This window comes from Paenibacillus sp. PvR098, from assembly GCF_017833255.1.
GTDB lineage: Bacteria > Bacillota > Bacilli > Paenibacillales > NBRC-103111 > Paenibacillus_G.
Map to the genome: position 1 here is coordinate 1,038,087 of NZ_JAFIBU010000001.1, position 922,746 is coordinate 1,960,832.

At 47.4% G+C, this 922,746-nt stretch carries 914 protein-coding genes, 4 tRNA genes, 1 other RNA gene, 28 pseudogenes, 10 riboswitches and 1 other annotated feature (2 of these 958 running past the window's edge); of the genes and pseudogenes, 216 read left to right on the top strand and 731 right to left on the bottom strand.

What is annotated here, in order from left to right; all coding sequences use genetic code 11:
- Window positions 1-196, bottom strand: partial view of a LysM peptidoglycan-binding domain-containing protein gene (locus JOE45_RS23405; protein ID WP_245246645.1) — the 5' portion only. The gene continues 161 nt to the left of window position 1, outside the view; 196 of the gene's 357 nt are visible here — the first part of the coding sequence; the start codon lies at window positions 194-196; its stop codon lies off the left edge, out of view.
- Between the two features lie 147 nt (window positions 197-343).
- On the opposite strand from JOE45_RS23405, the gene lexA reads away from it, so the two are divergent.
- Window positions 344-964 (top strand): transcriptional repressor LexA, encoded by a 621-nt coding sequence (gene lexA, locus JOE45_RS05155; RefSeq protein ID WP_210021207.1) that lies wholly within the window; start codon window positions 344-346, stop codon window positions 962-964.
- 534 nt (window positions 965-1,498) lie between these two features.
- Here the strand turns inward: lexA and JOE45_RS05160 are convergent.
- Together JOE45_RS05160 and JOE45_RS05165 are read right to left on the bottom strand one after the other, a co-directional pair.
- Entirely contained in the window at window positions 1,499-1,663 is a 165-nt protein-coding gene (locus JOE45_RS05160) for a hypothetical protein (protein ID WP_210021206.1), read from the bottom strand.
- Between the two features lie 43 nt (window positions 1,664-1,706).
- On the bottom strand, window positions 1,707-1,910 hold the full coding sequence (locus tag JOE45_RS05165) for a hypothetical protein (RefSeq protein WP_210021205.1): 204 nt from the start codon (window positions 1,908-1,910) through the stop codon (window positions 1,707-1,709).
- A 768-nt stretch (window positions 1,911-2,678) separates the two neighbouring features.
- On the opposite strand from JOE45_RS05165, the gene JOE45_RS23410 reads away from it, so the two are divergent.
- Window positions 2,679-2,798, top strand: coding sequence for a site-specific integrase (locus JOE45_RS23410; RefSeq protein ID WP_245246646.1), 120 nt, complete (start codon window positions 2,679-2,681; stop codon window positions 2,796-2,798).
- A 47-nt stretch (window positions 2,799-2,845) separates the two neighbouring features.
- Here the strand turns inward: JOE45_RS23410 and glnA are convergent, their stop codons facing one another.
- The 5 genes from glnA to JOE45_RS05195 all read right to left on the bottom strand — a co-directional run bounded on the left by glnA (window position 2,846) and on the right by JOE45_RS05195 (window position 8,648).
- The gene (gene glnA / locus JOE45_RS05175; protein WP_210021203.1) at window positions 2,846-4,183 is read right to left on the bottom strand and encodes a type I glutamate--ammonia ligase; all 1,338 of its coding nucleotides are present in this window, start codon (window positions 4,181-4,183) and stop codon (window positions 2,846-2,848) included.
- Window positions 4,184-4,275: 92 nt separating this feature from the next.
- Entirely contained in the window at window positions 4,276-4,689 is a 414-nt protein-coding gene (locus tag JOE45_RS05180; protein ID WP_210021202.1) for a MerR family transcriptional regulator, read from the bottom strand.
- A gap of 219 nt (window positions 4,690-4,908) precedes the next feature.
- Window positions 4,909-6,159 (bottom strand): methionine gamma-lyase family protein, encoded by a 1,251-nt coding sequence (locus JOE45_RS05185; RefSeq protein ID WP_210021201.1) that lies wholly within the window; start codon window positions 6,157-6,159, stop codon window positions 4,909-4,911.
- 3 nt (window positions 6,160-6,162) lie between these two features.
- Complete coding sequence (gene hflX, locus JOE45_RS05190) at window positions 6,163-7,485, bottom strand: GTPase HflX (RefSeq protein WP_210021200.1); 1,323 nt, start codon at window positions 7,483-7,485, stop codon at window positions 6,163-6,165.
- A gap of 182 nt (window positions 7,486-7,667) precedes the next feature.
- Entirely contained in the window at window positions 7,668-8,648 is a 981-nt protein-coding gene (locus JOE45_RS05195) for an AAA family ATPase (protein WP_210021199.1), read from the bottom strand.
- 171 nt (window positions 8,649-8,819) lie between these two features.
- Window positions 8,820-8,905: riboswitch (cyclic di-GMP riboswitch) on the top strand.
- A 58-nt stretch (window positions 8,906-8,963) separates the two neighbouring features.
- On the opposite strand from JOE45_RS05195, the gene JOE45_RS23790 reads away from it, so the two are divergent.
- Window positions 8,964-9,092: a hypothetical protein gene (locus JOE45_RS23790; RefSeq protein ID WP_280874087.1), complete on the top strand. Its 129-nt coding sequence runs from the start codon at window positions 8,964-8,966 to the stop codon at window positions 9,090-9,092.
- Window positions 9,093-9,299: 207 nt separating this feature from the next.
- Here JOE45_RS23790 and JOE45_RS05200 read toward each other — a convergent pair whose 3' ends face one another.
- The 23 genes from JOE45_RS05200 to JOE45_RS05310 form a co-directional block, all read right to left on the bottom strand.
- A complete protein-coding gene (locus JOE45_RS05200; RefSeq protein ID WP_245246648.1) occupies window positions 9,300-10,037 on the bottom strand; it encodes a DL-endopeptidase inhibitor IseA family protein in 738 nt (245 codons plus the stop codon).
- Window positions 10,038-10,148: 111 nt separating this feature from the next.
- Window positions 10,149-10,805: an HAD family hydrolase gene (locus JOE45_RS05205; RefSeq protein WP_210021197.1), complete on the bottom strand. Its 657-nt coding sequence runs from the start codon at window positions 10,803-10,805 to the stop codon at window positions 10,149-10,151.
- 123 nt (window positions 10,806-10,928) lie between these two features.
- Window positions 10,929-11,657 carry a twin-arginine translocase subunit TatC gene (gene tatC, locus JOE45_RS05210; protein WP_210021196.1) on the bottom strand — a complete coding sequence of 243 codons (729 nt, stop codon included), beginning with the start codon at window positions 11,655-11,657 and terminating at the stop codon, window positions 10,929-10,931.
- Between the two features lie 90 nt (window positions 11,658-11,747).
- Window positions 11,748-12,020 (bottom strand): twin-arginine translocase TatA/TatE family subunit, encoded by a 273-nt coding sequence (gene tatA / locus JOE45_RS05215; protein WP_210021195.1) that lies wholly within the window; start codon window positions 12,018-12,020, stop codon window positions 11,748-11,750.
- Between the two features lie 16 nt (window positions 12,021-12,036).
- On the bottom strand, window positions 12,037-13,710 hold the full coding sequence (locus JOE45_RS05220; protein ID WP_210021194.1) for a PhoX family protein: 1,674 nt from the start codon (window positions 13,708-13,710) through the stop codon (window positions 12,037-12,039).
- Window positions 13,711-14,008: 298 nt separating this feature from the next.
- The gene (gene tatA, locus JOE45_RS05225; protein WP_210021193.1) at window positions 14,009-14,206 is read right to left on the bottom strand and encodes a twin-arginine translocase TatA/TatE family subunit; all 198 of its coding nucleotides are present in this window, start codon (window positions 14,204-14,206) and stop codon (window positions 14,009-14,011) included.
- Between the two features lie 113 nt (window positions 14,207-14,319).
- Complete coding sequence (locus tag JOE45_RS05230) at window positions 14,320-15,009, bottom strand: SanA/YdcF family protein (protein ID WP_245246650.1); 690 nt, start codon at window positions 15,007-15,009, stop codon at window positions 14,320-14,322.
- Window positions 14,996-15,739 (bottom strand): alpha/beta hydrolase, encoded by a 744-nt coding sequence (locus tag JOE45_RS05235; RefSeq protein ID WP_210021192.1) that lies wholly within the window; start codon window positions 15,737-15,739, stop codon window positions 14,996-14,998. The genes JOE45_RS05230 and JOE45_RS05235 overlap by 14 nt, the downstream gene beginning before the upstream one ends.
- A 146-nt stretch (window positions 15,740-15,885) precedes the next feature.
- Window positions 15,886-16,590, bottom strand: a complete 705-nt coding sequence (locus JOE45_RS05240; protein WP_210021191.1) for a peptidylprolyl isomerase — start codon at window positions 16,588-16,590, stop codon at window positions 15,886-15,888.
- A gap of 118 nt (window positions 16,591-16,708) precedes the next feature.
- Window positions 16,709-19,387, bottom strand: coding sequence for a transglycosylase domain-containing protein (locus JOE45_RS05245; protein WP_210021190.1), 2,679 nt, complete (start codon window positions 19,385-19,387; stop codon window positions 16,709-16,711).
- 185 nt (window positions 19,388-19,572) lie between these two features.
- The gene (gene hfq, locus JOE45_RS05250) at window positions 19,573-19,812 is read right to left on the bottom strand and encodes an RNA chaperone Hfq (RefSeq protein WP_210021189.1); all 240 of its coding nucleotides are present in this window, start codon (window positions 19,810-19,812) and stop codon (window positions 19,573-19,575) included.
- Window positions 19,813-19,834: 22 nt separating this feature from the next.
- Window positions 19,835-20,800, bottom strand: coding sequence for a tRNA (adenosine(37)-N6)-dimethylallyltransferase MiaA (gene miaA / locus JOE45_RS05255; protein WP_210021188.1), 966 nt, complete (start codon window positions 20,798-20,800; stop codon window positions 19,835-19,837).
- Complete coding sequence (locus tag JOE45_RS05260) at window positions 20,794-21,567, bottom strand: class I SAM-dependent methyltransferase (RefSeq protein WP_210021187.1); 774 nt, start codon at window positions 21,565-21,567, stop codon at window positions 20,794-20,796. The genes miaA and JOE45_RS05260 overlap by 7 nt, the downstream gene beginning before the upstream one ends.
- 85 nt (window positions 21,568-21,652) lie before the next feature.
- A complete protein-coding gene (gene mutL / locus JOE45_RS05265) occupies window positions 21,653-23,557 on the bottom strand; it encodes a DNA mismatch repair endonuclease MutL (protein WP_210021186.1) in 1,905 nt (634 codons plus the stop codon).
- 30 nt (window positions 23,558-23,587) lie between these two features.
- Window positions 23,588-25,024 (bottom strand): S41 family peptidase, encoded by a 1,437-nt coding sequence (locus tag JOE45_RS05270; protein WP_210021185.1) that lies wholly within the window; start codon window positions 25,022-25,024, stop codon window positions 23,588-23,590.
- 46 nt (window positions 25,025-25,070) lie between these two features.
- Window positions 25,071-27,773, bottom strand: a complete 2,703-nt coding sequence (gene mutS / locus JOE45_RS05275) for a DNA mismatch repair protein MutS (protein WP_210021184.1) — start codon at window positions 27,771-27,773, stop codon at window positions 25,071-25,073.
- Window positions 27,774-27,968: 195 nt separating this feature from the next.
- Window positions 27,969-29,459 (bottom strand): putative amidoligase domain-containing protein, encoded by a 1,491-nt coding sequence (locus tag JOE45_RS05280; RefSeq protein ID WP_210021183.1) that lies wholly within the window; start codon window positions 29,457-29,459, stop codon window positions 27,969-27,971.
- Between the two features lie 197 nt (window positions 29,460-29,656).
- Entirely contained in the window at window positions 29,657-30,223 is a 567-nt protein-coding gene (locus JOE45_RS05285) for an outer spore coat protein CotE (protein ID WP_210021182.1), read from the bottom strand.
- Window positions 30,224-30,343: 120 nt separating this feature from the next.
- On the bottom strand, window positions 30,344-31,333 hold the full coding sequence (locus JOE45_RS05290; RefSeq protein WP_348632483.1) for an aromatic acid exporter family protein: 990 nt from the start codon (window positions 31,331-31,333) through the stop codon (window positions 30,344-30,346).
- Window positions 31,334-31,418: 85 nt separating this feature from the next.
- Window positions 31,419-32,213, bottom strand: coding sequence for an ABC transporter permease (locus JOE45_RS05295; RefSeq protein WP_245247202.1), 795 nt, complete (start codon window positions 32,211-32,213; stop codon window positions 31,419-31,421).
- Window positions 32,214-32,256: 43 nt separating this feature from the next.
- Entirely contained in the window at window positions 32,257-33,054 is a 798-nt protein-coding gene (locus tag JOE45_RS05300; protein WP_210021181.1) for an ABC transporter ATP-binding protein, read from the bottom strand.
- Window positions 33,055-33,156: 102 nt separating this feature from the next.
- The gene (locus tag JOE45_RS05305) at window positions 33,157-34,182 is read right to left on the bottom strand and encodes an ABC transporter substrate-binding protein (protein WP_210021180.1); all 1,026 of its coding nucleotides are present in this window, start codon (window positions 34,180-34,182) and stop codon (window positions 33,157-33,159) included.
- Between the two features lie 159 nt (window positions 34,183-34,341).
- On the bottom strand, window positions 34,342-35,862 hold the full coding sequence (locus JOE45_RS05310) for a carboxypeptidase M32 (protein ID WP_210021179.1): 1,521 nt from the start codon (window positions 35,860-35,862) through the stop codon (window positions 34,342-34,344).
- A 108-nt stretch (window positions 35,863-35,970) separates the two neighbouring features.
- Here JOE45_RS05310 and JOE45_RS05315 point away from each other — a divergent pair, with 108 nt between their 5' ends.
- Both JOE45_RS05315 and JOE45_RS05320 read left to right on the top strand, forming a co-directional pair.
- Window positions 35,971-36,297 carry an iron-sulfur cluster biosynthesis family protein gene (locus JOE45_RS05315; protein ID WP_210021178.1) on the top strand — a complete coding sequence of 109 codons (327 nt, stop codon included), beginning with the start codon at window positions 35,971-35,973 and terminating at the stop codon, window positions 36,295-36,297.
- A gap of 51 nt (window positions 36,298-36,348) precedes the next feature.
- Window positions 36,349-36,918: a beta-class carbonic anhydrase gene (locus tag JOE45_RS05320; RefSeq protein ID WP_210021177.1), complete on the top strand. Its 570-nt coding sequence runs from the start codon at window positions 36,349-36,351 to the stop codon at window positions 36,916-36,918.
- A gap of 78 nt (window positions 36,919-36,996) precedes the next feature.
- Here the strand turns inward: JOE45_RS05320 and JOE45_RS05325 are convergent, their stop codons facing one another.
- From JOE45_RS05325 to JOE45_RS05340, 4 genes are all read right to left on the bottom strand, one after another.
- The gene (locus tag JOE45_RS05325) at window positions 36,997-37,557 is read right to left on the bottom strand and encodes a DUF309 domain-containing protein (protein WP_210021176.1); all 561 of its coding nucleotides are present in this window, start codon (window positions 37,555-37,557) and stop codon (window positions 36,997-36,999) included.
- Between the two features lie 35 nt (window positions 37,558-37,592).
- Window positions 37,593-38,135, bottom strand: a complete 543-nt coding sequence (locus tag JOE45_RS05330; protein ID WP_210021175.1) for an MFS transporter — start codon at window positions 38,133-38,135, stop codon at window positions 37,593-37,595.
- A 259-nt stretch (window positions 38,136-38,394) separates the two neighbouring features.
- Complete coding sequence (locus tag JOE45_RS05335; RefSeq protein WP_210021174.1) at window positions 38,395-40,026, bottom strand: BCCT family transporter; 1,632 nt, start codon at window positions 40,024-40,026, stop codon at window positions 38,395-38,397.
- A gap of 56 nt (window positions 40,027-40,082) precedes the next feature.
- Complete coding sequence (locus JOE45_RS05340) at window positions 40,083-41,114, bottom strand: LLM class flavin-dependent oxidoreductase (protein WP_210021173.1); 1,032 nt, start codon at window positions 41,112-41,114, stop codon at window positions 40,083-40,085.
- Between the two features lie 529 nt (window positions 41,115-41,643).
- Here JOE45_RS05340 and JOE45_RS05345 point away from each other — a divergent pair.
- The 3 genes from JOE45_RS05345 to JOE45_RS05355 all read left to right on the top strand — a co-directional run bounded on the left by JOE45_RS05345 (window position 41,644) and on the right by JOE45_RS05355 (window position 44,502).
- Window positions 41,644-42,090, top strand: coding sequence for a hypothetical protein (locus JOE45_RS05345; protein ID WP_210021172.1), 447 nt, complete (start codon window positions 41,644-41,646; stop codon window positions 42,088-42,090).
- A gap of 37 nt (window positions 42,091-42,127) precedes the next feature.
- Window positions 42,128-42,406, top strand: coding sequence for a YxcD family protein (locus JOE45_RS05350; protein ID WP_210021171.1), 279 nt, complete (start codon window positions 42,128-42,130; stop codon window positions 42,404-42,406).
- A 161-nt stretch (window positions 42,407-42,567) separates the two neighbouring features.
- The gene (locus tag JOE45_RS05355) at window positions 42,568-44,502 is read left to right on the top strand and encodes a glycosyl hydrolase family 18 protein (RefSeq protein WP_210021170.1); all 1,935 of its coding nucleotides are present in this window, start codon (window positions 42,568-42,570) and stop codon (window positions 44,500-44,502) included.
- Window positions 44,503-44,583: 81 nt separating this feature from the next.
- Here JOE45_RS05355 and JOE45_RS05360 read toward each other — a convergent pair whose 3' ends face one another.
- The 9 genes and pseudogenes from JOE45_RS05360 to JOE45_RS05400 all read right to left on the bottom strand — a co-directional run bounded on the left by JOE45_RS05360 (window position 44,584) and on the right by JOE45_RS05400 (window position 51,831).
- On the bottom strand, window positions 44,584-45,243 hold the full coding sequence (locus JOE45_RS05360; protein ID WP_210021169.1) for a phosphatase PAP2 family protein: 660 nt from the start codon (window positions 45,241-45,243) through the stop codon (window positions 44,584-44,586).
- Window positions 45,244-45,402: 159 nt separating this feature from the next.
- A pseudogene (locus JOE45_RS05365) lies at window positions 45,403-47,499 on the bottom strand (thioredoxin domain-containing protein).
- Between the two features lie 258 nt (window positions 47,500-47,757).
- A complete protein-coding gene (locus JOE45_RS05370) occupies window positions 47,758-48,135 on the bottom strand; it encodes a hypothetical protein (protein WP_210021166.1) in 378 nt (125 codons plus the stop codon).
- Window positions 48,136-48,649: 514 nt separating this feature from the next.
- Window positions 48,650-48,961, bottom strand: coding sequence for a hypothetical protein (locus JOE45_RS05375; RefSeq protein ID WP_210021165.1), 312 nt, complete (start codon window positions 48,959-48,961; stop codon window positions 48,650-48,652).
- A gap of 189 nt (window positions 48,962-49,150) precedes the next feature.
- Window positions 49,151-49,285 (bottom strand): annotated as a pseudogene (locus tag JOE45_RS05380) (transposase); the annotation flags it as partial.
- A 138-nt stretch (window positions 49,286-49,423) separates the two neighbouring features.
- On the bottom strand, window positions 49,424-50,041 hold the full coding sequence (locus JOE45_RS05385) for a 4-carboxy-4-hydroxy-2-oxoadipate aldolase/oxaloacetate decarboxylase (protein WP_210021164.1): 618 nt from the start codon (window positions 50,039-50,041) through the stop codon (window positions 49,424-49,426).
- A 7-nt stretch (window positions 50,042-50,048) separates the two neighbouring features.
- On the bottom strand, window positions 50,049-50,732 hold the full coding sequence (locus JOE45_RS05390; protein ID WP_210021163.1) for an RraA family protein: 684 nt from the start codon (window positions 50,730-50,732) through the stop codon (window positions 50,049-50,051).
- Window positions 50,733-50,764: 32 nt separating this feature from the next.
- Window positions 50,765-51,409, bottom strand: a complete 645-nt coding sequence (locus JOE45_RS05395; protein WP_210021162.1) for an RraA family protein — start codon at window positions 51,407-51,409, stop codon at window positions 50,765-50,767.
- Window positions 51,410-51,444: 35 nt separating this feature from the next.
- Complete coding sequence (locus JOE45_RS05400) at window positions 51,445-51,831, bottom strand: RidA family protein (protein WP_245247205.1); 387 nt, start codon at window positions 51,829-51,831, stop codon at window positions 51,445-51,447.
- A 413-nt stretch (window positions 51,832-52,244) separates the two neighbouring features.
- Here JOE45_RS05400 and JOE45_RS05405 point away from each other — a divergent pair, with 413 nt between their 5' ends.
- Complete coding sequence (locus JOE45_RS05405) at window positions 52,245-53,105, top strand: LysR family transcriptional regulator (protein ID WP_210021161.1); 861 nt, start codon at window positions 52,245-52,247, stop codon at window positions 53,103-53,105.
- 239 nt (window positions 53,106-53,344) lie between these two features.
- Here JOE45_RS05405 and JOE45_RS05410 read toward each other — a convergent pair whose 3' ends face one another.
- The 9 genes from JOE45_RS05410 to JOE45_RS05450 form a co-directional block, all read right to left on the bottom strand.
- Window positions 53,345-54,301 (bottom strand): D-2-hydroxyacid dehydrogenase, encoded by a 957-nt coding sequence (locus tag JOE45_RS05410; RefSeq protein ID WP_210021160.1) that lies wholly within the window; start codon window positions 54,299-54,301, stop codon window positions 53,345-53,347.
- The gene (locus JOE45_RS05415) at window positions 54,301-54,813 is read right to left on the bottom strand and encodes a DinB family protein (RefSeq protein ID WP_210021159.1); all 513 of its coding nucleotides are present in this window, start codon (window positions 54,811-54,813) and stop codon (window positions 54,301-54,303) included. Before JOE45_RS05415 ends, JOE45_RS05410 begins: the two co-directional genes overlap by 1 nt.
- 32 nt (window positions 54,814-54,845) lie before the next feature.
- Complete coding sequence (locus tag JOE45_RS05420; protein ID WP_210021158.1) at window positions 54,846-55,844, bottom strand: type 2 periplasmic-binding domain-containing protein; 999 nt, start codon at window positions 55,842-55,844, stop codon at window positions 54,846-54,848.
- A gap of 27 nt (window positions 55,845-55,871) precedes the next feature.
- Window positions 55,872-56,897 (bottom strand): DODA-type extradiol aromatic ring-opening family dioxygenase, encoded by a 1,026-nt coding sequence (locus JOE45_RS05425; RefSeq protein WP_210021157.1) that lies wholly within the window; start codon window positions 56,895-56,897, stop codon window positions 55,872-55,874.
- A gap of 24 nt (window positions 56,898-56,921) precedes the next feature.
- Window positions 56,922-58,646, bottom strand: coding sequence for an ABC transporter permease (locus JOE45_RS05430; RefSeq protein ID WP_210021156.1), 1,725 nt, complete (start codon window positions 58,644-58,646; stop codon window positions 56,922-56,924).
- Window positions 58,634-59,740, bottom strand: a complete 1,107-nt coding sequence (locus JOE45_RS05435; RefSeq protein WP_210021155.1) for an ABC transporter ATP-binding protein — start codon at window positions 59,738-59,740, stop codon at window positions 58,634-58,636. Before JOE45_RS05435 ends, JOE45_RS05430 begins: the two co-directional genes overlap by 13 nt.
- A gap of 136 nt (window positions 59,741-59,876) precedes the next feature.
- Entirely contained in the window at window positions 59,877-61,043 is a 1,167-nt protein-coding gene (locus JOE45_RS05440) for an ABC transporter substrate-binding protein (RefSeq protein ID WP_245247207.1), read from the bottom strand.
- A 45-nt stretch (window positions 61,044-61,088) separates the two neighbouring features.
- Window positions 61,089-62,354: a Rieske 2Fe-2S domain-containing protein gene (locus tag JOE45_RS05445; protein WP_210021153.1), complete on the bottom strand. Its 1,266-nt coding sequence runs from the start codon at window positions 62,352-62,354 to the stop codon at window positions 61,089-61,091.
- A 58-nt stretch (window positions 62,355-62,412) separates the two neighbouring features.
- Entirely contained in the window at window positions 62,413-63,396 is a 984-nt protein-coding gene (locus JOE45_RS05450; protein ID WP_210021152.1) for an amidohydrolase family protein, read from the bottom strand.
- Between the two features lie 472 nt (window positions 63,397-63,868).
- Here JOE45_RS05450 and JOE45_RS05455 point away from each other — a divergent pair.
- A pseudogene (locus JOE45_RS05455) lies at window positions 63,869-64,897 on the top strand (IS3 family transposase).
- Between the two features lie 176 nt (window positions 64,898-65,073).
- On the opposite strand, the pseudogene JOE45_RS05460 reads toward JOE45_RS05455, so the two are convergent.
- Window positions 65,074-66,297 (bottom strand): annotated as a pseudogene (locus JOE45_RS05460) (IS3 family transposase).
- Between the two features lie 228 nt (window positions 66,298-66,525).
- On the opposite strand from JOE45_RS05460, the gene JOE45_RS05465 reads away from it, so the two are divergent.
- A complete protein-coding gene (locus JOE45_RS05465) occupies window positions 66,526-67,521 on the top strand; it encodes a phosphotransferase (RefSeq protein ID WP_210021151.1) in 996 nt (331 codons plus the stop codon).
- Between the two features lie 90 nt (window positions 67,522-67,611).
- Here the strand turns inward: JOE45_RS05465 and JOE45_RS05470 are convergent, their stop codons facing one another.
- Both JOE45_RS05470 and JOE45_RS05475 read right to left on the bottom strand, forming a co-directional pair.
- Window positions 67,612-68,649 carry a glycosyltransferase family 4 protein gene (locus JOE45_RS05470; RefSeq protein WP_210021150.1) on the bottom strand — a complete coding sequence of 346 codons (1,038 nt, stop codon included), beginning with the start codon at window positions 68,647-68,649 and terminating at the stop codon, window positions 67,612-67,614.
- A 17-nt stretch (window positions 68,650-68,666) separates the two neighbouring features.
- The gene (locus JOE45_RS05475) at window positions 68,667-69,662 is read right to left on the bottom strand and encodes a CotS family spore coat protein (protein WP_210021149.1); all 996 of its coding nucleotides are present in this window, start codon (window positions 69,660-69,662) and stop codon (window positions 68,667-68,669) included.
- A gap of 253 nt (window positions 69,663-69,915) precedes the next feature.
- Here JOE45_RS05475 and JOE45_RS24095 point away from each other — a divergent pair, with 253 nt between their 5' ends.
- The 4 genes from JOE45_RS24095 to JOE45_RS24110 all read left to right on the top strand — a co-directional run bounded on the left by JOE45_RS24095 (window position 69,916) and on the right by JOE45_RS24110 (window position 71,664).
- Window positions 69,916-70,098 (top strand): YkoP family protein, encoded by a 183-nt coding sequence (locus JOE45_RS24095; protein ID WP_461479530.1) that lies wholly within the window; start codon window positions 69,916-69,918, stop codon window positions 70,096-70,098.
- A gap of 35 nt (window positions 70,099-70,133) precedes the next feature.
- On the top strand, window positions 70,134-70,475 hold the full coding sequence (locus JOE45_RS24100) for a YkoP family protein (protein ID WP_461479548.1): 342 nt from the start codon (window positions 70,134-70,136) through the stop codon (window positions 70,473-70,475).
- Between the two features lie 531 nt (window positions 70,476-71,006).
- Window positions 71,007-71,279 carry a multicopper oxidase domain-containing protein gene (locus tag JOE45_RS24105; protein ID WP_461479531.1) on the top strand — a complete coding sequence of 91 codons (273 nt, stop codon included), beginning with the start codon at window positions 71,007-71,009 and terminating at the stop codon, window positions 71,277-71,279.
- A gap of 286 nt (window positions 71,280-71,565) precedes the next feature.
- Complete coding sequence (locus JOE45_RS24110; protein WP_461479549.1) at window positions 71,566-71,664, top strand: multicopper oxidase domain-containing protein; 99 nt, start codon at window positions 71,566-71,568, stop codon at window positions 71,662-71,664.
- A gap of 351 nt (window positions 71,665-72,015) precedes the next feature.
- Here the strand turns inward: JOE45_RS24110 and JOE45_RS23415 are convergent.
- Window positions 72,016-72,203 (bottom strand): annotated as a pseudogene (locus JOE45_RS23415) (DUF255 domain-containing protein); the annotation flags it as partial.
- Between the two features lie 239 nt (window positions 72,204-72,442).
- Between JOE45_RS23415 and JOE45_RS05490 the strand changes: the two are divergent.
- Complete coding sequence (locus JOE45_RS05490; RefSeq protein WP_210021147.1) at window positions 72,443-72,898, top strand: hypothetical protein; 456 nt, start codon at window positions 72,443-72,445, stop codon at window positions 72,896-72,898.
- Window positions 72,899-72,988: 90 nt separating this feature from the next.
- On the top strand, window positions 72,989-73,192 hold the full coding sequence (locus JOE45_RS05495; RefSeq protein ID WP_210021146.1) for a cold-shock protein: 204 nt from the start codon (window positions 72,989-72,991) through the stop codon (window positions 73,190-73,192).
- A gap of 178 nt (window positions 73,193-73,370) precedes the next feature.
- Here the strand turns inward: JOE45_RS05495 and JOE45_RS05500 are convergent, their stop codons facing one another.
- From JOE45_RS05500 to JOE45_RS05510, 3 genes are all read right to left on the bottom strand, one after another.
- Complete coding sequence (locus JOE45_RS05500; RefSeq protein ID WP_210021145.1) at window positions 73,371-74,231, bottom strand: metallophosphoesterase; 861 nt, start codon at window positions 74,229-74,231, stop codon at window positions 73,371-73,373.
- Between the two features lie 927 nt (window positions 74,232-75,158).
- Window positions 75,159-75,719 carry a YkoP family protein gene (locus JOE45_RS05505; protein ID WP_210021144.1) on the bottom strand — a complete coding sequence of 187 codons (561 nt, stop codon included), beginning with the start codon at window positions 75,717-75,719 and terminating at the stop codon, window positions 75,159-75,161.
- A gap of 1,015 nt (window positions 75,720-76,734) precedes the next feature.
- A complete protein-coding gene (locus JOE45_RS05510; protein WP_348632485.1) occupies window positions 76,735-77,466 on the bottom strand; it encodes an endonuclease/exonuclease/phosphatase family protein in 732 nt (243 codons plus the stop codon).
- Window positions 77,467-77,593: 127 nt separating this feature from the next.
- On the opposite strand from JOE45_RS05510, the gene JOE45_RS05515 reads away from it, so the two are divergent.
- On the top strand, window positions 77,594-78,709 hold the full coding sequence (locus JOE45_RS05515; protein ID WP_210021143.1) for an MGDG synthase family glycosyltransferase: 1,116 nt from the start codon (window positions 77,594-77,596) through the stop codon (window positions 78,707-78,709).
- Window positions 78,710-78,800: 91 nt separating this feature from the next.
- On the opposite strand, the gene JOE45_RS24115 is transcribed toward JOE45_RS05515, so the two are convergent.
- Together JOE45_RS24115 and JOE45_RS23425 are read right to left on the bottom strand one after the other, a co-directional pair.
- Window positions 78,801-78,917: an IS3 family transposase gene (locus JOE45_RS24115; RefSeq protein ID WP_210021142.1), complete on the bottom strand. Its 117-nt coding sequence runs from the start codon at window positions 78,915-78,917 to the stop codon at window positions 78,801-78,803.
- A 161-nt stretch (window positions 78,918-79,078) separates the two neighbouring features.
- Window positions 79,079-79,258: pseudogene (locus tag JOE45_RS23425) on the bottom strand (hypothetical protein); the annotation flags it as partial.
- Between the two features lie 313 nt (window positions 79,259-79,571).
- Between JOE45_RS23425 and JOE45_RS05525 the strand changes: the two are divergent.
- Complete coding sequence (locus JOE45_RS05525) at window positions 79,572-79,778, top strand: hypothetical protein (protein ID WP_210021141.1); 207 nt, start codon at window positions 79,572-79,574, stop codon at window positions 79,776-79,778.
- A 411-nt stretch (window positions 79,779-80,189) separates the two neighbouring features.
- On the opposite strand, the gene JOE45_RS05530 is transcribed toward JOE45_RS05525, so the two are convergent.
- Complete coding sequence (locus JOE45_RS05530; RefSeq protein ID WP_245246655.1) at window positions 80,190-80,396, bottom strand: hypothetical protein; 207 nt, start codon at window positions 80,394-80,396, stop codon at window positions 80,190-80,192.
- 931 nt (window positions 80,397-81,327) lie between these two features.
- On the opposite strand from JOE45_RS05530, the gene JOE45_RS05535 reads away from it, so the two are divergent.
- The gene (locus JOE45_RS05535; RefSeq protein ID WP_245246657.1) at window positions 81,328-81,783 is read left to right on the top strand and encodes a hypothetical protein; all 456 of its coding nucleotides are present in this window, start codon (window positions 81,328-81,330) and stop codon (window positions 81,781-81,783) included.
- A gap of 300 nt (window positions 81,784-82,083) precedes the next feature.
- On the opposite strand, the gene JOE45_RS05540 is transcribed toward JOE45_RS05535, so the two are convergent.
- The 3 genes from JOE45_RS05540 to JOE45_RS05550 all read right to left on the bottom strand — a co-directional run bounded on the left by JOE45_RS05540 (window position 82,084) and on the right by JOE45_RS05550 (window position 84,601).
- Complete coding sequence (locus JOE45_RS05540) at window positions 82,084-82,290, bottom strand: DUF1657 domain-containing protein (RefSeq protein WP_210021140.1); 207 nt, start codon at window positions 82,288-82,290, stop codon at window positions 82,084-82,086.
- A 171-nt stretch (window positions 82,291-82,461) separates the two neighbouring features.
- Entirely contained in the window at window positions 82,462-83,745 is a 1,284-nt protein-coding gene (cls, locus tag JOE45_RS05545) for a cardiolipin synthase (protein ID WP_210021139.1), read from the bottom strand.
- Window positions 83,746-83,986: 241 nt separating this feature from the next.
- Window positions 83,987-84,601: a class I SAM-dependent methyltransferase gene (locus JOE45_RS05550; RefSeq protein ID WP_348632586.1), complete on the bottom strand. Its 615-nt coding sequence runs from the start codon at window positions 84,599-84,601 to the stop codon at window positions 83,987-83,989.
- Window positions 84,602-85,246: 645 nt separating this feature from the next.
- On the opposite strand from JOE45_RS05550, the gene JOE45_RS05555 reads away from it, so the two are divergent.
- Window positions 85,247-85,462, top strand: a complete 216-nt coding sequence (locus tag JOE45_RS05555) for a hypothetical protein (RefSeq protein WP_210021138.1) — start codon at window positions 85,247-85,249, stop codon at window positions 85,460-85,462.
- A gap of 392 nt (window positions 85,463-85,854) precedes the next feature.
- On the opposite strand, the gene JOE45_RS05560 is transcribed toward JOE45_RS05555, so the two are convergent.
- A complete protein-coding gene (locus JOE45_RS05560) occupies window positions 85,855-87,420 on the bottom strand; it encodes an alkaline phosphatase family protein (RefSeq protein WP_245247454.1) in 1,566 nt (521 codons plus the stop codon).
- Between the two features lie 274 nt (window positions 87,421-87,694).
- Window positions 87,695-88,099 carry a CHRD domain-containing protein gene (locus tag JOE45_RS05565; RefSeq protein ID WP_210021137.1) on the bottom strand — a complete coding sequence of 135 codons (405 nt, stop codon included), beginning with the start codon at window positions 88,097-88,099 and terminating at the stop codon, window positions 87,695-87,697.
- Between the two features lie 177 nt (window positions 88,100-88,276).
- On the opposite strand from JOE45_RS05565, the gene JOE45_RS05570 reads away from it, so the two are divergent.
- Entirely contained in the window at window positions 88,277-89,341 is a 1,065-nt protein-coding gene (locus JOE45_RS05570; RefSeq protein WP_245246661.1) for a sulfite oxidase, read from the top strand.
- Between the two features lie 414 nt (window positions 89,342-89,755).
- Here the strand turns inward: JOE45_RS05570 and JOE45_RS05575 are convergent, their stop codons facing one another.
- The 7 genes from JOE45_RS05575 to JOE45_RS05605 form a co-directional block, all read right to left on the bottom strand.
- Complete coding sequence (locus JOE45_RS05575) at window positions 89,756-90,529, bottom strand: cysteine hydrolase family protein (RefSeq protein ID WP_210021136.1); 774 nt, start codon at window positions 90,527-90,529, stop codon at window positions 89,756-89,758.
- A gap of 274 nt (window positions 90,530-90,803) precedes the next feature.
- Window positions 90,804-91,817, bottom strand: coding sequence for a cytochrome d ubiquinol oxidase subunit II (locus tag JOE45_RS05580; protein ID WP_210021135.1), 1,014 nt, complete (start codon window positions 91,815-91,817; stop codon window positions 90,804-90,806).
- Window positions 91,818-91,832: 15 nt separating this feature from the next.
- Window positions 91,833-93,176 (bottom strand): cytochrome ubiquinol oxidase subunit I, encoded by a 1,344-nt coding sequence (locus tag JOE45_RS05585; RefSeq protein WP_210021134.1) that lies wholly within the window; start codon window positions 93,174-93,176, stop codon window positions 91,833-91,835.
- 505 nt (window positions 93,177-93,681) lie between these two features.
- Window positions 93,682-94,983: a TolC family protein gene (locus JOE45_RS05590; protein ID WP_210021133.1), complete on the bottom strand. Its 1,302-nt coding sequence runs from the start codon at window positions 94,981-94,983 to the stop codon at window positions 93,682-93,684.
- Window positions 94,984-95,002: 19 nt separating this feature from the next.
- Window positions 95,003-96,229 carry an ABC transporter permease gene (locus JOE45_RS05595; protein WP_245246663.1) on the bottom strand — a complete coding sequence of 409 codons (1,227 nt, stop codon included), beginning with the start codon at window positions 96,227-96,229 and terminating at the stop codon, window positions 95,003-95,005.
- A gap of 5 nt (window positions 96,230-96,234) precedes the next feature.
- A complete protein-coding gene (locus JOE45_RS05600; protein ID WP_210021132.1) occupies window positions 96,235-97,512 on the bottom strand; it encodes an HlyD family secretion protein in 1,278 nt (425 codons plus the stop codon).
- Window positions 97,513-97,629: 117 nt separating this feature from the next.
- Window positions 97,630-98,214 carry a TetR/AcrR family transcriptional regulator gene (locus JOE45_RS05605; protein WP_210021131.1) on the bottom strand — a complete coding sequence of 195 codons (585 nt, stop codon included), beginning with the start codon at window positions 98,212-98,214 and terminating at the stop codon, window positions 97,630-97,632.
- A gap of 232 nt (window positions 98,215-98,446) precedes the next feature.
- Between JOE45_RS05605 and JOE45_RS05610 the strand changes: the two genes are divergently transcribed.
- Window positions 98,447-99,559: a hypothetical protein gene (locus JOE45_RS05610; RefSeq protein WP_210021130.1), complete on the top strand. Its 1,113-nt coding sequence runs from the start codon at window positions 98,447-98,449 to the stop codon at window positions 99,557-99,559.
- 65 nt (window positions 99,560-99,624) lie between these two features.
- Here JOE45_RS05610 and JOE45_RS05615 read toward each other — a convergent pair whose 3' ends face one another.
- From JOE45_RS05615 to JOE45_RS05710, 20 genes are all read right to left on the bottom strand, one after another.
- On the bottom strand, window positions 99,625-100,251 hold the full coding sequence (locus tag JOE45_RS05615; RefSeq protein WP_245246667.1) for an NUDIX hydrolase: 627 nt from the start codon (window positions 100,249-100,251) through the stop codon (window positions 99,625-99,627).
- 175 nt (window positions 100,252-100,426) lie between these two features.
- Window positions 100,427-100,705 carry a hypothetical protein gene (locus JOE45_RS05620; RefSeq protein ID WP_210021129.1) on the bottom strand — a complete coding sequence of 93 codons (279 nt, stop codon included), beginning with the start codon at window positions 100,703-100,705 and terminating at the stop codon, window positions 100,427-100,429.
- Between the two features lies 1 nt (window position 100,706).
- Window positions 100,707-101,711, bottom strand: coding sequence for a 3,4-dihydroxy-2-butanone-4-phosphate synthase (locus JOE45_RS05625; RefSeq protein ID WP_210021128.1), 1,005 nt, complete (start codon window positions 101,709-101,711; stop codon window positions 100,707-100,709).
- 209 nt (window positions 101,712-101,920) lie between these two features.
- Window positions 101,921-102,331 (bottom strand): acyl-CoA thioesterase, encoded by a 411-nt coding sequence (locus JOE45_RS05630; RefSeq protein ID WP_210021127.1) that lies wholly within the window; start codon window positions 102,329-102,331, stop codon window positions 101,921-101,923.
- A 21-nt stretch (window positions 102,332-102,352) separates the two neighbouring features.
- Complete coding sequence (locus JOE45_RS05635) at window positions 102,353-103,351, bottom strand: MBL fold metallo-hydrolase (RefSeq protein WP_210021126.1); 999 nt, start codon at window positions 103,349-103,351, stop codon at window positions 102,353-102,355.
- Between the two features lie 16 nt (window positions 103,352-103,367).
- On the bottom strand, window positions 103,368-103,952 hold the full coding sequence (locus JOE45_RS05640) for a TetR/AcrR family transcriptional regulator (protein ID WP_210021125.1): 585 nt from the start codon (window positions 103,950-103,952) through the stop codon (window positions 103,368-103,370).
- 133 nt (window positions 103,953-104,085) lie between these two features.
- Window positions 104,086-104,871 carry an enoyl-CoA hydratase/isomerase family protein gene (locus tag JOE45_RS05645; RefSeq protein WP_210021124.1) on the bottom strand — a complete coding sequence of 262 codons (786 nt, stop codon included), beginning with the start codon at window positions 104,869-104,871 and terminating at the stop codon, window positions 104,086-104,088.
- On the bottom strand, window positions 104,868-105,419 hold the full coding sequence (locus tag JOE45_RS05650; RefSeq protein WP_210021123.1) for an NADPH-dependent FMN reductase: 552 nt from the start codon (window positions 105,417-105,419) through the stop codon (window positions 104,868-104,870). Before JOE45_RS05650 ends, JOE45_RS05645 begins: the two co-directional genes overlap by 4 nt.
- A 78-nt stretch (window positions 105,420-105,497) precedes the next feature.
- On the bottom strand, window positions 105,498-106,301 hold the full coding sequence (locus tag JOE45_RS05655) for an enoyl-CoA hydratase/isomerase family protein (protein WP_210021122.1): 804 nt from the start codon (window positions 106,299-106,301) through the stop codon (window positions 105,498-105,500).
- Window positions 106,302-106,355: 54 nt separating this feature from the next.
- A complete protein-coding gene (locus JOE45_RS05660; protein WP_210021121.1) occupies window positions 106,356-107,450 on the bottom strand; it encodes an LLM class flavin-dependent oxidoreductase in 1,095 nt (364 codons plus the stop codon).
- 36 nt (window positions 107,451-107,486) lie between these two features.
- Window positions 107,487-108,926 (bottom strand): NAD-dependent succinate-semialdehyde dehydrogenase, encoded by a 1,440-nt coding sequence (locus tag JOE45_RS05665; protein WP_210021120.1) that lies wholly within the window; start codon window positions 108,924-108,926, stop codon window positions 107,487-107,489.
- A 21-nt stretch (window positions 108,927-108,947) separates the two neighbouring features.
- Window positions 108,948-109,358 carry a RidA family protein gene (locus JOE45_RS05670; protein ID WP_210021119.1) on the bottom strand — a complete coding sequence of 137 codons (411 nt, stop codon included), beginning with the start codon at window positions 109,356-109,358 and terminating at the stop codon, window positions 108,948-108,950.
- Window positions 109,359-109,375: 17 nt separating this feature from the next.
- A complete protein-coding gene (locus JOE45_RS05675) occupies window positions 109,376-110,212 on the bottom strand; it encodes an alpha/beta fold hydrolase (RefSeq protein ID WP_210021118.1) in 837 nt (278 codons plus the stop codon).
- A gap of 152 nt (window positions 110,213-110,364) precedes the next feature.
- A complete protein-coding gene (locus JOE45_RS05680) occupies window positions 110,365-111,102 on the bottom strand; it encodes an ABC transporter ATP-binding protein (protein ID WP_210023402.1) in 738 nt (245 codons plus the stop codon).
- Window positions 111,095-112,918: a branched-chain amino acid ABC transporter ATP-binding protein/permease gene (locus JOE45_RS05685; RefSeq protein WP_245247210.1), complete on the bottom strand. Its 1,824-nt coding sequence runs from the start codon at window positions 112,916-112,918 to the stop codon at window positions 111,095-111,097. The genes JOE45_RS05680 and JOE45_RS05685 overlap by 8 nt, the downstream gene beginning before the upstream one ends.
- A gap of 2 nt (window positions 112,919-112,920) precedes the next feature.
- Window positions 112,921-113,796: a branched-chain amino acid ABC transporter permease gene (locus JOE45_RS05690; RefSeq protein WP_210021116.1), complete on the bottom strand. Its 876-nt coding sequence runs from the start codon at window positions 113,794-113,796 to the stop codon at window positions 112,921-112,923.
- 10 nt (window positions 113,797-113,806) lie between these two features.
- Window positions 113,807-114,988 carry an ABC transporter substrate-binding protein gene (locus tag JOE45_RS05695; protein ID WP_210021115.1) on the bottom strand — a complete coding sequence of 394 codons (1,182 nt, stop codon included), beginning with the start codon at window positions 114,986-114,988 and terminating at the stop codon, window positions 113,807-113,809.
- Window positions 114,989-115,019: 31 nt separating this feature from the next.
- Entirely contained in the window at window positions 115,020-116,414 is a 1,395-nt protein-coding gene (locus tag JOE45_RS05700; RefSeq protein WP_210021114.1) for a phenylacetate--CoA ligase family protein, read from the bottom strand.
- A gap of 652 nt (window positions 116,415-117,066) precedes the next feature.
- On the bottom strand, window positions 117,067-118,308 hold the full coding sequence (locus JOE45_RS05705) for a CynX/NimT family MFS transporter (RefSeq protein WP_245246668.1): 1,242 nt from the start codon (window positions 118,306-118,308) through the stop codon (window positions 117,067-117,069).
- A 243-nt stretch (window positions 118,309-118,551) separates the two neighbouring features.
- Complete coding sequence (locus tag JOE45_RS05710) at window positions 118,552-118,878, bottom strand: metal-sensitive transcriptional regulator (protein ID WP_210021113.1); 327 nt, start codon at window positions 118,876-118,878, stop codon at window positions 118,552-118,554.
- 164 nt (window positions 118,879-119,042) lie between these two features.
- Between JOE45_RS05710 and JOE45_RS05715 the strand changes: the two genes are divergently transcribed.
- Window positions 119,043-119,261 (top strand): hypothetical protein, encoded by a 219-nt coding sequence (locus tag JOE45_RS05715; protein ID WP_210021112.1) that lies wholly within the window; start codon window positions 119,043-119,045, stop codon window positions 119,259-119,261.
- A gap of 123 nt (window positions 119,262-119,384) precedes the next feature.
- On the opposite strand, the gene JOE45_RS05720 is transcribed toward JOE45_RS05715, so the two are convergent.
- Entirely contained in the window at window positions 119,385-119,798 is a 414-nt protein-coding gene (locus tag JOE45_RS05720; protein ID WP_210021111.1) for a DUF2203 domain-containing protein, read from the bottom strand.
- Window positions 119,799-119,904: 106 nt separating this feature from the next.
- Window positions 119,905-120,666 (bottom strand): NRDE family protein, encoded by a 762-nt coding sequence (locus tag JOE45_RS05725; protein ID WP_210021110.1) that lies wholly within the window; start codon window positions 120,664-120,666, stop codon window positions 119,905-119,907.
- Between the two features lie 141 nt (window positions 120,667-120,807).
- On the opposite strand from JOE45_RS05725, the gene JOE45_RS05730 reads away from it, so the two are divergent.
- From JOE45_RS05730 to JOE45_RS05740, 3 genes are all read left to right on the top strand, one after another.
- Window positions 120,808-121,608 carry a DUF2935 domain-containing protein gene (locus JOE45_RS05730; protein WP_210021109.1) on the top strand — a complete coding sequence of 267 codons (801 nt, stop codon included), beginning with the start codon at window positions 120,808-120,810 and terminating at the stop codon, window positions 121,606-121,608.
- Between the two features lie 268 nt (window positions 121,609-121,876).
- Window positions 121,877-122,908, top strand: coding sequence for a zinc-binding alcohol dehydrogenase family protein (locus JOE45_RS05735; protein ID WP_210021108.1), 1,032 nt, complete (start codon window positions 121,877-121,879; stop codon window positions 122,906-122,908).
- A 23-nt stretch (window positions 122,909-122,931) separates the two neighbouring features.
- Complete coding sequence (locus JOE45_RS05740; protein WP_461479533.1) at window positions 122,932-123,030, top strand: DUF1731 domain-containing protein; 99 nt, start codon at window positions 122,932-122,934, stop codon at window positions 123,028-123,030.
- 124 nt (window positions 123,031-123,154) lie between these two features.
- Here the strand turns inward: JOE45_RS05740 and JOE45_RS05745 are convergent, their stop codons facing one another.
- The 5 genes from JOE45_RS05745 to JOE45_RS05765 form a co-directional block, all read right to left on the bottom strand.
- Window positions 123,155-125,788: a stalk domain-containing protein gene (locus JOE45_RS05745; protein ID WP_210021107.1), complete on the bottom strand. Its 2,634-nt coding sequence runs from the start codon at window positions 125,786-125,788 to the stop codon at window positions 123,155-123,157.
- Between the two features lie 1,137 nt (window positions 125,789-126,925).
- On the bottom strand, window positions 126,926-128,437 hold the full coding sequence (locus JOE45_RS23795) for a methyl-accepting chemotaxis protein (protein WP_210021106.1): 1,512 nt from the start codon (window positions 128,435-128,437) through the stop codon (window positions 126,926-126,928).
- 807 nt (window positions 128,438-129,244) lie between these two features.
- Window positions 129,245-130,465, bottom strand: a complete 1,221-nt coding sequence (locus JOE45_RS05755; RefSeq protein ID WP_210021105.1) for a GAF domain-containing sensor histidine kinase — start codon at window positions 130,463-130,465, stop codon at window positions 129,245-129,247.
- Between the two features lie 190 nt (window positions 130,466-130,655).
- A complete protein-coding gene (locus JOE45_RS05760) occupies window positions 130,656-130,907 on the bottom strand; it encodes a YolD-like family protein (RefSeq protein WP_210021104.1) in 252 nt (83 codons plus the stop codon).
- 933 nt (window positions 130,908-131,840) lie between these two features.
- Complete coding sequence (locus JOE45_RS05765) at window positions 131,841-132,635, bottom strand: helix-turn-helix domain-containing protein (RefSeq protein ID WP_348632488.1); 795 nt, start codon at window positions 132,633-132,635, stop codon at window positions 131,841-131,843.
- A gap of 392 nt (window positions 132,636-133,027) precedes the next feature.
- Here JOE45_RS05765 and JOE45_RS05770 point away from each other — a divergent pair, with 392 nt between their 5' ends.
- Complete coding sequence (locus JOE45_RS05770; protein ID WP_210021102.1) at window positions 133,028-134,584, top strand: ABC-F family ATP-binding cassette domain-containing protein; 1,557 nt, start codon at window positions 133,028-133,030, stop codon at window positions 134,582-134,584.
- Between the two features lie 137 nt (window positions 134,585-134,721).
- On the opposite strand, the gene glgA is transcribed toward JOE45_RS05770, so the two are convergent.
- From glgA to glgB, 4 genes are all read right to left on the bottom strand, one after another.
- Complete coding sequence (gene glgA, locus JOE45_RS05775; RefSeq protein ID WP_210021101.1) at window positions 134,722-136,149, bottom strand: glycogen synthase GlgA; 1,428 nt, start codon at window positions 136,147-136,149, stop codon at window positions 134,722-134,724.
- 143 nt (window positions 136,150-136,292) lie between these two features.
- A complete protein-coding gene (gene glgD / locus JOE45_RS05780) occupies window positions 136,293-137,393 on the bottom strand; it encodes a glucose-1-phosphate adenylyltransferase subunit GlgD (protein ID WP_210023399.1) in 1,101 nt (366 codons plus the stop codon).
- Window positions 137,394-137,408: 15 nt separating this feature from the next.
- Window positions 137,409-138,575, bottom strand: a complete 1,167-nt coding sequence (locus JOE45_RS05785; protein WP_210021100.1) for a glucose-1-phosphate adenylyltransferase — start codon at window positions 138,573-138,575, stop codon at window positions 137,409-137,411.
- Window positions 138,568-140,508 (bottom strand): 1,4-alpha-glucan branching protein GlgB, encoded by a 1,941-nt coding sequence (gene glgB, locus JOE45_RS05790; protein ID WP_210023398.1) that lies wholly within the window; start codon window positions 140,506-140,508, stop codon window positions 138,568-138,570. Before glgB ends, JOE45_RS05785 begins: the two co-directional genes overlap by 8 nt.
- A 244-nt stretch (window positions 140,509-140,752) precedes the next feature.
- Between glgB and JOE45_RS05795 the strand changes: the two genes are divergently transcribed.
- The 3 genes from JOE45_RS05795 (at window position 140,753) to JOE45_RS05805 (ending at window position 143,263) form a co-directional block, all read left to right on the top strand.
- A complete protein-coding gene (locus JOE45_RS05795) occupies window positions 140,753-141,556 on the top strand; it encodes a peptidylprolyl isomerase (protein WP_245246674.1) in 804 nt (267 codons plus the stop codon).
- Window positions 141,557-141,706: 150 nt separating this feature from the next.
- Window positions 141,707-142,570, top strand: coding sequence for a class I SAM-dependent methyltransferase (locus JOE45_RS05800; RefSeq protein WP_210021099.1), 864 nt, complete (start codon window positions 141,707-141,709; stop codon window positions 142,568-142,570).
- Between the two features lie 3 nt (window positions 142,571-142,573).
- Window positions 142,574-143,263, top strand: a complete 690-nt coding sequence (locus JOE45_RS05805) for an RluA family pseudouridine synthase (protein WP_210021098.1) — start codon at window positions 142,574-142,576, stop codon at window positions 143,261-143,263.
- Window positions 143,264-143,362: 99 nt separating this feature from the next.
- Here JOE45_RS05805 and JOE45_RS05810 read toward each other — a convergent pair whose 3' ends face one another.
- Window positions 143,363-143,782 (bottom strand): MarR family winged helix-turn-helix transcriptional regulator, encoded by a 420-nt coding sequence (locus tag JOE45_RS05810; RefSeq protein ID WP_210021097.1) that lies wholly within the window; start codon window positions 143,780-143,782, stop codon window positions 143,363-143,365.
- A gap of 193 nt (window positions 143,783-143,975) precedes the next feature.
- On the opposite strand from JOE45_RS05810, the gene JOE45_RS05815 reads away from it, so the two are divergent.
- The gene (locus JOE45_RS05815) at window positions 143,976-144,143 is read left to right on the top strand and encodes a hypothetical protein (RefSeq protein WP_210021096.1); all 168 of its coding nucleotides are present in this window, start codon (window positions 143,976-143,978) and stop codon (window positions 144,141-144,143) included.
- A gap of 3 nt (window positions 144,144-144,146) precedes the next feature.
- On the opposite strand, the gene gyrA is transcribed toward JOE45_RS05815, so the two are convergent.
- The 17 genes from gyrA to JOE45_RS05900 all read right to left on the bottom strand — a co-directional run bounded on the left by gyrA (window position 144,147) and on the right by JOE45_RS05900 (window position 168,078).
- A complete protein-coding gene (gene gyrA / locus JOE45_RS05820) occupies window positions 144,147-146,582 on the bottom strand; it encodes a DNA gyrase subunit A (RefSeq protein WP_210021095.1) in 2,436 nt (811 codons plus the stop codon).
- A 96-nt stretch (window positions 146,583-146,678) separates the two neighbouring features.
- The gene (parE, locus tag JOE45_RS05825) at window positions 146,679-148,649 is read right to left on the bottom strand and encodes a DNA topoisomerase IV subunit B (protein WP_210021094.1); all 1,971 of its coding nucleotides are present in this window, start codon (window positions 148,647-148,649) and stop codon (window positions 146,679-146,681) included.
- A 62-nt stretch (window positions 148,650-148,711) separates the two neighbouring features.
- The gene (locus tag JOE45_RS05830) at window positions 148,712-149,704 is read right to left on the bottom strand and encodes an ABC transporter permease (RefSeq protein WP_210021093.1); all 993 of its coding nucleotides are present in this window, start codon (window positions 149,702-149,704) and stop codon (window positions 148,712-148,714) included.
- Window positions 149,697-150,701, bottom strand: coding sequence for an ABC transporter ATP-binding protein (locus tag JOE45_RS05835; protein WP_210021092.1), 1,005 nt, complete (start codon window positions 150,699-150,701; stop codon window positions 149,697-149,699). The genes JOE45_RS05830 and JOE45_RS05835 overlap by 8 nt, the downstream gene beginning before the upstream one ends.
- 23 nt (window positions 150,702-150,724) lie before the next feature.
- Complete coding sequence (locus JOE45_RS05840) at window positions 150,725-151,660, bottom strand: GDSL-type esterase/lipase family protein (protein ID WP_210021091.1); 936 nt, start codon at window positions 151,658-151,660, stop codon at window positions 150,725-150,727.
- 324 nt (window positions 151,661-151,984) lie between these two features.
- Entirely contained in the window at window positions 151,985-153,403 is a 1,419-nt protein-coding gene (locus JOE45_RS05845) for a M23 family metallopeptidase (RefSeq protein WP_210021090.1), read from the bottom strand.
- 214 nt (window positions 153,404-153,617) lie between these two features.
- Window positions 153,618-157,334, bottom strand: a complete 3,717-nt coding sequence (locus JOE45_RS05850; RefSeq protein ID WP_245246676.1) for a dynamin family protein — start codon at window positions 157,332-157,334, stop codon at window positions 153,618-153,620.
- A 160-nt stretch (window positions 157,335-157,494) separates the two neighbouring features.
- Complete coding sequence (locus tag JOE45_RS05855) at window positions 157,495-157,767, bottom strand: NAD/NADP transhydrogenase alpha subunit (RefSeq protein ID WP_210021089.1); 273 nt, start codon at window positions 157,765-157,767, stop codon at window positions 157,495-157,497.
- 2 nt (window positions 157,768-157,769) lie between these two features.
- Complete coding sequence (nth, locus tag JOE45_RS05860) at window positions 157,770-158,477, bottom strand: endonuclease III (protein ID WP_210021088.1); 708 nt, start codon at window positions 158,475-158,477, stop codon at window positions 157,770-157,772.
- A gap of 172 nt (window positions 158,478-158,649) precedes the next feature.
- Window positions 158,650-161,409, bottom strand: a complete 2,760-nt coding sequence (locus tag JOE45_RS05865; RefSeq protein WP_210021087.1) for an S-layer homology domain-containing protein — start codon at window positions 161,407-161,409, stop codon at window positions 158,650-158,652.
- 45 nt (window positions 161,410-161,454) lie between these two features.
- On the bottom strand, window positions 161,455-162,045 hold the full coding sequence (locus JOE45_RS05870; RefSeq protein WP_348632490.1) for a GerMN domain-containing protein: 591 nt from the start codon (window positions 162,043-162,045) through the stop codon (window positions 161,455-161,457).
- A gap of 3 nt (window positions 162,046-162,048) precedes the next feature.
- Entirely contained in the window at window positions 162,049-163,728 is a 1,680-nt protein-coding gene (locus tag JOE45_RS05875) for an N-acetylmuramoyl-L-alanine amidase family protein (RefSeq protein WP_245246694.1), read from the bottom strand.
- 209 nt (window positions 163,729-163,937) lie between these two features.
- Entirely contained in the window at window positions 163,938-165,437 is a 1,500-nt protein-coding gene (locus tag JOE45_RS05880; protein ID WP_210021085.1) for an AAA family ATPase, read from the bottom strand.
- The gene (locus JOE45_RS05885; protein ID WP_210021084.1) at window positions 165,430-165,963 is read right to left on the bottom strand and encodes a hypothetical protein; all 534 of its coding nucleotides are present in this window, start codon (window positions 165,961-165,963) and stop codon (window positions 165,430-165,432) included. Before JOE45_RS05885 ends, JOE45_RS05880 begins: the two co-directional genes overlap by 8 nt.
- 176 nt (window positions 165,964-166,139) lie before the next feature.
- Entirely contained in the window at window positions 166,140-166,637 is a 498-nt protein-coding gene (locus JOE45_RS05890; RefSeq protein WP_210021083.1) for a cell wall elongation regulator TseB-like domain-containing protein, read from the bottom strand.
- Between the two features lie 24 nt (window positions 166,638-166,661).
- Window positions 166,662-167,960 carry an amidohydrolase gene (locus tag JOE45_RS05895; RefSeq protein WP_210021082.1) on the bottom strand — a complete coding sequence of 433 codons (1,299 nt, stop codon included), beginning with the start codon at window positions 167,958-167,960 and terminating at the stop codon, window positions 166,662-166,664.
- A complete protein-coding gene (locus JOE45_RS05900) occupies window positions 167,941-168,078 on the bottom strand; it encodes a hypothetical protein (protein WP_210021081.1) in 138 nt (45 codons plus the stop codon). The genes JOE45_RS05895 and JOE45_RS05900 overlap by 20 nt, the downstream gene beginning before the upstream one ends.
- A 153-nt stretch (window positions 168,079-168,231) precedes the next feature.
- Between JOE45_RS05900 and JOE45_RS05905 the strand changes: the two genes are divergently transcribed.
- Complete coding sequence (locus JOE45_RS05905) at window positions 168,232-168,852, top strand: DUF47 domain-containing protein (RefSeq protein ID WP_210021080.1); 621 nt, start codon at window positions 168,232-168,234, stop codon at window positions 168,850-168,852.
- A 50-nt stretch (window positions 168,853-168,902) separates the two neighbouring features.
- Window positions 168,903-169,904 carry an inorganic phosphate transporter gene (locus tag JOE45_RS05910; RefSeq protein ID WP_210021079.1) on the top strand — a complete coding sequence of 334 codons (1,002 nt, stop codon included), beginning with the start codon at window positions 168,903-168,905 and terminating at the stop codon, window positions 169,902-169,904.
- Window positions 169,905-169,960: 56 nt separating this feature from the next.
- Here JOE45_RS05910 and JOE45_RS05915 read toward each other — a convergent pair whose 3' ends face one another.
- The 14 genes from JOE45_RS05915 to JOE45_RS05980 all read right to left on the bottom strand — a co-directional run bounded on the left by JOE45_RS05915 (window position 169,961) and on the right by JOE45_RS05980 (window position 183,207).
- Window positions 169,961-170,581 carry a redox-sensing transcriptional repressor Rex gene (locus JOE45_RS05915; RefSeq protein WP_210021078.1) on the bottom strand — a complete coding sequence of 207 codons (621 nt, stop codon included), beginning with the start codon at window positions 170,579-170,581 and terminating at the stop codon, window positions 169,961-169,963.
- Entirely contained in the window at window positions 170,578-173,427 is a 2,850-nt protein-coding gene (gene dinG, locus JOE45_RS05920) for an ATP-dependent DNA helicase DinG (RefSeq protein ID WP_210021077.1), read from the bottom strand. Before dinG ends, JOE45_RS05915 begins: the two co-directional genes overlap by 4 nt.
- An 86-nt stretch (window positions 173,428-173,513) precedes the next feature.
- On the bottom strand, window positions 173,514-174,155 hold the full coding sequence (locus JOE45_RS05925; RefSeq protein ID WP_210021075.1) for a tetratricopeptide repeat protein: 642 nt from the start codon (window positions 174,153-174,155) through the stop codon (window positions 173,514-173,516).
- 114 nt (window positions 174,156-174,269) lie between these two features.
- The gene (gene panD / locus JOE45_RS05930; RefSeq protein WP_210021074.1) at window positions 174,270-174,653 is read right to left on the bottom strand and encodes an aspartate 1-decarboxylase; all 384 of its coding nucleotides are present in this window, start codon (window positions 174,651-174,653) and stop codon (window positions 174,270-174,272) included.
- Window positions 174,654-174,678: 25 nt separating this feature from the next.
- A complete protein-coding gene (panC, locus tag JOE45_RS05935; RefSeq protein WP_210021073.1) occupies window positions 174,679-175,548 on the bottom strand; it encodes a pantoate--beta-alanine ligase in 870 nt (289 codons plus the stop codon).
- A gap of 22 nt (window positions 175,549-175,570) precedes the next feature.
- A complete protein-coding gene (gene panB, locus JOE45_RS05940) occupies window positions 175,571-176,437 on the bottom strand; it encodes a 3-methyl-2-oxobutanoate hydroxymethyltransferase (RefSeq protein WP_210021072.1) in 867 nt (288 codons plus the stop codon).
- A 273-nt stretch (window positions 176,438-176,710) separates the two neighbouring features.
- Entirely contained in the window at window positions 176,711-177,682 is a 972-nt protein-coding gene (locus JOE45_RS05945; RefSeq protein WP_210021071.1) for a biotin--[acetyl-CoA-carboxylase] ligase, read from the bottom strand.
- Window positions 177,679-178,986: a CCA tRNA nucleotidyltransferase gene (locus tag JOE45_RS05950; protein ID WP_210021070.1), complete on the bottom strand. Its 1,308-nt coding sequence runs from the start codon at window positions 178,984-178,986 to the stop codon at window positions 177,679-177,681. The genes JOE45_RS05945 and JOE45_RS05950 overlap by 4 nt, the downstream gene beginning before the upstream one ends.
- A 16-nt stretch (window positions 178,987-179,002) precedes the next feature.
- Window positions 179,003-180,169, bottom strand: a complete 1,167-nt coding sequence (gene bshA, locus JOE45_RS05955) for an N-acetyl-alpha-D-glucosaminyl L-malate synthase BshA (RefSeq protein WP_210021069.1) — start codon at window positions 180,167-180,169, stop codon at window positions 179,003-179,005.
- A gap of 40 nt (window positions 180,170-180,209) precedes the next feature.
- A complete protein-coding gene (gene bshB1, locus JOE45_RS05960; RefSeq protein ID WP_210021068.1) occupies window positions 180,210-180,905 on the bottom strand; it encodes a bacillithiol biosynthesis deacetylase BshB1 in 696 nt (231 codons plus the stop codon).
- The gene (locus tag JOE45_RS05965) at window positions 180,905-181,324 is read right to left on the bottom strand and encodes a methylglyoxal synthase (protein WP_210023395.1); all 420 of its coding nucleotides are present in this window, start codon (window positions 181,322-181,324) and stop codon (window positions 180,905-180,907) included. The genes bshB1 and JOE45_RS05965 overlap by 1 nt, the downstream gene beginning before the upstream one ends.
- A gap of 100 nt (window positions 181,325-181,424) precedes the next feature.
- A complete protein-coding gene (dapB, locus tag JOE45_RS05970) occupies window positions 181,425-182,225 on the bottom strand; it encodes a 4-hydroxy-tetrahydrodipicolinate reductase (RefSeq protein ID WP_210021067.1) in 801 nt (266 codons plus the stop codon).
- Window positions 182,222-182,782: a tetratricopeptide repeat protein gene (locus JOE45_RS05975; RefSeq protein WP_210021066.1), complete on the bottom strand. Its 561-nt coding sequence runs from the start codon at window positions 182,780-182,782 to the stop codon at window positions 182,222-182,224. Before JOE45_RS05975 ends, dapB begins: the two co-directional genes overlap by 4 nt.
- 95 nt (window positions 182,783-182,877) lie before the next feature.
- The gene (locus tag JOE45_RS05980; protein WP_210021065.1) at window positions 182,878-183,207 is read right to left on the bottom strand and encodes a nucleotide pyrophosphohydrolase; all 330 of its coding nucleotides are present in this window, start codon (window positions 183,205-183,207) and stop codon (window positions 182,878-182,880) included.
- Between the two features lie 167 nt (window positions 183,208-183,374).
- Here JOE45_RS05980 and JOE45_RS05985 point away from each other — a divergent pair, with 167 nt between their 5' ends.
- Window positions 183,375-184,244 carry a YitT family protein gene (locus tag JOE45_RS05985; protein WP_210021064.1) on the top strand — a complete coding sequence of 290 codons (870 nt, stop codon included), beginning with the start codon at window positions 183,375-183,377 and terminating at the stop codon, window positions 184,242-184,244.
- Window positions 184,245-184,256: 12 nt separating this feature from the next.
- Here the strand turns inward: JOE45_RS05985 and JOE45_RS05990 are convergent, their stop codons facing one another.
- The 59 genes from JOE45_RS05990 to JOE45_RS06280 all read right to left on the bottom strand — a co-directional run bounded on the left by JOE45_RS05990 (window position 184,257) and on the right by JOE45_RS06280 (window position 232,619).
- Window positions 184,257-185,135: a sporulation protein YpjB gene (locus tag JOE45_RS05990; protein ID WP_210021063.1), complete on the bottom strand. Its 879-nt coding sequence runs from the start codon at window positions 185,133-185,135 to the stop codon at window positions 184,257-184,259.
- Between the two features lie 67 nt (window positions 185,136-185,202).
- A complete protein-coding gene (locus tag JOE45_RS05995) occupies window positions 185,203-185,856 on the bottom strand; it encodes a DUF1405 domain-containing protein (RefSeq protein WP_245246697.1) in 654 nt (217 codons plus the stop codon).
- A gap of 66 nt (window positions 185,857-185,922) precedes the next feature.
- Entirely contained in the window at window positions 185,923-186,810 is an 888-nt protein-coding gene (locus JOE45_RS06000) for a c-type cytochrome (protein WP_210021062.1), read from the bottom strand.
- Between the two features lie 63 nt (window positions 186,811-186,873).
- Window positions 186,874-187,545, bottom strand: coding sequence for a menaquinol-cytochrome c reductase cytochrome b subunit (gene qcrB, locus JOE45_RS06005; protein WP_210021060.1), 672 nt, complete (start codon window positions 187,543-187,545; stop codon window positions 186,874-186,876).
- A 19-nt stretch (window positions 187,546-187,564) separates the two neighbouring features.
- Window positions 187,565-188,110, bottom strand: a complete 546-nt coding sequence (locus JOE45_RS06010; RefSeq protein ID WP_210021059.1) for a QcrA and Rieske domain-containing protein — start codon at window positions 188,108-188,110, stop codon at window positions 187,565-187,567.
- Window positions 188,111-188,349: 239 nt separating this feature from the next.
- Entirely contained in the window at window positions 188,350-188,808 is a 459-nt protein-coding gene (locus JOE45_RS06015; RefSeq protein WP_210021058.1) for a DUF2487 family protein, read from the bottom strand.
- Between the two features lie 116 nt (window positions 188,809-188,924).
- Window positions 188,925-189,116 carry an IDEAL domain-containing protein gene (locus tag JOE45_RS06020; RefSeq protein WP_210021057.1) on the bottom strand — a complete coding sequence of 64 codons (192 nt, stop codon included), beginning with the start codon at window positions 189,114-189,116 and terminating at the stop codon, window positions 188,925-188,927.
- Window positions 189,117-189,161: 45 nt separating this feature from the next.
- The gene (locus tag JOE45_RS06025; protein ID WP_210021056.1) at window positions 189,162-189,680 is read right to left on the bottom strand and encodes a gamma carbonic anhydrase family protein; all 519 of its coding nucleotides are present in this window, start codon (window positions 189,678-189,680) and stop codon (window positions 189,162-189,164) included.
- Between the two features lie 102 nt (window positions 189,681-189,782).
- Window positions 189,783-190,901, bottom strand: a complete 1,119-nt coding sequence (locus JOE45_RS06030) for a hypothetical protein (RefSeq protein WP_210021055.1) — start codon at window positions 190,899-190,901, stop codon at window positions 189,783-189,785.
- 135 nt (window positions 190,902-191,036) lie between these two features.
- The gene (locus tag JOE45_RS06035; protein ID WP_210021054.1) at window positions 191,037-191,642 is read right to left on the bottom strand and encodes a histidine phosphatase family protein; all 606 of its coding nucleotides are present in this window, start codon (window positions 191,640-191,642) and stop codon (window positions 191,037-191,039) included.
- A gap of 73 nt (window positions 191,643-191,715) precedes the next feature.
- On the bottom strand, window positions 191,716-192,345 hold the full coding sequence (locus JOE45_RS06040) for an anti-sigma factor family protein (protein WP_210021052.1): 630 nt from the start codon (window positions 192,343-192,345) through the stop codon (window positions 191,716-191,718).
- Window positions 192,342-192,935, bottom strand: a complete 594-nt coding sequence (locus JOE45_RS06045) for an RNA polymerase sigma factor (protein WP_210021051.1) — start codon at window positions 192,933-192,935, stop codon at window positions 192,342-192,344. Before JOE45_RS06045 ends, JOE45_RS06040 begins: the two co-directional genes overlap by 4 nt.
- 433 nt (window positions 192,936-193,368) lie before the next feature.
- On the bottom strand, window positions 193,369-194,457 hold the full coding sequence (locus tag JOE45_RS06050) for a prephenate dehydrogenase (protein ID WP_210021050.1): 1,089 nt from the start codon (window positions 194,455-194,457) through the stop codon (window positions 193,369-193,371).
- On the bottom strand, window positions 194,454-195,560 hold the full coding sequence (gene hisC / locus JOE45_RS06055; protein WP_210021049.1) for a histidinol-phosphate transaminase: 1,107 nt from the start codon (window positions 195,558-195,560) through the stop codon (window positions 194,454-194,456). The genes JOE45_RS06050 and hisC overlap by 4 nt, the downstream gene beginning before the upstream one ends.
- A gap of 45 nt (window positions 195,561-195,605) precedes the next feature.
- Window positions 195,606-196,418 (bottom strand): tryptophan synthase subunit alpha, encoded by an 813-nt coding sequence (trpA, locus tag JOE45_RS06060; protein ID WP_210021048.1) that lies wholly within the window; start codon window positions 196,416-196,418, stop codon window positions 195,606-195,608.
- On the bottom strand, window positions 196,405-197,610 hold the full coding sequence (gene trpB, locus JOE45_RS06065; RefSeq protein ID WP_210021047.1) for a tryptophan synthase subunit beta: 1,206 nt from the start codon (window positions 197,608-197,610) through the stop codon (window positions 196,405-196,407). The genes trpA and trpB overlap by 14 nt, the downstream gene beginning before the upstream one ends.
- Window positions 197,603-198,280, bottom strand: coding sequence for a phosphoribosylanthranilate isomerase (locus JOE45_RS06070; protein ID WP_210021046.1), 678 nt, complete (start codon window positions 198,278-198,280; stop codon window positions 197,603-197,605). Before JOE45_RS06070 ends, trpB begins: the two co-directional genes overlap by 8 nt.
- 8 nt (window positions 198,281-198,288) lie before the next feature.
- Window positions 198,289-199,098, bottom strand: a complete 810-nt coding sequence (gene trpC, locus JOE45_RS06075; protein ID WP_210021045.1) for an indole-3-glycerol phosphate synthase TrpC — start codon at window positions 199,096-199,098, stop codon at window positions 198,289-198,291.
- Window positions 199,088-200,134 (bottom strand): anthranilate phosphoribosyltransferase, encoded by a 1,047-nt coding sequence (trpD, locus tag JOE45_RS06080; protein ID WP_210021044.1) that lies wholly within the window; start codon window positions 200,132-200,134, stop codon window positions 199,088-199,090. The genes trpC and trpD overlap by 11 nt, the downstream gene beginning before the upstream one ends.
- A 39-nt stretch (window positions 200,135-200,173) precedes the next feature.
- A complete protein-coding gene (trpE, locus tag JOE45_RS06085; RefSeq protein ID WP_210021043.1) occupies window positions 200,174-201,715 on the bottom strand; it encodes an anthranilate synthase component I in 1,542 nt (513 codons plus the stop codon).
- A gap of 314 nt (window positions 201,716-202,029) precedes the next feature.
- Complete coding sequence (aroH, locus tag JOE45_RS06090) at window positions 202,030-202,407, bottom strand: chorismate mutase (protein ID WP_210021042.1); 378 nt, start codon at window positions 202,405-202,407, stop codon at window positions 202,030-202,032.
- Window positions 202,408-202,410: 3 nt separating this feature from the next.
- On the bottom strand, window positions 202,411-203,508 hold the full coding sequence (gene aroB, locus JOE45_RS06095; protein ID WP_210021041.1) for a 3-dehydroquinate synthase: 1,098 nt from the start codon (window positions 203,506-203,508) through the stop codon (window positions 202,411-202,413).
- A 15-nt stretch (window positions 203,509-203,523) separates the two neighbouring features.
- Complete coding sequence (gene aroC / locus JOE45_RS06100; protein ID WP_210021040.1) at window positions 203,524-204,687, bottom strand: chorismate synthase; 1,164 nt, start codon at window positions 204,685-204,687, stop codon at window positions 203,524-203,526.
- 206 nt (window positions 204,688-204,893) lie between these two features.
- The gene (locus JOE45_RS06105; protein ID WP_210021039.1) at window positions 204,894-205,058 is read right to left on the bottom strand and encodes a hypothetical protein; all 165 of its coding nucleotides are present in this window, start codon (window positions 205,056-205,058) and stop codon (window positions 204,894-204,896) included.
- A gap of 87 nt (window positions 205,059-205,145) precedes the next feature.
- The gene (locus JOE45_RS06110; RefSeq protein ID WP_210021038.1) at window positions 205,146-205,928 is read right to left on the bottom strand and encodes a CheR family methyltransferase; all 783 of its coding nucleotides are present in this window, start codon (window positions 205,926-205,928) and stop codon (window positions 205,146-205,148) included.
- 155 nt (window positions 205,929-206,083) lie between these two features.
- Window positions 206,084-207,058, bottom strand: a complete 975-nt coding sequence (locus JOE45_RS06120) for a polyprenyl synthetase family protein (RefSeq protein ID WP_210021037.1) — start codon at window positions 207,056-207,058, stop codon at window positions 206,084-206,086.
- Window positions 207,055-207,918 carry a menaquinone biosynthetic enzyme MqnA/MqnD family protein gene (locus tag JOE45_RS06125; RefSeq protein WP_210021036.1) on the bottom strand — a complete coding sequence of 288 codons (864 nt, stop codon included), beginning with the start codon at window positions 207,916-207,918 and terminating at the stop codon, window positions 207,055-207,057. The genes JOE45_RS06120 and JOE45_RS06125 overlap by 4 nt, the downstream gene beginning before the upstream one ends.
- Window positions 207,915-208,511, bottom strand: a complete 597-nt coding sequence (locus JOE45_RS06130) for a UbiX family flavin prenyltransferase (RefSeq protein WP_210021035.1) — start codon at window positions 208,509-208,511, stop codon at window positions 207,915-207,917. Before JOE45_RS06130 ends, JOE45_RS06125 begins: the two co-directional genes overlap by 4 nt.
- Complete coding sequence (locus JOE45_RS06135; RefSeq protein ID WP_210021034.1) at window positions 208,508-209,383, bottom strand: UbiA-like polyprenyltransferase; 876 nt, start codon at window positions 209,381-209,383, stop codon at window positions 208,508-208,510. Before JOE45_RS06135 ends, JOE45_RS06130 begins: the two co-directional genes overlap by 4 nt.
- A gap of 5 nt (window positions 209,384-209,388) precedes the next feature.
- Window positions 209,389-210,123: a demethylmenaquinone methyltransferase gene (locus JOE45_RS06140; protein WP_210021033.1), complete on the bottom strand. Its 735-nt coding sequence runs from the start codon at window positions 210,121-210,123 to the stop codon at window positions 209,389-209,391.
- Window positions 210,124-210,136: 13 nt separating this feature from the next.
- Window positions 210,137-211,000 carry a heptaprenyl diphosphate synthase component 1 gene (locus JOE45_RS06145; RefSeq protein ID WP_210021032.1) on the bottom strand — a complete coding sequence of 288 codons (864 nt, stop codon included), beginning with the start codon at window positions 210,998-211,000 and terminating at the stop codon, window positions 210,137-210,139.
- Window positions 211,001-211,088: 88 nt separating this feature from the next.
- Window positions 211,089-211,610 carry a hypothetical protein gene (locus tag JOE45_RS06150; RefSeq protein WP_210021031.1) on the bottom strand — a complete coding sequence of 174 codons (522 nt, stop codon included), beginning with the start codon at window positions 211,608-211,610 and terminating at the stop codon, window positions 211,089-211,091.
- A 107-nt stretch (window positions 211,611-211,717) separates the two neighbouring features.
- On the bottom strand, window positions 211,718-211,945 hold the full coding sequence (mtrB, locus tag JOE45_RS06155; protein WP_210021030.1) for a trp RNA-binding attenuation protein MtrB: 228 nt from the start codon (window positions 211,943-211,945) through the stop codon (window positions 211,718-211,720).
- 182 nt (window positions 211,946-212,127) lie between these two features.
- Window positions 212,128-212,201: transfer RNA gene (locus JOE45_RS06160), tRNA-Pro, on the bottom strand.
- Window positions 212,202-212,354: 153 nt separating this feature from the next.
- Window positions 212,355-212,627 (bottom strand): HU family DNA-binding protein, encoded by a 273-nt coding sequence (locus tag JOE45_RS06165; RefSeq protein ID WP_210021029.1) that lies wholly within the window; start codon window positions 212,625-212,627, stop codon window positions 212,355-212,357.
- A 195-nt stretch (window positions 212,628-212,822) separates the two neighbouring features.
- Window positions 212,823-214,301, bottom strand: coding sequence for a stage IV sporulation protein A (gene spoIVA / locus JOE45_RS06170; protein ID WP_210021028.1), 1,479 nt, complete (start codon window positions 214,299-214,301; stop codon window positions 212,823-212,825).
- Between the two features lie 260 nt (window positions 214,302-214,561).
- Entirely contained in the window at window positions 214,562-215,290 is a 729-nt protein-coding gene (locus JOE45_RS06175) for a DUF3939 domain-containing protein (protein WP_210021027.1), read from the bottom strand.
- Entirely contained in the window at window positions 215,290-215,640 is a 351-nt protein-coding gene (locus tag JOE45_RS06180; RefSeq protein ID WP_210021026.1) for a 2Fe-2S iron-sulfur cluster-binding protein, read from the bottom strand. Before JOE45_RS06180 ends, JOE45_RS06175 begins: the two co-directional genes overlap by 1 nt.
- Window positions 215,641-215,678: 38 nt before the next feature.
- Window positions 215,679-216,299 (bottom strand): nucleotidyltransferase domain-containing protein, encoded by a 621-nt coding sequence (locus JOE45_RS06185; RefSeq protein ID WP_245247217.1) that lies wholly within the window; start codon window positions 216,297-216,299, stop codon window positions 215,679-215,681.
- 18 nt (window positions 216,300-216,317) lie between these two features.
- A complete protein-coding gene (locus JOE45_RS06190; RefSeq protein ID WP_210021024.1) occupies window positions 216,318-216,497 on the bottom strand; it encodes a DUF2768 family protein in 180 nt (59 codons plus the stop codon).
- Window positions 216,498-216,597: 100 nt separating this feature from the next.
- The gene (locus JOE45_RS06195; RefSeq protein ID WP_210021023.1) at window positions 216,598-216,876 is read right to left on the bottom strand and encodes a stage VI sporulation protein F; all 279 of its coding nucleotides are present in this window, start codon (window positions 216,874-216,876) and stop codon (window positions 216,598-216,600) included.
- 114 nt (window positions 216,877-216,990) lie between these two features.
- Window positions 216,991-218,040: an NAD(P)H-dependent glycerol-3-phosphate dehydrogenase gene (locus JOE45_RS06200; protein ID WP_210021022.1), complete on the bottom strand. Its 1,050-nt coding sequence runs from the start codon at window positions 218,038-218,040 to the stop codon at window positions 216,991-216,993.
- A 25-nt stretch (window positions 218,041-218,065) separates the two neighbouring features.
- Window positions 218,066-218,662, bottom strand: a complete 597-nt coding sequence (gene plsY, locus JOE45_RS06205; protein ID WP_210021021.1) for a glycerol-3-phosphate 1-O-acyltransferase PlsY — start codon at window positions 218,660-218,662, stop codon at window positions 218,066-218,068.
- Between the two features lie 14 nt (window positions 218,663-218,676).
- Window positions 218,677-219,999: a ribosome biogenesis GTPase Der gene (gene der, locus JOE45_RS06210; RefSeq protein WP_210021020.1), complete on the bottom strand. Its 1,323-nt coding sequence runs from the start codon at window positions 219,997-219,999 to the stop codon at window positions 218,677-218,679.
- Window positions 220,000-220,226: 227 nt separating this feature from the next.
- Window positions 220,227-220,355, bottom strand: coding sequence for a capping complex subunit for YIEGIA (locus JOE45_RS23800; RefSeq protein ID WP_280874010.1), 129 nt, complete (start codon window positions 220,353-220,355; stop codon window positions 220,227-220,229).
- Window positions 220,356-220,539: 184 nt separating this feature from the next.
- Complete coding sequence (locus tag JOE45_RS06215) at window positions 220,540-221,166, bottom strand: YphA family membrane protein (RefSeq protein ID WP_210021019.1); 627 nt, start codon at window positions 221,164-221,166, stop codon at window positions 220,540-220,542.
- A gap of 66 nt (window positions 221,167-221,232) precedes the next feature.
- Entirely contained in the window at window positions 221,233-222,306 is a 1,074-nt protein-coding gene (gene fni / locus JOE45_RS06220; RefSeq protein ID WP_348632492.1) for a type 2 isopentenyl-diphosphate Delta-isomerase, read from the bottom strand.
- 28 nt (window positions 222,307-222,334) lie between these two features.
- Window positions 222,335-223,537, bottom strand: coding sequence for a 30S ribosomal protein S1 (gene rpsA, locus JOE45_RS06225; RefSeq protein WP_210021018.1), 1,203 nt, complete (start codon window positions 223,535-223,537; stop codon window positions 222,335-222,337).
- A gap of 84 nt (window positions 223,538-223,621) precedes the next feature.
- The gene (locus JOE45_RS06230) at window positions 223,622-224,203 is read right to left on the bottom strand and encodes a lysophospholipid acyltransferase family protein (RefSeq protein WP_210021017.1); all 582 of its coding nucleotides are present in this window, start codon (window positions 224,201-224,203) and stop codon (window positions 223,622-223,624) included.
- Between the two features lie 2 nt (window positions 224,204-224,205).
- Window positions 224,206-224,886: a (d)CMP kinase gene (cmk, locus tag JOE45_RS06235; protein ID WP_210021016.1), complete on the bottom strand. Its 681-nt coding sequence runs from the start codon at window positions 224,884-224,886 to the stop codon at window positions 224,206-224,208.
- A gap of 108 nt (window positions 224,887-224,994) precedes the next feature.
- On the bottom strand, window positions 224,995-225,234 hold the full coding sequence (locus tag JOE45_RS06240) for a hypothetical protein (RefSeq protein WP_210021015.1): 240 nt from the start codon (window positions 225,232-225,234) through the stop codon (window positions 224,995-224,997).
- 61 nt (window positions 225,235-225,295) lie between these two features.
- Window positions 225,296-225,949 (bottom strand): flagellar brake protein, encoded by a 654-nt coding sequence (locus tag JOE45_RS06245; RefSeq protein ID WP_210021014.1) that lies wholly within the window; start codon window positions 225,947-225,949, stop codon window positions 225,296-225,298.
- A gap of 141 nt (window positions 225,950-226,090) precedes the next feature.
- Entirely contained in the window at window positions 226,091-227,449 is a 1,359-nt protein-coding gene (ypeB, locus tag JOE45_RS06250; protein WP_210021013.1) for a germination protein YpeB, read from the bottom strand.
- 112 nt (window positions 227,450-227,561) lie between these two features.
- On the bottom strand, window positions 227,562-227,726 hold the full coding sequence (locus JOE45_RS06255; protein WP_210021012.1) for a hypothetical protein: 165 nt from the start codon (window positions 227,724-227,726) through the stop codon (window positions 227,562-227,564).
- Window positions 227,727-227,781: 55 nt separating this feature from the next.
- On the bottom strand, window positions 227,782-228,474 hold the full coding sequence (gene prsW / locus JOE45_RS06260; protein WP_210021011.1) for a glutamic-type intramembrane protease PrsW: 693 nt from the start codon (window positions 228,472-228,474) through the stop codon (window positions 227,782-227,784).
- A gap of 17 nt (window positions 228,475-228,491) precedes the next feature.
- Window positions 228,492-229,736 (bottom strand): Glu/Leu/Phe/Val family dehydrogenase, encoded by a 1,245-nt coding sequence (locus tag JOE45_RS06265; protein ID WP_210021010.1) that lies wholly within the window; start codon window positions 229,734-229,736, stop codon window positions 228,492-228,494.
- A 52-nt stretch (window positions 229,737-229,788) separates the two neighbouring features.
- Window positions 229,789-231,303, bottom strand: a complete 1,515-nt coding sequence (locus JOE45_RS06270; RefSeq protein ID WP_210021009.1) for a DnaB-like helicase C-terminal domain-containing protein — start codon at window positions 231,301-231,303, stop codon at window positions 229,789-229,791.
- A gap of 89 nt (window positions 231,304-231,392) precedes the next feature.
- A complete protein-coding gene (locus JOE45_RS06275) occupies window positions 231,393-231,992 on the bottom strand; it encodes a genetic competence negative regulator (RefSeq protein WP_210021008.1) in 600 nt (199 codons plus the stop codon).
- 249 nt (window positions 231,993-232,241) lie between these two features.
- Entirely contained in the window at window positions 232,242-232,619 is a 378-nt protein-coding gene (locus JOE45_RS06280; protein WP_210021007.1) for a hypothetical protein, read from the bottom strand.
- Between the two features lie 126 nt (window positions 232,620-232,745).
- On the opposite strand from JOE45_RS06280, the gene JOE45_RS23440 reads away from it, so the two are divergent.
- Together JOE45_RS23440 and JOE45_RS06285 are read left to right on the top strand one after the other, a co-directional pair.
- Window positions 232,746-232,883 carry a hypothetical protein gene (locus tag JOE45_RS23440; protein ID WP_245247447.1) on the top strand — a complete coding sequence of 46 codons (138 nt, stop codon included), beginning with the start codon at window positions 232,746-232,748 and terminating at the stop codon, window positions 232,881-232,883.
- Window positions 232,838-233,258, top strand: a pseudogene (locus JOE45_RS06285) (polysaccharide deacetylase family protein); the annotation flags it as partial. The gene JOE45_RS23440 and the pseudogene JOE45_RS06285, both read left to right, overlap by 46 nt.
- On the opposite strand, the gene JOE45_RS06290 reads toward JOE45_RS06285, so the two are convergent.
- Window positions 233,248-233,469 carry a hypothetical protein gene (locus tag JOE45_RS06290; RefSeq protein WP_210021006.1) on the bottom strand — a complete coding sequence of 74 codons (222 nt, stop codon included), beginning with the start codon at window positions 233,467-233,469 and terminating at the stop codon, window positions 233,248-233,250. The pseudogene JOE45_RS06285 and the gene JOE45_RS06290 sit on opposite strands and share 11 nt — an antisense overlap.
- Window positions 233,466-234,059: a CPBP family intramembrane glutamic endopeptidase gene (locus tag JOE45_RS06295; protein WP_210023391.1), complete on the bottom strand. Its 594-nt coding sequence runs from the start codon at window positions 234,057-234,059 to the stop codon at window positions 233,466-233,468. Before JOE45_RS06295 ends, JOE45_RS06290 begins: the two co-directional genes overlap by 4 nt.
- Before the next feature lie 67 nt (window positions 234,060-234,126).
- Here JOE45_RS06295 and JOE45_RS06300 point away from each other — a divergent pair, with 67 nt between their 5' ends.
- Window positions 234,127-235,035, top strand: coding sequence for a hypothetical protein (locus tag JOE45_RS06300; protein WP_210021005.1), 909 nt, complete (start codon window positions 234,127-234,129; stop codon window positions 235,033-235,035).
- A gap of 85 nt (window positions 235,036-235,120) precedes the next feature.
- Here the strand turns inward: JOE45_RS06300 and JOE45_RS06305 are convergent, their stop codons facing one another.
- Window positions 235,121-235,444, bottom strand: a complete 324-nt coding sequence (locus JOE45_RS06305) for a rhodanese-like domain-containing protein (RefSeq protein WP_210021004.1) — start codon at window positions 235,442-235,444, stop codon at window positions 235,121-235,123.
- Between the two features lie 189 nt (window positions 235,445-235,633).
- Window positions 235,634-235,875 (top strand) — a binding site (T-box leader).
- Window positions 235,876-235,951: 76 nt separating this feature from the next.
- Here JOE45_RS06305 and serA point away from each other — a divergent pair.
- Window positions 235,952-237,535, top strand: a complete 1,584-nt coding sequence (gene serA / locus JOE45_RS06310) for a phosphoglycerate dehydrogenase (RefSeq protein ID WP_210021003.1) — start codon at window positions 235,952-235,954, stop codon at window positions 237,533-237,535.
- 91 nt (window positions 237,536-237,626) lie between these two features.
- Here the strand turns inward: serA and JOE45_RS06315 are convergent, their stop codons facing one another.
- The 11 genes from JOE45_RS06315 to JOE45_RS06365 all read right to left on the bottom strand — a co-directional run bounded on the left by JOE45_RS06315 (window position 237,627) and on the right by JOE45_RS06365 (window position 247,820).
- Window positions 237,627-239,474, bottom strand: coding sequence for an ATP-binding protein (locus tag JOE45_RS06315; protein WP_210021002.1), 1,848 nt, complete (start codon window positions 239,472-239,474; stop codon window positions 237,627-237,629).
- Between the two features lies 1 nt (window position 239,475).
- Window positions 239,476-240,192, bottom strand: coding sequence for a response regulator transcription factor (locus JOE45_RS06320; RefSeq protein WP_210021001.1), 717 nt, complete (start codon window positions 240,190-240,192; stop codon window positions 239,476-239,478).
- A 42-nt stretch (window positions 240,193-240,234) separates the two neighbouring features.
- Window positions 240,235-241,482: a cytochrome c biogenesis protein CcsA gene (ccsA, locus tag JOE45_RS06325; RefSeq protein ID WP_348632494.1), complete on the bottom strand. Its 1,248-nt coding sequence runs from the start codon at window positions 241,480-241,482 to the stop codon at window positions 240,235-240,237.
- Window positions 241,479-243,155, bottom strand: coding sequence for a cytochrome c biogenesis protein ResB (resB, locus tag JOE45_RS06330; RefSeq protein WP_210021000.1), 1,677 nt, complete (start codon window positions 243,153-243,155; stop codon window positions 241,479-241,481). Before resB ends, ccsA begins: the two co-directional genes overlap by 4 nt.
- 35 nt (window positions 243,156-243,190) lie before the next feature.
- Window positions 243,191-243,709 (bottom strand): redoxin domain-containing protein, encoded by a 519-nt coding sequence (locus tag JOE45_RS06335; RefSeq protein ID WP_210020999.1) that lies wholly within the window; start codon window positions 243,707-243,709, stop codon window positions 243,191-243,193.
- 67 nt (window positions 243,710-243,776) lie between these two features.
- Window positions 243,777-244,538 carry a pseudouridine synthase gene (locus JOE45_RS06340; RefSeq protein WP_210020998.1) on the bottom strand — a complete coding sequence of 254 codons (762 nt, stop codon included), beginning with the start codon at window positions 244,536-244,538 and terminating at the stop codon, window positions 243,777-243,779.
- 19 nt (window positions 244,539-244,557) lie between these two features.
- Complete coding sequence (locus JOE45_RS06345) at window positions 244,558-244,899, bottom strand: hypothetical protein (protein ID WP_210020997.1); 342 nt, start codon at window positions 244,897-244,899, stop codon at window positions 244,558-244,560.
- Window positions 244,900-244,978: 79 nt separating this feature from the next.
- Window positions 244,979-245,512 carry a spore maturation protein gene (locus tag JOE45_RS06350; protein WP_210020996.1) on the bottom strand — a complete coding sequence of 178 codons (534 nt, stop codon included), beginning with the start codon at window positions 245,510-245,512 and terminating at the stop codon, window positions 244,979-244,981.
- 6 nt (window positions 245,513-245,518) lie between these two features.
- Complete coding sequence (locus tag JOE45_RS06355; RefSeq protein ID WP_210020995.1) at window positions 245,519-246,118, bottom strand: nucleoside recognition domain-containing protein; 600 nt, start codon at window positions 246,116-246,118, stop codon at window positions 245,519-245,521.
- Between the two features lie 24 nt (window positions 246,119-246,142).
- Complete coding sequence (locus JOE45_RS06360; protein WP_210020994.1) at window positions 246,143-247,315, bottom strand: D-alanyl-D-alanine carboxypeptidase family protein; 1,173 nt, start codon at window positions 247,313-247,315, stop codon at window positions 246,143-246,145.
- Between the two features lie 214 nt (window positions 247,316-247,529).
- On the bottom strand, window positions 247,530-247,820 hold the full coding sequence (locus JOE45_RS06365; RefSeq protein WP_210020993.1) for a DUF6509 family protein: 291 nt from the start codon (window positions 247,818-247,820) through the stop codon (window positions 247,530-247,532).
- Between the two features lie 102 nt (window positions 247,821-247,922).
- Between JOE45_RS06365 and JOE45_RS06370 the strand changes: the two genes are divergently transcribed.
- Complete coding sequence (locus tag JOE45_RS06370) at window positions 247,923-248,096, top strand: hypothetical protein (protein ID WP_210020992.1); 174 nt, start codon at window positions 247,923-247,925, stop codon at window positions 248,094-248,096.
- Window positions 248,097-248,155: 59 nt separating this feature from the next.
- On the opposite strand, the gene JOE45_RS06375 is transcribed toward JOE45_RS06370, so the two are convergent.
- The 4 genes from JOE45_RS06375 to JOE45_RS06390 form a co-directional block, all read right to left on the bottom strand.
- Complete coding sequence (locus tag JOE45_RS06375; protein ID WP_210020991.1) at window positions 248,156-249,088, bottom strand: manganese-dependent inorganic pyrophosphatase; 933 nt, start codon at window positions 249,086-249,088, stop codon at window positions 248,156-248,158.
- 163 nt (window positions 249,089-249,251) lie between these two features.
- On the bottom strand, window positions 249,252-249,704 hold the full coding sequence (locus JOE45_RS06380; protein ID WP_210020990.1) for a DUF441 domain-containing protein: 453 nt from the start codon (window positions 249,702-249,704) through the stop codon (window positions 249,252-249,254).
- Between the two features lie 172 nt (window positions 249,705-249,876).
- Window positions 249,877-250,371 (bottom strand): GerW family sporulation protein, encoded by a 495-nt coding sequence (ytfJ, locus tag JOE45_RS06385; RefSeq protein ID WP_210020989.1) that lies wholly within the window; start codon window positions 250,369-250,371, stop codon window positions 249,877-249,879.
- A gap of 177 nt (window positions 250,372-250,548) precedes the next feature.
- Window positions 250,549-250,755: a hypothetical protein gene (locus JOE45_RS06390; protein WP_210020988.1), complete on the bottom strand. Its 207-nt coding sequence runs from the start codon at window positions 250,753-250,755 to the stop codon at window positions 250,549-250,551.
- Between the two features lie 128 nt (window positions 250,756-250,883).
- On the opposite strand from JOE45_RS06390, the gene JOE45_RS06395 reads away from it, so the two are divergent.
- Window positions 250,884-251,099 carry a helix-turn-helix domain-containing protein gene (locus JOE45_RS06395; protein WP_210020987.1) on the top strand — a complete coding sequence of 72 codons (216 nt, stop codon included), beginning with the start codon at window positions 250,884-250,886 and terminating at the stop codon, window positions 251,097-251,099.
- Window positions 251,100-251,148: 49 nt separating this feature from the next.
- On the opposite strand, the gene JOE45_RS23445 is transcribed toward JOE45_RS06395, so the two are convergent.
- Both JOE45_RS23445 and JOE45_RS23450 read right to left on the bottom strand, forming a co-directional pair.
- Complete coding sequence (locus JOE45_RS23445) at window positions 251,149-252,024, bottom strand: SIR2 family protein (RefSeq protein ID WP_348632587.1); 876 nt, start codon at window positions 252,022-252,024, stop codon at window positions 251,149-251,151.
- 189 nt (window positions 252,025-252,213) lie between these two features.
- On the bottom strand, window positions 252,214-252,507 hold the full coding sequence (locus JOE45_RS23450; protein WP_245246704.1) for an SIR2 family protein: 294 nt from the start codon (window positions 252,505-252,507) through the stop codon (window positions 252,214-252,216).
- Between the two features lie 299 nt (window positions 252,508-252,806).
- Here JOE45_RS23450 and JOE45_RS06405 point away from each other — a divergent pair, with 299 nt between their 5' ends.
- Window positions 252,807-253,163 carry a hypothetical protein gene (locus tag JOE45_RS06405; protein WP_210020986.1) on the top strand — a complete coding sequence of 119 codons (357 nt, stop codon included), beginning with the start codon at window positions 252,807-252,809 and terminating at the stop codon, window positions 253,161-253,163.
- A gap of 66 nt (window positions 253,164-253,229) precedes the next feature.
- Here the strand turns inward: JOE45_RS06405 and JOE45_RS06410 are convergent.
- From JOE45_RS06410 to JOE45_RS06475, 14 genes and pseudogenes are all read right to left on the bottom strand, one after another.
- Window positions 253,230-254,590: pseudogene (locus JOE45_RS06410) on the bottom strand (IS3 family transposase).
- Between the two features lie 135 nt (window positions 254,591-254,725).
- Window positions 254,726-254,833 (bottom strand): annotated as a pseudogene (locus JOE45_RS06415) (sporulation protein YtfJ); the annotation flags it as partial.
- Window positions 254,834-254,910: 77 nt separating this feature from the next.
- Window positions 254,911-255,603 (bottom strand): DUF2953 domain-containing protein, encoded by a 693-nt coding sequence (locus JOE45_RS06420; RefSeq protein WP_210020985.1) that lies wholly within the window; start codon window positions 255,601-255,603, stop codon window positions 254,911-254,913.
- A 126-nt stretch (window positions 255,604-255,729) separates the two neighbouring features.
- Complete coding sequence (gene scpB, locus JOE45_RS06425) at window positions 255,730-256,344, bottom strand: SMC-Scp complex subunit ScpB (RefSeq protein ID WP_210020984.1); 615 nt, start codon at window positions 256,342-256,344, stop codon at window positions 255,730-255,732.
- Window positions 256,313-257,098 (bottom strand): segregation and condensation protein A, encoded by a 786-nt coding sequence (locus JOE45_RS06430; RefSeq protein ID WP_210020983.1) that lies wholly within the window; start codon window positions 257,096-257,098, stop codon window positions 256,313-256,315. The genes scpB and JOE45_RS06430 overlap by 32 nt, the downstream gene beginning before the upstream one ends.
- Window positions 257,099-257,135: 37 nt before the next feature.
- A complete protein-coding gene (gene ribH, locus JOE45_RS06435; protein WP_210020982.1) occupies window positions 257,136-257,606 on the bottom strand; it encodes a 6,7-dimethyl-8-ribityllumazine synthase in 471 nt (156 codons plus the stop codon).
- A 29-nt stretch (window positions 257,607-257,635) separates the two neighbouring features.
- On the bottom strand, window positions 257,636-258,856 hold the full coding sequence (locus tag JOE45_RS06440; RefSeq protein ID WP_210020981.1) for a bifunctional 3,4-dihydroxy-2-butanone-4-phosphate synthase/GTP cyclohydrolase II: 1,221 nt from the start codon (window positions 258,854-258,856) through the stop codon (window positions 257,636-257,638).
- Window positions 258,857-258,900: 44 nt separating this feature from the next.
- Window positions 258,901-259,566: a riboflavin synthase gene (gene ribE, locus JOE45_RS06445; RefSeq protein WP_210020980.1), complete on the bottom strand. Its 666-nt coding sequence runs from the start codon at window positions 259,564-259,566 to the stop codon at window positions 258,901-258,903.
- A 3-nt stretch (window positions 259,567-259,569) separates the two neighbouring features.
- Entirely contained in the window at window positions 259,570-260,712 is a 1,143-nt protein-coding gene (ribD, locus tag JOE45_RS06450) for a bifunctional diaminohydroxyphosphoribosylaminopyrimidine deaminase/5-amino-6-(5-phosphoribosylamino)uracil reductase RibD (RefSeq protein WP_210023389.1), read from the bottom strand.
- A 271-nt stretch (window positions 260,713-260,983) separates the two neighbouring features.
- A riboswitch (FMN riboswitch) is annotated at window positions 260,984-261,162 on the bottom strand.
- Between the two features lie 67 nt (window positions 261,163-261,229).
- Window positions 261,230-261,661 (bottom strand): peptidylprolyl isomerase, encoded by a 432-nt coding sequence (locus JOE45_RS06455; protein ID WP_210020979.1) that lies wholly within the window; start codon window positions 261,659-261,661, stop codon window positions 261,230-261,232.
- A 170-nt stretch (window positions 261,662-261,831) separates the two neighbouring features.
- Complete coding sequence (lysA, locus tag JOE45_RS06460) at window positions 261,832-263,163, bottom strand: diaminopimelate decarboxylase (RefSeq protein ID WP_210020978.1); 1,332 nt, start codon at window positions 263,161-263,163, stop codon at window positions 261,832-261,834.
- 124 nt (window positions 263,164-263,287) lie between these two features.
- On the bottom strand, window positions 263,288-265,045 hold the full coding sequence (locus JOE45_RS06465) for a spore germination protein (RefSeq protein ID WP_245246714.1): 1,758 nt from the start codon (window positions 265,043-265,045) through the stop codon (window positions 263,288-263,290).
- Between the two features lie 31 nt (window positions 265,046-265,076).
- Window positions 265,077-265,499 (bottom strand): stage V sporulation protein AB, encoded by a 423-nt coding sequence (locus tag JOE45_RS06470; protein ID WP_348632588.1) that lies wholly within the window; start codon window positions 265,497-265,499, stop codon window positions 265,077-265,079.
- The gene (locus JOE45_RS06475) at window positions 265,486-266,142 is read right to left on the bottom strand and encodes a stage V sporulation protein AA (protein ID WP_210020976.1); all 657 of its coding nucleotides are present in this window, start codon (window positions 266,140-266,142) and stop codon (window positions 265,486-265,488) included. The genes JOE45_RS06470 and JOE45_RS06475 overlap by 14 nt, the downstream gene beginning before the upstream one ends.
- Before the next feature lie 190 nt (window positions 266,143-266,332).
- On the opposite strand from JOE45_RS06475, the gene JOE45_RS06480 reads away from it, so the two are divergent.
- Complete coding sequence (locus tag JOE45_RS06480) at window positions 266,333-266,542, top strand: DUF378 domain-containing protein (RefSeq protein WP_210020975.1); 210 nt, start codon at window positions 266,333-266,335, stop codon at window positions 266,540-266,542.
- 52 nt (window positions 266,543-266,594) lie between these two features.
- Here the strand turns inward: JOE45_RS06480 and sigF are convergent, their stop codons facing one another.
- The 19 genes from sigF to JOE45_RS06575 all read right to left on the bottom strand — a co-directional run bounded on the left by sigF (window position 266,595) and on the right by JOE45_RS06575 (window position 282,363).
- Window positions 266,595-267,350 carry an RNA polymerase sporulation sigma factor SigF gene (sigF, locus tag JOE45_RS06485; RefSeq protein ID WP_210020974.1) on the bottom strand — a complete coding sequence of 252 codons (756 nt, stop codon included), beginning with the start codon at window positions 267,348-267,350 and terminating at the stop codon, window positions 266,595-266,597.
- A gap of 12 nt (window positions 267,351-267,362) precedes the next feature.
- A complete protein-coding gene (gene spoIIAB, locus JOE45_RS06490) occupies window positions 267,363-267,809 on the bottom strand; it encodes an anti-sigma F factor (protein WP_210020973.1) in 447 nt (148 codons plus the stop codon).
- Window positions 267,806-268,159 carry an anti-sigma F factor antagonist gene (gene spoIIAA / locus JOE45_RS06495; protein WP_210020972.1) on the bottom strand — a complete coding sequence of 118 codons (354 nt, stop codon included), beginning with the start codon at window positions 268,157-268,159 and terminating at the stop codon, window positions 267,806-267,808. Before spoIIAA ends, spoIIAB begins: the two co-directional genes overlap by 4 nt.
- Window positions 268,160-268,359: 200 nt before the next feature.
- Window positions 268,360-269,538, bottom strand: coding sequence for a D-alanyl-D-alanine carboxypeptidase family protein (locus JOE45_RS06500; RefSeq protein WP_210020971.1), 1,179 nt, complete (start codon window positions 269,536-269,538; stop codon window positions 268,360-268,362).
- Between the two features lie 227 nt (window positions 269,539-269,765).
- Window positions 269,766-270,269 carry a YhcN/YlaJ family sporulation lipoprotein gene (locus JOE45_RS06505; RefSeq protein WP_210020970.1) on the bottom strand — a complete coding sequence of 168 codons (504 nt, stop codon included), beginning with the start codon at window positions 270,267-270,269 and terminating at the stop codon, window positions 269,766-269,768.
- Window positions 270,270-270,412: 143 nt separating this feature from the next.
- Window positions 270,413-271,744, bottom strand: coding sequence for a pyrimidine-nucleoside phosphorylase (locus JOE45_RS06510; RefSeq protein ID WP_210020969.1), 1,332 nt, complete (start codon window positions 271,742-271,744; stop codon window positions 270,413-270,415).
- Between the two features lie 107 nt (window positions 271,745-271,851).
- Window positions 271,852-272,229 carry a cupredoxin domain-containing protein gene (locus JOE45_RS06515; RefSeq protein ID WP_210020968.1) on the bottom strand — a complete coding sequence of 126 codons (378 nt, stop codon included), beginning with the start codon at window positions 272,227-272,229 and terminating at the stop codon, window positions 271,852-271,854.
- Window positions 272,230-272,453: 224 nt separating this feature from the next.
- Entirely contained in the window at window positions 272,454-272,852 is a 399-nt protein-coding gene (locus tag JOE45_RS06520; RefSeq protein ID WP_245247221.1) for a flagellar protein, read from the bottom strand.
- 376 nt (window positions 272,853-273,228) lie between these two features.
- The gene (locus JOE45_RS06525) at window positions 273,229-273,696 is read right to left on the bottom strand and encodes an SRPBCC family protein (RefSeq protein ID WP_210020966.1); all 468 of its coding nucleotides are present in this window, start codon (window positions 273,694-273,696) and stop codon (window positions 273,229-273,231) included.
- A gap of 8 nt (window positions 273,697-273,704) precedes the next feature.
- Window positions 273,705-274,556, bottom strand: coding sequence for a purine-nucleoside phosphorylase (locus JOE45_RS06530; RefSeq protein ID WP_210020965.1), 852 nt, complete (start codon window positions 274,554-274,556; stop codon window positions 273,705-273,707).
- Between the two features lie 43 nt (window positions 274,557-274,599).
- Window positions 274,600-275,427 carry a purine-nucleoside phosphorylase gene (locus JOE45_RS06535; protein WP_210020964.1) on the bottom strand — a complete coding sequence of 276 codons (828 nt, stop codon included), beginning with the start codon at window positions 275,425-275,427 and terminating at the stop codon, window positions 274,600-274,602.
- A 32-nt stretch (window positions 275,428-275,459) separates the two neighbouring features.
- A complete protein-coding gene (gene deoB, locus JOE45_RS06540; RefSeq protein WP_210020963.1) occupies window positions 275,460-276,635 on the bottom strand; it encodes a phosphopentomutase in 1,176 nt (391 codons plus the stop codon).
- 128 nt (window positions 276,636-276,763) lie between these two features.
- Complete coding sequence (gene xerD, locus JOE45_RS06545; protein ID WP_210020962.1) at window positions 276,764-277,663, bottom strand: site-specific tyrosine recombinase XerD; 900 nt, start codon at window positions 277,661-277,663, stop codon at window positions 276,764-276,766.
- Between the two features lie 86 nt (window positions 277,664-277,749).
- The gene (locus tag JOE45_RS06550) at window positions 277,750-277,992 is read right to left on the bottom strand and encodes a DUF4227 family protein (protein ID WP_210020961.1); all 243 of its coding nucleotides are present in this window, start codon (window positions 277,990-277,992) and stop codon (window positions 277,750-277,752) included.
- Between the two features lie 58 nt (window positions 277,993-278,050).
- Entirely contained in the window at window positions 278,051-279,175 is a 1,125-nt protein-coding gene (ald, locus tag JOE45_RS06555) for an alanine dehydrogenase (RefSeq protein WP_210020960.1), read from the bottom strand.
- A gap of 122 nt (window positions 279,176-279,297) precedes the next feature.
- Window positions 279,298-279,747: a ferric iron uptake transcriptional regulator gene (fur, locus tag JOE45_RS06560; RefSeq protein WP_210020959.1), complete on the bottom strand. Its 450-nt coding sequence runs from the start codon at window positions 279,745-279,747 to the stop codon at window positions 279,298-279,300.
- 160 nt (window positions 279,748-279,907) lie between these two features.
- Window positions 279,908-280,555, bottom strand: coding sequence for a stage II sporulation protein M (gene spoIIM, locus JOE45_RS06565; RefSeq protein ID WP_210020958.1), 648 nt, complete (start codon window positions 280,553-280,555; stop codon window positions 279,908-279,910).
- 61 nt (window positions 280,556-280,616) lie between these two features.
- Entirely contained in the window at window positions 280,617-281,798 is a 1,182-nt protein-coding gene (locus JOE45_RS06570; RefSeq protein ID WP_210020957.1) for an endonuclease Q family protein, read from the bottom strand.
- Between the two features lies 1 nt (window position 281,799).
- The gene (locus tag JOE45_RS06575; RefSeq protein ID WP_210020956.1) at window positions 281,800-282,363 is read right to left on the bottom strand and encodes an NUDIX hydrolase; all 564 of its coding nucleotides are present in this window, start codon (window positions 282,361-282,363) and stop codon (window positions 281,800-281,802) included.
- 155 nt (window positions 282,364-282,518) lie between these two features.
- Between JOE45_RS06575 and mciZ the strand changes: the two genes are divergently transcribed.
- Window positions 282,519-282,704, top strand: coding sequence for a Z-ring formation inhibitor MciZ (gene mciZ, locus JOE45_RS24120; protein ID WP_210020955.1), 186 nt, complete (start codon window positions 282,519-282,521; stop codon window positions 282,702-282,704).
- On the opposite strand, the gene JOE45_RS06585 is transcribed toward mciZ, so the two are convergent.
- Both JOE45_RS06585 and JOE45_RS06590 read right to left on the bottom strand, forming a co-directional pair.
- Window positions 282,671-283,813 (bottom strand): DUF3866 family protein, encoded by a 1,143-nt coding sequence (locus JOE45_RS06585; RefSeq protein WP_245247222.1) that lies wholly within the window; start codon window positions 283,811-283,813, stop codon window positions 282,671-282,673. The genes mciZ and JOE45_RS06585 overlap by 34 nt on opposite strands.
- 101 nt (window positions 283,814-283,914) lie before the next feature.
- Window positions 283,915-285,054, bottom strand: a complete 1,140-nt coding sequence (locus tag JOE45_RS06590; protein ID WP_210020953.1) for a M20/M25/M40 family metallo-hydrolase — start codon at window positions 285,052-285,054, stop codon at window positions 283,915-283,917.
- Window positions 285,055-285,125: 71 nt separating this feature from the next.
- Between JOE45_RS06590 and prli42 the strand changes: the two genes are divergently transcribed.
- Complete coding sequence (gene prli42 / locus JOE45_RS23455) at window positions 285,126-285,221, top strand: stressosome-associated protein Prli42 (RefSeq protein ID WP_210020952.1); 96 nt, start codon at window positions 285,126-285,128, stop codon at window positions 285,219-285,221.
- 16 nt (window positions 285,222-285,237) lie between these two features.
- Here prli42 and JOE45_RS06600 read toward each other — a convergent pair whose 3' ends face one another.
- The 4 genes from JOE45_RS06600 to lpdA form a co-directional block, all read right to left on the bottom strand.
- Window positions 285,238-286,590 (bottom strand): dihydrolipoamide acetyltransferase family protein, encoded by a 1,353-nt coding sequence (locus JOE45_RS06600; RefSeq protein WP_348632495.1) that lies wholly within the window; start codon window positions 286,588-286,590, stop codon window positions 285,238-285,240.
- Window positions 286,591-286,661: 71 nt separating this feature from the next.
- Window positions 286,662-287,642 carry an alpha-ketoacid dehydrogenase subunit beta gene (locus JOE45_RS06605; RefSeq protein ID WP_210020951.1) on the bottom strand — a complete coding sequence of 327 codons (981 nt, stop codon included), beginning with the start codon at window positions 287,640-287,642 and terminating at the stop codon, window positions 286,662-286,664.
- A 4-nt stretch (window positions 287,643-287,646) separates the two neighbouring features.
- Window positions 287,647-288,657, bottom strand: coding sequence for a thiamine pyrophosphate-dependent dehydrogenase E1 component subunit alpha (locus JOE45_RS06610; protein ID WP_210020950.1), 1,011 nt, complete (start codon window positions 288,655-288,657; stop codon window positions 287,647-287,649).
- A gap of 116 nt (window positions 288,658-288,773) precedes the next feature.
- The gene (gene lpdA, locus JOE45_RS06615) at window positions 288,774-290,195 is read right to left on the bottom strand and encodes a dihydrolipoyl dehydrogenase (protein ID WP_210020949.1); all 1,422 of its coding nucleotides are present in this window, start codon (window positions 290,193-290,195) and stop codon (window positions 288,774-288,776) included.
- A 153-nt stretch (window positions 290,196-290,348) separates the two neighbouring features.
- On the opposite strand from lpdA, the gene JOE45_RS06620 reads away from it, so the two are divergent.
- Window positions 290,349-290,618, top strand: coding sequence for a DUF2627 domain-containing protein (locus JOE45_RS06620; protein ID WP_210020948.1), 270 nt, complete (start codon window positions 290,349-290,351; stop codon window positions 290,616-290,618).
- Between the two features lie 26 nt (window positions 290,619-290,644).
- Here the strand turns inward: JOE45_RS06620 and JOE45_RS06625 are convergent, their stop codons facing one another.
- Genes JOE45_RS06625 through JOE45_RS06640 form a run of 4 tightly spaced genes read right to left on the bottom strand, consistent with a single transcriptional unit; the run spans window position 290,645 to window position 293,701 of the window.
- Complete coding sequence (locus JOE45_RS06625) at window positions 290,645-291,508, bottom strand: hypothetical protein (RefSeq protein WP_210020947.1); 864 nt, start codon at window positions 291,506-291,508, stop codon at window positions 290,645-290,647.
- Window positions 291,502-292,212, bottom strand: coding sequence for a glycosyltransferase family 2 protein (locus JOE45_RS06630; RefSeq protein WP_210020946.1), 711 nt, complete (start codon window positions 292,210-292,212; stop codon window positions 291,502-291,504). The genes JOE45_RS06625 and JOE45_RS06630 overlap by 7 nt, the downstream gene beginning before the upstream one ends.
- 19 nt (window positions 292,213-292,231) lie before the next feature.
- Window positions 292,232-293,302, bottom strand: a complete 1,071-nt coding sequence (gene steA / locus JOE45_RS06635) for a putative cytokinetic ring protein SteA (RefSeq protein WP_210020945.1) — start codon at window positions 293,300-293,302, stop codon at window positions 292,232-292,234.
- 42 nt (window positions 293,303-293,344) lie between these two features.
- Window positions 293,345-293,701: a carboxymuconolactone decarboxylase family protein gene (locus JOE45_RS06640; protein WP_210020944.1), complete on the bottom strand. Its 357-nt coding sequence runs from the start codon at window positions 293,699-293,701 to the stop codon at window positions 293,345-293,347.
- A gap of 374 nt (window positions 293,702-294,075) precedes the next feature.
- Here JOE45_RS06640 and JOE45_RS06645 point away from each other — a divergent pair, with 374 nt between their 5' ends.
- A complete protein-coding gene (locus JOE45_RS06645; protein WP_210020943.1) occupies window positions 294,076-294,261 on the top strand; it encodes a DUF2524 domain-containing protein in 186 nt (61 codons plus the stop codon).
- Window positions 294,262-294,313: 52 nt separating this feature from the next.
- On the opposite strand, the gene lspA is transcribed toward JOE45_RS06645, so the two are convergent.
- The 29 genes and pseudogenes from lspA to JOE45_RS06785 form a co-directional block, all read right to left on the bottom strand.
- On the bottom strand, window positions 294,314-294,805 hold the full coding sequence (gene lspA, locus JOE45_RS06650; RefSeq protein ID WP_280873977.1) for a signal peptidase II: 492 nt from the start codon (window positions 294,803-294,805) through the stop codon (window positions 294,314-294,316).
- A gap of 405 nt (window positions 294,806-295,210) precedes the next feature.
- Window positions 295,211-295,306 (bottom strand): annotated as a pseudogene (locus JOE45_RS24125) (sporulation transcription factor Spo0A); the annotation flags it as partial.
- 128 nt (window positions 295,307-295,434) lie between these two features.
- A complete protein-coding gene (locus tag JOE45_RS06655) occupies window positions 295,435-296,868 on the bottom strand; it encodes a flagellin N-terminal helical domain-containing protein (protein WP_210020941.1) in 1,434 nt (477 codons plus the stop codon).
- 598 nt (window positions 296,869-297,466) lie between these two features.
- Window positions 297,467-298,270, bottom strand: a complete 804-nt coding sequence (gene spo0A / locus JOE45_RS06660; protein ID WP_210020940.1) for a sporulation transcription factor Spo0A — start codon at window positions 298,268-298,270, stop codon at window positions 297,467-297,469.
- A gap of 257 nt (window positions 298,271-298,527) precedes the next feature.
- Window positions 298,528-299,865 carry a SpoIVB peptidase gene (gene spoIVB / locus JOE45_RS06665; protein ID WP_210023386.1) on the bottom strand — a complete coding sequence of 446 codons (1,338 nt, stop codon included), beginning with the start codon at window positions 299,863-299,865 and terminating at the stop codon, window positions 298,528-298,530.
- 132 nt (window positions 299,866-299,997) lie between these two features.
- Window positions 299,998-301,698 carry a DNA repair protein RecN gene (gene recN, locus JOE45_RS06670; protein WP_210020939.1) on the bottom strand — a complete coding sequence of 567 codons (1,701 nt, stop codon included), beginning with the start codon at window positions 301,696-301,698 and terminating at the stop codon, window positions 299,998-300,000.
- Between the two features lie 20 nt (window positions 301,699-301,718).
- The gene (gene ahrC, locus JOE45_RS06675) at window positions 301,719-302,168 is read right to left on the bottom strand and encodes a transcriptional regulator AhrC/ArgR (protein WP_210020938.1); all 450 of its coding nucleotides are present in this window, start codon (window positions 302,166-302,168) and stop codon (window positions 301,719-301,721) included.
- A gap of 31 nt (window positions 302,169-302,199) precedes the next feature.
- Complete coding sequence (locus tag JOE45_RS06680) at window positions 302,200-302,667, bottom strand: hypothetical protein (protein ID WP_210020937.1); 468 nt, start codon at window positions 302,665-302,667, stop codon at window positions 302,200-302,202.
- A gap of 69 nt (window positions 302,668-302,736) precedes the next feature.
- Complete coding sequence (locus JOE45_RS06685) at window positions 302,737-303,579, bottom strand: TlyA family RNA methyltransferase (protein ID WP_210020936.1); 843 nt, start codon at window positions 303,577-303,579, stop codon at window positions 302,737-302,739.
- A 17-nt stretch (window positions 303,580-303,596) separates the two neighbouring features.
- Window positions 303,597-305,504 carry a 1-deoxy-D-xylulose-5-phosphate synthase gene (gene dxs, locus JOE45_RS06690; RefSeq protein WP_210020935.1) on the bottom strand — a complete coding sequence of 636 codons (1,908 nt, stop codon included), beginning with the start codon at window positions 305,502-305,504 and terminating at the stop codon, window positions 303,597-303,599.
- A 109-nt stretch (window positions 305,505-305,613) separates the two neighbouring features.
- Window positions 305,614-306,522, bottom strand: coding sequence for a polyprenyl synthetase family protein (locus JOE45_RS06695; RefSeq protein ID WP_210020934.1), 909 nt, complete (start codon window positions 306,520-306,522; stop codon window positions 305,614-305,616).
- A complete protein-coding gene (gene xseB, locus JOE45_RS06700; protein WP_210020933.1) occupies window positions 306,519-306,776 on the bottom strand; it encodes an exodeoxyribonuclease VII small subunit in 258 nt (85 codons plus the stop codon). The genes JOE45_RS06695 and xseB overlap by 4 nt, the downstream gene beginning before the upstream one ends.
- Window positions 306,751-308,127 carry an exodeoxyribonuclease VII large subunit gene (gene xseA, locus JOE45_RS06705; protein WP_210020932.1) on the bottom strand — a complete coding sequence of 459 codons (1,377 nt, stop codon included), beginning with the start codon at window positions 308,125-308,127 and terminating at the stop codon, window positions 306,751-306,753. The genes xseB and xseA overlap by 26 nt, the downstream gene beginning before the upstream one ends.
- Window positions 308,128-308,133: 6 nt before the next feature.
- Window positions 308,134-309,000, bottom strand: coding sequence for a bifunctional methylenetetrahydrofolate dehydrogenase/methenyltetrahydrofolate cyclohydrolase FolD (folD, locus tag JOE45_RS06710; RefSeq protein ID WP_210020931.1), 867 nt, complete (start codon window positions 308,998-309,000; stop codon window positions 308,134-308,136).
- 24 nt (window positions 309,001-309,024) lie between these two features.
- The gene (gene nusB / locus JOE45_RS06715; RefSeq protein ID WP_210020930.1) at window positions 309,025-309,483 is read right to left on the bottom strand and encodes a transcription antitermination factor NusB; all 459 of its coding nucleotides are present in this window, start codon (window positions 309,481-309,483) and stop codon (window positions 309,025-309,027) included.
- Between the two features lie 70 nt (window positions 309,484-309,553).
- Window positions 309,554-309,793 carry a DUF2273 domain-containing protein gene (locus tag JOE45_RS06720; protein ID WP_210020929.1) on the bottom strand — a complete coding sequence of 80 codons (240 nt, stop codon included), beginning with the start codon at window positions 309,791-309,793 and terminating at the stop codon, window positions 309,554-309,556.
- A gap of 15 nt (window positions 309,794-309,808) precedes the next feature.
- Complete coding sequence (amaP, locus tag JOE45_RS06725) at window positions 309,809-310,369, bottom strand: alkaline shock response membrane anchor protein AmaP (protein WP_210020928.1); 561 nt, start codon at window positions 310,367-310,369, stop codon at window positions 309,809-309,811.
- Between the two features lie 75 nt (window positions 310,370-310,444).
- Complete coding sequence (locus JOE45_RS06730; protein ID WP_210020927.1) at window positions 310,445-310,855, bottom strand: Asp23/Gls24 family envelope stress response protein; 411 nt, start codon at window positions 310,853-310,855, stop codon at window positions 310,445-310,447.
- A gap of 164 nt (window positions 310,856-311,019) precedes the next feature.
- The gene (gene accC, locus JOE45_RS06735) at window positions 311,020-312,378 is read right to left on the bottom strand and encodes an acetyl-CoA carboxylase biotin carboxylase subunit (protein WP_210020926.1); all 1,359 of its coding nucleotides are present in this window, start codon (window positions 312,376-312,378) and stop codon (window positions 311,020-311,022) included.
- Between the two features lie 17 nt (window positions 312,379-312,395).
- Window positions 312,396-312,887: an acetyl-CoA carboxylase biotin carboxyl carrier protein gene (accB, locus tag JOE45_RS06740; RefSeq protein ID WP_210020925.1), complete on the bottom strand. Its 492-nt coding sequence runs from the start codon at window positions 312,885-312,887 to the stop codon at window positions 312,396-312,398.
- A gap of 242 nt (window positions 312,888-313,129) precedes the next feature.
- Window positions 313,130-313,882 carry a SpoIIIAH-like family protein gene (locus JOE45_RS06745; protein ID WP_210020924.1) on the bottom strand — a complete coding sequence of 251 codons (753 nt, stop codon included), beginning with the start codon at window positions 313,880-313,882 and terminating at the stop codon, window positions 313,130-313,132.
- A 50-nt stretch (window positions 313,883-313,932) separates the two neighbouring features.
- A complete protein-coding gene (gene spoIIIAG, locus JOE45_RS06750) occupies window positions 313,933-314,574 on the bottom strand; it encodes a stage III sporulation protein AG (RefSeq protein WP_210020923.1) in 642 nt (213 codons plus the stop codon).
- Window positions 314,575-314,580: 6 nt separating this feature from the next.
- On the bottom strand, window positions 314,581-315,339 hold the full coding sequence (gene spoIIIAF, locus JOE45_RS06755; protein WP_210020922.1) for a stage III sporulation protein AF: 759 nt from the start codon (window positions 315,337-315,339) through the stop codon (window positions 314,581-314,583).
- A 28-nt stretch (window positions 315,340-315,367) separates the two neighbouring features.
- Window positions 315,368-316,648, bottom strand: a complete 1,281-nt coding sequence (spoIIIAE, locus tag JOE45_RS06760) for a stage III sporulation protein AE (protein WP_210020921.1) — start codon at window positions 316,646-316,648, stop codon at window positions 315,368-315,370.
- 48 nt (window positions 316,649-316,696) lie between these two features.
- Entirely contained in the window at window positions 316,697-317,086 is a 390-nt protein-coding gene (spoIIIAD, locus tag JOE45_RS06765) for a stage III sporulation protein AD (protein ID WP_210020920.1), read from the bottom strand.
- Between the two features lie 14 nt (window positions 317,087-317,100).
- Window positions 317,101-317,304: a stage III sporulation protein AC gene (spoIIIAC, locus tag JOE45_RS06770; RefSeq protein ID WP_210020919.1), complete on the bottom strand. Its 204-nt coding sequence runs from the start codon at window positions 317,302-317,304 to the stop codon at window positions 317,101-317,103.
- A gap of 14 nt (window positions 317,305-317,318) precedes the next feature.
- Window positions 317,319-317,837 (bottom strand): stage III sporulation protein SpoIIIAB, encoded by a 519-nt coding sequence (gene spoIIIAB / locus JOE45_RS06775; RefSeq protein WP_210020918.1) that lies wholly within the window; start codon window positions 317,835-317,837, stop codon window positions 317,319-317,321.
- 25 nt (window positions 317,838-317,862) lie between these two features.
- Window positions 317,863-318,873: a stage III sporulation protein AA gene (spoIIIAA, locus tag JOE45_RS06780; protein ID WP_210020917.1), complete on the bottom strand. Its 1,011-nt coding sequence runs from the start codon at window positions 318,871-318,873 to the stop codon at window positions 317,863-317,865.
- A 143-nt stretch (window positions 318,874-319,016) separates the two neighbouring features.
- The gene (locus tag JOE45_RS06785) at window positions 319,017-319,283 is read right to left on the bottom strand and encodes a YqhV family protein (protein ID WP_210023385.1); all 267 of its coding nucleotides are present in this window, start codon (window positions 319,281-319,283) and stop codon (window positions 319,017-319,019) included.
- Window positions 319,284-319,507: 224 nt separating this feature from the next.
- Here JOE45_RS06785 and JOE45_RS24130 point away from each other — a divergent pair.
- Window positions 319,508-319,843, top strand: a pseudogene (locus JOE45_RS24130) (IS66 family transposase); the annotation flags it as partial.
- Here the strand turns inward: JOE45_RS24130 and JOE45_RS06790 are convergent.
- Window positions 319,812-319,916 (bottom strand): annotated as a pseudogene (locus JOE45_RS06790) (IS66 family transposase); the annotation flags it as partial. The pseudogenes JOE45_RS24130 and JOE45_RS06790 sit on opposite strands and share 32 nt — an antisense overlap.
- Before the next feature lie 100 nt (window positions 319,917-320,016).
- Entirely contained in the window at window positions 320,017-321,549 is a 1,533-nt protein-coding gene (locus tag JOE45_RS06795; RefSeq protein ID WP_210020916.1) for a phospholipase D-like domain-containing protein, read from the bottom strand.
- A 1,037-nt stretch (window positions 321,550-322,586) separates the two neighbouring features.
- Between JOE45_RS06795 and JOE45_RS06800 the strand changes: the two are divergent.
- The 4 genes and pseudogenes from JOE45_RS06800 (at window position 322,587) to JOE45_RS06815 (ending at window position 326,477) form a co-directional block, all read left to right on the top strand.
- A pseudogene (locus tag JOE45_RS06800) lies at window positions 322,587-324,022 on the top strand (IS4 family transposase).
- 213 nt (window positions 324,023-324,235) lie between these two features.
- Window positions 324,236-325,078 (top strand): phosphosulfolactate synthase, encoded by an 843-nt coding sequence (gene comA / locus JOE45_RS06805; protein WP_210020915.1) that lies wholly within the window; start codon window positions 324,236-324,238, stop codon window positions 325,076-325,078.
- A gap of 21 nt (window positions 325,079-325,099) precedes the next feature.
- A complete protein-coding gene (locus tag JOE45_RS06810) occupies window positions 325,100-325,807 on the top strand; it encodes a 2-phosphosulfolactate phosphatase (RefSeq protein WP_210020914.1) in 708 nt (235 codons plus the stop codon).
- Between the two features lie 205 nt (window positions 325,808-326,012).
- The gene (locus JOE45_RS06815) at window positions 326,013-326,477 is read left to right on the top strand and encodes a DUF441 domain-containing protein (protein WP_210020913.1); all 465 of its coding nucleotides are present in this window, start codon (window positions 326,013-326,015) and stop codon (window positions 326,475-326,477) included.
- A gap of 1 nt (window position 326,478) precedes the next feature.
- On the opposite strand, the gene JOE45_RS06820 is transcribed toward JOE45_RS06815, so the two are convergent.
- The 3 genes from JOE45_RS06820 to JOE45_RS06830 form a co-directional block, all read right to left on the bottom strand.
- Window positions 326,479-327,735 (bottom strand): aspartate kinase, encoded by a 1,257-nt coding sequence (locus JOE45_RS06820; RefSeq protein WP_210020912.1) that lies wholly within the window; start codon window positions 327,733-327,735, stop codon window positions 326,479-326,481.
- Between the two features lie 218 nt (window positions 327,736-327,953).
- Window positions 327,954-328,208 carry a DUF2164 domain-containing protein gene (locus tag JOE45_RS06825; protein ID WP_210020911.1) on the bottom strand — a complete coding sequence of 85 codons (255 nt, stop codon included), beginning with the start codon at window positions 328,206-328,208 and terminating at the stop codon, window positions 327,954-327,956.
- A gap of 53 nt (window positions 328,209-328,261) precedes the next feature.
- On the bottom strand, window positions 328,262-329,425 hold the full coding sequence (locus JOE45_RS06830; protein ID WP_210020910.1) for an FAD-dependent monooxygenase: 1,164 nt from the start codon (window positions 329,423-329,425) through the stop codon (window positions 328,262-328,264).
- Window positions 329,426-329,774: 349 nt separating this feature from the next.
- Between JOE45_RS06830 and JOE45_RS06835 the strand changes: the two genes are divergently transcribed.
- A complete protein-coding gene (locus JOE45_RS06835) occupies window positions 329,775-329,876 on the top strand; it encodes a YjcZ family sporulation protein (RefSeq protein WP_210020909.1) in 102 nt (33 codons plus the stop codon).
- Between the two features lie 57 nt (window positions 329,877-329,933).
- On the opposite strand, the gene JOE45_RS06840 is transcribed toward JOE45_RS06835, so the two are convergent.
- On the bottom strand, window positions 329,934-331,145 hold the full coding sequence (locus JOE45_RS06840) for an MFS transporter (RefSeq protein ID WP_210020908.1): 1,212 nt from the start codon (window positions 331,143-331,145) through the stop codon (window positions 329,934-329,936).
- Window positions 331,146-331,407: 262 nt separating this feature from the next.
- Window positions 331,408-331,518: riboswitch (TPP riboswitch) on the top strand.
- A gap of 92 nt (window positions 331,519-331,610) precedes the next feature.
- Between JOE45_RS06840 and thiC the strand changes: the two genes are divergently transcribed.
- Complete coding sequence (thiC, locus tag JOE45_RS06845; RefSeq protein WP_210020907.1) at window positions 331,611-333,392, top strand: phosphomethylpyrimidine synthase ThiC; 1,782 nt, start codon at window positions 331,611-331,613, stop codon at window positions 333,390-333,392.
- Window positions 333,393-333,486: 94 nt separating this feature from the next.
- On the opposite strand, the gene JOE45_RS06850 is transcribed toward thiC, so the two are convergent.
- The 7 genes from JOE45_RS06850 to JOE45_RS06875 form a co-directional block, all read right to left on the bottom strand.
- Entirely contained in the window at window positions 333,487-335,160 is a 1,674-nt protein-coding gene (locus JOE45_RS06850) for a thiamine pyrophosphate-dependent enzyme (protein WP_210020906.1), read from the bottom strand.
- 16 nt (window positions 335,161-335,176) lie between these two features.
- Window positions 335,177-335,827 carry a GntR family transcriptional regulator gene (locus JOE45_RS06855; RefSeq protein WP_210020905.1) on the bottom strand — a complete coding sequence of 217 codons (651 nt, stop codon included), beginning with the start codon at window positions 335,825-335,827 and terminating at the stop codon, window positions 335,177-335,179.
- Window positions 335,828-336,060: 233 nt separating this feature from the next.
- Window positions 336,061-336,183, bottom strand: coding sequence for a YdeI/OmpD-associated family protein (locus JOE45_RS23965; RefSeq protein WP_348632589.1), 123 nt, complete (start codon window positions 336,181-336,183; stop codon window positions 336,061-336,063).
- Window positions 336,184-336,447: 264 nt separating this feature from the next.
- Window positions 336,448-336,648, bottom strand: coding sequence for a YdeI/OmpD-associated family protein (locus tag JOE45_RS23465; RefSeq protein ID WP_245246720.1), 201 nt, complete (start codon window positions 336,646-336,648; stop codon window positions 336,448-336,450).
- A 253-nt stretch (window positions 336,649-336,901) separates the two neighbouring features.
- Complete coding sequence (locus JOE45_RS06865) at window positions 336,902-337,555, bottom strand: HAD family hydrolase (RefSeq protein WP_245246736.1); 654 nt, start codon at window positions 337,553-337,555, stop codon at window positions 336,902-336,904.
- 76 nt (window positions 337,556-337,631) lie between these two features.
- Window positions 337,632-338,000, bottom strand: coding sequence for a DDE-type integrase/transposase/recombinase (locus tag JOE45_RS06870; RefSeq protein WP_280873957.1), 369 nt, complete (start codon window positions 337,998-338,000; stop codon window positions 337,632-337,634).
- Window positions 338,001-338,111: 111 nt separating this feature from the next.
- Window positions 338,112-338,438: an IS3 family transposase gene (locus JOE45_RS06875; protein ID WP_210020903.1), complete on the bottom strand. Its 327-nt coding sequence runs from the start codon at window positions 338,436-338,438 to the stop codon at window positions 338,112-338,114.
- A 370-nt stretch (window positions 338,439-338,808) separates the two neighbouring features.
- Between JOE45_RS06875 and JOE45_RS06880 the strand changes: the two genes are divergently transcribed.
- Complete coding sequence (locus tag JOE45_RS06880) at window positions 338,809-339,285, top strand: hypothetical protein (protein ID WP_210020902.1); 477 nt, start codon at window positions 338,809-338,811, stop codon at window positions 339,283-339,285.
- An 81-nt stretch (window positions 339,286-339,366) separates the two neighbouring features.
- Here JOE45_RS06880 and JOE45_RS06885 read toward each other — a convergent pair whose 3' ends face one another.
- The 3 genes from JOE45_RS06885 to JOE45_RS06895 form a co-directional block, all read right to left on the bottom strand.
- Window positions 339,367-340,182, bottom strand: coding sequence for a hypothetical protein (locus JOE45_RS06885; protein WP_210020901.1), 816 nt, complete (start codon window positions 340,180-340,182; stop codon window positions 339,367-339,369).
- Between the two features lie 264 nt (window positions 340,183-340,446).
- Window positions 340,447-340,974 (bottom strand): hypothetical protein, encoded by a 528-nt coding sequence (locus JOE45_RS06890; RefSeq protein WP_210020900.1) that lies wholly within the window; start codon window positions 340,972-340,974, stop codon window positions 340,447-340,449.
- 302 nt (window positions 340,975-341,276) lie between these two features.
- Window positions 341,277-342,131, bottom strand: a complete 855-nt coding sequence (locus tag JOE45_RS06895) for an HAD family hydrolase (RefSeq protein ID WP_210020899.1) — start codon at window positions 342,129-342,131, stop codon at window positions 341,277-341,279.
- A 160-nt stretch (window positions 342,132-342,291) separates the two neighbouring features.
- Between JOE45_RS06895 and JOE45_RS06900 the strand changes: the two genes are divergently transcribed.
- Window positions 342,292-342,441 carry a hypothetical protein gene (locus JOE45_RS06900; RefSeq protein WP_210020898.1) on the top strand — a complete coding sequence of 50 codons (150 nt, stop codon included), beginning with the start codon at window positions 342,292-342,294 and terminating at the stop codon, window positions 342,439-342,441.
- A gap of 188 nt (window positions 342,442-342,629) precedes the next feature.
- On the opposite strand, the gene JOE45_RS06905 is transcribed toward JOE45_RS06900, so the two are convergent.
- Together JOE45_RS06905 and JOE45_RS06910 are read right to left on the bottom strand one after the other, a co-directional pair.
- Window positions 342,630-343,127 (bottom strand): SRPBCC family protein, encoded by a 498-nt coding sequence (locus JOE45_RS06905; protein WP_210020897.1) that lies wholly within the window; start codon window positions 343,125-343,127, stop codon window positions 342,630-342,632.
- A gap of 351 nt (window positions 343,128-343,478) precedes the next feature.
- The gene (locus JOE45_RS06910) at window positions 343,479-344,300 is read right to left on the bottom strand and encodes a methyl-accepting chemotaxis protein (RefSeq protein ID WP_210020896.1); all 822 of its coding nucleotides are present in this window, start codon (window positions 344,298-344,300) and stop codon (window positions 343,479-343,481) included.
- 712 nt (window positions 344,301-345,012) lie between these two features.
- Window positions 345,013-345,096: riboswitch (yybP-ykoY riboswitch) on the top strand.
- A 69-nt stretch (window positions 345,097-345,165) separates the two neighbouring features.
- Between JOE45_RS06910 and flgB the strand changes: the two genes are divergently transcribed.
- Window positions 345,166-345,570: a flagellar basal body rod protein FlgB gene (gene flgB / locus JOE45_RS06915; RefSeq protein ID WP_210020895.1), complete on the top strand. Its 405-nt coding sequence runs from the start codon at window positions 345,166-345,168 to the stop codon at window positions 345,568-345,570.
- Window positions 345,571-345,692: 122 nt separating this feature from the next.
- On the opposite strand, the gene JOE45_RS06920 is transcribed toward flgB, so the two are convergent.
- The gene (locus JOE45_RS06920; RefSeq protein WP_210020894.1) at window positions 345,693-346,061 is read right to left on the bottom strand and encodes a hypothetical protein; all 369 of its coding nucleotides are present in this window, start codon (window positions 346,059-346,061) and stop codon (window positions 345,693-345,695) included.
- Between the two features lie 559 nt (window positions 346,062-346,620).
- Here JOE45_RS06920 and sda point away from each other — a divergent pair.
- Window positions 346,621-346,767 (top strand): sporulation histidine kinase inhibitor Sda, encoded by a 147-nt coding sequence (gene sda, locus JOE45_RS24135; RefSeq protein WP_461479550.1) that lies wholly within the window; start codon window positions 346,621-346,623, stop codon window positions 346,765-346,767.
- 11 nt (window positions 346,768-346,778) lie between these two features.
- On the opposite strand, the gene JOE45_RS06930 is transcribed toward sda, so the two are convergent.
- The 3 genes from JOE45_RS06930 to JOE45_RS06940 all read right to left on the bottom strand — a co-directional run bounded on the left by JOE45_RS06930 (window position 346,779) and on the right by JOE45_RS06940 (window position 348,561).
- Entirely contained in the window at window positions 346,779-346,979 is a 201-nt protein-coding gene (locus tag JOE45_RS06930; RefSeq protein ID WP_210020893.1) for a hypothetical protein, read from the bottom strand.
- A gap of 88 nt (window positions 346,980-347,067) precedes the next feature.
- Window positions 347,068-347,151: riboswitch (cyclic di-GMP riboswitch) on the top strand.
- 587 nt (window positions 347,152-347,738) lie between these two features.
- Complete coding sequence (locus tag JOE45_RS06935) at window positions 347,739-348,281, bottom strand: DUF3231 family protein (RefSeq protein WP_210020892.1); 543 nt, start codon at window positions 348,279-348,281, stop codon at window positions 347,739-347,741.
- A 70-nt stretch (window positions 348,282-348,351) separates the two neighbouring features.
- The gene (locus JOE45_RS06940; RefSeq protein WP_210020891.1) at window positions 348,352-348,561 is read right to left on the bottom strand and encodes a hypothetical protein; all 210 of its coding nucleotides are present in this window, start codon (window positions 348,559-348,561) and stop codon (window positions 348,352-348,354) included.
- A gap of 359 nt (window positions 348,562-348,920) precedes the next feature.
- On the opposite strand from JOE45_RS06940, the pseudogene JOE45_RS06945 reads away from it, so the two are divergent.
- Window positions 348,921-349,897: pseudogene (locus JOE45_RS06945) on the top strand (IS110 family transposase).
- A gap of 15 nt (window positions 349,898-349,912) precedes the next feature.
- On the top strand, window positions 349,913-350,143 hold the full coding sequence (locus JOE45_RS23470) for a GGDEF domain-containing protein (protein WP_210023382.1): 231 nt from the start codon (window positions 349,913-349,915) through the stop codon (window positions 350,141-350,143).
- Between the two features lie 318 nt (window positions 350,144-350,461).
- Here the strand turns inward: JOE45_RS23470 and JOE45_RS06955 are convergent, their stop codons facing one another.
- On the bottom strand, window positions 350,462-351,355 hold the full coding sequence (locus JOE45_RS06955) for a sulfite exporter TauE/SafE family protein (protein ID WP_210020890.1): 894 nt from the start codon (window positions 351,353-351,355) through the stop codon (window positions 350,462-350,464).
- 378 nt (window positions 351,356-351,733) lie between these two features.
- On the opposite strand from JOE45_RS06955, the gene JOE45_RS06960 reads away from it, so the two are divergent.
- Together JOE45_RS06960 and JOE45_RS06965 are read left to right on the top strand one after the other, a co-directional pair.
- Complete coding sequence (locus tag JOE45_RS06960; protein WP_210020889.1) at window positions 351,734-352,054, top strand: ArsR/SmtB family transcription factor; 321 nt, start codon at window positions 351,734-351,736, stop codon at window positions 352,052-352,054.
- 77 nt (window positions 352,055-352,131) lie between these two features.
- Window positions 352,132-352,485, top strand: a complete 354-nt coding sequence (locus tag JOE45_RS06965) for an SRPBCC domain-containing protein (protein ID WP_210020888.1) — start codon at window positions 352,132-352,134, stop codon at window positions 352,483-352,485.
- Between the two features lie 227 nt (window positions 352,486-352,712).
- On the opposite strand, the gene JOE45_RS06970 is transcribed toward JOE45_RS06965, so the two are convergent.
- Together JOE45_RS06970 and JOE45_RS06975 are read right to left on the bottom strand one after the other, a co-directional pair.
- Window positions 352,713-355,946, bottom strand: coding sequence for a DEAD/DEAH box helicase (locus tag JOE45_RS06970; protein WP_210020887.1), 3,234 nt, complete (start codon window positions 355,944-355,946; stop codon window positions 352,713-352,715).
- Between the two features lie 756 nt (window positions 355,947-356,702).
- Window positions 356,703-357,164, bottom strand: a complete 462-nt coding sequence (locus tag JOE45_RS06975; RefSeq protein ID WP_210020886.1) for an SRPBCC family protein — start codon at window positions 357,162-357,164, stop codon at window positions 356,703-356,705.
- 400 nt (window positions 357,165-357,564) lie between these two features.
- On the opposite strand from JOE45_RS06975, the gene JOE45_RS06980 reads away from it, so the two are divergent.
- Window positions 357,565-359,133: a methyl-accepting chemotaxis protein gene (locus tag JOE45_RS06980; protein WP_245246746.1), complete on the top strand. Its 1,569-nt coding sequence runs from the start codon at window positions 357,565-357,567 to the stop codon at window positions 359,131-359,133.
- Between the two features lie 554 nt (window positions 359,134-359,687).
- Here the strand turns inward: JOE45_RS06980 and JOE45_RS06985 are convergent.
- Window positions 359,688-360,778: pseudogene (locus JOE45_RS06985) on the bottom strand (IS256 family transposase).
- 401 nt (window positions 360,779-361,179) lie between these two features.
- Between JOE45_RS06985 and JOE45_RS06990 the strand changes: the two are divergent.
- Window positions 361,180-361,413, top strand: coding sequence for a hypothetical protein (locus tag JOE45_RS06990; RefSeq protein WP_210020885.1), 234 nt, complete (start codon window positions 361,180-361,182; stop codon window positions 361,411-361,413).
- A 120-nt stretch (window positions 361,414-361,533) separates the two neighbouring features.
- Window positions 361,534-361,662, top strand: a complete 129-nt coding sequence (locus JOE45_RS24140) for a type II toxin-antitoxin system RelE family toxin (protein ID WP_210020884.1) — start codon at window positions 361,534-361,536, stop codon at window positions 361,660-361,662.
- 273 nt (window positions 361,663-361,935) lie between these two features.
- On the opposite strand, the gene JOE45_RS07000 is transcribed toward JOE45_RS24140, so the two are convergent.
- The 4 genes from JOE45_RS07000 to JOE45_RS07015 all read right to left on the bottom strand — a co-directional run bounded on the left by JOE45_RS07000 (window position 361,936) and on the right by JOE45_RS07015 (window position 363,662).
- The gene (locus JOE45_RS07000; RefSeq protein ID WP_210020883.1) at window positions 361,936-362,295 is read right to left on the bottom strand and encodes a hypothetical protein; all 360 of its coding nucleotides are present in this window, start codon (window positions 362,293-362,295) and stop codon (window positions 361,936-361,938) included.
- Window positions 362,296-362,492: 197 nt separating this feature from the next.
- Entirely contained in the window at window positions 362,493-362,903 is a 411-nt protein-coding gene (locus tag JOE45_RS07005) for a hypothetical protein (protein WP_210020882.1), read from the bottom strand.
- Between the two features lie 284 nt (window positions 362,904-363,187).
- Window positions 363,188-363,439, bottom strand: coding sequence for a type II toxin-antitoxin system RelE family toxin (locus JOE45_RS07010; protein ID WP_245247229.1), 252 nt, complete (start codon window positions 363,437-363,439; stop codon window positions 363,188-363,190).
- A gap of 1 nt (window position 363,440) precedes the next feature.
- Complete coding sequence (locus tag JOE45_RS07015) at window positions 363,441-363,662, bottom strand: hypothetical protein (RefSeq protein ID WP_210020880.1); 222 nt, start codon at window positions 363,660-363,662, stop codon at window positions 363,441-363,443.
- A 374-nt stretch (window positions 363,663-364,036) separates the two neighbouring features.
- Here JOE45_RS07015 and JOE45_RS07020 point away from each other — a divergent pair, with 374 nt between their 5' ends.
- On the top strand, window positions 364,037-364,633 hold the full coding sequence (locus JOE45_RS07020; protein ID WP_210020879.1) for a YdcF family protein: 597 nt from the start codon (window positions 364,037-364,039) through the stop codon (window positions 364,631-364,633).
- 43 nt (window positions 364,634-364,676) lie between these two features.
- On the opposite strand, the gene JOE45_RS23805 is transcribed toward JOE45_RS07020, so the two are convergent.
- The 7 genes from JOE45_RS23805 to JOE45_RS07055 form a co-directional block, all read right to left on the bottom strand.
- Complete coding sequence (locus JOE45_RS23805; RefSeq protein WP_348632590.1) at window positions 364,677-365,018, bottom strand: tyrosine-type recombinase/integrase; 342 nt, start codon at window positions 365,016-365,018, stop codon at window positions 364,677-364,679.
- Entirely contained in the window at window positions 364,996-365,232 is a 237-nt protein-coding gene (locus JOE45_RS23810) for a tyrosine-type recombinase/integrase (protein WP_348632497.1), read from the bottom strand. Before JOE45_RS23810 ends, JOE45_RS23805 begins: the two co-directional genes overlap by 23 nt.
- Before the next feature lie 23 nt (window positions 365,233-365,255).
- Window positions 365,256-365,600 carry a hypothetical protein gene (locus tag JOE45_RS07035; protein WP_210020876.1) on the bottom strand — a complete coding sequence of 115 codons (345 nt, stop codon included), beginning with the start codon at window positions 365,598-365,600 and terminating at the stop codon, window positions 365,256-365,258.
- 114 nt (window positions 365,601-365,714) lie between these two features.
- A complete protein-coding gene (efp, locus tag JOE45_RS07040) occupies window positions 365,715-366,272 on the bottom strand; it encodes an elongation factor P (protein WP_210020875.1) in 558 nt (185 codons plus the stop codon).
- Between the two features lie 97 nt (window positions 366,273-366,369).
- The gene (locus JOE45_RS07045; RefSeq protein ID WP_210020874.1) at window positions 366,370-367,443 is read right to left on the bottom strand and encodes a M24 family metallopeptidase; all 1,074 of its coding nucleotides are present in this window, start codon (window positions 367,441-367,443) and stop codon (window positions 366,370-366,372) included.
- Between the two features lie 3 nt (window positions 367,444-367,446).
- Entirely contained in the window at window positions 367,447-367,893 is a 447-nt protein-coding gene (aroQ, locus tag JOE45_RS07050; RefSeq protein ID WP_210020873.1) for a type II 3-dehydroquinate dehydratase, read from the bottom strand.
- Window positions 367,894-368,001: 108 nt separating this feature from the next.
- Window positions 368,002-368,514 (bottom strand): YqhR family membrane protein, encoded by a 513-nt coding sequence (locus JOE45_RS07055; protein ID WP_210020872.1) that lies wholly within the window; start codon window positions 368,512-368,514, stop codon window positions 368,002-368,004.
- A gap of 166 nt (window positions 368,515-368,680) precedes the next feature.
- Between JOE45_RS07055 and JOE45_RS07060 the strand changes: the two genes are divergently transcribed.
- Together JOE45_RS07060 and JOE45_RS07065 are read left to right on the top strand one after the other, a co-directional pair.
- On the top strand, window positions 368,681-369,607 hold the full coding sequence (locus JOE45_RS07060; protein ID WP_245246748.1) for a DUF1385 domain-containing protein: 927 nt from the start codon (window positions 368,681-368,683) through the stop codon (window positions 369,605-369,607).
- A 40-nt stretch (window positions 369,608-369,647) separates the two neighbouring features.
- The gene (locus tag JOE45_RS07065) at window positions 369,648-369,929 is read left to right on the top strand and encodes a hypothetical protein (protein ID WP_210020871.1); all 282 of its coding nucleotides are present in this window, start codon (window positions 369,648-369,650) and stop codon (window positions 369,927-369,929) included.
- A 48-nt stretch (window positions 369,930-369,977) separates the two neighbouring features.
- Here the strand turns inward: JOE45_RS07065 and JOE45_RS07070 are convergent, their stop codons facing one another.
- Together JOE45_RS07070 and mntR are read right to left on the bottom strand one after the other, a co-directional pair.
- The gene (locus JOE45_RS07070) at window positions 369,978-370,985 is read right to left on the bottom strand and encodes a patatin-like phospholipase family protein (protein ID WP_210020870.1); all 1,008 of its coding nucleotides are present in this window, start codon (window positions 370,983-370,985) and stop codon (window positions 369,978-369,980) included.
- 115 nt (window positions 370,986-371,100) lie between these two features.
- Complete coding sequence (mntR, locus tag JOE45_RS07075; protein WP_210020869.1) at window positions 371,101-371,523, bottom strand: transcriptional regulator MntR; 423 nt, start codon at window positions 371,521-371,523, stop codon at window positions 371,101-371,103.
- 231 nt (window positions 371,524-371,754) lie between these two features.
- Here mntR and splB point away from each other — a divergent pair, with 231 nt between their 5' ends.
- A complete protein-coding gene (gene splB, locus JOE45_RS07080) occupies window positions 371,755-372,816 on the top strand; it encodes a spore photoproduct lyase (protein ID WP_210020868.1) in 1,062 nt (353 codons plus the stop codon).
- Window positions 372,817-372,822: 6 nt separating this feature from the next.
- Here splB and JOE45_RS07085 read toward each other — a convergent pair whose 3' ends face one another.
- From JOE45_RS07085 to JOE45_RS07130, 10 genes are all read right to left on the bottom strand, one after another.
- The gene (locus tag JOE45_RS07085; RefSeq protein ID WP_210020867.1) at window positions 372,823-373,530 is read right to left on the bottom strand and encodes a cytochrome c biogenesis CcdA family protein; all 708 of its coding nucleotides are present in this window, start codon (window positions 373,528-373,530) and stop codon (window positions 372,823-372,825) included.
- A 25-nt stretch (window positions 373,531-373,555) separates the two neighbouring features.
- Window positions 373,556-374,359 (bottom strand): metal ABC transporter permease, encoded by an 804-nt coding sequence (locus tag JOE45_RS07090; protein WP_210020866.1) that lies wholly within the window; start codon window positions 374,357-374,359, stop codon window positions 373,556-373,558.
- Between the two features lie 48 nt (window positions 374,360-374,407).
- Window positions 374,408-375,190 carry a metal ABC transporter ATP-binding protein gene (locus JOE45_RS07095; RefSeq protein WP_210020865.1) on the bottom strand — a complete coding sequence of 261 codons (783 nt, stop codon included), beginning with the start codon at window positions 375,188-375,190 and terminating at the stop codon, window positions 374,408-374,410.
- Window positions 375,191-375,220: 30 nt separating this feature from the next.
- Window positions 375,221-376,231, bottom strand: coding sequence for a metal ABC transporter solute-binding protein, Zn/Mn family (locus JOE45_RS07100; RefSeq protein ID WP_245246750.1), 1,011 nt, complete (start codon window positions 376,229-376,231; stop codon window positions 375,221-375,223).
- Window positions 376,232-376,453: 222 nt separating this feature from the next.
- Window positions 376,454-378,442, bottom strand: a complete 1,989-nt coding sequence (gene metG / locus JOE45_RS07105) for a methionine--tRNA ligase (RefSeq protein ID WP_210020864.1) — start codon at window positions 378,440-378,442, stop codon at window positions 376,454-376,456.
- A gap of 510 nt (window positions 378,443-378,952) precedes the next feature.
- On the bottom strand, window positions 378,953-379,165 hold the full coding sequence (gene yidD, locus JOE45_RS07110; RefSeq protein ID WP_245246752.1) for a membrane protein insertion efficiency factor YidD: 213 nt from the start codon (window positions 379,163-379,165) through the stop codon (window positions 378,953-378,955).
- 149 nt (window positions 379,166-379,314) lie between these two features.
- Complete coding sequence (gene mreB / locus JOE45_RS07115; RefSeq protein ID WP_210020863.1) at window positions 379,315-380,388, bottom strand: rod shape-determining protein; 1,074 nt, start codon at window positions 380,386-380,388, stop codon at window positions 379,315-379,317.
- Window positions 380,382-381,839, bottom strand: coding sequence for a sensor histidine kinase (locus JOE45_RS07120; RefSeq protein WP_245246754.1), 1,458 nt, complete (start codon window positions 381,837-381,839; stop codon window positions 380,382-380,384). Before JOE45_RS07120 ends, mreB begins: the two co-directional genes overlap by 7 nt.
- Entirely contained in the window at window positions 381,836-382,528 is a 693-nt protein-coding gene (locus JOE45_RS07125; protein WP_210020862.1) for a response regulator transcription factor, read from the bottom strand. The genes JOE45_RS07120 and JOE45_RS07125 overlap by 4 nt, the downstream gene beginning before the upstream one ends.
- A gap of 132 nt (window positions 382,529-382,660) precedes the next feature.
- Complete coding sequence (locus JOE45_RS07130; protein ID WP_210020861.1) at window positions 382,661-382,912, bottom strand: hypothetical protein; 252 nt, start codon at window positions 382,910-382,912, stop codon at window positions 382,661-382,663.
- A gap of 327 nt (window positions 382,913-383,239) precedes the next feature.
- Here JOE45_RS07130 and JOE45_RS07135 point away from each other — a divergent pair, with 327 nt between their 5' ends.
- Window positions 383,240-383,581, top strand: coding sequence for a hypothetical protein (locus JOE45_RS07135; RefSeq protein WP_210020860.1), 342 nt, complete (start codon window positions 383,240-383,242; stop codon window positions 383,579-383,581).
- A complete protein-coding gene (locus JOE45_RS07140) occupies window positions 383,568-384,035 on the top strand; it encodes a type II toxin-antitoxin system VapC family toxin (RefSeq protein WP_210020859.1) in 468 nt (155 codons plus the stop codon). The genes JOE45_RS07135 and JOE45_RS07140 overlap by 14 nt, the downstream gene beginning before the upstream one ends.
- 673 nt (window positions 384,036-384,708) lie before the next feature.
- Here the strand turns inward: JOE45_RS07140 and JOE45_RS07145 are convergent.
- The 9 genes from JOE45_RS07145 to JOE45_RS07185 all read right to left on the bottom strand — a co-directional run bounded on the left by JOE45_RS07145 (window position 384,709) and on the right by JOE45_RS07185 (window position 394,325).
- Window positions 384,709-385,503 carry an ABC transporter ATP-binding protein gene (locus JOE45_RS07145; protein ID WP_210020858.1) on the bottom strand — a complete coding sequence of 265 codons (795 nt, stop codon included), beginning with the start codon at window positions 385,501-385,503 and terminating at the stop codon, window positions 384,709-384,711.
- The gene (locus JOE45_RS07150) at window positions 385,503-386,417 is read right to left on the bottom strand and encodes an ABC transporter permease (protein ID WP_210020857.1); all 915 of its coding nucleotides are present in this window, start codon (window positions 386,415-386,417) and stop codon (window positions 385,503-385,505) included. Before JOE45_RS07150 ends, JOE45_RS07145 begins: the two co-directional genes overlap by 1 nt.
- 68 nt (window positions 386,418-386,485) lie before the next feature.
- Window positions 386,486-387,538 (bottom strand): ABC transporter substrate-binding protein, encoded by a 1,053-nt coding sequence (locus tag JOE45_RS07155; RefSeq protein ID WP_210020856.1) that lies wholly within the window; start codon window positions 387,536-387,538, stop codon window positions 386,486-386,488.
- Between the two features lie 220 nt (window positions 387,539-387,758).
- On the bottom strand, window positions 387,759-388,982 hold the full coding sequence (gene chrA, locus JOE45_RS07160) for a chromate efflux transporter (RefSeq protein ID WP_210020855.1): 1,224 nt from the start codon (window positions 388,980-388,982) through the stop codon (window positions 387,759-387,761).
- 126 nt (window positions 388,983-389,108) lie between these two features.
- Window positions 389,109-390,047, bottom strand: coding sequence for a hypothetical protein (locus tag JOE45_RS07165; RefSeq protein ID WP_210020854.1), 939 nt, complete (start codon window positions 390,045-390,047; stop codon window positions 389,109-389,111).
- Between the two features lie 379 nt (window positions 390,048-390,426).
- Window positions 390,427-391,296 carry an SDR family oxidoreductase gene (locus tag JOE45_RS07170; protein WP_210020853.1) on the bottom strand — a complete coding sequence of 290 codons (870 nt, stop codon included), beginning with the start codon at window positions 391,294-391,296 and terminating at the stop codon, window positions 390,427-390,429.
- Window positions 391,293-391,496, bottom strand: a complete 204-nt coding sequence (locus tag JOE45_RS07175; protein WP_210020852.1) for a DUF2188 domain-containing protein — start codon at window positions 391,494-391,496, stop codon at window positions 391,293-391,295. The genes JOE45_RS07170 and JOE45_RS07175 overlap by 4 nt, the downstream gene beginning before the upstream one ends.
- 80 nt (window positions 391,497-391,576) lie before the next feature.
- Window positions 391,577-392,395 carry a YihY/virulence factor BrkB family protein gene (locus JOE45_RS07180; RefSeq protein WP_210020851.1) on the bottom strand — a complete coding sequence of 273 codons (819 nt, stop codon included), beginning with the start codon at window positions 392,393-392,395 and terminating at the stop codon, window positions 391,577-391,579.
- A 427-nt stretch (window positions 392,396-392,822) separates the two neighbouring features.
- Window positions 392,823-394,325, bottom strand: a complete 1,503-nt coding sequence (locus tag JOE45_RS07185; protein WP_210020850.1) for a tagaturonate epimerase family protein — start codon at window positions 394,323-394,325, stop codon at window positions 392,823-392,825.
- 177 nt (window positions 394,326-394,502) lie between these two features.
- On the opposite strand from JOE45_RS07185, the gene JOE45_RS07190 reads away from it, so the two are divergent.
- Window positions 394,503-395,351, top strand: a complete 849-nt coding sequence (locus JOE45_RS07190) for a helix-turn-helix transcriptional regulator (RefSeq protein WP_210020849.1) — start codon at window positions 394,503-394,505, stop codon at window positions 395,349-395,351.
- 198 nt (window positions 395,352-395,549) lie between these two features.
- Window positions 395,550-396,485 carry an MraY family glycosyltransferase gene (locus JOE45_RS07195; protein WP_210023376.1) on the top strand — a complete coding sequence of 312 codons (936 nt, stop codon included), beginning with the start codon at window positions 395,550-395,552 and terminating at the stop codon, window positions 396,483-396,485.
- A 134-nt stretch (window positions 396,486-396,619) separates the two neighbouring features.
- Here JOE45_RS07195 and JOE45_RS07200 read toward each other — a convergent pair whose 3' ends face one another.
- Both JOE45_RS07200 and JOE45_RS23815 read right to left on the bottom strand, forming a co-directional pair.
- The gene (locus JOE45_RS07200; protein ID WP_210020848.1) at window positions 396,620-397,684 is read right to left on the bottom strand and encodes an AbrB family transcriptional regulator; all 1,065 of its coding nucleotides are present in this window, start codon (window positions 397,682-397,684) and stop codon (window positions 396,620-396,622) included.
- 86 nt (window positions 397,685-397,770) lie between these two features.
- Window positions 397,771-397,896, bottom strand: coding sequence for a hypothetical protein (locus JOE45_RS23815; protein ID WP_280873934.1), 126 nt, complete (start codon window positions 397,894-397,896; stop codon window positions 397,771-397,773).
- Window positions 397,897-398,057: 161 nt separating this feature from the next.
- Here JOE45_RS23815 and JOE45_RS07205 point away from each other — a divergent pair, with 161 nt between their 5' ends.
- The 4 genes from JOE45_RS07205 to JOE45_RS07215 all read left to right on the top strand — a co-directional run bounded on the left by JOE45_RS07205 (window position 398,058) and on the right by JOE45_RS07215 (window position 400,377).
- Entirely contained in the window at window positions 398,058-399,173 is a 1,116-nt protein-coding gene (locus JOE45_RS07205) for an aminopeptidase (RefSeq protein WP_210020847.1), read from the top strand.
- A 174-nt stretch (window positions 399,174-399,347) separates the two neighbouring features.
- Window positions 399,348-399,449 carry a YjcZ family sporulation protein gene (locus tag JOE45_RS07210; protein WP_210020846.1) on the top strand — a complete coding sequence of 34 codons (102 nt, stop codon included), beginning with the start codon at window positions 399,348-399,350 and terminating at the stop codon, window positions 399,447-399,449.
- 57 nt (window positions 399,450-399,506) lie between these two features.
- A complete protein-coding gene (locus JOE45_RS23475; RefSeq protein ID WP_348632498.1) occupies window positions 399,507-399,608 on the top strand; it encodes a sporulation protein YjcZ in 102 nt (33 codons plus the stop codon).
- A gap of 160 nt (window positions 399,609-399,768) precedes the next feature.
- Window positions 399,769-400,377, top strand: coding sequence for a P-loop nucleotide/nucleoside kinase family protein (locus JOE45_RS07215; protein WP_210020845.1), 609 nt, complete (start codon window positions 399,769-399,771; stop codon window positions 400,375-400,377).
- A 42-nt stretch (window positions 400,378-400,419) separates the two neighbouring features.
- On the opposite strand, the gene ndk is transcribed toward JOE45_RS07215, so the two are convergent.
- The 4 genes from ndk to JOE45_RS07235 all read right to left on the bottom strand — a co-directional run bounded on the left by ndk (window position 400,420) and on the right by JOE45_RS07235 (window position 405,912).
- Complete coding sequence (gene ndk / locus JOE45_RS07220; protein ID WP_210020844.1) at window positions 400,420-400,863, bottom strand: nucleoside-diphosphate kinase; 444 nt, start codon at window positions 400,861-400,863, stop codon at window positions 400,420-400,422.
- 78 nt (window positions 400,864-400,941) lie between these two features.
- Window positions 400,942-403,635, bottom strand: coding sequence for a pyruvate, phosphate dikinase (gene ppdK, locus JOE45_RS07225; RefSeq protein ID WP_210020843.1), 2,694 nt, complete (start codon window positions 403,633-403,635; stop codon window positions 400,942-400,944).
- Between the two features lie 185 nt (window positions 403,636-403,820).
- On the bottom strand, window positions 403,821-405,116 hold the full coding sequence (gene murA, locus JOE45_RS07230; protein WP_210020842.1) for a UDP-N-acetylglucosamine 1-carboxyvinyltransferase: 1,296 nt from the start codon (window positions 405,114-405,116) through the stop codon (window positions 403,821-403,823).
- Between the two features lie 34 nt (window positions 405,117-405,150).
- Window positions 405,151-405,912 carry an FHA domain-containing protein gene (locus tag JOE45_RS07235; RefSeq protein WP_245246782.1) on the bottom strand — a complete coding sequence of 254 codons (762 nt, stop codon included), beginning with the start codon at window positions 405,910-405,912 and terminating at the stop codon, window positions 405,151-405,153.
- Between the two features lie 109 nt (window positions 405,913-406,021).
- Between JOE45_RS07235 and JOE45_RS07240 the strand changes: the two genes are divergently transcribed.
- Entirely contained in the window at window positions 406,022-407,602 is a 1,581-nt protein-coding gene (locus tag JOE45_RS07240; protein WP_210020841.1) for a sulfatase-like hydrolase/transferase, read from the top strand.
- On the opposite strand, the gene JOE45_RS07245 is transcribed toward JOE45_RS07240, so the two are convergent.
- From JOE45_RS07245 to JOE45_RS07280, 8 genes and pseudogenes are all read right to left on the bottom strand, one after another.
- Window positions 407,599-407,778 (bottom strand): hypothetical protein, encoded by a 180-nt coding sequence (locus JOE45_RS07245; protein WP_210020840.1) that lies wholly within the window; start codon window positions 407,776-407,778, stop codon window positions 407,599-407,601. The two genes, JOE45_RS07240 and JOE45_RS07245, sit on opposite strands and share 4 nt — an antisense overlap.
- A gap of 3 nt (window positions 407,779-407,781) precedes the next feature.
- A complete protein-coding gene (locus tag JOE45_RS07250) occupies window positions 407,782-409,539 on the bottom strand; it encodes an ABC transporter ATP-binding protein (RefSeq protein WP_210020839.1) in 1,758 nt (585 codons plus the stop codon).
- Window positions 409,536-411,296: an ABC transporter ATP-binding protein gene (locus JOE45_RS07255; RefSeq protein WP_210020838.1), complete on the bottom strand. Its 1,761-nt coding sequence runs from the start codon at window positions 411,294-411,296 to the stop codon at window positions 409,536-409,538. The genes JOE45_RS07250 and JOE45_RS07255 overlap by 4 nt, the downstream gene beginning before the upstream one ends.
- A gap of 262 nt (window positions 411,297-411,558) precedes the next feature.
- A complete protein-coding gene (locus JOE45_RS07260; protein WP_210020837.1) occupies window positions 411,559-412,005 on the bottom strand; it encodes a GNAT family N-acetyltransferase in 447 nt (148 codons plus the stop codon).
- 16 nt (window positions 412,006-412,021) lie between these two features.
- Window positions 412,022-412,714 (bottom strand): metal-dependent hydrolase, encoded by a 693-nt coding sequence (locus JOE45_RS07265; RefSeq protein WP_210020836.1) that lies wholly within the window; start codon window positions 412,712-412,714, stop codon window positions 412,022-412,024.
- Window positions 412,715-412,868: 154 nt separating this feature from the next.
- Entirely contained in the window at window positions 412,869-413,228 is a 360-nt protein-coding gene (locus tag JOE45_RS07270) for a response regulator (protein WP_210020835.1), read from the bottom strand.
- A 191-nt stretch (window positions 413,229-413,419) separates the two neighbouring features.
- A riboswitch (cyclic di-GMP riboswitch) is annotated at window positions 413,420-413,500 on the bottom strand.
- Window positions 413,501-413,921: 421 nt separating this feature from the next.
- Window positions 413,922-415,097 (bottom strand): cation:proton antiporter, encoded by a 1,176-nt coding sequence (locus JOE45_RS07275; protein WP_210020834.1) that lies wholly within the window; start codon window positions 415,095-415,097, stop codon window positions 413,922-413,924.
- 188 nt (window positions 415,098-415,285) lie between these two features.
- Window positions 415,286-415,475 (bottom strand): annotated as a pseudogene (locus JOE45_RS07280) (L-arabinose isomerase); the annotation flags it as partial.
- A gap of 152 nt (window positions 415,476-415,627) precedes the next feature.
- Between JOE45_RS07280 and JOE45_RS07285 the strand changes: the two are divergent.
- A complete protein-coding gene (locus tag JOE45_RS07285) occupies window positions 415,628-416,779 on the top strand; it encodes a cation:proton antiporter (RefSeq protein WP_210020833.1) in 1,152 nt (383 codons plus the stop codon).
- Between the two features lie 83 nt (window positions 416,780-416,862).
- Here the strand turns inward: JOE45_RS07285 and JOE45_RS07290 are convergent, their stop codons facing one another.
- The 3 genes from JOE45_RS07290 to JOE45_RS07300 all read right to left on the bottom strand — a co-directional run bounded on the left by JOE45_RS07290 (window position 416,863) and on the right by JOE45_RS07300 (window position 419,878).
- A complete protein-coding gene (locus JOE45_RS07290) occupies window positions 416,863-417,366 on the bottom strand; it encodes a zinc ribbon domain-containing protein (RefSeq protein ID WP_210020832.1) in 504 nt (167 codons plus the stop codon).
- 161 nt (window positions 417,367-417,527) lie between these two features.
- Window positions 417,528-418,715 carry a HEAT repeat domain-containing protein gene (locus JOE45_RS07295; RefSeq protein WP_210020831.1) on the bottom strand — a complete coding sequence of 396 codons (1,188 nt, stop codon included), beginning with the start codon at window positions 418,713-418,715 and terminating at the stop codon, window positions 417,528-417,530.
- Window positions 418,716-419,125: 410 nt separating this feature from the next.
- Window positions 419,126-419,878, bottom strand: a complete 753-nt coding sequence (locus JOE45_RS07300; protein ID WP_210020830.1) for a 3'-5' exonuclease — start codon at window positions 419,876-419,878, stop codon at window positions 419,126-419,128.
- Between the two features lie 160 nt (window positions 419,879-420,038).
- On the opposite strand from JOE45_RS07300, the gene JOE45_RS07305 reads away from it, so the two are divergent.
- Window positions 420,039-420,896 (top strand): M23 family metallopeptidase, encoded by an 858-nt coding sequence (locus JOE45_RS07305; RefSeq protein ID WP_210020829.1) that lies wholly within the window; start codon window positions 420,039-420,041, stop codon window positions 420,894-420,896.
- A gap of 105 nt (window positions 420,897-421,001) precedes the next feature.
- Here JOE45_RS07305 and JOE45_RS07310 read toward each other — a convergent pair whose 3' ends face one another.
- A complete protein-coding gene (locus JOE45_RS07310) occupies window positions 421,002-421,916 on the bottom strand; it encodes an NAD(P)-dependent oxidoreductase (RefSeq protein ID WP_210020828.1) in 915 nt (304 codons plus the stop codon).
- Window positions 421,917-422,124: 208 nt separating this feature from the next.
- On the opposite strand from JOE45_RS07310, the gene JOE45_RS07315 reads away from it, so the two are divergent.
- Window positions 422,125-423,135, top strand: coding sequence for an LLM class flavin-dependent oxidoreductase (locus JOE45_RS07315; RefSeq protein WP_210020827.1), 1,011 nt, complete (start codon window positions 422,125-422,127; stop codon window positions 423,133-423,135).
- Window positions 423,136-423,186: 51 nt separating this feature from the next.
- Here the strand turns inward: JOE45_RS07315 and JOE45_RS07320 are convergent, their stop codons facing one another.
- The 4 genes from JOE45_RS07320 to JOE45_RS07335 form a co-directional block, all read right to left on the bottom strand.
- Window positions 423,187-423,519, bottom strand: coding sequence for a hypothetical protein (locus JOE45_RS07320; RefSeq protein WP_210020826.1), 333 nt, complete (start codon window positions 423,517-423,519; stop codon window positions 423,187-423,189).
- A 15-nt stretch (window positions 423,520-423,534) separates the two neighbouring features.
- Complete coding sequence (locus JOE45_RS07325) at window positions 423,535-424,233, bottom strand: pirin family protein (RefSeq protein WP_210020825.1); 699 nt, start codon at window positions 424,231-424,233, stop codon at window positions 423,535-423,537.
- A gap of 106 nt (window positions 424,234-424,339) precedes the next feature.
- The gene (locus JOE45_RS07330) at window positions 424,340-425,599 is read right to left on the bottom strand and encodes a nickel-dependent lactate racemase family protein (protein WP_210020824.1); all 1,260 of its coding nucleotides are present in this window, start codon (window positions 425,597-425,599) and stop codon (window positions 424,340-424,342) included.
- 30 nt (window positions 425,600-425,629) lie between these two features.
- The gene (locus JOE45_RS07335; protein ID WP_210020823.1) at window positions 425,630-426,682 is read right to left on the bottom strand and encodes a LacI family DNA-binding transcriptional regulator; all 1,053 of its coding nucleotides are present in this window, start codon (window positions 426,680-426,682) and stop codon (window positions 425,630-425,632) included.
- Between the two features lie 278 nt (window positions 426,683-426,960).
- Here JOE45_RS07335 and JOE45_RS07340 point away from each other — a divergent pair, with 278 nt between their 5' ends.
- Window positions 426,961-427,914: a DMT family transporter gene (locus JOE45_RS07340; RefSeq protein WP_210020822.1), complete on the top strand. Its 954-nt coding sequence runs from the start codon at window positions 426,961-426,963 to the stop codon at window positions 427,912-427,914.
- A 92-nt stretch (window positions 427,915-428,006) separates the two neighbouring features.
- On the opposite strand, the gene JOE45_RS07345 is transcribed toward JOE45_RS07340, so the two are convergent.
- From JOE45_RS07345 to JOE45_RS07375, 7 genes and pseudogenes are all read right to left on the bottom strand, one after another.
- Window positions 428,007-428,747 carry an acyl-[acyl-carrier-protein] thioesterase gene (locus JOE45_RS07345; protein ID WP_210020821.1) on the bottom strand — a complete coding sequence of 247 codons (741 nt, stop codon included), beginning with the start codon at window positions 428,745-428,747 and terminating at the stop codon, window positions 428,007-428,009.
- Window positions 428,719-429,405: a PIG-L deacetylase family protein gene (locus tag JOE45_RS07350; protein WP_210020820.1), complete on the bottom strand. Its 687-nt coding sequence runs from the start codon at window positions 429,403-429,405 to the stop codon at window positions 428,719-428,721. The genes JOE45_RS07345 and JOE45_RS07350 overlap by 29 nt, the downstream gene beginning before the upstream one ends.
- Window positions 429,406-429,693: 288 nt before the next feature.
- A pseudogene (locus tag JOE45_RS24145) lies at window positions 429,694-430,633 on the bottom strand (D-2-hydroxyacid dehydrogenase).
- A 45-nt stretch (window positions 430,634-430,678) separates the two neighbouring features.
- Window positions 430,679-430,999: an NIPSNAP family protein gene (locus JOE45_RS07360; protein WP_210020819.1), complete on the bottom strand. Its 321-nt coding sequence runs from the start codon at window positions 430,997-430,999 to the stop codon at window positions 430,679-430,681.
- Between the two features lie 141 nt (window positions 431,000-431,140).
- On the bottom strand, window positions 431,141-431,989 hold the full coding sequence (locus tag JOE45_RS07365; RefSeq protein WP_210020818.1) for a pirin family protein: 849 nt from the start codon (window positions 431,987-431,989) through the stop codon (window positions 431,141-431,143).
- A 327-nt stretch (window positions 431,990-432,316) separates the two neighbouring features.
- Window positions 432,317-432,541, bottom strand: a complete 225-nt coding sequence (locus JOE45_RS07370) for a cold-inducible protein YdjO-related protein (RefSeq protein WP_210020817.1) — start codon at window positions 432,539-432,541, stop codon at window positions 432,317-432,319.
- Window positions 432,542-432,624: 83 nt separating this feature from the next.
- A complete protein-coding gene (locus tag JOE45_RS07375; RefSeq protein ID WP_210020816.1) occupies window positions 432,625-433,548 on the bottom strand; it encodes an AEC family transporter in 924 nt (307 codons plus the stop codon).
- Between the two features lie 188 nt (window positions 433,549-433,736).
- Between JOE45_RS07375 and JOE45_RS07380 the strand changes: the two genes are divergently transcribed.
- Together JOE45_RS07380 and JOE45_RS07385 are read left to right on the top strand one after the other, a co-directional pair.
- Window positions 433,737-433,922, top strand: coding sequence for a small acid-soluble spore protein H (locus JOE45_RS07380; protein WP_210020815.1), 186 nt, complete (start codon window positions 433,737-433,739; stop codon window positions 433,920-433,922).
- A gap of 208 nt (window positions 433,923-434,130) precedes the next feature.
- Entirely contained in the window at window positions 434,131-434,298 is a 168-nt protein-coding gene (locus JOE45_RS07385; RefSeq protein ID WP_210020814.1) for a XapX domain-containing protein, read from the top strand.
- Between the two features lie 153 nt (window positions 434,299-434,451).
- On the opposite strand, the gene JOE45_RS07390 is transcribed toward JOE45_RS07385, so the two are convergent.
- The 4 genes from JOE45_RS07390 to JOE45_RS07405 all read right to left on the bottom strand — a co-directional run bounded on the left by JOE45_RS07390 (window position 434,452) and on the right by JOE45_RS07405 (window position 437,415).
- Window positions 434,452-434,739 carry an EamA family transporter gene (locus JOE45_RS07390; protein WP_245246784.1) on the bottom strand — a complete coding sequence of 96 codons (288 nt, stop codon included), beginning with the start codon at window positions 434,737-434,739 and terminating at the stop codon, window positions 434,452-434,454.
- A 57-nt stretch (window positions 434,740-434,796) separates the two neighbouring features.
- Window positions 434,797-435,834: a CapA family protein gene (locus JOE45_RS07395; protein WP_210020812.1), complete on the bottom strand. Its 1,038-nt coding sequence runs from the start codon at window positions 435,832-435,834 to the stop codon at window positions 434,797-434,799.
- Between the two features lie 370 nt (window positions 435,835-436,204).
- On the bottom strand, window positions 436,205-436,483 hold the full coding sequence (locus JOE45_RS07400; RefSeq protein WP_210020811.1) for a hypothetical protein: 279 nt from the start codon (window positions 436,481-436,483) through the stop codon (window positions 436,205-436,207).
- A gap of 119 nt (window positions 436,484-436,602) precedes the next feature.
- Complete coding sequence (locus tag JOE45_RS07405; protein ID WP_210020810.1) at window positions 436,603-437,415, bottom strand: undecaprenyl-diphosphate phosphatase; 813 nt, start codon at window positions 437,413-437,415, stop codon at window positions 436,603-436,605.
- A 210-nt stretch (window positions 437,416-437,625) separates the two neighbouring features.
- Here JOE45_RS07405 and JOE45_RS07410 point away from each other — a divergent pair, with 210 nt between their 5' ends.
- On the top strand, window positions 437,626-438,816 hold the full coding sequence (locus JOE45_RS07410) for a benzoate/H(+) symporter BenE family transporter (RefSeq protein WP_210020809.1): 1,191 nt from the start codon (window positions 437,626-437,628) through the stop codon (window positions 438,814-438,816).
- Between the two features lie 93 nt (window positions 438,817-438,909).
- On the opposite strand, the gene aroC (JOE45_RS07415) is transcribed toward JOE45_RS07410, so the two are convergent.
- A complete protein-coding gene (gene aroC / locus JOE45_RS07415; protein ID WP_210020808.1) occupies window positions 438,910-439,965 on the bottom strand; it encodes a chorismate synthase in 1,056 nt (351 codons plus the stop codon).
- Between the two features lie 133 nt (window positions 439,966-440,098).
- Between aroC (JOE45_RS07415) and JOE45_RS07420 the strand changes: the two genes are divergently transcribed.
- Window positions 440,099-440,983, top strand: coding sequence for a LysR family transcriptional regulator (locus tag JOE45_RS07420; protein WP_210020807.1), 885 nt, complete (start codon window positions 440,099-440,101; stop codon window positions 440,981-440,983).
- Window positions 440,984-441,018: 35 nt separating this feature from the next.
- Here the strand turns inward: JOE45_RS07420 and JOE45_RS07425 are convergent, their stop codons facing one another.
- From JOE45_RS07425 to JOE45_RS07555, 27 genes are all read right to left on the bottom strand, one after another.
- Window positions 441,019-442,182, bottom strand: coding sequence for an MFS transporter (locus JOE45_RS07425; RefSeq protein WP_210020806.1), 1,164 nt, complete (start codon window positions 442,180-442,182; stop codon window positions 441,019-441,021).
- An 82-nt stretch (window positions 442,183-442,264) separates the two neighbouring features.
- Window positions 442,265-443,191 carry a fumarylacetoacetate hydrolase family protein gene (locus JOE45_RS07430; RefSeq protein WP_210020805.1) on the bottom strand — a complete coding sequence of 309 codons (927 nt, stop codon included), beginning with the start codon at window positions 443,189-443,191 and terminating at the stop codon, window positions 442,265-442,267.
- A gap of 25 nt (window positions 443,192-443,216) precedes the next feature.
- Window positions 443,217-443,684 (bottom strand): tripartite tricarboxylate transporter TctB family protein, encoded by a 468-nt coding sequence (locus JOE45_RS07435; RefSeq protein ID WP_210020804.1) that lies wholly within the window; start codon window positions 443,682-443,684, stop codon window positions 443,217-443,219.
- Between the two features lie 71 nt (window positions 443,685-443,755).
- Complete coding sequence (locus JOE45_RS07440; RefSeq protein WP_210020803.1) at window positions 443,756-444,736, bottom strand: Bug family tripartite tricarboxylate transporter substrate binding protein; 981 nt, start codon at window positions 444,734-444,736, stop codon at window positions 443,756-443,758.
- A 41-nt stretch (window positions 444,737-444,777) separates the two neighbouring features.
- Window positions 444,778-446,256 (bottom strand): tripartite tricarboxylate transporter permease, encoded by a 1,479-nt coding sequence (locus tag JOE45_RS07445; RefSeq protein ID WP_210020802.1) that lies wholly within the window; start codon window positions 446,254-446,256, stop codon window positions 444,778-444,780.
- Window positions 446,257-446,330: 74 nt separating this feature from the next.
- A complete protein-coding gene (locus JOE45_RS07450; protein ID WP_210020801.1) occupies window positions 446,331-447,356 on the bottom strand; it encodes a dipeptidase in 1,026 nt (341 codons plus the stop codon).
- Between the two features lie 51 nt (window positions 447,357-447,407).
- Window positions 447,408-448,085, bottom strand: a complete 678-nt coding sequence (locus JOE45_RS07455; RefSeq protein WP_210020800.1) for a GntR family transcriptional regulator — start codon at window positions 448,083-448,085, stop codon at window positions 447,408-447,410.
- A 168-nt stretch (window positions 448,086-448,253) separates the two neighbouring features.
- Window positions 448,254-448,784 (bottom strand): type 1 glutamine amidotransferase domain-containing protein, encoded by a 531-nt coding sequence (locus tag JOE45_RS07460; protein WP_210020799.1) that lies wholly within the window; start codon window positions 448,782-448,784, stop codon window positions 448,254-448,256.
- Window positions 448,785-448,970: 186 nt separating this feature from the next.
- Window positions 448,971-451,154: a malate synthase G gene (locus JOE45_RS07465; RefSeq protein WP_210020798.1), complete on the bottom strand. Its 2,184-nt coding sequence runs from the start codon at window positions 451,152-451,154 to the stop codon at window positions 448,971-448,973.
- A gap of 24 nt (window positions 451,155-451,178) precedes the next feature.
- Complete coding sequence (locus JOE45_RS07470) at window positions 451,179-451,943, bottom strand: fumarylacetoacetate hydrolase family protein (RefSeq protein ID WP_210020797.1); 765 nt, start codon at window positions 451,941-451,943, stop codon at window positions 451,179-451,181.
- A 191-nt stretch (window positions 451,944-452,134) separates the two neighbouring features.
- Window positions 452,135-452,884, bottom strand: a complete 750-nt coding sequence (locus JOE45_RS07475) for an IclR family transcriptional regulator (protein WP_210020796.1) — start codon at window positions 452,882-452,884, stop codon at window positions 452,135-452,137.
- A 232-nt stretch (window positions 452,885-453,116) separates the two neighbouring features.
- The gene (locus tag JOE45_RS07480; RefSeq protein ID WP_210020795.1) at window positions 453,117-454,385 is read right to left on the bottom strand and encodes a nickel pincer cofactor-dependent isomerase, group 22; all 1,269 of its coding nucleotides are present in this window, start codon (window positions 454,383-454,385) and stop codon (window positions 453,117-453,119) included.
- Window positions 454,386-454,451: 66 nt separating this feature from the next.
- On the bottom strand, window positions 454,452-455,753 hold the full coding sequence (gene hisD / locus JOE45_RS07485) for a histidinol dehydrogenase (protein WP_210020794.1): 1,302 nt from the start codon (window positions 455,751-455,753) through the stop codon (window positions 454,452-454,454).
- Window positions 455,754-455,796: 43 nt separating this feature from the next.
- Entirely contained in the window at window positions 455,797-456,801 is a 1,005-nt protein-coding gene (locus tag JOE45_RS07490) for a LacI family DNA-binding transcriptional regulator (RefSeq protein ID WP_210020793.1), read from the bottom strand.
- Window positions 456,802-456,969: 168 nt separating this feature from the next.
- Window positions 456,970-458,361 (bottom strand): FAD-dependent oxidoreductase, encoded by a 1,392-nt coding sequence (locus JOE45_RS07495; protein ID WP_348632592.1) that lies wholly within the window; start codon window positions 458,359-458,361, stop codon window positions 456,970-456,972.
- A gap of 75 nt (window positions 458,362-458,436) precedes the next feature.
- Window positions 458,437-459,942 (bottom strand): tripartite tricarboxylate transporter permease, encoded by a 1,506-nt coding sequence (locus JOE45_RS07500; RefSeq protein WP_210020791.1) that lies wholly within the window; start codon window positions 459,940-459,942, stop codon window positions 458,437-458,439.
- A gap of 18 nt (window positions 459,943-459,960) precedes the next feature.
- Complete coding sequence (locus JOE45_RS07505; protein WP_210020790.1) at window positions 459,961-460,416, bottom strand: tripartite tricarboxylate transporter TctB family protein; 456 nt, start codon at window positions 460,414-460,416, stop codon at window positions 459,961-459,963.
- Window positions 460,417-460,510: 94 nt separating this feature from the next.
- On the bottom strand, window positions 460,511-461,539 hold the full coding sequence (locus JOE45_RS07510; protein ID WP_210020789.1) for a Bug family tripartite tricarboxylate transporter substrate binding protein: 1,029 nt from the start codon (window positions 461,537-461,539) through the stop codon (window positions 460,511-460,513).
- Window positions 461,540-461,895: 356 nt separating this feature from the next.
- The gene (locus JOE45_RS07515) at window positions 461,896-462,357 is read right to left on the bottom strand and encodes a DinB family protein (RefSeq protein WP_210020788.1); all 462 of its coding nucleotides are present in this window, start codon (window positions 462,355-462,357) and stop codon (window positions 461,896-461,898) included.
- Between the two features lie 109 nt (window positions 462,358-462,466).
- On the bottom strand, window positions 462,467-463,759 hold the full coding sequence (locus tag JOE45_RS07520) for a (Fe-S)-binding protein (protein WP_210020787.1): 1,293 nt from the start codon (window positions 463,757-463,759) through the stop codon (window positions 462,467-462,469).
- Window positions 463,760-463,765: 6 nt separating this feature from the next.
- Window positions 463,766-465,196 (bottom strand): FAD-binding oxidoreductase, encoded by a 1,431-nt coding sequence (locus tag JOE45_RS07525; protein ID WP_210023374.1) that lies wholly within the window; start codon window positions 465,194-465,196, stop codon window positions 463,766-463,768.
- Between the two features lie 7 nt (window positions 465,197-465,203).
- On the bottom strand, window positions 465,204-466,634 hold the full coding sequence (locus JOE45_RS07530) for an NAD-dependent succinate-semialdehyde dehydrogenase (protein WP_210023540.1): 1,431 nt from the start codon (window positions 466,632-466,634) through the stop codon (window positions 465,204-465,206).
- 85 nt (window positions 466,635-466,719) lie between these two features.
- Window positions 466,720-468,402, bottom strand: a complete 1,683-nt coding sequence (locus JOE45_RS07535; RefSeq protein WP_210020785.1) for a thiamine pyrophosphate-dependent enzyme — start codon at window positions 468,400-468,402, stop codon at window positions 466,720-466,722.
- A 98-nt stretch (window positions 468,403-468,500) separates the two neighbouring features.
- Window positions 468,501-468,947: a Rieske (2Fe-2S) protein gene (locus JOE45_RS07540; RefSeq protein WP_210020784.1), complete on the bottom strand. Its 447-nt coding sequence runs from the start codon at window positions 468,945-468,947 to the stop codon at window positions 468,501-468,503.
- Window positions 468,937-470,073 (bottom strand): amidohydrolase family protein, encoded by a 1,137-nt coding sequence (locus JOE45_RS07545; protein WP_210020783.1) that lies wholly within the window; start codon window positions 470,071-470,073, stop codon window positions 468,937-468,939. The genes JOE45_RS07540 and JOE45_RS07545 overlap by 11 nt, the downstream gene beginning before the upstream one ends.
- A 38-nt stretch (window positions 470,074-470,111) precedes the next feature.
- A complete protein-coding gene (locus JOE45_RS07550) occupies window positions 470,112-471,200 on the bottom strand; it encodes an amidohydrolase family protein (RefSeq protein WP_210020782.1) in 1,089 nt (362 codons plus the stop codon).
- Between the two features lie 290 nt (window positions 471,201-471,490).
- A complete protein-coding gene (locus JOE45_RS07555; RefSeq protein WP_210020781.1) occupies window positions 471,491-472,804 on the bottom strand; it encodes an Nramp family divalent metal transporter in 1,314 nt (437 codons plus the stop codon).
- 529 nt (window positions 472,805-473,333) lie between these two features.
- Here JOE45_RS07555 and JOE45_RS07560 point away from each other — a divergent pair.
- The 4 genes from JOE45_RS07560 to JOE45_RS07575 all read left to right on the top strand — a co-directional run bounded on the left by JOE45_RS07560 (window position 473,334) and on the right by JOE45_RS07575 (window position 476,981).
- Window positions 473,334-474,032, top strand: a complete 699-nt coding sequence (locus JOE45_RS07560; RefSeq protein ID WP_210020780.1) for a GntR family transcriptional regulator — start codon at window positions 473,334-473,336, stop codon at window positions 474,030-474,032.
- Between the two features lie 160 nt (window positions 474,033-474,192).
- On the top strand, window positions 474,193-474,399 hold the full coding sequence (locus JOE45_RS07565) for a hypothetical protein (RefSeq protein ID WP_210020779.1): 207 nt from the start codon (window positions 474,193-474,195) through the stop codon (window positions 474,397-474,399).
- 12 nt (window positions 474,400-474,411) lie between these two features.
- On the top strand, window positions 474,412-475,518 hold the full coding sequence (locus JOE45_RS07570; RefSeq protein ID WP_210020778.1) for an amidohydrolase family protein: 1,107 nt from the start codon (window positions 474,412-474,414) through the stop codon (window positions 475,516-475,518).
- Between the two features lie 239 nt (window positions 475,519-475,757).
- Window positions 475,758-476,981 (top strand): hypothetical protein, encoded by a 1,224-nt coding sequence (locus tag JOE45_RS07575; RefSeq protein ID WP_210020777.1) that lies wholly within the window; start codon window positions 475,758-475,760, stop codon window positions 476,979-476,981.
- 113 nt (window positions 476,982-477,094) lie between these two features.
- On the opposite strand, the gene JOE45_RS07580 is transcribed toward JOE45_RS07575, so the two are convergent.
- From JOE45_RS07580 to JOE45_RS07605, 6 genes are read right to left on the bottom strand one after another with little or no spacing between them, the layout of a single operon-like run.
- Entirely contained in the window at window positions 477,095-477,454 is a 360-nt protein-coding gene (locus tag JOE45_RS07580) for a response regulator (protein WP_210020776.1), read from the bottom strand.
- A 36-nt stretch (window positions 477,455-477,490) separates the two neighbouring features.
- Window positions 477,491-478,096 carry a sigma-70 family RNA polymerase sigma factor gene (locus JOE45_RS07585; RefSeq protein ID WP_210020775.1) on the bottom strand — a complete coding sequence of 202 codons (606 nt, stop codon included), beginning with the start codon at window positions 478,094-478,096 and terminating at the stop codon, window positions 477,491-477,493.
- A 32-nt stretch (window positions 478,097-478,128) separates the two neighbouring features.
- On the bottom strand, window positions 478,129-480,129 hold the full coding sequence (locus tag JOE45_RS07590; protein WP_210020774.1) for a chemotaxis protein CheA: 2,001 nt from the start codon (window positions 480,127-480,129) through the stop codon (window positions 478,129-478,131).
- 13 nt (window positions 480,130-480,142) lie between these two features.
- A complete protein-coding gene (locus JOE45_RS07595; RefSeq protein ID WP_210020773.1) occupies window positions 480,143-480,571 on the bottom strand; it encodes a chemotaxis protein CheW in 429 nt (142 codons plus the stop codon).
- 30 nt (window positions 480,572-480,601) lie between these two features.
- Entirely contained in the window at window positions 480,602-481,570 is a 969-nt protein-coding gene (locus JOE45_RS07600) for an HD-GYP domain-containing protein (RefSeq protein ID WP_210020772.1), read from the bottom strand.
- Window positions 481,571-481,604: 34 nt separating this feature from the next.
- Complete coding sequence (locus JOE45_RS07605; RefSeq protein ID WP_210020771.1) at window positions 481,605-483,194, bottom strand: methyl-accepting chemotaxis protein; 1,590 nt, start codon at window positions 483,192-483,194, stop codon at window positions 481,605-481,607.
- Window positions 483,195-483,408: 214 nt separating this feature from the next.
- Window positions 483,409-483,491, bottom strand: a riboswitch (cyclic di-GMP riboswitch).
- A 442-nt stretch (window positions 483,492-483,933) separates the two neighbouring features.
- On the opposite strand from JOE45_RS07605, the gene JOE45_RS07610 reads away from it, so the two are divergent.
- On the top strand, window positions 483,934-484,134 hold the full coding sequence (locus JOE45_RS07610; protein WP_210020770.1) for a hypothetical protein: 201 nt from the start codon (window positions 483,934-483,936) through the stop codon (window positions 484,132-484,134).
- A 216-nt stretch (window positions 484,135-484,350) separates the two neighbouring features.
- Here the strand turns inward: JOE45_RS07610 and nthB are convergent, their stop codons facing one another.
- The 6 genes from nthB to JOE45_RS07640 all read right to left on the bottom strand — a co-directional run bounded on the left by nthB (window position 484,351) and on the right by JOE45_RS07640 (window position 491,692).
- Window positions 484,351-485,019, bottom strand: coding sequence for a nitrile hydratase subunit beta (gene nthB / locus JOE45_RS07615; RefSeq protein WP_210020769.1), 669 nt, complete (start codon window positions 485,017-485,019; stop codon window positions 484,351-484,353).
- Between the two features lie 85 nt (window positions 485,020-485,104).
- On the bottom strand, window positions 485,105-486,127 hold the full coding sequence (locus JOE45_RS07620; RefSeq protein WP_210020768.1) for a TRAP transporter substrate-binding protein: 1,023 nt from the start codon (window positions 486,125-486,127) through the stop codon (window positions 485,105-485,107).
- Window positions 486,128-486,158: 31 nt separating this feature from the next.
- Entirely contained in the window at window positions 486,159-486,824 is a 666-nt protein-coding gene (locus tag JOE45_RS07625; RefSeq protein WP_210020767.1) for an isochorismatase family protein, read from the bottom strand.
- Window positions 486,825-487,451: 627 nt separating this feature from the next.
- On the bottom strand, window positions 487,452-488,480 hold the full coding sequence (moaA, locus tag JOE45_RS07630; RefSeq protein WP_210020766.1) for a GTP 3',8-cyclase MoaA: 1,029 nt from the start codon (window positions 488,478-488,480) through the stop codon (window positions 487,452-487,454).
- A gap of 27 nt (window positions 488,481-488,507) precedes the next feature.
- A complete protein-coding gene (locus JOE45_RS07635) occupies window positions 488,508-490,412 on the bottom strand; it encodes a molybdopterin biosynthesis protein (protein ID WP_210020765.1) in 1,905 nt (634 codons plus the stop codon).
- A gap of 38 nt (window positions 490,413-490,450) precedes the next feature.
- On the bottom strand, window positions 490,451-491,692 hold the full coding sequence (locus JOE45_RS07640) for a molybdopterin molybdotransferase MoeA (RefSeq protein ID WP_210020764.1): 1,242 nt from the start codon (window positions 491,690-491,692) through the stop codon (window positions 490,451-490,453).
- 93 nt (window positions 491,693-491,785) lie between these two features.
- Between JOE45_RS07640 and JOE45_RS07645 the strand changes: the two genes are divergently transcribed.
- Together JOE45_RS07645 and JOE45_RS07650 are read left to right on the top strand one after the other, a co-directional pair.
- Window positions 491,786-492,061 (top strand): ubiquitin-like small modifier protein 1, encoded by a 276-nt coding sequence (locus tag JOE45_RS07645; protein WP_210020763.1) that lies wholly within the window; start codon window positions 491,786-491,788, stop codon window positions 492,059-492,061.
- A gap of 7 nt (window positions 492,062-492,068) precedes the next feature.
- Window positions 492,069-492,341, top strand: coding sequence for a MoaD-like domain-containing protein (locus JOE45_RS07650; RefSeq protein ID WP_210020762.1), 273 nt, complete (start codon window positions 492,069-492,071; stop codon window positions 492,339-492,341).
- 47 nt (window positions 492,342-492,388) lie between these two features.
- On the opposite strand, the gene JOE45_RS07655 is transcribed toward JOE45_RS07650, so the two are convergent.
- A complete protein-coding gene (locus JOE45_RS07655) occupies window positions 492,389-494,197 on the bottom strand; it encodes an aldehyde ferredoxin oxidoreductase family protein (protein ID WP_210020761.1) in 1,809 nt (602 codons plus the stop codon).
- Window positions 494,198-494,396: 199 nt separating this feature from the next.
- Between JOE45_RS07655 and JOE45_RS07660 the strand changes: the two genes are divergently transcribed.
- Genes JOE45_RS07660 through JOE45_RS07675 form a run of 4 tightly spaced genes read left to right on the top strand, consistent with a single transcriptional unit; the run spans window position 494,397 to window position 497,745 of the window.
- The gene (locus JOE45_RS07660) at window positions 494,397-495,251 is read left to right on the top strand and encodes an ABC transporter substrate-binding protein (protein ID WP_210020760.1); all 855 of its coding nucleotides are present in this window, start codon (window positions 494,397-494,399) and stop codon (window positions 495,249-495,251) included.
- 58 nt (window positions 495,252-495,309) lie between these two features.
- Entirely contained in the window at window positions 495,310-495,939 is a 630-nt protein-coding gene (locus tag JOE45_RS07665) for an ABC transporter permease (RefSeq protein WP_348632593.1), read from the top strand.
- Complete coding sequence (locus JOE45_RS07670) at window positions 495,936-496,676, top strand: ATP-binding cassette domain-containing protein (protein ID WP_210020758.1); 741 nt, start codon at window positions 495,936-495,938, stop codon at window positions 496,674-496,676. The genes JOE45_RS07665 and JOE45_RS07670 overlap by 4 nt, the downstream gene beginning before the upstream one ends.
- A 31-nt stretch (window positions 496,677-496,707) precedes the next feature.
- A complete protein-coding gene (locus JOE45_RS07675) occupies window positions 496,708-497,745 on the top strand; it encodes a ThiF family adenylyltransferase (RefSeq protein ID WP_210020757.1) in 1,038 nt (345 codons plus the stop codon).
- Between the two features lie 42 nt (window positions 497,746-497,787).
- On the opposite strand, the gene JOE45_RS07680 is transcribed toward JOE45_RS07675, so the two are convergent.
- The 28 genes and pseudogenes from JOE45_RS07680 to JOE45_RS07815 form a co-directional block, all read right to left on the bottom strand.
- Window positions 497,788-498,381, bottom strand: coding sequence for an MSMEG_1061 family FMN-dependent PPOX-type flavoprotein (locus JOE45_RS07680; RefSeq protein ID WP_210020756.1), 594 nt, complete (start codon window positions 498,379-498,381; stop codon window positions 497,788-497,790).
- 40 nt (window positions 498,382-498,421) lie between these two features.
- Window positions 498,422-500,755 carry a hypothetical protein gene (locus tag JOE45_RS07685; RefSeq protein WP_210020755.1) on the bottom strand — a complete coding sequence of 778 codons (2,334 nt, stop codon included), beginning with the start codon at window positions 500,753-500,755 and terminating at the stop codon, window positions 498,422-498,424.
- A gap of 35 nt (window positions 500,756-500,790) precedes the next feature.
- A complete protein-coding gene (locus JOE45_RS07690) occupies window positions 500,791-502,239 on the bottom strand; it encodes a glycosyltransferase family 2 protein (RefSeq protein WP_210020754.1) in 1,449 nt (482 codons plus the stop codon).
- On the bottom strand, window positions 502,229-503,323 hold the full coding sequence (locus JOE45_RS07695) for a HEAT repeat domain-containing protein (protein WP_210020753.1): 1,095 nt from the start codon (window positions 503,321-503,323) through the stop codon (window positions 502,229-502,231). The genes JOE45_RS07690 and JOE45_RS07695 overlap by 11 nt, the downstream gene beginning before the upstream one ends.
- Complete coding sequence (locus JOE45_RS07700) at window positions 503,320-504,972, bottom strand: response regulator (RefSeq protein WP_210020752.1); 1,653 nt, start codon at window positions 504,970-504,972, stop codon at window positions 503,320-503,322. The genes JOE45_RS07695 and JOE45_RS07700 overlap by 4 nt, the downstream gene beginning before the upstream one ends.
- 207 nt (window positions 504,973-505,179) lie before the next feature.
- Window positions 505,180-505,410 (bottom strand): annotated as a pseudogene (locus tag JOE45_RS23480) (Sir2 family NAD-dependent protein deacetylase); the annotation flags it as partial.
- Window positions 505,411-505,589: 179 nt separating this feature from the next.
- Window positions 505,590-506,363: a creatininase family protein gene (locus JOE45_RS07710; protein WP_210020750.1), complete on the bottom strand. Its 774-nt coding sequence runs from the start codon at window positions 506,361-506,363 to the stop codon at window positions 505,590-505,592.
- Entirely contained in the window at window positions 506,360-508,354 is a 1,995-nt protein-coding gene (locus JOE45_RS07715) for a hydantoinase B/oxoprolinase family protein (RefSeq protein WP_210020749.1), read from the bottom strand. Before JOE45_RS07715 ends, JOE45_RS07710 begins: the two co-directional genes overlap by 4 nt.
- 1 nt (window position 508,355) lies before the next feature.
- A complete protein-coding gene (locus tag JOE45_RS07720; protein WP_210020748.1) occupies window positions 508,356-510,434 on the bottom strand; it encodes a hydantoinase/oxoprolinase family protein in 2,079 nt (692 codons plus the stop codon).
- A gap of 170 nt (window positions 510,435-510,604) precedes the next feature.
- Window positions 510,605-511,279: a Crp/Fnr family transcriptional regulator gene (locus JOE45_RS07725; RefSeq protein WP_210020747.1), complete on the bottom strand. Its 675-nt coding sequence runs from the start codon at window positions 511,277-511,279 to the stop codon at window positions 510,605-510,607.
- 645 nt (window positions 511,280-511,924) lie between these two features.
- Window positions 511,925-512,365 (bottom strand): C40 family peptidase, encoded by a 441-nt coding sequence (locus JOE45_RS07730; protein ID WP_245247240.1) that lies wholly within the window; start codon window positions 512,363-512,365, stop codon window positions 511,925-511,927.
- Window positions 512,366-512,710: 345 nt separating this feature from the next.
- Window positions 512,711-513,223, bottom strand: coding sequence for an aromatic-ring-hydroxylating dioxygenase subunit beta (locus tag JOE45_RS07735; RefSeq protein ID WP_210020746.1), 513 nt, complete (start codon window positions 513,221-513,223; stop codon window positions 512,711-512,713).
- 67 nt (window positions 513,224-513,290) lie between these two features.
- Window positions 513,291-514,640, bottom strand: a complete 1,350-nt coding sequence (locus tag JOE45_RS07740) for an aromatic ring-hydroxylating oxygenase subunit alpha (protein WP_210020745.1) — start codon at window positions 514,638-514,640, stop codon at window positions 513,291-513,293.
- A 32-nt stretch (window positions 514,641-514,672) separates the two neighbouring features.
- A complete protein-coding gene (locus JOE45_RS07745; RefSeq protein WP_210020744.1) occupies window positions 514,673-516,022 on the bottom strand; it encodes an aromatic ring-hydroxylating oxygenase subunit alpha in 1,350 nt (449 codons plus the stop codon).
- Window positions 516,023-516,074: 52 nt separating this feature from the next.
- The gene (locus JOE45_RS07750) at window positions 516,075-517,424 is read right to left on the bottom strand and encodes an aromatic ring-hydroxylating oxygenase subunit alpha (RefSeq protein WP_210020743.1); all 1,350 of its coding nucleotides are present in this window, start codon (window positions 517,422-517,424) and stop codon (window positions 516,075-516,077) included.
- Between the two features lie 39 nt (window positions 517,425-517,463).
- The gene (locus JOE45_RS07755; RefSeq protein WP_210020742.1) at window positions 517,464-518,618 is read right to left on the bottom strand and encodes an ABC transporter substrate-binding protein; all 1,155 of its coding nucleotides are present in this window, start codon (window positions 518,616-518,618) and stop codon (window positions 517,464-517,466) included.
- Between the two features lie 72 nt (window positions 518,619-518,690).
- Window positions 518,691-519,860 (bottom strand): ABC transporter ATP-binding protein, encoded by a 1,170-nt coding sequence (locus JOE45_RS07760; protein ID WP_210020741.1) that lies wholly within the window; start codon window positions 519,858-519,860, stop codon window positions 518,691-518,693.
- Between the two features lie 31 nt (window positions 519,861-519,891).
- Window positions 519,892-520,851 carry a DODA-type extradiol aromatic ring-opening family dioxygenase gene (locus JOE45_RS07765; protein ID WP_210020740.1) on the bottom strand — a complete coding sequence of 320 codons (960 nt, stop codon included), beginning with the start codon at window positions 520,849-520,851 and terminating at the stop codon, window positions 519,892-519,894.
- Between the two features lie 53 nt (window positions 520,852-520,904).
- The gene (locus JOE45_RS07770) at window positions 520,905-522,578 is read right to left on the bottom strand and encodes an ABC transporter permease (protein ID WP_210020739.1); all 1,674 of its coding nucleotides are present in this window, start codon (window positions 522,576-522,578) and stop codon (window positions 520,905-520,907) included.
- A 103-nt stretch (window positions 522,579-522,681) separates the two neighbouring features.
- On the bottom strand, window positions 522,682-523,542 hold the full coding sequence (locus JOE45_RS07775; RefSeq protein ID WP_210020738.1) for an alpha/beta fold hydrolase: 861 nt from the start codon (window positions 523,540-523,542) through the stop codon (window positions 522,682-522,684).
- A gap of 39 nt (window positions 523,543-523,581) precedes the next feature.
- On the bottom strand, window positions 523,582-524,496 hold the full coding sequence (locus tag JOE45_RS07780; protein WP_210020737.1) for a PhnD/SsuA/transferrin family substrate-binding protein: 915 nt from the start codon (window positions 524,494-524,496) through the stop codon (window positions 523,582-523,584).
- 19 nt (window positions 524,497-524,515) lie between these two features.
- A complete protein-coding gene (locus tag JOE45_RS07785) occupies window positions 524,516-525,679 on the bottom strand; it encodes a Rieske 2Fe-2S domain-containing protein (protein WP_210020736.1) in 1,164 nt (387 codons plus the stop codon).
- A 44-nt stretch (window positions 525,680-525,723) separates the two neighbouring features.
- On the bottom strand, window positions 525,724-526,782 hold the full coding sequence (locus JOE45_RS07790) for a DODA-type extradiol aromatic ring-opening family dioxygenase (RefSeq protein ID WP_210020735.1): 1,059 nt from the start codon (window positions 526,780-526,782) through the stop codon (window positions 525,724-525,726).
- A 55-nt stretch (window positions 526,783-526,837) separates the two neighbouring features.
- Window positions 526,838-527,995, bottom strand: a complete 1,158-nt coding sequence (locus JOE45_RS07795; protein ID WP_210020734.1) for an ABC transporter substrate-binding protein — start codon at window positions 527,993-527,995, stop codon at window positions 526,838-526,840.
- Window positions 527,996-528,043: 48 nt separating this feature from the next.
- Window positions 528,044-529,291, bottom strand: coding sequence for an ABC transporter substrate-binding protein (locus JOE45_RS07800; protein ID WP_210020733.1), 1,248 nt, complete (start codon window positions 529,289-529,291; stop codon window positions 528,044-528,046).
- Window positions 529,292-529,498 carry a hypothetical protein gene (locus tag JOE45_RS07805; protein ID WP_210020732.1) on the bottom strand — a complete coding sequence of 69 codons (207 nt, stop codon included), beginning with the start codon at window positions 529,496-529,498 and terminating at the stop codon, window positions 529,292-529,294. It abuts the gene before it with no gap.
- A gap of 22 nt (window positions 529,499-529,520) precedes the next feature.
- Complete coding sequence (locus JOE45_RS07810; RefSeq protein ID WP_245246786.1) at window positions 529,521-530,081, bottom strand: aromatic-ring-hydroxylating dioxygenase subunit beta; 561 nt, start codon at window positions 530,079-530,081, stop codon at window positions 529,521-529,523.
- On the bottom strand, window positions 530,023-531,270 hold the full coding sequence (locus tag JOE45_RS07815; RefSeq protein WP_210020730.1) for an aromatic ring-hydroxylating oxygenase subunit alpha: 1,248 nt from the start codon (window positions 531,268-531,270) through the stop codon (window positions 530,023-530,025). Before JOE45_RS07815 ends, JOE45_RS07810 begins: the two co-directional genes overlap by 59 nt.
- Before the next feature lie 393 nt (window positions 531,271-531,663).
- On the opposite strand from JOE45_RS07815, the gene JOE45_RS07820 reads away from it, so the two are divergent.
- The gene (locus JOE45_RS07820; RefSeq protein WP_210020729.1) at window positions 531,664-532,566 is read left to right on the top strand and encodes a LysR family transcriptional regulator; all 903 of its coding nucleotides are present in this window, start codon (window positions 531,664-531,666) and stop codon (window positions 532,564-532,566) included.
- A gap of 123 nt (window positions 532,567-532,689) precedes the next feature.
- Here JOE45_RS07820 and JOE45_RS07825 read toward each other — a convergent pair whose 3' ends face one another.
- The 17 genes from JOE45_RS07825 to JOE45_RS07905 all read right to left on the bottom strand — a co-directional run bounded on the left by JOE45_RS07825 (window position 532,690) and on the right by JOE45_RS07905 (window position 548,523).
- A complete protein-coding gene (locus JOE45_RS07825) occupies window positions 532,690-534,195 on the bottom strand; it encodes a tripartite tricarboxylate transporter permease (RefSeq protein ID WP_210020728.1) in 1,506 nt (501 codons plus the stop codon).
- Between the two features lie 16 nt (window positions 534,196-534,211).
- The gene (locus tag JOE45_RS07830) at window positions 534,212-534,661 is read right to left on the bottom strand and encodes a tripartite tricarboxylate transporter TctB family protein (RefSeq protein ID WP_210020727.1); all 450 of its coding nucleotides are present in this window, start codon (window positions 534,659-534,661) and stop codon (window positions 534,212-534,214) included.
- Window positions 534,662-534,676: 15 nt separating this feature from the next.
- On the bottom strand, window positions 534,677-535,411 hold the full coding sequence (locus JOE45_RS07835) for a FadR/GntR family transcriptional regulator (RefSeq protein WP_210020726.1): 735 nt from the start codon (window positions 535,409-535,411) through the stop codon (window positions 534,677-534,679).
- Window positions 535,412-535,436: 25 nt separating this feature from the next.
- Window positions 535,437-536,105 carry an RraA family protein gene (locus tag JOE45_RS07840; protein WP_210020725.1) on the bottom strand — a complete coding sequence of 223 codons (669 nt, stop codon included), beginning with the start codon at window positions 536,103-536,105 and terminating at the stop codon, window positions 535,437-535,439.
- 95 nt (window positions 536,106-536,200) lie between these two features.
- Window positions 536,201-537,220 (bottom strand): tripartite tricarboxylate transporter substrate binding protein, encoded by a 1,020-nt coding sequence (locus JOE45_RS07845; RefSeq protein WP_210020724.1) that lies wholly within the window; start codon window positions 537,218-537,220, stop codon window positions 536,201-536,203.
- Window positions 537,221-537,512: 292 nt separating this feature from the next.
- Complete coding sequence (locus tag JOE45_RS07850) at window positions 537,513-538,406, bottom strand: dihydrodipicolinate synthase family protein (protein ID WP_210020723.1); 894 nt, start codon at window positions 538,404-538,406, stop codon at window positions 537,513-537,515.
- Window positions 538,407-538,593: 187 nt separating this feature from the next.
- Window positions 538,594-539,322 (bottom strand): FadR/GntR family transcriptional regulator, encoded by a 729-nt coding sequence (locus JOE45_RS07855; protein ID WP_210020722.1) that lies wholly within the window; start codon window positions 539,320-539,322, stop codon window positions 538,594-538,596.
- A gap of 20 nt (window positions 539,323-539,342) precedes the next feature.
- Window positions 539,343-539,981, bottom strand: coding sequence for a DAK2 domain-containing protein (locus JOE45_RS07860; protein WP_210020721.1), 639 nt, complete (start codon window positions 539,979-539,981; stop codon window positions 539,343-539,345).
- 3 nt (window positions 539,982-539,984) lie between these two features.
- Window positions 539,985-540,998 (bottom strand): dihydroxyacetone kinase subunit DhaK, encoded by a 1,014-nt coding sequence (locus tag JOE45_RS07865; protein WP_210020720.1) that lies wholly within the window; start codon window positions 540,996-540,998, stop codon window positions 539,985-539,987.
- Between the two features lie 62 nt (window positions 540,999-541,060).
- Complete coding sequence (locus JOE45_RS23820; RefSeq protein WP_210020719.1) at window positions 541,061-541,282, bottom strand: dihydrodipicolinate synthase family protein; 222 nt, start codon at window positions 541,280-541,282, stop codon at window positions 541,061-541,063.
- Complete coding sequence (locus tag JOE45_RS23825; protein WP_210020718.1) at window positions 541,275-541,631, bottom strand: dihydrodipicolinate synthase family protein; 357 nt, start codon at window positions 541,629-541,631, stop codon at window positions 541,275-541,277. Before JOE45_RS23825 ends, JOE45_RS23820 begins: the two co-directional genes overlap by 8 nt.
- Window positions 541,632-541,678: 47 nt before the next feature.
- Entirely contained in the window at window positions 541,679-542,902 is a 1,224-nt protein-coding gene (locus tag JOE45_RS07880) for a nickel pincer cofactor-dependent isomerase, group 22 (RefSeq protein ID WP_210023372.1), read from the bottom strand.
- Between the two features lie 143 nt (window positions 542,903-543,045).
- Window positions 543,046-544,110: a TRAP transporter substrate-binding protein gene (locus tag JOE45_RS07885; protein ID WP_210020717.1), complete on the bottom strand. Its 1,065-nt coding sequence runs from the start codon at window positions 544,108-544,110 to the stop codon at window positions 543,046-543,048.
- Between the two features lie 63 nt (window positions 544,111-544,173).
- The gene (locus JOE45_RS07890; RefSeq protein WP_210020716.1) at window positions 544,174-545,280 is read right to left on the bottom strand and encodes an iron-containing alcohol dehydrogenase family protein; all 1,107 of its coding nucleotides are present in this window, start codon (window positions 545,278-545,280) and stop codon (window positions 544,174-544,176) included.
- A 38-nt stretch (window positions 545,281-545,318) separates the two neighbouring features.
- Window positions 545,319-546,602 carry a TRAP transporter large permease gene (locus JOE45_RS07895; RefSeq protein WP_210020715.1) on the bottom strand — a complete coding sequence of 428 codons (1,284 nt, stop codon included), beginning with the start codon at window positions 546,600-546,602 and terminating at the stop codon, window positions 545,319-545,321.
- Window positions 546,599-547,162, bottom strand: a complete 564-nt coding sequence (locus tag JOE45_RS07900; protein ID WP_348632502.1) for a TRAP transporter small permease — start codon at window positions 547,160-547,162, stop codon at window positions 546,599-546,601. The genes JOE45_RS07895 and JOE45_RS07900 overlap by 4 nt, the downstream gene beginning before the upstream one ends.
- A 668-nt stretch (window positions 547,163-547,830) precedes the next feature.
- Window positions 547,831-548,523, bottom strand: coding sequence for a class II aldolase/adducin family protein (locus tag JOE45_RS07905; protein WP_210020714.1), 693 nt, complete (start codon window positions 548,521-548,523; stop codon window positions 547,831-547,833).
- 125 nt (window positions 548,524-548,648) lie between these two features.
- Here JOE45_RS07905 and JOE45_RS07910 point away from each other — a divergent pair, with 125 nt between their 5' ends.
- Entirely contained in the window at window positions 548,649-549,545 is an 897-nt protein-coding gene (locus tag JOE45_RS07910) for a LysR family transcriptional regulator (RefSeq protein ID WP_210020713.1), read from the top strand.
- 204 nt (window positions 549,546-549,749) lie between these two features.
- Here the strand turns inward: JOE45_RS07910 and egtD are convergent, their stop codons facing one another.
- Both egtD and egtB read right to left on the bottom strand, forming a co-directional pair.
- Window positions 549,750-550,697 (bottom strand): L-histidine N(alpha)-methyltransferase, encoded by a 948-nt coding sequence (gene egtD / locus JOE45_RS07915; RefSeq protein WP_348632504.1) that lies wholly within the window; start codon window positions 550,695-550,697, stop codon window positions 549,750-549,752.
- Window positions 550,698-550,717: 20 nt separating this feature from the next.
- Window positions 550,718-552,004, bottom strand: a complete 1,287-nt coding sequence (gene egtB, locus JOE45_RS07920; protein WP_210020711.1) for an ergothioneine biosynthesis protein EgtB — start codon at window positions 552,002-552,004, stop codon at window positions 550,718-550,720.
- Between the two features lie 198 nt (window positions 552,005-552,202).
- Between egtB and JOE45_RS07925 the strand changes: the two genes are divergently transcribed.
- Entirely contained in the window at window positions 552,203-553,558 is a 1,356-nt protein-coding gene (locus JOE45_RS07925; protein WP_210020710.1) for a dihydrolipoyl dehydrogenase family protein, read from the top strand.
- 82 nt (window positions 553,559-553,640) lie between these two features.
- Here the strand turns inward: JOE45_RS07925 and JOE45_RS07930 are convergent, their stop codons facing one another.
- The 5 genes and pseudogenes from JOE45_RS07930 to JOE45_RS07950 all read right to left on the bottom strand — a co-directional run.
- Entirely contained in the window at window positions 553,641-555,554 is a 1,914-nt protein-coding gene (locus JOE45_RS07930; RefSeq protein WP_210020709.1) for a PAS domain S-box protein, read from the bottom strand.
- A gap of 414 nt (window positions 555,555-555,968) precedes the next feature.
- The gene (locus JOE45_RS07935; protein WP_245246790.1) at window positions 555,969-557,270 is read right to left on the bottom strand and encodes an ABC transporter substrate-binding protein; all 1,302 of its coding nucleotides are present in this window, start codon (window positions 557,268-557,270) and stop codon (window positions 555,969-555,971) included.
- Between the two features lie 65 nt (window positions 557,271-557,335).
- Complete coding sequence (locus JOE45_RS07940) at window positions 557,336-557,893, bottom strand: nitroreductase family protein (protein WP_210020707.1); 558 nt, start codon at window positions 557,891-557,893, stop codon at window positions 557,336-557,338.
- Between the two features lie 166 nt (window positions 557,894-558,059).
- Window positions 558,060-558,262, bottom strand: a riboswitch (cobalamin riboswitch).
- A gap of 282 nt (window positions 558,263-558,544) precedes the next feature.
- A complete protein-coding gene (locus JOE45_RS07945; protein ID WP_210020706.1) occupies window positions 558,545-559,549 on the bottom strand; it encodes an AI-2E family transporter in 1,005 nt (334 codons plus the stop codon).
- 233 nt (window positions 559,550-559,782) lie between these two features.
- Window positions 559,783-559,959, bottom strand: a pseudogene (locus tag JOE45_RS07950) (Lin0512 family protein); the annotation flags it as partial.
- A 562-nt stretch (window positions 559,960-560,521) separates the two neighbouring features.
- On the opposite strand from JOE45_RS07950, the gene JOE45_RS07955 reads away from it, so the two are divergent.
- Window positions 560,522-561,424 carry a manganese catalase family protein gene (locus JOE45_RS07955; RefSeq protein WP_210020704.1) on the top strand — a complete coding sequence of 301 codons (903 nt, stop codon included), beginning with the start codon at window positions 560,522-560,524 and terminating at the stop codon, window positions 561,422-561,424.
- A 245-nt stretch (window positions 561,425-561,669) separates the two neighbouring features.
- Here the strand turns inward: JOE45_RS07955 and JOE45_RS07960 are convergent, their stop codons facing one another.
- From JOE45_RS07960 to JOE45_RS08000, 8 genes and pseudogenes are all read right to left on the bottom strand, one after another.
- On the bottom strand, window positions 561,670-562,452 hold the full coding sequence (locus tag JOE45_RS07960; RefSeq protein ID WP_210020703.1) for an alpha/beta fold hydrolase: 783 nt from the start codon (window positions 562,450-562,452) through the stop codon (window positions 561,670-561,672).
- Window positions 562,453-562,741: 289 nt separating this feature from the next.
- Window positions 562,742-564,200, bottom strand: a pseudogene (locus JOE45_RS24150) (IS110 family transposase).
- 568 nt (window positions 564,201-564,768) lie between these two features.
- Complete coding sequence (locus tag JOE45_RS07975; protein WP_210020700.1) at window positions 564,769-564,990, bottom strand: hypothetical protein; 222 nt, start codon at window positions 564,988-564,990, stop codon at window positions 564,769-564,771.
- A 131-nt stretch (window positions 564,991-565,121) separates the two neighbouring features.
- Complete coding sequence (locus tag JOE45_RS07980; protein ID WP_210020699.1) at window positions 565,122-565,538, bottom strand: YkvA family protein; 417 nt, start codon at window positions 565,536-565,538, stop codon at window positions 565,122-565,124.
- 267 nt (window positions 565,539-565,805) lie between these two features.
- The gene (locus JOE45_RS07985; protein ID WP_210020698.1) at window positions 565,806-566,099 is read right to left on the bottom strand and encodes an RNA polymerase alpha subunit C-terminal domain-containing protein; all 294 of its coding nucleotides are present in this window, start codon (window positions 566,097-566,099) and stop codon (window positions 565,806-565,808) included.
- Between the two features lie 672 nt (window positions 566,100-566,771).
- On the bottom strand, window positions 566,772-567,233 hold the full coding sequence (locus JOE45_RS07990; protein ID WP_210020697.1) for a RidA family protein: 462 nt from the start codon (window positions 567,231-567,233) through the stop codon (window positions 566,772-566,774).
- A 187-nt stretch (window positions 567,234-567,420) separates the two neighbouring features.
- Window positions 567,421-568,968 carry an AbgT family transporter gene (locus JOE45_RS07995; protein ID WP_210020696.1) on the bottom strand — a complete coding sequence of 516 codons (1,548 nt, stop codon included), beginning with the start codon at window positions 568,966-568,968 and terminating at the stop codon, window positions 567,421-567,423.
- 74 nt (window positions 568,969-569,042) lie between these two features.
- Entirely contained in the window at window positions 569,043-570,287 is a 1,245-nt protein-coding gene (locus tag JOE45_RS08000) for a M20 family metallopeptidase (protein WP_210020695.1), read from the bottom strand.
- Between the two features lie 355 nt (window positions 570,288-570,642).
- Between JOE45_RS08000 and JOE45_RS08005 the strand changes: the two genes are divergently transcribed.
- On the top strand, window positions 570,643-571,281 hold the full coding sequence (locus JOE45_RS08005) for a helix-turn-helix transcriptional regulator (protein ID WP_245246792.1): 639 nt from the start codon (window positions 570,643-570,645) through the stop codon (window positions 571,279-571,281).
- 497 nt (window positions 571,282-571,778) lie between these two features.
- On the opposite strand, the gene JOE45_RS08010 is transcribed toward JOE45_RS08005, so the two are convergent.
- The 12 genes and pseudogenes from JOE45_RS08010 to JOE45_RS08060 all read right to left on the bottom strand — a co-directional run bounded on the left by JOE45_RS08010 (window position 571,779) and on the right by JOE45_RS08060 (window position 582,081).
- Window positions 571,779-573,092: an erythromycin esterase family protein gene (locus JOE45_RS08010; protein ID WP_210020694.1), complete on the bottom strand. Its 1,314-nt coding sequence runs from the start codon at window positions 573,090-573,092 to the stop codon at window positions 571,779-571,781.
- 120 nt (window positions 573,093-573,212) lie between these two features.
- On the bottom strand, window positions 573,213-573,503 hold the full coding sequence (locus JOE45_RS08015) for a GIY-YIG nuclease family protein (RefSeq protein WP_210020693.1): 291 nt from the start codon (window positions 573,501-573,503) through the stop codon (window positions 573,213-573,215).
- A gap of 31 nt (window positions 573,504-573,534) precedes the next feature.
- Window positions 573,535-573,716 (bottom strand): annotated as a pseudogene (locus tag JOE45_RS23490) (DUF6530 family protein); the annotation flags it as partial.
- Window positions 573,717-574,183: 467 nt separating this feature from the next.
- On the bottom strand, window positions 574,184-575,041 hold the full coding sequence (locus JOE45_RS08020) for an ABC transporter permease (protein ID WP_210020692.1): 858 nt from the start codon (window positions 575,039-575,041) through the stop codon (window positions 574,184-574,186).
- 8 nt (window positions 575,042-575,049) lie between these two features.
- The gene (locus tag JOE45_RS08025; protein ID WP_210020691.1) at window positions 575,050-576,048 is read right to left on the bottom strand and encodes an aliphatic sulfonate ABC transporter substrate-binding protein; all 999 of its coding nucleotides are present in this window, start codon (window positions 576,046-576,048) and stop codon (window positions 575,050-575,052) included.
- A 21-nt stretch (window positions 576,049-576,069) separates the two neighbouring features.
- The gene (locus JOE45_RS08030) at window positions 576,070-576,855 is read right to left on the bottom strand and encodes an ABC transporter ATP-binding protein (protein WP_210020690.1); all 786 of its coding nucleotides are present in this window, start codon (window positions 576,853-576,855) and stop codon (window positions 576,070-576,072) included.
- A 54-nt stretch (window positions 576,856-576,909) separates the two neighbouring features.
- Window positions 576,910-578,244: an LLM class flavin-dependent oxidoreductase gene (locus JOE45_RS08035; RefSeq protein WP_210020689.1), complete on the bottom strand. Its 1,335-nt coding sequence runs from the start codon at window positions 578,242-578,244 to the stop codon at window positions 576,910-576,912.
- Between the two features lie 224 nt (window positions 578,245-578,468).
- A complete protein-coding gene (locus tag JOE45_RS08040; protein ID WP_210020688.1) occupies window positions 578,469-578,669 on the bottom strand; it encodes a YezD family protein in 201 nt (66 codons plus the stop codon).
- Window positions 578,670-579,231: 562 nt separating this feature from the next.
- Window positions 579,232-579,537 carry a chromate resistance protein ChrB domain-containing protein gene (locus JOE45_RS08045; protein WP_210020687.1) on the bottom strand — a complete coding sequence of 102 codons (306 nt, stop codon included), beginning with the start codon at window positions 579,535-579,537 and terminating at the stop codon, window positions 579,232-579,234.
- Complete coding sequence (locus JOE45_RS08050) at window positions 579,534-579,965, bottom strand: Chromate resistance protein ChrB (RefSeq protein WP_210020686.1); 432 nt, start codon at window positions 579,963-579,965, stop codon at window positions 579,534-579,536. Before JOE45_RS08050 ends, JOE45_RS08045 begins: the two co-directional genes overlap by 4 nt.
- Before the next feature lie 16 nt (window positions 579,966-579,981).
- The gene (locus JOE45_RS08055; protein WP_210023369.1) at window positions 579,982-580,422 is read right to left on the bottom strand and encodes a chromate transporter; all 441 of its coding nucleotides are present in this window, start codon (window positions 580,420-580,422) and stop codon (window positions 579,982-579,984) included.
- Between the two features lie 372 nt (window positions 580,423-580,794).
- Entirely contained in the window at window positions 580,795-582,081 is a 1,287-nt protein-coding gene (locus tag JOE45_RS08060) for an IS110 family RNA-guided transposase (RefSeq protein WP_210020685.1), read from the bottom strand.
- 364 nt (window positions 582,082-582,445) lie between these two features.
- Between JOE45_RS08060 and JOE45_RS08065 the strand changes: the two genes are divergently transcribed.
- The 3 genes from JOE45_RS08065 to JOE45_RS24155 all read left to right on the top strand — a co-directional run bounded on the left by JOE45_RS08065 (window position 582,446) and on the right by JOE45_RS24155 (window position 583,706).
- Window positions 582,446-582,850 (top strand): CBS domain-containing protein, encoded by a 405-nt coding sequence (locus JOE45_RS08065; protein ID WP_210020684.1) that lies wholly within the window; start codon window positions 582,446-582,448, stop codon window positions 582,848-582,850.
- Window positions 582,851-582,960: 110 nt separating this feature from the next.
- Window positions 582,961-583,302, top strand: coding sequence for a transposase (locus JOE45_RS08070; protein ID WP_210020683.1), 342 nt, complete (start codon window positions 582,961-582,963; stop codon window positions 583,300-583,302).
- Entirely contained in the window at window positions 583,245-583,706 is a 462-nt protein-coding gene (locus JOE45_RS24155; protein ID WP_461479554.1) for an IS3 family transposase, read from the top strand. Before JOE45_RS08070 ends, JOE45_RS24155 begins: the two co-directional genes overlap by 58 nt.
- Window positions 583,707-583,780: 74 nt before the next feature.
- On the opposite strand, the gene JOE45_RS08080 is transcribed toward JOE45_RS24155, so the two are convergent.
- Window positions 583,781-585,403, bottom strand: coding sequence for a recombinase family protein (locus JOE45_RS08080; protein WP_210020681.1), 1,623 nt, complete (start codon window positions 585,401-585,403; stop codon window positions 583,781-583,783).
- 106 nt (window positions 585,404-585,509) lie between these two features.
- On the opposite strand from JOE45_RS08080, the gene JOE45_RS08085 reads away from it, so the two are divergent.
- The 5 genes from JOE45_RS08085 to JOE45_RS08105 all read left to right on the top strand — a co-directional run bounded on the left by JOE45_RS08085 (window position 585,510) and on the right by JOE45_RS08105 (window position 591,073).
- Complete coding sequence (locus tag JOE45_RS08085) at window positions 585,510-585,665, top strand: hypothetical protein (protein WP_210020680.1); 156 nt, start codon at window positions 585,510-585,512, stop codon at window positions 585,663-585,665.
- Window positions 585,666-586,005: 340 nt separating this feature from the next.
- The gene (locus JOE45_RS08090; RefSeq protein WP_210020679.1) at window positions 586,006-586,692 is read left to right on the top strand and encodes a rolling circle replication-associated protein; all 687 of its coding nucleotides are present in this window, start codon (window positions 586,006-586,008) and stop codon (window positions 586,690-586,692) included.
- A 416-nt stretch (window positions 586,693-587,108) separates the two neighbouring features.
- Window positions 587,109-588,737, top strand: a complete 1,629-nt coding sequence (locus tag JOE45_RS08095) for an RNA-directed DNA polymerase (protein WP_210020678.1) — start codon at window positions 587,109-587,111, stop codon at window positions 588,735-588,737.
- A 129-nt stretch (window positions 588,738-588,866) separates the two neighbouring features.
- Window positions 588,867-589,655: an abortive infection family protein gene (locus JOE45_RS08100; protein WP_210020677.1), complete on the top strand. Its 789-nt coding sequence runs from the start codon at window positions 588,867-588,869 to the stop codon at window positions 589,653-589,655.
- A 233-nt stretch (window positions 589,656-589,888) separates the two neighbouring features.
- Window positions 589,889-591,073, top strand: a complete 1,185-nt coding sequence (locus tag JOE45_RS08105) for an oxalate decarboxylase family bicupin (protein WP_210020676.1) — start codon at window positions 589,889-589,891, stop codon at window positions 591,071-591,073.
- On the opposite strand, the gene JOE45_RS08110 is transcribed toward JOE45_RS08105, so the two are convergent.
- Complete coding sequence (locus JOE45_RS08110) at window positions 591,045-591,215, bottom strand: hypothetical protein (protein ID WP_210020675.1); 171 nt, start codon at window positions 591,213-591,215, stop codon at window positions 591,045-591,047. The two genes, JOE45_RS08105 and JOE45_RS08110, sit on opposite strands and share 29 nt — an antisense overlap.
- Before the next feature lie 699 nt (window positions 591,216-591,914).
- Entirely contained in the window at window positions 591,915-592,193 is a 279-nt protein-coding gene (locus tag JOE45_RS08115; protein WP_348632505.1) for an AAA family ATPase, read from the bottom strand.
- Window positions 592,194-592,385: 192 nt separating this feature from the next.
- Here JOE45_RS08115 and JOE45_RS08120 point away from each other — a divergent pair, with 192 nt between their 5' ends.
- Window positions 592,386-593,918, top strand: coding sequence for a multicopper oxidase family protein (locus JOE45_RS08120; RefSeq protein WP_210020674.1), 1,533 nt, complete (start codon window positions 592,386-592,388; stop codon window positions 593,916-593,918).
- Window positions 593,919-593,967: 49 nt separating this feature from the next.
- On the opposite strand, the pseudogene JOE45_RS08125 reads toward JOE45_RS08120, so the two are convergent.
- The 9 genes and pseudogenes from JOE45_RS08125 to JOE45_RS08160 all read right to left on the bottom strand — a co-directional run.
- A pseudogene (locus tag JOE45_RS08125) lies at window positions 593,968-594,297 on the bottom strand (SDR family oxidoreductase); the annotation flags it as partial.
- Window positions 594,284-595,155: pseudogene (locus JOE45_RS08130) on the bottom strand (polyphosphate kinase); the annotation flags it as partial. The pseudogenes JOE45_RS08130 and JOE45_RS08125, both read right to left, overlap by 14 nt.
- Window positions 595,091-595,225: a hypothetical protein gene (locus JOE45_RS24160; protein ID WP_461479598.1), complete on the bottom strand. Its 135-nt coding sequence runs from the start codon at window positions 595,223-595,225 to the stop codon at window positions 595,091-595,093. The pseudogene JOE45_RS08130 and the gene JOE45_RS24160, both read right to left, overlap by 65 nt.
- 47 nt (window positions 595,226-595,272) lie before the next feature.
- A complete protein-coding gene (locus tag JOE45_RS08135) occupies window positions 595,273-596,055 on the bottom strand; it encodes a type I restriction-modification system subunit M N-terminal domain-containing protein (protein ID WP_280873854.1) in 783 nt (260 codons plus the stop codon).
- 944 nt (window positions 596,056-596,999) lie between these two features.
- Window positions 597,000-597,467 carry a caspase family protein gene (locus tag JOE45_RS08140; RefSeq protein ID WP_210020672.1) on the bottom strand — a complete coding sequence of 156 codons (468 nt, stop codon included), beginning with the start codon at window positions 597,465-597,467 and terminating at the stop codon, window positions 597,000-597,002.
- A gap of 51 nt (window positions 597,468-597,518) precedes the next feature.
- Window positions 597,519-598,064 (bottom strand): hypothetical protein, encoded by a 546-nt coding sequence (locus JOE45_RS08145; RefSeq protein WP_210020671.1) that lies wholly within the window; start codon window positions 598,062-598,064, stop codon window positions 597,519-597,521.
- Between the two features lie 365 nt (window positions 598,065-598,429).
- Window positions 598,430-599,071 (bottom strand): hypothetical protein, encoded by a 642-nt coding sequence (locus tag JOE45_RS08150; protein ID WP_210020670.1) that lies wholly within the window; start codon window positions 599,069-599,071, stop codon window positions 598,430-598,432.
- A 22-nt stretch (window positions 599,072-599,093) separates the two neighbouring features.
- The gene (locus JOE45_RS08155) at window positions 599,094-600,587 is read right to left on the bottom strand and encodes an SIR2 family protein (RefSeq protein WP_210020669.1); all 1,494 of its coding nucleotides are present in this window, start codon (window positions 600,585-600,587) and stop codon (window positions 599,094-599,096) included.
- A 490-nt stretch (window positions 600,588-601,077) separates the two neighbouring features.
- Window positions 601,078-603,669 (bottom strand): adenosylcobalamin-dependent ribonucleoside-diphosphate reductase, encoded by a 2,592-nt coding sequence (locus JOE45_RS08160; protein WP_210020668.1) that lies wholly within the window; start codon window positions 603,667-603,669, stop codon window positions 601,078-601,080.
- Window positions 603,670-604,058: 389 nt separating this feature from the next.
- Here JOE45_RS08160 and dat point away from each other — a divergent pair, with 389 nt between their 5' ends.
- The 3 genes from dat to JOE45_RS08175 all read left to right on the top strand — a co-directional run bounded on the left by dat (window position 604,059) and on the right by JOE45_RS08175 (window position 605,912).
- Window positions 604,059-604,898, top strand: coding sequence for a D-amino-acid transaminase (dat, locus tag JOE45_RS08165; RefSeq protein WP_210020667.1), 840 nt, complete (start codon window positions 604,059-604,061; stop codon window positions 604,896-604,898).
- A 175-nt stretch (window positions 604,899-605,073) separates the two neighbouring features.
- Window positions 605,074-605,583, top strand: coding sequence for a TetR/AcrR family transcriptional regulator (locus tag JOE45_RS08170; RefSeq protein WP_245246796.1), 510 nt, complete (start codon window positions 605,074-605,076; stop codon window positions 605,581-605,583).
- Window positions 605,584-605,585: 2 nt separating this feature from the next.
- Entirely contained in the window at window positions 605,586-605,912 is a 327-nt protein-coding gene (locus JOE45_RS08175) for a DMT family transporter (RefSeq protein ID WP_210020666.1), read from the top strand.
- Between the two features lie 61 nt (window positions 605,913-605,973).
- Here the strand turns inward: JOE45_RS08175 and JOE45_RS08180 are convergent, their stop codons facing one another.
- Window positions 605,974-606,819: a lipoate--protein ligase family protein gene (locus tag JOE45_RS08180; protein ID WP_210020665.1), complete on the bottom strand. Its 846-nt coding sequence runs from the start codon at window positions 606,817-606,819 to the stop codon at window positions 605,974-605,976.
- A gap of 302 nt (window positions 606,820-607,121) precedes the next feature.
- Here JOE45_RS08180 and JOE45_RS08185 point away from each other — a divergent pair, with 302 nt between their 5' ends.
- From JOE45_RS08185 to JOE45_RS08195, 3 genes are all read left to right on the top strand, one after another.
- Entirely contained in the window at window positions 607,122-608,933 is a 1,812-nt protein-coding gene (locus JOE45_RS08185; RefSeq protein ID WP_210020664.1) for a DEAD/DEAH box helicase, read from the top strand.
- Between the two features lies 1 nt (window position 608,934).
- Window positions 608,935-609,915, top strand: a complete 981-nt coding sequence (locus tag JOE45_RS08190; RefSeq protein ID WP_210020663.1) for a YqhG family protein — start codon at window positions 608,935-608,937, stop codon at window positions 609,913-609,915.
- A gap of 163 nt (window positions 609,916-610,078) precedes the next feature.
- Entirely contained in the window at window positions 610,079-611,017 is a 939-nt protein-coding gene (locus JOE45_RS08195) for a hypothetical protein (protein ID WP_210020662.1), read from the top strand.
- A 151-nt stretch (window positions 611,018-611,168) separates the two neighbouring features.
- Here the strand turns inward: JOE45_RS08195 and JOE45_RS08200 are convergent, their stop codons facing one another.
- The gene (locus tag JOE45_RS08200) at window positions 611,169-611,369 is read right to left on the bottom strand and encodes a YqzE family protein (protein ID WP_210020661.1); all 201 of its coding nucleotides are present in this window, start codon (window positions 611,367-611,369) and stop codon (window positions 611,169-611,171) included.
- Between the two features lie 134 nt (window positions 611,370-611,503).
- Window positions 611,504-613,219: an arginine--tRNA ligase gene (argS, locus tag JOE45_RS08205; RefSeq protein WP_210020660.1), complete on the bottom strand. Its 1,716-nt coding sequence runs from the start codon at window positions 613,217-613,219 to the stop codon at window positions 611,504-611,506.
- Between the two features lie 279 nt (window positions 613,220-613,498).
- Here argS and JOE45_RS08210 point away from each other — a divergent pair, with 279 nt between their 5' ends.
- Window positions 613,499-613,927: an Hsp20/alpha crystallin family protein gene (locus JOE45_RS08210; protein WP_210020659.1), complete on the top strand. Its 429-nt coding sequence runs from the start codon at window positions 613,499-613,501 to the stop codon at window positions 613,925-613,927.
- 303 nt (window positions 613,928-614,230) lie between these two features.
- Here the strand turns inward: JOE45_RS08210 and JOE45_RS08215 are convergent.
- From JOE45_RS08215 to JOE45_RS08240, 6 genes are all read right to left on the bottom strand, one after another.
- Window positions 614,231-614,314, bottom strand: a tRNA-Leu gene (locus tag JOE45_RS08215).
- Window positions 614,315-614,338: 24 nt separating this feature from the next.
- Window positions 614,339-614,422 (bottom strand) — tRNA-Leu (locus JOE45_RS08220).
- Window positions 614,423-614,770: 348 nt separating this feature from the next.
- Complete coding sequence (locus JOE45_RS08225; RefSeq protein WP_210020658.1) at window positions 614,771-614,992, bottom strand: hypothetical protein; 222 nt, start codon at window positions 614,990-614,992, stop codon at window positions 614,771-614,773.
- A 111-nt stretch (window positions 614,993-615,103) separates the two neighbouring features.
- Window positions 615,104-615,331, bottom strand: a complete 228-nt coding sequence (locus tag JOE45_RS08230; RefSeq protein WP_210020657.1) for a hypothetical protein — start codon at window positions 615,329-615,331, stop codon at window positions 615,104-615,106.
- Window positions 615,332-615,479: 148 nt separating this feature from the next.
- Window positions 615,480-615,803, bottom strand: coding sequence for a hypothetical protein (locus JOE45_RS08235; protein WP_210020656.1), 324 nt, complete (start codon window positions 615,801-615,803; stop codon window positions 615,480-615,482).
- A 149-nt stretch (window positions 615,804-615,952) separates the two neighbouring features.
- Window positions 615,953-616,522: a xanthine phosphoribosyltransferase gene (locus JOE45_RS08240; protein WP_210020655.1), complete on the bottom strand. Its 570-nt coding sequence runs from the start codon at window positions 616,520-616,522 to the stop codon at window positions 615,953-615,955.
- A 309-nt stretch (window positions 616,523-616,831) separates the two neighbouring features.
- Here JOE45_RS08240 and JOE45_RS08245 point away from each other — a divergent pair, with 309 nt between their 5' ends.
- On the top strand, window positions 616,832-617,551 hold the full coding sequence (locus JOE45_RS08245) for a DUF4309 domain-containing protein (protein WP_210020654.1): 720 nt from the start codon (window positions 616,832-616,834) through the stop codon (window positions 617,549-617,551).
- 122 nt (window positions 617,552-617,673) lie between these two features.
- Here the strand turns inward: JOE45_RS08245 and JOE45_RS08250 are convergent, their stop codons facing one another.
- The gene (locus JOE45_RS08250; protein WP_210020653.1) at window positions 617,674-618,288 is read right to left on the bottom strand and encodes a DedA family protein; all 615 of its coding nucleotides are present in this window, start codon (window positions 618,286-618,288) and stop codon (window positions 617,674-617,676) included.
- 188 nt (window positions 618,289-618,476) lie between these two features.
- Here JOE45_RS08250 and JOE45_RS08255 point away from each other — a divergent pair, with 188 nt between their 5' ends.
- The gene (locus JOE45_RS08255) at window positions 618,477-619,523 is read left to right on the top strand and encodes a YkvI family membrane protein (protein WP_210020652.1); all 1,047 of its coding nucleotides are present in this window, start codon (window positions 618,477-618,479) and stop codon (window positions 619,521-619,523) included.
- On the opposite strand, the gene JOE45_RS08260 is transcribed toward JOE45_RS08255, so the two are convergent.
- Both JOE45_RS08260 and JOE45_RS08265 read right to left on the bottom strand, forming a co-directional pair.
- The gene (locus tag JOE45_RS08260; protein ID WP_210020651.1) at window positions 619,449-619,904 is read right to left on the bottom strand and encodes a hypothetical protein; all 456 of its coding nucleotides are present in this window, start codon (window positions 619,902-619,904) and stop codon (window positions 619,449-619,451) included. The genes JOE45_RS08255 and JOE45_RS08260 overlap by 75 nt on opposite strands.
- A gap of 34 nt (window positions 619,905-619,938) precedes the next feature.
- Complete coding sequence (locus JOE45_RS08265) at window positions 619,939-620,232, bottom strand: hypothetical protein (RefSeq protein ID WP_210020650.1); 294 nt, start codon at window positions 620,230-620,232, stop codon at window positions 619,939-619,941.
- Between the two features lie 104 nt (window positions 620,233-620,336).
- On the opposite strand from JOE45_RS08265, the gene JOE45_RS08270 reads away from it, so the two are divergent.
- Complete coding sequence (locus tag JOE45_RS08270; protein WP_210020649.1) at window positions 620,337-621,098, top strand: glucose 1-dehydrogenase; 762 nt, start codon at window positions 620,337-620,339, stop codon at window positions 621,096-621,098.
- Between the two features lie 37 nt (window positions 621,099-621,135).
- Window positions 621,136-622,068 (top strand): EamA family transporter, encoded by a 933-nt coding sequence (locus JOE45_RS08275; RefSeq protein ID WP_210020648.1) that lies wholly within the window; start codon window positions 621,136-621,138, stop codon window positions 622,066-622,068.
- Window positions 622,069-622,101: 33 nt separating this feature from the next.
- On the opposite strand, the gene JOE45_RS08280 is transcribed toward JOE45_RS08275, so the two are convergent.
- Genes JOE45_RS08280 through JOE45_RS08290 form a run of 3 tightly spaced genes read right to left on the bottom strand, consistent with a single transcriptional unit; the run spans window position 622,102 to window position 627,715 of the window.
- Complete coding sequence (locus tag JOE45_RS08280) at window positions 622,102-625,344, bottom strand: AAA family ATPase (protein WP_210020647.1); 3,243 nt, start codon at window positions 625,342-625,344, stop codon at window positions 622,102-622,104.
- Complete coding sequence (locus tag JOE45_RS08285; protein ID WP_210020646.1) at window positions 625,272-626,558, bottom strand: metallophosphoesterase family protein; 1,287 nt, start codon at window positions 626,556-626,558, stop codon at window positions 625,272-625,274. The genes JOE45_RS08280 and JOE45_RS08285 overlap by 73 nt, the downstream gene beginning before the upstream one ends.
- Window positions 626,559-626,584: 26 nt before the next feature.
- Window positions 626,585-627,715 (bottom strand): glycosyltransferase family 4 protein, encoded by a 1,131-nt coding sequence (locus JOE45_RS08290; protein ID WP_210023367.1) that lies wholly within the window; start codon window positions 627,713-627,715, stop codon window positions 626,585-626,587.
- 169 nt (window positions 627,716-627,884) lie between these two features.
- Here JOE45_RS08290 and JOE45_RS08295 point away from each other — a divergent pair, with 169 nt between their 5' ends.
- Entirely contained in the window at window positions 627,885-629,027 is a 1,143-nt protein-coding gene (locus tag JOE45_RS08295) for a GGDEF domain-containing protein (protein ID WP_210020645.1), read from the top strand.
- Between the two features lie 116 nt (window positions 629,028-629,143).
- Here the strand turns inward: JOE45_RS08295 and JOE45_RS08300 are convergent, their stop codons facing one another.
- Together JOE45_RS08300 and JOE45_RS08305 are read right to left on the bottom strand one after the other, a co-directional pair.
- Entirely contained in the window at window positions 629,144-629,350 is a 207-nt protein-coding gene (locus JOE45_RS08300; protein ID WP_210020644.1) for a helix-turn-helix domain-containing protein, read from the bottom strand.
- 171 nt (window positions 629,351-629,521) lie between these two features.
- Window positions 629,522-630,166: a rhomboid family intramembrane serine protease gene (locus JOE45_RS08305; RefSeq protein ID WP_348632506.1), complete on the bottom strand. Its 645-nt coding sequence runs from the start codon at window positions 630,164-630,166 to the stop codon at window positions 629,522-629,524.
- A gap of 645 nt (window positions 630,167-630,811) precedes the next feature.
- On the opposite strand from JOE45_RS08305, the gene JOE45_RS08315 reads away from it, so the two are divergent.
- Entirely contained in the window at window positions 630,812-631,282 is a 471-nt protein-coding gene (locus JOE45_RS08315) for a helix-turn-helix domain-containing protein (protein ID WP_210020642.1), read from the top strand.
- Window positions 631,283-631,403: 121 nt separating this feature from the next.
- A complete protein-coding gene (locus JOE45_RS08320; RefSeq protein ID WP_210020641.1) occupies window positions 631,404-631,685 on the top strand; it encodes a DUF1450 domain-containing protein in 282 nt (93 codons plus the stop codon).
- Between the two features lie 25 nt (window positions 631,686-631,710).
- Here JOE45_RS08320 and queC read toward each other — a convergent pair whose 3' ends face one another.
- From queC to JOE45_RS08340, 4 genes are all read right to left on the bottom strand, one after another.
- Complete coding sequence (queC, locus tag JOE45_RS08325) at window positions 631,711-632,406, bottom strand: 7-cyano-7-deazaguanine synthase QueC (RefSeq protein WP_210020640.1); 696 nt, start codon at window positions 632,404-632,406, stop codon at window positions 631,711-631,713.
- A 72-nt stretch (window positions 632,407-632,478) separates the two neighbouring features.
- Window positions 632,479-633,159 carry a 7-carboxy-7-deazaguanine synthase QueE gene (locus JOE45_RS08330; RefSeq protein ID WP_210023365.1) on the bottom strand — a complete coding sequence of 227 codons (681 nt, stop codon included), beginning with the start codon at window positions 633,157-633,159 and terminating at the stop codon, window positions 632,479-632,481.
- Window positions 633,160-633,191: 32 nt separating this feature from the next.
- Entirely contained in the window at window positions 633,192-633,668 is a 477-nt protein-coding gene (queD, locus tag JOE45_RS08335; protein WP_210020639.1) for a 6-carboxytetrahydropterin synthase QueD, read from the bottom strand.
- Between the two features lie 417 nt (window positions 633,669-634,085).
- Complete coding sequence (locus tag JOE45_RS08340) at window positions 634,086-635,093, bottom strand: hypothetical protein (protein ID WP_210020638.1); 1,008 nt, start codon at window positions 635,091-635,093, stop codon at window positions 634,086-634,088.
- A gap of 191 nt (window positions 635,094-635,284) precedes the next feature.
- On the opposite strand from JOE45_RS08340, the gene JOE45_RS08345 reads away from it, so the two are divergent.
- A complete protein-coding gene (locus JOE45_RS08345; protein WP_210020637.1) occupies window positions 635,285-635,377 on the top strand; it encodes a YjcZ family sporulation protein in 93 nt (30 codons plus the stop codon).
- A gap of 105 nt (window positions 635,378-635,482) precedes the next feature.
- Here JOE45_RS08345 and JOE45_RS08350 read toward each other — a convergent pair whose 3' ends face one another.
- From JOE45_RS08350 to JOE45_RS08360, 3 genes are read right to left on the bottom strand one after another with little or no spacing between them, the layout of a single operon-like run.
- Window positions 635,483-636,292: a Cof-type HAD-IIB family hydrolase gene (locus JOE45_RS08350; RefSeq protein ID WP_210020636.1), complete on the bottom strand. Its 810-nt coding sequence runs from the start codon at window positions 636,290-636,292 to the stop codon at window positions 635,483-635,485.
- A 29-nt stretch (window positions 636,293-636,321) separates the two neighbouring features.
- Window positions 636,322-637,071 carry a pseudouridine synthase gene (locus JOE45_RS08355; protein ID WP_210020635.1) on the bottom strand — a complete coding sequence of 250 codons (750 nt, stop codon included), beginning with the start codon at window positions 637,069-637,071 and terminating at the stop codon, window positions 636,322-636,324.
- A 2-nt stretch (window positions 637,072-637,073) separates the two neighbouring features.
- The gene (locus tag JOE45_RS08360; protein ID WP_210020634.1) at window positions 637,074-638,546 is read right to left on the bottom strand and encodes an RsmF rRNA methyltransferase first C-terminal domain-containing protein; all 1,473 of its coding nucleotides are present in this window, start codon (window positions 638,544-638,546) and stop codon (window positions 637,074-637,076) included.
- Window positions 638,547-638,767: 221 nt separating this feature from the next.
- On the opposite strand from JOE45_RS08360, the gene JOE45_RS08365 reads away from it, so the two are divergent.
- Window positions 638,768-639,250, top strand: coding sequence for a thioredoxin family protein (locus JOE45_RS08365; protein WP_210020633.1), 483 nt, complete (start codon window positions 638,768-638,770; stop codon window positions 639,248-639,250).
- Window positions 639,251-639,325: 75 nt separating this feature from the next.
- Here the strand turns inward: JOE45_RS08365 and JOE45_RS08370 are convergent, their stop codons facing one another.
- From JOE45_RS08370 to JOE45_RS08380, 3 genes are read right to left on the bottom strand one after another with little or no spacing between them, the layout of a single operon-like run.
- Complete coding sequence (locus JOE45_RS08370; RefSeq protein WP_245246798.1) at window positions 639,326-639,742, bottom strand: DUF309 domain-containing protein; 417 nt, start codon at window positions 639,740-639,742, stop codon at window positions 639,326-639,328.
- A 35-nt stretch (window positions 639,743-639,777) separates the two neighbouring features.
- Window positions 639,778-640,581 (bottom strand): GTP diphosphokinase, encoded by an 804-nt coding sequence (yjbM, locus tag JOE45_RS08375; protein ID WP_210020631.1) that lies wholly within the window; start codon window positions 640,579-640,581, stop codon window positions 639,778-639,780.
- Window positions 640,582-640,600: 19 nt separating this feature from the next.
- Window positions 640,601-641,701, bottom strand: coding sequence for a quinone-dependent dihydroorotate dehydrogenase (locus JOE45_RS08380; RefSeq protein ID WP_210020630.1), 1,101 nt, complete (start codon window positions 641,699-641,701; stop codon window positions 640,601-640,603).
- A gap of 166 nt (window positions 641,702-641,867) precedes the next feature.
- Here JOE45_RS08380 and JOE45_RS08385 point away from each other — a divergent pair, with 166 nt between their 5' ends.
- A complete protein-coding gene (locus JOE45_RS08385; RefSeq protein WP_210020629.1) occupies window positions 641,868-642,005 on the top strand; it encodes a hypothetical protein in 138 nt (45 codons plus the stop codon).
- A 46-nt stretch (window positions 642,006-642,051) separates the two neighbouring features.
- Here the strand turns inward: JOE45_RS08385 and JOE45_RS08390 are convergent, their stop codons facing one another.
- The 7 genes from JOE45_RS08390 to JOE45_RS08420 form a co-directional block, all read right to left on the bottom strand.
- Window positions 642,052-643,467, bottom strand: a complete 1,416-nt coding sequence (locus JOE45_RS08390; RefSeq protein ID WP_210020628.1) for a L,D-transpeptidase family protein — start codon at window positions 643,465-643,467, stop codon at window positions 642,052-642,054.
- A 169-nt stretch (window positions 643,468-643,636) separates the two neighbouring features.
- Window positions 643,637-645,238 (bottom strand): stalk domain-containing protein, encoded by a 1,602-nt coding sequence (locus JOE45_RS08395; RefSeq protein ID WP_210020627.1) that lies wholly within the window; start codon window positions 645,236-645,238, stop codon window positions 643,637-643,639.
- Window positions 645,239-645,266: 28 nt separating this feature from the next.
- A complete protein-coding gene (locus JOE45_RS08400; RefSeq protein WP_210020626.1) occupies window positions 645,267-647,099 on the bottom strand; it encodes a FecR family protein in 1,833 nt (610 codons plus the stop codon).
- A 67-nt stretch (window positions 647,100-647,166) separates the two neighbouring features.
- On the bottom strand, window positions 647,167-649,002 hold the full coding sequence (locus JOE45_RS08405; RefSeq protein WP_210020625.1) for a CHASE2 domain-containing protein: 1,836 nt from the start codon (window positions 649,000-649,002) through the stop codon (window positions 647,167-647,169).
- Window positions 649,003-649,143: 141 nt separating this feature from the next.
- Window positions 649,144-649,380 (bottom strand): ferredoxin, encoded by a 237-nt coding sequence (locus tag JOE45_RS08410; protein WP_210020624.1) that lies wholly within the window; start codon window positions 649,378-649,380, stop codon window positions 649,144-649,146.
- Window positions 649,381-649,479: 99 nt separating this feature from the next.
- Window positions 649,480-649,974: a molybdopterin-guanine dinucleotide biosynthesis protein B gene (mobB, locus tag JOE45_RS08415; protein WP_210020623.1), complete on the bottom strand. Its 495-nt coding sequence runs from the start codon at window positions 649,972-649,974 to the stop codon at window positions 649,480-649,482.
- Window positions 649,971-651,278 carry a DNA polymerase IV gene (locus JOE45_RS08420; protein ID WP_210020622.1) on the bottom strand — a complete coding sequence of 436 codons (1,308 nt, stop codon included), beginning with the start codon at window positions 651,276-651,278 and terminating at the stop codon, window positions 649,971-649,973. Before JOE45_RS08420 ends, mobB begins: the two co-directional genes overlap by 4 nt.
- Before the next feature lie 171 nt (window positions 651,279-651,449).
- Between JOE45_RS08420 and cimA the strand changes: the two genes are divergently transcribed.
- Window positions 651,450-653,069 (top strand): citramalate synthase, encoded by a 1,620-nt coding sequence (cimA, locus tag JOE45_RS08425; protein ID WP_210020621.1) that lies wholly within the window; start codon window positions 651,450-651,452, stop codon window positions 653,067-653,069.
- 52 nt (window positions 653,070-653,121) lie between these two features.
- Here the strand turns inward: cimA and JOE45_RS08430 are convergent, their stop codons facing one another.
- On the bottom strand, window positions 653,122-653,664 hold the full coding sequence (locus tag JOE45_RS08430) for a TlpA family protein disulfide reductase (protein WP_210020620.1): 543 nt from the start codon (window positions 653,662-653,664) through the stop codon (window positions 653,122-653,124).
- A 173-nt stretch (window positions 653,665-653,837) separates the two neighbouring features.
- Here JOE45_RS08430 and JOE45_RS08435 point away from each other — a divergent pair, with 173 nt between their 5' ends.
- Window positions 653,838-655,154: an MFS transporter gene (locus JOE45_RS08435; protein ID WP_210020619.1), complete on the top strand. Its 1,317-nt coding sequence runs from the start codon at window positions 653,838-653,840 to the stop codon at window positions 655,152-655,154.
- Window positions 655,155-655,226: 72 nt separating this feature from the next.
- Window positions 655,227-655,661, top strand: coding sequence for a M67 family metallopeptidase (locus JOE45_RS08440; RefSeq protein ID WP_210020618.1), 435 nt, complete (start codon window positions 655,227-655,229; stop codon window positions 655,659-655,661).
- Window positions 655,662-655,698: 37 nt separating this feature from the next.
- Here JOE45_RS08440 and JOE45_RS08445 read toward each other — a convergent pair whose 3' ends face one another.
- Genes JOE45_RS08445 through JOE45_RS08455 form a run of 3 tightly spaced genes read right to left on the bottom strand, consistent with a single transcriptional unit; the run spans window position 655,699 to window position 658,962 of the window.
- Entirely contained in the window at window positions 655,699-656,436 is a 738-nt protein-coding gene (locus JOE45_RS08445) for an exonuclease domain-containing protein (RefSeq protein ID WP_210020617.1), read from the bottom strand.
- Between the two features lie 21 nt (window positions 656,437-656,457).
- Entirely contained in the window at window positions 656,458-657,525 is a 1,068-nt protein-coding gene (locus tag JOE45_RS08450) for a DUF294 nucleotidyltransferase-like domain-containing protein (protein WP_210020616.1), read from the bottom strand.
- Window positions 657,526-657,573: 48 nt separating this feature from the next.
- Window positions 657,574-658,962 carry an ammonium transporter gene (locus JOE45_RS08455; protein WP_210020615.1) on the bottom strand — a complete coding sequence of 463 codons (1,389 nt, stop codon included), beginning with the start codon at window positions 658,960-658,962 and terminating at the stop codon, window positions 657,574-657,576.
- A 352-nt stretch (window positions 658,963-659,314) separates the two neighbouring features.
- Between JOE45_RS08455 and JOE45_RS08460 the strand changes: the two genes are divergently transcribed.
- Both JOE45_RS08460 and JOE45_RS08465 read left to right on the top strand, forming a co-directional pair.
- Window positions 659,315-659,743 carry a helix-turn-helix domain-containing protein gene (locus JOE45_RS08460; protein ID WP_210020614.1) on the top strand — a complete coding sequence of 143 codons (429 nt, stop codon included), beginning with the start codon at window positions 659,315-659,317 and terminating at the stop codon, window positions 659,741-659,743.
- A 30-nt stretch (window positions 659,744-659,773) separates the two neighbouring features.
- Entirely contained in the window at window positions 659,774-660,457 is a 684-nt protein-coding gene (locus tag JOE45_RS08465) for a zinc metallopeptidase (protein ID WP_210020613.1), read from the top strand.
- A gap of 146 nt (window positions 660,458-660,603) precedes the next feature.
- On the opposite strand, the gene gltC is transcribed toward JOE45_RS08465, so the two are convergent.
- Window positions 660,604-661,497 (bottom strand): glutamate biosynthesis transcriptional regulator GltC, encoded by an 894-nt coding sequence (gene gltC, locus JOE45_RS08470; protein WP_210020612.1) that lies wholly within the window; start codon window positions 661,495-661,497, stop codon window positions 660,604-660,606.
- 126 nt (window positions 661,498-661,623) lie between these two features.
- On the opposite strand from gltC, the gene tpx reads away from it, so the two are divergent.
- The gene (gene tpx, locus JOE45_RS08475) at window positions 661,624-662,127 is read left to right on the top strand and encodes a thiol peroxidase (RefSeq protein WP_210020611.1); all 504 of its coding nucleotides are present in this window, start codon (window positions 661,624-661,626) and stop codon (window positions 662,125-662,127) included.
- 105 nt (window positions 662,128-662,232) lie between these two features.
- Here tpx and JOE45_RS08480 read toward each other — a convergent pair whose 3' ends face one another.
- Together JOE45_RS08480 and JOE45_RS08485 are read right to left on the bottom strand one after the other, a co-directional pair.
- Window positions 662,233-662,622, bottom strand: a complete 390-nt coding sequence (locus JOE45_RS08480; RefSeq protein WP_210020610.1) for a DUF1499 domain-containing protein — start codon at window positions 662,620-662,622, stop codon at window positions 662,233-662,235.
- Between the two features lie 106 nt (window positions 662,623-662,728).
- Entirely contained in the window at window positions 662,729-663,922 is a 1,194-nt protein-coding gene (locus JOE45_RS08485; RefSeq protein ID WP_210020609.1) for an ROK family transcriptional regulator, read from the bottom strand.
- 192 nt (window positions 663,923-664,114) lie between these two features.
- On the opposite strand from JOE45_RS08485, the gene JOE45_RS08490 reads away from it, so the two are divergent.
- Window positions 664,115-664,513, top strand: coding sequence for an FGGY family carbohydrate kinase (locus JOE45_RS08490; RefSeq protein ID WP_245246804.1), 399 nt, complete (start codon window positions 664,115-664,117; stop codon window positions 664,511-664,513).
- 48 nt (window positions 664,514-664,561) lie between these two features.
- On the opposite strand, the gene fsa is transcribed toward JOE45_RS08490, so the two are convergent.
- The 4 genes from fsa to cshA all read right to left on the bottom strand — a co-directional run bounded on the left by fsa (window position 664,562) and on the right by cshA (window position 668,109).
- The gene (fsa, locus tag JOE45_RS08495; protein WP_210020608.1) at window positions 664,562-665,218 is read right to left on the bottom strand and encodes a fructose-6-phosphate aldolase; all 657 of its coding nucleotides are present in this window, start codon (window positions 665,216-665,218) and stop codon (window positions 664,562-664,564) included.
- 50 nt (window positions 665,219-665,268) lie between these two features.
- A non-coding RNA gene (gene ssrS, locus JOE45_RS08500) (6S RNA) lies at window positions 665,269-665,449 on the bottom strand.
- A 134-nt stretch (window positions 665,450-665,583) separates the two neighbouring features.
- Window positions 665,584-666,369 (bottom strand): YesL family protein, encoded by a 786-nt coding sequence (locus JOE45_RS08505; protein WP_210020607.1) that lies wholly within the window; start codon window positions 666,367-666,369, stop codon window positions 665,584-665,586.
- 171 nt (window positions 666,370-666,540) lie between these two features.
- On the bottom strand, window positions 666,541-668,109 hold the full coding sequence (gene cshA, locus JOE45_RS08510; protein ID WP_210020606.1) for a degradosome RNA helicase CshA: 1,569 nt from the start codon (window positions 668,107-668,109) through the stop codon (window positions 666,541-666,543).
- Between the two features lie 276 nt (window positions 668,110-668,385).
- Between cshA and JOE45_RS08515 the strand changes: the two genes are divergently transcribed.
- The 5 genes from JOE45_RS08515 (at window position 668,386) to tatA (JOE45_RS08535) (ending at window position 671,296) form a co-directional block, all read left to right on the top strand.
- Entirely contained in the window at window positions 668,386-668,919 is a 534-nt protein-coding gene (locus JOE45_RS08515; protein WP_210020605.1) for a DUF4178 domain-containing protein, read from the top strand.
- Between the two features lie 50 nt (window positions 668,920-668,969).
- Window positions 668,970-669,659 (top strand): DUF4247 domain-containing protein, encoded by a 690-nt coding sequence (locus JOE45_RS08520; RefSeq protein WP_210020604.1) that lies wholly within the window; start codon window positions 668,970-668,972, stop codon window positions 669,657-669,659.
- A gap of 97 nt (window positions 669,660-669,756) precedes the next feature.
- On the top strand, window positions 669,757-670,587 hold the full coding sequence (locus JOE45_RS08525; protein ID WP_210020603.1) for a YitT family protein: 831 nt from the start codon (window positions 669,757-669,759) through the stop codon (window positions 670,585-670,587).
- A gap of 177 nt (window positions 670,588-670,764) precedes the next feature.
- Window positions 670,765-670,959 carry a hypothetical protein gene (locus JOE45_RS08530; protein ID WP_210020602.1) on the top strand — a complete coding sequence of 65 codons (195 nt, stop codon included), beginning with the start codon at window positions 670,765-670,767 and terminating at the stop codon, window positions 670,957-670,959.
- A gap of 112 nt (window positions 670,960-671,071) precedes the next feature.
- Entirely contained in the window at window positions 671,072-671,296 is a 225-nt protein-coding gene (tatA, locus tag JOE45_RS08535; protein WP_210020601.1) for a twin-arginine translocase TatA/TatE family subunit, read from the top strand.
- Here the strand turns inward: tatA (JOE45_RS08535) and JOE45_RS08540 are convergent.
- Window positions 671,293-672,450 carry an MFS transporter gene (locus JOE45_RS08540; protein ID WP_210020600.1) on the bottom strand — a complete coding sequence of 386 codons (1,158 nt, stop codon included), beginning with the start codon at window positions 672,448-672,450 and terminating at the stop codon, window positions 671,293-671,295. The two genes, tatA (JOE45_RS08535) and JOE45_RS08540, sit on opposite strands and share 4 nt — an antisense overlap.
- A gap of 157 nt (window positions 672,451-672,607) precedes the next feature.
- Between JOE45_RS08540 and JOE45_RS08545 the strand changes: the two are divergent.
- Window positions 672,608-673,386, top strand: a pseudogene (locus JOE45_RS08545) (putative glycoside hydrolase).
- Window positions 673,387-673,443: 57 nt separating this feature from the next.
- Here the strand turns inward: JOE45_RS08545 and JOE45_RS08550 are convergent.
- Both JOE45_RS08550 and JOE45_RS08555 read right to left on the bottom strand, forming a co-directional pair.
- On the bottom strand, window positions 673,444-674,148 hold the full coding sequence (locus tag JOE45_RS08550; RefSeq protein ID WP_210020599.1) for a uracil-DNA glycosylase: 705 nt from the start codon (window positions 674,146-674,148) through the stop codon (window positions 673,444-673,446).
- Between the two features lie 44 nt (window positions 674,149-674,192).
- The gene (locus JOE45_RS08555) at window positions 674,193-674,402 is read right to left on the bottom strand and encodes a DUF3906 family protein (RefSeq protein ID WP_210020598.1); all 210 of its coding nucleotides are present in this window, start codon (window positions 674,400-674,402) and stop codon (window positions 674,193-674,195) included.
- A 190-nt stretch (window positions 674,403-674,592) separates the two neighbouring features.
- Here JOE45_RS08555 and JOE45_RS08560 point away from each other — a divergent pair, with 190 nt between their 5' ends.
- On the top strand, window positions 674,593-675,036 hold the full coding sequence (locus JOE45_RS08560; RefSeq protein ID WP_210023363.1) for a peroxiredoxin: 444 nt from the start codon (window positions 674,593-674,595) through the stop codon (window positions 675,034-675,036).
- 66 nt (window positions 675,037-675,102) lie between these two features.
- On the opposite strand, the gene pfkA is transcribed toward JOE45_RS08560, so the two are convergent.
- From pfkA to JOE45_RS08580, 4 genes are read right to left on the bottom strand one after another with little or no spacing between them, the layout of a single operon-like run.
- Window positions 675,103-676,068 carry a 6-phosphofructokinase gene (gene pfkA, locus JOE45_RS08565; protein WP_210020597.1) on the bottom strand — a complete coding sequence of 322 codons (966 nt, stop codon included), beginning with the start codon at window positions 676,066-676,068 and terminating at the stop codon, window positions 675,103-675,105.
- Window positions 676,069-676,116: 48 nt separating this feature from the next.
- Window positions 676,117-677,142 (bottom strand): tetraprenyl-beta-curcumene synthase family protein, encoded by a 1,026-nt coding sequence (locus JOE45_RS08570; protein ID WP_210023362.1) that lies wholly within the window; start codon window positions 677,140-677,142, stop codon window positions 676,117-676,119.
- Between the two features lie 47 nt (window positions 677,143-677,189).
- Window positions 677,190-677,786: a hypothetical protein gene (locus tag JOE45_RS08575; RefSeq protein WP_210020596.1), complete on the bottom strand. Its 597-nt coding sequence runs from the start codon at window positions 677,784-677,786 to the stop codon at window positions 677,190-677,192.
- A gap of 36 nt (window positions 677,787-677,822) precedes the next feature.
- Window positions 677,823-678,140: a hypothetical protein gene (locus tag JOE45_RS08580; RefSeq protein WP_210020595.1), complete on the bottom strand. Its 318-nt coding sequence runs from the start codon at window positions 678,138-678,140 to the stop codon at window positions 677,823-677,825.
- 166 nt (window positions 678,141-678,306) lie between these two features.
- On the opposite strand from JOE45_RS08580, the gene JOE45_RS08585 reads away from it, so the two are divergent.
- The 3 genes from JOE45_RS08585 (at window position 678,307) to JOE45_RS08595 (ending at window position 681,813) form a co-directional block, all read left to right on the top strand.
- Window positions 678,307-679,671 carry an MATE family efflux transporter gene (locus JOE45_RS08585; RefSeq protein ID WP_210020594.1) on the top strand — a complete coding sequence of 455 codons (1,365 nt, stop codon included), beginning with the start codon at window positions 678,307-678,309 and terminating at the stop codon, window positions 679,669-679,671.
- The gene (locus tag JOE45_RS08590; RefSeq protein WP_210020593.1) at window positions 679,668-680,861 is read left to right on the top strand and encodes an MFS transporter; all 1,194 of its coding nucleotides are present in this window, start codon (window positions 679,668-679,670) and stop codon (window positions 680,859-680,861) included. Before JOE45_RS08585 ends, JOE45_RS08590 begins: the two co-directional genes overlap by 4 nt.
- Window positions 680,862-681,144: 283 nt before the next feature.
- Window positions 681,145-681,813: a nitroreductase family protein gene (locus tag JOE45_RS08595; RefSeq protein WP_210020592.1), complete on the top strand. Its 669-nt coding sequence runs from the start codon at window positions 681,145-681,147 to the stop codon at window positions 681,811-681,813.
- A 96-nt stretch (window positions 681,814-681,909) separates the two neighbouring features.
- Here JOE45_RS08595 and JOE45_RS08600 read toward each other — a convergent pair whose 3' ends face one another.
- The gene (locus tag JOE45_RS08600; protein ID WP_245246818.1) at window positions 681,910-682,065 is read right to left on the bottom strand and encodes a YebC/PmpR family DNA-binding transcriptional regulator; all 156 of its coding nucleotides are present in this window, start codon (window positions 682,063-682,065) and stop codon (window positions 681,910-681,912) included.
- Between the two features lie 244 nt (window positions 682,066-682,309).
- The gene (locus tag JOE45_RS08605; RefSeq protein ID WP_210020591.1) at window positions 682,310-682,507 is read right to left on the bottom strand and encodes a cold-shock protein; all 198 of its coding nucleotides are present in this window, start codon (window positions 682,505-682,507) and stop codon (window positions 682,310-682,312) included.
- A gap of 408 nt (window positions 682,508-682,915) precedes the next feature.
- Here JOE45_RS08605 and JOE45_RS08610 point away from each other — a divergent pair, with 408 nt between their 5' ends.
- Both JOE45_RS08610 and JOE45_RS08615 read left to right on the top strand, forming a co-directional pair.
- Window positions 682,916-683,149, top strand: a complete 234-nt coding sequence (locus tag JOE45_RS08610; protein ID WP_210020590.1) for a hypothetical protein — start codon at window positions 682,916-682,918, stop codon at window positions 683,147-683,149.
- A gap of 286 nt (window positions 683,150-683,435) precedes the next feature.
- Complete coding sequence (locus JOE45_RS08615; RefSeq protein WP_210020589.1) at window positions 683,436-684,242, top strand: TerC family protein; 807 nt, start codon at window positions 683,436-683,438, stop codon at window positions 684,240-684,242.
- Window positions 684,243-684,327: 85 nt separating this feature from the next.
- Here JOE45_RS08615 and JOE45_RS08620 read toward each other — a convergent pair whose 3' ends face one another.
- Entirely contained in the window at window positions 684,328-686,007 is a 1,680-nt protein-coding gene (locus JOE45_RS08620) for a thiamine pyrophosphate-binding protein (RefSeq protein WP_210020588.1), read from the bottom strand.
- Window positions 686,008-686,099: 92 nt separating this feature from the next.
- Between JOE45_RS08620 and JOE45_RS08625 the strand changes: the two genes are divergently transcribed.
- The 5 genes from JOE45_RS08625 (at window position 686,100) to JOE45_RS08645 (ending at window position 692,860) form a co-directional block, all read left to right on the top strand.
- Entirely contained in the window at window positions 686,100-686,291 is a 192-nt protein-coding gene (locus tag JOE45_RS08625) for a hypothetical protein (RefSeq protein WP_348632508.1), read from the top strand.
- A gap of 227 nt (window positions 686,292-686,518) precedes the next feature.
- Entirely contained in the window at window positions 686,519-688,309 is a 1,791-nt protein-coding gene (gene pepF / locus JOE45_RS08630) for an oligoendopeptidase F (protein WP_210020586.1), read from the top strand.
- 78 nt (window positions 688,310-688,387) lie between these two features.
- On the top strand, window positions 688,388-688,732 hold the full coding sequence (locus JOE45_RS08635) for a LapA family protein (protein WP_210020585.1): 345 nt from the start codon (window positions 688,388-688,390) through the stop codon (window positions 688,730-688,732).
- A gap of 138 nt (window positions 688,733-688,870) precedes the next feature.
- Window positions 688,871-690,211, top strand: a complete 1,341-nt coding sequence (locus JOE45_RS08640) for a GGDEF domain-containing protein (protein ID WP_210020584.1) — start codon at window positions 688,871-688,873, stop codon at window positions 690,209-690,211.
- Between the two features lie 126 nt (window positions 690,212-690,337).
- Complete coding sequence (locus tag JOE45_RS08645) at window positions 690,338-692,860, top strand: beta-propeller domain-containing protein (protein ID WP_348632509.1); 2,523 nt, start codon at window positions 690,338-690,340, stop codon at window positions 692,858-692,860.
- A 171-nt stretch (window positions 692,861-693,031) separates the two neighbouring features.
- Here JOE45_RS08645 and JOE45_RS08650 read toward each other — a convergent pair whose 3' ends face one another.
- Window positions 693,032-693,853: a DUF92 domain-containing protein gene (locus JOE45_RS08650; protein ID WP_210020583.1), complete on the bottom strand. Its 822-nt coding sequence runs from the start codon at window positions 693,851-693,853 to the stop codon at window positions 693,032-693,034.
- A 122-nt stretch (window positions 693,854-693,975) separates the two neighbouring features.
- On the opposite strand from JOE45_RS08650, the gene JOE45_RS08655 reads away from it, so the two are divergent.
- Window positions 693,976-695,169, top strand: coding sequence for an HD domain-containing phosphohydrolase (locus tag JOE45_RS08655; protein WP_245246821.1), 1,194 nt, complete (start codon window positions 693,976-693,978; stop codon window positions 695,167-695,169).
- A gap of 114 nt (window positions 695,170-695,283) precedes the next feature.
- Here JOE45_RS08655 and JOE45_RS08660 read toward each other — a convergent pair whose 3' ends face one another.
- Window positions 695,284-696,789, bottom strand: coding sequence for a CapA family protein (locus tag JOE45_RS08660; RefSeq protein ID WP_210020582.1), 1,506 nt, complete (start codon window positions 696,787-696,789; stop codon window positions 695,284-695,286).
- A gap of 285 nt (window positions 696,790-697,074) precedes the next feature.
- On the opposite strand from JOE45_RS08660, the gene JOE45_RS08665 reads away from it, so the two are divergent.
- Window positions 697,075-697,824, top strand: a complete 750-nt coding sequence (locus JOE45_RS08665) for a metallophosphoesterase family protein (RefSeq protein ID WP_210020581.1) — start codon at window positions 697,075-697,077, stop codon at window positions 697,822-697,824.
- Window positions 697,825-697,867: 43 nt separating this feature from the next.
- On the top strand, window positions 697,868-699,079 hold the full coding sequence (locus JOE45_RS08670; protein WP_210020580.1) for an MFS transporter: 1,212 nt from the start codon (window positions 697,868-697,870) through the stop codon (window positions 699,077-699,079).
- A gap of 108 nt (window positions 699,080-699,187) precedes the next feature.
- Here the strand turns inward: JOE45_RS08670 and JOE45_RS08675 are convergent, their stop codons facing one another.
- Genes JOE45_RS08675 through JOE45_RS08695 form a run of 5 tightly spaced genes read right to left on the bottom strand, consistent with a single transcriptional unit; the run spans window position 699,188 to window position 704,233 of the window.
- On the bottom strand, window positions 699,188-700,294 hold the full coding sequence (locus tag JOE45_RS08675) for a M20 family metallopeptidase (RefSeq protein ID WP_210023358.1): 1,107 nt from the start codon (window positions 700,292-700,294) through the stop codon (window positions 699,188-699,190).
- Window positions 700,295-700,348: 54 nt separating this feature from the next.
- Window positions 700,349-701,149: an ABC transporter permease gene (locus tag JOE45_RS08680; RefSeq protein ID WP_210023357.1), complete on the bottom strand. Its 801-nt coding sequence runs from the start codon at window positions 701,147-701,149 to the stop codon at window positions 700,349-700,351.
- Entirely contained in the window at window positions 701,149-702,006 is an 858-nt protein-coding gene (locus JOE45_RS08685; RefSeq protein WP_210020579.1) for an ABC transporter permease, read from the bottom strand. Before JOE45_RS08685 ends, JOE45_RS08680 begins: the two co-directional genes overlap by 1 nt.
- Window positions 701,999-703,114: an ABC transporter ATP-binding protein gene (locus JOE45_RS08690; protein ID WP_210020578.1), complete on the bottom strand. Its 1,116-nt coding sequence runs from the start codon at window positions 703,112-703,114 to the stop codon at window positions 701,999-702,001. Before JOE45_RS08690 ends, JOE45_RS08685 begins: the two co-directional genes overlap by 8 nt.
- Window positions 703,115-703,123: 9 nt before the next feature.
- Window positions 703,124-704,233 carry an extracellular solute-binding protein gene (locus JOE45_RS08695; protein ID WP_210020577.1) on the bottom strand — a complete coding sequence of 370 codons (1,110 nt, stop codon included), beginning with the start codon at window positions 704,231-704,233 and terminating at the stop codon, window positions 703,124-703,126.
- A gap of 242 nt (window positions 704,234-704,475) precedes the next feature.
- On the opposite strand from JOE45_RS08695, the gene JOE45_RS08700 reads away from it, so the two are divergent.
- Window positions 704,476-705,237, top strand: coding sequence for an IclR family transcriptional regulator (locus tag JOE45_RS08700; RefSeq protein ID WP_210020576.1), 762 nt, complete (start codon window positions 704,476-704,478; stop codon window positions 705,235-705,237).
- A 185-nt stretch (window positions 705,238-705,422) separates the two neighbouring features.
- On the opposite strand, the gene aspA is transcribed toward JOE45_RS08700, so the two are convergent.
- Together aspA and JOE45_RS08710 are read right to left on the bottom strand one after the other, a co-directional pair.
- Window positions 705,423-706,847, bottom strand: coding sequence for an aspartate ammonia-lyase (aspA, locus tag JOE45_RS08705; protein WP_210020575.1), 1,425 nt, complete (start codon window positions 706,845-706,847; stop codon window positions 705,423-705,425).
- A 78-nt stretch (window positions 706,848-706,925) separates the two neighbouring features.
- Window positions 706,926-707,585, bottom strand: coding sequence for an O-methyltransferase (locus JOE45_RS08710; protein ID WP_210020574.1), 660 nt, complete (start codon window positions 707,583-707,585; stop codon window positions 706,926-706,928).
- A 186-nt stretch (window positions 707,586-707,771) separates the two neighbouring features.
- Here JOE45_RS08710 and JOE45_RS08715 point away from each other — a divergent pair, with 186 nt between their 5' ends.
- Entirely contained in the window at window positions 707,772-708,950 is a 1,179-nt protein-coding gene (locus JOE45_RS08715; RefSeq protein WP_210020573.1) for a THUMP domain-containing class I SAM-dependent RNA methyltransferase, read from the top strand.
- 178 nt (window positions 708,951-709,128) lie between these two features.
- Here JOE45_RS08715 and JOE45_RS08720 read toward each other — a convergent pair whose 3' ends face one another.
- The 3 genes from JOE45_RS08720 to JOE45_RS08730 form a co-directional block, all read right to left on the bottom strand.
- Window positions 709,129-709,428, bottom strand: coding sequence for a hypothetical protein (locus JOE45_RS08720; RefSeq protein WP_210020572.1), 300 nt, complete (start codon window positions 709,426-709,428; stop codon window positions 709,129-709,131).
- Window positions 709,429-709,511: 83 nt separating this feature from the next.
- Window positions 709,512-709,603: riboswitch (cyclic di-GMP riboswitch) on the bottom strand.
- A gap of 276 nt (window positions 709,604-709,879) precedes the next feature.
- On the bottom strand, window positions 709,880-710,101 hold the full coding sequence (locus tag JOE45_RS08725; RefSeq protein WP_210020571.1) for a YuzB family protein: 222 nt from the start codon (window positions 710,099-710,101) through the stop codon (window positions 709,880-709,882).
- A gap of 50 nt (window positions 710,102-710,151) precedes the next feature.
- Window positions 710,152-710,454: an iron-sulfur cluster assembly accessory protein gene (locus JOE45_RS08730; RefSeq protein ID WP_210020570.1), complete on the bottom strand. Its 303-nt coding sequence runs from the start codon at window positions 710,452-710,454 to the stop codon at window positions 710,152-710,154.
- A gap of 385 nt (window positions 710,455-710,839) precedes the next feature.
- Between JOE45_RS08730 and ytvI (JOE45_RS08735) the strand changes: the two genes are divergently transcribed.
- Window positions 710,840-711,949: a sporulation integral membrane protein YtvI gene (ytvI, locus tag JOE45_RS08735; protein WP_210020569.1), complete on the top strand. Its 1,110-nt coding sequence runs from the start codon at window positions 710,840-710,842 to the stop codon at window positions 711,947-711,949.
- 82 nt (window positions 711,950-712,031) lie between these two features.
- Here ytvI (JOE45_RS08735) and JOE45_RS08740 read toward each other — a convergent pair whose 3' ends face one another.
- From JOE45_RS08740 to JOE45_RS08775, 8 genes are all read right to left on the bottom strand, one after another.
- Complete coding sequence (locus JOE45_RS08740; RefSeq protein ID WP_210020568.1) at window positions 712,032-712,265, bottom strand: hypothetical protein; 234 nt, start codon at window positions 712,263-712,265, stop codon at window positions 712,032-712,034.
- A 152-nt stretch (window positions 712,266-712,417) separates the two neighbouring features.
- A complete protein-coding gene (locus tag JOE45_RS08745) occupies window positions 712,418-713,485 on the bottom strand; it encodes a M14 family metallopeptidase (protein ID WP_210020567.1) in 1,068 nt (355 codons plus the stop codon).
- Window positions 713,486-713,569: 84 nt separating this feature from the next.
- Complete coding sequence (gene racE / locus JOE45_RS08750) at window positions 713,570-714,379, bottom strand: glutamate racemase (RefSeq protein WP_210020566.1); 810 nt, start codon at window positions 714,377-714,379, stop codon at window positions 713,570-713,572.
- An 86-nt stretch (window positions 714,380-714,465) separates the two neighbouring features.
- On the bottom strand, window positions 714,466-715,491 hold the full coding sequence (locus JOE45_RS08755) for a polysaccharide deacetylase family protein (RefSeq protein WP_210020565.1): 1,026 nt from the start codon (window positions 715,489-715,491) through the stop codon (window positions 714,466-714,468).
- A 75-nt stretch (window positions 715,492-715,566) separates the two neighbouring features.
- On the bottom strand, window positions 715,567-715,995 hold the full coding sequence (locus JOE45_RS08760; RefSeq protein WP_210020564.1) for a disulfide oxidoreductase: 429 nt from the start codon (window positions 715,993-715,995) through the stop codon (window positions 715,567-715,569).
- Window positions 715,996-716,181: 186 nt separating this feature from the next.
- Entirely contained in the window at window positions 716,182-717,384 is a 1,203-nt protein-coding gene (locus JOE45_RS08765) for a glucose 1-dehydrogenase (protein ID WP_210020563.1), read from the bottom strand.
- Window positions 717,381-719,417 (bottom strand): glycoside hydrolase family 15 protein, encoded by a 2,037-nt coding sequence (locus JOE45_RS08770; protein WP_210020562.1) that lies wholly within the window; start codon window positions 719,415-719,417, stop codon window positions 717,381-717,383. Before JOE45_RS08770 ends, JOE45_RS08765 begins: the two co-directional genes overlap by 4 nt.
- 165 nt (window positions 719,418-719,582) lie before the next feature.
- Window positions 719,583-720,020, bottom strand: a complete 438-nt coding sequence (locus JOE45_RS08775; RefSeq protein WP_210020561.1) for a hypothetical protein — start codon at window positions 720,018-720,020, stop codon at window positions 719,583-719,585.
- Window positions 720,021-720,182: 162 nt separating this feature from the next.
- On the opposite strand from JOE45_RS08775, the gene JOE45_RS08780 reads away from it, so the two are divergent.
- Both JOE45_RS08780 and JOE45_RS08785 read left to right on the top strand, forming a co-directional pair.
- A complete protein-coding gene (locus JOE45_RS08780) occupies window positions 720,183-720,848 on the top strand; it encodes a helix-turn-helix domain-containing protein (RefSeq protein WP_210020560.1) in 666 nt (221 codons plus the stop codon).
- Window positions 720,849-721,341: 493 nt separating this feature from the next.
- The gene (locus JOE45_RS08785; protein WP_210020559.1) at window positions 721,342-721,749 is read left to right on the top strand and encodes a hypothetical protein; all 408 of its coding nucleotides are present in this window, start codon (window positions 721,342-721,344) and stop codon (window positions 721,747-721,749) included.
- 20 nt (window positions 721,750-721,769) lie between these two features.
- On the opposite strand, the gene JOE45_RS08790 is transcribed toward JOE45_RS08785, so the two are convergent.
- Window positions 721,770-722,363 carry a CPBP family intramembrane glutamic endopeptidase gene (locus JOE45_RS08790; protein ID WP_210020558.1) on the bottom strand — a complete coding sequence of 198 codons (594 nt, stop codon included), beginning with the start codon at window positions 722,361-722,363 and terminating at the stop codon, window positions 721,770-721,772.
- Window positions 722,364-722,635: 272 nt separating this feature from the next.
- Here JOE45_RS08790 and JOE45_RS08795 point away from each other — a divergent pair, with 272 nt between their 5' ends.
- The 4 genes from JOE45_RS08795 to JOE45_RS08810 all read left to right on the top strand — a co-directional run bounded on the left by JOE45_RS08795 (window position 722,636) and on the right by JOE45_RS08810 (window position 725,875).
- On the top strand, window positions 722,636-723,367 hold the full coding sequence (locus JOE45_RS08795; protein WP_210020557.1) for a hypothetical protein: 732 nt from the start codon (window positions 722,636-722,638) through the stop codon (window positions 723,365-723,367).
- Window positions 723,318-723,899: an accessory gene regulator B family protein gene (locus tag JOE45_RS24165; protein WP_210020556.1), complete on the top strand. Its 582-nt coding sequence runs from the start codon at window positions 723,318-723,320 to the stop codon at window positions 723,897-723,899. The genes JOE45_RS08795 and JOE45_RS24165 overlap by 50 nt, the downstream gene beginning before the upstream one ends.
- Window positions 723,871-723,993 (top strand): cyclic lactone autoinducer peptide, encoded by a 123-nt coding sequence (locus JOE45_RS08805; protein WP_210020555.1) that lies wholly within the window; start codon window positions 723,871-723,873, stop codon window positions 723,991-723,993. Before JOE45_RS24165 ends, JOE45_RS08805 begins: the two co-directional genes overlap by 29 nt.
- A 73-nt stretch (window positions 723,994-724,066) precedes the next feature.
- Complete coding sequence (locus JOE45_RS08810) at window positions 724,067-725,875, top strand: EAL domain-containing protein (protein WP_210020554.1); 1,809 nt, start codon at window positions 724,067-724,069, stop codon at window positions 725,873-725,875.
- 1 nt (window position 725,876) lies between these two features.
- Here JOE45_RS08810 and JOE45_RS08815 read toward each other — a convergent pair whose 3' ends face one another.
- The 3 genes from JOE45_RS08815 to JOE45_RS08825 are packed head-to-tail and all read right to left on the bottom strand — an operon-like array spanning window position 725,877 to window position 726,937.
- The gene (locus JOE45_RS08815; protein ID WP_210020553.1) at window positions 725,877-726,080 is read right to left on the bottom strand and encodes a hypothetical protein; all 204 of its coding nucleotides are present in this window, start codon (window positions 726,078-726,080) and stop codon (window positions 725,877-725,879) included.
- A gap of 1 nt (window position 726,081) precedes the next feature.
- Window positions 726,082-726,486 (bottom strand): YtxH domain-containing protein, encoded by a 405-nt coding sequence (locus JOE45_RS08820; RefSeq protein WP_210020552.1) that lies wholly within the window; start codon window positions 726,484-726,486, stop codon window positions 726,082-726,084.
- A 7-nt stretch (window positions 726,487-726,493) separates the two neighbouring features.
- Window positions 726,494-726,937 (bottom strand): DUF948 domain-containing protein, encoded by a 444-nt coding sequence (locus JOE45_RS08825; RefSeq protein WP_210020551.1) that lies wholly within the window; start codon window positions 726,935-726,937, stop codon window positions 726,494-726,496.
- 245 nt (window positions 726,938-727,182) lie between these two features.
- On the opposite strand from JOE45_RS08825, the gene JOE45_RS08830 reads away from it, so the two are divergent.
- On the top strand, window positions 727,183-727,818 hold the full coding sequence (locus JOE45_RS08830; RefSeq protein WP_210020550.1) for a bifunctional 4-hydroxy-2-oxoglutarate aldolase/2-dehydro-3-deoxy-phosphogluconate aldolase: 636 nt from the start codon (window positions 727,183-727,185) through the stop codon (window positions 727,816-727,818).
- 102 nt (window positions 727,819-727,920) lie between these two features.
- Here the strand turns inward: JOE45_RS08830 and JOE45_RS08835 are convergent, their stop codons facing one another.
- On the bottom strand, window positions 727,921-728,487 hold the full coding sequence (locus tag JOE45_RS08835; protein ID WP_210020549.1) for an FAD-dependent oxidoreductase: 567 nt from the start codon (window positions 728,485-728,487) through the stop codon (window positions 727,921-727,923).
- Between the two features lie 293 nt (window positions 728,488-728,780).
- On the opposite strand from JOE45_RS08835, the gene JOE45_RS08840 reads away from it, so the two are divergent.
- Window positions 728,781-729,887: an LCP family protein gene (locus tag JOE45_RS08840; RefSeq protein ID WP_210020548.1), complete on the top strand. Its 1,107-nt coding sequence runs from the start codon at window positions 728,781-728,783 to the stop codon at window positions 729,885-729,887.
- Window positions 729,888-729,964: 77 nt separating this feature from the next.
- Here the strand turns inward: JOE45_RS08840 and JOE45_RS08845 are convergent, their stop codons facing one another.
- From JOE45_RS08845 to thiD, 6 genes are all read right to left on the bottom strand, one after another.
- Entirely contained in the window at window positions 729,965-730,879 is a 915-nt protein-coding gene (locus JOE45_RS08845) for a D-alanyl-D-alanine carboxypeptidase family protein (RefSeq protein WP_210020547.1), read from the bottom strand.
- A 104-nt stretch (window positions 730,880-730,983) separates the two neighbouring features.
- Window positions 730,984-731,169 (bottom strand): hypothetical protein, encoded by a 186-nt coding sequence (locus tag JOE45_RS08850; RefSeq protein ID WP_210020546.1) that lies wholly within the window; start codon window positions 731,167-731,169, stop codon window positions 730,984-730,986.
- A complete protein-coding gene (locus JOE45_RS08855) occupies window positions 731,169-731,348 on the bottom strand; it encodes a hypothetical protein (RefSeq protein WP_210020545.1) in 180 nt (59 codons plus the stop codon). Before JOE45_RS08855 ends, JOE45_RS08850 begins: the two co-directional genes overlap by 1 nt.
- 111 nt (window positions 731,349-731,459) lie before the next feature.
- Window positions 731,460-732,095: a helix-turn-helix transcriptional regulator gene (locus tag JOE45_RS08860; RefSeq protein WP_210020544.1), complete on the bottom strand. Its 636-nt coding sequence runs from the start codon at window positions 732,093-732,095 to the stop codon at window positions 731,460-731,462.
- A 211-nt stretch (window positions 732,096-732,306) separates the two neighbouring features.
- Entirely contained in the window at window positions 732,307-732,756 is a 450-nt protein-coding gene (locus JOE45_RS08865) for a DUF86 domain-containing protein (protein WP_210020543.1), read from the bottom strand.
- A gap of 114 nt (window positions 732,757-732,870) precedes the next feature.
- Entirely contained in the window at window positions 732,871-733,689 is an 819-nt protein-coding gene (thiD, locus tag JOE45_RS08870) for a bifunctional hydroxymethylpyrimidine kinase/phosphomethylpyrimidine kinase (protein WP_210020542.1), read from the bottom strand.
- Between the two features lie 222 nt (window positions 733,690-733,911).
- Here thiD and JOE45_RS08875 point away from each other — a divergent pair, with 222 nt between their 5' ends.
- Together JOE45_RS08875 and thiO are read left to right on the top strand one after the other, a co-directional pair.
- Window positions 733,912-734,556 carry a thiamine phosphate synthase gene (locus JOE45_RS08875; protein WP_210023356.1) on the top strand — a complete coding sequence of 215 codons (645 nt, stop codon included), beginning with the start codon at window positions 733,912-733,914 and terminating at the stop codon, window positions 734,554-734,556.
- Window positions 734,553-735,710 (top strand): glycine oxidase ThiO, encoded by a 1,158-nt coding sequence (gene thiO / locus JOE45_RS08880; RefSeq protein WP_210020541.1) that lies wholly within the window; start codon window positions 734,553-734,555, stop codon window positions 735,708-735,710. The genes JOE45_RS08875 and thiO overlap by 4 nt, the downstream gene beginning before the upstream one ends.
- Here the strand turns inward: thiO and JOE45_RS08885 are convergent.
- On the bottom strand, window positions 735,705-736,370 hold the full coding sequence (locus tag JOE45_RS08885; RefSeq protein ID WP_210020540.1) for a tetratricopeptide repeat protein: 666 nt from the start codon (window positions 736,368-736,370) through the stop codon (window positions 735,705-735,707). The two genes, thiO and JOE45_RS08885, sit on opposite strands and share 6 nt — an antisense overlap.
- A gap of 294 nt (window positions 736,371-736,664) precedes the next feature.
- Here JOE45_RS08885 and JOE45_RS08890 point away from each other — a divergent pair, with 294 nt between their 5' ends.
- Window positions 736,665-736,910: a hypothetical protein gene (locus tag JOE45_RS08890; RefSeq protein WP_210020539.1), complete on the top strand. Its 246-nt coding sequence runs from the start codon at window positions 736,665-736,667 to the stop codon at window positions 736,908-736,910.
- 79 nt (window positions 736,911-736,989) lie between these two features.
- Here JOE45_RS08890 and JOE45_RS08895 read toward each other — a convergent pair whose 3' ends face one another.
- Entirely contained in the window at window positions 736,990-737,358 is a 369-nt protein-coding gene (locus JOE45_RS08895; protein WP_210020538.1) for a hypothetical protein, read from the bottom strand.
- A gap of 204 nt (window positions 737,359-737,562) precedes the next feature.
- Between JOE45_RS08895 and JOE45_RS08900 the strand changes: the two genes are divergently transcribed.
- A complete protein-coding gene (locus JOE45_RS08900) occupies window positions 737,563-738,189 on the top strand; it encodes an FMN-dependent NADH-azoreductase (RefSeq protein WP_210020537.1) in 627 nt (208 codons plus the stop codon).
- Window positions 738,190-738,401: 212 nt separating this feature from the next.
- On the opposite strand, the gene JOE45_RS08905 is transcribed toward JOE45_RS08900, so the two are convergent.
- Window positions 738,402-738,719 carry a hypothetical protein gene (locus JOE45_RS08905; protein WP_210020536.1) on the bottom strand — a complete coding sequence of 106 codons (318 nt, stop codon included), beginning with the start codon at window positions 738,717-738,719 and terminating at the stop codon, window positions 738,402-738,404.
- Window positions 738,720-738,942: 223 nt separating this feature from the next.
- Here JOE45_RS08905 and JOE45_RS08910 point away from each other — a divergent pair, with 223 nt between their 5' ends.
- A complete protein-coding gene (locus JOE45_RS08910; RefSeq protein WP_210020535.1) occupies window positions 738,943-739,374 on the top strand; it encodes a MarR family winged helix-turn-helix transcriptional regulator in 432 nt (143 codons plus the stop codon).
- 19 nt (window positions 739,375-739,393) lie between these two features.
- On the opposite strand, the gene JOE45_RS08915 is transcribed toward JOE45_RS08910, so the two are convergent.
- Entirely contained in the window at window positions 739,394-739,870 is a 477-nt protein-coding gene (locus JOE45_RS08915; RefSeq protein WP_210020534.1) for a DUF2062 domain-containing protein, read from the bottom strand.
- A gap of 209 nt (window positions 739,871-740,079) precedes the next feature.
- Here JOE45_RS08915 and JOE45_RS08920 point away from each other — a divergent pair, with 209 nt between their 5' ends.
- The gene (locus JOE45_RS08920; RefSeq protein ID WP_210020533.1) at window positions 740,080-740,262 is read left to right on the top strand and encodes a hypothetical protein; all 183 of its coding nucleotides are present in this window, start codon (window positions 740,080-740,082) and stop codon (window positions 740,260-740,262) included.
- 129 nt (window positions 740,263-740,391) lie between these two features.
- On the opposite strand, the gene JOE45_RS08925 is transcribed toward JOE45_RS08920, so the two are convergent.
- Window positions 740,392-741,639, bottom strand: a complete 1,248-nt coding sequence (locus tag JOE45_RS08925; RefSeq protein WP_210020532.1) for an MFS transporter — start codon at window positions 741,637-741,639, stop codon at window positions 740,392-740,394.
- Window positions 741,640-741,778: 139 nt separating this feature from the next.
- Here JOE45_RS08925 and JOE45_RS23495 point away from each other — a divergent pair, with 139 nt between their 5' ends.
- Window positions 741,779-741,907 carry a DUF6254 family protein gene (locus JOE45_RS23495; protein ID WP_245246824.1) on the top strand — a complete coding sequence of 43 codons (129 nt, stop codon included), beginning with the start codon at window positions 741,779-741,781 and terminating at the stop codon, window positions 741,905-741,907.
- A gap of 50 nt (window positions 741,908-741,957) precedes the next feature.
- Here the strand turns inward: JOE45_RS23495 and JOE45_RS08930 are convergent, their stop codons facing one another.
- Together JOE45_RS08930 and JOE45_RS08935 are read right to left on the bottom strand one after the other, a co-directional pair.
- A complete protein-coding gene (locus JOE45_RS08930; protein WP_210020531.1) occupies window positions 741,958-743,247 on the bottom strand; it encodes a sensor domain-containing diguanylate cyclase in 1,290 nt (429 codons plus the stop codon).
- Window positions 743,248-743,467: 220 nt separating this feature from the next.
- Complete coding sequence (locus JOE45_RS08935; protein ID WP_210020530.1) at window positions 743,468-743,746, bottom strand: alpha/beta-type small acid-soluble spore protein; 279 nt, start codon at window positions 743,744-743,746, stop codon at window positions 743,468-743,470.
- A 104-nt stretch (window positions 743,747-743,850) separates the two neighbouring features.
- Between JOE45_RS08935 and JOE45_RS08940 the strand changes: the two genes are divergently transcribed.
- Window positions 743,851-744,849: an SPL family radical SAM protein gene (locus JOE45_RS08940; RefSeq protein ID WP_348632511.1), complete on the top strand. Its 999-nt coding sequence runs from the start codon at window positions 743,851-743,853 to the stop codon at window positions 744,847-744,849.
- Here the strand turns inward: JOE45_RS08940 and JOE45_RS08945 are convergent.
- From JOE45_RS08945 to JOE45_RS09015, 15 genes are all read right to left on the bottom strand, one after another.
- Window positions 744,846-745,310: a hypothetical protein gene (locus JOE45_RS08945; protein WP_210020529.1), complete on the bottom strand. Its 465-nt coding sequence runs from the start codon at window positions 745,308-745,310 to the stop codon at window positions 744,846-744,848. The genes JOE45_RS08940 and JOE45_RS08945 overlap by 4 nt on opposite strands.
- 142 nt (window positions 745,311-745,452) lie before the next feature.
- Complete coding sequence (locus JOE45_RS08950) at window positions 745,453-746,307, bottom strand: ATP-binding cassette domain-containing protein (protein WP_210020528.1); 855 nt, start codon at window positions 746,305-746,307, stop codon at window positions 745,453-745,455.
- Window positions 746,308-746,325: 18 nt separating this feature from the next.
- Window positions 746,326-747,165: a hypothetical protein gene (locus JOE45_RS08955; RefSeq protein WP_210020527.1), complete on the bottom strand. Its 840-nt coding sequence runs from the start codon at window positions 747,163-747,165 to the stop codon at window positions 746,326-746,328.
- Window positions 747,143-747,742, bottom strand: coding sequence for an RNA polymerase sigma factor (locus JOE45_RS08960; RefSeq protein WP_210020526.1), 600 nt, complete (start codon window positions 747,740-747,742; stop codon window positions 747,143-747,145). Before JOE45_RS08960 ends, JOE45_RS08955 begins: the two co-directional genes overlap by 23 nt.
- Before the next feature lie 34 nt (window positions 747,743-747,776).
- Entirely contained in the window at window positions 747,777-748,475 is a 699-nt protein-coding gene (locus JOE45_RS08965) for a hypothetical protein (protein WP_210020525.1), read from the bottom strand.
- Window positions 748,472-750,628 carry an ABC transporter permease gene (locus JOE45_RS08970; protein ID WP_210020524.1) on the bottom strand — a complete coding sequence of 719 codons (2,157 nt, stop codon included), beginning with the start codon at window positions 750,626-750,628 and terminating at the stop codon, window positions 748,472-748,474. Before JOE45_RS08970 ends, JOE45_RS08965 begins: the two co-directional genes overlap by 4 nt.
- On the bottom strand, window positions 750,621-751,493 hold the full coding sequence (locus JOE45_RS08975) for an ABC transporter ATP-binding protein (protein WP_210020523.1): 873 nt from the start codon (window positions 751,491-751,493) through the stop codon (window positions 750,621-750,623). Before JOE45_RS08975 ends, JOE45_RS08970 begins: the two co-directional genes overlap by 8 nt.
- A gap of 178 nt (window positions 751,494-751,671) precedes the next feature.
- A complete protein-coding gene (locus JOE45_RS08980; RefSeq protein ID WP_210020522.1) occupies window positions 751,672-752,235 on the bottom strand; it encodes a hypothetical protein in 564 nt (187 codons plus the stop codon).
- Window positions 752,169-752,891 (bottom strand): MORN repeat-containing protein, encoded by a 723-nt coding sequence (locus JOE45_RS08985; RefSeq protein ID WP_210020521.1) that lies wholly within the window; start codon window positions 752,889-752,891, stop codon window positions 752,169-752,171. Before JOE45_RS08985 ends, JOE45_RS08980 begins: the two co-directional genes overlap by 67 nt.
- A gap of 123 nt (window positions 752,892-753,014) precedes the next feature.
- Window positions 753,015-754,085 (bottom strand): sensor histidine kinase, encoded by a 1,071-nt coding sequence (locus JOE45_RS08990; protein WP_210020520.1) that lies wholly within the window; start codon window positions 754,083-754,085, stop codon window positions 753,015-753,017.
- Window positions 754,086-754,090: 5 nt separating this feature from the next.
- A complete protein-coding gene (locus tag JOE45_RS08995) occupies window positions 754,091-754,777 on the bottom strand; it encodes a response regulator transcription factor (protein WP_210020519.1) in 687 nt (228 codons plus the stop codon).
- A 65-nt stretch (window positions 754,778-754,842) separates the two neighbouring features.
- A complete protein-coding gene (locus JOE45_RS09000) occupies window positions 754,843-755,229 on the bottom strand; it encodes a (2Fe-2S) ferredoxin domain-containing protein (protein ID WP_210020518.1) in 387 nt (128 codons plus the stop codon).
- A 118-nt stretch (window positions 755,230-755,347) separates the two neighbouring features.
- Window positions 755,348-756,580 (bottom strand): GTP-binding protein, encoded by a 1,233-nt coding sequence (locus JOE45_RS09005; RefSeq protein ID WP_210020517.1) that lies wholly within the window; start codon window positions 756,578-756,580, stop codon window positions 755,348-755,350.
- Between the two features lie 384 nt (window positions 756,581-756,964).
- Entirely contained in the window at window positions 756,965-757,165 is a 201-nt protein-coding gene (locus JOE45_RS09010) for a copper ion binding protein (protein ID WP_210020516.1), read from the bottom strand.
- 18 nt (window positions 757,166-757,183) lie between these two features.
- Complete coding sequence (locus JOE45_RS09015) at window positions 757,184-757,516, bottom strand: metal-sensitive transcriptional regulator (protein WP_210020515.1); 333 nt, start codon at window positions 757,514-757,516, stop codon at window positions 757,184-757,186.
- 254 nt (window positions 757,517-757,770) lie between these two features.
- Here JOE45_RS09015 and JOE45_RS09020 point away from each other — a divergent pair, with 254 nt between their 5' ends.
- Both JOE45_RS09020 and JOE45_RS09025 read left to right on the top strand, forming a co-directional pair.
- Complete coding sequence (locus JOE45_RS09020) at window positions 757,771-758,781, top strand: aldose 1-epimerase (RefSeq protein ID WP_210020514.1); 1,011 nt, start codon at window positions 757,771-757,773, stop codon at window positions 758,779-758,781.
- Window positions 758,782-758,934: 153 nt separating this feature from the next.
- A complete protein-coding gene (locus JOE45_RS09025) occupies window positions 758,935-759,657 on the top strand; it encodes a polysaccharide deacetylase family protein (RefSeq protein ID WP_245247255.1) in 723 nt (240 codons plus the stop codon).
- Window positions 759,658-759,713: 56 nt separating this feature from the next.
- Here JOE45_RS09025 and JOE45_RS09030 read toward each other — a convergent pair whose 3' ends face one another.
- Window positions 759,714-760,046: a winged helix-turn-helix transcriptional regulator gene (locus JOE45_RS09030; protein WP_210020512.1), complete on the bottom strand. Its 333-nt coding sequence runs from the start codon at window positions 760,044-760,046 to the stop codon at window positions 759,714-759,716.
- 159 nt (window positions 760,047-760,205) lie between these two features.
- On the opposite strand from JOE45_RS09030, the gene JOE45_RS09035 reads away from it, so the two are divergent.
- Window positions 760,206-760,406 (top strand): CDGSH iron-sulfur domain-containing protein, encoded by a 201-nt coding sequence (locus JOE45_RS09035; RefSeq protein WP_210020511.1) that lies wholly within the window; start codon window positions 760,206-760,208, stop codon window positions 760,404-760,406.
- 41 nt (window positions 760,407-760,447) lie between these two features.
- Here JOE45_RS09035 and JOE45_RS09040 read toward each other — a convergent pair whose 3' ends face one another.
- Window positions 760,448-761,818 (bottom strand): MATE family efflux transporter, encoded by a 1,371-nt coding sequence (locus tag JOE45_RS09040; protein ID WP_210023354.1) that lies wholly within the window; start codon window positions 761,816-761,818, stop codon window positions 760,448-760,450.
- Window positions 761,819-761,963: 145 nt separating this feature from the next.
- Here JOE45_RS09040 and JOE45_RS09045 point away from each other — a divergent pair, with 145 nt between their 5' ends.
- Entirely contained in the window at window positions 761,964-762,833 is an 870-nt protein-coding gene (locus JOE45_RS09045; RefSeq protein WP_210020510.1) for an AraC family transcriptional regulator, read from the top strand.
- Window positions 762,834-762,915: 82 nt separating this feature from the next.
- Here the strand turns inward: JOE45_RS09045 and JOE45_RS09050 are convergent, their stop codons facing one another.
- Window positions 762,916-763,899: a zinc-binding dehydrogenase gene (locus tag JOE45_RS09050; protein WP_210020509.1), complete on the bottom strand. Its 984-nt coding sequence runs from the start codon at window positions 763,897-763,899 to the stop codon at window positions 762,916-762,918.
- A 98-nt stretch (window positions 763,900-763,997) separates the two neighbouring features.
- Window positions 763,998-764,363 carry a group I truncated hemoglobin gene (locus tag JOE45_RS09055; RefSeq protein WP_210020508.1) on the bottom strand — a complete coding sequence of 122 codons (366 nt, stop codon included), beginning with the start codon at window positions 764,361-764,363 and terminating at the stop codon, window positions 763,998-764,000.
- A 313-nt stretch (window positions 764,364-764,676) separates the two neighbouring features.
- Between JOE45_RS09055 and JOE45_RS09060 the strand changes: the two genes are divergently transcribed.
- The gene (locus tag JOE45_RS09060; RefSeq protein WP_210020507.1) at window positions 764,677-764,868 is read left to right on the top strand and encodes a hypothetical protein; all 192 of its coding nucleotides are present in this window, start codon (window positions 764,677-764,679) and stop codon (window positions 764,866-764,868) included.
- A gap of 75 nt (window positions 764,869-764,943) precedes the next feature.
- Here the strand turns inward: JOE45_RS09060 and JOE45_RS09065 are convergent, their stop codons facing one another.
- Window positions 764,944-765,501 carry an NUDIX domain-containing protein gene (locus JOE45_RS09065; RefSeq protein ID WP_210020506.1) on the bottom strand — a complete coding sequence of 186 codons (558 nt, stop codon included), beginning with the start codon at window positions 765,499-765,501 and terminating at the stop codon, window positions 764,944-764,946.
- Window positions 765,502-765,719: 218 nt separating this feature from the next.
- On the opposite strand from JOE45_RS09065, the gene JOE45_RS09070 reads away from it, so the two are divergent.
- Window positions 765,720-766,211, top strand: a complete 492-nt coding sequence (locus JOE45_RS09070) for a hypothetical protein (RefSeq protein WP_210020505.1) — start codon at window positions 765,720-765,722, stop codon at window positions 766,209-766,211.
- A 1,254-nt stretch (window positions 766,212-767,465) separates the two neighbouring features.
- On the opposite strand, the gene JOE45_RS09075 is transcribed toward JOE45_RS09070, so the two are convergent.
- The 12 genes from JOE45_RS09075 to JOE45_RS09130 all read right to left on the bottom strand — a co-directional run bounded on the left by JOE45_RS09075 (window position 767,466) and on the right by JOE45_RS09130 (window position 780,052).
- On the bottom strand, window positions 767,466-768,368 hold the full coding sequence (locus tag JOE45_RS09075; RefSeq protein ID WP_210020504.1) for a hypothetical protein: 903 nt from the start codon (window positions 768,366-768,368) through the stop codon (window positions 767,466-767,468).
- Window positions 768,355-769,314 (bottom strand): ATP-grasp domain-containing protein, encoded by a 960-nt coding sequence (locus tag JOE45_RS09080; protein WP_210020503.1) that lies wholly within the window; start codon window positions 769,312-769,314, stop codon window positions 768,355-768,357. The genes JOE45_RS09075 and JOE45_RS09080 overlap by 14 nt, the downstream gene beginning before the upstream one ends.
- On the bottom strand, window positions 769,311-769,511 hold the full coding sequence (locus JOE45_RS09085) for a hypothetical protein (protein ID WP_210020502.1): 201 nt from the start codon (window positions 769,509-769,511) through the stop codon (window positions 769,311-769,313). Before JOE45_RS09085 ends, JOE45_RS09080 begins: the two co-directional genes overlap by 4 nt.
- Window positions 769,512-769,632: 121 nt before the next feature.
- The gene (locus JOE45_RS09090) at window positions 769,633-770,391 is read right to left on the bottom strand and encodes a hypothetical protein (protein ID WP_210020501.1); all 759 of its coding nucleotides are present in this window, start codon (window positions 770,389-770,391) and stop codon (window positions 769,633-769,635) included.
- Between the two features lie 55 nt (window positions 770,392-770,446).
- The gene (locus JOE45_RS09095; RefSeq protein WP_210020500.1) at window positions 770,447-771,178 is read right to left on the bottom strand and encodes a DUF6602 domain-containing protein; all 732 of its coding nucleotides are present in this window, start codon (window positions 771,176-771,178) and stop codon (window positions 770,447-770,449) included.
- Window positions 771,179-771,187: 9 nt separating this feature from the next.
- Window positions 771,188-771,946, bottom strand: a complete 759-nt coding sequence (locus tag JOE45_RS09100) for a nucleotidyltransferase domain-containing protein (protein WP_210020499.1) — start codon at window positions 771,944-771,946, stop codon at window positions 771,188-771,190.
- A 25-nt stretch (window positions 771,947-771,971) separates the two neighbouring features.
- Window positions 771,972-775,043: a type I restriction endonuclease subunit R gene (locus tag JOE45_RS09105; RefSeq protein WP_210020498.1), complete on the bottom strand. Its 3,072-nt coding sequence runs from the start codon at window positions 775,041-775,043 to the stop codon at window positions 771,972-771,974.
- 15 nt (window positions 775,044-775,058) lie between these two features.
- Window positions 775,059-776,339, bottom strand: coding sequence for a restriction endonuclease subunit S (locus JOE45_RS09110; RefSeq protein ID WP_210020497.1), 1,281 nt, complete (start codon window positions 776,337-776,339; stop codon window positions 775,059-775,061).
- Window positions 776,329-777,825 (bottom strand): type I restriction-modification system subunit M, encoded by a 1,497-nt coding sequence (locus JOE45_RS09115; RefSeq protein WP_210020496.1) that lies wholly within the window; start codon window positions 777,823-777,825, stop codon window positions 776,329-776,331. Before JOE45_RS09115 ends, JOE45_RS09110 begins: the two co-directional genes overlap by 11 nt.
- Before the next feature lie 245 nt (window positions 777,826-778,070).
- Window positions 778,071-778,496, bottom strand: coding sequence for a hypothetical protein (locus tag JOE45_RS09120; protein ID WP_210020495.1), 426 nt, complete (start codon window positions 778,494-778,496; stop codon window positions 778,071-778,073).
- 21 nt (window positions 778,497-778,517) lie between these two features.
- Window positions 778,518-779,501, bottom strand: a complete 984-nt coding sequence (locus JOE45_RS09125; protein WP_210020494.1) for a toll/interleukin-1 receptor domain-containing protein — start codon at window positions 779,499-779,501, stop codon at window positions 778,518-778,520.
- A 152-nt stretch (window positions 779,502-779,653) separates the two neighbouring features.
- Window positions 779,654-780,052, bottom strand: a complete 399-nt coding sequence (locus JOE45_RS09130; protein WP_210020493.1) for a hypothetical protein — start codon at window positions 780,050-780,052, stop codon at window positions 779,654-779,656.
- Here JOE45_RS09130 and JOE45_RS24170 point away from each other — a divergent pair.
- On the top strand, window positions 780,037-780,384 hold the full coding sequence (locus JOE45_RS24170) for a tyrosine-type recombinase/integrase (protein WP_461479596.1): 348 nt from the start codon (window positions 780,037-780,039) through the stop codon (window positions 780,382-780,384). The two genes, JOE45_RS09130 and JOE45_RS24170, sit on opposite strands and share 16 nt — an antisense overlap.
- A gap of 222 nt (window positions 780,385-780,606) precedes the next feature.
- On the opposite strand, the gene JOE45_RS09140 is transcribed toward JOE45_RS24170, so the two are convergent.
- Window positions 780,607-780,679 (bottom strand) — tRNA-Ala (locus JOE45_RS09140).
- A 93-nt stretch (window positions 780,680-780,772) separates the two neighbouring features.
- Complete coding sequence (gene nrdR, locus JOE45_RS09145; protein WP_210020491.1) at window positions 780,773-781,249, bottom strand: transcriptional regulator NrdR; 477 nt, start codon at window positions 781,247-781,249, stop codon at window positions 780,773-780,775.
- A gap of 97 nt (window positions 781,250-781,346) precedes the next feature.
- Between nrdR and JOE45_RS09150 the strand changes: the two genes are divergently transcribed.
- Complete coding sequence (locus JOE45_RS09150) at window positions 781,347-781,571, top strand: alpha/beta-type small acid-soluble spore protein (protein WP_210020490.1); 225 nt, start codon at window positions 781,347-781,349, stop codon at window positions 781,569-781,571.
- A 96-nt stretch (window positions 781,572-781,667) separates the two neighbouring features.
- Here the strand turns inward: JOE45_RS09150 and JOE45_RS09155 are convergent, their stop codons facing one another.
- From JOE45_RS09155 to polA, 5 genes are all read right to left on the bottom strand, one after another.
- On the bottom strand, window positions 781,668-782,243 hold the full coding sequence (locus JOE45_RS09155) for a lytic transglycosylase domain-containing protein (RefSeq protein WP_210020489.1): 576 nt from the start codon (window positions 782,241-782,243) through the stop codon (window positions 781,668-781,670).
- Complete coding sequence (gene coaE, locus JOE45_RS09160; RefSeq protein WP_210020488.1) at window positions 782,240-782,836, bottom strand: dephospho-CoA kinase; 597 nt, start codon at window positions 782,834-782,836, stop codon at window positions 782,240-782,242. The genes JOE45_RS09155 and coaE overlap by 4 nt, the downstream gene beginning before the upstream one ends.
- A gap of 36 nt (window positions 782,837-782,872) precedes the next feature.
- Window positions 782,873-783,553, bottom strand: coding sequence for a sporulation membrane protein YtaF (ytaF, locus tag JOE45_RS09165; RefSeq protein WP_210020487.1), 681 nt, complete (start codon window positions 783,551-783,553; stop codon window positions 782,873-782,875).
- A gap of 111 nt (window positions 783,554-783,664) precedes the next feature.
- Window positions 783,665-784,510 (bottom strand): DNA-formamidopyrimidine glycosylase, encoded by an 846-nt coding sequence (gene mutM / locus JOE45_RS09170; protein WP_210020486.1) that lies wholly within the window; start codon window positions 784,508-784,510, stop codon window positions 783,665-783,667.
- 21 nt (window positions 784,511-784,531) lie between these two features.
- Entirely contained in the window at window positions 784,532-787,231 is a 2,700-nt protein-coding gene (gene polA / locus JOE45_RS09175) for a DNA polymerase I (protein WP_210020485.1), read from the bottom strand.
- Between the two features lie 196 nt (window positions 787,232-787,427).
- Here polA and JOE45_RS09180 point away from each other — a divergent pair, with 196 nt between their 5' ends.
- Complete coding sequence (locus JOE45_RS09180) at window positions 787,428-788,192, top strand: HAD family hydrolase (RefSeq protein ID WP_210020484.1); 765 nt, start codon at window positions 787,428-787,430, stop codon at window positions 788,190-788,192.
- Window positions 788,193-788,408: 216 nt separating this feature from the next.
- On the opposite strand, the gene phoU is transcribed toward JOE45_RS09180, so the two are convergent.
- From phoU to JOE45_RS09205, 5 genes are all read right to left on the bottom strand, one after another.
- Window positions 788,409-789,068, bottom strand: coding sequence for a phosphate signaling complex protein PhoU (phoU, locus tag JOE45_RS09185; RefSeq protein ID WP_210020483.1), 660 nt, complete (start codon window positions 789,066-789,068; stop codon window positions 788,409-788,411).
- A gap of 30 nt (window positions 789,069-789,098) precedes the next feature.
- Window positions 789,099-789,851 carry a phosphate ABC transporter ATP-binding protein PstB gene (pstB, locus tag JOE45_RS09190; RefSeq protein WP_210020482.1) on the bottom strand — a complete coding sequence of 251 codons (753 nt, stop codon included), beginning with the start codon at window positions 789,849-789,851 and terminating at the stop codon, window positions 789,099-789,101.
- Window positions 789,852-789,880: 29 nt separating this feature from the next.
- On the bottom strand, window positions 789,881-790,750 hold the full coding sequence (gene pstA / locus JOE45_RS09195; RefSeq protein WP_210020481.1) for a phosphate ABC transporter permease PstA: 870 nt from the start codon (window positions 790,748-790,750) through the stop codon (window positions 789,881-789,883).
- Window positions 790,750-791,670, bottom strand: coding sequence for a phosphate ABC transporter permease subunit PstC (pstC, locus tag JOE45_RS09200; RefSeq protein WP_210020480.1), 921 nt, complete (start codon window positions 791,668-791,670; stop codon window positions 790,750-790,752). Before pstC ends, pstA begins: the two co-directional genes overlap by 1 nt.
- 101 nt (window positions 791,671-791,771) lie before the next feature.
- Window positions 791,772-792,752, bottom strand: a complete 981-nt coding sequence (locus JOE45_RS09205; protein ID WP_245246826.1) for a PstS family phosphate ABC transporter substrate-binding protein — start codon at window positions 792,750-792,752, stop codon at window positions 791,772-791,774.
- A 253-nt stretch (window positions 792,753-793,005) separates the two neighbouring features.
- On the opposite strand from JOE45_RS09205, the gene JOE45_RS09210 reads away from it, so the two are divergent.
- A complete protein-coding gene (locus JOE45_RS09210; RefSeq protein WP_210020479.1) occupies window positions 793,006-794,844 on the top strand; it encodes a methyl-accepting chemotaxis protein in 1,839 nt (612 codons plus the stop codon).
- A 38-nt stretch (window positions 794,845-794,882) separates the two neighbouring features.
- Here the strand turns inward: JOE45_RS09210 and JOE45_RS09215 are convergent.
- From JOE45_RS09215 to JOE45_RS09235, 5 genes and pseudogenes are all read right to left on the bottom strand, one after another.
- A pseudogene (locus JOE45_RS09215) lies at window positions 794,883-795,519 on the bottom strand (IS3 family transposase).
- A 119-nt stretch (window positions 795,520-795,638) separates the two neighbouring features.
- Window positions 795,639-796,721: a Gfo/Idh/MocA family protein gene (locus tag JOE45_RS09220; RefSeq protein ID WP_210020478.1), complete on the bottom strand. Its 1,083-nt coding sequence runs from the start codon at window positions 796,719-796,721 to the stop codon at window positions 795,639-795,641.
- 325 nt (window positions 796,722-797,046) lie between these two features.
- Entirely contained in the window at window positions 797,047-797,766 is a 720-nt protein-coding gene (locus JOE45_RS09225) for a response regulator transcription factor (RefSeq protein ID WP_210020477.1), read from the bottom strand.
- Window positions 797,767-797,868: 102 nt separating this feature from the next.
- A complete protein-coding gene (gene pnpS, locus JOE45_RS09230; RefSeq protein WP_210023352.1) occupies window positions 797,869-799,665 on the bottom strand; it encodes a two-component system histidine kinase PnpS in 1,797 nt (598 codons plus the stop codon).
- 258 nt (window positions 799,666-799,923) lie between these two features.
- Window positions 799,924-801,462 carry a fumarate hydratase gene (locus tag JOE45_RS09235; RefSeq protein WP_210020476.1) on the bottom strand — a complete coding sequence of 513 codons (1,539 nt, stop codon included), beginning with the start codon at window positions 801,460-801,462 and terminating at the stop codon, window positions 799,924-799,926.
- A gap of 222 nt (window positions 801,463-801,684) precedes the next feature.
- Between JOE45_RS09235 and yfbR the strand changes: the two genes are divergently transcribed.
- The gene (gene yfbR / locus JOE45_RS09240; RefSeq protein ID WP_210020475.1) at window positions 801,685-802,266 is read left to right on the top strand and encodes a 5'-deoxynucleotidase; all 582 of its coding nucleotides are present in this window, start codon (window positions 801,685-801,687) and stop codon (window positions 802,264-802,266) included.
- Window positions 802,267-802,341: 75 nt separating this feature from the next.
- Here the strand turns inward: yfbR and JOE45_RS09245 are convergent, their stop codons facing one another.
- From JOE45_RS09245 to citZ, 6 genes are all read right to left on the bottom strand, one after another.
- Window positions 802,342-802,767, bottom strand: coding sequence for a hypothetical protein (locus JOE45_RS09245; protein ID WP_210020474.1), 426 nt, complete (start codon window positions 802,765-802,767; stop codon window positions 802,342-802,344).
- 89 nt (window positions 802,768-802,856) lie between these two features.
- Window positions 802,857-805,988 carry an efflux RND transporter permease subunit gene (locus JOE45_RS09250; RefSeq protein ID WP_210020473.1) on the bottom strand — a complete coding sequence of 1,044 codons (3,132 nt, stop codon included), beginning with the start codon at window positions 805,986-805,988 and terminating at the stop codon, window positions 802,857-802,859.
- Window positions 805,985-806,584 carry a TetR/AcrR family transcriptional regulator gene (locus tag JOE45_RS09255; RefSeq protein WP_210020472.1) on the bottom strand — a complete coding sequence of 200 codons (600 nt, stop codon included), beginning with the start codon at window positions 806,582-806,584 and terminating at the stop codon, window positions 805,985-805,987. Before JOE45_RS09255 ends, JOE45_RS09250 begins: the two co-directional genes overlap by 4 nt.
- A 217-nt stretch (window positions 806,585-806,801) precedes the next feature.
- Window positions 806,802-807,743, bottom strand: coding sequence for a malate dehydrogenase (gene mdh / locus JOE45_RS09260; RefSeq protein WP_210020471.1), 942 nt, complete (start codon window positions 807,741-807,743; stop codon window positions 806,802-806,804).
- 125 nt (window positions 807,744-807,868) lie between these two features.
- The gene (gene icd, locus JOE45_RS09265; protein ID WP_210020470.1) at window positions 807,869-809,164 is read right to left on the bottom strand and encodes an NADP-dependent isocitrate dehydrogenase; all 1,296 of its coding nucleotides are present in this window, start codon (window positions 809,162-809,164) and stop codon (window positions 807,869-807,871) included.
- A 165-nt stretch (window positions 809,165-809,329) separates the two neighbouring features.
- A complete protein-coding gene (citZ, locus tag JOE45_RS09270) occupies window positions 809,330-810,442 on the bottom strand; it encodes a citrate synthase (RefSeq protein WP_210020469.1) in 1,113 nt (370 codons plus the stop codon).
- A 327-nt stretch (window positions 810,443-810,769) separates the two neighbouring features.
- Between citZ and JOE45_RS09275 the strand changes: the two genes are divergently transcribed.
- Window positions 810,770-812,311 carry a Ppx/GppA phosphatase family protein gene (locus JOE45_RS09275; RefSeq protein WP_210020468.1) on the top strand — a complete coding sequence of 514 codons (1,542 nt, stop codon included), beginning with the start codon at window positions 810,770-810,772 and terminating at the stop codon, window positions 812,309-812,311.
- Here the strand turns inward: JOE45_RS09275 and ppk1 are convergent.
- From ppk1 to JOE45_RS09320, 9 genes are all read right to left on the bottom strand, one after another.
- Window positions 812,277-814,367, bottom strand: coding sequence for a polyphosphate kinase 1 (gene ppk1 / locus JOE45_RS09280; protein ID WP_210020467.1), 2,091 nt, complete (start codon window positions 814,365-814,367; stop codon window positions 812,277-812,279). The two genes, JOE45_RS09275 and ppk1, sit on opposite strands and share 35 nt — an antisense overlap.
- 77 nt (window positions 814,368-814,444) lie before the next feature.
- Entirely contained in the window at window positions 814,445-814,840 is a 396-nt protein-coding gene (locus JOE45_RS09285; protein ID WP_210020466.1) for an FxsA family protein, read from the bottom strand.
- Between the two features lie 7 nt (window positions 814,841-814,847).
- A complete protein-coding gene (locus tag JOE45_RS09290; protein ID WP_210020465.1) occupies window positions 814,848-815,255 on the bottom strand; it encodes an acyl-CoA thioesterase in 408 nt (135 codons plus the stop codon).
- A gap of 118 nt (window positions 815,256-815,373) precedes the next feature.
- Window positions 815,374-817,131 (bottom strand): pyruvate kinase, encoded by a 1,758-nt coding sequence (pyk, locus tag JOE45_RS09295; protein ID WP_210020464.1) that lies wholly within the window; start codon window positions 817,129-817,131, stop codon window positions 815,374-815,376.
- Window positions 817,124-818,104 (bottom strand): acetyl-CoA carboxylase carboxyltransferase subunit alpha, encoded by a 981-nt coding sequence (locus tag JOE45_RS09300; protein ID WP_210020463.1) that lies wholly within the window; start codon window positions 818,102-818,104, stop codon window positions 817,124-817,126. The genes pyk and JOE45_RS09300 overlap by 8 nt, the downstream gene beginning before the upstream one ends.
- Window positions 818,094-819,020: an acetyl-CoA carboxylase, carboxyltransferase subunit beta gene (accD, locus tag JOE45_RS09305; protein WP_210020462.1), complete on the bottom strand. Its 927-nt coding sequence runs from the start codon at window positions 819,018-819,020 to the stop codon at window positions 818,094-818,096. Before accD ends, JOE45_RS09300 begins: the two co-directional genes overlap by 11 nt.
- 61 nt (window positions 819,021-819,081) lie before the next feature.
- Window positions 819,082-819,273 carry a glutamate decarboxylase gene (locus JOE45_RS09310; protein WP_210020461.1) on the bottom strand — a complete coding sequence of 64 codons (192 nt, stop codon included), beginning with the start codon at window positions 819,271-819,273 and terminating at the stop codon, window positions 819,082-819,084.
- A 269-nt stretch (window positions 819,274-819,542) separates the two neighbouring features.
- Complete coding sequence (locus JOE45_RS09315) at window positions 819,543-820,037, bottom strand: phosphatidylglycerophosphatase A family protein (RefSeq protein ID WP_210020460.1); 495 nt, start codon at window positions 820,035-820,037, stop codon at window positions 819,543-819,545.
- 104 nt (window positions 820,038-820,141) lie between these two features.
- Entirely contained in the window at window positions 820,142-823,717 is a 3,576-nt protein-coding gene (locus JOE45_RS09320; protein WP_210020459.1) for a DNA polymerase III subunit alpha, read from the bottom strand.
- A 196-nt stretch (window positions 823,718-823,913) separates the two neighbouring features.
- Between JOE45_RS09320 and JOE45_RS09325 the strand changes: the two genes are divergently transcribed.
- From JOE45_RS09325 to JOE45_RS09340, 4 genes are all read left to right on the top strand, one after another.
- Window positions 823,914-824,246, top strand: coding sequence for a YtrH family sporulation protein (locus JOE45_RS09325; protein WP_210023351.1), 333 nt, complete (start codon window positions 823,914-823,916; stop codon window positions 824,244-824,246).
- Entirely contained in the window at window positions 824,243-824,752 is a 510-nt protein-coding gene (locus tag JOE45_RS09330) for a sporulation membrane protein YtrI (protein ID WP_348632513.1), read from the top strand. Before JOE45_RS09325 ends, JOE45_RS09330 begins: the two co-directional genes overlap by 4 nt.
- Window positions 824,753-824,856: 104 nt before the next feature.
- Window positions 824,857-825,144, top strand: coding sequence for a YtpI family protein (locus JOE45_RS09335; RefSeq protein ID WP_210020457.1), 288 nt, complete (start codon window positions 824,857-824,859; stop codon window positions 825,142-825,144).
- Window positions 825,145-825,287: 143 nt separating this feature from the next.
- Window positions 825,288-825,629: a hypothetical protein gene (locus tag JOE45_RS09340; RefSeq protein WP_210020456.1), complete on the top strand. Its 342-nt coding sequence runs from the start codon at window positions 825,288-825,290 to the stop codon at window positions 825,627-825,629.
- A gap of 99 nt (window positions 825,630-825,728) precedes the next feature.
- On the opposite strand, the gene JOE45_RS09345 is transcribed toward JOE45_RS09340, so the two are convergent.
- A complete protein-coding gene (locus JOE45_RS09345; RefSeq protein ID WP_210020455.1) occupies window positions 825,729-826,007 on the bottom strand; it encodes a hypothetical protein in 279 nt (92 codons plus the stop codon).
- Window positions 826,008-826,082: 75 nt separating this feature from the next.
- Window positions 826,083-827,186, bottom strand: a complete 1,104-nt coding sequence (locus tag JOE45_RS09350; RefSeq protein WP_348632514.1) for an acyltransferase — start codon at window positions 827,184-827,186, stop codon at window positions 826,083-826,085.
- Between the two features lie 193 nt (window positions 827,187-827,379).
- Between JOE45_RS09350 and JOE45_RS09355 the strand changes: the two genes are divergently transcribed.
- Together JOE45_RS09355 and JOE45_RS09360 are read left to right on the top strand one after the other, a co-directional pair.
- Entirely contained in the window at window positions 827,380-828,153 is a 774-nt protein-coding gene (locus JOE45_RS09355; RefSeq protein ID WP_210020454.1) for a DeoR/GlpR family DNA-binding transcription regulator, read from the top strand.
- Window positions 828,150-828,965: an HAD family hydrolase gene (locus JOE45_RS09360; protein ID WP_210020453.1), complete on the top strand. Its 816-nt coding sequence runs from the start codon at window positions 828,150-828,152 to the stop codon at window positions 828,963-828,965. Before JOE45_RS09355 ends, JOE45_RS09360 begins: the two co-directional genes overlap by 4 nt.
- A 47-nt stretch (window positions 828,966-829,012) precedes the next feature.
- Here the strand turns inward: JOE45_RS09360 and JOE45_RS09365 are convergent, their stop codons facing one another.
- The 3 genes from JOE45_RS09365 to JOE45_RS09375 are packed head-to-tail and all read right to left on the bottom strand — an operon-like array spanning window position 829,013 to window position 832,333.
- Complete coding sequence (locus tag JOE45_RS09365; protein WP_210020452.1) at window positions 829,013-830,167, bottom strand: NAD(P)-binding domain-containing protein; 1,155 nt, start codon at window positions 830,165-830,167, stop codon at window positions 829,013-829,015.
- 46 nt (window positions 830,168-830,213) lie between these two features.
- On the bottom strand, window positions 830,214-831,173 hold the full coding sequence (locus tag JOE45_RS09370) for a D-2-hydroxyacid dehydrogenase (RefSeq protein WP_210020451.1): 960 nt from the start codon (window positions 831,171-831,173) through the stop codon (window positions 830,214-830,216).
- Entirely contained in the window at window positions 831,170-832,333 is a 1,164-nt protein-coding gene (locus JOE45_RS09375) for a glycerate kinase family protein (protein ID WP_210020450.1), read from the bottom strand. The genes JOE45_RS09370 and JOE45_RS09375 overlap by 4 nt, the downstream gene beginning before the upstream one ends.
- A gap of 148 nt (window positions 832,334-832,481) precedes the next feature.
- Here JOE45_RS09375 and JOE45_RS09380 point away from each other — a divergent pair, with 148 nt between their 5' ends.
- Window positions 832,482-833,606 (top strand): CdaR family transcriptional regulator, encoded by a 1,125-nt coding sequence (locus JOE45_RS09380; RefSeq protein WP_210020449.1) that lies wholly within the window; start codon window positions 832,482-832,484, stop codon window positions 833,604-833,606.
- Between the two features lie 268 nt (window positions 833,607-833,874).
- Here JOE45_RS09380 and JOE45_RS09385 read toward each other — a convergent pair whose 3' ends face one another.
- Window positions 833,875-835,044, bottom strand: a complete 1,170-nt coding sequence (locus JOE45_RS09385) for a DUF445 domain-containing protein (protein ID WP_210020448.1) — start codon at window positions 835,042-835,044, stop codon at window positions 833,875-833,877.
- Between the two features lie 150 nt (window positions 835,045-835,194).
- Between JOE45_RS09385 and JOE45_RS09390 the strand changes: the two genes are divergently transcribed.
- The 5 genes from JOE45_RS09390 (at window position 835,195) to JOE45_RS09410 (ending at window position 841,867) form a co-directional block, all read left to right on the top strand.
- Window positions 835,195-836,568: a YheC/YheD family endospore coat-associated protein gene (locus JOE45_RS09390; RefSeq protein ID WP_210020447.1), complete on the top strand. Its 1,374-nt coding sequence runs from the start codon at window positions 835,195-835,197 to the stop codon at window positions 836,566-836,568.
- Window positions 836,569-836,629: 61 nt separating this feature from the next.
- The gene (locus JOE45_RS09395; RefSeq protein ID WP_245246828.1) at window positions 836,630-837,781 is read left to right on the top strand and encodes a YheC/YheD family endospore coat-associated protein; all 1,152 of its coding nucleotides are present in this window, start codon (window positions 836,630-836,632) and stop codon (window positions 837,779-837,781) included.
- A gap of 419 nt (window positions 837,782-838,200) precedes the next feature.
- Complete coding sequence (locus tag JOE45_RS09400) at window positions 838,201-839,568, top strand: YheC/YheD family endospore coat-associated protein (RefSeq protein WP_210020446.1); 1,368 nt, start codon at window positions 838,201-838,203, stop codon at window positions 839,566-839,568.
- On the top strand, window positions 839,569-840,753 hold the full coding sequence (locus JOE45_RS09405) for a YheC/YheD family endospore coat-associated protein (protein ID WP_210020445.1): 1,185 nt from the start codon (window positions 839,569-839,571) through the stop codon (window positions 840,751-840,753).
- 7 nt (window positions 840,754-840,760) lie between these two features.
- Window positions 840,761-841,867, top strand: a complete 1,107-nt coding sequence (locus JOE45_RS09410; RefSeq protein WP_210020444.1) for a YheC/YheD family endospore coat-associated protein — start codon at window positions 840,761-840,763, stop codon at window positions 841,865-841,867.
- A gap of 63 nt (window positions 841,868-841,930) precedes the next feature.
- Here JOE45_RS09410 and JOE45_RS09415 read toward each other — a convergent pair whose 3' ends face one another.
- From JOE45_RS09415 to JOE45_RS24175, 4 genes are all read right to left on the bottom strand, one after another.
- Complete coding sequence (locus JOE45_RS09415) at window positions 841,931-842,584, bottom strand: HAD family hydrolase (protein WP_210023348.1); 654 nt, start codon at window positions 842,582-842,584, stop codon at window positions 841,931-841,933.
- A 118-nt stretch (window positions 842,585-842,702) separates the two neighbouring features.
- Window positions 842,703-843,002 (bottom strand): Ger(x)C family spore germination C-terminal domain-containing protein, encoded by a 300-nt coding sequence (locus JOE45_RS09420; RefSeq protein WP_348632594.1) that lies wholly within the window; start codon window positions 843,000-843,002, stop codon window positions 842,703-842,705.
- Between the two features lie 219 nt (window positions 843,003-843,221).
- Window positions 843,222-843,620, bottom strand: a complete 399-nt coding sequence (locus JOE45_RS09425; RefSeq protein WP_210020442.1) for a Ger(x)C family spore germination protein — start codon at window positions 843,618-843,620, stop codon at window positions 843,222-843,224.
- Window positions 843,621-843,639: 19 nt separating this feature from the next.
- On the bottom strand, window positions 843,640-843,888 hold the full coding sequence (locus tag JOE45_RS24175; RefSeq protein WP_461479567.1) for a spore germination protein: 249 nt from the start codon (window positions 843,886-843,888) through the stop codon (window positions 843,640-843,642).
- Between JOE45_RS24175 and JOE45_RS09435 the strand changes: the two genes are divergently transcribed.
- Together JOE45_RS09435 and JOE45_RS09440 are read left to right on the top strand one after the other, a co-directional pair.
- Window positions 843,784-844,278: a Ger(x)C family spore germination C-terminal domain-containing protein gene (locus JOE45_RS09435; protein ID WP_210020441.1), complete on the top strand. Its 495-nt coding sequence runs from the start codon at window positions 843,784-843,786 to the stop codon at window positions 844,276-844,278. The genes JOE45_RS24175 and JOE45_RS09435 overlap by 105 nt on opposite strands.
- A 22-nt stretch (window positions 844,279-844,300) precedes the next feature.
- Window positions 844,301-844,465: a CLC_0170 family protein gene (locus tag JOE45_RS09440; protein WP_210020440.1), complete on the top strand. Its 165-nt coding sequence runs from the start codon at window positions 844,301-844,303 to the stop codon at window positions 844,463-844,465.
- Between the two features lie 104 nt (window positions 844,466-844,569).
- On the opposite strand, the gene JOE45_RS09445 is transcribed toward JOE45_RS09440, so the two are convergent.
- The 11 genes from JOE45_RS09445 to JOE45_RS09495 form a co-directional block, all read right to left on the bottom strand.
- Window positions 844,570-845,358: a class I SAM-dependent methyltransferase gene (locus JOE45_RS09445; RefSeq protein ID WP_210020439.1), complete on the bottom strand. Its 789-nt coding sequence runs from the start codon at window positions 845,356-845,358 to the stop codon at window positions 844,570-844,572.
- A gap of 225 nt (window positions 845,359-845,583) precedes the next feature.
- The gene (locus JOE45_RS09450; RefSeq protein ID WP_210020438.1) at window positions 845,584-846,153 is read right to left on the bottom strand and encodes a manganese catalase family protein; all 570 of its coding nucleotides are present in this window, start codon (window positions 846,151-846,153) and stop codon (window positions 845,584-845,586) included.
- 29 nt (window positions 846,154-846,182) lie between these two features.
- On the bottom strand, window positions 846,183-846,446 hold the full coding sequence (locus JOE45_RS09455) for a spore coat protein CotJB (protein ID WP_210020437.1): 264 nt from the start codon (window positions 846,444-846,446) through the stop codon (window positions 846,183-846,185).
- Between the two features lie 23 nt (window positions 846,447-846,469).
- Window positions 846,470-846,673: a spore coat associated protein CotJA gene (locus tag JOE45_RS09460; RefSeq protein ID WP_210020436.1), complete on the bottom strand. Its 204-nt coding sequence runs from the start codon at window positions 846,671-846,673 to the stop codon at window positions 846,470-846,472.
- A 120-nt stretch (window positions 846,674-846,793) separates the two neighbouring features.
- Window positions 846,794-847,678 (bottom strand): YitT family protein, encoded by an 885-nt coding sequence (locus tag JOE45_RS09465; RefSeq protein ID WP_210020435.1) that lies wholly within the window; start codon window positions 847,676-847,678, stop codon window positions 846,794-846,796.
- Window positions 847,679-847,718: 40 nt separating this feature from the next.
- Window positions 847,719-848,768 (bottom strand): sporulation integral membrane protein YtvI, encoded by a 1,050-nt coding sequence (gene ytvI / locus JOE45_RS09470; RefSeq protein WP_210020434.1) that lies wholly within the window; start codon window positions 848,766-848,768, stop codon window positions 847,719-847,721.
- 171 nt (window positions 848,769-848,939) lie between these two features.
- Window positions 848,940-850,082, bottom strand: a complete 1,143-nt coding sequence (yfkAB, locus tag JOE45_RS09475) for a radical SAM/CxCxxxxC motif protein YfkAB (RefSeq protein ID WP_210020433.1) — start codon at window positions 850,080-850,082, stop codon at window positions 848,940-848,942.
- A gap of 135 nt (window positions 850,083-850,217) precedes the next feature.
- Window positions 850,218-851,342 (bottom strand): HD-GYP domain-containing protein, encoded by a 1,125-nt coding sequence (locus tag JOE45_RS09480; RefSeq protein ID WP_210020432.1) that lies wholly within the window; start codon window positions 851,340-851,342, stop codon window positions 850,218-850,220.
- Window positions 851,343-851,461: 119 nt separating this feature from the next.
- The gene (locus tag JOE45_RS09485) at window positions 851,462-852,268 is read right to left on the bottom strand and encodes an undecaprenyl-diphosphate phosphatase (RefSeq protein ID WP_210020431.1); all 807 of its coding nucleotides are present in this window, start codon (window positions 852,266-852,268) and stop codon (window positions 851,462-851,464) included.
- Window positions 852,269-852,306: 38 nt separating this feature from the next.
- The gene (locus tag JOE45_RS09490; protein WP_210023347.1) at window positions 852,307-853,746 is read right to left on the bottom strand and encodes a bifunctional metallophosphatase/5'-nucleotidase; all 1,440 of its coding nucleotides are present in this window, start codon (window positions 853,744-853,746) and stop codon (window positions 852,307-852,309) included.
- 44 nt (window positions 853,747-853,790) lie between these two features.
- The gene (locus JOE45_RS09495) at window positions 853,791-854,261 is read right to left on the bottom strand and encodes a molybdopterin-dependent oxidoreductase (protein WP_210020430.1); all 471 of its coding nucleotides are present in this window, start codon (window positions 854,259-854,261) and stop codon (window positions 853,791-853,793) included.
- Between the two features lie 133 nt (window positions 854,262-854,394).
- On the opposite strand from JOE45_RS09495, the gene moaD reads away from it, so the two are divergent.
- Complete coding sequence (gene moaD, locus JOE45_RS23830) at window positions 854,395-855,111, top strand: molybdopterin converting factor subunit 1 (RefSeq protein ID WP_210020429.1); 717 nt, start codon at window positions 854,395-854,397, stop codon at window positions 855,109-855,111.
- Complete coding sequence (locus JOE45_RS09505; RefSeq protein WP_245246830.1) at window positions 855,108-856,187, top strand: ThiF family adenylyltransferase; 1,080 nt, start codon at window positions 855,108-855,110, stop codon at window positions 856,185-856,187. The genes moaD and JOE45_RS09505 overlap by 4 nt, the downstream gene beginning before the upstream one ends.
- Before the next feature lie 66 nt (window positions 856,188-856,253).
- Here JOE45_RS09505 and JOE45_RS09510 read toward each other — a convergent pair whose 3' ends face one another.
- From JOE45_RS09510 to JOE45_RS09540, 7 genes are all read right to left on the bottom strand, one after another.
- Window positions 856,254-857,375 (bottom strand): C40 family peptidase, encoded by a 1,122-nt coding sequence (locus tag JOE45_RS09510; protein ID WP_210020427.1) that lies wholly within the window; start codon window positions 857,373-857,375, stop codon window positions 856,254-856,256.
- A gap of 155 nt (window positions 857,376-857,530) precedes the next feature.
- Window positions 857,531-858,928 (bottom strand): Fe-S cluster assembly protein SufB, encoded by a 1,398-nt coding sequence (sufB, locus tag JOE45_RS09515; protein ID WP_210020426.1) that lies wholly within the window; start codon window positions 858,926-858,928, stop codon window positions 857,531-857,533.
- Between the two features lie 14 nt (window positions 858,929-858,942).
- A complete protein-coding gene (sufU, locus tag JOE45_RS09520) occupies window positions 858,943-859,368 on the bottom strand; it encodes a Fe-S cluster assembly sulfur transfer protein SufU (protein ID WP_210020425.1) in 426 nt (141 codons plus the stop codon).
- Window positions 859,355-860,581 carry a cysteine desulfurase gene (locus JOE45_RS09525; protein WP_210020424.1) on the bottom strand — a complete coding sequence of 409 codons (1,227 nt, stop codon included), beginning with the start codon at window positions 860,579-860,581 and terminating at the stop codon, window positions 859,355-859,357. Before JOE45_RS09525 ends, sufU begins: the two co-directional genes overlap by 14 nt.
- Window positions 860,578-861,891, bottom strand: a complete 1,314-nt coding sequence (gene sufD, locus JOE45_RS09530; RefSeq protein ID WP_210020423.1) for a Fe-S cluster assembly protein SufD — start codon at window positions 861,889-861,891, stop codon at window positions 860,578-860,580. Before sufD ends, JOE45_RS09525 begins: the two co-directional genes overlap by 4 nt.
- Before the next feature lie 32 nt (window positions 861,892-861,923).
- Window positions 861,924-862,754 carry a Fe-S cluster assembly ATPase SufC gene (gene sufC / locus JOE45_RS09535; protein ID WP_210020422.1) on the bottom strand — a complete coding sequence of 277 codons (831 nt, stop codon included), beginning with the start codon at window positions 862,752-862,754 and terminating at the stop codon, window positions 861,924-861,926.
- 116 nt (window positions 862,755-862,870) lie between these two features.
- The gene (locus tag JOE45_RS09540; RefSeq protein ID WP_210020421.1) at window positions 862,871-863,455 is read right to left on the bottom strand and encodes a DUF1802 family protein; all 585 of its coding nucleotides are present in this window, start codon (window positions 863,453-863,455) and stop codon (window positions 862,871-862,873) included.
- Window positions 863,456-863,613: 158 nt separating this feature from the next.
- Between JOE45_RS09540 and JOE45_RS09545 the strand changes: the two genes are divergently transcribed.
- From JOE45_RS09545 to mtnA, 3 genes are all read left to right on the top strand, one after another.
- The gene (locus JOE45_RS09545; protein WP_210020420.1) at window positions 863,614-863,781 is read left to right on the top strand and encodes an asparagine synthase; all 168 of its coding nucleotides are present in this window, start codon (window positions 863,614-863,616) and stop codon (window positions 863,779-863,781) included.
- Between the two features lie 326 nt (window positions 863,782-864,107).
- On the top strand, window positions 864,108-865,313 hold the full coding sequence (gene mtnK / locus JOE45_RS09550) for an S-methyl-5-thioribose kinase (RefSeq protein ID WP_210020419.1): 1,206 nt from the start codon (window positions 864,108-864,110) through the stop codon (window positions 865,311-865,313).
- 24 nt (window positions 865,314-865,337) lie between these two features.
- A complete protein-coding gene (gene mtnA / locus JOE45_RS09555; protein WP_461479568.1) occupies window positions 865,338-866,429 on the top strand; it encodes an S-methyl-5-thioribose-1-phosphate isomerase in 1,092 nt (363 codons plus the stop codon).
- Between the two features lie 96 nt (window positions 866,430-866,525).
- Here mtnA and JOE45_RS09560 read toward each other — a convergent pair whose 3' ends face one another.
- Entirely contained in the window at window positions 866,526-869,435 is a 2,910-nt protein-coding gene (locus tag JOE45_RS09560; protein ID WP_210020417.1) for a chitobiase/beta-hexosaminidase C-terminal domain-containing protein, read from the bottom strand.
- Window positions 869,436-869,643: 208 nt separating this feature from the next.
- Here JOE45_RS09560 and JOE45_RS09565 point away from each other — a divergent pair, with 208 nt between their 5' ends.
- From JOE45_RS09565 to nagA, 3 genes are read left to right on the top strand one after another with little or no spacing between them, the layout of a single operon-like run.
- Complete coding sequence (locus JOE45_RS09565; protein WP_210020416.1) at window positions 869,644-870,501, top strand: MurR/RpiR family transcriptional regulator; 858 nt, start codon at window positions 869,644-869,646, stop codon at window positions 870,499-870,501.
- 4 nt (window positions 870,502-870,505) lie between these two features.
- A complete protein-coding gene (gene nagB, locus JOE45_RS09570; RefSeq protein WP_210020415.1) occupies window positions 870,506-871,234 on the top strand; it encodes a glucosamine-6-phosphate deaminase in 729 nt (242 codons plus the stop codon).
- Window positions 871,235-871,239: 5 nt separating this feature from the next.
- Entirely contained in the window at window positions 871,240-872,412 is a 1,173-nt protein-coding gene (gene nagA, locus JOE45_RS09575) for an N-acetylglucosamine-6-phosphate deacetylase (protein ID WP_461480181.1), read from the top strand.
- Between the two features lie 71 nt (window positions 872,413-872,483).
- Here nagA and JOE45_RS09580 read toward each other — a convergent pair whose 3' ends face one another.
- The gene (locus JOE45_RS09580) at window positions 872,484-873,068 is read right to left on the bottom strand and encodes a hypothetical protein (RefSeq protein ID WP_210020413.1); all 585 of its coding nucleotides are present in this window, start codon (window positions 873,066-873,068) and stop codon (window positions 872,484-872,486) included.
- Window positions 873,069-873,283: 215 nt separating this feature from the next.
- Between JOE45_RS09580 and JOE45_RS09585 the strand changes: the two genes are divergently transcribed.
- Window positions 873,284-873,484 (top strand): hypothetical protein, encoded by a 201-nt coding sequence (locus JOE45_RS09585; protein WP_210020412.1) that lies wholly within the window; start codon window positions 873,284-873,286, stop codon window positions 873,482-873,484.
- 168 nt (window positions 873,485-873,652) lie between these two features.
- Here JOE45_RS09585 and JOE45_RS09590 read toward each other — a convergent pair whose 3' ends face one another.
- The 12 genes and pseudogenes from JOE45_RS09590 to JOE45_RS23510 form a co-directional block, all read right to left on the bottom strand.
- Complete coding sequence (locus JOE45_RS09590) at window positions 873,653-874,564, bottom strand: fumarylacetoacetate hydrolase family protein (RefSeq protein ID WP_210020411.1); 912 nt, start codon at window positions 874,562-874,564, stop codon at window positions 873,653-873,655.
- Window positions 874,565-874,598: 34 nt separating this feature from the next.
- Window positions 874,599-875,372, bottom strand: coding sequence for an SDR family NAD(P)-dependent oxidoreductase (locus JOE45_RS09595; RefSeq protein WP_210023346.1), 774 nt, complete (start codon window positions 875,370-875,372; stop codon window positions 874,599-874,601).
- A 34-nt stretch (window positions 875,373-875,406) separates the two neighbouring features.
- Window positions 875,407-876,159, bottom strand: a complete 753-nt coding sequence (locus JOE45_RS09600) for an IclR family transcriptional regulator (protein WP_210020410.1) — start codon at window positions 876,157-876,159, stop codon at window positions 875,407-875,409.
- A gap of 203 nt (window positions 876,160-876,362) precedes the next feature.
- Window positions 876,363-877,148, bottom strand: a complete 786-nt coding sequence (locus JOE45_RS09605) for a LutC/YkgG family protein (protein ID WP_210020409.1) — start codon at window positions 877,146-877,148, stop codon at window positions 876,363-876,365.
- Window positions 877,141-878,649: a LutB/LldF family L-lactate oxidation iron-sulfur protein gene (locus JOE45_RS09610; RefSeq protein WP_210020408.1), complete on the bottom strand. Its 1,509-nt coding sequence runs from the start codon at window positions 878,647-878,649 to the stop codon at window positions 877,141-877,143. The genes JOE45_RS09605 and JOE45_RS09610 overlap by 8 nt, the downstream gene beginning before the upstream one ends.
- Window positions 878,627-879,376, bottom strand: a complete 750-nt coding sequence (locus tag JOE45_RS09615) for a (Fe-S)-binding protein (protein WP_210020407.1) — start codon at window positions 879,374-879,376, stop codon at window positions 878,627-878,629. The genes JOE45_RS09610 and JOE45_RS09615 overlap by 23 nt, the downstream gene beginning before the upstream one ends.
- A gap of 121 nt (window positions 879,377-879,497) precedes the next feature.
- Entirely contained in the window at window positions 879,498-880,211 is a 714-nt protein-coding gene (locus JOE45_RS09620) for a FadR/GntR family transcriptional regulator (protein WP_210020406.1), read from the bottom strand.
- A 255-nt stretch (window positions 880,212-880,466) separates the two neighbouring features.
- Window positions 880,467-880,667: pseudogene (locus JOE45_RS09625) on the bottom strand (YunC family protein); the annotation flags it as partial.
- Window positions 880,668-880,742: 75 nt separating this feature from the next.
- Window positions 880,743-881,852: a site-specific integrase gene (locus tag JOE45_RS09630; RefSeq protein WP_210020404.1), complete on the bottom strand. Its 1,110-nt coding sequence runs from the start codon at window positions 881,850-881,852 to the stop codon at window positions 880,743-880,745.
- A 275-nt stretch (window positions 881,853-882,127) separates the two neighbouring features.
- Window positions 882,128-883,861, bottom strand: a complete 1,734-nt coding sequence (locus tag JOE45_RS09635; RefSeq protein ID WP_210020403.1) for a methyl-accepting chemotaxis protein — start codon at window positions 883,859-883,861, stop codon at window positions 882,128-882,130.
- 88 nt (window positions 883,862-883,949) lie between these two features.
- Window positions 883,950-884,035: riboswitch (cyclic di-GMP riboswitch) on the bottom strand.
- 196 nt (window positions 884,036-884,231) lie between these two features.
- Window positions 884,232-884,417, bottom strand: coding sequence for a helix-turn-helix domain-containing protein (locus tag JOE45_RS09640; RefSeq protein WP_210020402.1), 186 nt, complete (start codon window positions 884,415-884,417; stop codon window positions 884,232-884,234).
- Window positions 884,418-884,786: 369 nt separating this feature from the next.
- Window positions 884,787-884,921: a hypothetical protein gene (locus JOE45_RS23510; RefSeq protein WP_481856107.1), complete on the bottom strand. Its 135-nt coding sequence runs from the start codon at window positions 884,919-884,921 to the stop codon at window positions 884,787-884,789.
- Window positions 884,922-885,078: 157 nt separating this feature from the next.
- On the opposite strand from JOE45_RS23510, the gene JOE45_RS09645 reads away from it, so the two are divergent.
- Window positions 885,079-885,579 carry a hypothetical protein gene (locus tag JOE45_RS09645; RefSeq protein ID WP_210020401.1) on the top strand — a complete coding sequence of 167 codons (501 nt, stop codon included), beginning with the start codon at window positions 885,079-885,081 and terminating at the stop codon, window positions 885,577-885,579.
- 18 nt (window positions 885,580-885,597) lie between these two features.
- On the opposite strand, the gene JOE45_RS09650 is transcribed toward JOE45_RS09645, so the two are convergent.
- From JOE45_RS09650 to JOE45_RS09660, 3 genes are all read right to left on the bottom strand, one after another.
- Window positions 885,598-887,541, bottom strand: a complete 1,944-nt coding sequence (locus JOE45_RS09650) for a putative bifunctional diguanylate cyclase/phosphodiesterase (RefSeq protein ID WP_210020400.1) — start codon at window positions 887,539-887,541, stop codon at window positions 885,598-885,600.
- Between the two features lie 150 nt (window positions 887,542-887,691).
- Window positions 887,692-888,072, bottom strand: a complete 381-nt coding sequence (locus tag JOE45_RS09655; RefSeq protein WP_210020399.1) for a DUF423 domain-containing protein — start codon at window positions 888,070-888,072, stop codon at window positions 887,692-887,694.
- Window positions 888,073-888,110: 38 nt separating this feature from the next.
- Complete coding sequence (locus JOE45_RS09660; protein WP_210020398.1) at window positions 888,111-888,413, bottom strand: hypothetical protein; 303 nt, start codon at window positions 888,411-888,413, stop codon at window positions 888,111-888,113.
- 231 nt (window positions 888,414-888,644) lie between these two features.
- Here JOE45_RS09660 and JOE45_RS09665 point away from each other — a divergent pair, with 231 nt between their 5' ends.
- Window positions 888,645-888,848 (top strand): hypothetical protein, encoded by a 204-nt coding sequence (locus JOE45_RS09665; protein ID WP_210020397.1) that lies wholly within the window; start codon window positions 888,645-888,647, stop codon window positions 888,846-888,848.
- A 305-nt stretch (window positions 888,849-889,153) separates the two neighbouring features.
- Here JOE45_RS09665 and JOE45_RS09670 read toward each other — a convergent pair whose 3' ends face one another.
- The 5 genes from JOE45_RS09670 to JOE45_RS09690 are packed head-to-tail and all read right to left on the bottom strand — an operon-like array spanning window position 889,154 to window position 894,387.
- The gene (locus tag JOE45_RS09670) at window positions 889,154-890,497 is read right to left on the bottom strand and encodes an MmgE/PrpD family protein (RefSeq protein WP_210020396.1); all 1,344 of its coding nucleotides are present in this window, start codon (window positions 890,495-890,497) and stop codon (window positions 889,154-889,156) included.
- A 56-nt stretch (window positions 890,498-890,553) separates the two neighbouring features.
- Window positions 890,554-891,333, bottom strand: a complete 780-nt coding sequence (locus JOE45_RS09675; RefSeq protein ID WP_210020395.1) for a GntR family transcriptional regulator — start codon at window positions 891,331-891,333, stop codon at window positions 890,554-890,556.
- The gene (locus tag JOE45_RS09680) at window positions 891,334-892,863 is read right to left on the bottom strand and encodes a tripartite tricarboxylate transporter permease (protein WP_210020394.1); all 1,530 of its coding nucleotides are present in this window, start codon (window positions 892,861-892,863) and stop codon (window positions 891,334-891,336) included. It lies immediately after the preceding gene.
- 12 nt (window positions 892,864-892,875) lie between these two features.
- Window positions 892,876-893,337, bottom strand: a complete 462-nt coding sequence (locus JOE45_RS09685; RefSeq protein WP_210020393.1) for a tripartite tricarboxylate transporter TctB family protein — start codon at window positions 893,335-893,337, stop codon at window positions 892,876-892,878.
- 27 nt (window positions 893,338-893,364) lie between these two features.
- Window positions 893,365-894,387 carry a tripartite tricarboxylate transporter substrate binding protein gene (locus tag JOE45_RS09690; RefSeq protein ID WP_210020392.1) on the bottom strand — a complete coding sequence of 341 codons (1,023 nt, stop codon included), beginning with the start codon at window positions 894,385-894,387 and terminating at the stop codon, window positions 893,365-893,367.
- Window positions 894,388-894,735: 348 nt separating this feature from the next.
- On the opposite strand from JOE45_RS09690, the gene JOE45_RS09695 reads away from it, so the two are divergent.
- From JOE45_RS09695 to JOE45_RS09710, 4 genes are all read left to right on the top strand, one after another.
- Window positions 894,736-895,182, top strand: coding sequence for a ferritin-like domain-containing protein (locus JOE45_RS09695; RefSeq protein WP_210020391.1), 447 nt, complete (start codon window positions 894,736-894,738; stop codon window positions 895,180-895,182).
- 93 nt (window positions 895,183-895,275) lie between these two features.
- Window positions 895,276-895,941 carry a 3'-5' exonuclease gene (locus tag JOE45_RS09700; RefSeq protein WP_210020390.1) on the top strand — a complete coding sequence of 222 codons (666 nt, stop codon included), beginning with the start codon at window positions 895,276-895,278 and terminating at the stop codon, window positions 895,939-895,941.
- 173 nt (window positions 895,942-896,114) lie between these two features.
- The gene (locus JOE45_RS09705) at window positions 896,115-896,555 is read left to right on the top strand and encodes a MarR family winged helix-turn-helix transcriptional regulator (RefSeq protein WP_210020389.1); all 441 of its coding nucleotides are present in this window, start codon (window positions 896,115-896,117) and stop codon (window positions 896,553-896,555) included.
- 15 nt (window positions 896,556-896,570) lie between these two features.
- On the top strand, window positions 896,571-897,947 hold the full coding sequence (locus JOE45_RS09710; protein ID WP_210020388.1) for an MFS transporter: 1,377 nt from the start codon (window positions 896,571-896,573) through the stop codon (window positions 897,945-897,947).
- 10 nt (window positions 897,948-897,957) lie between these two features.
- On the opposite strand, the gene JOE45_RS09715 is transcribed toward JOE45_RS09710, so the two are convergent.
- The 13 genes and pseudogenes from JOE45_RS09715 to JOE45_RS24180 form a co-directional block, all read right to left on the bottom strand.
- Window positions 897,958-898,908 carry an alpha/beta hydrolase gene (locus tag JOE45_RS09715; RefSeq protein WP_210020387.1) on the bottom strand — a complete coding sequence of 317 codons (951 nt, stop codon included), beginning with the start codon at window positions 898,906-898,908 and terminating at the stop codon, window positions 897,958-897,960.
- Entirely contained in the window at window positions 898,886-899,491 is a 606-nt protein-coding gene (locus JOE45_RS09720; RefSeq protein WP_210020386.1) for a helix-turn-helix domain-containing protein, read from the bottom strand. The genes JOE45_RS09715 and JOE45_RS09720 overlap by 23 nt, the downstream gene beginning before the upstream one ends.
- Before the next feature lie 337 nt (window positions 899,492-899,828).
- Window positions 899,829-900,188 (bottom strand): response regulator, encoded by a 360-nt coding sequence (locus JOE45_RS09725; protein WP_210020385.1) that lies wholly within the window; start codon window positions 900,186-900,188, stop codon window positions 899,829-899,831.
- 33 nt (window positions 900,189-900,221) lie between these two features.
- On the bottom strand, window positions 900,222-900,836 hold the full coding sequence (locus JOE45_RS09730) for a sigma-70 family RNA polymerase sigma factor (protein ID WP_210020384.1): 615 nt from the start codon (window positions 900,834-900,836) through the stop codon (window positions 900,222-900,224).
- Window positions 900,837-900,859: 23 nt separating this feature from the next.
- Window positions 900,860-902,863 (bottom strand): chemotaxis protein CheA, encoded by a 2,004-nt coding sequence (locus JOE45_RS09735; RefSeq protein ID WP_210020383.1) that lies wholly within the window; start codon window positions 902,861-902,863, stop codon window positions 900,860-900,862.
- A 7-nt stretch (window positions 902,864-902,870) separates the two neighbouring features.
- Window positions 902,871-903,308, bottom strand: coding sequence for a chemotaxis protein CheW (locus JOE45_RS09740; RefSeq protein WP_210020382.1), 438 nt, complete (start codon window positions 903,306-903,308; stop codon window positions 902,871-902,873).
- 52 nt (window positions 903,309-903,360) lie between these two features.
- Window positions 903,361-904,959 (bottom strand): methyl-accepting chemotaxis protein, encoded by a 1,599-nt coding sequence (locus JOE45_RS09745; RefSeq protein ID WP_210020381.1) that lies wholly within the window; start codon window positions 904,957-904,959, stop codon window positions 903,361-903,363.
- A 21-nt stretch (window positions 904,960-904,980) separates the two neighbouring features.
- Window positions 904,981-905,289: a hypothetical protein gene (locus tag JOE45_RS09750; protein WP_210020380.1), complete on the bottom strand. Its 309-nt coding sequence runs from the start codon at window positions 905,287-905,289 to the stop codon at window positions 904,981-904,983.
- Window positions 905,270-905,782: a chemotaxis protein CheX gene (locus tag JOE45_RS09755; RefSeq protein WP_210020379.1), complete on the bottom strand. Its 513-nt coding sequence runs from the start codon at window positions 905,780-905,782 to the stop codon at window positions 905,270-905,272. The genes JOE45_RS09750 and JOE45_RS09755 overlap by 20 nt, the downstream gene beginning before the upstream one ends.
- Before the next feature lie 229 nt (window positions 905,783-906,011).
- Window positions 906,012-907,139: a diguanylate cyclase gene (locus JOE45_RS09760; RefSeq protein ID WP_210020378.1), complete on the bottom strand. Its 1,128-nt coding sequence runs from the start codon at window positions 907,137-907,139 to the stop codon at window positions 906,012-906,014.
- A 211-nt stretch (window positions 907,140-907,350) separates the two neighbouring features.
- The gene (locus JOE45_RS09765; protein WP_210020377.1) at window positions 907,351-908,004 is read right to left on the bottom strand and encodes a response regulator transcription factor; all 654 of its coding nucleotides are present in this window, start codon (window positions 908,002-908,004) and stop codon (window positions 907,351-907,353) included.
- A 42-nt stretch (window positions 908,005-908,046) separates the two neighbouring features.
- Window positions 908,047-911,415 (bottom strand): PAS domain S-box protein, encoded by a 3,369-nt coding sequence (locus JOE45_RS09770; RefSeq protein WP_245246832.1) that lies wholly within the window; start codon window positions 911,413-911,415, stop codon window positions 908,047-908,049.
- A 9-nt stretch (window positions 911,416-911,424) separates the two neighbouring features.
- Window positions 911,425-912,219: pseudogene (locus JOE45_RS24180) on the bottom strand (PAS domain-containing protein); the annotation flags it as partial.
- Window positions 912,220-912,499: 280 nt separating this feature from the next.
- Between JOE45_RS24180 and JOE45_RS09775 the strand changes: the two are divergent.
- Window positions 912,500-913,234 (top strand): annotated as a pseudogene (locus JOE45_RS09775) (DUF444 family protein); the annotation flags it as partial.
- Here the strand turns inward: JOE45_RS09775 and JOE45_RS09780 are convergent.
- From JOE45_RS09780 to JOE45_RS09805, 6 genes are all read right to left on the bottom strand, one after another.
- Entirely contained in the window at window positions 913,235-914,974 is a 1,740-nt protein-coding gene (locus JOE45_RS09780; RefSeq protein WP_210020375.1) for a sensor histidine kinase, read from the bottom strand.
- Window positions 914,975-915,153: 179 nt separating this feature from the next.
- Window positions 915,154-916,689 (bottom strand): recombinase family protein, encoded by a 1,536-nt coding sequence (locus JOE45_RS09785; protein ID WP_210020374.1) that lies wholly within the window; start codon window positions 916,687-916,689, stop codon window positions 915,154-915,156.
- Window positions 916,671-916,877 (bottom strand): hypothetical protein, encoded by a 207-nt coding sequence (locus tag JOE45_RS09790; protein ID WP_210020373.1) that lies wholly within the window; start codon window positions 916,875-916,877, stop codon window positions 916,671-916,673. Before JOE45_RS09790 ends, JOE45_RS09785 begins: the two co-directional genes overlap by 19 nt.
- 171 nt (window positions 916,878-917,048) lie before the next feature.
- Window positions 917,049-917,810 carry a glucose 1-dehydrogenase gene (locus JOE45_RS09795; RefSeq protein WP_245246834.1) on the bottom strand — a complete coding sequence of 254 codons (762 nt, stop codon included), beginning with the start codon at window positions 917,808-917,810 and terminating at the stop codon, window positions 917,049-917,051.
- A gap of 285 nt (window positions 917,811-918,095) precedes the next feature.
- The gene (locus JOE45_RS09800; protein ID WP_210020372.1) at window positions 918,096-921,413 is read right to left on the bottom strand and encodes a UvrD-helicase domain-containing protein; all 3,318 of its coding nucleotides are present in this window, start codon (window positions 921,411-921,413) and stop codon (window positions 918,096-918,098) included.
- Window positions 921,406-922,746, bottom strand: the final stretch of a protein-coding gene (locus JOE45_RS09805) for a PD-(D/E)XK nuclease family protein (protein ID WP_210020371.1). 1,566 nt of this gene lie beyond the right edge of the window; the window shows 1,341 of its 2,907 coding nt (coding positions 1,567-2,907); its start codon lies off the right edge, out of view — the gene reads right to left on this strand; its stop codon occupies window positions 921,406-921,408. The genes JOE45_RS09800 and JOE45_RS09805 overlap by 8 nt, the downstream gene beginning before the upstream one ends.

Genomic DNA, 922,746 nt, shown 5'->3' on the forward strand with positions numbered 1-922,746 from the left:
GCACCAGTACCTGAGAGGTTGCTGCGTGAGCATCTTGATCAAAGATTAATGTGGCCAATACAGCAGCAAAAAACACCGTAAACAACAGCAGAGCACCTAAAACCATGGCACGCACGTACGTTCTCTTATTATTATGACTTGTCTGCATAAGCTGTCGAGAATTGAAATTATGTATGAGTTGAGTATTTTGTATCATCGAAAGTCGACCTCCAAACACTTGTTCTGTTTTTAATTTAACACGAACACTTGTTTGTGTCAATGGTTTTCTCGAACTTATGTTTGTACGAACTCCGGTTCTATGTTATAATTCTAAGTAATGATTACCAAAAATGGAGTGATGATCATGAGCAAAATTTCCAATCGTCAGCTGGCGATTTTAGAGTTCATCAAGAACGAAGTTAGGGAAAAGGGATACCCGCCTTCAGTAAGAGAAATTGGTGAGGCGGTTGGACTGGCTTCCAGTTCTACGGTACACGGCCACTTGGAGCGATTGGAAAAAAAAGGGATGATTCGCAGAGACCCTACGAAGCCAAGAGCGATAGAAATTTTGGACGGAAGCTCTTCAGACGGCCCTTTCTCCGTATCCGTGGCAAGAGTGCCTCTAATTGGACGGGTTACAGCAGGGGTGCCAATTACGGCAACGGAGAACATTGAGGATTATTTTCCGCTTCCAAGCCATTATGTAGGAGATAATAATGTCTTCATGTTAAGCGTTATCGGAGAAAGTATGATTGACGCCGGCATCCATAACGGAGATTATGTTATCGTGCGTCAGCAGCAAACTGCCGATAATGGAGATATCATTGTCGCGATGACCGAGGACGATGAAGCAACGGTGAAAACTTTTTATAAAGAAAAGGACCATATTCGATTACAGCCTGAAAACCCGACGATGGAGCCGCTTCGACTTAAGAATGTCAGTGTTTTAGGTAAGGTCATTGGTGTATTCAGAAATATTCATTAATTTCTTCCCTTTCTCCGCCAGTTTCGGTCGGTTGAAAGGTTTTTTTATGTTCCAGGCGCAGCCACAGGACATAAAAAACGCCCGCTGCCGTAATGCTTGCTGGCAGAGCGCGTATCTCAGTCCAAAGCTGGATAACTACTATTAATATAGTGTAAAATATCGGTCCCGCTCTCAATCATGAACCTGTGTGAGTTGCCGCTGTATACTAATTCCTTTTAAGCAAAAGAAAAAGCATTCTTACGATTGCATCAAGAATGAATTAATTCGTTCTACTTTTTACCAATTCACAAAATTTCTCTTGCGGTGACAAACCTTCTTAGCCAAAACGGGCTTCTCCATCTAGTAATCGTCACACCAGTTATGAAGTATTCGAACTTCATTAGCAGATTATAACAAGTACACATATTATCTAACTTACCAATCATATTAAAACCGAATTATAATTATATTCCCTTTATGATCCGGCGGTATTCTAAAATTATTGAACTTTCTTTAACAAAAAAAGCACCTCCTTAAGGAAGTGCATAACGATATTCAGTCAGTGTTCATGAATTTATGATCCCTAGTGATATACCATACGCCATCGTTAAAGTGAACGTGGATCTCTGTATGCTCATCGATATGAGGTGAACTTTCAATCATCCGCTGAACCAACTCGCCTATTTTGCTTTTATCTTCTGTCCCGTCTTGCAGACTCATATTAAACCCTCCCATGTATTTCAGAAATTCATACGGCTCCGATTCAACTTTGATTACCCACGATTTCGAATTCACTTTGAAGCTCACTGATAACCAAATCCAACGCTGTAAGTTGCCCTTTGATAATCTGCTGTAAATCCTGAAATTCGGGTTGATCAAGCTGAGTAAGGAGGACGGTGCGCCGTACTTCGAGCCGTTCTACAAATTCTTCGATCTTACCGCGGCGGTATGTTCCTGGTGGCGCCATGCCCGATCACCTACAAATGATTTTTTATACTCTCATTATATCAGAAATTGGGATGTATATGCATACATTATTATTCATTCGTTAACAATTGCATTCAATCATTAAACTATCGAACTCTCCCCATTATTCAGAGAGGTTTGTTTCCACTACGTAGGGTGGTATAATTGACAAAACATATAGAGAGGTGCTTAATGAACAAAGAACTAGTATTCCGCATCGTCCCCTCCTTGGCCGTAGTGATCGCTTGTGTCCTATTGCTGAAAGAAACAATAACCCCTACTGTATACTTTGTACTGATCAGTCCATTCGTGCTCCTTTACGCTTGGGGCAGGATAAAACGATAAGCCTCGCAATGTGTGTATGAACTTGTAAGAACTACTTACAAGTTCATCAATATTCAAACGGTTTTCATTCATACCACGACGATGTTTCTTTCTCTCCAGTTGAACTCCTTTACACCTGAGGTTGTCACCAATCTAAAAAAGCGTGCCCTTACGAAACAAAGATTTTGACAAGCAAGCACCTCTATTTTCTGCTGACTTGCACTACCTCAGCCCCGAGACTGTTTACTATACATAAAAATAGAACATCCGTGATCAATGATCCTTCGTTATCACATGTATTATCAAAATCAGTACAAACCCGCCTTCAAATCAATGTACAGGCATGACTAAACCTAGTTCGATGCAGGAATCATGGGAACTTCATTCCGAAGTCTTCCCTGTTTAACGCCTTCTCTATAACACGAAGACGAGTGGTTCACCTGCTATGCCCATCCATGCCCTCCGACACACTCACGTTGGCCTTCTATTGGTAACAGGGGTGGAAATGAAATTCGTCCAAGAGCGTCTCGGGCACGGAAGTATTCGAATCACCTCAGACGCATAGCCCACAAAAAAAACCCTTAACGCTTAGAGCGCCAAGGGTTTCCTCGATTAATATAGAGTCAAATATTGGTCCCGTTCCCAATCATGAACCTGTGTGCGGTAAATATCCCACTCAATTTCTTTGAGCTCGATGAAGTGTGCGAGGGCATGATCGCCTAGGGCGTCGCAAATCACGTCGTTGCGAAGAAGTTCATCAAGCGCCTGCTTCAGGTCAAACGGAAGGCTTGGAATGCCTTGCTCTTCCCGCTCTTCTTCACTCATGACATAGATGTTGCGGTCGGTTGGTGGAGGCAGTTGCATTTTATGCTTAATGCCATCCAGACCAGCCTTCAGCATAACGGCCAGCGCCAGGTACGGGTTAGCCGCTGGATCCGGGTTCCGGACTTCAACGCGTGTACTAATCCCACGAGACGCTGGAATACGGATCATTGGGCTTCGGTTGCTTGCAGACCACGCCACGTAGCAAGGCGCCTCATACCCTGGGACGAGCCGCTTATAAGAGTTGACTGTTGGATTCGTAATCGCAGCAAATGCGCGTGCATGACGCAAAATACCAGCCATGTATTGTCTTGCCGTCGTACTTAAGCCAAGCTTATCGCTCTCATCATAGAAGACATTCTCTTTTCCGTTGAACAACGATTGGTGGCAGTGCATTCCAGATCCGTTCACTCCATACAAAGGCTTTGGCATGAACGTGGCATGCAGTCCGTGCTGTCTCGCAATGGTTTTGACGACCACCTTAAAGGTCTGAATCTGGTCTGCCGCTTTAATGGCATCCGCATATTTAAAATCGATCTCATGCTGGCCTGGTGCCACCTCGTGGTGGGACGCTTCGATCTCAAAGCCCATTTCTTCCAGCGTTAGCACGATTTCACGACGGCAGTTCTCGCCCAGATCCATAGGCGCCAAGTCGAAATAACCGCCTTGGTCGTTTAATTCTGTAGTGGGATTGCCTTTTTCATCGGTTTTGAACAAGAAAAATTCAGGTTCGGGTCCGACGTTCATGGCCGTGAAGCCCATTTCTTCGGCTTCCTTCAATACCGATTTCAGAATACCGCGAGGGTCCCCCGGAAACGGACGGCCATCCGGTAAATAAATGTCACATATTAACCGTGCAACACGGTCTTCTGTAACCCAAGGGAATACGACCCAAGTATTTAGATCGGGATATAAATACATATCCGACTCTTCTATCCGTACATAACCTTCGATGGAAGATCCGTCGAACATCATTTTGTTATCGAGAGCTTTCTCCAGCTGACTCACAGGAATTTCCACGTTTTTGATCGTGCCCAGCAAATCCGTAAATTGAAGTCGAATGAATCTAACGTTTTCTTCCTTGGCAATGCGAAGAATATCTTCTTTAGTGAAATTCTTATCCGTCACTGTGAAATCTCCTCCTTAAACTATGTAGCAATGTTAACGGAGCATGTCCGGCACTCGTAGAAAGCAGCACCAGACCTGCCTCCAGACAATCCTTACCTTCTGAAAAAACGGGATAATTCCCCTTGAATCAGAGACACTTGGTTCGGACGTTTGCCTCCGCCCATGAGTTGCTGCTTCAGCATCCGGTGAAGCTGTGAATCGCTGAGCTCTCTGCGTTTAACTTCCGTATGTTCATTGAGTATGGTTGCGTCCTCGGAATCTTTATCCACCGGCAGCAGCACCTGTTTGATTCCGGCGATATTGACTCCTTTCTCAATCAAATCCTTGATTTCGAGAAGCCGTGCTACATCATTAAAAGAGTACAATCGTTGGTTCCCGCCGGTCCGGGCCGGGATGACGAGCTCATGCTGCTCGTAGTACCGGATTTGTCTGGCAGTCAAATCGGTCAGCTTCATTACGATGCCGATCGGAAACAACGCCATATTTCTGCGGATATCATCAGTCATGACCATCACTCCTAAGTTACTCTGGAACCTTACTTCTAATTGTAACCTTACGGAAAAACATATGTCAAGTTATGTTAGGTTCATGCCATATGTTATTGTAGATTACAGTTAATTTTATCTCTGAATAGCAATGAATGGTTAGACCCCCGCAGCGGTGTCAGCGGCCGTTCATACATCACTGACAACCGTCCGTTTTATTCATCTTTAGCCGGATGAAGATTAAGCAAGCAAGCCCCGATCCATCATGTTTTGAATCGCTGTCAACACGCCCATTTTGCAATGGGAGTACGTTAACCCGCCCTGCATGTAAGCAATGTAAGGTTCCCGAATTGGCGCGTCAGCGGACAGCTCCAGGCTTCCGCCTTGGATGAAGGTACCGGCAGCCATAATGACGGGATGCTCGTAGCCGGGCATGTCCCATGGCTCAGGTACGACATGCGCGTCCACGGCTGCGGCTTGCTGAATTCCTTGCACGAAAGCGATCAAATGCTCGGCCCCCGTGAATTGAATCGCTTGAATGAGATCCGTACGAGGGTCATTCCAATGCGGACTCGTCGTAAATCCAAGCTGCTCAAACACCGCAGCGGCAAATACCGAGCCCTTCACTGCTTGTCCAACCAAGTGAGGGGCCAGAAAGAAGCCTTGATAAATGGCTCTTGTCGTACCGAGCATCGCACCGACCTCCCCACCGATTCCCGGAGCCGTTAATCGGTATGAGGCCAGCTCTACATATTCGGTTTTACCCGCGATATACCCTCCGGTGGCCGCCAAGCCTCCCCCCGGATTTTTGATCAGAGATCCAGCCATCAAGTCGACCCCGACCTGCGTAGGCTCTCTTAGCTCAGTAAACTCTCCGTAGCAGTTATCGACAAAGACGATGACATCAGGACGGATTTCTTTAACAAAACGGACCATCTCGCCAATCTGAGAAACCGTAAAAGATGGACGCCAAGCATATCCGCGTGACCGTTGAATTCCAACCACCTTGGTACGCGGGGTGATCCGGCGGCCAATTTCGGCATAGTTAGGCGATCCGTCCTCGAGCAGTTCCACCTCGCTGTACGAAATTCCCCAATCTTGCAAAGACCCGGTGCCGTCCTTCGGTTTGCCTATAACCTTATGCAGCGTATCATATGGTCTTCCTGTGATCATCAGAAGCTCGTCCCCCGGACGAAGCACGCCGAACAGCGCCGTGCCAATCGTATGGGTCCCCGAGACGAAATGGGGACGTACCAAGGCGGCTGCGGCGCCGAACACATCGGCATACACCAAATCAAGTACTTCCCGGCCACGATCGTTATACCCGTAGCCCGTAGACCCGGCAAAATGATAGTCGCTTACTTTGTGCTTTTGAAAAGCACGGATCACCTTCCATTGATTCCGATCGACCACGCGATCGATTTCTTTGAGCTTCTCTTCGATCCTCTGCTCGGCTTGCTCCATCAAGCCGAGCACTCTCTCCGTAAACATACCTCAGACGTCTCTCCCTTGTTCTCCCTCAGCTGACCGAACTGCATCATATGCAGCCAGCATATAACCGATTTTATCGAATTCCTTGTTGTTTACCCTTACCTTAAAGAGCATATCATTGCCGTCAACCTCATTCTCGAGCACCTCGCCTACACGATAAACCAGCGAGATCACGTCCCCTTTGTCCGCGGGAATCCGGAATGTACGGCTGCCGCCCATCATACGCGTTTCGAGCAGCTCTTTAATCCGGTTAAGGTCTTCTTCACGATAAGCGGAAATTCTAAGAAACTCTCCTTCCGCTGTCAGCATGTCTGCTTGTTCCGAGGGGCACTGATCAATCTTGTTAAATACCGTGACCCGTTCTTTCCCATGAGCGCCCAGCTCCTCAAGCACTTGGTCGACCACCTTCATCTGCATAGCCATCATCTCCGAAGAGCTGTCAACGATATGCAGAATCAAGTCAGCCTCACAGGCTTCCTCCAGCGTGGCGCGAAAAGCGGCAACCAAATCATGAGGCAGGTTCTGAATGAACCCAACCGTATCCGTGATTACAATTTCCATCCCGCCGGGCAGCTTCAGTGATCGCGATGTCGGGTCGAGTGTGGCGAACAGTTGATTCTCTACATACACATCCGCAAGAGTAAGCTGCCGTAATACAGTGGACTTTCCTGCGTTCGTATAGCCCACCAGAGCCACTTGATAAACTCCGGATTTCTTGCGCCGCTCCCGATGCAGACTTCGATGCCGGACAACTTCTTGCAGCTGCCTCTTTAGCTCGTTGATCCGATCGCGAATATGGCGCCGGTCGGTCTCGAGCTTCGATTCACCGGGACCGCGCGTCCCGATGCCTCCCCCAAGCCGGGACAAATTTTTCCCTTGCCCGTACAAGCGCGGCAGCAGGTAAGTAAGCTGTGCCAGCTCTACCTGAATGATGCCTTCCCGGGTCTTCGCCCGCTGCGCGAAAATATCTAAAATAAGCTGCGTCCGATCAATAATTTTGACATCCAAAAATTGCTCCAGGTTGCGCACTTGGGCTCCCGATAGCTCCTGATCGAAGATTGCGGTATTCGCACCGGTCTCCTCGATCATTCCTTTGAGCTCCTCGGCTTTTCCCTTGCCGATAAACCATTTGGAATCCGCATATTCCTTATTTTGCGTAAGCGTGCCGAGAACATCGACCCGCGCCGTCTCCGCCAAGCTGGCGAGCTCTGAAAGCGAAAACTCCGGATCGTAGGCTTCGAGTTTTTTATGCTTCGCCGTAATGAGACTGACCAGAATGGCGTTTTCCTGTGCGTTTGGCATCACTTCGTGCGATGTTTTTCTCATACTTGTATATTTGTCTCCTTTTTGAGATCCTCCAATGCTTCATCCTGTATGAAGAAACAGGAAAAGGAACGTTCACGTTCATTGTAAACGTCCCTACACCGAATTACAATTCAATGATTATTTATAACTATTATTTCCAAACCAGAATCGATCCGATACACACAACAATACCGTATTGTCTTCTACAAACCAAGTTGTTTTTTTCGGAACGGATTAGCCAACTGATCTTCATAGATGTTGAAATCCTGCGGGAGCAGGTTCATTAAATCTTGTTTGTTAGGCTTCTGGGCTTTACTTAATAAACGCACCGCTTGGTAACGTATCGCTTTTTCAATCAGATTCCTGACATACCTCGCATTGCTAAAATGCAGTTCTGTGAGCTTTTGGATATAAAGGTGTTCTTTTAATTTTTTCATCGCCTCAGGCATTAATACATATTCACGCTCAGACGCCATTTTCTCAGCTATCTTAATCAGCTGTTCAACTTGATAATCCGGAAAATCAACTTGAATAGGAAAGCGTGACGGCAGCCCCGGATTCGTTTGCAAAAAATTATCGATCTCATCCGGATAACCGGCAAGGATCAGAATAAAATCATTCTTGTGATCTTCCATCGCTTTGACGAGACAATCTATACTTTCCTTGCCAAAATCCTTCTCACCGCCTCGAGCAAGGCTGTAGGCCTCATCAATAAACAGAATCCCTCCCAGCGCCTTTTTGACCATATCCCGGGTTTTCAGCGCTGTATGACCTATATATTCCCCGACAAGGTCTGCACGTTCGACTTCAATTAAATGCCCTTTGGATAATACGCCCATGGATTTAAAAAGCTTGGCAACGATTCGGGCTACTGTTGTTTTACCCGTTCCGGGATTTCCTTTGAAAATCATGTGATACACATGAGCTCCGGCATGCAGTCCGGCTTCCATGCGGAATTGCTTGATCTGCAGCATGGCATATATTTGAAAAATCAATTCCTTCACATCTTCAAGACCAATCATTTCATCAAGCTCTTTAAAAATGTCCGAGAAGGATTCTAAATGCGCCGGTATGGCTTTTCCGTTGATTTCGATCATCTGCGCTGCAGGCGGCGTTTCATTATTAGTAAAAACAACATTTATTTGACGGTCCCTTTTTGTTATTTTACGCGTATCCTCCTCCATCGCTCTCACCCCTTCACCCATTTTATGCATCAAGCCGTTATGATCATGTTTTAATCTTTTCTGGCTTGTACATCAAGTTGTTGTTTATGAAAAAAACTTTAGTCGATAAGACAAGATTCGACACAACCTCCTGTTTACTCATATGACTTTCGTATTATAAAATTGAATTATAGAAAACATGGGTGCTGTGAATTCGAATCCGCAAATGTGGGCACTTGGATTCGAGGGAGCGAGTAGTGCAACCGACCATCTTTCAATTTCGGGGGATGGAATTATTGTATTTCCGCCTTCCTTCTATAAGGGGGACGAACGTGAATGAACCGGAAAGAGATGAACATTGAAGAAATTGTTGAGCAGCTTGGGATCAATTTGGAGATTTTCAAGGAATGGAAGAAAGAAAGCATCGAAGTTGAACGAGATAGTGATTTTATACAAGTGAGCTGATAATGAATGAGGCGGTCCTGACGGACCGCCGTTTTTTTGTTCAGATCATCATGACCTTACCAGATTTACATATCGCGCAAAATCCACCGTTAGAATGATAAGACTGTACCCAGTTTCCAAAAGCTGCGTACTTTACCCGCCTAAATATCAATCAACCCGCATCTCCAACGGATGCAAATACGATCTATTATATCCCATACGTGAACATTACCGGACAGTATCTGCCGGCTCATCGATCCGCCAGCCTTTACCTTCAACATAACGCAACTTAACTTCTCTTTCTTCGAACTCATCAAAGATCGGCACCTGAAACCGATACGTTTTCGTCCCTTTGCCCTCTTGAATTAGTTTCGCCGAGGCATTACTCCACTCCAGCGCACTTCCGCCGTCCGCCTCCGGTTGCGCCAATTTCCCTTCAATTTCAAGAATAGAACCGTTTTCCGTTTGCTTTTTCCAATAAGCAGCCGCTTGCTCAGGCGTATAAACCCGTTCTACGTATGCGATAAATTTGTCTTTCGTATCCAAATCGCTGCTCATCCAGCGGTAGGGATACTCCTTTCCTTCTACGCCAAAAGATCCATCTATACGCTCCCCTTCTCCTCCTCTGGAGATGAACCAGAAATGCTTTTGCGCGTCCCCCACCAGACCTACCGCATCTCGATCGCTGATTTCCAGGTTCTTTCGCTGAAGCTGGCGGTACTTCTCATTCTCAACAATAACCGTTTGATTCGCTTCATCCCAAATGACCTCAGCACCTAACGCTTCTGATAGCGCCCTTACCGGAATTAAAGTGCTCCCATCGATAATTTGAGCAGGGACTTCGGAATGTATCTCGCTTCCGTTGACCATCAGCTTTACCACTTTAGGAGCAGCCAACGAAATGCCCGAAAAAAGAACAGAACCCAAAACAACCCCGCTTACAAAAGACTTCCCGTTCATCTTCATATGTACAGCACTCCTTCGTTCATCCCATGATTGGATTACACAGATATGACGTCTAGGCATGTTATTTTGTTACAGGTGCGAAGCCGGTTGGCAAAAAATAATACAGCTGCCTTACGCCAGCTTGGCGATCAATTCACGCAGCCCGAGCTGTTCCATGGAGTTCAGCCTTTGATCGTGCTCCCCGAACGTAAGCCCCGCTGTGACACTGTTGGGCACAATCACACAGCGCATGCCAGCACGCTTGGCCGCCAGTGTACCGTTGGGCGAATCCTCGAACGCTACCGCTTCCTCCGGCCGAACACCCAACCCCTTAAGCGCCTTAAGGTACAGCTCAGGATCGGGCTTAACACAGGTGACGTCGTCTGAAGTACGAATGCACTCAAACCACGGCAGCAGACCGAAACGCTCCAAATAACCGGTTACCCATGCACGGGAAGAGCTCGAGGCTAGTCCTATACGCAACCCCATATCTTTCGCTTCCTGTAAGTAAGCACGTACGCCCGGACGAACGTCCGCCAAGCGCATTTTCTCCTCATAGTCGAGCTTACGCCGATGACGGGCTGCTGCCTTATCCAATGTCCGGCCCATTCGCATTTCCAGATCATCATAGGGATTGAATGCTTCCGGCCCAGTGCCTACGCACTGTCCCCAAATGTCCAGAGTCAGCTCGCAGCCTTCCTGCAGGTACATCTCTTGATACGATTCAAACTCCGGGGTCTCCGTATCCAAAATCAGTCCGTCAAAATCAAACACGACCGCTTTGATCATGGCCTTCCTCTCCTTTCATCCCATATAAAGTATCGTACTACGTCTGCTGCGTATTGGATAGTGTATTCGTCATATCCAAAAAAAGCACCGGCCCCTTCAAGGGCTAGTGCTTGACTCCATTCTTTACGCTTCCGATACTACCGTCAGCTTCTTCTTATAGACCCATTTGGATAAAGTAATGCTGAATTCGTACAACAGCAGCAAAGGGACAATCACAAGAACATCGGAAACGAAATCCGGCGGCGTAATCGTAATGGAAACGACAATCAGCACAAAATAAGCAACCTTCCTCGCTTTGGCCAGCCGTACCGGGTTCAGCACGCCGATTTTCGTGAGAAACATAACGACCGCAGGCATCTCAAACAGCAGCCCTAACGGCAGCGTGAGGTTCAGCATAAACCGAAAGTATTTGTCCGCCGTGTACATAATGTTCACTTGTTCTTGGGCCATTGCCTTCATAAAAGACAATACCATCGGAAACAAAACGAAATATCCGAAGGATATTCCTGCCGCGAACAGAACGGCTAAGGCAGGAATGAAGGCCAGTGCCGCCTTTCTCTCATCCGGCTTTAGAGCCGGCTTCAAAAAGCTCCACAGCTGAATTCCCGCAACGGGTATCGTCACCGCTATGGCGAAGACGCCCGAGATCATCAGATAGACCCACAGCATATCCGTAGGTCCGAGAACGGTCAGCCTGCCCTCCATGTCACGGACCAGCCAGGCATAAATCGGCTTGGCATACAAGAATGCGGCGGCTAGCGCAACCAAGAAGGAACAGAGGGTTACTATCAAGCGCTTTCTCATTTCTTCCAAATGGGTCACTACATGCAATTCATGATCTTGTTGTGCCATAAGAAGCCTCCAGAATAAAAGATCGCTTCCGGCATGGTACAAGCGGCGGGGGCTCGCTTGTCGTACCGGAAGCGTGGAAATCAGCTTACATTAAGACTGTGTTTTGTCCACAGCAACCAAGTGAGGCTTGGATTCAACCGAAGCGGAGCCGTTAACAGCAGCGGAAGCAGGTTTCGCCTGGGGCTTGTCTGTCTCCAACGTGTTGTCATCTTCACCGATCAATCCCTTTGTCGCGCTTTTAAACTCGCTCAAGGTGCGGCCGAAAGCTCTTCCAAGCTCTGGAAGCTTGGACGGACCGAAAATAATTAAAGCAATAATCAAAATTAAGATTAAACCGGGTATCCCGATATTACCGAATGGCATGAGAAATCACTCCTTATTAAAATTGAAATCCGGTAATCGCGATAACGGCAGGACGAGGCATCGTATCTCCTTGACGGCGCGGCCATGTGCTGGTGAGCTTTTTCATGTCCGTTGTATTTTCACCCGGGTGCTGGACGGCAAGGAACAATGTCGTTTCATCCGGTGTAAACCAAGGTCCTGTCAGCTCGGCATCGTTCGGTGCGGAAGCGAACTGCATCGCCACACCCATATTAGGTCCTGTAGTTGGAATAACATACATACCATTATTGGCAAACGACGTGAACACGCCTTTGTTCATGCTGCTCGAAGACATATCGGTAACCGTCCACAGATTGCCGCTGCTATCAAAAGTAAGGTTGTCCGGCGCGCTGAAGCCGCTTTGGCGTCCGCCAGCAGCGAAAATTTCAAAATCAAAATCCATGGCGCCGAGATCGCTGTCTTTCTCAAAAAAACGGGTAATGTGACCGTGAATATTCCCGTGATTGTCATTGTTTGTGTGTGCTACAAAGAAGGTGTTGTCAAATGGACAAATTTCAATATCCTCTGGACGATCCGTCGGTGTTGCACCTAGAATCAAGGCTGCTTCGTGCGTATTCACGCAAATATCCGCTTGCGTCTGGAATTGGGCTGCGAGATCTTCTTTTTTCTTCTTTATCAGGCTTGGCACCTTGAATTTCTCATCCTTCAATACTTTCTGCACGGCTTCGATCGTAAGCGCAATCCACTTGCCTTTCTTCATATCGGCGGCGTACAGTGTTCCTTCCGTCAGCAGTGCCGTATTGCCGCGGCCCATTTCAGGTGCATATTTGTTTTTGGATACGAATTTGTACACACAGGCATCCTTCTTGTCATCTCCCATGTATACGACTACTCGGCCGTCTTTGCTAAGACCCATTGCCGTATTTTCATGGTTAAAACGGCCAAGCGCAGTTTGCTTGCGAATTTCAAACGTCAGATCGAACGGATCCACTTCCACAACCCAGCCGTAATGCGTAACATCCAGACCCGCTAGTTCAGATGTCTCTTCAAAGTTCTCTTCACAGGTCAGCAGCGTATTCCACAGCGTCATGCCCCCGGAACAGTTGGCGAACGTTCCCTGCACGTTCGTCGTCCCGTTCACAGCCTTCGTTCCTGAAGCAGGACCTACCAATTTCGTCGGTGTCAAACCGGTAACGCGACGGGCATATTTGGATTGCGTGTCCATCTTCCAGACACCTTTCTCGTCACGGCGCACTTCAATGACCGATCCACCTTGGACATAGAGCATTTTCTTGATTTGATCCGCTGAATATTTCCCATTGGCGTCGGGCTTACCGTGCACGAACAGATCACTGGAATATTCATGGTTTACCCACAACAACCCGTGGGTGTTGGAGCCTTTGATTGGGAAATAAACGGTAAAATCGTTATTAAAACCAAACGTATCACCGGCTTCGTTAATGACATCCCCGTATGCGGCCACCACATCATATTTAAATCCTTTCGGAAGAATCACATTGTCGACGGTACTGTGTGCAATGGGTTTAAAGAAACCCGAAACCTTATTATTTTTGTAACCGAACAAATGATCGGCCGTTCTTGCGGCATAAGCCTTGCCGCCGGTCAGGGATTCGAGTCCGGTAGATGCAGCCGCGAGCGCTGCCGTACCTGTGCCCAAATATGCAAGAAATTTTCTTCTGTTCATTTCCATGCTTTACACACCATCCGTTTCCCTTTGTTGAAATGATTGATTCCTAAATCATCATACCGGGCAAACGTAAACGGAAGATTAAGTCAGTATGGATTTTTTGTAAAGATGGTCAACAATAAGAGCCAGCACACCGGCTGTATCGCGGAGCAGGGTACACATGGCTCTACGGCTTTCATTACCGTACGCTCACGCCATAATCATCCACGGAAAACAGACTCATTCCACATGACAAAAAACTCCCTTTGGAGCATATGCCTACAGCATACGTCGAAGGGAGTTTTAACATAACAAAAATAGCTTATGATTTTTTCTCTTCCTGGGGTTTCGTGTTATCTTCTTTATCCCCGGATACGAGGCCGCGAGTCGATTCTTTAAATTCGCTTAGTGTTCTGCCGAAGGCTCTCCCGAGCTCGGGAAGCTTGGACGGTCCGAACAACAGCAGCACAACGACGATAATCAGTATAAGTCCCCCGACACCGATGTTACCGAATGGCAAGGCATTCCACTCCTTTAAATTCAAACAGTTATAGCTTTATTATAACAGCTTGTCTGTGGAAAAGAAACCGTTCCTTCCCTGTGCTCCGTAAACCTGCTATCCCATGTTTCGACTCAGCTTTCCGTCTGCTGCCCCAAAGCCAACATAACCTTGTCCCACTGCCATTTGGTCAGGGCTAACGTTTCCCGTCCCTTGTGCCAAGACATTATAAGCACATTGGAATCCATCGGTGATGCCTCAGGATCTTCGTATCCTAGGAACCGGGCAATATCGAGCGCCCTTACGGCATGATACCGGTGAGTTACAATGACCGACGAGGTCCATCCGTTCTGCTTCATAATATTTTGGCTGAACAGCATGTTTTCGTAAGTGCTCGTTGCTGCATTTTCCAAATAAATGTCGCTTTCCCGAACCCCTTTGTCCAGCAGGTAATTGCGCATGCCTTCTGCTTCCGTCAGCTTGGAGTTCGCATGATCGTATCCGCCGGATACGATTATGCGTTTGATGGTACCCTCTTCATACAATAGGACCGCACGATTTAATCGCTCTTGCAGCGCAGGACTCGGAGTTGATTGCCACAACGCAGCTCCAAGCACAATCCCTACCTCTTTCGGCGGGAGCTTACCGTCGGGTAAACTCACCATCTTCCATTGAATGAAGATCACCCACAACGTAGCGACGGCAGCGACCATCAGCAAGGCCTTCAGAGGAGTCGTTAAGGCCTTCACCAACCGAGGAGCATGATTCAATCTTTTCACCTTCATTCCAACGAACACTCCCATACCTGCTTCATTTCGAAACATTCAAAAAATGCTCCACAGCGGCAAACAATTCCGGCGCCTCTTGCTCCATACAAATCATGTGACGGGAATTCGGAAAATATATTAATTCTCTTTCGCCCCTTAGCCTGTGGTATATATACTCCGCGCTTCGGGGATGCACGATTTGATCCTTTTTGCCTTGTGCGATCAACGTAGGTACTGAAATTCTCGGCAGTTCCCGAAGCCTAGTATAACGAGCAAGCTTCATGAATTGAAAGGCTGCGGGAAGAGGCGTATTTGTAACGCGGAGCAAATGATCCCAGTCGCGGCAGCGAAGTCGCTCGGCCAAATCGTTGATGAACCGGCTGAGATAAATCACCGCCGCATTGAGCAGCACCAGTCTGTGTACCGGAAAGCGGTTAGCCAAATAAGCGGAAATCAATCCTCCCATTGAAAAACCAACCACATCGATTTCCCCAAACTGCCGTGTCAGCTTGTCCGCTTCGCTCGCAGCCGCATCCAGCCAATCCCTCCATGTGACGACGCCAAGTCCCTTCAAGTCTTTATCGTGTCCGGGTAGTGTGGGCACATGGCAATGGATGCCTTGCTTACGCAAATGCTTGGCTAGCGGCATAATCTCATAAGGTCCGCCGGTAAATCCGTGCAAAAGCAAGCAGCAGCGAGGTTTTACCCGAGAGTTCGGCGATTTTCCTTCCGGATCATAGGATATAGGAACGACTAGGTTAACGTTACCTCCGATATGAAGCGTCATAATAACATCTCTCCTTTATTGACGACGCAAACGGTTATTTTGTTCCGTCTATTCAAAGAGATAATTAACCGTATTGTAGTGAGTACGAAACTTGCGTATCCCTTCTCGGATTGCAAAAAAAACAGCGTGGCGCCCCACGCTGTTTTTTATTTTTCGGTAATGGCTATCGATTGGATCGTTACATTTTCCGTCGGCACGCTTGGAGTAGGCTCGCTTCCTTTTTTCACCGGTGTTGCGGCGATGTTCTGCACGACGTCCATGCCCTCCACCACTTTACCGAAGATCGTGTAATTGGGCTGCATGTTTAAGCTTGTGCTATCCTCACCCGTACAGATGAAAAATTGGCTGCCGTTCGTATTTTTCCCTGAGTTCGCCATGGCGACAATGCCTGGCCCGTATTTATGAGGCGTATTCAGCTCATCCTCAAATTTATAACCTGGCCCTCCAGTACCGTTGCCAAGCGGATCTCCGGTTTGCACCATAAATGACTGGATGATCCGGTGGAACGTAATATCATTGTAGAAGCCTTCCTTCGATAAAAAGACAAAGTTGTTAACCGTCTTCGGAGCGTCCTTGGCGAACAGCTCGATCGTGAAGGTTCCTTTGGAGGTCGTTACTGTCGCTTGATACGATTTATTCGGATCAATCTTCATCTCCGGAGGAGAAGACCACGATTTCTTCGAAGACTGCTCTTGGTTTACCGCATTCTGTCCAGCAGGCTGGCCTCCATTCTGGGGAGCATTCTCCGTCGCAGAAGGTGCCGGCTTCGTGCCGCAGCCCGTCGTAATTAGAGCCAGGAGCGCTATTGCGCAAATCCAAGTTGATGGTTTCCGTAAGCGTAAAGCGTTCATCAGTGCTTATTCAACTCCAATGCAGTTTTGATTGATCATAGGTTGGTACCCGGTATTCATTATACACGCGTCAGTGATAAATGAAAAATCCATCGATCGGCGGCCGAAGAGCGGCAGATTACTGCAAGGCTCCGGCCGGCACTCTCAGCGTACCCGTATTTCCCGTTTCACTTCCAGACGTGCCAGTAGGGTCGGTTCCTGTTTCAGGCGTTGGCGGGGTACCGGTTCCGGTGGAACCGGAACCGTTCGCCGGTGTTCCTGGCTCCGTGCTGCCCCCCGTACCTCCTGTTTCACCAGTTCCATCGCCTGAACCCGTACCGGTCTCGCCGCTGCCAGTTCCGTTCTGGCCGCCGCCTTGATTGCCTCGCCCCGGCTGCACTCCCGTTCCAGACCCGTTACCCGGTCGAATGGTCCCTGACTCGCCTCTGTCTCCCGGCAAGTTAGTCCCGGGTTCTCTGGTATCAGGCTGATTCGTCCCCGGATGATTCGGACTAATGTTCCCTTCGTTCGAATCCTGACCCGGAAGCTCCGGCTCTAACGGATCCATACCGTTACCATCTTCCGATATCGTCACGGTCACTACATTGGAGCGTTGGCCCGCCGAATTGTTTTGCGTATTCATAGGAACAACAACATATTGATAAATATCCGGCTTAATCGCGGAAATATCGTTCACTTCCGTCGTCGCAGTCGTAATAAGCGGTTCCGCAGGGAAATCCTGCATGGAACTGTCTTTGCGGAACAATTGGTACGTAACCCCTTCACCTACACCGCTCCAACGGAGATGAACGGCACGATTCTCCTGATTGTATTCCGCCGTTAAGTCTCCAATGCTTTTTGGTGGCGCCGCAGGATCTGCTACGCCTCCCGGCTTCTTGAAAGAAGTCACCGGTCGTTTCTCCAGCGATTTCTGCATCACTTCTTTAAAAATTGCCGCCGCGCTGCCGCTGCTCATCGACACATAATGCTTCGAATCCGTCCTATCAAAACCCATCCAGACCGCAGCCGTCCACTCCGGAGTATATCCGGTGAACCACAGATCCCGGTTATAGCGTTCCAGCCCCTTGATGTCCAGCTGCGTCGACCCGGTTTTGCCCGCAACCGGACGTTCGAATCTCGCCGCCGTACCGGTACCCCCGGGCTCCACTACAGTCCGCATCATTTGAGTCATATACCAGGCTGTTTTGGCGCTCATCACCTGCTTGCTCTCTTCTTTAAACGCAGCCACCTCACCATTGCTGCTGGTAATTTTGATAATGGCATGAGGTTTGTTCAGGTACCCGTCGTTCGCAAAGGCGCTGTACGCTCCAGCCATTTGGAGAGTGGTAACGCCCCTGTGCAATCCCCCGAGCGCGATGGCCAAATTGTTATCCTCAGGTGTCAGCTCGATGCCCAATTTGCGGACAAAATCCCTTCCGGTCCTTACCCCGATCTGATTCAGCAGATCGACGGCCGGTAAATTGATCGAGCGTTTGATCGCTTCCTGCATGGTGACCTCGCCTCGATAGACGCCGTCATAGTTTCTAGGCGAATACCCGTTGTAGGACCTCTGCTCGTCTCTGATCCGGGTGTATGGGGTGAAACCCTTTTGTTCAACCGCAGGAGCGAACGCCACAAGCGGTTTGAACGCAGAACCCGGCTGTCTCGGCTGAGCTACGGCACGGTTTAATCCACGCGTTACGTAGTCCCGTCCTCCGATCATGGCAACGATGCCGCCATCCTTATTATTCAGGATCACCATGCTGCTTTGCATTTTATGCTGCGGACCGTCTTTCTGGAAAAATCGATTGTTCGCATACGTTTGTTCCATTGTCCGCTGCGCCACAGGGTCTAAGGTCGTATAAATCTCATAACCTCCCCGAAGCAGATCATCCTCTTCAAAGCCGTACATATCCTGGGCTTCCTTCAGCACGTAATCGATATAGGTTTGATACTGGCTTTCAGCAGCGGTCTTGGGAGCCGTGTACTCTACCGCAGCCGCTTCTGCGCGCTGCGATTCCGTAATGTATCCTTGATCCTGCATCAACCGGAGCACAACCGCACGGCGCTCCGTCGATTTCTCAGGATTACTCATCGGATTATACGTATTCGGCGCTTTAGGCATGGCCGCGAGTGTAGCCACCTGCCATATTTTCAATTGATTCAAATCCGACACGCCGAAATACACTTTGGATGCTGCCTTCACACCGTATGCTCTTTTTCCAAAATAAATACGATTTAAATAATACCCCAAAATTTCATCCTTCGAATATCTTTGCTCCAGCGCCACTGCAATGGACATCTCCGTCGCTTTACGGAAAAATGTCTTGTCAGCGCTCAAAAACACGTTTTTGGCCAGCTGCTGGGTGATGGTGCTGCCCCCCTCGACCATACTGCGGGCGATAACATCTTTGACCAAAGCGCGACCTATTCCAAAAAAGTCGACACCAGCGTGTTCCTCGAACCGTTTGTCTTCCGTAGCCACAAATGCCTGCTTAAGCAGCTCAGGAATTTCGCTGGATTCCACATTTTCCCGGTTCTCTACTTTTAATGATCCAGCTTCATTGCCGTTTACATCATAGATGTGTGAGGCTTCACTGAACTCTAATTTATCCAGATTTTCCGTTAAGATCTTGTTTCCGTTGACGATAATAAAGATATATACTCCCATTGCGCAGATCGCCGCCAGCGCTCCGGCAACGAAGGTCCACCACAACACTTTTCCTACAGTGATGTTCTTTTTCTTCTTGGCCTTGCCTGACGCCGGTTTCTTCTCCATGGGTGCTTTTCCCGATGTTCTGCTGTTTCGTTCCGCCATGCCCCGACTCCCTTTCTTTTTCTATATCTTACGATTCACAGGATACTTAACCTGCGGCAACGCCTCTTAAACAAAGAACAACCCAGGGAATCAGGGTTGCTCTCAGGACTGTATTTTATTAGACGTATCGGATGACCATAATGTTGCTGCTATTCGGTCATAAGTCCTGACGTAATCAAACGAGACTACTCGGCGATTTCCTGCTGCTGCATTAAAGAAACCGCTCGCTGCGGGGTGAAGGTCGAGATGGCATGCTTATATACCATTTGCTGACGGCCTTCGCTATCGATGATAATTGTAAAGTTATCGAATGCGCGAATCACGCCTCGAATTTGAAACCCATTGGTCAGATAAACGGTGACTGGAATGTTCTCCTTGCGCAGTTGGTTCAAAAATGTGTCCTGAATGTTGATCGTCTTGTTCATCAATGGGCCCCCTCCAAAATAATTAACGGTCAATCGTTAGCTTTTGTGCTATTATAGCATGAATATGTTTCAGGTGTGTAGAAAATTCTGCCAATTCGCTCACATCCACCCATTCGATGTCTTTCATGTGGCGAAACCAAGACAACTGTCTCTTGGCAAAATGGCGTGTATCCCGCTTAAGGAGCAGTACCGCTTCTTCTAGAGAATAGTGCCCTTCCAGATAACCTACGATCTGCTTATATCCCAGCCCTTTCATCGCAACGGATGACGGGCTGCAGCCCGCCGACAGTAAGCTCTGCACTTCTTCGACCAGCCCGAGCTCTATCATGGAATCGATTCGCTCTTCAATACGTTTATATAGTAAAGCTCTATCCATTGTCAACCCAATGATACACAATTCGTACGGTGACTGCTTTTTTTGACGCTTCAACTGGTCTGATAACCGTTCCCCGGACACATGATAAATTTCGAGCGCTCGAATGATCCTCCGTTGATCGTTCGGATGCAGACGCTCTGCGCTTTCCGAGTCCACCTGCCGAAGCCGTTCATGAAGAGCCTCCGCACCGCGGGATTCGGCAAAAGCCTGCTGCTCTTCGCGAAACGCCTCGTCCGATCCGACCTCACTGAACTGGAAGTTGTAGCATACCGATTCAATGTACAATCCGGTGCCCCCCACGATAAAAGGCAGCTTCCCCCGCGCATTAATCTCCGGAATCAGCTCTGCGCACCTTTCCTGAAATTCAGCTACGGAGAACGGCTCATTCGGATGGTGAATATCAATCATATGATGCTTGATCAAGGCCAGTTCTTCGAGAGTCGCTTTGGCGGTACCGATGTCCATCCCACGGTAAACCTGCATCGAATCCCCGGATATGATCTCCGCGTTATAATGTTCGGCTATCGTCAGGCTCAGTTTCGTCTTGCCGACGGCAGTAGGGCCGACAAGTACAAGCAGCCTTGGCCGCTTCCGGTCCGTCTCTGTCAGCATTGTATCACTCCATAAGCAATTTTGTTCCCGGACCGGTGCACCTCGGCAAAACCAAGGCTAGCGAATTGATCGCTATCGCGGTGCTCCTTCATCACAACGACCCTGCGGGAAACTCGTATCGCTTCCGCAACGCTCTCTTCCGAGAGCGGCCGATCGTCCGCTAATCCGCGAATCGCCCGGATGGAGGCCGATTCGGTGATAGGTTTCCGAAACATCGGGTCAAAATAAACGACATCGACGCTATTCTCTGGCAATCCGCGCAAATAGTCCAAATGATCCAGCTGAATCACCTCAATGCGCCGCATCGCTTCATTCAAACCAGACACATCTGAATGATAGGTCTTTAGACCTTGCTTAAGTAAAAAACAGGGGATTTTGGTATTCTCTATGGCCGTGATCCCACCGTTTGGCCCTACGGCAAACGAGAATACGATCGCATCGGAGCCCAGCCCGGCCGTGCAATCGACAATCCGGTCTCCTGTCTTGATGCCTGCGATCTGCAAGAGCGGATCGCGCTCCCCTTTGAGCAGCCGTTTAATACGTACGGCTGCCGTACTGGGGTGAAAAAATAAGGGCTCACGCCGCTCATGATGATACTCGATTCTCTCCTTGGACACCAGGAGGATCTCCTCGTCCCCGTATCGCCGCCTGAGCTGCGACAACGACATTTGGCGGCGCTCGATGCATCGGCCGCCAAGCATATGTGCGAGCTTCTGAGCTTCTTCCAGCTGCGCGGGACTGGGTTCATAGGAGGTAGTAACGAACAATACGGATCATCCTTTACGATTATGCTTCAATATCCATTACTATTATAAAACAAAAGCACGTGAACGCAAATTTCATCATAACGTTTTATTGTACCCGTTTGAACATTTTTTCCAGTTCATAGGTCGAAAAACTGACGACGATAGGCCTGCCGTGCGGACATGTATACGGATTGCGGCAGGCCGCTAGCCGATCAAGGAGCGTTTCGATCTCCAGCGTGCCGATGCTTTGATTCGCCTTGATCGATGCTTTACATGAGCACATGATCGCCGCCTTTTCCCGCAGCTTGCCGATATCCACCTGCTTTTTCTCGTTCATCAGCCACTCGATCATCTCTTCCACAATGGCCTGTTCATCGCCTTTGGGCAGCCAGTGAGGATAAGCTCTGACAAGGAAGGAGGTGCCTCCGAAAGGCTCCAAAAATACCCCTGCCTGCTCCAGCTGCGGAAGCTTGTCCGACAGCTTCGCCGCCTCTATCGCCGTGAATTCCAGCGTAATGGGGACAAGCAGCTCTTGGCTTGCCTCTTCCGGCTTACCGAACATGTCGAAGTACCGCTCGTAATTGATTCTCTCATGCGCCGCATGCTGGTCGATCAGGAACAATCCCTCTTCGTTCTGGGCGACGATGTAAGTGCCATGAAGCTGCCCGATAGGGCTCAGCTTCGGGAAATCCGGCAGCGCCGGCGGTCCCTCCAGCTCTGGCGCTAGTGTACGCAGCAGCGCTCCGGAAGCGACGGCCGCTTCCCGCGGCTGCAGCCGCTCACGCGGAGCTTCCGGTCGCGCGGGGGCGGGCGCATCGCGGCGCGCCGGCGGATCCGCGAAGGCGGTCCGCTCCGAGAGCGGCGGCTGCGTCCACGGCGCGCGGGGCGCTTCGCCAACAGCGCCCGTCAGGCGCTCCGCGGCTGCGGTGGCCTGCGGCCGGTACAGCTCGAGCTGCTCCTGCACAAGCGGCTCCCGCGGCCGCTTCCCTGCCCCCCCCGGCTGCCCCGCCGACGGGATCAGGCGCTGACGGCCTAGCGTCTCGCGCGTCTCGCGCTCAACGAGCTGCATCAGCTCAGGCTCCTTGCTGAAGCGCACCTCCAACTTGGCCGGGTGCACGTTCACGTCGATCAGCGTTGGGTCCATCTGCACATGCAGCACCGCCACAGGAAACCGGCCTATCGGAAGCAGCGTGTGATAGCCCTGCAGAAGAGCCTGTACCATCGGGAAATTGCGGATATAGCGTCCGTTGATCACGGTCGTCATACCGCCCCGGTTCGCACGGGTAATCTCCGGCTTCGCGATATAGCCTTCTAGCCGATAATCAAGCGTTTCGCCGCTAATCGGGAGCATGCTTTTGGCTACGGCCGTACCGTAGATGGCTGCGATCGTCTGGAGCAGATCCCCGCCCCCAGGCGTCTGTGCCAGCACATTCCCGTTGTGCTTCAGCGTAATGGCAATTCCCGGATGCGCAAGCGCCAATCGGTAAATATAATCCGTCACGTGTCCAAGCTCCGTCTGAATCGTCTTCATATACTTAAGCCGGGCCGGCGTATTGTAAAACAGCTCCCTCACCGTAATGTCCGTCCCCTGAGGAGCCGTGGCATCGGACCTCTCCAGTACGCTTCCGCCTTGCATGACCAGACGTGTCCCAAGACCGCTGGAATCCGGGGAAGTGAGCAGCTCTACCTTGGCCACCGCCCCGATACTAGGAAGCGCCTCACCGCGGAAGCCGAGCGTGCGGATCTGGAACAAATCGTGAGTGCTTGCGATTTTGCTGGTCGCATGGCGGTAAAACGCCGTTTCACAATCCTCGCGATCCATCCCGGAGCCATTGTCGGTCACCCGGATGAGCTGCAGACCGCCTTCTTCGATCGACACATCGATCCTGGAGCTTCCAGCATCGATTGCATTTTCTACAAGCTCCTTCACCACCGAGGAAGGCCGTTCGACGACCTCGCCCGCAGCGATTTGGTTGGCGATATGTTCATCTAAAATGGTGATTTTACCCATATGCAGGACTCCTTCCACGGAGGATTTCTCTTACTCGAATCCAATCGCCAAGTTCCCGCCGTCGTCGCTCCATTGCAAACCGGCCCATATGGAAGCTGCCTGCCGGAGACTTACATACCCTGCTCCGTCTCTCAGAAGCAGATCTCCCCCGGTAGAGCTGAATATGACGTCGCCGCCTGAGGAAACGATCCGAACCGACCGGGTTGCTTCGTTCCACTCCACGCTCCCGCCGACCAAAGCTGAAAGCACGCGAGAAGGGACATAGGTTTGACCTTGTTCACGCAGAACGGGGAACGCGTTCTCTACAGCCACACCGTTCACAGTCAAATTCAGACGCTTTAGCGTCAGCTCGAAACGGCTCGCACCGGCCATCCGAAGCGCCGTTAACAGCTGAGGAACGTCCCCGCCCTCTACCTTGTGATCGGGCTCAATACCGACTCCATTCACTTTTCTAAGCTTCGGAGTCAAATATTCTTGAACGGTGAGCTTCAAAGCGCCTCCCGATTGCAGAGGAACAACCTGCTGTACGCTGCCTTTACCGAACGTTTTCGTCCCGATAACAGTAATCACACCATAGTCCTGTAAAGCCCCCGTCAGCACCTCTGAAGCGCTCGCGCTGTTCTCATTCACCAGGAAAAACACCGGATAAGGCTGCGTCATCCCATTAGCGATCTTCACCGGGTCATCCACGTTATCGCGATCCTTCGTATGCATCAGCGTCCCTTCCTTCACGAACAGCCTGGCCATCTGCTGAGCTGTCTCCAGGATGCCGCCCGGGTTATTGCGCAGGTCCACGATCAGACTTTGGATTCCCTGTTCATTCAGCGCGGTCAGCTCCTTGCTCATCATCTCATCCGCATCGCTGGTGAACCCCGTTACCTTAACATACCCGATGCCAGGCTCGAAGCGCCCAGCCATTACAGTCGGAACCCGTACTTTTTGACGCTCCATCACGAGGTCATTCGTTTCTTCATTCCGCAACACTTGGAGGTTCACTTTCGTTCCCGGCAAACCAATAATCTTGGAGGTGACATCCTCCAGCTGCTTGCCAATGGTGGTTTCCCCCTCCACCTTAACGATCAAGTCGCCTGCCTTCAGCCCCGCATGGCTGGCCGGAGAATCGACAAACACATCCGTGATGTACAGCCCGTCTTCCTCCATGGCTACCCTGACGCCAATCCCGACATATTGATTCTCCACCGCATCTTCAAAAGACTGCAGTTCTTCCGGCGTAAAGTATACCGTATAAGGATCTCGCAGCGCGTCTACCATAGCTTGGATCGCTGCATCGGTCAAATGGCTTCCGTTCGGAGCGCTCACATGGTTATGTTCAAGCAGCTCTAGTACTTCAGTCACGCTGTCCGAGCCCGCAGCCCAAGCAGGTGCGGCGGTCGGAAACAGCAGCGAGAGTGAGAGCAAGGCAGGTATGGTTTTGCGCCAAAGCGCTTTTCTGACGTTTCTTTTCATGCTCTAACCCTTCTCCCCATAGCATTATTGCCTTGCGATTCCTCTTTTAAGAGGGCAGTTGTTTCTTTAGTTCGTACAAAAAATTCATGGCCGCCATCGGCGTCATATTCATCAAATCGGCCGTACGCAGCTGCTCAAGCACTTTGTCCGCTTTAGCGTCCTTTCGGGAAGGCTTGTCCACCTTCTCCTCAGGAGCCGAGAAGAGGCTTAATTGCACGACATCTTGCTGCTCGTCAAGAACTGTCGCCGGCGGACCAGACTCTTCCACCCGCAATGGCATCTCAGGCGCTTTCCGCTCCCCGCTTTCGCCTGCAGACGCTTGAAGCTGTCCCTGCAGCAGCTCCCCCCGCGCCTCAAACGCGTGAAGCAGCTCGTAGGATCGATCAATAATCCCCGCCGGCAATCCGGCGATTTGAGCGCAATAAATGCCGTAGCTGGTGCTGGCCGCTCCGCGGATCAACTTGCGCAGGAATGTGACCTGCTGGCCGCTCTCCTTTACTGCCATGCAGTAATTGCGCAGCTCACTCAAGCTTTCCTCCAAGTGCGCCAGCTCGTGAAAGTGCGTGGACACCAGCGTCTTGCAGCCGATTTGATCGTGCAGAAACTCGATCACCGCTTGAGCGATTGCCATGCCCTCTCCTGTGGACGTCCCTCTTCCCAGCTCATCTATGATGACAAGGCTCTTTGCCGTTGCTTTCTCGGTCATCACTTGAATATCCATCATCTCGACCATGAAGGTGCTTTGGCCGCCGATCAGATCGTCCGCCGCACCGATTCGCGTAAAGATGCGGTCAACAATCGGCACCTTCGCCCGTTTCGCTGGAACAAAACAACCGATTTGCGCCATTAGGACGATCATCGCCACCTGACGCATATAGGTGCTTTTCCCCGCCATGTTCGGGCCGGTGATGAGCAGGATGCTTCCATCCTCTTTAGACATCCTGGTTTCGTTGGAGATAAATACGCCGTTCTCAAGTACCGCCTCTACAACTGGATGACGCCCTTCTTCAATAATAAGCTCAACCTCATCGCCGACCTCGGGCCGCGTAAAACGGTTCGCGCTGCTGACGTGTGCCAGAGACTGGTACACATCCACTGTGGCAATCAGTTCAGCAAGCTGCTGCAGCCTTGGTATATGCGAAGCCAGCTTGTCCCGGAGCTGGACAAACAAATCGTGCTCCAGATCAACCATGCCTTCCTGAGCCTCAAGGATGAGCGCTTCCTTTTCCTTAAGTTCCGGGGTTACGAACCGCTCGGCACTGGCCAGCGTCTGCTTCCGTTCATAACGGCCCTCTTCCAAGGAGGACAGGTTCGACTTCGTCACCTCGATATAATAACCGAACACTTTGTTAAAACCGATCTTGAGCGATTTAATCCCCGTTCTCTCACGCTCGTGCTTTTCCAACTCGGCGATCCACTGCTTGCCGTTCGTATTCGCCTCGCGAAGCTGATCCAAGCGTTCGCTGAGCCCTGCACGGATCATGCCCCCGTCACGGATGGATACGGGAGGCTCGTCCACGATGGCCTCCTCAATCGATGCCATCAAATCCTGGCATGGATCGATCCGGGCTGCCAGCGCTGCCAGCGTAGCAGATCCACTGGTTTCGCACAGGCGCTGCAGCTGCGGCACCTGTGCGACCGATGCTTTGAGCGCGACCAGATCACGCGCATTAGCGCTGCCGTAAGCGATGCGGGCCGTCAGCCGCTCCAGATCGTAGACCTCCTTCAGAGACTGCTTCAGCTCGTCGCGTACGATCAGTTGGCGGTACAGACGTTCCACAGCCTCCAGCCGGTCTTCAATATGCGCCGCATTCATCAGCGGTTTCTCGATCCAGCGTCGAAGGAGGCGGCCGCCCATCGCGGTCACCGTCTTATCGAGCAACCACAGAAGCGTGCCCTTCTTGGACCGGTCGCGCACGGTCTCGACCAGCTCCAGATTGCGGCGGGTGAACGGATCCATAATCATATATTGGTTGGGTTCATACACACGGATATGCTTAATGTGCGTCAGCGCCCTCTTTTGCGTTTCCTGAAGATATTCCATCAGCAGCGCCAGCGTGTCGCGAACGCCCTCGGGCAGCGCACGAAGCTGCGCATCCGAGAAATGGCCTTCCGGCGACAAACCCCCGCCTGTCGATGCGGCTTGTCGCTCACGGGGCGTCATCACCGCCGACTTCATCCATGCGGCCGCCCCGCTGCGGATTCTCTCCAGCAGCGCCGGGCTGCCCAGCACCTCCGAAGGGCTGTACACGTTCAGCTCGTCAAGCAGGAGCTCGAAGGAACCGTCAAGCCGGGTCACGTAAAGCTCTCCGGTAGAGATGTCGCAAGCGGCAAAGCCGTAGCCTTCTCCCGACCGGACAATGGCAGCGATATAATTGTTGCTTGTCTCGCTGAGCAGACGCGCGTCCATGACCGTACCCGGCGTCACAATGCGGACGATCTCCCTGCGCACAGGCCCCTTCGCTTCAGCCGGATTCTCCACCTGCTCGCAGATCGCTACCTTATATCCTTTTTCTACCAAACGAACAATATAGCTTTCCGCCGAATGGTAGGGTACGCCGCACATCGGTATTCGCTCCTCCGTACCGCCTCCCCTGCCGGTTAACGTAATTTCAAGCTCGCGGGAAGCCAGTATGGCGTCGTCGAAAAACAATTCATAGAAATCTCCTAAACGAAAAAACAAAAAAGCGTCCTGCACCTCCGCCTTGATGGCGAGGTACTGCTCGATCATAGGTGTATATTGGGCCATGCTTCATCCTCCAGAATGACTCTTCAAATCCGCCCGAAACCAAGGTTTGACCATCCCTTATTCTTATGTACATAGGGTCAGACGGGCGACTACAGTATATGAAAGTCCGCTGCACTTCGGCGAACCTTCATCCTTCTATTTTTCTCTCTATCATGCCAACCATTATATCACGAAAAGATAGAGAACTCTCGCGTTCTATGTAAAGGGAGAGATTTTCCATTTGGGCCGAATGTCTTCCTGCTCGTTCCATGCTCTCTTCTGCAGCATCATGCGGCGAAGAGGCAGGAGGTAAGATTCATGGCGCGCATAACCAGGCAGCTTTTCCAAATCGCGCCAAAGCGCCGCAAGCAGCGGCCGGATACGAGCTTTATCCCCGTGGTAATACGCTTTCGTAACTTCAGGCTCGGAGAGCGGCCTCTGCTTCAGCTCTAGGTAATGCTCAGCCACAAGCTTCGCCAGTGCCAGCACGCCCTTGGCTACCACAGGAGATACCATCCAGCTCGGCAGTACGCGATATTCGAACCCGCCGTGCTTCGCCTTGCGAAAATCACCCAAAAATCCATATTTCGGTTTCCGTAATCCGGTCGTCGTATCCTCAAGCAGTGTAAGCGGAAGCGCGATATAGTTGTCCAGCGCCCGCAGCAGCCTGCAATCCAGCGGAGTCCCGCTGAAATGAATATGTCCTCCAAGCGGAAGCCCTCGAACCGGCATACCGCCAGCCACCCACTGCAGCTCCGGATCCGTGATTCGCTTGGCGGCAAGCTGCATCGTCCGGTGAAGATGGATAACAAGCTCCCGCACCTCTGTACTTGGTTTTGGCCGCAGCTCGGCCAAGGGGTATATTTTCCTCCGGCTGCGGAGCACGATGGCATCGCAGCCGAACGGGCCCTCCTTATCCACATAGTGGGAAGCGAACTTCACTTTCCCCTGCCGGGTAACGATCAGAAATTCCGGGTCCGCCCCCAGCATCACCTCGCTGTGATTGCGGAATACGCCGGCAGCTAACTGCTCGTCAAGCCGATTCATCGCTTCCGCGTACAGCTCAGCAAGCCGAAGCGTCAACTTAGGAATCGCTTCCAAGCGAAGTACGGCCATTTTACCGTTTGGTCTTACACCGATGCGGACAACGCCGTAGTCGAGTCCAAGCGCATAAATCGATTTGATAGCTTCGCGCATCGCATGGGCGGCATAATAGTTCGGTTGACTGGTTCCGATCTCCGTCCATTCGGTTGTAGCACCATCCCGGACCCGCACTCCTGATGGAGCCCCCTTGCCATAGTACACGCCATAAGACTTATAAAACAGCGACAGCGCCTGCAGGTGGAACACGGGCACTACATAAACATGAGACCAGCGCCGGCTATCGTCTGGAACGTTGGATGCAGCTATCCGGTGCGCATAAACCGGCTGAGACGCCATATCCATTAAGGATTCCTCCGCTTCCAAAGCACAATCTATCCCATTCATGCTCAGAATCTCGGCCGCCCGCGGCAGCTGTAAGGAAAGCAGTACGCTTTTGACCGGCTGCAGCACCTCCGCATACCCTCTTTCCGGATGATAGGCTCCCCAATGGATGACGTAGCTTTCTTCTTGGTTTGACGGCAATTGGGTACCGTGAGGAATATGCAGCTTGTCTAGCAGCAGCTCCAGCGTCGGTTCGTGGGAATGCAGCAAAAAAGCGCGCATAAGGAGGTCCTCCTTCTTCAAGTTGCGGCTGTGCCCAGCCGAGGCTAATGTTCAATTCTTTGAGACGGATCCGCTGAATGTTTGGATGTTAAGGCAAATGCCCATTTTGCTTCGGACAACCGCGGGGAACAAAAAAGAGGGCTGACGCCCTCTGCCGAAATGCCTTGTTCCGGCATATGATGTTAGTACAAAGCGGATCAATCCATTTCCTCGTCTAACAGATCAGGATCGAGGTCCTCATAATCGCCGTCGTCGGAACTGTCAAATTCCACCTGCTTATCGTCGAAATCATCGCAGCCGTTAGGGCATACCACCACGCATACCTTCGTCTCTGCGATCATTTCTACCTTAAACTCCCGTTCTACGCGGATAAGCACCGTGTCTCCATAAGTAGAGATACTTGCTTCCACGCAGTTCGGTTCTTGTGTAGCGACAGCCGATACCTCCGCCGTCGTCGGCTTATGCTTTTTGTCGAGATAGTGAAGCGAGACCACCTCTGCATAAGATACGGTTTCTTTCGCAACATCCGTTTTGGTATTTCGATCGTACGAATACCATATGTTGATGTCGTAAGTACCTACCACTTCCACATTTTCACCCGACTTCACCGCATCGTATTGGTTGTTGATTATCCAAGCACCCAAAATACTGGTCGGAGAATGAGGCGGAGTGACCGAGTTGGTTACTTGTGAGAATTTGCGTCCTTTGCCACAGACAGCCTTCGTATAGATCTCTCTGCACTGCAAATCTTTATCTAATGACATCCTTCTAACCTCCTCCATACAATCATTCATTACATTTGTATGCAGGACATTCGTCTAGTGTGCTCATTTTCTTTATCATTTTTAATTTATTTCAAAAGGTTCTCAGAAACGTGCCGTTCCTTATGCGTCCTCCCCCAGAGGGCGTTTTTCTCGTTTGGCCACACTCAAATAAACCTTCATCTCTTCCGTGAGCTGCAGCAATGCGGCACGAATCTCGAACTCCTCGCGCGTGGACGGAAGCGGCATTGCTTTGAACTGTTTCTCCAGCTCCTTCAGCTTATTCTCGGCTCTTCCCGTATAGTGCGGAAGCTTCACGTCCTCCGACAGTCCCTTGAAAACGCCGGCCAGCAGCTCCCCGTGCGGCAGTGTCTGATATACCCGGGCAACCAGCTGCACCATCCGCTGAATAGCTTCCATCTGCCGTTCGCGCATGTAGAAATAGACGGGCCACGCCGCACGGCCGCTCATCAGGCTGTTCTCGTCCGCACGCTCGGCAGCCTTGATCGCTTGATCCAGCAAATCCTCGGCCTCCAGCAATTCACCGCCGCTCCAAATATACTCTGTATCTCTCAGATGGCGCGATAGCTCAGTAAATATCTGCGAGAACAGCTGCTCTACCCTCGTTTTGTAATCCTGCAGATGCTTGTCCTCTTTGGGCATATACATCACATTAATTAAAGTAGCCGTACCTAGGCCAACGAGCAGCAGCGCGATTTCGTTCACCAGCAGCTCTGCGGTAAGGCTCCCGGCAGCGAACATATGCAGTATCATGACGGAGCTGGTGACGATACCCTCTTTCAAATGGAGCCGGCTCAAAATCGGATAAATCAACATGACAAACAGCCCGACAACCCAAATGTGAAAGCCGAATATCCACAATAACGCAGCACCTGCAAATAGGCCCAATACCGAAGCGGCTATGCGCTGAAACGATGTGTTCAGACCTCTTTTTTTGGTCACGTCCACCCCGAGCACCGCAAGCAAACCCGCCGAGAACGGCGACTGCAGCCCGAGCGCCTGTGAGATGTAAATCGCTGCCACAACGGCTACTGCCGTTTTTAATACCCGAATCCCCATGTGCGCTTTCCTCGCTTTAAACAATCTATCCACATCTTACCTCTTTCGGGTGATTTCCTCAACGGACCTTATGTACAAAAAAAAGGAACCGCCCTCTGAGCCGATTCCCGCGCACCCTTTACTGCTTCCTGCCCACCAGCTTTCCTTCCAGATACGCCACTCCTTGGTACATCATCGTTGCGGCGATAGCGATAATAAACAGGCTGCCGATCACCAGCGTGAAGTTGAAGACCTGAAAGCCATAAATAATTAAATAACCAAGCCCCTGTTTGGATACGAGATATTCGCCTACAATGACCCCGACCCAAGACAGGCCCACGTTCACCTTGAGTGTGGATACGATGGTCGGATAAGAGGCCGGCAAAACCACTTTACGGAATACGGTCCGCCGGTTTCCCCCGAAGATCTGAACGACCTTGATAAAATTCGGATCCACCTCGCGGAAGCTGTTATAAATGACCAATATCGTAATGATCACGGTGATGGAAAGCGTGGTGGCGATGATCGACATCATCCCAGGACCGAGCGCTACAATAAAAAGCGGTCCGAGCGCCACTTTGGGCAAGCTGTTCAACACGACAATGTAAGGATCCAACACCCTGGAGAGGAACGGAGAGAACCAGATCAGCGCGGCAATGGATGTGCCCAGCACCGTTCCCAGCAGGAAGCCGATGACGGTCTCCCATACCGTCACCCAGGTGTGGATTAGCATGGTACCGTCGGCTATCTTCTCAATCAGCAGTCCGACGACCCTACTGGGGGAGCTGAACAATAGTCCATCGATCCATTGGAGCCGACTGGCCGTTTCCCATAACCCGAAAAACAATATCAATAAGCTGATCTGTGTCAAACGAACATAGAAGGTAAGCTTCCGCTCCCTGCTGCAAAACTGATCGAAGACCCGCTTGGCCAGTGGATCCACAGAGGTCTCGACCTCATGCTGAAGTCCCGTTCGTTCAATTGGGTTCACTTCCGCCCCCTCCCTTCTTGTCCATCTGCTCGAAAAGGCCCCAAAGATGATGAAACAGCTCGTGGAAGCCTTCTTCCTCACGCGCCTTGAGCGGCAGCGCTCGGCGAATCGCGGACGGCACCTCCACCTCCGCAAGCACGCGCCCCGGATTCGGACACAGCACGATAATGCGGTCGCTCATAGCAATCGCTTCGGAGATATCGTGCGTGACGAGCACCGCGGTTTTTCCTCGTGCTTTCAGCGTCTGTGCCACAAGGTCCTCGAGCTGCAGCTTGGTTTGGTAATCAAGCGCGGAGAACGGTTCATCTAATAACAGGATTTCCGGCTCTGGAGCGAGTGTCCGCACAAGCGCAACCCTCTGCCGCATCCCTCCGGATAGCTGATGAGGATAACGCTCCGCCTGCTCGCTAAGACCCATTTCATCCAAGAGTGCCAATACGGAAGACCGAGTCTTTGCATTCAGCCGACCGAGCAGCTCCAAACCGATCGATGCATTCTCATCAATCGTGCGCCACGGAAATAAATAGTCCTGCTGCAGCATATAGCCGACCTTAGGTGTCGGCTTTTGAATCTCCTCCCCCAAAATGCGAATCGTCCCGGAAGTCGTCGGCAGCAATCCGCTGATTAGAGACAGCAAAGTCGTCTTGCCGCAGCCGCTCGGACCGATCAGGCTTACGAATTCACCCGGACGAACGCTGAGATCAATATCTTTCAGCGCCACGAAAGTGCCTTTTCGATTCACAAACACTTGCGACACGCCGTTCAATTCCACGGCGGATATCATGCTCATCCCTCCTTTGTTTGCTTCATGAAGATAGCGAAGGGGCGTTCTGGCCTTAACTCCCATGATAGCCCCACTCACTTAACAACGCTCTATCCGCACTTATTACTTGATGATTTGCTTGGCTTTCTCGGCAAACTGGGTGTCTACCAGAGCTTTATGATCCACACGCTGCTTCAGCTCTCCAGCCGCTTCCATGATATCCTGAAGATTGTTCCACTCCTGCTCGTCTACGATCCCGTCGGTCGCGAAGGAGCCTTGATCCTTATAACGCTTTACGACGTTCTTGATAATTTCTTTATCCGTATCCTGGAAGAACGATGCGATCGCCTCCGTAATTTCGTCGGGGCTGCTTTGCTGCACCCAATTCTGCGCCTGCTGCACCGCATTCGCAAACTTCTGGATGGTTTCATTATTGTTGTCAATGAAGCTTTTCTTGGCCATAAACACGGTATATGGCAGCTTGCCGCTTTCTACTCCGAAGGAGGCGATCACGTGACCTTTGCCCTCGTTCTCAAACATCGTCGCTTGCGGCTCAAACAACTGTACATAGTCGCCCGTTCCAGAGGCGAACGCCGTAGGAATATTGGCAAAATCTACGTTCTGAAGCAGGTTCAGGTCCTTATGCGGATCGATACCGTGCTTTTTCAGCGTAAATTCACCCGCCATCTGTGGCATTCCGCCTTTTCTTTGTCCAAGGAAGGTGCTCCCCTTCAGCGTATTCCAATCGAACGTGCCTTCCAGCTTTTTACGGGAGACTAGAAACGTTCCGTCCGTTTGTGTCATCTGAGCAAAATTGATTACCGGATCGGCGCTGCCCTGCTGGTGTACATAAATGGATGTTTCCGAACCCACGAGTGCCACGTCGATCCCGCCCGACAGCAGCGTCGTCATCGTCTTATCACCTCCGAACGTCGTCGTCAGCTCGACATCCAGACCCTGCTCCTGAAAAAATCCTTTGCTAATAGCCACATATTCCGGCGCATAGAAGATCGAACGCGTAACCTCGCCAATACGCACCTTCTGGATCTCCCCCGCCTTTTCCGTTCCGCAACCCGCAAGCACCGCACCCATTGCCAGAATGAACGCGAGAGCCACACCTAGTCGCTTACCCCACTGCTTTGTAATCATAGGCCAGTCCCTCCCTGTCTGTTTCTTTAAATCATGATGCCATCATATGCACCCGCCTATTGAAAGGTTCGGGATGGACAGCAGACGGCTGCCCTCTAAAACATAAAAGGCATTCCCCGGGATGTCCCAAGGAATGCCTTATTAAGGAAATAATAGATTTTACAGTCTGTAAATATCCGAATACTTCTCGCGTAAATAATCGACCAAATAGTCGGGATTCAGCTCCTCACCGGTGACCTGCGTGATGATTTCCGTCGGAGTCAGGCTTTTGCCGTGACGGTAGATTTTGTCCGTAAGCCAGTCTTTAATCGGAAGCAGATTTCCTTCCTGAACCAACGCGTCCATGTCGCCCAGCTCCTGCCGAAGCGTGCGCATGATCTGTGCTGCGTACATATTCCCGAGCGCATAAGAAGGAAAATATCCGAAGGCCCCTCCGGACCAATGCACGTCCTGCAGCACCCCTTCCCCGTTGTGGGACGGTGCGATTCCAAGATACTCGCGGTACTTCTCGTTCCACACCTCCGGCAGGTCAGCCACCTTCACGCTGCCGCTGAACAACTCCTTCTCGATCTCGTAGCGGACCATAATATGCAGATTATAGGTCAGCTCGTCGGCCTCAATACGGATCAGAGAAGGCTTCACTTCATTGGTAGCCCGGTAAAAATCTTCCATAGACACGTTATCGAACTGGCCAGGGTAATTGTTCTGCAGCTTACCGTAGTACTTGCTCCAGAAAGGGCGACTGCGGCCGATCATATTCTCCCAGAAGCGCGACTGCGACTCATGAATGCCCATCGATGTGCCTGTACACAACGGGGTGCCGATCAAATCCGGCGAGATGTTCTGTTCATAGAGTGCGTGGCCGCCCTCATGAATCGTACCGAACAAAGCGCTGTTCACATCATCCAAGAGGTATCGAGTTGTAATCCGCACATCACCCGGATTAAGCCCCGTGGCGAACGGATGCACCGTTTCGTCCAGTCTTCCAGCCTCAAAATCATACCCCATTTGCTCAAGTATGTATAAGCTGAACTGCTTTTGCTTTTCCTTATCGAACATCTGCTTCAAAAAGGACGTATTCGGCTTGTGCGAAGACGATTCAATAGAAGCTAGAAGCGGCACAACCTTCTCACGGAGCGCGCCGAACACCTGATCGAGCTTCTCCACCGTCATGCCCGGCTCATACATATCGAGCAGCGTGTTGTATTTATGTCCCTTGTAGCCCCATAGATCGATGAACTCCAGATTCATATCGACAATCTTCTCCAGATAAGGCTGAAAGCTAGCGAAGTCCGCCTGCTCCTTGGCTTCTTCCCATGCCGCTTCGGACTGGGAAGTCAGCACAACGTATTCCTGATAGCGCTTAGGGGGAATTTTTTTGCTGCGGTCGTACTCCTTCTTGCATTCGCTAACAATCTTCCGATATAAGGGGTCCAGCTGTCCATTCACATCAGAGGAAGCAAAATAATCCAAGAACGCTCCCATTTCATCCGACACCGACAGTTTGAACAGCTCACCGGACAACTCGCCTACCACCTCGGAGCGTGTGGCAATTCCTTTCTTGGGCGCACCCGTGCGCATATCCCAATAAATGAGTCCCACAGCTTCCTCGTAGCTCTTCATCTTTTTTAAATAGTGCTTGAACTCGTTTAATTTGGCATCAAAGCTTGAAGTCGTCATCTGGCTTACCCCTTCCATAACGGTATAACTTGATCATACTTGCTCCTGAAAACAGAAGCAAATTTCTCCAAAATGGGGTATGATAGATGTAGGAGGAGAGTGACTACCATGCACATTACTTTTACCGAAGAAGCAGCTAAGGAAATCAATTCTAAGCTGAACACGCCAGAGGGCGGTAACCTGAAGCTGGTCTATGACGCGGAAGGCTGCGGCTGCTCGGTCAGCGGTGTTCCGACGCTATGGATTACGGACAAGCCCGACAGCAACGATTTCATGGTTCAGGATGAGCCTTACCCTCTGCTGATGGATCGCAAGCATGAAGTGTTTTTCGAGGAACGCATGTCCATAGATTACAAAAAGAATGGTCATTGTTTCATATTGAAAAGCAGCGGCCAAATTTACAATGCCCATATGATGCTTTTGGACAAAAGATAAAATAAAGAGACATTAGGATAATTTATTTTGACCCGTAGGGGAGGAAAATAGATGTCGATGCTAACTGAAATCATCCACCACAATCAAGAATTCGTCGAAGCTAAAGAGTACGAGCAGTTTAAAACCACCAAATTCCCCGATAAGAAAATGGTGATTCTGACCTGCATGGATACGCGTCTTACCGAGCTGCTGCCCAGAGCGTTGAACCTGCGTAACGGAGATGCGAAGATCATCAAGAATGCAGGGGCAATCGTCTCCCATCCGTTCGGGAGTATTATGCGAAGCATCATCGTGGCGGTTTATGAGCTGGATGCCAAAGAAGTGTTCGTTGTCGGCCATTACGAGTGCGGCATGACCGGTCTGAATGCGAAAGATGTGCTGAACAAGGCCCGCAGCCGCGGCGTGACAACCGAGCTGATCGATACGCTTCAACATGCAGGCATCAAACTGGAAGGTTTCTTGACCGGCTTCGATTACGTTCACGACGGTGTCGTCAACAGCGTCAATCTGATCAGAAACCATCCGCTGCTGCCCAAGGATTTGCCCGTGCACGGCTTAATTATTCATCCGGAAACGGGACGCCTTGACATCATCTCTAACGGATATGAGTCCATTTCCTAAACGTCCCATGGTGGATGAGACGAAAATCATCGCAGAAGTGCTGATATGCTCTTATCGGCCTTCATTGCGATGATTTTTTTACTTAGCTTCTCCTTCATCATTCACCTTCTTCATCCGCTGCTTCAGCTTGAGCTGTTTCTGAAGCTCCCGCTCCGCTACAACGGCAGTGCGGTCACGCAAGGTATGCTTGTGAATCAGGAACGTATCGTTCATGTCGCTCGGCTGTCCCCATATTTTATTGGTGTAGGCGCAAGCCTGACCGCACAAAACGTTCAGTGTCTCGTCCTTCAGGGGAATGTCCAGATCCGAGTAGGTAAAGTTCACCGGATCCATGCATTCCTCCAAACGGGCCTGAAGAACATCTCGAAATTTATCCGCATCGATTCCAAGTCGCTCCAGACGTTCTTTGTCCAGCCGCTGTATAGCGCTTGTCAGCATTTTGACCGCTCCAGCTAGGTTGCCCCGTCTTTGATGGTAAAGCGAGACGGCCACCTGAATGAGGCCCACATACGCCTCGCTGTTCGGATCTTCCGGGTGCTCCTTCCAGAATTCTTCAAGCACTTCGTGACATTCGAAAAAATCCCGTTCGGCGTGAAAATGAATCAAGTAGTCCACATAAGCTTTAGGATAAGAATTCATCTGCATACATCCTTTGGTGGTCTTTTTATATATATTTAAACTATTTTACCATAGAACGCTTGCAGTTGAATGACATTATCCCCCTTCTCCCTCTCTGCCACCCACCCAAAACCTAACGGCACGGTCAATTGTGCGATCGACCAAAATAATCCAACAAACGCAAGTGATACATTCCGCTGTTCCTTGTTGCTATATTGAGTCGTAAGTAATTGATACAGAACATTGGAGTAACCGCCCGTAACGCCTAATCCCATGATAAGGATCATAAAAATCCACATATTTGAAATGAAAGGTGAAAGGATAATCCAAATTCCGGTGCCTGCCATGCCCATACATAATAAAAACTTTCTTCCCAATAAAGATTCGAGCTTTCCATAGGTAAATCCGATGATGATATACCCAACCGAAAGCAGGGCTGTTATCCCCCCAATGGTCGCCTCACTAAATCCTAATTCTTTAAAAAATACGGGATAAAAAGAGTAAATTAAAACAAACGGTACAGCAGCTGTGAAAGCGGATATTCCGGCAATATAAAAAGGCTTACACCTCATTACATGGAATAACGGAGAAAGATCCAATATGTTCATGTCCATATTTATGGTATACGGGCATAATAAAACTTAAACCAAAAATGCTTCCTCCAATAAATGAACATACGGCAAAAGAAGCCTGGTAACCAAAATACCCATCATGGTCTGTATAAATCCATAGAGCAATGTCGTGCCATAAATTAGAGCAAAGGCCCGTTGTTCATGCAACAAAACCACCCTCATTAATAGCTTGCTGAACCCGAGCGCCAGCATACTGACAGTACCCTGGCGCTCAAGGACTTCCTTGTCACATATGTAGGTTATCCCTCCTGACAGGAGCAATAAGCGGGTCGACGGTAAGGCTTTCCTTAGCTTTCACTACTTCATACCTTTCGGCTTCATCACCTGTCTTACATTCTTCATCAACCATTTGTTTCAGTTGTCTAGGAATGCTTACTATTAACAGTAATAACATGAGAGCAATGGGTGGAGCTGTGATAATCGCCCCTGTTTGAAGTGTGGACAACCCGCCAATATGCAAAAGAATCGCCGCAATCCCCCCAATGACCAAACCCCAAAACAGCCGTATCCACCGACTAGGTTCATCTGAACCTGTTACTACGATCGATGCAGATAACGCTACCGAATCAGCTGTTGTCACCAAGAACAAAACAATCGCGATGAGAAACGCAATAATAAATACATTACTTAACGGCAAATAATTCAATAACGAAAGGAGTGCTGACTCCATGCCGTTGGTTGCAAGAACTTTTGTAATCTCACCGCCTGATTTAATATCAAACCATATGCCGGTTCCCCCCAATATAGCAAACCAAAATATTAATGAGACCCCTGAAATGCTTAGTCCCGCAATCAAAATTTCTCTAATGGTTCTCCCCCTGGAAACTCGTGCAAAAAACAAACCTATTGCCGGTCCCCAGCCGATCCACCAAGCCCAATAAAAGGAGCTCCACCATGAAAGCCAACCGCTTTTTTCCACCGGATCTGTATACAAACTCATTTTCACAAAATCCTGCAAATACCCTCCAAAGCTGGATATCATAATATCGAGGATAAATTGAGAGGGGCCTAAAAGGAAAATTGCAGCGGCCAAAACGATTGCCAAATAAACGTTCCATCTGCTGAGCTTTGTAATTCCTTTGAAAACACCAGTTATACACGAAATGGTAAACGTAGCTACGATGACGAATAGGATAATAAATTTAGTTGCTGAGTTATCGGGAATACCATAAACTTCTTCAAGCATGTAACCAAGCTGTATGACAAGCAGTCCCACAGAGGCCATCACTCCGCCTACTACGGCAATCGTGCTAAAGATATCGATCGCTTTTCCCCAAAATCCCTTTACCCGTTTCTCTCCAATCAGGAAATAGAACGCTGAGCTCGGTTTAAACGGCAGCCCTTTGTGATATACGGCCACCATGGTTGCGATAACAAAAATGCCATAAATACACCATGCACTGAATCCCCAGTGTAAATAAGAATATTGCAACGCCACAACCGCTGCCTCTTGAGTGTTATTTTGTACGGTATCGGAATAAAGAGGAGGAACCGAACTGAAAAAAGTTAAGGGTTCGCCTGGACCGTAGAATACAGCCCCGGCAGCAATAGCTGAGCAAAATAAAATGGATATCCAGCTGAATGTAGACATCTCCGGTTTTTCTAATTTCCCGAGCCGGATAGAACCGAGTTTTGAGAAAATCAGATAAATACAGACCAATACATTCAAAAATACAATGACAGCAAACACAGAGCCCAACGTTGAAGTTACCCAGTTTAAAGAGCTGCTCAATATGGAGCTTACCAGATCAATGTTGATTAATGAGGCCATGATAAACAGAATAAAAAACACACCGCTAACGCCTAATACCCATCTGTCCAACTTTGGTTGACCCAATGAACTTTTTTGATCCGGCATCTTCCCATCTCCTTCTGAAGTACCTCTCACAGCTTCATTCCGTCAAAAAAGAATGTTTAACTTTTCTTTATCAAAGGTAAAACATCGACTCCAAAGCGTTCCAAATCCTCTTTAAAATTAATAAATTGCAATAATATGATGTCTATCCCCTGCTTTTGCAAATTCTGGAATTGATCCGCTATTTCTTCCGGTGTTCCTACAACCGCTTTCGAGCCGCCAAGAACCCATCCTTCAACATCCAAATCCGTTCTAAAAGAGCTTCCCATCCTTGCTCTTGCAACAGCTTCAACGGATTCACGATCATGTTGTTCAATCAATTGATTGTATCTCTCTTGTGCCTTGTTTCTGTCCTGATCCCAGACACATAGACAAGCAATCATTTTTTTAACTTTTCTACGATAACGTTCAGCTCTTTGTCCAATGTCCATTATGATTTCTTCAATTTGTTTGCTGGCGCCGTTAACAAAGAAAATGTCAGCATATTTAGCCGTTAATTCCCGAGCAGCCGGCGAATAGCCAGCTTGAACGATTTTAGGATATGCATCAGAAAGAGGCTTAGGTTCTAACCAGGCATTTTCGATTGAAAAATATTTCCCTCTATAAGAGAATTCCTTCTCCGTCCATAACCCGTTTAAAATTTCTATAAATTCCATAGAAACCTCGTAGCGCTCGTCGTGTTCGAGCCATGGCAATCCCACCATTTGATACTGCTCCTTCACATTACCGCTTACAATATTCACTCCCCATCGGCCCTGACCGATTTGGTTTAATGTTGCACCCATTTTAGCCATTATGTAAGGATTAATCCCAGAAGAATATACCGTGGAAAAAACTTGAATTTTTTTTGTGATGGCTAATAGTGAAGCGGCAAAAGGGATGGGATCCAGCACATACCCGGAAAATTCCGGTTTATTTTTAGCAAATGGCGCCCAGTTATTGATTGGCACCAAGTAATCCAAGCCTAACTCTTCTGCCTTTAAAGCAATTTCCTTATTATAATTCCATTCCCACGTGGTGCTCATCTCCATATTTGAGATAAAAGGCTTGCCGATGTTAGGCATAAATATACCTAGTTCTAATCTGTCCATCGTAGTGCTCCTTTCGATAATCAAAATTTGATTTGTATCATGATCCCAAGATTAAGCTAATGAACATGGAGTAAGAAGTAGGAAGTAAGAGATGTGTGTGATTTACATGGAGAGGTACTTCAAGAAAAATACTTTACAGAAGTACTGGCGAAGGAGTTACCAAAACCTCGTTACTTTGAATTCTATGTTACAATTCAATATACACAACTCACACTACTCAGTTCATTTTTGATAAACACCCCTTTTTATGTTAGTTATTATGACTTAAAATAATCATAATAGTCATTATTATATTATATTCACAATTTTGTCAATATTCATTATATTCAATCTTTATTTCCGCGCGAAACTTTTGAATTTGTAGGTTCTTTGAATCCATTCCTTCCGTTTTCCGCAAGATTCATAAATAAATTTTTGCAAACCAAAAATAAATATATTTTTAACAATTTCGTTTAAAATGTGAAACCAACGTCTACATTGATTCGTAGTAAGTATTGCAACTACTATATATTGATGGAGGATGTTCAGCATGTGGAAAAAATTATCTATGATTGTGTTGGCTAGTACGATCGCTTTCTCATTTACAGCGGTCACTCTGCCTGATCAGGCAGACGCTAAGAGGTCGTACAACTCTTCGAAGAAGAGCTTCAGCCCTAGCTCCGGATCGACTAATCAAACGCCCAACAATAACGTCAATAGAAATCAATCGACAACATCGAACAACCCTGCTAGCACTGCGGCTGCACAAAAGCCCGGATTTTTCAGCGGCGGTTTGATGAAAGGATTGATGATTGGCGGACTCGCAGGCATGCTGTTCGGCGGCTTGTTCGGCGGAATGGGCTTCCTCGGCGAAATGCTTGGAATGATGATCAACCTGCTTGCAGTCGCCGCGCTGGTTCTTGTCGTGTTCCGTCTCATCGCTTTCTTTCGGGACCGCAAAAAAGAAAAACTCAACGAAGAACCAAAGCGTTATTAATTCATAAAAACTCTGTTCAAAAGAGGGTAGCGCGAATATGAGACTTTCGGAGCAAGATATCATCAATGCGATTTGCTTGAATATCGCTGAACGCAAGCAGCTTCAACCCAACCAGGTTGAAGTGGAACTCATGTGGGATGAGGATTTGGGATTCTCTGCTGAAGTGCATGCGGAAGGACGCAGCCAAATTCTGATTGCCGCCAATATGCTGGAAGCGATCGAGCGTTATCTGCTGAAGGAGCATAACATGCGAGTGTTCCGCGAACAAATCCAGCTGAACCTGGAAGATGAAATCGTCGCAGACATCGTACAATAAAATGCCTCAGCCCTAACCCCCTGTCAACTTGACAGGGGGTTTTTCTATTTTTTTCACAGTCTATTAATCTATGATAAAATGACCTATTCATTTCCAGCGCAACTTCTCAACCTCTTATAACGTTTAATAGAGTAGACTCACTAGAAGAAAGAGGTTGATATATGTTGAAGCGCAAGACCCTGCTGTCATTGTCGGTCTTGACCCTATTCCTTTCATCCACGAGCTCTGTGATGGCCGCAGACAAGACTACGAAATATCGTGTCTATCAGGATGCTCGCATCATGCTGGAGACATCCGATTACAAGTCTGCAGAAAACTACGCCAAAAGCTACTCTCGATCCCATGTGGAGGAAATCGGCACGCGCCAATGGCTGTGGGACAATTATCCGCGTTATAAGGTATATCAACACGGTTACAGCTCTTCCGCTTGGGAATTTGCCTCACGAGACGCGGCCGTAAGGGAAGCGGCCAAATGGGGATCTTCCAATGTCCGCGATTTGCAATCGGGTGGTTGGATTTGGGATAACTATCCGAAGTATCGTGTTTTCCAAGGCGAAATCACGCTGGACTCTTGGAAATTTCAAACGCAAGCCGATGCCGTGGCTGAAGCAAGAAAATGGGCCAATTCCTACATTGTCGATTTGGACACGAACCGCTGGGTATGGGATAACGTAACGGAAAACAGAAAATCGGAGCTCCGCAATTCCGGAAAGAAGACATATCAAGTGTATCAAGGTACATTCACCGCAGATAACTGGAAATTTGCTTACCTTGGTGATGCGGTAAATGAATCGCTGAAATGGTCTAATTCTACTATTCGCAATACGGAAAACGGTAAAGTCGTCTATTCCAACGTGAAGCCTTACAAAGTATATCAATACGATCATTTTCTAAATTCGTTCCTTAGCTTGAATGATGCGATCAATTATGCCAAGCTTTACGATCATACGAAAATCACGAACGATAATGCCCCCGCCGTCGGCGGCAAACCCGGTACAATTTGGAATAACTATCCTTATTACCAAGTGCTGCAGAATGATAAACTTATTGCCGATTTCTCTACCATACCTGCCGCATTAAAGTATGCCACGGGCTTCGCAAACGCTTCGATCCGTACGTACGATGACGGAATTCGTATCTGGGATAATTTGCGCAAGCTGCAATTTTGGGGCTGGAACGGCAGCTCCAGCGATACGACGATTCGCTCTCATGTGAACAACACGTCGGGGCTGGATGTCGTTTCGCCAACCTATTTCCAACTCGCAGACAATACAGGCAATATCTCAGATACTTCTAACAAAGCCACTGTAGATTGGCTTAAAAAGCAAGGGTATTCGGTTCATCCTCTCGTCGCGAACCAGTTCGATACGGCTCTGACGACACAATTTTTGGCCAAACCCGAGGCTCGTACCAAGTTTATCAATGACTTGGTTAACAAAGCGGTAGCGCTTGGAGTAGATGGGCTTAATATCGACTTTGAGAGCCTGGCAGGGTCAGATAGAGACCGTTTCACCGCATTTATGCGGGAGCTGACGCAAACCGCACATGCTAAAAAGCTCATCATCTCGGTCGACCTGCCGCGCGGCAGTCTCAGCTGGAATGATAAAACGGCATTCGATCATGAGAAGCTCGCAGGCATAGTCGACTACATCATCACGATGACCTACGATCATCACTGGAAGGGCAGTACCGAGCCAGGCTCGGTCGCCGGGCTTTCGTGGGTGGAGCAAGGCGTGAAGGAATTTTTGTCCTACGGTATTCCAAGGGACAAGCTGATTATGGGTATTCCCTTCTACGTTCGGGAATGGAAAGTGGATTCCACCGGCAAGCTGGACAGCAATCGGGCGCTGCTCATGAGGGACCTGCCCAAGCTGATTGCCGAGAAGAAGGCGTCGATGACCTGGGACAGCCGCTTTAATCAATACAAGGTGGAGTACAAGCAGGACGGATTCACTAATGTATTTTGGTTGGAGAATGAAGAATCGATCAAGGCACGTATCGCGATCGCCAAGAAATACGACTTGGGCGGCGTGGCCGCATGGCGGCTGGGATACGAGTCGCAAGACCTCTGGAATGTCATGATTCGAGAGAAGTAAACTTATACAAAACGGACAATCGTTCCCCGCGGGAATGATTGTCCGTTTTTTTGATCGTTATGAATAGGATGGATTGGATATTTAATAATACCGGTACGGACTCATGGTATAGCCGGAACCCGATGGTTTTCGCTCGCCGACCAACAGACAGGCAACCGCGATGCAAAACAGACCAGCCAAATATCCGGCCGCAATATCAGTGACGTAATGAACCCCGAAATACAGCCGGCTGTATCCGATGCCCAGAATCACTAGCACCCCGATGAGCATGACACACCATTGGCCCATTCGAGATCTGATGCTGGAAGCTAATATATACGCAAGCATGCCGTACAATACCATCCCGATCATCGCGTTACCGCTTGGAAAGCTGAGACCTGATGCGTCAAGCCAGCCTTCGTGCTGTGGTCGCTCTCTACCGACCCATGATTTGACCACAATATTAAGCAAGTATGCTGCAGCCACAGTCCCCAACAGAGCCACCGCTTCTTTTCTGCGCCGCAAAGACCATACCAGCACGGAACCCCCAATGGTAATAGCGCCGAAGGCTGCAGTTGAGCCTAGAAGATTGACCGCACTAAGCCATATCGACGGTCCGGATAAAGCATCCGCTGTAATATGCGCTTGGCCCCATTCATCCCAAACGGTTACACCTTTTTGCATAACCGACACCATAATAAAGGCAAATCCAATAGCGCAAACCAATGCAAGCGCCATTGCCCATCTTTTTTTCCTAATCAAGCCTATGACCTCTCCTTTGGTTTAGAATCCGTTATCTCTATGAAATCGTACCGGAATATACCAAGTTCGGTCAACCCCTTGTTTGAGAATTTCTTACATATCTAGGCTAAAAATGATTTAGGCCGAGGAATTAAGCTTCCTCGGCCTTGCTCAGAAACCTTATGAATTTAACAGCTCCCGCAGCTCTTCCAGATCGCTGACCGGAGATTGACATGCGTAGTTTTCGCATACATAGACCGTTGCCCGTCCGCCTAGAGGCAGCTTATCCTGCACAAGCGGAATCAACCGGCCGACTGCTTTAGCATCGGCTGGATCGGATGCGCGCAGGATTGTCAGCGCGTTCGGGTGGAACGACTGCCGCACCTCTCGGATCATCTCCTTCGTGTCGTCCTTTTCAGGATCTCCGGCAATGACGATTTCCGCGGGTGCTCCATACGCAAAGTCGACCGCCAAGAGGAATAACGCATGGCCGGAAGGATATCGCTCCACCGATCCGGCAAACGCCTTCAGCTGCTCCTCTGCTTTTTGCGACAAGGCAGCGTTGTAGGTGTATCGCGACAGCTTCTGCAGATTGAGCGCCGCGGCCGAATTTCCCGATGGCATAGCGCCGTCATAGATTTCCTTCGGACGTGTAAAGAGCTGTTCTCCGTCTTCTCCGTAGAAGAACAAGCCGCCCTTGGCTTCATCCCAGAACAACCGCAGCATCTCTTCGTTCAGCTCTATCGCCTGACGGAGAAAATCAAGCTCAAACGTCGCTTCATAGAGCTCAATTAGCCCCCAAACCAGGAAGGCGTAATCGTCGGCATAGCCGAGATAAGCCGACTCTCCGTCACGGTAGCGAGCTAAGAGTCTTCCATCCTCTCGGCGAAGCTTCGTGAGTATGAAAGCAGCGGCCTTTCTTGCTGCATCGGCATACTCCGGCTTGTTCAGCGCCTTCGCCGCTTTGGCCAAAGCCATGATCATCAAACCGTTCCATGAGGTCAGAATCTTGTCGTCTTTATGCGGATGTATGCGTTGCTCACGGTGGGCAAACAGCTTTTGACGGGATGTCTCCAGCCGCTCTTTCAGCTCTGATTCGTCTAACTGCTTCAGCCGAGCCATCGTTTCTATCGTACCGTCAATCAGATTCGGGATGCTGTGTCCCTCGAAATTACCCTCTTCGGTAATATCATAGACTTCACAATACAGCTCCCCCTCTTCCTCTCCGAGCACCTGCTTCACTTCTTGGGGGGACCAGACATAGAATTTGCCTTCCTCCCCTTCCGAATCCGCATCCTCCGCCGAGTAGAACCCGCCCTGCGGATCGGTCATATCCCTGAGCACATAGGCAATGATCTGCTCCGCCACTTCCGCATAGCGCCGTTTACCCATTGCCTGGTATGCTTCCACATACGTCATCGTCAGCAAAGCGTTATCATACAGCATCTTCTCAAAATGGGGCACCAGCCACTTCTCGTCCGTGGAATACCGCGCAAACCCGAATCCAACATGATCGTACATGCCGCCGCGGTACATCGCATCAAGCGTTTTCTCCGCCATATGCAATGCCTTCTCTCTGCCCGTCCGTTTCCAATACCTCAGCAAAAATGATAGATTATGGCTCGTAGGGAACTTCGGAGCATCACCAAACCCGCCGTAGCTTGAATCAAACATGCGTTCATACATCTCGAACGCGCGATCCAGAAGCTCCGCCGATAAATCCCCCTCCAGATTGGCGATCAACCGTTTCTGCGTCTCCTCCACAACCTGCTCGCCGATCTCGAGAACCTTGTCCTGGTCTTCCTTCCACTTGCCCCCAATTTGCGGCAAAATGTCCATCAACCCGTGACGCCCGTATCTGCGAGCCTTAGGGAAATACGTACCTGCAAAAAACGGCTTCTTCTCCGGAGTCATGATGATCGTAAGCGGCCATCCCCCCTGTCCGGTCATCGCTTGACATACGGACATGTACAGATGATCGACATCCGGGCGCTCTTCCCGGTCTACCTTGATCGAAATATAGTCGCGGTTCAACAGCTCCGCCACTTCTTTATCTTCGAACGATTCTCTTTCCATAACGTGACACCAATGACATGTACGTGTAGGTAACCAACGTTAGCTATACCCAATAGATAAGAAAATAGGCTTATTATCGCGCTTTGCAATTTCAAAAGCCTCTTCAGACCAAGGAAACCAGTCAACAGGGTTGTATTGATGTTGCAATAAGTACGGTGACTTTTCCTTGGCTAATCTATTGGGTTTATTGTTCGTTGTCATGGGGCACCACCTCTTTCCGTTGTTGGATTTGGTTAATTTAAACTTATGGTTATTATACCTAGATGGGTGGAAATATCCAATGAGGAGCGAAAAAGGTAACTCTTCATTGCTACCTAGTAATTAAATCTCTATAGTTGTTTGTTAGAAAATAGCAATGAAGTATTCTGAAGTTTTCATTCTGAAACTTACATAATGCTATTTACATTTGGTGCATTGTAATATGAACTGCGTCATCGAGAAAGGCTGACTTGGTCAAGCTTATCGAGCAATGTGATCCGGGTAGTTACGCTCAGTCAATGATATCCAGTCAGCTACGTCGTTTAACATCTGCTGAACTTCTTCATGAGTCAATCCTTCATCCTCAGCCCTATTCCATATATCTTCCATCAATGAACTCAAATTTCGAGGGTAAGATACGCTGTCGTGCCGTAGAACTACTCCAAGTATCGGTTCTGCATCACGTCCACCCTGTTCACTGTAAGACAAATGCGAAACATGCCAGCCTTGTTCGTTTCTAACCAGTTCCGAAAAATCACGTTCGTAGCGGGAAATAGAAAAGTAGCTGCGAAGCTCTGCTGCTTTTTCTTCGATTTTCTTACGCAAAACTTCTTGCTCACTAGTCAACGGTACTTTCATATTCTTTCCTCCCTTACTTTATTATCACCAAACATCCTTACTGTACCTTATGTCTACAGTTTCTTTTTCCCGGAAATATGGCTCATATTCTGATTCTCCAGTTTCTAAGGAATACATAATTACCTTATTCTCGTGACTATAAAGACGGAGGGCACCTTGTAACGAACAGGTAAACTCTTTTCCATTTCCATCGACATAAGTGAACTTTAACACATCAATTTGAACGTTAAAGTCTTCTGAGTTACTTATTCTAACTCGCACTTGAAGTTTAGAGCGATCAATTGGATCAATTCGAACTCCTTCGACAGAGCCTTTCACTGTACTTTTATTTCTTTTTTCGTCTTCAGCAGTCTGATTGATTAACCTTATAAAAACAAGCCGAAGCGCATGACCAATTCGCGCTTGGGCTTGTTTTATTTCAAGTTGGTTTGGTTTGGATTAATTCACGTTCCGACTTTTTCAGGGTACTTCAGTGAATTTTCAAAGGAATAGAAGTATATGGACCGAAGCAAGTTCAGCTTATCAACTTAACTGTACCTTCGGAAATTGCCGGAGTCATTTGGCTGTTCGTCACCCCGAATTTCCCCGGCTTAACGATATCATCAATCATAAGCCGCATCTCGTTCGTTTTAGTTTCCTGCTCTTGCAGCTCTGCTTGATCGGTGACCGTAGCTTCTTTCGTAACGTCTTGTTGCTGATGGGCGCTTTCATCTCTTTCAAGGATAGTTTCGTGCTGCTCTGCAGGTATCGGCGTCCCTTGTTGTTCCTCAGCCTCCGTTATCGTTTCTGTTGAATCCGTTTGAAGCTCTTCTTCCAATATTTCCATTGCTCTCCTTGGTGAACTTCAAGATGTCCCGCCTCATCAGTGTTTTGAACCTCCCCTTTCTACTGCCGAACGTTTGTTTGCTCCTCTTCATTTTGAACCTGATCTGTCACCGGCTGTTCCCCTTCCATTTTACCCTAATTACCTCTATAGCCATTTCTGTTTGAAGCTCCGGCGGATATTTTCCTGTTAATTCCAGTTGTTTCGCCAGGAACGAACGATGAGTGGGTACCTGCTGCCCCAGACTTCCTCGAAGCGTTCGAGTTCTACCAAAGCAGCTTCCTCTGTGACCGCTTTGTAAATCGGTTTCAAATTCAGCTTCTCTTTATCGTTGGCATAGGTATCTCTCAAAGGTTTGAAATACTTCGTGGTTGCGACAGCCGTACATTTTGGACTTTACCCGATAAAATGTTCTTCATATATTCGAAAAGCTCTTTGTCGCCGCTCGCTTCGGACTCATATTCTTTATCTTAAATTGTATATGTCTAATGTGCTCTCTCCTGCACGAATTCTATTTAATAACTCTGCTTCATCATCTTCTCTTTTTTTAGCTTCTATCAGCACCTCTTTAATTCGCTCTTTGGGCAGAACAACTACTCCGTCTTGGTCGCCATATACAAGATCTCCCGGAGATATGTTTACTTCACCAATCCGAATGGGTTGGTTAATATGGCCATAAGCCTTTTTATCCTTGCCTGTACCTTGTATGCATAAACCTCTTGAAAAAGTAGGGAAACCCATTTCGACCAACCTTTTGCAATCTCGAACACCACCGTTAATAACGATACCTGCAATTTGTTTTACCACGGCTGCAGTTGCCATGATCTCTCCCCAATAACCCGCTTCATAATACTCGCCAACATCAACAACAAGAACGTCACCAGGTTTAGCTTCATAGATGGCACGATGCAACCAAAGATTATCTTTAGGGGGCGAAAGTACAGGGAAGGCTGGACCGTATATTGTAAAAGTTGGTGAAATAGGTTTTATCGCTGATGGCAGCGCACCCCGTTTGCCTGATGCTTCGTGTAAGGTTGCTGAAGAGTACTTTTGGGCTTCTTCGAAATCATTTTGTTCTGTCATGTTAGCTTCACTCTTCCTTCCTTTCGAGCAACTTCTCATAACTTAATCCCATCACATCTACAATCGAAATTCCATCCATTATGGCCTTTGCCATTTCTCTCTCACGATCGGCTATAGCTTCGGCCTTGGTAATGACTTCTTCAGCTCGGCTGGAAGGGATAAAAGCAATACCACTGCCATCAGCAAGTACGTAATCACCAGGTGTCACCGCGACATTCTCGACCGTAATTTGTTCGTTGAATGATTGTTCTACAATTCTGCCTCTCGCCGTAGTTGGAACAGCCGTGCGGGCAAAAACCGGGAAATCGCCTTCTCTGCTTTCATCTATGTCTCGACAAGCTCCATCTACGATAACACCTGCAATCCCTTTCAATTTTGCGGCAGTGGATAATAACCCGCCCCAACCTGCTACGTCCAATCTTCCACCATTTTCCACAACGATTACATCTCCTGCGGAAGCTGACATGATGGCTGCAGTTCCCAAGTGCCGGGTGGATTGCACTTCTCCTTTTGGACCTAGTTTGACGGTAACGACTCTTCCGGCTATTTTGCCGCATTGCCACATTGGATGCAGCCTTGTTACTACACCGATTAATTGCAAAGAATCAAGCGCATCTGATACGGCACAAGTATCTAGCTGATATAACCTTTCCAACAGTTTATTCTTGCCGAAATCCGTGACCTTGTCCATGATGATCCTCCTTCAAGTCGGATACAACCCTATTAGCGTTTTTGCAAGTCATGGTATTTATGCTTGGCTCGAGCATCCGCTAACGACATGCCTTCTTCAGCATCTTTACGTATTTTTGTCTCTGCTTCATCGATTTGCTGAGCGATGGTTAATACTTTTTCTTCTAATTCTTGAGGAACCACGACAACTCCATCTGCATCGCACACGAGTATATCTCCAGGATTCACACGTATATCACCAAGCGAGATAGGTACATTAACAGCCTGCAGCTGCACCCGATCTTTACCTGTGCGCATATACTTGCCCTTGCTGAATATGGGCAGCTCGAGTTTCAAGCTATGCGCTACGTCTCGGCACACACCATTGATTACCACACCGGGAATTCCCCGACGGTGGGCAACCGAGGTGAGAATATCACCCCATACTGTACAGTTCAATCGTCCAGCATTATCTATAACGATAACCTGCTCCTCTGTAACCTCATCGATAAAATCGCCGACTGTTCCTTTATTCACTTCGACCGGTTCATATTTTAACGTATAAGCTCGCGCAACAATACGATAATTGCGGCTTAATGGATTTATTCCAAAACAGGCTCCTTCCATACCGATTTTGTCGATTGCATCTGATACGGCAGCCGTAGGAAGCTTCTTAAATCCTTCTATAATGTGATCCATAAGTATTCATTCCTTTCGAGAAGCGGATAAATTTACTATGCTAGAACTGCTACGATCTCGACTTGTACATTCATATGATTAGGCAAATCTACTAATGTAATATGTCTGGCTGGTCGATCATTTTCATGCGGGAACATCTTTAACCACTCTTCGTTAAACGGTGCTCTTAAATCGTTGTTTTTTAAATAAACACTCATTTTAACAATGTCATCCGTTGTTCCTCCCGCTGCTTTCATTAAAGCTCCCACATTCTGGAATAGGCACTCCATTTCTTTTGGGATATGAACCGGCAAAGCATTTGTTGCAGAATCTTTTCCCATAATGGCTGAGGAATATACGATTTTATCAATTTGAGATGCCATGGGAATAGGTGCATTGCCATGAGTTACACCTTGAATTTCAATAGATTTTCTTCTCGCCATCACGAATCAAGTCCTCCCCTAGAAAAATATTCTGCTTAATTACTTAATGCAGCAACAACAGATGCGACTTCATTTCCGACTTGTTCTGTTTTCGAGGATTCCCTCCGGAATCAGGTGATTTTTCTGTACCATAACCTGTTCGATTCTCTTTAGAACCTTTGATCCCCAATCTTTTTGTCCCAAGAAGTCGAGCATTTGACTCGCCGAATCAGCAACTTTTTCTAATACTTATATTCCCTCAGTTAAAACCTCGGGACCGATTCCAACTCTAAGAATAACCGCATTCTTGTAAGTTTCCATATACTATCTCTTCTTTCTAATGGGGACGAACTGAATTTTCTGAATTAAATGTCTTATTATCTTTCGTTTATAATAAAATATTATATTCCTGTAATGACTATGGAGGGCTAAGAGTGGAACTTTTACAATTGAAATATTTTCAAACAGTCGCGCGTCTTGAACATATGACTCGGGCAGCAGAGGAACTCTTTTTGTCACAACCTTCTCTTAGTAAAATAATCTCTAATTTAGAGAAGGAACTTTCTGTAAAATTATTTGATAGAACTGGCAAACATATTAAATTAAATGAATATGGCAAATCTTTTTTAAGTAAAGTAGATCTTGCGTTAGCAACCTTAGAAGACGCGAAGCGTGAGATGGTCACTCTTTCTACTGATATCTCCGGCAATATAGACATTGCAGCACTTTGCGGAATGCCTCTGCTAGCTGAACTTCTTGTCTCATTTCGCAAGGAGTACCCGCGTGTCAAATTTAACCTTTCACAATTTACTCTGAATTCACAACTACCTGCGACTTTTAATTTGTACATATCTGCAACACCGATAATACTTCAAGGCAGTACAACTATTCCTCTAATGACTGAAAAAATTTGCTTAGGTGTACCTGAAAACCATCGTTTAGCCAAGAGATCAAGCATCAAATTAAGAGAAATTGCAAATGACGAAGTTATAAGTCTGCGTCTAGGAACAAGCATTCGATATGTATCCGACATCATTTGTAAAGAAGCGGGATTTACGCCAAATATATCGATTGAAAGTAATGATCCTTCCACAGTACGCAAGCTTATCCGGGAAGGACAAGGCGTTGCTTTTATTCCCAAAATTACTTGGAAAGATGTAATAGGAGATGTTGTTTTACTCGATATTGATGAGCCATCATGTCAGCGTACTCTCGAAATGACATGGATTACAAATCGTTACAGTTCAAGTGCAGAAATGAAATTTCGCGATTATATTATTGAGTATTTTACTTGACTGTTGTAAAAAACTACGCTGTCGATTTATCCGAATTTATGCAAGCTTGTTAGAACCTTCGTCGAACGTCTGAAAATAACAAGGACATCGTTCCTCTATGGAGAAATTGACTATTACCACATCAACAATTTCCATATAAAGGAGATGTCCCATCCTTATGGTATCCCTCTACATGACCACAATAGTGAATTCGCAACACTCAAGTATTTTACTAAAAAAATGAGTTTAGTACCCCCCGATTAATATTCTTTTTGCAAATCAATCACATTAATCATATTTTTTTGGTCGGGATATGCTTTTAAATTTTCGATTAAAATATCCATTGCTCTTTTTAAAGTATTAGGAGAATGGCCTGCCATATGCGGTGTAATAATCACATTATCAAGCTGCCAAAGGGGATGATCGCTCGGCAACGGTTCTTGATCGAATACATCAAGGACAGCGCCTTTTATTTTTTTCCCCCTCAAGCTGTTAATCAGTGCCTTTTCTTCAATAATGGGTCCTCGTGCAATATTAATTATGTAAGCTGTGTCTTTCATCATACTCAATTCTTCTTGACCAATAAAATTTATAGTTTCTTCTGTTAGCGGCAATATCACAACGATAAAATCACAATTGCGGAATATTCTCTCTTTTTGTGCATAAGGGATGATTTCTTGTACATAGTCCGGAGTTTGGCTTGGAGTACGACGCAGCGCTAGAACATTCATCCCGAAAGCATTTGCCCGTTTTGCAATTTCACTGCCAATTCCGCCCAACCCCAAAATCCCCAAAGTTTTCCCATGAATCTCATCGATCGCAGTACTTATGCTCCAACTTCCTTTTTTTTGCAAGTCATAAAGGGAATAACTATTCTTCACTAAAGACAACATCATCCCAATTGTATATTCAGCTATCGGAATCTTATGAACCCCTTTAACGCTAGTAAGCACAATATTATGATCTCTTAGATAATCAAAAGGAACATCGTTTAACCCGGCATTTACAACATGAGTCCATTTTAAATTGGGCATCCGTTTCATGATATGTGCCGTTCTTCTCATTGTTATTAATATATCCGATTGTTTCAAAATATCTTCAGGAATCTCTACCTCGTTATAAAATGAAAATTGATGCATTGGAAATGTTTCTCTTAGCTTGTTTTCATCTTCCTTAGTGAATTTCTCAGCTAATTGAGTAATCGAAACAACATTCATTATTTTGTACTCTCCATTGTAGGTTCATTATTTTTTTTGGTCCGAAGATTTCTCTCCATCTGCGAAAGGTGAATGCTCAAATGCTCAAGCACGAATTTATCCAATACAAATGTCATCGGCTTCATTCCAAATTTTGGGTTAACGTGCTGTGATTCAACTTGCAAAGCGGCAGTATTGTATTTTGAAAGTAATTTTAATGCATTGAGATTAGCGTCTTCTAATCCTTTAAGTATTTCATCAACTGTACGGTTGTCGGCTTTCGCTACTGTCGCACTTCTCTCTTGCTCATTTAATTTTCTCCCAAAATGGACACTGGAATTTTGAAGGACATTACCGATTTCACCAAACCAAAAGTTGATGAATTCCTCAACATGGCACATCACTTCCATAATAGACCAGGCGTTTTCAGAAGGCTTCCACCGAATCGTATCTTCATCCAATAGTTTCGCTTTGGCGATGATCTCGTTCACTCTTTCATCAACTAAAGATTTATAGGTTTGAACGGTTGTCATTGTTTCCTCCCGCTAAATATATTTTCGAACGATTACAAATCCAATGTACTCTTGGTAAAAATTTCTTCCAGTGACAATCGTCTTTTCGTTAATCCCTGCTCATGCGAATATTGCGTAATCTTTTCTAAGAGCGAGCGGTTAGAAGCGACTCCATATGGAAAAGGATCCATCCGCATCTTTTGTTTACCATCTTGCGAAAGCCACCCAATCGAGGAATAAACTTCTGTCAGTTCACGGGTACGCTCTATCACCGTTTCTTTGGCTATACGAAAGGAATTATACAGGTTTAAGGCCAACCAAGGATTCTGTTCAAGAACCGTTCTTTTGATGACCACACAGTGATTAATCGGAAAAATACCCGTCTTTTCAAAATATCTGATGCCTTCTGCCTCTGGATCGGGAAATAGCGTGGTGACCATCGGATGTTTTCGCACATCCGTTCCCCTACTGCGATCCACTAAGTTATTGTCATTCAAATAATTCAGTGCAGCATCCAATTCGCCGCTGATCAGCATCGATGCAATAGTTTTTTCCACAGGAATCCTGTGAAAACTCACGCCTGCCGGTGGTTCGAATTTTGTCGCCCCGCCATGGCTAACCTCTTCTGTCCGCTCCATGTACCAGTCCATGTCCTCGGGCATTACGCCAAATTCATGCCGAAGGACTCCTCTCGACCAAAGCGCAGCGGTCTGCTGATATTCCGCAACACCGACTCTCTTGCCCCGAAGATCCGCAGGTTCTAGAATACCGGCATCTTTTCGTACGAGTATCCCCGTATGAAAAAATTTCCGTGTTGTAAATATGGGCAATCCTGCCCAGGTGTTGTCCCCTTGTTCGCGCATGATCAGAAAGGTTGAAAGTGACATCTCGGAAATGTCAAATTCCTGAAACTTCAGCTGCCTCCAAAACATTTCCGACGGATGAACCGTCGTAACGACCAATTCAACCCCTTGCACCGTTACACTTCCGTCAGCGATCGGACGCGTTCTCTCATTATTGGATAAAACCATGCTCAACTTCAATTTGCTCATCATCATCACTCCAAAGATTCTATTGGCTTATTCCCACTTAGCAAATGTCATGCCGATACCCGTACCGCTTGGAGTTCGAAACATGGGAAGATATTGATCCCAATCCATCTGCAAGTGCTCAACAGCAGCCGCTAAAATGACCCAGTTACGAATCTCCGAATTACCTGCTTTCAGGAGGTGTCTCGGTATATTACGTAATTCATGCTCAGAACGAGTTCGTAATGCCTTCAATACAAGTTGATCAAGACTCACATTCGTAACAAAATGGCTTAAACCTCCGGAAGCAACTACAGCTACCCGCAAATCATCAGGCATTGCTTCAATTGCAGTTCTCAATGCTCTTCCAAGGTCATAACAACGGGAAGGGGGGATCTCATTTGGCGGCAAAGTGTTCAAATAAACGGGAACCATGGGAATCAGTTGTTCCGGATTCATTAATTCCGTGACAACCATGCCAAAGCCGTGCCCATGTCCGTTCTTAGCAGGTTTTTTTGATTCTTTCAAAGCCCCTACATCAAAACCTTGTTCAATTAAAGAGTCTATTAAATGGAGACCAACCTTACGGGAACCTGGCCAGACATTATTCTTATCCATCCCCATCCCTTTGGTCATTTGTTGCAAGGCATCAGGAACTTCAGCCATTCTTTGATAGATTCCCAGCTTTTTTGTTCGATCTTCTTCAGCAACACTTATCACTTTATCCCCATAGAAAATAGCGAGGGCGGGAACATTCGATTCATCGATAAATTCACCGGGGTGATCATTACTAATAACAACAAGAATATCGGGATTAGCTTGAGCCAAATCGTCCTTTAATCGTCCGAATGCTTTCTTCATCGCTTCGTAGAGTTCCCGCAGATTCTCAGGTTGTGCTTGGACGCTATAAGGTCCTCCCCTTTGTGCATTAAGCTCTTCAAAAGTTACATGTTTTCCGGTTTCATCGAACAATAGTGGATGTCTTGAATCACTCTTTGCAAAATCCGCCCAATACTTTCCATCCATGGCCATCACAGGACTGTGAGACATCCCCAACCCCAGTACAATCTTAGCCATATCGCATTCCTCCACTGTGAATGATTAAATTTTTATCCCAAATTTCTTGCCGATTGTGCGTGCAAGGATCGCCACCCCAATCGTTAATAACACGACGAAAACTCCCGAAATTGCGGCGGCCTCGTATTTCCCGTCCACCATATAGTCTAGTTGCAATATGGAAAGGGGACGGTTCTTGCTTGTCACCAGCATAGTGATTTGCGCCACACTTCTTGAAGCTGTTATAAAGGTGATAATTCCAACCGAAAGAAGTGCCGGCGCCAATATCGGCAACAGGACTCTGCGATAAGTGTACAACCAAGATCCGCCTGAGACTGCAGAGGCTTCTTCAAGTTCGCTGTGCAATTGCACCATATTGCTCTTGATTAACTGAACCCCTGTCGTCATGCTGCTAATCAAAACAACGATTATGAGTACAAAAATCGTTCCATACAACGTCCGTAAAAGAGGAGTTTCCAAAAACATCCACAACATACCTAACCCGAGTAAAATTCCGGGAATACAAGCAGGCAACCAGGTTAAAAAATCAACGGTACCCCGGAATTTAAACTTGCTGCGCACGGATATATACGCCAGCAGTGAGAACCAAAGCATTCCCCCCACAGCAACACCTAAAGCAAGCTTCACTGTGTTCCATATCGAATGAATTAAAATGGGATCATTTAAAACTTGATGCCAATGTTGTAAAGTCCAAGGTTGCTCGATAGTAAAAAACCCAAACAGTTTCATAAAAGTTCCCATCAAAAGGAAGACTGCGGGGACAACTGTAATCAGTAATCCGAACATAAAAACGAAAGAAAATGCAGGCCATTTCATGGAACCAAGCCGAATTTTAGCAGGCTTGAAATGGCTTGTTACCGTAATGAATTTCCGTTTCGTACTAATCCAATATTGATATAAAATCAAGGGAGTTATGCTTAATAAAATAACAATGCCCAAAACGGTTGCGGCTCCATAGAGGGGTTGATCTCTCATGATCAGTTGATAGATCTTTGTACTGAATACATAAAATCCGCCAGGCGGTCCTAAAATGATCTCCGTTTCAAAGGACTCAAGATTATGAATCAGCGAAATAATGAGAGAAATGAGGATGGTCGGCATCATCATCGGAATGACGGTATGAATGATCGTCCCGACCTTACCATAACCCGACATGTGAGAGGCTTCCTCTAAAGAGGCATCCATATTCCGGAAGGCCGGCAGCATCAATATATATTTCGCAGCAACCGACTTTGTTACCAAATGCATCCAAACGATCCCCCAGAAGGTGTAGATATTAAAAGGTCCCTGTTTCATTCCAAACCAGTTTATGAACATTTGATTGACCAATCCGAACTTGGGATCAAGCAGCAAAATCCATCCCATCAAAACCGGCAAAGCGGGCAGGAAAAAGGCAACCCACATAAAAAAGTCCAAACAACCCTTCCACGGAATATCAGTCCGGGCTATTAACCAAACAACGAAGATAGCGATTGGAAAAGCGATTAATTCCGTAATGAATACACGATTAAACGTATTGATGATAGACTCGACCATCCCTGGCTGCTGCCAAGCAATGATCCAGTTTCCGATACCGAAAACTTGATTCCCATCCGGCATTGTAATGACAAAACTATTGATTAATAGCAATATCAAAGGATAAAGTACAGAGATTGCCAGCATCATTAACATTAAAGTGTAAAAAAGAGAACGACCCTGGAACGGTATCCCCTTGGACTTTGATGCAGTTTCACCCATTACTTTGGCCATACAGTCACCGCCTCAGGAGGAAAATAAAGGCGTACTGACTGCCCCTCTGCCAATCTTTGATTACGAGGAGCATAAACAAGCACGGAAGTATCACCCAACTGAATGTGACATTCATAGCGATCTCCCACAAACAGCAGGGCGTTTATTGTTCCTTCCAATTCATTTCCTTTGGATTGTTCTAAATCGGAAAGAATACTGATATCTTCCGGACGGATAGCAATCACAATCTCTTGGGCCATGATTGCTTTTGACATTGAATGATTGCGGCTCACTAGCGTCTTGTTTGATTTTCCACTTAAAAGAATCTTCGTTTCCTCATTGTTTGATGTTTCGACGATCTTCCCAGGCATGATTACACTAGCACCCACAAAGTCGCGAACAAATGAGGAACGCGGGTGCTCATAAAGAGTTTTGGGAATACCTACTTGTTCAACTCTGCCCTTATTCATAATGGCGATTCGATCCGACAAACTTAAGGCTTCAAGTTGATCATGGGTAACCAAGAGAACGGTAACGCCTACTCTCCGCTGAAGAAGCTTTAATTCAACTCTCATTTGTTCACGAAGCTTAACGTCCAAATTGCTGAAAGGTTCATCCAGTAAAAGAATTTCCGGTTCATACACAAGGGCTCTTGCTAAAGCAACACGCTGCTGCTGCCCCCCGCTTAAAGCAGGGCCGGGGCGGTTTTCCAGACCGCCAAGACCGACCAATTCCAATATATCCATGACGCGTTTACGTCTTTCAGTTCCAGGTATCCTGCGAGCCCGTAACGGGTAGGCTACCGTCTCAAATATCGTAAGATGGGGCCAAATGGCATAAGATTGAAAGACCATACCCATGTTTCGTTTATAAGGAGGAACAAATATTTTATCGGAGGGTGAGGCCAGAATCGTATTTCGAAAGGAGATTTTCCCTTCATCAGGTTGTTCCAATCCGGCCACCTGACGCAACGTTGTCGTCTTCCCGCAGCCGCTGGGGCCTAGAAGGGTGAAAATTTCTCCTTGCTTTATTTCGAGCGAAAGTTCGTCAACAGCCTTATTCGATTCAAAATACTTACTAATTCGCTCTAAAGTCAAAATATTTTCTTCTGACATCTTTCCCCCTCCTTTTAAGGATTTAAACGCTTTCACTATCTAAATTCATTTCTAACTTTAATTAAGCTTAAAGACGCAGGGAACATTACTGAAATGTCAAACTCCACAAAATGTAACTGCCGCCAAAATAGTTTAGTTATTTTAATTTTGTAGTCATATCTGCTATACGTTGGAGATAAGATTCCCCGGACTCATCTTGCGGATAGATCGTTTTGCTTAACTCCTCAGGTTTGATGACGGCATCGGGATCGCCATATTTCACATCCAAACGGCGACTATTCCATTTCGTGCCGACTGCAAGTCTCTCCTGTACTTTTGCACTTAAAAGCCAGTTGATAAAGACCTTGGATGCATTGGGATGCGGAGCATTATTCAAATATTGGATGCCTCCCGAACCGGGGGAAATGGCCACAGCACCCTCTTCAACCGCCAAAGGTTTAATATTCTTGCCCAAGCCTTGGTCAATGAATGGAATCAAATCAAAATTCCGCAATCCGAAACCGACGGGATAGGTTTGTCTGATTACCCATTCCGATAACTGTCTCAAATCCTTCGTAATGACAATATTCTGATTAAACATTAATTGTTTTACAAAATCCTCCCCATAGACCTTAAGCAAAAAGGCTAAATTAACCTGCCCTGCCCCGCCCCTTGGGTCGGACATCACAATTTTCCCTTTCCATTTCGGATCGGTTAAACCTTTGACAGTTATCAGCTCCGACTCAGGGATCACATCCCGGTTTACAAAGGCCGGGTAAGATTTATTGCCGAGGAATGCAACTACATACTTTCTCTCATTGTCGGAAAAAATACCATCCATGCCACCCAGCCATTTACTCCCATCCAACACTTCAGGTAAGATCAGCATAGGCCGTATGGGCTCTAACATCCCTTCTTTTTTGGCCTGCCACACCGAACTGTCCGCACCGCCTATGCGAAAATCCCAAAGGTATTGGCCAACCTTTCGCTCTTGTGTAATCCGAGGCCAAAAATCCCTCGAATTCCCCGTGGTGATATCCAATTTTATGTCTGGGTAATCTTCTTGAAAGGTCATCAATATTTTTCGCCATTCTTCACTGCTTGGTATGGAAATGACAAGTTTCTTTTCCACCTTGGCAGCCTCAACCGTCTGTTTCCATTCGGCTAGCTCTTCCCAGTTAGCTTTGTCGGTATTCTTTGTGTTATTCGGGGTACTTTGTACAGTGGGGCTAACTGCAGAAGTTCCACATGCGGCCAACACCACACTGATCGTAAGAGTCAAAACAACAGCGTGCCATCGAGAACCTTTTCCTCTTCCCAACATTTTCAATGTATCCCCTCCGACGAAACTTTTATTCTATTTCTTTGTTCAGACATCTAAATACTTGCTTCGGAAGTGCGCTTTAAAGTCCGTCCCTTTCGGTAAAACCTCGGATACAACCCTTAGATCAGCGTATAGATTGTGGTCTTCTTTCGTCGAACGCTCGTTCTTGTTTTCTTTCAACTCTATAATTGCTTTTTCCAATACTTGACGTGCTTGGATGATCACCTTATCGGCGGAAGTCAGATGCTCTTGAGTACGGTCTTGTACAGGCCCCATTCCTTCTATAGCGACAACATCATGGACGGCAAAGGAGGTTCCTACTCCACTATATGTTTTGGTTTTCATTTCTTCACGGTCCTGCAGATACCGATTCTCCCGGTTGCGAACAGGCATAAAGTTTGGATGCATGGTTTCTTGATTTTCTTTTAGAAACCATTCTTTTTCAATAGGTTGGGAGCGACGGAATATAAAGCTGTACCTCCAGTGGTGAGTATCATCGATGGGCACATGCCAATTCACAATATATCCATCACCCACTGTTGGACCGGGAACAGCCGAAAAATTTGGAAAAACATAATTTGATACCTTTAGGTACATCTTATCGTGATCCATATCCCTCACCGTATAGACTCTCAACCCGAATTCCGTTTTCTCCGTCTCAATCGTAGGTGCAACATCTTTTCCCTGCAAATCGTTGGCCGTCAAGCTGCCGCCTTTAACCACCTTATATTTCGCAGCGTCGCCCTCATCAAATATACGGTGCAAATAGGAACTGTGGCTTGGATCGATATTGCCTTCATTACCTTGCAAATAATTGCATTCACAATAGTATTTGCTTACATAACGATGGCTTTCCGGCACGTTGAGGACTTCAATGTCCGGAAACGCGGGAGGTTCCCCTGCTCCTAAATAACCGAAAATGATTTCGCCTCTCTCGACAACAGGATACGACGGCTGGCGAATGCTCTTGCGGAAGTTGCTTCCTGCAGGCTCCGCAGGAATTTCAAGGCACGACCCGCAGGAATCAAACAACCAACCATGGTAAATACATCTCAATCCCCCATTTTCTACCCTACCATAGCTTAAATCTGCTCCCCTATGGGCACAGTGAATACCTAACAAACCTGGCACGCCTTCCTCATTGCGAAACAGAACCAGATCTTCACCCATGATCCTGACAGGCAGAGGCGCACCATCTATCGGCAACTCTTTAGAGAGCGCTACCGGCTGCCAACAGCTTCGCAGTACCTCTCCCGCAGGCGTTCCCGGACCCGTTCTTGTTAAAAGTTCATTCTTTTCCTTTGACAGCATGCAAAACACTCCTCACGTTAATATAGTTTATTCTTTTTGAACTCCCCATCAAACACGGTTATTTCAGATTGAAAATCTTTCTTGCGTTACCTTCAAAAACCTTATGCTTGTCTTCCGCACTTAAGAATTCGATGCCTTCGATAACCGGCTTCAGATCGTCAAGATATAGACCTGTCTTTGGATCGAAGCCTGATCCTGTACCCGGTTTTTCAGTACCGAATAATACGTTATCTGTTCCTACAATTTTGAAAAGTAATTCCAGCGCGTGTTTATTATAAGTACATGTTTCAAAGTAAAGCTTGCGCAAGCTATCCTCGAAGTGCTCTTCTATATTCTTGCGAAATCTCCATGCTTGAAAACGGCCCGTATGATAAGGAATGGCTCCCCCGCCATGAGAAATAATAATTTTTAAGTCCGGAAAATCTTTGAATACGCGCGATTCCAGTAAAGAGATAATCGCTATATTTTCTTCATTAATAAAATGTATAGTATAAGATTGTCTCGGGTTGCAGCACGCTGCGGAGTGTACCAATCCAGGAACGCCCAATTCAACCATCTTCTCATACAACGGATACCAGTATTCGTCCCCCATTGCTGGTGCAGTAGGATGTCCACCTTCTGCGGGATCGGGATTGATCAAACACCCTACAAAACCAAGCTCTTTAACACATCGCTCTAACTCATAGATAGAACGATCAATGCCTTCATCCATCGATTGAGGCAATCCGGCAACACCCTGAAAAAGATTTGGATACAGCTTACATTGACGTGCAATGATATCGTTCACAAAACCTGTCCATTGATGAATAATTGATGATGGTTTCATTGAATGCATTACATGATATGGACGAGGCGAAATTAGCTGCAAATCCGTACCTACTTCATTCATTAATTTCACGTGCCCCTGTAAATTGGTTTCTAATAAATCATCGCTTATTTTGGGAGGGCCACTATCCGGATTACCCCGACTGGCCAGTAATCTTGCCTGGTATGCATAAACTTCTGCCGGCGCAGTGGTGTGACCATGAATATCAATAATCAATCGTATTTCCCCCTACAATTTATTAGTAAGGGCTCATAAGACCGGATGAAAGCCCTTACACTTTTATTATATGGACTAACATTTTCGATAATTATATATATTTCATCATATAGATCATATACCAAAACGTATTAAACCTTATAAATCACAGCAAAGGTTACTTTTGCAATCATGTTATTAATCGGCTTAGAAAAGGAAAGAGGGGGGTGAGAAGCGTGGAAAGGCAATTGGCCACGAAAAAGCAGGTGAAGGGAAGGAAAATACAGCAACAAATCTAGTCAAAAAAAAGCTCAAGCCTTGTTTCAGCTTGAGCTTTTTATACTCCTTTTAACTCGAGTCTTTTTGTTCTTTAGTCTACGATCAATTTAGCCTTCATAGTACTTCTTTAAATTGCTCGTTATTTCACCCGTTTTTTAAACCTTAACCTGAATGGGTTGAACGATACCGGCATTCAAAGCAGCCATGTCCGGAGATGGCTAAGAAGTTTGATAAAGAATTTAAACTGCAGACGATTCGGTTAATTCAAGAAGAAGGCAAATCAGTAGCGCAGGTATCCAGAGAAATGGGACTACACGAGAACACTTTACGTCGCTGGAATGTGATACAAACGCAAGACGGTTCTCACATTCCCTGGTAGCGGGAAGCTAAAGCCAGATGATCAGGCTGTACGTGATCTGCAGAAGCAACTGCAAGACTTAAAGGAAGAGAATGAAATCTTAAAAAAGGCGATGCACTACTTCGCAAAAGACCGGCGCTGATCTATCAGTTCATCCACGATCACCGCTTCAAGTTCCGCGTCGCGAAAATGTGCACTGTATTTGATATATCAAGAAGCGCATACTATGCCTGGACCGAACGTAAACCGAGTAAGCGAGACAAACGACGAGAGCGTCTGGAGCATCAGATACGGCGTGTCTTTATCGTTTCAAGAAGACTCTATGGAAGCAATAAAGTCTGGGAAGCCTTGAAGAAGCAAGGTATTCAAGTGTCTGAAAAGACTGTTGCCCGCATGATGAAAGAATTAGGTTTGAAATCCAGGACGATCAAGAAGTATAAGGCCACTACGAACTCAAAGCACAATCTCCCAGTCGCAGATAATGTACTGAATCAAACATACGTTGCTGCTGCCCCGAATAAGGTGGTGGATGACAGACATTACATACATTCATACCGATGAGGGATGGTTATACTTGGCAAGAGTAATGGACTTGTACAGTCGAAAGATCGTCGGTTTTCATATGGATGATCGGATGACCAAGCAAGAATTAAGAAATATGAAATGAGAGGTAGCATGAGTCGTAAAGGAAATTGTTACGATAATGCTTGTATTGAATCCTTCCACAGTGTTCTCAAGAAAGAACTGGTCTACTTAGAGAAATTCAGCACGCGCAAAGAGGCAACAGAGAAAATTTTTGAGTATATTGTATGTTCTTATAATGGGAAGAGAATTCATTCTTCTATTGAATATTTCACATCTAATCAGTACGAACTTATGTACTGATAAGCAGCGTAATTCTCTCAGTTTAATGTGTCCATTCTATTGACAGCGCTCCAAAGTAATAAAATAATGACACATACCAAGTAATTGCTCCTCCTTTACAATATTAGAATTACCGGATTAACCCCCTGAGTTTGGACACTAGCTCACCCTTACTCAGCCATTCTTAGTTTTTTAATTTACACACGAACCTCTTTAATAGGGATCGGTTGAATCTTGTTCTTTTCATAGAAATCAGCCGGTGACAGATCTCGGATGCTCGAATGGATTCTGCGCTCATTGTAGAACCTAATGAATTCGGTGACAGCCTCATAAGCTTCACTGTAACTCGCAAAGTCTTGCCTAGCTAAGCATTCATCCTGTAGCAGTCGATGGAAAGACTCAATGTGAGCGTTCATATTCGGTGTGCGTGGTGGAATCCGTTCATGCTCCATTTCAAAGCTTTCACAGGCTTCTCCAAACGCTTGGGAAATAAATTGGGGACCATTGTCTGTTCGAATGACCGGCTTTATCTTGACCTCAAATAACTGGCGCTTGAACAGTGCAGTTTGCAGTGTACGCACCACATCTTTCGCCTCACAACGAAGGCCAATATGGTACGTGATGACTTACGTATACATCAAGGCAGGATTGGATATAAAAAAAGCGATCCTCTCCCACAATATACCCATATTTAATATCTGTCTCAAATAGTTGATTTGAGGCCGTTATAATTCGGTTTCGAGCTAGTTTCCTCGGATATGTTGAACGAATTTTCCGCTGTGGACGCAGAATCCTAAGCGCTTTACAGAGTCGATAAACTTTCTTTTTATTGATAATCAATCCGTAATCCCGACGTAGTGCCACAGTTAATTTGCGGTAGCCATACGCATAACCGTCATCGGCCACCAGTTCCATTAACCATTCCTCGATCTGAGCATCCGCCACTTTGGAGCCGTCTTGTTGGAGTGAATAACCGGGTGCTGGGCGCCCCTCACTTACTGTTTTCTCCGCTACTCTGCTGAATTTGTGGTAATAGTAGCTGGATCTTGGGATCTTCACCAAACGCAGCACAAGCGTTATGTCATATCCCTGGTTGATGTAGTAGTCTGCTACTTCAACTTTGTCAGCAAATGAGGGTTTTTCTTTTTTATTAAGTCACGAAGGATCGCAATCTCGAGATCTTTCTCACCCAGAAGTTTTTTGAGTTGATCATTTTCTTGTGCAAGAACCTTGGATTCTAATGGAGTTATCCCATCCAGTGTAGTCACATCATATTTACCTTCTTCAAATTCTTTCACCCAACGATGGAGCATGTTGGCAGCTATCTCATAACGGCGAGCTACGGCCGCCTTATTCCCAGTTTCTATAGCTTCTTTCACCACTTGTAGTTTAAATTCTTTTGAATGTTTATTTTTCTTCATGTCATCATCCCCTGTCACTAATAGTGTAAACCAAACCCACTCTTAGTGTCCAAGTTCGCCAGGGGGCTAAAGAGCTTTTATTCTATTCTTTCAACCAATCGGAAGTCATAATGGTTTGACCTATTTTAATAAAACGCTCCTAAAGAACGACACTAACCCTTACCTTTACAGTGTTTGATAATACAATAAAAGGAGAGTTCATCTTATCTATCTTCCATGGAAAGCCAGGTGATTAAGATTAATAAAAATGCAGTACAGAAAGCTCTTCTTTCCTTTAACATCAGGCCAGATTCCGTCACCCTAAATGACAGTCCCAAAAAAAAGGTATGGGAAGTCGTTAGGGGTTCCGAAAAGTATGCCTTAAAGTGTGTTTCAACAGATAAAGTGGCGTACAATGTTACTGAGGTGAGCCGTCATCTTCAGCAAAATGGCCTTTCAGTCCTTGAGGTACTGCCTACAGTCGATGGGAAATGGTTTAGCACGCAAAACGACTTCCATTTCATTCTAACAAGATGGGTTTCAGGAACCATCCCCCGGTACGATAACCCTTCCATGCTGGAGAACATCACCACTAAGCTTTCCCGTTTTCACCAGTCATCCAGAGGTTTTAACGGTAAGTCAGCCAAGATCGAAGACCTCTTCCAACTCTATCCATCTCATTATGAAAAGAAAAAGAACCAACTCGAAAAATCAAGAAGTCGGATCCATTCGTCTAAAGACCCCTTTACCCGTCTTTTCATTCTTCATTACCCTTGGCTCCAATCCAGGATCAAATGGGTACTTGATCACTTCCCGCATGCCGCCTTTAAGTCGTTGATCGCTCAGTCCCGGAAGGATCCGTTTCTACAGCATGGGGACTATTCGCGAATCAATGTCCTGGCAGATTCATCGGGTCAACTCATAGTCATCGATCTCGATACAGTGGCTTACGCATTACCCGTATGGGATATTTCCCGACTTATCACCTGGGTAAATCATGATCTGCAACAGTGGTCTGGAGATCGGCTTCAGGAAATGCTAAAAAGGTATCAGCAAATTCGACCTATGAGTCAAATTGAACAAGATCTGCTCCAAGTGGATCAGATCTTTCCGCATCTAGCAACTAACTTAGCTGTCTCCTACTACAAGGGCAGTAAAAGTCCAACGCTCCTGGATGAATTTGAACGAACCTTGGTCATAGATCGAGAAAAAATCAAGGACTTGGGGCTTGGCCCGTTAACTTAGCGAGGATAGACACAAAAATCCCCATTTGGCTACTTGAGAATTTTCCAGGGGATCATTCATGAAGGTATGGTCAAATGGGGATTCTATTTGTTATTTCAATGTTTGAGTGATTTTTTTAATGACATGATCCCAAGTAATTCCACTGACTCTTTCATACCCCATCGTACCGAGAAGGGGACATAGGTTTTTACGTTGTTCGTATAAATTAGTAATGGCCTCACCAATATGAAGAGGTATTGGGTTTCGAATATAACCATTTTCACCATCCCTTACAAATTCCAAGATACCACCCGAATCAGTGCAAGTGATTACTGGCTTTTTACTTAAAAATGCTTCCAACGTAACATATCCATAATCTTCATCATAGGGAGCATAATACACCGCAAAGCAGCTTGCATAGAGTTTTAGTAGTGTTTTGTCATCTACAAAACCAAGAAATTTGACTCTATCATTCAAATTATGTTTCTTAACTAGTTTCTTTAGCTCCTTTTCTTTCGAACCCGTTCCGGCAATGATGCATGTGACCTTTTTGGGAATAAATTTCATCGCTTCAATGAGCAGGTCAATTCTTTTTAATTTTTCAAGTCTACCTACGGATAAGATGAATTTTCCGTATTCCTTGTGATAATACTTCCCGATGAGTTTTGGTGGATGATATAGTGCTTCACCGTCGATCCGATTGAATTTTTTTAGCCTGTTGGCGGTATTTTGAGAATTGGTGAAAATTTTTTTGGATTCTAGTAGGGAGGTTTCATCAAACAACTTGATGGAGGAACGTAATTTGGTATCTGAAGCTGTATCTTTGAAATCGGAGTATTTGGTACCGAAGAGTTCATATGCAGCCCGACACTGATGTATTAGCCATGTGATTTTATTGCGGTGCTGGATTCCATAGCTTGGGAATCTAGTGGTTATGACAAGATCGATATCTTCGGGACACGGATATTCCCTCCATAAGTTCATCTGATCTTCCAGATTCGATTTGCGGGAACTATAAGGGATTTTGATCCAATTGACTTCATATCCATGTGTTTTTAATTGATGATATAGCTGTTCTACATGAATTTCCGCTCCCCCATATTTGGTGGATACATCTGTATGGCATATGACTATTTTTTTCTTATCCAAAATATCACCTCTTTCGTCTAAGTGAGTTTTGGTCCGATATTCAGATCATTAAGGGTCATTTGATCGATCTTAATACTGCGATCTAATTTTTCTAATGAAATGTTTCTTTTTCCTTCGCAGTATCTCTGAATCAATGTTAATGGCCTCCGCGGTAAAACCAGATCCATCAAGAGAAGAGTATGCTCATCCTTTGTCAAAGGGAGGGTACGTTCGTAGATGTTTAACATGGAATGGAATCTGTTCTCTGACCAGCCGAATTGATGATTGAAGGAAGAAATGATTTTCGCAAGATCCCACAGAGGCAGACCATTGCATAGATAATCTAAATCAAGCATCGTCAGATTTCCATGCTCATCCACCAATAGATTTTTACTTTTAAAATCTCGATGAATCAACATCGGCTCCTTTTTGGCCTTCTTTATTAGTGTTGAATACGCCGTTTGAGGGAGATAGTCTTGTACCCATTGAATTCGTTTTTTTAGCCATGGATAATAATTCATGAAGAGCTGGGGGATGGGATGAGGATCATGAACCGCCATTTTGTAAATGATTTCCAGTTCTCTTGATTTGTCTTTATACTCGCTTTCCCAATCGTGTTCGATTTGAACCTTTTTTTGATTTTTCCCTGTTGGGCAAATATATCCCTTTGAAAGAAGATGGAACTTTGCAAGGAAGGTAATTATGTTCTCGACCATACCCTGTGTCTTGTACCGAGGGTTAATCCCCTGAATCCAAGGCGATAACAAATAATATTGGCTACGATCTTTAACCACCATGTGGCCATTTTTACTTGGCAGGATTCTCATGACAGATAAACCCTTTGATGATAAGTATTGACTCACGGATGCAATTTTGAAGGCTCTGTCTAAATTCTCAACCCGTTTTAAAGCGAATTCTCCACTATTATTTATTACTTTCCAAACATTTCTGTCTTTCTTGTTAACGATGACATGTATTTCTTGTGGAGTAATTCCAAAATGGGAGAGAGCACGGATTGCATCATTTTCAATCAAGTACTTCACCTCTTTTTCGGTTAATTTTCGATTCTTCCCATGCCGGTTCCAATAATGTATTCAGATATGGCAGAGATGCCTTTGTTAGATTTTTCCTTTATTCTATTCCCCTCTCGCCAAAACCGTTTTGGCTGACACCTATCCCTAGGAAATTGTGGAAAGTCCCGTTGATGGTGTTTAATGCCTTTTTGCATATAGAACGGGCGTTTGGTGTGTAACGAGATAAGAACAAACGTTCTACACGTCCCTAATCATGTGGGAAATAATCGATCCCTTATATTATGCATGTAGCCGATTAAGATACATTGGTAGCGGTGATCAGAGAAGCGGTATATTTCGAGTGAGACTTATATTATACAAAGGCACTCCGATATCCTTATCCGACGGAACGTTGATCCAAAAGGGGAATATATTGCTGAAAAATTCATTTACATAACGTTGTTATATTAAAAAAGATGCTTCCCTTGGAAAATCAACTCAAAAAAAACAAGGTTTCTCTACCGGATGATTGAAAGATCATTACCTGAACTTGCCCTTTACGTTAGAAGCCATTCTAAATGTCATGAAATTAAGGGGATAATCGGGATTACGATGTTAAATCGAGGGTATGATAAATTAGGTTTTGAAGCGGTTCAGATATCCTTTACATGGTATAGATTGTTAAAATGGATGAGTTTGAAGCCCATCTACTTTGGAGGAGATTTTTTACCCTCCTGGCACGTCCTCTCTGCTGAACCCGCGAACTATCAGTGGAATTTAAAAGGACAAATTTCTAGAATATTTACTCTACATGTTGTAAAAACATGTCCTTAGACATAAACAAATAGGTTAACTATCGGTGACGCAACCGTTTAAAAACATGAAAAAGCATTGCAATTTCAGCTGCAAGCTCTTAAACTGTTTTGAACATGAGTAATCACCTCCCGAATTCATCATATGAAATCAGAAAGGACTTTCCTCTCTTTGTGTTGAAATTTTTCTCAGGAGTTGAACGAGAGTGTAACTCTAGTGCAAAGTAAACACACATTGAAGCTGTAACAATAATGGGATTTAAATGGAAACGTTGGCTCAATATAGAACCCTTTTGGCTTCCTTTTCTCATGCGATAGCCATGAAACCCCACAGGAAGCAGCCCTTCGCCACCCTCTGCCACTTGTCTAGCTTGACCCGTCGGGCTACCTGCCTTAGACGGACAACAATAAAGCCTCGGCGCATATCGCCGGGGCCATTCGTTTGTGACGCTTTTGCAAACCACAAAAAACATTTGAATTTATCATACAGGGCTTGTAATATTTATAACTTTAGAAAAAAGGTAATTATCATCAGCAGTGAAGGAGCGGAAATATGACTCTCTCTAAATTTGTAGATGAACTCCCCATTCCCCCTATTTTAAAACCTCGATCGAAAGATCAGTTTCATACTTATTATGAAGTAACTATGACGGAATTTAAGCAATCACTTCATAGTGAGTTAAAGGATACAACGGTATGGGGCTATGAAGGCAGCTATCCCGGACCAACAATTGAAGTAGAAAGTATAGAAAAAGTATTTATTAAATGGATCAACAATCTTCCAGATCAGCATCTTTGCAACCAGAAAAACCTGTTCTGGAGTTAGAAACTTCGATTGTTCCTGAATTTATTGGAAATACCATCTTGGTGAATGGAAAAGTATATCCTTATTTAAAAGTAGAACCACGTAAATATCGATTTAGGTTGCTTAACGCATCCAAAGCCGTTTCTATAGAATTAAGCTTGATTCGGGACAACTTCTTTACCAAATTAGGACGGATGTAGGATTTATGCAACACGCGATAGGAGTCAAAGAAATCACGTTTGCACCTGCAGAACGAGGAGGGAAGGATACAGTAAGAGCTAATCCTAACCAGGTAACTCGAATTATTATGAAATTCGGTCCTTATATAGGATTATATGTATGGCACTGTCATATCTTGGAGCATGAGGATTATGAGATGATGAGACCGTATATTGTTATCCGATAAGCTGTTCTCCGTCAAAATTTATTACTTGAGTAAAACTTCCGAACGCTTTCCAGATGGGAACAGAGCTCCTTGCACAGCCAAGGAGAAAAACGAATTGGATTGTTTGTGAAAACGCTGATGAACCGTTTAACACACAAGCTGAACACGGCGAAATTCAAGGAGTGCGTTCTATTCGTACAATGGTTACAGTAAAAGCTGAAACGGAGAGCATTTATTTTCGGGATTGCTGTATTGACCAAATGCGGCAAGTCAACATAACTACAAATTCAATTTGAATGTGACCTGTCCCCTACGATCACCGAAAACCGTGCCATTACGCTGTTTTTCTGTTGTACGATTTACTCCGCGCCACCAATGGCAAGTCGAATAGCCAATGCTGAGAAAATGGGTTTGATAACAAGCTTAGCTTTCTCGAATGCCTCCTCGCTCTACGGATACCAATCCGCAGGGTTATAAGCGTGTTGGAGCAGATATGGTGATTTTTCTTTTATTAAACGGTTTGGCCTACGATCATTTTTTGGCACACCATACACCTCCATAATTTACAATTTTATGGTTTACGATTATCATACCCGATATGCTAGAAAAAGAAACTACCTCTTTGGGTTTGTTAATAAAACTCCATACTCAGATATAGTCAGAATCAAATTCGCCTGTCCTTTACTTAATCAAATAAAATAGTGTGAAGGCGAAAACCTGACTTACTTAAAACTCAAGGCTAATTTGATATTACAGATCATACATTTAATTTATAAAAAATTCGTAAAGGTGGGTATGTATGGTAAAATTATTAACCCGTACTGAAATTTGTAACATCGATGGAATGAAATATCAAAAAAAATATTACAAGTCAATCCAATCTACATTAGGCGAAAGATTCTTTTATGTAATTACTGAACATGGCATCGATAGAGGCGTTACTCATCGCAGCATAGCCTTATTTGAAAAAGTAGTACAACATAAATTGCTTGATGATTTCCAAAACGCATATATCTCTTCTGACCCAGAATCACATGGTCTAGTTTTGACTGATGTTAATGAAAATGAACTGCATCTAAGCGGGTGTACATCAGGTTTTAACGGAACCGGTTCTCATGGAACATTTGAGATATTAAAATCATTGGGATTTGAAATTGATTTGATCAATCTTATATTCCAAAATAAAGCTTTCAATTTAGGACATCCAAAACACGGCAATTATCTTGAAGAAAAGCCAATTTGTATCGAAAAATAATTACTTCTTTTCGTAAGGAGCTCGTGTATTCGTTGAATTTGAATAATTATAAGCTTAATTGATTTAAATGGTATAATAGGGGTATTCAAATTGCACTATTCCAGGAATAATCAGGAGCCGGTTAAATATGTCAAAACTTCAGTTTGGATCTGCAAAAAAGAAAATTGTATAGGTTGGATAAGAGAAGGATTTTCATTTGAAATAACTCCATTTTGTCCTTTATGTAAATCAGAGATGATTCAAGCAACAAAAATGCTTCCTATCCTCAATATTAACTTTAAAGGTAATTATTAATTATTTCTCCACAAAAAATGTATTCTGAATGTGGCACTTGGTACATTGGAAGATTACTTTATCTTTTGTTATCCCTACAATCTAGCTCGTGTTCAAACCACGAGGGCACGGATTCCTATGGAACTAAATTTTAGTCCCCCTACACGGGCTATATGTAATAAAGAGCAAACTCCAATCGCTATACAGCTTTCGGAGTTTGTTCTTTTTCCATCGTCTGCAGAGATAGGTGATGAATTGTAATTTCCGGCCTACTACCGACCCGGATATTTATCCCTGTCTGTCCCAATCCTTCACTGATATAAAACGGTTTTCCTCGATAACGATGCAAGCCTTTGACCATATTCATGCGAACCAGACGTCCCATCTTTAACAAATGGTAGGGCTTCGGCCAACAAATCTGACCTCCATGAAAATGGCCAGCCAACATATAATGAAACGCATAATCCTCCATTTTTAACACAATATTGGGATCGTGCGTCAAAACCAACCGAAACCCTTTGTCAGTCCCCCGAAAGGCTTGATTCAAATCACTTCTCTTCGTACTAAAGTCATCGATTCCGATAATATGAATTTGTCTGCCGTCTACGTACAAAAGATCATTTTCATTCTGTAAAACTTTACACCCGAAATCTTCCAAATTTTTCCGAAGCTTGGTGAAATCTTGATGTTTCAACACATAATCGTGATTGCCGAAAACAGCATAAATTCCATACTTCGGATTCATCTTGCGCAAGACCTTTAAATATGCGTTCAGCTTCGGAATACTTTTCACTTTATCCAAATAATCTCCAGTCAGGGCAATCAGATCCGGCCGCTCTTCGGAAAGGATATCTAACAATCGGTCAGGCGACACCGAGATGTTCTCCATGTGCATGTCCGAAATATGCAGCACCTTCAGACTATCAATACGAGAAGCGTTCATGTCTTCCGGCAACCGGATATGAGTTAATTCCACCCGTTTCGTATTTATATGTGCTTTATAAAAAAAACAAATGATCACTACTATGGATAATAAGCCGATCAAAACATACCATTCCATACGATAACCCCCTTCTCTATATATTAGTATAGAAAATGAATGAGGCACTGTCAGCGGTAATATATGGCCATAATTTTATGTTTCGACATGAAACGATATGTGGGGTGATGTTAGTTAAAGGTCTCTAGGGGCTTTTCCGTGGATAAAAGGTATACTGGTATCAAAGTGATCCCTATTTTAAATTTAAATTATAAACTTGAGATAGAACAGGTGTAAAAGGATAGCCTTATGTCGGGTCTTTTAAATCGCATTAATCTCATCCGAAACACATTGTGGTCGATACCTTGTCGCTCTATATATTAAAGTCTAGACAATGACCTATTTCTTATTTCATGCCCATTTATTAAAGGACATGCATCTCAAATTAATAGTGGAACATACGTTGTATCAAATTTAAATTGGAGGTAACTTAATGACTTTTAGCCCTTATGCTTTTCCTTATAATCAATTTCCTCATCAGTATGCTGGTCAAGTTCCTATGACGTCCTATTCTGGATCATCCCCCTATGTTGAAACTCAAGGCGGACCCATTCAATACATTGGACATCAACCTGGTACAATTTTTGTTCCGCTCTCTGGTCCATGTTGGCACAGGCACTACGCAACGACTTCTTGGTTTCAGCAAGATGGATAAACTCATTTTTACTGTTTTATACGGGAGACCGGTCATGTAGATCCTTTTGTTCTCTTTAAGATGATCTTTCTCGGCTACTTTTACGGATTCGTTCGGGGCGGTGCTAAGAACAGGAGATTCAAACCAATGTCGCGTACCGCTGGTTTCTTGGATGACAGACCATGTTCCAGACCACACATCCATTAGCTTGAAACGCAAACGGTTCTCGGATACGATGATCTTCCTGCCGTGAAGTGTGCCTGTTGATAAAGTGGGCGGGGAGCGTTTCCAGCTCTTTTTTTCTCGACAGCCTATTATTCCACATGTTTTTGTAAAAGCATGTCCTTAGACATAAACAAATAGGTTGGAACATGCTTTTTCATGTTTTTAAACGGTTGCGTCACTGATAGCATGCGGATGGGCATCAAACTCATCCTCTTGAACCATCTATACCAAGTACATGATATTGGAACCGCTTCAAAACCTAATTTATCACACCCTCGATTTAACATCGTAATCCCGATCATTCCCTTGATTTCATGGCATTTAGGATGCCTTCTAACATAAAGGGCTAGTTCAGGTAACGATTCTTCAATGATTCGGTAAAGAAATCTTGCCTTTTTGACTTCATTTCTCAGGGGAAGCATGTTCTTTAATATAACAATGTTATGCAAATGGATTTTCAGTAAAATATCGCCCTTTTGAATCACCGTTCCGTCAGATAAAGCTATCGGTCGGCCTTTGTATAAAGTAAGTCTCACTCGAAATGCATTGCTTCTCTGATCAACCCCACCAATGTATCTTAATTGGGTACATGCGTAATAAATGGGATCGAGTATATCCCAAATCGTTAGGGCTACTGATTTTAACCACATGTACTTTTTCCCCTTTGGAATGTTTATTTTATGCGGTTAGTTTGTCTTGGGAAACAGAAATTCATTGGTGGAAATTTCAGTTTATACATGCCGCTCCCGAATCAAACAATTCAAGGATAAAATACTTCAAATCGACAAGACGTGGAGGCTCTTTTTTACGGGGTGTTCCGATCCAGCCACGATAAGCGGAATCACGCCCCATATAATCTGGACAATACATCCGGATATTCCCCGTATTCTACAACGCCCTACCTATCAATTAAATCCAACACAATCCATTCTCCGGATATATTCCATGAACAACCATAAATATCTGTTATAGAACCTCTTTTTAATTATAAACTTCGCGGCCTGACCCTCCTTCCCTTTCGCAGACCCCAGTCCCCTCTTTCCAAGCAATGATATCAAATTCTTGCTTCCATGGATAGCGATTGTATGATTTCCTGCTCTCTATCACGCTTTAAAGGAAAACCATATGCCATCCGTTCATTATTTGCTACAATAACGTCATGATCTTTCAGTTTCTCCCCGAGCTTTAGTACCCTAAAGAATTGCAGCAATTCATCCAAGTCAATATTAAATTCTTGTTCTTTACCGATTCGGATTTGTCCATGATCACTTGATGATGATAAATATATTTTGTTTTAAGGCCTCCTCCCAGGGACTATAAACAAGGAGCAGTTCCAGAATTTTCACATGGGCCTCTTCCGCATGTGCGGGATTCTTCAATTGAACTTCATGATCGTTATCCGGCAAGTAAACCAGCATAAAATCCGATTGCTTTTGTGATTTTATCAACGATTTTGCCGCGGCAATGGCATAAGAATCATGAATTCCATATTTGTTTTTTGCTCCGTATAAATGTGAGGAAACTTCTTGATTCACATCGTTTTTGACGAAAGCTTTAAGACGTCAGGGCCGGATTCACCATGCACTTTACTACTACGGAAGCATGGTTTTCTTATGACCAGTAATCAGTATGTCTCATGAAATATGAAGTTATAAAAATGTAATGTTAAAGATCTAAAAATAAACCCGCTTCCAGAGGCAGATGATCCGAAGCAATAGTTTTTTTCTTGAAGACTTTTGCCGTTGTAATTTGAAAATGCTTGCTTGCAAAAATATAATCCAGTTGGATTGTAGGCCGAATGGATGGAAAAGTATAACACGGGTAAGAGTATTGAAGCCGACATGTATCATGGAGAACCTTCGTTATTTTTTGCCATCCTTTCGATCCGGACCGCATATTCATATCCCCCATCAGAATAACTGGCTGTTTATCATGCATGATGGTTTTGACGATAAAGTCAACTTGCTGCCGATGAGCGATGGGATTTAAACTTAAATGAGTCACATATAGTTTGATGTGATGTCCATGTATTTGCACAATGGTTTCCAATAAAACACGAGCTTCCCTTAATCCGGACCGAACGTTTCCAAGCACATGTTGTTCTAGAGATATAACGGGAAATCGGGATAATAAGGCATTGCCATACTGTCCGGCACGAATATTCCCTTTGGCTGATAAGGTTAGAGACGCAGCGAAGCATGCATTCATATGCAACCGATCGGCTAGCCAGGACAGCTGATCCATAAATCCGCTTCTTTTGGAATAACACCGATCCACCTCATTCAAACCGACGAGATCGGCCTCACTTTCCTCAATCACTTCAGCAATTCGATTCAGGTTTACCTTCCCATCCATTCCTTGTCCGTGGTGCATATTGAAAGTCATCACCTTTATCACAATCTGTTGATCTCCTTTCGAGCATTTTTACAACCATGTATGTCAAAAGCCAGAATGTAGTATCCTATTAACTGTATTATCCCCTGTTTATATTTCGCTTATTGACGTTACTCGATGGAGGAAATGGATGATGAAAAAAATAATGCTTATGCCCTTTCTTTCTATATCATCTGGCCATCACCAGGTTGCCGAAGCTTTAATAGAACATATACAAGGAGTAATGGCTTCTGTCCTTTGTAATAAAGTGGATATTCTTCGTTACAGCTATGGGAGTATGGAATCTGCCGTATCTAGAATTTATATAAAATGGATTCATTCATTCCCAAATTTGTACGATTGGCTATACAGAATGTCGGTATACCAACCGATACAACAACCACAACGTTACCGCTTATATGAATGGCTTTTTCAGTATTTTGTTGAAAAACTGGTTCGCGAAGAAGAACCTCAAATTATAATTTGCACCCATGCACTACCTTCTTATATTCTCAGTCGTCTAAAAGCTCTTGGTGTGATCTCTATCCCGGTTATTAATGTATATACCGATTTTTTTATCAATAATCTGTGGGGATGCGGTGATATTGATTACCATTTCGTCCCGGACGCTTACCTAAAACAATCACTCTTACAAAAAGGTGTTCCTAGTGAACGGATTTATGTAACAGGTATACCGATTCATCCGAAAATCACTGAAAATAAAGAAAAACCGATGTCCTCTTCCCAAATGACAGTATTAATCTCTGGTGGAAGTCTTGGTGCAGGTGTCATTCGTTCCCTTCTTCGCCAAATTGGAAAAACGGGAAATATTCAGTACAAAGTATTATGCGGAAAAAATAAGCATTTACAGGAAGAACTTATGAATTTAAAGCATCCTCGAATTACTCCCTTACCCTATATAACATCAAGAGAAGAAATGGATGAATTGTATAATCAAATCGATGCCATTGTTACTAAGCCAGGTGGAGTAACGGTCAGTGAATGCCTTTATAAAAGAATACCTATTTTTGTTTACCATGCGTTACCTGGACAAGAACGAATCAATCTGCAGCACTTAAAGCAGCAAGGGCTTATTGTTCAAGCTGACCATTGGGAGCGTGATGCTAATATGGAAGAACAATTATTGAGTATATTAGGCTCTCAGGAAAAAAGTGATGGATTGCACCGAAATGTAGATCATTATTACGATGCAATTACGAATAAAAATATTTCGTTGCTGTTGCAAAACATTTGCCAATTTCATTAGGAAATTCAGTTTATCGCCCTCTAGAAAAAAGACTCAAACCGCTTTTTTGTGAAATTGGTCAAGACCCCATTTTATAGACACTGAAAAAAAACTAGGCTGTAAGCTGTTTCCGGCACCTCGCCGGAGGCAGCTTATTTAGCTTTCGCTGCGGCCGATGTTGGTTATAAAATCGAATATACGCTTCAATTCTCCTTTGTGCTTCATCCATATTTCGAATAAATAAGGGTAGAGCCCTTCCGTTTTGAGATGCGAGAAGGAGCTCTCCATAGAGGCATTGTCATAACAATTGCCTCGGCGAGACATGCTGATTTGGGCGACAACCTTTGGCAGCATGTCATGGTACGCATGGGACGTGTACGGTTGGCCTTAGTATTGCAGGTCAATGGTTGCGTCGAGCAACAAAAATGTGGAATACCCCCGGCGCTTGACAACCCGTAAGGTTTCCATGGTGGCACCGATCGCCCCCGCTTCTCCCGGATGGGGATGTACGTAAATCTCTGCATCCGGTACCCGTTGTTTAATGTAATCAACCTGCGCCTTTACGGCAGCTTTCATATCATGGAAAAAAAATATGCAATATATACTTACGTACTTAAATTCTTTTATGAGTAAGCTGTATTCACTCCAATTGTTGAGCATTGCGTTCTATGGGGAATGAAGCTAATCTGCTTAGCATCCACAGGGGAGTAATTTATGAATAATCAGGCAAATATCGGGGAATTTTAATTTGTTGCAAGGGATGAATACAACTGGCAAAAGGCCAAAGTTATGACTATCGTGATACTATGAGGATCGGTGGTCACATAGTTCGACGATTGGTTCAAACAGGTGGCGAAGATTAAAAGGAAGGAGGGGATTCTCTATGTCTCAGGAAAGAAATGACTCTGTTAATGAAAATAATACGAATGTTGTAAAAAATGCGGCACAATCGACATCAAACTTTGTGCAGAATGCAGTAGAAAATGCAGCTGAAGTTACAAGCAACCTGGTCGAGCAGACCCAAAACGCTACGCAGAATTTAGTCAATCAAGTTATGAATAACAAAGACGAAGCAAAAAAGAAGCAGTAAATAGAAATTCCCACACGCAAGGAAATATAAATATGTAAAAGGGCTAGAGTCTCCCCTAGCCCTTTTCTTTCACTTTCAACTTGATCACACAGCACAAATAAACATTTATGAGGATGTGGTTATCGCCATCTATTACCGCTTGATGCATTGTATCTTACTACAGTATTGTTTCATCCCATCCCAATGACCCCATATACAATTGACACATTTTTTGGGCTGTTTCGGCTTAATAATCATGCTGTGCTCCTCTTTACTTCTCATTTTAATTACCGGGTAATTATTCCATCCATTTTCGAAATTCATACCAGAATCGGTCGAAAGTTATATTGTAAAGCCTACAAAGAGTCGCACAACATAATATCAACCGGATTTTTTCCAATTCAGGACTTCGGTCTATGATAATCTTTCCGTTCAAGCCACACTATTATCGTTGAAGTTTTCTTCTCTTTTTCCTTTTTCCTCCATCAACCTTTGATACTGCTTTGCCCGTTCAAGGTGATAGGCCCTTAATTGTTCTTTGTAATGGTGCATCTTCATATGCCAATCATACATCTGCTTACAATAGGTATAATGATCTTGAGTATACACTGGCATTGCATAATGAGTGAATTGATCCAAGAGATTATCTTCCTCCCGGAAATTTGTTGGTCTTCAGGTTTTTGGCTGACGACTTCATGATACTAGCCAATAGACGATACAATTTTCGACAACCAGTTTATATAGGGCATAACTCATCTCCCAAGTAATGGAAGAAAAAAGTATTACTCCTCTCCGAGGCATTTGATAGCGGACATACAAAAGCAGCTGAAGCATTGTCTCAAGGTATTTCACTTCAGGAGGCTTCAGTAGAAACGCAAATTATCAAAATTGGAAGAATGCATCATCCGATTATAAGTGGCCTAATTCTTGGGCTCTTATAAGCAAACTTCCTGGTTACAGTTTATCATTTACCAGTTGTTTCATCGTAATATAGAACAGATTCTCAGACAATTAAAACCCGATTTAGTTATTGCATGCATTCGTTCAGCAGCTCTTCGTTATCTCGATTAAAAAAAATGGGGTATCCTGCTAGTTTATGTACCGTCATTACTAATTTTCATGCACACCAAGTTTGATCGCAACCCGAATTGGATCATCGCATGATGAGGTACTCAGGCAATTAGTCCATTATAAAATACCAAAACATCGGATCGTTGTTACGGAAATTCCGATCAAATCGAATTTTCGGATTAAAAACAACAAGGGGAGGCAAGAACAAAATTAAATTTGAAAGATATGCCTACTGTTATGGTCATGGCTTGGATTAGGGGGGATCGGGGAATTAGCTATTCGTTAGTGCCGGAGCGAAAGCGGTTTTAGACCTTCTCGACCGATAATCTGGTCACATCCATCAAAATCGGACAAGAACGAAATATACAGGGGAACCATACCAGAGTTATAACGCTCATACGTTTAGAGATACGATTCAATGATTTGAGTAGCAAAACGGCCTCTGCGACATACGATATTGCAGGCGATTCGCCCAATATGATTCGGGAAGGTGTTCTTGTTGAGACAAAATGAAATATGGCAACCTGTTGTAACTGAGTTAAACCGTAGTTTATACGGTGAACAGATGGTTTGTTCCACTAGCACGCAGTTGTTCCATATACCCGAAACAAAAGATTTAGAAGGAAATGCGGAAATGCATACACATCTTGTCCCGGGTTCTTATCATCACGTAACCGCAACAGGATCCGCACAAAGATTACTGAACGGAGAAACTGCTCCCTCCATAGTCGAAACTCTGATGGCCTGCATCGAAAACTCAGAACAGAAAGACCGCAGCGTGCACGCCGGTTTACTTGTCATGAGAAATGCCGCCCCTGCTTCGTACAAACCGTTTATAGAAAACATCATACTCTGGCAGAATTATGCTGAATTGCATTTACAAAACGCAAAACAATACACATTACGTATTACTGGACCTTCCCCGTGGCTTGGACAATCCCAATATGGATCGTAACTAGGCTCCGTTCAGAATAAATACACATACCGATTTAGAAAACGAAAAGACTTTGTATTCGTTGTAAAGCGAATGTAAGTCTTTTTTATCATGTAAACAAATAATATGTGGCACGAATCTACACTTGGGATTTCGGATGATACGTTGGCAGGGAAAAAAAGTGACTTGAAGCATTATCTCATCAAGTTCTTGTTTAACTGCGACTCTTCAAGAAAGAGACTACATTTAAAACGAAATTCCCGAACCGCTAAACTACGTGGAACGGGAATTTTGTTTTCCTACCAAGTTTAACAACTAAACTTAGAATCCTTTATATTGCGGTTCTTCTTTCTCTATTTGCTGAACACGAGGATTAACTTGATCAATAATATTCTGAGTTTGCTGCGCAGCGTTTGTAAACAATGTTTTTGCTTGTTGATTTTGGGTTCCCAGAGCAAATGTTTCAAAACTTGCTTGAGCACTCTTTAATGAAGCTAAGGATGTCTTTAATTGTGATGAAACTGTCATTTCTTTTCCTCCTCATTTGTAAAGTAAAATACCTTTCTAATATGGCTTATCAGTTAAAAATTAATGAATGGAAGTTACAGGGGTTAGATTAACCTTAAAACTCCATTATAAATCATGGTATCTCGGTTTGACCTATCGTAAATGTAGCATTATCGGGATTTTAATGTTTTATCACATGATAGGTGAGAAAAGTCTTATAATAGATTCCATAAACTTAAAAGAAGAGGAACGCTTTTCATAATCCAAAATTGTTTCTTCCCGGCAATGTACCAAATCCTCTACGAAAAACTGTTCTAATTTTTGGGACGTAGGCGTGTCGTAAATAAAGGCGTTTATTTCAAAATTCAGCTTAAAGCTCCGTATATCAAAGTTGGATGTACCTACTGATGCAATCTTGCTGTCTACAACGATCGTTTTGGCATGAAGAAATCCCTTCTCATAAAAATAACACTTCACTCCGGAAGCCATTAACTCTCCTAAATAAGAGTAAGAGGCCCAATGTAGAAACTTGCTGATCGATTTTATTGGAGTCATGACCTTAACATCAACACCGGATAAAGCTACGATTTTGAGGGCCATTAAGAGACATTCATCCGGAATAAAATAAGGCGTTTGGATATAGACATTTTTTTTTGCGGAGTAAATCATCTTAATGAAAGCAGTTTGGATATGATTATACTTGAGATTAGGTCCGCTCGATACGATTTGTACCGCTACATCTCCGTGTTTGTACATTGTGGGATAGTATTTTGGTTCAAATGAAACCGGATGCTTCCTCGATATGTTCCAATCCAAAAAGAAATGGGCCTGTAATATATGTACCGCGCCGCCTGTCAGCTTTAGATGGGTATCTCTCCAATAACCAATACCAGGATCTAACCCAAGGTACTCCTTGCCAATATTGAATCCGCCGATAAAACCTATTTCACCATCGATAACGACAATTTTTCGGTGGTTCCTGTAATTAATTCTCGGGTTGACAAAAGGAATTTTTGATGAAAAAAAAGCAGTTGTTTCTCCACCGGCTTTTTTCAAATCAACAAAAAAATCGGAGGTCAATCCGGGTGATCCGATATCATCATACAAAAGTTTGACATGGACACCTTCTTTTGCTTTTTGCACAAGTGCATTCATCATTCTGGTACCCAGTGCGTCATTTTTTACTTTATAGTAAAGTAAATGAATATGATCTTTCGCTTCTTGGATGCATTGAAAGAGCGCATTAAACTTGTCTTGACCATCTATAAAAATTTCCACTTGGTTATCCTGCTGTAAAGGGGAGTCATTCATAAGCAGATTCAAATAAATCATGTCTTTATAATACAGTGCAGTAGGGTTTTTATATACCAGTTGTTTTTGTTTGATCTGCTGTGCCTGTTTTTGAGCAAGCGTTAGAATTGATTGAAAGATTTGTTCGTGATTCAATTTATAGAATTTACCTTTACCTCCAACCATTAAACACCTCTGTTCTGTAAATTTTGCAATTCAACTAAGACAAGTATGGCTCAAAAATAATAATTATATTTCTTACATCTTTAGGGATTGTACTATAAATTAAAAAAAAACAGCCAACGAGATGGCTGTTTTAGTTTTAAAATCTTTATAATGCGGTTTTTCATTCTCCAATGCACACCCTATTCCCCTTAAGTACTTTTCAGCGAGGCAAAGCATGGTATGGACTGAGATACTATTCTTGTTAAGAATTTATCTCCTCCTTTACAGCCGACGATTTTGGCATGGCCGAGAAAAATAATTCATGATAAAAGAAACATTTACGAAAACGTTTTAACACATTACAATCGTAACTGTCTTGAAAAAAACGTAAATAACCTTCTTCATCACGAATATACTCCCCCTTATCATACCGGTTCATAAACCAATTACATAAAGGTTTCTTCTTGCATATAAAGGGTTCCATTACTATTATCGTACCAGTCGGTTTTAAAACCCGTTGAAACTCTTTCATATAAACTGAAATTTCATTTGTTGAAATATGATGCAGTACAGCTACAATGAGAATGTAATCAATCGTTTTATCCCCAATAGGTAATTTGTTATTTTTTAAAACTTGAAACGAATGCTGGGGATATAAGCGTTTTGAGTAATTTATTCGTTTGATGTCAGGATCAACACCAAGATAATAGGACGGTTTAAACATTGAGCAATTAGCCCCTGTACCGGAACCGAAATCGAGGACTACATGACCGTCGAGTAGAAACTTGGATTGGATGTGATTATGGATATGTTTCTTTGTAAACCACGTGGGACGAACAAACCAATGATAAAGTCGAGGGGCGAAGTGCAGAGTAATGAGGTTTCACCTTCTTTCTAAATAAGGTACTCCAATTAATTTATCCTTCAACATTGTATCAATTCAAAATTTTATTTGGAAATTTTGATATTTGCTCGGTTCCTACCTTGCCGTGGGCATAAACTCATACGATTGGAATCATTCAATGCTAATTTTAATATCGAGTAAGTGGGGGCGACTAATCCCAGACCTCTCACACCACCGTATATGCGGGTCAGCAAGCAAGGTACACTTGTAGAGTAACAGCTTCAGCTTCAGCTTCAGATTCCGCTTCACGACAGACACCCTTGCCCTTCGCTGCAGTAAGCTCTCACCAGCCCCCGTTCGGGACTTAAAACCCTTGAGATGACTACCAAGCTGACCGCATAACAAGAAAACCACTGGAATGATTAAATCAGTGGTTTCGTATGTTTAAGTTTTCAATTTCAAATATTTTGCTCCAAAGCTTATCAAGACTTTTGTAAAGAAAGAGCTTGAAGCCAGCAATTAGCAGCTGATCCCGATGATATTGGGGTTATTGAAAAGCGATTTGGTTGAATAGGTATTAAAATCAGTAGGGCATCTGCCGTGTGCACAATAGGTTTCTTCACATACATTATTTTTGTAATTTGTTGTCAATAAAACATTAATATCTAGGAGGAAGATATGGATCATTTCACTCATTATGCAATGCCGGTATATACTCAAGATCATTATACCCATTGTAAGCAGATGTATGAATGGCACATGAAAATGCATCACTACAAAGAACAATTAAGGGCTTATCATCTTGAACGGGCTAGATATTTTCAAAAATTGATGGGGGAAAGAGAAAAAAACGCAGAAATAGCACAAAACCCCGGCGATAATAGTGTCACTTGAGCCGAAAAATGATCATGGACCGAAGTCCTGAATTGGAAAAAATCAGGTTGAGATTATGGGACCGTTATATAACTCTTCATACGCTCTACAAAGTAAAAATGAATTTTGATCGGGTGCGGTATGAATTTCTGACAAGACAATTCCTTTCGGATTCCCCGACAGAATTCGTTTTTGAGGAGTTTGCAATAAATTAGAAAAAGTTGTATGTTGTATAAATAGTTAAAGGGCTAGGGACATCCCCTAGCCCTATTCTTTGACTTTTAACCTGGTCACTCACGTAAATATTTTTATTACGATGTGGTTATCTCCATCTATCATCCTTGACACATCAGTCGTTGATTTGGGCATAGCTGAGAAAAATAGAACAGGATAAAACAAGCAACCGCTATCCCCTATCCTTGTGTTAATAGTTTTAGCAAAAATGCTTTTACATCGACAATGCGTAAATATTGCAGTTGTTGATCCGTTCCGCAAATGATAAGGGGAATAATCGATTCCGTTTGATGAAGAGACCCATGGCCTCCACCACCCTTATGCGTCGGTGAGCTGCTGTCTGCCAGTTCAAACCCGGGTTTTGCAGTAACAACCATAAATTCCCCGGGATGAGAGTTGAGAGCTCCAGATAATCGCTGCAATGCATCAGGATATCGGCCATACTCCAATGTATCATTCGAAGTATTTACCTTTAAATCTAAAACCTCTGCATCCTGTTCAACCGTCCATTTTTGTTTATAAGGGTCGGTCAGTTGCCCATTTGCTTTAAACTTCAGTTCTTTGGATGTATTGCCTTGAACCGCGCAAATCCATCCTTTTTCTTTCCACGCAATAAAATCCATTCGCGGATCGGCTTTTAATCCATTGGCCATGTCTCTTAATGACCGATCTGCTTTCAGTTTATAAACATAAGCCATGGTTTCATTGACAGCGAGGACGATATCTGTTTCTTGCGATATGTTTTCTCCTGGACGTAAAACATGATCTCCCCTGAAAAAGGCAGGCAAATGAATAACCGGGTTGTTTTGAGCAGGCAAGATTTGAGTGACTCCACTATCACCTGCAATGACAAAAATCGCTTTTCTTAAGGCCTCTTCCGGTGAACCAAAAGTTTGCAGCAGGGATTGAAGTTGCCCGTCCACTTCCTTCAATCCATTAAGAGATGAAGGACCTTTCTTATGTACCTCTTGATCTAAATCCGGCAAATAAACGTACAAAAAATCGGGCAATTGGTTTGCTTTTATCAAATATTTAACGGTCTCAATAGAATATGGATTATTGAATCCCATACGACGGGTTAACCCGTCAGGGAGATTTGTAATGCCTTCCAGTGGCTTGGACAAAGAACCTAAGGCTAAAAAATCGGGTCCTTTTACTGGAATTTCCTTTGGTAAAGAGGTAGGTCCTTGAATCCAGGGGGGAATAGACAACGTATGGTCGGTTGTTCCCCGATAAATCAAACCGTTAATGGAACCGGATTTGAGCCCATGCCGTGCTAAGTCTTCATATATGGTAGGCTGTTGTCGGTTTAAGTGCCTGCCGTTCAAGTTCATTAGCGCATCAGATAATACCGGATCGATTCCATGTTTAAAGATCTCCATAGACCCGGTACCGTAATTGATCACTTTCTTTTGTTCAGACGAATACCAGGTAAGTCCCGGCACATGATGAACATCCGGATAAGTTCCAGTAAGAAGGGAACTATCGATCGTTACCGACATCGTAGGAAAAGAGCTCACCAAGTTCTTATAATATTGCCCATGTTCAATCAGGAATTGAAGCGTAGGAAGTTCCTTCTGATCTATTCCCTTATCCATCGTTTGAGACATTAAAGAATCAATCATCAGAAATATGATTTTCTTTGTATTTTCTCCTTGTGAGGATTTGACTTGAATGAGATCCTTTTCTTTAGGAATAGATTCCTGCCGCTGGCATCCAAACGTTAGGATCATGATCAACATCATTAGTAAACACCGACTCATATTTTTATACATGATGAATCACCAGCCTTAATATTGAAATGTTTTACCCCTGCTGTCCAAACGTTTATCCAATATTTCAATAAAGTAACTTTATCCATTTCATAGGTTTTTTATCCAATAAAATTCGTTTATGTAGAAAGATCAGTGTCACGATAAAAATTCATATCCTTCCGTTTTCTGAAATAGGCATTAAAAAACGAGGGGGAAATCTTTCCTCTCCCTCGTTTATTGAATTTAAAATTCTCTATTGCAAAAACTAATTTTTGGTCATTTGTCCGCGAATTTCCCCATTCGGGTTTTGTATCGTATGGACATTCACGTAAGCATTACCTTGTCTAATTTCATTGACTAAATCTCTGATCGTCTTACCTTGCAGAGGTCCAACTAAGTCCGCCATCGTCAAGGTTCCCTTTACAACTCCTCTTCGTACAGAGATGCCAAATTTGCTTCGGCCGAATAAGAAAGCGACTATAGGTCCGTTCTGTCCTCTGCGGCCCAGATGGATATGGGCTTGAGTGACCCGGGAAATATTATTTACGATAAGCACGAACTTTAACCTTCTTCCATCACGGCTCAGCCGGAATATAGCGTTTCCAAAGGCAGCTGTCCGGACTGGCGGTACCTCTTCCCTGCCCGTTAAAAAAGCTCTGAATTTACTCATGCCCGCATACTCCTCTCGGAAAGATAAAATATTGTATTCCGGTTGAGTACGTGTGGCATGTTCTGTAGCCCAAAAGCCTTCAGAGATCCACAAGAAGTTTTCTAATTGAATGCGACAACAGAGAAGTGAATATAGGTTATAAAGAGAGTAACAAACCAAATTAGCGGAGTTGATATTTTGTTCAATCATCTAACACCTTACCCGAATCTCACCACGAAGAGTCTGATTCCGGAAAATCAGGAGACCCCGATACAGCATATCAGAACTTGGGACCTCAATGAGGAATTATTCTACAAACGTAATCATTTCCCGTATCCCATCCTGCCCAATGAAGCTTTCTTTCTTCCTATTCAAGGAGAGGTCATCAGGACATTGAATTTTAGCTATCAGGACCTGCTGCACATGCCCTCAAAAACTTTGACAGTAGTTTTGGAGTGTTCAGGCAACAAAAGAGCAAAATTTAACCCCAAGGTTTATGGTGAGCAATGGGAGGACGGAGCGATTAGCCAAGGGGTATGGAAAGGAGTCCCTCTAAGGGAGTTGTTAACCTATAGCGGAGTAAAAGAAATCGCAAGAGAAGTTGTGTTCGAAGGGTATGATTTTGGTCAAAGGAAAGATATGCCGGGACAGTTTGCCTTTACCAGAAGTCTTCCGCTTGATAAAGCGCTTCACCCCAATACCCTTATTGCCTATGAATATAACGGGAAACCTATTCCTTATAAGCATGGTTATCCCTTAAGGATTATTGTCCCACAGTGGTATGCGATGGCCTCCGTAAAATGGCTGCGCAGCATCACGGTGATCGGACAACAATTTCAGGGCCCTTTCCAGTCCAAGGACTATGTTTATTATCCAAATCAAGAGGATGATATAGGCCAAAAGCCGGTAACCACGATGAATGTAAATTCCACCATACAGTTTCCATTGGATAGGGGGATTTTACCTGAAGGCAATCATTCTGTATTAGGGGTGGCTTGGACGGGTAAGGGAGAAATCACAGATGTTGAAATCAGTACGGATCATGGAAACCATTGGGTAAAAGCAGAATTACATAAAAAAATCGGTCAATCGTATGCATGGACGTTCTGGTCTTATGCATGGTCGCCTAAACATAAAGGAGAATTCATCATTTTATCTAGAGCGAAAGATTCATACGGCCGTTCTCAACCCCATGAAGCTCAGTGGAATCGAAAAGGCTATGGGTACAACGCGGTACCCAGAGTGCACGTGAAAATTGAATAGAGTGTAGAGTGACGACAACTATCTCAGAACAAGAATAACGCCAGTTAATGTGAATCCCAAAAACAGCTGATTTTTCATCTTACTTACTCCCCAACCAGAGCTCATGAAATATCATATGTTAGGTTCGTTTTTTGAAAATGGATAGTAAAATGAGTGTCCATGGAACCAAGGTTATCAATGTCGTCTCCCTCTATCTCGCGCCATCTCTATATCCGACTATAATATCTTCATATAACGTACTCAATAAATTCATGTCTGATGAGCCTCTGCCATGTAAAGCGCAATAGCACATACTATGGGGTGTACCGGTTGTAGGGGCGTTTCCCATATCAACGATACGAATAGAAACCGGGAGCTAATCCCGGTTTCTATTTGCTGCGCAGTAAGTCAAATGAAAAGAAAGTTATCGCTTCTTTATGATAAAGCGTCGGTCGACTTCATGAAGCGCAGTCCGTACTTCACTCCCAGTCGATCAAAAGTGTCACTCGTTTCCGTTTCACAGCCGGCAATCGAGCTCATGCAGTCTGTCAGGATGGTAAACCGGGGCTTTACGGTCTCTTGATCGAACAAAACCAAGACTTGCTTCACCGAAGTCAGCACACAGTGAGATGCAGCTTCCCCAGCGAATAGGACCTCATCGTACTTCTGAAATTCACTAATCATTCTTTGGTCGAAGAGGTTCATCGGATTATACTCTGGATGAACAATTCCATACATCTCGCTAATCGGGTCAAGCCCTTTTTCAATCACAAAAGGATTGAACCCGTTCTTACGGGAATGTTGGATGATAGAGTTGTAAAGATTCTTCTCCACAGCTGCACCCGAAGTGCCTTGAAGACAGTGGTCCGTCCAAATCATGATAGACTTAAGCGTACTTAAACATGCCAGAGTTTCATCTGGACGGAACTGCGGACTCCACCGGCCAGCCATGACATCATCATACGTTATCGTTGTATAGGGATCAGGGCTTTGTCCGTCTTGGTCAGTCCACCATACGGAAAAGAAAATCGATATCGGCTGGTGAGTATCCAGCGAGTAGCCTATGCGTCTAATTTTTCGATCATTCTCAGAAATGAACGTCCCTAATCGTTCCATATCTTTTTTAGCCCCCTCAACGGGCAGCGCTCCGTCATCCATAAAATCATTCTGAGGATCAATAACAAACAACATGATGTTATCCGTTTTCATTATGAACCACCCCTATTATGATGATTATGTATTGTGCCAATAGTACTTTGCATCTAGTATAACTCAAAAAGAGCCATCCGCGACAGGAATCGTGGACGGCTTGGGCATCTTTATTATGCTTATGCCATAGGTCATGTAATTATTTACCACTCTTAGGAAAAGAGATACCGAGTGATCGACAAAAGCAACAAACCAGCGATGCCAAAACAGAGTCTCATCAGCCATTGATCATGACGGTCAAATCGATTGAGACACTTTCTCTTCCCGTCCCCCACTACGTTTCCCCCTTCACATACTTCAAATTAAATAAAAATAATCTTAGCAGCAGAATGAGCGCCGGGATCAGCAGAAATAACCCCGCAACAAAAGCAATCACAAGGGCTCTTCCCATGGCCGGGTTAGTCACTCCGCTGATTATCGTTACGTAAGGATATAGCAAGTATGGCAAGTGAGAAATCCCATAGCCAAAGAAAGCAAACGCAAATTGAAACATGACCAGTATGAAAGCCATGCCGTAATTTCTCTGTTTCCAAATGAGCCATACGGCCAACATGAAGGTTATCAAGGATAAAGCGAACATCCACCAGATATCAAGCATGTTCTCAAAATGCCGCAGGTTATGGTTGCGAAGCGCGATAAAGATGAACAAACTGGAAATGATCGTGGGGATACCTCCCCACAATGAAAACTGCCGGAGCCAACCCACCGCAGGCCAGTCTTCCGCCTGTGCAGCATAATAGGTCAAAAATGTCGAGCTGATAAACAGAACGCTGGATATGGCAAGGAGAACCACTGCCCAGGAATAGCTGCTAAAAAACAACTCTTCCGCGAGAAATATGACGTTATTTTCCCGGACGGTCAAAAACCCGCCTTCTGAAATGGTAAGAACCGTAGAAAGGGAGGCCGGTATCAATAAGCCTGTTGCTCCGTAGGTCAGCAGATATAAATGGTTATCTCGTGCGCCGTAATTGGCAAAGGCATAAAAGGAACCGCGAATGGCCAAAAGAATCAATGCTATACTTCCTGGAATCAGCAGCGCCGTTCCGTAATAATAGGCGGTATCCGGAAAAAAACCAACGATGCCGACAAAAAAGAAGACAAAAAACACGTTGGTGACTTCCCAAACCGGGGACAAATACCTGGAAATGACGGGTCGGATGACCGATTCTATTCCGACGACCCGACCATAGTAAGCATAAAATCCCGCGCCGAAATCAATCGATGCTACAATCAGGTATCCGTAAAGAAAGATCCATAATACGGTGATCCCTATCAGTTCGAGTGACATAGTAATGCCGTCCTCCTACAGAATGATACGGCGTTCTTCCAATTCCATCTCCGCCGTTTGATTGCGAAATAATCGGCTTAATACCATAGTGCACACCGTTCCCAGAACCAAATACAGTAGAACAAATAGCCAAAAGGTCAGCTGCACATGCGAATTGGTTGTTGCCGCTTCGGATACTCGCATGTACCCTCGTAAAATCCATGGCTGCCTCCCCACCTCCGCATAAAACCAACCAAGTTCAATGGCCAAAAGTGATAAGGGACCACCCGCCAAGATTCCCCATAATATCCATCGGTTATATTCATTGCATCGTTTGAAAAAGGAGAACACCAAGAATATTAGCGGGATGAACACGAGATACCCCCCAATGGTAACCATTCCGTCAAAAAGGTAATGCACATAGAGCGGAGGCCACAAATCGCGAGGAAATTCGTTCAAGCCAATGACGGGTGCGTTAGGATCACTATGGGCCAAAATGCTAAGGGCTAACGGGATATGTAATGCATCCGTTACTTCCAGCGTTTCTTCATTCAGAAACCCTCCGTATACAAGCGGTGCCCTTGGCATTGTCTCAAAATGCCATTCCGCTGCCGCCAATTTTTCCGGTTGCATCACGGCGAGGAACTTTGCGGACATATCACCGACCGCAAAAGTAGCTAAAGCTAATATAAGTCCCGCAAACATGTTAAGCCGGATTGATTTTTTGTAATACTCATGCTGCCGCCCCCTCAATATGGAGAAAGCGGCAATCATCGCAAGAACGAAAGCACTTGTCACGTAAGCTGAAGACAATACATGCGCCACTTTGGACGGTGTTGCCGGGTTGAACATCGCCGCAAGCGGATCGAGCTTCGTGAAGACTCCGTTCTCCAACGTAAATCCTTGAGGCGTGTTCATAAACGCGTTTACCATTGTGATGAAAACCGCGGAAGCGGAGGAGCCAATAATGATAGGGATCGTTAATAGCCAGTGAACATACGGGTTCTTGAAGCGGTCCCAGGTATATAAATAAATTCCCAAAAAGATCGCCTCAAAGAAAAAGGCGAAGGTTTCCAGAAACAAAGGCAAGCTGATCACATGACCGGCGGCACGCATGAAATTGGGCCACAGCAGACTAAGCTGCAAGCCAATACACGTTCCTGTAACAACGCCAACGGCTACGGTAATGACAAATCCGCGAGCCCATCTCCGTGCCATCAGCGAATAGTGAGGATCATTGAAGCGAATGCCCATCCATTCGGCAATGGAAATAAAGATCGGAATGCCGACACCGATCGTAGCGAAAATAATGTGGAAGGCCAGTGTTGTTTCTGTCAACGCCCGACTCCATTCCAAAGCACTCACTATAAATCCCTCCATGTTTAACCGATAACAGTAAGTATTTCCATAAGGCGTCTAGATCATGTAATCCAACAGATACAAAAAAACAAGCTGTCGCCTGATAAGAGACGATAGCTTGTTCAGTTGAGATGCTTAGGTGCAATGGTTAACCCCAACCATTTTCTTTTTGTATAGGGTACGTTTAGTGGAGAAAACCGTTATTCGGTTTCAGCGCGGCTCCTCCTTTAACGATTAATCAGCTCTTTCCATTTGTTCCATGATCCGGCTCTGCAAGCATGGTCTCTCCCATCCGTGCGCCTAAAAAGTAAACAGGGTAAACACCGTAAAAGTCGAGAGCGTGAGCGAAATGGCCAGGGCCAAGTATTCCCGTTGAGAGATGGTCCTTTTATATGCTTCGAATCCATCTTTCTCATCCATCTCCCCGTCAATAACGAAATCGATTGTCGCGGACTAAACTAAACAACCTCAGTCCATTTGAACCATGAACTGAGGTTGCTTAGGTTGTGATGAGCAGTAACGGTTATTAAATGAAACCTTTTTCCATGGCCATCGCCTTTTCTCGCAGCACGTAATATTTCAGCTTTGCAGCCTCCAGTGATGTTTCGCTTTGACGGATCTTAAGCTCGAATTTCCTGAGATCATGATGGGATATGACGCCGACCTCATATCGTAATTTCATTTTGTCCAGGTCCGCTTTCACCTCCTCCATATTGCGCTGCTCCGCAAGGCAGGATTGGTACGCGTTCTTTACATCTGTATAGGTTGCTTGTATTTTTTGGGTGAGCTCCAATTGCATTTGACTGTTTTTCGTTCCTGCTATCGCATGATTCAAGCCCAAATATTGTTCGCCATATACGTTTTTACTCACCGAATAACCGCTTTGCCAAGAAGCCTCTTCCATGTTATTAGCGCTTATTTTCATCTGATACGAGTTTTCCAACAGGATATTCGTATTGGTTTCAACGATAGGATTAAGGGACAGAATTTCGATTTCTCTAAGCTCAAGATTCGGATCATAGGAGATCCCGATATCGAAGGAAAGCTGCAGTAGAGCGAGCCGATAATTTTGATGCAACACCGTCATGTCGTCTTTGTGCTTAGCCAGCGCTTTCGTCGCTGTCAGCACATCCTCGGAAGAAGCCAGGCCCTGCTGCTCAAACAGCGCTGCTTTGGTGATCTCCTTTTCCAGCATCGTCTGATAATCCTGCATGAACGCGATCTGCTTCTTCATGCCGAGCAGCTTCACATACTCTGCGATCATCTGCAGTCGAATGCCCTCACGGGCTTCATCCTGCTGCAGCAGCGTATTGCGCTGATCCGTACTCAGTTGGTGCGCCGCCGTCTTCATCTGCTCTCTTTGCTGGGAAATCATGCTGTTCATACCCGCGTTCATGGCACCCATGCCTTGGATCAACTGATTGATGGCATGATTCGTTACCGTCGTCATCGGGCCGATCCACAAATTCTCCGCCGGGATCAGCTGCACACCTTGAGCATTCGTTGCTGCAGTCATCTCAGCCGGCGTATTGGGCAGATACGCGGCCGGAAACGATGCTCCCTGGAGTGAATCCATTTGCAGCTTCAAATCGTTCTCTTTGGCGTTCAATGCCCCATACTTAAGGTGAAGCAGCGTCAAGTTATTGGAGTCATCCAATGCCCGTTTCAGCACGGTAGGCAAATCAATGGACGACACGGTATCCAATGCAGTCGCTGTTACATAGGCTTGTTGATCTTGATCATCGCTCTGTTCGCCCGCCATAGCGGCATTTTGTACGCTGGAAAACATGAGCGCCGCTGCACACAAGCAGGCTATTGTTTTTTTCATGCTGAATCTCCTTTATCATTTATAGGGTCAAACTGGTCGAATCTGATGAACACTGAGCGTTCAGGCTTACTTCTGCACTTTGCTCCTCATTCTTCCGAAACATGGCAAACCGAGTCATCAGCAGGGCGATAAAGTACGTGACCATTCCCATCATTCCCATGGCCAAGCAATCACGCCATACGATAGAGTAGTCGTTAGCCTTCACGAATACGTTTCGGACTGCATCCAGAAAATACGTGAGCGGGAGCAGATGGCCGACCACCTGCAGCGCTTGGGGCATCGCATCAAAGGGCCATGTGAAGCCGGAAAGCAGGAAGGACGGCACGGCGATCAGCATCGCAGTCTGCGTCGCGCCAAGCTGATTACCGGATATGAGACTGATCAAATACCCGATGCCGCTTACGGCGAACGTGAAGCTGAGCACAACAAGGAATCCGACCGCCAGGCTGCCCGCGAATGGGGCTTGGTACACATATAATGCGATACACAGCGCAACCGTCGTATTGAACAGATTGATCAGAAAGTACGGAGCTGTCTTGGCATACGCCAACCGCCATGGTTCCCGCTTCCAACTAGCAAACCGCTGCCAGGTTCCTTGATCCTTTTCCCTGGTAATCGCCAGCGCAATTCCCAGAAACAGCACCTGCTGCAGGATTGCACCGATCAAACCGTAAATCATAAAATCACTATAGTTTACCGCAGGATTATATAGAATGCGGTACCTGTAAGGAATCGGCGTTAGTGTATTCAGCACCTGTTCGTCCTGCAGCCCTTGCTGCAGCTGCAGCTTTTTGGCAGAGAGACCCATGCCGAACGTCGTGATGACTTCATTGGCTCCTTTCGTTGCCGTGTTCGAATAAATCATATTGCTCCCGTCCACCCAAGTCAGAAGCGGCAGCGTTTGGCCCTGCTTTAAGCTCGCCTCAAACCTGTCCGGAATGAACAGCCCGACCTTGGCTTCTCCTGAAGCCAGCGCCTCTTTCACCTCCTTCTCCGAATGTACCCTTTTCGTAATGCCGAACGACTCGCTCTCGTCAAAGGCTTGAATGATCTGCCGGCTGAGTGGGCTTTGATCGTCGTCCATCACGACGGTGCTCAGTTCGGTCACTTTGTGATGCATATAGATCGCTCCGAACAGCAAAGTGTACATCACCGGAACGATAAACAAAATAGCGAACAAGCGCCGATCCTTCACAATGCTTTTCCATTCATCGGAGATGACGCTGCCTACCTTCAATCTCGTCATTTGGATCACCCTTCCGTTGTCCCGATCCACTGCAGCGTCATCCCGACAGCCGCGCCTTGCGGTATTTGCGGCAGTACGACTTTGACCGCGAACGAGCGAACGTCAGCTTCTCCGGCGTTTTGCGTCGCTTTCTTGATTGCAAAGTCCGGTGCGGCGGACACCGACAGGACAGTGCCCTCTACCTCTTGTCCCGTAGCGATCAGCTTCATTCGAACCTTATCACCGGTCTTAACTTCGGCAACGCTGATTTCCGTCATATAGAACTTAGCCCACGGCGTATCCGTCGCTTGAATCGTAAAGACAGGGAAACCGGATCCGACCAACTCACCGGGCTGTGCGGTTTGCGATAAGATGACACCGTCACTCGGCGCGATCAGTTCTGTGTAACCGACGTACACCTGCGCCTCGGCTTGTGCCGCTTGCGCCTGCTTCTCACCCGAGGCGGCGGATTGCAGAGCACCCTGTGCTTGCTTAATCGCTGCGTCAGCCGCGGCAGCATCCCCTTGGCGAACGGCCACCTGCTCACGGCCCGCCTCAGCTAGCTGAAGCGTCGCTTTCGCCTGCTCGAGCAGCGCTTCGGCCGCCCGCACCTCTTCTTCCCGCGGCCCTTGGTTTGCCATGCTTAATTGCTGCTCGGCTAGCTCAAATTTCGTTTGCGCTTCCCGATAATTTACCTTTGTTTTATCGACATCGGCTTTGGAGACAAGTCCCTCCTCCAGAAGCGCATTCATCCGATTCAAGTTTTGCTCCGCGATGTCGTACACTTCTTTTGCGGCTTGATATTGGATTTCCGCCTGCTTCTTCTCTTCCGGGCGGGAACCGTTGTGCAAGCCGTCCACCTTGGCCTGAGCCGCATCTACCGCGGCTTTCGCCTGCGCGATTTGCTGCTCCACCGTACCCGCCGTTAATGTCACCCCGGCTGCCGCCTGCTCCTTCTTCGCTTGAGCCGCTGCCTTTGCACCTTGCGCTTCTGCAATTTTGCCTTGAGCAAGTGCAACAGCCGCATTAGCCTGAGCAACCTTGGCTTCCAGTTCGGAGCTCTGCAGTCTTGCAAGAACTTGGCCCTTCTTCACCGTATCACCTTCGTGAACGAGGATTTCAGTGATCCTTCCTCCCAGCTTGAAGCTCGCACTTACCGAATTGGTTTCAATATACGCCGTTGAAAGCCCAGGAGACCCGCCCTGCGTGCTTCCGGCCGTCGTCTGCTTCGTGCTTAGCAAGTAACCTCCCATGCCTATGGCTGCTGCCATCAAAATATAAATCATTGGTCGAATAAAACGCATGAATACCCCTCCACTTGAATTTGATTTAATTTGATCTAAACAACAATTAGACCAATTGACCAATTTGGACAATTGGTCAATTCAATTCAAAAAAAATAATCCCCCGCTAAGAGGATCTTAAAGCGGCTTCCCTAACAATCCTTCGGATAAAAACAACTGCATATATTCTTTAATCTGCTCCTTATTCAGCGGTTCATGGGAATGGCTCCATTCCGTTGTCAGGGCAATATAAAATTTAAGTATCATGAAGGAGATGACCCGAGAATCACAAGGCTTGATTTCTCCTTTTTCAATCGCCAACTCAATTTCCTGCCGCATATATTCGAGAACCAGATTTTCCAGCCTCTTGATTCCTTCCAGCGCCTGAACGGTTCCGATATCGCGAACTTCCTGGGCCAGCTTGACGAACAGCTCGTGATCGGCCCGGAATTCTAGCAGCGAATCCAATACCCGGATCAGGTTATGGTAGAACGTGTCTTCACGTCGTATGACATTTTCGCACACTTCTTTCATTTCCTGAAGGGCTTTGCGCAGGATTTCGTCAAATAGTTCTTCTTTTGTCCTGAAAAAGGTGTAGGTCGTCCCTTTCCCCACATTCGCAATTTTCGCCACCAATTCCATCGTCGTCGCTTTGTATCCAAATTGTGCGAACGATTGCGTGGCCGCGGACAGTATCATTGAACGACGATCGATCGTTGACATCGAAGTAACTTCCTTCCCGTTTATCATCTATTTTGACCCAAATATATTTTTGGTCAATTGGTCATTCATTACTTTACTAGGTTCTTTCCTTTATTGCAACATGTCTCTGAGAATCGGTTACGAAATAGGTCCAATGATTAAAAATGGATAATTTTTCATAATTAATGAAACATTTTTCTCTTTATGTTAGTCTAAAGAGTAGAAATGATATCCGAAGGGAGTCAATTATCCTGTGAAAAAAAGTGCAGTAATCGTTCTCTTATCCATGCTGAGTGTAAGTATTTGCAGCAGTGCTTTTGCTGAACCGAGCAAACTCAACAATACCAATGAATGGAATATGGATTTTCCGGCAGCCGGAGTTTTTGAAGCGTTCAAATCGAAGGAGGATACGTTGGTTACGGAGTTCAAGTTTGAGTGGTCCGAAGCGCAAATCAACCTTTTACATCGAACGCTCCCTAATGCCTACATCCCGTCGTTTGTGCTTCAAGACAGCGAATTTGACGGACTGCAGCCTGTAGGGGTAATTTCCAGCTTACCGGGTGTGAAGGTAGAGAAGCTTGACAGTAATGAGGATGGCGTCGACGATCAAATTCGTTTATATGTTACAGATCCTTCAAGCCTCGATCCGGATAGAAAGTATGAGATTTCTACAGTTTGGCGTTATCAGGGAGCGGGCAATCCGAGTGTCCGTATGAGTTCTTTCTTAAGTCATCCACAACCTTTGAACGGAATGATACTTGACTTATCCGGGACGAAGGATACTCTACTCAGCATCAGCTGGAATCAAGTAAAAGAACGCAAAGAGATGGATCAAAATCAAACACAACTTCAGACCGCTGATCGTAATGCCATGTACTATGCCAAAATGAACTGGACCAATAACGTAGCCAAAGATAGTGGAAGGCTTAGTGCCAACTTTCTGAAGGTTCAATCCCCTGAACAACTGAAGCAATATAGGGCAGAGCAGAAAAACCGACTGGATGTGGTCCCCGACGAAAGTTTTCAGCGTTTTGCAGTGACCTATAGCAAGCCGCGATTCCTCACTTTCGAACAGCTATACGAAAACGAAGATTATCTAGTTACTCAAGTATATCAAGTGGGGAAAGATGTGAACGATAAGGAGATCACGATCGTTTCGTTTGATCAGGAACATCATATTCCAGTGGAGCTTCTGCGAGAGAAGAGGATTTCAAATTACGCTGTAACCGAGTGGGAAGGAATCACATTTAGGTCGGCGATAAAAGAGCTGGAAAGAACCGCCTATTCGGTAAATATGGCAAATCAGAACAATCGGCCGACGGGCATATACTGGTTAAAAGACAAGTACGATAAAATGTCCAAATAAAGGGTTTAAACCTGCGGAACGAATGAAGGCCTTATCTGGCTCCCTGCAATGGAGGGGGCTATTTTTCATGATTGCTGATCGTTATTACTCTTCGTTACTTCAAGAAAATGATTCAATATTCGTGCGGTTAATCCCCAAATGACGCGGCCTTCGTAATAATAGAAAAATTCAGGGACGGTCCCTCTTCCCCATTTATAATTTCGGCCATTAGGAATTCGATCATATGGAAAATCATCACGTGGGGAAACACTGAGATCTACATAATGAAGCTCAGGGGTAGAGCTTCGCAAGTACTCAAGCGGCACACCAAACACACTGGCCACTTCATCCGGGTTAGGTCGGATTTGATCATAGTCGGAAATTCGCGCAGCAAACGGGTATACGATATGAAACGAGGTAATCATATAATCTAACGGCCCAAGCAATTCTATAGCCTGCTGATCCAATCCCAATTCCTCACAGGTTTCGCGTACCGCAGCTGCCATTTCATCCGCGTCATCTTCATCAATTTTCCCGCCGGGAAAACATATTTCTCCAGGCTGCCGATTGAGATGATGAGCCCTTTCCTCAAACAAGACATTTAATTCACCGTTTATCTCAACCAAAGGTACCATTACCGCATATTTAAAGAAATGTTGATGCCCCATCAGCTCTGATTTTCTACTCTGTAAAGCTTCATAGATTTGCCGCAAGATTCCACACCCCCCCGTAAAGAACTTTTTCTATTGTGTTTCTATTCTATATATTATACCTTGCTTTCGATTTAAATATCGGTTTCTTTATGAACAAATATAATAAAAAGCAAAAATAAGACTGCAATTCGGCAGCCTTACCATTCATAAAATAATGATAAACAAACGTTCAGGATCAGAGCTTGTTTACCAAACAAAATTGATTTATTTTTAAAGACAGCCCGCCAGGACCAAACATATTGCGCCGGCCTTCCGGTTCGTTTGATAAAACAACAACATATTCAAGAAAGGAAAGAATGGTTTTACGGCGAATCAAAATATTCTTGATGCCTCTCTCATAAAGCATGGAGTCGATCGTGTTAAAAACCCCTCTATTAATTCCATAGCTGGTTTCACACAGCTTCATGAACGAATAATCCGTCATCTGAATTTCATCATCCGTTATCAAAACCATACTAACCTACCTTGTTTTTATTATTGTTATTAACCAGGCCATATCGATGTTCTACAACCTCAATGTCCTTCTTTATTTGGTTAATCAATTGATCGACCGTTGAGAACGAAATCTCATTACGGACAAAGAAGTTCACATCCACTTGGAGGACTTTACCGTAAATCATGTTGTTAAAATGCAACAGGTGGATCTCATGATGAACTTCATTTTGATCATGATTAAACGTTGGCCTTACCCCCACGTTCATCACACCAACATATTTGACATCATGATACGAGACCGTTACACCATAGACCCCATGCTCTAGCGGCACTTCTGCGTCGATATACATATTCGCGGTCGGAAATCCGATTTTTCTTCCCACTTCTCTTCCTTGAATGACAAGGCCAGTAAACGACGCCAGAATATCATTTCTTGTAAGCTCAATGATTTCACTCAAATGGATCACGCATAAATCATGGGCTTCAGCTAATTGATTCATTTCCTTCTGATTTGCGATTTCGCCGCTATGGTTTAAGATTTCGCACATATAAGCCATGGGTACGGCCGACACCATTTTGGCTAAATCTACTGCGGCTTCCGCAATACCGATTCGCTGCAACAATCCTTTATCCTTACTCAAAAGGGGAAACACGTGACCCGGTCTTCGAAAATCATCTGGCTGTACATACTCGCTAGTAAAAGCTCTAATCGTATCTGAACGCTCAAATGCGGATATTCCTGTAGTCGTAGTTATATGATCGACAGAGACCGTTAATGGTTTAGAAGAGTGGTCCCTGTTCTCGCAAACCATAAGAGGAAGCTGTAATTGCTTTGCTTTTTCTTCACTGATGCATACATAAATTAATCCTTTACCGATTTTGGTCATTAGATTTACAGCTTGGGGGCTAACCAAATCTGCTATTCCAACCAAGGAACCTACTTTTGTGGCGATATCATCATAAACAATGACCAATTCACCTTTTGTTAATTTACTACAAATAGCTCCATTGGATAGGGTCGACATCAATATTCCTCCTTTGAGCTAACAAATTGGAAAACTTTATAAAATAATAATGGTTATTATGTTTTTAATTATACTGTATCCATAGGAATAATTCAAGTGTTACTTTACTTATTCTGATGAAATTCAGAGGGCATGATACACCGAAATCCGATGATAGGTAGTATTCTTCCTATCCCTAAGAGAGATCGACCATCATGCCCCACAATTGCTTAGATGAACTGCTCATTTTTTTCATATCGTCGCAGCTTTTCAATCATACTTTCATCCAGGGATTGGGTTGACTGGGTGCTCTTATTAAAGCGAACGATCACCTCTTCGGCCGTGGCCAATGTCTCCCCCTCCTCCGATAAAAGTTTATGCCCCAAGGTAATGCTTTTATTGCCAATCCTCAGAACCCTAGTCGCGCTTTTGATCCTCTGCCGCGGGTACATTTGCTTCACAAAATCACACTTGATCGAAGCAACTACAAAATCCCAGGATTCGTCCACTTGACTGATGTTCAGATCACACAAAAAATCCACTCTTACGGTCTCCAAATAAATAAAGTAACTAATGTTACTAATATGTCCCATGTAATCCGATTCACAGAATCTGGTCACTAAAGAGGATTCATAAATCAATGCGATATCTCCTTTGCATGATCATATCATAGGACTTACGATATTTACGGTAGATTTTTCCAATGAAAAAATAACAAATCCATCTTGGTCCACTTCGCTGGTGACCAAGCCTTTTTCTTTCAAGTAAATCAAATGAGCCAACGTTTCCTGAAGAGCAAACAACAATTGCAGTGGATCCGCATCTTTGGAAAGATGGGCAAACAGCTTATGGCTAACCTCTTGAGCTGTGCACGGTTGCTCCAGCAGCGGCATCATTTCACGCAATCGTTGTTCGTGATGATGGATCAGCTCTTTCGCTCTTTGATTTCCATCCTTATAGACATACCGATGTCCCGGAAGTACGGTATCCAGCTTGTATTGTTGAATTTTGTTCAGGGTGTCGATAAACGCTTTCAAAGGATTGACGTTGAAGCCTGGAAAATAACCCACGTTCGGCGTGATTTTAGGCAAAAGCAAATCCCCCGCCAATACCGTGCCGCTCTGGGATGAATGAAAAATCATATGGCCATCCGCATGTCCTGGCGTATGTATGGCCGTATATTCCTCATTCCACTGAAAGCTTGCTCCTTCACCAAAGGTCGTGAACTCAGGAAATGGACTGACATACTTCGTAAAATCCGACAAATATTCCTGCACTTTATTTCGTTCTTTGATTTGCATCCCGTGCTCATAGGCATATCCATCGAAGAGCTCCGATTCCCTCTTGTCGATCCATAAATGCTGAGCCATCCTCTGGCCCTCGGCCGAGATTTTGACAGGGGCTCCTGTGTATTCCTGCAGCCAACCCGCCAATCCCATATGGTCTGGGTGAAAGTGCGTCAGTACGATTTCTACAATATCTTGAGGAGAGATATGGAGCTCTCGAAACGCTTGCAGCCAAGCCGATTTAGCTTCTTCCGTATGAAAACCCGTATCGATCACATGCCAACCTAATGGGGATTGGGTGAGATAACAATTGACCGTTTTGAGAGGTACCGGAATAGGTATTTCGACTAGATAAAAACCATTGTACTTGTCCATTGAATCACCTAACTCTTTATTTTAGTAAACCGCTTGTCACCAAGCGATAAAAGGTCTCGCCAACCTCATCAATACTCTTGCCTCCGCCTTCTTTAAACCACTGGTAAATCCAATTACACATGCCGATAATCGCCAAGCTCACCATTTTGGGATTGACATCTTCCTTAAATAAGCCTTCTTCCACACCTTGCTCAATAATTTTTACAATATGTTTCAAATAGTCGGAATTTTTCTCCTGAATAATCTTAATCGCCTCTTCTGAAAGATTCCGGTATTCCCTAAAGAAAACCGATACATGCGCATGGTTATCCCGGATCCCTTTACAGTGTCTTTTGATCAGCAGATTTAGCTTTTCCTCTGCCGATAAATTGCCCATCTCATAAATCTCTCGCACCGCTTCAGCCGCACCTGAGATATAATTTTCATAAATCATTTGAAGAATTTGCTCTTTGCTGCGGAAATGATAATAAAAGAAACCGGTTGTCATTCCAATATCTTTCGTAATATCGGAGATCCGGACATTATTATAACCATATTTTTCAAACAGCTTAGCCGCAGTATCTAGAATTAATTGTTCAACGTGTTCTTGTTTGGAAACCAATTCAAAGCACCCCTTTACACTGAGCGATCATTACCCATATATCATCATTATGCCATCCCCCTTCTATTATAATAAAAAATGATACAAAATAATAGCCAATATGATATTATAAAGCTAAACGAGCATCATGGACCTATTCATCCATAAATAGTGGACTTCTTTTCTCTTTGAACGCACGGATCCCTTCCGCAAAATCCCGGGTACCCAGCAGCTCCCTCATGATGTTGGATTCATTTTCATACGCATCTTCAATACTTACTAATGACCTGTCATATAGTAGACGTTTGATATGCGCCATAGCGACAGAGGGCCCTTGTGCGATTTGGCTCGCCAATTCCTCCAATTTTTCAGCATAGCCTTCCTTCGGGAGTACATAATCAACCAATCCCCAAGCCAATGCCTCAGAAGCAGTTAATGTTTCGCCAAGTGCGGCCAGTCGAAACGCTTTTTGCAGCCCTATGATGCTGCATGCCAGTTGAATGCCTCCCCCGCCGGGGAACAGCCCAAGCTTGATTTCAGGGAGTCCCAGCTTATAATTCGAATCTTTGGCTACTCTCAGATCGCAACCCATAGCTAATTCCAAGCCGCCGCCCAGACAATGACCCTCAATCGAAGCAATACAAATCTTACTGCTTTTACGGAACGATAATATTAATTGCTTAATTTTCCTGCAGAAGATATCCATTTCATCCGGATTCAATCGTTCTAATAACTGTATGTCTGCCCCCGCTGAAAACATCTTTTCATTGGCGCTTTGCAATACAATGACCTTCGTGTTCCGATCGTCCTCCAAGATCTTCAAAGCTTCTTTCAGCTCATTTTCCAATGAAATATTCATCGTATTCGCTGGTGGGTGATTGATGGTTAAATAAGCCACACCGTCTTTGGGTTTAAGGTCGATATAATCAAAATGCGTCATTTGATAACCAAACCTCCTGATCTAAGACCTTGCATTAGCACCATCTCTTCGGCCAAGAGCTCAATTCTTCTCAGGACTTCCAGATCTGAAATTTCATTATGTTCGTTAAAATGATCCGAATGCGCATAAACATAACCCGGTGCGACATAGGCACGAAAGTATCCGATAATCGGCTTCAATTGATTCTCAATGATCAGATAATGCTGATACGTCCCCCCTGTCGCTATCAAACCAACGACTTTATGCCTTAAAACATCCACAGGCAGCAAATCAAATAAATTCTTTAATACACCTGTAATCGAACCTTGAAACACCGGCGTTCCAATAATCAGTAAGTCGGCCGAGGCGACGGTATCGATCACTCGTTTCGTATCATCCGTATAGGTAGAAGGATCACGACCATCGCAAAACTGGAGTTGAACCTGTTTTAAGTCCAGGAGCTCAGTCTCAATAGAAGAATCTAGTTTGTTGATTTCCTCAAGAACTTTGTTTACGACAACCACCGTTTTCGAACCCACAATCGTACCGGAAATCCCTACTAATTTCACGCTATCAGTCTCCTTCTAAGTAAAATCCCCCTTCAAAGGGCGGCTAACCGAATGGGAAGGGGGAAGCATCATATGATATTATTTCCCTTTAAATTCTACCTGGGACAGATTTTTGGCAAGAAAACCTGCTGCTGCTGCGTAGTGATCCTCTGTCATCATGAGAATGCTTTGGCCTAACCGCTCAAACTCACGGCTGGAGTTGTAATTCGAATCTGCACACAGATTGATGACGTGCTTAGCCATGCCGAGCGTAAGCGGTGCCTTTTTAGCCAATCGTAAAGCTAAAGCCTGTACTTCCTCTTCGAAATTGTCAGCCGATACGACACGGTTAATGATATTGCGCTGCTTCGCTTCTTGGGCATCGATAATGTCACCGCTAAGAATAAAGTCCTTCGTCACTCCAACCCCAGCAACCTTCACCAGACGCGAGCATCCTCCCGACCCCGGAATAAAGCCTACGTTCCCTTCGATCAATCCGAACTTCGAACGATCTGAAGCGATTCGAATATCGCAGGAAAGAGCCAGCTCGAGACCACCGCATACACAAATGCCGTCAATTGCGGCAATCACCGGAATCTCGCAGCTTTCGATTTCATCAAAGAGGTTGTGAATATTGATGGCCATCCGACGAAAATCACGTGTCGACCACTGATCGTCGCGTCGTTCAATCATTTCACCCACATCTTCTCCGGGAGCGAACGCATCCCCCGCTCCACGAACAATAATGACTCTAGTATTGTTGTCATACATGACTGATCGGAAGGAGTCTCTCATTTCTTCCCGCATCGCTTCATTCCAGGCATTCTTTTTCTCCGGACGGTTCAATTCAATCGTTACGATTCCATGATCCTGTTTGGTAAGGTTAATAAATTTGTATGTCATAGTGCGAACTCCCTTCGAGATATAATTAGAATAGATTGTATTAGTTCGTGCTTACTAGGCTTCTGCCTTTTGCGCGTTGTTCAGGGCTTCCTGCTTCTTTTTCTTTTCCTTAAAGTATGGAATCACATATTTGCCTAACAACTCAATGGACTTCATGACCTCGGCATGTTCTATTCCTTCCGATCGGATAAAGACTTCGTCTACCCCGACCGCTTCATACTTTTCCAGCTTCTCAATGATTTCATCCGGTGTACCTACAATCACTTGATCCGAATCGTTCAGATCATTCCAGTTTAATTTTTCACGGGCCTTTGAAAAATCGATGTTCACACCGGTTTTTTTCAATTTTTGTTCATATAAATCGATCACAGTGCCGGTATAGTCCATAAAAGGCTTTTCGGAATATTCTCTGGCCCTTTCAGTCGTTTCGGCGCAATGGAGCTGAGTAAAGCTTGTTACTTTATTCGTGATGAAATTTCCAACCGGCTTAGCTTCTTTGATCCCCTCTCTATAGGTTTCAACGCGCTTAGCCAACTGCTCCAGTTCGACCCCCACCGTGAGTGTCATTAATCCGACGCCCATCTCACCTGCTAATTTATGTGATTTCGGACTGATGGCCGCATACCACAAGGTCGGATGATCTTTTTGCACTAATTTGGGAGACAAGGACCTCTCGGGGATGGTCCAGAATTTCCCGTTATGGCTGAAGGTTTCATTCGTTAAGGCTTTGAGAACAATCTGGAACGCTTCATCGAATCGCTCATCTATTTCAGCCGGGTCAACATTATAACCGCCAAGTGTGTACCAAGAATTTCCCTTTGCCGTGCCAAACTCCACTCTTCCGTTCGACAATACGTCTACCGAGGCGATTTTCTCGGCGGAGTCAATCGGATGATGAAACGGCAGCAAAATGGATGCGAACCGAAGCTTGATATCTTTTGTCAAAACCGCTGCAGCCGCCAACACCGTTTCCAACGATGAAATCACGCAGTGCGGTGCAAAGAAATGCTGCTCGGAAGATCCGAATACATCAAATCCCATCTTGTCCGCTAAGACAACCTCTTCGAGCACATGCTGATAACGCTCTTGAAAACTAAGAAATTTATTACCGCTTTGCAAATTCGCCTCTGTCAATAATCCGAATTCCATAAGGCATTACCTCCTTCTATAATGAACAAGCTGATTCTACCTGTAGTTAACCAGAGTAAATTTAGTCTCCAGGAATTCATATAACCCCTGACGTCCGCCTTCACGGCCGATACCGCTTTCCTTCATACCTCCGGTCGGTGCTTGAGCCATATCCGATGCCGAGATATCATTAACAGCTATGGTGCCATATTCTAACGCATCAACAATCCCTTTTGCCCGCTTCATATTCTGAGAGAACACGTAGGCGGCCAATCCAAAAATACTGTTGTTAGCCGATTCAATCATCTCTTGATCCGAATCAAATGGGATCAAAGGGATAATCGGACCGAAGGTTTCCTCGTGAAAAATATTCATATCCGGAGTCACATCTGCCAATACGGTAGGAAGATAGAAATTCCCTTGGGACAGCGCCGGATCTTCACTTGGCTTCCCTCCGCACAAAAGCGAGGCGCCTTTACTCAAGGCATCATCTACCTGGCTCTGCATATGCTGTACGGCGTTTCGGTCAATCAACGGTCCTACATTCACCTTGTCGGCGTTATAGGGGCCTACCTTTAGCTGAACTACCTTCTCCAAGAGCTGCTGCTTGAACGATTCGTACATGTCCCGCTGAACAAAAATACGGTTAGGCGATATGCAAGTTTGTCCTGCATTCCTCATCTTGATGAGCAGTAAATTGCGTATGGTGGCATCCATGTCAGCGTCATCCAATACGATAAACGGAGCATGACCTCCAAGCTCTAAAGACACCTTGGTAATATGCTTTGCTGCCTGCTGCATAATGCTTGCTCCTACTGGCGTGGAACCGGTGAACGTCACTTTACGTACCCTTGTGTCTTTCAGGAGCTGCTCCCCGATCTGACTCCCGGAGCCCATGATCAAATTCACCACTCCAGCAGGAAGTCCAATGTCATGGATGATCTCCAGTAACTTGATGGCTGTTAGCGGTGTTTGGCTGGCAGGCTTCAGCACTACCGTACACCCTGCAGCCAAAGCGGGAGCCAGCTTCCTCGCAAGCATGCCAATCGGAAAATTCCAAGGTGTAATCGCTGCTACTACGCCAACGGGCACATGCTCCACTCTCAATTCATGACCAGACCTGGACGGCGGAATGATTTCACCGTATACTCTTTTGCTTTCTTCCGCATACCAGTTAAAGAAATCTGCGCTGTAGATAACTTCGCCCACGGCTTCAGCCAAAGGCTTACCTTGCTCTAACGAGAGTACCTCAGCGATTTCATTCTTTCTTTTAAGCAGAAGATCACTGATTTGATTCAAGTACTGCGCTCGTTTCCTTGCAGGCGTTTGCGACCAAGCTCCGAATGCCCCTGATGCCGCCGTCACCGCTTGCTCGATCAGTGAAGCATCTGCCTTCGACACGTGAGCGACGTTCTGTCCAGTAGCAGGGTCAATGATATCGATTTTTTGATCGGTCTCGACCCATTCGCCATGGATATATAACCGGGTTTCTACCATAAAAAGAGCCTCCTTACCAAATCAAGAGATAACTGCAGTTGCTTCGATTTCCACCTTAATTTCTTCCTTGAATAAATCCGTTACTCCCACCAGCGTAATCGTTGGAAAATGCTTCCCTATGTGGTTCCGGTAAGCCTGCCCCATTTCTTTGATCCGCTCGTTGTACTCTTTGACATTCGTCGTATAAATCCTGAGTTCAACAATGTCCAGCGCATCTCCGCCTGCGGCGTTAACGAGGGAACAAATATTTTTGATCGCTTGCTCATATTGTGCGGCAAGATCCTCGGATACCAGTTCTTGAGTCGTCATATCCCAGCCTACCTGACCGGCGATTTTCACCATCGTGATCTCACCGGTTTTCACAGCTATAGCGTGGGACCATCCTGGAGCCCTTAGCCAACCCTCCGGATTAATGGGTGCAAAAGCTTTCATCAAAAGTCAACCCTTTCTTATGTGTTTTGGTTTGCTTCCACAAACATCATGAATCCTAAAGCAACCGCTGTAAATTCCTCCCACATTTCCCATAACGCAAAATGACTCGCATGCGCTCCCTTAAACTCGTGGTATTGAGCGCCCTTCATTTTGCTATACACTTCTTCGCTGTATCTTTTGGGGACCAGCATGTCAATTTCACCGGCCGTAATCAATGTGGGGGCTTGAATGAGCTCCAGCTGGTGCAAAGCGTCATATTTCTCATCCGCGTGTAAATGTCCAAGAAGTCCATGGTACGCATTCAGGTGGGGATTTTTAATCAGACATTTGGTTACCATCCCGCTGGCTGCCTCTGGCTGCCTTGTCTCTAGATAGGCGGGGCTTGCTGCCCACATCATGTTCGTTCGGAACGTAACGTGTGGATCGTTATTCAGAGTTGGGTATTTCATCGTTCCTACAAAAGCCCGTTTAAACCACTCATCTGTTTTCCCCCAAGTGGCATGAAGCTGAATGGACTTCACCTTGGAGGGGTGTCTGATCGCTACCTGCTGCACAATGGAGGCTCCTACGGAATGCCCGCTCAGATGACATGGTTCAAGACCCAATGCATCCATCAGCGCCGCAACGTCGTCGGCCATGATTTCCACGCTGTACTTCTCTTGATTCTCAAATATGGTGGATTGCCCGGAACCGCGGTTATCGATGGCGATGACTCTGAAATATTTCGACCAGATCCCGACCTGCAGATCCCATACCTGATGATCACAACCGGTGCCTGGAACTAAAATTAGGGGCGCTCCGGTTCCCTGCTCTTCATAATACATTTCCATTCCTGTCGATAACTCAACCTTCAACGTTTCACACCTTCATTTCTCCTAGGAATTAAAGTGCAGATTCCATACGCCATTCCAGAATCATAATAACTATTATTATTTTTTTGACTAAAAATAATAATGGATATTATGTTCTCTCTCTAAAATCATCTTAATTTTTCCAGTTGCGATTGTCAAGTGGTAATCGCATTCCCCATTTTTTCGTTCGAGCTCTTACGCCCGAGATAAATTTCTTGTATTTTATTGTTATTTTTTAACTCTTGGCAGCTGCCCGACAATACGACCTGTCCTAACTCCATGACATAAGCCCTATCAGATACATCCAGCGCCAGGTTCGCATTCTGTTCAATCAGCAATACGGTTAATCCATTTTTGCGCAGGGTAACAATCGCATCAAAGATGGACTCAATAATCTGAGGTGCCAGTCCGAGAGAAGGTTCATCCAGCATTAAGAGCATCGGGTCGTTCACAATGGCTCTTCCGATCGCAAGCATCTGCTGTTCGCCGCCACTCATACTGCCGCCCAGCTGCTTTCTTCTTTCCTTCAGCCTTGGAAACAGCTCATAGACCGCTTCATATTTTTCTTTCGGCAGTTTGGGCTTCAAAAAAGCACCCGCTTTTAAATTCTCCTCTACGGTCAGCGTGGGGAAAATACGCCTGCCTTCCGGAACCTGTGAAATTCCTTTGGCCACTATTTTATGAGGCGGCAGACCGAGAATATTTTCTCCATTGAACATAATTTGACCGCTTCTTTTTTTGACGATACCACTAATCGACATAAGTGTCGTGGATTTCCCGGCTCCATTGTTTCCTATTAGGCATACGATTTCACCTTTTTTTACATCCATATTTACGGAACGCAGCGCTTCAACCTGACCATATCCGGCATGCAAATCTTGAACACTAAGCATAACCATGAATTTTCTTCTCCTTCTTCCCGAGATAGGCACTGACAACTTCCGGATCCTGCAAAACCTGATCCAGCGTACCATCTGCAATTTTTTTGCCGAAATTCAATACGGCGATATGATCGGTAATTTGGGATAATAAATCCAGGTCATGCTCCACGATAAATATCGTGATCCGAAACTGATCTCTTAACGTTAATATGAGATGGATCAACTCATTGCGTTCGTTCAGATTAAGTCCTGCCGCAGGTTCATCCAAGAGAAGAAGCTTAGGATTGGCCGCCAAGGCTCTCGCAATCTCCACCCTTCTTCTATGCCCATAGGACAGCCGTTCGCAATACTCGTCCTTTAAATGCTCCAGCCCGACCAGTCTCAATAGTTCTAAAGCATATTGATAAGCTTCGTGTTCCTCCTTCTCAAATCGTTCGCCTTTGTAAAAAGCGATATTAACATCGTTCTTGAGATGAAGTGCCATGCCCGTTACCACATTCTCAATCACCGTCATGCTGTTAAACAGCTTACTGGTCTGAAATGTTCGCACCATGCCAGCAGAACTGGTATTAGATAAACCGGACTTATTCATCAGCTTTCCTTGGAAATACACCTTCCCGCTGGTAGGGATCTCCAAGCCGGTAATAATATTAATTAAAGAAGTTTTGCCCGCGCCGTTGGGACCAATGAGTGAAAAGATATCCCCTTGCTTTACATTTAAGCTGACATCATTCACAGCTACAACGCCGCCGAATCTTTTGGTCACATTTTTAATTTCCAGAATGACCTGGTTTGAATGATTGGGGATTTGCAGCTTTTCTTTCACAAGAAGCGGAATGACATTGGACTTTTTCACTGCAGGCTCGGCAGCATGGGTGCTCGTTTTTTTCGCAGGCGTTAGCCATCGGTACGCTTTACGTATCAGACTGCTAAGACCTTCAGGCAGGAAAATCATGATCAGAATAATCGTAAGTCCGTAAAAGATAGGTCGAACCATAGGTGCCGATTTCAAGAACTCGTCCAGAAAGGTAATTCCGACCCCACCCAATACGGCACCGGGAAAACTGCCTAAGCCTCCGATAACGACCATAACGAAAATCGTAATCGAATGCGTAATGCTGAATGGCTCCGGGCTTACAAAGGCGTTCAAATGAGCAACAATGCTTCCCGCCAGCCCAGCTCCAAAACAACCGATAATAAATCCTTTCGTTTTGGTCATGGCAATATCGATACCAAGAGACGCCGCAGCTAATTGGTTATCCCGGATGGCCCTAAAGCTTCTACCCAACTTCCCGCTGGTCAGCCTCACCATAAACAAATAGGTAAGCAGCAAAACCACGCATGAGAGGATAAAAAATTCCCGCTTGGAGTCAATTACCCAACCGAACAGATTTGGCCACGGAACCCCCGTTAATCCGTTCCAGCCGCCGGTCAAATCTCCTCCATTGGCGAATACGATAATCATCATAAGATTAAAGGCTAATGTCGCCATGGACAAATAGATTTCACTCAATTTAGCCATGGGTGTTAAGACTAGTGAAACGATCCCTGCGACAAGCCCTGATAGAAGAAAAGTAATGAGGTACGGAAGACCAAAATGTATCGTAAGAATCGCAGAGGTATACGCCCCTAATCCAAAAAATGCAGCATGAGCCAGACTGATTTGACCGGTATAACCAAATATTAATTGCAGGGAGAGAGCCAGTATGCTGAAGATCACCGCTTGGTTAAAAAGGGATAGCCAATAGTTTGATTCCACAAACAGTACAATCCACAGAAAGGCGATCGCAATCAAACCATAGATGATATTTCTTCCTTTTTTCTCCATCGTCACGACGCATCTCTCCTTTGCTTCACACCGAAAATCCCCCTAGGTCTGATTAATAAAACTAAAATCAGAATGCCATACAGAATCAAATCCCGGTAAGTCGAGCTGATCATCGTACCGCTGAAGCCCTCGATCAAACCAATCAATATTCCTCCGATCATGCCTCCCGTAACACTGCCGAAACCTCCGATCACAGCTGCGGCAAAGCCTTTGATTCCGATCGTCCCAATATCGTAGGAAGCAAAATACACAGGTCCGAACAGCGCGCCGGCGGCGCCAGTAAGGGCACCGGATACCATGAATATCAAAGTAATATACTTTTTGATGTTTACACCGACAAGCTGAGACATAACACGGTCATCCGCAATCGCACGCATCGCTTGGCCTACGCGGGTGAAACGGAAGAAGCTTTGAAGCGCCAGCATAATGATAAATGCGATCACAATAATCAAAAAGTTCAGCCCGGAAATCTGCACATCGCCTAATGCAAGTTGATTCGAAGAAATGTTATTAGGATAACTCAAGGTTTTGGTACCCCAAATTAATCCCGCTACTTGCGGCAGCATAATCAATAGCCCAATGCTGGCTATGAGGATATGAAGCTCCTGACCGCCCCGATTCTGGATCGGCACAAACACCAGACGATTGGATAAGTAACCAAGCACAGCTACGATTCCCATAGTAATCAGCAAACTGAAATAATAATTAAATCCAAGCGTGACCAGCATCGTGTAGCCTACGAGACTACCCAGCATCACCATCTCGCCTTGTGCAATATTGAGATAGCCGGTGGATCGAAAGATCAAGCTGAACGCCATAGCAATTAAACTGTATATGCTTCCGATGGCAACTCCACTTACTAAAATGTCAAATAACATGGAATCCTCCTTATAATTGAGCTGGATCGATTTCCCGGTCAAATTCAACTGTGCCATTATTTATCTTCATAATATACAGCATTTTTTGGATGGATCCGTTCGGATTGTAAGTGAGTTTGCCTGAGGCCCCGTCAAAATCTTTGGTTTCCAGCAGAGCTTTTCTTACCGCTTCCGTCTCCAGCTTACCCGCCTTTTCAATCGCCGTTTTTAACAGATATACAACGTCATATCCTCTAACTTCATAATCATCCGGACTATGTCCTGTTTTTTGTTTCCAGGCATCAGCGAAGGCTTTAACCGTTCCCGTTTCGTTTTCCTTCTGATAGCTCGTTGCTGCAACCACGGTATTATTAGCTGCTTCGCCCGCAATTTGAGCATATTCAGCGTTCGTTAACGACACATTGCCTAAAATCGGTTTGTCATACCCCAGCGCTCTTGCCTGCTTCGCAATAAGTCCTCCATCCGGCGCATAGCCCGTAATCATGATATGAGCATTGGGATGCTCTTTCAATCCCTGACTGAGATAGGAGTTAAAATCCTTCGCATTGACGGGGTAGGTGTACTCTTTTACAATTTGCAGGCCATACGACGTACCTTTTTCCTTGAATGGATTGAAGATCGATTTCCCATAAGCGTCATCGCGAATAAAAATGATGACTTCCTTCACTCCCATATTTTTAGCTGCATGATAAGCGATGGACCCGCCTAAATAATCACTGTTAGGTATGGCTACAAAATAATACGGATCATTCGTGTTGGTCACCTTGGGATCTGCTGCCGTTGCTGCAATTCCCAGCATTTTATTCATTTCCACCTTTTGCTTTTCTGAGAGCGCAACAGCACTGCTTGACCCGGATAACACGAACTGGGTATCATTGGAAGAAAATTTGTCTATAATCTGCTGTCCCTTAAATGGATCGCCTTCGTTGTCTTCCTTCAACAATTCAATTTTCTTCCCCATAATTCCGCCTTTATTGTTTATCTCCTCTACAGCATAAACAACGGCATTAAAGATGGGAGTTCCGAATGTTGCCGTAGCCCCGCTGAAGCCCCCCGTATATCCGATTTTGACCGTTTCAGCATCGCCTCCTGCAGCGTTTGATGATGAATCCGTACCCGGTGTAGAAGCGCCTCCGCAGCCCGATACTACCAATATGATGGCAAGTGCCATAAGGATGATTGCTTTTTTCATTAGTTTAGCTCCTTATCCTTTATATAGTAGATTATTGAACCACTTTACTTTTACCCCTTCGATCAAAAATCCGCTTCACCTTGGTTTCCTTCCCTGCTCCTGTCAGGTCGGCTGTGCTTCCTATAGGAACGACATTGACGATCGGTGTGACATTAAAAGTGTAGCTGAAACGGTTACGAATCTCAGTGGACAGCTCTGCTTGGTCGCCATGATGCTCAATGCTAAGAATGATCTCATCCATCCCACCCTGGGTATCAATCTCCACTACATACTCACTGATCCCACTCTCCAAGGACTTCAGCAAGTTTTCAATTCCCATTGGAAAAATATTTTGTCCTTTAATGCGAATCATATCGTCCACCCTGCCCTCAATAGGCAGCATTCGGGTTAACGTCCTACCGCATGAGCAAGGCGTATCGTCAACCGCAACCCGGTCACCAGTTGAGAATCGAATCCTTGGGGAGTTTTTCCAAGCCCAGCTTGTCACCGTCATATTACCGTATTCCTTATTGGGTACCCTCTTTCCATCCTCACCCAGCACTTCGATCAATCCGAAATCTTCCCATACATGCATTCCTGGTTTCCCATACTCGCTGCGGCTGTGATCACAATTTATGGAGCTCCAGGTCATGGTATCTACTGTGCCATACAGATCAAAAAGCTTGGCCCCCCATAATTTTTCGTTTTCTTTTCGAATGCCCTCAGATACCATTTCTCCTGCGGTTACAAGAATTCTAACAGTGGAAGAGGCCAGATCAACACCTTCAGCTTCGGCCACTTTAGCAAGGTGATTCAAATAGCTCGCCGTTCCGTACATGACGGTCACGCCAGCCTGATTAATCCATTGAACCTGCTTCACGCTTGGCGTCGTTTTACCGCTGCTGGTAGGCAATAAGGTAGCGCCTACCCCCAGAGCACCTCCTGCTCCGCACCATGAACCCCCCATGGTGTTAAATGTAAATACGTTCTGAACGATGTCTGTCGAGTTCACGCCGATAAAGCCCATCGTACGAGCCCAAGTATCCTGCAATCCTGGAAAATCATCCTCCTTTATTGGCATCATGACTGGAAGTCCCGTCGTACCACTAGTAGAAACAATGAAGCTAGCATCGGATAAATTGGAGAACGTATAGTAGTTTCCAAAAGGAGGATTCTTTTCAATCATAATTCTCTGTGTATTTTTATTCCATGTAGGTAGTTTTTGAATATCGTCAATAGTTTGGATCTGTTCGGGAGAGACGCCTGCTTCATCCCAAAGCCAGCGATAAAAAGGAATATGATCCCACGCATATTGAATGACCTGCTTAAACCGCATGGATTGAATTTCCTTAATTTTCTCCCTTGGTTGTTTACAAAGCTGCTGTTCCAATTCTTCGGAATAACGAGGAGATCTGTACCAAGGAATATCTTGATAAAGTGCGGACATGTTGTTGTACCCCCTATGGAAATGTTATGAACGGACAAGATCGTATTCGATCAACCATTCACATAATAAACATTAAGTAAGGAATGTATATCGTCTGCAGTAAGAAGATGATTCTCTAGGTGAAGGGTTACGTGAAGGAGATGTGTTTCGTGAAGGAGAAGTTGATCTGCATATGAATGATGATACAGATGCGATAGTCATGCAACGGAGATACATTCACCTCCTTTAATGTAAGGTATAGTGACGTTAAATCAAAATAATTAAGATAATAATGATTATTATATACTTTATCGGGTTAATGTCAACAACTTTATGTCAGTTTTTATTACATAATACAAAACCAAGTGTACTTAGTAAGCGCTTACACTCCTTGCTATATTGATTTCCGCTTTTCCCCGTTATCCCACGGTACCACTTTTAGGGATGATAACCCCCTGGAAGAATTCTATATAGAATTCTTCCAGGGGAGACTTAAATGCCTTCTTTAACATGATTAACATTATCATAATCATTATTATTTTTTTGTTAAACTAACATTATCATAGGTTTAAACGGTGTGTCAATACTGAATTTTCTGAATTTATGTATAGACGGCTTATAGAGCTATGCTTCAGATTCATGACTGCCTCATTTCCAACTGGGATGCATAATATTAAAAGCTGATGCCTTCATCTTGCCTTTTGGATGTTATGGTAACGTACTCATTCCGTCCCGCACCAAGCCCCACAATAAGAAGAACGATAATGACCGCGATGAGGGTTAGCAGCGGCACTTTCCAAGAGCTGGTTAAATCATGCAGCAAACCAAAGAGGATCGGTCCAACAGCAGCAAGAAGATAGCCAACGGACTGTGCCATTCCTGATAGCTCGGCGGCTTGCTCGGCATTTGCGGTTCGCAGCGTAAGGAGTGTGAGCGCCAGACTGATGCTCGCTCCCAAGCCTAGGCCGATCAGCATGGTCCATAGCGTCACAAGCATGGTCCCGCCGCTAAGTAGACCTATGTATCCGATAAGGGGAAGCAAAACGATAACCGTGGCGAGACTTCGCTGGCTTGGACGTCGGCCAGCCAATACCGGTGCGATGAACGTAGCCGGGACACCGACAAACTGCATCATGGAAAGCATCCAGCCTGCTGATGCCGCGCTCAGTCCCCTATCCGTCAGAATGGTTGGGAGCCAGGCCACAGTCACATAGAATACCATAGACTGCAGACCCATGAAGAAGGTCACCTGCCAGGCGAGCGGGGAATTCCACAACCCGCTGATAGCTGCTCCGTTCATCCGGGAGGCGGCAGCCTGACGTCGGGATTTCAACTGCGGCAGCCAAGCCAGGGCTCCTATGACAGACAGAATAGCCCAGCATACTAGCGATCCTCGCCAGCCGAGACCTAGGTCCTGCGCGATCGGAACGCTCAATCCAGACGCGAATGCAGCCCATATGCTCATGGAAACCGTGTATACTCCTGTCATAAGACCAACGTTACCGGGAAAGTCACGCTTAATTAAACTAGGCAATAAGACGTTACAGACAGCGAGCGCCAAACCCAGCAAAGCCGTCCCGGCGAATAACGCCACTGCTGAAGATACCGACCTCAACAGGATCCCTGCCGTCAGGACAACCATGCATCCTAATAAGGTTTGCTCCATCCCGAATCGACGAGCTAGTTTCGGAGATAACGGGGAAAGGACCGCAAAGCCGATCAGAGGAAGAGCTATGAGCAATCCAGCAAGTATACTGGATAAACCTGCCTCTTCACGAATGGTTCCTACCAAAGGACCCACGACGGTGAGTGAAGCACGCAGGTTTGAAGCCACTAATATGATTCCAAGGACTAGCAGTATGTTCCTGATACTGAAGTGACCTGCGGTCAGCTTTGATCTATCTTTCATAAGCATCTTGTTACAACCTCCTCCTTATTTATCAACGTATAACCCCTCCTCCCCAACCCAATGACTTTACTGAGTTCAGTTCGGGCACTGCAAATAAATCCTATTAACATATGTATCACGGATATGGTCTGTCGGCAACTATATATTACAATTAATGTACGCTCTTTTCTCCTCCTTAAGAAACATAAGTTACTATATAACACAAAAAAGAAGGATTCCCTTGAACCCCTCTCTGTCAGTTATATTCGTTTATTTCATCAGCTTATTCATCGTTGTCAGCAGCTCAGTAATGACTTCTTCATCACCATCTTGAATACGTTCAATGACACAGCTTTTCATGTGATGCTCCAGCAGCAGTTTTCCTACCCCGTTTAAAGCAGATTGAATGGAAGAAATTTGATTTAACACATCATCGCAATACGTATCCTTCTCGATCAACCCTTTCACACCACGGATCTGCCCCTCAATCCGGTTCAAGCGGCTGATCAGATTACTTTTAGCTTTATCGGAATGATGACTCCTTCGCTCGTTAGGGTTCCCGCAAGCTTCATGCAGATTGCTCTCCTCTTGTGTCATTCGATCCACTCCTTGTTGCCTTATATTATACTATCGTCCGCCTAGCCTATGCAAAAACCCGATCACAAAAGTGTCATAAGCGCAATTACACCCGCATATATATGTTTTCATGCCCGATTTGTGCGGGACTCATGAAAGTAAATGAAAGGGTTTGGTGATAGGTCATGTGGCAAAGCGTACTAAAGAAGGATCAACTGGAAATTCAAATGAATTCAACAGACAAGTCCATTCAGGTTCGAATATCAGAAAAGACGGAGACGGCCGAACAAGTAGAATTGGAGCTTAGCCAGTCTGAAGTGTTTGAACTACTGCATGCTCTCTTAACAATTAATCGTTCATTCAACAAGGAGACGATGTATTATGATGAGACGGTCCACGCCTGATTTCATATGTGACGACAAACAATGGCAATCTAGAACATGAAAATCAAGTTCTAGACTGCCATTGTTTTGGTAGAATATTGACCTTCGTTCAACAAAGGAACCTCCTTTGATGATGAAAAGGTGTTATGCTTCAGGATGCGTTTTCCGGCCCATGAATCCCTCGTGCCAGCCATGAAAATGTGTGATGCGCTCTTCCCCTTGTTTCCAGCAAATCAGTACTTCCTTCCCTTCCAACACCGCTGGAAAATCCAATAAGCCGGGATTAATCATCTTCAGCAGGACACCCTTTCGAGTGAAGTTTTCAATTAAAAGATTCACTTCGATTCGCATAAATTCAAGCTGGCTTTCAGCCTCAAAAAATGGATCCTGATCATCCTCCTTGCGAAAGGAGACCCGCTCTCGCTCGGCTTTTTTCTTTTTAAGCTCCAGATACTGCTCCTCAAACTCCTTTGTCAATGTCTGCAGCTTTAGCAAGTCCTCCTTCAACTGCGGAAGCAGCTCGTTCGCTTCGCTTAACGTAAATATTTTATTTGTCATGGCGCATTCGTTCCTTTCCCAAAATGTACTACATTACTCGCTATAACTATACAAATCTGCTTACCTATGAATAGATAAAACTAGTGTAGTCAATTACATCCCCCACTTAACCTAATAATGTAATCGTATAGTGCTGGTCGTTCATTCCTTCCTTCGAATAGACTCTTTCCTTATAGTACATTTCTTCTCCCGTCATCAAAAGAACCGTCGAGCTCCTTGTGCCATAACCATCACTTTCAATAAAAATAGGAGAGAGAATCCTTTCCCATATTAGTGAAATTCCTGTGTCAGGAAGCAGTTCATCTGAGACTGAATCAGCCGTCTGGAGCAATGACAAGACCCGCTCTGCCAAATCCCCATGGCTTTCACTAATGATATTCGCCAACCCATCTTTACCCCGTGAGACCTTTGGCCAATCGGAATTTAATAAATGATTACTGAGTCCATAAACACCCGGCTCCAGCTTGTGAACTGTATTCTCCATATTTGAATAGTAGTAGAGCTCATCCGCATCCCCTGCCAACAAATTGTAGCCAGGATACATATTACGTTTTTTGGCTAATTCATGCATGAAATCTTCAGGGGGGTTATTATCCTTTAAAAAATCGGCAACCAACTCCCCTCGAGAACGTTTGCCATCTGTTATTTCCTCCGGATTTCGATAATTCGTTAAAGCGGCGAAGCGTCCTGTTTTCGTCACACCCATCCATGTACCCATTTTGTGTAAATCCCGACCGGCAAGTACAGATGGATAATCCTCCCAATAATGAACCGGAAGTGTTGGTCTCTTGTAAAATTCATCACGATTAGCAGCAACGATCAGCTTGTATCTCTCGTGTACATGATAAGCAAACAAAATTAAGCACAATGTGATATCCCAGCTTTCCTCATCATTTATTTTGTAGTTTCAGTTTAATCAAGGTATCTGTATTTTACAATTCAACTTTCGAGCATAATTTCCTTTCAAATCCGATATTATTTATTGTTGAAATCGAAATGGGGGGGTAGCATGTCCAACGGATTCGTTATGCGCTCTTTAGACGAAGTACGGTTCTGGTCACGGATCATGAAGGAGCATTCGCTTTTTCTGAAATTAGGCTTTCGCTGCGATGATACTCATTTAATACAAGAGGCCAATCAATTTTATGCCGTATTTGAGGAAATTGAAAGAAGGTCCAATACCTATACTGCTGATACTGATCCCGAAGTAATAAAAAGATTCAATGTAGAAGTACACAATGCAGCTTCCCATATCTGGGCTTTTAAAAGAAAAGTGTTGGGACTCATTCTAAGCTGTCAACTGCCTGGAGCGAATAACTTTCCTTTGTTAGTTGACCACATCAGTAGAGAAGCATTTTATTTTAGAAACAGATTGGAAGAACTTAACACTGGAAGATTAGACCCTCTACCTGATGCAATTATGAATGAGAATGTTTTTTTCTTAAGAATCATGGCAGATCATGCCAAATTTATTGGACACTTATTGGACCCCTCCGAACGTCAGTTAGTAGAACAGGCACGTCATTTTAGCCAAGATTTCGACCAATTGCTATTTCAAGCAAGGGATTTAGAATCTATGCGCCCTCAATCCCATACCGTTCCTTTATTAGACCAATTCCTTGATCAAAATCGAATTTCCGTCAAATCCCTCCGTGACTTTAAAAAGACAGCTAAAGAATTAATTGAGGATTGTCGTATAAAGAGCATCATTCACCCCTTATTGGCTGACCATGTATTTCGGGAAGCTGAAAGGTTCCTTTTCATTATAGATATGCTAGAAAGCAGTTTGACAAAAACCGCCGCGAAATAAAAACATAGAAATCTAGTGTTATTCACTTTGGGAATCATGTTCAACCCTATCTAGCAGGTGGCCGCGGCCACCTGCTCTTTCTCATATAATATACGGTTCAGCGGATCGTTTGAACCGTATATTTTTTTTCTTTCGTTTTTCTATGATAGAATACCTTATGAACAACATTCCAAAGTTTATTATCAATCGCTAAACGGTTGTTTCTAGTCATTGAGTATGTTCGCATGAAGTCAAGACAAATGACAATACATTAAAGCCACAGGGAGTGATGGTTATGAAAATGATGAAAGCTGTAGGACTCACTCGATATCTTCCGATTGAAAACCCTGAAAGCCTGATGGATTTTACAGTACAAAAGCCCAACGCGAAGGGACATGATCTGTTAGTCAAGGTTATGGCCGTCTCAGTCAATCCGGTTGATACCAAGGTTCGTGCACCCAAAGAACAGATCGAAGAAACGCCCCGAATCTTGGGGTGGGACGTGGCAGGCGTTGTGGAAGAAGTGGGAGAGGACTGCAAGCTGTTTCGTCCTGGGGACAAAGTGTATTATGCCGGCAGTATCTCACGGCAAGGCGGTAACAGCGAATATCATCTTGTGGATGAACGAATTGTCGGGCGCAAACCCGAGACTTTAAATTTCGCAGAAGCGGCAGCTCTGCCCTTGACGTCCATCACAGCTTGGGAAGCGCTGTTTGATCGAATGAAAATCTCCCAAGATCCAATTCACAACAAAGGAAAGTCCCTGCTTATCATAGGTGCTGCAGGCGGCGTAGGGTCAATTGCCATCCAACTGGCGAAACAAGTTGGTCTTACCGTCATTGGGACAGCTTCCCGTCCAGAAACGATGGATTGGGTAACCATGATGGGCGCGGACCATACCGTCAATCATCATAACCCACTGCTCCCGCAGCTCCAGGCTCTGGGATTATCACACGTCCCCTATATCTTTTGCTTGAATGCTCTTGAGAAACATTGGAAAGGGATTAGTGAGGTCATTTCTCCTCAAGGAGTAGTTTGTGCCATTGACGATCCCAAGTCCCCCCTCGACCTTACGCTGCTCAAGAGAAAAAGCGTTACCTTTGTCTGGGAGTTCATGTTCACGCGCTCCCTTTTTGAAACGGAAGATATGATCGAGCAGCACTTCTTGCTTAATCGCATCGCCGAGGCCGTAGATAACGGAACGTTGAGAACTACTCTGACCCAACGCCTCGAACCCATTTCTGCAGAAAACCTTCGGAATGCTCACGCACTCCTGGAGAGCAACAAGATGATTGGCAAATTGGTGCTGGAGCATTTCTGATTCGCACGGAAACCGAATTGATTTTGAAAAGTCGTTGGGTCATCCCAGAGAAATTAGAGAAGTATGGGTATAAGTTTAAATATGATCAAATGGATAGGGCACTTCGAGATATTGTAAAGTAACCCTGTTATCTCAAGATTTCTTCATATTAGCTTCCTAGTTTTTTTTACTAAAAACTACTAGTATCAAAAAAGGGCTTCGCAAATGGTTTACGCCATCTTGCGAAGCCCTTACAGCTTTCTCGTACTAATATCTTCCTACTTGTATGATAGCCGCATTGGCCTCTTCATTGATTTGAAGCGGGTATTGAAGCGCGCGCTCTATGAAATCATAGGGGACATAAAGTACGTCATTTCTCACATATGGTTCGGCTACTACAGTGCCTTGTTGTGCAGCCGATTTTTGGCTGGAAATATCGACTTTTTCACCATTGACAAACGCAAACGAATAGCCGGACGACACGTGAACGATCGTTCCGTCTGCCTTGCGCACTATCGCGGAATAAGGCTCGTCTCTCCAGGTAAATGTGTCCCCCATTGCCTCAACAATGGCTTGTATAGGGACATACACTATTCCGCCGCGTAAGACCGGCAGGCCTTCTTCTTCAGCTATTTGCTTACCTTTCACCATCAACATTCCAAAAGCATCATCCTGACCCGATTCTACCAAATTTGTTGCTGGTGGCCTTTCTGAAGGTACCACCTCCGATGGAGCTTCAGGTCGGGCTATCAAGTTTTCAAGCCCCTGCTCTTTTATATTCCTTAAAAACTGCAGCGCCTCCGCCCTCGTCAAATAATCGTCGCCTTTATATCCTTCTAAAGTTGGAGCGGTTTTGCCGCTTGAGTAGTTATTATCCAGCAAGTATATGACAGCTTCTTCTTTAGAAAGATGTTTCCCATCCACCCCGGCAATAATTTGTGCCGCCATGTAACGGTTTATTGGGGTTAACCTTGCATCCTCTCGCTCCATACCTTGCAGAAAATCAAGATGGAATCCCCAGGCGTATAAATAATATTTCGTGTCCCAACGATCGGACACGACAGGCAGGTTGCCTGCTTTTGCTTTGGAGGACCGTTTATACAGGATCGATTCTTTCAGCTTGTTGTCTTGTTCCGCCCCGTAAAGTCTAAATAACCACGCCAAAAGCTCCGCTTCTTTCACGTTATCCCCGGGATGGAACGTTCCATCAGAATATCCTTGGGCTACTTGTTTTTGCTGAGCCCATTGGATAGTTGCTTCCGCCCAATGTCCATTAATGTCGGTGAAAGGATTACTTGTTTCCTTGGCGCTATCGACAGGTTGCGAAAGGATGGCGTCCCATAGCCCCGCTTCCTCATGGAGTGCCGGGCTATCCAACTCCTCCTGAATCAACGGTTCGGACGGTTCCCAAATATGAATGCTCACGTGTTCGGTTGTTTTTTCATATTCCGCAGAAAAGAATACATATTCATCGAGCTTGGCATTAGTTACAGTTGCGTAGCCGTCTTTAATTTCCATTACCTTCGGGTCATATTTAAATTTCACAAGCTGCGTTACGTCCTCCTCTCGTCCTGACTCGTACTTGGCGGTAAAACGGCCGAGCTTTATCGGTTTGCCCAAGTCGGCGGACAATTGGTCTTCAGGTGTCGTTAATTCCACCACTTTGTCTTTATATCCCTCGGTTGTAAACGACCATGTGTTAGACTCATTGGAAACTTGTCCCGTCTCCACATTTTCGGCTTTATAATCAACGCGGACGGTATAGGTCATGCCACTGCCGAGAGGCGCTTTCGGAATTAAATAAATCTTTCCTCCCGCCATGCTATGAACGTGATCATCCAACATATAAAAATCAACGGGGTTGCCGCCCGAATCCGTAAGGCTTCCCTCAATCAGAGACATCCTAACGCCGCCGCCGGAATTAATAGAAATCGGATATCCGACAAGGTCGCCGTAAGGTCTTCCGAAAGGCTCCAGCGGGTTAGGGTCTTCTGCAGCAATCCAGGACGCCGGTACACCGGTTTGTCCGTTATACGGATAGTACACTCGCTTGTTATCCGATCTCTCCAATTTGCTGTTTACAGCGGGAGTAATGACCGTAGTGTCGCTTATGCCAATCCCTACTTCCCTGAATTGCGGAGCGAGGAGGAGGGTGCGATGCAAAGGTGCATCGATGAGCCCGTTAGCAGCATCTACCGGATCCCCCGTCGGACTAATCACTTCGCCAACATCGGAAAAGCTCGGGTAACCCGCGATAATGGCCCGTGCCCCTGCATCACCGCCTGTAAAACCTATATCTCCCTGAATTTCCAAGTGAAAATTCGTAGGAGCGCCGTGCCATTCCAAATAATTGGAATGCGCCTGTGCCGCCTGATTGAGGTTATCATTGAATTGAAGCGGCGTTATGCCTAACGTGGATCTCAAATGATTTATAATATGTAACGTTGTCTGTCGCTTTGCTAACAATTGCGCCGTATCGATGTTTTTATAGACGTCATTCTGGTTGTCCAACGTGTTATTCCCAAACACGGTGACCGGGATATCCGTCGCCGCGCCTCCAAATTCCGCGCGGACGTTCGTTGCGCCCACGCGCAGCGCGGTTAATGTAATTACGATACCTGCATTATTTACGGACACAATATTTTCATCCTCCGCGTAGATTCGGACAAGCGGGGACACATCGAAGCCGCCGTCGTCCGTATGGGCGAGAATCGTTAAAGAAGCTGTTCCTCCAACTTCCATATTGTACGTCCTTGCCGTCGATGGCGCGATATACTGTATATCGCCCAGCCCCCACCCACCGCTCGGCGGTATGTATTCGAGGTTATTTTGAGCATTAGCGCCTTGCACACCTGCGGCAACCATAAACGCTGTAAGTATGATTGCGATGAGTTTTTTCATGTTCTGTGCCCTCCATGTTGTGTTCAAATGTGTCAAACAGAGCATAGCTCATAAACACCTTCCCAAGATTGTCGGATAATGACGAATTTTGTAAAATATTGACGTACTATTAACTCTTCACTTATTATATGAAAACTACTAGCATTATCAAGGAAAATTATTCAAGCACAGTTTTTGCCACATAAAAAACTCTTAGTATTTATAGAGTATACGGAACACTCAATAAACACTAAGAGCTTTTCGTCGATAGCATTGGAGCCACCCAAAAGGAACTTCCATCTCTTCTCCCACACGCTTTGAGACTGCCCCTTTTAACAGTTATTTATTTAATATTGTTTTGCACTTGCATGGAATGTCCATAGAGTGACCATCACCGGTACTTACATAGACTTTCCAATATTCCGCTGCCATCAGACATTGTAAATGTTCTTGTTGTGCCCTTGCCAGCGTCAACATCAACATATCCAAAGTCATGTGTATCATGATATACTTTGAATTTTACCGTTCCCTATTTCATTTTCTATTTCTTGCACACTAACAAATTTCAACCCATCGTTGTTGGCAAAAGATCTGAGGACAAAAATAACATCAATACCACAGCCAAGAAAGCCCCCCTACATTTTTCCATAATAAACAGCCTCCGGAATTTGTTATTGACCATAGTATACCAGAATACTAGCTTCACGGCATACTTACTGCGGTAAACTGCCAATTAATTCGACAGACTCCGATCAGAAGCCTGCTCAACTATCGAACTTCGTAAGGCCAATTGGCCTGCGTGTCGCGGTAGTATACCGCTGTATACTTTTACAAAGAAAAAAGCACTCTTTTGGTCTTTCGAGTGCTTAAACATTTATATATAAAATTCCTGTATCATTTCCCTTATGACCATGTCCATTGCTTGAATCTGACCTTGCGTGATCTGCTTCATGTCGGCAAGCTTCGGCAGCTCCATTTGTTCAACAAGAGCATGTTTTCTCCAAATCAAACGCTGGATGTATTCCGCATCCTGCCGCGGCGAAAAGTCTCTGGCATCTCGATGACCCCAGTACACCATTTTAAACTATCGGTATACGAGCGTATACACTCTTTCGTTATCGATCCTAGTTAACAGAACAAGCTATTTTGTTTGGAATACTATATCGATTTGGCAAAATCGACCAAAGATTGTGACATACTATTTATTTCATCCATCGATGCATTTACTTGCTCTGTCAAGGCGGCTTGACTCTGTGTGAGAGTACTCATATTCCCGATATGATTTAGAATTATTTCAATGAGTTCCTTCATATCATTCAGACTGTTCTCTATGTTCCCGGTAGCATTTGCACTATGTACTGCCAGTTTTCTTACCTCGTTGGCAACAATGCTAAAACCACGACCTTGCTCACCAGCACGGGCAGCCTCGATTGAGGCATTTAAGCCTAATAGATTAGTTTGATTCGCAATTTCTTTAATCAAATTTGAAATGTTTTTAGTTTCGTCCGCACTGTTTTTGGCTTTATTGGCAGCTTCAGCTGATTGCTCTTGGGCGATAGCAAGTTCTTGTGCCTGATCGGTTACAGAATTGACACCTCTAACCATCTCGCTTATAGAGTCAGAAAGTTGCTGCATTTGCGTAGTCATTTGGTGAACGATTTGTTCTTTGTTTTTTTCATGGGTAATATCCCGTATGGTTCCCGCCACTCGCAGCGGAACGCCATCGCTGTCTCGAATGGTTTCTCCACCGGCATGATACCAGCGGTATTCACCGTTTTTCGAACGCAGACGATAATCAATGTCAAATAGAGTTTTACCGGTATGGTCATTTAGATGGTCGGCAAAAGCTTGTAACGTCCGCTCTTTGTCCTCTGGATGAAGTCTCCCGCTCCAGCTGCTAAGCACATTCGGAAAGTCCGACTCATCTTTGAAGCCAAGCGTTTTTCGAAATTGCGGCGACCACCAAAATTCATTATTCGGATTTACAGGGTCGCCAGCGATCACTGTCATATCCCAAGGGGCTTCTACCAGCGCTCTATTTATAAGATCGTAACGTGTGACCAAATCTTCCATTTCTTTTGCTTTTAGCTTCTTCTCGTGTATATCAAATATAGCGCCGGCTACCCTTAACGGGACACCATGGCTATCTCGGATGGTTGATCCGGTGGCGCGGAACCAACGATATAGACCGTTGTTCTTTAGCAACCGATATTCCACATCAAAGGGAGTTTGCCCGGTTCCATCTTGCATGTGAGTCACAAAGGCTTCAAGAACCCAGTCACGCTCTTCCGGGTGAAGCTTTGATGCCCAGCTATCAAGGATATTGGGGAAATCATTTTCATCTTGATAGCCAAGCATGCTGCGGAATTCGTCAGACCATATAAATGTATTGTTAGGATTAACGGGGTCACCGGCCACAACATGCATATCCCATAGACCGACTTCAATCGCTTCAGTTACCAGATCAAGGCGAGTTTCCAAGTCGTTTGCGTAATGCATCATCTTTTCTATAATAAAATTCATATTCTCGGCGATTTCTTTGGATTCCGAAGTAGCTGCCAAGGGATCTAAGGATCCGGAAAAGTCATTCATTTGAACCCTTTTTCGTAATTTTCTAGTTTCCTCTAATAATGCAGTGAGCTGGTTATTTGGTGCCGACTTAAAAAACATAAATCATCTCTCCTTATTATTAAAAATTAAACCAAGTAACGTGGCAAACCACCTCCAGTTTGTACAGTATAAGTATTTTCGATTTTATTCGACATCATTCGCTATTTTAACCTATTTAATATTTCATGACAAATCATTTCATTTTATAATAAGAGTTCGGTTACCGGAGGCCTCTGACATCTTTTAATATTACATATAATTATATTTTTTCAGTTAGTTAAGCCGCTTACGGTAGTAGAGACAGGTTGAATGAAGGATGGGGTGCGTAGACTCTGTTAGACATGGGACGTAGAGCAGCTCGGCACGCGATTGGCTTCCCATACTCGACTCCGCGAGAATCTTGTGCTCGAACCAAATACTTGAACTTTGCATTATCTACACCATCAATTGGTTTAGAAGAAGTGATTTGAGAAATTTTCTGATTTTGAGTAGAATACATAGTGTATCTCCCTGCATTGTTTTTTTGGATCCGATCGATAGCCAGCAATTGGGATCCTTACACATCTTACCAAGGAGCCTTTTTATTCTTCAAACCCCATATTTCTTCATAAAAGGAATGCTGACCGATACTTCAATAAATACAAAAAAGGAGCTGCTTCGTAGCATACTCCTCCATAGTCGAACTTCATTAGTAAAATAAAAAACACCAAAAACTGGTACTTAATTAAAGTTGATTCATTTCCGGTTAGCGTAAGTGGAGCTATGTTGGAACTGCTGACGCTAATCGAGCTGTTTAGACGGAGATGACTTCGCCAAATATGCAAAGCTAATATAGATCAATATGGTGTATGAATTTTGTAAATAGCATTATTTAACATAATCTTCTGTTTTTAGTGGAAATCCAATTTCAAATGCAAATGTCGAGCCACGGTTTGTTGAATTTTCAAGCCAGATACGCCCATTCATCAATTTAACTAACTGTTTGCATATTGAAAGTCCAAGCCCCGTTCCGCCAAAATATTCATCAGCGATCTTCGTGTGTACTTGTGTGTATGGTTGGAACAATTGGTCAATATAATCATTCGGTATACCAATACCTGTGTCTTTTACCCTGAAAGATAATCGTTGATACTCTAAATCTTCAGATGTCAAATTGACCGAAATTTGAATTTCCCCTTGCTTTGTAAATTTGACTGCATTTCCAACCAAGTTAATTAAAACTTGCCGGATTTTATGCTTATCGCCTACCAATTTATGTGATATCTCTGAAGCGAGTTCACTCTTTATAATAATCCCCTTTTTTAAAACTTGAGCAGAAAACAGATCTAGCACCTGATTCAAGCAAGAATGTATGTCAAATGGTTCAACATTCAATTCCATTTTACCAGCTTCGAATTTTGAAAAATCCAATATATGATCAAGCAAAGAAAGTAATGTTTCGCCGCACGAATCAATCGTATCCAAAAATTCCTTTTGTTCCTCCGTCATTTCGGTAGATTGAAGCAAGCTTGTCATTCCAATAATACCGTTCAATGGTGTTCGGATTTCATGGCTAAGCACTGCTAATAATGCAGACTTTTGCCGAGTTAGCTTGTCAATATTGCGTGAGGCCAACCGCAATTCCATTTCATCCATAACTATTTGAGCGAGAACGTTCAAGATATTGAGTTCTTCATTCGTGATTGAACGGGGCTGATAGTCCATCACACATAGTGTGCCCAGGTTATGATTGTCGTGAGTAGTCAGTGGAACACCGGCATAGAAACGAAAACCGTTTTCTTTTGCGACCAAAGGATGTGCGAGCGACCGCGGATCAATACTTGCATCATTAAGAATATAAGGCTTATTGTGAAGGATGGCTGAAGCACAAAGTCCAGGTTCACGTTTTACCTCCTCCAGGTCTATCCCATGTCGGGACTTGAACCAAACCCGATCCGTATCAACTAAGGTTGTGATAGCAACGGGCACATTAAGTAATTGGGAAGCAAGCGAAGTTATTCTATCAAAAGAGCCTTCTGACGGCGTATCAAGTATCTGGTACCTTTGCAAAGCCTGTAATCGGTCTTGCTCTTTTTCAGTTTCTATCATAGCTTTTTCCTTTCTTATCTAATCATGAGTGTTACCATTATTTAAATTGATTCGCTAATTGTTCTTGAAATCCTTTATTATATGTCAAGCAAATACCACAAGTTGGGAACAGAACAATTCTGCCTGTTGGTATAATTATAAATCTCAGAATAATACTAAGTTTTTATCTTGTAATAAAAAAACCACGGATCTAATCCCGTGGATAATCTACTCTCATTATATCCATAAAGGGTACTTTTACAGTCTCTACAGACCCCCGGACATGGACTTTTCCAGTTCTTGAATCCATCTCCACAATCAGTCCGCGAACCGGTTCTCCCCATCCCCATACCGTCAGCAGGATTTCAGAACTTTCCAGCTTAGCTTCCGTTAGTTGATTTCCTATCTCCTCTAAAACAAATTCATCCCTCGTTGGTCGCTTTGCTACCTTTGCCTTTGCCACTTTTATTCCCCCGTAATAATTCCATTTATAGTCCTAAAATATCTTAATATAAAAATATACTAATAATACTCAAAATGTAGCTTATGGATGTGCGTAACTGAAGGGATCGCAACTGACCCCGCTATTTTTTAAATCCATGATTTGTTTTTTAATTTTACCACAGTGGGTCACATGGAGCTAAGAAAATTTTGGCCTCGTCTTAATTCGTTATCCTGCCAATAAGTTGAGTATCGAAGACGTTGAATCCTAAGTTTACCACAAGTCTTTTTTCTACGTATAAAGTTACCACGATTACAAAATAACCTACCTAACCTGTAATCTGTACAGGGTCGTAAATAAAAATGGCGCTTTGTAACACTGTTTTCATAACCGGATCGGCCATTTAAGATCGAGAGAAAAGGCAGGAAATCCGGATATTACAAATCTATTTATGTTACTGGGCATATTAAAAATTCAAATACTTGCAGGGAGTTCAAGTTACAAGCCCTTTGAATGACTATCGTTCTAAGATCACATAGGAAGCTATAATACCGAATAGCGCTGAAATAAACACTTTCATAGGAACAGAAAGGAATTCTTATTTACTACGTCGAATAATGTGGCTGAGGTGATTATTAATGTCTGAGTCAAGAGCTCTTTATTCCGATACAGAGTTATTCGCAGCATCATTGTTCCAGTTGAAAGTAACCGTCTGGGAACACACCGCTGATGATATTCCTGTAAGAATTGAGGATGGCGGAACAATTGAACGAATTACCCCTATAAGCGTTAAAATAAACGGGACTAATTATGTGCGAAGCGATTGTGAATTTCGAGTATATATGAGCGATGTTAAATCCTAAGATTCATTACTGAAAAACAAAGCCCAATTTCCATCGGTTATGAACGATTGGCAGCCCCTCGCTATTACAGCATGCAACATAGAGCAATTTCTTATCGATGGCTATTTTGCATTACCCGATTGAGGAAATTATTCATTAACAAGGGAATAGAAATCAAGATTGGTGGATCGTCAGGACGGGGAACGTGGAGCGTAACTTGCTGATGCGGGACGGAGGAAAAGGGACCAACGATGATCGGCTCCTTTAATCGGGCGCGTAACGTTGTGTGCGGAAGCAAATAATCCAAGGCTTGCATCCCCCAAGAAACCGATGTAGCCATCAGATAGTAGGTGCCCGGTTTGACGCCTGTAAAACAAAAATCCCCTAAAGAAGGAACCAACGTTCCGTATAGGGGAAGTCCTTCAGGAATCGGTTTGGCAAACAGGCCGATCAGAATGACACCTTCAAAAGGAATCGTCGATTGGACGGTCCCTTCTATTCTTACGTGTTGATTTAAACTAGGATATGACGTACGCCAATCGTTAAGCTTCTGTAATGATTGCAAGTGATTGTCCGCTTGCAGAGCCGAGTTCCGAAAGTCGGACGGCGTCACTCCTACCCGTTCGGTAAATCGGGTGGTGAAGGTTCCTAGACTCTGCTGCCCTATCTCCAATCCGATATCGCGAATACTCAGATTGGTCCGCAATAACAAATCTTTTGCCTTTTGCAATCGGAGGGAAGAAACATAATATAAGGGTGAGATACCTATTCGTTCTTTAAAAATGCGCGAGAAATGGTACTGACTGTAGGCTACATGACCGGCCAACCGGCAAAGCGGAAGCGGTTCATAAATATGCTGATGAATATATGCGAGCACCTCGTCAATTTCTGAATATCGGTTAGTCACAATACCTGCACCTTCCTTCCGCTCATGTTCCTTTTGGGATAAGGGATGGCTGCCAGTTCCGTTCCGGCTGCTCATAAACTAGGTTGTTTACGAGTTTAGATTCCTGTCCTTATTGAAGTACTACCAAAGTCAATCATATCAAACGTATGTTCCTGTGTAAATAATTTCCTTATCATTAGGAAAATCTGTAATGCAGGTAAACATACTGCGATCCCATCCTTATTACGTTAACCGAAAAATAAGATCAGGCTGCGGTTCAATGTTAAGTCTATTCAGCTCAATAATCAGCTCGCTAGTGGTACGAGATTTTGCATCTTCTCCCATGTTGAGTTATTCGCCCCTTAAAGCTTATAATATAACGAGAATATAGATTAAAAGAAAAGGTGTCATTCATGAGCATATTAAACGTAGAACGACTAAGCCACGGCTTTGGAGATCGCGCTATCTTCAATGACGTATCCTTCCGCCTGCTCAAAGGCGAGCACATCGGACTCATCGGCGCCAACGGCGAAGGCAAGTCCACCTTCATGAACATCATTACAGGCAAGCTCCAGCCGGATGACGGCAAGATCGAATGGTCCAAGCGCATGCGCGTTGGATACCTCGATCAGCATGCGGTGCTAAACAAGGGCATGACGATCCGCGATGTCCTGAAGGGAGCCTTCCAATACCTGTTCGATATGGAACAAGAGATGAACGACATGTACGCTAAGATGGGCGAGGTATCTCCGGAGGAGCTCGAGCAGCTGCTTGAGGATGTCGGAACGATTCAGGATACGTTAACCAATCAAGATTTTTACATGATCGATGCCAAGATCGACGAAACCGCCCGTGGACTGGGACTTACGGATATTGGATTAGATAAGGACGTCAACGACCTTAGCGGCGGACAGCGGACGAAGGTATTGCTCGCGAAGCTGCTGCTCGAAAAACCGGACATCCTGCTCCTTGACGAGCCGACGAACTATCTCGATGAGCAGCATATAGACTGGTTAACGCGCTATCTTCAGGAGTATGAGAATGCATTCATTTTAATCTCACACGACATTCCGTTCCTGAACAGCGTAATTAACCTGATCTATCATATGGAAAATCAAGAGTTAAACCGCTATGTTGGCGATTACGACCATTTCCAGCAGGTCTACGAAATGAAAAAACAGCAGCTTGAATCAGCCTACAAGCGCCAACAGCAAGAAATTGCGGATTTGAAAGACTTCGTAGCCCGGAACAAAGCGAGTGTCGCGACGCGGAACATGGCGATGTCCAGACAAAAGAAGCTCGACAAAATGGATGTCATCGAGCTGGCTAAGGAAAAACCGAAGCCACAGTTCAACTTCAAAGAGGCAAGAACGTCCGGCAAGCTGATTTTCGAAGCTGCGGAGCTTGTCATCGGTTATGAGAATCCCTTATCAAGACCACTCAACCTCCGAATGGAACGTGGTCAGAAGATCGCGCTTGTGGGTGCGAACGGGATCGGTAAAACTACGCTGCTAAGGAGTATCTTAGGCGAGATCAAGGCACTGTCCGGCTCCGTTAAGCTTGGAGATAACCTGAATATCGGCTACTTCGAGCAAGAAATGAAAGATGCCAATTACAATACATGCATTGATGAAATATGGAATGAGTTCCCTTCTTACTCGCAGTTCGAAGTGCGTGCGGCGCTGGCCAAGTGCGGGCTCACGACCAAGCATATCGAGAGTAAAATTACCGTGCTTAGCGGCGGCGAGAAGGCGAAGGTACGGCTCTGTAAGCTGATCAACCGCGAAACGAACCTGCTCGTGCTCGATGAGCCAACCAACCACTTGGATGTGGATGCTAAGGATGAGCTGAAGCGCGCCCTCAAGGCGTACAAAGGCAGCATCCTGCTAATTTCCCACGAACCCGAATTTTATCGCGAAGTTGTAACAGATACATGGAACTGTGAATCCTGGACGACAAAGGTGTTTTAAACTGTATCCAAAAGCTTATCTAACCGAGAGTGGTTAGATAAGTTTTTTTGTTGTTCCATGCATTTTACATTATTTAATAGAAACGCAAACGAAAAGGAAGACCATGGGGGCCTCCTTCTCTTTACAACGGTTAAGCTTCAATTCGCCAGGCTTTGGTATAAACCTGCGTACTGCTGGGCCGATTTGCGCCAGCTGAAATCTTTTTTCTTGATGTTGCTCATCAAATTCGACCAAACCGCAGGATCTCGATACAACCGCACGGCCCGTTCCACGGTATACAGCATATCATGGGCATTATAGCTGGCGAAGCTGAAGCCGGTCCCTTCTCCTGTTTCTTCATTATAAGGGATGACCGTATCCCGGAGCCCGCCGGTTTCACGGACGATCGGAACGCTTCTGTAACGCATGGCGATCAGTTGGCCGATGCCGCAAGGCTCGAACAGCGAGGGCATCAAGAAGAGATCCGAACCCGCATAAATTTGTCTTGCGAGTCCTTCGTCAAATAAAATTTGCGCCGACAGCTTGTCCGGAAACGCATCAGCAGCCCAGCGGAACAGCTGCTCGAAACGAGGCTCTCCCGTGCCCAGAATGACCCACTGAGCATCCAGCGACATCAGTTCGCCGATCACCCGGTCGATCAGAGAAAGCCCCTTCTGATCCACCAGCCTCGTCACCAGCGCTATCATAGGTACTTCTTTATTCACGGGAAGTCCGAGCCGTTCCTGCAGCTTCACTTTGTTTTGCTGTTTTTTAGCCAGCGAATCGCGGTAATTAACCTCAATATGAGGGTCTGTCATCGGATCGAATTCTTCATAATCCAGGCCATTTAGAATCCCTTGCATCCGGTGACTGTTATTTCGAAGCAAGCTGTCCAAGTGTTCGCCGTAATACGGCGTTTGGATTTCTTCAGCATAAGTCGGGCTCACGGTGGTAACGAAGTCAGAGTAAAGAAGTCCGCCTTTAAGAAAGCTGGCTCCGCCGTGCTGCTCCAGAGCATATCCATGGAGATGCTCGTCCCCCAAAGCGAAGTAATCATTGAACTGCTCTTTGCCGAAAACCCCTTGATATTTCAAGTTGTGCACGGTAGTAACGGTTTTGATATGAGCGTATTCGGGCTGGTAGCTAAAGTGGACCCGGTACAGCACAGGGATCATACCGGCTTGCCAGTCGTGACAATGGATGATGTCCGGCATGAAATCAATGTGCTGCAAGGAATCCATCACCGCTCGGCAATAGAACGCAAAACGTTCAGCATCGTCACCGTATCCGTAACAGCCTTTACGCTTGAAATAAAATTCGTTATCGATAAAATAAAAAATGATGCCTTCATGCTCCAGCTTCGAAATCCCGCAAAACAATGTTCTCCAACCCATTTGCAAATCAAATACGGCAACGGGTTCCATCTTCTGTATAAAGCTTTCAGGGATATCGTCGTACTTAGGCAGTATGACACGAACATCGAGTCCTTGCTTAGACAGTTCCTTGGGCAGCGAACCGATCACATCGGCAAGTCCGCCCGTTTTGACAAAAGGTACGGCTTCAGACGCGGCAAATAACACTTTCATGGCTTCCTACCACTCCTTTATTTTTTACGCGCGTCCGGGAAACAGACGATGTTGCTTGGACGCCGCTGCCTGATGGAGCAGCGTCTGCAGCTCCGGGTTGTGAAAAGCGGAACTGCCCCCCCTCCCGGACACGGTGGTTTATATTAAATAACCTTAGTTTTGGAAGCGATAAACGGTGCTTGTTTGTCACCGGTAAGCACACGGCCCCTGCTAATGAAAACATCTTTGTCCAGAATGGCATTCTCGATGATGACATTCTCTTCGATTTCGCAGTTTTGCAGGATAATGCTGTTCTTGACGTAAGCGCCTTTTCGGATTTTGACTCCACGGAACAATATGCTGTTCTCCACCTTGCCTTCGATCACGCAGCCGTTAGCAATGAGGGAGTTGCGGGCATGAGCATTCTCTGCGTATCGGGCAGGAGGCTCATCCTTGACCTTCGTGTAGATTAAGTTTCTCTGGAAAAACAGCTCGCGCCATACCTTCGGATTCAACAGCTGCATGCTGTTCTTATAATAGCTTTGAATGGTGTTTACGATGCCAGTATGCCCTTCGTGCAAATAGCCGAAAACGCTGAGCTTATCGATATTTTTCATAATACCGTCCCGCACCAGATGGTCATAGCCTTGAGCAAGGCAGGATTCGACCATGTCCAGCAGCAGCTCTTTACTCATCACATACATCTCCATGGAGATGTTATCGGTTCGAAGACGTCCCGAATGATCCTCGATCACCGTCACCTTCCCGTCATCCTTAACGGCCATACGGCGGTGTTTGGCATATTCATCGATATCCGCTTTTGTATAGACAACCGTGACATCGGCGCTCTTCTCCAGATGATAATCCAACACGGCATTATAGTCGATATTACATACCAGATGGCTGCGGGAAATGACCACATATTCCTCACGGCCGCGGTAAAAATAGTCGCGATGACTGTAAAACTGGAACAAATCGCCTCGGGACATTCCAGTGGTTTCATGAAGTATGGCCGGTAAAATAAACAGTCCACCGCGCTTCCGGTCCAAATCCCATTCCTTGCCTGAACCAAGATGGTCCATCAAAGAACGGTATTTGTGCTGCGTGAATACAGCTACATTCTCAATACCCGAGTTCACCATATTCGATAAGGTAAAATCAACCAACCGATATCTCGAACCGAACGGCACCGATGCAACGCAGCGGGAATAGGTCAGCTCCTCCAAATCATCCGGCTCGTTCACCAGATTAACAACGCCCATCATTCGCTTCATGCGAAATCACCCCTTCACCGAAGTACTAGTCATGCTGATGCGCTCGTTACTGCCGATCAAAATAATGTCCTGATCGCCTTCCTCTTCCGGTTTTCCGATGACGCAGCCGCTCTCCACCACCGTTCCTTCACCAATAATCGATTTATAGATCTTGACGTTATTGCCGATTTTGACGTTCGGCATGATGACCGAATCCTTGATCAGACTTCCTTCACCGATTTCCACACCGTAGAACAGCACCGAATGGTCCACTTCTCCGAAGACGCAGCAACCTTCATTGACCAGCGACCTTCGCACCTGTGCCGTCGGCGCCACATACTGCCCGGGTTGAAGCGGGTTAACCGAATAGATTCGCCATTCCCTGTCGTTTAGATTGAATTCGGGTTCGTTCTCCAGCAGATCCATATTGGCTTCCCACAGGCTTTGAATGGTACCGACATCCTTCCAGTACCCTGTAAAAGGATACGCCATCATCCTCATGTTGTCGCGCAGCATGCCGGGAATCACATCTTTGCCGAAATCTTTACTGGACTCCGCATCAGCCTCATCCTTGATCAAGTACTCCTTCAAAACCTGCCAATTGAAGATGTAAATGCCCATCGATGCGAGATTGCTCTTCGGCTCCTTCGGCTTCTCGGCGAATTCGGTAATCCTTTGATCCTCATCTGCGCTCATGATGCCGAAGCGGCTAGCTTCCTCCCATTTAACCTCAATCACGGCAATGGTGGCGTCCGCTCCCTGACGCTTGTGGAAATCCAGCATCAAATCGTAATCCATCTTGTAAATGTGATCTCCCGAAATCACCAGTACATACTCGGGATCGTATTGTTCAACAAACGAAACATTGCGGAAGATCGCGTTCGCGGTACCCTTATACCAATCTCCACCGCTTTGCTCCATATAAGGCGGAAGCACCGTAACTCCGCCATTCTTACGGTCAAGATCCCACGGCGTGCCGATGCCGATATATGTATTCAGCACAAGAGGCTGATACTGCGTCAGCACGCCGACGGTATCGATGCCCGAGTTCGTGCAGTTGCTCAGCGTAAAGTCGATTATCCGATATTTTCCCCCAAAATGTACCGCCGGCTTGGCCAGCTTGTTCGTCAACAACCCGAGACGCCTTCCTTCGCCACCTGCCAGCAGCATGGCAACACATTCTTTTTTACGCATCGGCTCTGCCCCTTCCTCGTTTTGCACTCGAACGCTTCCGCTTGATGTCGAGCGGTTTGAAAATCACGGTCGCCAGCGGCGGCAAACACACATGCAGGCTGTCCGAACGGTCATGCCAAGCGATATTCTCGGTCTTCAGCTTGCCCGAATTCAGCTTGCCGGAGCCTCCATATTCACCCGCATCACTGTTGAACAATTCCACATATTCGCCGGCATAAGGAACGCCGATCCGATAGTTCTCATGGTAGATCGGGGTAAAATTACTCACGATGACAAGCACATCCTCAGGATTGCGGGACATCCGCATAAACGTGGTAACGCTCTGCTTCTGGTCGTGCGGATCGATCCATGCGAACCCTTCGGGCACATGATCGAGCTCCCACAAAGCAGATTCCCTTACATACAGGTGATTGAGATCCCGGACGTAGCGGCGCATGCTAAGGTGGCTGTCATAGCCGAGCAACTCCCAATCGAGGTCTTCTAAATCTTTCCACTCGTCGAATTGACCAAATTCACCTCCCATGAAAAGCAATTTTTTGCCCGGGTGAGACATCATGTAGCCGTACAGCAACCGCAGATTGGCGAACTTCTGCCAGTAATCACCGGGCATTTTGTTCAGCAGCGATTTCTTGCCGTGCACTACTTCGTCATGAGATAGCGGCAGCACATAATTCTCAGAGAAAGTGTACATAAAGCTGAACGTCAGCAATTGATGGTTGCCACCCCGGAAGTACGGATCCATCTCCATGTACTTCAACATATCGTTCATCCAACCCATGTTCCACTTATAGTTAAAACCAAGCCCACCCTCATGCACAGGAGCCGTTACAAGCGGCCAGGAGGTGGAATCCTCGGCCATCATTAACGCATGCGGATTATAGGCGAAGACGGTATGGTTTAATTTTTTAATGAATTCGATCGCTTCAGGGTTCTCGTCCCCTCCATGGGCATTCTTCACCCACATTTCGCACGGTTTGCCGAAGTTGAGGTACAGGATACTGGCCACAGCATCCACTCTCAGGCCATCTATGTGATACACATCCATCCAGAACAAGGCGTTCGAGATGAGATAGCTGACGACCTCCGGCTTCGAGAAATCAAAGGAGAGGGTCCCCCACTCCGGCTTTTCGGCGCGTGCAGGGTCACTGTATTCATAAAGCGGCTCTCCATCGAATTGGCGAAGGCCATGGTCATCCTTCACGAAGTGACCCGGAACCCAGTCCATGATCACCCCGAGTCCTGCTTGATGGCAGCGATCAACGAAGTACATGAAATCCTTCGGTTTTCCGAAGCGACTCGTCACCGAATAGTATCCCGTTGCTTGATAACCCCAAGACCGATCATATGGATGCTCAGCCAGCGGCAGCAGCTCGATGTGGGTATAGCCCATTTCTTTGACGTAATCGACAAGCTCTTCGGCCAGTTCGCGATATGTATAGTAGCCACCGTCCTGCTTCTTCTTCCATGTACCCAAGTGTACCTCATAGATGTTCATCGGAGAATGAAGGGCCGAGACCGTTTTTTTTCTTTCACGCCATGCCTGATCCGCCCACTCGTACCCTTCGAGGGAAGCGATACGGGATGCGGTTCCCGGCTTCACTTCTGACCAGAATGCGTATGGGTCGGCTTTTTGCAGCATCGTCCCTTCCGCGGTGACAATTTCGTACTTGTAATAATCCCCTTCATTGGCAGCAGGAACGAATAAAGACCATACGCCCCATGTGCTGATTTTTTGCATGATGTGCTTGGAGCTGTCCCAAAAATTAAAATCGCCAATCACTCTTACCTCTCGAGCATGCGGCGCCCACACAGCGAAGCGTACCCCAGTAATTCCATCCTGCATCGTCAAATGGGCTCCGAGCATGCGATAGCTCCGAAATAAATTACCCTCATGGAATAAATACAAATCCTCCGGACCGGGGATTAAGCTCATCACTATTCATACATCCCCTTTCGAGTGGTTTGTGTCCTATTACACAAATACTACACTTTTGAATAAAATCCTTTCAGGCTTTTGCAAATTATTCATTAATTATATGAAATTGGAAGGCTCTGTTTGCAGAAAAAGGAATTCTCCAGCCCCTGTGGAATTCATTAGCATACTTAGTCCTTGAGAGGATGGAATAGATCATGAACGACAAGCTAAAGGCTTGATGCTCGGCATGTGACTGGGCGTCATGCTTACCGGTTCGGTCGCTTACGCAAGCGGAACCCAAATTGAAGTATATTTCAACAAGCTCAAATATATGTTTGACGGTATAGAAAAAAAACCGACTGCCGAACAGGGGGAAGGATTCATCTATAATGGCACCACGTATGTGCCCGTAGAATCGTCTGTAAACGAACAGTACGTATGGCTGAAGCAGCAGTTCGGTGCCGAAGAACTGGAAGAGCTGCTGAGCAAGGAAGGTTTGAGCGTTCAAGACCTTCGGCATTATCTTATACAAGTCATCGGCGCAGAGAAGTATCTGATGGCGGAAGCCTCTGACGAAAAGTTAAAACCCGTTTACGATGCCAAGCTGGCAGCATATCCGGCTGAATTTGTAAGAGCAACCGTAAGGCATATCCTGATCGGCTTCGAGGATGCCGCAGGCCAAGCACGAACCAAGGAAGAAGCGAAGAAGAAAGCACTGGAAATTCAATCCAAGCTTAAGAATGGTGAAGATTTTGCCACCCTCGCAAGGCAATTTTCGGAAGATGCAGGATCCAAAGAGGAAGGCGGACTTTATGATAACGAATTCGTCTCGATTTGGGTCGAGCCGTTCAAAAACGCGGTCTTGGAGCTCCAATTGAACCACTTGAGTGACCCCGTGGAAACCGATTACGGATATCATGTCATCCGTGTGGAAGGCCGGTCCACCCTCACGTTCGAGCAAGTAAAAAAAGAGCTGAAATATGAGTTTGTAAATCAAGCCTACGAGACGTTCATGAACAGTGAACTCCCTAAGCTCATTGAGAGATTCGACCTCCGTAAAGAGTAATTCGTAGAAGGATCGGGCCCGAGAAAGGTGCCGGTCCTTTCCTTTTTCGCCACCCGATGGATTCGGCCGCCCGAATCGTGTAGAATGTGGTAAGGATAACGGCTTCGGCCGCTTCAGCAATAGAACAAGGACAAAGGATGGTCGCTATTTATGTATGCAGCACAAGATTGGAAAGATTACGAGCTTATCGATACCGGCGGCGGTGAAAAGCTGGAACGGTGGGGCAGCATTGTTCTAAGACGTCCCGACCCGCAAATTATATGGCCATTTTCCAAGGAAGCCGGTATTTGGCGGAGTGCGGACGCTCACTATCACCGCAGTTCCAGCGGCGGCGGCGGCTGGGATTACAATAAGGACATTCCCGAGCGCTGGACGATTTCTTATCAAGGACTTTCCTTTCACATCAAACCTACGAGCTTCAAGCACACCGGGTTATTTCCCGAGCAAGCGGTAAACTGGAGCTGGATGATGGATAAGATCCGCAGCGCCGACAGACCGATTCGCGTCTTGAATTTATTTGCCTATACCGGTGGCGCGTCGGTCGCGTGCGCTTCAGCAGGGGCTGAAGTATGTCATGTCGACGCATCCAAAGGCGTCGTGCAGTGGGCTAAAGAAAATTTAGAGCTCTCCGGCCTCGGCCAGCGTCCGGTTCGCTTCATCACCGATGACGTATTCAAGTTCGTGCAGCGGGAACAGCGGCGAGGAAGCAAATACGACGCCATCATCATGGATCCTCCTTCATATGGTCGGGGTCCAAACGGCGAGACATGGAAGCTCGAAACGAACCTTTACCCTTTTGTAGAAACATGCATGAGCATATTGACGGACAAGCCATTGTTTTTCCTGATCAATTCTTACACGACAGGCATCTCGGCTACCGTGCTCAATAACATTTTGACGCTATCTCTCGGACGTACATACGGAGGAACAATATCCTGTGGAGAGATTGGCCTGCCGATTACAGCCTCCAAGCTTACGCTTCCTTGCGGTATTCTGGGGCGTTGGGAGGCGTAACGAATGTCCGGCGCTTCTCATCCCATTCACGTGCTGTACGAAGATAATCATGTTATCGTTGTGATCAAGCCGCCGAACGTACCTACTCAGGAGGATGATTCCAGGGATCCCGATATGCTCACGCTGATTAAGGCCGATCTGAAGGAGCGTCATCAAAAGCCCGGCAACGTGTTCCTCGGGCTGGTCCACCGGCTGGACCGTCCGGTCGGCGGCGTCATGGTATTCGCCAAAACCTCCAAAGCGGCGTCGCGGCTCTCCGATGCGGTTCGCACACGCTCTATCCGCAAGGAGTATACGGCCGTTCTTCACAATCGTCCTGCTCAACCACAGGGAACGCTAAAGCACCATTTGTTGAAGGATACGAAGACGAATAGGGTAGCTGTCGTTCCTCAGTCGAATCCCGGTGCAAAAGAAGCGATTCTGGACTACCGGGTGCTCGGCCATCAGGACGGGCTGTCACTTGTACAGGTCAAGCTGCACACCGGACGCCCCCACCAAATCCGGGTGCAATTTGCGGAGATTGGCTGTCCTCTGGTTGGCGATCAACGGTACGGAGGCCGCTCGGCCCAGCAGGGACAGCAAATCGCGCTGTGGTCTACTCTGCTCGGCTTCGAGCACCCAGTGACCAAGGAATCCCTGAGCTTTTCTTCCCATCCTCCTAAAGCATATCCCTGGAACTTGTGGCACCTCTGAAAAAAAGGCTGCGAATAAGGTACAAGGAACAACCAAGAGCATCAGACCTCCCGGCCCTCAAGCCATAAGGGAGGTCTTCTCCTTTAATAAGCATAAACGTTAAGCGTTGGCCACTTTACCGAGCAGATAAATGAGAAGCTGCTGGTTATGTGACGAGATACGGCTGAGATAATTCTGTAAGAATCGTTCACGAATCTGCAAGCCGCGCTCGCACTCCTTTCGCCCCTTATCTGTTACCAATACCCAAACAATACGGCGGTCCTTCTCGTCCCGCTCCCTGAAGATCAATCCGCTTTTCTCCATTCGATCAAGAAGCGTCGTTACCGCTGCCGGCGTCGTCGCCAAAACATCCGTGAAATCCGAGGGCTTCATTTGCTGCTGTCCGGAGAACATCAACAGCTCTAGCACCGTTAGCTGCCCTTCCGTCAAAGTGGGCGCCAACTCTGATTCCATATGCGTTCTGAGATCCTTTGACAATTTCCACCAGAGCTTGGCAAACTCTTGGGTTACCACATTCATCACTCCTGTAGAACCATTTCTTACCTAAATTATAGCATTTGATCCTATATTTTAAAAGGTTAATACCATAAATATTTTAGGACATAAAACGATAAAATCAGGTACCATTTGACGATGTTCAACATATAATGCACAAGGGACGTTCGCCTATCGGCGGAGCTTGTCAATCCGTGTAAACGAGGAGTGAACATTAGTGGAAGCCTGGAAGAAGCAAATCGGAGAAAACGCTTTAAAGAAAGGCATAATTAACGACCCACACTGGCTCGAAAAGCTGGACGATTCGATACCGGTATGGGCCGCATTGCAAATGATGCTGGAGCTGCTCGACAAAGTGGAGCCGAACTACTCCAGTTATGATTAAGGATTAGGTAAACTTGAGAAGCACACTGATACTATCGCTCTTGCTCAGCGGAATAACCTGCTTACCGACAGACTTGCGTTCCTCAATCGGCGCTTGCTCTGTCGAGAAGTCGGCTCTCTCGCCAGTGCTCAATACCGCGGTCACGTCGAACGGTTCTTTCACGACGAATGCACCGCGAATTCCTGTGCCATTCGGCTTCACCCGTTTACCTTCTTTAAATTCAAACGTGAAAATTCCCTTGCCGCCGCGGCCCTGTACGGGATAATCGACCACCAGCGAACGTTTGGCGTAGCCCATGTCGGATACGACCAATACTTCTCCTTCATCCCCGTCCAGCCACTCAGCGGAGACCACTTCGTCGGCTTCCTTCAGTTGAATCCCGCGAACGCCGCCTGCGGCGCGCCCCATCGGGTTGACTTCGTCTTCCTTGAAGCGGATTGCCATCCCGAGCCGCGTCACAAGCAGAAGCTCCTTGGAGCCGCTGCTCAGCTTGACATCCAGCACCGCATCCTGTTCCCCGACCTTGCAAGCTACGATGCCGATGGAGCGGTTCGTTGCGTACTCTTTCAGCTCCGTCCGCTTCACTTGCCCTCTTCGCGTAATGAATACGAGAGATTTGCCCGCCGCTTCGAAGTCCTTCACGGGAAGAACGTGAACGATCCGGTCATCCTTCGGAATCGGGATCACATTCACGATGGCCGTACCGTTTTCCTTCCACTTGTACTCCGGTATTTGATGCACCGGAAGCAGATAGTATTGGCCCTTTTGTGTGAAAATCAGCAGATTCTCCAGTGTATTGACATCAAGCAAGCTGCGAAGGTAATCGCCTTCCTTCAGCCCGGTTTTGTCAATCTCTCCACCGGAACGGATGAAGGAGAGCTTCCCGGTGCGCTTGATGTATCCTTCGTTCGAAAGCGTAACGAATACATCCTCGGCGGTCACCATGACCTCTAGATTTACCTTCAGCTCTTCCACTTCGTCCTGAATATTGGAACGGCGGTTGATGCCGTATTTATCGTGGATTTGTGTAATCTCCTGCTTTATAACGCCCAGAAGCTTTTTCTCGCTCCCTAGAATTCCTTGCAGATACGCTATCGTTTTCTGCACTTCATGGAGCTCTTTCTCCAGCGAATGAATCTCCAAATTCGTCAGACGGTACAACTGCAGTGTCAGAATAGCATCCGCCTGGCGTTCTGTGAAGCCGAATTTTTCTACCAGATTGTTTTGCGCGTCTTGACGGTTCTTCGAGGCTTTGATCGCAGCGATGACCTCGTCCAGGATATTCAGCGCCTTAACCAATCCTTCGAGCACGTGGGCGCGGTCTGCCGCTTTCTCCAGATCGTACTGGGAACGGTGTGTAACCACTTCTTTCTGGTGCTTAATGTAAGCCACCAGCATTTCCCTTAAGCCGAGCTGCTTTGGTGTCTTGTTTACAATCGCAACCATATTAAAGTTGTAAGTGACTTGTAAATCCGTCTTTTTCAGCAAATAGGCTAAAACTCCCTGCGCATCCGCATCCTTCTTCAGATCAACAACGATCCTCAGACCCTGCCGGCCGCTTTCGTCACGGACTTCCGAGATGCCTTCGATTTTTTTCTCCAGGCGGATGTTTTCCATAGCGGTGACAAGTCGGGATTTGACTACTTGATAAGGAATTTCCGTAATAACGATCTGCTGGCGTCCGCCGCGCACCTCTTCGATCGATGTACGCGCCCTTACATAAATGCGGCCCTTACCGGTCCGATACGCATCGCGGATACCCTCCAAGCCCATAATAATACCGCCGGTTGGAAAATCGGGCCCTTTGACGACGCCCATCAAGTCCTCCAGCGTAATGTCCGGTTGGTCGATCAGCGCAATGCAAGCATCGATCACCTCGCGCAGATTGTGCGGAGGAATCTCAGTTGCAAAACCGGATGAGATCCCGCTTACACCATTCACAAGCAGGTTAGGATAACGCGAAGGCAGCACAACCGGCTCCTTCGTCGTATTATCGAAGTTATCTTTGAACTGTACCGTACGCTTTTCAATATCTCGCAGCAGCTCCATCGCGATTTCGGACAGACGCGCTTCCGTATAACGCATCGCAGCAGCCGGATCGTCATCCTGCGAGCCCCAGTTACCATGGCCGTCGACCAGCACATGCCCCATTTTCCAAGGCTGCGCCATGCGCACCATGCCCTCGTAAATCGATGAATCCCCGTGCGGATGGTAGTTACCCATAACGTCACCAACAGTTTTGGCCGATTTGCGGTATGGTTTGTCCGGAGTGTTACCCGCATCGTACATGGAGTAAAGAATCCGCCGCTGAACCGGCTTCAGCCCGTCGCGCACATCCGGAATCGCCCGGTCTTGAATAATGTATTTGGAATACCTGCCGAACCGGTCGCCTACAACTTCTTCCAGAAAGGCCGGTAAAAAGTTTTCGAGTATGCTCACAGAAGGCCCCCCGTCTACCCAGATAATATATTTTCATCATGTCCATATCGTTCCGACTTCACTAAAGCTTTAGTGTTGCGGAGCAATACAGCCGCTTTATTCTTCAAATTCCGTGAAATCCACGTTCTCGATAATCCAGCGCTTGCGCGGGTCCACTTTATCCCCCATCAGCGTAGATACACGACGTTCGGCTTTGGCTGCATCATCAATCTGCACTTGCAGGAGCGTGCGTGTAGCCGGATCCATCGTCGTCTCCCACAGCTGATCGGGATTCATCTCGCCAAGACCTTTGTAACGCTGCAGCTCTAGGTTCTTGCCGAGCTCCTTGATTAATGTCTGAAGTTGCTCATCGGTCCACGCATAGCGCACCGTGCTTGCTTTGCCTGCCTTTTTGGTCACCTTATACAGCGGCGGCTGGGCTAAGTAGACTTTTCCAGCGTCGATTAGCGGCTTCATATAACGATAAAAGAACGTCAACAGCAGCACTTGGATATGTGCGCCGTCCGTGTCAGCATCGGTCATAATGATGATTTTGGCATAATTGCTTTCTGTTACATCGAACTCCGGACCGACTCCTGCTCCGATCGCTGCAATAATGGCCTTATATTCATCGTTTTTCATAATATCGAGAAGCTTGGCTTTTTCCGGATTCATCGGTTTACCTTTCAACGGCAGGATAGCCTGATGCCGGGAATCTCGGCCCTGCTTGGCCGAACCGCCGGCCGAATCGCCCTCGACGATGAACAGCTCGTTGCGAGTGTAATCCTTCGACTGCGCAGGCGTAAGCTTGCCTCCAAGATTGGAGCTTTCACTCTTACCCTTCTTGCCGCTGCGGATTTCCTCACGGGCTTTGCGCGCCGCATCGCGGGCTCTTGCCGATTGAATCGCCTTCTTCATGATCAACTGCGCAACCTGTGGATTCTCCTCCAGGAATACAGCCATTTTGTCGGAAACGACCGAATCGACTGCACTGCGAGCCGAAGAACTCCCGAGCTGGTCTTTCGTCTGACCTACGAATTCGACCTCGCCCATCTTGATGTTAATGACCACCATCATGCCTTCGCGCAGGTCTTGTCCATCCAGATTTTTTTCTTTTTCCTTCAGCATGCCGTTCTTGCGGGCATAGTCGTTCATCACACGAGTGTACGCAGTTTTAAAGCCGGTCTCATGCGTTCCGCCGCCGCGGGTAGGTATGGAGTTCACGAACGAAACAAGCGTTTCGGTGTAGCCGTCGTTGTACTGAAGGGCTACCTCGACCTCGATTTCGTCTTTTTCCTGAGCAAAATGAATCACGTCGTGCAGCACCACTTTGTCTTCATTCAAAAATTGGACGAATTGACTGGCGCCGCCTTCGTATTGGAATGTCTCCTGCTTTCCCGCGCGTTCATCTATCACCGTGACCTTGAGTCCCGAATTCAGGAACGCGATTTCCTGTAAGCGCTCATAAAGCGTATCATAATTGACTGTGATACCGCCTTGAAAAACGCGTTTGTCCGGCTTGAATGTTACCTTCGTGCCGTTTTTACGGGTTGTGCCGGTTACTTCAAGTCCGGTGACCGGTTCCCCGACATGCTCTTTGCCCTGCTTGTCCACCCAGTATTCGAACCGCTGACGGTGAGTTTTGCCTTCGCGGTAAATTTCCACTTCCAGCCACTCGGACAGCGCATTCGTGACGGATGCACCGACGCCGTGTAAACCGCCGGATTTTTTGTACCCTCCGCCTCCGAACTTGCCACCCGCATGTAGAATCGTAAACACCACTTGCGGTGTGGGGATGCCTGTTTTGTGCATGCCGGTCGGTATGCCGCGGCCGTTATCCTGTACCGTCACCGATTGATCCTTATGAATGATGACATCGATCTGCGAACAATATTTGGCCAGATGCTCGTCTACCGCATTGTCCACGATCTCCCAGATCAAGTGATGCAAACCCGATGAGCTAGTGCTGCCGATATACATTCCCGGCCGTTTACGCACCGCCACAAGTCCCTCGAGCACCTGAATATCGTCCGCACCGTAATCCGCCGGCGCTGCTCCATTTCCAAAGATATCTAGTTGTTCCGCCATTGAAGCCTCCTACACACCTTTTGTCTCCATTCAGCTAACATGCATTATAACATTTGAACGGATTAGTTCAATACATCTTTTTTCGTGAACACCACAAAAGATACAAGAACGGATACCAGACCCCATACCGTCAAGACGGCTAAGGAAAACGGCAAATCCATGCCTTTGATGGGCGGAAGTGCACCAGCTAAATAATCGGTAAGCTCCAAATTCACCATGAAAAAATATTTTGCCGTTTCCCACGAGGACACCATGTTGCTCAGAATCGTTCCTGAGATCAGCACCGCCAGCATGATACCCATCCCTGCTGCCGTGCTGCGGAATATTACGGATACCATCAGCGTCATCAAGGCCACAATTAGCGCGGAATACCAGACCAGCCCGAACTGCATGATCAGATATAGCCACTGCTCGACCGGGCGGACTAAAGAGAAATCAACCTCGGTTCCCGACAGCTGAAATCCGAAAAAGACGGGCATATCCCATCCTCCGTAACCGAAGACCGCACCGGATATGAGATACGCAAGCAGTCCGGTCGCAATGACGATAATTGAAGTGAACAATATCAAGGTAATCAGCTTGCTAAGCAGTATTTTCCACCGCCCGACGGGCCTTGTCAGCAGCAGCTTGATCGTTCCGGAGGTGTGTTCGCCTGACACCAAATCGGCTGCAATCACCATCACCATGAGCGGGATGAACAGACCAACCGCATTTTTCACGAACTCTCTTGTAAAGGTTACCCCGTTCGGCGAAGCCGGATTCACATCTTTATCCAAGTAATATTGCGCCAGCATGACTTCGACCCGGCGCCACTGCTTCCACTCCTCAGGCATACGGTTGCTCCCAAGGCTACGTGTATAATCAACAATTTTTTGACGCTGCTCCGCACGCCAGTCGTTTGTTCCAAACTGCTTTAGGTTGTTTTGAGTTACTTTCATCTGTGCGTAGGTAAACATCGGAATGATCGCAGCAAGAATGAGCAGCACGACCAGCAGTCTCTTCTTCATAACGATTTTGATACACTCGTTCTTTACAAGCGGATACAAGCTAACCAATGCGCTCCCCCTCCGTCAGCTTCAAAAATAAATCCTCCAGCGTAGGATTTTTGATCTCAATACCGTACAGCTGCACCCCCGCTTCCACTATGCGCCGCGACAGCTCCGGTATCGCATCGGGATTCAATTGCGTTATGATCCGAGGCACGGGTACTCCTGTACCGGATTGGGCTGCTCCCGGATCTTTGTCCTCATTGGTATTGACCACCACCTCGGGCTCAGCCTTCAAGATATCCAGCGCCCTCTCCACAGGAGTAACGCTCCAAACGACCGTGCTGGTCGACTGGTCCACTAACGCCGACACCTCACCGACCTTAATCACCTCTCCTTGACTGATAATGGCTACGCGGTCGCACATCTGTTGAATTTCGCTAAGCAAATGGCTCGATATAAAAAGACTAAGACCTGAATTCGCCAGCTTCCGGATAAACTCACGCAGCTCCTTGATGCCTTGGGGATCAAGACCGTTGGTGGGCTCGTCCAGGATCAACAGCTTTGGATTGTTCAAGAGCGCTTGAGCAATGCCCAGACGCTGTCTCATCCCAAGAGAATAGGTCTTCACCTTGTCATGAATACGTCGGTCCATCCCGACGATTTCGACGACCTCATAAATCCGTTTCTCAGTAATTCCAGGGAGCATGCGGGCAAAATGTTCCAGGTTCTCCCATCCGCTCAAATACCCGTACAGCTCAGGGTTTTCCACGATACAACCGATGTACTGAAGCGCCTCGTTATGTTCCTTCTGCACATCATAACCGCATATTTGGATTGAGCCTTCCGTAGGACGGATCAAATCGACCAGCATACGGATCGTTGTCGTCTTTCCTGAGCCGTTCGGACCAAGAAATCCGAAAATTTCACCGGCGTACACTTCAAACGAAATACCTTTAATTATCAGGCGTTTGCCGATTTTCTTCTTCACGTCATTTACAGACAAAACAACCTGAGCGTCTCTTCCTTTGGTTTGTGCTGTTTCTTGTGAGTTGACCAGCGACATAGCCTCAACCTCCCCCTTGCTTTTTATTTCAATATATCAACAATCCGCTCCGCAATCCGTTCATAACCTTCCTGATTCGGATGAAAATGATCGCTATATAAGTATTTATTCAAATTCAGCTCGAACAAATCATAGGTCGGCACGACCGTAATATTCGGATGACGGCTGGCCAGTTCGAAAGCGGCCGTGTTCCAGCCTTGAATCACCGGAGACCCTGCCCGATTGGGGTCCAGACCCAGGAACGGATGATACAAGCCCACGTACATGATTCTCGCACCGGGGCTTGCCTTGCTAACCCGGTCAAACACCTGTTCTAGTCGATTCAGCGCTTCCGGAATCCGCTGCGCTGCTGCTGCCGGGTTGAAGCCTTCTCCTGTATCCGGTGTCCCTTGGGAGCTTTGCGGGCTTGTCCCATCGGAGCCTTGAGACGAATCCGCAATGGCTTGCGATGCAGACGCGCCTTGTGCTCCCTCTTCGCCTTGTGTATCGAAAATATCCGCTCCGCCCTCAAATAAATCGTTGCCGCCAATCGTCAGCAGCACCAGGTCGGCTTCGCCAAGAGCTTTCTCCAAGTCCTCTTTTTTACCATCCCAATCTTTCAACAAATCGTACGTGCGGAAGCCGGGGATGGCAAAGTTATTATAAACGAATACCGGTTTGATCATCTGCTGCTCCAGCTTGTCCCTCACTTGTCCGACGTATCCCTTGCCCGTCAAATCTCCGGTCCCCGCCGTTAATGAATCCCCCAGAGCGACGATGCGAATCTGCTCTTTCGCTGCCCAAGTATCCTGCTTCGGCTGCTGCTCTGCGGGCTGAGAAACCTCCCCTGTATTCCCCAATACGACAGGCTTAGGAAACATGATCTGGTTCACGGCATATGCGAATCCCACTACACACAGCATCGTGGACACCAGCGCCGACAACCCAATCGTACGCCATATCCATCGTGATGATTTCACCTGCTCTCCCCCATTTCTTTCTTTAAAATCAAGTTACATCCCTTTTTAGAGTAGCGGTTTGTGCCCTGATTTGCAAACATATGTCCAGTTTCAATTCGGTTCAAGCCCAAAACAAATAAGCTTGTACGCAAACGATTGCACAAGCATTGCTTCAACTATTGCAGCATAAGCTCAAAGTAATTCGTATAACATTTGTATAAGGTTTGGTTCAAAGGATCATGGTGGTTGAGTGAGGAAATAACGAGGGATTAAATTAAACCAATACCGCCGAAGCAGTCCGTCAAAAACCAATCAAATATGACGGACCGGACGAAGAGCGGACCGTTATAAGCTAAAATATTTCATTGGATTTTGCTGCCGGCCGTTTTTGATAATTTCAAAATGCAAATGGACACCCGTAGAATTGCCTGTGCTGCCCATGCTGCCGATTTTTTCACCTTTTTTAACGACTTCGCCCTCACGGACCCCCAGCTTGCTTAGATGTCCATACAACGTTTCGAACCCGTTGCCGTGATCAATGATAATACAGTTCCCATAGCCTGATTTCCAGCCGGCGAATACGACCTTACCGTTGTCGGAAGCCAAAATCCCCCGCTGATCGGACACGAAATCGGTACCGTTATGATTTCTGCCCCATCGAAGACCAAATTCGCTGCTCACTTTGGCGCTAAGCACCGGCATGGCGAATTTCCCTGTCCCTGATCCGGGGATCACTTTCGTTCCCTGCCGAACGATGCTTTGCACTGGCGCCTCGATCAGCGCCTCACCGATCATTTTTTCTTCCGTTTGCTCACCGTTCACGCGGATCGTTTGGTAAGACACCTGCTTTAACCCAGGCTTGCCGCTCGATACAATCTGAATGACGCCGGCTTTGAGCTCATTGTCCTTCTCATATTTTATTCCGCTAGGTACCTTCACTTGTTCCGTCCGCGTCTCGGTCGTTACTACGGTAAGCAAAGGCTGCTTTACCGTCAGGGCCAGCTTTTGGCCGATGCGAATGAGATCATTTTTAACACCCGGATTGTTCGCTCGAATCCTATTTGAAGAAATCCCATACCTTTGCGCGATAATCGAGATGCAATCCCCGCTTTGCACCGTATATTCCATAGGCTGAACATCACCGTTTACAATCCGGTCCAACACGGCCTCGAAAGCTTCCACTTCACCCGGTATCACGGCTGTTTCCACCAGCTCCACCTTTTGCAAAAATTCGGCGGTTGTCCGCACTTCGGACGCTGTCCTCTTTTCTCGACCCTCGGACAGAGCAGTGACCTCCTTCCGCTTGATTGATGCTGTATAAGGCGCCTTCACCTGGTCCAATAGTGCGGTTGCCGTCATGGGATCCTTTACAATACCGACTGTTCTTCCGTCAATCCGAATTTCTACTGCAAAATAAGAAAATATGATTTGTTCGTTCAACGCGGCCAGGACGGCATTATCGTCATACACTCCACGTAACTTCTTGTTATCCTCAAAGCGAAGCCGCTCCAGATTCGAAGTAACCCGGTAATAAGAGTGCCGCTGCATTGCTTCCTCATAGCGATCCGCCTTCCAGCGCTTGACCACTTCGGCATCGGACACCGTACCCACCAATTGGTCGTCCAAGAAAACATCGTATAGGACCACGGTTTGGGCTTTTACAAACCATCGGCCCGAAATCACGACAACCACAATCACAGCAAAGGCTGTAAACCATTGAATGAAAGCCAGCGTCCTTCTCCTTGCGCTCGTGCGGTTCTTCAATGTCTTTTACCCCCTTGATACGGTTTTACGGGTTATGTAAATAGCTTCCAGAAAGTTAGATGCCCTCACCATATATATGTCGTTCATGCCGAGATAAGACAAGAAAACAAAAAACCTCCCTAAATCCCGCTTACATTCAGGAATTAGGGAGGCTTGCCAAGGCATACTAAACCATATAAAATAGGCTGTCCACGAATGGACAGCCCTGGTAACATTAATGAACATCTCCAATGCAGTTCAGCAGCCGATCGTGCTTGGCTTGCAGCGCGTTCAGGTCCAGCTTCATTTCGAGCGCTTCGATCAAACCGGAAGCGTGCTCCTCCAGCGCTTGACCCAGGCGGTCCGCAAGCTCCGTCGTCGCGCTGCGCAGCTGAGCCTCATAAGCTGCTGCCAGCAGTGCGGTTTGAGCTTCGACAAAGCGGTCCATCGGACCGTTCAACCTCGATTCCAATTCCCGGCGGAGCTGGGCTTTCCCATCCCCCTCGAAAAAATGCTTGGGATTTTTATAGTAGCTGGCAAGCCATTTGACTTGAATATCCTCCGCGTGCAGCAAAGGCGTCAGCTCCGGTGTGCGCAGCTTCTTCGGCTCAAAGCCCGGAGAGTCAAAGGACGCAATCCCTCTCTCCTGGATCGCGGCTGCCCATGTCTCTGCCGATTGCTTAAGCAGTTTGTTGATTTTATTCTCTATACGCAGCGTGGTCGCAAGCACCTCCTGCGTTAAATCAAACGAAATCATACGCCGTAGGTCCTCCCAGGCCGATTGAAGCACCGCTTTCACGTCTCTGCCATCCTCACGGAACACGGACGGATTGAAGGCAAGATTGAACAACTCGCCAAAACGGTACTGCGTCCGCTGCTTGACATAATAGAGCAGCTCTTGAATTTCCCTTGCCAGCTCCCGCGCATCGGCATCTCCGTCCTGCCGCTCCAGCAGCGAGACACCCGCGCTCAATGATGTCCGCAGCGCTTCGGCTTGCCGGCTCCGTTCCGTCGCATCCTCCCTTGCGCTGCTCATCCATCGCTGCAGCGTATCCGCTGCACGACGGATATCCGCGTCCCCTGCAAGAATAGCCATTTCCGTAAGCTCTTCAAAGGTGAAACGGACGAACTCCTGCTCGAATCGGAGAATTCCGGATTGGCTAATCGTTTCTTCCTCCTTCTGCAGCTTACCCTCTAGTGCATAATAACTTGAAAGCGGGTAAATGCGCGGCTGACGGATACCGTGCTGCAGCAGGTTGCTTTCCACGTGGTCCACGACTCCCTCCAGCTCTTCTGCGGAAGAAGCCAGATCGGCAGCATTGACGACAAAGAACATTTTATCCATTTCGAAGCTATCTTTCACACGACCCAGCTGGAGCAAAAATTCTTTATCCGCATGCGAGAACGCATGATTGTAGTAGGTGACGAACAGAATCGCATCGGCATTTTTGATATATTCAAAGGCCACTCCGGTATGGCGGGCGTTGATAGAATCCGCTCCGGGGGTATCCACCAGCACGACACCCTGCTCCGTGAGCGGATTCGCGTAATAAAGCTCGATCAGATCGACGAAGCATGAACGGGCTTCGTCGGCGGCATAGTCGCCGAACTGGTCCGCCGTAACGCGAAGCTCCTGCCCGAGGCTCGGGCTCATCTCCGCCCAGCCCTTCTCCACCGCCTTCAAGAAGGCGTAGTGCGGCTTGCCTTTGCCCGGCACCTGATCCGCCTTTAAGCGTCGTACGATCTCCAGCGCCCCATCCAGCGTATTGGCAGGCACGCCTAGCACTTCAAGCGAGTAAAGAAGGTCGGCCGTCAGCCTGTCCCGGCTTTTCAGCCTTACCTTGGCGGTTCCATGCGGCCAACCGGCCTCCGGATCGGGAGGCATGATCTTGTTAATCGCCGCCGTGGTCGGATTTGGCGATACGGGCAGCACCCGCTCGCCGATCAATGCGTTGGCGAAGCTCGATTTGCCTGCACTGAAGGCACCGAACAGCGCTACAGTGAAGCGGTTGTTCTCCAGCCGCTCCGCCTTCTCCTGCAAGGAGCGGCGGATAGTTTGCAGCGCTGCTGCGCCGTCCAGCTCCTGCGCGGCGGCGTTCAGCCGTGCTGCGGCATCGCGCAGCCGGCTGCGATGGCCGCCCGCGGCGAGCACAGCTCCGCCGGCCCCCGGGCCGCGGCCCGCCTGCTGCGCGAGCCAAGCGAGTCCCTCGCTTGGCTCGCGCCCGGCGGGCGAAGCGGACGGCTGCGCTTGAGGCGCAGCCGTCGCCGCAGGCGCAGGCAGCGCGGGCGCCGCCGCGGCGGGGAGCTGCGCAAGCAGCGACTCGCCGTAGGCGGCCTCCGCCCGCGCGAGCCGCTCGAGTTCGCGCGAGGCGTCCAGCCGCGCGTCAAGATCGGCGACCTGCTGGCGCAGCGCCTCAATGCGAGACTTCAGCGCCGCTGCGAGAGCCTCAGCCAGCTCGTCAGCCGCAGCGAACGACTGCTTGCGATACATGGCTTTCGCTTCAGCCGCAATCTGCTTCGAATACGTCATTGTGTATTCCCCGCCAAAGCTGGCCGCTTCGTTTACTTGAGCCGCCATCCACTCAGGCGTGATCTCTGGCTGGATTCGATCCGTCAATTCGGTTACCATGTCGGACGGCAGGCCTTGGCCTTGAAAGATCGCCTTCACCGATTGCTGTACGTGACGCTGCACCTGCGTCTCTACCTGCGACACGAAGTCGCGATGAATCGCGGTAAGGCGCTGCTCCCGCTCCGCCGCAGTCTTCGCCGCAGAGCCAAGCCAACCGACCTTGAAGCCCGGCCTACGACTCTCCAAATAGACCTGCGCCAAATCCCGAGTCACGGCCGGTATCACGTTCGCGGCTTCGAGCACTGCCGTCACGTCCTTGCGCGCCGCTAACACAAGCTTCTGCGGCAGCGCGATAAGCCGAGCAAGCTCAGAGCTCGCTTCGCGAAGCTGCTCCTGCGCAGACTCGTACCCCTCGTCCGCGGCGATTCGGGCATGCAGCGCTTCCTTAGCCGGATCGTTCTCCTCGGCCATCTTCGCGGCATGCGCCGCCGCTAATGCGCGCGCCGACTTCTCAAGGCTAAGCCCTACCAAGGGCTCCCCCAGCTCGATCAGCCCGCTGAGCAACCGTGTAAGCTCGCTCCACTGGCTGGCCGGGTGATCCGGCATTTTCACCGAGGTGTAGACGATACCGGCCGGTTGAACGCCCCAGTTCGTGAAAGCCTCGCGAACCCCCTCTTGATAAGAGGTGAACGGCAGTTCCTGTTCGCGGTGCTTATCCACCATATTGACGATCAGATAAAGCGGCTTACCCCACTCCGTCATTTTTTTTGCAAAGGCCAGATTGATTTCCGACTGCACATGGTTATAATCCATCACATAGAACACCACATCGGCCAAATGAAGCGCCGATTCCGTCGCCAAATGATGCGCGTCGTCCGTTGAGTCGATCCCCGGTGTATCCAAAAGCGCCGCATGCGACTCCAGAAATGGAATCGGATAGCGGATCTCGACCGTTTCAATCGATTCACCGTTCCGGCAGTGCTCCGCAAGATCATCCAGCGCCACTTGCTCAATTTTCGCTGCTCCGCCTTCGCCAAAGGTATCATCCCTATGAATTACTCGGGCTCCGGCTTCCCCATTGACGATACTTACAATGTTTGCGCTTGTGGGGATCGGACTTGAAGGAAGCAGCATATGTCCGCAAAGCTTGTTAATCAAGCTAGACTTCCCTGCCGAGAAATGTCCGCAAAATGCTAAATGAAGCCGTCCGCTCTCTGCTTTAGCCAGCAGCTGCGTCAGCTTGCGGACATTCTCCTTGTCCCCTGTCTGCTCGACTTGATGCAGTAGATGGCGGACCGCCTCCTGCATCGTTACATCTGAGTTCATGAACTTCTTTTTCTCTTCAACCGATATGCCCTCACCAGAAGTCATTACGCTTTTCATCCGTTTCTCTACCCCTAATCCTCTGCTGTTTAAAAACCAAACGATATCGGTTTTTATGTATTTTACCCTTCAGTAAGGAGCGAAAGCAGTAAAACTGACTCGCAGCACCCTCCCCTGAAGATTCCTAAGAAAAATAAAAAAAAACCGAATTGCTTCGGTTTTAGTGTACCATATTTTCCGTCTCAGGGATAAAAATTTCGAACACATCGCGGTGCTGCAAAATCGTAATGTCTTTATCCTTGACTTTCATCACAACCACTTCAGGTCGCTGCTTCATCCGGTTTAAATAATTTTCCGGGACGCTGCCGGACTCCGAAACAGTCACACCGTCCACTTGCAATTCTTCATTTTCCTGAAGCGGCGTTTGGAGCACCTTCTCATAAATATCTGAGAACACTTCAAAGTTACTGGTATATACCGATATGCATTTCATTATTATCCGATCCTTTCTCCATTTACGCTTTTGACAGTTCTGCCCTTTGGTATAGGTTTCCTACTCGGGTTCGTTTTCATACGTTTTTTTCCTTCTCGGCAATGCTCCAACAACGGGCATAACTCGCATTTCGGATTTTGCGCCTTACAGTGGTAACGCCCGAAAAAAATGAGCCGGTGATGCGTCAGTGTCCATTCCTCACGCGGCACCCGTTTCATTAACTTCTTCTCCACTTCCAGCACGGTATCCTTCGCACCCGCCAGGCCTAATCTTTTGGATACCCGCTCTACGTGGGTATCAACGGCAATCGCAGGTACGCCGAACGCATTGGAAACAACCACATTTGCTGTTTTCCGTCCGACGCCAGGCAGTTCTACCAGCTTTTCATGCTCTCGGGGAACTTCTCCATCATACTTGTCCAATAGGAGCGCGCAAAGCGCTTGAATATTCTTCGCTTTGTTTCGGAACAATCCGATCCTGCGGATATCCTGCTCCAATTCCTCTAACGGTACCGCCAAATAATCCTCAGGACGCTTGTATTTCTGAAATAATGTGGCAGTCACTTTGTTCACCGTTTCGTCCGTGCATTGGGCGGACAAAAGGACGGCAATGGTCAGTTCGAACGGATTTGAATGATGAAGCTCGCAATGGGCATCGGGATACATCTCGGCGATGTGATCAAGTATGATTCGTGTCTTCGTTTGATTCATCGTATGTCCCTCGCTTTCCACCCATTTCTTACAGTTTACCGAATTGAGCAAGCCGAAGCAATGACCCGGGACGACAAAAAACGAACTTTTTACGAAAAAACCGCCTGCAGGGTAAGTATACCTTACCGAACAGACGGCAGATGGACGCAAAAAGTTTCATATAAATAATAAATTAGGGCCTTTCTATCTCGATAATTTTATCATCAAGCACATAAATTGTCACTTCTTCATTCTCCATGAAGGCATTGGCGGCAACAGTCTGATTGCCTTTATGCAAATAAGCTTTGGCGAAGAAGCTATAGGACGTCTTGTCGTTACCGCCCGTCGGCTTCAGAATCAACTGATTCACCTCATACAAGTAGGAGGATATAACACGGTTGGAAGCTGTAGCGACATGAATCGTTATTTTTTCATTCGCATCACGGATCCATTCCACCCGGTCATTCGGCTTCAAAGAAGTAATGGCAGCCGATACCGTTCCGTTCAACTTAATCGTAAATTGAGATCCAAGCGGCAGCACCTGAACATTACCTTGGAAGTCCTGCACAGTCACGGTTCCCAGCGTTGCGTCCACACCCGTCACTTTGCCGCGCAGCGTATTCAGAAGCGTAACATTCTCCAGCTTGATACCATTGAAGCTCGCTTTGATATATTCGTCGACTTGGATGTCCTCAAACGCATGTGATGTCTTGCCCGGATTGATGATTTTGTCATTGCTGTCCACCGTAAACGTAAGCATCGAGCCATTCTCGTCCTTCACGTTCACCTGACGGGAACTAGGGGTCGTGTACAGCACCTTATACATCCCGGCCTGCTTCATAACGATATCGGTGATCATCGTCTGGTCCCCGACATTCACATTCGCGCGTATCGAATCTCCGACCTTCAAATCAGCCATGGCGCCATTCGGTTTGTTCAGCAGCTCCACTTTGATGCTGGAGTACGCTTTGAACGTCAGATTTTGGCCTCCTACCGTCCGTATGGTCATCTCGTTCGTCGTGCTGTTAATCTGGGATACGGTGCCCTCGACATATTGCGTTAATTGAACTTGCACGACTTTATCTTTGGAAACCTTCAAATCCACTTTTCTCTTGTTGCCCGTATTCGTGAGAAACATGGATTGGAAGTTGGAAACCGGAAGTGTGGCATCCCCGAATTTAATCGCGGTCGAGTCCGTTAAGCGGAATACTCCGAATTCCCCGTTGTCGGCTTCAATCGTAAGCAGCTTCCTGTCAGCATCGTATCCAATAATGGTAGCAAAAACATATTGCTTCACCGAACGGCTCGTCACATTCACTTTGACCACTTTATCGTTCACGAGATCCAGCTTTAGCGTGTCTCCCGTTTCAATATCAAATAAGCTGGCGTTCGGCAAGCCTTCGATGGACACCACCGCATTATCGGCAATAAAATAAGCTCCGAGTGTAGTGCCTCCGCTTTTTTTGACCGTCATAATCTTCTTGTCATCGCTCAGACTTTCCAAAGAGCCTTCCATTGCTTGCGTGACGTCTGCCTGCTTGCGGATCGTGACTGAAACCGCTTCGTTGGACTTAATGTTATACGTGACGGAATCGCCAACGCGCAGCCTTGACAGATCGGTTATCGTACCATCAGGCATGGTAACGGTAGCGAGCGCGGGGAATGGATAAGTTTCGTTTAGTCCCGTGGTTTGCTCCAGGAACGTGATTTGCTTTTGGTCCGTATTGATGTTGAGTACGGTACCTTCCGCCGTTTTGCTTAATGGAGCTTGCTTAACTATGATATGAGAAATCTCATTCTCCTGCAGCAGCTTATTACGCTTCAACTCCAGAATACTTCCCGGTTCGATCGAGCCTAAGCTGAAACCGCGACCCGAAGCATCCGTTATCGTTACATTGGAAGCGAGCTTGTACAAGGTGCTTTGAGTGCCCTGCTGAACGGACAGCATCATTTGATCCAAGAACGTCTGCCCAAGTGTACCTTCGTACGTTTCCATCTGTTCCTGATCGCTCGTCAGCTCGACATACAAAGCGCCGCCTTGATTATGTACGACATATACTTCATTCGTAAGCTTGATGGTTGAAAGAGGAATCCGGGTATCGTCCTTCGCGTTATAAATGACCGTACCCGCTGAAATCGTGTAGCTGTTCGTTGTGCCTTGATGATTCAGGACGCTGATTTTTCGGTCCGTTAACTCCATTACGTAGCCGATAGATACACGTTCGGAACGAGTCGTTAACTCTTTGTCTGCGCGGCTGAGGAAGGTGGCCATTTGAGCCCGCGTCACTTTACCCTGCGGCTGAAAGCCGTTATCTTCAAAGCCTTGAACGATCTGAAGCTCCGCTGCGGCATTAATATAGCCGTTAGCCCAATCAGACATGTTTTTGGCATCCGTGAATGTAGACGGGGAAGCCGCCTGTTGACGAGCAAGATCCTCTCTTCCAATGGCACGAATAACCAGCTTAGCCACCCATTCACGAGTAGCTTCACGGGAGCCCCAGGCTGTTTTGGAGGTCGTATCTGCGGCCTCTTCTTGCGTCAAGATCAATCCTTTGTCAAACGCATAAGCCACATATGGCTTAGCATAATCGCTAACTAATATAGGCAGTACCGTCGCTGTCTGATTATCAAGCGCCTGATCCTCCAACCCCATCATTCGGATGGCCATGACAATGACATCCTGTTGGGAAACAGAGTTTTCGGGACGGTATTCCGCTCTCTCATAGCCTTGAATAATGCCAATGGAAGCGAGCTTGGTAATATGCTTAATTGCCCAATGCTGTGGGCTCACATCAGAAAAGCTTTGGACTACCCCTGCCGATACTGTCGTTCCTGCCCTCGCGCTGACTCCTGTCCCTGTTTGCTCGGCGAAAGCCGAGCCGCTGACCGTAAGAGAGAGCGCTAGTACGGCAGCAGCCAGCCTTTTCGCTTGCCTTTGTTTCTTGGTCTTCATGTATTTCATAGCTCCCCTCGGTTATCTTGTGACGTACATGCATCGTTAGTTTCGTTTGATCGGATGTGGCAGGTCCATATGTCCCATTAAGCTCTCTACTTGCTCCCCGTCTACCAGCACTTCAATGGCCTGGATCTCGCTAAACTGAAACAGCGTCTTTTGAAGTGCATTCAGAAGCATATCCTCTCCTCCGGAACCCAGGTGGGATTCGGGGGCCATGGATAAATCAATCGTAATCTGTCCGTCTTTCAAGTCAACCTTGTTAAAAGTAAAGCCTTTAAACAGCGTAAGTGATTGGTTATCAGGACTTGTCTTCAAACTTTCCAGCGCCGCTCGATACTTATCTGCATCCTGCTTATAGCTAATTGTCGTTTCTTTCTCGATCAGCTTCTCGAAGTTGGAATCACTGTAATAGGTCTTTACCTTCATTTGTTTGTTCTGCTCTTGGTTCGGTGCAGGCGTCGCAGTCTGAGGCGGCGTATCCGTCCCCTGCTGTGAACCTTGCCCCATATTGGCAGGTGGAGTTTCTCCTGCGCCCTGCGCGGGCGGCTTACTCTGTCCGCAGCCCGAAAGCAGCAGGGTGAATACGGCGGTGGCCGCCAATACTTTATGCCAGTTCTTGTTCAACGTTACCACTCCTTAGTTGATAATCAACTGCTTCTTTATGGCAGCAACGATGGATGCGGCAACCCGGTTCTGAAATGCATCCTTATGCATCTCGGCTTCATCCGTTGGATTGGACAAAAAGCCGATTTCCAGGAGTACCGCTGGCATCGTGGTGTTGCGAATCACAAAGAAGCGCTCCTGTTTGACCTTTCGGTCGGGAAAACCCGTAGCTTCAAGAACATGACGGTGCATTAAAGCAGCAAAATCCGAGCTTTGCTCCGTCCAATAGAACGTTTCCGTACCTCTAATGTTTGACTTGTTTATTGAATTTGCATGAAAGGAAATGAACAAATCCGCCTCGAACTGCTGCGCTTGGGCTACCCGATCCGATAATGCAATAAAAGTATCATCAGACCTTGTCATCAGAACTTCCACCTTGGGATCATTCTGAAGGAGGCTGCTTACTTTATTGCCAAGCGCAAGTACAAAATCTTTCTCGCGCCTGTTATTCTTGGAGATGGCGCCGGGATCCTTCCCGCCGTGTCCGGGATCGATGACAATCCGGAACTTGTCTTTTCCGTTGACAAACTTACCGATGATCAAACCGCTTGGCAGCATGTCTGACAAGATCAATTCAGATTTTTTCTGCAAATCTATTACTATTCTAACGATAGATGGGTCGTTTGAAAATAGCGAATAGCGAATTTTTGCCACGGTTTCACTTGGCTCGGTTAAAGGCACATTACCTTCCTTCGTTTTTTCATTCACGAGCGCCGCCAAGGACGCATGCAGCTCTGCACCCGGAATGTCCATGACGATCCGGTCAGGCCCGGACAGCTTGAACATGTTAGGCTTAACTTCTCCTACGGACGTTTCAATACACAGCATATCGTCCTTTAGTGAGATGGACTGTACCTTTGTTAACTTCACCGCTTCAACCTTATTACTGGAACTGCCTGTAGTCACCGCATCTTTCTTCTCAGAAGACACATCGGATTTAGCGACTGCAAGCGGTGCTTTCTTGATGATACTTTCAGGTGCAACACATCCTATGGTAGGCGTGTTTGCGCCTTTATCAACCGGTTGTTCTCCAGCCTTCACCGGGTTACCCGAACCGACTGAAGAAGCCGGCTTTTCGCTGTCTTTGCCTTGATCCTTACTACCCTGTGCGTTTTTGCCATCGGTAGAGCCATTGTTGCCCGCCACTGCACCACCAGCGCCAGTTTGATCTTTCTTATTTTCCGTACCGTTTTCTGAAGCCATTCCATCTTTTACATCACTTGCTTGCTGATACAGGAAAACGGATCGGGTAGGCTCGTCCCACTTAACTTCCACACCAAGATTCTCGCTTACGAAACGGATAGGGAGCATCGTGTTTCCCTCAATAATGGTCGGAGCGGTCTCGAGCATATAAGATTTGCCGGCAACCATTGCTTGCTTTTTGTCAATAAACAACTGGATGTTGATACCCTCTTTGTCCACCGACACTTTACGCACCTTAGGATCCCAAGAAACCTTGGAGCCAAGCGACTCCGCGATAACACGGATCGGCACAATCGTATTATCATTTACGATACGGGGAGCCACCTCGGGGACCAATTGCTTGCCGTTCATAAACAGCTGGATCGACGGAGCAGCGGCCATCGCAAGTACAGGCATCAACAGGAGTGACAAGAGCAACATAGTGAACCACGCAGTTAAAACTTTCATCATGCACCTCAATTTGTAATTTGGTCTATGTGGAATGCCGAAAGGTTTTGTTGCTTTCGGACGGCAAAAGGAAGACGGTGGTGAAATCTACCATTATATTAGACTATCCTTTCGCAAAAAAGTTGCACCTTTGGCGAATTTAGCTGAAAAACATAGAAAAACGAAAAAAACCGAAGGCTATGTGCCCTCGGTCTATCATTTGCTTTCAAATTCTATGCAATTTGGCGGCTTATCGACCGCTGCAGCAGATCCCTGAACTGATTGCCTGAGAGTACTTCCTCTGCTATCAAGATATCAAGCGATTGCTCGAATACTTCGCGGTGCTGCTCCAGCAACCGCCTTGTAGCTGTCGTCAATTGCTCCAGAATAGCTGCATTTTCCTTCATCAGCTCTTCCTTTGTTACCATATCCCTATCGATGATCCCAAGTCTGGTAAGTCCGGAATCCATCATGGTTCGGACCATGTTCAGCGCTTGCTCGAAGTCGTTCCTCGACCCCGTGCTGCGACCGCCGTAGAACATTTCTTCTGCGACCGCGCCTCCAAGTGCAATCATGATTTGATGCTCGATTTGCTCCTTGGTGTATAAATATTGATCCTGCTGAGGGTTATGCCTTACAAAGCCGAGCGCCTTCCCCCGCGGACTCAGCGAGACCTGCGATACCGAGCCCGGCCTTACCAGCTCCGCTGCAATAGCATGTCCAAGCTCGTGCAAGGCCACGCGCTCCCGCTCTTCCTTTGTCGATTCGCGGTCCGTTTTCTCACCAAGCATGACCTTGTCGACCGCCAAAGACAAATGCTGCTGGCCGATCTTATCAGCCTCATCACGCATCGCATAGATGGCAGCTTCGTTCATAACGCTCTCGAGCTGGGCTCCGGAGAAGTGAAAGGTTTCCCTCGCGATCAGCTCCATATCAATCGTATCCGAAAGTGGTTTGTTTTTCGCATGGATGTTTAATATATGGAGACGGCCTTTTTTATCCGGAAGATCAACTTCAATATGCCGGTCAAAACGTCCGGGACGAAGCAGCGCCGGGTCGAGCATTTCTTTCCGGTTGGTCGCGGCCATAATCAGCACGCGCGGCGTTTCGCTTGTATGAATCCCGTCCATCTCTGTTAAAAGCTGATTTAACGTCTGGTCGTATTCCCGATGCTGACCGCCATCACGCTTGCCGCCGATCACATCAATTTCGTCGATAAAGACAATGGCACTTTCTTTATTCTCTTTGGCCGCACGGGTCCGAGCTTCTTTGAACATATCTCGAATACGGCTTGCACCAACACCGACATACATCTCAACAAATTCACTGCCTGACGCAGCCATAAATACCGAATTCGTATAGTGAGCAGCAGCCTTCGCCATGAGCGTTTTCCCCGTTCCCGGTGGTCCCGTCAGTAATATCCCTTTTAGAGGACGAATGCCAAGCCGCTGAATATCCTCTGCACGTATCAAGAAATCGAGAGCTTCCTTAAGCTCCCCTTTTGCCCGGTCCTGTCCTCCGATTTCGTCAAAGGTCATGTAGCTAGGGGCTTTGCTCCTCGCTTTACGCTCCGAACCTACATTCATGCCATTTCGTGCACGCGACATATACAAGAAAGTTCCCAAAATAGCTGCCATAAAAACAATAGGTATCATATTGATGCCAAGAAAAAACAAGAATGCAATGAGAACAGGGACAACTCCGATTAATATTTCCTTACCGTATTTACTCATTAGTCCACACTCCCAGCTTTGCAGGTGTTCTTGGAAGTATAACGTACTTGCTGTTATTACCGTCCGTTATCGTAATGTACACAAACTTATCATCCATTTCGGACGCAGCTTTCACACCTTCGCTTTTGGCCGAACGCTCCTCTAGTGTTTTTGGAATTTGCGCATACTGCTTCGTTTCCATGGCTTGAGCCACTTCAAACAGTGCAGATGACCACCACTGCTCCAGCCGCTCTGACGGCTCGTTCACTACCTTCAGCTTTAACTCTCTGCTGCCGAGCGTAGAACGCCCCTCGTTCTGGATATTTCGGTATACTTCACGAAGACTTGTGCCTGGAGCAACCTTAAGCTCCAGCTCTGCTTCGCTTCCCGATAATTTTATAGCTTCAAGTTCAACGCCAGGTATTGCCGACACCACTTTTTCAAGAGGGCTTTCCATAGCGTAGCTTTGATATGCGAAGTAGCCGCCAAATAGCAAGGAGGCCGAAACAAGAACACTCAATACAACGGGTAAAAGACGCAGTTTCAAATGAACGTCCCCTTCCAAAATAATATATCATAATTAACATACTCATAGTATATCATATGATATATACGATTGTTGATGTAATGTGTGGAAAATACGTGAATTCTGAATCTAATAAAACCGCGAAGGCATCGCTTCATCAGCTTGCTCCCTCGCGGCTTCTAGTTTCAAACCTGCCGTTATTGTGTGGATAACCGCCACGTATCGATCGGCTGTCCGTCTTTAAACGTATAAAAATCGTAAAAATATTGAACGCGCGACGCGCCTTCTACTTTCATTTTATAGAACACTTCCCACACCGGCTGTCCGTCTTGAATGCCAAGCATTGTCCTGAGCACGTCCGCATGAGGATGCTTGGCTTTTACCATCTCTTTCGCCTGATCGGCATTCAGCCCAGCAGTTCCCATTTCGGTACGTATTTCATCATCGGACACCCACACATAAACTGGCTGCCCGATTTTGTCTTCCCCGTAGATGACAGTGTACGATTTATCGCTTACAAATCGCTCCACTTTAATCGCTTTAGCCAATAAGGTCTTCTCATATGCCGTTTGAACCGCCATTCGTTGAACGTTCCACTCCTTGTTCGTTACTGCACGAAAGGCTAAGATCATCCCGATGCATAAAACTGCCGCCGCGATCATCGAAATCGCGGCGATCTTCCAGCTTTTCCTCACCGACGACTCTCTCCCTCCTACTCGTTATCCTGAAGTTAACCGTTCAAAGCATTGCTGCGCTTCAAATTTAATTTTTTCCTCATCCAGCGTTAGACACTCGCCTTTTCTAACGACCCAGCGACCGTCGATGCAGACATCAGTGACATCTCTTGAGCTCGCTGCATAAACCATATGAGAAATAAAATTCGTACGCGGGAAATAATGAGGCTGATCCATATCCAGCGCAATGAAGTCCGCCTTCATGCCGGGCTGCAGCGCACCTACATCATGAAGCCATATCGATTTAGCCCCATACAGTGTCCCAAGCTTCAAAGCTTCAGCAGCCGGAACAGCAACAGGATCCCCGGTGACACCCTTATGAATCAACGCAGCTAAACGGATTTCCTCCAGCATATCCAGGTTATTGTTGCTGGCCGCGCCGTCCGTACCCAGCGAAACAATGACGCCAGCCTTGAGCAGTTCAGGTACGCGGGCCACTCCGCTTGCTAGCTTCAGGTTGCTTCCCGGATTATGAGAGATACGTACGTCATACTGCTTTAAGACGGCAATTTCCTCATCCGTCAGGTGAACTCCATGCGCGACAAGCGTCGGTCTTGAGAACACGCCCAGCTTCTCCAAATGCGCTACAGGTCTTGCCCCATACTGCTGCACATTCTCCTCCACTTCTCTAGCCGTTTCTGACATATGGATATGGATTGGAAGATTTAAGTCGTGTGCGGCCTGTACAATTCTTTCAATATAATCCGGAGGGCAAGTATACGGTGCATGCGGAGACATCATCGCTGTAATCCGGCCTTCCGCTTGTCCGTGCCACTCTTTAGCGAATTGAATCGCCTCGGCCAGCTTGGCATCCTGTTCCTCACGGGAGCATAAGCCAATTACGCCGCGGGTCAGACACGCACGCATGCCACTTTCGACCGCAGCCTCCGCTACTTCGTTCATATGGTCATACATATCAACAAACGATGTCGTACCGCCCTTCAACATCTCCAGCACGGAAAGGTTGGTGCCTGTCCGGACATCGTGCGCGGTAAACTTTCCTTCGATCGGCCACATTTTCTCCTGCAGCCATACCTGAAGCGCCAAATCGTCCCCATAGCCCCGCAGGAGCGACATCGCTGCATGTCCATGCGTATTGACTAAACCGGGCATGAACAGCTTCCCCGTCCCGTCGATCCGTTCATCGAAGGTTGCTTCCGGATCGGGCGCCTGCTCCCCTATATATGTAATTCGATTTCCTTCCATTGTCATAAATCCGCGAATGACGGGGTTACCTTCATCCATTGTAATGAAAGTGCCGTTCTCAATGATTGTTTTCTTCATTAGTTAAATTCCCTTCCCCTTCGATTACAATCCCGATTTCAATGTACAACTTCAGCGTTCCAAAATCAAGCAAAGGTATATTTTCAAACACATGAATCACTACATAGAAGAAGCTCATTTTTCATATCCTAACTCGACAAACTTTCATTGCTTTCCATGCGTATATTGTGTTATTTTTATTTTTGTGAAATTTACCGTCAAATTTCTACATAATCTTGCTTGCTACAATAAATATTCTATTATTCATTAGATTTTCGGGAGGCTATAAGCTATGCTTTTTAGTAAAAAAAACGATACGGACTTTCTTCTCCTACTCATCAAAGCGTCAGAAAACACACTGCATGCGGCTCAGATGTTTCGCAACGCAGTTATGGGAGATCAGCCTCCGGCTACATTCTACCCGCAGCTGAAGGATCTGGAGAATAAAGGCGATGAAATCACGCATCAAATTTTCAAAGGTCTGAATAAAGTGTTCATCACTCCAATCGACCGCGAGGATATTATGGAGCTTGCCTCTAAGGTAGACGATGTCATGGACGGGATCGAAGCTACAATTGCACGTTTTGATTATTTGAACATCACCGTATCTGACAAATATATGAAAGAATTCTCCGCGGTTATCGTGGCCAGCTGTCAGCACATCCTAGATGCGTTCAAGCTGCTTTCCAAAAAGAAGTACATGCAGCTCACGGAACACACGGTTCAGATTAACAGCTTGGAAAATGAAGCCGACCGCCTGATGCGCGAAGGTATTCGTGAGATTTTTACTAATCCGAAGGATCCATATCATGATTTCAAGCTAAAAGAACTTTACGAGCGTTTGGAGCAGACGACCGACGCATGCGAAGACGTAGCCAATATTCTGGAGAGCGTCGTGTTGAGATATTCCTGAGTCGCCGCACGGGTTACTTAGGAATTTCCCAGTATGCTTAGGAGGACATTATGTTAACCATTCTTATCATCATCGTAGCCTTGGCACTGATCTTTGATTTTATTAACGGATTTCACGATACGGCCAACGCTATCGCAACCTCCATTTCAACAAGAGCACTGTCGCCGCGTTTTGCCGTGCTTTACGCAGCCGTATTAAATTTTATCGGAGCATTGTTTTCTTCGGAAGTTGCCAAAACGGTCGGCGGAAGCGTAGCGAATCCGGCTGCGATCGAAAACGGCATGTATATCGTTATCGCAGCATTAATCTCGGCCATCATATGGAATCTGCTCACTTGGTATTACGGTATTCCTTCATCATCGTCCCATACGCTGATCGGGTCGCTGGCTGGAGCTGTTATTGCGGGAGCTGGTTTAAGCGGGGTCAATTGGTCAGGGTTTCAGCAGATCGTCCTTATACTCATCTTATCGCCGATCATCGCATTTGGTACGGGTATTCTCATCATGTGGATCATCCGTAAGCTGATCTTGCTTAGAGGAAATCAATCACGTTCAAAGCTCAACCGTACCTTCCGCAGCTTTCAGGTAATATCCGCTGGGTTGCTCTCGTTTTCTCATGGTGGTAACGATGCGCAGAAGGCGATGGGAATTATCGTGTTCGCATTGGTTGCCATGGGTTACCAAACGGATTTGGAAGTTCCTCTCTGGGTAAAGCTCTCGGCAGCTACCGCAATGGGACTCGGGACTTCGATCGGTGGTTGGAAAATTATTAAGACGGTGAGCAAAAAGCTGCTCAAGATTGAGCCGATCAATGGCTTTGCCTCCGACTTGAACTCATCGATCATCATCCAGACCTCCACCTACCTTGGGATGCCGTTATCAACGACCCACGTCATTTCATCATCGATTATCGGTACCGGTTCCGTTATGCGGTTCCACGATGTCAAGTGGGGCACGGTAACTCGAATGGTTATGACATGGGTGATTACGATCCCGATCAGTATGGTGCTTGCCTTCTTAATTTACAAAATCATCTTCTCATTTACATTGTAAAAATAAAGCCCGGGTGCAAAGAATTTTGCCCCGGGCTTTATACGTTAATCCAAAAGTTACTCCAAATAATAAGCCAAGCTTTGCAGCTCGGTAGTGAAATCTGCATGATGAACGCGAATCTCACCCGGCACCTTGATAATCATCGGGGCGAAATTAAGAATCGCTTCCACACCCGCTTCAACAAACTGGTTAGCCACCTGCTGCGCCTCTATGGCTGGAACCGTAATAATCCCGATACGCACTTTAAATTCCTGCAGCGTATCTCCAAGCTCATCCATCGGCTTTACCTTCAGGTTGTTGATGGATTCCCCGATTTTCGCTTGTTGTGAGTCGAACACAGCCACGATTTTCATATTATCCTTAAGATAGGCATTATAATTGCAAAGCGCCCGACCGAGATTCCCCGCGCCGACCAATGCGACCGGAATCACCTTATCCAGCTTCAATATTTGTCGGATTTTTTCGATCAAATAGTCAACATCGTATCCGATACCCTTTTTCCCGAATTCCCCAAAATAGGCTAAATCCTTGCGAATTTGCGCAGGGTTTAAATCCAGCTTTTGTCCAAAATCCTGCGAGGACACCGTTTGTACATTTTTCTTGCTTAGCTCATTCAAAAACCGAAGATATATCGGAAGACGACGAACGACCGCTTCGGATATTTTTAGAGTTTTCATGCTTCATTTCCACCCATCCACTGCTTTATTCTTGGTACTAGCTGATTCGAATTCATGTGCTCAATTTTCGGACCAGGCAGCGAATATAAGAAATACTTGCCGTAATTCGTATCGATAACGCGCGTATCGTATATAATGACAATTCCTTTGTCCGATGCTGTACGCACTAGACGTCCGAAGCCTTGTTTAAAGCGAATGACCGCTTGCGGTACAGACAGTTTCATGAAAGGATTCAGGTTCTTTTGCTTAAGCTTTTCCGTCTTCGCTTCGACGAGCGGATGGTTGGGAGGCTGAAATGGAAGTCTGACGATCGCTAAACAGCTAAGCGCATCCCCGGGAATATCGACCCCTTCCCAGAAGCTGCTCGTTCCGAGCAGTACACTGGCGGAACTATTCTGAAACAGACGCGTCAGCTTGCTTCGGTTACTGCTATCTACACCTTGACCCAACACGGTCACTCCGAATGGAGAAAGCATATCCTTCAGTCCCGCATGCACCGCTTTGAGCATTCGATTGGACGTAAAGAGCACCAGCATGCGGCCGCGCGTCTCGAGCGCCACCTCCGCAAGCGATGGCACCAATCGATCCAAAAACTCCTTCTCGCCGTTCGCTCCGCGCAGTGTAGGGAAATCCCGGGGGATGGCCACCAACGCCTGCTTGCGATAATTGAAGGGGGATGGCAACTGAACCGTTTTTAGCTTACTATTCGGTTCCCCGTCCTTAAGGCCCAGCTGCTCGCATGTGTAGTCAAACGACTTCCCTACCGAGAGTGTTGCTGAAGTCATAATTACGCTGTCCTTCACATCGAAAAAGTACTGCTTCAGCATTTCGCTGACATCAACCGGCACACAGAATAGCTGCAGCGATCGGTTCTTATTGTACATGCCTCCTTCGAGCCAGTACACGTAATTAGCGTCAGGTTGCGTCATGAAAAAATGAAGCGCATCCCGATGGCGGTAGAGCTCTTTCACGGTTCCTGTCAAATCAGTGATGGAGCTTTGCACATCGTACTCATCCTGAACCTCTTTGATTTCCGTAATCAGCTGATCAAGCCTCTTCAAAGCTTCGTTAAAATGAAGGTGCATGTTTTCTTCCAATATGGACAGCTTATCCCAACCGGTCGGGAGCGATTCCTTCTTCAGCCGGAACACAAGCGAGCTGCCCTCTGTTTGAGCTCCGTCGCTTTTTGAGGCAAGTAGATGGTAAAGCAATTCGCTCAGCTGCTCCCATTCCTCTTTAAGCAGCACAAGCTGCTCTACGGCCTGATCGATCTTGCTGCACCAGCCCTGTGACCGTTCGTCCTCAAACTTCTGCAGGCGAAAGCGCAAGGTGGAAAGCTGACCGGATCGGCTGTCTTTATACAGCCAGTGCAGGGTATTCATCAGTCCATGATAATGCAAGTCGATACCCAGGTGCTTGCCGGCCACTTCCTCAAAATGATGCGCTTCATCAATGACCAAATGCTTGTATGCCGGCAAAAGACGGTTTTCCGCCTTCGTGTCAGTGAACAGCATCGAATGGTTTGTAATGATGACGTCTGCCGTGTTAGCATCATGGCGGGCACGATGATAGAAACACTTTTTAAACCAGGGACATGTCCTGTTCAAGCACGAATCCGAATCACTCTCAACCGTTTGCCAGAATTGCCTTCCTTTATTTGCAAAGTGAAGCTCCTCATCATCCCCGCGCTTCGTCTCACCGAGCCAAACCACCATCTGACCGGCAGTAACCCTATCATCTCGTCCATTTTCAAAATCAAGCGTATTCAACTTCTGCTCAAATTTGCGCAAGCATAAATAATGGCTTCGGCCTTTTAAAACAGCGGCTTTAAAGCGGGAGGGAAACAATTCATCGAGCAACGGGAGGTCCCGCTCCCGCAGCTGTTCCTGAAGATTGATAGTATGGGTGCTTACAAGTATTTTTTTGTCTTGTTTTAAGCCGTAATAAAGAGATGGAATTAAATATCCAAGAGATTTGCCGGTTCCGGTTCCTGCTTCGATCATCAGATGCTGACCTTGCTCGAGAGCTGACTCAACTTCTTTGAGCATGGTTACCTGCGCCTCGCGGTCTTCGTAGGCATCAAACCGCTGCTTTAAGACCTGTTTCAACTGCTCGTAGAATGAACCAAAATCACCAGGCAGCTCGCCAGTCGCTTTCTCTTCCTGTTCCAGTTCTTCTCCCCAATCATTGACATTCAAAGCAAACTGACGGAAATAGCGGTCTGAATCCATATCAAGAGGATTATTTAGTTCTTTATATTGCCTCATTTCTTGGATAAACCAGCCAAAATCGTTTGTGGAATCCTCGAATATCATTTCTAATCTCTGTAGGGTGAGCAAAGGAAGCGATTGAAAGCGTTCCATGCACTGAAGCCAAATGAATGCCGTGGCTTCGGCATCGCTGTCAGCCTGATGGGGCCTTTCGTGCTCGATCCCGAAGGCATGACTAACCATGGAAAGTTGCAGACTAGATAAACCGGGATAAAGAATACGAAGAGCATCCATCGTATCCAATACTCTGCCGTCGAAAGGAAAATACCCGTGCTCATCCAAGGCCCGCTGCAGGAAAGCCAAATCGAAACCCGTATTATGTCCCACCAGAACAGCATCCTGCAGCAGCGGTACCATCTCAGCAATAACACTATCTAGGGGCTGAGAACCTTTTACCATCTTATCATCAATGCCGGTTAGCGCAGTAATTGAAGAAGGTATACTCATCCCCGGGTTGACGAGTGAAGTATACCTGTCTGTAATTTCATGATCGTTTATAATAAAGAGCCCGACCTGGATAATGCGATCCGCAGTCGTGCTCCCAGTCGTTTCAAAATCCAAAACCGCGAATTTCATTGATACGTGTCAATCCCTTCGTTCCCACTATCCTTTAAGGATAACAATACTACGGGCAAAAGGGAATAGCAAACTTATCCTGTGGTTCAAGATGATCCTCGAGCAATGCTGAAAGCGAATTGAAGTCCGCCCTTTTTCTCGCAGCAAACCCCCAAATCCAGCAGTGGTTGAATGCTGGCAGGATCCGTTCGGTAAGCCATATCGAAAAACTCGCATGCTTTCTCCATATTGTGCTTCTCCACTTGGATGCAGCCCATCGCATTATAGGAGATAGCTTTCATCTGCAAATTTTCCGTGAGCTGGGTCAAAAAATGAAAGTGCGTATAGCTCTCATTCGTTTCCCCTTTGCGCAGATAAGACATCGCAAGATAAATGCGAGCCAAGTTAAAATCTGGCTGAAGCTTGAGCAGCTTTTCGAATTCATGAATCGCTTCATCGAATAAATGAAGCTTATAATATCCTTGGCCGCGAACAAACCAATCCGTACGTTTGCCTGAAAATTCCGGGTCGAGAGGGTCGCTTCCGCCTAATGACACTCCCGTAACCCTGGAGAGCTCACCCAACTTTTCTTCGAACAGCAACCATTCCTCAATGCAAGCGTCGCTCATGACTCTTAACGCCCGCAGCTTATCCTGCAGTTGCTTCCTTTTGGTGCCTGTAGAGGACGGGTATTCCGATATCACATCATCGAGCATTTCGTTCATGGAAGCAAAAAGATGTTTGAACATGTCTCTAAACACCCACCTTACGCTTCTCGCTGACCAAGCTTAGGAGTTTCTGCCCTGCCGGCCCTCGACTTATTGTATCTTCATTGTGCGTCTACCCGTCCCGTTTCATTCCCTTTACAGCACCGTGGAATGAATTTCTTCCTTCAATACGCTGATGACTTTATTCTGATCTCCCATAATCGCAATATGTGGAGTATGCTTTCTCGCTTCTTCGTCGGACATCATGACATAAGATAATATAATTACCGTATCACCCGGATGTACCAATCTTGCTGCCGCTCCATTCAAGCAAACGACACCGGAGCCTCTAGGCCCGGGAATGATATATGTTTCGAATCGCGCTCCGTTGTTGTTGTTGACGATTTGAACTTTTTCGTTCGGAAGCATGTCGACGGTATCAAGCAGGTCCTGATCAATCGTAATGCTCCCAACATAGTTTAGGTTCGCTTCCGTTACGATAGCGCGGTGTATTTTGGATTTAAGCATGGTGCGAAACACGGCTTTCGCCTCCTGTATATAATTCTTACTTTACTATATGAAACAAACGGTTATCGATTAAACGGGTACGCCCGAATTTTACAGCCAAGGCCACGATGATCCGTTCAGCGTCCGACACAGCTTGGAGCGGCTCCAGCGCCGGATAGCTTAATACTTCGGCATAATCGATCTCAGCAAGCGGAGCTGTAAGAATGGTTGCGATCACGGCTTCCCGCAGCTCGTCCGCCGTAAGTCCATCACGCTTGTCCCGGATCATCCGTTCCGCAGCATCCAGCGCTTGAGACAGAACAACAGCCTGACGTCGCTCATCTTCGGTTAAGTATACGTTACGTGAGCTCATGGCCAATCCGTCGCTCTCACGAACCGTAGGGCACGGAATGATGGTTACCGGTATATTCAAATCAACGGCCATCTGCTCGATCACAGCTACCTGCTGAGCATCCTTCATCCCGAAATAAGCGCAATCCGGCTGAACGATATTCAGCAGCTTGGTTACTACCGTCGCCACGCCGTCAAAGTGCCCTGGACGCGAAGCCCCACAAAGCCGTTCGGTTACCCGCGCAACGGAAACGATCGTTTTGGTCGGAGTCGGGTACATCTCCTCTACCTGTGGGAAAAAGACGATATCCGTACCTGTAACACGAGCGATGGCCATATCTCGCTCCTCTTCTCTCGGATACCGGCTCAAATCCTCATTCGGTCCAAACTGAAGCGGATTAACAAAGATACTAAGAACAACAACATCGCACTCTCGCCGCGCGGCGTCAAGAAGTGATTGATGCCCTTGGTGGAGATAGCCCATTGTGGGTACGAAGCCGATCCTAGCCTTTGGATTACTCACTCTTGTCTGCCGGATCATTTGCCGAAGCTCTTGTATATGCTTTACGGTATGCATGGGAACGTTTTTCTCCGATCTGTTATCTTTTAGAGGAAGACGCGCTTCCATACAAGCTCGCCGCGAACTCTTCCTCCATACGGAACGAATGCTCTGGAGCTGGAAAACGGCGCTCCTTTACTTCGTCTACATATTGGCGGATACCGCTGCGGATCGAATCGCCTATCGATGCATACTGCTTCACAAAACGCTTGGGATGGGGCACTCCTCCATATCCGAGTATATCGTGAAACACCAGCACTTGACCATCACAAGCAGCGCCTGCGCCGATGCCGATGGTAGGAATGGATAGCTGTTCGGTAACATGTGCGGCAAGCTGATCCGTGACGAGCTCCAGTACAATCCCAAAAGCTCCGGCTTCCTCTAAAGCTTTAGCATCGTCCAGCAGCTTTTGTGCTGCTGCGGGCGTTTTTCCCTGTATCTTATAGCCCCCGATTTGATGAATGGATTGTGGCGTCAGCCCGATGTGACCCATAACTGGAATTCCTGCCTGGACTAAAGCTTTCACAGCAGGTACGATTTCCGCGCCACCTTCCATCTTTACCGCTTTGCTTAGCCCTTCCTGCATCAACCTAGCGGCATTCTTCAGCGTTTCATCGATGCTTCCGTGATAGGTCATGAAAGGTAAATCCGTTACGACAAAGGTCGTTTGAACAGCTCGAGTCACCGCTTTAGCATGATAAATCATATCAGTTAGAGTCACAGGAACGGTCGAATCGTAGCCAAGCACTACATTACCCAGTGAATCTCCGACCAGAATCACGTCAATCCCAGCCTGTTCCGCCAGTATGGCGGATGGATAATCGTAGGCCGTTATCATGCTGATCGGAACCCGGTCCTGCTTCATTTTTTGCAGCCTAGCCGTCGTTATCGGTTTACGCGTTTCCATAAAGCACCTCCGTCCATCTTCCTGTTCATAGTATTTCAAAGATCGGCCGGATTGTTGCAAGAGCAAAAAACCTTTTAGCCGGGCATACAGAGGCTAAAAGGTCACATGTTCTGTGTCATATGATCCTTCTGTCTCGGTCCGGTTTGGCTCAGAGCAGAATCCGACATATTGCATAGCGAAGCTTTTCAGTTGTGAAAAAACGAATCGTTGGAGTGCAATTCCGGCCGGATACTGCCTCCGTAACGAAGATTATACCAAACATTACATTAAAAGTCACCTAAATTCAACATCACCGGAATACATTTTCCTGATCGTACCATCAGGCAGCCGAAGTTCGAGGGCTCCCAATTCGTCGATCCCCTCCGCGTATCCTTCCACGAGGCCTTGTGCGGTATGGCAGCGAATCAGGCGGTGAAGCGACACCGACAGTGCTTCCCAGAGCAGCTTAACTGGCGCGAAGCCCTGCTCTTGGTACAGTTCGTAAAGCTGCTCCCATTCGAGCAAAAAGCGGCAAAGCAGCTCCACTCTGTCAATCCGGTAACCAGCTTCTATAGCGAGCGAAGTGGCAATATCTCTAAGCGCGGGAGGATAATCATCCCGCTCCAGGTTGACCCCAATGCCTACTCCGGCAATAATATGCTGCAATGTTTCATTCTCTGCGCTTGATTCGAGCAGGATTCCGCCTACTTTACGGCCGTCTATCAGCAGATCATTAGGCCATTTAATGCCCGCCTCTACAGGAACCGTGGCACGGATCGCACGGCATAAAGCAACGGCAACAAGCAATGTTAGCTGCGGAGTGAAGGATAAAGGAATATGGGTCGGCTTCAGGATCATACTCATCCAAAGACCTTTGCCCTTTGGTGAATGCCACTGCCTGCCCATCCGTCCCCGCCCCGCGGTTTGGAGCTCAGCCAGGACAAGCGTTCCTTCCGGTGCCCCATCCGCTATAAGCTTTGACGCAACCGTTTGGGTTGAATCCACCTCGTCGTAATATTTGACATGCTTACCGAAGCGTTCCGTCTTCAGATTGACGATAAAAGCCGGCAAATCGAATTTGTCGGGCTTCGTCAATAGACGGTAACCCTTTCGCGGCGCCGCCTCAAACCGAAATCCTTGCTGCCGCAGCTTTCCGATCTGCTTCCAAACTGCGGTACGGCTAATTTGTAATCGTTCGCTAAGCTCTTCTCCGGACAAGAAGGCTCCGTTCGATTGCTCGAACAGCTCCAGAAGTCGATCATTCATAAGCTCTCCTTCTCCTGCATTTCGACATATTCCCTTTTCGCCATCTGGAGGAGAGCTTCCGTTTCATTCGGAAGCTCTCCGAGCGCCACCAACTCCAACAGGCGGTTTAGCAGCTTCCCTGTCCATGGACCCGCCTTCACTTTCAGACAATCAAGCACCGCTTGTCCGGTTACGGACAGCTCCGACAAGTCCGCTGCCGGCATGGCCTGAATCCAATCCCAGCCGTGGTCTGCCCATAGCTTCAACGCTGCAGAAGCCTGTACATTGCTGTACCTCGCTTCAAACCATGATGCGTCGGCCAAAATCAACTGCCGGATACCTTGAAGCGTTCCCCGGCCATAATGTAAAGCGGTGCGCAGCCACAGCCGTCTCCCATATTCACCCTCAGCTAAAAACGGGTCCAACCGTTCAAGCCCCTGTGCCAGCATATCTGCAGCCGCGACGGTTCGCTTGACCTCATCTATCATGTGCTTGGAGAAGGTCAACGCTTTCATATCTTCCGCCGTCTCGACAGCGGAGATACCTATACGGAGATAAAGATAGGCCCAGCGGAGCTCCTCGCGGACAAGCCGCTTCAAATCGGGCAACCTTCGAATCTCTTCGACCCTCGCAAGCTTTAATTCCCGCTTCGTATGTCTCAGGGCTCCTGATTGGCAGAGCAGGTGAATCGCCTTGTTCGGAGCGCTTCCGCTCACCATGCGTTCCAGCTCCAGACGAACGCGTTCCATAGCAATATGCCTCAGCAGCGGCATGCAGACCATCAGTGATTCCCAGGTCGAACCATCCACCCGCAGGTCGTATTCTGCGGCAAAACGAAGACAACGCAGCATCCGCAGCGCATCTTCCCTAAATCTCTCTTCCGCTTGACCTACGCAGCGCAGCACACCCCGCTCCAAATCGGCTCTGCCTCCAAAGGGATCAATCAACTTGCCTTCGTTGTCGATCGCCATGGCGTTTATCGTGAAATCTCGCCTTTTCAAATCCTCCAGAAGGCTGTCGATGTATTCCACCCCGCTAGGACGACGGAAAGCTTCATATTCCGCTTCCCTGCGAAAGGTTGTCACCTCGAAAGGCCTTCTGCCGACCATTACGGTAACGGTCCCGTGCTGCAAGCCCGTCGGAACCGTCCGCTCGAACAGCTCCATTACCTGGTGGGGCTTGGCAGATGTAGCAATGTCATAATCCTTGACAGGCCGGCCGAGCTGTTCGTCTCTTACACAGCCGCCCACCAGGCATGCTTCGAACCCTCCGTCAGTCAGCCGACGAACAATATTCATCGCTTGTTGTCTCAACGATTCGGTCATGTTTTCTGTTTCCTTTTCAGCATTGCAAAGGTTTTACACTCAGCGCCTCCGGCACAGGGTGTTCGAGCACCCGGTAATACAGCTCTTCATATTGGCGTGTAATCACGTCGTTACAGAAGGTATATCGCGCCCGGTATAAACAAGCCTCCTTGATTTGTTCATAAAGAGTATCGTCCGTCAAGAGCATACGCGCATACGACGCCATCTGCTCCACATCCCCTATGTCTGCCAAGTACCCGGTTTCCCCATGCGTAATGAGCTCAGGTATACCGCCGGCGTTGGAAGCGATCGTCGGAACGCCGCAGGCCATTGCCTCCAGCGCCACCAAGCCGAAGCTTTCCTTCTCCGACGGGAGCAGCATAAGATCGGCAAGCGAAAGAAGCTGTGCAACATCATCTTGTTTGCCGCAGAACGTGACCCGATCCTGAATACCAAGCTCCTTCACTCTGCAAAGCACTTTAGAAAGCTCCGGCCCTTCGCCGACGAACAGTAATCTGGCCGGTATGTCACGGTGAACTTGGTCAAATATATCCACCACATCCATCACCCGCTTGACCGGACGAAAGTTCGAGATATGGATCAATATTTTTTCATCCGGTTGGGCAAATTCCTTGCGCAGCGAAGCGACCTCCCGCGGATAATACACCCGTTTGTCAACAAAGTTATATGCCAAATCGATCGGCTTCTCAATTCCGAGCAGCTGGCGAGTTTCCTGAATCAAATCTTGAGAAACCGCCGTCACCGCATCGCTTTCGTTGATGGCATACCGGATCAAATCACTGAGGGACTCATCCTGGGCCAGCACTGTAATATCGGTCCCGTGCAGTGTTGTCACCACCCTCAAATGAGAACCTACCATCTGCTTAGCCAGCAGAGCGCAAACGGCATGCGGAATCGCATAATGCACGTGGAGCAAATCAAGCTCTTCCTGCTTGACCACCTGTGCCAATTTGCTCGCCAGAGAAAGATCGTACGGCGGGTATTTAAAAACGTAATAATCGTTGACTTCTACCTCATGATAAAAAATATTTTTATCGAATTTACCCAGCCGAAACGGCATGCTATGAGTAATAAAATGAACCTGGTGCCCTTTCTCCGCAAGCAGCTTGCCGAGCTCTGTGGCTACGACTCCTGAACCGCCCAGCGTAGGATAGCACGTGATCCCGATTTTTAACCGTTCCATCCTGCGGCGCCTCCCTCGATCACACAATCGATATTTCTTCTTAAAACAACTTCGTCAAGTAAGGCAGTTTACTTATGAAGCCTTCGGCGTAAGGCACCGATCGCTGCTGACCAAGCAGTTGATCTCTGGCTTCAACCCGCTCCAGATAACCTTGATTTAACGGCGTGCGGACGTATTCATTCCCCGAGCCAGCCGCTTCGAATTGCGACCGATATGCTCTCAGCGATGAAAGCTTCTTGTCATAGACCGCAGTTACGTCTACCATAACATCCGGGTGGATCACATCATTAATAAAATAAAAGTAACTCTCTTGAACATGATGTGCTGGAGCATGCGGTACATACTTTCTAAGCTTCGCATTGAACAAAGCCTCCTGCACCAGCTTACTGCACGCGATATGATCGGGATGCCGGTCTTCCCAATAGGGGGCGAAGACGACACGCGGCTTCCATTTACGAATCTCAATCACGATGCGCTCTATATATTCCGGCACCAGATAAAGCCCGCGGTCGGGGAGCTCCAAATTGCTCCTCATCGCAAGCCCTAACCTCTCCGCCGCATCTGCCGCTTCCTGACGTCTACTCTCCACGTTTCCATTGGAAGACATCTCAGCCAAGGTCAAATCGCAAATGCCTACACGGTAGCCTGCCTCCGTATGTTTGGCTATCGTACCGCCCATTCCGATCTCTGCATCGTCCGGATGAGCGCCGAAAATCAATAAGTCTAACGTTTCCATTATGCGTCCACACCCGGTTTATATTTATGTACGAGCTCTCTCCAGGCAAAATCGCCACGATCCAGCGCCTTGACCAAAATTTCGGCCGTTGCGATATTCGTTGCGCAAGGGATACCCTGCACGTCACAAAGCCGAAGCAGCGCGATGATATCCGGCTCATGCGGTTGAGCCATCAGCGGATCACGCAGAAAAATAATCAAATCGATCTCATTCGTGGCGACCATGGCCCCGATCTGCTGGTCGCCTCCGAGTGGCCCGGACATAAAACGGTGTATTCTCAGCTTCGTGTTCTCCATTATCCGAGTTCCCGTCGTCCCTGTGGCGTAGAGATTGTGATGCTCAAAGACCGTTTCATAAGCCGTTACGAAATTAACAATTTCATCCTTCTTGCGATCATGCGCGATCAATGCGATGTTCATAGACATATCAGCCTGCTCCTCCCCAGCTCTCCCATTTCCTAGAAAACAAGGACACTCGAACGGGCTTTATCGGCCTGCTCCATGTCCTCTTCTGTACTCCTTAATCCATAAAGTGCTCAAACCCGTAAACCATACCAGTGTATTCCATAACCTTCTTAACAGCCACATTCACCCCTGGCATGTATCCGGCACGGTCATACGAATCATGGCGAATTTTAAGCGTTTGGCCAAATGAGCCAAAAATAACCTCCTGCTGGGCGAAGATGCCAGGCAAGCGAACGCTATGAATCCGGAAGCCTTGATAATATCCGCCCCGCGCGCCTTCAATCGTCTCTTCCTCTTTAGGATTCCCTTGACGAAGCTCCTCACGCACCTCGGAAATGATCTCAGCGGTTTTCACCGATGTTCCCGATGGGGCATCCAACTTCTGATCTCCATGGTACTCGATGATTTCCACGTGAGGCATGTATTTGGCCGCTTGAGCAGCAAACTTCATCATAAGGATGGCTCCGATGGAGAAATTCGGCGCGATAAGTCCTCCTATACCTTCCGCTTTACACTGCTTGTCCAGCTCTTCTATATCTTCAGGAGTAAAGCCCGTCGTACCCATCACTGGATGAACCTTGTGTTTGATCGCCAGCCGCGTATTCGCAACAGCCGACTGGGGGGTCGTGAAGTCGACCAGCACATCCGGCTTGGATTCGACCAGGGTCAGCTCCAAATCGTTCGTAACCTGAACGCCGCACGGATCGAGGCCGACGAGTCTTCCTGCATCTGTATTCGTCGTAGTACGGGATACCGCGGCCACCAATTCCAGCTCAGGATCACCTAATACCATCTTTACGACTTCACGTCCCATACGGCCGCTCGCTCCGGCCACTGCCACTTTAATTCGAGTCATTTCGTTGTTTCGTTCCTTTCCGCCTGCGATTTGAAGTTCAAACCTTTATTCATATATTGTTTCCAACTTAACTCATAATCCGTAAGAAGCCGATTCCCGATGGAATGCTGAGGGTCCAGCTTGAGAAGCTCTTTCACCGCTTTCACTGCCAAGCTGTATTCCTGAACCCGGGAATAAGCGATCCCTAGAAGGAGGAATCCCTCTATGGACAGCGGGTCCAGTTCCACTGTCTGCTGAAGCAGAGCAATCGCCAGCCACAGACGCTCATCCGACTCAACGAAAAGCTTCTCGGCTTGTATTATCAATTGTTTGGCTTGCAGATGCTGAAGATGAAATGAATAATGCTCATCCTCCGGATCAAGCCGGACCGCCTGAGTGGCATGAGATATCGCTTTCTCCAGCTTATTGCTGCGCGCAAACGTAATCGAGAGCTTATAATGATATGCGGCACACTGCGGATTCAAAGCTATGGCATGCTCAAACCAAGCAATCGCTCTTTCGAAGTCATGCTTTAAAATCGATTCATACGCTTTTTTGATGGCTGCTTCGCCGTCCATGTGACCATCTCCTTCCCAAACCGTTCGGTGCCTTGTCCCCGAGATTTGGCCTGCAGCATTAAAGGTGATGGTACAATATATGAATTAAACGAAGTTTAAGTGTTCGTTCGTGTCCAACGATCAGCATCTCGCGTGCGGAACTTATGCATGATTTTATCGTGTGCCTCCGCTAGATCAATGCCCATGGAGTTGGCAAAGCAAATCGTAATAAAAAGAATATCGCCGAGTTCCAGCTCGATAGAATTATCTTCTTCGGTGGCCTTTTTGGGCTTCTCACCATATTGATGATTCACTTCCCGGGCGAGCTCACCAACCTCCTCTGACATTCTCGCCATCATGGACAGCGGACTGAAATACCCTTCTTTGAACTGTGATATGTATTCGTGCACCTCTTGCTGGAGGTCCTTAATCGATTTGTCGGACATAGCGCCCACGTTCACCTGCCTTATAATAAATAATACTCTTATCATTAAAGAGCATTATTACCATGTTAACGCAAAACAAGGCGTCATGACAAATTTTTTTTGAAAAAGAAGGGAAACGATAACATATATCGAATTTCATGCTCATCCATAACGAACGGAGGTGAACCATGCGGCTGTCTGAAGCTTCCACTCATATCAAAAACATTGTTCCTATCTTGATCGGTACGGCGATCTATGCGTTTGGGCTTCACTATTTTGTTATATCGAATGAACTGATGGAGGGCGGATTGACGGGCGTTGCCCTGCTCATCAATTATATTTTCGGTCTCCCTCCATCTCTCACCACGCTTTGTTTAAACATTCCGCTGTTTTTTTTGGGATGGCGTATTTTAGGGAAGTCCTCCATGGCTTATACAATCATCGGCACCATTTCCTTGTCTTTTTTTCTATGGATTATGGAAATGCTGATCGGGTATGGTTGGCTTGTACCGTTTCGGACGGAGCACGACTACTTCTTGGTAACCGCTTATGCCGGATTTACATTGGGATTAGGCCTGGGCATCGTATTTCGCTTTGGGGGGACTACCGGGGGAGCTGATATTTTGGCTCGTATCACACACAAGCTGACAGGTTGGCGAATGGGACAAACTATACTGCTGATGGACGCCATCGTTATTGGCTCTTCGCTCTTCTTTTTGCCGAAAGAAAAAATTCTGTATACGTTTGTTGCCGTGTTCATCGCTTCAAAAATGATCGATATCTTGATTGAAGGAGCTTATGCTGCCAAAGCCTTTACAATTATTACCGAGCAAGCCGAACCGGTTGCTGCCGCTATTACAGCTTCACTCGACAGGGGCTCCACTTTATTACCGGCGGTAGGTGCTTATTCCAAGCAGCAGAAACATATCGTCTATTGCGTAGTAGCCCGCAGCGAAATGAAAAGGCTTAAAGACCTCGTCCGTTCCATCGACCCTCTCGCTTTCATTATCATAACGGAGGTACACGACGTAGTTGGAGAAGGCTTTAAGCCCAAGTGAAGCAACGTAAAGCTATGGCAAATCATCGCCGCCGCGGCGAACCGGAATGAGACCATCGTGCTTTTTGGAGAGCCTCCATCCGGCAAAAGCAAGCGACGACAAGATGATTATTCCGAACGTAAGCGTCCAAAGAATCGGGTTCTGCGGTGCTGCATAAGGCAAATAGGCGGTAGTTTCTCGCTTCATAAACAATTTGTCCAGCATTTGCCTCATCGGCGGGATTGCCTGGAGTACGTTCTTGAACGGCTCACCCAGATTCAGGGGCTGCGACCGGACAAATATTACAAGCGAGTCCATCTTCTCCACATCAACAGCACTTCGACCAATAAGCAGGCTAGGCTGAATGATGCCGTAATCATGTTCCAATCGGGAAGCGGCGGATTGCAAATCCAATTTATTTTGGTCTCTAGCCGCTTGTTCCAAATCGTTCACATCATCCTGCAGCCGGTCGTAGTATTGAAGCCATAACGGTTGGTTGGCATGCGTAAGCGCATCGGTTGCCAACCGAATCTTCGCTGCGGCGACTTGTCTTTCGTTCGGCTGCAGCGCCGTTGTATCCAATATGCGTTGCGCATCGGTAACCGTTCGAACGAGGGCATTCATACCATCGACTGAAGTCATCCCCTCAAAACGAATTTGATTCAGTTGATCGCTAAGCTGCTGCAGAACGATCCGGCTATCCTCGATGTCCCCTTGCAGCATTTTCTGATACATGTCTTCGGCGGTCCGGTTCAGCAGTTCTGCCCTCTGCAGTTGCTCTTGGGATGGCTTAGGGGCCTCAGCCCCATTGCCCTCCTCTTTTGCGTTTCCACTGCAGCCACCGAGCAGAGTAACACTGAGCGACACCGCTATCATCAGACCGAGCCACCTCAAGTTGAAAGCTCCGAACATCGGTACATCCCCTCCTAAGTACATCGTATGGGGGGATGTCCACATTTAGACCGATTTTGTGCGGGCCTTAACTCCGCTCCTTCCGTACTCTCAACCACCAGAGCAGCAGAGCCACGGCTATACTTGCCCAGCTTAATAAGATCGTGAATGATGCTATTTGAGCCAAGTCATCCTCCAGCACCTTCGGAAGCCATGGATAAACCCCTACGGCATAATCCATTGCGTCGTTCAGCAGTACCCAACAAGCTACGATAAGAACCGCCATCCAGCGGAAACGGTAAAACCGATAATACAAGAGCGCTTCCGCCGCCATTCCGAGGTGCGAGATTGTAAGCATCCAATCCTGCCAAACCAACAGATCTCCTTGATAAGCTCCAGCCATAATCATAGCCACGGCCCAGATTCCATATTTAAAGGAAGTGATGACGGCAAAAGCTTCTACAAAGCCACGAAACCCGCTTGAAGTCTTCCGATCCACGTCTTTTCTTCCTATGAGCATAATCAGCAGAAACCATGTAAAAAACAAACTGGCCGTAGGGCTGTCCGGAACAAAAGGGAGATAGAGCGGCGACATGTGTTCCACAGTGTACTTTAATTGATTCCCATACCATATGTATCCGTAAATCGTACCGAGGAAATTGACCCAAAACAGCATCCATAGCATAGGACGGCTGCCCAGAAATTCACGTGAGAAGAAGTAGGACCAACCCCAACCTGACAAAAGCGACACCCCCCGCTTTTTTCTTAAAAAAAACCTGACCGCATCCTACGGTCAGGTTTTTACTTGTTATTGTTTTTTCTGCTTGGACAGCCAATCGGCAAGCTGATCAATTTCGGCTTCCGTTAGACCCTTTGCGATGTTAGCATCATATTGGGCACCCATTTGGCCAATACCATTATGAATGATACCCAAAATCTCATCTTTGGAGTGTAAGTCTCCCACTCCGCGAAGCGCAGGAATCTTGGCAGCAGGCATACCCTTCAGGTCCGTACCGTGACAGGAAAGACAAGTCGACTTGGCGTAAATTTCCGCCGCCGGATCATCCGGAGCCACAATCGCAGCCGCTTGCTGTGCGGGCTGCTTAGCCCCGCCTCCACCACCTGAGGTTCCTTTGTTTGCATGCATTTCCTCTTCGCGCTTGATATGTTCAGGGATAATATTTTTCTCCTTGAGCTCAAGCTGATAGTGGTGCCAAGATACGACAGTCAAATAAATACATGCTATCAAACTCAAGAACATCAACGTAGATGCGATCGGCCGCTTGTAGAAGCGTCTTTCTTTGCCCGTATCCAAGAACGGAGCGAGCAGCAAGGCACCAAACGCAATACCTGGAACAGCAACTGTACCCAGTACTACAAAACCTTCTGAAGTATATGGGTACTTGAGAAGCTGATACATGAACAAAAAGTACCAGTCAGGCATCGGAATGAACTGTGTGTTCGTCGGATCAGCCGGATAGCCAAGCGGAGCCGCATGAGACACAGTAAGCGCTAAAATACCGACCAGCACAACAACCCCAACCATCCATTCTTTCAAAAGGAAGTTCGGAACAAATACTTCCGATTTTCCAGGGTAAGCAGAAAAATCTTGCGGAATCAATTTCGATGAGTTTACTCGAACGCGTGAATCCCCAACGTAAACGATTTTCTCGTCCGATTTATGACCTTGAGCCACGGATCGCTCCTCCTTCTCGTTTTCTTGGTAGAAAACCGTAAGCTGCAAATTTTAACGGAAATCTTATAACGGCCCGGAAATACCTTGCTTGCGAATCATGAAGAAGTGTCCTGCTAGTAGAGCCAATAATGCGCCCGGAAGGAAGAACACATGCAATGCAAAGAATCTCGTTAACGTTTGCGCCCCTACGATTTCCCCACCTTGCAGGAGGGTTTTTGCATATGGACCGATATACGGTGCGGATTCAACAATTTTAAGTGTAACGCTTGTTGCGAAATAAGCTTTATTGTCCCAAGGGAGCAAATATCCCGTCAGACCAAGACCCAGCATGACAAAGAATATCAACATCCCGACAACCCAGTTCATTTCCCGAGGAGCCTTATAGGATCCCGTAAAGAACACGCGAAGCGTATGTAGGAACATCATAACAATAACGAGACTAGCGCCCCAATGGTGCATACCCCGTACAATGACGCCAAAGGCTACCTTATGCTGCAGGTAGTCTACGCTCGCATAAGCGTTGATAATATCCGGCACGTAATACATTGTTAGGAACATACCCGACAAAATTTGTATAACTGTGATAAAGAACGTCAAGCCGCCGAAGCAATACACGAAAGCGGAAAAGTGATGAGCCGGGTTAACGTGCTCAGGCACCTCGTGGTCCGCTACGTCTCTCCACATCGGCGTGATATCCAGGCGTTCATCGATCCAGTTATAAACCGTTTTAAACATCTGATGTTACGCCTCCTTATTACACCCGTTTGTTAGGTCCGAGCTGACCAACGTACACAGAGCCGTTCTCGATCTTCACTTCATATTCGTCGAGCGGCAACGGCGATACGGCTAAAGCTTTACCGTCAATTGTGTAGTGGGCTCCATGACAAGGACAATAGTACTGGTCCTTGAATTGCGGACTGCCGTTCCAATTCACGGTGCATCCCAAGTGTTTGCACGTTGGATTCAACGCAAAGATTTTACCATCCTGGCTTTTTGCAATCCATGCTTCGAGCTCAGGATTACTTTCATACCAACCATCTACTTGATGCACTTGAAACTTGAAGGATTTCGGTACGTTCGTAACTTGAGCTTCTTCCACAACCTTCACCCATTCGGCTTGCGCCTTAGGCTGAAGAACCGGATCCACCGCAAACCGAACCATCGGAACCAGCATCCCGGCACCCATAAATGCTCCTGCTCCGCCGAGGGTGTAGGAAAGAAACTGGCGTCTGGACATTTCACGACGTCTTACAGGTTTCTCGCCGTGATGCTGCGTCTCTTGATTCGTGTGATCGTTCATTCTCGTTCTACCCCCTTTTTGCAACATATATCAGTCGTTCGACATAACTTTACACCATACACTAGGACATAACTAATAATAGCTTACACCACAAAGTGCGTCAAGAATGGAGTCCGGTTATTCCTATGCGTAACCTGAAGTGTCGAAGCTACATGTAACGAAATTGTCACAACTGGTGACGTTGGGTAAAGCTAGGCTGTTACATATAATTCTCAACATTCCCATTTATCATACATGTGTCACGAGGATGGACTTCCATTCCATAGGTTAGCCATCAACTCCGTTGCTTTCCGCTTAGCCTCATTGCCCGAAAGCCTCAGCTCATCCGGAGGGCAGCGCAGCAGAAGATCGACATGCTCCCCTACTAACTGCTTATCCCCGAGCTCCTGTTCTGACTTGGCCGTAACGACGACGACAAACCGGAAGCCGGCATTCTTGAGCCCTGCGCTTACCTGTTCAAGCAGCATCCCTTCGGGCGCTTGATGTGCGTCATTCACGAAATGCATGGCGGGATAAGTTACGATGCGCCCTTTAAAAGGAATCTCAATTAAATCAAGCGCGTCACGCAAATGCTCCAGTGCCATAGTGGTCTCCCAAGGCGTCTCTCCTCCTCCTAACCCTGTAACCGGGAGAACCGCGGTGTCCAAATACGGACGAAGCTCGTCCCAAGACTTCTCTTCAATCTCGCTAAATTTCAATGATATCACCTTCTTTCCCTTGTACCAATTTAGCACAGAAAAAAAGACATATGAAGAATCTTCATATGTCTTTCAAAAAAATGTCATGATTGGCGTTAGCTTAGTCTAAGTTGAAATCATTTACCCATGTATCGCAGCATATTCAGTTCGGTTGTTAGGGCAATAAAGGATTGTTCATCACCATTAGCCAATGCTTGATCTATTCCTTTGTACAATCTCTGCTCTTTGTATTTACGCAGGGCTTCATCAAGCACCATTTCTGCAAACAAACTCAGCATCATATCGTTTGTCACGTTCATTTTGCCCATGAGAACCTACCTCCAAACTGGGTCATGATATTCTACTTATACCACCTACTGCTTACGGCTGTCCCTCAGAAACTCAGAGCCCTTGACGCAATAGCTCTCCATGGTCCGTTTCATCCGTTCCAAATCCGTCTCCAGCAGCTCTCGAACCACTTTTGACGGAGATCCAAGAGAAAGCGTGTACGAGGGGATCGATTTGTTCTCGGTTACAAGTGTTCCTGCCCCTATTAAAGCATATTCACCGATGTTAGCACCGTTTAGTACAATCGCCCCCATGCCGATTAATGTGCCCTTGCCTACATGGCATCCATGAATGATAGCTCCATGGCCTACGGATACTTCATCTTCGATGATCAACGGTTGATCCGAATTGACATGGCCGATACAGCCGTCTTGAATGTTACTGCGCTTCCCGATCCGGATCGGGGCCAGATCTCCTCGAAGCACGGTATTATACCAAATGCTTGCTCCTTCTTCGATGACAACATCACCGATAATTTGCACACCCGGCGCTAAGAACACCGATGGATGAACCTGAGGTATAATACCGTTATAACTGTGCAGCATAAGCTGTCTCACTCCTTGTTTAAAGCCGCTTGCAGCGGAATCCCCGGTACGCAGCAGCTATCTTGAATTTTGGAGTGATTGTAGCAAGACCCTCATGCATTGTCAAACGTCAATGATAATCTTCTCTTCATCGGCAACATATGTTCCTTCAATAATTTTCCTGCCCAGCTTGGTAATCTGGATGACGCGTTCCCATCTTTCGTCTTCCCCGATCCTTACAAGTCCAAGATGCATCATCATCTGGACAATTCGCTGCTCCAGGATCGAATCGGCCGTGTCGTAGTAGAACGGCCGAATTAATGGCGTTAAAGCTTCTTTTAGTGAATGATGCGTAACCCATGTTTTAACCAGACGGTTCAGCCAATGGACTAGTGATTGAAGATTGGGAATAGGACCTTTATACAGCCTTAACCAGAAACGATAGACTTGAACCGGATCTTCTCTCTGTCCTTGATCCACCCTCTCCTTTCCCTTGGCGGTAAGAGCCAAAACTTGATTGTGCTCTGTAATCAGATCGTTGTAGTAGCAGTAATCGTAAATAAAAGAAAATCGATTGGGGTAATCCCTGAACATTCTTCCGTAGCCGAATCTCCATGCGGTTTTACCCACTACATCTTCCCTGACCGACAAACGCTCCAGAATTTGCTGCAAATTGCGTTTGTACATCACATTCTCGCCAGTCAGCATGACCTCCTGAGCTCCGAGAAAATGTAGAAAGCTCCATATGTCCTCTGTCATAAGCCTCTGCTCGTCCCGATACACCGGCGGCTCAACCGTCGTTTGAAGCTTTTGTTGAAATTGCTTAGCCAGTGTGTGGATGAACCTTGTCTTCAAGTCAGTAGGCACTTGAAACAAATAACGCGTTTGATGAGAGTATCCGCTGAACAACCATCCCCTTTGCTTGAATCGTGCAATCATCTCGCGCGGATTCCATACTGCGTCTTCATCATCCTTCGTAAAGCGGCTTTGCTGAACCCGAGCAATCAGCTCCTCTATGCTGAATGAACCGCGCTGGTCAAACAGGAGTGAGTTGAGGAAACGGATATCTTCGATCGATAAAGCTTCAACCTGAGTATCGAATACCTCCCGTCGTCCCACTGCCCACAAGATCGACTGGATGAGCTCGTTTTTCGAATGGCCGTTGCATTCGCAATTATACGTACCGGCAATGCGGCTCAGCTCATGGATATCCGCGTAGCTTAACATGTCGGCTAGATTCATGCGTTTGTCCCTCCAGAACTTCTTACTAACCATTATGGGATAATGTTCCGGATTTAAACGCATTTTGACAAAAGTAACAAAAAAAAGCAGGTGCCTATGCAATCGAATGATTTGCACAAGAACCCACTTTTTCAATTAAACACCCTGACTTTGCTGCTCCTCCAACTTCGCCAAGTGAGAAGTGCAGTTTAACAATCGACAATGCCAGACTTCTTCTTCCACTTGCTCTATAACTGTCAAAGATGTGTTTTTTAGATGCTCTTCTATCGTCCTGCCTAAATACAAAGCGAGAACAGGAGCAATATATCCCCCGTGGCTGACGATCAGAATTCGCTTGCCCCGATGATCCCGCTCCGTATCGAGAAGGAACGCCTGCCAACGCGTAAGCAGCCCCTCATCCGTTTCCAAGCCTAAATCGAGCCCCCGCCAGTTCTCTCCCCAACGCGAAAGGCGATCCTCCAATGTAGTCCCTTCTAACTGACCGAAAGCTCTCTCACGCAATCTCGAATCTACACCAATGAAAGGCGTTCCGGTCATGTCCGCTAACGTTTGAGCCGTTTCCCGCGCTCTGATCAAATCGCTGGAGATGATTCCATCCCAGTCTTCTCCTTGAAGTCTTTCGGCCAGTAAACGCGCCTGCATCCTCCCGACCTCGGCCAATGGCGTATCCATCTGTCCCTGCATACGGCCTGCCAAATTCCACTCTGTCGTACCGTGCCTAACGAGTCCAAGTGTAATCATCCAACCTCTAACATCCCTTCTCAGCTCATTCAAAAAAAAGAAACGGCCCGCGGGGGCCGGATTTTTCAGTCCGTTAAGATCTTGTTCTTGTTAACCAGTTCATAATCAGCAAGGTGCAGGTCAAACCCAACAGCGAGACGAAAAGCATATAATCCTTGACCGTCTGAATAGGTCCGACACGATACATGAAGGGCTCGTTAAATCCTTTCAGACTAGCTACCGCCGTTGGCATCGTATGTGCATTCATCGACTCCCCGCCGCTTGCCGCCACTACAACCGGGTCACCCAGCCGACCGAATACGTTGGACTCTTGAGCAAGGGGAATGCTGTCCGTGTTCATTTCGTTAATTATAGAAAAGAGGAACGTGAACACAAAGAGCGCGATGCAAAGAGAAATAACTGCTGTGAGATTGCGGCGGAGCTTGAATGAGAACAGGTGCAGCCGATCAGGAGCAGGAATACGCCAGGATTCGTCATCATAAATTCGCTTCATAACGCTGGAGGAAACCGACTTTTCCCGAGACCCTGCAGGCTCCTCATGCGCAGTCGAACGAATCAGTTGAGTACTTTCCCGCCACATATCAAATTCTTCTTCGCAAGCCTTGCAGAATTTGATATGCTCATCCACCGCCTGACGATTCAAATGATGCTCCGGCAAATCCCAATAGACGCCGAACCATTCATGTATATCTTCGCATTTCATCTTTGATTCATCCCCTCATACTCCTCAAATATAGGTTCAAGAAAGTATGGTTCCAACTGAAGCTTCACGCTAGCCCTTGCTCTGAACAACAAAGATTTGACCGAACTTACCGTCTGTCCGAGAATATTTGCAATCTCTTGATAGTCAAGCTGGTCGTATTCACGCAATATCAATGCGGATCGCTGCTTCTCAGGCAAATTATTAATGGCATCCCTTACCATGGTAACTCTCTCGTTCCGTAGTACGGTTTGCTCCGGGAGTGTGTCCAAAGATGTCTGAGGCGTATATCCGCTTTGCTCCAAAGAAACCTTTACGTTTTTATGTTTACGCAGCTCGCTTAAAACCGTATTGCGCGCAATAGTGTATAGCCAAGTGGAGAAGGTCGCTTCTACCTCACGAAACGAATGAAGGCTTCGATAGGCCTTATAGAACGTTTCATTGCAAAGATCTTCTGCCAAAGAATCCATCTGCGCGCTTTTCAGCATGTGAAAAATAAATGCCAAAATCTTACGTTCATAGCGGCGCATTAATTCATCATATAGCTGGACGTTGCCATCCTTAATTTCTCTGATCAACTGGGAATCGGTCATGCATTCGACCCTCCTTGTGATTCCTGCTTACCCCCAGCGATGCTACTTGTTTGTACTGTAAGGGGAGTATAAAAGTTGCGGTAGTTTTGAAAAAAAATGAATAATATTTCTCAGTTGCTATACTATTCGTGGTACAAGGTCAAAAATCCTGCTTTCTCGACAAGTTCGGAAGGTCTCCCAAAAAAAAGTGTACAATATATACAACGATTCAGTCATTAAATTTAAGATATGCAACTGCGGCTTACAAGATGAACATGCCCTCCATTCGATAAAAGAACAAAAAAAAGACCGCCTGATGCTTCAGGCGGTAGCACACTGTGCCATAATTCGGATAGGAGTGGAGAGAAACCATACTGTACTTTTATTATATGAATCCGTTTACAAAAAGTCAATATCTTTTTTGTAAACGTTTCCTACATTGTATTAAAAAAGACTACACGTGAATCGTGTAGTCTTTTTTTAATAATTCAAGAGCTTGATCCATATCAGATTCCTCACGGAATGATAATCTCAGAACTCCAGGTACGTCTTCCCGGCTTTCGATAATTTGAATATTACTCAGATTCACGCGATGACTTCCGAGCAGCATAGTGATTTGACCGATAACGCCCGGGTGATCCGGAACGTCAACATAAATATCATAAAAAGAATGAATGACGCCCTTTCGGCGCTCCGGCAATCCGTTGCGGAACCGGTTTGCCTTATGAAACTCCTGTTCGATGCCTTCTCCGTCACTTGCCTCCAGCAGCTTAATAAATCCGCTGACTTCTTCATTCCAATCCTTCAGCAAATTCAGCATCACCGTTTTGTTGTTGATCAAAATATCCCGCCATATGATCGGGTCACTAGAGGCAATGCGGGTAATATCACGGAAACCGCCAGCGGCCAAATTCTGATAAAGCTCGTTCGATTCGTTATAGCGAGCCACCTGATTGACCAGCGCTACCGCAATAATATGCGGGAGATGGCTGATTGCGCCCACGATTTCATCGTGAAGCCTGGCATCTACCTTCACAATGTGCGCTCTGGTCCATTGAAGCAGCTCGACCAAGCGTCCATAGGCTTCCTCAAGCGTGTCTTCTGCCGGTGTCAAGACGTAGTACGCATTCTCAAACAAGTGAGAGGTAGCGGCTTCTACACCGGATTTTTCCTTGCCAGCCATTGGATGGCCGCCGATAAAGGATCCACCCTGCAGCTTCAGTCTTGACGCGTATTCTGCTACAGAAGCCTTGGTACTGCCGACATCGGTGATGATACAGCCCGGCTTCAGCGGAATAGAGGACAGCTTGTTTAGATATGGCTCCAAATTCCCTACAGGAACGCACAGAAAAATAAAATCCGCGCCTTCTGCGGCTTCCTCAAACGAGGTCGTGGCATGATCGACCACTTCTCGTTTTAAGTACTTTTCTACGGAAAGCGGGTTGCCTGAATGACCTACAACCGTTAACCCCGGTTTACCTTTAAAGCACAGGGCGAGCGATCCTCCGATCAACCCAACGCCGTAAATTGCGATTTTGGTCATGAAACTGAAACCGTCACTTCGCTCATTACTTGCTCCAACGCCTCAAGGAATTTACGGTTTTGCTCCTCGCTCCCTACCGTAACACGGATCTTAGTCGGGTAGCCCCAGCTTGGGTCATGACGAACAATGATGCCTCTGCTTAGTAAGCCTTGAAATACCTCTTGACCCGGGCGCTTCACATCAATCATGATGAAATTTCCATTAGCCTCAAAGTATGGCAAACCCAACTTATCTAATTCGGCTGTCACTTGCTGAATTCCAGCGGCATTCGCATCACGGCACGAGTTGATAAACTCGTGATCCTGCAATGCGGCAAGCCCGGCTTTCTGTGCAAAGCTCGTCGTATTGAATGGTTCACGTACCTGGTTAATTGAACGGACCACATCCGGATGACCGATACCAAAACCGATGCGCAAAGACGCCAAACCAAATATTTTGGAAAACGTGCGAAGCACGACGATGTTTTTGTATTTGTCCAGCAGAGATATGCTATCCGGGTAATCCCCGTTAACGGTGTATTCCGCATAAGCTTCATCGAGAACAACCATGACCTGATTTGGAACGGATTCTATGAAGGATACGATTTCCTGTTCACTTAATATGGTACCCGTCGGGTTATTCGGGTTGCAGATCCAAATAATTTTTGTACGCTCGTTTACTTTACCCAGCATCGCCGCCAGATCATGCTTTCCGTTTGCATCCACCGGGACTTCGATGAAGGTTGCCCCTTCGATTTCCGCATTATGCTTGTACTGCGGAAAAGTAGGAAACGCTCCGATTGTTTCGTCATTTGGCGTCAAGAAGGCACGAGCAATCATCAGAATCACTTCATCGGAACCCGCTCCGAAAATGACCTGATTTGGCTTTACTCCAAAATGCTCAGCCACCGCATTCGTTAGCTCCACGGCTCCGCCGTCCGGATAAATGCTGACTTGATCGAGCAATGAAACAATGGCTTCTTTCGCCTTTGGGGAACATCCAAACGGATTCTCATTGGAAGCCAGCTTGATTACATCGGTAAGTCCCAACTCCCGTTTTACTTCACTAATCGGTTTTCCCGGCTGATACACCGGAAGATGTACAATATTTTGTTTAGGCTGCACTTCGGTTGTCACCTCGTTATAGGATGGATGAATAAGAATAGGAAATCAGTTCCCCATCAATTTTCGCACAAATTCGTGAATTTGCAAGAGGCCTTGCGATTTTGTCGTTGCTTGTTCCAGAAGCGGCAGCGATTCTTCCACTTTCCTCACCAATGCGCTTCCCACGACAATTCCGTCGCAGATCTCGGCAAAACGGGCATATTGCTCAGGCGTGGAAATGCCGAAGCCGACAGCGATCGGGAGTTTTGTAGCTGCTTTTACGGTTTGCAGAAACTCGTCGATGCCAATGTGAAACTCCGTTCGTGTTCCCGTCACACCTAGCGAAGAGACGCAATATACAAAACCGCTTGCCCGCGAGGCGATTCGCTGCACACGCTCCTTGGAGGTCGGAGCTACAAGCGGAATCAAATGGATGCCGTGCTTCTCGGCTAACGCGCGAACCTCCTGATCCTCCTCCATAGGCAGATCCGGAATGATCAACCCGCTGATGTCGCTTTCCTGTAGAAGCGGAAAAATCCGGTCCAGACCCGTTTGCAGAACGGGATTGAAGTATGTGAACAAAATAAAAGGCAGCTCGCAGCCTTCGCTTCGGGCTTGTTTGGCAGCTCCGATACAATCCAGGATCGTGATGCGGTTTGCTTTCAAGGCCCGCATGGAAGACTTCTGAATCACGGGGCCGTCGGCAAGCGGATCCGAATAAGGTACGCCCAGCTCAACCATGGCTGCTCCCGCTTTTTCAAGTTCCTTGATCACATCAATCGAAGTCCGAACATCTGGATCCCCGATCGTCAAGAACGGGATGAAGGCTGGTTTTTTTTGTTCCCGCAGCTCGGCAAATTTCCGATCAATGCGATTCATCTGCATTTCCCCCCAAATAACTCATGATGGCTTCAACGTCTTTATCTCCGCGGCCGGAGAGACTGACTACAATCATCTGATCCTTCCCCATTGCCGGGGCCCGCTTGATGGTCTCGGCTATCGCATGTGCGCTCTCCAGCGCTGGAATAATTCCTTCCTTACGGCTGAGCAGCTGCAGCGCATCTAAAGCTTCTTGGTCCGTAATCGGGACATATTCCGCGCGTCCAGTATCCTTCAAATGCGAATGCTCCGGTCCGATCCCCGGATAGTCGAGTCCAGCGGAGATGGAATGAGCCTCCTGCACTTGTCCGTGCTCGTCCTGAAGAAGATAGCTATAGGAGCCCTGGAATACTCCTTTGCTTCCTTTCGTCATCGTAGCAGCATGTTTATCGGTCTCTACACCGCGTCCTGCTGCCTCTACACCGATCAATCGGACGCTCTCGTCGTTCACGAACGGATAAAACATGCCGATCGCGTTGCTCCCGCCGCCTACGGCAGCAATTACCGTATCCGGAAGCCTGCCTTCCATCTCAAGGATTTGCTTGCGCGATTCGTCACCGATAATGCGCTGGAAGTCGCGAACCATCATCGGGTAAGGGTGAGGACCGGTTGCCGATCCCAGGATGTAGAAAGTGTCGTCTACATGGCTGACCCAATAACGAAGTGTTTCATTGCACGCATCCTTCAGTGTGCGCGTGCCTGATGTAACTGGAACCACTTCCGTTCCAAGCAAGTTCATCCGGAACACATTCAGCTGCTGACGTTTCATATCTTCCTCGCCCATGAACACCTTGCACTCAAAGCCCATCAGCGCCGCAACGGTAGCCGTCGCCACGCCGTGCTGACCAGCGCCGGTTTCGGCAATAATTTTCGTTTTGCCCATCCATTTGGCCAAAAGCCCCTGTCCAAGGGCATTGTTGATTTTGTGCGCTCCGGTGTGGTTTAAATCTTCCCGCTTCAGGTAGATCTTTGCTCCGCCCAAATGCTCCGTCAGACGTCCGGCGTAATAAAGCGACGTCGGTCTTCCGGAATAACGGTGCAGCCAATAATTCAGCTCCTCCTGGAATTTCTCGTCCTTGGCATACTTCTTAAAGGCATCCTCCAGCTCAATCAATGCGTTCATCAGCGTTTCTGGCACATAACGTCCGCCGAATTTGCCGAAGCGGCCATGCTCATCCGGTCCATTAAACATTTGCTTTCACCCTTTCGACAAAAGTTGTAATTTTTCCGATATCTTTCACTCCGTCGGTCTCTACCCCGCTGGATACATCCACTCCGTCAGGAGCATATTCATCGATCAGCCCCCGCACATTGTCCGGCTGAAGCCCGCCGGCCACCAGAAGAGGAATGGCGGCTTCACGGCACCACTCCTGATAGGGAGGAATCATTTCCCAAGCAAACGTCTTGCCGGAGCCTCCCCCATATACCGGATCGAACGTATCCAGCAGCATACCGTCTACCGTACCGCGATAGGGCACCAACCGGTCGCGGACAGACTCTGCTGTGTTTGCGGTTGGCATGGATGCCGAGACGGTATGTACTTTGAACACCTGAATCTCTGGAAATGAATTCTTCACGGAAAGACAGAACTCCGGACTCTCCTGTCCATGAAGCTGAACCACGTCAAGCGCTGCTTCGCGAAGCACGTCCCCCAGCTCGTCCAAGCTCGGATTTACAAAGACACCCACGGCTTGAGGCCGATGTCCCCCCGATTGCAATCGACGAAGCATCGCTCCGGCTTGGCTTGGCGTAACCTGTCTTTTGCTCCGCGCAAATACAAAACCGACGTAATCAACGGGCAATCCGGCTACCTTCTCCGCCATTTCCTCCGTTTGCAACCCGCATATTTTTACGCTGACCATCGGACGCCTCACTCCTTGACCGGTTCTACGTCGGTATAAGCTCCCATCAAACCGTGAACCGCTGCCGAAACATCCGGCAAGCGCATGAAATGCTCACCCACCAGCACTGCATGGGAGCCTACAGATAGGAGCCAGTCGATCTCTTCAGCTTTGGATATTCCGCTCTCACTAACGACGGTAACCCCTTCAGGGATTAGCTTGACCAGCTCCTCCGTTATACGAAGATCGGTGACGAACGTTTTGAGGTTGCGGTTATTGATCCCCACCATTGTAGGCTGAAGCTCCAGCACACGCTCCAGCTCTTCTTGATCGTGCACCTCGATCAGCACGTCCAATCCAATGCCTCTTGCGATCGATTGAAACTCCTTCAATTGCGCGGTCGTCAGAATTGCTGCGATCAATAGAATCGCATCGGCTCCAATACAACGCGCTTCATAGATTTGATGCGGATCGATGGTAAAATCTTTACGTAACAACGGAACGCGCACAGCTTCGCGAACCCGTGTTAAATAATCGTTAGAACCCTGAAAATACTGAACATCGGTCAAGACCGAGATGCAATCCGCACCAGCCTGCTCATACGCCTTCGCCAGACGGACAGGCTCAAAATCATCACGGATCAAGCCCTTGGACGGCGAGGCCTTCTTCACTTCCGCAATCAAACCCATGGAACGCTTGCGGCCGGAGCTCAATGCCCGCTCAAACCCGAGGCAATCGGGAAGCTCCGCGATCCGCTTCTCCATTGCCGCTATGGTGATGCTCTCTTTAAGCAGTTCAACTTCCTGTTTTTTGGTAATGACAATTCGATCAAGAAACATGGCTCACTTCTCCCGTACATTGGACTAATTGTTCCAGCTTTTCCTTGGCCCGGCCGGAGTCGATAACTTGAGCCGCCAGATTCACGCCTTCCCGCAGTGTATTACTGAAGCCGGTCACATAGAAGCATGCGCCAGCGTTTGCCAGTACGACATCCCTGCAGGCGCCTGGTGCGCCGGAGAAGATGCTGCGGATGATCTCCGCATTCACCCCTGCGTCTCCACCAACTACATCCTTGAGGCTGTAACCCTTCAGCCCCAGCTCTTCCGGGGTAATTTCAAACGTACGGATGTCGCCGTCCTTCAGTTCCGTCACCTGGGTCGCATCTGAAATGCTGATTTCGTCAAGCCCGTCCAGGCTGGCCACAACCAAGGAGCGTTTCACACCTAGGGCCAACATCACATGAGCGATCGTTTCCGTCTTGCCGCGATCAAAAACACCCAGCACCTGCCGGTCCGCGCTCGCCGGATTCGTGAGGGGTCCAAGCAAATTGAACACCGTACGGAAGCCAAGTTCTCTTCTGGATGCAGCCACATGCTTCATCGATTGATGATACAGCTGCGCAAACATGAAGCAAATACCGACCTCTTCCAGGCAGCGAGCCGCTTGGTTCTCGTCCAACTGAATATTGACTCCGAGTGCCTCAAGAACATCAGCGCTGCCGCTTTTGCTCGACATCGCCCGGTTTCCATGCTTCGCCACTCGAACTCCCCCCGCCGCGGCTACAATCGCCGCTGTCGTAGAGATGTTAAAGGTGTCGGCGCCGTCTCCTCCGGTTCCGCACGTATCCAGCAGATTCTCCTGCCTGGTGAGCAGTACCCGGTTGGCCTTAGCACGCATCGCCTCAGCAAACCCGGTGATTTCCTCAATCGTCTCGCCCTTCATGCGGAGTCCGGTGAGCATGGCTCCGATCTGTGTCGGCGTCGCTCCTCCTTCCATGATGTGAGACATGACATCCCGCGCCTCCGCCCGAGTCAGGTTCGAGAGTCCGATAATTTTGTGTATCGCTTGCTGCACAGTCAATAGTTGTTGGTCCAACGTATTCGCCCCCCCCATAATTCGAAATCCTAATTTTCCTTATTGATAATAATCTTGGTTGATCGCTACGTATTCGTTCGGCTTCGAAGCGAATGCCACTTCAGCCGTTCGGATCGATTTCAGCATTCCTTTGGCTTTGTTCACCGTCTCCTCGTACTCGTTCTCCGGAATGGAATCCCATACGATACCCGCTCCCGCTTGAACATAAGCTTTGCCATTTTTGAAGATGATCGTCCGAATCGTAATGCACGTGTCGAGGTTGCCTGAGAAACCAAGATATCCGATTGCTCCTGCATATGCGCCACGAGCTTCGTTCTCCAGCTCAGCAATAATCTCCATCGCTCTCAGCTTCGGAGCTCCCGATACGGTGCCTGCAGGCAAGCAGGAAATGAACGCATCGTAGAAATCTTTGTCCGCCGCCAGCTGACCTGACACGTTAGAAACAATATGCATCACATGAGAATAGCGCTCGATTTGCATGAATGTGTCGCATTTCACCGTACCGAATTCCGACACGCGGCCTATATCGTTGCGACCCAAATCTACCAGCATCAAATGCTCCGCCCGCTCTTTCTCATCTGCGAGCAATTCCTTCTCCAGCAGCAGATCCTCTTCCGGCGTGCGCCCGCGAGGACGGGTGCCGGCAATCGGACGTGTCTCCACTTTCTCATCCTCAACCCGGACAAGAAGTTCCGGTGAAGTGCCGACAATCACTTCGTCGTCCATCTTAAGGCAGTACATGTAGGGTGACGGATTCATCGTCCGCAGGATGCGGTACACATGAAGCGGCGAGACGTCCGTTTCGATCTCAAACCGCTGGGAAAGCACCACTTGAAAAATATCGCCGGCGCGAATGTATTCCTTCGCTTGATTCACATTCGCGATAAACTGCTCTTTCGTCAAATTGGACTTCACCTCGCCCAAATCGACGTCGTCCGGAATTGGCCGATGTGTCATGGACATAGCCGGCAGCGGACGCTTCAACCGTTCAATGGTGGCGTCGATTTTAGCGCAAGTTTTCTCGTAAGCTCGGACAATATCGCTATCCGTACCATACGGGGGAACATGGACATTGGCAATTATTTTAAGCTGCTGTTTAAAATGATCGAAAACGATAACTTGGTCGCAGAACATGAACTGGATGTCGTTCATTTGCAGGTCGTCTTTCCGATGCTTCGGCAGCTTCTCATAATACTGCAGCAGGTCATATCCGAAAAACCCGACCGCTCCGCCCGTGAATCGCGGCAAATCTGGCAGCGAAGGACTCTTGTAATTACGGAGATAGGCCTTCAATATGTCCACAGGCTTTTCCTTCGACGTCGTCGTGCCCTCAGGACCGTCGATCTCCGTCACACCGTGCTTGGCCCGAATCATCATGAAAGGATCCGTACCGATGAAGGAGTATCGCGCCCATTTCACGCCGCCCTCAACGCTTTCCAGCAAGAACGACCGATTCTCCTCGTAAAAATGTTGAAACACGCGAATCGGTGTCTCCGTGTCCGCTATCAGATTGCGAACGACGGGAATCAGGTTGTAATCCTTCGCGAGCCGAATGACTTCCTTCGCTTCCGGTGTGTACATGTTCATCTCTCCTCTTCTCACCCTGGGACTTGCTTCTGTTTTAAAAAACAAAAAAAGCCTCTACATCAAGTAGAGGCGGTAATTCAGCGGATGATCGGTCAGGCCCAAAGAAAACAGCTTCATGGCAGCACGAAAAAAGCATAAAAATCAATAAATGCCCAAATCGAAACCGTGCTGCTGCAACGAAAAAACTTTCTTTGAACGAAAAACGCTCACTCATCTCATCTCAACTGAACTCTGCTCTACTCTGCTCTACTCTGCTCTCAAAACTGTAACTTACGTCTTCTATGCTAATACCAACTATACTACCTCTATTATTCTTTTGTCAATTTGGACAAATCGGGACGAAGCCTCATGGCCTCCTTCTGAAACACGTGCTTGATGTCTGCTTGGCTTTTTTCCGTATTGACCGTCACCATCAAGCGGACACATTTAGGAAGGCTGCCTTCCACCGGAATTTCTAAAGAGCACATAAGCGGCACTAATTCCCAGCCCTCCATCTGCCGGATCGCCTTTGCCGGGAACGTTGCAGTCAAATCTTGGGTGACCGTTACGAACACATGCGCAATCTCTTCCGGGATGATACCGTTCTCCGCAATAATTTCATTTAAAAGCTCTGTTGTTGCTGACAAAATTTCATTTTCTTCATTATATTCTACTGTAGTTGCACCACGTATTCCCCTTACAAACATAAGTCAGTCCTCCCGTTTCAATTGATCCACGATGTCTCTGACCAAGTCCGCGGATACGTTTTTGTTGATCTCCACCTTGCCGATGTCCGTAGGAACGATGAAGACCATCTTGCCTTCCTTGAACTTCTTATCATGCATCATCGCCTTCATGATTTCATCCGTATCCAAATGAGCAGGTACGGCAACCGGCAGGCCGAATTTCTTGAAAATTCGCTTCGTCGTCGTATACACGTGCTCTGGATTACCCAAACGAACGGACAACTTCGCGGCACCTACCATCCCGATAGAGATCGCTTCGCCATGCAGCAATTCGTTATATCCCGCTACTGCCTCCAGTGCATGTCCGATCGTGTGCCCCAGGTTAAGGATGGCTCTTAGGTCGTTCTCGCGTTCATCCTGCGACACGACGGCCGCCTTCACGCTGCAGCCCTTGAACAAACCATGCTGCAATGCTTCAGGGTCCAAGCCGATCAGCTTATTCGAATTGTCCTCACACCATGTCGTAAACTCCGCATCCCAGATCAATCCGTGCTTAATCATTTCGGACAGGCCCGAACGCACGTCCCGGTCCGGAAGCGTTCTAAGCGTAGCTGTATCATACAGTACCATCTCCGGCTGATGGAATGCACCGATAATATTTTTTGCCAGGGGATGATTGACAGCCACTTTCCCCCCGACACTGCTGTCATGCGCAAGAATTGTCGTCGGAATCTGAACGAAGCGAATGCCCCGCATGTAGCTGGCCGCTACAAAGCCGGCCAAATCGCCGACAACGCCGCCTCCCAGTGCAATCACCGTAGAATTGCGATCAAGCCCGGCCTCGAGACAGGAGGTTATTACATCCTCCAACACAGAAAGCGATTTCGATTTCTCTCCTGACGCTACCGTGTGCCCCGCTGTCTTGTACCCAGCTTGCTCTAATCTCCGTGTGACAGGCTCCAGATACTGCTTCGCCACATGCTCATCCGTTACGATCAGCAGCGGAGAGCCTTTGCCTATTCCGTGCTTTTCGAATAACGAGGCCATGTCTTCCAAAATCCCTTCCCCGATGTAGATCGGGTAGGATCGTGTTCCCAAATCAACCTTAAGCTCTCTCATCATATCCGGTTCTCCCGATTAATAGCTTTTCGTTTGTTCTAAATAGCTTTCATAGTTTCTGCGTATTTCTTCAATAGAATCTCCGCCGAATTTCTCCATGAATGCTTGGGCTACTTCCCACGCGATGACATTCTCCATGATGACACCTGCCGCTGGCACAGCGCATGTATCAGAACGCTCCACCTGTGCAGTGAACGATTCCTTCGTATCGATATCAACGCTCTGGAGCGCCTTGTACAGTGTAGAGATTGGCTTCATGACACCGCGAACCACGATAGGCTCCCCTGTTGTCATACCGCCTTCAAAGCCTCCAGCACGATTGCTTGCGCGGTAAAATCCACGCTCTTCATTGTGCATAATTTCATCATGAACTAAGGAACCTCTGCGTTTTGCAGCTTCAAATCCAATGCCGAATTCCACACCTTTGAACGCTTGGATCGACAGCACCGCCTGCGCGATCCGACCATCCAGCTTGCGGTCCCATTGCACGTGGCTCCCAAGTCCGACCGGTGCGCCTTCGATAATGCATTCAACGATACCACCGAGCGTATCTCCGTCGTCTTTGGCCGCATCGATGGCCGCAACCATCCGTGCTTCCGCTTCTTTATCCGTTACACGTACCTGTGACTCTTCCGTGATACGGATGAGATCATCAATCGGCATTTCTTCCCGCTGTACCTCGACATCGCCGATACGGATGACTTGACCGGCCACTTTAATGCCGAACTCCTTCAGCAGCTCGCGGGCCATGCCGCCAATCGCCACACGCATCGTCGTTTCTCTTGCACTGGAACGCTCCAGAATGTTTCGCAGGTCGCGCTGGTTGTATTTCAAACCGCCGTTCAAGTCAGCATGTCCCGGACGCGGACGGTTGACCCGGCGTTTGGTTTCGTCAGTGCCTTCGATCGGCTCAATGTTCATAATGGAGGTCCAATGCTTCCAGTCGTTGTTCTCTACGACAAGCGCAATGGGAGCACCGGTAGTTTTGCCATGGCGTACGCCTCCGACAATCGATGCGGTATCCTTCTCGATTTGCATTCTGCGACCGCGACCGTAACCTTTCTGGCGGCGCGAGAGCTGATAGTTAACTGCCTCGAAATCAATCGTCACATTGCTTGGGAAGCCTTCGATAATCGCCGTTAGCTGCGGCCCATGCGTTTCTCCTGCTGTTAGGTATCTCACTTCATTGTCCCCTTTCATCCTATCCCATGAAAGCATATCCCTCAGCGTAATAAGCCGCTTTAGCGCTTTTATGTACTCCATTACTGTGCTAATTATAGTATAGGTATCAGCCTTTGACAAGAAATCCCCTTACAAAAAAAGAAGCGCCGTCCTCATGGCATCATGCCGTCAGACAGCGCGTCTTTCTCGGTTTGGCCGCATTACCGTTAGCCGTTAGCAGGTTGTTTCTTCCGTACGAGTGCATTGTCTGAATGCTCGGGCTCACCAACCAACCCCAGAATTTGAATCGAATCAATCCCTAAGATTTGAGCGCATTCCTGCATCGTAATAAATCCCCTGCGATAGGCGGTAATGACCTTTCGTTTATCCATGTGAGTCCTCCTGCACGTTTTACAAGCAAACACAGTTTCAAATGCAATATATGCTTAGTATGGCACGGCATGGAAACGATTATTCATTTACACAACGATCTTCCGGTAGAAAAAGGTATCCGCAGACTCTAGGCCATATTGACCAGGGCTGAAAATTTGCTCCGTGCTGCCTACAAACAGGATGCCCCCAGGCTTCAGAGCGTGCGCAAACTTCTGATAAAGCGTGTGCTTCGCATCTTCTGTAAAATAGATCATCACGTTCCGGCAAACGATCAAATCAAACTGTGTATCGAACGTATCGATGAGCAGATTTTGCTTTTGAAAACGGATTGCCTTCTTCAGCGATTCATCAATGTGATAAGTCATTTGATCCTGATGATAATATTTACGTAAATATTTAAGAGGCACATCCTTCACCGATCGGTCGGAGTACACCGCTTTTTTCGCTTTGTCTAGTGCACCTTCATCGATGTCCGTAGCCAGTACGAGACTGTCCGAAAGCGCACCAAGCTCCGATAGAATCATCGCCAGCGTATAAGGCTCTTCTCCCGTAGAACAAGCGGCACTCCAGCATTTTAGCTTTTTGGATTTACGCAGCATCTCCGGCAGGAAGCGCTGTTCCAGTACCTCCCACCGGTTTGGATTACGCCAAAACTCTGACACATTGATCGTCATCCTATCCAAAAATTCATAAAATAAGGCCTTGTCCTTGCTCATCGCATCAAAGAAAGCCGCAAAGGTGTTGTACCCTTTCTTCATCCGCAGAGTAGTGAGCCGACGCTTCATCTGAGCTTCCTTGTATTGCGCCAAATCTATGGATGTGTAATCCTTCACCTTTTTAATAAATAGCAGGAAATCTTTATCTTCCATGACGTCATCCCGTCCTGTCAAATCCACTTTTGCATTACTTGGTCATAGGTGACCATTCTTCGTTTCTAAAAAATCGCAATCTCCCGGTTAGCGCTTTCCGTAGAATCCGAACCATGGATCAAATTCAAGACCGTATAGTCTTGACTCCTTCTCCTCTAATAAGATCGATTCCCCACAAAATGAGATATGCTGATCAAATCTTTTTTGGCCTGGATTTCTGGTAAGCCTTCCAAGGACCGGATAGCCTTGTCTATGTAATGAGATGCCATCGCCTCCGCTCGAGCAATGCCATCGCTGCGTCGGATCATGTCCAGAAACCCGGTGATATCGGTTTGCCCGTCACAGGCTTCGATTCTCTCCAGTTCCCGAAGCAAAGCAGGACGAAGGGTCTGATTTTGCAGAGCGAAGATCACGGGAATCGTAATGTTCCCCTGCTTAATATCGCTGCCGGGCGGCTTGCCAATCTCTTTCTCGGTACCGCAAATATCGAGCAAATCGTCGCGGACCTGGAACGCCATGCCTACATAATATCCAAAGTCGAAGAGCTGCTTAGCTGTCTTCTCCGAAGCAAGCGCCGCGATAGCTCCCAATTGGCAGCTGATGGCCAATAGCAGTGCGGTTTTCCGTTTGATTCGCAGCAAATAATCCCTTACCGTTTGTTTCGTATCAAAAAACAAGCGGATTTGCTCCATTTCGCCAATGCTCATTTCCACGAGCGCCTTGGACATAATCTGATGAATGGAAGGCTCGGGAAGCTGTGTCACAACGCTCAGCGCCTTTGCGAAAATATAATCCCCCGTATACATCGCAATTCGGTTATCCCATTTGGAGCGTACTGTCAGTTGTCCCCGCCGCGTGTTAGCATCGTCAATCACATCATCATGAACCAGCGACGCCATATGAATCAGCTCCAACGGCACGGCCACCCGCTTGACCCGCTCAAGATCGTAGGTTCCGAACTTGGCTCCCAGCAGGACGAATACCGGACGGATCCGCTTTCCCCCTGCTTTAAGCAGATGCAAAGAGGCATCGCGAAGCAGCGGATGCTCCACGTCAATGCTTCGTTCCAGCTCCTTCTCGATGTAGCTGATATCTTTTTTAAATTTTGCATAGATATCCAAAAGTCTCATTCCGTCACCCGTACTACAGAATTATCTTTCCAAATGTGCAGGGCCACCTCACGATCCAGAAAACCGAGCTCTGCCGCATATTGATAATACAATTTAAGTCCAGCCTGCTGCTTAGGACCGAATTCATAACTAAGCGTGGAAAAATAATGCTGCCAGTACGATTCCGTTCCTCCGATCAATGCCTGTGCATCCACCACAAGCCCTGTCAGGTCAGCCAATGATTGGCGCTTGCTTTCCAGAAATGCTTCATAGATGCGCTGCACCTGATCGGGCTGCTGTTCTACCGTTTGCTTCCGAATAGCACATACCGCAAAAGACATCCATTGACCTGTCTGCCTTGTCCACTCCTCTGCCAGATCGGTAACGAGATAGCCGTTATCTTCCCAACTCGCGCGAATGGCATGATCTCCGATGAGCAGCGCTGCATCGGCTGATTTCATCATCGGCTCCAAATCCGGGGCCGCATACACGTAATCCGGTTCAAGCCGATAAAATTTCGTCATGATGATTTTCAGCAAATGTACCGATGTAGCCGATGTTGTCGGCAGTGCGATTTTTGCCTTACCCAACTCTTCTAATGGCTTACGGTGAAACAGAAGGATGGATTTCACATGACTAAAGGCACTGACGGACATATGGGGAAACAGCATATAATTTTCGAAGTTTTCCCCATAGGCGAATGAAGATATAGGCCCAATGTCGATCTCCCCATTTGCCATGGCACGGTTCAGCTGGGAAGGCACCTGTTGAATAACTTCCAACTCACTTCCGAAGGAGGAGAACGGAAAATAATAAAAGAGCGGCCATACATTGGTAAAATCAATGCGGCCGATGCGGATCGCATGATGTTTCTTTGTCATGGCTGCATCCCCCATCTTTTATACAATTGATGTTCAATTTCCATATTGTCCACTATTTTGCCGACAACGAAATCAATTAAATCATCCACCGTTTGCGGACCTTGATAGAACGCCGGCATAGCCGGAATCATCCGCACGCCAAGCCGGGATAGCTTCAGCATATTTTCCAAGTGAATCGCATGTAATGGCGTCTCACGGGGAACCAGGATCAGCTTACGGCCTTCCTTCAGCATAACGTCAGCCGTTCGCTCAAGCAGGTTGTCCGAAGCGCCATTTGCAATCCCCGAGAGCGTCCCCATGGAACAAGGAACAACGACCATCCCTTGAGTAAGAAATGAACCGCTGGCCGTCTTTGCTCCAACATCCTGATTCGGAACATATTCGTACGAGCCTTCGTAGCCCCCGAGATGCTGATGTAAACTCTCCTGCCTGCGACTCGCGTCCCAGCCTAATTCCTCTTTCAATACCCGCCATCCCGCATCTGTGATCACGATATGCAGTTGTTCGCCTCGTGACAGAAGAAACCGGCATAGCCGGACGCCGTATACTGCACCGCTTGCGCCCGTGATGCCGATTACCCAAGGTTTGTTCATCCCTTATGCACCACCAAATCGATCAAGGTAAATACAAACAGAGCGATACTCAAGGTGCTGTTCATCGTAAAAAATGCTGTATTCAGCCTTGTCATATCCTTTGGATTAACAATCAAATGCTCATACATCAGCAGGCCATAGGAAATCAACACGCCGAGCAGATAAACCCAAGTTAATTCCGTCAAAAAAAACAGGCCGATGAAACCTGCCCCAGTGACAATATGAAACCAGCGAGCAATCTTCAGCGCTTTCGGTATGCCGAATCGGCTCGGTATGGAGTGAAGTCCTTCCTTGCGGTCAAATTCGGTATCCTGGCAAGCATAAATAATATCGAAACCGGCCAGCCAAAATACGATCGCCACATAAAACACCAAAGACGTCAGCGTAATTTCACCGGTTACCGCCACCCATCCTCCCAAAGGAGCAAGCGCGACCGTCATTCCCAATATGATGTGGCATGCCCACGTAAACCGTTTGGTGTACGAATAAAACACAAGAAAGAAGACGGCGATCGGAAGCAGCTTCACAGCCAGAGGGCTCAATTGCGAAGCCGACCAAAACAGCAACAGAAATGAAATAATAATAAATATAATAGCTTCCTTCGATGAAATAAGTCCGGCTGGAATAGCTCTCATCACTGTGCGCGGGTTTTTGCCGTCAAATACCTTGTCAATGACTCGGTTGAGCCCCATTGCAGCGCTCCTCGCTCCCACCATCGCTAATAAAATCCAGCCGATTTGCCCCCATGTAGGAAGCTTATCAAACATGACCACCGAACCGAGCAGCGCCCCCATAAAAGCAAAGGGAAGCGCGAATAACGTATGCTCGATCTTGATCATTTCCATAAATATTTTGGTCTTTCTCCATAACATATTGGTTATTCTCCCTCAGTTCCGATTGCCGCTTGCGGTTTCTTGCCGATATGAAGGGCCGCAATACCCCCGGTGAGAGGGTACGCCTCAACGTTCGCCAACCCGGTTTTTCGGAAAATTTCTGCGAGCTGCTTATGGTCCGGGAAGTGAACCAAAGACTCAGGCAGCCATTTATACTGTTCATAGCGCTTTACAATCAGCTTGCCCAGCAGCGGCAAAATTTTCTGAAAATAAAAATAGTAGATCGATTTGAACGGCTGCCAAGTCGGTTTGGAAAGCTCCAGTGAAACGACCAAGCCCCCAGGCTTGACCACCCTCTGCATTTCTTCAATCACCTTGACCAAATCCGGCACATTCCGAAGCGCAAAGCCTATGGTTGCATAATCGAACGTGTTGTCCTCAAAAGGCAGCTCCATCGCATTACCGCGAATAAGGCGGATCTGCTTGTCCAGTCCTAGCCGCTCGATTTTGTCCCCACCCACATCCAGCATATTTTGACTGAAGTCGAGTCCGACCATCGCCCCTGTCCCGCTCGCTTCAGCCAAACTGATTGTCCAATCGCAAGTGCCGCAGCAAAGGTCTATTGCTGTGCTGCCCGGCTGAACATTCATCTTCTTCATCGTGAAGTTTCTCCATGCTTTATGCCGGCGGAAGCTCAATATGTCGTTCATCAAGTCATACTTCGGTGCGATGCTCTCGAATACGGAATGAACGAATTGTTCTTTGGATTTGCTTTGCATTCTGTTGATCACCTCAAATTTCCTGCGTTGCCCGAGGTCCCGTCAAGTAGCTGCGAAACGGTTCGCCGATTGAGAACAGCTCTTTACTAAGCTTCTCTGGCTCAATCCCCTGCAGCTTCTCTTGCAATTCCTTAAAGCAAGCATCAAGTAATTGGTATAGTTGGGAGGTCACTTTGTATTTCAGCCAAATCGAACGCAGCTTCGTTTGATCGGCTTCCTCGTGCTCAAGGAGCTTCTTCTCTTCCTTCGTACCCCATTGCAGCACATGCCAAAAGCCCCAGCTCTCCCGATACTGCTGGGACGTTTCGGAGCGGATAATTTCCTGCATCAGCACTTCACAGCGGGTAAACAATCTTAGAACCTCCGGCCAAATGCCATTGAACCGCTCTTCAAGCAAAGACGAGAAGGATAGGAATAATTGCGTTTTTACTTCTACCATTTGGCGAATGTATTCATCAGCCGTCAGCTTCAGCTGCTTCTTCATGATATACAAATTCATTTTCAGCCGGTTTACTTCACAAATGCCTTTGGAAAGCTTACCGACCAGATCAATGTGCCCGGCATGCGACAGCAAGAAGTAAAACCGACTGCTATAATAATCTCCAGCCAGTACTTTAAGCTGTCTGGATCGGGCCTCCGCCTGTTCCTTAACATCGTTATTGACGCTGACCATATCATGCGTATCCATTCCGATCTGCACGAGTGAGGTCACAAGCGTATAAAGCTCACTTTGTTTAGTGAGCGTACTGTGTTTATCAAGAAAAGCATACAGAAGCCGGCTTCGAAACTCCGGAAAATGGGGCAAATCCGTATGCTTTTGAATCATGTCGTGCTCCAAATATATCTTGGCGATCTCCGGAATTCGATAAGAGTTCATATGTAAGCCTCCGAACAAACGAAAAATCTCAGTCTTTCTCCATCTAAAATATTATAGCATAAATTGATCTTTTTCGCATGTGTCCCGATCAGCTTTTTTCCTTAAAGCGATTCTCCCATTTTGGAGCATAGGTCATCCGATAATGTGCATCCAGATATTGCTGGAATTCACTGACCGATTGAGGCCGCAGCTTCGGTTCGTTTGAAAGCCATTTTTCACGTCTTGCATCCGTCGCCACAAGTAATCCGGGGCTCCCGCTTTGTTTCTGCGAACCATCCAACACCCGTATCAGCACTTGATTAATATTGGTTGACGAGGCAAACATTACACTTGGAATTTCATATAAATCCTCGAACATCTCGGCCTTTTCCGTAGAATTGACTGAAAGCAAATCGATGGAAACAATGGCATGGCTTATTTCCACTCGCCGGATTCTCTGATGCAGCTGCATTTTGGTTACGACATCCACTATGTTAGCCTCAGAAACCGGTTGTGCTTGTACTGAACGAAACACGCTGACCGAACGATCAAGCGTTGATAAGTAAGATAACCCTACGGCAACGGCAATCGATATGACCGTCATGAGCAACAGACGAGGAATCCATTTCATTTGACGCTCTTCCTCCTTTAGACGGCGATATCCATCCCCGACCAAATACTTGTCTGTTACTATTGTACAACGAAAAAAAGCAGGCTATGCCTTTGCCTGCTCAATTATTATTCCTCCGTATCAACAACACCGTATTTCGTCATGATCACAGCTTTGCCGCGGATTTTTACCGCTGAGGTATGGTCTGTGAATTGAGCGATCATGACCTCGCCTTTATCCAGCTTCTCCGTATGATGAAATCGGGTATCCTGGCCTCTAGTAAGTCCGATGACCTGCACTCCGTTATCCTTAGCTTTCACGATAAAATAATCATTGTGATTCGTTTTCGTTTCCATCTGTCATGTCCTCCCGTACTTATGCTTAGATAACCCTAATCATGCAGAAAAAAAGAGCTGCTGTCAACTTCAAGAAAAAAAGTATCAGGCGCAATCTTTTCGTTGGTGTATTTTTCGTTCTTATATTTTGGGGAAGAAAAAAATCGCCCCAAATCAATTGGAAGCGATCTTATAAATAATTATCGGAGTAGCGGGATTCGAACCCACGGCCTCACCCACCCCAAGGGTGCGCGCTACCGAGCTGCGCCATACCCCGACATCAGCGCCACAAAATTCCGGCAAGGAGTATTATAACCCAATGGCTAAGGTGTGTAAAGGCCTTTATACCGAACGGTTTCACATGAAAAAGCACCCGAAACCGCCACGGTTGGAGCGGTTTTCGGGTGCTGCGGATGTTATGTATCGTTGATTATTGAATGCCGTCCTTCAACGCTTTACCTGGTTTGAAAGCCGGGATTTTGCTGGAAGGGATTTCGATTTCTTCACCAGTTTGCGGGTTGCGTCCTTTACGGGCGGAACGCTCACGAACTTCGAAGTTACCGAATCCGACCAACTGCACTTTATCACCGCTTTGCAGCGCTTCGGAGATGGCTTCAAATACAGCTTCTACCGCTTTAGTTGCATCTTTCTTGGACAATTCGCTGGTTTCAGCTACCCTATTGATCAAATCGGATTTATTCATGCGATTCACCTCCCCCCAAAAATTCGGTAATCCTGTTACTCTCTTTGTTAACCGATTCTTCGAAAAATATACGTTGATCGCGTTTTACACCAAGGAAATCAAGATTATATTAATACAGTGCTACAGTAATTTCAAGTAAAAAGACAAAAAATGCACCCTTTGGAGTGCATTTTTTAGCGAAAATACTCGAATTCGTTACAAAATGATGGCAATCAAGCCGCCCGAGCCTTCGTTGATGATGCGGCCAAGTGTTTCTTGAAGCTTGTAACGGGCATTATCCGGCATCATCGCAAGCTTGCCTTGGATGCCTTCCCGTACGATGGAATGCAAGGAGCGACCAAAAATGTCGGACTCCCAAATTTTGAGCGGATTGTCTTCGAAGTCCTGCATCAAATAACGGACAAGCTCCTCGCTCTGCTTTTCCGTTCCTATGATCGGCGAGAATTCCGACTCCACATCCACCCGAATCATATGAATCGATGGGGCCGTAGCCTTAAGCCTCACGCCGAATCTGGAGCCTTGACGGATCAACTCCGGCTCGTCAAGCGCCATCTCCTGAAGCGTCGGCGGAGCGATACCATAGCCGGTTGTCTTGACCATTTCTAGCGCTTCGGCAAAATGATCATACTCCCGTTTGGCATGAGTGAACTCCTGCATCAGCTGCAGTAGATGATCCTTACCACGAATTTCCACACCGACCACTTCCATTAGGATACGGTCGTACAGCTCATCCGGAGCGTACAAATCAATCTCCGCCACGCCCTGCCCCATGTTCATTCCGGCTAAGGCGGCTTTTTCTATAAATTCATATTCCTCGAAGCCTGTTACGACGTGGTCCACGTCACGCAGCCTGCGAATGTCCTGCACCGTTTCGCGAACAGAGCTCTCAAAGCTTGAACGCAGCCAGTGATTTTCTCCCAGCACCATCACCCAGCTTGGGAGATTGACATTCACTTCGTGTACCGGGAACTCATACAGCACTTCACGGAGTACAGACATCATGTCGTCTTCGTTCATATTTGCCACGCTCATGGCCACAACAGGTACATCATGCTTTGCCTGCAGCTCGCTGCGCAGCTCCAATACCGAATCGCTTTGAGGCTTGGTTGAGTTGACGATAACAATGAATGGCTTGCCGACTTCCTTCAATTCATTGATGATCCGTTCTTCCGCATCCATATATGAGGCTCTCGGAATTTCCGCAATCGAGCCGTCTGTCGTAATCACGACGCCGAGTGTAGCATGCTCTTGGATCACCTTTCGCGTCCCTATTTCGGCCGCTTCCTGGAACGGAATCGCCTCATCGAACCAAGGTGTGTTAATCATGCGAGGACCGTTTTCATCCTCATATCCTTTGGCCCCCTCGACTACATACCCTACGCAATCAACCAGACGAACATTGACATTTAGTCCTTCAGCAACATGCAGCTGCACGGCATTATTAGGTACGAATTTCGGCTCCGTCGTCATGATGGTACGACCCGCTGCGCTTTGCGGCAGTTCGTCGGTTGCCCTGGCACGGTCGGCTTCGTTTTGAATGTTAGGCAGTACGATCGACTCCATAAAGCGCTTGATGAACGTTGATTTTCCCGTACGGACCGCTCCAACGACCCCCAGGTAAATATCCCCGCCAGTACGCTCTGCAATGTCCTTAAAGATATCCACTTTTTCCAATGAGAATCCCTCCTACAGGTTGTTTAAGACGAAACTCGTACATGCTTCGGACTAGTACAAATATATGTATGACAGAGCAAAATATGATGGAAAGAGCATAAAATTATTTTCATCACTCCTTGGCTGGTCCTTGTTCCCCGCAGGACGCCACAGCTTTCATCCTTGAAAAATATATGTTTGACGGAGGGTCTTTATTCTATCTTTTCGGAAAAAAGAAAAACCTCTATGACCCTTTCAAAGAAGGTTCATAGAGGTTATAGTCAAAGATTCAGTGCTGCGGGGAGCGGACGACCGTCCTTCCATTGATACGCTACGGAACGGGCGGGCACGTAATAGGACTCTTCAACTAGAAGTTTTCGGAGATCCTGTACCCCGTCCAAACCGTCCTGCAGCTGTTTCTTATCAATGAATCGCATGATTTCAACCGCATAATCAATCCATACTTGCCCGGTATCCTGAATGATAAAAGGCAGCTGCATCGATAGTGAATAAACGCTGGACGTTTCCATCGCCTTTCGGTTTAGCATTTTGTAATCAATGGTATGAAAACCCGGAGAGATGACCTCACCCAACGGAAGCTTTCCGCCCGATTTAATCTTATACTCATCAACGGCCTTCTGAAGCTCCATGGTTTTCTGAAACGATTGTATATCCATCATTTTTACAGTCGGCTTCGTTTCTACATCGATCAGAACATACGAAGCGGTACCGCCATTCTCGAAGGCATTAACCGGAATGGATCCGAGAAAGGGACCCTGCAGCTTTTTGAAATCGATGGGGTATTTCTCATAAATCGGTGTGGATTCGGTGCTATTCTTGATCGGCAGCACACCGTTCTTCTCCTTGTATTGATCTATGGCATTCTGAACGATCATGACGTATTCGCCGCTAGCCATTTGGTTTTCCTTACGTAATTCCTTCGGGTACATGCAGCCGCTAAGCAGAACCGTTAGCAGAAGCAATATCCCTGAAAGACGCCATAATCTCATCACCATTCCTCCTCTTGCTGTTTCTCAAGTTGACGGCGTATGGCGCTCTTCAGCGGGTCTTCAGGTACAGATACGGTTACAGGACCTTGACCGCTTAATTTAGCCTGACAGGCTAACCGGTAGCCTTCGTCATAAAGGGAGCCTAACTTGAGACGTTCATTAACGTTCATAGCCGTTAATCCCGCATCGCCTCCTTGAGTGACCCGTACTTTACACATCAGGCATGCCGCTTTCCCGCTGCAGCGAGTACGAATGTGAACACGAGCTTTCCGTGCTGCATCGAGAACCGTGGTGCCGGGTCTAGCTTGAATCGACTTGTCATCAGGCATAAAAGTAATTTCCGCCGTCATCTCACGGCCTCCTTTATCTGTTATTGAAAGCCTCCCTGCTAACGTTCCGACTCCATCGGATATTCCAGCAGCTGCTTTAAGCGCCGGGTCAGCGCAGGACTAAATGTATTGCGTTCCATCAGACTCTCCAATACGGTCCAATGAATTTCCATCTCGCGTTGACGACATAATTCAGCAATGGCGTGGTAACGGTCTGGACGGTTTCTTAATACATTAAAAACCATTTCGTGTACAAGCGGCATAAAGCGAATGGGAGTTCCGTCTTGAAATGAACCCTGTTTCGCATGTTCGGATGCTAAAAATCCGGCTTCAACCCGATAAACGCTCTCTAAGGCTCGAACCTCAAAAGCGCCCACCAACTCGACCTTGACTCCTGCGACCTCATAATGGCTCAAGATCGAGCTGTAAATCGCCGTCTCGCTTTCCATCTGCTCATCTGTTGAGAAGCGTGACAACGCCTTATGCATCAGACTTGCCTGCTCTCGATCAATATACACATCCAGATCTCGCGGTGCGGCTGACAAAGCGACTCCTTGCAGCATCAGTCCCGTACTGCCCCCGACAAGCCATGTTACATTCATGTTACAAGTAGATGACACTAGCTCTTTCAGGGCACAGTGAAGCGCCTCAGGAGCGTACATTATATTCTGGTTTTTCATCACGACATCCGTCTCTCCCTACAAAATCGATACAAACATGTAGAGCAGGATCGGGATGAACATTAAGAATGCGATAAAAGATAAAACAAATCTGAGCACGCCAGTTGTTTTATTTCTTGCATACGTGATCAGCAATGAAGCGACAACCATCAATCCGATGGCGACGAAAGATGCCCACATCTTGTCCAATGGCGACATATGAATTTCTCAACCCCCAAAAAATTGCTGCATAGATATTTACATCATAACATAAAAAGAGCACAAGCGCCCTTGTACGGAGGCTTATGCCATAAAACTGTTATTTTTTCATGATCGTTTTCATCAGCTGTTCCATATTGTTCGCATCCATTTTGCTGCTTTTGATCGCTTGAATAAGCTCCTTCATGGTTTGTTCCGATACGGGTACGTTCACTAAACTCGATACCTGTTTAATAAGCTGCCTCAGTTGAGCTTCGCTTTGCATGGTAGACGGTTTAACACCGCTAGCGAGCTTATATATGTCCTTTTCCGAAACGTTTTTACCGGTCTTTTTCTTCACGACATTGAGCACTTCTTTGGGTGTGTTCTTACCAGCCAATGGTTTCAACCTCCTCGGACTGTGGATGACAACCGCAAGCCCGCCTTAGGCGGACTTGCGCTTTAGTCTGAGGTATTATATGTATTTTCTTTAATGCCCGTGTAGGCAGGAGCCTTAGTGCAGCCAATCCGATTGGGATTGCTTGGCCACCTCTTCGATTTCATGGGTAGGTCCGCGGCCCATCAGATCCTCTACTGCTGTTTTTGGGTCTTTCCCGTCAAAAAGAACCTGGTGAAGCTCATTGGTGATCGGCATGGTAATACCGTATTGACGTGCCAATCGATATGCGGCTTGCGTCGTCTTTACTCCTTCCACCACCATGCCCATTTTTGTCAGCACTTCCTCGAGGGACAGCCCTTGAGCCAGCATCGAACCTGCACGCCAGTTGCGGCTGTGTCGGCTCGTACTAGTAACGACCAAATCTCCGATCCCCGCCAGACCGGCGAATGTCAGTGGACTTCCGCCCATAGCCGTTCCGAGCCTTGCCATTTCCGCAAGGCCGCGGGTAAGAAGTGCTGCCTTTGCATTATCGCCGAAGCCAAGACCATCCGAAAGACCCGCACCTAATGCAATAATATTTTTGAGCGCGCCGCCCACTTCTACTCCTACGACATCCGGGTTGGTATAGACGCGAAAATACGAATTAATAAGCAGGTCCTGAGCCTGTTCAGCTGCAGCCTTCTTGTGTGATGCAACGACGACCGTGGTCGGACATCGCTCTATGACCTCTTCCGCGTGGCTCGGTCCGGACAAAACAACGATTCGGCTGGGATCGTACGATGTCAGCTCATCCACGAGTACCTCACTCATCCGTTTCAAGCTTCCAGACTCGAAGCCTTTGGTCGCGTGAATCAATAATGTATGATCATGGATATACGATTTCAACGCAGAGGCTATCTCCCGCATCGCAGACGATGGAGCAACGATTACCACCGCTTCCGCGCCTTTCACCGCTTCTTCCATAGAAGTCGTCGCACGAATAAGCGGGGATAGCACGGCATCATTTAGAAACCGGCTGTTGCGGTGTTCCGTGTTGATTTCCTCCACCTGCTTCACGTTTCGGGACCAAAGAAAGACCTCCCGGCCGTTCTCTGCAAGTACCGAGGCAATCGCGGTACCCCAGCTTCCTGCAACCAAGACCGCGGCTTTACCCGATTCAGGCATGTGCGAACACCTCTTTAGCATATAGTTAAGCTTGTTTTTTGGCACCCAGCTTGTTTTCTTTCCCATTTAGCAGCTTCACAATATTGCTTCGGTGTTTGACCCACGCGAAAACAAAGAGAAGCAGGCTGAGCACAAGAAATTCATTAGGCAAGTCCATGAACCAAATAAATATCGGTAAGAGGGCGGTAAACAAAAGTGATCCTAATGAAACATATCGGGTCAAAACAATGGTCAGTACAGCGATAATCCCTGCATAAAGTGTTGGAAGAAAAGCAAGCGTCGCCATAACGCCCACGGTTGTCGCTATTCCTTTGCCACCGCGGAAGCCGAAGAAGATCGGCCAGTTATGTCCTATGATGACACTTACACCTGCGAGCACCTCGAATAAGGAATCTCCCCCGCTTAGAAGGCTGCCGATCCATACGGCAGCCATCCCTTTAATCATATCCAGTAAAAGCACGGCTATTCCCGGACCTTTGCCGAGCACCCGCATCGTATTGGTAGCCCCAGCATTTCCGCTTCCGTGCTGCCGGATATCGATACCTTTCAACAGCTTTCCAGCTAAATAACTGAAGCTCACCGAGCCGAGCAAGTACCCGATCACAAGTGACAATAAGCTCATCAAGACACGCTCTCCTACCCTTCTTCAGACTTGCGCCGCATAAACATCCGAACAGGAGTCCCCTCAAAGCTGAAAGCACCGCGGATTTTATTTTCCAAATACCTTTGGTAAGAGAAGTGCATAAGCTCCGGTTCGTTAACAAAAAAGACGAAGGTCGGGGGCTTTACTGCCACTTGGGTGGCATAGTTGATTTTCAGGCGCTTCCCTTTATCCGTCGGTGGAGGGTTGATGGCAACCGCATCAGAAATCACATCGTTCAGAACATGTGTCTGAATTCGAAGCGAATGCTGCTCCGCCACATGTGTAACGATAGGGAACAGCTTATGCAGCCTTTGTTTTGTTTTGGCTGATAGATAAACAACAGGCGCATAGGTCATAAACAAAAAGTGATCACGGATTTTCTGTGTAAACTGATGCATCGTCTTGTCGTCCTTATCCACGATATCCCATTTGTTTACCACAAAAATAGCTGCTTTACCCGCTTCGTGTGCATACCCTGCGATGTGCTTATCCTGCTCGATGATCCCTTCTTCTCCGTCGATGACGACCAGGACGACGTCAGCACGTTCAATTGCCTTCATAGCCCGCATGACGCTGTATTTCTCAGTCGTTTCGTACACTTTACCCCGCTTGCGCATACCCGCCGTATCAATGATCACGTACTTCTGACCATCCTTCTCAAACGGTGTATCAATAGCATCCCGGGTCGTACCGGCTACATCGCTGACAATGACCCGCTCTTCACCGAGAATCGCATTCACAAGCGAAGACTTCCCGACATTGGGTCGCCCGATCAGCGCCACCTTGATAACGTCTTCGCCATATTCTTCCTCGGAGGTATCTGGAAAATGCTTGCTCACAACCTCCAATAAATCGCCTATACCTGTTCCGTGCGAGCCGGAGATCCCTACAATTTCACCAAATCCAAGACTATAGAATTCATAAATATCGTCTACCCGCTGTAAGTTGTCCACTTTATTGACGGCAACAACAACCGGCTTTTTCGCTCGAAACAACAGCTCTGCAACCTCGCTGTCAGTAGGTGTGATACCTGCTTTGGCATCCACCATAAAAACAATGACGTCAGCTTCCTCAATGGCGAGCTCCGCTTGCACACGGACGGAGCGAAGGATATGATCATCTCCGTCAATTTCAATCCCGCCGGTATCGATGACGCTAAACTCCTGCTCCAGAAATTCTCCCGTACCGTACAGACGATCACGAGTCACCCCAGGTTTATCTTCCACAATAGCTAGCTTGTCGCCGATGATTCGGTTAAATATTGTCGATTTACCCACATTCGGACGCCCGACAATGGCTATGATTGGTCTTGCCATGCACTTCATTCCCTTCTAAATAACAAAACTATTCACTCTGCTTATACAGCTTATGTATTTGTATTGATAATTAGCTATTAAGCCGACCAACATTCGATTTCAATCAATGATGGGACACCACGTTCCGAGGTCGTTTTTCGCGCAATATCATAGCTTTCGAGCTTGGCTCATAAGCTATGATAGTATATCAAAATAATATGATTAAGTAAATGAATTGTAGCTGCGGGTCAGTCTTTACGATCGACAATGATAATAGTACCATTTTGCAAATCATGGGCTGGGGCGTCCATGGTTTTTTCCAGCCTTAAAAGCCAGCTGCTGCTGTTCTTCCGGGCTGCATCCGCTTCAGTCGGCATCCTTACCGTACTCTCCAGAAATAGGTGAACGCATAGCCACCCACTGAGCTTTCTCAGGATTTCGTTGAAGAAGGAGTAGCACCGCAAGTCGGCCGTCATTCATGTCGAGCTTGTCTAGCGACACTAAAAGATAGCAAGCACCCCCTCATCACGGTACACACAACAAATGTGCAATAACTACTTCTTAATTTTTTCGCTCTCGGATCGTATTCCAGACATATATGCATGCTTTTTTACATCCGGCCGTCGCTGATTCCAGGGCAAGCGAGCTTCCTCTCACCGCATATACGGTCAGCCACCAAGCATCCTGAAATCCGGCATGGCCTATCACGATATTCGTTTGATCCCGATGGGAATACGCGAACATCCCTTCACCAATTACAAGCCCTAACGAAAGAACCGCCACTTGATACGCGGGCCAACGCAGAAGCGCGGAGGCGAGCAGCCCGATGAACAAAGCCATTGTCCACTCTGGACTGAACACGATAATCGCCGGGGCTAAATGGATCGTTTCCTTCATAAAGAAAAAAACAGAGCCAAGCAATAGTCCCACAGAAAACAGATGAAGACGTAACAGCACCCCGCGTGTTAGAAAAAGAATCAGAAACGAAATCGCTAGAAGAAGCGGAACGCACCCGTATATTCTCCAATGCTCTAGTGTAAAGCTCCACCGCTGGAGAAGCAGCCAACCAACAAAAAAAAGAAGTAGACTCAAATGAGTAATACCTCTTAATATGATGTCTTTCCAACCACTGGCGAACAAAATCAGCGAAACAACAATTAATAATAAGGACACATAGCCCGCGTTCATTCGCATCACCCCAAGAGTAAACACTCGTCTCTTACCCTTAGTATGGCTTTCCATATTTGGTTTTAGTCAAAGCTTCTGATATCCCGCACGGATAGCGTATGAGCCCAGCTCAATACCTCGGGCAGCGCACCACTCGGCCGTTTCTCCGGTAATGACAACCGGCATCTCTCGCAGACGCTCCACTCTCTTTGCTCCCATTGCGGTCATTAAAAGTCGGAGTTCCTCGTGGAGCGACAGGATATGAGTTGTGAGCGCTTCCGTTCCATGCTCACGAAGAACTTTCAGAAGTGAGCCTGCCATGCCAACGGCAGATGCACCCAAGGTTAAAGCTTTACAAATATCAAATGCCCTGGAGATTCCCCCTGTAGCAACAATAAACACGGCCCCATGATTATGCTTCTTCGCTTCCAGCACTTCAAGTAGTGATGTGGTTGTCTTACAACCCCAGTCGTTCAACCACTCCATAGGTACATTACGACGGGCATTCTCAATCGCCGCAAAGTTGGTTCCGCCTGCGCCCCCGACATCGATTATTCGCACACCGCAGCGGAATAAGGCTTCTGCGCTTTCCTTTACCATACCAAATCCGACTTCCTTCACCATCACGGGCACTCCAACCCGTTCAACGATGGTTTGGACTCGATCCAGCATTCCGTTGAAATCGCGGTCTCCTTCTGGCATGATCAGCTCCTGCATGACGTTTAAATGAATTTGTAGAGCGTCCGCCTGAAGCATATCCACAGCGCGTAAGGCCTGCTCCAGCGTAGCTTCACTCCCTAAATTCCCGAACACGACCCCCCTGGGATTTACGTTGCGAACAATCCGGTAGCTTGATTCCACCTCCGGATTTTTAATCGCCGACATTTGTGAACCTACAGCCATAGCCAGACCTGTCTCTCTTGCCGCTACCGCCAGCTCTCGGTTTATTTCTTCCGTCTCATGAGCCCCTCCGGTCATCGCATTAATAACAATCGGCGAGCTCAAATTGAGTTCGCCGATTGCGGTTTCTAACGATATTTGATCCGAAGAAATGCCGGGGAGACAGTTATGGATCAGCTTGACGTCACGGAAGCCATGCTCACCGCTCTGACCAAGCTGCAGTGCATGATGTACATGCTCCATTTTCCTTGGTATTCGCACCCGTATTCCTCATTTCAGCAAAAATTACTTATTTGAATTTGCTTAATTTATCGCCAAAGCGCTCACCGAGCGTTAAGTTCAAGCTCTGCAGCTCTTCGTGAGAAACAGACTCTCTTCTAGGTGATCTTTCTCTTTCCGCTCTCGGTTCGCGTGCAGGTGCTTCTTCGGTTTCTTTAATGCTCAAGGAAATGCGCTTTTCATCGATGTTGATGTCAAGCACCTTCGCCTGAACCTCTTGACCTTCTTTCAGTACTTCAAACGGAGTAGCGATATGACGATGAGCGATTTGGGAAATGTGGACCAAGCCTTCAACACCTGGAGCCACTTCGATAAACGCTCCGAATTGCACAAGGCGCTTCACTGTACCCGTAACGATATCGCCAATTTTAATTTTGTTCTGCACTTGCTGCCAAGGCCCTGGCTGAGTAGCTCTAATGCTCAAGGAAATACGCTCGTTTTCCGGATCTACCTTCAGCACTTGAACTTGAACCTGGTCGCCTTCCTTCACTACTTCGGACGGGCTTTCAACATGGTGCCAAGCCATTTCGGAAATATGAACAAGGCCATCTACTCCGCCGATATCGATGAATGCGCCGAACTGCGTCAAACGTTGAACCGTACCGGTCAACTCTTGACCAACAGAAATCTGGGATAGAACATCCTTTTTCTGAACATCAAATTCTTCATCCAATACATCTTTTTGAGAAAGAATGACTTTATTTTTTTCACGATCCATTTCTTTCACGCGCAAACGCAGTGTACGCCCTTTGTAGTCGCTGAAATCCTCAACAAAAGTGCGCTCCACCATGGAAGCCGGAACGAAACCTCGAAGACCTACGTCTACAACCAAGCCGCCTTTAACGACTTCAGCAACTTTTGCTTCCAGAATCGTTTTGTTTTCCATATCACTCGCCAGCTTCTCCCAAGCTTTCTCGCTGTCGATGGCACGTTTGGAAAGCACTAGCTTTTCTTTGTTGTCGTCAATCGTCAATACCTTCAGTTCAACCTCTTGACCGACTTCAATACCTTCACCCGCGTTATCCAGTTGAAGTGAAGACAATTCACGTACAGGGATTACGCCGTCATATTTGTAGCCTACATCGACAAACGCTTGATCGGCATCAACTTTAATGACCTTACCTTTAACGATATCACCCTTCTTAACAATGACGACGTTCGCCATAGACTCTTCCTGTGATACCTCTTGCTGCACATTAGTTTCTTCTGACATTTCAATTACCTCCTTAACGACCTAACCACAGTAATGTATTTGAGAAAAAAATTACATCATCTTTTTTAAGTATGCCACAATCTCTTACTTCGATTCGTGCTGCTTTACCATAGCACGGATGGTACTCATAATTTTGTCAGTAGCCCGCTCCAGCCCTTCCGGTCCGCTATCTGCAAATTCGGTAATGTCGACCGGCGGTCCATAAACCACTTTCATACGGCTAAATGGTTTGTAGCTGCCGACAATGGCTGCGGGAATGACGGTCGCGCCAGCTTTGAGCGCTAGACTGGCCGCCCCTTTCTTCCCCATGCCTCCGGCATTGCTGCGTGTGCCTTCTGGAAAGATGCCGAGCATATTGCCGTCTCTTAACAGTTGCAAAGAGAGTCGAATCGATTCTTTACTCACGCCGCCGCGTTTGACTGGAAATGCACCGATTCTCGGAAGCACATAACTTAAGACGGGAGCTTGGAACAGCTCGGCTTTGGCCATATAGTGAACTTTACGCTCAATTAGTGAGCCTAAAACCGGAGGATCCCAATTGCTTGTGTGATTGGCGCAGAGCACCACCGCACCGTCCTTAGGGATGTTCTCTTTTCCCTCGGCCTGCAGACGGAATAAAATTCGGAACAAAAAACGGAAAATACCACGAAAAAACGTATAGAGCATTCCTAATTCACCCCACTTACTCGGGTCTTGCAGAGTTCCAATATGCGATCTACCACCTCGGGTATCGTCATCTCGGTCGTGTCCAACCATACGGCATCCAGTGCCTTCACAAGTGGTGAAGCTTCCCGTTGTTCATCCATACGGTCTCTCTCCGCAATTTCTTGTTCCAAACGGTCTAGCGTAATATCCGGCCTGTCACCGCTTACTTCCTTGAGTCGGCGTTCCGCCCGAACCCTGACGCTGGCGGTCAGAAATATTTTCAATTCGGCTTCCGGTAATACATGACTGCCGATATCGCGGCCATCCATAACGACGCCTTTCATTTTCGCCAGTTCCTTTTGCTTCGCGGTTAAAATACTGCGGATTTCTGCGATGGAAGCAATCCGTGATACATTCCCGGTTACTTCCGCCGAACGGATCATACCCGTAACGTCTTGGCCATCCACGTAAACCAACTGACCGTGATCGCCAGAGACTAGACGAATATCCAAGCGTTCCGTCAAAGCAATCATGTCCGCCGTTTGTTCCAGTGGAAGGCCTTGCTGCAAAATACTCCAAGTAACGGCCCTGTACATAGCACCCGTATCCACATACACGAAACTGAGTGCATTGGCTACGAGACGAGCGATGGTGCTTTTCCCCGCTCCTGCCGGACCGTCGATGGCGATGTTAAACTTATCCAAGATGCGGCCTCCTTAACACAATAAAGCGGACGAGCATTTTGAAAAAAAAACAGGCCGAAGCCCTAACTAAAGAAAATTATACCATAGTTTTCAGCTTGAAGCAAAACTCTAGTCCTCATTCTCTTTCATAACCGGAGTGAGAGCTGCCGAATACGGATTGCCCTCGAGCCGCTCTACTTTCACCATGAGATAGCGGATCTGCGGATGCTGCAGCAGCAATTGAGATAAAACCAAGGCTAGCAAAAGAACGAGCAGCACGAAGCCGATCGCTTTCTCAACCCTGTTCGTAAATCGTAAAAATAAGTCTTCATACCTATTCTCCGCTTCCGTTCGTGCGTTTGGCTCCATGCACGCCACCCCATCTCATTTTTGGGAGGTAGTATACCCGGGTTTGCGGAAAATATGCATTTTAATTTTTACGAATTTCGAACTGGCGTTCGAAACAGAAGCGGATGATCTTTTGTCGTTCGCGGTCGCTTATTTCCGAATACCTGAGCATGACTTGCTGTTTCCCCGCATCGAGCAGCTTCACCCGCACGATTTCGCTTTTGAACGGTACATGCTCGATTTGTCCGTTCTTATAGTGAATCAACAGCCAGCAGGTTACCGTTTGACCCGCGTTCGCCGGAATGTATCCATCGCACAAAAAGGAAATGCCTCCACCGCCGACATCGTCCGTCAGTGTGACAAACTGCAGCTGCTCGGAGATTTTAACCGCAATCTCAAGTTCGGCAGGCACGCGCAAAAAGCTTCTTCTTTGCACCTTCGTTATGGATCTCAGCTCTGGCTTTTTAATGCGGACAAGCCTGACTACGTCATCTAAAAATCCGATAACCGCTGTATTAAAATAATGTTTCACACCGTCTTCAGTGATAAAATGAGCTGAAAGCTCATCTCCTTGGTACAGACGTTTAAGGTGACCCGTATTGTCATCGATCGGAACCTCCATACTGATGTAGGTCTCCGCTAAATCCGCAATTCTGGACTTATACTCCTTTTTCGCTTCTTCTTCATCAATGGAGTTGATTTGTATATATAATAATTGGTTTATTTTTGGAAGCAATGACCGCTACCTCCCTATGTGCTTATCTCCTGGTACTTATGTACTAAGCAGGTTATCCGACTATTATAGGCATTTCAAGCACATATGGGAAGAGGAGCAATGGAAAAAGCCCTTAAGCGAACTTAGGGCTTTCCATACGGCCTATTGACTCACAGCAGCTTCTTGCTGTCCTATTTGATCGATTTTCTCTTCCGCACCGGAATCCGCATTGATGTAAACACGGTACTTGCCTCCATTGACATTGCCGATATACTGGTAGCACAATACTTCTTCCTCGATATCGTTACGAATCAGCGCTTTGTTAACGCTGGTTACCTGGAAGTTCGGGCTTAACGTTTTGAGCGCTTCCTCATTCGTCAACTTCGGCGCCGGCAACTGTCGATCTTTCTTATCGAAAACGTAATCGGTTGCCTCAAGCCCGGTGACTTCCCCATTGTCCAATGCTACTCTGACGGCTACCTTCTCCAAATAATTGATCACATCGTCGTTGGTACGGGCGGCAAACGTGAGATTAGCTATGTTATTGTATTCGTCATAGCTGACCGCGGTCATATCCTTATAGTTATGTTCGTCGAGAAATTGTGCCGCAATGTCTCTGGCTTGACGCAGATCAAGCTTCTTCTCAGGAACGTCGCGGGTTGCCGAGAACGATAGGAGCTGACCGCCTTTAGTGGAGAAATCCATATAGATTCCATCTTGTGAGCCATCTCTTGGAGCGCTCACGCTGAACGAATGGTATTCCGTTCCGGCCCCGTTTTCAACCACCTGAAGCTTGGAAGCGTCTTGAATGCCGAGGAATTGGGCTGCTTTTTGTTTCACATCTTCCGCCGAAACCTCTGGACCGGAGAGCATGTTAATATCTCTTTTCTGGTACATACTCATGACGGCAGGGCTCCAATTGATCTCTGGATATTCGCTTACTTTTTTATCCATTGAAGAGAAGCCGTCGATAATGGCGTTGTCATGTGGTTCTTTACTAGATGCGAGAGCAAGCTCCACGTCCATCCAACGCAAATTGTTTTGAAGTACTTTCGTCTGGACGTTACGCAGGTCTTTGGATATTTCGGTTGAATGTTTATACAGGACATTCAACGTTTTCAATTCCTGCTCGTCCAGTGGCTGCTTGCCCAGGTCACGAACGGCTGCTCGATAAGAAAAATTAGAGATTCTGGACAAAAAATCTTCCGTCTTACTGAACGGTAGCATAGTAAGCGGCAGTTGGCTGATCTCATTCTGCGCTTGACTGGTAATACGCCAAACATTGATCAGCCCTTTCTTGTAAGCATCTTGCGAGGTCGAATTCACAGCGAGCGTATTACCGAGCTCCGAATGCAGCTTGTCCATATGGAATGATAAGTCGTGAAACGCTCGTTGATATTGATTTTCCGCCTTCATCAAAACAGTGTTCTTTTCCTGATGCTCCAAGTAACCCCATACGCCGGTACCGATGAGCGCCAATAAAAGAAACGGAAACATGACGATACTCAATCTTTTGTACATTTTCGACAATCTCCCTTCATCAGCAAAACTTGGGCTTAGTTTGCGCCTGAAGGTAGAACCTTTATACAACAACGTATAAAGAAAAAGAGTCGGCATATGCCGACCCTACGTTTTAGAAATCATTGCTTTCGATGTCAAAATCCATTTCATTATTGCAGATGCACTGCTTAAAGCCGGTATCGATCTTTCCTTTTTCCTTCCGGCCCTTGAGTATAAATTTCTCGCCGCACCTCTTGCAGCGGATGGTTACTTTCACGCGCGTGCTTGCTGCGGTCATGGGCTTCCCTCCGGTTTGCACAATGATTCTTGTACTCCCATTATGGACAACCGTGTTATATTTTAATCCGTTCCTCCCTCGTCACCATCCTAAGCGGCGATTTGGCGTTAGCCCGATTCACTTTCCATAGGCTGCGCACCCACAGGAAGCACATCAGCGGAGCCATAAACCATGCCCAGTACGATTTGGTGATAAGTAAAATATAATCGAATACCCCGTGCCAGAAAAACGGAAGCGCAAAAGCGTAGAACAAATGCCTATTCGTTCGTTCCGGAGTAAACCTGGCTTTGCCGAAATGAAATCCCATCATCACTCCGAACATCGCATGACCCGATACAGGCAGGAAGGCCCGCATCATTAAATCGGCAAAATTCAGGTTGGACAAGAAAGCGTAAAAGACGTTCTCCAGTGTTGCGAAGCCAAGCGAGACGGCCACGGCATACACAATGCCGTCGTAAGGCTCGTCAAAGGAGGTGTGTTTAAAAATAACGAAATAAATAATGAACCACTTAAAAAACTCTTCCGGAAATGAAGAGGCAACAAACGAAAAAACGAATGGACCTTCCCCCAGCCCCTGCAGCAATGCGTGTTGAAGCACCATCACGGGAAACACAAGTATCATTCCGAAGAGAAAAAGCTTCAGTACTTGAGAGATCGGCTCCGGATCGTAACGGTCTTTTAAATAAAAATACGACAGCAGAGCGACACCAGGCGCAATAGCCATCGTAAGGATAGATAAGACGCTCAAAGTGTACCCTCCTATCTTTAAATCCAGCCGCGGAAACGCGTAGCCTCCGCCATTTTGCGAACGCCCACCATATAGGCAGCCAGACGCATATCGACATTTCTTGTCATATGAACATTATAGACATTTTCAAAGCCTTTTTCCATCATATCTTGCAGTCTGGAGTTAACTTCCTGCTCTGTCCAATAATACCCTTGATTGTTCTGCACCCATTCAAAGTAAGACACCACTACGCCTCCCGCACTCGCAAGCACATCTGGCACTAGCAAAATACCCCTGTCCGTCAATATACGAGTCGCTTCCAACGTCGTCGGACCGTTCGCGGCTTCCACTACGATGGACGCTTTAATGCGGGCTGCATTCTCAGAGGTGATTTGGTTCTCAATAGCGGCAGGAACAAGGATATCGCACTCCTGCTCCAGCAGCTCTTTATTCGTAAGCGTGTTTTTGAACAGCTTAGTGACTGTACCAAACGAATCGCGTCGGTCCAGCAAATCATCGATATCGAGTCCGTCGGCACTATATAACGCGCCGTACAGGTCCGAGATACCGACCACACGAGCCCCCAAAGCGTGCATGAATTTGGCCAAATAACTCCCGGCATTTCCGAAGCCTTGAATGACGACTCGCGCCTCCTGGAGCGGTACAGCTCTTTTTCTCAGCGCTTGCTCGATCATTATCGTGACCCCTTTGGCCGTAGCCGTCTCCCGTCCGTGGGAACCACCAAGCACAAGAGGCTTGCCTGTAATGAAACCCGGAGAGTCAAACTCCCGAATCCTGCTGTATTCGTCCATCATCCACGCCATGATTTGTGAATTGGTCATGACATCCGGTGCCGGAATGTCTTTCGTCGGACCAACGATTTGGCTGATCGCACGGACATAACCGCGGCTGAGACGCTCCAGCTCGCGAAATGACATTTGACGCGGATCACAGACGACCCCGCCCTTACCTCCGCCATAAGGCAAATCGACGATGCCGCATTTGAGACTCATCCATATCGAGAGCGCCTTCACCTCGTCTGCGTTCACATCGGGATGAAACCGGACACCGCCTTTGGTCGGACCTACTGCATCATTGTGCTGCGCGCGATACCCGGTGAACACTTTGACCGAATCGTCATCCATACGAACCGGAATGCGGACGGTCAGCATCCGTAATGGCTCCTTCAGAAGCTCTACCATGGCCGCTGAATACCCCAGCTTGGTGAGCGCCTGCTCAATGATATACTGTGTCGAGTGAAGAACATTTAAGTTATCGGACACGAGCAACCACCCTTTATTAAATTCTTGAATGGTGATGAATTCAGCCTATTTGTTACTCAGGTGCGTCGATTTCCACGAAGGTTGCTTTCTGGTCTAGAAAACAAAGCGGGATTGTGGCTAGCGATCCGTTGCGGTGCTTTAACAGATGGAGCGCAACGCCGTGACCTTGGTTGGACTCTACGCTTGGCTGCGGCTTCAGCAGCAGGATGACGTCTGCAGACGATTCCACTCCTTGCGGAAGCGCTTCTTCGCTGATATCCGAAGGAATAGCCGCAATCACCGGCCCCCCCCACTCACGCGACCACTGCTTGAGTTCATAGGCCAGCTGCGTCTGATGCTCACTTGCGGATTTGGGGACCTGCTGCAAACCGGTAACGGGAATCCGATTCAGATGATCAATGAAAACCACCGGCGTTTTGCCTGCCATCGCACCAATCCGCTCAATCGAGGCTATCACGCGATCCATGACTGTATCAATGGAGCATTCCATTGTCCACAGCATTCTGCTGATCTGGTCATATTGCTTGTTCGCTTCGCCTACTTCTTCGGGAAGGATTTTGCCGCTTAGCACCTTCTGCGGCTCTGTGCCGAGGATTCGGGCGATGCTTCGGGCCCATAGCTCGAAAGCCGTCATATCCCATGAAACATAAACGACTGGGGTTTGCTGGGAGGCAATGTGATCGGCCATCTGCTTCATCAACATCGTTTTGCCCGAAGAGGCGCCTCCCGCAATTAAGTAAAGCCCGCTGCGAAATCCCCCGAATAAGGTTTCATCCAGCTTCGTAAATCCTGTAGGAACGCCGGTTGACTGGCCGCGACGCCTTTTCATAAATTCTTCCGTATATATCGTAATATTTTTCACATCGGGAGCAATCGGAAGCATCATCGTTTCTTCCATCGTTTCATTTAGCAATTTCATAAACGTGTCCAGCGGATTTTGCACGCGCACGAAGAAATCGTTCACATCTCTAATCGATTCCGGCATATGGACGATAAGCGCCTGCTTCGCAGTAGATTGCAGCATGGATTGTATTCTGACGCTTTCTCGCCTGCCGAGCTCATCATTACCCAAACAAATAAATACCCGCTTATCCTTAAGCTTCTCCACATGGCAGTCTTTGAAGGTCATCCATACAGGTACACACACCGCCGGGAGACGGGCTTGAGCCAAACTGAGCACATCGAAGACGCCGCTGCAAAGAATCACATCTTCGGTGTCTCCCAGAATTTCCTCGTTAAACATGAAATCGTCTACACCGAGCAGCGATTTGTATTTCGGCTCGCGATGATCAATGGAACGGCCGATCATGTCAACGATATTACCTTCGTCATTCGCAATCGGGATAATCACTCTGTTTTCAAAAAAATCTCCCAGTTTATTCGAATTGATATAAAATCCGATCTTGCCCGGCTCAAAGCCGATCCGATAATTCTCTACCGTCTCCTTATCGATTCCCCGCCGCTGCAAATAAAAGAAGGCATCTTCTCGCAGTTGCTTCTGATAATGGACAACCAGTTCCTCCAGATCAAAGGACGACTTGGCAGCGCTCCTGATCGTTCCCGACATCGTTTTTCTTCCCCCCACAAAAAAAGCATTCCGCAAAAACCAACGTTTTTGTGAATGCTTCATGTCTCAGTCTGTATAAACAGCATGTGTTAAAATTTAGCGCAAAGAACCTTCACGGCATCGGATTCAATTACCGTTTTTCCATATTCCTCAAGCATAGCTTGCGTAACGGAAGTCGCATCCCCGTACTCCGACAAAACGGCTACAATCAACTGAAGCTGCTTATCTTCCATGTCCGCTGCGTCAATTAAAAGAATCCATTTATTCTTGTAAGAATACAGCGTTCCACCATCCGTTAATAACGGGTTGATGACTTTGGCCAAACGAAGGAGGTCTTCGAAATCATGAAAAGCATAGGTGACTTGATCCGTTTCGTCCAAGGTCACTTCCAGCTCGTACACTTCTTCCAAATCTTCATCCATCGTGTCTTCAGTGTGGCTGAAATTCATCTTGCCTCGTGTCACAATCACCATCATTCCTTGCGCTGGCATGGCCAACACTTCGACGGCAAGCGGGCCGGTTGCATCAAAGCCAAGTTCCATATAGGCTTGGTCCATCATTTCGCTAAACAGCTCATGCACTTTGGGAATTTCTCTCCACATGTCTTCCTTATGAATGCCGCGCTCCGTTAAGTCATCGAATGTGAGGAAAATCCGTATCTTATCCTGACTTAAACGCTCCATTTTCATACTGGATTCCTCCCTTGCCGACTATAATCATATCTTATGAAGTTTGGTTTACAAAGGTGAGCCATGGCCCTGAGCTTCGTGATATAAAGAGCTTGTATTTTCATGATACGATTATTATATCACAAACCTGAAAGAAAAGAACGGTTATCCCCCTAAAAATAACGTAATAAAGCAAAAAGACACATGCGCCGTCTCTTGAGCCGACGCAGTGCCTTTTGTGCAAGCCTGAAATGCTTTTAGTGCATTCTTTTAGTGCGTTCGATATTGATCTTTTCCGCCGTTGCCTTCCAGGATTTCGTCCACAGCGGCCTTCAATCCGGGGTCTTGGTTCACAATATCACCGATTTTATTCAAACCGTCTTCCTTAAACAAATCATCATTCCTGCCTTTATTCACTTTGTTTACCGTGTCTTTGGATGATGATTGAAAGGATTGTGACTGTGATTGTGATGTGCTTGATTTAGATTTGCCTGTTTTATCCGACGACCCCCCAGCCATATTCATAAAATGGCTGACTGAATCGCTGCTGCTAAGTGCACCGGCTAACATCTGTTTATTTTTATTGGACAAATACACGACAGCCGCCGCACCTGCAAGTCCGCCAAGCAAAAAAGCTCCTATTCTCATAGTCCATCCCTCCGGTTAGATTCGTCTTCATAAATTATTTTCCTCTACGTAACGAGGAAGCATGCATGATAAAATAAGGAAGGCTTTAAAACAACAGTGATGAAACGGGAACAGGAGCTTGACTTTATGGTGAACAAATGGCTTATCTTGTCCGCAGCGTTGCTGCTGTTGACCTCTTGTGCGCCGATCAAAACCCTCTGCACTCGCTCAGACCACCCCGCGGGCAAACGATCGGCAATCATTCATGGGACCATATCGACTTGAAGAAACAAGGCAAAGTGAAAGTAGCGGAACAAATTACTGAGGTTCAGAAGGCGGTCCAAGAGCTAGACAGGAGAAGCCCCGGCCTTCTTCCGGCCGCCGTTCGGTTCGGGCAGCGAGGAAGTTCGAGCCAAGGCGGAAGAGGAGAAGATGCTTTATATGACGTGGTCGAACGGATCGAAGGATTGGGAGATGACCGTCAAAAACAACAGCCCGGATCAGGTCGTCGCCAATGTTCTGGAGCAGCTTCGCCCAGGAAGCAATATTTTGATGCATGAGCTGCCTTGGACTGCTGAAGCACTGGACACGCTCCTGACCCGCTTGGAAGAAGTGGGCTACGGATTCGTAGACCCTGAAATCATCCAGGTCAAGAGTTAAACAGCGTCCACCAGCCCCAGATCAAAAGACCTACAACTAGGAGTACAAAAATCCACAGCAGCGTCCGATAAAAAATAAATACCCACTTGTCCTTCTCTGTCGGGTGAACCGATTGACGCGGCGGCAAATAGTGATCGTCAGGCCCTGCCTTCGCAGCGGGCCCCGGCTCTTTGTTCACTTGTTGATCAGGGAGTTGTCGTTTTATGCTCATGATTCCTCTCTCCTGTATCGAAGAATACAGCCCATAATGAAATCGATGAGAAAATGAGCTGCGATCGGTGTCCAAAGCGATCCGGTCTGGATATAAATCCAGCCGAGCCCGTAGCTGATACCAAATACGAGGCCCGTCATCAGCCAGTGCTGCAAATATCGGATATGTATGGCTGCGAACAGAATGCTCGTCCAATAAGGCCCCCACGAAGCCTGGATGGCGCCGCGGAACAACACCTCCTCGCAGAAAGCGACAACCAGCGAGAGCACAGCTATATGCCATAACGGTCTGTTCTTGAATATTTTCTCATTGATGCCTCCGTCATCGGTCACCTCGGGCGGTACCTTACTTGAAATCAACAGATCGACCAACAGGACGGCGGCGGCAAAGCCGGCGCCCCAAATGAGAATGCGGAAACCTGGAGCAAAGGAAAAGACGGCGCTGAGCTGCGGTTGTTGGAACAGCATGATCACAACTCCAGCGATCAGTACGACCAGTTGGGTTACATAGAGGTTGATCAGCAGAAACCGGTCATCCACTTCGTTCAGATTGACTTTTTGAAATTTAAAATGCTTTATAAATTTTTTCATCATGATTCCCTTTTTCGACATTTTCACCTATACTATCAGCATACAACAGAATTTGAGGTGCTCGTACATGGACAAACGGCTGACCCGAACGGACTACCTATTCGCCATCACTTTCATCTTTATGCTTGTCGTGGCGCTTGGAGCTTTTTTCCTCGGTCTGAAAATGGGACAAGAACGGTCCGCTGTAAAATATGAGGAAATGCTAGCCAAGCAAACCGAAGCGGAAAAGGGCTTTGCTGCTTACCATCAACAGTATTTGGTGTCTTTCTATCATACCATTTATCAGCCATACAGGGAATTTCATAAAAAATGGTTCGATAAAATGGAAGAGCTGCAAACGAACAGCTCCGCGGACGCTTCGCTCATTATGAAGGATCTGGCCAAACTGGGGCAAGAAACCTATAACGGATTAGGCTCCAGATCGATGCCCGACTCCTCCCCTCTTCTCAAAGAGGCCCATATGAACTACATGAGAAGCTTAAAGCTGTTCAGCGAAGCATCGGGAACTTACCAGACTAAAGCCAATGGAATAACCGGTTCCGAACTTTTCGCCCAGCTGGAAAGCGACGCTTACCTTGAGGAAGCGAAAAATTATGCTTTGCGGGCCGAAAAAGAATACTATGAATCGATTGTCAAATGGAACCAAACGGTAAACGAGCAGTTCAAACCGATCGACGTGACTAAACCAATAGCACTAGAGTCTTGGAGCGCACTGGGTCTGAATATGAAGAATGAATACATAGCCCAAATGATGATGACCTCCAAATGGTTCAAGGCATTCACGCCGCAAGATCTTACCGTCCGAATCGATGAGATGATCGCTTCTGGACAAGCTAAAAATTTAAACCTACTGGAAATCAATGGCATCGTTGACGTTCTGATCGCGACAAACGCCGTCAGGCCAGGAGACTTTCTTCGCGGCAAAAACAAATACACGGGGGAAACACTGCCGCAGCTTCCTTTCTTCACTAATTGACCGTTATGATGTATTGGTTTTATCGCAAAATAAGTACCCCATCGGGTACTTATTTTGCTTTATTTATGGAAAAGACCGGGTCTGATCAATCGTATTGGAATCCGGACAGCTCAGCCAAGGCCGCCATCCCTCCGTCCACATTGACTACATGTTCGAAGCCTTGCTGCTTCAAATAATAGCTTACATTGGCGCTGCGCACCCCATGGGCGCACACAACATAGATGGTTTTGTCCTTTGGAAGCTCCTCCAGCCTTTCCGGAATCGTGTTCATCGGCATGAGCACCGGTTCCTCCCAATGATAGTACTCCCACTCATACAGCTCCCTGACATCAATAATAAGGGAATCCGACAACTCCCCATTTTCCTGCTTTCGCTTAAAGTCTTCCGGACCCACTCGTTCAAAAGGCAACCTATATTCCTCCTTGTGTCATAACTCATTTTACCGTATATCTTAGCATGTTTGGACGAACTCTCCAAACCATCTGCAATTCAATTTGAAGGCAGAAACATTCACAAATATTTCGTATTTTATTTTCGCTTCGACACCTATTGACAAGGCCGAAACCAACGTGTTACGCTAATGAAAAATTTCACTTGTAATAAAGCCATGACGGAGCCAAGCATATAACGAAACGTTCAGAGAGCCGGTGGTCGGTGCGAACCGGACAATTTCATTATGCGGAGCACTCCTGAGTTGCTGCATCGAACCTTTAAGTAGTTGCAGCCGGCCGGAAGCCGTTATCCTTCCAGGTCTGTTGAACGACAGACCACAAGAGGCTGTACGCGCGAGCGTGCGGTGAATTAGGGTGGTACCACGAGAGCCAGCTCCTCGTCCCTTGTATGCGCTAGTCGTGTCGGGGTGGGGGGCTTTTTTTGATGCTCCAACGTAATTTTTAAGCCAATGGAGGGTAATGAAATGTTTAAAGTGTTAGTCATGGACGGTATCAGCGATATGGGGATTCAAATGTTGTATGACGCCGCGGATGTTGAAGTTGAGAAAAAGAATGGTTTGTCCGAGGATGAACTCGTTGCAATTATCGGCGAGTACGACGCCCTCATGGTGCGCAGCGCCACGAAGGTAACCGAACGCATCATGGCTGCCGGAAGTAGGCTGAAAGTCGTTGGCCGGGCTGGTGTCGGTGTGGATAACATTGACTTGGAAGGCGCAACCAAACGCGGTATTGTCGTCATCAACGCTCCGGACGGCAACACTATTGCAACGTGTGAATTAACGTTCGCCATGATGATGGCCAGCGCACGTTCAATCCCGCAAGCATACAAGAAAACGGTTGGCGGCGAATGGGACCGCAAAACATTCGTTGGCGTTGAGCTTCGCAACAAGGTGCTTGGCGTTCTCGGTATGGGTCGCATCGGCAGCGAAGTGGCAAAGCGTGCAAAAGCATTCGGCATGCAAGTACTCGGCTACGACCCGTTCCTGACCGAAGAGCGTGCGGAGAAAATCGGCGTGAAGCTGGGAACGGTAAATGACATTTGCGCGAAAGCGGATTTCATTACGGTGCATACTCCGCTCACGAACGAAACCCGCCATATGATCAGCCGTCCGCAATTCGAGCTTATGAAAAAAGGCGCTCGCATCATCAACTGTGCCCGCGGCGGCATTATTGACGAAATGGCGCTGATGGAAGCCATCGATTCCGGTATCGTGGCAGGCGCAGCCTTCGACGTGTTTGAACAGGAGCCTCCTGCTGCAGACCATCCGTTCCTGAATCACCCAAAAGTGATCGTTACGCCGCATCTGGGCGCATCTACTGTTGAAGCCCAAGAGAATGTAGCTATCGACGTATCTGAAGAGGTGCTCCATATTCTTCGTGAACAACCGTTCAAGAATGCAGTTAACATGCCTCCGGTACCGGCAAACGTTCTGAACGCACTGCAGCCATACTTCAACTTAGGCGAGAAGCTTGGTTTATTCCTTGGCCAGACCGTCGATGGACCGGTAAGTGAAATCGTTGTGAACTATTCCGGTGATTTGGTCGATGTAGATACATCACCGCTCACCCGCCATATCGTCAAAGGCGTGCTGGCTAATCAGCTTGAGGGTGTCAATATCGTCAACGCGATGCACTTGGCCAAAACACGCGATGTGAACGTCGTCGTACAGCAATCCTCGGCTTCACCAACGTTTACCAATCTGGTTTCGGTAACACTCAAGACGAAGCAACAGCAGCACGTTCTTGCCGGTACCTTGCTCGCGGGTTACGGCGAACGTATTGTTCAGATCGATCAATACCCGGTAGACATCGCGCCATCCGGAAACCTGCTGCTGATCTCCCACAATGACCGTCCGGGAATCATCGGTAAGGTGGGTACCCTCTTGGGCAGCAATGAAGTCAACATCGCTACCATGCAAGTAGGTCGTAAAGTAATCGGCGGTCAGGCTATCATGGTGCTGACTACGGACAAGAAGACACCGAAGGACGTAATGCTGCAGTTGTCTCAACTGCCTGAAATCACTGACGTGATCGAACTGACTCTGTAATTGTATTGTTTCACGGACAACAAGAAAAAGTTGGATGATTCAACAAATAAAACAAAGCCTCCGATGACGAATCGGAGGCTTTTGTTTGGTTTTACGTAGTTTTGCATGGAAGCATGATGGAAAATGTCGTTCCTTGCCCGGTTTGACTCTTCACCTGAACGGTTCCTTGATGTGCTTCGACGATATTTTTAACAATCGCAAGACCTAGGCCAGTTCCTCCGCTCGCTCCCCTCGTACGGGCTTTATCCGCTTTATAGAAGCGCTCAAATATAAACGGAATATCCTCCGCAGGTATGCCATAGCCTTGATCCGACACCTCGATTAAAACCGCCTGCTTTCCTTTATACTTCTGCTCTGAAGCACTGATTTCGATTTGAGCACCGGCTGGTGTATGCCTAAGCGCATTGTCCAGTAAATTCGTCAGCACCTGCTCAAGCCGGTCCTCGTCCGCACGACAAAGCACCATGGTTTCACTCGGTACCGCACAGCTCATCACAATACCTCGTTCTTTAGAAAGGCCTGCGAATTTACGGTGGATCCGCTTTAAGAACGCAGAAACATCCAGCTCACTGAAATGGAGCTCTATTTTACCGGTTTCCATCTTGGCCAGATCAAGTAAATCCCGGACCAGCCTGCCCATACGCAGCGATTCGTCGTGAATGACCTGTGCCAACTCTTTCCGTTCCTCCGGCGTGGCCGCAATATCGTCGATGAGCGCCTCACTGTACCCTTGCATCATGGAGAGCGGTGTCCGCAGCTCGTGAGACACATTGGCGACAAAGTCCTTTCGGAGCTTGTCAAGGCGGAACTCCTCCGTCACGTTACGTATGACGGCTACGACTCCACGCACGATATCGTGGGAATAGAGCGGCGCCATGACGACAGACCATACTTCACTTTTCACATGAAGCTTGGAAGTCAGCTCTGTCGCGCCCGAGATGACGGCTTCAAAGAACGGCTTCAGCGGTATCGGAATGGTGCTTATCTGAGCAATTTCCGTTTGCTCGCCTGTCCTTACCGGCTCGTCCTCCGACCATTTGATTTGATTCCAATCCTGAATTATCTTGTCCCCTTGGGGGTTCGTTAGGATGACTCGCCCATCCGCATCGAAAGTGATAACGGCATCGGCCATACTTCGAAGTATGCTGGCCAGATGCTCTTTCTCATGGCTAAGCGCCTTAATCGTATCGGATAGTTCTTCGCCCATGTGATTAAACGTTTGACCCAGCTCCCCGATCTCGTCTGTGGACGTGATCGGTACACGGGTGCCGTACTCACCCATAGAGATTAGGTGTGCCGCTTTCTTAAGCTGTTGAATCGGCTGGGTAATTCGGGTAAGGAGGAAAAAAGCAAAAAAGGTCGTCATCAAAAAGCCGGCAACCCCAACAACCACGAACAGCTTTTTTACATAAGCCTGCGTCTCTTCCGAGGATTGGGTGATCTGATACAAGATCAGCGCTCCAGCTACCTGTGATTGCGATGGGTTCATAAACGGCACGGCAACCGCCGTATATTCTCCGCCGAGCGGTGAATTCGGAATACCGCTGTTTTTCAGCCGGTTGTCCTTGATTTCGCCTGCAAATACTTCCTGCAGGTCGGATTCCATAAATAAATCGTTATAACGAAGCTCTTTATTTTTGGATTGCCCTACAGGCGCCTCTATTTGTTTAAAATCCGTAGTGACGATAATGACGCTGGCATCCTGAGCGCTTAACAGCTCATTAACGACCTGCAAGTATCGCTGCTCCTCTTGATGAAGCGAGATTTCACTGGCTGCTTTTACTGCCAGCTTGCTCAGCGTCTCCGCTTGATCCTGAGATTTAGGGAAGGAGGTTTCAATATAGCGAAATAAAAAAAGGCTGAGCGTGAGCAGCACGACAACGACCAGCCCGATAATAGTAATCCACAGCTTTCCAACAACGCTTTTTAATATAAACACGTTACTTCGGCACCTCTAGCTTGTAGCCTACACCCCATACGGTCGTAATCATGGAGGCTGCTTCCGGCGATACTTTATTCAGCTTCTCTCGGAGCCGCTTAACATGCGTATCCACCGTGCGCAAATCACCGAAAAACTCATAGTTCCAAACATCCTTCAAAAGCTCTTCACGGGAGAATACTTTGTCCGGCGATACTGCCAAATAATGAAGCAGCTCATATTCCTTAGGTGTCAGCGCAACCTCCTGCCCCCCAGCCGTTACCCGGTGCGCATCATGCTCGATAACCAGGTTGGGAAATACGATATTGTTGCTGGAGTTTACTTCCTTGGACAAATAAGCGGTCACTGAAGAACGCCTTAAAATGGCTTTCACCCGGTAAATGACCTCGCGCGGGCTGAACGGTTTCACGACATAATCGTCGGCCCCGGACTCAAATCCTTGTACGCGGTTTGTTTCTTCCCCTTTGGCCGTCAACATAATGATGGGAGTCGATTTCACTTGACGCAGTCGCGCACAAACTTCATTGCCGTCGATGCCCGGAAGCATGATGTCGAGCAATATCAAGTCATAGTCCGTTTCAAGCGCTTTACGAAGCGCCGTTTCTCCATCCTCCGCCTCATCAATGAGGTAATTCTCTTTCTCCAAATACATTCGTAAGAGCCGGCGGATCCGTTCTTCATCATCCACAACCAAAATACTCATATTTGTGTCTGTCATGGATACCCCTCTTTTCTTCAGATGTGAAAGATATGGATATGATTACGTACCGGAGTATGAGTGCAGCCCGGCAATAACCAAATTGACGCCAACGAGCGTAAACATCACGACGAGAAAACCAATAACGGAAAGCCATGCCGATTTTTTTCCCTGCCATCCGCGAGACAACCGAAAATGCAGATACGCGGCATAAAAGAGCCATACGATCAGGGCCCACACTTCTTTGGGATCCCATCCCCAGAAGCGTCCCCAAGCTTTCTCCGCCCATATCATGGCAAAGATTAAAGCGCCCAACGTAAAGATCGGATAGCCGATGGCGATGGAACGATAACCGATCTCATCCACATCGTCCGGATCAATCCCTTTCATCAGCGGCTGTAGAGCTTGGCCAAGCGGTTTACGTGCGATCAACCGGAATAAAACATATAGAATCGTTCCAAGTAAAATCGACCAGATGACTGTGTTGAGCTTTCTTCCCGAGTTGACTCCTTCCATCCATGAAGGCGCCTCGAACAACGGTTGTGTCATGCCGAGAAACGGCTTCATCTCCAGTTGTTCACTCTGATAAGGCTTGACGATCGGAGGAAGTACATATTCGCTCTCATTCATCACAATCTGTTCCACGTTATTTTCGTCCAAATACTTCTCTTGCTGCACGTAGACCGCTTGGTAGCCGGCAGCTTTGAAGCTGAATATGGCGCCGACGAAAGCGATTATTATAAGCAGTGTGAACAGAGTGAATTCAACACCGCGCTGCTCCCTCCGCTCACTGCGGCTCGTACCTTCAAAGTTAACGCTTTGCAGTAGGTACATAATTCCAGCAGCAAAGCCTACAGCGAAGAAGGCCTCTCCCAAAGCAGCGGTGGTTACGTGAATTTTCAGCCAATAGCTCTGAAGCGCCGGTATCAGAGGCTGAATTTCCTGTGGGAAAACAGAGGCATAGCCGATCATAATGATGGCTAGCGGCAGCGCGAAGACCCCGAGCGCCTGAGTCCGATATATCAAATACAGCACAATAAATGCAAGCACGATCATCATGCCTAGGAACGTCATAAATTCGAACATATTGCTGGTAGGGATATGCCCTGCTTCAGCCCAACGGGTGAAGAAGAACGTCACATGCGACAAGAAACCGATGATGGTAAGTCCAAGACCGATCTTTCCCCACCGCCGGCCATAGCTTTCAGGATCTGTCACTTGTACTGATTTTTGCCCCGTAATGCCGATAACAAACCCAAGCATGGCAATACAATATACGATAAAAGCAACGAGCAAGAAAGAACTGCTCACTTTTGGACCACCCTTCTTTCGAGTGTTTTGGGATCGATATCTAGTCCCGATTTCTTCAGAACCTCGGCTACTTCATTACGGATTCCATACCAATTCTTGTTTGTATGTGCGCCCAGCGTAAGGCGTCCGTTATCAATGCGCAGCCATATCCGTCGGTGGTGCCAATAAAAGCCCATCACCAGACCGATCATTGAAATCGCAGCCCCGACCCATATGAACGGCATTGCCCGATCCACTCTAACATTCAAGAAACTGATATATTCCGATATTTCGACATCTTCCATGGAACCGACGGAGAGCTCGAGCCTGTCCGCTAAAGCACCATTGATCTCATCCTGCCGGAAATTCACCTTATCCACCTGCCGCGGAAAGTACATGTAAGGCTCGCCTTCAGGCTTCAATCCAGGACCTTTCACCTCGAAGACAAATGCGGGCATTTTCGGATCATTGGATTTGGTAAGCGGCATACCCTTTTCATCCAATCCAAACTCCGGAAAATAAGCTTTTAATTTCAGCTCATAAGGTCCTGCCTTATAGGTTTCCGCAGGCTTCTTCATCGATATATCCAAGCTGCCGTAGCTTTCGCCCGTTTGTTTGTCTTTAAGCGAAGGCTTGACAGAAAGCAGCATCGGCGACATCCTGAAGTCGAATTGGAAGGCCATGAGTCCTTCGTACATCAAAGGCTTGTTGACTTGGATGTCATGACGGTGCACTTCGGTTAGCACCGGTTCCTTGACCGGATCATCGCAATCCGCCGTACATTTGTACAGAACAGCCTTCGTTTCATAAATCTTCGGAACTATTTGACCTTTATCGCGGAAGCCCTCTGACATTTCTTCTTCCGTATACAATTCCAGCGTAAACTTTTCGTTTTTCAAATAATAAGGCGAGTCTGGTATTTTTATGATCTGTCCTTCAGGGAAGGAGAGATGCTGATCCATATGCCAGCCGGGTATGCTCCGCATCAGAACGGCAGCCAAAAAAATAATGAGCCCAATATGATTGATATAAGGTCCCCACCGACTGAACCGATTTTTCTCAGCCAGTAACGCCGTACCGTCCGTATGCACTCTGTAGCGCTGCTTCCGCAGCAGACCAGCGGCCTTCTCCATCCAATCCAGCGACGCTTTCTCTCCGTGTCCCCCTCCTGGGAGTTCTCCGACGTAAGTCACCTTCTGTCTTGTAAGAAAGCTGAGATGCTTGCGAATCTGCTGCTTGTTGAGCGCTCGATAAAGCGGCAGCACCCGGTCCAGACTGCACACGACAAGCGAGGTGCCGATCATGAACAGCAGCGTGACAAACCACCACGATTCAAACGTATGAGACAAACCCAGCAAATAGTAAATATGCCCGAGGGTTCCGTAATTTTCTTTGTAGTACACCGAAGGATCGATGTTCAGAAACGTGTTCTCCTGCGGGTAAATGGTACCGAGTGAGGAGCCGATCAGCGTAATGATGATCAGGTATATAGCAACTTTTACTGAAGAGAAAAAGTTCCACACCCTGTCCAGTACACCGGGATTGGTACGTTGGGAGCGTCTTGCGACTCCATCGTACCGCATCTCCAGCAGCTCATTGCCGTCCTCGTCCGTTAGAGGCTTGCCGCAGGATTCACACAGTACCGTGCCGACATGATTCTGATGTCCGCATTCGCATTTTGTATTATGAATCATGTGTCCTCCTTGGCTGAAAATCTATGTTCTATAGGTTACTTCAGCATAGCCGCAACCGTTTGCTCAATGAATGGTTCATCCATTTCGCCGATTCGGATTTGACTAACAATACCGTCAGGTCCTACAAAGAATGTGGTCGGGTACTGAGACACCCCGTAACGCTTGCGCATTTCTTCGTTTTTGTCCATCAGGATGGGAAACGTTACCTTGTACTGACTGACGAAATTTTCTACAGTCACTCTTGGTTCGTCCAGATTCAGCCCCAGCACGGCCAGTTGATCTCCCCACTTCGCATGCTGCCGTTCCAATGCCGGCATCTCGTCGCGGCACGGCTCACAGAATGTCCCCCAGAAATTCACTATAACGGCCCTTCCCTTATAATCGGACAGCTCATAGGTTTTCCCGTCAAGCCCGAGCAGCTTGAAATTGGGCGCCTGAGCCCCTTGGGTCGGCTTTTTGTCGTTGGAGAATAACTGGCTCGTGAGCGTCAAAGCGCCGATCGCCACGATCACGGCAAAAATGGCGATTTGAATCCATTGTCTATGCTTTCCCATGATCTCACACCTTCAAACCGTTGGATGTCAATCCTAATTTCATTATAGCGAATAATGTCATAAACGATTATTCACCTTTTTGAATTTTATGTGTCTTGCCTTCTCCTGCCGACAGCGCTTCCTGCCTCAGCTCTTCCACTTCCTGCAGGGTCAGATGACGGTATTTGCCTCTGGGCAGACCGGAAAGCTGAAGCGGGCCGAACTGAACCCGCTTCAGCTTCACGACCGGATGATGAATGGCGTCGAACATACGCCGCACCTGCCGGTTACGTCCCTCATAAATGGTAATTTTAACGACCGCTTCCTTTTTGTCCGTATCCACGTCCTGATATTCCACTTCAGCTGGTGAGGTCATGCCATCGTCCAGCTCAATGCCGCCTCTCAGCTTGTCCAATTGGCTGCCGTGAGGAACCCCCTTGACCGAAGCCAGATAGGTACGAGGCACATGGTGTTTCGGATGCGTGAGCAGATGAGCAAAATCGCCATCATTGGTCAGCAGGAGCAGCCCTTCGGTATCATAATCGAGCCGTCCGATCGGATAAATGCGCTCTTTGATATTTTTGAAAAATTCTGTAACCGTTTTGCGGCCTTCCGGGTCCTGCGCACTGGTAATGACACCCTTCGGCTTGTTGAAAATCACATACACTTTGGCCTGGCGCCGGATTGGACGCCCGTCCACTTTAATGAAATCCTGGGACGGATCCACCTTAACGCCCAGGGTAGTTACTACTTGATCATTGACTTCCACACGCCCTGCGGTAATCAATTCTTCACACTTACGACGGGAGGCCACACCCGCTTCGGCCAATACTTTTTGCAAACGTTCCATCTTGTCGATTCACCTCAAGCTAATGATACCTATCCTCAGGCAAAATCACAAGTTGAGACCATGGGAAAAAACGGCCCGGGCACAAAATCGTATGGGGAAATATGTCGGATGGGTGAAATTTGTACATATCGGAGAGCTTTAGAATCAATTTGTTAAGTAAAAATAATTGTTCTTTTTCTTCCTTGCTGTAGGATGCTCGGTGTACAGAATAATCGCCTTCGATGCAAATGTGGAGATACAGAGGGTCGGTTTGTTCGGAAGAAGGGATGATGACGCCGTTCCTGGCGATAAAAAAATCATACCCTTTTCCGTTAATGGTGGGACAGACGGAATGATGAATGACAATTCCGTAAAACTGCACACAGCTCACCTCTTCTGGGTTGACTGCTTACAGTATATGTGCGGAGCTTGGAGGGGGTGCTTTTCGAAGCTTGATTCAATCAAACGAATACAAGATAGCAAATGACGACGGATGCAATAAAACCGATAGCATCGGAGATCAGACCTACCTTCAAGGCGTAGCTGGCCTTGCGGATACCGATCGCTCCAAAATAAACCGTTATCACATAAAGCGTGGTATCGGTGCTGCCCTGAATGGTAGATGCAATACGTCCAACCATCGAATCGGGACCGAACTGCGAGATCAGATCGGTGGTGAAGGCGAGTGACCCAGCGCCGGTGATCGGCCGGAGAAAAGCGAGAGGGACCACCTCCGTCGGCAGTCCAATGGCCTCACAAATCGGCTTTAGCACTCCGATAAACAGATCCAAGGCTCCGGACGCGCGAAACACGCTGATGGCGACCATCATCCCGACCAGATGAGGGATGATGCGGATGGCCGTGTCAAATCCGTCCTTGGCTCCGTCTACGAAAGATTCATAGACGGGCACTTTACGGTAAGCTGCGTAGAGCGGTATGAAAACAATGATAACCGGGATGGCCCATGAGGAGATCAGGTTGACCAAATCATACACTTGCCATCATCCTTTCCCTGGTCCGAGCGGCGTGCTCCTGCGCCGATACCATCGGTCCACCAAGATTGCAGCCATGGTGGAGACGAAGGTTGCCAGAAGAGTTGTCCCAACGATTTCCGCAGGATGAGCCGAGTTGTAGCTCATGCGGATCGCGATCAACGTCGTAGGAATCAGAGTGATACTTGCGGTATTGAGCGCAAGCAGCGTGCACATGGCCGGACTCGCGATATCTTTATGCGAATTCAACTTCTGCAGCTCCTGCATCGCCTTGATGCCCATCGGAGTAGCGGCATTGCCTAAGCCGAAGATGTTCGCGCTCATGTTAGACATAATATACCCAAGCGCCGGGTGATTCCTAGGGACGCCTGGGAATAAGGAGCGAACGATCGGACTTAATAGGCGGGCCATCTTCTGAAGAAGCCCTGCATCCTCTGCGATTCGCATCATACCAAGCCAAAATACCATGATGCTGATAAGTCCGAAGCAGACGGTAACACCACTCTTGGCGCCATCAAATACGGCTTCCGTCACCAGATCGATTCTGCCTTGAAAAGCAGCGACGATAAACCCGGCGACCATAAAAAACAACCAGATGTAATTCACCATGAAACGTCAAGCCTCCTTCCCCGTTTAGTCCGCTTGACCGGTAAAGAGCACACGAGTCAATGCTTGAAGAATATAGAGCCATTCTCCCGTGCGGGCTCCATTCAAGACTTCCGTTTCCGTGAAGGAAAAGGAAGAACGGTCACTCAGCTGGAGCCTTGGGCTGTCCTTCGCGTAAAGCGGAACGGAACCGATCGGCTTGCCGTCCAGCTGGAACTGCAAACGACCCGCTTCACCAAGCCTGTATGCCGTTGATGAGGCATCGTTCATGATCATTTGCCGTGAAAACTTTCCACGTTCTGCTTCTTCCGCAGGATAGCTAAACGATCCTCCGGCAGCAAAGTCCGTACCTAAAACAGCATCACCTGAATGGATCAGCGATACAAGAGGATAATGCTTGAAGCCATAATCCAGCAGCCTGGCGTGGTCGATCCAATCGTTTGGGTCATTCAGCGTCACTACAGCGAGCTGCTGCCCGTCTCTCGTAGCGGAGGAGACGAGACACCGTTTGGCGAGCTTGGTATATCCGGTTTTGACCCCATCTGCGCCATCATAAAGCGACAGCATCTTGTTCTTGTTGACCCATGAATAATCCCAGGATTCATGGGGATTGGGCACTTTCTTCACTTTGGTTTTGACAACTTCCTGAAACACGGGGTTTTTAAGTGCGTAAGCGGTCAGCTTGGCCATATCGTTCGCTGTAGAGTAATGCCCGTCCGCATCCAGCCCGGAAGGATTCTTGAAGCTGGAGTCCGTCATTCCCAGCATCTGTGCCTTTTGGTTCATCAAATAGGCGAATCCTTCCACGCTGCCTCCGACGTGCTCGGCGATCGTCATCGCAGCGTCGTTGCCGGATCGGAGCATCAAACCATACAGGAGATCTTTTAGATTCATTTCTTCATCCAGCTTTAAATAAATGGAAGACCCTTCCGTGCCGAACGCATTCTTGCTTACCTTCGCCATATCCGTCAGCTTGCCATGCTCGATCGCCACAATCGCGGTCATAATCTTGGTTAGGCTTGCGATCCGCATTCGTTTATCCCCTTTCACGCTGTACAGAAGCCGCCCTGAAGCGACATCAATGAGCGCGGCGCCTTCCGCGCTTGTAGAAACACCAGGCGCCGCCTGGACTCCAGAAGGCAGCAGGGTTCCCGTCCAAACGAGCAATAAAGCGAGTAGCAGCAGACATCCTTTTCTCATCGTTATCCTCCCACAAGCCATCCTTTGGAAATGGAACTTCTCCACTCTACGGCAAGCAAGTTCCTTCTCATCTTGTACATGTATATGCTTGCAGGACAAGGTTATGTATGGCTTGACCGAATCTAGCTGCTTGTGGAATCGGCGCGCTGCAAAATAAAAAGGATAAGTAGATCTCTCTGCGAGATTTACTCATCCTTGGAACAAAACTTATTTATTATCTTGAGGGCAGATGCTCTTGGCAATACGCATCTACTACTTTCTCTTCATCCTCTTCCAGATCAAATTCCAGATATTGTTGAGTCGTTTTCTCAAAAATATCGTACTTCACTATACTTGTCCCGCTTTCTTGCACACTATATATGACCCTTACATATAAGCCGTTCTCCGAGTATAGCTCATCATCCTCAGGAACCTCAATATCAAGCGAAAACTCATACCGCTCTCCGGACAAGATGCCAAAGGGGTCTTTGATCAATTCCACACTATGACCAGTAATGGTGAACATGTTATCATCCTTTCAAAAGCTGTAACCTTTATTATACATCATTATCTGTGGAAAGATATGATATAATTCATCGAAGCAAAGTTCTTGTAGGAGGGTTGTGTAATGAAAATCTATGTTGTGATTTCGCTGTGGGAAGACCAAATGGATAATGTATTCGTAAGCAACGACGAAGAAAAAGTTTTATCCTTAACCACATCTGATTTTGAAGAGTGCGACGCCTTATTTGTTGAAGTATGGGAGGACGGGGCCAAAATTGATGATTATCGGCTTCAATAGTCGAACAAAAGGCTGCCGGGCACAATTGCCGGCAGCCTTCATGATTCAATCGTTATCGTTTATTGTTTGTTAAAAATATCAGTCAACACCGGTACAATTTGTGATTTACGCGAAACAACGCCTTTAAGAACGGCTTTATTATCCACCAGCTTCACATTGTAAGCTTGCTCAACAGCATCCGTTTTCTGGCCGAGAGCCAAGGCAATGGAATCGTTATTTAAAATATCCGTTACAACGAGAACGAACAAGTCTAAGCCCTTTTCCGAAATGATGTTCGAAAGAGCAGCTTCGAGCTCCGGTTGGCGCGCAAGAACATCGTTCGTATCTACTGCGTTCACTTGAGCGATTTCAACCTTGGAGCCGCCCATTTGGAATTCCTTAGAGTCCAGGGAGATCAGCTGGCTGATCGTTTTGTCGCTCAAATCAGCTCCAGCCTTCAGCATTTCCAAACCGTAGCTTTCGGCATTGACGCCGGCGATTTCGGCTAACTCGCGAGCCGCAGCTACATCTTCTTCCGTGCAAGTCGGCGATTTGAATAGAAGAGAATCCGAAATAATAGCGGATAACATCAAACCGGCAATATGTTTATCAATGGAGATCCCATTTTCTTTATACATTTTTTTGAGAATGGTAGCTGTGCAGCCAACCGGTTCAGCACGGTAATACAGAGGACCGCTGGTTTCAAAATTCGCGATACGGTGATGGTCAATAACCTCTGCTACACGAACTTGATCAATGTCCGTCGCGCTTTGTTGACGTTCATTGTGATCGACCAAAATAACGCTTTTTGCTTCATTTGCTACGGTTTCAACAAGACGTGGCGCCTCAACGTTGAATTGGTTCAATGCAAATTGCGTTTCCCCATTAACCTCGCCCAAACGGACAGCTTCAACATTCTGACCCAATTTGGTTTTCAAATCAGCATACGCAAGCGCAGAACAAATGGAATCCGTATCTGGATTTTTATGCCCGAAGATAAGTACTTTTTCCATGATCTTACTCCCTTATTCTTTTTTTTATTAGCGAGAAAAGTATACCTTAGAACGTTATTCACAATCAAGATTATATCATAATATCATTCTAATTCCTATTATTTTAATAGGAATACTTCAAACATGCAATACGGAAAGGATGTACACTCATTCTAATGATGAATTACATTCGGCCAATGACTAGAGAAAGTATTCCTGCAGCGATCAAGGGGCCGACGGGAACCCCCTTGAATAAGGCTACCCCCAAGATTGTCCCTATTAAAAGTCCCGTTGTAATCGTGGGCTGATTTAACATGAGGGTTGCCCCTCGACCGCCCAAATAAGCAACCAGAACTCCCACACCCACGGCAAGAAGCGTCTTCCAATGAAGAAAAGAATGCCCCAAGTCTTGGAGCGTCAATTTCCCGCTGGCAATCGGCGTCATGATACCGACAGTCAATATGATGATACCCAACGTCAGTCCGTGTTTTTCCAATAAGGGAAACACCTGATGCATGTTGAGAACTCTCAGAAGAAGCAGAATCACCATGGCTACGGTAATGGGGATATTGCTGCTGATGATGCCAAGTGCTGCAAAAATAAGCAGGATCAACGACTGCATATCAAACGGATTCATATATAGGTATCTCTCCTATTCACTAAAGTTGATTGTAAGCGACCCTAAGTTAATATAGTGAAAACTTCGGCAAAGAGCAAATACAGTTGCGAAAATATATAAAGCTGCTCCGAAAGCGGGAGCAGCTTCAATTTATAAAACTAACCATTTTTTCGACTCTCTTTATGGCATATTACACAATGAAGTTCTGATTTTCGATATTGTTGGTAATCGAAGATGTGCCCGAGTTTTCCCCCATTGCTGTGGACGCTCCTGCTTTCCCACCCGTCTTCATCATGGATTGAATCCGATCCACTACTTGAGGAGCAGAGTCGATCAAGCGTTCCAGCAGATGAGTTTGGTTATCGAGCGGCACAATCTTGACGCCACTCTTGCCAACGACCAAGAATGCGATTGGCGTAATTGATACCCCGCCTCCGCTGCCTCCGCCAAACGGCAGTGATACCTTGGCATTCATCGCATCGCTGCGGCCGGTTCCGCCATTCGATTCCTCGGTGACAAATTCACTGCCGCCTGCCGCAAAGCCAAAGCCCACTTTACTGATCGGCATAATAACGCTCCCATCGGGGGTCTCTACTGGATCACCAACTATAGTATTTACATCTACCATTTCCTTGATATTTTCCATTGCTACTTTCATTAAACCCTGTATCGGATGTTCACTCAATTATAACTCCTCCTCATGTACGAAATGCTTGATTTATATGGCTTTCTTATCATTTCCATTAAGATGAAAAATTATGTATGTATTCACTATTCCAAAAAATTTCTTATAGTATATTTACTAATCTATTAATTTCTAATATATTTTAGTCATTTTTCAATAGTAATACAATGAAGTATTTCAACAATCTCTTGACTTATGTTTTAACATTTCCCTACTTTTTATTCCTTTTCTTTTAGAAGCAAGTATGTGTTTTATGAATTCCTTGCATCTCTCTGGAGATGGTGTACCTTTAATAATTAATTCTCCACCATCACTGCTTCTCAATACAGTAATATCATTTTCAACATCCTTGGATTCAAGAACCCAATTCTCATTTAAGTCCATGTACCACCTCTGATATATAAGTAAATATTTGTTATTTAATTATATCATTATTTTCTCCTGTAGACTATAGTCCGTTGAAATGGTTTTTCGTTGATTAGATGATTGGTTTCAAGAAGGAGTTGTCCCTATTGAAACTTGAAGAGGCTTACGGAAAATTATTAAAGGAATACAGACAGAAAAAAAATCTTTCTCAAGAACAATTAGCATTTGAATCAGGATTAGATAGAACATATATTTCTATGCTTGAAAGAGGAAAAAGACAACCTTCCTTATCCACAATATTTTCCATAGCAAAATCTTTAAATATAAAGCCCTCTGAATTTCTCGAAAAATTAGAAGAATAATCAAATAAGAAAATAGAAAAAACGCTCCTAAATGAGCGTTTTTTTATCTTTATATTGAAACCTCATATGGTATTCCATCACGCACCTGTTTAAGTAGTTCCACAGCAGCATCTGAATATTTACCAAAAGTGGAGTTCCCAATCTTAACTCGAATGTGATACTGGTTATCTGAACTCTTTATGTCAATACCAGTTTCAAGCCTTACTTTTTCAATAAGGAAATGAGCCTTGTGCCAACTAGGATAACCCAACTCTTGTCCGACATGAGTTAGTGAATAAGGATAACCTGCATTTAAAGCAGTTGGATTAGACAAGGTGGTAATTCCATACAACTTTGCTAGTTCGCCTTCATCGCTAGTTGCTCTTTGTAAAACTTGAAAATCAACCTCGATAGTCCTTTTAGGAATATCTACCCTAACCAAATCATAAGTACGAGCCATGAGAGAACGAAGAATTTTAGGATTTATTCTTTGTACGGTACTTTCTGTACCAAAAGCTTTGAAAACCCATTCAAAATGACTTGCCGTTATACTTTTAATCCTAACACTTCTGTGCGGGCTAATCGAAATTAATTTCTCCCGTGGGGGTGCTTTTCGTGCTTCTGCATTCTCATCCCACTCTAAAATGTAAATGTTAGGTATTAGCTCATTTTCACTAGAAATTATCTCGTCTATATCCGACAATATGGCTTTAATATTAGGATCTTCTGCACTATAACCTACAAAAAGTAACGGGTGTTCTGCGAAATAGGTAAGTAATTTGGCACTAAGATACTTTTTCTTAATACCAAAATCTTTGTAGTCATCAGAGTTAAAGACAAGTGATTCAAGTTTGGAGGTACAACCGTGTACCTTGAATATTTCTCCAATACTTGCATGACTTGCTCTTAAGATTTGTTGCCCAATATAGAGGTATAATCTGGAAATATAACTTCAATAAAGCGTTCATAGTTTGTTGTTATGATGGCATGAGGATAAATATCTAATAACGCCTGTATTTCCAGTAGGTGTTGCTCATCCTTAATTTCATTTATTGACTTAGGTGTTATCAAATCGAAATATTCCATTATTTTGAATTTTATGTAAATATCAGGAGGTAATTCCTCCCTGAAAAGTTCAGGAGGAAACTGAACCCTTCCAGCGCCCCAAGCCCATTCCTTCCCGAAAACTTTCCGTGAAAATTTGGCCAATTTCAATTGGGTCACGATATTTTTGTTTGTAATATACGAACTCATGTTGAATTTCAGGACAAATGTTTGCAAGATATCTTAAAAGTTGCTCCCAGTTAGGGGCACCAAAGTATCTCTTAGAAATACCAGACCCAATAAAAAGGATTGGTTGACATCCCATATCCTGAAGACATGTCTTTATATCTTCACAAACTTCAGCTTGATATTGTTCGTAAGACAAGTTATTCCCCCCTCACCGCAATAATTTTTATTATATATCTAATTGGTAATTATTGAAAGTATATTAGGGGTTTAGCGTAGCTTTGATGTGTATACGAAAGGAAAGATCACTTAACCAAGAGGAATTGGCACATCGCTTCGCTGGAAAGATAACTAGAGTATGACTTTATGTCATGCTCTTTTTTCCAAATAAATACCATAGATGTTTTTTATTAAATTTTATATACTATAATTTGGTTAATTTACATAGGGTAGGTCATCAAGATGACAACAAGAATAACATTAAGGATGGGATATCGAATGAAGAAAGCTGTTATGGCTATGGTCTTAGGGATTACATTATTGTTGGTGGGTTGTGGAATTGATAAAGGGTTTATTGATGATACATATGAAATTCTAGGGATGTGTGAGAAACAATTCGGAAGTAGTGGCAGACTTTCCAATGACGATGCCATAAGGAATAAATGGAGTGCTTACGAAGCTAAATACGGGAAGTCCTCTGGCAAACAGAAAGAGGTTTTTGAGAATCTACAAGAAGCTTTTTTTGCAACAATGGCATTTAGTTTAAATGCTGTTACGCAAGATCAGAAAAAAGTCAAGGAGAGTCAAAGTAAATTTAATACATATAAGTCTAAGGTTGACGAACTATTAAAATAATTTGGGGCTAAGTTGAAAGGAGTGGCAATTTGAAGTGACCCCAAAAAGTTAGACAAGGTTATGTTATTAGGCAGCTTGTAAGGCATGAGTACGGTATTGAACTGGACTCATGCCTTTTAATTTTGCCTTCATTCGTTTGTGGTTGTAGTTATCGATATATTTCGCTAATTCTTGTTTAAAGTGTTCCACACTTTCAAATTCCTTTAGATAGAGGAATTCGGATTTTAATATACCAAAGAAATTCTCAATTACCTCATTGTCGTAACAATTGCCTTTACGGGACATACTTTGCGTGATCCCCCATTCTTGTAAGGCTTGACGATATTGCTTCATCTGATAATGCCAGCCTTGATCGGAATGCAGGAGGAGTTCATCGTTCTCTGACAGTCGTTCAAATGCCTTCTCCAGCATCTTCGAGACGAGGGAATAGGTTGGTCTTGAAGCGATTGTATACGCAATAATTTCTCCGTTAAATAAGTCTAAAACAGGTGACAGGTAAAGTTTTTCGCCAAATAATTTGAACTCTGTGATGTCCGTTACCCACTTCTTATTTGGTTTTTCCGCTGTAAATTGACGGTCTAAGAGATTGGGGGCAATCTTACCTATTGTCCCTTTGTAAGAACGATATTTTTTCATACGGACAACGCACTTCAAGCTCAATTCTTTCATGATTCGCTGTACTTTTTTATGATTCACTATATAACTACGGTTCACCAATTCATCCCGAATACGACGATAACCATAACGCCCTTCATGTTCGTCAAAGATGGATTGGATCTGTTTTTTTAACTCGACATCTTGATCCGATTTCCCAAAGTTTTTCACCCAGTAATAATATGTACTACGTGGAATCCCTGCTAGCTTGAGTACTGATTTCACCGGAAATTCATGCCTTAATTCAAAGACTACTTGCGCTTTGTCTTGTTTGGTGATTTTTCCTTGCTTTGAACTAAGGCATTCAACTTTTTTAAATAAGCATTCTCCATACGTAAACGCTCTAATTCTGCTTGCAAAGCCTCTGCTGAACCTTCTGCTGGTGCAGTTTTGTTTGTTGGTTTCTGACTATCTTTTTTCATCGTTGGCCGCCCCTTTTTCTTTGATTCCAGGGCCGCCCAGCCTAGTGTGTCTAAGGTATTTTGTCAATTCCAAAGAATCGATTCGGAAGACAAGTTAAATCTCGCTGCCGTTTCAATAATGGACGTCCCGTGTTCGTTCATATAGTTAATTACGTCTAGTTTATATTGGGCAGTGTATTTTGTATAGGTTTTTATAAAGGCCCCTTCTCCATGATATTGATACTTTTTCACCCAATACTGTAGTTTACTAACATGTACACCGATTTCCTGTGCGATTGTTTGATAACCTGTATGTCCTTCTAAATATCGTTTGACCGCTTTTATTTTTTCTGCTGCTGTAAATTTAGCCAAAAGAAAAGCACCTCCAATTGTTAGATGTGTGTCTAACAATTGGGGTGCAGTTCAAATTGCCACTCCTTTTTTATGTAAGTTTTTATACATTGAAGGGTTTAGCACAGCTTTTCTGGCTCATTTATGGACTTCACACCCATCGGGGGTTTCAACAGGATCACCCACAATCGTATTGACATCTACCATTTCCTTGATATTTTCCATCGCGACTTTCATTAGACCTTGTATTGGATGTTCGGTCATCAAGAACTTCCTCCTTAAAAAGTAAGGTTCAACCACATTAACTTAAACATCTATATGGTGTCCTTTAAGCCGTATGATTATGTAGATTCAGCGGTTTCCGAAGGCAGCAGCACGCTTCTCCAAGCACGCAGCCCGCCTTTGACTTTGAGAATACGAAGCAGCAATCTAAAGACAGCGCTGATTATATGGCACAGTCGTATTTGCAGTGTGCAAACCCCTTCAATCAAGAGCAGCTTTTGATTGAAAGCCGGCATGACCTGAAGATGAGGCTGAATGTCTAAACGGATATACCGGGAAAGGAATCCTATGATTGATGTTTTGATTCCCCAGAGAGCTCCCACAAGGAAGGCCGTCTCAGGGGCATCCCCGATACCGACCGAAGTCTTCCAATTCAGCTGAGTGCAGTGGATTCGGCGTACGGTTCCTAACAGCCATTCGTGAAAATGAAAACAATTCTTAAGCAAGATTTGTATATTTTCGTATGCTTCCTTAATTTTCTCCACATTTATCTGCTTCTTTTGATCTTTTATCAAATGATGGGCTTTCGCATTCACCTGCTCCATCTTCAGCTCTAAACCTTCCGCCCAATTTTTGAAATGAAGCATGGGGATATTGTAGTTCACATTCAACAGACCGAGCAGCGCACGGAAATTGAATAAAATTTCATCATTATCCCCTTGATGGGTCAGCGTTATCCGAATCCGAACCCGGCTCAGCGCCAAGATCATGATCAGCACACCAATCATCCCGGCGGCCCAAGCCCAAACCATATCAAGCAACCCCTTCCTGCAGGCGGACCATCGTCCCGAAAACATAAAAAACCCCTAGATCGCAAGAAGCTTGCCGCTTCTTCTCCTCAGGAGTTAGTATAGCCCTGCTTTGCCGAAACATGCATGTTACGCATGATCCGTATCATCAATCTCGTCCATGGTCACTTGCTTACCGTCCAGCTTCTCAAACAGAAGCCGCGTTTCTTCTTCCAAATTATCGTCATTCTCAAACATTGTGGTTTCCGGGAGATCGGCAATTGTGGCCAGCCCGAAATAGTCGAGAAACGATTTAGTTGTGCCATACAATATGGGCCTGCCCGGTGCATCCGCGCGGTCCACTTCATGAATCAAGTCTTTAGCAACCAGCGTTTGGAGCGCCCGATCCGACTTCACCCCGCGAATTTCCTCGATATCGATACGGGTGATCGGCTGCCTATAAGCGACAATCGCTAGGGTTTCTAGTGCTGCTTGCGACAAGGACGAGCGGGAAGGTGAGTAGGCCAGACGCTCAAAGTAAAGTGCGTGTTCAGGGAGCGTTGCCAGCTGGTACGTGCCTGCAAGTTCAACGATTTGAAGACCTCGGCCCTGCCGTTTCAAGTCTGACTGCAAATCCAAAATCAATTCACGGACAAAAGCGGCGTCCTGTTCCAGCACCTCAGACAGCTGTTTGGCATCAAGCCCTTCATCCCCCGCCACAAACAGCAAGCCTTCAATAACTGATTTCATCTGTCCTAAATCCATTCGCCGTTTCATCCTCTCTTGCCTGTATTACAATATCGTCGAAAAGCTTGTGTTGAAAGCAAACAATCCGTTTGACCTTCATCAGCTCAAGCAATGCCAGAAACGTCACTACTACGGCATCTTTTGTCGCATCCACCTGCAAAAGCTTGGAGAAAAGGACCTTGCCCCCCTGCTTCTCCAGCGTTTCGATTACCTCAACCATCCGATCTTTGACGGAGATTTCATCCTTACGGATTTTGGCGATGGCGTTGCGGCTCTGCATCCGACGCAGCGCTTTCCGGAACGCAAGAACCAGATCCGCAACATGAAGCCCCTTGACCGGATTTCCCATGACTACAGGGACATACGGAGTTAAATCCTCGGGCTCCCGCGTATAAATGAGGCTTCGCTCCACTTCTTTATCCCGCAAATGATCAGCAATGGCTTTATATTTGCGGTATTCGATCAGCTTGGCAACAAGCTCGGACCGTGGATCGTAATCCTCATCCATCATGTAATCGTCAAAATCCAGATCGAGAATGGGAGGTTTAGGCAGCAGCATTTTGCTTTTTATCGACAACAAAGTGGCCGCCATGACTAGGAATTCACTCGTCAGCTCGAGCTCAAGCTCCTGCATGGCGTCCAAATATTCCATGTATTGATCCGTAATATCTTTGATCGGAATGTCGTAAATATCGACCTCCGCTTTATCAATCAGATGAAGCAGCAAATCAAGGGGGCCCTCAAAGGTTTCCAGTTTTACCGTGACTTTCACTTTCCGATCGTTCCCCCTTAGGTCATGCCCTAATCATTTATTTGGAGAATTGTTTGACCAAATTAGCCATTTCGATTGCGCCAGTGGCAGCTTCCCAGCCTTTGTTGCCCGCTTTCGTACCAGCGCGCTCCACGGCCTGCTCAATCGAATCCGTCGTCAGAACACCGAAGATCGTTGGCACACCGGTTTTCAGTGCGATAGCTGCGACACCTTTGGCGGCCTCGTTGCACACGAAATCAAAATGAGGAGTTGATCCGCGAATAACGGCACCAAGCGTAATCACAGCATCGTAACTTCCGCTTTCAGCCATTTTTTGTGCAATTAACGGAATTTCAAACGCCCCTGGAACCCAAGCGATTTCGATTTCGTCTTCTTGTACGCCATGACGCTTCAATGCGTCAAGAGCGCCGCCCAGCAGCTTGCCTGTGATAAATTCATTGAATCGGCCCACCACAATACCGTATTTTAAACCTTGCGACACCAAGTGTCCTTCGTACATTTTCGCCATATCTCTCTAACTTCCCTTCATATTCAAAATTATTTTTTTGCGCTAAAATCGAGCAGGTGGCCAAGTTTGGCCTGTTTTGTGTGAAGATAATTCGTGTTGTCTTCATTTTCTTCCATTTGAATAGGTACACGCTCAATCACTTCCAGGCCATAGCCTTCCAAGCCGCGAATTTTGCGGGGGTTGTTCGTGAGCAGTCGGATTTGGCGTACACCAAGATCCTTCAGGATTTGCGCCCCGATGCCGTAGTCCCGCAAATCCGGCGCGAAGCCCAGCTTCAAGTTCGCGTCCACCGTATCAAGCCCTTGCTCCTGCAGCTTGTAGGCCTTCAGCTTATTAATCAGACCAATCCCGCGTCCTTCTTGACGCATATAGAGGAGTACCCCGGCGCCCGCTTCGTCAATTTGCTTCAGGGCCGCAGCAAGCTGCGGTCCGCAATCGCAGCGGTGGGAGTGAAACACATCGCCGGTCAAGCATTCGGAATGAACACGCACCAAGGTCGGGCTGTCGCTGTCAATCTTGCCTTTGACCAAGGCGACATGCTCCTTCAGATCCACGACATTGGTATAGGCGATCGCCGTAAAGCTTCCGAAATCGGTCGGCATTTTGACCTCTACTTCACGCTGAACCAGCTTTTCCTTATGATTGCGGTACTTGATCAAATCTTGAATGGTGATGATTTTGAGATCATGCTTTCGGCTGATTTCCATAAGATCAGGAACCCGCGCCATCTCACCGTCTTCTTTAATGACCTCGCAGATGACGGCAGCCGGATAGGAACCGCACATGCGAGCAAGATCTACCGATGCCTCCGTATGACCGGCACGGCGCAGCACGCCGCCCTTCTTGGCAACTAACGGAAAAATGTGACCCGGCCGACGAAAGCTGTGCGGCTTGGTCTGTTCGTCGATAAGCGACATCACGGTCCGCGAGCGCTCCGAAGCCGAGATGCCTGTCGTCGTTTCGACGTGGTCGACGGAAACCGTGAACGCGGTGCCGTGGTAATCCGTATTCCGCGTAACCATTGGCGGCAAATCGAGCTCCTGAGCCCGTTCTTCGGTAATCGGTACGCAAACAAGCCCGCGGCCTTCTTTAATCATAAAGTTGATGACTTCAGGCGTTGTCTTCTCGGCAAGAGCCACGAAGTCGCCTTCATTCTCACGGTCCTCATCATCCACCACGATGATGACCTTGCCGAGCATCAGATCATAAATCGCTTCTTCGATCGTATGAAACTGGATTGTGTCCGCCATCTCTCTCACTCCTTTTAATTTCGATTCAGCAGATGAAGCGCACCTCACATGAATCCATGATCGGAGAGAAAAGCTTCGGTGAGCTTCGTCTTCTGTGAGGTCCCCACGCCGTCGCCACCTCGAAATGTCATAAGCCTCTCCATGTATTTGCCTAGTACGTCTCCTTCGAGATTGACTTCATCCCCTTGCTTCTTGTACTGAAGCACAGTCTCGGCGAGCGTGTGCGGTATGATCGAAACGGTAAACGAATTCTCCGTCGCCTCAACGACCGTCAGGCTAATCCCGTCAATCGTGATAGAGCCGTGAGGAATAATATACTTTAGAATGCCCGAATCACGCGGCTCCAAGCGAAAGACGACGGCGTTCTCTTCCGGAGTCCGGCCTGAGATCACACCGGTCGTATCCACGTGACCTTGGACAATATGGCCGCCGAAGCGGCCGTTGGCCGGCATCGCCCGTTCCAGATTGACCGGCGCGCCGGTCGAAAGCCGGGACAGGTTGGTCCGACGGAACGTTTCGGGCATCACATCTACAGTAAAGCTCGACTCGTCGTAACTAACGACCGTGAGGCATACCCCGTTGACTGAAATACTATCGCCGAGATTTACGTCGGTGAGAATCCGTTTGGCCCCGATCGTCAGCACCATCGCCTGCCCTTGCTTTGCTATACGCCTCAGCGTTCCGATTTCTTCTATGATGCCTGTAAACATCCGTTACACCCCGCTTTCACTATCGTTTTCACTATCTGTTTCATACCCGGGATAGCCGGTAATGCAGATGTCGCTCTCAAACCGCTCGACTTGAAGACGGTCCAGCCTAATGGCCTCCCGCATCGTCTCAAAGCCGGAAAAATCAAAATTGCCGGGAGCTGCGGGTCCCCCGCCGATGATCTTTGGTGCAAAGAAGAGCACCAATTTATCCACAAGGCGCGCCTCCAGCAGCGCGCCGCTCAGCCGGCCGCCGCCTTCAACGAGCAGCGAGCCGATGTCGCGTTCGCCGAGCCGCTCCATGGCGGCGTGGAGGTCGACTGCCGGCCCCGGGCCGCAGTCGATGACCTCGACGCCGAGCGCTTCGAGCTCGCGGCGGCGCGCCTGCGGCGCCCGGTCGGTCGTCAGCACGACCGTGGGCGTCTCCCCGTCCCGCACGAGCCGTGCGCCGTGCGGGATTCGCAGCGTCGAGTCTACGACGACGCGGAGGGGATTCAGACCCGGCACCGGGAGCCGGGTCGTCAAAGCCGGATCATCGGCCAGTACGGTGCCGATGCCGACCATAATTGCCTGATGACGATGGCGCAGCGTGTGGACGTACGAGCGGGAGTCCCCGCTGGTAATCCACTTGCTGTCTCCTGTCTTGGCGGCGATTTTACCGTCCAGCGTGCTGGCGCTTTTCACGGTGACAAAAGGGCGGCGTGTGACGATGAACTTGTTGAACGCCTCGTTAAGCTCTATGGACTCGTGCTCCAGCACGCCCACTGTCACCTCAATACCGCTGGCACGCAGCCTGGCAATGCCGCTTCCCGCCACAAGCGGGTTGGGGTCCTTCGCCGCAACAACGACCCGCTTCACGCCTTCACGGATGAGGCGGTCGCTGCACGGCGGCGTCTTCCCATGATGGCTGCACGGCTCCAGCGTCACATATGCCGTACTGCCCTCCGCTTCGCTTCCGGCCATCTGCAGCGCATGGACTTCGGCATGCGCCTCACCACGCTTCAAATGCGCGCCCATCCCGATCACTCGGCCGTTCTTCACAAGCACACAGCCGACAACCGGGTTGATTCCCGTTTGCCCGGAGGCGGAGGCGCCCAGCTGCAAGGCAAGCCGCATGTAAAACTCATCGTTGATATCGCCCAAGGGCATCGTCATGAACCGCTCCCCAATCTCGTTGATAATGATTTGCCAGACAAATTTGCGCGACCAACGCAAAAAAGCCTCTTTTCGCAAAACAAAAAGGGGCATGGGATATTACTTATGGGAATGCAACGGAAATGCACAAGAAACAGATTCGCTAAGACTGATATACACCATGACAAATCGACACTGCTTGCCAGGTATAACAAACAGACGGACGCGCAGCTCCACTTGTGAAAACACGCACATACGCAAAAACAAGACTAGGATCTTGTCACGCTTTCCCCTTCTCCCATCCAGACTGTACTGTCGGTCTCGGAATTACACCGAGTCCACCGGCAGTGGCTGCTCACCTAGGGAAGGCGCTTTGCTGCTGCACGGGTCACGGACTGAGTCAAGCAGCTTACGCCGCTTGACATCACCGCCGGTTGGGAATTTCACCCTGCCCCGAAGGTTCAAGCTATGCTATTATTTAAAACCAAGTATAACGCTTGGAGAACGCTTTGTCTATACTAGTCCTGATATATTACGCTTCAGTGACTTGAACGGACGCCATTTTTTCGCGGCCTTTCAAAGCATCAACATGCTCCATACCTTTTACGACTTTGCCGAAAACCGTATGCTGGCCGTCCAAATGCGGCTGCGGCTGATAGCAAATATAGAACTGGCTGCCGCCGGTGTTACGGCCTGCATGCGCCATCGCCAACGTACCGCGCTCGTGCTTGTTCGGGTTAATCTCGCAGTTGATTGTGTAGCCAGGACCGCCGGTTCCTGTTCCTTGAGGGCAACCTCCCTGCGCTACGAAGCCAGGAATCACGCGGTGAAACACAACGCCGTTATAGAAACCGGAGCTGGCCAGCTTCTCGAAGTTAGCTACTGTATTCGGAGCGTCCTTGTCGAAGAGATCCAACACGATTTCGTTGCCGTCTTCCATTTTGATCGTTGCTTGCTTTGCCATAGTATATACACTCCTTATTTTCTTCGTTTATGTAACCGGAATTTTGCTTATGCAAGTATCCCAGCTCGTCCCCAACTATTTTACTATGAAAATCACTTCTGCACAAATAGTTAGAATTGCACCGTCTAAAAAACGTAAAAAACGCTCAGCCATCAGCCGAGCGTCCTTGATCATCTTGTTTTCGTTGCCTGCTTCATTCGTTCAGGCACAACGTCATTACCGAGAAGATAGTCGAACGTCTCACGCTTCACCACAACGTCGGCTTTTCCGTCCTTCACGAAAACTACCGCCGGGCGACGAATGCGGTTATAGTTGCTAGCCATCGCGTAATTGTATGCGCCGGTGCAGCCGACTGCAAGCAAATCCCCTGTCTGCACCTTAGGCAGGTTTACATCCCAGATCAACATATCTCCGCTTTCACAGCATTTGCCTGCAATCGAGACCATTTCCTCATTCGCAGCTTGAGCGCGATTGGCGAGCATGGCTTCATAAAGCGCTTCGTACAGAGCAGGCCGCGGATTATCGGTCATGCCGCCGTCTACGGCCACATATTTGCGAACGCCGGGGATATCCTTGTACGTACCAACAGTATACAAAGTCGTTCCCGCATCGCCCACGATACTGCGGCCAGGCTCCGTCCAAATTTCCGGAAGCGGATATTCGTGACGCCCGAAATTGCTGCGAACCGCATCGGTGATCGCTTTGATATATTCCGCTACAGGCAAAGGCGTATCGCCGTCCACATAACGGATGCCGAAGCCCCCGCCCAGATTGATGACGCTGAATGTAACATCAAGTTCTTGACGCACTTTCAGGGCAAAGTCCGTTACTTTGTCTACCGCCATCCGGAATCCGCCCACTTCGAAGATTTGTGAACCGATATGGGAATGCACGCCGAGCAGTGTCACATGAGACAGCTCCGTCGCTTCCTTAACGGCCTGCAGTGCAGAGCCATTCTCCAAATCGAAGCCAAACTTGGAATCCGTTTGCCCGGTTGATATATACTCATGCGTATGCGCATCGACTCCCGGAGTAATGCGCAGCAGAATGTTGACGTTTTGTTTTTTCTCTTCAGCAATCGCGCTCAGCATGTGCAGCTCCACGAAGTTATCAACCACGAAGCAGCCGATCCTCGCATCCACGGCCATTTCTAGTTCAAATGGAGTCTTATTGTTACCGTGGAAATGAATCCGTTCAGCGGGGAACCCTGCCTGCAGCGCGGTATACAGCTCACCGTCGGATACGACGTCCAGCGACATGCCTTCCTCTTCCACGATACGGCACATAGCCATTATGCTGAACGCTTTGCTGGCGTAAGCCACCTGGAACCGAAGCCCCGATTCGCGAAAAGCCTCCACAAATTCGCGGCAGCGCTGCCGGATCAGCGCTTCATCCATGACATAAAGCGGCGTACCGAATTTCTTTGCCAGTTCTACTGTATCGCAGCCACCGATTTCAAGGTGTCCGTTATCATTAATTTTACTTGTGCCGTGTAGATACATCGTGTGTTACTCCCTCTTCCCTTACAAGACATTACCTCTAAAGTAACACAGATGGACTCGGACTGACAACAAGCAAAAGCTTTCCTATGAAACGAAATACCTTAAGGTTGTCACCGGCACATCCTTAAGGCTGGGGCTGCCTCGTACTATCCGTCGGTTTGGTGATACTTAGACGCGTTTTCATGGACATGAACGGACGTCTTACCATAATGTCAGCCATCGCTTTGGCGTTGAACGGAATAAACGGCCATAAATACGGCGTGTTGTAAGACCTCTGGAGCGCGAGCATAAGCACGAGTAAGGTAGAGCCTATGATAAGACCGGGCACCTTGAAGATCGCCGCTGCAAGAAGAAGCCCAAGCCGGGCCAAACGGTTCGCCAGACTAAGCTCATAGCTTGGTGTGGCGAAGGTGCCCACAGCCGCCACCGCAAGATACAAAATCACCTCATTGACGAACAATCCGGTCTTCACCGCCACGTCCCCGATTAGAATCGCCGCAACCAAGCCCATCGCAGTAGCCAGCGGGGTTGGGGTATGGACGGCTGCCATACGCATCAAATCGAGTCCGAGCTCGGCGATAAGAAACTGGCCAAGCAGAGGAATTCTCCCCGGCTCCTGCGGTCCAATAAACTCCAGCCCCGCCGGCTTCAATTCAGGAGAGGTGACGATAAGCATCCAGAGCGGCAGTAGAAAGAGCGAGGCCGCGATTCCAATAAACCGAACCCACCGCAGGTAAGAGCCGACAAATGGAGTTTGGCGGTACTCTTCCGCATGCTGAACATGGTGGAAAAAGGTGGTCGGCAGGATCATCACCGAAGGAGAAGTATCAACAAACAAGATCAGGTGTCCTTCCAGTAAATGCGCTGAAACAACATCCGGGCGTTCTGAGAAGCGAACCATCGGGTAGGGGTTCCAGCCTTTACCGATGATAGCCTCTTCCAGCTGCTTTTCCGCCAACGGCATGCCGTCCACATCGACCTGTTTAATTTTGTCGCGCACCGCTTCCACCAAATTTTTATCGCAAATATCCTGAATATATCCAATACAAATATCCGTCTGAGTACGTTTGCCGGCCTGCATAATCTCCAGCTTCAACCTGGGGTCCCGGATTCTGCGGCGAACCAACGTTACGTTGGTCAGCAGCGTTTCTACAAATCCGTCCCGCGATCCGCGCACCACCCGCTCCAAATCGGGCTCCTCCGTGGAGCGGACGGGGAAGCTTTTAGCATCAACCAGCACCGCTTCCTTTTGGCCCTCGAAGAAAAAGGCCGTTCCTCCCATCGCCACATTATCGATGGCTTCTTTTAGACTGTTGGTCTTTATCACTTGAATATGTGGGATCAGGGCTTGATCGAATAACGAAATTACGTCAAGATTATCTCTGTCCTGATCCCTATTACCAGCTTCATGACGGCCCCCTCTATACGTTTGATCCGCATAGGATAAGCGGACCAAAATATCTGTCAATACCGTATCCTTGGCAAAGCCGTTATAATAAAATATACCTGTATTTTGACCGCCGAACATCATTTCCCGGAACACCACATCGAAGCTTTTATTCAATCCGACTTGTTCCTCCAGCTGCCTTTTCAGCCGCTTAAAATCTTCGGATATGGACGTATCCTTCATCAGCTCATGCTCTTCAGCGGTTAGCGTCCATTCTTTTTGAAAGGAGCTTGGCCCCTTAGATTCATCTCCGGATTGACCTTGAGATTCCTTGGACACCATCGTCGACTCCGTCTCTGTCCCCTGGCTTTCGATAATGTTTCCATCCCGGTCAATCGCCAGCCTTGTCTCTATTTTACCGATCTGCTTGTCTTCCCCTTCATTGGTCGGAGCCCCTCGGCCTTTCAAGAGCTTCGCTTTTTTATACGACTTCATACCATCCACCCTCCCGAGTATTGAATTCGGATCACCTCAACACACCCAGCCAGTCCATGAGCGATCCGATAACTTTACCGAAAATCATCGCCATAAGAAGCCAAATCATGAAAGACTCCATTCCAATCCGCTTGGCCAAAATCGGCAGCACATTAATGACTTCCGTCAGCGCCGCGGCCAGCATCCCGACAAAGCCTCCTGCAAACAGACCGAACAATGCCGCTGCCATTGGAAATAAGAAGTAAGTCCATTCAAAAAAATCCGTCAGAGTAAAAAACAACGAACCGATGATCACGGCCGTTTCATACCATCGGATGTGGTTATACGATCGGGTGACTTGGGCTAGCCTAGGAATGACATCCAGCACGACCAAAAACGCTACCATACCGCTGCCGACCACCAGGCCACCGCCAACTCCGATTAAACTTAGAAGCAGTACGTCAAGGATCTCGATGGGAAGTCTCCCCCTCCTCACGTTTCTTTTCCTGGATCTTTCCGTATTCTTCCGTAATGACATATTGATTGACGTTCTCTTGATACATGAACATCTCCACTTCTAGCGGACTCGGTTCTTCATTGAATTTTTTCTTAAATAAATGGTTGAAAAACGTAATCATCCCGAGACCGATTCCAATGGAATAAGGTATTTGCAGCAGCAGCGGATGCTCTGTCTGCTTCCCGGTGAGCAGCTTATAAATGTGCTGATGGACCTCCGCCATGCTTACGTCCGCATGAAAGTTCATAATAGCCAACCCCGATCCCACAAAAAGCAGCAGCCAAACGAGCACGATCAGCAGCACGCTTGGAGGCTTCGTCCGTCCATGGATCTCGATCAAGGCATGCGGCTCTCCAAAATGCTCGATTTGCATCGAAGGGTAAAGTTCCTTCACTTTACGGACAATCAGCATCATATCGACCAGTACGACGCTCCCATCGTTTTCATGAGGACGGTACAGTTCCAGCATTTGCAGCTTATGTTCATATTCGGGCTCCGTTAACAATTGTGCAATTTGTCCCAAGTATACCGGTTCGCCGCGACTTACTCGCATTTTTTTGCGCAATCGTATATACAGGGATGGAACAGAAGCGCGCTGCATCTTGCGGTTCCTCCCTTTATTAAGCAGTTAGTCTGTTATGCCTTAGTATGAATAAAAAGCCAATGTCATACACACGTAAAGCAATGGTAAAAATTAACTTGGCTAGGTTGGAATAAAGGAATTCCTTTTGACAAAAATTAAGCGTGAGAACAAAGAATATACTCTCAACACAAGGGAAGGTGTCATAGACATGACAAAAATCGCTTTAACGCTCGTCATCATCGGGGCGCTGAACTGGCTGCTTGTGGGGTTGTTTGAATGGGACTTGGTGACGGCGATGCTAGGTGGAGACGTTCACCGTGAGTCTTCCGGAATTAGCCGCATTGTGTATACGTTGGTTGGTCTTGCAGGTCTGTACTGCATTGGATTGTTATTCAGGGATGACGTTAGGGCCCGATAAATGGTTATGGAGAAAAGAAAAGAGGATGAGCCGAAGCTCATCCTCTTTTCTCTCACTGCGCAATTTGGTTCTTGATGGATTGCAGTATTTTTTTCTCCAGCCGGGATACCTGCACTTGTGAAATACCGAGACGGGCTGCGACCTCCGACTGCGTCTGATCGCGGAAATATCTTAAATACACGATCAGTCGCTCCCGTTCGCTTAAAGAAACGATCGCCTCATTCAGCGCAAGCTTATCGAACCACTTGTCCTGCGCGTCATCGGCAATTTGATCCATTAACGTGATTGGATCCCCATCATTCTCGAAGACGGTTTCGTGGATTGAGGACAGCGGCTTGTTCGCCTCCTGGGCAAAAACCACATCCTCGGGAGAGATTTGGAGCTCCTCCGCCACTTCCTTAATGGTGGGCAAGCGGCCATTCCGTTTGGAGAGCTCGTCCTTGGTTTTACGGATTTTGTTGGCCAACTCCTTGAGCGAACGGCTGACCTTAAGCGTACCGTCGTCCCGCAGGAATCGCTGAATCTCTCCAATAATCATCGGCACGGCGTAAGTTGAGAACTTCACTTCATACGAAAGATCAAACTTGTCAACAGACTTCAACAGCCCGATACAGCCGATCTGGAATAAATCCTCGGCTTCGTAGCCGCGGTTTAGAAACCGCTGTACGACCGACCAAACGAGTCGAATATTACAGTTCACCAGCGTTTCTCTGGCCAGCGTATCTCCCGATTGGCTTAACGCGATCAAGCGCTTGACTTCGGCATCGTCCAAATAACTGTGAGAGGCGTGCTTCAAATCCACATCCATAAGATCAGACCCCTAATTGAATAAAGCTTTTTTCGATTCAATTCGCTTCTTCATTCTGATGGTGGTGCCTGTGCCAAGTGCGGTAGTGACCTCAATCTCATCCATAAAATTTTCCATGATCGTAAAGCCCATGCCCGAGCGTTCCAGCTCCGGTTTGGAGGTATACAGCGGCTGCTTAGCCAGATCTAGATCCTCAATCCCCGCTCCTTGGTCCTCCACCATAATAAAAATGGTATCCCCTTCGATTTGTGTGGAAATGGTCACCACGCCATCCGGACGATTATCGTATCCGTGGATAATGGAATTGGTAACGGCCTCGGAAACGACGGTTTTGATGTCGGTTAGCTCATTCAGGGTCGGATCGAGCTGAGATACGAATGCGGCAACGGTTACGCGTGCGAACGATTCGTTCTCAGAGCGGCTTGCAAACTGCAGCGTCATAAAGTTCCGTTCACTCATGATACGACCTCCAAACTTTGAATCGCTTTTCTTTCGTTATCCTGGATGGACAAAATTTTGAATAAGCCCGACATCTCAAGAAGACGGTAAACGGACGGATTTACGTCACATACAACCATTTTTCCGCCTTTAGCCGTAATCAGCTTATACCGCCCCAGAATGACTCCGAGTCCTGAACTGTCCATGAAGGTCAGATCCTTCAAGCTTAAAATGATATGGCTGCTGTTGCCCCTAAGGATCGCATCTTCCATCTTCGTTTTCACGGTATCTGCCGTATGATGGTCAAGCTCGCCGTGAAGCCGTACGATCAGCGTCTTGCGATAATGTTCAAGTTCGATTCTCAAACTCAAACTGCTCACTCCTTCCCTTCTATGCCCACTCTTTTCTACGTAGAGGAAAGCATTTCCTGCACCCCCGACAAAACTAGAAGAAATCCGTCAGAACTAGAAAAATTGCGACAAACGGCGCGAAGTAAACAAAGTCCCCGTCAGAGATTTTCATCTGCGGGGACTCATGGTGTCAGTAAATGTTAGCATGATAACTTAGCGCTTCAATCCAGGAAGAGCATGCGTTTGGCTGTCCGCTTCGTTAACGTCCACAAGCCGGCTTTCTTCACCTCGACGGGCGATTCCAGCGTGAACTCGGTAAGTACCTGATCATCTTTATACACGACGAGCTTACCAATAGGCTGACCGAGAGCGAGCGGCGCCTTCAAGTCAGGCAATAACTGCACCTCATGGCGAATACCGCTGCCGGCATCACCTTTCTTGAGCAGGACACTGTAGGGTTGCTTGGCCGTCAGAGGAACGACAGGAACCTCGCCCTTGCCTACTTTCATTTCTCCCATTGTGTCACCGGTTCTGTATATCGGGAGATTTGTAAACTGGGAGAAGGCGTAATCGAACAGCCTCGTGACCTCCGCATTGCGTGTCTTGGTGTTAGGTTCCCCCATGACAACTGAGATGACACGAAGATTCTCTCTTTTGGCTGTAGCCGACAGACAGAATTTCGCCTCGCTTGTATACCCGGTTTTAAGCCCATCTGCACCGCTGTAAAAGCGAACCAGTTTGTTCGTATTGACCAGCCAGAATGGTTTGGGCGTTTCTTTTCTCAGATAGTCCTGATAAAGGCCTGTAAATTTAGTGATTTCTTCATGCTTCAGCAGTTCTTTGGACATCAGCGCAATATCGTAAGCCGATGAATAATGGTTTTGTGCTGGCAGACCGTTCGGATTGACAAAATGGGTACTTTTCATGCCAAGCTGCTCTGCGCGCTCATTCATCATCCGAACAAACGCTTCCTCGGAACCGGATATCTTTTCAGCAACAGCCACTGAAGCGTCGTTGCCGGAAGCCATTGCTATGCCTTTCAGCATGTCTTCGACCGTCATTTCCTCTCCCGGCTCTAAGAAAATTTGCGATCCGCCCATCGAGGCTGCGTATTCGCTGGTGCGCACTTTCTCGTCCATCTTGATTTTACCTTGATCCAATGCCTCCATAACCAGCAGCATGGTCATAATTTTAGTGATACTGGCCGGGGGCAGTTTGGCATCTTTATTTTTCTCAAAAATGACGGTCCCGGTATCCGCATCGATGACTACGGCAGAGGTCGAATTCGGCGCCAGATCAATCGGCTGGTTAGCTTTGCTTTCCTCTGCCATTGCAGCAGGTAGTATAAGAAGAAGCAAAAGCTGAATGGATAATCCTAGTTTGAAAACTTTGCTGATCATAACCAGTTCTACCCCTCCTGACGGAAGCTCAAGTTTAAAGTACTGTTAATAATTATTGACCATTATCAGACAAAATATTCCACATCGGCAAAAATAGAGCAGGCGCATGCGAGTACATGCGCCTCATAAAGCAACGTTGCGGCTGATCTCCTTCATGCGTACAAGTCCAAAGCATCCGCTTTGAATGCTCTAGCTTCGTTTGGGAAATCCCTTCTGAATCTCTCAGGTTACCTTGCGTTAGGAAAAATTCTTCGAACCATTTCGGAAAATTCCTTCACAAAGCCCGATATCGGTCTGCCCGCCTGCACATCGTTCACGTAGCTGTTTACCCGGCCTACAAAATCGGGGTTAACCGAGACGTACACGTTCTGGATGTTTGCATCGGTCGCCCGTACCTTCTCTGCGATCTGATTTTCGACTTCCTGTGTCATTTGGGCTTGGCTATTCTCCAGCACAGCAGCAACATAAGCGTTGCGGCGGGTCACTAACACATTCGCCGATTTGATACTTGGCACCTCGGAAACAATTTTGCTTGCCGCCTGATCGGCGATTTCAACTCTCTCTTCCGTCTCACTCATGGGACGAAAAGATTGGTTAGGCGCAGCTTGCTGCTGAACCTGCTGCCCATTGCCTTGTCCTTGCTGCGGATTCGTACAACCGACAGTAAGTGTTAGCAGGCAGCATAGAACTATACCGGTAGCGCTTAGCTTTTTGGGTCGAGTTTTCATCATATTTGTTTCTATAACCTCCCTTGGGTAGACTCGTTAATTAGTATGCTTAATCCAGTCCAAAGGCATGCATATAAAGCAAGGTTACTAACCATGAAGTTCCGCATAAAAAACTCGAGCTTTTGTCAGCTCGAGTTGCATGATTACTACATATAGCGCACGCCGTTATTAGTGACCACGGCATAGATCAGCTTTAATTTCGAAGCCGGAGCTTCCGTAATGGTGAATGCGGCAGTTATACTCTCCCGCATGCGTGCCGTCTCTGCCGGCACATCGCGGTTTAAATACAGCTCCGCGAGCGGCTCTCCCGCTACTACGGTATCACCCACCCGCTTGAACAGCTTGATGCCGACCGCCAAATCGATAGGGTCATCCTTGGTGGCGCGCCCTGCGCCGAGCAGCATGGCTGTGACTCCCAGCCCCTCCGTATCAATCCCGGCAACGCTGCCTCCAGCCGGGGAAGGTACGAGCACACGATACGCTGCCCCAGGCAATCGCTCAGGGTTATCAGTAATCCCGGCATCGCCGCCCTGCGCCTCTATCAACTGCTTCAGCTTAGCCAGCGCCTCGCCGTTCGTCAGCAGTCCGGCAACCAACTGCTTCGCTTCCGTTTCGTTCTGCGCCTTGCCTCCGAGAAGGATCATATGCGTCGCAAGCTCCAGACAAAGCTCCGTCAGCTCAGCAGGTCCCTGCCCTTTCAGCGTCTCTATGGCCTCTTGCACTTCGATAGCATTGCCGATAGACGGACCGAGCGGTTCATCCATATTGGTGATGATCGCGACCGTCTCTCGACCAACCTCCGTACCAATATCCACCATCGCCTGAGCCAGACGAATAGAATCGTCCAGTGATTTCATGAACGCTCCCCGGCCTGTCTTCACATCCAATACGATTGCGTCTGCGCCTGAGGCCATTTTCTTGCTCATAATAGAGCTCGCTATCAGTGGTATGGACTCCACCGTTGCTGTTACATCACGCAGCCCGTACAGCTTCTTATCCGCCGGTGTCATATTGCCGGATTGACCCACAACGGCAAGTCCGATGTCCCTTACCTGGCATAGAAACTGTTCTTTTGTGCGCTCTACTTCAAAGCCTGGAATCGACTCCAGCTTATCAATCGTTCCTCCGGTGTGCCCGAGCCCCCGCCCCGACATCTTAGCTACCGGTATGCCCGCGGCCGCTACCAACGGCGCAAGAATCAATGTTGTCGTATCGCCGACGCCGCCGGTACTATGCTTATCGACCTTGATGCCGGGGATCGAGCTCAAATTCACTTGGTCGCCCGAGCGGACCATCGCCATGGTAAGATCAGCCGTCTCCCGCGCCGTCATTCCGTTAAAGAACACCGCCATGGCCCATGCGGACATTTGGTAATCCGGTATATCCCCCCGAGTGTAGCCTTCAATTAAGAAATCGAGCTCTTCCGTTGTCAGCTCGCCGCCGTCCCTTTTCTTATGTATAATGTCGACTGTTCTCACGCCTACCGCACCTCGCATTCCACAATATTACAAGTATTATATGCGCCGCAGGGCAAAAAGAAAAGGAAGCCGAGAGAAGATCTCTCTCCGGCTTCCTTGTGCAGTCGTTATTGAACGATCAGCTTTGTTATCATCTCTGCATGGCCTGGACCGCATGGCAACGAACAATGAACCTGATACTCGCCCGGTTTGTCGAACGTGATTTCCATGGTCTTCGTGTTGTTGTCAAGTTTCACGCTGGTGCCTACGATTTCCATCGCATGCAGACCTTCCTTGTTTACCAACGAAACGGTCACTTTCTCGCCAGCTTTCACGGTATACTCCGCTTGATCAAACTGATAGTTCGTAGCAACGAACCTCAGCTGCGGACCAGCCGCTTCTTGCTGCGCCATCTCCGCCTGACGTGCCGAGATATCCTGGAACAGCACTCCCGCACCGAGGAGACAAGCGACGATAATTAGTGAAAACATTGCCCACTTTTGCATAGGTATTCCCCCCTTACTTTTAGCCGTAAAGACGTATATTCTTATTGTACAAAATACACGCGGTTTACACATGCCCTTTGATGACGAACAGGTGAAAAATTTGTGACAAATTCGGGTAATATGCGTCCTAAGCTATTATGCCCTAAGCCATTTTAGCATAAAACCTTTCTGGCAACAAAACACCAATGACAAAAAACTCTGCCCACGGACAGAGTGATCTAGCGTTATGTTCTACTGAATCGCTCACGTATCTGAAACCCGCTGCGTTCTTGAAGCTTAGCCTCTTGCTCCTTCAACTGATGGATATCCGAGATAATACGGATACGGCAAGAGCTGCACAAATGTTGCTGACGAATCGGCGCACTGCAAGAATTGCAGGGGTAAGTTAAATTCGGATAAATACTTACAGGCAGCCTGTTGTTCTTAATAAACGATATGATCTCGGTCTGGGTTACTCCGGTAACTTGATGAAGTTCATCTGTCGTCGCTTTCGGATGGCTCCGCAGAAATCCGTCGCACAGGTCATAACCGTGATCCACCGTTTTCATGCAATCCTGGCAAAGGTTTCTTACGTTTTTTTGAAATACCTTACCGCATTTCGGACAGTTGGCAACCTTCAACATTGTCACGTTATGCCACACCCTTCTGTTGAGATCAAACTTGTGCATCTATGGGTTTAAACATAGAATCAAGTAGTTCCATACTCCTAATTGTAGCACAAACGACCTAACCGGAATAGACATTTTTTATTAAGATTTCTTAACCTAATATAGGTCTTATGAATCGCATAAACGTACAGAAGAAAGCAATAATATGAAGGCTGCATAACATCCTTGCAAGGGAGGTGTGCCGGATGTGCGCTAAACAACAAGGCCATGCCAATCAAAATACAACGACTAGAACAAGCGATAAGGGTGCAAAAAAATCGAAGTAATCTAAAAAAAAGTGTTCCCCATGGTATCTCGGGGAACACTTTTTTTCGGGGAGAAGCAAAAAGGTCTAGCCATCCCTGCTCTGACTCTGCTCCGCTACCTGCTTCATATATCGATTACGCTTTGTCAAAAAATCCCTCATATATCTTTCTAAAAAAAGCTTATCAGCCAGCTTTCCTATCCATCCAAGCGGAGATACATAGTCGAACACATCCATCATCAATACTCCTTGGCCGGTAGCAGTAAATTGGTGTATGTGTCTAAAGCTTTTGAATGCTCCTTCAACCATTTCATCTACAAAGTAATAGGGACGCTCAAATTCTGTAATCTTGGCCGTCAAACGCTGTTTTATACCAAAATGGACAGCTTCCCAAGTAACCGACTGTCCCAATTCGATGAGACCGCTTGTAACCCCCCCTACAGCAATTTCCTTCGTCTGTGAGGTGGACTCTGCATGAATGTCTATGCTCCTCGCTAGATCAAAGCAGACCTCAATGGGTGCGTTAATGTAAAGTTCAGTTTTAATCACTGGCATTGCATCATCTATACGGTGACTTCCCGCACAAACTGTTTGACCAGCTCTATGAACACGGGCTTCGTCCGGTTCGCTACGGCGACCACCTGCTCATGGGTAAGCGGCTCGAGCTCTTCTCCGATCGCCATGTCAGTGATGCAGGAGATTCCCAGCACTTTAAGTCCCGTATGGCTGGCTGCGATGACCTCGCCCACCGTGGACATACCGATCGCATCACCTCCGAGCTGTGCAAGCATCGTCAGCTCTGCTGGAGGCAAATAATTCGGTCCGCTGATACCGGCATAGACGCCTTCCTGAAGCCGGACCATTTCTTCGCGTTCCTGCCCCATTCGTTCTGCAATTCGCTTAGCCAAAACGCGGTATTCACGACTGTAGGCCTGTGACATATCCGGAAAGCGAGGCCCCAGCTCGGGACGGTTAATTCCGATGAGCGGGTTATCTCCGGTCATATTCAAATGATCGGAGATGAGCATTAAATCACCGGCTTGGAAGCCCTTGTTCATTCCTCCCGCAGCATTGGTGATAACCAAAGAACGAACCCCGAGCTGCTTCATGACGTAGATCGGAAACACGACTTTTTTCATCGAGTAGCCTTCATAATAATGAAATCGCCCTTGCATAACGATGACTGATTTGCCTTCCAGCTTGCCGATGACGAACTGGCCCGCATGTCCTTCCACCGTTGACACCGGGAAATGCGGGATACGATCGTAAGGAATCGTGACGGCATCTTCCACTTGAGCTGCCATGTCTCCGAGACCGGAACCGAGAACAAGACCGATATCGAGCGGCCGACGATCGATACGATCGCTGATCCACTGAGCAGACTCCTGAATGTGCTGTACATAATAAGGTTCCATTGCTTTCACCCTCTCCTTTCGATTGTCAAACGCAGATCGAATGCTACAGGCGCGGAATAATGCTCAAGATGAGCTGCAAGAACTTTTGCTTCACCCGCTCCGTCGTTTCCATCACTTCTTGGTGCGACAGCGGCTGATCCAGAATGCCTGCCGCCATATTGCTGATGCAGGAGAAACCTAGCACTTCGATTCCTGCATGGCGAGCGACCAGCACTTCAGCTACCGTAGACATACCTACAGCGTCTGCACCTAACGTGCGCATCATCCGGATTTCCGCCGGTGTTTCATAGGAAGGTCCTAACAGGCCGATATATACGCCTTCTTGAAGCTTTAATCCTTGCTCAGTCGCGACCGTCTTTGCCACCTCGCGCAAACGTCGGCTGTAGGCCTCCGACATATCCGGGAAGCGGACGCCCATCTCGTTGTGGTTGGGGCCGATCAGCGGGTTGCGGAACGTAAAGTTAATATGATCCTTGATCAGCATCAAATCGCCGACCTCATAAGAGGTATTAATACCGCCTGCGGCATTGGTAACAAGCAGAGTTTCAACACCTAGCTCTTTCATGACGCGGACAGGGAACGAAACCGTCTCCACGCCATAGCCTTCATACATGTGAAAGCGTCCTTTCATCAGCAGGACATGACGCCCAGAGACCGTGCCGAGCAGCAGCTCACCTGCATGTCCCTCCACCGTGGATACTGGAAAATGCGGGATATCCTCGTATGGAATCACGACAGCATCCTCAACCAAATCGGCGAGCACACCAAGCCCAGAGCCGAGCACCAGACCGATTTCAGGCTGAACAGGATATTTCCCGCGAATATATTCCGCAGCTTCCTTCATATTTTGCATCAATGGGTTTTGTACCATGATTCATCGCGCTCCTTTCTCATCCTATTCATTTATTGTAATTCGCGTAAAAAGCTTGTTCCGTTTCTTACAGGGGTGACTTCAAAATTATCTGCAATGGTGGCCGCGATATCAGCGAATGTATGACGGATACCTAGCGATCCTGCCGCTTGAAAAGCCGGATTGTACACCAGCAGAGGAACATATTCACGGGTATGGTCTGTCCCAGGATGAACCGGATCGTTACCATGATCCGCCGTCAAAATTAATAAATCGTCCTCGCCGATCCGCTCCATCAGCTTCGGCAGCCAATCATCGAATTCGTTTAGCGCCTTCGCATATCCCTCCGGATCTCTCCGGTGCCCGTACAACGAATCGAAATCGACAAGATTCGTAAACAACAGCCCTTCGAAAGGCTGCGACAGCTTCTCCATCGTTATGTGAATACCGTCCAGATTGCTCTTGGTCGGATTGGATTCGGTAATGCCTTCCCCGGAAAAAATGTCGTTTATTTTGCCTACGGAGATCGAATCGAGTCCTGCATCCTTAAGCAGGTTCATCACGGTCGGCGCAGGCGGCTTAACAGCATAATCGTGCCGGTTTGACGTGCGAGTGAATGCGCCGGGCTTCCCTATGTACGGACGAGCGATGACGCGACCGACAGCATAGGGTTCCTCCAGTGTCAAGCGCCTGGCAATTTCGCAGCCGCTGTACAGCTCCTCCAGAGGTATGATCTCTTCATGCGCCGCCAGCTGCAGTACGCTGTCCGCCGAGGTGTAAAGGATCCATGCGCCCGTAGCCATCTGCTCAGCGCCAAGCTCATCCAAAATCTCCGTGCCTGAAGCCGGTTTATTACCGAGCACCTTACGGCCGGTTTCTTTCTCAAAGCGTTCGATCAGCTCTGCCGGAAATCCGTCAGGAAACACGTTAAAGGGGATATCGACCTTCAGTCCCATGATTTCCCAATGCCCTGTCATCGTATCCTTACCGACCGACACTTCGGCCATTTTCCCGTAATAACCTGCCGGCTGCTCCACTGGAGGAATCCTTTGCAAGGATACGATGTTCCCTAACCCCAACTGCTGCATGTGGGGCAATCTCAGCGAAGGCACCCGCTCCGCAATATGCCCTAAGGTATGAGAACCCGTATCTCCAAAGCGCGCTGCATCGGGAAGCTCGCCGATACCCACGCTGTCCAGCACAATCACTGCTATGCGTTTATATTTCAAACCTGCCCCACCTCTCTTTTTCAGATGATAAGCTTATGGTTATTATCGCAAACCGGATTGTTTTTTGCAAAAACGATCTAATGAAACAACCCGTCTTCCGTTCACGCGAAAGGCGGGCCAATCTGCCATTATTTGATTTTGGCTCTGGGGTGGGTGCGATTGTAAACGTCTTTTATTTTGCCGCGGCCCACTTGGGTATAAATTTGTGTAGTGGATATATCTGCATGGCCGAGCATTTCTTGAACGGAACGCAGATCAGCCCCGTTCTCCAGCAAATGAGCAGCGAACGAGTGACGGAGCGTATGCGGTGTAATTTCCATCTGGATATTCGATTCCAAGGCGTAGCGTTTAATAATTTTCCAGAAGCCCTGCCTCGTGATCCGCGTACCCAAGTGATTGATAAACAGCGCTTCTTCCGACTTGGACTGCTTCAGCAGCTTTGGACGCATCGTGTCGATATATTCCGTTACGTATTGGGAAGCGATACCGCCAAGCGGAACGATTCTCTCCTTGCCGGCTTTGCCTATACAGCGAATAAAGCCAACCGTTAGGTTCACGCTGTCGACATCAAGCGAGATGAGCTCTGACACACGGATACCTGTAGCATAAAGCACCTCAAGCATCGCTTTGTCTCGCATCCCGTTCGGCGTTGACGTCAGCGGTGATTCCAGCAGCCTCTCCATCTCGGAAACGGATAACACCTTAGGGATGCGCTTCTCCAGCTTCGGCGTCTCCATGTGCATCGAAGGATCGCTCTCCATCCTCCGCACTTTCACCATATACTGATATAACGCACGGATAGACACCATATTCCGAGAGAGCGTCGCCGTAGCTCGCCCCTTTTGTTTCAACCTGAGCAGATAACCGGTAATGTTCACCTTCCCGCTGTCCCGCAGCGAATAAACGCCTGATTCCTCCAAAAAAACTATATATTGCGACAAATCGCGTTCATATGAGTCCAGTGTATTTTGGGCTAAGCCTCGTTCTTCGGATAAAAATCGGATAAACGATTCCAAATCGTTTTTCATGAGAGCCTGATCCCCTTTTGTATTGTCCAGCGGTTATTTAATAAATTCAACAAAAAGGGGGGATTTCCTGCCTCGTCAACCCAATTTTATTCGCCGATCCAATAAAAAAGCTTTAATCGCTCGCCCATACTGACCTTTGGGGATTCGGACGCATTCTCACTTTGAAACACCTTCACCGCGCTCCCCGCCGGCTCTGTGTTTTTGGGCATGGGTTCTATAAAACGAGTTACCATCAGCAGCATATGATACATCGCAAAGGTAAACACCACAAACAAAAGCAAGAATCTCATACGGCCCATCCACTTCCGGATATGAAAATGAAAGATCATAGCCTGTACTCTCCCCTTTCTCTAGAAGACTATGATCTTTCAGGCCGAATTATGTGCATTAACTGATCGGTAAAAGCGTATCCAGGCCGGTAAAAGGTATGCCGACCGCCTCCGCAACAGCGCTGTGAGTTACGTGACCCTTATACGTGTTCACACCGTGTTTAAGCGGCGGATTACCGTATAGAGCCCGAATTACCCCCTTGCCGGCCAGCTCCAAAGCATACGAGATCGTTACATTGGTTAAAGCGAGCGTAGAGGTACGCGGCACGGCTCCAGGCATATTCGCAACGGCGTAATGAATGACGCCGTGCTTCTCGTATGTCGGCTGGCTGTGTGTAGTCACCCGGTCCACGGTCGCGATGGAACCACCCTGATCGACGGCCACATCGACAATGACGGCTCCCGGCTTCATCTGCATCACCATCTCTTCTGTAACCAGCTTTGGCGCTTTCGCGCCAGGGATCAGGACGGCGCCGATCAGTAGATCCGCCTTTTGCACCGCATTGGCGATATTATAAGGATTGGACATGAGCGTTCGAATCCGTCCGTGAAACACATCGTCAAGGTAGCGAAGCCGATCTGCGCTTCTCTCGATCACAACGACGTTAGCTCCAAGCCCAAGAGCCATCTTGGCAGCATTGGTTCCGACGATCCCTCCGCCCAGAATAATGACATCTGCTGGCGGCACCCCGGGAACGCCTCCGAGCAGAATACCGCGGCCTCCATAGAATTGCTCCAGAAACTGAGCTCCGACTTGAACAGACATCCGGCCAGCCACTTCGCTCATCGGCATGAGCAGCGGCAGGGTGCCACTTGGCAGTTGTATCGTTTCGTAGGCGATACTCGTCACCTTACTGCGGACGAGCGCTTCGGTCAGGAGCTGTTCGGCCGCCAAATGCAAATAGGTAAAGAGCGTTAACCCTTCCCGAAAATAACCGAACTCCTGAGGCAGCGGCTCCTTCACCTTCATGATCATTTCTGACCTTGCCCAAACCTCAGCCGCTGTCGGAAGGATGACACCGCCTTCCTTCGCATAATCCTCGTCGCTGAAGCCGCTGCCGGTCCCCGCTCCAGCCTCCACGAGAACGGTATGACCTGCCGCCATCAACATCGCAGCGCCCCCAGGAGTCAACGCTACCCGATTTTCGTTGCTCTTGATTTCCTTTGGTATGCCGATGATCATCTGTCATTCTCCTCCCTCATCAAAGAAAGCGTATGTAATAGGATTCGCTATAATGAAGTGAATATGTAAAGGATGCAAAAAACCTTCGAGTTTGAGTGGAGCTCAAACCGAAGGTTTCAGGTTCAGGTTTTGTTCTTATCCCTGCAGCGGTGACAGATGCCTTGGAAATCAAGCCGGTGATCCAGCACTTGAAAGCGGAACTCCTGCTCAAGCCGTTCCTCCAGCATCCCAAGCCAATCCTCCATGATTTCGTCCACGGCCCCGCACTGCACGCAAATTAAATGGTGATGATGATGATGAGTACTGTCGTTACGCAGATCGTATCGGGCCACACCGTCTCCAAAATTCATCTTCTCGAGCACATGCAGCTCACTGAGCAATTCCAACGTTCGGTATACCGTAGCAAGGCCGATCTCCGGCGCTTTATCTTTCACGAGCATGAACACATCTTCCGCGCTCAGATGGTCTTCCTCGTTCTCAAGCAGAACCCTGACGGTTGCTTCCCGCTGCGGCGTCAGCTTGTAGCCTTGCGATTGCAGCTGCTGCTTTATCTTTTCAATGCGAGATTCCATGCTTTTCCCCCTACGGGTTTTGCACAGCAAAACCTTCTTCATAAGCAAATGCATTAGGTTTTGTTGCAACAAAACCATCATCGTAAGCATTTACTATAGGTTGCTTATGCTTACATTATAGGAGGTCAAACGCAGGAAAGTCAAACCTTTTAGCCACTGCTTAAGAGGCAGGCATTGTGATGAGCATCGGCGTAACCCATTTCATCATGACGGGAGAAACATGTGCTTCGAACAAGGCTACTCCGAACAGTAATACCGCGGAAGCGAGAATCGTGCCGGAAAGCCGCATGAAAGGCTCATAGAGGGGGTCTTTTCGGCTGATAAAGCGATTCTTCACGAGGTGAATGGAGAACGACATCGCAGAGACACTGCATATGATCAGCAGCGGAATCACAACCAAATTCTGCGGAACGACCGACACCAGCGCGAACAGCAGCCCTTTCCACGAAAGCGCACCCACCATATAACCAACCGTAAACCCGATCAGTACGCCCTTCAAAAAATCAAGTATGAGTATGAGAGGCAGCCCGATCACGGACAACCCGAGAATCCAGATGATCAGCACCCATTTGATATGCATGGCGAAGGACTCCTTCATGGAGCCTGCAACCTCTCCCTCTAATCCGCCTTGATTCACGGAGGAAAAAAAGCTGCCTAGATACCTTGTTATCTCCTGATTCTGTTCCAACGACAAGGCGTTCACCATAACGGCACCAAAAACGACTCCGCTTACGAATATAACTCCAACAAAAATATACAGCGACAGGTGCTCCTTCATATATTGCTCCAGCGTTCGGCTCCGCATCATGCTGCCATGCCCCCCTTGTCCGATTACTAGAGCATATGAAGGGGCTCCCCCCAATATGACTTCAGATCTTCACCTTCCCGTATTTGCCCCCTCCGCCCGCTGTGAGCTCAAGGGTCCCAGTCCGCGCCTCCGTCAAATAGCGGGCAATGGTCTCGCCCGCAGCTTCAGCAAGCTCCTCGTAAGAAGCCCGGTGCAGCATATTCATCTCCGTGCCGAAACGGGTGAGCAATCGGCGTAGCGTCTTAGGGCCTAGGCCGGGAATATACTCGAGCGGAACCTGGTAATAATACGTCGGCCGCTCAGCGGGCATTACAGGCTCCTCCCGATCCGCAATATCCAGAATACGGTCCATGACCCCGCTCACAATCTTCGTGCTGCCGCAGTACAGACATCGCTCCGTGGCGACCGCGTCTTGTTCGTCCAGAATGCAGCTGCAGCTTCCGCAGTATGTTCGATGGTATTTGCCGAGACGCGGATTCAAACCATAGTTCGCGAGCACCCTTCGTCCGTTTTCCCCAGCCAAAGCCTTACGCAATTCTTCAAAGGTAGGTCGCTCCAGTGCCAGTTTGTTATATTCACGGGCGATTTTGGGTAAAGAATGCGCGTCGGAGTTGGTCAGAAACGTGTAGTGATCCAACTCACTGATATAGCCCGCCATGACCGAATCCGCACTTAAGCCCAGCTCTACGGCTGCGATGCCGTCTAAATCGAGCAAATGCTCCATTCGTGTAGAGCAGCTGCCGTATATGCTTTTATGCGGGGTGAAAATGTGAGCGGGCACCATCAGACCTCCCCGGTCGATGACCTCTCGCTGAAGCTCGCGGGCCGTGACATAAATGCGCTGAGAGCTGAGCTGGACGTTCTTCATGTATTGGCGGAGCCATTCCGTAAAATGCTGCATATCGCTGAGCTTGGGTAAATACGCGATCAGGTGGGCTGTTCCCATGCCTGGATCCCGAACTTCGATTTCACAGCCTAACAGGACAGTCGTGTTGTGATATTGGATGCCTCCTCCGCTAAGCTCCTCCATGTCCCCCCGCTCCAAATAATGCTGCATCTCACGCTGCACACCTGGGGAATGACAATCAATGATACCGACGATATCGATGCCTTTATGCTCGGAGGCTTCCTTTGCAATGTTATAAAACGTCAGGTTGTTCGCCGCGCTGATCTTGACGGCTTCTCCTGCTTCCGTTCTTCCGATATGGATATGCAGGTCTGCGTAATAAGCCTGAAGCGTCATGTCAGAACTTCCCTGTCAGCTTATATATCTGCCAAGCGTATACCGCCATGATCGTTTTGGCGTCGCTGATTCGTCCCTCCGCCATATACTGTTGAGCTTGTTCCAGAGTAATCGCTTCGATTTCAAGGAATTCATCCTCGTCCGGCTGCGCCTCTCCTTTGGTCAGGTCTTCAGCAACATACAAGTGAAGGAGCTCATCGGCAAAGCCGGGGGACGTATAGAATGAACTAAGGTGACGCAGCGAGCCGCAAGTGTAGCCTGTCTCTTCCACCAGCTCCCGCCGTGCGCAGCGCTCAGGTTCCTCGCCCGGATCCAATTTGCCTGCCGGTATTTCGATCTGGCTTTTTTCGAGCGGTTTGCGGTATTGTTCCACGACAAGCATGCGGTCGTCCGGGGTGAGCGCGAGAACGGCTACTGCTCCGGGGTGCTTGATAATTTCACGGGTGGCCTCGCTGCCGTTCGGCAGCTTGACGGTATCCACTTGAAGCGAAATGATTTTCCCTTGGAAAATAGGCTGAGTGGAGAGAGTAACTTCTTCGAATTTTTTATGATGAACTTGGCTCATGATCGGATTCCTTTCTTTACCATATGGGTATTTTAGTTATGAAGACATTATTTTATTATACCATGAATTCACTCTGCCATTAGTAAGTCATAACCGCTTCCTCTCTTGCATAAGTTGAAATATATCAACCTATCAAAAGCTTGGGGGAATAACCTATGAAAACTTATTCTGCCGATCGTCAGCTACGTCTAGTAGGCAAGGCTTGGGAGGTTCGTGAATATTTGAAAATGACGCTGGGCCGCGTCTCTGCCGACGTTTCTTTAGCCTCATTCCTGGAAGGGAGCCTGACCAACGCTAAAGGACAAGCTCAGCAGCCCCGCCCTTTCAGATATTGCCGGTAGGCTGCCGAAGCTGCACAGCACACGGCTGCAAAAAATGCCGGATCGTCTGCTAATCCCCTTCCCATCGAAGTAATCGGCTCCCCATAGGGCTTCAGCGCGGCTTCCATTTCACCCGCAGCAGGAGCAGTCATCCACTGAAGACGGTGCAAGCGGCCTAGCTCATACTGCTGCGACTGCCGCATTAGCAGCATGGACTCCCTTGTTGAGGGGATCAACGGCAGGTTGAGGGAGCACGGCGTCAAGGCAGCGTCTGTTAGTGCCGTCAGCGTGTGATGGCTGATGCCCCGATGGCGCTCCCTAGGATCGGCAAAGCTGATTCGCGGGATGATAACGGGCACACCCTTGAGCGCGTGTACGGCATTGATGAGCTCTCCGACTTCAAGACCGCTGCAGCCGTATATAGTACCGGTACCTACGATGCCGGGGCCCATAATCACGATGGCGATGTCGCAATGGAGTACGTGTCTAGCCGCAAGCAGAGCTGTGAATTTATTTACGGTTTCGAGATCTCCGCCGTAAGCATGACCATAGGTGACGGTCCCCGCTAGCCAACCCAGCTCGCTCAGTCTGGCTGCATGTCGGCTGATGGAGAGCGGAAGCGCTCCGCCGTCCGTCATAATATACGCAATCCTCAGTTCTCGCACACCGCGCTGCGTTTCCTCCGCAAGCTGACGCAGCCAACATACCGCCGCAGGCAGCATGCTGTGAAGCTCCCCAATTAGCACCGGCATTCTCTCCAATGTCCTACGTCCAGCCAGTGTTTTATGGTGCGGACTGTCTGGCTCTTCCGCCGCAAGCACCGCTCGCTGAAGCGATGTGTAGCGCAGCTTCATAATGTGACCCTCTCCTGATAAAGCGGCGGCAGCCGAAACACTGTGCTTCTCCAGAATCGCATGGATGAAATGGTATCCGCCTGTACCCAGCCCGAGCGATTCTGCGGTCGTATTCATCAACACCGTATCCCCAACGACAAGCTTGGGAAAGACGGTCAGATCATGAATAGCCCGAGCCGTCGCCCCATCGGACTGCAATACTTGAACGATCTGCACTTGACCGGTTCCGGATGCTCCGTTACAATCCGCTATCGTAACAACGCCTTTCATCATCATCAAAGCCACTCGACCACCCCTCTCTATACAATTTACGTACGGAGCAAAGAAAAAAAACCACTTGCATGATGGTTCATGCAAGTGGTTTTGCCGATGAGGATTTAAGAACCTTTCGCGACTTCCTGTATAATCTTGACCACAACTTCGGAGGTCTTGACTAAATCCTTGACCGCAATGCGTTCTTTAGTTGTATGAATGTCCAGATACCCGATCGCCAAGTTAACGGTCGGAATCCCCATGCCGTTGAACATGTTAGCGTCGCTGCCGCCGCCGGAGTGGAAGGTGTGCGGTGTGCATCCGCATTCGCCGAGCGCCTTCATCGCCAGCTTCACGACCGGCGCCGATTCGTCATACATATAGGCGGGATAGATGACCTCGCTTTGAAAGTCCAGCTTCGCGCCCATCTCGCCTGCCGCTTCCTCGCACGCTTTGCGCATCTTTTCCACCTGAGCGTGCATTTTCTCCTGCGTGATGCTGCGTGCCTCGCCTTCCAATCGAACCCGCTCCACAACGATGTTCGTAGCGCCGTCCACACCGCCTTCAAAGCGGCCGATGTTAGCCGTCGTTTCTTTGTCGATGCGGCCTAACGGCATACGAGAAATCGCTTTGCTTGCCACCGTAATCGCGCTGACCCCGTCCTCAGGATTAACGCCCGCATGCGCGGAACGGCCCCAGAAGGTCATGTTTACTTTGGCTTGCGTCGGAGCGGCTACGGCAATGGCCCCGATATCGCCGTTCGAATCGAGCGCATAGCCGAAGTCCGCATCCATCCATTTGGCATCCATCGCCCGGGAACCAAGCAAGCCCGATTCTTCTCCGGCCGTAATGATGAATTGGATTTGGCCATGCTCGATTTGGTTGTCCTTCAGCACGCGGATGGCTTCGAGCATCGCAGCCAATCCCGCTTTATCATCGCTGCCGAGAATCGTTGTACCGTCGCTGCGGATGTACCCGTCATCACCGATTTGCGGCTTAATGCTTTTACCCGGAGTGACGGTATCCATATGCGAGGTGAAGAACAGCTTCGCAGCAGCAGCCTTGCCGGGCGAGGCCGGAAGCGTACAAATCAGGTTGCCCGAGCCATGCCCCGTCTTGGCTGCCGTATCGTCTTCTTCTACTTTAAGACCGAGCGCCGTGAACTTATCTTTTAGCACCCGGCTGATTTCCTGCTCGTGACGCGTTTCGCTGTCCACCTGGATTAGCTCGATAAATTCGGCCACTAATCGATTTTGTTCAATCATGAGCTTTCCTCCAATGTATGCATGAGTTACAATATCATTATAGTATTCCCACGAATAGGAGTTGAAATCTTGTGCAGAACAAACTCATTTTCAAAATTATCATTTATGTGATGATCGCATCCATGCTGCTATCTACCCTGCTCTTTACGGTAGGAATGCTGCTTTAAAAGGAAAAGCTCTGCTTTAGTAAAGCTTCGTATCCTGGTTGAACCCTTCCAGATTTTCCTTAACACGCTGCAGGAACCTTCCGCAGATTACCCCGTCCAGAATGCGATGATCGAGGGACAAGCACAGGTTGACCATCGAACGAACAGCGATCATGTCCTGAATCACAACCGGCTTTTTCACGATGGACTCGAAGGTTAGGATGGCAGCCTGCGGATAGTTGATAATCGGATACGAAAGAATTGATCCGAACGAACCCGTGTTGTTCACTGTGAACGTACCACCCTCTAAATCGCTAAGCGACAGCTTGCCGGCTCTCCCTCTCCGGGTCAAATCATCGATTTCCCGGGCGAGGCCGGCAATGTTTTTTTGATCGGCCTTCTTGATCACCGGCGTAACCACAAAATCCTCAGTCCCTACAGCTAGAGAAATATTGATATCCCTCTTAACGATAATCTTATCTACGGCCCAAACCGAGTTCATAATCGGATAGTCCTTGATCGCACTCACAACGGCCTTAAGCAGAAATGCAAGATAAGTCAGATTGATGCCTTCCTGCTTCATGAACTCATCCTTCAGCTTGCTGCGAAGAAGTACCAGATTGGTGACATCCACTTCGATCATCGTCCATGCGTGCGGGATTTCCGTGACGCTCTGACGCATGCGGCTCGCAATCGTATTACGGATCGGAGTCACATCAATCAAATATTCTCCACGGCCTTCCGGATGTCCTTCGACCTCGATTTTTGCTAAAGGCGGGGTTTCCGATAAATGAATACCCGTCGATCGAACCGACACTTTCGGAGGCTCTGGAATGAATACGCCTGCCGTTGCTGCCGCCATGTTCGCATTTGCCGCCTGCTTGGACCAACCTGATCTGGCAGCAGTCCCTGAAGCCACGAACGCTTCAACGTCTTTTCTCGTAATACGGCCGCCTAAGCCTGTTCCCTGAATATCGCTTAGGGAAATGCCGTTCTCCGCCGCCAGCTTCAGGACCGCTGGAGAGAAACGGCTTCCCATCCCTGTATTCCCTGCTTCCGCAGAGGGACGAGACGAGGTGCTTAGCAGCTGTTCTGGTTGCTGACCGCCATGTCCCGCCGCGCCAGCAGCCGCTTGCTGCGGTTCTTCAATAATGCAGATCGCTTCGCCTACGGCAGCCGTAGCCCCGTCATCTACCAGCAGGCGAACGAGCCTGCCCTCAATCGGCGAAGGCATCTCTACCGTCACTTTATCCGTAATCAGCTCACAAAGCACATCGTACTGCTCAATGTAATCCCCAGGCTGTTTGAGCCATTTGCCGACCGTTGCCGAAACTAGACTCTCTGCTAAATGAGGAACCGTAACCTCGGTCCCCTTGATGTTCTCTTTCACGCTGCACAACCTCCTAAGAAAACGCCGGCCTGGTGGCCGGCTATATAAGTCAGCTTCAAAGGTTCGCTGCCTTAGAACAATGCCAGCTTACGCATGGCTTCCATAATTTTATCCGCGTTCAGGAGGAAAAACTTCTCCATCGGCGGATTCATTCCTACAGCCGGCACGTCGGGCGCACACAGCCGCACAATCGGCGCATCGAGCTCGAACAGAAGCTCTTCCGCGATGATCGCAGACACTTCCGCTCCGACGCCGCCCGTTTTATTGTCCTCATGAATAATCAGCACCTTGCCGGTCTTGCTCGCTGCTTTGAGAATCGCTTCTTTGTCGAGCGGCTGAAGGGTGCGCAAATCCAAAATATGCGCGCTGATGCCTTCTTTTGCCAACTCTTCGGCCGCTCTCAGTGCATATTGTACGGTTAAGCCGTAGCTAATAACAGTAATATCAGTGCCTTCCCGCTTCACATCAGCTTTACCGATCGGCACAATGTAATCCTCTTCCGGGACTTCGCCCGTGACGCCCAAGTAGCATTTTTTATGCTCGAAATAAAGAACCGGATCCGCGTCACGAATGGCCGCCTTAAGCAGCCCTTTGGCATCGTAAGGATTGGATGGAGCCACGATCTTCAATCCGGGAATGCCGAAGAATACGGATTCCGGGCATTGAGAATGGTACAGGGCTCCTCCTCCCGTCGCTCCATAAGGAGCTCGGATAACAACCGGACAGTTCCAATCGTTATTGGATCGGTAGCGGATCAGAGCCGCCTCACTGACGATCTGGTTCGTCGCCGGGAACATAAAGTCCGCGTACTGCATCTCCGCTACGGGCTTCATGCCATACATCGCCGCCCCAATAGCAACACCTGCAATGGCTGATTCGGCAAGAGGTGTGTCCATCACGCGTTCTTCTCCGAATTGGTCCCGCAGACCTTTGGTCGCGTTCATGACGCCTCCCTTTCCTACATCCTCACCGAGGACGAATACATCCTCGTCCCGTTCCATTTCTTCTTTCATTGCCGTACGAATGGCTTCCAAATAGGTAATGACGGCCACGACGTTACTCCTCCCCTGGCTCGGCATACACATGCCGCAGCGTATCTTCCGGCTTCGGAAACGGCGCTTGCTCGGCGTAATTCGTCGCCTCGATCAGCTCCGCCTTAATCTGCTCCGCCAGCTCGGCTTCCCGTTCTTCACTCCATATACCACAATCGATCAAATACTGTCTAAACACCAAGAGCCCGTCCTTAGAACGGTTTGCTTCGACTTCTTCCTTGGTCCTATAAAGCAAATCGTTATCTGAAGTGGAGTGCGGAGGGATACGGTACATATCCGCTTCAATCAGTGTTGGTCCTTCGCCTCGCAATGCCCTCTCGCGCGCTTCCTTAACCACCCGGTACACCTCTAACGGATCGCGACCGTCGACCTTCACTCCCGGAAATCCGTAACCGACAGCTCGTTCCGCAATACTTCCCGCCGTCTGTTTGTGAAGCGGAGTCGATATCGCATACTGATTGTTCTCGCACATGAAAATGACAGGCAGCTTATGTACGCCTGCAAAATTACAACCTTCGTGGAAATCACCCTGATTACTGGAGCCATCCCCAAAGGTAACGAACGATACAAAGTTTTGGCGCTTCATCTTAGAGGCCAACGCAAATCCTACTGCATGCGGAACCTGTGTCGTTACCGGGCTTGATCCGGTAACAATGTTCAGCTTCTTATGGCTGAAATGCCCCGGCATTTGCCTGCCGCCGCTGTTCGGATCCTCCGCCTTGGCGAAGACCGAAAGCATCAGCTCCCTCAGCGTCATCCCGACGGTCAGAACGAAGCCATAATCGCGGTAGTAAGGAAGAAAATAGTCCTTCCCTTTTTGCAGCGCGTATGCGGCAGCCACCTGTGCCGTCTCTTGTCCAATTCCGGATACGTGGAACGCAATCTTGCCGGAACGCTGCAGAATAAATCCTCGCTCGTCAAATATTCGGGCCTTCAGCATATATGTGTACATCTCGATGACTTGATCGTCAGTCAAGCCAAGCTGTCGATGTTTTGTTATTTGTCCGATGGACATGGGGCAGACGCCTCCTTATCATTCACACCTAATATTATTACCAGGTGCTAGTACTTGACACTATATATATTATAAACCGTTTGGTTTATGAACACAATTTGAATATTCGTGCTGCCTTATACACTAATTGCCCTTCCGTCTACAGCCAGCATCGCATCGCCCAATATTTCCGACAAGGTCGGGTGCGGATAAATGGTTTGCCCCACTTCCCACGGCGTAGCTTCGAGCAGCTGCGCCAGCGCCGCCTCCGAGATCATATCGGTGACATGAGGTCCGATCATGTGTACACCCAGTATATCATTCGTTGCTGAATCAGCAACCACCTTTACAAAGCCGTCACTTTCTCCGTATACAAGCGCTTTGCCAAGAGCTTTAAAGTGCACCTTCGATGTCTTAATCTGATGGCCTCGTTCCTTCGCCTGCTGCTCCGTAAACCCAATGCTCGCCGTTTCGGGACGCGTATACACACAGCGGGCGATCTGGTGGGGAGCATAATGATGAGGTGTATGTCCACAGCTATGCTCGGCCGCGGCGATTCCTTCGTGACCTGCCGTATGGGCAAGCTGCAAACCGCCGATACAATCGCCTACTGCATAAATATGCAGCTCCGCCGTTTGCATCATATCGTTTACTCGAATATAACCATTTTCTACATTCACGTCGGTATTTTCCAGGCCAATTCCTTCAAGGTTAGCCTGACGCCCCACGCACACAAGCGCAATCTCCGCTTCCAGCGTATGCTGCGCTTCCTTATGCTCAACGGTTAGCTGTACACCTGAATCGCTTTTCTCCAGCGTATCCACAATTACTTTTGCGCCGGTTCTTACGGTCACTCCACGTTTTTTAAGTAAACGTTCAAGCTCACGGGATACATCTTCGTCTTCCGCCGGCAGCAGCCTAGGTGCATATTCTACAACGGTAACCTGAACACCGAAATCGCAGAGCATGGATGCCCACTCCACTCCGATGACACCGCCGCCGATAATGATCGCAGATGCGGGAAGCTTCTCCAGCCGAAGAGCTTCGTCGCTGTTTAGCACGCGGTTCCCATCCGTCTCCAAGCCCGGGAGGCTTCGCGGACGAGAGCCGGTGGCAATGATCAGCTTCTCCGGCACCAGCGTCAAGATCTCTCCGTCCACCTGCTCCACAGATACACTCCCGCTCCGCGGAGAAAAGATAGAAGGACCGATGATTCTGCCTTTCCCCGGAAATACGGTAATTTTATTTTTTTTCATTAAATATTGAAGCCCGTTATGGAGCTGCTCGACGATTCTGTTTTTGCGGGAGCTTACTTTACCAAAATCGACACGGACCTCGTCCGCCTCAATCCCGAATTTCTCGCTTTCCTTCATCATAGCGTATACTTCTGCGCTTCTTAGTAGCGCCTTGCTCGGAATACAACCTCGGTGCAGACAGGTTCCGCCGAGCCTGTCTTGTTCGACGATGGCCACATTCTTCCCGAGTTGGGCAGCGCGAATCGCCGCCGAGTATCCACCGATGCCTCCGCCGAGGATCACGATATCAAAAGCATGCGTCATTATCTTTCCCTCCGAAACTATGATTCTTATATTTTTACCATATTCGGTCGAAGAAATATAGTCCAATTTGTGAAATGGCATGAATTGTAGTTGAAATTGTGGTAACGTTAGATGAAAAGAAGAGTTATGCAGGGATAAAAGAAGGAGCCGCCCATGAAAGTCACCATTTACCGATTTATAGCTATGCTGCTTTTGGTTATTCCAGGTCTAATGGCGACCTACGGATTTCTTGCCATAAAGGACGCTTGGTTTGCCCAATTCGATCAAACTGTCGCCGATCCAGGCGTCCTTTGGGGAAAGATGATTCTCGGACTTATTCTATTCGCGGCTGGAGTCGCCTTTATAGGGGGATGGATTTTTTTTCGCGATCGCAAGCACAATTATGTCGCCCCCAGATTTCGGGAAAAACGTAAAAAGGGATAGCCGCACAAGGCTCTCCCTTTTCTTCGTTATGCCCGTCTTCGTCCGGCGTCATCCAGCCAGCGCAGCAGCCGGTTTGCCTCAATCATAGCGCTTAATGACCGTCGCCAGGTCAAAGCGTGCAAAGCGATCAGCACGGTGAGGGCACCCGCTTGGAAGACCTCCGACGTCAGCTTCACGATAACGATACCCAGTGTAAAGCCAAGCATATTGGCACCGGTATCCCCAAGCATAACGCGTCCCTTCAAATCGTAAGGAGCAAGCAGCAGCACACCAACCAGGACCGGTACCAGTCCATGCCACAGCCGCATCCCGTTCTCTGTAACTGCATATGCCGCCAGTATGAAGGTGCACCAGCCGACCGTACCCATCGAGATGAAAAATATTTTTACCGCCCTCCCTGGGCGAGCATCAAATAAGTTAACGGCATTCGTAGCAAGAAGCACCAGCAAAAGCTGCCAGGGCAGAGCCCATAGGTTGCCTTGGCTCGGCAGCAGCAGCGTCAGACCGGCAGTGCCAGCCGCTGCGGCCTTTATAAGCCCGGTAGTGATACTGCGTTTCTGCTTCCACGCCATCCAGTGGCTGCGTATTCCTTTCGTCCGCTTATCACCTTTTACATCGTCCATAAAGCCTGCAAAGCAAACTACCGTAAGAGCAAGCATCCATATGGCCTCAATCTGCTGAGCTCCAGTGATCCTATCCATCACAAAATAGACCAGAAGAAGAAGCCAAATCAGCAATCCTCCCGCGGTAGGAATCGTTTCACCGTTATAGCTTCGATCCGTAATCCCATGCTCTTGAAGAAACCGTAAGCCGCCGGGCAGCAGCAGCCGTCCTGCGGCTAAAAGCACCATTCCAGGCATAAGCCAATCCATAAAAACATCGGTTAGCATATCGGCCTCCTCCAGCAATCCCACAACGTGAGGCCTACGGAAATGAACTGTTTACCGCGATGCATAAAGCCGTCCCAATCCCGTCCAGTTTCCCGATGGCGAAATGGAATCTCCGGCTCCGCAACACGATATCCGAGCTTGACGGCATCGACTAGCATACCTACTTCTACTCCAAAACCTTGATAAGCCCGCCCGGTGCGCTTCAACACTTCCGCCCTTATCGCACGCTGCCCGGATAGCGGAGCCAGTGCTGGATAACCGCTTAAAGCTTTTACTCCGCGAGAAGCGAGCACTTTTACCAGCCCGAAGCCGCCGGGTTTATTTACGGGCGGAATCCTCGCAACCGATAAGTCTGCCTCATTCTGGAGCAGCGGCTCCAACAGAAACGGAAAATAGCCCGCGGTTCCCCCCAAATCGGCATCCAGAAAAACAATAATATCCCCGGCAGCAGCCCGGCACCCTGCGGCCATTGCAGCTGCCTTACCTCTATTGATTGGATACCCTATAACGAGATCTGCCCAAGGAGCGGCAGCCGTTCGTGTATCATCCTTGCTTCCATCATCGACAACGATCACTTGAAATGTCAATGCAAGGGGCTTGATGCCTTCCTGGGCTTCCCGAACCCGAGCCACCGCTTTCAACGTAGCGGGAATACGCTCTGCTTCATTCCAAACCGGAATAATGATGGATACAAGTGTAGACATAATCGCTCCTCCTTTTACATTAGAGCAGAGATCGAACAAAAGACTGCCAGGCCCGTATGACCTTCATCGGTTTAGCAACCTCTTTTGCCGGGTAAACCCGGCTGATTCCGCGCGCATCGATCAGCTTGCTTCCGACCTTCATGCGTACAAGCCAAGTACTTCCCATGCCTTTACGGCCTTTCTCAAGAAAATCCTGCATGTGGCTGTGCAAACCGACTGTAACGATTTGTTCGCATCCTCCATCGTAAGCCAGCAGCAGCGCGGCATCTTCACTGGTACCCCCGCTTGGCAAAAGCGTTCCTGACAGTCGCAGTCTATGTAATCGATTCATTCCAGGAGCTTCACCGTTAATGTAGCCATGAACAATGAGCTCCGCTCCAGAGCGAAGCACCCGATCCGATACACTATCCATATCCCCTATAATCAGCTGTGGAGAATAACCAAAGTCATACAAAGCGTCAGCACCGCCATCCACAGCGATTAGAACCGGATTCACACGCTCAATATAAGGCCGTAAAGCGGCCAAATCATCTTTAAACCCGCTTCCCCTGACGACGATCAACGCAGCTTTGCCGGTAAGCTCCGTCCGAATGGTCGGTGTAGGGAGTGGTTCGACCAGCCACTCTTTCTCTTGACTTGCATACCAAAGCGTATTATCAATAAATTTCCGGAGCTGATCGGGCTCAGCCTGCCGGGCGGCAAGATAGCTTTGCAGCCACCTTTGCCTAGTAAATCGGGTACAGGGAATCCAAGAAGATCCCATATCAATACCGTTCTCAGTTAGTGTGATCTCAGCGTTCTCGCTAAACAGCTCGAAGCTTTCCGGAGCCGCTTCCAAGAGCGGTACCCCTTCATCAATAAGCAATAAGCTTGCTTGATTCGTGAACATACCGGTCATCGTTTGGCCTGTATTAATCACCGCTTTGACCCTGGCGTCTAGCAACCCCCGTACAGCTAACTCATCTATATCATCATGGGATATCACAGCAATGCTTCCCGGACGTATCCGCTTCAGCAGTTGTTTGGTGTTGCGGTCCGCTTCTACTTTTCCTTTAATGGGCCAACGTTCCGATTTGCGATTCCATTTCATATGTACCAACCACCCGCATCCAGACTAAGTTGACCGCTGAGATTATTGCGTTCCACGAGTGAGTGAGTCTAACGCTTGCTGTACCCGAGTAACCCCTTGTGACAACGTATGGCCGCTTCCCACCGCAGCCGCCACGGCTGTAGTCTCCACAATCTCCTGCTTGGATGCCCCCAAAGAAAGAGCTTCTTGAACATGATACAGTGTGCAAACCTCATTGTTTGCAAACAAGCTGATGCCAAGCGCTATCAACTGCTTCTGCTTTTCTTCCAATGCCCCAGGACCGAAGCAAGCTCCGGTAAAGTGGTGATACGCATCGACCATTGCTGGCATATTCTCTTGCATATGGCCAACACCTATTTTATAAGAATTCACCTTGCTTTGGATTTCCGTTTGCTGCATAGGGAGTAACCTCCTTTACCATTTCTTATAACCTGCCCTCTACTTGTTTCATGTATGCAGCAATAAGGGAAGTAAGGCAAAAATTAAGGTTATTCAATGTAAGCAGTTACAATTTTCCGCAAAAATCGATGAAGTCCTATGCTACAATGATCCCATATTCAAATCTGATTATGGAAATTAGGCTCTTACCGGAAATTTGGGCTAAATTGTTGCCCATACTGCTTACTCAAAAGAAATGAATCAACCTCACCAGCTTCCTTTTTCTTAGTGACGGGGCAATCTATCCTGCAATTGGTTGAGCCTCTCCGACATACTTGAGAGCAACACCCTCCATACTAACAAATGAAATCATTTGAACTAGGGAGGTGTTCCTTGTGATTGATAATTTGGAAAGCCGTTATGATTGCGCCAATTCCGGACAAGACCTGCATCAGCTGCAGAACGACCTGGATGCACTGTTGTCCTCAAACGAGCCATCGAATAAAGAAAAGGAAGAAAGAATACATCGTCTGGAAAATCAAATTCACTTTATCAAAAATAAATGCGATATCCATCCATAATAGCTGCTTATACAAAGAAAAAAGGGCCTTCACCGGCCCTTACCCCATGCTTTCAGAGAGAATTACTTTTGCTTTGGATCAACCTTTCTTTAACATATTGGATAACCGCATCCGCTATGATAAACATGACTCCAATATGGATCGAAATATCAGCTAAGTTAAGAATCCCTTGACTTGGTCGGAAATCTAGAAAATCCGTCACTTTACCGAAAACAAACCGGTCTATAGCATTACCGATGGCTCCCCCAACGAATAAGCCGGTTCCAATCTCCATCATAACGCCTCTTAATTCACCTTTATTGCGATAATACAGCACCGCAATGACAACAATCACGGCGATTACCCCGAACCACCTAGCATAGCCCTGAAACAAACTGAAGGCCATCCCGCTATTTTCATAAAAAGTAAATTGCAAAAAGCTGTTCAATGGTACGGATTCTCCTACTTCCATATGTGCACGTATAATGATTTTAGATATTTGATCGATCGCAACAGCGGTTAAAGCAAAAATATAAAACAACATGTATTTTCTCCTTGTACTCATTCAAATTCGTTTAATTTCATTATCTTAAACCTTAACTTGTAATGCAAATATTTCTCACCTCCGTCCTCAAACAAATATAAAAAGATATGGAGTGAGGTTTATTTCCATATCTTTTTATATTTGTTTATGGTGGTGTTTCCCCAGAAGGCATCGTGGTACCACCTGAAGGACCTGTTAATATAACCCTTATCCGCTAATCATTTAATAATTTTAACGCTCCCGCTCTTGTCAATGATTTGTTAAGTTGAAACCCCCATCCAAAAACCTGTCAATGATTCCTATATTAGAACCCCATTTGTTGTTCCATTCCAAAAGCAAACCCGATAAATCATTTCGATTTATCGGGTTTGGTGATAGGTAAGAGAACAACTTTATAAAGCAAAATATTTACTACTCCTTACCCTTTCAAGACACCTTGTGCTCGATTCTGAGCTGTCGTCGGCTCGCTTTGGAGATGTTAATCGTATGGCCAAACAAATGGCTGATGTTTTCGATATTTCCACAACTTATGTATCAAGGATATAGAAGGCTAGAGTACGTAGCTAGGGAGTTATTTCTATTATAATAGACAATTGACTAAAAGTGGTCTTAAAATTCCAGGATTTTATTTAAGTCTTCTCTTTATAATTTTATTTCAAAAACTGCAATACTGATTGTGTCATCTGATTAGCCTGTGTGAGCATAACATGGGATGATTCAAGAACAATTTTTTTATTAGTTAAATTTAATATCTCTTTTGGTAAGTCTGCATCTCTAATTTGTGATTCTGAAGCTGTAATATTGCTTTTATAATTCGATACATTATTCTTAATGTGTTCTAATACGTTCTGATAAGCACCAAATTTTACGCGTTCCGATGACACTGTTTCAAGAGCTTTATCTAATTTCTCAATCGCTTCTTGGGCTTTTCCTATTGGATCAACAAGAATATCATCGATTCCGAGATTTGTCGTGCGAGCATCGAAAAGATGAATTATAAAATCATCTCCACTATTCGGTCCAACTTGAAGATGAATTGGTTTTAAAGAAGATTCCTCTTGGCCAAAACCAGTGTCAGCAACAATTTGATTTGCTAATCCTGGGGAGATATTTGCTGCTATGTCTGCAGCTGTTGCAGGAATAAAAATTTGCTTAGCAAAATCATCGTAAGCTGTACTCTGTGAAAAAGAATTTGTAGAAGCCCCTAAATTAAGCCCAAATACATATGAATTTATATTGTCCGACTCTAACGCTGATTTAACATCGAGCTCGGTGACAACAGTACTTTCATTATTAGTATCCGTTAACAGAACAAAAATCTTTTTTGAACTTGAATCGTATCCTAATGATGATCCTTGAGAGCCGTTAGGTGCATAGTTTATCATATGTTGATAAGGGGTGGACCCGCCCGGTGTAGCAATATGTACATTTGATAGGTGATTTTGAATCATTGCAACATCACTCGTCAGGGGAAGATTGCGGCCAGAATGAACCGTGCTTACTGTACCTACTCTAACATCTCCGTATGCTGATAAATTACTTACAAAATCGGATATCCCAGCTGTTACGTGATTTATCTCCTCTTGCATCGTACTCGAATCATCAATAAAGAAAATAATATCTGCTTTTTGTCCACTTGGTGATCCACTATTTCCTTGAATTACCGGAGGTTGTAACAGTTTAATACTATTGAACTCCGTATTATTCGCTATATCATTAATATTTTGTTTTATCTGATCAATCTCCATTTGGATTGCTTGTCTATCGTGAGATGTTAAGGTACCGTTTGAAGCTTGAATAGCAAGTTCTCTTAACCTTTGTATCAAAGGATTCTGTATTTGTGATAATCCACCTTCAGCTGTATGAATAAGCGAAATTCCATCTTGAATATTCCGTTCAGCTTGCTCCAAACCGCGAATTTGACCTTTCATCTTTTCGGAAATACTTAATCCAGCAGAGTCGTCTGCTGCTTGATTAATTCTTAATCCAGAAGATATCCTTTGTGTTGAGTTTAAAACACCTTTATTATTTGTTTGCTCCCTGTTATATGAATTAAGTGCAGATATGTTGTGATTAATTCTCATTTGAGACACCTCTTATTTAAAATCGCCAAGTATTTATTAAAAATTATTGATTTCATCCACCATTATACCAGAAATAGGAACTAAGGTCTTTCTAGTTTTCACTTAAAAATTTCATTCATCTTCTAATGGATGGAATCATGAAATAAAGAGCGTTCAATCGTTGTCAAGGATACTCTTTCTTATCATCGGTGCGATTCTCAGGATATGATTTTTGTCCTTTGGACTCAGCTCCCCCCTCTCCCGTAAATACTTAATGTACTGCCGAATAATGACCCGATTGAACACTTTTTTATATCCTCAATATTATACTGCTCCTGCAAATACTTCCCAAATAACTTTAATGTCTCTTCTTGCCAACGTTTTACCCGATAGGTTTAGAGCATAAGGTTATCCAAATTGTCTCAAAATCAGTTATAAAAAATACCACTCCTTCATTGGTTTTGAGGAACCAATAAATAAGCGGTATTAGTTGGATTGCTATTTAGAAGTCTATCGGTATGAAAACGGCTTTTTCAGATATTAGTAGCCAAAATTGTTCTGGCTGTAATCCGTTTCCAAATCCCGAAAACCCTTACCAAACGCACTACTCCTTACCCTTTCAAGACACCTTGTGCTCGATTCTGAGCTTATCCGCCACCATCGCGATAAATTCAGAGTTCGTCGGCTTCGCTTTAGAGATGTTAATCGTATAGCCAAACAAATGGCTGATGCTTTCGATATTTCCGCGCGTCCAGGCGACTTCAATCGCGTGGCGGATGGCACGTTCAACGCGGCTTGGCGTCGTTTTGTATTTCTCGGCAATCGCAGGGTACAATGTTTTCGTGATGGCTCCAAGAATTTCAATATTGTTGTACACTATCGTGATGGCTTCACGCAAATATTGATAACCTTTAATATGAGCAGGAACGCCGATTTCGTGAATGATGGTGGTAATATTTGCATCCAAATTTTTCGTTTTTGGTAAATGCACGATATTGGCTTTCGCTTGCATCGAAGATGACATCATCGACATCGTTTGGTTAGGACCCACCAATTGGCGAATGCGGTTTGTCAGGATTTCCATGTCAAATGGCTTTAGTATGTAATAAGATGCACCAAGTTGTACGGCTTTCTGAGTTATGTTCTCCTGGCCGAAAGCAGTGAGCATAATAATCTTTGGCTGTGGATTTAAATCCAGCTCACGCAGCTTCTCAAGCACGCCGAGACCATCTAGATGCGGCATAATGATATCGAGGATCAATACATCTGGAACTTTGGGGCTCTGCTCGATTAAGCGAATAACATCATTGCCATTATAGGCTATGCCTGATACCCTCATATCCTCTTGATCGTCGATAAATTCAGATAATAAATTTGTGAATTCACGGTTATCATCCGCTAATAAAACATCAATGGTTTGCAACAGAAAGCTCTCCCTTCATTTGCGACAAGTACGTAAGCATTATTTACTTAATTATATGATTTCGACACACACTTTAAAATACCTTCTGTCGAATATTATTTTTGTGGATTTTTTATCGATTTTATTTTATAATTAATAATTTAATTCATTTTTATACATTATTCGACAAAAACACTTTTTTCTTGCCCATATTGTAAATAAAGAAGACTTGATTCCTTTATGCGCCTTCTTGGTTTCCCCGAAAAAAAAGAAGGCGATTAGCTCGCCTTCTTCTCTTCCTCTGAACTTCCTGTTGATCTGAGCATAATGCCGGCATCATGTAGCATCCATTCTATGAAACAGCCGTAGCCGCTTGTCGGATCGTTGACGAATACGTGCGTAACCGCGCCAATGACCTTGCCGTTCTGAACGATCGGGCTTCCGCTCATTCCCTGGACAATCCCGCCTGTTTTATCCAGAAGGCGGCTATCGGTAATTTTGATGACCATCCCTTTGGTTGCCGGATACTCCTGTTTAGCCACATGCACGACTTCAATATCGAATTTCTCGACCTTTTGACCTCCGACAACCGTATAGATTTGCGCGGGTCCTTCCTTAACCTCCTCCGCAAAAGCTACGGGAAGCGCCTTGTCACTCATGCTGTGGGAAGGAGCTCCGTACATTTTTCCAAAAATACCAAATTGGGTATTTTTCTCAATGTTGCCGATCGCCTTGCTCTCTCTGGAGAACTGGGCTCTTTTCTCACCAGGCTCGCCGTTTTGACTTTTGGAGATCGAAGTCACATTCGAATGGACAATTTCTCCGTTGCCTACCACAATCGGCGCCTGTGTATCCATGTCGGTTATGACATGACCGAGCGCACCATACACGCCTTGATCCGGAGCATAGAAGGTCAGCGTACCGACGCCCGCTGCGGAATCGCGAATATACAGACCGAGCCGGTATGCTTTGTCCACCGTATCATAAGCAGGAGTAAGTGGAATTTCCAACGTTTGATTGCTTCGTACAATCGTTAATACAATCGGTTTATTGCTTTCGCCTGCTGCTTTGACTAGTTCAGCCACCTTGCTGACATCGTTAACGGATTTACCGTTCATTTTGACAATTAAGTCTCCAAGCTGCACTTTCGCTTCTTCGCCCGGCGACGTCTTTCTGTCGTCCGCAACGGCCACAAGGTGATGACCGACCACCATTATCCCCGCCGACTTCAGCTTTACGCCTATGGTTTGACCGCCTGGAATGACCTTTAGATCGGGAACAACGTTGACCTTTACCGTTTTGAGCGGAATTTTGCCGAATAGCTTCAACTGCATCTCTGCTTGACCAGCTTTATAGGATTGCAAAGAGATGGGATGATGTAGATCCACTTGTAATGAGTGCTCTGCTGTTCCGTTTACTTTCAAAATTTCCGGATGATTGACGATCACCTGTGCATTCACCGGCATGGAGAGCTGTAAATGGGCTTGTTGCCCGGTAAAAAGACGTAGCTCCTCGGGGAATGAGGCAAAGCTTTGGAAAGGGGTGGTTAAGCTACCTAGACAAACGAAGAGTACGAGCAGTAATCCAATCAATCTTTTTCTCTGGTTGGAACTCAATTCGCTCACGCTCCCTTGCTTCCTCTGCTCAGCGGCGCCTGTCCTGTACATGAAGAGCAGATATCGCCGATGTGTACCTTTAAGGTAACCCCCGCCCTTTTCTTTTATAACACCAAAATGGTGCCACCCCCGTTAGTCCATCCTTGCTTTCTTATCATTTGCCATCATTAGCATTTCTTGAGCATGCTGGAGAGTCTTCTCTGTGACCTCTACTCCACCCAGCATTCTCGCCAGCTCATGAACGCGCTCGTCCGTACTCAAGTCATCGATATTGGTATATGTACGGTCGCCGTCCGTCGTTTTGTGTATGCGGTAATGCGCATCTGCCATACAAGCCACCTGCGGCAAATGCGTGATCGAGAATACTTGGCAGCTCAGCGACAACCTGGACATTTTCTCTGCGATCGCCTGTGCCGCTCGTCCGCTAACGCCGGTATCCACTTCGTCAAAAACGAGTACTGGAATTTGGTCTACGCGGGCGAATATCGATTTCAACGCTAGCATAACCCTGGAGATTTCACCGCCTGATGCGATTTTGCTTAAAGATCGAAGCGGCTCCCCCGGATTGGCCGATATGAGGAATTCAACTTGGTCGGCACCGTCTCTGGTTAGCTTCCTGCCATCAGTCGATACGAAATTCACTTGAAACTGCGTTCTCTCCATATGAAGATCACGAAGCTCCGCAACGATCTCTGCTGCAAGCCGATCAGCCACGCTTTTTCTCAGGCCAGTAAGATCGTCCGCTATCCGCTGGAGAGCTGCAAGTGCGACTTGCTCTTGCTTCTCTAACTGGAGGAGCTTCTCATCCTTATTCTCGATCATATCGAGCTCTTGTTCGATTTTCTCGCCATAAGCCAAAATATCGGATACCGTATCTCCATATTTTCTCCTTAGGGAAGAGATCGTATCCATCCTTTGCTCGATAAAATCAAGTCGGGAAGGATTAAATTCAATCTCGTCCCGGTAATCCCTAATTTGATAAGTCGCATCCTCAAGCTGATAATATGCGCTCTGTACCTGTTCCGTCAACGCCTGCAGTTTGGATGGATCAAGCACAGCTATATCCTGTAGCTTCTGCATGGCACGACGTACCGCATCAAGTCCCTTGTTCCCATCATAAAGCTGGTCATAAGCATCTGCCGCACTTGAATATAGCTTCTCGGCATTCCCCAGCTTTTGCTTCTCCTCTGCCAGAGCCTCGTCTTCTCCCGGCTTTAACTGGGCGGAGTGGATCTCTTCCACCTGAAAACGGTACAGGTCGATCATTTGTAAATTTTGTTTGCTCGTATCCTGAAGCTCTCTGACCTGCTTGCGAATCGTTTGATAAGCATCATAAGCTTCTTGATATGCCCGCTTGGCAGGAGTAATTTCCGCTTCTCCGAACAAATCAAGCCAGCGGAGATGCTCCTCCACCTTAAACAGGGATTGATGCTCATGCTGCCCGTGAATGTTAACGAGCCATTCCCCGACTTCCTTGAGCATGGCCCGGTTAACGAGCTGACCGTTAATGCGGCTTGTGCTTTTGCCTTGAGCCGTTATTTCTCTTCGTATGATAAGATGCTCTTCCGGGCTTCCTTCTATTCCCAACCGGTCCAAAACAGACCAAACCGGATGGTCCGCCCCTATCCCGAACATCGCTTCGATTGATGCTTTGTTACTCCCATAGCGCACCAGGTCAGAAGAGCTTCTTCCGCCCGCTATCAAGCTGAGCGCATCGATAATAATCGATTTTCCCGCACCCGTTTCCCCCGTCAATACATGAAAACCGCTTTTGCAGTGCAATTCTACGTGTTCAATCACCGCCAATTGGCGTATCGACATTTCCAGCAGCATGGTTCGCACCTCTTTTAGCTTCAGCTGAGCATTCCAAGAATTTGATTTACAACATGCACGCTTTGATCTTTTGAGCGGCATATAATCAATATGGTATCATCGCCACAAATGGTACCCATTATTTCATTCCACTCCAGGCTGTCGATTAATGCTCCAATGGCATTAGCCGTGCCCGGCAGGCTCTTGAGAACAACCAGATTATCCGTATAATCAATATGTACAAAATGATCATTGAGCGACCTCCGAAGCCTCTGCATCGGATTGTAGCGCTGATCGGCAGGCATTGAATATTTATATCTTCCATCATCCAAAGGTACCTTCACTAAATGCAATTCTTTAATGTCTCTGGAGATTGTAGCTTGCGTCACGTGAAAGCCTGCTGCTCGGAGCTGCTCCACCAAGTCATCCTGGGTTTCAATTTCGTTATTTGTAATGATTTCACGGATCTTGATATGTCGTTGGCCTTTCATGGTATCCTCCCTGCTACGTATGGGTCCAGCATTATTCATCGTATAACTGCACATCAAACACAAAACAATGAACCATTCGCTGCTGCAAGTCCACATATAATACTCCAGCCGTGTTTGGATACACAAGCTGGTACACCAGCAGCCTTTCTCGTATCGAGCTTCCTGTCCACGCCACCGGCTTCCGGTCCTTTGCCAGTTTGACAGCATAGTTCAGACCATTCTTCGAGGCCATATAATCAATAAACAACCGGCTTTGCAGCAGTTCTTCATCACTCACCGAGATGTCAATGGGAATGCGTCTTTTGCCGCAAAGCACTTCATAGCCGTGTTCCTCCAGCAAACGGGATGCTTCATCGTCAGGCGCTTCATCGCCCGTTCGAAGCTCGAAAGGCAATGCTTGCTCCACCGTCTCCCGCATTTTGCTCCTTATGTAATAGAAAGCCCATATGCCGAGCGCCGCCACAATCAGCACAATGACCGTTCCGTCACCGCTTTGCATCGAATTCACCTCGAATTAGTATTCGAGAAACCGTCTCCATTATCCTCCAAAAAAACAAAAACTCATCCGTTAAGATGAGCTCTGCATGCTTTGCGACTCTTCAACAACCTCGCGAATCCGCCGTTCCAGCTCGGAACCGGACCATCCGGGCTCGTTCGTATAGGATTGGGTCAAATACGCTAAAAACTCGATGTTCCCTTCTCCACCCTTAATCGGGGAGTAGGTTACACCCTTTACCGCAAATCCGATCTCTTGCGCAAATTGAAGCACCGTTTGCAGCACTTCCCTGTGTGTTTCCGGCTCCCGAACCACACCGGATTTGCCTACCTTTTCTCTGCCTGCCTCGAACTGAGGCTTCACCAAAGCCACCACTTGCCCCGATGGAGATAATAGTTTTTTTAACGGAGGCAATATTAGCTTTAGGGAAATGAACGATACGTCGATACTGGCAAAAGAAGGCTGTGGACCCTTCAGAACTTCCGGCTGCATGTAACGGAAATTAGTCCGTTCCATTACGCTGACGCGAGGGTCCTTACGTAATGACCAGTCCAGTTGATTGTAGCCTACATCGACGGCATATACGTGAGCCGCGCCATTCTGAAGGGCGCAATCCGTAAAACCGCCTGTTGACGCGCCGATATCCAGCATGATGACACCTTGGAGATCAATGCCGAAAGTACAGAGCGCTTTCTCCAGCTTCAGCCCACCGCGGCTTACGTAAGGATGTACCGCACCCTTCACCACAATCTTGGAAGCGCGCGGTATTTTGGTGCCGGCTTTATCTACCGGTTCATCGTCCACAAGGACCAGACCGGCCATAATTGCCGATTTCGCTTTTTCTCTCGTTTCATATAAACCAAGCTCGACTAGCAAAAGGTCGAGCCGTTCTTTATCCGCTTTGTCTGCTGCCATGAATAGCTCCTTCATGCTTACGCCCGCTGTCTTTTGCGTGGAACGAGCGATTGAAGCTCGGTCACTAGCCGTTCGGCTGTTAATCCGACTTCCTGCCGCTGCTCTTTCACAGAACCATGCTCCACAAAATAATCAGGAACACCGATCAGCTTCACCCGCATGCCGTATACATTGTTAAGGGAATAAAATTCAAGCACGCCGCTTCCGAAACCACCCATTTGGGCACCTTCTTCAAGCGTAACGAGTGGAATATCTTCCTTCGCCAACTGCATCAGCATGGCTTCGTCCATCGGTTTGATGAACCGGGCGTTGACTACCCGAACCTGTATGCCTTCTTTGGCAAGCTGCTCCGCCGCTTCAAACGCAAGCGGAATCATAGGTCCGACAGCCAAGATCGCCGCGTCCTCTCCCTGCCGCAGAACCTCCCATGAACCGATTGGAATGGTTCTTAAAGGCTCATCCATGGACACGCCCAAGCCATTCACCCGCGGGTAACGTACCGCAACCGGTCCGTCATTGAAGTCCACAGCTGTCTTCATCATATGCCTAAGTTCATTCTCGTCCTTCGGCATCATCAAAGTCATATTCGGAATGCTCCGCAGGTAGGCGATATCGTAAACGCCCTGATGCGTTTCCCCATCCGGACCGACAAAGCCAGCTCGGTCGATCGCAAAGATCACATTCAGGTTTGCCCGGCAAATGTCATGAACAACCTGATCATAGGCACGCTGAAGGAAGGTGGAATACACAGCAAATACCGGCTTCAAGCCAAGACTCGCCAGTCCTGCGGAGAAGGTGGCCGCATGCTGCTCTGCGATGCCGACATCGTACATCCGGTCCGGGTATGCCTTCGCAAAATTGAGCAGACCCGACCCCCCCGGCATAGCCGGGGTGATGGCTACGATCCGCTTATCTTCAACTGCAAGCTCGATTAGCGTGTTACCAAACACCTCTGTGTACATGGGAGGTCCGACCGGTTTCAGCACTTGACCGGATTCGATTTTGTACGGAGTAATCCCGTGCCACTTGTGCGAATCCGCTTCAGCAGGAGAGTAACCTTTCCCCTTTAGCGTAATAACGTGCACCAGTACAGGTCCGTTCACTTTGTCCGCCTGCTTCATGGTTTCAAGGAGGAGCGGCAGATTATGACCGTCTACCGGTCCAAGATACGTAAACCCGAGCTCTTCAAACCATACCCCTGGAACGACCAAATATTTGAAGGAATCTTTTAAACGTTCCGCCGTTTTGGCTAACGTGCCGCCAATAGCCGGAATTTTTTTGATCAAATGCTCGAATTCTTCCTTAGCCTTCACATAATGCCGATCCGATCGGATGCGCCCCAAATAATTATGCAGCGCGCCGACATTCGGAGCGATGGACATTTCATTATCGTTCAATATAACCATCAAATTTCTTTTTTCGTGCCCAATATGGTTCAGCGCTTCTAACGCCATCCCACCGGTAAGCGCACCATCACCAATGACCGCAACGACGCGGTTGGATTCGCCTTTATGGTCTCGGGCAACCGCCATCCCCATCGCAGCAGACAAAGATGTACTGCTGTGTCCGGCTTCCCATACATCATGATCGCTCTCGGAGCGCTTCACAAAACCGCATAGGCCCTTATACTTACGAAGTGTATCAAACAGATCCTTGCGGCCAGTCAATATTTTGTGAACGTAGGATTGATGTCCCACATCGAATATAAATTTATCGTTTGGACTGTCAAACAAATAGTGCAGAGCAATCGTTAACTCGACAACACCAAGGTTGGGCGCGAGGTGACCGCCGGTAGCCGAAAGCTTCTCGATAAGAAACTCTCTTGTCTCCGCGGCCACTTGCTCCAGTTGCTCCACTGTAAGACCTTTCAGGTCTTCAGGCTGATGAATTTGATTGAGCAGCACGCTTGTTCCCCCGCTTTCCATGGTAAATTAATGAATCTAATGCCGAGACGTTGCCTTGATATCATGAAGTATAGCACAGGAGAAGTCCGGTGCTCAAATCAAACATGAACTACAAGTTAATTAATTTCTATTAGTGATCCCGCTTCATCAAGAAGTCGGCAAGCTGTAGAAGCCTCTCCGGATTCGGAAAGCCCGCGTTCAGGATCGACTGCTTCGCTTCCCGGGTCAGTTCCTTCACCTTGGCCTCGGAGGCTTCGATCCCAATGAAATAAGGATAAGTCACCTTTTGCTGCTTCACATCGCTCTGCACCGGTTTACCCAGCTTCTGCTCGTCCCCTGTCAAATCCAGAATGTCGTCTTGAATTTGAAAAGCGAGACCGATGCAAGTGCCGAAATATTCAAGTGCGGCAAGCTGTTTTTCGCTGGCTTCAGCGATTCGACCGCCTGCTTTCAAAGAAAACACAATCAGGTCGCTCGTTTTATGCAGATGGATGTATTCAAGCTCCTCCAGCTGAGTTACGCCTTGCTCTCCCAGCATGTCTGCAGCTTGACCTCCCACCATGCCCGGAGCACCGGACAAACGCGAAAGATCCTCCACGATATCCGCGATAATCTCTCCAGAAACCCCATGTGTTCTTGCCGATTGAACAATCGTATGAAAAGCATGGGTCAGCAGCGCATCCCCTGCCAGAATAGCCATAGCTTCGCCGTACACTTTGTGATTCGTCGGTTTGCCGCGGCGGAAATCATCATTGTCCATGGCAGGCAAATCATCGTGTATAAGCGAATACGTATGGATCATCTCAACAGCCAAAGCAGCAGGCATTGCTGCCATGCAATCGCCTTTAAGCGATTCTGCAGCCGTTAGCACAAGGATCGGACGGAGTCTTTTGCCGCCAGCCATCAAGGAGTACATCATCGCTTCGCGTAAAGGCTCTGGGATATTCCATTGTGAAGGTATCGATGTCTTCAGCTCCTGCTCGATCAGGAGTGCCTTTTCTTTAATATATGTGTCTACCCCGGTTAACGGTTCAATCATCGGGTGTCCCCTTTATCGCCTTCGTCTGCTTGAAACGGCTTTTTGACCATGCCGCCTTCCTGCTCAAGCAGTACTTCGATTTTTCTTTCCACCTGCTCCAGCTTGCTGCTGCACAATTGCGACAGCTTCATCCCCTCCTGGAACAGCTCGATCGCTTGTTCGAGCGGAACGTCGCCGCTCTCTAGCTGAGCCACAATACGCTCCAGCTGATCCATGGCTTGCTCAAAGCTAGGCATCGCTTCCTGATTTGTCATCGACTTTCTCCTCCATTGACCAAACATGACAATCGATACGGCCATCCGTCAGCCTCAGCTTCAAAATATCCCCGATTTGAACTTGGTCGATCGATTTAATCAAATGCTTTTCCTTCTCGTCATATACTAAGCCGTAGCCGCGCTGCATGATTTTCAGAGGACTCAGGGCGTCGAGCTGCCGCATGCCCGCTATGAGCTCCTGTTGCTTCCCTTTCAGCACACCCTGCATCGATTGCCGCAGCTGCCGGGTAGAGGCGTCCAGCCGCTTTCGTGTATAAACAATTTGCTCCTTAGGGTTGAATGAGGCAAGCTTGCGTTCAGAACGCATCAGTCGCTCCCCCGACTTCGTCACCCGGCTCCGTATCTTGTAACCGAGCTGCTCCTGAATCCGGTCGAGCCTCTCGGCCGGCTGAAGCAGCAGCTGCCGTCTGGGGTTCGTCAAATAGGGCGAACGCTGCAGCCGTTTAAGCTTCTCTTTGCCGCGTTCGAGCTGTTTGGCCAGCCCCCCGTAAAGCTGCTGCTTGTAATAACCGATCTGCTGCATAAGCTCCAAATGATGCGGAACAGCAAGCTCAGCGGCGGCCGTAGGCGTAGCTGCCCGAAGGTCAGCTGCGAAATCAGCGATCGTGAAGTCCGTTTCGTGCCCTACGGCAGAGATGATCGGCAGCACCGAGTCAGAAATGGCCCGTGCTACGATTTCCTCATTAAACGCCCAGAGTTCCTCTAATGAACCCCCTCCGCGACCGACAATCAGTACGTCCACTTCGTTCATCGCATTCATTTCTCGGATTGCTTTCACGATGGAAGGAGCTGCCTGCTTCCCCTGTACCAACACAGGATATAAGAGGATAGGCACTGTCGGGTGACGGCGCTGCACCGTGGTAATGATATCGCGCACCGCAGCCCCGGTCGGTGATGTGATCACGCCGATCGCTCGTGGAAACTTAGGGATTGGCTTCTTCCGGGCCGGAGCAAAGAGTCCTTCCATTTCGAGCTTCTTCTTTAGCTGCTCAAAAGCCAAAAATAAGCTCCCGATTCCGTCGGGCTGCATCTGCGTCACGTAGAATTGATACTGGCCGTCCCGTTCGTAAACCGAAATATTGCCGCATGCCAGCACTTTGGTGCCTTCCCTCGGTATAAAAGCAAGCTTCTGATTGTAAGAAGCGAACATAATACTTTTTAACCGGCTATCCGCATCCTTTAACGTAAAATACATATGTCCGCTGGAATGATGCGTAAAGTTGGATATTTCGCCCTTCACCCATACATCCTGCAGGCGGTCATTGCCTTCCAGCAGCATTTTGACAAGTCGGTTCAAGTCTTTAATCGAATATACTTGTTTATCCTTCATGGCGGATCACAAAGCCATGTGCGCGCCTGCTGCCCGCTGTGCCGCTTCAAGCGTATTTCGAAGAAGCATGGTAATGGTCATGGGACCCACGCAGCCTGGAACCGGCGTCACGTAGCTTGCCGTATCCAGCACATCATCGAAATCAACGTCTCCCGCAAGCTTCCCGGTATCGAGACGGTTTATGCCCACATCAATCACTACCGCACCCGGTTTGACGTGTTTGCGGTTGATCATTTTAGCTTTGCCAACTGCCGCAACGAGTATATCCGCTTGACGCGTAATCTCCTCCATGTTCTTCGTCCGCGAGTGACATACCGTGACCGTAGCGTTCTCTCGCAGAAATAGAATCGCCATCGGCTTGCCGACGATATTACTGCGGCCGACGACGACGGCATGCTTGCCGGCGATGTCTACGCCGATTTTCTTCAAAATCTCGATGACGCCAGCGGGCGTACAAGGAGCCGGTCCTTCTTTGCCAATCATAAGATTGCCAACATTGACCGGATGAAAGCAGTCGACGTCCTTCTCCACGGCGATTACTTCCACTACACGTTCTTCCGAAATGTGCTTCGGCAAAGGTGACTGTACAAGAATACCGTGAATAGCGGAATCCTCGTTCAGTTTGGAAATCAAGCCAATCACTTCAGCCTCTGGCGTCTGTTCGGGGAGCGTGTACACCTCGGAGTGCATTCCCGCTTCTTCGCAGGCCTTTGCTTTATTACGAACATATACGTGAGAAGCAGGGTCGTCTCCAACGATGACCACGGCCAGCCCCGGACGAACGCCCTGCTGCGTAAGCTGTTCAACCTGCTCTTTGATTTGGGCGCGATAAGCGCTCACGATCTCTTTGCCATTTATCACTTGTGCGGACATACCATCCGTTCCCCTTTCCCTCGTTCAGACTTTCGGCGTCTTCTCTCTCAGCTTCTCCAAATCCTTGAACATCTTACCGAGCACACCGTTGACGAATTTCCCTGATTCCTCCGTCCCGAAATTCTTGGCCATCTCGATTGCCTCGTTCACGACCACCTTCGGCGGCACTCCCTCTTTGTATACCATCTCGTACGTGGCTAACCTCAATATTTCACGGTCCACTTTCGACAGCCTGTCCATTTGCCAACCTTTTAAATAATCCTCCAGCAAGCTGTCGATTTGCTGCTTATTCTGCGTTGTGCCTTCCACAAGCTCCAGCACGTCCACAGGCGATATTTGATCGCGCTCCCGTGTCAGCTGCGCTTCATCGTCACCTCTTGCCTCTTCAACTACGTGAGCGATGGCGTCACCGGATGTGACTTCGTTCATCGCAATTTGATACAGACTTTGCAGCGCAAGCTCCCTTGCCAATCTTCGTCTCATTAACCAATAAAACCTCCTGTTGGTTCACTTCAAGGCTCATAAAAAAAATCCTCAGGCTATCCCAAGGATTTTAGCGGAACAATCTCCATTTGTCCATTAGCCAGCGCCAAGTGTTTTCTGCGGGAAACATCGGCTCGTTCCGGTCCAACTTTTTCCCTATATAATATCCAGTATATACGATCAGGACAAAGATTAACATACGCCACAAGCCAAAGAACAAATATATCAGCCCTACGACGCCGCCGGCAAGTACCCCGACGGTTTTGCCCCTGTGCCTTTCCCATAGTTGTTCCCAAATTTGCATCCACATCCGGGAGGCTCACCTCTATTCCACTCGACTTTTGAAGGTGGGGGACGATTGCTGGATATTCGCTATAAATACGGTCACATGGGCGACCGGAATACCCGTAATGTCTTCAATATGATTCTTGACATGGCCTTGAATTTCTTCTGTTAGCGCTGGAATCGAACTTTCGCCGTCAACGATGGCGCGGATCACGATCTCAAGCCCCGATTGATTCACTTTGACCCGGGAACGCAAATCCTTCACACCCCGGGTACGGCCTGCTGCTTTGAGCGACAGGTTCTCAACCGTGTCCAAGGATATACGAATATCACCAAATTCCGTGCGCTGATCAATCGAAGGCACATCCGACTTGCCCCTTCTTACAGCCAAATAGAGGAAACGGATACTAATGAGAGCAACCGCAAATGTAATCGAGATGAATATGACCGCTGTGTCCAAATCATAATATACGTCATGGACAAAATTCTCTGCAGCATCTGTGGAAATGAGTCCGAATGCTGAGAACAAGAGGACAATGGATGCAATCAGTATCGCGCAGCTAAAAAGCAGCAGCAGCAGTCTATCGAGTACTTTTACCACGTGTTCCGACTCCTTCCGAAATATGGAGGAAACCCCCAGACGATAAGGTTTGGGGGTTCAACCGGGCTTTAATAATTATTTCACGCGTTGCGGAGACGTCTCGACCTCTTCGACTTTGTCCGCGCCCTTGAAAATGACGTCATGAATATGAACGTTGACCTGCACCACGCTAAGTCCTGTCATCGACTCAATCGCTTGCTTCACATTATTCTGAACTCCGCTTGCCACCTCGGGAATCTTCGTCCCGAATTCGATAACAATGGACACGTCGATGGCCGCTTCGCGCTGCCCCACTTCGACCTTTACGCCTTTGGATACGTTCTTCCGTCCGAGAAGCTCAGCGATACCGCCGGCTAATCCGCCGCTCATCCCGGCAACACCGGGAACTTCTACGGTAGCCATTCCGGCAATGATCTCAATCACCTCGGGGGCGATTTGAATCGTGCCCATCTCGGTCTTCTCATAATCCGCAGCCAGTGTACTCATGGATTGGTCCTCCTCCAAGTTTTTGCTTAGGCAAAAACGTCTTCAAAAAACATTCCTAATTCAACCTATGATTCGGTAAAGCGACTATATCATGATAGCAGCCCAGACCTTGTCTTATTGTATACTATACCATCCCGGCAAAAATATGACAATGAAATGTAAAATCAGGAATTCGGGTCGTTCACATCATGCTCTTCCAAAAATTTAATGTCAAAGTCACCGGCAAGGAACTTCTTATGCTCCAGCAGCTTCAAATGGAAAGGGATCGTCGAGTGAATTCCTTCGATGGTAAATTCCGACAACGCCCGTTTCATACGTTGTATTGCCTCATCACGATCCGTGCCCCATACGATTAACTTAGCGATCATAGAATCGTAATGTGGAGAGATCGTATACCCTGGATACGCGGCGCTGTCCACACGCACCCCAAAGCCGCCCGGCGGCAAGTAGAATTGAATTTGGCCTGCTGATGGCATGAAATTACGCTCAGGATCCTCCGCGTTAATCCGGCACTCGATCGCCCAGCCGTTGATCTTAACGTCTTCCTGGGAGAAGGACAGCGGTGCCCCCTCTGCTACACGAATCATCTCTTTAATGATATCGATTCCCGTTATAAGCTCCGTGACCGGATGTTCCACCTGAATCCGCGTGTTCATTTCCATAAAATAAAACTGTCCATCGGTACCGAGCAAAAATTCAAGCGTGCCTGCGCCCGAGTATGCCACTGCCTTAGCCGCGCGCACGGCCGCTTCTCCCATCCGTTCACGGATTTCCGGCGTAAGAATCGGGCATGGCGCTTCTTCGACCAGCTTCTGGCGGCGGCGCTGCACGGAGCAGTCACGCTCACCTAAATGCACAACATTACCGTGCTTGTCAGCCAGAACCTGAATCTCAACGTGCTTCATTTCCGTTAGGTATTTCTCCAGATAGACCCCGGCGTTGCCGAATGCATTCTGAGCCTCCTGCTGAGCGGTGGTGATCTGTTGAATCAGCATTTCCTCGTTCTCAGCCAGACGAATTCCCTTACCTCCGCCTCCTGCCGTTGCTTTAATAATGACAGGATAGCCGATTTCCCGGGAGATCCGGATCGCCTCGTCCATATCTTCCACAAGCCCGTCCGAGCCCGGGATAACCGGTACGCCCGCGTCCCTCATCGTCTGCTTCGCTACAGACTTGTCGCCCATTCTGCTAATGGCATCGGGAGATGGTCCGATAAACGTGATGTTGCAGCTTTCGCAAATTTCCGCGAAATCCGCATTCTCCGCCAAGAAGCCGTAGCCCGGGTGAATGGCGTCCGTTTCCGTTAGCGTAGCCACGGTCATCAGATTCGTATAGTTCAGATAGCTGTCTTTGGAAGGCGTCGGTCCGATGCAATAAGCCTCGTCCGCTAAACGGACATGAAGCGACTCCCGATCGGCTTCCGAATATACCGCAACTGTAGAGATGCCCAACTCACGGCAAGCGCGAATAATCCGAACGGCGATCTCTCCACGGTTAGCAATCAAGATTTTATGAAACTTCAATGGGGTTCTCCTCCTACTTACTCCGGTTTCACCAAGAACAAAGGCTGACCGTATTCAACCAACTGGCCGTTCTCCACAAGCACTTCGACTATTTCACCTTTTACCTCGGCTTCAATCTCGTTCATCAGCTTCATCGCTTCGAGGATGCAGACGATGGTCTTCTCCTTCACTGCGCTTCCTTTTGAAACAAAAGGAGCCGCTTGTGGAGACGGCGATTCATAGAATGTGCCTACCATTGGAGATACGATTGTATGTAAGCCGGAATCGGCAGCGGCAGGCTTCTCGGTTGCCGGTATGTTAGCGGCTGCAGCAGGCGCGGAAGGAGCCGGTTGGGGTACGGCTGCTGGCGCATAAGCATGCGCAACAGGAGCGGCGGTGACGACGACCTGTTCGGTTTTATTCGGTTTCCGGATCAAAAGGCGGGAGCCTTCGTTTTCAATTTCCAGCTCTTGTAAAGAGGTTTGATCCACGAGCTTAATCAGTTCCTTGATTTCGCTTAACTTAAACAAATAGGTTCACTCCTTTGGCGTCTAGTTTCAACCCGCGCCGATATGCGGCAGCGGCGGTTGAAACGAAAGGTGAAACAAACGACGTTGTTATTATATCACAATCTTCAAGCAAGGAAAGAGTTTCTTAGGACTTGCTCTTGATGTAAGCAATAACGCCTGTTCATTCACTTATGACGCCTATTAAAAAAAATATGGAAAAAGAGTCCCGCAACGGGACTCTTTTTAAAGGAGCTGAATATAGCTTAAGGCTTATATTGCACCGCAATGTGGTCCGGAGTGATGCTGAGCTCTTTCATGACTTGATCTGCAATACTGACGGCTTGACTTCTTTCCAACTTGTTGGCCTGAACGGTTATTTTCCACTTCATCCCTTCTTGAGTAATGACCGCTTGAGGATATTCTTTCATCAGGCTCTCTTCCAAATAAGTGATCTTGGTTTCCATGTCCTGCAGCTTTTGAAGCTCTGTCTGCGCGTTCACTGCGGCCTCTTGCGTCTGCTTTGTGTCGGCCAGAATCGTCATTAGCGCTTCCACTTGTTTGGATATGCTTTCGTCACGCTTCATTTGCAGATTCACAAAATAATCGGAGCCGGAAGTCGCTTGGGCTTGGATTTGCTCCAATACCTTGGCGTCTTCTCCGCTTGCGTTCGCTTCATTCTTGGTGACGGGCTGCGCTGTCGTCGGGTCCGAACCGTCTTCCTGCTCCACTGCGGAAGGCGTATCCGTGTTCGTGCTGCTCGCTTTCGGATCGGACTTGGCGTCATCCTCGGCTGCAGGCTGCTGACTGCTACCCATCGGAGTCGCTTGAACATCGACCGTGCCCTGCGGCACACCATCCAATTGGCCTGCATTAATGATAATCTCTTTGGTTTGCGTACCGCTCGCCGTATTCAACTCCAGCTCATTAACGTCTTCCGTGAACAAATAATAGGCAGAAAGCACCACCATCAAACTGAGCATGGATACGAGCCAAATCGTTTGTCTTTTCGAGTTCATCGCTATTCCTCCTTAGGTACGTTCATCGTTATGTTTCCGCTGACAGGAAACTATTGTTTCCGCGGCAAGATGGAAATCCGGTGGGGGGGGACGCCTAAACCGCGTTCCACCGCTTCGGATATCATCTTTTTTACTGTCAAATTTTCCGCTCCTTTGGCTACGACAAGCACGCCCCGGATTGTGGGCTTGATGGTCTTGGCCACGAGCGGCTTCTTGCCTCCCGACACCTCATAGAGAACAACTTCCCCTTTACGTGAAATATCTGTAATATGCCTTTTGGTCCCTTGATGATCCTGTTCGTTCGTAATCTGCTGCGTTTCCTGGGTATTGCGTTCAACCGTAACCTCCTCCGTCGATTCAATAGTTACGAGCACTTCCACCTCGCCCACCCCAACGATTTTGGTTAAAATATCCCTGAGCTGCGACTGATAGGCCTCCTCAAATTCATAGAAGGGATTGTGCTCCTTACCGTTTGAACCAAAGGCTGGCTGCGACGGATCAGCAGGAGAAGCCCGTCCCTCGCCGATGGGATCTACCTCTTTCACTGTAATGAAAGAGTTCAGTATCATGAAAGCAGCTCCAACCAGCCCCATCAGCAGAAGCCAGCGCAAGGTCTGGATTCGTTTCGGTCCGCCGGGACCTCCGCCGAATAGACTAAAGGGCCACCTCAGTTTCTCTGCGTTGTCTCCCATCGATTTTCACCTCCTTGAGGTCTGGCTCATCTGGATCTGGATTTGCTCCCGAGAGAGCTGCCAATCTTGCTCCAGCATCAGCATGATTTGCGTTTGTTTCTGCAGCGCCTCCGGGGACGAATGTTCCCGGAGATGATCATCTGAAGCCCATACAGGCTCCTTATCTCTTCTGTTTTCGCCAATGTCAACCCGAATGCTCGAGACCGGTTCGATTGGTTTCATCGGCTTGGTCAATTCGCTGTTCTCCGCGGATTCAGATCGTCCAAGATACGCATCATTCTCGTCTGTTGGCTCAAAGTCTACGATCAAGGCCACGTGCTGAATGACAGCCTGCCCATTCTCATCCGGTATGGTGTCGACATGTACACTTTGCACCTGTACATCTGACGTCTGCTCGATCTTGCGTTTGATCAAATCGGCAACTTGGCTTTGCACCATCCGGTGAGATTGCTCCTCCTGCCTAAGACGCAGTGTCTCCGCTCTTTGCTGTATGGCGGGCAGCGGCTCCATCCGCTCCATACCGTTATCGGTCTGCCAACTCCAGGCCTTATCCTGCTTGAAGAGAGCGGAATCAAGACTCTGATCGATTTGAGCATGCTTCTCAAATAGCGATAGAAGCGGCTGCAGCAGCGTAAGCAGAAGAAACAGAGAGATAACCGTTTTGACATAGCGCTGCATCGATTGATTAGGCAGCAGCAAATCAACAAAAGTGGCGAGCAGAATAATCAGGATAACTGATTTGAGCCAGCCGCTCAGGAAGTCCAAGGCGGATCCTCCTTCCTTGTTCGGAGGATCATCGCATCATCACGGACACGTTCCCCGCCGCAATCAAGATTGTAATCGCAAAGAAAAACATGAGCCCTACCGCAGCCAACGCAGCGAATACGTAAATCAAGCTTTTTCCTATCGTTTCCAAACAAGAGATCATCGGATGATCACCTAATGGCTGCATGATTGCCGCCGAAAGATTATATATGAAGGCAAGCGCAATAATTTTTAGTGCGGGGAAGGCACACAGCACCAAAATGATGACGACCCCAGACAGACCCACCGCATTTTTGACCAAAAGGGATGCGCCAATGACGGTTTCCGAGGCGTCGGAGAACAACCTGCCTACCACCGGAACAAAATTACCTGCGATATATTTGGCCGTTCGAATGGTCACACCATCCGCAATCGCCCCTGTACCCCCTTGTACCGATATCACGCCTAAAAACACCGTAACGAATATCCCCAAACAGCCCAGACTGATCTTCCGAAGCAAATTCGCAAGCTGCGTTACTTTGTATTTGTCCGACAACGAACTTACGATGTGGAGCACGGCCGAAAAAAATAATAGTGGAAATACGACGAAATAGATCGCGGTCCCTACAGCATGAACCATGAAAATAATCAGCGGGTGCATCACAGACACTGAAACCACATTCCCCATCGAGGCCAGCAGTGTCAGGAGCAGCGGAACTACGGCAATCATGAAATGAGTCATATCCGAAATCGCCGATTTGGCGTAGCCGATCGCCAGGTTGAAACTGTTCACGGCCATTATCATCAGCACCATAAATGAGATGGCGTAAGCGATTTTGCTTACATTGTTTTTCTCAAAGGAGCTCTGAAGGGTCTCCAGCAGCATGCTGAATACCGATAGGATCACAATGGATACCAACAGCTTACCGCCATAGATCAACTCGTGAAAAAAGTAGCGCAGCATCCCGGAGAAGATTGAACTGAGGCTGATGTCTTTTGCGCCGAGAAGCAAGTCCATAAACGTAGGCGCCTGAGCGTCAGGAAAATATCCCCCATACTGCTTCATTAACTTGCTCCAATACTGTTCCACCTGATCGAGAGGAAGCCTCTCCGCTTGCTGACGGATCAGCTCCTCTACCGGTGTCGCTGCGTAGACGGTCATCCCGCAGCCCCCCGGCTTCCAGCAGCCTAAAGCGGATCCTCCGTCAACCAGCATCGCTGTTACTATAGCGATCCAGAGGAGCAGAAGCTCCGGCCGTCTAACCTTGCCACTTCCTCCGCCAAGATGCGGTCCAGTCTCAAACGACATACGTTTCTTTAGATGCAGCATAGCTTCATCTCCTGGTTCGCTTCGCCTCTCCAGCGTCCCTCATTCGGATTATGCGGGGAGCAGCTTGACCACCGTTTCGATGATGACAGATACGATCGGAATAGCCATCACCATGATGAGGATTTTGCCGGATAGCTCAATCTTAGAGGCGATTGCTTCCTGCCCCGCGTCTCTGACGACCTGCGCCCCAAATTCCGCGATATAGGCGATGCCGATAATTTTCAGTATGGTCTTTAGGAAGATCAGGTTGATATCAGCTTTGTTCGCGAGTTCCTCCAGTACCCCGATGACAGTGGATATTTTCCCTATCAGAAACAGGAAGATCGTGATTCCTGTGAAGGCAGTAAGCAAAAAGGCGAACATGGGCTTCTGCTCTTTGATGATCAGCACCAGAACCGTTGTAATCAGACCGAGCCCTACTACTTGAATGATTTCCATGGGTTTCACCTCCTCTATTGGAAGAGGAAAATCGTCTTGATCTCATTAAACAGGTTGTCTAATAAACGGACGACCATGAACAACACCACGACAAAACCGATGACTGTCACCCAATGTGCCATATCTTCCTTGCCCATCTGCTTAAGTACGGTATGAATCATGGCGATAATGATGCCGATGCCGGCAATCTGAAATATCGCGTCTACATCTACGTTCATTGGCGGCACCTCACCTAATACATCAAGATTACGACGAGTAGCCCCATCAGTACTCCCAGGCTCTTCCACATCCGCTCATACCGCTGCTGCTCCTCACGCGCGTATTCCGCTTCCCCCTGCAGTTGACTGACGGCCAGCCTGAGGTGCTTGACCTGGTCTTCTCTGTCGGTCAGCCCCAGCGTATAGCCGAGCTGCAAAAGTACCTCCCTTTCGGAGGGCTTCATGGAAGTGTGCCGCCAGCCTGACGTTACTGTCTGTTCCCAGATCGTCTGGACGGAACGCCCGTCCCGCTTCACCAGCTCAGCCGCCGTATCCAGAAACAACCTTCCCACAAGTGGTGTGCCTGAGCGTCCAATTTGCCTGAGTGCTTCCGGCAGCGGAGTAAAGCCGTATACGATTTCCGTCTCCAGCCGCTGTAAGAGCCTGATCAACTCGGAGACCTGTTTGGGCCTTCGCGATAATTGAGATGCTTGGTAAAATCCCAAGAGGGTGCCCGCCAGCAGAATTAGCATGGCGCCAAGCAGCTTCAGCATTCGGGATTCCTTCTTTTACTCTCTCTCATAAGGTCATCCCCCCCCCTCTCAAGGCAAGCCTTACATCCAACCGGTTACCTTCCTTGTCGAACACAGCCGTTTCTGGCCCCGGAGACGCAGTTCCCGCCTTGCGGTATAAAACTACGAATCGGTCAAACACGCCTGCTTCCATCAACTCCCGCAGGATCGGCCTTCGTTTCACATCCTCGATATCCCGGCCATGTGCGGTCGCTACAACGCTGATTCCAGCATGCAGCGCTTCATGAATGGCGCTTGCATCCTCAGACCGCCCGATTTCATCGGCGATTAGCACTTCCGGCGACATCGAACGGATCATCATCATCATGCCTTCCGCCTTGGGGCATCCGTCGAGCACATCGGTTCGGGGGCCTACGTCAAAAGTCGGTACGCCTTTCACACAGGCTGCGATCTCGGAGCGTTCGTCTACGATACCGACTTTGCAGCTTCTGTATGGTCTTCCCGATTCATTTTCCTTGCCGCCGGAACTTAGGAGACGGGCCAGATCCCGAATGAATGTGGTCTTGCCTTGCTGCGGCGGAGAAATGACCAGCGTTCGATAAACCCGCCCTTCTCTTGTCTCCAGCAAGTAAGGCAAGACGCCTGCAGCAGCCCGCTTCCACTCTCGGGCAAGCCGAATGTTGAATCCGCTGATGTCTTTGATATATTTCACTTTGCCCTGCTCAACCACCGTGCGGCCGGAAAGACCGATTCGATGTCCGCCAGCCACGGTAATGAAACCCCTCTTCAACTCTTCCTCAAAGGTGTACATCGAATGCTGTGTTAAGAGCTCCAGCAGCGTTGCGCAGTCCTTATGCGTTGGCCGATATGCTTGTTCGGCGTCCGGGGTCAAGCCGCCCTTTTCGGAAACAAAACTGTACCCCGCGCTCCATATGACCTCAAGCGGACGCGATTCGCGAATGCGGATCTCTTGTAATTCAGTTTGAATTCGCGTTGGTAGAGTTGATAGAATGTGCCGCACAGGTGCCGACAAAAACGGTAATACCGAACCGATCAAAACCCATCCCCCCATATTGCAACTGGTACGGCGGTGTCTCCGGCGTCAGTCGTCAACAATCTTGCGATGGTTACGACGTTATTTCAATAAGCTGTCCATCTACTACAATCATGTGTATGCCTCACCTAGTGAAATATGACAGTTTACTTTTTTAAGATTCCGATAAAAATGCAGCTGACTCCCGCCATCACCCACAGCATTTTGCCTACCGAAAGCTTATCCGCCATCCCTACCAGCCCAATCGTCGTCGTCGTTAACAGTACGAACGGCCCTACGAGGGCAAGCCCCGAGTTCACGAGCAGCGCTTTCTCAATCTGATTGAAGCGGAGCATGAGCATGGCCGCGGCGATCTCGATACTCCCTGAAACAATTCGGATCATGGCCATACTGAGCACTATCTTGTTCAACATCGACATCTATCTCACCTCATCCATTGGTTTCTATATCCATCCTATGCGGGCTCGTCTTATTTTAGGAATGCTGGGCACACCCCAAAGCCATCAAGCTAAGAAATTAATACACCCCAAAAACGAAAAAAAGCTATTCTTTTTGTAAATAAAGGATGGCTTTTTTTTCGTTTTGGGGGTATTCGAAAATTTTAGTTTGATGGGCATGTGGCTTCCCCTACTTTGTTGCCCGGCGCAAATATGATGAAGCGCTGAAAGCGGTGCCGGAGGCCAAAGGCAATCCGGAAACGGTTGCGGCCCAAGGACTGGCGTATTGCAACCAGCTCTTTGCGATTGAACGAGAGCTTATAGAGGCTACACCGGAAGAACGTCACAAGGCCCGGGCAGAGTGAAGCCGTCCGGTACTGGATGCTTACCAGGTGTGGTTACGCCAGTAGAAATCCCGGACGATGCCCAAAAGCCTGATCGGCCAAGCGATTGCGTGCAGCCAGAATCAGTGGGAGAAGCTGACCGCGTTCCTGAAAGACGGGGTGCCGCGGCTCCCCGTGGAGTATTCGCAAACAGCCAATTTTTGCGACCGATCGCAAACGGCTTGATTGACCGTTCTCTACGGTTATTGTCGATCTCAACAAGCCCACAAAGCCCAGTAATAGTTTAATCGTTAATCGGAGAAACAAGGTTTCGCCCCCTTTCTATTGCTGGGATATGAAGCATTAACATAAATTCTTGTTGCAGGTTATATCATCGGTGAAAGCAGGCGCGCTCCTTGCTCCATTATGCGCTGTGGAAGTGAGCGATGCAGCAAATCCTCAATTCGCATCGGCACAGAATCGGTGAGATCTCGTTCGAATTGCTTTGTGAGCTCCCTAGCCACATCGGTACTGTAAATGACTTCGCATACCTCGTAATTCAGTCGAAAGCTTCTCATATCATAGTTCGCTGCACCAACCTCGGCGATCTCTCCATCAATGATCATTACTTTTGCATGCAGCTTCCCTTTATTGTACTGATAAATATGAACCCCGGCTTCCACCAGTTCTCCGAAATAAGTACGGCTTGCAAGGTCCACGAATTTTTGATCCGAATGGTGAGGGACCAACAATCTCACACGCACTCCGCGCGCTACAGCTGTCTTTATCGCCATGATGATGTCTGCATCGGGTACAAAATAGGGGGTTGTGATATCCAGAGTCTTTAGCGCTTGTGTCAGGCAAATGAAATAGACCTCACGGATCACTTGAGTAGGAATTCCAGGATTACCTTCAAACGTCTGTATGTACGAGTTCCGCAACGCTTCTGTGTTCGTGGCGGTGTTAGCATCGTTGCCACCTAGAGTACCCAATTCAGCGGCCCATTCAGCCCCTTGTCCGGAAACGGCAATCCCTTGTGGAGTGATGTTATGTAATGGATGACGACTTGGCCCTTCAACGGGCTTTTGTTGTTTGTTTTCACCTAAGGTGTTCTTGCGTCCTCTCACCTGTATCCGTTCCGGTGAAGCAATATTCCAATGAATTTTGAAAATAGTGTGCATATCGACAGCAGCTTCACCTACGATTCGCAGGTGAGTATCACGCCAGAACCCCACATTCGGCTTTAAGCCGGTATACTCATACCCAATATTGATCCCACCAGTGAAAGCTTCCTTCCCGTCGATCACGACGATCTTACAATGATCCCGGTAATTCCAATTGGACAATATCCAAGGGAAGCGCAAGGGAAATACCGTACGGCATTCAATTCCGGCATCCATCATCCGAATGATCTGCGATCGTGGAAATTTTCTGCTCCCCCAACCATCTCTCACAAAGCGGACTCGTACACCAGCCTTGGCCCTTTCGATCAATAGATCTGTAATACGTCTGCCAACTTGGTCATCCCTATAGATGTAATATTCCAAATCAATCAAGTTTTTCGCGTTCTTTATGGATTCCATCAGTCTCTCATAGGTTTCAATGCCGTTCATAAGCACTTGGACTCGGCCGTTTCGAAGGCCATATACGGACAAATGCCGTAAAGATTGAGCGATAACCGAGGCTGAGCGGCTGAATGAATCAGGCAACGTGTCCGACTGATTATGTGGAAACGTTAGTCTTTCACGAGAAATGCGTATGGGATTTGTTATACTGAGATAGAATACGAAACCGATGACAGGAAAAACGAGGCAAATAGCTAGCCAATTCAAAGCCTTGGCCGGTCTACGCACCTCGCGGATCGCTACGATTAACATCAAGAGTGTATTGATTAGATACAACCAAAGAATCCACACCAATTTTAATTCCTCCTTTATTTATCTATATAATGCGCAACTAAGAGTTACATATACGCACAGATTTGACAGCGGTTTACCGTATGATAAAAGAAATTCGCCCACAAATGAGTCCATCACGGGTGGTGAAAAGTGTGCAGTGGATGATGTCCTTATTTAGAGGACGTAACAATCGCAATGCAATTGGCCGAAGGGGAGCTTGGGTAATGTCTGCATTGGCACTGGCGATTGGCGCGACAGCATTTAGCTTGACCAAAGGGCCCCGAAGATACGCCATTCAACGGTTGCTCCAACCGCTCAAAAAGAGAATAACTGAAAAAAACATCAAACCCTGCTGCTTATGTAGGGTTTGATGTTTTTTCTAAATCAGTGCACATAAGGAGCAAACAGCCATGCATATTCAGTTGCATGGCTGTTTTGATTTCATTCTCTAACTGCTGTACGCGGCTTTCAACTTGTTGAAGGATTTGTTGGGTTTGTTGGGACGCATTTGCAATGAGCGATTTTGACATAAGGGATGTGCAACAAGGACGGCCGGTCACAGGTTTTATTGAGGAATTTAATGAGATGATGCAACGAATATTTTCGAATGACCGGTAATCCTGTATCCCCCGTCTTTTGTATGGTGCGAAAGACGGGGCCATTCCCGTAAAATCGACGGTACGATTATTCAACATCTCCTATCAATATCTCATCAAATAATACAGGATACATTTGTAAACATCAGCATAGAAGACACGATCTTCTATTGGATTAGACTTTTATAGTCCATTATAGAAAGGTCGGGAATAGGCTCGTTTCATTAATGCCACATGAGACATATGTACAAATCTCCTTATTTTGTGAAGAAATAAAAAGGAAGCAAAAGAGGTAATCGGGACTGGTGCTCCACCACCCTGCCCCAAACTTACAGTAAAACCGGAAGGAGCCCATGCCCATCAAGCTAAGATGAATGTATACCCCAAACTGGAAAAATAAGCTATCCTTTCTATATCAAGCATAATTCCATAGAAAGGATGGTTTGGTTTGCCATGAATTCTATTCCACTTTCTATCAGCGAAGAAATGCATTTACTAGCCCAACAGCTTCAACATCATTTTTCTCCTACCCAACTTGAGGATCTCGCTAGAAAAGCTGGTTTTGTCCAACGAAAAAGCAAATATACCGCGCAGGATTTGGTTTCCTTATGTGTCTTTTTAAATGATCATCTATCTGTGACTCCCCTCGTACGATTATGTAGCCAACTTGATGCCTCCAATCATCTTTCGATGAGCACAGAAGGATTGAACCAGCGGTTCAATCCTTCTGCAGTTGCCTTCCTTCAATCCCTTTTTTCATCACTTCTCCAAGAAAAAATCTCGGCTCGGCTTCCTTCTCGCTGCCTTGTGAATGTGACTCCTATTTTCATCGAATCCGTATTCTGGATTCGACTGTTTTTCAACTTCCAGATCCCTATGCCGACCGTTACCAGGGATCCGGAGGAAGTTCTCATACGGCTGGTATGAAAATTCAACTCGAATACGAGTTGAAAACCGGAGAATTCTTACAAGTGGATGTTGGCCCCGGAAAAAACAACGACGGTCTATATGGTTCAAAACGAGCGAAAACGGTGGAAATGAACGATCTTTGTATTCGAGATTTGGGCTACTTTTGTTTAGAAGACTTCGAAGAAATAGAGCAGCGAGGAGCTTTTTATGTTTCGCGGTTAAAATTGAATATCCGCGTATATGAACAAAATAAGGAAGTTGAACAATTCAAGGATGGCAAGGTGAAAAAGCAATCGTTGTACAAAGAAATCGATCTGGAAGCTATTATGGATTGTCTTCAATCCGGAGAAATGGTGGAACTTCCCGAAGTGTATCTTGGTCTCTATAAAAAATTTCGCACACGGCTTCTCATTTGCAAACTTACGGAAGAACAGACTCAAAAGCGGCTCCTGATGCGTGCTAAACAGGAGAAAAAGAAAAACATGACCTATAAAGAACGAACAAAGCGTTTAAGTGCCATCAATATCTACATGACCAATGCCCCTGACATCTACTTAAAAAAAGAGCATGTCCATGACCTGTATTCCCTCCGCTGGCAGATCGAGATCTTATTTAAAACGTGGAAATCCATCTTCCATATTGACCAGTGCAAGCCGATCAAAACCGAACGCTTTGAATGTCATGTATACGGGCAGTTGATCGCCATTTTGCTTAGTACTACTCTCATGTTTCAGATGCGCAGGCTTTTGCTGATGAAGAAAAAGAAAGAAGTCAGTGAATTCAAAGTAATCTGTATCTTAAAAGAATATTTTCTTTCTCTACATGATGCCATGAAAAAACAAACGGATGATGTCGGATAGGTGCTTAACCAACTCTTTCGGATGATTGAAAAGAATGGACGCAAGTCACATCGGTATGACAAGAAAACCGTATTTGACATTCTAGGTGTAGTTTATGAGTGTAGACAGAAATCTCGATCTGCTGCCTAGAAATATGAAATTTAAAAAAACGAAGCCGCCAAGGCTTATTTAAGTCTGCACAAAATCCAGTTCTAAGCTAATTGATTTGGATCAAGTGACGAACTGTTGCATCTGTTCCTTTTTCTTTGCTCTTAGTTTGATGGGCATGTGGGCACACCCCTAAATGAAAATGCATATGATGACACAGTAATCCAACACTATTTTACAGCGAGGCGATAAGAGATGGAGGTTTCAACACCGATGCAGTGGAATGCCCTGCTCAGCGATCCGACCGGACGCCGGACAGATAAACCGCGGCTTCTGGGTAAAACAATGGTAATCGACAAAGGATTGGGGCTGCACGCCTTGGAGGATCTGCTGCAGACGGCAGGCGCCTATATCGACATGCTGAAAATCGGCTTCGGCACCTCGCCGCTCTATATGACAGATTTGCTCAAGAAAAAAATTAAGATGGCCAAAGCATACGACATTACTGTATATCCTGGCGGTACGTTCCTGGAGGTGGCGATTAGGCAGGACGCAGTTGACGACTACTTCGATATGGCGGCTCACTTGGGCTTCAACGGTGTGGAAATATCCGACGGAACCATCGAGGTTTCGCGCAGCCTGCGCAGCGAGCTGATTCGCCGCAGCCTGAGCGAGGGACTTATGGTCATTACCGAATACGGCAAAAAAGGATGGGGCTCTTCTATAGAAATAGAAGAGCTCATCGAAACAGTAACGATCGATTCGCAGCTGGGCGCCAGTCTGATTACGATCGAAGGCCGAGAATCGGGAAAAGGCGTTGGTATCTATGACGCCAATGGCGCATGTAAAGATGAAGAGATCGAAAAAGTACTAAAGCAGGTGCCAAGCCCCGATCTGCTGCTATGGGAAGCACCGCAAAAGGATCAGCAGGTACACCTATTGCAGATGCTGGGCACCGAAATCCACCTTGGCAATATCGCACCTAGTGACGTCATTTCTTTGGAAGCTTTGAGGCGGGGGCTGCGGTCAGACACTCTGCTGCTCGCCGATATGCCTAAGCAGGGAAGCAGCTATCATAGCTTCAATTGGCAAATTTAGAGAAGGAGGCTGTGCTATAGCATGAATGTGCAAGTGATCGCCAGCGTGGGCGAAGCACGAACGGATGAGCTCCAGAATAAAACTGTAATCGTCATCGATGTGCTGCGTGCCACATCCACAATGGTGATGGCGCTCACGAACGGCAGCAAGTCGATCGTTCCGACGGAAACAGTCGCACAGGCCAAAAGCCTGCAGCGTCCGGGAGACTTACTGGGGGGCGAGCGCAGCTGCAAGAAGATACCCGGCTTTGATTTCGGCAATTCTCCATTCGAATATAGTCCCGAAGCCGTAGCAGGCAAAACGATTGTCATGACGACGACGAACGGCACCAGGGCCGTGCAAAAATCACACAAAGCGGCGCATATTTTGGCAGGTTCACTGTTGAATGCTTCCAGCTGCGTTGAAAAAGCGTTAAAACTGCAGAAGGAGATTGCCCTGCTTTGTGCAGGAACTCATGACGTATTCAGTCTGGAAGACGGGCTTTGCGCGGGTTTGCTGGCTGACGAACTGGTCCGCCTCACTGGAGGGGCCTGCGAAGTAAACGATTTGGGCCTTGCCTTAATGCATGCGTACCGCCAAACGCAAGAGCGGCTCCCTGAGGCGCTTCTGTCATGTGCGAACGGCAAACGTCTGACCCGGATCGGATTTAAGGATGACGTTCTATACTGCAGTCAGGTCAACCGGCTTCAAGCCGTCCCGCAATTCCGGGACGGAGCTATGGTTATTTAAAAAAGCATCATAGATTATGAAGCGAAGTAAAGAAAAGGTGGCTTATAACGGCGGCGGGAAGCCGCCGTTCCGCGTATGGCGGACCACCACATGAAATACCGTATTACACTTTTACTTATAGTCTGAGAAACTAGGGACAATACGTTCTAATTCGCTTGTCCCTTCATACATATAGAGAGAAACCAAATGGACAAGGGGCTTAGCCATGAACGGAGATATATTGCTCGTTGCGCTGATTATTATCGGGCTGATCGGCCGCTCCCATATTATCACGACAGCCGCCTGCGTGCTCTTAATCGTCAAGCTGATCAGCCTGGATCGGTATCTGCCCACTATCGAACGCAGGGGGCTAGAGCTCGGACTGCTCTTTTTGACGATGGGGGTCTTGGTGCCTTTTGCCAGCGAGAAAATTTCCATCAAAGATGTGACTTCCATGTTTACCACATGGCCCGGAATTCTGGCCTTACTGGGCGGGGCGATCGCCACATACATGAACGGCAAGGGACTGGAGCTATTAAAAATAGACCCACAAATGATTGTGGGTCTTGTGATTGGTTCGATCTTCGGTATTATTTTTCTGAAGGGCATACCGGTCGGTCCATTAATGGCCGCAGGCATTACCGCCTTTTTGCTTAAAGTATTTACGTTCGTTTTCGATAAAATCCGATAGTTTATCTTCTATCCGACGGTCCGCCTACAAATACGGTTTGATCCGTATCGAGGCCATATGCGGTGTGAAGGGCTTGCACCACTTCGTTCAAACGGCCGTTTTCGATGACGCAGGATGTCTTGATTTCGGACGTGCTGACCAGTAAAATGCTGATTCCAAGCTCCGAGATCACCTCGAACATTTTGGCGGCAACCCCTGGTGTGCTGACCATGCCTGCTCCGACGATGGATACCTTCACCAGATTTGTTTCAGAAGTTACTTCGCGGAAACCGACCAAAGTGCGGATGCCTTCGATAACCTGCAGCGCTTTGTCCACGTCGGAGGACGATACAGTGAAGGAGAAATCGGCGAGTCCGCTCAGAACACCGCTTTGCACAATGATGTCCACGTCGATCTGTTCTTTCGCCAAAGCCGTGAACACTTGGGCCAGCTGCCCCGGTTTCTCTTCTACACCCAAAATGCTGATTCTCGCCACATTTTTATCGTATGCAATGCCTCGTACCACGATGCCTTGTTCCATCGCTGCTTCCTCCTTCACATTCGTACCTTCGTTATGGTTAAAGCTGGATCTCACGACCAGCCTTACATTATAATTCTTCGCGTACTCTACCGCTCTCGGATGAAGAACTGCCGCGCCGAGATTGGCAAGCTCCAGCATTTCATCATAAGAGATTTCGTTCAGCTTCCGCGCGCACTTCACGATACGCGGATCCGTCGAATAAACGCCGTCTACGTCAGTGAAAATTTCGCACACATCCGCTTGAATCGCTGCCGCCAGTGCAACCGCAGTCGTATCCGATCCACCGCGTCCAAGCGTCGTAATCTCCCCAGCTTCGCTCATCCCCTGGAAGCCTGCAACGATGACAACCTTGCCTTCATCAAGCGCGTTAAGCACACGCTGCGGCTGAATATCGGTAATCCGAGCTTTGCCGTGAAGCGCTTCGGTGTACATACCCGCCTGCCATCCCGTGAAGGAAACAGCCGAGCCTTCCAGACTATGTATCGCCATAGACAACAGAGCAACGGAGACTTGCTCTCCAGTCGTCAGCAGCATATCCATCTCTCGCGCAGGAGGGGTTCCTGTGCAAATTTGCTTGGATAGGTCAATCAGATCATCCGTGGTATCACCCATCGCCGATACGACAACCACACACCGATGGCCCTCGCGCTGTCTCTCCACTACGCGGGCGGCCACACGTTTCATCCGCTCCGCATTACCTACGGAGCTTCCGCCGAATTTCATAACTATCAGAGACAAAACTGCTCACTCCCTACACAAACTTTTGCATAACTAATAAAATATTATACCATAAGCTCGATGTCTCTTGAAATAGAAAAATGGGGAAGCTTCAGATGAATCAGCGTTTATTGTCGTTTTTTACGCAGCTTCCATTTACTGAGAGCCGGATTTAATACAAACATGTAAAACAGCACGCAGCCTGTGAAGGTACTCCCAAAGGTTCATCAGACTCCCCGCTACTTGCTTCTACCCATCGGCTTCTCCAGGGAGTACAGCTCATCCTCCAGAGCCGACATTTTCTCCAATATCATTCGTCTTGCATCCCCTATCGCTTCATTGTATACCTGAGGACCCATCAGGCCGATCATAAACTCAATCAGCTGCTCAGCCTCCAAATTCCCAATCGATTCGGCTCTTTCTTCCTCAAAATATTGCTGAATGCGCCATACCATCTGCTCTTTTTGCTCTTTGGGAATCTTTAATCGAAGCATCCTTATTTACTCCTTTCATCCGGATTGGAGCGTGCTCAGAGCCCACAAGCCCATTATACCTCGTGCCCGATCAGCCACGCCATCCGGTTCATCTGCACACGGGGCGGAATGGTCCGCAGAACAGCGTTGCGAGCCGTGACGGCAAGCGTATGCTCCAGCTGCATCAGCCGACCCATCCTTCGCGACCTGCTTACAATAAGACTGGTTCTTTGAATCCTTCTTTGCTCATACAAGAGTAACGCTTCGGGGAGCTGAGACGGGCGTTCGCTGACGCAACGCGCGAGCATCAGCGCATCCTCCAGAGCCTGGGCTCCGCCTTGACCCAGGTTCGGGAGCATGGGATGTGCCGCATCTCCCAGTAAAGTAACAGGGCCTTGACTCCATCGGCGAAGCGGTACACGATCGAAAATATCATGCGATAGAATAGCAGACTCCTCCGTAGCCTCAATCACCGCCTCAATCGGCTCGTACCATCCTCGAAAATGACGAAGTGCAGCCTGCTTCCGCTTCCCTGGTGGCAGCAGCGAGCCTTGAGGAGCATTGACGGCGGCGAACCAGAAAACCCTGTCTCCGCCCAGTTGGGAGAACCCGAACCGTTTACCGGGTCCCCACGCTTCGAAGCCCCCGCCGTCTTCACGCGTATAGCGTTCGTTATCGAAGACGGCTATACCTCGAAGCGCCGTAAACCCGGCATAGCGAAGAGGAGTCGGCCCAAACAACCGTTGCCTGACGGAGGAATGAATTCCGTCTGCGCCGATCAGAATATCCCCTGCCTCCTCATATGCATCGGCAAAAACCGCCACAACCCTCTCCTCATGCTGCCGCCACTCAGCCCATTGCTTACCCCAATGAACAGTTCCCGGTTTCAGCTGATCGTACAAAATAGACTGGAGCGCAGCACGGTGAATGAGGTAGCTGGCAGAACCGAACCGCTGCGCTTGCTCCCGAACCGGCAAATCCACTAGTAGCTTACCGTTCCACGTACGGATTTCTCCTTTTCCTACCGGACAACCCTGTTCACGCACCTGATCAGCCACTCCAAGCTTCTCCAGCACCTTCATCGCATTGGCCGCCAGCACAATACCCGCTCCGATCACCTGCAGCTCCGCTGTCTTCTCGAATACGGAGACGCTCCAGCCGGAGTCCTGCAAAGCTATGGCCGCGGCCAGCCCTCCGATGCCCCCACCAATAATGATCGCCTTGCTACCGTTAAACATGCCCTGCCTCCTCCCACCTTTTGTCCTGACTGCTCTCCATCAATGTTGAGTTTTGTATCTAAATATACCTAATTATGGAACAGATAAAAAGGCTGCGAATACCATCGTCCCCCTACAGCGTTGAACGCACCAACGGCCAATAGACGACGCATATACGCAGCCGTCTATTCCTTCTGCGGGTGGGATCCTTTGGGTCATCGGCGATTCCCACACCGCATCATATTGAAAATCCATGCCATTGGAAACGACAGGTTTACCCGGAACAAACACATATTTTGGAGAATGCCCAATCCCAACACCCCTGCTGTTCATAAAATGCAGAAGCTAACACGGAAGGAGGTTGTCATCTATGAGCTTCGTCAGAGGATTTGGTCATGGCTTTACTTCTACCGGCGTGATCCTTGTGCTCTTCATTCTTCTGGTTATTGTTTCCACTGCTTTGGTTATCTAATGTAGTTTTTTCGCAACCTTCGCTCGGGCCAACCGCTCGGGCGTATGGTTGCCGTTATTAGAACGTATGATCCGCCGAACGGGATTCCCGTAATGGCATCCCCCGCTGCTTTAGCATCGTATGGGACAGCCATGCCGCGACACATCCCAAGGCGCCTATAATGATAAAGCCTTGCTTTAACGTCAGCCAATCGCCGGCGATTCCCATAAATAAGGGACCTGCAAACATGCCCAAACCATAAATAGCCTGGTAAAAACCCATGGCCGTTGCTCTTTTCCCAACGTCCATATGCTTGATGCTCAGCGCCATCAACACCGGTGAAGTAAAGCCTCGGCCAAACCCTGCGAGACATTGCGTGATCATCAGCATCCACAAGGAATGGGAGAATGGAATAAGAATAGTAAACACTCCGGTTAATACAAAACCGGTGACAATGATATTCTTTTCACCTAATTTACGGGCTGCATATCGACCCCCTACCAATGACGCGATCGCCATAGGAAACGTAGAAAAAAACGTAAGCAAACCCATATCCAGCCTGGTTGCGCCGAGAGATTGAGCATACACGGGGGTAAACCCGAACACGGTAGCGAAGGTCAGCACTTGAAAGAGGATGGCCAGAAAAGAGACGGTCAGCAGCATCTTATCGCTCCCCACCTCAAGCACGCCTTTGAAGGTCATTTCCTGCGTATTCTTCCTAGGGGTTTCCACCAGAAAAAACGCACCCGTGAGTCCCAAAACCCCTACAGCTGCACCGATCAGAAAAGACGATTCCCAACCATACATATCGGCGAACCACCCGCCGCACAGAATTCCGAACATTTGACCAAGTGAATTGTAAAAAGAGATCGTTCCGATCGCTTGCGTTGTTTCCTCCTTACGATAGTAGCTGGCAAACAAGACCGTAAAGTCTACCCAAGTCGCCGCTGCCGCTCCTGCTGCAGCCCTAAGCAAGAGAATCCATGTCAGCTGCTGTGTTACTAGAATCCCGACTCCGGATAATACCGAAAAAAACAACCCGAATACAATAAACAATTTTCGCTTATGATAACGGTCCGATACTACGCCTACCGGTATCCGCAGCAGCATCTGACTCAATCCGTACATGCCGACGATCAGTCCCGCCATTTTATAAGAAGCGCCTAAATATTCAACATAGGCGGTCAATATCGGCACGCAAGTATACATCGAAAACCAGAACAACAAGGTGACCATACAAAACAGCGGTATTCTATAATTTCGTGTTTCTGTTTCGGGTCTCGCATTCATCCTTGTTCTCTCCTAGTTCGTCAATTTCATTTGTTATGCACACGTTCATTATTCATCATATCTGATTTCCATAAAGTTCTAAAGAAATAATTTATTTATTAATTATGCACTTTAAAGTAAGTTCCTCCATAGCCATCCACTTTGTCGCCGTAGATCTTCAACTTCATGGGATCGCCGACGAGCACATGGCGGACACCGTCATCACACTTTCTAAAAAATAGGTTGATTTTTCAATTTTCTATGGTTATTATTGGTATGACAGTTGAATAAACACGGGAGCTTGGTATAGCCAGGCTGAGAGGGTAGCCGAATGCTATCGACCGTAATACCTGATCTGGGTAATGCCAGCGGAGGAAATGTCTTAGCCTTTGTGTATACAAAGACCGCTTCTTTCACGTTGCGGTCTTTTTTGTTTGCATCAAGGTTTTCTCCGCTTGATCACATTCATTCTGAGGAGGAATTGAAATGGCAAGCGAAATCAAAGAAAATGTAGTAACCCCTAATGTTTCGGCTTTTCCGGGGAGCAAGAAAGTGTATGTGCAGGGTTCACGTGAGGATATCAAGGTTCCTATGCGCGAAATTGGTTTAACCCCGACAGTCCAAGGCGACAACGAGCAAGAGAACCCTCCAGTACGGGTATATGATTGCAGCGGTCCATACACGGACAGCGATGTCCACACCGATATTCGTGCTGGCCTTCCGTTGAACCGCCGCAATTGGATATTGGAGCGCAACGATGTTGAAGAATATACAGGAAGAGCGATCAAGCCCGAAGACAACGGTTACATAAAAGAAGACTCCGTAAGTCAGGAAGAAATATTCCCAGGATTGTATCGTAAGCCGTTACGCGCTAAAAGCGGATCCAATGTAACACAAATGCATTATGCCAAGAAAGGGATCATCACTCCAGAGATGGAATATATCGCTATTCGCGAGAATGTTTCTCCTGAATTTGTACGCAGTGAAGTCGCTCGCGGTCGGGCGATTATTCCGTCAAACATCAATCATCCGGAAAGCGAACCCATGATAATTGGCACTAAATTTTTAGTCAAAATCAACGCCAATATCGGAAACTCGGCTGTCGCTTCATCAATCGAAGAAGAAGTAGAAAAAATGAGATGGGCTACACGCTGGGGCGCAGATAACATCATGGACCTGTCCACCGGCAAAAATATTCATACGACCCGTGAGTGGATCATCCGCAATTCTCCTGTACCGATCGGGACGGTTCCCCTTTATCAAGCCTTGGAGAAAGTCGGAGGAAAAGCGGAGGAGCTGAGCTGGGAGATTTACCGCGATACGCTCATAGAACAAGCCGAACAAGGCGTAGATTACTTTACGATTCATGCTGGCGTACTTTTACGCTATGTTCCTCTCACGGCGAAGCGGGTCACAGGTATCGTTTCTCGTGGCGGTTCCATCATGGCTGCATGGTGTCTGGCGCATCATCAGGAAAATTTCCTTTATACCCATTTTGAAGAGATTTGTGAAATCATGAAATCCTATGATGTTGCGTTTTCCCTTGGGGATGGTTTGCGTCCGGGGTCCATAGCGGATGCCAACGATGAAGCTCAGTTTGCGGAATTGGATACGCTTGGCGAACTAACGCAAATCGCATGGAAACATGATGTGCAGGTCATGATTGAAGGACCTGGGCACGTTCCCATGCATTTGATTAAAGAAAATGTCGATCGTCAGGTTGAAGTATGTCAGGAGGCTCCGTTCTACACCTTGGGACCTCTTACCACAGACATTGCCCCTGGGTATGACCATATTACTTCAGCCATCGGCGCTGCCATGATTGGTTGGTTCGGAACAGCGATGCTCTGTTATGTCACGCCAAAAGAGCATCTGGGTCTTCCAAACAAGAATGATGTTCGCGACGGGGTTATCGCGTATAAAATCGCAGCTCATGCAGCAGACTTAGCCAAAGGGCATCCCGGAGCTCAAGAAAGAGACAACGCCTTATCCAAAGCACGTTTTGAATTCCGTTGGAGAGATCAGTTCCACTTATCTCTGGACCCGGAAAGAGCGATGGAATATCATGACGAGACACTGCCTGCAGAGGGTGCCAAAACAGCTCATTTCTGCTCGATGTGCGGCCCTAAGTTTTGCAGCATGAGAATTACACAGGACATTCGCGAATATGCCAAACAGCAAGGACTCGAGGATCAGCAAGCCATTGAGAAAGGCTTGGATGAAAAATCCAAAGAATTCAAAGAAGCCGGCAGTGTCATTTATAAGTAATAAAGCAATGAGGAGCTGTTGCCTAACGGCTCCTTCTTTTTTCCATAAGAAAAGACCAACGAAATAAACGTTGATCTTTCCTCCATAAGATGATTTATTTTTGTTTTACAGTCTGCGCTGCTCTCATTTCTTCGATCGTCTTGGCTACGGATACTTGCTGCGGGTCGATTCGCACCTCGATCAACGCCGGTTTAAGTGAAGCCAACGCCCGCTGCAGTGCAGGTACAAAATCTTCGTTCTTCTCTACTAGCTCCCCATGTCCGCCCATACTGACCATGATCTCTGTGAAATTCGGATTTGATAATTCCGTTGCAATGACACGTTCAGGAAAATGCTTCTCTTGATGCATTCGGATCGTTCCGTACATGTTATTATTCGCGACAATCGCCAAGACAGGAATTCGATTACGCACAGCCGTCTCCAGCTCTTGCATTGTCATCATAAACCCGCCGTCTCCGGCATACGCCACTACCGTTTTCTCCGGTTGGGCAACCTTCGCACCAATGGCTGCCGGCAGGGCGTATCCCATCGCGCCGGAGGTCGGTCCCACAAAAGTCCCTTCTTCCTGGAAGCGGTAATGCTTGGCCATCCATCCATAGAAATTACCTGCATCCGATGTAAATATGGTGTTAGAAGGAAGGTGGGCCATCAGATCGCCCATGACCGCTTCCAAATTCACATAATCTTGACCGGAAGTAGCGCGAACCTCGGAATATTGTTCATATTTCTTGCGTTGTCCCTGTATATAAGCTTCACGCGATTCGCTTTGACTTGATTCACCCAACTCGGCAAGCAAATCGAGCATAAAGTTTCTCGAGTCAGCTACAATCCCAAGTGCCGGGCGGTATACTTTGTTCAATTCATCCGGTGAAATATCGACATGAATCAGCTTGGTATTGGAAGCCAACAGCGTATAGTTCTGTGTTGTAATTTGCGAGAACCGAGTCCCCAAGGCAAGAACAACATCCGCTTCCCTTACGCACTCCACCAAATACGGTGCAGCACCTACTCCCAATTGTCCGATGTAATATGGATGTTGGTTAGGAAACGCATCGAATCGGCGAAACGCCGTAGCTACAGGTGCTTGCAGTTTATCTGCTAATTCCACCAGTTCTCTGGCAGACTTGGTACCTGTTACCCCGCCCCCGGCGATAATCACCGGACGCTTTGCTTGCTGCAAAATTTCTTTGGCTCTGACCACGGCTTGGTGATCCGGACGCGGGTTGGATAAAATCTCCGTTTCCTGGAACTCCATTTCCGCTACTTCATCCAAAACATCCTGAGGCAAAGAAATAAGAACAGGACCCGGTCTGCCGGATTTGGCGAGATGAAAAGCCCTGTGGACTATCTCTGTGACTCGATGCGCATCATTCAGTTCCACCGTCCATTTGACCAGATGACTGAAATATTCCGCCATATCGATCTCTTGAAAGCCTTCCCGGCCCCGGAATGATCTTTCTACCTGTCCGATAAAAGCAACCATAGGTGTGGAATCTTGATGAGCGGTATGCAATCCGATGGACAGATTGGTTGCTCCCGGCCCTCGGGTGGCGAAACAAACCCCTACCTTACCGCTGGCTTTTGCATAACCTTCAGCCATGAAGGAAACGCCTCCTTCATGGCGACCGGAAATCAGTTCTATCTGCGGTGTTTCATACAAGGCGTTTAAGACGCTCAAATAGCTCTCTCCGGGCACACAAAACGCCTTCTCAACGCCCTCTCTCAATAGAACTTCTACGATTGCTTTTGCAGCGGTCATCTGTGTCATGTCTCTACTCTCCTCTTTATTGATATTTCTTGATCAAGTATTCAATGGCATTTCTTCTGGATGAAGTAATATGTTCTCTCATTCTCAATTCGACCTTATCCGGATCTCTCTCCAGAAAAGCTTCAATAATGGCTACATGCTCGGGGATCGAGACGTTATGCTTCTCATTAACGGATGAGGTGAGAACAAAAATTCTATGATTATGGTCATAGATATTGCCCATAATATTGTGGATAAAGGTATTAGGATACGAATAGATGATTTGATGATGCAGCTGTTTATCTAGATCAATATAATAGGCTTTTCGTTCATCCGGTGTCATCCCTTCAGGCGGTTCCGTTAAGCTGTGTTTCATTGCTATCAGCCATTCCTCCGAAAGCTTGTGGCACACATTCTTAGCTACGAAGGGTTCGATCAATTCCCGCATTTCATACACTTCATTGAGTAATTCTACGGTAATGCCAGAAACGATGATGCCTTTGCGGGGATAAATATAAACAAGCTTCTCCTGCTCCAATTTTTGCAATGCTTCTCTAATCGGAGTGCGGCTGATGTTCAGCTCCGATTGCAGCCTATCCTCCGAGATATCAGAGAGCGTTTTCAATTCACCGCTTAATATTTTTTCCTTAATGATCTCGTAAGCCAAATTGGTTTTTCCTTGTTTCATTACATCACCCTTTATACGATCAAATTATAGATGTATTCATAATATTCAACTGATATATCTAAGTTATTTTCATAATAATCCCAATATTATGCAGTGTCAATAGAGTATTTAATAACATAAAAACCCACGATTGTACGTGGGCCTTTATCAAACGATTCTATTAATACTCAGCAGGTCCCGATGTCGGCGCTTAGCCTTAGGTTCAAATTCTATGCTAATCCGCTGCTTGCAGATCACTCTGACTTGGTCCGACGGGTCAGCTGGGGTAGGGTTCGCCCATGGTTTGAGTCTTCGATAAGTGTGTTGAGACGCTTAAGCCTGGTCTCTTCTTTCTTCGCATTAATGACCCACCAAATAGCAGCCCTCTAGTACCAAGCTGCTTGGGCTTGAAAGAATTCCCATGCATGAGGGTTCGCACGAAATTGCTGCTCATAAACATCATCGAGCTGTATGCCATTCTTTTGCTCATAAGAATATATCGCTGATTTGTCTTCCTTTCGTTCCTCGAATGCTTTGAGACCTGCCGGCCTCATCAACCCTCGATGAATAAGATCATTGGCATACTTGATGTTTACTGCGCTCCAAATACTGCGTGGGTTACGTGGTGTGAACCGAATCTTCTAGCTGATGTCATCCATGCTTTTACGTATACCATCAATCCAACCATAACAAATCGCATCTTTCACCGCTTCTGGCCAACTGATACTGGGCATGTTTGCATTTTTTTTATAAAATCCAACCCATAATTCTTGAGTTTGATCATGATGCTCTTCCTCCCATTTGCGAAATTCAGAAGGTACAGCGAAGAAGATCGGTTCCAAGGTTCTTCACTTTGATTTATTACATCTGCAAGTTCTGTTAGCTTGCACTTTTAATTCCGACAGGTTTCTTCTGACACCGACTTGGAATCCGACCGACGCCGTTAGCCCTACCGACTTACGAAGAGTCATTAACTCGTCCACTTCAATGCCATGCTCTTTAAGCTGCCGATACGTGTATACCAGTCGATGGAACAATTAATATTCGTGGTTGGAAGACAGGAATACCCTATTCTAGTAAATAACACGAGTTTGCTCATCTTATAAAATCTAACATTTCTATGATGTTGTTTACTCGGCCGATGGGGTTTACTCCTTTATTCAACATCTCTTCGCAGCTTGTTTTATAGCATATGAAGGGTATTCCTGCGTCGATCGATGCTCTACCATCAATCCATGAATCCCCAATGGCAATCCATTCATCGGATAATATATGCTTAAATTGACTCTTAGCTACCAGATATCCGGAAGGAGAGGGCTTCAGTGAAGTCATTTGTTCTCTCCCTATGATGAAATCAAAATACTTCCTGACTTCGGTTTTCTCTAGAGCTTTTAGAGCAGCCGTACGTGAATTATTCGTAACTATAACTAGTATATATTTCGTATGTAGTGATTCAATCAGATCCATAACTCCCGGTTCAAGCCCTGCGCCTTCCATCCCTTTGAGTTCATGCTTTTCTGTAATCTTCATAGCCGCTTCATAGGTTTCAGAAGTCATTCCTGATTTCTTGGCGCATTCTATCATAGTTGACGTAGTATGCTCCTGGACGGGAAAATCATGAGGCAGCAGTTTAAACCTTCCAAGAAAATCATAAACATCAAGTTTCATTGCCGCAAAATCAATTTTGGATTGCAGCAATGTATTATCCATATCAAAAATAATCCCTTTAGTTTTGTTCATGCTTGCCATAAATTCCCTCCGAGTTTCTCGCACGCAGATAATAGCCAATCATTGCTCTTCTGTCAAGAAAGTGGACACCGGTTAGCTAAGCTGCTCTTTCGTAGTACTTCTCAAAGCGTACGGGTGACATGTAACCAATTATACTATTCGATCTTTTCCGGTTGTAAAAGAACTCGAAATATAGTTTCTGCTGTGCTTCTTGCTTGGTCTTGGATTTTGGTTTGCTGTAGATGAACTCACGCTTCAAGATACTATGAAAAGCCTCGATACAGGCATTAGCATAACAGTTGCCTTTACGACTCATGCTGGGCTTCATACCGTAGCTTTCCAGCTGCTTACGGTACTCCTTGGAGGCATACTGGGAACCGCGGTCAGAATGGTGAATCAAGCCTTTTCCAGGCAGCTTTTCGGTATATGCCTGTTTCAATGCACCCATGACGAGGTCCGTTGTCATTCGTTCGCTTAGTTTTCATCCAACGATTTGTTTCGTGTACAGGTCCAAGATGCTGGCGAGGTAATGCTTCCCTTGGCACATGGAAGGTAGGTAATATCGGCTACCCACTTTTCATTCGGCTTCGTTGCTTGCAAAATCTTGCTGAAGGACATTCGGGGCAATGGGCATATCGTGGTTCGAGTCTGTTGTCATGACTCTGAACTTACGCGCCATACAGGAGTGCAGCCCTTGTTCACGCATAATGAGGCCGACCGTACGTTCCGATACGATCCAGCCTTCCTTCACAAGTTCGTTGTGTATTCTCGGGCTTCCATAGATTTCATCTGAATCATGAAAGTGCCGCTTGATGCACTCTGTCAGCAGCTCTTTACGCTTACACTGCTCAGAAGCCTCGGATGCTCGCCATTTGTAATAGCCGCTCCTGGATACCTTTAACACGCCGCACATCTTCTCCAATCGAAACTCGGAGCGATGATCCTCGATGAATTGGAACCTTAGTTCCTTTCTTTGCTGAAGATGTGCATGGCCTTTTTTAAAATCGCGATCTCTTCCTTGAGATCTCAATGGTAAGTATTATCAAAATTTCACCTATGATCGCAATATAAATTTCAATTTATTGAACTTTATGGTTCCTACCGTCATATCTAGTGTTTCTGCTCCGAATCCCTTTCAGTAAACGCATAGGCATAAAGATGATTATCGCTTACTGACACTCATGGTTCGGTGGGCGCTCTTCTTTACACGTTTCACCTCATACCCCTAATGGTGAGGAAGCCATAAATCAATCACCCGAAGGAGCAATACCATCATGAAAAAATTACTTACATCGTTATTCCAATGGAGTACATGGACAGATCTAGCGGAGATTCATCTAGCAGCAAAAGTGCTGACATGGAAAAAACGCTTGAATCCAATAACCAATAAAATCGGCTTTGGAATCTACTTTTTCAAAAATATCACGATCAACCTAAACCGTATAAACAAAGAAATATTGGAGATTGCCGAGGACCGTGCTACGCTATCCTATTTTAACAAAACCGAGTTTCCCCATTTTATATCGGTATCTGATGGAATTCATGCCACTATGTTTTCGGAACTACCAACCCATGTTACGGAGCGGATTACGTCTTTAGTACACGGGCTGCCAGGCTATAAAGCGCTGCAATCCGCAATCCGTGCGTATGGTTACAAATGTGAGCTTCACTACAACCAAGGAAAAATATTTTTCGGCTCATTGCAAATTCACTTTGTAAAAATCCATCATCAAGCTCTCGTATCCGTGTAACAAGAGCAGCCCATACGCTCACTGGCCATTATGGTCGGTGGGCATTTTTTGCCCTAAGGTGGTTAAATTGATGAGTAGTTCTCATCGAATCAACCCAAAACCCACTCGTAATTTTTGAAACAAATATAGAAACGCTGCACAAATGACATAAATGATAAAATACCCCATATTAAGACCGTATATTGGAATTAAGTATGCATAAGCAATGTAAAAAACAAATAGCGTAGCTATGCTATACGAAAACCCATAAATGACATAAGGAAATAGTCGATGATCATCCTCATAATGCAGTACTACGATTAGCGGGAAAAGCGTTGAAGGAAACGAGCTTAATATATTTGCCCATTTGCTGCCAACCAAAGAAGCCATGCCGGTGATTAATACTAAAATCATTCCGACTGTAATTCCTCTGATGAAATAATGTATACCTTTGCTTTTGGATCCTGTACTTTTTTCTTGTTTTCCTATCAGCTTGTTCATTAGGATAAGATTTATAATGAAAACGAGTATAAATATCGAAGAGGCCAATGCCACATCGATATCCATTAAAAAGATCAAGGATCCGATCATTACAAATGCAATGATTCCCGCCGCTGACGAAATTAAAATTTCTATTAATTTTGAATTGAAAGTGAGGGTCCTAGAAATAAGTAGATATACTAAACAAAAGATAAGGGCAGCTGCTAGCCCGGCAATCCCCCATGGTATCCCGCTTAACGTAAAATCCATTCCTTGTTCCATAGTAATAAAATAAATCGAAAGACCCGTGCCTAACGGAATCCCCGAGATCATCCCTGCGATTTGAGGATTGACCCTTTTGGAGATTTCCGCCAGTACAAATACGATAACAACAGATATGACGATTTTAATAATGGTTAGACTGATCAGAGGGTTCACCTGCTTTTATTCTTTGCACAAATTAAATAGAAGGAATATGTTTCCTAATTCTAAAATGGTTGATACATCATCAATGCATGATTTTCTGTAATATATTGATCCTCAACCAATTCTCTCTTCTCATTCCAAACGCGTCTATAATTCAGATTGTGCCTTACACAAAACCTTCCCAGTACTCTTGCGCAATCTTATGTTCTCTTTCGTAAATCTCATAGCTATATAGCGGCTGTGTTAACGTTCTCCATACCACTGCCCCCTACAATTTTACCGATTTCTTTCTTGAATATTTGCAATTACCCTCCAGAATACATCCGCCCTTAAAAAGAGACATAATCCGGCAATCAATTTAATAGATTCAGCAATTACAATGTATACATTCTCTTTGAATATTGGACTTGTAACGTACAAATGATTAGTCCACAAATTAGGAACACCTTTAATTAAATTCACCGTCGAAAATACAACAATGACTAATCCAACGATAGAAATTATCATTACATAAGTGTACTTGAATTCAAGGGTTTGCTCTTCTTGTTTTCTACGAGCTAATATAATGTATGATAGTTTATTTGCTGACGCCCAAAGTATGATGCCGATGCTTAATAAAAAACCAGCTGGAATGGTGTATAACAAAATCAATCGGCTTGCATCAAATTCAAATTCAAATACATCAATACCTAACCAACTGGGAATGCCAAAATAATAAACTTTTACCAATTCGGTTAATCCTAAATAAAACAAATACACGGCTAATATTCGTAAAGACAAAAATGATAGTTCATGAATCTTCATTGTCCCAACACCTCGTTTTAGTCTTCTTAAACATAAGAGGCTAAAGTAGCGTAACAACTGAGTTGAAGACTTAACCTCGCAGCCAGGCCTTTAAAATAATAAAAACATCAAGTTTATTTAAAAACTGATGTATAGAATCCTTTGTTCTATGTTCTTATCTTATAATGCTCTCGTCGGTTTCCGAAAACGCACTTGCGGACCGAGAGCCGAATGGCCTGATATATAAAAAGGGTTCAACGGATGTCAGCGCTTTCTGAAATCTGTCCTTGAGTCGCTAGTAATCAATTTAATTTATATCCATGTTATATTTCATTCGGACCTATTGAGCTACGATCATAGATGGAACTTAAAAATGTTGAGACTCCATTGCTATTATTACTGTCAATGATCTTATCTGCTTTATTCCTTAGAATTTCATGTGCATTACTTACTGCATATTTCTCGTCAGCTGCTTCAAACATGGATAAATCATTTAAGTTATCTCCAAAACAAACTAATTTTTTGAAGTTATATTTACTCTTTAAAAATAATACCGCTTCTTTCTTAGTAGCGCGTTGATCTGCTATTTCAAGCCAATGATATCCAGGAGAATAAATATCTGGTCCAAAGTGACAATTGCATTCCGGTTCATTCATAAATTGTTTATACGCGTATTCCAATTTATTGAAAGTATCTATCGCATTGATTGTAATAATGTGTTCATTCATACATTCATCATAATTGTTAACCAGTTTAAATCGGGTATCACCTTTACTTAATCTGTTGCCTATGTAGTTGGCTTCACTATTGTTAAAGGTACCTTTATAATATATTCGAGAATTTCCATCATGATCAATTGTGTAAACTATAGGATTTAGGCCGGACTGCAAATAAGTTTGAATAATTTGGGTACCAAGCTGATTGGATAAGTAATTGGTTTTAATGTAGCGTTCATTATGGGAGTCATATATAAATACTCCATTCATTAATACGATGGGTAAATTCACGTTTAACTCTTTAATAATTTCTTTAGTAGATTCTATAGAACGAGCTGTAGCTATTGTAAAATGCATTCCATGTTCAATTAAATGATTAAGTGTTTCTATTGTTTCTACATTTAGCGTCTGGTTATCATTCAGTAACGTACCGTCTAGATCTGAAACATATAATACATCCATGACTTTGCTTCCTTCCTTTCAGATTATGTGCCAATTTCTTATAACGTTGACCCCGGTTATATATCCATACTTTACCATGGAAACATCTATTACGCTATGCTGTCTGTCTGTTTATCAATAACCAAAAGAAGGAGTAGCCGTTATGTAGTTGGGGGAACAAATGGTAACGAGCTTGATGTGGTCGACGCCCGGCTTTACCGTAGCTGTAATCGTGCTGTTTCTAGTGATCAGTTTGCTCTGCTCTCGGGCTATCGTCAGTCTGAAGCGCAATCCTGCCAAACCGTTACTCTACTATTATTTCCGATATTGAGGATTACTGCCCTTAACGCAGTAAAGCTGCCAATCAATTCCGCGGCAGCCTCGAGGTTGGGTTATTAAGCTCTTGTTTCCCGTTAGATAAACAATCCCTTCCTCTTCTATTACATAATTTGTTTGGACAACGAAATAAACAAAAACACGAGCGAAAGTAGCCGCAAGTGATTGAATTGTAATTAACATTTATGATGGGTAATTAATTTTACCCGTTTCAACTAATTGTTTTAACCCTTCAAACATATAACTCCAACCTTGTTCGGTTTGACTATTATATTCACCAAGAGCTTTTTCAATGTCTTCTTCAGTCCAACCTTCTTCATGAGGAACCAAAATAACTTGTGTAAAGGTCATCTCACAGCCCTTTTCAAAAGATTTAATTTCTACTGTAATCCTATCCTCTGTATCACTAAATTGAGGCATTTTAAATGTGAAAACTAATTTACTTGGTGGGTCAATTTCAATGTACTCACCAACTGCCCTGTAATCTTTACCTTCTCGATGGTCGACAATTTCCCATGTCCCACCGACGTAAGGCTCGTTCTTTGCCACTTTATTCGTTGTTTCCATCGTAAAAAACCATTTTCTCATCATTTCTGGATTCAGCCAAGCGTCAAATACTTTAACAGCAGTGACATCAAAAGAACGTTTCATCGTTAGTGTTGTGGTAGATGTATTAACCATTTCCATCATCCTTTACTTCATTCGCAATTTATTTTTACAGTATTCGTCAAATGCCTAACATTAATTCCTCATTTTACTATTTGTATCACTATCCTGCCCCATTAGTTCCACAAACCTCTGTCCGAAGCCTGCTAACTATCGAACTTCGTTAGCTGAATTTAAACACTACCGATGTCCAAAAAACAACAATCCACCGAGCTTTATCCGATTTTTAAGCGGGCGTCTAAACGATTTGTAACATGCGAATCAAGAGAAGACGGCGTATCGGTTGGGAATAACCTAATACAAAAGGGATATCGAATTTCTCTTGAATAAATAGGGGAGAACACCACCAAACCGCCAACAAGGACCTTAAAGTTTTTTTGCAAACTGTTTAAGTTTATTAGACATCTCTTCAATCTGTTTAATAAAAGCTGAAATTTGTTGAGTAGATGCCGCTTGCTCTTGACCAATAGCTGCTATTTGCTCAATTGAAGTTCCGATTTGTTTAGTAACTTCTTGGATATGGGCCAAGGTTTCACGCGTCGTTTGCGCCGAGGTTACTGTTTCTTGAGATAACTTTCGAATTTCCTTAGCCACAACTTCGAACCCTCTACCTTTATCTCCAACATGAGCGGCCTCGATAGCTGCGTTTAATCCTAACAAATTCGTTTGGTCAGCAACCTTTTTAATAATAGACAGCACTTCGTCGGTGTTCTTAACACCCTCTCCAGCCCGCTGGGATGAAATAAGAAGTTTTTGGGTGAACTCAGCTAATAAATTTGATCCTTCCACGACATTCACAATTCGTTGATTGGCCTGTGATAATGATTCAGAAATTTGATCGGCAATATTTCTTAACTCAGTTTGCCTACGCAATTGTACTGCAATTCCTCCAATGACTCTGCCATCTTTATCGTGAACAGGTGTTGCCGTTCCGGTAAACTCAAATCCATAGAAATCAGCTGGAACCTCAGCTTTAGACGGTTTATTGTCGCGTAGCGCATGTGTAAGAGGTTCCTCTGGGTTTAAAGCCTGACCTATATTGATGTTTAAATTTATTGTTTCACCTGGAAAGTAGGCAATGAACTTTTCTAAATCACAAATAGCTATGGAAAGATCAGCAGGAACCGCGGCTTTAAGGATGGGTACCATAGCAACGACACTGTCTAACGAATCGATTTTGTTAATCATGATGTGAACACTCCAATTAGGTATGATTGATTGTGGTTTATCAATACGAAGTACAAGAAGGTGGAGGACAAGATCAACACACTGGATACTTAGTCGACCCCGATCATTCGATGCATCTTATTGCTGGCATCGCATTCATCGTAAGCTACTATTTTACCATATTCCTTAAATTGAGGGGCGAAATTAACAATATCACTTTTATTGCGCATAAGAACTTCGTAAAACCAATTGTCGTGCGTGTCGCTGTTTGTATTCCGCTGTATATATCGGTTTTTGTTTGTTATCCAAGGTTTCTTTATAAAGGCAAAAGCAGTCATAATATGAGCTAATGTGTTTCTAATCTTTAGTAATTCATATATTTTCCACGTAAAAAGGTGGTACAAAACACCCGATGTTAAAATTCGATAAAAACCTGGCCAAAAAGATACACTAATTATTGAGATACAGTAAACAAAGATCTGAATTTCTTTACTTCTACGGAGAAAATTTTCAGGCATCCCGATCATCTCCAATTGGTATTTATACCCATTTTCAGACAATCGGGGCGCTTATTCAACTATTCTTTTAAATTTGTATACGACCCGTATACAATACTCAAGATATGAACTCTCCTCACAAGCACATCAGAGAGACTGGCTTAGATCACAATATATGCTGTTGACAGGGAAAAAATTATTTAATACTATTAAATGATAACTTAACTTAACTACATACACCTGTTAAAGGGGAGTAGCTGATAAACAAAGTCGTCATTACGAGATCAAAAGTCTCCGGCTTTGTTGGCAACGTTGTTGTTAGCGAGACCTTTACCCAGCAAGAGGGTAAAGGTCTCTTTTTATTTTGTGTGATGAGGAGAGAAATTTTCGTGATCGAATCCAAAACATCAAGGCTTAATGAATCGCTGCTGGACATACTCAGCACACGGAACAAGGTTATTGCAAACAATATTGCTAATATGGATACTCCTCACTATAAGTCCAAATCCGTTGTTTTTCATGAAGAGTTCCAACGCAAGTTGGATGGGGAAAACAGCAAAAGATTGGCGATGAAACAGACTCATGAAAAACATTTGGGGGGTCCGGGTGCTCCCTCAGTTCCGTTCCGAATAGTTGAAATGGGGCAAACCGTTATGAACAATAACAATAATAATGTTGATATCGATTTCGAGATGTCCGAACTGGCTAAAAATCAGCTTCTTTATAATGTTACAGTTGATCGTGTAAGCGGGCATTACTCTAAAATGAAAAAACTTATGCAGGAACTTCGCTGAGAATACCATCTGCAATATAAATACGCAGCTTCCTGACCCACTATCGAACTTCTTTAGCAAAATAAAAAACACTTGGATGAATGCTTAAAATTTGGTTCCTATTAGCTTATTATGACGATGCATCAATCTAAATCTCTTCTTTCGTATTTTTGTTCACCAATCCAAGCTAACGCCATTTTTCTGATGATTTCATCTTTGTTTAACTGATTATTTACACCATATTCATCATACAATTTATCAAATTGTTCCTTAAAGATAAGAGCAGGTAATTCCTTGTCAATCGTCCATCTTTCGTCAATATATACTCTAACACCAGCCACTGGGTAAGGTAATTCACGCTGCCTTAAGTATAACCAAATCCATATTGCATGCTCGACTTCCAGTGGCCTTCTAAATTCAGCCTTACTTTTATTTTGAATAAAAACCTCAATTATATCCTTTGTCATTCCACTATAGGATAATATTACCTCTTGTTTACCTATTCGCTCCAATTTTTTTCTGATAGTTTAGTTCCAATAGGATACAAACTTTGAGATTTATGCACGACTAATAATGAAATAATTAATACGAGGACACCTATTAGGAATAACTTTTTAATATCATACAGGTAAAATAAACCAATATGAAGATTTCTTTTTCTAACCATTACCTTAAATCCTCTTTCTGAATCTCAAACTCCTGAATCATTTCCCGTATAACCATGTCCAGCGCTTGAATCTGCCCCTGCGTAATCGACTTCATCTCGGCCAGCTCCGGCATATCTAACTGCTGCGTGAGCACATGCTTTTTTCAGATCAAGCGCTGGATATACTCCGCAATCCGACCACGGCGAAAAGTCTTCCGGCATTCCGATCACCCCCGTAAACCATTTTAAACTATCGGTATACGGGCGTATACACTCTTGCGCTATCGAACATTTGTTAGACCAATTATCCTACGTGTCGCGGTTTGTATGCCGCTGTACACATTACTTTATACTTTAATTTTATGATTCAACTTTTTCGAAATTGGTTAATTAGCCTTAACATTTAACAGAAGGAAGGGATTAATATTTCTTATTCCGTAGATGGACTAGGTAGATTAAGTAATGAAGACCTAATAGCAACTTATTTACAAGCAATGAATTTGGCGCTTGATGTTGGCTTTTTAAGTCAGTTGTTAAGTGAAATTAAAAAAAGAAATTTAAAACTCGAATAAAAAAAGAGGGCCTATTTAAGGTCCTCTTCCTGAATCTCAAACTCCTGAATCATTTCCCTTATCACCATGTCAAGCGCTTGAACCTGCCCCTGTGTGATCTGCTTCATGTCGGCAAGCTCCGGAAGCTCCATCTGCTCAACAAGAGCATGCTTTCTCCAAATCAATCGTTGAACGAATTCCGCTATTCTTCCGCTCCGAAAAGTCTCTGGCATCCGATTAGCTCCATTTGGCATTTATACCCGTACATATGTTAGAGTGTAAGAATGCAATTTTCATAGTAATATTAAACTGAAAAAGTCTTCCTCTCACTGGCAAACTTATTGAAAAGTAAGGACGCAAAGCTTCAGGCCTAAGGAGATTGTCTAAGGCGGCTGGGTTGCACCCGTTATTCAAAGCCAAATAGATTATGAAGGGCCGTGAGGTCAACTATGAACGCACTTATCGCTCACCATGATGAATTAGCGCGGATTGTATTCACTCATTATTGCAAACAGTCGAACATTATAGATTGTTATGAAGTTGAAGAACGTAATGAGGTTTATAAGAAAGTACAAGAAAAAAAATTTGATGTATTGATTATCAACATAGACTGGATATTTAACGTTTCATCGTTAAATGCTTGGCTTAGCTACAATAGAGTATTGAGACATACTAAAATCCTCGCTGTTACAACAGATTTTTGCTTGGATCATGAAAAATGGTGTGAAAATCAATGTATATTCTATAGGGCGTTGCCCCTGACATACAGGGTGTTTAATAAAGTTCTAATTGAATCGAATACATAGTTTGAAATGTTTCGTTACTAGCCAACAAAAACACTCCCTACTCATTGTTCAACTATTGAACTTCGAAAAGCCAATTGTCCAGCGTTTCATGGTTTGTATGCCGCTGTATACTACTCGTTTCGAGTATAAAAATAGCGTATTCTATTCGCTTGTGTGCTTTCGAATACGCTTCATAACCATGTTCAATTAAGTTTGGTTGCCTCCCGGAAAATAATAAGGTGGCACTTTAATCCAGCCGCGTTTAACCATAAGGTCTTTTAACGTTAATGAATAAGTCACTTTCATCATTTGATTTTTTGCAAACATCATGCCTACATCCGCTCGTACTGATTCTGTTAAACCACGGACAGCAGACGTAATTCCTATAACTAAATTATAGGCCAACAAGTTTGCTATTTCTTCATCCGACATTTTCGCTCCCTCAGGAATGGTTCTGTAGTCACCAATTGGTTTTTCTGGACTGCTCTTAGGAAGAGAAATGCCTTCTTTTTTTAGAAATTCGGTTAGCTCATTGATCATAGGTTTGTGGATATTATTAATGATGTCCTCTAATTTTCCCTTAAGTTCAGGGTCTTGAACAACATTGTATGACACTTGGTCAACTCTCAGAGTTTGTTCTGTGCCAGTTAAATAAAACCACAGATTCATAACCTCCCCCACATGAAGGGGTGGTTTTTCACCATCCAGAAACGGTTTAAATGTGTCTTTAATTATCTCGAAAAAATTCATTTAAATAACCTCCGTGATAAGTTGGGTATTGAGGTTATGTTTTCCAAGTGCCATTTAATTATGCTAAGAACTAGAGATTTCTATTTAAGATCCTCTTCCTGAATCCAAACTCCTGAATCATTTCCCTTATCACCCTATCCAGCGCTTGAATCTGCCCCGTTGTGATCTGCTTCATGTCGGCAAGCTCCGGCAGCTCCATTTGTTCAACAAGAGCATGTTTTCTCCAAATCAATCGTTGAACGAATTCCGCTATTCTTCGGCGGCGAAAAGTTTCAGGCATCCCGATCATCTCCAATTGGTATTTATACCCATTTTCAGACAATCGGGATGCTTATTCAACTATTCTTTTAAATTTGTATACGACCGTATACGTTCTTCAATATACGAACTCTCGTTACTTTAAAAACCAATACTCGTCAAATTCTTCAGTGTAAGTTGTCCGACCTTAAGAGTACCAGCAGCGGTCAAACCTAAATCGAATTGAATTACGGTACAGTCTGCGGGAACCGTGATCTCTCCATACCACGTAACTGCATCCGCTAAATCGACATTCCCATCGTACAGACCTTGAATAATCGATACTGTGGACGGATTTTTACAAATGATCCCAACGTTAGCTTTTGCAAGGGGAGAGATCAGATGAATCCAGTAATCGGGCTAGATATTATCAAAGAAGAAAGCCATGGACAAGCTTTTTTAGATCGTGGAAAAGCATACAGAGGGACATTTCATTTCGAGCATACGCGAGAAGGACTCGAGATCTTGCTTCAAGTTATTCGGGACGTCGAGCATGCATCTGGACATCGTCCTACGCTGATTCTCGAAGCAACCGGACACTACCAAAGCCCCGTCGTTCAGTTCCTCGAGGAGCATCACTATTTATTCATTGTTATCAATCCGCTCATTTCAAATCGGCTTAGAAAATCCAATCTTCGTAAAGTAAAAACGGATGCTGCTGATGCTTATCTTTTGGGTAAGCTTCACTATAGAGAAGAGTTTGAACCTTTCAAAAAAAGGGGCGTTCAGCTGCTTAATCTGCGCTATCTGACGCGGCAGTATGAGGCCTTTTCAAAGATGTGTGTGCAAACAAAACTGCAATTTCAGGCTGTCTTGGATCAAGTTTTCCCTGCATATAAAGGCGTCTTTGGGGCTATCTATTCTAGTGTTTCACTACGTTTTTTAAACGAGTTTCCAACATCACATTCGGTTTTGCAAACTGACACAACAACGCTTAAATCCAAATCCAGTCGATTCCCGGTATTGGACCTAAAATTGCTGCAACAATTTTATCGGAAATTGGAGAAGTCGACCGATTTGATCATCCAAAGAAACTAGTAGCCTTTGCTGGCATTGATCCCAGTGTTTTTGCTTCAGGTAAGTTCACCGCAACTCGAAATCGAATCACCAAACATGGTTCCCGGCAGCTTAGATATGCCCTGATTATGGCCGTACAGTGTGGCCTAATCCGTACTCGTAATACTCGAATTAAAGACTTCTATGACCGCAAAAGAGCCGAAGGAAAGCCTCACAAAGTGACCCTAGTAGCGTGTGCGAACAAGCTGGTTCATTGGCTATATGCCATTTTAATAAGCAAGAAATCCTTCCGTCCAGCATAACAAAAAGTTAGTGGTATAACCTTCCAATGCGTTTCAAATTGGGAGGTTGTTTGGCATGCTTATTTTTCACTTAGAAAATTAATCCAAAATGTTAAATTTGAACATCATGGTAACCCTATTCCAATAACGATTAGTATAGGGATAACAGAGTACACTGAAGAATCATTAGAACATTTAATTGAAAAGGCTGACCAGGCACTATATCAAGCCAAAGCGAATGGTCGAAATCATGTTGTTACATTTTAGCCATCATCAGTGATGGCTTTTTTATTTTATTTCGATTCTAGTAATAAAACTAAGCAGTATAAAACATAACGGCAGCCTGGGACTGTGATAATAAAGTCCTAGACTACCGTTCCACTTATTGATCTATCGTTTCCCGATTAATGACTGATCACACATGTTACCCAAAAGCCAGTTTTGCGAAGAAATGAAAAATAGGATCTGCTTGTCGAATCTGCTTTTTGTTTGTTCAATTTTATTTATTAATACGCCATGGCTACAAAAACACGTCGTCTCTAAAAAATGCTTTTATATAAATGATTCAGCTAACATTCGCTTTATTTATCCGAGCTCCGTTTCCACATTCTGTTCCACTGATTTTGGTGATTTATTGACAAGGATTTGATAGGTAATTGCGACTACCCATAACAATAGAAAAACTCCGTATACAAGGGCGGTATTTAATTGAAGTCCGGTGGATTGGATCAACGTTCTTAAGTTCGTAAGGATGATTAACCCGCCGACTAACACACCAAGCATATAGGACGGAATCACTTTTACTAGATAAGCTGCGATTGGTGCAGCCACTACACCGCCGATTACAAAAGCTGCTACCCAAATCAAATTGAACTGCTCCCAGCCCAAAAATAATAAGAATCCAAGCGTAGCGGATACTGCGATTGCAAACTCGCTTGTTGCCACCGTTCCGACGACTTTTCTTGGAGATGCTCCTTTTTTGGCCAAAAGGGCAGGTGTTGTAATCGGCCCCCAGCCTCCGCCGCCTACTGCATCGAAAAAGCCTCCAACCAGACCTAGAGGTATTAGAAACTTTTTGGCATATTTCGGCATAGCGGCATTTTCGGAGGTTTGTATATTCCCAAGAAAACGGAAAAGAATGTACACACCCAGAAGCGTTAACATGACGGCGATAAACGGTTTAACGGTATCGCCAGGAATGCTGCTCAAAAACGCTGCTCCGACAAATGCGCTAATGGAACCCGGCACGACAAGTTTCAATAGAATCGAGCGGTCAACATTTTTGAAATACAAATGCGAGGCTCCGGAGGCAGCCGTGGTACCGATTTCCGCCATGTGGATGGATGCAGAAGCAATAGCAGGCGCGACACCAAAGAAGAGAAGCAAGGAAGCGGAAGTAGCTCCAAATCCCATGCCTAATGACCCATCGACCAACTGTGCAAAAAAACCAATAATTGAGAAGATAATAAGTTTTCTCATAAGACAACCCCGCTTTCAATCCCGAGTAAATCTATGTGATTAATTATAAATACTTCTGATACGGATGTAAAGGATAATTTATAATGGTTTGTCCTTGTCCTCAAATGTTTAGCAGCTTTCGGGAACGAAACCTGTCGTCGTTTTGGAAGCAACCGGCCATTATCATCGAGGGGTGGTTGCCTATGCTGGACTTGATTCTGGTGTCTACAGTAATGAAGGATTATTTGTGATGCCTAAAAGCACTATAGCAGCATTTTACTCATTAACCAAGCTTCAGGTGCTTGACAAACATCAGCTGGTTTTCACTCTCGATGCTAATTATTCCTTCACACGAATATTCCTATAGGTGTAAATTTAGATGGAAAGGAGATATGTTATATGGGCGTGAACATGACAACTTTGAGTGCGCTTGCCGAGCCCAACCGATTCCACATTGTCGAGCTTTTGCGTGACGGTCCCCTCACTGTAGGAGAAATAGCCGAACGACTTGGGCTCCGTCAGCCGCAGGTATCTAAACATCTACGTGTACTTAGTGATTCCGGGCTCGTTGAGGTGCATCCAAGCGCGAATCGCCGCATCTATAAATTGCGGCCACAGCCCTTCTTAGAACTGGACGAGTGGATTGATTCCTTTCGAACCATTTGGGAGGATAGATTCGACCGCTTGGACGATTTTTTACGTGAGTTGCAAGGAAAGTAACAACGGGGATACGGCATAGTAGCTTAGCTGGGAGTAATTGTACAACTACATAATTTATTATTTAGGAGGAAAATGAATTGACGACAAACAAAATGATATCGAAAGTAGAAGATAATGTTCTGGTACTGGAGCGCGTTTTCGATGCACCTCGTGAGCTCGTTTTTAAAGCTTTTTCGGAAGTTGAACACTTAAAGCGCTGGTTTGGGCCGAAAGGTTGGTCACTATCGGTTAGCAAGTTTGAGTTCCTTGAGGGAATGCCGGAGACGTTGATCACGCTGACCTTCGTCCAACATGAGGGCAAGACGAAACTGATCAACCACGCTGAGTACGCATCGGCCGATGCACTCAAGACCGTAATGGATATGGGAATGCTCGAAGGTATAACCGCGACTTGGGACAGTCTGGAGGAATTTCTGGAAGAAATGAAGTAATTCCGTCGTCGTGTGCAAAATGTATTTGTCTGCTTCAGAAGCCAGCTCCAACTTAACCCAATAGTTAACTTTCTCAAAAAACAGCCCCTCCTGTTATCGGAACGAGGCTGCCGATTCTTAATCGCGGCAGCCTCGTGGCGTTAGGTTGGTTATGCTCTTGTTATCCATTTGTTCCCTTATTACCACTAAATAAAACCAACGGCCCCAGTATCGGTTATGACATTTTATTAAATCATCAGAAGCTCGCGAATTTCATCCTCAGACAAGGTAGATAAACCGTCTTGGCCCGGCTCTATCACTTCATCAATCAAGTTCTTTTTTTTCTGCTGGAGCTCATACATCTTGTCTTCCACAGTCCCTTGGGTGACCAGACGGATCACTTGGACTACGTTCTTCTGCCCAATCCGATGTGCTCGGTCCGCCGCCTGTTGTTCCACTGCAGGATTCCACCAAAGATCATACAAGATCACGGTGTCCGCTCCGGTCAGGTTCAGTCCGGTGCCCCCGGCCTTTAATGATAGAAGAAATACATCTCGCTCACCTTCGTTAAATCTATTACACAATTCAACACGTTCGGGAGCAGGGGTTTGCCCGTCCAAGTAGAAATACGGCACACCCTGATAACCAAGTTCGCGTCCGATAATGCCGAGCATTTCAGTGAATTGCGAGAAAACGAGTATCCGCTTCCCCGTGCTTCGGCACTCCTCAACCATCTCCATCAGCTGATCGAATTTGGCCGAGCTTCCTGCATAGCCCTCCACGAACAAGGCCGGGTGGCAGCACAGCTGGCGCAGTCGGGTTAAACCGGCCAATATTTTGATTCGGTTTTTGTTAAAGCCGTCCGTATTCAAATGTTTCAATGTTTCCTGCTGCAGTTTAGCCAAATAGGCCACATACAGCTTCTTCTGGTCCGGTAAAAGCCGGGAAGCTTGCAAAGACTCGATCTTCTCCGGCAACTCCTTCAATACATCAGTTTTGAGTCGGCGAAGCAGAAATGGACGGATCCGTTTGGCCACAGCTTCCCTGGTTAATTCACCAAAAGCCCTTCTGCCCGGAAAGAGTCCGGGCAACACAACATCGAAAATAGACCTGAGTTCCTCAAGTGAGTTTTCCACAGGAGTTCCTGTGAGGGCGAAGCGGTGCCGGGCCCTCAATGCCTTTACCGCTTGTGCCGTTTGCGTGTTATGGTTCTTGAATGCCTGAGCCTCATCCAAGATGAGTGTATGGAATGATAAAGCGGCATAATGTGCAAAATCTCTGCGCAAAAGCGGGTAAGAGGTGATGATCACGTCTACCTGGGATACATCATGCAGAGCACCGCCCCGCTCCTCTCTACTGCCATCGGCAATCACTACTCGAATTTCCGGTGCGAATTTCTTAAGCTCATTGTTCCAGTTATACATGAGAGAGGAAGGCGATACGATCATGGCCGGCACTCCCACACCTCGAATTTCAGGCAGCACAGAAACCAGAAAAGCGATACTTTGGATCGTCTTGCCTAGACCCATCTCATCTGCCAAGATGCCGCCGAAACGGTAGTGGGCAAGTGTCTTCAGCCACTGGAAACCGTACTTCTGGTAATCCCGGAGTGTACGGGCGAGATCATCAGGAATCGGGAATTCCAGATGGTCCGGATTGCGCATGTTTTCCAAGAGTCGGCGAAACGATTTACCTAAACTGACGGTGTTCCCCATTTGAAGGGTATCTATCAAATGGAGTCCGTGAACCACCGGAAGACGAAATTTTGTCCCCTTTACATCACTCTTGTGAATACCTATATCATCTAGAAAATGGATCATTTCCTGAAACTCGGAACTTTCCAGTGGTAATAATGCTCCGCTTGGCAGCCGATGGTATCTACGTCTCTCTTCGAGTGATGTAATGAGATTACGTATCTCTAATTCGGGAATTCCTTCAATCTCAAACTGGAGTTCCAACCAATCGGTTCGTTCATCTACATCGACCCTTACCTTCGGGTGGACATGTCCAATGTGCAGTTTGGATTTTACCGCTGATGTTGCAAATACCTGTACTAGCTTCTCCAGCTGTGGAACCACATGGTACAGAAAATGGTATTCCTCATCTTCGTCAGACAAAAAATATCCACCATCCGTCTTAATGAAGGGATTTTGTTCTATAAGTTCCAGAATTTGTCGCTCCTGATCCCTGTCCCGCAAGAGTAGTCGGCCCTCGACGCCTTTTTGCCCACTTGCTTCTAATGGATTGATGACTATATCGCCATATTGAAACTCCAATCCGGCAAGCAGCCGATCTTTCACCCGATCCAAGAATAGGTTGGCTTTTAGCGGTGTTTGCACCATTCGATCTGAAACAGCTTGGGCGATGCTGACTCTGCCCAGCTTCATCAGACCAGGGATTACCTTTTCCATAAAAGGTTCTACTTGCTCCGGCATGATGTATACTTGGTGTTTACGAGACCCATCGAATATTTGCTTTAATTCCAAAAGACGCTTGTACTGATCCGTTGTTGGTTTCAGCAGCTTCCCTTCAGTAATGACAACTCCGTAGGGCTCCATAACTGTGATTCTATCTAGACCTTGTACGTCCAATTGATAGCCTTCTGCCTGTCTCATTGATTGGTCGAACGCAAAGACGAGCGGGATTGGTTCGTCCGATATACAGATCCCATGAAATGTGCTATCACTGTGCACAAGTTTTACCGATGGAGCGTTAGTAAGCAATGAAAGAAGGTCTTCCCATGAGGCAGGGTGAATCATAAGCAACCGATCGGAATCATGTCTTTCTACTTCATTATATAAGGGTTCATTGTCAACGATTTGGATTAACAATTGAATGATCGCATCATTTTCTTTTTGAAAGCTGTGGAGCTTTGGATCGTAAGTGAATTGCTTGGAGATCACACAGGATTCTCTCTTATCTATTTGGTTGAGAAATTGCCTTACATTCTGTACGATATACAATCGTTTAGCTCCAACCTTTATTTCAATACCGAACAGGTACTTCTTATCATTGTAAGGAACCGGCTTGCAGATGAATTCCACATCCAGAATCTCCCTTGAGTCGAAGAAAGGCCGGGCACTGGTTGGACGCAGCGGTTTGTGGTCAAATAGCTCCAGCATTCTGCTCGTCAGTTCCATATCTTCCGAAAACTTAGAAGGTCTGGAATGGGAACCTGTCGGTGATCCATTAACAATCCCAAAATCATTCATATTCAAGAGGACGGCGGCGATATGTTTACAGTATTGGTCGTCAGGATGAAACACGGGACAGGAACATATGGCATCGAGCTCCTCCCGCGAGTAATCCACGGAAACTTGAATGATTGCCTTTTCTCCTTCGATCGTCGCCTCGTAGATTGATGTTTCGGGATCTTCCCTAGTAAAGGTTACTTTGCCAGCTTGGTAGATGGCTTCGCCATCTTCATAAGAGAATCGGCCGCACAACAATCTAATGACCTGATCATTCAATTGAAAGCTCATTACTTCAATCCTTCCTTTTGAATTCACATCAGATGTCCGGAAAGGTTTATTTTCATATGTTAACATAAATCCACAGAAACGCCATGCTGAAAGGCCGCCAGGCGTTATACATCGGCAGCCTTGACTCTGTTATTCTACTCTCGTTCCCTGGTAGTTAATGCAACAAAGAGCAGAACGCATTAAGCGAACTGCTCTTTATGGAAGTTGATTCAGTGAGTATATTAAAAACGGTTTTTTTCCCGCTAGCTTAATAATAAGTATTTAACAATTGTTCCGTTAGCCTAACAAAGGAAAATCAACACTAAGCTTTAACAGAGCCTTTTACAATTGGGGCGAATACCCCACAACAGATATTTCGGCTAACTCTCTTGTATTCACGAACCGTCATCATCTTAAAGCCCAAGGGGCTCGGCGCGACCGCTCTTAGGTGATGCAGGGTTGTCCGCTAATTCCACTTCCTCGTAAATGCTCCATGCGAACCAAGGGAGCGTCAGCTGCCGCTGCGTAAATGCGGTGTTATAGGATGTAGCGACACAATCATACCCAAAAACAAACGGCAGGCCGTACCCAAGTGGTTTAGCTGCCGTTTTGGTAGTTAACTATTTTGCGAAGCTCCTTTGGGTGCCACAACGTTTGCAATGACGTTCCTCCGGCGGTAAAGCCGTTCTCACTGAATTTACTGATGTCGCCGCGCCGTTAGACCTCTAGTTCGCAATTCGGCTATGCATTCCCACAGCTAAAAGTCGATTCTTAACGTTAAACGTGGGCGTCAGGAGCCTTGTCCGCTACAAGATTCAAGACGATGTTATGCTCAAGAAGCGCCTTTAGCCCGCAGAGTACCATCGTGTATCCTCCCATTGCGTCAATGGCTTGATTTACGATATCATCTCCATTTCCTGTAAACCCTGAGTTTGTAATCGTGACAAAGGTCTCGTTATCTGTTCGAGGAGTAAATATCCACTCGACCCTGGTACTGTCCGACGATTCGATCTGAATTCGCTTGTTTTGCTCGATTTCTTTTACATGAACGTCATCAGAAACGCCGTACATCTCCCAATCCCACCGGACATGCCTTCCCGCTTCTAATCTTCCGCTGCTTTTGGTGAACCAGAATTTTGTAGTAATTGCCGGGTCGATAAAAGCTTCAAACACTTCTTCAACTGATCTGTGAATAAGCATTTCTGCTTTTACAACTGGTATATGATTAAGGGTTGCCATCTTGATTACTCCTTTCATCGTTCAAGGTTCCTTAAATCATAGATATACATATACTATGATTTCTTATTATTTGCTCATTTATGACCTCGGATATACCAAACTAACTTATTCAACACCATTTTTTAAAAATCCATGTTCCACCTTATGTTAAAACAAGCGCATCTTCCTAATTTAACCACATTCCCTGAAGTTATCTCCATAATGAAGACGCATATTGAATTTGCTTTAAAGATGAATAGGATTGACCTGCATTGCCCCTTTTTTTCGTTAAGCACTAAATGTTGCGGTTTCGCGAACAAATAATTGCGGCCTCTCGCAAAAACTTTTCGTTGCGCAACTTAGATCGTATTATTATACTTGGTTTTGTTTTCAAATAAGAAATGAGAGGGAAAATCATTCAATGAATAAGATCAGAGGGAAAATTTTGCTCGGCTTCGCGATCGTGTTGGCCGTTTTTATTGGCATGTCAGCAGTTACGCTTTCAAACGTAGGGAATATGAATCAACTCACGAACCAATTGACATCAGTAGATTCTGTGCAATTGGAACATATGCAAACGATGCGTTTCAACATGGCGGAGCGCTTGGCCGTTACGCGTGGTTATTTGCTGTACGGCGATGCAACGCTGAAAGACAAATTTTATGACTACACAAAGCAGAGCCAGGACTTAGAAGGTAAAATATTAGCTCTTATGGCCGGAAATGATAAAGAACACATTGTAAAAGAAGTGGTGGACAAAAGCATAGCATGGGGAAATGCCGTTGACCGGGATGTTATCCAAGTGTATGAAAAGGGCGACAGGGAAAAAGCCCTTGAAGCAATGGCTCAAAACCGAAAAACGGCTGAGGATATTATGGGAACTTTGCAAGAACTGGTTATGTCCATTCAAGAAATTGCCACAGAATCGGGACAACAAGCTGTAAAAAAAGGCGAATCGCTAAATGTGATTGTCCTGATTAGCAGTGGTGCCGTCATTATAATCGGTATTCTGATTGCGCTGTTTTTGTCCAAGATGATCGTAAGGCCTATCCTAATTGTAACCGAAAAATTAAATGAATTCGCCAGCAACGGTGGGGATCTTACCAATCGAATCCATGTTGCGAGTAAAGACGAGATTGGAGACCTGGCTCAATCGTTCAATGCATTAATAGAAAGCTTTAGGCAAATGATTGAAAACATTAGCGACAATGCAAGCCAAGTCGCCGCAGCTTCTCAGCAAATTTCGGCTAGCAGCGAAGAGATAGCTAGCGGCACTACAAGTCAGGCCAATGACGTTCAAACCATGAGTGAACTTTTCAAGGAATTATCTGCAGCCATCAATTTGGTAGCCATCAGTGCTGAGCAGGCAGCAGAACTTTCTAGTAATACGTTAGCTATTGCAAACGACGGGGGTACAGTGATTCGTTCGTCTATTGACGGTATGAACCAGGTCAACCAACAAATGTCCAAGCTCGAAGAAGACTCGAACAAAATTGGTGAAATTATCGAAGTGATTGACGATATCTCTGAACAGACCAACCTTCTGGCATTGAACGCTGCTATCGAAGCCGCACGTGCCGGAGAGCAGGGAAGGGGCTTTGCGGTGGTCGCGGATGAAGTTAGAAAGCTTGCCGAGCGCAGCGGTGAAGCTACCAAGCAGATAACTGGAATTATTAAAGGCATGCAGGAAAATACAAAGCAGAGCGTAATAGCTGTCGGGGAAGGTGTTTTCACCTCGCAACAAACCGGTACGGCTTTTGAGAAAATCATTGCCGTGGTAAATGACTCTGCACAAAAGGTAACGGAAATCGCCGCCGCAAGTGAACAGCAGGCAGCGCAATCCTCGGAAGTACTTGTTTCAATCGAAAATATTTCCGCAGCTACAGAAGAAGCGGCGGCTAGTAGCCAGGAAACAGCGGCTACAGCTCAGTCCCTCGCCAAACTTGCAGAAGATTTGAATCATATGGTATCCAATTTTAAAGTTAAGTGAAAAAGCTCGTTCCGGTCATCATTCTTCGAAACTTATTTAGCCTTCCGGAACAGAAACAATCCAACTCTACTCGAATCGTGGTCGTGAATCATTAGGATGATACTGTTGGTATATCGAGTTAGTAAAGTCGCCAACCTCCTCTGATATTCATCCTCCGCCGGACGTGTCGGTGGGATAGACGGTAACTTTTTTGTCGGTATTCCTTTACAGAAGAGGATCTGGTCGGCATTTTATAACTTGATGAAGTGCTGCTTCATGCAGGGCAACGACGGCGTTTTTTACCTTTTCCGTCTACGGGCAGCCTGGATGAAATTGGCACACAAATAGTAAACGACAAACAAGCTTGGCACGTTACGACAAGCTTGTTTGTGCATTAAACCGCCCGTTATTTAAACAAGACTTATGAAAAATAGATGTTCATAACTCTTTCAAGCAATTTAATTACTTTGCTTTCTTTCAATTTATATAAATCCTCTATTGTTTCGTTTGGGTCTGTCAATAATTTTGTGTAAACTCATTTAGATGGTGTTCCCCCGGTGGGGGAAATCACCCCTTTAACGTAAATGTTGCCCTACCCGATCCGGAAAGAATACAGACAGCTGGAGCAGCATTTGTCCCCAGTTCTGTACGCGTCCCGTCCATTTGCGGACGACGTCCATCGTTGAGAGATACAGCATCTTGAGAAGGGCTTCATCGGAAGGAAAGATACTTTTTCCTTTCGTCACTTTGCGAAGCTGACGGTGGTAGCTCTCGATGATGTTCGTCGTGTAGATGAGTTTACGAATCTCAGGCGGGTACTTAAAGAAGGTCGCCAGCTCATCCCAATGATTACGCCAGGAACGGATAATGAGCGGATACTTCGTTCCCCAGATTTCCTCGAACCGATCGAGCTCAGCTAAGCTGCTTCTTCCGTTGTTGCCTTGTAAATGGGCTTCAGGTCGGCCGTTACTTTCTTGAGATCTTTGTAGGAGACATATCGAGTCGAATTGCGAATCTGATGGATGATACACTTCTGAATTTCCGTCTGTGGGTAGCAGGCGGAAATGGCCTGAGAGAAGCCTGTTAGGTTGTTGACACAGGTGATGAGGATATCTTGAACACCGCGGTTTTTCAGCTCATTCAGCACACTAAGCCAGAATTTGGCGGACTCATTCTCGCCAATCCACATGCCTAGGACATCCTTGTTTCCATCCAAATCGATCCCAATCACCATGTACGCAGCTTTGTTCACAATAGCCCCGTCTTGCTTCACTTTAAAGTGAATGGCATCCAAAAATACGACCGAGTATACGCCCTGCAACGGCCGACTCTGCCACTCTTTAATGAGGGGGACAATCTTGTTGGTCACATTCGACTGATGCTTCTTCACGACCAAGGGTTCAAACTCCCCCTGACGGTCACGAGGAATGATAATCTCCTGATCTCCATATTCACTGGTAACCGTTTTACGACTCTTTCCGTTACGGCTATTCGTGGTCTATTTACTCTTCACATCGTGCTTGTCGTAACCTAAATGCGTATCCATTTCCGCTTCCAGCATTTCTTGAATCGTCTCGGCAAACAGATCCTTCAAGGCATTCTGCTCATCTTGTGCCGTTACCAGTTTATTCTCTCTGATAACTGGCGCAGTTGTTCCTTTGTCCATAAACCCATGTGTAATCCCCAACCTTTCTATTACCTTTATTTTAATAGAATTAGGAGTTTACACAAAGTATTTTACAGACTCTTGAGATTCAATCATTATCTCATCCTTTCAATTGCAATGATTTCACATAACGTTCTTGTATTCACGAACCCGAGAACCTTAGGGCAGCTATAGCTGCCGGCCGCGACGCGGTTAGGTTCGCAGGGTTGTCTGCCTGATTCCACTTCCCGAAGTGCCTCGGGCAGACCAAGGACCATCAGGTCCGCAGCGTGAATATGGTGTTATCTGATGCCGGTGCCTTCTTGAAATACCTACAAAAACTTTATTCCGTCTTCATTCTTTAGTTATGTCTTAAAAATTTTATAATGGTTATAATTAGATTCTGAAGGGAGTTGTTCCTAATGGCAATTAGCAAAGATCGAATTAATGACCTCATTAATCGCTTATCTGACAAGGATCTTGAGTTGGTTACTGATTTAATGGAACGTCTTACTCAACACAATAAAAGAGAAATTCCGATTGATGATGAACCTACTACTCAAGATGACCTAAATGCCATTAAAGCCGCTCATGAAGCTTTAAAAAAAGGAGAACTAATAAACCTTAAGGATATTGAACATGAATTACGAAGTTAAATTCTATAAAGATGCCCTTAAAAGTATCCAAAAGCTTGACAAACCAATCCGAAACAGAATCCTAGATCATATTAAAATACTGTCTGAAAATCCAAGAAACTCGAATTAGATATTAAGAAAATGCAAGGAACAGATAATCAGTTTCGCCTTCGGGTTGGTTCTTACCGTGTTGTATATTCATTGTTTAATGATTTAGTAGTTATTGTGATTATTAAAGTCGGTTCGCGTGGAGATGTATATAAGTCTTAGGGACACTTGTGACAGCAAGTGTCTTTATTTTTTATATCTTTGCACCGGTTTCAGATAACGTCTCTTGCATTCACGAACCCTCACCACCTTAACTCGTGAGGCTTAGATAGCTCTTATCTTAGCCTCACGGGTTTCCGGCCGCGATGCGGTTAGGTCGTGCAGGGTTGTCCGCTGAATTTGCTTCCTCGAAAATGCCTCCTGCGGACCAAGGGACGGCGTCAGCCGGCCCGATGCGTGAATGCGGTGTTATCTGAAGTAATCGTCTTCATCGAATCAACTTTCTGATTTTCTCTTCTTTCCTGGCCACTTTTCTTCGGTTATTAGGAGAATTAAATATACCGCTAAAAGAATCATCGTCATGAATATAGATTGATCAAACGCTGCTTTAAATAATTCATGTGACCACCCATCTTCACCGATGATTAAATAAGCTAAGCTATTTGTAATTCCAATTCCGTCATTTAAAACAGGATTTTGATTTTGGAATATATTCTCCAACAGGCAAATGTTTGCTAAAACGTTAAGAATGATCAACATTAATACCGCCCGTGAAAAGGGATGAGATAATCTGCTGTATTTGAAAAGTAATCCAATAATTACAGTAACAACAATTGAACCAATATAAAATGTCATTATTTCTCTCCCGTTTTCAGTATATTCTCTCCGAATTTTAATTTCTTCAGATAAAGTCTCTCACATTCACGTACCCTATTGGGTTACTGCTTCCTTGCTATTGAACCCGCTCCAATCCACTTCCTTTCGGCGAACCAAGGATTGGCCTCAGCCGATCCGCAGGGTGAATGTGGTGTTAAATCGACTTCTTTGAAATTCTATAACTGAACTTCATCAGGCACTTGATAAATAATGTATTTACTAGTCCACTTCTCTGATTCAACTACTAATTCAACTTTACCGTTATCTTTAATAAAAACATATCCAGAACCCATCTGCTCTTTAAAACGAAATCCTAATGTATTAAATTGTTTAATCAGTTCAGTTCCGCCATTTTTCTGGTTCCCTTGATAAATATACCAATTATATCCATTTGCATTATTAAGATATACGATTGAATTATATCTGTTAAAGATCTTTTCATATGCTTGCTTTTTTGTTACACCCTCAACCGGTAAATCAGGTAAGTACAACTTAAAATTATAGTAAACTAGACCAACTGCCAAAGATATAACTAATACTATCCCAAAAGTTATTTTCGTTACTTTCTTTTTTGATATGGTTTTCATCTTTTCACCTTTATTCGATTATTTCAGATAACGTTCTTGTATTCACGAACCCTTACTGGCTTAAGCCGCATAGCGGCGGGTCGTCAGACTTAGCCAGTGCAGGGTTGTCTGCCTGTATCTGCTTCCCTGAATTGCTTCGGGCAGTCCAAGGGTCGCTTGCGATCCACCGCGTGAATACGGTGTTATAGGATGTTGGCGCCTTCTTCGAATAAGTCCTTCAAAATAATTCTTCAAAAAATAAAAACCCTAACTTCATTCGTCAGGGTAGGTTAACATGTTGTATATTATTTGTAGACATCTCCACGTGATCCGACTTTGACTATAAATATTAGTAGTCTATCATCTATTATTTCATATATTACTCGATAGTCCCCTACTCTTAGTCTATAAAATTCTCCTTCATAGCCCTTCATTTTCTTCGTGTTTGCATTATTAAATGGGTCAATTAGAAGATTTTCTAGTGCTATAATAATTCTTTGGACTGTAGGTTTATCTAGCTTCTTCAAATATTTCTTTGCTTCACTCGAAAATTCCATTTTATAATTCGAGCTCACGTTTTAAATCCTCCAAAGAAGTAGTTTCACCGTTCACCAACTCATATCTAGCTTGTTTAATTGATAATATATCATCTTCAGATAGAACGTCATCGTCCTTTAATTGATTTTCAAGTAACCATGATAAAAAGCTCTTAGCTACAACCTTATTCTTGTCATTTAGATTCTTTATTAACTTTTCCAACTCATCGTTAGGTACACTCATCCATCGTACCTCCTAATCAATTCATGGGTTTAATAATATTGTATCTTATTTTTATTTTTTTCTCCATAAACTCCCGTGAATAAACTTCCTTGATTTAATTAATGCGCCAATTTCCTATAACAACCCTTATACAAATTAATTACGTATATTATACCATTTTCTGTTATAATACGTACATACGTTTCGTGTTAAGTCTAATGTTGATGATTATTGTGGTAATAGTTCGCTTAAGGTTTTTTTGTGTGTTTTATATATGACTCTATTAAGATGAATGTTGTATTTTTTTGCTATTTGGATAATAAATTCCAAGAAACCTAATTAACCCCCGCCCTTAAACGAACCGATAACTTCCCCATACAAAAGGATTGAAAACAATGCCAAAAACACACATAAGCAAAATCATTACGATTCTAGCAGCACTTACCATATTGTTTGTATGCTATTTCGCCTACAGTATTTGGACCTTCGGTGCTAAGAATGAATTAGTTAAAACAGATGCGGCCATCGTGCTCGGTGCGGCCGTTTGGGGTGACCAGCCCTCTCCTGTTCTGAGAGAAAGGATTAATCATGCGATTTGGCTATATGACAATGGCTATGTAAGTAAAATCATATTTACTGGCGGTAAGGGTGATATACATACAATAGCTGAGTCGGAAGCAGCCCAGAGATATGCCATTGAAAATCATGTTAATTCTGATGACATTTTGATTGAGACGATCTCTACCATAACAGAAGAAAATCTCAAGTACGCTTACGATATTGCCAATCAGAATGGCTTAAAGACTTTCATCATTGTTAGCGATCCTTTGCATATGAAACGCTCCATGGTCATGGCACATCATCTGGGCATGGAGGCTTATACATCACCAACATCAAGTACTGTATATACGAGTCTCAAAACAAAGCTGCCTTTCTTCTTTCGGGAACTATTTTTCTATATCGGATATCTTTTGAGCATACCTTTCAGGTAAAAGGAGTACTCATTGTATGTTGAACCTTTATCTAGTCCATATCCTACTTCCTTTGATCGCCTTCGGAAAATCCCGAAATGCGATCCAAAGGACTCATAATTCGCCCGATGTCTTTTTTGCTTACGTGAGTATATATTTCTGTTGTCTTAGAGCTTCGATGTCCTAGCAGCTCCTGGATGTACCTCAAATCCGTGCCGGCCTCCAGCAAGTGGGTTGCAAACGAATGACGAAGGGTATGCATCGACACCTCTTTCGAAGTACCGGATTTTCGAAGAGCGCGTTCAAAAGCTTTTTGAACGGAACGCAGTAATGTGCCTTCCTTCCGTTGCGCCGGGAACAACCAATCTTCCGGTCTTTCTTTTCTAACATAGGCTCTTAACACCACCAACGCGACCCCCGAGAGCAGGGTATATTTGATCCTTTCTCCCATTACTCTGTCGAACATGAATCAGGTGCCGGTCCGCGTCGATATCTTTCACTTTTAGGGAGACGACCTCGCTTACTCCCAGTCCTGCAGAATAAGCAACATTCAATAGGGCTTGATGCTTTAGATTTTCTAGTGCTTTGAGGAGCTTCAAGACCTCGGAAGGACTCAACACATCGGGAAGACGGGTTTGTTTTTTTACGCGGTAAATCTTCGCAGTTGTCCCACATAGGCTTTACGAGTCTGCTGACTGTAGCCACGTAATTTCAAAAAATCTGACATGCGTTTGATCCATTCCTCTTCCATAACGACCCTTCCCTTTGTATCCTCCCCTCCAATTTGCGAATCCCATACAATCACCTCTTCCGAATATAAATCACGAAGCTGATTGACGACCGGCGTAGTGAAGGGAACCGTCCAGATTTTTTTGTCAGGAATATACTTTCTGCCTGGGATTTGCTTAATCTTTTCAATAAAGCGGGCACCATATGAACGGAAACTCACCGCCAACAAATGAGTATCCCACACTTCAACAACTATCATCCCTCTCAGCCTCCCAACAAAATAAAAAAAGACCCCCACCCCAGGTCGCCAATGGACCATGAGATAAGGATCTTATGCTTTAAGTTCCTAAAATAATAATATGCCTTATAAAATTTATGCGCGGGAGACGTATTTGCCTTCGCGTGTGTCGATCAGGAGCACGTCGCCTTCGTTAATGAAAAGAGGCACCTGTACGTTCAAGCCGGTTTCAACCTTAGCGGTCTTAGAGGCGCCGGTAGCGGTGTTGCCTTTAATGCCCGGCTCGGTTTCGACGACCTTCAGCTCGACACTGTTCGGCATGTTGATACCGAGGATCTCTCCTTGGTAGCTCATGATGTTGATCATCATGTTCTCGCGAAGGAAGTTCAATTCCCACTCGATTTGCTTCTCATCCAAAGGGATTTGATCGAATGTTTCCGTATCCATGAACGTATGCTCTTTGCCGCTAGCATACAGATATTGCATTTGACGGTTCTCGATGTGGGCGCGGCTGACGTTCTCGCCGGCACGGAAGGTACGCTCTACGGTGTTACCGTTGCGCAAGTTTTTCAGTTTGGAACGGACGAATGCAGCGCCTTTGCCCGGTTTAACGTGTTGGAAGTCGATAACGGTGAACAAATCTCCGTCTACTTCGATAGTCAAGCCTGTTTTAAAATCGTTAACTGAAATCACTACAAAAACCTCCCTGAAATGTGAGCAGACGGCAGTACCGTAGAAAACGCGGAAAACCCGCGACACAAGCAGCTTGCCGCTACCAAGTTGAATAAAGTTATGGAATCACGATCAAGTCTTTGCTTGATTGTGTTAACCTACGATTTCCATTGTCGGTGATAACGATGTCGTCTTCGATACGGACGCCCCCGAATCCAGGCACATAGATACCAGGTTCCACAGTGACTGTCATTCCCGGAGCGAGAACCACCTCACCTGTCATGGAAAGCCGCGGTGCCTCGTGGATTTCCATCCCGAGTCCATGGCCGGTACCGTGACCGAAAAGATCGCCATAGCCGTATCGCTTGATCACATCACGAGCGACGGCATCAGCCTCTCGTCCGGTCATTCCGGGACGAATTCGATCCAGCGCTTCTAGCTGAGCTTCCAGCACGATGCTGTAGATCTCACGATGCTTGTCCGTAGGCGTGCCCAGCACAACCGTACGGGTAATATCGGAGCAGTACCCTTTATAATACGCACCAAAGTCCAGCTTGACAAATTCGTTCGTACCTATGATTTTGTCGCTGGCCTTCCCGTGTGGTAAGGCGGAGCGCTCACCGGAAGCAACGATCGTTTCGAACGATGTCGAGGCCGCACCATGAGCACGCACATACATCTCGATCTCAAGCGCGATGTCGAGCTCCCGCATTCCTGGCTTCAGTAAACCAAGCACGTACTCAAACGTCCGATCGGCCAATTCCGCAGCTTCCTGCATGATGGCAAGCTCGCCATCGTCTTTCACCATCCGAAGCTGTTCAACTAGAGAATCCGTCGGGACAAGCTCTATCCCGCTTAGTGTACCGGCACAGGCCTGATACACGCCATACGTCATGTCGTTTTGCTCGAAGCCGAGCTTCGTAAGCCCCGATTGAGCTAGTAGGTCTTTAACCGACTCCATCGCTTGGGGAGCATGCTCAATGACTTCGTAGCCGACCGCTTGCTGAGGAGCTTGAGTCATGTAGCGAAAGTCCGTAAGCAGAATAGCACGATCCTCCGTCACGACCACATAGCCTGACGATCCGGTGAACCCTGTCATGTACAAGCGATTCGTTGCATTCGTAATGAGAAGGGCCCGAAGCCCCTGCTCCTGCATCAGACTGCGAAGCCGCCTAATCCGTTCCTCCTGCATCCGCTATCCCTCCGAACGTTCAATATATTGGACCAATGCTCTAAGACCCAATTCATAGCCGTCTGCGCCGAAGCCTGCGATTTGACCGATCGCTACCGGTGCGATCACAGAAACGTGACGGAACGATTCTCTTTTATGAATGTTGGAAATATGTACTTCGACCACGGGTATACCTACTGCGCTTACGGCATCGCGGATGGCGTAGCTGTAATGAGTGAACGCACCTGGGTTGAATAGGATACCGTCCTTCGTGCCATACGCCGCTTGAATACGATCAATCAGCTCGCCTTCATGATTGGACTGGAAGGCTTCAAGCCCTACGCCAAGCTCTGCGGCAAGCCGTGAAACCCGGTCCGTAATCGATTGAAGCGATAATGAACCGTAAACCCCAGGCTCCCGGATACCAAGCATATTCAAATTGGGTCCGTTCAACAACAATATTTGTTTCATACGAAATTCCCTCCAACCGTTCAAAACAGCACAAGCTTACCCATTTTACCATAAGTTTCCCCAGTTTGAGAACTTTCGTCATTCTCCGCGTTAGTGTATTAATATATGTTAACTCTTTGTCGGCTGCTGCCGTCTATTGCCAAACGGCTCACGAAACCGCTCGTCCGTAAATTCGAAGCTGATGGAATACCCGATGAACAATCCCCACAGCAGAAACAAGCTGGCATCGGTCAGGATGGTGTTCCAATCCAGGAAAGCGATCCAATTCATCATTCCGGTCACCGGACCGAGTAACAGAAAGATGAAAGCCCACCAAGCAACCCCATAGCCTAAGCCGTACAGAGGTCCCTTCGCTTTCGCAAGCAAAAGCGCATACAGCACAGCCGCAGCCATAGAAAACAAAACGAATACTACCCATCCGAGGAGGTAACCCGGCCAAGTCATAAGGAAGGTATGCTTATAGAAGGGCTCGATCAGAAAAGCCGGAGACAACGTTGTAAAATGAAAATAGTTTTGAATCATTTTCAGCCCGCCCCAGAACAGTCCCGCAAAAAAACCGATGTACAGAGAAAAAAACCACTTGTTGGTTCTCGGTTTCGTTTTTTCTTCTTTCGTATGCATATAGTTACCCTCCAGTGGTTCATTCTGAATAATCCTTAGTATGTTCAAAAGTCCTATCGATAAACAAGTAGCTTTATGCGGTCTGATTCGTTACAATAAAGCTTAAGCAGCGTCAATTCGCCACACTATTCATAACATTATTCAAATCAGAAGAAGGTGCATCTTTTTGTCGGAAAAGCAGCAGCAGAATGCGATTTACGGCGGCCAGGCCGTCATTGAAGGCGTCATGTTCGCAGGTCGAAAGGTTCATGTAACGGCAGTGCGCCGTAAAGATAATACCATCCAATATCTGGAGATCCCGAAGACAGAAATCGGCTGGGTTCAGGCGCTCAAGAAAATCCCTTTTATCCGGGGTATTGTAGGGATCATCGAGGCTAGCGCAAAGGGATCGCAGCATTTGAATTTCTCTGCCGAAGTATACGCGGAGGAAGAAGGCGATACCAAAGAGGAACAGAAGGAAACGATCGCTAGCAAAATGACAATGATTCTCGGCGTTGCGTTCATAGGGATCCTCTCCTTCTTATTCGGCAAATTTGTATTTACTCTCGTACCGACGGCCATCGAACAGGTTTTGTTCGGCCATCTGTTCGAGAATCAAATTGGCCACAACTTGATTGAAGGTTTGATCAAAATCATTTTGCTCGTGGCATATATTTATTTCATATCTCTCACCCCGATGATTAAACGGCTGTTCCAATATCACGGGGCTGAGCATAAAGTGATCAGCGCGTATGAAGCTGGTGTGGAATTAACGGTGAAGAACGTCCAAAAGTTCAGCACCCTGCATTACCGCTGCGGCAGCAGCTTCATCGTATTCACCGTCCTAGTCGGCGTTGTGATTTACTCGTTCTTTCAATATGACTCGTTCGTAGAACGGATCATACAGCGTATCGTCCTGATTCCAGTGGTCATCGGCGTTTCGTATGAGGTCCTGCGTTTCACCAACACCTTGCGAGATGTACCGGTTCTGCGTTATCTAGGTTATCCCGGGCTTTGGTTGCAGCTTCTTACAACCAAAGAACCTGATGATTCCCAAGTTGAAGTATCCATTGCTTCATTCAATCGCATGAGAGAGCTGGATAAGCAAATGTAGGATATTTTAAGGGGCTGCATTAACCAAAGGAGGGTTTAGAATGAGAAACCGCAACAGCACGATTGCCTATGTGATCTTCGGGTTGATCGCGATCGGCATTTTATTCACCGTTCTATCCAGACCGGGCACCCTGATCATCCCGCTGCTGGTCTTTGGGATCATCTTCTGGCTTTATAAATATCCACCAAGCAGCTGGCGCAGCAAAACGCGTTCGTTCACGCCGCCGCGGTTCAACGGCAGTAAGGCCAAACGGAAAAACGCTACTTTTCGGGTCATTAACGGCAGGAAGGACGGTTCCGACGAACCGCCCAAATACCATTAATGAATATGAGTTTACCATGCAGCAGGTTCATTTGAACTTGCTGTTTTTTTATGCCTTAACTCTCAAATTGGTGTCTTTATTCTGCTTAATATAACGGCAAACATGGGTCACATAGTGCTGCATGTATTCCGCAAGCTTCCATTTCCCGAAGAAAGCGTGCGTTGACTCTAAGCCCGATAAGTACAGCTGCAAGCTTTGTTCATGAGAAATATCGAAGTCTGTATTGCTAACGCCCATCGTCGGAATTTTGACTGTTCGAAACCGGTTATGCTCTTGGATATACCGCTCATCATGGGCATCCAGCATCGTCGAGAAGAGCGCACGCATCATACTAATGGGACCGTAAATCTCATTGGGCTTACCTGCCCCGCGGCCGACAAGCTGAAATCCGATCGTTGGGATCATCCGATCCAATGACGGTGCCTCCTCCGAATCAAACAACCAAAGAGGAAAGTTGCTAAGCAAACCCCCATCCACAATATAAACAAATTGATCCGCAAACGTTTTGTCAGGCGTCTTTTTTTGGGTTAAGCCTTTACGTATAATGACCGGGTCGAAAAAATAAGGTATGCTGGTGCTCATCCGAACGGCTTTAGCTACAAGAAACCGCTTTGGATCCACACCGTACTGGGCAATATCATCCGGGAGGACAAGCAGTTTTCGACCGGAAATATCCGAGGCAATAATCCGCAGCTGATTAGGTTTTAAATCGCCGAACGTACGAATTCCCTTAGCTAATAACAATTGGTACATCCAATGCTCAAGCGCTTCACCGGAATATAGCCCCTTCTTGATGAACAAACGCGACAGAGGACCAATAAATTTGGTATCGAAAATCACCGATCGCTGCAAAAAAGAACGGAAAGGCGTAGCCTCGATCACTTCCCGCATCTCATCGGCCTTATACCCCGCTGCTACCAATGAGGCTACGATCGAACCGGAAGACGTACCCGCCACCTGATAGAACTTGTAGCCTAATTGCTCTACAGCGGCTGCCGCCCCTGCCAGAGCTATGCCTTTGACGCCGCCGCCCTCGAATACAGCATTGATTCTCACCCCGCATCCCCCTATTCTGCAAACAGTCTCACAGAGTATGTATGAAAGAACGGATTGTACATATGCATTCGCGGTGAACAAAATAAGCCCCGACATCTAGTCGGGGCTTATTTTTTTACGATTCCTCTATAACTTTTTTGAGGCGCATCAGATCCTCGGCTCGAGAAACATCCTGTTTAAAATATTCCAGCAGCGTCTCAATACAGGTAATCGAGTCCCAGCTGAGATGGTGTTCAATACCTTCTACATCTTTGTATATATGTTCATCGGATACACCGATCAGCGTTAAAAACTCTTCCAGAAGTTGATGTCGATCCACCAGTCGTTTACCGACCTTCTGCCCTTTGGGAGTCAGAACCAAGCCCCGGTATTTCTCATAAATCAGATAGTTATCTTTATCGAGCTTCTGAATCATCTTGGTCACCGAAGATGGATGAACCTCCAGACCTTCGGCAATGTCGGAGACGCGAGCGTAGCCTTTCTCATCAATTAATTTATATATTTTCTCCAGATAATCTTCCATGCTCGGCGTAGCCATTTGCGTTCCTCCTGTGTTCCAAGACAATCTTGTCGTAACTTTTTTATGATACACTGTTTCATAGGTAAGTCCGTAGGAATGCAAGGTCCTACAATTCCCATGTGTGAGAACAAGCGAATAGACGCATCCTAGGGTCATCATAAGCGTTCTTTACTATATCACAGCCGCAAAAGTGAAGCAAGCCCACCACTTCTCATCTCATACCCGAGGCTACTCCTAAGGAGGAAAACCATGACTACCGAGCTGCTGTCCCCACCCGTCCGGGGCACACAAGTGTTTATCCCGGAGCTTGTGTATTTTGAACCTAATGCGCTGGCCTATCCCAAGGGGCAAAAAATCCTTGAATGGGCCAAGAAAGAAGGCCTGCCCATCCATATGACGACTTCACATAACCGGATTACCAACCTGCCGGGTGAAAGTGAATTGGAGAAATACAGGATCGCCAAGAGAACATTGGTTGTCGGAATACGGAAGACGCTGAAATTCGATACATCTAAGCCTTCTGCCGAATATGCCATCCCTATAGCAACCGGCTGTATGGCGCATTGTCATTATTGTTACTTGCAAACCACACTAGGCGCCAAGCCATATATACGCGTTTATGTTAATGTGGACGACATATTGAAACAGGCTAAACAGTACATCGAAGAACGAGCGCCGGAGATCACCCGGTTTGAAGCCGCATGTACCTCGGACCCCGTTGGTCTTGAGCACATCAGCGGATCATTGAAGGAATTAATCGAATTTATGGCGAAGGAACCGTTAGGTCGACTTCGTTTCGTCACCAAGTTTCATCATGTGGATCCATTGCTGGATGCCAAACATAACGGGCACACGCGTTTTCGTTTCAGTGTGAATGCCGATTATGTCATCAAGCATTTTGAACCCGCGACTTCAAGCTTTCAGGAAAGGATTACAGCCGCTGGTAAGGTCGCCAAAGCAGGCTATCCGCTTGGTTTTATTATTGCCCCGATTATTTGGCACGAAGGGTGGGAAGAAGGTTACGGCGAGCTTCTGCACAAAATCAAAGAGGCCCTTCCGGCGGAAGCGACCTCTGATTTGACCTTTGAACTGATCCAGCACCGATTCACCAAAACCGCCAAAAATGTGATTCAGCGCCGTTACCCCAAAACAAAGCTGGAGATGGACGAAGCCAAACGAAAATATAAATGGGGGCGTTGGGGACAAGGCAAATACGTATATCCTGATGAGCAGGCCAACGCGCTAAGGGAGTATATTACCGAGCAAATTTTCATTCATTTTCCGCAGGCAAATATCGATTACTTTACCTGAGAAAACTTAGCCCATCCAGGCGGGGGTAATTTGCTGAAGCCAAATCGTGATTCTTGTCATTTGGTCCGTGTAGAGCAGGATACCCATAATAATCATCAGCCCCCCGCCCACTTTCATCAACGTGGAGGAATAGCGCATAATCCATTTGGTCGAGCCGATAAAGAACGCCAAGATAAAGAATGGAATCGCAAAGCCAAGCGAATAGGCCGTAATGAGCGGAAGCCAGGAGTCCGGCTCTGTTGCCGCAAGTAAAAGTATAGACGACAGAATCGGCCCAATGCAGGGGGACCATCCTGCGGCAAAGCCAATACCGATCAACAGCGACCCGATATAGCTTGCCGGTTTCGTTCTCACCTGCATCTTACGTTCTCTCAAGAGCCATTGGGGTTGGAAAATCCCCAGCATAAACAAACCCATTGCAAAAATAAAAATAGCGGACAGCTGTCTCATCAAATCACGGTAATCTATAAACAAGTTGGCAATAGCGCTTGCGCCAAGCCCCAAGCTGTAAAACACGATCGAGAAACCGGCAATAAAACTTAAGGTATGGGTCACCATTTTAAAACGAATTTCACGCGTTGATTGATCGCTTTTCAACTGATTGACCGATACGCCTGTAATATAAGATAAATAAGAAGGATACAAAGGCAGACTGCATGGTGAAATAAAGGATAAAAAACCCGCCCAAAGCGCAATCCAGATGTTTAATTCCACAGGTAACTCTCACCCCTCAATGGTACTAAGACCGCAATCCTCTTTTGACGAACATAATACAGATCAGCATGGCAATCAACACAAGCACGACCGTAGCTCCAGGAGCCAAATCCCATACCCCCGCGGATGTCAAGCCTATGAGTACTGCCGTCTCAGCGAATAAGATCGACCAGAAGATCGAGTGCTTGAAGCTTCGTGCGACAAGCAAACTGCATGCGACCGGTATCGTTAATAATGAGGAGACTAGCAGTGCGCCTACAATTTTGATCGAGACGCTGATCACCAGCGCCGTCAGCATCGTAATCATGATGTTATAGAAGCGGAGCGGCAGACCGCTGACTCCGGCTGCATCCTCATCGAAGAACAGCAGAAACATTTCTTTGTAATTGATGAGTACAAAGGCCGATACTACAACAGCTACAATGCCAACGACCCATAAGTCGGTGCTGTCAAGCGTATAGATGCTTCCGAATAAATAACTCATTACATTGATGTTAAACCCTTTGCCCATCGTAAAAAGAAACGTAGCGAGCGCGATGCCGCCGGACATGATGATGGCGATCGATAGCTCCGCATACGTTTTGTAGGCTTTACGCAGCCATTCGATAGCGAAGGATGCGAGCAGCGCGAATATCAGCCCTACCCCAATCGGATACACGTTGATCAAGAATCCGAGGGCCACACCTGCAATCGACACGTGAGCGAGCGTATCCCCGATCATGGACAAACGGCGTAGCACCAGAAATACCCCCATGAGCGGGGCTGTCAGTCCGATCAGAAGGCCGCCGAGCAGCGCGCGCTGAAAAAAATATTCGGTAAATATATCCAACCCTTTTCTCTCCTATCTACTGTTACAAACCGATTGCTGCTTTGCAGGCTAAGTAAGTACTTCCATCTTTTCTCTAAGCTGCTGCATCGAATGGGTTAAGTCCGTTTCCCTGCAATTCTCCGGCTCGTGCGTGTGCTTAACGTAGAAAGACAGCCCGCCGCTCTTCTCCGCAGGCTCACTCCCGAGATACGACTCCATCATATCCATATCATGAGAAACCATCAAGAACGTAATATGGTGATGCTGGTGCATATGGCGAATCATACGGAAAAATCCGGCCTGCGTCTCCGCATCGATCCCAACGGTAGGCTCGTCCAAAATAAGCAGCTCCGGATTATTCACGAGCGCCCTGGCAAGAAACACCCGCTGCTGCTGTCCACCGGACAATTGACCGATCCTGCGGTCAGCCAAATCCTCGATCCGCATCGCGTACAGCGCATCGTCGCATTTGCTCCGCTGCTGCTTCGTCAGCCGCCGGAACATGTTTTTCTTCCCGAACAGACCGGAGGTGACCACCTCGCGGACAGTTGCCGGGAACAGAGGATTGAGCGCATTCTTCTGCGGCACGTACCCGATTCGTTCCCAATCTCGAAACTCTTTGAGTGATTGGCCGAACAAACGAATCTCACCGGAGGTAGGCTTCAGCAGGCCAACAATCATTTTGAGCAGTGTAGTTTTGCCGGCTCCGTTAGCACCGATCAACCCGACAAAATCACGCTCCAGAATCGAATAGCTCAGGTTTTGTATTACGGTTTTGTTCTCATAAGAAAAAAAGACGTCATCGATCGTAACGATCTGCTGATGACATCCGGATTGAGCATGGTTTAGCATAGCAAAGCTCCTTAGTCGAAGGTCTCCCTTCTATTGTAATGCTTTTAATAAATTATTCAAATTGTTTTCCATAATTGACACATAATCCTCACCTTGCTGGACCTGTTCCTCCGTTAGCCCTTCGATCGGATTCAGCACAAGGGTCTCCACCCCCGCATCATTGGCCAGCGTTCGAGCCAACTTATCGGAGACTAGCTCTTCAAAGAATATATATTTAAGCTGATTATCTTTTATGAATTTAAGAATTCCCTGCATATCTTTCGAGGTCGGTTCGGCATCTGCCGAAAGGCCCATAATCGATTTTTGAGTCAAACCATACTCATGTGCCAGGTATCCGAACGATTGGTGCGATACGACGATTTCTTTCTTGGATGTGCCTGCCAGCTTCTCATTGTATTGGTTATGCAGCTCATCCAGCTGATCAGAGAGCTTTTTGAAGTTGGCTTCGTAGTCTGCTTGGTTCGCTGCGTCCGCTTTGACCAGAGCGTCTTTCACATTTTGCGCGATCAGCTTGGCATTGACCGGACTCAACCAAACGTGAGGGTCCATACCCGACTGCTCGTCTTGATGCTCATCCTTGTGTTCGTCATGAGCGGCAGCTTCGTGCCCTTTATCTTCTTCATGACCATGATCATGTCCGTCATCCGTACCTGGAATGAGCTTAATCCTATGGCTTGCTTCCACGGCAGTCATTTGCGAATTCTTATCCAAGCTGCTCAGCGTCTGATCGACCCAGCCCTCGAACCCAGCTCCCAAATAGATGAATAAATCGGCCTTGGACAGGTTCGACATATCCTGGCCCTTCGGCGACCAATCATGAGGTTCAACTCCTGTTGGAACCAGATTGATCACGTTCACATGCTCCCCGCCAATTTTGGACGTGAAATCATACAGCGGATAAAAGCTTGCCACCACGTTGATTTTCCCATCCTCAAGGGCTTGCTGCGGCTTGCTGCTGCAGCCAGATAATATGATAGATAGCATGAGAACAAAAATAAATGGAATAACAGTACGTTGATACAGCTTTTGAAACGACATCATTAGATTCTCCCCTTTATGTAAATCGTAATTATTTTTATTTATGAAGCAACAACGAAGATTATACCCCCCTCCAGACAACTTGTCAACGGTAAATGTAGAAATTACGATTGAGCTCCACATGGTATGTAAAAAGACCCTACAACCGGCTGATAGCCGCGCGCCATAGGGTCTTTTAGTCAGAGAGTTCTTCTTATTTCCATGCCCAAAGTGAACGTTCTTTCGTTATTTTACTACGGAGCCGTTAGGAATTGAATCGGAAACTGTCGCCAGTGTTAATAGATCTCCCTGGGAAGCCGCCAAAATCATACCCTGAGACAGCTCTCCGCGCAGCTTGACTGGCTTCAAATTGGTAACGCAGATGACTTTGCGTCCGATCATCTGCTCCGGCGTGTAATACTTGGCTATGCCGGAGACAACCTGCCGCTGTTCGAAACCAAGATCAAGCTGCAGCTTTAGCAGCTTGTCCGCTTTCTTGACCGGCTCTGCCGCGATGACCTGGGCCACGCGCAGCTCGACCTTAAAGAAATCGTCAATGGAGATTTCCGGCGCCATTTCCTCTTCCGCTTCAGCTGCCGGGGCTGCTGGGGCTGCAGAAGCCGCTTCCGGTTCGGACGCCTTCGCTCCCCCGCCCATGGACTCAGCAATGTAGGCGATCTCTTTCTCCGCCTCAAGACGCGGGAACATGACCTCGCCTTTGACGACACGTGTCCCAGTTGGCAGCGTGCCGAAATGATGGACCGTATCCCAAGACGTGAGGGACGCGTCTTCGACCCCAAGCTGCTGCCACATTTTGCGCGGCGTCTCGGTCATGAACGGCTGCAGCAGCACAGAAGCGATGCGAAGGGACTCGGCCAAACAGTAGAGCACCGAACCAAGCTCAGGACGCTTAGCTTCGTCTTTTACCAACGTCCATGGCTGTGTCTCGTCGATATATTTGTTCGTGCGGCTGATCAACTGCCAAATCGAAGTTAGAGCTACTGAAAATTCAAGCTTCTCCATCGCTTCCTCGACTTTGGCAACCGAAGCGCGAACGGTCTCAAGCAAATTCGCATCGTACTCGGTTGCACCCTCGATGTAAGGTTGGACGGTGCCGTTAAAATATTTGTCGATCATCACAACGGTTCTGCTGAGCAGGTTACCGAGATCGTTCGCCAGGTCAAAATTGACCCGCTCCACAAAGCTTTCCGGTGTGAACGTACCATCCGAGCCAAAAGGGACTTCCCGCATCAAATAGTAACGCAAAGCGTCAAGCCCATAACGGTCTATGAGCGTTACCGGATCGACAACATTCCCTTTGGACTTGGACATTTTGCCGTCCTTCATCAGGAGCCAACCGTGGCTGTACACCTTTTTAGGCAGCGGAAGGTCCAGTGCCATCAGCATGATAGGCCAAATAATCGTATGGAAGCGCACAATTTCCTTGCTCATCAGATGCACATCCGCCGGCCAGAACGTTTGGTAACGGCTATCGTCCCCGCTGCCGTATCCAAGCGCCGTAATATAGTTGGACAGCGCGTCAATCCATACATAAATGACATGCTTCGGATTGCCTGGAACCCGAATGCCCCAATCAAAGGTCGTACGGGATACCGCCAGATCCTCAAGACCCGGCTTGATAAAGTTATTGATCATCTCATTGCGGCGGGACTCCGGTTGAATAAAGTCTGGATTCTCCTCGTAAAACTGGATTAACCGGTCAGCATACTTACTGAGACGGAAGAAATAGCTTTCTTCCTTCACCCATTCCACAGGCCGGCCGCAATCGGGACAGTTGCCGTTCTCCAATTTGTTTTCAAGGAAGAACGATTCGCAAGGCGTACAGTACCAGCCCTCATAATGACCCAGGTAGATGTCATCCTGCTCCAAGAGTCTTGCGAAAATTTTCTCCACCGCTTCCTTGTGCCGCGGATCTGTCGTCCGAATGAAATCATCGTAAGAAATGTCCAGCTTCTTCCACAGCTCCTTGATGCCGGCAACGATATCGTCGACGAATTGCTGAGGTGTTTTGCCCACTTCCTTTGCCTTGCGTTCGATCTTTTGCCCATGCTCGTCCGTACCCGTCAAGTACATAACCTTGTAGCCGCGAAGCCGCTTGTACCGTGCCATCACATCGCCAGCGACTGTGGAATAGGCATGGCCAATGTGCAGCTTATCACTCGGGTAATAAATCGGCGTAGTGATGTAAAAGCTTTTTTTCGTCGTTTCGGACATGGATGTACCCTCCCAAATAGTGAATTACAGGTTAAAATCTGCGCCTTCCGTATAAGAAGGCATTTGTAGAGCTTAGTGTTACGAAATTCGTTTCGTATGAGCTTTGCGTTGCGATCGATTTATCTGCACAAAAAAAGCCCTCATCCCTTTGGGACGAGAGCTTCTGCTCACGCGGTACCACCCAACTTCCCCCAATCACGTTCGCGAGTAGACAACATACCATCCACTACTCCGTTCGGGGCTCAGCGGTCAATGACGACCTTCCGTTAACGCCGGAAATACGATGAGAGCTGACCATAGGGTATCTGACTCTCCCAAAGCACGATTCGTGTTAGGATGACGACAGATGGTCTAACGTTCCAACGGCTCACCTTCATATCCTCCAGGACCATTTTCCTCTGCTTCAACCCGTCGGTTCTCAGCTCCTCCGACTCTCTGTGCGGCTTCACCCAAAGTACTTATCCGTTCATAGGATGTTATGCCAAATATATCGAAAATCCCCTATCCCTGTCAAGGCACGTGATCTACTCCACCGGGATGAAACGGGTGGCATTTGCAAATCCGTTTGACCGCAAGCCACGATCCGCGCGCCGCACCGTGGCGCTCCAGCGCTTCTAAGGCATACGCAGAACAGGTGGGATAAAACCGGCAGGTCGGCGGCTTCAGCGGAGAGATGAACTTCCTGTAGAACACTACGCCTCCCCGCAAAACTTGCTTCACCATTGGCGGAGCCCCTTTTCCATCACTTCCATAACAGTTTTATGATGCCGTATGATGGGAGCTATGTCAAATCGTTTCCTTCCGGAGACTGCGAGCCCAAAGACCCTTCTCGTGCTCGCAGCCTCTCCAAGAAGCTTTCCCGGTCGGTCGCTCTATGCATCGCTCCGCACGGTATCCTCTTCTACCTTCGTTGCCGCCACTTCCCGCACAGCCATATGGCTGGACTTGCTCAAGCGCCCGTTTAGGTAGTCCAGCATCCGTCCAGCGCCTAACGCGGTACAGTCCATCGGCTGGTCCGCAATGTGGACGGGTACACCGGTTTCCTTTTGAATTCGTTCATCCAGCCCGTGAAGCAGAGCCCCGCCGCCGCACAGCAGAATGCCCCGATCCATCACATCCCCGGCCAACTCCGGCGGGCATCGCTCCAGCGTCACCCGGATCGCATCGAGAACGGTCAGCAAGAAATCGTCCATCAATGAAGAAATTTCACCCGAGGTCAGTCGGAGGGACCGCGGCAGTCCATCGATCAAGTCCCTCCCTCTGATATCGATGCCGTCCTCCCCACTGGACTCCAATACCGATCCGATCCGCTTCTTGATCTCTTCGGCCGTCCTCTCTCCGATGGCCAGACTATACGTACGTTTGACATAATCGATGATGTCCTTATCAATGGACATCCCTGCACGGCGCACCGTATGGCTCACCACAATCCCGCCTAACGAGAGAACCGCCACTTGGCTCGTTCCGCCTCCGATATCGAGCACCAGACTCCCGATAGGCTCGTCCACAGGAAGTCCGGCTCCTAGCGCTGCCGCAAGCGGCTCCTCCACCGCCACCGCCTTTTTCGCCCCTTTATGCACGACTGTCTCCTCAACAGCACGCTTCTGGACATTCGTGATACCGCACGGGACCGAGATATATACCTGTGAGCTTCGAAACCAAGGTGCTCGCCCTTGAACCTTCTTAATAAAAAGCTGCAGCATAGAGCTGGTCATATCAAAATTGGCAATCACGCCATCCATAAGCGGATATATGATATCGATGTTGCCTGGCGTCCGACCGATCATAGCCTGAGCCTCTGCTCCGACGGCAACAATCTCGCCCGTATCCTTACGAACGGCAACCACGGAAGGCTCCCTCAGCACAATCCCTTTTCCCTGCTGGTAAATCACCGTATTAGATGTGCCGAGATCTATTCCATAAAGCATATCAAATCGTTTTAACATGTCGAACTTCCTCCTTCAAGTGCTGTATGAATGGTGGGCAATCGGAGCTCAAATACCGTCCCTTTGCCAATTTCGCTTCGTACCGATACCGTTCCCCCATGTAAATCCACAAGCTCACGAACGATCGCGAGGCCTAGGCCGGTGCCCAGGTTCTTTTTGGTGCGTCCCCGGTCGACCTTGAAGAATCGCTCCCAAATCATTTCCTGATCGTCCGGCGAAATGCCAATACCGGTATCCGATACATTCAAATGAATAAAACCGGGCTCACTCCGAGCCTTTAAGGTAATGCGACCTTCCTCCGTAAATTTGACCGCATTTTTCACTAAATTTTTTAAAATTTGCTCCAACCTGTCTGGATCCGCGTACGCTTTCGGAAGCTCCTCTTCTGCGAATACTTCAATCACCGTGTTTTTTTCGGCGGATTCCGGCTCAAAGGTCGATGCGACATGCGACATCACCCGATATACATCCACGGGGCTTCTTGCCAGTGCGATCTCGTTATTTTCCAGCTTGATGAGATCCATGATGTCGTCCACGAGCCGGTTCATATGAAGCGTTTCTTTATATATGATGTCGTAATATCTAGGCTTGGCCGCATCATCGATCAAATCGTCCTGCAGCGCCTCAAGAAACCCCTGCATGGCCGTCAGCGGCGTGCGCAGCTCGTGGGAAACATTGGCGAGAAAATCCTGCCGAATCTGCTCCAGCTTTCTTTTTTCGTAATCGATCTTCTCCAGCTTTTCCCCCATTTGATTAATTGTTGCCGCTAGGTCACCGATTTCATCCTTCGATGGAATTTGGATTCGCTCCCCGTAGTCTCCGAGCCCGATTTTGGAGGCTACCTTATCGATTTCGCGCAAAGGACGGGAAATCGACCAAGATAAGTAGGAAGCAATCGCCGCGGACAGCATCATGCCAAGGAGCGTTACCCACAGAATCATCTCCCTCATGCTCGTGATCGTTTGGTTCATCCCTACGACCGGCGCATGCAGCACGATACCTCCATAGACAACATCGTCCTTCCCCCAAGGGACGGCAACGGACAGCATTGACTCCCTCAAGCCTTCAAATTGCAGATTCAGTGTAGCGTCTTCGCCTGCAAGCACCTTGCGTACGATGGAAGCCTCAACGGATTTTCCAATATATACTTCGTCCTTGCTGGATGTCGCGACAATGCGGCCGTTCTGGTCAAACGTCCAGATTCGCGTATCGAACGATTGGTCAAAAAATAACAGCAGCTCCTTCATACGCTCATCAGAATTCTGGAAATTTTGTATGGTGAGATTGACCCGTTTTGCCTTCCGAAGCAGCTCCTCACGCTGTGTGTCGACAATATAATCCTTGGTCCAAAAAGACAAAAGAAGGCCCACCGCGCAAAGACCGAGCAGCACCGTAAACATGTAACTGAACAACAGCCGGCGAAAAATGCTTTTATGAACGCCAAAAATCATCGTTCCGCCTCAAATTTATAACCGACTCCCCATATCGTCTGGATACATTCCCTTTTATACGGATTCAGCTTCTCCCGCAGCTTCTTGACATGCACATCTACGGTACGGATATCTCCGATAAAATCATAGCCCCACACCTGCTCCAACAGCTGCTCTCTGGTGAACACCGTTCCCGGCGATTTCGCCAAATGCGTTAACAGGTCGAACTCTTTCGGACGCAGTGTTATTTTTTCTTCCCCTGCCAGCACCTCACGTCGATCCGTATGAATAGACAAACCGTCGAAGGCATACGTCTGCTCCTGCTCCTCTGAGGATTTTCTAGGCTGCATCCGGCGAAAAATCGCTTTAATTCGTGCGACAAGCTCTCGGGGACTGAACGGTTTCGTAACATAATCGTCGGCCCCGAGCTCGAGTCCAAGCACTCGGTCAATCTCCTCGCCTTTGGCGGTCAGCATAATGATCGGGATATCATACCGTTTCAATATTTGGCGGCACGCTTCATAGCCGTCCATTTTGGGCATCATGACATCTAATATAATAATGTCCGGAGATTCCTTCTCTACCATCTCCAGAGCGGCTTCTCCATCTTGGGCTTCCACCATTTCTATATGCTGTTTTTCAAAATAGAGCCTTATGATTTCCCGTACATTCGGGTCATCGTCGGCTACAAGGACCTTCCAGGGATTCATCGATTCATGCTCCTTTGTATGTATGCAGTTCCTATAGCATTCTCCATCAGCTTTGATTTTGCGGGGGGAAACAAGAAAAAGGAAGCTATTTCCTTCATGTCGGAACATAAAGGAAGCAGCCTCCGGGGTATCTTACTTGGCTTGCGGTGGTTCTAACGTTCCCGTGCCTCCCGCGCCATCTTTCGTATCCGGTATTGTGCTCGGAGAGCCTGTGCCTGAGTCAATATTGCCGGAATCAGGTGTCGGTGCAGGGGTCATCGTTCCTGAACTATCTGACGGCGTCGTTCCGGTAGGCGCATCTCCCGCTCCTCCTTCACCCGAGCAGCCGGAGAGTACCCCTAAAATCAACATTCCACCTAATACACTTACAAACCATCGTCTCATGCTCATGCTCCTTTCCAGATTCGGTTATCGCCTTACATGGTTTAATATAAAATAAAAACATGTTCAAACTGTTTTGAAATCTGGACCGGAAGTTTAAATAAGTATGATCAAACGGTGAACGTTTCGTTCTAACGACAAAAAACCCCTCGAATTTACGGGGATGTGTCGAACTATATGGAAGCGACAATTGAGCGATGTGCCCGAGAGGCAGCCGGCTCCGCCGTCCCTGTTAGGATGCGCAAACGCCAAAGGAGATTCAGAAGACATGAGGTATGGCATTAGTACATATTCTGAATCACAACGACATTGACATGGAAGGTGATTGCCGTGAACAGTTCCAAAGACTTCATGCAAAACCAATTAAAAAAATGGAAGAGCGCCGCAGCTGGACTCATTTCATCGGAGGGGGAAGTCATGGAAACGCATGCCATTGAACTGGAGCCCGAATATTATGAGAAATGCCGACAGATGGCCGAAGCTCAGAACACAACCGTATCCGCTGTAGTCCATTATATGATTGAGCAATATTTTGCCGTTGGCTCGCACAAGTCATTATACCAAGCCACTGCAGAACAAAAGGACAAAAACCCACTGCTGCAGCTTGACGCACTGACCAAACGCAAAGAAACGTTTACCCAGGAGGAGGCACAGGAATATGATCTTACATAACGATGGGAACCTTCAGCAAGACATCTTTTTGGAGCAGTCCGCCCTTATGGCATTTATGAATCCGGAGGACCCATACTATTTGAAGGCGCGTACAATTTTTTTCGATATGCACGATCTGGATCGGCGTATGGCTACGACCAACTATGTTATCTTTGAGACGCATCAATGGTTGCGAAACCATTTTGATTACGCAGACGCACAATTTTTCTTGAATACTATCGACAAAGCCGTTCAACAGGGCGTGCTGAGCGTCATTCCCGGAAGCCCGGAACTAGAGCAGGAATCGAAGCGGCTCATCCTTGATTTTCCGAAATCCCAGTTCTCGTTGAATGAAGCAATGACCGCTGTTGTGATGCTATCTTACCAATTGAAACGAATTTTCACGTTTAATCCAAACTACTCCTTCCTCCCCATGCTTGACCGTGAAATCAGGGTACTCCCTAGCATGTGGTAATGGGTTATAGGCCTCCGGCGCGCGCTCTGTGAATGCCGGAGCGATCCTCAGCCTACACGGAACGGTTAGTCTATTCCAAATTACATTTACTCGATTTACATACCAAGGACAGTGTGGCATATTATAACCATATCACGGTTGTAAAGTACACGCCGCTTTTCTAGTTTCGCTTATGCGAGCCGGAAGAGCGGCTTTATTTATTTCAAGGGAGGATGAGAATGGTTGAGTTTCGAGGCGGCTACAAAGTAAAGTAAAGGACATAATGTTGAATAACACTTTGTTGATGCTTGTATAACTTATCCGGAACTGAAAGTAATAAATAAAGATTTTAATTAAAAATCAGGAAGAATGATAATTTCCACTGACTATCTTTGGACATGGAGTGAATATGAAAAAGCTTACACATGATGAAGTGAACCGATATAAGGTGAAAAAAGTTTAGACATTGCTGCGGTTGCCATCTTGCTTTTCATAAGCAGTTTGGATACAAAGGAAACAATAAAGAACAGCTAATCTCCTTTATACAACATAAAGACTCTTTAACGGGTCCATCGAAACTCTACGCAGATAATTTAGCGTGTCTCTATTAAATATCAAATTCCGCTTTTATTATTGCAACCAACTTTTGACCACAGCAAAAAGACCGCGCCCCCTAAGGAGACGCGGTCTTAACTTAACCCAATACTACGCGATCATCGGCGAACTTCTCGCCGCGGATGCGCTCAAATTGATGCAGCAGCCCTTCTACAGTGAGACCCCGCTTCTCTTGCTCAGGCACATCCAAGATGATGCGACCCTTGTCCATCATAATCAACCGGTTGCCAAGACGGATGGCCTGCTCCATATTGTGCGTGACCATTAAGGTCGTCAGCTTCAGCTCCGAGACGATCTTCTCGGTCAGCTTTGTGATGAGCTCGGCCCTGGACGGGTCCAAGGCAGCCGTGTGCTCGTCTAGCAGCAGAATGCGCGGCTCAGTGAACGTCGCCATAAGCAGACTTAGAGCCTGACGCTCACCTCCGGACAGAAGCCCGACCTTCGCGCTCAGCCGACCCTCCAGGCCAATGCCGAGACGACTCAGCTGCTCGACGAACATCTTCCTCTTCTTGCCGTTCACACCGATTGCGAGGCCTCTGCGCTTGCTGCGCGAATAAGCCATCGCAAGGTTCTCTTCAATCGTCATCGTCGGAGCAGTACCCGCCATAGGATCCTGAAACACGCGGCCGATCCATTCCGTGCGGCGATGCTCCGGCAAGGACTCTACCTGCTTCCCGGCAATCCATACCTTACCCAAATCAGGGGTCATCACGCCGGAGATAATATTCATCAGCGTTGATTTACCGGCTCCGTTACTTCCAATGACGGTAACGAAATCCCCCTCTTTTAAGTGCAGACCAATATGAGAAAGAGCGACCTTCTCATCCGGAGTCCCCGGATTGAACAGCTTGGACACATCTTCGATCTTCAGCATCAGATGCCACCTCCCCGCGCAGCATCGGTAGGACCGGCTTGCTCGAGCTCCGCCGCTCTTTTGCGGATAAGCGCCTTCTGGCGCATCGTCCCGCGTACCATCGGCAGCGTCAACGCCACGATGACGATCAAAGCGGTCATCAGCTTCATGTCCGTTGCCTCCAGGCCGACGCGGAGCGCCAGAGCCACGATCAGGCGATAGACAATCGCTCCAATCAAGACCGCAAGCGTCGCGCGAACCACGGTGCGTGCGCCAAACAGCGCTTCACCAATAATAACGGAGGCTAGACCGATGACGATCATCCCCACGCCCATTGTAATTTCGGCAAAAGCCGAGTATTGTGCAATTAAAGCGCCTGACAGTGCTACAAGTCCGTTGGATAAGCTGACTCCCGTGATAATCGTGTTATCAGTGTTGACGCCGAAGCTTCGGATCATACGCGGATTGTCGCCAGTAGCCCGAAGGGCCAAGCCGAGATCCGTACGCAAAAACCAATCGAGTGCGAATTTGATAAGCAGCACGATAATCGGCATCACCAACAGCATATTCACATTCGTGACCAGCGTATCGGTCCCAAGAAGAGAAATATTAGCCTTACCCATAATCCGGAGATTGATGGAATATAGTGCGATCATCATCAAAATCCCGGCAAGAAGGGCGTTCACCTTCCCTTTCGTATGCAGAATGCCTGTACAAGCGCCCGCAATCAAACCGCCGATAAATGCCGCTATCGTAGCGATAATAGGCGATGTGCCTCCTGCAATCATCACAGCAGCGATGGCCCCGCCTGTCGTAAAGCTCCCGTCCACGGTCAAGTCAGGAAAATTCAAAATTCGAAACGTAATATAAACCCCCAGAGCCATAATGGCATACAGCATGCCTGACTCCAGAGATCCTGTTAATGCATAAAGCATCGGTCCATCCCCCTGTAAAGAATAAAGAGTGACCCCCAAATGAATGAAAGGTCACCCGGTACTCAAAATTATTTTGCCGAACCGTTAATCAAGTTTTCCTTGTTCTGCATTTTGCTTTTCATAGAATCAGTAATTTCTACGCCCTGCGCCTTGGCTGCATCAGCATTAATGATCAGATCCAGCTTATCCGGATAGGTTACTGTCATATCCTCCGGCTTCGTTCCGTTTTTAAGGATCTCCACAGCCATTTTACCGGCTTGGTAGCCGTGGTCGTAATACTTAAAGCCGTAAGTGGCGATAGCGCCCTTTTCCACCGTATCCCGATCACTGGAGAAGAATGGGATTTTCTTATCGTTCGCTATTTTAATGATCGTTTCGACCGCGCTAACTACCGTGTTATCCAGTGTGATGTAGAACGCGTCGACGCGGCCTGCGAGCGATTCTGCCGCCTGCTTTACTTCCGAGCTGTTGGCAACGGCTGCTTTAACAATCTTTATGTTGTGCTTCGCAAGAGCTGCTTCGGCCGTTTGCAGCATGAATGCGGAATTAGGCTCTCCCTCATTGACAACGATTCCGATGGTTTTCACATTCGGAAACTCGGCTGCGATAAAATCCATCAGCATCGGTATAGCGTCCGGGTGTGTATCAGCCGCCCCGGTCACGTTAGCGCCCGGCTTGTCCAAACTAGCCACCAGCTTGGCGCTGACAGGATCAGTAACCGCAGCAAACAAGACCGGCGCATCCTTCACGTTCTGCACCACCGCTTGTGCGGACTGAGTTGCGATAGCGACCACGAGATCTTTCTTATCCGCCGCAAATTTTTGAGCAATGGTCAAATTCGTTGTGGCATCACCTTGAGCATTCTGATAGTCCACTTGGAGATTATCTTTGTCTGTGAATCCGCCGTCCTTCAGCGCTGCTAGGAATCCTTCGCGCGTTGCGTTAAGAGAAGGATGCTCGACAATTTGGGATATGCCGATTTTAACCACTTCTTTGTCTTGTGGATTGGAGGCGTTACCTCCGGTGTCTCCAGCAGGCGCAGGGTTTGTCCCGCAACCCGCTGCCGCCAGAACGAGCGGCACAGCTAAAAGCAAGGATAAAAGTTTAGTTGGTGTTTTCAATGAAATTAGGCCTCCTAATTTAACGTCATAATGCTTTAACGCGATAATGTATAATTTTATTACGACTGTCCCTATCCCGTCAATGCACTTTTAAACCTTATTTCAGCTCAAAGCTTGGATACTATCAGTATACTGGATTAAACTGCCCTGAACTATAGTATTTTTTTCCATTATACTTCTTGGAGATCCGTTCTGCCGATAGCGGCAAAGAGTACAGCATTCACGCAGATAAAAACGGAATGATCGCTCCCATCAACGCACCGACGACTACAACGTACCAAGCCGGAACCTTCCAGAAAACCAGCATACCGAACAGCACCGCCACGAAAGCAAAATCTACCGGGCGGAGCACAGCGGTAGTCCATATGGGATCGTACAGCGCCGCAAGCAAAATACCGACAACCGCAGCGTTCATACCCGTTAAAGCGCCCTGCATACGAGGATGTGCACGTAAAGCATTCCAGAACGGAAGCGCACCGATGATTAGAAGGAAGGCAGGCAAGAAAATGGCGATCGTCGCCGTTATGGCGCCCGCCAAGCCTCCTGCCATTGTGCCCACATATGAGGCAAACGTGAACATGGGACCCGGAATCGCTTGTGCAGCCCCGTATCCGGCGAGAAAATCCTCCTTGCTGATCCAGCCAAGAGGCACCATTTCACGCTCCAACAGAGGCAGAACGACGTGACCACCGCCAAACACCAGCGAGCCAGCTCTGTAAAAGCTGTCGAACATCGCTACCCCTACATTGTCGGTGAGCTGCCGCAAGATGGGCAGACCCAGCAGCAGTACAGCAAAGAGAATCAAGAAAACAGCTCCCGAAGTTCGGCTGACCGGGATCTGCATCCGATCCGGCTCGACAGCATTACCGCGGCGGTACCACCATGCGCCGAGAAGGGCTGCAGCGGCGATCAGCAGCACTTGTGTAAGGGCAGTCTGCCAAAGCAGCGTGACAGCGGCCGTCAAGATAGCCACGCTTGCTCGCGCACGATCCGGTGCCAGCTGGCGGCCCATGCCCAGCACCGCCTGCGCCACGACAGCTACAGCCACCAGCTTCAGACCGTGAATCCAGCCAGCCCCGCTAAGACCGAAGCCCTGCAGCGCATAAGCGAACACAACGAGAGCAAGCACAGACGGAAGTGTAAATCCGAGCCACGCGATCAAGCCTCCAAGCAGCCCGCCGCGAATCACGCCGATGCCGATGCCGACCTGACTACTGGCAGGCCCAGGAAGAAACTGGCTGAGCGCTACCAGATCAGCATAGGCTCGTTCATCCATCCACTTCCGGCGATTAACGTATTCGTCCCGAAAGTAACCGAGATGCGCAATTGGCCCTCCGAAGGAAGTGACTCCCAGCTTGACGGATACTCTCAAAATTTCCATCAGAGCAGCAGCCTTGGACTTGGGGGCTTCAACTATTTCATTCGTACTAGCAGATGATGACATACAATAAAACTCTCCCTTTGAGCTTGTTGGTCGTAAATCGTTCACTTCCATCAAAGCAAACGGTACTAAGATGGCATGTTAAATGCTCATATTTCGGTTTCCGTACCTAACGCTTTATTCAACACTCTAAGCCGATTCGATGAGCGAATCGTGCAATATTCTCGTCTCCGACAGCTCCGCTTCCGCCCTGAGCTTGGCATTCTCCAGCTCTCTAAGTATGCTCATGACCTCCGCAAGCTTAGATTCTACCTGCGCTAGGGTCTCCTTAATTCGGCCCTGAACGAGCCAGTCTGCGATTAATCCATCAAAGAAATAATCCGAAAACTTGAGGAAATCGCCTATATCCATATGGATGGATATGGACATCCGTATGTCCTTCAGTTCGTGCTCGAATCGGCGCAGGCTGCTTTGCGAGCGGCGGATGCTGTCCATCGCTTCATCCATTCGGCTGTGCTTTATATGCGTAGAGAGGAATCCGCCGCCCAGCATATCATATGTCCCCCAGCCGTGTGCAGATTGCAGCAGCCCATCTGCACGTTCCAAATTAGCCGACACCGACTGACCTTCCCGCAGCGCCTCAGCCAATTCTTTCACTTGTAGAATAAGGTCTGCTTCCCGCTCCTCCAACTCATCGAGCCGTATGCTTTTATCCGAACCCGATTGTTGAATCAAACGTTTTTTTTCCTTTAGAATTTCTTGAATTTCCAATTCCCAATATTTCGTTTCTTGAAGCTTCGCTTCAAATTCTGCAATCTCCCCTTGGAGCTCCTCGGCCGCCCTTACCGCTTCTTCATGCTTTAGCTTCGCTTCAAGCACTTCCCGCTCTTCGACTTCCAGCATAGCTTCCTTCTTCTGCAGGAGTGAATAGAGCAACGCCGTAAAGGATAAGCCGGATAACCGAGCTACGTCCCGTTCCTCTTTGGCTAATTGTTCTTCCCAAACAGAGGCTTGATGCTCTTCCGTCTCCAGCTCCTTCCTAAGCAAATTTACCCGCTCCAGCCACAATGCTTGCTTAGCTCTCTTTTCCTTTGCTGAGGCCAATCTGGCGTTTAGCTCCTCAAACATACCGATCCTCTCCTTCTTCATTCCTTTTCCTATATAAACGGTATTCATCAGATACAGGTTTCAGTAGATTGGGCTAAGTCACCAGGTGTGCTGTATCTGCCAAAAAAAGAAGTACCCCAAGGGCTCTCTTCCCGTCCATTATGCTAAAACGCCTTCAATCGCTGCCAATTCGTCCTCCGAAAAATCGAGGTGATCCAGCGCACACTCTTACAAGTATATAGCAAGTATATAGAATGAAGGGAAGGTTGCAAAGATCGGAGATGGGATTCCCTTGATTCTGAATAACCCGGCGAACTTCACGTTGAATTCAAATGAAACAACCTTACCCCGTAACCATACGGAATAAGGTTGTCTATTTTAGCAGCGGTATGGTACTCATTCAACCATTGATAATTTCGCCACCATTGATGTGAAGAAATTGGCCGGACATATAAGAAGAATCATCGGATGCCAAATAGACGTAGGCCGGTGCGAGCTCTTCCGGCTGCCCGGGCCGTTTCATCGGTGCATTTGCTCCGAACTCAGCTACCTTATCCTCATCGAATGTTGAAGGAATTAGCGGCGTCCATATGGGCCCGGGGGCCACACCGTTCACTCGGATACCCTTATCGACTAAATTCATGGACAGCGAACGGGTGAAGGCGACGATCGCGCCCTTTGTAGACGAATAATCAATGAGCTCGGGTTGACCCCGATAAGCGGTAACGGAGGACGTGTTAATAATAGACGACCCTTCCTTCAAATGAGGCAAAGCAGCTTTCGTCAAATAAAAAAACGAAAAAATATTCGTTCGGAATGTGCGTTCCAGCTGCTCTTGTTCAATTTCAGTAATGCAGGATTTTGGATGCTGCTCAGCGGCATTATTCACCAAAATATCCAGGCTGCCAAAGGTATCCACTACCTTCTTCACAGCTTCCCGGCAAACATTCTCTTCTCCAATATCACCCGATATCAGCAGACATCTTCCTCCCTGCTCCTCAACCAAACGTCTCGTCTCCTCCGCGTCTTCCAGTTCATTCAGGTAAACGATCGCCACGTCTGCCCCTTCTGCGGCGTAACAGACCGCTACGGCCCGGCCTATGCCGCTGTCCCCGCCGGTAATCAAAGCGGCTTTCCCGATTAATTTGCCGCTGCTTTTGTATTTTCGATCAACAGCTTCAGGCTTGGGATGCATTAGGCTCTCATGTCCCGGTCTGCGGTTTTGATGCTGCGGCGGCATCGTTTGCTTGTCCGTTTGAATAGTGCTCACTTGCGTTCTCTCCCTTCGCTTTCAGCTTTCCTCGGATGGTCTTGATTCCACTCTTTGGCCTTGGCTGTGGCAATGGCGATAGCCCGGCCTTCCTCAGAACCGTCATCCAAAAGCGCATTCGCAATCTCAATCGCCTTATCCCTCACTCGAGGATCCAAATTCTTCATGGACGGGGGATAATCCCGTTTATTCCATGGCATGGAACACCCTCCTCTCCTGATTGGCCTTACGCTATTACTTATCCGTTCCCCTTGGTCGTGAAACAAGCGCTGCCTATCCCCTAAGCCCTCTTCCGGATCAGGTAAGTCAGAGCATTGAGCTCCCCGCCTATGATGATAAGCAGTGCCGAAATATAGAACCAGGACAGCAGTACGATAACTCCCCCCAAGCTCCCGTAAGTGGCGCTGTAGTCGCCAAAATGGTTCACATAATATGAGAATCCCCATAATGTGAGCTGCCAACCGGCTGCAGCCAACATTGCACCCGGGAGAACATCCTTACACGTAAGACAAGTATTGGGCGCTATATAATATACGGCGGTTAACACCAGAAACAGAATGAAGAAATTCATACTCCAGCGCAGCATATTCCACAGCTGAACTTGACTCCAAGGTATGTGCAGGTGAATGTACATCCATTCCCCAATGAACTGGCCGAATACGCTTAGCAGCAGCGCGGAGGCCACGACTATCAGCATGCCAGCAGTAAGAGCAATAGACAAGATGCGGGAGTGGATGAAGCTTTTGCGCGGCGGAAGCCCGTAAGCTTTATTAACGGCGAGCACAATGGAATTCATAGCTGCGCTCGCAGTAACAAGAGAGAAGATGAGACCGAAGGATAACGCTCCTCCCCTCTTGATTTCCAGCACATTCTTCAGATGATCCTCTATCCCCGTTGCCCCTCCCGCCGGAATGTATTCTTTTACAAGCAGGAGCACATCCTGCGCGGTCACCGGCAAATAACCAAGAAGACTCATGATGAAAATCAGGAACGGAAACAGTGAAAAAAGAAAATAATAAGCGCATTGGGCAGCCAGATTCAGGACGTCATCTTGTTCCAATTGCTTCCAAATCTCCCGTAGTAAAAGCCGGACCTTCATACGGCTTGCCCTCCATTCTGAGTCACAGGTCGTCATTCCATTCGGCTGTCATGCCTGTCGGATACAACATAGGTCGCTGTGTCCTGCTTATCGATAAGATAGCGCCTGTTTTCCCATTGTGATCCAAGTATCGATGAACGTCTGCTTGTTCGCCTTTTGAGCTTTTTTGGCTGTCAGTGGATCGTTCACATATACGTGATCGGCGTTGAATCCGACAAGCACGACCACGTGCAAGCTTCAATCAGAATCCATCCTTTATCTTCCGTTATTTCCATAGGATAAGCATAAAGGACCGGATTCATCCGGCCCTTCGGGTATTCCATTCTTTATATCTTAGCTCTTCGTTTATCCCTTTAAAGCCAATGCAGGGTTCGGTTTTTCGAGGAATGCCCAGAATGACCTCCTGCAGGTATATTCGCCGTTTCCGTTACTTACCGAGCAGTTCCAAATGCTTTCCAATGTGAGAGATCAGCGATTGCTCATACGCTTCTTCCTGTTCGCTGAGCGTACGGTAGAACTCGTCCTTAAACAAGGAGCCGCCCTGCGCATCCTTCGCCTGCAGCAAAATGCCGTACGTAATATGAATCAATTGACGTGCGTTGTCTTCATTCATATAGGTATCCGCCAGCTCGGCATCAGCCACTTGATCCAGCGGGACGATTTTGCTAATATCGGTCGTCACATGATAGTAGGCTGCCGCCTCCTCAAAGTGCTCCAGAGCATATTGATGCATGCGACGATAAAGAGAAGGCTTCACTTTGGCCACGGTACGGACGGCTTCCAGCCAGTTGGTGCCTGCCGTTTTCACATGAAAGCGGCCTTTGGTGTATTTGCCGATGATCGGAAACACGCTGAACTTGTCGCTGCCGGAGTGAATGCTCAGCTTGTAGCCAAAATGGTCCGCGATAGCGGCATGGATGACCATTTCTTTCTCGAACTGCCCGATATCGCCGATGAAGTCGATTCCCTTTTGGAACTCGCCGCAAAAGCGGGGCGCCATGCTGTAGATCGACAGCCCTTTTCCGTACAGCTCCTTGGCTACGAAAAAATGAGATTCCGGCGCTGTCGCAGTCACCGTTTCGTCGATCGAAATTTCAAAGTCGACCTCGTTCGCAGCGTTTTTGATGTAGGTGTTGTACACATGCTCCATAAAATCAATGGCGGCCCCATAGATGAGCACATTCTTGATCAGTGTTTCACGGTCGAACGTGATGGAAATTCCTGCAACCTGGAACGTTTGATCCAGATAACGCGATTCGTAATGACTGCGGACTTCCTGCGGGAGCCCGGCATACTTGGACTCCTGCTCGGCAGCGGACGCGTCTTCGATAGAATTATCGATCTTCTCCGAGCAGTCCAGCGTCAGCATCGTGAACCCGAGGTCCAGCGACATCTGAATATCCGATTCCACCTTCAAGTGGTCTCCGTCCGCGCCGAAGCCGTCCTTGTAGCCTTCCTGGAACACGGCGTAACAAGCGGCGTCCAGCACCTGCTTATAGTCGCGTCCCATCAAGGTCACCTCACGGATGCTTTGCTGCGCCAGAATCGGACGCACATCTTTGCCTTTGACGGTCTTGATGTGGCCGGGCGAAGCGATACCCAGCCGGTCCCCTAGGCCGATGATTGAGCTTTGCGTGCCGAAGGCGCGCGGTTTCGTATATTCAAAGTGACGGTTCAAGACCAACCGATTGTCATGTGTGAGCGGACACAGCTTAGCTCCGTCTTCTACAGTTCCCTGCAGTTCGTCGAAAAGCGCGCCTTCGCCCACGGCAAGCAAATATTTCGTATGATCCGCGAGATTTTTCACCATCATCAGTTTAGTGGGGCCCGATGTATTCAATGATTGCGTATATACTTTGATATCGCCGCTATTTGCCGGAGCTGCCTTACCCGCCGTCAAAGCTTCGACGATTTGAACAAGTTTAGCCATACATCCATTCCTCCTTATTCCTCTATCTTCTTTTTGATCATATCGCAAAAATAGTATATAATCTCAGCATTTTTTGCTTATTTTCATAATATATATGCATATTTTGCTATGAAATCAAAAGCATTTTTGCTAAAATGAAGATCAAAATTGGACATGGAATCGGGGTGTGCAACCAGCATGAGCGAAACAGTGACTTTGAATTACGGGGATGAAGAGGGAGACTTTTACATCCAGCACATTCGGAGAACGGAGCCGTTCGGGCGGACGAATCATTTTCACGGGACTTATGAAATCTATTATTTACTGTCCGGACAACGGGCTTATTTTATTAAAGACCGTACTTATTTGATCTCCCCCGGTGACATAGTATTCATAGATAAGCACGAGGTGCACAAGACATCCGACCTTGGTATGCCGGGCCATGAGAGGGTTGTCATCAATTTCAGCGACCGTTTCGTTGGTAAGGATCATCCCCTCTATCATCCTGAATTGTTCGCCGCTTTTGAGCATCCTTCGCATGTATTCAGTCTGAAGCTGCCGGATCAAATTTTTGTGCAAACTCTTCTGAGTAAGCTTACGAAAGAGCTGAAGGATAAGGCAACCGGGTATGAGAGCTATGTGAAGCTCCTGTTGACGGAACTGCTGCTGTTCGCTGGGCGCTGCGCGGAGAAGCTAGAGACGGCCGCCATTGAGCATGCAAGTCCCCTGCACAAAAAAATATCCGAAATTGTCCGGTTCATTAACAGCCACTTCCACGAGTCGATGACGCTGCCCGGGATATCGGAGCAATTCTATATGAGTCCGTATTACTTGAGCCGTGCCTTCAAGGAGGTAACCGGGTTTACGTTCGTGGAATATATCAATACGACTAGAATTCGGGAAGCGCAGAAGCTGCTTAAGGAGACCAATCTGAAAATGATTGAAATTGCGGAGCGGACCGGCTTTGAGAACATCGCCCATTATGGGAGAACGTTCAAGAAACTGTCCCGTATGACCCCAGTGGAATACAGGAAGCTCAACCGCTGAGAATGCGTCTTTAGTCCAACTTTTACCTAAGCCTTATGGGATGGAAGAGTCTTTAATCATCCAGACTGACGGATCCCTAACGAATCCATGACTCCGCTTGTAACCCTATCTTTCAATAAGATATAATGGTAACCATTGAGACTCGATTTTTGGCGGATTCTGGAGGCGATTTGTATTCTGTATTTTGCCGCATTTCTCATGTCCTTTCTCATTGTGCTCCTGCTCATTCCCCCGCTCCGCAAACTGGCTTTCCATATCGATTTTGTAGACAAGCCCAAAGCGGACAACGAAAGAAAGATTCATAGAGAGCCGATTCCGTTAACTGCAGGCTTAGCTATTTTTGCAGGTATTCTATCTACATACTTACTATTCGTTCAAGAGGATTGGAAACGCTCCGCCGCACTCTTCATCGGCTCTATACTCATCCTTGCGATCGGCATGGTGGATGATTGGTACAAAACCCACGGCAAAGAGCTGGCCGCATGGCCAAAGCTGATCGTTCAGCTATCCGCAGCGGTAATCGTTTACGCCTCTGGCGTCGTATTCTACGGCTTCAACAACCCGTTTACAGGTCAAGATATTATTCTTCCGGTTTGGCTTCAGTTTTTTCTAACAGTCACTTGGATATTCGGAGTAACGACGGTCATTAATTTCACCGACGGCATGGACGGTCTGGCGGGAGGATTATCGGCAATTGCCGCCGTAACACTATTTATCGTCGCACTCACCAAGGGCCAGCAGGATTCCGCCATTATGGCGATCATCCTCGTAGGTGCTGCGCTGGCTTACCTTCGGTATAACAAGCCTCCGGCTAAAGTATTCATGGGTGACGCAGGCGCTACCTTATTCGGATTTCTGCTTGGGGTCATCGCGCTGGACGGCGCCTTCAAGCAAGCTACGGTGCTGTCGGTCCTGATTCCGATTCTGGCGCTCGGCGTCCCGATCTTCGACAACCTGTTTGTCGTCTTTAAGCGCTTCATGAACGGCAAGCCGATTTATCAGGCCGATGCCTCCCAAGCCCACTACCGGCTGCTGCGCAGCGGATTGAATCCGAATCAAGTCGTGCTGTTCCTTTGCTTGATCAATGTATGCTTCGGGTTAACCTCAATCATTTTGTTGCTGCTGACCGTGTAACGAATGAACGAGCGGTTAGAAAACGGGCCCCTGTTCAAACAGGGGCCCGTTTTTTGCTTTTTCAGAAAGCTTAACATCCACGTAATCCCTCTAAGCGCTAGCTGTGCTTACTATCTATTCCGTACTACGCAGTATCACCCGTGCTGCTTCAAATGACGGCGAAATCCCAAGCGAAGCAAGTACGGGACAATAAAGAGGATGAACAAGATGCGGAACATCTGGTAAGCGACGACCATGGAAACATCGCCTCCTATCGCTGCCGCCGTCACCCCCATCTCCGTCATCCCGCCTGGGGAGGTGCTGAGGAAGGCGGTGACCATGCTGATCGGCAGCACAAGACTATAGCCATAGGACAGTGTTAATGAGAGCACGACAACAGCGATCCCCCCGGCGAGCGAGTAAGGCAGCAAACGGCGCCAGCCCACCAGAGCGCTGAAGCGGATGCCGAGGCCGAGATAGATACCGAGGCTCCACTGCGCCGCGAGGACTAGCGGTGTCGGCAGGTGCGGTGCCCCCGAGTTTGTTACTGTAAGCGCGGCTGCAACGATGATCGGACCAAGAAACCACGGCGTCGGCAGCCTTAGCCTCATAGCAAGCAGTGCTGAAGCGATCACTAGGGCAGTTATAACCGGTACCGCCCAGGCTGGAGCGCCGGACGCTGCCGCTGCTGCAGGCTGCGGAAGCACCCCGGTCCCGGGAGCAGCCGAATCCGCCAGACCGTGTACAGCAAGGAAAGGCACAACGAAGATCACCGTCAGCAAACGGATGGTCTGCATAAAAGAGACTACGGTTTGATCGGCTCCTTTAATCTCTTCGCTGAGCACAACCATCTGCGACAATCCGCCGGGTACACTGCCGATCACGCTGCTCTGCAGCGTGATGCCCGTTCGTCTAGCAATCAGCCAGGCAAAACCCAGACTGAAGCCGACGGTCAGTAACGTCGCCAGCAGCATGGAGGGCAGCTGCCCGGCGATCTGGCGCGCGCTTTCTGCCGTAAATGACAACCCCATGCTGTACCCCAATAACAGTAATCCTCCGTTCCGAAACCCGACCGGCCATTTCAGCTCTCTCTTCGTCAGTCCTTGCCATAGCAATGCCGCTGTAAGCGGGCCTAGCATCCAGCTGAGCGGAACGTCGAGCAGCGTAAACAGCAGTCCTCCCACAAAGGTGACCGCGAGCGTTTCCGTCAGTTTGAACATTAAAACAACCTTCTTTCACTTAGTGGAACAAGAAGAAAACCCGTTCAAGTATTCTCTATATAAGGATAATCTTGATACGGGTTTTGTCAACGACTGATTTCATCGAAGCGAACTAGCTCCGATACCTGCACGGGCTGACCTGTGCGGATCGAGCGATTACCGGCATTCCCGGTCAAGAACGATATCGCTCCGCACATATCTATTTTTAACATGCCGGTCAATCATTCCTCAAGTCTATACAATCTACTGATTGTTCAATGAACCGCAGACCATTTCATTTCCGTGGCTAAGGATAAATTAGGTTTATTGAAAAAATGGAATATAATATAGTTATGTCATGAACCACAAACCATAAAAAAGGGTGAAACTACTCATGTTAGATCCAAGAATAGAACGTTTAGCAGATGTTTTGGTTAATTACTCTACAAGGGTTCAGCCCGGGGAGAATGTACTGGTCGAAGCCTTTGGCATCGATAATGCGCTGGTTAAATCCATTGTCCAAAAGTTACACGAAGCAGGGGGCCGACCATTTGTTAACCTTCGGGATCATCAAGTAACAAGAGAGCTCCTCATGAACGCAACGGAAGAGCAAATCAAAACATGGGCAGAATTCGACGCTCACCAGATGACCCTAATGCAGGCTTATATCGGCGTCCGCGGCGGGAACAATATTTATGAATTATCGGATGTTCCCGATGAGAACATGAAGCTGTACAACAAATTCTATAACCATCATGTCCATTCTACGATTCGTGTAAAAAAAACAAAATGGGTCGTGCTTCGTTACCCGACTCCTTCGATGTCACAACTTGCTTCCATGAGCACAGAGGCGTTTGAAAAGCTTTACTTTGACGTATGTACAATGGATTATTCCAAAATGAGCAAAGCCATGGACGCTTTAGTTGATTTGATGAATACAACGGATAAGGTTCATTTAAAAGCTGCCGGGACGGACCTCACCTTCTCGATCAAAGACATTCCTGCAATTAAGTGTGCCGGTGAGATGAACATCCCCGATGGCGAAGTCTTCACAGCACCAGTCCGGGAATCCGTCAACGGAGTGATTTCATATAACACGCCTAGCCCCTACAACGGCTTTGTATTCGAGAATGTGAAGCTGCGGTTCGAGAACGGCAAAATCATTGAAGCGACAGCGAATGATACGGAGCGGATTAATCAAATTTTCGATACAGATGATGGGGCGAGGTTTGTCGGAGAATTTGCTATTGGCGTTAATCCCTACATATTAAATCCGATGAAAGACATTCTGTTTGATGAAAAAATAGCGGGAAGCATTCATTTTACTCCTGGTCAAGCGTATGATGAAGCAGATAACGGGAACCGATCCTCCATCCACTGGGATTTAGTGCTGATCCAAAGGCCCGAGTATGGCGGAGGAGAAATTTACTTCGATGACCAATTGATCCGTAAGGATGGACTTTTTGTCATTCCGGAATTGGAACCGTTAAATCCGGAGAACTTGAAATAAACGACTTCAACTTCTGGCGGGGGCCTGGCGTACAATAGTAAATAGTCTCCTTCCCTATCTGCACCCATTGGCCAATGATCACTTGTGGGCTTCCGCTCAATTTTGGAGCGTCCAATCCATAAACTTCTGACCTGCATAAGATACTGTAGATAAAGCGAAAGGAGGATGTCATCTATGAGCTGCGTAAGAGGTTTTGGTCATGGGTTCACTTCTACTGGAGTAATTCTGGTTCTGTTTATTCTTCTTGTCATTGTTTCTACTGCATGGTTCATCTAATTATAATACTACCTAGACACTCTAAGCCTTTGTTCCTTGTTTAGGGAGGTAAATACTGTGAGCTATGCAGCTGGCTATGGAGGTCTATATACTTCTACCGGAGTAATTCTGGTTCTCTTTATTCTTTTGGTTATTGTGTCCCGTGCCGTGTGGATATAAATTCCGTCAAGATGATAATAATAAAGCGGAAATGGAGCTCCTTTGAGCTCCTTTTCCTGCACAGCAGCGGATCATTGTATCGTTGATATCATATATTTCCATTTTTCACTGCGTACATAGTGTTTGTTTCTCAATAACATGGATAGAATGAGAGGTTAGAATGAGGAAACTGGTATTTTTCATAGGTCCTGCCGGAGCGGGGAAAACGACACTCGCAAAAGCCTTGGCCAAAAAACGCCGGGCTGCCTTTTTTGACATGGACACGCTATTGCGGCCTTCCGCAGAGGCGATCATGTCCCTATCCGGGCTTGACCCGGACGATAGGGATTCGCCGTTATACAAAACGCGCTGCCGGGATTTGGGCTACCGGGTCACGATGGACACCGCACTGGATAACGTAGAGCTTGGAACGGACTCATTCGTCGTTGGTCCGTTTACCAAGGAGTCCGAAGACCCACAGTGGATTGAGAGAGAGCTTTCGCGAATCGGCGCTTCGCTCAACGATGTTGACGTCAAGGCGGTTTTCGTGTTTCTCCCGAATGAGGAGCTTTACCGCAATCGAATTCAAGAAAGAGGCCTGCCTATAGATATGTGGAAGCTGGAGAATTGGGGCGAGTTCAGCCGTTCACTCGTTACCCGGCAAATCAAATGGCATGTACACGCGTCATCGGTTCTTTATTTCGATAATTCAGAACAGCTTTCCGAAGAGAAACTATCGCTTGTAGAACGATTTGTTTATAAAAACGACAATCGGCCCCTCTCGCAATGATTGCGATAAAAGGGCCGATATGTAACCATGTATAATATTCGTTTAGATCCAGCTTTGAATCGAACGCTCATAGGCGATCAGTTCGTCAGCTTGGAAAAAGTGAGCGATCTCACGCTCTGCACTCTCCGGGGAGTCGGATCCGTGGATGATATTATTGCCCGTTTGAACGGCAAAGTCGCCGCGGATGGTTCCCGGAGCCGCGTCCAGCGGGTTCGTCTTGCCCATCATCGTACGGGACAACTGAATGACATTTTCTCCTTGCCATACCATAGCGAATACCGGTCCGGACGTAATAAACTGCACCAGCTCACCGAAGAACGGTCTTTCCTTGTGCTCAGCGTAGTGGTACTCCGCTTGCTCTTTCGTGATGCGGATCAGCTTCGCTCCGATAAGCTGAAACCCTTTGTCTTCAAAGCGCTGCGTGATCTTTCCGATTAATTGGCGTTGAACCCCATCAGGCTTGATCATTAAGAACGTTTTTTCCATGCTGTATACACTCCATCTCTTTATGTTGTCATCAATTCAGTATATCATCAATTACTTAAAATTTCCATTCCGGAAAAGTTATGCGCTTCGCTCCGGAACAAGACCTGTCGCATCGGTCTTGTTGACTTTACCCAAAGCCAGCTGAGCCTGAGCTGCAGCGATTCGGGCGAGCGGTACCCGGTAAGGCGAACAGCTCACATAGTCAAGTCCTACTGCATGGCAAAAGAAGATCGACTGCTTGTCGCCGCCGTGCTCACCACATATACTCGTCTTCAGCTGCGGTTTCACAGATTTTCCTTGTTCGACCGCCCACTCAATCAACCGGCCGACGCCATCCCGATCCAGCACCTGGAACGGATTATCCGGCAGCAGCTTTGACTCCACGTAATGTGTCAGGAACTTGCCTTCCGCATCGTCCCGGCTGTAGCCGAACGTCATCTGTGTCAAATCATTCGTCCCGAACGAGAAGAAATCCGCATGTGCCGCAATTTGTGCCGCCGTCACAGCAGCGCGAGGCACTTCGATCATTGTGCCGATCCGGTAATGGAAGGTACGTGCCGCATCGCCCAGCACTTCCTCGGCCTTGCGCTCGACCAGCTCTCGCATCCGCTTCAGCTCATTGGCATGACCAACAAGCGGGATCATGATATCCGGCTTCACATCTACTTGCTCTTTCATACAGCTGAGCACGGCGCGGAAAACAGCCTCCACCTGCATCTCATAGATTTCAGGCAGCACCAGACCAAGTCGGCAGCCCCGTGTTCCCAGCATCGGGTTCATTTCATGCAGCGCCCTTACTTTGCGCAGCAGCTTGTCGAGCTGTTCACGTTCCGACGGATCGGCATCCGCCTGGAAGCGCAATCGCTCCTGCTGAACGATCAACTGTTCCAGATTCGGTAAAAACTCATGCAGCGGAGGATCCAGCAGCCGGATCGTTACGTGAAGACCGTTCATCGCGTGAAAGATGCCCTCGAAATCGTCCTGCTGCATAGGCAGCAGCTGCGACAGCGCTTCGGTGCGTTCTTCATCCGTCTCGGCGAGAATCATTGCCTGTACAACCGGAACCCGATCGGCGGACATAAACATATGCTCTGTCCGGCACAGTCCAATGCCTTCAGCGCCAAAGCTTCGAGCTTTAGCCGCATCCTCCGGCGTATCCGCATTCGTGTACACCTGCAGCGTTCGAATCGCATCCGCCCAGCTCAGCAGCTGTTGCAGTTCCGTAGTGATCACTGGCTCACGCAGGCTCACGCCTCCCAGAATGACGCGTCCCGTAGCACCGTCAATCGAGATATCATCGCCTTCCCTGATGACCCTCATCTCGCCGTCGACTTCAACGGTAAAGACACGATCCTCGATACGGATGGATTCACAGCCGCAGACGCACGGCTTACCCATCCCTCGCGCGACAACTGCCGCATGGCTTGTCATGCCGCCCCGGCTTGTCAACACGCCTTCCGCAGCCAGCACGCCATGAATATCCTCCGGCGTTGTCTCTGAACGGACCAGGATGACCTTGCGGCCTGCGCGCACCCAAGACTCCGCTGTATCAGCATCAAAGACAGCTGCTCCCGTCGCTGCTCCTGGCGAAGCCGGAAGCCCGCTTGCGAGAACGTTGAGGGGTTTGTCGGTATCAATCGCCCGATGGAGCAGCTGATCCAGGTGAAACGGCTCGATCCGCTCAATCGCTTCTCCCCGCTCCACAATGCCTTCGCGTACAAGATCTACCGCGATCTTAACAGCTGCCTGGGCGGTCCGTTTACCGTCTCGAGTTTGCAGCAGGTACAGCTTTCCGCGCTCGACCGTAAATTCAATGTCCTGCATATCCTTGTAGTGCAGCTCCAGCGATTCAGCCGTACTCGCCAATTGGTCATATACTTCAGGCATGTCATTCTTCAGCTCGGCAATCGGTACCGGCGTCCGAACACCGGCGACGACATCCTCGCCCTGCGCGTTCATCAGGTATTCGCCGTAAAGCGACTTCGCCCCGGTAGAAGGATTGCGCGTGAACACGACACCCGTGCCGCAATCGCTTCCCATGTTGCCGAATACCATCGATTGAATATTTACCGCCGTGCCCTGCTCATCCGGGATGTGGTGAACCTTGCGGTACACCTTCGCACGGGCATTGTTCCACGAACGGAACACCGCTTCCACCGCAAGCTCCAACTGTTCCTCAACCTGCTGCGGAAACGGACGTCCGGTTTCTTTGAGTATGATTGCTTTGTAATCTTCAACTAGTTGCATCCAGACTTCAGCGCTCACCTGACTATCATAATCGACGCGACTTTGCTCCTTCATGCGATGTAGCAAGCCTTCAAAATGATACGACTCCAGATCAAACACGACACTGCCAAACATTTGAATCAACCGTCTATAGCAATCATAAGCGAAACGCGGGTTGCCGGTGAGCTCCGCAAGCCCTCGGACTGTTTCGTCATTCATGCCCAGGTTCAAGATCGTATCCATCATGCCAGGCATTGAGGTGACCGAACCGGAACGGACCGAAACCAGCAGCGGATTCAGAGGATCGCCGAATCGCTGGCCCTTAACGGATTCAAGCTGCTTCATGGCTTGCTCTACTTCTCCCATAAGCCCCTTGGGAAGCTGTCTGTCGGCGGCATAATACGCTCGGCACACCTCGGTCGTAATGGTAAAACCAGGCGGCACCGGCAATCCGGCATTGGTCATTTCCGCCAGATTGGCCCCTTTTCCTCCGAGCCATTGTTTCATACCGGCATGACCTGCTTCGAACGGAACTACGCTTCGCATAATGGAATTCCTCCTAAGTGGAATATATCGGAAAAATGATTAAATAAAACATAACATACACCTTATATTTTGTAAATAGTGTGTACTATTAAAATTATTAATACGTAATGTATGCAAAAAGAGAAGACATCTATGCGCTCCAACGAGCGTGATGCCTTCTCCATTTTTATCCCATGAAATATCAATCAAATTGTTCCTGCTGCTTCCTCAGCCTGCTCCGTATTTTGGGCATTCTGCAGCGATATTCGAGCCCCAAGCGACTGGAAGCTGCCGATGACGTCATCATAGCCGCGCTCCACATGTTCCACACCACTTATGCGCGTACAGCCTTCGGCGGTTAGTCCGGCCAAGATCAGAGACGTTCCCGCCCGAACGTCGGTGGCATGCACCCAGTTGCCGACAAGCGGACGGCCGCCGCGGATAAACGCACTCTCCCCGCGCACCTCGATCTCCGCTCCCATCCTTCGCAGCTGCGGCACATGATTAAACCTATTGGGATATACTTTATCCGTGATGATGCTCTTGCCCCTGGCCTGCGTTAGCAGGGCGGTCATTGGCTGCTGCAGGTCTGTAGCGAAGCCCGGATACATGGCAGCTCGGATACGTGTTGCCTTAATCGCATTCATTCCGTACGCCGTGATGCCTGATTCGGAGCATTCAACCGCCAATCCCGCTTCAATGAGCTTGGAAATACAGGAACCCAGATGCTCCGGGATAACATCGGTTACCGTGACGCACCCCCCTGTCATCCCCGCCGCCATCAAAAAAGCGCCGGCCACAAGGCGATCCGGAATAACGGTATGGATTCCTCCGTTTAAGTACGGCACTCCTTCAATGCGTATCCGGTCCGTTCCGGCACCGTATATTTTTGCCCCCAGCCCGTTCAGAAACGCAGCTGTATCGACAACCTCCGGATCGACGGCTGCATGGTACAAGTTCGTTCTGCCCTGGGCCCGTACGGCGGCCAGCATGGTGTTGATTGTCGCCCCCGACGTAACCGTATCGAAATAAATTTCCGCACCCCGAAGCGTACTTGCTTCCACTACATAATGATCCTCATGAAATACAACCTTTGCGCCCAGCGCCTTAAATGCTTTCATATGCTGGTCAATCGGCCTGGAAGAGAAATCGTCCCCTCCGGGAAAACCAACGGTAACCCTTCCGAACTTGGCAAGCAGCGCACCGGCAAAATAATACGAAGCACGGTACGAAGAAGCTTTGCCTGGGTCAATAATGGCGCTGTGAATGTACCGCGGATCAATTACAATGCTGCCGTTCGGCATGCGTGACAGTCTTAAACCGATATCACGCCCAATCCCGGCAATCACCTTGACATCATAAATATCGGGAATACCCTCCAGCGTTACTTGACCGTCCGCCAAACAGGCAGCGGCAAGCAGGGCAAGCGAGCTGTTCTTAGAGCCGGGTATCGTTATGGAGCCTTGAAGCGGTCCTGCAGGTTCGATTTGAATAAATCTCATTCGCGTAACCCTACTTTCCACATGTGCACGCACGCTATTTCGAATCCCACTCCAACACATATCCGCTGCCGCGCACCGCACTGATCAGAAACGTGTCTTTGCCGTATTTCTTGCGAATTCGGTACACGAGCGCATTCAGCTCATCCATGCTGACATCGGGAACGCCGTCCGTTCCTGAAGGGCGTTCCGGCCAGACGCTTCTTTTGATCTGCTCCATCGGCACAAGCCGATTCGCCTCTTGATAAAGCAGCCACAGAAACAAATATTCCTTCTCGGACATCGACAACCGTTTGTCGTCCACCACGCATTCCCTTTTTTCCCAGTGGATCGTCGGTTGTCCGGCCGGCTCCTCCCAATGCTGCGTTAGCGGCTCGAATTCCAACGTCTGATCAGCAAAAATATACGAAAAATGAAGCACCGTCATCCCCTTAGCCAGCTTGATAATATCCAGCGATTGAAGCGGATAGGACTGATGCGGCTCCACCTTCACTCCGTTAATTTCAGTACCGTGACGGCTTCCGAGATCATATAATACGGCTTTGCTGCCTTCCTGCCGAATCAAGACGTGCTTGCGTGATATAAATGCGTTCGTAAAAGCGAAATCCGGCGAATACGCCTTGGACGCCCTGCCCACTACGGTCTCAACAGCGGACAAATTGAGGCACGTTCCGGATCGGTAAGGCTCCCCGCGAATCACATAAAGACAAGCGAAAGTATCCAGTTTCGTTCCCCCCGAATGCTGCTTAGCGGCTCTCAGTCCTCTATGGACAAGTGAGTATGAATTCCATTCCATCATAACGTATCACAAAGCGAATAGAAATGTTTGTTCGGTGACGAGTCAGTTATTTTTCAGTAACTTCAGCTTTCTTTCCTGCTACTATCTGTATCCTGGAGCTCATGATATAATGGATCAAGCAGTTAATGTAAGATACCGCATACATACGGGAGTGTTCAACTTGCGCCTGTTTATTCGCCTGCTGTCCGCGTTTATAGGTTTACTGCTCTTTCTGCCGATCCCATCGTCGGAATTCATTCATTCGGCGAAGGATGCTGCTTTATCACCGGTGATTGTCCAGCCCGCAACGAATGAATGGACGAAGGAGGAACTGCTCAAGCCCCCGAATATCATCTTCGTTCTAAATGAAACCTTTTGGGATGCGACTCAGTTAACGGAGCTTACGTTCAGCCGGGATCCGATTCCTTTTTTTCACGCGATGCAAGAGCAGTTCACGCACGGCACGATGCTGTCTCCCATGTTCGGCGGAGGTACAGCGAATGTCGAGCTCGAGGTGCTGACCGGACACTCCATGAGATTTTTCCCGGAGCATTCTATCCCTTACGAAACCGTCATTAAACAACCAACCGCTTCACTAGCCAGCATTTTGTCACAACAGGGCTATACAACTACAGCCATCAGCCCTTTCCACGGATGGTTCTTCAACAGCTTCGAGGTATATAAGCACCTTGGTTTTTCTCAGTTTATCAGCTTGGAATATTTTAACCCTAATGAATATGTGGGACCGTACATCGGTGATTATGCCGTAACGAGACGTATTATTGAGGAAAGCGCGGAAAGCCCAGGCGCCGACTTCATCTTCGCCAATACGATGGAAAACCATTACCAATACTATCCTGGCAAATTCAAGAAAAATACGATTGATATTAAAGGAAATGAACTATCGCCTGAAGCGATCGGCATTGCGGAGACATTTGCTCAGGGCTTGACCGCTGCAGACAGAATGCTGCAGGAGCTGGTCCTCTATTTTGATCAGGTGAAGGAGCCGACGATACTCGTCTTTTTCGGAGATCATTTGCCGTCTTTGGAGAAATATTTCGTATATGAGGAAGCGGGGTACATCAGCGGCGAGGACGACCCGGAATTTCTCAACAAAATGTATCATGTTCCTGTTCTCGTTTGGAGCAACTACTTACCGGAAGAGAAGAAAGAAACATTGCATTTCAGCCCCTCTTTTCTCGGTCCCTATGTGCTTAGTCTAGCGAACAGGCACGGCAGCAGCTACACCGATTATTTGGGTGAGCTATCCAGGCATATGCCGATTCTCCCACCGAAAAGCTATTATGAAGCGATGAATATTGATGAAGTAGTCGTAAGAGAGTACGAGGCACGGCAAAACGCCATCCTGGAAGCAGAGAAGCAAGCCGGAGGGCAGCGCACCAGTTTCGTGCTTGGTTATGGAGAACCGCGGATTGAAGAAGTATCCCCGGATCAGGTAGCGCTTGGAGATAAATCGAGACTAACCGTCCGCGGCGGGAGATTCGGCATCGGCAGCACCGTATTCATAAACGGCATGAAGCTCCAGACGATGTGGTTGAGCGAATCTTCTCTCCGTGTGAAGCTCCCTAAAGAGCTGGTTGTCCATCCCGGCCTGCTCGAGCTGCAGGTCATGGTGATGGACACGAAAAACCATATCCTTGCTGAGTCGAATATCGTGGCCGTTCCTGTTCGAGAGCAGCAGGAAGATTAAATGAACAACCCAAAATCCTCGTTCCGATACGGACGAGGATTTTGGGTTGTTCCGCGCGTTGATTCGTAGGTTGTTGAAGCATGTCGATCCATGCGCTTGCCCGGGAAATGACGATCCACGATCAGTTGATGCAAGAATGGACGCATGCCAATCAAATGATCAGCCAATCGCTGCAAGGCTTATTCCTCGCGGTGCCACAGCTTCTGCAGCTCCACGCTTGTCTCCAGCAGTTCTTCCAAACGGCCAGCAGCGTCCACCCGACCATGCTTCAGCACGATGATATGGTCCGCACGAGCAAGCGCGGCCTTGCGGTGAGAGATGACCAGGCACGCCGCCCCCTGCAGCTGCTTTTCCAGACGCTCCCACAGTTTCCCTTCCGTATCCACGTCCAGCGCGCTGGACAAATCGTCAAAAACGAGCAGCTCCGCCTCACGCACAAACATACGGGCCGCTGCCGTTCGCTGGGCTTGACCGCCTGACAGCTTCACGCCTCGCGGTCCGATGACGGTAGAGAGCCCCTGAGGCAGTCTCTCTAAATCCTCCTCCAACACCGCGGAGCGGATCGCCCGACGCAGCCGCTCTTCCTCCGGCCGTATGCCGAGCAGAATGTTGTTCTCCAGCGTGTCGCTGTAGAGCCGCGGAATTTGCGGCGTATAGGCGCTGCGCGGGGGAACGAAAAATTCGCTAGGGTCCGCCACCGACTCGCCGTTCCAACGGATATCCCCTGCCTGCATGGGCAGCAGCCCTAATAGCGTCCGAACCAGCGTCGTCTTCCCCGAACCCACCCGTCCGGTAATGACGGTAAACGTGGCCCTCGGCAGTCGAAGGTCAATGCCTTCGATCCCCCTTCCCGTCTCCGGATAATGGTAGGTTAAACCGCGTACATCCAATACGTCGAGCTTGTCTCTATTTGTTCGAATCGGTTCAGATGGCTCTGGCAGCTCTCCACGGAGATACAATGGATGATGCTCTGTCAAACGCTCTGGCTCTGCTCCTTGCAGCAATGCCTGAAGCCGTTCTTTGGCTACTTGACTGACTTTGAAATAAGTCATAAACTTACCGAAGTTTTGGATAAACTGCGTCACGAAAGTCAAGTAATACACGAATAAAGCAAAATCACCGACCGTAAAGCTGCCGCCCCGCATTTTTTCCGCCGCCAAAAGAAGAATCAAGCCCGTACCGAAATTGACGGCATTGGAAAAGATCGAGTCCAGCGACGTTGTCAAAAGCTGGTCCTTCAGCATCGCTTCCCGCCGTTGTCCGTTGAGCCGTTTAAAGCGTCCGATCACGCGATCTTCTGCGCCGGCTACTTGAACGGATTGCACCGTTCCGAACATTTCGCTAATCGCTCCCGTGACTTGGCTTGTCGCTTCCCGGCTGGCTGCGCGATATTTCTGCAGCATCGCTGTAAATAACTGAGCTACTGTCACAACAATGACCAGCGGCAGGAATACCCATAATGTCATCTGCGAGTCAATCCGTACGAGGATAAAGGCTGAAACGGCGGCAAATAACATCATGCCCAGCGCATCCGCCGACCAGCTGACCGTTTCTTCCACTTGATCGACGTCATCCCGAAACGAGCTGATCGCTTCCCCGGGCGAGCCGGGAATGGCTCGGGCCCCGGGTTCCTTCAGGATATGCTTCAGTACATTACGACGCAGCAGCCCGCCGATCCGAAATCGGAAGTGAACGTCGGTCATGAAGCCAAAAAGGATAAACACCACCCTCGCCAGCGCGGATAGAAGTAGAAATGCAATCAATGCCCCAACCCCGAAATGGTAGAGCGAATGACCCGACAACATATCAAAAAACTGCTTCGTAATCAGACCCGGCACAATCGGGGCCAAATAAATCAATGACCAAGCGAGCGCATTCCATAAGTACAATCCTTTACGGTAACGCGTCAGCTTCCACAAAAAGGAGAATGTCGTCATACCAGCAGCTCCTCCATTCCTACCTGAAGCATTCGGCTGTAATGGGAATGGGGATCGGCAGCCAGCCTTTCCCGATTCCCTTGCTCCGCAATATGTCCGTTATCCAGAACGAGGATTTGATCGGCCCTTTGTATCGTCGCAAGCCTGTGCGCAATGATGATACAGGTACGACCGAGAAGAAGCCGGTTCATAGCTTGTTCGATCCGCTGTTCCGTTGCAGGATCAAGCCTTGACGAAGCTTCGTCAAGGATGACGAGTCCCGGGTCGCGCAGGAACACCCTGGCGAACGACAGCAGTTGAGCTTCTCCAGCTGACAGGCCGCCCCCGCCTGATTCCAGCATGGAATCCAGTCCACGGGGCAGCGTGCGGAGCCAATGAACCAAACCGAGCTCCCTCAGCACCTCCTCGACTCTCCGGTCATCGACCGACTCGTCATAGAACGTCAGATTGTCGCGCACCGTCCCTTGAAAGATCTCGATATTTTGCGTTACCATCCCGACACGGCTTCGCAGCTCGTGAAGCCTGGCTTCCCGAATATCGATCCCCTCAAGCTCAATACGCCCTTGTCCCGGGTCGTAAAAACGCAGAAGAAGCCGCGCCAAAGTCGTTTTGCCGCTGCCCGTCCTACCGAGCAGGCCCAGCACCTGACCGCGCTCTAGACGGAAGCTGACATGCTCAAGTGTTGCGCTCTCCGGATCATATCCGAATTCGACGCCGTCGAATTCCACTGACAACGGACCTTCCGGTATGGCAGCGCCCTTACCGTCTTGTATGAGTGATTGGGTCTGCAGCAGTTCGCGTATACGTACGATACTTGCGTCCGCTTTTTGCAGATCCTCCATTTGGGTTCTGATTTGTTCAATCGGCTTGGCCATCAGTTCGGTGTAGTAAAAAATCATATATACCGTCCCTATCGTAATCGAGCCCTGCCTCCACAAATAGAAGCTGATTGCGAAAGCAACCGCACTGCCAATCGCAAACACCAGCAGCGTCGTAATCCACATCGAAGCCCAGCCGAGATACGCCCGAATACGGATCGGCAGCCATTCGCGAAGCAAACTGTGAAAGCGATACATCACATATCCCGTTGCTCCGCTCGCGCGGGTATCCTCTGTACCCTCCAAGTGCTCGCCAAGAAAACCGTAAAAAGTAGCGTTCACCTGTCTCAGCTTGCCCCAATGCGGCACCGCAAATTTGCGGATATATTGAATAGAAGCGATGGCAAAAATCACAAAAAAAAGCATCCCCATGCCGATCAGCCAGCCTTCCCGAAACAGCAGCACGAGCATACCTGCCACAAGCAGCAAATTACTCACCAGCATGATCACGAAATTGGAGAAAAAGTTAGACAAATTATTGATGTCCCCATCCACCCGTTCAATGAGCGCGCCGGAGGTCTGAGATTTGTGAAATGACATATCCAGCTTCAGACAGTGAGCGGCCACAGTCTCGCGCAGCTGATTTGTCGCAATCCATCCGACGTTAGCGCCTATATATGACGCCCCCACCGCCATCAGCTGCTGCACCAATGTAACACCTATAAATAACCCGGCGGCAAGAACCAGCGGTCTGCTGCTCTCCTGCTCCTGCGCCGTATCGATAAAGTAGCGAATGATTTGCGGGTTGATGAGCTGCATCGCAATGCCGCTTAACAGCAGAACCGCAAGAATAGCCATACTTTTGCGCTGAGGCCTCAAATAGTGCTGCAGCAAGCTGGCATATTCCCGGGCAGGTATTTTGCGTATAACCTTATTCATGTTCTCCCGCATCCCCCTTTGAGTAAAAACATTCTAACATAGGACGAGCCTAATTCACTATAGGTAGTGCGGGAAAATAAAAAGCCCCCGCGCGAAAGCTGCGGAAGCTTAATGAATGCAGAGTAACTCTGTTCAATTGTTGAGCTGATCAGCCTCAGAAGCCGCTACGCTGAAAATCATCCTTACAGCCGAGGCTTGTCCTTGCCGGACCGCTGGATAGACTAATTTTCACGCTAACAACGTTGTGCCGTCGGCTGCCGACCTACAAGAGCTTCTTGCGCATGCGCACGTGCCATATGCCCGCATCAATAAACGGCTCGGGCGAGATCGTCTCGTACCCGAGCTTACGGTAGAATGACTCAGCCTGCGTCTGCGCATCCAGGATGACCGCAGGAACGCCTTGGGCCCGAATGTCAGCCTCCATCGCTTGGATAAGCTCGCGGCCGATTCCACGTCCGCGATAAGACGCGAGCACGGCGATTCGCTGGAGCTTTGCCGTCTGCCCGTCATACATCCGCCAGCGGGCAGCCCCAACAGGCTTTGAGCCTTCGGTTGCAAGAAAATGCCGGCAAGCCATCCAAGAATCGTCGAACTCATCCATTTCGAGATCTGGCGGTACCTGCTGCTCTTCCACAAACACGTTTATTCGAACGGAAAAGCAGCCTTTAAGCTGCTCCTCCGTATGTACGAGTATGATGTTGAGATTCAAACTGCGACCCCCAAGTCTATTCTAGCATCCAGGTTTCGCCCGGCTGCATCGCTCTGCCCGTGATTCCCTTAGCTGTAAGGCTTTCCGCGAACGCTTGCGCATCCTGCTGGATTGGCGGGAACGTATTAAAGTGCAGAGGTACAACAGTTTTGGCTCGTAACCACTCTGCAGCTAGTGCCGCATCCTGAGGTCCCATCGTAAACACATCGCCGATGGGTAGAAACGCCAGATCAATTTGGTTACGCTCTCCGATCAGCTTCATATCGGAGAACAGTGAGGTATCCCCGCTGTGAAGAATGGTTAACCCGTTCCAGCGAATGATATAACCGCCCGGCATGCCTCCATAAATGATCTTCTTTTCTTCCTCAAGCACGATGCCGGAGCTGTGAAACGCTTGGATCATCTCGATGTCTGCATAACCAAGAGAGGTGCGGCCGCCAATATTCATAGCAAACGTCTTCGTCCCCTGCCAGCTCATGTACGTTGCCAGCTCGAAGGTAGCGATGACAGTGGCATCATTTTTCTTTGCGATCGGAACAGTATCCAGAATATGGTCCTGGTGTGCGTGTGTAAGTAAAATGTGCTCTACCTGTAGATCCTCCGGTTTCGTAGCGGCCAAAGGATTACCTGAAATGAACGGATCGATGATCAGAGAGTGCCCTCCGTGACTAAGCTGCACGCAGGAATGCCCATGATAGTGGATTTCCATAATTTTTACTCCTCCTTGGTATTGGAATGGATTGCCCATTCAGGCAAGCGCTTCATTCATTGTATCAAAGAAACGGCCACAAACTCAAAAAAGAAGAAAACCGGCTCCCCGTTCTTCTCCTCTTGTGGATACGATGCTGCAAAGCCTAATGCGTTCAGGCAAAAGCCTTCATTAAAGCCTCCCTGACGCGATCTTTGTTAAAGGGCTTGACGATAAAATCGATAGCGCCCATCGATACTGCTCGAATCAGAAGCGCCTGCTGCCCCATGGCAGACACCATGATGACTTTCGCCTCCGGATCCAACCTTTTGATTTCCTGCAGCGCGGTAAGGCCGTCCATCTCCGGCATGGTAATATCCAATGTAACCAAATCCGGCTTAAGTTCAGAATAAAGCGTAAGGGCCTCTACGCCATTACTCGCCTCGGCCACAATTTCATACCCGAATTCATCCAAGGCATTTTTCAGAATCATTCGCATAAATAAGGAATCGTCTACGATTATTATTTTTTTCACCCCGGATTACCCCCACTTGAATGTTGTATGTTCGCAAGGATAAACGGCTTCCATGACCTATAAAGGGCACGTGCGTTGGTCAAGATGATTCGTAAGACTCGTATGAACCTTGCGATATACATGCTGATTCACTAAAAAAGACCTCCCTATAGCCGTATGGGAGGCCCGCATCAGACGATATCCTCTGGTCCTTCGGCTGCTGGCGACTTAGTTAACACATTAGTCCCTTTAGCTTGCTTCCTTGACTTCCGTCAAGTTTGCCTTGCTCGAATGAAACCGATTGTAAAATGTATTATAGCATCCTATGTCGAAAATACAAGAGCGAAAACGCAGACCAACAGACCGTTATACGGCTTCCTTTAAATAGTTAACAAACGCATCCGGCTGAAGCGGAGCCCTGTAGTAATAGCCTTACACTTGGTCGCGCACGACTCAGATCTTGGTATTACTCTCTCCATCATACCACAAATAAACCGTATTGTCGGCCTGAGGGGTCAAAAGAAAAATAAGAGCGCTTCCAGCTTCGAAATTGAGAAGCCGGAGGCGCTGAAGGTGTTGAGAGATTACCGTCATATCGACGAGGTTCATGTTAAAGGGACAAGTCAACCAACTGTCAAGGCGGTTTGGTACCTCTCTGGGTGATGGAGCTTGTATGGCCGAGGCCATCCCACTGGCAAGTACCCTCAGGAGGGACTACATGCTCATTGTTTCTCCCTTGTTGCTCGCTAATTCCTTCTGTTCACCGAACAACAATTTGAGAAGCGGAGGTGTAATCAAGGTAGTCAGAATGACGACAATGATAACCGATGTGAAAAACGCCTGTGGTAGAAGATTCATTTCGAGTCCAATGGCCGCAATAATCAAGGCCACCTCGCCGCGGGATACCATGCCCGCTCCGATGCTTAAAGACGATTTCCAATTAAAACCGGTCACACGTGCTCCCAAGCCGCATCCGATGATCTTAGTCAATACGGCCATTACAGTAAGCCCGGCAATGAGCGGAAGCTGGTCCATAATCCCGTCAAAGGTTACGGAAACACCGATACTGACAAAAAACACGGGAACGAACACTGCATAAGCGATTGGCTCCAGCTTGTGCACGACTTCTGTCTTAAAATTCGTTTGGGCCACCGCGATCCCTGCTGCGAACGCACCGATAATACCAGCGATTTGCAGCGACTCGGCAAGGTAAGAAAAACCGAAGCAGACGATCAGTGCAGCAGTAATGACCGTTTCAGACACGCGCAGCGGTGCGATCCGTTTCATCACCCATGGAACGACCTTCCAGCCGAGAACAATGATGAGAGCAAAGAACAGTACTTTTTTGCCTATCAGCAGCCCTAAGCTGACGTCCCCGCCGCCCACAAAAAAGCTCATCAAGAATGCAAGCAGAATGACGACCAAAATATCGTCAACGATGGCTGCGCCAAGAATAGTAACGCTTTCTCTACTTTTTAATTGTCCCAAATCCTTAAGCGTTTGCACCGAAATACTAACGGAAGTCGCCGAGAACAGTAAACCCAGGAACAACGATTCGGCTTGCCCAAGCCCCATGAGTTGCCCTCCGTAGTATCCTCCAAGCAGAGGCATGATTATCCCTCCGACGGCCACTGTAACCGATGAATTCCGGTTCCGGTTTAACTCCTGGACATCCGTTTCCAAACCGGCAATAAACATCAATAACAAAACCCCGATTTGGCTGAACGCTTGCAGCAAATCTGAATTTTGGATCCATCCCAGCAACGCGGGTCCAATGAGGATACCCACGATGAGCTTGCCTAGGACAGCAGGCTGGCCAAGCCTTACGCAGAGGTCCCCTGCGAGTTTCGTGCAGACCAAAATGATTAATAATTGAAAGAAAAACAGCAAAGCCTACCACTCCCGTCATAATTGATTTGCAGCACAAAAGGAGCCTGTACAGACTGATTGCGTCTGTGACAGGCTCCTCCTAAGAACTGCTAATATTCATTTGTTGACTCTATTATTATAGCATTGGATATACTAATAATTCAAGAGTTTTATTCGTTTTAACGTAAACGCCATGCGGCATCGTTCAATCACAGTTCGTTACGGAAAGCTCGCGGGGAAGTGTGCTTATCGATGACCACGCACCCCATTCCCGTCATTTCCGCCCAGTCGGATATATGCACCCGCAGTAACGGTGTAAGAGAAGACCGTGTGATGGGCACCCCCCGCCAAAATCCAAGCCTCAGCCGAGTCCCGCAGCGACGGCTGCGGCTTACGAAGCTCAGCTTGAACGGTATAGACGAATCTTGGTCGAATCCAGCGATCATTCGCCTGGAATGCTCACCCACCTCTTTCAAAGGTACCCCGGTTCTTTTTGTATTTCTTACCTTAAAGCGGCGTACACTAAGAAAGTTCAGAAGGGTGGAGCATCTATGCTTATATTTCAATTAGCTATCATATTGCTAGCATCTAAAATGGCCGGGGACATCAGCAGCAGGTTAGGACAACCCTCCGTACTTGGCAAACTACTTATAGGTATCGTTCTTGGCCCCACTGTCCTGGGAGTCATAACTAACACGGAGATCCTTAAAGAATTCAGTCAAATCGGTGTTATACTCTTGATGTTTATAGCTGGTCTTGAAACCGATACGAAGGAGTTCAAACGTACAGGGAAGAGCTCGATATATGTAGGCATACTTGGAATTATTGCGCCCTTATCTGTAGGCTATTTAGCGGGTAAAATGATCGGACTCCCACCAATAGAATCCGTATTTCTCGGTCTATTGCTGTCAGCCACAAGTGTTAGTATTTCTGTCCAGGCTCTTAAAGAGATGGAAAAATTAAAATCTAGAGAAGGAACAACCATACTTGGTGCTGCGGTAATTGATGACATTCTTGTCATTATTGCACTGGCCTTTGTCATGAGCTTTGCAGGCGGCGAAGTAGACTTAGCATCGGTGATTTTGAAAAAGGTTTTATTTTTTGCTATGGCGATCCTTATTGGATGGAAAATGGTACCTTGGATCTTAAAAAAATTTGCGCCTCTTCGCGTAACGGAATCCGTGATTTCTGCCGCACTTATCATTTGTTTCGTTTACGCATATTTAGCTGAATATGCCGGGGTAGCAGCCATTATTGGAGCTTACATTGCGGGTGTAGCGATCAGCTTAACTAAACATACACATGAAGTTGCTGAAAAAGTGGAAACGATAAGCTATTCTTTATTTGTTCCTGTTTTCTTTACATCCATTGGGGTCACCGTTGAGTTCGTGGGGATCACGCAAAATACATGGCTTATTGTAGGTTTAAGTGTAATAGCAATACTTACAAAACTGTTTGGCTCAGCCTTAGGAGCTAAATTAGCGGGCTTTCGCTGGAGGAATTCTTTTGGCATAGGGGCTGCAATGGTTTCTCGCGGCGAAGTGGCCCTAATTATTGCCGCAATGGGATTAGATTCCGGCCTCTTGAACAGTAATATGTTTGCTGTGATTGTTATTGTTATATTAATAACAACATTAGTAACTCCTCCAATGATGAAGCTGTTTTTCAATACGCCAGAACATGCAAAGCAAAGCTCACCATAAATCAACTCAGGTACGCCCGCATCACGAGTTTTCATTTTACGCAAGAAGGAGCCCTTTGATAGGACTCCTTCTTCATTTACAACCTATTCGAATAACTTGGGGGGTTCCTTGTGCGATTCCGATCGGATCCGTGGCGTGACGTCCTTCCTTAGCGGCTCGCCCATAGTCTCGGGACGGTTAGGAACATACGGCGGGGGTGTCTGCTTTATTTGCGGTAAATAAGGTACTCCCGTTGCCTCCAAACGTGCGCCGCAGTCTGTACAGAATTTCGCCTGCTCGGGAACAGATAGACCGCAAGCACACCGTTTCTCATGCTTCAATAAACGGATCTGTTCTTCTAATTCACGGATTTGTACCTCCAGGGCTTGATTCTCCTGCGAATACATTCGTACCGATTTCTCCGCCATGCTAAGGTCTGCCGATTTATAAGCCTCGTACACCTCTAAACCGATTTGATAGATGTTTTGGTCAAGTTGTTTTCGCTTCGAATGGATTTGCGCCGATATTTTGGTCACCTCTATAGCTTGTTGGGCTTTATCTGCCGCGCGGCTTGCCCCTTGCTTTAGCTTAGACAAGAAATGGTTCATGCTGCAACCCCTCCTACTCCTAAACATTCCCTATACTGTATCATACCGAATATCTTGCTGGTATATAACCAAATTCACGCGGCTTGAAACAACGGATTTCAAAACACGTGGATTTAAAAAAACAGAGCTGCGTCTTTCGCAGCCCCATTGTATTATGTCCATTATCCAGCTTGACCCGTTCTAAGCCTTCTGGTCGCTTTAATGCTATCGTAATACTCAGGACTGCCGCTGACCAGCCAATTCCGGTGTCCTACAGCCGTTTCATCCTGCTCCGGCTCTCCATACGACCATTCCTCGCCGATCCCTTCAACGTAATCTTTCATCAGCATCAGAAGGGCAGCGCTCCATTGCCGTGTTCCTCTGATAGTAGGAACCAATGGATAATATTTATCGTAAGCCGCACGAATCAGTGTATGGACCACTTCCTGCAGCATTCCCGGAATATCCGCTTCCTCTACCTTTGCCGCGAGCGCGGCGGGCATCTCTGGCTCGTCTGTAGCTGCATGCTTCTCGTAATCCTCCGGCGTGACGAAACCTTTTTGCATGGCCATCCACAACTTCATGCGGTCGAGCGCTGGCTTGTACGCTACAGGTACCGAGATGGTCAGCTCCGGCTTCGGATCGTCAAGATTTATGACGAACGATTCTTCAAACTTATTCAGCTTTACGTTTCCGCGTACACCCAGCCATCTTAAAGCAAGCAGCCCATGCGTTCTGGCTTTTGGATCGATCGCCTCGTTGCGGCAAACCCTCCGCAGCATCTTTTCACTGCGAGCATCCGGAATCATGCACAGCAGACGGATTCCGGTAAGCACCGATTCCGCATCTTGCTCGAGCCATATTTTGATCTGCTCATAAACGTTATCAAGCGGCTCTGCCATCAGCCAATCGAGCTCAATCCGCCGGTTCGCATATTCGGAGAGACTTAGAATGCTCTGCTCCTTAAGCGTCGCTTCCCCGTAACGTTCGACCAAATCCCGATACGATTGCTCCAATTCCTCGGCCATCTGCATAAACGACTGCTTCTCCTGAGTGCTCAAGCCGTCCCGGGTAAGCATGCTTCGCAGCCATTCCGCCATGGCTCCAGGGCTTTGCCGCCACATCATCATGGCAAATGAAATCATTTCCTTATCGTAAGGAACTTCTTGCTGCATGGCAAAACGGGCAAGAATCGTTTGTACATCATACTCTTTACGCATCAGGCTCAGGGACAGTACAAGACCGTTCCATGCGTTACCGTTTTCTTGATTTTCCACAATCGCGCGATAAAAACAAAAAGTTGCCGCCCCGTATGATTCGGCTTGCAAGTATTGTCGGCCCAATCCGCCGAAATCCCCGTATTGACTCATCGAATGTTCTCCCCCATGATGATGTTTGAATATATGACAAGTATACATGACAACCTAGCCGTAAGAAAGCTTTGTTTGTTCGAGATTAGCGCAATCTAAACCCGTATAGAAAAATTCGGAGGCGATGAACTTGTCTTATTACTGCGCAGTATGTAATGGAATGGAACCGCTAGAGTACCCCTGCCCTGTATGCGGACATCCGGCGAGTGATGAAGGAAAACTTAGCGATTTTTACGGACCTTACTCCCCTTACCGGCCCATCGATGATCTAAAGATGATTAACGGGTACGACGAGGACATGAAGCTGCATTTATGTATTCATTCCGTCTACTGCACTGAATGCTGTAAATCTTCAACATATCCAGTAGAGGAAAAAAACGGACTGAACTAAAAAAAAGCTGCAGCTTCATTTAAGCTAGCTGCAGCTTTTTAGCCCTGCGTCCGTATTTCATTTTAAAGAATTTCTCGAACAGCTGTTTGACCATCCGAATTTCAGAGGGAGTAAGCTTCATAATCGAGAAATACGTTTGAACCTTCTCATCTTCTATAAACTTGTCCCATGTCAGGACATGATCACTTGATAAAGCTTCGTCCAGACTGGACGCAATTTGTTTTTTAATTCCGCCCGTACATATTTTAAATAAATCTTTACCATAATATCGTTCAGAAGCGACGGTCTCTGGTTTGATCCGAAGCAGCTGAACCGCATTCAGCGCATCATCGAGTGCAGAATGGTGCTGACCGATCGGCTGCAGTTCATAGCCCGCCAACGCTTTGTGCAGGCCTCCTTCGAACATTGAGGTCATATCAATCAGTTTCGCAAGCCATTCGTCAGCGACTCCGTTTACTTTACAATCCACGAATAAATGAAAGTAATCGCTGCCGCCCCAAGCCAGCATCTTATAATCCTCTCCGCAAAAATCAATAAACTTGTCAATCACGTTTCGAAACCGATCGCTTTGAAGCAAGGTTTCTTTCGGAATGCCTGTAAACTGTAAGGCGAATTTATTTAATCGAAATTTGGGGCGAATGTAGCTTTGGAACGTATCTACAATCTCAAATCGGTCGTCCAGCTTGACTGCCCCGATTTCGATAATTTCCATAGGATGAATGTCATAATGCTTTCTGCCGTTAAACTCTAAATCAATGACGATATAATGCATGTCTTATCTATCACCTCTTTTATAAGAATACCACGTTCAGCTTGCGTTTCCTACCATTATTCATTGCCATTTCATGTTCAAATGCCAATATTTAACGCTTAAAACCTCGCTTTTAATCCTATATGATGGAGTTATCACCATGATATAGGAGCTGATAGATTTGCTTAAGACCGCACGAATCGCAGGTCTCACCGCCAGCCTGCTGCTGTTTTCAGGAATAGCATATGGAGCTACATACACGATCCAGCCCGAAGATTCCCTTTGGAAGATTGCGACAAAGCACAAAATAAGCGTTGCAGCATTGAAGGAAATGAACGGACTGTCGTCGGACGTCATTTATCCCGGACAAGCCTTGAAGGTTCCCGGCCATACCGCATACACCGTGAAAAACAATGAATCCATGTGGGATATCAGCAAGAAATTTGGCATCACCTTAAACGCATTGATTGCCGCAAATACGCAAATTGCAAATCCGAATAATATTTGGAACGGTTTAACTGTATTCATACCGGATGCGCAGGTGGCAAAACCCTCGTTAACTAAGCCGGCTTCTTTAGCTGACGGTCTTTTTCCTTTGTCTAAGAACAGCTATCAAGGTCCTCTAGTAAATAACTACAGCGACAACCGAAGCTGGTCGCCAACCGTCAATACCGACCGTAAGCATGAAGGAGTCGATATTGTCGCTGCTAAAGGCACTCCGGTCTACAGTGTATACGATGGCGAAATTATCAATTTTGGCTGGAATGAGTATGGAGGCTACCGTGTGACGGTTCGGGTGAACAGCACAACCGTGTTTTATTATGCTCATCTCAGTAAATATGCGGCAGGCATTGGAAAAGGGAGCAAGGTGAAGAAGGGGCAGCTGCTTGGATATGTCGGCAGTACGGGATACGGCCCCGAAGGCACGGAGGGAAAGTTCGAACCTCATTTGCATTTTGGAATTTATAAAACCGACAAATCTGCGTGGTACACGGTGGATCCGTTCCCCTATCTGAAATGGTGGGAAACAAACCGCTAAGCCGCGTCCAAAACATGCTCAGCCCCCCATCCTCTTTTAGGATCGGGGGGCTTTCACTACATTCCCTCCTCACAGAAAAACCCGCATAGCGCGGGCTTTACAATCTTAATTGTTTTCCTTCTGACCTACGACCGTATCGGTCCAGGCTTCGTAGCATTTGATAATGGCGCTCATATCCTCCGCACCCAATCCGCTGTTACACGCCGTTTGGAACACCTGCTTGACCGAAGACAACACAGGTACCGGAACCTGAAGCGACTCCGCCAACCGGTTAGCCAGCTTTAGATCCTTATGCATCAACTGTGTCATGAACTGCGCTGAAAAATCACGATCGACCATCTTGGGGCCTTTCATTTCCGCCATTCCGCTGCGTCCTCCACCGCCGGCTAGCACCTCCAAAAATCGTTCCGGGTCTCCCCCTGACTTTTGAATCATTACCAGGCTCTCGGAAAGCGCCATCAAATTGGCCGCTACCAGCATATTATTGGCAAGCTTGGCATTCGCCCCGGCTCCGCTGCCTCCCATGTAAATCGCTTTTTTACCCATAATATCAAAGAAAGGAGAACATTCGTCAAAGATTTCGCTTTTTCCTCCAACGATGAACGTCAGCATGCCTTCGATGGCCTGCGGCTCACTTCCGGTCACCGGGGCGTCAAGCATTTCCACACCGTAAGAGGCCAATGTTTGTGCGAGCTTTTGGCTCAATTCCGTATAAATGGTGCTGCAGTCCACCACAATCCGCGGCTTGCTTCCGGCTGCCTCAGCGCAAACAGAAACAATGCCATGCTCACCCAAGTATACTTCCTCTACAGCCCTATCATCCGTTAGCATGGTGAAGACGATATCCGCTTGTGCCGCTGCTTCAGCCGGTGAGGCTGCAATGCGAACGGACGGAAGTCCTTCAAAATCCTTTGCTTTTTCACGATTGCGATTGTAAACCGTCAGCGGATACCCTGCTTTATGCAGATGAAGCGCCATTGGTTTCCCCATCGTACCCAATCCAATAAATGCCAATTTCAACTGTGCTTCCTCCCTTTTCTCTTCATTAAGATGTGAATGCAGTCCAATGTGAATATCATTGCAAACATGAATTTCCAATATTGCCAAACGCAACAATCATTTTATCATACAATATCCGTGAATATCTACGTTATTTTGGGGCCTGTCACCTCATTATTTGACCTATAGTTTTGTATTTGTTACTCTCATGACCAGAGGTGATCTACGAATGAAATTGGGTATACTGGACCAATCCCATATATGTGAAGGACGAACGGCCGCCGATGCGCTCACGGAAACGACTAAGCTTGCGCAAGAAGCAGACAGGCTCGGCTATACCCGTTACTGGATATCCGAGCATCATGCCTCGAAGTCTCTCGCACATTCGAGCCCGGAGGTGCTGATTGCCCATTTGGCCGCGGCGACGTCTCGCATTCGGGTCGGTTCGGGAGGGGTCATGCTTCCCCACTACAGCGCCTATAAAGTCGCGGAGAATTTCAGGCTTCTCGAAGCGCTTCATCCTGGCCGAATCGATCTCGGGCTTGGACGTGCACCAGGCGGTGTCCCGCTTGCTACAAGAGCTCTTCAAGAAGGGAAAGCCGTTGATATCGACCAGTATCCTCAGCAGGTGGCTGATTTGACCGGTTACTTACACGATGCACTGCCCACCTATCATCGGTTTGCCCGATTGCAAGCATCCCCTTCCATTTCAACGGCTCCCGAGCTGTGGCTGCTCGGTTCAAGTGACGAAAGTGCTAAAATAGCCGCACGGCAAGGGGCCGGATACGGCTTTGCACAGTTTTTCGGAGCCCCGGGCGGTGAAGAGGCTATGCGATATTATCAGGAAAACTTCCGTCCTTCCGTTCTGAATGAACGACCGCAATCCCTGGTCGCCGTCCTGGTCATTTGTGCCGAAACAGAGGAAGAAGCGAATCGGCTCGCGATGAGCATGGATTTATTCTTTCTGCGATTGGAACGTGGTATGGAGCTGCATTCACTGCCTTCAGTGGAAACAGCGATGGATTATCCTTATACAGAATACGACTTTGAACGAATTCGCCAAGGCCGTCAGCGGCGGGTGATAGGTACGCCTGTGCAGGTTAAGGAAAAACTGCTCATGATGAGTGAACATTACCGTACCGATGAATTTCTAGTGGTCACCCCTACCCATGACTTTACAGCCCGTATTCGTTCGTATCAACTCCTAGCGGAAGCGTTTGGATTACAATTACAAGGATAAACAAAGCGGCTTGCTCCACAAGGGGGCAGGCCGTTTTGTTCTGATATACATTCAAACTGAAGCGCTGAACAGATCAGGCACATACTCGATTCGAGACTCTGCAACGATCGTTAATTGTTCATTCTGCGCATCGAATACCACAGGGCCATCCTTGACGTAATACCAAACTTTCTTCGTCGGTTGATCATCGAACTCATGAAAAAGAAACACGTTCAGTTCACTTTTCCATTTCAGGATTTCCTCTACGTTCGAATCCAGTGGTGTGTTCAGGATAAATCTCCAGCCTTCTCCCGCTTGCTCTTGTTTATATTCGACGGACTGCTTGCCTGTATCGATAAACGTTCTGCCTCCCACCGCATGTTTCACCAAAAGGGTTTCCTTCATTACAGTATCTCCTCCTTAAGGCAGATCGATCAGCATGAAGAACGCTTCTTCATCCGCCGTGATGGTCATTTGGGACAAAGCTTCGATTCTAGCTGTATCTCTGGTCCCCAGAGGGATGCCGTCCACCGTCAATCGTCCTTCGATGACAAATACAAACACACGCCGACCTTCCTCTTGTTGGAAAGAGATTTCCTTGGACTGCTCCAGCCTGCTTAAGTAAATCGTCATGTCTTGATGAATGACCGCCACTTGTTCTGATCCCTGATGCGAGACTACAGGCAGCAGTGTATTCATCATCCCCTTCGGATCGTAGCTGCTCGTTTCATAGGAAGGCATAAGTCCCCGCTCGCTTGGCATAAACCACAGCTGCAGGAGCTTCAGCTCCTCGGTCTCTGAAGCATTGTACTCCCCGTGAATCATCCCGCTCCCCGCCGTCATTCGCTGGATTTCGCCGGCAGAAGTCACCTCCACATTGCCCAAATTGTCCTCATGCTTGACTGCACCGCTAAGCACAATCGTGACGATCTCCATATCGCTGTGCGGATGGGGGCCGAACCCGCGCCCTGCTCCTACTTCATCGTCATTACATACCCGCATGACCCCAAAACTTGTATTGTCCGGGTCGTAATACTCTCCAAAGGATAAACTGGGACGGCTGCGCAGCCATCCAAGATCCACAGCATAGCGGGATTCCGCCGGATATACCTGAATCATATATGGAACTTCCTCTCCGAATGGATTGTTTGTTAGCTTACACTTATTTTAAGCCGTATGAGACAATTGTTCAAACCATGATAATATTTATTCATGAATGATTCCTCTATGATTCAAGTTCGGGTATACAGTCAATCGCATAAGGAATGAACAATACACTTGCAGCTGTTCCCCTGATTTGATATGCCATTTCTAAAGCTTCCTCTACGCTTTGAGCCGTTTTGAAAAACATAGACTCCAGAAGCTCGGATTCAATATGGGAGCCGACAATAATAATATGGCTTTTCTTCAATGCTCTGGCGAACATGAACGCTTTCGATGAATGGTCCGGTGTAAAGCCAAATTTGATAAATGCATCAATGACCTCCTGGGGATCGTTCGCGTCCGTAAGCCACTTGGCGAACTTGCCTACACCGTCTCTGCACTCCGCAACCAGAATGATTACACCGTCTTTTTGAACAACCATTTCTGCTGCAGTTACCGCTTTTTGCGCTTGATGCAAATCAAAATCTTTAGGATACCCTCCCGGACTCGTAATGACAATGTCATAGAGATGTTTTACTGTAATTTTCCAGCTTTCGTCGCATATCCTCACGCCTTCCTGATGAGCTAACACAAGATCCCCAGCCACAACAGAAACGATTTCTTTTTTGCTGTTTTTGACTACATTGATGATAAAATCCACCCCTACCCTTTGAGCAGCCTCCAACGCTTCGTCATGGAACGAATTGTTGTGCATTTGCCCTAAAATCGGGTCGTAGGAACGAATGGGAAAGGAGTGATGCTTCATCAGCGCTTTGATTCCCGCGACGCCCGGCATAATACTTTTGCGGCCCCCGCTGTAGCCCGCAGACTGATGAGGCGTGATAATACCCGTCAAAATTCTGACGGAGGCTTCGGCTACCATCCGGTTGACGACAATCGGCAGACCTCGTTTGGTTACGCCCAAGTCCACCAGGTTGTTCTCATCCTCACTATGGTGATTTATGATCTTCACTCTCGAGAACACATGGTCGCCGACCATCTTACGCAGTTCTTCATCTGTGTTTGGGCGGTGGTTCCCGGTTGCTACGACCAGCGTCACCTGCTCGTCACGAATTTGAATGGTAGCTAATTCGTCCAGGATCTCTTCAACAAACAAATCCGAGGGACTCGGGCGAGTAATATCGTTGATCACGATAACAATGGATTCTTTACCCCGACAAATATCCGCAAGGCGCGGTGTTCCGATCGGATTTCGGATACTGTTGCGAATTTCCGACCGTGGATTATGAAGCGCTTTCAAATCGGATGGGATCAACACATCCGCGTGCTCTGGCTTTTGTGTCTCAACTGCCGTTTCCCCATAAGGAATCTTGATCTTCATAGTTTTTCCTCCGATAATTAATTTATGGTTTTACGGATGAAAATACTTATTTCCTACATTCAACAATTCTAACGTAGGTTCCCATTGACAGCCGCACGAGCTGCGATAATGAATGGTATAGGGAAGAATCACCGTTTCGTGTTCATTCTCCCTCCCCTCTATTTTCTGGATCATCCGTTCGACCGCCATCACTCCCATCTCACTGGTCGGTTGGGCAATACTGGAGAGCGGTGGATCCATCAACGGGTTCACCGTCGAATCACTAAAGCCGATCAACGCAATATCTTCCGGACATTTCAGACCCATCTTTTTGAGCTGCATCAATACGCCCAGCATCATGTTCGTTCCGGATACAAAGATGGCACGGGGAGGATGGGGCAATTCCATAAGCTGCTGGGTGGCGATAAATCCTCCTTGAAAAGTGGAATGCCCTTCGACGATCCATTCGCGATGGACCTCCGCATGATGGTCCAAAAGCGCTTCGCTATAGCCTGCTTCCCTCTCCGAGCTAAGCATATTCGATCTGGCCCCAATAACAGCCGCGATGGACTGATAATTGTGTTTCTCGATCAAATGCGTCACGGCTTCGTATGCGGCTTTTTTGTTCTCAATCACAATATTGGTAGCTTGCTCACGATCCAGTCTTCGGTTAAGTAGAACGACTGGAAAATCAGCCGGGATGATGGGGCTTTCTTTCATTGTGCTGTTTTTGGCCGGGACGACGATCAGTCCATCAATCCGATTGGACAATAAAAGCTCAATCTGCATCTCCTCCATTTCCGGGTCATCACTGCTGTTCGTCACAATGACCGTATACCCCTGAAGTCGGGCAGCTTCTTCAATGACTCTGAACAGCTTGGAATAGATGGGGTTTTCGATATACGTGACGATTAAACCGATCGTTTTGGATCTGTTCATTTTCAAGCTTTTGGCAATCTTGTTGGGTGTGTATCCCGTCTCTCTTACCGCCTCAAGGACCTTTTGTCTCACGCCTTCGCTGACAAATTTGGTGTTATTGAGCACGTGGGATACGGTAGCTATGGACACATTAGCTTTTTTAGAAACATCTTTGATTGTCGCCATTGACCATCCCTACTTTAAAATATTGTACATAGAAAACGCAGTTAAACGTTTAACTAATTCTTGGATTTCATCCTAACATACTTTGCTCCCTTCGTCCATAATATACCAAAAAATAGGACAAAAATGACACCTGATAAATCCGTAATCCATGCCATAAAACACCATTTTATGTATTTCCCTTTAAGCTAATCTGTGCTTTAATAAGATAAGGGTAAAGGAATGCGGCTCGAAGCACCGCGGCCTTTTTTTGTTTGAACTCAAGTATAGGAGCTGGCAAAGTGGTAAACACAACTAAATTTATATACGTGATGTTGACCTTAGTCGTCATTTTCTGGGGATTAAATGTCGTGATGGTCAAATATTTGGCGGAGATGGTTCCGCCCTTTTTGCTTTCGGCTATCCGGATCCCGCTGGCAGGTATATTCTTTCTTCCTTTTGTCTGGCGTAAATACGGTTTGTATCGTCCGAGTCCAAAGCAGTGGCTGCTGTTGGCGCTCATCGGAACCACCTCTATTTTCTTTCACCAAATATTTCTTACTTACGGGCTCGTGACAACGACCGCGACGAACGCATCACTTATTCTCGGACTCAATCCGCTCACAACGGCACTTCTGGCTGCGCTTTTTGCCGGCGAGAAAATGAATCTCCGATTGTTTCTGGGCATATTGGCCGGGTTTTCAGGCGTATTGATTGTACTCCTGTCCAATTCACCTGGAGCTTCGATCGCAATATCAGGACATGGAGATCTGATCATGTTCTTATCGATGCTGACTTACGTCATCGGCGGACTGTTTATCAAAATGTTAGCGGGCACGAACATGCCGATCCTTATCATCACGACTTACTCCACCCTTATTGGCGGAGTGATGTTAAATTTCGGTGCCTTTATCCAATACGGAACGTCCGCACATGAATACGTCCATTTCACAGCGATGGGCTGGTTTGTACTGCTGCTATCTTCTTGGGTGGCCACTTCCCTGGGCTCGCTGGGCTGGAATCACGCAATCAAGCTGATCGGGGCCAACAAAACAGCCATGTTCATTAACGGCATGCCGTTTGCAAGCATGATTGGCGCTGTCTTGTTTCTGAGCGAACAGATCCAATGGATTCACGCGCTGGCCTTCGTTCTGACAACCTTGGGCATCGTCATCGGGACCTATCAGCCAAAAGCAGCATCCGGCTCACAGGCCAGCACACTAACTTCTTCAGGGCCTAAGAGGCTTGGCCACTAGAGACATGATCCTTTGGTTCGGATCTATACAATCCGATGATAACAAAAAGCAGTCTATTCACTTCTCTTGAAAGTGATAGACTGCTTTACCTTTTAATTTGATCCCAAGACCATACAGGCCTCAAACACAGGCTTGCCGTCCTGGAATTCCCCTCTAAAATAAATGCTTCCCTCGCTAAGCTCCGACCTTAGAAGCAGTATGTCATCTCCCATTCGCGCTTCATTGTGATAGGTAATCCGAAAGGTTCGCGGCGAGATTCGATTTAATTCCTCTTCGGTAAGTGCATCCATACAAATGTCCACATATCGAGAGTTATTTAAATGCCCGTTAGCATCAATTCCACTATATCGCACCCGCACTTGATAGGCCTCATGAAGCAGTACATCCGATGGAACCTGCACTTTATCGGGCACATCACCAATAGATTCTTCAGAGTGAACATCAAGCTGATACGGGAACGCTGAAGGACGCAGTATTTTTCTCTTCCCCACATCGACCAGGGCCCATACCGTTCTGGATTGTAAAATCAGGCTTCCCGCCTCATCCAGTACTCGGTAATCCCTTAACCATAAGACACCTTTTGTTCCTTTACTCCAAGTTTGTATGGAGATCGTCTCCAATATTTGAGGCATCCTTTTGAATTCTATATCTAACGTAATCAACATCCAGCCCATGCCGCTATCCTTCATCTCTTGCCAAGGAACCCCCATGTTCTCCACATGGGCATCTGCTGCTCTTTGCATTAAAGCCAGTAAAGAGGACAGACGACATTGACCCCTGAAGTCGGTATAATCTGAGCTGATCTTATAGTCGTCCTTCCACGAACCCCGCATGGTCCATCCTCCCTTTTTCCCAAGCTAGCACAAAAGATTCATATCGCCGGTTTTCTGGAACGGAATCCAATTTCCCGAAGTGTCTTTCAATCGCAAAAATCTGAGACATGTGCGCTTTTAATGCATCTGCTTTCATGGGCCACTGTTCTTCCGTATCTATGACAATCGAGGGCTTGTAACCTTCCTCCATTAATGTATTGGACATGGAATAATAAAGCTTGTTCACGGACGGACATCTTCCGCTTAATACCGCAGCCGTTGTCATTTTGGATATGGTCATATGATCAGGATGGAAGTTTCCGCCGTCCGCCGGAAAAGTGAACAGCATCGACGGTTCATATGTATTTACGAAGTTGACTATGCCGTCAATAAATATTTTTTCATCCACGGTATTCGATTTGCCGTCGGGAAACCCTAAATGCTCAACTACAGATAATCCAAGGATTTCCGCGGCCTTCTCCATCTCTTTAACCCTGACCTCAGCCAATTCCTCATTGCTTAAATGGCTTAAGTAACCGTTCTTTTTACCGGCATCCCCTTTCGTCGCAAGCAGAAGAACAGGCCGATGCCCTTGATCCGCGAGCTGCCTGATTAGACATGCGCTCAGAAAAGTTTCATCGTCCGGATGTGCATATATAAACCCTACGGTTTGACTCACTTCATCAGCCCCCTTACATTATTATAGTCAAATGAGGAGATGAAGTTAAGCTTTATTGTGATGCTGTTCATCGTACCATGATCCGTCCATTTACGAAAAAAAATCCGCCTTTCTTCAAAGAAAAGCGGAGCCATCTCTTCAAAGTAGGGCGGATCGTATGATTTTTATACATCAAAGTGAACTAGACGCACTTCTTGTCATAACAAAAAGCTTACGGTCTCTGTAAACACGAAAACCGTAAACTTCATATAACAATGAATGATGTTCCATGGTCCATATCAGTATGGATTAATACTGCTTCTCCAAATCAACGCGGTTTAAGGACGGCTCCCGGCCCTCAACATAATCGCGCAAATTATGCAGGAAAAGCTCAACCACCCGCTCGTCATAATAAACGGTCGATCCCGAATTATGCGGGGTCATGATCACTTGCTCCATCCCCCAAAGAGGGCTGGACTCCGGCAGAGGCTCCTGCTCAAACACATCGAGACCCGCACCTGCAATGACGCCCTCTTGCAGTGCGTTAATCAATGCATCCGTGTCTGTGGTAGCTCCCCTGCCGATATTGATAAAGAAGGCCGAAGACTTCATCCATTGAAATTCCCTACGGCCAATCAGGTGCCCGGTTTCTTTCGTCAAGGGAAGTGTGACGACAATATAGTCACTCGCAGCAAGCAGCTCATCCAGTCCATGACGATCATACATGCGGTCTACATACGGAGAGGATTTCCCCGATCTTCTGAAGCCCAGCACGTTCATGCCGAACGCTTTGGCCAACCGGGCAGTTTCCTCGCCAATGGCCCCAACGCCGATAATACCGATCGTTTTCCCATGGATTTCGCCCAGCCTTCCGGTATTCTGTTTGGTTCCGAATCGAAAGATGGATTTTACGCGTCCATCCGAGCATCATCCCAATAATAGTTTCAGATATCGGATAAGCATGGACGCCGCTCGCATTGGTTACGATAATGTCTTTCTGCGCGAAGTCTTCAAACGGCATATTATCGACGCCTGCGTTCCAACTCTGTACCCAACGCAGCTTCGAGCCTGGCTTCAAGCACTCCTCTTGTACTGCGCTGTTCCAGCCTACAATGATCTCAGCATCCTTCAAATGCGTAAGCCATAGCTCCTTCTCTTTGCCGTGAACGAAATCCCAATCAGGTGCGGTCTGGCGAATGAGCTCTGCTTGATGCGGAGACAAAGATTGGACACATACGATTTTCGACATTGGCCTAGACATCCCTTCGATATCAGTGATATAACCACTGCCGGCTTATTTCGAAAAATAAGGCACTCGCTTAAGGAAAATGCTTTCCAGCTTCTCTACGATCGGGCCGTCTTTCTCCGATTCACTTTTGACCTTCTGCCATTCAGGATCACTCTGAAAAGCCTTAAATGCCGCATCGCGCGCTTCCATGTCATCGAATTCCAATACATAATACAACCGGTTGTTCTCAGCGCTGATATCTTCCCAAAAATCGGCAACCCGCATACCGTGCTTTGCAAAGATACCCAACGTGAAATTGGAGAATCGATTGTTGATCGCCTGCATTTTCCCCGGGTGAATATGGTAAATACGGAGTTCATAAATCATCTAACATTTCTCCTTTCAATAATGAGTCGGCCAAATCACGTTGTCTTATCGTTCTATGTTCGGTCTGGTTTGGCCCTTACTTGTCTCATTATAAGCGACTTTCTCCGCCGCGGAAATAACTGAATAATCGATTCCTTCGATTCAGACAAACTTACCGTCCCTATAATCCTGATATGCCTGACGGATTTGCTCCTGCGTATTCATGACGAAGGGGCCATTGGCGACAACGGGCTCGTTCAGCGGTTGGCCTGCATACAATAAAGCATGGAGCTTCGTTACAGCCATGATCTCGACCTCGCTTGCCTGGCTATTCTCGGCAGTCCCGAGCCATAAGACTTGCCCCTCACCGGCTCTTGTACGCTCCCGTCCGAATAGCCCCTCACCTTCAAGGACATATAGAAAGCCGTTGTATGAGCCAGGCAGATCTTGCTTGACGGACGCACCCGGATCCACATTCAGTTCCACCATTGTGATGGGAACAACATTTTTCGTAGAGGCCGTCACTCCGTTGGAGGAGCCTGAGAACACGCGGACCGTCACCCCTTCCTCCACCCGCAAAGGCATATCCGCGCTTCGGAGATTCTGATATCGCGGCTCGGTCATTTTGTCACTGCTTGGCAGATTGACCCAAAGCTGCAGGGAATGAACGGTCTCTCCCACGGCAGGATCTTCCTTATGAATCACCCCGCGTCCAGCCGTCATCCATTGAGCATCGCCTGGTAGCAGCTCGTCCTTGCCGGCGGTTTTATTATCATAATGCTCCAGCTTTCCTTGCATCACATAAGTGACGGTTTCGATGCCGCGATGGGGATGGACATCGAAGGAACCCTTCTGAAACCAATCTTCAGCAAGCATGAGGAACGGATCGTATTTTTCCCAGTGACCTGGCTCCAGAATGAAGCTGTTCTGATGGGTTGGACTAATCCGGTTTTTCTTCGCCGTCCAAACACGTTCAATATCCCGTTGGTACACGTGACTTTTATCGTTCATGTACTTATGCCTCCTTGACTGTTTCCTATTCGTGAGTCAAAATCGACTTACTGCGTTGTGTATCATTATAGAAATATTACTTACTTTTATCAAGTGACTATAACGATCTATCCCACTATTCATTGGAATAAATCGTGATTTGATTTCTTCCCTTTACTACGAGCTTAGGAACCCTAACGATCTGATTGTTCTTTATGGGAGATAACACGTTAAGCTCGATCCCGATACCGTGAGTAACGGGCCTTGAACGGCAGACTATATTAAAGAAGAAGCCATCATGCATCGCGGCATGGGCTTCTTCTTAAAAATCGATTTGCTTAAAAAGTGCTAGAACCTTCTTTTTCCCATAATAAACGTTTTTCTAACTTTCTTTATGACAAGCGGAACTTCTCTATAGCTTTGTTCCATCATGCTATTACATAGCGGGCAGCTAGGAGATGCGTCCGTTACATATTCATCTCGGATCCAGGCATTGCATTCACTATCTTTACATTTCCATATAGGAATTTGCTTTGTTTCCTCTGTCTGTGCCTCAGAAGTCGACGTTGACATGTTTATGATTTCCCTCCTTCAACTAAATGTAGACTATCTATTATTATACATAGGAAGGTTATAATGCAAGCCCCCAACTAACTTTATTTCACCAGCGCAATAAGAACAGGCAAAACGATAAAAGAAGCCAGTGTCGTCCAAAGAATACATTTCGAAACAAACTTAGGTGAAGCGTTAAATCTCTCTGCTAATATAACCGCATTGACGGCGACTGGCATCGAAGCCAAAATGAAAAGAACCGAAAACAGCGTCCCTTTAATATTTAACACATATAAAACGAAGCACGCGATAACCGGTGCTGCACACAATCGTACGACCAAACCCGTCCAGAACGCCGTTTGGGCCTTTGGTTCCAACTCTGAATTGTTCACGCTAACCATTTGCGCTCCTAATATTACCAACACCACGGGGGAGTACGCTGCTGCAGCAAGCGAGACTCCTTGTTCAATGCCTGCCGGCAAGTGAAGATCTAAAGCCCGAAGCACGATAGCCAGTAGCGCCGCATAAATAGCCGGCAGCGAAAATACGGATTTGATGGCATTGTTCACGGAAAATTGAGAACGAGCCGCAAAATAGACGCCGATCGTATTTACGATAATCATTTGGATGATAACATAAATCGATGCTTTCTCTAATCCAAGTGTTCCGAAAGCAAGAAGAACGAGCGGCAGGCCATAATTAACGCTGTTCGTTAAGGTCGAGATCAAAGTAAGACCTGCAATTTCGGCGGAGTGCCATTTGAGTATTTTACCTAATCCATTCGCAAGAGCCCACATCAATATAAGATGAAGTAGGCAAAATCCAATCGTTTGGTATACATCACCCAAAGAAATATCCGCATCGTTTAAGGTGTCCAAAATAATGGCCGGACTTAAAAAATATAAATATAAAGTTAATAAAGGCTTGGTTTCTAGATTCCTGTAACGCCCAAGGATCGCCCCCACAAACACGGGTATGGACAGAGGCACAATGACTTGAAATAAGGTAGAAACAATCGACTGAAGCATGCCGTAATTCCTCTCTCCATAAGTTCAATTACTTCTCAATATAATCCCAATAAAAACCATTCGTCTAAGATGAAAAGTCAATAAACGTAATAGCTGGCTCCTATAAGATTCAATCAAGCTTATAAGAATAATTAAGCCAATGGAGGTACACATTAAATCCGGTATACCAAAACATGGAGGTTACGGATATGAACAAGCTTCGAGCCAGTGAAATTGCTTCATCGCCTGTAATGGCAAATGTAACATATGAAGGGATACCGATTTATATTCAGCATGTAGATAAACAGAGTGAAACAGCCAGAATCTATCCGCTTGGCCAGCCCGAGAATGAGCAGCAAGTCCCTCTAAACATTCTAGTTGAACATGAAGATTAATCCCTTGTATTGATATGCTATATATCTAACCCTCCTTAAATAAGGAGAACGAGCAGGCTGCCGCACAAGCGAAAGCCTGCTCGTTTTATTGAGGTAAACTTATATGTATATTAATCCATTGGAGGAGGCGGTTGCATTTTGTAGTAAAAAGGATAAGATATCTATAACATAGAATTTCAAATTCCTTAATAATGGAGAGTAGTCATTAATGAAAGAATTGGTATTGTCACTGTTAGCCGGGCTTATCGTTGGATCCCTATTTAAGCTGCTAAAATTACCCCTCCCAGCTCCACCAGTCCTGCCCGGGATATTAGGCATTATAGGCATATATTTCGGGGGTATCCTTATGCAGCGGCTAATAGATTGGTTGAAATAACCAACCATTAGATGAGATGATTTCACCGAGGGCAGCGTGATTTGGACCGTTGTCCCTTTCCCCAACACTGTAGCTGCGATGAAATAAAAATAAGCATAGCCAAGCCGGATTTCGGCTTTCTGACGATGCTTACGGCAGACCCGTTCAATTTGATTATGAATCTTTGGGAATGGACGTCGGTGCTGACAGCGGACTCTTCATGACGTCCGCTTTACCTCTTTTCCGTGCCGTAGCGAGCACAACACCTCCAACAATAAGCATCGAGCCGATGATTTGTACCGTAGTCACCGGTGTGCCAAGGGGCATAAATCCGACGATCATCGCCACAAAGGGCTGTAAATTCAAAAATATGGAGGCCTCACTCGCGCCTACCCGCTTCAGCCGATACCCTACGCCTCTAATGATCTCCTTCAAAAACACCGAAGCGAGCAAAGCTCTCATGATCATACTCCTGTTCCCTAATCCTGTCGAACAAAGAAAATCACTCAAAAAACGGATTTAGCCATGGGATTCAGCTTTCACGCCCGAGCGCTTAATGATTTTTCTCGTATGGTTCAGCATACGTTTCATAAGCCTGCTTTCCTTGGGCGGCAAGCTAAGATCTTCTTTGGATCGGTTGGGAATGACCTCGGTTATTTTGCGGTTGCCGTCTATCGATCTTCGGACCCAAACAGGGAGGTAATGAACACCTTTGATGATCGTTTTTCCATCGCTGGCTTTTTTCACATCTATATTTAGTATAATGCTGCTTTGTGTCAGCGGATTATTCTTTAATCGGGTAGATACAAAATTGCCTAGTGAATAAATAACGAATTTTCTATTGCCGCGTACCGCCATCGGTTGCAGAACATGCGGATGAGACCCCAAAATAATATGGGCTCCATGTTTAAATAATAGGCTGACTAAACGTTTTTGCTCTTTATTGGGAATGGTTTGGTATTCTCTTCCAAAATGAAGGTAGATGATAACGAGGTCTACTTTGGTTTTCAGATGCCGAATGTCACGGATGATTTTTCGGGAACCCATTCGATTCACCATCCATGGTTTGTTGGAAGGCACCGGAATTCCATTGGTTCCCTTGGTATAAGACAGAATACCAATTTTAATTCCCTTGACATTCATAATAAGAAACTTCCGGGATTCTGTAGAAGAACGAAACGTACCTGTATGCCGAATTCCATGTTGATCCAAAATTCGTAACGTTCGACTCAGGCCTGCGGTCCCGGTGTCCATACAGTGATTGTTCGCGGTTGTCACAACGTCAAATCCAGCCTTATGGAGAGCGGGCGCCAGTTCATCCGGGCAACTGAACAGTGGACACCCCGTTTTTTTATTCCTCAAACCAACAGGTCTAATTTTTCCGGCAAAGGTGGTTTCAAGATTTCCGATCGTTACATCTGCCTGTTTCAGATAAGGGGCTACTTTACTGAATAGCCGGTCAAATGAATATCGTCCTCCGTTAGAAGCTTTGGCATCGGAAATGATGTAACGTTTCACCATGAGATCTCCCACAGCAGCTATCCGTATTTCAGTCAAGACCTCCCACCCCTTACCGTTGAGTCTCCCCATTTGCGAACCGCATCTTTTATCCAGTGGAGACAGAGTATGATTTCCCAATACACTATACGATAAAGGGGCGGAGCCCGACCCGGGGAACCGCCTATTCGAATGAGAGGTCTCCAATCCGAATCATCTTTCGTCCTGACGGCGGAACGATTTCTTAACGTGGGTCCAAAAAAGAGAAGCAATGATGAACAGCAATCCAAAGGCTCCTATCGTATAGGCTGGGACTCCATTCAATTCTAGTGTCGGACCCTCAGGCAACAAACGTCTTTCCGCAAATTCTAAACCGATAAAAATCATTAACGTCCAGAGAACAAGGCTGCTGATCATCCAGAACGCCGCTTTATAGGGTTTGAATGCGGTTTTGCGAAGCGCATACCAGAGACACGATTACATATCCGCTGATATCAAAGAGCGAAAGAATAAGCGTTCCGCCAATTCCCTCGTCCAGCTTCCATTGGAGCAGCAGGATTGGAATGAGAAGCATAAACTTGGCTCGTTCCAATAACGTTCGTTTAGGGATTTCCTTAATCAGCTCATCGCAATAGGCTTTGGGATCCTTCCCAAACACATCCTCAAAGGATTTGCCGTTGTGTTGGGCTAACTGAAGATGATCCTCCAATTCCTCTCAATACCTTCCGTGTTAAAGGCTCAGAAGCCGGGCCGCTCAGCAGGTAGAATTTCATTTCATCCAACAGCTCTTTATTCCTCGTATTTAATTCGATTGGGTTGGGACTGACATTAGAGAAATAGAAGTACAGCTGTACCTGCTACGAAGCAATAAATAGAGAATACTTTTAAATTTCCCCGAGCCATGATACCCATAAACCATTTTAAAGAGTAATAGGTAGCAATGAACGTTAGAACGAATGCTACAATATAAGCAACAATCAGCTCGTTAAGATTAGGATCGGATAACAGCTCCCCTCCTTCTAATACCATTCCCCCTATGCTAATAGGGATATATAAGAAGAACGAAAAGCGTAATGCGGTTTCCTGTTTCATGCCTATCCCCATCGCCGCGACGATCGTGGCCCCCGAACGGCTAATTCCCGGAATCAGTGCTACGGCTTGGGCTAATCCTACGATCAGAGCATCCTTCCACGTCAGATCCGCATCCTGCTTCCGCCCTCTCAGATTACGGATCAGCCATAATGCAATCCCGGTAACAAGGAGAGTAACGCCTATGACCTTCAAGCCCTCCAGCATCTCGCTTATGTAATCTTTAAGCAGTATACCTATGAAGCCCGCAGGAATCGTTGCTAGAATAAGATACATGATAAATAGAAAGTCCGATTTAGCATCAGGGCTCCGATCCTTAATATATCTCCATCCATTCACCGCCAGCCGGCGGATATCTTCTTTGTATATTAGCAATACGGCAAGAAGCGAAGCAAAATTAACAAAAACCGCAAAACTCAAGCCTTCAATGTGAAGTCCGAACAAATGCTGTGCAATCATTAAGTGACCGCTGGAGGATATGGGAATCGGCTCAGTTAAGCCTTGCAGCAAGCCCAGTAGCCCGTATTTAATGACGATTAAGAAGTCTTCCAATGGGTTATCCCTCGATTCTATGATTTATGTGTACTGACTTATAACATTAACATTATAGAGAAAACAAATAGAAGTCTTCAAGTTTCAAGCCTACGTTCACTTTCTTTCCGCTAACCTAAGCTCGATTTGAGTCCGAACTTCGACAAAAAAAATGCGAAAATGGCCCATTAGGATTATAATAGAACGTAGTTTCTGCCGGAGGTGCCTTACTTGAACTCGCAAAATGTTACCAGCGGTATCATAACCGCGCTTTTAGCCTGCACCGGACCGGTTATTCTATTAATCGACGCGGCGAACGCCGCAGGCTTCAGCAGGCCCATGCTCATTTCTTGGATTTTTGCCGTTTATTTTTTTGGAGGCTTATTAAATCTCGTGCTGTCTCTGATGTACAAAATTCCAACCTCCGGTGCCCATTCGATCACAGCGGCTGCTTTCTTAAGCACAGCTGTTGCCGGATTTTCCGTATCCGAGCTGGCAGGGAGCTACATCATGGCGGGAATCGTTATTGCTATCGTCGGTTTTTCGGGCGTTTTCGAAAAATGGCTTCGATATATTCCAAGAGCGATGCTCGATGCCATGCTGGCGGGATTGGTCTTGACTTACATCGTAAAAATGGTGCCTGCTCTCAAGCAAGCTCCGATAATCGGAGGTTTTGCCCTATTGGGATTTTTGGCCATGCCCAAGCTATCCAAGAAGATCCCGCCAATTATAGGCGTATTACTATTCGCCGTCATCGGGCTTTGGATCAGCGGCTCTTATACTCCGATGAACGAAGCGGCATTCGTATGGCCTCAAACAGTGATGCCTTCCTTCAGCACGAATGCGTTCATCTCGATTACGATTCCGGTCGCCGTGCTGATCTTAAGCAACGATATTGCTGTGGCTCTCGCTGCATTAAGGAAAAATGGTTACGAGCCGCCTGCCAACCGGATTTTGGCCATTTCGGGGCTAGCTACAACCTTTGTCGGCTTTTTCGGAGGTCATGCCGCCGTCGTTGGGGGGATTATGAGCGCCATTTGCAGCCAAGACGAGGCCGGTCCCAAACATAAGCGGTATTGGGGTGCTGCTGTTTCCGGAGGGCTCGTGCTACTCTTTGGCCTTTTCGCTTGGGGAGCGGTTAGCTTAATTGAGGTACTGCCGCCATCTTTTATTACCATCGTCGCCGGATTTACTATGGTAGGCGTGCTGATGAACAGCCTGCAATCCGCTTTTTCCGAGTCTTCCTATCGCTATTCCACCGTGTTCGCGTTTGCGATCGCTGTGTCTAACGTATCTTTTTTGGGAATTGCCGCGCCGGTGTGGTCTCTTATGTTCGGAGTGTTCTCGGCCAAAATATTGGGAGAGGGCATATATTTTAGAGAAACGAAAAGACCTTTGGAAAGGCAGCTGGAAGGAAAATAGGGGTTGTCCCATATGCCATGCCAATGGCGAGGGACAGCCCCTATTTATATTAAGCGCAATCTATCATCGTTTACCTCAGACACACTTTTATTTTTATTGATGCAAAGCCGCTTGACGCTTATAGTGGTCTTCTACCACGAGACAGGCCATGGCTTCGACTACAGGTACAATTCGCGGGCAAATACACGGGTCATGTCTTCCCTTTGTCACAATGACTTGTTCTTCTCCGCTGGTACGAATCGTCTGCTGAGGGACGGAAATCGAAGAGGTCGGCTTGACGGCAACCCTGAAAATGATTTCCTCCCCTGTGCTGATTCCTCCAAGAATCCCCCCTGAGTGATTACTTAAAAAACCGGACGCGTTCATTTGATCGTTATGTTCACTTCCCAGCATACCGGCTGCCGCAAATCCAGCCCCGAATTCGATTCCTTTCACAGCGCCTATGGATAGCATGGCCTTTGCCAGATCCGCATCGATTTTGTCAAACGCAGGCTCTCCTAAGCCGGGAATTACACCTCGTATCCTACATTCCACTATGCCTCCGCAGCTATCCCCGATGGCTGCCAGAGATTCGATTTTCTCAATCATCCTGACCGCTGCTTCCGGATCACATGCTCTGACCGCATTGTGTTCGATTTGTTCCTCAACAAAGGATGTGCATTCGATTCCGCCGATGGCCTTCGTATAGGCTACGACGCTGACTCCCCTGTGCTCAAGCAGCTTTCGCGCCACTGCCCCCGCAGCCACTCTCCCTGCGGTTTCTCTCCCCGATGCCCTGCCGCTTCCCCGATGATCCCGGATGCCGTATTTTTTTAAATACGTAAAGTCAGCGTGCCCAGGGCGAAACGAATGCTGAATATCGTTGTATGCTTCGGGTCTCATGTCTTTGTTGTATAGCGTGATAAAAAGAGGGGTTCCGGTCGTCTTGCCCTCATATACCCCGGATTGAATATATATTTTGTCATATTCCTTGCGGGGAGACGTCACGGAGGACTGACCTGGTTTTCTTCGATCCATCTGAATCTGGATATACTGCTCGTCTATTTCCACTCCAGGTGTAACCCCATCGATAATGACTCCGACCGATTCACCATGAGACTCCCCATACGTGGTGATTTTCAAAAAATCACCAAATGAATTTCCCGCCATCGTTATAGCCCTCCTGATTTTTCGATTCATTTTGACACCTTGTATAGATTCCATTATAATTTCACATATGAAATAAATGAAATCATAATTTATTAACTATGTCATAGAGGTGTTCTATATCAAAACGATAACCATGGAATGGTATCGCATTTTTCTGCATACCGCCAAGCTTGGAAATTTGACCAAAGCCGCACAAGAGCTTCACATCACCCAGCCATCGGTTAGTTATGCGATCAAGCAATTGGAGGAGACGCTGGGAGTGAAGCTGTTCGATCGACTATCCAAAGGGGTGAATCTAACATCAGAAGGCCGAGCGCTGCTCGAATATGTAGAGCAATCTTTTGCCTTGCTGGATGCCGGGGAGAAAAGAATCCAGTCTCTTAAGCACCTTACGGCTGGTGAACTTCGCATTGGGGCGAGTGGACCATTCATCAAACATCTGCTGCTGCCAACTCTGGATAAGGTCCATTCCGATTATCCTGGAGTTCGTATACGTCTTACACAAGGGAAAACCGCCGATATTGGAAAACGGTTAATGGACGGACAAATTGAATTGGGTCTGGTTCATCTGCCCATGGCAGATCCCGACCTCGAAGTGCTGCCTCTGCTGAGCATCCAGGATTGTTTTGTCGTAGGCCCTGCCTATCGCAAGCTTGCTGAGCATCCGATTTCAACTGAACAATTAGCCGAAACCCCTCTTCTCCTATTGTCTTCAGAAAGCAGCACCAGACTATTCGTAGAGCAATGGCTGCACACCCAAGGCTTTAAGGTAGAGGCGGACATTGAGCTGAACAGTATGGAAATGCTAGTAGAGCTAGCCCAGCGCGGTTACGGCGCCGCCTTCGTGACCCGCTCCTTTGTCCAGCAAGAATTGGATACAGGGAAGCTATTCGAATTACAGCCGGTCGAACCGATCCCGCCCCGTACCGTCGGAATCGCCATGCGGCGCGATATTTCCTTGTCACTCATCGCAGCACGGTTTATGGAACTGCTGACAGCTTCATTACAAGAAGCGTAAAGAAAAAGGAGCCGCGCCGAAGCGTGCCCCTCTACTTATGACTTACTTTCCTGCAGCGGCCCCTCTTCTCTCTTTCGCTTGGCTGCCACATAGGAACCACCAAAAAGCAAAAAGCCGCTAATATAAAACACGGGACTTAAACCGCTTAGGGTTCCAATCACCCCAAATAACAACGGTGCCACTACTTGAGCTAATCGGCTGATGGCCAAACGTAAGCCTAACGCTTCCGCTGTTCTGGATTCCGGGGCCGCATTGTATGTGGTCGTCATCGATAACGGCTGTCCGCACCCGAGGCCAATCCCCATCAATACCGCAAGCAGATAAAACATATAGAGCTGTGTAAAGATAGGGGTAAGAAGGAAAGAAAGACCTGCGAAAAACAGAGTAAGATACAGCACTCTCTCCCTGCCTAAGCGGAGAATCAAACTGGGCAGAAACCATCGGACAGCTACTAAAGCCACCCCCTGAACCGTCAGGACTCCACCAATCTGCGATACGGTATAATCCAGAGAAGAGGCATAGAGCGGGAAGTAAGCCATATATAAATCTCTGGAATATAAAACCAAGGCGCTTACTAACAATGCGGTTTGCAGTTCAGGGATGCGAAGCAGCTGTAAAGAACCTTTGGCATCCGAAGTCGCTGGTTCCGGTCTGGGCTTTCTTTTGATCGTGGGGAGCATAAATGCTAAAAGGACAGGCACGATGCCAATACACGCAGCTGCTAAATAAGCAAAAAGATAGCTGATATGCTCTGCCATATATCCGCCTGCGATCGGCCCAAGAACTCCTCCAACACCAACCGCTAACGTGAAATAGCTGTAGTTTTGGTCCCGATCCTCCCGCTTGGAGATGACGCCTATCAGATTTTGGAGATTCACATTAATAAATATTTGCGAAACCCCTATGAAAGCTTGGGAGACATATAAGGTCAACATCGATGGATATAGAACAGGCGCAGCCATCCCCAATACGAGTCCTAACGTTCCGATGATGGTCGGGATTTTATCCCCAATCCGATCCGAAAGCTTACCGATTGGGATCGCAAACAGAAACGGAAAAAAGGAGTATACCGCAACAAGAAATCCGATTTCGGCTGTACTGGCTCCCATGCTTACCGCATACAGCGAAACTAAAGGCCGAGTGGCAAAAACCATCACCTGATACAATACGATAATGAGTAAAATATTCCGGATCAGCATAGGGATCACCTTTTTTAGCATTTGGACATAAGAGGACACCTCTTTATGTAATCATAAAGAGGCGCTTGTAACGGCGTATCGATTACACGATGCGATTGCGCAAAACCCCTAAGGATTCAATTTCCACTTCCACGATATCTCCTTGATTCAAAAACTTGGGCGGATTAAATCCTAATCCAACGCCCTCGCAAGTGCCTGTAGCAATGATATCACCAGGCTCTAAGGTCATACCTTGGGATAAGGTTGAAATGATCGTCGGAATATCGAATAACAACAAACGGGTGTTGGAATGCTGGCGTTCTTCCCCGTTTACCCGTGAACTGATCTCCAGCTGAACCGGCCACTGGACTTCTGATGCGTCAGCAATATAGGGTCCCATGGGACAATGCGTATCCATACTTTTGCCGAGAAACCATTGGCTCGTTCTTTTTTGACGATCCCTAGCCGAGATGTCATTAATGATCGAATACCCGAAAATGTAGTCTTGGGCATCCTCCGGAGCGATATTTCGGCCGCGTTTGCCAATGATGACCGCGAGTTCAGCTTCATAATCCAGCGAATCCGTATATTCCGGAAATCTTTCAATTCCTTCTTCCGTGCCGATCACACTCGTAGGCGCCTTCGTGAATACAATAGGGAATGGCGCCAGATCATCGGTTCCCGTAAATTCCTGGCTATGTTTTTTATAATTGAGTCCAATGGCAAACACATTCTTGGAGGGTCTGGGAATAGGCGCCGCATATTTGACATCTTCCTCCTTATACAGAAAGGAAGCCTGATCCAGATCCTTGACGGCATGCACAATGGTTTGGATGACATCGTTCATTTCCGGCGACGCCTCGATCAACTGCAGCATGGTTTGGGGAACCGGCTGATCCGGGACAAGAACGCCCTGGGCCAGCAAGGCTTTCTGCGCTTCTCCCAAATCGATAACAAGGCTTCTTTCTCTCAGCACTACACCTAGGCGCTGATCACCGTTAGCAGGTTGAAACGTTGCATAATAAGGCATGGTCTGTTCTCTCCTTTTATCTCTTCTATGTTAATGGTACCAGTAAAACCTTTCCGTATAAATAGTAACTTACTAAAGCGTAGATGACGCCCGTACCGATCAGCACGGTCCATTTGCGAATGCCGAGCAGAAGCATGACGGCTACAAGAAACACCCCGGTTAAGAGGATATATTTGACCACTTCGAACAGAAGGATATATACAATGGTCATAGCCAAGGTGCCCAGTACATACAGCACCTTTAATTTACCCGCAGCGCCGTCTTCTTCGGGCTTTTCTTCCGGATCTGCTTTGTCTCTCAGGCTGGTTATCATTTGCAGAATACAAAAGAAGATGGTAAAAGCGCCGGTCAGTCTCGGAAAAAGAGCCGGACCAGGGTCAAGCGGGTTTACCGTTTGCTTAAAGTCGGCCAGTGCAATAAAAAGAACGGCCAACAGAAGCATGCCTATACAAATGCCAAGCTCTCCAGCATTTTTCTTTGCGGCCATTTTCATGGATTGATCCACCTCGCTTTACGGCTGACAGTGCGCATTCCAACCGAGCCGCCAGCCGTCAGTTGAATGAATTAATGCACATACTTTTTGACAAGCTCTCCGATGTTGTCAAAATCCTGTTTGGCTAATCTGGCAAAATCCTCAGGTCCCAAATAACCGTCGGGCTGGAAATTCCTTTCCATATACAGCTTGAATTCCGGCTCTTGCGTGGCCTTCGTCAGCGCATCGACGAGCTTCTCCTTGACTTCGGCAGGCAAGCCTTTCTTGGCGAAAAATCCGCGGTATTGGGTCGATAAGATTTCGCCGTACCCCAGCTCCTTCAAAGTAGGAACCTCTTTCATACTGTCCATTCGCTCTTCGCCGGTAACGGAGAGTACCCTGATTTGGCCGGCTTCAACATACTGGTTAACCGTTGCGGGAGCGGTGCTGATCACATCCACATTTTTCCCCAGCAAATTGGTAACGGATTCAGAGCCGCCCCCAAAAGGAATCCAGGTAATGGTCGTGTTGTTGGCATCGGCTAATTGAAGCATGATGAGATGCAGGGTGGACCCCGTTCCCTGACCTCCCACTTTCAGTTTGCCGGGGTTCGCCTTGGCGTAATCCGTCAAATCTTGCATGGTTTGAAACGGGCTGTCTGCGTGAACTGCGATGGCATACGGTTCATTCTGGACATTCACAAGAAATTCAAAATCGTCAAAGGAAAAGTCCTTCTTCAATTCCGTTTGCAGAGCGGCAATTTGGGCGGCCGTGATGGAAGCAATCGTATACCCATCCGCCTGCGCCTTCATCAGCTTAGCCATCAAAACTCCGCCCCCGCCGCCGGTAGCATTCTCCACGATCACGGATTGGCCAAGCGTCTTCTCCGCATGTCGGGCAATTTCTCTGGCCATGACATCCGTTGGAGAACCGGCAGCGGATGAATTCAAAATCGTAATCGGCTTGGTTGGAAAATCAGCCGCCGTACTTGCCTGCTTGGATGCACATCCGCTGAATAAAGATGCGGCCAGAAGAACGCCTACAGCCATGCTTGTTACCCGTCTCTTGTTCATATCCCTTTACACCCTTTCATGAAACAGCTTTGGACTGCTGTTTATTTCTTGTTATCTTTTTTGATACTGCGATAAATTTGATAACCGATGGATGCAAGGGAGACGAGTAAAATGACTGAAGCAATGGGTCTTGTAGCAAAGATGCTCAAACTTCCGTCGGATATCAAGAGGCTTCGCCTGAAAGCGGTTTCAATCATTTCTCCCAATACCACCGCCAGGACAGCCGGAGCTACCGGAAAGTCGTATTTTCTCATCAGATAGCCAATAAAGCCAAACCCAAGGGCAAGCCACATATGGAATGTATTATTCGCTTCGGCAAAGGCTGCGAAAATGACCATTGCCAAAATAATCGGCATAAACACTTTCTTGGGAACCGTGACTACTTTAGTCCATAGCGGTATACCGACCATCCCCATCAATAGCATGACGAAATTTCCAAGCAGCAGCGATGCAAATATGCCGTAGACCAGCCCGGGTTCTTTTTCAAAAAGCAATGGGCCCGGCTGCAAGCCTTGAATCGTAAAAGCCCCGATCAGAATCGCAGCCGCCGCAGAACCGGGTATACCGAGCGCAAGCAAGGGGACAAGCGCTCCGCCGACGACCGAGTTATTGGCCGCTTCGGGAGCCGCTATTCCATCGAGAACACCGGTGCCATATTTCTCCGGATGCTTTGAAGTTCTCTTTTGTTCGCCGTAAGCGATAAAAGAAGCTATGGCTTTGCCCGCGCCCGGAACCACCCCGACGATAAACCCGATCACCGATCCTCTTAGCATGGCCATGTTGGTTCCAAGAATTTCCTTCATCGTTGGAAAAGAGCCTGAAACCTTAGGCCGAGGCAAATCGCCCTTGCCCATTTCCTCCAGATTTAAGAACACCTCGGATATGGCGAATAATCCTACCAATACTGGGATGAGCGGAATCCCTTCAAACAGATTGATGTCAAAAGCGTATCGGCTGGTTCCGCTTACCGGATCGATCCCGATGGTCGTCAGCATCAATCCGAAGCCCACGGCGATAAAGCCCTTCATCCATGATTTTCCACCCAAGCTGGCGACCATCGACAGACCGAATATCCCCAGCGCGAAATATTCGGGCGGACCGAACCGAATGGCCATACTGGCCACAGGCACCGAGACAAGGATTAAACAGATTGTACTGAAAACCCCTCCGAATAGCGATGCGACCATCGAGATGCCCAGGGCTTTGGCCGGATACCCTTTTTGGGCCAGAGGATACCCGTCAAAGCAGGTTGGCGCCGAACCCGCTTCGCCAGGAACATTAATCGTAATGGCTGTAATGGCACCGCCATATTCGGCCGCCACATACAAGGCTGTCAGAAATACAAGGCTGGTTAACGGGTCCAGTGTAAATGTAAACGGTAACAATAAAGCGATGGACATACCGGCGCTTAACCCTGGCAGGACACCGGCCAAATAACCGACAGCAGCTCCGACCAGGATGGCCGCCAAATTCTCCCACTGAAAGACAAGTCCAAACCCAAGCGCTAAATAGTCAAGCAAGCTACCAGGCCTCCTTCTTCTTTAATGGGCCTTATGCACTTTGTAACCCTCTGCTCAATCGATATGGCTTCTACTTATTTGTCCAATACTTGCTTCAATACTCTTAAGAAGTTACCGCCATAAATTTTAACGATGTCTTGTTCCGTATAATTTCTCCTTAGGAGAGAACGGGTCAGCGTAGGCAATTCATCAATTTCGGCCAAGTCCTCGATGAAACGGCTGTGAACTCCACCATATAATGCTTCACGCGGTGATCTGGGCCCATCGCTTTTCACAAAATCAGGTCCGATGCCCACGTGCTCAATTCCAACCATATCCACCATATGGTCGATATGGTCTACCAATCGTTCAACCGAATTAACCTCAGGATGGATATAAGCCGGAGCAAAGTGCATGCCGACCACCCCTCCGGTTTGCGCGATCCGGGTAATTCGTTCGTCAGTCAGATTTCTTGGGTGGTTAAACAGCACAGCAGAATTGGAATGAGTAGCTACAACAGGTTGTTCAGCAATGTCGAGTATATCATCTACCCCCGGTCCCGAAAGATGAGAAACATCAATCAGCATCCCGAGACGTTGAGCTTCTTTCATGACCTCGATTCCAAATTTCGTCAGACCTGCACCATTATGACGCTCCCTGACTCCTTCCCCGAGTTCATTTCTTACGTTCCAAGTCGGGGCGAAGGAGCGAACGCCTAATCGATAAAACATTCTCAAACTGGAGATCTGCCCTTCCAAGGGCATCCCTCCCTCGATGTGAAGCAAATAATGCATCTTCCCGTTCGGACCATCTGCAGGTAAATCCGAACCTGAGAATACCGTTTTTATTTTGGAATCCGCCATCTCGGCTTCCTGGTAATAACCGTCTATGTTTTCAATCGTCGCACGCAAAGGCCGGTCCGTTCCATTGGAGTGGGCAATCGTATCTCCGCCAATGGCATAAATCACCATATCCACTCCGCCTGTCTCTAATCGCGGGATCATAAATTCGTGCAGCGGTGTCTTATGTCCGTAATTCCGATGATGGATCTGTTCATAGCAATCACGATGCGCATCAATAATCACATGTTCCTTATGAATCTTCTGAACGATTTCTTCCATGGTTCATCCCTCCGTTGGTTTTTCCCATTTGTTGGGTGGATTCTGAGGCCATTAATCCTGAAAAATCTTTTTATTCTCATTTAAGTTCTCCAAGGTGGAGACGGTATTGCCCAAGTGGGTTATTATAAGGGCTTTGGCACGTTCTACATCCCGTTGATAACAGGCCTCCAATATGTCCTCGTGTTCGCGATCGTATTCTTTGAATCGATTGGCGAAAGAAAGGCTGATACGTACATAACGCTCTGTATTCGCTCTTAACATCTGGATCACTTCATTAAATACAGAGGATTGAAATCTCGAGTAAAGAATGCCGTGAAACATTCGGTTCAATTTCAGCCATTCATTCGTATCTTCAACCTGCTGCATTTTCCGAATCGTTCTTTGAGCCTGCTCCAGATCTTCTTCTGTCAGTTTGGGCAGGGACTTTTCGATGGCCACCCCCTCAATATAGGCGCGGAAAGCAAAAACTTCTCTCATTTCCTCTACCGATAATTGCGTTACCGTTGCCCCTTTGTGCGGATTAAGGATCAACAAGCCTCTGCTTTGCAGCATTTCAAAAGCCAACCTCACCGGAATCCGGCTTACCCCAAGCTGCTTGGCCACATTATCTTGAAATACTCTATCCCCTGGTTTGATTTCTCCCTTGAGGATAGCTTCCTGAAGAACTTCTGCCACTTGAGATGCAACGGTTAGGCCCTGCTTTGGAAGGGGGGAAAAATCAGAGATCATACCTTCACTCCTTCTGTGTTAATATTTCATAATGAATCATGTAAACGTTATAATTTCATCTTGTATACATTATGTAATTCCATACGGAGTTATGATATGTCAACGAACAAAAAAAAGCCTATCCTCAAACACATGTTTGGGGGGATAGGCGGTTGGGTCAAATGGGTTCTACGCCCGAACGGTTTTGGCTGTCTCTAACGCTTTTAACGTCTCGCGGATAAAGGCTGGCTCATCCTTCGGTGTTCTCGAGGTAATGAAATTGCGGTCCACCACCACCTCTTCATCCTTAAATGTTGCTCCCGCATTCTTCAAGTCATCCTGCAGCGGCGGGTAAGAGGTAAGCGTACGATTCTGGGTCAGTCCTGCACTAATCAGAATTTGCGGACCATGGCATATCGCCGCAATGGGCTTGCCCTGCTTGTCCATCTGCTGAACAAACGACTGAATATCCGGATTTAACCGAAGCCCCTCCGGTGAAGAGCCCCCCGGAATCACAACCGCATCAAAGCTGTTCGGATCGGTATCTTTAATGGCTTTGTCAGTTTCATAGGACACCTGCTTCTTCTTTCCTTCCAATCGTTCACCGGATGTAAGACCAATAATAACGGCTTCGTGTCCAGCCTCGCGAACGGCGTCATATGGTTTCTGCATCTCACTGTCCTCAAATTGCGGTCCCAGCAAAAAGGCTACTTTGGCCACGATGATCAGCTCCTTATCAAGGTTATTTCTGATTAGGTATCATACATACTTTAACCAAGCATTCCTTAAATTAAACATTTTGGAAAGAAACCGTCCGTATGCTTTCGCTAACGCCAGTTGCGCAAAAAATCCCAATCGTTCACCAAATGAACGATCGGGATCCTGTATAAAGCTTTTATTCATACATTATGCGTTCCGTACAGCTACCTTAGCTTTGAATTCTTTGCGTCGACGATGCAGTATGGGCTCAGTGTAACCGCTAGGCTGGTCATAGCCTTTAAATACTAATTCACAAGCGGCTTGAAATGCCACAGAGGTCTCAAAATCCTCAGCCATAGGACGGTAACCCGGATCGCCAGCGTTCTGCTCATCGACCACTTTGGCCATGCGCTGCATGGTTTCTACAATTTGCTCCTCCGAGCATATTCCATGGTGCAGCCAGTTGGCCATGTGTTGACTTGAAATGCGCAGTGTGGCTCGATCTTCCATCAATCCCACGTTGTTAATATCCGGTACTTTGGAGCAGCCAACCCCATGCTCTACCCAGCGAACCACATAGCCTAGTATCCCTTGCGCATTGTTGTCCAGCTCCTGCTGAATTTCCTCAGGACTCCACTCAGGATTCTTAACCACAGGAATGTCCAATATATCATCCCGGAAATCTCTAGCCGTTGTTTTTAATTGATTCTGAACTTCCTTTACATCCACTTGATGATAATGGAGGGCATGCAATGCAGCCGCAGTAGGTGAAGGCACCCAGGCCGTATTGCAGCCGGCTTCCAGCTGGCCGATTTTTTGCTTCAGCATTTCCTTCATCAAGTCCGGCATGGCCCACATGCCTTTGCCAATCTGGGCACGGCCCTGTAAGCCGCAGGCCAATCCGATGCTCACATTGGATTGTTCGTAGCTTTGCAGCCATCGGGATGATTTCATGGAATTCTTTCGAATCATAGGTCCCGCTTCCATCGAAGTATGCATTTCGTCACCCGTGCGGTCCAGGAACCCCGTATTGATAAACACAACACGATCCTTTACTTGACGAATGCAAGCTTTCAGGTTCAGAGACGTACGGCGCTCCTCGTCCATCACACCGATTTTCAGCGTATTACGTTCAAGACCGAGCAGATCTTCCACACGGACAAAGAGTTCATTAGCGAATGCGACCTCTTCGGATCCGTGCATTTTCGGTTTAACAATGTAGATGGAGCCTTGAAGTGAATTTCGATATGGACTGTTCCTCAAAAGATCGTGCTTACCGATAAGGCCCGTCACAACCGCGTCCAAAATTCCTTCTGGAATTTCCTGGCCGTTTCGATCCAAGATCGCATCAATCGTCATCAAGTGGCCTACGTTACGGACAAACAACAGGGAACGCCCAGGTAAAGTGAACTCCCCTCCTGCAGGGGACGTGTATGACCGATCCGGGTTAAGTGTCCGTGTAATCGAGTTATTTCCCTTCGGGAAGGTCGCCGACAAATTCCCTTTCATCAGGCCTAACCAATTGCTGTACACCAGTACCTTGTCCTCAGCATCCACAGCGGCAACAGAGTCTTCACAATCCATGATGGTCGTTATCGCGGCTTCCATGAGAATGTCTTTCACGCCAGCTTGATCGGTTTGGCCAATAGGATGATTGCGGTCAATTTGGATTTCAAAATGAAGCCCATTATTTTGAAACAATATGGCGGAGGGGTTTTCAGGATTTCCCTGATAGCCCACAAGCTTGGAAGTATCCTTGAGTCCTGTAGTTTCTCCATGGGTAAGTGAAACGGTCAATTGACCCTCAACAATCGAATACTTTACGGCTTCCCGATGTGAAGACTCTGCTAACGGCGCCGCTTGATCGAGAACATTCCTGGCGAAAGCAATAACCTTCTCACCACGAACCGGATTGTAAGCCGCTGTACGCTCAGCGCCTCCTTCATTGTCAATCGCATCCGTTCCATACAGTGCGTCGTACAGGCTTCCCCAGCGGGCGTTCGCGGCGTTAAGCGCATAACGGGCATTATTGACCGGCACGACTAACTGTGGACCCGCTTGCTGCGCAATTTCATTATCTACCTTTTGGGAGGTAATCTGAAAATCTTCAGCTTCCGGTTCCAGATATCCGATTTCTTCCAAAAAGGATTTATACTTTGCGAATTCAAATCCTGTTTTATTATCCTTATGCCATTCATTTATTAATCGTTGTATTTCATCACGTTTATTCAATAAAGCCTTGTTTTTGGGTGACAAGTCAGTGATCAAGGATTCAAAATCGGACCAGAATCGCTCTTGGTCCAACCCGCTGCCAGGTAACGCTTCGGAATTAATAAAGTGATAAAGAACCGGAGCAACTTGTACATTTCCTACTTTTACATATTGTTCCATGGTCATTCTCCTTTACTCATCAAATTATTGATTCGTGCTCACTTGATTCCTAAGGATTCCAATCCCTTCAATCTTACAATCAACAACGTCCCCGTCACCGACCATATCCGCTCCATCGGGCGTTCCTGTCAGGATGACATCCCCTGGCATAAGCGTCATAAAGCTGCTGATGTAGGCTATCATCCGGTCAATTGGCATAATAATGCGTTCCATCGGGCCATCCTGCATGACCGTACCATTCACTTCCGCCTGAATGCGGGCCGAGCGATAATCAAATTCCGTTTCAATGACTGGGCCAAGTGGACAGAACGTATCAAAGGATTTGCCGATCGTCCAGTGACCCTCCGGATGAAAATAATCGATAGCCCCAAAATCGTTGGCGACCGTATATCCGAAGATGACGTCATCCGCCTGCTCGGGAGTGATGTTCTTCGTCTCTTTCCCGATGACGACCGCAAGCTCCGATTCGAACTTGATCTTCTCTGTTCCGTGCGGCAGCAGCACTTGATCTCCCGGACCCACTACCGTGGTCAATGGTTTGAAGAACAGGATGGGCATATCCGGAACTGCCGGCTTTTCTACCCCATTACCTACAAAGTTTTTGCCGATGCCGATGATATGCCTGGGCATGATCGGGACATTCAATCGGACATCACCCAGAGGGAAAGTATTCCCCGTAAAGATCCTGCTTGTGAACATGTCTCCCGTATATTCGCGTACGAAATCGTTTTCAATGATGCCTTTTCGAATCGCCGTATCATCGGGAAGGGTAAATCGGACAAGCTTCATTTAAATCCGCCTCTCTTGTTCATTATTATGAACGATGTTCTGTATTTTACCTTTGTAAATATCTTCCCATAACTTCGAGTTTGTGTCAATGAGATTCTAGCAAAAAAAGGCACAACCATTCCTCTCCCCGTAGCCAGAGAACGGGATCGGAATGATTGCGAAACCTATCTGCTTCATATGAACTTATATCCTTACATACTCGTTGACAACCGCTCCGCCAATGCCCAAATTTCACGCAGCGCTTCCTCCCTTTTTCCATCCCAATGATGGATGGGCATGGAGCAGCTCACCGCTGCTACAATCTCGCCGCGCCTACGACGAACCGGTGCAGCAACACAGCAAAATCCCATCACACCTTCTTGAATGTCCATCGAATAACCATTGCGGCGAACCGCTTCCAGTTCCTGCAAGAATGCCTCACGGGAACCAATGGTATGGACCGTCACTTTATGCAGCGTTTCCTGCGGAAGTATCCGGCGGACCTCGTCAGGGTCCATGTCCGCCATCAATGACTTCCCCAGACCGGTGGCATGTACCGGAAACCGGACGCCCGGCCCAGATACCATCTGTACCGGTGATTGCGCCTCCATTTTGGCGAGATACAGCACATCGCTTCCATCCAAACGGGCCAGCTGCACGGATTCCTGAAGCTTTCGCATCACCGGCTCAGCGGTACGCCGAAATTCTTCAATAAGGTCGAACTGCCTAAAATAAGCGCTCCCAAAATCGCCCACGGTACTCCCCAGAGCAAAAGTCTCATTCCGATCCCGATGGATCCACTGCAGACGTTCCATGGTCAAAAGGAGGGAATACAGCGTGCTCTTGCTGATGCCCAAATGCTTGGACAGATCAGAAAGCTTCCATTTGTAAGGCTCCTCGGTAAGCAGCTTCAGTACCGCATGCGCCCGATCCAAAGCAGGAACGGCGTATTTTTGCTCCATAAGTCCACTTCCTTCGATATAATAAACACTATTCGGTATTTCAAACTCAAATTTGACTTAAGCCTATCACGGCTTATCATGACAGTCAATGACTAGGGTCCAATGTCCTAGCGATCCTTATGCTGTGGCTTCAACGCGAAAAATCGCCGTCCGCGGGAGCGAATAACAACCTTGCCCGTACGTACGACGATTCTGTTGTGATCCAATTCAGAACACTTTAAATAGATCTATGTTAATGGCTAAAATGCTCTTTGAGAAAATACCCTTCCCTATCAAAAACCATCTCTTCAGGCTCGCCGATGAGCTTAATATGCGGCAGCTCTCTGATTTCCGGAAGCAGGGCCTCCGACACATACGCATACTTCAGGTGAAGTGTATTAGGCACTCGAACAATCCTCGCTTGAAGAGGATCGACTCCCCAAGTCGACCTTAAGGCTGCAGCCAGTGCCTCCTTGTCGTTATCGAGCACAATCGGAATCATAGCCCGGTGCAAAAAGGAGCTTGTGATCACATTTTCGTTCATGGCCCTCAGATCGATTTTATCGAAAAGACGGCGCGTGGTAAGGTCGGCAAGACCTATCCCAAGCGCATTCCCGTGAGACGCCTCGCTGAGATCGCTGGCTATAATGTATTTAATTCGCGGGTTTTCGGGTTCCTTCTCACCCAAAATCCGTATACGGCCGATGATGTTCGTATCCATTCCCGTGCCGCTGTAATTTTTTCCTATTTCATCTACGACCAGCACGTCGATATCCTCAACCGGCAGCTTGGGCATCAGACTTTTGGAGACCTTCAACAACTCGCTTTCCCGAGCTGCGATCAGATTGGTTGGAATAGCTTCGATGATGGCCGTCTGGTCGAAGGCGTTCTCAACGATGCCCATGCCGAATAGTACATTGACTTGTTCCAAAACCACCTGACCGACCTCAGGCATGATGTCGCGAATGCCATGAATCCCTTGTGTATGCAGCAGCAGCGCCTGCTTATGTTTGCCTATCCCGATGGCAGCCATTTTCATGAGTCCGCTTTCAATCCATTGGGATGATTTGAAATCCGTGTGGACTTTGATTCGCCCCACCAGAATGACTCCATCACTGGCCAAAATATGTTGATCTGCATGAACCGGCATGCCATCGGCTGTCTCACCAATTCGGGTAACGTCCATAGAGGATAGAATAGGAGCCTCACAGTAATCCTCCGTAATCCCCAAGCTGTGAAGGATCTCAACCTGCCCCCCTGCGGTGGCTCCGCCATGACTTCCCATCGTTGGAATAATGCGCGGCTGCGCCCCCAGGCTTTTTAAGGCTCTAGCCATCGTCCGAATGATCAGAGCAATGTTAGCGATTCCCCGGCTTCCGGCAGTAATCGCCACTTTCATGCCCGGTTGAATGCGATTAGACAATTGAATGATATCCAGTTGTCTTTTTACTTCCGCCTCAATGTCTTCAATCACTGGACCCGTGAACGTTTGTTTAATCTTCACAAGCTTTGGTAATGCCATCGTATGGTTCCTCCCTAACCTGGCCGCATCGGCTTTAGGATCTGAAGCTTGACTAGATCGCTTCTATTACATTACGCCGGTTTCTGCCCTACTAGGCGTTTGATACCGACGCACCCGTAAAAGAGCCTGTTCTTTATGTCCCATAAAATTCTCCAGATGACACAGCCGGGCGGCATATTCTCCAATGAATACACTAGCTTCCGGCGTACACTTTTGATAAGTGCAGGTTTTCATAAATTTGCCTACCCAAAGTCCTCCGGTGTAGCGTGCTGCCCCTTTGGTGGGAAGTGTATGATTGGTACCTATGACTTTATCACCATAGGCCACATTTGTCTCCGGTCCAAGAAACAGTGCGCCGTAATTCGTCATATGTTCAAGAAAATATTTTGGGTTCTTAGTGAGAACCTCCACATGCTCATAAGCCAATTTATCCGCTTCATGAAGTGCTTCTGCTTCATTTTCCACCAAAATAATGATTCCATTATCCTCCCAGGCTACTCGCGCTACATCTGCCGTTGGAAGGACGGCTAATTGCCGTTCGATTTCCTTAAGAGTTTCCTTGGCCAGTGTTTCCGATGTGGTGATGACAGCTCCTGGTGAAGTAGGACCGTGTTCCGCTTGACCAAGGATGTCGCAGGCCACCATTTCCGCATCGGCTGTCTCATCCGCTATGACTAAGATCTCCGTTGGTCCGGCAAGCAGGTCAATTCCGACATGTCCAAAAAGCTGTCTTTTGGCTTCAGCCACATAAGCGTTCCCAGGCCCTACGAGCATATCGACAGGTGCTATGGTTTCCGTCCCCAGCGCCATCGCCGCCATGGCCTGAACCCCTCCCACAATATAAATCTCATCTGCACCAGCCAATGCCATAGCAGCCACCGTGTCCTCAGGAATTTGGCCGTTGATTGGAGGGGTGCAGGCAATAACACGTTTGACTCCAGCTACCTTGGCTGTCAAAATACTCATATGTGCCGATGCAACCAAAGGATAACGACCGCCAGGGATATAACAGCCCGCGCTGTTGACAGGAATATTCTTATGGCCTAGGATCACCCCGGGGATCGTCTCCACTTCAATATCTTTAATGGAAGCTAGCTGTTCCTGGGCAAACCGACGGATTTGAGTCTGTGCGAATGTAATATCATGAATGGTTTGTTCTGAAACCTTTTTCATGATTTCCTCGATTTCCGACTCGGATAAGCGTAAGCTGGCAGGAGACCATTGATCGAATTTTTCAGATAGCTCTCGAACCGCCGCGTCACCGTTGTTCGCTACTTCATCAATGATTTTTCGCACTGTCTCAACTACTTGGGCTTGAGCCTTGAGCTGCTCTTCTTTGCTTTTACCGGTTTTCAAATATTTCGCCATGATATTCGCCTCCATTATTGAGGTAATTTTACCATTAACTTCCTTATTGCTTACTTGGCCGGCCGGTTGTCTTACGTATATTCAGTTCTGGCTGAAGCACAATCTGGATCGACTGCTTCGGCATACCTTTTTGTTCGATCATCTCAATCAAGTTTTCAGCCGCAATTTCACCCATACCAAATCTAAGGTTTCCAACCGTGGTTAATTGAATGGCATGATGAGTAGCCATACTGATATGATCCATGCCTGCCAGACTAATGTCCTCCGGTATCCGCAGCCCCATGGAGAGTATGGCGTCCATACAGGAAAACGCGATCGCAGTCGACCCGCAGATGATAGCTGTAGGCCGGTTATTCATGTGCATCAGCTTCAGAGTTACCTTTTCAACCTCGGTCGGTTTCGTGTCAATAATATGGACCATCCCCGGCTCAATCCGGATTCCCGCCTCATTCATGACCTTTTCAAACCCAATTTTACGCTCGTAGTGTGTCGAAACATTGATATCCCCGGAAATATAGGCAACTTTATTGTGACCCAAATCGAGAATATGACGGGTAATGATTTCTCCGGCCAATTCATTGTCCAGAACTACATAATTTCCCCCGCTACGCGGCCGTCTGTTAAACAGCATATAGGGAATTCCGGACTTCTCCATCTCCTCAAATATGGGGTCTTCCAACTTAATAGATGACATCAGAATGCCATCTACCGTATTTCCTCTGATCGAATTCATAACATCGCCTAGGGTCATCGCCTCTTCAAAATAAACCATCGTCTTATACCCGCGGTTGGTAGCAAAATTAACAATCGAGGTGGTCGTTTCTACATAGAAACCGTTATAAAGGGTTCCCGTGATCAGTGCGATTGTTCTTGTGCTGTTGGTGACAAGACTGCGTGCGATCAGATTCGGCTGATAGTTCAACTCCGTCATCGCACGCAAAACGGCATCACGTGTTTCAGGTTTAACGCTTTCAGGATTATTGAGTACCCGGGAAACCGTGGATTGGGAAACACCAGCTGCCTTTGCAACGTCTTTTGAGGATACCATTAGCCTTTCATCTTCCCCCTGCCGATCATAAATGAATACGTATTTATACTTAAAAGTATATATCTTGTCTATATCATTGTCTATTCATTTCAGCAGGTTTGGGCTTGCTTTCCTCTTATGAAAAACCGCTCGTTTGGATGAGCGGTTTTTCATACAGGAAGCTTCTTATTAGCTGTGGTTTGAGATTTGCTCCGGTGTTCCCAAAGGAATATGGTTCCGGGATACTTCGCGTTGAATGTCTTCAACAGGAACTTCGCGGGGCAAGACGCCATTTTTGGCGGCATAAGCTGCCGCTATAGCCGCAGCCTCACCTGTCATTGTGCATGCAGGAACATTCCGGGTCGAACCAAAGGCGATCTCATCTACCGAAATGCATCGGCCGGCAACCAGCAGTCCCTCAATGCCTTTAGGAACGAGGCAGCGGAATGGAATGCCATATCCATTTCCGACGTTATCCATAATCGCTCTTACACCGCCGGGCTCGTGAACGTCAACCGGGCTGTTGCATAAACCAATCGCATCTTCAAATCGCGCTTCATTTCTTACATCATGTTCCGTCAGAATGTAGTCACCAACGATTCTACGCGTTTCTCTTATGCCCAATTTTGGAGCCACTTCAAGGAAAATAGCGTTGTCGAAGCCCCGTACGTATTTCTTTAAGAAATCAAACACACTGTACGCTTGTTTACGGATTTCAATCTCAGCTCGAGTCAAGTCACGCGCGTTTAATCCGTTGCCATGCACCCGGGTCACGTTGATACTCAATTCACCTGGAATAAGTGCGCCTTTAAGTGTCATATGGTCTTTGGGGACGATCCAGTTGAATCCGTCTTCTATGGCTTTTTCGATTCGTTTCGTCAAGCCGGTGGCAAAAAAGATCAAAGCGTAGTCTTCGTTGGTTGCCCCCTCTTTTTCCGGAACGACCAACTCCCACATATCATCCATATTTTCTTTAAAGTCCTGGGCTACGGCAGGGATATCTACATTTAGTACTCTAAAATAAGAAGTAATCGGTTGGGTAAGTCCGTCTTGCGGTCGTCCGAGCATGAATTCAGCCCCCGCCAGCTCCGCCACATCTCCGTCCCCGGATGAGTCAATCACCACATCCGCCAGAATCAGCTGGTTTCCGGATTTGGTGCGAATATGAATCCCCTTCACCTTGTTCCCTTCACGAACGACATCCGTAACCGCTGCATGAAGGAGAACTTCAACGCCCGCCTCCTCGATCGTTTCTATGATCACGCGCTGCATGACTTCAGCATCGAATACGCCCGTATATTTCCCCCAATAGGAGCTTCGGACTTGATCGTCCGCCCCTTTATATCCCGCAGCACGGGTAATGAGTTCTTTAAATATCCCTCCTTCAATTAAACCCGTTGGTTTCGTCAGTCGACCTCCCGTTACAAGACCTCCTAAAACTCCGCTTCCTTCTACAAGCAATGTTTTCACGCCTTGACGCGCTGCCCGAATGGAAGCGACAATCCCTGTAACTCCGGCACCGACAACAACCACATCATATTTTCCGAATAATTCCATCTCTAAAACACTCCTTATCGCTATTTGATTTAAATTTCATTGAATACGTATTCATTTTCAGGGGCGAAAGACCCTGCTCTCCTCCGCCCGAGCTGAATTTTAGATCTCAACATCGCTTGCAAGCATGGATCTCTTTTTCCTGATTTCAGTAATGATACTAAAGGCTAGAATGACTAAGGTGATCAAAATAAGAACAGCGGAAATCGGTCTTTCGAAAAAGATTAAAAAACCATTCTCAGAGATTTTCAAGGATCTTAACAACGATGATTCAATTTCTTTGCCCAAAACAAAGGTCAAAACAGCAGGAGCCAGCGGGTAATCCATCTTTTTCATGAAGTACCCGATAATCCCGAAGGTGAGCATGACGCCAACGTTCCATAAATCGTTATTGACACTATAAGCCCCGATCATAGAAACGATGAGAATGAAAGGAAATAAAAGCTTATACGGGACTAACGCGATTTTGCCCCATAGCCCTGCTAAAGGAAGATTCATAATCAGGAGTATCAAATTTCCGATAAACATACTCGCAATGACGGCCCATACAAAGTCGCCGTTGCTTTGAAAAAGGGTCGGTCCCGGTGTTAGACCGTGCATAATAAACGCGCCTAAAAGCACAGCCACAGTAGGAGAGCTCGGCAAGCCTAAGGTAAACAACGGAATCAACGCCGCACCGCTATATGCATTGTTTGCCGTTTCCGGTCCTGCAACCCCTTCAATAGCCCCTTTCCCAAATCGGGAAGGGTCCTTGGCGAATTTCTTTTCAGCCGAATACGAGAGAAGTGATGCAATAACGGCATTCGCTCCCGGGATCAGTCCCAAGAAAAGCCCTATGCCGGTTCCCCTTGAAATGGACTTTATCGCAGGCTTCCACTCGCCTTTATCCGGAAGCAATCCCTTAATTTTCGGTATTTTATCCGCAGTGGCAGCATTCTCAGCACTCATTAATATTTCAGAAATACCGAACAATCCCATCGCCACGACGACAAAATCAAATCCATTCATCAATTCCAGGTGACCAAAGGAAAACCGGATCGTACCGGAAACTGGGTCCATGCCAATCAAAGATAAGATCAATCCAAAAACGGCGGCAACCAACCCGCGCACGATTGATTTTCCCATCAAACCTACCAACATCATGAGTCCCATCATCATAAGAGCGAAGAACTCGGGCGGTCCAAAACTTAACGCATATTGAGCAAGTGGAGGTCCTATAAAGCTAAGTCCGATAATGGCAATGGTTCCTCCGATAAATGAACCGATCGCCGCAATCCCCAGGGCTGTTCCGGCCCTGCCCTGCTTCGCCATTTGATGACCATCAATACAAGTGATAACCGAGGCGGCTTCGCCGGGAGTGTTAATTAAGACCGACGTTACCGTTCCGCCATACATGGAACCGTAAAATATTCCCGACAACAAAATGATGGCAGGTACCGGATCCATTCCAAACGTAATCGGCAGTAAAATCGCCGTCCCCGCCGTCGGACCTAATCCCGGCATCACGCCGACCAGCATCCCTACGGTAACTCCCAATAAGCAATAAAGCAGGTTCGACCAAGTGGCAGCCGTCTCGAAACCCTGTACCAGTTGAAGAAATGTCTCCATTTCCTTCCCCCTTTTGTCTTAAAAGCCTAAGCTGTTGATAGGCAGCGGAACACCCAAAATGATATTGAACACTACAAATAACAGTACGGATGCTCCTATAGAAATACTTAAACTGATATACCATCTGTATTCCCGAGCAAGAAGAGCAAAGAGGAAAAGGGTCCCCGCAATAACAAAACCTAAAAAGGATACAACCAGTATAAAACCAGCCAACGTAGCAAGAATGGTGATCAGTTTCCTCAGGTCTTTACCCTTGGGTAAAATTTCCGCAAGCGTTGTTTTTTCTTTGGTTATCGATTTAACCATGCTCCATATGGACAGAACAATTAATATTCCACTTAACCATAAAGGAAACATCCCGGGACCCGGACCCATCATGCTGGAATAGGTATAGGAAAAAGACTGAACAAAAATGACTATTCCAAATATTGCGAAAAATGCTCCGCCCCATACGCCTGCATATTGTTTTTTCATTACTTCTCCCCGCTTTCAAACGCTTGAACTTCGGCAAGGACTAGCAGACATAATCTCATTTTAGTTCAAACTTTATGTGCAAAAATTGCTGGTGTTACTTTACGAGTCCTGCCTTCTTCATGATCTCAGCACTTGTTTTTGAAGCTTCTTCTATCACCTTTTTAAAGTCATCAGGTCCAGCGTAAGTCGGTACCGTACCCATTTTTTTAAATTCATCGATGACGCTCTGATCCTGCATGGCCTTTTTGAAAGCATCATCTAAGATCGTTATAATTTCTTTTGGTGTATTTTTCGGAGCCAATATTCCCGTCCATGTATCAAATCCAGGAAAACCGCTTCCGGATTCTTTTAAGAAAGGAGCTTCCGGATAAAATTCGGTCTTAGTAGAACCCAGGTTAGCTAAAACTCGCAGTTTGCCTGCATCGGTATGTGGTTTTGCTTCCTGCGGTGAGATGATGGTTCCCATGACATGTCCTCCGAGGAGTGCCGTAATGGACTGCGCAGAACCGTCGAATCCGACTTGCTTCGTCTTCACTCCAAAAGTAACATTCAGCGTTTCCATAGCTACGTGCTTCGTATCTCCCGAGCCTGCTGTGCCGTAGGTGAATTTATCCGGGTTCGCCTTCACATAGGTCAGCCACTCGTCAAATGTTTTCCATGGGGCATCGTTTTGTACCACTAACATATTTGGAGCTGAATTCAAAAGTGAGATCGGCTCAAAGTCACCAGACTTATAAGGTGTATTACCAAAATTGGGTTGAATAATGAGGTTACCTGTTGTGACCGAGCCGATCTTGTATCCATCCGGTTTGGCTTGAAATACCTCTGCCAATTGGATCGATCCGCTGGCCCCCGTCTTGTTGGATACAACGATCGTTTGAGCGTTGGGAAGATGTTTATTGGCAGCGTTTACAACTAACCGAGTGCCAATATCCGCTTGACCGCCTGCAGCGAACCCTATCGTCATTTCAATCGGTTTTGTCGGGTAATTCACTTTTTGTGCTTCCTGGGCATTGCCAGAAGAAGCAGCCGGTGTTGAATTGGATTGTGAACAAGCTAAGGATACCGAGCTAAGCAGAGTTAAGGAGACGGCGACACTTAAGATTTTTTTACCTGTTGTCATTCAAAAAACCTCCATACTTTATAAAGTAGGTGCTAAGAAATATTGACATATTACTACAGGGTTAAATCTGTTAAGCACTCTAGGAAAGCGATTACATTTTACTCCCTCCTGACATTTTTTCATTTGAAAATTTCTCCTGATGTGATATCATGATGATTCATGAATACGTATTCATTTGCTGAGTAAAGTATATAACTGGAAAACAACTTTTGTCTAGTCTTTTTTTAACTTGTCATCAACTTACTCGCATTCGGGGGAAGAATTTTTATGAAATTAGTCACGACTTACCTTTTTGAGCGCGCTGAACTGGAACAAAGCCCGACAGAGCTGCTGCTCTTTCGGGCTTTGTTCATCCGTTACATTTGAGCGGCAACCGCTTTTTTCAGAGCCATCATGTTGCCTGCATGCATTGCCTCATGACAGGTGCCGAACAGCAGCACTTCATCAAGTCGATTGAAATCTTTAAACGGAATCGTAATCTGTTCCGCCAGCCTTCCTTGCAGACGTTCCCGGATTCGACTGGGTTGTTCCTCCAAAAGTTTGAGTAAGGACGGTAAATCCGGAGGAGCGGTTTGCCAGTCTGCAGGCTTCGTACCGTTAAGGAACAAATTCATCAGTTCCTGCGGCAAACTTAGCGGCGCTCCAATGAAAAGAAAAGCAAACCTTTCTTGAGTGGTCAAAATATGTCCCAAATGCCAGCGTAAGTTATTGTTGAACCCATTTGGCACAACATCCGCTTGATTCTCAGACAATTCGGCGACAATTGCCAATGTCCGGCTTCGATGTAGTTCGATCTGGTTGAAAACGATGTGCTCCATTCGCTTTTCCCCCCTTGAACTGCCAGATTGGAATGTTCTTCCTCACCCTATTATAACTTACCGCGGACTTCAGTGGATAAGTTGTTTTCCTCCTGTTTTCCCCCCTGTCTTATATCAGTTTAGCCGACTCTGCGAGCAGCTCAACGAGGTGAACCGTTCGAACCTTGTCGGACATGCCTTCCTTCTGCACACCCAGCTTCATCTGCAGCAGACAGCCGGGATTCGTGGTGACGATCGTCGTCGCCTGGGTCGTCTTGACCGTCTCCATCTTGACGCCCAGGATTTCCATCGATTCCTCGTAATGGACTACATTATATATTCCAGCCGACCCGCAGCACATATTCGGGTTGGCCATTTCCTTATATGAGATCCCCGGAATCTGCTTGATCAGCTCCAGTGGTTCCTTGACCACCTTCTGCACGTTGGTCATGTGGCAGGAATGCTGGTAGGTGACGATCTCGTCCATCGGTTTGGAGAGAGGCAGCTCGCATACAGCCAGCACCTGGGTAATATCGCGGGTTTTGGCCACGAACGCCTTGGCCCGCGCCTCCCACTGTGGATCTCCATGGAACAGATGATCGTATTCCACCAGCATCGCGCCGCAGCCGCCCGCATTATTGATGATGAAATCCACGTCCAGCCGTTCAAACGCCTCGATGTTCTGCTTCGCCAGCATCACTGTATCGTCCTTGCGTCCGGCATGCGCGTGAAGCGCCCCGCAGCAGGTCTGCTCGGCGATCACCTGCACCTCGCAGCCCCCCATCGCCAGAAGTTCCATCGACAGACGATTAATCTTCTCGAACATTGCATCCATGATGCATCCGGTGAAAAAAGCTACTTTCCACTTCGGCTGGGTTCCCTTCGGTGGCTCGAAGAGACGCGGACGATTGCGCCTTGCTGCGGGAGAAGTCACCTGCGGCAGTACTTCCTCAAAGGCCCACAGGTTTTTCGGCAGGATCCGCGTCAGCTTGCTTTTGTGCGCCACCTTCTGCAGACCGCTCTTTTGGTACAGCCAGATCATATCGGCTGCGAGCTTGAGCTTCTTCGAGTCGGGAAAGACGTCCTGAAACATGGCGTCCTGCAGCTTGCCCAGCGGCTTGGAGGTCCGCTTAGCCTTATGCTCCGCCAGCGCCTCCCGCGCCCCTTCCAGAATTTTGCCGTATTCCACACCCGACGGACACGCCGTTTCGCAGGCGCGGCAGCCCAGACACAGATCGATCGGCCCCTCCAGTTCACTGAGCGACAGATGTCCCTCCGCCGCCATCTTCACCAAATTGATCCGGCCGCGAGGCGAATGGGTTTCCCGTTCCATGGTCACGTAGGTAGGGCAGGCCGGTAAGCAGTAGCCGCATTGCACACATTGGATCGTTTCGTCGTAAGGCAATTCTTTGTTTCGGTTCATCGGCTGCTACCCCTCCGTTAAGTTGAGCCGCTGCCCGGGAGCAGGAAAAATCTTGCCCGGATTCATAATATTCTTCGGATCCCAACTGTCCTTGATCAGCTTCATCATTTGAAGCCCTGCTTTCCCCAACTCCATCTCCATGAACGGCGCCTTCATGTTGCCGATGCCGTGCTCACCGGACAGCGTGCCGCCCAGCTCGATCGCCGTTTCAAATATCTCCGTCACGGCCTGCTCGACGCGCTTCATCTCTTCTTTGTCCCGCTTGTCAGCCACAATGTTCGGATGCAGATTCCCGTCTCCGGCATGCCCGAACACAACCAGGTTGACGTTGTATTTTTCGCGGATCGTTTTCAACCGGGCAAACATCGCCGGGATCTGGCTGCGCGGAACGGTGGCGTCCTCCGAAATCTTGGTCGGCTTGACCCGGGTAATCGCCGGAGACACCAGTTTGCGCGCTTTCCACAAATTGGCCTCCTCCACTGCCGTGCTGGCGATCTTTACCTCGCGGGCCCCGATGGCTTCGCAAATCCGCCCGGCTTCCTTGATCTCTTCCTCGACCGTGCGGGCGTGGCCATCCACCTCAATGAGGATGATCGCCTCGGCGTCCACAGGCAACCCGCTCGGCTCGTAGTTTTCCACCGCATGAATGGAGGCTTGGTCCATAATCTCCATTTTGGAGGGCAGGATGCCCGAGGTCAGCACCTTCGAGATTGCTTCGCCGGAAGTCACGATATCATCGAAGATCGCCAGGAGCGTCGCCGTTTTCGGCGGCTTGGGAATCAGCTGCAGCGTCGCTTCGGTAATGACGCCTAGCGTCCCTTCCGACCCGACAATCAGCTTGGTCAAGTCATAGCCGGTCACATTCTTCACCGTGCGGCCGCCCGTACGGATAATCTCCCCCTGCGGCGTGACGAATTCCAGCCCCAGCACATAATCTTTCGTTACACCGTACTTCAAGCCGCGCGGCCCCCCGGAGTTCTCGGCCAAATTGCCGCCGATCGTCGAAACCGCGGAGCTGCTCGGATCAGGCGGGTACATCAACCCGACCTTTTCCGCCGCCGCATGGATGTTTCCGGTCAATACGCCCGGGGAAACGACCACGATGAGATCCTCGGGGTAGACCTCCAGCTTCTGATCCCACCGGGACAGATCCAGTACAATGCCGCCTTCGACCGGCAGCGGCCCTCCAGAAAGCGAGGTCGACTGGCCGCGAGGATACACCGGAATGACTTCCTCATAGGCCAGCTTGACGATGGACGCCACCTCGGCGGTGCTTTTCGGCTGCACGACCAGCTCCGGCATATAGGTCCCAAACGAACCGTCAAAGGAATAGCCGGCCAAATCCGCTTTCTCCGTCATCACGCGTTTGGGTTCAGGAATGATGGCACGCACCCGGCGTACGATGTCGGAATCTATTTTTCTATAAGCCACAGCCATCATCCTTTTACAGGTCCAACTGGAGGGACAGGAATTTATACTCCAAATAATCTTCAATGCCGTACTTGCCGCCTTCACGTCCGACGCCGGATTCCTTGATCCCGCCGAACGGAGCTTGCGCTACAGTTGGCAGGGAGTCATTGATGCCGACGATGCCGTACTCCATCGCTTCGGCTACCCGGAACATGCGGGAGCCGTCTTTGGTATAAATGTAGGAAGCCAGCCCATAGACGGTGTCATTGGCATAGCGAATTGCTTCTTCCTCGGTTTCAAACGTAAAGATCGGCGCGACCGGGCCGAACGTTTCTTCATAGGAAATCTTCATGTCATGCGTCGCGTTAAGCAGCACGGTCGGTGCGAAGAAGCAGCCGCCCGCCAGTTCACCTTCGATAAGCTTGCTGCCGCCCGCCAGGATGGTGGCACCCTTCTCCACCGCATCGTCGATATGCTCCTGCGCTTTTTCCATTGCCGCTTTGTCGATCAACGGACCGATGTTGACGCCGTCATTCAGGCCGTTGCCAATGACGAGCTTCTTTACTTTCTCCGCCATAATGGAGGCAAACTTCTCAACCACGGACTTCTGCACATAGATCCGGTTCGTACAAACACACGTTTGACCGGCGTTGCGGAACTTGCTGGCGATCGCTCCCTCTGCCGCTTTCTCCAGATCGGCATCCTCAAATACGAGAAGCGGAGCGTGTCCGCCGAGTTCCATCGATACTTTCTTCATTGTGTCGGCCGACTGGCGTACGAGCTCTTTGCCGACTTCGGTTGAGCCGGTGAAGGTAATCTTGCGCACCACGGGGCTGGCCATCAGGGTGCCCACCACTTCGGAGGCGGAACCGTTCACTAGGTTCGCTACGCCCTTGGGCACACCGGCTTCATGCAGTGCTTTGAACACCTCAATCGCGGCCAGCGGCGTAGCCGACGCCGCCTTGAGGATGATCGTGCAGCCTGCCGCCAGCGCCGGGGCCAGCTTGCGGGTGATCATCGCGATCGGGAAGTTCCACGGGGTGATCGCCCCGACCACACCGACCGGCTGACGCAGCACGAAGATGCGCTTGTTCGGAGCAGAGGCTGGTATGGTATCTCCATAGATCCGTTTACCCTCTTCGGCGTACCAGTCCAGATAGTCGATCGCAAGACCGATCTCGCCTCTCGCCTCCGCCAGCGGTTTGCCCATCTCGCGGGTGATCAGCTCCGCAATCGGTTCGGTACGGCTGCGGAGAATCCCCGCGGTTCGGGTCAAAAACGTGTAGCGATCCTTCGCCGTTAAGCGGGACCACGGCTGCAGTGCGGCCTGAGCTGCGTCAATGGCAGCTTGCGCGTCCTCCGCGCCCCCTTTGGCAACGGTTTCTACTACTTCTCCCGTCGCCGGGTTGATCACGTCAAAGGTTTGATTGGACCTGGCATTACAGAATTCTCCATTGATATACAGCATGATATCTACCTCCTTAGGGATCGTCATCCTTTTTAGGCTGAAGTAGTTTTAATGAGTCCTTCATCTCTTTCTTCTATAAATACTAAGCTTTAAAGAGTTCAACCTTCGCCTTTCTTAAATCCTCAATCGTAGCGGAAACCGAAATTTGCTCCGGGTCTATGGATACTTCAATGATTGAAGGCTTGCCTGATTCAAGAGCCCGCTCAAACGCAGGAGCAAAATCTTCATGTCGATCAATCTGCTCTCCGTAACCGCCGAATAATCTGGCCAGCTCCGCAAAGTTCGGATTCGTCAGCAGCGTTCCGGTAATTCTTTTCGGGTACTCTCGTTCTTGATGCATCCGAATGGTACCGTACATATTGTTATTAAACACAATAGCAATCACGGGTGCTTCATAACGAACTGCCGTTTCAAATTCCTGCAGGGTCATCATAAAACCTCCGTCTCCGGATAAGGAAACCACAGTGCGTTCCGGGTGAGCCAATTTAGCTCCCACCGCAGCCGGCAATCCATAGCCCATAGCTCCATTGGTCGGTCCAATATAGGTACCGGGTTTTTCAAATTGGTAAAATTGATGCAACCAACCGCAAAAGTTCCCTGCATCATTGGTAATAATCGCATCATCAGGCGTGATCCGCTGCAGATCGGCGATAACCTTCTTCATATTCATTTTTGCATCCCCGTGTAATTCTGCAGCAATCCATTCGTCATACAATCGACGACGCTCGGCAATCCAAGCCAAACGTTCCTCTCTATTTTCAGCCGGATATTCCGTGGAAGCTTCAACCAATGCTTGTAATGCTTCACCGGCATCCGCAACAATTCCTATCGCCGGATTATAAACCTTCCCTATACTATTCGGATCGATATCTATATGAATAATGTCCTGATCGGATGAGAATAACGTATACCCTTGAGTAACAATTTCTGAAAAACGCATCCCTACAGCTATAACAAGATCAGCACTTTTCACCGTATCCAGAATGCTCTTGTGGGTTCCCAGTCCGATATGACCAAGATACTGCGCATGTTGATTCGGAAATGCATCATGACGACGAAATGATACCAATACCGGCAGTGCCATCGCTTCTGAGAACTGGATCAAGGGTTCATGTGCGCCTCCTCGGACTACACCTCCCCCGGCAATAACAATAGGACGCTTTGCCTTGGAAATCATCGCAAGTGCTGCTGTAACTTCAGGTTTGCTTGGTGCAGGCTTTGGAATCGTAGTTGCAGGACCTATTTCAAATTCTGCAACCGCATCGATCACATCCACAGGCAAGCCCACGACAACTGGACCTGGGCGTCCGGTTTTCGCTATGCGGAATGCCCGTTGAACAAGCTCTGGAATTCGATCGGTATCGGTAATTTCAATCGTCCATTTTGAGATGGGAGCAAAGAAGTTTTCTTGATTGACTTCCTGGAAGCCTTCCCGCGTTCGAAAATGACTATGTACTTGGCCTAAAAAGACGACCATAGGCGTGGAATCCTGCATAGCCGTATGAATGCCTATAGCCAGGTTAGCTCCCCCCACACCGCGGGTTGCCATACACACTCCCGGTTTACCGGTAGCTTTCGCATATCCTTCCGCCATGAAGGATGCTCCGCCTTCATGGCGGTTGGAGATCAGCTTGATGCTTTCTGTTTCATAGATCGCATCCAAAACACTCAAAAAACTTTCTCCGGGAACACAAAATACATGATCCACTTCTTCCCTACGAATACATTCCACTAAGGCTTGAGCACCTGTCATTTTTTGTTTCATTTCTATCTCACTCCTTTTTTTCTCGGAACAATATAAAATGATAAGGTAAGGAAACAGCAGGCCGTATACATCCTTGCTGTTTCCTTTGCCGTTTAGGACTAGATCTCAAGAACGATGTAATCTTTATCCAGAGATACGGAGAAGGTTTCTGCCACGTAGGGTCCTTCTTTCATCTCGCACCCGGCATCCGCCAGCGTGCAGCCAGCCTCCACCTTGGTCTCGTAAGCGCGGACACGAGTCTTGACCGGATCGAACCAGGACTGGCCGGTTTTAATGTCGAACTCCCATTGGTGCCAAGGGCAGCGGAGAATCTCCCCTTTTCTCGCATAAGAGTAGTCGCCTCGACCTTTAGATTGGACAAACCCGCTGAGCACCCCTTCGCAGAGCGGTGCGCCTCCATGCGGGCAGCGGTTTCGCAGGGCAAAAAATTCGCCGTCCACATTAAAAACGCCGATTGACCGCCCCCCGACATTGACGATTTTCCGTTCTCCAGGAGGGAGTTCATCTACAGTTCCGACGATATATTTCTGTTTGTTATTTAACATCGTCACGTTCCTCCTCCTTATCAGGAAGCCGGTAGAATGAGCGGGCATTGTCATAGAAAATCTTTTGCTTTAACGACTCCGGGAATTTGGGCGGAAACGTTAAATCGGGCGAATCATAGTCCCAGTGTGGATAATCCGTGGCAAACATGAGCATCTCATCCGAGCCCAAATGTTCGATCACCTGAAGCAGATATTCCGCAACCGGCGGTTCCTCCATCGGCTGCGTCGTAAAGCGCATATGCCCGCGGATATACTCCGACGGCTTGCGCGTCAAGAAAGGCACTTCCTCGCGCAGACGCTTCCAGTGCTTGTCGAGCCGCCACATCAGCGAAGGCACCCAGGCAAATCCGCCTTCGAGCATGACCGTGTGCAGGTTCGGGAACCGTTCAAACACCCCTTCGCAGACCATGCTGATCACCTGGCATTGAAACGCCTGCGCCATGTTGGTATGGTCCTCGATATAGTACGAGGGAAATCCGGAGGAGGTCGTGGCGTTCCCGCCTAATCCCCCAAAATGAACAGCGATCGGTAAGCCGTGGTTTTCCGCCGCCTCATAGATTTTCCAATATTTCCGCCGACCCATCGGCTCCCGGGTACGGGGCATGATCAGCACCTGCACGAAGCCGGGGTGACTCGCGACCCGGTTGATTTCGTCCGCCGCAAGCTCGGCGTTCTCGTACGGAATGACAATGGAAGCCCGCAGCCGCGGTTCTTTATCCAGCCATTCGGCGATTTGCCAATCGTTGACGGCCCGGGCCAGCGCCGCGCCGTATTCATCATTGAGCTGCTCCCCCACACGGTATAGACAGTTGAGAATGCCGTACTCCAAATTCAAGGGCTCCAGCAGCTGCTCCCGCATGAAATTCAGGTCGGAGCCGGGGATCTGACCGTTGGGCGGCCAAGAGTCCGTTCGCGTTCCGCCCGGATTACCCTTGGGATACGGGATATGGTTCGCGAACCCATGGTAGCTGCGCAAGCCGACCATGTCCATATAATTCCTCCAACGCAGGGGAAGGTACTGCTTCAGCACTTCGCTCGAGGGAACTTCATTATGAATATCGCAGTCGATGAAACGGGCTCCGGTTTTACGTTTGGGCTCCTTCACCACAGAACTAAACATCGTCATGCTTCTTCCTCCTTACGGTTCATACTCGGCTGCCAACATTAGAAACGGTAAAGCAAACGCGCGTTATCCGATAAAATTTTCTTCTCCAGACTAGGCGGTAGCTGGGCCGGGAGCGCCTCTTCCTTCGTATCGAAGTGCCAGTGCGGATAATCGGTAGAAAACAACAGCATGTCTTCGGAGCGCAGCTGCGCCATGGTTTGCAGCAGGTGTTCGGGTACCGGCGCTTCGTCTAGCGGCTGGATAGTTAATCGGAAATGCTCCCGGATGATCTCCGAGGGTAAACGGTCCACCCACGGCACTTCCCGGCGCAGGCCCTTCCAGTTCTTGTCGAGCCGCCACATCAGCGCTGGCATCCAGGTAAAGCCGCTTTCAAGCAGCACGACCCGAAGTGACGGGAAGCGCTGGAAAACGCCTTCGGTGATCAGGCTTACGATTTGTGACTGGAAGGCTTGCGAATGGCTGACATAATCCTCAAGATAATACGAAGGCCAACCGACCGGCATCGTCGGGTACCCCGTCATTCCGCCGGCATGAATCCCGATCGGCAGCCCGTACTGCTGGGCCGCCTCGTAGATCGGCCAGAAATGCTTTTTGCCGTAGAGCATTTCAGAGCGGACCAAAAGCAGCACCTGCACGAAACCGGGATCCCGGCCCAACCGGTGAATTTCCTCCGCCGCCTGCTCCGGGTTTTGGCTGGCGACGACGATGGAGGCCCGCAGCCGCGGTTCCTTATCCAGCCATTCCACGCGCTGCCAATCGTTGACCGCCGAGGCCATCGCTGCAGCCCAGTCCTCATTGTGAATCATCTGAACCCCATAAAGACAATTGAGAATGGCATACTGCACATTCCACGGATCCAATACCTGCTGACGCAAAGTCTCCAGATCCGAACCCGGCGGATGGCCGGAAGGCAGCTCTGAACCCGGTCTGGACGAAAGGGATACACCTCTCGGATAATAATTTGGTTCCAATCCTTTGATCCCATGCTCCACGATATAATCGCGCCAACGATCGGTTAAATAGGGGAATAGGGCTTGTATTGAAGGGACTGCATTGTGCACATCACAATCGATGACCCCTGTTTTGGTTTGGTTGCTATTGTGTTCCTGCGTCATGAGCTCATCCATTGTATACGCTCCTTCGCTTTAGAGATTTAACGTGTATCTAATCCTTAGTATATACGACTGAATGTATACTTGTATACAAGTAAAAACGGTTCTACTTTCGGTTTTTTTCTCCTCTACCCTTGATTCCTCGACTCCCCGATCTCTCACCACAAAAGTGTCGCCTGTGACCCGCTAACAGCAGATTCACAGGCCAACTACATTTTATTCATGGTGGTTGGGTCATGTTCATTTGAAGCAATGCCATTTCGTAAAGGGTTCTACAAAACACGATTAATAAACAGATGCTGTTTTCAACCCAACTTTTCGAGTAACACCATTAACAAACTGTAAGTCGCCCATAAACCGATACATCCGACAATACCAAGAATGAGATTTTCCCACCATTTATTCACATATGCCGGCAGCATCATGCTCTTACGGGATGTCATAAAAATGATCCCTACGATGATAATTGGTGCGGTAATAACGGCCAAGCTATTGCCGACAATGGTAAGAGTAACTAAATTGGGCGCGAAAGGCATGGAGAAAATGAGCGGCACGACGAGAAGACCCCCGACCGAAAACCATTTAAACTTTGGATCCATCTCGGGTTTTTCGTATTTCTCGCCCCTTTTTGTTGAGAGATGCACCCCATGCAATAACAGCTTCGTGAATCCGAAAGAAAACGTCGGATAAGAGGTGAAGCAGACAAAGAACACGGTGATCCACAACAAAAGTGGTCCGATCGGGCCAACGGCTTGTGCCATCATGGCAGCCAAGTCGACCTCGTTATGTATGGCTTGCCCTTGACCATACATGGTTTCGGCAGCAACAATCCAGATGGCCAAGTTGATTACGACGATCGCAACGATTCCGGTTAGCAGATCGATAATTTGTAATTTACGCTGCTGCGGCCCCTTCCATCCCTTGTCGTTCATCAGGTAAGGATACAAAAGGTTTGCAGCTGAGCCGCCAACGGCACCGATAATGGAAACCGCGATAAGCAGTGCACCGAACGCATCATTGTTAGCTGGTATTCCAAAACTGAGACCTTCAATAAATGCTCCTATGTTTACACCGGTTTTAAAAATAGCGAAGATAAACGTCAAAATAATGACAACGCAAGCGGTACGCGCTACAAATTCAAGCGCTTTCAATTGACGGGGCCGTGTGGTCACATAAATCGCCAGAAGTACCCCGACTATGGACCAACTGAAGCTATTGCCGACCTCACCAAACAGGTGATATAAAGCTACCCCTGTTCCCCGGATCATATAGGATACATAAACGAAACCCATGATATAACCAGATACGCCCAATAACAGCGGAAACCCTTTCCATACCCGGAAAAAACCATGAAATATAGTTTCATCTCCATTGCTATTACACAGCTGATATTTAGCCAGCGCGTTAACAAAGAAATAACGGCAAAACAAAGCGATGCAAAGCACCCACATTAAGTCATATCCGTAGTTAGCCCCAGACACGGATGCATCAACCAAATCCCCTGTTCCAAGCCAAGCGAATGCGACGACTAATCCTGGACCGATGCTCTTCAGTGTTTCCAGAAAGCCCCCGCCTTTTGGCCGTAGTTCCAATGTCTGATTTTCCATAGGTTTTGCCATTCTGCATGCCCCTTTAACCAGTTATTGTTATTATCATAATACTTTGCCAAACAAATAAATGGTAGTAAGCGTTTCCATAATTTAAAATCATTAGCCATGTCATTTCAATGGTAACCGCTTTCATTTTTTTGGTTTTAGTTTTACTCCTTCCTTGCCAGTCTTCCTAAAACCTCTGGCAGATCATCCTCCCTAACACCGACAACCTGAATTCCGTGTACCGAGAGCCGTTTGGGCTAACGCTTAGGCGATCCGGCTTCTAGAGAACAAGTACGACAACAGTGCAATCAAAGGTCGGTGAGTTGATTTTTCTTGGGCTCCCGCTGAAAACACGGCTGCCATAAACTATTTTTGTATAGTTTGATCTATATATATGCACCTCCTTGACATAATAGTATACTTGTATACATGAATATAACTGACCAATTCACCCTTGTCAATGAGGATAACGAGACGAATTGCAAGTTGTGCTTTGGCAATCATTTGGTGTAAAATATTTAACACAGTTAGCTTTAGGAAGAGGTAATGACGAATGGATGGCCATATCACTCTCATCACAACCGATTTCACTCTCGAACCGCTAGATTATTCCTCATCTTACACGCCCCTTCGCGAAGTGGTATATCAGAAACTCAAAACGTCAATCTTGAATGGTTCCTTAAAGCCGGGACAGCTTCTTAGCGAAAATCTGATTGCCGACAAGCTCTCTGTCAGCCGTACACCGGTCCGCGAAGCCATTCGGATCCTTGAAACAGAAAATCTGCTCACTTTTTTGCCGGGAAGAAAAGTGATTGTAACACTGCCTACGCTCCAGGATATCCATGAAGTGTATGAGATTCGTTCTATTGTTGAGGCCGAAGCTTTGCGGAGAATCACAACGAACCACCATGCCTTAATCCGTCAAATGGAAGACGCGATTGAACGGGGGGAAGAATACCGTAAACAAGGAAATCTCCAAAAAAGAGGGGAAATGAACACCTACTTCCATCTCTCGATTATTTCTGCCCTTGAAAATCAAAGGGTGCAGCGGTTCATCGATTCCCTCCATGACACCATTTCCCGCTTTCGGGTGTATTATCTGACCTTGGAATGGGCTATCGAGCGTGAAGACGAACACAAGGAAATCATTACCCTCATCAAGCAAGGCAATACGGAGCAGGCTGTAATTGTCTTAAAACGGCATTTGGCCATTTCCAAAGACAATTTGGCTAACGTTTTTACACGCAAATAAACGATCACCAATACAAAACATGCGAGTAAAAACGAACAAAAAGAAATAATAAAATTGCGCTTTTACTTGTATACAAGTATACATTTAGTCGTATATACTAAGGATTAGATACACGTTATTCTTAAAAACGAAGAAGCGTTTGCTATTGGAAGGCTTGCGAATGCTGACATATCGTAAGCCTGATCACCGAAGGCGTGTTCCAACGGTTCTCTTACTTCGGGTTGTGCTGCTTGAGAGCTGGTTTACTTGGATGCCCGCACTAATGTGGCGGCTCGACAAGAACTGGAAGGGCCTGCGCCGGGAAGTGCCGTGGGTGGACCGATTCATTTTACCGTTTCTAATGTTGGCAGCCGAGTATGAACCGTAAGGAGGAAGAAGCATGACGATGTTTAGTTCTGTGGTGAAGGAGCCCAAACGTAAAGCCGGAGCCCGTTTCATCGACTGCGATATTCATAATGAAGTTCCCTCGAGCGAAGTGCTGAAGCAGTACCTTCCCCAACGTTGGAGGAATTATATGGACATGGTCGGCTTGCGCAGCTACCATGGGTTCGCGAACCATATCCCGTATCCCAAGGGTAATCCGGGCGGAACGCGAACGGACTCTTGGCCGCCCAACGGTCAGATCCCCGGCTCCGACCTAAATTTCATGCGGGAGCAGCTGCTGGAGCCCTTGAATTTGGAGTACGGCATTCTCAACTGTCTATACCGTGTGGGGGAGCAGCTCAATGATGAATACGGCGCGGCGCTGGCCCGGGCCGTCAACGATTGGCAGATCGCCGAATGGCTGGATAAAGAACCGCGGCTGCGGGCTTCCATTGTCATCCCGTACGAGAACGCCGAGCTTGCGGCGGAAGAAATCAACCGGGTCGCGAGTCACCCCGGCTTCGTGCAGGTGCTGATCATGCCCCGTACCCGGGAGCCGATGGGCCGAAGAAAATATTGGAAAATCTATGAGGCGGCGGAAAACCACGGCTTACCGATCGCTGTTCATTTTGGGGGATTAGGCGGGAACGCCACGACCTCCTCCGGATTTCCCTCGTACTATATCGAGGACCATACCAACATGGCGCAGGCGTTTCAATGCCAGGTGATCAGCATGGTCTGCGAAGGGGTGTTTGAACGGTTCCCGAACCTGCACACGGTCATGCTCGAAGGCGGATTTGCCTGGGTGCCTTCGCTGATGTGGCGGCTCGACAAGCACTGGAAGCGTCTGCGCGAGGAAGTGCCTTTCTTGACGCGCAAGCCGTCGGAGTATATCCGCGGGCATATGCGCTTTACGACGCAGCCGATGGAGGAACCGCCGGTTGCGGAATATCTGCTTCAGGTGATCGAACATTTGGGCTCGGATGAGATGCTCATGTTTGCCACGGATTATCCACACTGGGACTATGATTCGCCCGATTTAACGTTTCCGCCCAAATTCCCGGAGTCGTTAAAGCAAAAGATTTTCTATGACAACGCCCGCTCATTCTACCGGCTTCCGTAAAACGATCTTTATAATCAATAGAGGTGGGAACCATATCACGCTATAGCCTAATCGCTCGTTCTATCGTCTTCACCTTGTCTGTGTTGATATTTCTAGTTTATAAGATCGGGGACTTCCAACAATTAGCCCCGATTCTTTCCATTTTGTCCATCATTGCGATTTTGTTATCGGTCCCTACTTCCGGTTTACCTACAAAAATCTTTGCACTTTTGTTTTTGGTGACTGGGACTTGGCTTGTGATGCAAAAAGGGATCAATTTGTATACCTACATATTAATTTATGGAGATATGCTTTATCTGCTTTCCTTATTCGCTATGCTTCCGTTATTGGCTATCCCGCTTCAATTAGGCAATTACGACCAGTCCATTGAACAGATCTTATATAAAAAAACGCGAAGCGTCACTCAATTGCACCGTACCATCAGTTCCATCTCGTTTTTACTCAGCAGTTTTTTGAATTTGGCCACCATTCCGATCATGTATTACAGTATCAAAAGCGCAGTCGAAAAGATCGGTTTGAAAAACACCAATAAATTTATGAGCTTGGCCATTATTAACGGTTATGCGGTCTCGGTTGCCTGGTCCCCCTTCTCTGGTGGGGTTGCCATTGCTCTAGAAACGACGAAAGTTCCCTGGTCTAGTGTTTTTTACAAATTATTCATTATCGGTCTTTTCGGATTATTTTTGAACTGGTTGATGTTCTGGATCATCGACAAGCGTACTGGAAGCGGGCAGGAAGAAAACCCGTCCGACAAACACAACCATGCCGTATCCGAAATGGCCTCGGCTCAAGAATTTGAAGAAGAAGCACACCAACCTTTCACTCAAAAACCCATCACCAAAATATTGCAGATCGTGTTAGTGATCCTTCTGCTCATTTCCGTAAACGTGGGATTAACCAGCATATGGCCGTTAGGGCTTGTCGTGACGACGACGATCTTGGCCTTTCCCTTTGCTCTCCTATGGGCTCTGGCTCTAAAGAAGGGAACGGCCTATTGGGGAGAAACCAAATCTTACGTCATAAATAAAATGCCCGGCATGGCGGATCAGTTTGCTATTTTCCTCAGCACCGGTTTTTTTGTTCAAGCGCTCCAATATTCCGGATACAATCATTTCGTTACCGAGTATATTTTGCAGTTCAATCATTGGGTCGGATCAAACCTTTTTTTGCTCATTCTCCCTTTGATCACACTCGGATTCGGCTTGATGGGGATGCATCCGATCACAGCCATTACACTTTTGGCCGAATCGATGAACCCCTCCGCTTTGGGAATATCAGCAGAGCACTTGGCCATTGCTTTGGTTGGGGGTGCCGTTATGACGTTTTCCATCGGTCCCTTTAGCGGAACACTGAATATGTTTTCCATTATTATCCGCCAAAGCACCTTTCGAATTGCAGCATGGAACCTTCTTTATACCGTGAGTTTTTTTCTCTTTTTGGCATTGGTTCTTTTGCTTATTTAAGCCGTTAAATTTGATTCAACACACCAAAAGCCCAAGGGATTTCTTACTCCCTCGGGCTTTTGTCATCCTTTACAGTTAAGCGGTTATAGCCGAATGTTTCATCCGCGCTAAAATTAAGCTAACGCTTTCTTCACCGATTCAAGTACCCTGTCCGGTTGGAACGGCTTAACTACAAAATCTTGGGCACCCGCCTGTATCGCTTGAACAACCATCAGCTGTTGTCCCATAGCGGAGCACATAATCACTTTCGCCATCGGATCCACTTGTTTGATATGTTTTAAAGCCTCGATACCTTCCATTTCCGGCATGGTAATATCCATGGTTACCAAGTCGGGCTTTAATTTTTTATACTGCTCGATCGCTTCAACACCATTGCCTGCCTCGCCGACAATTTGATGTCCGCCTTTCATGAGGATATCCTTCAGCATGACTCTCATAAATGCAGCGTCATCGACTACCAATATATTTGCCATGTCTTCCCCCTATTTTTCTTTGGTTCATTTAAAAAGTTATGCATTGTTACAGAGCGCAATCTTCAATTTTCCTTTTGCACGTTTTAATGCATTATCGATAGATTTATTGCCAACACCGTGTAAATCCGCTATTTCCTTATATACCAGACCATACATCAAACCCAAGACAGCCGCTCTCTCCAAATGCGTTAAATGTGTTTTTATCATGTCAAATAACTCGGTATCTCTGGCTTGATTCATAAAAACTTCTTCCGCTGATGGCGTGAAATGGGGTATGAGTTCATATCTGCTGGTCTTTTCTTGCTCGCTAAAAGGGGTTTCATCCAAGGACATGCTCTCATTTAATATCTGCTGTTTTTTCCTTAAAGCGGCTTTCACAGCATTGATGATATAGTGCTTAATGTGCATTTTTGCGAAACCTGAAAAAGCCATTCCTTTAGAGGAATTATATCGCTTACAGGCGATAAATAACCCGACACATCCCGCTTGATTTATGTCTCCCCGCATGAGACCTGGTGCATAATACTTCTTGCTGAAACTACAAATCATCGGCATGTAACGACTTAGTAGAGAGTTGAATGCAATCTGATCACCTTGATTAACGGAGGCGACCAAATCGGTATCCGTGATTTCATCCATCATTGAAGTTATGTTCACCACCAAACGGCTTAAACTTAATTCCCGCCCATTTTGTTAATGATTCCCGACACCTCTAATATTAAAGCTACTTTACCGTCACCCAATATGGTAGCCCCGGCAATGCAGTCTACTTTTCCGATATAAGAACCCAGCGACTTGATGACGATCTCTTGATTCCCGATCAGCTCATCTACAGCTAGGGCCAGCCGTTTTTCCGCTGAGCCCACAATCACTAACGGAATGTTTTTCTTCTTTTCCATTTTGCGAATGTGGAAAGAGTCATGCATCCAAGCCACCGGAATCACCTGATTACGCAGTACAATCACCGATTGTCCCCGAACCGTCTGGATATCTCCTGTTGTTACTCTGACGATTTCGGCGATATTGCTCATCGGAATAATAAACGTTTGATCTTGCAGTTTCACGAGCAGTCCGATGATGATGGCCAGCGTTAACGGAAGCTTGATTTTGAAGCAAGTTCCTTCTCCCAATTTGGTTTCAATATCGATCAGACCATTCAACTTCTCAATATGGCTTCTGACGATATCCATGCCCACACCGCGTCCGGATATATCACTCACTGCTTGAGCCGTTGAAAATCCGGGTCGAAAAATCAGGTCGATCGCTTCCCGATCGCTTAACTGCTCCGCTTCTTCCGCGAGAATGATACCCTTCTCCACCGCGGATCTTCTCATTTTGGCCGGGTCTATTCCTGCCCCGTCCTCTTCCACATAGATAACCACCTGGTTGTCCTCATGTGCCGCTTGGATTCGAAGAGTGCCTTTCCGATTTTTACCTGACTGTTCCCTTTTTTCCGGCATTTCGATCCCATGGTCCACCGCATTCCGAATGAGATGAATGAGCGGATCGGCAATCTCTTCTATCAGGGTCCGATCGAGTTCCGTGTCTTTTCCCTCCATCACCAGATCGATCTCCTTACCCAAGTCGCGGGAAAGATCTCGTATCATGCGGGGGAAACGGTTAAACAGCTGCTCAATTGGGAGCATTCTTGCTTTCATGACACTTTCCTGCAGATCGCCGATAATACGCGAAAGATGATCGGAGATTTGACCAAGCTCATTCACAGAATCATCGGAAATACGCCTTCTTTGCGTCCGCTCTACTTGTTGGATTCGAGTCTGGTCAATGACCAGTTCACCCACCAGATTCATGAGATGCTCCAGTCTTTCCACGCTCACTCGGATCGTCTGAGATTTGGATTTGCCTGTTTGTGCAGCCTCATCATGTACGATTCTTTCTTGAGCAGCCGAACTGGGGGTGACCAACACGGTCTCTTCGATTTCCAAAGGCGCTGCCTTTACATCGACCACATCGGTTAAATCGGCAACGAGAGCCTGCATTTCCTGTGAGCTTCGGTTTCCTGCATAAAGGAATGTGATATAGAACGGCCCATCCATATGTTCATCCATTTTTTCTAATTCCGGAGCAGTAAGAAATACCTCCCCATTATCAGTCAAATTGGAGTGAATGACATAAGCCCTTGCTCCTTTGATGACACATTCGGCGGAAACCTGCACACCGATCCAATACACATCAAGTCCATGATCCTGAGCCTCCTGTACTTTTAGCCGGGTATCCAAGTTCAATACAGGTTTGGGAGCAGAGTACATCGTAGGCCCTGAGCCAGTTGCTGGCTTACGCATGTCGGTAAAGGTTTGCAGCTTCTCCACGCAATCCGAGATATCCGTCATTGACTTATCGTTACGTTCAATATCGTTCTTTAACTGTTTGAGATAATCAAGCGACTGAAAGAGAAGATCAATCAGCGGGCCCGTTACCTCTAATTTATTACTTCTAACCTGATCCAAAAGATGTTCCATCTCGTGGGTTAATTGCTTCATTTCCTCAAAGCCCATCGCCGCAGATGAACCCTTCAAGGTATGCGCGGCGCGAAATAAACTTTGGATAACCCGAAGGGAATCCCCTTCTTGTTCGAGCTTTAGAATTTCATCGTCCATAAGCTGCAGCTGCTCTCCCAGCTCTTCCAGAAAAACCTCTCTGTATTCGGAAAACATGGACGTTTCACTCCTATTCATGAACTAACACTTCATCCAGCTTTAATATACCGACCAATCCGCTATCCGTAAATCCGATACCTGTAAAAAAGCTGCCGGATATCCCGCCCACACAATCCGGAGGAAGCTGAATATCTGAGAAGGTGGTTACTTTATTCACGCGGTCCACAACAATTCCAACGGCATCCTCTTGATGATGAACCACCACAATTCGTGTGGTCTTGGAATATTCCTTTTCATCATGCTGAAACAAATTGCGAAGACTAATCACGGGAACAATCTTCCCCCTGAGGTTAATAACCCCTTTCACATAGGGCATCACGTTAGGGATTTGTGTGATGTTCTGCATCTTTATAATTTCATGAATATCCTGAATCCGAATGGCATATTGTTCACTTTCGATACCAAACTCGACATATTGCTCCTGCCCAGTACCCTGCATCTTCATCCTCCACCTGTTCTCTTGTTGATTTTATTTGCAACCGGATATCATAATCGTTGGATGATCCGCAAGGGAGATCTCCTCGCCTGTAGCCAGAATACGAACAACGGGTCTCTGCATATGGCTGGTGATCTTGGTAACGATCGCTTCTTCCCCACCTTGAAGGAGAATTATGGTTCCCGGAGAATAGGCAGGAACGGCCCTCACGAAGGCCTGTATTACTTCGACATTATAGGAGATGCTGCTTAATGCCATCACCATCTCCATAGCATCGTGAGGAGGAGTATCTCCCGTTTGATTCTCGTACACATTGCACACTCCGCATATTTGGGCATAGGGGTGGAAAGCCTCCCCGCTGATCGACCGTGGGTATCCTTGGCCGTCGAGGGTTTCATGATGCTGGTATGCGATATGGGCAGATAATAAACTGATTTCGCGAATACTCCGCAGGACAGTAAATCCGGCCTCCGGATGCTCCCTTCCCACACTATTCACCGCTTTTCCTATATCATGAAGCAAACATCCCAATGCAAGATCCCGGAGCATTAATTCGTTATAGCCAAGAATTTTACCCACTTGCAGGGACAGTATCGCTACATTGACCGCATGGGCATAAGGTTTTAGTTCCACGGCCAACGTTGTAGAGGGTACGGGCAAAACAAGGGACCGGCTTTTGATTTCCTGGATAAGACGTCCTGTTCCTTGAAGTAATTTTATAGTGGGCATCTGCTTCTTTAATTTTACGGCATTGAAGGCTTCCTGAACCGACTGCACAATATCCATCCATGATGGAATATCGATCATTTCCTCCAGTGTAATTCCTTTGGATTCGGCGTCTTCAACAATCAAATTTTTGATGCCAATTTGAACTAATCTTTCCAAATATTTAGGATGAATGGTCTGGTTTGCGGACAGCAGCATACGGCGCTGACTGTCATATACCGGCTTCGCCAACTGCATGGTCCTGTCATCATATTCAGTGATAGGAATCAATCTCACAGTGTTCATTCCCCTTCTATAATAATTAAATCACTTATCTAACTCTAAAAATTGATACGGCACTATTCAATTCATCCGCAAGCCCTGCAAGGGATTGAGCTGTAGATGCGGTTTCCTCGGAAGCTGCTGCCGCTTCTTCTGTTGAGGCGGAGATACTTTCGATCGATGCGAGCACCTCCGAGGATTGAGCAGACTGTTCTTCGCTCGCCGCGGCGATTTCCGTTACCTTGTGGGCGGATTCATTAACCATCGTGATAATATGCTCAAATGCTTCCCCGGTTTTTTGCGACGATACGACGCCTTCCCCTACGGCTTTCACACTTTGCTGGGTATTCACCTGCATCCCTTTAATTATAGCCGTGATTTGCTTGGTCGCTTCACCGCTGCGTTCGGCCAACTTACGTACCTCGTCCGCAACAACCGCAAACCCCCGGCCCTGGTCTCCAGCGCGAGCCGCCTCAATCGCCGCATTCAGAGCTAATAGATTCGTTTGCTCGGCAATATCGTCAATGACTTCAATAATTTCCCCAATTTTATTCGAATCTTCTTCGAGGCGGGACATTTGCTGATTGACTAGCTGCATACCTTCAATCGAGAAACGGACCACTTTGCCGCCTTCCTGCGCAATTCCTACCGTGCTGTTGGACAATTCAGAGGCTTGCTCAGCACCCTTAGCTACTGAGTCAATGGCGTTAGACAATTCCTTGAACAATTCGTTCATCGTTTGAGCGTCATTGGCCTGACTGGTTGTACCGCTCGCAATCTCCTCGGTGGTAGCGGATATTTGCTGGGACGCTGCAGCGACGCTTTCCGCTGATGCCATAATCCCGCTAACCGTTGTTCTTAAGCTTAGCACCATGTCATTGATCGAATTAGCCAACTGCCCTATCTCGTCTTTCGTATCGATATCCGCTGTTTCTCTTAAATCGCCTCCGGCTACTTTATCGACTAACCCCACCACGCGATTCAAAGGACGTGAAATAATTTGAGAGATGAAGTAACCGAATCCAATACTGAAGAGCAGGGAAGCAAGGATAATCGTTATCGTAATGGTTCGGGAGCTTGCGTAAGTAGCATTGGCCTCCTGATTCGCTTTTTCCGCGGTCTGAATGTTTAAGGAAATTAACTCCTGTAAAATCGTTTCGGCTTGGTCGCCTACTTCTCTAAAACCGGGAGCAAGTCTTAAATATCCTTCCACATCTCCGGCATGAGCGGATTGAATCGCCTGATCCAATATCCCTTTATAAGCTTGCCATGCGGGGTCAAATTTCTTTAACAATTCCTGTGCTTGCGAGTCCAAGCCTGTTTTGCTGTATTTATCGATGTTTGCGTCAATTTGTATTTTAAGTTCTTGTATCCTTTGTTCATAATTATTTTTAGCCTCAGGCGTATTCGCTACGAAGTTCATATCGCGAATATTCACTCTGATTCGTTGATACAAAATTTGTGAACTGGAAAGATCATTAATCGGTATTAAACGATCATTATAAGTGATCGTGATCTCGTCATTTAATTTACCCATGTTATTTAATCCAAAGAACCCCACACATGCAAGCAGGATGGCCATAAAGACAAATGCTGAAATCAATTTCACAGACGTTTTCAAATCATAAAACCATTTCATTAGTAGTAAGCCCCTTTTTTAATTTATAAAACCTTAGCGTCATATCCCCATTTTCAACAGAAGACCCATCACCACCAACATCAATTTGACGAATTTAAAAATAAAAACTCCATTCCGTTCTAGCATGTCGATGATTTCCTGCAATGATATGATCTTTCATATTTTTCTATTTTATGGTCAAAAAAAGGACCCCCAAAGGGTCCTGTTCTCCCCCATTGGCAACCCGGCCGTCATAGCTAGCACCTTAGACCCGTGGCTTTGCGCCCTTACCTTTCGGCAAGTTTGCCTTTATCAAATAGAATTTAGGTAATAATAACCATACATCAAAATACACTGAATCAAAAACAAATGTCAATAATCATTGGATTTTGTCGAAAAATGTACAAATATTTTTGAAAAGTATCAGAATTATTATTTGTTTACATGATCTTACAGTCCCGTTATCCAGTACATATAGTCTGATGGTCTTAATTATAGTTTTCACACCCATAACCAAACTGCGGTTTGTGTTCCAGCATCTACGGATGAATTGGCGACTGTTCCATAACAGCACCTCTAATGAATAAACTGCTATATTCTAAAGTAATCAGTTCATCCCAATCGTTAACTATGTAAAGCAGATAACGTATGAAGCATCCGTTGATGCGTCATAGGTGCCAGCCCAGTTGACGAATTTCATAATCTTCTGTAATAATAAATCGTAGTTAAAAACAAAAAACAATAGCAGGAGAAACTTTCTATGGACCATAATATGGAAATGTTAATCGACTTGTTCGACAAGTATACGAATGAACAAATGGCTGATTTGTCCGACTTTTCGTATGAAGGCCGGAATATGACCCGGGATGAGACGCTTGTTATCGTGTCAACCCTTCGGGCTTCCCGCATAGCCAGAGGATATATCAACGGCGGACGTACAAGGCAAAGGGAATCGAACTAGCCTATGAAGCAACCTAAAAACCAACAGATTGCCACTGAGCATCTGTTGGTTTTATTTAGTTCAGCTAAGCTTCCAGTTTATCTCGCCATTCCAAACTTCTTGGCGAGTTTCCCGGTTAACTTGTTCGAGTCAGCGACTTTAGCGAACGGTATACTCCGGTAAAACGTCCACACAAAATAAGGTTTTTTCCCGTACGTGGGCAAATCGCTTTCAGATTCAAATGGTAGCAGGCTGCAAGTAGCTCTCCCATAGGTCAATCAGAACCTTATCTTTTCTTGGCGTATCCGGCCCCCATAAATCCGAAGCATCAAATTCAACAAGGTATACGGGTTCTTTAATCGCTTGTTCGGAATAAATATTGGTCTCTGGCAATTTGTAATTCCCATGGATTTCTTTTACGCATCCCATTTTCCCTTTGGCATAACTGGGTAATCGGATATGTCCCTTCGAATGGATAAGCTTCGTTATAACTGTATCCCCCGGCTTAAATTTTGGAGCTGATTCGCGAGTGATGTTCAGAGCCGTTTTGTTGTCGCGAACGTATTTCAATTGAGTCAATGCGTTCAGAAGATCCTGGTTTTCATCAAGAGAAAATCCCTTCTTTATTTCCTGTATCTCTACATCATTCAGAACGCCTTTCTCAATTAACAAGATCAATAAGCCATATAACCATTTTTCGTAGTACGAGAAGGCCAAGTAAAAATCGGGTTTGACTCTTTCAACCGCATAACGGACTTCATCCAGATTAATTACATTTTTTTTACTTAGAGTAACAAGCATCGCCCGCATTTTACCTTCCCAATCTGCATGAAAAACCGGTTCATTTTCCTCACGTACTATTTGTCCAAAACCTTGCATTCCGCCCATATCATGTACACCGTTCATGTCAAATACCCCTTTCTATATCACTCACCTATAAAAGTGAGACGAGGGCGAAATCATCCTCGTCTGATTAATAGTGTTCCTGTTATTATTTGCGGATCGTTTCAATGAATTCTTTAATTAGCGTATTAGCCGAGTATTTAGCATAGACTTCATCTCGTATCGCATTGAAGCTTTCCGTATTGGTCAGTTCGGTAACGTTTACTCCTAATTTTTTCAGTTCTACCAGGTTTTTATGTTCACGCTCTATCGCTTCTTGATTTCCCCAATCAATGGCAGCTTGCATCGCCTCTGCCACGATTTTTTGATCTTCCGCCGACATTTGATCGTGTATCATTTTACTCATGACTACGATGCCGGGAAATGCCATATGGTTCGTAATTGTTAAATCTTTTGCGATTTCATAATATTTTTCCGAGAACAGTGCATCGGTGTCAATATCGATTCCGTCGATCACTCCGGATTGTAAGGAAGTGTATATTTCAGGCAGCGGTATTGGCGTAGGCCCTGCCCCTACGGTTCTCCAGAAGTCCAGAATGGACGGGCTTCCAAGCACGCGGATTTTCTTCCCCTTCAAATCTTCCGGGCTGTCAACAAAGCCCTCCTTCATGAAAACCTGACGGATTCCCGTCGTTAAGTATGCCAATCCCTGAATCCCGTTTTTACTCAATTCATCCAGAATTTTTTGCGCAGGCTCTGTCTTCGTTGCCGCTGTCGTTTCTTCCAGATTCTTAAACAGAAATGGCATGCTCCATGCATTAAAAGCTTCAGCACGGGTACTCATATACGCGTTAGTGATAATTCCGAATTCCAGTGTTCCGCTTTCTAACTGCTGCACCATGTCTTTCTCAGCTCCAAGCTGACCTGCCGGAAAAATATCCACCTTCATGCGGCCATTGGAACGAGCCTGTAATTCTTCATTAAATTTTTCCGAGGTTTTGTGCCAGACGTGAGTAGGCTGCGTGATATGCGTTAGTTTGAATGAATACGTTTTACCGCTCTGTTCTTGATCAGATCCCTGATTGGATGGCGCCTCTCCTCCTCCACACGCGCTAAGAAGAATGGACGAGCCTAACATCGCAGCTAATGTGAGTGATAACGTTTTTTTCATGTGGTGATACCCCCCAATTTTTAATGGATCACTAAACAGCAGGTTCAATCTTATCAAAATACTCCAAAACTTCTTCAATACTAACTACTTCAGCATACTTCGCCTGAAGGTCAAACAGACTTTGTTCATGTGCCATTTGTGAACGGTCTCCAACAGCCTCCCTTACAACAATGGGACGGAAACCGGAGGATATTCCGTCAACTGCCGACGCACGTACGCAACCGCTGGTTGAGCATCCTGTGAGAATAACAGTATCAACCCCTTGAGACACTAACCGGGAAGTTAAATCTGTTCCGAAGAATGCAGAAGCGTATTTTTTGGTCAAGATCATATCGCCTTCTTGATAATCAAGCGCCGGATCAATCTCCACCCCCGTAGTACCCGCTTTTAGTGTTTCGAGCCCTTTTTGCTTTAACGCCCACGCCCCTGCATCCCGAAAATTGTCATCATCATAAGCAACCCTTGTAAATATAACAGGGATTTTACGACTGTGAGCTGCTTCAAGAAGGCGATTGTTCGCTGCAATCTGTGACTCTAAATTGGAAGCCAAAAGCATTCTTGGATTCTTGTAATCGGTAAACGCGGGAGTGAGATCAATAATAACGAGTGCCGGCCTCTTACCAAAACCGATATTCATCCCAAAGCCTTTTTCCTTAAAAAATTGTTCTTCATCTGTTTTTGAACGATATTCTTCCATGTTTACCCCCCAGATCGTATCTATTTTTTCAAAACCAAGCGATCCAAAACGAGATCAAAACGACATCACGGCTCGGTCGGACCAATAACCCCACGCTCTTTCCAGAGCCAACGGACTGAACATTACTTCCATAGCCGCTCTGCCTTGACCACTTCTTCAAGAGACCCGCTAGCCTTGATCACGCCGTGTCCTCGCAGCAGGACTGCCCGCTTGTTTCCAAAGGTTCTGGATACCCGTTCCGAAAGCGGAGTCGCATGATCATTTGAATCCCTCCATGAATAGTTTGATTCCGCCGAATCTACTGTTTCAGCTAATCGTATGACTCTTGGAAAAAAAGTTGTGTAAGTGCTTACAATTGTTATTATAAATATAAAACAACTATGATACAATTGAATAATAGTCATTGTATCATGCGGTTTACGCATCTTTATGCGGAGGTTCTACATTTATGAATTTAGAAAATCTAATCACGTTCTGTACTGTCGCCCACCACAAAAGCTTTAATAAAGCAGTGATGCTGAGCAATAACTCACTGCCTGAATCAAACGCCCATCGCCCCGATCCACAATAAAACCGTGGTCGGGGCGATGGGCAAATTCATCCTATTTGATTGTTTCCCATTTCCTATTACCCGCCTATATGAGACATTTCCACTTTCTTTCTTTTCTTAAGCCCAGGCGTGTTGGAAAGCCTTTCTTCGGAATACCGATCCGCTCGATGACTCCAATAATCCGTGATTAACTCCCGAATCTCCTGATCGCTTAAGCCCTCCCGCAAGGGATCTCGCAGATCCGTCCCGGCAGAAGCGAACAGGCAGCTGTACAGCTTCCCTTCCGCAGAAACTCTTATCCTCGTGCATGTGGAGCAAAAAGCTTGAGTGACCGAAGAAATCAAACCGATCTCGCAATCCTCCCCTACATAGCGATAGCGTGAGGCCACCTCACCGTAATGATTAGGCTCGACCGGTTCAAGCGGCATTTCCTGATGGATTCTCTGGACGATATCTTGACTGGGAAGCACCTGATCCAGTCTCCATCCATTGGAATTGCCTACGTCCATGTATTCAATAAAACGCAGAATGTGCCCTTGCTCCCGAAAATACCTGGCCATGGGAAGCACATCCTGATCGTTTGTTCCCTTTTGAACCACCATATTCACTTTCACTTTCAAGCCCGCTGCTGCAGCCGCTTCGATTCCTTCAAGTACATGGGATACCTTAAATCGGCGGCCGTTCATCTGTCCAAACCGGATATCGTCCAGGCTATCCAGACTTACCGTTACCCGGTGCAGCCCGGCTTCCTTCAGAGCTTGCGCGTGCTTAGCCAGCAAAGAGCCATTGGTCGTCATCGCAATATCCCTGACTCCATCGATCCCTTGGATCATGTGAATGAGCATAGGAAGATCTTTGCGCATGAGCGGCTCCCCTCCGGTGATCCGCACTTTCTCCACACCCAGAGATACAAAGATCCGGGAAATGCGAGTCAATTCTTCAAAAGTGAGAAGCTTTTCTTTAGGGAGGAAGGTGAAATCAGGCCCAAATATTTCTTCCGGCATGCAATACCGGCAGCGGAAATTACATTGATCCGTAACGGACAAGCGCAAGTCACGAAGAGGGCGTTGTAACTTGTCAACAATCGGATGAGTTGGTTTCTGCATGACTTATCACTCCCTCAACGATCAGTATTACTTTGCAAACACGATCTGCCCGGATTCTCGACAGCTGTAACCTCCTAAAGCTTCCATCTCCATTTTGAACGTGTCGGAGCGAATCACATGCAATAGCATTTGTCCTTCTAGACTATCGTAAAAGCTTTTCGACATCAAGAGGTCGTAACGCTCTTCTGCGACGGGGATAAAATCCAGGCCCATCGCGTGAGCAGCAGAATAAATTCCCAACCCCACATCCGCCGAACCGCCGTCCACAGCCGCAGCAATGCTAAGGTGATTGATGGCTTCCCTGTCGTAACCGTAAATCGTATTGCGATCGATGTCTTCTTTTTTGAGGAGATAATCAAACAACAGCCTCGTCCCGGCTCCTCGCTGCCGATTGATATACGTCACCTGTGGCTTGATGATATCTGCAACGGATTGGATTCCCAAGGGGTTTCCTTTGGGAACGATCCATCCTTGTTCACGATAAACCAGTTGAACCAGAACGACTTCCTGATCTTTTAAATACTTTTCTATAAAAGGAACGTTGTAGGCTCCCGTTTCCTCATCAAATAAGTGGATGCCTGCCGCATGGGCCTCTCCTTTTTGAATGGCGAGGATTCCGCTCATGCTTCCCACGTGAGACGATACCAGGAAACGATCTGGATGTTCTTTGCGCAGCAGTGTATGCAGCACGTCAACAGACAGGTCATGGCTTCCGGTAACCACCGTTGTTCGTTCGATTTGCTCTTTTGGACGATACAGCTCGAGCTCTACCACTTCCCCTTGCTCGTAGCCCATGTGCCCTCCCGGTATTCGAAGCAAGCCGTCCGCACGCACCATCGACATCGTGACTCCCGCCGCGCGGGTCAATGGGTTAGCGATATAAGATCCATTAATGTACCCGACCGTCATTCGTACGAAATCGTCCGCTCCTACGTCGGAGACCACTCTTCTCCCGAGCTTAACCGGAAGAATGTTCCGTTTGGGCTCGATCAAGCCGTAATAATGATAAACCAACGGCCGCGCGAACCATTCGAGAGATAGATAGGCCGAAACGGGATACCCCGGCACTCCAATAACCGGCGTCCTGTTTACTACGCCTGTAATGGAAGGCTTACCCGGTCTAGTCGCTACTCCGTGGGTAAAGACTTGGCCTATTTCTGTGATGACATGCACTGTAAAATCCTCTGTTCCCGCGGAAGAGCCTGCATTAAGAATAACAATATCGGCGATCTGAGCCGCTTCGAGTACTTTTTCTTTAATGGTCTCGTACTCGTCCTTCACAATCCCGAAATAAATCGGCTCGGCTCCCCATTCCTTGAGATAAGAGGCAAAAACAGTTCCGTTAAATTCAACAATCTCTCCGCGCCCAACGGCGTCTCGCGGTTCGATAAGCTCGGTGCCTGTTGGAATGATCGCTACCTTCGGCCTACAGAGAACAGTAACCTCTACCCTTCCCCCTGCCAAAAGCGCTCCTAAGTCCACCGCACGCAGAGCATGGTGAGCCGGAACGATCATTTCCCCCACCACTACGTCCTCGCCAATGGGACGGATATGCTGCCAAGGCGCTACCGATTCAAGAATCTCAATCGTATCTTCATCCACTTGATGGATATGCTCGATCATGATAACGGCATCGAACCCGTGAGGGATCGGATCTCCAGTATCAACGATTTCATAATCCACACCCCGCTGAAGACGAACGGGATTCTTTTCATCCGCTCCATGAGTCTTTACTGCCGGAACGGCGACGCCATCCATAGCGGAAGCATGATAATTCGGCATCGATACCTTAGCATACACGGGCTCAGCCGTGACTCTCCCTAAAGCTTCACTTGTCCGGACACTCTCTATCTTTCTTTCGAACGTGATCTTTTCCAAAAATTCACGCTGCGCATCCTGAAGCGGAGTGTCTTCCAGATATATTTTTCGCATGGTTTACTCCTTCTTGCGTATCATGTCTGTATTACTAATTAGAGTGCATTGCCAAACAGTTTGATTTTTACCTGTTCCCCTTCTATAATGCCTTCTTTGTTCGCTGTGATTTCCATAATTCCGTCACTTTCGACCATCGTTGTGACGAGTCCCGATTTGCCAAATACAGGTACGGCCCAAAGCTCGTCATCGCGCTCTTCAAGACGTACCCGGATATAGTCGCTTCGGCCTACGGCTGAAGGAACATTGCGGGAGATACGTGCCCTAATCCTTCTATCCAGGATATCTTTCGATTCGCCTTGCAGCTGTCTTAAGATAGGAACGCCCAGCAAATCTAACATGATCAAAGCGGACACCGGATGTCCTGGCAGTCCAATAACAGGTTTTCCTTGCGAATTTCCGACAATCGTCGGCTTGCCAGGCTTCGTAGCCACTCCATGCACCAGCACCCCCGGATCCCCTAACGCCTCAAGTACTTGAACGGTATAATCCCGTGTTCCTACCGAGCTTCCACCAGATAGGAGAAGAACATCGACTTTGTCAAATAAAGCTTTGGCTTGTGTTAAAAATTCACCATATTCATCATGAACGATGCCCCCATAAATCACTTTGGCACCAAGCTGCATTAATCGAGAGCCAATCATGACACTATTGATATCACGTATCTCGCCCGGGGAAAGCTCCGCTTTGTCTGGAGGAACAATTTCATCTCCGGTAGAAAGAATACCGACGGTCGGGACGGGATATACCGCAACCTCCGTGACACCGATCGCCGCTAATGCGCCCAAATCCTGTGGCCGCAGTCTGCTTCCTTTGGGTATGACTTGATCCCCGATTCCTACGTCGTCGCCTGCACGGATGATATTCTCCCCCGGTGCCACCTGGCGGTAAACATTAAGCAGCTCTCCCATCTCTTCAACGTGCTCAATCATGACAATGCTATCGGCCCCCTTCGGCAGCATGCCTCCTGTAGGAATATATTGAGCCTGACCCTCAAAGAGCGGGAGTTCTGCTCCCTTGCCCATCTGAATTTTTCCTGTGATGTCAAGAAAAGCAGGCATAGACTCGGATGCGCCGTAGGTTGTTTTCGCCTGAACCGCATAACCGTCGACCGTAGATCTTGCAAATGGAGGTACCTGTTCCTTGGAATACACATCCTCTGCGAGGATGCGGCCCACCGCCTCTGTGATTGAAATTCGAACGGGTTCATGTATGGGAGCAAATTGCTCTTCGATGATGGCTATCGTTTCATCTACGGTTTTTACATTGAAAAATTTCATGCGGTCCTCCTGAGGCTAAAAATTCTGACAACTCTACACAAATAGGAAGTAAATCAATTATAATAGGTAATAACAGAGAAGGGAGCTGCCCATATGAAGGTCAAACTATTTGCTAATTTTCGCGATATTTGCTTGGACAAAGTTGTTGAAGTGCCTTCCCCTGACGGAAGCTCTGTCATTCAAGTGCTCGATGATTTAATCAAGCTTTATCCCGCCATGGATGATGAGGTATTTGATCATGAGAGAAAACTCAAGCCCTTCGTCCATGTGTTTATCAATGGCAGAAATATCATTCATTTGGATGGATTGAATACACCCGTAAGTGGTCAAGACCAATTTGCTCTCTTCCCCCCTGTAGCAGGAGGATAATATGACAATGGTAGAGCAAACACTGGAATTCCGCGGCATTCATGTTGAGCATCTAATGAATTATCTTATAGAATTAGGGGCTGTGAAACAAACGTTTGAATTTCCCTTTGTTTTTCAAGGCCCCGATTGGCAAGCAATCATTCTAAGTGAGAATCACGTCCGGTTTACGCCCGTATTTATTGTAAATGCTGTTTTTATTCAGTTTGAAGCACCAAGCGAAGAGATACTTCAGGATGTGATAACGGCCTTTCGCAGAAAAACATTTAGGGCGGGAGGGTAAAGAAAAGGTGGAATCTAGATTCCACCTTTTTTCTTATGCTTCTTTAGTTAGATGATTTCTAATTCTTTCAGCTTTTCTGCCGGAACGACTCCATCCACCCAACCACGAACCTGATAATACTCGTCAAGCATGATATCCATCCGGCTTACCGATCCTGCACTGTTCCCTGTAGCAGGCTCTTCCGTGAAGCGTTTAGGCAGGTAATCGTCCTCGCGCTTATTAAAGCCGGCGAGATTATTATAGTACCGCTCCAGATTGTAGATTCTCTCTCCGATTTTCAATACATCATCACTGGTAACATCTACACCTGTCATCGCAGAGTACTGCTGCGCATAGTTATCGGCATTCTCCGAGAAGGAAGAGAACTTACATACGTTCATCGAATCGGAGAAGGAGTGAAGATCCTGGAATACCTTCAACAATTCACCTTTCCCTTCAGCCACGAGACGGTCCGTAGGCTCCGGAATTCCCGCAATCTCACTGGCTACGGTATAACCGCGAAGGTGACAGGCTCCCCGATTGCTTGTGGCAAAGCCAAGGCCGATCCCTTGGATACCTCGAGGATCGTAAGCCGGAATCGATTGACCCTTTACAGCCATAGCCAAATTCGGATCACCGAACTTCGCAGCTGCACGTGTCGGTCCCTCTGCCAGGATGTCACCGATGCCTTGACGGAAGACCATCTGCTCTACCAGCTCAATCATACGATCCGCATCGCCCCATGAGAGATTCTCAGAGAGGAGCCCCTTTTGAACAGCCTCCATGGTAACAGAAAGAACATTCCCCAGTTCAATGGTATCCATCCCATATTCATTACACATGTTAATCATATAGGAGATCGCGGCTGCATCACTTAATCCGCAGTTCGCACCCAGTGCCCAGCCTGATTCATATTCAAAGCTTTCTACCTTTGTCTTGTACTTGCCTTCTTTCACTTCAACTTCCTTCTTACAGGCCACGGGACAGGCATGACAGGTGTTGTCCGCAACCAATAACGTCGAATTGACTGTCTCTCCGCTGTGGCCATCGGAAGCGTCCCAATGCGTATACTGCGAGTTCATGGTCGGCAAAGCTCCGACTTCATTAATGAGACTCGTAAGCACGTTCGTGCCGTAGACGGAGAGCCCGCCTTTCTTGGGAGCGGTAAGTCCGCCTTCCATGACCGCCTTGAGTCCGTTCTGATTCGCTTGCTTATAATCTTCATCTCTAGCAGGAACCGGCATGTTTCCTTTTTGCTCGGCCTTGATGACAATCGCTTTCAGATTTTTGTAACCTGCAACGGCCCCTGTTCCACCGCGACCTGCCGAACGGTCGTTCTCGTTCATGAAGCCGGCATAGCGTACCAGGTTTTCCCCGGCCTGACCGATACACATCACGCTGAGATTTTCTTTTCCATATCTGTCTTTCATCGTCTGAATTGTAGGTCGTGTCCCTTTTCCCCATACATCGTTGGCATCTCTAAGCTCTGCCTTACCGTTCTCGATATAAAGATATACAGGCTTGTCGCTCTTGCCGGTGACAATGATATTGTCCACGCCGGACCATTTGAGCCTCGCTGCTGTCCATCCTCCCATATGGGAATCGGTAACGGTACCTGTGAGCGGTGATTTGGTAACTACGCAAAGCCTGCCGCTCATTACGGTTCTCGATCCTGACACGGGACCCGTCATAATACAAAGCATATTTTCGGGAGAGAGCGCTTCCACTTCCGGGCCGTTATCTAAAAGATACTTTACTCCAAGGCCCCGACCGCCGATATATTTCCTTGCCAATTCCTCATTAATCTGTCGGTAGCTAATTGTTCCGGATGTTAAATCGACCACTACCTCTTTGTTCTTGAAACCGCCTAAGTTCATGCAACTCGCCTCCCATTCTAAATGTAAACAAGTTATTGTTAATATTCATAACTATTTCGACATATATTAAATAATTCCTCCTTTTTTCACCAGTGGTTTAAATTAATTCAAAAAAGATTGCTATGGAAGAAACTTCGTAATACAGTATATTTGAAAGCGTTTATTTTTATGAAAAAGGACGGCTGAGGAGAATGATAGTATGATATCCAACAGACGAAATCTAGCGTTTTCTTATTTCTTCACCTTCCTGCTGCTGACAGGCGTGATGACGGGCTGCGGCAGCACCGTACAAGGAACCTCCACCACGACCAATTCCCAAGAAAAAGGATCCATAATACTGGCCACGACAACCAGCACTCAAGACTCGGGTCTATTGGATTCGATCATTCCTGCATTCGTACAAAAGGCCGGTATTCAAGTCAAGGTCGTTGCTGTCGGTACAGGACAAGCCATTCAATTAGGCAAGGACGGCAATGCCGACGTCCTCCTCGTTCATGCCCGAAAGTCGGAGGATGAATTTGTAGCCTCAGGTTTCGGCGTCAATGCTTATGATGTAATGTATAACCAGTTTCTGATTGTCGGACCTAAAGACGACCCTGCGGGTATTAAAGGCATGGCGACAGCACCCGAGGCTTTTAAAGCTATCGCTATGAAGAAAGCAGCCTTCATCTCCCGCGGTGACGATTCAGGAACCCACAAGAAGGAGCTGTCCATTTGGGATGGAGCAGCCGTCAAGCCTGAAGACCCGTGGTATCTGTCAGCAGGTCAAGGCATGGGGGCCACTCTTCAAATGGCGGATGAAAAGAACGCATATACACTCACAGATGAGGCGACTTATTTATCCCGTACAGCTAATCTTGTCGTCTTGAAGGAAGGGGACGCTTCCCTTCTCAATCCTTATGGGGTCATCCAAGTAAAATCTACAAGCAAAGAGAAGGAAGTAGAGCAATTTATCCAATTTTTAGTCGGAACAGAAGGCCAAAAGCAGATTGGAGAGTTCGGTAAGGCTGACTATGGAAAGGGCTTATTTGTCCCAAGTGCCAAAAAAAGATAGATCAAAGGGAGTGTAAGGAATCTTTAGCTTAGATGTCATTGAGATTATAGGGTTATCCATCCAGGTATCTACCATTGCCATTATCGTCGGGATGCTTATTGGCATTCCATGCGGAGCATTTCTAGGACTGTACTCCTTTCCGGGAAAGCGCTTGATTATCATTCTAGTTTTTACTTTCATGGGACTCCCTCCCGTTCTCATTGGCGTCATCGTTTATATTATGCTGTCCAAGTATGGGCTGCTCGGATTTCTCCAGCTGCTGTTCACTCCCGAGGCTATGATCATCGCGCAGAGCATTCTGGTCACCCCCATCATCACGGGACTTACGATGTCCGCCATTCAAGCACGGGAAAGAACGTATTGGGAAACGGCCAAAAGCCTAGGCGCCACTCCTTTACAGCTGGTATGGACGATCCTGAAAGAAGCCAGAAGCGGAATATGGTCAGGGATTTCCACAGCTTATGGCCGTGCGATATCGGAAGTAGGAGCGGTCATGCTCGTTGGTGGGAACATCGAGCACGAGACTCGGGTGATGACTACCGCCATCATTCTGGAGACCCGGAAAGGCAGCTTCGACGTTGCTTTGCAAATCGGCATTGTTCTTCTGCTTATTAGCTTTGTTTTTAACAGCTTTCTCGTTGCGGGCGCGCTGCAAAACCTGAACAACGGGAGGGACAAACCTCGATGAAATCCATAGAAATTGAACACCTCACCGTATCGGCCGGTGATCGCATGCTTCTATCCATTCCCTCAGCAGCTTTTGAAGAAGGCTCCATTTATGGCATTGTAGGACCCAGCGGCGCCGGTAAGAGCACTTTTTTGCGCGTATTGAACTTCCTTGAGAAGCCTCATTCGGGTACCTTATCCTTTTTTGGACACCGGGTGGATTTAACCTCCCTTTCCCATTCGAAGAGACTGCATTTACAAAGACAAATGGCTTTTGTCGCGCAAAAGCCCGTCATGTTTCAGACCACGGTTTTTGAGAACGTAGCGTTGGGGCTGAGCTATAGAAGAGTTGCCCAGAGCCAAAAAGTGAAGCTGGTAAGGGAAGCATTGGAGCTTGTAGGTCTTGCGGCTGCTGAGGGGCGTAAAGCCACCTCTCTCTCGGGGGGAGAAGCCCAGAGAATCGCAATTGCGCGCGCGCTGGTACTACAGCCGAAGCTCCTTCTGCTGGATGAGCCTACCTCTAATCTTGACCCGCCAAACGTATTTATTATTGAACAGATCATTACCCGAATTCGCCAGGAAAGCTCGATGACGATATTGATGGTTACCCACCATTTGCAGCAGGCCAAACGCTTGTCCGAGTATTGTCTATTTCTTTATCAGGGGCAAATCGTGGAACAAAACGTTACGCAAGCTTTTTTTGAATCCCCTCAAAGCGAAGCTCTTCAGGATTTTATCAGCGGCAAAATGATCTATTAAGGCTTGGCAAGAGCCAAAGGAGGAGGAACCTATGGAACCCAATCATAACGCCCGCTATTCGCGGCAAATTCTGTTTCCTCCCATCGGTCCATCGGGGCAAGAGAAGCTATCGGGCAGCCGGGTTGCCATCGTCGGGTTAGGCGCGCTTGGTACGGTGCTGGCGAACCATATGGTCCGCAGCGGGGTTGGGTATGTACGATTCATCGACCGCGATTTCGTGGAGGAAAGCAACCTTCAAAGGCAAATGCTTTATGACGAAGGGGATGCTAAGAACCATACGCCGAAAGCGGTCGCCGCTGCGGACAAACTGAAAAAAGTGAATTCGTCGGTGACCATCGAGCCCATTGTTGGGGATGTTCATTCCTATAATGCGGAAAAACTGCTTAGTGACGTAGACATCATTTTGGACGGAACAGATAATTTTCAAATTCGATACCTTCTGAATGACGTTGCGATCAAGCACCGGATTCCGTGGGTTTACGGCGGCGCGGTTAGCTCAAGAGGCATGTTTGCGGCCATCCGGCCTTTTGTAACTCCCTGTTACCGCTGCCTGTTTCCCGATCCTCCGTCCGGCAGAGGGGACACCTGTGACACCGTAGGCGTCATTGGACCGATCATCCATGTCGTTGCTTCCTATCAAGCGGCAGAAGCCTTAAAGCTTATGGTGGGCGCAGACCAGCATTTGAACCCTTACCTGGAGCAATTCGAGCTGTGGTCGAACCGGCATATGCAGATGGATATCAGCCAAGGTAAGCATCCGGAGTGTCCTGCTTGCGGTAAAGGTGAATTCGAGTTTCTCTATCCTGCTGCGGACGACCAAGAGGTATTTACAGCTTTATGCGGCAGAGATACGGTTCAGATCACCCCCAGAGGCCAACGAACGGTAAATCTGGAAGAAGAGGAGAATGTATTGCGCAGGATCGGAAAAGTGGAGCGCAATCCTTTTCTCCTTCGGTTTCATGTCGACGATTATACGCTGGTTTTGTTTAAAGACGGTCGAGTGCTGGTGCAGGGAACTCAGGACATCGCCATGGCCAAATCTTTGTACGCTAAATATATGGGTCATTAAAACAACAAGCGGGTGCAGCACCCGCTTGTTCATTTCCGTAGATTACTTTGAGATGGTGAAACCATTCATTTGAAGATGGGCATGGAACATCTCGGTCATCGAAGGCACATCTTTCTTTGCAGGTCTAGCTTCCTCTTCCCAAATCATGGATTTCTTCAGCGCTCTCAGACAGTGAATAAAGCACTCCTCTACTTCAACAATGACGCCTAATTGAGGCACATCATTCCACAGCATCGCTTTTAACACTTCCTCGCTGCGTGTAATCCGCGCCCGGCCGTTAATCCTTAGCACTTCCTCCAGGCCCGGTATGATAAAAAGCATACCTGCATATGGATTATCCAATATGTTCAACAAGGAATCGACACGCCGGTTTCCCGGACGTTCCGGATAGATCAGATGCCGGTCGTCTATTACTTTGACGAAGCCCGGTTCGTCGCCGCGGGGCGATACATCGCATCTCCCGTCTTTATTGGCTGTTGAAAGAAAGAAAAGCGGGGACATCGATAAATAGTTTCGGACATGAGCATCGATTTGCGCAATGCTTTTCTTCACTACGGCTTCGTGGGGAGAACCTACTACATCTCTCAGCTCATCCCTATGGGTAATGATTCCTTGCGACCATAATTCATGGTTCATTCGTATCCCCCTCCTTATCTGCAAAGTATCTTTTTATCATCTACGGGTTGCCTCCAAGACTGCTCAATGAAGTCCGCAGGAATACTTCCTTCATCGTGTAATAAGAAGTCTTTAGTCGTTCATGGTACTGCGGCTGCTCCCAAGCTTTCCACACAAGCTCAACGAGCTCCCCCGCAAGCAGTCTTCCTTCGTTTACAGCCGGATAAGTAAAAGCGATATCGCCTTCCCCAAGTCCGGAATCCGCTTCCTTAGGCTTGTAGGTTACGACGGCAAACTTGAAACCTGTGACGATTTGCTTGGCTTTAAGACCGTCCTTCCATAAATCACCCATGACTTCATGCGTGCTCGGATCCTTTACATTCAGCAGCTGCCAGGGAATCCTGACCTCTAATACGCGCTCCTTTTCATTAAAAAAGACGTCTGCCAGGGAATCGTACTGATCACTTGCAGGATTACTGTTGCCAAAACGGAGCCGTCCGGTTTCGTAAGCATCGAAAGGAAGCTTCAAACCGCTTTCCGGTAACGTCAGCTCCTTGTTTAAAGTCAATTGAATTGGATGAAAATGGCCGTTATTCTTTGTACCCGCATAATCTTTTGCCGGGATCATGTTTAGCATATGACCATATTGATAATAAAAGGGATCGTAATAACTGTCCACCCATATCCGAGAGCGGTCAGGACCGGACAAGTCAATGACAAAATCAAAGCCGGCGTCGCTGGTCAGTCCGCTGCTGCCCGGAACCTGATGCTCCCCTTGATCCGGTACGGTATCCAGCAGGATCATCGTATGTCCCTGCTTCCAATCAAACGGCTGTTCATCCTTGCCGTAATCCAGGCGGAAATAGACATATCTTTCATCGGCGGAAGCCGCAGCCCGATCTACACGACGCTGTACGTCATTTGAATCCAGCGTCTGAAGCATAGATGTCTTCCCCAGATACATCATTGGTATATCCGCATGCTCCCAATCCTTCAAATCTCCGTCCACGTGCAGCAGCTTGCCTTCCGCGTTGGGGTCAAAGCTGAGCAGTCCGAACTGCTGTTCACTGGTTTGCGCGTTCGACCAATAAGGTCGGCGGTCCGGATTATCCAGGTCCATATTGTTCCAGGTTCGTTTAAACCACTCATCCTGCCAGCTGAACACCAGTCCTCCGGCCATCTTTTCATGAACGATATCTTCAAACAACCGGGCGTCAATCGCTCCTTGCTCCGCTTCGGAGTGGAAGCCCTGATTCCAGCCGTTGACGTTACGATGGGTCATGCCTCGGGAGGAGGGTACCCCAAACTCCGCAATCAATACCGGCATATGGTGCGCCCGCTTCAAATCGTTCAAATAGCCTGCATAGCCGTTAGCCTCTCCGCGAAAATCTTTATATTCCGAATACCTTTTATCATAATTCATAAACTCGGGATAATAAGGATATACGTGATACGAGGCAAAGTAGCCGCCCAATAAAGCGGGCTTCGTGTCGATGTTGCCCGGATCAACAGATACCAGATCCTCATTCTCGGAAGGCTCGGACGGATGCTCGAGCAAATCGGTCGTCACCCAATTTGTAAAGCTGAACGGCCTCTGCCAATGATATGTATCCGCTTCGTATTTGGCCACGTCTTCCATCAGACCGGCCAGCCATATTTCGAATGGCGAGGCCTGCTGCGTCTGAAAATAGGTCCCGTCAAACTGCGTCTTCCCTTCGTTCTTCCGGTTGGTCGATACGACCATCTCGGGATCCCATTCCACACCAAGAACCCAGCCCAAGACATATTTTGAAATATCCGCCCTGTATTTTCCGGAGGCATGTCCAGGCCTTACAGGCAAATCCGCCTTCCCGTGAATGACATTCACCATATCGCGGAACTCTTGCTGCAGCTCCGGATTCACCTCATCCGAGAAAGCATCTCCTGTTCCAACGAGCTTCTCCTCATTGATCCACAACCCGTGCAGAACCATAATCGGCTCTTTGGCATCTTCGTTATAGTCCTTCAATGCTTCGTAAAATCCGGGTGGATGCAGAGTATAGACGCGGACAGTGTTCGCATGCATTTCTCCTATCTGTTCAAACCATCTGTAGTATTCGTCCTTCGTAATGGCGGTTTCTCCAGGGAAATGTCCCGGCTTGGCGACCCCCATATTCACGCCTTTGATCAAGTAATCATGCCAAGCCCCGCTGCGATAAACCTGAAGATAGTCATCTCCTGCCTTAGCGGGGATCGAAATTCCGTTGACTTCTACGGTTTGAATGTCGTTGAGATGGGAATTCCTTTGCAGCTGAATCACCTGAATGATCGTTATGGTTAAGGCCATGAGAACACTCCCGATCAAAGGCCATATGAACCAACGCCGCAAACGCTGATTGGATCTCTTGCTGCGCATGTAGCCTGCCCTCCTGCCTGCTAGTTCCTACCCGGTTATTTTTTTAGCGTTTCTACAAATATGCCCTTTCTTGTCATTTCTCCCCATTCATGCTTTTTGCCCCGAACCGCTTTAAATAAACCCTCCAGCCTCCAAAGCGTTTGAACCGGCCGGTACCAGAACGATTCCGATAGCGCCCAGACGAAAAGCTTGGTGACGTCTGAAATACGCTTATATTTGTTTAACGTCCAATCCTCCAGCAGCACGCTACCCATAGAAAGGAAAGATCCGTACAAAAGCATCGAAAGCATCAGCAGAAAGCTAAAAAGAATATCCATTTGTCCCGATATCAACCCTGCGGCCAAAATCATATAACCCAGTGCCTCCACTACCGGACCCAGCAGTTCTACAAAAAGAAAATAAGGCATGGCCACGAGCCCCACTCTGCCGAAGCGAGGGTTCAAAATCATTTTGCGATGATTCCACAAGCTCTCGAACAGCCCCCGCTGCCAGCGGACACGCTGGCGCTTTAAAATGCTCAAGGTTTCCGGCGCTTCCGTCCAGCAAACAGGGTCAGGAATATAAGCAATTTTTGCCTTGCTTTTTTTCTCGCGAATCAATCGGTGCAGTCGGACAATCAGCTCCATATCTTCCCCGATCGTCCCGACTTCATAGCCTCCGGCCTCAAGAACCCAATCTTTACGAAAAACCCCAAAAGCGCCGGAAACGATGAGCAGCATATTATATTGGCTTAATCCGATACGTCCCATAAGGAACGCGCGCAAATACTCGATCACCTGCATAATCACGATAGGCTTAGAAGATAACCGGACGTCTTCGATGCCCAGATGTCCCTGGTCGATGAGACTTCCGTTTGCGATGCCGACGCTGCCGCCGCTGCCAATAATTTCTTCCCCAGGCCTTGCTTCGACGATCGGCTTCATAATTTTGAGAAAAGCGTCCGTATCCAGTACCGTATCCCCGTCCAGCGAGACAAAATAAGGATAATGCGAAAAATTAATGCCTGCATTCAAGGCGTCCGCTTTCCCTCCATTTTCCTTGTCAAGAAAAAAGAGACTTGGATGTTTACGGGAACGGTATACGCCGAGGATCGGCTTGGTGTCCTTTTTTAGACCCGACCAAAGCACCTGATGCCGAATCGCATACATATCAAACTCGGCCAATATCTTCTCCTTTGTACGATCCTTTGAGCCATCATTAATGACAATGATTTCATAACCGGAATAATTTATTCCAAGAAGGGAACGTACGCTTTCTACGATATTGAGTTCTTCGTTATATGCAGGGACAAGGATAGATAACGGCGGACTAAACGAAGATTGAAGCAGTTCATCGTAATGGACCTTATGGATATTGGTTTCGCTGCGAAGCTTGCGAGCCGCAATGGCAAAGAGGAACAAATAAAAGCCCATGACCATAAAAACATAGACTACAATGATTAACGGACCGAACTCAAATAACCCATACGTCCAATTATCCGACATGACGCTCCCCCTCCAGCATCTCCTCTGCTGCATCCCGGGCGTAACGATCCGGATGAAACGCTGCGATCTGCCGGAGTCTGGCGGCACTGTTAGGGTATTTTAATATGGAAAGTCCCGCCTCGATCCGAACCAAATAAGCAGGATCCCCTATCATTTGTTCCAACACCGCTAAAAATTCCGGATTGCGAATTTCCCCCATCAGCCTTGCCGTCATAAGCCGAGCCGGCCAGGAGTAGCTTCTCCATTCCTTACTGGATTCCAGAAAAACCGACTCCGCCTCCTCCGTCATATAACCGAAATTGGCCAAGCCTTTCATGGCCCGAATCCGGAACTCCTCCGACTCATCATGCAGAAGCCCTTCAAACCATGCCAAAACCCGCTCCGACCTGATATTGCGGATGCGAAGCACATCAACCAATTGCAGCCGCAGCGGGTACGGAGCTTCCGGGTTTCTCTCGATCAGTCTTTCAAGCATAGGTTCCGGCATCGCCATCAATACACTCCGATACATGTGGTCCGAAATCGGCTTCAACGTACTTGTGGCACTTTGAACCAAAAGTAAATCGACGATCCCCAGATATTGAAGCTGGACCAGAACACGAATCGCGGTCCATCTCTCATTGTCCGTGGTTCCGTGATGGTCAACGAAACGAAGGACCTCTTGTTCAAACCCCTTTAACTGAAAAAGACCGATAAAAACAAGCGTATCCAAACGGACATTCATTCTTCGGCTGTGAAGCGATCGACGGTATCGATCCGAATAAATCTCAGAAGCTATACGGGATATACGCGAAATCTCGGATGGCGAGCGGCTGACATTGATCCGGTGATATAAATAATATTCCAAGGCTTTAAGCTGCCATGGATGCCGTGGTACGATAAGACGGGATAGCGTACCGTCCTTTAAAAAATGCTCGATCGGGGAATCAATAACCTGCATGCGATTCGTCCAGCGGCCCATTTTTCCCCTTATGCGGTTTAAGTACCACTTACGGTACACTAGATAAATATACAGAACCAGTAGTAAGCCGGCCATAACCGCACAAAACCAGCTGACAACAGTTAAGGTGTAAACGATATTCATACTCTCTTCCCCTGAAGAATCCGCAGTAGTCGCGCCTCAAGCTCCTGCAGCCGGAACGGCTTGACCACGTAGTCGTCGATTCCTAACCGCATTGCTTTGGCGATTTCCTCTTCTTCTCCTACTCCGGTCAGCATGATGATCCGGTAACGGTCTGCCGGATAACCTGCCCGTAAACGTGCAAGCACCTCTAATCCGTTAATCTTGGGCATCATTCGATCCAGAATGACTAAATATTGGGCTGTCTGTCGGTGCCACTCGTCCTCAAAAAAAACAGATCCGTCACCGAAAGTACGGATATCGAGCGCCTTGCCGTCCAGCTCCAGATCCCTTAATCTCCGGTGCAGCATATTGCGAATGATGGGATCGTCATCCAGAATGGCGATGCGCCATACCTCCGGTCCTTTTTCCAGCTCTGCGTCGGCCTCAAGCACGGTCCCCGGCCCCCGCAGCTTGGCTTGCTTCATCGCGTCGGACCAATGAGCCTCATGAAGCTCCAGCCCCTGCTGTACCGTGATTTGTTCATAAATCAAACAGAAGCTCTTGCTAACTGATAATCCTTCCGCTTCAAACGTATGTTCAGCGAAGCGTTGAATCAAATCATTCCATCGTTGCTTTGCTTGATCCGGCCTCAAGCCTTTGGATAACAGCAAAAACCGATCCTTCTCCCACCGGATGAGAAGCTCGTCAGGGAGCAGCCGGTCTTTAAGGAATGCGGCGGTTTGAGCTAAAAAAGCATCTCCTTCAGCATGCCCGAACCGTTGATTGATGTCTCTGAAATGATCGATATCCAGCATGGCTGCATAAAGCGGAGTGCCGTTCTGCAAACTTTCATGGCTGTAACGCTCCCATTCCTTTCGGAGGTAGGGGGCATTATACAAGCCGGTTAATTCATCCAACAGCATATATTTGCCGATGGCTTGCTTGCGGCGGATTTTATTCATCACACGGACGGTGAATTCATCCGGATCAATGGGTTTGGCCAGAAAATCATCCGCTCCGAGAGCATAGGCCATGATGCGGTCACTCTTATCGTGCTGTGCACTCATTAAGATGACAGGCACGATCATTTCTCCGGATCTGTCCTGCAGCAAGTTTAATAATTGATAGCCGCTTTGTCCCAATAGCAGGACTCCCATTACGATACAATCCGGCTTAAAGTCATAAAACCACTGAACAGCTTTGTCGGGAAAGAGGGTAGCCAGAACCATGCAGTCTTCCATTTCCAAATGTTCTTTATAAAGCTGCAAAAGCGCCAGATCGTCATCGACAAGCAGAACTAAAGGTTTGGATGGCAAGGGAATGGACGCGGACACGGAATCCATAACAGCTTCTTCAGTCTCCGCTGCTGTGGTCTTTGGCGGCTGTAGATCCACCGACTTTGCCGCGGCTTGAGCCCTTAGATGAAGCAGAGGGACAAGGATCTGGGTGATCTCCGGAAGGGACAAGACTTTGCCGCCTTCCTCATCAATCTGCTGGAGCAGTATGATGGCTTTATCGGTCCATTCCGGTAAACCTATGATAGCCGCACTGCCTTTGATGGTATGCAGCAGCCGATACACCTCGGATTCATGGACTGCGGATCCTTCCGACTGCCATTTGCCAATGGTTCGGTCGAACTGCTGAAAAAAGACTTCCTGGTATTTGTGCATAAACACGGACCTGCCTAAGTTATGAGGATGGAAATAATAACATATACAATTTTACCTGAAAACAGAACCCCTGAATACAAGAATATCTAACTTTCTCCTCATGATTGCAGCGTGCCAATAACGCCATGGCCGCTTGCCATCACGTCCGCACTCAGGGGATAGGCGCTCATTCCCCAATTAAAGCACTCAACACTTTGGAGATGCTGCACAACGCTGAACCTGACTGTCTGACTCGAGTACGTATTGTAAAGGATAAAAAGCTCTGCATTCCATGCAGTGATTTCTCTGCACGGAACCATGAAGTTCAAGTACATTTCGGCTGCCGGCGCGCTGATGTAATCCATCGATGTTTTGCGTGATGATCGTTTTAAGCCGGCCTATCTTCTCCAGCTTTGCTAATGCATCATGGGCCGGATTGGGCAGCGCATTCGGATAAATCTTACTATCCATGTTTTTTCCCGGTTTGTCTATCTCGATTCTTAGACGGGAGGAGTATCCCTCAGCCCAAAAAAACCTAACCGTTTCGCTCCTGAATTGCAGGAATGAAACCGTTAGGTAATGAATTGATGTTATGGCCATGTGCTCATAGTCTGCTGTGTTTGTTCAGCGGGGGCGGATTAAGTGAACTCTCCCAGCTTGAAGGTATCCTTAAGCCAAACCGCGACCTCTTCAGACAAAGCATCCAAGATGACTTTGCCTGCAGCGGAGCTTGCGCCGGCCGGCGTCCCGAAGACGCCGCTGGCGCTAATGGCTTGCACCCCCTTGGCCTGCATGGTTTCCAACCATCCAGCTTCTCCCGCCGTATAGCCCGTGACGGCTTCAAACGCGCGAACATGGTGCTCTCCCATGACGTGAAGCGCCAGACTCGTCTCAATCGCGCCGGCATGACTGTCCGTAGATGCAAGCTGGAGCCCAGCCGACACCCCGGCTTGAAACATAACATTCAGGAAGCGCCCGAAATCGGCATAAGCTGCCACCTGTATTCCGGGCCATTTACTGCTACATCCGTCCACGTATTCGCTGAGGAAACGGAAATTCCCGCCATGGAAACTGAGCAGACAAATGCGGTTCAGCCCCATACGCCCCAATGCCGTGATGTAAGCCTGAATCTCGGCCCCGAGTGTTTCGGGATCAAGGGTCACTGTGCCGGGAAAATCCACGTGGTGCTCCGATAGGCTTGCCATGATCGTAGGCGTTACAAGGATGGGCTCGCTGCACCTTGCCGCGACATCGGCAGCCAACACTTCAGCCAATGCAGAATCGGTCGCCAGAGGTAAATGAGGCCCATGCTGTTCGAACGCACCGATGGGGATCAGACCGACCGCGCCGCGGTCCTGCGTGACCGCCCTGGCTTCGGACGACGTCAAATATTTCAGTTCGACAAAGCTCATAACAGCTGATCTTCACCTGAGGGTACCTGCGCCGCACTGCCTGCCGGGGGAAGAAACACATCATTGAAGGTGATTTTGCCAGCTTCGCGTTTCTCTTCAGCATATTGACCGCGGTTGATCAGCTTCATCGGAGCTCTCTCCCGACGAATTTGCCGCCTTTTCTGTTGAGTGGCTTCCTTGTCAATCACATAGTCAACCGTAAGCCCCTGTATGCGCTTTTGAACTACCACGCCATAGTCACGCTCGGCGCTATCGATTGAAACCAGCTGCCTTAGCACATCCATGCGTACAGCCTCCACATCCCTCTCCAGCGCATCACCCCAGCCTCCTCCGCCGGGGGTTGTCACCCGGATAATATCGCCCGCTTTCACCGGAATCCCCTCCTGGCAGAATTGAATCAGCCGTTCGTTGGGAGTACCGGGATTAATCCACGTCCCGCCTGGCTTGCCTGGACCGCCTCCGTTGACACCGTAACAACCGAATGCCGTCCGGTCGACATAGGTGACATAATATCCATCGGCCAGCATACGGATGTCCTTTACGTAGCCCATTCCTCCGCGATATTTGCCGCAGCCGCCTGAATCGGGATTGAGCGCAACCCGCTCGACAATAACAGGATATCGCTGTTCAATAAATTCCGCCGGAAGATTCTTCGCATCGTTGACCATGTCCACTGCGTCAGTTCCGTCCGCATAAGTACGCGCACCGGAACCGCCGCCAAAAACCTCACGGTAGAGCCAAGGCTTTCCTTCCTCGTCGTATCCGTAAACGCCGTATACCTGCACGCAGTGCATATCCGCCGACACGTTTCCGCCAAATGCCTGTGCAAGAGCGGCTCCATAAACGCCGAAACCCCGGAACCAACATTGCATACGGTTGATTACAGGCGCCGGATACTCCGACGTGAGCACAGTGCCAGGAGGCAGCTCGCAGCGGAAAACCCGGGTAACCCCCTCGTTGATCACCGTACCCGGAGCAAACCCGGCCAGGAACGAACCCACCCACTTGGACAAAAAGCGGCCGTCGTTAGGCGAGTTCAGGGGCCCCTCCGTTTGCGGATTCGTACCGGTCCAGTCCAGAATGATTTTCTCGGGATCCTTACGCAGAGTAACCATCAGCTTAACCGGATCTTCCAGGTTAATTCCATCGTTATCGAGGAAATCCTCACCAATGAACTCCCCATTAGGAAACATAGGCAGGATCACGTCGCGTACCGCTTCGGCGCAGCGATCCATCAATTTGTACATGGCCGCCTCGACAACATCAGCGCCGAGACGGTCGCAAAGCTGCTTCACTTGACGCTCAATAAGACGGCAGGCGCCGATAAAAGCATCCAAATCTCCGCGCATCGTATCCGGGAAGCGGGTATTGCGAAGAACAATCTTATAAATGTCATCCTGTAACTTGCCTTGGTTGTACAATTTGACCGGCGGGACCTGAATCCCCTCTTCAAAAATACTGGTGGAAGTGGTTGGCCAACTGCCTACCGACCGACCGCCAACGTCCTCGGTATGACCAAAGATCAAGGCGAAAGCCATGAGACGACCGCTGTGAAATATGGGAACGCACACACAATAGTCGGGCAGATGCGTGATGGTACCATGGGAGTCGTAAGGGTCATTATAGAGAAAAACGTCCCCCTCATGGATCTCATCCAGAGGAAAATGAGCGCGTATAGGATCCGCACTGGCGCCCCAGGAAACGGACGTTACGTTGTTGCAATCAACGGTACATATAGAAGCCCGGTAATCGTGCTGCTCACGAATGATGGTCGAGCGCCCTGCAAGCTCTACAGCTGCTTCACCCTCGTCTACCGCTGCCTCTAAACCTCCCTCTACGACATCCAAAGTAATAGGATCTACCTGCGCCTTGAAGCGTTCAATGCGCGCCCATTCTTCCTCTGAACGGGGCCACTCCTGCTGCCGGAACGGCTTATACAAAGGCGACTGGTAAATGGACTCATCGAAAATCAATGGTTTGGCGTTTGCCATATTAAGAACCTCCTTTAGCGTTTCGGGTGAGGAGCAAGTGCCCAAACTCATTCACAGTAACTACCCATCCGGGTTCCACAACCGTTGTGGTATCGTACTGTTCAATCACCGCAGGCCCGGCCAGCGAATCCGAGATCGGTTCCTTGGGACGTTCATACACAGGACAATCCACGAACCCCGAGGCATCATTCAGATACATTGGCAGCGTGGACTTCAGCAGGTCACTCCAACGGAGATTCGAGCTTCCCTTCGAGTTCTGACGAGGCGGTGCCAACAGCCCAAACCCGGTCACTCCAATGTTTACAATCTCAACCAGCGTCTTGTTTTCGTAGGAATACCCATACTGATCCTCATGAACGGCGTGGAAATCCTTAATCGTACTGGCAAGCGATCCGGCTATGGAGCCATCCGGGATAGGCAGGGAAACACGAATTTCAAACGCCTGACCGACATATCGCATGTCCAGGAATGCCTGCAGGCGGATGCCTTTACGATCAAATCCCTGACGGCCGAGATCCTGTATAACCCGATCACGCAGCTGCAGGAACTCGTCGTTCAGCCGTTCCACATCAAGTGCGTCTTCGAGCTGCACATCGGTTATCACGTGGTCCACACGTACGTCCGAATAGAGCAGACCCGCTGCAGCAGTAGCCCCAGGCGCCGTTGGGATCAGGATTCTGCTCATGTCCAGCGCATTGGCAACAGGGGAAGCCATGAGACCGCCTGCGCCGCCAAAGGCAAACAACGCGTAATTGCGAGGATCCCGGCCGCGGCGTACAGAGACGACGCGTATCCCGGCAGCAATATTCTGCGTAGCGATTTCCAATATGCCTGCGGCCGCTTTCTCAACCGAAAGGCCCAGAGGCTCAGCAATTTTAGTCTTTATTGCTTCATAGGCCGCCTGCCGATCTAGTGGAATCGACCCGCCAAGCAGGTAAGGCGGAATCCGCCCAAGCACCAGGTTCGCATCGGTAATCGTAGGCTCTTGACCGCCCCTTCCATAGCACACAGGTCCAGGAAAAGCCCCCGCACTCTGCGGCCCTACCCGCAGGGCCTTGCTGCCGCTAAGCCAGGCGATGGAACCGCCGCCCGCTCCCACTGTAGTCATGTCGATCATAGGAGCCTTAATATCGTAAATATCGATCTTACCTTCAGTTAACAGTCGTGGGATTCCGCCTTCAATGAGTGCCATATCCGTACTGGTCCCACCCATATCCAGAGTTAACACATCATGTATTCCTGCCGCGCCGGAAATGGCAGCAGCAGCAATGACGCCCGCCGCTGGCCCCGACAGGGAAGCAGCAATAGGCCGTTTAATCAACTCGTTAGCAGTAGCAACACCGCCACTGGATTTCATAACATATAACGGGGCTTCTATTCCTGCCCCTTGCGCCCGGTCGCCCAGCCGATCAAGATAGGTGGAAAGGAGAGGCATTAAGCCGGTATTCAAGCACGTGGTCAATGTCCGTTCATACTCACGGTATTCGCGTATGACATCAGCTGAAATGGAAACAAAACACTCAGGGTATTCCTCTAGAATGATATCTCGAGCCCGTTCTTCATGGACCGGATTCTGATAGGAATGGAGGAAGGACACGGCGATTGCTTTTACGCCCAAATCACGGTATTCGCGCGCAGCTAAGCGAATCTGCTGTTCATTCAGCGGACGCAGCTCCTCGCCTCGATAATTGAGACGTCCCTCAACCTCGCGAACCAGTTCCAGAGGCACGACTCGCGTAGGTTTGATCCACCAGGTGATAGCGCCGAATTCTCCGGGTACGTTCTGACGTGCCACCTCCAGCATATCGCGGTATCCATTGGTGACGATGAGCCCGAGGCGAGAGTACTTTGCCTCCAATACAGCGTTCGTAGCCACAGTGGTTCCGTGCAGCAGCATGGTAACATCGGAAGCGGATGCGCCGATTTCAGCCAGAACACCTTCGATTCCGGCAAGGAAGGCGCGGGATGGGTCATCGGGAATACTGGATGTCTTGAACACTATCTCCTCACCAGTCACATCATTGAGAGCTACCACATCTGTAAACGTGCCGCCTGTGTCGATACCAATGCGCCAACTCATTCGGTCCTCCCCTTTCTGAATCTTCCTGATAGTGCATCACGCCGAAAGCAACTACACCAGGCCTCTTCAGCGTTTGCCTGAACCTAGTATAGCAGGGGATTACCTGTCGATCTGTTCATTAGTTACATATCAAAAATTTGATGGTACAGCTCCACCGCGCCGGATACGGCTCACCCAATCTCGAAATCGGCCAGTCGCTCCAGCTCCGCCATATCCGTGATGAAAAGAACGCCCTTCCCGAGATCCACCATTCCACGAGCGCGCAATCCGTTGAGCACCCGGGTCACCATCACTCTAGAGATGCCCGCCAAAGCGGAAAGCTCCTGATGGGTCATGGACAGCGACCGCGTACCCTCGGGTTTGCGAGCAAGGATCTCAACCAAAATCCGGGCCAACAGAACCTCGGAAGGGTCGAAAGTAAGGGTCATCATTTGATTGCTCAGCATCCAAACCTTGTGCGCCATCGATTGCATCAATGTGAATACGAAATCCGGACGGATGCGAATAATCTCCTCCATGGTTTCCCTGGAAAACGCACTGACCTTAGTGGACTCCACAGCTTCTCCCGTGTACCAATGGTTAGAGTGCTGAAAGAACGGAACGTCCGCAAAAAACTGCCCGGGCTCCGCAAAGGCGAGTACTTTCTCCGTACCGTCCGGGCGCACGATGGTAGCCCTCACGTGGCCGACATGGACATAGAAAAAATGCCGTGCCGGTTCACCTTGCCGGATGATAATACTCCCCCGCGTGAAAGATCGGGGAGTTACAAGTTCACTGACTTCGGGCGGTAATGACCCGAACGCGCGGGGATGAAACGCTTCTTGAACGGCATGCAGCATTTGCATAAGCTTGCTTACTCCCTTCCTTAAGGCTTGATGAAGTTGCACGGAATGCCACAATATCTGAATAATCAAATAATTTTGAGTAAGATGATCTGAGGGATTAGCTTTGAGACCTGCGTTTCAAGCTTAGTTTGTATTTGTCAGTTCTTTATTATTGTCGGTCTTGGGTAGGAAGGTGGACTGTAACAAGCAAGGAGGAGTAAATTAAGGTGCTTTATGTGGATTGCTAAATGGTTCTATTGGAGTGTATCTGTGCGGAATCTCAACATGATATGGATATGGTAAGCTTCACGCATAATGATAAGAGTCTCTTTTGTTGTTTTGAATATAACAGGATGGATCTCTATGTATAGATAATATCCCATCAAATGAAGACTAACAAGAACAATTTAAATCTCCTTTTTTATAAACTATTAACATTTTCTCATTAATTTTGAATAATCAAAACCGGGAAGGAATGTGATATAGAATGTGTCAAACACACCTATGTGGTTTATTACAACTCCGGTGGCTACCAATGGACATAAAAAAAGATGACTCCTGATGAATACAGGAACCATCCTCTATCTGACTAAGACGTCTCTTTCTGTTTTGTCCATAAAAGGGGCCACGGTTCACAATTCGAAACATCCGACGGACTGGTTTGAATTAAAGAACTCGCTTCGCTTTTATATAGCGTTTTTGCCAGTAGTTATTAAAATCACTGTATCTTACACCACCTGCTCCGTAGGTGTGAAGAAGCTTCCCGTTCCCTGCATAAATGGCAACGTGAGTAATTCGTTTGGATGAAGTATTCGCGCTTTTAAAAAAGACCAGATCTCCTTTTTTCAGGCTGCTCTTAGAAATAGTAGTCCCCTTGAGTGCCTGATCCCTAGAAGTACGCGGAAGTGTTATACCATTTTTCGCGTAAACGGTTTTTACAAAACTGGAACAATCGAAAGTCCGGGTTTGACCATACTTTGCTGCGAATTTATACGGTGTTCCCATATATTTTTTTCCCGTAGAAATAACAGCATTAGCTTTCGAAGTTGAATAGGCCCATGCGTCATGGGATGCTGTCGAAGCAAAAAAGATCGTAAACACGATCAAAGATAAAAATATTTTCCTAAACAAGGCTCCTCTTCCTTTCGTGTTGAATGTGTTTTTGATGTTAACACACACGAAAGGAAGCCTGAAACCCGCATTTATTGGCAATTGACATTTGTCAGCAAGTCGTAAAAACGTTGAAAACACCGTAAGAACAAGGAAAACACCGATGAATCCATGTGAATTATAGCCACTATAATTACCAATATTTGCTTATGATTATCGAAAAAAAACACTTTTAGATATGGTGTTTATTTGGAATTTATTCATTATTATTCCTGCCGCACCCAACTTACAAATAGGATTTTTAGGTTGGAAGCGTAAGACACAGGATTACATAAATATATATTATAAAAAGATGGCCAAGTTATGTGTAGAAATCGTTGTTTGATCCAAATAGACCACCCGTTTTGCAATTTTCCACCCGGTGTCCACTCTCCTTAGCGTATCCTGACGCTCACCGGATAGAAGATCGTACGTGGGATCGTCAAACATGCTCCGATAGACGAGCAAATTCTCTTTCACTAAGACTTCATCATCTTTTTCTCCTTCATACAGCCGGATGTTTGAAACAAAATGCCTTGTACGCGATGCCGGAATTTCCGCCCAGGCGTAATCCGTATCTAACCGGGATAATCTTACTTCCATAGAACCCCTATCCTCGTTCATAACCCACGCATTGCTGCAGAAGTCAGAGCTTTGTTTACGATCTGCAGTAAAACGGATGGGAATCTGGTAGGACATGTCTTCGGTAAACAAATCAAACCACTCTTTGAATTTCCGATCGTCTAGCAGCTCTGATTCCTTATTTAGAAACTCCGTAATCTCTTGTAAAAGTTGACCGCCATTAGCAATTGTCATGCCGACATCCCCTCTGTTTACAAAATTTTTAACCCTATTTTTAACCCTGATGAATGAAGAGAAATAACTACTTGCTGCTCATGTAATGCAACCACTGTCTGTAAAGAGATAATGCCACACGTTCCTCATATCTGGGATAATAAACGTTCCCTGGGCCCGGCCAGTCTGTCACTTTCTTGGCTACACCCATTCCTTCCAAACCCATCTGATAATTGAGATGGACACCTGTTTGACCAAAGTTGACACTTCCGGCGGATCGAACAATTCCTTTCCAAGGAGTCGTGTCATCCTGCTCAAAAATACCTGCGGGACCAAAGGCGGTCATTCCGGCCCTATAAGAATTCTCCTTAAACTCTTGAGAAGTGTTCTTCGGGACCAAAATCCATGTCCACTCTTCTATTTTGTCTGGACCCAGCGGTCTCCAATACCAAACACGTGTGAAGGTCGCCGGCGGAATCCGTTTAGGATCAGGGGTAATCGGCACTTTAATAAAGGAGAAATTAGGGAAAATATTCCCCATGCTGTTCCGTGAGCGCATAGCAATCTCATATTGTTCCGCGCTTAGTTTTCCTTTATCAAATTTTTCGACGACCTCTTTCGGCAATCCCCAGAATTTGGGGCCCGGGTCGTCCATGTTGGGGGCAATCGAAAGGCTTAACGAGTGGCCGTTACCTGCTTGAATGTGATAACCGCTCATATTAGCTTGTGGAGGTACGGGGTAGATCCCGATATCGAAGAGAGATTTATGCGTAGTCAATGTATGATAATTATCCCCTGCGAAATTTTCGGCCCCTGTTTTCCAGTTCGCCTCTATAATCCAGCGATTCGGTGTGCCGATCACTTCCCAACCACCGTCGTGTAAACCGAAAATCATATCCATGTACCATTTCATGCCGCCTAGATATTCCTCCAGACTTGGGGCATCAGGGTCCAAGGATGCAAAGATAAATCCATGAATGGAATCCACATGAGGCGCTTCTAACAGTCCCCATTCTGCGCGGTTTAATTTTTTATATCCATCGTTGTAAGCCGGTATTCCGATCAAATCACCGGTATTCTTATAATTCCATCCATGATAAGGACACAGAAATGAAGCCGAATTTCCTTTCTCTGCGCGGCAAACGTGCGCCCCGCGATGACGGCATGCATTTAACAGGACATGTATCTTCCCATCGGCTCCGCGGGAAACAATGTAGGGGTCGTTCCCGATATAACGAAGGACATAATCCCCCGAACCCGGAATTTCCGATTCATGAGCGATAAAAATCCATGCGCTGGTAAAGACCCTTTCCAGCTCTAGTTGGTGAATTTCCGGATCATTGAAGATTCGGGAAGGAATCAATCCCGCTTCCAGCAGCTCCGTCATTTCCTCAAGTAATTTTTGTGTATTTTCGGAAGGCTTTGTTAGGTAAGGCATAGCTACGCTTCCCCCTTAATCCCAGTCACAAACTAGATTTTTTGTGCCATGTACTCCAACCAGCGTTGATGAAGCGACAACGCCACTCTCTCCTCGTACCTTGGATAATAAACCTCACCGGGCCCAGGCCAATCCGTGACTTTTTGAACATTTCCGAATCCTTCCAAACCCATCTGATAGTTCAACAAAGTGTTGGTTCTCCCGAAAAATTCGGACCCGGCTACTTCTACGATCCCTTTCCAGGGTATCGTGTCATCTTGTTCAAATATCCCTGCAGGTCCAAACGCCGCTATGCCTGCTCGATAAGACTGTTCATTGTAATCCTTTGATGCCCCCTTGGCCACCAATACCCAACTCCACTCCTCAATCGTGTCGGATGTCAGCGGACGCCACATCCATAATCGAGTAAAAGTAACAGGCGGAACCCTCTTGGGATCAGGTGTAACCGGAACGCGAATAAATGAAAAATTGGGGAAAATCGTTCCCATGGTGTTACGTGACTTCATGGCCACCTCGTAATGGGCCTTGCTGCATCGGTCAGGCTTGAGCCTGGACACGACCTCATCCGGGAAGCCCCAGAACTTCACCTTTGCTTCCTTGTCCTGCGGTGACATGGAGAGACTTAACGCATGTCCATTACCAGCAACGATGTGATACCCACTCATGTTGGCTTCGTGTCCAAAGGGCGCTACGCCAACTTCAAAAAGCGATTTATGCGCAAAGGTGGTATGATAGTTGTCTCCAGCCAGGTTCTCGGATCCCGTCTTCCAGTTGGCCTTTACGATCCATCGGTTGGGAGTCCCAACCACCTCCCAACCCTCTTCATGTAACCCAAACAACATGTCGAAGTACCACTTCATGTCTCCAAGGTAATCTTCGAGCGAAGGCGCCTCGGGATCCAATGAAGCAAAAACAAACCCATGGAGGCTAGCCACGTGCGGTGCCGGCAGCAATCCCCACTCTTTCCGATCTAATCCCTTATAGGCCAGATTATAGGCCGGCACCCCTATTAATTCTCCCGTGTTTTTGTACGTCCACCCGTGGTAAGGACAGCTGAAGGTGACCGCGTTGCCCTTTTCCATCCGGCACACCTTCGCCCCCCGATGCCGGCAGCCGTTGAATAACACCCGGATCTTTCCTGCATCATCCCTTGTGAAGATGAACGGGTCGTTCCCAATATATCTTGTGCAATAATCTCCTTTATTCGGCACCTCCGATTCATGACCGATAAACACCCAGGCCTTGGCAAATATACGCTCCAGCTCCAATTGATGAAGCTCGGGATCGTTAAATATCCTTGCGGGTACATACCCTTTTTCCAGTCCAGCGTCCATCTCTGCAAAAAAGCGCTGGAGTTGATCGGATGGTTGATTTCCAGGCAATGACCTCACTCCCTCTACGACTAAGGTTTCCGTTATTTAGCAATTTCCATAATCAAGCAAGAAAGGTCATATAGTCCAACCACCGTCGATGAAGCGACAAAGCCACCCTCTCTTCGTACCTTGGATAATAAACTTCACCCGGACCGATCCAATCGGTGACCCTTTTAACATTTCCGAAGCCTTCCAATCCCATCTGATAGTTCAGTAACGTGTTGGATCTCCCGAAAAATTCGGACCCGGCTACCTCCACCATACCTTTCCACGGTATCGTGTCATCTTGTTCAAATATCCCTGCAGGCCCGAAAGCCGTCATTCCAGCTCGGTATGATCGATCCATATACTCTTTAGAAGTCCCTTTTGCCACCAGCACCCAGCTCCATTCTTCAATGGTGTCCGATGTTAGCGGACGCCACATCCACAATCGCGTAAACGTTGTTGGAGTTATGGTTTTGGGATTAGGGGAGCTAGGCGTTCTTAAGAATGAAAAATTGGGGAAAATGGTTCCCATACTGTTGCGTGACCGCTTTGCCACCTCGTAATGCGCTTCGCTGAACCGGTCGGGGTTCAGCTTCGACACCACCTCATCCGGGAATCCCCAGAATTTAACCTTCGCCTCCTGATCCTCTGGAGACATGGATAGACTTAACGCATGCCCATTGCCGGCAACTACGTGATACCCGTTGATGTTTCCTTCTGGCAGGATAGGTGAAACCCCTAATTCTATGAGAGACTTGTGCGCAAAGGTGGTATGGTAGTTGTCCCCAGCCAGGTTCTCCGATCCCGTCTTCCAGTTCGCCTTTACGATCCAGCGGTTGGGAGTCCCTACCACCTCCCAACCCTCTTCATTTAATCCAAACAACATGTCGAAGTACCACTTCATGTCTCCAAGGTAATCTTCGAGCGAAGGCGCCGCGGGATCCAATGATGCAAAAACAAACCCGTGGAGGCTAGCCACGTGCGGTGCCGGCAGCAATCCCCACTCTTTCCGATCCAATCCCTTATAGGCCAGATTATAGGCCGGCACCCCTATTAATTCTCCCGTGTTTTTGTACGTCCACCCGTGGTAAGGACAGCTGAAGGTAACCGCGTTGCCCTTTTCCATCCTGCACACCTTCGCCCCCCGATGCCGGCAGCCGTTGAATAACACCCGGATCTTTCCTGTGTCATCCCTTGTGAAGATGAACGGGTCGTTCCCAATATATCTTGTGCAATAATCTCCTTTATTCGGCACCTCCGATTCATGGCCGATAAACACCCAGGCCTTGGAAAAAATACGCTCCAGCTCCAATTGATGGAGTTCGGGATCGTTAAATATCCTTGCGGGTACATACCCTTTTTCCAGTCCAGCGTCCATCTCTGCAAAAAAGCGCTGTACTTGATCGGATGATTGAGTTTCAGGCAATGACCTCACTCCTTCTATAAAATTTAGGATTTCTAGTACTTAAGGAATCAATTGCTTTGCAATGGTAGCTGCTTCGCGCTGGAGTTTGGCACCTTCCTCGGAATGGGAGTTAAAATACTCCACGCCCGGAATCGGCTGTAATGCCGGGTTGGCAACCGGAACATCTTTTCGCCTGCTGTTGTTCTTGAGTTTCTCCGAAATTAAAGTTTGCCCTTCTTTTGATAACACCCAGTTCAAGAAAACCTTCGTCGCATTGGGGTGAGGAGGTTCTTTGAACACCGCTGGACTTGATCCTCCCACACTGGTAAAGGAGAGATCCTTGAGTTTCTGAGTAGCTGCAATATTCGTCTTCACTCCCGCTTTCTCATATTGAACGAACGCATCATATGAAATATCGGGAATGGATATGCCTTTGCCCCCCCGGATCAATTGTTCAGCCGCTTCAACATTTCCTTTCACCAGCATGGCTTCCTGGTCAACCAAAATCTTTTTCAGACCGTCTTTGCCATATTTACTCAAGACAAAAGCCGCGTAGCTGGAACCAGAACCTCCGCCTCTAGGATCTACCCAAACAATCTTCCCTTTATATTTTGGATCATACAGATCATCAAAACTGTCAATTCCATCATCAGAGAACATGTTCCGATTCACACCGATGCTATTGGCGTGCCACCACATGGAGAAAATATACTTTTTATCCGTATCCAAAAATGCCGACTGAAGACCTCCTTCGTATACCGATCCGTCCAACACCTCTGGCAGGGTAACGTAATCGAGGAAAGGCTCGAGATTTCCTTTGTTCTTTAATTCAAATATTTCGGGACCAGGACCAAACATATATACATCCCAAAGATATTTTCCTGCCTGCTGCTCATTTACAACCCGCAATGGAAACTCAGGGAGCGTAGCAGGTGTTGCCTCTAAGGTAATACCTGGGTATGCGGCCTCAAATCCCTCCTTGAGTATTTTGGTGAAATCAGGACGGGGCGGGCAGCCGCAGTTCACCGTCCCCTCTTCTTGCGCTGCTTTTACAATCGCATTCCAATCATCTGCTTTGCTTTTATTGGGAGCTGTAACAGCTTGCTGCTGGGGTTCTCCCGGCTGGGAAGTGGAGGCGCCGCAAGCTGAAATCAAACATACTAGCACAAGCGAAAGAGTAGACATGGAAGCAACTTTGATGGCCTTTTTGTTCATACAGTACTCCCCCCAATTTAAAAAAATGAAATCGCTTTCAAATATCATACCGTTTGGAACATCCCAGTCATCTTAGGCTGATTCTGCCTCTCCTTCACCTTCCTTTTTTTCCTCGTGGCTTTGTTCTGCAGCTTCCACCGCCTCATAGGTTACTATGACACAACTCTCGGCCGAAATTTGGGCGTACACCGTTTCACCTTGAGGGAGCGACCAACTTGGATGCTCTCGAACACGAAGCACTTCTTTTCCGCAAACAATCTTCATATCAATCATCTCGCCTAGAAAAGTCTCAAAGTCACTCCTTCCTTCTAACAGATTAACCCCTTCCTTAGACTGCGGAGGGTCCTTGTATAACGCAATATTTTCCGGACGGATGGTGATGATTATTTTTTCCCCTGGTTGTCTTTTCTCGATGCTGCTGGCTAATAGAACACCGCTTTTCGTTTCTACCTTGTAAATATTATTGGTTACTGCTTGTTGAATCTTCCCGACAATAAAATTGGAAGTGCCAACAAAATTAGCAACAAAGCGACTATTGGGGCGTTCATAGATTTCGCGCGGGCTTCCGATTTGAATAATTTTTCCATCCCTTAGAACCGCAATAACGTCCGATAGAGCTAATGCTTCTGTTTGGTCATGAGTTACGTAAACCGTAGTTATTCCTAATCCTCTTTGGAGTTTTTTCAGCTCTTCTCTTACGTGTTCTCTAAGCTTTGCGTCAAGATTGGCTAAGGGTTCATCAAGTAATAACAATGCCGGCTCATGTACAAGGGCACGTGCTATAGCTAGTCTCTGCTGCTGGCCCCCCGATAGCTTGGTCGCTTGACGATTTTCAAAGCCCTTTAGTTCTACCATCTCCAAAGCCCAACTTACTTTTTGTTTTATTTTTTCTTTTGGATATTTCTTTTTGGTACGCAGTGGAAAAGCAACATTCTCAAACACATCCATATGAGGCCAAATGGCGTAAGATTGAAAAACCATACCAATATCCCGATGATTAGGCTGTAAGAAGATGTTGCTTTTTGAATTGTATACCTCCCGATCATCGATTTTAATCATGCCGCTTGATGGCCTCTCTAATCCCGCAATAGATCTTAATGTGGTCGTTTTGCCACACCCCGAAGGTCCCAATAAAGTAAATACACTGCCTTTTGCAACATGAAAACTAATATGATCCATCGCTGTAGTCACTTTTCCTGAATCACTTGGGAACTCTTTATATAACTCTATAACGTCTAGCATGATTTACCACCCCATTCAGGATCGTTAGGATTTACCGCGAACTATTTTCTAATTCCCACTTCGCAACACACATTCCCATGATCGCACGATAGAAAGGTTCGTAGGCTAGTACATCCGCTTTTCCTCCTCCAATTGCTCCACACAAAATAATCCAGGAACGCAGCTCTAGTTCACCGTGCTCCAAAAGCTCTGAGTTTGTCAATTCGGCAAGCTTGCTTCCTTTGCCATCCGATAACCAGTCAATAATCATTCGGTCGAAATCTTCGCTTATGCAGCCGTAACCATACGGCCCCTTATATACTGAATAGGGGTATCCCGCAGTAAAGTGGGATAATCCTCCGGAGGCGTATATGCCCACACGCTTCGCGCCTGCTTTCTCACGAATGATTTTGGATATGGCTTCGCCGAATGCATAGCATCTGGAAGGACTAGGTGCCGGCCAGTGAATTCCATTGACGAAGATGGGTATGATCGGTATATCCGCATGGGGCAGCAATACACGATTTAATGGTTCTCCATGCGCATGAGCTTTTAAACGGTTATCCGGAAAACATTCCGAAAACGAAACGTCAAAGCCTTCTTCAATCATCCCTTCTAAAATAATATTAGCTAGCGAGGGATCACACGGATATAATTTCTCCTCTTTTCTCCCTCGATCAACGACTTGAACTTCATTCCCCGTGAAAACTCCGAATTGTGGTATATTGTCCGTAGTATAATTCTCGTTTTGATCGTCCCCTATGACTAGTAGTACATCAGGTTTGGCGATTTCAAGGGAACGGCGAAGCTCAGCTAGACCATTTCTTATCCGCTCATATCGTATCTCGACACTTTGCTCATCTTCCTCTGCGATCCGAGGATGAACAGGTGGCAGATGGCCATACCTGCGAGCATAACCATTCCTGTTTAATTCGCGAAATTGATCCCATTCATTTGGCTCCATTAAAGTAAAGGCATGAGATGAAGCCAAGGCCGTAACAATTTCTCCCATATGATAACCTCCACATTTCGAATTAGAAATATCGCAAAATCAATGAAATGATTTTAGCTGTTATGCTTTCCGATCTTAAATCCGAACATCCTGGCCATGAAAGCAATCATTCCTACAATAATGACAATAATCGTTCCCACAACCGTAGCCGCAGATTTATCCTCGCCCATGAGATAACCCAACATAACGATACCTAATGGTTCGGTTTTACTCGTTGTTAGGAGCACGATATCACTTACATTTCGAGCTGCGGATCCAAAAGCCATGACCCCCACTAGTACTACAGCCGGGATCATTAACGGGGTAATAATTCGGCGGAAACCATACCACCAGGTGCCTCCTAAAGCTCTTCCTGCTTCCTCTAAATCAAAACCTAATTGAAGCATATTGCTTTTTAATATTTGCATACTTACCGTCATAGCCGATAGGGTTTGGACAAAGATAATGACAAAAATGGTACCATATAATTGGTTAATGACCGGAGTATTTAATACCATCAAAAAGTAGCCAAGCCCTAGAACCAAACCAGGAATCGTGAAAGGAATCCAAGTTAAGATATCAAAAGCCCCCCGGGCAAAGTAACGGGTTCTTACACTGATATAGGCCATCAGTCCATACACAATGACTGATATGAACATACTTCCAAATCCGAGGATGAGCATATTCTTTAAAGAATTCGTAAATTTATGTCCGGTCAATACCGTATCCCAATGACGGAAGCTCCATATTTGTTCGACATTAAAGTAGCCAAATAAATTCATTAGGCTTCCCATGAGCATGAATAGAACCGGAACAAACGTACAGAGCGAAGCGATGGTATAAACTAATAAAGTGATCGGCCAACGCCACTTGCCGAGATCTACCTTGGTAGATTTAAATCTCCCGGACAGCGTAGTGTAATCCTTACGATGACTAATCCAATACTGTAAAAATACCAATGGGATCATCGTTACAAAAATGACCATTGCAAGTGCGGTTGCCCCTCCATAATCCGCATTTGCAGTAACTAAGCTATAAATTTTCGTACTAAATACGGAGAAGTGAAAAGGCGTTCCAAGCACAAGCTCAATTTCGAATGTCTCGAAGGAACGAATTAAGGACATTAAAAAGGCTACAAAAAGACTCGGCGCAATACAGGGGATGACAATTTTAAATAAAGATCCGAGAGTACTTGCACCGGAAGTACGAGCCGCCTCTTCTAAAGAGGCATCCATGTTTCGGAAAGCAGGAACTAAAAGCATCACTTTTACTGAAATACCCAATGCGGTTAGATGGGTAAAAATGATCCCCCAATACGAATAAATATTAAAGGGCGGTTCATCAATAAAAGGCAATTTCATTAGCAGCTGATTGAGCAATCCATAATTCGGGTCCGCTACCAAAATCCAACCGGAGGTAATACCTAATGTAGGCAAAAAGAAAGAGATCCAAAACAAAAATTCCAACGAATTACCTGACACGATATTTGTTCTTGCAATTAACCAGGCGATAATGGTCGCCAGTGGAACTGAAATCAATTGCACCATAAACGTTACGCGCAAAGTATTCATGATGGCGGTTGCCATTCCGGGTTCACTCCAGGCTCTTTTCCATGCCTCAAAAGAGTAGGATTGATCTACCTGAAAGCTTTTTAAAAGCAAAATAATAATGGGAAAGAAGACACTGAATATAAGAAACACCAGAAATATTGTGATTAAAATATTCTCATGTCGTTTAAGTTGACTCATTCTTCTCCATGTCTCCTCGAAAATCAGAGTTGGATAATCACTGTCCTTTGATCTGGAATGCTCGGGCAGTCCATACAACGGCCCGAGCCCCTTTCTTTGCTAACTAATTTCTAAAAAACTCGGTTACCACTTGGTTAAACTTTTCAACTTCGTCATTTTGTACTTGATGTGCGGAATCTTCGAATACATGGAAAGCTTTTAGATTAGGAAGCATATCCCTGAGCGGGTAACCCAGATCCTCCAGAGGAGCAAACGTATCTAATTTACCCCAGATCATCATCGTAGGAATAGTTAACTCCGGCAAGCGATATTTTAAGCTGTACTGCTGCATAAGGTTAGGGTCGTTCTTCATTCTCGCACGGTATTTCGCGTGGGACCTTTGCGCATCTTGAGCACCGGGCGAAGTCGCTACGGCCAACCGGTTATCTACGAGTTTGTCCGTAATATTTTCCGTATGCTTCACCAAGCCTTCCAATACCGCCCTCATGTTTTCTCTGGTAGGCTCCTCGTTACATTTTTTCATGGCCTCCTGGCCTATGCTCAATTTATGGTTAAGACCAAATGACGATGCAATGCTTCCGGATGCCACCAGCACCATCTTTTTCACCCGTTCCGGATGGTCAACCGCATACCGCGCAACCCCGTAAGCCCCCATGGAATTACCCATCATATTGACCTTGTCTAAACACAGTGCATCAACAAAATCAGCCAAATGATTAGCCAAAGCGAGGTCCGAGTATTCAATAGCAGGCTTATCCGTTAAACCATAACCAATTCTGTCAAGGGCATAAACGCGGAAGTGTTCGGCAAGCGCGGGTATATTTCTTGACCAACCTGCTTCACCGCCGGAGCCTGGGCCGCCTCCGTGAACCAAAACTAAGGGTTCGCCTTCCCCCGCTACGACAAAATGCGTTCTGATACCGTTCGCATTCACATACATCGATTGATAAGGTTTCTTTGACATGAAAAGCCCTCCCGTTTAACTACTATTTTTTGATAAAACCTAAGACACAAACAACTCTTCCGGTACAAAACGCCGGCTTACCAGGCCCTGATCGTACGCATATCCCAAAAAAATTTCCAACGCCCTTCTGTTCTGCTCTATGCCATAAGGATACGGATCGCGCTCAAACGTTTGCATCCACTGATCAAACGTCATGTTGTGGATCGGCATCTCCAGTTGAATGCCGCTGGTGTCCCTGAGGTATGCCTGTCTTTTCACGTTCTCAAACGCTTTGCATAATGCTGCGGAAAGCCCTGGATTTTGCTGTTCCAACGCTTCCCTCATCACGACGAAATGCATAATAGGGATCATGTCGGTACGCAAATAATATTGCTTTTGTGCATCGGAAACATCTGGAAACGTACTCCTTATGTTTGGGGATGGCCCGATCGGCTTTGGTGAGAGTATGGCGTCGATTTCCCCATTCTCCAACAGAGATTGCAGCCCCAACAGATCGGTATCGATCCTTTCCACACGAATATCATCGGGTAAACGCAAACTGTCCATCCTCTCCTCCGTGATCGTATACCAATATACCGATTCGGGACGAAGGCCGTATTCCTCTTGTAGAAATCCGCGGTGCCAAACCGAAGAAGTCATCCAATATTGGGGAATCCCTATTTTTTTCCCTGCCAATTCAGACACGGACTGGATACCGGAACGCTCCGATACCGCGATGCAAGGATGAAGGAATCGTCGTCCGGTAAAGATAGGGAGACCTATGAGAGGGAACCCCTCTTCTTTCGCTTTGACATAGGTAGCAAAAGACATTTCCGCAACATCAAACTCCAGGCGAAGCATTCTTCTGGAATTATGATCAACAAACTGTGCTTGAACGCCTTCGATATTCATCTCCGGAATGGATACAGTACCGTTCAAAATGGGTGAAGTCAATGCCGAAGGGATGGCCGACAATACAAGGTTCATCACCATGTTATTTTAAAGCATGAATTGTACTATCAAATTCGATGCACACATTTTTCGAGGGATCCCTAAGAATACCCATAGGTTCGCCTCCATCCCTTACAACTGCGATTTGCTCATCTAATAATTTCCTAAACATAATGATTCCTCTGTCCGTTGCGCCTAAATGCTCTGTTGAACGATCGTAAATATCTCCTTGGGTTTCTTGAGCCATTCGGTCTTGGTTCGCGAAGGCATAATGATGATCGTCCAATGCGAGTTTATAATCCCCTTCAGAGTCAAAGGTCATATCCAAAGTAATGTAATCTACAGAAGGTTCTTCCGGCTGCTCAGGAATGCTTCCGTCTTTGGATGGTCTGAAATAAACCGAAATCAGCAGTGTGTGCGTGTCATCGACGGGTACTCTCCATTGAACCAGATGGTCAGGAGTCTTGATCAACAAAATATTTGGAAAAATAAGCGGAGGCCTAGTCTCCTCTCCGGGATTGTCTCCTCCATAAATAATTTTTTTCTCAATTCCCCAATCACAGTATTTCCAATCGTATCCGGTAATGGGCCTGAGAAAAAATTCCCTTTCCTTTTTGCTGTGGCTCTCTCCCATGGCTTGAGCTTTGCTAGCCATATAGCCATGAAGATAAAAGGTATGGGTGGAATCCGCGGTATTCTCCTGTACCTGCAGCCAATTGCAATTTAAAATGGGTTGTACTTCAATTTTCCGGCTTCCATCCTGCCTTACCAAAGCCCCCCAATTGGGAAGCAGCGGCGGTTCACCAGGCCCCATATAGATAAACAATAAACCGCTCAGTTTTTGTACAGGGTATGCGTTCGTCAGTTTTTTATTTTGAAACGAGCTGTTATCAAATGGAATCTCAGTGACGACCCCTTCTTTATCATACTGCCAGCCATGATACGGACACCGAATTTTCCCATCCTCTACAAAACCGTAATAAAGCGAACAGCCCCTATGAGCACAACGTTCCGTAATACAACCATAGTCTCCGTTTTCATCTTGAAAAATCACCAGGTCTTCTCCTAAAATACGCACCCTTTTGGTTGGCTTCTTATTCAACTCGCTAGCTGGACATACGGGATGCCAATAACGTCGCAGAAGCTCCCCGCCCTGCGTGCCGGAACCAACCCTGGTAAGCAATTCATTCTTTGCTTTACTTAACATGATCTCTTTTCCCTCCTAAGTACCATGAGTTAAGTGATTCAGACTTAAAAAATAGCAAAGCATTTATTGGAATTAAACAAATGAGTCTCGATCAATTTCGTATGCTTAGGCTTTCTATTCGCCATGGCTCCAGCTAGACAAATCCAATTTCTTAATTCCATCTGACCGGAGTTTTCTATCTCATCAATGGATAAATTCCTCCATTCACTATGCCTGCCTTCAATCAATTCATTATATCGCTCTTTATCAAATTCAAAATCCGGATGCAGCCATCCTGTTTTTGACGTTAATGACGCATGAGACCAGCTTGACGAGCCTATGACGGCTACCTTCCAAGGACTGTCCTCCAAAATAGCTCCTAGTGCCATGCCAATTTCAAAACATCTGGCAGGCGTAGGCCCATTTGGCGTTTCCAAACCGTTATCAGAGACGAATTTTTGAAACCCACCGCGTAATAAACTTTTCCCATAGCAATTAACATGGAAGGGTATAACCGGATATGTAAACCCTTTCCTGTCATAATCCAAGTAATTTAGCGTGTTCGCAAAGGCATGAGCGATACCATTATAGTGATGCGGTTTAAACGAGAACGCCACATCAAATCCATGATGGTTTAATTTGTCGATGATATACCCCCCTCCTTCAACATGCCCTTTGTAGCTGAACTTTTGATCTTTAGGTTCATCCCAGAAGTTATTCACATCTTTCCCCTTTGACGCGCGAAGAAATGGAGGATCATGTAAAAATGGTTGAGCACTAATATCACCATAATTTAATACACAAAACTGCGGTACCAAATCCTCCCGAAAATTCTCATATTGATCGTCTCCAAAGATGACAACAAAGTCGGGATTAAACAGGTCGATCTCTTGCCGTATCCTTCTGAATTCATGAACTAACGCTTCTCGATGAGCTTTGGCTGCTAGAAGACCTTCATCTTCCCCCCATTCGTTCTTCATCGAAATAGGCCAATTGGAGGGATCCTTTTTCTCAACAGGAACTTTCCCGCTGCTTAGGATTCCTTTCAAAATATCCGCCATATGTTCATCCGGATACATAAGATTGGGAGAATGAGTTACACCAATACCTAATATTTGCCCCAATGTTTACACCACCATTCGAAATTTTTGATGCATCAGATTCGATGCATACATGCTTTTATTTGATTAGTTCTCTTGATATTTTATGGACTTCATTCGTGGATTCTCTTACATGTTCCTCGAGTTGTGGAATAAAGTACTCCTTCCCTTTCTGTGGAACCGAAGATGGTTTAACTGGAGGAACATCCAATCGCCTGCTATTATTATTTAGCGTCTTAGAAATATACGATTGTCCTTCTTTGGATAGGACCCAATGAATAAACACCTTTGTGGCATTGGGATGAGGAGGATTTTTAAAGACAGCGGGAGCTGTCCCCCCCACTGTGGCGTGCCCCACGTCCGGAGAATTTCCAGCATTATCAATGAAGCCTAAGTTGAGTCCCGCCTCCTTATATTTAATAAGCGTATCTTCCAGTATTTCAGGAATGGCTATTCCTTTTCCGCCACGAATGAATTGTTCCGTTGCCTCTTCATTTCCCCTTGTAATCATGGCTTCTTGATCAACAATTAATTTTTTAATTCCTTCTTCACCGTATTTATGATAAATGAAAGTTGAAAAAACAGCTGCTGAACCACCGCTTCGCGGATCTCCCCCCATCACAATTTTCCCTTTAAACATGGGATTGGTAAGAATGTCTCCAATATCATTGATTTTCACATCCGGAAACATATTCCTATTGATTGCAACGGTATTTACAGAATTCCATATTGAAAAAATATATTTTTTCTCTTGATCAAGAAATGCTGCCTTTAACCCTCCATCATAGACGGATCCATCCAATACTTCAGGATGCACTACATAATCCAGGAAAGGTTCAAATCCGCCTTCATTTTTCAAATCAAAAATTTTCAAATTGGTTCCGAACATCCAAACATCCCATAAATATTTTCCGGTTTTTTGTTCATTCGACACTCTTACCGGAAATTCCGGAACGGGTGCTGCGGTCACCTCAAGCTTGATTCCGGGGTATGCCTTCTCGAATCCATCTTTAAAAGCATTGGCATAATCTGGTCTTGGAGGACAAGCGCAGTAAACGACCCCTTCCTTCTTAGCAGCCTCAAGAATGGCCTCCCATTTCGTGTCTTTTGCCGGCACGTTTGCGTTTGAATTATTTTCGCTTGTAACCGCTGCTTCCGGTGGATTGGATTGCGGTTGCCCGGAACACGATACGATGATAAGCATGGCTGCACAAATGGAAGTGATGAGCTTCATCATTCGAAGACGGTGCATGGTTTATAACACCTCCCAATTGGTAAGTTATTATTAAGGAACCAATTCGTTTGCTATTTTTTGAGCTTCTACCCTGATGGCTAACCCATCTTCTGTTTGTGAATAAAAATAGTGCGTTCCTTTTTTAGGTACAGACCCGGGATCGGCGACAGTGACATCGATACGTCGACTGTTTTGATTTAATTTCTGGGAAATAAGCTCTTGGGCTTCCTTTGATAAAAGCCAATTGATGAACACCTTCGTTGCATTAGGATGAGGCGGGTTCTTAAATACGGCAGGACTGGATCCGCCGACACTTGCCATCGAAATTTCAGGTTCATTCCCGGCGGATTCCAAATTAAATTTAACGCCGGCCTTTTCATACGGGATCAGTGTATCCCGGGTTGTATGGGGTAATCCTATAGCCTTTGAATTCCGTACCAAGTGTTCTGCAAGCTCTTGATTACCTTTTACAAAAAGAGGCTTTTGGTCTATTAATAATCTTTTAATGCCGTCTTTGCCCAGTTTTGAATAAATATACGCTAACCAATTGGATCCGGCTCCTCCGCCTCTCGGGTCCACCCATACGATCTGATTTTTGTACTTCGGATCCAAGAGGTCTTCTACTTTTGTTATTTTGGCATCCGGCAATAAATTACGGTTAATGCCAACATCATTGGTTTGGTACCACATAGAGAAAATAAACTTTTTCTCTTTGTCAAGAAATGCCGCTTCCAATCCCCCCTCATAAACAGAACCATTTAGAATTTCCGGCAATACAATATAGTCCTTGAAGGGTTCAAACCCACCTTGGTTTTTCAAATCATAGACCTCAGGTCCAGGACCGAACATATAGACATCCCATAAATATTTCCCCGCTTTTTGTTCGTTACCAACCCTGACAGGAAACTCGGGTAACGGAGCAGACGTTGTTTCGAGAGTGATTCCAGGGTATGCTGCTTCAAATCCTTCCTTCAGCACTTTAGAAAAATCCGGCCGTGGAGGACAAGCACAGTTCACGGTTTTCTCTTTTTTGGCGGCCGCCAAAACAGCATCCCAATCACCCTGCGTACCACTAGTGTTAGATGAGGAAGAATGGGGAGGATCTTGACCGGTTGATGAGCTCCTTGTTTCATCTTTAACCGTTGAACCGCCACTGCATGCTGTAATGAATAGAGCTGAAATGAATAGAGAAACGACTAATTTATGCTGCGTCCGTCTAAAATTCATACCAATGCCCCCTTTTTGTTCATGTCCAAAAAAATCGATTACAACATGGTTGAATTTTTTAGGCTTTATCATCTAAAGGGGTTTGGCCAGCCTGTCGAACTCTTCAGAAGTTGCCCAAACCAATGAAGCAACCTCAAATGGGTCTAAGATAATCATATGATTGGAATCCAGATCGATAATTTTTAACCTCAACCCGTTTGCATCTGTACACATTTCCAATCTCACGGCAGCGAATTCATTTCTTAAAGTGAGATATTCGGTTAACTTACTGCTTTTCATGCCATTCCCCCCAAAACAGAACTTAAATAAGGAAGGTCAGATTACGTAATGGAAGATTGTTATTCAACAAAGCAACTTTTTTTGTATGGATTTTCCACCCGTTATCATTTCGCTTCAATTGATGCTCGCCTTTTCCCGAAAAGATATGCTGTTCATTTAGTCTTACCTCGGATATCACTACATTGGACTGCACGACAAGAGTGCTGGTATCCGCTGATACGATTCGAATATTTCCAATGACATGAATCGTGCGGGATCTTGGTACTTGCGAGTATGCGACGGGGCTGGATAATCTCCATACTCGATCTTCTAAAGCCTTACGATCATCAAAGATTAATGAAGTCTCTACCATTGGATCATGACTCTCGGTATTACAAGGCAGCCAATACATACAGTCCTCTGTAAATAAGTCCAGCCACTCATTCATCCTTCCTTCATCCAAAAGATGAGCTTCATAGATCAAAAAATCCTCAACTTCTTCTCTCAACTTGGCATTCGCTGTCAAGATCATCCACCCCTCTAGTTTACGGTTCAAGCATAAGCCGCTTATATTCTTGATGCTGCCCTCTTTGACTAACTTCATCCGCACCGAGTCCTCTGATCTCGCCATTCTCACCAATACGCTCACGGTGCGAACCGCGATGAAATAACACCCATTCCACTTGTGAGGCTTTCAATCCTTCATGCACTCTTTCAAATGCCTCTATATCATCAGGCTGCCCCAATCCGGCCGGACCGGCCCATGTTGCCACTAATCTCACTTCGCGGTTATTTTGTTCATCCGGTGCGCCTTTCAGCCTGTAAGGATAGGCATAGATCTCCGTGTAATCAGCACGAACAGGTCGTATAACGCGGAAGTGCTGACGGCTGGACTGAAATAACAAGTTCGGGAAAATGGCTAAATTCATATTACTTTTGTTCAGAACCTTATCGAAGTATGCCGGATCATATTTGTTTCTTAAAGCATCGACGTATTCTTCTTCTAGCCTTGCATCAATAGGTCGGGGGCCCCCCTCTGCCGCAGAATAATCGATCATGGAATGCCCATTGCCCAGATATACATTCTCCCCTCCCTTATCCCCACGGCCTTCGATCGGTTTGCCCAGACGATAACTTCTTCTTTCAAAGGTGGCTTCATGCGTAAAAGAAGGGTGATAACTATCTACAAAATTTTCTAACTGCAGCTTCCAATTGGCTTTAAATGCATACTTTTGAACTCCTTGTGTCACTTCTATTTCACCCGTCGGCGAGCGATCCGTTATTAAATCAATATAATATTTAGCCAATCCTAAATATTGGTCTAAGCTTTCAATCTGATGATTGAGCGACCCAAAAACAAATCCTCGATAGCTTTCTACCCTAGGCACTTGGACTAAACTCAGGCAAGAGGGATCAAACCCTTCTCCATAACCGTCCACATAGGGAACTCCTAACAATTCCCCGCTATTCGTGAAGGTCCAGCCATGATACAGACAACGAAAACGTTTTGAATTCCCTTTTTCTTCACGACATACCACAGCCCCTCGATGAGTACACCGATTAAAAAGTAATTGAACGCTGCCACGCTGATCCCTTGCCATAATAATAGGTTGGTTTCCAATGGTAGTCGTTTTATAATCACCTGGAGAGGCTACTTCACTCTCGTGTCCAACAAACACCCATACCTTTTCAAAAATCTTTTTCATTTCTTCGTCAAATATCGTTTGATCCATGTAAACTAAACGATGAACCCGATCTTTTTGAACTAATGCCTCATAATCCACATCGACCATACTTTAGTCTCTCCTTACAAAAATAAGTTTTTTTTACTTTAAAAGCGCTTTCATAATGACTTCCGATTTAGTATAATCAATAATGAATGACTGTTTTAAGGAGGAGCTTTGTATACATGGAAAATGAATGTGGGTGATTATCAGAGATAAGGAAAAGGGGTTATTATCGCAATACGAAACTACATATCCGACATATGTAAATAAACATTCTGGGAGCAAAATACCAAATCATGTCTCGTTGATCTGCTAATACTTGAAAACCTATTGTCTTCCAAGAGTGGCCAATGATTATTCCTGCAAAAGATCTTCGTTAAATATAGTATATTCTCAGATAAAGAAACCGTCCAATAACGAAATGGTCTTCATTAATAAGTCACACTTATCGGAGGGCTAATGAGAATCGAACCATTATTGTCCTTTTGCGCAGTGGTCGAACAAGGAACATTTCATAAAGCAGCTGCAGCACTTTATTTAACACAGCCGGCAGTAAGCATGAACATCAAACAATTGGAAAAAGAATTTGGGCAGTCTTTATTTACCCGCGAAGGAAGAGGAAAAACCGTATTAACTCCGTTTGGAGAGAAGCTGTACGTACTTTCGCAAGGATTGCGTGAGCAGATTGAACAATTGGAAATGCTTAAACAAGAAACGTTAAGGCAGAATAGATATGAAATCATCGTTGACTGCAACATCCCGGCCAGTATTAACTTGTTGACTCCATTCAGTGCCAAATTTCAGACAGAAAACCCCGGCTTACATATTTCGATCAATCATACGAAAGGCCAACAAGCCGTCCAAAACCTGCTGGATGGCAGAAGCGACCTTATCATGTTGTTGTCACCGAAACACCATTCGCAGCTGCAATCCGTTGCATTATGGGAAGATGAAATGAAAATTATCGTCCCGCCGGATAATCCCTTGACACAAACGTATTTAACGCTAAAAGATTTGGAAAATCAACCCTTTATATTACCTCCCAAAGGAGTACCCTCACGATCCTTCATCGATGAGATATTCATGAAGCATTTTGGCAAACCGGCAAACAGCTTGATGGAGGTCGGCAATCAGGAAGCACTCAAAAAAAGCGTCGTATCCATAAACAAACCGGGAATTATCCTGACCAGCGCCATTCAGAACGAGCTTCAACTGAACATGTTAAAAGCACTATCTACGGAATTAAAGATGAGTTGTCAACACATTCTATTTTATAAGAAAGATCGTTTTCTTCCCGAATCGATCCTTCGATTTACGAATTTTATCATGGAACGCAGCAATTCAAAGAACCTAGCTCTTTAAACCGCTAAAATGCACAATTATAAAGTACCTCATAATAATCAAAAATGACGTGTCAAACTGCGGTCAGTTTGCACGTCATTTTCATTGTTAATTAACCATTCAATTAGACGGACTCTATATCTTTTACATCTCAACGTCATCTGCAAGGATTGTTCTCTTGTTCGTGATTCCCGAGTAGATACTAAATCCGAGAATAGCAAAAGCTATAAACAACAAGGTCGCAGCGATCGGGCGTTCGAAAAAACCCAAAAAACTGCCTTCAAAACCGATTAAGGATTGCAGAAGGGAGTTTTCCATCAGCTTGCCGAGAATAAAGGTAAGGACGATTGGGGCCATAGGTATATCCACTTTTTTCATAAAGTAACCGATAATTCCGAAAATCAGCATGATTCCCACGTCCCACAGACTGTTACTAACGGTATAGGCTCCCAAGACAGTAATAATAAGAATGATAGGATAAAGTAATCTGGGAGGGACCGTAGCAATCCTTGCCCACACCCCGGCCATCGGAAGATTCATAATGAGCAGAATCAAGTTTCCTATAAACATGCTGGCAATAATCGCCCATACAAGATTGGCATTGGTTTGAAACAAGGTAGGACCTGGCGTTAAACCATGCATGATAAACGCTCCAAAGAGGATAGCAATCGTAGGCGAGCTGGGGATTCCTAAAGTGAACAACGGAATGAGCGCCGCGCCGCAATATGAATTGTTGGCGGTTTCAGGACCGGCCACACCTTCTATGGCACCTTTTCCGAATCGGGAAGGATCCTTGGCCACCTTCTTCTCTACCGTATACGATAGAATTGCCGGAATAACCGAGTTGGAGCCTGGTATTAAGCCGATGAGAAATCCGATGCCCGTCCCTCTGCTAATTGCCATTAAGGTAGGGCGCCACTCCTCACGTTTAGGCAGCAATCCGCTAACCTTGGTTTGAATCTTCATTTTTGTGTTGTCTTCCATGGCTAGCATAATTTCAGAAAGCCCGAACAACCCCATGGCAATAGTGACAAAATCCAATCCGTTCATCAACCGGGGTTCACCGAAAGTAAACCGCACTGCTCCCGAAATCGGATCCTGCCCGATAAGTGCTAAGCTTAAGCCGAACACTGCGGAAATCATACCTCTGATGAACGACTTACCCATCAAGCCAATCACCATGGTTAATCCCAGAATCATAAGGGCAAAAAATTCGGCCGGTCCAAACTGTAAAGCCAATTCAGCAAGCGGCGGACCGAGAAAAGCGAGTCCGATCACCGAGAATGTCCCCCCTATAAAGGATCCCAATCCGGCTACTCCAAGAGCCGCTCCAGCTCTTCCCTGTTTGGCTAAAGGGTGACCATCAAGACAAGTGATAACGGAAGCAGCTTCCCCCGGGGTATTAATCAGAACAGAAGTAATGGTTCCACCATACATGGACCCGTAGTATATCCCAGCCAGCATGATAATGGCGGAAACTGGCTCCAATCCAAACGTGATCGGCAGCAATAAAGCCGTTCCTGTGGTTGGGCCTAATCCGGGCAGGACTCCCACCAGCATCCCGACCGTCACGCCAATCAGGCAATACAGTAAATTCCACCAAGTGATAGCGGTTTCAAACCCGAGCAACAACTGTCCCAAAGACTCCATCCCTAGTCTTCCCCTTTTACCACCCGAATGTATTTACTGGAAGCGGAACATCCAATAGGGTCTTAAAAACAATAAACACCAATCCTGATATCATTACAGATAAACCTAAGCCTAGGTACCATTTATAATTACGTGAAAACAAAATGAATAACATGATGCTACCTGCGACAATAAATCCGGTATAGTTAACTATGATCATAAAAACGATAATCGATAACAATATAGCGATATTATTCGTTAATCCTCGTCCTTTGGGTATAATTTGAGAGAGAACAATGGGGTTTTTCTGAACGGACTCCCATATAAAAAGTAAAGAAAGGACCAGGAAAATGATGTTTACCCAAAACGGCATAAATCCGGGTCCAGGTCCGAAAGGCATGGTATAATCAAGCGTAAGGGACTGCCATAACATAACCAATGAAAAGATGAAAAAAAATAGCCCTACCCACAATCCGGCAATTTTCATCGCGGTTCCCCTTTGCTAAGATTTTTCAATTTGTTCTTTTTTGGAATAAAAAATCGTTTGTGCAGTTTCTATAATATCGCTCTGGGATTCCCTGATATGAAAGAGCATCGCCTGAAAGGCCTCGTTCGCATTTCGGCTTTTCAAAGCATTGTATATTTTGATATGTGCCTCCGTTGCCTTATACGGATTAGCGGGAGGCGAGAACGCGCGGCTGCGGTAATCGTGCATGGCAGGGATAAAATTGGAGTACATAAAATACAGCAATTCATTGCGGCTTGCTTTTAAAATCATTTCGTGAAAAAGCTCATCCCCCTTAACAATTTCCTCCAGCTTGTGATCCTCAATCGATTTTACAAACTCCTCATAGAGAGCTCCCAATTGTTCCAACTCTTCATCGGTTATTCTTTGCGCAGCCAAAGAGGCGGCCATCGGTTCAATCGCCATTCTCGCTTCCAAAAGCTCCTGGATCTTAAACTCATTGGTTTGAAACCATTCCACAAACTTTTTTTTGTCAAAATCCACCTTATCGATGACAAAGGCGCCTATGCCCCGTCTGATTTCAATGTAGCCTTCCGCCTGAAGGGTGATGAGTACCTCCCTTACCGAAGGACGGCTAATCCCTAATTGGGCAACCAATTGGTATTCGGGAGGAAGTTTCTCTCCCACGGGTATTGTTCCCGATGTAATTAACTCTTTTATACGTTCTAGCGCTTCTTCCGTGACCGGTGTCCTCTCTAATGGGTTCAGCATGAATTCCACTCCCGTTCATAATAAATTACAACACTCCGTATTTTGAATAAGCTTCTTTGACACTCATTCCCTTCATTATACCATCACGCACTACATTTTCCTTACTTACTTTCACCATTGCTTTTGAAATGACCTCTTCTTCAACTGCCGAAGGAATAACAACGATCCCATCAATATCCGCAAATATAAGATCATTCGGATTAACGGTCACACTCCCGCACCCAACGGGTATATCATAATCGATAACCTCGTTTCGTCCCAAGGAATCGGTTGGCCGGAATCCGCATGTAAAAAGCGGGAAATTTAACTGTTTGATCTTGCTCGTATCACGAGTGAGTCCGAAGATAATCGCGCCGCGTCCTCCATTTTGCATCGTTGCCGTAGCCATCAATTCTCCGAAAAAAGCGGACCGTCGAGAACCGCTTACCGTAGCAACAAATATCTCGCCCTCCTTAATTGAATCCAGAGCTTCCATCTGCTTAAGATAGGCCTCTTGAGGTATCCGATATACATCGGCTGCTAATACAGTTTTCGCCCTGCCCACCAAGACCGTATCGCCGGTCAAAGGACGAATCTCGGGGTCCATCGTCTGGTTGCGATAACCAAGTTCATCAAGAATATCCGAAATCACTGCGGAATACAATTTGGTTTGTAACTCATTATAGTACTCGTGCGTGTATTTATTTTCTACCATGAGTAATCCCCCTTTGCTGGTCGCAGTATTTGCTGCACCATGATAAGTATATTGGACGAAGACCCATTGTCATCGTCCCTGAACCTACCAACCTGTTATTTTTGCGTTTTGGAGATCTCCACAATAGGCTGCAGTATTTTCATGTCTTCTTCAATAAATTTTTTGAAATCCACGGCATTCATGTATCCGATCCCCAAAAATTGCTTATTCATAAAATCCATAAGTTTCGGATCCTGCGCTGCTTTTGCCATCGCGTCTTCCAGTACTTTAACGATTTGATCCGGGGTTTCTTTAGGAACTGCGATTCCGCGGTAAGTTCCAGAAACCGCGTCAGCCCCTTTTTCCTTCATCGTAGGAACATTTGTAAATCCAGGGAATTGTTTGTCATCCATAACCGCTAAGGGAATCAATTTCCCTGCTTCAACTTGAGCCTTCACTTCGCCGGGATTGTATAAACCGAAATCAGCGCGTCCACCCAAGATTTCAATGATGGCCGGGGCGGCGCCTTGGAAAGGAATGGTGATGAAATTCACTTTTGCAGCTTGACCAAACTGGATCGCATAATAGTTAGGAACAGCCGAAGCCGCAAACTTGAGCTTACCGGGAGTTGCTTTTAGAGCGGTTACCAGATCATCATACGTCTTATATTTGGAATCACTAGAGACGACAAGTACAGCAGGATCTTTATTAATATTTCCAACGTATTTAAAATCCAAAGTTTTGAATGGCGCTAGCCCTAGTAAAGGAAGGGATGTGACTTCACGCGTCACCATAGTAAGGGTATATCCATCCGGTTTGGAATTTAACCCTTCCTGCATACCGACGGCACCTGAGCCTCCTGTCTTATTAACGACGACAACGTCTTGTTTTAGAATACTTTTAAGCGATTCTGCCAAGACCCTCCCAACAGCATCGGTTCCCCCTCCTGCGGCAAAAGGAACAATGAGTTCAATCGTTTTCGTCGGATAGCTGACCGGAGGCGGAGTCTCTTTCGGTGCAGCAGTCTTTTCGGGAGCGGCCGTTTGAGTTGCTGCTCCTCCATTCGCGCAACCTCCGGCGATCATTACGGCTAATGTCATCATACTGGCCAATACAATGGATAACGGCTTCTTCATGGTCAAGCCCCCCAACTAAATTTGTACTCAGAGTTTTATTCATATTACATAAAACCTTCGATTTCCAGCATATTTACTGAATGAATGCAGTAAGCGCTTTCATTTATTATTTAAGAGAACCACTTCCGTTTTCAATCAGAGACGAAAGACCATAGTGGAAGCTGCGGTTTCTGCTGCATTTGGTAGATTGGCAAAGGACCGATCAAGGTCCTTTGCCTTTCTTAGGAAATAAAATGAACAACCGATGAGGACTTACTTGCTAATCTATGAAAAGTAAACCGTTACAAGAAAGTTATCGTAATGCTTCTTCTTGAAGCACTTGAGCGTGAATCAACCCTTTGCGGATTTCCTCTTTACCGGCCTCGTCGATCGGATGGAAAGGGCTGCGCGGCACCCCAACATTAAATCCGCGCTGTCTGAGCACTTCTTTCGTGCGAGCCGGCATATTCGTTTTATCCATCGAGAGCCAGGTCGGCAGCATCATGTAGTGGATTTCCTTGGCACGCTCGAAATCTCCGCGCTCAAACGCTTCCCATTGTTCCACACACAGCTCCGGCAGTACGGTCAGAATGGCCGCAATGGCACCTTCTGCGCCAAGCACGTAGGTAGGATACAATAAAGCATCTACCGCACTGTAAATGATCTGGTCTTTTGGCAGGGTCAGCACCATCTTGTTCAGTGCATGGATATCGCCACCGCTCTGTTTGATACCGGTTACATTTTTAATGGCGGCCAGACGTTTCATGCATTCCGGCGTAATTACCGCTGTCGCCACTACGTTGTAAATGATAATTGGAAGGTCGACCGCATCGCTGATTTCCTTGAAGAAGGCATAATGCGCTTCGTCGTCCGGCTTGAAATAGTGAACCGGTGTAATCATCAGGTAATCCGCGCCTGCATCACGGGCGGCTTCTGCGAAAACGATGGCATCTTTGGTGCAGTCACGGATAATCCCGGCAATAAGAGGAACCCGGTCCTGAATAACTTCCCGTCCAATGGTAAGCAAGCGGTGCAGTTCATCTGGGGATAAAGCGTGACCTTCCCCTGTGCTTCCCCCGATGCTGATTCCGCCGACGTTACTGGACAACAAGAAGCGAAGATGCTCGCGGAACAACTCTTCATTAATCGTTTCGTCCTCATTAAACGTAGTAACGGCCGGTGGGATGATGCCTCTTAATTTTTTCACAAAGTCACCTTCCTATTTTTGATAGATGTCTATTGTCTGACATCTTACTTTTATTATAGAATCAAACCTTGGAGTAGTCAATATCATTTGGAAAATTTTATTACTTTCTCATGAATCGTAATGCCATAAAAAAAGCAGTTGCGGATACCCAACTGCTCCATGTTTCCGCACCTCTTTCCCACTTGAATTAATTAGGATTGTGCTTGGTTGACGATACGATTTTTCGTATTTTACCTGTCACATCGGTCTTCGACGCTTTAATATGATCTATCATCGCGTCGTACGTTTTTTGAGCATCACGTTCTTTTAATGCTTGAATGATCTTATAATGCGGTTTTATAGCAAGCGTAGGATCTGCCGGCGGTGAAAATACGTTTCTCCGATACTCCTGAAGGACAGGTATTACATTGGAATAAAAGAATTCTAACAGCTCATTTTGGCATACTTTAATGATTTTGAGATGAAAGCCTTCATCTAAAGCAATCATATCCTCTACCTTTTTAGCTTGGATGGCCTGAATGAAATTTTCCTGGATTTTCTCCAGCTCTATGATATCATCATCTGTTATTTTTTGAGAGGCTATAAGAGCGGAATATGGCTCAATCGTCATTCGGACTTCCAATAGCTGATGTATTTTAATTTCATTTTTTTGAAACCACTCGATAAATTTCCGTTCATAAAAATCGGAGCTGTCGATAACAAATGCGCCTTTACCCCTTTTAATTTCAATAAAGCCCTGGGCTTGTAAAGTAATAAAAACCTCTCTAGCCGTACTGCGGCTAATGCCTAACATGGAACTAAGTTGAGTTTCAGTTGGCAGCCGCTCACCCACTTTGACCTTCCCAGAATGGATCAATTCCATGACTTGTTCCAATGCTTCTTCTGTAACAGGTGTTCTTATTAACGGATTAATCATGGGCAAGCGTGCCTCCTTCCTCATGTTTTTATGTTTTTGTGCTCAGCATTTTTCGTTAAATCTAATATAAACTCATACAATTGATAGCATACCCACGCGCCCCCATCGACATTGCCCAAAGCTCGCTCGCCTAGCCAGCTGGAACGGCCGATTTTGGAAACCAAGGACGCCGTACTTTCGGCTGACTGCTTTGCTATATCAGTTGTCTCAGTCAAAATCTGCTGTACGCTTTTCCCATCATCCACGCCGCTGCTGAAGACTTGCACAGCCGGAATCAGGGCATCCAATACCGTTTTATCCCCCAGCTTTGCTCCTCCCCGCTTTTGAATTTCTTCCACCATACAGCTTTGGATTCCGACCCAATCTCCCAAAGTAAGGACCATTTTCTCAGAATCTAACGATTTGCCAGCAGATATTAATGCGGAAGCAATCAAGATGCCCATCGTAGAAGGAGCTGCTTTGCGCAAAGCTTTCCCTCCAATTTCAAACCATTCCTTCACAGTATGACAAGACGTTGCACTTTCCGCTAAAGCTTCGGCCCCCAAAATAATCGTAACACCTAAATCTCCATCACCTTGAGCCCCGTCAAGTTTATTCCACGCTTCCTTGTTACGTTCCGCAAATTCAACCAGCAGTGGGCTCATTTTTTTGAAATCCATCAATTACACCCCCTCGAATTGCTTAAAGAAAGGAGAATCCGCAGGCGCATCGAGGTACCCTTTCAATTCACTATCCAGCTTAAGGAGAGTGATCGAACAACCCGCCATATCTAGTGATGTCGCATATTCGCCGACATACGTCCTGTAAATTTTGATATTTTGCTTGGACAACAAGATGTGGACCTCACGATTCACAATATATAATTCTTCCAAAGGCGTAGAGCCGGAACCGTTCACAAGCATCGCAACCTCATCGCCCGATGATAACGTTAAATCTTCCGACAAATATTGTACAATCTCTTGTACAATTTCTGCAGCCGGTTTAAGCTTACTTCGTCTTATACCCGGCTCCCCGTGAATCCCCATTCCGATTTCCATCTCATCCTCTTCAATGTCAAAAGTAGGATTTCCAGAAGCAGGAATGATACACGAGGAAAGAGCCACGCCCATGGTCGCCATTTTCGAGACCGCTCTTTCAGTAACTTCTTTCACCTTTTCCAAAGGCACCATCGTTTCTGCGCATGCTCCCGCTATCTTGTAAGCAAAAAAAATGCCGGCCACACCTCTTCGGTTTTGCCAACTATCCCGTGGTGCAGACGCTGCATCATCGGAGACACGAACGGTTTTCACGCTAATGCCGTCTTCCTCTTCCAGCATTTCCGCAGCCAAATCAAAATTCATTTTGTCCCCGAAGTAGTGCCCATACAGGAATAGAACTCCCTCTCCACCATGGATCTCCTTGGCTACGTTCACCATGGCATCCGCACTGGGTGAAGTAAACACATTGCCGACAGACGATCCGTCTGCAAGACCTTTACCTACATAGCCAAGAAACACCGGAAGATGACCGGATCCTCCGCCCGTTGCGATGGCCACTTTCCCTTTGACCGGCGCATCCGCCCGAACGATCCCCTTCTTCTCATCACTTGGGAAACGCAGTTGCTTGGGATAGGCATAAACGATACCTTCCAATGTCTCGTCAACAAACGCCATAGGGTCATTAATTATCTTTTTCATCCAGGCTCACCTCAACTAATTTGAAATGGGAAAAGGACCCGATGGTCCTTTTCCATGAACACTTAAGCTTCCCATTGCTCTACACATAACTCCGGCAGTACTGTCGGCAGTGCTGCGATGCAGCCCTCGGCTCCGAGCACATAGGTCGGATACAACAGCGCATCCACTGCGCTCCAGACGTGCTGATCTTTCGGAAGCGTTAACACCATTTTGTTCAATACATGGATGTCCCCGCCGCTCTGCTTAATCCCTACGACATTCTTGATTGTTGCAAGCCTAGCCATGCATTCCGGCGTGATGGCCGCCGTCGCTACCTACCACATTGTAGATGATAATCGGCATGTCTATCGTATTGCTGATTTCACTGAAGAACGCAAAGTGCGCCTCAGCGTCCGGTTTGAAATAGCGAACCGGGGTAATCATCAGGTAGTCAGCTCCCGCATCCTGGGCCGCCATCGCGTAAGCGATTACATCTCTGGTGCAATCACGGATGATACCGGCGATGATCGGAACACGTCCCTTTACCTCGTCGCCCGTAATCATCAGCAGCCGGTGCAGTTCATCTGCAGACACCGCGTGCCCTTCCCCAGTGCTTCCCCCGATGCTGATTCCGCCGATGTTAACCGAAAGCAAGTTACGACAGTGTCAATACATATTGTTTGACCTCTCAGCCCATCTACTTAAAATAAATTTCCACTTTCATTAAAGGCCATATCCTTGGGTTCCTCTAAAATTTCTATACTCGAATGCTTCCTTGCTTCGTCCAAAAGACTTTCGGAAATGAGGATCTCCTCCACTTTTAACGTATTCTTGATCCTGACTACTCTGACATTTTCATGGTTTATACCGACGCAGGTCTGGATACCGGCTTGAATAGCAAGCCGGTCATTGGCTAAGATAATAGGAATTTTGCCCGGTCCCGAAACAGCAGGAGTAATATTGTTTGGATACGTTTTTTCAAAATCCATCTTATCGAATGCTCTCTGCACTGTGAAATCAGCCATCCCTAGCCCGCAAGCATTACCATGCGTCTCCTCGGTTAAATCCAAAACAATCGTTCTTTGCTTCACGGCTCCGCCTGTTGCATAGGGTGTGGAGAAATTACCTGTAATGTTGGGGTCCGCACCGTCCCCGCTGATGTTTTTGCCAATCTCGTCGATGATCAGTACATCAAATTCATTGAGCAAAAGTGACGGCATGTGCTGTTTAGCTTCCTCAAGCAGAACAGGCTCTTCATCCAAAATGTCCTCTGCAGGAACGGCATGGATTTTTCTGGTCTGATCATAGGCATTCTCCATGACAGCCACGCCAAACAGAATATTGCACGATTCCAGTATGATCTTAGCTCCTGCAACGATGTTGAGTGCCATGTTTTCAAAGCCGTGGGAATGGCATATTTGTGCGCCTTTCTGTTTACCAAGACCAATGGTAAGCATTTTTACAAGGCCGCTCTCATAAAGACCTCTGAAAGCAGTATGAGGCTTCACACGATTGACCACCACAATGCCATCTGCCTCATAGGCATATTTATCCAGGTAAACGGGCAATCCGTATTCTGTTTCCCCTACTTTAATCGTCTCAGTAGTCGCTAGCACCGGGCAACCCAAGAATACCTCGTTGATACCATAGCTCTCAAGAATTTCCAACTGCCCCTTTACCGTCGCTCCTCCGTGACTTCCCATGGCCGGAATGATAAAAGGCTTTCCGCCGACACGCTTGACTTCATCCACAATCGCTTTGGTGATCTTATCGATATGGGGAATACCCCTGCTGCCAGCAGTAATTGCGACGGTTTGCCCGTACCGGATTTTATCCAAGGTTCCAGGCCGTTCCAACTGCTTGTTTACTGCCCTTTCAATGTCATGAATTTGGAAGTCACCGAACGTTTGCCTAACCCTGCACATTCTCGGCAATCGCGTGCCGCCCAAAATTTGGGCGACCACGCCATCGGCTTTGGCTATTTTGGTGCTGCGATTCGCTCGACCATGCTCAGAACCATTCAATTTTCCTAGTCCTCCTTTGCATTGGAGCAATCAACCTAGTTATATTAATTTTTTGCAGCATTAAGCAGATTATCGACTAAGTCCGCTCCAAGCTCCGCTCTGTATTTATCATAAACCGGTTTAAGCTTATCAACGAATTCCTTATGGGCTTCCGGAGTCATGTCATGAACAATCATTCCTTTATCCTTAAGGAATTGAACCGCAGCCTTATTTTCCTGCTGACTTAGCTCTCTTTGATATTTGGTTGCTTCATCCGCCGCCTTTTGCAGCGCCTGCTGTTCTTCTTTCGTCAAGGTGTCCCAGAATTTTTGACCGATGATTAGCGGGTTAACATTATAGACATGTCCCGTGTTGATTAAGTATTTTTGTACTTCGTACATATTTTTAAACTTGATGTTCGTATATGGATTTTCCTGCCCGTCAACAACCTTTTGCTCCAGGGCTGTGAATAATTCCGTAAAGGCTATTGCTGTCGGAGTCGTTCCAAGAGCTTTCCATGTGTCCAAGTGAATCGGACTTTCCTGGGTACGAATCTTCAACCCCTTCAAATCAGCTACCGTTTTGATATCCTTGGAAGCTGTTGTTAAATGCCGAAAGCCGTTCTCCATATAACTTAACCCGATTAGATTCAGATTCTTCAAATCAGCCAGAACCTGTTTCCCGATCTCACCGTCAAGTACTTTATAAGCACTGGCTTCATCTTTAAACAAGAAGGGAAGCTCGAATAAATTCATGGATTTGGAGCTCGATGCTAATGGTGCGGAGGCTATGCTTGCCGCCTGCAGAGTACCCGCTTTCAGGGAATTGATCATTTGGACGTCTCCACCGAGAGTGCCGTCGGTGAATACTTCGACTTTAATGGCTCCCTTGGTTTCCTTTTCCGCAAGCTCAGCAAATTTAAAAGCCCCTTTGGACATCGGATGATCCTTAGGCGATGCCGTGCCAAACTTCATCGTCTTAGGCAGCTTATTTCCTGCCGGTGCGGTACCTGTTGTCTTCGGACTTTCGGCTGGCGGCTGAGCCCCAGTCTCTGCAGGGGTCGTTTTGGAACCACATCCAACCATTGTAACCAAGCTGGCCAGAAGTAAAAAACTAACGACTTTTCTCATTTTGAACCTCTCCCTTTATTTAAAATTTATGAAGCCGCATGAGAAATAAACTCGGACAGCCGATTAAATAACCATGCTGCCTTTCTTTACGCTTTCACCTAAATGATGGGCATCAAGAATGGATTCATACACGTTTTCTTCCAGAATAGGGAAAGGCAGCCGATGAATCAGCTCCTCCGGAGCGCAAGCTTTCGTGGCACCTTTACGCAAATCATCCTCACGAAGCTCCGCCATACCAAGATCAAATAAACTAATCGGCAGATGTATCCTTTGGTAAAACTTCATCATTTCGATTATTTCCTCATCCGGTTTCCCTTCCAGCTTGAATTGGCCTAAGAGACCGAATGCCACCAGTTCCCCATGATAAGCTTTTTTCATGTCCGGGATGATCGTCATCCCATAGTGAATCGAATGTGCGCCAGACGATGCGCAGGTGTGCCTTCCAACCCCTGCTACAAATCCGGCTATAAGAATAACCGCATCGATGACTAGACGGAGTGATTCGCCGGTTTCCCCTTTTTCACATTCTTGTATCGCTTGTTCGCTGTTTTCAATCAATATGTCTCTTGCTAATTCCGCCATTTTGAGTCCTGCTCTAGTCTTGGCATTCTGAAACTTGCCGGTATTTAATGGAATGGCTTCATACCACTTCACGATGGTGTCACCGATGCCGGCAGTCAAATACCGTACAGGAGCATCCCGAATAATATCCGGATCTACCAAAGCCAGAACCGGGCAGCGGTTGAAATCCTCCACTCGCACAAATACATGCTCAGGAGTATAAATAATGGACAAAGGACTTGAGGCGGCACAAGTGGATGCCAGTGTGGATACAGTAACAACGGACACGCTCAAACGCTGCGCAATTGCTTTGGCCGTATCCAAGCACTGTCCCCCACCCACACCAACCACGATATCAATGGAAGCATTTGCTTTGGAGAACAAGCGGTTGAGTTCCTCATCCGAACAATGACCTTTAAACATTTCCAACTGGTAATTGAGCCCCGCTTCATTCATGCTTTGTTCGATTTGCGGCCCTGCTTTGGACCAGGCAGTGGGTCCTGCGATAATCAACGGATGGTTACCAAACTTTTTGACCCATTCTCCCGTCTCCCTTAGAATACCCGGTTCCTGAATATAATTGGTCGGATACGCCTTCACTCTAAACATGTCGTGTACCTCCTGATTTTAAATCATCTTTTTTAACCTTAACGCTTTGTCAACCACTCCACCGGAACGGTGACAAGCGGAGGAAACAGAATGAGCAACAGCAAGATGAGAATTTCAACCAATAAAAACGGCCAAATATTCTTCATAATATCGTCCATTCCGATCTTCCCAACCCCGCATGCGACATTAAGCACGGAACCGACAGGCGGAGTAAGTAAGCCGATGACGTTGTTAAGTACGAAAAGCAAGCCAAAGTATACCGGATCGATGCCCGCCTGAGTAACGATCGGCATTAGCACCGGTGTTAAAATGAGAATGGTAGGCGTCAAATCCAGTGCCGTACCGACAATCAAAATCAAGATATTGATCATAATGAGAAGCATAAATTGATTTTCCATAAATGGTTCAAGCATGCTTGCCACTTCAATGGGAATATTGGCAACGGCAATTAACCAGGCGGATATCATCGCAGCAGCTGCAAGAAACATCACTACGCTTGTTGTTTTGGCTGCAGAGAGGAGCACTCGACTTAAATCGCTTATTTTCAATTCTCGGTAAACAAAAAGGCCAATGAACAATGCATAAAAAGCTGCAATGGCGGCCGATTCGGTCGGAGTGAACACACCACCCCGGAGGCCTACTATGATAATCACAGGTAATATTAACGCCCATACCGCTTCTTTCGTTGCCACAAGGACTTCTTTGAACGATCGGCGCTTCTCGGTTTTCACTTTTTCTTTTCGAGTAACAATCCACCAGGTAACGGTTAGACCGAGTGCGATGAGAAGGCCGGGAACGATTCCAGCCATAAACAACTTGGTAATAGATACCCCTGCAGATACCCCAAATAAAATCATCGGAATGCTGGGAGGAATAATGGGGGCGATAATGCCTCCAGCAGCGACCAGTGCCGTAGACCTGCTGCGATCATATCCTGCTCTGACCATCATGGGAATCAGAATAGCTCCCAACGCTGCCGTATCCGCTACAGCCGAACCGGACAATCCCGCAAAGATCACGCTTCCAATAATGACTACATATCCTAATCCACCGTGAATATGTCCGACGAGGGACATCGCAAATGTGATAATCCGCTTGGAAATTCCTCCGGCATTCATCAACTCGCCTGCCAAAATAAAGAACGGAACAGCCATCAATGGGAAATTGTCCGCACCATCGATTAGATTTTGCGCAATAATTTGCGTGTCAAAAATATCAAGATAAAACATTAAAGCGATACCGGTTAACATTAGAGAAAATGCAATCGGCATACCCAAGGCCATAGTACCGAGCAGTGTACCGACAAATACAGTCATTGTCATGCCTTTTCGCTCCTTTGTACATGAGGATCCCGAGGCACCGATGCCGATAGTATTTCTTCCTCAGATTCAAGTTTCTTCGTAAGTTCATCAATAGCATGACGAACAAACAAGGCGCGGTACAAATTAATCAGCAGAACAATAGTCATGCCTACACTTACCACAACGCCAAGTCCGTAAATGTAGGAAAGGGGAAGACCGGTCGCAGGGGCCAAAACTTCCTTGCTCACAAGGGTCATGCGCCACGCTCCGTCAAATAAAATATAAAGTCCGCATAACATGAGCAGATTACTTGCAACGTAAACCATCTTTTTCCCCATAGGCGGTAACTTTTTTACAAGCGAATCTACACCCAAGTGCTCATTATCTTTCAAGGCACCGATCGATCCTATGAAGATCAACCAGATAAACAGAAACCTGGAAATTTCTTCTGACCATGTAATACCATAGTTGAACGCGTACCTCATGATGACATTACCGAAAACAAGAATAGCCATAGAGGACAACGTAATGATCATCAGTCCATTCAGCAAGCTTGTTAAAGAAGTCGAAAGCTGTTTCACTTAATTCCCCTCCTATTAGCTCCTTACGTCTGAAGGTCGGGCTATGCCTGGAGTTCATATGATCTGTTTGGCTATCATTGTAATGTAAAAACGACTCCTCTTGTTATCGCTGCAAACGCTTACATAAAATGAACCAATCATTCTTTGCTTCGTGTATATCATAACTTACATGCTTTTCCGCTTCCGGGGAAGTTTACTATTGCTGAAGGGCATAAACCGAAGATGTCAGTCATTATGATGTTGATGCTCTTTATATAGGATGGTCTCCGAAGAAATAATACCGAAATGAAACCTTTTATTTTTTCCTTTACATCCATACCCCCTTTACATTTCAGTCTTTTTTTGAATGATGTCTTACAACTGACATCTGACTATTTCCCCATTTTAGATGGTAAATTTTAAACTGTCAACATAAATATTCAGTCATAAAATAAAGCAAAAAGTGTCCGAAACTCCTTCTGTCAAGCAATAACCTTCATCTGCTTGAAAATAAAAAAACCCGCACCATGAAGGGTACAGGCATTGTTGTAAAGTGACATTTGATATCACGGACTCTCGATATTCTTTTCGGAAAACCCATCTTCCTAATCCCAGAGCCCTTTTCCTTAAAACTACACATCTGTTTTTAAATGATGCTCTTGCATGGTTCCCCCCCATATTTATCAAAGTCACTTCTCAGCCCGGTCAGCCCAATACCCCCATGCTCTCTCCAAAGGTACCGGACTGAACATCACTTCCATAGCCGCTCTTCCTTCTTCGTAGGAGAGATATTTGGGTGAGCCAAGCATCATGGAACGATATTGAATTTCTGCATTCGTGGCAAGATAAATGGAGCTCATAACTACTTCTTCAAGAGAAGAGCCGACTACGATAACTCCATGCCCTCGCAGCAATAACGCCCGTTTGTTCCCCAAGGTTCGAGCTACCCGTTCCGCTTCCTTTGGGTTCATAATTAACATGCCGCTTGATACGTCCCCATCATCAAATACAGGAACTCCCTCATAAAACATACCGCCTATATGTATGATGGGTTTAACTTCCACCCCTGTTGTAGTAAAGGGAATAAGCGATGTCGCGTGATTATGGCAAATGGCCTTCACATCCGGTCGAGCTTTATAGATCTGTGCATGTAACACACGTTCCATATAGGGTTTATAATCCTTATCCAAAACATTCCCATCAAAATCGTGAGTCATTATGTCATCTTCAGTTACTATGGAAGGAGACTTAGAACGGGACAATAAATAGAGATCGGGGTTTTCCGGGTGTCTTGCGCTTACATGTCCAAAAGCATCCAATATGCCTTCGTTACTTAACATCTTGTTCGCCAATACCAATTTTTTGATTGTGTTTTCGACCATAAGAATCCCTCCATATTTATAATCACTTTCAAAATTGATTATAAATACAAATGAAGTATGATACAATTGAAAAATAGTCATAGTATCATGCGGTTTTCGCATCTTAAAATGGAGGTTCTACACTAATGGATTTAGAAAATCTCGTTACGTTTTGTGCCGTTGCCCATCACAAAAGCTTCAAAAAGGCGGCAGAAACTTTACAGGTTACACAGCCAGGGATAAGCAGACGAATTCAAAGCCTTGAAACTGAACTGGGAACTCCCTTGTTTGTGCGGACGCCACAATCCGTTACTCTAACTAAAGCAGGGAAAAGCTTCTTACCCTATGCAGAACGTACGATTCAAATATTTAGAGAGGGAAAAAACAAAATATCGGACGAGGTACATGAAGAAAAATTGGTGATAGCCTCTCCGCCGACTACAAGTGTTAACCTGCTGCCGGAAGTGATTAAAGAATTCTGTTTACATCACAGTACACGCCTTTCCCTATATACCGCCCATTCACAACATGTTTATGACATGTTGATAGACAAAACCATAGACGTGGGCTTTACTACGGTCGCTTTCCCTAATTCCCATTTGGATTATGAGCTCATTTACATGGAAGAGGTCGTTTGTGTGGGCCACCCGGATGTGGTTAAGCAATATATCGTTGACCACGAGATTATCAAACACCCTGTACCTATTATATTGTCTAATTTAAATAATATTAACATCGATCCATGGGAATCGATCAATCAGTACTTTTTAAATCATCCCTCATTTGAGATCGTCCTTGATGCATTTTTTCTTCAAGTTGTGGAAAATTTGGCCCGCATTGGAGTAGGCTTAGCCGTATTACCTATTTCACATGTAAATGAAGGAATAAAAAGAGGCGAGCTTGTTAAAGTGCTCTTACCCGAGATAGATTTACCGTCCAGGCCAGTATATATGGCCACCTATAAGAATGGTAAAATGGAGAAATCCATCCATCACTTCAAAACAACGGTAAAACGGGTATTAGCCAAAAACTCACTCTTATAGCCCAATATTACGGTGCATCATTTGAAGTTTAGCAAATCGCGCTGAAACGGCTGGATTGATCAGCACGAATATATGAGAGCTAATTACTTGCCGATTCAAATTAAATATTCAAACCTATCCCCCTGCAAACTGTTTCTGCAGGGGAGATTTTTTACCGCTTCGCTGTATGGCCATTTAAAGCCAATTGCCGGGCGTGATGATGGCTCATTGAATCTGCAGGAAATGTACACTAAACCACTCGTTCGGATCTGTCCATACCTTCTCCGGCGTAAATCCACAATCTTCAGCCATTGACTGAAAGCCCTCAATGGTATATTTATAAGAGTTTTCCGTGTGGATTGTTTCCCCTTCAGCAAAATGAAACTCATATTCATAGATGGACACCTTTTGGTGTTCCAAGCTTTCAATATGCATCTCTATACGGCCTAATTTGTCATTATAAAAAGCGCGGTGTGCGAATTGATCCAATTGAAAATTAGCTCGCAGCTCACGGTTGATGCGATTCAAAACATTCAAATTAAATTTCGCTGTTACTCCCTGCTTGTCGTTATACGCTTGATGTAGAATATGCGGGTCTTTTTGCAGGTCAACACCGATCAGCAGGCCGTCCCCTTTCTTCAATAAAGAACAGGCTTGGCTTAAAAATGCTTTAGCTTCGTGAGGCTCAAAGTTGCCGATCGTAGAACCTGGATAGAAGATAACTTTCTTCCCCATATTTGATAAAGGCGGAAAAACGATCGTTTTTGTAAAATCAGCGCATATCGGCAGTACATTTAAGCTGGTGTAATCGTCCAATAATGCATCTGCGGATTGAACTAAGATTTCATGTGAAATGTCAATGGGAATATAATAGGATAGATCCACAAGGCGATTTAAGAGGCACTTGATCTTTGTACTGCTCCCGCTTCCGAATTCAATTAGAGCAGCATCTCTTCCAATCATGTTCGCCATTTCGAAAACATAGTTTTCTAAAATAGACAGCTCCGTTCGGGTAACATAATACTCAGACAAGCCTGTTATTTGCTCAAACAGAAGAGAACCTGCTTCATCGTAAAAAAACTTTGGCTTTAATTCTTTCTGCTTCTTTTGAAATCCAAATAGCACTTCTGATAAAAAATCATCGGCAGTCGGAGCGTAATCGATAACTTCCACTCTGCTTTGATTAAGCTTCTTCATAATCGATCCCCTGCCAATCGAATTCCTCCGAACTGCCACCTTTTGTCCGGGGCAAAAAAGTTGCGGTAAGTCGGTCTGATATGAGTTTCAGGTGTCACGCAGGATCCTCCTCTAAGTACAATCTGATTGCACATAAACTTCGCATTATACTCTCCAAGCGTACCGTCATACGGCTTATTTCCCGGATAAGGAGAATATGGACTCATGGTCCATTCCCAAACATCTCCGTACCCCTTGCTAAACCCTTTTGAACCTACCCTATAATCCGTATTGGGATGATACTGCTCGGATTCCGCGAAGTTTCCGTTCCTTTCCTGATCCTGAAAAGCATGCTCCCATTCCGCTTCGGTGGGGAGCCTGTTACCGGTCCAACGGGCATATGCATCTGCTTCATAATAGCTCACATGACAAACGGGCTCATCCGGATGAATCGTGTCTAAACCGTGCAAGGTGTATTGATGCCATACCCCGTGACACTTTTCCCAATACAAAGGATGCTTCCAATTTCTTTCCTTCATGGTTGCCCAGCCTTCGGATAGCCAGCAGCTTGGTTGATCATATCCGCCGTCTTCGATAAAAGCCATAAATTCTCCGTTTGTGACTGGCCGCGAGGCCAAACGGTATGGATGAAGCCATATTTTGTGGCGAGGTCTTTCGTTATCGAAGGAAAACCCCTCTCCTTCGTGTCCAATAAATGATAGTTCCTCGTCTATATCCATCCACTTCAGCTCAGGGGCCTTTTTTGATTCAATGGTCTGCTTTTGAAGATAGACGGGCTTAAAGGGATTCACCGAAAAATTATATTTCATATCCATAAACAATAATTCTTGATGCTGCTGCTCGTGGTGAAGCCCCACTTCGATCATGGGGTACACCTTCAGAAAGAGAGCCTCTTCTGCTTGATCCAAAAATTGAAGAAGGCGTTCATCCACATAGTGACGGTATTTCATGACTTCATGAACCGTGGGACGGGACAACAGTCCGCGTGATGAACGGTCGAACGGAGTTCCGTGCGTTATGTAGTAAGAATTAAATAAATAATCATATTGAGGGTGGAAAACCTGATAAGACGAATCATGGGGAGCAAGAACAAACGCTTCAAAAAACCAAGTCGTATGAGCCAAATGCCATTTTGCCGGACTTACATCCTCCACTGCCTGAATAATAAAATCCTCTGTTTTCAAAGGTTCGACTATTTTTTCTGTGAATGTTCTGATTTCGGAAAAATAAGCTTTTAGACGATCTGCACTCTTTAATTTTAGATCAACACTTGTTTTTCCCAACCCGCTTGTCCTCCTTTATCCATAAGTAACCCATTCATTCTATTAACCTAAAAAAAGCATGGATAATCATCCTATCAACTCTATGAATATACAAAAATCAATGAAGTGGCTGCTTGCTCTGCAAGGTAAAGGTTTGGTGGAGATCATCAATGGATAAAGAAGTATAGAGGGCAAAATTTAAGCTGAGGAGTGAACAATATGGAACACATATTTGATCTTATTGTTATTGGCACCGGGTCTGCGGGATCCATTGCGGCCTCACAGTGTAATCATGCAGGTTGGAAAGTGGCCATGATCGATTCTCGTCCCTTTGGAGGGACCTGCCAGCTTAGAGGATGTGATCCGAAGAAGGTTTTAGTTGGAGCTGCCGAAATCATAGACTGGACACAACGCATGAAAGGAAATGGCTTGGCCTCAGAAGGTCAAATGAATTGGCCTGATTTAATGGCATTCAAACGTACATTTACCGATCCTGCACCGGAAGCACGGGAACAGAAATTCATCGAATCAGGTATTCAGACCTTTCACGGTGAGGCTGCGTTCTTAAGTGAAGACCAGGTTCAAGTAGGAAGTCACAGATTAAAAGGAAAAAATATATTCATTGCAAGCGGAGCAAAGCCGACTCCCTTACCCATCGAAGGTGGTGAACATCTGACCTATAGCGATGCGTTTTTGGAATTAGATCAACTGCCAGAAAAAATAGTATTTATCGGCGGTGGCTATATCTCGTTTGAATTTGCTCATATCGCGGCAAGAGCCGGTTCTGAAGTCCATATCCTTCATAGGGGAGAACGACCGCTCGCAAGCTTTGACCCAGACCTGGTAGATTTGCTTATTCAAAAATCGCAAGAAATTGGAATTCAACTGCATTTGAACACGGAAGTTCGATCCATCGAAAAGCAAGGGGATCAATTTATTGTCAAAGGAACTCACGATGGGACAGGCACGCAATGGGAAGGCGGATTAGTCGTTCATGGGGCCGGACGTACTCCGGAATTAGAACATATGGACCTTGAAAAAGGGAATGTTGCAAGTGAGAGCAATGGAGTGACAGTCAATCCGTACCTTCAGAGCATGAGTAACCCTAGGGTTTACGCTGCGGGAGATGCAGCCGCAACAGAGGGATTACCGCTCACGCCAATTGCCAATATGGAATCGCATGCGGTGGCGTCCAACCTGTTGAAAGGAAACCATATAATACCAGACTACAAGGTAATGCCCACTGTCGTTTTTACCATACCTAAAATAGCTTCGGTGGGACTAACAGAGAAAAAGGCACTTCAAATGGGGTATGACATCTCCATAAACAAGATCGACACGTCGGGATGGTATACGTATAAACGAACCAATGAAAAATATGCGATGGCTAAAGTCATTATCGACAAACAGACAAAACGAATATTGGGGGCTCATCTGCTCAGTAATGAGGCTGACGAATTGATAAATCATTTTGCGACGGCTATCCAATTCGATCTTACAACAACGGATATTAAGAAAATGATCTATGCTTATCCTACTTCGGCTTCCGATTTGAGCCACATGTTACAAGATTGATTCAAGTTTTTTGGTGGAGCAAGGCATGGCAAAGAGAAACTCGTCACCTTTTTACCACCACACATTAATAAAACACACCTGCTTAGGGTGTGTTGTTGAGTTCAAGGAATTTCTCAATTATATCTGATATAGCATCAATACTAATGGGCTTGCTTACATATTCATTTATACCCGCTGCTAAATATTTTTCGCGATCGCCTTTTATTGCATGTGCCGTTACTGCCACGATAAAAGGACTTTTCTTAGACAATTCTCTGACCGTCTTAGCGGCTTCTAATCCATCCATCAAAGGCATTTGAACATCCATAAAAATAATGTCATATGGATAACGCTCAAACGCTTCTACAACTTCTTTTCCATTTTCGACTACAGTTGAATTATAACCAAGCTTCTCAAGCATTTTTTTTAATACCATTTGGTTAACTGCATTATCCTCCGCTATCAGGATTTTTAAAGAATCTCCCATTAAGTTATCCTGTTGGGTTGACATATCATACTGAATGGATTCTGGATGGGCTAGGATCTGAAAGTTAGCAGTGAATACAAAAGTAGACCCCGATTGATCTTTACGTGGTTCATACCAGATTTCGCCGCCCATTAGCTGAACAAGCCTTTTACTGATAGCTAATCCTAATCCAGTTCCTTCAACCTTACGTGTCATATAATTATCCACCTGATAAAATGGTTCAAATAAGTGGACAACCTTCTCTTTAGGCACACCTACACCTGTATCTCGGATCGCAAATTGAAGACGTACCGTATCTTGTTCTTGCGAGATACTTTGAACGGAGATCGCAACCGCTCCATTAGGAGTAAACTTAATGGCGTTGCTAAACAAATTCATAAGTACTTGTCTTAACTTCGTATCATCCCCAACAACATTGTTGGGAACGTTAGGACAAACGGATGTAGTGATTTCTAAATTTTTTTCAAGTGCTTTTGGCATGATCATATTTAGTGTTTCGGATAGAATTGACCTCACATTAAATCGTTCTTCAATTATTTCTACCTTGCCTGATTCAATTTTGGAGAAGTCCAGAATGTCGTTGATGATCATAAGAAGTGTAGCGCCACTTTTTTTAATAATATGAACATATTCAGTTTGCTCTGAATCCAAACTCGTCTCTAAAAGCAAGTCCGTCATTCCGATTACACCATTCATAGGAGTACGGATCTCATGACTCATCATGGCTAAAAAATCGCTCTTTGCTTTATTCGTCTTTTCAGCGGCTTCTTTCTCAATCAGAAGCCTCTTTTGGTCTGTCATGTCTTTCGCGATGATGTAGAAACCCACATTTTTACTATGAATGATAATAGGAGCTAAAGTGGCCAGCACTTCAACGAAGTGACCATCTTTGTGTTTGATGTTATTTAAATATTTTTCAACACTGGTGTAATCTTTTGAAACTGAAAGTACATTGGCAAGATTTTTTTCACCAATTAATTTGGAAATGCTCACTCCGAACAGTTCTTCAATGCGATATCCGGATAGCTGTTCCGCCATTTGATTTCCATTTATAATACTGCCGTCCAAACCAAACGAAATGATGGCATCGTGGTTGTACTTTTTTAACGATGTATAACGTTCAATGCTTTCCTGCAACTTTTGTTCCACAAGTTTACTCTTAGTAATGTCAATAACTTGTGAAATGAAGTAAAGAGGTTTTCCATCCGTTTCATCACGTACTAGCGAAACATGTAATGAAGTCCAAATGAGTTCTCCATTTTTATGAATGTACCGTTTTTCTACTTCAAAAGAAGAAATAACACCTTCCAGCAATTCTTTTATTAAATACTCGTTATTGTTTAGATCATCAGGATAGGTCAAGTCTGCCGCCGTAAGTGTCATTAATTCCTCTTCTGCATATCCAAAGATCGTACACACCGCGGGATTTACACATATCCACTTTCGATCCATCGATACTAAGGCTATACCGATCGAAGCATTCTTATATACATGTTCAAATAAAACTTGGTGGTCAAATGCCATTTGCATACTCCGCCCTCCTCATATCGATTATTATACAACAGCATCGTTGCTAATCATATGCGTTTATAGAATGTACGATCGTGGATCCTTTAACACAGCAAGATTCAATTTGGAATACAACAAGAGTAAATCCATCATTTTACTTGTATTTTGGGCTGAATCTATAGAACAACTCCTGCTGATCCCGTGTGTCACTAATTAATGTCAATTAATATATATCAATGATTTCAAATAAAATCAAACATTAAATAAATTGATTACATCTTCCATTATTTAAAATATGTTATTTTAGCTTGGTATAATATTACTATTTCGATATTGATTAATTTTACAAAATGTGGGTTTACCATTTACTACATGATTATTCCGCACCAAATGCGGAGGTTGTTATAATCACTGATGTCATGGGTTATTCCCTTTCTATTCTATGTAACACATTGGTATACGGAACCGGTTCCATAGAAGTCCAAAAATAAACTCTCTTTTGAGAACTAGCAAGAGAACTTGCTGGATGTACGACAACCGTAATCGTTTCAAAGCACCAGTTGCCGTCACCGTTAAAAATAAGCCTGATTTCTCAGGCTTCACTTTAACTCCGTTTCCCGAGTTTCGATTCGTACCATCCCTCGTTTCCCTAATCCCGTCCTGATTGCGATCTTCAAATCCCAGGCTGTCCAATATGCCATTGGCCTTCTCCAAATGATAATCATACGCCCTGACATTGGGGTTATACCATGGTGATCCAGGTGGGATGACCCCTGCATTTCCAACCGCTCCATTACCGCCGAGCACTTTTTCGGCAATCGCAGCCCGGTCAAGAGCATAGGTTATCGCGTGCCGCAAATCTTTAAGACCCAATAGAGGATGATCCAGATTAAATACCATACGGACGATACTTCCATGAGGATTGCTTTCCATGACTTGATAGCCTGCTTTTTTCAGCTCCTGAACATCTTTGTAATTGTTGGACAAGACGGCATCGATATCCTTATTTTTTAGCGATAATACCGTGTTGTTGGCAGTGATAAAGGAAATTTCCTCAACAACGGGCTTTCCTTTAAAATAGTCTGCATTAGCCGTGAATAGATGCTGCCCGGACTCTTGATTATAGCTCTTGAGAATATAAGGACCGGTTCCAACAGCAGCTCCTTCTCCGCGGAAGGATTTGGGGTCTTTAACGTTAGCCCAAATGTATTCAGGAATAATAGGGATCACTCCCATGACTTCTTCCACAAATGGTGAAAAAAGCTTATTTAGATGAAAGACTACGGTCGTGTTATTTTTAACTTCGACATCGTCTATCATACTGGTATCTCCCCAAGCGAAACCATGCTGAGAAAGATATGCAAACGTAAATTTAACGTCAGAAGCTGTGAGTTCCTTCCCATCCTGCCATTTGACACCTTCTCTCAAATGAACGGTGTAAGTCCTTCCGTTATCGGAAGTCTCCCAACTCTGAGCCAACCATGGAATAATACCCTGTTGATCCTTCCAGGTTAACGTATCATAAAGATAACTGACTCGAAGGTACCCAGCTGGTCCTCTGGAACTAAAGGCAAAGGGGGATGGGAACCCGGCATCGCTCGTCCAGGCAAGTCTCAGCTTTTGGGGATCTCCATTCCGTTGAACTTCCTTATTCGATTCGGAATCCTGCTGAGAGTTACATCCAACTAGTAAAACCGCAAAGAATACATAAAGCAGAAAATAAACGGCACGGTTCATGTTCCTTCTCCTTAATTTGGTACATGAAGTCTCGACTCGACAAATTCTTCCGGACAAATACCAACTTACAGCCATGTCGTTTTGTCTTGGAATGCCGTACGTTTCGTTTCCACACTGTCAGCAGAAGGATAGCCGACGAATACGGCCCCGACAATTTTCTTGTTCTCCGGGGAGCCGATCAGCTTGTACAATCGTTCGTCTCTGGAAAGACCTATGCCTCTTGTCCGCCATACTAGGCCCAGCCCCAGCTCCTGCGCAGTCAGCCACATGGAATGTATCGCGCAAGCAACGGCATATTCATTATCCTCGGAGGACGCTTCATCGCCCGGAATGACATCCGAGGTGGCTACAATGACAAGCGGCGTTGCTTCCAGCACCGCGATCGATTCCTTCACCAAATGCGGCTTCGTTGGAAACCGCTCCTCCAGAAAATCCCGGGCGATCTGTTCATATCGCGCCTTCGCTTCCCCGCGGATTACATAAAAATGCCACGGTTCACGCAAACGATCGTTGGGCGCCCAGGTGGCCGCTTCCAGCAGCGCGTTGATTTTCTCCGTTTCTACTTCTTTCGGCTCATAGCTTCTTACCGCTCTGCGGCTTCTTAATGCTTTCGTGATGGACATTGTTCATATCTCCTTTTGATAGAAAATAAAAAAAGCATTTCCAACATTGAGAATGTTAGAAATGCCTGGATATAACTCTAATAAGGCAGGCGCTTTCCAAAGAAACTGAACCACCTACATAAAAAGAACATCCGATCTCTAACACTCCCTAATTCCGCGTAGGGCTGCAGTGTTGTTAAAATAGGCAGGTCTCCTGACTAAGGATATATCTTTCAGACCTTCCCGGGCTATATTCCAGTGGTTGTTCTGAAAGGATCAGCTTGAGTTGCTGAAATCCATATACAGTGGCGGGACCGTGTCGGAATGAAACCGAACTTCCCTTTTAAGTGATAGAAGCGTTCTTCTCACACCTATTTTCTATTGATATGAAGTTGAGTTGTATCCAACCTACCCTTTTTACTGAATACTTCCTTTAGCTTAGTTGCGAAACTTGCAATTGTCAACGCATATAAAGACAATTACCCAAATACTACCATCCGTCCTTGATCAAACCGGATATTTCTTAAATTTCCACATTGAAATCTCGATCCGCCATAACTTGAACAACAAAATCTATTAACTGAGAATCTCTGCATATCATAAACCGCCGCGGTGTGCTGCTTCATAAATTCATGCGTTCCTCGGGTTCAAGACCAGCTGCCAAAACATCGATTATTCCGCCGTATCGACATCAATGATATCTAATACAAAGATAAAGATAGGAATTCCCACGATCAAGCCCCATATGCCCAGGTAATGCTCTGAGAAAATGAGAATAACAAACGTATAGAACATAGGAAGATTCACTTTAGAAGACATCAGTTTCGGATTTAAGAAATAACCCTCCAGGAAGTGAAGCACAGCGATTATGGATAGCACATAGATCACCATCAGATGTCCGCCTATTGTATACCCGATGATACATAAAGGAATTAATGAAATTAAAAAACCCACTACGGGAACTAAACTAAGCAGGAAAATCATAATGGTTAGAGCAAACAGGTAAGGAAAGCCTAGAATCCATAGTCCGATAATCGTAAATACAGTATTGCATAGAGCAATAAGCATTTGAGCTTCAATGACTTTCCCGAAAGACAGAATGAATTTCTTACCAAAATACTCGAACTCTTCATAAAGCCAAGAAAGCTTGCTTCTTTTTAACCTGGAAGTAAATGCAATAATTCTATTTTTCTCAAGAATAAAGACAAAGCTCAGAACGATCGCCAAAACGAATGTTGTTCCCCAATTACTTATTCTAAGAATGTATTCAAAGCCTTGTTTTACGTAAGATTGCAAATTCAAGTCTTTCAAGGTTCTGTACACATATTGGGATAGTTCATCTTGGGGGACTGGCATATTCGTTAATCCGACCAGAATATCTTTTAATTGTTTGATTTGCACATAGACCTTCGGCAAGTAATTAATGATTGCGATAACGAATATGGTAACCATAATCAGATATAACAATATAATGATGACCTTACTATTGACAATCACGTATTTACTTAATTTTCTCGTTAGAACTTGCTGAAGACTGTTCATGATGTAGATTAATAAAAAGGTTAACAGAATCAAGTTCAGCATGTCCCTTATACTAAATAGCAAAATACATATAACGATAATGATGAAGAATCGTCTTACCGTTAAATTTAAAAAGAATCGCCTAATATTCTCCACCCATTCATCTCCATTCAAGTCACCCGCCAATTTTCTCTCTACTCTAGTCTACAAGATGAAAATTGGTTAGCGCAATGATAAATACGCAAGCAGGCATCTAGAATTATAAAAATTCTTAATTTGTAATAAAAATAAGCCGAATTTTCATTTTTGATGAAGTTTCTACCTAGCGAGTTATAGGACAATTTACCCTCCACATAAAAGTAAGTAAAAATGTAGGGGGCTTAGCGGGTTCAAATGATTCGGTCCAATCTAGCCTCCTTGTCAGCAGGAACGGCCAGCCTTACCTTCACTTTCATGTTATGTATGTCGTTATTGGGAAGAACCGATCGTAGACCAGGCATTGAATTATGGTGTATGGAATTTTGAACTGCCCTGACGGCTGCCTTTGTCACGTTTTGCCCATGTAGACGAAAATATTTTTACACTTACACATGTGATATTCCAGAATTAATTAGAAAATGGAGCCCGCAAACCCGCGTGGCTCCATTTTTGTTGTTACGCATAAATATGCAAAGACTTTCAGCAACCTAACAGTTTTTTTTCGCTGTATCCTACTCATTTTTGCTCCCCTTTTCTGAGAGAACCAAAAATAAAAAAGCCGCGCAGCGCGCGATATATGTTCTTGTCCCTCGACAAGTCCATTCTTCAATAGTAAAGCAATTCATCCCAATCATTTTCAACATAAACTTTCAGTTGAATCAACAGCTAACTTTAAGAGGAATCTTCCATTGGCCCAACAGGAAACTTCATTCTAAATCCAAACGCTATCCGCGTGTAACCGCAGCCGAGTTGACTCCTAGTGGACGCCGATCTACAGAGTCAAGGGACACACTTGTCTCGCTGGTATCTTCATTAGTTTATGAGTTGTATAACACGCCACATCCTAGTAAACCACTCTAATGTTTTATAATTATAGATTAGGTGTAACTATATTACGTAAAGAATAATCGTAGAGAGGATGAGAAGTTAATGTTCAAACGCATGGAGGAAATAGCGATTGAGATTCCTGAGGTTGAGAAGCCGGATCCAAATGCTGCTGCTGCCGTACAAGAACTGTTAGGCGGGAAGTTCGGAGAAATGTCGACGTTGAACAATTATCTGTATCAATCCTTTAATTTCCGTTCAAAGAAAAAACTTAAGCCTTTCTACGATTTGGTAATGAGCATAACGGCTGAAGAACTTGGCCATGTCGAGTTGGTATCGCATGCTATCAACAATTGTCTGAGAGGTTCAACAGAAACTAAAAAACCGGATGCTACTCCGCTCGATTCCGTTAAAGATGCGCGCTTGTCTTATCACTTCTTGGCTGGGGCTCAGGGAGCTATGCCGTTCGACTCCATGGGTAATCCATGGACTGGAGCCAATGTGTTTAACAGTGGTAACTTGGTGGAAGATTTGCTTCATAACTTCTTCCTGGAATGTGGAGCCAGGACTCATAAAATGAAAGTATACGAAATGACGGATCATCCGGCTGCACGCGAAGTTGTAGGCTTCCTCCTTGTGCGGGGCGGGGTTCACGTTGTTGCCTATGCTAAGGCATTAGAAATCGCAACAGGAGTAAATGTAACAAAATTAGTACCGATTCCATCTTTAAGCAACAAGTCATTTAACGAAGCCAGGAAATATGAGGAAAAAGGTGTGCACACGAAGCTATATACGTGGAGTGATAGCGACTTTAACGCGATCGATCAGATCTGGAAAGGTACGCATCCTGAGGATGACCTTCCACTTGAAGTAATTCAAGGCGCGCCAAAAGGCGTACCGATTCCTGAAGCCCCTGCCCTCGAAGAGGAATTCGCACCTGGAATCTCCACTGAGGACTTTAAGGCAATCGCAAAACGACTCAAAATGGCTGGTAATATTACTGAATAACTTTTGGCGGCCCTCAAAAACTGTTGATAAAGTTACCAAGAGATGACCCCTGAATTCATAAGGGGTCATCTTATTTAATATATCCACTGTAAACGATGAGCGTAATCAAAGGTATACTTGTTTTATTATATTATCTCAATTAAATTTTCATTATCTTCACTTTTTCACTAGATTCGCTCTAATTCCAGCCTTACCACTAATATCTGCTTCAACTTTCCTCTTGAATTGGAATGATAACATAGACGTTAGCCAATAAATTGTGTCAATAGCTGGTTAAACTTTTCACGTTCTTCCCAGAAAGGGCCATGACCGCTATATTGAAACGGGACAAGCAGTGAATTTCTTATTTTTTGATTTAGTTCCTGAGCTTGTTCAAATGGAATCACTTTGTCATGAATGCCGTGAATTATTAAAGTAGGGACAAATATTTTTTGCAGATCAGCGTACATCTTTTCATCTCTTAGTAAAACTATGATTGCCGCGGTTGACCAACCTGCCGCCTGTAATCCCAATTGAAAAAACCAGTCCCCAAATGGGCCGGTTATATACTGAAAGAAAAAGATGTCTGTTATTCCCCGCAGCATCTTAGGACGGTCATTTAACGTTTCAGTAAGAAGTTTATTAGCTGTTTCTGTTGTAAAGCCTATAGGAGCTGCAGCGTCTATAAGGACAAGTTTGGATACTCCGTACCCATTGTATCGCGCCATATAACGAATCGCGATCGCTCCACCCGTGGAGTGACCCGCGAGAGTGAAGTCGTCTAATTGAAGTGCACCAACTACAGTGCGGATATCATCTGCCAATCGGTCATAATTGTAGCCACTCATTGGTTTATTTGATTTACCGAACCCCCTCCAGTCTATTCCTATACAGCGGTATCCCATTGCGGGAAGAACATCAAACTGATATTCAAACTGTTCATGGCTTAACGGCCACCCATGTATAAACACTATGGTCTTGCTTCCCCCAGGGTTTATATCTTCTACATATATACTTACGCCTGGTTCTACACTAACAAAGTATCCCACGCCGATTCCTCCGTATAATTAAAGTGGCACATCACCATTAAGATACTCAACTAGGCAAACATAGGTGAATGCCTATTCCTTGTTTGTACGCGATATCGGCGGAATTGGACGGTGTTTGCTGTACTTTTCTGCCCTTTCGTAGCTTAATACCCTCCGCCAGTCTAATGTAGTGTAGCGTTTAGAAAAATGTAAATGAGCCCATCACCGTAATTTGGAAGCTTCTTATTTCCAATTTCACATGGCAATGGGCTATTTATGTTCAGTGTAAAACAGTGTAAGATGCTGTCGTTTATAAGACATCGTCATCTGCTAACTCATCCGCTTGGCGTTCGTAATCTTCTAAATTAGCTGGGAGCTTTAATCTAACTTTATCACCGTCAAGGATTACTCCCATTTTGCTTGCGTGTTTGAAAGGATCATCCGGTTCATTGTTTTTAAGGCATGAGTATAAAACTTGGGCAATCTTACCGCATACATGCCCTATTGCTTTTCTCTTCGCCATTCCTCGATCAACTAATCGCATATAGTAAACACGAAAACTATTTTCACTTATTTTTGGAGATATTAGTAGCAAAGTCATTAAGAATAGAACTCTGCGAGTATCTCGAACACCCTCGTATGTCTGCCTACTCTTAAAAACGGATATGCCCGAGATTTTATTCTCCGCAGCTACACCAAGGTACTTTTTAAGCTCTAAATATGTTGAGAAACGTTCAATATCACCAATAGCACCGATAAATGTACAGGCCATAGATTCACTCATGATAGGGAAGGACATAAGTATCTTTGTATAAGGATGAGGGTAATATCCTTTTTCTTTATCACCATAAAGCAGGGAAGCTATCTGTTTATCCATGCTTTTTATCGCTTCATCTATACGAAAAGCTTCTTCAATTAGCCACGTTTGCCGTTCAGCTAGGTGTGGAATATTCAAGGCTAATGTGTTGGGTAACAGTTCTGCCAAGGTCATAGAGGCTTTTGTAGCTATAGTCTTTGCACCAATTGTTATTAGAGTTTGCCTAAGTTCATCCTGAGTTACCTTGGCCATTTCTTGCGCTGTAGGATACTTCAGAGCTAATTTGAGGACACTTAACGCACCTGTTTTTTTAAAAAGCTCGTTTAAGTTCAGGATTGGTTACAGAAAATAATTGCTGGACTTGATTCTTACGTCTCGTTAATTGAGTAGTAAGTAACCAGCGATCCCTAGTTAATGTGCGATATAAAACTTGCTCTGCACTTGCAGGACGAACTATTCGCACCGAACGCATATCAGGATGAAGGGTTTTGTGCCATCCCATATATGCCATAATTCTAGCATCAATTTCATCGGATTTTTCATTAAGTCCTAGCTGGCGTTCGCGAAAATCCTTTACAGCTTTATTTTCAACCTGATATATAGAATAGCCTCGATCTAATAGAACTCTAACAACTAAATATGAATAATGCCCACCAGTTGGTTCCAGTAATATAAAGAAATCCTGGGGTTTATACCCGAATTGTGCTTGAATATCTTCTAAAGCATGGATAAACTTTGTAATCCCTTGGCTATCCGAGTTAAACTTCATTGTTTTACTGCGTTTCCATTCCTTCTCACTGCGGAACTTTTCAAATGGAATGCAAGCAGCAACATGGAAATCCGAACCAATATCTATTCCAACATAGAAGGGATAAAAAGCTCTTGAGTTGTCTTGGTCTTCAATAATGCTCGTATCCGTAAGCATAAAATTATTCAACTTATGATCACCCATTCGAAACATTTGCACCAGATTAACCAAGTTTTCTTAAGAGCTCCGCAATGGGCCCAATGTAGCATGTCAGGTTTTAGATTCGGTGCATTACCCATAATAAACTGAGAGGTCGAGAATCCGCCTCAATAACTTTAAAGGGCTTCTATTAAGTTCTTTCGACATAAGGAAACAATTTCCTGCTCCCTCTGTTAAGTTCTTTGTTTTTCTATGCAAAAAAACCTGTCATTTCGACAGGTTGAATAATCATCAAATGTGCAGCGCCAAAAACATGGAGCGCCTCATTTCTGTTAAAGAAGTCCAGGAGGTGCCGGCTCCAAACCTATTCTGGGCGGTTGTTCCCTGAGAGGTCACTGCACAATTATATATACGCCTATTAGGGGGCTAATTCCTTCTAAATACCGTACCAGTTACCACAAATTCTTTATAGAAGTCTTTCTAAGCTCCACATTAGACTCAGAGGTTAACTGGTACTAATGTATTTTAGCATGTTGCTCAAAAGTGGTAAAAGCCAATTTATTGAACTAACGTTCCCGTTAGTTTAGTCTCTACCATCGATTTTTAAATTGAATTACAGCTTCCCCTGCTTTATCCAAGACCAAATTCGGTAAGAGCCAAGTAGTGCAATTAATAGCAATAAAATAAGGGTAACAAGCCATATTCCAAGTCGGTTGATATCGGTTAGCCCTTCTGCATTTGCAAACACAAACACAGAGAGACCCAAGAAAAAAATGTACATTAATACATTCGGAATAATCCAAGCAATTCTTAGTCCCATATTTGGTTTATTCATGCCCCGCCTCCTCGGTTGGTTGCTGATTAATTATACGTTTCCAAGGATTGTAAGTTCCGCTAATCTGCCCGATAGTTGAGCAGGCTGCCGATTATGCTGGTAGCCTGCTGTCATGGTGCTATCGTTCTCCGTTACTTCAACAGTCCATAAATATACCAGCCACTCCATACTGCCAGTGCAATCCAAAGGGCAATTATGAGTGTGCCTGTGATCCAGTTCTTGGGTTTGCCTAATTTTCTTTGTTCCTCTGCCCTTGCTCTATATTCTTCAAGCACTTCTTTCGGAAACAGTCTAAGGGCAATGTAAACACCTAGCGGAACAAGAATTAAATCATCTAGGTATCCAAGAATCGGTATAAAATCCGGTATCAAATCCACTGGACTAAACGCATATGCAACAACACAAATTGCAAATATTTTCGCAAACAATGGTACTCGTGGGTCACGATACGCCAAATACATAACCATCAAATTTGATTTAAGTTTCTTTACCATCGTTTTCAATTTAATTAATAATGATTGCTTTTTTTCTTTTACGGTAACGTCCATTATCAAATCATCCTTTTAGATGGAGTAATTCTACTTTAACACATTTGTATGCTCTAAAAGAGATGGTTATTTTATTACGTTCATTAAACTATCCTGCCAGTTACTTCAATAAACCAGGGAGCAGCTGCCGTAGCCGGTCTGCTTCCTGGTTTGTTGCGCTATTGTTCTCCGTTAACTTAATGAGTTGTGATACGATTCAGAGATTTTTTCATTAGGCAATATATTTCTGGTGATCGAACTGGAGTAATGGTTAATCTGATCGACATGTTATTTCGATTTCTTAAAGGATAAACCAAGCTCCTCCAATGCGATTCTTAGCTTTGGAATCGTACTCGGACCGACTCCATGTAGCTTCAAGATATCCGACTCAGCATACTCTGACAGGCGTTGGAGTGAGGTAATATCGTTCCGTTCAAGAGCCCTTCGGGCAGGTGCACCTATCCTGGAGAGAAAATCACTTTCGATCTCTCTTTCTGCCTCGCATATAGGGCAAGTTGGGCAATCAGAGCTTTTATAGTAGTTGTGACCATTTTTACAAGTCCTCAAGGTTGTATTCGCCATCGTAATTGTCCTCCTTTTCATGAAACCCTTTATTCCCAAGTATAACATTTTGGAGTTTATTAAGTTTCTCATAAATTGCTTGATTGTACGTTTGGCTTACGAAGCTGAAAGACACGAGGGACGCTTCATCAATGTCTTCAGCTTATTGAGCAATTCTGCCCGTTAGTTTAATAAAAAGAACGCTCCCGCGCCTTCGCTTGGGCTACGTCCTCCTCATTAATTCCATTTCCAATTACCTATTAAAGGACGTACGCGAGTAGCATGTAGTGCTTAAACAGGGGACTTATCTTAACTAAGCACTAAGAAAATTCTTTATTTTCTTAGTCTACAACTATTTTTTCTTAGTCTAATACTTTATTTTCTCTGAACAAATATGACTGAATCTCTTTCTTCGCATGATCTTCAAAGATAATCTGGTACAAAAAATTCACCGTCCCGTCCTCACACAAAGAAAGCCCGGCTGTGAACTCCGGGCTTTTCTTCTATATCCAATCGATCTCCCTGCAGTTAATGAATTAATCCCGGGTTCCTGCTTCGCGTATTCCCTTTAAAAGTAGGTCTCAAGATGTACATCTGCTAGCACTAAAGGTAAAAATGTAAAGAATGGGACCCAATTATGATACAGGGTCCTTTCACCTCTTCAATAAGTTTCCATCCTCTTCATTAAATATTCTACTCGATCTCTACAATCAGTTCTATTTCTATCGGTGTATTGAATGGCAATTCATTTGCGGAGACTGCCGAGCGGGCGTGTTTTCCTTTTTCCCCAAACACTTCGACGAGCAGGTCAGATGCTCCGTTAATGACATAAGGCTGCTCAACAAACCCCTCTGCTGAATTCACAAAGGCCAGCATCTTTACCACCTGCTTGATACGATCAAGGTCTCCAAGAAATTCCTTCAGTACTGTGATGATGTTAATCATCCCTTGACGAGCAGCTTCTTTACCTAGTTCCAGCGTTAATTCAGATCCTACTTTTCCCTCATACATCAATTTCCCATTAACGCGGCAGTCAAATCCTGATGTGTAAACGAGATTGCCAACCTGCTTCACAAGAACATATTGGGCAATAGGTGCAGGCACTGTGCTGAGAATAATTCCTTTTTCTTCAAGAACTTTTTCGATTTTTGCCAAGCGAGTCATCTCCTTCATAAAGTGTAGAGTAAGTAATAAGCGGATACAGCCTATCAATTACTGTCCATAAAAGAAGCTCACACGCCATTATCCTTTGAATGCGGCTTCAATTATTAACTTCAGATTTTCGCATGTTCCACGCCAAGAAACCCTGTCTTATAAGATAAAACGCTAACGAATATTTATATTACATTGATAATTGATAATCCATTTCGACCCCAGGTCCGAGAGGAAGCCCCAATACATACCAAACGATAAACATGGCAACATAAACCATCAAAAATGAGATGGAATAAGGCAATAGATTGGCTATCAAAGTTCCCATCCCGACATTTTTCTTGTATCTATGAACAAACCCCAACAAAATTACAAAATAAGGCATCAGCGGTGAAACCGCATTGGAGATGGAGTCCCCGATTCGGTATGCCAAATAGGTAACCGAAGGATGTGTGTCCAGAAGCATGAACATCGGCACTAAAATTGGTGCCATTAATGCCAATTTCCCCGCATGACTTGGCATAATGAGGTCCAGCAAAGCAGTAAACAAAATGGTAGCCAATATCAAGAAAAAGATGGGAATACCCGAGGACTTCAATATCTCTGCCCCATTGATCGCAGAAATTAATCCGAGATTGGACCACTCCATGAATTTAATCAATTGGCTTAAAAAGATTGCTACTAGAATATATCCGGCAAACCCGCTTATTCCCTCTGTCATGATTCTAACTGCGTCTTTATCCGAACGAATGGATTTTGTTTTAATGCCATAAGCTAAGCCAGGGAAGAAAAATGCTCCCGCGACAATTAAAATAATGGAAGACATAAATGGAGAGTTGAGTACACTCCCGCCTTCTCCGCGCAATATTCCATTGGATGGAAGCACAAGCAGTAAAATAACCACAATATATAAGAGCAGTGCGATCCCCGCATAGTTAAGCCCTGATGTTTCTTCCTTTGTAATTTCTGTTTTCTCTAAGATAACTTCGTTCATCTCTTCCGAATTGTAATGTCCAAGCCGTGGCGAGACTATTTTTTCTGTTACAAAAAATGCTGTTAAAGGGAGAAGGAAAGCACTGATGAACGTAAAATAAAAGTTGCTGACTATGGGAACGGATATTCCGGGATCAAGCAATCGAGCTGCTTGTTCGGTGAATCCGAATCCTACCACTTCCACTACACCCAGAAAAAAACTAGAAGCAAAGCCTGCCGCAACACTGCCATATGCTGCGATGATACCCACCAAGGGGTTTCTGCCCGTTGCGTAAAACAGCATCCCTGCTAATGGAGGAAGAACCATGAAGCCTGCATCAGATGCCACACTGGAGCTGACGCCAACAAATACAACGACAAGAGTTAAGTATTTTGCTGACAAGTTCACGAAAAATCTGCGCAAAATGGTAGAAATTAAGCCCGTTTTCTCTAACATGGAAATACCAAGTATGATGATTAATATATCCGTTAACGGGCGAAATCCCATAATATTAGTTTGAAAGCTCGTGAATACTTTTGCCAAGCCTTCTTTACTCAAAATGTTAAATGCCTGAACTTTCTCTTTTGTAACCGGATTGACAGCCTGCCAATTAAACAAATGGCCTAAGTATGAAAACAGCAAAATGATGAAACAAAAAATCATAAAAAGAAATATAGGGTGTGGAAGTTTGTTCCCCAAAGCTTCAATCCAGCCCAGGAATCCTTTTTTATTACTGTTCTTGACTGCATTTGCTGGCATGCTCATGTTAATTCCTCCTGTTGATAATGTGTTTACATATCTTCATTATCTCAATGCACAGAGCAATGTCCGTCATCCGCTTATTCATAGGTTTCTTCAAAACCACAGAATTCTAATGCAGTAAGTACATACAAAATAACAGCAGGAACAAGTTGGGAAATCTCAATCGACTCTTTGTCGGAATGAGCATAGCTTATGTCTCCCGGTCCCAAGAGCAAGGTCGGAATGCCTCCTAATCCATATAACAATCCTGAATCCGCCCAGAAATTTACCCCTTTCACTTCCTGATTATGGCCTAATATATGACGGAGATGTTTACTTGCAATTTGAACCAAATCATGATTGGAATCAATCTCCATCGGGGGCCGCGGCATTGGGATATAATTTACATTCACCTCTATATTAGACATCGTTCTCTTAACACTTTCTGCAGCCTTGCGAACATCTTCAGTCACTTGTTCGATCGTTTGATCGGGATTCCAACGGATATCTATATATACCTTGCAGTTATCCGGAACAGTGCCGGCGAATGTGTCGCTTTCTCCCAATAGAAACGGCTTATTGCCTTGGGCACACCCTTGAATCAATCCAACGTTTATGGTGGGTGCTCCCACCAATGGATGGTTAAGCTGTGAATATGCAGGTATTAGTTCATTTTGAATTGTGTGTATAAAGCAAGCAGCCGCATAAATCGCATTAACCCCTATCTCAGGTGCACTTGAATGAGCCGATTTCCCTTTAAACTCAACTTCAAAATAATCAATCCCCTTATGGGCTGCTACAGGATGGAGTAAAGTTGGCTCACCAACAATAGCTGCATCGGTTGTGGGACCATGTTGGATCAAGTGACGCGAACCTTTACTGCTAGCCGCATCTTCATCAATCACGCCGGCAAATATAAGATCACCTTTTAATTTAATCCCTAGACGGTTCAAAATGATTAACGCGTAAGCCATTGTACCGACACCAGATTTCATATCTGCAGATCCTCTGCCGTGCAATACCCCATTTTGAATCTGGGCAGAGAACGGATCCTCCATGCCAAACGGGGGTACTGTGTCAATATGTCCATTGAGCATCAAGCTCCTTCCCCCGCCTGTTCCCTTCAAGCTCGCAATTACATTTTCTCGGCCGTCAATCACCTCCTGCAAATAGGACTCAATTCCTTCATGATCAAAAATCTCTTTTAATTTCTTTGCGATTTCTTTTTCTCTTCCCGTATTAGCCCAATGGCTGGGAATCATCACTAATGTCCGTACTAACTCTAAAATTTCATCTTTATCTACCGCTTGCAGGACAGATTGATATAAGTCTTCTGATATCAAAGGGTATCCCTCCTGATCAGTTTTTTGATTTTACTGTGGTGATAATGGTCTTATATATAGTAAGAATTCCAATGCATATTACAAATTTTTTTTAATCCAAACTAATTTTTTTTCTGAAATGAATCTCGCCGGATAATTCTTCATAGATTAAAATAACCGCCGTATCCTTTACGACCGATCTTGTGTAATAAAGTATAGTAATTGGATTCAATGATCATCGCTTTCGCTGACCATTGAATGTTTCCTATCGAATTTTATGGATGAGTCGATTATTGAGAGCTGGATCTTCCTGTGATCACAATGAAATTGACTTCTCTAGGCAAATCACTTTATTTAGAAATTGGAGTGAATAAGGTTGAACCATGTTGGTGAAGAAAAAAAATTTCTATCCTCTTTAATGCGAGGTATAACTGCTCAGTTTGGAGACAAATGTGAAGTTGTGCTGCACGACTTGACAGGCGGTTACGAGCACACGATTGTAGCGATCGAAAATGGACATATTACAGGCCGCAGGGTTGGGGATCCTGGCAGCAACCTTGGGTTAGAAGTTTTAAGGGGGACCGTGCAGGATGGTGATCGGTACAATTACGTCACACAGACCAAAGATGGAAGGATCCTTCGCTCTACTTCCATTTATATTAAAAATGACGAGAACCAAACCATTGGCGCCCTTTGTATAAACTTTGATATATCCGAATTGCTGGCTGCAGAAAATACGATAAAATCGTTAACAATGCACAGCTTTGATCAGGAGGTAAGAGAAACATTTGTCACTGACGTCAATGAGCTGTTGGATTTCTTGCTGCAGGAATGTCAGAATGAAATCGGAAAACCAGTATCCCTTATGAGCAAAGACGAAAAAAGCAAAGCAATCGAGTTTTTGGATAGAAAGGGTGCTTTCTTGATAAAAAAATCTGGTGAAAAGGTATGCAGCTTTTTTGATATATCTAAATTTACTTTATACAGCATTTTGGAAGGCGTCCGCACAGAATGACACACTGGCTGTAACCCTTGCTTTTTCTCCTCTGTCTATAGCATTTTCGGAAAATCCCCTTCTTAGCCATTACAATACACTAACTTTTTTTAAAAAAACGAGGTCTAGTGGAGATTCCCACTAAGACCTCGTTTCGTATTAAACGATTCAAACAAGGCATTAGAATCAGCTATTACCAAACAAAAGGAGCAGGCAGAAAGAGTAAAAATCCCTTTACGAAACTCCATACAAAAGTCCCTATGGCACCAACCAGTGCCACCATGATGGCTATGAAACTGGACAGCAAGCCAATTTGTATGATCTTCTATCAAACTATCAACATCCATTTTCAGTAATTCTACATTTTCAATTTTGTCACCCTTGAATCTGATTTGAAGGGTTTCTACTCTATTTAATTATACAATGCTTCAAAGTAAAAAATCCCTTCAATGTAAATGTTGGATCGCTTCATGCGAACCTTTATCTACTTTAGCAGGGATCATCATATCAAGTCATATTTATTTTTGTGGAACCAGAATACCCGTATCTTTTGCGCCAAGCTCCGATGTTTTCATATCGGGCTCTAACGAAAGCGGAGACAACGCTTTCGTCTGATCGATATAAATAAAAGCGTCATAACGCTTCGAAATGATTGTAGGAACGTAATTTCCGTATTCCCTCTGAGGGTGGTACACGACGCCGATTGCCCGGTGACCGATGGTGGTCTCCTCCAAAACGGACTCCTTTTTGTCGAAAAAGATCAGCTTGTCCTCGGCCCCGTCCCGGTGCAGTAGTTCCTCCCAGCTATTCGAGACAGCCGGCGGCACGCGCATTTCCTCCAGCGGAGCCCCCCAAGCCTTACCTGCTATGACAGTGCCCTCATACGTACCGAAGCCGATGGCATATACGTCCTTGCCATGATTCTCCCGAAGCAGTTGACCAACATTGACCATCCCCTCCTCCACCATATCCGTCGCCCGAGCATCCCCAATATGGGTATTATGTTCCCAAACGACGGTACGAGCACCCTCGCCGTGAAATTCCATCAATTTCTCCAAAACCTCCACCATGTGGCGATCCCGTATATTCCATGAATCGGAATCATGACGGATCATCGTTCGGTAGTACGCCTCCGCTCCCTTCACCGCCAGCGCGTTCAGTTCGGCGCTAAGCGTCTTCTCCTGATCTTGCGGATGGACATCCTTCCATTTATCCTGCAACCGGTGAAGAAGGTCGACAACATCGTCCTCGCAGCCTTCCCCGTATAGAGAAGCCGAAATTCCGTACGATTGCTCGTCCCCGCCGTAAGGCTCGAAGCACTCAAAGGTTCGTATAGCCGCTTGCAGGTCTGCGCGGTCCTTCGTACTGAGATATTTCAGTATTTCGTTCATTGATTCCCAAAGACTATACAAATCAATCCCGTAGAAACCGACCTTCTCCTTGTAGGACTTGTCAGCATTATACTGACGAAGCCATTCCGCAAACGCCAGGATTTCTTGGTTCGCCCACATCCAGGTAGGCCATCGATTGAAATCCTTTAACGCTTCCCTCGCATCGTCTCCGGTATCGGGGTACCCTTTCACGTAACGGTTCAACGTATAGCATGAGGGCCAATCCCCTTCGACCGCTATGAATCGGAAACCTTTTTCCGTAATAAGACGTTTCGACAGCTCTGCACGAACGGTATAAAACTCCGAGGTTCCATGAGAAGCTTCGCCGAGTAACACGTATTTGGCATCGCCTGCCTGATCGATCAGCCGGTTCGTTTCTTCCCCTCTAACAAAAGGTCTTGCCAGCTTACGAATGGAATGCATAATCAACTTGTCATTCATCAACCTTTACCCTCGCAGTTCTGTCGGATTATTTCTACCAAAGTTTGCACGTATCCGGAACAAAACATGCATTGTGCCGTTCAATAACAATGTAAGTCAAAGGCGAGAATCCCGCTTGGGTTAGTTGTAACCCTTGTCCCCGTAGGGCTGAAGTTTTTTATTCCAAAGGCCGAGTAGCGCGTTTACCTCTTCCCGATACGTTTTCAGTCCGGATAAGTCGGTTAATATTTTATATTCTGTAATCGCATTCATATTCGTCTGCTTCAAGAAGTCCAGCCGGTTTATGGAGCCGTCCAGGTCCATGCTGCCGTCTACGAATATTTTACCGTTCTTCACATTTCCGATCTGATAAACGCCCATCGGCCGAAACGTTTGTTTGTAAGCTGTGGCGAACTTTTTTTCTAGTGCCAAGAGTCTTCCTCCTATCGTACCATTCATTAATGCCCATATCCTTCAAAATTCTTGATAAAGTACCCAACCGTTTTCCAATAAGCTCATCATTATCACTGAGAGCTTGGCTGAACAGTTAGTATCCTCGTTAATCCTTTCGTTATCCGTACATACGGCCACTGTCATTGCATCCCCTTGTAAACCGACTCTATCAATAACGGGATTTTGGGGATCCTGCACAAGTAAGCTGTCGTAACCGGTTAAAGTTATCGTAGTGCCATTCCCATTTACTACTGCGTTTTGAAGCGTTTGTTCTTTCGGATTACTCCCTCTTTATAGAATCACTTTTCTCCGGATAACTCTCTAAATCACAGGATTTCATTATGTTCTTTTGGCTAAAGACAATTACCGCATGGGACAAAGTTGTAGTTAAAGAAATATATGGATCTCCTGAAAGGCAATAATACGTCCACCTAAGTCACCTTTAGGTAAAAAATGGTTACTAAGGTAAAGTATGATCTGTAAGAGTTCCTCACGCTCAAAGAAATCTACACGGAGCGTCGATAGTTCCGGACTGCTGGGATAAAATGCAAACCACTTTCTCATACGATGTGTGAGATGATGGAGGTGAATGTCATACCCAAAAATAGTGCCGATCCCAAAATGGACCGCGCAGATAATCGTGCAGATAAGAAAGACAATCAACCAGAATAACTATCACGCCACTTCAGCATCTTTTTCTCTAAAAAACGGACGAAGGAGTCGGATAGTTTACCTACGATGGCAAAAATCAAAATGCCGACGATAACGACGTCCGTCCGGGAAAATTGTCGGGCATCGTTAATCATATAGCCTACCCCTTCACTCGACCCCATTAATTCCGCTACAACCAGCCCCAGCCAAGAAACCCCGATTGACAACCGCAACCCCAATAAAATACTTGGGAGCGCTGCTGGGATAATCAGTTTGGAAACCAGTTTTATTTTGCTGAATTCCAGTACCTTGGCGACTTCAAACAGCTTGGAATCGACGCCGCGTATTCCGGTAAAAGTGTTGATGTATAAAGGAAAAAAGGCGCCAAGCGCAATCAGCAGCACTTTGGATTCTTCACCTATTCCAAACCAAAGAATAAATAGCGGGGTTATCGCCAGATGCGGAATCGTTCGCAGCATTTGTACAGATGGATCAACCGTTTCTTCAAATTTCCTGAATAATCCGGCCAATATGCCCGAAAGCAAACCCAGCGAACCGCCCAAGAGAAAACCCGTCAGGGCGCGGTATAAGCTGATGCTCAAATTTCCGAACAACTCCCCGGACACGATCAATTCCCAGAACGCTGCCGTGATCTGAATTGGAGAAGGTAAAATCGTACCCGATACCATTTCGGAGAAAGCCGCTAATTGCCAGAAAATAACCAAAATAACGGGTAACAAGCTTCCTCTGATAATACTTAAGCCCAGTGATTTTTTTTTGCCTGCGTGGTCGGAAACCGTAGGATTTTTAATCTTTTCTGTCTTGGCTGTTGTTTTTGCCGTCAAGGCATTCGAATACGCCTTCATTCTCCCACCTACTTGTTAGTTTTAGTATCCTTTTTTACGTTATTAATGAACGTATTGTCAATTACCTTGGCGGCGTCCAGTTTATTTTTTACGCCTCCCAGCTGTTGAAGCGTGTCTGCCGTTTTTTGCTGCTCCTTGATGTACTCGTCGGATACAGGGTCATTACGGAAATCGGTGTTGTTTGCTATGTTGGCCACAATGGATTTATCCAGTTTGAGAACTTTTGAATAGAGCTCGATCGCTTCATTCGCATTGTTGCTTTGCCAGGACACCGCCTCATCCAATGCTTTTAAATAAAGCTCCACAAATTCGGGATGCTCTTTCGCAAATTTTGTGCTGGTGATGTTAAAATTCGGACTCGGCATTTTCAAATCATCGCCCGACACTAATATCCTGGCTCCGACGTTGGCTTGCTCTGTACTAATAAAAGGCTCCCAGATCCCCCATACATCCACAGTGTTGTTTTCGAATGCCGGCTTGGCTTCAGAAGGGGCCAATTGAATTAACTTCACATCGGACGGCTGCAATCCGGCTTGATCAAGGGTACGATAAATCAGATTATAAGATGTGCTGCCTTTAGCAACAGCTATCTTCTTGTCTTTTAATTCTTGGATCGTTTTAATCGGGCTGTCCTTCGGCACTAATAACACATTATTCTTTAATCCGGTACTGTACAAGGAAACCACTTTGAAGTCGATGCCCGCTGACTGAGCAACGATAACCGGTGTATTTCCGCAAGCGAGAAAATCGATATGATTGGCGGACAATGCTTCAAATTCTTCGGGTCCAGTTTGAAATTCAACCCAGTTAATTTTCGCCCCTTTTGCGGCAAACTGCTGTTCTATAAATCCTTTTTCTTTAGCGAGATAAGCAGGTGACATCGTTTTGATAAAACCTATGTTCACTGTTAAATCTTGCGCGCTCTCACTCGCCTGTTTGGCGCATCCGGTTAAAGTAATTGCGAGAATGCATGATAGCAATAAGATACTCCATTTGGTCTTTTTCATTTTTCTATTCCCCCAATAATATTAAATTCCTGCTCCTTCAACTAGAGCAATACCTTCCCATTTTTCGAATTCCTGCAGCACCTTGAGGCGAAAATTTTGAAAGGAGACACTCGTCTTTTTTCGAGGATAAGGCAGATGGTTTGTAATAACCTCACGGATCACGCCGGGTTTAGCTCCCATGATCACAATTTTATTAGCTACAAAAACAGCCTCATCGATATCATGCGTTACTAAAATCATAGAGGTCTTTTTGTTTTCCCATATTTCGAGTATCGCTTCCTGCATATGGGTTCTTGTAAAAGCGTCCAGCGCGCCGAAAGGTTCATCCAGCAATAATACTTCAGGCTCCCGAAGCAGAGCTCGAGCTATGGAAACACGCTGGGACATGCCTCCGGAAAGTGCTTTCGGATAAGTTTTCTCAAATCCTTTGAGATGAGTGAGTTCCAGCAGTTCATTGACTTTATTACGAACGGCTGGTGTTTTTATGGAGTGATTTGCAGCAATGTTTTGTTCCACCGTCAACCATGGAAAAAGCCGATGCTCTTGGAATATGAAGCCTTTCTCCATACTTGGACTAGTAACTATCTCATCTCCCAGATAAACGGTGCCCTCATGATCGCTATCCAGACCGGCTATAATTTTGAGCAATGTACTTTTTCCGCAACCGCTCGGTCCGATAATGGCAATGAACTGGCCCTGGTCTATATGTAGGTTTATATTGTTCAATACGTTTAATGAACCCTTTTCCGTTTTAAAGGTTTTCCCCACGTTTTCAATTCGGATCGCTTTTTCTGACAAAGCAAACATTCCTTTCTTTAAAAAGGTGCCAAGTTTCCTGGCTCAGCTGTGCCATACGATATATTATCTAACTGTAACTCCGCTGAATTTATTTTGCGGTCTGGCCAGACCCAGATGATCTCTTAACATGCTTCCTGAATATTCCCTCCGGAATAACCCTCTTTGCTGAAGCACAGGAATGACCGTATTCACAAACTCCTCCAAACCTCCCGGTAAATAGGAGGGCATAATATTGAAGCCGTCGGCAGCTCCGTTCGTAAACCACTCTTCCAGTTGGTCCGCTATCATGTCCGGCGTGCCGACAACCGTTCGATGTCCGCGTGCTCCCGCAATACGAAGGCTCAGTTCCCTAATCGTCAAGCTTTCCTTCCTGGCAAGGTTAATCAAAAGATCAGATCTGCTCTTTCCACCGTTTGTTTCGGGAAAATCAGGCAGCGGTCCGTCGAGCGGATACACCGATAAATCGTGATCCATCAGATCAGACAGCAGACCCACTCCCGCCATTGGATGAATAAGGTCCTGCAGAAAAGCCTCCTTCTCTCTGGCCTCTTTAAGAGTTGCACCGATAATCGGCATAATGCCCGGCATGATTTTCACATCGCTTTCAGATCTTCCGTACTGAGATAATTGCCCCTTCACACTGGAATAAAAAGCTTGGGCATCTTCAATCGTTTGCTGGGCGGTGAAAATGACCTCTGCCGTTTGGGCGGCAAGGTCTTTTCCCGGTCCCGAAGAGCCTGCTTGAATAATAATAGGCCTGCCTTGCGGAGTACGGGACACATTTAGCGGACCGCGGACTGAAAAGTTTTCACCCTTATAATCGATTGTATGAATTTTGTCGACATCGGCAAAAACTCCAGACTCTTTATCAATTATTAGTGCCTCGTCTTCCCAGCTATCCCACAATCTGGTCACGACATCGATATATTCGCGGGCTCTCTCGTACCGCAAACTGTGATCCGGGTGCTTTTCCTTGCTGAAATTAGAAGCCTCAGTGGAGTAAGCAGATGTAACCACATTCCAAGCCGCCCGGCCGCCGCTCAGATGATCCAATGACGCAAACATCCTTGCTATATGAAAAGGTTCTGTATAAGTTGTTGTCACGGTCGCTGCCAATCCGATATGTTGTGTAACGGCCGAGAGGGCAGACAATAAAGTAATCGGTTCCGGCTTCACTGACGCCGTGTAAGAGACAGCGGTACTGTGGGGCAATACAACGTTATCGGCGAGGAAAATCATATCGAACTTTCCTTGTTCCGCAATTTGGGCCAGTTCTTTATAAAAGTTCAAGTCCAGAATTTTAGCGGATTTAGCCTCCGGATGTCTCCAGGCTGCGACATGATGACCGACAAAATATAAGAATGCGCCTAAATTCATCTGTCTTACTTTTGTACTCATAGACCTCTCCTCTTTCTTTTACCAAGTATATTAATAAAAAAACTCTGAATTATATGCAAAAAAAGACAGCTGGAAGTCCAACGTATAAACACACGTATGGGTCTCCGGCTGTCCGGTCGACTCATTCTTTGAATAAAAAAGAGACTCCCCAAAATTGTCCACGCTAAGAGCGTAGGCATTAAAGGAAGTCTCCGGTGGTCCGGTAGACCTTGGTTTTCTTACATTCATCTGTTTCCTTTGCCTTCTGAAGGATTACGGTGCCTGGGAACAAAGGTTTCCGATTCAAAACGTTTGCGCTCCGTTCTTTCGATTTGGACAATTTTTCCATCATGGATGATGATTTGAACCATTCCATACTCCAGCCCATTAATGCTTTGAATGATACGATGTGTCCAAAGATCATCTTTATCCAACGGCTTATCCATTTATGCCACTCTCCGTATTTTAATCTTGTTTTTACTATGTGTTTAATAGGCGTTCTATGTTAATAAATAACAATCCAGCTCCGGTTGATCCGGTCACATAACTAACTATTCCGATGAACTTAATATGATATGAAAATTATATTAACATTTGACTAAATAGGTGTCAATCGATTTTTTAGAACTAGGATTTACGGTGACACAAATGATGATGAATTTATTCGTACAATTCACCGACCTATGGAATTAGTTTTTCCGTGGTTTGAAAGGACACCGAGAAAAAGAGAAATTGATGCTAAATTTTACTTTCACAAGATGTTTGTATGATATATACTACATTTGCTGACATTTTAACTTCATGGAATGGGACTCTTGAGCAAACCAGTCGAAAGGCTGGGACGTAAACGCATGGGTCGTCGATTTCGATAAGTAAATACCGATCACCAGTCAGCAAGCTTGTTTTTTTGCCAATTTGAAACCCTTTTTTATATTAGGTAATTTAGCATTACTGCCAAATAGCTTAACAAGGCTGCCGATCGACCCCGGGGCAACCTCGTGGTGTAGGTTATTCTGCTCTCGTTCTTCGTCGTATGAATGAGCCCACAAGTAATTGATTTTGTCCAATTCGAGCGATTCGTTCCAAAATCGGGTCTTTGATTTGATATTCTCGCAACATGGTATGAAATGTGCAATGACCCCTTCGATGTGTTAGTCGAACACCAGGGATATCAAAGGGTTCAAATCCTTCTGGCAATGGCTTCTGACCAACAGGAATAAACATAAATTCCACATCAGAATCAATCCATTTTCTAATCAACCAAGCACAAGCCATTCTCTCTACTCCGACATTTTCCCAAGTAACCCACTTCATTTTTTTCCTCCTCTGCTTGCTTGTAGTGCATCAAGAACTCGTTCACCTAAATCAGATTGGAAGTAATCTTGTGTTTTAACAAATTGATATTTCTTTGATAATGCGGCGAGATCAAATTCTTCCTTCTTCAATTCTTCAAGTATTTCGGCATAATCTTTGTCTACCTGTTCCAGAAACTCCTTAATAATAAACTCGTCTTGCCCTTCTAAGACAGGACGAGATTCCCAAAGCGAAGCCTCTCCGCCAAGCTCCTGAATTTTTATTACCAGCCACTGTAACTGTTCTCGTGTCTTTGGTGTGGATGGAAGACACCAAACCGATTCATGAAGGAGAACGGCACCAAGTCTTTTTAGTTTACGCCATACATAAACACGAGTTTTACTTGGGTTACGTGGGATTTTATATAATAAATGCAACCAATTCTGCACCAATTCACCGCCATTTTTAATGCACCATAGGATAGACAATTAACCCAACCATAGCCGCTACAAGGATAATAATGGGTTCTGAAACTTTTTTACTTTTCCATAGTAATCCTAACGTAATAAGGGCAAATAAAGCCGTAGGAATATCAATAATAGACCTTTGCCCCAACACAATAACAGCTCCACTAATGGCTCCTGTCGCAGCCGCCGTTACACCATTAACAAAGGCATTAATTCCAGGTAGTCTTCCATACTTCTTAAAGAAAGGTGCAGGGATAATGGTAAACAAATAACAAGGTAAAAATGTGGCTAATGAAGCAACAGTAGCTCCATTGAATCCAGCTACCAAGTAACCAATAAATCCCGTTGTAATAACGACTGGACCTGGTGTAATCATGGCTACCGCAACCGCATCAAGGAATTGTTGAGCATTTAACCAACCGTATTCCTCCCTCGGTATTAAGTATTTTTCTCATGTATGCTCACTCATTCGCAGGATTTCACCACCCCGGAAAACAGGAATTGTTCGGAAAATAAACTACAAGAACCGTTTGTGTCTTATTGGGGCATGCGGGAATAGAAGAAACGTCTGAAATGCTTCTTCGATCCAACTTTTACTGCACGCAAACTCCACAAATGCCTTGGTTGTTTACCATCCCATGGCTCAACGGGTCTATGCCCTCACATTCCATCGTTACACTTATCCAAGGTGTGGAGACCGATAGCGTTTAGCGAATGGGTCTGAGCCCTTATGAGACACGAACTCGGTCCTCCGTGCTTTCTTTTTGAAATCCTGCCAATGAGTCAATCTACCTTCTTTACAAGTTGTCGTCTAAGCAGCCGGAGTTAAGGTGAAGCCAGCTTTTTCAGCAGAAAACATTTCTCCTCGTTGTACGATCCCGATCAGGATCCGGGCCAGTTTGCCAAGCAATTTAAACACGGATTGTTGCCTTTTCATGTGTTTGGACCGAATATTATTCTCGTGTAATTTTCGAAAGACAGGATTCGTCGCGGTGAGTGTGATCGTCGCGAGATACAAATATTTGCGTAACGTAGAGTCTCCTCGTTTTGAGAGAATGATCTGTCCTTTGCGTTTTCCCGACATACTTTCAGCCAGATTTAAGCCGGCTTTACGCAGCAATCGACGTCCGTGAGCATATTGTCTGAGGTCACCAGCACCTGACAGAATAGCTGCAATGAAAATGGTTCCTAATCCTTTAATGGACCGAAGTTGTACGGCCATAGGAATTTCACCGAGAAGTGCCTGGACGTCCTTCTCTATCTTTTCAAGCATGTCTACGACGCGTTCATACTCTTCTATTAACCGCCCTAAATCCTGTTTAGCCTCAACGACAGCTGTGAGATCTCCCACACTCCGCTTGGCCTGGACAAGGAGTTGCGCGGCTTTTTGGGTTCCGGTGGAGCCACCGGCTTTTTGCATATGCTCTCTCCAACTTATAATAATCTCCGCTACCGACCGAGATGCAACATCCTGCGGACAGGGGAATGCTTTTAATGTAGCCATGGAACGTTTACAGGTCCAATCCTTGAACACCGTTGTGTACTCAGGGAAACGAATATCCAACCACCGAATGATACGGTTTTGCAGACGCACGTTGTGGGTGACCCAGAACTCCCGATCGCTCATCATTGTATGCAGCCTCTGGAAAGTGTTAGCTTGTCGTTTGTATTCATAATAGTAGCCACGGCTTATGATATCTGAGATGACCAATGCATCTTTCGGATCGCTCTTTGATGGACTATTGTCGCGATTTTCCTTGTTTCTTTTCGTAGTGGCAGGATTCACCAAGACAACAGTCACACCTTTTTTCTCAAGCCAATTGGCCAAGTTCCACCAATAGTGACCGGTGGGTTCCATGCCAATGATGAGGCTGCTTAGCCGGTGCCTTTGCTGCAATCCTTCCATCCACCGTTGTAGTTTTTCAAACCCCTCCATGGAATTACTAAACGATAAATGACGATTAGAGAGCACAATCCCCCGGAAATTCGTAGCTTGCGCCACATGCGTCTCTTTTGCCATGTCGATACCTACGACAAGATGAGTTGTGGTGATTCGTTCAATCCGTTGATTTTGTCCGTCCGATTGCTTAAACTTCATAGTAAGAGCGCCTCCTTGATGATGTTGGGTATAAACCCGTCGACAAACTCATCATACCGAGGCGCTCTCTTTTTGACAAAGTTCAATTCTTAGCCTATACTGGAATGTTTAGCTTAGTGCTTATCGGCATACTAAATCTTTATATACATAGTCTACAACTATAACCATACTCAGACATTGGGTAACTTTCTCCGATAATTAAAAAAAGCCCGCTATTTGCACGGACTTAATTCGGACTATGTTCTTGTCTTTCGACATAACTTTTAGCATCCTTTATTCGATAATGTTACTAGGCATGCCCCAGTCACTTCCACATGCACCCCGCGACGAAATATGCTTTAATATACCAAAGGAGCGTGATTCAATGGACATCAAATCGTTTCTATATCCCAAGAACAAGGTCTCTTACCTCATGACATCCTCTAATATGAAAGAAGCCATGGATAAATTGGAGGCGAGCCACTATACGGCCATTCCGATCTTGGACGACAATGGCTTATATTTCGGAACGCTATCCGAGGGAGATTTATTATGGAAGTTGAAAGCCACACCCGGCCTCAGCTTCTATACGATGCACGAAATTCCTGTCGTCTCCATCAAAAAACGGATGAAAGTCGAATGCGTCGCGATCGGTGCCGATTTGGACGATATGCTGGCGCTGGCGGCCGATCAGAACTTTGTTCCGGTCGTAGACGCCGATCGCGTCTTCCTCGGTATTATTCGCCGCAAAGATATAATCGAATACTATACCCGAAATATTGCTGATTAGTTGGAAAAACCTGATCTTGCGGATCATGAAGGCTGCCGTTCGCTGATATTATCCCCTTTAAGTAGACAGTGCGAAGAAAGCGCACTACAGTTTACTTGGAGGGGATTTTTTTGGGCGAGCTTCGAAAGACGTATGACGTTGAATTTAAACATAAAGCCGTTAAGATGTTCATCAACGACATGATGGGCTATAAAACTGTTGCAAAAGCATTGGGTATCAACGATAACATGGTTTGGCGATGGGTTGCGCATTATGAAAAAGAAGCTCTAGCTGGGCTAGAAGAAAAGCGTGGTAAGTCAGTTGGAAGTTCGAAGGGGCGTCCAAAGGTGCAAGCAATGAGCCCGGAGCAGGAACTTGAACGATTGCGCGCGGAGAATGAATATCTAAAAAAGCTATGGGCATTACAAAGGGGGCAAAACGACGGCAAAGGACCAATGAATACATCATCATAGAGCAATTATCGCCATCTTATTCGGTCACCCTACTATGTGAATTAGCAGGTGTTTCCCGCAGTGGGTACTACAAGTGGCTGCAGAATAAAGAGAATAAGTCAGCCAATCAAATCGAAAACGAAATCATCATGCAGAAAATCATGGAGTGCCACACAAAGTTGAGAGCGATCTACGGGTATCCGCGTATTCAAGTATGGCTCCAGAAGACCTATGGTCTCAGGGTCAACCACAAACGCGTATATCACTTAATGAAACTATTAGGCATTCGTTCCCGAATACGCAGGAAAAGACCTTACTACGGTCGACAAGAGGCTTACGTAATCTCAAAGAACACATTAAACCGTGATTTTCAAGCATCGCGTCCAAATGAGAAATGGGTAACGGATATTACCTATCTACTTTGACGGGGTTAAGTTCATAGCCGCGGCAGCCGGTTTGCTTTGAACTATTGTTATCCGTTAGCGTAATGATCTAGGCGTTACTTGTGATACGCTTCACCTAGACCTATACTTTGCACGACTTGATCATGATAAAACTCGATTTTGATTTCCTCGGTAGGTGGGTGCAATTCAATGTGACGAATAAAGGTACGTATAAGTTCACGCTTCTCACTATTTGTTGCATTATCATAAGCCATGCGGAAGTTAGAAAAGAATTCCTTAAGCACTTCCACGTTCACATTGTACTCCTGACTATATGAGCGTTTGAGAGCCTTTATCTTGCCTTCAATGTCGTCCTTTTTACCCTTCATGCGGTTGATCTCTTCGGCAATCAATGAAGGATCAACACCTTGCTTGATTGCATTCAGTAGTCGTTGAATTTCTTGGTCAATCTTCTTTTCGTTAGTGGATAGTTCAGCGATAGCTTTATCCGTTTGTGCATTCTTTGATTTGGCGTTTGTCGTTACGTCTTTTATGAGCTCATCCACTTTTTCCGGAGTTGTATAACGTGCTTGAATTTCCTCGACTAACTTTTGCTCTAACCATGTAGCATCTACTTTCCACACGCTGCTGCACGCAATTTCGCCCTTCATTCGATTGACACCGCAGATATACTTTCTCCAGTTCCTTGTGGAATTTCCATAACCGATAACGTTTCCACCGCAAACACCGCAGCTAAAAAGCGGACTGCCTTCAAAGTTTAGACCTGTTAGCAGGTGTTTACTATCTTTGGTTGCTCCTGCTAGTGCGCCACTTCTGTTTAACTTCTTCCTCTCTAAAGCGGCTTCTAGTTCTGCTTCGGTGATGATGGCAGGGTGGGCGCTAGGGACAGTGACCCATTCATGCTTAGGCTTATATTTGCGTCCTGTATTGCGCTCGATTTTGTTCCAATGTGCGATTCCTGCGTACTGCTCCAATCGATCTTCCTTAAGAACATCGACAACTGTAGGTGTAGTCCAATATCCCCCAGTAGGACATGACACACCTCTTGCATTTAAATCATCTCTAATCTGGTTGTAAGACATTTTTTGATATGTATATAGATCGACAATCACGTTTCTTATAATTGGGGCGTTTACCTCATCCAGTACCCAATTAGACTTTAGAATCGGTTTTCCTTTATGGTCTTGCCCACGTTGCAAATATATAATCTTATAACCAAAAGGAGCCCTACCTCCATTTTTGTAACACCATCCCGTTTCGGGGTCACGATTCTGTAAGTTTCGTTCCATACCCTTTTTAACGTGGAAAGCTATCTCCCTGCTGGTCGCTTCATTTTTAAGTTCTTGTATACCTTCAAGCCACAATCCTGCTGTAGTGTTATAGTCCAGATAAGGCTCATTAACTGAACGGATGTCTACGCCATGTTTACGTAAGTTACGTTTGCTCTCTGTCGCTTCTGCACGATTCCTTGCAAATCGACTGGAATCATCAACAATGATATAACTTGGACGTTGTTGAATCGCGTCTTGTATCATGGCTTTAAATTGTTCCCTGTTATCTTCGCGGTAAGCCGAATCACTATCCATATAAGTCCTTAAAATTTCAATGCCATGTTCTTTAGCATATCTCTCGATCCTTGAGAACTGTTCCGGTAACGAGTTGTCTTTTTTCGCTTGATCCTTCGTACTTACGCGAGTATAAGCAAATGCTGTTAGCATAGGTTGCCTCCTCCAAAAAACGTTTCTTCTATTCTACCAAAAATTTCTTGTCTAAAACATGTGTTCTCTATTATAATTTACATATAACTTCATAGGAGGTGAACAATTGAAGGCCAGTAAGGTTAACGATCTGCCACAGCAGGCAAAGTTAACCGTGGTAACTGATAAAATGACCGATTCCAACATCTTGAAATCATTGGAACAGGCACGTTACCAATTAATGGCCAGAATCGCTACTCGAATGCTTAAAGAGGGTAAATAAACTTTAACCCTGTGGGCGGCAACATGGAACATAATAAACTTTATATAAATGTGATGAATGGTTATAAGATAACCCACCTAAATGATGATATGAGTGAGGACTCTCGAAACGGTATGGGAAGTTGAACGGCAGGATATGGAGTCCCCTGCCTGATTGAATACGTTAATGGTAAAGGTGCTGATACGTTGAGGATAAATTGTGAAAAGGTTTATTATATTGGAGGATTCCAAGGACATGTGACGCGAATTGCCGCTGCATGTCCTTTTCATTTTGTCGCAGCATTCTGGCGACTCTGGACCATCCTGCTGTGTGCACTAATAAACTGCACACGAGGTGTCCGATGGAAGTTGAAAAGGTATTTAGAAACACTCGTATTTATGATCTTAATGGAGATTACGAAGCTATTCACTGTCGGATGGGATGGAAAACTAATAATCCTTCTTCGGCTGTACCTAAGTCCAAACGTGGTGAATCTAAGGATTACCAACAAAACCGTAATAAGACTTTACAAAAAGCAAAGTCAAAAATTCGCAGGCTAATTAGGACATATAAGTTATTCCGATTTGTTACTCTAACCTTCGCTGAAAATATGGATGAAACTAGAGCCGCGGATCATGAATTTCGCAAATTTATGAAACGACTGCAACGCAGATATTCCGAATTTAAGTATATCGCTGTCAGGGAGTTTCAAGATCGTGGCGCTATCCATTATCATTTAGCGGTCAATTCGTTTATCCCACAGCGGCTATTAAGCGAACTATGGGGACAAGGGTTTGTGTGGATCGAAAAGAAAAAAGGTAAAGACGACAGGCTTGCTAATTACCTTGTAAAGTACATTACAAAACATGCAAATGATGAAAGGTTACAAGGGGTCCACAGTTACCTTTGCTCTCATGGATTAAAGCTTAGTACCGTTGACCGATATTTCAATTCATTAGATGAAGTTCGGGATTATTTGAGCAGCTTGGGGAAAAAGAAAGATAACCAATTTATATGCTTCTTCGATGATATCGTATGGATTAAATGACGCAGAACCTGCAAATAGCAGAACGCGCGGGAATTCGCGAACACTTCGTGTTCAAGAGAACCGCGTGGAATGCCTTAATTGCAGTAACGCTGCCTGAAGAAAGCCAAAAGAGAGCCCGTCAAGGCAAGCTTTATGCCTTGATGGGCGTTTCCTTTTACCCACACTCGGATATGTCCCAGCCTAATGGCTGGGGCTGGCTAACGCCGAGTGTGGGGTGCAGGGGGCGAGCCCCCTGCGTATCCCCCGCAGGGGGACGGAAGGGGGAGGTTTTAAAGCTTTTCCTTTACTTGACTAATGGTAGTAATTTGACCGAAAGAGAATATGGAATATTGTGAAAAATTGAAGGAAATTGCAAACATTTGTAGAATAATTTTACTGCATAGATTACTAAATCTCACTTCGAAAGGTGACCTTTCATGGCTCGACAAATGAGGTTAACAATGCAACATTTAGTTTCCAATGGGTACTTTCCTATAGAACTGATCCCTGCCTTTAATACCAACGAATTGGGCAATAACATAAATAGTATAATACCGTCCTTAAGTGGTATGAATATAACTATCAACGGTGAGAAGATACTCAGCAGCAAGGGATGCATACACACTATTCCAAGAATCTTACACCAGCGCAGGCATTTAACTATTCCAAATCCATTCCATCAGATTAAAGTATTCGAGGGGATCGTTAACAATTGGCAAGACATAAAGACCAAAATTAATGCTTCAAAGTATTCTCTCACAAAACCCGTCGTTCAAAAGAATCTATTGAGAGCAATAAATCGTGCTCATAACTTTAATGAGATACCAGCAATTCTACCACTGCTCTCTTCAAGCTTTAGATATGTCTTACGAACAGACATTTCAAGATACTACGCAACAATTTATACACATTCAATACCTTGGGCCTGTCACGGAAAGGTATTTGCCAAGAATAAAGCTAACAGGGGGAATCTGCATTATGGTAATTTATTAGATTCAACCATTAGAAATACACAAGATCAACAAACAATAGGGATTCCGATCGGTCCTGATTCTTCGCTCGTTGTTTCTGAATTAATCGGCTCTGCGATGGATAAAGAAATCTATAATGAAACTAATGCCAAGGGTTTTAGATATGTTGATGATTTATATTTCTTTTTCAATTCAATGGCAGAAGCCGAAGAGGCCTTAACAAAAATACAAAAAGTCGCAAAAAACTATGAGTTGGAATTAAACCCTGAGAAAACAGAGATTTATCCACTTCCCAGGACACTAGAACAGCATTGGACTTCAGAAATAAGAAACTATCAGTTTCATGATTCCATTAGAAGACAAAAAACAGACCTAATAACATTCTTTTCGAAAGCTTTTGAATATTGTAAAAGATACCCGAATGAATATGTTTTAAAATACTCTCTTATACGATTAAAAAATGTGTTTATTGAAAAAGATAATTGGCAATTATATCAATCCCTTATCTTGAATTCTATGATCGCGGAACCAAGTGTACTTCCTACAGCTACAGAAATATTTTTAGCTTATGAAAAAATGGGATATAACTTAAATTTCAAGGAGATAGAAAACACAATTAACAATCTGATTGGTTACCATGCGAAATTGGGACAAGGATATGAAGTTTCTTGGAGCCTCTGGATGGCAAAAACTTTAAATTTAAAAGTAAGTAGATCTTCAGCAAAAGAGATATCACAAATGGATGATTGTATAAGTGCACTAACGGCTCTCGATATGAGAAGCTCTGGCTTGATACCTCATGGCCTGAATACGACTAACTGGAGCAGCTTTCTAACTCATGAAAATTTGTATCAAGATAAATGGTTACTAGCGTATGAAGCGGTGAAAAAAGGTTGGCTTACCGTGAGAAACAGTTATATCCCATCTGATCCTTTCTTCTCAATACTTAGTGCCAAAAATATAGAATTCTATAATCCAAATCTACAACTTGCTCCATCGAAACCAAACAAAATAACAACTGTAAAAAACGTCGGTAATGTTCAATTACCTAACGGTTACACTTTTACAGGCGATGGCGGTGGTGGTGGATATTGAATTGAAACGACCAATGGTGAAAATGACGCACTTATTTGACGAGTACTTAATTGAGCCTATGCGAGGGTAAAATCAGTGTGGAGAAGTTTGTTAAAATCTTTAAAATACATAGAATTTGGGGCTGTACTTATGTTAAATAACCCAGCGGATATATTAATCAAAATTAAAAGCGATTTAAAAAAGTGTGCTGACAAATGGAGTTATCTACAAAATGTTGATAATGCTCTATACGACCAAGGAAGGAAAGTTATCACCAAGATATGTATAGAAGGTAGTCTAGAAATACCCACTGTAATAGTAAAATGCTTGGACATGGAAGAGTTTATGCAATATGCTTATTTTCAACATGAAGAGTCCTACGGCGTTTCAGTATTTATTCAAGACACTTTTAATCCATTCATAGATATTTGCAGTAATAGATATTTACAAGTGCAGTTTATACCTGTGGAGTTCTTACCACCTAACATACTTAGTTATGAACATATAAGGGATGAAATTAAGAAGTGTGATACAAAACTCAAAGACGGTGATTATTCCGGAGCAATTACAAATGCTAGAAGTTTACTCGAAGGTGTTTTAAAAGAGATTATTTATAATATTAGTGGTGAACATTCCGCCCCCAAGAAAGACCTCGTGAAATTATTAAATGACGGGCGGAACTTTCTAAATCTCGACCCATCAAAACCAGAACTTATTGAGCCATTAAAACAAGTGATCACTGGGCTCGCCAGCACTGTTCAAGGATTAGGAACAATTCGGGATGTAATAAGCGACTCTCATTCTAGAAAATACGAACCATCTGCACATCATGCAATTCTCGTAGTAAACGCCTCAAAAACTATAGCATCTTTTTTATTTGGTACATATGAATACCAGTTATCAAAAGGAACAATTAAAAACATAGCAAGGGGAAACTAAAGACCAATACTTATGTATTGGTCTTTTTTATTATTACTTCACCTAAAGATGTGCAAACTATATGTCTACGTTCTCCGCGCTATCTGTAACGGCAAGTTTAGACATTATCAAGCGACATTTAGAAATGAATCCGGTAGATGTTATTAAGGCTGACTATAAATAAGCTTTCCGACATAATATTCTAAAGAGAGTCCAAAGATCGTCTCTCATAAGTACTTTGAGGAGTTGGTGTTATGCAGCACGTTCCCCAACCATTCAGCATGTTTACTGTTCCGCAGCCTATCAGAGAAGACGGCGCTGGCGCAACGGATAATGGCCCTCGGGATATCTGGAGGGATCTGGAGAACCCCGACCTGCTGGTTCCTCCAGCCACAGATGCCGGAACGGTTCCAAACTTGAAGTTCTCTTTCTCTGACACTCATATGGAGTTAAACCACGGCGGTTGGTCACGGCAAGTGACAGTTAGACAGCTACCTATCGCCACCACGCTTGCAGGTGTCAATATGCGGCTGACCCCCGGGGGCGTTCGCGAGCTACATTGGCATCAGCAAGCGGAATGGTCGTTTATGATTTTAGGCAGAGCGCGCATCACGGCCGTTGACCAGAACGGGCAAAACTTCATCGCCGATGTAGGCGTAGGCGATCTTTGGTACTTTCCCCCTGGCATTCCTCACTCGATACAAGGACTGGACGAAGGCTGCGAGTTTTTACTTGTCTTCGACGACGGGAGTTTCTCGGACCTGAACACCTTCTCCATCTCCGATTGGTTCGCCCATACGCCGAAGGACGTGCTGTCGGCAAATTTCGGCGTACCGGAAAGCGCCTTTGCCAACATTCCCAGTGGACAGCTGTATATTTTCCAAGCGGATGTACCTGGCCCACTCGAAACCCAGAAGATACCCGATCCTTACGGTACAGTCCCGCTTAGCCTCACACACCGGCTCCTTGCGCAAAAACCAATAAAAACCCCGGGCGGCACAGTGCGTATCGTGGATTCAACCAACTTCCCCATATCCACTAGGATTGCCGCAGCACTGGTTGAAATCGAACCGGGTGGAATGAGAGAAATGCACTGGCACCCGAATAACGACGAGTGGCAGTATTACCTCACGGGCACGGCACGCATGACCGTCTTTGCCGCCAACGGTACGGCGCGCACATTCGATTACCGTGCCGGCGATGTAGGGTATGTACCGTTTGCGTTCGGCCATTACATTCAGAACACTGGTAATCAGTCCGTTTGGTTTCTGGAAATGTTCAAGAGCAACCGCTTCGAAGACGTGTCGTTGAACCAGTGGATGGCGCTGACACCTCGTCAGTTGGTACGAGACAATTTGAATGCGAGCTCCGAGCTTATGGGCGCGCTACGAAAAGAGAAATGGCCCGTAGTTAAATACGGGGAGCACACAGAAGGATGAGGATCTTTTTATACAACTCGGTAACCGCTTCATCACTAAGGTAGGCTTCAATTAACTCTTTTTCGCCATTAATGGCTTCCCCTCTTGCCTTTATAACTTCCCGTGCAATTTCCGCTGCAAGGTCGTAAACGTTTTTGTACATGTGCATCCGCCTCCCGACTTTATTATATGAGCCGGAATGATTCAGTTCTCTTCCAATGGAACTTAAAATCTCCAGGCTTAGGTTTTTGCAACAAAATAGGCTGCTGGACATTTTAATTCGACTCGCTCCGGAATTAAGTAAAGTAAGCAAAGGTAGGTGAGTGCTTATCGCAGGTTATTCGGATGAGGTAGTATCGGTTATCGGAAGGACCATCATTGTGATCGGCGTGTCTGCTTTATTATTAGGCAACGTATATTTATTAGGCCATGAAGTGAAGCGTATTAAGCAAAAAAAGATCCGATACTAATGCATCGCTCTTTACCGTTCTCCGGCAAAGCCATCATTTTGGCCTGCCAAGGGGCGCTGTTTGCTTATGCGGACAGCGCCTCTATTAATTAAAACTTTTATATTTGCCATTACTTTTCGTCCACTCCTTATTACTGCGGCTGCCCGTTACCTTAAGACCGGTTCAAGCATATTTTGGGACATATATCATATTCGTGGCCTAGTACCAAGACCCTTTTCGAGGGGTCTTTTTCTTTTTCAGGAGGTTTTTAGAAATGAGACTCATTAAAACGAAGCAGGACATTGTCACTTAGCGTCGCGCGGGAGTGCTTCCTGCGGTGTTTCTCGATCAGGTCGAGGACTACTTCAACCAGTACTTCTGAAGGCTGGCGGCTCAGAGGAATCGGCCTGCAATCAAGGCCCTTCTCCGCGATGTAGAGGAAGGGAAAATCCAGGAAGTCTTGGTTTGGAAACTGGGTCGCACAGCAGATCGATGCGCTGACGGATCGCGGCGTACGGCTGCAGATGGATTCGCTCCCATTGCTCACTCTGCCCGACAAGAATCAGGGCCATCGGGCTTTGAGCGTCCATCTTGAAGTTGAGCAGAAAGCGAACCTCTTCCAGCATCTCTCGATCCAGAAGATGCGCTTCATCTACAACCACGACGGGCTTTATCCGTTCTGAAAAAGTCACTCTGCACGAACGGCAAAATTAACGCAGAAGCACCCCAGGCGGGATGCCCTAAACAGGCAAAAATCTTCAGTAAATTAACTCCTTTTTGTCTTTAGAGCGATAAAGCATCAATAAAATTGAATTCGTCATATAGGACTTGTAATCTAAATATCCTTTAGAAAGAAGGAATTTATAATCGGCAAGGAGCAAATTATGGTTCTCTCTAAATTTGTAGATGAGCTTCCAATTCCCACGATTTTAATGCCCACATGGAAAGATCAGTTTTATACTTATTACGAAGTCAATATGACGGAATTCAAGCAATCACTCCATAGTGAGTTAAATGATACAACTGTATGGGGCTATGAAGGAGGCTATCCAGGCCCTACCATTGAAGTAGAAAGCGCAGAAATCGTGTTAATCAAATGGATCAACAATCTTCCAGACAAGCATCTTCTGCCGGTAGACTATACGGTGCATGGTGCCCATGTGGATGTACCTGAAGTACGAACGGTGGTACACGTACACGGCGCTTGCGTGGAATGGGAAAGCGATGGCTACCCTGAGGCTTGGTTTACAAAGGGATTCAAACAAGTCGGCCCCTATTTTAGAAAGCAAGTATATCGATATGATAATTGCAGTCAGGCTAGTACTCTCTGGTATCATGACCATACGCTTGGGACTACTAGGCTTAATATTTATGCTGGATTGGCAGGTTTGTATCTGATCAGAGATCAACAGGAGCGTTTATTGAATTTACCAAACGGGAAATATGAGGTCCCTCTTATTATCCAAGACAAGACTTTCAATAATGATGGGTCTCTTTTTTATCCGAAGCAGCCGGAAAAACCGGTTCCAGGTTTAGAAACATCCATCGTACCTGAATTTGTTGGGGATACCATTGTCGTGAATGGCAAAGTATGGCCTTATTTAAAAGTGGAACCACGCAAATATCGATTTAGGCTGCTAAACGCGGCCAACACCCGATTCTTTAGGATTAAGCTTGATTCAGGACAACTTATGTATCAAATTGCGACGGATGGAGGATTCATGCAGTACCCGATAGGAGTCACAGAAATCATGTTGGCCCCTGCAGAACGAGCAGATGTGATCATTGATTTCACCAATCTTGAGGGCAAGAATGTTATCATGACAAATGATGCCCCCGCTCCTTTTCCAACCGGAGATCCGGTAGATGATAATACTGGTACTGTCATGCAATTTAGAGTGACTCTTCCGCTGTCAAGTGTTGACACGAGTGTTATTCCGGCTTATTTGATGCCTCTTCCAAATAGGAAAGAACAGTCAGCTTCAAAGTTACGATACCTAACCTTAAACGATAATATGGATAAGTACGGTCGTGAATTCATGCTTTTGGATAATAAAAAGTGGGATGCCCCGATAACAGAAAATCCAAAATTGGGATCAACCGAAATATGGTATCTAATTAACTTAACTACCGATACACACCCTATTCACCTTCACTTAATTGATTTCGAAATATTAGACCGAAGAAATTTCGATGTGGAAAAGTATAACAAGGAGAAAATTATCTATTATACAGGTTCGGCCATACCTCCAGAACCACAAGAACGAGGAAGGAAGGATACAGTAAGAGCCAATCCTAACCAGGTAACCCGAATTATTATGAATTTTGGTCCTTATACCGGGTTGTATGTTTGGCACTGTCATATCCTGGAGCATGAAGATTATGAGATGATGAGACCGTATATTGTTATCCGATAGATAAAACTTGAGAAATCATAATATCTCATCGTTTTTAATTATTTATGGCTTACGTGTCCGTCATTACACCGCCGTTGACATGAAGCACCTTCCCAGTTACGAAGGAGGAATCTTCGGACGCCAAATAAATGTATGTTGGAGCAAGCTCAAAAGGCTGTCCCGCACGTTTCATAGGCGTTTCTAAACCGAACGTTTTCACATATTCAGCCGAATAACTTGAAACGATCAGCGGGGTCCAAATTGATCCCGGAGCGACGGCATTGACCCGGATGCCCTTACGGACCAATTGCAGCGCCAATGAACGAGTAAACGATACAATCGCGCCTTTTGTCGAGGAATAATCCACGCGCAAAGGTGCGCCCACATACGCGGGAATGCTCCAAAAACCGGTCCACTATGCTTCGCACCGTGATGTTTTCGCTTAATCCCGGCACCCCCGGACGCAGCACGCAAATGCCGCGAATGAGCAGATCAATTTTCACACCGGCACGCGAGGCTTCATAAAGCCGGTCAACCATCTCGCGATGCGATAAAGCGTTCATCTTCGCGATGATTCTCGCCGGCCTGCCTGCCTTGGCATGAGCGATTTCCCGACGGATGTACTCAAACAGAGCAGGCTTCAGATGAAAAGGGGCCACGCAGAGAGCCTTCCAATGAAGCGGCGTTGAATAGCCGGTGATCTCGTTGAACAACGCGGTCACATCCTCCCCAATGCGGGGATTCGAGGTGAACAAGCCGATATCGGTATACAGCTTGGAGGTAGCGTCGTTATATAATTCCCGGTTCCGATGTGTATGTACCGCTGAAGCAAGCTTCTCTCCTGCCGGATAATAAGCGCCACCTTGGCATGGGTTTTCAGCCCGACCAGACCGTAAATGACATGGCAGCCGGCCTGCTCCAGCTTTTTGGCCCAAGCGATGTTGCGTTCCTCATCAAACCGTGCCTTCAGCTCCAGCACCACCGTCAGCTCCTTTCCGGCTTTTGCGGCGAGGGCGAGAGAACGCACGATGACAGAATCGCCGCTTACCCGGTACAGCGTCATTTTGATGGCCATCACCGCCGGGTCATTCGCCGCATCCGCGATAAAATCGGTGACCGCTTCGAACGTTTCGTAGGGGTGGAACACAAGGACGTCGCGCTGCCGGATCACTTGAAATAAATCATCGGTTTCCCTAAACTCCGGTGGGTAAATCGGCTCGGCTTTGGGATAACGCAGCTTGTCTTGTCCCGGAAGAGATCCAAAGCGTCGAGGCCGCAAATGCGAGCGCGGCGCCCACGATCAGCTTTTCCGTGTTTCTTTCCAGCATGAGCGGTAACCTCCTTAAAGTTAACTATGAAAAAGCCTATCCCGCAGCTATGCCGCGGAATAGGAAAGAAGCGATATTTGCGCATGAATATCGTATGCATCAAGTATCTCTTGAACATTTAATGAGAACGCTCCAATATAATCACGCAAATTCGCAGCAATGTTAGGCGCATCGTCCTTAAGTTTATGTAAGGTGAAGTTGCTGGTGTTATAAAAGCGCATACCTGTTGCCCGCTCAAAGAACGGCGCTTTGTTACTGAAATTGAGGGTTTTATCCAACTCTAATACCTTGTCTTTGGTGGACAACAACACACTGTCCAGGCGTGCGAGTACGGTGAAAGGCAATATAACGTAACCATATTCACTCTGTTTGTAATCACCACGAAGCAATTCAGCAATCTTCCATATAAAGTTTGTGTATTCATTAATGTTTATATCGTTTGATTCATTTTTCTTGTCCTCCATGTTCTGTATTTGTGCCCGAAGTAAGGCGAGTCCTTGAACATTAATTTCCTTACACATTAGATCTCTAATCAAGCCCCACAGTTCAACGTTGGCTTTTATGTAGGCGGATATATCTGGCGGAGGCGCATTTTTGGCATTAGCGTATATTTCGAATATTCCGTGACGTAGCTTGTCATTAGGGCCGTATTGCTCGACTAGCCTTAACAATACCGGCTCGGATGGGAAGTTAATGCCATTTTCAATGTCGCTTAGAGACGCGTTACTGATTTCCACAGCCAAAGCTGCTTGCCTCTTTGAAAGTTTGCGGTCCTCTCGTGCCATTCTTAGCTTCTTTCCGAGAGCAATCTTATCTCTTGTACTTGTCAAAGATTTTTAGAGTTTGTCGAGGTGTGGTACAAAAATATGTCCTATGCCTATCCAGAATTATCAAATCTCGATCACCACGAAAATGTAGTAATCTGACATCATTCAGTACAGCCTGAATACAGAATAAGACATCGACTACGGGTTTCTTATTACTTATAACGAAAAACTAGAACTAGCAAAGTTGATGACATAGCAATTGGGGAGGTAACCCATAGAACACGATTATTTGAAAACAATTTGTAACCGAAAGATATCGCTTCGTAGATGAATGGCAAAAAGCCCCTACAGATGCAGGAGCTTTTGAACCCACGGTATTTTTCACTCTTACTGTTTCACTCGCATTAGTCTTAAGCGTTTAATGCAACCAAGAGTGTGGCCCATTTTTGACAGGACGAGGATCCAAACGTACCAATCCAGGGACCAGAATCACTAAAGCGATCACGGTCTTATTGGTTGTCTCAAACTTTGAGAATGTCCCTATAGTTGAAATGCGTGCTGTCGGTTTTTTTTATCTCAATGTTTAAGACTTTATCTCAAAGTTTATGCTTAATCTCAAACCTTTTGACAGTTAACATATGAAAAATCACAAAAACTATGATGAATCATAAAAGTTGCTAAAAGAAGGGCTAAAAACCCTTGTTCTCAGTACAAATTTGTCTCATAAAAAATGAAAAGCGATACTGGTTCTATTCTTTGGCATCAGTCTTGGCTCGTAGAAATCGCTAAATCCTCTTGTAAACAAATTTCCCATATATACATGCCATTCATGATTATACAGTAGCGTTTTGACGACGTGTATACAATGCATAAATCAGCATAAAAAAGGACCAGAGACATCTCTGGCCATGCAACTAAAGTTCACTGGATAGTTTTAGTTTCGAATCACAACAAATCAGTCATGTTGCCATGATGAGACAAAATGAAAAGCATCTTCGAGTAATCTTTTACAATATTTCCGCAATAATATTTTCATAGCTTGAATCTAGAATAGCTCTGGGATTTTGGTTATATCCAAGTTCTTCTTTTGTATATCTAGATACGCTACTGGAAAGATAGTCCCTTAGTAATCTGTCTGTAATATACTTATTATTTCGTAGGACTTCTGATACTTCACCACTTATTGCCTTAACTAAATGATGAGTCCAGATTCCATTATTCAAGAGATCACTTGAATAAGAGCTTTGTCCTGGTTGGCAAGATAGAAATGTTGCATAATACGGAAATTCATTTGTTAGTAATACTAGCTCCTCATCATTAATATCAGTAATTTGGCTACGCTCATTTTCATCCTGAAAACTTTGAGCACAAGCATCGATAAAAATAAGTGCATTTTCACACTTAGATTTTCGTAAAGGATCAAGTAGAATCTTGCGTAGGGAAATTGCAGTTTCTGCAATATGGTATTGATGCATGTCGTAAGTTGATAGGTAATTCGTGATACCATTATGGAAACCATGCCCAACTTAATAGAACACTAAGCGATCTTCTTTTGTTAAATAATTAAATAATCCTCTTAAATCATACTCTAAACTACTTTTCAAAGCTTTTTCATCCATAAACATGTAGATATCATTTTCATCTACATTCAACGACTTAATTAATGCTTCTTTGAATTTAAGTGCATCATTAGTAGCATACTTTACCTTTGATACTTGATTTTCGTCTCTAGGTGCATAATTTTCTATTGCTATAATAATTGCTAAAGTTTTTTGAGGCCTAGAAACATTTAATTGAGGTTTATATTCTGATGTCTTTTTTTCTAAGACAATATTAGATTCTTCTCTGATATACTTTTGGCTCTCCAACAATACATCATTGTCTGCTTTTTCTGTTTTAATCACAAAAATGGATTGTTCTCCACTTTGTACCCAGTTATAAGTTACTTCTGGGATTGGTGAAAGTAGGGAAATTGCTCTTTTTGTAATATCAATAACCTGGAAATCAGTACTAAGTCCAACAATTTCATTTGAAGTAGGTGAATTTTCTTTAAGTCCAAAAATATAGGCCACGGCATTGACTGCTTCTACTGCAGTCGATGACGTGGCCTATTTTTGACTAATTATTTTCTCGCTGGATAGGAACCCGATTAAGTATTAGTAAGTGCCCCGGGATAATTATAAACAAAATAGGAACTAAAGATATTATGACGGAGTAGAATATGTTTGAAATGGTCACAGACAAAAATTCATTAAGATATTTCGCAAAAAAGAAACAAACATAGGAGAGTCTCTATCGGAAGGCAAGTCCTTATGGTGAAATAGCTTATATAAGCAGAAGCAATGATTGGGACCTCTTACACACAGCCATTAGCGTCATCAAACAAATAAGACTTGAGGCGCTCCAGAATTCATCTACAAACCCTATGGGTTTATTCTTAATCGGCACGTAAATTGGCCATAACTTTTCGATAAGTTTCCTCGTAATCCGCAAATCGGTGCACAATAGCTATGGTGAAAAAGTTAGTGTTCATAACGCACATCTGAATTTCACCACCAATACCCACTTTATCTTCGGTTTTAATATCGTCTCTCCGTTTCTGCTCTTCCATCATTTCAATCAGAGCTTTATCATAGTTATCATTATTGTCAAATATCGTATAAACGAGCTCAGTTTCGAGAGGAGGCTTTGTCCCTATACCATAAACCATTAACTCTGACTCAAATTGCTTCTCTTTTCGATAAGCATAGCCCTTGAGCTTATCTTCTTTTTCAGAATAGCCAAAATGATAAACGGTTGCAGATAATTCATCAGGATACTTACTATCCAGTTCACGTAAAAACTGTGTAGCATATCGATCGACATATTCAATATCTCTAGAAACAATCTTTGTCTGAATAATAATATGCCAATTAAGCAGCAATTCCAGGTTTCCTGTTCCGCACATAATTGTTCTGATATGAGGCAAAGGAAATATTTTGGACACGAACTTAAATGGTTCTTTATCCTCTCTGGAAGCTAATGTATCCATGGAAACCACTATCTCCTGTTCCGTTAGGATGAAATTCAATGCTGTCAATCTGGCTCCTCCAATTTCAAGATCAAGTAATTATAAATTCTTCTAGCAGTTGAATTTCTTCAGGTTCAATACGGCTTGGAGAACCGGAAGCGAGATCTTTAAGTCTTTGCTGTCTTGCCACAGGATGCTCCGCGACTGTAGGAATATCCTTTCTCATTTTATCGACCCATTGAGTAACAAAACCTTGCAAATTTCTTGGCAAAGATTCGAAATCTGCACTTCGATCGATCCAGTGGCCAACATTCCAAGATAGTGTTGCTGTTGGTGTCCATCCCCACTTATAAACTAATTCAACAGCCTTTGGGGCTATTAGAATATAAAATCTTTCAGGGACTCCATCCATATGAACATAAAAAGTATCATCACCGTATTTACTCTTTGGATTTCTAACATTTGAAGTGGCCATAAGTGCCGATAAGATTTTCATTTTGTTTATAGCCTTATTAATTTTAAGGTTAAAAATAGCCGCGCTTAGCTCTTCAGTATCTCGTTCAGTTGTAGCTTTCTTACCTAGTTCGAAATAAGCTGTAACAATCCTCTCTTCAAAATCTAAGGCTATGACTCCTAGGTCACAAACTTCCCTAAATGACTTTATACCTATTGATAACTCCTTTTCTCTGATGGTCTTTTCTAATATTTCAATCTCCATCTTACTTACAACTTTTTGGGGATTTTTAGAAACAGGTTTAAAAAAATCACTCATATCAGTCTCGAATTTCTTAAATCTAGAATCTTCTAATAAGGTTCTCAAAAGAAGATGAAAAGCGTCATCATGATTTTGTGCGCCAGGGATTTCTTTCATTGGGTCGATTAAAATAATACCATAAGTATCACATAATTCTTTTAATTGATCTGTGTATCTATAAGCGATCATATAAGACTTGGGCAATTTTCCGTAGAAAGCTGAGTTTAATTCTTTGAACATCTTCTGGATATTAACATCTCTGAAACTATAGCCAATGAATAACAAGTTTTTTGAAATTAAATCGGCTCTCAATCGAATATTTAAGGCATTATCATTTTCCCTTATTCTTCTTTCATAGTCTTCTTGAGTAAATACTATACTTTCAGGATAATTAAGATCGCCATGAAATTTTATGTAGAGTTGTTCAGACAATTTAATCTCAGCAAAATCATCTATAGTGATAATGGCTCTAAATTTCTTACCATACTTCTCATATCCTTTTTCCATCACATTATCTTGGTTAGTTGTGTATATCGTAGGAACACCCATATTCATTACTGTTAAGTGTATATATCCTTTTTCGTCATCAAAAGTAGTAATTTCTAACTTACTCTTTAAAAAATCACAAAATTTGCCCCGCCCATATGTATCAACATAAGCTTGGGCTACTGCTAAATGATCTCCTACGGCTTCCCATCCCATACTTTGTCCCATCTCTTTAACCAAAGAGTCCCAATCTGGCATCATTGACGCAGAGCACCCAGCACCCAAAAATGGAACTAATTTTTGTTTTGCAACCAATTCTGCTAATTCATGAATAATCTCCCTCATACAGGATATCACTACCTCATTTCTGCTCTTATATTATTAAATTCTGTTGGTTGTTTTTCTTACTTAAAGCGGATACCTTATTGGAAAATGACAGTTATCGATATATATTGACGAGCATCCTTGATTCTAATTAGCGTTTATTACTCTAACTAATTATAACAAAACAAGCGATCAATCGAGATAAAGGTTTAACGCCTTCTCGAGATCGCTTGTTTCCGGTGACCACGCTAAGTCACATAATTATTTTATCATAAACAACCAAACTTTAACTAAATTTTTGGAAAATCAGTCCCTTTTTCAAGAGCACAAGCCAGTTCGGATATTCATACGTTATATTACATAATTATTCAACTACGTATATTTATGCATTTCCATGAATAACGTATGTGTTTGTCACCTTTGATGAGCCAAAATTGTCATTAGTTGTGGCCGTTTTGGCAGCTTTCATGATCCATCACAAAAACAAAAAAGAGGCCGAAGGCCCCTTTTTTTAGCTGCACTTGCTATATCCGCAATTGCTGCAGTTTTTGCAGCCCTCGCTGTTGATCAGTGAGGCGGAGCCGCAGGAGGGACACAGGTCCAGAGACGTGGCCGCGCTGTGAGTTACTGCGTATTGAGCGGTGGTTTCCAAGACAACTTCCTTGGTGGCGGTGACGTAGTCTTCCGCACTGTCGAAGTTGTCGCCGTGCATTTCCAGTGCTTGGGCGACGGCGTCGGCAATCGATTCGACGCGGTTGGCGCCGAATCCGATCGCACCGGAGCCGCCAATGCCCTTCAGATGCTTGATCAGCAGTTGCACCTTATTGCCGTGGTCGCCATAGCGGAGGAACAGCGAGCAAACGCGGCCGAGAGCTTCGGACATGGCGAATACGTCGGAGCCGGCCTTGCCCACGTTCAGGAAAATCTCGCTCGGGCTGCCGTTCATATCGTTAATCGTAATGTAGGCCATGCCGAATGGCGTGTTAAATTTATACGTTGCGCCGCGGAGAGCTTGCGGACGACGCTTATACTGCTTGTCAAACACCTGCTCCGTCTTCCCGTCAATATTTACTGCCAAGGATTGAGAGAAATCCGTCAAGGATGTTCCCTCTTTCGTACTGACAGCTGGTGCAACGGGTGCCGGTTCCTCCGGTTCCTCCGCTTTATCCTCTTTCTTGTCGGTGCTGAGCACCTGCACGTCGCGGCTGCCATCACGGTAAATGGTTACGCCCTTGCAGCCCAAATCGAAAGCTAGCTCATACAGACGTTTGGTTTCCTCTACCGTAAAATCTGCCGGACAGTTCGCCGTCTTGGAGATGGAACTGTCGACCCATTTCTGGATGGCGGCTTGTACACGGATATGATCTTCCGCGGACAAGTCCATCGCGGTGATGAAGTAGTCTGGCAGATCCTTGTTCGGATGCTGATTCTTCCAATCCTGCGCGATCGGTACATACTGTTTATCGAAGCCCAGACGGCTTTGACGGTAATATTCATAAGCAAAGTAAGGTTCGATACCTGTGGATGTGCCTACCATCGTACCGGTGCTTCCAGTTGGTGCCTGCGTAATGACCGTTACATTACGCATTCCCTGCTTCTTGATCGCTGCGCCAACTTCCGGATAAACGGAAGTCATTGTCTTCATAAAGCCGCTTTGCAAGAACGGTTCCGTCTCAAAATGCTTGAACGAGCCTTTCTCTTCTGCGATATCTGCGGACGCGAGGTATGCTTCCTTCGCCATAAAACCATAAAGCTTATCCAGAAACTCCAACGATTCCGAACTGCCGTAACGGATATTCAGCTTGATCATCAGCTCGGCCAAACCCATAGAGCCTAGACCTATCCGACGCTCACCCTGCTGGTTGATCCGATTCTCTTCAAAGTGGTAAGGCGTTTTGTCAATCACATTATCGAGGAAGCGTGTCGAATAGCGAACGACCGTTGCAAGTTCATCCCAAGCCACATCATGGTTCTCTTCGTCATAAAACTTGGACAGGTTGATCGCCGACAGGTTGCAGACGCCCCAAGCCGGAAGCCCCTGCTCACCGCAAGGATTTGTACAAATAATCGGGTTGAAATACCAGCTGTTGGACATCTGGTTGTAGTATTCCATGAATACGACACCAGGCTCAGCCGATTTCCAAGCGGATTCGACGATCGTATGCCAGATGTCGCGCGCCTTAACCGTACGGTAGTGAATAACGTTCTTGCCCGTTTTTCTCCACTTCTCCAGATCTCCGTCCCAAATATCGTTGTATTCCGGATCCGTCGTATCAGGGTATACCAAATCCCAGTCCAAATCTTCTTTTACGGCTTTCATGAAGCCATTGCTGACGCATACGGACAAGTTGGCGTTCGTAATTTGACCCATCGTCTGTTTAACAGTAATGAAATCCACCACGTCGGGATGCCAATCGTTCATCATCAGCATGAGCGCGCCGCGACGGCTGCCCCCCTGCTCAATCAAGCCTGTCGTATAGCTGAACAGCCCGCCCCAAGAAACGGCTCCGCTGGAAGAGCCATTGACGCCCTTGACAACGGAACGCCGCGGACGGAGGGAGGATAGGTTAATGCCTACTCCGCCCCCACGAGCCATGATTTCGGTCATTTCGGATAGTGTCGCCATGATCCCTCCACGGCTATCATGCGGAGAAGGAACCACATAGCAGTTAAAGAGCGTCAGTTCATCGCTGGCATCCGCGCCGGCAGCAATCCGTCCGCCAGGCACAAGCTTCCAGTCATCTAGAATGTATCGGAACTTATCGGTCCATTCGGTCTGTTTTTCCGGAGTTGCTTCCACGGAGGCCATAGCAGTGGCCAAGCGGTCCCACATTTGCTGTGGTGTTTTTTCCAAGGTTAGAGTAAGCTTCTCAACAGTGGATTCAACTACCTCCCCGCTGCGCAGCTTAACTTTGACCTGTTTCCCGTTACGCTCGATGACTTCGCCGACGTCCTTGGCGGGAAATTTAGGATCGTCCTTGGTAAGCACCAATACCGTATCTCCGACCTTCGTGTGACTGGTATCAGCATTTTTCATCGCGTAGCGGTCAAGAAAAATCTTCTCGCTCAAACCTTCCAATTTGGTTTGCTGCATGGTCTTCAAAACAACAACCTCCCGGAATTATATTCAAAGGTTCAATCACAATATCTGGTATGCGAAATTCATTATACAATACAATATATAGTGTTTCTAATAGAAAAAATGCGGAATTACCGATTTAGTCCAAGCACGAAGGCAGAAAGCTTCTTTTTTCTCTAAATAGCTCTCTTTTTCATGCCTCAAATTCTCATCATTTTCGACAAATTACTTCATTTTCTCACACCCTAAAGACCCAAGTCTAAAGTCCTTGATCCGCATCAAATAACTCTGACATAGATGCAGCCCATCTTTTGACAATGGTTCGGCTGATTTGCTAGTCTAGAATTATTGTAGCATGTTCATGATGATATTAACAAACATATGTTCTCATATAATTAAAGGAGGAGTTCTTTATGACATTGACTTATCTATATCAAGACCGGTTTGTTCCCAAAGAAGAGCTTCGCATTTCTCCCGAGGACCGTGGTTATTATTTTGGCGACGGAGTCTATGAGGTATTTCGCGTATATAATGGAAGTCTTTATGAAGCCCCAGCTCATTTTGAGCGGTGGGAACGAAGTGCGGCAGCTCTCAGAATACCACTGCCCACCGATTCTGAAGTACTGACGAGACGCTTGGAAGAACTGATCCGCATGAACAGTTTGTCCGAAGGAACTGTGTATATGCAGGTGAGCCGCGGAGCCGCACCACGATCCCATCCATTTCCTACAGATACCAAGCCGATCTTGATGGCCTACACTGCAGAAGCAAAGCGCCCTCTTAGCACCATGAAAGAAGGCATCACCGCGGTGACAATGGAAGACATCCGCTGGCTCCGCTGCGATCTGAAGACACTGAATTTGCTCGCTAACGTCATGGCCAAGCAGCACGCGGTCGATCAGGGCGCAGGCGATGTCATTCTACACCGTAACGGCACTGTAACGGAGTGCAGCGCGTCCAACATCATGATCGTTAAAGACGGCTGCCTTATCACGCACCCAGCCAACCATCTGATCCTGCATGGCATCACCCGTGCGGTAGTACTTCGAATATCCCAAGGACTAGGCATCGCGGTAAAGGAAGCCCCTTTTACCTTGGACGAGCTTCGAAGTTCGGACGAAGTATTCATCACCGGAACGACTGTGGAGATCACTCCGGTTATCTCGATTGACAGCTCTCCAGTAGCAGATGGTACGCCAGGTCAGATCACCCAAAAGCTTCAGCAGGAGTTTGAGAAAACCATTTCAACCTAAAGCTCCAGGTTGTATTTACCCGCCCTCACAGCCACTGCTGTGGGGGTATTTGCTATTAGCAGATCGTTCCTTAAATACGTTGGATTGACAAAAAAACCGTCCAGACGGTACAGTAATAAGAAAAAACAGGATAAAGGAGGTCTTCGAAATCAGTACTTCGAAAGTGGATCATATCTTGAAGTCCGCCGCATTGATTATTCGAAATGAGGGGGTCACGAGTTTAACACTTGAAGCTGTTGCTAAGAAAGCCGGTATAAGTAAAGGGGGACTTTTGTATCATTTTCCAAATAAGGACGCTTTAATCACAGCTATGGTTTCCCAAATCATGGATTCGTATGTAAACTCGATTCAAAGTAGAGCTGATTCAGATGAACAAGCATCGGGAAAATGGTGCAGAGCCTATGTGCAGGATACGTTTCAGCATCTTGAAGGTAAACAGGACATGAGTACAGGTTTACTGGCCGCCATCGTTTTACATCCGGGATTGCTGAAGCAGCTTCAAGAACAATATGAGATTTGGCAGAGAACGATGGAGAATGATGGCATGGATCCTGTACTCGCTACGATCATAAGACTTGCTGCCGATGGCTTATGGTTCAATGAAATGTTGGGCTTGACTCCTGTAAAAGAAGAGCTCCGTGAACGTGTGCTTTCTAAACTAATAGGCTTAACGAAGGAGGAGTAACGTTGAAAGCTTACTTATTCTTAGCACTTGCGATTGTTTTTGAGCTGTTCGGCACATCCATGCTCAAAGCCTCTGAAGGGTTCACCAAAGTACTCCCCAGTGTAGGCGTCATCATCGGATTTTCGGTAGCCTTCTATTCTCTTTCTCTATCCTTACAACAGATCCCTCTAGGTATAGCTTACGCCATCTGGTCTGGAGTCGGAACCGCTGCAACAGCTTTAATCGGCTTTCTGGTCTGGAAAGAAAAATTAAACATGACCACTGTGCTTGGAGTTATGCTTATCATTGCCGGAGTCATTGTATTGAATCTGAAAACCGTAAAATCCTAATCACCTATAGATCATCCCTCCTCCAAATCACCTTAACATAAAAAAACCTTCGGAGACTCGATTATCTCCGAAGGTTCCAATCTGAATTGCCGTACTTCTCAACCATTAAGCGTTCGACCAGCTCCAGCTCATAGTCACTCAGCTCTGCTGGAACAAGCCGAATGGCCAAACCTTCTTCAATTCCTGTCGTGAAGGCTTCCTCCACCTCAGCCAAGTCTACCCTTGGCAGAGCAGCTCCATTGCGCACTTCATTAATGGCGACAGCCTTCTTCAAAAACTGCTGCTTCATCCTCTCCATCACACGCTCGCTTGGGAAGCGCAGCAGCCTGAACAACTGATCGGCATCGAGGTCAAGAAGAATCGAACCGTGCTGCAGCACAACACCCTTCTGCCGGGTTTGCGCACTTCCGGCCACCTTCCGTCCCTCTACCACAAGCTCGTACCAAGACGGGGAATCAAAGCAAGCGGCCGAACCCATCGATGCATATTTCTCCTTCTCTTCTTCGTTCTCCAATTGAACCATCTCCGCAGACAAGCCAAGCTTGCGGAACCCGAGAAGCAGCCCTTCGCTAAGCACGCGGTACGCCTCAGTGACGCTGCGCGGAATACCCGGATAGTTCTCCGATACGATCATGCTGTACGTCAGCTCCTGATCGTGAAGCACAGCCCTCCCACCCGTCGCCCGCCGGACAAAGCCAATACCCTCTCGCTTCAAAGCGTCAAAATCGACCTCGCTCGCAGCCTTTTGAAAAAAACCGACCGACAACGTCGCAGGCTTCCAGCCATAGAATCTTACCGTCGGCGGAACCAAGCCTTCGCTGTGTGCCGTCAGAATGGCCTCATCCACTGCCATGTTGTAGTCCGGTGCACCAAGCCCCGAACGGATAAACCGCCACTCGTTCTTCATTCTATCTCACCATTCCTTTGCAATCCGATATAAGCCTTCACAACTCACGAGCAGCCTTATTAATGATTCGTGCCCAATGGCTGCCTTCAGCACGCTATCTCCCCATCATAAAACATTGCCGCACGGTTTGAAAGCCCCTAATTTGTACATACTAAAAATTAACTTTATGCCTATCTGACAAAGACCACCGCCTGTTCCATCCTTTAAGAACGCGACCGTTCGTCAAACTCATCCCGTATTTTAATATGTTACTGCCTTGGCGAAATACGTTCCGAATCACTGACAAAGGGGAGCGCGTAAGAATGCAATCTACCGAGCGAAAAGAGCACGTGCGACAACTAAACGAGCATGTAGAGCTCCATTACGACAGGGAATGGTTCGAAAAGCTGCACGAGAGAGCTCTGCGCAATGGTCCTTGGGACGATCCGATGATGTTCAGGCTTGCCTATGAGGCCGAGCAGTCCGGACTCATCCGAAGCTTCGACGAGCTTCTATGCCTGACGCATTTGCCAGGCCTCGTTCCGATGGAGCACCAGATCAGCACCGCCAAAAAAGTATTGACCGAAATGCGGGGGCGCGCCATTCTCGCTGACGAAGTGGGGCTTGGCAAAACGATTGAAGCGGGACTCATCCTCAAGGAGTACATGATCCGGGGCTTGATTCAAAAGGTGCTCATCCTCGTTCCCGCTTCTTTGGTACTTCAGTGGGTGCGCGAGCTGAATCAGAAGTTCGGTATCCCCGCTGTGGCTCAAAAGAAGGAGTATATGTGGGTCCAGAACGACATCGTTGTCGCCTCAATGGATACCGCTAAGCGCGACCCGCATCGAGATATTGTGCTTGGTCTCGAATACGATATGCTAATTGTCGACGAGGCCCACAAGCTAAAAAATAAAAAAACGACCAACTACAGGTTCATCAACGAGCTGCGTAAAAAATACTGTCTCCTGCTGACGGCCACGCCGGTGCAGAACGATCTCAAAGAGCTGTATAACCTGATTACTCTGCTCAAGCCGGGTCAGCTTGGAGGACAAGGCAGCTTCCAAGCCAACTTTGTGGTTGATAAACGCATCCCTAAGAACGAGGAACAGCTCCAGCAGGAGCTGAGCAAGGTCATGATCCGCAACCGTCGAAGCGACGGCGGAATAAGCTTCACGAAACGGGTTGTGCGCAATATTCCGCTCCAGTTATCAGACGAGGAGCAGGCGCTTTACGATGGGGTAACCGATTTCGTCAAAACCCGCTATGATGAAGCCGGCGGCGATATCGGCAGCTTGCTTTCTCTGGTCACCCTGCAGCGTGAAGTATGCTCAAGCCGGGATGCCGTGTTTATTACCCTGGTAAATATGTTTAAAAAAACGGAAGAGACCTCTCCCCTCCGGGCGCGAATTTGGGAGCTTGTGGAGAAGATCCGCGGGATCAAAGCAAATACGAAAGCAGAAAAAGTGATGGAGCTCATCGAATCCATTAATGATAAAACGATTATTTTCACCGAGTACCGAGCTTCTCAGGAATACTTGCTGCAGTACCTGAAAGAGCATAAAATTTCCGCCGTTCCTTACCGGGGAGGGATGAACCGCGGCAAAAAGGATTGGATGATGGACTTGTTCCGCGGCCGTGCCCAAGTGCTGATCGCCACGGAAGCCGGCGGCGAAGGGATTAACCTTCAATTTTGCCACCATATGATCAATTTTGATTTGCCTTGGAATCCGATGCGGGTCGAGCAGCGGATCGGCCGAGTGCACCGGCTTGGACAAAAGGAAGACGTTAAAATATATAATTTGTCAACGATCGGGACTATCGAGGAGCATATCCTATCTCTGCTGCATGAGAAAATTAACATGTTCGAGCTGGTTATCGGGCAGCTGGATACGATTTTGGAGCGGTTTGAGAAAAAAACTTCGCTGGAGTCGCATTTGGCCAAATTGATCCTTACCTCAAAAAATAAGGACGAAATCCGCCAACAGCTTGATGATTTGGGGCGTTCGTTCACATCGGTGAAAGCAGAAGTGGAGCAAGAATCACACGAAGCTGCAGGGCTTGAAAACCTGTTAAATAACTCCCTTCAGACGATTGGAGGAAAAGATTACAGCGGCGGGGAGGTGCAGCACCATTAGCATGAATGCGCAGGAGATCCAGTCCTACGTTTTGCGTTATTTGGAAGCCGAGCAGTGCGACATTCTCGAAAAGCACCCCGCTTACGTTACCGTCAAGCTGTCCCCTTCCGCCGATAAAGATCTGACACAACGACCGTACTACTGGAGCTTTGTGGAACGAACCGGAGCGGAGCCGGAAACCATGACCTGCACGTTCATTTTCGATCCAGACGCCTACCGCGAGCTGCATCCGCAGCAGGGACCTCCGGGAGCGCCCCCCGCCGCTCCAGCGGTCCAGCCTGCAGCCGCGCCAGGAGCGCCACAGCCCCAAGGCGACAGCATCCTAGGCCGCTATTTTGGCTTCGTGCCGACCGCGTTCACTGCCCGCGTGCCTCGCGATGAACTTACTTACGGCAGTCGTCGGCTTGAACAAATCTTTGCGGCGGTTCGCAGCAAAGGCCGGTTCGTTCGACTGTTCGAGCAGTACACAGCAGAACAGCCTAAGCCACCAGTAACGGTATCTTATGAAACGTGGCTTTGCGTCAACTATAAGGTCGAGCTCGCCTGTGATATGAAGCGCAGCGAAATGCATTCGCTTGGAATTCAGCTCCAAACCGGTGAAATTATCGAGCGGTTTCATGATCGGCTGGCCGCTAAGAAGCTAACGCCCCGGCTCCCTTCTCACGTCTATGTGACGCCGGACCGGATCACTCTTCCACGAGCGGTGCTTTTTCTTGAAGACCACTTGGAAAAGAAGCTGGCCGCGTACGATCATCAATGGGCACAGGAAGCGCAGCTACGGCTTAAAGACGAGATTAGCAGGGTACGGGATTATTATGAGCCTTTGCTCCAGGAAGCAGAGCCGGACAATAAGCACGAGATTCAAGCGCAGTATACCGGTCGCCTGCAGGAAGTGGAGTGGCAGTACCACCCCCGTATCCAAATTTCCGCCATCAATTGCGGTTTGTTTCATTTCCCTGCCATGCACCCGCAAAAGAGGTGACGAACCTTCCCGAACAACAACAGATTTACGGGAAACTTTTCTAAAACAAGGCTACAGGTTCTAACAAACTTTTCATCGCATATGCTATAAAGTAAGAGGCATATTCGCCAAAGTGAGCGCATAGAGCCTGAAGCAACGACTCCAAAGCGAAGCAGGTGTTTACATGACAAAGCTTACGTTCGCTCTGACGTCACTGCTGCTGGGTACAAGCCTGCTGGCGGCATGGCCGTTTGATTTATGGCCGGCTCACGCTGATCGAGAGGCTTCGCAGATGACAGCGGTCCAGACGTTACAGACGGAACAGCCGAACACTCAAAACGATATTCCGGCCCCGTCCCTCCAGAACGCGTTGGATCGATTTATCGGTGAGCTCTCATCCCATGGTGGATTCGAGGAGTGGAAGCAAGGCGCTTGGATAACCTATCCGCTTGGTCCCGGAACCCATGGGTGGATCGTGATCGTCACGGTGGACGGAAAGGAAGCCGGCTATTTGGTCGTCCATACTTCCGGTCAAGATACATACCGGTTGATAGAATACGGCAAAGGCGAGTACCCGCTTTTCAGCATGCAGACGCTGTACCACAGCTTGGTACGGCTTGAAATTATCGAATATCTTTATCATGCCGAACGTATATATTACAATCCGCTGCAAGCCCTCTGGAAAGTTACGGTACCGGAGACAGAGCGGGTTTGGTACATCGATGCCAAGACCGGCGAGGAGCTGCCCCTGGAGAACGATGATCAGCTGCCAAAGTCCGAAACGGGCGAACTTATGAAACCGCTGCCGTTCACCACCACGGAATCCTCGCATAAAATAACAGCAACCGGCCAAACGGAACCAACGGACGCGTATGAGCGGCTTCCATGGATTCAAGGCAAGGCGGAGACATCCCTTCGCTTCGAGGTGCTGCAGCAGTGGATTGATCAAGGACGCAAGCCCGTATTCGTCGCTGAGCTTTACAGCGGAAGAGTCCATGTGCCGCTTGCTGTATCCGGATATCAAGTCTGGTCCAGCGGTGAGAGCTTCTTGGAGGTGCTTCAGGATGATAAACGCTATCTCCCTCTGAACGCAATCAACCCGCTTGGCGGTTTTTATCCCTGACTACCGGTTTTTCTCCTCCCTTCCCTATATAGAAAAGCTTCCGTCCCCAAGAGCGGCAGATTCCATTGAGTATCGGCTGCTAGGGGACAAGAAGCTTTTCCTTTTTTTATTTTGACTAAATATCCGAAGCATAAGGATCACCGTCGCCGTCTCACTTTCGACCTCTGTATCGCCGAAGCGGCTCCGCCCACATTCGAAGAGCAAACGGCAGCATGCCAAACCAGCGGTACTGCCATGGTTCTCGGCCTTCCTTTCTGTCGGCTTTGACCTGCTTGCGCACTTCCTTAGGGGTTTCCATGTACTTTACAACCTGCTGCGTTACATACTTGACGAGTTCATCACTTTTGGCCATGATTCGTTCAACCTCCCTCTCTGTAGTATGGGCAAGCACTGGCTGCGGCAAACACACGGAGGCTTTCTCTGGTGCATGTAAAAACCCGCCACCCACAACTGCCGCAGCAGTCCCGAATGACGGGTTGATTCGATTTATATTTTCTCCGGCGCTTCCAGTCCAATTAGGGCCAAGCCGTTCTTCAACGTCGTACGCACGCATCGGACCAGATCCAAACGGGCCTGGCGCACCTCTGCGTCATCCACCTTCAGAATCGGACACTCATGATAAAAATGATTGAAGCGCTGAGCCAAATCCACCAAATAACGGCTGATAATGGATGGCTCCAGTCGATCCATCGCCTGCTGGGTCCGCTCCTTGAATAAATACAGCTCCCTCAGCACGGCTTGGGCCTCCGCATTCGTCAGATGTGCGGCAGCTCCAGCGCCTTGTTCCGCATTCGCTCCTCCGTCCAATTCCGCTTTCCTCAGCACACTGCAAGCCCTCGCATGCGTGTACTGCACGTAAGGACCGGTTTCACCTTCGAAGTTGAGCGCCTCATCCCAGGAGAACACGATATCTTTAATCCGGTTGTTGCTGAGGTCATTGAAAATAATCGCGCCAACGCCAACCTGCCGGGCTACTTCATCCTTGTTCTCCATGTTCGGATTCTTCTCTTCTATAATTTCGCGCGTCTTCTCGATCGCCTTCGTCAGAAGTTCCTCAAGATTAATTACATTCCCTTTGCGGGTCGAGAGCTTGGCTCCTTCCAGGCTGACCTTGCCAAACGGCACATGAACAAGCTGATTCGCCCACTCATTGCCCATCAGCTCGATCACTTTGAACCACTGCTGAAAATGCAGGCTTTGGCCGGCATCCGTGACGTAGATCGCTTTTTCGAAACCGTATGTGTTTTTGCGGTAAATGGCCGCGGTAACGTCACGCGTGTGGTACAACGTGCCGCCGTCCTTCTTCACCATTAATGCCGGAGGCATATTGTAGTCGTCCAGACGAACCAAGAGCGCACCTTCGTCTTCCTCGAGAAGCCGCTTTTCCTTCAGTTCGTCCAATACCGCCGCCATCTTGTCATTGTAGAAGCTCTCACCAGCATATGAATCAAAAGTAACGCCGAGCAGATCGTACATTTTCTGAAATTCCTTCAAGCTGATGTCCACAAACCAGCGCCACAGTTTCAGCGCCTCTTCGTCTCCCTGCTCCAGCTTAACGAACCATCCGCGCGCCTCATTCTCCAGTTCCGGCTTGATGTCCGCTTCGTCGTGGAACTTCACGTACAACCTTTGCAGCTCGCTTATGCCGTCCGCCTCGACTGCATCTTGTTTGCCCCAAAGCTTATACGATACGATCAGCTTGCCGAACTGCGTGCCCCAATCGCCCAGATGATTGATGCCTACGCTGGTATAGCCCATAAATTTGAAAATCTGATACAGCGCATTCCCGATCACAGTAGAGCGCAAATGGCCAATATGAAACGTCTTAGCAATATTCGGCGATGAGAAATCGATGACGATGCTGCGCCCTTGCCCGATATTTTGTGAACCGTAACGGTCGCCCTGTGTCATAACCTCGCTGACGACCTGCGAAGCGAACTCCTTCGGATCCAAAAACAAGTTAAAATATCCAGAGACCGCATCGACACGGTTGACAACCGCATGTCCGCTCCATCCCTCTTTCAGCTCTTCGGCGATCGCCTGCGGCGCCTTTCTTAACTGTTTGCTGAGTTTAAAGCACGGTAGTGATAAATCCCCCATCTGTGGATTGGGAGGGTATTCGATGAGCTCTGCCAGCACTTCCTGGGATACTCCCTCGAGCCGGGCAGCCAGCTGCTCCGCAAGCCATTGTTTATAATTCATGACAAGTCATGCTCCTTTCATTCCGTCGGCAAATTCCATTCTGTCCCCATGCAACAAAGCACCCCTTAAGGGGTGCCTCCATTCGGGGCATTATGCGAAAATTGCCAGCCTTTGCATACCTTCCATTATATCGACACGCAAAATACGAGTCAAGCATGTTCACATGGACACCATGCGCTTTCTTTTGGCATGACTTCCCTCGCCTTCACCCGCATATTAAGGCTTGTCCTGCCTCAAAATGAAATAGAAAACCATGCTAAACTACAGGAGGAATCATTCATGCTTGAACCGCTCCGGCGTATCGATCATTTGAAAAAGGAAGTAGATAAATTTTTTAATGAAGGGCTGCCTTCTGCTTTCGGATTTAATCAGGAGTTCGGTGCACCGCGGATTGACGTTCACGAAACGGAGAACGAAGTTATCGCTCATTGCGAAATAGCCGGTTTGGAGAAAAAAGAGGACGTGGATATTCATGTCGAGCCTCAAACACTCACGATTGTCGGAACTATCCACCGGTTTAATGTAGTAAAGGAGGAGCAATTCCACCGCAAAGAGCGATTTGCCGGCCGCTTCCACCGCTCGATTCCGCTGCCCGCTGAGGTGACAGAGGAAGGAACCGTCGCGGCTTACAAAAACGGCATTCTCGAAGTTCGGATGCCCAAAGCGCCAAAAGAAACCCATCGCCGGATCGACGTCGAGTTCCACTAAGCTTCATCCTAACAACAACGGACCCCGAACGCATGACCGGGGTTCGTTTCCTCACGATTATAGCATCTTCTGCTATCAGCACAACATCCAGCAGCCCCCCGAATTTAAAGCCGACCTCCAGCATCGTGCCCACCGTTTCGAATCCGAACAAGCGATGGATATGGATGCTGCTGTCGTTGCCGTCCACGATACGGGAAAGCACCGTATGCCAGTTCGTGCAACCGTTAGGCCTCTTATGACTGCAGCAAAAAAATCAAGGGCTTGAGCCGAAGGCTCAAACCCTTGATGATTCGTTTTATTCAATGCGGACGAGAGGACTCGAACCTCCACGGCTGTTACACCACTAGAACCTGAATCTAGCGCGTCTGCCAATTCCGCCACGACCGCATGACGTCCTATAAAGATAGGTAATGCGGTCAAGAGGACTCGAACCTCCACGGCTGTTACACCACTAGAACCTGAATCTAGCGCGTCTGCCAATTCCGCCATGACCGCAAATCTGTGTCCCCAATTGAGCTAATCAGGGCACCCTCTTTTAAGGAGACAAGAAGTATCTTATCATCGTTCCGAGGGGAAGTCAAACGTTTTGTTGGCTTTTTTCAGTTGATAATCATTCGAACATTCTGAACCGCATAACCATTAATCCAGCCATATGCAGATGAGCCAAATGATGAACGCCCAAATCGGAAGCGTAAACAATAGACCAAAGACGGTGCCTTTTAAGGCCGACCCTTCATTCATAAGCCCACCCTCCTCAATAATGAAAGTGTGAGTACCGCCGTTATAGATTAGTTGTTCCCTGGATAGGATTCTCCGCATTACACAGCTGAAGCACCTGGCCTTTCAGCCTTCCCTGTAAGCCCGGATCGCCTGCTGCGCCCAAGCCTGAAGCTCCTCCGGCGTCTCCTGTCGGGGAGCTTCAAACAAATGAGTGGCTTTGCCGGGACTGGTCCAATCCCGCATCAGAACCTCTCCCTCTACCCCTTCTCCACTCTTGCGGAATTTCAAAATATAATGCTCCTCCAGCTGAATGCTGTGCTCCTGGATCGAATTACTTTGAACCACTGGCTTCACTCCTTAGGCCGCGTCTTTTCTGCATATCCTAAGTTTCCCAAAGCACGGCAATCCTTATTCGCTACCGATTCGACGAGTATAAAGCTCGGCTTAATATCGCCATTATTCATCCTCTATCGAAAAAAGGGAAGTTCTCGGTTCAGCAAAAGGCTGAAAGCGATAATTCCGGTCCAGCTTAACTAAACGCCGGTTTGGTTTGCGGATCATCACGGTGCTATCGTCCCACGCAACGACGATACCCTTCACATCGTTCGCGCTGTCCGCATCGCGGACAACTCTCAGCAGGGTGCTCTCTAAGCGATAGGTATTGAGCTGTTCATCAGAAATCATGGATAACCCTCCTCTTGGTTTAAGAATACACCATTTAGGGGATACAATAAACATTCCGAAGCGAAGACAGGAGATAGTAAAAAAAGAGCCCGTGCCGCATGCTCAGCGGACAGGCTCTTATATCTACTGCATTATGATCAATCGATAATTAACCGACATGCTCTCTTGAATCGTTCGTTTCGAACCAATAGTCCAGCACTTTGCTTGACATGACTCGTTTGCTGATGTAATCCACCTGCTGCTGCGAGAATTGCTCTTCCCATGTAATTTGGAGTTCATTACAAAGCTTTACAATCGTCAACAGCTCAGACCAAGCTACATATCGTTTGTACCAAAAAAATTGAGGATGCTCAATCATATAGGGATACAGATCGTCAAAATCCGTATGTTTACAATCAAGGGCACGTTCGAAGTGTACTTTCGCCTCACTCAATTTGGTTACGAAAAAATCAGACGGAATTTCTTTCCCCATGCAAGTAGCACCTCCCCAAGTTAGTCAGTTACATAAGAACTGGCTTTAAGCGTTACTCATTTGATCGCTTACTAGTCATTATATAGTAAAATGCTCTTGGATGGAAGGGTTTCTGTTCCGGTCTTGATCATACAAGTGTTCCCATTCTTTTATTCGAATTGAATCTGTCCATTGGCTAAGGACGATATCTTCACTAAAGAGTCAACACGAACGCCGGATTCGCGAATCGTCCGGCCCCCGGCTTGGAACGATTTTTCTACGGCGATGCCGAGCCCGAGCAGCGTAGCTCCAGAACGTCGGATAATGCGGATAAGTCCTCTGGCTGCGTCACCGTTGGCAATAAAATCGTCTATGAGCACAACCCGGTCGTTTTCATTCAAAAATTCCTTGGATACCATGATATCTGTAACAAAGCCTTTTGTAAAAGACGGAACACGCTCACAGTACGTTTCTGTGTCGGTATTGAGTGTCTTCTTCCGCCGTGCGAATACAAGCGGCACATTCAGCTCCTGTGCGGCCGCGAAAGCAATCGGAATACCCGAAGACTCGATCGTAAGGATTTTGGTTACGCGTTCCTCGCGGTACAACCGAGCGAACTCTTGCCCCATCGCTGTCGTCAGCGCCGGATCGATTGCATGATTCATGATGGCGTCCAGTTTAATGATCTCATCAGATAAAACGACGCCAACTTCTCTTATTTTTTGTTTTAATAATTCCATCGCTCCACGCCTCCGTCTCAAAAACCTATATTAAGATAACTTATCATAACGGCAAAGTAGGTTTCAAGTACCATCTTTCGGTCATATCCATATTTTTATGCAACTTTTTTGTTTAGTGCATCGTCTATAGTGTTATATAAGTAAGAAAGATCGTCTGCCGGAGTGAAAACGGAGCTTTGAAAATGATAACCTCTGTTTTTCATAATTTTTGACCGGATTTGGTGTTTTTTGATCTTTGTGAAGCGGACAGTGAAAGAGTATGATTAGTAAGGCTGAAATGAGAAATGTTACACGGAAAGGAAGTTCGTGATGAATAGAAAGCAAAGCTTCATCGGTTTCTTGTCCGTTATGATAGTGATAACGCTAATCGCTGCGGGATGCAAAAAGGATCAAGCTGGACCGAGCGACATCCCGCAAGAAACGACTCAGGAACCCGTCGTCTCCGTGACACCGGCACCAAGCGTTGACGAGGCCGAGCCTCCGCAGCTGCCTGTAACGGACCCTGCTGCGGTCGAAACGCCGATCTCGCCTCCCCCTTCCGACCCGAACGAGCAGGTTTCTCTCGCCAGCGCGGATAAAGGAACGAACGGCGAGGACCCGAAAACTGGGGCCAACAGCAAGCCTAAGATCAAAATCGAATCACCTTACACGGTTGCCAATCCGACGCTGCTCGGTTTCACGCTGAAAACCAGCGCCGAGGAAGTGATAAGCAAGATCGGCAAACCAAGGGAGCAGTTCGTCATGGATGATGATGCAGATCCGATCACCGTATACGACTATACCGATTTCCTGATGGGGTTTAACAAAAATAACCAACTGCACTTTATCGATGTCAGAAGCGCAGATATCAATCCCGGGCTTGGCGGCCTTAAGCTGGGCGACCCCGTCGCTGATGTATCCAAGGCGCTGGGCAAACCAGATGTAAACACCAACTTCGTGCTCACGTATAAAGCTACAGGTGCGATGCTTAAGCTGGACATCGATCCCAATACGCAAACCGTCAATTCAATCAAATTATTTGCAGAATGATAATAACCCGCCCGGTCTGATGAAGTCCGGGCGGGTTATTTATGAGGCTTATCTGCGTGTCATTTAAAGAGACCCAAGTTTTTTGAGAAGATGCCCCGGTCTCTGGTATGTATTCAACAAACTTATTTTGAGCCGTACAGTCCCCGTTTCCGGTGCCACCAATACAAATAAGCCCCTACACAAGCGATGATGAGAATAATAGCCACCGGCATACCTATACGATGGTGCATTGCTTCCAAAATGGTTGGAGCGTTCCTACCGATCACATGTCCCAGCGTCAAGAAGGAAGCAACCCATAACAATCCGCCGGTCCCTGCAAAAAGCAAATAACGCCAAATCCCCACATTGCTGACGCCTGCCCAATAACAGGTAAAATGGCGCACCCCAGGAACATAATACCCGAAGGCAACGGCCCACATACCGTATTTTTTGAACCAGACCTCCGCCACATGCAGCCGTTCAGGTGTAAGCTTGACCCATTTTCCATATTTATAAAGGAAAGACTTTCCAACGGTCCTTCCAAGAATATAACTCACAATCATACCCGTCATCGCACCGCAGAAACTAACCACAAGTGTAAGGCCAAACGTAAGCAGCGGTTCCTCGGCTGCAGTAAGCGAACCGACCGTTGTCATTAATATTTCATCAGGAATGGGAATACCAACGATACCCAGTGCCAATAAGCCATACAGAGCAAAATAACCGTAGTGATCAATCAATTGTAAGAGATTCTCCACCTTGACACGCTCCAGCGAAAAAAATGTCGAAACCTAAGCTATTCTATTTTATTGTATCAGATGGCAGGCATTTACCCAAGTAGAACATTCCTCAATCCCCCGCCAAGCTGCAATAAAAAGTCATGAGGCTTGACCCATTTTCATACGTTAGGTAGTAGCCAAGCCGTTCAGAGGGGGTTGCCGCACGAATGAAAAAATGGGGAAGCATCCTGCAGGTCAGCTTTACCTATGTAGGCACCGTCGTCGGCGCCGGATTTGCTACAGGGCAGGAAATATTGCAGTTTTTTACCCGTTACGGCTGGGTGGCGACGCTGACCATCGGCATCACGAGCGTGCTTTTCGTATGGCTCGGGGTTAAGCTGATGCTGCTCGCAAACGCAATGGGTGCCAAATCGTATGAGGATCTGAACAAGCTTCTCTTCGGTGAGAGAATCGGCAGCTTGGTCAGTCTCTTTACCTTGGTTTCTTTATTCGGGGTATCCTCCGTGATGCTCGCCGGAGCCGGTTCGGTCTTTTCGGAGCATTTGAATTTTCCGTACCAAATGGGACTGATCTTTACGCTGGTGCTGTCCTATGTTTTCTTGATCAGGGGAATGAAAGGCATTATAGCCGTCAACTCCATCGTTGTACCGCTGATGGTCATTTTCAGCGGTATCATTGTCTGGAATGCTGTGAATGCACCCGGAGCCGCCAATTGGCTGCTGCTTGAATCCGGCTACTCAGCTCAGCGAACATGGTTCGCCCCATTTTTGTATGCGGCCTTTAATTTAACGATGGCCCAAGCCGTGTTGGTGCCTCTCGGCGCTCAAGTCAAAGACCGTTCCGTACTGTTTTGGGGCGGCATATGGGGCGGCGTAAGCATCGGACTGATGCTGCTTGCCGGTCACATTGCCCTTTCTGCGAGAATGCCGGACATTATGAATTACGATATTCCAATGGGTCAACTGATTCACGACCTCGGTTCGCTGCTGCCGCTCATGTTCGTGCTTGTCATCTACGGGGAAATCTTCACTACCTTTTTGGCCGATGTTTACGGCCTGTCCCTTCAGATCGAACAGCGTACGCGTCTGAATTACAAGACGATTGTACCGATCATCCTGCTTCTCAGCTACGGAGTCAGTCAAATCGGGTTTAAAACGCTCATCTCATCGTTATATCCTTTACTCGGCATGCTCAGCATGGCTTGGATGGTCATGATGATTTGGAGCAAGACCCCCCCGGTCCATACGAACTAACGATAAAGTCAGCGCCAACCGGACGATGAGCATCATCATCCCGGACAAGGTAAATACGAACCCGCACAGCAAATACGCGAAATGATAAGGCGGATATTGGTCCGCATCCCGCAGAACGGCGATCAAGTCCGTGAATAAAAATAAACTGCCGATGATAAACAAAGCAAACAGGGCATAATCAAAATAAGTCCATTTCAACAAATGCGGGGCACTCTCGTAAAGCCAACCGGAAGGGTTCTCCGCAGGTTCGCTTTCATCTCCGTTGTTTCTTTGCCCCTTGCGGGCTTGCGCTCTAGTAAAGATCGACCAGGCCAGAAGCACGGCCGTACCGGTCACGGCAAGTCCTAGCGCGCCTCCGAGCAGGGCAAGCAGCGTCATCATGGCAGCAGCACCTCATCATGTAGGTTATCTCATTCTAAAAGGAATAGCGGCTAAGTTCATAGACCATCCATACAAAAACCACGAATATTACAGCAGGCAGAATCACGATTGACACCTTTAAAATGCCTCTGGGAGCTGGCGCTTCGCGCCAAAGCAGGCCCCATGTCCGGGTCGATGATTCCGGAAAAGAAAGCGGTCTCGCTTGGCCTGATGGGGGAGCTGGAGCTTCGCCCTTTCTTGTGATGGTTTTGCGCTTCCAGCCTTCACGATAGGTGATCTCGCGAGCAGCACGCTGCTGGTTAGGTTGTTCAGGTTGTTCAGGATTCATGAACGAGTTCTCCCATCGTCTTCAGATAATCCTTGTACTACCCCTATAGTATTCGATATACTCAAAAAAAAGCAATGGTTTAAAGCCAATCAGGAGGTAGGTCAATGCGTAAGGTTGCAGCCGTCACAGGAGGAGCGCAGGGAATCGGCAAGGCGGTCGCCCTTGAATTCGTCAAGGCGGGTTATGAGGTTTCCGTGGCGGATACGGATCAGGAAGCAGGGGCCGAGCTTGTCGGGGAAATTCGCGAGCTGGGCGGCAAAGCCATGTTCCTCCCCGTTAATGTGTCCAAGGAAGCGGACATCGAGCATTGGTTTAAGCTCATGCTGGAAGAGCTTGGCCGGGTCGATGTGCTTGTCAACAATGCCGGAATCGGTATCGGCGGGTCAATGCTGGATCTGCCGCTGGCATCATTCGATCAGGTAATCGGCGTCAATTTGCGCGGAGCGTTCTCATGCTCCCAGCACGCCGCTAGAGCTATGAAACAGCAAGGTTCCGGCGTCATTCTTAATATGGCGTCCACTCGAGGGCTAATGTCGGAGGCTGATACAGAGAGCTACGCCGCCTCCAAAGGCGGATTGCTGGCACTTACCCATGCTATGGCCGTCAGCTTGGGACCCTACGGGATTCGCGTGAACGCCATCAGCCCCGGCTGGATCGAAATCGGCGATTGGCAGAAAGCATCGAAACGACGAACACCGGCTCATTCCGAGCGCGACCGGCTGCAGCATCCGGTAGGACGCGTAGGTACACCTGAAGATATCGCAGCGGCGTGCTTGTATTTAGCCGATAGCCGTGCCGGTTTTATTACCGGACAGAACCTTGTCATCGACGGAGGCATGACGGTCAAAATGATTTACGAAGAATAAGCCAGCTGACTTAGCTGATAACGGGGAGATAAACATCATGTGGTTTGTATTTGCAGCCGCCTCATCGCTCTGCTTCGGGCTGAGGGGCATTCTGTACCAATGGACGGCGCAGCGGCCGATCAATCGCGATCTGCTGCTGTTCGGCGTTTTCCTGTCGGGAGCGTTGATTGCGCTTTCCGCCAGCCTGATGACCGGGCAAGCTTGGACAAAGCCCGTATGGATCGGAGTGCTGATGGGGTTATTTTCTTTTTTAGCCAATGGGGCCGTGTACAAAGGTTTCGCTGTTGGAAAAACATCGCTTGTGGCTATGTTTACGGGCCTTCCTCCCGTCGTAGTCGTACTGCTGGCTTACCTGCTATGGGGCGAAAAGCTGAACGGCTGGCAATCAATCTCCTTTCTGATCATTCTTGCCGGGATCGTACTCATCCGTTATTCGAGCGATCTTTCGCTGAACAATCTGCAAGGGGCTCAATGGGGAGCTCTTGCCATGCTGTTCTTTGGCTTGAATGATCTCGCCGGCAAGCAATCGACCCTGCTTGATGCGGCCTCGCTGCCGACGCTGTCACTCATGTTCGCTACAGGGGCGAGTTTGTCCGGGATCATATGGCTTGTTCGCCTTAAGCGGAATGCCGACACAGCGCACCTGCGCGCTGCGCAGGAAACCGCCGCTTCCGCGGAGAAAGCTGTTGGCGCCGCTGCTGCCAGCAATACTGCAGCAGCCCAGTGGCCACCTGGCAAAACGCTGCTGTGGGGCCTGGTGGTCGGTATCACTAACGTTATCGGCATGACGCTCCTCATGCAGGCTTTCAAGCTCGGCGTGACAGGACTCGTCTCCGCCGTCGTTTCCATGAGTGTGGCCTTCGTCCTGCTGTATGCCCGTTTTGTGCTCAAAGAAAAATTCAGCCGCCTCGAAGCGGGCGGCTTGTTATGCGCATTCATCGGTATTATTCTTTTGAGGCTCTCCGCTTGATGCGCGAAGGCTGTAAACTCATCTGATGCACCGTTAGCGGGCCAGTTGAATGACGGAATCTGCAGGAAACCGGGATTCGTAAGCCTCCAACACATGCCTGTGGCAGGTAAAAAGCATAAGCTGGTGCCGCTGCGAAACGGACTGGAGCAGCTCAAGCCCATATCCGAGCCGTTCGTCGTCGAAGTTGACAAACAAGTCATCAATGACGAGCGGCAAACGGATACCCGCAGCGGCATATTCGTCTGCGAGCGCGAAGCGGATGCACAGGTACATTTGCTCTGCTGTTCCGCGGCTTAAATGAACCGTATCCAGCTGCTCTCCGTTTTCTTTCTCCGCCAGCACCCGCTGCTCGCCGAGGGGAGCAATCATCCGGACGTAGCGTCCGGCAGTTATCCGCTCAAAGTAAGCCGAAGCTCTCTGCATAACAGAGGGCTGTTTCTCGTGCTCATACATCTTCTTCGTCCTCACAAACAGCGAGCTGCACATCGCATGAACGGCCCAGCGTTTGATCAAGCGCTGCAGTTCGGCTCTGCGTTCTTCGACCGTCTGCAGCTTGTCCGCATGATCCCCGCCGGATATCAGCCGTTCGAGCTCGTAGCGGCGGCGGGTTTTCTCCTCGCGGGCATGCTCCAGCTGCCCGCGAACCGATTCGATATTCACCTGCAGGCCTATCAGATCTTCTTCCAAATCGGCGGCATGCCGCCGTTCCAATTCATTGTTCAGACGATCCAACTGCCCGTCGTCAACGAGTGTTCGGACAGCAAGCTCCTCCTGCCTGAGCTCCGCAAGCAGCTCCAGCCGGCGCCGATACTCTACGTAACGCCGGCGCAGATCTTCTTCGCTCTCTGTACCCGTCGCCTCCAGGAGCTCCAGCCGACGTGCTTCGCATCTGTCCATCTGCTGCTGCAGGAGCACAGCCTGATGCTGCAGCTGCGCGAGCTGCCGGCGGCTTTGCTCCAGCTGCTGCAGCCGGGCCAGCTCCCGGTCGCGGGCGGTTTGCCACGCCCTCAGCGCCGGCCCTGGCTCGCGCCCGGCTGCTTCGCCGAGCAGCGCAGCCGTCTCCGCCGCGAAGCCCTCGGCCGAGCGCCGCAGCGCCTCGCACCGCGCGGCCTGCCGGTGCAGCCGCTGGAGCTGCTGCAGCGCCTGCTCGGCCAGCTGCAGCAGCTCCAGCGCCGCCTCGGGGCTTGCAGCCTCGGGCAGCGCGTGCGCCCGCAGCCAGGCGTGCCAGCGCTGACGCAGCGGCTCGCCCGCCCGGGCGTGACGCTCGCGCTGCGCGCGCAGCGCCTGCAGCCGCTCACCGGCGGCCACGCGTGCCGCCAGCTGCGCCTGCCGTGCGCGGAGCTGCTGCTCAAGGGCATCGAGCCAGGGCTCGATGCCCTCGGGCTGCTGCGGCAGCGCGGCAGGCGCCGGGTCGGCGGCGCTGCGCCAGTCCGCGGGCTCGAGGGCAGCGGCTGTCTCCGCGTCGGCTCCCGCAGCAGCGAGGCGGCGCAGGTGGCGCACCTCCGCTGCCAGCGCCGCCTCAAGCGCAGCAGCCTGTGCCGATGCATCCGCCGCAGCGCCTCCAACGTAAGGCCGACGCTGCCTTGCCTCTCCCTTCGCAGTGGAACGGCGCGCGAGGGTCCATGCCACGCTTACGCCGAGCAGAACAACCAAAGTAACTCCGGCTGCGATAAGTTCTTGTAGAATAGCTAAAGCCCCAGGTATCATCAGTGTCAGCGCGTACATCCCGTATAAAGGGGCTCCCGAAACACTTTTTCCATCAACACCAGAGTGATGAAACTGCTCCCAATCCCGCTCCCTCTGCTCGGCGTGACGGATTTCTCTCACCGCATCCTTCCAATCCGCCAGCAGGCGTCGAGCCGATTTGATTCGCTCCAATCCTTCACGGACGGCCTCTTTATCCGCAGTATGAAACGCTTCCTCTCCAGACAGCGGCCCATCCGAATCCATCCGTTCCTGCCTTAAACGTTCCGCCTCCGCGTTGAGCAGCGATTCCTCCTGCCGCCAGGTGCGCCATTCCTCCCGGAAAGCAGATGCTTGCTCTCGCAGCATGACGGTCGAAGGAAGAGCGTCCACTTGTTCCTCCGTCCACTGCGGACCAATCCGCCGCAGCAGCCTCTCCAGCTCAAGGCCAAGCTGCTCCTCTTCCGCCTCAGCCTCTGCAAGCAGCCGCTTGGCCTCCTCATAGGCGGGCCTGCGCTCAAGCAGCTCCTCCAGCTGGGCCTGCCGATCCAGCACATCCTTCTCGCCCTCAGATGCGGACGCCGTCATAGCTTGCTGCTGTTCCGCCTGCGCCAGCTCCAAACGGTCTCGCTCCGAAATCAGCCTCTCCCGTTCGACCAAAATAGCTTCGAGCCGACTTACGGCATCCTCCGGAAACTGTTCGAGCCCACCCGGGAGCACAACCAACTCCTGCTTGAGCTCCCGGCCGCGAACCCAATGCGGCCTTGCTCTAAGGCAGCTCTCCATCCAATCCGCCTGCTGGCCGAGCCCAACCAGCTGAGCTTCCAGCCGTTCCTGCTCGGCGGCAAGCTGCCCGGCTTCCGCCTCCAAAGCATTGTACCTCTCCGCCTGCGCCCGGCTTTCGGCAAGCTCCTTTTCCGCCGCGTCCAGTTCCTGCAGGGCACGATTCATGAGCGGAGTACGACCGCGCGGACGGTACAGCTGCTCCAGCTCCTGAGCAAGCTTCTTCTCCGCTCCCCGTAGCTCCGAGCCGCTGGCGCCAAGAGCGGCGCTGTACAAAAAGCCGCTGACCTCGTCGCTTTGCAGTGTCCCCAGCTCCTGCAGTTCGCTTAAACCAAAAGCAAACAAGCTGCGAAACAGCTCCGGAGCAATCCCTCCAAGCAGCGACGACAGCTCCGCTTCTCCGCCTACGGTCCCGTCCGGGAACGTCACGCGGACACTGCCCGCTGCCGGCGTTCTTCCGCGCCCGCCAGGCGGGCTGTCCCAACGTTCCACGCGGATGCGTCGGTCCTGCACATCTCGGAGAACAATCGCGCCGCCTTGGCCTCCTCCCTGCCGCGGGGTATAGCGATCCGCCGCCGCTCCCCTTCCGCCGAAACCGAACAATACTGCACGGATGAAGTTCATCACTGTAGTTTTGCCCGCTTCATTGGGCCCATATAGTAAAGTTACGGGACCATCGAAGGATATGCTCAAGTCTCTGATCGTACCGAACGCTCCGATATCCAGCCGCTCGATTCTCATCCGCTCCACCTCGCTTCCGCACTTCCTGCAAGCATATCGATCGCAAGCTCCTCCGCCTCTCGCAGCCATTCCGCAAGCTCCTCATCACCGACCTCTGCCAGAAGTGCTGCAAGCCGGGGCTGGACCGACAACGGCGCCAATGCATCGTCAGCAAAGTCAGCCAACTGCTGCGATGCAGCGCCGGCTTCTTCCGCAAGCCGCAACAAATCGCCGAGAAACCCCGGTCTGCCTTCCAGATCACTGCGGTCAATCGGTGCGCCCGTGCCATCCTCCACCGATTCCACCCAAACGTTCTGTACACCCGCAGACATACTCTCCTTAAGAGTTGAACCCAGCTCTGCCAGTACCCCGCTTCTCCTGAGTACGGTATGCATCGGCCCCCTGCCTGTCAGCTTCATCCTTAAGATCACGGCCCTGCCCTCCGCAGCGTCGACAGCTGCCCATACGGCTTCTTCCAACGCCTCCATAAGCTGCTGCTCCGTCTCTAGGTCATCGATAGCCGCTTCCGCTTCCTGCCAGCGTACGTCATCAAGCGCATGAAACGATAGCACTGTCTCGCCTGCAGGCGAGACATCAACAAGATAGCAGCCCCGGGGTCCATTCTCCCGAATATGCCGGCCCTGCACATTGCCCGAATATACAACCCACGGCTTCTCGTGCAGCACCCGTCTCGTATGGATGTGACCGAGCGCCCAGTAATCTACGCCGCGCCCAAGCAAATCGCTCAGACGGCACGGTGCATAGTCGTCGTGCTTCGCATCGCCGTCTACGTTCGTGTGCAGCAGACCGATGTGATACAATCCGTCCCCCCACGTTCGATAGCCCGGCGTCAAATTTTCCGTAACCGAGGGTCTTCCGAAGGAAATTCCCGAGATCCTTGCCAGCGCCTCGCCATCCACGGCCCGGATCACTTCGCTTTCCACCTCTTCGCTGCCGAATACTTTGACTCCATCCGGCCATGTAAGCTTCGCGCTGTATCCGTCGTGCAGCGGGTCATGATTTCCATGTATGACAAAGGCGGGTATCCAATGACCCGCCAGCGTCTCCAAAGCTTGCCTAAACCGCAGCTGCGCGCGCAGCGAACGGTCCTTGACATCATATATATCGCCGCTGAACACGACGAAATCAACCTTCTCCCTAACAGCCAAGTCCGTGAGCCGGCGAAGAGCCGTAAAGCTGGCCTCCTTCACTCGCTCTCGCAATCCTTCGGGAAGACCGGCCAAACCGCGAAACGGACTGTCCAGATGCAAATCCGCCGCGTGGATAAAACGAAAAGACCTCATGCTCCTCCCGACCTTTCATAGGTATTCTAAGTATCTCTCCGGTAGCTGCGGTACACGCTGCGCAGCTGCTGGACTATCCGTGTCATCGAATACGATTTGAGCGCCTTCTCCAGTGCCACTCTCGACAGCTGATACCTGTACATCGGATCGCTTGCTACTTTCTCCAGCGCTGCAGCGAGCGCCGCTACATCATCTACGGGAACGAGCAAACCGTTGACACCATGCTCGATCTGCTCAGCGATCCCTCCGACCTGCGTCCCCACCACGGCGAGACCGCAAAGAGCCGCCTCAGCGAACACTGACCCGAACGCCTCTGCGCGCGAAGGCAGCACGAACACATCAAAAAACGGCATAAAATCTTCCGGGTGAAGCATGTATCCGTAGAAAATCGTTTCGTCGTAAATGCCAAGCTTTTGCGCCAGATCCTCCAGCTCCGGACGAATCGGACCGTCTCCGATCAAATGAAGAACGAACGGCTGTCCTTTACGTTTCAGCTCCGCGCAAGCGTACAGCAGCGTATTGAGCCCTTTGGCCGGGACCAAGCGGCAGACGCTGATGAGCTGGGGCACCTGGTTGTCGTGATGTACCGGGCGAAACCTTTTCTCATCGAATCCATTCGGAATAACCCCGATTTTCTCGGGCTCCTGCACATATTCGGACAAATATTGCTTGAACGAATTGGATACGGTAATCAACTGATCCGCTTGCTCTTCAAGCTCCCTGTAGATCGATGTGAGAAACTGGTGCTCCGGTCCGTCTTCACTTATTTTTCCGTTGAGCCTAAGCTCCCGCTCATAGCTGGAATGGATCGTCATGATGAGCGGCGTATCCGGAAAAAGCCGTTTCATCACCAGACCGGCAATCGGATGATGGGCATGAATCAGATCGTAAGAGGATTTGATGCGAAGCTTCGTCCACCATATGTAGTCCTTCATCGTTTGTATGTATTTATCGACTATCGGATTCCCCGCGTACGGCTCCCAATCGAACGTAGAGAATTGGATCGCTTCGGCGCCTTTCCCGCGCACCCGCTTCGGCAAAGAAAACAGCTCCATCTCCCAACCCCGCTTATTAAAGCGCTCAAGCATAAAGGGAATCATGGAAGAAACCCCGCCAGGCTGCTCCGGGGGAAAAAACAATGCTTGCAGTATACGCATCAGCAGACCTACCTCCGGTCTTCCCATTGTTGTAGCGGACCTTCCCGCATCTCTTTCAATAATTATCCTATCAGTTATGGTAAGGGACTACAAGACTTCCCTAATCGAATGTACGTTTGGTATAATGAGACACATGTACCCGATTTACAACGGAGGCCTGCTACTTTTCATGAACAGCTTAAAGCTATCAGATCTATTTTTCGGACCTGCAGGTCCTGTATTTTTGCACTCTATGCTTATCGTTATTATCACGATGACGCTGCTTGTTTCAGTTCGACTTTTAATCACTCGCCGCAAAATCGGCTACCTCAGCATGGTGGCGGCGCTCGGGATTTTTCTGGTTCAGCACAGCCAGCTAGTCCGGCAGGCGCTTACGCACAGCATGAGTGATGCACAGACGTTCACGGCGCTGCTGCTCAAGCTCTTCGCCTTTGTTATGATGAATATAGGATTTTATCAGCTGTATAACGCCACGCGCAAAAGAGATATCTTTGTTTTCTGCTTTTTCGGCGCTTTGAGCGTTGTGGTTTCCTTTACGTATTGGTATGCTCCGTTATGGCTGCAGAGCAGCGAGGATCATTATGCGCTGCTGCGTCCTCTCGGCATGGAACTGTATTTGTTTATTCTGATTTTTGTAAGCTTTATGTTGGTGAATCCGCGGATAGGACAAAACGGCAAATACCAGCTGATGCTCACCGTTTATTTTGTAATGCATACCGTACATATGGCTAATCTTTATTTATTCAACGGAAGCCAACAGTCACTTGACCTGTTGGAGCGGATCATCCCTTTTGCTTTTCATATCGTGCTGTTTTTATTTATTTTCGAACGCGTCATCGAACTGATGCAAGCGATTTATACGTCCTCCATAACCGACGGTTTGACCCAGCTCTATAACCGCAAATACTTTGAAAACAGAGTAAGGCAGTACGTACAGCAGCGTATCCCGGTAGCGGTGATATTCAGTGATATTGATAATTTCAAAAAATTGAACGATACAAAAGGCCACCAGATGGGGGATCTGGCATTAAAAAAAGTCGCCCAAATCATGAAGGAGGAAACAGAGGATACAGGTATTTGCGCGAGGTACGGAGGTGAGGAGCTCGTCGTGCTGATCACGGATCCGGATACGTCTGCGGAAAGCCTCTCGGAACGTATACGCTCAAGGATTGAAGCGGAGACAACAGTCACCGTGAGCGTAGGCTTCAGCTATTATTCCAAAGGAATAACGGCCGAGGAACTCATTAAGCAGGCGGATGAAGCCATGTACCAAGCGAAAACGACCGGCAAAAACAAAGTCGTCGGCTCTTGATTTTAGTAAAAACAATGAAGGCAGTCAAGAACGCCTCAAGGTTCTGACTGCCATTAATGGTTTGCATACGAGTCTGAATGTTTCGTGAAGCGCTCCATCATAGATGGAGTGTAAGATTATTCTATGGTAAAAAGTTCGTCCATCGGCTTCTCCAACAGCTCGCTAAGCTTCTTTGCCGTTCCAGGTCCTACAGGCTTGACTGAACGCTCCAGCAGGCTGATGTATGCATAGCTTAAGTCCGATAATTTCGCGAGCTCCCGCTGTGTCATCCCTTTGAAAATCCTCGCCTTCACGATGGCATTCGTTTTGGCTTTAATTTTCATCTTCAGCCCCCCAAACGTAAACTCATTTTTTCCATTATACCACTTCAATTTACTTGTGCAACCAAAATAATTAACTTTTGTTTATATTCATTGTCATAGGAGGCCTATAGCAAAAAACGCCGGTGGGGAGCAGTTTCATGCCCTCCACCGGCGACTCCATTGGCAGTGCTGTTAACCCCTATATATTTCCTGTTCATCTTCAACCGGCTTCCGATTTCTTCTTTTGATAAAAAGCACGATCAATGCCATCGTGATCAATCCCCCGAGAAATCCTCCCAAATGTGCATAAATATCAATATTCGGAACGACGAGGGAGTAAATAAACCCGACCCCAATAATCGTAAGGACGATTTGTTTCGTTTGATGGTCAATAATGTCTTTGCGGAATATCGCTAAATATAGATAGGCGGCATAAATTCCATAGATCGCGCCCGAAGCGCCGGCCGAGACAAAATAGTCCTGATGAAACAAGGCGCTGACGATGTTCCCCAACAATCCGCACACCAGATAAAACAGCACATACCGCCATTTCCCTAGTAAACGCTCCAGAGGGGGTGCAAACACGTATAAAGCAAAGCAGTTAAAGAGCAGATGAGCGAATCCGATATGGAGAAACATCGCTGTAAAGTACCGCCACGCCTCTGGCTTCAGATTAGGCAGGTCAAATAATGCTCCGAATTGAAGCAATGTAATGGTATCCTGCGAAGAACCGACCCATTCCATTAGACCAACCAATACCATATGAATACAGATCAATACCGCAGTGACAGGGTACCACTTTATATATTGTTTTAAGCTCTCCGTTCGGCTAAACACGGTGTCCTCATCCTCTCTTCTGTTCCATCGTGACCAATAACCTTCAGACGTAATGATTCCATTTTACTTTAAATGTGCAGTCTGTTCCTAATATATATTAATGAAAATTGTGACGATACAGCAAATCAGTGGAAAACATAAAAAACGCTGCCCTTTGCACTTGCACAACGCAAAGAAACATCGCTTGTCTGTAAAAATGACCACACAAGAGGGGTGGTATCAAATGTCGAACATGCCTTAGGCAGTAGCTATAGCTTTGGTTGAGTGATTCTCTTCGAGAATACATTCCTCACATTTACACATTCCAGCACTGTATAGAGAATGCTTATAATAATGAAACCCGGACGTGAAAACGATTTCACAATTTGTATATTTTAACACATGAATCTCTTCGCATAGAATACAATAGTACATACGGTTTCGACTCCCTTTTAACGTATACGACAATTATATACAAATTGTATCTAAAAACTCCATGACAAAAAATGGATATTCGCTAAATATTTTAGAGATTCTTACTTGAATCACTTATTAACCTTCCAGTTATTGTATTTGCTTTTGTATACTGATATTATATGAATGTTAACCTTTGTTTACTAGATCATGATTCAGTTGTCTATCATCCTTACATTAAGGGGCCTCATTATGGATTTCTATGATCAGTTAAAAGATATGCGCAAATTAAAAGGATTTACGATCCGTGAGCTGGCTGACCGATCCGGCGTATCTGCGGCCTATATCTCACAGCTTGAGAACGGAAATCGCGGCGTCCCCTCACCCGACGTGCTGATGAAGCTTTCGGAAGGACTCAATATGCCTTACACAGAGCTGATGCAGCTTGCCGGCTATTTGGAAAAATCATCTGCAGAGCAAGAGGGCGGTAAATATACGAAGCCCCGCGTCAATTTGCGGCGGTTTCTGCGTGAGAACGATTTGGTCTTTGACGGTGTCGAGCTTACCGAACAGGATAAAGAATGGATTGAGCGAATGCTTACAGTCCTGTTCTGGAAGCAAAAAAAGCTTCAGGGACAAGGGCTGTGCTCATCGGAGAACGAATCGGATGCGAATACTGTGAATTCCGGGGCTTCCAAGTTTACATATGATATTGAAAATTAAAGCATTTTGACGATTTTAAGGCATTCTTCTTTCCCCTGTTGACGAAGGTCAGGCACGCCTATATAATTACAACCGTCGTTAAGTCCTCCATGTAAATTACCGGAGAAAGGATGTGCCGCCTTTGAAATCCGTCTTTCTCGAATATTGCAGCACTAATCTACGGCTGAAAAATGAACAAACCTATGAATATATGGAAGAAAACCATCCTCATCTCGTCCAAAAAGTAAGAGGCTGCTTGGATCACTGCGAACAGTGTAAGCAGAATCCGTTTGTCATTGTCAATCTCCCTAAAAGGTGGTTCGGGTATGAATCGGCATATGTGGAAGCACTCAGTACAGAGAAGCTGATCGATGCGATACAAAAAGAAGTGAAGCCAAATACAAAGTCCGGCTCCTCAAGCTAAACCACAGAGAGCCGGACTTTTGTATTTATTCCTTACCTGTACGATATGGAACCGGATCCGTCGCCTCCGCATCCGCAAAGCCCTTTAACCGCAAACGGCAGCTGTCACAATCGCCGCATGCTTCCTCCTGCCCATTATAGCAGGAGGTCGTGATCTGATATGGCACGCCAAGCCGCATTCCTTCCCGGATAATCTCCGCTTTGGTCCAATGAATTAGAGGCGTCTCAATATGGATCGGACCCCCTTCAACACCTACTCGTGTAGCGAGCGCCATCACTTCCTCCACTTTGTGGATAAACTCCGGACGGCAATCCGGATACCCGCTGTAATCGAGCGCATTCACACCAATATAGATCGCTTCCGCTCCGCTCACCTCGGCATAGGACGTGGCGATCGAAAGAAACAGCAGGTTGCGCCCCGGTACGTAAGTAATCGGGATATCGGAATCTACTCCGCCGCTCTCCCCGGCTGGCGGTACTTCGATGTTATCGTCGGTCAGCGCGCTGCCGCCGAACTCTTTAAGGAATCCAAGCGAAATGACCCGATGTCTGTCCGCCACTCCGTAAAAGCTCGCCACCTGTCGGGCATTTTCGATTTCCCGTTTTTGACGCTGTCCGTAATCGAAGGTAATCGGAAACAGTTCGTAACCCGCCTCTTGTGCAATCCCCATACACGTTGTACTATCCAAACCGCCGCTTAAAATCACGACTGCTTTTTTCATGTTGCAGCACCATCCTTGCCTATACTCTAGTATTCTTCTTTGATTCTCCCATGCGGGAAAACCCAGCTTCGCTTATACGCCGCGCATCGCCGGGTCCCAAATGATTTTATGAAGCTGCATATTCAGCTTTACCTGCGATAATCCATGCTCAAGCAAGAGACTGACAAGCTTATGTGGCGGCATCGTTTCCCATACGGGACTGAACAGGGGCAGTGCAGCCGTCTTGAATGTCTCCAATATTGCTTTGGCTGCCAGGAAATCACGCTCACTGCCGATCACGAATTTCAACTCGTCCTGAGGGCGGAGCATGGACAAGTTCGAGGTTAGCATTTGGTCCTCTTCACCGGAATCGGGCAGTTTGTAATCCATAATGTAGCGTACGATCGGCGAGTTAATCCGTTCGATGAACGGAGAAAGGTCAATGGCTCCATTCGTCTCAATATGCAGATCCGTAAACCTGCCGGTCCCCGCCAAGGCTTCAATCAATGCGGCTGACCGATCCCCATATAGCAGCGGTTCGCCGCCCGTCAGGCACACATGCTTCGATGCATAACGGCTGGCCTCAGCCACAATATCGCCGATGGTCATGACGAATTCGGCTTCCGCGGGCGGGTAGCTGTATTTGGTATCACACCAAGTGCAGCGCAGATTGCAGCCAAACAAACGTACGAATACAGTCGGGAAGCCTGCCCGTGTACCTTCTCCCTCCACCGTTTCGAAAATTTCAACCATGGGCAGCTTGATTTCTTTCATTTCTTTGATTTCCAGACCCTCGGCAGCTTGGTTCACGACGGTTCATCTCCCATCAACTTCGCCGTCACCGCAGCATAGCTGGTCGGCGTTTCCCATAAGCGTACTTCCTCTAACCTTACGGCAGGATGAAGCCCTTCGCTCATCAAAGCGTCCCGAAGTTGCTCATACATCCAGACGACCATGTTTTCTGCTGTGGTATTCATCGGCGGAAGGACTTCGTTCAAATAACGATGATCCAGACGATCGAGTATCCGCTCTTTCGCAATGCGTTTAATATCGGCAAAATCAATCGTAATGCCCCGTTCATCTACCTTGCCTCGCATAACCACCTGCAGCTTATACGTATGGCCGTGCAAACTTTTGCATTTGCCCTCGTAACAGTGCAGATGGTGCGCACTGTCAAACGTAAATTCCTTCGATACCAGCACTTCTCTGTCGTGATATTTGAGCTCGCTCTTCTGTATGTCTTCCCCTAGCATTTGCACTTTTCTGGGGATTTCGTATTCCATTGATCAACACCTCTTTACCCTAGGATAAACGCCTACATCGCCCGCTATGGCCAGAGCGTTCGTCAAGGTGATTCAGATACGGGTATAGAGCCTTGGCGATATACCCGTATCTGAATCAACAAAAAACACCCAACAATTATATCACGCAGGGTCGACTTCTCACAATATGGCGAAACTTGTATAAAAAAGATTAATTTTTTCGTAAAAGGAGTGAAGACGCCGCGGCTGAATCCGGGCAAAATCAATGGTAGTAACGGCTTCGTCTTAGAGCCTTTAGTTAAGAAGTTCAGTCTAACCGAGGCATGGTGAGATCGTGTTGGATCTTGCCGACGCTCTCCGATGCCTTCTTTTCAGCTTTACAGCCACCATAGACACCTACGCACACAAAAGGCTGCCCCAGTGGGACAGCCTTCTCGTTCAATGTACCTGCTCCGTCTCAAACAACACTTCTTCGATCAAACGGTTTTTGTGCATCATAGACAGATTAATCGCCTCATAGTCCTTCTCTTTATCCAACTCTTCCATCAACAAGGTAGCGATCAGCTCACGGTCATCCGTGCTTCCGGGCTCCCGGAAATCAATAAAACCGGTAAGCTGGCGCTCACTGATATCCACCGTAGCCGTTCCGATTGGCAAACCGCCCCGCGATTGCTGATAGATCTCATAAGTCAGCACGTCCCCATCGTCACGGGCCAGCATGATAGAGTACTCGCTTTGCAAATCGCTTTGAAACACATCGGGATCTTCATCCGACAGCAAATCTTCATGAGTCAACTCGATGGTTTCGATGATTTCATTTTGATGCAGCATATGAATGACGAAGTCATCCACTTCATTATCGTCAAAATCAAGCACAAGCATATCCGCGATAATATCGAGCTCGTTCTCTGCCGGTTCAATGAGCCAATCGACTGTTCCTATGACGCTTCGGTCTTCTACTTTGAGAAGAGCTTCGGCAACCCAATCCTCGTTTTTGTCATATACGTGATACTCCACCGAATCATCGTCCTCACCCACAACAACCATCTCATAATCGGCCATTGTGTACTCTTCCCGTTCATTCGGATGCTCATCCTCAAGGCGCGTACCATAGTCCACCCAATCGGAATTGAAAGCTCTGTTATGTGCCGAAGCTACTGCTTCTGTGGCGATCACATGATCATAGCTGCTGTAAGTAACCATCACTTCGCATGCCCGTGCCTGCATGGCGTCCACAAGTGCCTCGACATACATATGCACATCTTCAAATACCTCTTCTTTTTCGTCCTCGGACAGCACTTCTTTCTCCAATTGGAGAGCGCCGGCAATTCGGTCGGATTCCCGGTAAACTAATGTCAATGTCCCAACAAATCGATTTTTGTATAAAATATCGCTAACCTCACCGCCGGCCGTCCTTAAATCCGGCCTTAGCATGACATGCTTCATTCGGGTCTCCTCCAACCTTGCACAGATATGGTTTCCCTCTTATCATGTCCCATAATACCCAAAATTTATGCGCCTTGGGTCATCCGTCCAAACCTATACGGATTTCCGCCATACAATAAAATAGACCGCTGCCCTACAGCACTAAATGTAATCGGCATCGGACACGATCATAACGCCTAGGAGGAATTTCCATGTCTCACATTCACGGTCATTTCACATCGGCGGGTTCGATACTGGTTCTGTTCATCCTATTGGTGATCATTCTGAGCGCAGGCTTATATTAATAAAATCCGTAAAACATCCTGGAAATGAAAAAGGAAGGCTTGGTTATACTCCGAGCCTTCCCTTGTTTTTACTGGTGAAAAAATATATGGTTTTATCGATGATAGCTAATTCGTCGATTCGGTCCAGACATAACGCATCAGCGCCTCTGCCACACCTTCCTCGTTGTTCGACAATGTCACAGTATCTGCTGCCAGCTTGACTTCTTCAGGAGAGTTATCCATGGCAATGCCAAGCCCGGCAAAGCGAAGCATGTCGATATCGTTAAAGTAGTTGCCCATAGCCAGAATAGAGGAAGCTTCAATACCCCACATCTCCGAGAGTTCGCTAAGCGCACGCCCCTTGGATACGGAATTTAACATGACATCGATAAAATGAACACCGCTTCGAATTGCATGAAGCGTAGGCGGTAAGTGAAGCGATCCCAAGTTTTGTTCCACCCGATCCATCGCCTCTTCCGAACCGAACATTGTAAATTTCACAATAGATACGGACATAGCGAGGACATCTTCGACCTGTTCAGGGGCCGCCATATATTTTTCGTACATCGCCGCTTCGGCTTCCCCTACTTTTTCTACATACATATCCCATGAGGTGTTCATATCAAAATGAACTTCCTCGGCGCGGCAGTATTGTACCAGCTCGGCAATATCCTGTATCGGGAAGGCGAATTCATGAAGCAGGCGGGAGCCGGGAGTCTCAACAGTAGCTGCACCGTTATGGGCGATCAGCACTCCCTCAAATCCCAATTGCTCCATAATCGGCACCGAACTCGCCGGAGCTCTGCCGGTACACAGCACGATGCGTCCGCCAGCCTCATGCACCTGACGAAGCGTGGATACCGTCCGCTCCGTCAGCTCATAATCGTCGTTTAACAGTGTTCCATCCACATCAAGCGCAATCAATTTGTATTGCATTCCTATCCATTCCACTTCCTTCTATAGCTCTAGTTGGTTTCACCATGTGCCTTTAATAGCTCTAATTCCACTTCGGTTAATTCACGGTATGTCCCCAATGGAAGAAGCGGATCAAGCTTTAACGGACCCATGGCGATTCGTTTGAGAAAAACGACTTGCTTACCAACCGCTTGGAACATCCGTTTCACTTGGTGAAACTTACCTTCCATGATGGTGAGCTCAATTAGGGAAAGCTCGGATTGCTCCAGGTTCCCCTTGTGCAGGACGTTAAGCTGCGCAGGCATGGTGATGTAACCGTCATCTAAAGTGACTCCAAGGGAGAAAGCAGCTATATCTCCTTCATCCACTACTCCCTCCACCTCGGCATAATACGTTTTGGGCACGTGCTTGCGGGGAGACAGCAGGTTGTGAGCCAGCTTACCGTCATTCGTGAGCAGCAGCAGTCCTTCCGTGTCTTTATCAAGCCGTCCGACGGGAAAAAGATCAAAGTGGGCGTACTGCTGATCCAATAGATCGAGCACGGTACGGTCTCGAGTATCCTCCGTAGCCGAAATGACGCCTTGCGGCTTGTTCAGCATGAGGTAGACGAATTCACGGTACATCACCAGATCTCCGTCTACACTCACCTGATCTCGCTCGGGATGCACTTGCTGACCACTGTCTTTGACCGTTTTACCGTTCACGCTGACTGCGCCGCGTTTCACCAGCTGTTTGATCTCGCTGCGCGTGCCGAAGCCCGTATGGGCGAGCAGCTTGTCTAATCGAAGCGTTGCCTTCATTTCTATGTCCACCTCCATCCGGGAGGATATTCGTTCTTCAGCAGGCCCTCCTGCCATTTGGCCCAGCCGACGGGGTAACCGTCGACACAGACGAGGCAGTAGCCCTTTGCAGGCACACCGTCTCGCGCGGCATGCAGGTCTTCAGGGGCGAGCATCAGCGTCTCGCCCTTCAAATAACGCACGGCTTGCGGATCATCGGCCGTGAAGGTCACGGTGCGCAGCGCATCCTCCACGCGCATCCCCATCGCCAGCGCGTGCGACGGGACGAAGCGCTGGGCAGCGGCGCTGCCGAGGTACCAGCCGGGCCTAATGACCCGGACTCCGTCCAACGGCGGCAGCCCCTCAGGCACGGCGTACACGTGCTCGCCGCGGCATACCAGCCCCGCGGCGTCATACGGGACCGCCGCCAGCTGCTCCGCTGCGAAGCGCGCAAGCGACTCGCGCGGGTCGGTCGCCGCTGCTTTCGCGGGCCGCTTGCCCTCACGGCGCGGCGTCTTTGCGGCCTTCGCCGCAGCCGGCTTCGCGTCCGCCGTCTCCGGCACAGCCGTCCCTCGGTGGCCCAACACCGCCACGAAGTGCCCTTCGCCCGCCAGGCGGTGGGGCCAAAGTCGTGCTGTCCCGGCAACCTCGCCCGCCCGGCTGTCGCTATCGCCAAGCCAATCCGGCCGGCCTGGCATCCAACCGCTGTTCTCCGGCACTGGCTGCACCTCGAACAAAGAATGCGTTTCAAGAAATTCCGCGATCATCGCTTCATTCTCCTCCGGCGAGAACGTACAGGTCGAATATACCATCCGGCCGCCGGGACGCAGCATCTGGGCCGCCTGCTGCAAAAGTGTCCGCTGCATCGCAGCGTACTTCTCAGGCCAATCCGGACGCCAGGCTTTGGCCATGTCCTCTTCCTTACGGAACATGCCTTCGCCCGAGCAGGGGGCATCAATCAATATTTTATCGAAGTAGCCGGCGAAAGGCGCTTTAATCTTGTCAGGGTTTTCATTGAGAACGACCGCGTTACGAACGCCGCTAAGTTCAATATTTTTCACAAGCGCCTTGACCCTATCCGGATGCACGTCATTGGCTACAAGTACGCCTGTCCCCTGCAGCTTACCGGCGAGCTGCGTCGTTTTGCCTCCGGGGGCCGCGCATAAATCAAGCACCCGGTCGCCGGGACGAACGTCCAACAGCTCCACAGGTGCCATAGCGCTAGGCTCCTGTATGTAATATAGTCCCGTATGGTAATGCGGATGCTTGCCGGGACGTTCCCCTTCACGGTAATAGAACCCGGTATTCGTCCAAGGAACCGGCTCTAATTCAAACCGGGTAAGATCCTGAAACTGAGGCGCTGTCAGCTTCAGTGTATTGACACGCAGACCGAACAGCCGCTCCTCATCATAAGATGCCAGAAAGGCCGATATCTCCGCCCCTAGCAAACGCTCCATTTTATCCAAAAATGCTTCAGGCAGCATCATACCCGCCATGGTTTCTCAACTCGCTTTAAATGATCTAAAAAAGGTAATCCCATTGTACTTATTATCGGTTAGCGCTGCAACGAGCGGCTCAAGTTTCCATCACTCGTTAATTTCATCCATAAGTTCGAAATTCCTTCATTTTTAGTGTATGATCTATAGAAGGAATTAAAAGAGTAAGTAACGAATAATTTGATAGAACGTTACACCACTATGAAGAAAAGAGGGGCAATATGAAAAAGCTTGGCATTTATTTATCCATCATCGTCGTACTCTTCGGCGCGCTCTATTTTGTAAACCAGCAGTCCAATCAAGCCAAATACGGGAAGTACAACGATAACGTGTACGGCATCGAACCGAGCAAACTTCATCCCGAAACGCTGAATTTACTTGATGATCCGAACTACCAGAACATTATTTTGCCTGACGCCTTGGACAAGAAAATCTCCGGACAAGAAGATTTCTTCCTTTATTATTTTGCATCCACCTGCTCCCACTGCAAAACAACGACTCCAGTGCTCATGCCGGTAGCCAAAGATTTGAACACGGACATCAAGCAGCTTAACCTGGAAGAATTCCGCGATGCTTGGCAGAGGTACAACATTCAATACACGCCTACATTGGTTTATTACAAGGGCGGTAAAGAAGTAGAACGTCTTGAAGGCGCGCAAGAAGCTGACGCCCTCAAAAACTTCATCTCCAAACACAAACAATAACCGAAGCCATCATCAATCTTATATCGTTTCAATTGAAGCGGCGGGCAACAGCTCCGCTGCTTTTTTCATGGAACTTTAATGATCATCATGAACCTCAGGCGGATGCAGGCGGTATTCTTCCACCAGCGCCTCCAACTGCGAGTCAATAATAACGATATCCAGATCGTAGAAAGCAAACGGTTCTTCCTCCAGACGGAGAAGCTTAACCAAATAGGTCCTACTGTCTTCCCGGAGCCGCTGCAAATCAATCCCAAGGCTGTCCGCCGGATATCCATCCAGCTTCTCGATCGCTGCGGTGAACAGCTTCACAGCCCCGTTCACATTGCCGTTCCGGTAATGGTAAAGGCCTACCGCTACCTGCAGCAGGCCTTGATACAGAGGATTGCGGCCTTCTTCAAGCCATAATTCCTCCATCACTTCGTGACATTCAAAATAATCCCTGGCTTCATTAAAAAAGTATACAAACTGCACGTACAAAGGATCATAAGACAAATTCAAAACCCTCCCCATCCTGCCCGATACCGCCGTTATGACAGAGAACCTTTTTTGGCCCGGGTAATGGCTTCTTCGATTTCGTTGGAAAGACGCTTCAGATGCCATACGTCATCTGTATCCCACAATTCGTTAAAACGCAGCTGAAACTGTGCCGCTTCACGAACCCGGTGGTAAAAATATAGCTCCTGGATGCCGTTGAGCACCCGTGTGACGATATTCGATTTGTCCTCGAACAGCTTCTGCGCTTCCATGATCTCCTCACGGATGATGCTCATTTCCTGATCCAGCAAATAAGCCGCTTCCGCTGCCTTGCTGAGCCGGTTCGTCACTTCTTGCGGCAAGCTTTCACGGTATTTATAATTAAGCGAATGCTCGATGGTCGCCCAGAAGTTCATCGCAAGCGTACGCAGTTGAATTTCAGCTAACACCCGTTTCATGCCGAGCGCTGTTTGTACCGGGTATTCTACGATGATATGATAGCTTCGATAGCCGCTTGGCTTCTTGTTGAGGATATAATCCTTCACATAGATCAGCGTCATATCTTCACGTTTACGAATAAGGTCGGCCAAGCGTTCGATGTCCTCGACGAATTGGCACATGATCCTAATACCCGCAATATCCTCGATGCCCGACTCCAGCTTCTCCATAGGAACGCTTAGACGTTTCGCTTTTTCCAAAATACTTGAAATCCGTTTGACCCGACCCGTGACGAATTCGACAGGCGAGTATTCCTCGCGGATTTTGAGCTCTGCCCGCATCGTTTTGAATTTCACCTTCAATTCCTCGACCGTTTGCTCATAGGGCAGAAGGAATTTTTTCCAATCGCGTCCGTCCATCCTGTCATCCTCCATTTTCCTATCCTCGATGCGCCGAACCAATCGCTTCGGATACATGCTTGAAGCCGTCCTTTCTCAGCAACGCTCGAAGCCCGTCGTTGATCCGTCCGATGAGAGCCGGACCTTCATAAATCAATGCCGTGTAAACCTCGACCAAACTGGCTCCGGCCCGTATTTTCTCATACGCGTCTTCCGCAGAGAAAATCCCCCCTGAACCAATGATAGGAAGCTGACCGCCCGTTGCTTTGTAAATCGCACGGATGAGCTCCGTGGATCGCTCTGTAAGCGGTCGCCCGCTCAAGCCGCCGGTCTCGTTACGGTTTGCATTCCTCAATCCATCACGTGAGACGGTCGTATTCGAGGCGATAATGCCGGAGACGTTGCTCCGCATGATCGTATCCACCGTATACTCCACTTCCTGCGGCTGCAGATCGGGTGCGATTTTCACCAAAACAGGTTTTTCCCTTCCCCCAAAACGCGCATGCTGCTTGCGAACCTCGTCCTTCACTGCGGCAAGCAGCCTGGACAAGTCATCTCCATGCTGAAGATCTCGCAAATCCGGCGTGTTAGGGGAGCTGATATTGACTACGAAAAAATCTCCGTACCCGTAAAGCGATTGGATGCAAGCACGGTAATCTTCCTCCGCTTGCTCGTTGGGCGTTGATTTATTTTTGCCGATATTGATCGCCAGAGGGATCGTCCGTTTCCCCTGATCTCGTAAATTTCGCTTCATTCCTTCGATGCCCACATTATTAAAGCCCATTCGGTTGATAAGCGCGTCGTCCTCCGGCAATCTGAACAGACGCGGCAGCTCGTTGCCCGCCTGCGGCTTCGGAGTTACCGTTCCGACCTCCATAAACCCAAAGCCGATATTCGAAAAGCCAGGTACCGCCTTCGCATTTTTATCCAGTCCTGCAGCTAAGCCGACAGGATTGTTAAACGTAATGCCCCATAGCTGCATCTCCAGCTCCGGTACCGGGCGAACACCCCACACGGAACGAAGCAGCATACGTCCTCCAGGCAATTTACCGGCCGTATGCATTCCGTCAATAATCATATGGTGCGCTTTTTCCGGGTCCATCCCGAACAGTACCGGTTTGGCTATTTTTTTGTACAGCATGCTTCTTTCCTCTCCCCCGCACGTTCTCTCGTCATTCAGTCTCTTTTGACAGTGTATCGTTTTGCAGGACAAAAATAAAGAGGACAAGCCACAAAATCCCCCTGCCATTACGGTTACATTGTGTTACTATATGTTTAAACTCACATTTGCGGAAGGGCTGATGACCATGCCAAAAAAGAAAAACTCTCCTTATTTAAAGCGTAAAACGAATGACCAGCCAAATAAAAAACGGATTATTTGGATTAGCTCCATCTTTGCAGCCATCGTCATCATCATGGCTGTATTGCTCATTCTCGGAAGTTAGCCGTTCCAAGGGCGAGCTTGGAGCCTTCCCCCTGCCAAGTGCCTTTTTAGTTCAACCACTTATATACCTTTCCGGGATTCGTTTCCTCCGTTTGGAGCGGCAGTCCAAAGGGACTCCCGCTGCGTGATTCCTCCTTCGGCAGCAGCTCATTGCTGATGGTGACAGGGGTACCGAGCGGAGTCATATCAAAGAGCTCTTCCACATCCTCTTTGCGCATCCGGATACAACCCAGCGACTCGTCTTTGCCTATGCTTGACGGCCGGTTCGTTCCGTGGATGGCGTAAAGGGTATCGGAGAGCGTCAAACCCCGGCTTCCGAATTCTCCGTTCGATTTTCCGTTCGGGTTGCGAACCTTCTCCGTGATTTCGAACGTCCCTTCGGGCGTACGATCGCCTCCCAGTCCAACGGCATAACTCCGCACGATCACGCTGCCGCTGATCAGCGCCAAACGGTGTGCAGACTTGTCCACGACAATCCGAAGCGGCTCTTTCATTGGCTTCGTTAAACCTTCCGCTTCTGAAAACGGCGCCAGTTCTTTCGGCGTCTCGTTCTGTTTCACCCATTGCGCAGTCTCCGCAAGGATCTCATCTTTTTGCCGCTCAAACAGCATTATCATATCCGGCGTAATGCCCGGCAATGCATTGTCCGGGTAAGGAGCGTTCAATTCAGCCAATTGCTTTGGCGCCTGACCTTTCCTCTTTATATAATAGGCAACAGCCGACCGCAGCACCAGCTCCTGCTCCTGCTTGGACACCCATGCGGCAACCATCTGTTCCGCTCTCGTCGGATCAGCCGGCTCGCAGACACAGCTCTCCGCATCATGATAGTTGATTTCCTGTTGTGACGCATTCTGTCTGGCTTCCACGGAAAGCAGCACCTCCGGCTTTCTAAGCCAATGAATCCAGGACGTCTGTCCCATCGGTATCCCCCTCGCAAGAATGGCGAAGCTCCCGATTCTCTCCTGCACCAGCATGCTCTGCAGCGCGGCTCCGATCCTTTCCTGGCTCTTACCTCCGGTTAAATAATAGACCTTTGTCTCCTGCAGCTGCGCCGGGGTCACGCCATCTGGGAGCGGTGCCGCGCTCTCCGTTACATGCAACGGTATTGGAGGGGGAGTAGGCGCGTACAATAAAGCGGCTGCCAGCATCATCAACATGAAGCCCAAACGAAAATAACCCATGCGGCGGCGCCGCTTGCGGGTGGATCCCCACTCCCGAATCGGCTCTACTGCCTCGGGAGGCAGGCTCACCTTCTGATTCTCGTATGCCTCGTATATTTCTCCTGCCTGCGCATAACAGTACAGCGCTTTGCCTTGTTTGCCCTGTGCTTCGTACTCTCGTCCAAGCAAATACCAAGCCATCTTATTGTTCGGATGCTCTCGGACATACGTTTTCAAATATTGCGGATCCTGCTTAAAAAAGAGTTGAAGCTGTTCTCCCGAATCCTTCGATTTCACAAGCATCACCCTCTTTCCACCTTCTCCCATAAATTATCGGCGTTTATGGTGCGGTTTTTGAGAGTACAAAGAACAAAAAAACACCTTCCAGCAGGCCCAATCATCGGCCGGGAAGGTGATTTTCATTGCAGAAGCATGTGATGCAAGGGTATCCTATTCATCTCTGCTGTGAAGCTTATCGTTCCGTGGCTCCCGTCTTGTGCCGTAAGATGGCCGTACGGGTGCCATGATCCCACTGGACGTCCAAACCGATTTCCTCCGCAAAGAAGCGTACCGGGACATAAGTGAGGTCGTGCTTGATATAAGGTGCGGCATCCGTCTCCGTAAGCCATTCTCTGCCTTCAGCAATACGCTTGATCCCGGTCCGGTCCATGGTGATCTCAACCGTCACACCCTCCTTGCTGAACTGTACGGCACGGGTCGCGTCGTCGAACGCAACTTGATAACCGAGTGCTTCCGCGATCGCCCGAACCGGTACCATCGTCCGGCCGGCCACGATTTCAGGAGGGGCTTCAAACGGGAGCCATTGATTATCCAAGACGACTTTGACGTTGTTGTCCTTGGGCAAATCAACAGGAAGGCTGTACAAACGGATCTGACGCAGCTTATTATTGAAGGCATCGGCCACAATAATGCTGCCGTCCGCTTGAACGGCTACTCCAGTCGGCCTCTGCATACGCGCACTGCCTTCAATGCCGTCCAGCTCGCCCGTCGTGCTGCCCGGCACTCCAGCAAGCGTGATCACCCGACCGTTCGATACAAATCGAATCGCATGGTTTTGGCTATCCGCAATGATCAGTCCGCCTTCCGCAGCCCAGGCGATACCAAGCGGAAAGTTAAACCTGGCCTGGCTTGCTTCGCCGTCCGCGTAATCTCCCAGAACGTACAATTCCTTCTTCGCAGCGGCAGCCCCTCCTCCAGCAACCGTTGATACGGTTCCCGCCTGCAAATCGATATAACGAATGCGTTGATTGCCGGAGTCGCTGACATATAAATTACCTTTGTCGTCTATAACGAGCCCGCCTGGTTCATTAAACTTCGCTTGGTTCAATTCTCCATCCGCGAAATCGCCGGCTGGTGAGGCTTGTCCTGGAGACACCTCTACAGCCCGGCTCGATGGTTCACTCAGCGTCCTCACTTCGCCTGACGGGGACACGCTGCGAATAACGTGGTTGAGCGTATCCGCAACATACAGCGTTCCGTCAGCAGCGACAGCAACGTCCATTGGGCGATAGAATGAAGCGGCTTTCCCCTTGCCGTCCGTTAAGCCAATTAAACCGCTGCCTGCCAAAGTAGAGACCCTGCCGGAGGCGTCGATTTTACGAATCGCATGATTGCCTGCATCGGCTACGTACACATTGCCATCGGCATCTACAGCCATTCCCTGCGGCTCATGGAATAGAGATCCACCGCTCTGTCCGTCCAACAGACCGCCGATTGGAAAGCCTTTATCATCCATTTCATACAGGACGCCTGCGTATGGGCTGACGCGTCCTTCGGTAAGCTTACGGATCAGATGGTTTCGTGAATCCGAGATCAGCACAGTATTGTCCGGCAGTATGGCAAGCCGGGAAGGAATGCGAAACGTAACGTTCTCCCCTGTTCCATTCCCGCTTCCCAAATCCCCTGAGCCTGCCCAAGTTGTTACATTGACCATGATCCGTTGATCCGCGCCTTGAAGACTATCCGATTCGATAGAGGCTGCATAGGCTCCCTGACCGCCAATCATTACGGCAGCCAGGACGGATAAAGCGACCCTTTGTACAGCTTTATTCATTGGTTTCTCCTTCCATGTGCAACCTGCTTTACTTCGTTGTAATTGTGATCGAATACGGGGCTGTCATCTCATAAACCGTATGACCCTCTTTATTGACGACTTTCACATAGGCCAGCTCTACTTTGGCCGTATTGCCGGCCAAGTTCATCACCTGAAGCGGAATGCGTGCCAACAGCCCGTTTCCGTCCAATTTAATATTATCTACACTGTTAGGCGAGTTTTCATATTGCGATGCCGCGTAAATCAGCTCTTTCTGCGTTTCGCCGCTGTGCTGGGTCACTGTTTCTGCAGCCTGTCGGTTCTGAAACACGGTACCTGCTGCATTATTAAATTTCGTGGTCTGCACGTAGTTCAATTCACCCCGATTGTACACGAGGTGGGCCTCCACAGCGTAGAACGGCTCGGTCTCCTTAAAGTGCTGCATCTCCAAATCCACATTTACACTGCCGTTCACGGGTAGGCCATTCTGCTTAACCGATACGACAGGCTTTACTGGGTGGGGTTCATCTTCAACAGATCCTCCGCCGCCCGATGAACCGCCTCCACCCATTGGCGCTGTTGGATTTATCTGCTCCTCGTTTTTCATCTGATTCTCTAGGAATTCCTGCCGCTCTGAGGGCGTCATTGCACTCATTAAAGCTTCCGATGCTCTCTGATTCGCTGCATCCTCCGCCTGTTGATTGGCTTCCGCCAGCCGGTTCATGTCTCTCTCAAGCTGCGCCGAAATACGGGAGAGGCTCTGCCTGTTTTGTTCCATCTGGTTGCGTTCGAAAAATGCGGAGGCTGAAGCATTGGACCTTTCTCCCTGCTTTATCCGCTCAATCTCCGGGTCTAGCCCCGCCGTACTGTCGATCATCGGCAGTTGCGTCAAATCTAGTTTCTTGGCAGGATCGTCAATCTGTCCATTCACGTCATCAATGATACTCCGATTCACCTTGCCTTCATCGACAGCAGCTTTAGCCAGATGCGGAAGCACGTTATCGAAGTTTTTCTTGACTTTATCTAATTCATCCTGATCAGGAAACAGGAGGCTCGAGCGTTTATCCGGCCTCTGAATACCTTGATTGTATTGTTCTTGAAGCTGTCTTTTGATTTCATTGTTTTCCTGCTGAATTTCTGGAATGCTTCTAATAAAAGCTTCTAATACCCGAGGCGATGCGGATTGGATAATAGATTGAACGTCCACATAATCCACCATCAATCTTAAATCGGAGATATCCGTACTCGAATCTAAATTGATCTGCTGGGCAGGATAAACCGAAACGAGTTTGCCCCCTTGGGGAAGATTTCCTTCTCTATCTGGTGAGGGGATCGTCGTTGCACGCACGATACCTGCAGCCACATACATGGTCGTTCTTCCGGTAATCGGGTCTACTATCGTCATATACTGCGTTCCCCGAACACCCATGACAGCTGTAGGCGTCTCCACCTCGAACTCATCCTCCGAGCTTACCAGCGATTTTACCTTTGTCCACATCGAGCCGGCCCATGTTTTCACCTTGGATTTTTTGCCGCCGGCCTCCTCAAGTAAATCCGCTATGTATACTTCCGCGCTCGAACCAATCGTCAGTTCGTCATTTCGATCCACGATACGCAACACGACGGAGGCGGAAGGTCCTGTCGAGATCGAGTCGCCTTGGTTCAGGTTCAAATTCGAGTATGCGCGGTGTGACTTGGAACCGCCGGATTTGGTGTAGGTTACATTCCCATTGACTTCAACTACAGTTGCAGCACGCACGCTTTTCGCCTGAACGGGCTGGGCCAATGCCGCTGATACCATGGAGTTCACAATAACGAACACCAATACCCACACGAACGCAGATGCCCTTTTTTTCATTATTAACTGATTCGCTTTCCCCACTTGATAACTCCTCTCTTTAGCTCTATTGCATTGAACGGCTGGAAAACATGCTTCCATTTAAACATAATCATGAAACCGAATAACTCTTGTCCTTCGCGGATACCGGGGCTCCCTTAACGCCTAGAACTTCAAAGAGCTTTAAGGGAACGCTTTTGCCCTTCATCCATTTTTCTCCGGCAAAGCTGTATTCAAAGTATTCTTTGGTTAGCTCATACGTTGCTTCAGAGACCAAAATCTGGTTCGGCTCCGTATTGGATTCGATTCGTGCCGCCGTGTTCACGTTATCCCCGATCGCCGTATAATCCACGCGGAGATAAGAACCAATGTTGCCGACAACGACGTTACCGGTGTTGATGCCTATGCCCACACTGATGGTCACGCCGTATTTTCCAAGCACATCCGCCCTAACCTTCTCCATCCCTTTTTGAATTTCATAGGCCGTTTTGACCGCGTAATACGGGTGGTCCGGTACGTCGAGCGGCGCATTATACAAGATCATTGCGGCATCGCCGATAAATTTGTCGATCGTTCCATGGTTGTGCAGCGCACGTTCGGTGATCAGATTAAACATCATATTGAGAAAATCGACCACTTCCTCCGGCTTCAGCTCCTCGGAGAGCGGTGTAAATCCGCGAACATCCAAGAACAAGACGGTAAGCTCTTTACTAATGCCCCCAAGCTGAATCTCCTGCTCGCTGCTCGCGATGGACTTAACCAGATCAGGTGAGATATAGCGGCCGAATTGTTTGGTGATATAATTTTTTTGCTTCGTCTCAAAATACGTTTTCATCGCCAGATTGCCCAAGTATGTAATAATGCCGCACGCCACTGCAGCCATAATATCCAAATATTGTGAGCTGAAAGCAAATAACGCAAATTGGCCGCCGAACAGCACAAGGATCGCACCGAATGCTAGAATGACTCCAGCAATGGCCTTCAGCTTCCAAGTGATTATCCCAAGCAGCAGCATACTCAGGAATGCCAGCACGATCCCGAAAGCCTTATTCACGGGAGTAATCACTTGGCCGGTCAAGATTTGGTTCAAGGTATTCGCATGCGCGTAAACCAGATGCATGTGCTTCTCTACGGGCGTTATCCCTTGATCAGAGCCCGGGGCGGTGTAGCCCACCAGCACCAATCGGTCCTGGAACGTTTCTGGAGGAACCATACCACTAATCACATGAATGAATGGAATCGTTTCAAAATCGTTCTCTTTCCCGTCCCAACGGATCAGCATTTCGGATTGGGGTCGACCGTCCATCGCAGGCAGATTCAGAAAACGGCTCACATCATAACCGCCCATCTGTGCAATAGCAAGACTCAAGGTCGGATAAACGCCCTGAGGAGTATCGATTTGAAGCCAATTAGAGCGGACTACGCCATCATTGTCCAGCGTCGCGTTGATATGGGCTCTGTTCACCGAACGGCTGAACATCGGGATCGGATCCATCACGGACTGCGCCATGATCAGCTCGCCCGCTTTCACCATAGTGGTTCGTTGAAACTCACCTTCCACATTGGCATGGGAAGGAATGATGATATTTTGATGCTTCGCGAGCTCTTCGGCAAGCGCCTTATCACTTTCCGAGTTATTGCTGTCAGTATACAGCCCGATATCAAAGGCAATGACCTTCGCGCCCCCTTCTTCCAGCTGCGAAATCAGCTCAGCATATATGCTTCGATCCCAAGGATAAGGACCCACTTCCTTAATCGACTGGTCATCGATGCCGATGACGATAATGTCTTCGTGAGGCGCTTGCGACATCGTTTGCCTCATATTAAAATCATATAATTGGTGGGATAACACCTGAAGTGCGCCGGTCGTCAACAGCAAAACACATAGAAATATGATGAAACCGTTCCCCAATGCGATAACGCCCGGTCTACTCATTCTATTTCTCATAACCAACCCCCTACCCAACAGCAAATAACGAATAATTTATATTAACATATTATTCTATGAATCACGTGAAAAAATTGTGGAATAAACAGGAAAAAAGCTTATTCCTGCAATAGGAATAAGCTTTCGTATGATTTTTAAATCTTACTTATTGAAAGGAGCGTCTGCCACTTTAATGGAATCCGTAGGGCAACCGTCTTGTGCATCCTGCAGATCATCATACAGATCTTCCGGAATTTCCGTTACGCCTTTGTTGCTGTCGTTGTCATAGATTACTTCAGCAAGACCTTCATCGTCGTAATCGTAAATGTCAGGTGCTGTAGCGCCGCAAGCGCCGCAGGCGATACAGGTGTCTTTCTCTACCCATGTGTATTTAGCCATGTTTTAATCTTCCTCCTTATTGTTAACCTCATCCTAAAATATAATATAAAAGCTTGTAAAGTTCAAATAGAAAGTAGTGAACATAATGATAACGTATCGTTATAGGTTTTCAATAAAACTGGCGATCGACTCGATATCATCCGGATGGAACACAGGCACATCCGGAACGACGCCTGAGGCTAGACGGATGTCAGCAGTAACCCAAGCGATAGGCGGTTCAGCTAAAGAACGAACAATTTCCGCTTGTTCCTCCGTGCGGAAGACGGCAATCTTCGCATGTGACTCACGCTTGAACCCTTCTACCATAATAAGGTGAAACCTTTCCTGAAGACCCTCGATCACTTGGGATAACGATAGCATTCGTTTCTCATATGTCCTGACAGCATCCGGTGAAATAACAATCGAAGCCGAGGCGCCGGATTCTATAAATTGCGCGGAATCGGTATCTGACACCTCTTTATAGTGTCCATGTCCATCGTGTTTTATAATAGCTACCTTCACTCCGCTGGCTTCATAATGCTCCGTCAATCGCCGAATCAATGTCGTTTTGCCGCTGTTCGCGTAACCGGTGAATCCGATCACCTTCGTCTTCATTCCTCTTCCTCCAAACCCTTTAGTCTAAGGTGATCCATTTGCAGAGAGGTGCCGCGGATTTTCCCATTCCGGATTAATGTCGAAGGATCGTCTCCAAGCATCCCCGCGGTAAGCACCGCACCTTCCCCGAATTTGTCGCGCAGCGCATCGAGCGTTTGATTCAGCTTCTCTTTTGCAGGTTGCTTCTGGTAGCTGAACAAATCCAGCTGAACCGAGGCTTCCTGTTTGGAAGTCAAGCTTTGCAGCGTAATCCCTAGAAGTCTGACCGGTTCCCCCGCCTTCCAATGAACGTCAAACAGCCTGCAGGCATGTCGGTAAAAATCCGAGGCATTTTCCGTCGGCCCATCCAGCTTCGCTGCTCGGGTGATCGTTTTCATATCGGGATCCCGGATCGTAATTTGTACCGTTTCGGCCAGCAGTCCTTGCTTTCGGAGCCTCCTCCCCACCTGATCGGCCAAATTAAGAAATACCCGCTGTATGTCCGTACGATCCGTATAATTGACAGGCAGCGTCGTTGTGTGTCCGATCGACTTGCTTTGTTCCCGTTCCGGATTGACAGTAGAATCGTCTTCCCCGTTCGCGCCACGCTTCAGAACAACCCCCAGCACGCCAAAATGCTTCGTGAGAAGCTCCGCATCTGCATGCGCCAGCTGCCCCAACGTATGAATTTGCAGCCTTTTGAGCTTATCCGCGGTTTTCTTTCCGATCCCATATAAGTAAGAGCACGGGTGCGGCCACAGCATAGCCGGCACGTCTCTTTTGCGCAGCACGGAAATCCCGTTCGGCTTTTTCATATCCGAAGCCATCTTGGCCAGCAGCCTGTTCGGCGCCACACCGACCGAACAGGGAAGGTGCAGCTCTAAGAGGATTCGCTCTTGAATTGCAGAAGCAATCTCCAGTGGCGTTCCCAAGGCTTTGGAGCCCGTAATATCCACGTAGCATTCGTCAATCGACATCCCTTCGACCAACGGAGAATATTCATAAGCGATTTTCATAAACCTTCTGGAGAAACTGCGATACAGGTCAAAATCCGGACGGATCAAAACCAGCTCGGGACAAAGCTTTAACGCTTGCCCGACCAGCATCCCTGTCTTTACCCCTTTACTGCGGGCTTGGTAAGAACAAGTGACGATGATCCCCTTGCGCAGCTCTACGCTGCCGGCGACGGCCAGCGGCTTGTTCTTATATTTATCGGGTTCCACGGCTTCATGTACGGAGCAGTAAAATGCATTCATATCGATATGGAGTATGACTCTACCGTTCACGGGATAACTATCACCGCTTCCCGGCTTCTTGTCCGGCATGTTTAAAGGCCACCTCCGCCCCCTATTGTCAGTATACTCGTCATCGAAAAGATAGGTGTTATTTTTATTTTAATAATATCCTTTACAAGAAACAATGTGCTATAATTATGAAAAATTATTTTGCAATAATTTGAAGCAGTTGACAGGTTAACGGAAACAGGAGGACATAGGATGGGGACCACAGTAAAAATATTTGATACGACCTTAAGAGATGGTACGCAAGGAGAAGGCGTCAGCCTATCCGTTGAAGACAAACTCAAAATTGCCCAAAAGCTGGATGCACTGGGCGTTTCCTATATTGAAGGCGGATGGCCGGGTAGCAACAACAAAGACATTGAGTTCTTCATTCGGGTGAAGGAGCTCGGTCTGAAGCAGGCCAAAGTGACTGCTTTTGGCAGCACCCGCCGCAAGGATACTTTGCCGGAGAACGATGCTAACCTGAATCGCATTCTGGAAGTCGGTGTTCAAACCGCTGCGATTTTCGGCAAATCCTGGGATTTTCAGGTGCATACGGCTATTCAAACGACGCTTGAAGAAAACCTATCTATGATTTATGATTCCGTCCGCTATCTGAAGAGCCATGGGCTGGAAATCATTTATGACGCGGAGCATTTTTTCGACGGATACAAAAGCAATCCCGAATACGCAATCGCGACCATCAAGAAAGCGGAAGAAGCCGGTGCCGATTGGATCGCCCTTTGCGATACCAATGGCGGGACTCTCCCTCACGAAATATCAGCCATCGTAACGGCAGTGCGTCAAGCATTGACTTGTCCGATCGGTATCCATGCCCACAATGACTGTGAGGTCGGTGTAGCTAACAGCCTGGCTGCCGTAATGGCCGGGGCTACACAGGTTCAAGGGACGATTAACGGGTATGGAGAGCGATGCGGGAATGCGAATCTCGCATCCATCATCCCGAACCTTCAATTAAAGCTGAAGTACGACGTTATCAGTGACGAACAGCTTGCGACTTTGACGAATGTAGCACGCTATGTCAGCGAGATCGCCAACATGCATATGCCCATTAACCAGCCGTATGTCGGCGCCGCTGCTTTTGCCCATAAAGGCGGTATTCACGTTTCGGCCATTCTGCGGAATTCCAGCACGTACGAGCATATTACGCCGGAGCTTGTCGGAAACAAGCAGCGCGTACTCGTATCCGAGCTGGCAGGGCAAAGCAACCTGGTGTTCAAGGCACAGGAATTGGGACTCGATTTCAACACCAATAATCAGCAGACCAAGCAATTAATCGAACAAATCAAAGAGATGGAGCATCAAGGCTATCAATTCGAAGGGGCCGATGCAACATTGGAGCTGCTGATTCGCGGAGCATACGGACAGCTTGAGGAAGTCTTCGCTTTGGAGTCCTTCAAAATTATGGTTGCCAAATCCGTCGATCAACCGGTGGTTTCTGAAGCGATCGTGAAGGTAAGGGTGCATGGAGAGACGATTTACAACGCTGCCGAAGGCAACGGCCCAGTGAACGCGCTTGATAATGCGCTTCGCAAATGCCTCTTGAAGTTTTATCCGGGGATTGAAAATATGCATTTGACCGACTACAAGGTTCGCGTATTGGATGAGAAAGATACAACTGCCGCCAAAGTGCGGGTGCTCGTTGAATCGTCCGATTTCCAAAACACGTGGAATACGGTTGGTGTGTCCGAGAATATCATTGAAGCAAGCTGGCAGGCCCTCGTAGACAGCATGCGGTACGCCCTTCTCAGCCAAATCCCTGCTGCGAGCAAGCAGGAAGAGCAGAGGGAGCGGGTTGGACTCGTTAATCATTAATATTAGTAATAAAGCTGCAGCCGTCTATCATAACGGTCTGCAGCTTTTTTTATTAGTCGGCTGAATCGATCAGACGCCTGATTTTCTTATCCAGCTCCTCTGCTGGAAGCACATGAATCACTTCGAGCAGTCTTCCTTGCCGATCAATCAAATAGCTTGTCGGCACGAATAAAATTCGATACGCTGCCGCCGCTTCTCCTTTTGAATCAAGAAGGACGGGAAACTCAACCTTATGCTGCTTCACAAAGCTGCGCACCAGGCCCATACTGTCATCTTTGGTCACATTAACGGCGTACAAATCGAACTTTCCCTTATACCGATCGTACACCTGTCTCAAATCTGGCGCTTCTTCATGGCAAGGTCCGCACCAGGAAGCCCAAAAATTAATCATTAACGGCTTATCCCGAGTCCCTCCAAGCTTATAATCCGAGCCATCCATGCCCTTCAATGACATCTGTGGAACCGGCTGACTTACAGCCAACCGGTTTGAAGCGGCTGCTGCTTGGGAAGAGGCAGTCGGTGCCCATAGATGTTGGTAAACCGCCAGCCCTGCCAAAAAGAGCACGACCACCAGAAGCATTCCGTTTTTCCTCATACTTTCCCCCTCCTGTTCCCCATCCGTATCGTTCTCTATCCTAAGTATTCCCTTAATTCAAGGAAAGATTGCAGGTATCACCGATTTGGCTGGAATAAGTCGGAAAGCATGAGAGCGAAGAGATTAGGGCACATTAGAGCTACATTCGTTGTAGTCAGAGAGGTTGGTTCGTTATGGAAAAAGTAAAAAAGAAAAAGCTGCAGATTATATTCGACAGCGATATTGAACCGGATTATGAGACAGGAAAGCCAGAGCAAACCAAAGAAAAGAATGGAAAGAACAAAGGCGAATCCAAAGGACAAATCTGGGAATTTATCGCCATTGCGAGTGTACCTTTAGTGCTGGTTCTAGGCAATTCCATGCTCGTTCCCATTCTTCCCGAAATGCAGGAGCGGCTTGGCATCAGTCAGTTTCAAAGCAGCTTGGTCATCACTCTGTTCTCTGTCACGGCAGGACTGGTGATTCCGATATCCGGTTATTTATCCGACCGCTTCTCCAGAAAAGCGATCATGATCCCTTCATTAATCATATATGGGGCTGCCGGTGTGCTCGCAGGCTTCGGTGCCGTCTGGAATTCATATACTGTAATTATTATAGCAAGGGCCATTCAAGGATTGGGAGCTGCCGGTACGGCGCCGATCGCCATGGCTTTGGCAGGAGACCTGTATAAAGAAGCAACGGAAAGCAAAGCACTCGGCTTGACCGAAGCTTCGAACGGGGCAGGCAAGGTCATCAGCCCGATTCTGGGAGCACTGCTCGCATTATGGGTCTGGTACGCCGCCTTCTTTGCTTTCCCTTTCTTTTGCCTTCTGTCCCTTCTCGCCGTAATGTTTTTACTCAAAGAGCCAAAAAAGAAGCAGCCAGCTCCCAAACTCGGGGCCTACATGAAAAGCATCGGGAACGTGCTAAAAGAAAAAGGCCGATGGCTGATTACATCTTTCTTCGCCGGTTCCTTGGCATTGTTTGTCCTATTTGGTGTATTGTTTTATTTGTCAGATATTCTTGAGGTCCCTCCTTATAACATTGACGGAGTTAAAAAAGGCTTTGTGCTGGCCATTCCTCTGCTCGGATTGGTGGCAACGTCCTACACGACTGGGTCTGTCATAAAAAAGAACGGGAAGCTGATGCGATGGCTTATGAACATCGGTCTTGCTTTGATGACCTTATCCTTAGGGCTTTGCATTTTCTTCTTCAACAACAGCATCTACTTGTTCATCGGCTTGCTAACGCTCAGCAGCATTGGGACGGGCCTTCTGCTGCCCTGCCTTAACACGATGATCACCGGGTCTGTTGAACGTGAGCAGCGCGGCATGATTACTTCCTTATACAGCAGTCTGAGATTTTTGGGGGTGGCTGCTGGTCCGCCATTATTCGGCTGGATGATGGAAAAATCGCATCAGACAGTGTTCATCACTGTTACAGCCTTAGCATTTTTGGCGCTTGGTTTAGTATTTTTCTTAATCAAACCAGAGGGCAAGGTAGGAGGATAAAAAGAGGCGTAGTGACAACTGTTCATGTATAATAGTGGTATGAATCCTACGTCGATGAGGTCGCCTTTAAAGATGAAAGTGCAGCAAATATTACGTATCCGCCGTCAGGCATGGACTGCCATGCTTCAGCATTGTGTAGATCAGAAGCCGAAAGAGGCCTGTGGTTTTCTATTTGGGAATGAAGAGGCCATTGAGCTTTTTGTGCCAATATCCAACATCCACATGCAGCCCGAGCGGCATTATATGATGGATCCGGCTCAGATGATTCAAGCCTTGTTTGCGGGGCACTACGGAAATCAAAAACCGGCGGGGATTGTACATTCTCATCCCCGTACCCCTCCTATACCCTCTGCTGAAGACATGTCAATATCTTGGAGGGGCGGGGCCTATCACTGGATCGTTTCCTTGTCGGATCCTCAAGCTCCCCAAGTGAAAGCTTATGAATATGTTCCTCAGGAGTATGGGCCCTGCTCCTATACTTCACACCCTATTGATATTTTGGAATGAACACAAAAAATCCCCGGTTCACGGATCTGCCAATCCATTACCGAAGATGACTGAGCTGGGTATATAGGTCACCCAGTGTCTGGATATCTCTTGCTTCTACCTCCAACATAAGCTTCGACCAGAGCTTCGCAGTCATCATCGCATCTTCCAAGGCATGATGCCGCTGCGTCACTTCAACTCCGTACAGATCAAGCAGTGTATCCAGATCATAGGCTTTAAGCTTAGGATTTAGCCACTTCGCAATCATCATGGTATCCAATAATCTGTGGGATAAGTTTACCTTAGACGTTCTCCATAATGCGGAATTCAGAAAATTCTTGTCGTGACCGGTACCATGAGCAACAAGCACCTTTTGCTGCACAAATTCAAGGAACTCCCGAAGGGAATGCAGCAAGTCTGGTGCTCCTTCCACCATCTGATTCGTAATCCCTGTAAGCTCTTCAATTTCCGCAGGAATGGAACGTTTTGGATGGACTAAGCTGTAGAAGGTATGGCTCTCCGCAATCTCGCTTCCGTTAACCGAAACAGCTCCGAAAGAAATAATCTCGTCACCGTTATACGGAGAGAAACCGGTTGTTTCCAAATCGAAAACAACCAGCTCCACCGTACTCAAAGGAATTTCGTATAATGAATTTTTCCGCTGCTCCTTCATGATGGATCGAATGAAGGCCATCTGTTGAGCGCTCTGCACATCGAACATGGAAGTAAGAGCAGAGGTCAAACCGCCCGTTTTGTACAGATGCCACATCCTTCCGGCCGGCTTCATATCCTTCATAAAAGATCTCTCCTAACCTTTTTATCTCTTTGAGAAGGCACTTTTCACATATTTCTGCAAATCGATCCCTATACGCAAGCAATGCTTCAGTTCCGCTGTCCGTTCCTTGGTCAATTGGTCAGCCGTTAGCTTCCCACGGGTAGTGTAATGGCTGCCTTCCACTTGATAAGGCGTCATGGAACGCAGCTTTAATGCGATGGTCAGCGCCTCCAGCCAATCATAGCCGATTTCTTCTTCCACATGACCTCCTGCTATTAGTGCCTCGATCCGCTGTTCTGTAGAAGAAATGTGAATTCCCGACTCTAACGCAAGCAACCTCACTCCATTAACAATCGGAATATAAGCCCCATACTTGACGTCAACGCCCCCGGCATCCTCACCATATCGCTCTTTAATGAGCTGTCCGAATACCCCGATCGATACTTTGTGATGCAATGTATTATGAAGCATGTGCCCCAACATATCAGAGTTCTCATCGATATATTCAATGATGTCGCTGGTTATCATATCGCCTAAACCAACCTCTCCAAATACCGTGCGAACATCGGCTGCGATAAGCAGATATCTCACATTCTCCCAATTCGGGTCCTGCAGCCTGTCACGCAGCATATGCTTATAGCCGGATGCCGGCTTACGCCATTTTTCATTGGTGCAGATGACGCCGCCACTGCAAGGAGGATAACCAGCCTCTTCCAAATTTACGGAAATCCGTCCTGACAACTCGGCAAAATAATGTTCTGACTTGGCGCTCAGCTCCTCGCTTTCGGAATCAGCGTAAACAAGCCCGTTATCTTGGTCGCTCCATAGCGTCTGCTCCCCCCGTCCCCCGCTGCCGAACAGCAGGAATGCATAAGGAACCGGCGGGGCTTCACCCGATTCACGCTCCATCTGCAGCTCCGTTAATTGGATGACACGCCGGATGATGGTGTCATGCAGCTCGTTCACTTCTCTGTTCCAATCTAATGGACGGACAAAAAGGAGATGCCGCTGAAACTCCTCATGTGCCTGATCCCGAAAGGCCCTTAGCTCTTTCACCTGTTGAGCTTTAGCTGCTTCCCGATGAATCATTTCCATAGAGAGACGTTCCATGCCGACATCCCCTTCATTCTCATTAAGTAAGATCGTTCATTGTGTACGTTATACGCCTGTCGTAGTGCCGCCTTGAGCCGCTCTCTTCATTTGCTCAGGGTAACCGTACGTACCATGCTCGGACAGGTCGAGACCGACGATTTCTTCTTCTTCAGTAACCCGGAGACCGATAGTGGCTTTCAGGATCGACAGGATGATCCAAGATAGAATGAGTACGAAGAAGAATGCGCTGAATACACCCATCGCTTGCACTCCCAATTGCTCAAAGCCTCCGCCATACAGTAGACCCGGCTTACCTACGCCCACTTTCTCAACAAGCTCCGGTTTAGCGAAAATACCGTTGGCCAGCGTTCCCCATACTCCTGCAATACCGTGGACAGAGAAGGCATAAATCGGATCATCGATACCCGCTTTTTCAAACCATTGAGCCGTAAAGAAAGTAATTATTCCAGAAATCGCACCGATAATGATGGCATCTCGGACCGTAACGAAAGCACAAGAAGCTGTGATGGCTACCAATGCGGCAAGCACACCATTCAACATGCTAGGAATATCTGCCTTGCCGAAGTATATCCATGCAACGATAATTGCTGCAACACCGCCTGCTGCCGCTGCCAGATTCGTGGTCATGGCGATGTATCCGAAGAAACCGTCACCCATCGCGCTGAGCGTGGAGCCCGGGTTAAATCCGAACCAGCCGATCCAGAGAATAATGACACCAAGGACAGATAACACTTGGTTGTGACCAGGAATTAAATTCGGAGTTTTATCCTTATTATATTTACCGATCCGCGGCTTAAGCATCAGCGTAGCTACGAGAGCTGCCGTTGCGCCTTGTAAATGAACAACCGTGGAGCCTGCAAAATCTTGTTTTCCGTGTCCTGCGAGCCAGCCGCCGCCCCAGATCCAGTGAGCAACGATCGGATAAATAACTACGACATACAGTATGCTAAAGATAAAGTATACCGACAATTTGGCGCGTTCGGCAAATCCGCCGAATGCGATTGCTAGTGAGACCCCTGCGAAAGCCAGTTGGAACAAAAACTTAATTCCGATCGGTACTTCAGAAAAGGATAACGCCCCGAAGGCTGCCGCCGCTTGCGCTTCCGTCCCGTCTACGAAGAATCCCGTCAGTCCGATAAACCCGTTACCATCGCCGAAGGCTAAGCCGAAGCCGAGAGACCAGAAAGCGATGGCGCAAATACCGAAGGTAAGGATTGTTTTACCTGCAACGTGCCCTGCGTTCTTCATTCGAGTGGAGCCAGCCTCCAGCAAAGCAAACCCGGCCTGCATGAAGATAACGAGAATGGCAGCCAACATAACCCAAACCGCATCGACAGCGTTTTGCAGTTGTGCCGGTGTGGCTTCCTCAGCAAAAGCCATGCTTGGAACCAAAACTGACATAAGGCCCGCGGATATTAATAATTTCTTTAACATACTGACCACTTCCTTCTTAATGTTAGTTTTTATAACATCTTTTGAAATTCATAATGTCATTATATACACGACATTTCTTTTTGGCAATAGGTTATTTTCATAAAATCGTGTAAAATACGAAAAATAACCTGACATATCATGTTCATTATTCGGTTTTGAGGTTGTGAAGAAGTCGAATATTCGTTTTACCGCCAACATAATATAATCCGTTACCTTGAATTACGTTCAGTTTCTCCATAAGCTCAAAGCATAACGTTTGACTGTATGGTTCGGATTCAGTATTATTACTACTATAGACCTTAAATAGTTCTACCTATATATGGCGAGAACGGAGGGAGTGCATCATGGGGATATGAAGCTTTATAAAATCGGTGAGCTGGCAATCTTATCGAAGGTCAGCCCCAGAACGGTCGACTATTATACGAAACTTGGACTAATCCAGCCGGAAAAAAGGTCGGACACGAATTATCGGTTGTACAGTGACGAAACCTTAACGCGGCTGAAACGTATTGAAAGTATGAAGAGGGAGAAGTATACCTTAGAGGAAATCAAGGCTACTTTGCAGCAGTGGAACAAGGTGAGCCATGATGAATTAGTGACAGATAAGCTGACGTCTTTACAGCTTTTATTGCAGCAGCTAGAGAAAGAGGCGAAAGAGGTTGGACCGCTTCTCGAGAAACTGAAGCCGTCACAGCTGAAAACCCTTCACAAGTCGCTAACACAGCCTACGGCTGCATGTATCGAAGCCTTGTTGCTGTTGCTGGGTAAAGGTCCCCTTTAAAAATAAATTGAATAATGGAGGAATGAATCTATGTTTTTTCACCCTATGGATTTTCTTATCATTGCTGCGTTCGGCCTTTCATTATGGGCGCAGTTTCGGGTCAAGGGGACATTCAATAAGTGGTCCGAGGTTCCGATTCATTCAGGTATGACCGGTTACGAAGCCGCCCGCCGATTGCTTGACGCTAACGGACTTTACCACGTTCCGGTTGAACCGGTTCCCGGAGCACTGACGGACCACTACGATCCAATGGCCCGCGCCGTCCGGTTGTCGGAGCCAGTGTATTACGAGAATTCCATCTCAGCCGTATCGGTTGCCTGTCACGAGGTTGGCCACGCTATTCAGCATCAACAGTCCTACCCGATGCTAGTACTTCGCCACCGGATGTTTCCGATGGTAAACCTGACTTCAGGCATTGCTCCATTGTTGATCTTGGCCGGTCTCTTCTTTCAACAATTTAACTTCCTGCTCGGAGTCGGGATCATCTTCTTCTCCGCTGCGGTAGCCTTCCAGCTCGTGACGCTGCCGGTCGAATTCAACGCCAGCAACCGCGCACGTGACCTGATGGTCGCCGAAGGCTTTATCACGAACGATGAAGAACGGGGAGTGGCAAAGGTCTTGAACGCCGCAGCCCTTACCTATGTAGCCGCGGCGCTGATTTCCTTGCTGGAGCTTATTAAGTACATTATGATCTTCAACAACCGTAACGAATAAAAACAACACAAAGATGCCGCCCGGCGCTTCACTGAAGCACCGGGCGGCTTTTCTGTTGATTCTATTTAAAAGGTCTCGTGTTCGCCGCTGTTATATTTTAAACTGGCCCACCAAACCTATCAGAGATGCCGGCATGAATCCCATGGTTATTTATACTTGATGAAGAAGTCGATCAAAAATTCCCGGAACACCTCGGCTACAAGCGGAAGCTTCTCCCTCGAACGATGAATCAGACCCACACTGCGTGTGACTTGCGGTTCAATCACCCGTACTTTAACAGGCTGAAGCTCGCTGATTTCCGTGAGTGCCATTTCAGGCAGCAAGCTGACACCCATACCCGCAGCGACCAGACCGCGTATCGTGTCGGTTTCTTCTCCCTCAAACCCAATGCGCGGGGAAAAACCGGCCTTCGCGCACGCGTCCAGCACAATGGAGCGCAGCGAATATTCTTCGCTGAACATGACGAACGAATCTTCCTTTAACTGCTCGAGCCGAATCGTTTGATATTCGGAAAGCACATGCCCTTGCGGGACGATTGCAAACAGCTCCTCCCGCAGCAGCAGCTCTCCAGCAACATGACTATGCTTTTCCGGAAATGGAGAAATAAATGCCAGATCGATTTCGCCTTGCATTACATCTCGAATCAGGCTGTTATAGGTCCCCTGCCGGAGCTTAAATTTAACATTCGGATAACTTTTTCGAAAATGGGCAATCACAGTCGGAAGCAAGTAAATCCCCAAACTGTGGGGAAAGCCGACGCGAATTTCACCATGCTCCGGATCTAAATATTCATGAATTTCATTCACAGCTCGTTCAAGATCCGTCAACACCACTTCGATTCGGCTTAGAAAAAGCTTTCCTACTGCGGTAATCTGCAGATTTCTTCCCTTTTGAACAAACAATTGCACGCCGAGTTCTTGCTCCAATTGGTGGATTTGCCGGCTAACCGCTGATTGCGCTACATGCAGCTCTTCGGCGGCCTGAGTCACATGCTGTTTACGCGCCACCTTTACAAAATACTGCAGCTGTCTAAGTTCCACGTTGATTTTTCCCCCTGTATTCTGTCTTTAAATATTGTTATTGGACAAGTTCTCTAACAAAAGCTTATAATATATTTCGGTGGAATACCAATCATTCTCAAATCCCTGAAGGAGGCCTATGTACATATGGCACAAGCGACACTGAAAGGCAACCCGATTACTTTGGTCGGAACGCAAGTCCAAGTTGGCGACAAAGCTCCTGACTTCACGGTTAACAAGAATCTGCTCGAAACTGCATCCCTCGCGGATTATGCAGGTAAAGTGAAGCTGATCAGCGTAGTGCCATCCCTTGACACCGGCGTTTGCGACGCGCAAACCCGCCGTTTTAACGAAGAAGCAACAAAGCTAGGCGATAACGTAGTAGTGCTTACGATCAGCGTAGACCTGCCGTTCGCCCAATCCCGCTGGTGCGGTGCTGCTGGTATCGACAAAGTGATTACTTTGTCCGATTACAAAGCCCACTCTTTCGGTAAAAGCTACGGCGTGTTGATCGATGAGCTTCGCCTGTTGATGAGATCCATCTTCGTGATTGATGCCAATGACACGATCCAATACGTGGAATATTTAAGCGAAATGACAGATCACCCGAACTACGATGCGGCAATCGAAGCCGTCAAAAAACTCGTTTAATGTAATAACGACGTTTCGTTATGAATATCGGAACACTCGGGTATTCATAACGAACCACAAAAAAACAGCGTGATGCCTAAACAGGCCTTCACGCTGTTTTCACGTTCAGTTGTTTATTTTATAAGCGGCTAGCCGCTTGTCGATATGATTATAAATATCGAGAATGGTGCGATAATTGGAGCCAAGGTCCCCCAAGGAGCCACGGGATGCCGAATAAATATCAACAGCGGTTTTAAGTGGGTTGATACCGAACAACGTCAGCGTGATATCCTGCGTTCGGCCAGTGATGGTTTTTCTCTCCACCACAATTTCCCCTACACTACGTACCTCATGAAGAAGCTTATACCCGTTTAGCTTTTTAAGCATGTTGATGATCTCATCCCAGGCCTGATCCATAGAGATTTTATAATAGCGGGTCTTTAAAGCCGGATCCTTCGCTTTTTCTCCTGTTGTCTCTTGGCTGCGAATGAGTCCGACTAAGGTTCGCTTTAACAAAGCATTCCCTCCTCAATGAAGTAACGATTACAATTAACACTATCTTTTATCATATCATTGTTTATCCGGAAGAGAAAGGGGGAAATTCACAATTCATACATATTTATTATCGCTTTTGCATAGCCGATCGAATGATGGAGGATGCGGCTCCAAGCGCGCAGCTGTCTTCGCCAAGCCGTGAATAACGGACTTGAGCCTGGAACGAACGGACATAAGAGAATCGCGATTCGAGTACTTCTTGAACGCATTCGTTCATCCATGAGCTGTACTCACTCATGGCGTTTCCTACAACGATCATCTGCGGATTGAGTGTATGCAACATATTCCCAATGCCAATGCCCAGGTATTCCCCAGCCTCACGGATGGCTGACAGGACCTCGGGATCCTTTTCCCTTAACCTGCCCAAAAGTCTTTCTGTAATCCCAGGCGCGTATTCCAGCGCTAGCTTATCCGCTACAGCCCGTTCGGACGCATACCTTTCCCAGCAGCCCCGATTGCCGCAGGGACAAGGCAAGCCGTTTGCTTCTATCGTTGTATGCCCAACCTCTCCGGCCAAGCCTCCGCTTCCGCGAAACAACTCCCCGCCCGATATAAACCCTGCCCCAATACCGCCGGAAATGCTTAAATAAAGCATATCCCCTGCGTTACTATCCGCTCCGGCCCCAAACTCATGCTCGCCTAGTGCTGCTAAATTTGCTTCATTGTCCAGGATCACCGGCAGGCCAAGCCGCGTTTCCAGCTCTTCCTTCCAGCTCAGCCCCTTCCAGCCGGTATGCGGCATAAATACAATGCGTCCAGAAGGATACTCCACAAAGCCATGAACGCCGATACCTGTACCGACGAGCCCTAAAGGCGTCTCGGGAAGCCCCCCTTTTTCCTGCTCTACAATAGCTACAATTTGCTGCAGCAGTTTGTATGGACTGGAAGATGAACGGCCAATGCCCGGTTGGGCATCATATGGAATGACCGACTTGCGCAATATCTTCCCCTGCATATCTGTTATGATCAGCAGAATATTCGTCATTCTCAGATCTAACCCGATCACGCATCCTGCATTGCTGTTCAGCTCAAGCATCATCGGCCTGCGCCCTCCGCTGGATTCCCCGATGCCAGTTTCCAGGACCCAATGCTCAGCAATCAATTCCTCCACTAGAGCCGATACGGTCGCTCTCGTCAATCTTGTTTTTTTGGCCAGATCCGCCCGTGAAAGCGGAGCTTGCCTTTGAATTAAATTGAGAAGTGTCGATTTGTTTAACGTCTTAAGAAAAGTACTATCCCCCGAAACCGGTCTTTGCTTCAAATCCAGTCACCTTCCGTGCCAAGTCGTATCGAACTATTGTAACTCAAGAACATATCATTTTCACCTGATGGTTTCTATATAAGCAGAACTTTATGAGCAGCTTACGAATATATAATAATATACTTTGTTTATCTAGTAAACAAAGAGCAGATGGTATGAGCAGCACCCTATTTCATAAATGAGGTGAGTATATTGAATTATTATTTAGGAATGGACCTCGCCGACGCCAGCGGTACGCTGCTGCTGGACGTTGCCGAGCGCCGCTGGTCGACAGATGTGCTTCATCGCCTTGACCTTCCTGAGGAATGGCTTCCTCCTCTTTATGAAAGCAATGTAGTGGCTGGGCATGTGCAGCCTGACGCCGCAGAGGCCAACGGCCTTGCCGCGGGAACCCCTGTGGTGGCAGGAGGTGGAGACGAGGCTTGCAGCGCGGTCGGCGTTGGTGTGGTGAAAAGCGGTATCGTACCCGTTGCACTGGGCAGCCTCAGCACTCAGCGCTACGATGAATACAATGAGATATATCGCTCTTTGTACGGTATACTGAAGAAAACTTTTCATGAGTTAACGGATTTGGCCGCACAACCGAAATAAACAAACCCGGCATCGAACGATGCCGGGTTTGTTTATTTCGTAGATGTATTAAAACGACGTTTGCTTGGCGCCTTCCCAATCTTTCAGGAACCGCTCAATTCCGGCATCCGTCAACGGGTGCTTGGCCATCTGCTGAATGATTTTAAAAGGCACTGTCGCAATGTCCGCACCAATAAGCGCAGCATCGATGACATGCGTTGTCGTACGAACGCTGGCTGTAATGATTTCGGAAGAGATGTTATGTACTTGAAATATTTGGCTGATCTCCTTAATCAAATTCATACCGACCTGATTGATATCATCCAGTCGTCCGACAAATGGAGATACATAAGTAGCCCCGGCTCGTGCGGCTAACAAGGCTTGTGGAGAGCTGAAGATGAGCGTTACGTTCGTTTTGATGCCAAGCTCGGTAAAACGCTTGGTTGCTTTCAAGCCCTCTTCCGTCATCGGCACTTTAACAACAATACTTTCGCCGAGCGCCGCAAGCTTCTTTCCCTGCTCTACCATTTCGTCCGCTTTAAGACTGATGACTTCTGCGCTGATTGGGAGATTTCCAACAATGGAAATAATTTCTTTAACCGTTTCAAAGAAATCTCTGCCTTCCTTGGCAATAAGCGTAGGATTCGTCGTTACACCGGCGATGACGCCGAGTTCATGAGCTTTACGGATCTCTTCCACATTCGCGGTATCAATAAACAGCTTCATCTCCAAACAATCCTCTCTATATTTGTTGTTACGCTTACATAAGCGCACAAAAAAAACCCGCAATGCCGTCCGATTTTCGTGTTTCAAACCCGCTCTCGCAGGTGGGTGTCCGCAGAATCGGTTTTGAAGTCCCTTTTCGAGGGCATGTCAGCCGCGATTCTATGTAGGTCTCCCTAGAAACAGTCATTGGTTCAAAACAACTGAAAACCAAAACGTACATCGCAGGATTTTGTTATAGTCTTATTATAGTCCACTTCAAGTAGAAAGTAAACCCGCAACGCTCTTATATTGATGGAAAAAGTGGGACTTTATGGCTCCACAAAGTTGATCTAGGAAAGGGCTACTATTTGGAATTCGCAGCAACCTTAACGCTTGCTTTCCTCTCCCTGGCCATCCTGCTTTTCTTCCGGATCTTGCTGTAGCGATTCGGCCTTTTCCGTCTCATTAGCGGCAAGCTCCTGCTGTTTCTCCTGCAGTTTCCCAAAAATCAGATTGAAATGCCAGAAGGACACAATGGCGATTAAGCTGCCCATGAAAAACGGTATCAAAAATGTGAACATCGTAAAGCTGACATACATAATGACGGTATTCAAAACAATCATAGAAAGCGAACGAACCGGATTACCGATCGTAATAAGAAGCGAATTTTTGACGATTTGCAGCAATTTCATGTGTAAATGCGTCAAAATCGAAAAGAAATGAAACATTGAAATAGACAGTATCACGGTAAGGGACAACACGAGAAAGCGTAAAACTCCAAAGATTCCGGTCTGATTGCCGTAAAACCGGAAGTTGGTGTACAGTATAACGCCAATCAGCATATAAATGAATCCACCAAGCATGCTTTGCAAGAAATTTTCTTTGTAACCACGGAAGAACGTTTTAAATAGCGGCGCATCCTCGTCACCTGTCAACCACTTCCGAGTTACCGTGAACATCGCTGCCGTAGATGGAAAAATCGTAAAGGGCGAAACAAGCGCCATGAGAAAAAGCGTTTGCACTAACTGATCGCTTGTCTGCGACTGCAGAAGCATAAGTCCGAATAAGAAGAACGGTATCGCGCATATCACCCACAGAACGTTAATAACCGAAAGACGCATGATCCATTCGGAGATACGGTAAAATCCGCCCATAATTCCGCGAAATTCCAATACAATACCCTCCTTCATAATACAAGAACTATTATAGCTTAATTTTTGTTCTCTAGGTAGTCATCTAATTCCATTGCTTCAATTGACGTAAGAAAGGTATGCTCCATGGAGTATGGGATGAATAAGAAAAAAAGCAAGCACGCAGTTTGCAGGCGCGCTTGCTTTTTAACATTATACCAAAGTTCCTTCGTTCGACCGATTGGAAGGGCGAGAATACCCGCTTTTTTGGTCACGACCTTCCGAACGTCCACGATTTTCACGGGAGCCGCCGCCATCGCGATAGCTTCCGCCTTCACGACGTCCACGTCCATTCCGGTCGCGATCGTAAGGTCTGTCGTTCCGACGGGCACCGCCAGCTGTTCCGTAAGGACCTGCCGGTTTGCGGCCGCTGCTACGCACATCTGGTCTTCTCTTCTTGGCGCGAAGCGGATCTTCCGGAGTCAGCTCAATGTTGACATCCTTCTTCTCTCCGGTCAACAGCTTTAACGCTGCTGCGAGCAAATGTACAGAGTCATGCTGCTCCAGGAGGGAAATCGCAAGGCCTTTGTATTCGTTGTGCTCTTCCTGCTGCAAAACTTCAAGCACGCGCTCTGCCGTCAACTTTTGCTTACCTTCGATCGCCTCAGCCAAACTTGGCACTGGCTTGCGGGTAATGCGGTGACGTGTAATCTTCTCAATGAAGTACAGGTGGTCGATCTCACGCGGAGTGACGAACGTGTAAGCAACGCCTTCCTTGCCCGCACGTCCGGTACGGCCGATACGGTGTACGTAGCTTTCCGGATCCTGCGGCAGGTCAAAGTTGATAACATGCGTCACGCCGGATACGTCCAAGCCCCGAGCTGCTACATCCGTTGCGACCAGAACGTCGATGCTGCCATCACGGAACTTACGCATAACATTGTCACGCTGGTTTTGGGACAAGTCGCCATGAAGTCCTTCAGCCGTATATCCGCGCTTTTGCAGTGCTTCGGAGAGCTCGTCAACACGGCGCTTAGTGCGGCCGAAGATGATCGCGAGATCCGGTGCTTCCATATCAATCAAGCGGCAAAGCGCTTCGAATTTCTGACGCTCATGCACCTCGATGTACGCTTGTTCGATCAACGGTGCACTCACTTGCTTCGGAATAACCGAAACGTGCTCCGGGTTCTTAAGGAACTGATCAGCTAGCTTACGGATATTAGTCGGCATTGTCGCGGAGAACAGCATAGTGTTGCGCTCTTCCGGAACCATTTTGAGGATGGCTTGGATGTCATCCATGAAGCCCATATCAAGCATTTCATCCGCTTCGTCCAAAACAACTGTTTGTACGTCGTCCAATCTAATGGTTTTACGATTGATATGATCAAGCAATCGTCCCGGCGTACCGATGATGATTTGCGGCTTTTTACGAAGTGCACGGATTTGCTTTACGATATCTTGACCGCCGTAAATTGGAAGCGAGCGAATCCCTTTGAAGCGTCCCAGCTTCTCGATTTCTTCCGCTACTTGGATCGCGAGCTCACGGGTTGGGCACATGATGAGCGCTACGATACGGTCTTCCTTCACATCAATTTTGTTCACGAGCGGAATACCGAATGCCGCGGTTTTTCCTGTTCCCGTTTGAGCTTGGCCAATCAGATCGCGGCCCTCCATTGCTACTGGAATGGCTTGCTCTTGGATCGGTGTCGACTCCTCAAAGCCCATTTCCGTAATGGCACGCAGCACCTTTGGCTCTAAGCCGAATTCACTAAATGTTTTCAAAAATTTCATTCTCCTTTTTACTAGGGTTTCCATATTTGTCTATACCCTTAAGTGCGACTCCTATCTTTATCTTATTTATCTCTTCATGAAACACTTTCCAAGCGTGTCAGAAATGAACAGTTAACGCCGTACTTAAGAATATCTTTAGTATTATACCACATTCGGTAACGATATTCCATATAACTTCAAATTGAAACCCAAAAACCTCAAACAGCGTATATAATAGGTGTATTGAAGTTGGCCTGCCTGTGAAACTGCAAAAGGAGCGAAACACCCATGTCCATATGGAAAAGAGTAGGTTCGATCATAAAAAGCAGCAAGCAAATGCCTGAAGCGAAACCGTCCAACCCTTTTGAGGATACCCAAGTGGGGGACATTGTAAACGTAGATTTGGAGGAATATATTGTTTCCGGTAAAGCCGTCTATTTTGACAGAGGATTTCCGCCGCACCGGTTCGCTTATTATTTACAAAACGGAAAGCATATTTCCTGTCTACTTGTGGAAAAAGGCAGAACGTACGAATGCTTTATCTGCGAATTTGTGGAGGGCTCACTCGACGATCCGAACGACGTTCCTACCCAGCTTGACATTGGCGGCAAATCTGTCTTCGAATTGGAGCATCAGCGCAGCGATACGGTGAGAACCGAAGGTAACACGGATTTCCGGGCAAACGATCAAGTCTTGTTCTGGCGTTATTTCGGCACAGAGAATCGTTATTTTTTCCTCCAATGGCAGGACGGTAAATACGTTGCTATGGAAGGAATGCCTACTCCGGGCAGCCAAATTCAATTCTTAAAAGGTTCTAAGTAACCGAGCGGCTGCTTAGTGGTAAAGCATTACGCGGGAGGTGACGCAGCATCATGCACAGAATGGTTAAATGGCTTGCCATCGTACTGGTATTCGCATTACTGGCCGGTTGCGGAGACGCGAGCAATTATATAAAAGAAAACTATTCCTTAATCGATGTCCAGGGCCAAGGAAAGGACACATCTAAAATTTACTCTGTCTTTGGTAAAGATGTTCCTACCGTCGCCAAAGAGCTGGCCGAGAATGAACCCCCCTCTGAAATAAGCAAAGAGGCTGAAGACCAAATGTTCTTGGTTTATGATAACAAGATCATTAACGTCCAGAAAGATCCGGAGAGCGAGAACTCCACGCTGGTGCAGCTGGATTCGATCGAATATGCGAAGGATCATTATGATTCCTCCTTCCTTCAAGGCTATGTAACCGCTACCCTGCTGCAATCGTTGTTTGGCGGCGGATGGTCAGGAGGCGGAGGCAATTATAGAGGCTACACTTCTACCAAAAGATATGAAGATTACGGCAAACATCAGAGTGCTCCGGCGCCTTCCCATACGGCAACTCCTGTGCCTTCGTCAACTGAGCGTAAAGGAACCTTTACAACATCACCGTCGAGTTCGTCGGCTTCCAAAAGCAGCGGTCAGTCCATAAGACGCAATGACGGTTCGACGAAGAATTATAAAGCTCCCCGAAGCATCGGATCCAAACCGAGCACAAGCAAGCGCTCCGGTTCCTTCAAGCGAAGATAGTGCTTAATAACCGGTACAAGGAACAAGCCTTTCGTCCATGACGGAAGGTTTGTTCCTTTTTTGGGATATACTATGAAGAACCGAAGGAGGTGCGCTCATGCCTTTTTTCCAACGTTCTCTTATGGGCTCCGTACTCATATGTGTATTGGGCTCTGCCTTGATCGCAGCCAGCTTTAATCTGTTCTTAATCCCGCATCAGCTGCTAAGCGGCGGTGTGTCAGGGATTTCAATGATCGTAGGCTATTTTACGGGGCTCCCTATCTCCCTCCTGTTTTTTGTTTTTAATTTGCCTATGCTCATTTGGGGTCTGCTCTCCATCGGCCGCAAATATATCATCCTTAGCGTAATCTCAGTCATCCTGACCACTTGGTTCATGAATATCATTCCGGTTGCGGAGGTCAGCAGTGATTTAATCATGTCGTCGGTCACCGGAGGTGTTCTTGTTGGCATGGGTTCGGGATTGTCCATGTGGGCAGGCGGATCTACTGGCGGCTTCGATATTTTGGGTTCTATCCTGACGCGCAAACGTGATTTTCCCCTGGGAACCTTTTTGTTCGGGCTGAACGGCTTGGTCATCTTGGCTCTTGGTTACTTCAAGAACGACTGGGATCTTGCTCTTTATTCCATGCTGTCGATATTTATCACCGGAAAAATGATCGACACGATTCATATCCGCCATCTAAAGGTAACCGTGTTCATCGTAACCCGCAAAAAGGATCTGCTGCTGAAAAAAATGAAAAAGCTCCAGAGAGGCGTTACCGTGATCAATACCGAGGGGTCATATACAAATGACCCTCAGCATATGCTTATGACGGTCACGTCCCGTTATGAATTGTACGATCTTCAAAGCCTGATCCGGCAGTGGGATCCTCAAGCATTCGTCAACATTACGGAAACGGTGAGTGTAATGGGGCTTTTCCGGCGCTAACCACCGGGTTATCCATGCTTGCAGAAAATACGCAAATACAGTGTACATGAACCGAGATTTTTGGTTCTTATTATGTTATAATGTAAAAGTAATTTCATATCTTTTTCCCCGGCTTTACCTGTATTGCTCGTAAGTCGCTCTTGATCTCTTCAACACTAGATGATGACGGGAAGGGTGATGCTTGTGGAAACAGTAAAGTTGGCGACCATTGTTAGGAAATTAATGCCCGAATTGTATCCTACCTTAAAGCAACACGAGCTCGAATCGGAGATTGTCTTACGCAATGGTCTGGCCGCTCTTGTAGCGGAGGATGCAGTGGAAATTATTCAATACAGCATTTCGGAACATCAAAAAGACGCCTATCTTCATTGAGATAGGCGTTTTCTAAATTCAAACCTGTACAAAATTTCGTAATAATTGCATATTATTGTTTGCTTCAATCCGTGATATGATCATGCTATGAAAATCCGGAGGTGTTTATCAAATGGGCGCTTTGTCCCCCATGCATATTCTTTTGATTGCTCTTGTTGCTCTGCTCCTGTTCGGACCGAACAAGCTTCCTGAGCTCGGGCGCGGTTTCGGCCGCATGTTTCGAGAATTTAAAGACGCTACGAACGGAAACGAAGGGAACGCAAATGAGGTCCCGCGCGATATGAATCCCGCAAAAAAAGAGTTGGCCCCATCTAACGAAAAACCATCTGCCCACTAGGCCAGATGGTTTTTTTTGTGTTGATATACATGAGTGCCCAGCAGTAAAACCGCGGCTATACAAGTCATTCCTGCTCCAAAAATATACATGTAGGCCCCGCCCCATTCGTCCTTGATCCAACCACCGATGAATCCCCCGGTGATACCGGACAACCCGAGAAAGACCATGGACAGCATGGATTGTCCTGTAGACTGCAGCTCCTGAGGAACAAGCCGAGCAACATATTGTACCGCTACAATCCAGAACACAGCAAAGGTAATCGAGTGCGTCGCCTGAAGGAACATTAGCGTGAACGGATCCGTAATCCAGCCATAGGCCAGCCAACGTACCGTATAGAGCACCGCCACAATCCCCAGGAGCGCCAGCTCATGAAACCTGTGCATATACCGGCCGAGCAGCGCAAAGGTCGGGATTTCACTGGCCGCAGCGAAGGCCCATGCCCAACCGGCCATCGTATTCGTAGCGCCCAGATCTTTAAGATAAAGCACGAACATAACGTCGTTCATCCGGTGCGGAATGGTAAGCAGGAACACGAGCAGCAGAAACCAAAGAAAATGGACGTTTCGAAACAAGCTCGTGAAGGAACGGAGCGACACCCGCGGTGCAGCGCTTCGTTCATCCTTCAAAAAGAGCAGCAGCAGCAAAGGCAGCAGCCATATGCTCCAGTACAGGTAAGGAATGTTTTGAAGACCCCCGAGCGCCTGCAGGATGAATCCGCTTGAGACGGCCAGCAGGGTGAACCCGACGGAGCCCCACAATCGGATCGAGCCATAGCTGACCCCCGCTTGTACCGCCGATTTGATGGATATCGTATCGAGCAGCGGAGTCGACGAAAGCATGAAAAAGTAGAGCAGCAGCATAAACAACAAAGCGAAAGAATAGCTGGTCGTCGTAAAAATCCCTATGCTGGACAGTACCGTCATCCCCCAAAGACCGAAGATGATCAGCTTCAACGTCTGATAGCGGTCACTCAAGTAGCCCCACATCGGTTGGGCGAAGATCGTCACGAACGGCCCGATCATCATCAGCAGTCCGATTTGTGATGATGAGTAGCCCCTGCCCTCGAAGTAAATGGGCAAAAAGGGCATAAGCACTGCGCTTGTCGCATAGTATGAAAAATTAAGTCCCCGCAGTGTCCAAAGTTGTTCCTTCATCCAATATCGATCCTCTTTACTTTATATTTACGCGGGATGATCCTACCCATCGACAAAATGCGTCAAAACTCTCTATCGGACAACCGGCTATCCTATTATAATATCAGAATAGACCCTAGGTATATAGATAGAATAACTGCCAAGGAGAGACTAGAAAATGGAACTTATATTGGCTGCATTCCTACTCGCCTGGGGTGGGGTTAGCGCCGAGCATCCGAATGTCACCTTCGAGCAGATGGCGCAAGCATCCCTGGATTCGAAAAATGCCTCAGCACGGCAAGCGCTGCCAAGCGGCAGCCCCGAAGACCGATTAAAGCCAGTAAACATGCAGGACCCTCAGCAAGACGCTCCAAAGATAAAAGGCGTCTATGCCACCGCTCACAGCGCCGGCGGTTCCCGGATGAATACATTGCTGGAGCTCATGGACATACAGAGCTGAACTCGCTCGTTATCGACGTGAAGGACGATTGGGGCTATATCACATACGATACCGGTAACCCGGAATTACTGGCCATGGACACAACCAAAAAGATCATTCGCCCATGCCCCAACTGATGAATGCGCTTACGGAGCACGAAATTTATCCGATTGCACGCATCGTGATTTTTAAAGATACGGTATTAGCCAATAAACGGCCTGATCTTTCATTCGTTCATCAAGACGGATCCGTCTGGGGAAACAGCAAACATACCCCGGAAAGCTTCGTCAATCCTTATAAAAAGGAATACGCTGAAAAAGCTGGAGCCACTTCAGGAATGGAAGCCGGTCGTGCGGCCCTGGATTCAGGATTTCACCGCGGCCTGGATTCCCGGTCATATCCGGTACGGGTAGACGGAAATCGAGGAACAAATCCGCGCGCTCAAGGACCACGGCATTGAAGAGTTTCTTCTATGGAATGCCGTGAACACATACACCCCTGGCGTTATTTACGAATAGCACCATGAGACCCGATACCGGATTTACCAGCGTCGGGCCTTCTTGTCTCATCGAAGGCTACCCGCTGGCTGCCCCGCTCCTCATTCCGATATTCGGAATTTGCCAATCGATGGGCGGGTTTCCGATGCTTTGAAGAAAAGCATTGGCGCTTGAAAACGGTCTGCTCCCAAAAAAACCTCGGTGTGCAGATAATGGACTCGGATGTACAGAGCGAAGAATGCAGTGGCGACCTTCTGTGATCAGCTCCATTTTTTTCTGGGCATGGCTTCCCCACAAAATAAATACCACCGGCTCCTCCCTCTGGTTTAGAAGGCGAATGACCCGGTCTGTAAAGGACTCCCAGCCTTTTCCTTTATGCGAATTCGCCTCTCCTGCCCGTACGGTCAGCACCGTGTTAAGCAGCAGCACCCCCTGCTCCGCCCAGCGAACCAAATAACCGTTATCCGGGATCGTGTAGCCCAGATCGCTTTTTAGTTCCTTAAACATATTCTGAAGAGACGGAGGCGCAGGCATGCCGGGCTTGACGGAGAAGCTAAGCCCATGAGCCTGTCCTGGGCCGTGGTAAGGATCTTGTCCCAAAATGACGACCTTCGTATCTGCGTAGGATGTATAATGAAGCGCATTAAAAATATCATGCATAATCGGATACACCGTATGCAAGCCATATTCCTGCTTTAAAAACTGCTCCAGCCCGATAAAGTAGGCCTCCTGAAATTCCTCGCCGAGCAAGTCTGCCCAATCGTTTTTCAGTATTGCGCCCATATAGGCACGCCCTCCTTTATACCCTATTCCTTTACTTGACTAGTTTAGCTGCGTGTGCTCTCGATGACATATCCGGCACCTTTGACCGCTCTCTTTTTCTCTATAATGCTGGCTTCAAGCACTTCCGGAGTGCGTACAAAATGGCGCACAAGCAGCTCCTCTAACCCGTCGAACGCCTGCTCATCGTTTTCTGCCATCACGACGAGATGAATCGGTTGCTCTTTTAACTCGACTTCCATTTTGTAAATAAACATTGCTGGTTTCCCTCCCGGAACGAAAAAATGACTGATTCACCCATCCTACCGAAAACGGCTAAAAGAAGCAAGCTAAGCTAACGTCCAAACGTACGGCGTCTTCCTTGCAACCGTTCACGGCTATCCGCTACAATGAGGTTACCTGCTTTACATCTTTACTTGATGCTGCAATGATTAGGGAGTGATTGTTATACTGGCTGTAGGTACAAAAGCCCCGTCCTTTTCGGCGGAAAGCACGAAGGGCATGATTCAACTCGAAGACGAGTTGGGCAAACGACCAATCGTTCTCATTTTTTATCCTAAGGACGAGACGCCCATCTGTACGAAGCAGCTATGTGCTGTCCGCGACTCCAAGGCTCACTACGCCAAGTACAACGCGTTGGTGCTTGGGGTAAACCCCGGGTCGCTGGAGGAGCATCACCTGTTTGCCAACAAATTCATGTACGACTTTCCGCTCGTCACGGATCGGGATGAAAGCATTCGGAAGCAGTACGATGTTGGGCAAACCCTATTCGGACTTCTCGGTCAACAGCGCATCGTTTATGTCATCGGCCGGAATGGAACGATCGTATACGCCAAGAAAGGCAATCGTCCTACCGCTGAAATTTTGGAAGCGCTGGAGCTGCAGCCATAGTTGATGAAAAAAAATAGGCATTCCCTCCCCTTTATCCGGAGAGTGAATGCTTTTTTTGCTCCATGATTACTGTGAAAGACGTTTCGCTAGCTCGTAGAGCTCCATGTTGAATTCCTTCTTGGAATTCACCACCAGATCAATATCCGTTACGGCCAGCTCACCCTTGAAAATGCCGCACGCTTTGCCAGAGACTCCCTCCAGAAGCTTGCGCACCGCGAAATCGCCAAGGTTGCCCGCCAAAATCCGGTCGTTATGCGTCGGCGTTCCGCCTCGCTGAATATGCCCAAGTACCGTCACGCGCGGCTCAATGCCGTTGCGCTTCGTAATTTCCGCAGCAATATCTTCTCCTTTGCCGACACCTTCAGCTACGATGATGATACTGTGACGTTTGCCCATTTTGAAATTCTCGGACATCCGGTTTGCGATCTCATCAAGATTATACGGAACCTCCGGTACCAGTATCGTCTCGGCACCGCTGGCAAGACCCGAATACAATGCAATGTCTCCGCAATGACGACCCATCACCTCAACGACGGAGGAGCGTTCATGCGAGCTCATCGTGTCGCGAATTTTGTTGATGGCGTCCACTACAATACTGACGGCCGTATCAAAGCCGATCGTAAAATCTGTGTAAGGAATGTCGTTATCGATCGTGCCCGGCAAGCCCATCGTTTTGATCCCAAGCTTGCTCAGCTTGTTAGCCCCCTGATAGGAGCCGTCTCCACCGATGACTACCAGGCCGTCTATCCCCCGCTTGCGCAGGTTATCCGCTCCGAGCTGCTGCCCTTCCGGGGTCAAAAACTCCTTACAACGGGCCGTCTGCAGAATCGTGCCGCCGCGTTGAATGATGTCACCCACGCTTCGCAGATCCATTTCACGAATATCATCGTTTATGAGCCCAGCGTAACCGCGTTGAACGGCGAATACCTCCAGACCGTGAAACAAGCCGCTGCGCACCACAGCCCGGACGGCTGCGTTCATCCCTTGCGAATCGCCACCGCTTGTAAGTACTGCAATTTTTTTAACCGACATGATGATTCCTCCTTGTTGATTAAGCACACCATAAATATTTCGACATCGTTACGAAGTTTTGCGAATCCAGATGCTATTAATGAGGAAAAACATCCGCATTAGCGGGCTGTCCTTCATCAATTGCCTGGACACTTGTTTGACCTGCCGCTGCTTGCTGACCTTCGGATCGGACAGGTAAAGCGCAAGAAGACCCTCGATGATCATCCGGTGAAAGGGCCCATGTTCCAGCCGTACCGATTTATGCTTGGCCTCCGTTACGATGAGCGCAATCCGCTCAACGGCTCTGTCCATATTGTCGTAATAGCTGCAAAAATTAAGGTCGCCGCCCACTACGTCTTCTTCCTGGTCAATCAAATAGTCGAGTAAAATATGCAATCCGCAAATATACGGAAAGTATGCGTCACGGATATTCCGTACGGTTCCCGGACAAAGACGGGGTTCAGACGCCGCCAGGAACAGCATAAATACGCCCAAGGTAGATCCCGTCGCAGCGGCGAATTCATTCCATCCGATGGAGGGATAACGTTCCCGGTGCAGCTCCCACCAAGACAGCAGCGCTTCCTCGCGCAAAGGCTTGGCCATATGTTTATACACTTGAAGATCGCAATACAAACCGACGAGCTCCCGAACGGAAGAGGCTGCCGGCGCATAGGACGGAAGCAATCGAATGCTAGCTTGGCATGTTTTGACAAGCTCGTTCAAGTAGCCTCCGTCGTCCCGCTCCTCGCGAAATTCGTAATAATCGTGCAGCGGCTCCGCCGGATCTACCGCATCAAGCATCGACTGGTGCAGCCGCCGAAAATCGTTAGGATCGAGCGAAGTGCTCCGATCACACAAATTATCCAAATAATCGCTGATCGTTTGATAGGCAACAATCAATGGAATGAGCATGTGCCGCATAGACAAATTCGCCGCGGCATACACGGCCCCGCCTTCACAGTGAAATTGCTTTGAGCGTAAGCTGGCTAGCGCCTGCTTACGCAGCTCCGGATCCGGGATCTCTTCGGCCTTGGAACGCCAATGACCAAGCTGCTCCCTGACACCGGGAAGAACGTAGCGATAGACGCGGAGCATCAGCTGCAGCGGGTTGCGGGGGACTTGGGGACTGCGTTTCACGGAAATCAGAATAACACTCCTTCTCCGCCGCTGCGGACATACCCATAGTGTAGGAGCTTACGCATTTCGAGCCATTGTATATGCCTCAGGAGTTCTTCCCCATGCTCGTCATTAGCCTTCGTAACTTGATACTCCACCAGATCCACAAACTGGGCCGGATCGTAGCCTTTCCCCGATGACCATTTTTCCAGCTGCTGCTTGAGCAGCTCGCTTTGGACATCATCCAAACCCGATTGCCTTATATAAGCAAACGCCTCTATTGCCACATCATCGTAAATCGGATGGACGCCCGCCATGCGAATCCAATACTTCGCATTACTGTAATCACCCTCCATCCGGTGCATGATGGCGTGCCAATAGCTTCCAGTCGGCGTGTGAATATCCTGGGAAATGGTATATGATGGATCCAAACTTTCATTAAACAAATGCAAGCCTGCTTTGACAGTAAGCGCATAGGAATGTCGTTCGCCTTCGAATCCGTCCAGAGAAAGCTTCGCAATCTTGACATCCGTCAAATCGTCAAGCTCCTCCGTAGGATACAGCGAAGGCTTGTGAATCGCCAGCTTCGCAGCAAGCCTGTAGAAGCTTTCAGTCCAACTCAAGCTCCAACCTCCTCATATCCAAGCGAATGGGATATATTAGTGATGAGCTGCTCCCACGGCCATGTCCTGATGAACCCTAAACCACAGATGAAGTTCATTGATCGTACTGGCCAGCTCCGCTATTTCACTGTTTAATCGGCAGGAAACGGCAAAATTATCTTCCACATGAAGCTGATCCTGCTTGGCGATGATCATCGTCTCCAGCCGCATGATGCGATCGGGGATCATGCCACGGATGACCTCCCAGCGCAATAGGATATCCGCTTGCTCCTGTTCACTGTAATCTTCAAAATCCTTCTCCAATTGAGGCAGCGGTATACCGAGTCGCTCATCCATTATAAAATCGTAAGACATCTCTGTTCCACCTTTCTATTCCGGAATCACCGCAAAAGGCGCTGACAGTTTATCTATAATAATGTATCATGAACGCTCCACTGCTTCCAGTGGAAAAACAAATTTTTCTCCCCTGCCACGCCGGTTCGTGATATAATGTGTGACATGTGAAAAGAGGGAAGCCTTCATGAATGAATCGGAACAAGCTCGCATCACGTTTCGGCAGCTGCTCGCATTCTTCCTTCCGCTCGGATTTTCGGCGAGCTTGGTAACCATTTCTCATGTCATTATTAACAGCACTTTGGCGCGTTCAGCTCAACCAGAACTCATCATTGCCGCTTACGCTTTGCCGATGAGCATTCTGGGTATTACCGAGAGACCTGCCGTTCTTCTGCGGCAAACCTGTTCGGCGCTCGTTCGCGACAGACAATCGTTCCGGGCCATGTCGCTCGTCGGCTTCTATGTGCTTGGCTCCGTATCTCTTATCGGTCTATTCATCAGCTACACCCCTGTTGGCCCATGGGTGTTTTTGCGTTTGTTCGGAGCGGAGGAAAGCATGATCGGTCCGATGATCGAGGTGTATCGTGTGCTGATGTTTGTCAGTATTTTTTCAGGCATCCGCTGCATTTTTCACGGTATCATCATCTATAATATGCGCACCAAGTGGCTAACCATCGGCATGCTTATCCGTTTGGTCGGCATGTACTCGCTCTCGCTGTACTTTATACAGACAGGGGTCACGAGCGCAACGGTCGGCGCAATCCTCTTCCTCAGCGGGATGATGATTGAAGCGGCTGTCAGCTTTTGGGAAGGCCGTTCTTTGCTGCGTAAGGTTATTCCGGAGAAGCTGCCTGAGCATCCTATTGAGAAGCCTGCGCAAATCTTCGGATTCTATAAGCCGCTGTTGTACTCGTCTTTCATTGCGGTCATATCGGGACCTGCGATCAACGCGTTTCTTGGCAAAACGACGGATATTCAACTCTCTATCGCTGCCTTTGCCATTGCAGCCAGCTTAACGCAGCTCGTTATAAGCTTTTTTACTTATGTGCATCAGCTCGTATTGAATTTTTACCGCAAGGATCCGCGGATGGTGCTTCGCTTTACGCTAATGATAGCTTTGATCCCAGGCGTGCTGCTCGCCGTATTGTCCTACACCCCCGCCGGTCCTTGGTTCATGGAGTATGTGATGGGTGTGAACGAGAGGCTGCTGCACGCGAGTCTTTCTACGCTCCGTGTATTTATGATCATGACCCTTATTTTTCCTTGGCTGGATTATGGGAACGGGCTGCTGATGCTGCACGGTCAAACGAAGGTGATGGTATGGTCTCAGGCTGCAAACGTATGCACAACCTTGTTGGCCTTATTTCTGTGCATTGCACTTAGTCCCGCTTGGAACGGGATGATCGGCGCCTTGGCACAGTCTCTCGGTATAGCTGCAGAAGCTGCGGTCGTATGGTACGTCATTCGGGAGACGTTCAAGGCGCAGGGGAAAATACCCGGACCGCCGAAGCCTTTTGCCAGAAACACAAAAGAATTGAGTGAAAACGTATGAATGCACCATTATCCAAAGGTAACGGAGCCCTGCTTCGCTCTTTTACCTTTTCTTTGTATACGACGGTTGCCGTCATTACTTCGTATTTTCCGCTTTACTTTTTGTCCAAAGGCTATTCAACGCTTCAAATCGGTCTTCTGTACTCTGTCGGACCCATGATCGGCATTGTCTCTAATTTGTTCTGGGGCGTGATGAGCGACAAATGGCAGACGGTGAAAAAAATCCTGATTGTGGTTCTGATCGGACAGTTCCTTACCGCGGCTTTCATATTCCGTGCCGACGCGTTCGGACTGCTTATGGTGCTAATGGGGCTATTTTTCTTTTTTCAGTCCCCGATGAGTTCTCTGAACGACAGTCAGATCCTGCTGACCATCAAAAACACAGGAAAAAGCTATGCTTCCATACGGGTTTGGGGCTCCATCGGCTTTGCCGTCGCCTCGCTCGTCTTCGGCATGCTTCTTAAAGAATTCGGTGTTGATCTTACCGCATCGTTAATTGTGGCAACCATCGGCTGCTCCCTACTTCTGTCCTTCAGGCTGAAGGACGCCCGGCAAACGGGCTATAAGAAGCCTGATTTCTCTGGGCTTGTGCCAATCATCACCTCCCGCTCATTTCTGGCGTTCTTGCTCGCAGTGCTTGTCGTGTCCGTGGCCCACCGGTTCAACGACGGATTTTTGGCCCTTTATCTGCAGAGCCTCGGTGCCGATCAAACGATCGTTGGTTGGTCTTGGCTCGCTTCCGCGGTGAGCGAGATCCCTATATTCTTTTGGCTCAGCAAGCATGGGCACAAATACAAGGAACTTCCGCTTCTCGTTCTTTGCTGTTTTGTTTATGTAGCCCGTTTTTTTCTGATGAGTATTGTCGATAACCCCCTGTGGGTCATTGCCATTCAATCGATGCATTCGATCTCATTCGGGATCTTCCTGTTCACCGTTATACGCTATATTCAAAATGTAGTTCCCGACCAATTCCGTGCGAGCGGTCAAGCCGTATTTGCTATCACCTGGTCCGGACTAGCCGGTTTGATCAGCGGGGCTTTGGGCGGATGGGTCTTTAACTCCTGGGGACCGCACGCCATGTATACCTTGGCGTCTGCATTGGCATTTGTCGCCATGCTAGGCTTCCTGGCGCTTCATCTTCGAACAAGAGGCCGTACGGCCCTTCATGATTTGGATAAGAGTTCCTCCTGATATTGCAGGGACAGCCGTTCCGGTATTCGTTTATTGCTTAGACAACCGGGCGGTTTTTTTATGATCCAAGCTTAAAATTTTCTTAAGCCCTACCGCCATTTGAAACTTATATCGGCATGGAGACGCCCGTGAAGACGGAGATCGTCGGCGGAATCAGTGAAGGCGAGACCGTTGTGCTGCAGTTATGTTGTCTTTTCCTCATACGGACGGTATAATAAGGGATAACTTTTTAGTACCAAGTACTAAACATAGGGCTTGACCAGATGGAGAGGATGAACCAAACATGACTGACCACATCATGACATTGCCTTACCAGGATTTCAAATCGATACTGCTGGACCGCCGCAGCATTCGCAAATATACAGAGCAATCTGTCTCCGTTGAAGATATTCGTGAAATTATCGATTGTGCCAGATATGCCCCGAGTGATACGAACTCGCAAACCTGGGAATTTATTGCCGTGATAAATCGGGATAAAATTAAAGAAATCGAGCGGATCACCTGGGAGCAGCTGCATAGTAGAGCAGCGGAAGCCGAACAACGCGGTCTCTCCAGGGAAGCGCGTCTACTGACCAAGTCCTTCGGACCCTATGCCACCGCATTCTCTAATGCACCGGTGCTAATCATCTGCTTGGCTACGCCTTACAATTCCAAGTTTCGCGAGCGAATTTTCGATCCGGTGCAGTTGGTCGATGATGCCGTGTGGGAAGAAGAAGGAATCAAGAGCAGCTGTCTGGCCACACAAAACTTGATGCTCGCCGCTCATGCCAGAGGCCTCGCCACCTGCCCGATGACCGGACCGGTCCTGCTCGCCGGGGAGCAGCTCCGCACTTATCTAGATATTCGCCCGGAGTGCCAGATCAATATGGTGATCGCGCTTGGGCATCCCGCAGAACGCCCTGCCAGGCTCGCACGGAAAGAAATCGACGATATTCTTCGCATTGTGGAGTAAGGCCCGTAGCCCTCTTCACTTCTACACACAAGGTTCTTGGAATATTTTCATTCCAAGAACCTTGTGTGTTTTCTTAGGGTCTAGCCGAATCGGACATCAGCCTAGCTTCGCCATCTCCTCTTCATCTATCTCATAGTTAGAATAAACGTCCTGCACACTGTCAAGATCGTCAAATGAGTCCATCATCTTGAGCAGCTTCTCCGCATTCTCTTCTTCGACCAGAACGGTGTTTTGCGGAATCCAAGTAACCAAAGGGATAACCGAGTGAACTCACAAAAAAAACGGTTCTTGGAATTCATTCCAAGAACCGTTCTTATTGGCTTGTTGTCGTGGCACTAACCTATAAGAAAACTACCTATACATGAAAGGAGCCACCGTAGAACAGTGGTACGTTTTCTTGCGAAATCAAGCAGCGAGTACTAGAAGTCGATCGTTTTGATTTCCAGAGAAACTATATCATGCTAACCCATAATGGGCTTTTAAGTTAGTTTTAAGCTTACAGTTTATGAACGTTAGCCGCTTGAGGACCACGGTTTCCTTCAACGATTTCGAATTCAACAGATTGGCCTTCTTCCAAAGTTTTGAAGCCGTCGCCTTGGATTGCCGAGAAGTGAACGAATACATCTTCGCCGCCTTCAACTTGAATGAATCCGTAGCCTTTTTCTGCGTTAAACCATTTCACTGTACCTTTCAATGAAAACAACCTCCTAGATATATCGCCATCAAGGGCGAATGCTTAAATTATATCACCCCTATAAGGATAAATCAACAAGCCGAAATTTATTCAATGCCATTTTTCAACAACTAATAATTGGTTAGATTCGGGTATAAAAGGAAGCCGCGGTTTCATCCGCATCATCTCTGTCTCCCCATCAAGCTGTTTCAGAAGGCGTTCAAGGAAAGGATACCTCTCCCACCCAAGCGTAACTAAGGGATACAATCGCACCTTCTCCGGCACAACGCTGAAGCGTGTAACTGAACTTACCACACCCGAACCAGGGGCCTTATTGTTTTCTTCTCCTTGATTTTCCCTTACAGCTAAGGTATCATTTCGCGAATAGACGGTATTCAAATATATCATAATAGAACGGAGCTCTTAGTGATGATCAAAAAACACACGATTTACAAAAAAGACAAATGGAACATGCTGACGGTGGAGGTTAACGGGAAACAATTGATCCTTCGTGAAATTTCTGAAGAGTGGGGAGAAGATTGCCATACATTCCTGAGCCGACCTGAGATGATGCATTGGGTACACGAGAGATTCCCCAAAGACCGTTTTGAAGGAACAGAAGAAGAATATGATGCTCTGGTTGAGGCTTTCCGTCAAGTATAATTCCATATTGCGACATCAAACCGACAAAATTAGGCTTGACTTGCAGCTTGTCCACTCGTTATAATGAGGGCAATTACATAAGGGTGTCCTCCAAAGGGGAGTAGCTGTCACAATAAAGTCGTCAGTTCGGGATTTCGACAAAGCCCCGGCTTTATTGGCAACGAAACGTTGTTAGCAAGACCTTTGCCTATCGCGGTAAGGGTCTTTTTTGCCTAAAAAGACCTTTACCGCATCGGTAGAGGTCATTTTTGTGTAAAACTACAGGACGAAGGAGTGGTGCTTGGAAATGGACTTTTTAACAGCGGATTATCTGATCAAATTGTTGAACATCATTTTGATCGATTTGGTGCTCGCGGGGGACAATGCTATCGTTATCGCGTTGGCCGCCCGGAATCTACCGAGACAGCATCAAAAGAAAGCGATTATTTGGGGAACCGTAGGCGCCGTTGTGATTCGGATCGCGGCTACAGTGGCTGTCGTTTGGTTGCTGCAGCTTCCTTTCCTCTTACTGATCGGAGGCATACTGCTGGTATGGATCGCGTATAAACTACTAGTAGATGAAAAGGATCATAACATTGAAGCGAAGCCGCAGCTATGGCCTGCAATCCGGACAATCATCATCGCCGATGCTGTCATGGGCTTTGACAATGTCATCGCAGTAGCAGGCGCAGCACACGGCAGCTTTGACTTGGTGGTTATCGGTCTGATCATCAGTGTCCCAATCATGGTTTGGGGCAGCACGCTGTTTATTCGATTGGTGGAAAGATTCCCAGTCATTATTACTATCGGTGCTGCGGTTCTCGCGTACACAGCGGGTTCCATGCTGACGAGCGACCCTTTTGTCAAAGGCTGGTTTGAAGAAAATCCTGTAATGAAATGGACAATCATCTCCGTTGTAGTAATCGGAGTAGTTCTGGGCGGTTACTTGAAGAAGATGTCGAAAAACTTCATTTCTATTAATGAACAAGGACAACTAACGATTCCTGAAAGCATTGAGAAGGAAGCGCACATCCAAGCGAATGACAGCTTTGAGGCAAAAGTCGATGATAAAGGACGAATCGTATTGGTGAAAGTCGCCAAATCCGAGGGATGATTACATGATAATTGAAACAACCCGGCGGGATTCATTCCGATGCCGGGTTGTTTTTAATTTGTAGAACAACGTATGCACAAGCTTGTTATATTTTCGTATGCGGAACGGGAATGCAAGCCGTGCTGACTTCGATCAGGGCTGGCTTCCCCCCCGATAAGGCTTGGCGCAAGCAGGACTCGAACTCTGCGCCGCTCGCCGCTCGATAGCCCATGCCTCCACATGCTTCTGAAATCTTCGCGAAATCCGGATTGAGGATCGCGCTGCCTGTGGTATTCATACCCGAGATGTCCATTCGGTGCTTCTCCATCGCATACGCTCCATTGTTCATTACCACCAATACAATCGGCAGCCGCTGTTCCACCGCGGTCTGGAACTCCATCAGCGTCTGAATGACACCCCCATCTCCGGCGATCGCGATGACCTGCCGATCCGGATGAGTCAGCTTTGCGGCGATGGCAGCAGGCAGAGCAAAACCCAGCGTGCGCCAACGGCCGGAGACAAGAATATCCTGCATCGGCTTAGCTTGAAAGATGCGGTTAAACCATAGCGTATGTTCTCCGGTATCCACAGCCAATATCGCGTCCTCTGACGCTTGCTCCGCAATGATCTTCATGAGGCGTTGAGGAGGAACCGGACTACCGTCCTCCCCCGCTTCCTCCTCGATTCTCAGCTTCCAGCTGTCGCACACCTCGCGAATCCGGGCCTTCCAGACATCGCGATTCCTTACGTCCGCTTGAATCAGTCTCGCCAACCTCGGAATAATTTGTCCCAGATCACCAACAACACCCTTGTACAGAGAATGCCCCATGCCAATCGCCTCTCGATTGATGTCAATCTGGACAATCCGTGCCTTCACGGGAACATAGTCTTCCGGCCACCAGGTTGCGCCAAGCATCAAGATGAGATCGCTCTCCGCCAGAAGCATGCTGGCCGACTCGCTCCCTGCTTGTCCCAAACCGCCTGCATAGAGCTCGTGATCGTTCGGAAACTGCGGACGTGCAGGCAGCGTAGTTACAACAGCGGCAGACAGATTCTCGGCCAGGCCCCGCACCGACGCACCCACCTGCCGCGCTCCCCTGCCGATCAATAACAGTGGACGTTCCGCGGCTTCCAAAAGCCGCGCGAGCTCGGCAATTTCCTGTTCCGGTGCTGCAAGCGGTTGGTGCAAGTGGTCGCCGTAAGGCTTGACTTGCCCTTTCACCTTAGCTGCGTATAGATCTTTCGGTATGGCCAAATGCGTCACCTTGCCCTGCACTAGGCCTTGTACGAGTGCCTGCCCCATCAGCTCAGGCAAAGCGTCAGGATGGGCCACGAGTTCAGAGCGTCCAGCCACGGCTGCGCTCAGCTTCTGCTGATCTACGTACTGCTTGGAATGCGTACCGATGCGCGGCGTATCCACCTGCCCGGACAGAGCAAGCACCGGTGAACGGTCCATTGCGGCGTCCGCCATCCCATTCAGCATATTGGCAAGGCCTGGGCCGCTCGTTGCCAAACAAACCGCTGTCCTCCCTGTTAATTTGGCTTCAGCGGAAGCCATCAATCCCGCGCTGCCCTCATGACGGCAAGGAATGTAACGGATCGCGTTCTGTTTTCCCAGTTCATCCAATAAGCTTAAATTGGCATCGCCAATCACCCCGTATACCCGCTTGACCCCCCAAGCTTTGAGCTGCTCCAGCACATAGCGGGACACCGTGTATTCCGCTATCTCCGAGGATCGTCCCGCATTCACAGGAGGCTCTGCGTTATTTACCATGGCTGTAGACATCTATCCTATCTCCTCCTTCCTTATTTCGGCTATATCTTGCCCTATGGAGGCGCAGGAATTTCAGCCTTTGTGGCGAAACTACTTAGCAAGAGGTGATATTTTTGAGCAATGCCGCATCCGTCGTGACGTTCATGATCTTGTCCTTCTCTTTGGCGCTCGTATTAATCATGAAAAAAGATACGCTGCCCCCTGGAGTGAAACGCCCTCTCGCGATCATCGCGCTGGTGTTGGTTTCTTTTTCCTTCGTGCTGCTGATATTCAGTTTTTTTGCCGCAACCGCATAAAGGAATTAGACTTCTTTCCATGATTTTCATATACTAATATTTAAGCCACGCTCCGGTCATACTAACGAATGATTTCCAAACCGACCCCTATTTTCCATGGAGCGTGAGCGGATTTGCGAACTATACCTTTGCTGTTATGCGGCTTGCTGGTTTCCAGCTTGCTGAGCGCATCCGTGATGCAGTCGGATGCAGCGGCTAAATCACATCATTTGACAAGGAGGGCTCCTATGAATCAATTGCCTAAGCGTAATGAAACACCCTTGGAACACCGGTGGAACCTGGAGGACCTTTTTCCGAACCGACAGGCTTGGGATAAGGAATATCAGTTGGTGAAAGAAGCCCTGAAAGAAATCGGGCGTTTTGAAGGCCAGCTTAACGACCCAGCAGCAATTAAACAATGCTTCGAGCTCGAGGATCGAATTTCCCTACATACCGAAAGACTGTATGTGTACGCCAATATGAAGCATCATGAAGACATGGCGGATCCTACATATCAGGCCTTATCCGATAAATCGAAAAAATTAAGCGTTGAAGCCAGCGAAGCGATGTCATTCATTTCCCCGGAAATTTTGAGCCTGTCGGATGAACATTTGCACAAGCTTGTTGAGAATCCGGAGCTTTCCTTTTACAAGCGTACGCTTGAAGAAATGATCCGGCAAAAGCAGCACGTGCTTAGCAAATCCGAAGAAGCGCTGCTGGCCCAAGTGGGCAATCTGTCGCAAGCTCCGGGAACGATTTTCGGCATGCTCAACAACGCCGACTTGAAATTCCCCATAGTGGAGAACGAGCATGGCGAAGAAATCGAGCTCACGCAAGGAAGGTATATCCAATTCCTCGAAAGCAAGGACCGCAAGGTGCGAAAGCAAGCTTTTGAGACGATGTATTCCACCTATGCCAAACAGAAAAATACGATCGCCGCAACTTTAGCCGCGAACGTGACCAAAAATATTTTCTATTCGAAGGCGCGCAAATATCCTTCTACCCTTGAGATGTCTCTGTTCGGTGACAACATCAAGAAGGAAGTGTATACGAACCTAATTGACGCAATCCACGAATCGCTGCCACTGATGTACCGCTATATGGAGCTGCGCAAAAAGCTGCTGAAGGTAGACGAACTGCATATGTACGACCTGTTCGCTCCGCTTGTTGAAGAGTACAAAATGGATATTTCGTACCAAGAAGCTACACAAAAGGTCAAAGAAAGCTTGAAGCCGCTCGGCGACGATTATTTGAACGTCCTGCAGGAAGGATTCAATAATCACTGGATCGATATTTACGAAAATGAAGGCAAGCGCAACGGGGCCTACAGCTGGGGAGCTTACGGGACTCATCCTTACGTGCTGCTGAACCATAAAGACAATCTGAACAGCATGTTTACATTGACCCACGAAATGGGCCACGCGCTTCATTCTTACTTATCTGATGCAAATCAGCCGTACCGTTACGCGCAGTATACGATTTTCCTGGCGGAAGTCGCCTCTACGCTTAACGAAGCGTTGCTGATGGACTACATGCTGAAAAAGTCGACGGACAAGAAAGAAAAAATGTACCTGCTTACGTATTACATGGACCAATTCCGAACAACCGTATTCCGTCAGACCATGTTTGCCGAGTTCGAGAAAATCATTCACGAGAAAGCGGAGCAGGGCGAATCGTTGACGCCCCAGCTGCTCAGCCAAATTTACTACGATCTGAACGTGCTGTACTATGGAAAAGACATGGTCGTAGACAAAGATATCGAGATGGAGTGGGCACGGATTCCACACTTCTACAACAGCTTCTACGTCTATAAATACGCTACCGGATTCTCTGCGGCCACCAGCTTTGCCAAGCAAATTCTTGACGAAGGCGAACCGGCTGTGCAGCGCTACCTTGGCTTTTTGAAAAGCGGCGGCAGCGATTACTCGATCAACATTTTGCAACGGGCCGGCGTGGATATGTCCTCCCCGGAGCCGATCAAGCAAGCGATGAGCGTATTCAAAGATCTGCTCGAGCAAATGGAGGCGCTGGCGAAGTAAGCATGCGCTGCGGGCTGAGACCGGTACCCCCCGGCTCAGCTTTTTTGCAATTCATAAAAACAGGAATGGAGATGGAACATGAGAGCACAGTGGATCCTAATGTTCGCACTCATTTTCGCCCTAATTACGGCCATTTTCGCGGTGATTAACGTAGAGCCGGTTCGGGTCAACTTTATGTTCACGCAAGCAGATATTCCTCTCATACTTGTCATTATCGGCTCCACTCTTCTCGGAGGACTCATAGCCCTTTTCATCGGGATGATGCGGCAGTTCAAGCTTCAGCGTACGATCAAGCAGTTGGAGAAGCGGCTCTCGGAATCCGGGAACGGACATGCTGCGGAAGAATCAAAGGACTTATCCTTAGCTCAGGGAGAGCTCGAGAAGGCAGCGCTTCATTCAACTTCTGAAGACCATAAAGCTTGAAAAGTCAAATTTTAGTCAAGTGAGTGTGAATTCGAATGATTTTTCAACATTCCTCATTGAACTGAAAGACGGCATTCATTAATATAGAACTATTAGCGGGACGAAAGTCCTACTCCATGAAGGAAGGATGCCGTCATCATGGATCTTCAATGGACGGAGGCCTTGGAAAAGGATTTGTTTGCAAGCTCATTTCAACAATCGGTTCTAGGAATGGCCATTATGTCTGCAGAAGGTTTTTTTACTCATATAAATCCTTCGTTTTGTGCCCTTCTCGGTTATTCAGAGGAAGAATTATCAGGAGAACACTGGGAATCCATCATACATCCAGATGATCGCGCTCTTTTGGGCTCACTCCTGGCCGATAACCCTGGGAATGATCCGTCATTTAACAAGCATGAAATCAGATATATTCGTCGCAGCGGTGAAGCGTTGTGGACTTGCCTCAGCATTTCATTGGTAAAACCACTCTCAGGTTCCCTGCCTTTTTATTTCAAGCAGGTTCAGGACATAACGGAACACAAACGTGCCGAGGAAGAAGCCAATCAAGCCTGGAGCGCTTTGCGTAAAAGCGAAGAAATGTACCGGATCATAGCCGAGCATTCGACAGATATGATTTCGAAGCACGATATGTCGGGGAACTTCCTGTATGTTTCCCCAGCCTGCCGCAAGCTGACAGGTTATGAACCTGAAGAGCTGATCGGCAGGACCGCTTACGAGCTGTTTCATCCGGATGACATGGCTTCCCTTCTGCAAGGACAGGCTGGTTTGGAGAAGAGTTCTGAATTGGCCTTCACTTCCTACCGGGTTCGACGTAAGGACGGCAGCTACGTCTGGTTCGAAACCATCGGAAGTATCCTGCCGGACGACAACGGGGAATTCAAAGAAGTACTGTGTACTTCCCGAGACGTTTCCTCTAGAAAAAATCTGGAGCACCAGCTGCTGCAATCGAACGAGCTGCTGCAAAAAATATCCTCCATCGATGCCCTGACCGGCGTAGCGAACCGTAGAAGCTTCGATGAGAGCTATGCTCTGGAATGGCGCCAAGCCATCCGCTACTCTACTCCGCTAACCGTCATTTTGGTCGATATCGATTATTTCAAAAAATTCAACGATACCTACGGACACCAAGAAGGCGATCTTTGTCTTAAACAGGTGGCCGACGCATTGCGGAGAGCTGCCAATCGTCCCGGCGATTTGATTGCCAGGTATGGTGGTGAAGAATTTGTCATCGTTCTTCCGAATACGGACGCGACTGGAGCATCGATTGTAGCGGAAAGATTACGTTCGGAGGTGGAGAACCTGTCCATACCTCACATGCGATCCGACGTATCCCATGTGGTTACGGCCAGCTTAGGAACGGCGACCATCGTTCCAACCCTCGAATTGACGCGCCACGAACTGCTCCTGCAGGCGGACAAGGCGCTTTACCAAGCGAAGAAAGACGGTAGAAACCGGGTCAGAACTAATAAGATAGCATAAGCACAGCAGCGCTCTTTTCTTGGCAAAAGAAAAGGGCCTTTTTTATTGAAACAAATCGTGTACACTTTGCGTCAATAGCGTTGAAAGCAAATCAAGGGGTTACATAACACGAATGGAGGGACTTATGTGAGAAGAACAACGCTGCTCTCATGCATGGTAGCGCTCACGCTGCTGGCTTCGAGCGTGCCGGTTCAGACTATGCAAGCTGGGACGGAAAAAGCCGTCAAGCTAAGTTTGAACGGGGAGCCTGTCCAATTGTCGACCCTTCCCCGCTTGGCGCAAAACACGCTGATGGTTCCGCTGCGCGAGCTATCGGAAGCACTCGGAGTTACGGTACAGTGGAACGAAAGCGAGCGGACGGCAGAAGCAAGTAAAGGAAACCGAACCATTAAACTGACCCTGGACAGCAAGCAGGCTTATCGCGGCAGTACTGCCATACCGTTGGACGAAGCTCCGACAGCGGATCATGGCTATATGCTCGTACCGCTCCGTTTTTTCAGCGAATCTTTTGATTTTAACGTGTATTGGGACGGAGCCAACCGCTCGGTAGATATCGTTGACGCGGACAAGAGCCTGCCCACGGTCGGTTCGCTTGAACGAATGGAAGAGCTGCTGAAGGATTTCACTTCGGTGAATGGCGGTATGCGCTTTACTACGACTGACCAAGCGGTTGCCACAGGCGCGGCCAAGGAATCCGTTTCTGCTTCCCCATCTGCTCCCGGTTCATCGTCTGTATCTGCCCCACCATCACACTCCGGCACCAATGTACAAGTGGAAGGCGTGGATGAGGCGGATATCATCAAGACAGACGGCAAGTACATTTATCAGGTAAACCGTGACCGGGTTATCGTATCGCAGGCCTATCCGGCCGAGAGCATGAGCGTCATAAGCACGGTGTACTGGGCCGACCCCTATTTTTACCCTCAGGAAATTTATGTCGACGATAAGCATCTCGTAGTCATCGGCAATACCCATTATCCGGTATACGATAAGCCGCAGGTGTACGATTCGGGCAAACCGGCTACGAGCAATCCCTCTAACCCGGTCAGCAGCCCGGCCTTAGAAGTACCAGTCGCGGACAATATCAGGGTCATCCCTGTACCGGAACCCTCTGTTGAACGTAAATTAATGATCTGGCCCAGGCCTGAACGTTCCACCGTCAAGACGATCGTATATGAGCTGGGCGACCGTACCAACATGTTGCCTGTAAGGGAAACGGAGCTTGAAGGAAATTATATTTCTTCTCGTAAAATCGGCGACTCGCTGTACATTGTCACTAACAAATGGCTGAATACGTATGGGTTTATGAATAGACAAATCAGCCCTGCGGAGAAGCAGCAGGCCGTCTCCACACCAGCCTACCGTGACTCTGCGGCCGGTGAAGCGTTTATTTCCATCGGCTACGAGGACATTCGTTATTTTCCGAAAGCTGTGGAACCGAATTATCTGCTCGTCGGAGGAATGAGTCTCAGTAAGCCGGAGCAAAAAATGCAGGTGACCAGTTATCTTGGCTCCGGTCAACATGTTTATGCTTCACAAAATAACCTGTATATTACGGTGAATGAATACGAGCCCGCAGCCGCTGAACCTGAACCTGCACCTGCACCTGCACCGAAGGCGAGTCCGGAAGCCGAGCCTCGCATGATGCCGAGCTTGCCGATGCCGACGGAGATGAGCAGTGTCATCTATAAATTCGGCATGGATGACGGCACGGTCCATTATACCGGACGCGGTAAAGTGCCTGGGCACCCGCTGAACCAATTTTCCATGGATGAGCACGAAGGTTACTTCCGCATTGCAACTACCAAGGGCGACATGTGGCGCGATGATGAATTTACATCCAAGAACAATATGTATATTTTGAACGATACCATGAATATCGTAGGTAAAGTCGAGGACCTCGCACCGGGCGAGCGCATTTACTCCGTCCGCTATGCCGGAAACCGGGCATACATGGTCACCTTCAAGAACGTTGATCCGCTTTTCGTTATCGACTTGAGGGATCCCCAGGCGCCTGAGGTACTGGGTCAGCTCAAAATACCTGGCTACAGCGATTATTTACACCCTTACGATGAAAACCATATCATTGGCTTCGGCAAGGATGCCGTAGAAGTGGATAACAAGAACGGAACCGGCTTGGAAGAAGGCCCCACAGCGTACTATCAAGGAATGAAGCTTGCGTTGTTTGACGTATCGGATGTCACCCAACCGAAAGAACTGTTTAAAGAGTCCATTGGCGACAGGGGCACGCACTCAGAGCTGCTGCACAACCATAAGGCACTGCTCTTCTCCAAAGAAAAAAACCTGCTCGCTTTTCCGGTGACCGTTATGGAAGTCAAAGACAAATCCTCCTCCGGCACCCCCAATGATGCAACACAATACGGCGAATTCGCGTTCCAGGGCGCTTATGTGTACGGACTTGATCTGCAACAAGGCTTCCAGCTTCGAGGCAAGATCACCCATTTGAGCGCAGACGACCTACAAAAGGCGGGACAACACTGGTTCAGCAGCGACCGTAACATTGAACGGCTGCTCTATATCGGGGATACCCTATACACCGCTTCGCCCGACATACTGAAGGCAAACGATTTGTCCACGTTAACCGAAATCGGTTCGCTCAACCTGCCTCCTTGGTCGCCGCGCCAATAACTGACTTGGCAACGGCGTCCTCATCGGGTACAATTACAGGTGTCAAATCCAACATGGAGGTAAGCTGAATCTTATGGTAAACACCATCATTGCCATCTCCGTCATTATTGCTTTAATTATTTCGGGATTAACCATCTACGTCACTTACAAAGCTTATTCACGCAAATACGACTAAACGATCCAAAGCCACAATACCAAGGAGATAACGCCGCCGATCAATGAACTTAAGGCGTTAACCGTATCGTTCGTCATCACTTCATGTCCCCTGATGCGAACCGCCGCTGCCTCGCAGTGGCGGTTTTTTTCCATTTCTTTACCGCACACCCGGCAGCGGTACATGACTTGGCATACCGCGCCGAGCCAGGAGTCCGCCAGTGATCCGGCCAAGCCTCCGCCCAGTCCAATGGCGCATAAAGCTGCTGCGGAACCAGCGTCGCCATGGAAGGCTTGAGGCGACAGCAACGTGAGCAGCCAAGCCGTGCCACCGATGAACAGCCCACCTGCCGCTGAGGCGGCGAGCCCGAGCGGTGTGACGCCGCCGGACGTCCCGGGCTCTACGATGCGCAGGCTGACGATGGATCTGGGAGCCGTGCGGCTGACTCCGCCGATTTCCGTGGCCCAAGTGTCTGCGGTGACCGTGGCCATCACGCCGACAAAAGCGGCCCACCAAATCGGGTGCGGAATCAACCAATGACCGATGCAAAGCGCAAGCCCCAACCCGCCGTTCGCCAGGACCTGACCTGCGTCACGCCTGCCCGACTTGGCATAAACGCTCTCCGCAGCCGCTTTTCTGCGGCTTTTCCACTTGGACAACGCCGATGAGGTAATAAAAAAGACGATCAAGGTCCCAAACCAAGGAAGGCTGCCCGCCGCATACATCAGCGTGCCGAGCAATACGGCCGCTCCCAGGCCTGTAATCGATAGTGATTTTTTCCAGTAGGCAACTCCTGCGATAAGCATGCTGCCCACGAGTCCTGCCAGCAATTCTGCCATGTCTTCTCATCTCCTCTACGCGCCAAATCACACAATCATTCGACAAACCTGTGTTTACAGAACTATAGCCATTATAATATGATTTGACTAGATGGGAAAATGTTTCCGGGGAGGAACCTGCGTTGAACGAAGCGGATATTATAGATCAAGTGGAGTTTAAAAAGGATTTGGAACCCCAGGACATGCTCCGAGTTATTTTTGATTATGCGGCCAAAATAGCGAACGAACGCAAGCTTGATCAACTGCTGATGCTTATGGCCGATATGGGACGCGAGATGGTTGTTTCCGATCGCTGTACCGTATGGCTGCTTGATCGTCATAAGAAAGAGCTGTACTCCACCGTAGCCCATGGCGTACCACCGCTGCGTATGCCAATGGACGCCGGTCTTGTGGGCCATGCCGTAAGCTCCGGTAAACCGATATATATCGACGATGCTTACACTAACGAGGAATTCAAAGAAGTTCTGCAAAGCGGCGCCATTGCCATGGACAAGCAAACCGGTTACCGCACGAAGACACTGATGGTGATCCCCTTTCGTAATAACGAAGGGGAAATTATGGGGGCTTACCAGGCCGTCAACAAGCTGACGGAGAACGAACGGTTCTCGCAGAAGGATCTGGATTATTTGACCTTGGCCGCTTCCTATGCCGGCAAATCGATCGAAGCTGCGCTGCTTACGATCGAAATCGAGGAAACGCAGAAGGAAATTATTTTTACGATGGGGGAGATCGGCGAAAGTCGCTCTAAGGAAACAGGAAACCACGTTAAGCGGGTAGCGGAGTACTCTTATATACTTGCCCGTAGTCTGGGTATGAGCGAAAAAGAGGCGGAACTGCTCAAAATCGCATCCCCTATGCACGATATCGGCAAAGTGGCGATTCCTGACGCGGTTCTAAAAAAGCCAGGCAAGCTCACGAACGAAGAATTCGACAGAATGAAAACGCACACGACAATCGGCTATCATCTGCTCAAAAATTCCAAACGTCAAATTTTGAAAACAGCTGCCATCGTCGCCTATCAGCACCACGAGAAGTGGAACGGCAGTGGTTATCCGTGCGGGCTGCGCGGCGAGGAAATCCATATCTATGGTCGAATTACCGCCATTGCCGACGTGTTCGATGCACTTGGAAGCGATCGCGTGTATAAGAAAGCTTGGGAGCTCGACCGCATTTTGAATTTGTTCCAGGAGGAGCGCGGTGAACACTTCGATCCTAAGGTGGTCGACGTATTTATCGTGCAGCTGCCCAGCATATTGAAGGCTCGTGAGGTTTATTCCGACTTGGCCCTGGAGGGTGTGGCTGAGGGATATCGTTAAACGTACGGAAAACGAAGAAGCTCTTGATCGACGCATCAAGAGCTTCTTCGTTGCAGAGTGGGCTTTAGCTTTCATCGTCTATTATTTGACTAGTGCTGTTGGACTCTCTCATCATCACCTTTGCTGTGAGTCAGGGTGATTTTGCTCTTCGGGAGCAGTCGTACGTTCCGGTTTGGCGGAGCTTCCAGACTGCGTAGATTCTCCCGGTTTCGTTGTCTCATCCGGTTTAGACGTCCCGTTCGATTTCGACGTTTCACTTGGCTTGGTTGTACTGCCAGGCTTCGATGCTTCACCCGGCTTGCTTGTATCGTTATCCGTTTTCTTCCCTGTCTCCCCTGCTGTCCCCGACCCGACGTCTTTATTGGAATCGGTCGGCTTCTTTACTTCATTCACGGGAGATTTGACTGCTGGTTTCTGATCCGCCACGGGCACCGGTACTTTGGGTGGTCCGGGTGCAACAGTAATACGGCCTTTCGCATCAACGTGCGCATTGACGGAGATGTTCGTCAATTTCTCGAAGAGCTTGCGTCCATCCTCCTCCACCATACGGATCGGCTGGGCCCACTTGGTCAAAATAGGCACAAGCTGCAAATCGCAGCCTCTTTCCTTCGAGCAGGAGGCTTCCAGAATCAGGCTCTCCCACGTAGCGGGATTTTCATTGGTTGTAAAAATGAAGTTGCCAAGGCTGTACGCAATCCATTTCCCCTTGTACTGCTCGAAGCCCTGCAGCACATGGGGATGGCTCGCCACAACCAGATCCGCACCTTGATCGATATATTGTCTGGCCAGATCGGTCTGCACTTTAATGGGACGATTATTGCGTTCTTCTCCCCAATGAGCGATAACAACAACGAGATCCGCTTCTTCTCTGGCTTTCTTTATGGCCTCTAAAGGAAGCTTGGTGGTATAGGTTTCGGCCAGCCCGGGCCTGCTATTGCCCGCGTACCAGCTAGTCGAATGTATGACACGGCTAAACCCGAGGAATGCAATTTTCATCCCATTGTGATCCATGGTGACGTGACGGTACGCTTCTTCAGCATTTCTACCAGCACCTACTCGTTGGATCCCCTCCATATCCAGATGATCCAACGTATCCAACAAACCCTGAACCCCATAGTCCATGCTATGATTGTTCGCCAGATTGACGAGATCGACCCCGGCTTTCTTAAGCTCGGGAAGCGCTAATGGCGAAGACCGGTACGCATAAGTCTTCTCTTCCGCTGTACCTCGGGTCGTAATCGGAGTCTCCAGATTGGCAACGGTAATATCCGCCTTCTCCAGATAAGAATGAACATATTTAAACGGATATTCGTATCCGTGCTGCGTCAAGAGTTCTTTCACCTTACCCGCGAACATGATATCGCCGACAAAGGCCATATTCACGTGCGCCGCTCTCTCACTTGCCGGAGCCACATTCGCCCCATCGTCCTCATTAGCCGCTGGCGGCTTGGCCGTATCCGGCTGCCGAGGCTGCTGCACGCCCCCGTATGGATCCGACGTCTTCGCCTCCGCGGTCGCTTCTCCGCCTTGAGTTCCCTGCGGCCGATCCAGCCAATGCATCAAATAAACGAATGATCCTATCGTCAGAAGAGTCATCAAACCGAGTTTAAATCCTAACATCCGATTTACTTTCTTCTCTTTATGACGCTTATGTTTTTCTGTACGCGTTCTGATCTCAACCTACCCCTTTTTCCAACTTGCATTCAGCTAACACGTCCGGTATACCTATTATAGCAAAACGCCCTTTTGCGGTCATGGGCAAATGTGCCAAAAATATGTTGCTGCTCCTGACTTTCTTGGAGGAACCCGATTTTGAAGCGGTGATTCATAAAATATACTAGCCTGGGTTGTGGTATAATGGAAAACATAAGCAAAAAATGGGACAACAGGAGGCCAAGGCTGACAATGGACAAAATCGCGATCATCTCCGACATCCACGGTAACCTGCAGGCGCTGGACGCTGTTGTACGGGACATACGCAGCCGCCGGATTGAGCGCATCATTTGTCTCGGCGACTTGGTCGGTAAAGGCCCTCAGCCATGTGAAGCAGTGGATTGGATTCGCGAGCTATGCGAAGTTACGGTGCAGGGCAACTGGGATCACGGGATCAACCTGCCGCAGCAGAAGGAATCTGGCTTATGGCAGCAGAAGCGGCTTGGAACGGAACGGCTGCGTTATTTGCTGGAGCTGCCTTTCTTCGCAGATCTAAGGATGAGCGGCAGGCGCATCCGCTTGCTTCATGCTTCCTCCCGGAGCGTATATCATCGTGTCCTGCGGAAGGCCAACAAGAAAGAAAAGCTAGCTATGTTCGAGAACACCGAGCATACCGGAGGATTTCTGCAAACGGAGCTCACACCTGATGTGATCGGCTATGGGGATATTCATGTTCCGTTCTTGCAGACACTGAAATCCGAGCAAATCAAGGGGCTTCTGTTATTCAATACGGGCAGCGTCGGCGCGCCGTACGACGGACTGACGCAGGCCAGCTATACCATTCTCGAGGGTACGGCGGACGGCAATGAGGAAGCTCCGTTCTCTGTACAATCGGTACGCGTCCCTTACGATATCGAGCAAGCTATTGCCGTTGCACAGCAGGTCGGAATTCCCGAGCTGGAGAGATTTCGTTATGAGCAGAGAACCGGGTTGGAACAGTAAAGGGACTATGTATTAAATCGGAGCAGGAAAGAAGGAACACGTTTTGGAACGTTGGAAAGTCAACTTAATCGTACTATGGCTGGGACAATTTTTGGTCATGTCCGGCATGACCATGATCATACCCTTCTTGCCCTTATATATTCAGGAAATGGGGATTCATGATCCGCACGAAGTGGCTATGTGGGCCGGTATTATTTTTGCCGGTAACTTCGTCACTGCATTTATCTTTCAGCCGATCTGGGGAGGGCTTGCCGACCGGTTCGGACGCAAAGTCATGCTCCTTCGTTCGGGCTTCGGTATGTCGGTCGTCATGATGTTCATGGGACTGGCCTCCGCCCCACTGCATTTGCTGCTGCTTCGCATGGCTAACGGTGTGATCTCGGGCTTCATGCCGGCTGCCGTTGCCTTGGTCTCGGCGAATACGCCTCGTGAGCGGATGGGCTTTGCTATGGGAACCTTGCAATCCGGCAGTGTGGCAGGGACGATTCTCGGACCGCTGTTCGGGGGACTGATGGCCGAATGGTTCGGGTTTCGGCCTATTTTTTACATTACCGGAGGGTTATTGTTCGCCGCTTCTCTGCTCGCCGCGTTCATGGTGAAAGAGACGTTCGACTTGGAAAAGGCCAAAAACAATCCCAAAATGACCATTTTCAGCGGCTTTCGCGAGCTGATCCGGACTCGTGAACTCCCAGCTCTGTATTCCGTTACCTTCGTCATCCAATTTTCCATATTGAGCTCCATGCCGCTGATCCCCTTGTTCGTACAGGAGCTTCACGGCAGTGGGCAACTGCTCGCCTTCTATGCCGGTCTTGTCGGGTCGGTGACCGGGTTCTCGAACATGATCGCATCACCGCTGCTAGGCAGACTAGGAGATCGGCTGGGATCACACCGTATTCTGGCAATCGCTTTAATCGGCACGGGATTAGCCTTTATACCGCAGGTATTCGTAACCAACATCTGGCAGCTGCTGGCCTCACGCTTCTTGTTGGGTATCTTTATGGGAGGCCTAATTCCTTCTGTACAAACATTAATACGGCAGTATACTCCAAGCGGAATGGAAAGCCGTTCATACAGCTTTAATACGAGCGCCTTGGCCTTGGGGAACATGCTTGGACCCGTGATCGGGGGAGCCGTCTCGGGTTGGATCGGCATTAGGGGTATTTTCTTGACGGCCGCCGTGCTGCTGCTGCTTAACGCACTATGGGTCCGCCTTTCTCTATACCACAGAAAGCAAGAACATGAACCAGGCTTGTAGCCTATGCCAAACGGGCATCCCCCAATGAATGGGAGTTTAAGCAAGAAATAAATGAAACAGCCTGGTACCTCATATCGGTACCAGGCTGTTTCATATCAAAAGCCGTGGCTAACAGCGCCGGATCAGCTCCGCAAGCAAAGCGGTGCGGAACGGCATCTCGTCGAGCCGAATATACTCATCCGGAGAATGGGCATAGTCGCCTCTTGCACCCAATCCATCCAAAGTCGGGGTACCGACTGCGGCGGTGAAATTGCCGTCGCTCACGCCCCCGGTATGCGTCTCCGTCAGTTCAACTCCATGCTCTGTCCGGGCGATATCCTGCGCCAGCGCGAACAGCTCCGCCGTCCGCTCGGTTCGCTCCATCGGTGGACGCATCATCCGGCCTGTAAGCGTAAGCTGAGCTTGAGGCAGCACCGGCACGAGTCCGTTAAGCTCCTCCTCAATACGGTCCGCCTCGGCTGAGGTCCCCACACGCACATCAATTTCTCCTTCGGCATGCTCCGCAATAACATTACTGCCGATACCGCCGCGGATCACGCCTATGTTCACCGTAGTTCCCAACGAGTAGTCCGTAAGCGCATGAAGGCGTTGAATCTGACATGCCAGCTCATGAATGGCGGAGACGCCTTTCTCCGGGTTAACCCCGGCATGCGCCGAGATACCCTGTACGTTCAGCTTATAGCGTCCACTGCCTTTGCGGGCTGTCTTGAGAGCTCCGCTCGGCTCCATCGGAGGCTCGAGCACGAATGCAGCGGCAGACCGCTTCGCCTGCTCCTCGATAAAAGCTCGGGACGTCGGGCTGCCCAGCTCTTCGTCGCTGTTCATGAGCAAAACGACTTTCTTATCCGCCGGGAATCGGCCGGAATCCAGCAGCGCCTTAACCGCAAATATAGCCTGCAGCAGACCTGCTTTCATATCGTAGACCCCTGGACCGTAAGCCCGGTCGTCCTCGATGCGGAATGGCCGTCGCTTTGCTTCCCCGAGCGGCCAAACCGTGTCATAATGACCCACCAGAAGAATCTGTTTCTCTCCGCTGCCGACTTCACACAAAAGGCGGTCTCCATACGTTTCGTTCGGAATGCGAACGACCCGCCCTCCGGTCAGCCGTTGAAATTCACGCGTGTACCAATCGGCAATCAAATCGTTCTGCCGCTTGTCTGCAGACGGCGAATCGATATTCACGCTCTCCTCAAGCAGTCGGAGTATAGTGGGCATATACCCTTCTATCTGTTCTTTCAATGTCTGTAACTTCACCAAGCAGCATCTCCGTTAGTGGGACTGCGATTTCGAACCGAACAGCCGATCCAAACCGTACACACGTTCCAATAATATGATAAACACTAGACTTAACAAAATAACAACCGATGATATAGAAGCTACAAGCGGGTCAAGCGTTTCCTGCATATAGCTGAAAATGGCCATTGGGAGCGTAGTCGTCGTCGGCGATACCAAGAAAAGCGACACCGTAACGTTGTCAAACGAGGTCAAGAATGCGAAAATCGCTCCTGACATGATCGCCGGTTTAATAATCGGCATCGTTATATCCCAAAAGACATTGATCGGCTTCGCACCCAATATGTAAGCGGCACGCTCCAGCGTATAATCGAAGGAACTGAGCCCCGTGAGCACCAGACGTACGACATAAGGAATTGATATCAAGATATGCGCCAACAGAAGACCCGTGAATGTTCCGGCCAGCCCGATCCTCGTGAAGAAGAGCAAAGCCGCAATACCGATGATCAGCGCAGGTACGGTAAGAGGTGACAGCAAAAGTCCGTTGATTACGCCTCTCCCGGGAAATTTGTATTTATGCAATGCAAGACCCGCAATTGTTCCGAGCAGCGTAGAAAGCACAGCCGTGAGTGTCGCGAGCTGCAAGCTGAACCAGAAGGATTCGACAAATTCCGGACGGTCGAATATTCTTACATACCAGTCGAAAGAAAAACCGACCGGTGGAAACGACAAATATCTAGTCGAGGTTAGTGAAGTCGGGATAATGACCAACAATGGCGATATGACAAACAAAACGACAAAAAAGGTGATGACTCCGAGCGGAGTGATTCGTTTCATCATGAGGAAAACACCTCTTTATATCGCTTGGTCTCCATGAGCCTTGTGAACAAAGTAACAAGACCTATGGTCGACCCAAGAAGCAGAAATGCAAGCGCAGCTCCGAGCGGCCAGTTCAATTGAGCCATAATTTTCTCATAGGCGATCACAGGCAGTACCTTGACGGACGTACCGCCCATCAGAGCAGGTGTAACGAAAGCGCTCATCGATAAGCTGAAAACAAGAGTGGTTCCTGCCATAATACCGGGAAGCGTAAGCGGAAGCGTCACGGTAAAGAATGTGCGTACTTTGCCCGCGCCGAGAATTCCGGCCGCTTTATAAAGCGATTCATCAATCTGGTACATACTCGTGGCGATCGCCAAGATCATGTAAACGATCAGCGAGTCGGTCAATCCGATAACAACGCCAAGCTCGTTATACATCAGTTTGAGCGGCTGATCAATCAGACCAATCTGCATAAGCGTGTTATTGATCCATCCCTTTTCACCCAGGATGATGACCCAGCCAAAGTTTCTGATGACTACACTGATCAAATGCGGCGAGATGATCAGGAACGTGATCAGACCGCGCATTTTGCCTGAGCACTTCGCCATGTACATTGCAACGGGATAGCCTAAAATGAGGCAAGCCAATACCGTGAGCAGTCCCATTTTAACCGTTCTCCACAAAATTTGCAGATAATAGGGATCTTGGAAAAAGAGCGCATAGTTCTCCAAGGAAAACTGTCCATCACCGTCTTGAAGACTGAGAATGAGAATATACAGCATTGGCAGCAAGAACACGCCTGCCACGACCGCAAGGCTCGGGGCAAGAAGGAATGCGGCCGAACGCACAGAGGACAAAGCGCCTTTACCCATTAGCCCCATTCCCCTTTCCCGGGAATACGAACACATCCTCCGGCTTCCACTGTAAGTTCACTGTTTCGCCTGCGGTCCAAATACGGTCCTGGCTGTCCGAAGGCATCCGCACATTGATCACAGTGCTTCCAAGCTGAACTTCGCTTTCCGCATAGGATCCAAGGAACGAAAGCTGACCGATGCGTCCCTGCGCTTCATTGCGATCATTTGCTTGAGCACCGGTTGTTGAAGTGAACGTGATTTTCTCCGGACGCACATAGATCGATACGGCTTCCCCGGACTTAAACGTTTGACCCTTGAATGCCGCACGGAGCTGAAGCCCGTCATTCGTGCGCAGAACAATGCCTTCTGTCTCTGAAGCGGACACAACAGTGCCGACAAATCGGTTGGACTTACCAATGAAGGTGTGAACGAATTCTGAAGCAGGCAAATTGTAAATATCCCAAGGCGAACCAATTTGCTCCACTTTACCGTGGTCTAGAACGACAATTCGGTTCGATAGGTACATGGCCTCTTCCTGATCGTGCGTTACGAAAACCGTGGTCACGCCAATTTCTTGCTGAAGCCGCTTCAGCTCTTCGCGAAGCTCTTCGCGAAGCTTCGCGTCCAGGTTACTGAGTGGTTCATCAAGCAGCAGCAAGGAAGGCTCGGTCACGAGCGCTCTGGCGATGGCAATCCGCTGGCGCTGACCGCCCGATAGCTGCTTAGGATAGCGATCCGACACATGCGGCAGCTTTACAAGCTCCAAAATTTTTTGGACGCGATCCTGAATTTCCGACTTCGGCGTTTTGCGCAGCTTGAGGCCGTAAGCCACATTCTCAAATACGTTCATATGAGGGAATAATGAATACGTTTGAAACACCATGCCCAGCTCTCTTTTATTAGAAGGAACCCCGTTCACTTTCTTTCCTTTAATGATGAGCTCTCCTTGGTCTGGTTCGAGAAAGCCGGCTATCATGTTGAGCGTTGTTGTTTTTCCGCATCCCGAAGGACCGAGGAAGGAGACGCATTCTCCTTGCTCGACCTTAAGATTAAAGTTCTCAACAACAACATTAGAACCGAATTTTTTTTGAATGCCAATTAATTCTAATTCAATTATTTTCGACACGGTGATCACCTATTTTCCTACTTTGGGTGCGATTTCTTTGTTGAAACGGTCTAGCCATTTTGGCGATTCGCTGCTGAGAACGGTGTAATCGAATTTAACCGCTTTACTCATGTCCACGTTCAGCTTTTTGGAAATGTCTTCCGGAAGTTTTACATCCGTAGCCGGGTTATAATAGAGCTTTGTGGCATAAGAGGCTTGCACTTCGTCGGACAGCAAGAATTCAACGAACAGCTTAGCTGCATTCGGGCTTTTCGCGCCTTTGACTACAGAAGCTACAGTAGGCACCAGGTTGGAACCTTCCTTTGGAATAACGAATTCAAGCTCAAGTCCTGCGTCTTTCTGCACTAAGCTGCGAGCCATCGTCCATGCGGTATAAGCCGCTGTTTGATTTTGCAGGTTTTGCTGCAATTGCGCTGCATTTTTGGCGAATGTCGGCATATACCCTGCAATCGTTTCCAATTGCTTAAAACCTGGCTCCATATCCTTCTCCGAACCGCCGTTAGCATAAGAAAGCATGATCAGCGCAGAACGGCCGAAGTTGCTGGAAATTTCACTCAGCGTAAGGTTGCCCTTCATTTCCGGTCTAGCCAGATCGTTCCAGGATTGCGGTACCGGCAAGCCTTTGGAATGCACAAGTGCGGCGTTGTAGGAGATACCCATTGGTGTAAAGTTGACGGCTACACCGCTGTTCTCATTGACCTTAAGCACAGGGGATACTTTAGAAATCGAAGGGATTTCTTTCTCTGTAATAGGCTCCCACAAGCCTTCCACGCGGCCTGCTTCCTGCTCGCCTGCTTCGATTACAGTAACGTCGATCTGAGGAGCAGCCTTTTGAGCTTTGACCTTAGCAACAATTTCCGTTGCTACGCCGGCTACGTAAGTTAATTTTACATCAGGATACTTTTCATTGAACTTCTTGAACACTTCATCTTTCATCATTTGTTCAACGGTTGCGCCATTACCAGCGATGACAAGCTGCTTCTCCACCGCTGCTGCAGGCGTATCTTGTCCTGTCGAGCCCGCTGCAGGAGCCGGTGTTTCCTGTGAAGATGAACCACATGCTGCCAGTACCGTTCCGCATAAAGTCAAAACTGCTAAAATCCCCGCTTTTTTCTTCATTGAGTTTCCTCCTCAGTTGTGATATCGTTCACTATATGAGAACGATGTTTTCTATATGTAAAACATACTGTGATTTTAGCATGGAGTAGTGGGTTTCGCAATACTATTTTTAAAATATTTGTAGCCTATGGAAGTTTACATCACATCATGCTTAAGGAGATGAGAAGAACGCTCAGTTTGTGATACACTTACTCTGATTTCAAGGTCAACCCTAGCATATTAAGATAAGGAGTTCATATTCCATGGAAAATCTTTTATCTTCTGTTAAAAACAGCTGTAAGCTTCTAAAAATGTTTCTGAATTCGCCAAAGGAACTTGGCGTCAGTGAATTAAGTCGAAAGCTCGATCTTTCCAAGGGAGCTGTACATAAGATGCTGATGACACTCGAAAGTGAGGGCTTCATCAAGCAAAACCCTTTAAACAAGCAGTATTCATTAGGATATACTTTGCTCGAGCTTGGTAACAAAGTATTGAAGAATCATAATTTGGTAGATTTTTCTAAGCCGTACTTACAAAGGCTTTCAGAAAAGACGAAGGAGCTCGTTTGCCTGTGCGTGATCGACGGAAGGGATGCCATTTATGTCGACAAAATCGATGCGCAATATCCGATCCGATTCAACGCGGAAGAATACAGAAGGTTCCCTCTATATGCGACTTCCGCAGCCAGATCGATGCTCGCTTTTCGCGACGAGGACTTTATTAATGAGGTGCTTTCTGACGATTTAAAGAGGTTCACCCCTTATACCATTACCGATTCGCAGATGATGAAGAAGCGACTCGAAGAAATTCGGAAGAACGGCTACGAGCTCAGCTCCAACCTGCGTAACGTAGGTGCGACAGGAATTGCAGCTCCCATTTTCGATGCAGATGGCAAAGTCCCGGCCTCCGTCAGTGTCATTGGACCATCCGACCGCATGATGCCTTATCAAGAGCAGTGGATTCAGGAGCTGCTGCACATTACCCGGGAAATCTCTCATGAGCTCGGATATCGGGAAGAAAGGTAACGGCGGAGGCAGATCATTTCTAACCCAAAGATACGTAATCTAGCCAAAGAAGCGCTAGCGAAACTATATTCGCCAGCGCTTCTTTTGTCATTGTAATTCACTAGTACTGTTCGGCTATGCCGCTCCATGTCATGCGAAAAAGGCGCCTATACACGATTGGCGCCTTTTGCAGGCTTGTGTCTACCCTACTCCGTCTTGTCTGCCAATAAAGAGGCTCCTGCGATGCCGGGATTAGTCATTTCGTAAGGGTCGAGAATCAGATTCAGTTCATCTTCCCTGAGCACATCGTATAGTAAACATAATTCTCTTACTGAGCGTCCGGTCAGTATAGCTTCACGGGCAATACGAGCGACCGTCTCGTAGCCGAGATGGGGATTCAATGCGGTGATCACTCCCACGCTCTTCTCGACATACTCTTTGCAGCGGTCAACATTGGCTTCGATGCCCTGCAGACAGTACTTATTAAATACCTGAAACACCTGATCCATCATACTAAGCGATTGCAGCAGATTAAACACGAGAACCGGCTCCATTACGTTCAGCTCAAGCTGCCCCGCTTCCGAAGCAAGAGAAATAGTATGATCATTGCCGATTACCTGGAACGCAACCTGATTTACAACCTCGCACATGACCGGATTGACCTTCCCCGGCATGATGGATGAACCCGGTTGACGGGGAGGCAGCATAATTTCACTAAGGCCGGCACGCGGTCCGGAAGCCATCAGTCTCAAATCGTTCGCGACTTTGGACATGTTGATCATGCACACTTTCAAAGCAGAAGACACTTCCGTGTAAGCATCCGTGTTCTGCGTAGCATCAACCAGATGCTCAGCCCTGATTAACGGAAGGCCGCTTTCTTCCGCCAGAAGCTCAACCACCCTCACGATATATCTAGGATCTGCATTAAGTCCGGTTCCTACAGCAGTAGCCCCCATGTTAACTTCGTAGAGATGCCGCTGCGAATGACTGATGCGTTCGATGTCCCTAAGGAGCACCCGTGCATAAGCTTCGAACTCTTGGCCTAGCCGAATTGGGACCCCATCCTGCAGGTGCGTCCGTCCCATTTTGATAATACTATCGAAAGCCCGGGCTTTCTCAGCAAAGACGGCGTACAGCTCGCGCATCGTCCCAAGCAGCTTTTGAATCGACGAGAGGGTTGAAATATGGATGGCCGTCGGGAACGCGTCGTTAGTCGATTGAGCCATATTGACGTGCGTATTCGGGCTCACCGAAAAATAATCGCCTTTGGTTCCGCCAAGAAGCTCGATTGCCCGATTGGCAATCACTTCGTTCGCATTCATGTTCAGGGAGGTGCCTGCCCCTCCCTGAATCGGGTCAACGATAAACTGATCGTGCCACTGTCCGTCTACTATTTCCTGTGCAGCCTGAACGATGGCCTGGCCGATGCCCGGATTCAACTGTTTGACTTCCATATTGGCGGCAGCGGCCGCTTTCTTGACCATTCCCATCGCACGAATCAATTCAGTATGGATTTTGTAACCGGTAATCGGAAAATTCTCCACTGCCCGCAGCGTCTGAATGCCATAGTAAGCCTGAGACGGAACCTCCTTGGAGCCCAGAAAATCTTTTTCTACTCGCACCTGTGTCAATTCCCATCCTCCTCTCGACGAAAAACATTAGTGCAGCAGCGCCCTTTCCCTACCGGGACTTGAAAACAGCTTCTCATTTTATGAGTATTCCCTGACTCGTGCTATCGCTAAACCATCATAAGCGGGCAGCAGCACGCCTTCGAGCCTTGGGTCCCGCGCCACAGCTTCAGTAAATTGCCTCATCTTCGTAACCGCGTTCCCTTTTTCTCCAGGATTCATTGCTTTCCCACGCATGAGCAGGTTGTCCCCGAGAATAATAGCGCCGGGATGGCCCAGCTTGATCGCCCACTCCAAGTAATTCGGGTAATTCCCTTTATCTGCGTCAATGAAAAACAGATCGAACCTCCGTCCTTCCGCATCGAGTGCCTTCAGGCTGTCCAGCGCTTCACCAACCCGGTACTCCACCTTCCCTTCAAACCCAGCCTCGCGAAGATGCTTATGCGCCAGGTCGGCATAGTCCTGCTTCAACTCGAGCGATACGAGCTTGCCGTCTTGCGGCAAACCACGGGCCAGACAAATGCCGCTGTATCCTCCGAGCGCCCCGATTTCAAGCACTTGCCGGGCCCCCGAAATACGAACCAACATGGTCAATAACCTTCCATAACCGGGGGCAATCGAGATTTCAGGCATGTTGTTGGCCCGAATGCCTACTTTAACCCGCTCTAATGGCTCATCTGTCTCAAAAAGGGCTTCCAAATACTGTTCTGGATACTGTTCTGGCGTTAATGGTGCTGTCATGATATTCTCCATCCTTCCCAACTCCGTGCGATTTGGCGCTCAAATTATGCCCCTGAGGTTTGCTATCGTTGTATAATCACTGTCGATCGCCTATACTAATTAATTGTATGGCTTTTCCAAGCTTTGTTCAACCTGATGATATTCGGGGCCCTTCGCCTCTCATTACAGATACGGAGTGAATTCAACATGTCTTTAGATTCCATTGAAATCATCGCCACCTCCCCCATGGGGCTCGAGGCCGTCGTTGCCAGAGAGGTCCGTGATCTCGGCTATGAACAGATCACGGTAGAGAACGGACGCGTCACGTTCGTTGGCGACTACTTGGCCATATGCCGCGCCAACCTGTGGCTTCGCACGGCAGACCGCGTGCTCGTCAAGATGGGACAATTCGAAGCCCGTACCTTCGACGAACTGTTCGAAGGTGTCAAGGCGCTGCCTTGGCCGGATTGGATTCCCGAGGACGGGGAATTCCCCGTGGAAGGACGTTCGCATAAGTCGCAGCTGTCCAGCGTACCGGCATGTCAAGGCATCGTTAAGAAAGCCGTCGTAGAAAGCATGAAGCAGCGTTACGGCACAGAATGGTATCGTGAGACAGAAGGCCGCTACGTCATCGAAGTGTCGCTTCTGAACGACATCGCCACATTGACGCTGGACACGACAGGTCCCGGACTTCATAAGCGCGGCTACCGCAAGCTCATCACCGAAGCCCCGCTGAAAGAAACCATGGCCGCGGCCTTGGTGCTGCTTAGCCGTTGGCAGGCGGAACGCCCGCTATACGATCCGTTCTGCGGATCGGGCACGATTCCGATCGAAGCCGCAATGATCGGCTGGAATTTGGCCCCCGGCCTCAGGCGCAGCTTCAACTCCGAAGAATGGCCGCTCGTGCCACAGGAATTGTGGGACGAGGCCCGCGAGGAAGCCTATGATCTTGTACGGGATGACATCCCTCTCCAGATTGCAGGCTCTGATATCGATCCGGGAGCGATTGAAGTCGCGTTGGCTGCGGCGAAGGCTGCCGGGCTGGCGAAGGAGCTGACGCTTCAGGTGCTTCCGGTAGCCAAGGCCGTTCCGCGGGGAGACTACGGATGTATCGTCACCAACCCGCCTTACGGCGAGCGTCTGGGCGACCAGAGCGAAGCAGAACGGGCTATACGCCAATTCGGTCATATGTACGAGCAGCTGCCCACATGGTCGGCCTTCATACTGAGCCCGAACAAACAGTTTGAGCATTACATGGGGCGCAAAACCGACAAGAAACGCAAGCTCTTCAACGGCCGTATTGAGTGCAACCTTTACCAATATTTTGCCCCAGGAGGCTTATTCGGCTGGCGTAAAAGCAATGAACCGAAAAGCCCCGAGGCATAAACTCGGGCTGAGTAGAGCTGGGATGGACTCGGAAACCCTCCATTTTACCATATGGCCATGTTCGCTCTAAGGCAGTCCTAGAACAAAAGCTCGCAAAAAAAAGAACCATTTCTTCCGGCAGCATTGCCATAGAAATGGTTCTTTTTCATGCTTTCTCCCCGAACTCTTTTCTGAAGAATCAAGCGAGTCGAACCGCAGTTTCCCGGCAGCTCAAATAATCAAACAACGGCATGAATACATCATTATCCGCTTCGCATCTTATGGACAGCTTCACTTCACCGCGCCAGTAAAAGTTAATGATCTGACTGCTGCGTCCCTTTACCATTTCGACGTCCCAGCATGGTGCCATCAGTTCATAGGTCTCACGGTTGATGAACATTTTCGGACCCTCGTTCGACAAAAATACGCCTACGAAATCATCCCCCACTTTTGTGTAAAAACCTTTTCTCGTCATGATGCTCCGATCCTGACCCTGCATCCGTTATCGCTCCTTTTTCAACAACAATCAGACTCTCGCCAACGGGGTACGGGGGTTTGCATATCTATGCGTCGCTCCGTACCTTCGACAACTGGCTGGCATAGCGCTGGAACCAGCACTTTAGCCCCTGTAGTTTTGCGCGCCCAGGCTTTCGCCTGGTTTGCCTTTATCGAGTACGCTCGAAAAATGTCTTTTTATGAAATTCATTCCCTTAAGAATAAAAGATAAGGCCTAAGGAATACATAATTCAAATTTCCCAATTTCAACAAATACATTAAGTCTTTGGAACTATTTTCAACTTTTTTAGTCTACAATTGCTCCTCTTGCGGTTCGAATAGTCACGACAAGACCTCATAACCCATTCGTAAAAAGAAAAAATAGCGGATTCGGAAGCACTTATGGGCCTTAATCCTCTCACCCTCAACAAAGCGCTTCTTCATCCGCTATTTCGTTACTTCACATATTTACTTGCCTTTTCAATCGCTTCGTCCTCAGTTTTGCCGGTAACGTACCGGCCGTTAATGAAGATGAAGGCAAACCGTGAGCAAGGTCCGCAGTAGGATTTACACCCCACCTTGATTTCTGCATCAGGCACCAGCTTCTGGAGCTTCGGTAAAGCCGTTTTCATTCTCATATGCTTACATTTATCACAGATCCGTATATCGTTGGCCATACAGGTGTTTCCTTTCTAAGTCGGTTACCTTTAATGAACCTGAAAAACAATCAATGATCACCGTGATTGCCTTTGGCAGGATTGGTCACCGAAAAGCCTTCCTCAGGCGTATAGAAGTAATCGATCCGAATACCGTCCAGAAACGGATCGTCCTTCTGAAGGATAACATCGATGCCCTTGTCCGTCGAGACGACAACATCGTTTTCCGTAGGCGTGTCCATTCCCATACCGTAATGTGCATGGTCCCCATGCGAGTGCGTCACGTATATGCGAAGCTTCAATTCTTTGTTTTCTTCTTTCTCTATTTCGGCCAATAGCACCTTGGCAGCATTACGCGAAATTTTGCAATTCATGACTTCACATCTCCCACAGCTTATCGTTTTCCCCTTATTGTATAGAAATATGAGAACGAAAGCAACCTTTGTCGTTCTATGATATCATAATAGCGATTTCTAATCTATCCTCTCTTATGATCCTCACAAGCCCCTCAGTTGCTATTCTACGAGTTGTTATATAAAATGGAAGTTAGCCCCATATCTCTGACGGACGCGCTGCTCTACTTTGGAAGACAACGGCGTGCTTGAGCGGACCGCATATATCCGACGGTTGTCGTTAAAGTCAAGTAAAATCAGACGGGCAAAGGATACGATTTTGCGCCAAATGATAAAAGAAATGAAGTTATGGGCGGCCAAAGGATATACTCAAGCCGCAGATGAATGATGAACCTGAGGTGACTAAATGATTACTTTTTACCGCAAATATTACAAAACTATCTTCGACATTGCTCTCCTGATTTTGACGGTGTACTTGTTTATGTACATTTTCAGTTTCTTGTATCGGATTGCAACGCCGATCTTCTTTGCGTTCCTCATTTACATGATCATCGAACCGCCGGCGAGATGGCTGCACCGCAGAGGAATCAAAAAATCGATTGCCTCAGGCATTTCGACCATCTTGTTTATTTTGGTCATACTCGGTGCGATAACCGGATTGGGCGCTATTTTTACAACTCAGATTTTAAATCTCAAAGACAAGTTTCCCGAATATACAGCCGTCATGGAAAGAGAAATCATTGAGCGCTCCGTAGCGCTTCAGGACTATTTGGGACCGCTCCCTACGCAGGATCTGATAGAACAGGCCCAAGAATATTCAACGGCCATTACGAGTAAAATAACCCAATTTGTTACCGGCTTTCTCACGGGCACATTTACGGCATTAACCTCTTTCTCAACCTTTGTGGTTAATTTTGCGATCGGGATCATTTTGGCTTATTTCTTAAGCATCGAAATAGAATCATGGAAGCGTACAGCGGAAGAGAAAACCCCCAATACGTTTAAAAAGGCATTCCATTTTTTACGAGAAAACGTACTGAAAGGCATTGTTACCTACATCAAGGCCCAGGCCAAGCTGATCACGCTGACGTTTATCGTCGTTTTCATTTCGCTGCTCTTGTTGGGGGTAAAGAACGCTTTTTCCATAGCGCTTCTCTCCGCCGTATTTGATGTGCTTCCACTACTCGGCGTATCTACCCTGTTCATCCCATGGATCATCTATTTGTTCATCGTCGGACAAACGACGCTCGCGATCTGGCTTTCGGTTCTACTTGCTGTAGTCATTACCACCAGACAAATCCTTGAACCCAAGATCACCGGCGATTCGCTCGGCGTATCGGCCTTCACCATGCTGACGTTTGTCATCATTTCCTTATCGCTCTTTGGGGTCGCAGGTCTGATTTTATCGCCGATTTTGATCATTCTGATTAAAGCCCTATATGAACAAGGCTATTTGAAAAAATGGATCCGTATGCCCGCCGAGGAATACGAACAGGATCCAGATGCCATCCGTTAGGTTGTTAACAAAAAAAGGCCAGCCAGAATTTTCTGGCTGGCCTTCTGTACGAAAGAGCTGTCCTTGAGGGCACTCTTGTTTGTTATGCGCCGTATTTACGTTCTGCCCGGTCAGTAAACCAGTTCATAAGCAGCATCATTACGGCAATATCGTCAATCGGCAGCGTCGGCAGCACGTCCGGCATGAGCCAGTAGACCAACGCCGGAACGGCGAAAAACAGCTTTTCGCGGAACGGGATGCGTGAAGAGCGCAGCAGCGGCACAATACGACGGAAAACATGCGCCCAACGCTTCATGGATAATAATCGCTTCCACATGGTGCCTCTCCTCCCTTGAACTTGAATACACCTAATCCTATTATACACCATTTGCTTTGTATTTCGATGCAGCCTCTTCCGCAGCAACAAAACAAGCTTACGTCTGTCATCACAGACGCTAGCTTGCCCCATTAACAAGATGATGGTTTCCTTCATGACAGCTTGACTTGAACCGACGTCAACCCCTCTAGCATCAGAGGAACAACGTCATGATAGATTTGCCTAAATTGGGCAAGCGGCAGCGGGTTGACGCCGATCCCCGCCTCCACGGTAAAGCCTGGACGCCGAAATTCTTGAATAAACCAATCCTTGTATCCCGCATCGCTGCCCTGCAGCTTAACCGCAGTATAACCGCTAACCTTGGCCAACCGGCACGCCACTACTTCCGATTCCGGGGGCTCCAGGTCACGGTAATTCCAGTATAATTCTTTTCCCTGCGTATGTAACGCTGCTACCAGCTGAAAATCTCGGCTTCGTGTGAATTGCTCCATGGCCAGCGCTTCCGGTTCAGAGAGAGGCTCGGTACCCGTAAAATCCCGCGGTCCAGGTCCAGGTACCCCCCGCCGCTCGCGTTCAACTTCCCAGCCCGCCGGGAACTGGTCATTAAGATCAACTCCGCGAATGTTGGCCTTCCACCCTGTAAAGTCCAACGATCCGCTGTTCCATTGGATCAACAGTTCATAATTTGGATTCTCTCTCGTAAGGCCCTCCAGTACGAGCTCCACCCCGTCCGGATTGACCATCGGAACGATCCATAGCGACGTTTGTTCGTAGAGCTTCTTTACGTCGCGTGTCCTAAGCGGCTTGCCGTTCATATAAGCGGCAGCATAATCCTCAACGAACTTCATCAGGAGCAAGCTTGTGATCCATTCATTCGCATGGAATGAACCGTTGTAGTGCACTTCCTTAGGGCCCATACCGATACGGATGGCCGGAATGCTCTTTCCGAGCACGCTCCTGCCGATCGATTCGACACTCAGGAACGGATAAGTCTGCTGCAGCTGATCCAAATCCTCCATCATGTCCTTATAATGATAGGGTTTGGCAGTATCCACAACACTCCATTCCCTGCTAGGAGGAATAACAATGGTTTGTCCGATACGAAGACGACGCGGGTCTGCGCCCGTGTTAGCCGCGACCAGCTCCGTCAGATTCAAGCCATACCTCGCGGCAATCCGGAATAACGTATCTCCGCGTCCCACCACATAAGGGAATGTCAAGGTTTAGCCCTCCCTTCCAAGCATGATTCGTCTATCCACGCCTAAAGGGTGTCGATAGCCTTGCTAAATGCTTATGACGGTGAACTAAATAATATTCGGAACCTGCCAAACCACAGGTGTTACTTTAATTTGCTCGTTCAACCACGACTGTGCGATCTTCTTGAACAAAACCGGATCTCCACTACAAGAGAATTGATGCACCGGGATCGTACCTGAAGTCACCAGCATCCCCTTATGATACAGGATTGTACTGATTTCTCTGGCCGTTTCGTCTGCCGAGCTGATGAGTGTAACCTCCGGTCCCATGACAGAAGAAATGATATCGGAAAGAAACGGATAATGGGTACAACCGAGGATTAAGCAATCCAGTGGCTTCTGCCGCAGCTCGGATAATGTTTCTTCTACAACCTGCCGGGTCTCATCGGTATTGAACAAGCCCTGCTCCACCAGCGGTACGAACGAAGGACAAGCTTGGCTGACCACTTGAATTTGCGGAGATATTTGGCGCAGAGCGATCTCGTAAGCATGGCTCTTGATGGTTCCTTCGGTTCCAATCACTCCGACTTTCTGGCTCCTGCTTGTCTTGATCGCTGCACGGGCGCCCGGATGGACCACTCCGACGACAGGGATGGATAGTCTGCTGCGAATTTCTTCAAGAGCTACCGCCGTTGCCGTATTGCACGCTATGACAATCATTTTCGGATCGAATTGAAGCAAATAATCAACGATTTGATGGGTAAAATCCAAGACTTCTTCCGCCGGCCGCGGACCGTATGGCGTACGTGCCGTATCCCCGAAATAGATGATTTTTTCTTGCGGTAGCTGACGCATGACCTCCTTGGCCACGGTCAATCCCCCAACCCCTGAATCCAATATGGCTATCGCTTGCTGCACGTGATTTCGCTTCCTTTATGTTGGTATATTAAAATGATGATGTTTTTTTCAGTTTATGAATAGAGGGAAAAATTGGTGCAAGGCGGCTAGATATCGTTTAATAGAGCAAATTCGTACCCCGCTTTATGTACCGCTTTGATGATACGGTCGAGAGCTTCGATATTTTCTGGCGACCCTTGATGCATCAAAATGATATTGCCGTCATGCAGGTTGTTCATAATATCGTTATACGGGTCCTCCGCACCGTTCTTGCGCGGCTCCCAATCTCTCATCGCCGTGGACCAAAAGACGGATGTATATCCCATATCGGATACCATTTGTAATAAATGCATATTATAGCGGCCGTATGGGAAGCGGAAAAACGGCTGAATTTCTTTGCCTGTCACTTCTTTATATAACTGTTCGTAATCTTCAATCTCTTTGCGTACCTGCTCATCCGTTTGTGTATTCATATCGGAGTGAGTCATCGTATGATTAGCGACCAAATGCCCATCCTTCACGAGCGTGCGGATGAAATCCGGATTTTTCTTCACATTATATCCAGCAATAAAAAAGTTTGCTTTCACATCGTTGTCCTTCAGCGATTTGACAAGCAAGTCAATATCCCCAAGCGGACCGCCGGTGTCAATGGTCAAATAAACCTTCTTGCCCGTTCCGACCCATAGAGCCTTCATGTCCTTCGTATACTTCTTCGTATCTCCGGGAAAACCCGGCACCTGACCCTTCGGCTTCTTCATGTAGTACCACGAAATCACCTTTCGATCACCGGCGGTGGAAGTCTGGGACGGCGGTTCCTTCGGCTTCGGATGATCCTTCATGATGGGACCTTCCGGATTCTTCGGACCCGGAGAGGCTGCAGGCGGCTTGCCGTTTCCATATACTGCCCCTGCAGCCGAAGATGGAGCCGGAGCCAAGGCCGGGTCTGCCGGACCAGCCTGTGGCGGTTCGGGCGTCACCTTACTTGATAGTTCTACAGTCGCTGCTGACAGTTTGTCCTGCGCCTGTTCGGATACGGAAGACTTGGGCGTCTCGGCAGCCTGTTCCCCGGTACATGCCGTCAGCACCCCGGTAAGGACCGCGGTTATAAACCAACTCATCACTGTTCTGTTCATCGTAGTTCTCCTTCGCCCGTAGTTTAGTCACCCTGCCCGTCGCACAGCGGTTCCCCTTCGAAAGAGGACAGCCCATTATTTGCGTTCCGCTGCCCACATCAAAATTTGCAAAATAGCGATGATGACGAAAGCAATTAGTGCCAGAAAAGGGATGGTGATGAATCCGAAGTAATTCACATAGTCAACATCGCATGGAATCGGACCACAGGCCTCCGCACCGCTTTTAAACCAGGCCGTTTTTTGCATCAGGTAATGATAAAAGGAGATGCCCGCTCCCCAAATTGACATAGGCAGCACATAAATGTACATATGCCGCTCTTTACGCACAGCGGCAATGCCGAGTATTAACACGAGCGGATACATTAAAATACGCTGGTACCAACAAAGCTTGCAGGGCGTATATTGTAGAATTTCAGAAAAATACAAGCTGCCGAGGGTGGCGGTCAACGCCACGAAACAAGAAAAATGCAGCCCGTTCTCGCGGATCGTGTTCTTCCAGTTCATGTAACCTACTCTCTCCTCTCTATTAATTCCATCATATCAGAACTGGCGGAGTGTTCCAACATGCTTTAAGCCATTCGTTCACCGGACAATCGCAGTTGGATATGCCGGCTTCAACTAAGCCTAAAAGACAACAAACGAGCCACCCCCACACGGAGAAAGCTCGCCTGCTTATCCTACTATAACGCTTTAGACCGAGAAGCTGTATTCCACTTCCTTGCCGCTATGCTTTACCAGTGTCGTCCACTGCTCCCGAGGGATCAAATCAACTACGGCCTTGATGCCGATCCGGTCAAAATCGAGCTGCGGCACTTCCTCCATCATAAGCCGCTCTGTTATGATCCGATCCAACAAACCGGGGAATCGAGACTCGATGAGCTGAAGCCGGTACAATCCCGTCTCAAAATCTTTGCGCGAAGCGTTCACCGAGCCAAGCACGCACTTGTTCTCGAGCACAAGCTCCTGATTGATCATGTCGGATGCAATGCGGATGCTGCGCTTCCCCGGCGTCACTCCAAGCAAGGCCAGCACTCCGTTGGGACCGACCGCGGTCATCGCATCAAAGGCGAGAGGACTGTAACCCGTGCATTCAAAAATAAGATCAGCCCGCTTGCCGCTGGCCTGCAGGAATGCGCCCAGCGGCGATTGAACAAGGCTCCCCTTCTCTGCCTTCGATCCGTCCTCTGCCTCCTTGTAGATTCCGCCACAAGCACGTACGAGCTCCGCTCCGGCAGAATCATCCGGCGATTTGGACCATACGATCGTCTCCAGTCCCAGACATCGACAGGTAATGGCGGCCAGCAGTCCGAGCGGCCCCGAACCGAGCACGACTGCCGTCTTTGGCTGCCATACGAGCCGCTGCTGAACGCGCTGCACCTCATCCCACACCTTCTCGACAATACTTTGCGGCTCTGTAAGAATCCCATAGGCTAGAGCCTTAACCGGAACCTTCACCAAATATCGGGCATCTTCTACGTAATACTCACACAAAAAGCCGTTGGCGCCTTTGATCCCCCGCTCCACATACTGCCCACTCTCGCAAAAATCCTGCCGACCATTTCGGCAGCTCACGCAATCCGGCTCGGCGCACGGCCTCCTCACCAGCGCGCAGACCGCATCGCCCATGCGAAATCCTGTAGCTGGATCGGCCTCCACCACAACGCCCAGCGATTCGTGCCCAATCGTCAGCGCGCTTTCGCCAACTGGCGGTACGCCGTATTTCTCCGTCATGATTTCCCGGTCTGTGCCGTCCAGCCCAACGCAAAGAACGCGCACGAGAACATCCGATGGGGTTCTTCTTCGAGGCATCTCCATCTCACCAAGCTCCAGCTTGGGTTGATCGGCCTGACCTCCGCCCCCGAGAGCCAACCCGGTTATCAGCACCCCCTTCATGCCCGTTCACCCGCCTTCAGAAGCTCTGAATCGCTTTGATCCGCGAGGCTGCGGGCCTTATACCGGAACTGCTTCAGCTTAGACAAATACTCCTGAACCACTTTGACGAACGTAGAGTGTGACCAAGTGAGCGGCGACACAGATAACGGCTCGCCCGTATACGGATGGACCTGTTCCGCCAGCACACCAGAAGGCAATGCATGGCTTATTGTCCATCGCAGCAGGTCTTCGGCTTCCTTCAGCTCCTGTTCGGTCTTAGCCGCCGCTATCACGTATTCCGCATACCAAAGCGTGCAAATAAACCACGGGTTGCCGGGTACTTTGCCGATATCCTTCGTCACCTGATGATAATAGTCGTTCGAATAACGGGCAAGCCCGCCGATGTCCGTCTGCACCCACAGCCGCTCCCGAATCGCTTTCATCGTCGAAGCGACCCGGGAATCATCCGGTGCGAACATCCCGAAGTCAAAGATTGCATACATACTTGCATCCAAAGTCAGATCCTGTTCATACAGCTGTTTTTCGTCATTCCAATACAGGGAACGAATAAAGCGATGCTCCTGCTCGGAGTAAAACTGCTGTTCTACCGCTTGCTTCATTCGTTCCGCTTTATCGCGGTAATGCAATGCCCTTAACTTGTCATGGAAATAATCCGCAAAACCTGCGGACGCCAGCAAGCCCGCATACACGCTTGCCACCGTGAACAAATGAACGCCATAACGTTCTTCCCACAAATCATGGGACGGCAGCGGCAAGCCCGATGCATCTGTATACTTCACCATAAATTCGGCCGCCGGCAGCACCAGCTTCTCATAATCGTCACGAGCTTCGTCTATGGTCCGGGCTAATCGATGATGATGCCACAGCGTGTATATAACAAGAGCCGTTTCGTCCTCCTGGATCGCAAGCTGCTTTTCTCCTCGTCCATTCACCCAAGGATGCCAGCTTGAACCAACAGAGCCGTCCGGATTGTATTTATGCATCAAATACCCCTCATCCGAAAGTCCCCGTTTGCAGAATTGAAAAAACTTCTTCGTCAAGGCATGATAGCCCGATCGATCCAGTGCATGCGTAATAAGCGCTCCGTCTCTTGGCCACATATACGAATACGTGTCTTTGGCGAATTTCATAATATCCGAATCATTAGCCGCAATGATCGCCCCGCGATTATCCGTGTTGGATCTTATGATCAGAAGACTTTTTTTATAAAAGGATGCGATATCCGCTTCCAGGAGCTGCAAATCATGACGATCCTGAGACAACCAGTGCAGCCAATAGTTATAGGTCCGCTGCAGTGTCGTATGGGGCGTAGCCGATCGTACCCACCTTTCCAGCTTTGCTATTTCCCGATAATCCCGACCGAAGCAAATCCAAAACCATACTTCTTTGGTCCCCTTCGGTGGAAGCTTGACTTCAAGCTCGATCGTTCCATCTACAGAGCCCTGCGCAATCGGAAGACGTCCGAGCTGCCCGTCTTCAGCATCCCGCCAAGTGCCTTCCAGCCGATGCACCTCCTTTTGACCGATGGCATACGATGTCGGGGCGGACTCTTTCTGACCTGTTTCGTGGCAAGAAAGTGACATATAGCGGTGTCCCTTGTAAAATACAAGGGATCTAAGCTCCGGATCATAATACACCGTATCGCCCACGTTATTACCGTACAAATGCAAATCGAGATGAAAATACAGCTTCACCGTGCGCTCCCGATCCCAGGCATTATCTACTTGAACCTTGCGCACAAATACATTGTCCTGCACATCTACCCCATCACGAAGCAAAAGCTTCAGCCCAAGCCGATCGTGCATGCATTGAACGTTTGTCACCATGGAATCATTCAAGTACCCCGCCTGTTTTTTGAGCTCAGGATCATCAATCCAAAAGAAATCCTCCGCAGACCATACGCCAAAATGCGACAAATGATCAAGGGCTTGATTCTCCTGACCAACATAAGGGTAATAGATGTCGCGTAAATTGTAGTGCGCATCAAAATTCATCAATACATTACCGTTACCAATCGGCAAATCACGGGCCATGATCTATCCTCCTCTTCCCCTTTCCACCTAATTTCCCCTTGAATGGAAGCAATTTATACATCATAGATCCAATAACCCATATCAACAACACTTGGATATCTATGGTGAATCACACGAAACCAAAAAAGGCTGACCCGAAGGCCAGCCTGTAATCATTCATTCACATTATTTTCTTTTTCTTCCATGCTTCACAAGTGTCATTCGGCGAGTATGCCGCAGCCACGAATAATACGTTTTCAAATCGCGAAGTTGAATGTCTTGGGATACGCGCCCAAGAAATGTTACCACAATCATTTTATGCAAAGGGTTACCCGCAAGATCGATTTCATCTTTTAATTCGACAAATTCGGACACCATCACCAAATCCCCGTCGATTAAATATACGTCCTTCTCATTAGCATAATAAGGCTGGACCCCGCCATGCTTTAATTTGTCCCACAAAAAACGGCAAATATGCTCAATTCCGCCCTCTTCGATCTCCACGCGTTCGGTCCAACGGCTAAGTGCGTGGCTGGTAATAACGATGTCGGCTACTTTATACCCATTAAACGAGACATAGAAGGGTTCGTATGTGCTCCAACGACTCATTATTTTATCTCTCAATATCATTCTCCCCCCTTCATGCTTAAAAAAGTTAATAACACTACTGTAGTATCGATACTACAAGTCGTCAAGGGGACTTTAGCAGATTAACGTAAATTTCAATAAAACTATTCCTTTTCCGGCGTTTGTCTATTACAATAGGACTAGAAAGGAGTGAGCACGGTGGGACAACCTATTCCTGATTTCGGAAAGTTTCTTGAAGGACTTCGAGGTTCCATGTCATTAAGAGAAGCGGCAAAGAAAAGCGGCCTTTCTCATGCTTATATCAGAGACCTTGAGCTGGAACGTAACCGTTCGACCAATGATAAAATCACCCCTTCACCCGATACGCTGAAGAAGCTTTCGGCTGCATACGGTTATCCATATACGGATTTGATGATTAAAGCGGGACATCTCCTTAGCAGCGATGTCGCTTCGCAATCGGTCGGCAACCGAATAGACATGGAACTTGAGCACATCTATTATATCGAAATCGGCATGAAGGAGATCACTTATCATACCGGTAGATCGAACTTCGTTCACAGCATTGATTCACTTTTGGATTTCAGCACTTTTTTAGACAAGCTGGAAGAGCATGGATTTAAGAAAATGGATACTGACCTATACGTTAACCTTCATCACATCCGCAAGTATGACGAACGCAAAGGCCTGCTCTATTTTGACGAAGATGGCCTTGGGACCCGGGTTACCATATCGGCGATCCGTCAGAAAAAATATCACGATTTGATTTCCCGCAAAGTAGCGGTTAACACCGAGAAAAGCTTGGAATTCACATTCGGCAAAAGCGAAAACGCTACGTCTTTTTCAGCGGCAAATAAACAAATATAAATAAATTTGCAACAGCAGCAAGGGGTAGACAGAAAATGACAGGCATCATGGGATCCGTTTTATTCCCCCTTATTTTGAGAGCTTCTATTCTTATACACTCGACACGTAACAGCCCGTCTGCACCCTCATGTGCTGCGGGCTTGTTTTTCCACGTTGAGGTGACAAATTCGGTTATAAGCTTGATCTTTTGGAGCAAATGTACCGTAATAGCATTTCCCACTAAAAACATGGGTGAAGTTGGTATATCATGAGCATAGTGTATTTAATTCCCTTATTTTTTGTATGCTGGCTGTCTATGTTCGTTTTCGCCTTGGTTGTATTTCGTCAGCGACTTAAAGACCACCGAATACATTTAGTTGTCAGTTCTGCCGTGATCACCCTGATAACTATTTTTGTTCAATCTACCCATTCTGTTTTTGGCTTAGCCGTTCTGCAGCCTCTTTTTGTCATCCTTTGTTTTTACTTGATTTTTAAATTAAGGTTTGTATATGCCTTGATTGTTAGTGTAGTCATCTATCTGGTGCAGACAACATCGGAAATCGTATTCTATTTAATCGTCAGTCAGATCACGTCGGAAGATTTTTTTGTCTTAGCGCAAGAAAGCTTGGCTCTGCCGGCCGTATTTTTACTCGTGCTGAATTTATCCGCAAGCCTGATCTTGAAAAAGTGTAGGCTCGGTTTTTCATTTGTGCCCTTTCAGATCAACGGCAAAAAACACATTCAGCCCCGTTTTCAAACAACGATGTTTTTTATGATGAGTATCGGACTGTTGGTCATCATTCTTACCGTATCTTCGATATTCTATTGGAAAACCGAAACGGCAATCATTCAATCGTTTTCCGTAATGTTACTCATAGGGATCACACGTTATTTTTATATTAAAGAAATGTCGGATGACTAGGCTAAGGGAGCAATGATCTCTTATAGTTTTAAGCTAAGAATCAGCAGCGAAATGAAGTTAATGACAAGATGAGCTGCGATCGTGGGGATGACGGATTGAGTCTTTTTATAAAAATAACAAAAAATGATTCCGGTTAAAAAGTACCCGATAAATCGATTCCAGCTAAAATGGCCAAAAGCATATATTAAGGAAGAAATACCTGAAGCAATCCAAAAATGGGTAAATTTACTTAAGTATCCGAATATGATTTTTCTGTAGACAAGCTCTTCCGCTATAGGCGCAACGATAATTGCATAAAAAGGCATAAGGATGTAGGTCTTGATCAATTCATCAGAGAGACCTACGGATGAGCCAAACAAGATGGTTGAAGCCGCTTGTGCATAAATAACATATTGTAAGCTTTTAAAAAAAGCTTCCTTCGTGCGGCTTCCCTTTAATGCTTCATTCCAATCGACCAACTGTATTTCTTTTCTCATACAGAAATAAATGAGGAGGATGGCCACTAACGGTGCTATGGCGACATAATACTTATTATCAAAAATCGCAGCACCTGTAGGTCTAGGTCCTATGAGCACTAAATATATCAGCACTACGAATATATCGTTTGTTTTCATTAAGAGGTGCCCCTATCTTGAGTGCATTATGATGCTTTAGTAAGCGTCAACACTTCATTATTATTCAAAAAATCAAAACATTCAAGTAATCAGCAGAATTCGACATAATTCGCTTGTCACCCTCCCCAAAGTGTATTAAACTTAACATCAAATAAAATTTAGATAACAAAAGATAAGTTGATTATAACTTGATTTTAGAATTGCATGACTATTTGACTATGTACCAAGAGCTATTTACCCTATAGAATAGAAAACAAGGGAGCCAAATTCTAATGAGTTTCGCAATAAAGGTATTTCTTTCTTCCATCGAACTAAGCGCAATGATTGTGCTCTCTTTAACCATGTTTCGCTTTCAGTTTGTTTACTACTTACATAAGATCTACGGTATCGCTCTATTAATGTCAATCATTAGTTTTTACTTTAGAGATATCGTCGAGTTGGGTATCTTCGCTGTTCTTGCTTCTCTTTCTACTAAAATTATATTAATTATGATCATGTACAGGATTCCCTTTTTCTACTCGCTGCTTGTCAGCGTGATCGGGTTTATCGCAGGGGTGATCACAGAATCCGCGGTTATGCTTTCCGGCATCACTCTAGGCTTGTTTGACCCATCACAGATCCAACAATCGGTTGCCGTTCTTGGCTCCATTCAGCTGACTACAGCATTAATCCTTTCATTGATCATCTATCTGCTGCAAAGAAGAAAGATCGGTTTCCTATTTAAAACGAAGTACTTAGCATCCCGAACGGCACTAAAAGGATACAATTTTATATTGTCGGCTTTTTTAGTTATATGTATCGTTTTAGCTCAAATCGAATTAATCTCCTTTTACAATCATTCTATGAATATAGTAAGTTCTATTATTATTGCTTTGATCTTTTTGATTGGTATATACGTTGCATATATTCACAACAAAAAAATCATAAGAGAAACATATGAGAGGCCTGTGAAGGATGAACTTAATCGATCGCTCCGCAGCGAGCATAACAAGAGCAATCCGTAATAATTATGCCGAAGCCGCTTCTGAGAAAGTTCTATTTTATTCTCTCAGTTTATTCATCAACACATCCATAGCCATCATCTCGACGTTAATCCTATGTGCGTTTACCGGTCGGTTACAAGAGGCGGTTATCACGATTTTTTCCTTTCTATTCTTAAGATACCTGAGTGGCGGCGCACATCTCAAGTCATCGCTGGGGTGCTGTCTCTTTTCATTGACCATATTAACCACGTTAGCCCATATCGATTATTCATACTTTACCATTGGTTTCATTCTTAATATTCTTAGCTTCATTATCTTTTTGATGAAAGCCCCGGAAGGATTAGAGAATATAAGCCGCGTTAACCCCAAAAACTATATATGGTTAAAATGGATCTGTTTAATTTACTTAAGCAGTAACTTCTTCATTCAGTCCTCCTTGTTATCAGCCATATTTTTCGTTCAATCCGTTACTTTAACCAAGTTGGGGTACTACTTGTTTAACTTATTGGAGAGGAGGTGGCACTATGAAACTGAAAATGGCAAAAGTAGCTAATGGCATTGCTTTAGTACTTGCTTCATTCTTTGTTTTCACGAACACGATCATCGCAAACCGTCCTGAAACTCCGCAAGAACTTTTGAAAAAATAGGATATTCTCGCACTTTAGGGCTGACGGGCCATGGCACGTCAGCCTCATCCTTTTCCTTTGGAGCTGAAATGATATGCAGAAAATTCCCGTTACTCGCGATGGCAAGAGTGGTTCCGAGGTGTTTGTAGTCGATGCAAGCGATGTAATCAAGATCGACCGCATTCGTGACCGCGAAGTCATTGTTCATACCAAAGACGATCAGTACTATTTGGATTTTTCCTTTGACAACTTAGAAGAATGGTTATTCGAGGACGGGTTTCGACTGCTAGACAGCGCCAATATTGTCAATATGAATTATGTGGACCAATACGATTCCAAGAAAGGCCTAGTGTTTCTGTCATCAAGCCGGGAAATCAATAAAACGGCCTCCGCAGCGAGAATTCATAAAGAACACATTGAGAATGCAATGCAGCTGATCAAAACGTCAGACACCGCTTCCTCAGAACATAACCCTAAGCTTCATGAGGAGCTTTTCGCCAAAATCATCAGCGAAACGAATGATTACCAGTTTCTTCGATCGTATGCTACTATCCGTGCAGTCAATGAGCGCAAAGTCGCAGAGCAGAAAATTTTGCATATGGCCTATCATGACTCGTTAACCAATCTGCCTAACCGCACCATGTTTGACGAGAAGCTGAAAGGTTATTTCGAGGAAGCTCAGAGTACAGGAGCAATGATGGCAGTCATTTTTCTGGATTTGGACCGCTTTAAGGTCATTAACGATACGCTGGGACATCAAGTGGGGGATCAGCTGCTGCAAATTTTGGCCCGCAAGCTTCAAGGCTATGTTCGCGGTAAAGACATCGTCGCTCGCTTCGGCGGTGACGAGTTTATCATACTGCTGACGAATATTGCTCATGCGGACGAAGCTGCGCAGTTTGCCAAAGGAATTCCTGATTTACTGAAAGAACCGTTCGTTATCAAGAACCGCGAGCTTTTTGTCACGCCCAGTATCGGCATAAGCATTTATCCCAGTGACGGCATCGAAGTGGAAAGCCTTCTAAAAAATGCGGACATTGCCATGTACCGTTCTAAAGAGAAAGGTGGGAATTCATATCATTTTTACCACCCCGATATGAACAAGCGCTCCTTGCATCGGTTGAATCTTGAGGTTCATTTGCATAAAGCGCTGGAACGCGAGGAGTTTGAGGTCTATTACCAACCCATCGTCGACCTTCGTAATGGCTCCGTAACGGGTATGGAATCCCTTATTCGCTGGAATCACCCGGAGTGGGGCATGGTTTCCCCCGGGGAATTTATTCCGCTGGCAGAGGAAACCGGTCTGATCGTACCGATCGGCAATTGGGTATTAAAGCAATCGTGCATGCAAAATAAAGAGTGGCTAACCAAAGGCTACCTCCCTCTCGTCATATCTGTCAATATTTCAGCGATACAGTTTCACCAGTCGAATTTCGTGCAGGTGGTCATAGATACCCTGCGAGAATCCGGGTTGGCTCCCGACCAGCTCTGCTTGGAAATCACAGAGAATGTTGCTATGAACAATGTCCCTTATATTATCGAAACCTTACAAAAGCTGAAGGTGCTCGGCGTGCGCATCTCCATTGACGATTTCGGCACCGGTTACTCCTCCTTGAGCTATTTGAAACGATTCCATGTCCATACGCTGAAGATCGACCAATCATTTATTCGAGACATCTCCTTCGACGAAGACAGTGCTGCGATTGTAACCGCATTGATCGCGATGTCCCGCCAATTGAAAATCAAATCATTGGCAGAGGGTGTAGAGACGATCGAGCAGCTCCGTTTCCTCATTGCTCAAGGCTGTGATGAGATTCAAGGTAATGTGTTCAGTAAACCGATTCCAGCCAGCGACTTTGAACATATAATTAAAAATAATAAGCAATTATATTTAAACATCTGACCTAAGAAAAGTAGACTGCGAACAAGTACGCTGGACCAAGATGACGCGATGGCCCAGAAAGCTGCTGCCTCCAGTAATGAATACATCCGTAATCGTCAACATAGCCGTCCAGCGAGTAGGCGAACGATATTTGCCGACAGCTTGTCTTGTATTCACAGATCCGAAGAACGGGACTTGGTCTCCAATCCCAAGTCCCGTTATCCATATTATGCTTCCTCCCGCTCCGCGGTTGTAGCGGCAACGGACGCTTCAGCTGTCGCTATATCGTCCTGCTCCGGAGCCGTGCTGCCCTTTTTCCACGTTTTCACTTCTTCCCCGACCTGAATGGCAACCCCCTTTACTTTTCCTGCCCAGTCCGAAGTGTGCCGTCCAATGTTCTCCGCCGTCGATTGGGACGTTTCCGATACGGCCGAAACGATCTGCTTCGACTTATCGGCTACATTCTCTGCAAGTCTCTGCGTCTTCTCGCTTACTTGCTGATAGCCATCAACGATATCGTTTCTTAGCTCACGCCCGGATTTGGGGGCAAGCAAAAGCGCGGTTACAGCTCCCAACACACTGCCCACTACCGCTCCGACCATCAAATCTTTGCTTCTTTTTTGTGCTTTCATCTTCTCTTCACTCCTTGGATTGATTTGGTTTGGAAGCTTGCAAGCGATGCCATAGATGAAGACCTGCCGACATCAGTTCCACCAGATCTTTTGCGGTCTCACGGTGGTTAAGTACTGCTCTGCGAGCCTCCCCCACCGTATCTTCCACCGCCAAAGACACCGCTTTGACCGAACGGGACATCCGGTTCACCGCTTCTCCCGTTTCGTTCGCTGCAGTAAACCAGGCGTCGACCATACGCATTTTCTCCTGCACCTCTTGCATCACTTCCGTCGAGACCTTGAGCAGCCGTTCCGACTCCTCCGTCGTCCTGCGCACTTGCTCCTGCATGAAATCGAGCGTCATCTCGCTTCTTTTCAACGCCGCCGTTGCCGTTCGTACCAACCGGATGGCGAAAAATACAAATAGAAGGAATGCGAGTATGCAGAGCAAGAGTCCCCATTGCCACCACACGGCTGTCACCTCCGATCCATCATGCTTCTGGACTAATGCCTATGAGATAGTACAGTATAAGACGCCGAGTGCCTTTTTGACACAAATATTTAAAAAAAGGACGAGTGCCCTGTTCCTCCCGGGGGTATACTGAAAGATCTTTGCCTTAGGCTAGTTGGCAACAAGAAAAAAGAAGGTATAATAGAGACTAGTGGAGGCGTTTTCTTACGCGCCTGATTACATGTGAAAGCGGTGGACTTATCGTTATGAACAGGGAGCAAGGCTTACAACACATTGAACAGGTCAAAATCATAGCCATTGTACGCGGTGTTGAGGAAAAGCACATTGTCGGCGTAGCGGAGGCACTGCTGGCAGGAGGCATTCCTGTCATGGAGATTACGATGAATACACCCGGAGCTCTCGGTATGATCGGTAAGCTGCAGGAGCAGTTTGGCGATCGCATATATATCGGTGCAGGAACAGTCTTGGATGTAGAGGATGCCCGTAAAGCCTTGGACGCGGGTGCATCCTATTTGGTTACGCCCAATATGGAGGAGGAAGTTATCGCTTACGCTGTCCGGCGTGACGCGCCAATCTTCCCTGGAGCCATGACACCGACGGAAATCGTCAAAGCGTGGAAAGCCGGAGCAACAGCAGTGAAAATTTTTCCAGGCGCCAGCCTTGGCATGGGATACATCAAAGAGCTGATGGGTCCTCTGAATCACATCCCGATGATGGCTGTAGGCGGGGTAAACGAAGATAATATTGCGGAGTTTTTCAAAATCGGCTGCTACGGCGTCGGCATCGGCGGCTCGCTAGTCAATTTAAAAGAAATTGCTGCGGGTAATTATGGCTGGATTCAGGAAAAAGCATCGCGCCTTGTGGAGCGTACCAAAGGATAAGGGTGCCCTATTCGAGGTAAAAAATGAGCATGGCAATTGATCTAATACGATTGATTAAACCAAAAAGGCGGCCCTTAGGCCGCCTTCATCTTCGCTTTCGCTTTAACCTTTCATCACATCGTGATCGACATAGCGCTCGCCGTTCAGCTCGCTAATGACGTTGATGGCCACTTTTGCGCCGTCTCCGGCTGTGATGATCGTATGCACACTTACACCTGCAGCCGTACCGGCCGCCCAGATCCCTGGCACACCAGTCTTACCGTCACCGTCTGCATCAATAACCGTTTTAATCCGCGGTTCAGTTCCCGGCTTGGTAGACACACCCATTTGTTCAGCGAGTTCGACGGAAATGCCCGTGGCAAGAATAACATGCTTCGCCTCGAAGCTTGCGTTCTCCGTCTCTACCTGAAAGACTTCGCCGGTCTTCGTTACATTCACAGCCTTGGCTTGAACCAGCTCGGCACCGAATTTGGCTGCTTGCTTCTTCCCGATCTCAACGAGATCCGGACCTGAGATTTCCAATACTCCGTAGTGGTTCTCTACCCAAGCGCGTTTTGTAATACTTTGATCGTTATCGACAACCAATGTCTTTTTGCCCGCTTTGGCGGCAAAAAGCGCAGCGCTGGCCCCCGCTGGACCGGCTCCGATAATAGCAATATCGTAAGACATGTTTCATTCTCCTTTCCAATATGTCGAACATGCGAATAGGTCAATGTTTCGCTGCTCCAAAACTCTTACAAAATAAAATAAACTTCCATAAAGTAAGAGGACACCTTTTCCCATTATCCCCCAAATCATGTCAGCTGTCAACTCATTAAGCTATCCGTATCAGCAGCTTCCAGACTTAAAAATCAAGAAAAATAGTGCCCGTCGAAAATTTAATAATTTTGTAACCTTTTGCCCCTCAATATACGTTATTATGATAGATAGTGCAAATTTAACCTTAACAGGAGGAAAGACGGATGTTTTCACCGCGCAAGAAGAATAAAAACCGTAAAACGCTGCGCAGCGTCATGCTCACCCTTGGTATTCTGGGCATAGGAGCAGCGAGCTATGCAGGGTACTTAATACATAAAGCCGATAAGGCTTTAGAGCAAATGTCCGTATCCGCCGCGGCAGGTGCTCAACAGAGCTCCGCTGAGAAAACAGCCGAATTAAAGCCAATGAGCTTCTTGCTGGTCGGCGTGGATAACCGCAAAGGCAGTGGAGGAAGCATGAACAGCGATGTGATGATGCTGGTCTCGCTCAATCCCGAGACTCGTTCAGCCACCATGGTTTCCATTCCGCGTGATTTGCAGTTAAAACCGAGGGGATTCGGAATAGGGCTGTCCTCACAGAAAGCCAACTATTACTACGCCTATTACTATAATAAAGACCGCGATACTGCGCTTACCAATACCAAACAGTTCTTTAGCAGCATGTTTGATGTGCCTGTCGATTATATGGCAGTGATCGACTTTGACGGGTTCCGTCAAGTGATCGATGAGCTGGACGGAATTGAAGTTGATGTAGACATGGATATGCGATATGTGGATAACTTTGACGGTACGAACATCAACTTAACCAAAGGTATGCAAACGTTGGACGGCAAAGAAACGCTCGATTTCTTGCGCTACCGCAAATCCAATAGAGGTACGCAAGAATCCTCGGACATTGCCCGTAATGAACGGCAACAGCAGGTGATATCTAAGCTGCTTGACAGAATGACTTCTTTCAGCGGAATCACCCAATGGGGTGGCATGCTCGAAATTGCCGGCAGGAACGTGCAAACCGATATTCCAGCGGATCAGCTGCGCAAGTTCATCCTGTCCTTCCAAAAGCTGAAGCCCGATCATATCGAATCCATTCCTTTGGATGGACGATGGGATAGCCCCTACATTGTGCCGAAAGAAGACGATCTCAGTGCAGCAATCGCTTCGCTTCGGACGCAGTTAGGCCTTCCTTCGGAAAGCACGGTCACCGGATCTACCTACGGTACGCTTTCTAAACGCTTTGGGATCGACCCTACTCTTCCCGTTCGCCGCAACCAGAACACAAGTCAGACAACAAATAACAGGCCATCCCATTAAGGGTAGGCCTGTTATTTGTTAGCGGCTGAGCATTGAGTCTAGAGTCGGTCCATTAGTAAATGGTCCAGCGAAGTTAGTCAGTCCTTAAATCCATAGCTTAATAAGATTTTGGTTTCTTCGAATCGTTTATTGCTAGTGGACGTGCCCATCACGACACTAATCAATCTTTTTCCGTCACGGACAGCCGTCCCGGTAAAACAATATCCAGCTTCATCCGTAAACCCCGTTTTGAGTCCGTCCAGGCCCTCAAAGCCTAAGACCTGATTCTCTTCGGCCCGCAGCATCTCATTCGTATTGACCACCGTCTTCTTTTGGTAGGCAAGTCGATAGCTAGGTTTATCTGTAAAAGACAGGATGTCCGGGTAATCCTGGATCAGCCTGGATGCCAGCTTCGCCGTATCCGCAGCCGTCATCTGCTGCTCTCCTCGAATACCCTCCGGTGGATTCGAGCCCATATCCGTTCTAGACAAGCCAGTCGCATTGATATAATGCGTGTGCTTGGACAAGCCCAAGCTTTTTGCCTTCTCATTCATGAGCGCTGCGAAGGCTTCTTCACTGCCTGCCACTCGTTCGGCGAGCGCAACCGCTGCATCATTGGCTGAATCGACGGCGACTGCTGCGAATAAATCTTTTACGGATACCCGGTCTCCTGCCCGAAGGGGCACTTTAGCTCCAACCACACCCGCAGCTCGGGGGCTGATTTTCACCTTTTCATTCCACGAAAGCTTTTGGCTGCCAATATGCTCTAGAACGATGTATTCCGTCATCATCTTGGACATGCTGGCCGGCGGCAGCGGTGTATCTCCGTTTACGGAATACATCAGCTCTCCGGTTTCCGCATCCAGCAGCACCGCAGCTGTCGCCTCCAGCTTGGGCCCTTTCGCAAACATCCAGGGAATCTCATTCCATACAGCCCGTACTTCCCCCTCATAAAGCTTAAATCCTGCAAGCAAAATGAAACCCACTACAATCGTCGTTTTGATCAATTTCATTCGAATTTTCTCTCCTATTTCCATCTCATACTTTATAGACGAAAGCAGAAGTGCTTTTTCATGCATTTGATGAAAAAACTCGAAACCGACGAGATCATGTCAAGCTAGTAAGTCGCATACAGCTGTTTTAAATCGGAGACAAGCTCTTCGTTTGTCTCCTTCTCTTCTCCTTCGAATTTCTCAATCAAAGAGGCCGTCACGAACTCAGCATTCACACTGTAATGCTTCAATAAAGCGGCCAGTTTCTCCAACTGCTCATGATTTTCGATAATTTGGTTCATTCGGCTCATTACAGATTTCTCCTGAATATTTGGGTTGTGGCCAATGTTGCTGCAGCATCATCCATTTCATCAAAGAATTCCTCGTCATCCGGATGTACAATTTGCTCATTTAATATTTCAGCGGCTTCGCCTTCCGTCAGGCGCCTGCCGAACTGCAGCTCCAGGCGTCGTATGTCTTCATTCTCCATATGTTCTTCCCTCCACCTTAGTATGATCATTATTTTTTCGCAACTTCCGAATTTTATGAAAAAAAAACGAAAAAACCATCTTTAGCAGAATCGCTTTCTCTGAAGATGGTTTTATTTATGTTGTATGACATATGCACATTGGCTGCCTCCTTTGGCCAGACATTCCGTTCGCTCCACCTTGGCTTCTTCTCCAAGCAAGCTTCTGAACATCTCCAGCTCACAGCTGCACGCGTGATTATATTGGTTAGCCACCTGCGAGATGGGACAATTATGCTCTTTGAGCAAATAGGATCCGTCTTCCTTCCGTTCCAGCTCTACCATATAACCGTTCATATTCTGAATGTCCGAGAGCTCCAGGACCCGATCCGACAAGGATTTGCCATTCATCCGGTTCTTGAAGCGACCAATCAGCCTCTGCTTGCGGCGTTCGAACAGCAGGTTTACTTTATCTTCCCCTAAAGCGGATTCCAGCTCTTCCAACAAATCCAACGTTAAATGCTGGTATTTCTTCGGAAACAGATCATCTGCGCGTTCTGTCAGAGAATACTGATGAGTTGGTCTACCCATTGCCTGCCGTACAAGCTTCGATTCAATCAGGCTGTCGCGTTCAAGAGTGTTCAGATGACGCCGCACGGCCATTTCCGTAATGCCCAGCTCTCTGGAAACCTTACTTACGCTCAGCGGTCCTTTTGTTTTCAGCATCGTCAAAATGACTTTTCTCGTGGGTACTTCCGATTCGTAGTTCATCCGGTCTCACCGTCCTTCTTGTTAGCAAACCACTGCTTCATGTCACAGCAGCCGAGTTATGTACCGTCTGAATACACACATTGTAAACGAAAATAATCCATAAGTAAATTGCTATACTTAAGTGTATAGCCAGTCTTGAAAAGAAAAAAGAAAGTGGATTTCCAGAGAAGGACACTGTTCTGGAAATCCGCTTTCGTCCGATACCCATGGATTACAGCATTTCCTTACGGATGAAATCAGGAACCGCTTCGGCGAACACTGCGAGCGCTGCTGGAAGGCGGCTCATCATCGGGTGAAGCCCTTTGTGCTTGACCGAGGTATACTCCTGTGTTAAAGGACGGCGAAGCATAACAAGCTCTTTCAATGTTGCGGCCGTGTCCTGATCAAATACGCCCTCATCGCTCAAAATGTCGATAATGTCCTCATAGCTGCTCGCATCGCGCATCATGAATGCATCGATCAGCAGACTACCTACGTCCGTAATGGTTTCGATCGCAAGATGAAGCGTCCGCTCCTGGGCAAATTGAAGAAGGAGCGATTCTCCTGAAGCTTCTCCGTGAGCTGCTTTAGACCAAGCTTCTGTTAATTCGCTGGAAGCTTGAAGCAACGTAGGCACGAAGGACAAGCGTAGATCGATTTGTTCCTGATTGACATAGTACATGCAATTATCTCCGTTTCTTTTTTTTCCATTTTGACCATATTACGATCGCAGGGAATGAAATAAACAACAGGACAATCAGAAGGACTGCCTGCATTAAATATTCATAGCTCATGGTTATGCTTTCTCCTTAGCGGGCAGCCCTTCACGCGTGTATGCCCAATGATTCGTCGGCCCGTGTCCCCCGCCGATGCCCAGCTCATGACGGATCGCCAACGTGATGAAGCGCTTGGCCGTATGTGCGGCTTCCAGCAGCGGCTTACCCTTTGCAAGCTCGGCGCATATCGCTGCGGAGAAGGTACAGCCTGTCCCGTGCGTATGGCGTGTCTCATAGCGCTCTGCCGTCAGCAGGTGAAAGATTTCACCGTCGTACAGCACATCGGTAGGCTCGCCGCTGCGGTGTCCGCCCTTCACGATAGCGGCCGAGGCGCCGAGCTCTTTCACAATGCGTGTCGCCGCCAGCTTCATATCATCCAGCGATGACAAAGTCATGCCTGTGATAACCTCAGCTTCCGGTATATTTGGCGTCACGACTGCAGCCAGCGGCAGCAGCTTCTCGCGAAGCGCATCCTGAGCACTGTCCGCAAGGAGGCTGGCGCCACCTTTGGCGACCATCACAGGGTCAACCACAAGCCTTTTGAGCCCTGCTTTACGAATACATCCGGCTACAAGCTCAATGACCTCAGGCTGCGAAAGCATGCCTGTTTTGGCAGCGTCGGCCCCAATATCCGCAAAGATCGCCTCAATCTGCTTCTCGATCCCTTCGAGAGGTATATCGTAGATTCCGTGCACACCCAATGTATTTTGTGCCGTGACGGCCGTTATCGCAGACATTCCGAACACATCCAGCATTTGAAATGTTTTGAGATCAGCTTGAATCCCCGCACCTCCGCCGCTATCCGAACCGGCGATGGTTAGCGCTTTATATGTGACCATTCGTTCAATCTCCTTATTCAATAAGATACACTATGGACAAAAAATTCCTTCATTTTAAGTTTAGTCTTCCGTTTGTTTACCGTCAAGAAGCCGAATGCATGCGCTTGATTCCGTTTGGTGATGATTTTATGACAACTGAAATAAACGTTTTGACGCCGCTGAAGCGAACGCGTTATGATAAAGGTAAAGAATCACACATGTAGAGAGGGTCCGATCCTTTTGATGATCAAGAGAATGCATGCGCTGCACGTTATCACCACAGGACGACAGGAGCTCGAAGAGGTCGCCGCGATATTGATTCAGTGCCCCGTGACGCTCATCGATGTGCTGCACATTCGGGAGAAGCAGCGCAGTGCACAGGAGCTTGTACAGTGGCATGCGCGGCTGAAGCCGCTGCTAACGCAAACCGCGGTAATTCTGAACGACCGCATGGATGCGGCGCTGGCGGCGTCTGCTGAAGGAGTACAGCTTACAGCAGCCAGTCTGAATGCTGCGCAGGCGAGGGCTATCGCCCCGCAAGGCATGCGAATTGGCTGTTCGGTGCATTCCGCGGATGAAGCGACTGAGGCGTCCCTTCAAGGGGCCAATTATGTCATCTTCGGCCATGTATACCCGACAAGCTCAAAGCCCGGACTAGCCCCTCGCGGCATCGCCGCCCTCAGACAGACGGTGGATGCTGCAAACGTACCCGTCATCGCCATAGGAGGCATCGAGCCGAATAGCGTGGACGAGGTGCTGTCCACCGGGGCCGCAGGCGTTGCCATCCTGTCTTCCGTGCTTCTGCATTCTGATCCTGTCGGTCAAGTGTACGCTTACCGCGAAGCGCTCGATCGGACTAAGCATAAACCAAGGAGAGATTTCACATGAGCACGGCATCAAACCAAACCGGAGGCAGCAGAACAGCTCCCACCGCAATTATCATCGGGGGAGGCGTGATCGGCTGCTCAGCGGCCTATGAGCTGGCTAAAGCCGGTTTTGCCTGTACCCTGCTCGATAAAGGGGCTTTAAATCAAGAGGCTTCCACAGCAGCTGCAGGTATGCTTGGCGCCCAAGTAGAAACGCATGGGCCTGGGCCGTTCTACGAGCTTTGCCGCCAAAGCCAGCAGTTATACAAGGCTTGGATCGATGAGCTGGAGTTTCATAGCGCCGTTACCGCACAATACATCGGGGAAGGTATCCTTCGGGCAGCCTTAACGGAAGAGGACGAGTTCGAACTCCGCAGCCGTCTGCCCTGGATTCAAAACGCAGAGTGGTTGACGGGAAACGACATGCTAAAGCGAGAGCCCGAGTTGTCCCCTGCCGTGCGCGGAGGATTACATTTTTATGCCGATCATCAGGTCCATCCCGTTTGGCTCGCCAAAGCACTCGGCGCTGCGATCGTTAAGCAAGGCTGCCGTATTCGCGAATGGACACCTGTATTCAGACTGCTGACGGAATCCGGTACCGGACGTATATGTGGCGTTCAAACATCGGAAGGCGCCCTGCATGCCGATATCGTTGTCTTGGCTTCCGGAGCATGGAGTCCGGCATTGACCGAACCGCTTGGCATTAAGCTCCCCATGTTTCCGGTTAAGGGGCAGTGCATATCGGTCAAAACCGCAGCTCCGCTCATTCGCTCGACCGTCTTTACTCATGGCTGCTATATCGTTCCGAAGATGGACGGAAGCTATATCATCGGTGCGACACAAGTAGAAGCCGGCTTCGATAAGCATGTCGCCGTGAGTGCCATTGCCGAGCTTCATAATAAAGCGGCCTCGCTTCTTCCTCGTATTAATGAAGCAGAATTTATTGGAACCTGGGTGGGACTTCGTCCCGGAACACGTGACGGGCTTCCGTTTCTCGGCGAATCCAATGAGCTTCCCGGATTGATTTTCGCCACAGGTCATTACAGAAACGGCATTCTGCTTGCTCCGGTCACCGGCAAAATTGTCGCCCAAATCGCAACCGGAGAGCCCACGCTGGTAGATCTCAAGGCTTATTCACCTATGCGCGCAGGTGCTGCAGCAACCGCTTCGTTATGATTTTAGACGGGCAAGCAGTGCCCACCGTCGTTCATGACGCCGCTTGTATTTCGGAAGCCCCCTGTACAGTTCCACGGCCTCACGGAACGAGCGGCGGGCTTCTTCTTCTCTGCCCAGCTTGCGGTACAGCTGACCAAGCAGATAGTAGGCTTCGCAAGAAGAAGAATTCACCTCACGGAACCGCTCCAAATACCGTATCGCTTTTTCCGCATCCCTATCCGCAAGGGACTCCCCCAAAATGAGATAAGGGTCGCCGTATTTTACCCTGGGATTCAGCTCTACCGCCTGCAGGATCAAGCGTTCTCCTTCGGTTGCTGCACCGAGCTTCAGTTTGCAAATCCCCCTCTCGCTCAGCACATCTGCGGAATCCTCCATAACCTCGCCTACCTGCTCCAGCAGCTCAAGCGCCGCAGCGTACTTTTTTTGTTCCATATAGATTCTGGCAATATCCAGCTTGGTCGACGTATGATGCGGGCTTAGACGGAGCTCGTCTTTAAGCTTCGACAAGCGGCGCGATCGCTTCAGAGGTTTAAGTACGCTTGGAGTCAGCCCGACAAAGCGACGATCCAGCGCATACAAAATGATGATCAGAACAATAAGAGCCACGAACGGATTGCCGATTACCCACCACAATAAAGAAAAAATCAGTAATTTTCCCATGCTTTATCACTTCCTGCCCTCGTTTATTCTTAGCCGATTGTATCACATTTTGTTAAAAAGGGAACGTTCCGAGAACCTAAGCCCGGATTTGTCCGCCTCATACTTATCCAACTGCAAGAAGGGCAATTTTGCGGTATAATCATGACATGTAATATGGGATGAAAAGAACATGAACTTCATGCCACAATAGTCCGGCTTACATGTGAACGTTCTCTGAACGTGCAGGAATTTGAAGGGCAGCTCTCGAATGGGTTGATCATATAAGGTAAGCCAATCAGGAGGTTCAAAGGACAAATGAACGAAGCACAGGCTGCCAAATGGCGGAAGACAAGGCAAATGGGAAAAGGTAAATATGTAATGTATTACGGAGTAGTCGTATGGGGACTGCTGCTGACGCTTTTCTTTACGGCCATCGAATGGCTCTCCCAACCCTCGCTCTCTGCCTCATGGTTTACTATCCGTTTGGTGGTATTCAGCATCGTCGGCTTTTTTATCGCCAATTTTCGCTGGGATACGTTCGAGCGTAAGTTTAACCGTTAACCAAAGAAGCAGATGCAAGGAGCCTCTCTCAGGCTTCAGACATCTGCTTTTTACATGGCGCTATAGTTGCAATTCGCATTCAAGCCTCGATCTTTTGCCGCTTGGCTTCATCTAATTTAGCCGCGATTTGGTCTCTCACACCGCCGAAGCTGAGCACCTGCTCCTTGAATGATTCCCTCGGACCCCACAACGTTTCACCCGCTTCATCGGAAAAAAGCTCCTTCGAGACGTCCACATACGCAGCGTGCAGATCGTTATCGTACCAATCAATATCAAGAGAGGCATCCTTTTGCAGCACCATGACCATATCATAATCGTTATCCTCAGATTCAGCGAACAGAGCCACCAATCGCTTATCTTCTCCCTCCAAGATCACTTCAACATCAGCGCACAGCTCGTCGCTTCGTTCGAGTACCCTCTTGCATTCCGCATACTTGACTTTCACCATGGGACTTCAACCCTTCCTCCTTATGATTGGCTTCCGCACAATATCAAGATTAGCTTCCCTCTCTAACGCTATGCATATTCAAGAACTCATACTAAACTTTATTTAAATTATTCACTTGACTTTAGTAAGTGACATGAATTATTATACTTACATAAAGTAAGTTATTATATATTTATTTTTTTACAATCCAAGGAGGCTTTCTTCATGTCCAACGTATTATTCGTCAAAGCAAACGACCGTCCTGCCGATCAAGCGATCAGCGTCAAGCTGTACGATACTTTTTTGGAGAGCTATAAACAGTCTCATCCAGAAGACCAAATCACTGAGCTGGACTTGTTCACGGCTAATCTTCCATACTACGATTCCACTGCTATGACCGGTATGTTCAAGCTTGCCAAAGGCATGGAGCTGACTTCCGTAGAACAGAATGCAGCGGATGTTGTCAATGGTTATCTTGATCAATTCCTTGCAGCTGATAAAGTGGTTATTGCTTTTCCTTTGTGGAACTTCACTGTTCCTGCACAGCTGATCACATACCTTACTTACCTTTGCCAAGCAGGCAAAACATTCAGCTATACCGCTCAAGGTCCTGTAGGACTAGCCGGAGCCAAAAAAGTAGTTTTGCTTAACGCTCGCGGCGGCGTGTACTCGGAAGGTCCAATGGCTCAATTGGAAATGTCGCTTAACTACGTTAAAAACATCATGGGCTTCTTCGGAGTCACCGATATTGAGACAACCATCATCGAGGGTCACAATCAGTTCCCTGATCGTGCACAGTCCATCGTGGAAGAAGGTCTGAACAAAGCTACCAAGCAGGCTGCCTCGTTCTAATACAAGCAAGAGCAAGACTCCCGGTCCGGTTCGCCGTCCCGCGGAGTCTTTTTCGTTTGGGCAAATCTGCAAAAAATAACCCGCAATCGCTCGGATTGCAGGCCGTCAAGGGATATATATATTAAAAAGGGGGTCGATATTTATTATAGACCGGGAACATTAATATCCTATAAAGGACAGATTACAGTTATATTACATTCCGCTCGTAAATGTTACCGGTTTGTGGACGCGGGCTCTCCCCCTGTTTTCCTTCTCATTATAAATTGAGCGAAAAACAGCAAAACTTCGTTGTTTACAAAAGAAATAATTAATCCAAACAGTCCGAACATGCGTGAAAAATGATGCTCCGGCCCTGCAAACACCGATGCCCACCACCAGCAAGCAGCCACCGTAATGATCACATTGATTGCCGTCCCTGCCAAGAATGACAGGAGAAGCTTTTTCGTTTTTATCATAGAGCCCATTCCGACAAGTCCTGTCATGATGCACCCGGCCCCTAGAATGAACCAATAGATGGAATCATATGTCAAGGCGATTCACACTCCCAAAAATTTGCATGGTATGCCACACTTCATCCACAAGGTTACCACGAAACCGTAGGCCATACAACTAAACCTATCCTATTGTCTTAAAACTGTCATTTGTTAGAGTGCATTCATTGCGTTCTCTTACACATATCCCAATGTAGCCTTCGGGAATGATGCTATTCATGGTACAATGGTTCTAGTAGATCGGTAAATAAAGGGGGACCACATGACAAGCCGTCAAGACTTATATGAGTTAGAAGAAACGTTCAGACAATTATTTCGAAGAATAAAAGCAAGCTGGAGCCGCTTTGAAGAACAAGGGGTTTCGGCTTCACAAGCAGTAATTCTGGAAAAATTGGATAGCGAAGGGCCACTTAAGGTGTCCCAGATTGCCGAAGCGCTGTGGATTACTTCCGGAGCCGTTACGACATTATCCGATAAGCTGATTGCGGGAGGCTTTGCGGAAAGAATGCGTTCGGAGGAAGACCGCCGGGTCGTAATGATGGAGATTACAGACAAAGGCAAGGAAGTAATCTCTGCTTTGAAAGTGTACAGAAAGAAAGTCGTCGAAGCTTACTTTGGAGAATTACCTGAAGAGGATGTCCAACATTTAAACCGTATTTTTAATCATATATTGAACAGGGAAGAAACGTTATAAACCAACAATAAGCACTTAATTATGAGCGCAGCTTATACAACAGGGGCGAACGATATTTCTTCAGGATGACAAGAAAAACATAGTAGCCAAGCATACTGAATACAATGCTATTCATGATCGCGCCCACTGTAAAATCAATCCCCATCTGTGCCCAGCTTTGAACACTCTCTGCGGTATCCACGTATTCTACTTCATTTAATTCTATATCTACGGGGGCACTTCTGCTAAATAGCAAAGAAACGAATCCGCCGATTTTGTAATTCAGATAGAACAATGCCGGCCAGAGAAAAGAACCGATGGCTGCGGCTAGGAGAGAAGCCGATACACTAGCTTTAAACAATCGCGCAAGGCCAGCAGATAGAAGTGCCCCGATACCGAAGGTCGGAAACCAACACGGTAAAAAACCAACCGCTAGTCCAAGGGCAACATGATGTGCGGCCGCCTTCACCCGAATCATCCGAATGAGGGCCAATCTCCATTTTCTCGTCCATTTCATCGTTCCATCTCCCGGTTCTCTGATAAAAATAAATAGGAGCCAATCAGGGCTCCTATTTGTTTTGGAATCTATGGTGCTCTTTACCATTATAGACACGTACCTGATTCGTGACAAGGATAAGCCAGCTTAAATTCCGCTCCTTTCTGAACATTTTTCAATTGAACGGTTCATACAATGATAGCAACCGGAGCGGAAAGGAGCGTGTCTGCATGCAGCATACGATTCAGCTTCTGATGTGGCTGGCTTTGCTGGGATCGATCCTCATTGTGTTCGCAGCGCTTTTGCTTGAATTCGTTCTACACGATTCTGTGGAATATGATATGGAATTTTTGTGGAATCATCGATACACGCTGGAAGACTTGCATTTGAAACAAGAAGATAAGGAACCATGATAGATTACGGCCTATACAGGTCGTTTTTTGTTTTCCTTCTTCCCAAAATCATTGAAGGCTTACACCAGGAATAGAAATTTATTCAATAATTCAAACACATGATTGAAACCTAATATATATTTTGGCCTCCTAAACCGACGGATCGCCCTTCCCTTCGCCCACACGGGAGGCTTGAAGCACAAGGATAAGCATCAGCACATAAAACAGCACCAACACCCACAAGGCCTGCTGTATTGATAAACGTTCCATGAGCCCGCCGGTGAGCAGAGGAACGAGTGCACCGCCGACGCCGCCGGCGGCAATCAGCATGCTTGTAATTCGTTCCTCTCTCCCTTGAAAAAACTCATTGGCATATACAAGCGCAACAGCAAACATTCCGGACATCACCAGTCCCAGAAGCATAATTAACGTGAAGCTGGCGGCTGCTCCGTCCGACATGGTGAATCCCGCCAAAATCATGGCGCCTCCTGATGAGCTGAGCAGTAAATACCGCGATTTACCCAGCCTCTCCGCCAGCTGCGCTGCAAATAACCTACCGACCGTTATCGCGGCCCAGAAGCAGGTTACTCCAAGCGCTCCGATCTCCGGCGTGACCCCTACATTCGCGATAAGGATGGATGGCAAGAAGTTCGCGACGCTCATTTCCGTCCCTACATAAAGCGCAAAAACAAGCAAAAACAAGGTAAGCAATCTCCAGGAGGTTCTGCTCATCCGGACCCGGCTTCTCGCTTCGGCAGATCGTTCCCGCACCCCGGATTGTCGGCTCATTAACCCCTCCATCTTGCCCAGCGGCAGCAGCCACCAAAGGACGAAAACAACCGTGGAAAGGACACTCAGACATAAGAAAGCCCCCCGCCACCATCCGATTGCCATGAGCATGGAGGAAAGCAAGGGCATCAGCAGCGCGCCCAGGCCGAAGAAGACCTCCAATCTTGTCATCGAGGATGTTTTTTGACTACCCTCCATATGCTGAATAACTAAAGCCCCGATAATGGTCTCCACCATCCCGAATCCAAAACCTGCCAAAGGCGCGATGGCTAACATCAGACCCCATACCGGCAGAGAGAAAAAGACAAGCTGCGCCGCGCTCAAGCAGAACAGACACAACAGCAGCGCTCCCCGTTTCCCAAGCTTTTGGGCACACCAAGGGCCTGAAAGCACGCCGATTAAGAACCCGGCGAACTGCAGGGATATGAGGAGTCCGCCATCACCGTAATCCTTGCCGTAATATGCCAAAATTTCAGGGAGAAGGGATCCCATAATGACATGTGCCAATCCAATCAATAAATAAGATAAACAACCGGTCCAAAAAAATGTCCTCATCCATTCCACCCGTTCATAAGCTTCTTTGATTTTGCGATTGCCCGTAGCCTCCACTGTATAGCAAACATCCCTAGGTTGCAACGAATTCCATTCCGTGCGTCCGTTTTCATTCGAGCATAAAAAACCTTCAACTCTGCCATGCTATAGAGGCAGGACCACTTTATTTAACGTGAAGCAAAGGAGCTGACAAGGGATGAGCCATTCGAAAAGACGCGAGGAAAACCAATGGAAAATCCGTAAGCAGAATCAGCAGCCGAACGGTAAAATCAAGTCTCTTGCTCAATATTCGGCTGAATACGACTCGGATCAACCGAAGGAGTAAAAGCCGAAGACCCCACCAAGGCGCTGCCTGTGGGGTCGCTTAACGTGATTTTATCCTGCAGACACGCAATTGCGTCCGTTATTTTTGGAAGCGTATAACGCTTGATCCGCTCGTACCAGCAAAGCTTCCGGCGTATCTCCTTCACTTACACGAGAAATCCCAAAGCTGGCTGTGACCCGATAGGAATCAAGCGCTTGCCGTTCCACTTCTCTTCGCAGCTTCTCTGCCACAAGGAACGCTTCATCCATTCCTTTACCGGGGACAATCACTGCGAATTCTTCGCCCCCATATCTTGCGAGCACCATATAATCCGGCAGTATTCTTTGCATGACACCCGATATGTGCTTCAGAAGTTTATCCCCTTCCGCATGTCCATAAGTGTCGTTAAATCGTTTGAAGCGATCAATATCCATCAGAATCAAGCTGAACGCCTCTCCCTCCATCTGTGCCCGTTCCAAAGCCAAATCAAGCGATTCATCAAAATATCGGCGATTGCCGACTCCGGTTAAACCGTCCATATACACCTGACTTCGGCTATGTTCAAATTGATGCTTCAGCATCAGCCGCATATGTTCGATATGATCGAACAGCTTGCTAAGCTCGTCATCTTGCTTCAGAGATGGAACAGACACATCAAATTGTTGCCGGGCATACCCTTCTACAGTGCAGCTTAATTCATTGATCGGCCGAATGATCCGCCGCAGCTTATGAACCACATCGGCCACCGCCAAACCGATCACAACCGCGCATATCACAATGGAAACATACAGCGTTTGAGTAATTCTGGACATATAAGCGTTGGACAGATCCGATTTCTTGGTATGAATCATACGGGAAATTTCCATAGACCTGTTACGGAAGTCTTCGACGACCGGCTTGCCTCCTAACAGCTCCTCGGTTGTCATTTGTTCACCTTTTCCAAAGGCCTCCAACTGCAGTAATCCGTATTTCTCCTTCCATTGAAGACCGGTTTCAAATAATTCTCGAAAAGGCTCGATCAAATAGGGATATTGGGTGATGTCGTGATACATTTGCCCTATCGTTTCGAGGTATTCGTCAGAGGATTCCTCATAGGTCTGTATGAAAGTCGAGTCCCCCGTTAAGCTGTACCCGCGCTGAGCGGTTTCTTGATCGATCAATGATTTCTGCAATATGAGAACATTTCTAGAGATCTGCTCCAATTGTGAGATTTCGTTATATAATCGGTCTTGATAACCGTTTATCAAATAAATCATAAACAGAAAAAATAGACCTAAAACCAGCATCATACGAGTCAGACTTTGAATGATATCTGAACCGAAACGATGCTTCGGAAGGAGTCTGCGCCATACTTTGAACATGGATAACTCCTTCCTGTCTTAGGACCATAGTATAGTCTAATGATATGTCTTCATTCCTTCTTTTTCAATCCATTTTATTAATTAGAAGGATATACATTAGAGGAATACATCTTCCTATCAGCTTTCGACCGAATTTCTTTCGTCCTTCGCTGTTAATCGAAATACCCGAACAAACAGCCTTACAACGCCCTGCGACCGAAATCGTGACCAAAGGCTCATGCTATCGTTTGGTCAGCTGCTCCTGCGCCATTCGGATCATTTCACGCACCATTCGACCACCGATCTGTCCACCGACTTTCCCTGCTTGCTCCGTCGGTAAGCTCCCGTTACCACCGGGTTGTAAGGGTACACCTAAGGAACGAGCTACTTCATACTTCACCAGATCCGGTCGTTCACGGTTCACCGCATAGCCTGCGCGCTGCATCACCTCAGCTTTCAGAATATCCAATCCATGTCCCGCTCCCGGTACGACAGGTCTCCTGCTGCGTCTTTTTGCCATTGCCTGGACTCCTTTTTCTTAGATAGTTTGACAGAACATATGTTCCGTAATACAATAAAACAGGAACGCACATTCCCATATTAGATGAAAGGTTGGATGATGAAGTGGCTGTGCCAACGACTTTTGAACCGATTCAAGCCAAACAAGTACTGAATCCGGTAAAAGCCCCATCCATGCCGTTTGACTGGTCTGTCAATCCTTACCGCGGATGCCAGCACGGCTGCAGCTTTTGCTATGCACGCTCCACTCATACGTTTCTGGGAATGGACGCGGATGATACGTTTCAGCACCATATTTTATATAAGGATAATGCCCGTGAAGCTCTCGAAGATCAGATCGCGCGCATGCTTCGCTCAAAGAACGGGCGGGAGAAGCTGGGCAAAATTGCTTTCGGCACGGCCACGGATCCTTATCAACCGATTGAAAGTAGGCTGCTCCTTACCCGCCAATGCTTGGAGGTGATGGCATCTTATCGGCTTCCGGTCAGCATTACAACCCGTTCTCCCCTGATCCTGCGTGATCTGGATCTGCTCCGGAAGATGCCCGGCAGCTCCGTTAACATAAGCTTGAATACGTTAGATAAACAAGTGTGGCGTCATTTCGAGCCAATGACCCCCTCCCCGCTCCGTAGATTAGAAGCGGTGCAACGCTTAACCGAAGAAGGAGTGGATGCCGGCATCTTTATGGCACCGATCCTTCCCTACTTAACAGATAGCCAGGACTCACTGGAACGGGTCGTTCAGCATGCATCCAAAGCGGGCGCTCAATTCATCATGGGATCCGTACTGCGTCTGAACACGAATGCGGTGAAGTCGTGGTTTTTCCGCACGGTGCGCGAACATTATCCCCATCTGCTGGGACCCTTCGCCGCATTATACAGCCATTCCGCTTATGCTCCCAAGCGTTACAGGGAAGAAACGCTTGAACGGCTTCACACGCTGCTGCAGCAGTATCGCATAACCCCATACCAGCCATTCTCGCAAGAGGCTACGAGCGCCCCTCCTGCCCTTGACACGAATCCGTCCGATCCCGTCCAATTATCGTTTATATTCGAAGGAGAACAGTGCGGCACGCAAACCCTAGACCCTTCCCTGAGACGCTAACTGTTTCTCCTCGCTCTTTTGAACAGGCGGTAAACGAGAAACAGAATCGCTCCCCAAAACAACAATCCGATGATCGAAAATCCGCTGAATGGCATGCCGCCAAAAAAGCCGAACGGATTAAAAATACTGCCGAGAAGCGCGCCCATGGCCAACCCGCCGAACAATCCTCCAAACATTCCGCGAGCGGGAGCCGTTGCGGCTCCTCCAGGAGGAACTGTGGTTCCGGGGTTGTTTCTTACATTACCTGCGGGCGTCCTTGGCGCTGTTCCTGTTCCCGGGGCTACGCCTCCGGTTCTTCCGCCGGTGAAGGAGCCTCTGCCTGATCTGTACCTGCTGGCTACATAGCTACCGGAGTCGCTGCTCTGCCATTGTTCTTCATAGGGTACGACATTGTCCGCCTGGACGGATAAGCTCGTGAAGAGCAGCAGCACGATCGTTACCACACAAATAAGCTTTTTCATGATACCTCCCTCGGAATATACAGACATCTAAGGTAAGTATTCATCCGTATGGCAGTTGCTATACCACGGCTCTGTGAGAAGACGGCAACGTCCGCAAGCCAGCTCATGATGAATGAGCTGGCTTGCGGCCAACGTCGGTTAGTTACTTCTTGTCCAATGCATACCGGCGAATAAAATAAGCATCCTCCAGCGTAGGAAAAACGTGTTCCCCCATGCCGTTATCAGGGGCCTCCCCGATCCAGCGGATTTCTGTTCGTTCTCTTTGGAACTTACACTGCAGCATCCGAGAGTAATCGAGCTTTGGTACCTGTTCGGAAGGCACGCTTCCGCACCATATGTCATACGGCAGCTCGCTCAGCCATAGAGCCGGTGAACCGGCAAATCGTACCCGCCCTTCGTCCAACCAAACAATGGTGCTGGCTTGATACTGCCACTCGTTGATTTCATGTGTAGCAACAACGACCACTCGGTGCCGAGCATATTCCCCCATGAGATGAATAAAATGCTTTTGTTCCATGCTGTCCAAATACGTTAATGGCTCGTCCAAAAATAAAAAGGCGGGGGATCCAAGACACGCCTGTGCGATACCTAAACGCTGCTGCTGCCCTTGGGATAGCTGGCTTATAGCCCGGTCGGCCTGCTTTTGCAGCCGCGCCGAGGCCAGCCAGCGATCCGTTTCCTCCTTGTCGACAATACCTTTCAATGACGAGAGATAATTAAGCAGCTTTCTTGGTGTCAAGTCTTCATACAGCTCAAGTCCGCTCGGTAGAAATCCGATATTCCGGCGAATCAGCGGAAGCGATTCTTGAGGACGGTGTCCGGCATACTCGATATATCCCGAAACAGGATCTACAGCCGTAGCCAAGAGCCTCAGGAGTGTGGATTTTCCTGCTCCGTTGCGGCCGACAACGATTGTAATCCCGGGTGTAAGATCCAATTGTGCAATCTGCAGTTCAAACTGTTCCGCTGTCACGACAACTTGGCGAATTCGAATCATCTGATCATTCCCATCCCGTCAACCGGTGTATTTGGCTGAGCCGTTCCCCCAACCCGCAAGAAATGCACGGAAAAATAACAGCAGTCCCGCAAGCAGAACAACAGCTTGAAGCCAGTACATAAGCTCAAGCCTCTCGTACAGGAACCTTCCAAGTATGCCGCCGGTAATCTGCAGGAGAGCCCACGAAGCTCCGGCCGCGGCAAACCCATAACGTATGCCCCAATGATATGCGATGTACGCAAGTATTCCTCCGACGAATAACACACCGCTCATCCATCCGAGCAGGAATGTACCTATAGAAAAATCATAATGGATCCACACCAAGGAACAGGTGCTGAGCAAGCCGAACAGAACAATCATTGCTGTAATCAGTAAAAGTCGGATGAGCAGCAAAAGCGCCGGCGGGAAGGGAGTAACGCTTTCCACCATCCTCATCTCCGCATTCCACGATTTATAGGAGTAAACAGCGGCACATAGCAGAAATAACGGTAAAATCAGGGAATATACATCTCGAAATCCCCATAAAAGTGTACCTGGTGTCGGGCTTACCAATGTCATCATAATGATAATCGCCGCACTGATCACCCAGAATGCTTTTCCGAAGAGCTGCAGCTGAATCCAGCACTGCCTGAGAAAAGACGGACGCTCAAGCGGAAGCGGCTGGACCATCTCTAGAGCAGGCTCAATCTGCTGCAGTGCAGCAAATTCCGATTGCAGGCTTTGGATCAAATTGCGAGTTTCCGCTTGCTTGGGAGCACGTGTCAAATAGGTGGACATGGTACGGCGCAGCTCGTCCTCCAGCGCCTCCAATTCTCTTTCATCCACAGATTGCAGCTCATGATCTTTTGAATTGTGCATGGACCGTTTCCCCCTTGCTTCTTTCGGCTTCTCCAGCCGGTTTATCGTCATACCGCCGTTTCAGCTTTTTGAGCGCTTGATACAGATGTGACTTCACTCCCGATAGCGTGAGATCGACTACATCCGCAATCTCCTGCAGCTTCAGCTCTTGAAAGAAACGAAGAATAATAATATCTCTCTGAATATCGGGAAGCTCATTTAACGTTTGAAGCAGCTCCTTGCGCGTTTCCTGTCTTTCGTAAATGTCCACCACCGAGGCTTGAATATCCGCTTTGTCCGGAATTTCCTTGGAGAGCTGGACGTTCGCCCGATAGGATGAACTGCGCCAATAGTCGCGGCAAAGGTTATGGGCAACCTTGTACAGCCACGGACGAACGCGGTCGGGTATTGGCCCTTGTCGAAGCTGCCGTATCAACCGGATAAACGTCTCCTGGACGAAATCCTCCGCTTTTTGCGGGTTATGCAGCTTCCGGTCCAAATATCCGAGAAGCGGACCGTGATAGCGGTTCACGAACGCTTCAAATGCTACTTGATCCCCCCGAGACATGAGTCGAACCAAATCCTCGTCGGATACCATCGTTCTCCTCCTCCCATTTCATTTGTAACTATGCTTATTCCTGCTCCACCGTCGCGATCCATCGATCCCTTCGCTCCGACAGCCTCATGGCTGCCAATAAAAGAAGCAGCGCCGCCGCCAGATGAAGCATTCGATTGAAGGTGAAAGAGACGCCTTGCAGATGACCGGTAAATAATACGGCACCTTGGAACAGGGACCCGTTAGACAGCATCTCCGCCATCCAAAGGCCGAAGCCCGCGGCCATACCGGCATAGAGCTTTTTTACCCCGATCATCCAAAGCACGACAAAAGCGGACACCGATAATAAGACCGGAAAAGATTGCGCAGCCAGCTCAAACCAATGGATTTGCCCCTGCCTTGCGGTGTCGGTCCAATAGCTCCAAACCGTCCCTTGAATCGTACCGAATTTCCATACATAAGCCTGGAACACGCAAAAGTGAAGTACAACCATTGTTGCGATCGACAGCAGATATTTACGCAAGACCGTTAACGATATAGATACTGGATAAGTTGCGTACATTTCCATAGAGCTGCCTCCCAGCTCCCGTTGAAAGAACAGAACGCAAATCATCGGAACGAGAGGGAGAAACACGGTCTCATTGTAAGCCGCAACGCTCCGCGGCATATCTGTGTCCGCCCAAACAATGGAGGCCAGCAGCATGATCCAATAGGCGGCAGGCATAACAGCCAGCAAAGAGCGTAAGCCTGAAATATCCTGTATAAGCTTGCTCATTCAGGCCCTCCTCCGTTCCATACACGAAGCCAATCCGCTTCTTTAATGATCGGGTAACGGTGCTCATACTGACCTTCAATCGTTAATCCATCTCTATAAAAAGCGTTCAGAACCCTTTTGACATGCTCCGCGTGTCCCTCATTAAGCTCCCGCTCGACCATCCTGCCTATAGAATCTTTCTTGTTCGGACTGCCTACCGTGAAGCGCGGCGAAAGAGTGGAGTGTTGGTTGTCTTGCTTGTTTTCATGGTAATATAGTTCATAAAAGGCGCGGCGAATTTCCGAAACGACGGAAAACTGAGGGTCGGATGGATCCGTGGAAAAGCCCAGCCCCATGGCTTGATCGGAAAATAAAGCGGCATGCACTGCATTGGCCAGCTGAAAGCCATCCAGATTATGGTGTTTGGATTCTCCGATGATCAAGCTGCTGCCCATTAGTTCTTTTATATTATCGTTTCGTGTGGAAACCTGCCGTATAGGAAAATAAAAAATTTGACTCAGGCCAGGAATTGGATGCTCGATCCAAGAGTCGTAATCATTCATGATTTCAGCGTATTTGGTCAGGAACACTTCGGCTTCACGCCGGTTGGAGGGCGCCGTAATTAACACGGTTTCCGTACCGGGAACGCGTATTTCCGTGAGATGTCCACCAAACAAGGTGACGCCTCGAGCTGTTTCCTGAAAGCTCATCTTTCCGGTTAAGCCGGATGGAATGCTTTGTATCGTGCCATACACCTTACCCGCAAACCCGTTCAGCTCCAAATGAAATTCAGACTCTTCCTCCACTCCCAATTGATCGCTTAGCTCAAACACGTTTCGAGCCACCTCCCGGTAGCCTTCCCTCATATCTCCTGGAACCGGGTACCAAGCGGCTTGCTCGGCTAAGTAAACGCTGCTGCCTTCCACGAAGGATACGACCGTTTCTCTCCTTGTTTTCGATTGACGCCAATCAAACAGAATGCCGTTATAACGGAAGGTAATCGTATGCCCTTTTCTTTGGTCGATTTGATCCGGCTGCAGAGCATCGATATGAACTTGGCCGCCCTTACGGGTCCAGTTCACTTCTTGACCATCCCATAAGACGGATTGCAATGTAAATCCGGGGTTCAGCGCAAATTCGATTCGATCCTTGTTCGGAATCCCGTCTTGCTGGAGGCGAAGCTCGGCGGTAACCGAAAGCAGGTCGTCTTCATTCCGGTCGACTTGAATCGCATAACGTTCCACCTTCACTCGGTCGTGTTGTTCCTTGTCCGTCGTTTCGCCAGGATATTGTACCGCTAGCTTTTCCTTCACGCTCCACTCCTTATAACGGTCAGCCCAAAGCTGTCCATAAGGCCAGAGGAAACCTATACAAAGCAGGAATGTCAGTCCGCTCATCACAGCCCATCGGTTCTGCGTCCGGCTCGGCCTCTTCCTTTTCAACAGCCATGTGATCACAACAAGCAGCAGGAGTGTAAACGAGAGCACAAACAGGCGGGACCATGCCGTTTCTGATCTAGAAATGTACGGTCCCCAAACCGGGTTTTCCCATATCGACTCTAATAGAAATTGATTCAGGTGGAACGTTTTGAGAAAGTATAAGTCAAGACGGGAAATGATAAACACATCCAGAAAAAACGTTCCAAACATCCAGGCGCAGAACCCGATCATATAGCTGATTCGATTAGGTATCCATACGGCGAGCGCCATGGCCAACGCCAGTGTGACAGCGTAAGAGCACGTATACTGCATAGCGAAAAACGACATCTCCATCCATACCGAAGCCGGCTCCATGCCAATTCGCAGTGCAAAGATCATGTAAACGACGCTCATGCAGACGGTAAAAAGGCTCAAATACATAAGGCCAACCACGTATTTCGCAAAAACGAGGGCCGTACTAGATAAAGGCAAACTTCCCGTCCATTCATAGGCGGAGCGCTTCAAATCCCGACGTACCATAAGCATCCCAAGCAGCATGGCGAGTCCTAGACTTAACGTATGCTGCAGCTTGTGAAAATCATAGGCATACACATAAATATCTTGAGATACGTCCGGCCGCGGCTCGGCCAGGACGATGACGAACCATAGCCCGTAAAGCAGCGGCAGCGGCCAAAGGAGACGGTTGCCAAATACCAGCTTCCCTTCAAGCCTGACCTGCATCAGCCATCTATACATCAGATTCACCGCCAATCAATGCCAGGTATCCGTCCTCCAGCGTTGGAACAGCAGCCTTCGCGTTCTCAACCGGTTTCCTTGAAGATAAAATCCGGCATTGGACATGTCCTGAACCCATCCGAATCGAGCTGATGATTCGGGTCGCGTCCAGCTGTGCATATTCCGACTCCGTCATCTCACAATCCCATACCTTCCCTTCGGCCGATGCCATCAGCTCGTCGAGCGAGCCGGACATCATCACGTTACCGCGGTTCAAGACGGCAAGCCGGCGGCAGCTGTTTTGAATGTCGGCCACGATATGGGTAGAGAGAATCACGATCCGGTCTCGGCTAAAACGCGACATCAGGTTCCGGAAGCGTACCCTCTCCTCGGGATCTAGCCCTGCGGTAGGCTCGTCAATGACAAGCACTTGCGGGTTCCCCATCAAGGCTTGAGCAATACCGAGCCGCTGCTTCATCCCGCCGGAGAAGGTTTTCACCTTCCTGTTGATTTTGTCCGACAAGTTTACCTCTCCCAGCAAACGCTCGATCTCCGCCGAACGCTCACGAGAATCGTTCATCCCTTTCATGACGCCTACGTAGTCCAGAAACTCGCCGGCTGTGAGCTGGGGATAGATTTGGAACGCTTGTGGCAGATACCCAATTCGCCTTCGGATTTCTTCTGGACGGCTGAGAGGGATTCCTCCGATTGTCACTTCTCCTGAAGATGGCTTCTGCAGAGTGGTGAGAATGCGCATCAGGGTCGTTTTGCCCGCCCCGTTAGGCCCGAGCAGCCCAAACATGCCGCTGTCAATGGTCAAATTAACGTCATGCAGCGCCCATTCTCCCTTTTTGTATTGTTGATTTAGCTTTCGAATTTGTATCATTATGTTCATCCTTTGGTTGGTCATCTGATTTATGCCGGCACATCTATTTATGAAGACGTAAGCCTCGATCAAAAAGTCGGCTTGTGCCAAGGGAATTTTTCGGGAATTTTTTTGGGCCTCTTCTCAAGTCAAAAAGCCTTTCAGATCCGATGATCCAAAAGACTTTTCCTCATCCCCATTAGTAATTAGACTTGATCACTTGGTAAGCGACGATTGTATAAGTGTTCGAATCCAGCGCATACAATACCTCTACGTCACTTCCCGCGATGGTGATCTTAAGCTGTCCATTCACGGAATCCTGCACCTGAGTCACCTTTAAGTCATCTCCGATCATAGCGATAGACACATATCCGATTGGTATAGGTTCATAGCCTCCGTCCACTTTTCTATTCTGTACCGTAAACATTCGCTCGGCCATTACGGGATGGTATACTTCCTGCAGCCTACTCACAACAAGCTGCTTATCGCGCTCACTTAACCATACTCCTTCAGGATACACCCCAGCCGTTTGCAGCGTCCATCTTTCGATCTGCGTGAACTTCTCCCAAATCTGTTTATCCGATCCTTTCAAATCCTCTCCACTTACGCCAACGCCTGGACGGATCAGCTGAAAGCCTTCAAGCAATTGCCTGGAGCTTTCACGCAACGCAGAAGCACCTGCAGCCTCTTCCGCAGTCAAATCCGTCCCGCCGTTCTCCACAACATAGCCGTATATCCATCCGTTATGCTCCTTAAGCAGCACAGCTGAGCCTGCCTCTTGCCATTCCTTCTTCGTATGAGCAGAGGATCTTTCCGTTCGGGACGGGATGGAGACGCATAATAAATGGAAAATTCACCAGGACCATCCATAATCTCAAGCGGCTTTCCAATCCAATTGTCCGGAAGCTGCACTTCAAAGCCATAAACCTTGCTTTCATAACGCCGCAAATCGTCAGATCGGGTAACCATATTGTAATCTACGCTATCCGACACGGATACACGCTTCATTGACATGCCGCTTCCCGTCTCCAGTTGTCCGTCCTTCCACAATCCCTCTGCGATCACCTCACCAAACAAAGATGTCAGCTTGCCTTTCCCTTCTGCCTGACCTCCTGAGAATGACCCGGAATACATGGCTCCATTCGGATAAATCACGGTCTTCCTCTTAGAGTCTGTTTTCGCTTCAAATTCCGGTATCCATTTGATCCCGCTCCCAATATAGGAAAATCCTTCACCAGTTGTTTCTCCATATGCGAAGATACCCGAATATTCAAGCGTTCCATCCGCTCTGAACGACTTGCCCCATCCATGGATACGATCATGGTCAAAAATGCCGCTGTACTGCAGATTTCCGTCTTTATCGAACAGCTTCCCTGTGCCATGGGCCAGCCCGTTTGCAAAATCCCCCTCATAAATCAACCGTCCGGCGACAGTGTTTCTTGGCCACGGCTATAGGTTGTATTTCACTATCCAGCTTATAAAATCGCAAGGCGTTCGCACCGGACACATCTTCCTCTTTCTCGCGCTAAGCCCAAGAACGATCTATTTGGGAAAACACAATTGAAAGCGGCTCCCTTTATCTCCGCTCTCCGCCCATACTTCGCCGCTATGCGCTTCCACAATTGTACGAACGATGGCCAGCCCGATTCCGCTGCCTCCCGTCTCTCGCCCGCGCGATTTATCAGCCCGGTAAAATCGCTCAAATATATAGGGGAGGTCGTCCGGGGAAATTCCGATGCCGTTATCCGCCACAAGAATTTCTATGTAATTAGCGTTTTCACGCAATTCTACCTTCACCCTGCCCGAAGACGGAGTAAATTTTAAAGCGTTGGATAACAGGTTTACAAATACCTGCTTCATACGATGCGCATCTGCCTTCATTCGAACACCGGCCGCCAGATCGGCCGCCAAATGCACTTTTTTCTCATGATAAGCAGCTTGCATGACTTGAATGGATTCATTCAGCACTTCATCAATCCATACATCAGTGAAGGCCATTCCGAATTCCGGAGTTCCCAACTCATTGAGCTCCTGCAGGTCGTTCACCAAGCCTGCCAGCCGATCAATTTCTTCATAGCAAGATTCCAGACGCTCCGGCGTAGGCTCCCATATCCCGTCTTTTAGTGCAATCATGTGACTCTTTAGCGTAGTCAACGGTGTGCGCAGCTCATGAGCGATATTATCAGTCATGGAGACGCGGAGATTTTCCTGCTGCTGCAGTCTTTCTGCCAGATGATTGATGGCTTGACTCAACTGTCCAAGCTCATCCCTACTTTGACCCGCAATTCTGGCGGTAAATCGTCCTCGCGTCATCGCTTCGGCGGCATATTTCATTTCAATTAGCGGCGCCGATATTCTTCTTGCCACATACGTGCTGACCACCATCGCAAGGAGCAGCGCTCCAAGCAAGGTCCACAGGATGGACTCTACGATTGCCATTTCCAAATGAAGGCCCCAATCAGATGTCATCGCTGTATCCCCCGGCAGTTCATTCTGAACCATTTGAAAATGGTAATGGATTCCCGATACCAGCGTAGCGGTAGCGATCAGCAGGATGCATGCGGTCAAAGCAAACAAAATCAACGTCCAACGAACGGATAAACGATTCAGCATCTCCTTCATCCTCCCTGGAAGCGATAGCCTTTACCGAACACGGTAACAAGGAAAAAGGGCTCTCTCGGATCGCGCTCTATTTTTTGCCGCAAGTTTTTGACATGCTGGTCAATGGTTCGCTCATCTCCTTCAAAATCGAAGCCGAGCACCTTCTCCACGAGCTCAGCGCGAGAAAATACACGCTGCGGATGTCTCGCCATCACTACAAGCAGCCTGAACTCATTCGGTGTGAGACTGACTTTCTCCCCGCTCACATAGACCTTTTGCCCAGGGATGTCCAGCACCAATCTGTCCTCTTGGAATGAAATACGGTCCGCAAGCAAAGTGTCACCGCCGGATCGCCGAAGAATGGCACGCACTCTGGCTGTCAACTCGTTCGGATCGAACGGCTTGACCAAATAATCGTCCGCGCCTAACGACAATCCGTTGATTTTGGAAGTTCCCGACGATTTGGCTGTGAGCATTAGGACAGGGATTGGGCTGAATCTGCGCACACGTCGGCACACCTCTTCTCCTGAAATATCGGGGAGCATTAAATCCAATATGATAAAATCAAGATTTCCTTTTTCCGCTAATTCCAGTGCCTCCGACCCCGAGCCAGCTTCTATCGTAAGATATCCCTCTTTACGCAAATAAGAAGCGACAACCTCACGAATTTTGGCCTCATCGTCTACGATCAGAATCGTCTTCATCCAAACCACCTCGTATAAACACACCGGGAAACGGCAGTTTTTGTCATGCGCCCACGCGTGGGAAGTTATTTTACAGAGCGAATTTGATCATTCGGCTTGGACTTTCCCTCCGCTGCATGCGCGGACAGAACGAAGCCTTCACCATCGTAACTATATATCATAAGCTCCTCATTTGCCGGGCCTCCTGATAAATGCCTTTTTATTACCTCTCTGCCCAGCTCAGGAGTGATTTCTTTGTACCATACGCCTTCGGGGTAAACTACAACGACGCACGCATTCTCGCACCGGCCGTTACACCGTGTTCTTGTCGTATGAATCTGAGCATCCGCCCCCTGCGCCGCGATTTCGTCTCTGATCGCTAGGGTCACCTCTTCCCCCCCTTTGCGCATACAGCTTCCTCCATTACAAATCAGCACATGGTGCCGGGTACCTGACAAATTCCAAGTGGTCATCAACATCCCTCCCTTCTTCATTGTACGAAAAAAAACGGAGTCCCGCCAACGTTTGTCTTGTTGGGAGCACTCCTTACATGCTTTTTTACCTTGAACCCCGAAGAAGCGTCACTTTTATTCATAACGGCTGCTGGTCAAATGCGGCTTCCAGCTGCTCTAAGGAAGCATTCGGGAGCTCATCCTTTAGCTTTGTCCAATCGGATTTCATTTCCTCTGGCGTCAGCAGGCAAGCATCGAGCTCAGAGCTGAAGCCCGTTTGATCCATGCCGATACCGATAAAGACCATCCGGTTCAACCGGTCTCCATATTCGGCATCCCAATGCTCTAAAAGCTCCGGTTCATCGGCGAGTACAGCTAGGCGTTCCTCTTCTGGCAGTGAAGCGACCCAATACCCTGCGGGTCCGAATTGGATGGATGGACCTGCCTGGCTTAAGCTTTGTGCAAGCTCGTTGCGGCTCGCAAGCCAAATCGTCCCCTTCGCGCGTACGATCTCTTCGGGCCAATCGGCTAACCACTCTGTCAGCCTCACCGGATGAAACGGCCTGCGACGCTCATAAACGAATGAGGAAATGCCATATTCGTCCGTTTCCGGCGTATGATGCTCCTTCTCCATCTCCTGAATCCATCCCGCCGAGCTGCTGGCCTCATCAAAATCAAATAAACCCGTATTCAAAATGTCATGCGGGTCCACTTGACCATAATCCGTCCGGATCAGCTTGGCACGCGGCTGCAGCTTGCGCAGTACTCGTTCAAGTTCACTCAGCTCTTCGGGATCCACCATGCCGCATTTGTTCAAGATCAGCACATCGCAAAATTCGATTTGACTGATTAACAAGTCGACCACATCACGAGTATCGTCTTCCCCTACCGCCTGATGCCGGTCAAGAAGCGTTTCGCCGGAGGAGAAATCATGCCAAAACCGGTATGCATCGACCACCGTGACCATAGAGTCAAGCCGGCATATTTGCGACAAATCGATCCCATGCTCCTCATCTATGTAGGTGAATGTCTGCGCTACGGGGATGGGTTCACCCACCCCAGTAGATTCAATCAGGATATAATCAAACCGGCCATCCCGTGCGAGTCGCTCCACTTCCTTAAGTAAATCTTCACGCAGCGTACAGCAGATACAGCCATTCGACATTTCCACGAGCTTCTCTTCCGTACGCGAAAGACCGGCCCCGTCTTTAATAAGATCGGCATCCACGTTGACTTCACTCAGGTCATTCACGATGACCGCGACCTTCAACCCTTGGCGATTGTTCAGTACGTGATTCAGCATCGTAGTTTTACCGGCGCCCAAATATCCGCTGAGCACCGTGACCGGGATTTTATTTTCTATTTCAAACATAAATAAGCTCCTTTATTATATGTAATAATTACTATTAGATTACGGCCTATTGTAGCGTATTTATCCCCCGCTGTAAATAGTATTTGTTACGATTAATTAAATCGGGTGAACTCTTAGCATCGGAAATCGGCTTTGGAGAAGAATTGTGGAGCTAGGAATCAGGATTTCTGGAGGACAAATATGGTGGGGGTTGGATGTGGGTGTAATGTCGCTGGATATGGTGTGGGGCTCGAAATGCAGAAGCAGCCGTCAGTTTGACAGGAGAAGCCGATGGCCAGATCGGCTTCATATGGAGGCAGGGTCGATGACCTAAATCAACTTTTTTATGGATTTTCCTTCAGTTCTTATGATTAGAGCCGTATTTTACTGCAATGCTTCCGGTGTTTATACCACATCGTAGCCTTGATCTTCAATGGCTTCCTTGATGGTCTCTAAAGTCAGTTTGCTTTCATCGTAATCCACCGTAACTGACTTGCCGCCCAAGTCCACTTTCCCCTCTGCGCCCAGTTGTTTTAAGGCTTTCTCTATGGAGTTTACGCAATGGTTGCAGGACATTCCTTCTACTTTCAATGTTGTTTGTTGCATGATAACCACTCCTTCGAATTATTTGATTAATTTATTCATGGTGACCAAAATCTCGTCTATCACTTCGCGATCACCAGACTGGATTCGCTCAATGACGCAGCTTTTCATATGATTCTCCAGCAGCAGTTTTCCTACCCCGTTCAACGCCGATTGAATAGCTGCAATCTGATTCAACACATCGTCACAATACGTATCCTTCTCGATCATGCCTTTTACACCGCGGATTTGCCCTTCTATCCGGTTCAAACGGCTGATTAGATTGCTTTTCGTCTTGTCCGAGTGGTGACTCTTGCGTTCCTCCGTATCAGAACAACAAGAGCTTTCTTCCGTTGTTTTATTGATTTGTTCCATAACGCACCTCCTCATACCAACAGCATACAGTACCCCCGTGGGGTATGTCAATATGACAGATTCACGTTTCCTTTCTCAGATGAGATTTGAGGGTCACGGGAAAGCTGAAGACCGGCTTCCTGCAGCACACGCAGCGTCAGCTCTTTGATCGAAGCCAGCACCTGCCGCCGCATGTTTATTATGTTTATATTCCAATTTTGTAATCTATTATATAATGAAGCTGGCAAGTCATCTCTTACACACAGGAGGAGAATATGGAACGCGACGTACAAGCATTCGAAGGAACATATCAAGGAGAGAAAGCCGTATGGCTCAAGGCGGGCCGGTACGAGGCTGCCGTTCTGCCTAACATCGGCGCCAATCTGATTGCCTTCCGCGATACGGAGAAACAGTACCGCTTTTTGCACGAGCCGACAGAGGACGAAATGGATTCCTTCAAAATTAATCCCATTATTCATGGCATACCCGTGCTGTTTCCCCCCAACCGTTACGAAGACGGGAAATTTCACTGGAACAAGGCAACGTACGAATTCCCGGTGAACGAACCGACGACAGGAAATCATCTTCATGGATTTATACATAATATTCCTTGGCAAGTCGAACGATTCTCGGCAGACGATGCGGAAAGCCATGTGACTCTCACGCTTACGGTCAACGAGGATCATCCGGTTCACCGCTATCTCCCCCACTCCTTCACCATCACCATTCGCTACACGCTCAGCGAGCTGGGCTTGCTCCAGCACGTCACGGTACGCAACGACGGAGATGACCGGATGCCCTGCCTGCTTGCATTCCACACCGCCATTAACGCTCCATTCTCTCCGGACAGTACTGCGACGGATTATCGCTTCAAGACGACCATCGGTCAGCGTTGGGAGCTAAACGAGCGGATGCTGCCTACAGGACAATATCAGCCGCTAACTCCTGAGGAGCTACGGATGAAAGAAGAAGGTTTGTCACCGTTTTTCGAACCCATGGATAACCACTACACGGCTGCACCGCAGAACGGTCGCAACCGGATGGAGCTGACGGACACGAATCACGGGATCACCTTGATCTATGATGTCGGAACAGCCTATAAGCAGTGGATGATTTGGAATAACAACGCCACAGAAGGATTTTTCTGCCCCGAGCCCCAAATTAATCTGGTGAATGCGCCCAACGTGGAGCAGCCTTTAGATCCGGAGCACATCGGCTTACTCGGTCTGGAGCCAGGAGATATTTGGGAAGAAACAAGCCGTATTTACATCAAAACAGCAAAGTAATCATAAGCTAAAATCACAGGGAGTCGGTCGCACCGACTCCTTGCCCTATTTTCAAAAGGAATATAAAGGTAAATTAGAATGCAGACAAACATGGCATGATAATCCTGTTAATGTTATGGAGGGGATACCATGCGAAAATTTAGTACTTCCATGATGGTTATCACTTGCTTAATGTCCACGTTATGGAGTCATGCGGAGGCGCAGCCACCGTCCAAAGGACGTGAATACTATGAAGCACGCGGAGATATTGTGTGGGAGGTGCCAACCGACGAAAAGATTATTGCTTTGACTTTTGATGACGGCCCCGACCCTTCGGATACCCCGGAGATCTTGGACCTTTTGAACCAATATGGAGCTAAGGCAACCTTCTTTGTCATTGGTAAACGTGTTGAAAAATACCCTGATTTAGTCAAAAGAGAAGTGGGAGAAGGCCATGAAATTGCGAATCACACCTATAGTCACCCCTACTTTAAAAAGAGGATTCCAGGGGAAAAGGTCCAGGATGAAATTTTAAAGGCTGAACAAATCATCCTCGATACTACCGGTCTTAAACCCAGCCTTTTTCGCCCTCCCGGCGGTTATTATGGCGAGAATTTGGTCAATGCCTCGAAAAAGTCGGGTTATTTGGTCGTGATGTGGTCTTGGCATCAAGATACGGAGGATTGGAACCGTCCCGGTGTCACCAAAATCGTGAACAAAGTACTCACTAACGCCCGGAACGGGGACATTATCTTATTTCATGATTATGTTGAAGGAAAGAGCCAGACCGTAGAAGCCTTGAAACAAATACTCCCTCAGCTAAAAGAGAGAGGGTATCGATTCGTCACGGTATCCGAGCTGCTTGATTTTCGAAAATCAACAACCGTAGAAAACTAACCAACACAAAAAACCTTATTCCAGAGGACTAAGGTTTTTTGGTTATGAGTAATGACTCATTCGGATTCCACCATTTCCAATTGTATCCATTGGGAAGACCATTGTTCAATTTCTCTGATCACCGGTTCCAGGGCAAGACCCTTATCCGTTAATGAATATTCTATGCGAACGGGAGTTTCCGGGAAAACCTCTCTTTTTACGATCCCCTCATGCTCAAGATCCTTCAGTCTCTCCGACAAAAGCCTTCCGCTGATATTGGGGAGTGCGCCCTCTATTGTACAAAACCGCTGGGGTCCTGACAGAAGCTGATGAATAATTAACCCGATCCAACGTTTGCTTATGATTTGCATACCTCTCTCAAATCTGGGGCATAATGAAGATTGTTCCATTTTAATCACCTCACCTATACTTTTATTATAACAAAAATTGTCCCAACAACAAGCTAACATAAATAAATTTATTTATATTAATTTATTTATTTATAATTTTATATTTAATTACGAAAAGTAAATAATATAATCTTCTTTGGATGCAAGGGAGGTGATAACATGTCCGATGTAAAGATAACGGTTTCAGACAATGGACCTTTGGTCGTGAATGGCGAAATTCAGCTTCTTGATGGCGAAGGCAATCCATTTGAAACTAAACAAGCGACTTACTTGTGCCGCTGTGGTTTGTCCGCCAATAAGCCATTCTGTAACGGGGCGCACCAAGGAAAATTTGAAAGTAAGGTGAGAGCTTCTTCATAAGCCGGACAAAGGCAGACCCGCAAGAGTCTGCCTCTTGAGGTTTATGTTACCCTCACTGCCGGTTGAGCCGGTGCTTCTTTATGGACTTCAGCCATAAACCTTTTTGACCTCCAGCGGTACAGAACAAGCCCCCCGCGCAATAATTCATCGAGAATCATCGCAATATAGATACCGAGCAAGCCCCAACCCAGCCGTATCCCCAGATAATAAGAGAGTCCTACGGAAACGCCCCACATCGAAATAAATCCAATGATCATGATAAACCGGGTTTCTCCAACAGCAGTCAACGCGCTTCCGATAGCCATATTGAGCATCTTGGCCGGCTGAAGTAGCAGATTAACCGCCAGTAGGGATACGCCCAGAGCTGCAATTTCCGGATCGGTTGTGAACAATCGGATCGCTTCATTTCCAAACCCATAGATCAGAAGAGCATTCGCTTGGACCAGCGCAAGTCCGATCCACAAAACCTGATAAGCACCTCGATAAGACTTCTGATGCTCACCGGAACCGTATAAATGGGCGATGCGAATTTGCCCCGCCATAGCGATGGAGTAGCCGATCAAAAAACATAAAGATTCCATCGTATTCATGTAAGTCCGGGCACTCAGCTCCTTGGCTCCAATCATAGCAATAAAAGCAAAGATAACCAGCTGCGTAATGCACCAAGAAGACATATTCACGCCTAGGGGCCAGCTCAATTTCATGGTTTCCTTGAACAATCGCTTATCAAATAAACGTAAATCCTTCCATTCAATCCGCTGTCGAAACGCCTTGCGATAAATGACCAGCATCGTCACAGCACCGAGCAAGCGGCTAATTGTCGTGGACCAGGCGACCCCTTCTATCCCCATTGGAGGAAAGCCAAAGGCACCGAAGATGACGACGTAGTTGAGCACAATGTGAACCACATTCATTCCCATCGCTATGTACATAGGGCTTCGCGTGTTTCCGGTGTTACGGATGATGGTACCCAGCGCAGCCATCGCCGCCATAAACACCATCCCCCCGCCGACAACGGAAATATAGATTTCACCAAGCGGCTGCAATGCTTCAGGCAGTTGCAGCATGCGGGCGATCAGCCCCGCTCCAAAGTAGAGGATAACACTAAGAAACACACCGATCCCCAAGCAAACATTCGCGCCGATGATGCCAATGGTTCGCGCTTCCTCTTCTTTATTCGCTCCAAGCTTTTGTGCAACAAGTATACCTGCTCCGCTGGCCACCGCCATAAACAAGATATTAACAGCTGCAAACAATTGATTGGAAATGCCCACCACCGCTACAGCATCATCAGATATGTGGCTCACCATCAATGTATCTGCGGTTCCGAGCAGAAACTGCAGGAACATTTCGATAAAAATAGGCCACGCGAGCAGCCAAAGCGACATTTTCTTTTCCTTTTGCACCAACATTTTCCCCCTGATCTCTTGTTGCATGAAGACTCTCATCTTCCACCAAGTTGGCTAACTCACATTATAAACGTTATACTGAAATCGATGTGTCAGTTTCTGAACCAAAACTTTCATTATTCCAACTTCATGAGATCGGAGGAGGCGGATGTCCATACTTCAATTTACGGCCCCGCCATTGCCGTACTATATTGTCAGTGATTACACTTTATTTCAGCCCGGACAAAAGCATTTGAATCGGCGGAACATCGGAGTTTTTGATTTGCTGGTAGTCACAAGCGGTTGTATTTATATAGGGGAGGAAGACCAGCGCTACGAAATTTCGGCAGGTCATGCGCTCATTCTCCGTCCTGACCGATATCATTACCCGACGGAAGCGTGCCGTGCGGAAACAAGGTATTACTGGCTCCATTTCAATACGACCGGTAGTTGGGGAAGCACCGAGAGTGCGGATGCAGCACCGCAAGGGGAAGCTACGAATTTCAGCACTTATACAATGCAAACCTTTACAATGGCGATCCCTCAATTTGTTAAGCTGCTGCAGCCGACATCCGTATACGACATGCTTCAACAGCTAACCGAGCTGGAGCGCAAATCTCATAACAACTGGGCGCGTTGGAAGCATCAGCTAATGTTTCAAAACATCCTCGAGCAGTTGAATGCCTCTTTTGATTTACGTGCGGTGATGCCCGGGACGAATGTTGCGGACCGAGCCGCCTCTTACCTGCGCATGCATTATAAAGAGGATATTACAGCGCAAACTCTCGGGGAGGCGATGAACTTTCACCCTGTTTATATTGCGCGCTGTATGCAGAAGGAGTTCGGCTGCTCTCCATTCGAATATCTCATGAGGTACCGATTGGAGCAAGCCAAGCTGCTTCTCCTCCAAACCGATCTGCAAATCGCCCGGATCGCTGAGGATGTCGGTTTTCACCAGCCTTCCTACTTCAGCTCCAGCTTTACTAAATACGAAGGCCTCTCGCCCCGAGAATACCGTAGAGGATTTCGGAATATCTAAATGGCATCATCTATCGTCAAAAAAGATCGGACTGCAGCAGCAGCCCGATCTTTTTGACCTATTGGGGATAAGATTTACTTCTTTACAGTTTAACTACGATTTTTCCTCGTACATGTCTTTGAGATAATCGGATAAGCGCTTCTGGAACTTGTTCCAAGGATATGACCTCATTCACCATCGGATCCACTTTCTTATCCAGCATCAGCTTCATGAATTCTTCTGCCATCCGAGCAAGGTCTCTCTCTGCCCTGTCGTCTCCTGACACATGAGCTCCGCCTAACATCAATTTGTGAACCGTGAACGTTTTGTGCGAAGGCTGAAAATCGGCAACCGTCTCAGGCGCTCCTGCGATACACGCCAATTGACCTCCAAACGCCAGCATAGACAAATCGGCCTGTGCAGTCACCCGGTTAATGGAATTCAGAATAAGGTCGACCCCTAAACCATCAGTAACTTCCATGACTCGATCATGCACGTTCTCGTTGTTGTAGTCGATCACAACATGGGCGCCTAAGGTCTTGACATAATCCAAGCTGCCGGGTGATGCCGTCGTCATGATGTTGGAAGCGCCGAATGCTTTGGCCAGTTGGATCGCATAGCCGCCGACACCCCCGGCACCGGCGTGAATCAGGATAGAATGGCCCTTTTGCATATGCATTTTTCTATGTAGAGCTTGATAAGCCGTTAGCCCCGCACACGGGAAAGCTGCCGCTTCCACAAACGATATCCCATCCGGTACAGCGGCAACCGTATGTGCTGTTGTTACGCTATACTCTGCATACCCACCTGGCTTAGAGAAGTTCCCGTGATATACAATCCGATCTCCGACAGACCAGTTCGTGACTCCTTCTCCAATTTCATCTATTGTCCCAGCTACATCCACGCCGAGCACAAATGGATACACCCAATCCGGATGGCCGTTTAAAGAGACCTTATAGTCAATTGGATTCAAGCTTGCCGCCCCTACACGCACCCGAATTTCACCCGTTCCGGGCTTGGGCAGAGGTAATTCCGTTATTGTCAGAGTATCCGGTTTCCCCGGTTCGTTTAATACTAATGCTTTCATAGCATTCTCCTTTTGAAAATTTTCTTCATCCTACCAGAATTCACTCAATTAAAAAAACGGTAGATTAGCAGAAGAGTAGACTTGAAGTGAAGTCTTGCTTATTTGTAAAGGATGTCATCCTTCAAGGTGGCCACTTGACTTAATACTTGATCAATATCTTGTTCACTAACGTTAAAGTGGGCAAGCGCATCATGAAGATGTTTTGCAATCGCGTTGAAATGAACAGGCTGCAGGTTTAATCCTTCATGAGCTTTGGCCATCGAATGCCCTGAATATGAGTTGGGTCCGCCCAATGCATAGCTGATGAATTTCGTTTGATGCCTACGCTGCTTTTCCATATCGGTATTTATAAAATATTGATTTACCGTATCATCCGCTAAAATAAGCTTGTAAAAATAATCGACCACTTTGGTGATGGCTTCCTCTCCTCCCAATTTGTTATATAAGTTTGATTCCGTCGACATTTTGCAGCACCTCTTTTTTTTATTGGACTACTATGGATATTATTTCTAGCCCTATCCACCTTATTCAAACACAACACTTGAAACAATAGAAGGATTATTTTTTGAGATTCATTTAAAGGGGAATTGGGAGAGGATTACTATGGAAGCTGTGAGAGCCATCAAATCAATCGCGAAAGCCTTTGGTTTTGCAATTATCTCCATTGGCGCGTTACCATTTTTATTCATTAAAAGTCCTAATTTTCAGGGGCAAGCATCATGATTCATCTGCGGTGCATAACTTGTTATCATCTTATAGTTATGAGGAGAGGATTAGATGGCTTTTATGCCTTACGCATACCCTTATGGTCCCTATCCGTTAACCACTTATTCGGTTCCTTATCCATCCTACTACCCCGGCGCTATGGGTGTACATCCATACGGCGGTTACTATGGCGGTTATCATCCAGGCTGGCCCGGCGTTCACGGGATACACGGCACCCATGGGGTCCATGGTGCTCATCGATGAAACCATAATCCATAAAAACCAAAAACGCCCCCCGACGGAAAGATCCATCTGGGTGGCGTTTTGTTTAGTCTCAAATTAAACCCGGAATAAGACATTGCCAGCGAGAGGAACGATCGGCTGCTCATCCGCTACCAACCCTACCGTTTTGGCCCGTACGGCTACGTCGACGAGCCAACGTGTAAACGGCGCGACATTCATCGTCTCCATCTCCTGCAGTGTGTAGAAACCGGCAGCATCTACTTCCACACCATCCGGTGTCGGTTCACCTCCCACATATTCCATGGTGAAGGCGATATAGACGTTATGTATATTTCTCGGTTGATCCCGGACGGCTACCACGCTTTTCACTACAGCCTCGACGCCCGATTCCTCCAGTACTTCCCTTCGGATCGTTTCATGGATCATTTCAAACTGTTCAATATATCCACCCGGGTTGGTCCAATATCCTTTCCCCGGATCCTGGGCTCTGCGAACGAGCAGCACCTTGCCGTCTTTTACCACGAGCGCCCCGACGCCAATACTGTAATTTCCCCAATGAACGAAGCTGCACTCGGGGCAAGCCCTTCTCGAAATACCTTCAATCTCCCTTATTTCCAATGCGCATCCGCATGACATGCAATATTTTGCTTCCAAGACAACACACCTCTTTTTTACGTTAAATGAGTGCTACACTCTGCTGGCTCAGCCTATTATACTCTATAACAAATAAAATGAATATCCGATGTTTCATCCGGAGCAAATAACGACAAAACCTCTTATTTTACATCGTATCATTTTTGATTTTTATCATGTATAATACTTTTTCGGAACACCATATATTTCCAAAATGAAAGGGTGAAGATGTTTATTTTATGCCCAACCTCACATTAGAAAAACTGTATTTTATTGAGAGACAATGCTTGAATCCCCAGGATGCCATTATCATTCGCTTGCTCATGGAAGGGGTAGAAATTCATGAGATGGTTTATTTGAAAAAAAATTCATTAGATGTATCAATCAGGATCCTGACCGTTAAAGATAGTTTGGGACAAAAACGATTTTTAAAGGTCAGCGAACGGTGCGCTGAACTATATCAACATGCCGTGAAGCAGACCCATTATTGCTTTTACAACGATTACGACCCCATCCATCGAAAATTTGTCACATTAAAAGATAGCCCCTATCTTATCAGAGTCTGTCTACAGGATTACATAGCCAATGAGAGCATGATTATTGAAATAGACTCTGTTATATTACGGACTATTTACACTAGGCTTCGTTCTTTGGCTACATTCTTTTCCCTTCCTCAGATTTCATATTTGACTACAGTAAGGCTTGACCAGGAACAAAAAGCTTTCGCTTAATGAGATCATAAAGAAAAGAACGCCACGGGCGAAAGGAGCCTCCGCTGAGTGGCGTTCTTATTAGCACATTATGCGATTGGTTTTCGTTCCATTCGGTTCATACATATCAAACGACAGCACGTTAGGGGATTGCACTTTATTTTTTACTAAACAAATTTCACCTTACCAATCTTAGCAGATATAAATAAGCCTACGCCTAGGGGGGGTGTGAGAATCCAATAGATAGATTTTTTTCATCAGAACACTTCCTTCCCCCAACGTCGTTGAGTCCCGTTATATCCAGTAAACCCTAGATAGCCTGATAATACGAAAAACACGCCTGGTCCGGCGTGTTTCGTAATTCTGTTATGGTAGAGCCTAGGGGCTCGAACGAACCCCTCACCGGATCGCTGCCAGTGATGCGCTCTACCACAGTGGTTTAGTTTTACTGCCCCAATACAGTTCAACCGCCAAATGTGCTGCGCAGATACAACCGATGAAACCATCTCTTTGTTGGAGCGCTTTATACCGGGCCTGCTGGATGACGTTTTTCCAAAAGAGATCAAACATATGCGGTATTTACCTATTGAGGAAGCAGATACATATTACCAATTACTTGCGAGTGTTTCTCCGCGTGAAGCGCTTATTCTTATTATGAAATGGTCGGTATTATCATTACAGACATGATCATTCATCATACTGCGGGTCTTCGCTTTGTCATCGTGACAACCTATGAACAGACGAACGAGCTGCTTCGGAATGCTGAGCGGCTACAACATAAGTCGTGCTACATACTTTCGCTCTCGAAAAGAGGCCATTCTTAACCTCAAAAACATACTTATCAGGAGTTATCATTGAACAATTTTAATTATCTCAGTACTTATTTATACGATACCTAAGGGGATATCTTGAGCTGACCGAGACTTTGATCAGATGCTTACGAAGCTTACTCGGGGTGAGGACTACTTTTAGCGGTAGATTCAGACGTTGCCCTCCTCCGCATTCGCTCCATCCGCGCGAACTGAACTCCGGGTTCGCCCCCTCTGGGCATTCCATCACGCAAAAAAACCACGTCTTGACGTGGTTATGTTCTTATGTGTGGTGGAGCCTAGGGGGATCGAACCCCTGACCTCATCGCTGCCAGGGTTCATCAACCCGTTATCGCTGGTTATCTGAAAGTCTCGGAAGGCTTGTCCCGCAATGTTTTTTGGCGCTTTTTATTATTTTTGGTTATCGCAAAATCTAGGGCATTATCGGTATTTTGTTACCGGATTGTTACCGCGTTGTTACCCCCCCATGATCTAATGAAGGTTCCTTTTGATGCTCCATTTCAAATTTAAGAACATCAATCTTTTTAGAAAGTTCCGTCATTTTCTCTGTCATGTCATTTAGATATTGCAATTGAACGGGTTCAAACTTGCGCTGTTGCTGTACGTTTTTAGATAACTCGTTAAGTTCGGCTAAAACTGATTTAACTTCATTTATTGCTGTATTAGTTTTTGCATGGACATTACTTATTTCATTCAATACTTTGTCATTATTACTTGTAGTCGGTATAATGAAGCTAGAAGTTGTAATCAATAACAAAAGCCCTACACAGACAAGGGAATTTCGTAATGAGGTATTACTTGCTATTACATAATTACTAAGCTTTAAGTTGTCATACATTTTCAGCTCATAATTACGAGCAATTAAGTAAACTTTTTCCTTTAACATATTATCTTCATTTCCACTTAAAGTAACTAGATATTCCAAGTCATCCAAAGAAAAATCATTAGTAGGACGACTATTAAGAGTTTTTAGTGAATACCATCCACTGACAATTAAGTAAAATACAAGTATTAATAATGCCAAGATTAATGAGATGTTAAAAAAATTATGATCTAGAAACTTTTCTCTTAAATTCAGAAGATATCCTGCCATCCCCCCAAATAATGTAAAGGAGACTGTTACCGCTACGGCAGTAACCTTTGCTTTATCTTCAAGCGATTTTCTATTATCTGAAAGATTTTCAAAAATCGAATTCGCATCTTCAACAGATACCCCACGAAATTTATTCATTAGCGGAGTGTTCTCGTTCTGATTAATCTTTTCGAATGCCTTATTGATATCTTCTTGTATACTTTTCTCAGCACGATTTACTTTAATAAACGGTAAGAGCCCTTCAACTATTTTCATTATTTTTCCTCATTATCAAATTACAAATGCTTTCTGGTATTGCAAAGTTTGCTGATTCTACAAGCCATGCCCACTCACCAGTCGGATTGACTTCAATGAAATAATACTTACTGTCACTTTCGATTAAATCAATTGCACCAAAGGATAATCCGAATGATTCCACAAGTTTAATACATTTCTGTGAAATATCTTGAGGTAATGAAAAAGGAGTAAACTGAACGTCATCTTTATGCAATCTCCAATCCCCTTCAACTCCTTTATTATCTTTAACAATTTTAACTGAAAAAACCTCATTTCCGACTACAGTAACACGAACATCAATTTTATTACCTATATATTCTTGTACAATAATCGGTGATAAACTAAGATCAGAATTAGTAAATTCTTCGAAATTGACTATATTGGAATATACAAAAGCTTCTTTACCATCAACATTTAATAGAGCCGTATCAATTGATTTTACAATAAACTCATCTTCATCAATTACTCTCTGACTTGAAGTATTGGTTACAATCGTTTTCGGACATAAGAAGCCCAGCTCCGAAGCATATTTAAGTTGTAACAGCTTATTCTCAGCTTTAAAAGTTGAAATCGGGTTGTTTACCCAATTAACTTTTTCAAATATAGTTAGGTTTCTAATGAAAGCCATCCATTGTGAACGATATAACTGTTCTTCAGCTCCAAGTGACCCATTATTTAATTCTCGCAAATAAATCGGCGCTCGAAAATAAACACTTTTTAAATGACTTTCGTTTATTAAGTACGTCTTTTCATTGAATTCGACCTTTAATGATAATGGATTAATGGTCAAAGTAATTTTGTAATAGTTAAACTCATCACGGTTTATCCTGAAGTATGAAACTTTTCTATTCTTAAGTTCGAGACAGACGTAATCTGTAGTAAAATCCATCTTGTCCGAAATGATAAGTATATCGAGAGGAGTCACTTGCGGTCTTCACCTGTTTCTACGTCAGCCTTTTTTGTCATAGGCTTTGGTCTATTATTGTCCTTAACGAAAGGAGTACCCGTATCATTAATAACCCAAAAGCCTGCTTCTCCATCGAAATTGCAGTCATCAATTTGCGGGTTAATCCTGTTCGTTGGGTAAATATAAGCTTTAGCTAGCAATAAGTGATTTTTCATGGTATCTTCTCCCTGTTATAAAGAATAAATTAAGGTAAATTCAACTATTTATATTCAAAAAAGTCATTCACTGATCTAATACCAGTTAACACACAATGTTCATCCCATATTTATTTATTTATTATTCTAAGCTCATCATCTGATCATAAAACAGTAGGGTATGAATTAATTTTCGTTTATCAGTCCCTTTATTATGGGCAGAAAAAGCCCATTCGACTTGAGATCGAGATATCCCGCTGGTCCAATTTACAGATGTCATCATTTTTTCCTCGATAACAACTTCGCCCTCTTTATTTTTATTTTTTACAGGAGATAGGTAATCGACGTAGATGTTGTGCTTTCTAGCATCCTTAAGATAATACTCAATGACTCCATTTTTCCACAAATTTATGCAATCCTCACTGATGACACACCCAGACCAATCATATATCCCTTCTTCAGTGTATGCTTTTACTAAAGCCTTGCCTACGAGCGTTATACGACCGACATCAAAATTGTGGTTCTCATTTTCTTTTTTTTGAAAGATGATAGGTCCTTTAGTAACAATTCCTCTTAGAGGAATTCCCGCCTTCATTCCTTCACTCAATATAATTCTAGTTGCTTCTGTGATTTCCAACAGTCCCCAAATATTATCATGATTTGTCCAAAGCATTATGCTGTCGGATATGACAAGCGAATTAATCATTGCGAATCTTGCATCATCGCCAAAATATTCAGATTTCCGATTCGTTATTCCTTTTAAAACAATCTTATCAAGTACATCGGTGTAGAGATTGCTTAGATACTCGTTCTCGTTATTCAAAATTAGATTCTTAAAACCTAGAATATCCATGTAAGCAAAAAAAACATCTTGATTTTGATAAATTTTTGGCGAATTCACATGCACCTCCCAAAGGCGCAATAACATAGTTTATAAACGTTTCATTTTTCACAAGCTATATCGAATCCAGCGCTTTAGCATATTCTGAAATATCAAGAGCAGGGATAGTCCCTAGCTTTTGCAAGTCAATTAAAAGTTTTAAAAAGAAAAATATAAGCGTTTCCTGTTGTGAACTTTTTTCAATTTGCAACTCTTCTCCATAGACTGTTCGAAATGAACCGGATTTTAATGCGCACCCAATATCAAGTTGTTCTTCAACATCTAACGATTTAATCACATTTTCAAAGCTATCGCCTAATGGGGGATTCCAGGAACTTTCTAAGCAAAGTATTCCCGATATAATTTTTGAATGAGCTTTTGGTGGAAGTATGCCGCCGGCATGATGTATTGGAGCAGATGTTCTAATTAGCTGCCTAGCACTTTTAGTTTTCTGTCCCGCATACTCAATATATTGTTTATTCAACTCAGGTTTCACTTCAAAAATTGCATAAACACTTTCGGCAGGTATATACACAGCTCCATCTTGATTGAAGACAAATGGGGTATATTGCTGGTCATAAATAACAACATCAATTTGGTCACTAATGTTATTTTGTGAATCGATAAGAAACGCCCTATCTACCTGGTATCTTTTTGGCAGATATACTTTTAGCCATTTTATCCAATTGATTTCAAAGGAATCACCTTTGGTAGTTGGGTGTGTCAATATACTTCGATTAGCTGCTAATTGAGAAATCATTTGATTTTGTAATTCATAAAATATTGTCCTTAAATCAGGCTTTTTCATTTTCGTCACCTACCAGATTATTTCACTCCAATATTTTTTAGCTAGCGCTTGTTCAGCAAGTTGAACAATTTTTCTTTTTTCTTGCTTGTTTAAGTCATCTGAGATTATGTTGTTCGTGTTTGATGGATCTACAATACGCTTATCTAAAAAATCATTTTTCAAATAATGAAAAACCTTCCATACATTTGTGGCGCATTGGTTCTTATTTGAATGTTTTAATGCTTCAAGTACAGAGAGTTCAAGGAATATAGAAGGAAAATCAAGATTGTTAATATGTCTCCATATCTTCATGACCCTAATTTCATCACATCTTCCGGATTCACTCACAATTTTAATGTGATTTTTCACATTTGTTTGAGTCCAAGTATCAGTTTTGCTCTTGTAAAGACTATGATAATTTGTGTTTCCTTTTTGTTTCTTTCCTGGGACAAGGTCAATATCAAGACCGTTATATTTAATTCCTATTGACACATTTTGTCTGCGTGAAGGTATTTCATTCTTATAATTATCAAAGAGTGAGTCGAAAATATATTGCAAGGTGTATGGTGTATCTGATTTCAAAGAGATAAACAGATCTAAATCGGCACTTCCTTTCACACCAGTCCCCTTCGCATATGACCCAGAGAAATGAACCTCATTCAGAAAATCTCCAGCCCAACTTTTAATCGAACTGAATAACAAGTTTGCTGTCTTATGTGCAGGGGAATTCACTCCTGCATGCTGCTGATATTTCCGAACAACTGAAAGCACATATTCTTCCGCAGTCATCTATTTCTCCTGTTCTTATTGACGCCTAGTATTGTCCTTTACTTTCAGCAGCCAATGAATGATTGTAGTTGTTAGCTTTAAAATCATACGGATTGTATTTCATCTGCAACTCTGCCTGTTTTATTACAAGCTCAGTTGCCTCAGGAATTTCATCAGGTGGGTATTTGTATTTTTTAAGCAAGCGTTTGATGAGTGAGCGCATGTTTGCTTTGGCATCATTACGTTTGTACCAATCTGGTGTCTTGTTCTCAGAAATAAGTTGAATAAGGTTCTTCGCCATCTCCCGAAGCACATCAGATTGATAATGTTCCTTAACCAGTTCAGGCTTTGCTAGAGCGTCATAGAAAGCTTGTTCTTCCGGTGATAACTGCATATCGATTCCTTCATTTAATGCTGACTCGATTTCCTTAGCAATATCAATCATCTGTGTAATCAGCACATCAATGTCTTCAGCCTGATTGTACCGCTCAACAATGTTCTTCAATTTCTCGGAGAAGAAGCCAGAGCGAACAATGTTGGTTTGCTCGAACCATTTAATTTTATCGTCAATTAACTTTTTTAATATTGTTGCAGCGACATTCTTACGTTTCATTGCCATAATCTTTTCTAAATTTTCGACAGACAGAAGACTCTTTTCCTTTTTAGCGGAGATGGATACAACTTCGTCACCGTCTCTAATAATTGCTTGCTCGATCATCGCAGTTATTTTCTTCTTAAAAGCTTCTACATCTGGCATTCCATCACGTTCAACCTTGACGATAAATGATTTTACTGCCATGAAAAAGCTTACTTGTACCCGAACGGCAAAATCCAAAGCAGTCGCACAGATGTTATAAGCACTTTGGAGCCTCGTTACATGCTTAAGAAACACTTCCTTAGTACGCTCTTTAAGCACATGCTCTACGCCGTCTTGAATCAATTCAAACCGCTCTCTGGGCGTTGCATTCATGTACTTGCTGAAATCAAAGCCATGGAACATACCCTCAAGAATTTCTACTTCCGTCATAAGGATTTCCTTAGCTTTTTCAATCTCAGGAATACTATTTTTATCCCGGCTTGTATAAGTGTTAAGTGCTTCTTTCAAATACTTACTAAGCCCGATATAATCAACAATCAGTCCAGCTTGTTTATCTTTATATACACGATTAACCCTTGCGATCGCTTGCATCAAATTATGTTCTTTCATAATTTTATCGATGTACATGGTATCTAGGCTTGGAACATCGAAGCCAGTTAGCCACATATCAACGACGATAGCGATCTTCATATCACTGTTATCGTCCTTGAACTGATTGGCGAGCGTCTGACGATGTTGCTTGTTGCCGATGATATCTCTCATTTCCTGATTCGTGTCTTTGTTGCTGTCGCTCAGCACCAAACCGATTTTGTTACCAATTTCAGGAGACTTTTCTTTGATAAGCTGATACATTCGATAGGCGATTTTTCTGGAGTAAGCAACAATCATAGCTTTACCTTTGAGCATGTTCTTGCGGATCTCGTAATGCGCAAGTATATCGTCTACAACCAGCTTGAGCCGGTCTTCATCCCCGATGACGGCTTCCATCGTGACAAGATCCTTCTTCAGCTTCTCGATTTTCTCAGGAGTTAATCCTTGAGATTCAATCTTCGCAACTTCAGCATCAATTTGATCGAGAATGCCCTCATCCAAATGTACCTTTGCAAGGCGATTCTCATAATGCAAATCAACGGTTGCTCCGTCCAGTTTTGCTTGTGTCATGTCATACACATCAATGAGTTCACCAAATACGCCGATGGTCGATTTATCATTCGAGTCAATAGGTGTACCGGTAAATCCGATGAAAGTAGCGTTTGGCAGCGCATCTCTCAAATATTTGGCATAACCGTACACAAGCTCGGCTTCGAGAGTCTTTTTATCAATCTTCATATCAGGGTCGATTCCATACTGGGAACGATGCGCTTCGTCAGCAATGACGATAATATCATGACGATTTGAGAGCAGACCGGTCTCCTCCGTAAACTTCTGTATGGTCGTAAAGAAGATACCGCCCACAGAACGGTTCTCTAGCAGCTCAATCAGGTTTTCCCGAGACTCTGCACGAACAGGCGCTTGTCGGAGAAAATCCGCCGCGCTACTGAATGTGCCATGTATTTGCTCATCGAGGTCATTTCGGTCGGTTACTACAACAATCGTCGGATTATTTAATCGCTGAATAAGTCCATCAGAGAGAAAGACCATTGAGAATGACTTGCCTGAGCCTTGTGTGTGCCAAACGACCCCACCACGCTTATCGGCATCTATCGCACGAACAACGCTATCAATGGCTTTGTTCATACCGAAATATTGATGATAACCGGCAATGATTTTGGCTTTGCCGCCAGCGAAGAAAGTAAAGTTGCGAACAATGTCCAGCAAACGCTCTTTTTGCAGCATTCCTTTAAGCAGCGTAGTAATTTGTGCAATATGCGGTTCATCAACAATGGGAGAGTTGCGATCCACTTGTTTCCACTGCATATACCGATCATAGTCGGCGGTAATGGAACCAACTCTCGCGTTTACGCCATCGCTTATTATGCTGAAAGCATTGTAATGAAACAAAGGCTTGATGATGTCCTGATATGTCTTGATCTGAAGATAGCCGTCATGAATGGTCGCATCTTCTCTAACTGTTGATTTCAACTCGATGACAACGAGTGGCAATCCATTGACGAACACAACGACATCCGGTCTCTTCTCAGCTTTGTGAATGACAGTGAATTGGTTGATTGCCAAGAACGTGTTATTATTCGGATGATCGAAATCGATGACCTTTACGATACGGGAGGGGACATCCTCGCCGTAAACTTCAATACTAACGCCTTCGATCAGGTATTTCTGAAATTGTTGGTTCGCGGCGAACAGACTCGCATCGTCAATGTATGTGAGCTTGCGAAGCGCAGCTTCAATGATTTCTTCCGGCAGGGAAGGATTCAACGAGAAAAGTGCATCACGCAAATCATGTTCAAGCACGACAAAATGATAGTCACGCTCGAAATCGTAGCCGTTTAGTATAGAATAGCCAAGCTCATCTTGCAAAAGTTCGAGAACAACCGATTCCAGACTATCTTCGGTAAACATGTGATCACCACCAATCTATAGTTCAATTTCCGATATGTCGATTTCTCCGGACATGAGTTTAGGAAGAAGGGCGTCGCGTAAGTAGGACAATACCTTAACTTCATCACCATTCCTTTTCATTCGTTGAAGGAAACTATCCGTTATTAGTCCAAATTGTTCGAGGATATAACTCGGCGGTAGTGCCATTAAATAAAATTCAAAACACGATTCAGGTACTCTTTGCCTCCCTGATGATCCAGACATATTTCTAATTGCATGATTCCGAAAATCTTCGGTTCTGGCTAGAAAATATGCAAATCCAAGAGCATGTTCATTTTTACTTCTCAATACAATAAATTCTGTTGAACCCCACCCAACTTCATCAGCATCAAGAAAATCAACAATTATTGTTTTTCCGTTTTCCAAACAAGGTGTTATTCTTGCCAACAAAACATCGCCATTAATAAACTTGCTTCCAGATGTAAATTCTCTTTCAATCCAGTCAGTTGCTCTCGCTGAGAATGAGGGAAGGTTTTTCATTTCCAGATATACAGCGTTTGTTCCTTTTTTCAAAGATCTCTTGGGATTGATATGTAATACATCGGTTACTTTCCCTACTCTCCATCCCTTGGGAATCTCTTTTCCAAGTTCCTCACACCATTCCATCTCGCCGCCGCTGGACTTGTAAGGTTCACCGTCTTCATTCGGAAACTCAAAATCAACGAACCATTGCTTGAAAATTGCCTGAGCCATTTGTTCAAGGACTTTGTTTAAACGGTTGTTGAGTTCGATTTTTTCGTCAAGAGCGGAGAGGAATGACGCGATTTTTTTCTGGCTTGGGAGTTTCGGTATGGTTATTTCAATTTCACCAATTTGTTTTAAATTAATATTTGGTTGAGCTGATTGAGCAGAAGAACTATTTACATATTCTATAACGCTCTTTTGGTTTAAATAATAATAAATATAGTTATGATCAGCTAATTTTTGATCCAATCTAATTAACGCCACAGCCTGGTTAATATTTGATGGTATGTCGGATTTTGTCACTACAGCTGTTTTACCAAGGAACATACCAGCCATTGAGAAAAGAATATCATACTCATTCAATTGAGATCTTCGCATTTTTTCTTGAGTTGAATCATTAATAAATTTCAGTTTGCTCTTATCCAAATATTTGCTATCAGTTAGAGATTCAGCTCTAAAAAATTTAACACCTTCGTTAGTAAAACCGCTACCTATGGTAGATGGAGTTGTCCCTTTGGTTATCTTTAGCGAAAGATCTCCTAATTTTACGGGTTTCCAATCATCAAAACTCATACCCGATAGCCCCCAGACTCTTCTTGATCTTCTCATCCAGCACAGAAGAATCCGACATCAAATCTGCAAGCTCTGAAACAAGCTTCTCCATCTTTTCCTCAAACGGCTCATCATCTGTAATTTCCTTCACACCAACGTACCGCCCAGGTGTAAGTACATTATTATGCTTTTGAATCTCTTCCAGATTTGCCGACTTGCAAAAACCAATTTCATCTTGATATCCGTCATTGTTCAGCCATTTGTGGTACGTATCTGCAATCGATTTAATGTCATCTTCATTCAATTCACGCAACTTGCGGCTGATCAACGTTCCCTTATCACGGGCATCAATAAACAGCACTTCGCCTTTGCGTTTCTTGCCGCGACGCAGGAACCATAAACAAACCGGAATACCCGTAGTAAAGAAGAGCTTATCCGGCAGCGCCACAATACAATCGACCAAATCTTCCTCAATAAACTTGGCACGGATATTGCCTTCACCAGAAGTTTGGGACGATAAAGAACCGTTTGCCAGTACAATACCGGCAACACCTTTGGACGGTTTCAGCTTCGAAATCATATGAGAGAGCCAACCATAGTTCGCATTCCCTTTTGCCGGAATGCCCCATTTCCAGCGCGAATCGTTCAGGAGGCTGTCTTGTCCCCAATCGCTGATATTGAATGGGGGATTAGCCAAGATATAATCAAATTTCACATCCTTAAATTGATCGTCATGGAAGGTGTCCGCGTGAATTTTTCCAAGATTCGCTTCAATTCCACGAATGGCAAGGTTCATCGTCGCAAGTCGGCGTGTCTCCGCATTTAGTTCTTGACCATAGACGGATAGCTTGTATGCATTGCCGCCATGCGCTTGCACGAACTTCTGCGCTTGAACGAACATACCTCCTGAACCACAGCAGGGGTCATAAATGGTGCCTTCAAATGGTTCAATCATTTCAACCAGTAATTTAACAACGCTGCTGGGCGTATAAAACTCACCGCCGCCTTGTCCGAGCATAAAGGCGAATTTGCCGAGGAAATATTCGTATACGCGACCAAGCGCATCTTCTTCAATCAGCAACGTATCGGCGTTTTCAAACACCATCACGACTTCGCCAACTCTGCGTTGGTCAACATCGGCACCGGAATAAATCTTCGGAAGGACCCCGGCAAGCTTCTTATTTTCTTTCTCGATGGCAATAAAGGCTTCATCAATGATTTGTCCGATATTTGGCTTCGTTGCGTTCTCGATAATATGCTTCCAGCGAGCCTTTTCCGGCACATAAAATACATTGAAACGTTCGTATTCATCGCGATCATCTTCAAAACCGTCGCCTTCTGCCACAAGCTCGTTGTAGCGATGGTCGAACCGGTCCGATATGTATTTAAGAAAAATGATGCCGAGTACGACATCTTTGTATTTGGAAGAGGCGATACTGCCTCTGAGCTTATCTGCGGCTGCCCATAGTTTATCTTCTAAGCTCGTAACAAGATTTTCCTTTGCCATTACGTTTGAATCCTCCAATGATTGTTTGTCTTTAATTATAACTGATATTATAGACGATAAGATGTCAGGAAACGGATGTTCCGGTGGTAATTAAATGATACGATAAATCCGACACGATCTTTATTGTTTCGACTAACTGCTTCCAATTTCCTGCTTATATAGGAAAAAAGCCCCGCATCAATTCAAGCGGAGCGTAGAACATAGATTCTCGAAAATTAATCTTTTTTCTCTAAAAGAAAAAATAATTAGCACTTAAGCAAAGACTGGACGGTAGTAATGAAAGAGTTATTATGAATACCGAAATCCACCTTATTTAGGAGAAGTTGAGATCCATCTTGAAAGGTCAATTCCAACTGTACGTCTTTAAACCTACTAAATGCCGTTATTTCCCCATGAGATATTGTCATCATTTGAATATTTTTTTGAGTAATATCACTAATTTTCCTAACAGTAAATTGAACATCCGGATTTTCATTAAAAAAATTAATTGTCCCATTTACAATGAATGATTGGTTATGGGCGAGAAATACTATTGGCATATTATTATCTCGGTCTGTTTTCAAAAATACGGTTTCTTCGCCTTCCGGGACCGTCGCTTCAAGTAATGATTGTAGCTGTCTTCCACATTCAAACCGTTTTAACCAATCAATAAAATTATGGTAAGAGTCCATATGTAATTCTCCCTAATGCGTCTATATTTTCAAGGCAGTTAGAATATGGTTCTTCCAAATCGTACGCACGATTGTCTCGGGTGTTGTCGATTCATCGCGGTCATAGAAATTCATTGTCATCCTGAGAGATAGGGTATCATTTTTAACTTCACTATAAATCATCTCATTCATTGAATTATCATTAAAGGAATGTGCTCCATAATGGAAATTTATTGATGGAGATGAATGGCTAAACCCACCGACCCACATTTTAAGCCCTGTTTTCAGTTGTCCATCTACGTAAGAATTAAACATGCATTTTTGGCTACTGTCCTCAACAAGAGTAAACTTGAAATTTGGATTTACGGACTGAACATGCTCGAACAATTGGATAAAGAGATCTTTCACCTCTTTATAACTTCGTTTAAGATGTTCTTCTTTATCGAGATCCGTGTATTTTTTTAGATTTGGCATTTGAATATCTGCAAACAAAGATTTTGCTGACTTAGTTGGTACTGATGGTGTAATCACTGCTGAATCAAATTGTGGTATTTCCCCTAAAGGCGCTTTTTGATAAGGACTAACTCGGTAAATCCGGCGTATCAATTCCTGTAGCTTGTTTTCAAATTGTTCCTCATTCGAAAAGTCAATCGCATAATAGTCCTGCATATGGAAAGGAAATACTACATCGAAATCCCCTGAATGTCGCATTATTAAAATAATTTTATCTTTATTTCTACGTAGCGTTGGTAATAGTAACTCCGATTCAAAACCAACTCCACCAGTAAATGAATTTGCCTTATTAGCGTAATTTTCTGTTAGGACAACAACTACATAGTCATAATCATGCATAGCCTCGATCATCATTTGGTTTAAATTAACTGTTTTCTCGTATAACACAAACTTGTCAATTTGTGCATCGATTCCACCATCAGCACGTAACCGATTGGCGAGATCTACGACCCATTGTTCATGCTGGCGATTATCCCAACTATAGCTAAAAAAAGCTTTTATTCGCTCTTTCATACGAACCCCTTCTTTCGGGTGTTAAGATTGTATGGGTATTACAATAATGGCACATCAAGAAACATACGTTCCTATAATTTATTATAAGAATTATTGATTCTCGGGTCAATGTGTACTACAACATCCGTGATTCATTAGACCAACCCTTCCATTTACCCGGTTGCAAAAGAAAAAAGCCCCACATCAGCAGAGCAATGATTCAACTCAAATACAACATTTATATTTAAATTGGCGTAATGGTGGCTTAGCTTAAATTCAATTCGTGGCACCCCATCTGATGGATAATCCGGAATAATACATTCAACATATTTATCCAATCCTTCAGATTGAATCAATTGAAAAGCCCTCCTCATAGCTTCGGGGCAATAACGCTGTTTTTCTCCCTTTAGAACGTATAGGTTAAGTTTATGTGCTTTACCACTGATTTTTTCATAATCCATATAGGAAAAGGATAGTGGGGGATGCGAAATTTTATCTTTGTCCGTTACGTATGTAAAACCATGACGTTTTAGCAAGTTTGTAATCTTAGAGCGTAATTCTTTTCTGTTCATGTTTATTCGCCTCTCGATATGCTCAAGAGCTTTATCAGGAACATAATTTGGTCTGCCCCACGTCTGTCGGCACTCCGATTAATCCAAGTAATTTAAGACGAAGTTTATACCGCATTATCAAAAAAGCAAGCGTTACTCGTGTTACATTTCATGAATTAAGGCATAGTCATTTAACTCATTTATTAATGGCTGGAGTCGATTCAAAAATAGCTGCCTCTAGAGGTAGACATAGTTCCACAAGGGTTACCAATGACATTTATCGACATGTCATAAAAGGTGTCCAGCGGGATGCACTTACAAAGTACCGAGAAATTATTCCCACAAAAAAATAAGTTTGAACAAGCTTTCGGGCTTGTTCTTTTTTTATTTATCCTTTGTTATCGCTGATTATTTTATGTACTCGCGGGTATTTATTTTTACCTCGTGTTACCGGATTCTTACCGGGCAATTCGCATATTGCATTTTTATGCAATACCATTAGATTATTATGCAAAACCAATTCAACATAATAACAAAAGAAAAAAGCCTTCTAAGAAGGCTTAATTCTTGTTTTATGGAGCCTAGGGGGATCGAACCCCTGACCTCATCGCTGCCAGCGATGCGCTCTCCCAGCTGAGCTAAGGCCCCGTGATGTTGTTATCGTCATTCTCTCGATCGGCGACAAAAATAAAGATAACATAGGGGGAAGGGGCTTGTCAATATTTTTTTAGAAAGTTATTTTTAGCCGCCGTTCCCGCCTACATGATGCTTGGACAGAAGCTCGTTGAGCTCCTTCATGAACATATTGATGTCTTTAAATTGCCTGTACACCGAGGCAAAACGAATGTAGGCCACCTCGTCAACGGGATACAATTCAGACATGACGATCTCGCCGATCTCGCGGCTGTCCACCTCCGCTTGGGCGGTGTTGCGGATCTGCTTCTCGACCTCGGAGACGATCATTTCCAGTCTTTCTACGGACACAGGGCGCTTCTCACAAGCACGGATAAGGCCGCGGAGCATCTTCTCCCGGCTGAACTCCTCACGGCTGCCGTCCTTCTTAATCACGATGAGCGGAGTTTCTTCAACCATCTCAAACGTAGTAAAGCGCTTTTGGCACTTCTCACACTCCCGACGGCGTCTTATGGATTTATTCTCGTTCGCGGCACGTGAGTCCAACACTTTAGTACCGGAATAATCGCAGTATGGGCATTTCATCGGTTATTCTCCTTTCCAAAATTCCCAACAGCTCCCTGACATGAGATCCTTGTAAACGCGCATAATAGGTTTACCAACGACAAGGAGGTGAACAGACATGGGTGCAGGTCAATCCCGCAGCAATAACATATTGGTGGTTCCTCAAGCCAATGCGGCACTAGATCAAATGAAATACGAAGTAGCTCAAGAGCTGGGTATTGCCATCCCACAAGATGGCTACTACGGTAACATGGCTACTCGTGATACTGGTGCAATCGGTGGTCACATTACTCGCCGCTTGGTGCAAATCGCCGAGCAGCAATTGGCAGGTCAATTCAAATAATAACACGTTTTGAAGAATAGGAGAAGAAGCAGCCCGGACAACACTCCACATCAGGAGTGCCTGTCCGGCGCTTCTTTATTTCAGCTAGAATACATATCAACGGATTTCCCAATCCTCCGCATAGGTTTTGTAATACTTGTCATAATAATACGTAACGCGTTGGACGTAGCGTTTCGTTTCTCCATAAGGAATTTGATCTGTATTGTCGAGCGTTCCATCCCATTGTCCCTCCTGCAGCCAGCGGCTCACTTTGCCATGTCCTGCGTTATACCCGGCAAGAACAGCGAAGGTGTTGCCGTCAAACTGCTTGTACATCCAGTTCAAGTACCATGAACCTAGCTCAATGCTCACTGCAGGGTCGTCCAAACGATTTTTGAACGTACTGGGGAAAGATGCTTTCTCAATAATCCAATCCGATGTATCCGGCATCAGCTGCATTAGTCCATACGCGCCTTTATTGGACGTCACATCAGTCCTGTAATTGGTTTCTACCCGAATAACGGCCGCAATCAAAAAGGGATCCAGCTGGTACTTCTGTGCGCTTTGGCGAATCTCCTGTTCAAATTGGATCGGATAAAGTATACGTCCCAATACATTGCTGCCTAGAAACAAAAATAGCAAAAACGTCAGAAGCAGTAGGGCGAACACGCGCTTTTTGCGCCAAAAGCTCATGACATCCCCCTTTCCAGCCAAAACCGTTCGATTTGCATCTCCGTTTCCTCTATCGTACCCGAGTTATCGATGACGATATCGGCCAATTCCTTTTTCGTTTCGATCGGCATTTGCGAGTTCAATCGCTTGTCTGCCTGTTCCTTCGTTAAACCGTCCCGCACCATCAGACGCTCCATTTGGATGCTCCGAGGCACGTAGACTACCATCACCTGCTTGTACAAAGCCTGTAAACCTGATTCGTACAACAGCGGTACATCCACTACAACCAGCTTGTCCGGATGCTCTGCTTCATAAGCGTGCATCCGCTCGCGCATGGTTGCGCGAATCGGCGGATGCAGCAAGCCTTCGAGATCCTTCAGCGCACCCGCGTTCCCGAAGACGCGTTCGCCGAGCTTTTTCCGGTCAAGTGTGCCGTCCGGCAGCAGCAAGTTTGCTCCAAACCGGTCAATCACTTGAGCTAAGACGGGGGTGCCCGGCTCCACCACTTCTCTGGCAATGCGGTCCGCATCAATCAGCAGCGCTCCGCGGCGGACAAGCATGGAAGCAACTGTACTCTTGCCGCAGGCAATGCCCCCGGTTAATCCGATGTTCAATGGGTCTCCCCCTAAACCAAGATAAGAAAACAATCATTAGAATAATTTCACAATTCCCATGAGGATTAGAAGAAATCCTGGTAAAATGGAAAGCTTGCGAATCCACCTCAGCTCCGCATACCGAAAACCGATCTGCAGGCCGATACCTAGGAACGTCCCGCTGGCCAGTGCAATCACCGCCGCGGTAAGCCACGGTGTGAAGCCGAGCATCGCTGCCCCAATTCCCGCACCGAACGCATCCAGTGACAGAGCGACACCAAGAAGTACAGCTTCGTACGCCGAAATATTCCCTGACCGGTCCACATCGGCGATTGACGGCGTCCGTAAGATTTGAATTACCAGCCCCAACCGCTTCAGCTCAATATACCATATAGCTTTAGCCCCTGCCGGCGCCGATTCAAGCACTACGGGTGTCCTTGAGGTTTCCTCTTTCCCCTCTTCGTCCTTTTTGCCGGAGAAGATTTGATAGACCGCCCAAACGCCAATTCCCATCAGAATTATTGCTCCGACGTATTGTGCAACTGCCGGATCGACGACACGTGCCATCAGCACGCCAACCTGCATGGAAGTATAAATAATAAGGCCGGAACAAAAAGAAATAATAACAATCGACAGCAGCGGAATACGGATCTTGCGAAACCCATACATGACACCGACGCCGAAACCGTCCAGACTGACAGCAAACGCCAGAAGTATCAATGAGACGACAGGCAGCATGCCATTCCCTCCCTTTCCAGATCATCTTCACTCCATACTATATGGAAGATCTGGGCGGGGGGTGCATCACTGTACCCTTCCCTCTCGATGTGCTATTTTACGTCAGACGCTTCACTGGATCCTTTTGCGTTTTAACGGTTGGCACTTAGGACAATAATGGGTCCCGCGTCCTGCAACGACCGTTTTTTCGATGCTGTGCCCGCACTGGAAACAAGGCTCTGCTTTGCGGCCATACATTTTGAACTGATGTTGAAACATGCCGATTTCACCTTGACCGTTCACATACGATTTTATGGTAGAGCCGCCTACAGCTACAGCACTTTTCAGAGTCGTCACAACCGCCTCATACAGCTTGGCCAGCTCTTGCTTGCTTAAGCTGTGGGCTTCGCGCTCAGGATGGATCCCGGCCAGGAACAGCGATTCATCTACATAAATATTCCCGAGTCCGACAATGTATTCCTGGTTTAGTAGCAGCGGCTTGATTTTCGTTGAACGCTTCCCGATCCGCTCCCGAAAGGCCTCGAACGTAAATCCGTCGTCCAAAGGCTCAAGACCCAGCTTCTTCAGCGGAGCTTCCAATAGATCTTGGTCTTTTGGGTAAAGATGCATGGTCCCGAATTGACGCACATCCTTATATCTCAGTTCGGTGCCATCCGTAAAATGAAACACGACATGCGTGTGCAATTCCATCGGCTCTTCCCCGCCATATAAACCGTATCTGCCCTCCATACGAAGATGCGAGACCAGCGTATAATGGTCGAATATAAACCGCAGAAACTTGCCTCTGCGCTCCACCGATCGGATAGTTTCCCCGCACAATAGCATTTGAAATGCCTCAATGTCATCCGGATGCTGAATGATCCGCGGCAGCAGCACCGAAACGCGCTCCACCGTCTTGCCGATCACTAGTTGTTTCAGTGTCCTTCGGACAGTTTCAACCTCAGGCAGCTCTGGCATGATGTCTTCCCTCCCTGCAGATTACTTGGCCTCGTACCAGTTCTCCCCGTCATCTACGTCCACCTTCAGCGGCACATCGAGCGGAAGCGCGCTTTCCATGACTTCGGCAACCATCTTTTTCATGGTTTCCAGCTCGTCCTCCGGCACCTCAAGTACTAATTCATCATGTACCTGAAGCAGCAGCCGGCTTTTCACACCCGTTTCCTTCATCTGCTTGTCCAGCTGGACCATCGCCAGCTTGATGATATCCGCCGCGGTACCCTGGATGGGTGTATTCATTGCCGTCCGCTCCGCGAAAGAACGAAGATTGAAGTTGGACGCCGTAATCTCCGGTAAATAGCGACGGCGATGAAGCAGTGTAGTCACGTATCCATCCTGACGAGCTTTCTTGACAATATCGTCCATATATTGGCGAACCCCTTGGAATACGGCAAAATATTGCTCAATAAACTTGGCCGCATCCTTGCGGGTGATGTTCAGATTCTGTGATAAACCGTAATCGCTGATACCATAGACGATACCGAAGTTAACGGCTTTCGCCTGCCGGCGCATATTGGAATCGACGCTGTCCTCCGGTACTCCGAATACGTCCATCGCGGTTTTCGTATGAATGTCCATGTTCTGCTGAAACGCTTCGATCAGCTTCTCATCCTGCGAAATGTGCGCCAGCACGCGCAGCTCGATTTGCGAATAATCCGCGGTCAGAATGTGCCAGCCAGGCTCTGAGGGCTTGAACACCTTGCGGATTTTTCGCCCTTCCTCGAGCCGAATCGGAATGTTTTGCAGATTCGGATATTGGCTGCTTAACCGTCCTGTCGCCGCAATCGTCTGTTTGTAGTAAGTGTGCACTTTCCCGGTGTCGGGACGCACCTCTTTAAGCAAGCCTTCCACATAAGTGGACTGGATCTTCGCTAGCGTACGGTAATGAAGAATATGTCCGACCATCGGATGATAAGGCTCAAGCTTTTCGAGTACTTCTGCGTCGGTAGAATAACCCGTCTTTGTCTTCTTAATCACCGGCAGCTGAAGCTTCTCAAACAAAATTTCCCCTAGCTGCTTCGGGGAGTTGATGTTAAACTCCGTTCCCGCCGCATCGTAGATCGACTGCATGATCGTCCCGAGCTGTTTGCCAAGCTCCGCACCGTAAGCTTTGAGTTCATCCACGTCGACTTTGATGCCTTTGCGCTCCATAGAGGCAAGCACCAGCGCCAAAGGCAGTTCGAGCTCATGCAACAGCTCGTTCATCCCGTTGGATTCGAGTGCAGCTTGCAATGTCTCTGCCAGCCCCTGCACGGTCAACGCCTTACGGCACATCAAGCTGCTGAGCACGCCTGCTTCCGGCAGCTTGAATTTGGCGCCTTTGCCGAAGACCTCTTCGTCGGCGGGTAAGGCAGGCAAACCATACCGAGCGCAGAGCCCGTGTAAGGTCAGCGCGGATTCCGTCGGGTCGAGCAAATAACCGGCAAGCAGCACATCGAAGCTGACGCCGCGCAGCTCCAGTCCCTGCCAGAAGAGCGCCACCACCGCTCGGTGAAGATCATATACGGCGACGGACTTGTTCTCGTCCGCCAGCCACTCGCGCACGCTGCGTGCCCCTTCTTCCTCCTGCTTAAGGAGATCAAACGACAAATAATAGCCTACCGGATCCGTTTCAGTTTCTAACCTGCTATAAAATGATAAGCCGAGCACTTCCCCCGTATGGGGGTTATCCCCGATCACTTCAACGTGCATCGCCCGAACGTTAGGCAGCGCTTCGACCAACTCGCTGAACCGCTCCGGCGTAACCTGAATGGACACGATCTTGGCCTCAGCTTTGATCGCAGCTCCTTCACCCGCAGAAGCGTCTCCGCTTCCTACTCCAGGCAAGTCCAGCCGTTCCAGCAAGGATTTGAACTCCAGCTTGCGGAACATGTCTCCCAAGGATTGTCCTTCATATCCGTTGTACGTCAGCTCGTCCCAAGGAATATCAACCGGAACCTCGCGGAAGATCGTCGCCAGCTCCTTGCTCATCCGTGCATCATCCGTGTGAGCGGCTACCTTCTCGCCCATCTTCCCCTTAATTTTCGAAGCATTCTCCAGCACATTCTCAACTGATCCGTATTCGTGAAGCAGCTTCAGCGCCGTTTTCTCCCCAACGCCCGGAATACCCGGAATATTATCGCTGGTGTCACCCATCAAGCCTTTGAGATCAATGATTTGAAGAGGCTTTAGCCCATACTTTTCTTCGATGTGGGCGGGATCGTAGAGCTCCACCTCGCTAATTCCTTTCCGGGTCAACGCAATCTTAACGCGCTCGGAGGCAAGCTGCAGCATGTCTTTATCACCGGTCACGACGAGCACTTCCATACCGTCCTGCTTGTCCGCGATACGCGTCAGGGTACCTATGATGTCGTCAGCTTCATACCCGTCTATTTGGAAGTGGCGAATGCCAAAGGATTCCAGAAGCTCCCTAAGCACGGGAAACTGCTCGGAAAGCTCCGGTGGGGTCTTTTCCCTTCCCCCCTTGTATTCTGCGTAATCTTTATGTCGAAACGTCGCCTTCCCGGCATCGAACGCCACGAGAAAATGCGTCGGTTTTTGCTCTTCCAGAAGCCTTAACAGCATCGTTGTAAAGCCGTAGACTGCATTCGTATGCAAGCCTTTCGAATTGCTGAGCAGCGGCAGCGCAAAAAATGCGCGGTACGCAATGCTGTTACCATCGATCAAAATCAACTTGGACAAAGACTACACCCCATTTTTCGTGAAACTATTGCTTCTTACATGATAGCATAGGACGGCCACAGAAAAAAACCTTACCTTCCTCACTGAAAAAAGGGGTGTGCGCTCTCTTTGCCGCATAAAATGTACTAACTTTGATCCCTACCCGTCTGCACGAAATGCAAGTATAGCGCGAAAGGGAGATCGGAGGAACCATCCTATGAACGAAACGGTACGATTACGCGGCAAACGCATCATTTTTTTCGATGTGAATCAAACCCTGGTGCAGCAAAACTTAAGCTTTGAGGAATGCTTTGGACGTGTATGGGAGCACTTCACGGGCAGATGGGCTCAGGAGGAGAAGCCAATGGCCGATCAGTTGTGGGCCCAATACATTGCGAAGTGGCAGCAGCGCAAAAAATCGCGGATCACCTTCAAACAGCTTGACGAGCTCCAGCAGCAGTGCTTGAGGGAAGCGATGGAGGCGATGGATGTTCCGGTAACGGCCGGTATGACGCGCGGCTTCATGCAGGAAATCAGGCGACTGCAGGTCGAAGCCAAGACCATGCCCCCGCGAACGCAGGAAATGCTGGCAACCCTGTCTCGAAGCTATCGGCTCGCTATTATCAGCAACAGTCCCCGTTCAGATGTGCTGCTGATGTTGAAGCGGTTTGATCTTGACGCTTGTTTTCCTCCCGAGCATGTATTTACCGCGCTAAAGCCCGCCGACAAGAAACCCGCTCCATATTTGTTCAAAAGAGCGCTTAAAGCCATGCAGCTCTCACCCAAACAGGCCGTAATGGTAGGTAATTCTTGGAAGCACGATGTGTGCGGCGCGGTAAAAGCAGGGCTGGATGCGGTGTGGCTAAACCCAACCGATACAGAAGCAGGTCCCGATTACAAAAAAATAACCCAGCAGCGGCTGGGCAAGCGAAAAGTATTTTTGATCAAGCAATTGGATCAGCTATCCGATTTATTCTCTTGATCGCTTCTAACTTCGAGCGGCATGCCGACAAAATCACAAAAGAAGACGCTGCCCCGGTATGCCTTCGAACCCTTCTTTACCTTGGTGCTGCCTGGGAAAGAGTTATCAAATAGAAATCCCTAACCTAACTGATGATGTATGAAGTTTCTGTAACTCTCCAATAGGGCAAAAAATAACCGGATCCACATCAAACAGCGGAAATCCGGTTATCCTTATCTATACATTTAAGTCTTTACGCTTCCCTGTCACCATATAAATGACGCCTTCTCCGATGTTCGTCGTGTGATCCGCTACACGCTCCAGGAAGAGAGCAGTCATCATCAACTGAGAGAGCTGGCGGTTTCGCCCGAAATCGTTGGTCATGATCCCTATGATTTCATTAACCACAGTGCTGTAGAGCTTATCGACCTCATCATCCTTCTCCGCCAGTGCCGCGGCACGATGAATGTCCCGCTCGGTGTAAGCCAGCAAGCTTTCATGAAGCATATCCTTGGCAAGCAGCGCCATGCGCGGGATGACCTCAAGCGGCTTCACGAGCTCTTCTCCCGACATGCGAATCGCGATCTTCGCGATATCTACAGCATGATCTCCAATACGTTCAAGGTCCGTGGAGATTTTGAGCGCCATGCCGATAATCCGCAAATCGCTTGCCATCGGCTGCTGCAGCGCAATCAACCGTAGGCAATTTTCCTCAATTTGAAGCATTAAATCGTCAATTTCATCGTCCTGCTCGATAATTTTCCTTGCCAGTTGTTCATCCCTTGCAGCCAAAGCCTCTACCGCGAGAGAAATGTGATTTTCAACCAATCCGCCCATCTTAAGCAAATCCGATTGCAATCCTTCTACCGCTTGATGAAAAGTGGATCTTGTGTCCATGTTAGCATCCCCTTTGTTTTCAGTAGTTCATTAACCGAATCGGCCTGTAATATAATCTTCCGTCCTTTGGTCTGTTGGAGTGGTGAAAAGCTTCTCTGTCTGATCCGATTCAATCACTTCCCCGTTCAAGAAAAAGGAGGTAAAATCAGAAATTCTCGCCGCTTGCTGCATGTTATGTGTCACGATGACGATCGTATATTTTTCTCGAAGTTCGCGGATCAACTCTTCGATTTTTAACGTTGAAATCGGATCAAGCGCCGACGTAGGTTCGTCCATAAGCAGAATCTGAGGATTGACCGCCAAAGCACGAGCGATACATAAACGCTGCTGCTGCCCCCCGGACAAACCATAAGCGGATTTCTTCAAATTATCATTCACTTCAGTCCACAACGCGGAAGCCTTTAAGCTGCTTTCGACGATATGATCGAGCTGAGCCTTGTCCGTGATGCCGTGAATGCGAGGACCATAGGCAATATTATCATAAATCGATTTGGGAAAAGGATTCGGCTGTTGAAACACCATACCGATATTTTTGCGCAGCAGCTCTACGTTGACGTCAGGATCATAAATGTTATGGCCATCGATGATCACGTCTCCTTCTATACGTATGCCTTTGATCATGTCATTCATGCGATTTAATGTACGAAGCAGGGTCGATTTCCCACAGCCGGATGGACCAATAAACGCTGTGATCGACTTCTCCTGAACTTCCATATCGACGTTCTTCAGGGCATGAAACTCGGAATAATGCAGGTTCAACTTATTTATACTGACGATTGACATATGCGGTTTTCCTCCCGTGTCCGTTGGTTCTACAATTTCTTCTGATATTTATTACGCAAATAAATGGCGAATGCATTCATGCTAAGCAGCATGATTAGCAAGATAATAATACCCGCCGCGGCCACATTCTGAAACTCAGCTTGCGGTTGGCTTGCCCAGTTGAAGATTTGGATCGGCATAACTGTAAAGCTGTCCAAAGGAGATCTTGGTAAAAATGCAATATAAGAGACGGCTCCGATCACGATGAGCGGAGCAGTTTCCCCGATCGCTCTGGACATCGATAAGATGGATCCGGTCAAGATTCCCGGTAGGGATGAAGGTAATACGACGCGAACAATCGTCTGCCAACGGTTGGCTCCCAGAGCAAACGAGGCGTTGCGCAGCGATTGCGGTACGGTTCTAATCGCTTCTTGTGAGGCAACGATAATGATCGGAAGCACCAGCAGCGTCATCGTTAACGCTCCGGATAATAGGCTTCGTTCGAGATGAAGCATACGGACAAATACGGTAAGCCCCAGAAGACCATAAACAATGGAAGGAACTCCTGCCAGGTTAGCGATATTGGTTTGAATAAAACGGCTGAACCGTGTGTCCTTCGCATACTCCTCCAAATATATTGCGGTGGTCACACCAACGATAAACGTCAGGGGTGCGGTGATCAGCATCAGGTAAAAGGTGCCGACCAAGGCAGCCTTGATCCCGGCATTCTGGGGAATACGGGACGCATACTCCGTCAAAAACTGCCAGTCGAGCCAACCCAATCCTTGAACAAGCACTTGTATTAATAACAAAGCGAGCGCTACAATCCCAAAACAGGTGGAGACAAAAAACAACTGATGGAAAAGCTTGTTTTTTCTATTTCTTTTAGCGACGTGCTGTATATTCTCATTCGTTGCCATCAGTATTCCTCCCTGAACTTTTTGGAGATGTATTTCGCCAGTATATTCATTGCCAGTGTCATGACAAACAAGGTCATCCCTACGGCATAAATGGTTAAGTACTCAACCGAACCGTAACGAGTATCCCCTCCACTGACGGAAACGATAAAAGCGGTTAGTGTTTGAATACTTTCCAACGGATTGTAAGCCATTTGAGCCAAATTCCCCGCGGCCAAGGTCACGATCATCGTTTCGCCTACGGCCCGTGAAAGTCCAAGTACGAAGGAGGCAACGATACCCGAGAGTGCCGCAGGAACTACGATTTTTACAGCCACTTCAAACTTCGTAGACCCCAAAGCGTAAGCTCCGTTGCGGAGGGAAGTCGGAACGGCGACCATCGCGTCCTCGCTGAGAGAGCAAATGATTGGAATGATCATGATACCTACAACGATCCCTGCACTGAGCGCATTAAAAATTTCCGTTTGCGGTATTAAAAATTGCAACACCGGTGTTACGAAATTTAGAGCAAAGAAACCATATACGATCGTAGGAATACCAGCCAAAATTTCCAAGATCGGCTTGATCACATTGCGAACTCTCGACGGAGCATATTCACTTAAATAAATAGCGCTGCCCAGCCCAATCGGAATAGCCACTATACTTGCAATCAAGGTAACAAGCAAGGTTCCCGATATGAGCGGAAGCACGCCGAATTTGGGATCGCTGAACAGCGGCGTCCACTCCGTTCCCGTAATAAACTCCCAAAATGGAACCTGTCTGAAGAACCCAAATGATTCGACCACTAATATCAGCACGATGCCTACCGTCGTCAATATGGAGATAACAGCAAAAAAAGCTAATATTTTGGGTATTAGCACATCTGATGAAATCACGCTTTTTTTCTTTTTGTAATTCACTTTTTGTATTTGATCCGTTTCCATAGCTTATCCCCCGCGTAAAGCAATGATATTGGGAAATCCGCGGCATCCACCGCTTGATTGCTGTGGATGCCACGGATTTCATTCCATATATTGAATGCTTCTTATTTCAATGCTTCAAGGTTTTTGTTCATTTGCTCTTGTGGAAGCTTGATGTATTTAACGGCTTCAACCAAAGCCCCGCCCTCTTCGCTGTTGTAGTATTTCAGGAATTCTTTAACTTGTGGCTCTTCGATTGCCTTTTTCGTAGGGTACACATATACATAACGGGACAACGGAGCATACGACATGTCCTCAATCGTCTCATTCGTAGGCAATACAGCAGGAGAACTAGCATCCTTCTTGATGGCTACAGCATTTAAATTCGCTTCATTCTCTTTATAGTAGGAGAAGCCAAAGTAACCCATTGCGAACTCATCGCCTTGTACGCCTTTTACGAGTACATTGTCATCCTCGGAAGGTGTATAATCCGAACGAGATTCTTTCGCTGTTCCGTTGATAGCTTCCGTGAAGAACTCGAACGTTCCAGACGCCGTGCCAGGACCATACAGCTTAATTTCTTTATCTGGCCATTCCGGGCGAATTTCGTTCCATTTTTTCACTGTGCTTTCTTTGGACCAAATCTTCTTCAACTCTTCAACCGTCATTTCTTTGGCAAACGTATTTTTCTTGTTGACTACAACGGTTATGCCGTCCAGCGCGACGGGCATTTCAATAACCTCGGTGTTTTGTTTCGCTTTCAGCTCATCCATTTCTTCTGTCTTGAAATGACGAGACATATTTGCAATATGAATTTCACCGGAAATCAGCTTCTTCGCTCCATTACCAGACCCGGATTCGCCTACTGTGATTCTTACATCATTGTGTTTTTTCATGAACTCTTCGGCAACGGCTTGGGAGATCGGGAAAACTGTAGAAGAGCCGTCGATTTTGATTTCGCCTTTCAGAGCAGCTGTACCGTCAGACGGAGCAGCACCTTGATTCGGCTGGGTTTCCGTTTGCGTCCCACATGCAGCCAGAGACAAAGCCAATACGACGGAAGATATTGCGAATGTGCTTTTACGAGCAAAACCTTTAAACAACATGACCACTCCTCAAAAGTTTATGTTTGTCGTTCACAATGACAATATTACGCCCCTTTTGTTTTCGTCAAATATGAGTTTTGTTAACGGAATGTAAAAATTATCGAAAAATATGATGGTAACGTTGACATGATGAATTGATATCTCGGCTTTCGTCAAGTTTTACAAAGAATTTACAAAATGCGAACTTGAATTTAATTGATCCATAGTACATTCGTAGTATATCCAAAAGACTACTATACATGTGGAGGTAATTATGAAGAGACTGCGGAACGTTACCTATGTGCGGGTTACCATGAGAACGAAACTGATTATGGCGTTTTCTTTTATCACAATCCTTTTTGCCGGAGTTTCAGCCTTTAATCTATTGCAGGTAGACAGCATTAGGCAGCAGTTCCAATATCAAAATGAGCAAACGGATAAACAGAAGCTGGCTCTGCAGTTGAAGCAGCAGGCGAATTCACTTGCTTCCATTTATGCCGCTTATGTATTGACCAAACAGCCTGAGCTGGTTGATCAATATAATAGTGAAAGAGAAGGCTTTTACCGGTCTGTGGAAAGTCTGGCTCTAACCGCATCCAATGCGGATGAACGCAATTGGAGCGCCAAATTGACGAATACCTCCAAAGAATTTACGGGAACGTTCGATAAAGCGCAGCAGATTGTGGGTAATACACTCCAGCCTCAAGTGATAGATCATCAGCTGAAATCCACGTACAAGGAATCGGAGCTATTTAAAGAATACATATTTGAGCTCGTTGATCATTTCAATGAAGCTTACAATCAGTACGCCTTAATGGCTGTAAGCAGCACCGACCGTCAATTGAACGATTCCGCCCGGTTCGCTATTCTCACGCCCTTGCTCGTTATGATGATCAGCACCGTAACCGCATTTCTGCTAATCCGTTCGTTTATGCGTCCGATTCAGCGTCTGCAGCGTGCCGTAAAGCAAGTTGCAGAAGGGGATTTACGCCATAAAATTAACAGCTCATCACAAGATGAACTCGGAAAGCTGAGCCAAAGCTTCGATCTGATGATTGATCAAATCAAAGAAATGCTGGCGAATACCCAAACGATCGCTTCCTCGTTGTCCGAGCATTCCCGATCTTTTCAAGAGTTCTCCGGGGCAACGGCCTCTGCTAACAAGGACATTGTTCGCGCTATAGAAGAAATATCGTCAGGCAGTGAGGAGCAAGCCCGTTATTCAGAAGACAGCGCATTTATTATTAACGATTTAACCAAAGAAATTCGCGAAATTTCCGATTATACAGGCTTGATGCAGAGCAAGAGCCGGGAAGCCGCCTTCAACACCCATAGCGGTACGCAATCCATGGAAGGACTCAAATCAGCCGTCGAACAATCGGAAGAGGTCTTGCATCAAGTTTATCTGACGATGGAAACCTTGTCCGGCAGCTCAGCTAAAATCGGTAGAATCGTAGGTACCATTACTGAGATTTCTACACAAACCAACGTCCTTGCGCTGAATGCGGCGATTGAAGCGGCCAGAGCAGGTGTGCACGGCAAAGGATTTTTTGTTATCGCTGAGGAAGTACGGCTCCTGTCGGCACAAACAAATGAATCTTCCAAATCAATCACTCTCATCGTCCAATCGCTGCTTGTGCATATGAGAGAAATGGAAGCTTCGCTAAACAACGTCAAACAATCTTTCGATCTGCAGAACGGCAGAATGAATGAAAGTATGCGTGCGTTTAGTGATATCCGTGTATCGATGGATGGGCTCTCCGGCCACATCGAGCAAATCCACACGCTAATCGCCGCGGCCGAGGACAAGAACGACAAGCTAGTCACTTCCGTCCAGCATGTTGCTGCCATCGCACAGGAAACAGCCGCCGGCGTCGAAGAAGTGAATTCAGCATCGCAGCAGCAGGATGCGGCTATCCACCGGATCGCCTCACAATCCGACGATATTTTGTCCCTTGCCCAGAGATTGTTCGACGAAATTAACCATTTCAAAATTTCCGACATGTCAGGGATAGAGAACGACGGCTCTGGGGAGAAACAGCCCTCCAGTCAGGTGAGCGATGAGGCACAAAATGGCGATGAAAGCCGTATACGTCCTCTTCCCCTCTGTTAGGCTGATCATACCCCTGTCAAGTAGACATAAGAAAAAAGCTATGCCGCCAGCGCGTGCCGATACTCAATCGGCGCGCGCTGTTTAAGTTTTGCTTGAAATCGCTGATAGTTATAGAAGTAAATATAATCTTCAATGGCTTGATGTATTTCTGCTTCTGACTTAAACTGGTGGAGATACAACTTCTCTGTTTTGAGATGCGAGAAGAAGGATTCGATGCATGCGTTATCCAGGGAGGTTGCTTTGCGAGAGTGGCTGCCTTTGACGCTGAGTGCTTCTAATCGTTTCTTGTACGCTTGAGACGTGTACTGGAAGGCCTGGTCCGAATGGAGCACAGCCCCGCCAACGTCTCTTTTTCTTGTCCACTTCTCGATCGACCAGATTTGGATACCGCTTTTTTAAGTAGTCTACCTGCGCTTTCAGGTAATCTCGCTCTTGCTCTATGCTGGCGAAGCTTGTCCGAGGGCGGCATTTTAGTGGGTTGGCCACACCCTTACGCTCATCAAACTTGACTCCGTTTTTCCACTTCTTTACCCACACCTTTAACTGGGAACAATTACGTATCTTCATTTGCTCTGCGATTATCTTGTAACTAGAAGATCCCTCTAAATAAGCTTTAACCGCCGCCACCTTAAATTCTTCTGTATAGGTCTGAAATATCTGTCCCTTTTTAGCCATAAAGAAATCCCCTCCAAGTATTCACTCGTTCCTCATGATAACATGACGGTTTTTTTCGAGTGTCTACTTAAAGGGGATAATACTATCGCAGCAAAAGCGAACAGGTTTTTTATTATGCTCTAGTTGAAGTATACGGCTTTGCCGGTCTTTGAGGACTCGTAAATGGCTTCGAGAATCTCCGATACGACGCAGGCCTGCTCAGGCGTCACAACTGGATCAATGTCCTTCTCAACAGCCTCCAGCCACAGCCGCGCTTCCAGATCGGCCGGACTCTCCGTCTGGCCGTCGTAGAAATCTACGCCTTTGGCGTCCAACTGAATTTCGTTCATATAGAGACGACTGTGTTTCTCGCCGTTGATGCGCAGACCGTCGTGCATATCGGCACCGCCCTCTGTACCGCAAAGCGTCGTTTTGGCTTCGCCAGTTTGCAGCATATTGATGGCCCAGCTCGATTCGAGCACGATAGTAGCTCCATCCTCCATGGTAATCATACCAAAGGCAGAATCCTCCACTGTAAATTGCTTGGGATCCCATGGCCCCCAAGCATTGGCTGCGTTCTCTTTTTGGGAGAGCTTGTGGAATGCCGTCCCAAGTACGGCCTTAGGCTTGTAATTATCCATCATCCAGAGCGTCAGATCAAGCGCGTGTGTTCCAATATCGATAAGCGGACCCCCGCCTTGCTTCTCTTCATCCAGGAATACGCCCCAAGTCGGAACGGCACGGCGGCGAATCGCATGCGCCTTCGCGTAATAAATATCGCCAAGCTCGCCGTCAGAGCAAAGCTGTTTCAGATATTGGCTGTCTGAGCGAAAACGGTTTTGATAGCCGACTGTCAGCTTTTTACTCGTCCGCTTTGCCGCTTCGACCATACGTCGAGCGTCAGCAGCGGTTTTGGCCATCGGCTTCTCACACATGACATGCTTGCCGGCTTCCAAGGACGCGATAGAAATATCCGCATGAGAATCGTTTGGAGTACATACATGAACGATATCAAGCGAAGCGTCCGCGAGTAGCTCACGATAGTCCGTATATACTTTAGCGCCTTCAGCGCCGAACTGTTTTGCCGCCTCATGAGCTCTCTCTTCCACAATATCGCAGAATGCCACCATTTCCGCATTTGGCTGATTTTTCAAAGCCGGCATATGCTTACCGTTCGCAATCCCGCCGCAACCAATGATTCCGATTCTATATACTTTAGACATTACCAAAAACCTCCTTCATTCAGTAAACCGTAATGAACTAATCAGTAACACTGAAGTATAGTATAGACAAATTTGTCTTAAAAAGATATTTCGTATCTGGCGCTCCTTTTATGCAATTTTGTCCTTTCCTTCTTAAATCTTCGTCCTTCAGCTGCTCACCGACAACTCCAGGGCTCTCCCCTTTCTCAATACTTCACCCTGTACATAGGACACCCAAACGTATGCTGCAAGTCAAATTGAGAAAACTTTCTTTCGATAGATTTCCCGGGAAATCAACTAACAAAAAAGAGACTAGCCTGCGGCCAGCCTCTCTTCAGTCCATATTCTACGCTTTTTTTCCCGCCGCATTTACCAGCTTATAGCCTACTCCGCGGATCGATTCAATTTGTACGGATTGCTGATTCATTTCCAATTTCTTCCTCAATGAACTGACGTGCACATCTACAGTCCGTTGGCCGCCAATATAATCGAAGCCCCACACAATATTCATCAGGTCATCCCGTGTGACAACAACACCGGGACGCTGCACAAGATGCAGCAGCACCTCAAACTCTTTGGGCCTTAGCGGAATGGACTCGCCATGCAGAATGACCTCATATTTTTCCGGGTATATATACAGATCGCCAGCTGTTATCACTTTTTCTCCGCTGCCGGTCTTTTCTAGAAACGCATCCTCCGACGTTGTACGACGAAGCACTGCGGATACACGCGCAAGCAGCTCCGCTACTCCAAATGGTTTGGTAATATAATCATCTGCGCCGTATTTAAGCCCCTGCACGATTTCTTCCTCTGCGTTGCGTGCAGTCAGGATGATCACTGGTATCTTGATCCCCTTCTGACGAAGCTTCGATAAAATTTCAAAACCGTTCATCCCTGGAAGCATGATGTCCAGAATAATTAAATCGAAGGGCTGATGAAGCGCAGCCTGCAATCCGTCGCTGCCGTGGTCGATCACTTTAATCTCATAGCCTTCTTGCGTTAAGTTATAGGAAAGCAGTCTCGCTAATGTAGGCTCGTCCTCTATGACTAATATTTTATGTGACATGGGAAAACCCCCGAGATCCATTCTATATTTCAAATTTATCATAGCATGAATTATGAATGAAATGTTAAGAACTTTGTAAAAGTTTTGTAAAGGGCTGCACAATCATTGGATTAACGGCATGTCGATAATAAACTTCGTACCAACCAAGACCTCGCTCTCGACCCGAATCGTGCCCTTGTGAAGCTCAACCAAGTGCTTGACGATCGATAACCCGAGCCCCGTTCCGCCTGAGATTCGTGACCTTCCTTTATCCACGCGGTAAAAGCGCTCGAAAATCCGGGGAAGATCCTTCCTAGGGATGCCTATCCCCGTATCCATAATCGTAAAACGAATTGTATCGACCTCCATGGACTCCGGTCCGGAAGTCAATTGCTCCACCTTCACCTTCACTTTACCGCCTTCGGGCGTGTAATTGATGCCGTTAGAAAGCAGGTTCATCAAAATTTGCCTCAGCCGATCCTCATCCGCTTCCATATAGCTGTTTTGCGGAACCTCTACCTCCAGCTCGATTGACTTCTTCTTCGCTTCGGTTTTCATCAAATGAAGGCAGTTGCCGATGAACGATTCCAGATGAATTGGAGAGTATTGAAGCGGTATCCGCTTCGATTCTATTTTGGACAGCTCCAGGATGTCGCCAATCAGCCGGTTAAGCCGTTCACTTTCATCAAAAATGATTTTCAAAAACGACCTGGCTGTCTCTTTATCGTCGAGCGCACCGGCAAGAAGCGTCTCGGTAAAGCCTTTGACCGCGGCGATGGGTGTCTTCAGTTCATGTGATACATTGGCTACGAACTCTGAGCGCATTCTTTCCAGTCTCCGGACGGACGTAATATCATGCAGGACGATGAGCAGACCTGCCCATTGCTTATCCGACTGAAAGATCGGGTTCAAATTGATCTCTAATATACGTTCTTCAGGATAATAAAAAATCATTTCATCACGAATATTCTCTCGAGTATCAATACATTCCTGAATGAGCTGCGTAAATTCGAACTGCTGCTTCGCTTGATCAAACTTTTTACCCAACAGCTCTTTAGAGGAAAACCCTAGAAATTCTTCAGCCGACCGGTTCAGCAGCACGATCTCACCTTCCCCATCAATCATGACAACGCCGCTAATCAGATTCTCAAGAACGCTTTTGAGTCGATTCTCGTCTTCAAGAATGCGGTTCATCTGCAGCTGCAGGCTATCCGCCATATGGTTAATAGCATCGCCAAGCTTTCCGATCTCGTCTTTCTTCTTCAGCCGCACGCGATACTTGTAATTCATGTCCGTAATTTGCTGGGCCACACTGGTCATGAGTTCAATCGGCCGGGTAATGCCATAAGCCACACGGTAACTGATTAAACCCGCAACAAGAAACACCGTCAAGAGCCCGAGTATCAGTGCAAACCACAGGTTGCGAACCGAAGCCTCTACGTCCTCTAGACTCATGGCTAACCGTAAAAAGCCAATTGTTTGTCCTTCCTCTATCACCGGAACGGCGACATAAAGCAAGTTACGATCCACTGTACTGCTGTGACGTGTTGCATAGCCTACCTTCGAAGAAGCCGCTTCGACTATTTCCTCCCTGTCCAAGTGGTTCTCCATCTGATCAGGATTGCTGTCAGAGTCTCCCATGACTTTGCCATCCGCGCGAATAAAAGTGACCCGCGCATCCGCCGATTGCTTGAGCATCTTGGCCATGTCCGTAAAATAACGCGATTGTTGGGATTCTGTCCCCTGCCTGTTCCAGTTCATCGTTACCAGCATGATGTGCAGTTCTCTCTCCATATTGGCAGTCAAAGAGTCAATATGCGAGCGCTCCAGCATTTTGGCCATAAAAATACCCGCGATCAGAACCGAAGAACCGATCAAGGCAATAAAAATCAAAGTTAATCGTGCACGGAACTTATTCATCAAATGAATATCCCTCCATAGATGAGACCCTAGGTTTCAAGAACAACTTCCGTTGTAAGGAAAATTCTTTGGGGTTGCTTAATCATAGGTTTGTCTTAGTACAAACATATTACACCATATCGTACCTGTTCACCATGCGGAACACCAGTTATTTTTTTGTAAAGGAGTTACTGCACACTTCATCTGTACAACGCAACTCAGCACAAAAAAGCCCAAGTATCACAGATACATGGGCAAGTTTAGATATATATTTATTTCTTATACGAATACAGGCTCTTTGAACTGGGACAGCTTTTCGCGTGAATCTTTCTCTACTTCAGCGTGCAAGCTGTTTCCGTGGGAGTCCATCGTGACGATGGCCGCAAAGCCTTCCGTCTGCAGGTGCCACATCGCTTCCGGAATACCGAATTCCATGAAATCGACGCCTTCTACCTTTTTGAAGCATTGAGCATAATATTGTGCTGCTCCGCCAATGGCATTCAAATATACGGCGCCGTGCTCTTGGAGCGCTTTTAGCGTTTTCGGGCCCATGCCGCCTTTACCGATCACAGCGCGTATTCCGAATTTTTTGATGATATCGCCTTGATAAGGTTCCTCGCGAATGCTCGTAGTCGGGCCGGCAGCCTTCACTACCCACTCACCGTTCGCATCTTTAGCCATTACGGGTCCACAGTGGTAGATGACAGAACCGTTAAGATCAATTGGAGAATCGTGATCCATCAAATATTTGTGCAGCGCATCCCGGCCCGTATGCATGGGTCCGTTGATGATAACCACATCACCAACGCGCAGCTGACGGATTTGCTCTTCCGAAATCGGCGTCTGCAATACGATCTCACGGCGCGCTTCGCGGCCTTCCACTGCTGCCGCTGGTTCTTCCTTCTGCATAGGCACTTCTTCACCCTTAGGGTATACCCAGTCGGTAATCTCGCCTGTACCCTGATCAATCAGCACGCCTTGTCTGCGGAACGCCCAGCAGTTGTATGCCACCGACACGAAGAAACTAGCGGGCAAACGATTCATGACGCCGACCTTACAGCCGAGCAGCGTGACTTGTCCGCCAAAGCCCATCGTACCGATTCCGAGCTTATTGGCATTATCCATCACATATTCCTCAAGCTTGCGAAGCTCTTCGTTCGGATTCACATCATCCGCTGCACGGAACAATTGATGCTTAGCCAGTTCGTAGCCTGTCGTTCGGTCTCCGCCGATGCCTACGCCAATGAAGCCGGCGCTGCAGCCCTGCCCTTGCGCCTGATACACGGCATGCATGATGCACTTGCGAATGCCGTCCAGGTCGCGGCCTGCTTTGCCAAGCCCTTCGAGCTCGGTCGGAAGGCTGTATTGAATGTTTTTATTTTCACAGCCGCCGCCTTTAAGAATCAGCTTGGCTTCAATCTGATCCTTCTCCCACTGTTCAAAGTGGATGACCGGAGTCCCTGGACCGATGTTGTCGCCGCTGTTAGCCCCGGTCAGGGAATCGACGGAGTTCGTCCGCAGCTTACTGTCCTTGGTCGCTTGGGCAACCGCAGCAATAATTTGCTTTCTCATCTCAATCTGGTTGGCGCCGACCGGAGTATGCACGATAAACGTTGGCATCCCCGTGTCTTGACAGATTGGAGATACGTTGCACTCCGCCATATGAATGTTATCTGCGATCGTCGAAAGGGACAGCGCAGAACGCGTGCCGGCATCTTCTCGTGCCTGAGCTTGCTGAATGGCTTGACGCACGTCTGCCGGAAGGTTTGTGGATGTTTCGACAATCAGTTTATAAATGCTCTCTTGAAACTGCTGCATAATGTAGAAAAACTCCTTTCGATTCGTAAAAAGATACTCTATTAACTTGCTAAGACATATTATAATAATAGCACATTACAGCTGGTACCAAAACATCGTTTTCACAAGAAAGCATAGATTGGTGTGTACGTTTCCAAGGCGCGCAATCGGTGCACAAATCGTGTATAATCCTACTGTATATAGTACCCTGCAGCGCAAATTCAGAACTAGGATGATGATAGAATGGACAGCCACTTTTTTGCCTATATGTATCGGCTCCGATATATCGAACGCTGGAGCCTGATGAGGAATGTCGTAAAAGAGAACGTAGCAGAGCACTCGTTCCATGTGGCGATTTTGACTCACGTTTTATGTACGATTGCGAACGAGGTATTTGATCGGCAGGTGCCGACGGATCGCGTCGTTAGCATGGCGCTTTTCCATGATGCAACGGAGGTGTTTACAGGCGATATTCCGACTCCGGTGAAGCATCACAATGCGAAGATCTTGTCCAACTTCCGTGAGATCGAGCATTTGGCCGCGGAGCGCCTGCTCGATATGGTTCCCGAACCTCTGCGAAGCGTCTATAACCCGCTCATCGGCATGAAAACAGAAGCGGACGCAGAACTGAAAAAGTACGTCAAAGCCGCGGACCTTCTCGATGCCTATTTGAAGTGCGTCACTGAGCTGTCTGCCGGCAACAGGGAATTCGCGATGGCCAAGAAGCAAATCGAACAGACGATGGAAGCATTAAACATGCCGGAAATCCATTACTTTTTGAAGCATATGGCCCCCAGTTTAGAAAAAACGCTGGACGAGCTGTAGACCCTCGACCCTTGCCTCCGATTTTTGTTACAAACAAAAAGACCGGGATGCCCCGGTCTTCAAAAGGTAGATTCATTAGCGCATAAACGGAAAATTCATCAATGTGAGGACGATGAAGAAAAGAATGCCATTGATCGCGCTGAGTGTTTTGATTGAGCCAATTTGTTGAGAAATCGCACTGCCAGAGGTTTCAGCCAAGGCCAATCGCATCCTTTTGCCCATGATGCCCGAAAGCGCAGCAATAGCCAAAAACAAAATGATCGAAAGTGCCATCCATAGAACCGAATATGGAGCTTTACTCACCATATAGCCTCCGGTTAAGAATGCGATCGCCAGCGCATATTGCGCTGCACGGTTCATCGCGAACAGCACGTGCAAAAATCCGTACTGCGCCGTTCCAGATTCCAAAGCTTGAACTCGCTTGGCCAGAAACGGAAGCAACAAGTAAATCCCCAACATAACAGCACTTACCACATGTAAGTACAAAATAAAATCCTGCATAATTCGTGTTGCCTCCCCATTTTTCCATAATTATCGATTATACCTAGTATAACGGAATGCAGTGCCTCGAAGCAACTGCATCCACGGAACTACAAATGCTCGCTTTTTCCCGCTTTGGCAGCCCTTTGATCCCGCCATTTAGCCAGTGTCACAAACAAAGAAGGAACCACGATCAACGTCAGTAGGGTGGAGTAGATCAAGCCAGAGATAATGGTGATGCCCATTGGCCGCCAAAGGTTCCCGCCCATGATAGTCATCGGAAGCAGTCCGCCGATAGCCGTTGCCGTCGTCAGCAATATGGGCCTCAGTCGGGCCTTCCCCGCCTCCGCCACCGCATCATACAGCGGAAGTCCACGCTCCCTAGCCTGCTCGATGAATTCAATCAGAATAATCCCGTTCCGCACTACAATCCCCGCCAAGCTGACAAGTCCCATCAATGCCATGAAGCCTATAGGCGACCCTGTCAGGAACAACCCAATAACTGCTCCTCCGGCAGCCAAGTAAACGGTCGATAGAATCAACAACGGAATGGAAAGAGAATAAAATTGCATCACCATAATCATGTAAATCAAAAGAAGAACAATGATCGACAGCTTTCCAATCGAAGCAAACGCATCATTACGTTCCTCGTTCTCTCCGCCGAATTCAACGGAGTAGCCAGCAGGAAGAGGGTACTGTTGAAGCTTGACCTGAAGCTCCTTGACAATCTCCTCCGAGAGCCGATCCTGCGTATAGCTTCGAACCGTCATCGTTCGGGTCAAGTTCCGGTGGTGTATGGATTGAATCATTCGGCTTTCCTTGATCTCTCCCAGCTCTCGTATGGCGGCGGTTCCGCCCTGCAGCGCAGGCACGTACATGTCCTTGATTGTCCCTACAGGATCATGTGATTTCTTATCCGCATACAGCGTCACATCGATGATATTCTTTCCCTTCTGCATCTCCGCAATTTCCAGTCCTTCAGTAGCGATACGGAGAGTCATGGAGAGATCCTTCTCGTTCACCCCGTACAGACTCAGCTTCGCCGGATCCGGTTCCACCTCGAATGTGTTCATATCGGAGCCAACGTCATCCGATACGCTCACCGTACCAGGGATTTCCTTGAGCAGTTCCTGTATATCCGTGGAGATTTGCCGAAGTTGCGGCAGCTCGGTCCCGCTGATACGCAAAGCGATCGGGGCTCCAACAGGCGGGCCTTGCTCCAGCTCTCGCGGTGTAATTTCCACGTCTGGCGGGAACAACGCCTTGAGCTCTTCCCTCCACTTGGATACGACTTCTTTCGTTTGGATGACCTTCGGATCAATCTTTACGAACAATTGACCCACATGTGTCCCCGACAAATCAGCTTCGGAATAATAGAACTTTGGAGTGGAGCGCCCAGCATAAGAAGACACGAAACGCACGCCTGGCTGCTGCTCCACCCAAGCCGCCGCTTTAAACACTGTATATTCCGTTTCCGAAAACAATCTGCCCTTCGGCAGCTTAAAATCGATTAGCATTTCCTCCTTCTCTGCCGGAGGGAAATACTGTACGCCAAGCAGCGGCAGCAAACCGAAGGCGCTTGTTCCCACAAGAAGCGCAGCCATTCCTGTCAGCAGCGGTCTCCTCAAAAATCGGTGAATCTGTTTACCGTACATCTCGCTCAACTGCTGGATTGGCTTACCTAGGAGACCGGGGGCTGGCTGCTCCTTCATCTCAGAATGTGCCCTCTGGGAAGTGTGCACTGCAAGCGTCCCCGGCGAGCTTCGACGCTTAAGCTTACGCTCCGCCACCCATGTACGGAATATCGGGATGATCGTTAAAGACATGGCCATCGACGCGGCCAGCGTAAACGTGATCACAACCGGCAGCGGACGAATGAAACTGCCGATGTTGCCCTGAAGAAAGAACAGCGGCAGAAAAGCCGCGGCGGTAGCAACCGTCGCTGTCAAGATGGAGATGGCGACATCACGGCTTCCTTCAAGCGATGCAGTCCGCGGGTCGTCTCCCAGCTGAAGCCGACGCTGAATGTTATCGTTGACAACGATGGCGTCATCTACCAAAATCCCCAGAACGATGACAATCGCCACAATGGTGATCTGATTTAAGTCGATCCCCATGAATTCGACGGGGATAAAGCCCACCGTAATGGAAATTGGAATGGCAAGCGCAACGATCAGTGATGTCCCGAACGTAAGACCAAGCGAACAAACTACGATGACCGCCAAGATCCCAAACATGAGTTCTTTCGAAAGCTCTTTAAACAAGTGATCAAGGCTTTCCTTTTGTGTAAATAGTGACTGAAGTTCGACATTCTCCGGAAGCTTCGGCTTTAGCTCCGCCACCTTGTGATCGATCCGCTCTTGCAAATCGGGTATATCCGCACCCTTCTCCGCATTAATAACCAAATCCAGCGTCGGTTTTCCGTTATGTAAGATGCTGACTTCCCTTTTCTTCGGCTGAAGCTTAACATCAGCGACATCCCCGATTCTAAGCGTTCTTCCTCCGGGCAATCCGAAAATTTCCGTATTTGCGATATCTTCTGCCGATGTCCATTCCCCGCTCATGTTTACAAAATATTGCTTTGTGCCTTTATCGACCATCCCAAGGGGCACACGATTCTGTTTATTCTGGAGCGCCTGCGCGACGATTCCCCATGGCAAACGGAAGGTATCCAGCTTATCCGTATCCAGCGTAACGGCCACTTCCTGCTCCTGTAAGCCGACGATCTCTACATTGCTGACGCCTTGGATCGTACCGAGCTGTTCTTTCCACGTTTCCATGGTCAGTCTGAGCGGCTCCAGCTCCTCCGGTGTCTCAACTACAAAATGCAGTATTTGCTCCGCAATCTTACCCAAATCGTCATTCACTTCCGGCTGATGCGCGTCCTGTGGCAGCTCGCTGACCGCAGATTGCACCTTCTGGCGCAGCGTGTCCCATGCCCTCTGGATATCGGTATCCGCTTTGACCTCCACCTGAATAACGGATACATTCGCCGATGAAGTGGAGCTGATGACGGAGATATCGCTCATCTCTTTAATTTTATCCTCTAACGGCCGTGTAACGAACTGCTCTACTTTTTCCGGGGAGGCTCCAGGATATATCGTTTTGATGACGGCCACCGTCAGATCAATCTCCGGATTTTCCCTTTGTTTCATCGTAACTATATTAAATATACCAAGCAGCACAGCCATGACAAAGAAAAGCAGCGTCACTTTACGATACTTCAGTATTTTATCGATCATACGGCGTTCACATCCGTTCGCGGCTTGCAATTGATGTTTACGCCGACTAATACCTCTGTGAGCAAGTCGATATGCTCCGATCCGCATTTCTTTTCAATAAACCACTGATAGGCCGCCATCTCCACCATGCCGATTTTGGCATATGCAGTCATCTCTAATTGTTCATCAGTGTATCCTGGATAGGCCTGATACTGTGCTAGAATCCCTTTGATGACGGTTGCCATTTTACCGTAAAAATGTTTAGAGATATCGCCGATTTCTGGTGATGCCGATCCATGCTGATTGATAATGTTCAAAATCGTCCGGTTGTCATAGTAAATAATAAGCGTTTGTCGGATAATCCGATACAGCATCCGATCCTCAAAGGATCCGTCTGTCTCTGATGACCCTTCTGCCAATGCACCTACAATCTCATCTAAGCATGCTTCGGCCACATGGCGAAACATATCCTCTTTACTCTTGAAATAAAGATAAAATGTTCCCTTCGCCATCCCTGCATCCTGCACGATATCCGATATTTTCGTACTGTGATACCCTTTTTCTTCAAAAAGCTTAAGCGCCGATTCGATGATTTTGTCACGCTTGTCTGCCCCCACAAAGCTCCCCCCTATAATGAACTGAACTTATTTAATCATTCTGTTAACCACATGCTATTATCATTATGACTGACTGGTCAGTCATAATGATAATAGCATGATTTACCAGCCATTTCAATAATGGTTTTTAGCAGGAAATTCTTCTGGATACAAATCAGCACAAACAAAAAACCAGCCTCGGCAGGTGCCGAATGGCTGGTCTTAGTTATTAGCAAAATTAGCCGGTTACGACTTTAATGACATTGCGTACGGAATCAGCGGATTTGTCCAACGCCGCTTTCTCTTCCGGAAGCAGTTCCAGTTCAAATACTTTCTCGATGCCGTTGCCGCCAAGAAGCGTCGGAACGCCCATGAACAGGTTGTCATATCCGTACTCGCCTTGAAGCAGAGCAATAGAAGGAATAATACGTTTCTTGTCTTTAAGAATCGCTTCTGTCATTTGCACGAGCGATGCCGCCGGTGCATAGTAAGCAGAACCGTTGCCAAGCAGATTGACGATTTCGCCACCGCCGGTACGTGTACGCTTCACGATAGCTTCGATGCGATCAGCAGGGATCAGCTTCTCAATAGGAATACCGCCTACGTTAGAGTAACGAACGAGAGGTACCATATCGTCACCGTGACCGCCAAGCACGAAGCCGCGAACGTCTTCAACCGACACGCTCAGTTCTTGTGCGATGAATGTGCAATAACGTGCTGTATCCAGAACACCGGATTGACCAATAACGCGGTTTTTCGGGAAACCAAGTGTCTCGAATGCAACATAAGTCATTGCATCTACCGGGTTGCTGAGAATAATAACGATCGATTCCGGGCTAGTTCTTTTGACGTTCTCACAAACCGACTTCACAATGCCGGCATTCGTATTGACGAGGTCGTCACGGCTCATGCCCGGCTTACGAGCAATCCCTGCCGTAATGATCACAACATCCGAATTACTCGAATCATCATAGTTGGAAGTACCGATGATATTAGAGTCAAATCCTTGTACAGGAGAAGCCTCCATCATATCCAGTGCTTTTCCTTTTGTCGGGTTCTCAAGCTGAGGGATGTCCAGCAGCACCACGTCGCCAAGTTCTTTTTGAGCCAGCATAAGCGCCGTAGTCGCACCTGTGAAGCCTGCGCCTACAACAGTAATCTTTTTGCGTTGAATCGCCATGATATATTGCCTCCCAAAATTTTAGGTATTGGTTAGTAATTTCATTCCATAGCTGTGATATCGCATTCCAAGGGATAACCCCCCGAGATCCCCCTTAAGAAGGGGGATATAGAGGCTTGACCGCTCTAGAAATTTTTGATAATCTCATCCGCAAACGCCGAGCATTTCACTTCGGTTGCGCCTTCCATCAAACGTGCAAAATCGTAAGTAACCGTTTTGTTGTTAATTGCAGTTTCCATGCCTTTGTAAATCAGTTCAGCCGCTTCAAGCCAGCCCAAGTGCTCAAGCATCATGACGCCGGACAGAATAACAGAGCCTGGATTTACTACGTCGAGACCTGCATATTTCGGAGCTGTACCATGCGTTGCTTCGAAGATCGCATGACCTGTAACATAGTTAATGTTTGCGCCTGGAGCGATACCGATTCCGCCTACTTGGGCAGCCAGTGCATCGGACAGGTAGTCACCGTTCAGGTTCAGCGTAGCGATGACGTCAAAATCGGTCGGACGGGTCAATACTTGTTGCAATGCGATATCCGCAATCGCGTCTTTTACGATGATTTTGCCAGCAGCTTCAGCGTCTTTTTGTGCTTTGTTTGCTGCATCTGTGCCTTGCTCTTCTTTAATTTTATCGTACTGCGCCCATGTGAAGGTTTTGTCACCAAACTCCTGTTCTGCAAGCTCGTAGCCCCAGTTTTTGAACGCACCCTCAGTGAACTTCATGATATTTCCTTTATGAACCAAAGTCACGGTCTTGCGGTTATGCTCAATAGCATATTCGATCGCCGCACGAACCAGACGCTTGGAGCCCTCGGAGGAAACCGGCTTGATACCGATACCGGACGTTTCCGGGAAACGGATCTTGTTTACACCCATTTCGTTCTTCAGGAACGCGAGTACTTTTTTCACTTCGTCAGAGCCTGCAGCCCACTCGATACCTGCATAGATGTCCTCTGTGTTCTCGCGGAAAATGACCATATCCACAAGCTCAGGACGTTTCACTGGGGAAGGAACGCCATTGAAATAGCGGACCGGACGGGAGCAAACGTACAGATCCAGCTCTTGACGAAGAGCTACGTTCAGGGAACGGATACCTCCGCCGATCGGCGTAGTCAAAGGTCCTTTAATCGCAACAATGTATTCGCGAATAGCTGTAAGCGTATCGGCTGGCAGCCAGTTGTTAAATTTATTGAAGGCTTTCTCTCCGGCAAATACTTCGTACCATGCGATTTTCTTCTCGCCTTTGTATGCTTTCTCAACCGCAGAGTCCAGCACTCGCTTAGATGCTGTCCAAATGTCCGGACCAATACCGTCGCCTTCGATGAAAGGAATAATCGGGTTGTTTGGAACGTTTAATTTACCATTCGTGATCGTGATGCGCTCGCCCTCTGTCGGCTGTGTATATTGTTCGAATTGTGCCATGGATATGTAAACCTCCTCGTAAAATTGGAGTCAGTTTGCACTGACCCTAGGAATTAGGGATACCCTCAAAAATATACGGGAGCCGCGGCACTTGCCCCGAGCCTTGATTAAGGTCGAGATGGAAGAGCCGCAGCAGCCCGACTAGGTAACTAAAATCTGCACTAATTAACGCTGCTCGATCGGAACGAACGCTTGATGCGAAGGACCCGTGTATTCAGCACGCGGACGGATTAGACGGTTGTTGTCATACTGCTCGAGAATATGAGCTGTCCAACCGGACGTACGGCTGATCGCAAAAATTGGAGTAAACAGGTCACGCGGAATTTCCAGTGACGTGTATACCGATGCGGAGTAGAAATCTACGTTTGGTTTCAGACCTTTTTGACCTGTAACCATTTCTTCGATTTGAATGGACATGTCGTACCAGTTCATATTGTTTGTAATTTTACCCAATTCCTGAGACATCTTCTGAAGATGCTTCGCACGCGGATCGCCATTTTTGTAAACGCGATGACCAAAGCCCATAACCTTTTCTTTGTTATTCAGCTTCTCTGTGATATAGGCTGTAACGTTATCAGCTGTACCGATTTCCTCCAGCATCGCCATAACTGCCTCATTTGCTCCGCCGTGCAGAGGTCCTTTGAGCGCACCGATCGCTGAAGTAACACCAGAATAAATATCGGAGAGAGTAGCAACTGTAACGCGAGCCGCAAAAGTGGAAGCGTTCAGCTCATGGTCAGCGTGGAGCACAAGAGCTTTGTCCAACGCTTCAACAGCAATTTTTTCCGGATTTTTGCCAGTCAGCATGTATAGGAAGTTCTCGGCAATAGAAACGCCAGCCTTCGGAGCGATTGGCTCCTTTCCTTCACGAATACGTGCAAATGCGGCAATGATCGTTGGGAGTTGAGCCTGCAGCTTGATCGCCTTATGCAGGTTGGACTCCTTGCTCATATCATTTGCTTCTGCATCGTACAGAGCCAAGCTGGACACGGCGCTGCGCAGAGCAGCCATAGAATTAACGTCTTCCGGATACAGCTTGATTTGGCTAATGATTTCGGCCGGAACCGAAGCGTTATCGCTCAAATCTTTTAGCAAACCGTCCAGTTCGGAGCGATTAGGAAGCTTGCCATACCATAACAAATATACGACCTCTTCGAATGTTGCATTCTCCGCTAGGTCGTCAATATTGAAACCGCGATAGGTAAGTACACCGTCAATAATGGAGCTAACGGAAGAGGTTGTGGCTACAATTCCTTCCAATCCTTTGGTAGCAGTCAAGATAATCTCTCCTTTTGCGTTCAATTTCACATAAGTCTAATATAAAGGATTTACCTAGCGATGTGAACAAATTTAGACATAAAAGTTCATTATCAGTACAATAAGAAAAACTTCTTTCGATGAAAGATCGAGATGAATACCCGTGTTTAACGGAAATATTATCGTTTTCAAAGCTGGAGAAAACGGTCCCTGTAAAAGCATTTCTTAACCATTGTAAATTTATTCTTCAAAGTTTTGCAGGCGGAGCAAACGATGATAAAATAGATGTAATCTTTTGCTTACCAAATCAAGTCTTGCTCCGGCAAAACTCTTTAGGAGGAGAAAGCCATGAACAACAGCCGAAGAATCGGCATCATCGACATCGGTTCCAACTCCATCCGCTTAGCCATCTATGAGCTACATGACTCCGGGGCCTACCAGGTCATCGGCGAATTCAAAGAATCCGCCCGGTTAAGTCAGCGGATCGGACCTGACGGGGCGCTGCCTCCCGCGGAAATCCAAAACATCGTGCGTATGCTGACGCACTTTAAACGCATCTGTCACGCTCATGGGGTAACCCATTATCGCGCGGCCGCCACAGCTGCCATACGCAACGCTTCGAACGCTCAGCAAATTGCAGAGGCTTTGTCCAAGCATAGCGGCTTTCACGTTGAAATTTTGTCCGGGAAGGATGAAGCCCGACTCGGTTTTCTTGGCATGATGCAAACCATGGACATAACCGATGGCTTTCTAGTCGATATCGGAGGCGGCAGCACGGAAATCAGCCTGTTTCGCGACCGAAAATTGCTTCAGAGCGTCTCATTCCCATTCGGCGCGGTAAATACGACCCGCAGGTTCGCTCCGGGCGGCGAGTTTCAGTCAGACCAGCTTAACGCTATCCGGCAAATGGTACTACAGGCACTCTCCGAGCAGCCATGGATCAGCAAGTCCCCCGGACTTCCGCTCGTTGGTCTTGGGGGAGGCGTCCGAACGCTTAGTAAAATCGACCAACGCAAGCGTAAATATTCACTGCCCATCACCCATAATTACGTCCTCTCCTCTGCCGATATGGACGAACTGGCCATATGGTTACCAAGCTTACCGGCGGAGAGGCGTAAGAAAGTTGACGGTCTCTCCAAAGACCGTTACGATATCATCGTTCCCGGTCTGATCATCCTGCAAACGATTTTTCAGACAACAGGCGCAATGCATTACGTCGTGAGCGGGGCCGGCCTACGGGACGGACTCTTTTTCGAAAGCTTTTGCCCCCCCGATTCAGGGCATGTACATATCGCAGAACGCAGTGCCGACCATTTCCTAAGCTTGCATTCGACGGCTCCTGCAGCCCATATCGCTCGTGTAAAAGAAACCGCTTTGAAGCTTTTTGACGTCTTGGCTCAAGCTCAGGCTCATCATTACGATTCAAGGCAGAGGCTTTGCCTAAGTATTGCCGCTAGGCTGTATCGGATCGGCGCTTCCTTACAATATTACCAATTTCCCAAGCATACGTTCCATATGATTGCGCACACACGAATCGATGGGCTGTCCCATCGCGAACTGCTTTCCTGCGCTCTTATCGCAACATACAAAGCAAAGAACAGAACCCAGCACGCTGTGCTGCAGTATAAAGATATTATTTCAGATTCTGACGTTGAGCAAATCTGGAAACTGGGAACCTTAGTGCGACTGGCCATCGCGCTCGATGCCAGTGAAACGAATGCCCTTGAGCTTGAATCCGCAACCGTCGAAGGCTCTTCGATGAACCTGCACCTGAAAAGAAAACACGACCCCTCTGCCGAATACAGGGAGGTCGAGGGACTGCAAAAGGAATTCAAAAAAATATGGGGTCTTCAGCTTACGTTTCAAGAAAAGTCGTTTTCCACGACCTGACACGCATCGCTTCGAACTGACTTCGCCGGGGCGGCTCATCTTTTAAGCGGACAGGCTCATACATGCCGTTCGACTGAAGCTGTCTCGCTTTGACATTATCTTGCAAGCTTAATTGCAAAATGTTAATCAGGGACTGAACGTTCTGCTTGTCGAATACGGGACACATCAGTTCCACTCGGCGAGTTAAGTTCCGGGTCATCCAGTCGGCGCTGGCAATATAAACCTCAGGGTCGCCCCCGTTCTCGAAGTAAAAAATACGCGAGTGTTCAAGAAAACGGTCAACGATGCTGCGGACTCTAATATGCTCGCTTAAGCCAGGGACCCCGGGTCTTAAGCAGCATACTCCCCGTACGATCAAATCGATGCTTACTCCAGCCTGAGATGCCGCATACAGCTCATCAATCATCTGCTGGTTGGAAATCGAGTTCATCTTCGCGATAATATGAGCCGGCTTGCCTTCGGAGGCGTTCTTCGCCTCCCTGCGTATTTTCTCGAAAAACTTCTCCATCATGTCGGTAGGCGCTACTCCGAAGGCTTTCCAGTTATGTGGAGCAGAATAGCCGGTCACCTCGTTAAACAGTGCCGATGCATCCTCCCCAACAATTCTATGAGAGGTAAATAGTCCTACGTCCGTATAGAGCTTTGCCGTGTTATCATTGTAATTGCCCGTTCCTACGTGTACGTACCTCCGAAGCCCGTCCGCTTCTTGACGTACGACCAGCGTGATCTTACAGTGCGTCTTAAGCCCCACCAAACCGTACACCACATGACATCCGGACTGTTCTAGCTTTCTCGCCCACGCAATATTTCGCTCTTCGTCGAAACGCGCCTTCAGCTCCACTACGACCGTCACCTGCTTGCCTGATTCCGCCGCGCGAGCAAGCGCCTGAATCAGCGGAGAATTACCGCTGACCCGGTACAGCGTCATCTTTATCGCGAGTACCTGCGGATCGTAGGCCGCCTCACATATAAAATCAGTCATCGCATCGAATGACTCGTAAGGGTGATAGACGAGCACATCCTGCCCACGCAATTTAGCGAACAGATCCTCGACATCCTCCAACTCAATAGGATAGATAGGCTTAATCGGAGGATAGCGCAGATGTTCAAATCCCTGCAGTGATCCTACAAATCTCATGAAATAAGTCAAGTCGAGCGGTCCGTCGATTTCGAATATATGATCCGCAATCTCAAACTCATCTATTAACTGTTTCAGAGCATAAGGGTGTATCCCTTTTTGTACCTCCAGGCGAACCGGGTCACCCCAACGCCGTTTCCGCAACTGATTCTCGATTTCCTCAAGCAGGTCCTCCGCTCCTTCTTCATTGAGCGTAAGATCTGCATTTCTCGTTACCCGGAAACCATGTACCGACACCGGACTGTAACCGCTGAATAGCGTATGAATGTGCTTCTCGATCAAAACCTCCATCTGAATGAATTCATGCTTCTTGCTGTTGGTTCGTCCCGGAACGGCAATATAACGACTTAAATTCGAAGGCACCTGGAGAATGGCAAAATAAGGCTCATCCTCCTCATTATCTCCTTCCTTTTTTAAGACGACCGCCAAATAAAGCGCCTGTGTATGCACTAGAGGAAATGGACGCGCCTGGTCCACCGCCATAGGAGTCAGGACAGGGAACACGATATCGTGATAATATTCGTCCATCGCATTACGCTGTGTGGCGTTTAAATCATCATACTGCGTAAAGATAATTCCTTCTTTGCCCAATTGCCGCATGAGATCCCGATATGTCTTGTACTTTTCCGCCACCATCCTGTCCGACCGCTTCATAATCCGCTTGAACAATCCGGCCGGAGTATAGCCTGTAAAGTCTTTTTTGGTATAACCTGCTTTCATCTGATCAATGATGCCGGCTACCCGCACACTCATAAACTCATCCAAATTGGAGGACACGATCGAAAGAAATTTCACGCGCTCCAGTAGCGGCGTCCCCGCGTCCTGTGCCTCTTGCAGCACACGCCAGTTGAATTCTATCCAGCTCAAATCGCGGTTCAAATATTTGTTCGACGTTTCACGGACCGTTGTACCCTTCATAATGGCAATAAGACCTCCATGAAAATCCACTATTTCTTTTGTTAATTTTATGTAAACGTCTAGAGAAATAATCAAACCTATCTCCGCCAAATAAAAGGACGATTTCCCCGTTCTGCCACTTTGCGTAATAGCGAGTAAATCCAACCTTTAAACAACGGACGAGTAACTGGAAGCACGAACAGCAACCCGAATACATCGGTCAAAAGGCCCGGAGTCAGCAACAGCATCCCTCCGGTGAAAATGCAAATGCCGTCCAAGATCGAATCTCCGGGAGGCTGACCTAAAGAAAGCTGATTCTGCGCCTGCTTCCACACCTTCAGACCTTCCCTTCGCGCAAGCCAAGCGCCCACAAAACCGGTCATGATAATCAATCCGAACGTTGACCAGCCACCAATAAGCTTGCCCATTTGAAACAAAACAATGATCTCCAAAGCCGGGATCACAATCAATGCGATAATGATGTAACGAAACATGGACGGATCAGCTCCATTCCTTGATCAGCGCGTACAAATCAGGCGCTTCTTTATCGATTCGGACCGGTTTCCATTCGCGGTTCAGCCACACATGCCGGGTTCCTCCGCTAACTAATAGATCGCTATCCCTGTGGATCTCGCTGGCAAACCGAATCCGCAGATTACTGAACTCGGTGATTCGGGTAAGGATAGTAATCGAATCATCATAACGGGCAGGTTGATGAAATTTCAGCTCTGCTTCGAGGACAGGCAGCAGCAGTCCTTTGGCCTCCAGTGTTCGATAGGACATCCCCATCTCACGGATCATTTCCGTTCGACCGATTTCAAACCAATTTAAATAATTCGCGTGATACACGACACCCATTTGGTCTGTTTCCTGATAACGCACGCGTATTTCGTGACGAAAAGTTCTCATGTTACGTTTCACCTCTCATTCGGTTAGGCACAAGGATGTCCATGATGAAAAACGGGAAGTGAAAAAAGAGCGTCCCCGTAAGCAGGTCCGCTCTTTTTGTATGCCCGGGGTCAATCTCTTACAATACCCGAGCCCGTCCGGAGTAGATGACGCCCACTTCAGGGTAGATGGAGACTTCCGCATCGTCCTTCAGGATGTTCAGCGCATTCACTACGCCAACGATGACTGGCTTGCCGAGGCTGATGCCTACCACTGCAGCGTGAGACGTAATTCCTCCGGTTTCCGTGATGACAGCTGCTGCCTTCTGGAATGCAGGCATATACTCTTTATCGGTCGTAGGAGTGACCAAGATACAGCCCTCTGTCGCTTTGGCGAGCGCTTCTTCCGGGCTTCTCGCAGTAACGACTTTACCGGTAGCGATTTGGGTGCCGATCCCTTGTCCTTTAGCTATCATTTCTCCGATTTGATGCACTTTGATGAGATTCGTTGTTCCGGAGCGACCTACAGGTACACCCGCTGTGATGATAACGAGGTCTCCAAGGCTAACCAATCCCGTTTTGACGCTGGAGTCAACCGCATGCTCGAACAATTGGTCCGTGGAGGAGCAAGATTCACCCTTGACCGGTACAACGCCCCATACGAGAGACAAGCGGCGCAATACCCGTTCATCTGGCGTAACCGCGATAATCGGTGCTTTTGGGCGGTATTTGGAAACCATTCTTGCCGTATAGCCGCTTTCGGTAGCCGTCAAAATCGCCTTTGCATCCAGCTCCAAAGCGGAGTTAGCAACGGATTGGCTGATCGCTTCCGTTACGGTTGTTTGCTGCGCCTTGCTTTGGCGGACGAGAATTTCACGGTGTTCCATAGCTTGCTCTGCGCGCTCAGCAATACGTGCCATAGTCTGCACGGACTCAATAGGATATTTCCCTGCAGCCGTTTCTCCAGACAGCATTACAGCATCCGATCCGTCGAAAATGGCGTTGGCCACGTCACTTGCTTCCGCACGGGTTGGACGCGGATTGCGCTGCATCGAATCCAGCATCATCGTTGCCGTGATGACCGGCTTGCCCACTTGATTACATTTTTTGATCATTGCTTTTTGAACGATCGGTACATCCTCTGCCGGAATTTCCACACCGAGGTCGCCGCGTGCTACCATCAATCCGTCGGATACTTCCAGAATCTCGTCGAGGTTGTCTACGCCTTCTTGATTTTCGATTTTGGAGATGATTTGAATTTGGGCTGCGTTGTAGCGCTCCAAAATTTCACGAATTTCGATCACATCGCTCGCTTTACGTACGAAAGAAGCAGCGATAAAATCGACTCCCTGCTGAATACCGAATATTATATCGTTCGCATCTTTTTCTGTGATCCCTGGCAAATTGATTTTCACGCCCGGTACGTTCACGCCTTTCTTTCCGCCAAGCAATCCACCGTTCTTAATCCGGCACACAATATCGGTGCCGCGAATATCTTCAACGCTCAACCCGATTAAGCCGTCATCGATCAGGATAGTGGATCCGATTCTTACATCTTTGTACAGATCCCTATATGTAATGGATACCCGTTCAGCATCTCCGAGTACTTCTTCTGTAGTAAGGGTAATAAGGTTATCTTGAATAAGCTCGACCTTCTGATCGTCCTTTAGCTTGCCAGTGCGAATCTCCGGTCCTTTCGTATCAAGCAGAATTGCAATGCTTTTTCCCATCTCTTGAGAAGCTTGGCGAACGGTCTTGATCCGGTTGCCGTGCTCTTCAAAGTCGCCATGGGAGAAGTTAAGGCGTGCGACGTTCATTCCAGCATCGATCAGCTTCTTGAACATGTCCAGCGATTCGCTGACCGGTCCGATGGTACAAACAATTTTGGTTTTACGCATGGTAGTGGTTACCCTCCTGAATGGTTGTGAACCGACCGATTTCTCTAAATTTTCTATAGCGGTCTTCAGTTAACTCTTTCTCTGTCATTTCCATCAATTCCTGCAAATGCACCCACAAAATTTGTTTGATGGACTCAGCTTGCATGACAACGTCCCGATGGGCCCCGCCCTTCGGTTCCGGGATGATGGCGTCAATCACGCCGAGCTTCAGTATCTCATCCGCCGTGATCTTCATAGCCTCTGCCGCTTCCATCGATTTCGATGCATCTTTATATAGTATCGAGGCCGCGCCCTCAGGACTAATCACAGAGTAAATCGAATTCTCGAGCATAAACACACGGTTGCCCACGCCAAGCGCAAGCGCCCCTCCGCTGCCGCCTTCACCGATAACAACGCATAAAATCGGCACTCGCATCGATGCCATCTCGAGCAGGTTGCGGGCGATCGCTTCCCCTTGGTTTCGTTCTTCCGCCGCATTTCCAGGATAAGCTCCTTTGGTGTCGATCAAAGTGATGATCGGGCGTCTGAATTTATCGGCTTGCTTCATGAGACGCAGCGCCTTACGGAATCCTTCAGGGTGAGGGCTGCCGAAGTGGCGGGCAATATTGTCTTTCGTATCCTTCCCCTTCTGGTGTCCAACGACCGTCACGGGAATACCGTTAAGCCTGCCGATGCCACCAACAATGGCAAGATCATCTCCGTACACACGGTCTCCATGGAGTTCAATAAAATCCGTGAATAAGTGTTGAATGTAATCGAGCGTCGTTGGACGCTGCGGATGGCGGGCCACCTGCATTTTTTGCTTTGTGGTCATGCCGGCATACAGCTCCGCCTCCAACTGGTGGTAACGCTGCTCCAAACGGGCAATTTCGTCCGAGAAATCGATTTGCTTGTCCACTCCGAATTTTCGCAGCTCGTCGATTTTCGCGCGAAGCTCGACAAGCGGCATTTCAAAAGGCAATTCAGTTGCCACTGGCCGTCTCCTCCTTTACGGTATGCATGCTGAGCAGCTTGGTCAGCGTATTCCGCATTTCTTTGCGATGTCCCACCAAATCAACTTGTCCATGCTTCAGGTTAAATTCCGCTGTCTGAAAGTTATCCGGAAGCTTCTGGCGGATTGTTTGCTCGATCACCCGGCGTCCTGTAAAACCAAAAGCTGCTCCCGGCTCGGCAATAATATAGTCGCCCAGGGTGGCAAAGCTCGCCGACACTCCTCCGAAGGTCGGGTCCGTGATAACAGAGACGTACAGTCCTCCCTGCTCGTTCAGTTTGGCCAGAGCCGCGCTCGTTTTGGCCATCTGCATCAAGCTGAGAATGCTCTCCTGCATCCGCGCTCCGCCCGATGTTGAAAAAATAATGATCGGCCGCTCTTTGGCGATCGCCTGCTCAATAGCCTTGGTCACTTTTTCCCCTACAACTGATCCGAGCGAGCCTCCCATAAAATCAAAGCTCATTACCGCTACAACCACAGAATATCCTCCAATGGTTCCTTCGCCGGTAATCACCGCATCCTGCATTCCCGTAGCTTCAACAGCTTTGTTATATTTATTCACGTAATCGGGAAAGCCGAGCGGATCTTCAGAGCCCATTTCACTATCGTATTCCGTAAACTCTCCATCATCCATCGTCATCTGGATGCGCTCAACCGCATTGAGCTTATAATGATAATCGCACGCGGTGCAAACCTTCAGGTTCTTGTCCAGCTCTTTGTTATACTGGATCGTCCCGCATCTCGGGCATTTGTTCACTAGACCTTCCGGAATTTCGCGCTTCGGACGTTCCTCAGGAACGTCGATCGCCCCATCCACGGGTGGATTAGGAGCTCGCCTGTCCGTTGACGGAACAGTAGCATATTTTCTTTTCTTCTGAAACAAATCTTTGAATTGCACGACTACACCTCACTTGCGAATGATGGACTTGTCCGTGTCCGTGCCCAAACGGTACTTGTAATTATGATCTATGCAAAATGGAGTTTAGCACCTCTTGAACCTCTTCCAATTCGCCTTCGGGAACTAAAATCTCAAATTGATTTTTTGTCATGTTGATAGCGCGCACCTGTACAAGAAAGCCCTCTTCCGTCAGCCTTTGCTTGATTCTTTCAGCGATTTTGGCGGTCGGAGCGATATAGATTACCGTCCACATGAAAAAAAAGACCTCCCCAAGGTTAAAACGGCAGCGCTGTCCTATAAGTTTGCACAAGCAAAATCTTATTCATAAGGGTAAGCTGAGGACGCGAGCGTTTGTCAAAGTGATTCAGTGACTTTGGATAGAGCCTTGACGGTCCACGTTCTGAATCACGGACATAATGAAATAATGATATCATAAGTGCTCTTTTACCCGCAACAGGGCCTTAACGCTAGTGGGGAGGCCTATCTTCTAATAAATCAGCGGCTTTTCGCCATAATATGACTTCATTCATCCGGCGCATGGCTATCCAGTTCATCCTGGTGCTTATGGGCGATGCGGGCTGAAGCGGCCGCCGCAAGTCCCGCGACAAGATCGTCCAGAAACACGTGAATGCCTGTCTTATGATCATTCAAGTCCCGAATAATACCGATTTTTTGCTTGTCCAGAAAACCGAAGCTGGTCAGACCGATCATCCCGTACACATGAACGATTCCGAGCGCAAGCGTTTCGTCCACGCCATACAGGGAGGCATCCATTTCCATTAGGCCCTGCAGCGGCTCCGGAAGCAGTTTTTTCTCCGCCAATTCATCAAGCGCAATACCGGTGTAAAGCACATATTGCACTTCCCTTTTGGTCAGAACGGTCAGAACGCTTTCGATACAGGCTTCCATGGAAAGCGCCGGATTATAGGGATGCTGCAGCTTGTACACGATATCGGCAATACTTTCGACGGTCACGCCCCGCTTCTCCAAATATTCGACAATTGATTGATGCGGCATAATAACAACGCCTCCTCGAGTTCCATTCAGATCCGCCATGATGCGGCCGGCTGTAAATCGCCGATGCTGTACGGGTTACTAAATGTATGCGAAGGAGGCTGGAATTATTTCACTTTTACACATTCTTTACCGAGCAGTTCTTCAATCCGGTGGAACAGGTCCGGGGATGGCTTTACCTTGTACTTGTCGCTTAATCCCAGCATCTTTTGGTTTTTTTCGTAATAAAGCACAACAGACAGCGGCCCAATATGCTGCGCAATAAGCCTTTTTAACTCGGAGAGCACAGCCGGCTGCTCATGCTGCGGGGAGATCCGAATGTAAACCCGCTGGGTTGAATGGGCCGGCACCACCGCCGCTGCCAACTTCGGCGTTGCAGCCGGTTGCCGGGCCGATGAAGTAGTTCTTTGCCCTCCTCTTGATGGCTGACCTCCTGCCGCCCCAGCAACGGGCTTGACTGCCTTCTGCTCCAGGTTCGGATCGTCCAGTGCCAAGAGCTGGTCGGCAAGAAGCTTGTAGTCCTCGTCGCCGAGCTGCAGCTTGGCCATGACCAGCACCGGCTTTCCCTTCTGCACGAGCGGAGCGTATTTCTTCCACACTTCGGGGAAGAGTACGACCTCAGTCTTGCCTACCCGATCTTCCAACTCCATAAACGCCATCGGCTGTCCTTTCTTGGTAACGATCGTTTTGCTTGCCGTGACAAGCCCAGCTACCATCACATCGCTACCGTCGGGGTATTCATGCAGTGAGGACAGCGGATCTATCACCAACTTATGCAGCCTGGACTCGAAATCGTCAAGCGGACTGCCTGAGATATAAAGACCGGTCAGCTCCCGCTCCAGCTCAAGCTGCTCCGTCATCGTGAATGGAGAAATATCCGGATACTCGACCTCCCAGTTCACCTCTTCCGTAAAGCCGAAGCCCTCCAGCACAAGCTGCAAATCTTCGCGATCCTTGCGCCATTTGACCGCCGCATCGAGAGCTTCCTCCAACATGGCGAGCTTCTGGGCGCGGTGTCCCGGCAGCGAATCTAGCGCGCCCCCTTGGATCAGCGATTCCATCACGCGTTTGTTGCAAACACGCAGGTCTACTCTGCGGCAGAAGTCAATCAAACTTTGGTAGGCACCCGTTCCTCGTTTTTCCATAATCGATTCAATGGCGTGCGTACCGACGTTTTTGATAGCCGCGAGTCCAAAACGAATCGCAGGGCCTTCCTGAGCCTCGACCGGAGTAAACAGGAAGCCGCTCTCGTTCACATCGGGCGGCAGTACCGCAATGCCCATCCGGCGGCACTCGTCCGCGTATTCCGCCACCTTATGGTGGCTGCCCATCACCGCCGTAAGCATCGAGGCCATGAACTGCACCGGGTAATGCGCCTTCAGATAGGCCGTCTGAAACGCCAAAACACCGTAAGCCGTCGCATGGGCGCGCGGAAAGCCATAGTCGGCGAAACGGACGATCATGTCATAAACCCGGTTCGCCTCGGCTTCGCTGTAACCTTGGCCCAAGCTTCCCTGAACGAAGTGGGACCGCTCCTCGTCCAACACCTCGCGCTTCTTCTTACTGACTGCTCGACGCAGCAAATCCGCTTCTCCCAGGCTAAAACCGGCCATCAGTGAGGCGATCTGCATGATTTGTTCCTGGTAAACGATGATTCCATAGGTATCCCGGAGAATCGGTTCCAGCGCTTCATGCGGGTATTCCACCTGCAGCTGTCCGTGCTTACCCCCGATGTACTTCGGAATAAACTCCATCGGACCTGGCCGGTACAACGCAAGCACCGAGATGATATCTTCGAAATCCGACGGCCTCAGCTCTTTTAGCACGCGCCGCACCCCCGGCGATTCAAGCTGAAATATGCCCGTCGTGTCCCCACGGCCAAGCAGCTCGTAGGTATCCGGATCATCCATGGGCACTTGTGTCCAATCCGGCGCCGCTCCGGTCTGCTCACGAATCCACTCCAGCGTTCTCTCAATAATGGATAACGTACGCAGTCCCAGAAAATCCATCTTAAGCAGTCCGATCGCTTCCAGATGCTCCATCGGGTACTGCGTCAACGCCGTCTGCTCGTTTCCCTCCTGCAAAGGAACGTACTGTGTCAGGGGCTCGCGTGAAATGATGACACCCGCAGCGTGTGTAGATGCATGCCTCGGCATGCCCTCTACCTTCATGGCAAGCGCCAGCAGCTCTGCCGTCTTCGGCTGCCGGTCGGCTAACGCCTTCAGCTCGGGACTGACTCGCAGCGCTTCCTCCAGCGTCATCCCGAGCTGATTCGGAATGAGCTTCGCGGCGCGGTCCACTTCGTTATACGGCACATTAAGCGCCCGTCCCACGTCCCGCACGGCCGCTTTGGCGGCCATCGTACCGAACGTAATGATCTGGGCAACCCGATCCCGGCCGTACTTGTGAACAACATAGTCAATTACTTCATCGCGTCTCAGATCGCTGAAATCAATATCGATATCAGGCATCGACACCCGCTCCGGATTAAGAAACCGTTCAAAAAGTAGATTGTAGCGGATAGGGTCGACATCCGTGATATTTAGCGTGTAGGCGACCAGACTGCCTGCGGATGAGCCGCGACCAGGACCGGTTGCAATGCCCTGCTCATGAGCAAAACAGATGAAATCCCACACGATCAGAAAATAATCGGAATATCCCATCCGCTCGATGACGCCGAGCTCATATTGCAGCCTCTGCTCCACCTCGTTCCTCCACGTCGCATCCTGCCATTCCTTAAGCGCCGAGTATCGTCTTAGAAGTCCTTTCCCGCAAAGCTCGGCCAGATAGGCGGCAGCTGTTAAGCCTTCGGGTATCGGATTGAATTGAGGAAGGATGGACCGCCCAAATTCCAGCTCCAGTTGACACCGCTCGGCAACAGCCGCCGTGTTTACAATTGCCTCCGGGACGTGGACGAACATCCGTGCCATCTCATCGGCACTCTTGAGATACAGCTGTGTCGAATGGAAGCGGAGACGCTCCTCATCCTCCACGGTTTTGCCGGTGCCGATGCAAAGCAAAATATCTTGAACCGCATGATCCGGCTCCCGCACGTAATGCACGTCATTTGTGGCAATCAGCGGAATTCCGGTCTCGCGGCCAAGCTTAATCATCTCCTGCATCACTTTCTTTTGCTCCGGAAGCCCGTGGTCCTGCAGCTCCAGAAAAAAGTCGTCTCCGAATATGGCTTGATACCTCAGCGCCGCAGCCTTCGCTTCTTCATAGCGTCCGTGGAGCAAATGCTGGGACACCTCGCCACCAAGGCAGGAGCTCGTGCACACAAGCCCCTCCGAGTAACGTTCCAAGTGTTCCAAATCGATTCTGGGCTTATAGTGATAGCCTTCAATATGAGCGATGGAGCTGAGCTTCATCAGGTTTTGATAGCCGGTCTGATTTTTGGCGAGCAGGATTAAGTGATAGATAGGCTGTTCCTGTCGGGTTCCCTTGGTCCGTAAAGAGCCTGCCGTAAAATACATTTCACAGCCGATAATCGGCTTGATGCTCCGTTCTTTGCATGCGCGATAAAATGGAATGGCGCCGTACATCACTCCATGGTCCGTGAGCGCCAGCGCCTTCATCCCAAGCTTGGCTGCTTGATCAACCAGATCGTGGATGCGCGCGGCACCGTCAAGCAAGCTGTATTCGCTGTGGACATGCAAATGGACAAAGTCTATATCGCCCATCCGGGCCGCCCCCTATACTTACTGAATCCCTCAAAAAAATTCTTGTACCTATTTTAGCATAATTACGAACAAGTGTGCCATATATTTAGAGAAGGAAGCGTGGAAGGGCTTGGTCCGGCCGGCTACTTACGGCGGACAACCCCTCCCAAGCATAGTTGGCCGTAAGCGAACTAAAGAACGGGAAAGGGTGGAAGCTGTGGCGGTGTTTTTATCTAAATGTTTGTTGGATTTTTTCGTGGCATTCGGAGTAGTATTTGGGGGGACCATGCTGGCGGGAATAAGCGCCGTCATCACACTGGAGCCTCCCGTATACAAAATGATGAGTGTGTCGGAGCAAATCAAAATATGGGCCATGGTCGCGGCCATCGGCGGAACGATTGATCCGATCCGGGCGATCGAAACCCACTTTCATGACGGGCATATCTCTCCTGCGATTCAACAAATCATGTACATCGTGTGCGCATTCGTCGGAGCTCACATGGGAACGACACTCATTCAATGGATTTGCAAGGGAGGGAGCAGCGGGTGAAGGTTCCCTCTCCCGAGACGACGGGAAATTATTTGCGTGCGGCAGGGCTTCTGATCGCAGGCATGATCATCGGAGCCGCGATTTTCCTAAGCATATATAATCAACGCCTGAATATGGTGATCGTACAGAACAGAGAACTCTCCTCAGAAAACATTAGACTGGAGGGAGAAGTCGAAGATTTGAAAAAAAACAAAAATCAACAAAATACGATCAACCTGCTGAATATTTATGTTGAATCGGACGATGATTCCCCTTTGGATAAATTAACAGAAAGCGAACTGAAGCGGCGGATTCACGGAGAGCTCAAAAAAATTATCGTCGGTCGAAAAATATCAGATTTTGCCGCGATGCCGGATGTCTACGAAGAAATTCTTCAAGAAAAGCCATATTTGGGCGTCTTGGATAAGGATTACATCGTTCAATCGGTCAAATGGATCGTCTTGACGCAAACCGAGCTTAAGGTTTGGGTCACAGTCAAAGAGTGGAGGCGGATTCCGATGTCATGATCTTCTGGGACAATCGGCGTATAACCGGTTGATTTTATTGGCGGAAATCAGTAAAGTGGTTACTAAAGAATGTAACCTGCCGACAAGGATGTGCCTTTCCTATCATGATTGCGAATATTCAGTTAACGCTCAGTACACTCATTATCATCGCTCTTGGGTTTTCCATTTTTTACAGCTTCCGCTTCCGCAGAGAGACTGACCACAAGCGCAGGGGCCAGTACTCCTCCAAGATGAATATCGCCATGGGTCTTATGCTGATCATTATTGCCGTCACTCAGTTGTTCTTCTTCGAGGATTCTATAATCAGAAGAATTTTTGGTACGGTATGCTTGCTTTTGGGATTATTTAATTTCTATGTGGGCCTCCGCAATTACAACCACTTCAGCCGATAATACCGATATAAACCGTCCGGAACGCTCGGGCGGTTTTTGCTTTATGCAGGGATGCCTGCAATATTTTTATACTTATTTAGCCCTTCACCTGCATAGGATGGAAGATGGAAGTAGCTTGCATCCCTTAGGAGGTGTCCGATACCATGCAGAAAGCTCCCCATGCAGGGCAGCAGCAGCCAATCTACGAATTGGAAGCGAACGCCTTGGAAATGCTGAGCAAGTGCAAAGAGAAAATCCATCATGTGTGCTCCCAGCACATGCACAAGCCCGTGAGCGTACAAACCGTTCACGGCCAATCCCACGATGGGATCATCGTGCATATCGACAGCTACTACATATACCTTCAAATGCTGCCAGGCCACAGCCGAGCTTTACTGCCAGGTCCTTCCCCTTATCCTTACTACCCGCCTTACAACCCGTATTACAGCAACGTCATATTACCGCTGGCACTATTCGATCTGCTTGCGATCGCTCTGCTCATTTAAGCAAGGTACGGCATCAACCCAGCTGGCCTCGCGGAAAAAAGCTCTTTTCCACCTCACAACGAGGATGGGAAAGAGCTTCTTTTTTGGGGATACACTCCATTATTTTCTAACCTGCAGCAGCTTCCGTCTGCCCTGCAGTGCCTGCTCCATCTTCCAACGTTTCATACGCTTCACCTTCAGAAGCTCCCGCTTCGTTTCTTCCTCTACGCCAAGCAGCTGGTGCAAATGCGCCGCCACCACAAGCAGCGCGAAGGCAATCCAGCCGACCCCGAATGCCGATTCGAGCGACCAATCAAACCCGGCATTTAGCTTCGGTACAGCGTAAATCAGCATACCGAGCGTCAGCCCCATAAACACGATATTTTTGATTCCTTTCATGTAATGCAAGCCCTCCTCCCTATCAACCGACTTGTACAATCCATTGTATGAAGGATGAAGCCAAAATAGCACAACTTATGCTCCTTTCGGAGACTGTTTCGCCTTTGGACGTCGCAGAATCCGAGCGGCCCGACCGTAGACGTAAGCCAGCACCCAAGGAACCACCAGACTCAGAGCCAATGCCGTAAACGTATATAGATGGTACTCATGAATCGCACCGCCATCATTCGGAACATGCGTGCGATAATAGGTCAACACCGCCGGATGAATCAAATAAATGCCGAAGGATGCCGCACCTAGCGCCATGAGCGCCCGTGCCGCAGGCATTGCGAAGTGCAAGAGCAGCTGCCCCAACCGGATCAAGCTCATTCCGGCGAAGGCCGCGTATACGAAGAAGAGCACATGATACCAAGCTCCGTCGAGAAAAATGCTCATCCGACTCTCCAGTAAGAACAGCCCCAAAAAGCTGCAGCCTATTAAGATGGTGGCTGGCAGCACCCATACAAAATGTTTCTTAAGCCAGGCGGCAAACGTCTCATAGTGCAGTCCGAACCAGCCGCCCAAGGTGAACATGCTGAAATAATTGACGCAAAGCGACGGCATGTGACTGATCGGCTCCACCCAATGGTTATATGAGTAGAAGGCCCCTTGAATCACTAGACCAATCCATATGAGGCTTCTCCTGAACCAGGTAAACCGGCAGAGCCACATCATCAGCGGAAACAGTAAATAAAACTGGACGATAATAACCATAAAATACAAATGATAAGAAGCCTCAGCCCAAGGCAGCAAACCTGCGAAACTCGACCAATCCATATGCAAGTTCGCCCTGTCAAAAATCCATTGGTTATACAAATAATAGAACAAAGACCAGAGCACATAGGGAAACAAGACGTGCTTCACACGTTTGACGTAAAATTGAACCACCTGTGAGCCGCCAAAGCCCCCACCTTGATATTTGTAAAAGAGCACAATTCCGCTCATGATAATAAACACCGGAACGGCAAAATTGCTCAGCTTGTTCAACGCCAAATACATCGCCTGCGAGCCGCTCCCAATCGGGAGCTCCACGGTTGCGTCCGACGTGGAATGAATAATGAGCACCGCCAGAATGGCAACGGCCCGGACAACGTCCAGCTCAAGCAGCTTCGGTTTTGATTTCGGTTTTGCGGTAGCCACGATCGTTTATTCCTTCCTTTGTAAGTAATCACTCAACACATCTCATGCCATTGTAACATATTCGGAATAGGGAACGAATCTATTCTTTAATCGTACTTAGGATATAAATACTTATAATTACTTATAAACACTTGCACGCTTTAAGTGATATCACTTATAATTTGCTTAAAATAAGGAATGAAAGGAGCGGAGCATGTATCAGGAAGAGCGGTTAATCGCCATTTTGGAGTATATTCGGCAGCATCAGCGTATCTCCGTCGAGGATATCTGCGAGCTGTTTCAGGTATCGAGAGATACAGCACGCAGGGATATCGTCAAGCTGGAGGAGCAGGGCCAGATTCTTCGTACCCGCGGGGGCGCGATCTGGCGGGGGCTCAATAAAGATGTCTCCGGCTATGGAGACCGGCTTCAGGAGGAGCCCGCGGTAAAAAGGGCAATTGGACGTCTCGCCGCCTCTTTAGTGCAAACAGGCGACTATTTGTTCATGGACGCCTCCACCACGGTGATGAATGCGGCGGCCGAGCTGCGCACAGACGGGCACGTGGTCGTGACCAATTCTATCGACATCGCGGGAATTTTATCCCAAAAGCCGGGCATTACCGTGCATTTGCTGGGGGGCGTTGTAGATTCTCGTCACCGATTTATTTATGGCGCACGAACATTGGAAATGCTGCGTGATTATCAAGCCGACAAGCTGATCATCGGCACTAGCGGCATTACGCCCGATGGGCTGACGAACCCTTTCGAAGAAGAAGGGTATGTGATGAAAGAAATGATGAAAAGAAGCGATCAAGTCATCGTGCTCGCAGACCATACCAAATTCGGTCTTCGTCAATTTTACCGTGTAGCGGGCCTTGAGAGCATCGACATTCTGATCACCGATCGCGAGCCGGAATATGCGATGAAAGAAGCTCTGCTCCGTCACGATATCAATATCATGATTACCAAAGGAGAGAATGAACCATGATCCGATTGATTGTCAGCGATTTGGACGGCACACTGCTGCATAAGCATAAGGCGATTCGTCCCGAAGATAGGCAGGCTCTACATGAAGCTAAAGCTGAAGGGATCACCGTCGCATTCGCTTCCGGTAGAATGCGCCCGGAGATCATCAGTGTCATGAAGGATCTGGGTATTGCCGGTCATGCGATCTCCCAGAACGGTGCCTACGTGCATACGTCGGACGGAAATCTGATTCACCAAAGCGCATTTGAACGCGAGCTGATCGCAGATCTTGCGCAGGCCGCTTCCGGCACTCCCTTTGTAACCATGATCGCCGCTCCCGACAGCTATGTCGTAGAGCGCTGGAGCGAGCGGGTAGAACAGCTGCGCAGCCGCCTGTTTGCACCGCTTGTGGAAATGAAGGACCTCCAGCATAAACTAGGCCGGGACCTAGTTTGCGGCAAAATTTCCTATATGGGCGAGGTCGACGAGCTACTGCAGTTCCAGAAGGTCTTGAAAACAAAGTACGGAGAAGCGATCGATGCCTATATCTCGGACGTTGATTGCATGGATGTTATGCCTCGGCACACCTCCAAAGGTACCGGGCTGCTTTCCCTTCTAGAACATTTAGGAATGGATCGTGAGGAAGCCGCCTGCTTCGGAGATTCGTTTAACGATTTGTCCATGTTTGCCGTCACGCCGCACAGCTTCGCTATGGCTGCGAGCCATCCGGATGTCCAAGCCAAAGCGGCACATACCATACAGAATGTAGCAGAAGCCTTGGAATGGATCCGCTCACGCAATGCCGCTCTGCACGGACATCCGAATGACAATTAAATGAAAAGCGCCCCTCCATCAGAGGGGCGTTTCCGAAAATTCTTACCTTAATACAAATGACCCTTGACCAAATCCCATTCATGAATCTCGTAGCTTCTGGCTCCCGAAGCAATATAAGGATCCCGCTCCACCCAAGATTTCACTTCTTCTTCGCTTTGCGCAATATAAACGACCAAGCCTCCCGCACCATCCATAAACCGGCCGTTCGCAAAGAGTCTGCCCGCGTTGCGCTGCTCCTCCAGAAACGCCAAATGCTCAGGACGATAGGTCTGGCTCTTCTCCGCATCCTTCATAGGAAGGAATACGGCAAAATACTTCCGCTCCATCTTCACTTCCGCGCGTTCCTTCGTGTATAAATACATGGCCGACATATCTTTATCGCCGAAGCCTCCGGCCTTCGCGGAAGCGAGCATCGTCCCGGCATAAGTACTGAGCGGGATGGGGGTCCCGCTGCCCTGAGCCATCGTTTCAAGCAAAGTCATGTCTTTATGCAGTAAATTCAGTGCAAAGCCCGGCTCGAATTCATCCTTCTTCACAAATTGCGTGTAATGACGGTCATATATCCGGCTCTGAGCAAAGCTGGAGCTTAAAATTTGATGCAGCGTCTCTTGGGATACTCCCATCGCTTCTCCGAGTACCATCGCTTCGCTCGCGGACTGGGTATGTACTCCGACCATAAGCTGATTGATCAGCTTCACCACGTTACCGCTTCCTGTCGCGCCCACGTGGTATATGTTCTTGCCGACAACCTCCAGAATGGGCAGAACCTTGTCAAAGACAGCCTTCTCTCCGCCTACCATCACGGACAGCGTACCCTGCTCGGCTCCTACGGTTCCTCCGCTCACAGGAGCATCCAAGAAGGACATCCCTGCTTCTTCCGCGCCAGCTGCAATCTTCCGGTTCAAGTCAGGGGATACCGTGCTAAAGTCGATCAGGATCAATCCCTTACGCCCGTTTGAAATAATACCATCTTCACCTAAGAATACTTTTTCCACATCGACGGGCATAGGCAGGCAGGTCATCAGCACATCCACTTCTTGAGCCAATTCAGATATGGAGCGTCCCGCTTTTCCGCCGGCACTCACGAAAGCGCCTTCTTTCGCCTTGCTTCGATTGACGCCAAATACTTCGTAACCGGCCTTCACCAAATTCCGAGCCATCGGGAGCCCCATATTGCCAAGTCCGACAAAAGCTAGTTTCATGATCAGTTCCTCCTCGAAAAAAGATTGAATGAGTACTTTTACACTTTTAGTGATTCACCACGTTTACCGTTCTGCCTTCAAGGAAAGCTTGTACATTGCCTACAGCCGTTTCCATTAACCGGGCTCTTGCGTCTTTCGTTGCCCAAGCCATATGGGGTGTGATGATGCAGTTTTGGGCCCCTAACAACGGATTATCCTGAGTCGGCGGTTCAACGGAAAGCACATCAAGAGCTGCACCGGCAAGTCGCCCTTCATTCAGCGCTTCCGCCAAATCCTTCTCATCAATTAAAGGCCCTCGAGAGGTGTTGATCAGGAAAGCCGAAGGCTTCATTCGGGAGATTCGCTCCGCGTTAATGAGCTTCTCCGTGGAAGGAGTCAGTGGACAATGCAGACTGACAACATCGGACTGCTCCAAGAGCTCACTGAGTTCAACCCACTCGACTCCATCCACCTTCGGAGGTGTGCTTCTGCCGCTGCCGACAGCAATCACCCGCAAGTCGAAGGCTTGGGCAATCCGGGCCGTCTGGGTACCAATGCGCCCAAGCCCGATCAAGCCGAGTGTCTTGCCGGCCAACTCAACTTGCGGCGAACGGGTGAAGCAAAAGTCCATGCTGCGCGACCATTCCCCTTCATGGACGGCATCGCTATGCCACTGGGTCCTGTGGCACAGCTCCAAGAGCAGAGCAAATACAAATTGCGCAACGGAGTTCGTTCCGTATGCAGGGATATTCGTTACAGGAATTCCCCGTTCCTTGGCCGCTTGAATATCCACTACGTTATATCCGGTAGCTAGGATACCGATGTAACGCAGCTTCGGAAGCTGCGAGAGCATATTAGCAGAGAGCGGCGTCTTATTCGTAAGCACAATCTCCGCATCTGCTGCTCGTTGGATGATCTCCTCTGAAGCGGTGCGATCATAAATGACCGTTTCTCCGATTTCCTCCAGACCCTTCCAATCCAAATCACCCGGATTCAAGGTATAGCCGTCTAACACAACGATTCTCATGAACGTGCAATTCCTCCTTTCATTCTGTGCGAAGCCTTATAGAGCAAGCGGGCGACATTAAGCGTGCACTGAAACAAATTATTCTCGGCATCCTCCATACACTCATCCAGCGTGGAAGGGCCTCGTACGACAGAAAAGCAGCCGGCAAAGAAAGGAGCAAGCTTTTCGCTGCCCTCTCCGAGACCACCTGAGATGAGAATGGCCTCTTTGCCCGCTTCTGCAGCCAATTGCGCTACATGGTAAGGAAGCTTGCCGAACAACGTCTGTCCGTCGCTGCGGCCTTCCCCGGTTATTACCCAATCCGCATCCTCGATCCGCAGCTTCAAATCAGACATTTCCTCCACCAACTGAGCGCCGGGAACCATATTCGCTCCTAAAGCCAACAGAGCAAAGCCAAGTCCTCCAGCCGCCCCGGCTCCCGGCAGTTCCCGCAGGCTGCGAGACAGTTGTCCCTCCAGTAGATCGGCGTATGACTTCATGTCCTTATCCAATTGTACCACAAGCTCGGGGGTGGCTCCCTTTTGCGGTCCGAAGATGTAAGAAGCCCCCTCCAGCCCGAGCAGCGGATTGGTCACATCGCTGGCAATCGTAATCCGGCACTCCCCAAGACGCGGGTCCAAGCCTTTCAAATCCGCTTCGACAAGCTGTCCAAGCTCCCTGCCGAAGCCTTCCGCAATTCGTCCTTTCTTACTGGAAAAGCGGGCTCCCAGAGCGCTAAGCAGTCCCAGTCCTCCATCGTTGGTCGAACTTCCGCCAAGGCCGATGATCAAACGCCGGTAACCCTGATCCAGAGCGCTGCGAATGATTTCCCCCAATCCTCTGGTGGATGTGTGTAGAGGATTTCGGTGCTCCTTCGGCACCATAGGGAGCCCGATGACATTAGCCGCTTCGATGACGGCAGTTGGCTCGCCCCGGTCCACAATGACACCAAAATACGTGTCCACAAGCTCACCCCTCGGTCCAGCGGCTTGGACCTGGAACACACTGCCCCCGGTTGCTTTGACCAAAGCATCAACCGTGCCCTCTCCTCCATCCGCCATTGGAATGACGTTCACCTCAGCTGATGGAATTTCCTGAAGCAGAGCCCGCGCCATGGTATCACCCACCTGTACAGCCGTTAAGCTCCCTTTGAAGGAATCTGGTGCGATTACAAATTTCATAAAGCATCCTCCCTCCTATCCGTTGTTATGCTTAGCATACATCAAAACGTAATCGCTTTCTTTATTTCTTTTAACTATAATTTGAATTTTTATATTACTCAAGTTTAGTTATACTATACAATATGATAAGACTAGAGGAGGGCTGTTTATGCTGACCCCGGAATTGGCCGGTGAGATCGTCCAGGAAACGATGGAACGTCTTGACCGCAACATAAACATTATGGACTTGACGGGTACGATCATCGCTAGTGGAGATGCCGGGCGTCTCGGGCAATATCATGAGGCCGCTGTGGAAGCGATGCGGCAAAACAAGGAGCTAATCGTCGATGAGCAGCACGTACCCCAATGGAACGGGGCGCAAGTTGGGATCAATCTGCCTGTACATTATAATGGTCGGGTGGTAGGGGCAATCGGTATTACGGGTTCTCCTCATGAAGTGAAGCCCTTTGGCCATCTGGTCAAAATGACAACCGAGCTCATGATTCGGCAAAATCACCTAAAACTGCAGGATGATTGGAAGCAGATGACCGTCGATTTGATTATCGAAGAGCTGCTTCAATCCTCCGTACCGGATTTACCGATGGTTGATCAAAGACTGGAGGCGCTTCGCTGCCGCTTCACCCCTCCATTTCAGGTCGCTGCAGCCGCTTATAACCAGCCACCCGAAAATAAAGGAAATGAGGGACTTCTTGCCAAAGTTCAGCGACTGTTTCATTCGGACAAGGCGCTGATCAGTCAATACCGTCCGCAGAAGCTGCTCATCCTATTCTATGAAATTCCCTCGGAAGGCATCGACCGCAAGCTTGCAAAGTTAACGGAACTATTACAACGAGATACCTTGAAACATACGATTGGAGTAGGTTCTCCCGTAACGTCCCGCGAAGCGATACGTCTTGGATTTACCGAAGCGGATCTCGCCCTCCGTATGGGAGAATCCGAGGCCTGCCGCCTTATACGCTTTGACACTGTAGAAGCGAAAGCTTTGGTTCATGAAATTCCCATGGAACACCGTAACCGCTTGCTAACCAAATTTTTGCCATATTTAAACGACAAAATGCGCGAAACGCTGCAAGTGTTTTTCAACTGCAGTCTGAATATCGCAAGCTCCTCCAAAGCTTTGGATATCCACCGCAACACAATGATTTACCGTTTGGAGCAAATCAAAGCATTAACTGGCTATGATCCCCAAAGCTTTCAGGATGCCGTTCTTCTGCAGTTTGTGCTGTGGTTTGATTCCCAGCACAATAAAAGTGAAACGCAGGGTTTATTGTAATACCTAGCCAATCGGTTCAATGAAACGCCCGCCGCAAGTCTTTCATGATCGTACCGACACGGCGCTCGTTTTCAAAGGGCTGGGGCAGCGATGAATTCAATGGGTTATTAAAACCTTTTTCATATATGATGCAACAATGAATAAAAAGGATCAGTCCGCAGTTGCGGCATGATCCTTTTTGCAAACCTTTCATATGAGATAAAGTGAAAGGTAGTTGAAAAATGAGTTTACTATAATGGCTCATCTGGTCTGAAACTGCTGGCCTCCTCTATGAATAAAACCACGGGACTACCAGCGACTGGATCAACCCGATTATACCTCCAAGCAGAACTCCCAGCCAAGTAATGGCACGGAATTCTTTACCCGACACGCTCAGTATGATTTCCTCCACCCACTCGATCGGAAACTGCGCAACCTGCTCTTCGACGATCTTCGGCAGCTCGATCCCTTGCATGATACGCTCCACATTGTTTGCGAGCAAAGTAAGCGCACGATCTGCTGCCTGAGGAGTGTAATCCAACAGCGTGTCACGGTAACGGGCGAGCGCCTCATCCAAGCGAACCTCACCTAGTTTATGCAGCCACTCCTCAAAATGGAGCATCAATTGGGCTTGTTCTTTTAGATAAGGCAGGCTTTCCTCTTTCGCTATCGATTCGAGCAGAATGGACAAGCTCATCCCTTCGAATTGCTGTACTTTTTTACGGATAAAATTACCGATCGCGAGCCGTACATTGACAGAATCCAGCTGCTCAAGAAGGGCGGTCCGGATTTTCTCAACGGTCTTTGCTTCATCCATAAACATGCCGGCAAGGGCACCGAGAAAGCCCCCCGTCTGACCCATAAATTGATTCGTCATTTGGCGCAGCATACGATCCCCGTTCGGTGACATCATTTCCTTCTTGATCTCATCGATCAGTTGTTCTACTCCCCAATCCACGAAGCGCTCTCGTTTCTCCTCCGACCAGTCCGGAAGAAGTGCTGCCAGCTTGACATCACCAAAGCCCTTATCCCGCCAGAGCCATTCGATCCCACGGCCCGTTCGCTCCCTCAGCCAGCCAGCGAGCTGTAATACCATATCATCCGCCTTTTCGGGAGTTACCCATCTTAGGATCAATTCGCGCACCGTTATCTCTCGTGACGTCCAATCTGTCACTATACGGCGAAGCGTCTGTTCTAGGCGGTCTTTGGTTTCAGCCCTTTGCAGCATCTGTGAGAGACCTCGAGCGGTGACCAAATAATCTCCGACCACTTTACCGAGCGAGCCGCCGATCTCACCCTTCCGTTTCGGAATGAGACCCGGAGTGAACGGTACTCTTCTCCCGAAGAGACGCCATTCATGCCGGGGATGAAACAGCATTTTGATAGCCAGGTGGTTGGTAACCCCTCCAACAAAGCCGGCCACCATGATATTGACTAAAATAAACCAAAAGTACGACATTCAGCAAAGTTCACATCCTTTTGAAAGTAGAGGCTCTTTCCCATTCACCAAGGTTAAAAAGCCCTCATATGATGAAGTAGTTCGTTTCTTAATGTTCCAAGCATGCTGAGGCATGCCGTACGGCAAGCCCTTGCTGGGAAGGAGTTCCGCATGAAAAGAACAAAGGTCAGGATTCAAATACAAAGCCCCGTCGGTTCCTCGGACGGCTCCGTTCTAATGCTCAGTGATGCGGTCGTAAAGAAGTGGAAAATCCCGCTTCACACCGATCTGAATTTGCGTTTTGGAGCCAGCCGGCAGGACGTAAAGATCGAAACTACGTCACAAACCGGCATGCTTCGCATTAGCGGAGCCATCGCCGCCCAATGGGGCCTCTCGCAGGGTGACCAGTTGTGTCTGCAGTACAAATCCGGAACCCGTACGATTCACATCGGACCGCTAATCGGCGTGATGGTCAGCCGTGTCCATACCACCTCGTCCGACAAACTGTTTGGGGCAAACACTGGATTCTGTCGAGAGCTGTCGGATGCGTGCAGGCTTTATGGCGCAGCGGTGTTCTTTTGCACGCCGGAAGACCTTCACAGCCAGAGCGATTCGGTCCTGGGATGGCGCTTTACGGGAAGTGGAAAATGGGAGGAGCTCAGCTTCCCGATTCCGAATGTCCTTTACAACCGGCTTACCTCACGCAAGCTGGAAAACCGGCCGAACGTACAGCATTTCATAGGCCAGGTCAAAACCCGTTATAACACGGTCATGTTCAATGAAAGATATTTGAACAAAACGGAAGTATTCGACGCGCTTCGCAAGGAAAGCGGGCTGCATCTTTATCTACCGGAATCGTATTTACTTCGGAATTTTCAAATGCTGAAGTCCATGTGCGCGAAGCATCAAACGGTATTTCTCAAGCCCATTTCAGGAAGCCTTGGTAAAGGAATCATCCGAATACGCAAACAGCCGGACGGAACGTACATTTGTCATTTTACCAATCTGAACGGCGCACGTAAACAATCGTTTTCGACATTAAGCCGGGTGTTTAGCGCCATATCCGGTAAAGTGAATTCTCAACGCTACCAAATCCAGCAAGGACTAGACCTTCTGGCGGCGAGCGGGCGTCCAATCGATTTTCGCGCTTTAGTGCAGCGCGGCGAAACCGGAAAATGGGCTGTTACCTCCATTGTAGCCAGAATTGCCGGGAATCATCATTTTGTTTCCAACTTAGCACGAGGCGGTACTTTGAGCACCGTAAAAGAAGCGTTGGCCCGCTCCGGCACTACCGCCGCATCCGGAGGACTTTCGAAGCTTCGCCGGGCATCCATTCAAATCGCCAAGGGGATCGAAACCCAGGTGCCCGGACACTATGCCGAGCTCGGCATCGATCTCGCTATCGATTCCCAAGGCCGCGTATGGCTGATTGAAGTCAATTCGAAGCCATCGAAAGAAGACAATACGCCGCTGACGATGGTCAACAAAATCCGGCCTTCCGTGAAACAGCTCGTAAAATATGCACGCTACACGGCAAAGTTTTAAGTAAAGTCAGCCCTTGCTGCTTTCTATTCGGGGATCTCCCCAAGGATATGAGGTGACGCACATGATGATCTCCGGCTTCAAAAAGACCATCAACCATTCGGTAGGCATCATGACCACGCAAGCCGATGGGGACCCACCGTTTCACAATCGCGGCTTCTACCGCAGCTTGTGTGTGCTGGGCAGCCGGAGCGGTTTGATGGTATTCGTATTTACTCCGCTTGACGTCGATTGGAGCCGAAAGCAAGTGACAGGGTATGCTTATGATCCTGACCTCAAGCAATGGACGCGCCGGTCTTTCCCACTGCCATCCATCGTGTACGACCGGTGTTTTTTCACGGCACGTCATCAATACACCGAGTATCGAACAGCACTCCTTCGTCTAAAAAAGCACCCGTCCGTTCGCCTACTTGGCTTCGGTTTGAAAAACAAATGGACCGTTCAGCAGCTTCTGCAGCAGGATGGTCGGTTCTCCATGTATCTGCCGCAAACTGAACCTCTGCTCCAGATGCGAATGCTGCTGGACTGGATTCAGAATCGCCAGGAGGTGATCCTGAAGCCGCAGGGAGGTTCGCAAGGACGTGGCGTACTGCTCGTGCGGTGCGGCGGATCGCCCCAAGCAGCCGGCACGGTAAACGCCGCGGGGGCAGCATTTACCGTGCGCGGGCGCGATGGGCGTAACCGCGCCTTCGCGCGCACCTTCGCAGACGCAGCTGAACTGCTAAGATGGCTGCGCCGCTTCGTAGCACGGCGCAGCTACTTACTGCAGCAGTATCTACCGCTGCAGACGAAGAATGGAGACGCGTATGACATACGCGTACTGGTGCAAAAGAACGGCGAAGGCCGCTGGCAATTGACCGGCATGGCCGTTCGCCGGGGTCAGAACGGCAGCCTGACCTCGAACCTCCATGGCGGGGGTGCCGTGGAGCGCGCCCGACCATTTCTTGCCCGAGAGTTCGGTCAGGAAGGCGCAAACGAGCTTCTAAACAAGCTGACGCATCTCTCAGAGGAGCTGCCGAACGCTTTGGAATCTTGTCACGGACGGCTAGTCGAGCTCGGCATAGACTATGGTATCGACAAATACGGAAATACTTGGATAATTGAGGTAAATTCCAAACCCGGCCGCTCCATCTTTACTCATTTACAAGATGATCAAGCCAAAATTGCCGCTTTAGCCAATCCGCTTCGGTACGCAAGGTTTATGCTGAGGCAGTAGGACGATAGCATGACGGAAAAGAGACAGAGTAAGCACAGGTAAGCGGCTTTGGCACTCGAACGCATCACTTACGGCAGCTACGGTATTCAGCATCTTTTGTCCGACATCACCGCCAGTTATTTCGCCTGAGCCGCGCCCTTCTCAAAGAACAAACCGACTTTGCCGCCGGCAAAGTTTCAATATATTCTCCCCCATGCATCCTTACGAAGCAAGTTTTGCCTGGGACAAAACTCAATGCATATCCTTACGAAGCAAGTTTTGCCTGGGACAAAACTCAATGCATATCCTTACGAATCAAGTTTTGCCTGCGGCAAAACTCAATGCATATCCTTACGAAGCAAGTTTTGCCTGCGGCAAAACTCAATGCATATCCTTACGAAGCAAGTTTTGCCTGCGGCAAAACTCTTAGGAGGTTCAACATGAGCTTGACAACTTGCACGATTCATGTCATTAAGCGGCAGGAACGGGTCGTTTACTTGACAAATGAATTGGCCAAAGCCCTAAAGTTGGCCAAAACAAGAAACGTGATCTTGAAGCTCGGCAGCAAGAGCCTCTCTTTACGACTCAAGCTGCTGAAGAAGAGCGGAAACCACCTCTACTTGCCATCGAATCTATATACCCAATTTCACATCCCTAGAAGCGGTACTACCCTCATCGTTTGCAATAACGGCAGAGAAATTCGACTCGGACCGCTCATCGGCATATTGACCAACGTTTCTCCCGGAAGCTCCGCTCCCTTCGGCTCGCGGACGGAATTCATCCGTCAATTCATGCAGGCCGGAAGGGACAAAGCGTTCTATTTCGGCTTCTCGCCGAAAGATGTCAACTGGTCGCAGCAGACGGTGACCGCGACCGTTCAGCGCAGCGATGGCGGCTGGGTCAGGAAGGTGCTGCCACTACCAGACGTGGTATATAACCGACTTCCGAGCCGCAAGGCCGAGAAACTCGTATCCATGAACGCCTTTAAGCATCGCTTCGTTCGGCAGGGCATCCCGTTGTTCAACTGGAGCTTTTTCGACAAATGGGATGTATACAATCTGCTTGAGAATACAGACGTTTTCAAACATGTACCCGAATCCCGTATTAATCCTTCTTCCATTCAGATTAAAGAGATGCTGGATAAGCACAGATTTATTTATCTCAAGCCTACCGCGGGAAGTCTCGGCATCGGGATTTACCGGTTGACGTATAACCCGAAGCGAGGGTATTACGCCCGTTTCCGGCGGGGAGACCGCAATGTGCTCCTCCGCTTCAGCAAATTCGAATCATTAATGTCTCTTTTATACCGCCAGAACCGTAGTTTGAACGGATATGTTGCCCAGCAGGGCATTCGGCTGATCGAAATCGACAGCTGCCCGATCGATTTCCGATTCCACATGACCAAGAACATTAATAACCAATGGGTCGTTGCCGCAATCGGAGCCAAGAAAGCCGGCAGAGGCAGTGTCACAACACACGTCCGCACCGGCGGCCAGCTGATGACACCGGAGCAGGTACTGAAGCAAGTATTAGGAGCACGGGCGGATGCCGTTTTAGTCAATGCCAAAGAGACGGCCATCAAGCTGGCGGAGGAGATCGAACGGAATTACCGCCACACGCTAGGCGAGCTCGGATTCGATATCGGTATCGATCATAATGATCACATATGGATGTTCGAAGCCAACTCCAAACCGGGACGCTCTATCTTTAAACACCAAGCGCTGAAGGAACAAGGAAGACGCTCTCTGCAGTACATCTTCGACTACTGCCTATTCCTGAGCCGGTTTCGGGTAAGGAGGGATTCTTGAGTGGATGTCATCGTTCAGCAGAAGCAGGAGCGGCCCACTCTGGCCATTCTCACTTACGCAGATGAAAAAAGAGTATTTCGCGGAAATCAGGACAATTTTGTTGATCTGATCCGAACCGGTGAGGAACGCGGGATGCACGTGTACGTCATGACGACCTCCGATTTCAAGCTTACCGGTAAACATGTCGTCGGCTATACGTACCAACAATCAACCAAGTCTTGGATCAAACAGCGGATGCCCCTCCCCCATGTCATATATAACCGAATTCCTTATCGCAAGTTCGAGCTTATTCCCGAGGTGCAACAGGTCATTCAGACCTGTTTGCGCCACGGACAGATCCACTTTTTCAATCCGGCCTTTTTTAACAAATGGAATTTGTTCGAATGGCTGAATAAATCACAGAAAACAAAGCCCTTCATTCCCGCAACGGAGCGTCTGTCCTCAAGCGAAGATCTCCACAATCTGCTTCAGACCTATCCCTTCCTTTACCTCAAACCCATCCGTGGTAAGGCGGGAAAAGGCATCATGAAGGTCAGCCGCATTATCGGCAGCTCAAAGAGCAAAACGTTTGAGCTCAGTATTCAGGATAAAACCAAAAGCCATATCTCCCGGTACACGACCGTCTCAGAGCTGTGGTCACAGGTTCAAGAGCTGATAAGTTCCCAAGATTATATCATACAGCAGGGAATCACCCTTTCAAGCTATAAGCAAAGACCTTTTGATCTTCGGGTGCTTGTGCAGAAAAACGGCCAGGGCAAGTGGACCGTATCCGGCATTGGCGCACGACTCGCGGGGAAGCTCAGCATCACGACCCATGTGCCGCGTGGCGGGTCAATCGACGATCCGGCAAAGCTGCTTGGTTCTTCGTTCGGTTCAAGCGGCAGCAAACGTATCATCAGCCGTGCTCGAAAGGCGTCCTTGATCATAGCCAAACAAATTGAAAAATCGAATGGGTATGTCCTCGGAGAAATGTCGATGGACCTTGGGGTGGATCAAGAAGGACACATTTGGTTTTTCGAGGCAAACTCCAAGCCGATGAAGTTCGATGAACCCCCCATCCGCAAAAAATCGCTTGAGAATTTGATCGACTATTCTATGTTCTTGTATAAATCAAAGCCTCATCGTATCATCAAAACGGTTTCGGCCGTTCCCAAAACCAGAAAGAAAGCCAAGGGAGGCAGGTGAAAGACGCTTGAGTTATCCATTTGGCGTATTAGCTATGTATTTGACAGGACACAGACTGGAGGAGCTTTCCTTTTTTCGTAAGCTGAGCTTAAGCGGACAGAAGCTCGGGCTGGAAGTATTGGTCTTCACACCGGACGATGTAGATAGAGCCAAGTCTCGGATTCACGCTTTGAAGTACAGCCCGACTGAGGGTAAATGGGTCCGCAAGTGGACCCGATTTCCGCCCATCATCTATGACCGCTGCCGCTATCATGGGGTAGATAATTTCCGCAAGCTGACAAGATTTCGCAAGCAATACAGTGCCCTGCGTTATTTAAGCCGGCCGCTCACCAACAAATGGTCGATGCATCAGCTGCTTGCCGAGAATACGAGCATTGAACCGCATCTGCCGGCAACCGTGAAATATGCGAATGTTAAGGAGCTCGGCCTGTTTCTCAGAAAACATCCGGTTGTCTTCATGAAACCGAAAAGCGGAACCGGCGGGCGAGGCATCGTCAGACTACAACACATCCGGGGCAGCGATGCATATCTGATGCAGGGACGCGACCCGAACCGGCGAATTCTGCCCGTGCAAAAAGTGACCTTGTCGCAAATTCCCGCGAAGCTCAGCGGTTGGAGACTTGAAGAGAAGTATATTATACAGCAAGGGATTACCCTTCGATTGAAGGACGGACGGGTTCACGACTTTCGCATGCTTGTGCAAAAAGACGGCAGCGGTGAATGGCAGGTCACCGGCTGTGCCGGACGAATCGGCCCTGCACGATCCATCACATCCAATCTCCATGGCGGGGGCACCGCCACTCCAATGGATACCCTGCTGAAGAGGCGTTTTGGCTCGGAAGAGATGGTGAGCGACATCAAAAAAAGCGCAAATGATCTCGGTTTAAACATAGTGAAGCACCTAGAAGATAAATTCGGGATGCTGTGTGAGGTTGGCATCGATCTGGCGGTTGATCCCAAAGGGCATGTCTGGCTGCTTGAAGTCAATCCAAAGCCATCTCGAGAGGTGTTCTACCGGATTGGGGAGATCGATACCTACCGGAAAGCCATCAAACGTCCACTTGAGTACGCACTTTGGCTGAACAAACAAAAAATCAGCGGTGTCACCCGCTGATTTTTTTAGTTATTTTATTCAGTTGGATAAGATAAGTTCCATGATATCCCTTTATCCATGCGTTTACGTTTGATCTGCCAGTTTCAGCAGCCCGCTGAAACCCGCGATCCGCACGTCAGCTTCGTCCAGCTCGCCTTCCTTTCGAAAGCCTGCATAATCGCAGCCGACGACGAACAAGTTATTGCCATGTCCAGCCTCCACATCCGAGGAGCGATCGCCTACCATCCAAGCAGATGCCACCTCATGCTTCTCCAGAAGCATCCTCACCAGATCTACCTTGGATCGGGTTTGAAACTCCCCAGCGCTGTACAGGCCGTCCGGCTTAAACAGCGGCTCCAGTCCTTGATACCGAATGACGCCCTTGACATAAGCCTCAAGCCCGTTGCTCGCGATAAAAAGCCGGATTCCCCGTCCGTGCAGCTCCTTAAGCGTGTCCGTCACTCCGTCATACAGCTTCCCTTCACCACGAGCCATCCCTTCAAGCTGCAGCTTCAGCAGCAGCTCGTCCGCCCTGCGGTGAACCGCGTGGTCTACATCGGGCATGACGATCTGCCATATGTGCTCCAGCAGCATCCCCAGCCCGCTGAGAATATGTTTCTCCGGCGGTGTTTCACCTTCATACAGCCCCTCCGCGCGCAGTCTGTCGAAAGTCCCATGGTAAGCCGGCAGCAGCAGCGTTTCCGTTTGAAACAAAGTCCCGTCCAGGTCGAAGATCATTGCCTCCGGCTTTTTAGTTGCAATCGCCAATTTGTTCTCCTCCCCTGTCCTTCAAACATGTCAAGTTCTATACAACCATGGTTTGCAAAGATTGTCAATCCTGCATTGTCCATTCCTTTTATTCCATTTCCATACCGGTTCTGCGCAATTTGACGTCGTAGGTAACCTTAATATCCGCTTTAGGAAAGTCCGTTTTCCAGTCGAGCTTGCGCCACATTTGGGGATGAAATGCCTTTACTTTCCTACCGATTCCCAGAATATCAACTTTGTACTCTTTTTGGAGCTTCCAAAGCATGGCCTTGGTTTCTTTCTCCAGATAGCTCTCGGCATCCTGCTCCAGTTGTTCTATTTCCTTCGGATCAGAGAAATTGGTATCAAACGTTTTGCCAAGCAAATCCCCTTCAAGCAAAATGTTAATCCGCGACTGAAGGTACCGTTTTTATAAACAAAGCGATCCTCCAAATCAATAAATTTCGTGCTGAAGGAGATCAGATCCTCCGGACGATTCCGGTAGGGGAACACAAGATAACCCCCATCCTTTTTTTCTCTCGTATATAGATCATTTTCCATGTTTCCTTATCGTCAAGTGTGCCGTTCATCCGATCATCCGATCCTCTCGTAACACGGCAATACCGCTTCACTTGATGTCGTTTTCATTTACCTCAAAATAATTCAGATATGGATGGCTGATGCTCGACGACAGATTAATGTAAAATTTCCCGAGGTTCATATCGGGGATTCGGCCGCTTTCATCCCCGGTCTCAATGAGTGACATCAAAAATACCGTAGTAGGAATCTGTTCGAGTTCGGGGCTGGCCCGCAGCAGGCCAGCCACTTCTCCTTTCACTACAACCGGCCATAGCAAACGGCGCAGCTGGGGATCCCGACGGAACGCATCTGTAACATCTTTTACTCCTTCTTTGGCGATCTCCTCACCAATGGCAATGATTCGCGTATGTCCATAAAAAAGCTGCTGATTTAAACGTTTTTGCATATTATTAAAAGCATCCACAACCGTTAGCCCGGTGGACGACATGACTTTGACCGCTTCTCCTTTACCGCCTCCTCCTCCTCTCCGGGCTATGATAAAACTGGGTAAACACAGCCGGTGTAATAAGGGCGAAAGGGGTTCCATCGCAGAGCACGATGACTTTGCCTTCAAGTAAATTGGCGGTCTTGCATTTTTTAAAGACGACAATTTGGTCGGCGTCACAAAGCCGCTCGAAATCGCATTTTTCATGGGAATCATCGGTTTCAAAGGAGGAGGCTACACCGCCTTTACTCCTTATCCCGATAATTCGCACACCATCATGTTTCGGGCAAACTACCGTTCGTCCAAAATCAAGGTGCAGCGGGTAAACGGTCGACCACATGCTGAGGTTTGGGTGCAAATCGAAGGGAATATCGAGGAAAAGTCGGATGAACATACACATTACATGAACAACAAAACGCTGCAATCGCTCGAAAAGGAAATTGCCAAGCTGTTGGAAGCGGGATACTTAGAGCTGATTGAGAAAACTCAAAAGGCAGGCACGGATATTTTTGGCTTCGGGGAGTATTTTCGAGCCAGAGAATCGGATTATTGGAACCGTGAAATCAAAACAAAACAAAACTGGCGGAATATTTACAAGGAACTGACCGTTGAGCTGCATGTCCAAATCAAAATCCGGAGAGTTGGAATAAAATCCCAATAATAGAGAAAAGGAGGAATGGCGGATGCATCAAGCTTACGTCGGATATTTTTTATATACTGAACTGCTATTTTTCTTATCCGGCATGATGCTGATCGGAGTGGATGCCAAAACGTATGCTGACGCCAAAAACATGAAGGAAAACCGCGCCGCACGGTTCTTGGGTGGTTCAATCTGGTCGCCGGGCTAGTAAGCGCGGCAGGCTACTATGTCTACTCCATGGATCTTGTAGGAAGACCGTTCCTTCCTGACCAAGTTGAACGATCTTCCCTCAGAACGCAAAAAACAATTGCTCTACACCATCGGCTTTCTCAGAACAACCATCCACTCATCAATCGTAATGGAGCTAATTTCCCCATTCTTCAATACCAATTCGCAGTATTCCTGTATATCCTTGTCCGCCTGAAGGATATGAGATTCCACCCGCTTCACCTGCACTTCCGATCTGGCAGTTCGTCGAACCCATGTAGGAAATTCGAACGTTTTCTTACGAATCCGTTGATTCAGAACATCCAGGCCTGCATTCTTCATCCAACCTGTCCATTGAACCTGGCTGCAGCAACGGACGTGGCTTTCATCCCTTAACATCTCTAATGTATTGATGAATGAATCCAAATGTAACGCTTCCGGAACCACATTATCAATAAGTAGAAACTTGCCGCCAGGCTTCAGGACTCGCGCCACTTCCCTGATAAATCTTACCGGGTCAGGAAAATGATGAGCGGCAATCCGGCAGGTCACGGAATCAAAAGAACCCTCCAAAAAAGGTAAATTCTCGGCATCGGCCACCATAAACCAAACATTGCGGCAGCCCACCCCTTTCAAATGATTCCGGGCTGCGGCTAGCATCTCCATCGTCAAATCAACAGCAAAAATATGCTCTACACGAGGGGAAAGCGCTTTCGAAACATGACCACCTCCGGTAGCTACGTCAAGCACATGCCAATCCGCCTGAGGCTCCAGCCACTCCACCAAAAGCGATAGGTCATCGGCTTTGGCATGTGAGTTACTGGATACATATTTTTCAGCATTTCTCGAAAACTGATCTTGTACCTTTTCTTTGGCCTGCTTCGGATCCATCATGACTTCTGTTCCCTCCTACTTCATGCAAGGATTAGACGGTTATTTCAACATGCCCAAAGCGCTGCATCTTCCCTTACGCATTGATGTCTATACTCTGTCTATACTCTAGCATACTTCTGTCCGGCATCCTAGCCATTGCTCACCAATAACTCCTCTTTCGAAAACAAAAGTAGGCGAAGTCCTTGGACTTCGCCGGGCGAGACGATACAAACGACAAACCTCCGATCAAAACACCTTCTTCGCGCTCTGATCCGCCTTCACAATCTCTACTGCTTCACGAAACCGCATGGAGTGGACGACTTCCCGCTCCCGTAAAAACTTGAGTCCGTCCTGCAAATCTACATCATCCGTCAAATCAATCAACCATTGATAGGTCGCACGAGCTTTTTCTTCGGCCGCTATATCTTCATACAGGTCCGCGATAGGATCACCTTTGGCTTGAATATAAGCCGCCGTCCACGGAACACCTTCAGCATTACTGTAGTACAGCGCCCGATCATGGCTGGCATAATGAGCGTCCAGTCCAGCCGCCTTCAGCTGATCCACCGTAGCATCTTTAGTCAATTTGTAAATCATGGTAGCGATCATCTCAAGATGAGCAAATTCTTCCGTGCCGATATCCGTCAGCAGACCGATGACTTTGTCCGGGATCGTGTAGCGTTGATTCAAATAACGGAGAGCCGCGGCGAGCTCGCCGTCCGCACCGCCATATTGCTCCAGCAAAAGCTTTGCCATTCTCGGATCACATTTACTAACCTTTACCGGATACTGCAGCTTCTTTTCATAGATCCACATGCCACTGCTCCTCTCCAGCAATCAATAGATTAAACTTGCCATGGCCAAGGGGTCTCGTTCCACTGCCACGGGTGCTTTGAATAGCTCTGCCCGTAATGCTTTAGAGGACCGAACTCCAGCTCAAAGCATCCGGCCAGATGCATTCTATGCTGCGCGCATTGATTGTACTGCTGGATGGCTTGAACGTCTTGCGGATGTGTATCCAGATAAAGTGTGAGCTCCACCAGCACGAAATCGATCGCCTGCAGTTCCTGCAGCATGGTGTAATAATGTTCCGGAAGCGGTTGTTGCATACCTATTCTCCTTCCTTCACGCTTCAACAATTTTTGGGTGAGTACGGACTAAAGAGCGCCGGCCAGAGCGTACCTCGCATCAGCGCCTCCATCGGTGGGTATTGGGGAAGATGCATTGGCTGATAATTGATATAGAGGTTTGGCGGGGTACTGTAGGTCTTCACCATAATCGGCGGACACGGATCCAGCGGACTGTGATACGGATACCAAGCTTTCTCTTGTTCCATGACGGATATGCCTCCTTATGCATTCTATCCTTATGTATACAGTGCCTCTTTGTCCATTATGATTAGATCTATCGATTCTACAGACGCAAAAAAAGACCGCCATCCAGACGGTCTTCCACACTAATGAATATCTTTCTTCTTGAATCGTCCGCCCTTCACATCGTGAATGTTGCCGACAGCAAGAAAAGCGGTCTGATCCAGCTCTTCTACGATGGATTTCAGCTTTGCTTCCTCCAGACGGTTGATCACGCAGAAGATCACACGTTTGGTGCCGCCTGTAAAGCCCCCTTCACCTTGTAAATAGGTAACGCCGCGGCCCAGACGGCTTATGATCGCGTCGCCGATTTCGCGGCTGTTTTCGCTGATGATCCAGACGGATTTGGATTCGTCAAAGCCTTCAATGGTAATATCGATCATTTTGAATGCAATATAGTAGGCAATTAACGAGTACATCGCCCGATCCCAACCAAAGACGAAGCCCGCGCTGCTGAGAATGAAAAGATTAAAGAACATCACGACTTCGCCTACGGAGAACGGTGTTTTTTTGCTGAACAGGATAGCCAAAATTTCAGTTCCGTCTAGCGAACCGCCAGAGCGGATGACCATGCCTACCCCGATGCCGAGAATGATACCTCCAAACACGGATGCGAGAAGCGGGTCAATCGTGAGCGGCTGAACCGGATGCAGCAGCCAAGTTCCGGCAGACATAAGGATTACCGCGTACAATGTGGATAAGGCAAAGGTTTTGCCAATTTGTTTATACCCGACAAATAAAAAAGGAATGTTGTATACCAGCAGAAAAATTCCGACCGGTATTGCCGACAAGTGCGAAGTAATGATGGAGATGCCTACAATACCTCCATCAATGATCCTATTAGGGACGAGAAAAATTTCAAGTCCAACGGATACGAGTCCGGCCCCAACGAAAATGAGAAGGGCACGGCGCACAAGTTTCGACACAGACAGTTTGGAGTGCTGCTTGACTTGCTGCAAGTCCGCTTGCATATAACTCTCCCCTTTTTATGAGTGAATGCTTGGGTTCAGGTCAGCCATCCAGCTTAATATTTATCTTGAGCAAGCCGACGCGCCGCATCGCTTGAAAAACAATCACCATGACTGGTCCCAGAATGAGTCCGACGACCCCGATCAATTGGAACCCGATATACATGCTGACGAGTGCTGCCAAAGCGTTAATCCCAATAGCATCTCCAATGATTTTCGGCTCGATCGTACGTCGGAAGATGACGATAACAATAAGTAATATAAGCAGACCGATTCCGAGCTGCGTGTTGCCGACAAGAAAACAATAGACAAGCCACGGTATAAGAACCGCGCTGACACCCAATATGGGAAGTATATCGACTATAATTATTAAGAGTGCGATCGCCAGCGGGTAATCGACTCTGAGAATGAGCAAACCTACAAGCGTCAATATGTACGTAAGCAAGCTGATCAATACTTGTGCGAACAAGAATCCGAGAATGGCACGGCGCAAATCGTTCAAGACTGATGATACTTTAGGCCTGGATTTGGTATCGAACAGGTTCAGGAACGATTCATACAGCTTGGGAAGGCTGAAAGAAATCAAATATAAACCGATGATAAACACTACGAAGAAAATGAACAAGCTTGGAATCGCCTTGGCCACTTCTAGGGAATAACCGTAAATCGTCAGCAGGATACCTTTCAAATCTTCCGCAATCGAGCCTACTCCGGATTCCATCCATTTCTCAACTTGCTCCGCCACCCCCGACGGCAGCGTCTGATACAATAATCCTGTTCTTGATGTCGTATCTTCAAAGAACAAGATCGCCTCATTCAAATAACCCGGCGCCCTCTTCAAAAATTGTATGAACTCCGATATGATTTTGAATCCAACCAAATAAAAAAAACCGAGCATGGCTCCCGTAAACAACGTACAGGCGAACGCCGCGGCAGGCAGACGTCCGATCCGTAAACCCTTCATTATCAACTGTACAAGCCTCTCCAAAAAGATGGCAACCAAAATGGCCAGCAAAAATGGAAACCCAGTCGTAAACAAACCGTACAAAAGGACAGCGCCTATGGCGCAAAACGCTATCGTTCGAAGTGACATGAACCGGGCTTCCTCCCCTACTCCTTATGCTGGTTTGAGTGAACGGCCGGTCATTCCTCGCCGTTCGCAGCTGCAACCGCTGAAGCGACATACGTAAAATCTCAGCCGCACGGCTTCCATTATTTCATGCAAGAATCCGTCGTGCTCCAGCCTCTTGCCTCGAGAGGCTCCCTAAATGACCGCGCGGCGCATCTTAAAATCAACATCCTTGTAATACGTATCGACAACAAGGAGATTAGGTCCGCAGCATGCTGCTGTAGGGCAATAACAGTTGACAGATCCGCTTAACGAATGCTCTTTCCACCTTGCGTACACCTGATCTAACCGATCCGTATGCATATTACCCAGTGCAGGCACGTCGGAAAAGTCTGTAACGAACACATCGCCAGTGAACAAATTCACATTAAGCCGATTACGCCCGTCCGGATCGTTGCGAACCGTCACATTCGGCTCGGAACGAAGCCGGTTAACGATGCTCAAATCTTCTTCATGACTGCTGCAGGCGTAGAATGGAAGTGTGCCGAAAAGCATCCACAACTCCTTGTCCCGATGATCGAGCAGCCGGTGGATCGCCTCACGCGTTTGCTCCAGCTTCAGTACCGGAAGTCCCGAGGCGAATGCACTTGGATACATGGGGTGAACTTCATGGCGGTTACAGCCCATCTCCCGAATCAATTGGTGAATTTCAGGCAGCTTCTCATGTGTGCGGTAGTTGATCATTGATTCTGCAGATACGAACATCCCGCCTTGGGATAGCGCAGCTGCATTGCTCATCATTCGATCATATAGTTTGACGGCCGTTTCTCTGGATACACGTCGATCCGTGCGTGCAAATCCGACTTCGTAGAAATCGTCTGCGCTTAAATAATTAAAGGAAATATGCATTACATCAAGATATGGCGCCATTAGCTCATACCTTGAAAGATCCAAAGTAACATTGGAATTGATCTGTGATCGGACTCCACGCTCCCGGGCATAGCGAAGGATCGGCACGATATATTCCCGGACGGTCTGTTCATGGTAGCTTGGCTCACCGCCGGTAATACTTATCGTCTGGAGATCTTCCACCTCATCCAACCGTTTTAGGATCGTACTCAACGGGATACGCGGGCCTTCTGTCATTGTCAGCGTTTCGCCCACTGCGCAGTGCTCACAGCGCATATTGCATAGATTAGTTACGGTAAGCTCAATGCTCGTAAGCCGATGTTCTCCGTGCAATCGTACGGAACGAATGGGATCCCAAGGATCGTACTCGGGTGTAATCGGCGTCAGCTCCACCTTCGGCATTGGACTAACGTTTAAACGTTCGGACATGTTGTTTTTCCACACCTGACTCTATATAAAGTAGTATAAACCTCTTAAAAAAATATATATTCTCCATTGTATCTCAATAAGAATGAAAAGAAAACCAAAAGCCCGAGAACCTTGGATTCGGTTTCGGGCTTTATTCTATGCGCGGGCTTTGCTGCCGCTATCGGGATCCAATGCCTTTTCATTCACGCCGACGACCATCACCGACAGTGCCTTCGATAAGTCGATTTCCGGTGTGTCCTTCAGCTCTTGGCCTTCAGCATCATATAAAAGTCGAACGACCGGTCGATGCGGCGCCTTGGAGTTGAGATCCACAACGACCCCTTTTTCCCCTGTATTCAGGGTAACGGTAATGCCGATCGGATAAATGGCGATTTTATCTCGGAACAACTCAACTTTTTGTGTTTCATACAAGGTCCCGGAGCCTGCAAAAATAATCTCTAAAGCCTGATGGGGAAGCATGGCATTCCGGTACACACGGTGTGTTGTCATCGCGTCATATGAATCTACAACTCCGATTAGCCGCGCATATTCATGTATTTCGGTTCCCTTCAGCCTCCGGGGGTATCCGCTGCCATCCATCCGTTCATGATGCTGTAAAGCGCAGTGCGCTGCAAGCAGCGGAATGTTGGGCTCGTCCTTCAAAAATTGAAAGCCGTATACGGTATGCTGTTTAATTAAATCAAATTCTTTATCAGTCAACGGCTCTTTTTTGCGAAGCAGTTCGAGCGGTATTTGTGTTTTTCCGATATCGTGCAGCAGCGCCCCAATGCCGAGCGTCATCAATTCATCACGCGTATAGTCATGAGCCATGCCGAGCATGGTAGAATAAATGCATACATTCAGGGAGTGCTGAAACAAATAGTCGTCCATTGCGCTAATATTGGTCAGCATAATCATGGAGTCTTTATGACTGGTCATATCATTCAAAATCATGTCCATGACACCGCGAAATGCCTTGCCTAACTGAAGACCGGTAATTGATGTGCGTTTGATCTGATCCCCCATCATTTGCCGGAAAGAGCTTCGTATTTCGGAGACGGCTCGAATTCGAGTCTCCTCAGAGATCGCATCCTTGACCGTGATGTCACGAGTTCTCGGGTCGTCGATGTATACAAAATCGACCCCGAGATCCGTCAGTCGTCGAATCATAGTTTGCGTCAATTCGACTTCTTCCATCAGCAGGGGAAGCCCCTCCGAATTATAAATTCTTTTTGCGAGCCGCATACCGGACTCTACCATGCTGATCGGGAGCAAGCGCATAGGACTATCCACATCTTCTTTCTAAAAAAAATAAGATGAAAAATTCATACTAATAACACTAGCGTATCGGATTCTATGAAAAAGAGCAATATTTTTTTTCAAAAATCGACAAATACATCTCACCGAAGAATAAAAAACCAAAACAAACCAGCAAGGATAAACCGATAGTATGCGAAATAAGTTAAGCTGAACTTTTGCACGAACTTAATGAACGTGACTACCGCTAACAGCGCAACGACGAAAGATACGACAAAGCCGACAGCGAAAAAGCCGATATCCGCAGAAGAGAAGCTTCCTGCGCTCTTCAGCATCTCATACCCTGTGGCCACCACCATCACGGGAATGGCGATTATGAACGTAAAGTCAGCAGCGGCACCCCGGCTTGCCCCGGCCAGCATAGCTCCGGCTATTGTCGATCCCGAACGGGAAAAGCCGGGCCAGAGCGCCACAATCTGCCATAAACCGATCATAAAGGCTTGCTTGTAGGTTAACTCATCCACATCACTTGCCGTAATAGCCGGCTGCTGCTTCTCGCCAATAATGAGCAGAATACCTCCCAGCACAAGACCGATCAGAACCGTTTGGGGCGAAAATAAATGCTCTTTAATGAAATCGCTCAATAAATATGCCACCGTCATTGCCGGAACAATCGCAAGCAATATGTGCAGCAAATTCATTCCTTTGCCTGCCGTAGGCCTCTCCCTGCCAAGTCCGAACAGCCTTAAGATTCGCTGCCAATACACGATAACTACCGCCAATATGGCACCAAGCTGAATAACGATTTCGAACGATTTTATCAATTCGTCGGTTTCCGGAATCCCAAGAAGAGTCCCAGTCAATATCATATGGCCTGTAGAGGAAATCGGCAAAAACTCGGTTAACCCTTCTACTATGCCTATGATTACCGCTACCCACCAATCGTACATAGGTCTACCACCTCTGAAACGGATTAATGGGGCGCCGCTTATCCGTACATACGAACCCAGCGCTTGCGAGCGCTGTCCTTCATTGCTCTGGCGTCATGCAGCTCCTTCAGGAGAACATCCCGCAAAAATTCGGGCAGAAAAAATTGCGGTTCCAAGCCCTCTGCGATCGAGAGGTATCCTCTGCGAAACGTAAACATGTCGATGGTGCCAACGGTATACAGCCGATCCAGCTCGAGCGCTTCGGTTCCGACACGAACGGAGAGGATTCGCGAGTAAGGCTGCGCCTCGGGGTCATACTCAATGGTCATTCCGTCTACACAGAGTGTGCCGAGCACTTTCCCTCGGAAGCCAAAGCCATGGAGAGGCTTGTCCATAAATTCGGGAAGAAGCGACTCCTCCAGTGCTTTGAGCAGGTGCGCTCCGCTCAGCATCATCCGGCAAGGATTGATCGGTGAAGGGCACAACTCGAGCAGCGTTCCTGCTGATACAAGTCCCTTAGGAAGCCCACCAAGAAGCACACCTGCATTCACCAGTCCGATTTCAGCGCCTACCCAATCGCGTAAGCCAGCGGCAAGCAAATTACCAAGCCTGGATTCGCCGTACCAGTCAACGGCCAACTCGTAATCAAGCCTTCCCACTTCCCGATCGAGCGAAGCTTTGGCCATGACTGCGAATTCCTCAATTTGCAATCGAATGGTCTCTTCTTCCTCAGATCCGGCAACCGGCCTAACAGCGCCCTCTGCTTGCAGCAGCCGCTTGGAAAGTGCATCTAGCTCCAGGTCCACAACCCCGACGTACTGACCGAATTTACCCGCCGCGCAGATGAGCGTACGTCCTGACCGGATGGGTTCCTCCAGCAAATGATGGGTATGTCCGCCCAGAATCAAATCGATACCGGGGATTTCGACTGCCATTCGCTCATCATTGCTTAAACCGAGATGGGACATCACGATAAGCACATCAACCTTCGGACGGAGATCTGCTGCTAGCGATGCAATCGCTTCGAACGGATCTGAAACCTCCCATCCCAATAATCCATAAAAATCGGGAAAACAGGCGGTTACGCCAATCAGTCCGATTTGAACCCCCGATTTACAGATGATCGTATAAGGGCTGGCCCATGACGGCAAGCATCCTGTTGCGGCATCACGCAAATTAGCGAGCACTACCTTACTCTGAACATGTTTACCATACAAATCGTTTAGCACGTCGGCCGAACAAGTCAATCCTTCGTTGTTTCCCAAAGTCACGGCATCGTAACCTATTGCATTCAGCAGAGCAATGTTGGCAAGCCCTCCGGTTCCTTCGGTTTCCGGTCGCATCCTGTCGATATGATCTCCAATATCAAGCGAAAGCGTGTGCTCCGCCCCGGCTTCTTCCCGAAGCCTGCCGATGATTGAAGCGATGCGGGGCAATTGTTCAAAATGGCTGTGAATATCGTTCGTATGAAGGACACGAAGCCTAATCCGCTCCGGAATCACAAGGCCACCTACCTTCGAGTGCGATAATAAGAACGTGTATTTCAGTTTTGTGGATTTGGTTTTCGCAGCTGCTCTGCCGTTACAGTGTTCTTGAAACCGTAGGTTGCTTCTATCTCCGATTTCTCCTCGTATAAGATACGAATTTTTACAACACTTTTCACGTTGAGGCATTCGCTGCTCCCATCAGGAACATATAGTCTGATGGGAAATCCTTTCTTCAGTGGCTCTCCATTCTCCTGCTCAACCAATAAGAACGCATGCGCAAGTTCGGGCCAAGGGATTGTGGCTTGAAACTCGTCCGAAGCCATGACTTGCAAGTGGGTCGGCATACGGTCGGATGGCCCTCCTTGCCGAGAGATCCATGTCGTGTACCAAGTATTCCAATCGATCGCTTTGCCGTTCACTCCCACTACACGATCATGGGCAGTAAACGACTCGGGACATATAGACGCAAGCTCGCCAGCAGAAGAATAACGGGCGTCACCCCTTAGATCATCATATACTTCGATCATCCCCAATATACCTCCCATTTCAATCTCGCAACTTCTTATTCCATTATATCATTTAATACTAAAAATATGGTATGCTGAAAAGTAAAAACACCGTCTGCCGTCAGGCGGTGCCATCAGAATTGGAGTGAAAAACATGAAGCTCAAACTGCTGCTTTTTGCCGGTTTGGCCGAAAGCTTGGGCTCCCCCTTGCTGGAGCTTGAACTAGAAGAAGATTCGTTGACGCCGTCTCAACTTAAAAATAAGCTGGCTGAGCTTTATCCTGAGATAGCCGGATCGTTAGCAGGTGCTTTCGTCGCCGTGAATCAAGCGTACGCGGATGATAGCACGGCAATACGAGAACAGGACGAAGTGGCTCTCATTCCGCCTGTTTCCGGTGGCGAACCTCAAATTATGGAGCTTACTCATGCTCCCATTTCCATTGATCAGGTGACGGCCAAGGTGCTGCATCCTCATCACGGTGCCGCGCTCACGTTTATCGGAACCACAAGAGAGTTCACTCACGGCAAAAGAACAACCTTGCTGGAATACGAAGCATACGAGCCCATGGCACTGCGTACGCTGCATCAGATCGGGGACGAGATCGCTTCCCGATACCCGGGAACAAGATGTGCGATTACTCATCGTCTTGGTTCTGTTCCGGTCGGTGAGATCAGCGTTATTATTGCTGTCTCCTCTCCGCACCGGGATACTGCGTATGATTCAAGCCGCTATGCCATTGAGCGATTGAAGCAGATCGTCCCCATCTGGAAAAAGGAAATATGGGAGGACGGCTCGGAATGGAAAGGGCATCAGCTTGGCCCTTGGAACCCAACGTCGGAGATAACCGATCAAGGAGGTACTGTAAGTTGAGCGGAGAGGACGGACTATCTATATCGTCTGCACAAGCAGCTGCCTCAGACCCGGAGCGCTATTCACGGCAAATACTGTTCGCCCCGATCGGTAAGGAAGGTCAAGCGAAGCTTCAGCATGCTCGTGTGGCCATCGTAGGCATGGGGGCGCTAGGCACCGTGCTGTCGAACCATATGGTACGCGCCGGGGTTGGCTTCGTGCGGCTGATTGACCGAGACTTCGTCGAGAGAAGCAATCTGCAAAGGCAAATGCTTTACGACGAAGCCGACGCTGCCGAATCGGCGCCAAAAGCGGAAGCAGGAGCTGCGCGGCTGCGCGCCGCCAACTCTGGAGTGACAATTGAACCCGTCGTCACAGACCTCAATTGGTCCAACGCCGAGGACCTGCTGAAGGACGTTCATCTTATACTTGACGGAACGGACAACTTTGCCGTGCGCTTCTTAATCAATGACGTAAGCGTAAAACACGGCATACCTTGGATATACGGCGGGGCAGTCAGTTCACGCGGCGTCTGCCTAACGATTGTACCCGACGAAACCCCCTGTCTTCGCTGCCTGTTCGGACAGCCTCCTGAACAAGGAACGACAGAAACCTGCGATACGGCAGGTGTCATCGGACCGATTATTCATACCGTCGCCTCACATCAAGGAGCCGAAGCGCTAAAACTGCTTATTGGCGCTGAAGCACAGAGAAACCGCAAGATGGTTCACTGGGACTTATGGTATAACCAATATGCAGCCGTCGATGTATCCAAAGCTAGGAAGGCAGATTGTCCTTGCTGCGGGGAACGCCGATTTGAATATTTAAACGCAAGCGTACAAGAAGAAACCATTCAAACGCTCTGCGGGCGAAATTCAGTGCAAATTCAACCGGTACGTCCATCAGCGCTTTCTTTGAACGAATGGGCTGAAAAGCTTCGTCCGCTTGGACGTCTGGAGCTGAATCCGTTTCTTCTTAAGCTTTATCTGGATAACGAAATTACGCTTGTGTTGTTTCCGGACGGTCGTATGATTGTACAAGGAACAGACGACCCCGTTGCGGCTAAAAGCTTATACAGCCGCTACATAGGCATGTGACTTCCATAAACAAGATCCGAGCGGGTGATTGTCCCGACTCGGATCTTGTTTATATAACTGATTTAGTTAATAAGCTACCCGCCTTGATCTAAGGTAGGTCCGTTTCCAGTAGGCCTTGTTGATATTCGTTATTTGTACGCCATTTTGCGGCTTTGGAGAAGAATGAAGCATCCTCTGATTGCCCATATAAATACCGACGTGCCCAACCGTTCTATTGGTTTTAAATCGGCCCGGCACATAGAAGAACATCAGATCCCCTTTACGGAGGTTTTTACGGCTGACAGCAACTCCTTGCGTAGCCTGAGCTCTGGCTGTACGGTTCAATTTGACCCCGTAAACGCCAAATACATATTTCGTAAAGCTTGAGCAGTCGAATCTCCCGGATCTCTGATACGGGGTAGCTCCGAACATGTAATCAACGCCTAAATACCTTTTGCCTCGGCTAATGAGCGCGTTCATATTAATGTTCTTTAGAACCGGAATGACGTTTTCTTCTTCCCATAACAAAGGACTTGCCATGGCAGAAGTTTCTGTATCTGTCCCTTCATCTCCCTTAAAGGGATCCGCCGGGTCATCTCCGAAATCCAGTTCTGATCCTGTGTTGGCTTCTTCTGGACCATCGATGGCTTCAGAGACAGGAGTGTCCGTAGCATGGATAACGAGAGTGTCCCCTCTTACCTCACAAGAGATATCCTCAGGAAATAAAGAGTTTACAGCAGAGACCGGAATATGCACCTGTGCATTATGCAATACAGGAGACTCGGGCAGAGTTACAGACTCCTCATCCTTTAGCGCCGTTAAGCTATCCATTTTCAATTCATATGCCGCATCGTGGTCCCCCAGCTGGAACACTTTGCGCTGTTCATCCCAATTGGCGTTAAATCCGACCATATTCGCAAAGTCGGGGCCGATAACATACTTCTTACCGTTTACCGTAACGATAGGAATGTTAAGCTCGCTGGAGCCCGTTTCCTGGATACGGATGGTCCCGCCATTAGAACTGATCTCCGATGTTTTCCCATTCAAAATCTCGCTTTTCTGACGGTTGGCTTCTTGTCCCTGATTACTAGGTATGCCCTGCTGACTGCTTTGCTGCTGCTCCTTAGACAACTGAGGGCCACATCCTGTCGTAAGCGCCATGACCACCGCTATGACTGCAGCTATCGATCTCCGCCACGTTGTACGCATCTCACATGCTCCTTGTCATTTGATTTAGTATCTGACTATAGCATGGTAAATGCAGCATCTACGTATGCATTTCGTGCCTTGGAAACAAAAAGACACAGAGCCCCTGCATAAAAGCAGAAGCTCTGTGTCTTACATATGGAAATGTCCTTCGGATATTAACCGATTGAGCCTTCCATTTCAAATTTGATCAAACGGTTCATTTCGACCGCATATTCCATCGGCAGTTCCTTGGTGAACGGTTCGATAAAGCCCATAACGATCATCTGGGTTGCTTCGGCTTCCGACAATCCGCGGCTCATCAGGTAGAAGAGTTGATCCTCGGATACTTTGGAGACAGTCGCCTCATGCTCCAGCGTGATGTTATCGTTCATAATTTCATTATATGGGATTGTATCGGACGTCGATTCATTATCCATAATCAGCGTGTCGCATTTGATGTTGGCTTTAGAACCTTCGGAATTGCGACCAAAGGAGGCTAGACCACGATAAGTGACCTTACCGCCGTGCTTGCTGATCGATTTGGATACAATCGTCGAAGTCGTATCCGGAGCCAAATGGGTCATTTTGGCGCCTGCATCCTGATGCTGACCTTTACCGGCAACGGCGATGGACAGAACCATTCCTTTAGCGCCGCGGCCTTTAAGAACAACGGCCGGATATTTCATCGTCAGCTTAGAACCGATGTTACCGTCAACCCATTCCATTGTGGCATTCTCTTCAGCTACAGCCCGCTTGGTAACAAGGTTGTAGATATTCGGTGCCCAGTTCTGGATTGTCGTGTAGCGTACGCGGGAATCCTTCAAGCAAATAATTTCTACGACGGCGCTGTGCAGCGAGTTGGTGCTGTAGACCGGTGCCGTACAACCTTCGACGTAGTGCACGAAGCTACCTTCATCGGCGATGATCAGTGTCCGCTCGAACTGCCCCATGTTCTCGGAGTTGATCCGGAAGTAGGCCTGCAGCGGAATTTCCACCTTTACGCCCTTTGGCACATAGATGAAACTGCCTCCGGACCATACAGCACTGTTCAGCGCGGCGAACTTGTTGTCGCTTGGAGGAACGATCGTTCCGAAGTATTTTCTAAAAATTTCCGGATGCTCTCTAAGCGCGGAATCTGTATCCATAAACAGAACGCCCTGATCTTCCAGGTCCTTCTGCATGCTGTGATAAACAACTTCCGATTCATATTGTGCAGATACACCAGACAAGAACTTTTGCTCCGCTTCGGGAATTCCAAGTTTGTCAAACGTTTCTTTAATTTCAGTTGGAACTTCCTCCCAAGTTTTACCTTGTTTTTCGGAAGGCTTCACGTAATATTGGATGTCGTTAAAATCGAGATCATCCATATTTCCGCCCCAACGCGGCATTTGCATCTTCATAAACTGCTCCAGAGATTTCAGACGGAATTCCAGCATCCACTCCGGTTCGCCCTTCATTCTGGATATTTCCTTTACGATTTCTGCAGTCAGACCTTTACCGCTTTGAAAAACGGCCTTGTGCTCGTCACGAAAACCATATTTATATTCTTCCATTTCCGGCATTTTTTTTGCCATCGTTCTCAGCCTCCTTATTTTGCAGTTGTTTGCTCAATACCTTTTCGCAAGGCGTTCCAAGCAAGTGTGGCGCATTTAATCCGGGCCGGGAATTTATTCACGCCAGACAAGGCTTCCAAATCCTCATATTCGAATTCAACGGCTTCGCCCTTCATCAAACCAGAAAACTTCTCAGCCATCTCAAGCGCTTCTTCAAGCGTTTTGCCTTTTACGGCATCCGTCATCATTGATGCGGAAGAGAGACTGATGGAGCACCCATCGCCCAAAAATTTGGCCGCTTTGACCTTGCCGTCCTCCACCTGCATTTGGAGCTGAATTTTATCTCCGCAAGTTGGATTATTGAGATCGATGCTGACCGATTCGCCTTCGAAGCTGCCGCGGTTACGCGGATTTTTATAATGATCCATAATGACTCTGCGGTACAAATCATCCAATTGCATGACCGAAATACTCCTTTGTTTTGATTAGAGAAGCGATCAAACGGTCCACATCGTCTTCGTTGTTATAAAGATAAAAGCTGGCGCGCGCGGTGGCCGTTACGTTAAGCCAACGCATCAGCGGCTGGCAGCAATGGTGTCCTGCCCTGACGGCGACACCATTCGCGTCAAGAACGGTTGCAACATCATGAGGATGCACATCGTCCAAGTTAAAGGTGATCAGCCCCGCCCGGTCTTTCTGCGGACCATAGACAGTCAATCCTTCGATTTCAAGCATGCGCTCCATGGCATAGGCCGTAAGCTCCTTCTCATGCTTGTCAATGGCATCCATACCAATGCTCTCGAGAAAATCGATGGCTGCACCGAGTCCGACAGCCCCTGCAATAATCGGCGTACCACCCTCGAACTTCCACGGCAAGTCCTTCCATGTAGAATCGAACAGCCCAACATGGTCAATCATTTCGCCGCCGAACTCGATCGGATCCATTTCCTGAAGCAGTTCTTTCTTGCCGTAAAGCGCGCCGATTCCGGTGGGTGCGCACATTTTGTGACCGGACAAAGCGTAGAAGTCGCAATCCAGCGCCTGAACGTCGACTTTCAAATGCGGTGTGCTTTGCGCGCCATCCACGACTATTTTGGCTCCGTTCCGATGTGCAATCTCTGCAATTTCCTTCACCGGATTCACAACTCCAAGCACATTAGAAACATAAGTGACAGATACGATCTTGGTATTGCTCGTAATCGTTTTTTCCACATCCGCCAAGTTAATGGTTCCGTCTTTTTGGAGCGGAATATATTTTAAGACAGCGCCGGTCGCTTTAGCTACCTGCTGCCATGGTATGAGATTGCTGTGATGCTCCATCGGAGTAATGACAATTTCGTCACCCTTTTGGCATACGGCTCTAGCATAGCTGGAAGCTACCAGGTTAATCGCTGTCGTCGTGCCGCGGGTAAAAATAACTTCTTCCGCAAATCTGGCGTTAATGAAGCGGCGCAGTTTCTCACGCGCCCCTTCATATGCGTCCGTTGCCCTGGAACCGAGCGTATGGACGCCGCGGTGCACATTGGAATTATCCCATTCGTAGTATCGTTTGATCGCTTCGATGACCGATACGGGCTTCTGGGAAGTGGCTGCCGAATCCAGATACACCAGCGGATGTCCGTTCACTTCCTGATGAAGTATGGGAAACTGCTGCCGGAGCTCTGCCGTATTCATTGTCCCAGCTTCCTTTCCACCAGCTGACGCAGCTGCGATCCGATTTGTTCCAGCGGAATTTCGGAAACCACTGGATCCAAAAATCCGTAGATGATCAAGCGCTCAGCCTCTTGTTTAGAAATACCCCTGGACATGAGATAGTAAACTTGCTCCGGATTGACTTGACCCACGCTTGCAGCATGGCCAGCTGTAACGTCATCCTCATCTATGAGCAGAATTGGATTCGCGTCACCGCGTGATTTCGGGCTAAGCATCAGCACCTTCTCGGTTTGCTCGCCGTTCGCCTTGGTTGCGCCCTTCTCAATTTTCGTCACGCCGTTAAAGATTCCCGTCGCTGTGTCTCGCATGACCGCACGGGTAATCATGTTACTATCGGTATGCTTTCCGAAATGTACCGCACGGGTAGTCACGTTCAGCTTCTGGTCCGCAGTGCCCACGCAAATGACTTTGGCATCGGAGCTCGAGCCTTTCCCCTTCAAAATCGTGGTTGTGTCGGACATTGCGTTGCCGTAATGCATCTCGCCGATAATCCAATCCACGTTAGCGTCGCTCTCAAGCAGTGCGCGGCGGTATGTTAAATTCGTCACGCTCTCATCCAAATTATGAACGGATGCGAAGGTAACCTTAGCACCGGCTTTGACAATAACCTCAGCTACTCCATTATACACCAGACCGTTTAAATTTCCTTGAGAGATGAAATTGTCAACGTAAGTGACAGAAGCATGCTGTTCAGCTACAATGAGAACGTGCGGGGAGAAGCTCGCCTCTCTGTCATCAGACAAGAACAACGCTTGAACAGGCACTTCCACTTGAACGTTCTTAGGCACGTATAAGAAAACGCCACCGCTCCACAAAGCGGTATGCAGCGCGGTCAAACGGTTCTCATTTTTCTCCACGACACTCATGAAATACGGCTTGACCAAGTCCTCGTGAAGGTTCAAAGCTTCTTCCAGACTGGTAAAGATCACACCTTGCTGTTTCAGCGATTCGGAGATACTGCTATAGATCACACCGGAGTTATGCTGCACCAGAAGATTGTCCGGTTGACCTTGTCCGTCGTTCTGAAGCAAGCTCTTCGCTTCGGCCGGCAGCTCTTCGAGAGATTGGGCCGCCTTTACCGCTTTATAGGTTCCGAAGGATTGAAGATTCCAACGGTCGATTCTTGTTTTTTCTAATTTTGGTAATTCCAACAATCCTGCCAGCTCCAGCGCCTCTTCGCGCAAAGCGGTCATCCATTCTGGCTCCCGCCTTGCTTTGGACTGCTCCACCAAGCTTGCACGATCGATGGGAAGAACGGTTTGTGTACTCATTGATAATTCCTCCTGTTTTCCTGATCGGTTGCTTAATATTTAGGAGCCGTAGTGTTCATTGGCATCTTGAATTCTTCTTCATCTTGCCCTACTCTTTCGTCAACGATGCCGAGCTCTTCTTTGATCCAGTCATAACCATCGTTCTCCAAACGCTCTGCAAGTTCCGGTCCGCCCGATTTAACGATACGACCTTGCATCATCACGTGAACAAAGTCCGGTTTGACGTAGTTCAGAAGGCGTTGGTAGTGCGTAATGATCAGGAAGCCGCGATCTTCAGAGCGCATGGCGTTGACACCTTCAGCCACAATACGCAATGCGTCGATATCCAGACCGGAGTCGATTTCATCGAGAACGACGATTCTTGGATCGAGCATCATCATTTGCAAAATTTCGTTACGCTTCTTTTCACCGCCGGAGAAGCCTTCGTTCAAATAGCGGTGCATGAACTCAGGGTTCATCTCCAGCTCCTTCATTTTGGCTTCCATTTGACGGATAAACTTGATCAGCGACAGTTCGTTGCCTTCGCCGCGGCGGGCATTGATGGCGCTGCGCAAGAAATCTGCGTTTGTCACGCCCGTAATTTCACTTGGATACTGCATGGCCAGGAACAGACCGGCACGCGCTCTTTCGTCTGTCGCCATTTCCAGAACATCTTCGCTATCAAGTGACACAGAGCCACCTGTTACCTCATATTTGGGATGTCCCATCAAAGTAGAAGCTAAAGTACTCTTACCTGTTCCGTTTGGTCCCATGATGGCATGCACTTCGCCACCCTTAATGGTCAGGCTGAGTCCTTTCAAAATCTCTTTTCCTTCGACAGTTGCCTTCAAACCGTCTATGATCAATTGTGGTCCTTTAGTCATGTTATTCGTATCCTCCGCAACTTTAAGTTATTCTTTTTTAATAATCAATACAAAGTGATTCTCATTGATTCTCAATTATAGTATACCTTACAGATCAAAATCAATAAAGACCTGTTTTATCTAAGAGCCGCCTTTAACTCAGATATTTGAGCGTTCCATTCTGAATCCGTCAGCACGGGCCTGCGTGGAGCTTCATTTAATAAACCCGAGGGAAGACCGATCCATGACTTGCATCCGTTATACTCTGGCATCACCGGGATGCTCACAGGCCGATCCAGCTCATACACCCGAAGCACCATAAGATGCAAAGGCTTCGCCCGCTTCCACTTGAGCCGCTCCTCAGCAAAACGGTTCGTCCAAATATGAAACTCGGCGATCCTATCCAGTTCCTCTTGAGATGATATCAGTATGTCTTCGGCAAGTTCCGCATAACAGTTAATCATGACTTCGGTCTGCCTGCCGCTCCATCCTGCCTCCACTTCTTGCACGTCGTCTTGATAGTCGGGGCTAATCAGTTCTTTTCTCTGATGTTCATAGGTCGGATATAAATAGAAGCTTTCGCTCTCTATTTGAAAATCTTTGGTTTCCTCACGAATGCCGCCTTTACGCATAATCAAAAACTGCCTACCTGACCGCAGGGCTTCGACCGCCACTGCCCATTCCTTCAAGCCGACAGCTTGATCTTGCTCAAGTTCACGCATTTTCTTACCCCCTTGTCCTAATCAGCGCTAGACTTTTCCTTTTACGATATTATAGATTTTCATCCAAAACAATGCAATTCCGATCCGGCATAAAAACAATCTCGAGCATTGATAATAGTACTGCTGCATCAAACCAAAAACGAGGAGGGTGAAGGGCTATGCGCGAAGGACTGATTCCAACGGTTTTGGGTACGGCTGTCACTGCGTCCGGTGCCGCTCTGCGCAATAAATATCCGATGGCTGCCGCGGCGGTCGTAGGTTTCGGGCTGGCACATGTCGTTCTGGGAGCTATCGATTTGGTGGAGCACCGCAGCAAAATGTTTTAATCATCTTCCGACTCACGAAAGAAAAAGAGGGGGGACATAGCCTCCCTTTTTCAATATTATCCGAACACTCTCGTTCATTGGGCTTATACATAACTAGCCAATTCTCCGAAGGCGTTGTAACACGTGTCCGCTTCCTTCATATTTTATTTACTTTAGCATCATTATAAATTTCTATTTTGAGACGAACCGGGATGTGAATTTTTTGTAAAAACAGTTTATTCCTTCATACCTATGAAGCATAAAACCTTCATCTTCTATTCCAACGCGGCACCATTTGTTTTATACTAGAGCTTACTAGTTTTGTAATGTAGAAGGAGGATCATACCATGCCCGCTTATCACGCGCTTACGGAAACCGAAGCGATTGAATACGCAAGACAACTACCCAACTTATTTCAAAGGGACAGCAAGCTGTCCAGCCGGGAAATCGGAGACGGAAACCTGAACCTCGTGTTCCATATTTCAGAGCCCTCTACCGGTAAAAGCATTATTCTCAAACAAGCACTGCCTTATGCCAAGGTTGTCGGGGAATCTTGGCCTTTGACTTTGGACCGTGCCCGCATCGAGAGTGAAGCCCTGATGATTCAAGAATCGCTTTGCCCCGATTTGGTGCCGCATGTCCATGACTACGAACCGGATCTGGCTCTGACGGTCATGCAGGATTTAAGCGATCACGTCATTATGCGCCGCGGGTTGATCGAGCGAAATAAATACCCGCTGTTTGCAGGACATATCGGAACCTTCTTGGCCCGGACTCTATTTTACACTTCTGATTTGGGAATGAATCAACAGGACAAAAAAGAACGGGTCAAGCGCTTCATCAATCCCGAGCTGTGTAAAATTACAGAGGATCTCATTTTTGACGATCCTTATACGGATTCACCAAACAATAATGTCCCGCCGGCCATCCGCGATGCGGTAGAAGCCGTGTGGAGCGATACGGAGCTGCATCTTGAGGTAGCTATTCTTCGTGAAAAGTTTCTGACGCATGCACAGGCGCTGCTTCACGGCGACCTGCATACCGGAAGTATTTTTATTAAGCCGGATTCTACAAAAGTAATTGATCCGGAATTCGCCTATTACGGCCCTATGGGCTTCGATATCGGCGCTTTGTTCGCAAACCTCCTGCTGAATTTTGCAGCACAAGAAGGCTGGAGCAAGGACTCCGAATCCCGTCAGGACTTCCGGACTTATCTTACTCAAACGATCAGGGATGTATGGGTGAAGTTTTACAGCGAGTTCCGCACGCTATGGAACGAGCATGGAGTTGACCGCATGGCGAAGACACCTGGCTATCAGGACATTTACATGAAACGGGTGCTCCAGGATACGTTTGGATTTACGGGCTGCAAAATCGTCCGCCGCGTCCACGGTCTTTCTCAAGTGGCTGACATCAACACCATCGAAGACGAAAGCGCCAAAGAGAGTGCCCAACGGATCGCTCTCGCCATTGGCACTTCCCTGATCAAGTGGAACCGTCAAGCGGACTCGATTGAACAAATAATTGACATTGCAGAAAAAACCGTTAGATAGGATAGAGAATTGAAGTAAGGAGAGATGTCGCTCATGACAATAGATCAACAGAATTCGCAAGATTGGCTCCAATCGGTTCGATGGAACTCACTTGGGGATCAGTTGGATTTGCTCGACCAGCGGCTGCTGCCAGACGAGATCGTTTACCTGGAGCTGACCACGTCCGAGCAGGTATGGGATGCAATTAAGCAGCTCGCGGTCCGTGGCGCGCCTGCCATTGGTATTACGGCTGCGTTCGGAGTATATCTAGGAGTACGGTCATTCTCCGGCAGCCGAGAAGCGCTGCTGGAGGAAGTGGTTCGTCAATGCGATTATCTCGCGACGTCTCGCCCGACGGCAGTGAATTTGTTCTGGGCGCTCGACCGAATGCGGGCGCGGGCGCAAGTGCTTCTTGGCGTATCCGCAGATGCAGTCAACTTGGATGCGGCCAAGCAGGCGCTGTTGGACGAAGCTCGCGTCATCCAGGCTGAGGACGAAGAAACATGTCGCCTGATCGGCGAGCATGCATTATCTTTGTTTGAGGACGGCATGGGTGTCCTCACGCACTGCAATGCGGGCGGCTTAGCCACGGCCCGATACGGCACGGCGACGGCGCCGATGTATCTGGCGAAGGAGAAGGGTATGTCACTTAAAGTGTTCGCTGACGAGACTCGGCCGGTACTTCAGGGAGCTCGTCTTACCGCATTCGAGCTTCAGCAGGCTGGGATTGACGTCACCCTGATTTGCGACAACATGGCTGGAGCCATCATGTCGAAAGGCTGGATACAGGCCGTCATTGTCGGCACCGATCGTGTAGCCGCCAATGGCGATGTCGCCAACAAGATCGGCACCTACAGCGTTGCTGTCTTGGCTAAGGCCCACGGCATCCCATTCTATGTTGCGTGTCCTATGTCCACCATCGACCTGAACACGCCAACAGGCGCGGATATTCCGATCGAAGAACGGCATGAGGACGAAATTACGCAAGGCTTCGGCAAGAGAACGGCTCCTCAAGGCGTTAAAGTGTTTAACCCTGCCTTTGACGTCACACCAAACGAATATGTCACAGCCATTATCACGGAAAAAGGGATCATCCGCGCGCCTTATAGCGAAAACTTAAAAAAGCTGTTTGAATAAGAGCATAGAAAAATTGATTTCCAGCTCAACAGCCCAAGTTTAATTACCAGAATAAAATGGACCGTATTTCATCGGGAAATACGGTCCATTTTCGTTTTATCTGATTGCAGGGAGTACAGGTACTACTTTCACAGGCTTAATCTTACCAAGCCAAAACTCAACGTCGCTTGGGCCGAAGCCTCCGCCATCAACATCGACTCGATCTTTGATTTTACCCAACACATAACTGATGTCTGGTGAACCAGGATATTCGTGATTGGGCGCAGTGAGGACAAGCAATGGACTGTCCTTCATTCCTTGTTTGACCGCAATCGCTTTTAGAGTATAGCCTGGAATTAATCGCGGCTTGCGCAGCGGATCATATAATGCGCTTGACAAGGTCAGGTCGCTTCCGTCCACGGTGTAATATATGGCCGCATCTGCCGTCGATGATGATAAAGTTATTTCATATGAAGCATTGTCAATGAGCACCAGAGACGGCACAACTTCAGCAGCACTTGGGCCTAGACCCCGGATCACTTCAATCACAAATGTCCTTGTCACTCCACTTTGCGCTTGTACGACTACGGTTACGAGATTTGACCCTTCTTGTAAAGAGGAAACATCGATAGCTAACGTATTCGGATCGAAGCCCGCCCCGGCCACATGGGCAACGAAAGCGAAGTCGGAAATACTCGGATGAATCACTACTCGGGACGTTTCATCCGGTACCGTCACAGTATAACGATCAGACACTTTCTCTACTACAGCCGATGACGGCTGAGCATACAAACGCTTTAACTCCGCTTCGTTCGATGGAGAACCTATAATAAGTTTCCAATAGCTTTGAACGTATTCTGGCGAAGTCACCGTAATCAAAAGTGATAATTGCTTTCCGTAAGGCAAAGAATCGATGCGGATACCGTTCTGCGTACGAGTTACGCCTGGTGTCGGATCAATGTCGAACGTTGCAGCCGGATGACTTAAAGTCAAATGCAGATCTGCTTGGTATACGTTAGAGGTAACGGGCATGTAGAACGTTTGCTGACTATTGTATTGAGTGAGCGGAGTTCCGTTGTACGTAACCTCAATTACCGTAGTCCGACCAGGTAGAGATTTGATGATATCCAGTGTATACCGTTTTTTCGTATGCTGATCCGCCGCAGTCACTTCGATTTCTACTCTATTGACCCTTTCGGAGAGGATCACGTTGAACATCTCTCCTTCCGGAAGCAGCTCTCCACCAACTCGAACGGTCTGGCCCGGTTTTCGATCCACGAACCCTTGTATATGATTTACATCCCCTGATACTTTCCAAGTGAGATGAGTATCATCCAGATACGAATGGAGGTCCTGTTCATCCAATTCCACATAAGTCTGGCCCGCAGGCTGAATACCGTGCAAAGTCGCCGGTCCGAGCAATTTGGCCGCATATCCGTCCCAAAGATAATCTCCCCAATTTTGAAAACTGCCTCCGGCTACCCATATATCCCCGTTCGTCAGAGGATAAAGAGCCGTTACGTCAATCATTTGCCCGGGATCCCCGATCGTTTGCTTCCACTGCTCCTCTAGCGAGGCTCCAAATTTGTACAAATAAGCCTTGTTCACGTCCGGATCCGGGTAGAGGCTTTGGAGCAGCATCGGGATAGGACCTCCAGTCCCTTCCGAATAGTCAAACTTTGTTCTTCCCCCCACGATAAACCCACCGTCCGGCGTACTAGCCAAAGCGGCATGACCAGTCGGAACAAAAAGCTCCGGTAAAGACTTTGATTCGGCCGCGGATGAACCGTCTTCCCGAATAAATGCTAATTCTGCCGTGCGGACTGGATTACGGTCATCGGGTTCAAGAGCTTCTCGCGTCCCCAATAGAACATACCGGTTCTCGCCAACAGTCGCAGCTGACACATACTCTACATTAGGCAAGCTGGATTTGATCAAACCACCCGTACCGAAATCGTTCACAAGAGAAAGTGTGCCCGCGGCTGAATCGTAACCTATGTGGGCAACAAGACCGTAGCTCATATTCGTTATCCGATCCGTCGCTTTACCGACGATCAAATATTTATCTGATCCTCTAGCTTTAATCACTTTGTTTGCAGTGTAGGAGTCTGATCCTGCTATCGTGACTCTAGATATAGGATTCAATGCACTATTCGCATTCATTTTGAAACGCAGCATTTCTATAACTTGAACACCAGCGTGAACCCGGTTTACTGCAATGAGGTACTCATCCGTTGAATCCATGCGTAATACGGATACGGGTTCTATTCCGTTCTCAAATTGTCCAAAATAAGAAATCTTTACGAGTTGAAAGCTGCCTGCGCCCCCTACCAATTCTCCAGGGACCATTTTATATACCGCTGCAAATGGACGATAAATCGTCTTCTCATTAATCCATTCCGAACTTACTCCAAAAACCAAATATTGGTTCGGACTTATCTCGAACACGTCATGAAGCTCTGTTCTATCCATCCTGCTCATCGCTGTGACTTTTCCAAACTCGTTCATCTTGTATAATTCGCTGTATCCAGAGTTAGCAGCTATCGCGATCAGCCCGCCATCTTCTGTCGGTGTAATGGTCGAAAGTTTCTCAGGCATTAATTCGGTATGAAGATATTCTGAATGCAGATCTGGAGACTTAGCTCCCCTATGAACGGTTAACGTAAAAATATCGCTCTCGCCAGCCCGAATGGTAAAAAGGTTCGAGCCCCATAACAGAGGGATAGCCCCCCCTTCACGATACTTTTCTACGTATAGCCCCTCTGGCAATATCAGATGAGTTAAACTTCCGCCGACAACGTGTTCATAAGATTTGGTACCGGCAGATAAATTAACATTTTGGGTCACGATGCCTGCTCTATCGGAAAACGTCAATTCATGTTCGATGGGCATAGCGTTTGCCCGATTGACATGAACCGGCGGCATGATTGAAATGAGCATGATGAATACAGCGAATGCAAGCAGGGTCCTCCTCCACCTAAACCAAGACTCGTATAGGCGTCCGTTTGCCTTCGGCTTATGAAACATAGACTTAGCTCCCTTTCTCTTTATGTATAGTTCTTCCATCCCTATCATACCTTATTTTTTGATAGGAATCTTTAATTATAATAGATTTTTAGAAACAATCAGGGATCTTATTGATCATGGAAAGGGAATTTATTATTATGTAAATAATTATTATATTTAGAGAAATAATACGAAATTTTTTTTCATAATTATGTATGAGGGTGATTTCATGGCAAGCATCCTGCAAACGATACGTGAACGGCTTCCGACCATGCATCGCAAGGAGCAAATCCTGGCACAGTATGTGCTGGAACATGCGGAGGAAGCGGTACATTTAAGCATCACGGAGCTCGCAGAGAGAGCTGGTGCAAGCACGGCGACGGTGTCTCGGTTTTGCAGGAGCCTGATATTTAAAGGTTACAGTGACTTTCGCATGAAACTGGGTTCTGAACTGGCTCAGCATCCTGCACAGTCGACCTATCAGGATATTGTGGAGGGCAATTCGCTATACAGCATCGTTCAGGCTATAGAGGCCAATCATCTTCGCTCGATTTCCGATACGACCAGACAGCTCGATATAAGCGAGATTCAACGGGCAGTGAGTGCGCTTCATGCTGCGCGCCGTATTGATTTGTATGGGATGGCGACATCAGGTGTCGTGGCGCTTGATTTTCAACAAAAGCTCGTTCGTATCGGCAAAATGGCACAGGCTTGGTCCGATTCCCATATGCAGATCACCTCCGCTTCTACCTTGGAGAAGGGAGACGTCGCGCTCGGCTTTTCTTACTCCGGGGAAACCCTTGAGACATTGGGTGCGCTCCTGTGTGCAAAAGATCGCGGAGCGATTACGATATCGTTGACCAAATTCGGCTCAAACAGCATTTCACAGGTGTGCGACATCAGACTTTTTGCTTCTTCCCTGGAGGAGGGTATGCGCCGCGGCGACATGGCTTCGCGGATTGCCCAACTGCATGTGCTCGATATACTATTCACCGCTCTGGTCAGCGGTCATTTTGACGATTATGTCCCCCTGCTGGAGCAATCGTTCCTAAAAGTCAAAAAATACCGCAAAGAAAAAGGGAGATAGCGCGATGAATATCCTCACATTCCGATCGCAAAAAGAATTAAACAAAGCCGGAGCCGGCATTATTACCGGTTTGCTACAAACCAATCCAAAGGCAGTTCTTGGGCTCGCAACGGGAGGTACGCCGGTAGGCATCTATCAGGAGCTGGTGGAAACACATCGCGAAGGGCTCGTCAGCTTCTCGAAATCAACCGTTTTTAATCTCGACGAATACGTCGGACTTCAGCACAGCCATCCCGAAAGCTATTACAACTTTATGCAGCAGCATTTGCTGGGCAAGGTGGATATTCCTTCGGAGCAATGTCACATCCCTGACGGGATGGCGGCTGATTTGGACTTGGAGTGCAAGCGCTATGACAGCCTGCTGGAGGAAGCAGGTCAAATCGATTTGCAGCTGCTCGGAATCGGTCATAACGGACATATCGGCTTCAACGAACCGGATGAGGAGCTGGAACGGGGAACACATGTAATCGAGCTCAAGGGGCAGACACGTGCGGCGAATGCCCGTTTCTTCCATGCTCCAGAGGAAGTGCCTACACACGCAATTACCATGGGTGTCGGAACCATTCTGAAGGCCAAAATGATTCTGCTCGTCGTCCACGGCAAAGACAAGGCTGAGATTGTGAAACGGGCGCTGCAAGGACCCATCACGACGGAATGTCCTGCTTCGCTGCTGCAAACGCATCCCCACGTGGTAGTGCTTTTGGATATGGAAGCAGGGAGTGGATTATCATAAAATCGATTAGCAAAGCAACGCTGATCAGTCATGCGAAGATTATCACTTTGGATACGGTTATTGAGCAAGGGTATGCTTTTCTGAAGGAGGGAAAGATTCAATCTGTGGGACCTATGTGGGCGTTGGACCCTCAGCTCGTACATTACTCGGAAGAGTTAGTCGATGCCCGCGGTAGTTGGCTGATGCCCGGTTTTATCGATGTACATGTACATGGGGGGTACGGTCATGACTTTATGGATGCTTCGATGGAAGCACTAGAAGGGATTACGCGCTTCCATGGATGCCACGGAACGACGACGATGCTGGCCACAACGATGACTGCGCCTCGGGGAGCTCTCACCAAGGTGCTGCAGTCGGTTCAAGCATTTAGCGATAAAGGCATGCCTTACGCACAGCTGGAAGGCGTCCATTTGGAGGGGCCTTTCATCAATTCGGCATATTCCGGTGCGCAGAATCCGGCTTATATCGTCCCGCCAAAGCAGGAATGGCTGGACGAATGGATGGAGCAGCATCCCGGCCTGATTCGGCTGCTGACGCTGGCTCCGGAAAGCGAAGGCGCTCTCCCGCTGATCGAGAAGCTTTCTAACCAAGGGACCATAATCGCTTGCGGACACACGAACGCCACTTACGCGCAGATCAGTGAAGCCATCAAGCACGGCCTCGGGCATGCGGTGCATACGTTTAACGCTATGAGAGGTCTGCATCACAGAGAGCCCGGAGTTGTGGGAGCGATCATGACCGAGGAAGCGATCAGCGCGGAAATCATTGCAGATGGTCACCATGTTCACCCGGTGTGCATTCGGCTGCTCATGCAGTTGAAGCGTAACGATAACCTGATGCTGGTGACGGATGCGATGTCAGCCGCCGGCCTGGGCGAGGGTGATTACCAGCTAGGTGGACTCGATGTTACGGTGAAGGATGGCGTCGCCACGCTGAAAGAAGGCGGAGGCTTAGCAGGCAGCACGCTAACGATGATCGATGCGTTCCGGTTCATGGTCAATACCGTCGGCGTCTCTGTGCAAGAAGTCAGCCGATTGGCCAGCCATAACCCGGCCAAAGCGCTGGGCATCGAGAACCGGACCGGCAGCATCACAGCCGGAAAGCAAGCGGACCTGCTGCTGGCATCTCCTGACTTGTCGGTTGACAGAGTATGGGTGAGAGGAAGCGTCATTTGTTAGTGAATATGGACAAGCAAAAAAACCGACATTGTATGTAATAACGAACAATGTCGGCTGAGTTGGCCCTAAGATTAGGACAAAAGAAAATTTTGTGTCACGATATAGTAACGGAGCGTGTTTAAATCATGTTCGGAAATCGAATGAATCTCCGCTCCATAGCGGATTGTTTTTTCTTGAATATTCGCATATTTTACAACCAGCTTAGGGTGAATCGTGACCTCGTCACAGATAATCATCGAATCATAAATGTGATTCATACGGAGCGAAAAATCATTCAATTCAAATCCGAATCCCAGTCGGCTGACCCGGCAGAAGCGAACGGCTTGAGTCTTGAAATCATCAATCAGCGTGCCGAATGTATTCAGCTTAAAGCTGGGGAACGTTATATTCTCATCGCGGTACATGTCGTCGAGCAATGAATCCGGCCGAGCCTCAATCTGAAAAATTTCGGAATCGGCAGGAACCAGAATCAGCTTGGTTGTGGACACCTGCAGCACCCGCATTTGAACTTGCGTTTGATGGTCAAAGCAAATGACTCGATCTCCACCGGTCATCGCTAAGGGATCCTCGCATGAAACTTCCATTAATTCCGTACCTTCATATGAGATTTGAGCAGGATACACTTTCCCTCTATGCAGTAGTTGCATGTCTCTCATCTCCTTCACCTCCAATTTCCATAACCTAACTATAGCTGGGAATCTTTCAGAAAGTTTCAGTAAAATATTAGGAGATTATTAGATTCTATGAAAGAAATGATCAAATTGTGTCGAATGATGTTAAAGAAACCCCAATCATTGTGAATTAAATCACCTTCTCGTTTATAAATTGTGATACACTATAATTAATTTCAAGCCAAGGGAGTGGATTTCCTATGATCTACTACATTCTGATCATTCTCATCGGCATTATCGCCGCCGTAGCTACATTTATCGTAGGAAACTCGCAGCAAAACCGGGAAGAAGGCGGAAACTACGGCAAGCAAACGAAGGGAAATATTCTGCGTCTTTCCTACTTGAATATCATCTCCACCGTCATCTGGGTCGTGGTGCTTCTCTTTTATTTGTTTGGCTAACAAAATATTGCTCACAATAAAAAAGCCTATTTCAGAAGATCAGACGATGACGTCCCTGGCTCTCTTCTAAAATAGGCTTTTCTCTTATTCATGCTCCATATGGTCGTCCGGCTGAGCCGTTTAAACCGAAAGGCCGCATATTGATCCCTCGTTATACGCTCGCGAACATTATGTTTGTTCGTTCACCATACGGTTAGTCAACGATCCAAGCTTGTCGACCTCGATCGTCACAACATCGCCGTCTTTAAGATAAACTTGCTTATCCTCGGGATATCCCATAACCACTCCCTCAGGAGTACCTGTTAAAATAATGTCACCCGGTACAAGCGTCATATGTTGGGAAATATAGCTTACGATTTCGTCGCAGCGGAATATCATATCTGACGTATTGGAATTTTGGCGCACCTCTCCATTCACGATGCTGCGGATGCCGAGGTTGTTCGGGTCACCGACTTCATCGGCCGTCACCAAATAAGGTCCTAACGGGCTGAAGCCATCGCAAGTCTTGCCTAGCAGCCACTGCTGCGTCCGCAGCTGGAGGTCGCGGGCGGACAGATCGTTAACGTTGCAGTATCCGAACACGTGATCCAGCGCATGCTCTTTGGCTACATATTTCGCTTGTTTGCCGATGACGATCACAAGCTCGGCTTCGTAATCCACTTTGCTGCTCACGCTTACAGGCAAAGGCACATCCTGTCCATGTCCTGTTAATGTATTGTTAAATTTGTTAAACAAAATCGGATACTTCGGAATCGCTGAATTGGTCTCTTCCGCGTGCTTACGGTAGTTGAGTCCGACGCAAATAATTTTGTTCGGATGGGTTACGCAAGGCCCCAAGGTAAGCTTCGACTCATCCAGCACATAAGCCTCGCTGCCTCCTGCCGCCTGCGCATGGTCAACGAAAGTCTGCAGCGCGCTAACAGCCGCCGCGCCGCCATCAATCACTTCATGCACCGTTTGCGGCACTGTCCGGCCTTCGTCTTGAAGCGCTTGCAGCGCCTTTGCAATATGTACGATCCCACGATCCGTTTTCACGCCGAGCTGATACTTCCCATTCTCCACAAATGTAAGCAGTTTCATATTTGTATATTCCTCCTCAAATTGGTATGTATCGTCAAGCGTTCTTACCAAAAACAGCTCCGCCATCAATATACAGCGGTGAGCCCATCATGAATCGGGATTCATCCGACGCAAGGAATACCGCCGCATTCGCCACATCGTCCGGACGACCTAACTCGCCGCTCAACTGACGCTTTTTAATCGACTCGATCGCTTCCTCCGGATTATCGTAGGACTTTTTAAGGTAGTCCTCGACAAAGGGCGTAAAAATAGTACCCGGCAGCAGCGCATTCACACGAATGTTGTACGGCGCATAGTCGACCTGCATCGATTTGGTCAAGGCCAATACTGCTCCCTTACTCGCGGAATAGGAGGCTCTGCGGGCGAGTCCTATCTCGGCAACACACGAGGACATATTAATAATGGAACCTTCCTTACGTTCCATCATATGCGGCAGTACGTATTTGCTGGGCAAAAAAACGCCGCGGGTATTAATGTTCATGACGCGATCCCATGCTTCAGGCTCCACCTCGTGAATGGCGCCGACTCCGCTGACGCCTGCATTGTTGAACAGAACATCGATGCGTCCATAGTGTTTAATTACGGTATCGACCATCGCTTTGACCGAATCCGGGTTCGTCACGTCCGCCTGAACGAATACAGCCTGGCCTCCAGCGGCTTGAATCTCCTCCACCGTTGCCTGCCCTTTGTCCTCAAGCAGATCATTGACGATCACGGTCGCGCCTTCGCGTGCGAACAGCAGCGCCGAGTTTTTGCCTATGCCCGAACCGGAACCGGTGATCAAAGTAATTTTGTTCTGCAGTCTCAAGGGAATCACATCCTTCTCTTTTTGTAAGCTGTTATTACGGGTTTTGCGACAAACGTTTGGCAAGAGCACTGATCTCCTCTTTGGCAAGCTCCCGCTTCTCTTCCCACTCGTGCTGGAACATGGAGCAGCTGATCGCCGCAATAACTTTTTCGCCAGTACCGTATACCGGCGCCGCTACACAGCAAAATCCCATCACCGCCTCTTGCAGATCAAACGCGCGGGCTTCCGTTCGGATCTGAGCCAGCTGATGAAACAGCTCCTCACGGGTTTTGATCGTATGAGGAGTAAGGCACGGCTCCAGCTCCTCGGTGGTGAACAGTTCCTCCAGCTCAGAGTGGCCTTGGAAAGCCAGCATGGCTTTTCCAAGGGCCGTGGCATGGGCGGGCAGCTTAATCCCAGGCTCCGAGGCGAGACGAACGGGGGATGGCATTTCTTCCTTTGCCAAATAAAGCACCTCACGCCCCTCCAGCTTGGCAAGCTGGATCGTTTCCTTAATCACATGCTTCGTGATAGAGGCTTCCTTGCGGAATCGGTCGATCAAGCTGAATTGCTTGAAAAAAGCGTTCCCAATGTAGCCCAACCTGGAACCGAGCGAGTAGGTGCCGTCACTCTCGCGCACAACCCATTCAAGCGCTTCCATCGTGTTCAACAAGGAAAACATGGAGCTTTTATGGATGCCCAGATGCTTCGACAGCTCGATCAACTTAAGGCCGGATGGCTGCTCTGCGATCGTTTGTAGGACATCATTCGCTTTTTCGAGTGCAGGTACCCAATACTTCTTTTCCATGCAACCTCCATGCTGTCTACTCGTAGGTTTATTATATTAAACTAAGGTTTTGTATATTACTTTTTTTATAGTAGCACCAGTTTTCTTCTTGTGTCAATCGGAATTTATGCTTAACCTGGCCCAGTATAACCTCTTAACTTCTTATATGGCAAAGCCCCGCGCTCGCAGCCTGTAGGCGCGAACAGCAGGGAAAGTAAAACCGTTTATTTGATAATAACGGCATACACTTTGCCGGGTCCATGAATACCTATGGTCAAGTCGTTCTCGATATCGGCGCTTCGGCTCGGACCGGTAATCAGATTAAGAGAGGATGCGTATTGTTCCGCCGATGTTTTGTCGCGGGTGATTTTCTCGAACGCCTCCCCCATCCGGTTCACCAGCTGGTCTGCACGGAACACCGCAAACAGAATGTCTGTAAGCAGGGTGACCGAGCGGCCTCGCTGCGGAGAGCACTGAAGCACTAATGTGCTGGTGTTCGCTACAGAGAAATCGGGCCAAACGATACCGAGCTGGCACCGCTCCGTACGCTTCAGCAGCTCACTGCGCATCGCCCAGTTGGACTCGGGAAGCTCCACTGCGCTTTGCTCAGGTTGAAATTCGGGTAGGCTCGGATAGAGGGGCTCAACCCATGGCACGACCTCAATGCCGACCTCTGCAAGCTGCTCATCCAGCCCGAGCGCCTTCAGTCCCTCGTGCTCCCACCGGGAGACGTGCGTCACGCCAAGCTCAGCGGCAATATCTTTGAGCCACGCTCCGATCTGCTGCCTTGCCTCGGCAGCCTCCACGATGAGAACTTTCCCTGTCAGGGCTGTCCAATTCTCCGTGAACAGCTGAATTTTCTCTTCTACCGATCGGTCCGAATCTTTATACCACTGCGGCGCGCCTCGAAACGGGTGGTCTGGGGCTAAGCTTGGAACAGAGCTGCGTCCGAGCCTGGAGGACAGGTTCGCAATAAAAGCATCTCTTCCTTGGATCGTACCTTTAGTCATGGTGCTGCCCCCTTTCCCGCGCTCCATTGCTCAAAGCGCCTGCTTGACCGCCGCCCTCACGCTTCAGCTCCTGTTGCAGCTCATCCCATCGCTCACGGAACGATTGCTTCGGCTTCATCGGCAAATGACGTGACTTCGTCCAGCCAGCTGCCGGACCGGGCGCTTTCTTGATTACTCCATTGCTCACGAAGGGCTTCATCAGGTAGTAAGCGGATTTGGTCGCCATGCGATACAGCTTGACGTTGCCGAACGTCGTCTGGAACGTCTTGAAGGCCACGCGCTCGGCAAGCGGTGTCATCCCAAGCCGTACCTTGCGTGCCCGAAGCTGCACAAGCATGTCGTGCAACGGGATTTTTACCGGGCATGCCTCATAGCATGCTCCGCATAAGCTGGACGCGTAGGACAGCTGTCCAGCTTCCTTCATGTCCTGCTGCAGCAGCGGCGTCAGTACGGCTCCGATCGGGCCGCTGTATACGCTCCCATAGGTGTGTCCGCCCACATGACGGTACACGGGACACACGTTAAGGCATGCCGCACAGCGGATACAATGCAGCACCTCTTGGAAAATCGGGTCTCCGAGCTGTGCCGAGCGGCCGTTGTCCAGAATAATCAGATGAAGCTCCTCCGGTCCATCGAGCTCCCCTTCGCGGCGCGGCCCCGTGATCATGGAGGTGTACGTTGTCAGCTTCTGTCCCGTCGCGCTTCTGGCCAGTAGGTTCAGCACGACCTCGAGGTCATCGTAAGTCGGTACAAGCCGTTCCATTCCCATAATCACGACATGGCATTTCGGGATGGTACTCACCATCCGTCCATTACCCTCGTTAGAGACGAGCGTGATTGCGCCCGTTTCGGCTACGCCGAAGTTGCAGCCCGTCAGTCCGATATCCGCTTGGAGGAAATAGTCGCGAAGCCGCTGTTTGGCAAACTCGGCAAGCACCTTTGTTTCCGGCACGAATGATTCTCCTGCCTCCACCGAGAACAGGTCAGCGATTTGCTGTTTATTTTTGTGAATAGCCGGGATGATCAGATGGGAAGGTGTCTCTTTTGCCAGCTGCAATATGTATTCGCCCAAATCCGTCTCAATGGCTTCAATGCCACGTTCTTCGAGGTGATGGTTCAGATGAATTTCCTCGGACACCATCGATTTGCCCTTGGCCACCAGCTTAGCGCCGCGTACTTCGGCTATGCTCATGAACGTCTTGACCGCTTCATCCGCAGTCTGACAAAAATGGACATGTCCGCCTGCATTGGCAACGTTGTCCGTAAACTGGGTCAGGTAGTAGTCCAAATTATCCACAACGTGCTTGCGGATTTGCCGACCTCTTTCGCGCCAATCCTCCCAATGACCAAAATCATCCGTCGCCATTTTCTTGCCGATCTTCAGCTTATCTGTTGTAAACGCTACCGCTTTGCGGAGAAAATCGTCCGCCAGTGCTTCTTCTGTCCGTTTCCGAAGCCCTGTCCCGATCAATTCCTTTTCATTTGCGACCTCCCGACTCACCGCGCTTCACCCCTTCCTCCAACAGCTGTGCCAAATGCATTACGCGTACCGGCTTGTTCTCTTTATTTAATCGACCGCCAATATTCATCAAACACCCCATATCCGTACCGACGAGCACGTTTGCGTTAGTCTTGCACACGTTGGCCGCTTTCTCGCACACCATCGCCTCCGACATGTCCGCCATCTTGACCGCGAAGGTGCCGCCGAAGCCGCAGCAGTCCTCTTTATAAGGTAAATCGATCAACTCCAGCCCTTTGACATGAGCCATCAGCTCGCCGGGTTCCTCTTTGACGCCTAAGAGACGCATGGCATGGCAGGAGGGATGGTACGTGACTTTTTCCGGAAACTCCGCATCCATGTCCTTTATCCTGAGCACCTGGACCACAAATTGGGAAAATTCGTATGTTTTTTCGATCAGTCGCTCCGCTTTAGCCTTCCATTCAGGTTCATGCTCAAACAATTGCGGATAGTAATGATGCACCATTCCCGTACAGGAGCCCGATGGCGATACCACATAATCACTGTATTCGAATGCGCGAATCCAATTGCGCGCTACTTCGCGCGCTTCGTCTTGATAACCGCTGTTGTACGCGGGTTGGCCGCAGCAGGTCTGCAGCTCAGGGAAATCGACCTCGCAGCCGTATCGGTGCAGCAGTCTAACGACACTCTCGCCGACTTCCGGATACAGCTGATCGGCCAGACATGTAATGAACAAGGAAACTCTCATGGAAATCCATCCTTTTCGTATGAGCTCTCTTACTTGTCAGGTTATCAGATAAGTTGTCTTTTGAAAAGGGGGGTCTGGAAATTTTTAGAGCGATGCATTCCAGCCTCATTCAATTAGGAATCTATGATTTCAGAAATTTAAGCAAAATCTGCTCGACATGGAACAAATGTCGCCTCATCTCCTCTTGCGCCGCTGCCGCATTCCTGCCGCGAATGGCTTCGTACACCGCTTGGTGCTCCCGCCAAAGCTGGATCGACACCTGCCGATTCGCATACATCTCCAGCCTCCGGGTCTCGCGGATCGCCGTCTGCATTTGGGACGAGATGGAATCGATCAGCCGCACGATGATTGAATTATGCGTTGCTTCGGCCAAAATAAGATGGAATTCGATATCCGACCGTTCTCCTTCCTCCTCATCGCCAAGGTGCTCCTCCATTCGCTTCAGCACCGCCTCAAACTTGCGGAGGTCATCATCCGTCCGCTTCTCTGCCGCCACAGCTGCTCCGGCAATCTCCAGCGCCTTCCTTGCCTCGATCAGCTCGAGCACCGTCTCCTTGCTCATCAGCAGTGAATCGAACTCCGGTAGTCCCACATCCTGCGATTCGATACTGCGCACATAGCTGCCCTCGCCCTGATGTATCTCCACTAGCCCCATCGCCTTCAGTGCGCTGAGCGCTTCCCTTACGGTAGAGCGGCCTACCTGGAATCGTTCGGACAGCTCCTTCGTTGACGGAAGCTTCTCTCCAGGCTTCAGTCCTCCGGATACAATCTGCTCCTTGATTTGGTCTGCAATCACTTCATAAATTTTACGCGATTTGATCTTTTGGATTTCCACCTCTTCGTCCTCCTGTCTGTCGTGTTCTAAGCTATTCCCATTATACCTCGATTCCTTAGGAGTACAACCAAGGCAGAGCCATACCTGGTAAGAAAAACTACTATCGGGGTCCTTTCAAAGATGCCTGACCGTTATTAGCGGTAGTTTTTCTTGGTACCATCATATCTCAGTTCCTTTAACGCTTTACTGAACTTAAAATTCTGTAACGTTCAAAAAAAAAACGCCGAACCTAAGTTCGGCAGCTTCCTTCTCTCGTTAAAACATGAGCGCGACCGCATCTCTACCTTTCATCCCCGGCGTGATGCCAAGCGCCTCAGCACCGTAGGTTACGGATTCCAGCGTGGCTTCCAGCAGCTCCTCGATCGTCTTGACACCCGTTGCACGTCCGGCAATAATGCCCCGCTCCTTCAACCGCTCGTTTAACAGCCCCACGTCCAGCGCTCCGCACATGATATGATGGCGTAAACATCCTTATGCAACTAGTTATTTAAAGACTCGATCATTCAACAGATCACACATGGATCACAAGGGTCACCATTTCAACATTTCATCCAATTTGTCAGCAGCAGCTTGCTGCATACTCGGGAGCACATGGCTGTACACATCAAGTGTGACTCCAATTTTTGAATGTCCCAGCCGCTCTGATATCACCTTCACGTTAATATTTTTTTCTATCAGCATGGTAGCGTGAGTATGACGCAGCGAATGAAATGAAATATGAGGTAAACCGGATCCTTTTACATCTTTTATATAATGTTTTGTTAAGTTAGCTGGAAATACGGTCCCGCCATTTTTCAAGTTAAATATTACCAAATCTAAATCGGTAAATTCTTCTGCTGTATTTTTAAAGGTGACATAATCCTCATATTGCTTTGTTAAAGTACGAATTAACTGAGCTGGAAGCGAGATTGTTCTTTCTCCTGAACTCGTTTTGGCACCACTTTTTAACCTCTTCCCATAATGAGTCAGTGTCTGACTCACGGTTATGGTTTTTTCACCAAAATTGACGTCCTTCCACCGCAAGCCTAATATTTCACCCTGGCGCATCCCGGTTGACAGCGCGAGAGCATAGACACAAAAAAATCTCCTGTTCTTTGTAAACTCTAAAAACTGATTCGCTTGATTGACTGTCCATACTTTCAATTCTTGCTTCTGACTTTTGGGCAGCTTTACTTTTCTCATATGATTTTCTTTCATGTATTTGTAATCTACAGCCGAATCAAAAGCCAGTTTAATCAATGTACAAACCCGATCTATTGTATTACGAGCGTACCCGGCTTGATGCATCTCATTAACAAATTTCTGACATACGATTGGATTTAGCTCCTGTAATTTCATCGTCCCCATCTTTGGAATAATATGATTCTTTAAATACAGTGTGTTGTTATAATAACTCGTCTCTTCACATTCTAATTTTTTTACGTTCTCAAGCCAATAGGTCATAAACTCGCTAACCGACTGTTTATTCGTCCCGATATACCCTTCTTCTTTTACTTCTGTTTGAAGCGTGATCAGTACATCGTTAGCGTCTCTCTTTGTCTTAAACCCTTTTCTTCGGACTTGCTTTCTTTTGCCGTTAACATAATGGTCAAAGACAAATTCCCATTTCTTTGTTTTCTGATTTTGAAAAATAGAAGCCAACGTTAATCCCTCCGTTTTTAGTACATACAATAAAAACAGAGCTGAATATGTGATCTGTTGTCTAACGAATTAATCACACATGGTCTAGCTCCATGATGAACCAAGTACCTATGACCCACTTTTATGGAACGAAATTCTGCGCATCCATTTTTCATCACCTCTTTTGGTTCGTAACATATGCGGTTTACGATTTGTCCTATTACAGCCAATAGAGGAGTTTTTTTTTTTGCACAAAAAAAGACCCGCTGTCATTCACGACAGCGGGTTGTTTGGGACTACACTTTGAATTTACTTATCACATCCTGCAGATCTTGAGCCATTCTGGTTAAAGCTTCCGCAGAAGCTGATATTTCCTCCATCGAGGCATTTTGTTCTTCTGCTGAAGCAGCCACGTTCTGAGTATTTCCTGACGATTGCTCGGCAATGTGAGCTACGCCTTCCATCATCTCCGCCATGTTTTGCCCACTCGAATTCACTTGTTCGATAATAGCGGATACCTCTTGAGATTCAGAGACAACCTGTTCAATCGCCTTTACAATATCCCTGAAGGACTCACCGCTCAGATGAACCATGTGAATTCCTTCTTTGACGATAGATGCGCCTTCATTCATGGATTGTACAGCTTTGTCCGCTTCGGCTTGAACCTCCCCGATCAGATTGCGAATTTGGCCTGCCGCGTTACCTGATTGTTCCGCTAATTTCCTTACTTCATCAGCTACCACAGCAAACCCTCGTCCATGTTCCCCTGCGCGCGCAGCTTCTATTGCAGCATTTAAAGCGAGTAAGTTTGTTTGATTCGCAATTTCCGTAATCATCTGTACAATGTGGCCAATTTCCTTTGATTTTTCACCAAGTGCATTAATTACCTCTGCTGTGTGACCAGCTGAGCGCTGCATACTGTTCATTTGCTCTACAGCCTGGGATACCACTTGATTGCCTGCATTCGCTTTATCGCTTGCCGTCATCGTCAAATCGGCTACTGACTGAATAGACACTGCAGCCTGATTCATCCCTCTCGAAATTTCTGCCGCTGCCTCATTGGCTTCTGTAGCGCTTTGAACCTGCTTTTCTGACCCTAAAGCCACTTCTTGAATGGCCATTGAAATTTGTTCCGTCGCTTTACTAGTCTGTTCAGCACTCGCAGATAATTCTTGCGCTGTTGCGGCAACCTGCTCAGAATTCATTCCGACTTCGCCGATCAAATGACGAAGATTTTGTTTCATCAGATTAAAGGAAATCGCCAAATCGCCAATTTCATCACGGTTTTTCACTTTAATATCACCTTCTATAAGGATACCCTGTGAAATTTTTTGAGCACCTTCTGCTATGGCTGCAATGGGTCTTGTAATCATTCGAGAAATGATTACACCGATTACAATAGCCAGAACGAAACTAACAATGCTCAGGGTAATGACCGTTGTGAGTACGGAACTGACCAAGTCAGAATTCGCTTTACTTCCCTCTTCCATATTATGGGCTTGATCCATAGCTACTTGATTTGATATGTCTCTAATTTTTCCTGACAAAGGAAATAAGACTTGAACGGAATGACGATTCGCCTCAGCCGGATTGCTTTTCATCAAATTGATGACTGCATCTGCATTGCTTTGGAATTCGGCATTAAATATTTGAAGCGTTTGTAGCGCTTCCAAAAGCTCTGGTCTTTGAACCATTTCGTATGTAACCTTTATTTCTTCATTCATTGCATTAATAGCCGTAGATACGATTTCTTCGGAGCCTTCTTCCTGTAGTAACACCCCTCGCATACCTGCGACTTGCTGAGAAGCATTATACTGGATATCTTTTGCATTGGCCAATATCGCTGCCCGGCGATCAACCAGATCGGAGAACGATTCTTCTACCTTATTGATATTGTAATACGAGATAAAACTAACCATTCCAAGAAGTATGGATACACATAAAAATCCGCCAACCAACTTTTTTCCAACCGTCCATCTTATTGATAATTTTTTTCTGAAGAATAGCTTTTTCCCAATCTTAAATTTCATAAATAACACTCTCTTTCTGATTTCTCAATAGTAAAATAAAAGTGGCTATTCCATAATGAAATAGCCACCTTGTTTACGGTTAACTATATTCGGTAACCCGGCGATCATAGCTTCTTAAGCTTTAGATCCGTGGCTTTGCGTCTCCGACTTTCGACGGATTTGCCTTTATCTAATTATAGGACTTCAATCCTAATATCTAATATATCAGATTTTGTCGAAAAAATAAACACATTTTAGGTAATTATTGTATTTATTTTTTCGCCGAACAAAAGATCAAACATAAGGCCACAAAAATGGAGCCAGTATCGATGTGACATATTGTCAACTCATTCTGCCACATACACCGACTCTGAAAAAATACCATATTTAGCTAATTAATAGAACCTGAACTTTTTAGCCAGTTTTCAAATACTTGCTCATGCACTAAATATCTCCGTCCTAATTTTTTAGAAGGAAATTGGCCGCTCTTAATGATCTCATAAGCCCGATCTCGCCCGATGCCCATTTTCCTCATGATGTCCTTCACACCCAACATGACTTTACCGTTATCCTCCATGATTGTTCACCTCTCTTTGCTACGACATATGCTCGTTTTGAGTTGTCCTATTCCTAAATCGTCTTATGTTAAGTACACTATAGATCTACTTTGCATTGAATATAGACAAAGGCACCCTCGGTTAGGAGAGTGCCTTTATACGTATCAGGAAGGGCAATACCGTCGCCCAGCGGTTTTTTATAATCCTTCTTTGATCACAATAGAGTCACATCATTGGTCACAGGGTCACAAAAATAGTCACAAAAACGGGTCACTTTTAGTACTTTAAAAGAATCTCTAAGTAACTAGCAGTAAATAAAGAATAGTGGCTAAACGCTTGTCCGACTCGGAATTTGCCGATTTGATAAGGGATTAGAATTGGGGTACATATTAAATTATATTATGCGCTCCGCACATAATATAGCCTTTATCTGTAGTAACGACAAGCAGCGTTGTTTTGGGCAGCTTCACTTCGACCGCAAGTGCGGTGCGTCCTCCCAAATCCATCGGTTCCATTCGTATCATAATAAGCACTCCTCTTAACAAGGGTATGCTGTCAGTATATGTATGTCCGGTTCCAAGCGTGCTTTGTCGGCATGTATCCAATAAGGACCTACTGCTTTCAAACCCGAAAAAGTGGTATAGTATAAATAAGTATTCCGAATTAAAAGAGGTGACGTCAATGGAGAGAGATAATCCGCACAAGCGCAAGTTTTTGTTCAACGTGGACATCATGATTGAGGATGAAACCAATGGACGTGCCTTGGAAACGCTGTTGCATCTGTTAAATACGAAGCTTATAGAGGATTATCAAATTAAGCAAGGAGTGGAATTAGGTAAAAGAATCGAAGTGGCTTTGAACGGATCGGCGATCAAGAAAATCGAGATACCGACGGAGGCAAAGACAGCCCCTGCCCTGAATAAAAAGAACAGCAAAGCTGAAGAACCTTACCATCCGGAGAGCGACCCGCACAAGCATATCTGGGAACAAATGATGACATTTCAGCAAAACAATACCTTGATCCGCCTGTCCATCGTCAAAGGCAAGGGCATCAAGCTCAGCATGCCCTGTCGAATCATCAGCGTCGACCCGGCAAGCGGTAATTTGACAGTCTATCATGTGGACGAGAAAAAAGTATATCTTCTCAAAATCAACGAAATCGACGATTATGTCATACATTAATGGTGAAATACCGTCCGCTCAGGACGGTCCTTCATTTGCCTCAGACGCCGCTTGACGCTCCATGAGGCGTAACGCTTCGTCCGCAGACACCGGCCGACTGAAGAAGTAGCCTTGAATTTCATCGCACTGATTGCTTCGCAAAAATTCAAGCTGTTCCTCCGTCTCAACCCCTTCTGCGCTCACACGCAGGTTCAAGTGCTTCGTCATCGATATGATCGATGCTACAATCGCAGCGTCATTCGGATTGCTCACACACTCGCTGACGAAGGAGCGGTCGATCTTCAGCTTATCGATCGGCAGCTTTTTCAAGTAGCTAAACGAGCTGTACCCCGTCCCGAAATCATCGATACTGATGTTGACCCCGAGCTTTTTCATCTCATGAAGAAGTGTCGTGGCATGATCGATATCCATCGTGCTGCTTTCCGTAATCTCGAACTCCAGTAAAGACGGATCAAGTCCGGTTTCGCAGAGCACTTCACTTACCTTAGCGTACAGATTATTCTGCATAAACTGCCTGGCAGACAAATTTACTGCAACAGGAATCGGCGGCAGGCCAGCCTTTTGCCAAGCGGCGCTGAGCCTGCATGCCTCCCTAAGCACCCAATCCCCGATCGACACAATCAACCCACTTTCTTCGGCAAAGGGAATGAATTGACCGGGCAGGATCATTCCGCGTTCCGGATGCATCCATCGGATTAAAGCTTCGAAGCCGATAATTCGTCCGGACACGACATTCATCTGCGGCTGAAAATGAAGGATCAGCTCCTTTCTTGCTATAGCCCTTCTCAATTCACTGTCCAATGTCAGACGCTGTAAGGAAAGCGATTTCATTTCATGATTGTAAATTTGGTAATTGTTCTTACCTTTTTCCTTGGCGCAGGACAAAGCAAGATCGGCGCATTTCATCAGCGCACCGGTATCTTGAGTCTCTGTATTCATAATAGCAATACCGACGCTTGCCGTGATATGCAGTTGGTATTGCTCCAGCATAAAGGGCTCATCCAAAAGATGAGTCACTTTGCGCGCCATTTTCTCCACTTGTTCCGCTGTCCCGGCCGAGCTCAGTCCGGACAAAAACAAAACAAACTCGTCACCTTCCGTTCGCGCCAAAAAATCGTTATCTGTCAAGCACCTCGTAAACCGTTCCGCCACCTGTACAAGCAGCATATCGCCATAATCGTGCCCAAAGTTGTCATTGATGATTTTGAACCGGTCAATATCAATAAAGAAGACAGCCAGCTTACCTCCATGGCGTGTAGAAGAAGCCGATGCTACGCTCAAATGCTGCATAAACAGCCGCCGGTTCGGTAGCCCAGTCAAGTCATCATAATAAGCCAGGTATCGGATTTGATCCTCCGCCCGTTTGGAGGCCGAGAAATCTTGGCAAATGACGATTGATCCCGTCGTTTGCTCTTCTTGATCTTTAATGGGTACGGACGTCCCGTGCAGTTCTAACGGATAACCCTTTTTATGTAGTATGGATATGCTGTAGGAAGGAGACTCTACTTTAAACACATCGGCAAAATGTTTGGCAACCTTACCTGTTTGATCCTCCGGCAGGATCGTCAGATAGTGCCGTCCTGCGAGCTCCTCTTCCGAATAGCCCAGCACTCTTACCGCGGCTGCATTCACCTTCACTATACGGCCATGCCGATCCATAATCGCAGCCGGATTCGGATTATGGTAGAACAATGCATGAAGCACATTCCCACTTTCGATTAACTGCTCTTCCATTCGCGTTCGCTCGTCATTCACAAACTGTTGGAACCGTTCGAGCGATAAACCGCGCCGCCATAAATATATGACCAGAAGCACAGACACACCGGAAAATGCCCATAATATAGATTCAGGCATCCACATGGACACAAGCAAACAGAAAGTGATATACCCGTATACGAGGAGTGAAACAAGAGGTTTATTCTTGGTTTGATCCGTTCTTACGGAATCGGTCGTCTTATTCATAACTGTCAGCCTCCTTTGCACCCTGCCTCCTCTTTAATAATCTTCCACACAAATCGACCTTTTCCTCCTTATTCCGGCATGAAATACTAATTAGATGATTAAAAGAAGAGACCGCCCGGTGTACCGGACGGTCTCTTCTGAGCTGAACCATTAGTTAGACGAGCTTTTCCAAGCTGCGAGCGCCAGCGACAGCCAGCCGAATATAAATGCGATGCCGCCAATCGGCGTAATGGCCCCAAGCACAGTAATTCCCGTTATACTCAGAACATAGAGGCTGCCTGAAAACACGATGATACCGATCAGCATGGACCATCCTGCCCGGCGTAGATGTCCGCTTGCCGGCAGTATCGAAGCACAGAGACCTACAGCAATCAGACCCAGTGAGTGCATCATTTGATATTGCACGCCAGTCTGGTAATTCGCCAGCATGCCTGGCGTCAGCCATTCTTTCAGCGCATGCGCACCGAAAGCCCCAAATGCGACGGACAGCAGTGCGCAGATGCTGCCGATGGCGACAAACACTCTATTCATACTCCATTCTCCCCCATTCTTCCAACCTTCCCATGTTCCTATGCAAACTGTCCAACGTCATGCTGGCCGATAATCAAAGTGACAGGCTCAAGGAATACACGGGTGGACGTCGGATTCGCAATCAGATCGACCTCGACGTCAATGACCTTGAAGCGTTCGCGTCTGCCTTCCCTTTTATCATGCACCACTTCAAATTCTTTAAGTCCCAGCGGATACGAAACAACGGAAAATCCAACAGACAGCAGCGACGTTTCATATTCTCCATGGCTGAACAAAACCTCTGCCATAATTTCATCATTCATATCTACAATCTTGGCCATTTGGCAAATGATATACTTCATTAAATGTCCTCCTCCGATTAAAGGGTACCTCCTTAGGCCGACTCATGAATTTCGTACCCCGAATACATGTAGTGATTCAACATCCGATCCATACATTCCTCTTTTTTCAACAGGAATAGACATTTTTTTCTATAGTCACGGTAAAATCATTGCCCGCCTTCATCCTCAGCGGTGGCAAAAAGAAACGCTTCGTCATAATATGCATCATCCAAGCCTTAGGAGATGAATGCTATGAGCAAAAACAAAAAAGCCAAAAAGAAGATCCAATCCTCCATTGATAAAAATCAATTCAATATGAAGGTCGTGACCTCGGATGTTTGCGCGCGCTGCCTCAAATGCGAAAGGGGACGTCAATATTTACAAAACATGTCTCTGCCCGGCGCCGTGGGCAAAGGCGTTCCTTGTATGCTGACCAGAGGAAAAGCTTACGGCTGACCTGTCGATTAGTGCAATCCGACTCGGAAAAATTCAAATCAGTATGGCGTACCCTGATAAAGCCAGGCGGCAACAAGCTGCTGGCTTTTTTCTTTGGAGAAAGTAAAACTCGGGCATGAACCACCTACCAAATCAATATAATGTTCGAGTCATGAATAACGGTCGGTTGATCGATGAGTAAACAACTGGTAAGTGGATTTCAGGCGTGAGGAAGCAGGTAGGCATAATAAAAAAACGAGCCAGCCCTTGGTCATTTTTTTCATGACGTTTGGGCTAGCTCTTCCATGATCAGAACTTACATGAAACTATGCGGACACTTTCGATTTGGTGCAATAAGGAATGATTTCATTAATATCGGCTATCGAATCAAGGTCATAGAGCTTTTGAATAATGGCTTCTGTATTTTCACTTCCCAGGATCCCCGTCACTAATTTTTTAAATTTGTTGCAGAGCATGTCATCTGTCATCGGATTTTCAATACTGCCTGTAGCATGCTGCACTCGATACTCAATCACTTTTCCGTCAACGGTGGTAAGCTTCGCTAAACACTCGTCCTCTTCGAAGGATTCATCGACAACCGGTTTGATTTTACTTCTAAAGTCAACTGTCCGTGGATCCAGCACTTTGGAGTCGTGATATTGTTCTTCGCTGGCATCGCCATCCAGGAAAGCAATAGACCCTGTGTGGTAAATACTGAACTTACCTTCCAAGCCGGTTTTAGGCTCCGGTTTACCTGTAAGCTCAAGAACGTACTGGTTGACTGTAATTTCGATTTCTTTGACCTGCGATGGATCTGTTACTTCTTTCCCTAGGGCAATACACGCGTCAATGGCTGGGTGTAGAACGATCCCGCAGGCATAAGGCTTAAATGCATTTTTAAGCGTTTCCCATTGGGTCCCCCATGCAATGTTGACCTTCTCCAGATCATGTTCCGGTGCCAGTACATTGGCAAATCCTCTTTTGGCCTCAAGAACCTGCTTGGAGCTGGTAAATCCTTTTTGTGCCAATAACGCAGCTAATAATCCATTCTCTGCCGCTTTACCGGGATGAAAAGGCTTGGTCATGGTTCCAAACATTTCACGCAACCCGAACGCTTGTGTTCCTGCGATTCCCAGAGCATAAATCAGCTGCTCCTCATTTAATTCCAACAAAATACCTGCTGCGATAGCAGCGCCGAACACGCCGGCCGTACTCGTGATATGCCATCCCAACTGATAATGACTTGGATAAACAGCATTGCTGATTCGCAGTTCCGCTTCTACTCCAAGAATGAAGGCTCGCAATACTTGCTTGCCGCTCAAGCCGAATTTTTCCGCAAGCGCAAAACAAACAGGAGCAACGGGTCCGCTAGGGTGATGAATCGTATCCAAATGGGTATCATCGTAATCAAAAATATGAGAGCTCATCCCATTAATCAAGCTGGACATTAATAAATCCGCCTTCTCTTCCCTACCAAGAATAGACACTTGTTCACTGGACTGGAGGTCTTCCTTTAAGCTTAACAGCATGTCTACAGAAGGATGATAAGCCGCACCAACGGCAACTCCCATCCAATTCAGAATACTTTTCTTTGCATGAAGAACGACATCCTGGGGAATATCTTCCCATTTTGTATTTAAGCAGTTCTGTACAAGTGTTTGTGTAATCATTTTATTCTCTCCCTATCGTTTATATTATTATGAATGAATCCCATAAAAGGGGGATATCACTGGGTGTGGCTGTCGAGTTGTTTGATGGCATTGGCATACGCATTCCGGATATGGAATTTAGCCGTCACCTCTGCTAATTCCGAATCTCCGCTCTCAATGGCATTTAATATCAACCAATGCTCCTTCAGGTTTTCTACAGGTCTCCCGCTTTGCGAAAGTGATTTTGCCATAAAAATGGTGATATGGGACTGCAGCGTTTGCAGGCTGTTAATTAAATAAACATTTTCTGATCCCAAGGCAATTCCCATATGAAATTGCTGATTAATTTGGGATAGCATAGCTATATTACCTTGATCCGCAGCCTGTTCAGCTTGCTCAAGTAACAATCGAAGGTTTTGATTAGCTGCTTGGTTTTGGCATTGGGACAGCAAGCGGGCACCTAAGCCCTCCAGCATCTCTCGAACTTGATATAATTGACGTATTTTTTCATGGGAGAAGGAAATGACTCTGACGCCTCGATGAGGCTCATATTGCACTAATCCTTCTTTTTCCAGCTTACGAAAGGCTTCACGAATAGGGGTACGGCTGACTCCAAGGAGATTGCCTAACTCACGTTCTGAAAGGATTTTCTCAGAATGGAAGTCCCCTCTTTTAATCGCATCAAAGATATACTCATACACTCCATCCACTTTCGTGTTTAACTCTTCAACCAATGGTAAAATCCTCCCACTCAAATGTGTTGTTGTTTTCATTTTCTCATGTTTTCTCAGTTTTTCAACTTCGTCTCTATGAGAGGGAGATGCATTCATAGGTATAGCTTTGCTTTCCTGCATCATTTAAGCTGCTTCATCATTAACAATCACTTGTTTGCCTCTCAATTTCATCACTATTGGAATCAATATCCACAGTACTGCGATTAACAGTAAAATCAGGGAACCCGGTCTTTCGATAAAAATAGAATAGCTTCCATTGGTAGTGATCAGAGCTCTGCGCAGGTTATTTTCAATCATAGGCCCCAATACCAGACCTAGAACGATAGGGGCCAGAGGAAAATCATGTTTAGTGAAAAAATATCCCAGCAGACCGCAAGCTACCAGCAAGATGAGATCGAATGTGGATACTTGCACAGCATATACACCGAATATGGATATGGCGATAATCATTGGAACCAAATATTTGGGCGGCGTTTCAATAATTTTGGCAAATACCTTAACCAGCGGCATATTCAGTATTAACAACATCACATTCCCGATAAACATGCTGGCAATGAGTCCCCAAGCAATCGATGGATGCTCCTCAAACAACAATGGACCCGGCTGAACATTGTACATGATCAGTGCACCCATAAGAATCGCTGTCGTTCCTGAACCTGGAATACCCAGGGTAAGGAGGGGAATCATAGCCCCGCCGGAGGCTGCATTATTGGCGGATTCAGGTGCGGCTACCCCTTCAATGGCCCCATGCCCAAACTTTTCCGGAGTTTTACTCACCTTCTTTTCTACAGAATAGGAGAAGAAGGAAGCCAAGGTTGCACCGGCACCTGGCAGGACTCCTATGAAGAATCCCAATAACGACCCGCGTACGATAGGCATGGTACTATCTTTCAAATCTTGTTTTGTCGGCATGATTCTTTTAATTTTGGCGACAGTTCCCTTGTTAGATTCTCTCTCAAGAATCGTTTTAAACACCTCACCAAGAGCAAACAAACCAACCGCGACAGTTAAAAACTCTAGTCCTTGGAATAACGCAGGGTTGTTGAACGTAAATCGCGCAACACCCGACACGGTATCCAATCCAATGGTGCTCAGCAGCAGCCCGAAAACTGTCATTATCAGCGCTTTGGTCATGGATCTTCCTGCCAGACCGCTTACTGCACATAAACCGAGTATCATTAGTGCGACATATTCCGCCGGACCGAATTTAATCGCTACTTTGGATAATGGAACAGCCAAGATGACAAGAGCAATTAAGGCAACGATCCCGGCAAAAAACGATCCGATAGCGGAAATCGCCAAGGCCGCGCCTGCACGTCCTTGTTTAGCCATTTGATGTCCGTCTAGTGTAGTGACAACGGATGAGGATTCACCCGGTGTATTGAGAAGAATGGAAGTCGTTGACCCGCCGTACATAGCGCCGTAGTAAACTCCTGCAAGTAAAATAATCGAACTTGTCGCAGCCGCCTCTGGACCTAGTCCACTTGTAATCGAAGCTGAGACTGGAATTAACAGAGCAATTCCGCTCATCGGACCAATACCGGGTAAAACTCCTACAGCCGTTCCAATCAATACTCCGAAAAAGGCAAAGAGCAAATTATACCATTGGAACGCGATACCAAAGCCAGTAAATAAAAACTGTAATGTGTCCATATCTTCTCCCCTTTACCCCCCTATCCAAGACGGTAATCCAGGTAAGGTACCTTCCAGAACCTCGACAAACAAATAATAAAGCCCGAAAGAAAATAAGAATGAAATAAGAACGGATTGGATCCATCTTCCCTTTTCCATCGTTTGAAAACAGATGAGTAGAAAAACAAATGTACAAATCACGTATCCAAGAACTTCAAGAAGCAGCACATACAGGATGGTGGCCACCAGGACGATACCGAACCGCTTATAATCAAAAGCGATCTTCTCTTTGCTTTCATCCTTATATTGAAAGGTTTCATATAATAGACGAAAACTCAGCAATATAAGAACCAGTCCAAGTCCAAACGGAAAAATGTTAGGCCCCACACTAGTGTCGAATGAGCTTTGGGCGGCCAATTGATTGCTTCGATACATAAAAATAGCCCCGATGACCAGAAAAGCCAGACTCGTATATCGATCAATGGTTTTACTCACGTTCAAACTCCCCTAATCACTCTTTTATTATTTCAACTTTTCAAGCCATTCCTTCGTCAAGTTATTTTGTTTATTTACATACTCGGTAAATTGCTTATGGTCCATCGCGCCATCCACCATTTGTGCGGATTTCATATAGTTTTTAAACCCTTCCGTTTGCATTGCTTCCCCAAAGACGTCGTTAAGCTTCTGCAGGACTTCCTCCGGTATACCGGCTGGTGCATATATCCCTCTGAACTGAGCCCAAGAGGTATCCACTTCATATCCGGCTTCTTTATAGGTCGGTACGTCAGGGAATTCAGGCAAACGCTCCTCTGCCATGACAGCCAGTACTCTTAATTGTCCACTTTTGACATATTGGGAAACTTGAGCCGGATTGGAGTTGGCGACATCAATGTTTTTACCTAGAAGAACAGTAACCGCTTCTCCGGTACTTTCATAAGGTACCCAATTGGCTTGCACACCCGCTTTTTCGGCGAAGATGTTCCAGGCAACATTATGGCCTGATCCTATCGCGCCATATCCGCCGACATTAATCGTTTTGGGCTTTGCCTTCATGGCATCAACAAGATCCTGCAATGTTTTATAAGGGCTTTCCGAATGAACCGCAATCACATAAGGGTCAATTTGTACCCCTGATACATAAGAATAGCTGTCCACTTTAAACTGTTCCTTCAGATTACTGTTCCACATCCCGATTTGGGAGGGAGTCAGGGTCCCAAGGGTATACCCATCCGGCTTTGCTTTGGCTAATTCAGCCATCTGAGAGGCTCCGCTTCCACCGGGTTGGTTTTCAATCATTACGGTTTTACCCAAAAGCGGTTCAGCAGCTTTGGCCAACTCACGGGCCATCGTATCTGTGGGGCCGCCTGCCTTCGTATGAACCACAATCGTAACGGATTTCGTTGGGAAGTCTACTGCTGGCTTCTCCGCTGCTGCGGGGCTGGCCCCCTGGCCTTGACTCTCTGTAGCTGACGTTCCACAGCCTGTAAGCACCTGCAAGCCAAATACGGAAGCTACAAGAATCGATGCCGACTTTTTGCTAATCATTTAAAATCCTCCCTTTTTTTGTTTTATACAAATTCTCTAACTTTTCATAATTGGTATACCATTCTGCTAATTAGGTATACCATTTGTACATGATTATGAAATATATACCGATTTTAGTCAAAACTTAAATATCGTTAATTTTTAAATAAAATATATGTTTATCTTCCATTTACTATAAATAACTGATCAATTCATTATATTTTAAAACGCTTACAAAATAACCATTTGGTATACCATAATATATGTTCGATAACCTTCTTTGATCTTTTCAAGAATTTTCAGGACAATGTTCAATGCCCAACAAATTGAATAATCTGATTATACATTGTACCCAAGGAGGCAAGTGAAATGTTCTTAAACGATTACCATTACCGGAGCGAGAGCGACATTCGTTTCATTCAAGACATTCATCAAGCGATTAACGGTGAGTACAGCGCCATGGCCTGCTACGAGCAGCTAGCCAAATTGGCTCCAAGTGAGGAAGAACAACAGCGGATCCTCGAAATCCGCAAGGATGAAATGAAGCACTTCTATGTATTTTCCCAAATCTATACTTCTCTCACCGGAAAACAACCAAATCCGCAAATAACAGAATCCTGCCCGACCGAGTATAGTTCGGGTTTGCAAGCCGCTTTAAAGGATGAGCAGGAAACCGTAGATTTTTATTTGGAAATTTCCGACAAAACAACAAATCCTTATATCCATAACCAATTTCGCCGCGCGGCTGCGGATGAACAGAATCACGCCGTATGGTTTTTGTATTTTTATACCAAGCGGTGCTGCCACCAAAAATAGTGCCTTCATATCTTGTTAACCTGACTCTAAATACTCCGCGCTCCGAAAATCTGCTACAATAAGTGTATTATCCTTTGAAGGAGCGCTAATCACATGATATATATCATTTACGATTTGGAATTTACGGTGGTGCGGAAGCAGCAGCATCTATCGGAGATTATTGAGATCGGAGCCGTGAAGGTGGCCGAAATGAACGGTATCCTGCACATCGTCGATAAGTTTCAGACGTTCGTAAGGCCGTCCAAGAATCCAGTTCTTTCCAAGCATACGACCGAGTTTACCGGAATCCGGCAGGAAGATATGACCGGGGCGCCCGACTATCGTGAGGCTGTAGATCAATGGGTTAAGTGGATCGGCGAAGAGAACTATTATTTAGGGGCTTGGGGGTCAGACGACAAATACCAATTGATCCGCCATTGCCGTCAAATGAAGCTGGAGCCGGATTGGGTCAAAAATCACAACAATCTGCAAAAGCAGTACTCCAAAAAAACAAGCGGCGAGATCTATCAGCAGGTGGGCTTGAAGCGTGCTCTAGAGATCGAAGGAATTGCTTTCGAGGGCAGTCATCATCGGGCGCTGGACGATGCATTTAACACGGCATTGATATTCATCAAGCGATTTGAAGATTTCGAACTTCAAACGAACGCGCCCGAGGATGATTATACATACTCAAGCGAGGTTGTATATTCTTCAGGCAAAGAAGATGCGAGCTCGCCTTTTCAAGCGTTGGCCAAGCTGCTGCGCCCGGATGCTTCCTGATGCGGCTGGCGCAGTTGTGACGCGGGTTCTTCTAATATCCCCCTATTTTGTGGACCTTCATGTGAAGGTCCTTTTCTATTCTCCGGACTTCGATCGCAAAAAATACTTGTTTAAACAACTATTTTCTTCTATAGTATTTTTTATACCTCAAGACAAGGAAAAGGGGAACGGCGATGGATTACCGCAGCTATGTATTGGAACGATCGCTCGGCTATAAGTTATTTAATGCTTCCCGTCTCATCAACAACCGATTGAACCGGAAGTTTAAGGAAAAGGAATTTCCCGTCACGCACGAGCAGTGGCAGATTATGATCACGCTCTGGGAAGAGGATGGTCAAACGCAGAACCGGTTGGCCTGTTCTACACAAAAAGATCAGCCCAGCATCTCCCGGTTAATCGATAACATGATCAAGAGAAACTTGGTGACACGCCTGCCCCACTCTAAGGACAGGCGTACAAATCTGATCTATTTAACACCCGAGGGAAGAGAGATGCAGAAAGGCCTTATCGGCCAAGCCCAACAAACCATAGCCGAGGCTTCAACCGGAGTCGACCGGGAGGAGATGAAAGTTTGCATGCGGGTATTGGATAAAATCATCGCAAATCTGAAGTAGAAAGAAGGATTTTTCATGTCCAAAGCCTCACCCGCCAGTCAAATACAGATCGGGGAAAAACTGATTCGCGTCCTGTTCTTTACACTAATTCTATCTGTCATGAACGCAACGATGTTCAACGTCGCGCTCCCCTCCATCAGTCAGGAATTCCAGCTCTCGCCATCGCAGGTAAGCTGGATCGTGACAGGCTATATCATCGTTTATGCCGTTGGTTCGGTCACCTACGGTAAGCTCGCCGATACGTATCGTTTAAAGGATCTGCTCACGTTCGGATTTATCTTTTTCTCCCTGGGATCTATTGTCGGCCTGATCGCAACGGAGTTCTGGATGATCATCGCCGGGCGCATTTTACAATCGATAGGGGCTTCCGTGATTCCAGCAGTCGGCATGCTGATTCCTGTGCGCTATTTCCCTCCCGACAAACGGGGGAGAGCCCTGGGGACCACTACAGCAGGCCTCGCTCTGGGCACCGCTGTAGGTCCTATTGTCGCTGGATTCGTTACAAGTCTGGCGAGCTGGCGCTTTCTATTTTGCCTATCTTTGCTAGTGCTGCTTACATTGCCGTTTTTCCGCAAATACTTGGACGACACCAAAGGACAAGCCGAGAAAACCGATCTCCTTGGGGGAGGGTTGATGGCCACAACGATTGGCCTGCTCCTATTGGCTGTTACTAACGGAGCCTGGACACCGATGGTCCTTGGAGTCATCATGCTCGTTCTGTTTGTATGGCGAATCCGACGCGCTGCTCATCCGTTTATCCAGCCCGCATTGTTTCGCAACAAGCAGTACACCTACGGCATCCTGATTGCCTTTCTGTCCACCGGGCTCAGCTTTGGTATTCCGTTCATGACTCCGCTCATGCTGACGAATATGAATCATTTGGCACCAGCAATCATCGGATTCGTCATGTTTCCCGGAGCACTCATTGCTTCACTGCTCGGCAGAACAGGCGGAAAAATCGCAGATGGCAAAGGTAATGCGCAGCTGATATACACCGCGGTTACCCTACTGTTTATTTCATTTAGCTCGTTGTCTCTTGTTGCCGGACTGTCGCCGCTGATCGTGATGCTGTTCCTTGTATTCGGCAATGTGGGTCAGACGTTCATGCAGATCGCCATGTCCAATCTGGTCTCTCGAACCCTGCCGAAAGAACAGGCGGGAGTAGGCATGGGGCTTTTGATGATGGTCAATTTCATTTCAGGTGCCACAGCGACTACGCTCATCAGCAAAATGCTGGATTTCAGCACTTCATCTTTTCAATTCAATCCGTTTCTGCTTTATAGCCCGGCATTGATTTACAGTAACATTTTTGCGGTATTGGCTATCATGGTCATCGTCGTTTCCATTATCTTTTATTTTCGGCTCGGCGGCGGCGTCAAGAAAGCGGTCTGACTGACCCCCCTTACGATTTGAATCTTTCGAGCCAACGGGCGATAAGTCCCATCATTTCATGATCGAAGGGCTCACCGGTCATCTTCTTGTATGATTTCAGAAGCGTTAGCATGGTGAGCTCATCGTTCGTTTTCTTTAAAATGTGAGTCATATCGGGAATAATATGCCATTCCGACGGCCCTTGGACCGTTTCGGCTATGACTCTCGCATGCTCTGGCTCAACCTGTAAATCCTTCGATCCGGTGATGGCCAGGACCGGGCAAAAAACCTTTTCCAAGTCGTCTAGCACATTGTAGGCATCATGCTCCCGGAACCATTTGGCGTTGATTTTCTTGCCCTGAATGCGAATCGTATCGCCCGTAGACCCGAGAATTTTAGCAAATGTTTTCACTGTTTGCTTTTGGGCCATTTGGGGTATACGAAACAGGCGTAGCAGCGACCCTTTCAAGCCCTTCATCGATTCCAGCTCTTGAATCGCCCGCTGCGACTGCTTCGGGAATCCCTCCTTGCCCGGCTCGGCCATTCCCGCGAGCAGGATCATTCCCCCTAACGGATGCCTGGCGTTCAATGCTGGGGCAATGATGGCCCCTTCGCTATGACCCAAGACCAGAACACGCTCCGAATCAACGTCCGCGCGCGACTCCAAGTATTTCACGCAAGCCTCCGCGTCATCTACAAGATCCCAAAAACCCGCCTCCACATAGGAACCGCCGCTGGCATGCGTTCCTCTTTTGTCATAACGGAGCGTAATGAAGCCAAGGCGGCTGATGCTCTCGGCCAGCTCTTTGTAAATATTCATGCGGAGCTGCTTCATGTTGCCATCCCGGTCGCTGATTCCTGTGCCTGGAATGATTAATATGGCCGGCCGTTTGCCAGCCTCCTGCGCCGGAGTGGTTAAAGTCCCTTCTAAGTCGTATTTTCCTCTAACGGTAACCGTTTCATTCTTTATCATCTCGTTCATCGGATTCCCTCTTCTCACTAATGTTAGTGTAGTCATTGACGCATTGGCTGGCCTCCGGCACAATCATGGTCGTTACGATCCTGCAGCGCCGGTCCGGCGATGGTTCAAGATGCAGAACTTTCTCGAATGCCTTCCGAATGTCCTGTACCCACTCTTGAAACTCATTATCGTTCATATACAGCCTCGCTTGCCGGTACCCCACACCGTCCTTCTTCAAGTCCGATATTGCCGGTTGATCAAAATATCGTTCGAAATCTCCTAATACCGCAGCCATAAAAGAAATCAAATTCCGCATTTGGTCTTCCTTCGCACCATCCCTTGTATCCTCTTGCTGCAAAGAAGGTCCCTGTTCCCCGAGAACGTACTGCTTTTCCACCGCTCCTCTGACCTGCTTCTGATCCGCGACCGTCACCAAACCAGCCGAGGTCAATTTATTGAGATGCCGGTACAACGTAGCTTGAGGTACTTCAGGAAGCCTTTCTTGCATTTGCTGTACCGTAAGCCGTCTGCCTCCAATCAGCGTTTGCATAATTTTAAGCCTTACGGGATGAAGCATAATATCCGATTTGGATTCCTTCGCCATCTTCATTACCTCATTTATTATCATTATTGATAATGATAATAATAAGCAAATATTCTCATCCCGTCAAATCGTTTTCAAGTCATCGACAGCTTTTTGGCGGAGACTTTCGGGGCTCCATCGGATCCAACCTTCCCATGATGGAGGACACGCCGATATCGGCTTTACTCAGCAACCACGCAATTCGATGGATAAGAAATATAAAAAGTCCGCTTGGGTCAAACTCAAGAGGACTTAGAGAATCATATAGCTTCGCCATACAACAAAAATACCCCATATCACAATAACTGTTAACAGAATATTTTATTTAGTAGAGATCATCATCTATTTCTATGTCTAGTTAAGTTGTTGCCTTCTTTACTGCTTCGAGTACTCTGTCCGCAAGAAAAGGCTTCACTATAAAATCTGTGGCGCCCGCCTGTATGGCTTGAACCACCATCAACTGTTGTCCCATGGCGGAGCACATGATCACCTTTGCCTTCGGATTCTCTTTTTTGATGTGCTTTAAGGCCTCAATCCCTTCCATTTCCGGCATGGTGATATCCATTGTAACCAGGTCCGGCTTTAATTTGCTGTATTGTTCAATGGCTTCAAGGCCATTCCCAGCCTCGCCTACAATTTGGTGTCCGCCCTTAGTGAGGATATCCTTTAACATAATTCTCATAAATGCAGCGTCATCAACTACCAATACGTTCGCCATTTTCTTTGCCCCTTCTTATTTTCATCATATCTGCTATACATTGTAATGCAGGACGGACTTTAATTTTACTTTCGCCCTTTTAATCGCATTATCAACGGATTTGTTACCCACACCGGATAAATCAGCAATCTCTTTATATGCTAAACCATCCAATAAACCCACAATCGCTTTCCTCTCCAAATCCGTAAGATGCACCTTAAACATGTCGCGCAATTCTTGCTCCTTTACCCGATTCATATATATATCTTCAGGTGAAGCTGTGAAATGGGGGATAAGTTCATATCGGCTGGTTCTTTCCTGATCGCAAAAAGGTGTTTCATCCAAAGAAATACTTTGATTTAAAATTTGTTGTTTTTTCCTTAACGCTGTTTTTACGGCATTGATAATATGGTGTTTAATGTGTAATTTGGCAAAGCTCGCAAACGGCATTCCTTTACAAGGATTATATTTTTGGCAGGCAACAAATAACCCTATGCATCCGGCTTGATTCAAGTCTCCCCTCAACAACCCCGGGGCAAAATATTTTTTGCAAAAATAACGAATCATCGGTAAATAACGACTTAGCAGAGAGTTAAAAGCCATCTGATCACCTTGAGTTACGGAGGAAACTAGATCTATATCTTCGATGTCTACTATGTTGGTTGTCATTTTCCTCCCCCATTCGTTCCAAGTTACTTTCCGCCTATTTTGTTGATGATCCCCGAAACCTCTATAATGAGAGCCACTTTTCCATCCCCCAAAATGGTGGACCCGGCGATACCGTCTACCTTTCCAATATAAGTGCCTAATGACTTGATCACGATCTCCTGATTCCCGATTAATTCATCTACAACTAAGGCCAGCCGTTTTTCCGCAGATCCCACAATGACTAAAGAAATATGTTTTTTGCCCAAATCCTCCTTGGGGATGTGGAAATGATCATGCATCCAGGCCACCGGAATCACCTGATTACGCAGCAAAATAACCGATTGCCCACGAACGGTTTGGATATCGCCGGATGTGACTCTCACGATTTCGGCAATGTTGCTCATCGGGATAATAAACGTTTGATCACGCAGCTTCACGAGCAGGCCGATGATGATGGCTAACGTCAACGGAAGCTTGATTTTAAAGCATGTTCCTTCTCCCAATCTCGTGTCAATATCTATCAAACCGTTCAGCTTTTCAATATGGCTTCTGACGATATCCATACCTACACCGCGTCCGGATATATCACTTAAGGCTTGAGCCGTTGAAAATCCGGGACGGAAAATCAGTTCGATGGATTCCTTGTCGCTTAACTGCTCAGCTTCCTCTGGAGTAATGACACCCTTCTCAAGGGCAGATCGTTTCATTTTTACGGGATCGATGCCTGCACCGTCTTCTTCCACATAGATGACCACTTGATTATCCTCATGCGCCGCTCTGATTTGAAGGGTTCCTTTTCGGTTTTTACCCAGCTGTTCCCTTTTTTCTGGCGCCTCGATCCCGTGATCAACCGCATTCCGAATGAGATGAATCAGCGGGTCGGCGATCTCTTCTATCAAGGTCCGATCCAGTTCCGTGTCCTTTCCTTCAATTACAAGCTCAATCTCCTTGCCCAAATCACGGGAAAGATCCCGTATCATGCGGGGGAAGCGATTAAACAACTGCTCGATCGGGAGCATTCTTGCTTTCATGACACTTTCTTGGAGGTCGCCAATGACACGAGAAAGATGGTCAGAGATTTGGCCCAATTCATTGACGGACTCATCCGAAATACGCCTTCTTTGCGTCCGCTCTACCTGATGGATTCGAGTCTGGTCGATGACCAATTCACCCACTAGATTCATGAGATGCTCCAGACGTTCCACGCTTACCCGAATGGTTTGGGATTTGGCTTTGCCTGTTTGCGCATGATCTTCATGCATTGTTTTTTCAGCAGCTGCGGAAGCAGAGTTAACCCACACAGCTTCTTCTATTTCCAAGGGTTCTGCCTTTACATTCACTACATCAGTCAATTCAGAGACAAGAGCCTGCAGCTCCGAATCGCTTTGCTTCCCTGCATAAAGGAAGGTAATCCCCAAAGGCCCATCTATTTGCTCGATGATCCCTTCTAATTCCGGGGTTGTCAGCAGAATCTCCCCATTCTCAGACAAGTAGGAGTTAATGACATAAGCTCTGGCCCCTTGGATGATACAATCAGAGGAAACCTGCACCCAGATCCAATTCACCTGAAGCCCCTGGTCCTGAGCCTCCTGCACTTTTAACCGGGTATCCAGGTTCAGTACAGGTTTAGATAAAGATTGCATGGCAGGTTCAGGGGGTGCTACCGCTCTTGATGTATCGGTAAATCCTTGAAGTTTATATACACAATTGGAGATATCCGTTGCATGGTTATCGTTACGTACAATATCGTTTTTTAACTGTTTGAGACAGTCAAGCGACATAAAAAGAAGATCAATTAACGGGCTTGTTACCCCTAATTTCTTACTTCTTACCAGGTCCAAAAGATGCTCCATCTGGTGAGTTAATTGCTTCATATCCTCACACCCCATGGCCGCAGATGAACCCTTTAAAGTGTGAGCAGCACGAAACAACCGTTGGACGACCGGTTCGGAATCCCCTTCTTGCTCCAGCTTTAGGATTTCATCGTCCATAAGCTGCAGTTGCTCCTCCAGCTCTTCCAGAAAAACCTCTCTGTACTCAGCAAACATAGTGGTCTCACTCCTGTTCATGAAGTAACACTTCATCCAACTTTAAAATGCCAACCAATCCGTTGTCCGTTAATCCGATCCCTGTAAAATAGTTTCCAGCCACACTGCCCACCCGAGCAGGAGGAGGCTGAATATCCGAAAAGGTATTGACTTTATTTACGCGATCCACAATAATCCCAACCGTATCCTCCTGATGATGAACCACAATAACCCGGGTTGTTTTTGAGAATCGTTTATCATCAAGATGGAATAAATGGCGAAGACTAATGACAGGTACGATCTTTCCCCTAAGATTAATAACCCCTTTAACATAAGGCATCACATTAGGAACTGAAGTGATGTCCTGCATCTTAATAATTTCATGAATATCTTGTATTCGAATGGCGTATCGTTCACTTTCGATGCCAAACTCAATATATTGCTCCTGCTCGGTTACTTTCAACATCGCACCCCATCTCAAGCGTTAAGCCATAGTATGTTATCGGTAGTCTGAGAAACTATTTAATTCTAAAAATCGATACGGCATGATTCAATTCCTCTGCAAGCCCTGCAAGGGATTGTGCCGTCGTTGCGGTTTCCTCCGAAGCTGCCGCCGCTTCTTCCGTGGAGGCGGAGATGCTTTCGATCGAAGTTAACACCTCCGAGGATTGGGCGGCCTGCTCTTCGCTGGCTGCGGCAATTTCCGTCACCTTGTTCGCGGATTCATTGACCATCGTAATGATTTGTTCGAACGACTCTCCGGTTTTTTGCGACGAGAGGACACCTTCCCCCACTGCTTTCACGCTTTGCTGGGTATTCTCCTGCATTCCTTTAATAATGGTTGTGATTTGCTTGGTCGCTTCACTGCTGCGTTCAGCTAATTTACGCACTTCATCCGCAACTACTGCAAACCCCCGGCCTTGATCTCCTGCGCGGGCCGCTTCAATCGCTGCGTTCAAAGCAAGAAGATTGGTCTGCTCGGCAATATCGTCTATGACTTCTATAATTTCTCCGATTTTGTTCGAATCTTCTTCGAGCCTGGACATTTGTTGGTTGACCCGATTCATTCCCTCAATCGATGAACGAACCACCTTGCCCCCTTCTTGGGCAATACCGGTCGTTTTGTTGGACAATTCCGATGCTTGATCCGCACTTTGGGCCACCGAGTTAATGGCGGCAGATAATTCTTTGAACAATTCATTCATCGTTTGAGCGTCATTGGCTTGGCTGGTGCTGCCGCTGGCTATCTCCTCGGTGCTGGCAGAGATTTGCTGGGCCGCTGCAGCAACGCTCTCCGCTGAGACCAAGATTCCGCCGACAGTGGTTCTTAAACTCTGGACCATGTTATTAATGGATCCTGCCAACTGTCCAATCTCGTCTTTCGTCTTAATATCGGTTGTTTCTCTTAAATCACCGCCCGCTACTTGTCCGACTAGCTTCACCATACGGTTCAGAGGGCGAGCAATGATTTGTGAGATAAGATATCCTAATCCGATACTGATAACCAATGAGGCAATAATCACCGCAGTAGTAATTGTTCGGGAAGTATTGTATAGAGCATCTCCATCCGCATTATCCTTCTCCGCTAACTGAACATTGATGGAGACTAAATTCTTCAGAACATTTTGCAGCTTATCCCCCGCATCCTTAAAACCGCCTGTAAGCAGAAAATGGGTAAATTCTTCAGCACTGACATTCGTGCCGTTCATTTGAATAGCTTCATCTAACAACTGATTGTATGCTTGCCATGCAGGATCAAATGCCTTCAGCGCTTCCTTTTCCGCTTGGGTTAAGTTTGTACTGCTGTACTTAGCAATGAGGGCTGCAATTTCATTTACAAGCTCGTTTATATTTTCTTTGTATTTCTGATTCTCCTCCGTTGTTCTTGCAATGGTATTCATATCTCGAATAGCTACTCTTATTTGTTGATACAAAACTTCAGCAGCAGAAAGATCATTTATCGGAATTAATCGATCAGAGTACATGGTCTTCATGCCATCATTGATTTTACCCATATTATTCAATCCGAAGAACCCGACAAATGCCAAAATGATGGCCATCAATACGAATGCAGAAATTAATTTCACGGACGTTTTCAAATCATAAAACCATTTCACAGCTATTCCTCATTTCATTTATTAAATATAGAACCTTGTTTCAGTTTCCAATTTTGTGAGCATTTCTTCTATTTCTTCGGTCGTTAATATATTTCCATAGTTACTGGATACTTTATCGTTTTCTTCAACAGCATTGACCCCGCCTTTTTCAGCGGAAATATAGTTTTGTAGGTCTAAGAGGACATCCGTTAATTCGATAAGTTCGTCTTTGCTCATCACAGTCAATCTCGTGACAAGCTCCTTTCCTGAATCCCCAAGCAACACTTCAAGCTCAGAAGCAATTACCTCTACTCTAGCGTTATGTACAGAATCAGTTATTGATCTCGACATCTGATGACTCCTCCAAAATCGATAAAGTGCCTATACCGCTCTTTGTATTTTGTAATAAGATGATATTGATCTCACCTACGTTTGGTATATTTACGTGAAAGGATATCCCTTGTTCAAAACCAAACAATTGGAGATGCCCCACCATAACCGTCGGAGGTGTGATATCCATCTTACATCCTTTTTTATAAATAAAAGTGGAAGTATTTCCGGCAATCATGTTTGCTAATTCACCTACGAAACTGTGAAGTATTTCCCCTTCAACCGGCATTCCGAACATGGATTCCCCAAGTTTACTAAAGGTTTGGCTGTCCCCCTCAATAACCATCCGCCCGTAAACCTCACCGGTAATACCAATAAGTACACCCATTTCACTTTGTGTAACTGTTTTTTCAAAAACAATCGGAGCTTGAATTTCAATGGGAATGGGAATCACTTGTCCAACGGATTCAACTATGGATTGAAGCAATTCTCTAATACCTTCATTCGTTTGCAATACAGTACCACCCTTCCTAACGATCGCCCAAGTATTTTGACAAAATTCGCTATTATTCACAGCTATCTACTAGTCCAATAGAACCACTATTAATAATAATCAAAAATGTGACTGAGGTAACCGAAAATGATTTGCGTGGTTCCACAAAAATATTGCGGTATTTTGCGATATTTTGTCGTTTTTAATAGAAATACAAAACCGTACACAACATAAGTATACGGGCTAGCATTCAACTAGATGGAACAATATCCAAAACACGGACCTTTGTTAGGTTCGCAGAGGCAACCTTATTGCGTCCTGTTCTTTTAGCTTGGTATAGGCAATCATCCGCTTGCTTGATTAGACTTTCTTGGTTAAACGTCGTTTCCCGATAGGTAGACACACCAAGGGAAACGGTTATGTTTATTGTGGAACCATTCCATAATCTAAATTCATACCCTTCTATCGTAGCACGAATTCGTTCAGCAATTTCTACTGCTTGATTTCTGGAGTTCGAAGGCAAGATAACGGAAAATTCCTCTCCGCCATTACGTGATACGATATCCATAGAACTACAGGAATCCATAAGAACTTTACTTAGCTGCTTTAATACCTCGTCGCCGGACAGGTGGCCGTGTCTATCGTTAATAAGCTTGAAATGGTCAATATCGATTAAAATTAACGAAACCTTCTGATGGTAATGATCCGCTTTGTCCAGCGTTTCCTTCATTACTTCGTCAAATTTTCTAACATTGTTTAAGCCTGTAAGGAAGTCCTTGACTGCATTTTCTTGGGCATTTTGGAACAGCTCTTTGGACTGCCGCAAATATTCAGTTAAGTAATGGATGATGAATCCACCAAATAAAGAAATAGACCAATAACCTACATACACATTCAAAAGCACCTTTTTATCATCAATTAACAGATAAAACACAATAGAAGTCAGGATTAGATTAGAAACACTCATCATTAACCATTTTTTCCCGAGACCCCATTTAAATTTCGATAAAACGCCACAAGAATAACCAACCACTATTATAAGAGAAGCGGCCAGTATACTAGCTTTATTGACGCCGAAAAAAACAATTCGACCTACGGCGATGACCATTGACGCAACGATCGACGGTAAGCCCCCACCATAAATAGCAGCTATAATCACTGGAATTTGCCGAAGGTCCAAAATCGTACCTTTAAAATAAATGGTATATTGCATCAATACTAGTCCAATGATTCCCATGCATACACCAAACTGCAGCTTTCTGTTACGATTTGCGGCAGGCGACATGAATCCTTTTCTATTTCTGGTTAACAGATTAAATGTAAATAATAGCATCCCTAATACACAGAGATTAATAAAAAGGTCGCTTAGCAATTTCATAAATCTTCTCACTTTCACTTACGATCCTTGACTTTAAAATAATCGTAAACTAGAAAATGATGTTTGTAACCGAAAAAGATTTGCGTGACCACACAAAAAATTTGCGGTATTTTGTAATATTTTGTCGAAGAACGACCTGCCAGACTCTAAAATAAAATATCCCGTATCACAGTGGGAGTACTGTGTACGGGATTTCTTATGTTCACTCGTTTTATTGAAAATCAGAGTCCGACAATAAACCCATCTGCTTCGCCTTCATTGCGGCTTCAATCCGGGATTTGACATTTAATTTTTGAAAAAGATTCGTTAGAGCATACTCTAATGAACGTTGGCTTGTGATCAGCTTCTCGGCAATGTCTTTATTACTCTTCCCCTTGGCTATTTCCTTCAATATTTCATATTCTTTGCTGCTGATGACATTCGTTTCAATATCGTTTTCCGCTTTGGATACTTGGACGGTCGTTTTTCTCAACTGTTTGACCAAGGAAAGCGGCAAGATGACTTCTCCACGCAAGGCACAGCGTACAGCCGTTACAAGCTGTTCTTTGTTTGCGGTTTTCAACACAAAACCCGAAATACCCGCTTCGATCATCAGGTTAAAATGGTTTTTAAATTCAAATCCGGTATAGATCAGAATGGTAACCCCGGGAGTCATGTTTAATACTTTCTTTGCGAGATCAATTCCATTGCTATCCGGCATATGCAAATCCAAAAGCATGACATCAAAATGTTGGGTTTTCAACATCTCCAAAGCTTGCTCACTGGAATCTGCCAACTTCACTTCCATATCTCCCTCTTGCTCAAGCAGCATCTTTGTGCCTTCCATGACGGATGGATGGTCATCAACCAACAAGATTTGAATCATGATTTATACCGCCTCACATGAATATTTATTTTCCTTTCCGTCTTAAAGAGCTGGAATTGAAATAAAAATAGCTAATCCCTCATTGGGGGATGAATGAAGCTCTATTTTTCCATCCATACTGCGGACGCGTTCTTTCATTCCATAGACCCCCATACTGTTAAAAGAATCTTCCATCTCGGTTAAATCCATTCCAATTCCGTCATCTTCGTAGTTCAATTCAACCCGGTCAGGAAAACTGGATAATGTAACCTGAATTTTCGATGCGTTGGAATGTTTCGTTGCATTTGCCAAAAGTTCTTGTACAATGCGATATATCCCAATTAATAGGTGGTCATTTAAAGTGTGATGGAAAGCCGCGGCGTCGAATTCAATACAATAATTTGTACGTAATTGCGTAAATTCAAATAATGCTTCAAGGGATGATACAAGCCCTTCTTCTTTTAAAAACGGCGGTCTCAATTCATTACACGTGATCCTAATTTGATAAATGACATCTAACAATCCTTGTGCCATTTGCTGAAGCTGCTCTCTAAGTTCCTGGGGAACAGATTGGTCCGTTGACAAAAGATCCAGCTTCCGATACCAGATGATCTGCTCTTGGAGTGCAGCGTCATGTAAATCCTGGGACAATCGTTTTCTCTCGTTTTCAGCCAAATTAAACAAAACCCGAAGAAGCCATGGGGGCGCTACATGCTGGGCAACGCTTTGCTCAAGCTCCTTGGTTAAATCTTCGATGATCCGAAAGCTATCATATAGAACACTGACATAACGGGTAATGGTTTTGAGCCATACTCTTTTGGGCTTGATGCTTAAGGCCAGTGCTTTCTCACCAATACAAAGGATGTGGCATCTCCCCCTAATTTCACCTATCTTTAAGAAACAGCCTTCTGACGCTTCAATAATCTCGCATATAGGGTACCTTTGACCAGAGTTTACTATGTCTTTCAACAACGTTTCCGGAATATCGTAATTACCGCTCTTTTGGACCACGTGATTATTGCGGTCTACTTCAATTAAACAAACATGTGCACTTTTAAGAACAGCTTGAACTTCTTTGACAAAGCGCTGCTCCATTTCAGACACCTTCATCACCCCAAAGAGGTCGAGTGAGAACGCATCTAAACTATTCTGTAAGCGGATATACCGATCCTCACTTTGGCGAATAAGCTGCACCGCACGTTTCCTGTCTTCTTCTATTTTTTTTCTTTCGGTAATATCACGAATCAAGGTTAGACCTGCGAATTTCCCTTTATAGGGGATGGAGGTGGCAATCACCTCAACATCGATGATCGTTCCATCCATCCGTACATCCTTTTGCTCAACAAGAGGGCTTGTACTGCGCTGCTCATATACTCCAGCTAATCTCAATGCTGTTGATTCTTTATAATCGGGATGGATAAAATCCATGATGGGTCGGCCGATCATATCGTTTAAGCTTGACTCTCCGAATAATGTAACACCCGCAGGATTGACATAAATAAATTTATAATCACTATGAAGCACGATGGCTTCCGGAGATAATTCCACCAGCCGCCGATTGAGCTCTTCACTTTCAAGCAATGCCCGCTCCGCCTGCTTCTTGGCCGTGATATCCTCAAATACAAGTTGTACAGATGTGGATTTGGGATCATAAATAGCTGTTACTATTATATAAACCATTTTGCCGTCAAGGCGAATAATTCTGTGCTCTGCGGGTGAGGAGTACCCATTGAGAAAAGTACTTTCCATTCGCTTTCTCGCAAAATCCTTATCGTCCGGATGAAACCAATCCAAAGGATTTGTTCCAACAATATCCTTAGGCCGTCTTGCCCCTGCCACATACATCCCGGCGGGATTGACATAAACAAATTGACCCTCTTTATAAACGGCGATGGCAACCGGGGAGAGCTCTACCAATCGGCGATAGCGTTCTTCACTCTCTTGTAGAGCCCTCTCCATTTTTTTTCGTTCCGTAATATCACTAAATACCGTTAGGGTAGTCTGCGTGGCATCATCGTAAATTCCAATGACCTCCACTTCAATCCCTTGCCCATCCAGACGGATCATTTTATATTCAAGGGATTCCAAATATTTATTCTTGATCACGCTCTGAGCCCTTTTTCTCGCCAGTATCATATAGTCCGGATGTACAATACTGAGAATGGATTTCCCTATAATGTCATTGGCATCCTTCGCTCCTATGAGTTCGACACCCGCGGGATTAATATAGAGAAATTTCCCATTACAATGAGAGGCCATCGGCTGCGGAGAGCGCTCAATCAAAGTGCGGTAGCGCCCCTCGCTTTCTGTAAGTTCCTTCTCCATTTGTACTTTGTCTGTAATATCCCTCGATACCACGATAATACTTTCTACTGCTCCATCATGACCAAGAACCGGAGTGCCTAAGCAATCCACTTCTATCGTGCTTCCGTCTGAATGGATAAACCGGCAGCGAACCGGCTTGTTGGTTTTCGTATGCAGCATTTCCAAAAATTTATTTTGTGCTTCGGTCAAATCATCGGGATGTATGCGATCAAACAGCGAAGTGCCTACCATCCATTCATGATCAAATCCCAATACCTTTTGGTACGAGGGAGAAGCATACCAAAAGGTACCCTCAATATCCAGAAGTCCCAGCAAATCCGTCATATTTCCGGCCATGAGTCGGAACTGGGCTTCGCTTTCGGCCAGTACTTTTTCGGTCAATTTCTTTTCTGTAATGTCACGCGAGACGATGACAATATTCTCAACCTTGCCGTTACTATCAACAACAGGTGTACCATATTCTTCAAGATAGATTTGCCTGCCATCGGCATGAGTAACGCGAAACTGTGCCTTTCTTGGTTGTTTCGACTCCACCATTTCATTAAATATATGAGTCACAGCTTCCAAATCCTCAGGATGAACCATCCGATGAAAAATTTGTTCTTCAATATATTGTTCAGGTGTATACCCTATGACTTTTTTGTGTGAAGGAGAAGCATAAACACATATCCCGTTCACATCGATAATACGCACCATATCGGTCATATTTTCGGCCATGAATTTGTATTGGGCTTCACTCTCGGAGAGTGCGTTCTCAGTTTTCTTTTTCTGGGTAATATCCCTTCCTATTACAAAAACACCTACAACATCTTGATTTACATAAATAGGTACGTTTTTGATATCCCAGTGAACTTTTTTTCCATTTGGTTGTTTCCATACGAACTCGTAATGCTGTGCTTGTCCCTGCTTAGCCTTCTCAAAATATACAACCGCACGCTGTAGATTATCAGGGCCAAGGATGTCAACCCACGAACGATGATGGTTTGCTAACAGTGATTTCCCTGCAACCTGATTGTGGGCAATGATGTTTCCCTTTAAGTCCAATTCGCAAATGAGATCGGAATTGTATTCAAACAATGACTTATACCGCTGCTCGTTTTTATGCAAAGCTACTTCCATCATTTTTCTTGATGTGATATCAATAATGACACCGTCAAGCCGCGTCAAATTTCCGGAACTGTCCATGGTCGGTATAATCCGGTTTTGAATCCATCTCACTTCACCACTCGCGTGAATAATCCGATACTCGCTGGCATCTGATATTCCTTGCCGTACTTCCACTGACAATTGGTCAAATATGGGAATATCCTCGGAATGAATGATATTTTTCCAATCTTCCCGAAAAATAAACTTGTTAGATGGGTATCCCGTAATTTTTTCTAAAGCTTCCGAGGAGTATTCTATTCTTTTGGTAGTTTCAACGTACGACCAAACAGCGACATCAACCGTATTCAAAATATTTTGAAGCAAAAGACGACTTTTTTCTAATTGTTCTTGAACCGCTTTTTTGTCGGTAATGTCGAGAATAATCCCATTTATTCTGACAGCATGGTTCTCGTTATTGTATACGGTCGTGCCGACACTTTGAACCCATCTGACTTCTCCGGTGCGAAGCTTGATCCGATGCTCCAACGTATTTGATTGGCCGGAATAGAGTCTGGACATATGCAAGCGTACAGATTCGAGATCCTCTTCATAAATTGCCTCTTCCCAAACGCTCGGATTGCGATAAAGCTCCTCCTGGGGAAACCCGAGCATCTTCTCAAAGCCTGAAGATACGGTTAAAGAGCTTGTTTCTTTGTCTAATGACCATATGGCTGCATCAATGTTATCGAAAATATCCTGGTACCCCTGCTCACTACGAAACGATTCTTTTTTAAACGGATTGGTTATATCAAAAAAGGTATACATTATTAGCCCCGATTCATAGTAGTTTGGTATAATCCTTTCATCCGACTATGTTAATCATATTTTAGCTCATTCAGTTCCGGAGATAAAGTCTCATTACAATATTTGGAAAACTCTCGCAGAGAATAAAAATTCCACATCCGTCCCGCTCACATATCCCTCGGCCACTTGAATATATTTAGTAACAAGCACTTTTTTTAAAGTCTTGTTTCACTGACGTCTGTACCGTTCGTGCTTTTGAACACGGATTTCTTGCATAGAAAGCCCTCAGGAGGTGTCTCGTATGACAGAACCTTTATTTACTGTATCCCGTGAAGACTGGTCGCTGCACCGCAAAGGGTATCAAGATCAGACCCGGCATCAAGAAAAAGTACGTGAAGCGATCAAGCAAAACCTGCCTGACCTGGTGAGTGATGAAAGCATCGTGATGTCGGACGGCAAGCAGATTGTGAAGGTGCCCATACGAAGTCTGGATGAATACCGTTTTCGTTATAACTACAACAAGAGCAAGCATGTCGGGCAAGGAGACGGAGACAGTCAGGTTGGCGACGTGTTAGGGGTAGATCCCCAGCCAGCTTCCGGCTCGGGTAAAGGCGAGGGAGCCGGCGATAAACCCGGGGAAGATTATTACGATGCGGAAGTTCAAATGGAAGAGCTCCAGTCCATGCTGTTTGAGGAGCTGGAGCTTCCTAACCTGCAGCAGAAAGAGAAATATAATGTCACGACGAAAGAGATCATCTTTAACGACATCCGCAAAAAAGGAATTATGTCCAACATTGATAAGAAGCGAACGATCCTGGAAAATCTCCGACGCAACGCGCGCGATGGCGACCCGGGGATCCACCATATCAGTCCAGACGACCTTCGATTTAAAACGTGGGAGGAAATTGTGACGCCGCACTCCAATGCACTCATCCTCGCTATGATGGATACGTCCGGTTCCATGGGAGTGGCAAAGATAACTAAAGGCAAAAAGATCTGTTCGAGCGAAAAGCTCAGAGCAGACCTTTTTTTCTATTTAAAGCACTCCCTTTAATGGAATAGAAATGTTAAATTCGGTCATTCCATTCTCGCTATTCAGCTGAATCGAACCCTGATAACGTTCCACAAGCTGGTGAACGATATAGAGTCCTAAGCCTGAATTTTTCCCGTTATGCTTGGAGGTAAAGCCTGACTCAAACATCTTCCGTTGAATATCCGAGGGGATTGGATTTCCCCTATTCACCACTCTAAGCTGCAGCTGCTGGTTATTCACGTCGCCTTCAACCTTGACATACCGGTATTGTTGATCAAGCTCCATGGTGGCATCGAACGCATTATCGATTAAATTACTTAACAGCTTGACCATATCCGTTGCCTTCACTGGACTAAATTTTACCTTCTCCATCTGATTGAACGCATGCTCAAAGCAAATCCGCTGTCTCTCAGCTTGTGTGAGCTTGGCTTGAAACAATGCGATGAGGGGCGGATTGTTGATGTTCACCAGATCATTCACAACCCGTATTTCTCCCACTAACGTCTTCGTATAAGAATGCAATTCCTCATAATGCTTTAAAGTCAGGAACGCATTAATCGTTTGAATATGATTAATAAAATCGTGCCGCTGTTCCCGAATGGATTGAAACAATGTCTCCATGTTACCGGCATAGGCGTCCTGTACATCTTGTACGGCACGTTCTTTTTTGCGGTTGTATAATATAAACATGAAGGTAATAATGGCTAGGGACAAGCCTGTGCAGATGAGCATAAAGAACAACGTATTTTGCAATTGTTTCTGCAGAAGCTGCTCGACCTCGGTATAGTCGTATGAAATTTCAATCAAAGGAGCTGCGCCCGTTGCATTGTATTTCATAAATTCCTTATGGATGGGCGTAAAGCTTTTGAACACCGTCTTATCTTCAGAGGATGTGGTATAAAAGACGGTCTGATTCGTATCCAGCGCCATTTGGGCATACTTCTTTTCGTCCGAATCCCGGTACTGGTATTGTCCAAACAGAACTAGCCTTTCCGAATACCAGTGACTCGGAGTAGGGTTCTCAGCAGGATACTGGCGGTCCAGAAGTTTATCTGAATTTAGTACGGAAATTTCCAGCCTCATGTGCTCATGTTCTTTCGTCAGCCTGCGAATGGCATCTTCAACGCCGGTTACGCTTTGATAGATCCGAAAATCCGTATTTTGCACAAAAGGATTGATGATGTAATTGGTTGTACCATCAAAGTAATAACCCCATTTATTAATGCTCTCCGGATTGGACGTTGCCGTATCGAAAGGAGCGCTCCAGTAATGGGGTAAAGCCTGCCCCATACCGACGTTTACATTCTGGAGATCGAATAATTGATGGAATGCGATGTAGATCGTGTCCCAGCCTTTTGAGCTTACATTCAAATCTTTCGGATCCGAGGACTTCGCACCTACGATGTCGTCCGGTTTCTTTTGGAATAGGGTAATTTGGTCGACGCCCAGCTGCTTGCTTAACTCAACAAGATCGCTATTATCCACTTTGTCAATGTCGGGGTCCAGCTTGAATTGGGAGGCTATAGCGGCGCTCCTGAGATTTTGCCCGATTAAATCCTCTACGAATTTTTCACCTGCCGCGGTTTGCTCGATACTCATCCGGACGCTGTTGTACAGCAGCAGCATCTTTTCCTTTTGATTCTGTATGATAATTTCTTTGGTGTGCTGGTAATATACGATATTCAATGTCATCAATACAAGCAGAAAAACGAGGGATGCTCTTAGAGGTATTTTTTTAAACAAAATCATGTGTCCACCTCTGTTCGATATAAATTAAAGATGTTCTTAGATGATTATAGCTGTTTTTGTATGAATTTGTCGAAGTTCAGCGAAAAATAGTAATGCATAAGAACACGAAAAGCTGTCCGCAAGTTCGGGACAGCCCTTCAGAATCATCCGAGTTCGGGACAATAAAACCATGTCTAGCAACCGAAATCGTAGTTATACTCAATGGCCAAGTGACGATCCGTCAAAACCATGCGTTTGATGATCTCCTGCAGCAAAACCCTTGTGCAATGGAGGTCATCAAGCTCCAGCCGTTTAAATTCCTCCATGTAAACCTCCAAAGACGAGGTTTCCGTTATTTGTTCAAAGATTCCCTCGACTTGTGCCTCCAATACATTCATTTCCTCATCAAGCCGCCCGATCAGCTTTTTCATATCAAGCATCTGCTGCTGATACGTATCCGCATCAAAAAGCTCTCTTTGTTGGAACAAATCCATCTGATCTTTCTGACATCTTTCCTTTTTCTGCTGCCTTACCTTGATCTCTTGCTGCAGCCTCTCCATGTCCTTCTCTTTATTAACGACTATTTCGAACATACCGCCAGGCAGCTTGTCCAGCCGGCCGCGAATCAAGCTAACGACCATTTCTTCCAGTTCATCTGCATTTACATTCGCTTGCGGGCAAACATCGCGGCCGTACTTATGATACGTTTTGCAGATGTAATACCGGTACTCCTTACCTTTGTAGGAACGTTTTTGACAAATCATGCCCTGATTGCATTTTCCGCAAATCAGAATGCCCGTGAGCGGATGATAGGCCCGCCTTGGCGCGCGGTTATGACTTTTGGACGATAGAATACGCTGTGCGGTATCGAATATAGCTTTATCGATTAACGCTTCATGGGCGTTCTCGATGATTTGCCATTCGCTTTTATCGATCCGGATTTGAATCTTTTTCTTCGTCATTTTCCCGCTGTCATCGTATTCCCGCTGCAGCTGATTGCGCCTCGTGCCGTAAACCACGTAACCGATATAGGCTTGATTACGAAGGAGTTTGTTCACACTCTCCCGACTCCACAAGTTGCCGTTTTTTGTCCGGATCCCTTTTTGGTTCAAATATTCGGCTACTTTAAAGGTGCCCAGTCCTTTGTGAACATAGAGGTCAAACACTAGCATCGGAATGTCCTTACATTCGGGGTCGATTTCAAGTTTCTTTGTTTCCCTATTGACTTGATATCCAATGGGCGGCTCTCCCCCCCACTGTCCTCTTCGCGCCTTCTGCTTTCTTGCACTACTGACGCGGGCCGATATTTTCTTGCTTTCCTGCTCCGAAAGGACGGACAAAATATCAAATGTGATGTTGTCTTTATTCAGCGTATCATAATTATCATTGATGGCCACTACCCGCACGCCATATTGTTCAAACATACCGATAATCGCCGGATTCTCTTGCTTGTCACGACCCACGCGGCTTACTTCCTTGAAAACCAGCAGCTGAAACCGGTGATTTCTGGAATCCTGTATGGCTCGTTTCATCTCTGCGCGGTCAAATACACTGGTATAGTATCCGGAAACCGCCTCGTCCTGGTATACGATAATGTCCGTATGGTCGTATTGATGACCCAATCGGCTGATATATTCCTGGCACTGGCTAATTTGATTTTCAATGGAATCCCCTTGATGATCGGTGCTGACCCTAGCATAAATCGCACATTTTATTTTTTCCTGTTGCAAAGGTGTCCCTCCAAGCATGAATTTAGCGTATGGGGATCATCAAACGGTTTGGACGCTGCAAGAGCTGGATCATGAATGAACACTTGGACGTCTAATCCGTATTTCGTTCTAACATAATCCGCGGCCTTCATGGCCATCCACCCGGATATAGGCTTATCTCCGTCCACTTCATTGTAGGTAAAGTTCATTTGATCGCCCTCCACCCTTGTCATCCCTTACTTCAATGTATGTTGAAGAAAGCTTGTCTTATGTTTCACTCCTTCATGGATAGGACATCTAATGCAAAAAGAAAAACCTTCAGCAGAGCTTTGCTCTGTTAAAGGTTTATTGCTGTTGTAGTTACGCTATTGAAATATGTATTATCTTCCCATCCATCCGCCATCAACCGTTAAAAGCTGTCCGTGAACGTAATTTGAGGCATTCGAAGCAAGGTAAACAATGCTCCCCTTAAAATCTTCCGGTATTCCCCATCGGCTGGCGGGGATCCGTTCCATAATTTGACGGCTTCTGGTTTCGTCTTGCATTAATGCCGTATTCATTTCGGTTGCAACGTATCCAGGGGCAATTGCATTCACGTTCACATGATGCCGCGCCCATTCATTAGACAATGCCTTCGTTAATTGGGCTACTCCGCCCTTGGCTGCAGCATACGCCGGTACCGTAAATCCGCCCTGGAATGACAGCAAAGAGGCAGTATTAATAATTTTCCCTTTCTGCTGCGGCACCATATAGCGTCCTGCTTGCTGACATAAGATCCATACTGCCTTCAGATTGACATGGATGACATCGTCCCAATCGGCTTCGGAAAAGTCCACGGCCGGTGATCTGCGCTGGATTCCAGCGTTATTCACCAGAATATCGATCTTACCAAATGCCGATACAACTGAAGGAATCGCGTTCTTCACATCATCCAATTGATTCATGTCACACTTAATGATTTCGCATTTTCTGCCGAGCCGTTCGATTTCCATTTTTAATTCTGTTTGCTCAGGGGATCGCTGCAGCAGCGCAATATCAGCCCCCGCTTCCGCCAAAGCTAACGCCATGGCATATCCGATTCCTCTGCTCGCACCGGTAACCGCCGCCACTTGGCCATCCAACCGAAATAAATCAAAAATCATGATAAGTCCTCCAATATATTTTATGGTCGAATAATAATCTTTAATACTTCTTCCGGTTTCTCCATCAAGGCGAACCCTTCTGAAATACGTTCAAGCGGCAATTCGTGCGAGATCAGTAGGGATACATTTACTTGATCGCCAGCCACGAACTGAATAGCGGTTTGAAAATCGGTTCTGCTGTAGCAGCGAGTTGTAATTAAACCGATTTTTGTCGCTACTAGTAATTCGGCAAAAAGAATAGGGCGGATGCTGTTCCATAAGCGGTAAATCCTTTGGTGCTCCTGTTTAGTTTTTGGTAAGAGGGACATATTTGTGAGGATGAGTAAAATACAGCCCGGCTTCCTTGACCTTATATCCGAAGGTCTCGCTCCATTCTTTGGCATAAGCCATCACCTGAGGCTTATAGAAGCGGAGGAACGATTCCTCTTTGTCTTCATCGAAACGGTCCGTCTTAAAGTCCACCATGACCCAGCCCTCCTCCTCCTCAAAGAGAAAGTCGATGACTCCTTCCAGAAATACCGTGCTTACGGCGCTGTTTCCCATGGTTACGGACTCCTTCGCAGCTACCACCTCTTCAGAGGAATTCCCGCTGCTCTCCGTCAGTCCGATCTCTCCCGGCTTCTTACGCACCATGACCCGCACCTCATGAAGCCTAGTCTTGGCTCGAAGAGCCCTTTGCCATAAAGCACTTCCGATCACCGCTGCAACGGTACGGCAAGCTTCCTCACTCATTTCCTCTGTAAGCGACAACTGGGCACCGATCATTTGCATATAGGATTTCAGCGCATCAGCTGAGAGCCCCTTCCCTACCGCCTCAATCCCTTGGTGAACCAGACTGCCGAACGTCATACCGTGCCCTTCCGAAGACCACTCGGGGATGTCAGCGGCCATTTTCGTTAATCCCGTTACGGATACATGGGCATACGTAGGCTGCTCCAACTGCTCGAGTATCGCTGACCTCTCCTTCTGAAATAAGTCGATATCAGGGTGCCCATCGTACTGTCCTGCGTCCTGAGGCTGAATATCCGGGATCTCCAGCTCCGGCACCCATTCCATTCCTTCCATAAGCGGGCTCCAAGGGCATTTGACCGGCTGTTCGGGATACTGGCTGATGACCAGAAGCTGCTTCGCCCGGGTTGCCGAAACGTACAGCAGCCGATCCTTCTCGGCGTTCATGAACTCCCGCTCTTTCAAACCTATCGTCTCCCATCCTATCGGCTGAGCCAACGTTTCACTGACGTATTCGAATTTTCGCTGGGAGATCGTAAAATATCCGGCGGCAGGGTCCTGCGAGCGGTCGATATGCTCTGCGGCATCATGATCCGTCTCACCGCAGGGACAAGCCAGAAAGACCACAGGAGCTTCAAGTCCTTTGGATTTGTGCAAATTCATGATGCGAACCGCTTGGCCGCGCCCTGCATATAAGCTGGAGGCTTCTACCCCCTTGCCCGTTGTCCACTCTTTGAGCGCCTCCGCAAGAGCTCCCCAATCCGCCGCGGTGTCGGGGTTATCCTGCAAAAGCTGCAGAAGCTTAAGCAGGGTGCCTGCCCTTGTAGCTCCGGCTTCTTGAAGCGCCGTGTATAGAAGCAGGCCCATGTCTTCCAGCATCCGGTACAATGCCGTCATTGCGGGCAGCTTCCGTGTCCAACCGTAATACGACCGCAGTTTGGTTAAAGCTTCACGAACCCCATCCGCATCTGACGCACCGCCGCACTCTTGCGGGAGCTTCAGAAAGTGGAGAGAATGTCCTTCCTGCTTATAAGTCAGAAGCTCCCGGTCGCTAGCACCAAAGAACGGTCCACGAAGAACCGCCAAGAGGGCCACTTTGTCCGAAGGATCAGCAAGACAAGCCGCAAGCTGTGACAAGCTTAGTATCTCTTCATACAGCACGGCGCTTCCTGTCGTCTCTGCCGGTACCCCGTGATGATCCAGCACCTCTGCGTACAAACCGATAAACTCTCGTGTTTTTGTCAAAATCAGAAAATCACTAGGCACCGCGGCGCGTAGCACATACCCGCTGGTGCTTGAGTCCCGCTCTTGTATTTTCAGATTACCGTCTCGAGAGGCCCAAGCGATATATGCTGCAATCCGTTTTGCATCCTCCGCCGCTACAGCTGCTTTCCCTCCCGGCAGCTTCGGGTAAGCCAACGTATATACCCCATGCGCCGGTTTCTTCTTCGTCCCGGGGTTCGGAATTTGGGTCTCCATCGTTACGAAGGCCGCTTGCTGTTCCGATGTTTCTTTCGGAAATTTCGTCCCAAACTGATAGTTGACATAGTCGCCGATCGCTTGCACCGAGCGGAAGTTCGCGTTCAGCTGCAGCACATCTCCGCAGGCCCTAACCCGGCTCTTCACTTCATTGTAGATGGAGATATCGGCACGGCGGAACCTGTAAATCGACTGCTTCGGATCGCCCACAATGAACAATGATCCCGGGCGCGGCTGAAGCTTCCGCCAATCCTTCTCTTCCGGGTCCTCCCCCCTGCCCGTCAGCAGAAACATCATCTCCGCTTGAATTGGATCTGTATCTTGAAACTCGTCGACAAGCAGACGCTGATACCGGTTCGCAAAATAACGGCGAACTTCCGGGGCTTCTCTGAGCATTGATGCGGCCTTCATCAGCAAATCCTGAAAACTGACAAAGCCGGCTTCCAGCCGCTTTCGTTCGCTGTATGCCACGGCTGGCAGCACCACACAAATCAGCTTGGGGTACAGAAACTCTCTCCAAGATTGCAGTAAAGGAAATAACACGGTGACCTGCCATTCCTGAAACCGTTCCTTGAGCTCTTTGGCCTTGGCTTTATTCACCCAACGGTTAAGCGTGACGTCCAGCTTCTTATCAAACTCAGCCGCCAACTGCAGTACATGCCGGTCGTCATCCCAGCTTAGGTTCCGCTCCTTCTGTTTCACAGTTCGAAGCGCTCTTTGCAGCGCATCCCAGCCTTTCTCCGGCTCACTTACCGGCAGGTACGGCCAGGCTTCGTCAACGAGCCGCGGCAAGGATAATCGAATCATATCAAAGTCCGGTTGCGGTCGGTCCGCCGCTTCGATCCGAACATCGGTGAACAAAGAAACCCGCTCGTATACACCTTTAAGCGTATTTACATGGATACCGTACTGCCGAAGCTCTTGAAGCTCGCCGTCCTTCCCCTCCTCGGTCAACAACTGCACATATTCATCCCAGCACCGGCTCCGCTGCTCCATCTCCGCCTGCTCATCCAGCTCCCGAAAAGCCGGATCCACTCCCGCTTCCACCGGCCTCTCCCGCAGCAGCATCCCGCAAAACGCATGGATCGTCCCAATAAAGCCTTGGTCCAAGCACTCTAATGCAGCGGATAACCGCGTTTTCTCTTGATCACCCGCCACTTGGAGCGAACGCTCCAAATCCAACCGAAAACGCTCCTTCAGCTCATCGGCCGCTTTATTGGTGAACGTGATGGCCGCCAACTGATCCACTCTAGCCGTACCGGTGCGAATCAAGGATACCATCCGGCCGACTAGACTTGTCGTCTTCCCAGAGCCCGCTCCCGCTTCCACGACAAAAGTCGTCTCCAGATCCTCCGAAATGCGCTTCCGCGCTTCGATGTCGCTAGGTTTAATCAACCTTCTCCACCTCCAACAATGACTTCAGCAGCTCCCGGTGCTCTGGGTTTTCTTTTTTCTCCCCCATCAGCGATGCATGGCTTCCGCAAACCTCAGCATAATCACAATACCTGCAGCGTTTAGTATCCTGGGTCGGAATATAAATTCCCAGTTCCATCGAGTGAAGCAGTCCGAGCACCACTTGAGCCAATTCTCCCCGGCGATCCTGCAAACGTACGACCTCTCGCCCGATACCTTTGGCGGTTGGAAAATAATACGCCGACTCGGTTACCCTGGCTTCCGGGTCTTTGCCCGATTCCTTAAGCCACTGCTCTGCAGCCAAAGCATATAAAGCATGCTGCAGCTGCGTGCCCCCGGCAAAATACTCATGCTCACGGTACTTGGAGGGACTTCCCGTTTTGTAATCGATAATCCGGTATTGATGCGGCGCGATTTGGTCGATTCGGTCAACAAATCCCCGCAGCAGGACCGATGATCCGTCCTCCAGCACGATCTCCAGCGGCTCTCCGTTCAGAGACAGTTCCTGTTCAAAATAACGGGGAAGCGCCGTTTTGGCTGTCTCCTCTTGAAGAAACCATTCGACATCGCGGCGTATCTCATCCGACTCTTTTTGGAAGATATGCAGACTTGGTGCAGGAACCATTCGCTCAGCCTCACAAAGCAGAAACTCGGTCACTGACCTCAGGATGCGGTTATCGTGCTGTGGTGCCACAGCCCCGTCTATGGTGATCTTTTTCAGATATTCGAAAAAAATGCGATGCAGCAAGCTTCCCCTGTCCGCCGGCGCCAACCATCGGGTCCGGTCGTACACCGCCGCCTCCTTGGGCCACATGCCTAAAACATAGCTAAAATAATATTTCATCGGACACTCCGCATACCGTTCCAACTGACTTGCGCTGTAAGCGATCGGCTGTTGAACTTGCGGAAGAGAGCTCGCCCCCTCGGCCTGCACCCAGCCGTCATATCCTGTGATCGACATGGACTCACGACATGCTTTGGCCCTGCTTCCTTGACCGATGAAAGGATATGCAGCTTCCATTGGATGCTTTCCGTTCCGTAGACGTCCGCCGTCCATTGCCAGCTCGTGTGACCAAAGGTCCGAAGCGTCCAGCGGCAGTGCCGTTTCTGGAGTGGATCCTTTAGTAGACAAGTACCCGACAGGCAGACCCAAAGTATCGTGCACTGCGGAGAAATCAGCCTTCGGGAGCTGCTGCTGTGTTCTGAACAGCTGCAGGAGCTCGAACGCGGGACTGGCCGGCTTCCCCTCCGAAAGCTGATATGAACAATAGCTCAGTGTGACCTGTCCGCGGATCATGCCCAGCCTTGAATTTCG

Bases quoted from the DNA above. Each gene is read 5' to 3' on its own strand.
- lexA (WP_210021207.1), top strand. From the start codon at position 344: ATGAGCAAAATTTCCAATCGTCAGCTGGCGATTTTAGAGTTCATCAAG.
- JOE45_RS05160 (WP_210021206.1), bottom strand. From the start codon at position 1,663: ATGAGTCTGCAAGACGGGACAGAAGATAAAAGCAAAATAGGCGAGTTG.
- JOE45_RS05165 (WP_210021205.1), bottom strand. From the start codon at position 1,910: ATGGCGCCACCAGGAACATACCGCCGCGGTAAGATCGAAGAATTTGTA.
- JOE45_RS23410 (WP_245246646.1), top strand. From the start codon at position 2,679: ATGCCCATCCATGCCCTCCGACACACTCACGTTGGCCTTCTATTGGTA.
- JOE45_RS05180 (WP_210021202.1), bottom strand. From the start codon at position 4,689: ATGACTGATGATATCCGCAGAAATATGGCGTTGTTTCCGATCGGCATC.
- JOE45_RS05185 (WP_210021201.1), bottom strand. From the start codon at position 6,159: ATGTTTACGGAGAGAGTGCTCGGCTTGATGGAGCAAGCCGAGCAGAGG.
- hflX (WP_210021200.1), bottom strand. From the start codon at position 7,485: ATGAGAAAAACATCGCACGAAGTGATGCCAAACGCACAGGAAAACGCC.
- JOE45_RS05195 (WP_210021199.1), bottom strand. From the start codon at position 8,648: ATGGAGGAGGATACGCGTAAAATAACAAAAAGGGACCGTCAAATAAAT.
- JOE45_RS23790 (WP_280874087.1), top strand. From the start codon at position 8,964: ATGAACCGGAAAGAGATGAACATTGAAGAAATTGTTGAGCAGCTTGGG.
- JOE45_RS05200 (WP_245246648.1), bottom strand. From the start codon at position 10,037: ATGAAGATGAACGGGAAGTCTTTTGTAAGCGGGGTTGTTTTGGGTTCT.
- JOE45_RS05205 (WP_210021197.1), bottom strand. From the start codon at position 10,805: ATGATCAAAGCGGTCGTGTTTGATTTTGACGGACTGATTTTGGATACG.
- tatC (WP_210021196.1), bottom strand. From the start codon at position 11,657: ATGGCACAACAAGATCATGAATTGCATGTAGTGACCCATTTGGAAGAA.
- tatA (WP_210021195.1), bottom strand. From the start codon at position 12,020: ATGCCATTCGGTAATATCGGGATACCCGGTTTAATCTTAATTTTGATT.
- JOE45_RS05220 (WP_210021194.1), bottom strand. From the start codon at position 13,710: ATGGAAATGAACAGAAGAAAATTTCTTGCATATTTGGGCACAGGTACG.
- JOE45_RS05230 (WP_245246650.1), bottom strand. From the start codon at position 15,009: ATGTTTCGAAATGAAGCAGGTATGGGAGTGTTCGTTGGAATGAAGGTG.
- JOE45_RS05235 (WP_210021192.1), bottom strand. From the start codon at position 15,739: ATGACGCTTCATATCGGAGGTAACGTTAACCTAGTCGTTCCTATATCC.
- JOE45_RS05240 (WP_210021191.1), bottom strand. From the start codon at position 16,590: ATGAACGCTTTACGCTTACGGAAACCATCAACTTGGATTTGCGCAATA.
- JOE45_RS05245 (WP_210021190.1), bottom strand. From the start codon at position 19,387: ATGGCGGAACGAAACAGCAGAACATCGGGAAAAGCACCCATGGAGAAG.
- hfq (WP_210021189.1), bottom strand. From the start codon at position 19,812: ATGAACAAGACGATCAACATTCAGGACACATTTTTGAACCAACTGCGC.
- miaA (WP_210021188.1), bottom strand. From the start codon at position 20,800: ATGCTGACAGAGACGGACCGGAAGCGGCCAAGGCTGCTTGTACTTGTC.
- mutL (WP_210021186.1), bottom strand. From the start codon at position 23,557: ATGGGTAAAATCACCATTTTAGATGAACATATCGCCAACCAAATCGCT.
- JOE45_RS05270 (WP_210021185.1), bottom strand. From the start codon at position 25,024: ATGAAAAGAAACGTCAGAAAAGCGCTTTGGCGCAAAACCATACCTGCC.
- mutS (WP_210021184.1), bottom strand. From the start codon at position 27,773: ATGGCCCAATATACACCTATGATCGAGCAGTACCTCGCCATCAAGGCG.
- JOE45_RS05280 (WP_210021183.1), bottom strand. From the start codon at position 29,459: ATGCGCGCTTTTTTGCTGCATTCCCACGAACCGACGCTGGAGCTGCTG.
- JOE45_RS05285 (WP_210021182.1), bottom strand. From the start codon at position 30,223: ATGTCATTAGATAAAGATTTGCAGTGCAGAGAGATCTATACGAAGGCT.
- JOE45_RS05300 (WP_210021181.1), bottom strand. From the start codon at position 33,054: ATGATATCCGCCGTGGAATTGAACGGCGTGTCGCAAGTGTTTGTGAAT.
- JOE45_RS05305 (WP_210021180.1), bottom strand. From the start codon at position 34,182: ATGATTACAAAGCAGTGGGGTAAGCGACTAGGTGTGGCTCTCGCGTTC.
- JOE45_RS05310 (WP_210021179.1), bottom strand. From the start codon at position 35,862: ATGACGACTTCAAGCTTTGATGCCAAATTAAACGAGTTCAAGCACTAT.
- JOE45_RS05315 (WP_210021178.1), top strand. From the start codon at position 35,971: ATGCACATTACTTTTACCGAAGAAGCAGCTAAGGAAATCAATTCTAAG.
- JOE45_RS05320 (WP_210021177.1), top strand. From the start codon at position 36,349: ATGTCGATGCTAACTGAAATCATCCACCACAATCAAGAATTCGTCGAA.
- JOE45_RS05325 (WP_210021176.1), bottom strand. From the start codon at position 37,557: ATGAATTCTTATCCTAAAGCTTATGTGGACTACTTGATTCATTTTCAC.
- JOE45_RS05335 (WP_210021174.1), bottom strand. From the start codon at position 40,026: ATGCCGGATCAAAAAAGTTCATTGGGTCAACCAAAGTTGGACAGATGG.
- JOE45_RS05340 (WP_210021173.1), bottom strand. From the start codon at position 41,114: ATGGACAGATTAGAACTAGGTATATTTATGCCTAACATCGGCAAGCCT.
- JOE45_RS05345 (WP_210021172.1), top strand. From the start codon at position 41,644: ATGTGGAAAAAATTATCTATGATTGTGTTGGCTAGTACGATCGCTTTC.
- JOE45_RS05350 (WP_210021171.1), top strand. From the start codon at position 42,128: ATGAGACTTTCGGAGCAAGATATCATCAATGCGATTTGCTTGAATATC.
- JOE45_RS05355 (WP_210021170.1), top strand. From the start codon at position 42,568: ATGTTGAAGCGCAAGACCCTGCTGTCATTGTCGGTCTTGACCCTATTC.
- JOE45_RS05370 (WP_210021166.1), bottom strand. From the start codon at position 48,135: ATGAAAGTACCGTTGACTAGTGAGCAAGAAGTTTTGCGTAAGAAAATC.
- JOE45_RS05375 (WP_210021165.1), bottom strand. From the start codon at position 48,961: ATGGAAATATTGGAAGAAGAGCTTCAAACGGATTCAACAGAAACGATA.
- JOE45_RS05385 (WP_210021164.1), bottom strand. From the start codon at position 50,041: ATGACAGAACAAAATGATTTCGAAGAAGCCCAAAAGTACTCTTCAGCA.
- JOE45_RS05390 (WP_210021163.1), bottom strand. From the start codon at position 50,732: ATGGACAAGGTCACGGATTTCGGCAAGAATAAACTGTTGGAAAGGTTA.
- JOE45_RS05395 (WP_210021162.1), bottom strand. From the start codon at position 51,409: ATGGATCACATTATAGAAGGATTTAAGAAGCTTCCTACGGCTGCCGTA.
- JOE45_RS05400 (WP_245247205.1), bottom strand. From the start codon at position 51,831: ATGGCGAGAAGAAAATCTATTGAAATTCAAGGTGTAACTCATGGCAAT.
- JOE45_RS05410 (WP_210021160.1), bottom strand. From the start codon at position 54,301: ATGAATGTTGTTTCGATTACTCAATTAGCTGAGAAATTCACTAAGGAA.
- JOE45_RS05415 (WP_210021159.1), bottom strand. From the start codon at position 54,813: ATGACAACCGTTCAAACCTATAAATCTTTAGTTGATGAAAGAGTGAAC.
- JOE45_RS05420 (WP_210021158.1), bottom strand. From the start codon at position 55,844: ATGAGCAAATTGAAGTTGAGCATGGTTTTATCCAATAATGAGAGAACG.
- JOE45_RS05425 (WP_210021157.1), bottom strand. From the start codon at position 56,897: ATGGCTAAGATTGTACTGGGGTTGGGGATGTCTCACAGTCCTGTGATG.
- JOE45_RS05430 (WP_210021156.1), bottom strand. From the start codon at position 58,646: ATGGCCAAAGTAATGGGTGAAACTGCATCAAAGTCCAAGGGGATACCG.
- JOE45_RS05435 (WP_210021155.1), bottom strand. From the start codon at position 59,740: ATGTCAGAAGAAAATATTTTGACTTTAGAGCGAATTAGTAAGTATTTT.
- JOE45_RS05440 (WP_245247207.1), bottom strand. From the start codon at position 61,043: ATGTTGGGAAGAGGAAAAGGTTCTCGATGGCACGCTGTTGTTTTGACT.
- JOE45_RS05445 (WP_210021153.1), bottom strand. From the start codon at position 62,354: ATGCTGTCAAAGGAAAAGAATGAACTTTTAACAAGAACGGGTCCGGGA.
- JOE45_RS24095 (WP_461479530.1), top strand. From the start codon at position 69,916: ATGTGGGAAATAATCGATCCCTTATATTATGCATGTAGCCGATTAAGA.
- JOE45_RS24105 (WP_461479531.1), top strand. From the start codon at position 71,007: ATGACTCTCTCTAAATTTGTAGATGAACTCCCCATTCCCCCTATTTTA.
- JOE45_RS24110 (WP_461479549.1), top strand. From the start codon at position 71,566: ATGAAATTCGGTCCTTATATAGGATTATATGTATGGCACTGTCATATC.
- JOE45_RS05490 (WP_210021147.1), top strand. From the start codon at position 72,443: ATGGTAAAATTATTAACCCGTACTGAAATTTGTAACATCGATGGAATG.
- JOE45_RS05500 (WP_210021145.1), bottom strand. From the start codon at position 74,231: ATGGAATGGTATGTTTTGATCGGCTTATTATCCATAGTAGTGATCATT.
- JOE45_RS05505 (WP_210021144.1), bottom strand. From the start codon at position 75,719: ATGTGGTTAAAATCAGTAGCCCTAACGATTTGGGATATACTCGATCCC.
- JOE45_RS05515 (WP_210021143.1), top strand. From the start codon at position 77,594: ATGATGAAAAAAATAATGCTTATGCCCTTTCTTTCTATATCATCTGGC.
- JOE45_RS24115 (WP_210021142.1), bottom strand. From the start codon at position 78,917: ATGGATGAAGCACAAAGGAGAATTGAAGCGTATATTCGATTTTATAAC.
- JOE45_RS05525 (WP_210021141.1), top strand. From the start codon at position 79,572: ATGTCTCAGGAAAGAAATGACTCTGTTAATGAAAATAATACGAATGTT.
- JOE45_RS05540 (WP_210021140.1), bottom strand. From the start codon at position 82,290: ATGACAGTTTCATCACAATTAAAGACATCCTTAGCTTCATTAAAGAGT.
- cls (WP_210021139.1), bottom strand. From the start codon at position 83,745: ATGGTTGGAGGTAAAGGTAAATTCTATAAATTGAATCACGAACAAATC.
- JOE45_RS05555 (WP_210021138.1), top strand. From the start codon at position 85,247: ATGGATCATTTCACTCATTATGCAATGCCGGTATATACTCAAGATCAT.
- JOE45_RS05560 (WP_245247454.1), bottom strand. From the start codon at position 87,420: ATGATGTTGATCATGATCCTAACGTTTGGATGCCAGCGGCAGGAATCT.
- JOE45_RS05565 (WP_210021137.1), bottom strand. From the start codon at position 88,099: ATGAGTAAATTCAGAGCTTTTTTAACGGGCAGGGAAGAGGTACCGCCA.
- JOE45_RS05575 (WP_210021136.1), bottom strand. From the start codon at position 90,529: ATGAAAACGGATAACATCATGTTGTTTGTTATTGATCCTCAGAATGAT.
- JOE45_RS05580 (WP_210021135.1), bottom strand. From the start codon at position 91,817: ATGTCACTCGAACTGATAGGGATCACCGTATTATGGATCTTTCTTTAC.
- JOE45_RS05585 (WP_210021134.1), bottom strand. From the start codon at position 93,176: ATGGAGGGATTTATAGTGAGTGCTTTGGAATGGAGTCGGGCGTTGACA.
- JOE45_RS05590 (WP_210021133.1), bottom strand. From the start codon at position 94,983: ATGAAAAAAACAATAGCCTGCTTGTGTGCAGCGGCGCTCATGTTTTCC.
- JOE45_RS05595 (WP_245246663.1), bottom strand. From the start codon at position 96,229: ATGACGAGATTGAAGGTAGGCAGCGTCATCTCCGATGAATGGAAAAGC.
- JOE45_RS05600 (WP_210021132.1), bottom strand. From the start codon at position 97,512: ATGCGTTTTATTCGACCAATGATTTATATTTTGATGGCAGCAGCCATA.
- JOE45_RS05605 (WP_210021131.1), bottom strand. From the start codon at position 98,214: ATGTCAACGATCGATCGTCGTTCAATGATACTGTCCGCGGCCACGCAA.
- JOE45_RS05620 (WP_210021129.1), bottom strand. From the start codon at position 100,705: ATGGTTTTGATAACGGATGATGAAATTCAGATGACGGATTATTCGTTC.
- JOE45_RS05625 (WP_210021128.1), bottom strand. From the start codon at position 101,711: ATGTCGACCCTATCCAATGGAGCTATTTGTAGTAAATTAACAAAAGGT.
- JOE45_RS05635 (WP_210021126.1), bottom strand. From the start codon at position 103,351: ATGGACAAGTACAATGGTTTTTATCTAGTCGAAATACCTATTCCGGTA.
- JOE45_RS05645 (WP_210021124.1), bottom strand. From the start codon at position 104,871: ATGACGCATTTTGATTATATCGACCTTAAACCCAAAGACGGTGTGGCT.
- JOE45_RS05655 (WP_210021122.1), bottom strand. From the start codon at position 106,301: ATGACATACAAATTTATTAACCTTACCAAACAGGATCATGGAATCGTA.
- JOE45_RS05660 (WP_210021121.1), bottom strand. From the start codon at position 107,450: ATGGAATTCGGATTATTGACAGAGGCGAATTTGCAAAGCGGTAATAAA.
- JOE45_RS05665 (WP_210021120.1), bottom strand. From the start codon at position 108,926: ATGGTAGAAACCCGGTTATATATCCATGGCGAATGGGTCGAGACCGAT.
- JOE45_RS05670 (WP_210021119.1), bottom strand. From the start codon at position 109,358: ATGAAAGCTTTTGCACCCATTAATCCGGAGGGTTGGCTAAGGGCTCCA.
- JOE45_RS05680 (WP_210023402.1), bottom strand. From the start codon at position 111,102: ATGCTTAGTGTTCAAGATTTGCATGCCGGATATGGTCAGGTTGAAGCG.
- JOE45_RS05685 (WP_245247210.1), bottom strand. From the start codon at position 112,918: ATGGAGAAAAAAGGAAGAAATATCATCTATGGTTTGATTGCGATCGCC.
- JOE45_RS05690 (WP_210021116.1), bottom strand. From the start codon at position 113,796: ATGTTATTTGACATTTTAGTAAGTGGAGTTGCCATCGGAAGCATATAC.
- JOE45_RS05695 (WP_210021115.1), bottom strand. From the start codon at position 114,988: ATGAAAAAAGCAATCATCCTTATGGCACTTGCCATCATATTGGTAGTA.
- JOE45_RS05700 (WP_210021114.1), bottom strand. From the start codon at position 116,414: ATGTCCGCACTTTATCAAGATATTCCTTGGTACAGATCTCCTCGTTAT.
- JOE45_RS05705 (WP_245246668.1), bottom strand. From the start codon at position 118,308: ATGCTTATGAAAGATAGATCAAAGCTGACCGCAGGTCACTTCAGTATC.
- JOE45_RS05710 (WP_210021113.1), bottom strand. From the start codon at position 118,878: ATGACACAAGAGGAGAGCAATCTGCATGAAGCTTGCGGGAACCCTAAC.
- JOE45_RS05715 (WP_210021112.1), top strand. From the start codon at position 119,043: ATGTGGCAAAGCGTACTAAAGAAGGATCAACTGGAAATTCAAATGAAT.
- JOE45_RS05720 (WP_210021111.1), bottom strand. From the start codon at position 119,798: ATGACAAATAAAATATTTACGTTAAGCGAAGCGAACGAGCTGCTTCCG.
- JOE45_RS05730 (WP_210021109.1), top strand. From the start codon at position 120,808: ATGTCCAACGGATTCGTTATGCGCTCTTTAGACGAAGTACGGTTCTGG.
- JOE45_RS05735 (WP_210021108.1), top strand. From the start codon at position 121,877: ATGGTTATGAAAATGATGAAAGCTGTAGGACTCACTCGATATCTTCCG.
- JOE45_RS05745 (WP_210021107.1), bottom strand. From the start codon at position 125,788: ATGAAAAAACTCATCGCAATCATACTTACAGCGTTTATGGTTGCCGCA.
- JOE45_RS23795 (WP_210021106.1), bottom strand. From the start codon at position 128,437: ATGTTTTTTAAGTCGGCACCAAATAACCAGCTCACTGCATTATTAGAG.
- JOE45_RS05755 (WP_210021105.1), bottom strand. From the start codon at position 130,465: ATGATAGAAACTGAAAAAGAGCAAGACCGATTACAGGCTTTGCAAAGG.
- JOE45_RS05770 (WP_210021102.1), top strand. From the start codon at position 133,028: ATGAGCATATTAAACGTAGAACGACTAAGCCACGGCTTTGGAGATCGC.
- glgA (WP_210021101.1), bottom strand. From the start codon at position 136,149: ATGAAAGTGTTATTTGCCGCGTCTGAAGCCGTACCTTTTGTCAAAACG.
- glgD (WP_210023399.1), bottom strand. From the start codon at position 137,393: ATGATGGGCGTTGTTAATCTGGTGAACGAGCCGGATGATTTGGAGGAG.
- JOE45_RS05785 (WP_210021100.1), bottom strand. From the start codon at position 138,575: ATGCGTAAAAAAGAATGTGTTGCCATGCTGCTGGCAGGTGGCGAAGGA.
- glgB (WP_210023398.1), bottom strand. From the start codon at position 140,508: ATGAGCTTAATCCCCGGTCCGGAGGATTTGTATTTATTCCATGAGGGT.
- JOE45_RS05795 (WP_245246674.1), top strand. From the start codon at position 140,753: ATGCTTACCGGTTCGGTCGCTTACGCAAGCGGAACCCAAATTGAAGTA.
- JOE45_RS05800 (WP_210021099.1), top strand. From the start codon at position 141,707: ATGTATGCAGCACAAGATTGGAAAGATTACGAGCTTATCGATACCGGC.
- JOE45_RS05805 (WP_210021098.1), top strand. From the start codon at position 142,574: ATGTCCGGCGCTTCTCATCCCATTCACGTGCTGTACGAAGATAATCAT.
- JOE45_RS05810 (WP_210021097.1), bottom strand. From the start codon at position 143,782: ATGAATGTGGTAACCCAAGAGTTTGCCAAGCTCTGGTGGAAATTGTCA.
- parE (WP_210021094.1), bottom strand. From the start codon at position 148,649: ATGGCGGAACAACTAGATATCTTTGGAAATGGAGCAGCGCCGGCGGAT.
- JOE45_RS05835 (WP_210021092.1), bottom strand. From the start codon at position 150,701: ATGTCGCTGGTCAACTCACAAGAAACAGCACAAACCAAAGGAAGAGAC.
- JOE45_RS05850 (WP_245246676.1), bottom strand. From the start codon at position 157,334: ATGAAAAGCGTAATGACTTCTGGTGAGGGCATATCGGTTGAAGAGAAA.
- JOE45_RS05855 (WP_210021089.1), bottom strand. From the start codon at position 157,767: ATGAAATGCATATCGGTATATACCAGTAACTTTGAAGTGTTCTCAGAT.
- nth (WP_210021088.1), bottom strand. From the start codon at position 158,477: ATGAATCAAACGAAGACACGAATCATACTTGATCACATCGCCGAGATG.
- JOE45_RS05865 (WP_210021087.1), bottom strand. From the start codon at position 161,409: ATGAAGACCAAGAAACAAAGGCAAGCGAAAAGGCTGGCTGCTGCCGTA.
- JOE45_RS05875 (WP_245246694.1), bottom strand. From the start codon at position 163,728: ATGATGAAAGTTTTAACTGCGTGGTTCACTATGTTGCTCTTGTCACTC.
- JOE45_RS05880 (WP_210021085.1), bottom strand. From the start codon at position 165,437: ATGAGTAAATACGGTAAGGAAATATTAATCGGAGTTGTCCCTGTTCTC.
- JOE45_RS05895 (WP_210021082.1), bottom strand. From the start codon at position 167,960: ATGAAGAAAACAATCATTGAGAACGGCACTTTCATTACAATGGATGAA.
- JOE45_RS05900 (WP_210021081.1), bottom strand. From the start codon at position 168,078: ATGAGCTTCTTCTATGTAGTGATTCATGTGTTTGAAAATATACCTTTG.
- JOE45_RS05905 (WP_210021080.1), top strand. From the start codon at position 168,232: ATGCTTTTTAGTAAAAAAAACGATACGGACTTTCTTCTCCTACTCATC.
- JOE45_RS05910 (WP_210021079.1), top strand. From the start codon at position 168,903: ATGTTAACCATTCTTATCATCATCGTAGCCTTGGCACTGATCTTTGAT.
- JOE45_RS05915 (WP_210021078.1), bottom strand. From the start codon at position 170,581: ATGAAAACTCTAAAAATATCCGAAGCGGTCGTTCGTCGTCTTCCGATA.
- dinG (WP_210021077.1), bottom strand. From the start codon at position 173,427: ATGAAATTCGCGGTTTTGGATTTTGAAACGACTGGGAGCACGACTGCG.
- JOE45_RS05925 (WP_210021075.1), bottom strand. From the start codon at position 174,155: ATGTTCAAACATCTTTTTGCTTCCATGAACGAAATGCTCGATGATGTG.
- panC (WP_210021073.1), bottom strand. From the start codon at position 175,548: ATGCATACCGTAAAGCATATACAAGAGCTTCGGCAAATGATCCGGCAG.
- panB (WP_210021072.1), bottom strand. From the start codon at position 176,437: ATGGAAACGCGTAAACCGATAACGACGGCTAGGCTGCAAAAAATGAAG.
- JOE45_RS05945 (WP_210021071.1), bottom strand. From the start codon at position 177,682: ATGAATGATCGACTTCTGGAGCTGTTCGAGCAATCGAACGGAGCCTTC.
- JOE45_RS05950 (WP_210021070.1), bottom strand. From the start codon at position 178,986: ATGACCGAATCGTTGAGACAACAAGCGATGAATATTGTTCGTCGGCTG.
- bshA (WP_210021069.1), bottom strand. From the start codon at position 180,169: ATGGAACGGTTAAAAATCGGGATCACGTGCTATCCTACGCTGGGCGGT.
- bshB1 (WP_210021068.1), bottom strand. From the start codon at position 180,905: ATGGAAACGTTAGACTTATTGATTTTCGGCGCTCATCCGGACGATGCA.
- JOE45_RS05965 (WP_210023395.1), bottom strand. From the start codon at position 181,324: ATGAACATCGCATTGATCGCGCATGATCGCAAGAAGGATGAAATTGTT.
- dapB (WP_210021067.1), bottom strand. From the start codon at position 182,225: ATGACTCGAATTAAAGTGGCAGTGGCCGGAGCGAGCGGCCGTATGGGA.
- JOE45_RS05975 (WP_210021066.1), bottom strand. From the start codon at position 182,782: ATGGACGGCGAAGCAGCCATCAAAAAAGCGTATGAATCGATTTTAAAG.
- JOE45_RS05980 (WP_210021065.1), bottom strand. From the start codon at position 183,207: ATGTCCGACAAATCGATTAAGGACCTCCAGCAAGAGGTGCACGAATAC.
- JOE45_RS05985 (WP_210021064.1), top strand. From the start codon at position 183,375: ATGCGGCTGTCTGAAGCTTCCACTCATATCAAAAACATTGTTCCTATC.
- JOE45_RS05990 (WP_210021063.1), bottom strand. From the start codon at position 185,135: ATGTTCGGAGCTTTCAACTTGAGGTGGCTCGGTCTGATGATAGCGGTG.
- qcrB (WP_210021060.1), bottom strand. From the start codon at position 187,545: ATGTTTAAAACGGTTTATAACTGGATCGATGAACGCCTGGATATCACG.
- JOE45_RS06010 (WP_210021059.1), bottom strand. From the start codon at position 188,110: ATGAACGATCACACGAATCAAGAGACGCAGCATCACGGCGAGAAACCT.
- JOE45_RS06020 (WP_210021057.1), bottom strand. From the start codon at position 189,116: ATGGGCAAAATGAACGTGACAAACGATATGATGCTGAGTTTGTTTGCA.
- JOE45_RS06025 (WP_210021056.1), bottom strand. From the start codon at position 189,680: ATGCTGCACAGTTATAACGGTATTATACCTCAGGTTCATCCATCGGTG.
- JOE45_RS06030 (WP_210021055.1), bottom strand. From the start codon at position 190,901: ATGAATCTAGCCGACATGTTAAGCTACGCGGATATCCATGAGCTGAGC.
- JOE45_RS06035 (WP_210021054.1), bottom strand. From the start codon at position 191,642: ATGATTACACTTGGACTCGTTAGGCACGGTACGACAGAGTGGAATTTG.
- JOE45_RS06040 (WP_210021052.1), bottom strand. From the start codon at position 192,345: ATGAAATGCGAAGATATACATGAATGGTTCGGCGTCTATTGGGATTTG.
- JOE45_RS06045 (WP_210021051.1), bottom strand. From the start codon at position 192,935: ATGACCGATTCCCAGTTGATCAGAGAAATTAAGGATGGCAACGTCCAG.
- JOE45_RS06050 (WP_210021050.1), bottom strand. From the start codon at position 194,457: ATGACCAAAATCGCAATTTACGGCGTTGGGTTGATCGGAGGATCGCTC.
- trpA (WP_210021048.1), bottom strand. From the start codon at position 196,418: ATGAATCGCATTGATCGGAAATTTGCCGAGCTGCGGGAACAAAAAAAA.
- trpB (WP_210021047.1), bottom strand. From the start codon at position 197,610: ATGTTTAATGGACCGGATGAGCATGGCCGCTTCGGCAAATTCGGCGGA.
- JOE45_RS06070 (WP_210021046.1), bottom strand. From the start codon at position 198,280: ATGGTCAGCGTAAAAATATGCGGGTTGCAAACGGAGGAAATGGCGGAG.
- trpC (WP_210021045.1), bottom strand. From the start codon at position 199,098: ATGTTTCTTGATCGAATTGTCATTACCAAAAAACAGGAAGTTGAACTG.
- trpE (WP_210021043.1), bottom strand. From the start codon at position 201,715: ATGTACACACCGGAAGCGAAGGAAGTCATTCGGCTCGCGAAGGATTAC.
- aroH (WP_210021042.1), bottom strand. From the start codon at position 202,407: ATGTTTGTAAGGGGAATACGTGGTGCAACTACAGTAGAATATAATGAA.
- aroB (WP_210021041.1), bottom strand. From the start codon at position 203,508: ATGATGAGAGAGCTTAAGGTTGATTTGGGAACACGATCCTACCCGATC.
- JOE45_RS06105 (WP_210021039.1), bottom strand. From the start codon at position 205,058: ATGGATAAACGAAAGGTCATTACCGCCTATCGCAGGGGATTTATTACG.
- JOE45_RS06110 (WP_210021038.1), bottom strand. From the start codon at position 205,928: ATGGAAGATAAAGATTTCCTGCTATTTATTAAAAAGGTGAAGGATTAC.
- JOE45_RS06120 (WP_210021037.1), bottom strand. From the start codon at position 207,058: ATGAGACTTTTGGATATCTATGCAAAATTTAAAAAAGATATCAGCTAC.
- JOE45_RS06125 (WP_210021036.1), bottom strand. From the start codon at position 207,918: ATGACAAAGAAACATCATGCGATCCGCATCGGCCGCATTGATTTTACC.
- JOE45_RS06130 (WP_210021035.1), bottom strand. From the start codon at position 208,511: ATGAACAAACCTTGGGTAATCGGCATCACGGGCGCAAGCGGTGCAGTA.
- JOE45_RS06135 (WP_210021034.1), bottom strand. From the start codon at position 209,383: ATGTTATGGAGAAAGACCAAAATATTTATGGAAATGATCAAGATCGAG.
- JOE45_RS06140 (WP_210021033.1), bottom strand. From the start codon at position 210,123: ATGCAAAGCAAATCCAAAGAACAATTCGTTCATTCCGTATTCGAGAGC.
- JOE45_RS06145 (WP_210021032.1), bottom strand. From the start codon at position 211,000: ATGAACTCTTATCGAATTCCGGAGATCGCCAAGATATATTTGGAGCAC.
- JOE45_RS06150 (WP_210021031.1), bottom strand. From the start codon at position 211,610: ATGAAATGGATTCCTCGTCTGTTGCTCATGACGGTCATATCGATTGCC.
- mtrB (WP_210021030.1), bottom strand. From the start codon at position 211,945: ATGGAAACGAAAACGAATCACAATGATTATTTTATCGTGAAAGCTAAG.
- JOE45_RS06165 (WP_210021029.1), bottom strand. From the start codon at position 212,627: ATGAATAAATCCGATTTGATCAATAGGGTAGCTGAAACCAGCGAATTG.
- JOE45_RS06175 (WP_210021027.1), bottom strand. From the start codon at position 215,290: ATGAGATTATGGCGTCTTTCAGGGATATTGCTTCTGCTAACGGTTCTG.
- JOE45_RS06180 (WP_210021026.1), bottom strand. From the start codon at position 215,640: ATGACGGCGGAAATTACTTTTATGCCTGATGACAAGTCGATTCAAGCT.
- JOE45_RS06185 (WP_245247217.1), bottom strand. From the start codon at position 216,299: ATGAAAAACCAGAATATAATGTACGCTCCTGAGGCGCTTCACTGTGCC.
- JOE45_RS06190 (WP_210021024.1), bottom strand. From the start codon at position 216,497: ATGTCGCCATTGGACAAGATGTGGGCATCTTTCGTCGCCATCGGATTG.
- JOE45_RS06200 (WP_210021022.1), bottom strand. From the start codon at position 218,040: ATGCCTGAATCGGGTAAAGCCGCGGTCTTGGTTGCAGGAAGCTGGGGT.
- plsY (WP_210021021.1), bottom strand. From the start codon at position 218,662: ATGAGCTTATTGTCACTTGTGATCGGGTACTTGCTCGGCTCGGTGAGC.
- der (WP_210021020.1), bottom strand. From the start codon at position 219,999: ATGGCAAGACCAATCATAGCCATTGTCGGGCGTCCGAATGTGGGTAAA.
- JOE45_RS23800 (WP_280874010.1), bottom strand. From the start codon at position 220,355: ATGCCGACTGAAGCGGATGCAGCCCGGAAGAACAGCAGCAGCTGGCTT.
- JOE45_RS06215 (WP_210021019.1), bottom strand. From the start codon at position 221,166: ATGAACGCGGGCTATGTGTCCTTATTATTAATTGTTGTTTCGCTGATT.
- rpsA (WP_210021018.1), bottom strand. From the start codon at position 223,537: ATGTCAGAAGAAACTAATGTGCAGCAAGAGGTATCACAGGAAGAGTCT.
- JOE45_RS06230 (WP_210021017.1), bottom strand. From the start codon at position 224,203: ATGCTCTATACGTTTTTTCGTGGTATTTTCCGTTTTTTGTTCCGAATT.
- JOE45_RS06240 (WP_210021015.1), bottom strand. From the start codon at position 225,234: ATGGAGCCAAACGCACGAACGGAAGCGGAGAATAGGTATGAAGACTTA.
- ypeB (WP_210021013.1), bottom strand. From the start codon at position 227,449: ATGTACAAAAGATTGAGTATCGTCATGTTTCCGTTTCTTTTATTGGCG.
- JOE45_RS06255 (WP_210021012.1), bottom strand. From the start codon at position 227,726: ATGACCGCAGCAAGCACGCGCGTGAAAGTAACCATCCGCTGCAAGAGG.
- JOE45_RS06270 (WP_210021009.1), bottom strand. From the start codon at position 231,303: ATGTCGGGAACGATCAGGAGCGCTGCCAAGTCGTCCTTTGATCTGGAG.
- JOE45_RS06275 (WP_210021008.1), bottom strand. From the start codon at position 231,992: ATGAAAATGGAGCGTTTAAGTCAGGATAAGATACGGATTTTCCTCACA.
- JOE45_RS06280 (WP_210021007.1), bottom strand. From the start codon at position 232,619: ATGAGAATAGGAGCTTTTTTGCTTGGCGGACTTGCAGGTGCGGCGGCT.
- JOE45_RS23440 (WP_245247447.1), top strand. From the start codon at position 232,746: ATGGTGAACAAATGGCTTATCTTGTCCGCAGCGTTGCTGCTGTTGACC.
- JOE45_RS06290 (WP_210021006.1), bottom strand. From the start codon at position 233,469: ATGAGCATAAAACGACAACTCCCTGATCAACAAGTGAACAAAGAGCCG.
- JOE45_RS06295 (WP_210023391.1), bottom strand. From the start codon at position 234,059: ATGAAAAAATTTATAAAGCATTTTAAATTTCAAAAAGTCAATCTGAAC.
- JOE45_RS06300 (WP_210021005.1), top strand. From the start codon at position 234,127: ATGGACAAACGGCTGACCCGAACGGACTACCTATTCGCCATCACTTTC.
- serA (WP_210021003.1), top strand. From the start codon at position 235,952: ATGTTTAAAGTGTTAGTCATGGACGGTATCAGCGATATGGGGATTCAA.
- JOE45_RS06320 (WP_210021001.1), bottom strand. From the start codon at position 240,192: ATGACAGACACAAATATGAGTATTTTGGTTGTGGATGATGAAGAACGG.
- resB (WP_210021000.1), bottom strand. From the start codon at position 243,155: ATGATTCATAATACAAAATGCGAATGCGGACATCAGAATCATGTCGGC.
- JOE45_RS06335 (WP_210020999.1), bottom strand. From the start codon at position 243,709: ATGGGAAAGCATAGACAATGGATTCAAATCGCCATTTTTGCCGTGATC.
- JOE45_RS06340 (WP_210020998.1), bottom strand. From the start codon at position 244,538: ATGGAACGTTTGCAAAAAGTATTGGCCGAAGCGGGTGTGGCCTCCCGT.
- JOE45_RS06355 (WP_210020995.1), bottom strand. From the start codon at position 246,118: ATGGTGAATTACATCTGGTTGTTTTTTATGGTCGCCGGGTTTATCGTC.
- JOE45_RS06360 (WP_210020994.1), bottom strand. From the start codon at position 247,315: ATGAGAAAAGGATGTCTGCTGCTACTCGCTTTATTGCTCGTTTGGACG.
- JOE45_RS06365 (WP_210020993.1), bottom strand. From the start codon at position 247,820: ATGTTCACCATTACTGGTCATAGTGTGGAATTGATCAAAGACCCCTTT.
- JOE45_RS06370 (WP_210020992.1), top strand. From the start codon at position 247,923: ATGAAAATCTATGTTGTGATTTCGCTGTGGGAAGACCAAATGGATAAT.
- JOE45_RS06375 (WP_210020991.1), bottom strand. From the start codon at position 249,088: ATGGAAAAAGTACTTATCTTCGGGCATAAAAATCCAGATACGGATTCC.
- JOE45_RS06380 (WP_210020990.1), bottom strand. From the start codon at position 249,704: ATGAATCCGTTTGATATGCAGTCGTTGATCCTGCTTATTTTTGCAGCA.
- JOE45_RS06390 (WP_210020988.1), bottom strand. From the start codon at position 250,755: ATGGACTTAAATGAGAATTGGGTTCTTGAATCCAAGGATGTTGAAAAT.
- JOE45_RS06405 (WP_210020986.1), top strand. From the start codon at position 252,807: ATGAAGAAAGCTGTTATGGCTATGGTCTTAGGGATTACATTATTGTTG.
- JOE45_RS06420 (WP_210020985.1), bottom strand. From the start codon at position 255,603: ATGGTTTGGGCTTGGGCCGCCGGGATGATTGGTGTGCTGATCATGATC.
- scpB (WP_210020984.1), bottom strand. From the start codon at position 256,344: ATGGATTTAGGACAGATGAAATCAGTTATTGAAGGCTTGCTGTTTGTG.
- ribH (WP_210020982.1), bottom strand. From the start codon at position 257,606: ATGGCGAAAATGTACGAAGGACACTTGGTGTCGCAAGGTTTAAAATAC.
- JOE45_RS06440 (WP_210020981.1), bottom strand. From the start codon at position 258,856: ATGGCGGACACAATCCAGTTTCATACGATCGAAGAAGCGATTTATGAT.
- ribE (WP_210020980.1), bottom strand. From the start codon at position 259,566: ATGTTTACAGGCATCATAGAAGAAATCGGAACGCTGAGGCGTATAGCA.
- ribD (WP_210023389.1), bottom strand. From the start codon at position 260,712: ATGCCCTTGGGCGATATCAACGATGAGTTTTACATGCGGCTTGCCTTG.
- JOE45_RS06455 (WP_210020979.1), bottom strand. From the start codon at position 261,661: ATGGCAAAGCAAGCAACGATCAAAATGGAAGACGGCAACGAAATCGTG.
- lysA (WP_210020978.1), bottom strand. From the start codon at position 263,163: ATGTATCTACACGGCACAAGTAAAATTAATGATAACGGACACCTTGAA.
- JOE45_RS06465 (WP_245246714.1), bottom strand. From the start codon at position 265,045: ATGAAGTCGTATAAAAAAGCGAAGCTCTTGAAAGGCCGAGGGGCTCCG.
- JOE45_RS06475 (WP_210020976.1), bottom strand. From the start codon at position 266,142: ATGCAGCGCGCTTCTGTTCCATCCCTGTATATACGATTGCGCAAAAAA.
- JOE45_RS06480 (WP_210020975.1), top strand. From the start codon at position 266,333: ATGACAAAAATCGCTTTAACGCTCGTCATCATCGGGGCGCTGAACTGG.
- sigF (WP_210020974.1), bottom strand. From the start codon at position 267,350: ATGGATGTGGATTTGAAGCACGCCTCTCACAGTTATTTGGACGATGCC.
- spoIIAB (WP_210020973.1), bottom strand. From the start codon at position 267,809: ATGAGTGAACGGAACTTTATGACGCTGCAGTTTGCAAGCCGCTCTGAG.
- JOE45_RS06500 (WP_210020971.1), bottom strand. From the start codon at position 269,538: ATGATCAGCAAAGTTTTCAAACTAGGATTATCCATTCAGCTTTTGCTT.
- JOE45_RS06505 (WP_210020970.1), bottom strand. From the start codon at position 270,269: ATGATGAAAACTCGACCCAAAAAGCTAAGCGCTACCGGTATAGTTCTA.
- JOE45_RS06515 (WP_210020968.1), bottom strand. From the start codon at position 272,229: ATGCAAAAGTGGGCAATGTTTTCACTAATTATCGTCGCTTGTCTCCTC.
- JOE45_RS06520 (WP_245247221.1), bottom strand. From the start codon at position 272,852: ATGTTGAAGGTTGCCAACTGTCCGAAATGCGGTAAGGTATTTCAAAAA.
- JOE45_RS06525 (WP_210020966.1), bottom strand. From the start codon at position 273,696: ATGCCAGTGATTAAAACTGAACTTTACATTAACGCACCCATTGAGGTC.
- JOE45_RS06530 (WP_210020965.1), bottom strand. From the start codon at position 274,556: ATGGAACCTTATTATGTACAGCACATTCAGGAGTCTGCTCAGTGGATC.
- JOE45_RS06535 (WP_210020964.1), bottom strand. From the start codon at position 275,427: ATGGTACAAAACCCATTGATGCAAAATATGAAGGAAGCTGCGGAATAT.
- xerD (WP_210020962.1), bottom strand. From the start codon at position 277,663: ATGAAAAACGATTTGGAATCGTTTATCCGATTTTTATCCGAAGAACGA.
- JOE45_RS06550 (WP_210020961.1), bottom strand. From the start codon at position 277,992: ATGATCTTTCATTTTCATATCCGGAAGTGGATGGGCCGTATGAGATTC.
- ald (WP_210020960.1), bottom strand. From the start codon at position 279,175: ATGATCATCGGCATACCAAAGGAAATCAAGAGCAACGAAAATCGGGTA.
- fur (WP_210020959.1), bottom strand. From the start codon at position 279,747: ATGGAATCTCGCATTGAAAAGATAAAGCAGCAGCTGCAATCGCAAGGC.
- spoIIM (WP_210020958.1), bottom strand. From the start codon at position 280,555: ATGATGCGGAGCCGAACGCTGGAGCAATATATGAAGGAGCACCTGTCG.
- JOE45_RS06570 (WP_210020957.1), bottom strand. From the start codon at position 281,798: ATGACGCTTCAGGCTTATTACGCAGACCTGCATATCCATATCGGAAGA.
- JOE45_RS06575 (WP_210020956.1), bottom strand. From the start codon at position 282,363: ATGAGCCAAGTTCATCATAAAAAATTCGAAGAAGTTACTCTCTCCACT.
- mciZ (WP_210020955.1), top strand. From the start codon at position 282,519: ATGAAAACTTATTCTGCCGATCGTCAGCTACGTCTAGTAGGCAAGGCT.
- JOE45_RS06585 (WP_245247222.1), bottom strand. From the start codon at position 283,813: ATGATGATGAAAGGCGTTGTTACGATAGCGGATTGTAACGGAGCATCC.
- JOE45_RS06590 (WP_210020953.1), bottom strand. From the start codon at position 285,054: ATGATTGAACAAAATCGATTAGTGGCCGAATTTATCGAGCTAATCCAG.
- JOE45_RS06610 (WP_210020950.1), bottom strand. From the start codon at position 288,657: ATGTCCATCGGACAAATAACAAAACATCGACAGCTTGGCTTGACTGAC.
- lpdA (WP_210020949.1), bottom strand. From the start codon at position 290,195: ATGACGCATGCTTTTGATATCGTGATCCTCGGCGGAGGCATCGGTGGA.
- JOE45_RS06620 (WP_210020948.1), top strand. From the start codon at position 290,349: ATGAAAGTCACCATTTACCGATTTATAGCTATGCTGCTTTTGGTTATT.
- JOE45_RS06625 (WP_210020947.1), bottom strand. From the start codon at position 291,508: ATGCTAACCGATGTTTTTATGGATTGGCTTATGCCTGGAATGGTGCTT.
- JOE45_RS06630 (WP_210020946.1), bottom strand. From the start codon at position 292,212: ATGTCTACACTTGTATCCATCATTATTCCGGTTTGGAATGAAGCAGAG.
- steA (WP_210020945.1), bottom strand. From the start codon at position 293,302: ATGAAATGGAATCGCAAATCGGAACGTTGGCCCATTAAAGGAAAAGTA.
- JOE45_RS06640 (WP_210020944.1), bottom strand. From the start codon at position 293,701: ATGCAGCAAACGGAAATCCAAAGCAAGGTGAATTCTTATAAAATAGGT.
- lspA (WP_280873977.1), bottom strand. From the start codon at position 294,805: ATGAGTACAAGGAGAAAATACATGTTGTTTTATATTTTTGCTTTAACC.
- JOE45_RS06655 (WP_210020941.1), bottom strand. From the start codon at position 296,868: ATGAGAATTAATCACAACATATCTGCACTTAATTCATATAACAGGGAG.
- recN (WP_210020939.1), bottom strand. From the start codon at position 301,698: ATGCTGCTGGAAATGTCGATACGCCAATTGGCGGTGATTGAACACGTA.
- ahrC (WP_210020938.1), bottom strand. From the start codon at position 302,168: ATGAAAGGCCAACGACATATCAAGATCCGTGAAATCATTACAAATAAC.
- JOE45_RS06680 (WP_210020937.1), bottom strand. From the start codon at position 302,667: ATGCAAAGCGGTGACGGAACGGTCATTGTGCTGATTGTGGCGGCGCTC.
- JOE45_RS06685 (WP_210020936.1), bottom strand. From the start codon at position 303,579: ATGGCAGCAGACAAAGCGGATAAAGAACGGCTCGACCTTTTGCTAGTC.
- dxs (WP_210020935.1), bottom strand. From the start codon at position 305,504: ATGGAAAGCGGGGGAACAAGCGTGCTGCTCAATCAAATTCATCAGCCT.
- JOE45_RS06695 (WP_210020934.1), bottom strand. From the start codon at position 306,522: ATGATTGAACCGTTAACCGGGGTAGACACATATATTAAAGAAAAGGCA.
- xseB (WP_210020933.1), bottom strand. From the start codon at position 306,776: ATGACAAATCAGGAAGCGATGCCTAGCTTTGAGCAAGCCATGGATCAG.
- xseA (WP_210020932.1), bottom strand. From the start codon at position 308,127: ATGAAGGATAAACAAGTATATTCGATTAAAGACTTGAACCGACTTGTC.
- folD (WP_210020931.1), bottom strand. From the start codon at position 309,000: ATGTCCGCACAAGTGATAAATGGCAAAGAGATCGTGAGCGCTTATCGC.
- nusB (WP_210020930.1), bottom strand. From the start codon at position 309,483: ATGAGACGAAGATTGGCAAGGGAGCTTGCGCTGCAAAGTCTGTATCAA.
- JOE45_RS06720 (WP_210020929.1), bottom strand. From the start codon at position 309,793: ATGTGGATGCAAATTTGGGAACAACTATGGGAAAGGCACAGGGGCAAA.
- JOE45_RS06730 (WP_210020927.1), bottom strand. From the start codon at position 310,855: ATGAGTACACTGGCTGCGGATTATGAGAAGACCGAGATGGGCACGATT.
- JOE45_RS06745 (WP_210020924.1), bottom strand. From the start codon at position 313,882: ATGAACTCGAAAAGACAAACGATTTGGCTCGTATCCATGCTCAGTTTG.
- spoIIIAG (WP_210020923.1), bottom strand. From the start codon at position 314,574: ATGGGAGACAACGCAGAGAAACTGAGGTGGCCCTTTAGTCTATTCGGC.
- spoIIIAE (WP_210020921.1), bottom strand. From the start codon at position 316,648: ATGCTGCATCTAAAGAAACGTATGTCGTTTGAGACTGGACCGCATCTT.
- spoIIIAD (WP_210020920.1), bottom strand. From the start codon at position 317,086: ATGGAAATCATTCAAGTAGTAGGGCTCGGTCTGATTACAACGGTTCTG.
- spoIIIAC (WP_210020919.1), bottom strand. From the start codon at position 317,304: ATGAACGTAGATGTAGACGCGATATTTCAGATTGCCGGCATCGGCATC.
- spoIIIAB (WP_210020918.1), bottom strand. From the start codon at position 317,837: ATGCTGAAGCTGCTTGGCGCCATGCTAATTCTGCTGGCGGGCACCCTC.
- JOE45_RS06785 (WP_210023385.1), bottom strand. From the start codon at position 319,283: ATGTTGAACAAGATAGTGCTCAGTATGGCCATGATCCGAATTGTTTCA.
- comA (WP_210020915.1), top strand. From the start codon at position 324,236: ATGGAGGTTTCAACACCGATGCAGTGGAATGCCCTGCTCAGCGATCCG.
- JOE45_RS06810 (WP_210020914.1), top strand. From the start codon at position 325,100: ATGAATGTGCAAGTGATCGCCAGCGTGGGCGAAGCACGAACGGATGAG.
- JOE45_RS06815 (WP_210020913.1), top strand. From the start codon at position 326,013: ATGAACGGAGATATATTGCTCGTTGCGCTGATTATTATCGGGCTGATC.
- JOE45_RS06825 (WP_210020911.1), bottom strand. From the start codon at position 328,208: ATGCTTCGATTAAAGATTCCCAAAGAGCAAAAAGAGCAGATGGTATGG.
- JOE45_RS06830 (WP_210020910.1), bottom strand. From the start codon at position 329,425: ATGTTTAACGGTAGCAAGGCGATCATTATTGGTGGGGGCATCGGAGGG.
- JOE45_RS06835 (WP_210020909.1), top strand. From the start codon at position 329,775: ATGAGCTTCGTCAGAGGATTTGGTCATGGCTTTACTTCTACCGGCGTG.
- JOE45_RS06840 (WP_210020908.1), bottom strand. From the start codon at position 331,145: ATGAATGCGAGACCCGAAACAGAAACACGAAATTATAGAATACCGCTG.
- thiC (WP_210020907.1), top strand. From the start codon at position 331,611: ATGGCAAGCGAAATCAAAGAAAATGTAGTAACCCCTAATGTTTCGGCT.
- JOE45_RS06850 (WP_210020906.1), bottom strand. From the start codon at position 335,160: ATGACACAGATGACCGCTGCAAAAGCAATCGTAGAAGTTCTATTGAGA.
- JOE45_RS06855 (WP_210020905.1), bottom strand. From the start codon at position 335,827: ATGAAACAAGGAAAAACCAATTTGGCTTACGAGATCATTAAGGAAAAA.
- JOE45_RS06865 (WP_245246736.1), bottom strand. From the start codon at position 337,555: ATGGCAAGCATGAACAAAACTAAAGGGATTATTTTTGATATGGATAAT.
- JOE45_RS06870 (WP_280873957.1), bottom strand. From the start codon at position 338,000: ATGACAACGGACCTCGTCATGGGTGCATTGAAACAGGCATATACCGAA.
- JOE45_RS06880 (WP_210020902.1), top strand. From the start codon at position 338,809: ATGAAAAAATTACTTACATCGTTATTCCAATGGAGTACATGGACAGAT.
- JOE45_RS06890 (WP_210020900.1), bottom strand. From the start codon at position 340,974: ATGAAGATTCATGAACTATCATTTTTGTCTTTACGAATATTAGCCGTG.
- JOE45_RS06895 (WP_210020899.1), bottom strand. From the start codon at position 342,131: ATGGATGTATTATATGTTTCAGATCTAGACGGTACGTTACTGAATGAT.
- JOE45_RS06900 (WP_210020898.1), top strand. From the start codon at position 342,292: ATGGTAACGAGCTTGATGTGGTCGACGCCCGGCTTTACCGTAGCTGTA.
- JOE45_RS06905 (WP_210020897.1), bottom strand. From the start codon at position 343,127: ATGGTTAATACATCTACCACAACACTAACGATGAAACGTTCTTTTGAT.
- JOE45_RS06910 (WP_210020896.1), bottom strand. From the start codon at position 344,300: ATGATTAACAAAATCGATTCGTTAGACAGTGTCGTTGCTATGGTACCC.
- JOE45_RS06930 (WP_210020893.1), bottom strand. From the start codon at position 346,979: ATGCCAGAGACTTTTCGGAGCGGAAGAATAGCGGAATTCGTTCAACGA.
- JOE45_RS06935 (WP_210020892.1), bottom strand. From the start codon at position 348,281: ATGAATTTTTTCGAGATAATTAAAGACACATTTAAACCGTTTCTGGAT.
- JOE45_RS06940 (WP_210020891.1), bottom strand. From the start codon at position 348,561: ATGCCTGAAACTTTTCGCCGCCGAAGAATAGCGGAATTCGTTCAACGA.
- JOE45_RS06955 (WP_210020890.1), bottom strand. From the start codon at position 351,355: ATGAGAAAACTTATTATCTTCTCAATTATTGGTTTTTTTGCACAGTTG.
- JOE45_RS06960 (WP_210020889.1), top strand. From the start codon at position 351,734: ATGGGCGTGAACATGACAACTTTGAGTGCGCTTGCCGAGCCCAACCGA.
- JOE45_RS06970 (WP_210020887.1), bottom strand. From the start codon at position 355,946: ATGAGCTTTCAATTGAATGATCAGGTCATTAGATTGTTGTGCGGCCGA.
- JOE45_RS06975 (WP_210020886.1), bottom strand. From the start codon at position 357,164: ATGGCAACCCTTAATCATATACCAGTTGTAAAAGCAGAAATGCTTATT.
- JOE45_RS06980 (WP_245246746.1), top strand. From the start codon at position 357,565: ATGAATAAGATCAGAGGGAAAATTTTGCTCGGCTTCGCGATCGTGTTG.
- JOE45_RS06990 (WP_210020885.1), top strand. From the start codon at position 361,180: ATGGCAATTAGCAAAGATCGAATTAATGACCTCATTAATCGCTTATCT.
- JOE45_RS24140 (WP_210020884.1), top strand. From the start codon at position 361,534: ATGCAAGGAACAGATAATCAGTTTCGCCTTCGGGTTGGTTCTTACCGT.
- JOE45_RS07000 (WP_210020883.1), bottom strand. From the start codon at position 362,295: ATGACATTTTATATTGGTTCAATTGTTGTTACTGTAATTATTGGATTA.
- JOE45_RS07005 (WP_210020882.1), bottom strand. From the start codon at position 362,903: ATGAAAACCATATCAAAAAAGAAAGTAACGAAAATAACTTTTGGGATA.
- JOE45_RS07010 (WP_245247229.1), bottom strand. From the start codon at position 363,439: ATGGAATTTTCGAGTGAAGCAAAGAAATATTTGAAGAAGCTAGATAAA.
- JOE45_RS07015 (WP_210020880.1), bottom strand. From the start codon at position 363,662: ATGAGTGTACCTAACGATGAGTTGGAAAAGTTAATAAAGAATCTAAAT.
- JOE45_RS07020 (WP_210020879.1), top strand. From the start codon at position 364,037: ATGCCAAAAACACACATAAGCAAAATCATTACGATTCTAGCAGCACTT.
- JOE45_RS07035 (WP_210020876.1), bottom strand. From the start codon at position 365,600: ATGATAGTTGTTGAAGTGTGGGATACTCATTTGTTGGCGGTGAGTTTC.
- JOE45_RS07045 (WP_210020874.1), bottom strand. From the start codon at position 367,443: ATGCAGGAGGAACGGATTAGGCGGCTTCGCAGTCTGATGCAGGAGCAG.
- aroQ (WP_210020873.1), bottom strand. From the start codon at position 367,893: ATGAAACAAATATTGTTGTTGAACGGACCCAATTTGAATATGCTTGGT.
- JOE45_RS07055 (WP_210020872.1), bottom strand. From the start codon at position 368,514: ATGCATACGAAAGAAGAAAAAACGAAACCGAGAACCAACAAGTGGTTT.
- JOE45_RS07065 (WP_210020871.1), top strand. From the start codon at position 369,648: ATGAGAAACCGCAACAGCACGATTGCCTATGTGATCTTCGGGTTGATC.
- mntR (WP_210020869.1), bottom strand. From the start codon at position 371,523: ATGGCTACGCCGAGCATGGAAGATTATCTGGAGAAAATATATAAATTA.
- splB (WP_210020868.1), top strand. From the start codon at position 371,755: ATGACTACCGAGCTGCTGTCCCCACCCGTCCGGGGCACACAAGTGTTT.
- JOE45_RS07095 (WP_210020865.1), bottom strand. From the start codon at position 375,190: ATGCTAAACCATGCTCAATCCGGATGTCATCAGCAGATCGTTACGATC.
- JOE45_RS07100 (WP_245246750.1), bottom strand. From the start codon at position 376,231: ATGATGTCGTTTCAAAAGCTGTATCAACGTACTGTTATTCCATTTATT.
- metG (WP_210020864.1), bottom strand. From the start codon at position 378,442: ATGTCCGAAACGACGAAAAAAAGCTTTTACATCACTACGCCGATTTAT.
- yidD (WP_245246752.1), bottom strand. From the start codon at position 379,165: ATGGTGAAGCAAGTTTTGCGGGGAGGCGTAGTGTTCTACAGGAAGTTC.
- mreB (WP_210020863.1), bottom strand. From the start codon at position 380,388: ATGTTAAAACGATTTGATATGCTTTATGGAATAGATCTCGGCACATCT.
- JOE45_RS07120 (WP_245246754.1), bottom strand. From the start codon at position 381,839: ATGATTTTTGGCGTTCATAAAAGCATTTTTCGCCGGCTGTTGTTCAGT.
- JOE45_RS07125 (WP_210020862.1), bottom strand. From the start codon at position 382,528: ATGAATCCCTGGAAGGTCCTTGTAGCCGACGATGACCCGAATGTACGG.
- JOE45_RS07130 (WP_210020861.1), bottom strand. From the start codon at position 382,912: ATGAGACGATGGTTTGTAAGTGTATTAGGTGGAATGTTGATTTTAGGG.
- JOE45_RS07140 (WP_210020859.1), top strand. From the start codon at position 383,568: ATGATCTTACATAACGATGGGAACCTTCAGCAAGACATCTTTTTGGAG.
- JOE45_RS07145 (WP_210020858.1), bottom strand. From the start codon at position 385,503: ATGCTGAAGATCGAAGATGTGTCCAAGCTGTTCAATCCGGGGACTCCG.
- JOE45_RS07150 (WP_210020857.1), bottom strand. From the start codon at position 386,417: ATGCTTTATGCATTAACAGGATCTCTGGAGTCAGGCATGCTGTATGCC.
- chrA (WP_210020855.1), bottom strand. From the start codon at position 388,982: ATGTCATCATCTGCTAGTACGAATGAAATAGTTGAAGCCCCCAAGTCC.
- JOE45_RS07165 (WP_210020854.1), bottom strand. From the start codon at position 390,047: ATGTTTGAGGAGCTAAACGCCAGATTGGCCTCAGCAAAGGAAAAGAGA.
- JOE45_RS07175 (WP_210020852.1), bottom strand. From the start codon at position 391,496: ATGCCATGGAATAAACGGGATTATCCCCCGTCCATGAAGAATTTGGAT.
- JOE45_RS07180 (WP_210020851.1), bottom strand. From the start codon at position 392,395: ATGAAGGTCCGGCTTTTACTACGGGAGATTTGGAAGCAATTGGAACAA.
- JOE45_RS07185 (WP_210020850.1), bottom strand. From the start codon at position 394,325: ATGGCTAAACTTGTTCAAATCGTCGAAGCTTTGACGGCGGGTAAGGCA.
- JOE45_RS07190 (WP_210020849.1), top strand. From the start codon at position 394,503: ATGAGCGAAACAGTGACTTTGAATTACGGGGATGAAGAGGGAGACTTT.
- JOE45_RS07195 (WP_210023376.1), top strand. From the start codon at position 395,550: ATGTCCTTTCTCATTGTGCTCCTGCTCATTCCCCCGCTCCGCAAACTG.
- JOE45_RS07200 (WP_210020848.1), bottom strand. From the start codon at position 397,684: ATGTTCAAACTGACGGAAACGCTCGCGGTCACCTTTGTGGGAGGACTG.
- JOE45_RS23815 (WP_280873934.1), bottom strand. From the start codon at position 397,896: ATGTTAAAAATAGATATGTGCGGAGCGATATCGTTCTTGACCGGGAAT.
- JOE45_RS07205 (WP_210020847.1), top strand. From the start codon at position 398,058: ATGTTAGATCCAAGAATAGAACGTTTAGCAGATGTTTTGGTTAATTAC.
- JOE45_RS07210 (WP_210020846.1), top strand. From the start codon at position 399,348: ATGAGCTGCGTAAGAGGTTTTGGTCATGGGTTCACTTCTACTGGAGTA.
- JOE45_RS07215 (WP_210020845.1), top strand. From the start codon at position 399,769: ATGAGGAAACTGGTATTTTTCATAGGTCCTGCCGGAGCGGGGAAAACG.
- ndk (WP_210020844.1), bottom strand. From the start codon at position 400,863: ATGGAAAAAACGTTCTTAATGATCAAGCCTGATGGGGTTCAACGCCAA.
- ppdK (WP_210020843.1), bottom strand. From the start codon at position 403,635: ATGCGAAGCGTAGTTCCGTTCGAAGCAGGTCATGCCGGTATGAAACAA.
- murA (WP_210020842.1), bottom strand. From the start codon at position 405,116: ATGAGATTTATTCAAATCGAACCTGCAGGACCGCTTCAAGGCTCCATA.
- JOE45_RS07235 (WP_245246782.1), bottom strand. From the start codon at position 405,912: ATGATGGAATGGAATTCATACTCACTTGTCCATAGAGGACTGAGAGCC.
- JOE45_RS07240 (WP_210020841.1), top strand. From the start codon at position 406,022: ATGGATCAAGCAGTTAATGTAAGATACCGCATACATACGGGAGTGTTC.
- JOE45_RS07250 (WP_210020839.1), bottom strand. From the start codon at position 409,539: ATGACGACATTCTCCTTTTTGTGGAAGCTGACGCGTTACCGTAAAGGA.
- JOE45_RS07255 (WP_210020838.1), bottom strand. From the start codon at position 411,296: ATGAATAAGGTTATACGCAAAATACCTGCCCGGGAATATGCCAGCTTG.
- JOE45_RS07265 (WP_210020836.1), bottom strand. From the start codon at position 412,714: ATGGAAATCCACTATCATGGGCATTCCTGCGTGCAGCTTAGTCACGGA.
- JOE45_RS07285 (WP_210020833.1), top strand. From the start codon at position 415,628: ATGCTTATATTTCAATTAGCTATCATATTGCTAGCATCTAAAATGGCC.
- JOE45_RS07290 (WP_210020832.1), bottom strand. From the start codon at position 417,366: ATGAACCATTTCTTGTCTAAGCTAAAGCAAGGGGCAAGCCGCGCGGCA.
- JOE45_RS07295 (WP_210020831.1), bottom strand. From the start codon at position 418,715: ATGAGTCAATACGGGGATTTCGGCGGATTGGGCCGACAATACTTGCAA.
- JOE45_RS07300 (WP_210020830.1), bottom strand. From the start codon at position 419,878: ATGCATTATATCGTCATTGATTTAGAGTTTAACGGCAGAAAGCATTAT.
- JOE45_RS07315 (WP_210020827.1), top strand. From the start codon at position 422,125: ATGAAATTGGGTATACTGGACCAATCCCATATATGTGAAGGACGAACG.
- JOE45_RS07320 (WP_210020826.1), bottom strand. From the start codon at position 423,519: ATGAAGGAAACCCTTTTGGTGAAACATGCGGTGGGAGGCAGAACGTTT.
- JOE45_RS07325 (WP_210020825.1), bottom strand. From the start codon at position 424,233: ATGATTCAGGTATATCCGGCGGAATCCCGCTATGCTGTGGATCTTGGA.
- JOE45_RS07330 (WP_210020824.1), bottom strand. From the start codon at position 425,599: ATGAAGATCAAGATTCCTTATGGGGAAACGGCAGTTGAGACACAAAAG.
- JOE45_RS07335 (WP_210020823.1), bottom strand. From the start codon at position 426,682: ATGGCGACAATCAAAGATGTTTCTAAAAAAGCTAATGTGTCCATAGCT.
- JOE45_RS07345 (WP_210020821.1), bottom strand. From the start codon at position 428,747: ATGCGGGGTTCGTGGAAGGACGACTATAAGATCAGCTCAGATTATACC.
- JOE45_RS07360 (WP_210020819.1), bottom strand. From the start codon at position 430,999: ATGATTTATGAACTCCGTATTTACCATATTCACCCGGGGAAAATGCAG.
- JOE45_RS07365 (WP_210020818.1), bottom strand. From the start codon at position 431,989: ATGAACGATAAAAGTCACGTGTACCAACGGGATATTGAACGTGTTTGG.
- JOE45_RS07370 (WP_210020817.1), bottom strand. From the start codon at position 432,541: ATGTCAACGTCGACTTCTGAGGCACAGACAGAGGAAACAAAGCAAATT.
- JOE45_RS07375 (WP_210020816.1), bottom strand. From the start codon at position 433,548: ATGCTTCAGTCGATTGTTTCTACCTTATTTCAAGTCATTGTGCCTCTG.
- JOE45_RS07380 (WP_210020815.1), top strand. From the start codon at position 433,737: ATGAACAAGCTTCGAGCCAGTGAAATTGCTTCATCGCCTGTAATGGCA.
- JOE45_RS07385 (WP_210020814.1), top strand. From the start codon at position 434,131: ATGAAAGAATTGGTATTGTCACTGTTAGCCGGGCTTATCGTTGGATCC.
- JOE45_RS07390 (WP_245246784.1), bottom strand. From the start codon at position 434,739: ATGAGAGCTTTGCTCGCTTCGGTGTTTTTGAAGGAGATCATTAGAGGC.
- aroC (WP_210020808.1), bottom strand. From the start codon at position 439,965: ATGGCGGGAAATTCATTTGGTGATTTTTTGAAAATCACCACGTATGGG.
- JOE45_RS07420 (WP_210020807.1), top strand. From the start codon at position 440,099: ATGGAATGGTATCGCATTTTTCTGCATACCGCCAAGCTTGGAAATTTG.
- JOE45_RS07425 (WP_210020806.1), bottom strand. From the start codon at position 442,182: ATGCTGATCCGGAATATTTTACTCATTATCGTATTGTATCAGGTGATG.
- JOE45_RS07430 (WP_210020805.1), bottom strand. From the start codon at position 443,191: ATGCCTTATTATGCAACGTTTCAACCTGCTAACGGTGATCAGCGCCTA.
- JOE45_RS07435 (WP_210020804.1), bottom strand. From the start codon at position 443,684: ATGAAAATGGCCGCAAAGAAAAATGCTGGAGAGCTTGGCATTTGTATA.
- JOE45_RS07440 (WP_210020803.1), bottom strand. From the start codon at position 444,736: ATGAACAAGAGACGGGTAACAAGCATGGCTGTAGGCGTTCTTCTGGCC.
- JOE45_RS07450 (WP_210020801.1), bottom strand. From the start codon at position 447,356: ATGGAAGAAATCGTTCAGAAGATTCATAAGGAACATGTGATTATTGAT.
- JOE45_RS07455 (WP_210020800.1), bottom strand. From the start codon at position 448,085: ATGATCTCTGATTTTTCCCCCCTTCCAAAGCAGGGCCTAACCGTTGCA.
- JOE45_RS07465 (WP_210020798.1), bottom strand. From the start codon at position 451,154: ATGGAACAATATGTAAAAGTAGGAAATGTACAAGTTGCTCCGGTTCTT.
- JOE45_RS07470 (WP_210020797.1), bottom strand. From the start codon at position 451,943: ATGAAGCTTGTCCGATTTACCCTTCCCGATGATACGGCGATTCGAAAA.
- JOE45_RS07475 (WP_210020796.1), bottom strand. From the start codon at position 452,884: ATGGAGCAAAAATACGCCGTTCCTGCTTTGGATCGGGCGCATGCGGTA.
- JOE45_RS07480 (WP_210020795.1), bottom strand. From the start codon at position 454,385: ATGGCATTACCAAAGCTTGTGAAGATTAAACAAACGTTCACGGGTCCA.
- hisD (WP_210020794.1), bottom strand. From the start codon at position 455,753: ATGGCGAAATATTTGAAAACCGGTAAAAGCAAAGAAGAGCAGCTCAAG.
- JOE45_RS07490 (WP_210020793.1), bottom strand. From the start codon at position 456,801: ATGGTATCCTCAAAAGACGTTGCAAAGGCAGCTGGTGTTTCCCAATCC.
- JOE45_RS07500 (WP_210020791.1), bottom strand. From the start codon at position 459,942: ATGGAGACATTTCTTCAACTGGTACAGGGTTTCGAGACGGCTGCCACT.
- JOE45_RS07505 (WP_210020790.1), bottom strand. From the start codon at position 460,416: ATGAAAAAACAATATGCAGGCGTATGGGGCGGAGCATTTTTCGCAATA.
- JOE45_RS07510 (WP_210020789.1), bottom strand. From the start codon at position 461,539: ATGACAACAGGTAAAAAAATCTTAAGTGTCGCCGTCTCCTTAACTCTG.
- JOE45_RS07515 (WP_210020788.1), bottom strand. From the start codon at position 462,357: ATGGAGCACATCGTTTTCAACCAGATCGAACTACATCGAAGCCGGACA.
- JOE45_RS07520 (WP_210020787.1), bottom strand. From the start codon at position 463,759: ATGAACCGAAACAAAGAATTGCCTTACGACGAAACGATCCAATGTGTG.
- JOE45_RS07525 (WP_210023374.1), bottom strand. From the start codon at position 465,196: ATGGCTGTGGCTTATAGAAAAATAGATTCCGACATCGTACGCCGGGTG.
- JOE45_RS07535 (WP_210020785.1), bottom strand. From the start codon at position 468,402: ATGAAACAAAAAATGACAGGTGCTCAAGCCTTAGTGGAATGTATTCGT.
- JOE45_RS07540 (WP_210020784.1), bottom strand. From the start codon at position 468,947: ATGTTAAATAACAAACAGAAATATATCGTCGGAACTGTAGATGAACTC.
- JOE45_RS07545 (WP_210020783.1), bottom strand. From the start codon at position 470,073: ATGACGATGTTTAGTTCTGTGGTGAAGGAGCCCAAACGTAAAACCGGA.
- JOE45_RS07550 (WP_210020782.1), bottom strand. From the start codon at position 471,200: ATGGATGAGCTCATGACGCAGGAACACAATAGCAACCAAACCAAAACA.
- JOE45_RS07555 (WP_210020781.1), bottom strand. From the start codon at position 472,804: ATGGCAAAACCTATGGAAAATCAGACATTGGAACTACGGCCAAAAGGC.
- JOE45_RS07560 (WP_210020780.1), top strand. From the start codon at position 473,334: ATGGATGGCCATATCACTCTCATCACAACCGATTTCACTCTCGAACCG.
- JOE45_RS07565 (WP_210020779.1), top strand. From the start codon at position 474,193: ATGCTGACATATCGTAAGCCTGATCACCGAAGGCGTGTTCCAACGGTT.
- JOE45_RS07570 (WP_210020778.1), top strand. From the start codon at position 474,412: ATGACGATGTTTAGTTCTGTGGTGAAGGAGCCCAAACGTAAAGCCGGA.
- JOE45_RS07575 (WP_210020777.1), top strand. From the start codon at position 475,758: ATGCAAAAAGGGATCAATTTGTATACCTACATATTAATTTATGGAGAT.
- JOE45_RS07580 (WP_210020776.1), bottom strand. From the start codon at position 477,454: ATGGCAAATATATTGGTAGTCGATGACGCTGCATTTATGAGAGTCATG.
- JOE45_RS07585 (WP_210020775.1), bottom strand. From the start codon at position 478,096: ATGATGGATGAAATCACGGATACCGATTTGGTCGCCTCCGTTAATCAA.
- JOE45_RS07590 (WP_210020774.1), bottom strand. From the start codon at position 480,129: ATGTTTTCCGAATACAGAGAGGTTTTTCTGGAAGAGCTGGGAGAGCAG.
- JOE45_RS07595 (WP_210020773.1), bottom strand. From the start codon at position 480,571: ATGCAGGGTACTGGGCAGGAGCAATATGTCGAGTTTGGTATCGAAAGT.
- JOE45_RS07605 (WP_210020771.1), bottom strand. From the start codon at position 483,194: ATGAAATGGTTTTATGATTTGAAAACGTCTGTGAAATTGATTTCAGCA.
- JOE45_RS07610 (WP_210020770.1), top strand. From the start codon at position 483,934: ATGGACCATAATATGGAAATGTTAATCGACTTGTTCGACAAGTATACG.
- nthB (WP_210020769.1), bottom strand. From the start codon at position 485,019: ATGAACGGTGTACATGATATGGGCGGAATGCAAGGTTTTGGACAAATA.
- JOE45_RS07620 (WP_210020768.1), bottom strand. From the start codon at position 486,127: ATGAAAAAAACGTTATCACTCACATTAGCTGCGATGTTAGGCTCGTCC.
- JOE45_RS07625 (WP_210020767.1), bottom strand. From the start codon at position 486,824: ATGGAAGAATATCGTTCAAAAACAGATGAAGAACAATTTTTTAAGGAA.
- moaA (WP_210020766.1), bottom strand. From the start codon at position 488,480: ATGCAGAAACCAACTCATCCGATTGTTGACAAGTTACAACGCCCTCTT.
- JOE45_RS07635 (WP_210020765.1), bottom strand. From the start codon at position 490,412: ATGCGAAAAATATATCTGGAAGACACTCCGCTTCAGGATGCGCAGCGT.
- JOE45_RS07640 (WP_210020764.1), bottom strand. From the start codon at position 491,692: ATGAAATTTTTCAATGTAAAAACCGTAGATGAAACGATAGCCATCATC.
- JOE45_RS07645 (WP_210020763.1), top strand. From the start codon at position 491,786: ATGAAGGTCAAACTATTTGCTAATTTTCGCGATATTTGCTTGGACAAA.
- JOE45_RS07650 (WP_210020762.1), top strand. From the start codon at position 492,069: ATGGTAGAGCAAACACTGGAATTCCGCGGCATTCATGTTGAGCATCTA.
- JOE45_RS07655 (WP_210020761.1), bottom strand. From the start codon at position 494,197: ATGAACTTAGGCGGTTTCAAGAACAAAGAGGTAGTGGTCGATTTAACA.
- JOE45_RS07660 (WP_210020760.1), top strand. From the start codon at position 494,397: ATGATATCCAACAGACGAAATCTAGCGTTTTCTTATTTCTTCACCTTC.
- JOE45_RS07670 (WP_210020758.1), top strand. From the start codon at position 495,936: ATGAAATCCATAGAAATTGAACACCTCACCGTATCGGCCGGTGATCGC.
- JOE45_RS07675 (WP_210020757.1), top strand. From the start codon at position 496,708: ATGGAACCCAATCATAACGCCCGCTATTCGCGGCAAATTCTGTTTCCT.
- JOE45_RS07680 (WP_210020756.1), bottom strand. From the start codon at position 498,381: ATGAACCATGAATTATGGTCGCAAGGAATCATTACCCATAGGGATGAG.
- JOE45_RS07685 (WP_210020755.1), bottom strand. From the start codon at position 500,755: ATGCGCAGCAAGAGATCCAATCAGCGTTTGCGGCGTTGGTTCATATGG.
- JOE45_RS07690 (WP_210020754.1), bottom strand. From the start codon at position 502,239: ATGTCGGATAATTGGACGTATGGGTTATTTGAGTTCGGTCCGTTAATC.
- JOE45_RS07695 (WP_210020753.1), bottom strand. From the start codon at position 503,323: ATGAATATCGTTTACACCTTAACTGTTGTCAGCTGGTTTTGTGCGGTT.
- JOE45_RS07700 (WP_210020752.1), bottom strand. From the start codon at position 504,972: ATGCACAAATACCAGGAAGTCTTTTTTCAGCAGTTCGACCGAACCATT.
- JOE45_RS07710 (WP_210020750.1), bottom strand. From the start codon at position 506,363: ATGAGCTTTGTCGAACTGAAATATTTGACGTCGTCCGAAGCCAGGGCG.
- JOE45_RS07715 (WP_210020749.1), bottom strand. From the start codon at position 508,354: ATGGCAAACGCCAAACCATTGATTTTCGATGAGTCCATTTACCAGTCG.
- JOE45_RS07720 (WP_210020748.1), bottom strand. From the start codon at position 510,434: ATGAGTTGGCGCATTGGTATCGACACAGGCGGCACGTTTACAGATGTG.
- JOE45_RS07725 (WP_210020747.1), bottom strand. From the start codon at position 511,279: ATGCAAATGCTGCATGCCGTTCAAGAAGCGTTTCATCCCCGCGCGTTC.
- JOE45_RS07735 (WP_210020746.1), bottom strand. From the start codon at position 513,223: ATGACAATTGCTAATGGCGGTCAACTTTTACAAGAGATTACGGAGTTT.
- JOE45_RS07740 (WP_210020745.1), bottom strand. From the start codon at position 514,640: ATGCCTTACCTAACAAAGCCTTCCGAAAATACACAAAAATTACTTGAG.
- JOE45_RS07755 (WP_210020742.1), bottom strand. From the start codon at position 518,618: ATGAACAAAAAGGCCATCAAAGTTGCTTCCATGTCTACTCTTTCGCTT.
- JOE45_RS07760 (WP_210020741.1), bottom strand. From the start codon at position 519,860: ATGCTAGACGTTATAGAGTTATATAAAGAGTTCCCAAGTGATTCAGGA.
- JOE45_RS07765 (WP_210020740.1), bottom strand. From the start codon at position 520,851: ATGGGAGAAATTGTTACGGCCTTGGCTTCATCTCATGCCTTTACTTTA.
- JOE45_RS07770 (WP_210020739.1), bottom strand. From the start codon at position 522,578: ATGAGTCAACTTAAACGACATGAGAATATTTTAATCACAATATTTCTG.
- JOE45_RS07775 (WP_210020738.1), bottom strand. From the start codon at position 523,542: ATGTCAAAGAAACCTTATCAATCGATGTATGTGAATGCGAACGGTATC.
- JOE45_RS07785 (WP_210020736.1), bottom strand. From the start codon at position 525,679: ATGTTAAGTAAAGCAAAGAATGAATTGCTTACCAGGGTTGGTTCCGGC.
- JOE45_RS07795 (WP_210020734.1), bottom strand. From the start codon at position 527,995: ATGATGAAGCTCATCACTTCCATTTGTGCAGCCATGCTTATCATCGTA.
- JOE45_RS07800 (WP_210020733.1), bottom strand. From the start codon at position 529,291: ATGATAAAGCCTAAAAAATTCAACCATGTTGTAATCGATTTTTTTGGA.
- JOE45_RS07805 (WP_210020732.1), bottom strand. From the start codon at position 529,498: ATGAAAAGCAGTAAGTTAACCGAATATCTCACTTTAAGAAATGAATTC.
- JOE45_RS07810 (WP_245246786.1), bottom strand. From the start codon at position 530,081: ATGAAGTTAGTCAAAGAGGGCAGCATCAAGAATATAAGCGGCTTATGC.
- JOE45_RS07815 (WP_210020730.1), bottom strand. From the start codon at position 531,270: ATGGTCGATGTGGATTATGAGGCATTAGTTCAAAAAGATCGGGTTCAT.
- JOE45_RS07820 (WP_210020729.1), top strand. From the start codon at position 531,664: ATGAGAATCGAACCATTATTGTCCTTTTGCGCAGTGGTCGAACAAGGA.
- JOE45_RS07825 (WP_210020728.1), bottom strand. From the start codon at position 534,195: ATGGAGTCTTTGGGACAGTTGTTGCTCGGGTTTGAAACCGCTATCACT.
- JOE45_RS07830 (WP_210020727.1), bottom strand. From the start codon at position 534,661: ATGAAAATTGCCGGATTGTGGGTAGGGCTATTTTTTTTCATCTTTTCA.
- JOE45_RS07835 (WP_210020726.1), bottom strand. From the start codon at position 535,411: ATGCTGAACCCATTAGAGAGGACACCGGTCACGGAAGAAGCGCTAGAA.
- JOE45_RS07840 (WP_210020725.1), bottom strand. From the start codon at position 536,105: ATGGTAGAAAATAAATACACGCACGAGTACTATAATGAGTTACAAACC.
- JOE45_RS07845 (WP_210020724.1), bottom strand. From the start codon at position 537,220: ATGAAGAAGCCGTTATCCATTGTATTGGCCAGTATGATGACATTAGCC.
- JOE45_RS07855 (WP_210020722.1), bottom strand. From the start codon at position 539,322: ATGATTAATCCGTTAATAAGAACACCTGTTACAGAAGAAGCATTGGAA.
- JOE45_RS07860 (WP_210020721.1), bottom strand. From the start codon at position 539,981: ATGGATTTCAAAAAAATGAGCCCACTGCTGGTTGAATTTGCGGAACGT.
- JOE45_RS07865 (WP_210020720.1), bottom strand. From the start codon at position 540,998: ATGAAAAAGATAATTAATGACCCTATGGCGTTTGTTGACGAGACATTG.
- JOE45_RS23820 (WP_210020719.1), bottom strand. From the start codon at position 541,282: ATGGCTAGGCTTGCAACAATCAAGAATGTCGTAGGGATTAAGCAGAGC.
- JOE45_RS07880 (WP_210023372.1), bottom strand. From the start codon at position 542,902: ATGTGCAGGGTTAGGCAAACGTTCGGTGACTTCCAAATTCATGACATT.
- JOE45_RS07885 (WP_210020717.1), bottom strand. From the start codon at position 544,110: ATGAGAAAAGTCGTTAGTTTTTTACTTCTGGCCAGCTTGGTTACAATG.
- JOE45_RS07890 (WP_210020716.1), bottom strand. From the start codon at position 545,280: ATGTTTAGAGTGAAGGCGTATCCGACCAATTATATTCAGGAACCGGGT.
- JOE45_RS07895 (WP_210020715.1), bottom strand. From the start codon at position 546,602: ATGACAATGACTGTATTTGTCGGTACACTGCTCGGTACTATGGCCTTG.
- JOE45_RS07905 (WP_210020714.1), bottom strand. From the start codon at position 548,523: ATGGTCGAAAACACAATCAAAAAATTGGTATTGGCGAACAAGATGTTA.
- JOE45_RS07910 (WP_210020713.1), top strand. From the start codon at position 548,649: ATGGATTTAGAAAATCTCGTTACGTTTTGTGCCGTTGCCCATCACAAA.
- JOE45_RS07925 (WP_210020710.1), top strand. From the start codon at position 552,203: ATGGAACACATATTTGATCTTATTGTTATTGGCACCGGGTCTGCGGGA.
- JOE45_RS07930 (WP_210020709.1), bottom strand. From the start codon at position 555,554: ATGCAAATGGCATTTGACCACCAAGTTTTATTTGAACATGTATATAAG.
- JOE45_RS07935 (WP_245246790.1), bottom strand. From the start codon at position 557,270: ATGAACCGTGCCGTTTATTTTCTGCTTTATGTATTCTTTGCGGTTTTA.
- JOE45_RS07940 (WP_210020707.1), bottom strand. From the start codon at position 557,893: ATGTCCATCACGAAAGCATTAAGAAGCCGCAGAGCGGTAAGAAGCTAT.
- JOE45_RS07955 (WP_210020704.1), top strand. From the start codon at position 560,522: ATGTTCAAACGCATGGAGGAAATAGCGATTGAGATTCCTGAGGTTGAG.
- JOE45_RS07975 (WP_210020700.1), bottom strand. From the start codon at position 564,990: ATGAATAAACCAAATATGGGACTAAGAATTGCTTGGATTATTCCGAAT.
- JOE45_RS07980 (WP_210020699.1), bottom strand. From the start codon at position 565,538: ATGGACGTTACCGTAAAAGAAAAAAAGCAATCATTATTAATTAAATTG.
- JOE45_RS07985 (WP_210020698.1), bottom strand. From the start codon at position 566,099: ATGGCGAATACAACCTTGAGGACTTGTAAAAATGGTCACAACTACTAT.
- JOE45_RS07995 (WP_210020696.1), bottom strand. From the start codon at position 568,968: ATGAGCATGCCAGCAAATGCAGTCAAGAACAGTAATAAAAAAGGATTC.
- JOE45_RS08010 (WP_210020694.1), bottom strand. From the start codon at position 573,092: ATGAATGACAAGTTGATTATGCATTCCATTCGTAAGCTGGCAAGACCT.
- JOE45_RS08020 (WP_210020692.1), bottom strand. From the start codon at position 575,041: ATGAAGGCGTATTCGAATGCCTTGACGGCAAAAACAACAGCCAAGACA.
- JOE45_RS08025 (WP_210020691.1), bottom strand. From the start codon at position 576,048: ATGAAAAAGACCAAATGGAGTATCTTATTGCTATCATGCATTCTCGCA.
- JOE45_RS08030 (WP_210020690.1), bottom strand. From the start codon at position 576,855: ATGTTTGCTTTGTCAGAAAAAGCGATCCGAATTGAAAACGTGGGGAAA.
- JOE45_RS08035 (WP_210020689.1), bottom strand. From the start codon at position 578,244: ATGAGTACAAAAGTAAGACAGATGAATTTAGGCGCATTCTTATATTTT.
- JOE45_RS08040 (WP_210020688.1), bottom strand. From the start codon at position 578,669: ATGGATAAGCCGTTGGATAAAGATGATCTTTGGACACATCGTATCATT.
- JOE45_RS08045 (WP_210020687.1), bottom strand. From the start codon at position 579,537: ATGAAGTGGGTTACTTGGGAAAATGTCGGAGTAGAGAGAATGGCTTGT.
- JOE45_RS08060 (WP_210020685.1), bottom strand. From the start codon at position 582,081: ATGAAGTTTAAGCAATCGGACGGACAAAATCAACGGATTGAACGAATC.
- JOE45_RS08065 (WP_210020684.1), top strand. From the start codon at position 582,446: ATGGACATCAAATCGTTTCTATATCCCAAGAACAAGGTCTCTTACCTC.
- JOE45_RS24155 (WP_461479554.1), top strand. From the start codon at position 583,245: ATGGGCATTACAAAGGGGGCAAAACGACGGCAAAGGACCAATGAATAC.
- JOE45_RS08080 (WP_210020681.1), bottom strand. From the start codon at position 585,403: ATGCTAACAGCATTTGCTTATACTCGCGTAAGTACGAAGGATCAAGCG.
- JOE45_RS08090 (WP_210020679.1), top strand. From the start codon at position 586,006: ATGGAAGTTGAAAAGGTATTTAGAAACACTCGTATTTATGATCTTAAT.
- JOE45_RS08095 (WP_210020678.1), top strand. From the start codon at position 587,109: ATGGCTCGACAAATGAGGTTAACAATGCAACATTTAGTTTCCAATGGG.
- JOE45_RS08100 (WP_210020677.1), top strand. From the start codon at position 588,867: ATGTTAAATAACCCAGCGGATATATTAATCAAAATTAAAAGCGATTTA.
- JOE45_RS08105 (WP_210020676.1), top strand. From the start codon at position 589,889: ATGCAGCACGTTCCCCAACCATTCAGCATGTTTACTGTTCCGCAGCCT.
- JOE45_RS08110 (WP_210020675.1), bottom strand. From the start codon at position 591,215: ATGTACAAAAACGTTTACGACCTTGCAGCGGAAATTGCACGGGAAGTT.
- JOE45_RS08120 (WP_210020674.1), top strand. From the start codon at position 592,386: ATGGTTCTCTCTAAATTTGTAGATGAGCTTCCAATTCCCACGATTTTA.
- JOE45_RS24160 (WP_461479598.1), bottom strand. From the start codon at position 595,225: ATGCTGGAAAGAAACACGGAAAAGCTGATCGTGGGCGCCGCGCTCGCA.
- JOE45_RS08140 (WP_210020672.1), bottom strand. From the start codon at position 597,467: ATGCATCAATACCATATTGCAGAAACTGCAATTTCCCTACGCAAGATT.
- JOE45_RS08155 (WP_210020669.1), bottom strand. From the start codon at position 600,587: ATGAGGGAGATTATTCATGAATTAGCAGAATTGGTTGCAAAACAAAAA.
- dat (WP_210020667.1), top strand. From the start codon at position 604,059: ATGACATTGACTTATCTATATCAAGACCGGTTTGTTCCCAAAGAAGAG.
- JOE45_RS08180 (WP_210020665.1), bottom strand. From the start codon at position 606,819: ATGAAGAACGAGTGGCGGTTTATCCGTTCGGGGCTTGGTGCACCGGAC.
- JOE45_RS08185 (WP_210020664.1), top strand. From the start codon at position 607,122: ATGCAATCTACCGAGCGAAAAGAGCACGTGCGACAACTAAACGAGCAT.
- JOE45_RS08190 (WP_210020663.1), top strand. From the start codon at position 608,935: ATGAATGCGCAGGAGATCCAGTCCTACGTTTTGCGTTATTTGGAAGCC.
- JOE45_RS08195 (WP_210020662.1), top strand. From the start codon at position 610,079: ATGACAAAGCTTACGTTCGCTCTGACGTCACTGCTGCTGGGTACAAGC.
- JOE45_RS08200 (WP_210020661.1), bottom strand. From the start codon at position 611,369: ATGGCCAAAAGTGATGAACTCGTCAAGTATGTAACGCAGCAGGTTGTA.
- argS (WP_210020660.1), bottom strand. From the start codon at position 613,219: ATGAATTATAAACAATGGCTTGCGGAGCAGCTGGCTGCCCGGCTCGAG.
- JOE45_RS08210 (WP_210020659.1), top strand. From the start codon at position 613,499: ATGCTTGAACCGCTCCGGCGTATCGATCATTTGAAAAAGGAAGTAGAT.
- JOE45_RS08230 (WP_210020657.1), bottom strand. From the start codon at position 615,331: ATGATTTCTGATGAACAGCTCAATACCTATCGCTTAGAGAGCACCCTG.
- JOE45_RS08235 (WP_210020656.1), bottom strand. From the start codon at position 615,803: ATGGGGAAAGAAATTCCGTCTGATTTTTTCGTAACCAAATTGAGTGAG.
- JOE45_RS08240 (WP_210020655.1), bottom strand. From the start codon at position 616,522: ATGGAATTATTAAAACAAAAAATAAGAGAAGTTGGCGTCGTTTTATCT.
- JOE45_RS08245 (WP_210020654.1), top strand. From the start codon at position 616,832: ATGAATAGAAAGCAAAGCTTCATCGGTTTCTTGTCCGTTATGATAGTG.
- JOE45_RS08255 (WP_210020652.1), top strand. From the start codon at position 618,477: ATGAAAAAATGGGGAAGCATCCTGCAGGTCAGCTTTACCTATGTAGGC.
- JOE45_RS08260 (WP_210020651.1), bottom strand. From the start codon at position 619,904: ATGATGACGCTGCTTGCCCTGCTCGGAGGCGCGCTAGGACTTGCCGTG.
- JOE45_RS08265 (WP_210020650.1), bottom strand. From the start codon at position 620,232: ATGAATCCTGAACAACCTGAACAACCTAACCAGCAGCGTGCTGCTCGC.
- JOE45_RS08270 (WP_210020649.1), top strand. From the start codon at position 620,337: ATGCGTAAGGTTGCAGCCGTCACAGGAGGAGCGCAGGGAATCGGCAAG.
- JOE45_RS08275 (WP_210020648.1), top strand. From the start codon at position 621,136: ATGTGGTTTGTATTTGCAGCCGCCTCATCGCTCTGCTTCGGGCTGAGG.
- JOE45_RS08280 (WP_210020647.1), bottom strand. From the start codon at position 625,344: ATGGCTGCGAGAGGCGGAGGAGCTTGCGATCGATATGCTTGCAGGAAG.
- JOE45_RS08285 (WP_210020646.1), bottom strand. From the start codon at position 626,558: ATGAGGTCTTTTCGTTTTATCCACGCGGCGGATTTGCATCTGGACAGT.
- JOE45_RS08290 (WP_210023367.1), bottom strand. From the start codon at position 627,715: ATGCGTATACTGCAAGCATTGTTTTTTCCCCCGGAGCAGCCTGGCGGG.
- JOE45_RS08295 (WP_210020645.1), top strand. From the start codon at position 627,885: ATGAACAGCTTAAAGCTATCAGATCTATTTTTCGGACCTGCAGGTCCT.
- JOE45_RS08300 (WP_210020644.1), bottom strand. From the start codon at position 629,350: ATGAAAATTAAAGCCAAAACGAATGCCATCGTGAAGGCGAGGATTTTC.
- JOE45_RS08315 (WP_210020642.1), top strand. From the start codon at position 630,812: ATGGATTTCTATGATCAGTTAAAAGATATGCGCAAATTAAAAGGATTT.
- queC (WP_210020640.1), bottom strand. From the start codon at position 632,406: ATGAAAAAAGCAGTCGTGATTTTAAGCGGCGGTTTGGATAGTACAACG.
- JOE45_RS08330 (WP_210023365.1), bottom strand. From the start codon at position 633,159: ATGAAAGAAATCAAGCTGCCCATGGTTGAAATTTTCGAAACGGTGGAG.
- queD (WP_210020639.1), bottom strand. From the start codon at position 633,668: ATGGAATACGAAATCCCCAGAAAAGTGCAAATGCTAGGGGAAGACATA.
- JOE45_RS08340 (WP_210020638.1), bottom strand. From the start codon at position 635,093: ATGAAGCATGTCATGCTAAGGCCGGATTTAAGGACGGCCGGCGGTGAG.
- JOE45_RS08345 (WP_210020637.1), top strand. From the start codon at position 635,285: ATGTCTCACATTCACGGTCATTTCACATCGGCGGGTTCGATACTGGTT.
- JOE45_RS08350 (WP_210020636.1), bottom strand. From the start codon at position 636,292: ATGCAATACAAATTGATTGCGCTTGATGTGGATGGAACACTGTTAAAC.
- JOE45_RS08355 (WP_210020635.1), bottom strand. From the start codon at position 637,071: ATGAAGGCAACGCTTCGATTAGACAAGCTGCTCGCCCATACGGGCTTC.
- JOE45_RS08360 (WP_210020634.1), bottom strand. From the start codon at position 638,546: ATGGCGGGTATGATGCTGCCTGAAGCATTTTTGGATAAAATGGAGCGT.
- JOE45_RS08365 (WP_210020633.1), top strand. From the start codon at position 638,768: ATGAAAAAGCTTGGCATTTATTTATCCATCATCGTCGTACTCTTCGGC.
- yjbM (WP_210020631.1), bottom strand. From the start codon at position 640,581: ATGGACGGACGCGATTGGAAAAAATTCCTTCTGCCCTATGAGCAAACG.
- JOE45_RS08380 (WP_210020630.1), bottom strand. From the start codon at position 641,701: ATGCTGTACAAAAAAATAGCCAAACCGGTACTGTTCGGGATGGACCCG.
- JOE45_RS08385 (WP_210020629.1), top strand. From the start codon at position 641,868: ATGCCAAAAAAGAAAAACTCTCCTTATTTAAAGCGTAAAACGAATGAC.
- JOE45_RS08390 (WP_210020628.1), bottom strand. From the start codon at position 643,467: ATGCTTGTGAAATCGAAGGATTCGGGAGAACAGCTTCAACTCTTTTTT.
- JOE45_RS08395 (WP_210020627.1), bottom strand. From the start codon at position 645,238: ATGAATAAAGCTGTACAAAGGGTCGCTTTATCCGTCCTGGCTGCCGTA.
- JOE45_RS08405 (WP_210020625.1), bottom strand. From the start codon at position 649,002: ATGAGAAATAGAATGAGTAGACCGGGCGTTATCGCATTGGGGAACGGT.
- JOE45_RS08410 (WP_210020624.1), bottom strand. From the start codon at position 649,380: ATGGCTAAATACACATGGGTAGAGAAAGACACCTGTATCGCCTGCGGC.
- mobB (WP_210020623.1), bottom strand. From the start codon at position 649,974: ATGAAGACGAAGGTGATCGGATTCACCGGTTACGCGAACAGCGGCAAA.
- JOE45_RS08420 (WP_210020622.1), bottom strand. From the start codon at position 651,278: ATGCCGGACAAGAAGCCGGGAAGCGGTGATAGTTATCCCGTGAACGGT.
- cimA (WP_210020621.1), top strand. From the start codon at position 651,450: ATGGGGACCACAGTAAAAATATTTGATACGACCTTAAGAGATGGTACG.
- JOE45_RS08430 (WP_210020620.1), bottom strand. From the start codon at position 653,664: ATGAGGAAAAACGGAATGCTTCTGGTGGTCGTGCTCTTTTTGGCAGGG.
- JOE45_RS08435 (WP_210020619.1), top strand. From the start codon at position 653,838: ATGGAAAAAGTAAAAAAGAAAAAGCTGCAGATTATATTCGACAGCGAT.
- JOE45_RS08440 (WP_210020618.1), top strand. From the start codon at position 655,227: ATGAAAGTGCAGCAAATATTACGTATCCGCCGTCAGGCATGGACTGCC.
- JOE45_RS08445 (WP_210020617.1), bottom strand. From the start codon at position 656,436: ATGAAGGATATGAAGCCGGCCGGAAGGATGTGGCATCTGTACAAAACG.
- JOE45_RS08450 (WP_210020616.1), bottom strand. From the start codon at position 657,525: ATGGAACGTCTCTCTATGGAAATGATTCATCGGGAAGCAGCTAAAGCT.
- JOE45_RS08455 (WP_210020615.1), bottom strand. From the start codon at position 658,962: ATGTTAAAGAAATTATTAATATCCGCGGGCCTTATGTCAGTTTTGGTT.
- JOE45_RS08460 (WP_210020614.1), top strand. From the start codon at position 659,315: ATGAAGCTTTATAAAATCGGTGAGCTGGCAATCTTATCGAAGGTCAGC.
- JOE45_RS08465 (WP_210020613.1), top strand. From the start codon at position 659,774: ATGTTTTTTCACCCTATGGATTTTCTTATCATTGCTGCGTTCGGCCTT.
- tpx (WP_210020611.1), top strand. From the start codon at position 661,624: ATGGCACAAGCGACACTGAAAGGCAACCCGATTACTTTGGTCGGAACG.
- fsa (WP_210020608.1), bottom strand. From the start codon at position 665,218: ATGAAGCTGTTTATTGATACCGCGAATGTGGAAGAGATCCGTAAAGCT.
- JOE45_RS08515 (WP_210020605.1), top strand. From the start codon at position 668,386: ATGTCCATATGGAAAAGAGTAGGTTCGATCATAAAAAGCAGCAAGCAA.
- JOE45_RS08520 (WP_210020604.1), top strand. From the start codon at position 668,970: ATGCACAGAATGGTTAAATGGCTTGCCATCGTACTGGTATTCGCATTA.
- JOE45_RS08525 (WP_210020603.1), top strand. From the start codon at position 669,757: ATGCCTTTTTTCCAACGTTCTCTTATGGGCTCCGTACTCATATGTGTA.
- JOE45_RS08530 (WP_210020602.1), top strand. From the start codon at position 670,765: ATGCTTGTGGAAACAGTAAAGTTGGCGACCATTGTTAGGAAATTAATG.
- tatA (WP_210020601.1), top strand. From the start codon at position 671,072: ATGGGCGCTTTGTCCCCCATGCATATTCTTTTGATTGCTCTTGTTGCT.
- JOE45_RS08540 (WP_210020600.1), bottom strand. From the start codon at position 672,450: ATGAAGGAACAACTTTGGACACTGCGGGGACTTAATTTTTCATACTAT.
- JOE45_RS08550 (WP_210020599.1), bottom strand. From the start codon at position 674,148: ATGGGCGCAATACTGAAAAACGATTGGGCAGACTTGCTCGGCGAGGAA.
- JOE45_RS08555 (WP_210020598.1), bottom strand. From the start codon at position 674,402: ATGTTTATTTACAAAATGGAAGTCGAGTTAAAAGAGCAACCGATTCAT.
- pfkA (WP_210020597.1), bottom strand. From the start codon at position 676,068: ATGTCGGTTAAAAAAATTGCAGTACTTACAAGCGGTGGCGATTCGCAA.
- JOE45_RS08570 (WP_210023362.1), bottom strand. From the start codon at position 677,142: ATGCTCCGCGTCTATCGCTACGTTCTTCCCGGTGTCAGGGAGCAGCTT.
- JOE45_RS08580 (WP_210020595.1), bottom strand. From the start codon at position 678,140: ATGTCTTACGATTTTATAATGGATGAGCGACTCGGTATACCGCTGCCT.
- JOE45_RS08585 (WP_210020594.1), top strand. From the start codon at position 678,307: ATGAATGAATCGGAACAAGCTCGCATCACGTTTCGGCAGCTGCTCGCA.
- JOE45_RS08590 (WP_210020593.1), top strand. From the start codon at position 679,668: ATGAATGCACCATTATCCAAAGGTAACGGAGCCCTGCTTCGCTCTTTT.
- JOE45_RS08595 (WP_210020592.1), top strand. From the start codon at position 681,145: ATGACTGACCACATCATGACATTGCCTTACCAGGATTTCAAATCGATA.
- JOE45_RS08610 (WP_210020590.1), top strand. From the start codon at position 682,916: ATGATCAAAAAACACACGATTTACAAAAAAGACAAATGGAACATGCTG.
- JOE45_RS08615 (WP_210020589.1), top strand. From the start codon at position 683,436: ATGGACTTTTTAACAGCGGATTATCTGATCAAATTGTTGAACATCATT.
- JOE45_RS08620 (WP_210020588.1), bottom strand. From the start codon at position 686,007: ATGTCTACAGCCATGGTAAATAACGCAGAGCCTCCTGTGAATGCGGGA.
- pepF (WP_210020586.1), top strand. From the start codon at position 686,519: ATGAATCAATTGCCTAAGCGTAATGAAACACCCTTGGAACACCGGTGG.
- JOE45_RS08635 (WP_210020585.1), top strand. From the start codon at position 688,388: ATGAGAGCACAGTGGATCCTAATGTTCGCACTCATTTTCGCCCTAATT.
- JOE45_RS08640 (WP_210020584.1), top strand. From the start codon at position 688,871: ATGGATCTTCAATGGACGGAGGCCTTGGAAAAGGATTTGTTTGCAAGC.
- JOE45_RS08650 (WP_210020583.1), bottom strand. From the start codon at position 693,853: ATGGCAGAATTGCTGGCAGGACTCGTGGGCAGCATGCTTATCGCAGGA.
- JOE45_RS08660 (WP_210020582.1), bottom strand. From the start codon at position 696,789: ATGTTAGGATTTAAACTCGGTTTGATGACTCTTCTGACGATAGGATCA.
- JOE45_RS08665 (WP_210020581.1), top strand. From the start codon at position 697,075: ATGGACAAAATCGCGATCATCTCCGACATCCACGGTAACCTGCAGGCG.
- JOE45_RS08675 (WP_210023358.1), bottom strand. From the start codon at position 700,294: ATGCCCACTATACTCCGACTGCTTGAGGAGAGCGTGAATATCGATTCG.
- JOE45_RS08680 (WP_210023357.1), bottom strand. From the start codon at position 701,149: ATGAAACGAATCACTCCGCTCGGAGTCATCACCTTTTTTGTCGTTTTG.
- JOE45_RS08685 (WP_210020579.1), bottom strand. From the start codon at position 702,006: ATGGGTAAAGGCGCTTTGTCCTCTGTGCGTTCGGCCGCATTCCTTCTT.
- JOE45_RS08695 (WP_210020577.1), bottom strand. From the start codon at position 704,233: ATGAAGAAAAAAGCGGGGATTTTAGCAGTTTTGACTTTATGCGGAACG.
- JOE45_RS08700 (WP_210020576.1), top strand. From the start codon at position 704,476: ATGGAAAATCTTTTATCTTCTGTTAAAAACAGCTGTAAGCTTCTAAAA.
- JOE45_RS08710 (WP_210020574.1), bottom strand. From the start codon at position 707,585: ATGACAGCACCATTAACGCCAGAACAGTATCCAGAACAGTATTTGGAA.
- JOE45_RS08715 (WP_210020573.1), top strand. From the start codon at position 707,772: ATGTCTTTAGATTCCATTGAAATCATCGCCACCTCCCCCATGGGGCTC.
- JOE45_RS08720 (WP_210020572.1), bottom strand. From the start codon at position 709,428: ATGCAGGGTCAGGATCGGAGCATCATGACGAGAAAAGGTTTTTACACA.
- JOE45_RS08725 (WP_210020571.1), bottom strand. From the start codon at position 710,101: ATGGCCAACGATATACGGATCTGTGATAAATGTAAGCATATGAGAATG.
- JOE45_RS08730 (WP_210020570.1), bottom strand. From the start codon at position 710,454: ATGAATTGCAAAATTTCGCGTAATGCTGCCAAGGTGCTATTGGCCGAA.
- ytvI (WP_210020569.1), top strand. From the start codon at position 710,840: ATGATTACTTTTTACCGCAAATATTACAAAACTATCTTCGACATTGCT.
- JOE45_RS08740 (WP_210020568.1), bottom strand. From the start codon at position 712,265: ATGTGGAAGCGATTATTATCCATGAAGCGTTGGGCGCATGTTTTCCGT.
- JOE45_RS08755 (WP_210020565.1), bottom strand. From the start codon at position 715,491: ATGAACAGAACAGTGATGAGTTGGTTTATAACCGCGGTCCTTACCGGG.
- JOE45_RS08760 (WP_210020564.1), bottom strand. From the start codon at position 715,995: ATGAACTGGAAGAACACGATCCGCGAGAACGGGCTGCATTTTTCTTGT.
- JOE45_RS08765 (WP_210020563.1), bottom strand. From the start codon at position 717,384: ATGAAGGGGGTGCTGATAACCGGGTTGGCTCTCGGGGGCGGAGGTCAG.
- JOE45_RS08770 (WP_210020562.1), bottom strand. From the start codon at position 719,417: ATGGCCCGTGATTTGCCGATTGGTAACGGTAATGTATTGATGAATTTT.
- JOE45_RS08790 (WP_210020558.1), bottom strand. From the start codon at position 722,363: ATGAAAACAAACGATATATTCGTAGTGCTGATATATTTAGTGCTCATA.
- JOE45_RS08795 (WP_210020557.1), top strand. From the start codon at position 722,636: ATGAGTTTCGCAATAAAGGTATTTCTTTCTTCCATCGAACTAAGCGCA.
- JOE45_RS24165 (WP_210020556.1), top strand. From the start codon at position 723,318: ATGAACTTAATCGATCGCTCCGCAGCGAGCATAACAAGAGCAATCCGT.
- JOE45_RS08805 (WP_210020555.1), top strand. From the start codon at position 723,871: ATGAAACTGAAAATGGCAAAAGTAGCTAATGGCATTGCTTTAGTACTT.
- JOE45_RS08810 (WP_210020554.1), top strand. From the start codon at position 724,067: ATGCAGAAAATTCCCGTTACTCGCGATGGCAAGAGTGGTTCCGAGGTG.
- JOE45_RS08815 (WP_210020553.1), bottom strand. From the start codon at position 726,080: ATGGATAACGGGACTTGGGATTGGAGACCAAGTCCCGTTCTTCGGATC.
- JOE45_RS08820 (WP_210020552.1), bottom strand. From the start codon at position 726,486: ATGAAAGCACAAAAAAGAAGCAAAGATTTGATGGTCGGAGCGGTAGTG.
- JOE45_RS08830 (WP_210020550.1), top strand. From the start codon at position 727,183: ATGAACAGGGAGCAAGGCTTACAACACATTGAACAGGTCAAAATCATA.
- JOE45_RS08835 (WP_210020549.1), bottom strand. From the start codon at position 728,487: ATGTCTTACGATATTGCTATTATCGGAGCCGGTCCAGCGGGGGCCAGC.
- JOE45_RS08840 (WP_210020548.1), top strand. From the start codon at position 728,781: ATGTTTTCACCGCGCAAGAAGAATAAAAACCGTAAAACGCTGCGCAGC.
- JOE45_RS08845 (WP_210020547.1), bottom strand. From the start codon at position 730,879: ATGAAATTGATCAAAACGACGATTGTAGTGGGTTTCATTTTGCTTGCA.
- JOE45_RS08850 (WP_210020546.1), bottom strand. From the start codon at position 731,169: ATGAGCCGAATGAACCAAATTATCGAAAATCATGAGCAGTTGGAGAAA.
- JOE45_RS08855 (WP_210020545.1), bottom strand. From the start codon at position 731,348: ATGGAGAATGAAGACATACGACGCCTGGAGCTGCAGTTCGGCAGGCGC.
- JOE45_RS08860 (WP_210020544.1), bottom strand. From the start codon at position 732,095: ATGAACTACGAATCGGAAGTACCCACGAGAAAAGTCATTTTGACGATG.
- JOE45_RS08865 (WP_210020543.1), bottom strand. From the start codon at position 732,756: ATGTACTATGTCAATCAGGAACAAATCGATCTACGCTTGTCCTTCGTG.
- thiD (WP_210020542.1), bottom strand. From the start codon at position 733,689: ATGGTCACATATAAAGCGCTAACCATCGCCGGTTCGGATAGCGGCGGA.
- JOE45_RS08875 (WP_210023356.1), top strand. From the start codon at position 733,912: ATGATCAAGAGAATGCATGCGCTGCACGTTATCACCACAGGACGACAG.
- thiO (WP_210020541.1), top strand. From the start codon at position 734,553: ATGAGCACGGCATCAAACCAAACCGGAGGCAGCAGAACAGCTCCCACC.
- JOE45_RS08885 (WP_210020540.1), bottom strand. From the start codon at position 736,370: ATGGGAAAATTACTGATTTTTTCTTTATTGTGGTGGGTAATCGGCAAT.
- JOE45_RS08890 (WP_210020539.1), top strand. From the start codon at position 736,665: ATGAACGAAGCACAGGCTGCCAAATGGCGGAAGACAAGGCAAATGGGA.
- JOE45_RS08895 (WP_210020538.1), bottom strand. From the start codon at position 737,358: ATGGTGAAAGTCAAGTATGCGGAATGCAAGAGGGTACTCGAACGAAGC.
- JOE45_RS08900 (WP_210020537.1), top strand. From the start codon at position 737,563: ATGTCCAACGTATTATTCGTCAAAGCAAACGACCGTCCTGCCGATCAA.
- JOE45_RS08910 (WP_210020535.1), top strand. From the start codon at position 738,943: ATGACAAGCCGTCAAGACTTATATGAGTTAGAAGAAACGTTCAGACAA.
- JOE45_RS08915 (WP_210020534.1), bottom strand. From the start codon at position 739,870: ATGAAATGGACGAGAAAATGGAGATTGGCCCTCATTCGGATGATTCGG.
- JOE45_RS08920 (WP_210020533.1), top strand. From the start codon at position 740,080: ATGCAGCATACGATTCAGCTTCTGATGTGGCTGGCTTTGCTGGGATCG.
- JOE45_RS23495 (WP_245246824.1), top strand. From the start codon at position 741,779: ATGAGCCATTCGAAAAGACGCGAGGAAAACCAATGGAAAATCCGTAAG.
- JOE45_RS08930 (WP_210020531.1), bottom strand. From the start codon at position 743,247: ATGTTCAAAGTATGGCGCAGACTCCTTCCGAAGCATCGTTTCGGTTCA.
- JOE45_RS08935 (WP_210020530.1), bottom strand. From the start codon at position 743,746: ATGGCAAAAAGACGCAGCAGGAGACCTGTCGTACCGGGAGCGGGACAT.
- JOE45_RS08945 (WP_210020529.1), bottom strand. From the start codon at position 745,310: ATGAAAAAGCTTATTTGTGTGGTAACGATCGTGCTGCTGCTCTTCACG.
- JOE45_RS08950 (WP_210020528.1), bottom strand. From the start codon at position 746,307: ATGATTCGAATTCGCCAAGTTGTCGTGACAGCGGAACAGTTTGAACTG.
- JOE45_RS08955 (WP_210020527.1), bottom strand. From the start codon at position 747,165: ATGCACAATTCAAAAGATCATGAGCTGCAATCTGTGGATGAAAGAGAA.
- JOE45_RS08960 (WP_210020526.1), bottom strand. From the start codon at position 747,742: ATGGTATCCGACGAGGATTTGGTTCGACTCATGTCTCGGGGGGATCAA.
- JOE45_RS08965 (WP_210020525.1), bottom strand. From the start codon at position 748,475: ATGAGCAAGCTTATACAGGATATTTCAGGCTTACGCTCTTTGCTGGCT.
- JOE45_RS08970 (WP_210020524.1), bottom strand. From the start codon at position 750,628: ATGTATAGATGGCTGATGCAGGTCAGGCTTGAAGGGAAGCTGGTATTT.
- JOE45_RS08975 (WP_210020523.1), bottom strand. From the start codon at position 751,493: ATGATACAAATTCGAAAGCTAAATCAACAATACAAAAAGGGAGAATGG.
- JOE45_RS08990 (WP_210020520.1), bottom strand. From the start codon at position 754,085: ATGCTGAATCGTTTATCCGTTCGTTGGACGTTGATTTTGTTTGCTTTG.
- JOE45_RS08995 (WP_210020519.1), bottom strand. From the start codon at position 754,777: ATGAAGACGATTCTGATCGTAGACGATGAGGCCAAAATTCGTGAGGTT.
- JOE45_RS09000 (WP_210020518.1), bottom strand. From the start codon at position 755,229: ATGACCACTTGGAATTTGTCAGGTACCCGGCACCATGTGCTGATTTGT.
- JOE45_RS09005 (WP_210020517.1), bottom strand. From the start codon at position 756,580: ATGTTTGAAATAGAAAATAAAATCCCGGTCACGGTGCTCAGCGGATAT.
- JOE45_RS09010 (WP_210020516.1), bottom strand. From the start codon at position 757,165: ATGCAACAAACAACATTGAAAGTAGAAGGAATGTCCTGCAACCATTGC.
- JOE45_RS09015 (WP_210020515.1), bottom strand. From the start codon at position 757,516: ATGGAACAAATCAATAAAACAACGGAAGAAAGCTCTTGTTGTTCTGAT.
- JOE45_RS09020 (WP_210020514.1), top strand. From the start codon at position 757,771: ATGGAACGCGACGTACAAGCATTCGAAGGAACATATCAAGGAGAGAAA.
- JOE45_RS09025 (WP_245247255.1), top strand. From the start codon at position 758,935: ATGGTTATCACTTGCTTAATGTCCACGTTATGGAGTCATGCGGAGGCG.
- JOE45_RS09030 (WP_210020512.1), bottom strand. From the start codon at position 760,046: ATGGAACAATCTTCATTATGCCCCAGATTTGAGAGAGGTATGCAAATC.
- JOE45_RS09035 (WP_210020511.1), top strand. From the start codon at position 760,206: ATGTCCGATGTAAAGATAACGGTTTCAGACAATGGACCTTTGGTCGTG.
- JOE45_RS09040 (WP_210023354.1), bottom strand. From the start codon at position 761,818: ATGTTGGTGCAAAAGGAAAAGAAAATGTCGCTTTGGCTGCTCGCGTGG.
- JOE45_RS09045 (WP_210020510.1), top strand. From the start codon at position 761,964: ATGTCCATACTTCAATTTACGGCCCCGCCATTGCCGTACTATATTGTC.
- JOE45_RS09050 (WP_210020509.1), bottom strand. From the start codon at position 763,899: ATGAAAGCATTAGTATTAAACGAACCGGGGAAACCGGATACTCTGACA.
- JOE45_RS09055 (WP_210020508.1), bottom strand. From the start codon at position 764,363: ATGTCGACGGAATCAAACTTATATAACAAATTGGGAGGAGAGGAAGCC.
- JOE45_RS09060 (WP_210020507.1), top strand. From the start codon at position 764,677: ATGGCTTTTATGCCTTACGCATACCCTTATGGTCCCTATCCGTTAACC.
- JOE45_RS09070 (WP_210020505.1), top strand. From the start codon at position 765,720: ATGCCCAACCTCACATTAGAAAAACTGTATTTTATTGAGAGACAATGC.
- JOE45_RS09075 (WP_210020504.1), bottom strand. From the start codon at position 768,368: ATGAAAATAGTTGAAGGGCTCTTACCGTTTATTAAAGTAAATCGTGCT.
- JOE45_RS09085 (WP_210020502.1), bottom strand. From the start codon at position 769,511: ATGAAAAATCACTTATTGCTAGCTAAAGCTTATATTTACCCAACGAAC.
- JOE45_RS09095 (WP_210020500.1), bottom strand. From the start codon at position 771,178: ATGAAAAAGCCTGATTTAAGGACAATATTTTATGAATTACAAAATCAA.
- JOE45_RS09100 (WP_210020499.1), bottom strand. From the start codon at position 771,946: ATGACTGCGGAAGAATATGTGCTTTCAGTTGTTCGGAAATATCAGCAG.
- JOE45_RS09105 (WP_210020498.1), bottom strand. From the start codon at position 775,043: ATGTTTACCGAAGATAGTCTGGAATCGGTTGTTCTCGAACTTTTGCAA.
- JOE45_RS09110 (WP_210020497.1), bottom strand. From the start codon at position 776,339: ATGAGTTTTGATGATTGGAAACCCGTAAAATTAGGAGATCTTTCGCTA.
- JOE45_RS09115 (WP_210020496.1), bottom strand. From the start codon at position 777,825: ATGGCAAAGGAAAATCTTGTTACGAGCTTAGAAGATAAACTATGGGCA.
- JOE45_RS09120 (WP_210020495.1), bottom strand. From the start codon at position 778,496: ATGGACTCTTACCATAATTTTATTGATTGGTTAAAACGGTTTGAATGT.
- JOE45_RS09125 (WP_210020494.1), bottom strand. From the start codon at position 779,501: ATGAAAGAGCGAATAAAAGCTTTTTTTAGCTATAGTTGGGATAATCGC.
- JOE45_RS09130 (WP_210020493.1), bottom strand. From the start codon at position 780,052: ATGAACAGAAAAGAATTACGCTCTAAGATTACAAACTTGCTAAAACGT.
- nrdR (WP_210020491.1), bottom strand. From the start codon at position 781,249: ATGAAATGCCCATACTGCGATTATTCCGGTACTAAAGTGTTGGACTCA.
- JOE45_RS09150 (WP_210020490.1), top strand. From the start codon at position 781,347: ATGGGTGCAGGTCAATCCCGCAGCAATAACATATTGGTGGTTCCTCAA.
- JOE45_RS09155 (WP_210020489.1), bottom strand. From the start codon at position 782,243: ATGAGCTTTTGGCGCAAAAAGCGCGTGTTCGCCCTACTGCTTCTGACG.
- ytaF (WP_210020487.1), bottom strand. From the start codon at position 783,553: ATGCTGCCTGTCGTCTCATTGATACTTCTGGCGTTTGCTGTCAGTCTG.
- mutM (WP_210020486.1), bottom strand. From the start codon at position 784,510: ATGCCAGAGCTGCCTGAGGTTGAAACTGTCCGAAGGACACTGAAACAA.
- JOE45_RS09180 (WP_210020484.1), top strand. From the start codon at position 787,428: ATGAACGAAACGGTACGATTACGCGGCAAACGCATCATTTTTTTCGAT.
- phoU (WP_210020483.1), bottom strand. From the start codon at position 789,068: ATGGACACAAGATCCACTTTTCATCAAGCGGTAGAAGGATTGCAATCG.
- pstB (WP_210020482.1), bottom strand. From the start codon at position 789,851: ATGTCAATCGTCAGTATAAATAAGTTGAACCTGCATTATTCCGAGTTT.
- pstA (WP_210020481.1), bottom strand. From the start codon at position 790,750: ATGGCAACGAATGAGAATATACAGCACGTCGCTAAAAGAAATAGAAAA.
- pstC (WP_210020480.1), bottom strand. From the start codon at position 791,670: ATGGAAACGGATCAAATACAAAAAGTGAATTACAAAAAGAAAAAAAGC.
- JOE45_RS09205 (WP_245246826.1), bottom strand. From the start codon at position 792,752: ATGTTGTTTAAAGGTTTTGCTCGTAAAAGCACATTCGCAATATCTTCC.
- JOE45_RS09210 (WP_210020479.1), top strand. From the start codon at position 793,006: ATGAAGAGACTGCGGAACGTTACCTATGTGCGGGTTACCATGAGAACG.
- JOE45_RS09220 (WP_210020478.1), bottom strand. From the start codon at position 796,721: ATGTCTAAAGTATATAGAATCGGAATCATTGGTTGCGGCGGGATTGCG.
- JOE45_RS09225 (WP_210020477.1), bottom strand. From the start codon at position 797,766: ATGTCACATAAAATATTAGTCATAGAGGACGAGCCTACATTAGCGAGA.
- pnpS (WP_210023352.1), bottom strand. From the start codon at position 799,665: ATGAATAAGTTCCGTGCACGATTAACTTTGATTTTTATTGCCTTGATC.
- JOE45_RS09235 (WP_210020476.1), bottom strand. From the start codon at position 801,462: ATGCAGCAGTTTCAAGAGAGCATTTATAAACTGATTGTCGAAACATCC.
- yfbR (WP_210020475.1), top strand. From the start codon at position 801,685: ATGGACAGCCACTTTTTTGCCTATATGTATCGGCTCCGATATATCGAA.
- JOE45_RS09245 (WP_210020474.1), bottom strand. From the start codon at position 802,767: ATGCAGGATTTTATTTTGTACTTACATGTGGTAAGTGCTGTTATGTTG.
- JOE45_RS09250 (WP_210020473.1), bottom strand. From the start codon at position 805,988: ATGATCGATAAAATACTGAAGTATCGTAAAGTGACGCTGCTTTTCTTT.
- mdh (WP_210020471.1), bottom strand. From the start codon at position 807,743: ATGGCGATTCAACGCAAAAAGATTACTGTTGTAGGCGCAGGCTTCACA.
- icd (WP_210020470.1), bottom strand. From the start codon at position 809,164: ATGGCACAATTCGAACAATATACACAGCCGACAGAGGGCGAGCGCATC.
- JOE45_RS09275 (WP_210020468.1), top strand. From the start codon at position 810,770: ATGAACAACAGCCGAAGAATCGGCATCATCGACATCGGTTCCAACTCC.
- ppk1 (WP_210020467.1), bottom strand. From the start codon at position 814,367: ATGAAGGGTACAACGGTCCGTGAAACGTCGAACAAATATTTGAACCGC.
- JOE45_RS09285 (WP_210020466.1), bottom strand. From the start codon at position 814,840: ATGTTTCGTTACATCATTATCGCATTGATTGTGATCCCGGCTTTGGAG.
- JOE45_RS09290 (WP_210020465.1), bottom strand. From the start codon at position 815,255: ATGAGAACTTTTCGTCACGAAATACGCGTGCGTTATCAGGAAACAGAC.
- pyk (WP_210020464.1), bottom strand. From the start codon at position 817,131: ATGCGTAAAACCAAAATTGTTTGTACCATCGGACCGGTCAGCGAATCG.
- JOE45_RS09310 (WP_210020461.1), bottom strand. From the start codon at position 819,273: ATGTGGACGGTAATCTATATCGCTCCGACCGCCAAAATCGCTGAAAGA.
- JOE45_RS09315 (WP_210020460.1), bottom strand. From the start codon at position 820,037: ATGCCGCATCAATCAATTGTCGAATATTTGGAGAAGCGGGGCGTGACC.
- JOE45_RS09320 (WP_210020459.1), bottom strand. From the start codon at position 823,717: ATGGGCGATATAGACTTTGTCCATTTGCATGTCCACAGCGAATACAGC.
- JOE45_RS09335 (WP_210020457.1), top strand. From the start codon at position 824,857: ATGATTGCGAATATTCAGTTAACGCTCAGTACACTCATTATCATCGCT.
- JOE45_RS09340 (WP_210020456.1), top strand. From the start codon at position 825,288: ATGCAGAAAGCTCCCCATGCAGGGCAGCAGCAGCCAATCTACGAATTG.
- JOE45_RS09345 (WP_210020455.1), bottom strand. From the start codon at position 826,007: ATGAAAGGAATCAAAAATATCGTGTTTATGGGGCTGACGCTCGGTATG.
- JOE45_RS09355 (WP_210020454.1), top strand. From the start codon at position 827,380: ATGTATCAGGAAGAGCGGTTAATCGCCATTTTGGAGTATATTCGGCAG.
- JOE45_RS09360 (WP_210020453.1), top strand. From the start codon at position 828,150: ATGATCCGATTGATTGTCAGCGATTTGGACGGCACACTGCTGCATAAG.
- JOE45_RS09365 (WP_210020452.1), bottom strand. From the start codon at position 830,167: ATGAAACTAGCTTTTGTCGGACTTGGCAATATGGGGCTCCCGATGGCT.
- JOE45_RS09370 (WP_210020451.1), bottom strand. From the start codon at position 831,173: ATGAGAATCGTTGTGTTAGACGGCTATACCTTGAATCCGGGTGATTTG.
- JOE45_RS09375 (WP_210020450.1), bottom strand. From the start codon at position 832,333: ATGAAATTTGTAATCGCACCAGATTCCTTCAAAGGGAGCTTAACGGCT.
- JOE45_RS09380 (WP_210020449.1), top strand. From the start codon at position 832,482: ATGCTGACCCCGGAATTGGCCGGTGAGATCGTCCAGGAAACGATGGAA.
- JOE45_RS09385 (WP_210020448.1), bottom strand. From the start codon at position 835,044: ATGTCGTACTTTTGGTTTATTTTAGTCAATATCATGGTGGCCGGCTTT.
- JOE45_RS09390 (WP_210020447.1), top strand. From the start codon at position 835,195: ATGAAAAGAACAAAGGTCAGGATTCAAATACAAAGCCCCGTCGGTTCC.
- JOE45_RS09395 (WP_245246828.1), top strand. From the start codon at position 836,630: ATGATGATCTCCGGCTTCAAAAAGACCATCAACCATTCGGTAGGCATC.
- JOE45_RS09400 (WP_210020446.1), top strand. From the start codon at position 838,201: ATGAGCTTGACAACTTGCACGATTCATGTCATTAAGCGGCAGGAACGG.
- JOE45_RS09415 (WP_210023348.1), bottom strand. From the start codon at position 842,584: ATGATCTTCGACCTGGACGGGACTTTGTTTCAAACGGAAACGCTGCTG.
- JOE45_RS09425 (WP_210020442.1), bottom strand. From the start codon at position 843,620: ATGTCGTCCACCGGGCTAACGGTTGTGGATGCTTTTAATAATATGCAA.
- JOE45_RS09440 (WP_210020440.1), top strand. From the start codon at position 844,301: ATGCATCAAGCTTACGTCGGATATTTTTTATATACTGAACTGCTATTT.
- JOE45_RS09445 (WP_210020439.1), bottom strand. From the start codon at position 845,358: ATGATGGATCCGAAGCAGGCCAAAGAAAAGGTACAAGATCAGTTTTCG.
- JOE45_RS09450 (WP_210020438.1), bottom strand. From the start codon at position 846,153: ATGTGGATCTATGAAAAGAAGCTGCAGTATCCGGTAAAGGTTAGTAAA.
- JOE45_RS09455 (WP_210020437.1), bottom strand. From the start codon at position 846,446: ATGCAACAACCGCTTCCGGAACATTATTACACCATGCTGCAGGAACTG.
- JOE45_RS09460 (WP_210020436.1), bottom strand. From the start codon at position 846,673: ATGGAACAAGAGAAAGCTTGGTATCCGTATCACAGTCCGCTGGATCCG.
- JOE45_RS09465 (WP_210020435.1), bottom strand. From the start codon at position 847,678: ATGCAAGCGGACTTGCAGCAAGTCAAGCAGCACTCCAAACTGTCTGTG.
- ytvI (WP_210020434.1), bottom strand. From the start codon at position 848,768: ATGTCACTTCGAACGATAGCGTTTTGCGCCATAGGCGCTGTCCTTTTG.
- yfkAB (WP_210020433.1), bottom strand. From the start codon at position 850,082: ATGTCCGAACGTTTAAACGTTAGTCCAATGCCGAAGGTGGAGCTGACG.
- JOE45_RS09480 (WP_210020432.1), bottom strand. From the start codon at position 851,342: ATGCGCTTGCTCCCGATCAGCATGGTAGAGTCCGGTATGCGGCTCGCA.
- JOE45_RS09485 (WP_210020431.1), bottom strand. From the start codon at position 852,268: ATGTACGATTGGTGGGTAGCGGTAATCATAGGCATAGTAGAAGGGTTA.
- JOE45_RS09495 (WP_210020430.1), bottom strand. From the start codon at position 854,261: ATGATCGAAGTATATGATGATCTAAGGGGTGACGCCCGTTATTCTTCT.
- moaD (WP_210020429.1), top strand. From the start codon at position 854,395: ATGAAGCTCAAACTGCTGCTTTTTGCCGGTTTGGCCGAAAGCTTGGGC.
- JOE45_RS09510 (WP_210020427.1), bottom strand. From the start codon at position 857,375: ATGCGTACAACGTGGCGGAGATCGATAGCTGCAGTCATAGCGGTGGTC.
- sufB (WP_210020426.1), bottom strand. From the start codon at position 858,928: ATGGCAAAAAAAATGCCGGAAATGGAAGAATATAAATATGGTTTTCGT.
- sufU (WP_210020425.1), bottom strand. From the start codon at position 859,368: ATGCAATTGGATGATTTGTACCGCAGAGTCATTATGGATCATTATAAA.
- JOE45_RS09525 (WP_210020424.1), bottom strand. From the start codon at position 860,581: ATGAATACGGCAGAGCTCCGGCAGCAGTTTCCCATACTTCATCAGGAA.
- sufD (WP_210020423.1), bottom strand. From the start codon at position 861,891: ATGAGTACACAAACCGTTCTTCCCATCGATCGTGCAAGCTTGGTGGAG.
- sufC (WP_210020422.1), bottom strand. From the start codon at position 862,754: ATGACTAAAGGACCACAATTGATCATAGACGGTTTGAAGGCAACTGTC.
- JOE45_RS09540 (WP_210020421.1), bottom strand. From the start codon at position 863,455: ATGCGTGAACTTGAGCAAGATCAAGCTGTCGGCTTGAAGGAATGGGCA.
- JOE45_RS09545 (WP_210020420.1), top strand. From the start codon at position 863,614: ATGCGCGAAGGACTGATTCCAACGGTTTTGGGTACGGCTGTCACTGCG.
- mtnK (WP_210020419.1), top strand. From the start codon at position 864,108: ATGCCCGCTTATCACGCGCTTACGGAAACCGAAGCGATTGAATACGCA.
- mtnA (WP_461479568.1), top strand. From the start codon at position 865,338: ATGTCGCTCATGACAATAGATCAACAGAATTCGCAAGATTGGCTCCAA.
- JOE45_RS09560 (WP_210020417.1), bottom strand. From the start codon at position 869,435: ATGTTTCATAAGCCGAAGGCAAACGGACGCCTATACGAGTCTTGGTTT.
- JOE45_RS09565 (WP_210020416.1), top strand. From the start codon at position 869,644: ATGGCAAGCATCCTGCAAACGATACGTGAACGGCTTCCGACCATGCAT.
- nagB (WP_210020415.1), top strand. From the start codon at position 870,506: ATGAATATCCTCACATTCCGATCGCAAAAAGAATTAAACAAAGCCGGA.
- JOE45_RS09580 (WP_210020413.1), bottom strand. From the start codon at position 873,068: ATGAGAGACATGCAACTACTGCATAGAGGGAAAGTGTATCCTGCTCAA.
- JOE45_RS09585 (WP_210020412.1), top strand. From the start codon at position 873,284: ATGATCTACTACATTCTGATCATTCTCATCGGCATTATCGCCGCCGTA.
- JOE45_RS09590 (WP_210020411.1), bottom strand. From the start codon at position 874,564: ATGAAACTGCTTACATTTGTGGAGAATGGGAAGTATCAGCTCGGCGTG.
- JOE45_RS09600 (WP_210020410.1), bottom strand. From the start codon at position 876,159: ATGGAAAAGAAGTATTGGGTACCTGCACTCGAAAAAGCGAATGATGTC.
- JOE45_RS09605 (WP_210020409.1), bottom strand. From the start codon at position 877,148: ATGACTAAAGGTACGATCCAAGGAAGAGATGCTTTTATTGCGAACCTG.
- JOE45_RS09615 (WP_210020407.1), bottom strand. From the start codon at position 879,376: ATGAGAGTTTCCTTGTTCATTACATGTCTGGCCGATCAGCTGTATCCG.
- JOE45_RS09635 (WP_210020403.1), bottom strand. From the start codon at position 883,861: ATGAAATTTAAGATTGGGAAAAAGCTATTCTTCAGAAAAAAATTATCA.
- JOE45_RS09640 (WP_210020402.1), bottom strand. From the start codon at position 884,417: ATGGAGGATAACGGTAAAGTCATGTTGGGTGTGAAGGACATCATGAGG.
- JOE45_RS23510 (WP_481856107.1), bottom strand. From the start codon at position 884,921: ATGATACGAATGGAACCGATGGATTTGGGAGGACGCACCGCACTTGCG.
- JOE45_RS09645 (WP_210020401.1), top strand. From the start codon at position 885,079: ATGGAGAGAGATAATCCGCACAAGCGCAAGTTTTTGTTCAACGTGGAC.
- JOE45_RS09650 (WP_210020400.1), bottom strand. From the start codon at position 887,541: ATGAATAAGACGACCGATTCCGTAAGAACGGATCAAACCAAGAATAAA.
- JOE45_RS09655 (WP_210020399.1), bottom strand. From the start codon at position 888,072: ATGAATAGAGTGTTTGTCGCCATCGGCAGCATCTGCGCACTGCTGTCC.
- JOE45_RS09660 (WP_210020398.1), bottom strand. From the start codon at position 888,413: ATGAAGTATATCATTTGCCAAATGGCCAAGATTGTAGATATGAATGAT.
- JOE45_RS09665 (WP_210020397.1), top strand. From the start codon at position 888,645: ATGAGCAAAAACAAAAAAGCCAAAAAGAAGATCCAATCCTCCATTGAT.
- JOE45_RS09670 (WP_210020396.1), bottom strand. From the start codon at position 890,497: ATGATTACACAAACACTTGTACAGAACTGCTTAAATACAAAATGGGAA.
- JOE45_RS09675 (WP_210020395.1), bottom strand. From the start codon at position 891,333: ATGATGCAGGAAAGCAAAGCTATACCTATGAATGCATCTCCCTCTCAT.
- JOE45_RS09680 (WP_210020394.1), bottom strand. From the start codon at position 892,863: ATGGACACATTACAGTTTTTATTTACTGGCTTTGGTATCGCGTTCCAA.
- JOE45_RS09690 (WP_210020392.1), bottom strand. From the start codon at position 894,387: ATGATTAGCAAAAAGTCGGCATCGATTCTTGTAGCTTCCGTATTTGGC.
- JOE45_RS09695 (WP_210020391.1), top strand. From the start codon at position 894,736: ATGTTCTTAAACGATTACCATTACCGGAGCGAGAGCGACATTCGTTTC.
- JOE45_RS09700 (WP_210020390.1), top strand. From the start codon at position 895,276: ATGATATATATCATTTACGATTTGGAATTTACGGTGGTGCGGAAGCAG.
- JOE45_RS09705 (WP_210020389.1), top strand. From the start codon at position 896,115: ATGGATTACCGCAGCTATGTATTGGAACGATCGCTCGGCTATAAGTTA.
- JOE45_RS09710 (WP_210020388.1), top strand. From the start codon at position 896,571: ATGTCCAAAGCCTCACCCGCCAGTCAAATACAGATCGGGGAAAAACTG.
- JOE45_RS09715 (WP_210020387.1), bottom strand. From the start codon at position 898,908: ATGAACGAGATGATAAAGAATGAAACGGTTACCGTTAGAGGAAAATAC.
- JOE45_RS09720 (WP_210020386.1), bottom strand. From the start codon at position 899,491: ATGGCGAAGGAATCCAAATCGGATATTATGCTTCATCCCGTAAGGCTT.
- JOE45_RS09725 (WP_210020385.1), bottom strand. From the start codon at position 900,188: ATGGCGAACGTATTGGTAGTTGATGACGCTGCATTTATGAGAATTATG.
- JOE45_RS09730 (WP_210020384.1), bottom strand. From the start codon at position 900,836: ATGACAACCAACATAGTAGACATCGAAGATATAGATCTAGTTTCCTCC.
- JOE45_RS09735 (WP_210020383.1), bottom strand. From the start codon at position 902,863: ATGTTTGCTGAGTACAGAGAGGTTTTTCTGGAAGAGCTGGAGGAGCAA.
- JOE45_RS09740 (WP_210020382.1), bottom strand. From the start codon at position 903,308: ATGTTGAAAGTAACCGAGCAGGAGCAATATATTGAGTTTGGCATCGAA.
- JOE45_RS09750 (WP_210020380.1), bottom strand. From the start codon at position 905,289: ATGTCGAGATCAATAACTGATTCTGTACATAACGCTAGAGTAGAGGTA.
- JOE45_RS09760 (WP_210020378.1), bottom strand. From the start codon at position 907,139: ATGAAATTGCTAAGCGACCTTTTTATTAATCTCTGTGTATTAGGGATG.
- JOE45_RS09765 (WP_210020377.1), bottom strand. From the start codon at position 908,004: ATGATTCAAATCTTGTTGGTTGATGACCATCCATCCGTCATGGAAGGC.
- JOE45_RS09790 (WP_210020373.1), bottom strand. From the start codon at position 916,877: ATGAACTTTACCTACAATGAAGTGGACGGAGATAAGCCTATATCCGGG.
- JOE45_RS09795 (WP_245246834.1), bottom strand. From the start codon at position 917,810: ATGATTTTTGATTTATTTCGGTTGGATGGCCAAGTGGCGGCGGTTACC.